At 60.3% G+C, this 922,746-nt stretch carries 807 protein-coding genes, 15 tRNA genes, 3 rRNA genes, 1 other RNA gene, 6 pseudogenes and 1 riboswitch (2 of these 833 cut by a window edge); of the genes and pseudogenes, 318 read left to right on the plus strand and 514 right to left on the minus strand.

The features are described from left to right. The 3 genes from ACSQ36_RS09580 to ACSQ36_RS09590 all read left to right on the plus strand — a co-directional run. On the plus strand, window positions 1-960 hold the 3' portion of the coding sequence (locus ACSQ36_RS09580; protein ID WP_436181740.1) for an NADP-dependent oxidoreductase. Its footprint begins 48 nt before the window's first position; only the last 960 of its 1,008 coding nucleotides appear in the window; the start codon falls outside the window, past its left edge; its stop codon occupies window positions 958-960. Between the two features lie 34 nt (window positions 961-994). Beyond that, window positions 995-1,858 carry an SDR family oxidoreductase gene (locus tag ACSQ36_RS09585; RefSeq protein WP_436181741.1) on the plus strand — a complete coding sequence of 288 codons (864 nt, stop codon included), beginning with the start codon at window positions 995-997 and terminating at the stop codon, window positions 1,856-1,858. An 87-nt stretch (window positions 1,859-1,945) separates the two neighbouring features. Beyond that, on the plus strand, window positions 1,946-2,911 hold the full coding sequence (locus ACSQ36_RS09590; protein ID WP_436181742.1) for an alpha/beta hydrolase: 966 nt from the start codon (window positions 1,946-1,948) through the stop codon (window positions 2,909-2,911). Between the two features lie 46 nt (window positions 2,912-2,957). Here the strand turns inward: ACSQ36_RS09590 and ACSQ36_RS09595 are convergent, their stop codons facing one another. Next, window positions 2,958-3,809 carry an NRDE family protein gene (locus ACSQ36_RS09595; protein ID WP_436181743.1) on the minus strand — a complete coding sequence of 284 codons (852 nt, stop codon included), beginning with the start codon at window positions 3,807-3,809 and terminating at the stop codon, window positions 2,958-2,960. 21 nt (window positions 3,810-3,830) lie between these two features. After that, window positions 3,831-4,817: a CAF17-like 4Fe-4S cluster assembly/insertion protein YgfZ gene (gene ygfZ, locus ACSQ36_RS09600; protein WP_436181744.1), complete on the minus strand. Its 987-nt coding sequence runs from the start codon at window positions 4,815-4,817 to the stop codon at window positions 3,831-3,833. Window positions 4,818-4,880: 63 nt separating this feature from the next. Here ygfZ and mltG point away from each other — a divergent pair, with 63 nt between their 5' ends. The 10 genes from mltG to ACSQ36_RS09650 all read left to right on the plus strand — a co-directional run bounded on the left by mltG (window position 4,881) and on the right by ACSQ36_RS09650 (window position 15,128). Further along, complete coding sequence (gene mltG, locus ACSQ36_RS09605) at window positions 4,881-5,897, plus strand: endolytic transglycosylase MltG (RefSeq protein ID WP_436181745.1); 1,017 nt, start codon at window positions 4,881-4,883, stop codon at window positions 5,895-5,897. Beyond that, the gene (tmk, locus tag ACSQ36_RS09610; RefSeq protein WP_436183141.1) at window positions 5,897-6,517 is read left to right on the plus strand and encodes a dTMP kinase; all 621 of its coding nucleotides are present in this window, start codon (window positions 5,897-5,899) and stop codon (window positions 6,515-6,517) included. Before mltG ends, tmk begins: the two co-directional genes overlap by 1 nt. A 213-nt stretch (window positions 6,518-6,730) precedes the next feature. Next, on the plus strand, window positions 6,731-7,756 hold the full coding sequence (locus ACSQ36_RS09615) for a DNA polymerase III subunit delta' (RefSeq protein WP_436181746.1): 1,026 nt from the start codon (window positions 6,731-6,733) through the stop codon (window positions 7,754-7,756). Between the two features lie 34 nt (window positions 7,757-7,790). Then, window positions 7,791-8,288: a GNAT family N-acetyltransferase gene (locus tag ACSQ36_RS09620; RefSeq protein WP_165090666.1), complete on the plus strand. Its 498-nt coding sequence runs from the start codon at window positions 7,791-7,793 to the stop codon at window positions 8,286-8,288. Between the two features lie 63 nt (window positions 8,289-8,351). Beyond that, complete coding sequence (locus ACSQ36_RS09625) at window positions 8,352-9,143, plus strand: TatD family hydrolase (protein ID WP_436181747.1); 792 nt, start codon at window positions 8,352-8,354, stop codon at window positions 9,141-9,143. Window positions 9,144-9,261: 118 nt separating this feature from the next. Next, complete coding sequence (locus ACSQ36_RS09630; protein WP_436181748.1) at window positions 9,262-10,038, plus strand: ankyrin repeat domain-containing protein; 777 nt, start codon at window positions 9,262-9,264, stop codon at window positions 10,036-10,038. Window positions 10,039-10,261: 223 nt separating this feature from the next. After that, window positions 10,262-10,618 carry a Rap1a/Tai family immunity protein gene (locus ACSQ36_RS09635; protein WP_213768282.1) on the plus strand — a complete coding sequence of 119 codons (357 nt, stop codon included), beginning with the start codon at window positions 10,262-10,264 and terminating at the stop codon, window positions 10,616-10,618. Window positions 10,619-10,831: 213 nt separating this feature from the next. Beyond that, window positions 10,832-12,127 carry a mechanosensitive ion channel family protein gene (locus tag ACSQ36_RS09640; RefSeq protein WP_436181749.1) on the plus strand — a complete coding sequence of 432 codons (1,296 nt, stop codon included), beginning with the start codon at window positions 10,832-10,834 and terminating at the stop codon, window positions 12,125-12,127. 255 nt (window positions 12,128-12,382) lie between these two features. Beyond that, window positions 12,383-13,801, plus strand: a complete 1,419-nt coding sequence (otsA, locus tag ACSQ36_RS09645) for an alpha,alpha-trehalose-phosphate synthase (UDP-forming) (protein ID WP_436181750.1) — start codon at window positions 12,383-12,385, stop codon at window positions 13,799-13,801. Between the two features lie 259 nt (window positions 13,802-14,060). Then, complete coding sequence (locus tag ACSQ36_RS09650) at window positions 14,061-15,128, plus strand: glycosyltransferase family 4 protein (RefSeq protein WP_436181751.1); 1,068 nt, start codon at window positions 14,061-14,063, stop codon at window positions 15,126-15,128. A gap of 162 nt (window positions 15,129-15,290) precedes the next feature. Here ACSQ36_RS09650 and ACSQ36_RS09655 read toward each other — a convergent pair whose 3' ends face one another. The 3 genes from ACSQ36_RS09655 to ACSQ36_RS09665 form a co-directional block, all read right to left on the minus strand. Next, window positions 15,291-15,881 (minus strand): BPSL1445 family SYLF domain-containing lipoprotein, encoded by a 591-nt coding sequence (locus ACSQ36_RS09655; protein WP_213768286.1) that lies wholly within the window; start codon window positions 15,879-15,881, stop codon window positions 15,291-15,293. A gap of 378 nt (window positions 15,882-16,259) precedes the next feature. Then, window positions 16,260-16,736, minus strand: coding sequence for a hypothetical protein (locus tag ACSQ36_RS09660; RefSeq protein ID WP_213768287.1), 477 nt, complete (start codon window positions 16,734-16,736; stop codon window positions 16,260-16,262). Window positions 16,737-17,049: 313 nt separating this feature from the next. After that, window positions 17,050-17,355 (minus strand): PsiF family protein, encoded by a 306-nt coding sequence (locus ACSQ36_RS09665; protein WP_436183142.1) that lies wholly within the window; start codon window positions 17,353-17,355, stop codon window positions 17,050-17,052. A 593-nt stretch (window positions 17,356-17,948) separates the two neighbouring features. Here ACSQ36_RS09665 and ACSQ36_RS09670 point away from each other — a divergent pair. The 9 genes from ACSQ36_RS09670 (at window position 17,949) to ACSQ36_RS09710 (ending at window position 32,104) form a co-directional block, all read left to right on the plus strand. Beyond that, complete coding sequence (locus ACSQ36_RS09670; RefSeq protein WP_213768288.1) at window positions 17,949-18,230, plus strand: hypothetical protein; 282 nt, start codon at window positions 17,949-17,951, stop codon at window positions 18,228-18,230. A gap of 343 nt (window positions 18,231-18,573) precedes the next feature. Then, window positions 18,574-19,566: a substrate-binding domain-containing protein gene (locus tag ACSQ36_RS09675; RefSeq protein ID WP_436181752.1), complete on the plus strand. Its 993-nt coding sequence runs from the start codon at window positions 18,574-18,576 to the stop codon at window positions 19,564-19,566. Between the two features lie 285 nt (window positions 19,567-19,851). After that, window positions 19,852-21,471, plus strand: a complete 1,620-nt coding sequence (locus ACSQ36_RS09680) for a sugar ABC transporter ATP-binding protein (RefSeq protein ID WP_436181753.1) — start codon at window positions 19,852-19,854, stop codon at window positions 21,469-21,471. A gap of 324 nt (window positions 21,472-21,795) precedes the next feature. After that, window positions 21,796-22,893 carry a LacI family DNA-binding transcriptional regulator gene (locus ACSQ36_RS09685; RefSeq protein WP_213768290.1) on the plus strand — a complete coding sequence of 366 codons (1,098 nt, stop codon included), beginning with the start codon at window positions 21,796-21,798 and terminating at the stop codon, window positions 22,891-22,893. A gap of 448 nt (window positions 22,894-23,341) precedes the next feature. Continuing rightward, window positions 23,342-25,084 (plus strand): methyl-accepting chemotaxis protein, encoded by a 1,743-nt coding sequence (locus ACSQ36_RS09690; protein ID WP_436181754.1) that lies wholly within the window; start codon window positions 23,342-23,344, stop codon window positions 25,082-25,084. Between the two features lie 449 nt (window positions 25,085-25,533). Beyond that, on the plus strand, window positions 25,534-26,295 hold the full coding sequence (locus ACSQ36_RS09695) for a 2-keto-4-pentenoate hydratase (RefSeq protein WP_213768292.1): 762 nt from the start codon (window positions 25,534-25,536) through the stop codon (window positions 26,293-26,295). Between the two features lie 723 nt (window positions 26,296-27,018). Then, complete coding sequence (locus ACSQ36_RS09700) at window positions 27,019-28,941, plus strand: PrkA family serine protein kinase (RefSeq protein WP_436181755.1); 1,923 nt, start codon at window positions 27,019-27,021, stop codon at window positions 28,939-28,941. Between the two features lie 248 nt (window positions 28,942-29,189). Next, on the plus strand, window positions 29,190-30,455 hold the full coding sequence (locus ACSQ36_RS09705) for a YeaH/YhbH family protein (protein WP_213768293.1): 1,266 nt from the start codon (window positions 29,190-29,192) through the stop codon (window positions 30,453-30,455). After that, window positions 30,452-32,104 (plus strand): SpoVR family protein, encoded by a 1,653-nt coding sequence (locus tag ACSQ36_RS09710; RefSeq protein WP_436181756.1) that lies wholly within the window; start codon window positions 30,452-30,454, stop codon window positions 32,102-32,104. The genes ACSQ36_RS09705 and ACSQ36_RS09710 overlap by 4 nt, the downstream gene beginning before the upstream one ends. A gap of 94 nt (window positions 32,105-32,198) precedes the next feature. Here the strand turns inward: ACSQ36_RS09710 and ACSQ36_RS09715 are convergent, their stop codons facing one another. Further along, window positions 32,199-33,266, minus strand: a complete 1,068-nt coding sequence (locus tag ACSQ36_RS09715; protein ID WP_213768295.1) for an AI-2E family transporter — start codon at window positions 33,264-33,266, stop codon at window positions 32,199-32,201. Between the two features lie 231 nt (window positions 33,267-33,497). Here ACSQ36_RS09715 and ACSQ36_RS09720 point away from each other — a divergent pair, with 231 nt between their 5' ends. The 3 genes from ACSQ36_RS09720 (at window position 33,498) to ACSQ36_RS09730 (ending at window position 35,763) form a co-directional block, all read left to right on the plus strand. Next, window positions 33,498-34,082 (plus strand): TetR/AcrR family transcriptional regulator, encoded by a 585-nt coding sequence (locus ACSQ36_RS09720; RefSeq protein WP_436181757.1) that lies wholly within the window; start codon window positions 33,498-33,500, stop codon window positions 34,080-34,082. A gap of 95 nt (window positions 34,083-34,177) precedes the next feature. Further along, window positions 34,178-35,107 (plus strand): SDR family oxidoreductase, encoded by a 930-nt coding sequence (locus ACSQ36_RS09725; RefSeq protein ID WP_436181758.1) that lies wholly within the window; start codon window positions 34,178-34,180, stop codon window positions 35,105-35,107. Further along, window positions 35,104-35,763, plus strand: coding sequence for an epimerase (locus ACSQ36_RS09730; protein ID WP_213768298.1), 660 nt, complete (start codon window positions 35,104-35,106; stop codon window positions 35,761-35,763). The genes ACSQ36_RS09725 and ACSQ36_RS09730 overlap by 4 nt, the downstream gene beginning before the upstream one ends. A 75-nt stretch (window positions 35,764-35,838) precedes the next feature. On the opposite strand, the gene ACSQ36_RS09735 is transcribed toward ACSQ36_RS09730, so the two are convergent. Both ACSQ36_RS09735 and ACSQ36_RS09740 read right to left on the minus strand, forming a co-directional pair. Next, window positions 35,839-36,843, minus strand: coding sequence for an aldo/keto reductase (locus ACSQ36_RS09735; protein WP_436181759.1), 1,005 nt, complete (start codon window positions 36,841-36,843; stop codon window positions 35,839-35,841). 96 nt (window positions 36,844-36,939) lie between these two features. Further along, on the minus strand, window positions 36,940-38,328 hold the full coding sequence (locus ACSQ36_RS09740; RefSeq protein ID WP_436181760.1) for a DHA2 family efflux MFS transporter permease subunit: 1,389 nt from the start codon (window positions 38,326-38,328) through the stop codon (window positions 36,940-36,942). 125 nt (window positions 38,329-38,453) lie between these two features. On the opposite strand from ACSQ36_RS09740, the gene ACSQ36_RS09745 reads away from it, so the two are divergent. Both ACSQ36_RS09745 and ACSQ36_RS09750 read left to right on the plus strand, forming a co-directional pair. Beyond that, on the plus strand, window positions 38,454-39,314 hold the full coding sequence (locus tag ACSQ36_RS09745) for a LysR family transcriptional regulator (protein ID WP_436181761.1): 861 nt from the start codon (window positions 38,454-38,456) through the stop codon (window positions 39,312-39,314). Between the two features lie 267 nt (window positions 39,315-39,581). Next, window positions 39,582-41,222: a tannase/feruloyl esterase family alpha/beta hydrolase gene (locus ACSQ36_RS09750; protein WP_436181762.1), complete on the plus strand. Its 1,641-nt coding sequence runs from the start codon at window positions 39,582-39,584 to the stop codon at window positions 41,220-41,222. A gap of 49 nt (window positions 41,223-41,271) precedes the next feature. On the opposite strand, the gene ACSQ36_RS09755 is transcribed toward ACSQ36_RS09750, so the two are convergent. Beyond that, on the minus strand, window positions 41,272-41,670 hold the full coding sequence (locus ACSQ36_RS09755; RefSeq protein WP_213768303.1) for a DUF3331 domain-containing protein: 399 nt from the start codon (window positions 41,668-41,670) through the stop codon (window positions 41,272-41,274). Between the two features lie 342 nt (window positions 41,671-42,012). Between ACSQ36_RS09755 and ACSQ36_RS09760 the strand changes: the two genes are divergently transcribed. Next, complete coding sequence (locus ACSQ36_RS09760; RefSeq protein WP_436181763.1) at window positions 42,013-42,669, plus strand: TetR/AcrR family transcriptional regulator; 657 nt, start codon at window positions 42,013-42,015, stop codon at window positions 42,667-42,669. Window positions 42,670-42,762: 93 nt separating this feature from the next. On the opposite strand, the gene deoA is transcribed toward ACSQ36_RS09760, so the two are convergent. From deoA to ACSQ36_RS09805, 9 genes are all read right to left on the minus strand, one after another. Further along, on the minus strand, window positions 42,763-44,082 hold the full coding sequence (gene deoA, locus ACSQ36_RS09765; protein ID WP_436181764.1) for a thymidine phosphorylase: 1,320 nt from the start codon (window positions 44,080-44,082) through the stop codon (window positions 42,763-42,765). Between the two features lie 595 nt (window positions 44,083-44,677). Next, complete coding sequence (locus tag ACSQ36_RS09770; protein WP_436181765.1) at window positions 44,678-44,869, minus strand: SAM-dependent methyltransferase; 192 nt, start codon at window positions 44,867-44,869, stop codon at window positions 44,678-44,680. Window positions 44,870-44,903: 34 nt separating this feature from the next. After that, on the minus strand, window positions 44,904-46,835 hold the full coding sequence (locus ACSQ36_RS09775; RefSeq protein WP_436181766.1) for a TonB-dependent receptor domain-containing protein: 1,932 nt from the start codon (window positions 46,833-46,835) through the stop codon (window positions 44,904-44,906). 395 nt (window positions 46,836-47,230) lie between these two features. Then, a riboswitch (adenosylcobalamin (AdoCbl) riboswitch) is annotated at window positions 47,231-47,383 on the minus strand. Between the two features lie 274 nt (window positions 47,384-47,657). Continuing rightward, on the minus strand, window positions 47,658-48,713 hold the full coding sequence (locus tag ACSQ36_RS09780) for an ABC transporter ATP-binding protein (RefSeq protein WP_436181767.1): 1,056 nt from the start codon (window positions 48,711-48,713) through the stop codon (window positions 47,658-47,660). Continuing rightward, window positions 48,713-49,585, minus strand: a complete 873-nt coding sequence (locus tag ACSQ36_RS09785; RefSeq protein WP_436181768.1) for an ABC transporter permease — start codon at window positions 49,583-49,585, stop codon at window positions 48,713-48,715. Before ACSQ36_RS09785 ends, ACSQ36_RS09780 begins: the two co-directional genes overlap by 1 nt. Continuing rightward, window positions 49,582-50,454 (minus strand): ABC transporter permease, encoded by an 873-nt coding sequence (locus ACSQ36_RS09790; RefSeq protein WP_213768450.1) that lies wholly within the window; start codon window positions 50,452-50,454, stop codon window positions 49,582-49,584. Before ACSQ36_RS09790 ends, ACSQ36_RS09785 begins: the two co-directional genes overlap by 4 nt. Window positions 50,455-50,473: 19 nt before the next feature. Further along, window positions 50,474-51,496, minus strand: a complete 1,023-nt coding sequence (locus ACSQ36_RS09795; RefSeq protein WP_436181769.1) for an ABC transporter substrate-binding protein — start codon at window positions 51,494-51,496, stop codon at window positions 50,474-50,476. A 242-nt stretch (window positions 51,497-51,738) separates the two neighbouring features. Next, on the minus strand, window positions 51,739-52,458 hold the full coding sequence (locus ACSQ36_RS09800) for a GntR family transcriptional regulator (RefSeq protein WP_213768448.1): 720 nt from the start codon (window positions 52,456-52,458) through the stop codon (window positions 51,739-51,741). Window positions 52,459-52,569: 111 nt separating this feature from the next. Continuing rightward, entirely contained in the window at window positions 52,570-53,586 is a 1,017-nt protein-coding gene (locus ACSQ36_RS09805; RefSeq protein ID WP_213768447.1) for a porin, read from the minus strand. Between the two features lie 404 nt (window positions 53,587-53,990). Between ACSQ36_RS09805 and ACSQ36_RS09810 the strand changes: the two genes are divergently transcribed. Then, complete coding sequence (locus tag ACSQ36_RS09810; RefSeq protein ID WP_436181770.1) at window positions 53,991-55,205, plus strand: winged helix-turn-helix domain-containing protein; 1,215 nt, start codon at window positions 53,991-53,993, stop codon at window positions 55,203-55,205. Window positions 55,206-55,267: 62 nt separating this feature from the next. Here ACSQ36_RS09810 and ACSQ36_RS09815 read toward each other — a convergent pair whose 3' ends face one another. The 13 genes from ACSQ36_RS09815 to phnG all read right to left on the minus strand — a co-directional run bounded on the left by ACSQ36_RS09815 (window position 55,268) and on the right by phnG (window position 68,156). Continuing rightward, on the minus strand, window positions 55,268-56,155 hold the full coding sequence (locus ACSQ36_RS09815; protein ID WP_436181771.1) for a LysR family transcriptional regulator: 888 nt from the start codon (window positions 56,153-56,155) through the stop codon (window positions 55,268-55,270). A gap of 172 nt (window positions 56,156-56,327) precedes the next feature. Continuing rightward, a complete protein-coding gene (locus ACSQ36_RS09820; RefSeq protein WP_436181772.1) occupies window positions 56,328-57,125 on the minus strand; it encodes an HpcH/HpaI aldolase/citrate lyase family protein in 798 nt (265 codons plus the stop codon). Then, window positions 57,122-58,498 (minus strand): MmgE/PrpD family protein, encoded by a 1,377-nt coding sequence (locus ACSQ36_RS09825; protein WP_436183143.1) that lies wholly within the window; start codon window positions 58,496-58,498, stop codon window positions 57,122-57,124. The genes ACSQ36_RS09820 and ACSQ36_RS09825 overlap by 4 nt, the downstream gene beginning before the upstream one ends. 21 nt (window positions 58,499-58,519) lie before the next feature. After that, window positions 58,520-59,698 (minus strand): CaiB/BaiF CoA transferase family protein, encoded by a 1,179-nt coding sequence (locus ACSQ36_RS09830; RefSeq protein WP_436181773.1) that lies wholly within the window; start codon window positions 59,696-59,698, stop codon window positions 58,520-58,522. 3 nt (window positions 59,699-59,701) lie between these two features. Next, window positions 59,702-60,865 carry an acyl-CoA dehydrogenase family protein gene (locus ACSQ36_RS09835; protein WP_436181774.1) on the minus strand — a complete coding sequence of 388 codons (1,164 nt, stop codon included), beginning with the start codon at window positions 60,863-60,865 and terminating at the stop codon, window positions 59,702-59,704. Window positions 60,866-60,881: 16 nt separating this feature from the next. Continuing rightward, window positions 60,882-61,733 carry an FAS1-like dehydratase domain-containing protein gene (locus tag ACSQ36_RS09840; protein ID WP_436181775.1) on the minus strand — a complete coding sequence of 284 codons (852 nt, stop codon included), beginning with the start codon at window positions 61,731-61,733 and terminating at the stop codon, window positions 60,882-60,884. A 488-nt stretch (window positions 61,734-62,221) separates the two neighbouring features. Continuing rightward, a complete protein-coding gene (locus ACSQ36_RS09845) occupies window positions 62,222-63,355 on the minus strand; it encodes an alpha-D-ribose 1-methylphosphonate 5-triphosphate diphosphatase (RefSeq protein ID WP_436181776.1) in 1,134 nt (377 codons plus the stop codon). Then, the gene (phnL, locus tag ACSQ36_RS09850; protein ID WP_436181777.1) at window positions 63,349-64,143 is read right to left on the minus strand and encodes a phosphonate C-P lyase system protein PhnL; all 795 of its coding nucleotides are present in this window, start codon (window positions 64,141-64,143) and stop codon (window positions 63,349-63,351) included. The genes ACSQ36_RS09845 and phnL overlap by 7 nt, the downstream gene beginning before the upstream one ends. A 9-nt stretch (window positions 64,144-64,152) precedes the next feature. Continuing rightward, entirely contained in the window at window positions 64,153-64,941 is a 789-nt protein-coding gene (phnK, locus tag ACSQ36_RS09855; protein WP_436181778.1) for a phosphonate C-P lyase system protein PhnK, read from the minus strand. Beyond that, entirely contained in the window at window positions 64,938-65,819 is an 882-nt protein-coding gene (locus ACSQ36_RS09860; protein ID WP_436181779.1) for an alpha-D-ribose 1-methylphosphonate 5-phosphate C-P-lyase PhnJ, read from the minus strand. The genes phnK and ACSQ36_RS09860 overlap by 4 nt, the downstream gene beginning before the upstream one ends. Further along, a complete protein-coding gene (locus ACSQ36_RS09865) occupies window positions 65,816-66,964 on the minus strand; it encodes a carbon-phosphorus lyase complex subunit PhnI (RefSeq protein WP_436181780.1) in 1,149 nt (382 codons plus the stop codon). Before ACSQ36_RS09865 ends, ACSQ36_RS09860 begins: the two co-directional genes overlap by 4 nt. Then, on the minus strand, window positions 66,964-67,647 hold the full coding sequence (gene phnH / locus ACSQ36_RS09870; protein ID WP_436181781.1) for a phosphonate C-P lyase system protein PhnH: 684 nt from the start codon (window positions 67,645-67,647) through the stop codon (window positions 66,964-66,966). Before phnH ends, ACSQ36_RS09865 begins: the two co-directional genes overlap by 1 nt. Next, the gene (phnG, locus tag ACSQ36_RS09875) at window positions 67,647-68,156 is read right to left on the minus strand and encodes a phosphonate C-P lyase system protein PhnG (RefSeq protein ID WP_436181782.1); all 510 of its coding nucleotides are present in this window, start codon (window positions 68,154-68,156) and stop codon (window positions 67,647-67,649) included. The genes phnH and phnG overlap by 1 nt, the downstream gene beginning before the upstream one ends. A gap of 221 nt (window positions 68,157-68,377) precedes the next feature. Between phnG and phnF the strand changes: the two genes are divergently transcribed. Genes phnF through phnN form a run of 3 tightly spaced genes read left to right on the plus strand, consistent with a single transcriptional unit; the run spans window position 68,378 to window position 70,445 of the window. Further along, window positions 68,378-69,136 carry a phosphonate metabolism transcriptional regulator PhnF gene (phnF, locus tag ACSQ36_RS09880; RefSeq protein ID WP_213768434.1) on the plus strand — a complete coding sequence of 253 codons (759 nt, stop codon included), beginning with the start codon at window positions 68,378-68,380 and terminating at the stop codon, window positions 69,134-69,136. Beyond that, entirely contained in the window at window positions 69,133-69,894 is a 762-nt protein-coding gene (locus ACSQ36_RS09885) for a DUF1045 domain-containing protein (protein ID WP_436181783.1), read from the plus strand. The genes phnF and ACSQ36_RS09885 overlap by 4 nt, the downstream gene beginning before the upstream one ends. Then, window positions 69,891-70,445 carry a phosphonate metabolism protein/1,5-bisphosphokinase (PRPP-forming) PhnN gene (gene phnN, locus ACSQ36_RS09890; RefSeq protein ID WP_213768432.1) on the plus strand — a complete coding sequence of 185 codons (555 nt, stop codon included), beginning with the start codon at window positions 69,891-69,893 and terminating at the stop codon, window positions 70,443-70,445. Before ACSQ36_RS09885 ends, phnN begins: the two co-directional genes overlap by 4 nt. Before the next feature lie 45 nt (window positions 70,446-70,490). Here phnN and phnE read toward each other — a convergent pair whose 3' ends face one another. The 3 genes from phnE to phnC all read right to left on the minus strand — a co-directional run bounded on the left by phnE (window position 70,491) and on the right by phnC (window position 73,255). After that, window positions 70,491-71,225, minus strand: a complete 735-nt coding sequence (phnE, locus tag ACSQ36_RS09895) for a phosphonate ABC transporter, permease protein PhnE (protein ID WP_436183144.1) — start codon at window positions 71,223-71,225, stop codon at window positions 70,491-70,493. A 95-nt stretch (window positions 71,226-71,320) separates the two neighbouring features. Next, window positions 71,321-72,292 carry a phosphonate ABC transporter substrate-binding protein gene (phnD, locus tag ACSQ36_RS09900; RefSeq protein ID WP_213768431.1) on the minus strand — a complete coding sequence of 324 codons (972 nt, stop codon included), beginning with the start codon at window positions 72,290-72,292 and terminating at the stop codon, window positions 71,321-71,323. Window positions 72,293-72,355: 63 nt separating this feature from the next. Continuing rightward, the gene (phnC, locus tag ACSQ36_RS09905) at window positions 72,356-73,255 is read right to left on the minus strand and encodes a phosphonate ABC transporter ATP-binding protein (RefSeq protein WP_436181784.1); all 900 of its coding nucleotides are present in this window, start codon (window positions 73,253-73,255) and stop codon (window positions 72,356-72,358) included. A gap of 834 nt (window positions 73,256-74,089) precedes the next feature. On the opposite strand from phnC, the gene ACSQ36_RS09910 reads away from it, so the two are divergent. Both ACSQ36_RS09910 and ACSQ36_RS09915 read left to right on the plus strand, forming a co-directional pair. Next, window positions 74,090-76,435, plus strand: coding sequence for an EAL domain-containing protein (locus tag ACSQ36_RS09910; RefSeq protein WP_436181785.1), 2,346 nt, complete (start codon window positions 74,090-74,092; stop codon window positions 76,433-76,435). Between the two features lie 25 nt (window positions 76,436-76,460). After that, window positions 76,461-76,889: a hypothetical protein gene (locus tag ACSQ36_RS09915; RefSeq protein ID WP_436181786.1), complete on the plus strand. Its 429-nt coding sequence runs from the start codon at window positions 76,461-76,463 to the stop codon at window positions 76,887-76,889. A gap of 105 nt (window positions 76,890-76,994) precedes the next feature. Here ACSQ36_RS09915 and ACSQ36_RS09920 read toward each other — a convergent pair. The 6 genes and pseudogenes from ACSQ36_RS09920 to ACSQ36_RS09945 form a co-directional block, all read right to left on the minus strand. Continuing rightward, window positions 76,995-77,126, minus strand: a pseudogene (locus tag ACSQ36_RS09920) (LrgB family protein); the annotation flags it as partial. A 51-nt stretch (window positions 77,127-77,177) separates the two neighbouring features. After that, a complete protein-coding gene (locus ACSQ36_RS09925; protein ID WP_436181787.1) occupies window positions 77,178-77,648 on the minus strand; it encodes a periplasmic heavy metal sensor in 471 nt (156 codons plus the stop codon). 162 nt (window positions 77,649-77,810) lie between these two features. Further along, window positions 77,811-78,626: a c-type cytochrome gene (locus tag ACSQ36_RS09930; RefSeq protein ID WP_436181788.1), complete on the minus strand. Its 816-nt coding sequence runs from the start codon at window positions 78,624-78,626 to the stop codon at window positions 77,811-77,813. Between the two features lie 8 nt (window positions 78,627-78,634). Then, window positions 78,635-78,778 carry a DUF2165 family protein gene (locus ACSQ36_RS09935; protein WP_436181789.1) on the minus strand — a complete coding sequence of 48 codons (144 nt, stop codon included), beginning with the start codon at window positions 78,776-78,778 and terminating at the stop codon, window positions 78,635-78,637. 9 nt (window positions 78,779-78,787) lie between these two features. Then, window positions 78,788-79,477 carry a response regulator transcription factor gene (locus tag ACSQ36_RS09940; RefSeq protein ID WP_436181790.1) on the minus strand — a complete coding sequence of 230 codons (690 nt, stop codon included), beginning with the start codon at window positions 79,475-79,477 and terminating at the stop codon, window positions 78,788-78,790. Between the two features lie 374 nt (window positions 79,478-79,851). Next, a complete protein-coding gene (locus ACSQ36_RS09945) occupies window positions 79,852-81,204 on the minus strand; it encodes a sensor histidine kinase (protein WP_436181791.1) in 1,353 nt (450 codons plus the stop codon). 150 nt (window positions 81,205-81,354) lie between these two features. On the opposite strand from ACSQ36_RS09945, the gene ACSQ36_RS09950 reads away from it, so the two are divergent. Both ACSQ36_RS09950 and ACSQ36_RS09955 read left to right on the plus strand, forming a co-directional pair. Continuing rightward, entirely contained in the window at window positions 81,355-81,522 is a 168-nt protein-coding gene (locus ACSQ36_RS09950) for a hypothetical protein (protein ID WP_213768423.1), read from the plus strand. Window positions 81,523-81,675: 153 nt separating this feature from the next. After that, on the plus strand, window positions 81,676-81,837 hold the full coding sequence (locus tag ACSQ36_RS09955) for a hypothetical protein (protein ID WP_436181792.1): 162 nt from the start codon (window positions 81,676-81,678) through the stop codon (window positions 81,835-81,837). On the opposite strand, the gene ACSQ36_RS09960 is transcribed toward ACSQ36_RS09955, so the two are convergent. Next, on the minus strand, window positions 81,820-82,569 hold the full coding sequence (locus tag ACSQ36_RS09960) for a MarC family protein (RefSeq protein WP_436181793.1): 750 nt from the start codon (window positions 82,567-82,569) through the stop codon (window positions 81,820-81,822). The genes ACSQ36_RS09955 and ACSQ36_RS09960 overlap by 18 nt on opposite strands. A 90-nt stretch (window positions 82,570-82,659) precedes the next feature. Between ACSQ36_RS09960 and ACSQ36_RS09965 the strand changes: the two genes are divergently transcribed. Beyond that, window positions 82,660-83,694 carry an alpha/beta fold hydrolase gene (locus tag ACSQ36_RS09965; RefSeq protein ID WP_436181794.1) on the plus strand — a complete coding sequence of 345 codons (1,035 nt, stop codon included), beginning with the start codon at window positions 82,660-82,662 and terminating at the stop codon, window positions 83,692-83,694. Window positions 83,695-83,714: 20 nt separating this feature from the next. Here the strand turns inward: ACSQ36_RS09965 and ACSQ36_RS09970 are convergent, their stop codons facing one another. Beyond that, window positions 83,715-84,008 carry a hypothetical protein gene (locus tag ACSQ36_RS09970; protein WP_436181795.1) on the minus strand — a complete coding sequence of 98 codons (294 nt, stop codon included), beginning with the start codon at window positions 84,006-84,008 and terminating at the stop codon, window positions 83,715-83,717. Between the two features lie 310 nt (window positions 84,009-84,318). Here ACSQ36_RS09970 and ACSQ36_RS09975 point away from each other — a divergent pair, with 310 nt between their 5' ends. Beyond that, window positions 84,319-85,059, plus strand: a complete 741-nt coding sequence (locus ACSQ36_RS09975; RefSeq protein WP_436181796.1) for a hypothetical protein — start codon at window positions 84,319-84,321, stop codon at window positions 85,057-85,059. Window positions 85,060-85,120: 61 nt separating this feature from the next. Here the strand turns inward: ACSQ36_RS09975 and ACSQ36_RS09980 are convergent, their stop codons facing one another. Together ACSQ36_RS09980 and ACSQ36_RS09985 are read right to left on the minus strand one after the other, a co-directional pair. After that, complete coding sequence (locus ACSQ36_RS09980) at window positions 85,121-86,542, minus strand: purine-cytosine permease family protein (protein ID WP_436181797.1); 1,422 nt, start codon at window positions 86,540-86,542, stop codon at window positions 85,121-85,123. Between the two features lie 357 nt (window positions 86,543-86,899). After that, the gene (locus tag ACSQ36_RS09985) at window positions 86,900-88,459 is read right to left on the minus strand and encodes a methyl-accepting chemotaxis protein (protein WP_436181798.1); all 1,560 of its coding nucleotides are present in this window, start codon (window positions 88,457-88,459) and stop codon (window positions 86,900-86,902) included. A 1,329-nt stretch (window positions 88,460-89,788) separates the two neighbouring features. Here ACSQ36_RS09985 and bluB point away from each other — a divergent pair. After that, window positions 89,789-90,463, plus strand: coding sequence for a 5,6-dimethylbenzimidazole synthase (bluB, locus tag ACSQ36_RS09990; protein ID WP_436181799.1), 675 nt, complete (start codon window positions 89,789-89,791; stop codon window positions 90,461-90,463). Window positions 90,464-90,532: 69 nt separating this feature from the next. Here bluB and ACSQ36_RS09995 read toward each other — a convergent pair whose 3' ends face one another. Next, window positions 90,533-92,083, minus strand: coding sequence for a methyl-accepting chemotaxis protein (locus ACSQ36_RS09995; RefSeq protein WP_436181800.1), 1,551 nt, complete (start codon window positions 92,081-92,083; stop codon window positions 90,533-90,535). A gap of 464 nt (window positions 92,084-92,547) precedes the next feature. Here ACSQ36_RS09995 and garL point away from each other — a divergent pair, with 464 nt between their 5' ends. Next, window positions 92,548-93,333: a 2-dehydro-3-deoxyglucarate aldolase gene (garL, locus tag ACSQ36_RS10000; protein ID WP_213768412.1), complete on the plus strand. Its 786-nt coding sequence runs from the start codon at window positions 92,548-92,550 to the stop codon at window positions 93,331-93,333. 44 nt (window positions 93,334-93,377) lie between these two features. Continuing rightward, a complete protein-coding gene (locus ACSQ36_RS10005) occupies window positions 93,378-94,274 on the plus strand; it encodes a 2-hydroxy-3-oxopropionate reductase (protein WP_436181801.1) in 897 nt (298 codons plus the stop codon). Window positions 94,275-94,344: 70 nt separating this feature from the next. Here ACSQ36_RS10005 and ACSQ36_RS10010 read toward each other — a convergent pair whose 3' ends face one another. The 5 genes from ACSQ36_RS10010 to ACSQ36_RS10030 form a co-directional block, all read right to left on the minus strand. Beyond that, entirely contained in the window at window positions 94,345-95,118 is a 774-nt protein-coding gene (locus tag ACSQ36_RS10010; protein WP_436183145.1) for a transporter substrate-binding domain-containing protein, read from the minus strand. 85 nt (window positions 95,119-95,203) lie between these two features. Continuing rightward, window positions 95,204-95,932: an amino acid ABC transporter ATP-binding protein gene (locus ACSQ36_RS10015; RefSeq protein ID WP_436181802.1), complete on the minus strand. Its 729-nt coding sequence runs from the start codon at window positions 95,930-95,932 to the stop codon at window positions 95,204-95,206. After that, window positions 95,916-96,569, minus strand: coding sequence for an amino acid ABC transporter permease (locus ACSQ36_RS10020; protein WP_158935469.1), 654 nt, complete (start codon window positions 96,567-96,569; stop codon window positions 95,916-95,918). The genes ACSQ36_RS10015 and ACSQ36_RS10020 overlap by 17 nt, the downstream gene beginning before the upstream one ends. Then, window positions 96,566-97,315 (minus strand): amino acid ABC transporter permease, encoded by a 750-nt coding sequence (locus tag ACSQ36_RS10025; protein WP_213768407.1) that lies wholly within the window; start codon window positions 97,313-97,315, stop codon window positions 96,566-96,568. Before ACSQ36_RS10025 ends, ACSQ36_RS10020 begins: the two co-directional genes overlap by 4 nt. 111 nt (window positions 97,316-97,426) lie before the next feature. Beyond that, window positions 97,427-98,248 (minus strand): NAD-dependent epimerase/dehydratase family protein, encoded by an 822-nt coding sequence (locus tag ACSQ36_RS10030; protein ID WP_436181803.1) that lies wholly within the window; start codon window positions 98,246-98,248, stop codon window positions 97,427-97,429. 172 nt (window positions 98,249-98,420) lie between these two features. Here ACSQ36_RS10030 and ACSQ36_RS10035 point away from each other — a divergent pair, with 172 nt between their 5' ends. After that, the gene (locus ACSQ36_RS10035) at window positions 98,421-99,167 is read left to right on the plus strand and encodes a FadR/GntR family transcriptional regulator (protein WP_213768405.1); all 747 of its coding nucleotides are present in this window, start codon (window positions 98,421-98,423) and stop codon (window positions 99,165-99,167) included. Window positions 99,168-99,176: 9 nt separating this feature from the next. Here the strand turns inward: ACSQ36_RS10035 and ACSQ36_RS10040 are convergent, their stop codons facing one another. The 7 genes from ACSQ36_RS10040 to ACSQ36_RS10070 all read right to left on the minus strand — a co-directional run bounded on the left by ACSQ36_RS10040 (window position 99,177) and on the right by ACSQ36_RS10070 (window position 108,408). Further along, window positions 99,177-100,199 (minus strand): LacI family DNA-binding transcriptional regulator, encoded by a 1,023-nt coding sequence (locus ACSQ36_RS10040; RefSeq protein ID WP_436181804.1) that lies wholly within the window; start codon window positions 100,197-100,199, stop codon window positions 99,177-99,179. A gap of 1,174 nt (window positions 100,200-101,373) precedes the next feature. After that, window positions 101,374-102,459, minus strand: a complete 1,086-nt coding sequence (locus ACSQ36_RS10045; protein ID WP_213761405.1) for an ABC transporter ATP-binding protein — start codon at window positions 102,457-102,459, stop codon at window positions 101,374-101,376. A 14-nt stretch (window positions 102,460-102,473) separates the two neighbouring features. Further along, complete coding sequence (locus ACSQ36_RS10050; RefSeq protein ID WP_213761406.1) at window positions 102,474-103,358, minus strand: carbohydrate ABC transporter permease; 885 nt, start codon at window positions 103,356-103,358, stop codon at window positions 102,474-102,476. Next, window positions 103,355-104,191 carry a carbohydrate ABC transporter permease gene (locus ACSQ36_RS10055; protein ID WP_436183146.1) on the minus strand — a complete coding sequence of 279 codons (837 nt, stop codon included), beginning with the start codon at window positions 104,189-104,191 and terminating at the stop codon, window positions 103,355-103,357. Before ACSQ36_RS10055 ends, ACSQ36_RS10050 begins: the two co-directional genes overlap by 4 nt. Before the next feature lie 125 nt (window positions 104,192-104,316). Continuing rightward, the gene (locus ACSQ36_RS10060) at window positions 104,317-105,552 is read right to left on the minus strand and encodes an ABC transporter substrate-binding protein (protein WP_436181805.1); all 1,236 of its coding nucleotides are present in this window, start codon (window positions 105,550-105,552) and stop codon (window positions 104,317-104,319) included. 83 nt (window positions 105,553-105,635) lie between these two features. Next, window positions 105,636-107,027 carry a GH1 family beta-glucosidase gene (locus ACSQ36_RS10065; protein WP_436181806.1) on the minus strand — a complete coding sequence of 464 codons (1,392 nt, stop codon included), beginning with the start codon at window positions 107,025-107,027 and terminating at the stop codon, window positions 105,636-105,638. Window positions 107,028-107,211: 184 nt separating this feature from the next. Continuing rightward, window positions 107,212-108,408 carry a GAF domain-containing sensor histidine kinase gene (locus ACSQ36_RS10070; RefSeq protein WP_436181807.1) on the minus strand — a complete coding sequence of 399 codons (1,197 nt, stop codon included), beginning with the start codon at window positions 108,406-108,408 and terminating at the stop codon, window positions 107,212-107,214. A gap of 273 nt (window positions 108,409-108,681) precedes the next feature. On the opposite strand from ACSQ36_RS10070, the gene kaiC reads away from it, so the two are divergent. The 5 genes from kaiC to ACSQ36_RS10095 all read left to right on the plus strand — a co-directional run bounded on the left by kaiC (window position 108,682) and on the right by ACSQ36_RS10095 (window position 113,323). Continuing rightward, window positions 108,682-110,364, plus strand: coding sequence for a circadian clock protein KaiC (gene kaiC, locus ACSQ36_RS10075; protein ID WP_436181808.1), 1,683 nt, complete (start codon window positions 108,682-108,684; stop codon window positions 110,362-110,364). Next, window positions 110,361-110,708: a circadian clock KaiB family protein gene (locus ACSQ36_RS10080; protein WP_436181809.1), complete on the plus strand. Its 348-nt coding sequence runs from the start codon at window positions 110,361-110,363 to the stop codon at window positions 110,706-110,708. The genes kaiC and ACSQ36_RS10080 overlap by 4 nt, the downstream gene beginning before the upstream one ends. After that, window positions 110,705-111,112 carry a circadian clock KaiB family protein gene (locus tag ACSQ36_RS10085; protein ID WP_436181810.1) on the plus strand — a complete coding sequence of 136 codons (408 nt, stop codon included), beginning with the start codon at window positions 110,705-110,707 and terminating at the stop codon, window positions 111,110-111,112. Before ACSQ36_RS10080 ends, ACSQ36_RS10085 begins: the two co-directional genes overlap by 4 nt. 5 nt (window positions 111,113-111,117) lie before the next feature. Beyond that, window positions 111,118-112,755 (plus strand): response regulator, encoded by a 1,638-nt coding sequence (locus ACSQ36_RS10090; RefSeq protein ID WP_436181811.1) that lies wholly within the window; start codon window positions 111,118-111,120, stop codon window positions 112,753-112,755. Between the two features lie 196 nt (window positions 112,756-112,951). Continuing rightward, the gene (locus tag ACSQ36_RS10095; protein WP_436181812.1) at window positions 112,952-113,323 is read left to right on the plus strand and encodes a VOC family protein; all 372 of its coding nucleotides are present in this window, start codon (window positions 112,952-112,954) and stop codon (window positions 113,321-113,323) included. A gap of 43 nt (window positions 113,324-113,366) precedes the next feature. On the opposite strand, the gene ACSQ36_RS10100 is transcribed toward ACSQ36_RS10095, so the two are convergent. From ACSQ36_RS10100 to ACSQ36_RS10115, 4 genes are all read right to left on the minus strand, one after another. Continuing rightward, window positions 113,367-114,221 (minus strand): hypothetical protein, encoded by an 855-nt coding sequence (locus ACSQ36_RS10100; protein WP_436181813.1) that lies wholly within the window; start codon window positions 114,219-114,221, stop codon window positions 113,367-113,369. Between the two features lie 650 nt (window positions 114,222-114,871). Continuing rightward, window positions 114,872-115,933: a helix-turn-helix domain-containing protein gene (locus tag ACSQ36_RS10105; RefSeq protein WP_436181814.1), complete on the minus strand. Its 1,062-nt coding sequence runs from the start codon at window positions 115,931-115,933 to the stop codon at window positions 114,872-114,874. 505 nt (window positions 115,934-116,438) lie between these two features. Beyond that, entirely contained in the window at window positions 116,439-120,815 is a 4,377-nt protein-coding gene (locus ACSQ36_RS10110) for a DEAD/DEAH box helicase (protein ID WP_436181815.1), read from the minus strand. Continuing rightward, window positions 120,812-121,012 carry a hypothetical protein gene (locus ACSQ36_RS10115; RefSeq protein WP_436181816.1) on the minus strand — a complete coding sequence of 67 codons (201 nt, stop codon included), beginning with the start codon at window positions 121,010-121,012 and terminating at the stop codon, window positions 120,812-120,814. Before ACSQ36_RS10115 ends, ACSQ36_RS10110 begins: the two co-directional genes overlap by 4 nt. Before the next feature lie 99 nt (window positions 121,013-121,111). Here ACSQ36_RS10115 and ACSQ36_RS10120 point away from each other — a divergent pair, with 99 nt between their 5' ends. The 4 genes from ACSQ36_RS10120 to ACSQ36_RS10135 all read left to right on the plus strand — a co-directional run bounded on the left by ACSQ36_RS10120 (window position 121,112) and on the right by ACSQ36_RS10135 (window position 125,383). Next, the gene (locus tag ACSQ36_RS10120) at window positions 121,112-122,116 is read left to right on the plus strand and encodes a 2-keto-3-deoxygluconate permease (protein WP_213761419.1); all 1,005 of its coding nucleotides are present in this window, start codon (window positions 121,112-121,114) and stop codon (window positions 122,114-122,116) included. Next, window positions 122,113-123,438, plus strand: coding sequence for a four-carbon acid sugar kinase family protein (locus ACSQ36_RS10125; protein ID WP_436181817.1), 1,326 nt, complete (start codon window positions 122,113-122,115; stop codon window positions 123,436-123,438). The genes ACSQ36_RS10120 and ACSQ36_RS10125 overlap by 4 nt, the downstream gene beginning before the upstream one ends. A gap of 83 nt (window positions 123,439-123,521) precedes the next feature. After that, window positions 123,522-124,523 (plus strand): 4-hydroxythreonine-4-phosphate dehydrogenase PdxA, encoded by a 1,002-nt coding sequence (pdxA, locus tag ACSQ36_RS10130; protein ID WP_213761421.1) that lies wholly within the window; start codon window positions 123,522-123,524, stop codon window positions 124,521-124,523. A gap of 71 nt (window positions 124,524-124,594) precedes the next feature. Then, on the plus strand, window positions 124,595-125,383 hold the full coding sequence (locus ACSQ36_RS10135; RefSeq protein ID WP_436181818.1) for a DeoR/GlpR family DNA-binding transcription regulator: 789 nt from the start codon (window positions 124,595-124,597) through the stop codon (window positions 125,381-125,383). A 64-nt stretch (window positions 125,384-125,447) separates the two neighbouring features. Here ACSQ36_RS10135 and ACSQ36_RS10140 read toward each other — a convergent pair whose 3' ends face one another. From ACSQ36_RS10140 to ACSQ36_RS10155, 4 genes are all read right to left on the minus strand, one after another. Next, complete coding sequence (locus ACSQ36_RS10140; protein WP_436181819.1) at window positions 125,448-126,728, minus strand: RNA polymerase sigma factor; 1,281 nt, start codon at window positions 126,726-126,728, stop codon at window positions 125,448-125,450. Between the two features lie 26 nt (window positions 126,729-126,754). Continuing rightward, entirely contained in the window at window positions 126,755-127,162 is a 408-nt protein-coding gene (locus ACSQ36_RS10145; protein WP_436181820.1) for a VOC family protein, read from the minus strand. A gap of 76 nt (window positions 127,163-127,238) precedes the next feature. Next, window positions 127,239-127,655 carry a YciI family protein gene (locus tag ACSQ36_RS10150; protein ID WP_436181821.1) on the minus strand — a complete coding sequence of 139 codons (417 nt, stop codon included), beginning with the start codon at window positions 127,653-127,655 and terminating at the stop codon, window positions 127,239-127,241. A gap of 143 nt (window positions 127,656-127,798) precedes the next feature. Then, window positions 127,799-128,146 carry a YciI family protein gene (locus tag ACSQ36_RS10155; RefSeq protein WP_213761428.1) on the minus strand — a complete coding sequence of 116 codons (348 nt, stop codon included), beginning with the start codon at window positions 128,144-128,146 and terminating at the stop codon, window positions 127,799-127,801. Between the two features lie 147 nt (window positions 128,147-128,293). Between ACSQ36_RS10155 and ACSQ36_RS10160 the strand changes: the two genes are divergently transcribed. From ACSQ36_RS10160 to ACSQ36_RS10195, 8 genes are all read left to right on the plus strand, one after another. Then, window positions 128,294-128,725, plus strand: coding sequence for a YqaA family protein (locus ACSQ36_RS10160; RefSeq protein ID WP_213761429.1), 432 nt, complete (start codon window positions 128,294-128,296; stop codon window positions 128,723-128,725). A 796-nt stretch (window positions 128,726-129,521) separates the two neighbouring features. Next, window positions 129,522-129,977, plus strand: coding sequence for a cellulose biosynthesis protein BcsD (bcsD, locus tag ACSQ36_RS10165; protein ID WP_158934571.1), 456 nt, complete (start codon window positions 129,522-129,524; stop codon window positions 129,975-129,977). A gap of 242 nt (window positions 129,978-130,219) precedes the next feature. Beyond that, on the plus strand, window positions 130,220-131,119 hold the full coding sequence (bcsP, locus tag ACSQ36_RS10170) for a cellulose biosynthesis protein BcsP (protein ID WP_436181822.1): 900 nt from the start codon (window positions 130,220-130,222) through the stop codon (window positions 131,117-131,119). Beyond that, the gene (gene bcsQ / locus ACSQ36_RS10175; RefSeq protein ID WP_213761431.1) at window positions 131,116-131,904 is read left to right on the plus strand and encodes a cellulose biosynthesis protein BcsQ; all 789 of its coding nucleotides are present in this window, start codon (window positions 131,116-131,118) and stop codon (window positions 131,902-131,904) included. Before bcsP ends, bcsQ begins: the two co-directional genes overlap by 4 nt. Then, the gene (bcsA, locus tag ACSQ36_RS10180) at window positions 131,901-134,117 is read left to right on the plus strand and encodes a UDP-forming cellulose synthase catalytic subunit (RefSeq protein WP_436181823.1); all 2,217 of its coding nucleotides are present in this window, start codon (window positions 131,901-131,903) and stop codon (window positions 134,115-134,117) included. The genes bcsQ and bcsA overlap by 4 nt, the downstream gene beginning before the upstream one ends. Before the next feature lies 1 nt (window position 134,118). After that, window positions 134,119-136,665 carry a cellulose biosynthesis cyclic di-GMP-binding regulatory protein BcsB gene (bcsB, locus tag ACSQ36_RS10185; RefSeq protein ID WP_436181824.1) on the plus strand — a complete coding sequence of 849 codons (2,547 nt, stop codon included), beginning with the start codon at window positions 134,119-134,121 and terminating at the stop codon, window positions 136,663-136,665. 70 nt (window positions 136,666-136,735) lie between these two features. Further along, entirely contained in the window at window positions 136,736-137,875 is a 1,140-nt protein-coding gene (bcsZ, locus tag ACSQ36_RS10190) for a cellulose synthase complex periplasmic endoglucanase BcsZ (RefSeq protein WP_436183147.1), read from the plus strand. Then, window positions 137,869-142,596, plus strand: a complete 4,728-nt coding sequence (locus tag ACSQ36_RS10195; RefSeq protein WP_436181825.1) for a cellulose synthase subunit BcsC-related outer membrane protein — start codon at window positions 137,869-137,871, stop codon at window positions 142,594-142,596. The genes bcsZ and ACSQ36_RS10195 overlap by 7 nt, the downstream gene beginning before the upstream one ends. Before the next feature lie 173 nt (window positions 142,597-142,769). Here ACSQ36_RS10195 and ACSQ36_RS10200 read toward each other — a convergent pair whose 3' ends face one another. The 7 genes from ACSQ36_RS10200 to ACSQ36_RS10230 form a co-directional block, all read right to left on the minus strand. After that, window positions 142,770-143,522, minus strand: coding sequence for an SDR family oxidoreductase (locus ACSQ36_RS10200; RefSeq protein WP_436181826.1), 753 nt, complete (start codon window positions 143,520-143,522; stop codon window positions 142,770-142,772). A 61-nt stretch (window positions 143,523-143,583) separates the two neighbouring features. Further along, complete coding sequence (locus ACSQ36_RS10205; RefSeq protein ID WP_436181827.1) at window positions 143,584-144,450, minus strand: NmrA family NAD(P)-binding protein; 867 nt, start codon at window positions 144,448-144,450, stop codon at window positions 143,584-143,586. 295 nt (window positions 144,451-144,745) lie between these two features. Then, window positions 144,746-145,330, minus strand: coding sequence for a YceI family protein (locus tag ACSQ36_RS10210; RefSeq protein WP_436181828.1), 585 nt, complete (start codon window positions 145,328-145,330; stop codon window positions 144,746-144,748). Between the two features lie 48 nt (window positions 145,331-145,378). Then, on the minus strand, window positions 145,379-145,939 hold the full coding sequence (locus ACSQ36_RS10215) for a YceI family protein (protein ID WP_436181829.1): 561 nt from the start codon (window positions 145,937-145,939) through the stop codon (window positions 145,379-145,381). 255 nt (window positions 145,940-146,194) lie between these two features. After that, window positions 146,195-147,139, minus strand: coding sequence for an ABC transporter substrate-binding protein (locus ACSQ36_RS10220; protein ID WP_213761439.1), 945 nt, complete (start codon window positions 147,137-147,139; stop codon window positions 146,195-146,197). 86 nt (window positions 147,140-147,225) lie between these two features. After that, the gene (locus tag ACSQ36_RS10225) at window positions 147,226-148,254 is read right to left on the minus strand and encodes an ABC transporter permease (protein WP_158934560.1); all 1,029 of its coding nucleotides are present in this window, start codon (window positions 148,252-148,254) and stop codon (window positions 147,226-147,228) included. Continuing rightward, window positions 148,247-149,752, minus strand: coding sequence for a sugar ABC transporter ATP-binding protein (locus ACSQ36_RS10230; RefSeq protein ID WP_436183148.1), 1,506 nt, complete (start codon window positions 149,750-149,752; stop codon window positions 148,247-148,249). Before ACSQ36_RS10230 ends, ACSQ36_RS10225 begins: the two co-directional genes overlap by 8 nt. A gap of 350 nt (window positions 149,753-150,102) precedes the next feature. On the opposite strand from ACSQ36_RS10230, the gene ACSQ36_RS10235 reads away from it, so the two are divergent. Continuing rightward, a complete protein-coding gene (locus tag ACSQ36_RS10235; protein WP_213761869.1) occupies window positions 150,103-150,783 on the plus strand; it encodes a FadR/GntR family transcriptional regulator in 681 nt (226 codons plus the stop codon). Between the two features lie 356 nt (window positions 150,784-151,139). Further along, entirely contained in the window at window positions 151,140-153,341 is a 2,202-nt protein-coding gene (locus tag ACSQ36_RS10240; protein ID WP_436181830.1) for a TonB-dependent receptor, read from the plus strand. A 400-nt stretch (window positions 153,342-153,741) separates the two neighbouring features. Here the strand turns inward: ACSQ36_RS10240 and ACSQ36_RS10245 are convergent, their stop codons facing one another. The 6 genes from ACSQ36_RS10245 to ACSQ36_RS10270 all read right to left on the minus strand — a co-directional run bounded on the left by ACSQ36_RS10245 (window position 153,742) and on the right by ACSQ36_RS10270 (window position 159,008). Beyond that, window positions 153,742-155,328, minus strand: a complete 1,587-nt coding sequence (locus tag ACSQ36_RS10245) for a PepSY-associated TM helix domain-containing protein (protein WP_436181831.1) — start codon at window positions 155,326-155,328, stop codon at window positions 153,742-153,744. A 4-nt stretch (window positions 155,329-155,332) separates the two neighbouring features. Then, window positions 155,333-155,641, minus strand: a complete 309-nt coding sequence (locus ACSQ36_RS10250) for a hypothetical protein (RefSeq protein WP_436181832.1) — start codon at window positions 155,639-155,641, stop codon at window positions 155,333-155,335. Then, window positions 155,638-155,925 (minus strand): hypothetical protein, encoded by a 288-nt coding sequence (locus tag ACSQ36_RS10255; RefSeq protein ID WP_436181833.1) that lies wholly within the window; start codon window positions 155,923-155,925, stop codon window positions 155,638-155,640. Before ACSQ36_RS10255 ends, ACSQ36_RS10250 begins: the two co-directional genes overlap by 4 nt. A gap of 552 nt (window positions 155,926-156,477) precedes the next feature. Further along, window positions 156,478-156,741, minus strand: a complete 264-nt coding sequence (locus tag ACSQ36_RS10260) for a hypothetical protein (RefSeq protein ID WP_213761444.1) — start codon at window positions 156,739-156,741, stop codon at window positions 156,478-156,480. Window positions 156,742-156,849: 108 nt separating this feature from the next. After that, window positions 156,850-157,989: a Rieske 2Fe-2S domain-containing protein gene (locus ACSQ36_RS10265; RefSeq protein WP_436181834.1), complete on the minus strand. Its 1,140-nt coding sequence runs from the start codon at window positions 157,987-157,989 to the stop codon at window positions 156,850-156,852. Between the two features lie 383 nt (window positions 157,990-158,372). Further along, window positions 158,373-159,008, minus strand: a complete 636-nt coding sequence (locus ACSQ36_RS10270) for a DUF938 domain-containing protein (protein WP_436181835.1) — start codon at window positions 159,006-159,008, stop codon at window positions 158,373-158,375. A gap of 589 nt (window positions 159,009-159,597) precedes the next feature. Here ACSQ36_RS10270 and ACSQ36_RS10275 point away from each other — a divergent pair. The 3 genes from ACSQ36_RS10275 to ACSQ36_RS10285 all read left to right on the plus strand — a co-directional run bounded on the left by ACSQ36_RS10275 (window position 159,598) and on the right by ACSQ36_RS10285 (window position 162,706). Further along, on the plus strand, window positions 159,598-160,164 hold the full coding sequence (locus ACSQ36_RS10275; RefSeq protein WP_436181836.1) for an ankyrin repeat domain-containing protein: 567 nt from the start codon (window positions 159,598-159,600) through the stop codon (window positions 160,162-160,164). A gap of 164 nt (window positions 160,165-160,328) precedes the next feature. Further along, window positions 160,329-161,408, plus strand: a complete 1,080-nt coding sequence (locus ACSQ36_RS10280) for a hypothetical protein (protein ID WP_436181837.1) — start codon at window positions 160,329-160,331, stop codon at window positions 161,406-161,408. Between the two features lie 14 nt (window positions 161,409-161,422). Beyond that, window positions 161,423-162,706 (plus strand): MFS transporter, encoded by a 1,284-nt coding sequence (locus ACSQ36_RS10285; RefSeq protein ID WP_213761449.1) that lies wholly within the window; start codon window positions 161,423-161,425, stop codon window positions 162,704-162,706. A gap of 71 nt (window positions 162,707-162,777) precedes the next feature. Here ACSQ36_RS10285 and ACSQ36_RS10290 read toward each other — a convergent pair whose 3' ends face one another. Both ACSQ36_RS10290 and ACSQ36_RS10295 read right to left on the minus strand, forming a co-directional pair. Continuing rightward, window positions 162,778-163,989 carry a CaiB/BaiF CoA transferase family protein gene (locus tag ACSQ36_RS10290; RefSeq protein ID WP_436181838.1) on the minus strand — a complete coding sequence of 404 codons (1,212 nt, stop codon included), beginning with the start codon at window positions 163,987-163,989 and terminating at the stop codon, window positions 162,778-162,780. A 202-nt stretch (window positions 163,990-164,191) separates the two neighbouring features. Beyond that, on the minus strand, window positions 164,192-165,133 hold the full coding sequence (locus ACSQ36_RS10295; RefSeq protein WP_436181839.1) for a LysR family transcriptional regulator: 942 nt from the start codon (window positions 165,131-165,133) through the stop codon (window positions 164,192-164,194). A 165-nt stretch (window positions 165,134-165,298) separates the two neighbouring features. Between ACSQ36_RS10295 and ACSQ36_RS10300 the strand changes: the two genes are divergently transcribed. Together ACSQ36_RS10300 and ACSQ36_RS10305 are read left to right on the plus strand one after the other, a co-directional pair. Next, window positions 165,299-166,612 (plus strand): MFS transporter, encoded by a 1,314-nt coding sequence (locus ACSQ36_RS10300; RefSeq protein WP_436181840.1) that lies wholly within the window; start codon window positions 165,299-165,301, stop codon window positions 166,610-166,612. Between the two features lie 64 nt (window positions 166,613-166,676). Beyond that, a complete protein-coding gene (locus ACSQ36_RS10305; protein WP_436181841.1) occupies window positions 166,677-167,420 on the plus strand; it encodes an enoyl-CoA hydratase/isomerase family protein in 744 nt (247 codons plus the stop codon). A gap of 1 nt (window position 167,421) precedes the next feature. Here the strand turns inward: ACSQ36_RS10305 and ACSQ36_RS10310 are convergent, their stop codons facing one another. Then, window positions 167,422-168,819 (minus strand): FAD-containing oxidoreductase, encoded by a 1,398-nt coding sequence (locus ACSQ36_RS10310; RefSeq protein WP_436183149.1) that lies wholly within the window; start codon window positions 168,817-168,819, stop codon window positions 167,422-167,424. A gap of 249 nt (window positions 168,820-169,068) precedes the next feature. Here ACSQ36_RS10310 and aldA point away from each other — a divergent pair, with 249 nt between their 5' ends. The 4 genes from aldA (at window position 169,069) to ACSQ36_RS10330 (ending at window position 174,787) form a co-directional block, all read left to right on the plus strand. Next, window positions 169,069-170,493 carry an aldehyde dehydrogenase gene (aldA, locus tag ACSQ36_RS10315; protein ID WP_436181842.1) on the plus strand — a complete coding sequence of 475 codons (1,425 nt, stop codon included), beginning with the start codon at window positions 169,069-169,071 and terminating at the stop codon, window positions 170,491-170,493. A 68-nt stretch (window positions 170,494-170,561) separates the two neighbouring features. After that, window positions 170,562-171,893 (plus strand): MFS transporter, encoded by a 1,332-nt coding sequence (locus tag ACSQ36_RS10320; protein WP_436181843.1) that lies wholly within the window; start codon window positions 170,562-170,564, stop codon window positions 171,891-171,893. Further along, window positions 171,890-173,107: a mandelate racemase/muconate lactonizing enzyme family protein gene (locus ACSQ36_RS10325; protein WP_213761454.1), complete on the plus strand. Its 1,218-nt coding sequence runs from the start codon at window positions 171,890-171,892 to the stop codon at window positions 173,105-173,107. Before ACSQ36_RS10320 ends, ACSQ36_RS10325 begins: the two co-directional genes overlap by 4 nt. A 15-nt stretch (window positions 173,108-173,122) precedes the next feature. Then, window positions 173,123-174,787, plus strand: a complete 1,665-nt coding sequence (locus ACSQ36_RS10330; RefSeq protein ID WP_436181844.1) for a GMC family oxidoreductase — start codon at window positions 173,123-173,125, stop codon at window positions 174,785-174,787. Here ACSQ36_RS10330 and ACSQ36_RS10335 read toward each other — a convergent pair. Continuing rightward, a complete protein-coding gene (locus ACSQ36_RS10335) occupies window positions 174,754-175,650 on the minus strand; it encodes a LysR substrate-binding domain-containing protein (protein WP_436183150.1) in 897 nt (298 codons plus the stop codon). The two genes, ACSQ36_RS10330 and ACSQ36_RS10335, sit on opposite strands and share 34 nt — an antisense overlap. 262 nt (window positions 175,651-175,912) lie before the next feature. On the opposite strand from ACSQ36_RS10335, the gene ACSQ36_RS10340 reads away from it, so the two are divergent. After that, window positions 175,913-176,461: a cytochrome b gene (locus ACSQ36_RS10340; protein WP_213761456.1), complete on the plus strand. Its 549-nt coding sequence runs from the start codon at window positions 175,913-175,915 to the stop codon at window positions 176,459-176,461. 95 nt (window positions 176,462-176,556) lie between these two features. After that, the gene (locus ACSQ36_RS10345; protein WP_213761457.1) at window positions 176,557-177,858 is read left to right on the plus strand and encodes a cation:proton antiporter; all 1,302 of its coding nucleotides are present in this window, start codon (window positions 176,557-176,559) and stop codon (window positions 177,856-177,858) included. A 103-nt stretch (window positions 177,859-177,961) separates the two neighbouring features. Here the strand turns inward: ACSQ36_RS10345 and ACSQ36_RS10350 are convergent, their stop codons facing one another. Both ACSQ36_RS10350 and ACSQ36_RS10355 read right to left on the minus strand, forming a co-directional pair. Beyond that, window positions 177,962-179,071 (minus strand): saccharopine dehydrogenase C-terminal domain-containing protein, encoded by a 1,110-nt coding sequence (locus ACSQ36_RS10350; RefSeq protein ID WP_436181845.1) that lies wholly within the window; start codon window positions 179,069-179,071, stop codon window positions 177,962-177,964. Window positions 179,072-179,244: 173 nt separating this feature from the next. After that, on the minus strand, window positions 179,245-179,706 hold the full coding sequence (locus ACSQ36_RS10355; protein ID WP_031356349.1) for an Lrp/AsnC family transcriptional regulator: 462 nt from the start codon (window positions 179,704-179,706) through the stop codon (window positions 179,245-179,247). 352 nt (window positions 179,707-180,058) lie between these two features. Between ACSQ36_RS10355 and ACSQ36_RS10360 the strand changes: the two genes are divergently transcribed. Both ACSQ36_RS10360 and ACSQ36_RS10365 read left to right on the plus strand, forming a co-directional pair. Continuing rightward, on the plus strand, window positions 180,059-180,577 hold the full coding sequence (locus ACSQ36_RS10360) for a Spy/CpxP family protein refolding chaperone (RefSeq protein ID WP_436181846.1): 519 nt from the start codon (window positions 180,059-180,061) through the stop codon (window positions 180,575-180,577). A gap of 183 nt (window positions 180,578-180,760) precedes the next feature. Continuing rightward, window positions 180,761-181,195 carry a PGDYG domain-containing protein gene (locus ACSQ36_RS10365; RefSeq protein WP_213761460.1) on the plus strand — a complete coding sequence of 145 codons (435 nt, stop codon included), beginning with the start codon at window positions 180,761-180,763 and terminating at the stop codon, window positions 181,193-181,195. Between the two features lie 44 nt (window positions 181,196-181,239). On the opposite strand, the gene ACSQ36_RS10370 is transcribed toward ACSQ36_RS10365, so the two are convergent. From ACSQ36_RS10370 to ACSQ36_RS10405, 8 genes are all read right to left on the minus strand, one after another. After that, on the minus strand, window positions 181,240-181,608 hold the full coding sequence (locus ACSQ36_RS10370; RefSeq protein ID WP_089163775.1) for a DUF3022 domain-containing protein: 369 nt from the start codon (window positions 181,606-181,608) through the stop codon (window positions 181,240-181,242). A 1-nt stretch (window position 181,609) separates the two neighbouring features. After that, on the minus strand, window positions 181,610-182,428 hold the full coding sequence (locus ACSQ36_RS10375) for a YhfC family intramembrane metalloprotease (RefSeq protein WP_436181847.1): 819 nt from the start codon (window positions 182,426-182,428) through the stop codon (window positions 181,610-181,612). A 20-nt stretch (window positions 182,429-182,448) separates the two neighbouring features. After that, the gene (locus ACSQ36_RS10380; protein WP_213761462.1) at window positions 182,449-183,507 is read right to left on the minus strand and encodes a LacI family DNA-binding transcriptional regulator; all 1,059 of its coding nucleotides are present in this window, start codon (window positions 183,505-183,507) and stop codon (window positions 182,449-182,451) included. 78 nt (window positions 183,508-183,585) lie between these two features. Then, complete coding sequence (locus tag ACSQ36_RS10385) at window positions 183,586-184,554, minus strand: NAD(P)-dependent oxidoreductase (RefSeq protein WP_436181848.1); 969 nt, start codon at window positions 184,552-184,554, stop codon at window positions 183,586-183,588. 68 nt (window positions 184,555-184,622) lie between these two features. Continuing rightward, the gene (locus ACSQ36_RS10390) at window positions 184,623-185,921 is read right to left on the minus strand and encodes an MFS transporter (RefSeq protein WP_436181849.1); all 1,299 of its coding nucleotides are present in this window, start codon (window positions 185,919-185,921) and stop codon (window positions 184,623-184,625) included. A 52-nt stretch (window positions 185,922-185,973) separates the two neighbouring features. Beyond that, window positions 185,974-186,957: a sugar kinase gene (locus tag ACSQ36_RS10395; protein ID WP_436181850.1), complete on the minus strand. Its 984-nt coding sequence runs from the start codon at window positions 186,955-186,957 to the stop codon at window positions 185,974-185,976. Window positions 186,958-186,990: 33 nt separating this feature from the next. Further along, window positions 186,991-187,818: a sugar phosphate isomerase/epimerase family protein gene (locus ACSQ36_RS10400; protein ID WP_436181851.1), complete on the minus strand. Its 828-nt coding sequence runs from the start codon at window positions 187,816-187,818 to the stop codon at window positions 186,991-186,993. 298 nt (window positions 187,819-188,116) lie between these two features. Beyond that, the gene (locus ACSQ36_RS10405) at window positions 188,117-189,007 is read right to left on the minus strand and encodes a LysR family transcriptional regulator (protein WP_436181852.1); all 891 of its coding nucleotides are present in this window, start codon (window positions 189,005-189,007) and stop codon (window positions 188,117-188,119) included. A gap of 108 nt (window positions 189,008-189,115) precedes the next feature. On the opposite strand from ACSQ36_RS10405, the gene ACSQ36_RS10410 reads away from it, so the two are divergent. From ACSQ36_RS10410 to ACSQ36_RS10420, 3 genes are all read left to right on the plus strand, one after another. After that, window positions 189,116-190,201 (plus strand): YeiH family protein, encoded by a 1,086-nt coding sequence (locus tag ACSQ36_RS10410; protein ID WP_436181853.1) that lies wholly within the window; start codon window positions 189,116-189,118, stop codon window positions 190,199-190,201. Window positions 190,202-190,362: 161 nt separating this feature from the next. Beyond that, window positions 190,363-191,097, plus strand: coding sequence for a glutathione S-transferase (locus ACSQ36_RS10415; RefSeq protein WP_213761468.1), 735 nt, complete (start codon window positions 190,363-190,365; stop codon window positions 191,095-191,097). Window positions 191,098-191,151: 54 nt separating this feature from the next. Beyond that, on the plus strand, window positions 191,152-191,955 hold the full coding sequence (locus tag ACSQ36_RS10420; protein ID WP_436181854.1) for an aldo/keto reductase: 804 nt from the start codon (window positions 191,152-191,154) through the stop codon (window positions 191,953-191,955). 82 nt (window positions 191,956-192,037) lie between these two features. On the opposite strand, the gene cadR is transcribed toward ACSQ36_RS10420, so the two are convergent. Further along, window positions 192,038-192,469 carry a Cd(II)/Pb(II)-responsive transcriptional regulator gene (cadR, locus tag ACSQ36_RS10425; protein ID WP_436181855.1) on the minus strand — a complete coding sequence of 144 codons (432 nt, stop codon included), beginning with the start codon at window positions 192,467-192,469 and terminating at the stop codon, window positions 192,038-192,040. Window positions 192,470-192,550: 81 nt separating this feature from the next. Here cadR and ACSQ36_RS10430 point away from each other — a divergent pair, with 81 nt between their 5' ends. The 4 genes from ACSQ36_RS10430 to ACSQ36_RS10445 all read left to right on the plus strand — a co-directional run bounded on the left by ACSQ36_RS10430 (window position 192,551) and on the right by ACSQ36_RS10445 (window position 197,545). Further along, window positions 192,551-194,821 carry a heavy metal translocating P-type ATPase gene (locus tag ACSQ36_RS10430; protein WP_436181856.1) on the plus strand — a complete coding sequence of 757 codons (2,271 nt, stop codon included), beginning with the start codon at window positions 192,551-192,553 and terminating at the stop codon, window positions 194,819-194,821. 121 nt (window positions 194,822-194,942) lie between these two features. Beyond that, window positions 194,943-196,679: a ClcB-like voltage-gated chloride channel protein gene (locus ACSQ36_RS10435; RefSeq protein WP_436181857.1), complete on the plus strand. Its 1,737-nt coding sequence runs from the start codon at window positions 194,943-194,945 to the stop codon at window positions 196,677-196,679. Between the two features lie 284 nt (window positions 196,680-196,963). After that, window positions 196,964-197,239, plus strand: coding sequence for a hypothetical protein (locus ACSQ36_RS10440; RefSeq protein ID WP_436181858.1), 276 nt, complete (start codon window positions 196,964-196,966; stop codon window positions 197,237-197,239). A gap of 63 nt (window positions 197,240-197,302) precedes the next feature. Further along, a complete protein-coding gene (locus tag ACSQ36_RS10445) occupies window positions 197,303-197,545 on the plus strand; it encodes a DUF2795 domain-containing protein (RefSeq protein ID WP_213761474.1) in 243 nt (80 codons plus the stop codon). 45 nt (window positions 197,546-197,590) lie between these two features. On the opposite strand, the gene ACSQ36_RS10450 is transcribed toward ACSQ36_RS10445, so the two are convergent. Further along, on the minus strand, window positions 197,591-198,211 hold the full coding sequence (locus ACSQ36_RS10450) for a TetR/AcrR family transcriptional regulator (RefSeq protein ID WP_213761475.1): 621 nt from the start codon (window positions 198,209-198,211) through the stop codon (window positions 197,591-197,593). 329 nt (window positions 198,212-198,540) lie between these two features. On the opposite strand from ACSQ36_RS10450, the gene ACSQ36_RS10455 reads away from it, so the two are divergent. From ACSQ36_RS10455 to ACSQ36_RS10470, 4 genes are all read left to right on the plus strand, one after another. Beyond that, a complete protein-coding gene (locus ACSQ36_RS10455) occupies window positions 198,541-199,683 on the plus strand; it encodes an efflux RND transporter periplasmic adaptor subunit (RefSeq protein WP_436181859.1) in 1,143 nt (380 codons plus the stop codon). Next, on the plus strand, window positions 199,680-202,892 hold the full coding sequence (locus ACSQ36_RS10460; RefSeq protein ID WP_436181860.1) for an efflux RND transporter permease subunit: 3,213 nt from the start codon (window positions 199,680-199,682) through the stop codon (window positions 202,890-202,892). Before ACSQ36_RS10455 ends, ACSQ36_RS10460 begins: the two co-directional genes overlap by 4 nt. Beyond that, the gene (locus ACSQ36_RS10465) at window positions 202,889-204,388 is read left to right on the plus strand and encodes an efflux transporter outer membrane subunit (RefSeq protein ID WP_436181861.1); all 1,500 of its coding nucleotides are present in this window, start codon (window positions 202,889-202,891) and stop codon (window positions 204,386-204,388) included. Before ACSQ36_RS10460 ends, ACSQ36_RS10465 begins: the two co-directional genes overlap by 4 nt. Before the next feature lie 1,206 nt (window positions 204,389-205,594). Next, the gene (locus ACSQ36_RS10470) at window positions 205,595-205,852 is read left to right on the plus strand and encodes a hypothetical protein (RefSeq protein WP_436181862.1); all 258 of its coding nucleotides are present in this window, start codon (window positions 205,595-205,597) and stop codon (window positions 205,850-205,852) included. Window positions 205,853-206,357: 505 nt separating this feature from the next. Here ACSQ36_RS10470 and ACSQ36_RS10475 read toward each other — a convergent pair. Genes ACSQ36_RS10475 through ACSQ36_RS10490 form a run of 4 tightly spaced genes read right to left on the minus strand, consistent with a single transcriptional unit; the run spans window position 206,358 to window position 210,530 of the window. After that, on the minus strand, window positions 206,358-207,635 hold the full coding sequence (locus tag ACSQ36_RS10475) for a type II toxin-antitoxin system HipA family toxin (RefSeq protein WP_436181863.1): 1,278 nt from the start codon (window positions 207,633-207,635) through the stop codon (window positions 206,358-206,360). Beyond that, entirely contained in the window at window positions 207,632-207,904 is a 273-nt protein-coding gene (locus ACSQ36_RS10480; protein WP_035564930.1) for a helix-turn-helix domain-containing protein, read from the minus strand. The genes ACSQ36_RS10475 and ACSQ36_RS10480 overlap by 4 nt, the downstream gene beginning before the upstream one ends. A gap of 51 nt (window positions 207,905-207,955) precedes the next feature. Beyond that, on the minus strand, window positions 207,956-208,129 hold the full coding sequence (locus ACSQ36_RS10485) for a hypothetical protein (RefSeq protein ID WP_436181864.1): 174 nt from the start codon (window positions 208,127-208,129) through the stop codon (window positions 207,956-207,958). Beyond that, window positions 208,119-210,530 carry an AsmA family protein gene (locus ACSQ36_RS10490; protein WP_436181865.1) on the minus strand — a complete coding sequence of 804 codons (2,412 nt, stop codon included), beginning with the start codon at window positions 210,528-210,530 and terminating at the stop codon, window positions 208,119-208,121. Before ACSQ36_RS10490 ends, ACSQ36_RS10485 begins: the two co-directional genes overlap by 11 nt. 217 nt (window positions 210,531-210,747) lie before the next feature. Here ACSQ36_RS10490 and ACSQ36_RS10495 point away from each other — a divergent pair, with 217 nt between their 5' ends. Further along, on the plus strand, window positions 210,748-211,428 hold the full coding sequence (locus tag ACSQ36_RS10495) for an ABC transporter ATP-binding protein (RefSeq protein ID WP_436181866.1): 681 nt from the start codon (window positions 210,748-210,750) through the stop codon (window positions 211,426-211,428). Then, entirely contained in the window at window positions 211,425-212,237 is an 813-nt protein-coding gene (locus ACSQ36_RS10500; protein WP_213761484.1) for an ABC transporter permease, read from the plus strand. Before ACSQ36_RS10495 ends, ACSQ36_RS10500 begins: the two co-directional genes overlap by 4 nt. 39 nt (window positions 212,238-212,276) lie before the next feature. On the opposite strand, the gene ACSQ36_RS10505 is transcribed toward ACSQ36_RS10500, so the two are convergent. The 9 genes from ACSQ36_RS10505 to ACSQ36_RS10545 form a co-directional block, all read right to left on the minus strand. Continuing rightward, the gene (locus ACSQ36_RS10505; RefSeq protein ID WP_436181867.1) at window positions 212,277-214,217 is read right to left on the minus strand and encodes a response regulator; all 1,941 of its coding nucleotides are present in this window, start codon (window positions 214,215-214,217) and stop codon (window positions 212,277-212,279) included. Window positions 214,218-214,353: 136 nt separating this feature from the next. Next, entirely contained in the window at window positions 214,354-214,818 is a 465-nt protein-coding gene (locus ACSQ36_RS10510) for a response regulator (protein ID WP_436181868.1), read from the minus strand. Window positions 214,819-214,900: 82 nt separating this feature from the next. Beyond that, a complete protein-coding gene (locus ACSQ36_RS10515; protein WP_436181869.1) occupies window positions 214,901-217,384 on the minus strand; it encodes an ATP-binding protein in 2,484 nt (827 codons plus the stop codon). Further along, on the minus strand, window positions 217,381-217,980 hold the full coding sequence (locus tag ACSQ36_RS10520; RefSeq protein ID WP_436181870.1) for a biliverdin-producing heme oxygenase: 600 nt from the start codon (window positions 217,978-217,980) through the stop codon (window positions 217,381-217,383). Before ACSQ36_RS10520 ends, ACSQ36_RS10515 begins: the two co-directional genes overlap by 4 nt. A 397-nt stretch (window positions 217,981-218,377) precedes the next feature. Next, window positions 218,378-218,704 (minus strand): hypothetical protein, encoded by a 327-nt coding sequence (locus ACSQ36_RS10525; protein WP_436181871.1) that lies wholly within the window; start codon window positions 218,702-218,704, stop codon window positions 218,378-218,380. Between the two features lie 47 nt (window positions 218,705-218,751). Then, complete coding sequence (gene ligD, locus ACSQ36_RS10530) at window positions 218,752-221,697, minus strand: DNA ligase D (RefSeq protein ID WP_436181872.1); 2,946 nt, start codon at window positions 221,695-221,697, stop codon at window positions 218,752-218,754. A gap of 81 nt (window positions 221,698-221,778) precedes the next feature. Continuing rightward, complete coding sequence (locus tag ACSQ36_RS10535; protein ID WP_436181873.1) at window positions 221,779-222,696, minus strand: Ku protein; 918 nt, start codon at window positions 222,694-222,696, stop codon at window positions 221,779-221,781. Window positions 222,697-222,910: 214 nt separating this feature from the next. Beyond that, a complete protein-coding gene (locus ACSQ36_RS10540) occupies window positions 222,911-223,495 on the minus strand; it encodes a DUF6013 family protein (RefSeq protein WP_436181874.1) in 585 nt (194 codons plus the stop codon). Between the two features lie 172 nt (window positions 223,496-223,667). After that, a complete protein-coding gene (locus tag ACSQ36_RS10545; RefSeq protein WP_436181875.1) occupies window positions 223,668-224,684 on the minus strand; it encodes a zinc-binding alcohol dehydrogenase family protein in 1,017 nt (338 codons plus the stop codon). Window positions 224,685-224,805: 121 nt separating this feature from the next. Here ACSQ36_RS10545 and ACSQ36_RS10550 point away from each other — a divergent pair, with 121 nt between their 5' ends. The 3 genes from ACSQ36_RS10550 to ACSQ36_RS10560 all read left to right on the plus strand — a co-directional run bounded on the left by ACSQ36_RS10550 (window position 224,806) and on the right by ACSQ36_RS10560 (window position 226,539). Further along, the gene (locus tag ACSQ36_RS10550) at window positions 224,806-225,765 is read left to right on the plus strand and encodes a LysR family transcriptional regulator (protein ID WP_436181876.1); all 960 of its coding nucleotides are present in this window, start codon (window positions 224,806-224,808) and stop codon (window positions 225,763-225,765) included. A 227-nt stretch (window positions 225,766-225,992) separates the two neighbouring features. Continuing rightward, the gene (locus ACSQ36_RS10555) at window positions 225,993-226,298 is read left to right on the plus strand and encodes a BrnT family toxin (RefSeq protein WP_436181877.1); all 306 of its coding nucleotides are present in this window, start codon (window positions 225,993-225,995) and stop codon (window positions 226,296-226,298) included. Continuing rightward, window positions 226,246-226,539 (plus strand): BrnA antitoxin family protein, encoded by a 294-nt coding sequence (locus ACSQ36_RS10560; protein ID WP_213761494.1) that lies wholly within the window; start codon window positions 226,246-226,248, stop codon window positions 226,537-226,539. The genes ACSQ36_RS10555 and ACSQ36_RS10560 overlap by 53 nt, the downstream gene beginning before the upstream one ends. A 47-nt stretch (window positions 226,540-226,586) precedes the next feature. Here the strand turns inward: ACSQ36_RS10560 and ACSQ36_RS10565 are convergent, their stop codons facing one another. Beyond that, complete coding sequence (locus ACSQ36_RS10565) at window positions 226,587-227,804, minus strand: cytochrome P450 (protein ID WP_436181878.1); 1,218 nt, start codon at window positions 227,802-227,804, stop codon at window positions 226,587-226,589. Window positions 227,805-227,932: 128 nt separating this feature from the next. On the opposite strand from ACSQ36_RS10565, the gene serB reads away from it, so the two are divergent. Beyond that, entirely contained in the window at window positions 227,933-228,775 is an 843-nt protein-coding gene (serB, locus tag ACSQ36_RS10570) for a phosphoserine phosphatase SerB (RefSeq protein ID WP_436181879.1), read from the plus strand. Window positions 228,776-228,838: 63 nt separating this feature from the next. Here serB and ACSQ36_RS10575 read toward each other — a convergent pair whose 3' ends face one another. The 5 genes from ACSQ36_RS10575 to ACSQ36_RS10595 all read right to left on the minus strand — a co-directional run bounded on the left by ACSQ36_RS10575 (window position 228,839) and on the right by ACSQ36_RS10595 (window position 234,633). Further along, on the minus strand, window positions 228,839-230,035 hold the full coding sequence (locus ACSQ36_RS10575; RefSeq protein ID WP_436181880.1) for a cystathionine beta-lyase: 1,197 nt from the start codon (window positions 230,033-230,035) through the stop codon (window positions 228,839-228,841). An 89-nt stretch (window positions 230,036-230,124) separates the two neighbouring features. Next, entirely contained in the window at window positions 230,125-230,781 is a 657-nt protein-coding gene (locus tag ACSQ36_RS10580) for a hypothetical protein (RefSeq protein ID WP_436181881.1), read from the minus strand. Between the two features lie 26 nt (window positions 230,782-230,807). Further along, entirely contained in the window at window positions 230,808-231,995 is a 1,188-nt protein-coding gene (bktB, locus tag ACSQ36_RS10585; protein WP_213761499.1) for a beta-ketothiolase BktB, read from the minus strand. A gap of 74 nt (window positions 231,996-232,069) precedes the next feature. Next, window positions 232,070-233,461, minus strand: a complete 1,392-nt coding sequence (rimO, locus tag ACSQ36_RS10590; RefSeq protein ID WP_213761500.1) for a 30S ribosomal protein S12 methylthiotransferase RimO — start codon at window positions 233,459-233,461, stop codon at window positions 232,070-232,072. Between the two features lie 119 nt (window positions 233,462-233,580). Next, window positions 233,581-234,633, minus strand: a complete 1,053-nt coding sequence (locus ACSQ36_RS10595; RefSeq protein WP_436181882.1) for a tRNA dihydrouridine synthase — start codon at window positions 234,631-234,633, stop codon at window positions 233,581-233,583. A 445-nt stretch (window positions 234,634-235,078) separates the two neighbouring features. Between ACSQ36_RS10595 and ACSQ36_RS10600 the strand changes: the two genes are divergently transcribed. Beyond that, window positions 235,079-235,393 (plus strand): transcriptional regulator, encoded by a 315-nt coding sequence (locus tag ACSQ36_RS10600; RefSeq protein ID WP_436181883.1) that lies wholly within the window; start codon window positions 235,079-235,081, stop codon window positions 235,391-235,393. After that, window positions 235,386-235,670 carry a helix-turn-helix domain-containing protein gene (locus ACSQ36_RS10605; protein WP_213761503.1) on the plus strand — a complete coding sequence of 95 codons (285 nt, stop codon included), beginning with the start codon at window positions 235,386-235,388 and terminating at the stop codon, window positions 235,668-235,670. Before ACSQ36_RS10600 ends, ACSQ36_RS10605 begins: the two co-directional genes overlap by 8 nt. Before the next feature lie 192 nt (window positions 235,671-235,862). On the opposite strand, the gene phaR is transcribed toward ACSQ36_RS10605, so the two are convergent. From phaR to ACSQ36_RS10635, 6 genes are all read right to left on the minus strand, one after another. Then, complete coding sequence (phaR, locus tag ACSQ36_RS10610) at window positions 235,863-236,489, minus strand: polyhydroxyalkanoate synthesis repressor PhaR (RefSeq protein ID WP_436181884.1); 627 nt, start codon at window positions 236,487-236,489, stop codon at window positions 235,863-235,865. 176 nt (window positions 236,490-236,665) lie between these two features. Then, window positions 236,666-237,406, minus strand: coding sequence for a 3-ketoacyl-ACP reductase (locus ACSQ36_RS10615; RefSeq protein ID WP_047897600.1), 741 nt, complete (start codon window positions 237,404-237,406; stop codon window positions 236,666-236,668). Between the two features lie 90 nt (window positions 237,407-237,496). Next, window positions 237,497-238,678 carry an acetyl-CoA C-acetyltransferase gene (locus ACSQ36_RS10620; RefSeq protein WP_213761505.1) on the minus strand — a complete coding sequence of 394 codons (1,182 nt, stop codon included), beginning with the start codon at window positions 238,676-238,678 and terminating at the stop codon, window positions 237,497-237,499. Between the two features lie 316 nt (window positions 238,679-238,994). Further along, the gene (gene phaC / locus ACSQ36_RS10625; protein ID WP_436181885.1) at window positions 238,995-240,959 is read right to left on the minus strand and encodes a class I poly(R)-hydroxyalkanoic acid synthase; all 1,965 of its coding nucleotides are present in this window, start codon (window positions 240,957-240,959) and stop codon (window positions 238,995-238,997) included. A gap of 404 nt (window positions 240,960-241,363) precedes the next feature. Next, entirely contained in the window at window positions 241,364-242,257 is an 894-nt protein-coding gene (pgeF, locus tag ACSQ36_RS10630; protein ID WP_436181886.1) for a peptidoglycan editing factor PgeF, read from the minus strand. 5 nt (window positions 242,258-242,262) lie between these two features. Beyond that, on the minus strand, window positions 242,263-243,510 hold the full coding sequence (locus tag ACSQ36_RS10635; protein WP_436181887.1) for an RluA family pseudouridine synthase: 1,248 nt from the start codon (window positions 243,508-243,510) through the stop codon (window positions 242,263-242,265). Between the two features lie 145 nt (window positions 243,511-243,655). Here ACSQ36_RS10635 and ACSQ36_RS10640 point away from each other — a divergent pair, with 145 nt between their 5' ends. Next, on the plus strand, window positions 243,656-244,441 hold the full coding sequence (locus tag ACSQ36_RS10640) for an outer membrane protein assembly factor BamD (protein ID WP_255631120.1): 786 nt from the start codon (window positions 243,656-243,658) through the stop codon (window positions 244,439-244,441). 433 nt (window positions 244,442-244,874) lie between these two features. Next, complete coding sequence (locus ACSQ36_RS10645; RefSeq protein ID WP_213761509.1) at window positions 244,875-245,327, plus strand: hypothetical protein; 453 nt, start codon at window positions 244,875-244,877, stop codon at window positions 245,325-245,327. A gap of 152 nt (window positions 245,328-245,479) precedes the next feature. Here the strand turns inward: ACSQ36_RS10645 and ACSQ36_RS10650 are convergent, their stop codons facing one another. From ACSQ36_RS10650 to ACSQ36_RS10660, 3 genes are all read right to left on the minus strand, one after another. Continuing rightward, a complete protein-coding gene (locus tag ACSQ36_RS10650) occupies window positions 245,480-247,699 on the minus strand; it encodes an ATP-dependent DNA helicase (protein WP_436183151.1) in 2,220 nt (739 codons plus the stop codon). A 184-nt stretch (window positions 247,700-247,883) separates the two neighbouring features. Next, window positions 247,884-248,111 carry a DUF465 domain-containing protein gene (locus ACSQ36_RS10655; protein ID WP_165091437.1) on the minus strand — a complete coding sequence of 76 codons (228 nt, stop codon included), beginning with the start codon at window positions 248,109-248,111 and terminating at the stop codon, window positions 247,884-247,886. A 75-nt stretch (window positions 248,112-248,186) separates the two neighbouring features. Next, window positions 248,187-249,026 carry a colicin transporter gene (locus ACSQ36_RS10660; RefSeq protein WP_436181888.1) on the minus strand — a complete coding sequence of 280 codons (840 nt, stop codon included), beginning with the start codon at window positions 249,024-249,026 and terminating at the stop codon, window positions 248,187-248,189. On the opposite strand from ACSQ36_RS10660, the gene ACSQ36_RS10665 reads away from it, so the two are divergent. Both ACSQ36_RS10665 and ACSQ36_RS10670 read left to right on the plus strand, forming a co-directional pair. After that, window positions 249,025-249,312: a hypothetical protein gene (locus ACSQ36_RS10665; RefSeq protein ID WP_436181889.1), complete on the plus strand. Its 288-nt coding sequence runs from the start codon at window positions 249,025-249,027 to the stop codon at window positions 249,310-249,312. The two genes, ACSQ36_RS10660 and ACSQ36_RS10665, sit on opposite strands and share 2 nt — an antisense overlap. A 156-nt stretch (window positions 249,313-249,468) precedes the next feature. After that, window positions 249,469-251,829, plus strand: a complete 2,361-nt coding sequence (locus ACSQ36_RS10670; protein ID WP_436181890.1) for a Tex family protein — start codon at window positions 249,469-249,471, stop codon at window positions 251,827-251,829. 124 nt (window positions 251,830-251,953) lie between these two features. Here the strand turns inward: ACSQ36_RS10670 and ACSQ36_RS10675 are convergent, their stop codons facing one another. From ACSQ36_RS10675 to ndk, 17 genes are all read right to left on the minus strand, one after another. Next, window positions 251,954-253,846, minus strand: coding sequence for a potassium transporter Kup (locus ACSQ36_RS10675; protein ID WP_213761512.1), 1,893 nt, complete (start codon window positions 253,844-253,846; stop codon window positions 251,954-251,956). 313 nt (window positions 253,847-254,159) lie between these two features. Continuing rightward, the gene (locus ACSQ36_RS10680; protein ID WP_213761513.1) at window positions 254,160-254,720 is read right to left on the minus strand and encodes a phosphoribosyltransferase; all 561 of its coding nucleotides are present in this window, start codon (window positions 254,718-254,720) and stop codon (window positions 254,160-254,162) included. A 103-nt stretch (window positions 254,721-254,823) separates the two neighbouring features. After that, complete coding sequence (locus ACSQ36_RS10685; RefSeq protein WP_213761514.1) at window positions 254,824-256,170, minus strand: adenylosuccinate synthase; 1,347 nt, start codon at window positions 256,168-256,170, stop codon at window positions 254,824-254,826. A 174-nt stretch (window positions 256,171-256,344) separates the two neighbouring features. Then, entirely contained in the window at window positions 256,345-257,496 is a 1,152-nt protein-coding gene (locus tag ACSQ36_RS10690) for an ATP phosphoribosyltransferase regulatory subunit (RefSeq protein WP_213761515.1), read from the minus strand. A 154-nt stretch (window positions 257,497-257,650) separates the two neighbouring features. Continuing rightward, window positions 257,651-257,842, minus strand: coding sequence for a DUF2065 domain-containing protein (locus ACSQ36_RS10695; RefSeq protein ID WP_031356417.1), 192 nt, complete (start codon window positions 257,840-257,842; stop codon window positions 257,651-257,653). A gap of 42 nt (window positions 257,843-257,884) precedes the next feature. Beyond that, entirely contained in the window at window positions 257,885-258,799 is a 915-nt protein-coding gene (gene hflC, locus ACSQ36_RS10700; RefSeq protein WP_213761516.1) for a protease modulator HflC, read from the minus strand. Window positions 258,800-258,810: 11 nt separating this feature from the next. Then, a complete protein-coding gene (hflK, locus tag ACSQ36_RS10705) occupies window positions 258,811-260,283 on the minus strand; it encodes an FtsH protease activity modulator HflK (protein WP_436181891.1) in 1,473 nt (490 codons plus the stop codon). A gap of 47 nt (window positions 260,284-260,330) precedes the next feature. Beyond that, window positions 260,331-261,611: a GTPase HflX gene (hflX, locus tag ACSQ36_RS10710; RefSeq protein ID WP_436181892.1), complete on the minus strand. Its 1,281-nt coding sequence runs from the start codon at window positions 261,609-261,611 to the stop codon at window positions 260,331-260,333. A gap of 29 nt (window positions 261,612-261,640) precedes the next feature. Continuing rightward, window positions 261,641-261,877, minus strand: a complete 237-nt coding sequence (hfq, locus tag ACSQ36_RS10715) for an RNA chaperone Hfq (protein WP_031356421.1) — start codon at window positions 261,875-261,877, stop codon at window positions 261,641-261,643. Between the two features lie 151 nt (window positions 261,878-262,028). Continuing rightward, complete coding sequence (gene der, locus ACSQ36_RS10720; protein ID WP_158934623.1) at window positions 262,029-263,366, minus strand: ribosome biogenesis GTPase Der; 1,338 nt, start codon at window positions 263,364-263,366, stop codon at window positions 262,029-262,031. A gap of 486 nt (window positions 263,367-263,852) precedes the next feature. Then, the gene (bamB, locus tag ACSQ36_RS10725; RefSeq protein WP_213761519.1) at window positions 263,853-264,992 is read right to left on the minus strand and encodes an outer membrane protein assembly factor BamB; all 1,140 of its coding nucleotides are present in this window, start codon (window positions 264,990-264,992) and stop codon (window positions 263,853-263,855) included. A gap of 161 nt (window positions 264,993-265,153) precedes the next feature. Continuing rightward, the gene (locus tag ACSQ36_RS10730; protein WP_213761520.1) at window positions 265,154-265,783 is read right to left on the minus strand and encodes a YfgM family protein; all 630 of its coding nucleotides are present in this window, start codon (window positions 265,781-265,783) and stop codon (window positions 265,154-265,156) included. A 102-nt stretch (window positions 265,784-265,885) separates the two neighbouring features. Further along, window positions 265,886-267,232: a histidine--tRNA ligase gene (gene hisS / locus ACSQ36_RS10735; RefSeq protein WP_436181893.1), complete on the minus strand. Its 1,347-nt coding sequence runs from the start codon at window positions 267,230-267,232 to the stop codon at window positions 265,886-265,888. 6 nt (window positions 267,233-267,238) lie between these two features. Beyond that, window positions 267,239-268,558, minus strand: coding sequence for a flavodoxin-dependent (E)-4-hydroxy-3-methylbut-2-enyl-diphosphate synthase (gene ispG / locus ACSQ36_RS10740; protein WP_213761522.1), 1,320 nt, complete (start codon window positions 268,556-268,558; stop codon window positions 267,239-267,241). Window positions 268,559-268,811: 253 nt separating this feature from the next. Beyond that, on the minus strand, window positions 268,812-270,011 hold the full coding sequence (locus ACSQ36_RS10745; RefSeq protein ID WP_436181894.1) for a RodZ domain-containing protein: 1,200 nt from the start codon (window positions 270,009-270,011) through the stop codon (window positions 268,812-268,814). A 213-nt stretch (window positions 270,012-270,224) separates the two neighbouring features. Beyond that, the gene (rlmN, locus tag ACSQ36_RS10750; protein WP_436181895.1) at window positions 270,225-271,367 is read right to left on the minus strand and encodes a 23S rRNA (adenine(2503)-C(2))-methyltransferase RlmN; all 1,143 of its coding nucleotides are present in this window, start codon (window positions 271,365-271,367) and stop codon (window positions 270,225-270,227) included. Between the two features lie 99 nt (window positions 271,368-271,466). Next, window positions 271,467-271,892 (minus strand): nucleoside-diphosphate kinase, encoded by a 426-nt coding sequence (gene ndk, locus ACSQ36_RS10755; protein ID WP_047897645.1) that lies wholly within the window; start codon window positions 271,890-271,892, stop codon window positions 271,467-271,469. A 409-nt stretch (window positions 271,893-272,301) separates the two neighbouring features. On the opposite strand from ndk, the gene ACSQ36_RS10760 reads away from it, so the two are divergent. After that, window positions 272,302-273,000: a Bax inhibitor-1/YccA family protein gene (locus ACSQ36_RS10760; RefSeq protein WP_031356430.1), complete on the plus strand. Its 699-nt coding sequence runs from the start codon at window positions 272,302-272,304 to the stop codon at window positions 272,998-273,000. A gap of 106 nt (window positions 273,001-273,106) precedes the next feature. Here the strand turns inward: ACSQ36_RS10760 and rlmD are convergent, their stop codons facing one another. From rlmD to surE (ACSQ36_RS10790), 6 genes are all read right to left on the minus strand, one after another. After that, entirely contained in the window at window positions 273,107-274,468 is a 1,362-nt protein-coding gene (gene rlmD / locus ACSQ36_RS10765; RefSeq protein WP_436183152.1) for a 23S rRNA (uracil(1939)-C(5))-methyltransferase RlmD, read from the minus strand. A 187-nt stretch (window positions 274,469-274,655) separates the two neighbouring features. Beyond that, window positions 274,656-275,432 carry a 3'-5' exonuclease gene (locus tag ACSQ36_RS10770; RefSeq protein ID WP_436181896.1) on the minus strand — a complete coding sequence of 259 codons (777 nt, stop codon included), beginning with the start codon at window positions 275,430-275,432 and terminating at the stop codon, window positions 274,656-274,658. A gap of 42 nt (window positions 275,433-275,474) precedes the next feature. After that, entirely contained in the window at window positions 275,475-276,569 is a 1,095-nt protein-coding gene (gene rpoS / locus ACSQ36_RS10775; protein ID WP_213761526.1) for an RNA polymerase sigma factor RpoS, read from the minus strand. 11 nt (window positions 276,570-276,580) lie between these two features. Continuing rightward, a complete protein-coding gene (locus tag ACSQ36_RS10780; protein WP_436181897.1) occupies window positions 276,581-277,570 on the minus strand; it encodes a peptidoglycan DD-metalloendopeptidase family protein in 990 nt (329 codons plus the stop codon). Window positions 277,571-277,575: 5 nt separating this feature from the next. After that, window positions 277,576-278,814 (minus strand): protein-L-isoaspartate(D-aspartate) O-methyltransferase, encoded by a 1,239-nt coding sequence (locus ACSQ36_RS10785; RefSeq protein ID WP_436181898.1) that lies wholly within the window; start codon window positions 278,812-278,814, stop codon window positions 277,576-277,578. After that, window positions 278,811-279,569 (minus strand): 5'/3'-nucleotidase SurE, encoded by a 759-nt coding sequence (gene surE / locus ACSQ36_RS10790; protein ID WP_436181899.1) that lies wholly within the window; start codon window positions 279,567-279,569, stop codon window positions 278,811-278,813. The genes ACSQ36_RS10785 and surE (ACSQ36_RS10790) overlap by 4 nt, the downstream gene beginning before the upstream one ends. A 196-nt stretch (window positions 279,570-279,765) precedes the next feature. Between surE (ACSQ36_RS10790) and ACSQ36_RS10795 the strand changes: the two genes are divergently transcribed. Beyond that, window positions 279,766-280,740, plus strand: coding sequence for an NADPH:quinone oxidoreductase family protein (locus tag ACSQ36_RS10795; RefSeq protein ID WP_436181900.1), 975 nt, complete (start codon window positions 279,766-279,768; stop codon window positions 280,738-280,740). A gap of 44 nt (window positions 280,741-280,784) precedes the next feature. Here the strand turns inward: ACSQ36_RS10795 and ACSQ36_RS10800 are convergent, their stop codons facing one another. From ACSQ36_RS10800 to ffs, 6 genes are all read right to left on the minus strand, one after another. After that, entirely contained in the window at window positions 280,785-281,990 is a 1,206-nt protein-coding gene (locus tag ACSQ36_RS10800) for a CaiB/BaiF CoA transferase family protein (protein WP_213761531.1), read from the minus strand. Between the two features lie 104 nt (window positions 281,991-282,094). Next, window positions 282,095-282,319, minus strand: coding sequence for a DUF1653 domain-containing protein (locus tag ACSQ36_RS10805; protein WP_031356439.1), 225 nt, complete (start codon window positions 282,317-282,319; stop codon window positions 282,095-282,097). A gap of 44 nt (window positions 282,320-282,363) precedes the next feature. Further along, window positions 282,364-282,960: a recombination mediator RecR gene (gene recR, locus ACSQ36_RS10810; RefSeq protein WP_031356440.1), complete on the minus strand. Its 597-nt coding sequence runs from the start codon at window positions 282,958-282,960 to the stop codon at window positions 282,364-282,366. 35 nt (window positions 282,961-282,995) lie between these two features. Then, complete coding sequence (locus tag ACSQ36_RS10815; RefSeq protein ID WP_158934461.1) at window positions 282,996-283,322, minus strand: YbaB/EbfC family nucleoid-associated protein; 327 nt, start codon at window positions 283,320-283,322, stop codon at window positions 282,996-282,998. 391 nt (window positions 283,323-283,713) lie between these two features. Further along, on the minus strand, window positions 283,714-286,554 hold the full coding sequence (gene dnaX / locus ACSQ36_RS10820; protein WP_436181901.1) for a DNA polymerase III subunit gamma/tau: 2,841 nt from the start codon (window positions 286,552-286,554) through the stop codon (window positions 283,714-283,716). A gap of 321 nt (window positions 286,555-286,875) precedes the next feature. Further along, window positions 286,876-286,974, minus strand: an RNA gene (ffs, locus tag ACSQ36_RS10825) — signal recognition particle sRNA small type. Between the two features lie 391 nt (window positions 286,975-287,365). On the opposite strand from ffs, the gene trxA reads away from it, so the two are divergent. From trxA to pbpC, 10 genes are all read left to right on the plus strand, one after another. Next, the gene (trxA, locus tag ACSQ36_RS10830; protein WP_031356443.1) at window positions 287,366-287,692 is read left to right on the plus strand and encodes a thioredoxin TrxA; all 327 of its coding nucleotides are present in this window, start codon (window positions 287,366-287,368) and stop codon (window positions 287,690-287,692) included. Between the two features lie 379 nt (window positions 287,693-288,071). Beyond that, on the plus strand, window positions 288,072-289,337 hold the full coding sequence (gene rho, locus ACSQ36_RS10835) for a transcription termination factor Rho (RefSeq protein WP_031356444.1): 1,266 nt from the start codon (window positions 288,072-288,074) through the stop codon (window positions 289,335-289,337). 176 nt (window positions 289,338-289,513) lie between these two features. After that, window positions 289,514-289,993 carry a MerR family transcriptional regulator gene (locus tag ACSQ36_RS10840; protein WP_436181902.1) on the plus strand — a complete coding sequence of 160 codons (480 nt, stop codon included), beginning with the start codon at window positions 289,514-289,516 and terminating at the stop codon, window positions 289,991-289,993. Further along, entirely contained in the window at window positions 289,993-291,540 is a 1,548-nt protein-coding gene (locus tag ACSQ36_RS10845) for an MFS transporter (RefSeq protein WP_436181903.1), read from the plus strand. The genes ACSQ36_RS10840 and ACSQ36_RS10845 overlap by 1 nt, the downstream gene beginning before the upstream one ends. Window positions 291,541-291,586: 46 nt before the next feature. Continuing rightward, window positions 291,587-292,435 (plus strand): M90 family metallopeptidase, encoded by an 849-nt coding sequence (locus tag ACSQ36_RS10850; protein ID WP_436181904.1) that lies wholly within the window; start codon window positions 291,587-291,589, stop codon window positions 292,433-292,435. A 173-nt stretch (window positions 292,436-292,608) separates the two neighbouring features. Then, on the plus strand, window positions 292,609-292,863 hold the full coding sequence (locus ACSQ36_RS10855) for a type B 50S ribosomal protein L31 (RefSeq protein ID WP_031356448.1): 255 nt from the start codon (window positions 292,609-292,611) through the stop codon (window positions 292,861-292,863). Between the two features lie 305 nt (window positions 292,864-293,168). Then, window positions 293,169-294,932, plus strand: a complete 1,764-nt coding sequence (locus ACSQ36_RS10860) for an ArnT family glycosyltransferase (RefSeq protein WP_436183153.1) — start codon at window positions 293,169-293,171, stop codon at window positions 294,930-294,932. A gap of 2 nt (window positions 294,933-294,934) precedes the next feature. Next, window positions 294,935-296,314 (plus strand): MATE family efflux transporter, encoded by a 1,380-nt coding sequence (locus tag ACSQ36_RS10865; protein ID WP_436181905.1) that lies wholly within the window; start codon window positions 294,935-294,937, stop codon window positions 296,312-296,314. 131 nt (window positions 296,315-296,445) lie between these two features. Further along, a complete protein-coding gene (locus ACSQ36_RS10870; protein ID WP_436181906.1) occupies window positions 296,446-302,412 on the plus strand; it encodes an MG2 domain-containing protein in 5,967 nt (1,988 codons plus the stop codon). A gap of 4 nt (window positions 302,413-302,416) precedes the next feature. Next, the gene (gene pbpC / locus ACSQ36_RS10875) at window positions 302,417-304,615 is read left to right on the plus strand and encodes a penicillin-binding protein 1C (protein WP_436181907.1); all 2,199 of its coding nucleotides are present in this window, start codon (window positions 302,417-302,419) and stop codon (window positions 304,613-304,615) included. Window positions 304,616-304,750: 135 nt separating this feature from the next. Here the strand turns inward: pbpC and ACSQ36_RS10880 are convergent, their stop codons facing one another. Beyond that, a complete protein-coding gene (locus ACSQ36_RS10880) occupies window positions 304,751-304,924 on the minus strand; it encodes a hypothetical protein (protein ID WP_213761539.1) in 174 nt (57 codons plus the stop codon). A 38-nt stretch (window positions 304,925-304,962) separates the two neighbouring features. Here ACSQ36_RS10880 and ACSQ36_RS10885 point away from each other — a divergent pair, with 38 nt between their 5' ends. Together ACSQ36_RS10885 and ACSQ36_RS10890 are read left to right on the plus strand one after the other, a co-directional pair. Then, window positions 304,963-305,577: a ComEA family DNA-binding protein gene (locus tag ACSQ36_RS10885; RefSeq protein ID WP_436181908.1), complete on the plus strand. Its 615-nt coding sequence runs from the start codon at window positions 304,963-304,965 to the stop codon at window positions 305,575-305,577. 199 nt (window positions 305,578-305,776) lie between these two features. Continuing rightward, window positions 305,777-306,229 carry a YidB family protein gene (locus ACSQ36_RS10890; RefSeq protein ID WP_213761541.1) on the plus strand — a complete coding sequence of 151 codons (453 nt, stop codon included), beginning with the start codon at window positions 305,777-305,779 and terminating at the stop codon, window positions 306,227-306,229. Window positions 306,230-306,348: 119 nt separating this feature from the next. Here ACSQ36_RS10890 and clpB read toward each other — a convergent pair whose 3' ends face one another. Together clpB and ACSQ36_RS10900 are read right to left on the minus strand one after the other, a co-directional pair. Further along, on the minus strand, window positions 306,349-308,946 hold the full coding sequence (clpB, locus tag ACSQ36_RS10895; protein ID WP_213761542.1) for an ATP-dependent chaperone ClpB: 2,598 nt from the start codon (window positions 308,944-308,946) through the stop codon (window positions 306,349-306,351). A gap of 365 nt (window positions 308,947-309,311) precedes the next feature. Then, window positions 309,312-309,803, minus strand: coding sequence for an Rrf2 family transcriptional regulator (locus ACSQ36_RS10900; protein WP_436181909.1), 492 nt, complete (start codon window positions 309,801-309,803; stop codon window positions 309,312-309,314). A gap of 660 nt (window positions 309,804-310,463) precedes the next feature. On the opposite strand from ACSQ36_RS10900, the gene ACSQ36_RS10905 reads away from it, so the two are divergent. After that, on the plus strand, window positions 310,464-311,063 hold the full coding sequence (locus ACSQ36_RS10905) for a group III truncated hemoglobin (RefSeq protein WP_436181910.1): 600 nt from the start codon (window positions 310,464-310,466) through the stop codon (window positions 311,061-311,063). Between the two features lie 90 nt (window positions 311,064-311,153). Here ACSQ36_RS10905 and moaE read toward each other — a convergent pair whose 3' ends face one another. Genes moaE through ACSQ36_RS10920 form a run of 3 tightly spaced genes read right to left on the minus strand, consistent with a single transcriptional unit; the run spans window position 311,154 to window position 313,155 of the window. Further along, the gene (moaE, locus tag ACSQ36_RS10910; protein WP_436181911.1) at window positions 311,154-311,633 is read right to left on the minus strand and encodes a molybdopterin synthase catalytic subunit MoaE; all 480 of its coding nucleotides are present in this window, start codon (window positions 311,631-311,633) and stop codon (window positions 311,154-311,156) included. Window position 311,634: 1 nt separating this feature from the next. Then, window positions 311,635-311,892, minus strand: coding sequence for a molybdopterin converting factor subunit 1 (gene moaD, locus ACSQ36_RS10915; RefSeq protein ID WP_213761546.1), 258 nt, complete (start codon window positions 311,890-311,892; stop codon window positions 311,635-311,637). Between the two features lie 18 nt (window positions 311,893-311,910). After that, entirely contained in the window at window positions 311,911-313,155 is a 1,245-nt protein-coding gene (locus tag ACSQ36_RS10920; RefSeq protein ID WP_436183154.1) for a molybdopterin molybdotransferase MoeA, read from the minus strand. A gap of 308 nt (window positions 313,156-313,463) precedes the next feature. On the opposite strand from ACSQ36_RS10920, the gene ACSQ36_RS10925 reads away from it, so the two are divergent. The 7 genes from ACSQ36_RS10925 to ACSQ36_RS10955 all read left to right on the plus strand — a co-directional run bounded on the left by ACSQ36_RS10925 (window position 313,464) and on the right by ACSQ36_RS10955 (window position 320,820). After that, window positions 313,464-314,009, plus strand: a complete 546-nt coding sequence (locus tag ACSQ36_RS10925) for an NUDIX hydrolase (protein ID WP_213761547.1) — start codon at window positions 313,464-313,466, stop codon at window positions 314,007-314,009. A gap of 14 nt (window positions 314,010-314,023) precedes the next feature. Next, window positions 314,024-314,773, plus strand: a complete 750-nt coding sequence (gene aat, locus ACSQ36_RS10930) for a leucyl/phenylalanyl-tRNA--protein transferase (RefSeq protein WP_436181912.1) — start codon at window positions 314,024-314,026, stop codon at window positions 314,771-314,773. Between the two features lie 207 nt (window positions 314,774-314,980). Beyond that, window positions 314,981-315,871 carry an arginyltransferase gene (locus tag ACSQ36_RS10935; protein WP_436181913.1) on the plus strand — a complete coding sequence of 297 codons (891 nt, stop codon included), beginning with the start codon at window positions 314,981-314,983 and terminating at the stop codon, window positions 315,869-315,871. A gap of 152 nt (window positions 315,872-316,023) precedes the next feature. Further along, window positions 316,024-317,064: a quinone-dependent dihydroorotate dehydrogenase gene (locus tag ACSQ36_RS10940; protein ID WP_213761550.1), complete on the plus strand. Its 1,041-nt coding sequence runs from the start codon at window positions 316,024-316,026 to the stop codon at window positions 317,062-317,064. Between the two features lie 132 nt (window positions 317,065-317,196). Next, window positions 317,197-317,988 (plus strand): cystine ABC transporter substrate-binding protein, encoded by a 792-nt coding sequence (locus ACSQ36_RS10945; RefSeq protein WP_213761551.1) that lies wholly within the window; start codon window positions 317,197-317,199, stop codon window positions 317,986-317,988. A gap of 128 nt (window positions 317,989-318,116) precedes the next feature. After that, a complete protein-coding gene (locus tag ACSQ36_RS10950) occupies window positions 318,117-318,776 on the plus strand; it encodes an amino acid ABC transporter permease (protein ID WP_213761552.1) in 660 nt (219 codons plus the stop codon). A gap of 913 nt (window positions 318,777-319,689) precedes the next feature. Beyond that, window positions 319,690-320,820, plus strand: a complete 1,131-nt coding sequence (locus ACSQ36_RS10955) for an IS110 family transposase (RefSeq protein WP_436180774.1) — start codon at window positions 319,690-319,692, stop codon at window positions 320,818-320,820. Between the two features lie 422 nt (window positions 320,821-321,242). On the opposite strand, the gene lepB (ACSQ36_RS10960) is transcribed toward ACSQ36_RS10955, so the two are convergent. The 6 genes from lepB (ACSQ36_RS10960) to ACSQ36_RS10985 form a co-directional block, all read right to left on the minus strand. Beyond that, a complete protein-coding gene (gene lepB, locus ACSQ36_RS10960) occupies window positions 321,243-321,950 on the minus strand; it encodes a signal peptidase I (RefSeq protein WP_436181914.1) in 708 nt (235 codons plus the stop codon). An 88-nt stretch (window positions 321,951-322,038) separates the two neighbouring features. Beyond that, the gene (locus tag ACSQ36_RS10965; RefSeq protein WP_436181915.1) at window positions 322,039-323,019 is read right to left on the minus strand and encodes a Gfo/Idh/MocA family protein; all 981 of its coding nucleotides are present in this window, start codon (window positions 323,017-323,019) and stop codon (window positions 322,039-322,041) included. Window positions 323,020-323,351: 332 nt separating this feature from the next. Beyond that, window positions 323,352-324,107 carry a FadR/GntR family transcriptional regulator gene (locus tag ACSQ36_RS10970; protein ID WP_213761554.1) on the minus strand — a complete coding sequence of 252 codons (756 nt, stop codon included), beginning with the start codon at window positions 324,105-324,107 and terminating at the stop codon, window positions 323,352-323,354. A 359-nt stretch (window positions 324,108-324,466) separates the two neighbouring features. After that, on the minus strand, window positions 324,467-326,110 hold the full coding sequence (locus ACSQ36_RS10975) for a mannose-1-phosphate guanylyltransferase/mannose-6-phosphate isomerase (RefSeq protein WP_436181916.1): 1,644 nt from the start codon (window positions 326,108-326,110) through the stop codon (window positions 324,467-324,469). 104 nt (window positions 326,111-326,214) lie between these two features. Then, a complete protein-coding gene (locus ACSQ36_RS10980) occupies window positions 326,215-327,675 on the minus strand; it encodes a flippase (protein ID WP_436181917.1) in 1,461 nt (486 codons plus the stop codon). 247 nt (window positions 327,676-327,922) lie between these two features. Continuing rightward, window positions 327,923-329,863 carry a serine aminopeptidase domain-containing protein gene (locus ACSQ36_RS10985; protein ID WP_436181918.1) on the minus strand — a complete coding sequence of 647 codons (1,941 nt, stop codon included), beginning with the start codon at window positions 329,861-329,863 and terminating at the stop codon, window positions 327,923-327,925. Between the two features lie 209 nt (window positions 329,864-330,072). Between ACSQ36_RS10985 and ACSQ36_RS10990 the strand changes: the two genes are divergently transcribed. Both ACSQ36_RS10990 and ACSQ36_RS10995 read left to right on the plus strand, forming a co-directional pair. Further along, on the plus strand, window positions 330,073-331,032 hold the full coding sequence (locus ACSQ36_RS10990) for a glycosyltransferase family 2 protein (RefSeq protein ID WP_436181919.1): 960 nt from the start codon (window positions 330,073-330,075) through the stop codon (window positions 331,030-331,032). Then, window positions 330,971-331,948: a glycosyltransferase family 2 protein gene (locus tag ACSQ36_RS10995; protein ID WP_436181920.1), complete on the plus strand. Its 978-nt coding sequence runs from the start codon at window positions 330,971-330,973 to the stop codon at window positions 331,946-331,948. The genes ACSQ36_RS10990 and ACSQ36_RS10995 overlap by 62 nt, the downstream gene beginning before the upstream one ends. Window positions 331,949-332,083: 135 nt before the next feature. Here the strand turns inward: ACSQ36_RS10995 and ACSQ36_RS11000 are convergent, their stop codons facing one another. The 5 genes from ACSQ36_RS11000 to ACSQ36_RS11020 form a co-directional block, all read right to left on the minus strand. After that, entirely contained in the window at window positions 332,084-333,190 is a 1,107-nt protein-coding gene (locus ACSQ36_RS11000; RefSeq protein ID WP_436181921.1) for a glycosyltransferase family 4 protein, read from the minus strand. Window positions 333,191-333,299: 109 nt separating this feature from the next. After that, on the minus strand, window positions 333,300-334,421 hold the full coding sequence (locus ACSQ36_RS11005; protein ID WP_436183155.1) for a glycosyltransferase family 4 protein: 1,122 nt from the start codon (window positions 334,419-334,421) through the stop codon (window positions 333,300-333,302). Window positions 334,422-334,594: 173 nt separating this feature from the next. After that, the gene (locus tag ACSQ36_RS11010) at window positions 334,595-335,788 is read right to left on the minus strand and encodes a glycosyltransferase family 4 protein (RefSeq protein WP_436181922.1); all 1,194 of its coding nucleotides are present in this window, start codon (window positions 335,786-335,788) and stop codon (window positions 334,595-334,597) included. Between the two features lie 107 nt (window positions 335,789-335,895). Beyond that, entirely contained in the window at window positions 335,896-337,578 is a 1,683-nt protein-coding gene (locus tag ACSQ36_RS11015; protein WP_436181923.1) for an O-antigen ligase family protein, read from the minus strand. Window positions 337,579-337,741: 163 nt separating this feature from the next. Further along, window positions 337,742-338,272, minus strand: a complete 531-nt coding sequence (locus ACSQ36_RS11020) for a GNAT family N-acetyltransferase (RefSeq protein ID WP_436181924.1) — start codon at window positions 338,270-338,272, stop codon at window positions 337,742-337,744. A gap of 344 nt (window positions 338,273-338,616) precedes the next feature. Between ACSQ36_RS11020 and ACSQ36_RS11025 the strand changes: the two genes are divergently transcribed. The 11 genes from ACSQ36_RS11025 to ACSQ36_RS11075 all read left to right on the plus strand — a co-directional run bounded on the left by ACSQ36_RS11025 (window position 338,617) and on the right by ACSQ36_RS11075 (window position 356,021). Then, complete coding sequence (locus tag ACSQ36_RS11025) at window positions 338,617-338,868, plus strand: acyl carrier protein (RefSeq protein WP_213761563.1); 252 nt, start codon at window positions 338,617-338,619, stop codon at window positions 338,866-338,868. Continuing rightward, a complete protein-coding gene (locus tag ACSQ36_RS11030; protein WP_436181925.1) occupies window positions 338,865-340,163 on the plus strand; it encodes an acyl-CoA dehydrogenase family protein in 1,299 nt (432 codons plus the stop codon). The genes ACSQ36_RS11025 and ACSQ36_RS11030 overlap by 4 nt, the downstream gene beginning before the upstream one ends. 3 nt (window positions 340,164-340,166) lie before the next feature. Beyond that, window positions 340,167-341,207, plus strand: a complete 1,041-nt coding sequence (locus tag ACSQ36_RS11035; protein ID WP_213761565.1) for an amino acid--[acyl-carrier-protein] ligase — start codon at window positions 340,167-340,169, stop codon at window positions 341,205-341,207. Window positions 341,208-341,281: 74 nt separating this feature from the next. Further along, window positions 341,282-342,241, plus strand: coding sequence for a DUF1839 family protein (locus ACSQ36_RS11040; RefSeq protein ID WP_255631123.1), 960 nt, complete (start codon window positions 341,282-341,284; stop codon window positions 342,239-342,241). Window positions 342,242-343,266: 1,025 nt separating this feature from the next. Then, window positions 343,267-344,397, plus strand: coding sequence for an IS110 family transposase (locus tag ACSQ36_RS11045; RefSeq protein ID WP_436181324.1), 1,131 nt, complete (start codon window positions 343,267-343,269; stop codon window positions 344,395-344,397). Window positions 344,398-344,944: 547 nt separating this feature from the next. After that, the gene (locus ACSQ36_RS11050; RefSeq protein ID WP_436181926.1) at window positions 344,945-347,488 is read left to right on the plus strand and encodes a glycosyl hydrolase 2 galactose-binding domain-containing protein; all 2,544 of its coding nucleotides are present in this window, start codon (window positions 344,945-344,947) and stop codon (window positions 347,486-347,488) included. A gap of 572 nt (window positions 347,489-348,060) precedes the next feature. Continuing rightward, entirely contained in the window at window positions 348,061-348,795 is a 735-nt protein-coding gene (locus ACSQ36_RS11055) for a Crp/Fnr family transcriptional regulator (RefSeq protein WP_213761568.1), read from the plus strand. 36 nt (window positions 348,796-348,831) lie between these two features. Further along, a complete protein-coding gene (locus ACSQ36_RS11060; protein WP_436181927.1) occupies window positions 348,832-349,188 on the plus strand; it encodes a hypothetical protein in 357 nt (118 codons plus the stop codon). Between the two features lie 648 nt (window positions 349,189-349,836). After that, window positions 349,837-351,150: a polysaccharide biosynthesis/export family protein gene (locus tag ACSQ36_RS11065; protein ID WP_436181928.1), complete on the plus strand. Its 1,314-nt coding sequence runs from the start codon at window positions 349,837-349,839 to the stop codon at window positions 351,148-351,150. Between the two features lie 33 nt (window positions 351,151-351,183). Then, the gene (locus ACSQ36_RS11070; RefSeq protein WP_436181929.1) at window positions 351,184-353,583 is read left to right on the plus strand and encodes a polysaccharide biosynthesis tyrosine autokinase; all 2,400 of its coding nucleotides are present in this window, start codon (window positions 351,184-351,186) and stop codon (window positions 353,581-353,583) included. Window positions 353,584-354,890: 1,307 nt separating this feature from the next. Then, complete coding sequence (locus ACSQ36_RS11075) at window positions 354,891-356,021, plus strand: IS110 family transposase (RefSeq protein ID WP_436180774.1); 1,131 nt, start codon at window positions 354,891-354,893, stop codon at window positions 356,019-356,021. 517 nt (window positions 356,022-356,538) lie between these two features. Here ACSQ36_RS11075 and ACSQ36_RS11080 read toward each other — a convergent pair. Continuing rightward, window positions 356,539-357,711: a glycosyltransferase family 4 protein gene (locus ACSQ36_RS11080; protein ID WP_436183156.1), complete on the minus strand. Its 1,173-nt coding sequence runs from the start codon at window positions 357,709-357,711 to the stop codon at window positions 356,539-356,541. A gap of 201 nt (window positions 357,712-357,912) precedes the next feature. Between ACSQ36_RS11080 and ACSQ36_RS11085 the strand changes: the two genes are divergently transcribed. Then, window positions 357,913-359,265: a glycosyltransferase family 4 protein gene (locus tag ACSQ36_RS11085; RefSeq protein WP_436181930.1), complete on the plus strand. Its 1,353-nt coding sequence runs from the start codon at window positions 357,913-357,915 to the stop codon at window positions 359,263-359,265. A 126-nt stretch (window positions 359,266-359,391) separates the two neighbouring features. Here ACSQ36_RS11085 and ACSQ36_RS11090 read toward each other — a convergent pair whose 3' ends face one another. The 8 genes from ACSQ36_RS11090 to rnr all read right to left on the minus strand — a co-directional run bounded on the left by ACSQ36_RS11090 (window position 359,392) and on the right by rnr (window position 367,486). Then, window positions 359,392-359,628: a hypothetical protein gene (locus ACSQ36_RS11090; protein WP_436181931.1), complete on the minus strand. Its 237-nt coding sequence runs from the start codon at window positions 359,626-359,628 to the stop codon at window positions 359,392-359,394. Between the two features lie 327 nt (window positions 359,629-359,955). After that, window positions 359,956-360,651 carry a ribose-5-phosphate isomerase RpiA gene (rpiA, locus tag ACSQ36_RS11095; RefSeq protein WP_213761573.1) on the minus strand — a complete coding sequence of 232 codons (696 nt, stop codon included), beginning with the start codon at window positions 360,649-360,651 and terminating at the stop codon, window positions 359,956-359,958. Between the two features lie 88 nt (window positions 360,652-360,739). After that, window positions 360,740-361,132 carry a SirB2 family protein gene (locus ACSQ36_RS11100; RefSeq protein WP_436181932.1) on the minus strand — a complete coding sequence of 131 codons (393 nt, stop codon included), beginning with the start codon at window positions 361,130-361,132 and terminating at the stop codon, window positions 360,740-360,742. A 15-nt stretch (window positions 361,133-361,147) separates the two neighbouring features. Then, entirely contained in the window at window positions 361,148-361,963 is an 816-nt protein-coding gene (locus ACSQ36_RS11105) for an N-acetylmuramoyl-L-alanine amidase (protein WP_436183157.1), read from the minus strand. A 60-nt stretch (window positions 361,964-362,023) separates the two neighbouring features. Next, entirely contained in the window at window positions 362,024-362,464 is a 441-nt protein-coding gene (locus ACSQ36_RS11110) for an HNH endonuclease (protein ID WP_436181933.1), read from the minus strand. 130 nt (window positions 362,465-362,594) lie between these two features. Next, window positions 362,595-363,989, minus strand: coding sequence for an AAA family ATPase (locus ACSQ36_RS11115; RefSeq protein WP_436181934.1), 1,395 nt, complete (start codon window positions 363,987-363,989; stop codon window positions 362,595-362,597). 123 nt (window positions 363,990-364,112) lie between these two features. Continuing rightward, complete coding sequence (gene rlmB / locus ACSQ36_RS11120; protein WP_158934421.1) at window positions 364,113-364,856, minus strand: 23S rRNA (guanosine(2251)-2'-O)-methyltransferase RlmB; 744 nt, start codon at window positions 364,854-364,856, stop codon at window positions 364,113-364,115. Window positions 364,857-364,969: 113 nt separating this feature from the next. After that, window positions 364,970-367,486: a ribonuclease R gene (rnr, locus tag ACSQ36_RS11125; RefSeq protein ID WP_436181935.1), complete on the minus strand. Its 2,517-nt coding sequence runs from the start codon at window positions 367,484-367,486 to the stop codon at window positions 364,970-364,972. 316 nt (window positions 367,487-367,802) lie between these two features. Between rnr and ACSQ36_RS11130 the strand changes: the two genes are divergently transcribed. The 5 genes and pseudogenes from ACSQ36_RS11130 to ACSQ36_RS11150 form a co-directional block, all read left to right on the plus strand. Next, window positions 367,803-367,887: transfer RNA gene (locus ACSQ36_RS11130), tRNA-Leu, on the plus strand. Between the two features lie 87 nt (window positions 367,888-367,974). Continuing rightward, window positions 367,975-368,628 carry an Arm DNA-binding domain-containing protein gene (locus ACSQ36_RS11135; RefSeq protein ID WP_436181936.1) on the plus strand — a complete coding sequence of 218 codons (654 nt, stop codon included), beginning with the start codon at window positions 367,975-367,977 and terminating at the stop codon, window positions 368,626-368,628. An 8-nt stretch (window positions 368,629-368,636) separates the two neighbouring features. Then, a complete protein-coding gene (locus ACSQ36_RS11140; RefSeq protein ID WP_436181937.1) occupies window positions 368,637-368,879 on the plus strand; it encodes a hypothetical protein in 243 nt (80 codons plus the stop codon). Window positions 368,880-369,257: 378 nt separating this feature from the next. Continuing rightward, on the plus strand, window positions 369,258-370,484 hold the full coding sequence (locus ACSQ36_RS11145; protein WP_436181938.1) for a LysR family transcriptional regulator: 1,227 nt from the start codon (window positions 369,258-369,260) through the stop codon (window positions 370,482-370,484). A 29-nt stretch (window positions 370,485-370,513) separates the two neighbouring features. Then, window positions 370,514-370,673: pseudogene (locus tag ACSQ36_RS11150) on the plus strand (IS630 family transposase); the annotation flags it as partial. A gap of 172 nt (window positions 370,674-370,845) precedes the next feature. Here the strand turns inward: ACSQ36_RS11150 and ACSQ36_RS11155 are convergent. The 4 genes from ACSQ36_RS11155 to ACSQ36_RS11170 all read right to left on the minus strand — a co-directional run bounded on the left by ACSQ36_RS11155 (window position 370,846) and on the right by ACSQ36_RS11170 (window position 375,732). Continuing rightward, window positions 370,846-372,231 carry an MFS transporter gene (locus ACSQ36_RS11155; RefSeq protein WP_436181939.1) on the minus strand — a complete coding sequence of 462 codons (1,386 nt, stop codon included), beginning with the start codon at window positions 372,229-372,231 and terminating at the stop codon, window positions 370,846-370,848. A gap of 47 nt (window positions 372,232-372,278) precedes the next feature. Then, complete coding sequence (locus ACSQ36_RS11160; RefSeq protein ID WP_436181940.1) at window positions 372,279-373,484, minus strand: LysR family transcriptional regulator; 1,206 nt, start codon at window positions 373,482-373,484, stop codon at window positions 372,279-372,281. Window positions 373,485-373,499: 15 nt separating this feature from the next. Beyond that, a complete protein-coding gene (locus ACSQ36_RS11165; protein ID WP_213761580.1) occupies window positions 373,500-374,270 on the minus strand; it encodes an SDR family NAD(P)-dependent oxidoreductase in 771 nt (256 codons plus the stop codon). A 145-nt stretch (window positions 374,271-374,415) separates the two neighbouring features. Beyond that, window positions 374,416-375,732 (minus strand): Rieske 2Fe-2S domain-containing protein, encoded by a 1,317-nt coding sequence (locus ACSQ36_RS11170; protein ID WP_436181941.1) that lies wholly within the window; start codon window positions 375,730-375,732, stop codon window positions 374,416-374,418. 457 nt (window positions 375,733-376,189) lie between these two features. Between ACSQ36_RS11170 and ACSQ36_RS11175 the strand changes: the two genes are divergently transcribed. Beyond that, window positions 376,190-377,419, plus strand: coding sequence for a porin (locus tag ACSQ36_RS11175; protein ID WP_436181942.1), 1,230 nt, complete (start codon window positions 376,190-376,192; stop codon window positions 377,417-377,419). 88 nt (window positions 377,420-377,507) lie between these two features. On the opposite strand, the gene ACSQ36_RS11180 is transcribed toward ACSQ36_RS11175, so the two are convergent. The 6 genes from ACSQ36_RS11180 to ACSQ36_RS11205 all read right to left on the minus strand — a co-directional run bounded on the left by ACSQ36_RS11180 (window position 377,508) and on the right by ACSQ36_RS11205 (window position 383,669). Beyond that, window positions 377,508-378,263: a FadR/GntR family transcriptional regulator gene (locus ACSQ36_RS11180; protein WP_436181943.1), complete on the minus strand. Its 756-nt coding sequence runs from the start codon at window positions 378,261-378,263 to the stop codon at window positions 377,508-377,510. Window positions 378,264-378,341: 78 nt separating this feature from the next. Continuing rightward, complete coding sequence (locus ACSQ36_RS11185) at window positions 378,342-378,800, minus strand: Zn-ribbon domain-containing OB-fold protein (protein WP_436181944.1); 459 nt, start codon at window positions 378,798-378,800, stop codon at window positions 378,342-378,344. After that, the gene (locus ACSQ36_RS11190) at window positions 378,797-379,978 is read right to left on the minus strand and encodes a thiolase C-terminal domain-containing protein (RefSeq protein WP_213761585.1); all 1,182 of its coding nucleotides are present in this window, start codon (window positions 379,976-379,978) and stop codon (window positions 378,797-378,799) included. Before ACSQ36_RS11190 ends, ACSQ36_RS11185 begins: the two co-directional genes overlap by 4 nt. Beyond that, window positions 379,975-381,285 carry a CaiB/BaiF CoA transferase family protein gene (locus tag ACSQ36_RS11195; protein WP_436181945.1) on the minus strand — a complete coding sequence of 437 codons (1,311 nt, stop codon included), beginning with the start codon at window positions 381,283-381,285 and terminating at the stop codon, window positions 379,975-379,977. Before ACSQ36_RS11195 ends, ACSQ36_RS11190 begins: the two co-directional genes overlap by 4 nt. A 64-nt stretch (window positions 381,286-381,349) precedes the next feature. After that, window positions 381,350-382,312, minus strand: coding sequence for a PDR/VanB family oxidoreductase (locus ACSQ36_RS11200; RefSeq protein ID WP_436181946.1), 963 nt, complete (start codon window positions 382,310-382,312; stop codon window positions 381,350-381,352). A gap of 34 nt (window positions 382,313-382,346) precedes the next feature. Continuing rightward, window positions 382,347-383,669 (minus strand): Rieske 2Fe-2S domain-containing protein, encoded by a 1,323-nt coding sequence (locus ACSQ36_RS11205; protein ID WP_436181947.1) that lies wholly within the window; start codon window positions 383,667-383,669, stop codon window positions 382,347-382,349. A 323-nt stretch (window positions 383,670-383,992) separates the two neighbouring features. Between ACSQ36_RS11205 and ACSQ36_RS11210 the strand changes: the two genes are divergently transcribed. Together ACSQ36_RS11210 and ACSQ36_RS11215 are read left to right on the plus strand one after the other, a co-directional pair. Further along, the gene (locus tag ACSQ36_RS11210; RefSeq protein ID WP_213761589.1) at window positions 383,993-385,333 is read left to right on the plus strand and encodes an MFS transporter; all 1,341 of its coding nucleotides are present in this window, start codon (window positions 383,993-383,995) and stop codon (window positions 385,331-385,333) included. 13 nt (window positions 385,334-385,346) lie between these two features. Next, the gene (locus ACSQ36_RS11215; protein WP_436181948.1) at window positions 385,347-386,441 is read left to right on the plus strand and encodes a CaiB/BaiF CoA transferase family protein; all 1,095 of its coding nucleotides are present in this window, start codon (window positions 385,347-385,349) and stop codon (window positions 386,439-386,441) included. Window positions 386,442-386,747: 306 nt separating this feature from the next. On the opposite strand, the gene ACSQ36_RS11220 is transcribed toward ACSQ36_RS11215, so the two are convergent. From ACSQ36_RS11220 to ACSQ36_RS11260, 9 genes are all read right to left on the minus strand, one after another. After that, complete coding sequence (locus ACSQ36_RS11220) at window positions 386,748-388,022, minus strand: MFS transporter (protein WP_436181949.1); 1,275 nt, start codon at window positions 388,020-388,022, stop codon at window positions 386,748-386,750. Window positions 388,023-388,028: 6 nt separating this feature from the next. After that, a complete protein-coding gene (locus tag ACSQ36_RS11225; protein ID WP_436181950.1) occupies window positions 388,029-388,742 on the minus strand; it encodes a hypothetical protein in 714 nt (237 codons plus the stop codon). 42 nt (window positions 388,743-388,784) lie between these two features. Further along, window positions 388,785-389,852, minus strand: a complete 1,068-nt coding sequence (arsB, locus tag ACSQ36_RS11230; protein WP_436181951.1) for an ACR3 family arsenite efflux transporter — start codon at window positions 389,850-389,852, stop codon at window positions 388,785-388,787. Then, window positions 389,839-390,360, minus strand: a complete 522-nt coding sequence (locus ACSQ36_RS11235; RefSeq protein WP_436181952.1) for an arsenate reductase ArsC — start codon at window positions 390,358-390,360, stop codon at window positions 389,839-389,841. The genes arsB and ACSQ36_RS11235 overlap by 14 nt, the downstream gene beginning before the upstream one ends. Beyond that, a complete protein-coding gene (locus tag ACSQ36_RS11240) occupies window positions 390,357-390,815 on the minus strand; it encodes an ArsI/CadI family heavy metal resistance metalloenzyme (RefSeq protein WP_213761595.1) in 459 nt (152 codons plus the stop codon). The genes ACSQ36_RS11235 and ACSQ36_RS11240 overlap by 4 nt, the downstream gene beginning before the upstream one ends. Next, window positions 390,812-391,144, minus strand: coding sequence for an ArsR/SmtB family transcription factor (locus ACSQ36_RS11245; protein ID WP_213761596.1), 333 nt, complete (start codon window positions 391,142-391,144; stop codon window positions 390,812-390,814). The genes ACSQ36_RS11240 and ACSQ36_RS11245 overlap by 4 nt, the downstream gene beginning before the upstream one ends. A gap of 807 nt (window positions 391,145-391,951) precedes the next feature. Further along, on the minus strand, window positions 391,952-392,923 hold the full coding sequence (locus ACSQ36_RS11250) for a D-2-hydroxyacid dehydrogenase family protein (RefSeq protein ID WP_436181953.1): 972 nt from the start codon (window positions 392,921-392,923) through the stop codon (window positions 391,952-391,954). Window positions 392,924-392,940: 17 nt separating this feature from the next. Then, window positions 392,941-393,951, minus strand: a complete 1,011-nt coding sequence (locus ACSQ36_RS11255; protein WP_436181954.1) for a zinc-dependent alcohol dehydrogenase family protein — start codon at window positions 393,949-393,951, stop codon at window positions 392,941-392,943. Window positions 393,952-394,408: 457 nt separating this feature from the next. Continuing rightward, window positions 394,409-395,875 carry an alkaline phosphatase family protein gene (locus ACSQ36_RS11260; RefSeq protein ID WP_436181955.1) on the minus strand — a complete coding sequence of 489 codons (1,467 nt, stop codon included), beginning with the start codon at window positions 395,873-395,875 and terminating at the stop codon, window positions 394,409-394,411. A gap of 194 nt (window positions 395,876-396,069) precedes the next feature. Between ACSQ36_RS11260 and ACSQ36_RS11265 the strand changes: the two genes are divergently transcribed. Beyond that, complete coding sequence (locus ACSQ36_RS11265) at window positions 396,070-396,288, plus strand: hypothetical protein (protein WP_436181956.1); 219 nt, start codon at window positions 396,070-396,072, stop codon at window positions 396,286-396,288. A gap of 79 nt (window positions 396,289-396,367) precedes the next feature. On the opposite strand, the gene ACSQ36_RS11270 is transcribed toward ACSQ36_RS11265, so the two are convergent. From ACSQ36_RS11270 to ACSQ36_RS11325, 12 genes are all read right to left on the minus strand, one after another. Continuing rightward, complete coding sequence (locus tag ACSQ36_RS11270) at window positions 396,368-396,676, minus strand: H-NS histone family protein (protein ID WP_436181957.1); 309 nt, start codon at window positions 396,674-396,676, stop codon at window positions 396,368-396,370. Window positions 396,677-396,950: 274 nt separating this feature from the next. Further along, window positions 396,951-398,123, minus strand: coding sequence for an NAD(P)/FAD-dependent oxidoreductase (locus tag ACSQ36_RS11275; RefSeq protein ID WP_213761600.1), 1,173 nt, complete (start codon window positions 398,121-398,123; stop codon window positions 396,951-396,953). A 139-nt stretch (window positions 398,124-398,262) separates the two neighbouring features. Continuing rightward, window positions 398,263-399,033 carry an NAD(P)-binding domain-containing protein gene (locus ACSQ36_RS11280; RefSeq protein ID WP_436181958.1) on the minus strand — a complete coding sequence of 257 codons (771 nt, stop codon included), beginning with the start codon at window positions 399,031-399,033 and terminating at the stop codon, window positions 398,263-398,265. Between the two features lie 23 nt (window positions 399,034-399,056). Continuing rightward, the gene (locus ACSQ36_RS11285) at window positions 399,057-399,425 is read right to left on the minus strand and encodes a cupin domain-containing protein (protein WP_436181959.1); all 369 of its coding nucleotides are present in this window, start codon (window positions 399,423-399,425) and stop codon (window positions 399,057-399,059) included. A 31-nt stretch (window positions 399,426-399,456) separates the two neighbouring features. Then, the gene (locus tag ACSQ36_RS11290; protein WP_436181960.1) at window positions 399,457-400,293 is read right to left on the minus strand and encodes a substrate-binding periplasmic protein; all 837 of its coding nucleotides are present in this window, start codon (window positions 400,291-400,293) and stop codon (window positions 399,457-399,459) included. A gap of 69 nt (window positions 400,294-400,362) precedes the next feature. Further along, on the minus strand, window positions 400,363-401,025 hold the full coding sequence (locus ACSQ36_RS11295; protein ID WP_436181961.1) for an amino acid ABC transporter permease: 663 nt from the start codon (window positions 401,023-401,025) through the stop codon (window positions 400,363-400,365). Continuing rightward, a complete protein-coding gene (locus ACSQ36_RS11300) occupies window positions 401,022-401,657 on the minus strand; it encodes an amino acid ABC transporter permease (protein WP_436181962.1) in 636 nt (211 codons plus the stop codon). Before ACSQ36_RS11300 ends, ACSQ36_RS11295 begins: the two co-directional genes overlap by 4 nt. Before the next feature lie 5 nt (window positions 401,658-401,662). Next, entirely contained in the window at window positions 401,663-402,478 is an 816-nt protein-coding gene (locus tag ACSQ36_RS11305; protein ID WP_436181963.1) for an amino acid ABC transporter ATP-binding protein, read from the minus strand. Window positions 402,479-402,717: 239 nt separating this feature from the next. Continuing rightward, the gene (locus ACSQ36_RS11310; protein ID WP_213761606.1) at window positions 402,718-403,236 is read right to left on the minus strand and encodes a MarR family winged helix-turn-helix transcriptional regulator; all 519 of its coding nucleotides are present in this window, start codon (window positions 403,234-403,236) and stop codon (window positions 402,718-402,720) included. A 70-nt stretch (window positions 403,237-403,306) separates the two neighbouring features. Continuing rightward, on the minus strand, window positions 403,307-404,266 hold the full coding sequence (locus tag ACSQ36_RS11315; RefSeq protein WP_436181964.1) for an ornithine cyclodeaminase family protein: 960 nt from the start codon (window positions 404,264-404,266) through the stop codon (window positions 403,307-403,309). 2 nt (window positions 404,267-404,268) lie between these two features. After that, the gene (locus ACSQ36_RS11320) at window positions 404,269-405,576 is read right to left on the minus strand and encodes a M24 family metallopeptidase (protein ID WP_436181965.1); all 1,308 of its coding nucleotides are present in this window, start codon (window positions 405,574-405,576) and stop codon (window positions 404,269-404,271) included. A gap of 314 nt (window positions 405,577-405,890) precedes the next feature. Continuing rightward, complete coding sequence (locus ACSQ36_RS11325) at window positions 405,891-407,930, minus strand: FAD-dependent oxidoreductase (protein ID WP_436181966.1); 2,040 nt, start codon at window positions 407,928-407,930, stop codon at window positions 405,891-405,893. A 261-nt stretch (window positions 407,931-408,191) separates the two neighbouring features. Between ACSQ36_RS11325 and ACSQ36_RS11330 the strand changes: the two genes are divergently transcribed. After that, on the plus strand, window positions 408,192-408,818 hold the full coding sequence (locus ACSQ36_RS11330) for a TetR/AcrR family transcriptional regulator (protein ID WP_436181967.1): 627 nt from the start codon (window positions 408,192-408,194) through the stop codon (window positions 408,816-408,818). Between the two features lie 227 nt (window positions 408,819-409,045). Then, window positions 409,046-409,130: transfer RNA gene (locus ACSQ36_RS11335), tRNA-Leu, on the plus strand. 267 nt (window positions 409,131-409,397) lie between these two features. On the opposite strand, the gene ACSQ36_RS11340 is transcribed toward ACSQ36_RS11335, so the two are convergent. From ACSQ36_RS11340 to ACSQ36_RS11355, 4 genes are all read right to left on the minus strand, one after another. Beyond that, a complete protein-coding gene (locus ACSQ36_RS11340) occupies window positions 409,398-410,567 on the minus strand; it encodes a porin (RefSeq protein ID WP_436181968.1) in 1,170 nt (389 codons plus the stop codon). A 200-nt stretch (window positions 410,568-410,767) separates the two neighbouring features. After that, window positions 410,768-411,547: an aspartate/glutamate racemase family protein gene (locus ACSQ36_RS11345; protein ID WP_436181969.1), complete on the minus strand. Its 780-nt coding sequence runs from the start codon at window positions 411,545-411,547 to the stop codon at window positions 410,768-410,770. 65 nt (window positions 411,548-411,612) lie between these two features. Then, window positions 411,613-412,860 (minus strand): amidohydrolase family protein, encoded by a 1,248-nt coding sequence (locus tag ACSQ36_RS11350; protein WP_436181970.1) that lies wholly within the window; start codon window positions 412,858-412,860, stop codon window positions 411,613-411,615. A 136-nt stretch (window positions 412,861-412,996) separates the two neighbouring features. Beyond that, entirely contained in the window at window positions 412,997-414,625 is a 1,629-nt protein-coding gene (locus ACSQ36_RS11355; RefSeq protein WP_436181971.1) for an ABC transporter substrate-binding protein, read from the minus strand. Window positions 414,626-414,921: 296 nt separating this feature from the next. Here ACSQ36_RS11355 and ACSQ36_RS11360 point away from each other — a divergent pair, with 296 nt between their 5' ends. The 5 genes from ACSQ36_RS11360 to ACSQ36_RS11380 all read left to right on the plus strand — a co-directional run bounded on the left by ACSQ36_RS11360 (window position 414,922) and on the right by ACSQ36_RS11380 (window position 420,144). After that, window positions 414,922-415,881 carry a LysR family transcriptional regulator gene (locus ACSQ36_RS11360; protein ID WP_436181972.1) on the plus strand — a complete coding sequence of 320 codons (960 nt, stop codon included), beginning with the start codon at window positions 414,922-414,924 and terminating at the stop codon, window positions 415,879-415,881. Between the two features lie 497 nt (window positions 415,882-416,378). Further along, window positions 416,379-417,197, plus strand: coding sequence for an inositol monophosphatase family protein (locus tag ACSQ36_RS11365; protein ID WP_436181973.1), 819 nt, complete (start codon window positions 416,379-416,381; stop codon window positions 417,195-417,197). Next, on the plus strand, window positions 417,194-417,856 hold the full coding sequence (locus ACSQ36_RS11370) for an O-methyltransferase (protein WP_436181974.1): 663 nt from the start codon (window positions 417,194-417,196) through the stop codon (window positions 417,854-417,856). Before ACSQ36_RS11365 ends, ACSQ36_RS11370 begins: the two co-directional genes overlap by 4 nt. An 85-nt stretch (window positions 417,857-417,941) precedes the next feature. After that, window positions 417,942-419,375 carry an amidase family protein gene (locus ACSQ36_RS11375; RefSeq protein WP_436181975.1) on the plus strand — a complete coding sequence of 478 codons (1,434 nt, stop codon included), beginning with the start codon at window positions 417,942-417,944 and terminating at the stop codon, window positions 419,373-419,375. 148 nt (window positions 419,376-419,523) lie between these two features. Then, entirely contained in the window at window positions 419,524-420,144 is a 621-nt protein-coding gene (locus ACSQ36_RS11380; protein ID WP_213761618.1) for a TetR/AcrR family transcriptional regulator, read from the plus strand. Between the two features lie 80 nt (window positions 420,145-420,224). On the opposite strand, the gene iaaH is transcribed toward ACSQ36_RS11380, so the two are convergent. After that, window positions 420,225-421,610 (minus strand): indoleacetamide hydrolase, encoded by a 1,386-nt coding sequence (iaaH, locus tag ACSQ36_RS11385; protein ID WP_436181976.1) that lies wholly within the window; start codon window positions 421,608-421,610, stop codon window positions 420,225-420,227. A 78-nt stretch (window positions 421,611-421,688) separates the two neighbouring features. After that, window positions 421,689-422,720: a porin gene (locus ACSQ36_RS11390; protein WP_436181977.1), complete on the minus strand. Its 1,032-nt coding sequence runs from the start codon at window positions 422,718-422,720 to the stop codon at window positions 421,689-421,691. A gap of 413 nt (window positions 422,721-423,133) precedes the next feature. On the opposite strand from ACSQ36_RS11390, the gene ACSQ36_RS11395 reads away from it, so the two are divergent. The 4 genes from ACSQ36_RS11395 (at window position 423,134) to ACSQ36_RS11410 (ending at window position 426,476) form a co-directional block, all read left to right on the plus strand. After that, a complete protein-coding gene (locus ACSQ36_RS11395; protein WP_436181978.1) occupies window positions 423,134-423,877 on the plus strand; it encodes a helix-turn-helix domain-containing protein in 744 nt (247 codons plus the stop codon). A 310-nt stretch (window positions 423,878-424,187) separates the two neighbouring features. After that, the gene (locus ACSQ36_RS11400; RefSeq protein WP_436181979.1) at window positions 424,188-424,805 is read left to right on the plus strand and encodes an NAD(P)-dependent oxidoreductase; all 618 of its coding nucleotides are present in this window, start codon (window positions 424,188-424,190) and stop codon (window positions 424,803-424,805) included. A 386-nt stretch (window positions 424,806-425,191) separates the two neighbouring features. After that, window positions 425,192-425,863 (plus strand): cation diffusion facilitator family transporter, encoded by a 672-nt coding sequence (locus ACSQ36_RS11405; RefSeq protein WP_436181980.1) that lies wholly within the window; start codon window positions 425,192-425,194, stop codon window positions 425,861-425,863. Window positions 425,864-426,089: 226 nt separating this feature from the next. Further along, on the plus strand, window positions 426,090-426,476 hold the full coding sequence (locus ACSQ36_RS11410; RefSeq protein WP_436181981.1) for a nuclear transport factor 2 family protein: 387 nt from the start codon (window positions 426,090-426,092) through the stop codon (window positions 426,474-426,476). 111 nt (window positions 426,477-426,587) lie between these two features. On the opposite strand, the gene ACSQ36_RS11415 is transcribed toward ACSQ36_RS11410, so the two are convergent. Next, entirely contained in the window at window positions 426,588-428,153 is a 1,566-nt protein-coding gene (locus tag ACSQ36_RS11415) for a methyl-accepting chemotaxis protein (RefSeq protein ID WP_213761625.1), read from the minus strand. A 521-nt stretch (window positions 428,154-428,674) separates the two neighbouring features. Between ACSQ36_RS11415 and ACSQ36_RS11420 the strand changes: the two genes are divergently transcribed. Beyond that, complete coding sequence (locus ACSQ36_RS11420; RefSeq protein ID WP_436181982.1) at window positions 428,675-429,772, plus strand: DNA alkylation repair protein; 1,098 nt, start codon at window positions 428,675-428,677, stop codon at window positions 429,770-429,772. 497 nt (window positions 429,773-430,269) lie between these two features. Here the strand turns inward: ACSQ36_RS11420 and ACSQ36_RS11425 are convergent, their stop codons facing one another. From ACSQ36_RS11425 to mdeB, 3 genes are all read right to left on the minus strand, one after another. After that, window positions 430,270-431,616 (minus strand): pyridoxal phosphate-dependent decarboxylase family protein, encoded by a 1,347-nt coding sequence (locus ACSQ36_RS11425; RefSeq protein WP_436181983.1) that lies wholly within the window; start codon window positions 431,614-431,616, stop codon window positions 430,270-430,272. A gap of 185 nt (window positions 431,617-431,801) precedes the next feature. Further along, window positions 431,802-432,572, minus strand: a complete 771-nt coding sequence (locus ACSQ36_RS11430) for an AraC family transcriptional regulator (protein ID WP_436181984.1) — start codon at window positions 432,570-432,572, stop codon at window positions 431,802-431,804. A 158-nt stretch (window positions 432,573-432,730) separates the two neighbouring features. Then, entirely contained in the window at window positions 432,731-435,451 is a 2,721-nt protein-coding gene (gene mdeB / locus ACSQ36_RS11435) for an alpha-ketoglutarate dehydrogenase (protein ID WP_436181985.1), read from the minus strand. A gap of 152 nt (window positions 435,452-435,603) precedes the next feature. Between mdeB and ACSQ36_RS11440 the strand changes: the two genes are divergently transcribed. Together ACSQ36_RS11440 and ACSQ36_RS11445 are read left to right on the plus strand one after the other, a co-directional pair. Continuing rightward, window positions 435,604-436,134, plus strand: coding sequence for an Lrp/AsnC family transcriptional regulator (locus ACSQ36_RS11440; RefSeq protein ID WP_213761630.1), 531 nt, complete (start codon window positions 435,604-435,606; stop codon window positions 436,132-436,134). A 126-nt stretch (window positions 436,135-436,260) separates the two neighbouring features. Beyond that, window positions 436,261-436,512, plus strand: a complete 252-nt coding sequence (locus ACSQ36_RS11445) for a hypothetical protein (RefSeq protein ID WP_436183158.1) — start codon at window positions 436,261-436,263, stop codon at window positions 436,510-436,512. A 1-nt stretch (window position 436,513) separates the two neighbouring features. Here the strand turns inward: ACSQ36_RS11445 and ACSQ36_RS11450 are convergent, their stop codons facing one another. Then, window positions 436,514-436,747: an AraC family transcriptional regulator gene (locus ACSQ36_RS11450; protein WP_436181986.1), complete on the minus strand. Its 234-nt coding sequence runs from the start codon at window positions 436,745-436,747 to the stop codon at window positions 436,514-436,516. Between the two features lie 351 nt (window positions 436,748-437,098). Between ACSQ36_RS11450 and ACSQ36_RS11455 the strand changes: the two genes are divergently transcribed. From ACSQ36_RS11455 to surE (ACSQ36_RS11495), 9 genes are all read left to right on the plus strand, one after another. After that, complete coding sequence (locus ACSQ36_RS11455) at window positions 437,099-438,325, plus strand: MFS transporter (RefSeq protein ID WP_436181987.1); 1,227 nt, start codon at window positions 437,099-437,101, stop codon at window positions 438,323-438,325. 245 nt (window positions 438,326-438,570) lie between these two features. Then, on the plus strand, window positions 438,571-439,374 hold the full coding sequence (locus tag ACSQ36_RS11460; RefSeq protein ID WP_436183159.1) for a TetR/AcrR family transcriptional regulator: 804 nt from the start codon (window positions 438,571-438,573) through the stop codon (window positions 439,372-439,374). A gap of 111 nt (window positions 439,375-439,485) precedes the next feature. Further along, a complete protein-coding gene (locus ACSQ36_RS11465) occupies window positions 439,486-441,990 on the plus strand; it encodes an acyl-CoA dehydrogenase (RefSeq protein ID WP_436181988.1) in 2,505 nt (834 codons plus the stop codon). A 37-nt stretch (window positions 441,991-442,027) separates the two neighbouring features. Then, window positions 442,028-443,458, plus strand: a complete 1,431-nt coding sequence (locus ACSQ36_RS11470; protein WP_436181989.1) for a 3-oxoacyl-ACP reductase — start codon at window positions 442,028-442,030, stop codon at window positions 443,456-443,458. A 2-nt stretch (window positions 443,459-443,460) separates the two neighbouring features. Then, a complete protein-coding gene (locus tag ACSQ36_RS11475) occupies window positions 443,461-444,366 on the plus strand; it encodes a MaoC family dehydratase (RefSeq protein WP_436181990.1) in 906 nt (301 codons plus the stop codon). Window positions 444,367-444,499: 133 nt separating this feature from the next. Further along, complete coding sequence (locus ACSQ36_RS11480) at window positions 444,500-445,813, plus strand: acetyl-CoA C-acetyltransferase (protein ID WP_436181991.1); 1,314 nt, start codon at window positions 444,500-444,502, stop codon at window positions 445,811-445,813. A 181-nt stretch (window positions 445,814-445,994) separates the two neighbouring features. Further along, window positions 445,995-446,996: a DUF1571 domain-containing protein gene (locus tag ACSQ36_RS11485; RefSeq protein ID WP_436181992.1), complete on the plus strand. Its 1,002-nt coding sequence runs from the start codon at window positions 445,995-445,997 to the stop codon at window positions 446,994-446,996. A gap of 201 nt (window positions 446,997-447,197) precedes the next feature. Then, the gene (locus ACSQ36_RS11490) at window positions 447,198-447,437 is read left to right on the plus strand and encodes a hypothetical protein (RefSeq protein WP_436181993.1); all 240 of its coding nucleotides are present in this window, start codon (window positions 447,198-447,200) and stop codon (window positions 447,435-447,437) included. A 125-nt stretch (window positions 447,438-447,562) separates the two neighbouring features. After that, window positions 447,563-448,354, plus strand: a complete 792-nt coding sequence (gene surE, locus ACSQ36_RS11495; protein ID WP_436181994.1) for a 5'/3'-nucleotidase SurE — start codon at window positions 447,563-447,565, stop codon at window positions 448,352-448,354. A 53-nt stretch (window positions 448,355-448,407) separates the two neighbouring features. Here surE (ACSQ36_RS11495) and ACSQ36_RS11500 read toward each other — a convergent pair whose 3' ends face one another. The 13 genes from ACSQ36_RS11500 to ACSQ36_RS11560 form a co-directional block, all read right to left on the minus strand. Further along, complete coding sequence (locus ACSQ36_RS11500) at window positions 448,408-449,799, minus strand: sigma 54-interacting transcriptional regulator (RefSeq protein ID WP_436181995.1); 1,392 nt, start codon at window positions 449,797-449,799, stop codon at window positions 448,408-448,410. A gap of 116 nt (window positions 449,800-449,915) precedes the next feature. Next, window positions 449,916-451,661 carry a TadG family pilus assembly protein gene (locus ACSQ36_RS11505; protein WP_436181996.1) on the minus strand — a complete coding sequence of 582 codons (1,746 nt, stop codon included), beginning with the start codon at window positions 451,659-451,661 and terminating at the stop codon, window positions 449,916-449,918. A gap of 1 nt (window position 451,662) precedes the next feature. After that, window positions 451,663-452,049, minus strand: a complete 387-nt coding sequence (locus ACSQ36_RS11510; RefSeq protein WP_436181997.1) for a DUF3613 domain-containing protein — start codon at window positions 452,047-452,049, stop codon at window positions 451,663-451,665. 11 nt (window positions 452,050-452,060) lie between these two features. Further along, complete coding sequence (locus ACSQ36_RS11515; RefSeq protein WP_436183160.1) at window positions 452,061-452,927, minus strand: pilus assembly protein; 867 nt, start codon at window positions 452,925-452,927, stop codon at window positions 452,061-452,063. A gap of 85 nt (window positions 452,928-453,012) precedes the next feature. Beyond that, window positions 453,013-454,035 (minus strand): type II secretion system F family protein, encoded by a 1,023-nt coding sequence (locus ACSQ36_RS11520; RefSeq protein ID WP_436181998.1) that lies wholly within the window; start codon window positions 454,033-454,035, stop codon window positions 453,013-453,015. A gap of 2 nt (window positions 454,036-454,037) precedes the next feature. Further along, window positions 454,038-455,054, minus strand: coding sequence for a type II secretion system F family protein (locus ACSQ36_RS11525; protein ID WP_436181999.1), 1,017 nt, complete (start codon window positions 455,052-455,054; stop codon window positions 454,038-454,040). Beyond that, on the minus strand, window positions 455,047-456,423 hold the full coding sequence (locus tag ACSQ36_RS11530) for a CpaF family protein (RefSeq protein ID WP_213761644.1): 1,377 nt from the start codon (window positions 456,421-456,423) through the stop codon (window positions 455,047-455,049). Before ACSQ36_RS11530 ends, ACSQ36_RS11525 begins: the two co-directional genes overlap by 8 nt. Window positions 456,424-456,426: 3 nt before the next feature. Further along, on the minus strand, window positions 456,427-457,830 hold the full coding sequence (locus ACSQ36_RS11535) for a fimbrial protein (protein WP_436182000.1): 1,404 nt from the start codon (window positions 457,828-457,830) through the stop codon (window positions 456,427-456,429). Window positions 457,831-457,959: 129 nt separating this feature from the next. Further along, a complete protein-coding gene (locus ACSQ36_RS11540; RefSeq protein WP_436182001.1) occupies window positions 457,960-459,483 on the minus strand; it encodes a type II and III secretion system protein family protein in 1,524 nt (507 codons plus the stop codon). A 132-nt stretch (window positions 459,484-459,615) separates the two neighbouring features. Beyond that, a complete protein-coding gene (gene cpaB, locus ACSQ36_RS11545; RefSeq protein ID WP_436182002.1) occupies window positions 459,616-460,590 on the minus strand; it encodes a Flp pilus assembly protein CpaB in 975 nt (324 codons plus the stop codon). A 33-nt stretch (window positions 460,591-460,623) separates the two neighbouring features. Then, window positions 460,624-461,043, minus strand: coding sequence for a TadE/TadG family type IV pilus assembly protein (locus tag ACSQ36_RS11550; RefSeq protein WP_436183161.1), 420 nt, complete (start codon window positions 461,041-461,043; stop codon window positions 460,624-460,626). Window positions 461,044-461,153: 110 nt separating this feature from the next. Further along, window positions 461,154-461,717: an A24 family peptidase gene (locus ACSQ36_RS11555; protein ID WP_436182003.1), complete on the minus strand. Its 564-nt coding sequence runs from the start codon at window positions 461,715-461,717 to the stop codon at window positions 461,154-461,156. Window positions 461,718-461,956: 239 nt separating this feature from the next. After that, window positions 461,957-462,118 (minus strand): Flp family type IVb pilin, encoded by a 162-nt coding sequence (locus ACSQ36_RS11560; RefSeq protein WP_213761650.1) that lies wholly within the window; start codon window positions 462,116-462,118, stop codon window positions 461,957-461,959. An 870-nt stretch (window positions 462,119-462,988) separates the two neighbouring features. On the opposite strand from ACSQ36_RS11560, the gene ACSQ36_RS11565 reads away from it, so the two are divergent. The 3 genes from ACSQ36_RS11565 (at window position 462,989) to ACSQ36_RS11575 (ending at window position 467,808) form a co-directional block, all read left to right on the plus strand. Further along, entirely contained in the window at window positions 462,989-464,941 is a 1,953-nt protein-coding gene (locus tag ACSQ36_RS11565) for a collagen-like triple helix repeat-containing protein (RefSeq protein WP_436182004.1), read from the plus strand. Window positions 464,942-465,470: 529 nt separating this feature from the next. Continuing rightward, window positions 465,471-467,174 (plus strand): ShlB/FhaC/HecB family hemolysin secretion/activation protein, encoded by a 1,704-nt coding sequence (locus ACSQ36_RS11570; RefSeq protein ID WP_436182005.1) that lies wholly within the window; start codon window positions 465,471-465,473, stop codon window positions 467,172-467,174. Window positions 467,175-467,334: 160 nt separating this feature from the next. Then, complete coding sequence (locus ACSQ36_RS11575; protein WP_436182006.1) at window positions 467,335-467,808, plus strand: DUF2147 domain-containing protein; 474 nt, start codon at window positions 467,335-467,337, stop codon at window positions 467,806-467,808. A 110-nt stretch (window positions 467,809-467,918) separates the two neighbouring features. On the opposite strand, the gene ACSQ36_RS11580 is transcribed toward ACSQ36_RS11575, so the two are convergent. The 5 genes from ACSQ36_RS11580 to ACSQ36_RS11600 form a co-directional block, all read right to left on the minus strand. After that, window positions 467,919-468,395, minus strand: a complete 477-nt coding sequence (locus tag ACSQ36_RS11580; protein ID WP_436182007.1) for a transposase — start codon at window positions 468,393-468,395, stop codon at window positions 467,919-467,921. Between the two features lie 166 nt (window positions 468,396-468,561). Continuing rightward, a complete protein-coding gene (zapE, locus tag ACSQ36_RS11585) occupies window positions 468,562-469,659 on the minus strand; it encodes a cell division protein ZapE (RefSeq protein ID WP_436182008.1) in 1,098 nt (365 codons plus the stop codon). A 118-nt stretch (window positions 469,660-469,777) separates the two neighbouring features. After that, a complete protein-coding gene (gene lpdA / locus ACSQ36_RS11590) occupies window positions 469,778-471,208 on the minus strand; it encodes a dihydrolipoyl dehydrogenase (RefSeq protein WP_436182009.1) in 1,431 nt (476 codons plus the stop codon). 129 nt (window positions 471,209-471,337) lie between these two features. Then, a complete protein-coding gene (gene odhB / locus ACSQ36_RS11595; RefSeq protein ID WP_436182010.1) occupies window positions 471,338-472,630 on the minus strand; it encodes a 2-oxoglutarate dehydrogenase complex dihydrolipoyllysine-residue succinyltransferase in 1,293 nt (430 codons plus the stop codon). A 225-nt stretch (window positions 472,631-472,855) separates the two neighbouring features. Next, window positions 472,856-475,714 (minus strand): 2-oxoglutarate dehydrogenase E1 component, encoded by a 2,859-nt coding sequence (locus tag ACSQ36_RS11600; RefSeq protein WP_436182011.1) that lies wholly within the window; start codon window positions 475,712-475,714, stop codon window positions 472,856-472,858. Window positions 475,715-476,244: 530 nt separating this feature from the next. Between ACSQ36_RS11600 and ACSQ36_RS11605 the strand changes: the two genes are divergently transcribed. After that, a complete protein-coding gene (locus tag ACSQ36_RS11605) occupies window positions 476,245-478,218 on the plus strand; it encodes a hypothetical protein (RefSeq protein ID WP_436182012.1) in 1,974 nt (657 codons plus the stop codon). Window positions 478,219-478,464: 246 nt separating this feature from the next. Here the strand turns inward: ACSQ36_RS11605 and typA are convergent, their stop codons facing one another. Beyond that, entirely contained in the window at window positions 478,465-480,291 is a 1,827-nt protein-coding gene (typA, locus tag ACSQ36_RS11610; protein WP_213761659.1) for a translational GTPase TypA, read from the minus strand. Between the two features lie 414 nt (window positions 480,292-480,705). Between typA and ACSQ36_RS11615 the strand changes: the two genes are divergently transcribed. From ACSQ36_RS11615 to ACSQ36_RS11630, 4 genes are all read left to right on the plus strand, one after another. Further along, window positions 480,706-481,227, plus strand: a complete 522-nt coding sequence (locus tag ACSQ36_RS11615) for a MarR family winged helix-turn-helix transcriptional regulator (RefSeq protein WP_213761660.1) — start codon at window positions 480,706-480,708, stop codon at window positions 481,225-481,227. Window positions 481,228-481,360: 133 nt separating this feature from the next. Beyond that, window positions 481,361-482,893, plus strand: coding sequence for an efflux transporter outer membrane subunit (locus tag ACSQ36_RS11620; RefSeq protein WP_436182013.1), 1,533 nt, complete (start codon window positions 481,361-481,363; stop codon window positions 482,891-482,893). 42 nt (window positions 482,894-482,935) lie between these two features. Continuing rightward, the gene (locus tag ACSQ36_RS11625; protein WP_436182014.1) at window positions 482,936-484,198 is read left to right on the plus strand and encodes an HlyD family secretion protein; all 1,263 of its coding nucleotides are present in this window, start codon (window positions 482,936-482,938) and stop codon (window positions 484,196-484,198) included. A 31-nt stretch (window positions 484,199-484,229) separates the two neighbouring features. Next, window positions 484,230-485,789 carry a DHA2 family efflux MFS transporter permease subunit gene (locus ACSQ36_RS11630; protein ID WP_213761663.1) on the plus strand — a complete coding sequence of 520 codons (1,560 nt, stop codon included), beginning with the start codon at window positions 484,230-484,232 and terminating at the stop codon, window positions 485,787-485,789. Window positions 485,790-485,859: 70 nt separating this feature from the next. Here the strand turns inward: ACSQ36_RS11630 and truB are convergent, their stop codons facing one another. The 9 genes from truB to ACSQ36_RS11675 form a co-directional block, all read right to left on the minus strand. Further along, on the minus strand, window positions 485,860-486,789 hold the full coding sequence (gene truB, locus ACSQ36_RS11635) for a tRNA pseudouridine(55) synthase TruB (RefSeq protein ID WP_213761664.1): 930 nt from the start codon (window positions 486,787-486,789) through the stop codon (window positions 485,860-485,862). A gap of 3 nt (window positions 486,790-486,792) precedes the next feature. Then, the gene (gene rbfA, locus ACSQ36_RS11640) at window positions 486,793-487,212 is read right to left on the minus strand and encodes a 30S ribosome-binding factor RbfA (protein WP_436182015.1); all 420 of its coding nucleotides are present in this window, start codon (window positions 487,210-487,212) and stop codon (window positions 486,793-486,795) included. 113 nt (window positions 487,213-487,325) lie between these two features. After that, window positions 487,326-490,328 (minus strand): translation initiation factor IF-2, encoded by a 3,003-nt coding sequence (gene infB / locus ACSQ36_RS11645; protein WP_436182016.1) that lies wholly within the window; start codon window positions 490,326-490,328, stop codon window positions 487,326-487,328. Between the two features lie 93 nt (window positions 490,329-490,421). Further along, window positions 490,422-491,897, minus strand: a complete 1,476-nt coding sequence (gene nusA / locus ACSQ36_RS11650; RefSeq protein ID WP_213761667.1) for a transcription termination factor NusA — start codon at window positions 491,895-491,897, stop codon at window positions 490,422-490,424. Beyond that, window positions 491,894-492,355, minus strand: coding sequence for a ribosome maturation factor RimP (gene rimP, locus ACSQ36_RS11655; RefSeq protein WP_047898052.1), 462 nt, complete (start codon window positions 492,353-492,355; stop codon window positions 491,894-491,896). The genes nusA and rimP overlap by 4 nt, the downstream gene beginning before the upstream one ends. Before the next feature lie 442 nt (window positions 492,356-492,797). Then, entirely contained in the window at window positions 492,798-494,792 is a 1,995-nt protein-coding gene (gene rluB, locus ACSQ36_RS11660) for a 23S rRNA pseudouridine(2605) synthase RluB (RefSeq protein ID WP_436182017.1), read from the minus strand. 101 nt (window positions 494,793-494,893) lie between these two features. Further along, on the minus strand, window positions 494,894-496,174 hold the full coding sequence (gene scpB / locus ACSQ36_RS11665; RefSeq protein WP_436182018.1) for an SMC-Scp complex subunit ScpB: 1,281 nt from the start codon (window positions 496,172-496,174) through the stop codon (window positions 494,894-494,896). Window positions 496,175-496,607: 433 nt separating this feature from the next. Then, window positions 496,608-497,873 carry a pyridoxal phosphate-dependent aminotransferase gene (locus tag ACSQ36_RS11670; RefSeq protein ID WP_436182019.1) on the minus strand — a complete coding sequence of 422 codons (1,266 nt, stop codon included), beginning with the start codon at window positions 497,871-497,873 and terminating at the stop codon, window positions 496,608-496,610. A 191-nt stretch (window positions 497,874-498,064) separates the two neighbouring features. Next, window positions 498,065-498,979: a LysR substrate-binding domain-containing protein gene (locus ACSQ36_RS11675; RefSeq protein ID WP_436182020.1), complete on the minus strand. Its 915-nt coding sequence runs from the start codon at window positions 498,977-498,979 to the stop codon at window positions 498,065-498,067. A gap of 413 nt (window positions 498,980-499,392) precedes the next feature. Here ACSQ36_RS11675 and ACSQ36_RS11680 point away from each other — a divergent pair, with 413 nt between their 5' ends. Continuing rightward, entirely contained in the window at window positions 499,393-499,791 is a 399-nt protein-coding gene (locus ACSQ36_RS11680; protein WP_213761671.1) for a transposase, read from the plus strand. A 412-nt stretch (window positions 499,792-500,203) separates the two neighbouring features. Further along, a complete protein-coding gene (locus ACSQ36_RS11685) occupies window positions 500,204-500,464 on the plus strand; it encodes a hypothetical protein (RefSeq protein ID WP_436182021.1) in 261 nt (86 codons plus the stop codon). 343 nt (window positions 500,465-500,807) lie between these two features. Here ACSQ36_RS11685 and ACSQ36_RS11690 read toward each other — a convergent pair whose 3' ends face one another. Beyond that, entirely contained in the window at window positions 500,808-501,122 is a 315-nt protein-coding gene (locus ACSQ36_RS11690; RefSeq protein WP_213761673.1) for a hypothetical protein, read from the minus strand. A gap of 304 nt (window positions 501,123-501,426) precedes the next feature. Here ACSQ36_RS11690 and ACSQ36_RS11695 point away from each other — a divergent pair, with 304 nt between their 5' ends. The 3 genes from ACSQ36_RS11695 (at window position 501,427) to ACSQ36_RS11705 (ending at window position 503,153) form a co-directional block, all read left to right on the plus strand. Continuing rightward, complete coding sequence (locus ACSQ36_RS11695) at window positions 501,427-502,155, plus strand: YdcF family protein (protein WP_436182022.1); 729 nt, start codon at window positions 501,427-501,429, stop codon at window positions 502,153-502,155. A gap of 301 nt (window positions 502,156-502,456) precedes the next feature. Continuing rightward, window positions 502,457-502,696 (plus strand): hypothetical protein, encoded by a 240-nt coding sequence (locus tag ACSQ36_RS11700; protein WP_213761675.1) that lies wholly within the window; start codon window positions 502,457-502,459, stop codon window positions 502,694-502,696. 193 nt (window positions 502,697-502,889) lie between these two features. Next, entirely contained in the window at window positions 502,890-503,153 is a 264-nt protein-coding gene (locus ACSQ36_RS11705) for a hypothetical protein (RefSeq protein WP_031358965.1), read from the plus strand. 110 nt (window positions 503,154-503,263) lie between these two features. Here ACSQ36_RS11705 and ACSQ36_RS11710 read toward each other — a convergent pair whose 3' ends face one another. Further along, window positions 503,264-503,551, minus strand: a complete 288-nt coding sequence (locus ACSQ36_RS11710; protein ID WP_213761676.1) for a putative quinol monooxygenase — start codon at window positions 503,549-503,551, stop codon at window positions 503,264-503,266. Window positions 503,552-504,196: 645 nt separating this feature from the next. Next, on the minus strand, window positions 504,197-505,408 hold the full coding sequence (gene bamC / locus ACSQ36_RS11715) for an outer membrane protein assembly factor BamC (protein ID WP_436182023.1): 1,212 nt from the start codon (window positions 505,406-505,408) through the stop codon (window positions 504,197-504,199). A 508-nt stretch (window positions 505,409-505,916) separates the two neighbouring features. Between bamC and ACSQ36_RS11720 the strand changes: the two genes are divergently transcribed. Next, a complete protein-coding gene (locus tag ACSQ36_RS11720) occupies window positions 505,917-506,411 on the plus strand; it encodes a DUF2844 domain-containing protein (protein WP_213761678.1) in 495 nt (164 codons plus the stop codon). A gap of 8 nt (window positions 506,412-506,419) precedes the next feature. Beyond that, a complete protein-coding gene (locus ACSQ36_RS11725) occupies window positions 506,420-507,745 on the plus strand; it encodes a DUF3443 domain-containing protein (RefSeq protein ID WP_436182024.1) in 1,326 nt (441 codons plus the stop codon). Between the two features lie 253 nt (window positions 507,746-507,998). Here the strand turns inward: ACSQ36_RS11725 and ACSQ36_RS11730 are convergent, their stop codons facing one another. The 8 genes from ACSQ36_RS11730 to ACSQ36_RS11765 all read right to left on the minus strand — a co-directional run bounded on the left by ACSQ36_RS11730 (window position 507,999) and on the right by ACSQ36_RS11765 (window position 517,523). Next, the gene (locus tag ACSQ36_RS11730; protein WP_436182025.1) at window positions 507,999-509,063 is read right to left on the minus strand and encodes an OmpA family protein; all 1,065 of its coding nucleotides are present in this window, start codon (window positions 509,061-509,063) and stop codon (window positions 507,999-508,001) included. A gap of 94 nt (window positions 509,064-509,157) precedes the next feature. Further along, entirely contained in the window at window positions 509,158-511,704 is a 2,547-nt protein-coding gene (locus ACSQ36_RS11735) for a YadA family autotransporter adhesin (protein ID WP_436182026.1), read from the minus strand. A 587-nt stretch (window positions 511,705-512,291) separates the two neighbouring features. Further along, window positions 512,292-512,678, minus strand: coding sequence for a 4-carboxymuconolactone decarboxylase (gene pcaC / locus ACSQ36_RS11740; protein WP_436182027.1), 387 nt, complete (start codon window positions 512,676-512,678; stop codon window positions 512,292-512,294). Between the two features lies 1 nt (window position 512,679). Further along, a complete protein-coding gene (gene pcaD, locus ACSQ36_RS11745; protein WP_436182028.1) occupies window positions 512,680-513,468 on the minus strand; it encodes a 3-oxoadipate enol-lactonase in 789 nt (262 codons plus the stop codon). Continuing rightward, window positions 513,468-514,853, minus strand: a complete 1,386-nt coding sequence (locus ACSQ36_RS11750) for a 3-carboxy-cis,cis-muconate cycloisomerase (protein ID WP_436182029.1) — start codon at window positions 514,851-514,853, stop codon at window positions 513,468-513,470. Before ACSQ36_RS11750 ends, pcaD begins: the two co-directional genes overlap by 1 nt. Continuing rightward, entirely contained in the window at window positions 514,853-516,055 is a 1,203-nt protein-coding gene (gene pcaF, locus ACSQ36_RS11755) for a 3-oxoadipyl-CoA thiolase (RefSeq protein WP_436182030.1), read from the minus strand. Before pcaF ends, ACSQ36_RS11750 begins: the two co-directional genes overlap by 1 nt. 24 nt (window positions 516,056-516,079) lie before the next feature. After that, the gene (locus ACSQ36_RS11760) at window positions 516,080-516,748 is read right to left on the minus strand and encodes a 3-oxoacid CoA-transferase subunit B (RefSeq protein ID WP_436182031.1); all 669 of its coding nucleotides are present in this window, start codon (window positions 516,746-516,748) and stop codon (window positions 516,080-516,082) included. A gap of 70 nt (window positions 516,749-516,818) precedes the next feature. Beyond that, the gene (locus ACSQ36_RS11765; protein WP_436182032.1) at window positions 516,819-517,523 is read right to left on the minus strand and encodes a 3-oxoacid CoA-transferase subunit A; all 705 of its coding nucleotides are present in this window, start codon (window positions 517,521-517,523) and stop codon (window positions 516,819-516,821) included. A gap of 235 nt (window positions 517,524-517,758) precedes the next feature. Between ACSQ36_RS11765 and ACSQ36_RS11770 the strand changes: the two genes are divergently transcribed. From ACSQ36_RS11770 to ACSQ36_RS11785, 4 genes are all read left to right on the plus strand, one after another. Further along, complete coding sequence (locus ACSQ36_RS11770; RefSeq protein ID WP_436182033.1) at window positions 517,759-518,559, plus strand: IclR family transcriptional regulator; 801 nt, start codon at window positions 517,759-517,761, stop codon at window positions 518,557-518,559. Between the two features lie 89 nt (window positions 518,560-518,648). Beyond that, window positions 518,649-519,617, plus strand: coding sequence for a LysR family transcriptional regulator (locus tag ACSQ36_RS11775; RefSeq protein ID WP_436182034.1), 969 nt, complete (start codon window positions 518,649-518,651; stop codon window positions 519,615-519,617). A 118-nt stretch (window positions 519,618-519,735) separates the two neighbouring features. Beyond that, window positions 519,736-520,110, plus strand: coding sequence for a hypothetical protein (locus tag ACSQ36_RS11780; RefSeq protein WP_436182035.1), 375 nt, complete (start codon window positions 519,736-519,738; stop codon window positions 520,108-520,110). 198 nt (window positions 520,111-520,308) lie between these two features. Then, window positions 520,309-520,385 (plus strand) — tRNA-Pro (locus ACSQ36_RS11785). Window positions 520,386-520,544: 159 nt separating this feature from the next. Here ACSQ36_RS11785 and ACSQ36_RS11790 read toward each other — a convergent pair. Further along, a complete protein-coding gene (locus ACSQ36_RS11790; RefSeq protein ID WP_436182036.1) occupies window positions 520,545-520,784 on the minus strand; it encodes a hypothetical protein in 240 nt (79 codons plus the stop codon). 518 nt (window positions 520,785-521,302) lie between these two features. Between ACSQ36_RS11790 and ACSQ36_RS11795 the strand changes: the two genes are divergently transcribed. Next, window positions 521,303-521,644, plus strand: a complete 342-nt coding sequence (locus ACSQ36_RS11795; RefSeq protein WP_255631102.1) for a hypothetical protein — start codon at window positions 521,303-521,305, stop codon at window positions 521,642-521,644. Window positions 521,645-521,771: 127 nt separating this feature from the next. Here ACSQ36_RS11795 and ACSQ36_RS11800 read toward each other — a convergent pair whose 3' ends face one another. From ACSQ36_RS11800 to ACSQ36_RS11820, 5 genes are all read right to left on the minus strand, one after another. After that, a complete protein-coding gene (locus tag ACSQ36_RS11800; protein ID WP_436182037.1) occupies window positions 521,772-522,098 on the minus strand; it encodes an NIPSNAP family protein in 327 nt (108 codons plus the stop codon). A gap of 131 nt (window positions 522,099-522,229) precedes the next feature. Continuing rightward, entirely contained in the window at window positions 522,230-523,729 is a 1,500-nt protein-coding gene (locus ACSQ36_RS11805; protein WP_213761691.1) for an MFS transporter, read from the minus strand. Window positions 523,730-523,861: 132 nt separating this feature from the next. Then, window positions 523,862-524,335 (minus strand): VOC family protein, encoded by a 474-nt coding sequence (locus ACSQ36_RS11810; protein ID WP_436182038.1) that lies wholly within the window; start codon window positions 524,333-524,335, stop codon window positions 523,862-523,864. Window positions 524,336-524,463: 128 nt separating this feature from the next. Then, window positions 524,464-524,931: a VOC family protein gene (locus ACSQ36_RS11815; protein WP_436182039.1), complete on the minus strand. Its 468-nt coding sequence runs from the start codon at window positions 524,929-524,931 to the stop codon at window positions 524,464-524,466. Between the two features lie 363 nt (window positions 524,932-525,294). Then, window positions 525,295-526,419, minus strand: coding sequence for a Gfo/Idh/MocA family protein (locus tag ACSQ36_RS11820; protein WP_436182040.1), 1,125 nt, complete (start codon window positions 526,417-526,419; stop codon window positions 525,295-525,297). 133 nt (window positions 526,420-526,552) lie between these two features. Between ACSQ36_RS11820 and ACSQ36_RS11825 the strand changes: the two genes are divergently transcribed. Then, window positions 526,553-526,879, plus strand: coding sequence for a hypothetical protein (locus ACSQ36_RS11825; RefSeq protein WP_436182041.1), 327 nt, complete (start codon window positions 526,553-526,555; stop codon window positions 526,877-526,879). 148 nt (window positions 526,880-527,027) lie between these two features. Here ACSQ36_RS11825 and ACSQ36_RS11830 read toward each other — a convergent pair whose 3' ends face one another. The 14 genes from ACSQ36_RS11830 to ACSQ36_RS11895 all read right to left on the minus strand — a co-directional run bounded on the left by ACSQ36_RS11830 (window position 527,028) and on the right by ACSQ36_RS11895 (window position 540,750). Next, window positions 527,028-527,417, minus strand: a complete 390-nt coding sequence (locus tag ACSQ36_RS11830) for a MerR family transcriptional regulator (RefSeq protein WP_213761696.1) — start codon at window positions 527,415-527,417, stop codon at window positions 527,028-527,030. 87 nt (window positions 527,418-527,504) lie between these two features. Next, window positions 527,505-527,915: an integration host factor subunit alpha gene (locus ACSQ36_RS11835; protein WP_031359001.1), complete on the minus strand. Its 411-nt coding sequence runs from the start codon at window positions 527,913-527,915 to the stop codon at window positions 527,505-527,507. A 47-nt stretch (window positions 527,916-527,962) separates the two neighbouring features. Further along, window positions 527,963-530,398, minus strand: a complete 2,436-nt coding sequence (gene pheT / locus ACSQ36_RS11840; RefSeq protein WP_436182042.1) for a phenylalanine--tRNA ligase subunit beta — start codon at window positions 530,396-530,398, stop codon at window positions 527,963-527,965. Window positions 530,399-530,486: 88 nt separating this feature from the next. Then, window positions 530,487-531,500 (minus strand): phenylalanine--tRNA ligase subunit alpha, encoded by a 1,014-nt coding sequence (gene pheS / locus ACSQ36_RS11845; RefSeq protein ID WP_436183162.1) that lies wholly within the window; start codon window positions 531,498-531,500, stop codon window positions 530,487-530,489. Between the two features lie 210 nt (window positions 531,501-531,710). After that, window positions 531,711-532,070, minus strand: a complete 360-nt coding sequence (gene rplT, locus ACSQ36_RS11850; RefSeq protein ID WP_007585475.1) for a 50S ribosomal protein L20 — start codon at window positions 532,068-532,070, stop codon at window positions 531,711-531,713. A 29-nt stretch (window positions 532,071-532,099) separates the two neighbouring features. Beyond that, window positions 532,100-532,297, minus strand: coding sequence for a 50S ribosomal protein L35 (gene rpmI / locus ACSQ36_RS11855; protein WP_089160899.1), 198 nt, complete (start codon window positions 532,295-532,297; stop codon window positions 532,100-532,102). 227 nt (window positions 532,298-532,524) lie between these two features. Further along, a complete protein-coding gene (gene infC / locus ACSQ36_RS11860; RefSeq protein ID WP_075583340.1) occupies window positions 532,525-533,049 on the minus strand; it encodes a translation initiation factor IF-3 in 525 nt (174 codons plus the stop codon). A gap of 50 nt (window positions 533,050-533,099) precedes the next feature. Next, window positions 533,100-535,007 (minus strand): threonine--tRNA ligase, encoded by a 1,908-nt coding sequence (gene thrS, locus ACSQ36_RS11865; protein ID WP_436182043.1) that lies wholly within the window; start codon window positions 535,005-535,007, stop codon window positions 533,100-533,102. A 280-nt stretch (window positions 535,008-535,287) separates the two neighbouring features. After that, a tRNA-Val gene (locus ACSQ36_RS11870) sits at window positions 535,288-535,364 on the minus strand. Between the two features lie 174 nt (window positions 535,365-535,538). Next, a complete protein-coding gene (locus tag ACSQ36_RS11875; protein ID WP_213761699.1) occupies window positions 535,539-537,773 on the minus strand; it encodes a RelA/SpoT family protein in 2,235 nt (744 codons plus the stop codon). Between the two features lie 33 nt (window positions 537,774-537,806). Then, window positions 537,807-538,160 carry a RidA family protein gene (locus tag ACSQ36_RS11880; RefSeq protein ID WP_436182044.1) on the minus strand — a complete coding sequence of 118 codons (354 nt, stop codon included), beginning with the start codon at window positions 538,158-538,160 and terminating at the stop codon, window positions 537,807-537,809. Between the two features lie 48 nt (window positions 538,161-538,208). Next, on the minus strand, window positions 538,209-539,126 hold the full coding sequence (locus ACSQ36_RS11885) for an alpha/beta fold hydrolase (RefSeq protein WP_436182045.1): 918 nt from the start codon (window positions 539,124-539,126) through the stop codon (window positions 538,209-538,211). A 275-nt stretch (window positions 539,127-539,401) separates the two neighbouring features. After that, complete coding sequence (locus tag ACSQ36_RS11890) at window positions 539,402-540,043, minus strand: CoA transferase subunit B (RefSeq protein ID WP_097263984.1); 642 nt, start codon at window positions 540,041-540,043, stop codon at window positions 539,402-539,404. A 2-nt stretch (window positions 540,044-540,045) separates the two neighbouring features. Beyond that, entirely contained in the window at window positions 540,046-540,750 is a 705-nt protein-coding gene (locus tag ACSQ36_RS11895) for a CoA transferase subunit A (protein WP_213761702.1), read from the minus strand. Window positions 540,751-540,955: 205 nt separating this feature from the next. Between ACSQ36_RS11895 and ACSQ36_RS11900 the strand changes: the two genes are divergently transcribed. Further along, window positions 540,956-541,501, plus strand: coding sequence for a LuxR C-terminal-related transcriptional regulator (locus ACSQ36_RS11900; RefSeq protein WP_213761703.1), 546 nt, complete (start codon window positions 540,956-540,958; stop codon window positions 541,499-541,501). Here ACSQ36_RS11900 and ACSQ36_RS11905 read toward each other — a convergent pair. Continuing rightward, on the minus strand, window positions 541,498-541,977 hold the full coding sequence (locus tag ACSQ36_RS11905) for an acyl-CoA thioesterase (RefSeq protein WP_436182046.1): 480 nt from the start codon (window positions 541,975-541,977) through the stop codon (window positions 541,498-541,500). The two genes, ACSQ36_RS11900 and ACSQ36_RS11905, sit on opposite strands and share 4 nt — an antisense overlap. Next, window positions 541,974-542,747 (minus strand): SDR family oxidoreductase, encoded by a 774-nt coding sequence (locus tag ACSQ36_RS11910; protein WP_089160973.1) that lies wholly within the window; start codon window positions 542,745-542,747, stop codon window positions 541,974-541,976. The genes ACSQ36_RS11905 and ACSQ36_RS11910 overlap by 4 nt, the downstream gene beginning before the upstream one ends. Before the next feature lie 218 nt (window positions 542,748-542,965). Between ACSQ36_RS11910 and ACSQ36_RS11915 the strand changes: the two genes are divergently transcribed. After that, complete coding sequence (locus tag ACSQ36_RS11915) at window positions 542,966-544,639, plus strand: electron transfer flavoprotein-ubiquinone oxidoreductase (protein ID WP_436182047.1); 1,674 nt, start codon at window positions 542,966-542,968, stop codon at window positions 544,637-544,639. 62 nt (window positions 544,640-544,701) lie between these two features. Here ACSQ36_RS11915 and aroC read toward each other — a convergent pair whose 3' ends face one another. The 3 genes from aroC to ACSQ36_RS11930 form a co-directional block, all read right to left on the minus strand. Next, a complete protein-coding gene (gene aroC / locus ACSQ36_RS11920; protein WP_436182048.1) occupies window positions 544,702-545,805 on the minus strand; it encodes a chorismate synthase in 1,104 nt (367 codons plus the stop codon). Between the two features lie 150 nt (window positions 545,806-545,955). Further along, window positions 545,956-547,890, minus strand: coding sequence for an MFS transporter (locus tag ACSQ36_RS11925; protein ID WP_436182049.1), 1,935 nt, complete (start codon window positions 547,888-547,890; stop codon window positions 545,956-545,958). Between the two features lie 206 nt (window positions 547,891-548,096). Beyond that, window positions 548,097-548,549: a CBS domain-containing protein gene (locus ACSQ36_RS11930; RefSeq protein WP_031359018.1), complete on the minus strand. Its 453-nt coding sequence runs from the start codon at window positions 548,547-548,549 to the stop codon at window positions 548,097-548,099. A 266-nt stretch (window positions 548,550-548,815) separates the two neighbouring features. Here ACSQ36_RS11930 and ACSQ36_RS11935 point away from each other — a divergent pair, with 266 nt between their 5' ends. The 3 genes from ACSQ36_RS11935 to ACSQ36_RS11945 all read left to right on the plus strand — a co-directional run bounded on the left by ACSQ36_RS11935 (window position 548,816) and on the right by ACSQ36_RS11945 (window position 551,466). After that, window positions 548,816-550,141 (plus strand): O-acetylhomoserine aminocarboxypropyltransferase, encoded by a 1,326-nt coding sequence (locus ACSQ36_RS11935; RefSeq protein ID WP_436182050.1) that lies wholly within the window; start codon window positions 548,816-548,818, stop codon window positions 550,139-550,141. Continuing rightward, entirely contained in the window at window positions 550,138-550,959 is an 822-nt protein-coding gene (locus ACSQ36_RS11940) for an alpha/beta fold hydrolase (protein WP_436182051.1), read from the plus strand. Before ACSQ36_RS11935 ends, ACSQ36_RS11940 begins: the two co-directional genes overlap by 4 nt. 186 nt (window positions 550,960-551,145) lie before the next feature. After that, the gene (locus ACSQ36_RS11945) at window positions 551,146-551,466 is read left to right on the plus strand and encodes an Mpo1-like protein (RefSeq protein WP_060819075.1); all 321 of its coding nucleotides are present in this window, start codon (window positions 551,146-551,148) and stop codon (window positions 551,464-551,466) included. Between the two features lie 23 nt (window positions 551,467-551,489). On the opposite strand, the gene ACSQ36_RS11950 is transcribed toward ACSQ36_RS11945, so the two are convergent. Continuing rightward, on the minus strand, window positions 551,490-552,797 hold the full coding sequence (locus ACSQ36_RS11950) for a YihY family inner membrane protein (protein ID WP_213761709.1): 1,308 nt from the start codon (window positions 552,795-552,797) through the stop codon (window positions 551,490-551,492). Between the two features lie 122 nt (window positions 552,798-552,919). Between ACSQ36_RS11950 and wrbA the strand changes: the two genes are divergently transcribed. The 4 genes from wrbA to ACSQ36_RS11970 all read left to right on the plus strand — a co-directional run bounded on the left by wrbA (window position 552,920) and on the right by ACSQ36_RS11970 (window position 556,380). Continuing rightward, the gene (gene wrbA / locus ACSQ36_RS11955) at window positions 552,920-553,522 is read left to right on the plus strand and encodes an NAD(P)H:quinone oxidoreductase (RefSeq protein WP_436182052.1); all 603 of its coding nucleotides are present in this window, start codon (window positions 552,920-552,922) and stop codon (window positions 553,520-553,522) included. Between the two features lie 3 nt (window positions 553,523-553,525). Further along, window positions 553,526-553,978 (plus strand): DUF2069 domain-containing protein, encoded by a 453-nt coding sequence (locus tag ACSQ36_RS11960; protein ID WP_436182053.1) that lies wholly within the window; start codon window positions 553,526-553,528, stop codon window positions 553,976-553,978. A gap of 111 nt (window positions 553,979-554,089) precedes the next feature. Continuing rightward, window positions 554,090-555,553 carry an FAD-binding oxidoreductase gene (locus ACSQ36_RS11965; protein WP_436182054.1) on the plus strand — a complete coding sequence of 488 codons (1,464 nt, stop codon included), beginning with the start codon at window positions 554,090-554,092 and terminating at the stop codon, window positions 555,551-555,553. Window positions 555,554-555,576: 23 nt separating this feature from the next. Continuing rightward, on the plus strand, window positions 555,577-556,380 hold the full coding sequence (locus ACSQ36_RS11970) for a metallophosphoesterase (protein ID WP_436182055.1): 804 nt from the start codon (window positions 555,577-555,579) through the stop codon (window positions 556,378-556,380). 242 nt (window positions 556,381-556,622) lie between these two features. On the opposite strand, the gene ACSQ36_RS11975 is transcribed toward ACSQ36_RS11970, so the two are convergent. Beyond that, on the minus strand, window positions 556,623-556,793 hold the full coding sequence (locus ACSQ36_RS11975) for a hypothetical protein (RefSeq protein WP_158934310.1): 171 nt from the start codon (window positions 556,791-556,793) through the stop codon (window positions 556,623-556,625). 181 nt (window positions 556,794-556,974) lie between these two features. Next, entirely contained in the window at window positions 556,975-557,913 is a 939-nt protein-coding gene (locus ACSQ36_RS11980) for a LysR family transcriptional regulator (RefSeq protein WP_213761713.1), read from the minus strand. 207 nt (window positions 557,914-558,120) lie between these two features. On the opposite strand from ACSQ36_RS11980, the gene ACSQ36_RS11985 reads away from it, so the two are divergent. Genes ACSQ36_RS11985 through ACSQ36_RS12000 form a run of 4 tightly spaced genes read left to right on the plus strand, consistent with a single transcriptional unit; the run spans window position 558,121 to window position 562,891 of the window. Next, the gene (locus tag ACSQ36_RS11985; protein ID WP_436182056.1) at window positions 558,121-559,620 is read left to right on the plus strand and encodes an efflux transporter outer membrane subunit; all 1,500 of its coding nucleotides are present in this window, start codon (window positions 558,121-558,123) and stop codon (window positions 559,618-559,620) included. Window positions 559,621-559,622: 2 nt separating this feature from the next. Continuing rightward, the gene (locus ACSQ36_RS11990; RefSeq protein WP_436182057.1) at window positions 559,623-561,794 is read left to right on the plus strand and encodes an FUSC family protein; all 2,172 of its coding nucleotides are present in this window, start codon (window positions 559,623-559,625) and stop codon (window positions 561,792-561,794) included. Then, the gene (locus tag ACSQ36_RS11995; RefSeq protein ID WP_213761716.1) at window positions 561,784-561,984 is read left to right on the plus strand and encodes a DUF1656 domain-containing protein; all 201 of its coding nucleotides are present in this window, start codon (window positions 561,784-561,786) and stop codon (window positions 561,982-561,984) included. The genes ACSQ36_RS11990 and ACSQ36_RS11995 overlap by 11 nt, the downstream gene beginning before the upstream one ends. A gap of 28 nt (window positions 561,985-562,012) precedes the next feature. After that, entirely contained in the window at window positions 562,013-562,891 is an 879-nt protein-coding gene (locus tag ACSQ36_RS12000) for an efflux RND transporter periplasmic adaptor subunit (RefSeq protein ID WP_436182058.1), read from the plus strand. Here ACSQ36_RS12000 and astE read toward each other — a convergent pair. The 9 genes from astE to ACSQ36_RS12045 form a co-directional block, all read right to left on the minus strand. Then, complete coding sequence (astE, locus tag ACSQ36_RS12005; protein WP_436182059.1) at window positions 562,886-563,923, minus strand: succinylglutamate desuccinylase; 1,038 nt, start codon at window positions 563,921-563,923, stop codon at window positions 562,886-562,888. The two genes, ACSQ36_RS12000 and astE, sit on opposite strands and share 6 nt — an antisense overlap. Then, entirely contained in the window at window positions 563,907-565,250 is a 1,344-nt protein-coding gene (astB, locus tag ACSQ36_RS12010; RefSeq protein WP_436182060.1) for an N-succinylarginine dihydrolase, read from the minus strand. The genes astE and astB overlap by 17 nt, the downstream gene beginning before the upstream one ends. A 9-nt stretch (window positions 565,251-565,259) precedes the next feature. Next, window positions 565,260-566,735: a succinylglutamate-semialdehyde dehydrogenase gene (gene astD, locus ACSQ36_RS12015; RefSeq protein WP_436182061.1), complete on the minus strand. Its 1,476-nt coding sequence runs from the start codon at window positions 566,733-566,735 to the stop codon at window positions 565,260-565,262. An 11-nt stretch (window positions 566,736-566,746) separates the two neighbouring features. Beyond that, window positions 566,747-567,784 (minus strand): arginine N-succinyltransferase, encoded by a 1,038-nt coding sequence (gene astA / locus ACSQ36_RS12020; protein ID WP_436182062.1) that lies wholly within the window; start codon window positions 567,782-567,784, stop codon window positions 566,747-566,749. After that, window positions 567,781-568,836: an arginine/ornithine succinyltransferase subunit alpha gene (gene aruF, locus ACSQ36_RS12025; protein WP_436182063.1), complete on the minus strand. Its 1,056-nt coding sequence runs from the start codon at window positions 568,834-568,836 to the stop codon at window positions 567,781-567,783. The genes astA and aruF overlap by 4 nt, the downstream gene beginning before the upstream one ends. 43 nt (window positions 568,837-568,879) lie before the next feature. After that, window positions 568,880-570,091, minus strand: a complete 1,212-nt coding sequence (locus tag ACSQ36_RS12030) for an aspartate aminotransferase family protein (protein ID WP_436182064.1) — start codon at window positions 570,089-570,091, stop codon at window positions 568,880-568,882. Window positions 570,092-570,323: 232 nt separating this feature from the next. Continuing rightward, window positions 570,324-571,139, minus strand: a complete 816-nt coding sequence (locus tag ACSQ36_RS12035; RefSeq protein WP_255631104.1) for an ABC transporter ATP-binding protein — start codon at window positions 571,137-571,139, stop codon at window positions 570,324-570,326. A 142-nt stretch (window positions 571,140-571,281) separates the two neighbouring features. After that, window positions 571,282-571,710 (minus strand): hypothetical protein, encoded by a 429-nt coding sequence (locus ACSQ36_RS12040; protein ID WP_436182065.1) that lies wholly within the window; start codon window positions 571,708-571,710, stop codon window positions 571,282-571,284. Window positions 571,711-571,743: 33 nt separating this feature from the next. Then, window positions 571,744-572,955: an EAL domain-containing protein gene (locus ACSQ36_RS12045; protein WP_436182066.1), complete on the minus strand. Its 1,212-nt coding sequence runs from the start codon at window positions 572,953-572,955 to the stop codon at window positions 571,744-571,746. Between the two features lie 463 nt (window positions 572,956-573,418). Between ACSQ36_RS12045 and ACSQ36_RS12050 the strand changes: the two genes are divergently transcribed. From ACSQ36_RS12050 to rpsU, 4 genes are all read left to right on the plus strand, one after another. After that, window positions 573,419-573,964: a GNAT family N-acetyltransferase gene (locus ACSQ36_RS12050; RefSeq protein ID WP_213761724.1), complete on the plus strand. Its 546-nt coding sequence runs from the start codon at window positions 573,419-573,421 to the stop codon at window positions 573,962-573,964. 117 nt (window positions 573,965-574,081) lie between these two features. Continuing rightward, window positions 574,082-574,684: an IMPACT family protein gene (locus tag ACSQ36_RS12055; protein WP_436182067.1), complete on the plus strand. Its 603-nt coding sequence runs from the start codon at window positions 574,082-574,084 to the stop codon at window positions 574,682-574,684. Next, window positions 574,681-575,028, plus strand: a complete 348-nt coding sequence (locus ACSQ36_RS12060) for a 2Fe-2S iron-sulfur cluster-binding protein (protein WP_436182068.1) — start codon at window positions 574,681-574,683, stop codon at window positions 575,026-575,028. Before ACSQ36_RS12055 ends, ACSQ36_RS12060 begins: the two co-directional genes overlap by 4 nt. Before the next feature lie 220 nt (window positions 575,029-575,248). After that, a complete protein-coding gene (gene rpsU, locus ACSQ36_RS12065; protein WP_006999077.1) occupies window positions 575,249-575,461 on the plus strand; it encodes a 30S ribosomal protein S21 in 213 nt (70 codons plus the stop codon). A 582-nt stretch (window positions 575,462-576,043) separates the two neighbouring features. Here rpsU and ACSQ36_RS12070 read toward each other — a convergent pair. Together ACSQ36_RS12070 and ACSQ36_RS12075 are read right to left on the minus strand one after the other, a co-directional pair. Next, window positions 576,044-576,120, minus strand: a tRNA-Met gene (locus ACSQ36_RS12070). Between the two features lie 78 nt (window positions 576,121-576,198). Continuing rightward, window positions 576,199-577,731: a peptide MFS transporter gene (locus tag ACSQ36_RS12075; RefSeq protein ID WP_436182069.1), complete on the minus strand. Its 1,533-nt coding sequence runs from the start codon at window positions 577,729-577,731 to the stop codon at window positions 576,199-576,201. Window positions 577,732-578,138: 407 nt separating this feature from the next. On the opposite strand from ACSQ36_RS12075, the gene ACSQ36_RS12080 reads away from it, so the two are divergent. Beyond that, window positions 578,139-578,870 carry an SDR family oxidoreductase gene (locus tag ACSQ36_RS12080; RefSeq protein ID WP_436182070.1) on the plus strand — a complete coding sequence of 244 codons (732 nt, stop codon included), beginning with the start codon at window positions 578,139-578,141 and terminating at the stop codon, window positions 578,868-578,870. Here the strand turns inward: ACSQ36_RS12080 and ACSQ36_RS12085 are convergent. The 16 genes from ACSQ36_RS12085 to ACSQ36_RS12160 form a co-directional block, all read right to left on the minus strand. Further along, window positions 578,810-579,568 carry a ribonuclease HI family protein gene (locus ACSQ36_RS12085; protein WP_436182071.1) on the minus strand — a complete coding sequence of 253 codons (759 nt, stop codon included), beginning with the start codon at window positions 579,566-579,568 and terminating at the stop codon, window positions 578,810-578,812. The two genes, ACSQ36_RS12080 and ACSQ36_RS12085, sit on opposite strands and share 61 nt — an antisense overlap. 96 nt (window positions 579,569-579,664) lie before the next feature. After that, window positions 579,665-580,891, minus strand: coding sequence for a c-type cytochrome biogenesis protein CcmI (gene ccmI, locus ACSQ36_RS12090; protein WP_436182072.1), 1,227 nt, complete (start codon window positions 580,889-580,891; stop codon window positions 579,665-579,667). Next, the gene (locus ACSQ36_RS12095; protein ID WP_436182073.1) at window positions 580,888-581,481 is read right to left on the minus strand and encodes a cytochrome c-type biogenesis protein; all 594 of its coding nucleotides are present in this window, start codon (window positions 581,479-581,481) and stop codon (window positions 580,888-580,890) included. The genes ccmI and ACSQ36_RS12095 overlap by 4 nt, the downstream gene beginning before the upstream one ends. After that, entirely contained in the window at window positions 581,474-582,013 is a 540-nt protein-coding gene (locus ACSQ36_RS12100; protein WP_436182074.1) for a DsbE family thiol:disulfide interchange protein, read from the minus strand. Before ACSQ36_RS12100 ends, ACSQ36_RS12095 begins: the two co-directional genes overlap by 8 nt. Continuing rightward, the gene (locus ACSQ36_RS12105; RefSeq protein ID WP_436182075.1) at window positions 582,010-584,067 is read right to left on the minus strand and encodes a heme lyase CcmF/NrfE family subunit; all 2,058 of its coding nucleotides are present in this window, start codon (window positions 584,065-584,067) and stop codon (window positions 582,010-582,012) included. The genes ACSQ36_RS12100 and ACSQ36_RS12105 overlap by 4 nt, the downstream gene beginning before the upstream one ends. Further along, complete coding sequence (ccmE, locus tag ACSQ36_RS12110; RefSeq protein WP_436182076.1) at window positions 584,064-584,534, minus strand: cytochrome c maturation protein CcmE; 471 nt, start codon at window positions 584,532-584,534, stop codon at window positions 584,064-584,066. The genes ACSQ36_RS12105 and ccmE overlap by 4 nt, the downstream gene beginning before the upstream one ends. Next, window positions 584,531-584,722: a heme exporter protein CcmD gene (locus ACSQ36_RS12115; RefSeq protein WP_255631106.1), complete on the minus strand. Its 192-nt coding sequence runs from the start codon at window positions 584,720-584,722 to the stop codon at window positions 584,531-584,533. The genes ccmE and ACSQ36_RS12115 overlap by 4 nt, the downstream gene beginning before the upstream one ends. After that, on the minus strand, window positions 584,719-585,438 hold the full coding sequence (ccmC, locus tag ACSQ36_RS12120) for a heme ABC transporter permease CcmC (protein WP_436182077.1): 720 nt from the start codon (window positions 585,436-585,438) through the stop codon (window positions 584,719-584,721). Before ccmC ends, ACSQ36_RS12115 begins: the two co-directional genes overlap by 4 nt. A 13-nt stretch (window positions 585,439-585,451) precedes the next feature. Continuing rightward, window positions 585,452-586,120: a heme exporter protein CcmB gene (gene ccmB, locus ACSQ36_RS12125; RefSeq protein WP_436182078.1), complete on the minus strand. Its 669-nt coding sequence runs from the start codon at window positions 586,118-586,120 to the stop codon at window positions 585,452-585,454. Next, on the minus strand, window positions 586,108-586,803 hold the full coding sequence (gene ccmA / locus ACSQ36_RS12130) for a cytochrome c biogenesis heme-transporting ATPase CcmA (protein WP_213761735.1): 696 nt from the start codon (window positions 586,801-586,803) through the stop codon (window positions 586,108-586,110). The genes ccmB and ccmA overlap by 13 nt, the downstream gene beginning before the upstream one ends. Before the next feature lie 10 nt (window positions 586,804-586,813). Continuing rightward, window positions 586,814-587,428, minus strand: coding sequence for a NapC/NirT family cytochrome c (locus tag ACSQ36_RS12135; RefSeq protein WP_436182079.1), 615 nt, complete (start codon window positions 587,426-587,428; stop codon window positions 586,814-586,816). Between the two features lie 9 nt (window positions 587,429-587,437). Next, complete coding sequence (locus tag ACSQ36_RS12140) at window positions 587,438-587,935, minus strand: nitrate reductase cytochrome c-type subunit (RefSeq protein ID WP_213761737.1); 498 nt, start codon at window positions 587,933-587,935, stop codon at window positions 587,438-587,440. 10 nt (window positions 587,936-587,945) lie between these two features. Next, complete coding sequence (napA, locus tag ACSQ36_RS12145) at window positions 587,946-590,450, minus strand: periplasmic nitrate reductase subunit alpha (protein WP_436182080.1); 2,505 nt, start codon at window positions 590,448-590,450, stop codon at window positions 587,946-587,948. Continuing rightward, entirely contained in the window at window positions 590,422-590,757 is a 336-nt protein-coding gene (locus tag ACSQ36_RS12150; protein WP_213761739.1) for a chaperone NapD, read from the minus strand. Before ACSQ36_RS12150 ends, napA begins: the two co-directional genes overlap by 29 nt. 53 nt (window positions 590,758-590,810) lie before the next feature. Next, on the minus strand, window positions 590,811-590,969 hold the full coding sequence (locus tag ACSQ36_RS12155; protein WP_436182081.1) for a periplasmic nitrate reductase, NapE protein: 159 nt from the start codon (window positions 590,967-590,969) through the stop codon (window positions 590,811-590,813). A 409-nt stretch (window positions 590,970-591,378) separates the two neighbouring features. Next, window positions 591,379-592,083, minus strand: coding sequence for a glutathione S-transferase N-terminal domain-containing protein (locus ACSQ36_RS12160; protein ID WP_436182082.1), 705 nt, complete (start codon window positions 592,081-592,083; stop codon window positions 591,379-591,381). Between the two features lie 250 nt (window positions 592,084-592,333). On the opposite strand from ACSQ36_RS12160, the gene ACSQ36_RS12165 reads away from it, so the two are divergent. The 7 genes from ACSQ36_RS12165 to drt3b all read left to right on the plus strand — a co-directional run bounded on the left by ACSQ36_RS12165 (window position 592,334) and on the right by drt3b (window position 601,120). Continuing rightward, window positions 592,334-594,508: a malate synthase G gene (locus tag ACSQ36_RS12165; RefSeq protein ID WP_436182083.1), complete on the plus strand. Its 2,175-nt coding sequence runs from the start codon at window positions 592,334-592,336 to the stop codon at window positions 594,506-594,508. Window positions 594,509-594,614: 106 nt separating this feature from the next. Continuing rightward, a tRNA-Ser gene (locus tag ACSQ36_RS12170) sits at window positions 594,615-594,704 on the plus strand. Window positions 594,705-595,076: 372 nt separating this feature from the next. Further along, window positions 595,077-595,274 (plus strand): hypothetical protein, encoded by a 198-nt coding sequence (locus tag ACSQ36_RS12175; protein WP_436182084.1) that lies wholly within the window; start codon window positions 595,077-595,079, stop codon window positions 595,272-595,274. 51 nt (window positions 595,275-595,325) lie between these two features. Continuing rightward, complete coding sequence (locus ACSQ36_RS12180) at window positions 595,326-596,033, plus strand: hypothetical protein (RefSeq protein ID WP_436182085.1); 708 nt, start codon at window positions 595,326-595,328, stop codon at window positions 596,031-596,033. Between the two features lie 1,152 nt (window positions 596,034-597,185). Beyond that, a complete protein-coding gene (locus ACSQ36_RS12185; protein WP_436182086.1) occupies window positions 597,186-597,533 on the plus strand; it encodes a hypothetical protein in 348 nt (115 codons plus the stop codon). A 358-nt stretch (window positions 597,534-597,891) separates the two neighbouring features. After that, a complete protein-coding gene (gene drt3a, locus ACSQ36_RS12190) occupies window positions 597,892-599,151 on the plus strand; it encodes an antiviral reverse transcriptase Drt3a (protein WP_436182087.1) in 1,260 nt (419 codons plus the stop codon). Next, complete coding sequence (drt3b, locus tag ACSQ36_RS12195; RefSeq protein ID WP_436182088.1) at window positions 599,144-601,120, plus strand: antiviral reverse transcriptase Drt3b; 1,977 nt, start codon at window positions 599,144-599,146, stop codon at window positions 601,118-601,120. The genes drt3a and drt3b overlap by 8 nt, the downstream gene beginning before the upstream one ends. 690 nt (window positions 601,121-601,810) lie before the next feature. Here drt3b and ACSQ36_RS12200 read toward each other — a convergent pair. The 3 genes from ACSQ36_RS12200 to acs all read right to left on the minus strand — a co-directional run bounded on the left by ACSQ36_RS12200 (window position 601,811) and on the right by acs (window position 606,275). Next, on the minus strand, window positions 601,811-603,829 hold the full coding sequence (locus ACSQ36_RS12200; protein WP_436182089.1) for a sodium:solute symporter family protein: 2,019 nt from the start codon (window positions 603,827-603,829) through the stop codon (window positions 601,811-601,813). Between the two features lie 7 nt (window positions 603,830-603,836). Then, complete coding sequence (locus ACSQ36_RS12205; protein WP_436182090.1) at window positions 603,837-604,166, minus strand: DUF4212 domain-containing protein; 330 nt, start codon at window positions 604,164-604,166, stop codon at window positions 603,837-603,839. Between the two features lie 126 nt (window positions 604,167-604,292). Next, window positions 604,293-606,275, minus strand: coding sequence for an acetate--CoA ligase (gene acs, locus ACSQ36_RS12210; protein WP_436182091.1), 1,983 nt, complete (start codon window positions 606,273-606,275; stop codon window positions 604,293-604,295). Window positions 606,276-606,683: 408 nt separating this feature from the next. Between acs and ACSQ36_RS12215 the strand changes: the two genes are divergently transcribed. From ACSQ36_RS12215 to ACSQ36_RS12255, 9 genes are all read left to right on the plus strand, one after another. Beyond that, on the plus strand, window positions 606,684-607,592 hold the full coding sequence (locus ACSQ36_RS12215) for a DMT family transporter (RefSeq protein WP_213761842.1): 909 nt from the start codon (window positions 606,684-606,686) through the stop codon (window positions 607,590-607,592). Window positions 607,593-607,880: 288 nt separating this feature from the next. Then, window positions 607,881-608,468: a TIGR00645 family protein gene (locus ACSQ36_RS12220; RefSeq protein ID WP_213761843.1), complete on the plus strand. Its 588-nt coding sequence runs from the start codon at window positions 607,881-607,883 to the stop codon at window positions 608,466-608,468. A gap of 91 nt (window positions 608,469-608,559) precedes the next feature. Then, on the plus strand, window positions 608,560-610,083 hold the full coding sequence (locus ACSQ36_RS12225; protein ID WP_213761844.1) for a fumarate hydratase: 1,524 nt from the start codon (window positions 608,560-608,562) through the stop codon (window positions 610,081-610,083). A gap of 217 nt (window positions 610,084-610,300) precedes the next feature. Then, on the plus strand, window positions 610,301-610,777 hold the full coding sequence (bfr, locus tag ACSQ36_RS12230; RefSeq protein WP_031359074.1) for a bacterioferritin: 477 nt from the start codon (window positions 610,301-610,303) through the stop codon (window positions 610,775-610,777). A 13-nt stretch (window positions 610,778-610,790) separates the two neighbouring features. Then, the gene (gene murI, locus ACSQ36_RS12235; protein WP_436182092.1) at window positions 610,791-611,717 is read left to right on the plus strand and encodes a glutamate racemase; all 927 of its coding nucleotides are present in this window, start codon (window positions 610,791-610,793) and stop codon (window positions 611,715-611,717) included. Window positions 611,718-611,985: 268 nt separating this feature from the next. Further along, window positions 611,986-612,225, plus strand: coding sequence for a (2Fe-2S)-binding protein (locus tag ACSQ36_RS12240; protein ID WP_436182093.1), 240 nt, complete (start codon window positions 611,986-611,988; stop codon window positions 612,223-612,225). Window positions 612,226-612,573: 348 nt separating this feature from the next. Next, window positions 612,574-613,350, plus strand: a complete 777-nt coding sequence (locus tag ACSQ36_RS12245) for an energy transducer TonB (protein ID WP_436182094.1) — start codon at window positions 612,574-612,576, stop codon at window positions 613,348-613,350. 81 nt (window positions 613,351-613,431) lie between these two features. Then, window positions 613,432-614,232, plus strand: a complete 801-nt coding sequence (locus tag ACSQ36_RS12250) for a MotA/TolQ/ExbB proton channel family protein (protein WP_436182095.1) — start codon at window positions 613,432-613,434, stop codon at window positions 614,230-614,232. 12 nt (window positions 614,233-614,244) lie between these two features. Continuing rightward, entirely contained in the window at window positions 614,245-614,670 is a 426-nt protein-coding gene (locus ACSQ36_RS12255) for an ExbD/TolR family protein (protein ID WP_213761849.1), read from the plus strand. Between the two features lie 361 nt (window positions 614,671-615,031). Here ACSQ36_RS12255 and ACSQ36_RS12260 read toward each other — a convergent pair whose 3' ends face one another. Next, window positions 615,032-615,994, minus strand: coding sequence for a LysR family transcriptional regulator (locus tag ACSQ36_RS12260; RefSeq protein ID WP_436182096.1), 963 nt, complete (start codon window positions 615,992-615,994; stop codon window positions 615,032-615,034). Window positions 615,995-616,165: 171 nt separating this feature from the next. On the opposite strand from ACSQ36_RS12260, the gene ACSQ36_RS12265 reads away from it, so the two are divergent. From ACSQ36_RS12265 to hemP, 4 genes are all read left to right on the plus strand, one after another. Then, entirely contained in the window at window positions 616,166-617,038 is an 873-nt protein-coding gene (locus ACSQ36_RS12265) for a pirin family protein (RefSeq protein WP_436182097.1), read from the plus strand. Between the two features lie 166 nt (window positions 617,039-617,204). Then, the gene (locus tag ACSQ36_RS12270) at window positions 617,205-617,615 is read left to right on the plus strand and encodes an OsmC family protein (protein ID WP_436182098.1); all 411 of its coding nucleotides are present in this window, start codon (window positions 617,205-617,207) and stop codon (window positions 617,613-617,615) included. Window positions 617,616-617,679: 64 nt separating this feature from the next. Then, window positions 617,680-618,174: an SRPBCC family protein gene (locus ACSQ36_RS12275; protein ID WP_213761853.1), complete on the plus strand. Its 495-nt coding sequence runs from the start codon at window positions 617,680-617,682 to the stop codon at window positions 618,172-618,174. A 140-nt stretch (window positions 618,175-618,314) separates the two neighbouring features. After that, complete coding sequence (gene hemP, locus ACSQ36_RS12280; protein ID WP_436182099.1) at window positions 618,315-618,590, plus strand: hemin uptake protein HemP; 276 nt, start codon at window positions 618,315-618,317, stop codon at window positions 618,588-618,590. A 303-nt stretch (window positions 618,591-618,893) separates the two neighbouring features. On the opposite strand, the gene ACSQ36_RS12285 is transcribed toward hemP, so the two are convergent. From ACSQ36_RS12285 to uvrB, 6 genes are all read right to left on the minus strand, one after another. Next, window positions 618,894-619,307: a GlcG/HbpS family heme-binding protein gene (locus ACSQ36_RS12285; protein ID WP_089158875.1), complete on the minus strand. Its 414-nt coding sequence runs from the start codon at window positions 619,305-619,307 to the stop codon at window positions 618,894-618,896. Between the two features lie 102 nt (window positions 619,308-619,409). After that, complete coding sequence (locus ACSQ36_RS12290; protein ID WP_213761855.1) at window positions 619,410-620,816, minus strand: 4Fe-4S binding protein; 1,407 nt, start codon at window positions 620,814-620,816, stop codon at window positions 619,410-619,412. Beyond that, the gene (locus tag ACSQ36_RS12295) at window positions 620,813-621,658 is read right to left on the minus strand and encodes an FTR1 family iron permease (RefSeq protein ID WP_436182100.1); all 846 of its coding nucleotides are present in this window, start codon (window positions 621,656-621,658) and stop codon (window positions 620,813-620,815) included. Before ACSQ36_RS12295 ends, ACSQ36_RS12290 begins: the two co-directional genes overlap by 4 nt. A gap of 81 nt (window positions 621,659-621,739) precedes the next feature. After that, the gene (locus tag ACSQ36_RS12300) at window positions 621,740-622,087 is read right to left on the minus strand and encodes a cupredoxin domain-containing protein (protein WP_213761907.1); all 348 of its coding nucleotides are present in this window, start codon (window positions 622,085-622,087) and stop codon (window positions 621,740-621,742) included. 86 nt (window positions 622,088-622,173) lie between these two features. Beyond that, window positions 622,174-622,722 carry an iron transporter gene (locus tag ACSQ36_RS12305; protein ID WP_436182101.1) on the minus strand — a complete coding sequence of 183 codons (549 nt, stop codon included), beginning with the start codon at window positions 622,720-622,722 and terminating at the stop codon, window positions 622,174-622,176. 318 nt (window positions 622,723-623,040) lie between these two features. After that, complete coding sequence (gene uvrB / locus ACSQ36_RS12310; RefSeq protein WP_436182102.1) at window positions 623,041-625,134, minus strand: excinuclease ABC subunit UvrB; 2,094 nt, start codon at window positions 625,132-625,134, stop codon at window positions 623,041-623,043. Between the two features lie 488 nt (window positions 625,135-625,622). On the opposite strand from uvrB, the gene ACSQ36_RS12315 reads away from it, so the two are divergent. Next, window positions 625,623-626,822: an amino acid aminotransferase gene (locus ACSQ36_RS12315; RefSeq protein WP_436182103.1), complete on the plus strand. Its 1,200-nt coding sequence runs from the start codon at window positions 625,623-625,625 to the stop codon at window positions 626,820-626,822. Window positions 626,823-626,951: 129 nt separating this feature from the next. Here ACSQ36_RS12315 and ACSQ36_RS12320 read toward each other — a convergent pair whose 3' ends face one another. After that, window positions 626,952-628,190: a DUF3734 domain-containing protein gene (locus ACSQ36_RS12320; protein ID WP_436183163.1), complete on the minus strand. Its 1,239-nt coding sequence runs from the start codon at window positions 628,188-628,190 to the stop codon at window positions 626,952-626,954. Between the two features lie 80 nt (window positions 628,191-628,270). Beyond that, window positions 628,271-629,068: a 3-hydroxybutyrate dehydrogenase gene (locus ACSQ36_RS12325; protein WP_213761861.1), complete on the minus strand. Its 798-nt coding sequence runs from the start codon at window positions 629,066-629,068 to the stop codon at window positions 628,271-628,273. Window positions 629,069-629,312: 244 nt separating this feature from the next. Here ACSQ36_RS12325 and ACSQ36_RS12330 point away from each other — a divergent pair, with 244 nt between their 5' ends. After that, window positions 629,313-630,284: a potassium channel beta subunit family protein gene (locus ACSQ36_RS12330; RefSeq protein WP_213761862.1), complete on the plus strand. Its 972-nt coding sequence runs from the start codon at window positions 629,313-629,315 to the stop codon at window positions 630,282-630,284. Between the two features lie 159 nt (window positions 630,285-630,443). Continuing rightward, window positions 630,444-631,289 (plus strand): 23S rRNA (adenine(2030)-N(6))-methyltransferase RlmJ, encoded by an 846-nt coding sequence (locus tag ACSQ36_RS12335; protein ID WP_213761863.1) that lies wholly within the window; start codon window positions 630,444-630,446, stop codon window positions 631,287-631,289. A gap of 41 nt (window positions 631,290-631,330) precedes the next feature. On the opposite strand, the gene ACSQ36_RS12340 is transcribed toward ACSQ36_RS12335, so the two are convergent. Further along, window positions 631,331-631,933, minus strand: coding sequence for a hypothetical protein (locus ACSQ36_RS12340; protein WP_436182104.1), 603 nt, complete (start codon window positions 631,931-631,933; stop codon window positions 631,331-631,333). Window positions 631,934-632,071: 138 nt separating this feature from the next. On the opposite strand from ACSQ36_RS12340, the gene copM reads away from it, so the two are divergent. Further along, window positions 632,072-632,485 (plus strand): CopM family metallochaperone, encoded by a 414-nt coding sequence (gene copM, locus ACSQ36_RS12345; protein ID WP_436182105.1) that lies wholly within the window; start codon window positions 632,072-632,074, stop codon window positions 632,483-632,485. Between the two features lie 94 nt (window positions 632,486-632,579). Here the strand turns inward: copM and ACSQ36_RS12350 are convergent, their stop codons facing one another. Next, the gene (locus ACSQ36_RS12350; RefSeq protein WP_087882081.1) at window positions 632,580-632,726 is read right to left on the minus strand and encodes a DUF3563 family protein; all 147 of its coding nucleotides are present in this window, start codon (window positions 632,724-632,726) and stop codon (window positions 632,580-632,582) included. A gap of 274 nt (window positions 632,727-633,000) precedes the next feature. After that, window positions 633,001-633,387, minus strand: coding sequence for a Cu(I)-responsive transcriptional regulator (gene cueR / locus ACSQ36_RS12355; protein WP_213761864.1), 387 nt, complete (start codon window positions 633,385-633,387; stop codon window positions 633,001-633,003). Between the two features lie 97 nt (window positions 633,388-633,484). On the opposite strand from cueR, the gene ACSQ36_RS12360 reads away from it, so the two are divergent. Next, on the plus strand, window positions 633,485-633,691 hold the full coding sequence (locus tag ACSQ36_RS12360) for a cation transporter (protein WP_213761865.1): 207 nt from the start codon (window positions 633,485-633,487) through the stop codon (window positions 633,689-633,691). Next, entirely contained in the window at window positions 633,688-634,614 is a 927-nt protein-coding gene (locus ACSQ36_RS12365) for a dTDP-4-dehydrorhamnose reductase family protein (protein ID WP_436182106.1), read from the plus strand. The genes ACSQ36_RS12360 and ACSQ36_RS12365 overlap by 4 nt, the downstream gene beginning before the upstream one ends. 320 nt (window positions 634,615-634,934) lie before the next feature. On the opposite strand, the gene rrf is transcribed toward ACSQ36_RS12365, so the two are convergent. The 5 genes from rrf to ACSQ36_RS12390 all read right to left on the minus strand — a co-directional run bounded on the left by rrf (window position 634,935) and on the right by ACSQ36_RS12390 (window position 640,224). Then, window positions 634,935-635,047: ribosomal RNA gene (rrf, locus tag ACSQ36_RS12370) — 5S ribosomal RNA — on the minus strand. Between the two features lie 175 nt (window positions 635,048-635,222). Further along, window positions 635,223-638,103: ribosomal RNA gene (locus ACSQ36_RS12375) — 23S ribosomal RNA — on the minus strand. A 327-nt stretch (window positions 638,104-638,430) separates the two neighbouring features. Beyond that, window positions 638,431-638,506: transfer RNA gene (locus ACSQ36_RS12380), tRNA-Ala, on the minus strand. 41 nt (window positions 638,507-638,547) lie between these two features. Next, window positions 638,548-638,624: transfer RNA gene (locus ACSQ36_RS12385), tRNA-Ile, on the minus strand. A 69-nt stretch (window positions 638,625-638,693) separates the two neighbouring features. Further along, a 16S ribosomal RNA gene (locus tag ACSQ36_RS12390) occupies window positions 638,694-640,224 on the minus strand. Together the 16S, 23S and 5S rRNA genes with 2 tRNA genes alongside form the textbook arrangement of a ribosomal RNA operon. A gap of 662 nt (window positions 640,225-640,886) precedes the next feature. Here ACSQ36_RS12390 and ACSQ36_RS12395 point away from each other — a divergent pair. The 4 genes from ACSQ36_RS12395 (at window position 640,887) to ACSQ36_RS12410 (ending at window position 645,356) form a co-directional block, all read left to right on the plus strand. After that, window positions 640,887-642,101: a DUF2863 family protein gene (locus ACSQ36_RS12395; protein WP_213767346.1), complete on the plus strand. Its 1,215-nt coding sequence runs from the start codon at window positions 640,887-640,889 to the stop codon at window positions 642,099-642,101. Between the two features lie 882 nt (window positions 642,102-642,983). Next, window positions 642,984-643,802, plus strand: a complete 819-nt coding sequence (locus ACSQ36_RS12400) for a response regulator transcription factor (protein WP_213767347.1) — start codon at window positions 642,984-642,986, stop codon at window positions 643,800-643,802. Window positions 643,803-643,919: 117 nt separating this feature from the next. After that, window positions 643,920-644,594, plus strand: coding sequence for a hypothetical protein (locus tag ACSQ36_RS12405; protein WP_213767348.1), 675 nt, complete (start codon window positions 643,920-643,922; stop codon window positions 644,592-644,594). A gap of 162 nt (window positions 644,595-644,756) precedes the next feature. Beyond that, the gene (locus ACSQ36_RS12410; RefSeq protein WP_213767349.1) at window positions 644,757-645,356 is read left to right on the plus strand and encodes a BspC domain-containing protein; all 600 of its coding nucleotides are present in this window, start codon (window positions 644,757-644,759) and stop codon (window positions 645,354-645,356) included. A 213-nt stretch (window positions 645,357-645,569) separates the two neighbouring features. On the opposite strand, the gene ACSQ36_RS12415 is transcribed toward ACSQ36_RS12410, so the two are convergent. Both ACSQ36_RS12415 and yaaA read right to left on the minus strand, forming a co-directional pair. Next, the gene (locus ACSQ36_RS12415) at window positions 645,570-646,730 is read right to left on the minus strand and encodes a M14 family metallopeptidase (RefSeq protein WP_436182107.1); all 1,161 of its coding nucleotides are present in this window, start codon (window positions 646,728-646,730) and stop codon (window positions 645,570-645,572) included. 74 nt (window positions 646,731-646,804) lie between these two features. Continuing rightward, window positions 646,805-647,584, minus strand: a complete 780-nt coding sequence (yaaA, locus tag ACSQ36_RS12420; protein WP_436182108.1) for a peroxide stress protein YaaA — start codon at window positions 647,582-647,584, stop codon at window positions 646,805-646,807. Between the two features lie 55 nt (window positions 647,585-647,639). Between yaaA and ACSQ36_RS12425 the strand changes: the two genes are divergently transcribed. Together ACSQ36_RS12425 and ACSQ36_RS12430 are read left to right on the plus strand one after the other, a co-directional pair. Continuing rightward, window positions 647,640-648,143 carry a putative toxin-antitoxin system toxin component, PIN family gene (locus ACSQ36_RS12425; protein WP_436182109.1) on the plus strand — a complete coding sequence of 168 codons (504 nt, stop codon included), beginning with the start codon at window positions 647,640-647,642 and terminating at the stop codon, window positions 648,141-648,143. 42 nt (window positions 648,144-648,185) lie between these two features. Further along, entirely contained in the window at window positions 648,186-649,367 is a 1,182-nt protein-coding gene (locus ACSQ36_RS12430) for a pyridoxal phosphate-dependent aminotransferase (protein ID WP_436182110.1), read from the plus strand. On the opposite strand, the gene ACSQ36_RS12435 is transcribed toward ACSQ36_RS12430, so the two are convergent. Further along, window positions 649,364-650,029: a glutathione S-transferase family protein gene (locus ACSQ36_RS12435; protein WP_436182111.1), complete on the minus strand. Its 666-nt coding sequence runs from the start codon at window positions 650,027-650,029 to the stop codon at window positions 649,364-649,366. The two genes, ACSQ36_RS12430 and ACSQ36_RS12435, sit on opposite strands and share 4 nt — an antisense overlap. Window positions 650,030-650,145: 116 nt before the next feature. Here ACSQ36_RS12435 and ACSQ36_RS12440 point away from each other — a divergent pair, with 116 nt between their 5' ends. The 6 genes from ACSQ36_RS12440 (at window position 650,146) to ACSQ36_RS12465 (ending at window position 656,440) form a co-directional block, all read left to right on the plus strand. Beyond that, window positions 650,146-651,687 (plus strand): 3-hydroxyacyl-CoA dehydrogenase, encoded by a 1,542-nt coding sequence (locus ACSQ36_RS12440; RefSeq protein WP_436182112.1) that lies wholly within the window; start codon window positions 650,146-650,148, stop codon window positions 651,685-651,687. Continuing rightward, window positions 651,684-652,472, plus strand: a complete 789-nt coding sequence (locus tag ACSQ36_RS12445; RefSeq protein WP_436182113.1) for an oxepin-CoA hydrolase, alternative type — start codon at window positions 651,684-651,686, stop codon at window positions 652,470-652,472. The genes ACSQ36_RS12440 and ACSQ36_RS12445 overlap by 4 nt, the downstream gene beginning before the upstream one ends. Then, window positions 652,469-653,197 carry a histidine phosphatase family protein gene (locus ACSQ36_RS12450; RefSeq protein ID WP_436182114.1) on the plus strand — a complete coding sequence of 243 codons (729 nt, stop codon included), beginning with the start codon at window positions 652,469-652,471 and terminating at the stop codon, window positions 653,195-653,197. The genes ACSQ36_RS12445 and ACSQ36_RS12450 overlap by 4 nt, the downstream gene beginning before the upstream one ends. Before the next feature lie 90 nt (window positions 653,198-653,287). Further along, window positions 653,288-654,397, plus strand: a complete 1,110-nt coding sequence (locus tag ACSQ36_RS12455; RefSeq protein ID WP_436182115.1) for a phosphotransferase — start codon at window positions 653,288-653,290, stop codon at window positions 654,395-654,397. A 19-nt stretch (window positions 654,398-654,416) separates the two neighbouring features. Further along, the gene (locus ACSQ36_RS12460) at window positions 654,417-655,631 is read left to right on the plus strand and encodes an acyl-CoA dehydrogenase (protein WP_436182116.1); all 1,215 of its coding nucleotides are present in this window, start codon (window positions 654,417-654,419) and stop codon (window positions 655,629-655,631) included. A 116-nt stretch (window positions 655,632-655,747) separates the two neighbouring features. Then, window positions 655,748-656,440: a glutathione binding-like protein gene (locus ACSQ36_RS12465; protein WP_436182117.1), complete on the plus strand. Its 693-nt coding sequence runs from the start codon at window positions 655,748-655,750 to the stop codon at window positions 656,438-656,440. Between the two features lie 72 nt (window positions 656,441-656,512). On the opposite strand, the gene ACSQ36_RS12470 is transcribed toward ACSQ36_RS12465, so the two are convergent. The 28 genes from ACSQ36_RS12470 to ACSQ36_RS12605 form a co-directional block, all read right to left on the minus strand. After that, window positions 656,513-656,974: a MaoC family dehydratase gene (locus ACSQ36_RS12470; RefSeq protein WP_436182118.1), complete on the minus strand. Its 462-nt coding sequence runs from the start codon at window positions 656,972-656,974 to the stop codon at window positions 656,513-656,515. Continuing rightward, window positions 656,971-657,429, minus strand: a complete 459-nt coding sequence (locus ACSQ36_RS12475) for a MaoC family dehydratase (protein WP_213767362.1) — start codon at window positions 657,427-657,429, stop codon at window positions 656,971-656,973. The genes ACSQ36_RS12470 and ACSQ36_RS12475 overlap by 4 nt, the downstream gene beginning before the upstream one ends. A 31-nt stretch (window positions 657,430-657,460) precedes the next feature. After that, window positions 657,461-658,582 carry an acyl-CoA dehydrogenase family protein gene (locus ACSQ36_RS12480; RefSeq protein WP_436182119.1) on the minus strand — a complete coding sequence of 374 codons (1,122 nt, stop codon included), beginning with the start codon at window positions 658,580-658,582 and terminating at the stop codon, window positions 657,461-657,463. Between the two features lie 10 nt (window positions 658,583-658,592). Next, entirely contained in the window at window positions 658,593-659,789 is a 1,197-nt protein-coding gene (locus ACSQ36_RS12485; protein ID WP_436182120.1) for an acyl-CoA dehydrogenase family protein, read from the minus strand. A 67-nt stretch (window positions 659,790-659,856) separates the two neighbouring features. Continuing rightward, a complete protein-coding gene (locus ACSQ36_RS12490; RefSeq protein ID WP_436182121.1) occupies window positions 659,857-660,360 on the minus strand; it encodes a DUF1178 family protein in 504 nt (167 codons plus the stop codon). Window positions 660,361-660,575: 215 nt separating this feature from the next. Next, a complete protein-coding gene (locus ACSQ36_RS12495) occupies window positions 660,576-661,178 on the minus strand; it encodes an NUDIX domain-containing protein (RefSeq protein WP_436182122.1) in 603 nt (200 codons plus the stop codon). Window positions 661,179-661,249: 71 nt separating this feature from the next. Further along, window positions 661,250-661,546, minus strand: coding sequence for a DUF2818 family protein (locus tag ACSQ36_RS12500; RefSeq protein ID WP_213767367.1), 297 nt, complete (start codon window positions 661,544-661,546; stop codon window positions 661,250-661,252). Continuing rightward, window positions 661,546-663,024, minus strand: coding sequence for an NADH-quinone oxidoreductase subunit NuoN (nuoN, locus tag ACSQ36_RS12505; RefSeq protein WP_436182123.1), 1,479 nt, complete (start codon window positions 663,022-663,024; stop codon window positions 661,546-661,548). Before nuoN ends, ACSQ36_RS12500 begins: the two co-directional genes overlap by 1 nt. A gap of 24 nt (window positions 663,025-663,048) precedes the next feature. Then, window positions 663,049-664,539, minus strand: coding sequence for an NADH-quinone oxidoreductase subunit M (locus tag ACSQ36_RS12510; protein WP_213767369.1), 1,491 nt, complete (start codon window positions 664,537-664,539; stop codon window positions 663,049-663,051). Between the two features lie 17 nt (window positions 664,540-664,556). Continuing rightward, the gene (gene nuoL, locus ACSQ36_RS12515; protein WP_436182124.1) at window positions 664,557-666,626 is read right to left on the minus strand and encodes an NADH-quinone oxidoreductase subunit L; all 2,070 of its coding nucleotides are present in this window, start codon (window positions 666,624-666,626) and stop codon (window positions 664,557-664,559) included. Window positions 666,627-666,643: 17 nt separating this feature from the next. Next, window positions 666,644-666,949, minus strand: coding sequence for an NADH-quinone oxidoreductase subunit NuoK (gene nuoK, locus ACSQ36_RS12520; RefSeq protein ID WP_158933863.1), 306 nt, complete (start codon window positions 666,947-666,949; stop codon window positions 666,644-666,646). Between the two features lie 14 nt (window positions 666,950-666,963). Next, window positions 666,964-667,665, minus strand: a complete 702-nt coding sequence (locus ACSQ36_RS12525) for an NADH-quinone oxidoreductase subunit J (RefSeq protein WP_213767371.1) — start codon at window positions 667,663-667,665, stop codon at window positions 666,964-666,966. Window positions 667,666-667,854: 189 nt separating this feature from the next. Beyond that, window positions 667,855-668,343, minus strand: a complete 489-nt coding sequence (gene nuoI / locus ACSQ36_RS12530; RefSeq protein WP_050381450.1) for an NADH-quinone oxidoreductase subunit NuoI — start codon at window positions 668,341-668,343, stop codon at window positions 667,855-667,857. 18 nt (window positions 668,344-668,361) lie between these two features. Then, window positions 668,362-669,426 (minus strand): NADH-quinone oxidoreductase subunit NuoH, encoded by a 1,065-nt coding sequence (gene nuoH / locus ACSQ36_RS12535; RefSeq protein ID WP_213767372.1) that lies wholly within the window; start codon window positions 669,424-669,426, stop codon window positions 668,362-668,364. After that, complete coding sequence (nuoG, locus tag ACSQ36_RS12540) at window positions 669,427-671,766, minus strand: NADH-quinone oxidoreductase subunit NuoG (protein ID WP_436182125.1); 2,340 nt, start codon at window positions 671,764-671,766, stop codon at window positions 669,427-669,429. A gap of 31 nt (window positions 671,767-671,797) precedes the next feature. After that, complete coding sequence (gene nuoF, locus ACSQ36_RS12545; protein ID WP_436182126.1) at window positions 671,798-673,123, minus strand: NADH-quinone oxidoreductase subunit NuoF; 1,326 nt, start codon at window positions 673,121-673,123, stop codon at window positions 671,798-671,800. Beyond that, window positions 673,120-673,605: an NADH-quinone oxidoreductase subunit NuoE gene (gene nuoE, locus ACSQ36_RS12550; protein ID WP_213767375.1), complete on the minus strand. Its 486-nt coding sequence runs from the start codon at window positions 673,603-673,605 to the stop codon at window positions 673,120-673,122. The genes nuoF and nuoE overlap by 4 nt, the downstream gene beginning before the upstream one ends. A gap of 158 nt (window positions 673,606-673,763) precedes the next feature. Continuing rightward, window positions 673,764-675,017, minus strand: coding sequence for an NADH-quinone oxidoreductase subunit D (locus ACSQ36_RS12555; protein WP_089164957.1), 1,254 nt, complete (start codon window positions 675,015-675,017; stop codon window positions 673,764-673,766). A 9-nt stretch (window positions 675,018-675,026) separates the two neighbouring features. Continuing rightward, window positions 675,027-675,629, minus strand: coding sequence for an NADH-quinone oxidoreductase subunit C (locus ACSQ36_RS12560; RefSeq protein WP_436182127.1), 603 nt, complete (start codon window positions 675,627-675,629; stop codon window positions 675,027-675,029). Window positions 675,630-675,752: 123 nt separating this feature from the next. After that, a complete protein-coding gene (locus tag ACSQ36_RS12565) occupies window positions 675,753-676,232 on the minus strand; it encodes a NuoB/complex I 20 kDa subunit family protein (protein ID WP_027819582.1) in 480 nt (159 codons plus the stop codon). Between the two features lie 75 nt (window positions 676,233-676,307). Beyond that, a complete protein-coding gene (locus ACSQ36_RS12570) occupies window positions 676,308-676,667 on the minus strand; it encodes an NADH-quinone oxidoreductase subunit A (protein ID WP_213767377.1) in 360 nt (119 codons plus the stop codon). Window positions 676,668-676,833: 166 nt separating this feature from the next. Continuing rightward, a tRNA-Leu gene (locus ACSQ36_RS12575) sits at window positions 676,834-676,918 on the minus strand. Between the two features lie 114 nt (window positions 676,919-677,032). Continuing rightward, entirely contained in the window at window positions 677,033-677,410 is a 378-nt protein-coding gene (secG, locus tag ACSQ36_RS12580) for a preprotein translocase subunit SecG (RefSeq protein ID WP_213767378.1), read from the minus strand. Window positions 677,411-677,497: 87 nt separating this feature from the next. Next, on the minus strand, window positions 677,498-678,280 hold the full coding sequence (gene tpiA, locus ACSQ36_RS12585) for a triose-phosphate isomerase (protein ID WP_436182128.1): 783 nt from the start codon (window positions 678,278-678,280) through the stop codon (window positions 677,498-677,500). Between the two features lie 172 nt (window positions 678,281-678,452). Beyond that, window positions 678,453-679,469 (minus strand): NAD(P)H-quinone oxidoreductase, encoded by a 1,017-nt coding sequence (locus ACSQ36_RS12590; protein ID WP_436182129.1) that lies wholly within the window; start codon window positions 679,467-679,469, stop codon window positions 678,453-678,455. Between the two features lie 180 nt (window positions 679,470-679,649). Continuing rightward, a complete protein-coding gene (gene pnp, locus ACSQ36_RS12595; RefSeq protein ID WP_436182130.1) occupies window positions 679,650-681,797 on the minus strand; it encodes a polyribonucleotide nucleotidyltransferase in 2,148 nt (715 codons plus the stop codon). 366 nt (window positions 681,798-682,163) lie between these two features. Next, window positions 682,164-682,442: a 30S ribosomal protein S15 gene (gene rpsO / locus ACSQ36_RS12600; RefSeq protein WP_213767382.1), complete on the minus strand. Its 279-nt coding sequence runs from the start codon at window positions 682,440-682,442 to the stop codon at window positions 682,164-682,166. 273 nt (window positions 682,443-682,715) lie between these two features. Further along, entirely contained in the window at window positions 682,716-684,113 is a 1,398-nt protein-coding gene (locus tag ACSQ36_RS12605; RefSeq protein ID WP_436182131.1) for a branched-chain amino acid ABC transporter substrate-binding protein, read from the minus strand. A 300-nt stretch (window positions 684,114-684,413) separates the two neighbouring features. On the opposite strand from ACSQ36_RS12605, the gene ACSQ36_RS12610 reads away from it, so the two are divergent. Both ACSQ36_RS12610 and ACSQ36_RS12615 read left to right on the plus strand, forming a co-directional pair. Continuing rightward, on the plus strand, window positions 684,414-684,923 hold the full coding sequence (locus ACSQ36_RS12610; RefSeq protein WP_436182132.1) for a hypothetical protein: 510 nt from the start codon (window positions 684,414-684,416) through the stop codon (window positions 684,921-684,923). Window positions 684,924-685,135: 212 nt separating this feature from the next. After that, entirely contained in the window at window positions 685,136-685,792 is a 657-nt protein-coding gene (locus ACSQ36_RS12615) for a carbonic anhydrase (RefSeq protein ID WP_436182133.1), read from the plus strand. 157 nt (window positions 685,793-685,949) lie between these two features. Here the strand turns inward: ACSQ36_RS12615 and ACSQ36_RS12620 are convergent, their stop codons facing one another. The 6 genes from ACSQ36_RS12620 to ACSQ36_RS12645 form a co-directional block, all read right to left on the minus strand. Continuing rightward, the gene (locus ACSQ36_RS12620) at window positions 685,950-687,494 is read right to left on the minus strand and encodes a 2-isopropylmalate synthase (protein ID WP_213767385.1); all 1,545 of its coding nucleotides are present in this window, start codon (window positions 687,492-687,494) and stop codon (window positions 685,950-685,952) included. A 351-nt stretch (window positions 687,495-687,845) separates the two neighbouring features. Beyond that, window positions 687,846-688,709 carry a CDP-diacylglycerol--serine O-phosphatidyltransferase gene (pssA, locus tag ACSQ36_RS12625; RefSeq protein ID WP_213767386.1) on the minus strand — a complete coding sequence of 288 codons (864 nt, stop codon included), beginning with the start codon at window positions 688,707-688,709 and terminating at the stop codon, window positions 687,846-687,848. Between the two features lie 66 nt (window positions 688,710-688,775). Next, window positions 688,776-689,420: a phosphatidylserine decarboxylase gene (locus tag ACSQ36_RS12630; RefSeq protein WP_062084542.1), complete on the minus strand. Its 645-nt coding sequence runs from the start codon at window positions 689,418-689,420 to the stop codon at window positions 688,776-688,778. Between the two features lie 136 nt (window positions 689,421-689,556). Then, window positions 689,557-690,573 (minus strand): ketol-acid reductoisomerase, encoded by a 1,017-nt coding sequence (gene ilvC, locus ACSQ36_RS12635; RefSeq protein WP_213767387.1) that lies wholly within the window; start codon window positions 690,571-690,573, stop codon window positions 689,557-689,559. A 70-nt stretch (window positions 690,574-690,643) separates the two neighbouring features. Beyond that, on the minus strand, window positions 690,644-691,135 hold the full coding sequence (gene ilvN / locus ACSQ36_RS12640) for an acetolactate synthase small subunit (RefSeq protein ID WP_047844600.1): 492 nt from the start codon (window positions 691,133-691,135) through the stop codon (window positions 690,644-690,646). Between the two features lie 116 nt (window positions 691,136-691,251). Next, on the minus strand, window positions 691,252-693,015 hold the full coding sequence (locus ACSQ36_RS12645; protein ID WP_213767388.1) for an acetolactate synthase 3 catalytic subunit: 1,764 nt from the start codon (window positions 693,013-693,015) through the stop codon (window positions 691,252-691,254). A 384-nt stretch (window positions 693,016-693,399) separates the two neighbouring features. Between ACSQ36_RS12645 and ACSQ36_RS12650 the strand changes: the two genes are divergently transcribed. Genes ACSQ36_RS12650 through ACSQ36_RS12665 form a run of 4 tightly spaced genes read left to right on the plus strand, consistent with a single transcriptional unit; the run spans window position 693,400 to window position 695,706 of the window. Further along, a complete protein-coding gene (locus ACSQ36_RS12650; protein WP_047844602.1) occupies window positions 693,400-693,963 on the plus strand; it encodes an RNA polymerase sigma factor in 564 nt (187 codons plus the stop codon). Further along, complete coding sequence (locus tag ACSQ36_RS12655) at window positions 693,960-694,406, plus strand: DUF3619 family protein (RefSeq protein ID WP_213767389.1); 447 nt, start codon at window positions 693,960-693,962, stop codon at window positions 694,404-694,406. Before ACSQ36_RS12650 ends, ACSQ36_RS12655 begins: the two co-directional genes overlap by 4 nt. Window positions 694,407-694,424: 18 nt before the next feature. Further along, window positions 694,425-695,174, plus strand: coding sequence for a DUF3106 domain-containing protein (locus tag ACSQ36_RS12660; RefSeq protein WP_436182134.1), 750 nt, complete (start codon window positions 694,425-694,427; stop codon window positions 695,172-695,174). A gap of 7 nt (window positions 695,175-695,181) precedes the next feature. Next, window positions 695,182-695,706 (plus strand): RDD family protein, encoded by a 525-nt coding sequence (locus ACSQ36_RS12665; protein ID WP_436182135.1) that lies wholly within the window; start codon window positions 695,182-695,184, stop codon window positions 695,704-695,706. A gap of 131 nt (window positions 695,707-695,837) precedes the next feature. Here the strand turns inward: ACSQ36_RS12665 and ACSQ36_RS12670 are convergent, their stop codons facing one another. Next, window positions 695,838-696,545 carry a class I SAM-dependent methyltransferase gene (locus tag ACSQ36_RS12670; protein WP_213767392.1) on the minus strand — a complete coding sequence of 236 codons (708 nt, stop codon included), beginning with the start codon at window positions 696,543-696,545 and terminating at the stop codon, window positions 695,838-695,840. A 590-nt stretch (window positions 696,546-697,135) separates the two neighbouring features. Here ACSQ36_RS12670 and ACSQ36_RS12675 point away from each other — a divergent pair. From ACSQ36_RS12675 to ACSQ36_RS12700, 6 genes and pseudogenes are all read left to right on the plus strand, one after another. After that, a pseudogene (locus tag ACSQ36_RS12675) lies at window positions 697,136-697,969 on the plus strand (UDP-2,3-diacylglucosamine diphosphatase); the annotation flags it as partial. A gap of 62 nt (window positions 697,970-698,031) precedes the next feature. Beyond that, window positions 698,032-699,063, plus strand: a complete 1,032-nt coding sequence (locus ACSQ36_RS12680) for a glycosyltransferase family 4 protein (protein WP_213767394.1) — start codon at window positions 698,032-698,034, stop codon at window positions 699,061-699,063. Window positions 699,064-699,404: 341 nt separating this feature from the next. After that, complete coding sequence (locus ACSQ36_RS12685; RefSeq protein ID WP_436183164.1) at window positions 699,405-699,902, plus strand: diacylglycerol kinase; 498 nt, start codon at window positions 699,405-699,407, stop codon at window positions 699,900-699,902. A gap of 166 nt (window positions 699,903-700,068) precedes the next feature. Further along, window positions 700,069-700,785 carry a TetR/AcrR family transcriptional regulator gene (locus ACSQ36_RS12690; protein WP_213767396.1) on the plus strand — a complete coding sequence of 239 codons (717 nt, stop codon included), beginning with the start codon at window positions 700,069-700,071 and terminating at the stop codon, window positions 700,783-700,785. Further along, window positions 700,785-701,369 (plus strand): TIGR00730 family Rossman fold protein, encoded by a 585-nt coding sequence (locus ACSQ36_RS12695; protein ID WP_436182136.1) that lies wholly within the window; start codon window positions 700,785-700,787, stop codon window positions 701,367-701,369. The genes ACSQ36_RS12690 and ACSQ36_RS12695 overlap by 1 nt, the downstream gene beginning before the upstream one ends. Before the next feature lie 22 nt (window positions 701,370-701,391). After that, entirely contained in the window at window positions 701,392-702,138 is a 747-nt protein-coding gene (locus ACSQ36_RS12700) for an SDR family oxidoreductase (RefSeq protein ID WP_436182137.1), read from the plus strand. A 12-nt stretch (window positions 702,139-702,150) separates the two neighbouring features. Here ACSQ36_RS12700 and ACSQ36_RS12705 read toward each other — a convergent pair whose 3' ends face one another. From ACSQ36_RS12705 to sugE, 6 genes are all read right to left on the minus strand, one after another. Then, window positions 702,151-702,741 (minus strand): DUF924 family protein, encoded by a 591-nt coding sequence (locus tag ACSQ36_RS12705; RefSeq protein WP_436182138.1) that lies wholly within the window; start codon window positions 702,739-702,741, stop codon window positions 702,151-702,153. After that, a complete protein-coding gene (locus tag ACSQ36_RS12710) occupies window positions 702,741-703,472 on the minus strand; it encodes an alanyl-tRNA editing protein (protein ID WP_436182139.1) in 732 nt (243 codons plus the stop codon). Before ACSQ36_RS12710 ends, ACSQ36_RS12705 begins: the two co-directional genes overlap by 1 nt. Window positions 703,473-703,540: 68 nt before the next feature. Further along, window positions 703,541-703,951, minus strand: coding sequence for a group II truncated hemoglobin (locus ACSQ36_RS12715; RefSeq protein WP_213767401.1), 411 nt, complete (start codon window positions 703,949-703,951; stop codon window positions 703,541-703,543). A 93-nt stretch (window positions 703,952-704,044) separates the two neighbouring features. Beyond that, window positions 704,045-706,549, minus strand: a complete 2,505-nt coding sequence (locus ACSQ36_RS12720) for an ABC transporter permease (protein ID WP_436183165.1) — start codon at window positions 706,547-706,549, stop codon at window positions 704,045-704,047. 122 nt (window positions 706,550-706,671) lie between these two features. Further along, a complete protein-coding gene (locus ACSQ36_RS12725) occupies window positions 706,672-707,313 on the minus strand; it encodes a DUF4126 domain-containing protein (RefSeq protein ID WP_436182140.1) in 642 nt (213 codons plus the stop codon). 453 nt (window positions 707,314-707,766) lie between these two features. After that, entirely contained in the window at window positions 707,767-708,087 is a 321-nt protein-coding gene (gene sugE / locus ACSQ36_RS12730) for a quaternary ammonium compound efflux SMR transporter SugE (RefSeq protein ID WP_213767402.1), read from the minus strand. 436 nt (window positions 708,088-708,523) lie between these two features. On the opposite strand from sugE, the gene ACSQ36_RS12735 reads away from it, so the two are divergent. Together ACSQ36_RS12735 and cydB are read left to right on the plus strand one after the other, a co-directional pair. After that, window positions 708,524-709,999 carry a cytochrome ubiquinol oxidase subunit I gene (locus tag ACSQ36_RS12735; protein ID WP_436182141.1) on the plus strand — a complete coding sequence of 492 codons (1,476 nt, stop codon included), beginning with the start codon at window positions 708,524-708,526 and terminating at the stop codon, window positions 709,997-709,999. After that, a complete protein-coding gene (gene cydB, locus ACSQ36_RS12740) occupies window positions 709,996-711,003 on the plus strand; it encodes a cytochrome d ubiquinol oxidase subunit II (RefSeq protein ID WP_213767404.1) in 1,008 nt (335 codons plus the stop codon). Before ACSQ36_RS12735 ends, cydB begins: the two co-directional genes overlap by 4 nt. Before the next feature lie 90 nt (window positions 711,004-711,093). Here cydB and ACSQ36_RS12745 read toward each other — a convergent pair whose 3' ends face one another. From ACSQ36_RS12745 to ACSQ36_RS12755, 3 genes are all read right to left on the minus strand, one after another. Then, the gene (locus tag ACSQ36_RS12745) at window positions 711,094-711,579 is read right to left on the minus strand and encodes a hypothetical protein (protein ID WP_436182142.1); all 486 of its coding nucleotides are present in this window, start codon (window positions 711,577-711,579) and stop codon (window positions 711,094-711,096) included. 28 nt (window positions 711,580-711,607) lie between these two features. Beyond that, the gene (locus tag ACSQ36_RS12750) at window positions 711,608-712,171 is read right to left on the minus strand and encodes a peroxiredoxin (protein ID WP_213767406.1); all 564 of its coding nucleotides are present in this window, start codon (window positions 712,169-712,171) and stop codon (window positions 711,608-711,610) included. A gap of 117 nt (window positions 712,172-712,288) precedes the next feature. Then, window positions 712,289-713,629, minus strand: a complete 1,341-nt coding sequence (locus ACSQ36_RS12755; RefSeq protein WP_436182143.1) for an EAL and HDOD domain-containing protein — start codon at window positions 713,627-713,629, stop codon at window positions 712,289-712,291. 637 nt (window positions 713,630-714,266) lie between these two features. Here ACSQ36_RS12755 and ACSQ36_RS12760 point away from each other — a divergent pair. Then, window positions 714,267-716,285, plus strand: a complete 2,019-nt coding sequence (locus tag ACSQ36_RS12760; protein ID WP_436182144.1) for a putative bifunctional diguanylate cyclase/phosphodiesterase — start codon at window positions 714,267-714,269, stop codon at window positions 716,283-716,285. Between the two features lie 240 nt (window positions 716,286-716,525). Continuing rightward, window positions 716,526-718,001: an HDOD domain-containing protein gene (locus ACSQ36_RS12765; protein ID WP_436182145.1), complete on the plus strand. Its 1,476-nt coding sequence runs from the start codon at window positions 716,526-716,528 to the stop codon at window positions 717,999-718,001. A 99-nt stretch (window positions 718,002-718,100) separates the two neighbouring features. Here ACSQ36_RS12765 and ACSQ36_RS12770 read toward each other — a convergent pair whose 3' ends face one another. Beyond that, window positions 718,101-718,550, minus strand: a complete 450-nt coding sequence (locus tag ACSQ36_RS12770; protein ID WP_436182146.1) for a hypothetical protein — start codon at window positions 718,548-718,550, stop codon at window positions 718,101-718,103. Window positions 718,551-718,750: 200 nt separating this feature from the next. Continuing rightward, window positions 718,751-720,406, minus strand: coding sequence for a methyl-accepting chemotaxis protein (locus ACSQ36_RS12775; RefSeq protein ID WP_213767409.1), 1,656 nt, complete (start codon window positions 720,404-720,406; stop codon window positions 718,751-718,753). Between the two features lie 331 nt (window positions 720,407-720,737). On the opposite strand from ACSQ36_RS12775, the gene ACSQ36_RS12780 reads away from it, so the two are divergent. The 3 genes from ACSQ36_RS12780 (at window position 720,738) to ACSQ36_RS12790 (ending at window position 722,931) form a co-directional block, all read left to right on the plus strand. Next, complete coding sequence (locus tag ACSQ36_RS12780) at window positions 720,738-721,982, plus strand: MFS transporter (protein WP_436182147.1); 1,245 nt, start codon at window positions 720,738-720,740, stop codon at window positions 721,980-721,982. A 140-nt stretch (window positions 721,983-722,122) separates the two neighbouring features. Then, a complete protein-coding gene (locus tag ACSQ36_RS12785) occupies window positions 722,123-722,428 on the plus strand; it encodes a hypothetical protein (RefSeq protein WP_255631641.1) in 306 nt (101 codons plus the stop codon). Continuing rightward, window positions 722,407-722,931, plus strand: a complete 525-nt coding sequence (locus ACSQ36_RS12790) for a helix-turn-helix transcriptional regulator (RefSeq protein WP_436182148.1) — start codon at window positions 722,407-722,409, stop codon at window positions 722,929-722,931. The genes ACSQ36_RS12785 and ACSQ36_RS12790 overlap by 22 nt, the downstream gene beginning before the upstream one ends. A 13-nt stretch (window positions 722,932-722,944) precedes the next feature. Here the strand turns inward: ACSQ36_RS12790 and ACSQ36_RS12795 are convergent, their stop codons facing one another. From ACSQ36_RS12795 to ACSQ36_RS12815, 5 genes are all read right to left on the minus strand, one after another. Further along, window positions 722,945-724,837: a propionate--CoA ligase gene (locus tag ACSQ36_RS12795; protein ID WP_436182149.1), complete on the minus strand. Its 1,893-nt coding sequence runs from the start codon at window positions 724,835-724,837 to the stop codon at window positions 722,945-722,947. Between the two features lie 188 nt (window positions 724,838-725,025). Further along, the gene (locus tag ACSQ36_RS12800; protein WP_436182150.1) at window positions 725,026-725,541 is read right to left on the minus strand and encodes a hypothetical protein; all 516 of its coding nucleotides are present in this window, start codon (window positions 725,539-725,541) and stop codon (window positions 725,026-725,028) included. Beyond that, window positions 725,538-725,762 carry a hypothetical protein gene (locus ACSQ36_RS12805; protein WP_213767413.1) on the minus strand — a complete coding sequence of 75 codons (225 nt, stop codon included), beginning with the start codon at window positions 725,760-725,762 and terminating at the stop codon, window positions 725,538-725,540. Before ACSQ36_RS12805 ends, ACSQ36_RS12800 begins: the two co-directional genes overlap by 4 nt. A gap of 262 nt (window positions 725,763-726,024) precedes the next feature. Then, the gene (locus tag ACSQ36_RS12810; RefSeq protein ID WP_436182151.1) at window positions 726,025-726,816 is read right to left on the minus strand and encodes a 5'-methylthioadenosine/adenosylhomocysteine nucleosidase; all 792 of its coding nucleotides are present in this window, start codon (window positions 726,814-726,816) and stop codon (window positions 726,025-726,027) included. Continuing rightward, window positions 726,813-729,173 carry a UvrD-helicase domain-containing protein gene (locus ACSQ36_RS12815; RefSeq protein WP_436182152.1) on the minus strand — a complete coding sequence of 787 codons (2,361 nt, stop codon included), beginning with the start codon at window positions 729,171-729,173 and terminating at the stop codon, window positions 726,813-726,815. The genes ACSQ36_RS12810 and ACSQ36_RS12815 overlap by 4 nt, the downstream gene beginning before the upstream one ends. 1,181 nt (window positions 729,174-730,354) lie before the next feature. Between ACSQ36_RS12815 and ACSQ36_RS12820 the strand changes: the two genes are divergently transcribed. Together ACSQ36_RS12820 and galU are read left to right on the plus strand one after the other, a co-directional pair. Beyond that, complete coding sequence (locus tag ACSQ36_RS12820; protein ID WP_436182153.1) at window positions 730,355-733,237, plus strand: valine--tRNA ligase; 2,883 nt, start codon at window positions 730,355-730,357, stop codon at window positions 733,235-733,237. A gap of 220 nt (window positions 733,238-733,457) precedes the next feature. Further along, window positions 733,458-734,339, plus strand: coding sequence for a UTP--glucose-1-phosphate uridylyltransferase GalU (gene galU, locus ACSQ36_RS12825; RefSeq protein ID WP_213767704.1), 882 nt, complete (start codon window positions 733,458-733,460; stop codon window positions 734,337-734,339). 100 nt (window positions 734,340-734,439) lie between these two features. On the opposite strand, the gene ACSQ36_RS12830 is transcribed toward galU, so the two are convergent. The 4 genes from ACSQ36_RS12830 to ACSQ36_RS12845 form a co-directional block, all read right to left on the minus strand. Beyond that, a complete protein-coding gene (locus tag ACSQ36_RS12830) occupies window positions 734,440-734,667 on the minus strand; it encodes a sulfurtransferase TusA family protein (protein WP_062084604.1) in 228 nt (75 codons plus the stop codon). A 79-nt stretch (window positions 734,668-734,746) separates the two neighbouring features. Continuing rightward, window positions 734,747-735,766, minus strand: coding sequence for a Gfo/Idh/MocA family oxidoreductase (locus tag ACSQ36_RS12835; RefSeq protein WP_436182154.1), 1,020 nt, complete (start codon window positions 735,764-735,766; stop codon window positions 734,747-734,749). Continuing rightward, window positions 735,763-736,761 (minus strand): inositol 2-dehydrogenase, encoded by a 999-nt coding sequence (iolG, locus tag ACSQ36_RS12840; RefSeq protein ID WP_213767706.1) that lies wholly within the window; start codon window positions 736,759-736,761, stop codon window positions 735,763-735,765. Before iolG ends, ACSQ36_RS12835 begins: the two co-directional genes overlap by 4 nt. Beyond that, window positions 736,751-737,647: a MurR/RpiR family transcriptional regulator gene (locus ACSQ36_RS12845; RefSeq protein ID WP_213767707.1), complete on the minus strand. Its 897-nt coding sequence runs from the start codon at window positions 737,645-737,647 to the stop codon at window positions 736,751-736,753. The genes iolG and ACSQ36_RS12845 overlap by 11 nt, the downstream gene beginning before the upstream one ends. A gap of 212 nt (window positions 737,648-737,859) precedes the next feature. On the opposite strand from ACSQ36_RS12845, the gene ACSQ36_RS12850 reads away from it, so the two are divergent. The 7 genes from ACSQ36_RS12850 to iolB all read left to right on the plus strand — a co-directional run bounded on the left by ACSQ36_RS12850 (window position 737,860) and on the right by iolB (window position 746,741). After that, a complete protein-coding gene (locus tag ACSQ36_RS12850) occupies window positions 737,860-738,912 on the plus strand; it encodes a sugar ABC transporter substrate-binding protein (protein WP_213767708.1) in 1,053 nt (350 codons plus the stop codon). Window positions 738,913-739,069: 157 nt separating this feature from the next. Next, window positions 739,070-740,272, plus strand: coding sequence for an ABC transporter permease (locus ACSQ36_RS12855; RefSeq protein WP_436182155.1), 1,203 nt, complete (start codon window positions 739,070-739,072; stop codon window positions 740,270-740,272). 29 nt (window positions 740,273-740,301) lie between these two features. After that, window positions 740,302-741,120: an ATP-binding cassette domain-containing protein gene (locus tag ACSQ36_RS12860; RefSeq protein ID WP_213767709.1), complete on the plus strand. Its 819-nt coding sequence runs from the start codon at window positions 740,302-740,304 to the stop codon at window positions 741,118-741,120. Between the two features lie 52 nt (window positions 741,121-741,172). Further along, window positions 741,173-743,167 carry a bifunctional 5-dehydro-2-deoxygluconokinase/5-dehydro-2-deoxyphosphogluconate aldolase gene (locus tag ACSQ36_RS12865; RefSeq protein WP_436182156.1) on the plus strand — a complete coding sequence of 665 codons (1,995 nt, stop codon included), beginning with the start codon at window positions 741,173-741,175 and terminating at the stop codon, window positions 743,165-743,167. Then, a complete protein-coding gene (gene iolD, locus ACSQ36_RS12870; protein WP_255631678.1) occupies window positions 743,164-745,026 on the plus strand; it encodes a 3D-(3,5/4)-trihydroxycyclohexane-1,2-dione acylhydrolase (decyclizing) in 1,863 nt (620 codons plus the stop codon). Before ACSQ36_RS12865 ends, iolD begins: the two co-directional genes overlap by 4 nt. Window positions 745,027-745,029: 3 nt before the next feature. Then, entirely contained in the window at window positions 745,030-745,935 is a 906-nt protein-coding gene (iolE, locus tag ACSQ36_RS12875; RefSeq protein WP_436182157.1) for a myo-inosose-2 dehydratase, read from the plus strand. Further along, window positions 745,932-746,741, plus strand: a complete 810-nt coding sequence (gene iolB / locus ACSQ36_RS12880; protein WP_436182158.1) for a 5-deoxy-glucuronate isomerase — start codon at window positions 745,932-745,934, stop codon at window positions 746,739-746,741. Before iolE ends, iolB begins: the two co-directional genes overlap by 4 nt. A 14-nt stretch (window positions 746,742-746,755) precedes the next feature. On the opposite strand, the gene ACSQ36_RS12885 is transcribed toward iolB, so the two are convergent. The 10 genes from ACSQ36_RS12885 to alaS form a co-directional block, all read right to left on the minus strand. Next, a complete protein-coding gene (locus tag ACSQ36_RS12885; protein WP_436182159.1) occupies window positions 746,756-747,460 on the minus strand; it encodes an ABC transporter ATP-binding protein in 705 nt (234 codons plus the stop codon). Beyond that, window positions 747,457-748,197 carry an ABC transporter ATP-binding protein gene (locus ACSQ36_RS12890; protein ID WP_436182160.1) on the minus strand — a complete coding sequence of 247 codons (741 nt, stop codon included), beginning with the start codon at window positions 748,195-748,197 and terminating at the stop codon, window positions 747,457-747,459. Before ACSQ36_RS12890 ends, ACSQ36_RS12885 begins: the two co-directional genes overlap by 4 nt. Next, entirely contained in the window at window positions 748,194-749,369 is a 1,176-nt protein-coding gene (locus ACSQ36_RS12895; RefSeq protein WP_436182161.1) for a branched-chain amino acid ABC transporter permease, read from the minus strand. Before ACSQ36_RS12895 ends, ACSQ36_RS12890 begins: the two co-directional genes overlap by 4 nt. Beyond that, on the minus strand, window positions 749,362-750,315 hold the full coding sequence (locus ACSQ36_RS12900; RefSeq protein ID WP_436182162.1) for a branched-chain amino acid ABC transporter permease: 954 nt from the start codon (window positions 750,313-750,315) through the stop codon (window positions 749,362-749,364). The genes ACSQ36_RS12895 and ACSQ36_RS12900 overlap by 8 nt, the downstream gene beginning before the upstream one ends. 11 nt (window positions 750,316-750,326) lie before the next feature. Next, complete coding sequence (locus ACSQ36_RS12905; RefSeq protein WP_436182163.1) at window positions 750,327-750,782, minus strand: acyl-CoA thioesterase; 456 nt, start codon at window positions 750,780-750,782, stop codon at window positions 750,327-750,329. 3 nt (window positions 750,783-750,785) lie between these two features. Then, window positions 750,786-751,940 (minus strand): iron-containing alcohol dehydrogenase, encoded by a 1,155-nt coding sequence (locus ACSQ36_RS12910; RefSeq protein ID WP_436182164.1) that lies wholly within the window; start codon window positions 751,938-751,940, stop codon window positions 750,786-750,788. A 100-nt stretch (window positions 751,941-752,040) separates the two neighbouring features. Then, window positions 752,041-752,571 carry an NUDIX domain-containing protein gene (locus tag ACSQ36_RS12915; protein WP_436182165.1) on the minus strand — a complete coding sequence of 177 codons (531 nt, stop codon included), beginning with the start codon at window positions 752,569-752,571 and terminating at the stop codon, window positions 752,041-752,043. 25 nt (window positions 752,572-752,596) lie between these two features. Then, entirely contained in the window at window positions 752,597-753,631 is a 1,035-nt protein-coding gene (locus ACSQ36_RS12920) for a threonine aldolase family protein (RefSeq protein WP_436182166.1), read from the minus strand. Between the two features lie 129 nt (window positions 753,632-753,760). Then, window positions 753,761-753,958: a hypothetical protein gene (locus ACSQ36_RS12925; RefSeq protein ID WP_436183166.1), complete on the minus strand. Its 198-nt coding sequence runs from the start codon at window positions 753,956-753,958 to the stop codon at window positions 753,761-753,763. A gap of 288 nt (window positions 753,959-754,246) precedes the next feature. Further along, the gene (gene alaS, locus ACSQ36_RS12930; RefSeq protein ID WP_436182167.1) at window positions 754,247-756,871 is read right to left on the minus strand and encodes an alanine--tRNA ligase; all 2,625 of its coding nucleotides are present in this window, start codon (window positions 756,869-756,871) and stop codon (window positions 754,247-754,249) included. Between the two features lie 275 nt (window positions 756,872-757,146). On the opposite strand from alaS, the gene ACSQ36_RS12935 reads away from it, so the two are divergent. Continuing rightward, entirely contained in the window at window positions 757,147-757,530 is a 384-nt protein-coding gene (locus tag ACSQ36_RS12935) for a hypothetical protein (protein ID WP_436182168.1), read from the plus strand. 353 nt (window positions 757,531-757,883) lie between these two features. Here the strand turns inward: ACSQ36_RS12935 and ACSQ36_RS12940 are convergent, their stop codons facing one another. Continuing rightward, the gene (locus ACSQ36_RS12940; RefSeq protein WP_436182169.1) at window positions 757,884-758,102 is read right to left on the minus strand and encodes an ornithine acetyltransferase; all 219 of its coding nucleotides are present in this window, start codon (window positions 758,100-758,102) and stop codon (window positions 757,884-757,886) included. A 372-nt stretch (window positions 758,103-758,474) separates the two neighbouring features. On the opposite strand from ACSQ36_RS12940, the gene ACSQ36_RS12945 reads away from it, so the two are divergent. Further along, window positions 758,475-760,184, plus strand: a complete 1,710-nt coding sequence (locus ACSQ36_RS12945; protein WP_436182170.1) for a glutamine--tRNA ligase/YqeY domain fusion protein — start codon at window positions 758,475-758,477, stop codon at window positions 760,182-760,184. A 115-nt stretch (window positions 760,185-760,299) separates the two neighbouring features. After that, window positions 760,300-761,193 carry a transporter substrate-binding domain-containing protein gene (locus tag ACSQ36_RS12950; protein ID WP_213767760.1) on the plus strand — a complete coding sequence of 298 codons (894 nt, stop codon included), beginning with the start codon at window positions 760,300-760,302 and terminating at the stop codon, window positions 761,191-761,193. 67 nt (window positions 761,194-761,260) lie between these two features. Here ACSQ36_RS12950 and ACSQ36_RS12955 read toward each other — a convergent pair whose 3' ends face one another. Both ACSQ36_RS12955 and ACSQ36_RS12960 read right to left on the minus strand, forming a co-directional pair. Further along, window positions 761,261-761,713, minus strand: coding sequence for an NUDIX domain-containing protein (locus ACSQ36_RS12955; protein WP_436182171.1), 453 nt, complete (start codon window positions 761,711-761,713; stop codon window positions 761,261-761,263). A gap of 62 nt (window positions 761,714-761,775) precedes the next feature. Then, window positions 761,776-762,183, minus strand: a complete 408-nt coding sequence (locus tag ACSQ36_RS12960; RefSeq protein WP_436182172.1) for an RT0821/Lpp0805 family surface protein — start codon at window positions 762,181-762,183, stop codon at window positions 761,776-761,778. Between the two features lie 335 nt (window positions 762,184-762,518). On the opposite strand from ACSQ36_RS12960, the gene ACSQ36_RS12965 reads away from it, so the two are divergent. Together ACSQ36_RS12965 and ACSQ36_RS12970 are read left to right on the plus strand one after the other, a co-directional pair. Continuing rightward, window positions 762,519-762,803: a hypothetical protein gene (locus tag ACSQ36_RS12965; protein WP_436182173.1), complete on the plus strand. Its 285-nt coding sequence runs from the start codon at window positions 762,519-762,521 to the stop codon at window positions 762,801-762,803. 182 nt (window positions 762,804-762,985) lie between these two features. Then, entirely contained in the window at window positions 762,986-763,972 is a 987-nt protein-coding gene (locus ACSQ36_RS12970) for a sulfonate ABC transporter substrate-binding protein (RefSeq protein ID WP_436182174.1), read from the plus strand. A gap of 106 nt (window positions 763,973-764,078) precedes the next feature. Here the strand turns inward: ACSQ36_RS12970 and ACSQ36_RS12975 are convergent. The 3 genes from ACSQ36_RS12975 to ACSQ36_RS12985 all read right to left on the minus strand — a co-directional run bounded on the left by ACSQ36_RS12975 (window position 764,079) and on the right by ACSQ36_RS12985 (window position 765,363). Next, a tRNA-Arg gene (locus tag ACSQ36_RS12975) sits at window positions 764,079-764,155 on the minus strand. Between the two features lie 100 nt (window positions 764,156-764,255). Continuing rightward, window positions 764,256-765,086, minus strand: a complete 831-nt coding sequence (locus ACSQ36_RS12980; RefSeq protein WP_213767729.1) for an undecaprenyl-diphosphate phosphatase — start codon at window positions 765,084-765,086, stop codon at window positions 764,256-764,258. Then, on the minus strand, window positions 765,037-765,363 hold the full coding sequence (locus ACSQ36_RS12985) for a hypothetical protein (RefSeq protein ID WP_436182175.1): 327 nt from the start codon (window positions 765,361-765,363) through the stop codon (window positions 765,037-765,039). The genes ACSQ36_RS12980 and ACSQ36_RS12985 overlap by 50 nt, the downstream gene beginning before the upstream one ends. Window positions 765,364-765,643: 280 nt before the next feature. Between ACSQ36_RS12985 and ACSQ36_RS12990 the strand changes: the two genes are divergently transcribed. The 3 genes from ACSQ36_RS12990 to ACSQ36_RS13000 all read left to right on the plus strand — a co-directional run bounded on the left by ACSQ36_RS12990 (window position 765,644) and on the right by ACSQ36_RS13000 (window position 767,804). Next, window positions 765,644-766,549 (plus strand): aldose epimerase, encoded by a 906-nt coding sequence (locus tag ACSQ36_RS12990; protein WP_213767731.1) that lies wholly within the window; start codon window positions 765,644-765,646, stop codon window positions 766,547-766,549. Window positions 766,550-766,713: 164 nt separating this feature from the next. Then, complete coding sequence (locus ACSQ36_RS12995) at window positions 766,714-767,415, plus strand: peptidoglycan DD-metalloendopeptidase family protein (protein ID WP_218627445.1); 702 nt, start codon at window positions 766,714-766,716, stop codon at window positions 767,413-767,415. A 56-nt stretch (window positions 767,416-767,471) separates the two neighbouring features. Beyond that, window positions 767,472-767,804, plus strand: a complete 333-nt coding sequence (locus ACSQ36_RS13000) for a hypothetical protein (RefSeq protein WP_213767732.1) — start codon at window positions 767,472-767,474, stop codon at window positions 767,802-767,804. Here ACSQ36_RS13000 and ACSQ36_RS13005 read toward each other — a convergent pair. From ACSQ36_RS13005 to ACSQ36_RS13020, 4 genes are all read right to left on the minus strand, one after another. Further along, window positions 767,767-767,991, minus strand: coding sequence for a hypothetical protein (locus tag ACSQ36_RS13005; protein ID WP_213767733.1), 225 nt, complete (start codon window positions 767,989-767,991; stop codon window positions 767,767-767,769). The genes ACSQ36_RS13000 and ACSQ36_RS13005 overlap by 38 nt on opposite strands. Before the next feature lie 443 nt (window positions 767,992-768,434). Then, window positions 768,435-768,974 carry a Fur family transcriptional regulator gene (locus ACSQ36_RS13010; RefSeq protein ID WP_436182176.1) on the minus strand — a complete coding sequence of 180 codons (540 nt, stop codon included), beginning with the start codon at window positions 768,972-768,974 and terminating at the stop codon, window positions 768,435-768,437. 57 nt (window positions 768,975-769,031) lie between these two features. Further along, window positions 769,032-769,229: a hypothetical protein gene (locus ACSQ36_RS13015; RefSeq protein WP_436182177.1), complete on the minus strand. Its 198-nt coding sequence runs from the start codon at window positions 769,227-769,229 to the stop codon at window positions 769,032-769,034. 160 nt (window positions 769,230-769,389) lie between these two features. After that, window positions 769,390-769,466: transfer RNA gene (locus ACSQ36_RS13020), tRNA-Pro, on the minus strand. Between the two features lie 131 nt (window positions 769,467-769,597). On the opposite strand from ACSQ36_RS13020, the gene sixA reads away from it, so the two are divergent. After that, window positions 769,598-770,056, plus strand: coding sequence for a phosphohistidine phosphatase SixA (sixA, locus tag ACSQ36_RS13025; protein WP_436182178.1), 459 nt, complete (start codon window positions 769,598-769,600; stop codon window positions 770,054-770,056). A gap of 167 nt (window positions 770,057-770,223) precedes the next feature. Next, entirely contained in the window at window positions 770,224-771,057 is an 834-nt protein-coding gene (locus ACSQ36_RS13030; RefSeq protein WP_436182179.1) for a GNAT family N-acetyltransferase, read from the plus strand. A 228-nt stretch (window positions 771,058-771,285) separates the two neighbouring features. On the opposite strand, the gene ppx is transcribed toward ACSQ36_RS13030, so the two are convergent. Continuing rightward, on the minus strand, window positions 771,286-772,803 hold the full coding sequence (gene ppx, locus ACSQ36_RS13035; protein ID WP_213767737.1) for an exopolyphosphatase: 1,518 nt from the start codon (window positions 772,801-772,803) through the stop codon (window positions 771,286-771,288). Window positions 772,804-773,134: 331 nt separating this feature from the next. Between ppx and ppk1 the strand changes: the two genes are divergently transcribed. Beyond that, complete coding sequence (gene ppk1, locus ACSQ36_RS13040) at window positions 773,135-775,198, plus strand: polyphosphate kinase 1 (RefSeq protein ID WP_436182180.1); 2,064 nt, start codon at window positions 773,135-773,137, stop codon at window positions 775,196-775,198. Window positions 775,199-775,289: 91 nt separating this feature from the next. On the opposite strand, the gene phoR is transcribed toward ppk1, so the two are convergent. The 11 genes from phoR to ACSQ36_RS13095 form a co-directional block, all read right to left on the minus strand. After that, window positions 775,290-776,603 carry a phosphate regulon sensor histidine kinase PhoR gene (gene phoR / locus ACSQ36_RS13045; RefSeq protein ID WP_436182181.1) on the minus strand — a complete coding sequence of 438 codons (1,314 nt, stop codon included), beginning with the start codon at window positions 776,601-776,603 and terminating at the stop codon, window positions 775,290-775,292. An 88-nt stretch (window positions 776,604-776,691) separates the two neighbouring features. Continuing rightward, entirely contained in the window at window positions 776,692-777,402 is a 711-nt protein-coding gene (gene phoB / locus ACSQ36_RS13050) for a phosphate regulon transcriptional regulator PhoB (RefSeq protein WP_089159157.1), read from the minus strand. A gap of 60 nt (window positions 777,403-777,462) precedes the next feature. Further along, window positions 777,463-778,167 carry a phosphate signaling complex protein PhoU gene (gene phoU, locus ACSQ36_RS13055; protein WP_436182182.1) on the minus strand — a complete coding sequence of 235 codons (705 nt, stop codon included), beginning with the start codon at window positions 778,165-778,167 and terminating at the stop codon, window positions 777,463-777,465. A 58-nt stretch (window positions 778,168-778,225) separates the two neighbouring features. Beyond that, window positions 778,226-778,981 carry a phosphate ABC transporter ATP-binding protein PstB gene (gene pstB / locus ACSQ36_RS13060; protein ID WP_213767762.1) on the minus strand — a complete coding sequence of 252 codons (756 nt, stop codon included), beginning with the start codon at window positions 778,979-778,981 and terminating at the stop codon, window positions 778,226-778,228. A gap of 149 nt (window positions 778,982-779,130) precedes the next feature. Then, the gene (pstA, locus tag ACSQ36_RS13065; RefSeq protein ID WP_436182183.1) at window positions 779,131-780,027 is read right to left on the minus strand and encodes a phosphate ABC transporter permease PstA; all 897 of its coding nucleotides are present in this window, start codon (window positions 780,025-780,027) and stop codon (window positions 779,131-779,133) included. Beyond that, window positions 780,024-781,007 carry a phosphate ABC transporter permease PstC gene (gene pstC, locus ACSQ36_RS13070; protein WP_213767742.1) on the minus strand — a complete coding sequence of 328 codons (984 nt, stop codon included), beginning with the start codon at window positions 781,005-781,007 and terminating at the stop codon, window positions 780,024-780,026. The genes pstA and pstC overlap by 4 nt, the downstream gene beginning before the upstream one ends. A gap of 91 nt (window positions 781,008-781,098) precedes the next feature. Then, entirely contained in the window at window positions 781,099-782,130 is a 1,032-nt protein-coding gene (pstS, locus tag ACSQ36_RS13075; protein WP_436182184.1) for a phosphate ABC transporter substrate-binding protein PstS, read from the minus strand. Between the two features lie 363 nt (window positions 782,131-782,493). Beyond that, window positions 782,494-783,852, minus strand: coding sequence for a phosphoglucosamine mutase (gene glmM / locus ACSQ36_RS13080; protein WP_436182185.1), 1,359 nt, complete (start codon window positions 783,850-783,852; stop codon window positions 782,494-782,496). 91 nt (window positions 783,853-783,943) lie between these two features. Continuing rightward, window positions 783,944-784,840: a dihydropteroate synthase gene (folP, locus tag ACSQ36_RS13085; RefSeq protein ID WP_436182186.1), complete on the minus strand. Its 897-nt coding sequence runs from the start codon at window positions 784,838-784,840 to the stop codon at window positions 783,944-783,946. 224 nt (window positions 784,841-785,064) lie between these two features. Next, on the minus strand, window positions 785,065-786,960 hold the full coding sequence (ftsH, locus tag ACSQ36_RS13090; RefSeq protein ID WP_031363393.1) for an ATP-dependent zinc metalloprotease FtsH: 1,896 nt from the start codon (window positions 786,958-786,960) through the stop codon (window positions 785,065-785,067). Between the two features lie 195 nt (window positions 786,961-787,155). Continuing rightward, complete coding sequence (locus ACSQ36_RS13095; RefSeq protein WP_089159164.1) at window positions 787,156-787,818, minus strand: RlmE family RNA methyltransferase; 663 nt, start codon at window positions 787,816-787,818, stop codon at window positions 787,156-787,158. 383 nt (window positions 787,819-788,201) lie between these two features. Here ACSQ36_RS13095 and ACSQ36_RS13100 point away from each other — a divergent pair, with 383 nt between their 5' ends. After that, complete coding sequence (locus ACSQ36_RS13100) at window positions 788,202-788,759, plus strand: YhbY family RNA-binding protein (RefSeq protein WP_436182187.1); 558 nt, start codon at window positions 788,202-788,204, stop codon at window positions 788,757-788,759. Between the two features lie 69 nt (window positions 788,760-788,828). Here ACSQ36_RS13100 and ACSQ36_RS13105 read toward each other — a convergent pair whose 3' ends face one another. From ACSQ36_RS13105 to gloB, 7 genes are all read right to left on the minus strand, one after another. Continuing rightward, window positions 788,829-789,350, minus strand: coding sequence for a DUF4149 domain-containing protein (locus ACSQ36_RS13105; protein ID WP_436182188.1), 522 nt, complete (start codon window positions 789,348-789,350; stop codon window positions 788,829-788,831). After that, window positions 789,350-789,826 carry a transcription elongation factor GreA gene (gene greA, locus ACSQ36_RS13110; protein WP_436182189.1) on the minus strand — a complete coding sequence of 159 codons (477 nt, stop codon included), beginning with the start codon at window positions 789,824-789,826 and terminating at the stop codon, window positions 789,350-789,352. The genes ACSQ36_RS13105 and greA overlap by 1 nt, the downstream gene beginning before the upstream one ends. 153 nt (window positions 789,827-789,979) lie before the next feature. Further along, on the minus strand, window positions 789,980-793,234 hold the full coding sequence (gene carB / locus ACSQ36_RS13115; protein ID WP_213767750.1) for a carbamoyl-phosphate synthase large subunit: 3,255 nt from the start codon (window positions 793,232-793,234) through the stop codon (window positions 789,980-789,982). A 108-nt stretch (window positions 793,235-793,342) separates the two neighbouring features. Then, window positions 793,343-794,491: a glutamine-hydrolyzing carbamoyl-phosphate synthase small subunit gene (gene carA / locus ACSQ36_RS13120; protein ID WP_436182190.1), complete on the minus strand. Its 1,149-nt coding sequence runs from the start codon at window positions 794,489-794,491 to the stop codon at window positions 793,343-793,345. Between the two features lie 365 nt (window positions 794,492-794,856). Next, window positions 794,857-796,092, minus strand: a complete 1,236-nt coding sequence (locus ACSQ36_RS13125) for an MFS transporter (RefSeq protein WP_436182191.1) — start codon at window positions 796,090-796,092, stop codon at window positions 794,857-794,859. 107 nt (window positions 796,093-796,199) lie between these two features. Then, on the minus strand, window positions 796,200-797,864 hold the full coding sequence (locus tag ACSQ36_RS13130) for a transglycosylase SLT domain-containing protein (protein ID WP_436182192.1): 1,665 nt from the start codon (window positions 797,862-797,864) through the stop codon (window positions 796,200-796,202). A gap of 157 nt (window positions 797,865-798,021) precedes the next feature. Then, window positions 798,022-798,825, minus strand: a complete 804-nt coding sequence (gene gloB / locus ACSQ36_RS13135; RefSeq protein ID WP_436182193.1) for a hydroxyacylglutathione hydrolase — start codon at window positions 798,823-798,825, stop codon at window positions 798,022-798,024. An 18-nt stretch (window positions 798,826-798,843) separates the two neighbouring features. On the opposite strand from gloB, the gene ACSQ36_RS13140 reads away from it, so the two are divergent. The 4 genes from ACSQ36_RS13140 to ACSQ36_RS13155 all read left to right on the plus strand — a co-directional run bounded on the left by ACSQ36_RS13140 (window position 798,844) and on the right by ACSQ36_RS13155 (window position 801,050). Beyond that, window positions 798,844-799,689, plus strand: a complete 846-nt coding sequence (locus ACSQ36_RS13140) for a class I SAM-dependent methyltransferase (RefSeq protein ID WP_213767755.1) — start codon at window positions 798,844-798,846, stop codon at window positions 799,687-799,689. Continuing rightward, entirely contained in the window at window positions 799,689-800,147 is a 459-nt protein-coding gene (rnhA, locus tag ACSQ36_RS13145) for a ribonuclease HI (RefSeq protein WP_089159174.1), read from the plus strand. Before ACSQ36_RS13140 ends, rnhA begins: the two co-directional genes overlap by 1 nt. A gap of 11 nt (window positions 800,148-800,158) precedes the next feature. Beyond that, entirely contained in the window at window positions 800,159-800,896 is a 738-nt protein-coding gene (dnaQ, locus tag ACSQ36_RS13150) for a DNA polymerase III subunit epsilon (RefSeq protein WP_436182194.1), read from the plus strand. A gap of 79 nt (window positions 800,897-800,975) precedes the next feature. Next, window positions 800,976-801,050, plus strand: a tRNA-Val gene (locus tag ACSQ36_RS13155). An 80-nt stretch (window positions 801,051-801,130) separates the two neighbouring features. Here the strand turns inward: ACSQ36_RS13155 and ACSQ36_RS13160 are convergent. The 15 genes from ACSQ36_RS13160 to ACSQ36_RS13230 form a co-directional block, all read right to left on the minus strand. Further along, window positions 801,131-801,370: a DUF4224 domain-containing protein gene (locus ACSQ36_RS13160; RefSeq protein WP_436182195.1), complete on the minus strand. Its 240-nt coding sequence runs from the start codon at window positions 801,368-801,370 to the stop codon at window positions 801,131-801,133. Between the two features lie 2 nt (window positions 801,371-801,372). Further along, on the minus strand, window positions 801,373-801,618 hold the full coding sequence (locus ACSQ36_RS13165; protein WP_436182196.1) for a hypothetical protein: 246 nt from the start codon (window positions 801,616-801,618) through the stop codon (window positions 801,373-801,375). A 328-nt stretch (window positions 801,619-801,946) separates the two neighbouring features. Next, window positions 801,947-802,315 carry a hypothetical protein gene (locus ACSQ36_RS13170; RefSeq protein ID WP_436182197.1) on the minus strand — a complete coding sequence of 123 codons (369 nt, stop codon included), beginning with the start codon at window positions 802,313-802,315 and terminating at the stop codon, window positions 801,947-801,949. 33 nt (window positions 802,316-802,348) lie between these two features. Next, on the minus strand, window positions 802,349-802,588 hold the full coding sequence (locus ACSQ36_RS13175; protein WP_436182198.1) for a helix-turn-helix domain-containing protein: 240 nt from the start codon (window positions 802,586-802,588) through the stop codon (window positions 802,349-802,351). 7 nt (window positions 802,589-802,595) lie between these two features. After that, window positions 802,596-808,502, minus strand: a complete 5,907-nt coding sequence (locus ACSQ36_RS13180; protein ID WP_436182199.1) for a hypothetical protein — start codon at window positions 808,500-808,502, stop codon at window positions 802,596-802,598. A 9-nt stretch (window positions 808,503-808,511) separates the two neighbouring features. Further along, entirely contained in the window at window positions 808,512-808,913 is a 402-nt protein-coding gene (locus tag ACSQ36_RS13185; RefSeq protein WP_436182200.1) for a hypothetical protein, read from the minus strand. Then, on the minus strand, window positions 808,910-809,329 hold the full coding sequence (locus ACSQ36_RS13190; protein ID WP_436182201.1) for a DUF5681 domain-containing protein: 420 nt from the start codon (window positions 809,327-809,329) through the stop codon (window positions 808,910-808,912). The genes ACSQ36_RS13185 and ACSQ36_RS13190 overlap by 4 nt, the downstream gene beginning before the upstream one ends. After that, window positions 809,329-809,787 (minus strand): Bbp16 family capsid cement protein, encoded by a 459-nt coding sequence (locus ACSQ36_RS13195; RefSeq protein WP_436182202.1) that lies wholly within the window; start codon window positions 809,785-809,787, stop codon window positions 809,329-809,331. Before ACSQ36_RS13195 ends, ACSQ36_RS13190 begins: the two co-directional genes overlap by 1 nt. A gap of 65 nt (window positions 809,788-809,852) precedes the next feature. Next, window positions 809,853-810,176 (minus strand): hypothetical protein, encoded by a 324-nt coding sequence (locus ACSQ36_RS13200; RefSeq protein WP_436182203.1) that lies wholly within the window; start codon window positions 810,174-810,176, stop codon window positions 809,853-809,855. A gap of 29 nt (window positions 810,177-810,205) precedes the next feature. After that, a complete protein-coding gene (locus tag ACSQ36_RS13205) occupies window positions 810,206-810,907 on the minus strand; it encodes a hypothetical protein (RefSeq protein WP_436182204.1) in 702 nt (233 codons plus the stop codon). After that, window positions 810,904-811,710 (minus strand): hypothetical protein, encoded by an 807-nt coding sequence (locus ACSQ36_RS13210; protein WP_436182205.1) that lies wholly within the window; start codon window positions 811,708-811,710, stop codon window positions 810,904-810,906. Before ACSQ36_RS13210 ends, ACSQ36_RS13205 begins: the two co-directional genes overlap by 4 nt. Before the next feature lie 96 nt (window positions 811,711-811,806). Further along, window positions 811,807-812,067 carry a hypothetical protein gene (locus ACSQ36_RS13215; RefSeq protein ID WP_436182206.1) on the minus strand — a complete coding sequence of 87 codons (261 nt, stop codon included), beginning with the start codon at window positions 812,065-812,067 and terminating at the stop codon, window positions 811,807-811,809. 236 nt (window positions 812,068-812,303) lie between these two features. After that, complete coding sequence (locus ACSQ36_RS13220) at window positions 812,304-814,427, minus strand: AAA family ATPase (RefSeq protein WP_436182207.1); 2,124 nt, start codon at window positions 814,425-814,427, stop codon at window positions 812,304-812,306. 76 nt (window positions 814,428-814,503) lie between these two features. Then, on the minus strand, window positions 814,504-814,956 hold the full coding sequence (locus ACSQ36_RS13225; RefSeq protein ID WP_436182208.1) for a hypothetical protein: 453 nt from the start codon (window positions 814,954-814,956) through the stop codon (window positions 814,504-814,506). Beyond that, window positions 814,953-815,144, minus strand: coding sequence for a helix-turn-helix transcriptional regulator (locus ACSQ36_RS13230; protein ID WP_436182209.1), 192 nt, complete (start codon window positions 815,142-815,144; stop codon window positions 814,953-814,955). The genes ACSQ36_RS13225 and ACSQ36_RS13230 overlap by 4 nt, the downstream gene beginning before the upstream one ends. Before the next feature lie 256 nt (window positions 815,145-815,400). On the opposite strand from ACSQ36_RS13230, the pseudogene ACSQ36_RS13235 reads away from it, so the two are divergent. Next, a pseudogene (locus ACSQ36_RS13235) lies at window positions 815,401-816,726 on the plus strand (IS4 family transposase); the annotation flags it as partial. Window positions 816,727-817,605: 879 nt separating this feature from the next. On the opposite strand, the gene ACSQ36_RS13240 reads toward ACSQ36_RS13235, so the two are convergent. From ACSQ36_RS13240 to ACSQ36_RS13285, 10 genes and pseudogenes are all read right to left on the minus strand, one after another. Then, entirely contained in the window at window positions 817,606-818,742 is a 1,137-nt protein-coding gene (locus ACSQ36_RS13240) for a tyrosine-type recombinase/integrase (protein WP_436182210.1), read from the minus strand. A 415-nt stretch (window positions 818,743-819,157) separates the two neighbouring features. Further along, complete coding sequence (locus ACSQ36_RS13245; protein ID WP_436182211.1) at window positions 819,158-820,291, minus strand: glycosyltransferase family 4 protein; 1,134 nt, start codon at window positions 820,289-820,291, stop codon at window positions 819,158-819,160. Window positions 820,292-820,974: 683 nt separating this feature from the next. Beyond that, window positions 820,975-821,952: a DUF1177 domain-containing protein gene (locus ACSQ36_RS13250; RefSeq protein ID WP_436182212.1), complete on the minus strand. Its 978-nt coding sequence runs from the start codon at window positions 821,950-821,952 to the stop codon at window positions 820,975-820,977. A gap of 86 nt (window positions 821,953-822,038) precedes the next feature. Next, window positions 822,039-823,184, minus strand: a complete 1,146-nt coding sequence (locus tag ACSQ36_RS13255) for a porin (RefSeq protein WP_213766714.1) — start codon at window positions 823,182-823,184, stop codon at window positions 822,039-822,041. A gap of 94 nt (window positions 823,185-823,278) precedes the next feature. Beyond that, window positions 823,279-824,034: a dipeptidase PepE gene (gene pepE / locus ACSQ36_RS13260; RefSeq protein ID WP_436182213.1), complete on the minus strand. Its 756-nt coding sequence runs from the start codon at window positions 824,032-824,034 to the stop codon at window positions 823,279-823,281. Window positions 824,035-824,069: 35 nt separating this feature from the next. Continuing rightward, window positions 824,070-825,254, minus strand: coding sequence for an aminotransferase class V-fold PLP-dependent enzyme (locus tag ACSQ36_RS13265; protein WP_436182214.1), 1,185 nt, complete (start codon window positions 825,252-825,254; stop codon window positions 824,070-824,072). A gap of 52 nt (window positions 825,255-825,306) precedes the next feature. Next, a pseudogene (locus ACSQ36_RS13270) lies at window positions 825,307-826,932 on the minus strand (OPT/YSL family transporter). A gap of 67 nt (window positions 826,933-826,999) precedes the next feature. Further along, entirely contained in the window at window positions 827,000-827,728 is a 729-nt protein-coding gene (locus ACSQ36_RS13275; RefSeq protein WP_436182215.1) for an IclR family transcriptional regulator, read from the minus strand. Window positions 827,729-828,144: 416 nt separating this feature from the next. After that, window positions 828,145-828,990, minus strand: coding sequence for a hypothetical protein (locus tag ACSQ36_RS13280; protein ID WP_436182216.1), 846 nt, complete (start codon window positions 828,988-828,990; stop codon window positions 828,145-828,147). 336 nt (window positions 828,991-829,326) lie between these two features. Then, on the minus strand, window positions 829,327-830,391 hold the full coding sequence (locus tag ACSQ36_RS13285; protein ID WP_436182217.1) for a glycosyltransferase family 4 protein: 1,065 nt from the start codon (window positions 830,389-830,391) through the stop codon (window positions 829,327-829,329). Window positions 830,392-831,310: 919 nt separating this feature from the next. On the opposite strand from ACSQ36_RS13285, the gene ACSQ36_RS13290 reads away from it, so the two are divergent. Beyond that, on the plus strand, window positions 831,311-833,149 hold the full coding sequence (locus tag ACSQ36_RS13290; RefSeq protein ID WP_436182218.1) for an ABC transporter ATP-binding protein: 1,839 nt from the start codon (window positions 831,311-831,313) through the stop codon (window positions 833,147-833,149). Window positions 833,150-833,215: 66 nt separating this feature from the next. Here ACSQ36_RS13290 and otsA (ACSQ36_RS13295) read toward each other — a convergent pair whose 3' ends face one another. Continuing rightward, window positions 833,216-834,595 carry an alpha,alpha-trehalose-phosphate synthase (UDP-forming) gene (gene otsA, locus ACSQ36_RS13295; protein ID WP_436182219.1) on the minus strand — a complete coding sequence of 460 codons (1,380 nt, stop codon included), beginning with the start codon at window positions 834,593-834,595 and terminating at the stop codon, window positions 833,216-833,218. Further along, window positions 834,592-835,362 carry a trehalose-phosphatase gene (gene otsB, locus ACSQ36_RS13300; RefSeq protein WP_436182220.1) on the minus strand — a complete coding sequence of 257 codons (771 nt, stop codon included), beginning with the start codon at window positions 835,360-835,362 and terminating at the stop codon, window positions 834,592-834,594. Before otsB ends, otsA (ACSQ36_RS13295) begins: the two co-directional genes overlap by 4 nt. 334 nt (window positions 835,363-835,696) lie before the next feature. Here otsB and ACSQ36_RS13305 point away from each other — a divergent pair, with 334 nt between their 5' ends. Both ACSQ36_RS13305 and ACSQ36_RS13310 read left to right on the plus strand, forming a co-directional pair. Next, the gene (locus tag ACSQ36_RS13305; protein WP_213766724.1) at window positions 835,697-836,338 is read left to right on the plus strand and encodes an SCO family protein; all 642 of its coding nucleotides are present in this window, start codon (window positions 835,697-835,699) and stop codon (window positions 836,336-836,338) included. 32 nt (window positions 836,339-836,370) lie between these two features. After that, complete coding sequence (locus ACSQ36_RS13310) at window positions 836,371-837,222, plus strand: cytochrome c oxidase assembly protein (protein ID WP_436182221.1); 852 nt, start codon at window positions 836,371-836,373, stop codon at window positions 837,220-837,222. Window positions 837,223-837,235: 13 nt separating this feature from the next. On the opposite strand, the gene ACSQ36_RS13315 is transcribed toward ACSQ36_RS13310, so the two are convergent. Continuing rightward, a complete protein-coding gene (locus tag ACSQ36_RS13315; protein ID WP_436182222.1) occupies window positions 837,236-837,733 on the minus strand; it encodes a GNAT family N-acetyltransferase in 498 nt (165 codons plus the stop codon). A gap of 321 nt (window positions 837,734-838,054) precedes the next feature. On the opposite strand from ACSQ36_RS13315, the gene ACSQ36_RS13320 reads away from it, so the two are divergent. Further along, window positions 838,055-839,074, plus strand: coding sequence for a hypothetical protein (locus ACSQ36_RS13320; protein WP_436182223.1), 1,020 nt, complete (start codon window positions 838,055-838,057; stop codon window positions 839,072-839,074). A 45-nt stretch (window positions 839,075-839,119) separates the two neighbouring features. Then, the gene (locus tag ACSQ36_RS13325) at window positions 839,120-840,241 is read left to right on the plus strand and encodes a hypothetical protein (RefSeq protein ID WP_436182224.1); all 1,122 of its coding nucleotides are present in this window, start codon (window positions 839,120-839,122) and stop codon (window positions 840,239-840,241) included. Window positions 840,242-840,343: 102 nt separating this feature from the next. On the opposite strand, the gene ACSQ36_RS13330 is transcribed toward ACSQ36_RS13325, so the two are convergent. Next, window positions 840,344-841,072: a FadR/GntR family transcriptional regulator gene (locus ACSQ36_RS13330; protein ID WP_436182225.1), complete on the minus strand. Its 729-nt coding sequence runs from the start codon at window positions 841,070-841,072 to the stop codon at window positions 840,344-840,346. A 127-nt stretch (window positions 841,073-841,199) separates the two neighbouring features. Between ACSQ36_RS13330 and ACSQ36_RS13335 the strand changes: the two genes are divergently transcribed. From ACSQ36_RS13335 to ACSQ36_RS13350, 4 genes are all read left to right on the plus strand, one after another. Beyond that, a complete protein-coding gene (locus ACSQ36_RS13335; protein ID WP_436182226.1) occupies window positions 841,200-842,321 on the plus strand; it encodes a branched-chain amino acid ABC transporter substrate-binding protein in 1,122 nt (373 codons plus the stop codon). A gap of 16 nt (window positions 842,322-842,337) precedes the next feature. After that, the gene (gene lhpH, locus ACSQ36_RS13340) at window positions 842,338-843,345 is read left to right on the plus strand and encodes a trans-3-hydroxy-L-proline dehydratase (protein ID WP_436182227.1); all 1,008 of its coding nucleotides are present in this window, start codon (window positions 842,338-842,340) and stop codon (window positions 843,343-843,345) included. A 2-nt stretch (window positions 843,346-843,347) separates the two neighbouring features. Continuing rightward, complete coding sequence (gene lhpI / locus ACSQ36_RS13345) at window positions 843,348-844,262, plus strand: bifunctional Delta(1)-pyrroline-2-carboxylate/Delta(1)-piperideine-2-carboxylate reductase (protein WP_436182228.1); 915 nt, start codon at window positions 843,348-843,350, stop codon at window positions 844,260-844,262. A gap of 251 nt (window positions 844,263-844,513) precedes the next feature. Further along, window positions 844,514-845,032, plus strand: a complete 519-nt coding sequence (locus tag ACSQ36_RS13350; RefSeq protein ID WP_436182229.1) for a hypothetical protein — start codon at window positions 844,514-844,516, stop codon at window positions 845,030-845,032. Between the two features lie 68 nt (window positions 845,033-845,100). Here the strand turns inward: ACSQ36_RS13350 and ltrA (ACSQ36_RS13355) are convergent, their stop codons facing one another. From ltrA (ACSQ36_RS13355) to ACSQ36_RS13365, 3 genes are all read right to left on the minus strand, one after another. Continuing rightward, window positions 845,101-846,348 carry a group II intron reverse transcriptase/maturase gene (ltrA, locus tag ACSQ36_RS13355; RefSeq protein WP_436182230.1) on the minus strand — a complete coding sequence of 416 codons (1,248 nt, stop codon included), beginning with the start codon at window positions 846,346-846,348 and terminating at the stop codon, window positions 845,101-845,103. 1,416 nt (window positions 846,349-847,764) lie between these two features. Then, window positions 847,765-849,504: an IS1634 family transposase gene (locus ACSQ36_RS13360; protein ID WP_436182231.1), complete on the minus strand. Its 1,740-nt coding sequence runs from the start codon at window positions 849,502-849,504 to the stop codon at window positions 847,765-847,767. Between the two features lie 572 nt (window positions 849,505-850,076). Continuing rightward, window positions 850,077-851,195, minus strand: a complete 1,119-nt coding sequence (locus ACSQ36_RS13365) for a sensor histidine kinase (protein ID WP_213766729.1) — start codon at window positions 851,193-851,195, stop codon at window positions 850,077-850,079. Window positions 851,196-851,326: 131 nt separating this feature from the next. Between ACSQ36_RS13365 and ACSQ36_RS13370 the strand changes: the two genes are divergently transcribed. Then, window positions 851,327-851,725: a response regulator gene (locus ACSQ36_RS13370; RefSeq protein ID WP_213766730.1), complete on the plus strand. Its 399-nt coding sequence runs from the start codon at window positions 851,327-851,329 to the stop codon at window positions 851,723-851,725. 1,117 nt (window positions 851,726-852,842) lie between these two features. Then, a complete protein-coding gene (locus tag ACSQ36_RS13375; protein ID WP_436182232.1) occupies window positions 852,843-853,979 on the plus strand; it encodes a sensor histidine kinase in 1,137 nt (378 codons plus the stop codon). 1,061 nt (window positions 853,980-855,040) lie between these two features. Here ACSQ36_RS13375 and ACSQ36_RS13380 read toward each other — a convergent pair. From ACSQ36_RS13380 to ACSQ36_RS13420, 9 genes and pseudogenes are all read right to left on the minus strand, one after another. Then, entirely contained in the window at window positions 855,041-855,949 is a 909-nt protein-coding gene (locus ACSQ36_RS13380; RefSeq protein WP_436182233.1) for a DNA adenine methylase, read from the minus strand. Beyond that, on the minus strand, window positions 855,915-856,337 hold the full coding sequence (locus tag ACSQ36_RS13385; RefSeq protein WP_436182234.1) for a hypothetical protein: 423 nt from the start codon (window positions 856,335-856,337) through the stop codon (window positions 855,915-855,917). The genes ACSQ36_RS13380 and ACSQ36_RS13385 overlap by 35 nt, the downstream gene beginning before the upstream one ends. Continuing rightward, entirely contained in the window at window positions 856,334-856,732 is a 399-nt protein-coding gene (locus ACSQ36_RS13390; RefSeq protein WP_436183167.1) for a phage holin family protein, read from the minus strand. Before ACSQ36_RS13390 ends, ACSQ36_RS13385 begins: the two co-directional genes overlap by 4 nt. Then, a complete protein-coding gene (locus tag ACSQ36_RS13395) occupies window positions 856,729-857,133 on the minus strand; it encodes a hypothetical protein (RefSeq protein ID WP_436182235.1) in 405 nt (134 codons plus the stop codon). The genes ACSQ36_RS13390 and ACSQ36_RS13395 overlap by 4 nt, the downstream gene beginning before the upstream one ends. Next, window positions 857,130-857,690 (minus strand): lysozyme, encoded by a 561-nt coding sequence (locus tag ACSQ36_RS13400; RefSeq protein WP_436182236.1) that lies wholly within the window; start codon window positions 857,688-857,690, stop codon window positions 857,130-857,132. The genes ACSQ36_RS13395 and ACSQ36_RS13400 overlap by 4 nt, the downstream gene beginning before the upstream one ends. A 359-nt stretch (window positions 857,691-858,049) precedes the next feature. Next, complete coding sequence (locus tag ACSQ36_RS13405) at window positions 858,050-859,102, minus strand: phage late control D family protein (RefSeq protein WP_436182237.1); 1,053 nt, start codon at window positions 859,100-859,102, stop codon at window positions 858,050-858,052. Between the two features lie 4 nt (window positions 859,103-859,106). Further along, entirely contained in the window at window positions 859,107-859,313 is a 207-nt protein-coding gene (locus tag ACSQ36_RS13410) for a tail protein X (protein WP_436182238.1), read from the minus strand. Beyond that, window positions 859,288-860,169 carry a phage tail protein gene (locus tag ACSQ36_RS13415; RefSeq protein ID WP_436182239.1) on the minus strand — a complete coding sequence of 294 codons (882 nt, stop codon included), beginning with the start codon at window positions 860,167-860,169 and terminating at the stop codon, window positions 859,288-859,290. The genes ACSQ36_RS13410 and ACSQ36_RS13415 overlap by 26 nt, the downstream gene beginning before the upstream one ends. Before the next feature lie 8 nt (window positions 860,170-860,177). After that, window positions 860,178-862,400: pseudogene (locus ACSQ36_RS13420) on the minus strand (phage tail tape measure protein); the annotation flags it as partial. Window positions 862,401-862,524: 124 nt separating this feature from the next. On the opposite strand from ACSQ36_RS13420, the gene ACSQ36_RS13425 reads away from it, so the two are divergent. From ACSQ36_RS13425 to ACSQ36_RS13445, 5 genes are all read left to right on the plus strand, one after another. After that, complete coding sequence (locus ACSQ36_RS13425) at window positions 862,525-863,844, plus strand: IS5 family transposase (RefSeq protein ID WP_436182240.1); 1,320 nt, start codon at window positions 862,525-862,527, stop codon at window positions 863,842-863,844. Window positions 863,845-864,163: 319 nt separating this feature from the next. Then, window positions 864,164-864,505, plus strand: coding sequence for a hypothetical protein (locus ACSQ36_RS13430; protein WP_436182241.1), 342 nt, complete (start codon window positions 864,164-864,166; stop codon window positions 864,503-864,505). Next, on the plus strand, window positions 864,502-864,639 hold the full coding sequence (locus tag ACSQ36_RS13435) for a hypothetical protein (RefSeq protein WP_436182242.1): 138 nt from the start codon (window positions 864,502-864,504) through the stop codon (window positions 864,637-864,639). The genes ACSQ36_RS13430 and ACSQ36_RS13435 overlap by 4 nt, the downstream gene beginning before the upstream one ends. After that, the gene (locus ACSQ36_RS13440; RefSeq protein WP_436182243.1) at window positions 864,636-865,025 is read left to right on the plus strand and encodes a hypothetical protein; all 390 of its coding nucleotides are present in this window, start codon (window positions 864,636-864,638) and stop codon (window positions 865,023-865,025) included. Before ACSQ36_RS13435 ends, ACSQ36_RS13440 begins: the two co-directional genes overlap by 4 nt. Continuing rightward, entirely contained in the window at window positions 865,025-865,333 is a 309-nt protein-coding gene (locus ACSQ36_RS13445) for a helix-turn-helix domain-containing protein (RefSeq protein WP_436183168.1), read from the plus strand. The genes ACSQ36_RS13440 and ACSQ36_RS13445 overlap by 1 nt, the downstream gene beginning before the upstream one ends. Before the next feature lie 11 nt (window positions 865,334-865,344). On the opposite strand, the gene ACSQ36_RS13450 is transcribed toward ACSQ36_RS13445, so the two are convergent. The 3 genes from ACSQ36_RS13450 to ACSQ36_RS13460 all read right to left on the minus strand — a co-directional run bounded on the left by ACSQ36_RS13450 (window position 865,345) and on the right by ACSQ36_RS13460 (window position 867,903). Beyond that, window positions 865,345-866,049, minus strand: coding sequence for a hypothetical protein (locus ACSQ36_RS13450; RefSeq protein ID WP_436182244.1), 705 nt, complete (start codon window positions 866,047-866,049; stop codon window positions 865,345-865,347). Window positions 866,050-866,417: 368 nt separating this feature from the next. After that, on the minus strand, window positions 866,418-867,515 hold the full coding sequence (locus ACSQ36_RS13455; RefSeq protein WP_436182245.1) for an IS5 family transposase: 1,098 nt from the start codon (window positions 867,513-867,515) through the stop codon (window positions 866,418-866,420). A 25-nt stretch (window positions 867,516-867,540) separates the two neighbouring features. Further along, entirely contained in the window at window positions 867,541-867,903 is a 363-nt protein-coding gene (locus tag ACSQ36_RS13460; protein ID WP_436183169.1) for an ASCH domain-containing protein, read from the minus strand. Between the two features lie 256 nt (window positions 867,904-868,159). On the opposite strand from ACSQ36_RS13460, the gene ACSQ36_RS13465 reads away from it, so the two are divergent. Together ACSQ36_RS13465 and ACSQ36_RS13470 are read left to right on the plus strand one after the other, a co-directional pair. Beyond that, window positions 868,160-868,621, plus strand: a complete 462-nt coding sequence (locus ACSQ36_RS13465; protein WP_436182246.1) for a helix-turn-helix domain-containing protein — start codon at window positions 868,160-868,162, stop codon at window positions 868,619-868,621. A 20-nt stretch (window positions 868,622-868,641) separates the two neighbouring features. Continuing rightward, a complete protein-coding gene (locus ACSQ36_RS13470; protein ID WP_436183170.1) occupies window positions 868,642-869,253 on the plus strand; it encodes an IS630 family transposase in 612 nt (203 codons plus the stop codon). Here the strand turns inward: ACSQ36_RS13470 and ACSQ36_RS13475 are convergent. The 5 genes from ACSQ36_RS13475 to ACSQ36_RS13495 form a co-directional block, all read right to left on the minus strand. Next, entirely contained in the window at window positions 869,238-869,780 is a 543-nt protein-coding gene (locus ACSQ36_RS13475; RefSeq protein ID WP_436182247.1) for a hypothetical protein, read from the minus strand. The two genes, ACSQ36_RS13470 and ACSQ36_RS13475, sit on opposite strands and share 16 nt — an antisense overlap. Window positions 869,781-869,862: 82 nt before the next feature. Beyond that, on the minus strand, window positions 869,863-871,110 hold the full coding sequence (ltrA, locus tag ACSQ36_RS13480; RefSeq protein ID WP_436182230.1) for a group II intron reverse transcriptase/maturase: 1,248 nt from the start codon (window positions 871,108-871,110) through the stop codon (window positions 869,863-869,865). 488 nt (window positions 871,111-871,598) lie between these two features. Beyond that, on the minus strand, window positions 871,599-872,423 hold the full coding sequence (locus tag ACSQ36_RS13485) for a reverse transcriptase domain-containing protein (protein ID WP_436182248.1): 825 nt from the start codon (window positions 872,421-872,423) through the stop codon (window positions 871,599-871,601). A 979-nt stretch (window positions 872,424-873,402) separates the two neighbouring features. Beyond that, entirely contained in the window at window positions 873,403-873,897 is a 495-nt protein-coding gene (locus ACSQ36_RS13490) for a hypothetical protein (RefSeq protein ID WP_436182249.1), read from the minus strand. A 79-nt stretch (window positions 873,898-873,976) separates the two neighbouring features. Beyond that, complete coding sequence (locus tag ACSQ36_RS13495) at window positions 873,977-874,579, minus strand: site-specific integrase (RefSeq protein ID WP_436182250.1); 603 nt, start codon at window positions 874,577-874,579, stop codon at window positions 873,977-873,979. Here ACSQ36_RS13495 and ACSQ36_RS13500 point away from each other — a divergent pair. Continuing rightward, window positions 874,574-875,314: a hypothetical protein gene (locus ACSQ36_RS13500; protein ID WP_436182251.1), complete on the plus strand. Its 741-nt coding sequence runs from the start codon at window positions 874,574-874,576 to the stop codon at window positions 875,312-875,314. The two genes, ACSQ36_RS13495 and ACSQ36_RS13500, sit on opposite strands and share 6 nt — an antisense overlap. A gap of 238 nt (window positions 875,315-875,552) precedes the next feature. On the opposite strand, the gene ACSQ36_RS13505 is transcribed toward ACSQ36_RS13500, so the two are convergent. The 5 genes from ACSQ36_RS13505 to uvrC all read right to left on the minus strand — a co-directional run bounded on the left by ACSQ36_RS13505 (window position 875,553) and on the right by uvrC (window position 878,994). Continuing rightward, window positions 875,553-875,626, minus strand: a tRNA-Cys gene (locus ACSQ36_RS13505). A 106-nt stretch (window positions 875,627-875,732) separates the two neighbouring features. Then, window positions 875,733-875,808 (minus strand) — tRNA-Gly (locus ACSQ36_RS13510). 58 nt (window positions 875,809-875,866) lie between these two features. Then, window positions 875,867-875,942: transfer RNA gene (locus ACSQ36_RS13515), tRNA-Gly, on the minus strand. Between the two features lie 159 nt (window positions 875,943-876,101). Further along, window positions 876,102-876,698 carry a CDP-diacylglycerol--glycerol-3-phosphate 3-phosphatidyltransferase gene (pgsA, locus tag ACSQ36_RS13520; protein ID WP_062089334.1) on the minus strand — a complete coding sequence of 199 codons (597 nt, stop codon included), beginning with the start codon at window positions 876,696-876,698 and terminating at the stop codon, window positions 876,102-876,104. Between the two features lie 85 nt (window positions 876,699-876,783). Then, on the minus strand, window positions 876,784-878,994 hold the full coding sequence (uvrC, locus tag ACSQ36_RS13525) for an excinuclease ABC subunit UvrC (RefSeq protein WP_436182252.1): 2,211 nt from the start codon (window positions 878,992-878,994) through the stop codon (window positions 876,784-876,786). A 238-nt stretch (window positions 878,995-879,232) separates the two neighbouring features. Between uvrC and earP the strand changes: the two genes are divergently transcribed. The 4 genes from earP (at window position 879,233) to ACSQ36_RS13545 (ending at window position 883,518) form a co-directional block, all read left to right on the plus strand. Further along, on the plus strand, window positions 879,233-880,435 hold the full coding sequence (earP, locus tag ACSQ36_RS13530) for an elongation factor P maturation arginine rhamnosyltransferase EarP (RefSeq protein ID WP_436182253.1): 1,203 nt from the start codon (window positions 879,233-879,235) through the stop codon (window positions 880,433-880,435). 224 nt (window positions 880,436-880,659) lie between these two features. Then, entirely contained in the window at window positions 880,660-881,217 is a 558-nt protein-coding gene (gene efp / locus ACSQ36_RS13535) for an elongation factor P (RefSeq protein ID WP_062089336.1), read from the plus strand. Between the two features lie 281 nt (window positions 881,218-881,498). After that, a complete protein-coding gene (locus ACSQ36_RS13540) occupies window positions 881,499-881,834 on the plus strand; it encodes a BON domain-containing protein (RefSeq protein ID WP_436182254.1) in 336 nt (111 codons plus the stop codon). A 301-nt stretch (window positions 881,835-882,135) separates the two neighbouring features. Then, complete coding sequence (locus tag ACSQ36_RS13545; protein ID WP_213766784.1) at window positions 882,136-883,518, plus strand: sigma-54-dependent transcriptional regulator; 1,383 nt, start codon at window positions 882,136-882,138, stop codon at window positions 883,516-883,518. Between the two features lie 106 nt (window positions 883,519-883,624). On the opposite strand, the gene nagZ is transcribed toward ACSQ36_RS13545, so the two are convergent. The 22 genes from nagZ to ACSQ36_RS13655 form a co-directional block, all read right to left on the minus strand. Continuing rightward, complete coding sequence (gene nagZ, locus ACSQ36_RS13550) at window positions 883,625-884,629, minus strand: beta-N-acetylhexosaminidase (protein ID WP_436182255.1); 1,005 nt, start codon at window positions 884,627-884,629, stop codon at window positions 883,625-883,627. Between the two features lie 49 nt (window positions 884,630-884,678). Beyond that, window positions 884,679-885,110, minus strand: a complete 432-nt coding sequence (acpS, locus tag ACSQ36_RS13555) for a holo-ACP synthase (protein WP_213766786.1) — start codon at window positions 885,108-885,110, stop codon at window positions 884,679-884,681. Between the two features lie 40 nt (window positions 885,111-885,150). Further along, complete coding sequence (pdxJ, locus tag ACSQ36_RS13560) at window positions 885,151-885,924, minus strand: pyridoxine 5'-phosphate synthase (RefSeq protein ID WP_213766787.1); 774 nt, start codon at window positions 885,922-885,924, stop codon at window positions 885,151-885,153. After that, window positions 885,921-886,814 carry a DNA repair protein RecO gene (gene recO, locus ACSQ36_RS13565; protein ID WP_436182256.1) on the minus strand — a complete coding sequence of 298 codons (894 nt, stop codon included), beginning with the start codon at window positions 886,812-886,814 and terminating at the stop codon, window positions 885,921-885,923. The genes pdxJ and recO overlap by 4 nt, the downstream gene beginning before the upstream one ends. A 7-nt stretch (window positions 886,815-886,821) precedes the next feature. Continuing rightward, window positions 886,822-887,721: a GTPase Era gene (gene era, locus ACSQ36_RS13570; protein WP_436182257.1), complete on the minus strand. Its 900-nt coding sequence runs from the start codon at window positions 887,719-887,721 to the stop codon at window positions 886,822-886,824. A gap of 106 nt (window positions 887,722-887,827) precedes the next feature. Continuing rightward, entirely contained in the window at window positions 887,828-889,189 is a 1,362-nt protein-coding gene (rnc, locus tag ACSQ36_RS13575; protein WP_436182258.1) for a ribonuclease III, read from the minus strand. 212 nt (window positions 889,190-889,401) lie between these two features. Next, entirely contained in the window at window positions 889,402-890,295 is an 894-nt protein-coding gene (gene lepB, locus ACSQ36_RS13580; RefSeq protein ID WP_436182259.1) for a signal peptidase I, read from the minus strand. Between the two features lie 21 nt (window positions 890,296-890,316). Next, window positions 890,317-892,107, minus strand: a complete 1,791-nt coding sequence (gene lepA / locus ACSQ36_RS13585; RefSeq protein ID WP_213766791.1) for a translation elongation factor 4 — start codon at window positions 892,105-892,107, stop codon at window positions 890,317-890,319. A gap of 131 nt (window positions 892,108-892,238) precedes the next feature. Continuing rightward, on the minus strand, window positions 892,239-892,523 hold the full coding sequence (locus ACSQ36_RS13590; protein WP_436182260.1) for a glutaredoxin family protein: 285 nt from the start codon (window positions 892,521-892,523) through the stop codon (window positions 892,239-892,241). A gap of 5 nt (window positions 892,524-892,528) precedes the next feature. Beyond that, a complete protein-coding gene (locus ACSQ36_RS13595; RefSeq protein ID WP_436182261.1) occupies window positions 892,529-894,148 on the minus strand; it encodes a DegQ family serine endoprotease in 1,620 nt (539 codons plus the stop codon). A 19-nt stretch (window positions 894,149-894,167) separates the two neighbouring features. Next, window positions 894,168-895,211 carry a MucB/RseB C-terminal domain-containing protein gene (locus ACSQ36_RS13600; protein ID WP_436182262.1) on the minus strand — a complete coding sequence of 348 codons (1,044 nt, stop codon included), beginning with the start codon at window positions 895,209-895,211 and terminating at the stop codon, window positions 894,168-894,170. Window positions 895,212-895,214: 3 nt separating this feature from the next. Then, window positions 895,215-895,844, minus strand: coding sequence for a sigma-E factor negative regulatory protein (locus ACSQ36_RS13605; protein WP_436182263.1), 630 nt, complete (start codon window positions 895,842-895,844; stop codon window positions 895,215-895,217). Window positions 895,845-895,924: 80 nt separating this feature from the next. Beyond that, window positions 895,925-896,524, minus strand: a complete 600-nt coding sequence (gene rpoE / locus ACSQ36_RS13610; RefSeq protein ID WP_031363443.1) for an RNA polymerase sigma factor RpoE — start codon at window positions 896,522-896,524, stop codon at window positions 895,925-895,927. Between the two features lie 95 nt (window positions 896,525-896,619). Beyond that, window positions 896,620-897,114, minus strand: coding sequence for a hypothetical protein (locus tag ACSQ36_RS13615; protein WP_436182264.1), 495 nt, complete (start codon window positions 897,112-897,114; stop codon window positions 896,620-896,622). A 34-nt stretch (window positions 897,115-897,148) separates the two neighbouring features. Further along, window positions 897,149-898,387: a beta-ketoacyl-ACP synthase II gene (gene fabF, locus ACSQ36_RS13620; RefSeq protein ID WP_436182265.1), complete on the minus strand. Its 1,239-nt coding sequence runs from the start codon at window positions 898,385-898,387 to the stop codon at window positions 897,149-897,151. 146 nt (window positions 898,388-898,533) lie between these two features. Then, window positions 898,534-898,773, minus strand: a complete 240-nt coding sequence (gene acpP, locus ACSQ36_RS13625; RefSeq protein WP_004197638.1) for an acyl carrier protein — start codon at window positions 898,771-898,773, stop codon at window positions 898,534-898,536. Between the two features lie 260 nt (window positions 898,774-899,033). Beyond that, window positions 899,034-899,774: a 3-oxoacyl-ACP reductase FabG gene (fabG, locus tag ACSQ36_RS13630; RefSeq protein WP_436182266.1), complete on the minus strand. Its 741-nt coding sequence runs from the start codon at window positions 899,772-899,774 to the stop codon at window positions 899,034-899,036. 68 nt (window positions 899,775-899,842) lie between these two features. Then, on the minus strand, window positions 899,843-900,775 hold the full coding sequence (gene fabD, locus ACSQ36_RS13635; protein WP_436182267.1) for an ACP S-malonyltransferase: 933 nt from the start codon (window positions 900,773-900,775) through the stop codon (window positions 899,843-899,845). Window positions 900,776-900,851: 76 nt separating this feature from the next. Further along, window positions 900,852-901,841 carry a beta-ketoacyl-ACP synthase III gene (locus ACSQ36_RS13640; protein ID WP_436182268.1) on the minus strand — a complete coding sequence of 330 codons (990 nt, stop codon included), beginning with the start codon at window positions 901,839-901,841 and terminating at the stop codon, window positions 900,852-900,854. Further along, window positions 901,841-903,013, minus strand: coding sequence for a phosphate acyltransferase PlsX (gene plsX, locus ACSQ36_RS13645; protein WP_436182269.1), 1,173 nt, complete (start codon window positions 903,011-903,013; stop codon window positions 901,841-901,843). Before plsX ends, ACSQ36_RS13640 begins: the two co-directional genes overlap by 1 nt. Window positions 903,014-903,154: 141 nt before the next feature. Beyond that, window positions 903,155-903,334, minus strand: a complete 180-nt coding sequence (rpmF, locus tag ACSQ36_RS13650) for a 50S ribosomal protein L32 (protein WP_056354381.1) — start codon at window positions 903,332-903,334, stop codon at window positions 903,155-903,157. Between the two features lie 209 nt (window positions 903,335-903,543). Further along, complete coding sequence (locus ACSQ36_RS13655) at window positions 903,544-904,197, minus strand: DUF177 domain-containing protein (RefSeq protein ID WP_436182270.1); 654 nt, start codon at window positions 904,195-904,197, stop codon at window positions 903,544-903,546. A gap of 459 nt (window positions 904,198-904,656) precedes the next feature. On the opposite strand from ACSQ36_RS13655, the gene ACSQ36_RS13660 reads away from it, so the two are divergent. Further along, entirely contained in the window at window positions 904,657-905,271 is a 615-nt protein-coding gene (locus ACSQ36_RS13660) for a Maf-like protein (RefSeq protein WP_436182271.1), read from the plus strand. Beyond that, window positions 905,268-905,987 (plus strand): SAM-dependent methyltransferase, encoded by a 720-nt coding sequence (locus ACSQ36_RS13665; protein ID WP_436182272.1) that lies wholly within the window; start codon window positions 905,268-905,270, stop codon window positions 905,985-905,987. The genes ACSQ36_RS13660 and ACSQ36_RS13665 overlap by 4 nt, the downstream gene beginning before the upstream one ends. 96 nt (window positions 905,988-906,083) lie before the next feature. Here the strand turns inward: ACSQ36_RS13665 and ACSQ36_RS13670 are convergent, their stop codons facing one another. The 4 genes from ACSQ36_RS13670 to ACSQ36_RS13685 form a co-directional block, all read right to left on the minus strand. Then, window positions 906,084-907,082 (minus strand): S49 family peptidase, encoded by a 999-nt coding sequence (locus ACSQ36_RS13670; RefSeq protein WP_436182273.1) that lies wholly within the window; start codon window positions 907,080-907,082, stop codon window positions 906,084-906,086. Window positions 907,083-907,154: 72 nt separating this feature from the next. Beyond that, on the minus strand, window positions 907,155-907,541 hold the full coding sequence (locus tag ACSQ36_RS13675; RefSeq protein ID WP_436182274.1) for a Rieske (2Fe-2S) protein: 387 nt from the start codon (window positions 907,539-907,541) through the stop codon (window positions 907,155-907,157). Further along, entirely contained in the window at window positions 907,538-908,197 is a 660-nt protein-coding gene (locus ACSQ36_RS13680; protein ID WP_031363456.1) for an HAD-IIIA family hydrolase, read from the minus strand. Before ACSQ36_RS13680 ends, ACSQ36_RS13675 begins: the two co-directional genes overlap by 4 nt. Further along, the gene (locus tag ACSQ36_RS13685) at window positions 908,198-909,202 is read right to left on the minus strand and encodes an RluA family pseudouridine synthase (RefSeq protein ID WP_213766807.1); all 1,005 of its coding nucleotides are present in this window, start codon (window positions 909,200-909,202) and stop codon (window positions 908,198-908,200) included. It abuts the gene before it with no gap. Between the two features lie 924 nt (window positions 909,203-910,126). On the opposite strand from ACSQ36_RS13685, the gene ACSQ36_RS13690 reads away from it, so the two are divergent. The 6 genes from ACSQ36_RS13690 (at window position 910,127) to ACSQ36_RS13715 (ending at window position 917,850) form a co-directional block, all read left to right on the plus strand. After that, complete coding sequence (locus tag ACSQ36_RS13690; protein ID WP_436182275.1) at window positions 910,127-913,516, plus strand: Rne/Rng family ribonuclease; 3,390 nt, start codon at window positions 910,127-910,129, stop codon at window positions 913,514-913,516. A 185-nt stretch (window positions 913,517-913,701) separates the two neighbouring features. After that, on the plus strand, window positions 913,702-914,823 hold the full coding sequence (gene moaA, locus ACSQ36_RS13695; RefSeq protein WP_436182276.1) for a GTP 3',8-cyclase MoaA: 1,122 nt from the start codon (window positions 913,702-913,704) through the stop codon (window positions 914,821-914,823). 1 nt (window position 914,824) lies between these two features. Further along, a complete protein-coding gene (mobA, locus tag ACSQ36_RS13700) occupies window positions 914,825-915,472 on the plus strand; it encodes a molybdenum cofactor guanylyltransferase MobA (RefSeq protein ID WP_436182277.1) in 648 nt (215 codons plus the stop codon). A 166-nt stretch (window positions 915,473-915,638) separates the two neighbouring features. Further along, window positions 915,639-916,955 carry a molybdopterin molybdotransferase MoeA gene (moeA, locus tag ACSQ36_RS13705; RefSeq protein ID WP_436182278.1) on the plus strand — a complete coding sequence of 439 codons (1,317 nt, stop codon included), beginning with the start codon at window positions 915,639-915,641 and terminating at the stop codon, window positions 916,953-916,955. Window positions 916,956-917,086: 131 nt separating this feature from the next. Continuing rightward, window positions 917,087-917,362, plus strand: a complete 276-nt coding sequence (locus ACSQ36_RS13710) for a hypothetical protein (RefSeq protein ID WP_031363462.1) — start codon at window positions 917,087-917,089, stop codon at window positions 917,360-917,362. Then, entirely contained in the window at window positions 917,362-917,850 is a 489-nt protein-coding gene (locus ACSQ36_RS13715; RefSeq protein WP_213766828.1) for a GNAT family N-acetyltransferase, read from the plus strand. The genes ACSQ36_RS13710 and ACSQ36_RS13715 overlap by 1 nt, the downstream gene beginning before the upstream one ends. On the opposite strand, the gene rmuC is transcribed toward ACSQ36_RS13715, so the two are convergent. The 4 genes from rmuC to pncB all read right to left on the minus strand — a co-directional run. Further along, window positions 917,847-919,346, minus strand: coding sequence for a DNA recombination protein RmuC (gene rmuC, locus ACSQ36_RS13720; protein WP_436182279.1), 1,500 nt, complete (start codon window positions 919,344-919,346; stop codon window positions 917,847-917,849). The genes ACSQ36_RS13715 and rmuC overlap by 4 nt on opposite strands. Further along, on the minus strand, window positions 919,343-920,323 hold the full coding sequence (locus tag ACSQ36_RS13725; RefSeq protein WP_436182280.1) for a 2-hydroxyacid dehydrogenase: 981 nt from the start codon (window positions 920,321-920,323) through the stop codon (window positions 919,343-919,345). The genes rmuC and ACSQ36_RS13725 overlap by 4 nt, the downstream gene beginning before the upstream one ends. Window positions 920,324-920,333: 10 nt before the next feature. Next, complete coding sequence (locus ACSQ36_RS13730) at window positions 920,334-921,725, minus strand: sodium:proton antiporter (protein WP_436183171.1); 1,392 nt, start codon at window positions 921,723-921,725, stop codon at window positions 920,334-920,336. Window positions 921,726-921,955: 230 nt separating this feature from the next. Beyond that, window positions 921,956-922,746, minus strand: partial view of a nicotinate phosphoribosyltransferase gene (gene pncB / locus ACSQ36_RS13735; protein WP_436182281.1) — the 3' portion only. It continues 400 nt past the right edge of the window; the window shows 791 of its 1,191 coding nt (coding positions 401-1,191); its start codon lies beyond the right edge, outside the window; its stop codon occupies window positions 921,956-921,958.

Raw genomic sequence — 922,746 nt, forward strand, 5'->3', positions numbered from 1 at the left:
CCTCAAGGCGCGGCAAGTATCGATAACTTCAAACTCGTCGAGACTCCGCTTGCGCCGCTAGCCGAGGGGCAATTGCGCGTGCGCAATCATTTCCTCTCGCTCGATCCGTACATGCGCGGCCGTATGGACGACTCGAAGTCGTACGCCGCATCGCAACCGCTCAACGAGGTGATGATCGGCGGGACCGTGGGCGAAGTGGTGGAATCGAAGAATCCGAAGTTTGCGATCGGCGACAAAGTGGTCGGGGCATACGGCTGGCAGGAATTCGGCACGTCGGATGGGAAGGGCCTGCGTAAAGTCGACGACACCCTTATCCCGCTTTCAACCTACCTCGGCCCGGTCGGCATGCCCGGCGTGACCGCATGGCTTGGGCTCAACAAGATCATCGCGCCGAAAGCGGGCGAAACAATCGTGGTCAGCGCGGCGAGCGGCGCGGTGGGAAGCGTCGTCGGCCAGTTGGCGACCGCGGCGGGCTGCCGTGCGGTGGGCATCGCGGGCGGGTCGGACAAATGCCGCTATGTCACCGAGACGCTCGGTTTCGACGCATGCGTCGACTACAAGGGCGGCAACCTTCATGACGACCTCAAGGCGGCGTTGCCCAACGGGGCCGACGGTTACTTCGAAAACGTCGGCGGCGAGATACTGGATGAGGTTCTGTCACGCATGAACGCGTTCGGCCGGATTGCGTTGTGCGGGATGATCGCAAGTTACGACGGTTCACCGATGCCGCTTAAAAAACCCGCTCTGCTACTCACGCAGCGCTTGAAAGTGCAGGGTTTTATCGTCAGCGAATCGCCGGAAGTGTGGCCTGAGGCGCTCACGCAACTCGGCGGGCTCGTTGCGCAGAAGAAGCTGCAATATCGCGAGACCATTGCACAGGGCCTGGAAAACGCGCCGGAGGCTTTTCTCGGATTGCTCAAAGGCAAGAACTTCGGCAAGCAGCTCGTCAAGCTGATCTGAACGTTCGAAATCCAAAAGAGAGAAAGGAGACGCAGTGGATCAGTTCGACGGCAAAGTGGCCGTGATCACGGGCGCCGGCAGCGGTTTTGGCCGCGAGTTTGCATTGAAGGGCGCGGCGCTGGGCATGAAGCTCGTACTCGCCGATGTCGATGTGAAAGGCCTCGCGGAAACGGTGGAAATGGCGCGCGGTTTGGGCGCTGAAGCGCTCGGCGTGCCCACTGATGTCTCCGATGCCGCGCAGGTCGATGCGCTTGCACGCACGACTATCGATACCTACGGCGCCGTCCATCTGCTCTTCAATAACGCGGGTGTCGGCACGGGCGGTTTCGTCTGGGAAAGCAGCGCGAACGACTGGGCGTGGGTGTTTGGCGTCAACGTAATGGGCGTGGCGAATGGCGTGCGCGCGTTCACCCCGTTGATGCTCGCGCAGCAAGAGCCGGCGCATATTGTCAACACGGCGTCGGTGGCGGGGTTGCTGTCGGCGCCGGGCATGGGCGTCTATAACGCATCGAAGCACGCGGTCGTCGCGTTGACGGAGACGCTGTATCACGACTTGAAGATCGTCGGCGGCCAGGTGGATTGTTCGTTGCTGTGTCCGGCATTCGTGCCGACAGGCATTGCGAACGCCGAGCGGGCGCGGCCCGAGGGCTTGCGTAATGACGAACCGCTGACGGCATCGCAGCGCATGGCCGGTAAGCAGCTCACGAAGGCGGTGGAGAGCGGCAAGCTGAGCGCGAAACAGGTGGCGGAACTGACCTTCGACGCGGTGCGCGACCGGCGGTTTTATGTGCTGACGCATCCGAAGATTCTGGCGTCGGTGCAACTGCGTTTCGATGACGTCGCGCAGTTGCGCAATCCGACCGATCCGTTGTCGTTGAAGCCGGAGGTGAAGGGGTAGGAGGAGGGCATTGGCGAGCTGACGCCCCGAATTCGCCGCTCTATGTCATCATCGCGAGCTTCCAACGCCCACCCATTCCCTGCTCTCATGCCGCTGAATCCTGCCATTGCACAGGTCATCGAACTCATCGCGAAGGCCAAGCGGCCGCCGTTCCACACGCTTTCGGCTTCCGCCGCGCGCGCTTCGTACGAGCGCAGCGCGCTGATTCTCGATATCGCGCCGGCCGCGATGTTCGACGTCCACGAGCTCACCATCCCCACACGTGATCAAGCGTCCATCCGCGCACGCCTTTATCACCCGGTCGAGCCCAACTGGGCAGCCCCTGCGCCTATGCTGATCTACTTTCACGGCGGTGGGTTTGTAGTCGGCAGTATCGATACCCACGACTCGCTCTGCCGACGCCTCGCCGCTGACTCCGGTTGCGCGGTGGCATCGGTCGATTACCGGCTTGCGCCCGAGCACAAGTTTCCAACCGCCGTGCACGATGCCTTCGACGCCCTCACGTGGCTTCACGCGCAAGCGGCGTCGCTGGGCCTCGACAGCGCGCGTTTCGCGGTCGGCGGCGACAGTGCGGGCGGCACGCTCGCGACGGTCAGCGCATTACTCGCCCGCGATACCGGCATCTCGCTCCGTTTGCAGTTGCTGATTTATCCCGGGGTAAGCGCGCGGCAGGATACCCAATCGCACGCGCAATTCGGCGAGGGGTTCGTGTTATCGGCGAAAACCATTCAGTGGTTTTTCGAGCAGTATCTACGCGACGATAAAGACCGCGACGACTGGCGTTTCGCCCCGCTGGACGCACGCGGGCCAGTGCCGGATTTCTCCGGCGTTGCCCCCGCATGGATCGCCGCAGCCGATCACGATCCACTCTTCGACGAAGACATAGCGTATGCGGCCAAGCTCGAAAGAGCGCATGTCCCGGTCGAACTGGTTCGCTACGAAGGCATGACGCACGAGTTCTTCAAGATGGGCGGTTTTGTGCCGGAGGTAGCGAAGGCGCACGCGGACGCGGCAGATGCTTTGCGTCGATACATGGAAGTCACAGAGCAATAGAACCCGGCGCCGGGAGCTTTACGCGCGCAATCGGAACGCAACGATCCTAAGCCGCCCGCACGATCGTAAACGCATCGCTTCGTTCGAACGCGCCGGGACGTTTGATGTTATGCGAACCATCGTCGTCGCTGAGTTCCTTGATTTGCAGCGTCAAGTCCCCGCTCTTACCGTCAACCGCGGCCACGCGCAACGCCGTCGTGCTGCGCGTGCCATAACCCTCTGACTCAATAAACGCCGCCGACAACACGCGCTCGCGCTCAAGCGAGAGCCCGGTGGACGGCAGCAGATGGTCATCGGCGAGTTGGGGATTGCGCATGGTCTCGACCAGGCGGTCCAGCGACGGCCGTTCATCGACGTGAAGCAGATCCCTCAGCGCATCGCGTTGCGCGACGAGCTTGGGCCACGGAGTATCGAGCAAACTATTCGACAACCCGTGAATGCCGGGGTCAAGCAGGGAAGGCGGGGCATCGGCACGATTGCCGTACCAGGCCATTTCGCGCCGCGTGAAGTCGCCGACAACCAGATTGAACCCGTTGTACCGATGCCCGTCGCGGGCTATCGCGTCCAGATAGGCCATCGGCGCGACCGGTGCGCCGGATAAAAAGTCACTGACCAAAGTACCGCGAGTCGGAGCGTCAGGCCGTACTTCCGCCGGCGCCCGATAGTTCGTCAACGCGGCAAAACGGCCGTCGCGCGTGACGCCGAGCCAGGTTCCGCCGCCCGTCAGATCGCGTCCGGCGAGCACCCCCGGGGCGTTTTCCCACCAGTGCAACGGCTCGGTTTCACGATGAAAAAACTCGTCGCGATTCGCCGCAAGCGTGAGCAATGGGCGCTCAGCATCAGACGACGCCGCGTCCGGTTGCCAATGCGGTTGCCAATCGAAGACAATCAGGCACATGAGCGAACCGTCCGCAATGAATCAGACTTCGCTCGGCAGCGCATAGGGCAGCGGCGAGAATTTCAACGCGGGACCGTCCGCCGCACCGACGTGTACCGAACCCTGTTCAAGCGCCGCGAGCTTGATTTCCACGAGCGCATCCACGCCGCCGCCGGGCGCGGGCGCCACATTGACCACGAGACCGCACGGCTGGCCCGGGTCGTCGGAGTGGAACAGTTCGTCGCCGGGCTTCGCGGTTTCAGCATGGGCCAGCGACGTGCGGCGCTTGATCGTGCCACGATACTGGCTGCGCGCCACCACTTCCTGCCCCGGATAACAGCCCTTCTTGAAGTTGACGCCGCCGAGCACGTCGAAATTGACCATCTGCGGGACGAATTGCTCGGAAGTCGGCTGCGTGATGCGCGGTTCGCCTGCGTGAATGTCGAGCCAGTCCCATAACTCGGCCGGGGCACGCACGAGCTGCTTTTCGATATCGGCGAGGTGCGCTTCAACGTCAGCCTTCGGGCCGACCCACAGGAAACGTGGCCGGCCGGCGGCGTCAGGCACACGGATCAGCGAGCCGAGCGGGCCGTCCACTTTCACATGCACGCCGTCTGGCATGGCATCGAAGAGATGGGACAGCGTCTTGCGGACATCGCCGGCAAAACCGACCGCGGCGAGCGACGGCGTGGCATCGGAGAGCTTCGCTTTCGCGCGCATCACGAACATCGACAAGCGTTTTTGCACCGACGCCTGTATGTCGGCGGCGAGCATCAGGCGCACGGCTTCACCGCTTCGCCACATCAAAAACGACGCCAGCAAGCGGCCTTTCGGCGAGCAATAACCGGCCAGTCGCGCGCTTGACGCGTCCAGGTGCTGGACGTCGCTCGTCAATTGCGTATGAAGAAAAGCAGCGGCGTCGTCGCCGGTTGTATCGATAATGCCGAACTGCGTCAGCGGCACGAACACGCCGGCGTGAAGGACGGCGTCGAAGGGAGATGAAAGCGATGAGACGGTCGGGGAATTCATGAACCTGACTTTGACGGGTGCGAACGAAGTTATTATATGGGTCTAACCACGAGCGTGTTTCGCATGTCCCTTTTGAAGAAATGTTTGATCGCGGCGGTCGTCGCGATCGTGGTTGCCGGTGCGCTCGCTGCGGGCATGTTCAAATGGGCGAATAGCCCGGTCGACCTGGCCTCACCCGAACTCGACATCACCATCAAATCCCACAGTACGCTGCGCAGCGTGGCCCTTCAACTGGACCGCGGCGGCGCGCACGTCCAACAGCAGTTGTTCGTGCTGATGACGCGTGCGCTCGGCCTGTCGTCGCAGCTCAAGTCCGGTAACTATGAGTTCAAGATGGGCATCACGCCCTACGAGATGCTGCAGAAAATCGCCCGCGGCGACGTCAATGAATACGTGGCGACCGTGATCGAAGGGTGGACGTTCCAGAAAATGCGCAACGAACTGGACGGCAATCCGGCGCTGCAGCACGACACAGCCGGCATGACCGACACCGACTTGCTGAAGGCAATCGGCGCGCCGGACGACGTGATTGCGCGGGTGAGCGCGGAGGGCCTGTTTTTCCCCGACACCTATCTCTTCGACAAAGGCACGAGCGACATCGCCGTCTACAAACGGGCGTACAAGCTGATGCAACAGCGCCTCGCCGAAGCCTGGGCTACCCGCGCGCAGAATTTGCCGTACAAGACGCCTTACGAGGCGCTGATCATGGCGTCGATTGTCGAAAAGGAAACGGGGCGAGCCGCCGACCGGCCGCTGGTCGCGGCCGTGTTCGCGAACCGGCTGCGCATCGGCATGCCGCTGCAAACGGACCCTTCGGTGATCTATGGCCTGGGTTCGGCCTACGGCGGCCGGCTGCATAAAAAAGACCTGCAAACCGACACTCCGTACAATACCTACACGCGCATGGGCCTTCCGCCCGGTCCGATCGCGCTGCCGGGTGTGGCAGCCCTTGCGGCGACGGTCAATCCTGCGTCCAGCACGGCACTGTATTTCGTGTCGCGCGGCGACGGCAGCAGTTTCTTTTCAGACAATCTCGGCGACCACAATCGGGCCGTCGACAAGTACATCCGGGGACAATGATGGTGCGCGGCAGATTTATCACGTTTGAAGGTATCGACGGGGCGGGCAAGACGACGCACCTCGCGTGGTTTCGTCAGCGCCTGGAGGACAAGATCGCAGCCACGGGCCGCTCGGTTGTGATGACGCGGGAACCCGGCGGTACGACGTTGGGAGAAAGCCTGCGGGACTTGCTGCTCAACCAGCCGATGGACCTCGAAACCGAAGCGTTGCTGATGTTCGCCGCGCGCCGTGAACATCTGGCGCAGATCATTGAGCCGGCGTTGGCCCGGGGTGACTGGGTGCTGTCGGATCGTTTCTCCGACGCCACCTTCGCGTATCAGGGCGGCGGTCGCGGTTTACCGCGTGACAAGCTGGAAGCGCTTGAGCGCTGGGTACAGGGCGGTTTTCAGCCGGACCTGACCGTGCTCTTCGACGTCCCGACGAACGTGGCCAGCGAACGACGCGGCGCGGTTCGTTCGCCCGACAAGTTCGAGAGCGAATCGGATTCGTTTTTCGGCCGTACGCGGGCGGAATATCTGCGCCGGGCGGCGGAATCGCCGGAGCGATTTGTGATAATCGACGCTACGCATTCGATCGACGATATCCAGAAACAACTTGAAGCAGTGATCGCAAGTATTTGATTTTGATAAAAATCCGTAGATAGAATTTACTTTAAATCTCGTCATTCGATGGTTTTAGCCGCTGATATTCGCTGGCATGACCTCTGGTCAAGCCTCGAAAAAGCTTCAATTACTGTCAACAAACACTTGAATTGATTGAACTTAGCCGAGAAGTTAAAGTAAATTCAGATTCACAAGATTGCGCCGCAAACACCTGATCCAAAAAGACTTTTCATGATCTATCCGTGGCAAACCGATGACTGGACCCATCTTGAGCAACTGCGTGCAAGCTGGCCGCACGCGTTGCTCCTGCACGGTCGCGCCGGTATCGGTAAATTGCAGTTTGCGCAGCATCTTGCTCAAAGTCTGCTCTGCGAAACCCCGACTGAAACCCGTGAACCATGCGGAAAATGCGTCGCTTGCCTGTGGTTCAGCCAGGGCAACCATCCCGACTATCGCGCGGTCCTGCCGGAAGCGCTCGCCGGTGAATTGATCAGCGACGACAAGGCTGATAAGGCAGACGCCGAGGACGGCAAGAAAACGAAGGTGCTGAGCAAGGAGATCAAGATCGATCAGGTGCTCGGGCTGATGAATTTTTTCAGCCTCGGTTCACACCGGGGTGGTTTGCGGGTCGTGTTGCTGTATCCGGCTGAATCGATCAACGTGTTCGCCGCAAACGCATTGCTCAAGACGCTGGAAGAGCCGCCCGCGGGCGTGGTGTTCATTCTGGTGACGGCGCGCATAGACCGTTTGCTGCCGACGATCATCAGCCGCTGCCGCCAATGGCCGATGACCCTCCCGGCCACCGAACCCGCCGTTGCATGGCTGACGCAGCAGGGCGTGGAGCGTCCAGCAGCCGTGCTGGCGGAAGCCGGCGGCGCGCCGCTGACCGCGCTGGCGCTCGCCTCCGATGAAAACCGCGCGCTGCGTGATTTCGCGCTGGCGCAACTGGCCGCCGGCCCCGCCTGCGACGCTTTCGCGTGCGGCGAAAGCCTGCAAAAGCTGCCGGTGCCCATGGTGCTCGGCTGGCTGCAGCGCTGGCTTTACGACCTGCTCGCGCAGAAAACGGCGGGGCGTCCGCGGTATTTCCCGGGGGCATCGAAGGCGCTCGAACGCTGCGCCGCGCAGATCGATACCGAGCGTTTCGCCCGCTTTCAAAAGACGGTGACACGGCAGCGCGCGGTGGAAAATCATCCACTGAATGCGCGGCTGGTGTTCGAAGAACTGTTCCTGGGCTACCGCGACGTGTTCACCGCCTGACTACCGACTCACTCTCTTTGCACACCAACGCACCATGAATCCCAATTTCCGCGACGCCACGCTCGACGATCTTCCCGGTATCGTGGCCATTTACAATTCCACCGTGCCCTCGCGCCTTGTTACCGCTGACCTTGAACCGGTCACAGTCGAAAGCCGGCTCGCGTGGTTTCATGCGCATGGCCCGAAGGCACGCCCGCTATGGGTAGTTGAAGAAAACGGCGCGGTCATCGCATGGCTGAGTTTCTCCGACTTTTACGGCCGCCCAGCCTATCTGCGCACGGCGGAAGTCAGTATCTATCTCGCCGAAAGCGCCCGTGGCAAGGGGCTTGGGAAGCAGTTGCTGCAAGTGGCGCTGGAACGCGCACCGGCGCTGGGTATCGACACGTTGCTGGGTTTCATCTTCGGCCACAACGAAGCGAGCCTGCGCCTGTTCCAGCGCTTCGAATTCCAGACATGGGGGGCGCTGCCGCGCGTCGCGGTGCTGGACGGTGTTGAACGAGACCTCCTGATTCTCGGCCGGCGGCTCGGCTGATCCGATCCATTCAGCTAACCGAACGCTCGCCACCCAACCCAATCCCGCTTTAACGGAATCCCCATGTTCGTCGATTCGCATTGCCACATCAATTTCGAAGGCCTGGCCGACCGCCTGCCCGAAGTGCTCGACAAAATGCGCGAGCTGAAGGTGACGCATGCGCTGTGCGTCTCGGTTGATCTGGAAACGCTGCCTTCGGTGTTGAAGATCGCCGAAGAAAACGAGCATATCTACGCATCGGTCGGCGTGCATCCGGATCACGAGGACGCGCGAGAGCCGAGCGTGGCGGATCTCGTGGAATTGGCGCGGCATCCGAAAGTAGTGGCTATTGGCGAGACAGGGCTGGATTATTACCGTCTGGAAGGCCGCAGCATCGCCGATATGGAATGGCAGCGTGAACGCTTCCGCACGCATATCCGGGCGGCGCACGCCACAGCGAAACCACTGATCATCCACACGCGGTCGTCGTGGGAAGACACGCTGCGGATCATGGCCGAGGAGCGTGCGAGCGTGCCGGGCGGCGTGATGCATTGCTTTACGGAACCGTGGCATGTCGCCGAGGCGGCGCTTGCCCAGGATTTTTACATTTCGCTGTCGGGCATTGTCACGTTCAAGAGCGCGAAAGACGTGCAGGACGTCGCGGGCCGTGTGCCGCTCGAGCGTTTGCTGATTGAAACCGACTCACCGTATCTGGCGCCGGTGCCGTATCGCGGGAAATCGAATGAACCTGCGTACGTAAGTTATGTCGGACGCTTCATCGCGCAATTGCGCGAGATGCCGGAAGAAGCGTTGGCGGCAGCCACCACGCGTAATTTTTTCACGCTGTTCAAGATCCCGCAGGCGGTTGGGCACTGAAGCCTGCTACGGTTCTTTACCGTCGCGCGGTGAGACAGGGAGAATGACCCCTTCGCCCGACAGATTCATTATTTCGTTACCAGAACGTTCAGAACGTTAAGTAATCCCCAAGGAACACATGCTTACATTTTCGACGGTTTCCTCTTCGACCCTTTCAACATGCTCAACCCGTCAATCCGCGTTGACGCGTAAAACCTGGCGAACCCTGGTGACGGGCCTGGTGCTGACAGCCGCCGCCATCGCGCAACCCGCCTTTGCGACGCCTGCCGACTCCATGATCAAGGCGGTAAAGTTCGACGACATATCTGCCGTTAAAAAGCTGTTGTCACAGGGCGTGGATCCGAATCTCGTCGATGACACCGGCACGCCGCTGCTCGTGATCGCGGCAAGGGAAAAGTCGGACAAGGTAGGCCAACTGCTCGCCGATAACCCGAACATTGACCTTGAAAAGCTCGATCCCGCCGGCGAAAACGCGATGATGCTGGCCGCGCTCAACGACGACCTCACCTTCGTGAACCTGCTGATCGCGAAGGACGCGGAAGTGAACAAGAAGGGCTGGACGCCGCTGCACTATGCCGCCACCAACGGTCACGACGACGTGGTGAAGGTACTGCTCGACCATTCGGCTTATATCGACTCGGGTTCGCCCAACGGCACGACCCCGCTGATGATGGCGGCGCGCGGCGGCCATCTGTCGACGGTCAAGCTGTTGCTCGATGAAGGCGCGGATCTGCGAGTGAAGAACCAGCTTGGCCTGACGGCGGTGGACTTCGCAAACCAGTATCACGAGAAAGATGTGGCGGAAGGGCTGGCGGCACGGCTGGCGGCGATGCAAAACCAGAGCGCTGCGGGCGCGTCCGGGGCACCGCAAAGCGGCGCAAACAGTGCAAAATGACGCTCGCACGGCGAGCACCTGACTCAGGTTTGACTGACAACAGGTCCCGACCGCGCGAGACGAGGCAAATACGAGGAACAGCGGGCATGATCGGGAAGGGTAAGCCGAAGGAAGGCTAGCCCGGGCGCGCTCGCTGAAAAGACGGGTTTTGGCCAACAAGACAGGATGTTTTCGCCTGCGCGTCCATGCCGGCCCGCAACCGCCAACATAAGAAAGGACCATCATGCAGCGGGTTTTTGTCATGGCCAGTGTGCTCGCGTTTCCGCTTAGCGCGGCCGCGTTCACAGGCAACGATCTGAACATGCTTTGTACGAAGACCGACACAGCCTCGCGCAGCGCATGCGCGGCTTATATAGAAGGTGCCGCTGACGGTATCTACAACACCATCGAAGCCATTGGCGGCACATCGGGACCGCAGATCGGCCAGTATTTTTGCCTGCCAGTCGATGTCAAACCGCAGGAACTGACGGACGCGGTACGCAAGTTCATCGCCGACAATCCCACGCGCGGCAACTTCAACGCCACGACCATGGTGTCGCTCGGGCTCGGCAAGGCTTTTCCCTGCAAAGCTGAAAATTAAGCAGCCCGATCACCATTCAAGGCGGCGAGGTTCGTCCGCGCCGCCCGCTGGTTCGGTGGCTGCTGCAATGCAATAGAATAGTTACCTCATGGCGCGGCTGGCCGGCCAAGCCGGCCGCCGGTGCCGCTGCGCTGCATGCGCAGGCGGGCCGCATGCACGCACAATCCGTCGTATCCCCCGATATCACCTTCCAAGGCTGATCCCACGACGACGATGACCTCTTTCGACTCCTTCGAGCGAATCGCTTCCGCTCCGCTCAGTACCTGGCCCGGCGCGCTTGTCGTCGCGACGCTCGCCGTGCTGTTCGCCATCGGCGCGCATCGCGTGGGTGCGCGCATCCTGATGCGCATTGCGCGGCCGTATCCGTTGATGAGCGTGGTATTGCGCTTTATCGACAAACCCGCGCTCGCGCTGCTGATCATCCTCGGCCTGGGTTTCGTGCTGGCAGAGGCACCCGATTCGCTGCCGTTCGCCGCCGCGCTGCGCGACCTGCTCACCGTGATGCTGATTGTCGCGCTGACGTGGCTTGCCGTGCGCTCGGTGGGCGCGGTGGCCGAAGCGCTGGTGCAGGCCCATCCGCTCGACAGCCAGGACAACCTGCAAGCGCGCCGGATTCACACGCAGGCTCGCGTGCTGGCGCGTTCGGTGATGGTGGTGATCGTCATCATTGGATTCGGCGGCGCGTTGATGACGTTTCCCGCCGTGCGTCAGGTCGGCGCGAGTTTGCTGGCCTCGGCGGGCGTGGCGGGGCTGGTCGCCGGTATCGCCGCACGGCCGGTGCTGGGCAACCTGATCGCCGGATTGCAGATCGCGTTGTCGCAACCCATCCGGCTCGACGATGTCGTGGTGATTCAGGGCGAATGGGGACGGGTGGAGGAGATCACCGGGACCTATGTGTCCATCCGGATCTGGGACCAGCGGCGCCTGATCGTGCCGCTGCAATGGTTTATCGAGAATCCGTTCGCCAACTGGACCCGCAACAGTTCGCAAATCATTGGCACGGTGTTTTTCTATGTGGATTACCGCATGCCGCTTGCGCCGATGCGCGAAGAGCTCGATCGGATCTTGCAGAACGCGCCGGAGTGGGACAAGCGCGTGCAGGTGCTGCAGGTCACCGACGCCACCGAAAAGTCCATGCAGCTTCGCGTGCTCGTCAGTTCCTTCGATTCCGGCTTGAACTGGGATCTTCGATGCCGGGTGCGCGAAGGTCTGTTGAACTTCATGCAGTCGTCGTATCCGCAGTTCCTGCCGCGCACGCGGGCGGATATATCGCAGGAAGGGGAGGATGCCGATTTTGTTGCGCCGCTCGGGCGCAGCATGGCGGACGGCCATGAGGGCGCGGGCGGAACGATCAGGCCGCCGGCATCCAGCCGGACAGCCAACACGGAAGCCGATCCGGTGGCGAGCCGGGGAGAGCGGCACGGCCCGGACGCATCGGCGAATTCAGCGGCAAGCACCGCCCCGAGTGCACCCGGCGGCGGCGCGGCGAAACCCGCTGAGCGGCGCTGAGCCGGTTGGTGGCATCGAGATTGCGGACAAGCTGACACAGACCACGAAGCAGGCCCGGGCATTACCGAACGCGAGAATGAAATTGAACCGAGTGAAATTGAACCGAGGCCGTTGCCCGGAGCCGAACGAAGATCATCAGCAGAAAAATAAACGGCCACGACCCTCGCACGTAATGTGGCCAGGGTGGCTATGAAAATTACGACCATGAAAAAAATACACACACCCTGAACAGAATCGCAAAAAAGGAAGCCAGTAATGACCCGCCTAGTCGTTGTATCGAACCGAGTAGCCTCTCCGACCGAAACCAAAGGCTCCGCCGGCGGCCTCGCCGTGGGTGTGTTCGGCGCGCTGAAGGACAGCGGCGGCGTCTGGTTCGGCTGGAGCGGCGACGTAGTCAGCGACAGCGTGGCGAACCAGGGACCGAAACTCGAACAGGACGGCGCGGTCACGTTCGCCACCGTGGGCTTGCCGAAGAAGGATTACGACCAGTATTACCGAGGGTTTTCGAACGCGACCTTATGGCCTGTCTTCCATTATCGCAACGACCTGGCCGTCTACGACCGCGAGGAATACGCGGGCTACAGGCGGGTCAATTCGTGGCTGGCGCATCGCGCAATCAAGCTGCTGCAACCCGACGATGTCATCTGGGTCCACGACTATCACCTGATCCCGTTTGGCGAGGCGCTGCGTTCGGAAGGCGTGACCAATCGCATGGGTTTTTTCCTGCATATCCCGTTTCCGTCACCGCAGATTCTGCTCAATATTCCGCCGCACGCGGAACTGGTCAAGTCGCTGTGCTGCTATGACGTGGTGGGTTTCCAGACGCCCGGCGACCAAGCCGCTTTCCACGATTACATCGTGCGTCACGCGCATGGAACAGCCACCGCCGATGGCGAAGTGGAAGCGTTCGGCCGCCGGCTTAAAACCGGCGTGTACCGCATCGGCATCTTCCCTGATGAAATCGCCGAGCAAGCCACCCGCGGCGAAGCGCGTCAGGATGTGATGGACCTGAAGCAGAGCCTGGAAGGCCGCAAGCTCATCATGAGCGTGGACCGGCTGGACTATTCGAAAGGCCTGGTCGAGCGCTTCAAGGCGTTCGAACATTTCCTCGAAAAATCGCCGGAATGGCGGGGTAATGTCACGCTGGTGCAGATCGCGCCGCCCACGCGCTCGGACGTGGATACCTACCAGCAGATCCGCCATAACCTGGAATACGAAGCAGGACGTATCAACGGCCGCTACTCGGGCCTCGACTACACGCCGATCCGCTACATGAACCAGCGTTACGACCGGTGGAAACTGATGTCGCTGTTTCGCGAGTCGCAGATCGGGCTGGTCACGCCGTTACGCGACGGTATGAACCTCGTCGCGAAGGAATATGTCGCGGCGCAAAATCCCGACGATCCCGGCGTGCTCGTGCTGTCCCAGTTCGCGGGCGCCGCCGATGAAATGAAGGGCGCACTAATGGTAAATCCGCATGACATAGTCGGCATGAGCGAGGCTATTGGGCGGGCGCTTTCCATGCCGCTCGCCGAACGCCGCGAGCGCTACGAAACCAACATGGTGATGCTTCGCAAATACGACCTGGGCGTCTGGCGCGACTCGTTTCTCGCCGACCTGCGAGGCGTGAACTTGAACAAACAGCCGAACAAACGCCCTGCGGGCAACAAATAACAACACATGCAGCGTCGATGTAAAAACGCTGCCCGCCAATGGGATATCGGCCTGAAAACCGCAGGAATTCAACGATATTCGAGTGTTTCGCGACTGTAACAGGGTCGTGAAAGTGAAAGTTTTGTCAACGCGTTGGCTTCCACGGCCAATAATAGGGTGTCGTTCGCACGCATCGCGCGCGCGGGCGACCGGCAGCCCTGCCGATCAATATCACAGACTAAACATCACGGCGAAGTCAGACCGAGTGGAGACGCGAACAATGAGAATTGCACAAATAGCCCCCTTGACCGAATCAGTACCGCCCAAGTTGTATGGCGGCACTGAACGGGTTGTTTCGTATATCACCGAGGCGCTGGTTGAACTTGGCCACGACGTGACCCTGTTCGCTTCAGGCGACTCGCAAACCAAGGCGAAGCTGGAAGCCGTGTGGCCGCGCGCGTTGCGCCTGGACCCGGCTATCCGCGACCGGATCGCCCCGCATATGCTGCTGATGGAAATGGTGCGGCGCCGCGCCGACGACTTCGACGTGCTGCATTTCCACATGGATTACTACTCGTTCTCGCTGTTCAAACGCCAGGACACGCCGTTCGTCACCACGCTGCATGGCCGGCTTGATTTGCCGGAGCAGCAACCGATCTTCAATACGTTCGATACCGCGCCGGTCATCTCCATTTCGGACGCGCAACGTCATCCGTTGCCGCAGGCCAAATGGCTGACCACCGTGTATCACGGGCTGCCGGAAAGGCGTTACTTGCCGCAGCCGGTCGAGCAGACGTACCTGGCGTTCCTTGGGCGTATATCGCCGGAAAAACGCGTCGATACCGCCATCCGGATTGCCGGCCGGTGCGGGATGAAAATCAGGATCGCGGCGAAAGTGGATGCAGCGGACCGTGAGTACTACGAACGCGAAATCGCGCCGCTGATGAAGTTGCCGTATGTGGAGTTCATCGGTGAAATCGACGATGACCAGAAGGCCGGTTTTCTCTCCGGCGCCCACGCGCTGCTGTTCCCGATCGACTGGCCGGAGCCGTTCGGGCTGGTCATGATCGAGGCGATGGCGTGCGGCACGCCGGTGATCGCGTTCAATCGCGGAGCCGTGCCGGAAGTGGTGGACGAGGGCGTGACGGGGTTTATCGTCGAGGACGAGATTGGCGCCGTGGCGGCGGTGAACCGGCTGCATACGGTGTCGCGCGAGGGCGTACGCAGGCGCTTCGAGGAACGCTTCACCTCGCGTCGCATGGCGCAGCAATATGTTGATGGTTATCAGGCGGTCGTGCGCGCGCAAAAGCGTTCACGCTTCAAGCTGATCGACAGCGCAGCCAGTTGAACGGCGCGTCTGAAAAGCGCTTCGCCAGCTTTAAAGCCAACCAAGAGAACCATAAAGAAAACCGCCGCGCAGCACGACCTTCTGGTCGTGCTGCGCGGCGGTTTTAACTTATGCGTGCGTGATTCAGGATTCAGGCCGGCTTTAGCCAGCCGAAGACCCTGATCAGATCTTCAGACGCGATACCTTCGTGCCTTCCAGCGAAAGGTTAGCCATCAGGCCAGCGTTCGTCAGCACGAACACTTCGACCGGCGCCGTTGCGGTGTCCGAATCGATATTGCCGTTCGCGCCCATCTTGACCAGCGCGACCGATGCATCGCCGCCGACCGACCAGCCGTCCGTATTGCGGAATTTGTCGAGCGCGTCCTGCGTCATGAACAGGAAGATGATCGCCTTCGATTGCGCGCCTGCTTGCAGGCCAATCGACGCCGACGTCGTGCTGTAGTAGCCGACCGAGCCGCCGCCAACCCGCAATGCACCCTTGCCGTACTGCGCCCCGACGATGAAACCTGCCGCCAGCACCGACGGGAACACGAGCACGCCGCGCGCCTTGCCAACCAGCTCACGCGAGCCGCGAGCGGTGACGTAGAGGCGTTGCATGGTTGCGTCGACATCCGCATCGATCGAACGGCGTGCGTCCGCGTCGCCGGCGGTCTGTTGTGCGCCTTGATTCGACGTTGTCGTGCAACCGGCTAGCGCGAAGCCACCCATTGCAAGCGCGGCGGTCGATTTGATCATGAAGTTTCGTCTTTGCATCGTTTTCTCCATCGTGGTTTTTTGGGAAACCCCATCTACGAGTGTTGCAGCATGGCGTTTTATAACACAGCACGTCCGTGAGCAACATGTCCTGAAATGTCGCGGAGCCTTACCCCGCTTGGCTTGCGCCGTGTCAGGCAGATGCAGTGAGGTAATTTTGACCTGCCCGGCCAGGATGCTGTCCGCGTCAGAGAACGCTTGTTTGCACGAAACATTCGTCCCTCGCAACAGACAAGATCCGGAGACGCAAACGGTGGGCCAGCCCTTCCGGATTGCTCGAATTTCGGTCAAAATTACCCGTCAAAATAAAACGAAAAACTTCGTGAGATAGTGCAAAAAACTGCAGAGGCGTTGTCTCCACATCGCAATGTGATGTTTTTACGGCTTGGCAATCCGAGTGGATTCATTGGCTTGCTTCGCTTTGTCGTTTTTTGTGGCGGGGCGGCGGAGGGCACGTCGAATCACGCCGATCACGGCGCCCAGCAAAAACAGCGTAATCGCCGGCACGACCCAATAGCCGACAAACGCATGCCATAGATAACCGAACAGCACGCTGCGGCGAGTCGAATACTCCTCCAGGGCATCCTGGTTCTTGGCGGCATTGGCTGCGACTACGTCCGGCGGGCAGCCGGCCGTGCGCGCTTCGTCGAGGGAACCGTGGCAGCGCGAAACGGCGGCAGAGGCACGTTGCGCGTCCGTGAACGTCCAGGTGGAGAGGGAGTGGGCAAGATCCTGGGCATCGTACGAGAGCTGTTCGCGAAGCTCGTTTGCCGCAACGATCATGATCGGGACCGCCCAAAAAATGATCACAACCAGCCACCGCCTGAACCAGCGGTTTTTATATCGCCATACCATCCTTGGGGCCTCCGTCTATTGCAATGCTGCAAGCCGGCTAGACTGTGGCGGACCGATGGCGCATTAGTTATTCTGGTGGGCCGCCTTCGCATCATCTTATGAGATAAAACGCGCGCCGCGTAGCACGACCGTAGCTGCACTGCAATAAGACGGGGCGGGGTTTTCCCGGGTTCGGGACTTTACTTACCCGCTTACTTGCCCGCTTACTTACCCGCGATTCGTGCGTGATTTATGCCCGAAAAAACCATGAAAAAAGCCGCGTGTTCAAAGGCACGCGGCTTTAACAAACAATTGAACGTCACCTCGCTCCGGTTCAGCCCTTGTTACTGAGACAGTCCTTCATGAAGGCTTTCCGATCGTCGCCTTTCTTGCCCGTCGCCGATTTATTGCACGCCGTCATTTTCTGCTGCTGAGTCATCGGAGCGGCAGCAGCAGGCCCTGACGAGAGGCAATCTTTCATGAAGGCCTTGCGGTCATCGCCTTTCTTGCCCGAAGCCTGCGTATTGCAGGTTGTCATCTTCGATTGCTGGCTGTTATCGGCAAACGCCGGTGTTGCAGCGAAGGTCGCGCTTAAAGCGACGCTCAATGCGAGCGTTGCCATGGTTGCCCGGATCTTCATGCGTTTTCTCCCTTTAAATGAATGACGTGAAACGAGGTGAGGTGCTGCAAGGTCAGGCACATATCTATCCCGCTCAATACGGCTGCGGCTTTTGCCGTGGCTTTTGCCGTCATTGCCATCGTCAGGCGGCTTGATCAGGCAAACCCAAGGTAACCCATTATGGCAAAAAGCCATACAAATGCCGTACGGTTTCGAACCTGAAAAGTCGGAAAGCACATAACGTCCGCGTCATTCAAAAGGCGCTCGCAATAATCGCTTCACGCCGATTAACACCAATTCGATCTGTTCCGTGTCCATTGATACGCGCTCTGTAAGCTTTCTTTATCGGACGACAACGGTTCTGGACAGGAGGCTTACAATTTTCATTTCGGCTGCGCGCTTGAACGGCCAATGACGCTCGATGATTTCGCGACCGGCAACGACCGGCACCTACCGGTCTCCACAGGGGCAAGCCTCCGTTGTAGCGTCGCAACATTAGCGCGAACGGTGTCAACACGCGGACAAAGCGCCTTCACAGTCTCTGCCTACACTCTTCGTGCGCAGCGTTGCAAAGCCGTGCGATCCTGTCGTTCTACTGCTTAAAGGAGTCGCGTATGTCCCGCCCCTTGTCCGATCACTACAAAGGTTTTGAAATCACCGTCCAGGCGTTGCGTCGTGGCAAAGAGCGCGACGAGCCGGACGACGGCCCGCGTCATTTCGATATCATCGTCAACATTTCGCGCAGCGCCAGCGGCGAGGGCGGGAAGTCGGAGATGTTCGGCGTACCGGAGCAGGAACCGTTCAACAGCCCGATCGACGCGACACGAGCGGGTATTGACTATGCCAGGGCGATCATCGACAAGAAGGTGCAAGGGGAGTCTGTCGATGAGCTGTAAAAGCCGGCCGGCATAGTTGCATCACGCGTTGCACCAGAATCAGGGCCAACAGCAATTGCGGTAGGCGGCGCAAGCGTCCACGCTCATCGGGCCGTACGAGGCGTGCTTTCACCTGGACGAAAAACACGCAAGTCCGCACGGGAATCCCGCGCAACGTTGAATCCCATCTATCTGACGGAGTCGTGTCCCGATGTCCGGCACGACGGCCCAATATCCCCACCAAGGGCAGCCCGAGGTAGCCGAGAAGCTGCCGGAAGCAGCAATCCAACACGCCCACACCCATCCTGTTTCAGCCAATAACTGAATATCCGATAACTCAAAACGAAACCAGGAGATATGCCGCATGAACTCACATCACAAACCTGTCGAACCCGTGCTGCGCCGCCGTTTCATGTCTGTCGCGCTGTCACTGGGCGCATGCGCCATGTTGCCGTTGTCGCTGTATTCCACGGGCGCCGCCGCGCAAGCCGCGCACAAGCCGAAGGTCGCGCTCGTGATGAAATCGCTGGCGAACGAGTTTTTCCTGACCATGGAAACCGGCGCCAAGGATTATCAGAAACACAACTCGAGTCAGTTTGACCTGATCACCAACGGCATCAAGGACGAAACCGATACCGCGAACCAGATTCGCATTGTCGAGCAGATGATCGTCTCGAAGGTCGACGCGCTCGTGATCGCCCCGGCTGATTCGAAAGCGCTCGTTCCGGTCGTCAAGAAGGCTGTGAATGCAGGGATCATCGTGGTGAATATCGACAACCGGCTGGACCCGGACGTGCTCAAGTCGAAGGACCTGAACGTGCCGTTCGTCGGCCCGGACAACGCGAAGGGCGCGAGGCTGGTCGGAGATTATCTGGCCAAGCGACTCAAGGCCGGCGATGAAGTCGGCATTATCGAAGGCGTATCGACCACGACTAACGCGCAGCAACGCACGGCCGGTTTCAAGCAAGCGATGCAAGCAGGCGGCATGAAGGTCGTCGCGCTGCAATCCGGCGACTGGGAAATCGACAAGGGCAACGCGGTGGCATCGCAGATCCTGAACGCGAACCCGAACATCAAGGCGCTGCTGTGCGGCAACGACAACATGGCGCTGGGCGCGGTGGCTGCGGTGCGGGCGGCCGGCAAGGCGGGCAAGGTGCAGGTCGTCGGTTACGACAACATCAACGCCATCAAACCGATGCTCGCCGACGGCCGGGTGCTTGCAACGGCCGATCAATACGCCGCGAAACAAGCGGTATTTGGCATCGACACGGCTTTGAAAGCGATTTCCGAGCATAAGAAACAGTCGGAATTGTCGGGCGTGGTCGAAACACCGGTGGTCCTGATTACCAAAAAATAGGTATTACACGCATAGAAAATTTGATTTGTCTGCTTAAAATCTTAAGAAACGGGCGCCGCTGCCGATAAACGAGAGAATGGGATGATCAACTCGTTTTTTCGATGAACGCCAGACGGAGCCCGGAATTTTGTATCTGCACATAGTGGACTGGATAATGGATAGCGGGCCGGTATTGGGCTAGTCGAGGCTTCAGGAACAGGCCAGACTGCAAACGATTGCGGTCGAGCCTCTCGCAGCGAGAGGGGCGCGCGTGAAGAACGCGGCGGCTTTTCGCCGGAGAAGAGGATGGACGACAGAGTGAAAACCGCGCCCGTTCTCACGGTGAGCGGGATAGGCAAGACCTACGTGGAGCCGGTTTTAGCCGGCGTCACGCTGGACTTGCACGCGGGCGAAGTGCTCGCGTTGACCGGGGAAAACGGCGCCGGGAAAAGCACGTTCTCCAAGATCATCGGCGGCCTGGTCGATCCGACCACCGGCACCATGACCTTGGGTGGAGCGCCTTACTCGCCGGCCAGCCGCAAGGAGGCAGAAGCGCTCGGCGTGCGCATGGTGATGCAGGAATTGAATCTGCTGCCTACGTTGTCGGTGGCGGAAAACCTGTTCCTGAACCGCTTGCCGCAGCGCAAGGGATTCAAATTTGGCTGGATCGACCGGGCGGCGCTGCGCGAGGACGCCCGGCACGCGATGCAGCAGGTCGGGCTTGACGCGATCGACCCGGATACGCTTGTGGGCGAACTGGGGATCGGGCATCAGCAGATGGTGGAGATCGCGCGGAATCTGATTGGCGATTGCCGCGTGCTGATTCTTGACGAACCCACCGCCATGCTGACGGCGCGCGAAGTGGACCTCCTGTTCGAGCAGGTCGAGCGCCTGAAAGCGCGGGGCGTGGCGCTGGTGTACATCTCTCATCGGCTGGAAGAACTCAGGCGGATCGCCGGGCGCGCAGCCGTACTGCGCGACGGCAAGCTGGTTCATATCGACGCCATGCAGAACCTGACCAGCGACCGTCTGGTCACGCTCATGGTGGGGCGTGACATAGGTGAGCGGATCGATCTGGGCGAACGGAGGATTCGCGGCGTCGCGCTGAAAGTTGCCGGCATGAGCCGCGGCCAGGTGGTCCGCGATGTGTCCTTCGAGGTGAGGGCCGGCGAGATTTTCGGCATCAGCGGATTGATCGGCGCGGGCCGTACGGAACTGATGCGGCTGATCTACGGCGCGGATCGGGCCGATAGCGGCGTGGTCTCGATAGCGCATGACGGTGGGGCGCTTACACCGGTGAAAATCGCGTCGCCTGCGGACGCGGTGAAGAACGGCATTGCGCTGATCACCGAGGATCGCAAGGGCGAGGGTTTGCTGCTGCCGCAGCCGATTGCCGCGAATATTTCGCTCGGCAATATCGGCGCGGTGTCGAGCAGGGGTTTTATCGATGGACGGCGTGAAGCGGCATTGGCGCAAAAGCAGATTGACGCGATGCATATCCGCGCCTCCGGTCCGTTGCAACCGGTGTCGGAGTTATCGGGCGGCAATCAGCAAAAGGTGGTGATCGGCCGCTGGCTCGCGCGCGCCTCGACCTTGCTGCTGTTCGATGAACCCACGCGCGGCATCGATGTCGGCGCGAAATTTGATATTTATGCGTTGATGGGCGCGCTGGCGCTGGAAGGGCGGGCGCTGGTGGTGGTGTCCAGCGATCTGCGCGAACTGATGCTTGTTTGCGACCGGATCGGGGTGATGTCGGCGGGACGGATGACCGGGGTCTTCGAGCGGAATACATGGTCGCAGGACACGCTGTTGGCGGCAGCTTTTGCCGGTTACGCGAAACGCGACGAAATCCTCCAGGAACCCATCGTGCCGGATGCCAAGGCGCCGCCTCAGCCGAGCAGCGGCGGATCGGCGCTGAAGCGCTGAACAGGCACAATGGAAGTCTTTAAAGCAGTTGAATCACGGTAGTGAGAGGCGGTGAAAGGCAGTTAAAGCAGGCGCAAAGCAGCAAAAAGCTGCGGTGCCCGCCAAGCAAGAAAGCATGAAAGCCGGCGCGGGGAAAACGCCGGCGGCGGTCCGGGGCGGTCCTAACGGCCGCACAAAGGGCCGCACACAGGCAGATGTAGGGCTGTAAGACCCAAGCAGGCAACCGGAAACGCAAGGCCAGAGGGCAGCGCAGTGGGATGCGCGTTGCGGGGGCCAATCAAGAAGAGCAAGAAGCAAGACCCAAGTCAGAGAGAAGGACCAAGTATGGCGACGATCAAAGATGTAGCAGCCATTGCGGGCGTATCGTTCACTACGGTGTCTCATGTCGTGAACAATTCGCGGCCCGTGTCGGCTGAGGTGCGGCTGAAGGTGGAGCGCGCGATCCTGGAACTGGATTACGTGCCCTCGGCGGTGGCGCGCTCTCTCAAGGCGCGCAACACGCTCACCATCGGCTTGCTGGTGCCGAACGCAACCAACCCGTACTTCGCGGAACTGGCGCGAGGGGTGGAAGACGGGTGCGCGAAGAACGGCTATTGCATGTTCTTCTGCAATTCGGACGATGACCCCGCCAAGCAGCGCAGCTACTTGCGTGTGCTGCAGGAAAAACGCATCGACGGGCTGGTGATTGCGTCGGCGGGAGAAGATGCGGTGCTGGCGCAAAGCCTGGCCGGATCGCGCGAACCGCTGGTGATCCTGGACCGGAATATTGAAGGCGTATCTGCGGATCTGGTGCAGATCGACCACGAGAAGGGCGGCTATCTGGCTACGCGCCACTTGCTGCAACTCGGGCACTCGCGGGTTGGCTGCATCACGGGCCCAATCGCCACGGCAGTCAGCGCGATGCGTGTCCACGGGTTTATCCGTGCGATGGCGGAGCGTGGCATCGAGATCGAGCCGAACGCCATTCAGCAGAGCGCATTTTCGGCGACCGGCGGTTACGAGGCGGCGTCGCAACTCTTCGATACCCTCAGGCCCACCGGTATTTTTGCGTGCAACGACATGATGGGCGTCGGTGCGTTGCGGGCGGCGGCGGAGCGGGGCATCAACGTGCCGCGCGACTGTTCGATCATCGGTTTCGATGATATCGAATTGAGCCGATACACCTATCCGGCGTTGTCGACGGTTGGGCAATCGGTGCGCGAACTCGGGGAACTGGCGGCGCAGACGCTGATCGACCGGATCGCGGGCAAGGTGCCGGCGACCACGCGGCGGCGCGTCGTGACGCCGCGCATGATCTTGCGTGAATCGACAGCGGTCGTGCCGGAAGTGTTGCCGCGGGTTTATCGGAAAGATGTGGCGGCCGGGCCCGCTGCTGCGGCGAATTCCGTGGCGTTGGGCCAAGGCAATACCGAGAAGGCCTGAAGCAGGCTGAGGGGGCTTGCATTCGGAGTTTTGCCGGCGTCGGCAGAACTCCGTTTGCCAGCGCCCCGGCGGCGCGTGCGAACCACGCGCAGCAAAGGACTAAAAATCTGGAGAGATGATCCAATCATCTCGGCCGGCAGCATGCTCTTCCCCCGTTCTTCCCCCCAAATCAAACCTCAACCAGTTCCACTCGCGGTCATCAGGCCGATGGTGCGATTCATCCTGAATTGTTTACAACAATCGCATTAATGCGTGCTCTTGCTTAATAACGTGCATCTAAAGTTCTTAGGGTAAATCATTAGACGAAATAACATTTCATGAATTTCCTCAAGTGCGCCGCGCACACGCCGTAAAAGATGTCCAAGCAGGCGAATCTGGTCTTGCCCTGAATCGTGATCCAGAACCGCGCCCGGCCGACATTTTTATCAGCAGCCTCCCGAGGAAAATCATGAACATGAGCTTAACGATCAAGGCGCGTCTCGGTCTGACGATGGTATTTCTGGGACTGCTTCTGATAGCGATCGGCGGATTGGGGCTTTACGGGATGACGCAGTCGAACCGGGCCTATCGCGACACGTTCGAAAACCAGATGCCGAGCGCTGACGCCGTCAGCAACGCGGAGCTTTATACGGCACGAGAACGGCTCATATTCGACCGGGCGGCGTTTCTTGCCGGTACGCCGGAAGTGGCGGCGACCATCGAACGTGGCGGCATGATGCGCGGCCGCGCCAACGATTACTGGAAAAAATACACCGAGTTGCCGGAGGACCCCAACGAAAAGCAGCTCGCCGATACCTCGAACGCCAAACGCCTCGCGTTGCAAAAGGTGATCGACAGCGGCTATGAAGCTGTCAGGGCCAATGACCAGGCGCGTATCGTGGAGACAGCCAAAGCCATGCAGGTCGCCTATGGCGAGCTTTCGACAGCCAACGACGCGCTGCGCAAATTCCAGTTCGACAGCGCCAGGCACGGTTACGATGCCGCCCAATCGGCCGCTGTGAGTTTTCGCACGTTGAGCCTGATCGCGATCGTGGTCGGACTGGCCGCCGCCGCGTTTTCGTGGTTCGCGTTGCGGCGCGCTATCGGCCGTCCGCTGGACGCCGCGCTCGAGCATTTCGAAGCCATCGCGGCGGGCGATCTGCGGGGCAAGGTCGTCGCCACTTCACGCGACGAAATGGGCCTGCTGATGCAAGGTCTTGCACGGATGCAGGCCAGCCTTGTGGGGACCGTTCGAAGCGTACGCTCGGGCAGCGAATCCATCGCGTCGGCGACCAAGCAGATCGCTGCGGGCAATATCGACTTGTCCTCGCGTACGGAAGAACAGGCGTCGGCGTTGCAGGAAACTGCGTCGAGCATGGACGAACTGACCGGCACGGTGAAGCAGAACGCCAATAACGCCCGGCAGGCAAGTTCGCTGGCGGCCAACGCGTCGGAGATCGCGAACAAGGGCAGCCGCGTGGTGGCCCAGGTGGTCGACACCATGGGCGATATCAACCAGAGCTCGGCGAAGATCGCGGACATTATTACGATCATCGAAGGGATTGCGTTCCAGACCAATATCCTGGCGCTGAACGCGGCAGTGGAAGCTGCGCGGGCCGGTGAGGAAGGGCGTGGTTTTGCCGTCGTGGCAGGCGAAGTGCGCAACCTCGCACAACGCTCGTCGGCGGCGGCGAAGGAGATCAAGGGTCTTATCGATACCTCGGTCGAGCGCGTGCAAACGGGGACTTCGCTGGTCGACGAAGCCGGCCGCACGATGAACGAGATTATCGGCGCGGTGCAACGTGTAACCGACATCATGGGCGAGATCGCGGCAGCGTCGCAAGAGCAGAGCAGCGGCATTGAACAAGTGGCGCGCGCAGTCACGCAGATGGACGAAGTGACACAGCAGAACGCGGCGCTGGTCGAGGAAGCCGCGGCGGCGGCGCAATCGCTGGAGGATCAGGCCGCGAAGCTGCGGCAGGCCGTGGCGGTATTTCAACTCGACGACGACAGCGCGGTCGAAGCGGGTTTCAGCCACGCTGCGGCGAGGCCCGGATCATCGGGGGCAGCAAAGCCGCGCGTGGTCGTTCCGGCGAGGCCGCGGCGTGCAGCGCCGGCAATCACATTGGCTAAAGCGCCTGTTGCAGCAAGGCCGGTGGCGACTGCGGCTGCAACTGGGGCTGCAGCTAACGGCGATTGGCAAACCTTCTGATCGGGTGAGCCGGTTTATTGAGTTAAACGCACTCCGCGAACCTGGCTTGCGGAGCGCGTTTTTATTGATCGCGAGCGGTTTGCTTTAACCCGACTCCCCCGAACTTTCACTCCCACCCGGCCGCCGCTGATGAAGCGTGTTTGGGTTGATGCGCCCCAACGCGCTCCAACGCGCCCCATAGTCGATCCTGGCGTCCACAGAGCGTTCCAGCAAGCGAGCATGCGAAGAGGGTCCGATCAGCCCATTGCGATCGGGCTCCGATGCAAGCTTCCGTCAACACAAGGGCCCACCGCCCGCGGCGGCGCACGCATCAAGCAATCGCCATTCCGTAACCTTGTTGTCTTGACCCGAACTCGCGATCCAGTCCGACTTCCCCGTACACTGAGCGCACTTCGTTCAACCTTCACGGGATTAGAACGCGTTTCGATCACCACCACAGGACGCCTGCCATGACCGGATCCACCCTTGCCGCGCAACTCGTTCAGGCCCGCCGCCAGCGCACGCAGATAGAAGACCTCGAGTCAGTCGATATCCCTGCTGACGCCGAAGCGGCTTACGCCATCCAGCACGAAGTTCTGACCCTTTCCGGCGCGCGAATTGGCGCATGGAAAGTCGGTGCCCGCGCGCCCGGCGCACTGGCGAACACGGCGCCCATCGACGCGGAACTGGTGCACACGTCGCCGGCGCGCATTGCGCACGCGTCGTTTTTTCGCGCGCTGATTGAACTGGAGATCGCGTTTCGTTTTTCGTACGCACTGCCGCCCCGCGACGAACCTTACAGCCGCAACGAAGTGTTCGCGGCACTGGGCAGCATGGCCGTAGCGCTGGAGGTGGTCGATAGCCGCTTCGCGCAATGGCCAAACCTGGCGACACTGGCACAACTTGCCGATTCGCAGAACAACGGGGCACTGGTCGTCGGCAAGATGGAGCCGTATGACGTAATCGCACCTAACTTCGATTTCCTTTCACCGCTGCTCGAACTGTCCATCGACGGCGTTTCGATCGTGCCTCCGAGCACGGGCAATCCGGCCGGCGACCCCCGTGAACTGCTGGTTTGGTTCGTCAACCATTGCAGCACTCACGGACACACGGTCCAGCCGTTCTGGACCATCACCACCGGCTCCTACACGGGCGCGCGGCGCGTCGAGGGTCCAAGCGTGATAAGCGGCCGGGTAGACCGGATCGGGGAGATCGAACTGACGCTGGAATAATATTTTTGCAGCATTCCGACACACCGTGACAGGGCGCGCGGAAACATTCATGCGCGCGCGTCACATCAAGAAAAGGCACTCATTCGAGTGCTTTTTTTGCGTCTAAATCCCTGTCCGCTGAACGGGTATAACCGGGATATGAGTGGGGTATAAGCGGGGTATAGGCGGTCAACGGATGTGGGTGCGCATCGTTTAGAAAGAGAGGCGCATAGCGTTTGAGAGCGTGCATTCGAATGACATTGGAGACTCGATGTAAAAAAACGCACCCGGGTGTTGCATCGTTCCGGTGCTACGACGCGTATAGGGGATAACCGGTGGATAACGTGTGGATGAGCATGTGGATGAGCGGGGGACAACTCGGCATGGATGAGACAAACATGCAGCATGGGTGCGCCATATCAGCGGCATAAGCGCTCAATGCATAAATGAAGGCAACGCTGCACCGCCGGCAGCAGCAGTCAGCGTGTTAGGCTGCCAGCATGTCGCATGGGTCCAGGGCTTGTACAGCAAGGCTATGCAGCCAATGCGGAGAACGTTTCGCGAGTCGGGATGATGATTGTAGGTGAACGAAAATATTCCACCAAGCTAGGAATACTTCGAAGCAAATCAACAACGCATTTGCATGAAAAAAAATTCGAATAGGTTTAGGATGAACTGAAGCGATGTTGTTCTGATTAGGCGCGCCGCGCACACATTGCTTTCTGACTTCGGCGAGGAGGTAGCATGGATATCTACAGCAGTTTCGCGACCCGCTTCGAAAAAACCCGCGAGGAGGAATTCCCGCTCGAAGAGTATCTCGCGCTCTGCAAAGACGATCCTGCAACGTATGCAACAGCGGGCGAACGGATGTTGTCGGCAATCGGGGAACCGGAGTCCGTCGACACACGTACCGATCCGCGCTTATCGCGTGTGTTTGCAAACAAGGTCATCAAGGTGTATCCGGCATTCCGTGAGTTCTACGGAATGGAGGAAGTGATCGAGCAAGTGGTGTCGTACTTCAGGCATGCTGCTCAGGGTCTTGAAGAGAAGAAACAGATTCTGTATTTGCTCGGGCCGGTAGGCGGCGGCAAGTCATCTATTGCCGAACGTCTGAAGCAACTCGCCGAGCGTGTGCCGTTCTATGCAATCAAGGGTTCTCCCGTCAATGAATCGCCGCTTGGGCTTTTCGATTACGACGAAGACGGCCCTATCCTCGAAGAGCAATACGGCATCCCGCGCCGTTATCTCAAGAACATCCTGAGTCCATGGGCAGTGAAGCGCCTTCACGAATTCAATGGCGACATCCGCAAGTTCCGCATCGTTCGCCGTTATCCCTCCATCCTGCGCCAGATCGGTATAGCCAAGACCGAACCGGGCGATGAAAACAATCAGGACATCTCGTCACTTGTCGGCAAGGTCGACATCCGCAAGCTCGAAACTTTTTCGCAAGACGACGCCGACGCCTACAGCTATTCCGGCGGTTTGTGTCTCGCGAACCAGGGCTTGCTTGAATTCGTTGAAATGTTCAAGGCTCCGATCAAGGTGCTGCACCCGCTGCTTACTGCTACCCAGGAAGGCAACTTCAAGGGCACGGAAGGCTTCGGTGCAATTCCGTTCGACGGCGTGGTCCTGGCTCACTCGAACGAGTCGGAATGGAAGACTTTCCGCAATAACAAGAACAACGAAGCACTGCTCGATCGTATTTTCGTGGTCAAGGTGCCGTACTGCCTGCGCTACAGCGAAGAGATGAAGATCTACGAGAAGCTGCTGCGCAATTCTTCGTTGACGAATGCAGTTTGCGCGCCGGGCACGTTGAAGATGATGGCGCAAATGGCCGTGCTCACGCGTCTGCATGAGCCGGAAAACTCCAGCCTCTTTTCGAAGATGCAGGTCTACGACGGCGACAACCTGAAGGACACGGACCCGAAGGCAAAATCGTTCCAGGAGTACCGCGATTTTGCGGGCGTCGATGAAGGCATGAACGGCGTTTCAACCCGGTTCGCGTTCAAGATTCTTTCCCGCGTGTTCAACTTCGATTCCGCTGAAGTCGCGGCCAATCCAGTGCACCTGATGTACGTGCTCGAACAGCAGATCGAACGCGAGCAATTCCCGCCGGAAACCGAACAGAAATACCTGTCGTTCATCAAGGACGTCCTGGCGTCGCGGTATGCCGAGTTCATTGGCAAGGAGATTCAGACCGCGTACCTGGAATCGTATTCGGAGTACGGGCAAAACATCTTCGACCGTTACGTCACGTACGCCGATTTCTGGATCCAGGACCAGGAATTCCGCGATCACGATACGGGAGAAAGTTTCGACCGGGCTTCGTTGAATGCGGAACTCGAGAAGATCGAGAAACCGGCTGGCATCAGCAACCCGAAGGACTTCCGCAACGAGATCGTGAACTTCGTGCTGCGGGCTCGGGCCGCGAATGGCGGCAAGAATCCGGCGTGGATCAGCTACGAGAAGTTGCGCGTGGTGATCGAGAAGAAGATGTTCTCGAACACGGAGGAACTGCTGCCGGTGATCTCGTTCAACGCCAAAGGATCGGCAGAAGAACAGCGCAAGCATGAAGACTTCGTCAACCGCATGGTCGCGAAGGGCTACACGCCGAAGCAGGTTCGGCTGCTCTGCGACTGGTATCTCCGGGTACGCAAGTCGTCCTGATGCGTCGTCTTGATGAAGATGTTTTCGTCGTGTTTTTATCGGGAGAGAAATGAGTGCTCAGCGAAACCAGGCAAAACGTGCTTGAATCAGTATTGTGTCGCTAGTTTTATAGTCATACGTTCGCGCGACGCCGACTGCAAACCGGCGGACCGCGAGCACCTTGGCGAGTGCTTTACGGCCAGTATCGCAGCGCGCGGTTCAAGGCCATGGGCGCTTCGCTTCCTCGCCAATTACGCGGGAGACTGGATGTGCTGCATCAAATCATCGACCGCAGGTTAGCCGGCAAGAACAAGAGCATTGCCAATCGCGAACGCTTTTTGCGTCGTGTCAAAAACTATATTCGCCGCGCGGTGTCGGACGCCGTTCGGGATCGAAGCATCAAGGACATCCAGAGCACGCAAAGCATCACGATTCCGAAGAAGGACATTGCCGAACCGTCGTTTCGGCATGGTCCTGGCGGAAAGCGCGAGCTCGTGCATCCGGGTAACGCCGAATACATTCGTGGCGACAAGATCGCACGTCCGAATGGCGGCGGAGGTGGCGGCGGTAAGACCGCGAGCAACGAGGGCGAAGGCCAGGACGACTTCGTGTTCGAGTTGTCGCGAGAAGAATTCATGCAGTATTTCTTCGATGACCTCGAGCTTCCGCGTCTCGTCAAAACTCAATTGGCTGCCGTGCCCACGTGGAAAAACGTGCGGGCGGGGTTTTCGGCCGAAGGAACCCCGAACAATATCGACGTTGTCCGTTCGTTGCGTAGCGCGCTGGGGCGGCGGATCGCGCTAGGGTCGCCGTTATCGCGTCAGTTGCACGAGATGGAGCGTCAGCTGGAAGTGCTTCTTGACGAGAAAGGCGACCCCGAGGAAATCGCGCGGCTGGAAGCCGATATCGTGATCCTGAAGGGGCGCATCACGCGAATTCCTTTCATCGATCCATTCGACTTGCGGTACGTCAACCGGACCAGGCAGCCCACGCCTTCGAGCAAGGCCGTGATGTTTTGTCTGATGGACGTGTCCGGTTCCATGGACGAGCAGCGCAAGGATCTGTCGAAGCGTTTCTTCATCCTTTTGTACCTGTTCCTGAACCGGAATTACGAAAAGATCGAAGTCGTTTTCATCCGGCATCACACGCGCGCCGAAGAAGTGGACGAAGAAACCTTCTTCCATTCGACTGAAAGCGGCGGAACGGTCGTGTCCAGCGCGCTTGAGTTGATGAAGAAGATCATGGATGAACGGTATTCGCCTACTGAATGGAATATCTACGGGGCGCAGGCGTCCGACGGCGACAACTGGACTGACGATTCGCCCAAGTGCCGGAAGCTCCTCGCCGAGGACATCCTTCAGAAGGTGCGATATTTTGCCTATATTCAAGTGGCGCCTGAAGAGCAGAATCTCTGGGTGGAATATGCTCATCTGGCGCAAAGCGCGCCTGAACTCGCGATGAAGAAGGTCGAATCGGCTGCAGATATTTATCCTGTCTTTCGCGAATTGTTTGAGAAACAACAGGCGGCTGCATGACGACACGGCATTTGGACAACGAAGCACGTGGGTATCACCTCAAACCTGGCGAAGAACTGAAAGCACAAGACAGCGCGCCACAAAAGGCCAGGAAGCCTCGCAAAAACGCGGCGTCGGAAGGAGACACCATGAACGTGGCGGAAAAAAGGCCCTTGCCGTGTCCATCGGACTGGACCTTCGAACTGATCGAGGAATACGACACCGAGATTGCCCGTGTCGCACAGCGTTATGGGCTCGACGTGTACCCGATCCAGCTCGAACTGATCAGCGCCGAGCAGATGATGGACGCGTACGCGTCGGTCGGCATGCCGGTGAACTATCGGCACTGGTCGTTCGGCAAGCACTTCCTGTCTACCGAGAAGAGTTATCGGCGCGGGCAAATGGGCTTGGCGTACGAGATTGTCATCAACTCGAATCCGTGCATTGCGTACCTGATGGAAGAGAACACGATGACGATGCAGGCGCTCGTCATCGCGCACGCGGCGTACGGACACAACTCGTTTTTCAAGGGCAACTACCTGTTCAAGCTGTGGACGGACGCGCACGCGATTATTGATTACCTCGTTTATGCGAAGAATTACATCGCGGAATGCGAGGAGCGGCATGGCATTGATCGGGTGGAGGAACTGCTCGACTCATGTCACGCGCTGATGAACTATGGCGTGGACCGGTATAAGCGGCCGCAGAAATTGTCGCTGGCGAAGGAAATGGCTGCCCGGCGCGAACGTGAAGCGTATTTGCAGTCGCAAGTGAATGAACTCTGGCGCACGCTGCCGAATAAAAAGGCGACGACGACCGAGGAAATTGAAAGCCGTTATCCGCCGGAACCCCAGGAAAACCTGCTGTATTTTGCGGAGAAAAATGCGCCGCTGCTTGAGCCTTGGGAACGCGAAGTTATTCGCATTGTCCGCAAGGTCGGCCAGTATTTTTATCCGCAACGGCAAACGCAGGTCATGAACGAAGGCTGGGCCACGTTCTGGCATTACACGCTGCTCAATACGCTTTATTCGGAAGGCCGTCTGGAAGACGGTTTCATGATGGAGTTCCTGCATTCGCACAGTAACGTGGTGTATCAACCGCCCGTGACCAAGCAGTACTACAGCGGCATCAATCCGTATGCGCTGGGTTTTTCCATGATGAGCGATATTCGCCGCATCTGTGAACATCCAACGGATGAGGATCGCGAATGGTTTCCGGAGCTTGCCGGCAGCGACTGGCTTGAAGCGCTGCATTACGCCATGCGCAATTTCAAGGACGAGAGTTTTATTGCGCAGTATTTATCGCCGCATCTGATCCGAGAAATGCGCCTGTTCTCCATTCTCGACGACGATATGCGCGACTCGCTGGAAGTGTCCGCTATTCACGACGAAAGCGGATACCGGTATGTTCGCCAGGCGTTGTCGCGGCAGTACGACATGCATCATCGTGAGCCGAATATCCAGGTGTATTCAGTGAATACCCGTGGCGATCGCAGCCTGACGCTGCGCCATTTCATGACCGATAACCGTCATCTGACCAATGACAGCGAAGAGGTCCTCAAGCACATGGCGCGGCTGTGGCAATTCGACGTATATCTTGAAAGCGTCGACGAGAACGGAACGGTGAGAAAACGCTTCGATTGCAAATACACCGGAGCGGAGAAACGCTGAGTCGTTTGCGTTCGTTCATTGGGGTATAAAAAAACCGGCTCACTGAGTTAATCAGCGAGCCGGTTTTCTACTTTTATTTAGCCGCACCGAGACCCTAGACTTTATCGATAGTCCTGGCTTCTTCGTTTTGCGTGAACAAATCCCAGCTTGCCATGAACAGCGCGGCGATCAGCGGTCCAATCACGAAGCCGTTGATCCCGAACAATCCCATTCCGCCCAGCGTGGAAATCAGCACCACCCAGTCAGGCATTTTCGTGTCCTTGCCAACCAGGATAGGGCGCAGCACGTTGTCCACCATGCCGATCACCACCACGCAGAACACGATCAGGATCACGCCGCGCCAGATATCGCCGGTGAGCAGGAAATAGGCGGCGGCCGGTGCCCAGACCAACGCTGCGCCAATGGCCGGCAGCAGCGACAGGAACGCCATCAGGACACCCCACAGCAGCGAGCCCTGGATCCCCAGCATCATGAAGATCATGCCGCCGAGGAATCCCTGAACCGCCGCCACCGCGATATTGCCCTTCACGGTGGCCCGGACGACGGTCGTGAACTTGGCGATCAGGTGTTGCTTGGGTTCATCGTCCAGGGGCAGGGCGCGGCGGATGCGTCGGCCGATTTCACCGCCGTCGCGCAGCAGGAAAAACACGAGATACAGCATCACGCCGAAACTGATCACGAACTGGAACGTGTTCTGACCGATGCTCAACGCCTGCGAAGCGACGAACTGGCTGATCGCGGCGGCGCCGTTGGTCAGCCGTTGCTGGATGCTCGGGATATCGGTCAGGCCAAAGCGGCCGAGCAGCGTCTGCACCGAGTCCGGCAGTGCGTGAATGGCTTGCTGGAAGTAGGTCGTGAAATTGGGCTGGCCAGCCTTGACCTGGGCGTACGCGAGGCCGATTTCCTGGACGAGCGTGGCCGCGACGAAGCTGAGCGGCAGGATCACGATCACGATCGTCAAGCCCAGCGTGGCGAACGCCGCCAGATTGCGCCGCTTGCCGAATTTAGCCGCGAGATAACGCTGCAAGGGCTGGAACAGGATCGCGAGAATCGTGCCCCAGAAGATCGCGCCAAAGAACGGTAACAAGATCCAGCAGAGCGCAACCGTGACGACAAACAGCAAGAGATGGAAGAAGTTCTGGTGAACCGAGCGGCTATTCATGAGATCCCTGAAATGAGGCGGAGGCCCAAGCGAGGAGCGCGAGCTTCAACGCCAGGTCACCCCGACAATGCAATTGCGGATGCTAGCACGTGCAAGTTTTGGTCCATTCAGCGCATTTTGTAATATTTATTTAACGCTTGAGGCCGGTCTTCCGCTGTCATGTTGCCGGTATCTTGAAAATAGGTATAATTGAGTATTCACTCATTAATCACATCGATTCGATCACGCACGATGGCTCGACCCAAAAGCGACGACAAACACAACGCGCTGCTGCTCGCCGCGGAACAGGTTTTTGCCCGGCGCGGGCTTGCAGCCGCGCCGACATCGGCTATATCGAAGCAGGCGGGCGTCGCGGAAGGGACCCTGTTCACCTACTTCCGCACGAAGGACGAACTGGTGAACGCGCTGTACCGTTCCATCAAGCTCGATCTCGCCGATGCCCTGATGACGCAGTTCCCCCGGCAAGGACCCGTACGCGATCGATTGGAATATCTGTGGGGCGCGTTCGTCGATTGGGGCGTCGCGAACCCGCAACGGCTGAATGTGCTCGATCAGTTGTCAGTGGCGGATACGGTCAGCGAAGAGTCAAAGGCTGTCGGTTATGAACCGTTTGCCGAGATCGAAGCGCTGGCGCAACACAGTATCGACACGGGCGTTTTGCACGCTTATCCGGTCGCGTTTATTGCTGCAAGCATGAAGTCGATGGCCGAAACCACAATGGCCTTCATGACCGCGTACCCGGAAGAGGCGGGTGAGTATCGGAAGATTGGATTCAAGGTGTTCTGGAACGGCATTGCCCGCAATACAGATAGTTGAATGACCGATTGATCAAGCCGGTACGTTTTATTGCCCGCTTGATCCAAGGTTTTAATGACTGATTACTCACGCAAAAACATCTGGAGGACGAACACATGAGTACATGGACCACGGCCGACATTCCCTCGCAATCGGGCAAACGCGCGTTGGTGACCGGCGCGACTGGCGGATTGGGTTATGAAACATCGCTCGAACTGGCCCGGGCAGGCGCTGAAGTGATTCTCACCGGGCGCAGCGACGCCAAAGGGCGAACCGCTCTCGAACGTATTCGCCGCGAAGTGCCCAATGCACGGATTCGTTTCGAGCCTATTGACCTCGCGAGCCTCGCATCGATCTCGAGCGCCACGCAGCGGTTGCTTGAAGAAGGCGAGGCAATCGATGTGCTCGTCAACAATGCCGGCGTAATGATGTTGCCCAAGCATGAAACAACCGCCGATGGCTTCGAGCGCCAGTTCGGCACCAACTATCTCGGTCACTTCGCGCTGACCGCGCAGTTGCTGCCGTTGCTGGAAAAAAGTGCCGCGCCGCGCGTGGTGAACCTGAGCAGCATTGCGCACAGGCGGGGCAAGATCGCCTTCGATAATCTGCAAGGCGAGCGTGCTTATAAAGCGTGGCCGGCGTACGAACAGTCGAAACTCGCCATGTTGATGTTCGCCCTCGAACTGCAACGCCGCAGCGACGCAAACGGCTGGCGTCTCATGAGTAATGCCGCGCATCCGGGGTTTGCGCGGACGGATCTCATCGCGAACGGGCCGGGTAATTCGGGCATGTTGTCGATGCTCAGCCGCGCGATGACGCCATTCCTGAGCCATAGCGCCGCTGATGGCGCGCTGCCCACGCTGTTGGCGGCCACATCGCCCGATGCGCGGCCCGGCGCTTATTACGGCCCAAAGGGTTTCCAGGAGTTGATCGGCGCCCCCGCCGAGGCACGCATCTCCCCCCAAGCGAAGGACACGACGGTTGCCGCTAAACTGTGGGACGTATCGGTGAAACTAACAGGCGTGTCCTGGCCGGGAAAATCATGAAAGTGCTTATTTTTGGCGCGACCGGAATGGTCGGGCAGGGTGTGTTGCGCGAATGCCTGCTTGATAAGGATATCGAACGAGTGGTGACGGTGGGGCGCAATGCGACGGGCCAGCAGTATCCGAAGCTGACCGAGATCGTGCATAAGGATCTCTTCGATCTCTCGCCGATCGAGTCCGAACTCACCGGTTTCGATGCCTGTTTTTTCTGCCTGGGCGTGTCGTCGTTCAGGATGAGCGAGGCCGACTACACGCACCTCACGTACGATTTGACGTTCGCGGTCGGCCGGACCTTGTCGCGTCTTAATCCGGGCATGACTTTCTCGTACGTGACGGGAGCAGGAACCGATAGCACCGAGCGCGGACGCAGCATGTGGGCACGCGTGAAAGGCCGCACCGAAAACGCGCTGCTGCATATGCCGTTCAAGGCCGCCTATATGTATCGCCCCGGCATGATCCAGCCGATGGACGGAATTCGCTCGAAGACGGCGGTGTATCAGATGGCGATTTCTCTGCTGCGGCCCTTGTTTCCCGTGATGCGGCGCGCGTTTCCGAACGCGGTTACGACGACCAGCCAGTTGGGGCGGGCGATGATCGCCGTGGCCAAGGAACGCGCCGCGTCGCGAGTGCTGGAAACGCGGGACATTACCCGGTATTAGAGAGATTGTCGTTCGAACCCGGGCACGCATGCCGAAGGCCCAAACGACAAATCACCGGTTGCGGCTTATCGTGGCTTATCGCGCAGCATCGCCCCAGCGGTACTCCACCGTGGCGTCGTCCAGCTGCGCCTTGATCTCGTCACTCAGAGCAAGATCCACTGCAGCCAGCGTATCCGTGAGCTGGTCGGGCCGGCTCGCGCCGATAATCGCGGACGTAATCGCCGGATTCGCCAGCACCCACGCCACCGATGTCTTCGTCAACGACTCACCGGTTGCGCTCGCGATCTTCTTCAATTTTTCGATGGTTTCAAACTCGCGCTCATGCCAGTAGCGTTGGTGATACATCGGTCCCGCCCGGCCGACGGTCGCCGTAAAGCGGCCCTCCGACGGCGCGGTATCGTGTTTATGTTTCCCCGTCAGCAAGCCGCCCGCGAGCGGGTTATACGGGATCACGGCCAAATGCTCGTCTGTCGCGAGCGGCAACAGTTCGCGCTCGATCTGCCTGAATAGCAGGTTGTAACGCGGCTGGACGGAAACGAAGCGCGCTACGCGCAAGAAATCAGAGCGGCCCAGCGCAGTGGCAAGCCGGTACGCCAGGAAATTCGATACCCCCACGTAACGCGCCTTGCCTTGGCGCACGATCGTATCGAGCGCTTCCAGGGTTTCGTCGAGCGGCGTGTTGAGGTCGTCGGAATGCAGTTGGTACAGGTCGACGTAATCGGTATTGAGACGTTTGAGCGATGCATCGATAGCGTCCAGCAAATGCTTGCGCGACGCCCCCTGGTCCCACGCTGCAGGCCCCATCTTGCCGACCGCCTTGGTCGCCAGGATGAACTGGCTGCGGCGTGTGGGCGTGTCCTTCAACCAGCGCCCGACGATCTCCTCCGTACGCCCGGCCACGTCTTCCGTGCTGCCGAGCGGATAGACGTCGGCGGTATCGATGAAATTGACACCCGCTTCAGCCGCACGATCCATGATGCTGCGCGACACATCCTCTTCAGTCTGCAAACCGAAGGTCATCGTGCCCAGGCACAAACGCGAGACGTTCAGGCCGGTACGGCCAAATTTACGATACTGCATGGCAAGCTCCTTGGGCGTGTTGAATGTCCAGCCAGCTTAAACGTTCAGGCGCGAGCCTGCATTCGCGCGGCTGAAGTGCTGCTCGTTATGAGTCGACTATGAGGTTGCTGCGGCCCGCGGCGAAGGGCGCGGGGGCACGGCATCGAGGAAGCGGAACACAATGGCCGATGCCAGCGTCACCAGGCCCACGCATACAAACGCGATCCGGAACGCAAGCGCCGCCGAGCCGAGACTCTCCGAGAACACCGACACCAGGCCGCCGCCAATCGAGACACCCAGGCCAATGGCCAGCATCTGCACCATCGAAAACAGGCTGTTGCCGCTGCCCGCGTCCTTGATCGACAACCCTTTAAGCGTGACGCTGTTCATCGCGGCGAACTGCATGGAATTGCACGCACCGAATACGGCGAGGATCGCGATCTCGATCACGAGCGGCGTACTCACCGAGAACGAAGCGAAGCCGACTATCGACGCCCCGACAAGAATGGTGTTCCACAGCAGGAAGTTATCGTAGCCATAACGCTTCACGAGCGGCGAGATCCAGCCCTTGGCGACGGTGCCGGCGAACGCGGCGGGTAACATCATCAAGCCCGAGTGCAGCGGCGTATAACCGAGTTGCAATTGCATCAGCAGCGGCAGGAGAAACGGCACGGCACTGGATCCGATCCGGCACAGCAGGTTGCCGATCAAGCCCACGCTGAAGTTCGGCTCGCTGAACAAGGACAGCTTGAAAAGCGGATTGCGCTGGCGTTTGGCGTAGGGAATGTAAGCGAGCGCAGCGACCGCGGACAGCACGAACAGTGCGCCCGACACCAGCAGTTTGTGCGTATGCGCGGGACTGTCGAGGCCCATTGAAAACGCGACCATGCAGAGTGACAGCAACGCGCAGCCGATAAAGTCAAAGGGGGCCGCCTGTGTAATGGCATCGTTGGGAAGAAAACGATGCACGGCGAACAAACCCACGGCGCCAATAGGTACGTTGATCAGGAAAATCCAGTGCCACGTAAACGATTCGACGAACCAGCCGCCGAGCGTCGGTCCGAGAATCGGGCCAACCTGGCCGGCAATTGAAATGACCGCCAGCGCGGAGACATACGCCTCGCCCGTCACGCTGCGCAGCACCGCCAGCCGGCCGATAGGCAACAGCATGGAGCCGCCGATCCCCTGGATCACGCGCGCCACGATCAGTTGATTCAACGACTGCGCGTTGGCGCAGCACAGCGAGCCGATGACGAACAACAGGATGGCGACGAAGTAGACGCGCCGGGTGCCGAAGCGGTCGGCAAGCCAGCCGGACGCGGGCGTGAGGAGCGCCATGGTCAGCGTGTAAGCGACGACGATAGGCTGCATCGCGAGCGGCTGCGCGTGGAGGCTGCGCGCAATGGAGGGCAGGGCCGTATTGACGATGGTCGTGTCGAGGGCTTGCATGAAAAAGCCGACGGCTACGATCCACAAAAGCGCCGTGTGTGAGTTTTTTGAAGTCATCGATTGCAGCAGGAACAATGTCGCGCAGGTTTTAACGCGATGTGTCGATTTTAAGACGTCAATTGGCAATCGGGAACCCCGCTGGCCGCATTGACTATCATCGATAAATCCGATCACAATGGATCATGCTCAATCCAGTCTGGCTGAACACGTTCGCGACGGTGGCCGCGTCGCACAGTTTCACCGACGCCGGGCGGCAGCTCCGGCTCACGCAATCCAGCGTGAGCGAGCACATCCGGCGGCTGGAGGAACATGTCGGCCGCCGGCTGCTCGTGCGCGATACCCATTCGCTCGCGCTCACCGCCGACGGCGAAGCCATGCTGGTCCACGCCCGCATGATCCTGGACGCGATGACCCACGCCGAGTTGCAGTTCCGCTCGCCGCGGCTCAGGGGCCGCGTGCGCCTGGGTTCCTCCGACGATGTCGCGCTTGGCCCCTTGCCGAGCGTGCTCGCAGCATTTCGCCGGACTCATCCGGACGTTGAACTGGAGATTACGATCGGCATGACGGGGCGGCTTTACGAGCTCCTGGATGCGGGATCGATTGATTTGCTGATCGGCAAACGGCGCATCGGCGACCCACGCGGCATTCTGCTGTTTTCCGGACAGCTTGAATGGATTGGGTTGACGGGCACCGAGGTTGACCTTGAACAGCCGCTGCCGTTGATCCTCGTCGCCGAGCCGAGTGTGACGCGTGCCGTGGTGCTCGACTCGCTGGCCGCGGTCGGTGCGCGCTGGCAGATGGTCTGCACGAGCAGTTCGTATGCAGGGTGCATTGCCGCTGCGCGCGGTGGGCTGGGGCTCACCGTGCGGTCTCATTTCCTCGCGGGCAGGGGACTTTCGCCGCCGGTGAATCGCGCTGCTCTGCCCGAGTTGCCGGAGGTCGAGTTCATCGCCCTGGGGGCGAAGCATTTGAGCCGCCCTGCGGAGACGCTGCTGGAGATTTTGCAAAATAGCGATCTGCAAGGTGAATGGGCAGGCGAATGAGCGGTTGTTAATTTCGCCCTGGCATGACGCATGCGCGAAGGCGCTGACGCGGGTGTGACGGTATTCATCGGATCAATTGCACCGCCGCAAAGAGATGCGGACCGCGTAAGCCGGTTGTGCAAACGCAACGAATTCAGGCAATCGGATTTCTGCCAATAGGATGCTTCTTATATATTGTGCGGCGAAAAACGCTGTCGGCTTTCCGCTTCAATCCTGGCACAGCAACTGATTACAGTCAGGCACCGCAGCAATTCACCCCATTAGGCAATGCCCGAAGCTACAACTCATCTCCCGCGCGCGCTGTTGTTCACTGCCCTGTTCGCGTGCAGCACTCACGCGAGCGCCGCGTCGTACGTCGTCAAGCATTGCGCCGAACTGGAGGGCCAGTCGGTGCCGGCATCGGTGATCGGCCTGCCTACTCGGGGCGCAACCATCCTGGACGCGTCAGTCGTAGCCGCCGCCGCGCCGAAAAACCGTAATGGCGAGTACTGCCGGCTTGTCGGCGTGATCAAGGCGGAACTGGACACCACGCCCGACATCCGCTTCGAGGTCAATCTTCCCGCACGCTGGAACGGCCGCGCATTGCAGATGGGCGGAGGCGGCTACAACGGCGTGATCGTCAGCGGCACCGAGCCTACGGCCTTCGCGCCCTACGCCTCGCCGCTGTCCAACGGCTATGCAACCTTCGGCTCCGATTCCGGCCACGTAGGCAATTCCGGCCGCGCCGATTTCGCGATGAACGACGAAGCGGTGATCAACTTCGGCTACGGTCATCTCAAGAAAACCCATGACGTGGCGCTGGCGCTGATCATCATGGGCTATGGGCGCAAGCCCGAGCAAACCTACTTCGCCGGCGGCTCGACCGGCGGTCGCGAAGCGTTCACGGTGATCGAACGATATCCAAACGACTACGACGGCGTGATCGCCAACGCACCGGCCATCAACTTTTCGGGCGTGCGGTTGATGGGCGTGAAAGTAGGGCAGGCGGCGTATGGGACGCCAGGGGGGTTTGTCGGGCCGGTCCAGCAAAAACGCGTGGTCGAGACTGTGCTCCAGGAATGCGACGCGCTGGATGGCGTGGTCGACGGCATTGTCTCGAATGTGCAAGCGTGCCGTGAACACGAACCGCAGATCATCGCGCAACTGCAATGTGCGAACGGGCAACGGCCTTCGTTACGAGACAGTTGTTTGTCGCAGGCGCAGCTTGCGACGCTGGAAGTTCTGCGCGATGGTTTTACGTTGCCGTATGAACTTGCCTACGGGGTCACGAAGTACTACGGCTACAACGTGTTCCAGGGCGTGGATTTTTCCAGCGGGCTGGGACTCGGAAATTCATCGGCGCTCACGCAGCCCGCGCGCTTCGATGCCAACGGTTATCTGTTCACGCAAGGCGACAGCTACATGAAGTACTTCGTCACGCATGACCTGCGCTTCAACACACTCGGCTTCGATGTCGATCATCCGGGAATCTATAAGTCCCGCCTGATCGATTTATCGGAGACAGTCGGGGCGATGAACCCTGACCTATCGGCATTCATTGCGCATGGCGGCAAGTTGATCACCATGCACGGTCTCGCCGATGAAGTCATCAGCCCGAACCAGACCATCGCTTTCTATGAATCGCTGGTTGAGAAGTACGGGCAGAGTATTGTCGATTCATTCATGCGGCTTTACATGGTGCCGGGATTCCAGCATGGCAACGGCGTGTTCATTCCAGCGTGGGATGAACTGGGTGCGCTCGACCGCTGGGTCACCGCGAACATCGCGCCGGAGACGCTGGTCGGGACGGATATAGCGAGCGCGACCAACGGCCGGACCCGGCCGCTGTGCCGGTATCCCGGTTACCCGAAGTATCTGGGCCACGGCAACGTCAACAATGCCTCAAGTTTTCGATGCGAGAACCCTTGAGCGGTGTTCGTGCGGAGTGCGTCGGCCAAGGCACTGACTCGCACCCTGACTACGACTGACTCGGCGTGGCGCACGGCACCAGCTCGGACGCGATGATCATCGCGCCTGCATTGCCGGGCGGCGGCTGGCTGGTCGCCGGCCGATAGATAAAGTCACCGCGCTTGATGGACTTGCCGCTCAGCACGCACTCGCCGCCTTGCTTGGCCAATGCTACCCGCCACGTCTGATGCCCGTAATAGCCCGAGAGGGGGTCGCACCATGAAACCGTGGCAGTGCGTGGAGTGGGGAGTTCGATCACGCTGACCATCAACGCTGCGTGATCTGTCCAGATGGTTTTTGCCGGACGCCGCCGGGAAATTCGTGTTGCTTCGTCGGCGACTTGCTGGGCGCGTGCGTTATCGAGTAACGCTACGGTTCGGGACCATGCACTGGTGTGTTTCTCGAGCATCTCACCTTTCCTTTACAAGAAATTCCGGGCAGCCGGTTTCCCCGGCGTCACGACGAGACCATCACGTCACGCGGATTGGCGGTCGCACAAGGCCATTGATGCATTCGGCCGTCACGGCAGGCTCGTTTTGCCAAAGCCTGCTGACGCAGCCCGTAAAGCATGGCGGGACTCAGTTGCGCGAAGCGTCCGCTGCGAAAGAATATTCAACGAGTGATGAATTAATGAGATATTAGGGCATTCTGGCGGTCGATGTCAAACGCCGTGCGGACCGATGCCGGGTGGGGCACTTTGCGTCGGTTAAACTTCGGGCTCGCCTTACAGCATTGGAATCCGGATCGAACCATGACAGCTTCAACCGCACGCCCGGCGCAAGCCGCCAAGGAGAAACGTTCGCGCGGCCGGCCCACCTGCAGCCAGATAGCCGGCTCCGACGCGCTGCTCAAAAGCGCGCGGCGGGCGTTCGCCAAGCGCGGGTTTGAGTCGACCAGCGTGCGGGAAATCGCGCGGGACTCGGGGGTGGATCCGGCGCTCATTTCGCATCACTTTGGTTCGAAAGAGGCATTGTGGATCGCGGTGGTCGAGCAGATCGCGCAGCACACCGCACCCATGATCGATGCAACGGGAAAGCTGCGTACCGCCGATCTGACGAATCGTCAGAGAGTAGAGCGGGCGCTGGGTATTTTTATCGACAAGGTGTTCAGCGAGCCGGATATCGGGACGTTTTTCGCGACAGTCGCAACCGAGCAGGGCGAGCGGCTGGATGTACTGATAGAACGCCTTCTGCGTCCTTACCACGACGTGTTTGTCCCGCTGCTCGCCGACGCGATCGATTCAGGCGAACTGGCGCCTAACGACCCGGAGGTATTGTTCGCGATGCTAACTAATGGGGTGGGCAAGACGGTTTCGTACAGTCATCTCCTGTCGATTTTCTCTCCGCTTCCGAACGATCCGGTGAAGTTCAAGCAGGCCGTGCTCGCCACCGCGCTCAGCATGCTTTAACGGCGTGCAGACATTTGAACTCGTTCGTGATCGCGCGGTTTATCGCGTCTTGAGTGCCGCGAACGAGGGCAGTTGACGATTGTTTTGGGCATATCAATCTACGAGGCTGTACACGCTCGGCGGCACCGGCAAGCCGCTCGCCGCGAACGCATACGCGGCTTGAATTTCACTCGCTGCGTTTTGCGCGGACTGCAGGTCGCGGGCGTGCACAACGGCGAGGGGCTGGCCGGCCTCGACACCTTGTCCAAGTTCGACGAGCTCCGTCAAACCAACCTGACAGTCGATCTTGTCCTCGGGCCGGCACCGGCCGCCGCCCAGACCGACGACCGCCAGACCGAGTGCCCGGCAATCGATGCGCGCAACGAAACCCGCATGCGGCGCGGCAACCGGCAAGACAACCGGCGCATGGCCCAGATAACGCTCCGGCGCTTCGAGCAGATCGCCGGGACCACCGAGTGCGCTGACCATCCGCGCGAAACGTTCGGCTGCGGCGCCTGAGTCGAGGACCGCATTCAGTTGTACTTGAGCTTGAGCGAGGTTAGGGGCGAGACCGCCGAGCACGAGCATCTGTGCCGCCAACGCGAGGGTGACTTCATGTAACCGCACCGGTCGGACGCGCCCCGTCAGGTAGTCGATGGCGCACTGGATCTCCAGCGCGTTGCCCGCGCAGCGCGCCAACGGCTGGTTCATGTCGGTCAGCACTGCGGTAGTCTTCAATCCTGCACCGTTACCCACATCGACGATACTTCTCGCCAGTTCAACCGACTTCTCGTAGGTCGGCATGAACGCACCCGAACCCACCTTGATGTCCATCGTCAGTCCTTCGAGGCCCGCCGCGAGTTTCTTCGAGAGGATCGACGCGGTGATCATCGCGACCGATTCCACCGTCGCGGTGATATCGCGGATGGCGTAGATTCGCTGGTCTGCAGGCGCCAGTTGCGCCGTTTGCCCGATGATCGCAACACCGATGTCACGCACGACGCGCTGGAATGTGCCGGTGTCGGGCGCGATGTTGTAGCCGGGGATTGAGGCGAGTTTGTCGAGCGTGCCGCCGGTGTGGCCGAGGCCACGGCCGGAGATCATCGGCACGAATCCGCCGCAGGCCGCGACCATCGGACCGAGCAGCAACGATGTCAGGTCGCCGACGCCACCCGTCGAATGCTTGTCGAGAACCGGACCCGGCAGATCGAACGAACCCCATTGCAACACCTGGCCCGAGTCGCGCTGCGCGAGCGTGAGCGCCACGCGTTCGTCGACACTCATGTCGTTGAAATACACGGCCATCGCGAAGGCGGCGACTTGTCCCTCGGTTACGCTGCCTTCAACGATGCCACGAACGAAACTGACGATGTCTTCCTTCGAGAGTGTTTGTCCGTCGCGTTTTTTACGGACGATTTCCTGTGGCAAGAACATGGATGGTTCCTCGGGAAGGCTCGCTGCTTGAGTCGCGGGGTGGGTGCGTCGGCTTGAATGCCTTGAGTGGATTCAGTAGCTTCAAGCGGTGGATTTTTTCGTACTATATAGACCCAAGCGATGTCTTGGCATAGAGCGAATCCGCTTCCGAGATCGCCTCTGCGAAGATATCGTCAATGGCTCGGTTTATCAGGGGCCGAGGCGGGAAGTTGTTAACCGACGGCATTGGGAAGCGGGTTCGTGGATGGTAATTTATAATTTGACATAACATAAATTATCAACAATTCATTTGTAGCAGCAATATCCTAATGTCGTGTTTGAGCAAGATAGGAATGTCGTGTTTTGGTGCTGGTGCGATGCTGGGAGCTTCCGATCCAACGATGGGAGCTCGCCATGCAGCCAACCGACCTGGTGACGTTGAACATGCGCGAACTCGACCGACTCAGCTAGATCAAGCTCGCCAATCTCTCGCATAAAGACGCAACATACTCACCAAGCTCCGGTATTGGTTTGGTTGCCACCCGTGTGAAACCGAGCGCCTCATAGTAGGCACATAGCTTCGTATCCCGTTGGTCGCAATCAAGTCTGAGATAATTCAGCGAAGCTGATAGTCATTGCCCTTGATGAAACGCCTGCAAATTTCCTTTCGCAACGCGATCAGCTTTTCCTTGACGATGCCCTTCTCCATCACGAAGAAGACATCGACTTCGTTGAGCGCGTTGACCGCCTGTATCGTCACATAGTCGGGGTTGCCGGCGCCAATGCCAATGATCAGAATTCGCTTCATAGATGTGACTCGCCAGGGTTCATGCGACAAGTAATCAGAAAGTGTAGGCTAGCTTGCCGAATGCCGTCCGACCCAACGTGTTGTAACCGTATGCGGTGACGTACTGCCGGTTAAAGAGGTTGGACAGATTAGCGGACACGGTGAGATGCGAATTGACCTTGTACGCGGCACGCAGCCCGACGGTTGTGTACGACGGCAGATACGTCGCGTTGAACTGGTCGTCGTAGGTCGATCCTCCGTAAAGCAAGGAGATGCCCGTGCTCAGCGCGTGCAGGTGAAACTCGTCCCATGTGTGATCGATGTTCAGGCTGACGGTCTGACGCGGACGGCGGTTGAGCCACGTCTGGTCGGTCACATCCTGCGGATTCAAAATGCCGATCGCGAGACTTACCGGTGTCGATTTGCCAAGCGTGCCCTTATACGACAGGTCGATGCCCTGAATATGCGCGCGGCCTACATTCACGGGCAGAAAGGTCACCGAGTCGTAAGTGATGAGGTCATGCACGCGGGTGTCATAGACAGCGGCCGTAAAGGTACCGAACGACGTGGCCGCATCAAGCGCTGCCTCGACCGTATCGCTGCGCTCAGGCTGCAGATTCGGGTTCGCGTAACCCGGGTAGTACAGGTCGTTAAAAGTCGGCAGGCGGAATGCGTTGCCGTACGAAATGCGTGCCGTATAAACCGGGGTAATTGCATAAGCGACGGCGACATTACCGGTATTGATCGACCGGCCCTGGATGATCTCGTGGCGTCCCGCCAGGAACACAGTCAACGCGCCGAGCGTGACTGATTGATGGAGCGAGACGGCTGAATCGTTGCGCGTCGGCACGCCCGTGGGGATGTCGACCGGCAGGAAGGCTTGCTCGCGGGTGAAGTCGTAGGCGAGCTTGGTTTCACCGGACAGTGGCAGACTGAAGAGCGTTTGACCACGCTCCTGATGGGTCAGCGAGGTCGACGTGCTTAAGCGCGTCGAGTCGATCTCATCGGTCGGGATGGCCGGGTTGTTCGCATAGAGGAACTGTCGATCCGTGGAGTAGCCGACAGACTGGTCAAACTGCGTGAACGGCGTGATGTCCAGATGAAACGCAACGCCGGTCGTCAGTTGATGATCAAGCTGCCGGTTATCGCCGCCGGCATTGTCGTAGGACAGATCGGACCGGTGATAGAGCGCGAATGTGGAGATCGACCAGTTGTCGTGCGCATAGCCCAAGCGCGCATCCACGTCCTGAGCATGATACGGATTGCGGCCATCCTCATGCCCGTAAGCCCCGGGCTGGGTCGCATCGATTCCCGCGGTATTGTAGTCGTGCAGTCCCAAGGAATAGGTCAGTCCGGCCAGTGCCGCGAGCGGACCCGTGGACGAAATACTGCCTGAAGTGCGGATCTGTGTATCGAACGTTTTGTTCGAACCACCGCCTGTTGAAATCGTAGTCTGGTTGGGTTGATTTGCCGCGCGGTTCGTGAAGAGTTGCACGACGCCGCCCACCGCGTCCGCACCGAATGAAGCGGCCGCCGGTCCTGAGATCACTTCGACACGGTCAAAGGCGGAGGTCGGAAGGTCGGCCCACTCGGCTTGACCCGTAGTCGCAGAACCAACGCGGATACCATCTATGAACACCGCAACCTGACTTCCCGATGATCCACGAATGCTGACGGCAGCAGAAGATCCTGGGCCGCCGTTTTGTGAAATAGTGACGCCTGGCAACGTGGCGAGGGCTTGCGTGATGCTCGGGTCACTCGGCGACAAACGGTCGAGATCCGCGCGGGTCAGGACCTGTGTCGACGCATAGCGTTGATCGAACGATTGCGGCAGGTGCTGCGTGTCGCCGGTGACGAGAATATTCGGCAGCGTGGCTGCGTCCGGAAGCTGCTCCGGTTGCGGAAACGACGAGTCGTCCGCGGCCTGTGCGACCTGCCATGCCGAAACCGTCAACGCAGAGGTGAGGATGAAATGACGGAACTTCATACGGGGAAAACCTTTTTGTTGGAAGATTGGACGACGTGCTGCGAGCGCAAACGCAGCATGTCGATTTCGGATGGCGGCAATGACGAAACGCGGGCCTCTCTGGAGGCGTCACCGCCCTGCCGTCCACGCGATAGACGAGATCAACCCGCGATGACGCGCAGCGGCCAAGGCACTTTTAAGTGGCGGTGAGTTCTCTCGCGCGGCAGATGCGCCCATGTCTCGGGTGCTGGTCCTGGCGAACCGCTGATGCCCACCTCGCCTGCGCAATCGATCACGCCCCAAGCGGGCAGCCGAATTCACTTATGCGGGTCTATGTGGGTCTAGGCGGGCCAATCGAGGGGATGCCGCTCTGGCTGTAAGCCAGGATCGCTGGCAGTATCGGTCATCGGTCATGTGGATTGTCTCCCGGGGAGTGCGCGCCCCAAAGTCAGAAAAGAGGTATACGACGCCGAGGTCTGACTTCCGGTTTGTGCTGAAACCGGTCACAGTGGCGCGACCGTGCTGGATTTACACCAGCTTCCACGAGTCGTATGCGCGCATTTTACTTCCGAATCCCCGTCCGACACTATCAAGTCGGGGTTATTGAATAACCGGCGGTGCGGGTGCCCTTGGCAGCACGAGATTCATGCCTGCTGGTTATCGCCAGCGACCTTTCGGAATATTTGCGTATTGAGTGCAATCACGTTGAAGGCGGTCGGGGGTGGGGCTCTGAGCGCGCCACCCCCGCTCCGACACCTGCCTAATCTCCCGGACTAAACCCAGGGCAAACGGAATCACTATCCCCTGCCCCGCGCCAGAGGGTATGCGGATCTTGAAAGCTCCTTAGTGGACCAGGATCGTGCTGTCGGGCGACCAGCTCAACGTCACTTGCGAGCCGACCGGGATCAGGTCCTCACCGGAGTTTTGCACATGGACCTTGAGCTGCTGCCCGCACCAGTCGAGCATATAGGTTGTATTCACACCGGCAAAGACGTGATGGGCAACCTGTGCCGTCAGCCGGTTATGCGCGCTCGGCGCGGCCGCGCCCGTTGCACGTTGGAGCGCGATTTTCTCGGGACGTACTGCACACTTTGTCTGACCAGATACAGTGGAGCGCGATCCGAAACGAATCAAACTGCCATCGTTAATGCGCATGCCCCCGGTCTCCAGTCGACCGTTGAGAATGTTGGCATCGCCGAGAAAAGTGGCGGCGAACTCGCTGGCCGGTTGATCGTAGAGTTCGCGTGCGGTCCCTTCCTGGATCAATCGCCCATCGCGCAGGATACCTACACGATCACTCAACGTAAGCGCTTCTTCCTGGTCGTGCGTGACGAATACGGTCGTGATCGCGACATCGCGCTGGATGCGGCGCAATTCGACCTGCATGTCCACTCGCAAAGATTTGTCCAGCGCGCTCAGCGGTTCGTCGAGCAGCAACACGCGAGGACGCGTCACAATGGCGCGCGCCAGTGCGACGCGCTGGCGCTGCCCGCCCGACAATTGATTGATCCCGCGTGCGTGCAGGCTGCCGAGTTGCACGAGATCCAGCACCTCCCCCACCCGGCGCTTGATCTCGCTCTTGTCCACATGCCTCACGGACAACCCGAATGCGACGTTGTCGGCCACATTCATATTTGGGAACAACGCATAGTTCTGGAACACCATGCCGATCTCCCGCCGCTCCACGGGCAAGCGTTCGACCGGCTGATCGTCGATGCGAATCTGCCCGCTGTCCGGGAACACGAAGCCGGCAATCATGCGCAGGAGCGTTGTCTTGCCGCTGCCTGACGGTCCGAGCAGCCCATAGAGCCCGCCCTCCGCGAAACGGATGGATACGTCGTCCAGCGCGCGTGATTCGCCGTACTGCTTGGATACTCCGATTACATTGACTTCGGCCATTATTGCTCTCCACCAAATCGATACAGCCGTGACACGATCAACATCGTGCCCATCGACACGACAATGATGATGGTTGAAATTGCGTTGATCTCGGGCGTAAAGCCCTTGCGGATCGCGCTGTATATTTCGACCGGCAGCGTGGTCTCGCCCGGGTCGGACAGGAAGTACGAGACGACGAACTGGTCGAACGACACGGCGAATGCAAACAAGGCCCCCGCCACCACGCCAGGTGCAATCGCGGGCAAGGTCACGCGCCACGTGATCTGCCAGCCACTCGCGCCAAGCGAACGGGCGGCCAGTTCCAGTTCAGGTGAGAACGTGCGCAAGCGCGCGCCGACCACGATGATCACGTAGGGCAACGCGAGCGCCACGTGACCGAGCAGGATGGCGTGCAAGCCCCGCCCGATACCGATCGCGAAGAAGAAAATCAGCATCGCGGTGCCCGTGATCAGCCAGGGGATCGCCATCGGCGGGAACAGCATGGCTTGCAGGAAACGCTTGCCCGCGAAGTCGTATCGAAAGAATGCCAGCGACGCCATCACGCCGAGAATGGTGGACAACAACGTGGTCCACAGCGCGATCTCGATGCTCCGGAACGCCGCCGCCTTCAGCACGCCGTCCTCGGCGAGCGCCTGATACCAGTGCGTGGTGAAATGAAACGGCAACTCATAAAGCGGCGACGCGTTAGCCGACATCAACGCCATGACCAGGATCGGCAAATATAGAAAGCCAATCATGACCACGACGTACCCGTAGCCGATCGCGCCAAGCGATGCACCCACGGTCCACGTCCTGCGACGCGGTGTATGCGGCGCGTTGGAGGCAGCCGGCGTGTCCAGCTCGATTGACCCGATGGTGTTGTCGTGCTTCATTTGTCCTTCCTCCGCGAGAGCCGCATGCCGGCGAACAGGATTGCCAGCACGAGGGCCAGCAGCGTGAACGACAATGCAGCGCCGAGCGGCCAGTTGAATACGGCAACGAACTGGTCCTCGATGACCGTGCCGATGAACGTGCCCTTGCGCCCGCCGAGCAACCGCGGTTCCATGAAGGCTCCTACTACGGGTACGAAGGTCAACACGGCGCCCGCCAGCATGCCGGGCATCGCAAGCGGCAGGATCAGCCGGCGCAGGATGGTCATGCGTCCCGCGCCCATTGAACGAGCCGCTTCGATCAGGGAGTCGTCAATAGCCTGCAGGCTCAGATAAGCGGTCAGCACCGAATACGGCAAGTAGGAATGCACCAGTCCGATCACGATTGCCGGATAAGAGAACATCAGGTCGGTGCTGACTGTCCACGGCCAGAGATGATTTAGCACCCAGTCCACCAGTCCGCCACTGCGCAGTACCATGTTCCAGGAGAATATCCGCACGAGCCCGTTGCTCCAGAACGGCAGGATGATCAGCAGGAACAGCGCTTCACGCGTGCGTCCGCGTATTACCTTCGCGAGCATGAAGGCGCACGGAAAACCGAGCACCGTGCAGATCAGCGTGACCTGGGCGCTGAGTCCAAGCGAACGCACCATCAGCTTCCGATACAGCGGTTCATCGAAGAACGTCAGGTAGTTCTGGAACGTCAGCGACCAGTTGCCGCCGCTCGTCGGCACGTCGGACATGAAGCTGTAGAACAGCATGACCGACAAAGGCAGGAACACCGCTAGCAGGAGCCATACGTAGGCGGGTCCGGCCAGCGTCATGGCGCGAACCAGCGGTCGGCCTTGCGGCGAACTGAGGGCAAATTTCATGGCACTTCCTTGAACGTCGTCAGTCGGCCTGGGCCTTGATTTCCTGCCATAACTGCAGGTAAGCCTTGCGCTTGTCGTCGGTGATCGGCTCCTGGAACTGGATCCGCGACTGCACCGCCGGATTCGCCAGCACCGCACGGTTGAACGCGTCGGCCGGCAACGCTGCAACCGCCTTGACGTTCGCCGAGACCGGTGCGCCAACACGGGAATCCCACTGCGTGTAGAAACCAGGATCGATCATGTAGTTGATGAAGGCTTTCGCGCCGGCGACGTTATGCGCGCCCTTGGGAATCGACAGGGAATCCAGCCAACCGATCGCCCCTTCCTTCGGGATCACGAAGGTGACCGGCAGGTTGAACTTGTTGCGCGCGCGTGCGGCTGATCCGCTCCAATACGTGGAGATGTAAAACACCCCCGACGCCACATACTGGTTCCAGTCGTTCTCTGAACTCCAGAACGTTTTCAGTTGCCCGGTGAGCGCCTTGAGCTTGTCCTTGACGGCATCGAGATTCTTGATGTCGTTGATATTCTGGCCCGTTGCGAGCGCCGCGAACTGGACCGCTTCGATTGCGTCGTCACGCATGCCGACATGGCCTTTGTACGCCGGGTCCCACAGCGCCTGGATGGTGTCCGGAACCGGATGGACCTTTGTGTCGTTGACAGCAAACGACGTCACGCCCCACACCCACGGAATGCCGTAGCTCTGGCCGCCAATCTCGAGCAAATGCGAATGGCGCATCTTGGGGTTCAGGTCGGCGACGTTCGACATCCCCGTTACATCGATAGGCTGAAGCAGGTTTTGTTCGCGTGCTTGCTGGTTGAACGCGCTGTTGACCATCACCACGTCGTACGCGCCCGGGTTGGTGCGCAGCTTGGTGAGCATTTCCTGCTCGGAGTTGAAGAAGTCGTTGACCACGTGATACCCGGTCTTCGCCTCGAACTCCTTGAGCGCCCACGGCTCATCCGTGCCATACCCCTTCCAGTTCAGCACGTGGACATCTTCGGCATGAGCCGCGAACGAAGCCAGGGCGGCTGTTGCCATTGCGCACGTCAACGCCCGTTTAAATATTTTATCGATCAATGCCATTTCATGGACTCCCGGCAATCAAGTTGAACTCAAGCAGCACAGGCTGCGGCAGTAACTAGTTAATACAACTGAGTGAATCATCAAGCGCGGTGATCTTTCCCAGGCGGGCGCCTCTTAGCGCATCAGCAACGGCCGCATGGAAGCGACACAATGGGCGGTCAATCCATCTGTCCTTGCTCGCCCGCCCCGAGGCACGTTCAAAACTCCAGGTGCAATCCAAAATAGGCGGGATCGAGCAGACTGACGACGTATTCGACCGGGTTGCCGTTCTTGTCACGCGTGAGACGACGGGTGCGCAGGAACGACTTGCCCGGCGGGTGCTTCAGGATGTCGGCGTCGGCTTGTTCGAGCCCGATCACCTCCGCCCATTCTTCGCCGTGATCCGCAGCCATGCCGTACTCGATCAAGGTCTGGTTCAAGGAGCCGCCGATCAACCCCTGCAACGGCAGGTCCGCCAGCCGGTCGGAGAACGGAATCCGGCTGAGTTCGAGCGAAATCGGCCGTTCCGAGTCCGCCAACACCCGCAACCGGTCCACTGCGATAAATGCAGGCTGTTGCAGCGCGAGTTGAACGGCGAGCTTTTCATCCTGGATCACCCGGATTTGCAGCAACCGGGTTTGAGCACCGCCGTCCGCCGTTTCGAGCGCCTTTGACCAGCCCAGCGCACTATCCAGCGTCTGACCGTTGTAAGTGACAAACGAACCCACGCCGACCTTGCGGGTAATCAGGCCCGTATTCATCAGTTCCTCGAGGCCCTTGCGAACCGTGTTTCGGCTGACCGAGAACCGCTGCACCAACTCACTCTCGCTTTCCAGCAGGACGCCGTACGGCAAGCGCCCGGTCAAGATCTCGTCCTGGATCGTCGCGGCGACCATTTCCGCTTTGGAGGCGCCCACATTGTTCGAACGTTTTTTCATTGCAGCGCCCCCGATCGTGGTGACCTTTCTGTCCTGAGCGCCGAAAGAAAGGAAATAAGTTTATGCGGACATGTATGAACATGTTTTCATGCGTCTTGCCAAACATGAAATCTAGAACTTATGGAACATACCAATCGAGATGCCGTGCGGATTGGCGCCGGGATTAGCCAGCGGTAAACCTGAATTCGCTGATCCAGCCAACGTATACGACGCCTGATTGTGATTGGTCAGATAAGAAATCGTGCCGTATACGCTGGTACTTTTAGATAGATCATATTGAGCCAGTGCGGCAATCTGGTTCGCATTATTGGCGGCAGCGGTTTTATCATGCAACGCGGTATAGCCTAACGAAACAAATACGGACGGCGTGAATTGATATTTACCGGAAACACCATAAACGTCGACATTCAGATTAATGTCCGTCCATCTGCTGGCCGCATAACCGGCGTAAATCGTCGCCTTCTGGATGGTGTACGAAGCGCCGGCCTCAACAGCGGTATCGGTCGAGGAGTTGGTGGCGTTCTTCACGGCTTGCCATGCCACGGTAGCCGCGATCGGGCCGCTGTTGTACTGGAGGTCGGCCTGATAGCTCGAACCCGCCGAGCGCAATCCGCCGGCATCGCCAAAACCAGCATATACACCCGCCTGCAAGCCTCCTATGACCGGCGACTGATACGACACGGTATTACTTGTGCGTACGACGTAGGTCATCAAGTTACTGAATCCGGACGCTTGGGTCGCGGCGCCAAATGCATCCAGATAACCCTGGTCGTAAAAGACGGGCGAGTTTTGGCGGCCCAGTCTCACTTCACCCCAGTTACCCGATAAACCCACCCACGCCTGCCGGTTGAACATCTGTCCCGTGGAAGCGAACGTGCCGTCATTCGGATTAAAACCGTTCTCGAGCTGGAAGTTGACCTTATTGCCGTCACCAATATCCTCGGAGCCTTTTAATCCAAAACGACTGGCCCATTCGGAACTTGATCCGACGGCGGCGGTGTAGTGATTGCCAGTATTCACATACTGAAAGAATTCATCCACGATACCGTAAAGCGTCACGCCAGAATCCGCATGAGCGTAACTACACGACAACAACGCTGCACATGCAGCGTATCGACCCAGCTTCATATACCCCCCGGTAATAAAAATAGTGGACGTGCAACGGCAGTGAACAAGCTGACCTACCTATTCGTTCCAAAAAGTACATGTATGAACAGGATCAAAATGTAGGTTGCCATTTTTTCGTAGTCAAGCGATTTGCACGTAGGGGAAAATGCTTAGATGACGGCGAGGGCACGGGTGCGTATGCGGGACCAAAGGCGCCGTGCGGCGCTGAATGACTTCCTTTCACGTTCGAACCTTCGGCGTCCTTGGCGCTCGCGCGGTCCTTTCGAGATTGAAAGGTGAGCCCGGACTTCGGGATGTTTTCTGATCCTGACAACGGCGGTTCGTCATCCCGCCCCCGCCGCACGATCAAGCAGGTCCTCTGGTAACGTATCCGGCCAAAGTGCCTCCGCTCATGAGCCCACCGCATGAAGACAATCCCCCTGTCGGCCGCCCGTACCCTGCATCTGATAGCCCAAGGCCTGCTTGCTCCGCCGCGCCGCAAGGCGACAAAAATGGACGTGCTTGGCGCAATCCGCCGCATGGCGCAGTTACAGATCGATACCATCCACGTGGTCGCTCGCAGTCCTTATCTTGTGTTATTCAGCCGCCTTGGCGACTATCAGCCGCAATGGCTCGACGAGCATCTGGCCGAGGGTTCCCTGTTCGAATACTGGTCGCACGAGGCCTGCCTTGTGCCGATAGAAGACTACGGTCTGTTGCGTCATCGAATGCTTGATCCTGTCGGGATGGGCTGGAAATACGCGGCAGACTGGCATGCAAAACATCGCGATGACATCGAGCGCCTGCTCGAGCGCATTCGGGCGACCGGCCCGATTCGCTCGGCGGACTTTGCTCGCGAAGGCGGCAATGGCAGCGGCTGGTGGGATTGGAAACCCGAGAAACGTCACCTGGAAGTGCTGTTCGCGACCGGCGAACTGATGGTCGCGGAACGGCGCAATTTTCATCGGATTTATGATGTGACCGAGCGCGTGCTGCCGGACTGGAATGACGCGCGCGACCTGCCGCCCGCCGAAGCCGTTCCGCAGGAACTGCTCAAGCGCGCTTGTCGCGCGCTGGGTCTTACTCGTGCCGACTGGGTAGCGGACTATTACCGCATGCCACGCCGTCCATACACCTCAGCGCTTCATGAACTGGCCGATGCCGGTGAGTTGATACCCGTGCGAGTCGACGACTGGAAGGCAGATGCGTTCGTGCACCGCGACCTCGCGGACAAGCTGGACGATGTGGTCACCGGCCGCCTCGCTTCCACGGTGACCACGGTACTGTCGCCGTTCGATCCCGTCGTATGGGACCGCAAGCGCGCGAGCACGTTGTTTGGGTTCGACTACGCGATCGAATGTTATACGCCAGCCGCAAAGCGCAAGTACGGTTACTTCGCACTCCCTATCTTGCATCGTGGGCGTCTGATTGGACGGGTCGACGCGAAGGCGCATCGACCGCAAGGTATTTTTGAACTCAAGTCGCTGCATATCGAACCGGGCGTGCGCGTGGGCACAGGCTTGACGGCCGACCTGCGCCGCGCGCTGCAGCGTTGTGCGGACTGGCATAAGACACCGCAGCTAGCAGCCGGCGCGGGCGTTCCCGCAACGCTCGCTGCTGCATTGACCGGCGTGTCGTGAACGTCGGATCAACGTGTTCCCGGGTATCCATTGTATGAAGGCCAGCAACGGCCCTCGCCGCCTCACACAGCGCTTGTCAGCCGGTCCACCAACACCCGTGCAAGCGGCGGCAGGTCTTTCATGCTGCGTACGCAGATCTTGAGCTTACGTTCGGCCCACGGGTCGTTGAGGCGGATCATGCGGATATTCAAGGTCTTGCCGTGGCGTTTCGCCACCGATTCGGGAACGATGCCAATGCCAACACCCAGTTCGATCATCCGGCATGCAGCTTCAAAATTGCCTACCTGAATGCGCAGTTTCAGGCGCGCGCCCAGTGCGTTCGCGGCAGTGACAATGAACGCATGGATTGCGCTGGTCGTTGGCAGTCCGACGAAATTGTCGTTCAGCGTGCGGGCGAAGTCGACCGATTCCTCAGCCGCCAGCGGATGATCCAGCGACGTCACCAGCACCAGCCGGTCATCGCGATACGGCAACATCTCCAGGTGATCGGCGCGCACATTGCCCGCCACGATACCTATGTCCGTCGCACTCTCCGCCACGCCCTTGACGATCTCGCCGCTCAGCACTTCGCGCAGGTCGATATTGATATCTGGATGATCGCGCAGGAAAGCGCTCAGTACCGAAGGCAGGAATTCGCTGATCGCGGTGGTGTTGGCCCAGATGCGTACATGCCCCTTGATGCCCTCGCCATACTCCTGCATGTCACCGGCCAGATGCTCCACGCGCTCCTGCACCAGGCGCGCGTGATGCACGAATGCCTCGCCCGCCGGCGTCAGCGTCATGCCTTGGCTGGTCCGGTACAGCAGCTTGAAACCCAGTTGCTCTTCAAGGTTCTTGATACGGTTGCTCGCCGCGGGAGGCGAGATATGGCAGCGCTCGGCGGCTCGTGCGAGGTTCCTGGTGTCGGCCAGATTGACAATGAGCGTCAGATCGACGAAATCGAAATGCATGTCGGTGGCGGCTTGGGGTGGCAGATAGCGGTGGCGGGAATGAACCGAAACCGCAATCTTAATGGACCATGAAGCGCATCTTCAACAATGCTGAATTCCACCGCGCCGCGCGCTCTGTCAGAGTTGAAGCCTTGAAACTGTCAAAGCGCCGTACGCCTTTTCCAAACGTTGTTCAGCGCGCGCCCACCATTCGCCGTGCTTTCAGGATCACCGGCATATCGACCATCTTCCCGTCCACAGCCACCGCCGCACCGCCGCTTGCTTCCACCGCCTCCAGCACACGCCCGGCCCAGGCCAGCTCCGCAGCCGTCCATGCATAGGCGCGATGCACGGCGTCGATCTGCTTCGGATGAATACAGAGCTTCGCGCCGTAACCAAAACGACGGCCACGCCGTGCTTCAGCCTCAATGGCGACAGGGTCGTCCAGCACGGTCGAGACACCATCGACCGGCATGGCCAAGCCGGCCAGCCGCGACGCGAGCACGATCTGCGAGCGGAACATATCGAGTTCCTCGCCGTCGCCCTCCACGTTCAAGTCGATCTGGAAATCCAGCGTGCCGAACACGATGCGCTGTACCCTCGGAGCCCCGCATAGCAGCGTGAGGTTTGCGAATCCCCGCGCGGTTTCCACGATTGGCAGAATGGTCAGCGACGCATGCGCATGCGCCAGCACCGTCTCTATCTGCTCGCACGTTTCAGCCTTCGGCAACACGATACCCGCCACACCCGGATGATTCGCGATCACCGCTGCATCGTTGGCAAACCACTCGGTATCCGCTGCATTGATCCGTACGAAAGCGGGACGGGCTGCGTCCATGTGCCCGAGCACTGCATCAAGAGCGGATGACTTTTCTTGCGGCTGGACCGCATCTTCCAGATCGAAGATCACGGCGTCGGCGCCGCTCGCGCGGGCCTTTTCGAAACGTTCGGAACGGTTGCCCGGGACGAACAGATAAGAACGCTCGCTCATGCCCGCACATCCGTTTCAAAGAGCGAACCGATGCGTGTCTCCGATGCAATGCCCCACGCGGCGTCGAGCAAACGCGATGCGTCTTCGTCCGACGCCGCGCCCGAAAAGGCGGCAAGTCGTCGAAACTTCATGGTGATCTCTTCGCGTGAGAGCGTGTTGCCGGGGTCTCCCTTCGGTTCATCGACCCGCCCCGTCAGTTCGCGGCCATCGCGCGTGTGGACCGTCACCTTGCCTATCCAGCGGGCGGGATAGGCAAGGTCAACTTCTTCGTCGAAGACCATTTCTACCTTGTCGCGAAAAGCGGCGACCTTTGTAGCGGCGTAGCCTTCCTCGAACTCCGTCACGCCCGCATAACCGTGATAAGCGACGAGCGCCAGCACCGTACCCATGTTGAACTTCGCCTGATGAACCGTCGTGGGCACGGTCACGGCGCCCAGCACATCGATTGCCCCCTGATGCACCCGCGCCGTCACACGCTCGATGTCTTGCGGCTTGAGACCATGCTCCGCCATTACCGCGAGCAACGCATCGGCAGCGGGATGCGTGTGGCGGCAAGCAGCGTGGTACTTGAACGAGGTTTCGGTCAGCGCCCAGCGTTCGCCCAGGCGGTCGGTGAGGCGAGACGGGTCGGCGTCCGTGGACATGCCTGCCGCCATGCCCTTCTCGCCCTCCAGGATGCGCGTGGCGCCCTTGAAGCCGTCGGCGGCAAGAGCAGCCCCCATCAGGCCGTTGGCGGCCGCCATGGCCGTGTGAAGCTGTTTGGAATCGGCGGCGTCGCGTAAGAACTCCCACAGCCCGCTGGCCTGCGTACCGGCCGAACCAAACGCGTCGAGCATCTGCACCGGCGTTAAACCTAGCGTCCGTCCCGCCGTGGCAGCCGCCGCCACGGTTCCGGCCGTCCCGGTCGTATGAAAGACCTTGTAGTGCGAGCGCCCAAGAAATTCGCCGATACGAATCCCCACCTCGTACCCGGCCACCACCGCCACGATAAAGTCCCGGCCCGACGCGTGCGCGGCCTGCGCCAACGCCAGCGCGACGGGAAATACGACCGTCGCCGGATGAAACACGGAGCCGTTATGCACGTCGTCCTGTTCCACGAAATGTGAGGCGGCCGCGTTCACCATCGCGGCGAAATACGGCGTCGCGCGCGTGCGGTCGATCAGCACTTCCGACTGGCCGTTGCCGTTCGCCGCGCCCGCCATGCTTGCGAACAATGCGATGCTTTCGACCGGCCGCGCGCCCTTGCCGCCCAGCGCCGACCCGAGCCAGTCGACATACAGGTTCACCGTGCGCTCCACGACGTGCTGCGGAATATCGTCGAACTGAAGCGATGCCGCGAAGGTCGCGAGCGTGCGGCTGGGATGATCGGTCATCATGGTGATCGCCTGAAAGGTTTAGAGGGTGCCGGCTTCGCGCAACGCCTGGATCTGCGAGGCTTCGTAGCCGAGTTCACGCAGGATGGCGTCCGTGTGTTCGCCCAGCGCCGGAACCGGGTCCATGCGCGGCATGAACCCGTTAGGCATGCCCGGCGGCAGCAACGCGGGAATCGGTCCTGCCGATGTGCCGACTTCGCGCCAGCGATCGCGCGACTTGAGTTGCGGATGCGCCCAGACATCGGCCAGCGTATTCATCTGCGCGTTGGCAATGCCCGCGGCGTCGAGCCGTTGCAGGACCTCGGCCGCGGTCAGTGTGCTGAACGCAGCGATAATCAGTTCGCGCAAGATACTGCGTGATGCCGAGCGTTTCGAATTCGCGTCAAAGCGCGGATCGGTGGCCAGCGACGGCTGTTCAAGCACGCGTTCGCAAAACACTTTCCATTCACGTTCGTTCTGCAAACCCAGCATGACCGTCTTGCCGTCGCCGGCCAGGAACGGGCCGTACGGGTAGATCGTCGCGTGCGACGCGCCGGATAACGCAGGCGGACTCTGGTCACCAATTGCGTAGTACAACGGATAACCCATCCATTCGACCATGCTTTCGAGCATCGACACGTCGATGCGGCAACCTTTGCCCGTGCGTCCGCGCAAGATCAGCGCACTCAGGATGTTCGAATACGCATACATGCCGGCGGCAATATCAGCGATCGAGCAGCCCGCTTTCGCGGGCTCGCCGGGCGATCCGGTAATCGACAGGAATCCCGATTCGCTCTGGATCAGCAGGTCATACGCCTTCTTGTCACGATACGGACCGTCGGCGCCGTAGCCCGAGATGTCGCAAACAATCAGCTTCGGGTATTTCTTTCTCAACCTGTCGTAGCCGAGACCGAGCCGGTCCGCCGCACCCGGCGCAAGGTTTTGCACCAGCACGTCAGCATTCGCTACCAACGTATCGAGAATCTTCGCGGCTTCCGGTTGCTTGACATCGAGTGACAGGCTTTCCTTCGAGCGGTTCGTCCACACGAAATGCGACGCGAGCCCATCCACGCGTTCATCATAACCGCGCGCAAAATCACCCGTTCCTGGCCGCTCGATCTTGATCACGCGTGCGCCCAGATCCGCGAGTTGACGCGTACAGAACGGCGCAGCAATTGCGTGTTCAAGCGTAATGACCTTGATGCCGTCGAGTGGTCTCATGATTCAGAATGACCGTGGCAAACCGAGGATATGTTCGGCGACATACGAAAGGATCAAGTTGGTGGAGATGGGCGCGACCTGATACAACCGCGTCTCGCGGAACTTGCGTTCAACGTCGTATTCACAGGCGAACCCGAAACCACCGTGAAATTGCAGGCACGCGTTGGCTGCTTCCCACGACGCGTCCGCCGCCAGCAACTTCGCCATGTTGGCTTGCGCGCCGCAGGGTTCGTGAGCATCGAAACGACGCGCCGCTTCAAAACGCATCAAGCTTGCCGCTTCCACGTTAACGAACGAGCGCGCGATGGGAAACTGCACGCCCTGGTTCTGCCCAATAGGCCGTCCGAATACGATGCGTTCTTTCGCATAGGCCGTCACCTTGTCGACGAACCAGTAGCCGTCGCCAATACATTCCGCCGCAATCAACGTACGCTCCGCGTTGAGGCCGTCGAGAATGTACTTGAACCCTTGCCCTTCCTCCCCGATCAGGTTTTCAGCGGGGATCTCCAGGTTGTCGAAGAAGAGTTCGTTGGTCTCGTGGTTGACCATGTTCAGGATCGGCTGCACGGTCATGCCGTGGCCGATCGCCTCACGCAGGTCCACGATGAAAATAGACATGCCTTCCGACTTGCGTTTTACATCGGCGAGCGGCGTCGTGCGGGCCAGCAGGATCATCAAGTCGGAATGCTGCACCCGCGAGATCCATACCTTCTGGCCGTTGATGACGTAACGGTCGCCGCGGCGTTCCGCGGTGGTCCTGATCTTCGTCGTGTCCGTGCCGGTGGTCGGTTCGGTGACGCCCATCGACTGGAGGCGCAAGTCGCCGCTCGCGATCTGCGGCAAGTAGCGTTCTTTCTGTTGCGCCGAGCCATGCCGCAGCAACGTGCCCATGTTGTACATCTGACCATGGCATGCGCCAGAATTGCCGCCAGCCCGATTGATCTCCTCCATGATCACCGACGCTTCCGTCAGGCCCAGTCCCGAACCGCCGTATTCCTGCGGAATCAGCGCGGCGAGCCAACCGGCTTTCGTCAATGCATCAACGAAGGTTTCCGGATAACCGCGCGCTTCATCGATCTTCCGAAAATAGTCGCCGGAAAATTGCTGGCACAGGTCGCGAACAGCTTCGCGAATGTCCTGGAACTGATCGGAGTGAGTGGTCTGCATAGGGACTTTTTTAGATTCAGGCGAGCGTCGCGGTGGCGCGCATCGTCAGGTAACCGTCGTGGTCTTTCGCCCATAACTCGACGGTTCGGCCGTCATCCGATCGTTTGCCGCACACGGTAAATGGATTGGGCGCAAAGGTCGGGCGCAGCGCGCGGAAAGCGAAGCTTGCGATATTCGCATCGGGCAACTCGCGGCGCACGAGATCCACGAGCATGGTGGCGATCAACGGGCCGTGCACGATCAACCCCGGATACCCCTCTTCCTGCGTAACGTAAGGGTGATCGTAATGAATCCGGTGACTGTTGAAAGTCAGCGCCGAGTAACGGAACAGCAGGACGGGGCCGGTCGGTATCTCGCGGCTGAAGGTCTCGTCGGCGGGTGCTTTGGCCGGTTCTTTCTTCGGCGCGTTGACGGCGTCGGGTGCGGGCTCGTCGCGATACACAATGTCGTGCTCTTCCTCGATCTTGAGCGTACCGTCCACTTCAATTTCATGCTGCACCGTCACGAACACGAGCCGCCCGGTGCGGCCCGTTTTGTCCTCGATATTCACAATGGTCGACGTGCGCGTCGCCTCTTCGCCAACCACTAGCGGCGCGTGAAATGTCAGGCGTCCGCCCGCCCACATCCGGCGCGGCAGCGGCACGGGCGGCAGGAAACCGCCGCGTTTCGGGTGGCCGTCGGGGCCGGTTTCAGATAAGGGCGCGATCGGTAAAAAGTAGAGCCAGTGCCATAGCGGCGGCACGTTTTTCGTCTCGGGTTCCCGGTTCAGCGTAGCGGCCATGGCCGCCAGCGGGAAAGCGGTAATCACGTCATGAACAACTTGCGTCTTATCCAGCCAGTCGTCGAATCTTTCAGTCGCTTCGGGCACGATGGCGTCTCTCGTTGTACGTGGCAGCGGGGTAGATAGGCGGCGTCAGCAATGACTTCGACTATGAACCCGTCTACCCGTTTCGCGAAGTCGTGATTTCTGAATCGGGGGTTTTGTTTTAGTTAACGCTCAGTTCAAGGCGCCTCCGGCGCGTGCACGGAGTGATGCCCGCTCGCGCCGGTATAGAGGCTATTTGACGTGGTGCTGTACCGCTATGCTTGGCAGAAAACGCCCGGCTGGAAGGGCTGCGAGTGTGATTCAGGCGTGCCGGGTCGACAATTGCTTTTCGATGAAGCTTGGGTTCGGCGTGTCTTGGCGCCTTGTGCTTCGAGCACGCGTCGGCGTTCAGGAACAACGACGCGAATCGGGCCGCGGCGCCAAGATCGCGCCTTCATGCTGCCCGAACGAGCCGCTTCCAGATGGTCAAAGGCACGAGCGCATAGTCAGACTCAGAGTCAGTAATTAACGCGTCTACCCTCTTCCGGTAATCACGCCACACGCCGGCCTTCGAGGTACGTCGCGCGCGGCACCGGCAAGCGACCTGCCATTGCGACCCGCACAAAATCGGCCCTGAGGCCAAGGCCAATCGAGCCACGATCCGACAAACCCGCCGCCTTGGCCGGCGCCGACGATATCGTGCGAATAGCCTGCGGCAGCGACCACCCGGCTTTATCGACGAGTTCGAAGGTGGCGGTGAGCAAACTCGACGGCACATAGTCCGACGACAAGATGTCGAGCAATCCCGCTCGCGCCATCTCGAGCGCGGATACGTTGCCCGAATGCGAGCCGCCCCGTACGACGTTCGGCGCACCCATGATCGTCGCAATGCCATGATCCCTCGCCGCCTGCGCCGCGGCCAGCGTCGTCGGAAATTCGGCGAGGACAATACCGTCATTCACAGCTTCCAGCACGTGCTCGATGGACGTGTCGTCGTGACTCGCGAGCGGCAGGCCCAACGTCTTGCACCGCGCAACGATCTCGCTACGATGAACCCACGCGTACCGATGCTGGTCATCAGTCAGTTCACTGAGCACCGTGCTTGCGTGTTCGTCGGTCCATTTGCCATGACGCTCCTGATACCGGCGCCACTGGACCGGATCGTGCCATTGGCGCTGGCCGGGCGTATGGTCCATCACGGAGACGAGCCGCAACAGCGGATGCGAAACCAGTCCCTCGAATACGTCGAGCACGTCCGCTGCCGCCACTTCGCATCGCAGATGCAGGAAGTGATCAACGCGCAGCATGCCGCTCTCCGCCAGCCGCTCGATCGAGCGCGCGCAGTTGGTCTGTATCTCCTTGCCGCGTACGCCCACGCCCCCACGCGAGCCAATCGCGAGTGAATCGAAAACTGTCGTGATGCCGGCAGTTGCCACTTGAGCATCGTGCACGAGGATGGCCGCGTCGTGATTCCACAACACGCCCGGACGCGGCGCGATATGCTTTTCGATGTTGTCGGTATGCAGCTCGACAAGTCCAGGCAACAGATAATCGCCGCCCCAGTCCTCGGCTTCAGCAACCGAGGTCATGCCGGGCGCTACCTCGATTATGCGGCCCCCGGCTACCTGTAGTACGCCTGTGAACTCTTCATCGCGAGTGACGATGCGCGCGTTTTTGATCAGCATGTCTGCAAGGTTTCCGTAGTCGTTGAAGCCGTTGCCGCCTGTGCGGCGGGCGCGTTGAGTTGGATCACGCGAGTGGCGACACGTTCACGCGTGTCCTCGTCATGAAAAATGCCGACGATTGCCGCGCCACGAACGCGCGCTTCCACGATGAGATCCGCCACCACCTGCCGGTTCTCGGCATCGAGCGACGCAGTGGGTTCGTCGAGCAGCAGCAACGGCTGTTCAGCAATCAGCCCCCGCGCGATATTGATGCGTTGTTGTTCACCGCCTGAGAACGTGGCCGGTGCAAGCGTCCACAGACGCCGCGCCACGTTGAGGCGTTCAAGCAGTGTGCCGGCACGTACCCGCGCTTCTTCTTCGTGCACGCCACGCGAGATCAAGGGTTCGCTGACAAGATCAAGCGACGACACGCGCGGGATAGCGCGCAAAAACTGGCTCACATAACCCATGGTAGTACGGCGCAGGCGAATTACATCGTGCGGCAACGCATCCGAAAGCGACAGGTATTGCGATGATCGGCTGTCGTCGCGGATGGCAACCGTGCCACGCGTGAGCAGATAGTTGCCGTACATGCAACGCAGCAACGTACTCTTGCCGGCACCCGAAGGTCCCGACAACACGACACACTCGCCTCGTTCTACATCGAGCGACACACCGCCCAGTGCAGCGATGCGCACGCCACCCTGCTGATGCAGCGTAAAGGTCTTCTCGACCCCGCGCGCGCGCAGCATCAGCGACGCGCGTTCAGCAAACGCAAGCTCATTGGAAAGATCGGCATTGGCATTCATTCTCGTACCTCAAACTGGCAGCACGGACGCAACCAACGTCTGTGTATAGGGATGTTGCGGATCATCGAGCACCTGGTCGGTCAGTCCGCTCTCCACCACTCGGCCGTCCTTCATCACCATCAGGCGATGCGCGAGCAAACGCGCCACACCAATATCATGCGTGACAATCAGGGCGGCGAGATGAAGCTTGGCGGTTAGCGTACGCAGCAGGTCCAGAAGCCGCGCCTGCACCGAAACATCCAGTCCCGCTGTGGGCTCGTCCATGAACACGAGACGTGGCTTCGTGACAAGATTGCGCGCAATTTGAAGCCGCTGCTGCATGCCGCCTGAAAATGCGGAAGGCAGCTCGTCAATACGCGCGGCATCGAGCTCGACCTGATTCATCCAGTCAGAGGCTGTTTCGCGAAGGCGTCCATAGTGGCGCGCCCCGTTCGCCATCAACGGCTCGCCGATATTCGCCCCGGCCGACACGCCATGACGCAGTCCGTCGCGCGCATTCTGATGCACAAACCCCCAGTCGGTACGCGCGAGCATCCGGCGGCGCGGCATGGGTAACGCGAACAGATCGAGCAGTTCATGCTCCACGGTTCTATAGTGCAGCGCGCCATCGTTCACGGGCGTTCGCAGCGCCAGCGCGTTCAACAATGTCGATTTCCCTGAACCGGATTCGCCGACGATGCAAAGCACTTCGCCCGGATAGATATCGATGTCCACATCGACACAGCCGCCGCGGCCGTCATAACGCTTCGTGAGGCCGCGGCCGGTGAGCAGAGGGAGTGCGGGTGTCGCGAGATTCATGCGTCCTCCTGTTTCTGTTCCTGACCTGCGCGACGTTCCTGGCAGTAGTCGCTGTCCGAACACACGAACATGCGCGCGCCCGCGTCGTCCACAATCATTTCGTCGAGGAAACTCTCGCGCGAACCGCACAAAGCGCACTCATGATCCCAATGCTGAATGGTGAACGGATGATCTTCGAAGTCGAGGCTCCGTACCTTCGTATAAGGTGGAATCGCGTAGATGCGGCGTTCGCGGCCCGCGCCGAACAGTTGCAGCGCAGCGTTCATGTGCATCTTCGGGTTATCGAACTTGGGGATGGGCGACGGTGAAGTGAGATAACGATCGTTCACAAGCACCGGGTAATCGTAGGTCGTCGCAATGCTGCCGTGCTGCACGATGTCCTCGTAGTACTTCACGTTGATCAACCCGTAGTCCGCCAGCGCATGGAGCTTGCGGGACTCGGTGACGCGAGGTTCGAGCCGGAACAGCGGCTCGGGCATCGGCACCTGGTACACAAGGATCTGCGCTTCGGTCAGCGGCGTTTCGGGAATCCGGTGGCGGGTCTGGATAATGGACGCTTCCACCGTGCGCGTGGTGGTCGCTACACCGGCCGTGCGCGCGAAGAAGCGGCGGATATTCACGGCGTTGGTGGTTTCATCGGAACCCTGGTCGATCACTTTCAGCGTGTCGCTGCGTCCGATGATCGCGGACGTAACCTGCAAGCCGCCCGTTCCCCAGCCATAAGGCAGCGGCATTTCTCGCGATGCAAACGGCACTTGATGACCCGGTACGGCCACGGCTTTCAAGAGCGCGCGACGGATCATGCGCTTCGTTTGTTCATCGAGGTAGGCGAAGTTATAGCCTTCAGCCATGGCACTTTCTTCAATACGCGCGTTCATGCGGCGTTCTCCTCGCTGGGCTCGGGTTGCGCTTGATGCTCTTCTTGAGCTTCGCGTTGCGCTTCTTTCTCGATGCCTGCACGCAAACGCCGCAGTAATTCGAGTTCAGACTGGAAGTCGACGTAATGCGGCAATTTCAGATGCTGAACGAAGCCCGATGCTTCCACGCTGTCGCTGTGATAGAGCACGAATTCCGGGTCTTGCGTCGGCGACGAAACGGTCTCACCCAGTTCTTGCGCGCGCAGTGCGCGGTCGACCAGCGCCATCGCCATGGCCTTGCGTTCCGAGTGGCCAAATGCGAGGCCGTACCCTTGCGTGAATGTTGGCGGCACATCGCCGCTGCCCGCGAACTGGTTGATCATCTGACACTCGGTGATGTCGATATCGCCGATCTCCACCGCGAATCCCAGCTCTTCAAGCTCCAGTTCGACGGCGACTTCGCCGTAACGAATCTCGCCGGCAAACGGATGCGAGTTCGCATAACCGCGCTGCGTGGCGTAGCCGACGGCGAGCAGGAAACCCTCATCGGCACGGGCGAGATTCTGCAAACGCACCGGGCGCGCAACGGGGAACATCAGGGGCTCACGCGAGAGATCGCCAGGTTCGGGCGCGTCCGCATGCATCTTCTCCTGCTCGATCAAACCTTCCTTGTCGAGCAGCTCGAGCACGCGCGGCATGGCTTCCTGCTTTGCTGCGGACGTGCTCGCGACGCTGGCATTCGCCGTGCGGGGGCCGCCTTCGGCGAGCAAGCTGAAATCGAGCAAACGCTGGGTGTAATCGTACGTTCCGCCGAGCATCTGTCCGCCCGGAATGTCCTTGAACGCAGCCGAAATACGCCGCTCCGCGAGCATGGCTTGCGTGTCGAGCGGCACGGTATAACCGAAGCGCGGCAGCGTCGTGCGATACGCCCGCAGCAGGAAAATGGCTTCCACAAGATCCCCTGCGGCCTGCTTGATCGCGAGCGCGGCCAGCTCTTCATCGTAGACCGAGCCTTCGGTCATCACCCGTGCGACGGCCAACCCAAGCTGCTCGCGAATCTGGTCAACGCTGAGTTCCTTGAATGCTTCATCGCCGCGCCGGTTGGCCGCGAGCAAGTCCCACGAACGCTCGATCGCGCGTTCTCCGCCTTTGACTGCGACGTACATCAGGCCACCCCCACGCGAGTTGTACGCGGCAGGCCGATCACCGATCCGCCGTGTACGAAATAACAGTCGATACCGCAAGGAAACTGACTCGCCAGCAGCGCACGTTCATGCCAGAACGCATCAGGGATGCCGCTGATATGGACGACCTGTGTATCGCGGATACCGGGGCCGCGCCAGGTCATCGGTGTGCCGTCCGTGAGGGAGTCCACGCGGATGAACAACATGGCGGCGTTCTCCGGTGTCTCAGGATCACCGAGCGAAAATGCGTCGATCGGCGGCATCGATCCCGCATCGTGCAGGTAGGCGAAAACCGCTTGCGCGTGATCGTGCGTCAACGGTGCGCCGGTGTGAAAACGCAGCGCGTCGCTCAGGCCGCGATGCTCATGTTGCAGCAGCACGGGCGTCGAATAGTCGGCCAGCGCCAGCAGCGCAGCGAACGCGGCCATGGGCACGTGGGTCGCGGCCGTGCTGCCGTCCTGATCCAGGCCGGGCAATACGGCGTCGATCGAGACCATCTTGCCGGGCCGGGACAGCGCGTCGAGCAATGCGCGGAACACACCCTGCGAATCGTGGACGGTATCGTTGAAACCGGGGGTCAGGGTCGCGAGGTCGATACCCACGATACCCGCGGTATCCGCAGCGTCCACACCCCGAAAGTTGCTTGAAAGCTTGTCAGGTAACATCAGTCGCCCCTCACCATCGTAAAGAATTCCACCTTGGTACCCGCGGCGCGGGCCTGTTTTTGCGCCCGGTTTTCCGCGATGCGCGCAGCGAGCGGCGCCAGCACGTGCTCATGCATCCGGGCTTCGAAAGCAGGTGTCTGCAGGAGCGCGTCAGCGAGCGCGGCGAGTGTCGCCCGCTCCTTGTCCCGCCCCATGTGCACGGCGATACCCACTGCCGCACGTCCCTCGCGAACCCGCAACCGAAGCGTCGCGCGTGTCACGGTCACTTCACCCAGATTGAACGCGTCTCCGCTGCCACCAACCCGTCCGCGCACCATCGCAAGGCCGATATCGGGTGCGCGCAACCAGTCGAACTCAGGCGGCGACACGCCATCCAGTGCCGTATCAAGCGCGTCTTTCATGCAGGCTCGCGGCGTACGCGCCAGGATGGCCAACCACTCCCGCCGCGTCGCGGGACCGGGTGGCGCGGGTGGTGCGGGATGCGCGGGCGTCTGCGCAGATGTACTCATGGTCATACCTCGTCAATAAAGGGCGCGATGGTGCCCCAAGCCGCGTCCGTGATTTCATCGTTCTGTCCAGCCTGAACGCTACTAGAATAGTCATCCGGTCGTCTAGACGTTTGTGCAACCGGATGAAAATTATTCGCTAGCGCCCTGCTTTCACATTTTCGCCATCGGCGGCGCACTACAATGCCGAAAACGATATTCAAACCGACAGGAATGACAGCGACATGACATCTAACGAAACTGGCACGCCGGGCCTGGCCGTGGAACGCGGCGCGGGCGTCGCGGTATGGCGTCAGATCGAACAGATTCTTTCGGCGGAGATCACGGCGAACAGCTTCGGCGAAGATGGCCGCCTGCCCAGCGAGGCTGAACTCGCCAGACGTTTCGACGTCAACCGGCACACGGTGCGCCGGGCGATGCTGCGGCTGGCCGCCACGGGGCTGGTGAGCGTCGAGCAGGGCCGGGGCACATTCGTGCAACCGGGTGCGATTGACTACCAGATCGGGCGTCGCACGCGCTTCACTGAAAACCTGCGGCGTAACAACCAGGCATCGGTGGGCGTGGTCCTTTCCAGCGAAAAGGTGAAGGCTGATCCGGTTACCGCGAAAGCGCTTTCCATCCGCGCAGGGACGTTCGTGTACCAGATCGAGACACGTCACGATTCCGACGACGTGCCGCTGACCTATGCGCGTAGCTGGTTCCCTGCCATGCGCTTCGCCGACCTGCCCGGCGTGCTTGCCGGCGTACAAGGGGTCAGCGCGGCGCTGGCTGAATTCGGCGTGGTGGATTACACGCGTAAATGGAGCCGTATCGGCTGCATCCTGCCTAGCTCGGACGTCGCGCGGCGTTTGCAGATCAACCGTGCGCAACCGGTGATGTGGGTTGAAAGCGTAGACGTCGACGAAGCCGGTGTGCCCATCAAATACGGTATTACCCACTTTGCCGCCGACCGGGTGCAATTGCTGGTCGAGGACGGCGTATGAGCGGCGAAGCGAACGACACCGTCTTGAATGCCTGGACACCCGACGCGCGCATCGCGCTTTACTACGCACCGCCGGCGTCTTCCACATGGTGGCGCGCGGGCTGCGAATGGCTTGGCCGCAATGCCGAAACTGGACGTTCGACCGAAACACCCGAGGAACCTGCCATTACCGCACTCGGGCAGACCGTTGCCGCGCTGACCGGCTCACCGCGACGTTATGGCTGGCACGGAACGCTTGTCGCGCCTTTTCATACCGCCGAAGGTGTTACGCCGCAGCAGGTTTTATCGGAGGCTCGCGAATGGGCCAGTCACATCAGCCGGTTCGATGCCCCGCTCTCCGCCGTCGAGATGGGCCGCTTTGTCGCGTTGCGAGCCGCGCGGCCGGATGACGACGAATCCATCCGCCGGGTGGCTGCCAGCGCGTTGTACACCCTCGCCTCGCTGCGTGCGCGTCCCTCGGAGGAAGATGCCGAACGGCGCCTGGCGTCAGGCTTAAGCGAGCGGCAGCGAACCCTGTTGCATGAATGGGGCTACCCGTACGTGCTCGATGAATTCCGCTTCCACATGACGCTCTCCGATGCACTCGATTCGGCTTCGGTGCGTGCGGCCATTGTCTCGCTGTGGCAAACCCGCGCTGAAGCGCTCGGACCGCTGCCCTTCCACGAGGCAGCGCTTTTTGTTCAACCGAACCCGGGTGCTCCGTTCACTCTATGGCAGCGCCTGCCCTTCGCGAATGCCCACTCCGAGGCCCTTGAATGAGCATGGAAACCGGTCGACTGATCTACGTAATGGGGCCATCGGGCGCCGGCAAGGACTCGTTGCTCGGCTTCGTTCGTGAACGCATTGGCGCGCAGGTGATGTTCGCGCATCGCTACATCACGCGCCCCGTTTCAGATGGTGAAAATCATGTCGCCCTGAGCCGCGAGGAATTCGCCGCGCGTCTGGCCAGCGGCGTTTTCTCGATGCATTGGGAAAGTCTCGGACTGCACTATGGCATCGGCGTCGAGATCGATGCATGGCTCACGCGCGGCTTGCCGGTCGTAGTCAACGGATCTCGCCAACATGCACCGGCTGCGCTGGAACGTTACCCGTTCACACAGTTCGTCCAGATTCATGCAAGCCCCACGATCCTGGCCGCCCGGCTTGAGCGGCGCGGCCGCGAAGATTCGCGGCAGATGGAAGCGCGGCTTGCGCGTCGCCCCGTCTTGTCGCTTCCCGAACAGGCGCGGCTCATCACCATCGACAATTCGGGTCTGCTTTCCGAAGCAGGCCAGCAGCTACTGGCCGCAATCAGTCAGCAGCAACTTTGAACTGCTGGCCGGCGGACCATTACCATTGACCGGCGGCCAGCACCTTCAGATCACACGTTCACGAAGCCACGCGGACGCCAGATCGATCAGCGTCACGATCACGATCACCATCAGTAGTACGGCCGCGGTCTGCGCATAGTTGAACGAGCGGATCGCTTCGTACAACACCACGCCAATTCCGCCTGCGCCGACCATGCCGACCACCATCGCCGAACGTACGTTCGACTCGAACCGGTACAACGCATACGAGATCCACAATGGCAGGACCTGCGGCAGCACGCCGTAAAGGACTTCATCGAGACTGCTTGCGCCGGTTGCTCGCACGCCTTCTGCCGGCCGTGCATCGATCGCTTCCACCGCTTCGGCGAACAGCTTCGCCAGCACGCCGGTGGTATGCACCCAAAGCGCAAGCACGCCCGCGAACGGCCCGAGTCCCACCGCAACGATAAACAGCATCGCGAAGACCATCTCGTTGATTGCGCGGCATGCGTCCATCGCGCGGCGCACCGGCTGCACGATCCACATCGGTGCGATGTTGGAGGCCGACAGCAGCCCGCACGGCACGGCGCATACCAGCGCGAGCGCCGTTCCCCACACCGCTACGGCCAGTGTGACGATCATCTCGTGCACATAGGTGCGCCAGTCAGAGAAATCCGGCGGAAAAAAGTCCTTGCCGAATTGCAGCATGTTGCCGGAGTCGCTGAAGAGATCGAGCGGGCGCATGTCGGCGCTATGCCAGGACAAGCCGAGCACGGCCACCACCACCAACCATCCGAACATGGACAACCAGCTTCGCTTCGGTTGCCGCAATTCGAGCTTCAGTGGCAGCGCACCACCTTGCGCGCTGTCGAGGGAATAGGCGTCGGCGTTGTGCTTCACTTCGCCGCCACGCTATCCAGTTGCGAGAGCTTCTGGTCGAGCGCCGCGATCTGCGATTTCTTGTCCGCGTCGGACATGTGCTCGTCGTTCTGGACCTGCTGCTTCTTCTGGAACAAGGCCATTTGACGTATCGGGATAAGCTGCGCATCGGTGGAATCCGCGAAGCCCGACAGGCCCGTGATCCCCGCCATGATCGCCTGCTCGCGCGGATCGCTTTGCGCGTAGTGATCGAAGAAATTGCGCAGCTTGTCCTTCGTCGCCTGCGGCAGGTCACGGCGCCATACCAGCGGGTCCGACGGAATCAGCGGCGACTTCCACAATACGCGCACCTGCTTGAGCAAATCGGGATGATTTTGCCTCAGGGTCTCGACCATGTCGGTATTGTTCGTTGCGATGTCGACACGGTTGTTCACCACAGCCAGCATGTTCGCCTCATGGCTGGAAGGAAGCACGCTCTTGAAGTCATTGCGCACCGAGATGCCGTTCTTCGCGAACAGGTAATACGACGGCACGAGCGTGCCCGAGGTCGAGTTCGGATCGCCGAAACCGAGGTTGATGTCGTGCGTGTTTTTCAGCACCTGATCGACGGTCTTCCACTTGCTGTTCACGTTCGTGATCAGCAGCGAGTAGTAGCCCGCTTCGCCGCTTTTGTACTTCACCTTCGCGAACACTTCACCATTGCCGCGGTCCACGGCTTCGATAGCGGAGGCGTTACCGAAGTAGCCGATCTGCACCTTGTTAAACCGCATCGCTTCGATAATGCCGGCATAGTCGGTCGCGAAGAACGGCTTGACGTCGAGGCCGGTCTGCTTGTTCAGGTCGTCGATCAGCGGCTGCCAGCGCTGCCTGAGCGCGGACGAGTTGTCGGTCGAGATAATGCCGAAGTTGAGCGTTTCGGCGCGCACCACCTGCGTGACAAAACAGGCAGCAAGGGCCACACCGGCCAGAAGAAGACGGGCTGATTTCATCGAATGGGTCCAGGGTTAAAGGTGTTCAAAGCGGGTGTTCAAAAGCACAATGAGGGCACGCGTTCAGGAACTGGCAGCAGACGCCGACGCGAACGCGGCGGAGCGTGCCGACGCGCCTTCGGGGCGCGACGCGGCACGGTCAACGGCACGTTCGACCTGCTTCGCCACGTCGCGCTGCGCGCTCTCCGTGTCGGTCAGCAGTTCTTCCGCTGCGGCACCATACAGGTCGCGCAGAAGGGATGGCGTGAGGCTGGCGGACGGGCCGTCGTAGACCACGCGGCCGTCGCGCAGCGCGACGGTACGCGCGCAATATTTCATCGCCACGTCGATCTGATGCAAGGACACCACCACGGTCAAGCCGTGATCCTCGTTCAGCGACTGCAGCAGTTCCATGACACGCCGCGACGACTCGGGGTCCAGCGATGCAATGGGTTCGTCGGCGAGAACAATACGGGCCCGCTGCACCAGCGCGCGCGCCAGCGCCGCGCGCTGTTGCTGACCGCCGGACAACGTGCTGGCGCGCTCGTTGATGTGGTCGCCAATACCCATTGCGCTGAGCGACGCCATCGCAAGCTCATGCTCCACCCGCGGAAACCGGCCGATAAGACGCCGCCACAACGAGACTCGCGACAACGCGCCGAGCAGCACATTGGTGCGCACGGTGAGACGCCCCACGAGATTGAACTGCTGAAAGACAAACGCGACATCCCGGCGAATTCGACGAACCTCGCGCGCGACCTTGCCGTTTTGCTGGATGGGCCGGCCGAGCAGCGTGACATGCGAGGGCGCGGGGTCGGATGCTGTAAAGCCGGCAATGTGCCGCAAAAGCGTGGACTTCCCTGAACCCGATGCACCGATCAGCGCGATCATTTCTCCTTCGCCCACTTTCAGGTCGATGGAGTCGAGTGCCTTGCGGCCGTTATTGAACGTCTTGCACAGACGTTCAATGTGAATTGCATCCATGGTGTCCTCACAATCGCGTGTCAAAGCTTTTCAGCGTCGAGACGGATTCTAGGAACGCAACATGACGTTGCGGTGACGCTTGCAAGACGTCTAGATGAATACACGAATTGGAACCATGCAAAGCGGTCGCAACGCTGCGGCGAATTGCATGATCGTGCGGATACTGACGATTCTGAACACACCCGCCGGGACCGACGAGAATTAAGGGTACGAACTTCTCTCATGATGGCGCGCATGCATATGAAGAAATGCAGGTTCGGGTTGGCTGCATCGCGCTTGGCCCGTTGGCAACTCGCTGAAATGAGTCGCAATTCCCGCTCGCGGCTGACTGGTGGGTGACTGGTCGGTGACCGGCGGTTGAATTACAACGGGTTTATTGAAGGTGCCGCAAGCTCTGCGGATAACGGCATGTGGTGCGACGCACAACTCAACAACGAATCAACGCAATCCCCGTGCACCGATTGAAGACACTAATTGAAGACACCTAAGCGGTGGTTGCGCTGCCTCTTTATACGATTTCGAATTGTCTCCAATACCGGATAGCTGCGGTAAATCGTTTGCGAGCCGTAACTGCATTGTGCGCAAATCGTCCTTTCTCCCTCCCGCACAACGCTGGCACTCAAAAGCGCCATAGCTGCGCATGGCCTTATTCCCCAAAACAATATGGTCGATTAAACATTCTCTTGAGCCCAATCGCGCCTAGTAAGACAATCCATTTCATCCGACGATAATCGGATCATGTGATTTCAGTACCTGCGGTAGTTCAAACAACTCGGCCCGACACAGCCGACAGCCATCATCAATTAATGAGGCTGCTAAAACTTACGCGAGAACATGCTCACCTCCCTGCTTCCGCCAACGATCACACCTGCGCTTCGACTCTGTTTCCACCGCCGCTCGATGGATCAGCAACGGCCGCTATCAACGGTCACCATGGCCTTTACCGTGGTGGCGCTCCTGATTTTCATCATCGCCCGGTCCCACGTAACGGGGGTCGACTTACCGCTCTGGCCGCGCCTGATCTGTGCGTTCGTCATGTTGTTGCTCGTCGCGGCAATCCCCAAGGCTCCGTCTACTTTTATATTTGGCCTGATCGGCGTGCTTTATATCGTCGTTCTCCAGATCGGGGTGGTGATCAACGTTCAAGGTGTCGAAAAACCGCTCTTCTGGATGCTGCCGGCCGGCATGGTCATCCCGATCTGCGCGGCGCCGCTGTGGCTGACGCCGCGGCATTTCATCCTGGGAACGATTGCGTTCTACCTGGCCGGGCTGCCCTTTGTGATGGCCGTGCCCTTCACGCACGACGACTACGTCTTATGCGCGATGTGGGTGGCTATCGGCATCCCGACAGCCACCACGTTTCATTTCGGCTTCTATTGGTTCCGCCTCAACCACTTCCTGCTCGAAGAGAAACTGCGGGCGCTCGCCGCAACCGATCCCTTGACCCAGCTCCTGAACCGGCGCGCCTTTCTCGAGCAGGCGGAACAGATACTGAGCGAGACGAAAGGTCACGATGAAGTCGTCAGCGCGATCTTCCTGGACATCGATCGCTTCAAGTCGCTGAACGACCAGTACGGCCACGCGCGAGGCGACGAAGCGCTGATGGACGTCACCAAGGTCCTGAACGACGCCGTGCCCGCGGACGCGGTGGTCGGACGGCTGGGAGGCGAGGAGTTCGCGGTCCTTATCAAGGCGCCCGGCCCCGACCAGGCGACCGGGCTTGCCGACACGCTGCGCACCCTCGTTGCATCGATACTTCGACCCGACGGTTTTCTCACCGCCAGCTTTGGCGTAGCGCATCGCCGGCCGAACGAGAACGTCGTCGAACTGCTCGACCGTGCCGACGAAGCGCTGTTGCGAGCGAAACACGCGGGCCATAACCGGGTGTTCGTGGAGCAGGCAAGGCGGGTCGAGCGCGTGCGCGCTACCGCGCTCAATGAAGACAATGACACACGGGTCGATGAAGAACCGGTCGTTGTCACCCGCTGGGGCGCGTTCGATCTATTCACCCACTACCAGCCGGTTTACAGTTTGTCGCATCAGAAGCAGGTCGGTTTCGAAGCCCTGCTGCGCGGCTTTGACCAGCATGGCACGCCGCTGCAGCCCGACAAGCTGTTCGCCCCGCAGTCGAATCCCGGCATCAGCGACCTGGATTCACTGACCCACCACCTCCATCTCGCGAACGCCCGCAAACGCCTGCCGCTCGACTGCTGGCTCTTCCTGAACGTCGCGCCGTCCACCTTCATCCAGCCGGGTTATGAGCAGACGCTGGCGGCAATCGTCTTCGAGGCGGGACTCGATCCTCGCGGGGTAGTGCTGGAAATTCTGGAGTCCGAAGGGGTGGACGTTGAGGAGCTTGCGCTGGCCGCGTGGCGGTATCGCGGCTGCGGTTTCCTGATTGCAGTCGATGACTTCGGTACAGGTCACTCCAATCTCGACCGCCTGTTGCGCATCCAGCCCGACTTCGTCAAGCTCGATGGTGCGTTGATCCGCGCGAAGAGCCGCGCCTCCGATCAGCCTCTGCTCCCCACCATTGTTTCGCTGCTGCATCGGGCGGATATGCTGGTGGTGGTGGAAGGGATCGAGACGACCGAGGAGCTTATCCTGGCGGTGGAATCGAACGTCGATTTCGCGCAAGGGTTCTTGCTGGGCAGACCGAGCGCCACGCTGCCCTCGGCGGCGGCGGTCACGCGGCGCATCGATCATGCATTCGATGTCATTGCCGAAGGCCGGGCCGTGCGCACCGCGCGCTTCGAAGCGCAGTTGGCGCCGTATCTCGCCATGCTCAACACCGCGGCGGCGGCGTTGACGAACGGCGCAAGTATCGACGACGCCATCGCGCCCATGGCGAAGCTGGAATTGTGCAAACGCTGCTTTGTTCTCGACGATACCGGGCGCATGTTGGGCCAGGATATTGCCGGCCGCGCGGGGTCGAGCACGGACTTCCGGCTCGGGCCGTTATTCGCCTCGCAGTTGGGGCGATGGGATCATCGGCCGTATTACTGGAAGGCGGTCGCGAACATGGGAACGGCCGTGTTCTGCCAACCGTATTTATCGCTGACTAGCGGGCGCGCGTCGGTCGGCGTGACCATGGCGTTCACGTGCGACGAGCGGGTGATGGTGGTCGGCAGTGAACTGGACTGGACGTCGCCGCATCTGGCGTGGCCCACGGTGGAGTGATGGTGAAGAACGATGGTGAACAGTGATGGCAAACAGTGACGCATGGCTATTCCAGATCAGGATCACCGTCTCCCCCGAGGCCGCCGCGATCTTGCGCGGAGATCCGCAGTGCATGCCCCCTGCGCTACGTGATGTACTGCGTCGGCATGACGCCTCGCTGACATGCCAGTTCGACGCGTTTTCTGACTACGTCAATGAAGCAGAAAGACTCGGGCCGGAAAAGTATCCGCTTTATCAATGGACCAGGGAAACGATCGAGAACCCTGAGAAAAAAGCCAGGTATCTGCGGTCTTTCACGGTTTATGTAGACGGTGACGAGGTCTATCCCAGAGAAATCGCTGATCTGCTGCAAACTGAATTGTCAGCGCTGGCGGGTGCCGCCGGAGTCGAGCGGGTAGTCAAGATTGACAGTAACCCCGCAAACAACCCGCAACCGCCTAAGCGCGAGGCATAGCGCAGTCCTGATGGTTGCCTCGGATGCGGACGCGCAGGCGATGTGGACGACGGGCAAAGACAATGCGCAGACTCGGCGAACATGCATGCTGCCATGCACTGCGCGTCACGGCGACATCCATTCCAAGAGCACGCGAAGGCCGATCGGCAGAACGAATGCACTCGGGATTTCGTTCATGGCCATACCGAGTCCTGCGAATGCTCCGGCTTCCTCGCTGATCTGAAACGCATGCGCTGTGTCAGTACGAAGATCTGGCGCAGCGCGTCTTCGCGCATGGGCCGCCATTGATCACAGGCCGGTCCTCGGTTCATAAGGTTTGCCGGGATGGTTCTGAATCTCAGCGAACTGCTGCTTGAGCAGCGAACTGACGGCCGTCTTTTGGCTGTTGTTCAATCCGTCATAGAAGGTGATCCATGCATTGGCTGACTGCTCGCGTGCCTGGGCATCTTCCTTTTCCACCTTCAAGTTCGCTGCATGAATAGCGCGCAGATCAAGAATCTGCGTTTGCTGGACCGCCTGAAGCTGCTGCTGAAGTTGATCTTCATTCATCCGTGCGCTGACATGGCTTTGACGCATGGTGTCCATTGCAACGTCATAAGCGGTCTGTTGCGTCGTACTGAGATTCAGTTGTGGCGCCAAGGTTTTCATTTCTTCAATAAATTGATTTCCGGCTGGCGCGGCGAGCGTGCCGGCCTGGGCCGATCCAAATGTCATTGCGAGCGCCGCAGCAGTTGCAATCAGAATGCGCGTTGTTTTCACCAACATGATACTTCTCCTAAATGTTTAGTCGTTGAGCTGGACCGGCACTGGTTGCTGCCAAATCCATGAGACAGATGGTGACGACCAACAATTAGAAGAGAATGAGCGGCGCCATCGGGGCGTCAGTTAGCGCATCGGACGCCTTCGCGTACGCCGTCCGCTCTACTTGCGCCTATGCGCCATGTAGGCTAGATAAGCAATGATCGCATCGAGGTCAGGATCGCTCAGGGTGGCCTTGTCGAAGCCTGGCATCTTCATGCCGGACCATTCCCGGATCGATTTTGGATCGCGGATATAGGCCCTTAGCGCCCACGGCTGGAAGTACTCGGTCGGATTACGCGGCAGATTCAGATCCGGGCCGACCGATGCGTCGCCCGCGCCGTTCATGCGATGGCAAACCATGCACTGCGTGGCGAAGAGTGTCTGTCCGCGGCGAACAGGCGAGTTCGCCGGCACGCTGGCATCGACGGCGAATTGCGGCCACTTCGCCGCGCGCGACGCCACCGCCCGAATGGCATTGATCTGGTACGGCCACTGTTCGCTCATCACACCCGATGCGCCCGGGTTGATCCACACGAGATAGAACGGGCCGATGTCCGTTCCCTTCGACGTCCGCGGCCATGGCCTGTCATGCGGTTCGATCGCGAGCCACGGCGTCGCGCCGTGGCCACTGTCGTCGTGCACGAGCGCTGCAGGCAGGTTGGTGACGAAGCCATCGGTTGCGGTGATCTGCAGTTCGCCATCGGCGGCCAATGCTCGCACTCCGGGCAGCGAGCGCAATGGCACCGCACGGTAGGTCATCGTGCGATGGTAGGTGACGTCGTCCGGGACCTGGATCGTCGCTGCACCCGGCATCGCGAGCAAGGATTCGGTCGTGAGCGTGGCGGGCTTGCCCGTATCGATCAGCAGGGCTGCAGCCATGGCGGGGAAAGAGGTGAAGAACAGCAACATTGCCTGCACTAATGCGAGTCTACTCATCGATATCGTCATTGCGAAGACTCACGAGAATCAACACTCGTGTCCATGAGGAACACATGCTGCACGAACGCGAGATTGGTGCCGTAGCCGGTGAGGTTGCCGAAGCTCACGAGCGACGCGAGCAGCAGTTTCGAAATGCGGACGATTCCCATGGGCCTCGCTCAGTCGCCGGAGGGTTTGCGCTCGGGCGGCGCGCCGAGCATGACCGTCCAGCCGAGTCCGCGCACGTTGCGGATCACGCCCTGACCGAATTTCTTGCGTACTGAATGGATCAGCACATCGACGGCATTGCTCTCCACTTCCTTGCCCCAGCCGTACAGCTTGTCCTCGATCTGCGCACGCGAGAAGATCGTTCCCGGATGTTCGAGCAGCGCGTGCATCAGCGCGAATTCACGCGCGGACAACGCGCCGGCCTTATCGCCGAACTTGAGCGTGCGCTGGTCGAGATTCAGGCTCAGGATGTCATCGCCGAGGCGGGACACGGCGTAGCCCGCCTTGCGCCGCAGCACCGCGCGCATCCGGGCCAGCAGCTCGCCGACTTCGAAGGGCTTGAGCAGATAATCGTCCGCGCCGATATCCAGGCCCTCGATGCGCGTATCGAGATCGTCACGCGCAGTCAGGATCAGCACCGGTACCGGATTGCCACCGGCACGCGCGGCGCGCAGCAGGTCGATGCCCGACATGCCCGGCAAGCCGATGTCGAGCAGGACGACGGTGTAGTCGACGGCGCTCATGGCCTCGCGTCCGGCGACGCCGTCACGCACCCAGTCCACGGCGTAGTCCGCGTCCTTCAGTGCACGCATCAGGCTTTGCCCGATCTGGAGATCGTCTTCGACCAGCAGGACTCTCATAACCCCTCTCCTTTGTCGACCAGAGTTGGCGCTTCAGCGCCTTACTCTGGTCCCATGCCGTCTCGGCGCGTCGACCAGAGTTGGCGCTTCAGCGCCTTACTCTGGTCCCATGCCGTACCGGCGCGTCGACCAGAGTTGGCGTGTCGATCGGAGTTGGCGCTTTAGCGCTTACTCCGATCCCATAGCGCCTTACTCTGGTCCCATGCCGTACCGGCGCGTCGACCGGAGTTGGCGTGTCGACCGGAGTTGGCGCTTTAGCGCTTACTCCGATCCCATAGCGCCTTACTCCGGTCCCATGCCGTCTCGGCGCATCGACCACAGCGCCACAACATCCTCCCAGCCCACGCCCCCAGCAACCGCTTTTACCAATATCCTCACACGCTCGCCAGCGGAAAACTGACCGCCGCGACAATGCCCGAGCGGCCGTCGCACCGGTTCTGAATAATCGCCTGGCCGCCATATTTTGCCGTGATCGCTTTCACGATCGACAGGCCGAGGCCAGTGCCTTCCACATCCGCGTGCATGTCTGATTTCGCGCGAAAGAACCGGTCGAAGACGCGCGGCAGCGACTCCTCCGCGATGCCCGGACCGGTATCCGTGACCTCGATCCATAGGGCGCTCGCCTCGCGGTGCATGCGCAGGTCGATCGTGCCGCCATCCGGCGTATACCGCACCGCGTTGCTCACGAGATTCTTGACGGCAATGGCGACATCCGCGGGCGAAGCGGCGACCTTGTCGGCGAGCATGGCTTCCGCCCCAATGTCGATACGCCGCGCCGCCGCGATCGGCAGCACGCCCGAGACGGCATCGACGACGATCGGTGAAACATCCGCAGGCTCGACCGCGACGTCGAGCGGCGCGTCCGCGCGCGCGAGCCGCAGCAACTGCCCGATCAGCATGCCACTGCGCGCAATCCCGCTGCGCAATTCCTGAAACCGCTCCTGGTTGCCCGCCACAATATGCGGCTGCAGGTTGTCCGCCTGCAACTGGAGCGCGGTGAGTGGCGTGCGCAGTTCGTGGGCGGCGTCGGCAATGAACTTGCGCTCGGATTCGATCAGCTGCGCAAGCCGCACGATCATTCGGTTGATCGATTCGACGAACGGCAGCACTTCGCGCGGCACGCCCGTGACCGGCAGGGGCTTCAGATGCGCGGCATCGACGGATTGCGCCGCCAGCCCGAGCGGCGTCAGCCGCCGCAGCGTGCGATGCACGATCACGACTACAGCGAAGAGCACAAGTGGCAACAGGACCAGCGTGGGCCAGAGCGTGGTGAGCGCCGTTTCGCGCACGAGCTCGTCGCGCACCGACGAACGCTGCGCTACCTGGATCACGCGCTCGTCCTGGCGCAGCGTGTAGATGCGCCAACGTTCGCCATTCACGCTCTCCGAAGAAAATCCCGCCGGCGCATTTGCGGGCAGCGCCAGTGACGGATCGGTGGAACGCAGCGGGACATCGGCGCCGGGCCTGGCGATGGTGATCACGATATCGCGCGCCGGTTGCGAGCCGCGCGCGGGCGCGCTCGGGATCGCATCGGCGAGATCTCCTCGCATTCGCATGGCGACCTGCTCCAGGCGCAGGTCGAGCAGCGCGCTCATGCCGGTGCGGCAGAGCTGATAAGTGCTGAGACCCTGCGCAATCGCAACGACGCTGACCAGAGCGGCCAGCGCAATGATGAGATTGTTGCGAAGCGAAGGTCTCATGGAATGGCGCGCGAAAACGGATGACATCGATGGGTTCATCAGTCGAATACCGGTTCTGACTCAAAGACCAGGCGCGGCGCGGAATTCTGTGCGCGCTCATTTTCTGCTCATTCTTGCCTGCGAACATGCAGTCACGCGAACCACCGGTTCGCTCCACGACCCAACGGGAGATGACTCATGTTCCAGCTCTTCAGTAACCATTCCAGCGCCAGCAACAGCGATCAGGCTGCGTTGCGCAAGGACGAGCGCGTATTGGAGGAAAGCGACGCGCCGTCCGGTGAACGCTCTGCCACGTATGAAGAAATGCTGCCCTGGCTTCTGCTCGGCGCCGTGGTCGGCTTCTGATCCACACGAGCCACCCTGTTCGCCCTGCCCGCCCTGTTCGGCTTATTCGGCCCGCTCATTCTCCCCTCATTCTGCATCATCAGAATCCTGTTCATCGACATGACGCGCATGACCCGCACGGCGCGTCTCCAGTACAAGGTAAAGGAAACCAACATGATCACCGCGCTGCAAGCCCTGTTCGACATCTCGCTCGCCGTTGCCGGCGCCGCGCTCACCGTCGCGGTCTTCACGACCCTGGTTCGGCTCGCCGCGGTGGTGCGCCAGCGCGCGGCGGTCCTGTTGCAGCGTCCGCAAGGTTCAGTGCGGATGCAGTGAGTTAAGCAGTTCTGACAGCCCAAGCCACAGGATCTGCACGCCAATGCAGAAGATCGCGAATGCGAAGAGCCGCATGGCGACCTGCGTGCCGGACGGCCCGAGCAGTTGCTGGACGTTCGCCACGAAGCGCACGCACAAGTAAATGGCGATGCACAGCAGCGCGAGCGCCACGCCCACGCCAATGAAATGAACCGACTGCAGGCCGCTGCGCGGCGTACCGGTACCCAGCGCAATAGCCACCGAGATCGCCCCGGGACCGACCGTCACCGGCAGCGTCAGCGGATAGAACACCTTCGATTTCAGCGAAACACGCCGATGAGACGCCGGGGCCGGTTGCGCTTCTTCGCCGGGGTCATCGTCGGAGGATTGGAGCAGGTTCCAGCCCGCCATGGCGATGATCAATCCGCCCGCCACGCGCAGCACCGGAATCGAGATCCCGAGAAACGACAGCAGGTAAGCACCCACCGAAAGCGACGCAAGCAGGATCACGAAGCTGTTCACCGCGATGCGCCGCGCCAAGATGGCGCGCTCGGCCGGCGACGCGTGCGGCGTGAGACCCAGGATGATGAACGCCGCCGCGGGCGGGTTGATGATCGGGAACAACGCCGCGACAATCAGCAAAACCGTCTTGGTCAATTCGTGGATCACGTGTCCATCCGTTTCTAGGTGGGCAACAACGCCGGGGCAGCCCGAGCGGGCGAACAAGCGAACGAGCGAACGAGCGTCTTGCATGCAAGATTACCGAATACTGCGGCGGTTCGACTACGCTTGTTGGCAGGATTTGCGCGCTTTGCTGGATTCACACACTATCAGGAGCGTTAAATGAGGCATTTGCAGGCAGTCGTCGTTGCGATTGCGTGCGCGTTGGCGCTGCTCTCGGCATCCGCCCTCGCCCGCGATATCCACGATATCCAGCTCCCCGCCGAAAGCCCCTGCCCCGATGTGGCGCACCGGCCGGACCGCGATCCCGCCTTGCGCCAGCAGATCGCACACACGCCGAGCGGCGACATTGCGTATTACCGCTTCGGGCATGGGAGCCCGGTTGTGCTGCAGACGGGCTATCGCGCGACAGTCGCCGAATGGGATGCAGCGTTTCTTGCCGCGCTTGGCGAAAAACACGACGTGATCGTCTTCGACAACCGCGGCGTCGGCCGCTCGCAACCGGGCGCTGTGTCATTCACCGTGGAGGACATGGCGGGAGACGCCGCCGCGCTGATCGACGCGCTGCATCTGAGCGATGTAACGGTCATCGGCTGGTCGATGGGCGGCGCCATCGTGCAGCAGCTCGCGATCGACAGGCCGGCCGGCCTGCGCCGGATCGTATTGATGAACGCGCCCGCGCCGGGGCGGCTCGGCGTGCCGGTACCGCCCAGCATAGCCGCCGTACTTTCCGGTGCGCCTGGCGCCACCTTCGCGAGCGTCATGCGCGTGCTGTTTCCGCCCGCCGCGCTCGACGCCGCGCAGCAGTGCTTCCGGGCGAACATGTTCAGTCCCGCCGATTACGGTTCGCCCGATATCACTGCCACGGTGACCCAGGGCCAGGCCGCGCTGCTGCGCGACTGGGCCGGCGACGACGCCACCGCCGTCGCACTCAAGGCCGTGCAGGCCGGCACACTGATCGTGACCGGCGCTGACGACGTGGTCCTGCCCAGGCAGAACTCGGACGCGCTCGCAGGGTTGGTCTCAGGGGCGCGGCTGTGGGTGGTGGCATCGGCGGGACACGCGATGATGTACCAATATCCCGATGCGCTCGCCGCATTGATAGACGGTTTCATCCGGCAAACGGGCCGCAGCCACGGCCATATGCCCGGCGCCGACGCCGGCTCCGCACAGATGAAAACGCGCACGACGCCCTGAGCCGTCGATCCGCGCGGGCATCAACGCGCCCAGTAGGCGTATCCGCAATTCCAGCAACCGTAGTGCCGCGCATAGCCGTATCCATATGGATGGCCGTAGTAGTAGCCGGTCACGACTGGAGGCGGGGCGTAGTAAGCGGGTGGCGGCGCGGCGTACACGGGCGCTGTTGCGTACACAGGTGCTGGGGTGATCACGGGCACCACCGGATACACCGGCGCCGCAAAACCGACGCCTACGAACACATGCGCCTGTGCGCAGCTAACCAAGCCGCAGCCGAGTGCGGCGGCGACTATCAAGTGACGAATGGTTTTCATTTTTGCTCTCCTGTCATGCGATGCAGGCGGTTCGCTCTATCGGATGAATGCAGTGTGAGCCGCAAGAATGAGCAGACAATGAGGACGGCGATGCCAGCCCGATATGGCATGATCCGACGGTTTGATTTTTTCGAACGCCACGCTCGGCATGCGTTTTTCACACGCGCTTGGTTACCCGGGTGCGTCGGGATGCAGTCCGGATCGAAGAACCTGGATTGCCTCTGCGTTACACAATCGACACCCACGTTCACGCCAATCACGTGAGCGCTGCATGAATGCTGAATCGCCCGAATCGCCGCACAGGTAGCAGATGAATTACCCTCCCCAACCGCATCGAGTGCGAGAACGCCTCACTTCCTATTTCTGGAGTGGCGACGCCATCCGCAGTCGATGCGTGAGCGGCATCGTGCTAACAGGCACGCTCGACGTACCCGTTCCCCCCGCACGTCTGCTTGCAGATTGGGAAAGGGAGATATCGTCGCGCATGGTCCTGGAGCCCGGGGATGTCGAGGCAATGCCTTTGGCGCGAGCACGAGCGCGCTGGCCGGACTACAAGCATTGCGTGCAGGCGATATCCGATTGGACGTGCGCGCTTGGACTGCCTGACGTGCTTGCCTCCAGTGACGTAGCGCTCATGGCCTGCCGTGGCGCGAGGTACCACTACGACGCCGAGCAATATGGCGGCGCGGCCTTTTGCAATCTCTTCATGAGCGAGGACAGGGGTCTCGACCTGCATTTTCCCTCTACGGATCATCGAATCCCCCTGACCCGGGGTACGGCTGTGATATTCGATACCGGCCAGCCTCATGGCGTCATTCAACGCGGCAGCAGCGGCTTTAATGTGGCCGACTTCGCGCCTGACCAGGACTACACCCAGATATTCCTGACCTGGGAGCTTCCCATCGAAAATGCCCATGTTGGGGACGCACTTGGGGTTGCCTTCGACATCGACCCTTCGACCTCGCTGCAACTGGACGAAGAGCAAGTCTGGCTGAACGGTGCACGGGTCATTGTGTGCCCGGATTCCGGCCGGTGGTGTCCGGTCGATTAATCGTCAGACCAGCGCATGCAGCGAACGCCACGGGGTCAACGCCAGCCCTGGCTGCACCCGGTTACTTCCCTGTAGACGCCGGCTGGGCAGGCAGAATCAAATGCGCGGGCGCGGCGTGTGCCTTGTGGCGAGCGGCAAAGTAATACAGCAGCGCCGGTACCGCGAGCCCGATGATCCACGAAATGTCCGCGCCGTCGAGCTTGTCCACCAGTGGGCCTGTATAGAAAGCGCTCGAAATGAAGGGCAATTGCACGAGCACCCCGATTGCATATACGCCGATGCCCGTCACGTTCCAGCGGCCGTAGCGGCCATCTGGATCGTAAAGCGCGGGGACGTCGTAACGATCCTTGGTAATGAAGTAATAGTCGACCAGGTTGATCGCGCTCCACGGCGTAAAGAACGCGAGCAGGAACAGAATGAACGACGAGAACTCCTTCAGGAATGCGTGACGGCCGGCGAGCGCGAGCCCCATCGCAAGTCCGACCATCGCGACAATGTAGACCGCGCGGTTACGTGTCGACAACCGCTGCTCACCCCGAAAGCCGCTGACCACCGTCGCAATCGACATCACGCTGCCGTATGCATTCAGCGTCGTGATCGTGATCTTGCCAAACGCGATGGCGAAGTAAAGCAGCGCGGCAATCGCCCCGCTTCCGCCCAGGCTCACGACAAACGACACCTCATGATGCGAGAACTGCTTGCCGGCGAGCGCGGCGGCGAACACGCCGAACACCATCGCCACCTGCGCGCCGATCACCGAGCCAAGTCCGATGGCCCAAAACGTCTTGCGCGGCGACGTGGAGGAAGGCAAATAGCGAGAATAGTCGGCAACGTACGGGCCAAATGCGATCTGCCACGACGCGGATAGCGACATCGAAAGCAGGAAGCTGCTCAACGTGAAGTGACGGTTCGCAAGCAGGGAGCCGATATCGTGACCCGTCAGCAGGCGCGCGAACATGTACACGAAAGCGAGCACGCCAATCACACTGGCGACGCGGCCGATCGCGTGAATCACGCGGTATCCGAACACCGTAAAGCCGACAATCACCACCGTGAACACGACAATGCCGACCGCGTCGTCCACGTGCAGCAGTTGCGCGACAGCCTGCCCCGCGAGCACCGAACCGCTCGCTGAGAAGCCGACGTACATCAGGCACACCAACGCGATGGGAATCACCGCACCGTACACCCCGAACTGCACGCGGCTCGATATCATTTGCGGCAGTCCGAGTTGCGGCCCCTGCGCTCCATGCAACGCCATCACACCGCCGCCCATCAGCTGACCGACCATCAGGCCGATCAAGGACCAGAACACGTCGCCGCCGAGCACAACCGCAAGCGCGCCAGTGACGATCGCGGTGATCTGCAGGTTGGCCGCCAGCCACAGCGTGAACTGGCTGGCAAGGCCGCCATGACGTTCGGCTTCGGGGATGTAGTCGATGGTGCGGCGTTCGGCAATGGCGCCGGTCTTTGATACGGACATGGATACCCTCGAGTCAGTGGCGTCGCGTGAACCGCGCGTCGCCCGCTTCTTTCAGTACGTCGTCGCGCAATACGCCTGCGCGACAGCTCGAATCGCACATGGCGCTGGGCGGCAACTCACGATTCAACGAGACTCTATGGGAACCAATATGTATAGACAAGCTTGGTATTATGGTTGTTTACCCCTAACTGCGCTTTACAAAAACTCGGATCAATCAGGTTAAATACTCTTTAAATCAATAGCTTATATTTCATCTGACTTGATGAATGCGTGATTCATGTCGATCGGTATTTTTCATATATGTATAGACAAGATGGACCCGATGCCCGGCGAGAGCATGGACGAAAAGCAGCGTTTTCACGCCGTGGCTTTCAATCGAAACAGCGCCACTGCGTCATTCAACTGCCGGCTCTGCTCTTCCAGTGACACCGCCGCCGCAGACGCCTCTTCCACCAGCGCTGAATTCTGCTGCGTCATCTCTTCCATTTGCGCCACCGTCAGATTGACCTGTTCGATACCCGTGGTTTGCTCGCCCGATGCCAGGCTGATCTCCGCCATGATCGCGCTGACGCGCCTGACCGCTTCCACGACCTCCACCATGGTCGCGCCCGCATGAGCCACGAGCTGGCTGCCGTCCTTCACGCTCGACGTTGACGTACCAATCAATTCCTTGATCTCCTTCGCCGCCGATGCCGAGCGTTGCGCCAAGCTTCGCACCTCGCTTGCAACGACCGCGAAACCCCGGCCCTGCTCGCCTGCCCGCGCGGCTTCCACGGCCGCATTCAGCGCGAGGATGTTGGTCTGGAACGCAATCCCTTCAATCACGCCGACAATGCCCACGATCTTGTCGGAGCTGCCTGAGATCGCGTCCATGGTGGCGACCACACGGTTCACCACGTCGCCGCCGCGCAACGCGATGTCGGATGCGCCCGCAGCGAGTTCGCTGGCGTTGCGGGCGTTATCGGCGTTCTGCCTGACGGTGGCGGTCAACTGCTCCATGCTCGATGCAGCCTCCTGAAGCGACGCAGCCTGCTGCTCCGTACGCGCCGACAGATCGAGATTGCCGCCCGAGATGGCATGGGCGTCACGTACGATTGTCTCCGCGCTCGAACGCACTTTGCGCACCGTCTGCGCAAGCCCTTCCTGCATGCCCTTCAACGCATTGAGCATGTAACCCATCTCGTTGTTGCGCTGGACCGTCACGATGCTGGTCAGGTCGCCGGCCGAGATCCGGCCGAAATAATCGACGGCCATATCGATCGGGCGCACGATTGCCCGGGTCAATATCCTTTGCGCGAAGAAGCCGATGACGAGCGCGACGACCGCGGCCGCGCCGAGCGTCCAGAGCATGGCTTCGAAACGTGCGTCGGTGGTGTCGAAGCGTGCTTTCTGGCGTTCGACCTGGAAATTTTCCAGCGCGGTCAGCGCACTTTGATAATCGGAGAAAAGCGCGGGTGGCGCTTCCCGCTGGGTGGTCAGGAAATCCACCAGATTGTCCTGATCGAGTTCGGTTAGCGCCTTCTGGAATACCTGAGCCAACAGTTGGTCCCGCCGTGTTTGCATCGCGTCGATGAGCGCCTTCTCCGCCGGCACCGGGTCGTGAAGCTTCCGAAAAGCTTCCAGTTCCTTGTTGCTCTCGTCAAGAAGCGCATGCTGGCGGGCAATTTCGCGCTGGGCGGGCTTGCCGGCGCTGATCAGCTGTTCGACTTCGCCAAACCCGGCGCGCAGCAACAGCAAGCGCTCCGAGCTGGTTTTAAGGTGCAGCACTGACGCGGTATCGTCGCGATACATCTCCCGGAGCGCCGAATTGCTGCCGTACAGACCCAGGATGCCCACCGCGATTACCGCGATGAGCAGGATGGTGTAAATGGCGATCGTCGCGACCAGGCCGCCGCGAATAGTCATGTGTTTGCGCATAAGGGCTAGTCCCCACTGCGTCGCTGTAGTACGCGGCGCAACAGGTCTGTATCCTCCGGATATCTGGGGCGAACCGTGAAGGGAACCACTGGAATCAAGCGTCGATTGATCAGATAACGGCAGCGGGTGATGTGAAGATTTGCCGGGAGGCGACGCGGATGTGGTGTATAGCGACATTATTAGGGGGCGTTCGTTCGCACCGGTGGACGGGTTTTGGGTTTTGGGGTTAGCGGGTCCGGGCCAGTGCTGGGGTGGTCGGTTTTGGGGTTGGTGGTCGGGGGTCTATGCCGGGTTGGTGCTTTCGGCGTTAGTGGTCTGCGAGAGTCGGATTTTCTCTTTATCACTGTTAGCCACTGTGCGTGGCGGCACGTCATTTCTTTGTCCAAAGCGACAAAGAAACGAAGCAAAGAAAGCGCTTTCAAACACGCTACCCTAAGTGTCCACAGCGTGCAGTTTCTATTCATAGGTGCCCCAAAAGCACGGTGCTCGCCAGAGCGGAGGATGTTTGAACCCCTCCTTCTCGCGAATCCTGACATGAACACGCTTCGCCCCGTACGTTCTCGGGCAAGCACGAATTGCCAAGGGTCCAGCACGGCCTCACGCGTTCTGCATGCTTCGCTCTTGGTAGGTTAGCGGCTTGGTCTACGCAGTTGTCTTCGTGGACCAGAGCTTGATGCCTAGCAGCTCGATGCGTGTTTAGTCCTTCAGTTTTTGGTGAGGTGATTGCGTGCTTACTCGGTTATTTTCGTCGGTTACGGCCGTACATATTTTGGGGCTTTATTACTTGGAAGGTTGGCGGTGTGGTTCGAGGTGCGTACAAATTTGGAGGTAGGTCGTCCGCGGATAGCGCGGGGTGCCCCTTGGGCAGGTTCAATCACTGGTGGCGAAGCGTGTGGGTATCGGTGTTCGGAGAAGGAGGGTTTCACACATCCTTCGCTCTGGCGAGCACCGTGCTTTTGGGGCACCTATGAATGAAAACTGCACGCTGTGGACACTTAGGGTAGCGTGGTTGGAAAGCGTTTTCTTTGCTTCGTTTCTTTGTCGCTTTGGACAAAGAAATGACGTGCCGCCACGCACAGTGGCTAATAGTGATAAAGAGAAAATCCGACTCTCGCAGACCACTACCGCCGAAAGCACCAACCCGGCATTGACCCTGACCACTAACCCCAGAACCGACCACCCCGGCATCAACCCCGACCGCTAACCCCAGAACCGACCACCCCAGCACTGACCCGGACCCACTAACCCCAAAACCAAAAACCCGTCCACCGGTGCGAACGAAAACCAATCCTGCTACAACCCCTAAGACACTTTTTAAAGCATGAATGTATGACTGATTCGACCTTCAAGCGTTTTTCTGAACCGGAAATTGCCGCAGTCTACCGCGCGATCCACGAACGCCGCGACATGCGGCATTTCACCAACGCCCCCGTCGCCACCGATCAAATGGCGCGGCTGATCGACGCCGCCCACCACGCGCCGAGCGTCGGTTTCATGCAGCCCTGGCGCTTCGTCAGGATCACGGACCAGAGCCTGCGCGTCGCGCTGCACGACATCGTGGAAACCGAGCGGCGCGCCACCGCCGAAGCGCTCAACGAGCGTAGCGACGAATTCATGCGGCTCAAGGTCCAGGGCATCCTCGACTGCGGCGAGGTCGTGGTCGTCGGCTTGATGGAGAATCGCGAGCGTCACATTTTCGGCCGCCGGACGCTGCCGGAAATGGACCTGGCATCGGTTGCATGCGCTATCCAGAACATCTGGCTGGCCGCGCGCGCTGAAGGGCTCGGGATGGGCTGGGTGTCACTGTTCGATATCGGCGCAGTTCAGCGGCTGCTGCATATGCCCACGGACGCGAAACCGGTCGCCATTCTGTGCATCGGGCATGTCGAGCATTTCTACGACGAACCGATGCTGCAGGCAGAAGGCTGGGCCAAGCGCGTACCTACATCGAATTGTGTCGAAGAGAACCGTTGGCCCGACACGCTTCCTAATTCGGATGCATGAGCCGGATGCATGAGTCGAATGTATAAGCCGAATATATAAGCCGCACGCGTGATACGGTTTCGCGTCCCGCTAAACCTCCGCCAGTTTGAAAAGCGCGACGGCCGCGTTCATCTGCGCCGCCTGCGTTTCCAGCGACGCCGCCGCTGCTGCGGCTTGCTCGACCAGCGCCGCGTTTTGCTGCGTCACCTGGTCCATCTGCGCGATGGCCACGTTGACCTGCTCAATGCCAGTGGTCTGCTCCTCGGACGCCACCGTGATCTCCCGCATGATGTCCGTGACCCTGCCCACCGCGACAATGATGTCGCTCATCGCACTGCCCGCGTTCCTGACCAGCACCGAGCCGTTTCCAACACGCTCCACCGACGTGGTGATCAGTTCGCGAATCTCCTTCGCCGCCCCCGCCGAACGTTGCGCCAACGCGCGTACTTCACTTGCCACCACGGCGAATCCGCGCCCTTGTTCGCCCGCGCGTGCCGCTTCGACCGCTGCGTTCAGCGCAAGGATATTGGTCTGGAACGCAATCCCTTCAATCACCCCGATGATCTCCGAAATTTGCTTCGAACTACTATTAATCCCGTCCATGGTCGACACCACGTCGGCTACGACCTGACCGCCGTGACCTGCTGTTGTCGATGCGGTTTGCGCAAGGTCGCTTGCTTGTCGAGCGCTATCGGCGTTCTGGCGAACCGTGCTTGTCAGTTGGCCGATACTCGCTGAAGTTTCCTGCAGCGAAGCGGCTTGTTCTTCGGTCCGCTGCGACAGGTCGATGTTCCCCGACGCTATCTCGCGTGTCCCCACGGCCATTTGTTCCGTGCCGTCGCGTACGCCGCCGACTATCGTGCTCAAGCCTTGTTGCATCGTCGATAACCCCTCTATCAAGCGGCCGATTTCATCGTGCCGACGCGCAGTAAGCCGGGTTGCCAGGTTGCCTCCGGCAATCTCCGTGCATGCATCCACGGCTGCCCGCAACGGCACGATCACAATCCGCTGCAATGCCACACGCGAGAAGAACGCGAGCACGAGCCCGGCCGCCAGCAACGTCGAGGCGATCCAGGTGACGGTGTTGGTGCGTCGCTGCGAGGCTTCAAAACGTGCCTTGCCGTGCTCGAATTCCATGGCGACGAGCGGCTGCAGCGCGGCATCGTAGGCGTTGAATGCGTCCTTGATCTGGTTCTCGTTGAACTCGCGGATATCGCTCGCGCGCTTGGATTCCAGCGCGTCCACCGCCGGCAACAATGTCTGCTGGACGAGTTGCTCGCGTGCGTTGTTCGCGCTCTGCATGAGCGTTTGCTCTTCACGGCCGCTTGCAAGTACCGCGAACGCTTTCCAAGCGGCGTTCGCACCGTCGATGGCGCCCTGGGCGTCACGCAGCAGCGCGGCCGACTCCGTGCTGCCTGCGCGTGGGTCATAGTCCTGCAACGCCGTGCGCGCGATCAGCAAGCGGATCGTGTCCTTGGCGAGCAAGTCCAGACCGCCGGTGTCCTGCATGTAGAGCGCGCGCATGGATGCGTCCGCCGTTCGTGCCGCGTAGATGCTGTAGCCGCCGATCGCGGCCAACATGATGGCGAATGCTCCCACCAGGATACTGAGCCATGCCTTGATGCTTACCGCTGTTTTCATCGAATCTCCATACGATGCGCCGCTTCGCGCGAGGACATCGGCCCGTGCCGACCTCCTCCTTACGGCGTATGGGCGGATAAGTTTAGACGCGCAAGCAGATGGAACAGATTGCGGCGGGATGGCGCAAAGCCTTGTTTTATAAGGCTCTGGCGGGAGTCAAGCAGTGCCGGACGGCAATTCGACAAATACCGGTTATATGCGTGGCCATACCTTGGAGCCTCGTAAGCCGCAAGACTTGTCATTCCGGCACGGGCGCGCAGCCCCCACTCGCGCATGGGTCTATAGAAGAAAGGCGCTTATCGCCGGAGAATACGGTAGGGGAATACGCCTTGCCGGCCTTTTCAACCCGCCAATGCACTTGCGGTTCCGAAAAGCCGCGATGTAATATGACGTCTGATAACGTATGAGATTGCCGGGATACTTCGGCATCCAACTCAAGGCGTCAAGCCAGAGGAAGCCTAGCCATGACACCATCTTCGCCTTACCAGCCCTTGCCCAACACATTTCGCCAGTCGGTCCTGAAGAACGAAACCCAGATCGGATGCTGGGCCTCGCTCGGCAGCCCGATCACGACCGAACTGCTCGGCTTGCTGGGCTTCGACTGGATCCTGCTCGACGCCGAGCACGCGCCCAACGACGTCCTTACCCTGATCCCCCAGCTCATGGCGCTCAAGGACAGCCGTAGCGCCCCCGTGGTGAGGCCGCCGGCCAATGACAGCGTGGTAATCAAGCGGCTGCTTGATAGCGGCTTCTTCAACTTCCTGATCCCCTTCGTCGACAGCGCCGCCGACGCCGCTCGTGCCGTCGCCGCGACGCGTTATCCGCCGCAGGGGATTCGCGGGGTGTCGGTAGGTCATCGCGGTAATCGCTACGGGACCGTAAGCGACTACTTAAGCACCGCGAACGACAACATCTGCGTCGTGGTGCAGATCGAAAGCCGGACGGCGGTTGATGCAATCGATGAGATCCTTGCCGTCGAAGGCGTTGACGCCGTGTTCCTCGGCCCGTCGGATCTGGCGGCATCGTATGGGCAACTTGGCAATCCGAATCACCCCGACGTGCAGCAGGCCATCGCACACGTCTTCGAGCGCGCCCGCGCTGCAGGCAAAGCGAGCGGCACACTGGCTCCCGTGCAGGCCGACGCGGAACGGTATCTGTCGATGGGCTGCCAGGTGATCGCCGTTTGCGCCGACATGGGCCTTCTCAGGAATGCGGCGCAAGCTGTGCAAAAACATTTCATGCAGAAGTAGCGGAACGGAAGCAGGAAGCACCCCGACAACTTGTGGAGATAGACATGCAAAAAGCAGGCTTCATCGGTCTTGGCATCATGGGCAAACCCATGGCCGAGAACCTCATCAAGAATGGCGTGGCACTGGCGGCGTTTACTCGCAGCGGCGTACCGGACACGCTGACCCAGGCCGGCGCGATTGCGTGCGACAGCCCGGCCGCGGTCGCGGCGCAATCAGACGTGATCTTCGTCATGGTGCCGGATACGCCGGACGTGGAGCGTGTCCTGTTCGGCGAGAACGGCGTGGTCGCCGCGCTGCGCGCAGGTCAGGTCGTAGTGGATATGAGCTCGATCTCGCCCATCGCGACCCGCGAGTTCGCAGCGAAAGTGCGCGAACGCGGCGCGGACTATCTGGACGCGCCCGTCTCGGGTGGCGAAGTCGGCGCGAAAGCCGCATCGCTCACGATCATGGTCGGCGGCTCGCAAACCACCTTCGACAGCGTGAAACCGCTCTTCGACATGATGGGAAAAAACATCTCGCTGATCGGCGAAGTCGGCGCGGGACAGGTCTGCAAGCTGGCGAACCAGGTGATCGTCGCGGCGACAATCGAAGCGGTCGGCGAAGCGTTGTTGCTAGCGTCCAAAGCCGGTGTCGATGCGGAGAAAGTGCGTACTGCGTTGATGGGCGGTTTCGCGTCATCGCGGATTCTGGAAGTGCACGGCGAACGCATGACCAAACGCACGTTCAATCCGGGCTTTCGCATTGAATTGCATCAGAAGGATTTGAACCTCGCGCTCTCGACAGCCCAGTCGCTTGGCGTGTCGCTGCCCAACACCGCGACGTGCCAGGCGCTGTTCAACGCCTGCGCAGCGCATGGCGGCAAAGCATGGGATCATTCCGGAATGGTTCGCGCGCTGGAGTATCTGGCCAACCACGAGATCGGTCAGGCGCCAGTGGCCTGATCCGCTGCCGGGCAAATAAAAAAGGGCATCGCGATCAACATCGCGATGCCCTTTTTCACGTCATACAGGTTTAGCCCTTGGTCACGCTCGCGGGTAAATCGCGGCCGTGATACTTCTTGTAGATCGTGTTGAGCGTGCCATTCTTCTGGTTCGTGCTCACCCAGTTATTGACCCACTCCTTGAGCTTCGGCTCGTCCTTGTTCATCGCAATGCCCAAATCGAAATCCTTCTGTGCGAACTTCAATTCCACATTGCGGTTAGGCGCGCGCTTGATTATCTCGGCCAGGTTCGACGGCGTGCTGGAGAAGAGGTCGACCTGCCCCGTCACCATCGATGTGATCAGCGTCGCGTCGTCTTCATAACGCTGAATCTGCGCGCCCTTTGCCATTTGCGTCGTAATGGTGTCGTTGACGGTAGCGCGCGTGAGGCCGATTGTCTTGCCGTTCAGGTCGTCGTAATTCTTGACGTTCTCATTTTTCGTCCCGCCTACGATGATCGTGATGACCGCATAGGGAATCGAGAAGTCGACCACCTTCGCGCGTTCAGGCGTGATCGAGAGATCGGCTATCACGAGATCCGCGCGCTTGGCCTGCAAGGTCGGCACGCGCGCGGCATTCGTGATCTGCACGAGTTCAAGTTTCACGCCAAGGTCCTTGGCAAGCGCCACCGCCGTGTCCACATCGGACCCCGCTGGCTGAAGGTTGGCATCGGCGTAGCTGAACAGCGGCGTGCCCATCGCGATCGCCACGCGGATCTTGCCTGCCTTCTTGATGTCGTCGAGCTGGTCGGCCATCGCGCTGTGCGCTACGCCCGCGAGCAACAAAGCGGCCACGCAGGCGCGCATGATGAAACGGTTGGTCTTCAAAGAAGTCTCCATTTTTATGATCGGTTCAAAAGATATTTTGCGGGCCTGGCCTATAGGTTAAAAGCTACAGGCCGTTATTCAGGAACGTACGCAACTCGGGCGTCTGCGGCGCGTCGAGCATGTCGCCGCTGCCGACCTCCCACACCTTCCCCTGATGCATGTAAATGATCCGGTCCGCCATGCGTTTGGCGAACGCCATCTCGTGCGTGACCAGCAGCATAGTCATGCCGTCCTTCGCCAGATCCTCCATCACGCGCAGCACTTCGCCGGTCAGTTGCGGATCGAGCGCGGACGTCACTTCGTCGAACAGCATGACCTTCGGCGACATCGCGAGCGACCGCGCTATCGCCACGCGCTGCTGCTGTCCGCCTGAAAGCTGCTCCGGGTACGCATCGGCTTTTTGCGCGAGGCCGACCTGATCAAGGACCTTCATTGCCACACGGCGGGCTTCATCGCGTCCGAGTTTTTTCACGTGGCACAGCGCCAGCATGATGTTTTCTTCCACGGTCAGGTGCGCGAACAGGTTGTAGCTTTGAAACACGATGCCGACTTCGCGGCGCAACTGGTGCAGGTCCACCTTCGGGTCATCGACACGAATGCCGCATACCTCGATCGTGCCCCGGTCGATGGTTTCCAGACGATCGATACACCGAAGCGCCGTGCTCTTTCCCGAACCGCTCGCGCCGATCACGGCGATCATTTCGCCCTTGGCCACTTCCAGTGACACGCCCTTGAGCACCTGGTTCGAGCCGAAGCTCTTATAGACGTCCCCGAGCTTAACGATTGCCGACATTGAGCTTTTTCTCCATCGATTGGCTCCAGCGCGAGAGCGGATAACACAGCACGAAATAGAAGACCCCGACCAGCCCGAACACGAGGAACGGTTGAAAAATCGAGTTGTTGATGATCTGGCCGGCGCGGGTCAATTCGACGAAACCGATCACCGAAGCGAGCGATGTCATCTTGATGACCTGCACCAGGAAACCCACCGTTGGCGGCAGCGCGAGACGCAGCGCCTGCGGAATGATCACGAGGCGCAAGGTCTGCCAGCGCGTCAATGACAGGCATTCAGCGGCTTCCCATTGGGGTTTCGGCATGGCGTCTATACACCCGCGCCAGATGTCGCCGAGATACGCGCTCGTGTAGACCATCAGCGCGAGGCCGGCCGCGACCAGCGCCGGCACCTGGAAGCCATACACGGACAAACCGAAGTAGACGATGAACAGCAGGATCAGCAGCGGAATGCCCTGAATGGCTTCTATATAGACCATCGCCGGACGGCTGAGCCAGCGGCGCGGCGAGATGCGCGCGAGCATCACGCCGAAGCCGCCGATGCTGCCCAGCACGAAGGCGAGCGCCGAGAGCACGAGCGTCCACCAAATCGAGTGCACGAGGTAAAACAGATGTGCCGTAGTGAAACCGCCGGTCATGCCGCACCTCCGGGAATCACGGTATCAATGCGCCCCTGGTCCGGCACCGGCTTGCCGGCCCGCTCCGCGGCCTGGCGCATGACCCGCCGCCGCTTGAACGCGACCTCGCCCACGGCCCACGCAATCAGCTTGATCAGCAGCGACAACGCGAGATACAGCAGCGCCACGACAATGTACGTTTCGAGCGAGCGGAAGGTGTCGGATTGCACGGTGTTCGCCGTTGCCGTGAGCTCTTCCGCCGAGATCTGCGACGCGATGGCCGAGGCCTGCATCATCAGCAGGAACTGGCTGGTCAGCGCGGGATAAACCTTTTCAATGGATGGCTGAAGCATCACATGCCAGCCGATCCGCCAGCGCGACAACCCCAGGCACTCGGCCGCCTCGATCTGCCCGCGCGGCACCGATTCAAGACCTGCACGAATGATCTCGGCCGCGTAAGCGCCGATGTTGATCACCATCGCGAGCGCGGCGGCGGCGAACGTCGGCATGCGCACGCCGAAGCTGGCAAGCCCGAAGTACAGCAGGAATATCTGCACGAGAAAAGGCGTGTTGCGCACAGCCTCGATATAGATCGAGCAGAGCCGCGATAAAAGCCGGTTCTTGCCGCGCTTCGCAAATGCGACCAGCGTACCCAGGATCACACCGAAAAACACCGCCACGGTCGTCATCTTCAACGTCAGCCAGGCGCCTTTCAGGAAGACGGGCCAGTACGGAAGCAGCGGGCTGAAATCGAGAGAGAAAGTCATCGCAGCAATGTCTAGGTTAGGTCGTGCACGGCGCAGGTCTTTCGTCGCCACACCGGGCGCGTGGCGCGGTCCGTCGCCGGGCCAGCGGGCTTATCAAACTCTGTGCAAACGCTATTCGAACGGCCCGGTCGTGGTGAACGCCCCGCCCTGCAACACGGCGACGGCACTGCCGGGTTCAGGCGCCGGCTGCGCGTCGATCTTCGCCCGGAAGGGCTCCGACGAATCACGCGGCACGAATCCCAGCTTCGATGCAAACCGGTTGTCCCACCATGTGACCGCGTTGTCTGACATCCCGTAGACCACGGTATGGCCGACATTCGGCGTAAATAGACTGCGTTGCAGGAGTTCGAGCAGGTCGTCGTAGCTGAGCCAGCTTGCCATCATCCGGCGATCCTTCGGCTCCGGAAACGCCGAGCCAATACGGATGCTCACCGTCTCGATTCCGTAGCGGTCGAAATAGAACTGCGCCACGTCTTCACCGAACGATTTGGACAGGCCGTAGTAGCCGTCGGGACGTCGCAGCGCATGCGCGTCGATCTTCTCGTCCTGCCGATAAAACCCGGTCACGTGATTGGAACTGGCGAAGATGACACGCTTGAGACCGTGCCGGCGGGCGCCTTCGTAGAGGTTGTAAACCCCCTTGATATTGGCTTCCAGCACTTCTTCGAAGGGCCGTTCCACCGATACCCCGCCGAGATGGATGACCGCATCGCAGCCGGCAACCAGCGCGTCGACCGCCTGCTTGTCCGAGAGATCGCAAGGAATGACTTCTTCATGCGGCGCCGCGTCCGGGCGCAACGCGGCCGGCAGATCCGACACCCTGATCTTGTCCGCGAAGGCGGACACGCGTGAACGAATGGCTTGGCCTACGCCGCCGGCGGCACCGGTCAGCAACAGGCGTTTAAACGGGACTGCGTGTTCTTGATTGGCCATGTAAGCCTGTCTCCAATAAGCGCGGATACCGGGAGCTTGCACGCTCCTTCCGGTCGGATCGGCCGCTTGATCCAGTTTTTATTGTACGTTGTCATATGACTATAGCGTGCATATAATCATTCGCAAATCCGTTTGTCAACTTTGGTGAAACATTATCCCAACCGAGGTAGCCGTGCAGAGACCGACTCGCGCCGTCTTCGAAACCCCGGCCCACCCGCAGGTACGGCGTAGCCTGACGACCGAACTCGTCGATGCCCTGCGCCAGCAGATCGAAACCGCGGAGCTCAAGGTGGGCGCCCGGCTCGCAACCGAAGCGGAAATGGTGCAGCGCTTCAATGTGAGCCGCACGGTCGTACGCGAGGCGTTGTCGAAGCTACAGGCAGCGGGACTCGTGGAGACACGGCATGGCATTGGGACCTTCGTCTGCGAGGCGCCGGGCCGAGGTTTTTTTCAACTTGACCCTGCGGACGTGGCTGGTTCCATCGATGCCCTCGCCGTACTCGAGCTGCGCATCAGCCTGGAGACGGAGAGCGCGGGACTGGCCGCGGCGCGATGCGACAAAACGCGGATCGCCGCCATGCGGCGCGCGCTGAGCGACTTCGAGCGCAACCTGGGCGAGGCGACCGAGACCATATCGCCCGATATCCGCTTTCATCTCGAGATTGCGCATGCCACCGGCAACCGCTATTTCGTGGAGATCATGACGCATCTCGGCATCCACATGATCCCTCGCGCCCGCCTCACCGCCACGCAGATTCCGCCCGCCCAGTACGCGGACTATCTGACGCGTGTGAATCGCGAGCATGAACAGATCTGCGATGCCATTGAGCGTGGCGACGCCGACTCGGCGCGTACCGCCATGCGGCTCCATCTGATCAACAGCCGCGAACGTCTGCGGCGGGCGCAGACAAGCGTCTGAGCGCTGGCATTAAATGCGCATTCGTTTCGGTGGTGCGGCAACCGACGCGCGGTTGGTGACGGTCACGGGAAACTCGCGATAGATCGTGTACGCAGTCCCGTAGCACGCGTTGAGCAACCATCGGACGGCGTTTTGCGTGAGATCAGCGGTCGGAATGTGGACCGATGTCAGGCCCGGCGCGGAGAACGCGGCTGAATAATCATCGTCGTAACCGATTACCGATACATCGTCCGGCACCGAGACGCCCGCTTGCTGTAGACACGACAAGGCGCCAATTGCCATGGTGTCGTTGGCGCAGAAGAGCCCGGTAAACCTTTTCTTCGACGCCAGCAGTTGCCGCGCGGAGTCATATCCGCCGTCTGGTGAAAAGTCCGATTCGATCAACTGGACCTCAGCACGGTCAATGCCGTTGCGAGCGAGTTCATCGAAGAATCCTGCGATCCGCGCGTGATTGTCGGAAGCCTGAAAAGGCCCTGAAATCACGGCTATTTTCTTGTGTTTATGCGCAAGCAGCGTCTGCGCCGCCAGCACCCCGCCCTTATGATGATCCGCGCAAAACGACGCCTCCGGCATCTGTGCGAAGTCGCGATTGAGGAACACCATTTTCGGGTGCATGCGGTGCAGCTTGACGAGATCGTCGTCATGCAGGTCATGGCTGGTCACCACGATGCCATCGCAATCGCGGGCGATCAGGAACTGCACCGCTTCAATCGCCTGGTCGCGTGGCGAGTCGTCGCCGCAGCCCGTTGCCACTACCACATGGCGATGCACCTTGCGCAATTCTGTATCGGTTTGCTTGAGGATGGTGCCGTAGTACGGGCCGAAGAACGACGGCACGAAGATGCCGATCATGCCGAGGGATTGCGTCGAGAGCGCCCGACCGAGCGATGAGGGCCGGAAGTTCAGCTCGGCGATTGCTGCCTGCACGCGTGCGAGTGCATCGGCGGAGACGGGTCCGCGGCCGGAGATGGCGCGGGATGCGGTGGACATGCCCACGCCGGCCAAGGTTGCGACGTCCTTCAGGGTTGCCACTTTTGTTTTTACTCCTTGGATGAGGGCTTTAGGTGGTGATTTTGGTGTTGGTGGGCGGGGGCAATGCCCGGGGGGGGGGTGGTTCTGGGGTTTGTGGTCGGGGGTCAATGCCCGGGGTGGTCGGTTCTGGGGTTAACGGTCGGAGTCTATGCCGGGTTGCTGCTTTCAGGGTTAGTGGTCTGCCTAAGTCGGATTTTCTCTTTATCACTATTAGCCACTGTGCGTGGCGGCACGTCATTTCTTTGTCCAAAGCGACAAAGAAACGAAGCAAAGAAAGCGCTTTCAAACCACGCTACCCTAAGTGTCCACAGCGTGCAGTTTCTATTCATAGGTGCCCCAAAAGCACGGTGCTCGCCAGAGCCACCGATGTGTGAACCCCTCCTTCTCCGAACACCGATACCCACACGCTTCGCCACCAGTGATTGAACCTGCCCAAGGAGCACCCCGCGCTATCCGCGGACGACCGCCCTCCAAATTTGTATGCACACCGAACCTCGTAGCCAACCCGCCAAGTAACAAGGCCCCAACAATGCGCAAGGCCGTAACCGACGAAAATAACCGTGTAGGCCGCGTAACCAACTCACCAAGGACCGAGGCAATAAATACGCGTCACGTCGAGCTGTTACGGATCAAGCTGTGACCTACGAAATAAGGGAACCGATCAAGCAGCCAACTCACTAAAAAACGAAGCATGCAGAACGCGTGAGGCCGTACCGGTTCCTTGGCAACTAGTGCTTGCCCGAGAGCGTACGGGGCGAAGCGTGTTCGTGTCAGGATTCGCGAGAAGGAGGGGTTCAAACATCCTCCGCTCTGGCGAGCACCGTGCTTTTGGGGCACCTATGAATCAAAACTGCACGCTGTGGACACTTAGGGTAGCGTGGTTTAAAAGCGTTTTCTTTGCTTCGTTTCTTTGTCGCTTTGGACAAAGAAATGACGTGCCGCCACGCACAGTGGCTAATAGTGATAAAGAGAAAATCCGACTCTCGCAGACCACTAACATGGAAAGCAGCAACCCAGCATTAACCCCAACCGCTAACCCCAGAACCGCCCACCCCGGCATCAACCCCGACCACTAACCCCAAAACCGACCACCCCAGCACTGACCCTGACCCACTAACCCCAAAACCCCAACCGCGTCCACCGGTGCGAACGAAAACCACTTCCCTATAACCCCTCAAACCCGATCACCACTGGTTTCATCGAAGAGCGAGATACGTTTGCTGTCGATCGAAAACCCCGTCATCTCGTCGACCGCTGCGCTCGCAGTATCCTGCGCGATCGACGCGATTTGGGCCCCATGATAATCGAGCCAAATTACCCGATGATTACCCATCGGCTCAACGAGCGACACCGTACCGCGATGTCCGAACGCCGGATCAATCGAGACATCCTCCGGACGCACGCCGAGCACGCACGGCAGCTTCTCCGGCGGTGACTGCAGAAACGGATACGCGGAAACATCAATATCAACGTGCTCATTGCGAAACCGCACTCCACCACCCTCGCGATGCAACACGCCCTTCAGCAAGTTCATACCCGGCGAGCCAAGGAACGTCGCAACAAACAAATTATTCGGATGCGCATAAACCTCCGCCGGCGTACCGATCTGCTGAATCACCCCACCGCGCATGACCGCCATGCGGGTCGCGAGCGTCATCGCTTCGACCTGATCGTGGGTCACGTAGATCATCGTTGCACCGAGACGCTTATGCAGTTGCTTCAGCTCACGCCTGAGTTCCGTGCGCAGCTTTGCGTCGAGGTTCGACAGCGGCTCATCGAAGAGGAACACGTCCGCTTCACGCACGATCGCCCGGCCGATTGCCACGCGCTGACGCTGCCCGCCCGACAACTGCGCAGGCCTGCGTTTGAGCAATGGCCCTAACTGCAACATCTCGGCCGCACGCGTGACGCGCCGTTCGATCTCGGCTTTGGGCGTACCCGCTATACGCAAACCGAACGAGAGATTACGCTCGACGTTCATGGTCGGATACAGCGCGTAGGACTGGAACACGAGCGCGATACCGCGATCTTTCGGATCGGCCCACGTCATATCCTGGCCTCCGATCTCGATGCTGCCGCCGCTTACATCGATCAGTCCTGCAATGCTGTGCAGCAAGGTGGATTTACCGCACCCCGAGGGGCCCAGCAATACAAGAAACTCACCCGGTTCGACCTCAAGATCGAGCGATTCGATGATCGTATTGGAGCCAAGCTGGATCTCCAGATCGCGGATTGAAACGTTCGACATGACTGTAGACATGAATGAGCCCTGGACTAACCCTTGACCGCACCGGATGCAATGCCACGCACGAACCAGCGACCCGAAACGAAGTAAATGGCAAGCGGCACCATGGACGTGAGGATGGTCGCCGCCATGTTGACGTTGTAGAGCCGCTCGCCCGTCGTGGTGTTGATGATATTGTTCAGTTGTACTGTCATCGGCAAGTTCTTCGTGCCCGCGAAAACGAGGCCCAGGATGAAGTCGTTCCAGATACCGGTGACCTGCATGATGATGGCGACCACGATGATCGGCGTGGACATCGGCACCATCAGTTGCAGGAAGATGCGCCAGAAACCGCCCCCGTCCACGCGCGCTGCCTGGAAGAGCTCATGCGGCAACGCTGCGTAGTAATTGCGGAACAACAGTGTCATCACGGGCATGCCGAAGATCGTATGGATCAGCACAATACCGGGCAATGAGCTAAATAAATGCACCGTCGCGAGCACCCGCACAAGCGGATAGACCATCACCTGTACCGGGATGAATGCACCCACCAACAGGATGGCGAACAGCGTGGTGGCCCCGCGTGGTTTCCAGAATGACAACGCGTAACCGTTCACCGCACCGACCAGAATGGACAGGACCGTACTCGGCACGACAATGCGCACCGAGTTCCAGAAGCCGACCTGAATGCCCTGGCAATCCAGTCCCGTACACGCCGATTGCCACGCAACACGCCATGCATCCAGCGTGAAATGCACCGGCAGCGAAAGGATATTGCCAAGACGAATTTCCGTCATCGGCTTGACCGACGTGACGAGCATCACATAGAGCGGCAGCAGGAAGAACAAGGCCGAAGTCAGCAGGAACGCGTACACGCCCAGGCGCGCGGGCGTGAAGCGCGACCTGCGTTTTAACGGGCGACGTGGCGCGTTCATCGGGAATCCCTGAGCCGCAATGCGCGGCTGCGAATATAAAAGACCGGCGCGAGGATCGCGAGCACGGTCACGAGAAGAACGATCGACGCCGCCGACGCCAGCCCGAGATTCGCGCGTCCGAACAGATAATCCATGATGAACTTCGCGGGCACTTCGCTTGCCGTGCCGGGACCGCCTTGCGTCATGGCGACCACCGCATCGTAGAGTTTGATGACCATCACGAACAGCAGGATGAAGGCCGTTGAAATGGATGCGCCGAGCATGGGGATGACAATGCTGACATAGACACGCCAGCGCGGAATGCCATCTATGCGCGCCGCCTTCCAGATCTCTTCATCAATGCCGCGCAGCCCCGCGAGCAACAATGCCATCACCAACCCCGACGCCTGCCAGACCGTAGCTATCACGAGCGTATAGATCACACGATCCTGATCGACGATCCAGTCGAAACGCGCGTGCGTGAAACCAATCCGGTGCAGCACTTCCTGAATGCCCAGCTCCGGATTCAGGATCCACTGCCACACGAGACCCGTTGCGACGAACGACATGGCGTATGGATACAGGAAGACCGTGCGCAGCGCGCCCTCCGCCATCACCTTCTGGTCGATAAACACCGCCAGCAGCAGCCCGATCGCGAGGCATATGACGATGAACAAAACCCCGTAGATCACGATGTTTTGCAGCGACAGCATCCAGCGGTCGTTATTAAAAAGCCGCACGTATTGCGACACGCCCGCAAAACTATTCGACGCGAACGTTCGCGAGTTCGTGAACGATGTGCGCAAGCTCCATAACATCGTGCCGAGATAAGCGAACACCACCGTGAGCGCCATCGGCAACAAGGCAATATAAGCGGCCAGCGCAAACCGCTTCCTCAGCGGCTTGCGCTTCACGCGACCGGCCGGCGCGCGCAAGGCCTTGCCGGCAGGCGTATGCGTCCTCAGCGCTCTCTGCGCCATCAGCTTTTCAGCCCGCTGGCGAAGGCCTTTTGTGCATCCTCCGCCGACTGGTTCTTGTTCCAGAAGTTGGTAATGACATCTTGCAACGCGCCATTGATATCAGGCGGCGTCAGCATTTCCGGATTCGGCAACTGCCGCGACTTGTCCTTCATGATCGCGATGCCTTCCTTCGCGCACATGTCAAGACTCGAATCGTCGATGTCCGAGCGAATCGGAATCGATCCCTTCTTCGCGCTGAACGCAACCTGCGCAGCCGGAGACGTCATGACCGTCGCCAGCAGCTTTTGCGCCTTGATCGCGTTGGGGTCGTCGGTCTTCGGGAAAACGAACGCGTCGCCTGCGACGAGATACGGCGAATGCGGACCGAAGCCCGGGAAGCAGCCGAAGTCCTTGCCCGCCGTTTGATTGGCGGCGGAGAACTCGCCCTTCGCCCAGTCGCCCATGATCTGCACGCCGGCCTTGCCGGAGATCACCAGCGCGGTGGCGTCGTTCCAGTTGCGGCCCGGTGAGCCCGGATCAATATAGTTATGCAGGCGCTTGAACTGCGTCAGCACCCTCTTGAACGCGTCGGACTTGACCGCGTTCACATCGCGATCACGGTATACCTTCAAATAAAGGTCCGGGCCGCCAACATCGGCGAACACGGCGTCGAAGGTGATCTTCTCCTGCCATGCCTGACCACCGAGCGCGAGCGGAATCACGCCCGCCGCTTTCAGCTTGTCGAGATCAGCGATGAACTCATCGTAGTTGGCCGGCTCTTTCGTGATACCGGCCTTCTGGAACGCCGGCTTCGAATAGAAGAACCATGCCGGCATGTGGATATCCACGGGCGCTGCGTAGTAGTGCCCGTTCGACTTGATGCTTTCAATGATCGACGGCGGGAAGATCTTGTCCCAGTTCTCCTTGGCCGCCACATCGTCCACGTTGTTCAGCAATCCCTGGTCGATGATGTCGTGAAATTGCTTGGATGTATTGAACTGCGCGGCGGTCGGCGGGTCTCCGCCCATGATGCGGTTGAGCGCCGTGGAGCGCGCCTGGTCTGCACCGGCCACGGCTTGGTCGACCCACAATCCACCCGCCTTGTTATAGGCGTCGGCGAACTGCTTGATGGCCGCTGACTCCCCGCCCGATGTCCACCAGTGGATCACGGTCGCTTTCAACGGATCGGCGTGCGCTGCGCTGCTCGCCGCAACGGCGGCGATGACACTGACGACCAGTTTCTTCATGCGGTTCATTGCGTCTCCTCCGGGCTATATTTTCTATTTGGCCCCGTAGTCCATAGGGTCCAATGGCTTCGGCATTGAAATCGAACTGCGGGTCAGGCGCGGGAATTAACGCGGGTATTGCGCTCCGCGAGGAACTTCGCAATCAGCTCGGCGCTATGTTTCATGGTGCGCTTCTGCGTCTTGTAGTCGACATGAAACACGCCGAAGCGACGTTCATACCCAAAGGCCCATTCGAAGTTATCCATCAGCGACCAGATGAAATATCCGCGTATGTCGACGCCGGCCTTGATCGCGCTATCCACCGCGGCCAGGTGGCGTTTGAGGAACGAGATGCGCTGCGGATCATCGACGCGTCCATCGACTACCTTGTCATCCGACGCCATGCCGTTTTCAGTGATGTAGATCGGCGGCAATGACGCATACGTCTTGTTGAATCCGATCAGCAAGTCGCGCAGGCCATCGGGATGAATCTCCCAGCCCATCTGCGTGCGTTCGACGTCCGGCAACGGCACTTCTGTGAAGCCATGCGCGCCGTCGCTCTTCACGTTCGTGCGGAAGTAATAGTTGATGCCGAGGAAGTCGAGCGGCGTACCGATGATCTCCATATCGCCATCGAGCACCAGCGGCTCGGTGCCCGGCCATAGTTCGAAAAGGTCCTTGGGATAGGCCTTTTTCAACAGCGGGTCCAGTATCCACGCGTTGTGCTGGACTTCGAAAAGATGTGCGGCCCGTGCATCGGCTGCGCTGTCGCTATTAGCGGTACCGCGGCCCACATTCGCGACAATACCCTTGAGCGATTCGGGATCGTTTGCCCGCAAGACCGGCACGGCGGACCCGTGCGCGAGCAGCAGGTGATGCATGGCCTGGGTCGCGTAACGGTCATTCGCCAGACCCGGCGCATGATGGCCGTTGCCGTAGCCGAGGTAAGCGGAGCACCAAGGTTCGTTGAGCGTGGCCCAGGCATCGACCTGACCGCTCAGTTCGCGGCTCATCAGGTCGGCGTAATCGGCGAAGCGATACGCTATGTCGCGATTCAGCCAGCCGCCGCGATCTTCCAGATATTGCGGCAAGTCCCAGTGATAAAGCGTGACAAAGGTCTTGAGGCCCTTCTCTTTCAGCCGCGCGATCAGGCGCTTATAAAAGTCGATCCCCTTCCGGTTCGGACGCCCCGCTTCATCCATCACGCGCGGCCATGCAATGGATAGGCGATACCCGTCTACGTTTAGCGCGGACAGCAAGTCGAGGTCCGATTCCCACCGATGATAGTGATCGCAAGCGACCTCGCCGGTGTCGCCGGCCAGCACTTTGCCGGGCGTGGCCGAGAACGTGTCCCAGATCGACGGGAGCCGGCCGTCTTCGCTGACGGCGCCTTCGATCTGATAGGAGGCGGTTGCTGCGCCGAGCAAAAAGTCTCGTCGCCAGAGGGCTGAATCGGAGGGTGGGGAAAACGGATCGCCGGAGACAACGGATGCGTCGAGTGCCACGAGGACTCCTGTTGAGCGGTGGAGTGGAAGCGCTTCCACATGTGCCAGCGAACGATAGCAGCGCCGAATTGACAGGGACAATCCGGGTTTGTATGGAGAGGGTTTGGGGGTGGAGAGACGCGATCGTCGCGAGGGAGGTGGCGACGAATCGGGAAAGGTAGGCGCTACGACCCCGGACCGGCGTTCACACCGTGTCACTCACAGCTATCCGGGCCACAAAACACGTCCCCGTCTCCGCCGATGAACTCACCGACAACGTCCCGCCGTGCGCGTTGACGATCTGCGAGCAGATATAGAGTCCCAACCCGAGCCCACCGCCCGGCTGACTGCTCGCAGGCCGCCAATACGGCTCGAAGACTTTTTCCAGGTCTTGCGACGCGATCGGCGCACCCAGATTGGAGACGGAGATCGCAAGCTCGCCGGCATCCACCGATACCACCACCCGCACCGGTTGATCCGGCGAGCCATGCGTCAGCGCATTAGCCAGCAGGTTGGACAGCAGTTGCTGGATGCGTCCCCGGTCGCAGTAGACGCAGCCGTCCACCGTGATCTGTTCCAGCACGACACGTTGCGGATTCACGTCGCGCAGTTCCGTGACCACGTGGCGCAGCGCGTCGGGGAGATCGTCAACCGGAGCAAGCGCCACGCCGATACCCGTGCCGAGCCGGCCGCGGGCGAAATCGAGCACGTCGTCGATCAGGCGGGACATGCGCCGCGTAGTCGCCCGCAACCGTGTGCCGATGCTCACCAGTTCCGGCTCGCCGCCGCGTCGTGCCAGCCATTCCGCGGTGGCGCCCACGGCGGCAAGCGGATTGCGCAGATCGTGGCCGAGCACCGCGATGAACTGCTCGCGCAACTCGGCGGTCGTGCGCTCATTGATGAGCGCGGCTTCGGTCGCCGAGCGCTCGTTCTCGCTCTCCAGCTGCAGTGCGATCAGTTCTGCGAAGAGCGTGAACATGGTGAGCGTGCATGCATCCGAGATCATCGCCGGACGCGGATCGATCGCGCACAGATTGCCGAAATAGTCGCCGTTGGGCAGGATGATCGGCACCGAGATATAACTCTCGATGTTGTAGATGCGTGGCGTATGGTGCTCGCGATAAACCGGATCGGTACTCGCATGGTCGATAACAACAGGCCGGCGCATTGCGCGAGCCTCGCTGCACAGCGTGGTGTGGACGTCGAGTTGGCCGCCCGGCAACAGCCCGAACTGAATATCGTCCTGCACGGCACAGGCGGTCCATGTTCCCTCGGTGACGCGCGCCACCGCCGCGAAACCGAGGCCGGTGTTTTTGCAGATCACGCGCAGCATGGACGGAACAGCGCCGATCCGTCCGATGGTGGCCACGTCGCGAGCAATGGCTTCGTCGCTGTCGTCCATGGCGGCCTGCAAAACTCCATCAACAGGGTTCAAAATTCTACCTCTCAGTGCTCGATATTTTTTGTTCGATGCTGCGCTCAATTGTACGGGTCCGATTGCCCGCGCCAAGCGTCTAAAAATGGCCGCCTGTCCCCGCGCGCCGGTCGACGTGATCTTCTGGATTGCATAGTGCGTACCGCGATGCCAAGATGCGCTGTCGCCATCGACCAACTGGCGCGGGTATCGAGGCCGGGCCGGACGGTACCTTCCTGTTAAACCTTACAAAGAAAAACGATGACCGGAGCAGTGCTTTCAAAATCGCCGACAGGCATTTCTGGCTTTGACGACGTCACCCTCGGCGGTTTGCCTGCCGGCCGTCCGACCCTGATGTGCGGCGCGGCAGGATGTGGCAAGACCCTGTTCGCCATGACATTCCTCGTGGAAGGCGTCCTGAAGTACGGCGAGCCCGGCGTGCTGGTGAGCTTCGAGGAATCGGCGGAGGACCTGGCCGCGAACGTGGCGTCGCTGGGCTACGACGTGATGTCGCTGATCGAGCAGAAGAAACTCGCCATCGATCACGTCAAGATCGACCCGGCGGGAATCGAAGACACCGGCGAATACGATCTCGAAGGCCTGTTCGTGCGGCTCGACTACGCCATCAAGAGTGTGAACGCGAAGCGCGTCGTACTCGATACGCTCGAAGCACTGTTCGCCAGTTTCCCCGACGCCGTCTTGCTGCGCGCCGAGTTGCGGCGCCTGTTCGACTGGCTGAAGGAACGCGGCGTCACGGCCATCGTGACCGCGGAGCGCGGAACCGGCGACCCGAGCCTGTTGACGCGGCACGGCATTGAAGAATACGTGTCCGATTGCGTCATCCTGCTCGACAACCGGGTCGAAAACCAGGTCACCACGCGGCGCCTGAGGATCGTTAAATATCGCGGCTCGGCGCATGGGACGAACGAATACCCGTTTCTTATCGATACCACCGGCATCAGCGTCCTCCCGGTTACATCGGCCGGTCTGGCGCATCTGACGTCGAGCGACGTCATCTCCACGGGTATCGCCGATCTCGACGCCATGTTGGGCGTGGGCGGTTATTTCGTCGGCTCGAGCGTACTTGTGTCGGGACTTGCGGGAACCGGCAAAACCACCTTTGCCGCTAAATTCGTCGAGGCCCGCTGCAAACTCGGCGAACGCACGCTGTGGTTCGCCTTTGAAGAGTCGCCCGAGCAGATCGTGCGCAACATGCGCTCAGTGGGCGTGGATCTTGCGCACTCTCTGGGCGGCACGCTCAGGATCGAATCGGCGCGGCCCAGTTTTTTCGGGCTGGAAATGCATTTGGCGCGGATGGCGCGCGACATCGACCTGTTCAAGCCGAGCGCCGTGGTGATCGACCCGATCTCGTCGCTGCGCGGCGTGGAGTCGGAAGTGCACGCGACGCTGCTGCGACTCGTCGATCTCCTCAAATCCCGCGGCATTACGGCAGTTTTTACAAGTCTGAGCGGTACCGACCAGGCGTCCAGCGTGAATGACCGCAGCATCTCATCGCTGATGGATACCTGGATTTCGCTATCGCATATTGAAACGAACGGCGAGCGCAACCGGCTTGTCTACGTGCTGAAATCGCGCGGCATGGATCACTCGAACCAGGTCCGTGAATATCAGATCAGCAATGGGGGAATCGCCATGGTGCCAGCTTATATAGGCGCGGGCGGCGTGCTGACAGGGTCCGCGCGGCTCGCGCAGGAAGCGCAGGAACGCGATGAATCCGCCGCGCGCGACGAACTTGTGATGCAAAAAAAGCGCGAGCTCGCCCGGCGCCGCAGACTGGTCGAACAGCAGGTCGCGGAACTGCAGTCGGCGCTCGACGCTGAAGCGTCGGAACTCGATGCGCTAATCGAGCAAAGCGACGAACACAAGCGCCTGCAGGAAGCCGACCGTAGCCGGATGGCGCAATTGCGGCGATCGAAAGAATGACCGAACAGGACGCGTCCACGCCAGCGGAACACGAATCGGACAGGACCGAAACGCCCGACGCTTGCTCGTATTTGCTGCGGTTGTATGTAGCGGGGGAAACGCCGAAATCGATGGCTGCCATCCGCAACCTGCGTGCGCTCTGCGCTACGCACCTGGCCGGCGAGTATTCGATCGAGGTCATCGATCTGCGCATCAATCCGCAACTCGCAGCCGCCGACCAGATTCTCGCGATACCGACCGTCGTCCGGCATCTGCCCGCGCCGCTCAGGAAAGTGATCGGCGATTTGTCGGACGCCGAGCGCGTGCTGGTCGGCCTCGACATCCAGCCGAGGGCCGGTTCGTGAGCGCCCTGCCCGTCGAAGCCGACGGCGGAGGTGGCGGAGACGGTGCACCGCCTCCACCGCCATCGGACACGCTCGTGCTGCGGTTGTACGTGACAGGCAATACGCTGCGCTCCACGCGTGCCGTGGACAACGCGCGGCGCTTGCTGGAAACCCATGCGGCGGGCCGCTTCGAGCTGGAAGTGATCGACATCTACCTGCATCCTGAAGCCGCGGTCGCGGCCCAGATCATTGCCGCGCCGACGCTGGTCAAGCTGCGTCCGGGGCCGTTGCGAAGGGTGATCGGTGATCTCTCGGATTCGAACAAGGTGCTGGCCGCGCTCGGCGTGATGGCGTTGAACGTAGCCGGTAATGCGACCTCAAGCGCGTCCTCAGGCGCGTCCTCGGCCGCGTCCATCAAACCCTGACGCGTATGTCCGATCAATCCCACTCCGCTTCACTGGAAACCGCGACTATCGAGGAGCTGCGCGAGCGGCTGCGGGAGGCGGAAGATACCCTCGACGCCATCCGCAGCGGCGCGGTGGACGCCGTGGTGGTCGGCAGCGACGACGACCGCCGCATCTATACGCTCGAAAGCGCGGACCGGCCGTACCGCGTGCTCGTGGAGCAGATGCAGGAAGGCGCGGTGATGCTCTCCGCCGACGGCACCATTCTCTACGCCAACGAACGCGCCGGGCAGTTGCTCGGCGCCCGGGTCGAGCACGTCGTGGGCTACGCGTTCAGCGCTTTTGTGCTCGATGGCCAGCACGCGCGCCTGCAGGAGCTGATCCGCGAAAGCGCTACCGGCACTGCCCGCGACGAACTCACGGTGCTGTCGGCCAACGGGGAAACGCCTGTGTATTGCAGCTTCAAGGCGCTCGAAGCCGAGCGCGACCAGGACCGGCTGATCTGCGGCGTGATCTCCGATCTCTCGCAGCAACGGCAGATGGAAGCGCGCCTGCACCAAGCGCAGAAAATGGAGGCGGTCGGTCAGTTGACCGGCGGCCTCGCCCACGATTTCAACAACCTGCTGCAGGCCATTCACGGCAACCTGGAACTCGTGAAACGATCGCCTTCAGAGCGCGAGCGCGTACTGCGCTGGACCGACAACGCCATGCGGGCCGTCAGCCGCGGCGCCAAGCTCACCGCGCAATTGCTGGCATTTTCGCGCTCGCAGAAACTCGAATTGAAACCGGTCGGGCTGACCCAACTCGTGCGCGGCATGGCCGATCTGTTCGACCGCACGCTGGGCTCGGGGATCGACCTGCGGCTGGAACTCGGCGACGACGCCACCCTGGTCGTGGCGGACGCGACCCAGCTTGAACTCGCGTTGCTCAACCTCGCAATCAACGCACGGGACGCGATGCCCACGGGCGGCGTGCTGCGCATCAGCACGGTAACGTGGACGATCACGGACGACGCCGATCTCGCTGATGGCGACTACGTGGAATTGAGCGTCGCCGACACAGGCACCGGCATGCCCGCCGATGTCGCGGCCCGGGCGTTCGAACCGTTTTTTACCACCAAGGAACTGGGCGCGGGAACCGGTCTCGGCCTCGCCCAGGTGTACGGAATCTGCCAGCAGGCGGGCGGCCATGCGCGGATCGAGAGCAGTCCGCGCGGCACCCGGGTGTCTTTGTTTCTGCGGCGTTCGCCCGCGGTAGCCGACGCACAGGACCCGTCGGCGGCGGCTATCGTCAATGCGAGTGACCGGAGTGCGCCGCGAATCCTGGTCGTCGACGACGATCCGGATGTTCGTACGTTCATGGTCGAAACGCTGGTCGCGCTGGGGTATCGCGTGGACTCGGCGGCGGGCGGGCGCGCGGCGCTCCACATGATGGCAAGCGATCCACCGGACTTGCTGGTACTGGACTTCGCGATGCCGCATCTTGACGGCGCTACGGTGGCGAAACTGGCGCGGTCCCAGGGTCTGCACATGCCCATTGTTTTCGCGAGCGGTTACGCGGACACCTCTGCCCTCGACGCCGCGATGGGCAACAATATCTCGCTGCTTCGAAAACCATTTTCGATTGGTAATTTGTCGGCGGTCGTTGCGGCGGCGCTGGCGTGAGGCGTGGACGGCATCGGGTTGCTGGCGCGACTTTGGTGAACGAGCACGGTGACAATTCGCGCCACTACTGACAGAAACTGGCAGTAGTCACGCTTACGATGGGTCCGACTTCAGCACCGGCAGTTAATCGCCGGTCGTTGCTGGATTCTCAGCCACACCCCCCGGCTACTTCCCATCGACCCAACGCGCAAACACCATGACCGATCCCAACTTCATCATCCTGTACGTGGACAACCCTTCCGTCAGCGCCAATTTTTATGCGGGCTTGCTCGGCAAGACACCCGTCGAATCTTCTCCGGCGTTCGCCATGTTCATCCTGGAGTCGGGTCTCAAACTGGGGTTGTGGTCCAGGCATACAGTTGAACCCGCAGCAACAGCGGCGCCGGGCGGCGGCGAACTCGCGTTCCCGGTGAAAGACAGTGACTCCGTGCACAGCCTTTTCGCCGATTGGGTCAGGCGCGGCCTGGAAATCATCCAGCGTCCGACAGAAATGGATTTTGGCTTTACCTTCGTCGCGCTGGACCCCGACGGTCATCGCCTGCGCGTTTTTACGCCTTCCGCGAAATAAGACGCGGCACGCGACTGCCGCATTTCAAGCGGATGACTAGCGGCTACCACCGTCTCGACGGCGTTATTGCCTTGGCCGCTTTGGCCGTTGTGCGCATGTGCGGATCGGTTTCATCGAAGGCGCTGCCCCCTCTGCGCCGCGCGTGGTCGAGTTCTTCCGCCAGCCGTTTCTCTTCCCAGTCCCGTTGCCACGCCTCCGCCTTATGGCGGCGCTCGATCGCGCGCCGCGCTTCGTCCTCGCGATCGATCCATGCAGCGAAGATCCAAAACGCGCGGTCTATTGCTTCATATTTTCCTGCCGGACCAGTCACCGAAAATAACAGCCGATCACCCTGTCCCGGGTGCTTCCAGTACACGCCGATTTCGCGTTCGCCAGCCGGCGCAATGGTTTTGCCGATATCGGACGCCGACGTCGCCCGCTCGCCCTTCCATCGTGCTGCCGAAGCGCCAGACACCGCGCCAAAGCTCCCGGCATTCGACTCAGGCTCAGGCTCAACCGCCTGCGCCCGGAACGGCCATTCGAAGCGGCCGGAGCGCAAGCGTTGAAACTCGCCGGGAGCATCGATCGAGACAAATCGCTTTGCCACCTTGTTGACCGTGAGCGTTCGCGACACGAGATGCAAAGTGAGATCGACGCCGCCGCCGGCTACCCTGATCCGGCCCTCGTCCTCGCGAATCTCGGCGTCGCATCGCGTTGATGCATACGACAACCGCCTGCCTTCGCGATACCCATGCAGCCAGAGCGCCGCGATGACGGCAAGCGCCAGCGCAACCTGGGCATCCGACTGCGGCGTCGAAGAGAGACCCGCATAAAGCGCGACGGCCGCCGCGCCGCACATACTCATCTTGACGATACGGCCGAGCAACGTCTCAGCCTGGAACAAAGCGAACAGCCACATGAGTTTTCCCGATGTCACGTTTTTCTTGGTTTAGGGTCGAACACGCGGCGGGCTTGATGTCCGTGACATCTCCCCTTGAGGCATGTTTCGCCTTGAAGCGTCTTGATGGCGCTTTCTCTCTCAGTCGGCAATCCCGTGCTTTTCAGCGTTCAGGCTTGGTCAGGCCCGAACTCGGCGGGACGGCCATCACGGCCCTCACTTGCCTGCGCGTGTCCGCAGTCGGCGTAGAGGCGGCTATAGGCGGCACGGGCGCGCCGTCGTAGCCGTAGTGGTCTCAGTCGCAGAGCCGCGGCGGCGGCGCTGGTCGTGAACACCCGAGGGCCAAGGAGCCCTGGTTGGCGTCCAATGCGCAAGGCCCCGAAAGGGACCCGGAACGTGCACCGGGAGCGCGTGGTTCATAGCGAAAGTGGCCAGCAATTCGCTACACCTTCCACGACCGGGAAACAACCGGCCTCCTTTTCCCGCCTCGGCGTCTGGTCAATACCGTTCACGATGCCTGCGTACACGTCAGGCAATGATGCCTTCGATGCACGCCGCCGCCCTCTCATTCCGTCCGCTCTTTCCGCCCATTTCGTTCAGCGCGGTGAGGATTGTTCACCTTCGCTTATGTCCGCTGCTTATGTCCGCTGCTTACGTCCGCTTGGGCGCGCTCAGCCGCCCAGGCCGCGGATCGTCGCAGCGGTCCTGACGCCGACGCCGCGCGCATCGCGCGAGCGGCTGCTGTCGTCCACAGGCGAAGCGGCGCCAATCAGCGCCCCGGTTGTACATCGCCTGCGGGCTTCTGTCGGCGTGCAGCCGAAACGCTCCTTGAACGCGCGGTTGAACGTCGATTCGCTCATGAAGCCGACCGCACAGGCAATTGCACCAATGAGGTCGCGCGCATGCAGCGGCGATTCGAGCCGGCGCATGGCTTCATCGAGCCGGCGAGTGCGTACATACTCAGCCACGCCGCCCATCGGTTCGAAGAGTTCATAGAGCGCCGTTCGCGACACCTTCAGGATTTCGCGCAGCCGCGCCGGGCCGAGGCTCATGTCCGCCAGATTGCCTTCGACAAAACTCAGCGCCTGCGCGCGGATCAGCGGCGTCAGGCGCGGATCGCCGGATTGCTCCCAACGCTCGGCACGCCGCAGCACGGAGGCCGCGACGAAGTCCAGCGTGGCTTCGCCCGCCACGCGAGCCTGCTCGTCGTCCATCGAGTCCGCGACGCTCATCAGGCTGCGCATATGCGAAGCGATCAGCAGGCCGATAGGGTCGGCGGCCTCCCAGGACAATCCATGCATGCGCAACGCGCCGCCCGTGCGCCGGTCAATGGCTTGACGTGGAATGGTGAGCGTCAGCATGGGTGCGTCGCGGGTGAAACCGACGTTTTCGACGGCGAGGTCGCGCATGACGACCGACCCGAGCGACACCTGCTGGATGTCGCGGCCAAAGGTCGACATCAATGTGCCGTCAAGCAGGCAATGCACCAGGTAATGGTCGACGCCGGAGGTCGCTATCCTGCGGCGGGTACGCTGAAATTCAACGTCTCCGCGCACGACATGCGACATGAGCAGCATTGAACCTAAAGGCCAACTTTCCATCTTCGCGCGAAACGGTACGGGTGGATCTTTCCGGCGCTGGATCTCAAAGATGGCGTCAAGTCCTTCGCGCCAGATTTCCTCGGCATCATTCTCGGGGAAATCGGCACTGTCGAATCTGATGGGCGTGGACATGGCGTTACTCAGCCTCCATAACAGCAGGGTTCGACATGACTTTCCAGATTGCCGGGTTCGCTTTTGGCATTACCCGGCATCGCAAAGAAATTAACGGCGCTTTAGCGGTAAAACTTTAGCATGTGTTTAAAACGATCTGAAGGGAACAAGGAGTTGTCGCTATATCCTTATTCGTTCTTTTGCTGGCAGAGCCCCAAGCGGGCGGCGGCTTTTCAAATGCCACAGTCCGCCGATACCCCCGTGGTCAGGCAGGAGAATTTAGCTAAAAGACGATGAAATCGATAATGCGGCGCGCACGGGATTGCCTGCATGGGCTATGGTTTTTTGGCGAATGTGGTGCGCCTCACGATCAGAACTTTCATTCCACTTTCGTTAATAAGGGGCGGGTTTGTTTTGCGCGCGCTTGCAATTCGCCAATTCGCCGATTCGTTTAACTTGCGGAATGTTTAGCAAGAAAACCAGCGTTTTATCGAAAAACTTTATCGCGAACCGCCGCCCGTTCTTTTCAGCGACTTGTCGTCATTACTGGGGAAACTGGCATTCGGTCAAAGCTGCGCCGGACAAGATGCCAGCGCACGTGCTCTTGCGACTCCGTATCGAGTTCCACCAGGAAACGCGTTTTCCCCGCGATCACCGCTCCTACCGGCAAACCATCGCGATAGAGCACGCGATTACCCGGCAGCGCCGGCACTTTCTCCCCGGGCAGCAAGGTGCCGGCGAGATTCAGGGGATCGACCGCGCTTATCGCGATAAAGCTGCCGTCGGCGGGCCGGTTGCGCATCGTGCGTAACAGCGGCACGGCTTCGGGCAGCGCGAACTGCTCACCTGCCAGCCCCGCGACGAACCGGCCGCCGCGAATTTCACCGCGTGCTTCCAGCCGATGAAATACCCGCAACAGGTCGCGCCACGGGGGCAGCCAGTCGGCTTCGCGTTCGAGCAAGCGCCAAAAGATCACGCCGTATCGGCGCAACAGGGTCATCGCGACATGCTCAAGGGAATCGGCGCCGGGCGCGGCACTGCTTTCAGCGCGGCGCAGCAATGCCCAGCGCCCAGCGTCGTCCATCCCGCCGATAAAGCGGCCGCCGCGCCGTGGCCGCCGGCCGAAACTGTTGCGGCGCGCGGCCGGCGCGAGCAACGCACGCAGGCCGGCGAAACTATCGGCGTTCACCAGCCCCAGCGACACCAGTTCGCCCAGCGCATTTTCAAGTTCGGTATCCAGCAGGCGAACGTCCGAACGCAGTTCATCGAAGAACATGGCGCCGTGTTGCGTGAGCGCGTCGAACACAAGCTGGGCACGCGACGACGGCTCGGGGGACTGCACCGGTTGCATCAGCGGATTCCACGCCGCCAGATTTCGACGCGGCAGCAACACGATCGGCGTGGTGCGCACCGGGCCGCCCGAACTTCGCGACCGGACACCCGGACGGCTCCAGACGACCTTGCCGGAGCGGCATAGATCGTCGAGCCAGGTCATGGAATAAGCGCTCAGGCGTGCCGGCAGGATCTCGTCTTCCCATGCGACCGCGGGCGCTTCGTAGCCTTCGAGTTGTTCGATCGCGAGCATCAGCGCGTCGTGGCCGTCGCCATGCGGATCGGCTTTCGCGTCGGCGCTGACGTGTTGCCAGTCGAACAGGAAACGCATGAAATCCTGCAACTCGACCGGCTCGATTTCGCGCCGCAAACGCCGCACGGTGTATCGATGAATACGCGCCAGCAGATGCCGTTCGCACCACTCCTCGTCTGTCGTGCCCGTTGAGTCCTTCACGCCCGGGGTGAAGCGGCCTCGCATGACATAACCTTCGGCTTCCAGGCGCGTCAAGGCGAGCGCGACCGACGAAACCGGCACGGCCAAAGCGCGCGCAATCACAGGCGCCGGCAGCGGACCAAAGCCGCTCAGACGGGCGCGCACGATCTCGACGAGCGCATCGTCTTCGGTCCAGGCTTCATCGAAACCGGGCAGCGCTTTTAGCGGCGGCTGCATCGGTGCGACCGGATGAACGGCGCGCAAGCAGGTCAGGCGTTCGACCGGCACCCATAACCCATCCGCCGATGTCACCTGCAAACGCGTCGCACGCCCTGAAGCCGCGAGCTGTTGAAGCCACGCCGGCCAGCCATCGTTCGCTTGCGACTCGGCTTCAGTGATGCATGAAAGCCCCGACAGCGCCTCGTGCATTTCATCGGCGTTGCGCACGGTTGGCCATGCTTCTTCGCGCACACCCGCGATGGCTTCGGCGTCGAGCGCGCCCAGGTCGTCGCTCGATTGCGGATCGGTCCAGCCGCGCGCGAGCACGGCCTGCGTGCGGCGTTCCTCGATGGGGGCATCGTCGAGAAAGGCGTAAGGACGCGCCGATAAAACCTCCGCCGCCAACGGCGACGGCGCGGGCAAATCGCGCGTGACGAGCCGCACGTCGCCACTCTCGATGCGTCTTAGCAATGCGAGCCACGCATCGCAATCCATGGCGTCGTGCAAGCAGTCATCGATCGTCTGATCGACCAGCGGATGACGCGGCACGTCACGCTCGCCCACCACGTTTTCAATGCACGCGACCTGATCGGGGAACACGGTCGCCAGCAGATCCTCGCTCTTCATGCGCTGCAATTGCGGTGCGACCCGACGGCCGCCCGCGTAGCGCGGCAATGCGAGCGCGTTGGTTGCGTTCCAGCGCCAGCGCACGCCGAACAGCGGCGCGTCGAGCAGCGCCTGGATCAGCATGTGCTCCGCGGTATTGGAATGCAGATAACGCCAGACTTCATCGAGCGGAAAACTATGGCTGCCCGTCAGCGACAGAACGATCGCGTCCTCGGTTGCCGCCGCCTGCAATTCGAAATTGAACGTGCGGCAAAAACGCTTGCGCAGCGCGAGGCCCCACGCGCGGTTGACCCGGTTGCCGAACGGCGCGTGAATCACGAGCTGCGTGCCGCCGGAGGCATCGAAGAAACGCTCCATGACGAGCACATCCTGCGTGGGCAGAACAGAGAGCGCGGCCCGCGAACGCGCCAGATAGTCGACGATCTGCCGCGCCGCTTCCTCGCCGATACCGGTTGTATCGGCGAGCAGGGAGATCGTTTTATTGACCGGATAGTCGCCCAGCCAAGCGTCCACCTGCGCATGCAAACGCGCTATCGCCGCCGACAGTTCATTGCTGCGTCCCGGCGCTTCCCCGAGCCAGAACGGAATGTTCGGCGGCTGGCCGTGCGCGTCTTCCACGCGTACTCGGCCGCCCTCCACACGCAGGATCTTGTACGACGTATTGCCTAGCTGGAACACGTCGCCGGCCAGGCTTTCGACCGCGAAATCCTCGTTGACCGTGCCGATCTGCAAACCTTGCGGTTCGAGCAGCACGGCGAAATCGGCGTTGTCCGGAATGGCTCCACCCGATGTCACCGCAGTCAGCCTGCCGCCGCGCCGGCCGCGCAAACTTCGTGTCACCACATCCCGATGCACATAAGCCCCGCGCACGCCGCGCCGGCTCGTATAACCCTCGGCGAGCATGCGCAGAACTGCGTCGTACTGCGTACGATCAAGCGACGCATACGGCATCGCATTACGCACGAGTTCGAAGAGCGCGTCCTCGCTCCACTCTCGGCTCGCCACTTCAGCGACGATCTGCTGGGCGAGAATATCGAGCGGCGCCTCGGGAATATGCAGCACGTCAAGCTCACCGCGCGCCACGCAATCGAGCAGCGCCGCACATTCGATGAGATCGTCGCGCGATTCAGGAAAGAGCCGCCCTTTCGGCGTGCCGCGCACCTGATGCCCCGAGCGCCCGACACGCTGCAGGAAACCACCGATCGAGCCCGGCGAACCGAGTTGACAGACCAGTTCCACATCGCCGATATCAATACCCAGTTCCAGCGAAGCCGTTGCAATCAGCACCTGCAGTTCGCCGCGCTTGAGCCGCTGCTCGGCATCCAGCCGCTGCTCTTTCGCGAGGCTGCCGTGATGCGCGGCGACGGCGGGCTTGCCCAGCCGCTCGGTGAGATGGCGCGCGACACGCTCGGCCATCCGGCGCGTGTTCACGAACACGAGCGTGGTGCGGTGCTGCGCGATGAGATCGGCGAGGCGGTCGTAGACACGCTCGCGCACATCGTTCGACATGATTGCTTCAAGCGGGATGGGCGGCAGTTCGAGCGCGAGATCGCGCTTGCGCACATGGCCGACATCGACGATCGAACACGGCCGGTTGCCCGTCAGGAATTGCGCGACCCGTTCGATTGGCTTTTGCGTCGCCGATAACCCGATCCGTACCGGCGCTTCATGCTTATGTTCAACGCACAACGCGTCCAGGCGTTCGAGGCTGAGCGCGAGATGCGCGCCGCGTTTGTTGCCGGCGACTGCATGGATTTCATCGACGATCACCGTACGCACCGTCGACAACATCGCGCGGCCGGAATCGGAACTGAGCAGCACGTAGAGCGATTCCGGCGTGGTGACAAGGATATGCGGCGGCCGCTTTTTTACGGCGTTGCGCTCCTGAGGCGTGGTGTCGCCGGTGCGCACCGCCGCGCGAATGTCGATGGGCGGCAAGCCCATCCGCTCGAGTTCGATCGAGATGCCGGCGAGCGGTTCCTCCAGGTTCACGCGGATATCGTTGGAAAGCGCCTTGAGCGGCGACACGTAGACCACGGCCGTCTCGTTGGGCAATGGGTCATTGCTCGCCAATGCTTCCCGAACCAGTTCATCGATTGCCGCAAGGAACGCCGTCAGCGTCTTGCCCGAACCGGTCGGCGCGGCCACGAGCGTCGAACTGCGGGCCTTGATCAGCGGCCAAGCGCACTTCTGCGCCTCCGTTGGCGAGGGAAAATGCCGGCTGAACCATGCCGCGACGGCCGGATGGAAGTCGTCGAGCGGATTGGAAGCCGATGATTTTGCAGCGGTCATATCGCTAGTTTATTAGCCGTCGGGAAAGCGTGTTTGATCGCGCTCGGCACGCGAGGAACCGTGTGCCGCGGACGCCCGGCGGCGGTGTGTTTTTTGCTGATCGAGCTATCGAGCGGCGACATCAACGCATGACCCACCGCCGGACGACTTTCATAAGAAATGACTGGATCGAGCATTCGAACGATCAGTTTGCGCATTTTTTGAGATGGGACTACACTTCATTTTGACTGTTTCAATCAAACACGTGATCGATTCGAGCATTGAACTCGGATTCGCTCGTCAAACAGGAGACCCGTATGGCCCAGCTTCCCATCAAGCGCTCGATCGAGCGTGTTCCCGGCGGCATGATGATCGTGCCCTTGCTTATCGGCTCGTTAGTCGCAACTTTCCTGCCCGGCATGCCGACGTTCTTCGGCTCGTTCACCAACGCGCTTTTCACGGGGGCGCTGCCAATTCTCGCGGTGTTCTACGTATGTATGGGTGCGAGCATCAACGTCAAGGCGACCCCGTATCTGCTGAAGAAAGGCGGTGTGCTATTCGCGACGAAGATCGGCTCGGCGATTGTCGTGGGTATCGTGATGGGGCATTTTCTGGGTGAGCAACCCATCTCGTCGGGCCTGTTTGCCGGTATCTCGACGCTCGCAGTCGTTGCCGCGATGAACGACACCAACGGCGGCCTCTACATGGCGCTGATGGGGCAATACGGGAAGTCCGAAGACGTGGGCGCGTACACGATCATGTCGCTGGAATCAGGACCGTTCCTGACGATGGTCACGCTCGGCGTGGCGGGACTCGCCGCGTTTCCATGGCCCACGCTGGTCGGCAGCATTCTGCCGCTCGCGGTCGGCATGCTGCTCGGCAATCTGGATCGCGAAATGCGCGACTTCCTCGCCCGCGCCGTGCCGGTCATGATCCCGTTCTTCGCGCTTGCACTGGGCGCCAGTCTCGACCTGCACAAAGTGTGGCAGGCAGGGCTGCTGGGTATCGGACTGGGACTGGCAGTGGTTATCGTCACCGGAATTCCGCTGTATTTCGCCGACCGCGTGACGGGTGGCACGGGCGTGGCCGGCGTGGCGGCGGCCAATACGGCCGGTAATGCGGCGGCGGTTCCCGCGCTGATCGCGGCGGCGAATCCGGTCTACGCGGAAGCCGCAAAAAGCGCGACACTGCTGGTCGCGGCATGCGTGGTAGTCACTGCTATTGTGTCGCCTATCCTGACGGCGGCGGTCGCCAAACGGGTGAACGCCCGGACCGAAGAGCGCCGTACTGCGCAGAAAGTTCAGAACGAGGCCGCACGATGAACACTCGCAGCATGCTGATCGTCGCTGACGACCTCTCAGGCGCGGCCGACTGCGCTATCGCGTTCGCCGGTGCGGGACGGCGTACGGTCGTGACGCTGGAGACATCGGGCGTGATTCACGCCGCTGCAGAGGCGGACAACGCGGACGTCATCGCCGCCGATACCGACTCGCGCCGCCTCTCGCCGCAAGACGCAGCGCAACGCACCGCCGATGCCTTCAACGCGCTGAAGGCACCCGGCCGGCGCTTGTACAAGAAAATCGATTCGACGTTGCGCGGCAACTGGACGGCCGAAGTAGCCGCGTTGCAACCGCTCGCCGGACTGGCGATCGTCGCGCCCTCGTTTCCCGCGACCGGCCGCACGCTGCACCAGGCGCGCGTGCTGGTGCATGGCGAGCCGCTGGAAAACACGGACACATGGAAGTTGGAAAACGCCGGCAAGCCGGCGAATGTCCTGACGATGCTTGAGGACGCGGGCCTGCGCAGCGAGTCCATCGACGTGGACACTTTGCGCGGTGACATCAACGCGCTGCTGGACAGGATCAAGACAACGGCGGCGCAAGGCGCGCAAGCGCTGATCGTCGATGCTCATACCGGCGACGACCTGAAGCGGCTCGCGCAGGCCACCGCGCGACTCGACCCGCGCGAACACCCGTTGTTCTGGGTCGGATCGGGCGGACTGGCACGCGAACTGGCGTCGCTGCCCGATCTCTTCGATACCCCGCCCCGCGAAACCCTTGCACACGAGAAGCAGGACGGCGCGATCCTGATCCTGGTCGGCAGCCTATCGGCCGTGTCCGAACGCCAATGCGCGATGTTGCGTGAGCGTGCCCGCGTAAGCGAACTGATCGTGCCGCCCGCGGTCTTGCGTGTGGGCAGCGAGCACACGGACTGGCTCGCGTGGCAGTCGAAGATTGGCGATTATCTTGAACGGCATCTCGACTTGCTGGTGCGCATCGGTCGCGACGACGCCTTCGATCCAGCCGAAGGCGCGCATCTGTCTACCGCGCTCGCCGCGCTGGTGACGCCGCATTTCAGGCACGTCGGCGGCTTGATTGCGACCGGCGGCGAAACCGCCCGCGCGATGTTGAGCGCAGCCGGTATCGGCAGTCTCGATTTGCTGGCGGAAGTTGAAGCAGGTGTCGCGGTGGCGCGGCCTTCCGGGCAGCATGCGGCACGCCTCGCCATTGTCACCAAGGCCGGTGCATTCGGCAGCGAGCATGCGCTATTCGGCGCGTGGGAGCATTTGCAGAGATTGCCTCTGCCCACGCGGCCCACATCGGCGACGCTGCGGACGCCGGACGCGGCTACTAATACACACTAATGCACATTAAAGCCACTGAGAGCGAACACAGCATGTACCTCGTCTCAGAGCGCCCCCACTTACACGGAGTTTAACTAATCATCATGAGCAACACTCTCCCCGTAATCGGCATCACCATGGGCGATGCATCCGGCGTCGGTCCCGAGATCGTCGTCAAGAGTCTCACGCATAAAGTGGTCTACGAGCAGTGCCGTCCGCTCGTGATCGGCGACGCGCGCCGTCTCGAGCAAGCCAACAAGATCGTGCACGGCAGCGCGAAAATTCGCCGCATCAAGGACGCGACGGAAGCGAAGTATGAGCCGGGCACCATCGATTGCATCGACTTGAACCTGATCCCCGATGACCTCCCCTTCGGGCAGCTCTCGGCGGTGGCCGGCGACGCCGCGTATCAGTACATCGCGCGTGCCGTCGAGCTGGCGCAAGCACAACAGATTGACGCGATCTGCACCGCGCCGCTCAACAAGGAAGCGCTGCACGCGGGCGGCCACAAGTTTCCGGGCCACACCGAAATGCTCGCGCATCTGACGGGCGTGAAGGAAGTCTCGATGATGCTGGTCGCGCCGCAACTGCGCGTGATTCACGTGACGACGCATATCGGCATCATCGATGCGATCAGGAAGATCGAGCCCGGCCTCGTGCAGCGCACGATCGAACGCGGTAACGCGACGCTGGTGAAAGCGGGGATTGCGAAGCCGCGCATTGGCGTGTGCGGCATCAATCCGCACGCGGGCGAAAACGGCTTGTTCGGTTATGGCGAAGAAGAGGAAAAGATCATCCCGGCTGTGAAGATCCTTCAGGAACGCGGACTCGATATCACCGGCCCCCTGCCCGCCGACACGCTCTTTTTCCGCGCGGGCCGTGGTGACTTCGATCTCGTGGTCGCGATGTATCACGATCAGGGACATGGTCCGGTCAAGGTGCTCGGGCTCGAAGCGGGCGTGAACGTGACGGTCGGGCTGGAAGTGATCCGCACGTCGGTGGATCATGGGACGGCGTTTGATATCGCGGGTAAAGGGATAGCAGATGAACGCAGCCTGCTCGAAGCGCTGCGCCAGGGTGCGGAACTCGCGACGCGGCGCGGGTGAGCCCGATCGGTGGATCAGCTCATGCGCTCGTGTAACATCGGCGGCCTTGTTATCCGCATGAGCATTCACCGATGAAAGCAGCCGACCGTCACCGCGCCATCCTCGATCTCGTCCTCACCCGCGACGCCAACGTAGAACAGTTGAGCGAGGCGCTGGGGGTATCGGAGGCGACGGTGCGGCGCGATCTCACCATGCTCGCGAAGGAGCGCCGCCTCGTGCGCACGTATGGCGGTGCGACTGCGCTGGTGGGCGCGCATGAACCGGAAGCGTCGCTGGAGGAACGCAAGTCGACGCAGCGTGAGCAGAAGGAAGCGATAGCGCAGGCTGCCGCGCTGCATGTGAAGGACGGAGACACCGTGCTGCTCGACGGTGGCACGACTTGCGCCGCGCTTGCGCGTCATTTGAGTGCGCATCGCGACTTGCATGTGGTGACGAATAACCTGCTGGCGGTGATGACGCTCGCCAACGTGCCGGGCATGCGGATTACGCTGATTGGCGGTGATCTGCGGGCATCGAGCATGAGCACGCTCGGGCCGCTGGCCGAGCTCGTGCTGAGCCGGCTGAGCGTGGATCTTGCGTTTCTCGGCGCGGACGGCGTGGCGGCGGATTTTGGTTTGTGCGAGGCCACCGCGGAACAGGCTTACTTGAAGGACTGCATTATTCGCCGCGCGGCGAGTGTTGTGGTGCTGGCCGATGCCGACAAGCTCGGGCGCGCACGGCAACAGCACTGGACGCCATTGGAGCGGGATTGGCGCCTGATCACTACCACTCTCGCCGATGACATTAGGCTGGCGCCGTTTCGGGCGCTGGAACGAGTGGTGGTCGAGGTTGTGGCAGTGGGGGTCGAACAGGGTTTGTAGGGCCTTTGGGCTCCCTGCGAATTTTCGTTTCGCCCCGGCTCGCTTGCAGCCGTGTAGGCCGGATTTATTCCCTCGCCACCTTCATCTCCGCCGCCCGCTCAAGCAACAACTCCTTCTCCCGCCCATTACGCGCCATCCCTGCGGCCTTCTCGAACTCCACCCGCGCCTCCTCACGACGGCCCAACTTCGCCAGCAAGTCGCCGCGCACGCTCGGCAGCCAGTGGTAATTCTTTAGCACTGCGTTCGATCCCAACTCATCGACTATCTCCAGCGCCGCCGCCGGGCCGAACGCCATCCCCACCGCCACCGCGCGGTTCAACTCCACGACGGGTGACGGCGCCACCATCGCCAGCGCGTCGTATAGCGCCACGATCTGCGCCCAGTCCGTGTCCTCCGCCCGCCGCGCACGCGCATGGCAAGCCGCCAGCGCACCCTGCAACGCATAAGGCCCGCGCGCACCGTTCAGCGCCTCCGACCGCTCCAGTGCCGCAAGGCCGCGACGGATCAGCAACGGGTCCCATCGGCTGCGGTCCTGGTCCATCAACAAGACCGGCCGCCCGTTCGCATCGGTTCGTGCATGAGTGCGGGACGCCTGTATCTCCATCAATGCAACCAGCCCGAATACCTCGCTCTCGTCAGGCGTCAAACCCGCCAAAATGCGCCCGAGACGCAACGCGTCGTCGCATAACGAAGGACGCATCCAGTCATCCCCCGCAGTCGCCGAATAACCCTCGTTGAAGATCAGGTAGATGACTTCCAGCACCGACGCCAGCCGCACCGCCCGCGCATCGGCTTTCGGCACTTCGAACGGCACGCGCGCCGCCGACAAAGTCCGCTTCGCCCGCACAATACGCTGCGCGATGGTCGGTTCGGGCTGCAGGAACGCGCGCGCAATCTCGTCCGTGGTCAGGCCGCCGAGCAGGCGCAACGTCAGCGCAACCCGGGCGTCGACGGACAGCACCGGATGACACGCGGTGAACACGAGCCGCAGCAAGTCGTCGCCAATATCGTCCTCACGCGCGGCGTCCAGCGCATCCACGAAATCCGGCGTGACATGCTCCTCGCGCGCATCCATGTCGAGCCCCAACTCCTCGTGCTTGCGGGCGTGCAACGCATCCTGCCTCAAACGATCAAGCGCACGATGCTTCGCCGTGGTCATCAGCCATGCGCCCGGGTTGTCCGGCACGCCATCCACACGCCAATGCTCAAGCGCCGCGATCAGCGCATCCTGCGCAAACTCCTCGGCGAGCGACACGTCTCGCACCAAACGCGCCACGACCGCGATCACCTTCGCCGATTCCATCCGCCACACCGCCTCTATCGCGCGATGAGTGGCCAGTTCCATGCTGCCGGACTCACCGGTAGATCCGCTCACGGCGCGCCAGCCGCGTTCGGGTCCATGTACACGAACTCCCATGCGTGACCATCGAGGTCATCGAAACCGTGGCCGTACATTCCCCCATGGTCCTGCGCCGGCCGCGGCGTCGTGCCACCCGCGCGCACGGCCTTGGCGACGATTTCATCGACCTCGGCGCGGCTCTCGCACGACAGGCACGTGAGCGCTTCGACCTGCTGTTTCGGGTCGGCAAGCGTCTTGGTGGTGAAGGTCTGGAAGAATGGCTTGACCAGCAGCATCGCGAAGATGTTCTCGCCGAGGATCAGGCACGCGCCCTGATCGTTGCTGAACATCGGGTGGAAGCTGAAGCCGAGTTCGCTGAAAAACGCGCGCGCTTTCGGCAGGTCCGCTACCGCCAGGTTCACGTAGATTTGCTTGTGCATTTTTTATCGTCCATGAAGAAGGGATCACTGGCGTCAGCCGGCTTGCGCGAGTGCCTTCGGGTTATTCAAGCTGCTTTCAAACTCGTCGCGCCGCTTCAAGCTCGCGAAACCGCTCGATCGATTCTCCCGAACCGAAGTCGTCCAGTTCAAACAACTGCCGTACTTCAATTTCGCCGCTTTCATGCTCGCCCATCGGAGAAGGAAAACGGCGTGCCCACTCGATCGCTTCTTCGCGTGAACGCACCTGGATCAGCGTGTATCCCGCAACCAGTTCGCGGGTCTCCGCGAACGGCCCTTCGACCACACTGCGCCCGCCACCCTCATAACGCACGCGCCAGCCTTTAGCGCTCGGATGAAGACCGTTCGCATCGAGCAGGACGCCCGCTTTCGCCAGTTCTTCGTGGTAGGTCGCCATCGCGCCGATCAGTGCGTCCTCGGGGAGTACACCCGCTTCGCTTTTTTCGGTCGCCTTGACCAGGATGATGAATCGCATCGATGTTCTCCTCGTGGTGTGAAAACAAGAGCTGGCCGCGCTCTCATTCCCACGACGAACCACGCCCGGAGAAATCGACAATCTTTAATTGTGCGAGGGTTAACACGGACCAAGACGATGCGTACGAACACGACGTATAACCGTCACTCCCAGCAGGGACCGATCTTGCGTACCTCGACCTCGCACCATTCGGCGGCCGGACACGCCGATGCAATCTCGATGGCCTCTTCCTTCGTCGCGCAATCAAGCATGTAGAACCCGCCGATCATCTCCTTCGCCTCCGCGAACGGGCCGTCGATCAGGCTAGCCTGGCCGTCGCGTTTCTTGACACGCACACCGCCCGTTGCCAGCGATTCACTCGCGATGAGCAAACCGCGTTCTTTCAGTCCCGCACCGAACTCGACCATGCTCTCGTAGAGGAGCTTGCCTTCGGCTTGCGAGCGCTCGGCCCGCTGTCCAACAGGTTCGGCGATGAGCAGCATATAAGACATGACATCTCCTGGATTGAGGTTTCAACCGGCCTTCAAGGTATCAACTGTGGAGAAAGCTTTCAATCCCCGGATGTACCGCCTCAAGTAGCGCATCGCCGAAAAACAGCTAAGCTGTCGCCCTCTTTCACGGTTGCCCGCATTTCTCTCATGGTCAATTTATCTGTATATGGCGGGCTTTTCGCGGTTGCGCTGGTTGCGGCGACACTGTTCCCCCTTCAGTCCGAGGCTTTGCTGGCGGGTTTGTTGATCGCCGGCAAACAACCGGTCTGGATGCTCGTCGCGGTGGCAAGCGTGGGGAACGTGGTGGGCTCGACCATCAACTGGGCAATGGGACGATCGATCGAAAAGCTGCGCGAGCGTCGCTGGTTCCCGATCAAGCCGCGCGCGCTCGAGCGCGCGGAACACTGGTACAGGCGCTTCGGACGCTGGACATTGTTGTTGAGCTGGACGCCAGTGATTGGCGATCCCTTGACCATGATCGCGGGCGTTTTGCGCGAACCCTTGTGGTCGTTCCTGCTGATCGTCGCGATTGCGAAAACAGCGCGTTATGCCGTGATTGCCGCGTTGCTGACCCTGTGATGTCTTTGGTTGCATGACATATCCAGCCGTCCGCTTTCTGCTCCAAGCTCTTTCCTCAAAAATCTTCGCCGCCCGGCTCACGCGGCGATGTCCGGCGCCGCGCAAAGGGTGAGTTGGACGCGTGTCCAGATTGATTAAGTAAGCACGAGCATTGCCGGTGCAAAAACCGGACGATCATCCTTCTGCGGCGCAAAGGGGCGTTTGAGATCAAAGGGTCAGTTGCATTGATTAAGCAGGCAAACGTGTGGCGGTGTCGAATCGAATGCTGTTGAATCGGTCGCGTGGAATACGGCAAATACGGCAAGAAACTGCGCACTGACAATCGCGCGGTGAAGATCCAATTGCTAAAAATCGCGAGGATTATCCCGTGCGTAACCCGCATTATTCGCCACGCGGAAAGCGAACTGGCGATGCCGATAACTTTCAACTCTTTGACAACAGCTTATGCGATATCAACACGTTGTTCGCCCCGCGCAACTCGACAATACAACCGCCTGAACGCAAGATTAGACTGACAAATGAATTCCGCCGATTAAACGTTTGCGCTAATTGCCCGAGTACTACATAAACTGGACACGGTGGATTTTTTGCCCTCTGTTTGCGGCTTTAACCACAAAACTATTTGCTAATGTGCGGTATGTCGGAAAAAGAAATCGCCTTGAAGTAGACTCGCGGCTTACTGGTAACCGTATCACTATTACCGTCCATCGCACGACGGAGCAGTGTAATTACTACTGGTTACGCCGGTATCGGTATTTTCGCGTTTATCTAGCTGAAAGCTTTCCTCTCCAACAACATGGCCATGACCCTCGACTACCTGCTGGACCGGCAAATTTCCTCGCAGTGGCGTGGCGTGCTGGTCGCCCTGGCAGAAGAATTCGATACCCAGATCGGCCGCGACGAGCTGCGTCAGTTGATGCAACGGGTAGGTCGCCGTTTTGCCGCCGCCCACCCGCTGCCGCCCTGCGCCACCACGCCCGAACTCGGCGCCGCGTTGAACGCGATCTGGAATGACGTCGACTGGGGTTTTGTCGAAGTGAGCGACGAGCCGGATTATCTGCGCATCGTTCATTGCTGTCCGCCGCTGCTCGCATTCGGCGCGAACGCGCTTCCGTGGAGCCCGGCGTTTCTCGAAGGCGCGTATCAGGAATGGCTAAGCGCGCTCGGCGCGCAAGGCTTGTCGGTGGTGCAAGCCGGCGAGTTCGACGAAAGTGCTGCAGTCGAATTCAGATTGGGCCGTTATAGCAACTGAGGGCAACCGAGAGCACGTCCAACCTCGCATGAATGGGCGAGCTTGACGCTGGACCGCGAGGCTGGACCGGAAACTCCCTTGGCTTTTACGAATGCGGTACGGGTCCGACACCGGATCAGGCAGTCAACCAGGTAGTCAACAGGCATTGCCCGCATCAGCGCTCACAAGCGCGGGAGACGTCACTGGCCAGTGGTCGTCGAGGCAAGGCCCAAAGTACAACCGAGAGTACGAGGACGCAGCACATGAACCCTTCGCGCGATATCAAGAAGCTGTTCGACAGATTTGGCGGCGATGCCGGCAACTACCAGGAAATCGGCCGCGAGAACGAAGCCATCCACGCCCGCACGCGCTGGCCGTTGCTCGCGACCCTTGACCTCTCGCAGCCGTCGATTCCGAACATCGCGCCTCGCCGCGATGCGCACCTGCCCCACACGCACGATCGCTCCGGCGAACATCGCAACGTGCCGAACAGCCTGACGCAGCCGACGGGCGCAGCGCCGCTCAACCGCGGCAAACCGCCGCTCTTTGCACGCGCGCACCGGAAGACGGTTCCGCCGGTCGCCAATGTCACCTTGCCGGCGACGCCGGTTGGCGCAGCGCGTTTCTCTGCGCTGGTCGACGCGGTAGAAGAAACGTCGAACGCGGTGGAAACCGAGGCCGTGCCATCAGCCGACGCGCAACCGCAGCAGCAAGCACGACTGCCGCAGCCGCTGTTTCGGCCATTCCACACGCAACAAGAGCAACTTCCGCAGCAGGCTCAACACCCACAGCCACAACCGCGCACGCTGCCGCTCGCCACACCCGCGCCTGCGAGCGCGTCGGCCCAACTGACGGGCTTCGCGGCGGCGCTGCAACGCTCGAACACTGCGGCGAGATCGCTGTCGTTGCCACGCGTGCAGGCACCTGAGGCGGCATCAACGCCTGCACCTGCATCAGCACTCGCGCTTGAACCAAAAAGCCAGTCGATCCTCGGCAAGCTGTTCCGTCCGCAAGCGCACGCTCAGCCTGCGCCCCAGGCAAGCGCACCGCCGGATTCGCTGGCGTCGATGTTCCAGCGTCTGCGCGGACCTGTCGCAGAAGCGCCGGCCGCCGTCAACTCGGGCGCGGGTTCGTGGCTCGCCAAAAACCACTCACAGTCATGAAAGTCATCACCGTTGTCTCTGCCAAGGGTGGTGTCGGTAAAACGACGCTCGCGGCGAACCTGGCCTCGGTGCTCGCCGCGCGCGGGCGGCGCGTGATCGCGCTCGACCTCGATCCACAAAACGCGCTGCGCCTGCACTTCGGCATTCCGCTCGACAGCATCGACGGACTGTCGCGCGCCACTCTCGCCGGTGACCCGTGGCAAACCGTGATGTTCGATGGTGTCGACGGGGTCACGGTCCTGCCCTACGGCGCGGTGGTGGAAGACGATCGCCGCCGCTTCGAATCGCACATCGACCGCGACCCGCAGTGGCTCGTGCAATCGCTTGAAAGGCTGGAACTCGATGCCGCGGATATCGTGATAGTCGATACCCCGCCGGGCTCGTCGGTCTATACGCGCACGGCGCTGTGCGCGTCGAATTTTGCGTTGAACGTCGTGCTGGCCGATGCCGCTTCGTACGCCGCCATCCCGCAGATGGAACGCATGATCGAAGCCTACGCCACGCCGCGGGCGAACTTTGTCGGCACGGGTTACGTGGTGAATCAAGTAGACCAGTCGCGGCAATTGACGAAAGACGTCCTCAAGGTGCTGCGCAACCTGCTCGGCGACAAGCTGTTCCCGGGCGTTATCCACCTTGACGAAGGCGTGAGCGAGTCGCTCGCGTGCGACACCACGCTGATCCATTACGACCCGCTGAGCCAGGCCGCCGCCGATCTGCGCACGTGCGGCGAATGGCTCACCCACGCGGTCGACTCCAGGCAGCTCTCGCCGAGGAACGTCGCATGAGCACGCCACGACCAAGCGCACGACCACTGACCGAGGCCGACGAAGTTGCGTCGCAGCTGGAAGGTTTTGTCGATTCAAGGATCTGGAGCAGCCGGATCTTTACCACGATCCTCACGCTGTTCGCCCTCGCGACAATGTATTTCGTCTGGACGGTGCCGCTCGCGTTCACGCAGCAACTGATTTTTGCGTGCTGCTGTTTTGCTTTTGCGCTTGCGTTCCGGCGCCTGCGCGGCCAGTACGCCACGCTGGTCATGATCATGCTGTCTGTCGCGGTCACGGGGCGCTACATGTATTGGCGGCTGACCGAGACAACGTACTGGGAACGTCCGCTCGATGCCGCCTGGGGTTTGCTGCTGGTCGCAGCCGAGGTCTACTCGGCCATTGTGCTGTTGCTCGGCTATTTCCAGACCGCCTGGCCGCTGCAGAGAAAGCCGATGCCATTGCCGGCAAACCGCGATGAATGGCCGACCGTCGACGTCTTCATCCCGACGTACAACGAGCCGCTCGGCGTGGTCAAGCCGACTATCTATGCGGCGCTTGCGATCGATTACCCGGCGGACAAGATCTCCATTCATGTCCTCGATGACGGCCGCCGTCCCGAGTTCAAGGCGTTCTGCGAAGAGGTCGGCGTCACCTGGACGATCCGCACGCACAACCGGCATGCGAAGGCCGGCAATATCAACGAAGCCTTGAAGATCACGAAGGGCGAGTTTCTCGCCATTTTCGATTGCGATCACATTCCCACACGCTCGTTCCTGCAGATCGGCCTTGGCTGGTTCCTGCGCGACAAGAAGCTGTCGATGCTGCAAACGCCGCACCACTTCTTCTCGCCCGATCCGTTCGAACGCAACCTGGGCACGTTTCGCAAAGTGCCCAACGAAGGCGAGCTGTTCTATGGCCTCGTGCAGGACGGCAACGACCTTTGGAACGCGACCTTCTTCTGCGGCTCGTGCGCGTTGCTGCGTCGAACGATGGTGGAAGAGATTGGCGGCATCGCGGTCGAGACGGTGACGGAAGACGCGCATACGGCACTCAAGCTGCATCGGCTCGGCTATACGACCGCGTATCTCGCGATCCCGCAGGCGGCAGGCCTCGCGACCGAAAGTTTGTCGGGGCACATCGGCCAGCGGATTCGCTGGGCGCGCGGCATGACGCAGATTTTCCGAATCGATAACCCGCTGACGGGCCGAGGTCTGAAGCTCGGTCAGCGGCTCTGTTACCTGAACGGGATGATGCATTTCTTCTACGGCATCCCGCGCCTCGTGTTCCTTACCGCGCCGCTGTCGTATCTGTTTTTTGGGGCGCACGTAATCCACGCGGCGGCCGGTACGATCGCCATCTTCGCGCTGCCGCACATGATGCATGCGAGCATCACGAACTCGCGCATGCAGCGCTCGTTCCGGCATTCGTTCTGGGCTGAAGTGTATGAGTCCGTGCTGGCGTCGTACATCACCGCACCCACCCTGCTTGCACTGATCAACCCGAAGCTCGGCAAGTTCAACGTGACGGCGAAGGGCGGCCAGATCTCGAAGGATTATTTCGACTACGCCATCTCGCGCCCCTATCTGATCCTGCTGGTGCTGAACCTGTTCGGGTTTATCGCGGGACTCGTGAACATCTACCTGCACTGGGAAGTCAGCAGCGAAGTGAACACGGTCTTGCTGAACCTTGCCTGGACCACGTACAACATGCTGATCCTCGGCGCGAGCGTCGCGGCTGCAAGCGAACGCAAGCAAGTGCGCACGACGCATCGGGTAGAAATGAAAATGCCCGTGATGCTCAAATTTTCGACCGGCCGCACCCTCGCCTGCGAAACCATGGACTACTCGGAAGGCGGCGTGGGCGTGAAGCTGCCGGCCGATCTGGAAGTGCCGCTGCACGAGAAAGTCACCGTCTCGCTCTTTCGTGGCGATGAGGAATATGCGTTTCCCGCGACCGTCGGTTTTACCGCCGTCGGACGCGTCGGGCTGCGCTTTTCCGCCCTCACGCGCGAGCAGGAATTCGAGTTCGTGAAGACCACCTTCGCCCGCGCCGACGCCTGGACCCAATGGTCCGAAGGACGCACCCCGGACGCGCCGCTGCGCGGCTTGCGGCATGTGCTGCTGGTGGGCATGGGCGGTATCGGCGCGTTGTTCGAGCATCTTTTCACCGACGCACGGAACTGGCTGACGACCCGTTCACCCGACGTTAAAAAACTGAAGACCAAAGACTGACATGGGTAAGGGAATTTCGACGCTGCGCCCGGGCAATGAACAAGGCGAACCGGACACAACGGTTTTCACTCCGTTCAGCTCCCGCCCCATTCCCCGCGCCCTGATGCGCAGCCTCGCCTGCTGGCTCGCGTTGCAAACGGCGCTGGCCATGCCGCTGGCATCGCTGGCAAGCGCTGCGGCGGCTAACACCCCGACCAGCGCAACCGGAACCGCTACCGGGGTGGGCGCCGTACCGCTCCCCGGCCCCGCCATGCCGTTCAACCGGGAAACCATCGAGCAACCGCAGCTCGCCGTGCCCGTACCGGCGTTCGCACAGGCGGCCTCGGGCGCGTTGGCAGCGTCAGCCGTGCCGGCCGTGCGCACGCTCGCCTCCAGGACACCGACCACGGCCGAGCCCGGCACGCTGGTACCGGGAGGGCGCCGCCAGACCCTTACGTTCTCCGACCTCGGCGCGCTCGACCCGCTGCAACTGCGTGGCACGGACGGCCAGAACGGCGTACCGTTCTCGGTCCGTAGCGACGAAGTCGTGACCAGCGCGGTACTGCACCTGATCTACAGCTATTCACCTTCGCTGCTGCCGTCGATCTCGCAACTCAAGGTGCTCGTCAACGGCGAAGTGGCCGCCACACTGCCCGTGCCACGCGAGCAGGCCGGCATTCTCGTCGCACGCGACGTGTCCGTCGACCCGCGCTTCATCACCGAATTCAATCACCTGAACGTGCAGTTGATCGGCCACTACACGCAGCAATGCGAGGACCCGTCGAACTCCACGCTGTGGGCGAGCGTCAGCAACGCGAGCTCGCTCGAACTCACGTATGCATCGCTGGAAAGCAAGCCTGACCTGGCCGCATTGCCCGCGCCTTTCTTCGATCGCCGCGACGTTCGCCGCCTCGAACTGCCGTTCGTGTTCGCGCAAAAACCGAGCGCCGCTACGCTCGAAGCAGCGGGCGCGGTAGCGTCGTGGTTCGGCTCGCTTAGCGGGTATCGCGGCGCGGTGTTTCCGGCGCAGATCGACAATGTGCCGCTGTCCGGCAATGCCGTGGTGTTCGCCACGAGCGACCAGCACCCGGCCGGCGTGAAGATCCCCGATATATCCGGCCCGACCATCGCGGTGGTGGATCGTGATACTCCTTCGCGCGGCCGCTTGCTGCTCGTGATGGGCCGCAACGACGCGGAGCTGAAGACCGCCGCGAAGGCGCTCGGCATCGGTCAGAACACGTTGTCCGGCACGACCGCGACGATCACGCAACTGAATGACTTCGCCCCGCGCAAACCCTACGACGCGCCGAACTGGCTGCCGACCGACCGGCCGGTGCGTTTCGGCGAACTGGCGGAAGCGCGCGACTTGTCGGTGACGGGTTATAACGCCGACGCCGTGCGCGTGAACATGCGCGTGCCGCCCGACCTCTTCATGTGGCAAACGAAGGGCGTGCCGATCGATTTGGGTTATCGGTACACGGTGCGTCCCGCGCCCGACCGGTCAACGCTTAACATCAATGTGAACGACGATTTCGTGCAGTCGCTGCGGATTCCGGCGGTCGCCACGTCCACTTTCGATCTCGGCCGCTATTTCAACCAGGTGATGCCCGACAAGACGGCCGCCGCGCGGCATGAGATCTACGTGCCGCCGTTGCTGCTCACGCCGCGCTCGCAGTTGCGCCTGCACTTCTACTACGACTACCCGAAGACGGGCGAATGCCAGGGCCGCGTGCTGGATAACGTGGTGGGTTCCATCGATCCGAATTCGACCATCGACCTGTCGGGTTTCCCGCACTACATGGCGCTGCCCGACCTCGCGGCCTTTGCGAACGGCGGTTTCCCGTTCACGCGCATGGCTGACCTCTCGGAAACGGCGGTCATCATGCCCAACGATCCCAACTCCGCCGACTTCAGCCTGTACCTGCTGGAGATGGGACGCATGGGGGCATCGACGGGATATCCGGTGACTGGCGTGACCGTCGCCCAGGCCGATCAGGTCGACAATCTCGCCGATAAAGACCTGCTGATCCTGGGCTCGCCCGGCCGCCAGCCGCTGCTGCAAAGCTGGGCGAAGCAGATGCCGTTCTCGGGCGACGGCGAATCGCGCAACTTCGAACTCTCCGACGTGGCGTTCAAGGTGGTCGACTGGTGGCACGGCGCGCACGGTGTGGAGCGCCTGCCGGCACGCGCCGACCTGTCGCTTGTCAGCGCCAGCGGCGACGCACTCATCACCGGCTTCGAATCGCCGCTCAAAAGCAGTCGCAGCGCCGTGGCGCTGATCAGCTCGGCCGGACAGTCCGATGCCGACCTGTCCGCGGCCTTGCTCGACAACGACGTGCTGCCGGAAATCCAGGGCGCCATGGCGGTGATTCATGGACGCGACGTGACGGTGACATCGAATGGCCAGGCGTATTACGTCGGCCGCCTGTCGCCGTTCGAATATATGCGCTGGGCGTTGTCGTCGCATCCGCTCTTGCTGGTGCTTGGCGGCTTGCTCGCGGCCATCATCTTCGCGGCACTGTTCTACCGGTCGCTGCGCGCCATTGCTGCGCGCCGTTTGAGGGATTGATATGCCGGCAGGTTTCAGACGTGGAAGACGTGGATCGAAGACGGCAATCTTGGCGCTCGCGCTGACCGGCATGGGGACCACGTTCAGCGCTTATGCTTCTTCAACGCCCGCGCAATGTACCGGCTGGACCGCTTACCGCACGTTCACCGCACGCTTCGTGCAGGCTGACGGCCGTGTGATCGATTACTCTACCCCGACGCAGCAAACGACCTCCGAAGGCCAGTCGTACGCGATGTTCTTCGCGCTGGTCGCGAACGACCGCGCGACCTTCGACCGGCTGCTCGCGTGGACCCGCACGAACCTCGCCGCGAACCAGTTCGATCCGGGCAACGTCCGCTTGCCGTCGTGGCAATGGGGCAAGAAGCCGGACGGTTCGTTCGGCGTGCTCGATCCCAATTCGGCCTCCGATTCCGACCTGTGGATCGCCTACGATCTGCTGCAAGCCGGACGTCTGTGGAACGAGAAGACTTACACGCAACTGGGCATGGCGCTGGCCGCTCAGATCATGCGTCATGAAGTGACGAATCTCGCGGGTCTTGGGCCCATGTTGCTGCCCGGTCCGCAGGGCTTTCAAACCGGCGAGGTGACGCGTCTGAATCCGAGCTATTCACCGCTGCCGGTGTTGCGCGGCCTCGCTCGCGAGATGCCGGACGGCCCCTGGAACCAGCTTGCCGAGAACGGCTACAAGCTCGTGGCAACCACCGCGCCGCACGGCTTTGCACCTGATTGGGCGGCGTACAAGTCGGGGCAGTTCGTCGTCGATCCGCAGACCGCCGACACCGGCAGCTACGACGCCATTCGCGTGTATTTGTGGGCAGGGCTTGCGTCTGGTGCCGATCCGCTTGGCAAACAGTGGCTCGCCGCGCTCGGCGGCATGCGTCAGGCCGTCGCGCAAAACGGCTATCCGCCGGAACGCGTGAATGTGGCGACCGGCGCGACCAGCGGCGAAGGCCCGCTTAGTTACTGGGCCGCGCTCGCACCGTACTTCAAGACTATCGGCGATGATCGCGGCCTGGGCCTTGCCCGGACGCATCTCGCGGTGCTCGACGCGCCCGTGGCCGCTTCATCGGCTACGGCGTCGCCAAATCCTGACCGTGAACCGGTTTATTACGACCGGGTGCTGGGCTTGTTCGGCGCCGGATTTATAGAAGGCCGATATCGTTTCGACGAAGCCGGCCGACTCGTGCCGAGCTGGAGAAGTGCATGTTGAAACGGCCCCTGTTCCCAATGAAACCGCGTACCGGCGTGCGAGCGATCGCGCTGAGTCTCGCGGCTGGCTGCGTCGCCAATGTGCCGCTCACCGTGTTCGCGCAAGCCGCCAACAGCGCAGCCACCGCAGGCCCTGTTGCCGGTGCCGGCGCCAATTCGCCGCTGACCGTGCTGATCGATCAGGGCCGTTATTGGCAGGCGCATCGCCGGGGCGATCTGGCCGAGCAGGCGTGGCAAAAAGTGCTGCGCATCGACCCGAAGCAACCCGACGCGCTCTACGGCATGGGCATCATCCTCGCGGACCGCAAGGACGGCAGCGGTGCGCAGCAGTATCTGCAGCGCTTGCGGGAAGCGGCGCCGCAGTATCCGAATATCGATGAACTCGGCCAGCGGCTGGGCGAAACCAGTCCGCGCGATCAGACCGTGAACGACGCCCGGCGGCTCGCGCAAAGCGGGCAGAATGCGTCAGCGGTGCAGGAATATCAGCGCGCGATCGAAGGCAAGCCCGCCACGCCCGAACTCACGCTGGAGTATTACCAGGCACTTGCCGCCACGCCGCAAGGCTGGGATCAGGCGCGTCAGGGCCTGACACAGCTCGCGCGCCAGAATCCCAACGACCCGCGCTACGCGCTGGCGCTCGCGCAGCACCTGACCTACCGCGACACGACGCGGCGTGACGGCATCGTCCGCCTTGCGCAGTTGAGCACCGACAGCACAGTCGGCGAGCAGGCCAAAAAAAGCTGGCGCCAGGCGCTGCTGTGGCTCGGTGCGCGCCCGTCCGACGCACCGCTTTATCAAGCGTATTTGCAAGCATCGCCGGACGATCCCGCGGTCAAGGCGCGTTTCGATTCAATGGTCCAGCAAGACAAGCAAGCTCGCGATCGCGTGCAAGCGGATGCCGCCGTCGATGCCCGGGGCCGCGCGATCGCCGATGGTTTCGCAGCGCTGGATCGTGGCGATATCGTCACGGCGCGCGCGCGTTTTTCGGCTGTGCTAACGAATAGCCCGAACGATGGCGATGCGCTCGGCGGCATGGGCATCGCCGCATTGAAGCAAGAAAAATTCGACGAAGCGCGCACGTATCTGGAGCGTGCATCGCGTGCCGGCAATCCGGCTCGGTGGAAAGATGCGCTCACCAGCGCGACTTACTGGAGTTATACGAGCGCGGGTATCGGCGCGCGCAGCAATGGCGAGATCGCGAAAGCGCGGTCGGATTTCGAGCGCGCGATTGCGCTGAATCCGTCGGACACCACCGCGCAGACCATGCTCGGCGAAACGCTGCTCAACAGCGGCGACCCGCGCGGCGCGGAACAGGCTTATAGAATGGCGCTGCGTCGTCAGGCCGACAACCCCGACGCGATTCGCGGACTGGTCGGTGCACTGGCCGCGCAAGGCCGTGGCGACGAAGCGCTCAGCTTCGCGAACCAGCTGAACGCGGAACAGCAGGCGAAGGCCGGCGGCATCAACAAGCTGCGCGGCGAAGCGCAGGCGGCGCAGGCGCGTACCGCGGAAGCGCGAGGTGACCTCGGCACCGCGCGCAGTCTCTTCGAAGACGCGCTGCTGAACAATCCCGACGATGCCTGGATGCGCCTCGACCTCGCCCGCATTTATGTGCGCCAAGGTGCGGTCGGCAATGCGCGCAGCATGATGGACGGCTTGCTCGCCGCGCACCCGGACATGACCGACGCGCTTTACGCAAGCGCGCTGCTCTCGGCCGAAACGCAGGACTGGGCGACGGGTTTATCGCAGCTGGAACGCATCCCGGTCAACCAGCGCAGCACGGCCATGACCGTGCTGCAACACCGCTTATGGGTTCACACGCAGGCGGAACTCGCGAACCGGATGTCGCGTGCCGGGCAGACGCAACAAGCCGAAGCAATTCTGCAAGCCGCTACGCCGACTGCGCAGGGCAGCCCGGAACTGATCGGCGTGCTGGCTTCGTCGTATCTGCAGGCGGGGGACACCATGCGCGCGTTGTCGCTGGTGCGCGGCGCAATGGCCGCCGCCCCCGACGATACCGGCCTGCTGCTGCAATACGCAGGTATCCTTACCGCTGTTCCTGTCGCCGCGGGCCAGACGAATCCGCAGCAGGAAGCCGAACTGGGCTCGGTCATGCGGCGGCTGGCCGCTTCGCAGCTCACGCCGCAGCAACGCATCGACTTCAACAACCTGAACATTGGCATTGTGGTGAAACAAGCCGATACCGTGCGTCAGCGCGGAGACCTGGCAAGCGCCTACGATGTGATCGCGCCCTGGCTTTCCGCCATGCCCGACAACCCCGATCTCCAGGGCGCGCTGGCCCGTTTGTACACCTCCGCAGGAGACGACCGCAGCGCCCTCGCAAGTTATCGCGCAGCGCTGGCTCGACGTCCTGACGACATCGACTTGCAGGTGGCGACGATTGGCGCGGCGTCGGGCGCGAAGGAATTTTCGTTTGCTGAGGCAACGGCGAATCAGGCGCTGCGTGCCGCGCCTGACGACCCCCGCGTGCTCGCCGCGACCGGCCGCATGTATCACGCCGAGGGCAAGCTTTCGCTGGCATCGCGTTATTTGCAGCAGGCGTTGATCGCGGCGAATACGCCCGTGGGTCAAACGGCGCGTACTACGGGTCAAGGCGCGCAACCCAATGTGCCGCGTGGCTGGGAATCCGCCATGCAGCGCATCGGGTCAATGCCGCTGCCCGGCACCAATCCATTTGAAGGCAAGACCGCCGTCGATACTTCCTCGAGCGCATCGGGGGCACCGACCGGTCCGCTCGTCGGACTGTTCTCGCGCTCGACCACGCCGATGCCCGGACTGCCCTCTGGGTCGTCCAACTATCCCCAGCCTTCTTCACCGACGCAGAACGTGCCGAATTATTTGCCTCCGCCTCAAGCCGCGCCTTATTCGACACCGTATGTTGCGCCCTATTCGACGCCGGGTAACGTAGCACGCCCGGCAGCGACAGGCGGCGGATATGGTCCCGATACCTCCGGTTCAAGCCAGTCCGGCGGTCCGGCCGCGGCGCCGTTGCAGCCTTATCCGGGGCAATATCAGCCGCAGGGGCAGGCTCAATATCAGCCACAGGCTTATCAGCAACCGAATCAGCAGCAATATCAGCAGCCTTATCAACAGCAACAACCGTATCCGGCTCAGTATCAGCAAGGTCAGCAGCCATACGACCCGGCGGTCAGTTCGCCGTGGCCTATGTCGCCCGCTGCCCGCGAAGCGCAGGCGAACGCTCAGCAGCCGCAACCCCGCACGTATTCCAGCGCGCCGGCAGCGAAGTCGAAACGTACAGCAACGCGCAAGCAAACCACGTCGCGTAACACCCGCCAGGCCGACGAAACGGACTACAGGCAGCAGCCTTACCCGCAGCAACAGCAGTATGCGCAGCAGGGGTATGGGTATCCGCAGCAACAACAGCAACCTTATGCAAACCAGGGTTACGGGCAGCCCTACATTCCACAACCGCCAGCAGGTTACGGACAAGCCTACGCACCCGCGCAAACGGCACAGGCGTACTCGGGCATGGCGGGCAACAATCCAACGAGCGTAGCAAACGCACAGACGCTGGGCGTCGCCGATGAACTCGCGCAAATCAATCGCGCCCAGTCGAGCACGGTGTCGGGCGGCATCATCTTTCGCCAACGCACGGGCGAGGACGGGCTGTCGAACCTGACCGATATCGAAGCGCCGGTTCAGGGTCGCATCGCGGCGGGGAACGGGCATATTGTCGTGACGGCGACGCCCGTGACGTTGGACGCGAGCGATGCACAAACGACTGCCGACACGCTCAAGCGCTTCGGCTCGGGACAAGCCGCGTCGACCCTTGTCAACAACTATGGCAACCAAACGGCGAGCGGTGTTGGTTTGTCCGTGGGATACGAAACGAACAGCGTCAAGCTCGATGTCGGCACCACGCCGCTCGGCTTTAGCGAAGAAAACGTGGTCGGCGGCGCACAGTACAACGGCAGCGTAACGGACAAGGTCTCGTACTCGATCGCCGTCGCGCGCCGCGCGGTCACTGACAGCTTGCTCTCCTATGCAGGGACACGCGATCAGGGCCACGGTCTGGAATGGGGTGGCGTTACGTCGAACGGCGGACGCTTGGATCTCGGCTGGGACGATGGAACGAGCGGCGTATATGTAAACGCCGCGTTCCAGTACTACGACGGCACCAATGTCGCGAGCAATACCTCCGAAAAAGGCGGCGGCGGGTTCTATACGCGCCTGTTCCAGGACGCGAACACCACGTTGACGGCAGGCGTAAACACCACGCTGATGCACTACGACAAGAACCTGTCCTACTTCACCTATGGTCAGGGCGGCTACTTCAGTCCCCAGCAGTACATGATCCTGAACATCCCGGTCGAATATATGGGCCGCAATGGACCGTTCACCTACGACCTCAAGGGGTCGATTGGCGTGCAGCATTATCGGCAGGATGCTTCGAATTATTTCCCGACCACCGGCAACATCCAGCCTGGCAGTTCAGGGGTCACCGGCAGTGTTTACCCCGGCAGCAGCAAGACAGGCATCTCTTATTCGTTCAGCGCAACGGGCGAATATCAGCTCGCACCGCAACTTGCGGTCGGGGCGACAGCGTCTCTTGGCAATGCGTATCAGTATCGCGAATATCTGGCCGCCGTGTACGTGCGGTACAGCTTCACGAAACAGGCCGGCGCACTGTCCTTCCCGCCAGCGCCGTTGAGCTCGCCGTATCTGTCGCTGACGAATTGACAAGGCAGTGAGTCAGAAATGACAAAGTGGCTTGGGCGGTGGTTCGCCCAAGCCACTTTTTTTAGTCGCGAGTAGTGTCTAAAGGCGCGGGAAGTGCGACATCGCGCCATTGGGAATCTGAAGAGGTTCGAGTCCCTCCAGTTTTAGTCTTGCGGCGCTTCACCCAGCGCACCCTAGACCAGCACCGCCCCGCCATCGACTACATGCGTCTGTCCCGTTGCAAACGCGCTTTCCATCAGGAACAGATACGCAGCCGCGACATCGCGTGCCTCGCCCACTTGTCCGACCGGCAAATGCTTGCCGGCCTGTTCGTACATCGCCTGCCGGTCCTCTTCGGACATGTTCTGCCATAGGTTCGTCGCGATCAATCCTGGCGATACAGCATTCACCCGCACCGGCGCGAGTTCCACGGCAAGCGCCCGCGTGAGCGCTTCCATTGCTCCGCACACGCTCGCGCCAAACGCCCAACCACTGCGCGGACGCAACGCCGCGACGCCCGTTGTCAGCACAATCGAACCGCCCGCCACAATATGCGGTGTAGCATATTTGACCGCGGCAAGCGCACCCCAATAGCGGATATCGAAGGCGTGTCTTGCCAGCAATAAATCCGTGGTCGCGATCTCACCAAGCCGCAGCGAATCCCCGGCGGTAAACACCAGGTGATCGAAGCTGCCGGTCGCGTTGAAAAACGCTTCAATGGCGGATTCATCCGTGAGATCGAGCGTATGGCCCTCGGCATTCGCGCCAAGCGCCGTGACCGCAGCCTCGACACGTCCCGCATGGCTCGATCCAATCACGACCCGCGCGCCTTCTGCTAGCGCATACTCCGCCACCGCATAGCCGATACCCGATGAACCGCCAAGCACGATCACTTTCTTGCCATCGAGGCGGCCTTTGAGGCTCGCATTTTCTTTCGTATGAATCATGGGTTGTACTCCTTAATAAGCGTGGATTCTCCCAAGTCGAATCCTGAGGATCGATGCCCTTCTACGACGCCCTTTCAATCAGCGATTGCAATACCGTATCGAGCAGTACATGGCCTTTGCGCACTTCGCTTTCAGCGCCTTCGAAGCAGATCCACTCTTCATTGAAGCCATCGATCATCTGCATGCGCGGCGCCGGGTTTGTCATTCCTTGCGAGCGGAACAGGTCTTCCCACGTCTCACGTGGCACGGCTTGCATGCGGACGTCGCGGCCAAGCAGGCGCGCGAAGCTCTCGGCAATCATGTCGGGTGAGATGCGCTGCGGCCCTTCCAGTTCGACGATGCGGCGCCCTGTCCACGACTCGCGCAGCAGTTCCGCTGCAACGCGGCCGATATCGGCGGTGGCGACCATCGGCACGGGTTTATGGAGAGGCTGCAGGAAGCTGGGCACAATGCCCGAATCGCGTGCCGGCGCCACATCCCACGCAGCGTTTTCGATGAACCATGCGGCGCGCAGGAAAGCCACGGGCATTGGCAGCGTACCCAGTTCCTGCTCGAGAATTTGTAATTGGTTCAGCAAATTCGACTGCGTAGCTTGTGCGCCGATGGTCGAGAGGACAACAACCTTGGACGGTTTGGCAGCCGCGAGCGCGGCCCGCAACGTGGCGATAGTCTTGCGCGCTTCGGGAAAACCCGGCGTTGGGTCGAATGTCGGCGGCAGCAGGACAAACACGCCTTCAGTGCCTTCAAACGCGTGTTGCAACGCCTGTTGGTCGTTGACGTCGGCGAGCGCGACTTCGCAGCCCTGCGCCGCCCAGATGTCGCCCTTCGCTGCGTCGCGCACAACCGCGCGAACATCCTGACCGGCAGCTAACAACAACCGTGCAACAACGCCCCCAACCTGCCCTGTGATTCCGGTCACTGCAAACATGGTCTCTCTCCATAAAATGATGCAGCAAGCGCTGCGTTGGAGAGGATTGTGTTGGACAGGACCCGGTTTGACGATAGCCCGCATGTCATTTCATTCATGACATAAGAGCATTGATGGTGAGTGCAGCGATGATACGCAGGCAACGCCGGGTTGCAGCGCCGGAGAACCACGCGAACCTAGGTGCGAATTCGAGCCGGGCTTACAAACCAAAAGGCCGTTCCCGGATAAGCTGGAACGGCCTCTGTGTCCTGAACGACCGGCATGATGATCTCCACGCCGGCATCCATCAGTGGATTTACTGCTTCACGCCTTCGGCTTGAATATGCAGCGTTGTCTTCATCTTGAAGCCATACGCCTTACCGTAGTCCACGCCGAAGTCGCCACGATCGAACGTTGCCGTCGATTCCGTGCCGCACACTTCCTTCTTCAGCATCGGGTTCGTGAAGCACTTGAACGATTCGATCTTCAGGTTCAACGGCTTCGTCACACCATGCAGGGTCAGCTCACCGATCACTTCAACCGGTACATCGCCCTTGAACTTCATCGACGTACCCTTGTAGGTCGCTGTCGGGAACTTGTCGGCGTCGAAGAACTGCGCGCTCTTCAGTTCGCCATTCAGCTTGTCATTGCCGATATCGATCGACGTCATGTCGATGGTCGCGTCCAGCGTGCCTTTCTTGGCCGCGCGATCGAGCGTCACCGTGCCGCTGCTCTTGTCGAACTTGCCGCGCCAGATCGAGATGCCGCCGAAGTGGTCGGTTTCGAAGCTCGGATACGTGTGGGTCGGGTCGAGTTGGTACGTGACTTCTTCAGCCATCGCGTTAAAGGAAACGGCCGCGAAAAGCGCGCCAGCGGCTGCAATCAGAAGGTTCTTTTTCATGAGTTTTCCAGGATGAATGTGATGATCAATGAGCGCTTTTTGTTTGGTTTATTTCTTGGCGGCGACGAGGTGGAACTTGATGACGACCTCGTCTGCCACGACCGAGGTGTCTTTCCATTCACCCGAGCCGACATCGAACTGCGTGCGTTTGATAGGCAATGAGCCATCGAAGGTTTGCGTTGCGCCCTGACTCGTGACGATAACCGGCACCGTGACGTTCTGCGACTTGCCCTTGATGGTCAACTTGCCACTGACGTTGAACTTGGTTCCACCGGCCGGTGCGATCGCCGTCGACGCAAACGTAGCGGTCGGGAAATGGGCGGTATCGAACCAGTCCTTGTTCGCGGCTTGCTTGTTGTAGCTGTCATCGCCGAGATCGTAGCTGCTCGTATCGATGCTGATATTCGCGCTGCCCGCAGCCGGCTTGGCCGGATCGAAATCCAGTTGTGCGGTGAACTTCTTGAACTTGCCTTCAACCGGCACGTTCATTTGCTTCGATGTCGCCGTCACCGTGCTCTTGGTCGTATCGACCTGGGCTTGAGCGGCGTTGGTGAATAAGGCAGCGGCAGCGGAAGCGGCCAATAACCATCGGTACAAGGGTGTTTGCATATCAGGCCAGGATCGTAATCGATACGGCATGGTATGCGAGGAGATATGCGGCGGATAGCCACGCGGCGGGAACAGATTGTCCTACGGGTGAAGGTAATGGAGAAATCGGCAACAAAGCCGCAACTAGCGTTCGGCGAAGCGGAACCACCAAAACCGATCACAAAAAAAAGCGCAGCGCAAAAGGATCAACCTGAAATCCCTTCGCACTGCGCATCACCCGCGTAGCCCTTAACCAAGGGCAGCGATCAACAACGCTCAATACAGCACGTTCTTCGCCGCCGGCTGATCAATATTCTCTTTGTCGACCATGACGACACCCGTATCGACAAACTTCGGCGGGGCCTTCTTCTCAATCACGCCAATCACCGTCTGAATGCCCTTATAGCCCATCTGATACGAGCCTTGCACGGCGATAGCCTGGATCGTTCCATCCTTCACGAAGTTCTGCAAATCCGAATTGCCGTCAAATCCAACCGCAATCACCTTGCCCGCCTTGCCCGACTGGGCCAGCGCACGTCCCATCCCCACGGCCGTCGGCTCGTTCGCCCCGAAAATTCCCTTCAGGTCGGGATTCGCGGCCAGCACGTCAGTCGTCTGATTCAGCGCGTTCGCCATTTGCGACTGCGAGTAATACGGACCAACCACCTGCAACTTCGAATGCGCCGTCAGATACTTGCGGAACCCGCCCACGCGCCCCACTTCGGACCCCGCACCGGCCACATACGACATCAACGCAATCTTGCCCGTCTGTCCCACCCGCGCGATCAACGCCTGAGCGCACATCTCGCCGGCCTTTTCGTTGTCGGTGGACAGGAAAGCCTGGTAATACGGCTTGCCCGAATCGGACAGAGCCGAATCAATGATCACCACCGGAATATGCGCTTCCCATGCCTTCTTCACGGCCGGCACCAGCGCGTCCGGGTCGGACGCCGCCAGCACGATCCCCGCGACTTTCCGGTTCACCGCGTTCTCGACCATGTTCACTTCGGCGGCTATGTCGGATTCGGCGGCCGGGCCCTGGAAGGTCATCGTGTAACCCTTCTCCGCGGCCATCGCGGCGGTCGCGCCCTTGTTGACGTTTTGCCAGTAGTTCGAATCGGCACTCTTCACGATCACGGCAATCTCGCCACCCGCCGCAAACGCGCTGCTCGCAGCGACGGCAAGCACAGCGGTAAACATCGCCTTCGTAGTCAGTTTCATGTCTCGCTCCTGTTGATTTTGTAAGACCCCGTGGGACCCTTGCTCTCGTCTAAAAACGCGAACGCTCGAGGCGCGTTCGATGAAACTCATCTCCGGTTACGGATCTGGTCAATCCAAACCGTCCCCAAGATAACCAGGCCGATGATGATCTGCTGGATAAAACTCGATACCCCGTTCATGTTCAGCCCATTGCGCAAAATGCCGATCACGAACGCGCCAATCGCCGTGCCGGAGATCGTGCCAACGCCGCCCATCAGCGACGTGCCGCCAATCACCGCGCTCGCGATGGCATCGAGTTCATACATCACGCCTTCGTTCGGCTGCGCGGTGACCAGTCGCGACATCAGCACGCAGCCGGTCAGCCCCGCAAGCGCGCCGGACAGCACATACGTAAACAGCTTCACGCGATTCACGTTCACGCCGGACAGCCGCGCCGCTTCCGCATTCGATCCGACCGCGTAAATGTGCCGCCCGAGCGAAGTGCGGCTGAGCATGATCGCGACCAGCACCGCGAGCACGACCATGATGATCACGGGATACGGAATACCCGGAAACACAATGTCGGGAAACCCGTCCGAGCCCATGCGGACCACGCGAAAGAGCGAGCCGTTGCCGAGTTCGGCGAAGGAATCGCCGAGTCCCGAGACCGGCCGCGCGCCGGTAATCTGCAACGCCACGCCGCGCGCAACGAGCATCATGCCCAGCGTCGCGATGAACGGCGGCAAGCCCATGCGCGTGACGAACAAGCCATTGAACGCACCGCAGATCGCGCCCACGACCACGCCCCCAAGCATGCCGATAGGCACGGGCACGCCGGCTTTCACGAGCATCGCGGCGGCCACGCCCGACAGCGCGAGCACTGACCCCACCGACAAGTCGATACCGCCGGTGATGATCACGCACGTCGCGCCGATCCCGAGATAAGCGATGGACGTCACCTGCAGCGCCACGGTCATGCCGTTGCCAAGCGACATGAACGCATTGCTGGTCGCCGAGAACACGACCACGAGCATCACCAGGCTTCCCAGCGCCGCGAACTTCTGGATCAGGTCCTTGCGGCGTTCACGGGCGCGGGCACGGTCGGCGTGCGCCGGGTCGGTAGTCATCTCAAGCATGGGCGATCCGTCCTGATGCGTAGTGCATGATTTCTTCCTGATTGGTTTTGCGGGTCTCGAGCACGCCCGCTATCTGGCCTTCATGAAACACGGCCACGCGATCCGTCATGCCCATGATTTCGGGTAACTCCGAGCTGATCAATACAACGCCGATACCCTGCGCCGCGAGCCGGTCCATGAGTTCATAGATCGCGTATTTCGCACCGACGTCGATGCCGCGCGTGGGTTCATCGAAGAACAGGATCTTCGATTCGCGGAACAGCCATTTGCTGATCACGACTTTTTGCTGATTGCCGCCCGAGAGATTGCGCGTGATCTGGTTCACGCTCGGCGTACGAATCCCCAATGCATCGATATATTTGCGCGCGACCTTCGCCTCCTCGTCGAAGCGGATAAAACCGCCCACGCCCGACACGGCTTCCATGTTCGCGAGCGTGATGTTCTTCGCGACCGTCATCTGCAGCGCAAGACCATTGCCCTTGCGATCTTCCGAGAGATACGCAATGCCGTTGCGGATCGCGTCGATGGGCGAATGGATCGAGAGCAGCTTGCCTTGCAACGTGACTTCGCCGGCCTCCACCGGATCGGCGCCGAACACCGCGCGCGCTACTTCAGTACGCCCCGAGCCCATCAATCCCGCGAACCCCAGAATTTCCCCGCGACGCAATTCAAAGCTCACCGGCCCGAACACATCGCGACGCTTGAGGCCGCTTACACTCAACAGTACTTCATCCGTCGGCTTTGATTTGCGTTCGGGAAAAACATCGTCCAGATCGCGGCCGACCATATGCGAGACCACTTGCTCGATGGTGGTGGCAGCGAAGTCATCGGTGGAAATGGTGCGGCCGTCACGCAGCACGGTGACGCGATCGGCGATCTCGGCCAACTCGTCCAGCCGATGCGAGATATAGACAATGCCCACACCCGCCGCACGCAACTCCTTGATGATCCGGAACAAATGCACGGTCTCGGATTCGGTCAGCGACGACGTGGGTTCATCCATGATCAAGAGGCGCGCGTTGAGCGACAGCGCCTTCGCGATCTCGATCATCTGCTGCTGCGCGACCGACAACGATCCAACCAGCGTGCGCGGTTTCAGCGACAGGCCGATGCGATCGAGAGCCGTCTGTGAATCAGCGGCGAGACGCGCCCGGTCGATGAAAAACCCGCGCTTCGGCTCACGCGCCAGAAAGATATTTTCCGCGATGGACAAATGCGGGATCAGGTTCAGTTCCTGATGAATGATCGCGACGCCCGCAGCCTGCGCTTCGAGCGTGGATGCGAAGTGGTGCTCGCGGCCGTCGATGTAGATGTCGCCCTCATCCGGCCGGTATTGGCCGCTGACGATCTTCATGAGCGTCGACTTGCCCGCGCCGTTTTCACCGCAAATGGCGTGCACTTCGCCCGCGCGCACGTCGAAACTGACGTTCTGCAGCGCGATCACGCCAGGAAAACGCTTGCCGACGCTGTTCAGCCGCAGCAAGGGCTCGTCCGGCATGGCGTGCGGGCGCTCAGTATGCGGCGCGATATCCGGCGCGCCCTGTTCGGCTGCGACGTTCATTGCTGGGCCTCGTCGACTCGTATGAGCATTTGCACCGGCATGGTCTCCTCGGCGGGGTCTCTGATTCTGGGGTGGCGCCGATCATCGCTCTGGCACCAAAGTGGTCAAGCCAATTTTTCTGCTTCATCACGTGGCCTTACCTGTTCCGAATGATAATGGCGTTAGGCCCACTCTGGAATCGCGGTATTTACCCTTATATTCATCGGCATGCCGGTCAAGCGATCCTGAAAGCAATTGGTCAAGCCACCTTACACTCCGATCCCTGCCCGACACTCATGACGATATCTGTGAAACCGATTGAAACGCGACGGCTGTATCAGACCATCGCCGACCAGATCAATACGCTGATCCGCCTCGGCAGCTTCCAGGCGGGGACGCGCCTGCCGCCGGAACGCGAGCTTGCACAGCAGTTGGGCGTGTCGCGGCCGTCGTTGCGGGAGGCACTGATCGCGTTGGAAATTCGCGGGCAAGTCGAGATCCGGATGGGCTCGGGCGTGTATGTCTGCGACGGCAACACCGAAGAACCGCCGCTGACCTCCATGGGTGAGAGTCCTACCGAGTTGATGCAAGCGCGTGCGGCGATCGAGGGGTGCGTGATCGTGCTGGCTTGCACGCGGCTGACACCGGACGGAATGGGCAGGCTGCAAAAGAGCGTGGAGTCGATGCGCGACCTGATCGCGGAAGGACGCTCCCCGCTGGAACCGGACCGGCAGTTTCATATGACGCTGGCTGAAATTGCGGGGAATTCGGTGCTGACACGACTGGTCGGCGAGTTATTCGATGGCCGTAACGACCCAATCGCCGCCAAGGTGAGTGGACTGGCGGAAAACATCACGACATGGGGCGTCGCGCTCTCCGAGCACGAACGGATATTGAGGACGCTCGAAGCGCGCGATCCGATCGCCGCGCAGGCCGCCATGCGGTCGCATTTGAAGGCATCGGAAGAACGGTGGGTCGGCGGAGTTTAAGGGGCTGGATCAACCGTATCGTTCGCACAAAACCACCCAACCGCACCCACCCCCATTACTCGGCCGTCAACGGCCCCCTCTTTCCCTCCCTTTCCCAGTAAGCCTCCCCAGTCACATCGCAACGTTATTGTTATTGAAACTACAAATGATAACGATTCGCATTCGTGTATAATCCGTCAGCCAGTTCTTAGCTCCCTGTAATTTGTCGATCGGCTACAAGACCGAAACGTCGCGCGTGGCGTCATCGCTTGCCTGATGGCGCCACGCGCGCGATTACCGACAGTCCGCTACTTATCTGCAACTCGCCTGCTCGCCCTCACTCCGCAACCGCTTCGCGTGCCAACTATCTAATCGCCATGTCTATTTTTACCGGTTCATCGTCCGTCCGACCGTTATCCAATGCCGTTCGCCTCGCGTTCCTCTACGCGGCGCTCCCCCTGACAATCGGCGTAACGTCCACCGCCCGGGCGCAGACCGCTTCGCCCGAGGCGACGGAAAACGTATTGCCCGCAGTGAAGGTTCAGGGGACCAAGGAACCGCTGCCGGGTGATTTCGCCCCCGCCTACGACGGCGGCCAGATCGCGCGCGGTGCAAAGTTCGGAGTACTCGGCAATCAGGAAATGATCAACGTGCCTTTCAGCATGACGAGTTACACGTCGAAGGCGATCGAAGATCAACAGGCGCATTCGGTCGGCGAACTCTTGTCGCACGATCCCGGCGTTCGTCCGGCTTTCGGGTTCGGCAACTTTTCAGAAGTTTTCGTCATTCGCGGCTTTCAACTGACCGGGGACGACGTCTCGTTGAATGGCCTGTACGGCATCACGCCGCGCCAGCTGGTAGCAACCGAAGTGCTGGAACGCGTTGACGTATTCAAAGGCGCCAACGCTTTTCTGAACGGCGCGTCGCCGACCGGTTCCGCAGTGGGCGGCGGCATCAATCTGGAACTGAAACGCGCAGACGACAAACCGCTGACGCGCGTGACGGTCGAAGGCAGCGGTTCAGGCCAACTGGGAACGCACGTCGATGTCGGCCGCCGCTTCGGCGACGAAGGACAGTTCGGCATTCGCGTGAATAGCGCGATCCTCGGCGGCGAAACCAGTATCGACGATGAATTCCGCCACAACACGTCAACTGCCGTCTCGCTTGACTATCGCGGCGACAAGGTGCGTTTGTATGGCGATTTTCTCTACCAGCGCAGGAATATCGATCAAGGACGCTCGACGGTTTCCGTGACCGGCGATCAGGTGCCAACGGTCCCGTCCGCTGCGAACAATTTTGCTCAGCCCTGGACGCAAAGCACGCTCGAAGACACAGTCGGTATCGCGCGGGCCGAATACGACTTCGCGCCCGCGTGGACGGCGTATGCAAGCGGCGGCATCCATCGCTCGCACGAGGACGGCACGTACTCGTCGCCGACCTTCGATTCCATTGCCGGCACGACCGCGACGCGCGGCGACATCTTGCGCACCACCGATGCGTTGTCCGCCGAAGCCGGCGTACGCGGGCACTTCTCCACCGGGCCAGTCACCCACTTGGTCAGCGCGGGTTTCGCGATCACGACGCTAGAGGATCGTGAAGCGTTCGCGTTCAGCGGCTCGTTCCCGACAAGCCTCTATGGCGGAGGCATCGTGCCCGAGCCTGCGGCAAATGGTTTTGTCGCGGGAAGTTTCGCCGATCCGGGTCTGGCCGATCAGATCCTGACGCGCAGCGTGGCCATCTCCGACACGCTCGGTTTCCTGAACGATCGCGTCCTCTTCACGATCGGCGCGCGCCATCAGCAGTTGCACCAGAACAACTTCACGGTCGGCACCGACACGATCTCGTCGTCGTTCGACCAGTCGATCACGACCCCCATCTTCGGCCTCGTCGTGAAGCCGACGAACAATATCGCGTTGTTTGCGAACCGCAGCGAATCGCTGAGCGCCGGGCAGAGTGCGCCTTTTGGCGCGGCCAACGTGGGTCAAACGCTTTCGCCGAACAGGACGAAGCAATACGAAGTGGGCGCGAAGTACGATTCGAATCACTTCGGCGCGACGCTGTCGGCGTTCCAGATCGAACAGCCGTCCGTCTACACCGACAGCGCGACCAACCTGTTCGGCGCCAACGGCACGCAGCGTCATCGCGGTATTGAGTTGTCGGTATATGGCCAGCCGCTGCAAGGCGTGCGCGTGCTCGCGGGCGCGACGCTGATCAACGCCAAGCAACTCGACACGGACGGAGGAGCCACCGACGGCTTGCGCCCGGTCGGCGTGCCGAGCTATCTGTTCAACGTCGGTGCGGAATACGATCTTCCGATGCTGCCCGGCGTCACGGTCAATGCCGCGTGGATCCACACGAGCAACCAGTATCTCGACGCGCAGAACAAGCTGCCGATCCCGGCCTGGGACCGTTTCGATCTCGGCGCGCGCTACACGACGAGCGTCCTGAAACACGTCACCACGTTCCGTGCGACCGTGGAAAACGTGACGAACAAGGCTTACTGGGCCTCGGCGACCGGCGCGTACCTGACGCAGGGGAGACCGCGTACGCTGCTGCTTTCGATGACCACGGACTTCTGAAAACGGGACGCGCAGTGGACCGGTTTTGTCGGCGTGCCGGAGCGGCCGTCGTCCGTCTCTTCTCCCCGTGGAGAGTCAGTCAAAGCGGTCCCGACGCGCCTGTTCGTTGGACGCACGGCCTGCCGGCCGTGACGTGAAAGCGCGGTCGGCGGCCATGCAATGAAGAGACGGATGTAAGACAGCGTGACGTAGCGAACAGTGTCTTGCACCCTCCTAAGCATGGTCGAGCATGGGATATTGCCTTGGCACAGCACTCGGTTCTGCTCGGGTCTGAAAGCGGTGTCGATCAAACCGCAGCGATAGAAAATCAGCCTCATGCCTCAAGCGCATCGCCTTGCCGAGCGGCGACAATCTGCATTCGCCCCCTTCCGGTACCAGACAAAGCCTCATTCAAAACCCATCATCGCGCGCGAGCGGAATATCCCCATACGCTATCCTGCCGACCTGTCGCGGCCCGCTTCGCGGTTGCCCGCAGCATCCAGGCAAAACACGCGGCGCCTATCAGCGCACATACATCGACCCCGGCCGCTGCAGGCTCAAACCACAGCCCCGTGGTGGGGAAAAGCCAGCCTGCAACTGAAGCCAGCGGCACCAGCAAAGTAGCGCCCGTTGTCAGCGCCAAAAGCTCGACCGATCCCCGCGCTCCGCCTCGAATGAACGCCCACGCAATACTCGCCAGGAACACCGTGTAATAAATCCGGGCGTGCCACGCCGATAAATCCGCCACGCGGCCATTCAGCAACTTCCCCGCTGCGAGCGTCGCGGAAATACCGGCCACGCAACCCAGCGTCACGCCAACAGTCAGCGCTGCCATGAAGTAGGTCGCAGGCCGCTGCCTGGGGGTATCGGCACCCCGTTCGAGCTTCCGGCGACTCTCGATCCAGAGCAAATTGCCCGAATAGAACAAGAACGCGCCGGCCAGGCCGAGAAAGAAATAACCCCATTGGATCGGCTCGCCACCGTAACTGCCGAAGTGCAACGCGAAAAATGCGCTGGTGGCCGCGGACCATGTATTGCCATCGGCGGCACCGGGCAGGAATTGAGCATTCAGAAAGCGCCCGGTCACCGGATCCAGCAGCGCAAATCCTCCACTGCGCGCCAGATAACGCGGATCATCGCCACTCACCAATACCGTCGCGCCCGGTGCCCCCGCTCCCCGATAACTCAATTCCGCCGGCTCGAATTCCGGCGCGTGCTGCTTCACCGCGGCCACGATCTGAAGCGGTGAAACAAGCGTCACGGAACCGCCCGGCACAACTGGCGCCTTCGCGTAATACGGGTTCTGCGCCTGCACGGTGGCGCTGAGCGTGCCGCCATAGATCACGCGATCCTGCACCGCGAAGATAGTGTCGCTCAGCCCGAACGCGACAACCGATAACGCCATCACCACATGAAACGGCAAGCTCAGAATACCCACGACGTTGTGCGCATCGAGCCACATCCGCTTAAGGTTCTTGCCCACGCGCAACGCAAACAGATCCTTGATCAGGCTCGGCAGCAGCACGATCACACCGGACACCAGCGCGAGCCCGTAAAGCAGCGACACCACGGCCATCACGCTCATGCCGACATCGAAACCGCCTGGAATGCCGGCCGTCATATGCAGGATATCGATGAAACTTGCTGCGTTTGACGCGCCGCGCGCATGCGTTTCGAGCTTGCCGGTAGCATCATCGAGCGTGGCGGTGAAACGCTGCGGCTTGCCGGGCTCGCGCCACGAAAGACTGGCCGCGCCCGCAGGTTCGATCCGCAAGGTGAACTGGCGCCGTGCCGCCGGATGCTCAGCCAGCGTCTGCTCGATAACGGCCGGCGCCTGAGCCAGCGGGAAAACCTCGGCATGCGCGGCCGGCGGCGTGACCCACTCGTTCAGCGTGTCCTTGAACATGGTCACCGCGCCGGCATAGAACGCGATAAAAAGCGCAAGACCGGCAACAATGCCCGTCCACGTGTGAACCGTCTTGTAGACGCGGATGACGTCGCTGCGCATGGGGTTATCGAATGAAAAAATGACGGGCGAGCGCGAGCATCGCGAAACCGAGGGCGTTCGCGGCGGCCAGGCCGATCCAGGCGCGCCGTCCGCTGCGGAATACAAAGCTGCCGCTCATCACGCCGATCCAGACGGGCGGCACGAGCCACATCGCGACCTGGAATTTGTTCTGCTCATCGAGGGCGCCGGGTGTAAGGCACGCCAGCAGTCCGCTCGCCGCAATCGCAAGCCCGAACCCACCGATCACCCCTGCCAGCGTTTTCGATAGCCAGTCCCGCGATAACGTCTCGCGCCGCCCGGTCTTCAATGTCACCTCGAAGCGCCACGTAGCCGTGTCCGCTCGAGTAATGCGCCAATAAACGGGCACGCGGTCAGGCACGCCATCGCCGCAGTGAACACGATGGCGAGCGAGGTGGCGGGATGCAACGCGCTCGCGCCGATAACAAACGCCGCGATGCTGAAAATCGCCCCGAGCATTCTAAAAAGCCGCGGCGGCAACGGCGCGCGCAGCCAGCGCTGGCCGGGCGCGGCGAGATAAAACGTGATTGCGCCGGCGATCGCGAACAATACGGATCCCGGCGTGGAAAAGTCTTGCATGGAGCGCGAGAGAGGGTCTGTCTCAATCCTCGAAATTGGATTGAGATATGTTATTGAGAATCATTATCATACAGAATTTTGTGACGTGCAGGGACATCGGCGTCTTTCATGGAGTTCGCCGCCTCATCGGGACGATCAACTTGCCTTCGTACGAACGGGTCTTCAGTATGAAAACGGCCCGCTTGAAAGCGGGCCGCGAATAACCAAAACATGCTGCGAAAAGCTGGGGATCTGGAAGCGCCGAGGAAAAATCAAACGGGCGGACGTTTGAACGCACCCGTTTGCAGCCCTTGCGTCGCTTCCGTCACTTCCATTACTGCCGCTTGGACGCCTCCTTCTTCACTTTCTTCGCTTCTTTCTTTTCTTTCGGCGATTTGACAGCGACCTTCTTCTCGGTTTTCTTCGCGTCCTGGCTCTTGCTCATGATGTGCTCCGTGGTTGACCTTGCATTATTGCCCGAGCCGTTGCGATTTGGGAACGTAGGGGACATAAAAATGCGTCACCGGGACTTGCTGCGCGACTCGGGGTTAAAACGAAAACAAGCGAAAACGCTTAATCGATCTTCGAGCGTAATTCTTGAGCGCTCACCCGCAGCGCCTGATAGCCGGAACGCGCATGCTCCGGCAAATCCGGGTCGCCGATAAGCGTGCCCAGCGTCTCGATCACGCTATAGAGAATGCCCTTGGCCGCGCCTGCAGCCATGACACCCGATGCGTAGGATTGATCGACGTGGCTGATGGCGGCATCGAAGTGGTCCTGTTCGGGGGGCGCGTTCGCCGCCGGCTTGACCGGGTTCTCTGTCGAGTTGGGTTCCATGATGGTCGACCTCTTCTGGTTAATACTTCATGACTGCGACGTCTTGACTAAGACGTTGTTACTGCGGCATTTCGTCGTGTGCGCGACTCAATCGAGATTAGTCGATTATCAGTCACTGATCGGCTGGATCATATGCACACGACGCTCCGTCGCGGGTTCTCGAACCGGCGCGCCGCATTCGGTCAGCAGCGAGCGCAGTTCGAGGATCACCGGGAAAACCTCATGGTTATGATCGGCGCCTTGCCGGTCATGCGCTTCCTGCTCGCGCTCCACGATCCACCGGTCCTCCTTGAAGATACGCTCGGTGAACCACACCAGCAACGGCCACGCGGCATCAAGAATGCCCGGGATTTTCGGCCGGCGGATGGACAGCAGGCCGAACGTGCGGTTGGTGCGCTGCTCGGCGTCGAGCGGCACGTACGCGATCCACAGATCCATCACCATCGTCTGGTCCTTGGTGCGGATCCTGAGCGTCTGGTATGGATATTCCGTGCGGATGGTCATCACGTCTTTGTGATTGTCGTTGGGCTTGGTGCCGCGTTTCTGACTGAACACCAGCGCCTCGCCGATCGGCTGCTTGCCCCCTTCGCGCGCGAACGTGTAGTTCACTTCCACCCAGTCGTCGCCGCGGCTGCGGCCGACTGAACGCGCCTTCATCTGGCCCATTTGCTTCCGATGCAGGAACTGATGATTCATATCCATCAGGTTCTCGTGCATGAAGGTGTAATGGCACTTCACTTCGCGGCCGAAGCGGCGGGTTTTATAGGCTTTGTCGCCGACAGAACCCAGCGCCGGAAACGGCGTGGTCTCGGCGAGCAGCGGGTCGCCGGGGAAAATGAAGATCAGGCCGGCTTCTTCCCGGCACGGATACGAGCGCACGCCGTTCGGCAAGCGTTCGCGCCCGAGATACGGGACGTCGATACAGCTGCCGGTGCAGTCGTAGGTCCAGCCGTGATAGCAACAACGAATGGCTTCGCCGTCGACCACGCCCGCGTGCAGCGGCACCTGTCGATGCGCGCAGCGGTCTTCCAGCGCGAACACTTTGTCGCTTTCCGTGCGCACGAGCACGACGGGGTCGCCGGCAAAACGAACGCCATGCGCCTTGCCGCGTTTTACTTCCCGCGACCAGGCGACCGGATACCAGTGATCGGGATGAATATCGACACGGCGCAGATCGCGCGCCGGCGGTTGAGACTGTTGGGACGGAAGTTCGCTCGAAGCGACGTCCTGTTGCAGTGCTACATGCATGTACGATGCCTCCGCTTGAGGGAATCGGCTAGAAACGGACGAAAAGGACGAAAAAAGTGCTTTGAGAAGACGTTGCAACCAAAGGCCTAACGCAGTCTACACGCCAGACGGCAATTGAGGCGCAACGAGGGGTGGCGGCAGACATCGGACGCGGGCCGGATGGGCGTGCGCAGGGGGTGCGGCAGCTTTTTTTGCGGCACTTCGCCGCTGCGCCGGACGACGTTCTTGCGACGCCTTTTGCGCCGCGCCGACGGTGGCCCTGCACTCTCCATCCAGCCGATACGAAACCATCCGGACGGGTTTCTGATCGAACCGCCCTGCGTTGGATGCGCCTGGCCTGGGTGCCTCGATCCGGCTGGCTCGCTCCCGATACATCGGATTCGTCAGATGCCGGTGCGCCTGAATATCAGGCAGAAGTTGTTCGCGGGCATGGGCACGGCTTCTTCCATCCACAGGTCTGCCGCACGCCCGAGCTGCACAACGTCTTCCAGATTCCGAACGCCCCAGGCGGGATTGGTGGCCCGAAGCTGGTCATCGAAGGCTTCGTTGCTCGCGGCGGTATGCGCCCCGTCGCGCTTGTAAGGTCCGTACAAAAAGAGCACGCCGTTGCTTGCCAGGTACTCGCCGGCTCCCTGGAAAAGCGCAACGGCGGCCGCCCACGGCGCGATATGAATCATGTTGATACAGACGATGGCCGCAAGGGAATCCGGCACGGGCCACGGCGCCGACCGGACATCCAGGGCTATCGGCGCGTTGAGATTGGCGAGCGAAGTGTGCTTGCGCCAGGCGTCGATGGAGGCGCGCGAAGCCGCGTCGGGATCGCTCGGTTGCCAGGTGACGGTGGGCAACGCCGCGGCGAAATGGACCGCATGCTGCCCCGTTCCGCTCGCGATTTCGAGGACCACGCCGGCCTTGGGCAGGACGCGGTTCAGCACATCGAGAATGGGTCCGCGATTACGTTCAGCAGCGGGCGCCACGCGGCGAAGGGTGTCGGGGTTATCGGCGTTATCAGGGCTCACGATGTGTTTCCAGATGAAGTGCTGGCGAGCGTAAGCGCGCGATAGGCACAGGTCAAGCAAAGAGCCGCCGATAACCTCGCAGGCGAGCACGAGGAAAAATTCCAATGGCCGGCGCGTGGACGACCTGCCGATGAACAGCGGAGAAAACAGGCGCAAAGAGATTGCAACGAGGAACGAGCAGCGCCGCTGTGCAAGCCGATAAACCGCCGGTCAAACGGATCAGTCACATTCAGCGACACTAAAGAATGAATGACCATGGGGACGCACCCTTTAGAATGACGCTCCGAACACGCGGTCAGCGCTGACAGGAGAAGGAGCCCGGTCGACCAGACAAGGCGCGATTCCTGCTATCCCGGTGCGGCCTGCCGCCAAACCTGTGTATCCTGACGCACTGATAGAAACCGCAGAAACCACGAACGCCCGCAGGACCATTGCCGTATGCGACTGAACGACACGGCCTGACATCGGACGCTGATCGAGGGTTCCGGCAGTGCCAACCGAACATCGCCCGACCCGGCGCGCGCCTGCTACCCCCGCATCGAACCGCGGCCGCGCCGCACCCGTCCATGCAACCCTAATGGAGCCTCCCATGCAACCCGATTCACCCGCAGGCATTCCCGGTCAGAGCCCGGAACCCTTGAGCGACGAACTCATCGATTTCGCGAGCGAGGTCTTCGACGTAGCCCGCCGCGGCGACGCCGCCATGCTCGACGCCTTGCTCCATAAAGGCTTGCCGCCGAACCTGCGCAACGACAAGGGCGACACGCTGGTGATGCTCGCGAGTTATCACGGCCATGCCGACGCAGTGCGCGTGCTGCTGGAACACAAGGCGGATCCGAACCTGCGCAACGACAACGGCCAGACGCCCATCGCAGGCGCGGCGTTCAAGGGTTACAAGCCGGTCATCGAGGTTTTGCTGGAACACGGCGCGGACGTGGAAGGGGCTTCGCCGGACGGACGCACCGCGTTGATGATCGCGGCCATGTTCAATCGCATGGAGATGGTCGAGTTCCTGATCGAGAAAGGTGCGAACCCCGACGCGAAGGACGCGAACGGTTTTACCGCACGCGACGCCGCCGCCAAGATGGGCGCCCCCGACACCGCCGCGCGGCTCGCGCAGGCGACCGAGGCGAAGTCGCGTCCGGCGGGCGTTTGAGCGAGGCCGGACAAAACGAGACGAGACAAAGCGAGACGAGCGCAGCCGCTTCGCGCGCCGTCCGGCAGGTCCGTATCGAACATTATTAACCCACGCGCCGCCGATACCCCATGCGACGGCGCACGAATTTCGCGAAGGCAGCCCTGCAACATGGAGCTCTTGTGATGAGTGGCGGTTTCCCGCTTCGAGCGTACGAATGGCACTGGCGAACAGTGGTCCGGACGCTTGCAATCCTCCTCGTCCTGGCGGTCATGTCGGGATGCACCCTGTTCCCGCATCAGGCGCCTGCGCCGATCGTCGACTTGTCGACGCCGCAACCGCCAGCCGAGCCGGAAGTCGTGGAACCGGAAGAGCCGGCGCCGGCGCCGGTCGCTACGCAACCCCCGGCCGAACCGAAAGCCCCGCACCCCGCGCCGAGACGGCGTGTGGTCGTGCCGAAAAAACCGCCACCGCCACCGCCGCCGCCCGTCGAAGAAAAAGCGCCGCCTGCGCCGCCGCCCCTGCTCACCACGCGCATCATGCAGCACGAGCAAATCCGCGGTTTGCTCGACAGCGAGATCCAGCGCCCGGACGGCAAGGTGATCGGCCGAGCGGTGGACATGTACGCCGATGCCACCGGCAAACCGAAGATCATGATCGTGAACCTGGCGGGTTTCCTGGGTGTGGGAGACCGCAAGGTGACCTTTCCGTGGACCGCGTTCCGGTTCAATCCGGCCACCAAAAAAGCGCCCATCACGTTCGCGATGCCACCGCCCGGCAGCAATGGCGCGTCGAGCGCGGCGAAAGCGAAGGCTCAGGACGCATCGGCGAAACCCGGTTCGGTCAACGACATTGCGCCGACGCTCGCTCAACTTATCGACTCCAATGTCGCGCAGAAAAACGGCGCGCGGATGGGCCGCGTTGTCGACGTGCTGGTCGATGCGCAGGCGCAACCTCAGGCACTCGTGATCGATCTCTCCGATTCCCTCGCCGCCGACAAACGGCAAGTCGCGGCGAACTGGCCCGACCTGCACGTGGTCTCGCGCAACAAGGTAATGCAATTGCAACTGGATTTCACCGACGCACAGATCAAAGCCGCGCCAACGTACTCGCCCGATCAACCGATCAAGATCGTTTCGCCCGTCGTCCCGCTACCGGAACCTGCCGCATCGCCAGAGCCTGCCCCGGCTTCGGCTGCAGCTTCCGGCCCGGAGCCGGCTGCGAAAACCGGCGCGGCGGCCGTTGCGCGCCCCTCGAAACAATGAGGACGATCTGAAATATGGGAATTGCACGAAGTCTGCGCGCGCTCGATTGGCTGAACTTCTTTGTCGCGAATGTGCAGACCGGCTTTGGGCCGTTCATCGCCTCCTATCTCGCCGCGAACAAATGGACGCAAGGCGAGATCGGGCTGATGCTGAGCGTCGGCACGATCAGCGCGATGGCGAGCCAGTTGCCGGCCGGCGCGCTCGTCGATGCGTTGCGCAACAAGAAAGGCGCTGCTGCCGCCGCGATCATCGCGATCATCGTGAGTGCATTGCTGCTCGGCGCGAGCCCGACGTTTGTCGTCGTGTTCGCGGCCGAAGTGCTGCATGGTTTTGCGAGCTGCATGCTCGTGCCCGCCATGGCTGCGATCTCGCTCGCGCTCGTCTCGCGCGCCGATCTCGGCGACCGGCTTGGGCGCAATGCGCGCTGGGCGTCGATCGGCAGCGCACTGACGGCGGCGTTGATGGGCGTGTTCGGTGAGTACCTGTCGCTGCGCTCGGTGTTCTTTTTGACCGCTGCGCTGGCGTTGCCTGCGCTCGTCGCGCTGAACATGATCCATCACGAGATGGCGCCCGTCGTTCCGCGCATGAAAAAGGCTGCGGCGAAAGCGGGGGCGAGCATCGCGCAAGCGGTGAGCGCGGCCGGGGCCGAGCGGCCTGAGAGCCTGCGCGATCTGCTGCGTGATCCGAGGCTCTTGACCTTCGCGGCGTGCGTGGTGCTGTTTCACTTGTCGAATGCGGCCATGCTGAACCTCGCCGCCGGTGAAGTCACCGCGCACATGGGCGACAACGTTCAACTCGTGATCGCGGCGTGCATTATCGTGCCGCAGTTCATCGTGGCGGGGTTGTCGCCGTGGGTCGGGCGGCAGGCGCAAAGCTGGGGGCGGCGGCCGGTGCTGATCATCGGTTTCTCGGCGCTGCCGTTACGTGCGCTGCTGTTCGCGGCCGCCAGCAGCGCGGCCAGCCCTTACCTGCTGGTACCGGTGCAGATGCTCGACGGCATCAGCGGCGCCGTGTTCGGCGTGATGCTGCCGCTAATTGCCGCCGACGTGGCCGGCGGCAAGGGCCGGTACAACTTGTGTATAGGATTCTTTGGACTGGCGGCGGGCGTGGGAGCGACGCTGAGCACGGCGATTGCCGGGTTCGTGGCGGACAAGTTCGGCGTGAACACCAGCTTCTTCGGACTTGCCGCGGCCGGTGCGCTGGCGGTGGCGCTGGTCTGGCTCGCGATGCCGGAAACCCGCGACGCCGCCGCCAACGAAGAAGCCGCCAGGGAGAAGGAAGCGACCCCAGCGGCGTGAGTAGACTCAATGAGTAGACTTAGTGAGTGGACGTAATAAGCAGACGGACCGCGCTGGGTCTGGGGCTTGATTCAGCCCAGCGCGTGCTCATGCTGCAATACGACCTGCGATGTCAGCCACGCATCGATCTGCTCGTCTGAAAAGCCGTACTCGCTCAGCACGCCGATCGTGTGCTCGCCCAACATGGGCGGTGGCATGCGAACCGAACCTTCGGTCGTCTCGCTCATCCTGATCGCGCTCGCGACCTGCTTCAACTGACCTATCGTGCCGTGCGCCACTTCTTCGACCAATCCGCAATGCACCACCTGAGGATCGGCGAACACGTCCGCGAGGTTGTTGATAGGACCAGCCGGAATGCCGAGCCGTCTCAAATCAGTGGTCCAATCGGCGCGCGTGCGCGTGCGCAGTTTTGTATCGATGACATCTTTTAGCGCCTCCCGATGCTGCATGCGCTGCTCGTTGGTGACAAAACGCGGGTCCGACATGATGTGCTCAAGCCCCAGCAGTTCGCAGAGCTTGACCCACATGTCCGGCGTGCCCGGCGCCAGGTTCAGCGCGCCGTCCTGCGCCTCGAAAACCCCATACGGCGCAATCACCGGATGATGATTGCCGGTCGGCTCGGGTATTTCTCCCGCGCTCAGATAACGCTGGCCCTGCACGCCCAGCATGGCAACCAGTCCCGACAGCAATGAGCTTTCGACGCGCTGGCCACGTCCGGTCTGTTGCCGGGAGAGCAATGCGGCGAGGACGCCCATAGCGGTCCACATGCCGGCGGTCATGTCGCCGATCGCGATGCCCACGCGCGTGGGGCCGGCCTCCGGCATGCCCGTGAGACTCATGATGCCCGCGTACCCTTGCGCGACCTGATCGAACCCTGGCCACAGCGCGGCAGGACCCGTACGGCCATAGCCCGTGATGTTGCCGTAGACGAGCCTTGGGTTAAGCGCCGATAACGTCTCGTACCCCAACCCCATGCTTTCCATCGTGCCGGTTTTAAAGTTTTCGAGGACGACGTCGGCGGAACTGGCCATGTTGCGCAGCAGGTCGAGCGCAGCGGGCTTGCGGAAATCCACCGCCATGCCGCGCTTGTTCCGGTTGCACGAGAGGTAGTAAGCGCTGATGCCGCCGGCAAAAGGTCCCCACGTCCTGACCATGTCGCCGCTCGGTGCGGGCTCCACCTTGATCACGTCCGCCCCGAGATCGCCGAGGATCATCGAACAAAAAGGACCCGCGAGCGCGCGGGTCAGATCCAGCACCTTGATTCCCTGCAACGGCAATGCCATGTCCCCTCCGGATATCTACTTGTGACGGTGCTGGCTTCATCGATGTTTTCTTTTCGATAAAACCAGCACACGATTGAAGCGCACAAGATAGACGGCCGCCGCGCAGATGAAAAATACGGATTGACGATGGATCAATCACATTGCGGTATGGAGCCAGTGAGCCGGGACAGCGGTGGAACACCAGCGTGCTCGAACGGAAGCCTCAGCCTTCGTCCAGCGCCGCCAGACTCCGAGCGCCCAGCCATGCGCCGGGCACAAGACGCCGTTGCACGTCCTGCACGATCAGCCCTTGAACGATCTCGCCCGCCGGCGTAAGCGGCAGCGATTCCGCGTGACACAGCCACAGATCCCGTTGCCATTCGTCGCCGTCAAGCGGTGTGGCCATCAGCCGGCCGGACGTGACCTGTTCGTGCACGGCGGACCAGGGCAAGACGGTTGCCCCCACGCCTCGTTCGACCCATGACACCAGCATGGACGTGGAGTTGACGACCGCGACCAGGTTGTAGTCGAGCTGCGCCGCCGCGAAGGCCCGATCCAGTTTTGTCCTGACGATATTCGGCGGGCTGATCAGCACCAGCGGCAACCGCGCCAGTTCGGCGAGGCTGCACGTCGAACCTATGCCGGCCATGTCCGGATGACGAATGAGGAACAATTGTTCGTTGAGCAGCGGCGTCCGTGTGAGTCCGCGAACCGGCTGGTCGAGGACAACGACAGCCAAATCCACCCGGCCCAGCAAAACCAGTCCGTATAGTTCCGACGACGAACTCTCGGTCAGCTCCAGGATGATGCCCGGGTAATGAGCGCGAAGCTCCTGGACTACATCGATTGCGATCAGGTGCGCGGTGCTGTGAGGCATACCGACCACGACCGTCCCGTTCGGCTGGCGCGCGTGCTGCGACAGCAGCAACTTCGTGTTGTCGGCCTGGCGCACAAGGCCCTTCGCATGCCGGTAGAGCAACTCCCCCGAGGGCGTCACCTTCACGCCCTGCACGCTGCGGCTGAAGAGGCGCACGCCCAGTTCTTCTTCCAGATTCTTGATATGCAGGCTCAACGCAGGCTGCGCAATACACAGTGTCTCGGCTGCGCGCGTAATGCTTCCCGACTCCACGATCGACAGGAAATACCTCAACTGCTTCAGGTCCATCGATCACTCCCTCGACTTCATCGTCCATAACAAAAACACTATGGATGGATCGTAATTCAATATTTCCACGATGTCGCGCCTGCCGCTTATATTGCCCCTGGGCCGATGCAAGGGGCGTCTCTGCGCCGCTGTACGGACCCGATAAAAATATCCAAGGAGACAGGAGTGAACTCATCGAGTCGCGCTATCGGCGAAGCGCTGCCACGTAAAACGACGCTCAATCGCGAGCAGATCATTGGTTTCTGGGCGGCATGGTCGGGGTGGACGCTCGATGGCATGGACTCCGTGATTTTTGCGCTCGTGCTCGTGCCGGCGTTGAAAGAGTTGCTGCCGTTGTCGGGCTTCGCCGCCACGCCGGGTGTCATCGGTCTGGCCGGGTCGCTGATGTTCGCGTTATTCCTGGTGGGCTGGGGTTTTTCGTACATATGGGGACCGCTTGCGGATCGCTTCGGCCGTGTGCGGGTGCTCGCGGCCACTACGCTGTTCTATGCGGTTTTTACGGGGCTCGCGGCTATCTCGCATAACGTCTGGGAGCTCGCGATCTTTCGTTTTCTCGCGGGTGTCGGCGTGGGTGGCGAATGGGCGCTGGCCGGTACGTACGTGGCAGAAGCATGGCCCGAAGACCGGCGGCGAGCAGGCGCGGGATATCTTCAAACCGGTTATTACGCGGGATTTTTCCTCGCCTCGGCTTTGAATTACACCATCGGTACGCACTATGGCTGGCGGGTCATGTTCCTGTGCGGCTTGCTCCCCGTCATGGTCGCGCTGTACACCCTGCTCAAGGTCCGCGAACCGCGCAAATGGAAACGCACGCATGGCGATGCGCACGCTTGCGCGCCCAGCAAGCGGCCCTTACGCGATATTTTCTCCAAGCCCTACAGACAGCGGACCATCGTGAACTCGGTGCTGGTGAGTGTCGCCATTCTGGGGCTCTGGGGCGGCTCGATCTATCTGCCGACAGCCGTCATCCAGTTGGCGGAGCGGCAGGGAATCGACGCCATCACCGCGATCAAGCTGGCCTCCGCGACCACGGCCATTTATTCGATCGGTACGATCATCGGCTGTCTGATACTGCCTTTTCTCGCCGACCGCTACGGTCGCCGCCTGACACTTGCCGCTTATTACGCCACGGCCGCGCTGTTCCTGGTTGCAGGATTTGGCTGGGCGTTCTACCTTCATGCAGGACTGGTTCCGTTCATGGCGCTGTCGTTTTTTATCGGCCTGGGCGGGGGTAACGCGGCCATGTATGCGCTATGGTTACCCGAGCAGTATCCGACGTCGATCCGCGCTACAGCGTTCGCTTTTTCGACATCGATCGGGCGGTTTTTTGCAGCGGGCGTCAGTCTGTGCCTGGGCGTTGCCGTGAGCCATTTTGGAACGCTCGGCATACCGATTGCGCTGACCGCATCCATATTCGTTGTTGGAATCATCACGCTGCGATGGGCGATTGAAACACGCGGCCAACCGTTGCCCGACTGATCTTTGAACCATGACCGTGCGCGTGCAGGCAAGCCGATAACGCTTTCGATAACTGGCAGGAAACATGACGAATACCAGCACTACCCCAGGTTTTTCCTGCTCGCGGCACGAGGGCGTGGTCACGATCCAGCTCACGCGTGTGGAGCAACATAACCGTATCGATCCCGCCGATCTGGCCGGGCTCAGGGAAACGATTGCATCGGCGGGGAAAGATGAAACAGCCATAGCGCTGGTCGTCACAGGAACCGGCGCGATCACGTTCAGTTCGGGCTATACGTTGTCGGCGCTGGCCGAGGGTAATATCGATGATTCGTTCGAAAGCTTCCTGAATGAACTGGAAGCCTGCCCACTGCCTACTGTCTGCGCGCTCAACGGCAGCGTCTATGGCGGGGCAACGGATCTCGCGCTGTGCTGCGATGTGCGCATCGGCGTAGAGGGCACGCGCATGTTCATGCCGGCTGCTCGTATCGGTTTGCATTATTACCCCGACGGCATGCGTCGATACGTTCGTGAGCTGGGACTCGCTCAAGCGAAACGGCTCTTTCTTACGGGCATGACGCTGGACGCGCCCGAGATGTTGCGCATCGGCTTCCTGACCGAGCTGGTCAAACCCGAACAACTGAGTTCGCGCACGGCGGAATACATCGATGCGCTTCGCGCTTGCGTGCCAGATACCGTGCGATCGATGAAACGGCAACTGAGCGCTATCGCCAACGGTGACTCCCCGCTTAGCGCCGACAGAACCGCTTATGAGCGGTCGCTTCAAAGTCCGGTTATCGCTCAACGCATCAAGCAACGCCGGGCGTGAATTATTTCAACGGTTCAAGCATGCCGAGCAACGTAGGAATCAACTCGCTGACCGTCGGATGAATATGCATCGCGCGTTGCAGCGTGGTGTACGGCGCATCGGCATTCATGATGTCGATGAACGTATGGATGGCTTCATCGGCCTCGATACCGAGCATGGCCGCGCCAAGGATCTTCTTCGTTTCGGCGTCGACCAGCACCTTCATGAAACCGTCAGTCTCGCCGCGTTCGCGTGCCCGGCCGACGCGCGACATCGGCATGGTGGCGATCAATGCACGCCGGCCGTCCTTGCGCACTTCCGTCTCGCTCATCCCCACACGCGCAAACGGTGGATCGACGAAAACGGCGTAACACATGATGCGCGAATCCACGCTGCGCGCTTCGCCATCCACCACATTCGACGCGATGATTTCATAATCGTTGTACGACGTATGCGTGAATGCGCCGCGACCGTTGACATCGCCGAGGGCCCATACGCCCTTCGTCCGGGTACGAAGCTCTCCGTCCACATCGATCAAACCGTGCTTGTTCAACGCGATGCCGGCCAACTCCAGCCCGAGATCATCCGTGTTCGGCGTGCGCCCCGTCGCAAACAGCAAATGCGATGCTTCGATGCTCGCCCGATCCCGCATCGGCTCCCTCAATGTAATTCGAATCCCCTTGCCTGACGGTTCGAGCTTCGACGCCTCGGTGTTGAACAAAAATTCCACGCCCTCCCGCGACATGACCTTCTGGATCTGAACAGCAAAGTCCTTGTCCTCACGCGCCAGCACGCGCTCGCCCCTGACGAGCACGGTCACGCGGCTGCCGAAACGCCGGAACATCTGCGCGAATTCCAGCGCGATATAACTTCCGCCGACAATCGCCAGATGCTCGGGCAACTCGGTCAATTCGAGGATGGTGGAATTCGTAAGATGTGAAACGCTGGCCAGCCCGTCGACTTCAGGCACGGTTGCACGCGTGCCCGTATTGATGAAGATCGCGTCCGCGTCGAGCGCTTGTTGCTGGCCGTCGGAGCCTGTCACGCTGATCGAATGGGGACCTGTGAAGCGGCCGTGGCCATTGAATACCACCACGCCCGGCGTGCTGCGCAACCACTTTTCGACGCCTTCGCGTGACTGGGCGATCACGCCGTCCTTACGCGCCTTGACCCGCGCCAGGTCGACTCGCACCTCGCCTTCCACGATCACCCCGTAGTCGCCTGCATGCCGCGCGACGTGCGCTGCACGCGCGCTTGCCACATAGGTCTTGGTCGGCGTGCAGCCCACGTTCACGCAGGTGCCGCCGAACAGATGCCGTTCGATTATGGCGGTCCGCCGGCCGCTCTCGGCCAGCTTGACGGCAAGCGGGCCGCCGCCTTGTCCGGTGCCGATCACGATGGCGTCGAAATGCTGTGACATCTGCTGTGACATGCGAGTCTCCCCAGTGAATGGTCAGGCCGGATCAGCGCGGAACAGTGAACAAACGTGGCGTTTTGGCATGGTAGCTCGCCATCGGCTATCGCGCTGCGCGAATACCGCCGCCTTTCAGTGCGTTTTCCGCATGGGCGGGTCGAGTTTTAATCGCTTGTGGCCGAGTGTCACGCCGATAAAACTACCGCCATTCACGTCGCGGACGGCCGCGGCGCTTCACCTTTCCTGGCAATCACGATGCGCACCTACCGTAATTTCATCGATGGCCGTTTTGTCGAGCCGCAATCTGACGCTTTCTCTGATGTTGACAATCCCGCCACGTCGGACGTCATCGCGCGTGTCACGCTGGCTTCGCACGATGACGCGTTAAGCGCGGTGGAAGCCGCCTCGCGTGCGCAGAAAAAGTGGCGCGCACTGACGGCGATTGAGCGCGGTGAGCATCTGCGCCGTTTCGCCGATGCCATCGTCGAGCGCGCTCCGCAAATTGGTGCGGCTCTCGCGCTGGAGTCCGGCAAGAGCGTGGCCGATTCGGAGAACGAAGCCCGCTACGCCGCCGACATCACGCGGTATCACGCGGAATGGGCGCGCCGGATTGAAGGCGAAGTCATTCCCAGCGATACCCCGAACGAAAACCTCGTGCTGCATCGTGAACCGATTGGCGTAGTGGCCTGCCTGATACCGTTCAACTACCCGGTGTATACCCTTCTGCGCAAAGTCGCGCCCGCATTGATCACGGGCAATGCGGTGGTCGTACGGCCGAGCAACAACACGCCGGCGTCCGCATTCGAGATTGCGGAAGCCGCGCTTCAAGCGGGTCTGCCCGCAGGCATCTTCAACGTGCTCGCGATGGACCACGCCACCGCCGGCACAGTCTGCACGCATCCGGCAGTAGGCATGATCACATTGACCGGCAGCGTGAACGCCGGGCGCATCGTGCTCGATTATTGCAAGACGAACATAGCGAAGCCTTCCCTGGAACTCGGTGGCAAGGCGCCTGCGATCATCGAGCCGGATGCTGATCTTGAAGCGGCGGCAAGCGCTATCGTGGCGTCGAAGACCACGCATTGCGGGCAATTGTGTACCGCGATGGAACGCGTTTATGTCCACGCCAGCGTGCATGATCGTTTCGTCGAACTGCTGCGCGCGAAGATGCATGCAGTGAGCTCCGGCGATCGCTCGCAAGATGCATCGAAGATGGGTCCGCTCGTCAGCCGCTCGGCACAGCGCAACATCCACGCGATGGTCGAGCGCGCCGTTGCCGAGGGCGCAACGATCGCCACCGGTGGTGTGTTGCCCGAAGGCCCTGGCTATTTCTATCCGGCAACGCTGCTGGTCAATTGCCGCCACGACATGGAAATTGTCCGTGAAGAAATCTTCGGACCGGTGCTGCCGGTGATCTCGTATGACACACTCGACGACGCCCTCGCGATGGCCAACGACCATCAATACGGCTTGTCTTCGGTGCTGTACACCGAGAACTATCGCACCGCGATGCGCGTGGCCAACGAAATTGAAGCCGGCGAACTGTATGTGAACCGCACGCCCGCTGATCCCTACCAAGGCTTTCACGCCGGCTGGAAACGCTCAGGCCTGGGCGGTGACGACGGCAAGCACGGCATGCTCGAATTCACGCAGACGCGTCTCGTCATCATGAAGTACTGACCACCTCATCACCTACTCGAACATTTATAAAAACGGCGTTCATTGCGAGCAGCCGAAGGAGACTTATTGTGGAAAAGACCCTGACCGGCATCACCCCGTCAATCGCAGATAAAACGCGTGCGCAGCGATACATGCAGCTTTTGCTGCTGGTGATCGCCGCGGGCGCGATCTATCCGCTGCTGTATTTGCGTCAGGTCTACCAGACGCCGATGCTCGAGTTTTTTCATATCGACAATAGCCAGCTTGGTTATCTGTATTCGATACTCGGCACCGTTTTCCTGATCAGCTATTTGCCGAGCGGCTGGCTTGCCGATCGCATCGCTCCGCGTTTCCTGATCTGCTTTTCGTTGATTGCTACCGGCGGTCTCGGACTGGTCTATTCGACGGCGCCCAGCTTCCCCGTTTTGCTCGCCGTGTTCTGCTGCTGGGGATTGACCACGGGCCTGACCTTCTGGGCTTCCATTCTGAAGCGCGTAAAGACGATTGCCGCGCACGACGAACAAGGCCGGTTCTTCGGCTTGCTCGACGGCGGACGCGGCCTGATCGAAGCGTTGCTCGCGACTGTCGCGCTGGTGATCTTTGCGACCGCCACGGAGAAGCATGGCCTGCCGACGAACGTAGGCTTCAAATACGTCGTGTACCTGTATTCGGGCGTCTGTATCGCGCTGGGATTGCTGATGGCGATGGTGAAAGAACCGCCCGCAACGGCGCTGGAAAAACAGCAAGCGGCAGACAATCTCAAGCAAAACCATTCGCTGTGGCGCGATCTCCTCACGCTGATGCGCATTCCGCAACTCTGGCTGATGGCGGCCATTGTGTTCTGCGGTTATCAGATCTTCTGGGCCACCTATAGCTTCTCGGCTTACCTGCAAGTCGGCGACCTGAAGATGACCGTGGTCATGGCCGGCACGCTCACCACGCTCAAGCTCTGGATGCGCCCGATTGGCGGTATTGGCGGCGGCTATCTCGGCGACCGTTTCTCTACGCTCGGCGTGTTGACCACTGCCCTGTTTCTCGCAGCGCTTGGTTTGGTCGCACTGGTCGTGCTGCCCACGCTCGGCCATATCGATCCGCGTGCGGGCGTTGCAATGATCGCGGTGGTGGTGCTGGTGATCGGCATCCTGACGTACGCGATTCGCGGCCTCTACTGGTCACTGCTCGACCAATGCGGCATTCCGCTGCGCATAACGGGCTTGGCCATCGGCCTTGTTTCACTGGTCGGTTATTCACCTGACGTGTTCCTGCCGCTCGTGAACGGCTGGACTACTGAGCATTTCCCCGGCCTTCTCGGCTACCAGTTCTACTTCTCTTACATCGCTGCGATCAGCGTGATTGGCGGCATAGCCGCACTCGCGCTCAAGCGCATGCGCACGACCGTTGCAAAGGACGTCCTCCAATGAAAATCGTCTCCCTCGAAACGCATTTCGTCGCCGTGCCGCCGCCGCATTTGGGCGGCATGTACTGGATCTTCGTGAAGCTGAAAACCGCTTGCGGAATTGAAGGCGTGGGCGAAATTTATTCAGCGACGTTCCATCCGAAAGCGATGGCGCACATTATCGACGACGTGTTTGGACGGTATCTGCAAGACCACGATCCGCATCACGTGGAGCGTTTTTTCCGCGAAGCGTATTCAAGCGGCTTCACGCAACGTCCCGACCTCACGATGATGGGCGTCGTCAGCGGCCTTGAAATGGCGTGCTGGGACATCATCGGCAAGGCAGCGGACAAGCCAGTGTATGAATTGCTGGGCGGTCTCGTCAACGAACGGCTGCGTTCGTATACCTACCTCTATCCAAAGAACGCCGCGGGCGAATACGACTACGACGATGTCGATCTCGCTGCTGAATGTGCGGTGCAGAACGCGGATCGTGGGTTCACTGCGGTCAAGTTCGATCCCGCCGGTCCGTACACCGCGTACTCGGGTCATCAGCTTTCGCTCGACGTTCTGGAACGCTGCGAGACCTTCTGCAAGCGCATCCGTGAAGCTGTTGGCAACCGATGCGACCTGCTGTTCGGCACGCACGGCCAGATGGTGCCGTCGTCCGCAATCCGGCTCGCGCAACGCCTTGAAAAATATGATCCGCTGTGGTTCGAAGAGCCCGTCCCGCCCGGTCAGGAAGAGGCGATGGCGCAAGTCTCCCGGCACACCAGCATCCCCATCGCGGCCGGTGAACGCCTCACGACCAAGTATGAGTTCTTCAAGCTGCTGCAAGCAGGTGCGGCGTCCATTTTGCAGCTGAATGTTGCGCGCTGCGGCGGCTTGCTCGAAGGCAAAAAGATCGCGGCCCTCGCCGAAGTTTATTACGCACAGATCGCTCCGCATTTGTACAACGGACCCATTGGCGCAGCCGCGAGCATCCAGCTCGCCGCCTGCACGCCTAACTTCCTTATCCAGGAAAGCATCGGCACGTGGGACGGTTTTCACGCGGAGATTCTCAAGACGCCGATTCAATGGGAAGACGGTTATATCGTGCCGTCCAAGGCGCCGGGACTGGGCGTGGAATTGAACATGGACGTCGTGCGTGCCCATTCTCCTTACACCGGCGAACGTCTGCATCTGCAGATGGCGTCCAAGCCTGCCGATGTCCGGGATACGTCTCCGGCCAAAGGCTGAGGCCGAGTACATAACATGACTTACGACTACATCATCGTCGGCGCGGGATCAGCTGGCTGCATTCTCGCCGAGCGGCTGTCCGCGTCGGGACAATACTCCGTGCTTGTACTCGAAGCGGGTGGCAAGGCCGATTCGTTCTGGTTCAAGATTCCAGTCGGGTTTGCCAAGACCTACTACGATCCGGCCTGCAACTGGATGTATTACACCGAGCCGGAAGCACAGTTGGCGGACCGGAAAATCTATGCACCGCGCGGCAAGGTGCAAGGCGGCTCGGGCTCCATCAACGCGATGATCTACGTGCGTGGCGCACCGCGCGATTTCGACGACTGGGCCGCTGCGGGAAACGCTGGCTGGTCGTACAAGGACGTGCTGCCGTATTTCCGCAAGCTGGAAACACACGAGGCCGGGGACACTGCCGTGCATGGCGCGAGCGGCCCAATTCATGTGACATCGATGAAACGTGGTATTCACGCCATCACGCGTCACTTCCTCGATGCCTGCGATGAACTCAAGATTCCGCGCAACGACGACTTCAACGGCGCGAAGATCGAAGGTGCCGGCGTCTACGATGTAAACACCCACAAAGGCCGGCGTGCGTCGAGCAACGTGGCGTATCTGGAACCGGCGCTGAAGCGCTCGAACGTGCATATCGAACATCACGCGCTGACTTCGCGCGTACTGTTTGACGGACTGCGCGCCAAGGGCGTCGAGGTATCGCAAAACGGCGTCAAGAAGACTTTCCACGCCGCACGCGAAGTGCTTTTGTGCGCGGGTGCGGTTGACACGCCAAAGCTGCTGCAACTCTCGGGCATCGGTCCGAAGGCACTGCTTGAGCGCCACGGGATTCCCGTCCTGCATGCGCTTCCCGCCGTCGGCCAGAACCTGCAGGATCATCTCTGCGCGAGCTACTACTATCGCGCGAATATGCCTACGCTGAATGGCGATTTCGGTTCGCTGCTCGGCAAGCTGAAGCTCGGTCTGCAATATCTGTTGACGCGCAAAGGGCCGCTTGCGATGAGCGTGAATCAGGCCGGTGGATTCTTCAGCACCGACCCGGCCAGCCCGCTCGCGAACCTGCAGCTTTACTTCAATCCGTTGTCGTACCGGATTCCGAAATCGAACCGCTCGCAGCTCACGCCTGAGCCGTATCCCGGTTTCCTGCTCGCGTTCAATCCGTGCCGGCCGACGAGCCGCGGATCGATCGAGATCGCGTCGGCGAACGCAAACGATGCCGCGTTGATTCACGCGAACTATCTGACGACGCAAAAGGACATAGATGAAGTGATCCAGGGCAGCCGGCTGATCCGCTCGATCATGCAGGCCCCGGCGTTGCGCGCGGTCACGGTGGAAGAAACGCTGCCGGGCGTGGCAGTCGTGCCCGATGGCGACGAGGCTGCCATGCTGCAGTATTTCCGCGAGAACAGCGGCTCGATCTATCACCTGTGCGGATCGTGCGCGATGGGCCCGGACCCGCGGACCGCGGTAGTCGATGACCGTCTGCGCATACATGGCATCGAGGCATTGCGGATTGTCGATGCGTCCATTTTCCCGAACGTCACGTCCGGCAATATCAATGCACCCGTGATGATGGTCGCGGAAAAAGGCGCGCAAATGATTCTCGCCGATGCCGCCACGCCCACCTTCGTTCAACGCGAAGCGCTTGCGGCCGCTTCGGCCTGAAGCCACTGCTGGAAAAGCCGCTGCGTCCCGCTTGCACGCTGCTCGGGACGCAGCACGAACCAGTACGACTGGCGCCCTTCCACCTCCACATCCAGCACCTGCCGCAATTGCCCGGACGCCAGTTCGGCCGCGATCATGTGGCGATCGGCAATGGTGATACCCATGCCGTCAACAGCGGCTTGTATCGATAAATCGAGCAGGTCGAATTCGTGACCGTTGTCCGTGTCCACGCCTTCTATACGCGCGGCGTCCAGCCAGTGTTGCCAGGTCAGATACCGCTGATCTTCGCCCGATAGAACATGCAGCAAGGTGAAGCGGTTCAGCTCCACCGGTGCATCCACGCCTTCACGATCCAGCAACGCGGGCGACGCCACCGCGATATGCCGCTCGTGCATCAGCAAGGTACTTTCAAGGTTATTCCATTCGCCATCGCCGAAACGCACCGCGCAGTCGAGCCGGTTCGAATCCGTGAGGCCATCGTCCACACGCGTGGTAATGCTCAGGTCGAGTTGCGGAAACGCCTCGCGCAGGCGCCCGAGGCGCGGCACCAGCCAGCGCGCGGCAAAGGTCGGCGGGACGTTGATGCGCAAGCGGTTGACATCATTTTTCTGGCCGATCGCGCGGACCGTCAGTTCGATCTTGTCGAAGGATTGTTGCAACGCGCGCAGCAGCACGCGACCGCTCGGCGTGAGAACGAGATGCTGATGACGGCGGGAAAACAACGTCTCGCCAAGCTGCTCCTCAAGTTGCCGGACCTGCCGGCTGACCGCGCTTTGCGTGACGTTGAGCAGCGCGGCTGCACGGGTGAAGCTGCCGGTGGTACCGGCCGCCTCGAAGGCTTTGAGCGCATTCAGCGCGGGCATTTTACGTTTCACGGCGGATCGGAAAGTTCGTTGTCTCGTTGGCGCGTTGACACATGAGCCCGGGGCGGCGAGCATCGGTTGATGCGTACGTTCGCGTGATCTTACTCAGCCATCCGCTCGAACTGTAGCGATTTGACATCCTCACGCCGGATCGATGGAAGGATCGATGGAAAGAGCGATGGAATATGCGTACGCCATTATCCGTTCATTGCATGCTCGTGCCACGGGCGGAACCGCTCAATGAAACATACCGGAGAACTGCATGCCCGCTGGATCAACCACCCCGAATACACCAGGACTGGAACGCTATTCGAAGCCCTCGATTTTCTTTCATTGGGCCATTGTCGTCCTGATCGCGCTGGCTTATTTCGCCATCGAGATCCGAGGACCCAAAGGTAGCGACAGCCGCATTTTCTGGAGTAACGTGCATTTCTGGTGCGGCACGCTGGTGTTATCGCTGGCTGTGCTCCGCCTGGCATGGCGCTTGTGGCACGGCGCACCCGCGGAGATCGCCGACGCTCGCGTGCTCACTTTCCTTGCTCGCCTGGTCCACCTCGCGCTGTATGTGTTCATTTTTGCGCAGCCTTTACTCGGAATCCTGATGATCAACCTGGGCGGGCATCCGGTGACGCTCGCCGGGCTGGGCTGGCAGATACAGCTCGTCGGTGCCGATCCGGTCGCACGGCCCGTCATCAAGGAAGCCCATGAGTTTCTAGGGAATTTGTTCTACTGGGTCATCGGCGCGCACGCGTTAGCGGCGATCGGACATCATGTAGTGCTCAAGGACGGCACATTGCGGCGCATGCTGTAACGCAGGGCCGAAGCGTTTCGGCGATGCCATAACGGCAAAGCCTGTGGCATGCCTCTTGCTCCTGTTCGGGTACGCTGCATTTACCTCAGGCTCTCATGACCGAAACGATATGGTTTCTCGTCGTTGGCGGTGTTCTCATTTTCATGGGGCTTGCCAGTTCGACGTTCAAACAACTGCCGATCAGCAGCGCCATGGTGTATCTCGCCATCGGTTTCGGGCTGGGTCCGTTTGGCATCGGCCTGCTGAAGATCGATCTGCTGGGCGAAGCCACCCTGCTGCGCCGGATCACCGAAGTCGCCATGCTCGTGTCGCTGTTCGCGATCGGGTTGCGTCTGCGGGTGCCGCCCACCGACCGCATCTGGCTCTTGCCCCTGCGCCTCGGTTTGGTCGCGATGGTGGCAACGGTCGCCATCATGACGCTGGCAGGCGTCTATCTGCTGCATATGAACTGGGGACCTGCATTACTCATCGCCGCGATGCTTGCCCCCACCGATCCCGTGCTCGCCCATGACGTGCAAGTGCAGGTTCCCGGCGATGTCGACTTGCTGCGCTTCTCGCTCACCGGCGAAGGCGGTTTGAACGACGGCATTGCGCTGCCGTTTGCGTTGCTGGGAATCGCGGTATGCAACTATGAGGTATCGCCACAGCAGGCGCTGAGCTGGCATTTCGCCGGCGATGCCCTCTGGGGTGTCGCCGGTGCGTTGGCCGTGGGCTGGCTGCTGGGAGACCTCGCGGTACGGCTGATTGCGTGGCTGCGCACTCGCCATGGCCTGGCTCTCGGACCCGAAGGTTTTTATGCGCTGGGCTTGATCGCGCTCGCGTATGGCGTCGCCGAATTGATCCACACATATGCGTTCCTGGCCGTGTTCGCGGCGGGCCTCGCGATGCGGCGTGTCGAGCAAAAGGCCAGCGGTGACAAGTCGGCGCATGAAGCGGTGGGTGTGATCGATACCGAGGACGTTGGCGCCACCGCCTCCGATCCTGATCGAGCGCATGCGTTTGTCGCGGAACGGGTCCTCGGCTTCACGATAGAACTCGAGCGAATCGCGGAAGTCGCGGTGATGCTGATGGTAGGCAGCGTGCTCGCCAATGTTTGGGACCGGCTGTTTACGTGGCATGGCGCCGCGGTAATCGGGCTGTTGTTTTTCGTGGCCCGGCCAGTGTCTGTGCAGGCTTCGTTGCTGGGTTCATCGGCGACGCGCTCGCAGCGCTTGCTCACCAGCTGGTTCGGGATTCGCGGCGTTGGGTCGTTTTATTACCTGACGTACGCGTTAGAGCATGCGCCTCGCAGCGTTGCCGAAATGCTTGCACCGCTGGTGCTGGGAGTGATCGCGGCGTCGGTGATCCTGCATGGCATTACGTCGACGCCGCTGATGAATCAATACAGGAGAAGTTGATCTGCCGGTCTACCGGGTTTGGTCAGGCAAAGAGATGGATGACCGCTCGCTTCGCCCCACGCTCAAAACCGGCAGACCGCGGGGCGTCACCGCGAGCGAAGCCTCAAGCAGCCTCTAGTTGCCGGACAACGCCCAGCGAGCTCGCGCCCTCGTACAACTGTCCGAACCGGTTCGCCAAAAACGCTTCCAGGGGCACCTGCTCCTGCCGGATAAAGCCGCTCTGCGGCAACATGCCTTCCCGGAACAGATCGAGTTCCGCGCAGATCGCACCGGCGGTCGTGATCTGGATCGCGCTCATTGGCACGCCGCATACGTTCTTCGCGAATATCTTGCGCGTGAATACATCTTGCACAAGGCGCCCGTCGCGCATGCCCGTTGCCGTGACGAACACCAGCACCACGTCCTGCGCCGTAGCCGGTATGGCACGCCGCAACATCGCCTTCAGGCCGTCGCGATCACTCGACATGCGCAAGTCGTCGAGCAGGAACTTCATCAGCTCGCGATGCCCGGGATACCGCACCGACTTGTAATCCAGCGTCTCCACCTTGCCGGCCAGCGTTTCGCATAGCGTACCCAGCCCGCCCGATGTATTGAACGCCTCGTACTCGGTGCCATCGAGTGAAAAATGCTCCAGCCCTTCCAGCGGCTGCACCCATTGCGTACTGCCGTCGCGGATAGCCTCGCACGGCTGGCAATACTCGTTGATCAACCCATCGATGCTCCAGGTCAGGTTGTATTTCAACGCGTTGGTCGGAAACTCAGGCAACGCGCCAACCCGCATCTTGACCTCACGCACCTCGGCGAAGCGCTTCGCCAGATCGTGCGCCACGATGCCAATGAACCCCGGCGCCAGGCCGCATTGCGGCATGAAGGCGTGGCTGGAATTGTCGGCGATCGCGCGGATCGCGTGGGTTGCCCGCACGTCTTCAGTCAGGTCGAAGTAATGCACGCCGGCCGCTTTCGCCGCCGTTGCGACGGTCACGGCGAGGTAGTACGGCATCGCGTTGAGGAGTGCGTCGAAGCCTTGCAGTGCGAGACGCAGTGCGTTCGCATCGGCGGAATCGACGCGACGGGTGGGAATGCCCTGCGCTTCAAGCAGGTCGAGCGCGTGGGCATCGCGGTCGAAAACGACCACTTCATAGTCGCCGGTTTCACGCAGCAAATGAGCAATGCTCTGGCCAATCAGGCCGGCGCCGATGAGGGCAATTTTCATGTTTATCTCCTTGATGGGCGGTCGAGAGGCAATCTCCGGCCATCAGTTTAGGAGCGCATGAATATTGATAAAAGACACAAAATGATGCGAATTGACTATCAATTTCGACGTTTTGACGAATCAACGCGACAAATTGCATGAAATCGCCCGATTAACTCTGCCGAACGGATCTTTTAACCCAGGCCGCCCCGATCAACCTTGCGGGCGAGAATGATCGAAGTCGTCGTGCGTTCAACGCCTTCCAGTCCACCGATTTCATCGAGCAGATCGTTCAGCCGGTCGGGGGAATCCGCCCGCAGCCACGCAACATAATCGAACTCGCCGCTCACCGCGCAGAGCAGTTGCATCTCGGGCATCCTGGCGAAGCGCTTCTGCACGTCGCGGCCATACTTCGGCGCCAGTTTGATGCCCACGTAGGCCTGGATACTGGCATCGAGCACATCTTGTCCCAGCCGGACGCCATACCCCGCAATCACGCCGGTTTTCTCAAGCCGCGCAAGCCGGGCGATCACCGTCGTGCGCGCAATGCCGAGTTGACGCGCAAGCTCGGACACGCTTTCACGGGCATTCACTTGCAAAGACGCGACAAGGTTCCGGTCGATGTCGTCGAGCTGATCGAGGCGCGGCGGTCGCATGGAGGGTGATCCTTTTGTTTGATTTTGTTTAAACCAGCGAAACTGAGGCATGAAATCATGAACGACTTCATGCGCGTAACAAAGCATGACAAAGCCATGAAAAAGCAAAGACATTAAAACACGAGCGCATCAAACTGCGCCTGCCCTCGCTTGTTGGTTAAACTCCTACCACTACGGACCCGGATTGCTCCTTCATCGCATTTTTTTCGCGGACGTATCGGTTGTAAGCAGTTGTGGCAACCCGAGCAACACCGTGCGCTAACGTGATATTAATAGCGGCGTCGGCCAAACATCACACGTTATCTTTTCCGTGTATTGCTTGCCCCTTCTCAATGGACCCAAGGTGTCACCCATGAAAAAAACATTCGTTGCATTGGCTGCCTCGCTGGCCCTTTCCACGGCTTTCGCCCAATCGTCCGCTCCGGCAGCGCCCGCGGGCGCATCGGCACCAGATACGGCACGCAGCCAGGCGCGTGAGGCGCGCGTCGAGCAACGCATTTCGGAACTGCATGCCAAGCTGAAGATCACCCCTGCCCAGGACGAGCAATGGAACAAGTTCGCCGACGTCATGCGCGACAACGGCCACACAATGGGTGATCTGTACCGTCAACGCATTGCGCTGGGCGACAACACAAGCGCGCTCGACGACATGAAGCAGTACGAGCAGATCACGCAAGCACACGCGGACGGTACGAAGCGTCTGGTCGAGGCTTTCGAGCCGCTGTACGCAAGCCTTTCGCCGGAGCAAAAGAAACTCGCCGACGCAAGCTTCCACCAGTCGAGCAAGCCGGGCGCGCATAAAGGCCGCGCGCCGCATCGCAAGGCGCCGGCAGCCGCAGCGGCAGACGGTGCTTCGACCACCAAGCCGTAAGCTTGCGGTAACTGCTTGATCTGAATGCCGGACTTCACGCGGGTCATGCCGGTGTTGAGCTCGTGAAAAAGCGCCCGCTTCGAGATTTCGATGCGGGCGCTTTCACATGGCGGTATGCATAACGGGGAGCTTGGCGTTACGATCGCGGATTATTATCGTTTCAGCGTTTTCCACGACATCCGCATGACGCCAATCACCCTTACCCACCTCGACCTCACCGCTGACCCCGCCGCGCATCGCGTGGTGAAAGACGAAACCGTCGCGGTCGAGTTTGCTGAAGAACCCGGCTCGCTGATGAGCCTGGAAGGCCCGAACCGCTATGCTCCCGGCGATGCGTTGATCACGGGCGCTACCGGCGAGCGCTGGGTGGTATCGCGGGATCGGTTCGATGCCAAGTACGTCGCGCACGACGGCGTCACGCATGGCCACGCCGGTGCGTACCGGAACGTGCCAGTCGCGGTCCTGGCGAAACAAATGCACGAAGCGTTTTCAATCGCGCGTTCTGAAGCCGGCGATGTGCTTCACGGCGAAGGGGGCGACTGGGTCATGCAATACGCGCCGGGCGACTACGGGGTAGTCAAGGCGGCCCGTTTCGCGAAGGTTTATAAGCGCGCTTGATAAGCGCGTAGGTAGCGCAGGGCTTGGCCCGGCTGCATCCAGGCTCACGCGAAATCTTCACCTATATCGATCTCCACCGTGCGCGGCACAGTTTCTCCGCCCGCGTACATCTCCTCGAGCGAGCCGAGCGTGGCTTCCACATAGGCACGTAGCACCGCATAGCTACGCGCGTGCAGCCGCGGCGGCATCGCCCTGTAACGCGCGAGCGCGGCGGGATCGAAACGGATATCGATGGCAATGCGGCGCGCCGTTGCACCGAAGCGCATTGCCACGTAATGAATCACGAGGGATAGCTGGCCGTCGTCGCCCGGGCGCTCGGAAAATTGCGTCTGCTCCGGGAACAGGTCGCTGACCACGCGCGCCAGCAATTCGATATCGGCGCTCGGACAGTCGTATTGATATTCGTCGTCCATCTCAGTTCCCCGCCTTCGCGCGCGCGGCTCGATTCGCGGCTGCCGCCACGCCCAGGAAATAGCGCCGAAGTGCGCGCATCACGATCAACCCGAACACGAGATACACGGCGTCGGCGGCGAGCAGCGGAATCAAGCGCGCCTGATACAGCGCAACCGGCAATGCGATCAGCGCGTGCGCAACAATCATGAACGGCAGCGTGAAGCGGAAACGCTCGCGCAGCATATGCCACATTCCCACCGACAACCCCACCTGGAACACGAACGCCGCCGCCCGCTCGACCAGGAACAACGCGGCGGATTCCGGCGCGAGACTGCCGAGCACGGCGTGCAGCCGCAGCAGCGACTCGGCCGGGACGCTCGTGAAATATTGATCGAGCATGCCGCGATCGGCGAGCAGCGCGTAGAGGATCCACTGCAGTTGCACCAGCACGCCGACGAGCCACGCTTCCGCGCCGCCGTGGCCGATTCCATAGCCGAGCGCCGTGCCCGGGCGTTGCAACGAAGCGGGATCGCGTCTGATCAGCCATTTCATACCGATGAAGCGCCCGATTTCTTCGCACAGACCCGTGGCAAGCGCGCCGTAGACCACGAAAATGGCCGGATTCATCAGCAAGCCGACCGTGGTCGCGTGGCTCAGGACGAGCCCGTGCAGGCCACGTTCGATCACCATCGAAAACAGTGCGAAGACCGCGATCCCGACGATCACATCGCGCCGCTCGAAACCAAACCGGGGTTTTGTCTTGCGATACAACCAGATAGGCAACGCGGCAATCAGCAGCGTCGCGAGGGTGATACAGACCAGCGTCAAGGCACTTACCATTAATTAAATTCCCTCAAGAACTATGTGCCGCCATTATTTGTTGGTGCCGATGTCGATGTCCGCACGATCAGTTCGCCCGGCAGAAGGCATTCTCGCGCCGCCATGACCGCACCTTCAATGCGCTCATGCAGGAACTCGACGGCGCGCTCGCCTATGGTATAGGTCGGCTGGCGCACGGTCGTCATGCCGGCGAGTTCGGCCCACTCGGAGTCATCGATACTCATCAGCGCCACCCGCCGCTGCCAGTCGGCGCCATGAAGCGCCTTCAGATGCAGCGCGACCCGCAATGCTACCGGCGCGTTCGCCGCAAACAGCGCTACGCGGCGATTCCGCCGTTGCGCGGCGTCAATACGCGCGTCAATTTCAGCAAGGGTTTCGTCATTATCCAGATCGAGCACGATCGTGGCGCCTGACACGCCAGAAACGCCGAGCGCGCCGATAGTGTCACGAAATGCCGCTTCGCGCACGCGTCGCGAGCTGACCTGCGCGTACGGCTGGACGACAAACAGCAGTTCATCGAAACCCTGGCTCACGAGATGACGGATCGCCATCCGTACCGCTTCAGTGTTGTCCAGCCCGACCATATCGGTCACGAGCCCGTCGACCGAGCGGTCCACCAGCACGACCGGCACACCGCCGCGAGCAAGCGTTTCCAGCGTCTCCTCCTTCACGCCGAGCGCATTCACAATCACGCCTTCCACACGATACGTGCTCAGTAATTGCAGGTATCGCCGCTCCAGATCGACCTCGTTCGCCGCATGGCAGATCAGCGGCATATAACCGTACGCGTGACAAGCTGCTTCCACGCCCTGCAGTACCTCGACCGAGTACGGATTCGTCAGGTCCGCGACGAGCATCCCGACCAGCCGGTTGCGCCCGCGTTTAAGCCCGCGCGCCATCTGGTTCGGGCGGTAATCGAGCTTTGCGATTGCCTCTTCTATGCGCTCGCGCAATTGCGTCGACAACACGCCCGTCTCGCCGTTCAGATAACGCGAAATGCTGGTCTTGCCGGTGCCGGCTTCGCGCGCGACGTCGGTGATGGTCGCGCGCCGGTCATTCGAAAAATTGTCTCTTGCCATGTTCTCGTTCGACATCCGATAAGAACAAAGCGCGCCAAGGCGCGCTTTGTTCAATGCAGCGAGCTTGCCTCAAGCCGCTCAGCGCTTCAATGCTTCCGGATTCACCATATTGTTCGTCAGCGTGCCATTCAACGCGCCGACCAGGTTCTCCGCGGCATTCTTGTTCATCGCGTGGCGGGTTTCATGCGTGGCCGAGCCAATATGCGGCAGCGCCACCACGTTCTTCAGCTTGAGCAATGGCGAGTCGGCAGGCAGCGGTTCTTCCACGAACACATCGAGACCCGCACCGAGGATCGTGCCGTCCTGCAATGCCTGAATCAGCGCGTCTTCATCTACTGTCGGTCCGCGCGATGCGTTGATCAGGATCGCGCTGCGCTTCATCTTCTTCAGTTGCTCGGCGCCAATCAGGTTGCGCGTTTCAGCGGTTAGCGGCACTTGCAGCAGCACGAAATCGGAGGTGGCGAGCAACGCGTCCAGATCGACTTTCTTCGCGCCGTAGTCACGTTCAGCCTGCGCATTCGGGCTGCGGTTCGTGTACAGCACGTTCATCCTGAAGCCGAGCGACGCGCGCCGCGCGACCGCGCCGCCAATCCGTCCCAACCCGATGATACCGAGCGTCTTGCCCTGCACATCGACACCAAAACAGTCTTCGCCAATGCTTTTCGTCCACTTGCCCGCCTTCACCCATTCCGCGAGTTCCACCACGCGGCGCGCGCTTGCGAGGATCAGCGCAAAGACCGTATCCGCCGTCGATTCCGTCAGCACGTCCGGCGTATTCGTGAGCAGGATGCCGCGGCGGTTCAGGTCGGCGATATCGAAGGCATCGAAACCTACCGACACCGTCGCCAGCGCCTTCAGCTTCGTCGCCCCTTCGAGCATGGCTGACGTAATCGGCACGCCCGCGCCGATCGCGCCATCGGCCTCTTTCAACGCCGCCACGAAGACGTCGTGCTGCTTCGGGTCGACGGTCGTGACCTCCGCGTGTGCATGCAGATACGCGAGCACGTCCGCGGGCAACGGCTTATACGCGACGATTTTCTTTTTCATCGAAACAAGTCCTGTGGAATCAAGAAGGTTGGGGATCTCTCAAACGTCTCAAGCGTGTCTAAAGCATTTCAAGCACGTGTAGCCAGTTTAGCGGCGGGCGCGACCGGCTGCGGTTTTACGACCAGCGTCAGTATGACGGCCGCGACCAGCGCGGCGCTCATGAACACATACGACGCCGCCGGCGACCCCGTCGCGCCGTTCAAATACCCGACTACATACGATCCGACGAAAGAGCCAAGCGCGCCCATGCTGTTGATCAGCGCCATTGCGCCGCCCGCCACGTTCTTCGGCAACAACTCGGGCACGATCGCGAAGAACGGGCCGTAAGGCGCATACATGGCCGCGCCCGCGATCACGAGCAAAGTATAGGAGCCCCAAAAGCTCGTCGAACCAAGCAGGTACGATCCTGCGAAAGCGAACGCGCCAATCAGCAGGAACGGCCATACGAACAACTTACGGCGCTCGAGTTTGTCCGACGCCCAGGAAGCCGCGATCATCGCAATGGTAGCCGCGAGATACGGCACGGCCGAGAGCCAGCCCGTCTCGACCATGCCGAACGTGGAAGCATTCTTGAGAATCGACGGCAGCCACAGCACGAAACCGTACACGCCGATGCTCCAGCAGAAATATTGCGCGGACAGCTTGATCACCGCGGGCGATTTGAATGCATCGCCATAGTTCTTGACCGGTTTGATCGCCGCTTGTTCCGCGCGCAGCGTGTTGTCCAGATCGCGTTTTTCCTGGTCGGAAAGCCATTGAACTTGCGCCGGCTTGTCCTGCACGATGAACCACCAGATCACCGCCCAGATGACGGCCGGCGCGCCCTCCACCACGAACATGTGGCGCCAGCCGAATGAATTGATCAGATAACCCGATACCACCGACATCCACAGCACCGTCACCGGATTGCCGAGGATCAGGAAGGTGTTGGCGCGCGAGCGCTCGGATTTCGTGAACCAGTTGGAGATGAAAATCAGCATCGCGGGCATCACGGCCGCTTCCACGACACCAAGCATGAAACGCAGCACCATCAGCGAAGGGATGTTGGTGACTACGCCCGTCAGCGCCGCGCAGCCGCCCCACAGGATCAGGCTGACGAACACGAGCTTCTTCACGCTGCGACGCTCGGCGTAGATCGCGCCGGGAATCTGGAAGAAGAAATAGCCGAGGAAGAACAACGCGCCGATCAGCGACGCCAGCCCGTGGCTGATGCCGAGATCGTGATTGATCCCGGCCGCCGAAGCGAAGCCGAAGTTCGCCCGGTCGAGATACGCGAGGCTGTACGTGATGAACACGATCGGCATGATCGTCCACCAGCGGCGCACCGCGAGCGCGGGCTTGTTGGTGTTGGCACTGGCTGGCTGCATGATTGTCTCCGTCCCTGGCTCGTTTGTTCTGTGAAGGGGCTTTGACGGCCCTCTACAACGCGACTTTGGCTTGCGTCCTGTTGCCGCCCGCTTGTTCCAGCGCATCGAGTTCGCTGCGGGTCGGCAAACCTTCGCTGTCGCCGATTACCTGGATCGCCAGTGCGCCGATACGGTTGCCGCGTGTCAATGCGTGGCGCACGTCATACCCTTCCAGCAGCGCGCTCACCACGCCGACGGCGAAACCATCGCCCGCGCCAACGGTATCGACGACATTTTTGACGGGGATCGCCGGCACCGTGCCTTCATCGTTATCCGCGGTGCGGAAGTACGCGCCATGCGCCCCTAGCTTGACCACCACGCCCTTCGCGCCCTGGTCCAGATAGAAACGAGCGATATCCTCGGGCTTCGTGAAACCCGTCAGGATCTTGCCTTCGCTGACGCCCGGCATCACCCAGTCGGCCAGCGCGGCCAGCGCGTTCAGCGACTCAGCCATGGCTTCGCGCGATGGCCAAAGCGTGGGACGCAGGTTCGGATCGAAGGAAATGGTCTTGCCCGCCTTGCGCATTTCTCGGGCCATATGAAACCCGAGTTCACGCGAGGTCGCCGAAATGGCCGGTGCGACGCCCGTCAGGTGCAAGTGGCGCGCACCCAGCACGTAGTCGGCGACATAGTCGTCGAGCGATAAATGGCTCGCCGCCGAACCTTTGCGAAAGTATTCGATCGCCGGATCGCTGCCGTCGTCATTCTTCGATTTCAGCTGGAAAGCCGTCGGATAACGCTCGTCGATTGTCACGCAACTCGCGTCGATTCCTTCCTGCGCGAGCACGTCGAGTACGTATCGGCCGAACGAATCGTGGCCAACACGGCTCATCCAGCCGACCCGGAAGCCGAGCCGCGACAAACCGATCGCAACGTTCAGATCCGCGCCGGCCACGCGCTTGGTGAACTGGCCGACCTTCGCGAGATCGCCGGTCTCGGCGGCGACGAACATCGTCATGGCTTCGCCGTAGGTCACGACATCGAGAGGGGTTGTCATAAGCGGTCCTTCGTCATTCATTGATGGGGGTGTTCAAGCCGATGCGAGTTGCTTGACGTAGCGTGCAGCATCGGCGGCGAGATTGTCTTGATCGAATGGAAATTCGATGCCGCGAGGAACGTCGGCCGGCAAGTAAGCCAGCAACGCGGCGAAGTGCGCGTCGTTGGTCGCGGGGGCCGCCGCGAAACGTCGCGCGCCTTCGCCCTGCACCGCCTTGCAGTGCACGTAACCCACGTATTTGGCCAGGCGCCGCGCGGCTTCGAGCGGATCTTGCTGCGCCCATTGCCAGTTGCCGGTGTCGAAGGTCATGGAGAGCGTATGCGAGCGGTTTTCCAGCGTGTCGAACAGCGCAGAAAAAGCATCGATTGTGCCGCCCGCTTTCAGTTGACCATTCTCGACGACGACCCGCGCCTTGGAATGTCGGATACCGGCGATCAAGCGATCGAGCGTCGCGGAATCCGTCGCCGTGCCGGTGCTCTCCGACCCGCCGAGCTGGAATTTGACGATACGCGCATCGAGCGCAGCGGCTTCGTTCAGGGTCTGCTCCATCGCGTTTTCATCGAGGGCGCCGGTATCGTCGAAAAGGGTCGCGGGGGTGGAATAGACCGGCCAGATGCCGGCCGCCCGGATTCGCTGACCGAGTTCGTACAGGGAAGCGAGCTGCGATTGGGTCTCATCGGAGAACAATTCGCGGCGCACTTCGAAACCCGCCGCGCCTGCTTTTGCCGCCACTTCCGCCCAGATTGCGTGGCCGTCGCGGCGGATCATTTCAGGGCCGAATGCGCTCGCCACGATAACCACCGGGACGGTCGCATGAGCCGGATCATTTTTGATCAGATTCTCAGAATTGCCGTGTTTCACAGCGGAATTTGCCTTTAACCGGCCAATGGAACCGGTTCCAAGAACGAATTTCAAAAAAGACGCGTGCTGCGTCTGAGTGACTTCGAATAATGCGCCCGGGGCTAAAGGGGCGCTATTCTGGAATTCCCTAAGAGTGGCTGATCTGCTTGTGCTGTTCGACGGTTGGCGTGCTGGCACCTTCGAATCCGGGTTGATGCCGGGCCGCTGCCGTCGGGCAAGATCCAGGTATCCGTGGTTGGTGACAGATCGGATTTCACCGAAATTCACGCGCCCACGCCGAGCTAATCAGCGGCAATCGTCACTTCTCAGACCCATCCTCCACGCACAGCGCATAAAACCTCGCCGCCGCCCGCGACGCTGCTGCTCCGTGCGGCATCAGGATCGAAAATCGCCGTGTCAGCGGCTCCGGGGCGATTCGCAAACGCAGCAGCGCGCCGTCCTCATGGCGCATGGACATCGCCGACACGAAACCAATCCCCATCCCCGCCCGCACGGCTTCCTTCACGCCCTCCACGCCCGCGATTTCCAGCGCGACCCGCATCTGCGCGCCGGCCCGGGCGCACGCGCGCTCGACCAGTTGGCGCACGCCCGACCCGCCCTCGCGTAAAACCAGTGAATGAGCACATACCGCTTCCAGCGTCACCCTGCCGGAGACGGACGCCAGCGGATGCCCGCTCGGCGCAATCGCCACGATCTCGTCCTCGCGCCACTCTGTGACTTCAGTTCCCGGCGGCAGATCAGCGCCCACGGGCCCTTCGATCATCGCGATGTCCAGCGAACCCAGCGCCGCAACGATCTCAGCCGTATTCCCATCGATCGTGTGAACCGTCACGTCCGGATGCTGCCGATGAAACTCCGCGATCAGATAAGGCAACAGGTAACTCGCCGGCGTCGTGCTCGCGCCAATCCTCAACGTGCCGCGCTCAAGGCCGCGCAGCGCGTTCCGGTACGCGTGCGCCTGCCCGACGGTCTCCCGGATCCGCGTGGCATAAACCGCGAGCTGTTCGCCAGCGGCGGTCAGCCGGATTCCACGGCCAGCGCGCTGATACAAAGGCTCGCCGAATTCGTCCTGCAACTGGCGCAATTGCCCCGACACAGCCGGCTGCGACAGATGCAGCGCAACAGCCGCCCGGCTGATGTTGGCATGCTCGGCGACGGTGGCGAAGGTTATAAGTTGGTCTGGGGTCATTGGCGCTCAACTATCGGCCAAATGGATATTTTACATTCTAAATGACGATTTTTCATATCTATATATCAATAATAGGATTGGCGTATCGAATCCAAAACGGAAAAAACCGTGAATTCCCTCGCCACTCCTGCCGCATCTCGTTCCGCTCCAACCGCCCCAGCCGGTCAAACGCGCGGTCAGCTAAACGGGATCTTGTTCGTCGCGCTGTTCGCCGCCGCCGTCACGCAATTGGCCGCGCTGCCGTTCATCTCGAACCTGGGACTCAGTCCGCTGATCGTCGGCATTGTTGCCGGCGCGATCTACGGCAATGCGCTGCGTGACGGCATGCCGGAAAGCTGGGCGTCAGGCGTGAACTTCTCCGCTCGCAAGTTGCTGCGTATCGCCGTCGGCTTCTTCGGGCTGCGCGTAAGCCTCCAGGAAATCGCGCAGGTCGGGCTGCCGGGCTTGACGGTATCGGTACTGGTGGTAGTGAGCACGCTCGCCATCGGCACATGGGCGGGCATGAAGCTGATGAAGCTCGACCGCGATACGGCATTGCTGACCGCAGCCGGCAGCGCGATCTGTGGCGCCGCGGCGGTGCTCGCATTCGAATCGACCTTGCAATCCGAGCCGCATAAAAGCGCGATGGCGGTGGGCAGCGTCGTGCTGTTCGGCACGCTCTCCATGTTCCTGTATCCGCTCGCGTTGCACCTCGGCTGGCTGCACCTGGACACACTGGGCGTCGGCTTGTTTTTCGGCGGCACGATCCATGAAGTGGCACAGGTGGTGGGCGCGGCCAGCAACGTGAGTCCGGAAGCGACGCATATCGCGACCATCGTGAAAATGACGCGCGTGATGCTGCTCGTGCCGGTGCTGCTCGTGATCGGCATGTGGGTGAACCGCTCGCGTAACAATGCTCAAAGCGACGGCAGCGGCACGAAGCGCAAGCTGGCGATTCCCTGGTTCGCGCTCGGTTTCCTCGCCCTCGTGATCGTGAATTCATTGCATGTTTTGCCTGATACCGCGACCCACACGCTGAACACGCTCGACACCTTCGCGTTGACCATGGCGATGACCGCCTTGGGCATCGAAACGCGGATCGCGCAGATTCGTCGGGCGGGACCACGCGCGCTGGTAACCGGGGCCATTGTGTATGCCTGGCTGATCGGGGGAGGACTCGCGATAACCATAGGCGTCGAGCGCCTGCTCGGGTAACGTTCGTAGAGGTGCCGCCTGCAGGAACACAAAAGCCCCGCCGCCCCTGCGGGGCTTTTGCTTTTCAGCGAGATTACAAGTGCAATGCAAGCGCAACGGCACGCGTGTTGCTACCCTCTTGTCTTTGGGTTTCCAGCAATCACACCGCGAGGATATTGCCGATGGCCTATGAACTGTATTACTGGGATGGCCTTCAGGGCCGAGGCGAATTCGTCCGGCTCGCGCTGGAAGACGCCGGCGCCGACTACGTCGACGTTGCACGCGGCGCGAAGAAGGACGGGCAAGGCACGGGCGCCATGATGAAGATCATCAACAGCAAGACCGAGCCGCACATTCCTTTCGCCCCGCCATTCCTGAAGGATGGCGAACTGATCGTGCCGCACGTGGCGAACATACTGCAATATCTGGGGCCGAAGCTCGGTCTCGCGCCGAAGGACGAGGGCCTCCGCTATGTCGCGCACGGCTTGCAGTTGACGATCGCGGACATGGTGACCGAAGTCCACGATACCCATCATCCGCTGGCAAGCGGCCTTTACTATGAAGACCAGAAGGACGCAGCCAAGAAGCGCTCGAAGGATTTCATCGACAACCGGGTTCCGAAGTTCATCGGCTATTTCGAGCGGGTGCTCGCGCAGAATCCTCACGGCGATACACAGATGATCGGCAACATGACCACGTACGTGGACCTGTCGATATTTCAACTCGTCGACGGCCTGCACTACGCCTTTCCGCGCGCAATGAAAAAGTTCGGCAGCCTGTATCCGCGCGTGGCGGCGTTGCATGATGCGGTGCTGGAACGACCGAACATCGCGGCTTATGTGGACTCGGAGCGCCGGATTCCATTCAACGAATCCGGCATCTTTCGTCATTACCCGGAACTGGATCAGGACGCCTAGGATTCCTGAGCCGGCCGGCCTGTATCGGATAAACGTAATCAAAAGGAGCATCAGATGGTCGAAACAATTCCCTCCTTCGGACTCGGCACCTTTCGCGTGGATGCGGAGAAAACCGCCAAGTCTGTCACAAGCGCACTGCAGCTCGGGTATCGCCATATCGATACCGCGCAGCTCTACAAGAACGAAGAAGCCGTCGGTAAAGGCGTGCGCGACTCGCTCGTGCCGCGCGACGATATCTGGGTGACCACCAAGGTCTGGCACGACCGGCTGCGTCGTGACGACGTGGTGAAAAGCCTGGTGGAAAGCCACAGTAAGCTGAACATCGGCACAATCGATCTTGCGTTGATTCACTGGCCGTCGCCGGACAGCGTGGTGCCGGTCGCCGAATCAATCGCGGGTTTTCAGGACGCGCAGAAGCAGCAGTTGATCCGGCATTTCGGCGTGTCGAACTTCACCGCGCCGTTGCTCGAAGAAGCGTTGAACGCGCCCGGCGGCGAGAGCATTGTGACGAATCAGTTCGAAATCAGCCCGTTCCTCGCGAACCGCAAGCTGGTTGAGGCAACGCAAAAGCTTGGTGTGAAGGTGACTGCGTATATGCCGCTGGGCGAAGGCCGCGCGCATAAAGATCCCACGTTGGTGGCAATCGCGAAGAAGCATGGCGTGACGCCCGCTCAAGTGACGTTTGCATGGCTGCTGTCGCGCGATATCGTGGTGCTGTCGGCATCGACGAATCCGGAACATCAACAACTTAACTGGGACTCGCAAAAGGTGAGACTGGACGCCGACGATATTGCGAAGATCGATGCGCTCGACGAAGGCCAGCGAAATGCAAAGCCACCGTTCGCGCCGAAATGGTGATTGAGTAGTTTGACGTAGAACACAACCCGGCTTTGATACGAAGAGGCCGGGTTGTCAGACCCTGGTCGCCCCGCTCCGCTACTCAGCCCAAATGTGTCCGCTTCTCGCGTGCGGGGGCGACATTGTTCGTTGAAAGCGCCTGGACGATGCCACAGTCCGTCGCTGATTCTTCCGTCGTGCATTGGCTCCTCAACGCAACCAGTTGCAACTTGAGTTGCGTCAATTCGTCGATCCGCCTGTCTACATGAAGAATATGTTCATCGACGAGCGAATTGATCGAACCGCACGGTGCGCCAGGCGCATCGGTCGCGCTGAGCAGATGGCGGATCTCGTCATGCGTCATATCCAGCGTGCGGCAATTACGGATAAACCGCAGACGTTCCGCGTGCGCCTCCGTGTAATTCCGGTAATTCGAATCTGTCCGGCTGGCTTCCGGCATCAAGCCTTCTTTCTCGTAAAAGCGGATGGTTTCAGTCGTGCACTGAGCCATTTTCGCCAATTCACCGATTTTCATTGCTTGGGCTCCCGGTCAACGCTTGACCTTGAAGTGACTTCAGGGCGTCTACTAAACCATAGATCCCCTCAGGAAGCCACGATGTCCCCACTCAGCGAAACGAATCACACGGTTGATGAAGAGCAGGCCAGGTCTCCGTGCGGCCACGGTCATGACCATTCGTCGGACCATGCGCCCTCGCATGCACATTCGCACGCCGAGGCAAAGGTCGCTGCTCCCGCTCCGCAAAAGCCTTTGAATGGCGGCGAACGCACGGTGTTTCTCATCGCGCAGATGGATTGCCCGACGGAAGAAGCGTTGATACGCAAGAAGCTTTCGGCCATGCCTTCCGTGCACAACGTGCAATTCAACCTGATGCAGCGCTTGCTCACCGTGGACCATTCGCCGCTTGAGCGTGAGGCGATTGCGCAGGCCATTCGATCGCTGGGGTTCACCGCTGAATTGCCCGAATCAGCGCCGCAAGGTGGGACTGCCGCCAGCGCGAGGAAATCCGCGCACTGGCCGCTCGCGCTGGCCTGCGCCGCGGCGGTTGCATCGGAGATAGTCAGCTTTGCCGCGTTCCCCGGCTGGATCGCGGCGTCGCTTGCCGTGCTTGCTGTCATCGCCGGTGGCCTCGGAACCTACAAAAAAGGCTGGGTCGCGATTCGCAACGGCAATCTCAACATCAACGCACTCATGAGCATTGCCGTCACGGGTGCGCTGGTGCTTGGCCAATGGCCCGAGGCAGCCATGGTCATGGTCCTCTTCAGCCTTGCCGAACTGATTGAAGCGAAGTCGCTCGACCGCGCGCGCAACGCAGTCCAGAAGCTGATGCAACTTGCGCCCGAGCGCGCGACCGTCCAGCAACCCGACGGCACGTGGCAAGACGTGGACGCCAAATCGGTATCGATAAACGCCGTCGTGCGCCTCAAACCCGGTGAACGGATCGGACTCGATGGCGTGGTGAGCGCCGGACGCTCCACGGTGAACCAGGCGCCCATCACGGGCGAAAGCCTGCCGGTCGATAAAGCACCCGGCGACACCGTGTTCGCTGGCACGATCAACGAATCCGGGTCGATCGAATATCGTGTGACGGCACTCGCCAGCGATACAACGCTCGCCCGCATCATTCACGCGGTGTCGGAGGCGCAAGGTTCGAAAGCGCCGACGCAACGCTTCGTCGACCAGTTCGCGCGTATCTATACGCCGGTGGTATTCGCGCTCGCGGTTCTTGTCGCGGTCCTGCCGCCGCTTTTGCTTGGTGGCGTCTGGCACGACTGGATCTACAAAGCGCTGGTGCTGCTGGTGATTGCCTGCCCGTGCGCGCTGGTGATCTCAACGCCCGTGACCATCGTCAGCGGTCTCACGGCGGCGGCGCGAAAGGGCATTCTGATCAAAGGCGGTTCCTATCTCGAACAGGGTCGCAAGCTGACGTGGCTCGCGCTCGACAAGACCGGCACGATCACGCACGGAACGCCGGCTCAAACCGATGTGGAAGCCCTCGCCGATACAGACATCAACCGATGCCGGCAGCTTGCAGTCAGCCTCGCCGGACGATCGGATCACCCCGTGTCGCAGGCGCTCGCGCGTGCCGCCAACGCGGACAACATCTCTCACTTACCCGTCGATGAATTCGAAGCGTTGCCCGGACGCGGCGTGCAGGGGACGATCGACGGCCGACCTTACGCGCTAGGCAATCATCGTCTGGTCGAAGGGCTCGGGCGTTGTTCCGCCAGCCTGGAAGCCCGGCTCGACACGCTGGAACGCAATGGAAAAACCGTCGTCCTGCTGATCGGCGAAGAAGGCGTACTCGCTTTGTTCGCCGTCGCGGACACGGTCAAAGAATCCAGCCGTGCCGCCATCGGCGACCTGCATGCACTCGGCGTTCGCACCGTGATGCTGAGCGGTGACAATTCGCATACGGTGGCGGCCATAGCGAAAGCCGTGGGTATCGATGAAGCCCGCGGCGACCAGTTGCCCGCCGACAAACTCACTGCAATGGCGGAGGCAGTGGCAAAACGTGCGGCAGACGGCGCGGCGGCAGGCATGGTGGGCGATGGCATCAACGACGCCCCCGCCCTCGCCCGCGCTGATATCGGCTTTGCGATGGGCGCATTGGGCGCGGATACGGCCATTGAAACCGCCGACGTCGCGTTGATGGACGACGACTTGCGCAAGATCCCGGCTTTCATCCGGCTCTCGAAGGCGACGCATGCAGTGTTGATACAAAACATCGTGTTGGCGCTGGGGATCAAGGCCGTATTTTTCGTGCTTGCGCTGACGGGTGCGGGAACCCTGTGGATGGCCGTTCTCGCCGACGTAGGGGCAAGCTTGCTGGTCGTTGCCAACGGACTTCGCTTATTACGTCGATAACCAGCCGGTGCCAAGCAACTCAGTATGCACATGGATGCCGGAGCACTGCCCCGAGGCCCCTTGCGGGTGATATCCTTGCCCCGCACCATTGGCCTCGACCCGCTCCGACATTCAAGCTCACGTGCTTTCATTCCTGCTTAAACTTCGCACCCGGGCACAGATCCGGTTCCGGTTCTCCGAATCCCACTCCATGCTCGTGTGGGCCGTGATTGTCGGCGTGGCCGGCGCATTCGCGACTTCGGCGTTCCGCTATGGCATCGACGAAATGCAGCGGCTTTTTGGGGGCGACCACGGTAACTTCGTCGAGATGGCCACGCGCCTGCCCTGGCCCGTGCGGGTCGCGTTGCCCACAGCGGGCGGGCTGATCGCGGGCCTGTGCCTGCTGATCGCCCGGCGTCGCAGCTCGGGTCAGGCGAATGCCGACTACATGGAAGCAGTGACCATTGGCGACGGCGTCGTGCCGGTCTCACAAAGCCTGTGGCGCAGCATCTCGTCGCTGTTCACCATCGCAAGCGGCGGGTCCATCGGACGAGAAGGCTCGATGGTGCAGCTCGCGGCGCTGTGCGCGTCGCTGATCGGCCGCTGGGTCCACTTCGATCCGCCGCGCCTGCGCCTGCTCGTCGCCTGCGGCGCGGCGGCCGGGATCACCTCTGCATACAACGCGCCTATCGCCGGCGCGTTCTTCGTGACCGAGCTCGTGCTCGGCTCCATGGCCATGGAAAGTTTCGGGCCGATCGTGGTGTCCTCGGTGGTCGCGAACATCACCATGCGCGAGTTCGCCGGCTACCGGCCGCCTTACGAAATGCCGGTGTTTCCAACAGTCACCGGCGTCGAAGTGCTGCTGTTCGTCATGCTCGGATTGCTCTGCGGCGTGCTCGCACCGTATTTCCTGCGCCTGCTGGCGGCATCGAAACAACGCTTCGCCAAGCTGCCCCTGCCGTTGCCAATCCGGCTCGGATTCGGCGGCCTGATTGTCGGCGTGATCTCGATCTGGTTCCCGGAGGTCTGGGGCAACGGGTACGAAGTCGTCAACTCGATCCTGCATCATTCGTGGACTTGGGAAGCGCTGGCAGCGGTGCTGTTCTTCAAGATTCTCGCGACCGCGGCAACCGCGGGTTCCGGCGCGGTGGGCGGGATTTTCACGCCGACGCTCTTCGTAGGCGCGGTAGTCGGCTGCCTGTTCGGGCTCGCGGCGCATGCGATCTGGCCGCACTCCACGTCCGCGCCGTTTGCCTACGCGATGGTCGGCATGGGCGCGTTCCTCGCGGCCGCCACGCACGCGCCGTTGATGGCAATCCTGATGATCTTCGAGATGACGCTGAGCTATCAGGTCATGCTGCCGCTGATGCTTTCGTGCGTGGTGGCATTTTTCATTGCGCGGGCATCGGCGCAGACGTCGATGTACGAGGTCACGCTGCGGCGCAACCGTGACGAAAAAGAGCGCTCGCGGCTCGCCGCCACGCAAATGCGCGAGCTGGTGAAACCAGCCGACACGGTCGTCCCGCTCGATGCCGACGTGAAAGCCATGACGCGGGTGTTCCTCGAATATCCGGTGAAGTACCTTTACGTCGTGGATGCGGACGGGCAGTTTCGCGGCGTGGTGGCATTGAAGGACATCACGTCCGACCTGCTCGATGAGCGCGACACTGCCGTCAAAACCGCCGAAGATTATCTGCAACCTCATTTCGATGTCCTTACACCAGACATGTCCCTGGGTGAAGCGCTGCAGCATTTCCTGGCGTTCCAGGGCGAGCGCTTGCCGGTCATCGACTGCCCTACACGGCCGGTGTTACTCGGCGTTGTCTACAAAACATCGCTCCTCGATGCTTACTTCCGATTAAACCCGGCATCGCGCTGAAATTGCTCGATGTGTGCAAAATTGCGGCAGTACCGGTCTGCCCCGTGAAGCACGCGCTAAAAAGCGGATTCTAGAATTCGCTCGAACAACGGCCGCCGGCGCCGCTTGAAACAAGGCTCGGCCGGCACGCACCATTCATCAAGTGATGCGTTGGAAAACCGCACTGATCGATTGGCATAACGTTTGCTCGAATCCTCGCTACTATTCTCCGTACGGCCTCGTGTTTGTGCTGCCTGGATACCGCTTGCGTGAGCTTGTGTACTAAGTGTCTGGAGGGTTGAGCGATGAAAACCTCAACGGCTTTATTGATGGTTCTGGTATCCGTGTCGTGCTATGCCGCGCCGATCCATACGGACGATGCGGCAATCTACTCTGCTCGCCAGGCCGAAGCCATGCGCGCGGCACTTGCCATTCGCGCCAATGCCCCGCCGGTCTCACCGCCGGCGCCGGAAGTGCGCGCACAGGAACTCGATCACGCGCACTGGTTTCATGTGGAATTGCCGAAGTCGCGTTCGCCCAGCCACGGCGTGACGAGCCAGGTAATAGAAGTGCAGACGTGAAGCTCGGCCGCGCGCATGGCGACTCGGATTGACCACCAAAAACCAGGACAACCAAGGGCACCAATGACCGATACACATCTGAACGCCGGCTTGAACGATGAACCTATCGATGACGAAATCGCGGAGGTCTTGCGTGATCTGAAGTTTCCAGCCAACAAGGATGACATTGTCGATGCGGCGCGCGCTGCAGGCGTGAGCAACGATGTGATTGCCGTGTTCGATGGATTGCCTGAGCAGGACTACGCCAGCGCCGATGCGGTGGAGCAGTTGCTAGGCAGTAACGGCGGATCGGGGATCTCTATCTGAGCGAGCGAATGAGAAACTGAGCGGACGTTTATTCGCACGCCCCTCTCAGACCACGTCGGACCCAAACACCACTCGGCTAAAAAACTTCGCCAGCACGGCTTCGGACATTTCACTGCCGCAAGCCTGCGGATCCGACGTATAAAAAAACTGCATTCCGTCGATCAACGCCGTCAGTCCAAGCGCGAGCTGCTCCGCGGGCATGGGCAACGGCGTCCCCGCCCGTTCCGAAAACGCGACAATGTAAGCGGTCGTCGTCTGCAACAATTCCCGGATGAATGCGTTGAACTGCGCGCGAAATTTCGCATCGCGGCTTGATTGCAATTTCGCCTCCACCCACAACAAAAAACACTTGTTGTCGCGGTAGCACTCACTGTAATACTGCAACAGGCGGGCTTCCATGTCGGCCCGGCTCGCTTCGCCATCGAAGATGGAATGCAGCCGGCCCATGATCCCGTCGTGATCGCGCTTGAGCAGTTCCAGAAACAAAGCGGACTTGCTGCCGAAGTTCGAATAGAACGCACCGCGCGTATAACCCGCCGCCGCCGCAATGTCCTCGACACTGGCGGCAACAAACCCCTTCTTCATGAAAACAGTTTGTGCGGCGTCCAGCAAACGCTCACGCGTTTGATCACGGCTTTGCTCCCGGGTGAGGCGAATTCGTTTCATCGGTCGAGTTTACCATCTCAAAATTGAATTATGATACGGCTTTGATTCCAGATTCATGGTTGTATTAGAATTCATCGCGTATCTGGCGGTGAGGTGCTGGAAAGCTTGGTGGCCATAGCATGCCGCCTGTTCGAGTATCGCGCCCCGAATAACGCCATATCTTGAAAATGCGCAGCGACAGACCGTGTCGACGCTGCGCGCCGGCCGTGCCTGCAAGTCCCTTGCGCGCACGGCAAGCCTTTGCGTCGAGGTCATTCGTGATTCTGCAAGTCTGTCGCCGCACGCGGCCGTTGTCATTGCCATTATTGTCATCGCTCCGATCGCGGTTAATGTCGTTCACGTTGCCCGGGCCGGGATCTTTTCCTGCTCGCCGCACCCTTGCCTGGTCGTTGGGCGTGGTCGCTGTCGTCGCGCTCAGCGCATGCGGCAAGAAGGAAGCGCCCCCCGTGGCGTTGCGTCCCGTGGTCGCCATGGCGGCCGTCGCCGACACGCACACTGTGCAGTCGTCGCTGCCCGCGACTATCGAAGCGCGTTACTCGACCCCGCTGTCGTTTCGTGTGGCCGGGAAGATCATCGAGCGCAGCGTGCGTCTGGGCGACAGCGTGAAAGCCGGCGAGATCGTGGCCAAACTCGATCCCGCCGACAACGCCAAAAACGCCGCGAGCGCAGCCGCGCAACTGTCCGCCGCCCAGCATCAGCTCACGTATGCCGAGCAGCAACTCACGCGCGACCGCGCCCAGGCGCAGGAAAACCTGATCGCACGCGCACAGCTCGAACAAACCGAGAACGCCTACGCCGCAGCGCTCGCGCAGCGCAACCAGGCGCAGGCGCAAGCCGCGTTGTCGGCCGACCAGTTGAAATACACCACGCTTGTTGCTGACCGCGCCGGTGTCATCACGGCTGAACAGGCTGACACGGGACAGAACGTATCGGCGGGACAGGCCGTCTATAACCTCGCGTGGAGCGGCGAGATCGACGTGGTCTCGGACGTGCCGGAAACTACGCTCGGGTCGCTCGCGGTCGGCCAGAAAGCCACCGTGAAGCTTGCCGCGCTGGGAGGCAAACAGTTCGCGGCCCGGGTGCGTGAGGTGTCGCCCGCCGCCGATCCTCAAAGCCGTACCTATCGCGTGAGGATGACGCTTGAAGCCCCCACGCCGGAAGTCCGCCTTGGCATGACAGCCGACGTGGCATTCGCGCAGACAGCCGCATCCGGGGCATCCGCGCAAGCGTTCACGCTGCCCTCCACCGCGCTTTTTCACGCGGGCAAACTGCCTGCCGTCTGGATTGTGAAGGCTGACGGGTCGCTTGAATTGCGGCGCGTGGATGTGTCTCGATACGGCGAGCGCACCGTGACAGTTTCCAATGGCATCTCGCCCGGGGATCGTGTGGTATGGCAAGGTGTCCATACCGTTTCCGCCGGCGAAAAGGTTCGCGTGGTCACGCCCTTGCATCCGGAAGACTTCGCGTCATGAGCGACCAAGAGCGGGATTCATCGAAAGATGCTGCCAACGCTGCGTCCGCGGCGTCGGGCGATTATCGTCACGAAGAAGGCAGTTTCAATCTCTCGGCCTGGGCATTGCGTCATCAGGCGCTCGTCGTCTTCCTGATCGCCATGGCGACCATTTTCGGCGTGCTTGCGTACACCCGGCTCGCGCAATCGGAGGACCCGCCGTTCACGTTCCGCGTGATGGTCATCCAGACCTTCTGGCCTGGAGCCACCGCACAGCAGATGCAGGAACAGGTCACCGACAAGATCGCGAAAAAACTGCAGGAAACGCCCGCCACCGACTTCCTGCGCAGCTACTCCCGCCCTGGCGAATCCCTGCTGTTCTTCACGATGAAAGACGGCGCGCCCGCGAAAGATGTGCCTGAAGAGTGGTATCAGGTGCGCAAGAAAGTCGGGGACATTGCCTACACGCTGCCAAGAGGGGTGCAAGGTCCCTACTTCAACGACGAATTCGGCGATGTCTTCACGAACATCTACACGCTGGAGGGCGACGGTTTTTCGCCGGTGCAACTCCACGATTACGCTGACTCGCTGCGCACCGTCTTGTTGCGCGTGCCCGGTGTGGCGAAGGTCAATTATTTCGGCGACCAGGACGAGCGCGTTTACATCGAAATAGCCAATACGCAACTCACGCGGCTCGGTATCTCGCCGCAGCAGATTGCTCAGGCTATTGACGGTCAAAATGCGGTTGCGCCGTCCGGCACGCTGAATACGCCCGACGACCGCGTGTTCGTGCGGCCGACTGGCCAGATCACCGACATGGCCACGCTCGCCAATACGCTGATCCGTGTCAACGGCCGGTCGTTCCGCCTTGGTGACATAGCCACCATCAAGCGAGGATATCTCGACCCCCCGGCCACGCAAATGCGCGCGGGCGAGAAACCGGTGCTGGGCATTGGTATCACGATGCAGCCCGGTCAGGACGTCGTGCAGTTGGGCAAGGCGCTGGACGCCAAGGTGGCTGAGCTGCGCGCGCAACTCCCCGCCGGCCTCGTGCTCAACGAAGTGTCGAGCATGCCGCATGCGGTATCGAAGTCAGTCGATGACTTTCTTGAAGCCGTTGCCGAAGCCGTCATCATCGTGTTGATCGTGAGCCTGGTGTCGCTCGGCGTGCGCACCGGCATGGTGGTCGTGATCTCCATACCGGTCGTGCTCGCGGTCACCGCCCTCTTCATGTATCTCTTCGATATCGGCCTGCACAAGGTCTCTCTCGGGACGCTGATCCTCGCGCTGGGCCTGCTGGTCGACGACGCGATTATCGCTGTCGAAATGATGGCAGTGAAACTCGAACAAGGCTGGAACCGCTCGCGGGCGGCGGCCTACGCCTATACCAGCACTGCGTTCCCCATGCTCACGGGCACGCTCGTGACGGTCGCCGGTTTCCTGCCGATCGCGCTGGCCAAATCCAGCACCGGCGAATACACGCGCTCGATCTTCGAAGTGTCGGCCATTGCGTTGATCGCGTCGTGGTTCGCGGCGGTCGTGCTGATTCCGCTGCTCGGCTACAAGCTGTTGCCCGAGCGCAAGCGCGAGGCGCATCACGCCCACGATCATGAACACGATATCTACGACACAAAGTTCTACACGCGTCTGCGCGGCTGGCTGACATGGTGTATTGAGCGGCGCTTCGTCGTGCTCGGCATTACGCTCGTGCTGTTCGTGATAGCGCTGGCAGGCTTTACGCTGGTTCCCCAACAATTCTTCCCGAGTTCGGACCGCTCGGAACTGCTCGTCGATGTCCGTCTGCAAGAAGGCGCCTCGTTCGAAGCCACGCTGCGCGAGACCAAACGTCTTGAGAAGGTACTGGAGGGGCGGCCCGAGATCGATCATGTGGTGAACTTCGTCGGCTCGGGTGCGCCGCGCTTCTATCTGCCGCTCGACCAGCAGTTGCAAGTGGCGAACTTCGCGCAGTTCGTGATCACCGCGAAGTCCGTGGAGGATCGCGAGAAACTCGCACGCTGGCTTGAACCTGTGTTGCGCGAGAAGTTCTCGGCAGTACGCACGCGTTTGTCGCGACTCGAAAACGGTCCGCCGGTCGGCTATCCGGTGCAGTTCCGCGTAAGCGGCGACGACCTGCCGACGGTGCGCGGTATCGCTGAAAAGGTCTTTGCCGAAATGCGTGCCGACAGTGGCACGACCAATGTCCAGTACGACTGGGACGAACCGTCGGAGCGCTCGGTGCGCTTCGATATCGACCAGAAGAAGGCGCGTGAACTTGGTATCACATCGCAGGACGTATCGAATTTCCTCGCGATGCAACTGACCGGTTATACCGTCACGCAGTATCGTGAACGCGACAAGCTGGTCAGCGTCGACTTGCGGGCCCCGAAAAGCGAACGGGTTGATCCGGCGAAGCTCGCCACGCTGGCCATGCCGACGCCGAACGGCCCCGTGCCGCTCGGAACGATCGGGCATGTGGTGAACGATCTGGAATACGGCGTGATCTGGGAACGCGACCGTCAGCCGACCATCACCGTGCAGTCGGACGTGAAGGCCGGCGCGCAAGGTATTGACGTCACCCGTGCGATCGAGAAGAAGCTCGCTACGTTGCGTGCGGGCTTGCCGGTGGGATATCGGATAGAAGTGGGCGGACCGGTTGAGGAAAGCGAGAAAGGCCAGTCGTCCATCAATGCGCAGATGCCGATCATGGTGATTGTCGTGTTGACGCTCTTGATGATCCAGTTGCAGAGCTTCGCACGGGTGATGATGGTGGTGCTGACCGCGCCGCTCGGGTTGATTGGCGTGGTGATCGCGCTGCTGTTGTTCAACAAGCCGTTCGGGTTTGTCGCCATGCTGGGCGTGATCGCCATGTTCGGGATCATCATGCGCAACTCGGTGATTCTCGTCGATCAGATCGAACAGGACATTGCCGCGGGGCATCCTCGCTTTGACGCGATCGTTGGCGCGACCGTGCGGCGTTTCCGGCCAATCACGCTGACCGCCGCCGCTGCGGTGCTCGCGCTGATCCCGCTGTTGCGCAGCAACTTCTTTGGCCCGATGGCAACCGCGCTGATGGGCGGGATCACGAGCGCGACCGTCCTCACGCTGTTTTATCTGCCGGCGCTGTATGCGGCTTCGTTCAAGGTGCGGCGTAACGAGCGCGCGGGGTTTGAAGATCCAGACACGCCCCCCGCGCCCTCCGCGCCGGATACTCGCCAAGGAGGCCAGTCATGAAACGCGCTTACCTGACTGCTCTAGGCTTCGCAGCCACCCTTTCCGCGTGCTCGTTCGGCCCGGATGGAAAACCGCCCGTCATGCCAACGGTCGCCCATTACGGCGCTGACGCGCAACCGGCACGCACCGTGACGGCCGAAGGGGTATCGCAGAGTTTCGATGCCAACGCGAAACCGGTGCCCGAGTGGTGGAAGCTTTATCGTTCGGAACCGCTGAACGCGCTCGTCGATGAGGGTTTGCGCAACAGTCCGAGCCTCGCCGCGACGGACAAAACCCTCGCCGCGGCGCGCGAACAACTGCGGGCGCAAGTCGGATCGTCAATGTTGCCGAGCATCGACCTTGGCGGCCAGACGGACCGGGAGCGCGCAATTGGCGTGCCGAACTTCGGGCCGCCCACGGTGCTCTACAACCTCTTCGTTGGCCAGATCCGGGCGCAATACACGTTCGACCTGTTCGGCGCGGCGCGGCTCGCGGACCGGGCGCTGGCTGCACAAGTGGACAGCCAGTCCTGGCAATTCGATGCCGCCCGCCGCGCACTCGCGGCCAACATCGTCACGGGCGCTATCGGTGCCGCCTCGTTGCGTGCGCAAATCGATACGACCGAACGGCTGATCGTCCTCGCCAATGAAGACGCGCGAGAAACCCAGCGCCGCTACGAACTCGGTTCGGCGTCGCGCGCGGACGCTCTCAACGCGCAATCGAACGCCGCCGCGCTGGCCGCTTCGTTGCCCGGGCTACGGGCCCAGTGGCTTGCAACCCGTCACGCGCTTGCCGTGATGCTTGGCCGGACACCGGATCAGGCGCCGCCGGATCTCGATCTCACGTCGCTCACCGTGCCGGGCAATGTGCCCGTGGTCGTACCGTCGGAACTGCTCGCCAGCCGCCCGGACATTCAGGCCGCCGATGCGCTGCTCAAAGCGGCCGCAGCGCAAGTCGGCGTCGCGACAGCGCAAATGTTCCCGAGCCTGACGCTGTCAGCATCGATGGGGCAAGCGGGTTTCAGCTGGCCGACCGCCTTGTCCGGCGCGGGTGCGATCTGGGGGATAGGCGCGTCGCTGTCGCAGCCGTTGTTTCATGGCGGCGCATTGCTCGCCCAAAGGCGCGCGGCGCAAGCGAGCTACGAGGCCGCCGTGGCGCAATACAAGCAGACGGTGCTGACCGCGTTCCGCAACGTGGCGGATTCACTCGTGGCGCTCGAGCAGGATAACCAGGCACTCAGTTTCGCCGATACCGCCAGCCGCACTTCAATGAGCGCCTTCACGGATTCGGCGGCACGAGAGCGGCTCGGAGCGATTCCGCCCTCGGCAACGCGTGCGAGCGAGCGCCAGTATCGAAATGCGCGGCTGGATGCTATTCGCTATGAAAGCGCACGGCTCAGCGATACCGCGTTGCTGTTCCAGGCAATGGGTTCTCCGACCGGCAGCACGGCGAATCTTGCGGCTGCGGCGAAAGCGGCCGAGACAGCGACGGGGACAGCGACGGGTATAGCAAAATAACCGTCGCTGCCGGGTCGCATTCCATTCGGGCGAGTTCTCTCTCACCTGACGGGTAAAACTGAAACGAGCGCTGTACGTAAAGAGCCGTTCCGGCGTGAGTCGGAACGGCTCTTTGCACTTCATCAGGATGACCGAAGCCTGGGATTAAAGACATCGAATGTCACAATTCAGGATCGCCGAAACATCGCACTGCCATCCAAATGCGCCCATAACCTTCCTTCAACTCAATTTCTTCTCTGAAACCTTTCACTATTCAGATAAATCGCGTTATTTCGGACCGCGCTTTCCCATAGGCTTGCGAGCTTTCGTGTATTCAGGGGAAATGCCATGTCTCGCTCACCGCTCCGTGACCTGTTCCGGCTCGTTCATTCAGGACTGGAAAAAGTTGCGCTGGCGTGCGCTGCCTTTGGTTTGATGCACGCAACGGCCCGCGCGGGAGAGTCCGCCCCAGCCAGCGTGCCCGCAGGCGAGCAATGGCGCAGCCACGCCGCGCCCCAACTCGCAGCCGATGACCCATGGAGCAACCCCGCAGCACCCAGTCTCGCAGTTGACGATGCCTGGAGCGCACCGGCCGCCGATCGGTTCACATCGCCGGGACAAATCCGCGCTGATTCACCAGCGTCTGCGTCAGAGCAAGAGCCCCGACCGGCCGCAACGACGCATGCGCCCGGCTCCGTAGCAACAACCGTCCAGGAAACATCTCCCGCCCTCGCAATGGATCGCTCCGGCTGGAATGAAACACCGCGTGGACGTTCGCCCGGTCTGATCGCATCCCACGACGCGTGGCTCAACCGCACCACGCGGGTCGCTGAACCGAGCGAACCGGCGAAAGCGCCGGTACATAGTGCGCCCCCTCCGCCAGCCGATCCGTGGAGCGCACCCTTGCCCGGCCTCGTTGCATCGGACGATGTTGTGACGCCTGCCCCGGCGGCTTCTTCTACCGCCATCGACGCCAACTCGCACCCGGGTTTCATGGTCACGCCCGATGCCAGGCTGCCGAGCGTCAACCAAGCTCAGGGCGCTTTATCTGCTGAGGCATCGCCAACGGTTTTGGCAGCCTGTCGGCCGATGCATCGACGGACCCGTCCGATTGTTCACAGTACTTCAAACGCGCCCCGATCCTCGGGGACGAAACGCGCAAGGGCGCGTAGAGCGCCAACGCCCGCATGGTGCCGTTCAGTTTCGGCAAGCGCGCGGCATCGCTGAATGGCGCTGCGGGCACGGAGAACGGAACCGTTCCCGTGCATCGACACCATGCTGGCCGCTCTGCTGCTCCGGCCTGCGCCTATCTGGAGCGACAACCGACGCGATCCCAAACAATCGCGCCAGCGACGCGCATACGAACAACGTCCGGCGCACGTTCACCATGCCGGGCATCGCGCGCTGACGCCGGTGCGGCAACGAGTGAATCGGGCGCAACTGGGCGACCTGCCGGAGGATCGCGTTGGACAAGCCCAGCGATGATCAAAAAGGTGCGGCGTAATTTAAGACGGAAAACGAAACGCTTTGCGGATGAATACAGGCTTTTGTCCGCCAGCTATTAGTCGAATGGAGTCACCGGTCAAAGTTGTGCACAGAAATTGGGGACCACCCTGTTGACAACCTTCTGACAAACGCCGGAACGCATTGAACGGAAAGGGTTTTCAGGTGCCGCTTCAAAGTGCGCCGGGCACGCGGATTCGATCGTTTCAGCCCGCGAAGTTGTGCACACAATCTGTTGAAGGACCTGTGGACAAGCGTGAGGGAATCTTCTTAAGTCTTTGATAAATAAACGCAGTTTCGAATCGATTCGATTTTGATCCACGCGTTGCGTGTAATGTTGGCGCGTTCCCAAGCCCGCAACGACCGGCAAGTTATCCCCAGTAATTGTGGGCAGGCTTGTTGATAAGCATGGGGCTCAACGCTTAAGTCGCTGATGTAGCACGGTTTAATAGCCGTGACTCGAAAGCATCTTGTTCGCGCTGATAGCTCAGGGAAGACGGAACGCCGGACGCTTCGCCCGCGCGACGGGAATTGCGCCAGTGCGACGGATCACCTCTCGAATCCGCGTGAGCAGATCGTCTGCTTTATACCGATCGTCCTGGCTGAGCCGCTCGGCGACCGTGTCGAACGCCTGGTCGATGCGCAGCAGGATCGCTTCCGCCTCGGCGCGTTTCAGGCCCAGTCGCTCGCCGTATGCAATCAGCTGCCCGGGCACGGGGAAAACCTTCGACTTATTCAGGTTCAGCGCCATCCGGCCGTCGAGCATCGGATAGATGCCCGTGCAGACGACATCGTAGATGGGCGAGAGCCGACGCGGCCCGGTGGGATCGGCATAGACAATGCCGATGTTCTTCATATGCGCATCACCATCGCGAAGAAAACACGACAGCGCGACGCGCTCAAACAGCCGCAGCGATTGCGCGCGGAAATCAGCGCCGGTATAGACCTCCACTGCCCGCCCGATCATCTCGTAACTGCCGCGGTATTTGTCGTTGCCGGTCAGCACGCTCATGTCCTCGAAGCCGAGCGGCGTGCCGTCCGGCGCACGATCGAAACGCGCCATGACGAACAGCAGGCCGTCGTTGGAGAGCCAGAAATCGGGCACGTCGAAACCCGCCTCGCGCGCCACCGACATGCACAGGAATTCGTTGCGGGCGATCCCCGCATAGTCGTCGCCTTCAGCCTTCACGATCACCGTGGTCAACGGCAAGGTCGCGTGTGCGTCGAGGGTGGACGTGCTGGTGGGAACCTCGGCAGCAAGTGGCACCACGGTCTTCGGCTGCACGCCTGAAATGCCCGAGCCGAGCGCATATTTGCTCACCAGCCGTTCGAACAATTGTCCCGATGGCGACGACAGCAGCTCGTCAAGCCGCTCACCCTCGCCCTCAGGCACTGTCTGGCCGTGCAGCGCGTAGGTGAGCCTGCCAATCTGGTTTCGCCCGGCGAGGAACAGCAGGAACATGTCGCTGGGGGTACCGAAGCGCGCCAGCCGTTCTTCGATGATGTATCGCAAATAACCTTCCGGGCGATTCATCGCGAACACGTTCATCAGCGCGCCACTGCTGTAGCTCTTGCGGCGCACGGGCATGGTCAGCGACACGGCCGCGTCCGGCTCGACTTCTCCGTAGTTGAAGACGAAGGTGCTCTCCTTCGCCAGCAGACCGGCCAAGCCCTGGGGCGTGTGAACGTCGAGCCGGCGGATTTTGTCGAAGAGCTGTTCCAGGTCGAACGGCGGCGCAGGCTTAAGGGACAACGGCGTGCTCATTCGTCCTCCCTGAAGAAGAAGTCCAGATCTTCGAAGACCACAGTGTCTTTCGGACGCAGTGTGAGGTCGTAGCCGAGCGCGTTGGCGATCCGGCAAAACTCATGCAGGCCGACGTTCTGTGCGCCTTCCGCATTGGTAATTGTGCGCCGGGCCACCCCCGCGCGATCAGCCAGCGTCTGCTGACTCATGCGTCGCTCGCGCCGGAGCGAGCGGAGTTCCGCTGCCACACGCTCGAAATTGCTGATGGGGTCGGTGTACTTGCGCGTCATGATGCGCAATTGTAGACTTATTTTGTATTTTGCGCAGTATGATGCGCATTTTTATTGATTGATTTCCTGTAGATCGGTTGCAATGAATTGCGCACTATCATGCGCAATTTCGCCAATAAATAAGAAAATGCGCGTTAAAACGCGCAAATTTCCATTCAGAATCGGGCAACGCCGATAATCCATCGCATGAAGCAGGCAATCCCATTGCCGGCTATCAGCTTCCACGATAAAGCGCCGCACTGCCCGGCGTGGACACCGCCGGCCGGGCTTGGCCACCGTTTGTACCCTTGGCACCCTTCGCACTATTGGACGACGAAGACGGAGACGATGCAGCCGCCGGATTCGCCGCGCCCGAATCCATATACCCGGGTGCACCCTTCGCTTTTTGCTTCTGCCCCGGCGGCGGCGCGGACGGCGCGGTACGCATGTCGGCAAGCATTTGCGTGCACGGCAGCGGTTTGTTGTTACTCGGCGCGATCAACGGGATCAGCGCGGCAAACGGATTGATCAGGCCGAGCCCGACCGCCGCCGCGCCGCGCACTGCCAGCGCACCGGCATTCACGCCCACATGCGGGTCCTTGAATGTCCCCTTCACGTACAGCGGCGAGCGCAGCGAAAACACCCGGAAACCCTTCGTGTGCGGATGAATGTTCAGGTCCATCTCCTCGGTCTTCAGATTGACGGTGCCGTCCATGTTGATCACGGCGTCGTCGGTATCGAGGGCAAACACGCGCGATTCCAGTACACCATTGGTCGCGACAAAATCCGCCGCCGCGCAGTTGATCTTCACATCGTGGTTACCGAAGAGCTTTTCGTAGACCGCGTTCGCCACGTTCAGCCCCGCCGCTTCCATATACAACCGGCTGACCGTGCCGTCGGTGATCAGCGTCTTGAGCTCGCCGTTCATGGTTCCGGCGAGTGCGGCCGGCGAATTGCCCGTCGCCGATAACGCCGCGTCGCCGTTCACTTCACCCAGCGCTGACTGCATCGTCTTGACGGTCGGCAGCAGTTGCTTGAGCTTCAGGTGCCGAGCCGAGGTCGAGAAGCGGCCCTGGAGCGGCTCCTTGCTGCCATCGAGGTGAATATTCGACGACAGCGTCCCGCCCGCCACGCCGAACGACAGCGGTTCGAACGACAGCACGCCGTCCGTCATCACCACGTGCGTATAGAGATTGGTGATCGGCAGCGCCGGGTCCTTGATGATCTTGCGGCCGGTGAACTTGACGTCGGCATCGATCGCCTTCCATCGATCCGTCTTGAACTCCTCGGTCGGCAGCGCCTTTGACGACGGCTGCTTCTCCGTGTCGCCACGTTTCGCTTTGCTGGCGTTCGAATCGGCGCCGATGATCGGGGCGAGATCGGAGAACTGCAGCAGGTTCGACACGAGTTCGCCCGAGAGCAAGGGCCGCGGCTTGCGTCCCACGAACGTCAGTGAGCCGTTCAGGTCGCTGCCGCCCACGCGCCCGGTGAAGTTCTCGTACCTGAAGACATTGCCGTCAGCCTTGAACTGGCCGACTAGCCGCCCTTCCGTTGCATACGGCGGCGTCGCCGGCAGCGTCACGCCAACGATCGGATACAAATGCTCAAGGCTCACGCCCTGCAGCCAAAGCCGCAAGTCGAGCGCAGCGAGATGAGCCGGATCAGTCACGGTGCCGACAAAAGCAATATGCGTGTCTCCGATACGAACATCCGCCTGCACGGGGAACGGACGCATGGCGTCCTGCAGCGCAAGCACCCCGCCGACCTTGCCGTTGCCGGACACCGCCACGCTGTTGTATTTGCCCGTAACAGACCAGCCGATGCCATACGGGGGCACGGGCGGCTTCGGCCCTTCCTTCGTGGTGATGCTGGTGTTCGCGGAGACGCTCGCCGGGTTCGGCGCGCTAGCAGCCGCAGCGGCAGCGGCCGACGCCGCGGAAGCAGCAGCGGCTTCGGATGCCGCCGCTTTGTCGACTTGCTGGTTCAGCTTGGTCGCGCCGCTCTTGCCGACCATCTGCGCCGATGATTTCTGCGATGCCGCCTCCTGCTGCTTCATCACTTCGCCGATGGGAATCATCTGGCCAAGCGTATTCACGACGGCCTGCATGTCCGCTTTCGTGATCTCGTCCGCGTACGCGATATTGCCTTTGTCCAGCGCGATGTCATGCAGTTGAAGGTTCCATGCCGACGGTTCGGTTGACTGCTTGAACTTGAACGTCCAGTTATTGCGGTTGTCTTTGAGGCGTTCCAGATCGACTGAGGGATTCACCAGATTGATCGATGGAATCACGATGTTGTGCGCGAGCAGCGGCAGCATCTCGACCTGGAAATCGATCTCATCCAGGGTCGCGAAAAACTTCTGTTTGGTCCAGTCGGGATTCGCAACCGTGATTTTTTCCGCCGAGAAACGAGGCCACGGGACCCAGCGGCGCCAGCCGGTTTCACCGGGTGGCCGTTGCCAGCCGATCTTCAGGTCGCCTGTAATCTGGAACTGCCGGCCGATGGCCTGCGAGACTTTATCGTCGACCCAGGGGCGAGCCCGGTTCCAGTCGAAGGTCAGGAAAACGATCACCAGCACAGCGATCAGGACGATCAGAACCGAAATGATCCACGCGACTGTTTTCCCGATTTTCCGGCCAAGCGCCATAGTGGCTCCCTCTATGTTTTTCTTGAAACACCGCGCAGCACATCGCGTGCCCGGCGATTTTCCCCATGCCGAGCAGGACCGGCATCCTCGCCGCGCTCGACGCGTGAACAGCCCGATCAAGACTCATGCGCAACGGACGGCACAACTAACCTAAGCATCGCCTAAGCAGCATTGATTTATGATTGCGCTCCGAGATCATTCCCGAGCTGTCTTCGCCATGTCCCTGCAAGCCGACACGCCCCTGATTCACGCGACACAGCTCACCCGCTACGACCCGGTGCGCCACGCTGCCTTGCTGCATCCCACCACGTTCAGCTTGTCCGGAGGCGAGCGCGCGGTTATCACCGGGCCGTCGGGCTCAGGCAAGAGTGTGTTCCTGCGTGCGCTTGCGCTGCTCGATCCTGTCGATGACGGTGTGATCCAGTGGCGCGGAAAGACCATCGCGCGCGCGGGAATTCCGGCGTACCGGCGACGCGTGGCTTACATTGCACAACGCCCGGCCATGCTCGATGGCAGCGTGGAAGACAACCTGCGTTATCCGTTTTCGCTGAAGGTGTATCGCGACGTGCGCTTTGATCGTGAGCGTGTGATCAAGCTGACCCGCCGAGCAGGCCGTGAAGCCAATTTCCTCGATAAACGCGCGAGCGAGCTATCGGGCGGTGAAGCGCAGGTTGCCGCGCTGATACGCGTGTTGCAAGTTGACCCCGACGTGTTACTGCTCGACGAACCGACGGCGTCACTCGATCCTGCTTCCGCGCTGGAAATAGAAGCGCTAGTCGGTGCCTGGTTCGATGATCGCCCGGGCGAACGCGCCAGCATCTGGGTGTCGCACGATCCGGCCCAGGCGCAACGTGTAGGCGAGCGCCAGCTCGTGATGACCGCGGGGACCTTGTCATGAGCGGCTATCAGAACCTGAGCCTGCTCGACATTGGGATCGCGGCGGCGTTGATCGTGGTGAACGGGGCGTTATCGGTTGCGCTGAAGCTCGACCTGGAACGCAAGCTGGCATGGGCGGCCGTGCGCACTGTCGTGCAACTGCTTGCGATCGGGTACGTGCTCGGTTGGGTCTTCCAGTTTTCACGCTGGTACGTCGTATTGCCGCTGATGGCATTGATGACGCTGATAGCGGGACTGTCGGCATCGAATCGCGGACGGCGCACCTACCTTGGCCAGCGCACGGATAGCGTCGTGTCGATCTGGGTGAGTTCGTGGCTCGTGGCCGCGGTGGGATTGTTCGTCGTGATCCGGATTCATCCGTGGTACGAACCGCAATATGCCATACCGATCCTCGGCATGATCCTGGGTAACACGTTGACGGGCGTGTCGCTCGGCATCGAGCGGATGACAGAGGAACTGACGGCGGGACGAGGGACGGTAGAGATGTCGCTTGCGCTCGGCGCAACGCGATGGGAGGCGGCGCAAGGGCCAGCGCGCCAGGCCGTGCGGGCAGGCATGATCCCGACGTTGAACCAGATGTCGGTGGTAGGACTGGTGAGTCTGCCGGGCATGATGACGGGCCAGGTTTTGGCGGGCCAATCGCCATTGCAGGCGGTCCGTTATCAGATCGTCATCATGTTTTTTATCGCGGCCTCGTCGGCTCTCGGAACGGTGGGCGCAGTGTTATTGACCTACCGGCGGCTGTTCTCGCCGGAACACCGGTTCATGGCGTCAAAGCTCGTGGAAAGGGAAAAACCGAAGCGCGGATAAAGACGCGGGCAAAATCACGTCCCTCCGCAAGCCGTTGCGTTACGCGCCGCCCGGCCGCCTGGCCAAAGCGTGAATCAGCGACTCCAGCCGGGAGAAGTCGACCGGCTTTGTCAGGTGATCCATAAACCCGGCATCGCGGCATCGGCGGATATCTTCGTCCATGCCATAACCGGTGATGGCAACCGATGGTTTACCGGGTTGCAAGTCGGTCCACGCGCGCGCGACCTCGAGCCCGCTGCCGTCGGGCAGGCCGATATCGCTGACCAGCAGATCGAACACTTCGCCCCGGGCTAAAGCCAGCGCCTCGGCGACGGTAGTAGCAACGCCGACCTGATGCCCGAGCACCTCCAGCACCTGCGCCATGGCGGACGACGTGTATTCGTTGTCCTCGACAAGCAGCACCTTCAACGACCGCACGATCTCATTCGGATCCTGCGCCGCGAGCGGCGAAGTTTCATCTTCCGCCCCGGCCTTCACGAGCGGCAACGTCAGCGTGAACCGGGCGCCCTTGTCGCGACCGTCGCTCTGGGCCGTCAGCGTTCCGCCATGCTTCAACGCCAGTGTGCTGGCGATAGCCAAACCCAGCCCCAACCCGCCGAACGCCCGGGTGATGGAATCATCGGCTTGTTCGAAGGCCGAAAAGATCCGCGGCAACGCTTCGGCGCTAATCCCGATACCGCTATCGGTCACCGAAATCGCGATGGTCGATGCATCCGGATTCCACATCCGCACCGCAATCCGCCCGCCCGCAGGCGTGAACTTCACCGCGTTTTTCATCAGGTTCCACACGATCTGCTGCAAGCGCGCGGCATCGCCGAAAACCAGCGTGGAGGTAGCGCCCAATGTTGTTTCCAGCGTCAGGCCCTTGCCGCGCAGATCGGACTCCGACATATCGAGCGCGCTCGACATCAGCGTCTCCAGCTCCACATTCGCGAAGTTCAGCGAAAGCTTGCCGCGCGCGATACTGGTCAGGTCGAGCAGATCGTCGATCAAGCGCGCCTCCAGCTCCACATTGCGCCGGATCAGTTCGAGCGTCGCCTGGGCATCGGCCGGCAGCGCGTGACGTATCTCCAGCAAACGCACGGCGGCGACGATCGGCGTCAGCGGCGTACGCAATTCGTGCGACAACACCGCCAGGAAATGATCCTTCGCCCGATTCGCGGTCTCGGCCTGTTCCTTCGCCACGCGCAAGGCATCGGCGGCCATGTGCTCTTCGGTGACGTCGCGGATGATCTTCGAATAGCCGATCAGCTCGCCGCTATCGGCACGGATCGCTGTCGTCACGCCCGATGCGAAGAACGAGCGGCCGTCCTTGCGCCAGAGCCAGCGGTCGTCGCTCGCACTGCCATCGGCTTGCGCCGTCTCCAGTTCCTGCGCAAATACATGGGCATCGCGATCTTCCTGGCCGTAGAACACGTCGGCGGACCGGCCGACCACATCCTGCGCCGCGAACCCGAGAATTCGCTCCGACGCCGCGTTCCACGTCCGGATCCTGCCCTCCTGATCGAGCGTGATGACGGCGTAATCCTTGAGCGCATCCACCAGCAAGCGAAAGTGCGTTTCCGTCTCCCGCAGCGCGCGTTCGACCGCAATACGCTGCTGGCGCTCGGTGCTTTCCGTCAAGGCGCGCCGCACGACGGCAGGCAGCCGTTGCAGGCGCTGCTTCAGGACATAGTCGGTGGCGCCGCGCTTGAGCATGTCGACGGCATGCTCCTCGCCGAGCACGCCGGAGACGAAGATGAACGGCGTATGCGGCACGCGCTCGCGGGCGATCGCCAACGCTTCGACGCCGGAGAACACCGGCATCACGAAGTCCGCGAGGATCACATCGAAGCTGGATGCCTCTAGCGCCGCGATGAAACCCTGCTCCGTGTAGACGATTTGCACGTCGACCTTATAGTCGGCGCGTTCCAACTGAGTCAGGGTCAGTTCCGCGTCGAGCGCGTTGTCTTCTACGAGAAGCAGATGCAAAGGCTGCATGGTCAGGGCACTCAGGCGAACCGGCGTACGCGATACTGCCGGGCAGGTCGCATCGGGCAAAACAACGAAAGGACCAGCGGGCCCAGGCCGCTACGCCGGGCACCGTGCAGGAGGAATACGCCAGTGTGCACCAGATTCATTGCGGCGCGGACTGACGGCGAACCCGCATTGACCCGGGCGGCGGCTCGTTAAGCACGGCCCAGAACACGCCGAGATCGGCAATCGCCTGCACAAATTCGTTGAACTCGACCGGCTTCACCACATAAGCATTCACACCGAGCGCGTAGCTGCGCACGAGATCCTGTTCCTCCCGCGACGACGTCAGCATGACCACCGGAATCGCCTTCAACGTTTCATTGGAACGGATGGTTTCCAGCACTTCCAGGCCGTCGATTTTCGGCAGCTTCAAGTCGAGCAGGATCACTGCGGGGTTGCCTGGGTTGCGTGCGCTCCACTCGCCTTCGCAACGCAGGTAATCGATTGCTTCCTGGCCGTCGCGCGCCACGATCACCTCATTGGCAAGCTGGCTTTTGTCGAGCGCCATGAGTGTCAGTTCGAGATCGCCGGGATCGTCTTCGACAAGCAAAATGGGTTTCAGCATGGTCCGATATGACGGGTTGGAATAAAAGGTGACGGGATCAGTCGCTCGGTAATTGCTCAATAAGCAGTCAAACACCGCACATTCACTTCTGCGGTGACGGCGGTGACGGCTTCCGCAGCTTGCCGGAGCCGTCGGTGGCGGCGGTTTCGGCCCTGAACACCTTCGGCAGCGAAAAATGGAACGCGGCGCCCTCGCCTTCGCGGCCTTCGGCCCAAGTCCGGCCATCGTGCCGCTCGATGATCCTCCGCACGTTCGCCAAGCCAATGCCGGTGCCGTCGAACTCTTCAGCACGATGCAGCCGCTGGAACACGCCGAACAATTTGTTCACGTACTTCATATTGAAACCGACGCCATTGTCCCGCACGCTGACGATGTATTCATCGACCGTCGAATACACCGACAACTCAATTTTCGCCGATTCCCGTGTACGCGTATATTTCACCGCGTTCGAGAACAGATTACGCAACGCGATCTGCAGGAACGCCGGGTCACCTGTCACTGTCGGTAGCTCCGGAATAATCCATTCCACCTTTCGGTTCGCTGTCTCTTCGCCAAATTCCTGCGCAACCGATCGTACCAACGGGTTCAGGTCGACGCTCACCGGACGCAATGCGGCACGGCCCATTTGCGAAAACGTGAGCAGATCGTCAACCAGCACGCCAGCGAAACGCGCCGACTCAAGCATGTTGTTGAGGAACCGTTTGCTGCGCTCGGACAGTGCGTCGCCTTCGCTTTCCCGCAGCAAATCCCCATAGCCAGCGATATGCCGCAGCGGTGCGCGCAAGTCGTGGGAAACGGAATACGAAAATGCTTCGAGCTCCTTGTTCGCGCGACGCAATTCGTTCGCGAGTTCCGCCAGTTCTTCCGCGCGGCGCAGCACGATGTTAAGCATACCCAAGCGGAATTCGCCCGCAATTTCCAGCTCCACCGGGTGCCAGCGAATCGAGCGGTTGCGTACGGTCTCCAGCCACGGCGCAAAGTCCTTGCGCGGCGCCACGCTGCCGTCCTGGCTCGACACGCGTTTGACCGGCTCGCCCGCCCATGTGATCGTGCGCGTGGTTTCGGGACGGAACCAGAGCACGTAGTTGCGAAAAATCTGTGAGATTGGCACGGCCAGGATGCCGCTCGCGGTGTCTGCATGACGCGACGCACGCGGCCAGGCTTCCGACAACGCATCGGTCGCGTAGACGCCCGACGTGCTCGACGACAGCCACTGCGAGAGCGCGAGCACGGTTTCCTGGTCCGGCGTGGAACCCACCAGCGTTGCTTTCCCGTCGACTACGATCGCGGCGCCCGTCGATCCGGCGAAACACAGCAAATCGTCAGGCGCCGATTCGAGAGCGGAAAGATAGTCGTCTTGCTCGGCGAGCGAGCCCATCAGGCGTGACATCGTGCGTCGTAACCTCAGCAGATACGCCGTCTCGGCCCGCTCCTCCTTCGCCTCGATCTGCAATGACACGATCTGCCCAAGATGCTCGATAGCGACGCGCACCTCGAACGGTACGAGACGCGCGTCGCGGTCGTGGCAGGAAATCAGGCCCCAGAGCTGTCCGCGCACGATCAGCGACACCGATATCGACGCATGCGTGCCCATGTTGCGCATGTACTCGAGATGGATTGGCGAGAAGCTGCGCAGCGCGGCATAAGTGAGGTCGGTGGGGCGGCCGGTCGCGGGGTTCATCGCGGGGATGAGCCGCGCGGCTTTCGCGTCGGCGTTTGCGACAACCCTCACGCGCTGTTTCACATATAACGCGCGCGCCTGGCGCGGGATATCGGAGGCGGGGAACAACTGGTTCAGGAACGACGCGTACCCGTCATCGACATGCTCTGCCAGCACTTGGCTTCGGCCCTCGTCGTCGAATTTGTAGAGCAGCACACGGCCGAAACCCGTCATCGTGCGCACCTCGCGCACGGCGAGGTTCCCGAGTTCGGTCAAGGTTCCGACGTCCTGCAGACTGCGCGTGAAAGTGCGCACCAGCGGATAGAGCGACGCAAACACGTCTGCAGACTGATGCCGCGCTGCTTCGAGTTCGACGATCAGGTTGCCGTCGTGCCGATGTATCGTGATGTCGAGTTCAGGAGCGTCTACGGCCGTGGCCAAATAGTCCTGCGCGGGGTCCTGCACGGCATCAGGCAGGCTGAAGAGCGGCTTCTCCATCACGCCAACATAGAGCGGCGCTTCGTCCAGCATGGCCGTGGCCGCGGCCTGTGCGACCCGCGCCGCAGCGGCAGCGCCGATCACCACGTCCACCGGTTTGCCCAGCAATTGCTCTACCGGACTGCCCACGAGCGCCGCGACATTTTCGCTGGCCTGGACGATGGTAAGCGTGCTGGAGAGGCACAGCAGATAACCGTGCGGCTGGATGCCGCCCGGAATGTGGATTGGCTCGGCGTCGCACTGTGCATTCGCCGCGCCCGCCCCAGCCGCCGTCAGTGTCCGGTGGGCCGGCTCTGCGCCGGGTACCGCAGGGGTGGTCCCGTTCAAATCCGGACCCGACACGTCGCGATCATCGTGCCCGCGCATGGCCGCCGTATCGGGCAACACTGGCTCTGGCCCACTGCTCATGCCATTGTCCCCCATCCTGCGCGGACCCGGCCGAGCCAGCCGTGCAACCCGTCGAACGTGGCGATCGCGGCATCTACCGCCTCGTCGTACCGCTCGGGCGGCACGTTCGCGCTCGCGGTCTCGCGAAACGCGTTCCACATACTGCCCGTACGCAATCCATAACCTTCGAAATAAGCGTTGCCGGAGCCGTTTTGCAGACCGAACAATGTCGCGACGTGCGGCGCGATGAAGCGCCCTCCGAGCGTGGAGCCTTCCATGACGTACATGGAACCGAAAACGCGGCCGATGCTGTCCATTGCAGGAAGTTGTTCAACTTTCGTCACTCTGTTCGCGCGATGGGTATCGCCGGTCAGGAGCGCCAGGTCCGACGCAAGCAGCGACGCCTTGCGACGCCCTTCGAAAAAATCGCGCAGCCGCGCGGGCACAAAGGCCGCCGCCGCATCCTCCCACGGTGCGACGTATCCGTAAAAGCCCTCAAGCAAGGCCACATACTCCTCCCGCGGCCACTCAGGACGCATCAGATCGAGTGCGTTTTCCAGCCGCGTATGACACTCGGCGGTTTCGTTTTTCAGACGGGACAGGAGGTCGTATTGCATGATCCATTTAATAGATTTGCCGCGGATTTGCCGCGCGGATGCCGCAATGTTGACCCGAATGCCAGATACCGGATGCCGGGTAACCATGCTGGACCAGGCGTACGGCGTTGCTACTGTTCGTGGTGGGTGCGGCGTGGGCCGGCACAGCATTGCGGCCGGCGGCGCATTGAGCGGTCCTGGCTCGCTACTCCGAACTCCCCGTCGGCATCGATTACCGATGCACAGGGCGACGCGTACGCAAAAATGGTAGAAACAACTGCGGCTGGTAGGAGCGAACGCCTTTCTCACCTTGGCTCGCACGAGGCCGTGCAGGTTCTCCGCAAGTTCTCCAACACCGCGCGCCCATTCTACGCAAGAGGTGCTTTGTTGACCACGTGCAACCATCGGCGCCGTCACGTCACCGCTGCGCTTGGCTACCCTGGTCCGTGCGGCCGCCGGTTTGCGTGCGCTCCTGATACTCCGCGCCGCCGCGGCGGTCCGTGTCCTGCAAGCCACGCTCCAGATCTTCGTGCGCCTGCTCGCCGACCTCGCGCGGCTCATCTTCCTGCTGCGAAGCGGGACTTTGATCGGTCTCATGCGGCAGCGGCGCGACCGCCCCGTCATCGCGTTTTTGCTGCGCCGGATGCTTGCTTTCCAGTTCACGTCCGTCCTGCGCAGGACCCTGGCGAGTGGCGTTGGCGGCGTCGTGTGACGTATCTTGTGACGTATTGCCCTGGTGTGTCATTGCAACCTCCGTTGCCGTGATCGTTATGCGGTGATCTTCGCTTCCGTTCACTTCATATCAAGCCGCTTTTTCATGGAAGCGGTGATGCGTTGCCGTGTTTTCGCGTACTGGCTCCACGGATCGGTTTTGAGTGCGTCCAGGCGCTCATGCAGATTGCCGATATTCCATTGATCGCCGCTCGTGGTGGCATCGAGTTCGTCCCAGCCGATAGGAACCGACACCCCCATGCCCGGCCGCGCGCGCAACGAGAACGCGGCGACCGTGCTCGAACCCCGGTTGTTGCGCAAGTAGTCGACGAAGATCTTGTCACGGCGATTCTGCTTGCCCATCTTCGCGGAGAAATACTTGGGCAGCGTGCTGGCCATATGCTGCGCGAGCGCCTGTGAGAACCCCTTCACTTCGTCCCAGCCGGCCTGCGGCGTAAGCGGAACGACCACATGCAGGCCCTTGCCGCCGCTGGTCTTACAGAACGATTCAAGACCGAGTTCCGTCAGCAACTCACGCGTCAGGCGTCCGGCCTCCTGCATCCGGTCCCAGCCGAGGCCTTCGCCTGGATCGAGATCGAAGACCATCCGGTCGGGCTTCTCGAGTTTGGCCGCGAGCGCATTCCACGTGTGCATCTCGATCGTGCCCATTTGCGCCGCGCCCACCAGCGCGCCGACGTTTTCTATCGTGATAAGCGCCGGATGACCAGGATCGATGCCCGGATGCTGCTTGACGTTGGGAATGGTCAGCTTCTCGCTGTGCTTCTGAAAAAACAGCTCGCCGCCGATATCCTCCGGCGCACGCACCAGCGACACGGGACGGTCTTTGAGATGCGGCAGCATCCACGGCGCGACGGACTCGTAGTAGAGCGCGAGATCGAGTTTGCGAGTACCCGTCGAAGGATCGATCACACGATCGGGATGACTGATCTTCACGCCCGCTACAAGCTCGGTACTGGCGGGACTGCGAGTGGTTTTTTTTGCGGCTGTTTTAGCGGCTGTTTTAGCGGCTGTTTTAGCGGCTGTTTTAGCGGCTGTTTTAGCGGCTGTTTCCTCGGAAACCAGCTTGGATTTGCTCTTCGGTTCCACCGTATCGGCGGTCTTCGCCGACGTCTTTTTCGTCGCCGCTTTCACCGCGCGAGTCGCCTTCGCCGCGCTTTTGGCCACTGTTTTCTTCGCTGGTTTTTTGTCTTCATTGTTGTCATCGTCCAACGCAACCTCCTTCGTCGATTTCGGCACTTCCTTGACGATCTCACGCGCCGGCTTGTCGTCCCTCAGGCTCACAAACGACGCTTGCCGCACGATCCGCTCCGATGTCCATTCAGCGAAATTGCATTCGGCGACAAGGTCCGGCTTCACCCAATGCACCGGTGTGCGGCTACGCTCTTTCGGCGCACTGGCGAACGGCATTGTCTTGACCTCGCGTGCATCGAGTTGCTTTTTGACAGCGCGTAGAGTCGATGCATCGAAGCCGCTGCCCACCCGCCCTGCGTATTGCAGCTTGCCGTTCGCGTCATAAACGCCGAGCAATAACGCGCCGAACTGCCCCCGGCTGCCCGTCGGTTCCGAATACCCGCCGATCACAAATTCCTGTCGGCGCCGGCATTTCAGCTTGATCCACGCGCTGCTGCGGCCCGGCGTATAAGTGCTGTCGCGCCGCTTGCCGATAATCCCCTCCAGCGCCATATCGCAAGCACTCTTCAGCAGATCATCGACGCCAAATTCGAAATCCGCGGAGAAACGCAGCGTGTGGTCATCGACCGGTTCCAGCAGCGCCTTCAGGATCGCTCGCCGCTGTACCAGCGGCACGCCGCGCAGGTCGTAACCGTTCAGGTAGGGGATATCGAAGAAATAGACGGCGATATCTTGCGGACGATTGGCGTCGAAGGCGTTCTGCAGTTTCTGGAAGCTGGGCAGGTCGTTGTCGTCGAGCACGACCGCCTCGCCGTCGAGCCACGCGCTATCCACATCGAGCTGGCTCAGCGCCTTGACCTGACGGCTGAACTTGCTGGTCCAGTCATGGCCGTTGCGCGTGAAGACTTGCGTTGACTTTGCCTCGCGATCGATGCGCACGAGAATCCGATACCCATCGAATTTTATTTCGTATGACCAATCATTGCTCGGTGGCGCGGTCTCCACGAGGGTCGCGAGTTGTGGCTTCATGGTTGCAGGAAGCTTTGCACGTATCGCGTCCTGGATCGCCGGGTTATCCGCCAGCGTGCGCAGTGATTCCGCGCTCCGGTTCGCCACGATATCCGGACGCGGCCGTTCAGGGCGTTTGCCTTGATCCTTGACGGCAGGCCGCTTCGGCGGTGGTACGGCCTTCGTCGTTCTACTCGTCTTGGCAGCGGTCTTTCGCTCGGTCCTTTCGCGTACTTCACCGCTCTTCGTGCGTGCGCCGAGCGAATCGCTCATCACGCTGCCGGGCTGCTTGAGCAGCACATCGTAGTCGGCCTCGTTGCGAGCTTCGTCATCGCGTTCCTTGATCAGCAGCCATTGCTCCTTGTCGCCATTGCCACGCATGTTGCTACGCACGAGCGTCCAGCCGCCGTGCAGCTTGTCGCCGTGCAGGACGAACTTGAGCTTGCCCTTCGCGTACGTTTCGCGGGCCTCGTCGATGCTGCCGCCCTGCGGCTCCCACGTCCCGCGATCCCAAACGATCACGCTGCCCGCGCCATAATTTCCCTCGGGGATATTGCCTTCGAACGAGCCGTAATCGATCGGATGATCTTCCACGTGCACGGCCAGCCGTTTCACCGATGGATCGAGACTCGGCCCTTTCGGTACAGCCCATGACTTCAGCGTGCCGTCGAGTTCGAGACGAAAATCGTAGTGAAGACGTCGGGCATCGTGTTCCTGGATGACGAACGAAAGCGCGCTCGCTTGAGCCTTTTTCGACGCGCGCCTGGCCTTGGCCTTATCAGCCGCCTGGCCGGATGGCTCGGGCGTCTGGTTGAAGCGCCTCATGCGCTGATAGGTGTCGAGTTTTGTGTCGGGTTTTCCGGCCATTGGCGGATCGCTTTTCTTGGTGCGTGTAGATGGAAGAACCAACGCGCGACGCAACGCATGATTCAACGCTCAACGACAGGCTCAAGCGCGTTTGCGGCGCGTTGTTGTCTTGCGTGCGGGTTTGGCCGCTGGTTCCGCGGCGTCGGCTTCAGCCGTATCGTCCTCGGCGCTGCCGGCACTCTTGGCGCCGCGCCTCGTCGGCTTCCCCTTCTTTAAACTGCGTTTCAGCAGGTCGGACAGGTCGAGAATCTCCGCCGATGCCTTGCGCGGCGCGCCTTCTTCAACCTCCGACACCTCCTCCGTCTTCCCTTCCTTAACCTTCTTGTTAACGAGCGCCATGATGTCTTCGCGAAACGTGTCGTGATAATCGTGCGGGTTCCACGTATCGCTCATGTCATCAATCAATCGTTGCGCCATCTCCAGTTCTTTTGGCGATACCCCTGCCTTCTTCGAGTTTTCGTCCGGGAACTTGAAGTCATCGAATTCGCGCACTTCATCCGCCCAGCGCAACGTGTTGAGCGCCAGCGCAGGACCCACCGGAATCAGTGCGGCCAGATGCTGTTTGTTGTGCAGCACCACGTTCGCGATCCCGACTTTCCCCGACGCCTTCAACGCGTCGCGCAGCAACGCATACACCTTCTCGCCCTTGCGATCGGGCGCGAGGTAATAAGGGGTATCGAGGGAGAGAAACGAGATTTCGGGGGCTTCGACGAACGCGAGGATGTCCACGGTCTGCGTCGATTCCGGATTGGCCGAGCGAATCTCGGCGTCGCTCATCACGACGTATTTGCCCTTCTCGTACTCGAAGCCACGCACGATGTTGTCGCGCGTGACGTCCTTGCCCGTGTTCTTGTTGAATTGCTTATAGCCGATGGGGTCCATCGAACGCTTGTCGAGCAGGTTGAAGCCGACCTTCTCCGACTGCGTCGCCGGATAGAGCTGCACGGGGACGTGGACCAGCCCGAAGCTGATCGCGCCTTTCCAGATCATGTGTGGCATCGCGAATGACCTTTCCGACAAGCCGCTCTGACGGCGTGACGGGATGAACGGCTAACAACGATTTACACGCGCCGATAGACGCATGGCCGTTATCGCGTTGCAGAAAACATGCCAGATGGGATAAGCGCGCGCCGGCCTGGACGCGCGTTATCCAACACCAGCGGCGCGGCCTCCGAACTCCAACGCGAAAATGCAAACCTCGCCGGGCTAGACGCTACTTGCGGCTCGCGCTGATCGTGAGTTTCGTACCGTCGCTGAGTGTGATGTTTTTGTCGGCGCCGCCGGTGGGCATCGTGAAATGAACCAGCTGGCTGAAGAAGTTATCGGTGGGACATTGAAGCTTCTTGCCGCCCACGGTAACAGCGCTCGCCGGGCGCGGCGCATGGCCCTGGAAACTCAACTGGACGTCGGCGTCCCCGCTATTCGCCACCACCGCAGCAAAACGGATCTTCACCTGACGCACCGTCGTGCCGCTTGCGTTGCGGATGGAATCCACATCCGGACACGCATCCGGGACGTTCTGCGAACCGCCGGCAGGCTTGCTTTGCCATGTGAAGTCATCCGTCTGGCCCGAGCGGATCGTGCGCGTTTCCTGAGCGCTGCCCCAGTTCTTCGACGCCATCTTCACCGTATATTTGATCGGTCCGTCGTTGGCCACTTCCGACAGCACCTTGATACCAGGCGTCGCATGAGCTGCGGGTGCAACCACGCAAGCCAACAGGGCCATCACGGCGCCTGCCGCGATCACGCGACCTCGTGAAGACCCGCCAGCCTGAATAAAACCCGAACGATCAATCATGTGAAAAACCCCTCCGTTTGCAGCCGTCACGCCGGGCATACAGCAACGGCGCCGGGGTGGCCGCGCCGCGCGTGTGGCGCGATCAGTCTAGCGCGACGCGCGCCACGGGTTTCTCATGAGAAACCCGTGGCGCGCAGCTTGCAATGGATTGGCCGATTGAACCGCCCGGCGATCAGAAGCCCGTCAGCACCAGTTTGCCGATCGCACGCCCTTCTTCCAAAAGGCGATGCGCCTCACGCAGGTTTGTTGCGTTGATCCTGCCGAGGTCGCGGCCGAGCGTCGTCTTGATCGTGCCTGCGTCGATCAGTCGCGCCACTTCAGTGAGCAGCTTGTGTTGTTCGATCATGTCCGGCGTGCCGAACATCGAGCGCGTGAACATGAACTCCCAATGGAACGCGGCGCTTTTCGCCTTCAGCAATTCGACGGGGACCGGCTTGTCGTTTTCGACGATCGAGCAGATGCTCCCTTGCGGTGCAATGACGACAGCGGCGGCGGGAAAGTGTTTGTCCGTGTCATTGAAAATCAGCACGTAGTCGACTTGCTCGAAACCGGCTTCCTTCAGTTGCTTGGGCATGTCACCGAAATGATCGACGATGTGATCCGCGCCCAGTTCGGTCGCCCACTTCGCCGATTCCGGCCGCGACGCGGTCGCGATTACCTTCAGCTTCGCGACTTTTTTCGCAAGCTGGATGCCGATCGAACCTACGCCACCCGCGCCGCCCACGATCAACACGGACTTGCCGGCGTCATCTCCTTGCGCCGATACCCCGAGCCGCGCGAACAGTGCTTCCCACGCAGTGATCGTGGTGAGCGGCAAGGCCGCGGCGTGCGAGAAATCGAGCGATTCGGGCTTGATGCCAACGATGCGCTCATCGACCAGATGGAACTGACTGTTCGTACCCGGCCGCGTGATGCTGCCGGCATAAAAGACGGGGTCTCCCACCTTGAACAGCGTCACGTCCGGACCGACTGCTTCGACCACGCCCGATGCATCCCAGCCAAGGACACGCGGCGTTTCTTCGACTTTGTCCTTCGGCGCACGCACTTTCGTATCAACGGGGTTCACGCCGATCGCTTCAATCTTCACCAGCAGGTCACGGCCGGCCGGCGCGGGTTTGTCAATCTCCACGTCCATCAACGATTCCGGATTTGAGATGGGCAAGTAACGGGTCAGGGCGATGGCTTTCATGAAAGAGCTCCTTAGGGGGTTTCAAGCGTTGCTTATGCAATGCATGGACCCGATGTTAAGGGCTTTCAGCTTCGTGCGAAACCGTCATAATCGCTGAAACATTTTATTGAAAATCACGAAGATGACAAAAACAGACGTTCTGAGCGAATTACCCTACAAGGCACAGCTCGATTTGCTGGACGTCGCGCTGTTCGTGCGGTCGGCGGCTTTATCGAATCTGTCTGCGGCGGGACGGGAATTCGGATTGTCTGCCGCTGTCGCGAGCGCCCGGCTCGCCCAACTCGAACGGCAGCTTGGCGCGCGGCTTTTGCACCGGACAACGCGGCGCATCAGCGTCACGCAGGAAGGCGAGATTTTCGCCAGGCACGCCCGCGCGTTGCTCGACGCCGCCGACGCTGCCCGCGCTTCGGTCGGACGGGCGTTCGAGCAACCGCAAGGGCGTTTGCGCGTGACCATGCCGTCTTCGCTTGGGCGTCAGCATGTATCGCCGGTTATTCCTGAATTCCTGCGTCGCTATCCGGGCGTGAGCCTCGACTTGCGCCTGACCGACCAGATAGTCGATCTCGTCGATAAAGGCATTGATCTGGCGGTGCGTCTTGGCGCGTTAAAGGATTCGACGCTCGTCGCGAAAAAACTCGCCAGCAACCGGCGCGTGCTGTGCGCGTCGCCGGCGTATCTCGCTGAGCACGGCACGCCGCATCACCCCGCCGATCTCGCGCAGCACGAATGCGCGATCTTGTCCGGCCAACGAGACTGGGCGTTCGTCACGCCGACCGGGACCATCGACGTGCGCGTGTCCGGCCGCCTCGAGACGGATAACGGCGAGGTCATTCGCGATGCGTTGCTTGCCGGGTCTGGCATCGGGTTGAAATCGACGTGGAGCGTGGCGCCGTTCCTGCACAGCGGCGAATTGGTGACCATCCTCGATAGCTATCCGCTCGGGGAAACGGTGGCGATCTGGGCGGTGTACCCGAGCCGCGCATTCGTGCCGCCGAAAACAACGGCATTCATCGATTTCCTGATTGAGCATTTTGGCGATCCGCCTTACTGGGACGTCGATCCGCAGAGAGTGATGCGGTAGTCGTCATCCCATAAATGCAAATAGGAATTTACGTATTCTTAAAATTTTGGGGGAGCGGGATTATTGCAGTGCAATGACGAATTGGAGCCGGCGCGCCCAGTCGTGTGCATCCTTCGGCAATTCATCCTGCTGTCCTCGTGTTTGTTGTTTTTTCAGCCAACAGCACTTATAAATTTTGGGTGTACAAATAAACCTTGTACTCACCGTTTTTTGGGGGTACATTATTCATGGGCATTTCGTATAACGTCCCAAAGAGTGAAGCAAATATCCAGGAACGAGGCCTGTCGTTCGAAGCGGTCCGCGACTTTGTCATGTCGAGTGCCTTGATCGTCGAGGATTGCCGTAATACGTATGACGAGCGCAGGTTTCAGGCCCTCGGTTTAATAGCCGACCGCCTGCACATGGTGGTTTTCACACCGCGCGGCAACAAAATTCACGTTATTAGTTTACGGAAAGCGAACCTTCGCGAGGTAAAGCGGTATGAGCAAGCAGAACAAGGAAGAAGTGCTGGACGAGAACCCCGAATGGGGTGAGGCGGAATTCGCCCGTGCACGACCGGCGTCGGAAGTTTTGCCGGAGCTTTACGGGCATGAGCGAGCGATGGAAATTCTGCGCCCGCGCGGGCGACCGAAGCTGGAAAACCCGAAGTTACCCATCAAATTGCGCATCGATCCGGACGTGGTAGACGCTTATAAAGCGCAAGGCGAAGGCTGGCAAACGCGAATGAATGCCGCGTTGCGCGACTACGCGAAATCGCACGGATTGATGCGTTGAAAGATGACTGAGATGAGTGGTAGAGGCGCGCCCGATTCAGGGCGCCCTCAACCCACCGTCACCGGCGCCTTCACGAACCCCCGAAACCGCGCCCGGGACGCGCGCACCGGCTCCCCCGCCAGCCCATAATCTGGAAACCGCGCAATAAACCGCCCGATCGCAATACGCGCCTCCAGCCGCGCCAGCGACAACCCCGCGCACTGATGAATCCCGAATCCAAACGCAAGATGCCGATTCGGCTCGCGAGCAATATCGAACTGATCCGCCACCTCAAACTGCTCCGGGTCACGATTCGCCGCCCCAATGCACAACGTCACCGGCGTCCCACGCGCCACGGGCATCCCGGCAATATGTGTATCCGCCGTTGCGATCCGGTTGCCAAGCTGATTCGAGCTTTCGTAGCGCAAGCACTCCTCGATCGCGCTCTCGATCAACGCGGGATCGGCCAATAACCGCGCCCGCTGTTCCGGCCATTGCGCCAGTAGCACGGCGCCGTTGCCGATCAGATTCGTAGTCGTCTCGTGCCCCGCGTTCAGGATGAAAATGCAGTTGTGCAGCAGTTCAGCTTCGTCCAGGCGCTCTCCGTCGGCCTCGCTTTGAATCAGCCTCGTAAGCACGTCATGTTGCGGGTCGCCGGGATGCGCCCGGCGGCGCGCCACCAGCGTCATCAGATAATCGATGAAATCCGCGACCGCCCGATTACCCCGCACTTCCTGTTCCGGCTTGAGCGCAGGTTCCAGTGCGCCGAGAATTGCTAGCGACCAGTCACGCAATGGCGCACGTTCATCGTGCGGTACGTCGAGCAAATTGCCGATCACTTCAACCGGAATCGCCGAAGCGAAGTCATCGATCAAATCGATCTCACCGCGTACCGCAGATTGATTGAGGAGACCGTCGACCAGACACACAAGACCCGGCTCCATCGCCGCGATCGCACGGGCCGTCAGCGCCCCTGCGATCAGTTTGCGCACACGCGTGTGACGCGGTGGGTCGTTGAATACGAGGCTGGTCGTGTGATGCGCGAAAAGCGGCGTATGGACGCCATACTTCGGGCCAAATTCAACGGTCTTGTCCGAACTGAAGGTTTTCGGATCGCGATACACGGCCTGAACGTCCCGATAGCGCGTGAGAAACAGTGAGCCATCGGGCATTGTCTTGATCGGCTCCCTGGTGCGCAACGCGTCGTAGACCGGATACGGGTCGGCGTAAAACGCGGCGTCGAGCTTGCGCAGATCAAAGTCGAGCGCGCGTTCGGTCGGGGTCATGCGGGTCTCCGTCGTTGATCGAGAGTCATCATAGCGGCGCGGCGCGCACGTCCGCCATCCGTCGGGACCATTACAATGACGAGTCTTGTACTGCTTTCTTCCGCTATTTTTCTCGCTCGCCGCCCGTCATGAACCTTGTCATCCAAAGCCTCGACCCAATCGCCGATACCCATCTGAAACCGCTCGTCGCCCTCGCCCGCTCGCAGCAGACCGAACGCGCGGACGCCGGCCGGGTGTTGCGGCTGGGCGGCGCGGATCCGCTGCAGCGACCGGATATCGATTCGTATTGCGGCGCGCATCGGCTGGATTACGCGTTCATTGATCCCGCGTGGCGCCTGAGCGATTTCGGCCTCGTTGCGATGGACATGGATTCGACGTTGATCACGATCGAGTGTATTGACGAGATCGCCGATTTTTGCGGGTTGAAGGCGGAAGTCGCGGCGATCACCGAAGCGTCGATGCGCGGCGAGATCAAGGATTTCAACGAGAGCCTGACGCGGCGTGTCGCGCTGCTGAAGGGGCTCGAAGCGAGCGCGCTGGAACGGGTTTATGAGGAACGGCTGCGGTTGTCGCCGGGCGCGGAAATCATGCTCGCGGGGGCGAAGGCGGCGGGACTGAAAACCCTGCTGGTATCTGGCGGTTTCACATTCTTCACCGAGAAGCTGAAGGCACGGCTCGGGCTAGATTTCACGCGCGCGAATACGCTTGAAATAGTGGACGGCAAGTTGACCGGCAAGGTCACCGGCGAGATCGTCAATGCTGATGTCAAAGCGCGCACGTTGCGTGAAACTTGCGCGCAACTGGGTATTGATCCGCAGCGGTCTATTGCCATGGGCGACGGTTCGAACGACTTGAAGATGATGGCGGAAGCAGGGTTGTCCGTTGCGTTCCGGGCGAAGCCGGTGGTGCGCGAAGCGGCCGGATTGGCGTTGAATTTCGTCGGACTGGACGGCTTGCTGCGACTGTTCTGAACGGGCTCGTATCGCGAGAAAAGGGCTAAGTCTGAGACTCGGCCCTGTTCCGATCAACCGGCTTTACCCCTCCAAGCCCGACAGCGCCCGCTCCAGATCCGCCCGCAAATCCGCCTCATCTTCCAGCCCGATATAAAGCCGCACCAGCACGCCCTCATGCGGCCAGTTCCCGGCGGTGCGCATCGACTTGATGTCGTACGGCATGGCAAGACTATTCGCCCCGCCCCAGCTCCAGCCGATCGCGAAGTTTTCCAGCGCCTCGACGAAGGTATCGATTTGCGCCGGGCTGTAGCGTTTGTCGAAGACCACGGAGAACAGTCCACCGGCTCCCGTGAAATCGCGTTTGAAAAATTCATGGCCCGGGCAATCCGCCAACGCCGGATGCAGCACCACCGCAATTTCCGGCCGCGTCTTGAGCCAGTGAGCCAAGGAAAGCGCCGTGCGGTCGTGAGCGTCGAAGCGGATTTGCATGCTCGGCAAACTGCGCAGCACGAGCGAACAGTCGTCCGAAGACACGCCGACGCCCATGCGCATCCGCGCGCGCTTCAATTGCATGTGGATGGCTTTGTCGGCGGTAATCGTCGCGCCCATCAGGATGTCGCTCGCGCCGGACTGATACTTCGTCAGCGCCTGCACCGAGATATCGACGCCATGATCAAACGGCTTGAATGCAAGACCGGCCGAATACGTATTGTCGATAGCCGTCAGGATCTTGCGCGCCCGCGCGACCTTCGTGATCGCTGGCACGTCCTGCACTTCCATGGTCACCGAACCCGGTGCTTCGAGCCAGATCAGCTTGGTGTTCGGCCGGATCAGCGCGTCAATGCCCGCGCCGACGAGTGGATCGTAATACGTCACTTCCAGGCCGAAATCCGCCACAAGCCAGTCGGCATGCTCGCGATTCGGCGAGTACGCGTTGTCGGGAATCATCACGTGATCGCCGGCCTTCACCAAACCAAAGTACACGTTCGATATGGCCGATAACCCCGAAGGCTGCAGCAACGCATGCTTGCCGCCCTCGATCACCGCCAGCCGCTGCGCCAGCGCAAGCGACGTGGGCGTGGCGTGAAGGCCGTATCGCCACTGACTGTCGTCGCTCCAGACGAGCGCGCGCATGGCGGCGAGATTCGGGAAGACCACCGTCGACGCCCGTGCAACCGGCACCGAGAACGAGTCGAAACCGGGGCTGAGCTGATCGTCCGGATGGACGATGCGGGTCTGCAAGCTGCGCGCACTGGACGAGTTGCTGGAATCGGTCATGAGTGTCCTGCTTGTTCAAGGCTATAAGAAAAAAGCGTCATCGCTCGAAGCCGATGACGCCGTGTTACATCGAACGGCGAGTTCGTGTTTCACTCGCCGATGATCACGTTACTGGTCCCGCCCAGCGCGTGCCCTGCGGCCGGGGGAGCAGGCGGAGGCGCCGGCTCCAGCGAAGGTGCGGCCGATTGCGGCACTTTCGGTGCAACCGCACCGGCGGCAGCGGCAGGCACAACACCGGACCCGACCGGCTTGAGGTCGAAGGGCAGCGGATTGGAATCGTCGGCGTCCATGCGTTCGCCCGACACACTGCCATCGGCTGCAAACTTGCCGACCCAGTTGCCGGTGATATGCGTGCCGTCATTCGACTCTTCGATCTCGAGCGTATCGCCGTCACGGTCACCCGCGACCAAAATCACCGTCGACGCTCCCGCAAACCGGTATTCGCCGTGTACGCCCGTGCGCTCATCGGTTTTTGCACCGAGCTTCATTTCAATCTGCTTGTCGCCGAGCGTACCGACATAGGTCGGGAAACGCGCAAACGCCGGATTCGGCGTCAGCGGTTTGGCGGGCGGGAGTGCCAGCGTTTCAATTGCTTCGGCCGTACCCGGCCCCTGCAGGCCCAGATCGCCTGGCGTAGCCGCCGCGCGTGCCGCCGACACGGCTCGTGAGCCGTCGGGCGGCATGGCCGAATTACAGCCGGCGAGCAATAGCGCTGCCGCCACCGCCGCCACTTTCAGTTGCGTCATCGAATAATTTCCTGTCCTTGCCGTGCTCATGCGCGTTCAAAAATTGCCGCGATGCCCTGCCCGCCGCCAATGCACATAGTCACCAGCGCATAACGTCCGCCCACGCGCTGCAGTTCGTACAGCGCCTTCACGGTGATCAGCGCGCCGGTTGCCCCGATCGGGTGGCCGAGCGAAATGCCTGAGCCGTTCGGGTTGACCTTCGCAGGATCCAGATCCAGCTCCTTAGATACCGCGCAAGCCTGCGCCGCAAACGCTTCGTTCGCTTCGATTACATCGAGATCGCCAACGCTCAGGCCCGCGCGCTCCAACGCCTTCCGTGTAGCCGGAATCGGGCCAATGCCCATGTATTTCGGATCGACGCCCGCGTGCGCATACGAGACCAGCCGCGCGAGCGGCTTCAGGCCACGCGCTTCAGCCGCGCCGCGTTCCATCAGCACGACGGCCGCGGCCGCGTCGTTGATGCCCGACGCGTTGCCCGCGGTCACCGTTCCGTTTTCCTTGGCAAACACGGGCTTGAGCTTCGAAAAGTCCTGGAGCGTCGCGTTCAGACGGACGTGCTCGTCGGTATCGAAGACGATGTCGCCCTTCTTCGATGCCTGCGTGACGGCAAGAATCTGTTCCTTGAAGTAACCCGCTTCGATAGCCCGCGCTGCGCGCCGATGCGATTCGAGCGCAAGTTCGTCCTGCATCTCGCGCGAAATGCCGTATTTGGCAGCGACGTTTTCCGCCGTGACGCCCATATGGATCGTATCGAAGGGATCGTGCAGCGCGCCGAGCATCATGTCGATGAGGCGCGCATCGCCCATGCGCTGTCCGAAGCGCGCCGACTGCGCGAGATACGGCGCGCGGCTCATGCTTTCCGCGCCCCCGCCGATGGCGATATCGGTGTCGCCAAGCAGAATGGATTGAGCGGCCGAGATGATTGCCTGCAGGCCCGACCCGCACAAGCGATTGACCGTCAGCGCGGGCGCGTGATGCGCCACGCCGCCGTTCACCGCGGCGACGCGCGCCAGGTACATGTCCTTGGGTTCGGTCTGGATCACGTTGCCGAACACCACATGGCCAACATCCTCGCCCGACACGTTCGCTCGGGACAAAACCTCCCGTACCACGCGCGCACCGAGATCCGTCGGGCTGAAGTCCTTCAGCGCACCACCGAAATCGCCAATTGCAGTCCGCACGCCGCTGACCACCATCACTTCACGCTGCGCCATGAAAGCTCCTTCGTCTCAGTTGTTTTGCGTTTTGCGTACGCCGCTGGGGCTAGCGTGAAATCACAACCACACGCTCAAACTTCGCCCCACAGGTCGTGGCCATCGGCGCCGGTGATTTTCACCGACACGAAATCGCCCGCCTTGTAACGCTTCGACGCCTTCTTTGCCGGCTCGATATACACCACGCCGTCGATCTCCGGTGCATCCGCCGCGGTCCGGCCGACGCCGCCTTCGTTGCTCAGTTCATCGACGAGCACTTTCAGCGTCTTGCCGACCTTGCGTTTCATGCGTTCCGCCGACAGTTCTTCGGCCAGCTCCATGAAGCGCGCGCGACGGTCCTCGCGCACTTCGTCGGGCAGCGCACCGTCGAGTTCGTTCGCCGTTGCGCCTTCGACTGGCGAATAAGCGAAACATCCGACCCGATCCAGATCGGCAATACGAATGAAGTCCAGCAGTGTCTGGAATTGTTCTTCCGTTTCACCCGGGAATCCCGCAATAAACGTGCTCCGGATCGTCAGGTCCGGGCACATCGCGCGCCATTTCTGCACGCGTTCCAGCACCTTCTCGGCGTTCGCCGGGCGCTTCATGCGCTTGAGCACTTCGGGATGCGCGTGCTGGAACGGCACATCCAGATATGGCAGCACGTGGCCCTTCAACGGACCTTCGGCCATCATCGGGATGACTTCGTCCACGCTCGGGTACGGATAAACATAATGCAGGCGGACCCACGCGCCGTATTGCACAGCGAGCTCGCCCAATGCGCCGACGAGATCCGTCATGCGCGTCTTGACCGGCTTGCCGTTCCAGAAACCAGTGCGGTATTTGACATCGACGCCATACGCGCTCGTGTCCTGCGAGATCACGAGGAGTTCCTTGACGCCGGATTTGAACAGGTTCTCGGCTTCGAGCATCACGTCGGCCAGCGGGCGCGACACCAGATCGCCGCGCATGGACGGGATGATGCAGAACGTGCACCGGTGGTTACATCCTTCCGATATCTTCAGATACGCGTAATGCCGCGGCGTCAGCTTGATGCCGGCAGGCGGCACGAGATCGATGAACGGATCGTGCGGCTTGGGCAAATGCAGATGCACGTGGCTCATGACCTCGGCGGTCGCGTGCGGCCCGGTCACGGCCAGCACTTTCGGATGCACTTCCTGGATCAGGCCAGTCCCGCTCGCGCTCTTCTTCGCACCGAGACAACCGGTCACGATCACCTTGCCGTTCTCGTGGAGCGCCTCGCCAATGGCGTCGAGGCTTTCCTGCACGGCTTCATCGATAAACCCGCAGGTGTTGACCACGACGAGATCGGCACCGTCGTAGGAGCCGGAAATCTCGTAACCTTCCGCGCGCAGTTGGGTGATGATCTGCTCGGAGTCCACCAAAGCTTTCGGACATCCGAGGCTGACAAATCCTACCTTCGGAGTCGAAGGGGTCGGCACGGCGGGGGAAATGGTCTGCGACATAGGTGTGGGTCCGGCGTATAGCGGTGACGATGGCGACAAATGGGGACGGTGCGGCAAGGCTAAGGGGTCCGATGTCCATGAGGACCACAGCCCAGACAGCGTCCCGCGCACGTAACCGCTTATTGTACCGCGCTGGCGGGAGCAGAGCCGGGCAAGCGGCAAGGCGTTGCCGCATCAAGCAGGCCGAGCGCCGCGCGTTGATGTGCCGGTATCGAGTCGTGGAAAGCCGAAGCGCGCTCGATCACCTCAAGAATTTCGCGCGAATCATGCAGGCGCCGGATGGCTGTGTGCAGCTCAGCCGCCTGAGGCCAGGTCCGCTTGAGATAACTGAGCCACATTTTGACGCGTCCGTGCTCATGACGGACCGCGACACGGACTTGCAGTTTTCTCAGGTAATCCGCGAGTTGACCCAGCACGGCCGGCCATTCCTCGCTGGAAGGCGTCCTGTCTATCAATCCGCGGATGCGCAAGGCCAGGAACGGATCCGAAACGGCGCCACGCCCGATCATCACGTCCGCGCAGCCGCTGACCGCCCGGCACCGCTCCCAGTCCGCCACTGTCCAGACTTCGCCGTTGGCGACGACCGGCACGTCCACGGCGGCGTCGATACGCGCGATCCACTCCCAGTGGGCCGGCGGCCGATAGCCATGGTCACGCGTTCTGGCATGCACGACAAGGGAAGCGGCACCGCCTTCGGCCAGCGCCGTGGCGCAGTCGATTGCGAGCGAAGTATCGGACACGCCAAGCCGCATTTTTGCAGTCACGGCGATGCCGGCAGGCACCGCTGCGCGAACGGACGCAACGATCCGGTTCAACTGTTCAGGGTGCGCCAGGAGCATCGCGCCGCCACCGTGCCGGTTGACGACTTTGGCAGGGCAACCGAAGTTCAGATCGATTCCATGCGGCGACAGACTGGCGGCTTGGGCCGCGTTCAGCGCCATCCATTCAGGATCGCTGCCGAGCAACTGGATCACCATCGGCGTGCCGCCGGGTGTACGGGCTCCGTGGAGGACTTCGGGCGTATCTCTCTCGTAGACACTTCGGGGAAGCACCGAGCCCGTCACCCTGACGAATTCGGACACGCAGCCGTCGAATCCGCCTGTGCTGGTCAGCACGTCGCGCAGCACGTAGTCCGCAAGCCCTTCCATGGGCGCAAGAAACAGCCGGCTCATGCGAGAACGGCGCCTGGGCTGCTTTTGCCGATCTTACGGCTATCCGAGCGTAACAAAGCCGACTTTCGGAGTGGCGGGTGTGGTGATGTGGGACATGTTGTGTTCTGCGATGTGAGTGCCGGGCGGCGTTTGGGCACCGGACAGGCACGAAGCTAACGAGCGCAGCGACGCGCGTGCTGCCGTTATCGTTCGTCGCCGCTCGAAAGCGTGACAAAAGACGCTGGAAAAGACGAGAACCGGCGCGGCATCCGCCACAGGGCGAGGTATTCGCCTTGGGCGCTGTGCTGCAAATCGAGATTGTACCGTGAGCGGACGCGAAGGAATGCCGTGCACCAGAGCCTCAACCGAATAGCGTCCAGACCTTCTGAACCAGGCTGTCCTCCAGTCCCAAATGTAGCGCACGCGTTCTTGCGAATTATACGGCAATGCCGTATAATTCGATCCAATGTATACGATCGTCGAGACTGAAATTTTTCAGCGTTATGCTGCGGACATCTGGCGCGAAGCAGAGCGAGAGACTTTCATCGCTTGGCTTGCCAATAATCCTCTATCCGGAGATGTCGTTCCGGGTACTGGCGGCTTACGCAAAGTACGGTGGTCAAGGCCAGGAATGGGAAAACGTGGCGGCGCACGTGTGATCTATTACAACCTGCTCGATGACGGCTGCATCTGGTTGCTGATCGCGTATACGAAGGCGAAGTTCGACAATCTGCCAGCGTCGTTTCTAAACCAGTTACGTGAAGAGGTGAAGAATGGATAAGGAAATGGAGCAATTCCAAGCGGACTTGTTGAAGTCTGTCCGCGATATGAAAGCAGGACGTGCTGGACGCACTACTACAGTTGCACCCACAACGGCGTCCTTAGCCCGCGCCAAGGTCGGACTTTCGCAGAGCGCATTTGCCGCTCTGCTCGGTGTATCGACGCGAACACTGCAAGATTGGGAGCAAGGTCGACGCGAACCTACCGGGGCCGCACAGACGCTGCTGCGGGTCGCAGCTCTCCATCCAGATGCGTTGCGAGACCTACAAACGGTGTGATGCGGAAATACGGAGCCAAGCCGGTATAAAAGCCAAGCCGCCGATTTATCAACGTTCCTTCAGATATCCGAAGGAAACAAAGCTGACTTTCCGCGCGCGGATGCCACATGATACCGCGCGCCCAGCCTTGACCCGCGCGGCTTTGGCCCTTCGCCAAGTCTGCTTCAAATCAAACACTGCGCCGCTCGCCGCTTACTTCTTCTCCTGCGTGCCGGCCGGCGGAGTAGCCGTGGAAGTAGCCGGCGCTGCAGTCGTAGCCGCCCCAGCCGTCCCCGGCGTCGGAAACGGGAACGTATTGAACATCGATTTCGCCTGGGTCTGCATCTGCTCCTGCATCTGCACGAACATGTTCTTCGATTGCTCGATATAGCTCGTCATCATCCCCTGCATCATGGGCGCCTGCATGTTCATGAACTGCGACCAGACTTCAGGATTAAGCGGCACGGCATTACCATCGATCAGCCCCTTCGACTGGTCGGTGAGCTTGTGCTGGATGTCGATGAACGCCTGGATATTCTTCTCCAGGTACGTACCCATCATGCCCTGCATCGCGTTGCCGTAGAAGCGGATGATCTGCGAGAGCATGACCGATGAAAACATCGGCAAGCCGCCGCTTTCTTCTTCCAGAATGATCTGCAGCAGGATGCTGCGCGTCAGGTCCTCGGCGGACTTGGCGTCCATCACCTTGAACTCTTCCTGGTCGAGCACGAGCTGTTTGACGTCGGAAAGCGTGATGTAGGTACTGGTTTCGGTATCGTAGAGCCGGCGATTCGGATATTTTTTTATGAGTCGTTCGGCGGATTTCTTTGTAGTGGTCATGTAACGCCTTTAAACGCAAAACTCAAACTGTGCCGGCGGACTCCGCGTGATTGAAAGCGACGCAAGCCGCCGGTTCGTAGTTGGTGCCGGTGATCTCCGGCATCCAGTCCCAACGCCCCGACCCTACCCGAGACGCGCGGCGCGCACAGCTTTATGGCGCGCCGCTTGAAGCACCCTCACCCCATGTGCAAGCCGCCGTTCAGCGAGAAATCGGCGCCGGTCGAAAAACCCGATTCCTCCGATGCCAGCCACGCCACGATCGAACCAATTTCCTCCGGCCGCCCAAGCCGGCGAACCGGAATGGTCGCGACAATCTTCTCCAGCACGTCCGGGCGGATCGACTTCACCATGTCCGTGCCAATGTAGCCCGGCGAAATGGTGTTGACCGTCACGCCCTTGGTCGCCACTTCCTGCGCGAGCGCCATCGTGAAGCCGTGAATGCCGGCCTTCGCCGTGGAATAGTTGGTCTGGCCGAACTGCCCTTTCTGACCATTCACCGACGAAATATTGATCACGCGTCCGAAACCACGCTCAACCATGCCATCGATCACCTGCTTCGTGACGTTGAAGAGGCTCGTCAGGTTGGTATCGATGACCGCGGTCCAGTCTTCGTGTGTCATCTTCCGGAACACGACGTCGCGCGTGATGCCCGCGTTGTTCACCAGGATGTCGACTTCGCCGACTTCAGCCTTGACCTTGTCGAAGGCATTCTTGGTCGACTCCCAGTCGCCCACATTGCCTTCTGACGCAATGAAGTCATAGCCCAGCGCCTTTTGCTCTTCAAGCCATTTGACCCGGCGCGGCGAATTCGGTCCACAGCCCGCGACGACCGTGTAGCCATCCTTATGGAGCCGCTGGCAGATACTCGTACCAATGCCGCCCATGCCGCCCGTCACATACGCTACTCGTTTCGTCATTGCTCGCTCCGTTTATCGTTATGCGCGCCTGCAGCCGGGCTTGCCTGCCGACCGTACCGCGGCGCGCGGTGCTTGGCGCACCCTGTCTCCCTACAGCCGCTCTACCGCGAGCGCCACGCCCATACCGCCGCCGATACACAGCGACGCCAGTCCTTTCTTCGCATCGCGTTTCTGCATTTCATGCAGCAGCGTGACGAGAATCCGGCAACCGGACGCACCGATCGGATGCCCGATCGCGATCGCCCCGCCGTTCACGTTGACCTTCGACGTGTCCCAGCCCATCTGCTGATGCACAGCCAGCGCCTGCGCTGCAAATGCTTCGTTGATTTCCATCAGGTCGAGGTCCGACGCGGACCAGCCCGCGCGTTCCAGGCAGCGCTTCGATGCCGGCACTGGACCCATGCCCATCACTTTCGGATCAACGCCTGCGTTCGCGTACGCCTTGATGCGCGCGATCGGCGTGAGGCCCAGCGCATCGGCCTTTTTCGCCGACATCACGATCACGCCCGCCGCGCCGTCGTTAAGACCGGAGGCGTTTGCCGCGGTCACAGTGCCTTCCTTCGAGAACGCGGGCTTCAGGCCGGACAGCGACTCGGCTGTTACGCCATGACGCACGAATTCGTCGGTGGCAAAACGCAGCGGCTCGCCTTTGCGCTGAGGAATTTCAACGGGCACGATTTCATCGTTGAAACGGCCGGACTTCTGTGCCGCTTCCGCCTTGTTCTGCGACAGGGCCGCGAACTCATCCTGCGCTGCACGCGTAATGCCGTATTCCTTCGCGACGTTTTCCGCCGTGACGCCCATGTGGATCGAGTTGAACGCGTCCCACAGGCCGTCCACGATCATCGAATCGATCAGCTTCGCGTCGCCCATGCGGAAACCGTCGCGTGAGCCCGGCAACACGTGCGGCGCCGCGCTCATGTTTTCCTGGCCGCCCGCGATCACGATGTCGGCATCGCCCGCGATAATCGCGTTTGCCGCCAGCATCACGGCTTTCAGGCCCGAGCCGCACACCTTGTTGATGGTCATGCCCGGCACCGAACTGGGCAAGCCTGCCTTGATCAGCGATTGACGCGCCGGATTCTGGCCGGAGCCCGCCGTTAGAACCTGGCCGAGGATCACTTCACTGATCTGCTCGGGCTTGAGGTTCGCGCGTTCGAGTAACGCGCGAATCACGATCGCGCCCAGATCGGGTGCGGCGATTTTCGCCAGCGACCCGCCGAATTTGCCGACGGCCGTCCGTGCAGCCGATACGATCACTACGTCTGTCATTTCAGTTTCCTTTGAGAATCGAAAGTGGTAGCCCGGGTTTAGCCGGCTGACTGCGTGGCCGGCTGGATGCGTGTTCGCGCTTGCCCCTTGTTTGCCTGCGCCGTTTTCACCCGGTGCAGGCGACGCTCTCAACAGCGCTGGCGTTACAGTTTCTTCAGGTTTCTTCGGGTTTCAGCAACTGCAATAAAGCGATACGTCGGATACTGTTGACCGGTCGCGCCCGAAATGCAATCGGGTCCGATCCGCATGACCCGCCTGGCCGTCGCTCAAACTTGCGCTCAAAAAGTCATTCAGCCGTGCAGGTCATGCAAAAATTTCACTGGTCCCGCTGCAGGACATAACGTCCCGGCGCCGGCTCGATCACCGGGAAATCACCGGACCCCAGGTTTGCTTTCGGCTTTACTTTCTTGCCGGCGTAACCATCGAGCCATTGCGTCCACGTCGGCCACCAGCTACCCGGATGTTCGGTCGCGCCTTCGAACCATGCATCGGCGTCTTCGGGCAGGGTTTTATCGGCGTTATCGAGAAGCCAGAAACTGCGCTTGTTCTTCGACGGCGGATTGATCACGCCCGCAATATGTCCCGATGCCCCAAGCACGAACGTCTGCGGCCCGGTCAGCAAAGGTGCGGACGCATACGCCGCCGTCCACGGCACGATGTGATCCTCGCGCGACCCATACAAAAACGTCGGCACATCGATCTTCGACAAATCCACCGGCTCACCGCACGCGATCAGTTCGCCCGGATTACGCAGGCGATTTTCCAGATACGTGTTACGCAAATACCAGACGAACATCGGACCTGGCAGATTGGTTGAATCGCTGTTCCAGTAAAGCAGGTCGAACGCCTGCGGCGTGCGGCCCTTCAGGTAATTGTCCACCACGTAGTTCCACACCAGGTCGTTCGGGCGCAGATACGAGAACGTGTTGGCAAACTCGACACCGCGCATCAGCGCAGGCGGTTTGCCGTTCTTGCCGCCAATGGTCTGCTCGCGCATCTGCACATGCTGCTCATCGATAAACACATCGAGCACGCCCGTGTCCGAAAAGTCGAGCATGGCGGTGAGCAGCGTCATGGACGCAACGGGATGTTCCCCGCGCGCGGCCAGCACGGCCAGCGCGGTGGCGAGCATCGTGCCGCCGACGCAAAAACCGAGCGTGTTGATCTGCTCGCGTCCGCTGATCTGCTTGACTACATCAATAGGCGTAAGCACGCCTTCGTCGATGTAATTATCCCAGGTCTTGTGCGCGATCGATGCATCCGCATTACGCCACGAGATCATGAAAACCTGATGGCCGGCGTCAAGCGCATGGCCGACGAGCGAACCTTCCGGCTGCAGGTCGAGAATGTAGAACTTGTTGATGCACGGTGGCACGATCAACAGCGGCCGCTCTCTCACGGTCGCCGTGCGCGGCGTGTACTGGATCAGTTGCAGCAGGTCGTTCTCGAACACGACCGAGCCTTGCGTGGTCGCAATGTTCTTGCCGACCACAAAACCGGATTCATCGCTTTGCTGGATCTTGCCGCGCTGCATGTCGGCGAGCAAATTCAGCATGCCCTTTTGCAGACTCTCGCCACGGCTCTCGATCAGCGCCTTCTGTGCATCCGGATTCAACGCAATGTAATTGCTCGGCGACGCCGCTGCTGCCCACTGCTGTACGGCAAACCTGATTCGTTCGCGGGTCTTGTGATCGGCTTCGACAGCTTCTGCAAGCTCCTGCAAATAACGCGCATTCAACACATACCATGCAGCGGCGAATGCGAAACCAGGCGCGGATTGCCACGCGGTCGTGCTGAAGCGACGGTCTTTCAGCGTCGCCAGGTCGATGCTTTGCTCGCTGGCCTGCTTGATCAGTTCCGCAGCGTCACGCGAGAAACTGGACTGCAGCTCCTGTAGGCGCTGCGGTGCGATAGCGGCAGTCGGAATCTTCGGCATCGCCAACGGCAATTGACCACTACCACCGTTATTGCTGTTGCCGCTACTGATGCCTGGAAAACCGGAAAACCCCGGGAAACTACCCAGCGCCGCAAACGGATTAGCCGATGCTGATCCTGCCGATTCCGCATGTCCCGAATTCGCCTGGGCGGCAAGCTTTTGCCACTGGGCCGGGTCGGCTACTGCACGCCATGTGTTAAGCCATTGCTCGAACATCTTTTGCACTGCCGCTGGATCTGCGGCAGGCACTCCAAAAGGCGCACCCGACGTACTAGGCGAAGCCTTGGCAGCGGATGGACTTGATGAACCCGGTGATGATGAAGATGAAGATCTGGAAGCAGCCATATCCGCGTTTGACCTAAGCGTCCCGAGAGACTGAGTTGCTGATGCAGGCGTGACGTGGAGCCGCGTCGTTGTAATCGTCGTGCCGGGCTGCTAAACGCCCGACCGCGATGATGTGACCTTGCTACGCCGTGCGCTTTTGTGAAACATTCTTGCTCCACGGTGCAAGGCGTGTCAATGCGTCGCCTTGATTTTGACGCAGTGCGATATTTTTTTCATCATCGTTTTCCCGATGTGACGCGATGATGAATGTCAAGAATTGTTGCGCAACATAAGACGCGTCCATCGCGGCCAATCACGTTTTAGTTGCGCAGCAAAAAGCGTGCGCTTGGCGGCATAGGCGAACATCAGGTCATAGCCGGTTTGAGCCGGGTTTGAGCCGGATCTGCGCGAGTCGGATCCGGGGTCTAGTCTGCCAGCCAGATCATTGCGGCCATGCGTCCCGTTGTCCGGTCCCGTCGATACGAATAGAACCGGTCCGCATCAGTCATCGTGCAAAACGTCCCGCCGTGGACATTGCCGGACGGCACGCCGCTCCGTTCGAGGCGCAAACGGGCGAGCGCATAGAGATTGGCCAGATATTTGTCTTTCTCTTCACGCTTGACGAAAGCGGCAATGGTCGCATCGCGACATGCAGGGTCGGCCGCAGCGACGAACGCATCGAGCACATCCTCACCTACTTCGAACGCTGCCGGGCCAATTGCCGGACCGAGCCATGCGTGCAACGTGCTGGTCTGGGCGCCGGCGAGATGCGCGACCCGCTCCGCCGTCTTTTCCACGATTCCAGCCGCCAGTCCACGCCAGCCTGCATGCGCTGCGCCGACGGCACGGCCGGCTGCATCGCAGAAAAGTACCGGCAGGCAGTCCGCGATCATCACAACGCACACGACGCCCGCGCGATCGGTCACCGCTGCGTCCGCCTCGACCACTGACGCGGGGGAACCGGCGCAGCGGTCGATCACCGCGCCCGCATCCTCGATCTGTACGCCATGCACTTGCGCAAGCCATGCAATCGGGGCGCCAGTGAATTCCCCCACGCGCCGGCGGTTTTCCATCACGGCGTCGGGTGCATCGCCTGTGTGCAGGCCGAGGTTGAGGCCGCCACGGCTGTTCGCACCGCCATACGGCGCGGCGCTGACACCTCCATTGCGCGTGGTTGCGAGCGCCTTCACTCGCGGCGAAACCACATTGGGACCGCTGGACCAGCCAGGCCAGAGGCAATCGTCGTGGCGAAGCTGCGGGTAAGCCGCGAATTTAGCGGCAAGTTCAGCCGCGGAGCCTGCCCCGGATGGCGTCACCATTGGCGTCATTCCTCGTCATCATCGTCATATTCGATCGGCTGCGACTCGTCCCAGCCGCCGCGCGCCTGAACGCCGCCATCGTCTTCATCGATGAAATCCGCGTCCTCCGGATCGAGATCCGTCGCTTCATCGCGACCCAGGCCCAATTCCGCCGCCAATGCTTCAATATCCTCCGGCACGTCGGCGCGCCAGCTGATCTCGCGACCCGTGACCGGATGGATCAGTCCAAGCCGCCAGGCATGCAGCGCCTGGCGATTGAACCCCTCCGGCAGCGGCTGCACCGAACGCTTGCCACGCGCGTGACCATAGATGGGATCCCCCAGCAACGGATGCCGGATATGCGCGCAATGCACGCGGATCTGGTGTGTACGGCCGGTGTCGAGATCGCAGTGAACCGCGGACACGGGCTGGTTGTTCCACATCGCCCGGTCGATGGTGCGGTAGTGCGTACGGGCGTATTTCCCCGATGCGCTCTCCACCACCGCCATGCGCGTGCGGTCGCGCGGATCGCGGCCAATCGGTGCATCGATAGTGCCTTCATCCGGCATCGTCCCCCACACCAGTGCGACGTAGCGGCGCTTCACCGTGCGTGCCTGCAACTGACGGGTCAGGACCGTCTGCGCTTCGAGCGTGCGTGCAACCACCATCAGCCCCGACGTCTCCTTGTCCAGCCGATGCACGATACCCGCACGCGGCAAGCCGGCGGCGGCATCACCGTACCGGTACAGCAAGCCGTTGAGCAGCGTGCCGCTCCAGTTGCCCGCCGCAGGATGCACGACCATACCCGCAGGCTTGTTGATGACCACGAGCGCATCGTCTTCATAGACGATCTCGAGCGGCACCGGCTCCGGCGTGAACGCGAGCTGTTCGGGCAGTAAATCGGGAATCAGCGTGATAGTGGCGCCGAGCGGCACCGGTTGCCGGATCTTCGCGGGCGCGCCGTCGACCTGCACACGCTGCGCATCAATCCAGGTCTGCAGGCGGCTGCGCGAAAACTCGGGGAACAGGCGTGCCATGACCTTGTCGAGACGCTCGCCGGCGTACTCGTCGGGGACGAGGATCGTGCGCGGCGTTTCGGCGTCGGCGCGGCGCTCGTGCAGGTTGGTGGGCACGGGTTTGCCGTGAATTTCGCTTGCGGCGTCCGGCGCAGCGGCCGGTTCGGTCAAATCGTCCGGACGTGCGTCGTCGGCCGATGCGCTTGGGCTATAATCTTTGCTGCGATCTTTGGTACGACTTGTACTTGAGCGGGTCATTTAGACTGAAAAGCTGGGAATTAGCCAGAAAGGCATGAGCTAGAAAATGCAAGCACTGATGCGAGCCGTGAATCAAGCTTTGAGAACCGTTTTGAACCCTGTCCGTCAACTGGTCCGGCTATCGTCGAACTCGTCTGTCAAGGTCATGGCGCTGGCTGCGGGTGCCGTCATTGTTGCGGGCTGCCATGGTTTGCCCGAGAAAACCGACGAAACGGCAACGTGGAATAACGGCAAATTATACTCGGAGGCGCAGGATGCGCTGACCGGCGGTGACTTCGGCAAATGTGCGAAGTATTTCGAGAGCCTGGAAGGTCGCGATCCGTTCGGTCATTTTGCGCAACAAGCGCAGATCAATGTCGCTTACTGCAACTGGAAGGACGGCGAAACCGCTTCCGCAGATTCGGCTATCGACCGCTTCATCAAGCTGCATCCGGATCACCCGGACATTCCCTACGCGTATTACCTGAAAGGCATGATTCACTTCAACGACGACCTCGGTCTGTTCGGCCGTTTCTCCGGCCAGGACATGAGCGAACGTGATCCGGTGTCGCTGCGCGAATCGTACGACGCGTTCAAGGTCGTCGTCGACAGGTACCCGCAAAGCAAGTATGCGCCCGATGCCGCTCAACGCATGCGCTACATTGTGAACGCGCTGGCTTCGCACGAAGTGCACGCTGCGGATTATTACTATCGGCGTGGCGCTTATGTCGCGGCAATCAACCGTGCGCAGCTCGCGATCCGTGAATACCGGAATGCGCCTGCAACGGAAGATGCGTTGCACATCATGATGCTGTCGTACGGCAAGCTCGACCAACCGCAGTTGGAAGGCGACACGAAGCGCGTGTTGGCCGCTACGTTCCCCGACAGCCCGTATGTCACCGGCAAATCGCGCCCGGGTAAGGAAAATAAATCGTGGTGGCAGATCTGGTAAGCGGTTCTTCACGCTAACCACGGCAACGAAAAAGCCGGCGAAAGCGGTGATGCAGTTCAGTTAAGCCTTATAAAAAAGCCGCGCTCATTTCGGAGCGCGGCTTTTTTTCGGACACTATTCTCACAGGCTGAAGCGGGTTCCAGATGGCCAATTCCCGGCCAGTCCCGCTCTCTCAAAAGAGATGCCTGGATCCGGCCTCCTGACGTGAAAAGCGTGCCTGGGGACGATTACCCAACGGGCAGCGGGGACATTACACCTCTGTTATCGGGTGGAATCGAAGCCCGTGTCATCTCCCGTTACACAAAGGAGGAAAAATCTCCGCGGAATTCATACACTTGTGAGTAACCGGTCCTGATTCGGGGTAGCCTGCCCTGTGCAAGATCCGGCTTGGCAAAACAAATCTGAAATAGTGCGGACAGTAGAGGTGATCATCATGAATGCGCGTAGAGCGTGCCAGCTATTGCTGGTGGTGTTGGCGGCCGTGGGTGCAAGCGGCGCAGCCATGGCCGGCGGCTACTATCACGGCGGCGGCGGTGGCTGGGGGGGTGGCTATCATGGCGGTGGCTATTACCACGGCGGCGGCTACTACCACGGCGGTTGTTGCGGTGGGTCGGTCGGGGTGTATTTTGGCCCGGGTTTTGTCGGTGGCTATCCGTACCCGTACTACCCCGGTTACTACCCGAATTACTACGCTTACGGCCCTGTGCCAGTCGTCGATCCCACGCCGACTCAGTATGTCGAACAGGGGCAAACGGACACGACAGGTGGCGGCGCACCGCAAGCGTCCTACTGGTATTACTGCGGGAAGCCTCAAGGTTATTACCCGTACGTCAGGGCCTGCCCCGGAGGTTGGCAGACAGTGCCGGCCCAACCGCCCGGCGGCTGATCGAGCAGCGCGCCGCGTTTGGATCAACGCCGCCTGATCCGGCGTCATGCCCGAGCGGGCGTGCATAGGGAAAGAAACGCGCCGAGGACTGCGCGGCGACACATGCTGCCGGCGCAGAGGTCCACAGGCTCGCGGCGTTCAACACGCCGCGTTCATTCGTCTTCTTGAGCCACCGCCGTTTCCGGATCGGAGAAGAAAGCGCGCACCACTTCCAGTTCACGCGTGCGCTTGAACGGTGGCAGGCTTTGCCAGATGCGCCGGCCGTAGGGTTTATCGACGAGACGGGTGTCGCAGATCATCAGCACGCCACGATCCGTTTCCGCGCGTATCAACCGGCCCGCGCCCTGCTTGAGCGTAATCACCGCCTGCGGCAACTGATGCACGGCAAACGGGCTCAGGCCTTTCTTGGTCAATGCATCCAGCCTCGCCGACAACACCGGGTCATCGGGCGGCGCAAACGGCAGCTTGTCGATAACCACCAGCGACAGCGCGTCGCCACGCACATCCACCCCTTCCCAGAAGCTCTGGCTGCCCACCAGGATGGCGTTGCCGTAGGAGCGGAAGCGGTCGAGCAACTCGGTTCGGCTGGCATCGCCCTGTACCAGCAGCGGGTAGTCCCAGCCGCGCTGCTCGATCGTGTCACGCAAACGCATCGCAATCCGATCGACCGCGCGCAACGTCGTGCAAAGGAAAAACACGCCGCCCTTCGATGCCTCGATCACCGGCAGCGCGCCATCGAACACGGCGTCGGTGAAATTCGGCGACGACGGTTGCGGCAAGTTACGCGGCACGTACAACAAGCCTTGCGTTGGGTAATCGAAGGGACTGGGCAGCGTCATGGAACGACGCGCATTCAGGCCCATTTGCGCGGCGTAATGCGTGAAATCCCCCCGCACCGACAATGTTGCCGACGTGAAGATCCACGCCCGCGGCACACCGGCGCGCTGCTTCGAGAAAATTGGCGCGACGGAAAGCGGCGTCTCGTGTAACTGCACCGTATGCGAGAACACTTCGATCCAGCGCACCATCTCGTTTGGATCGGCTTTCGCCGCCGCTTCAGCCTCCTCGGCTACCGCCTTTTCGACAGAAGTCGGCGGCGCGGTCCAGCCGCCCAGCAAGCCCTGCAATTCGCGCGCACGGCGCAACAGCACCCCTAGCGGCTCGGCCCGTTCGGCGTGCTCGCCAAGGGCCTTGGTGAGTGCATCAAGATGCTCTTCAAGCGTATCGAGCGCGTCGAATAGCGGATGGTCGTCGGCAAGCTGGCCAAGCGACATCCGCACCGAATCTTCTTTGAACGCCAGCCGCACGTCGCGCGCCGCACGTTCCAGCGCAGCGCCGAGTTTGGTCCAGTCGGAGAAATCGCGGGCGTGGCTCAAGCCTTCTGCTACCGCGTCGCGGGCCAGTTCGAGAAACTGCGTGGTGGATACCGTTTCGCCGAAAAACAGCGTCGCGGTTTCGGGCAACTGATGCGCTTCGTCGAAAATGATGGTATTCGCCGTCGGCAACAACTCGGCCATGCCGGTGTCGCGCAACATGACATCGGCGAAAAACAGATGGTGGTTCACCACCACGATATCCGCCTGCTGTGCCTCGCGCCGCGCCTGCATCACGAAACACTCTTTGTACTGCGGGCATTCCTGACCGAGGCAGTTGTCACGGGTAGACGTGACCATCGGCCAGACGGGCGAATTCTCGGGCACGCTCGCAAGTTCGGCTTTGTCGCCGGTGCGCGTGATCTTGGCGAAGCGGATGATTTCCTGCAGATGCGACGTGTCCTGGCGCGTGGGCAACCGGCCGTTGTCGGCCGTGCGCTGCAGGTAGTAGTGACACAGGTAATTCGCGCGCCCCTTGAGCATGGCGACCGACACCGGTACGGCGAGCGCGTCACGCACGGTAGGAATGTCGCGCTGGAACAGCTGGTCCTGCAAGTGCTTCGTGCCGGTCGAGACGATCACCTTGCCGCCCCACAGCATGGCCGGCACGAGATACGCAAACGTCTTGCCCGTACCCGTACCCGCTTCCACGATCAGCGTGTTCTCGCCGCCGTCGATTCCCGTCGATGCCGTCGCCACACCCAACTCGTCCGCACCGTCGTCATGAACGACAGGCGCATCCGACGGCCCGAGCTTGCGCGCGGGACGGCGTTGCGCGTCGAACATCGCGGGTTCGGGCATGGCGCGCCCGGAAGCCTCCATGGCGGCGGCGACCGCGCGCGCCATGTCGACCTGCGAAGCACGCGAGCGATAGCCATCGATTTGCCGCGCCAACAGACCCTCGGCGGCAAAAATCGCATCGAGTTCAGTGCGGCGTTTTGGCGCCAGCGAGAGCGACAGCGTGGTGTCGACGACACCCGCCTTCGCGGCCGGCTTCAGCACGGCTTCCGCGTTCTCTGTGAGGGCATTGTCGGGCGAATTCAAAGGGACGTTCCTGCTTGTGTTCCGGCTCGTGACTCGTGTCAGCAAGCCAGGTCTGCCCCCTTGCCGACGAGGCGCCAAGGGTAGCTGGCGTAAAAATTCTTCCGGCCCGCGCATGCATCACGTGTGCTTCACGTGTACGTCATGGATTCAAGTGCGCGTCCGGTTCCAACTGCAATTGCAGCAGGATGATGGTGTCCTTGACTTTGAGCTTGCGCTTCTTCAGGCGCCTGATCTCGAAGTCGTTGATGCCGGGAACCTCAGCCATCTTGCCGATAAGACTATTCAGGCCGTGATGCTCCGCTTCCAGCTGTCCGATGCGTTCACGGATCGTGCCTGTGTCGACTGCTGCTGCAGGATATGCATGCATATTCGTCTCCCCTGGCCGCGTAGGCCGCTTCAGGTCACTGACCGGCGTCGCCCGAGGTTGCTGTCCGGTCCCGGCTTACTTCGGTTGCTGTTGTTGCTGCTGCTGTTGCTGCTTGAGTTGTTCCTGGTGCGCCTGATCTGCCGCGTCCTGCTGCGCATGCTGTTGCTGCTTGGCGGCCGCTTCCTTCTGCCGGGACTGAACTTCCGCCTGATGCTCGGCAGCATCACGTTGCTTGGCCGCAAAGCGTTCCGCCTTGTCTTCGCGGTCCTTTGCGTCCTGCACGCCGCGCGCAGCGGCATCGGCCAGTTTCTTCTGGTAATCCGCCTGCTTGCGGTCGTAATCGGCCTGGTTCGCCGCGCGCTGCGGCGCTTCCGCATTTCGCTGCGCCTCCGACAATGCGTTCTGGCGCTGCTTCTCTGCAAACGAGTCCGCGCTCGCTTTCTCGTTCGCCGCACGCTGCGGCGCCTCGGACACGTACTGCGCGCGTTTGATCGCCGTTTGCTGGTCCCGCTGCTGCGCGTGCTGCAGACGTTGTTCGTCGTCGAGCGCCAGTTGTTCCTTGCGAATTTGCTGGGCTACTTCACGCTTGGCGTCCCGCGCTTTGTCCAGGCAGTGATTGACGAAAAAATTGCTGTAGCAATCGTGCTGCTTGACCCCATAGACATAGTTGTTCTCCGCGCTGCGAACGTCCAACGCCTTCTGGCGCGCGGCGAAAGCGTTGGTATCGGCGGTGGCTTGCGCTGCATCAGCATCGATTACGCCACTTGCTCCGATCTGCCCCACCGCCCGGCTTGCCGGCACGCCCGATGCCGCTTGGCCTGCATCGCCATTGCCATTGTCTTGCGCGCCGGTTTCGTCGAGCGGCGTTTGCGTGACCGACGTACCCGGGTTGATGGGCTTCGGCGTCTGCGCCATGACGGCCGTGCCGATACCCGCGCAGATTAGCGCGACCAATATTGCCGCAACGGGCCGGGCGAATGACAAGACCTGCCGCGACAAGCCGGCCAACAGTCCGACTGATCGCACGATGGCAACATCGCCACCCGATGCGGCCGGACCGGTCGAGGCGAACGAATCGACTGAAGCAGTCGGCAAAGCGGGCGAAAGGCGGGAAGTCGGCAACGTGATAGCCAGCGTGATAGGCAAGAAAACGAACAAGGAGACGGACAATGGCGTGAAAAAGCAGCTTCTACGATCCTGAAATTCTATCACCGCGCGCCGGAGCCCTCCGGCATTTATGGCAAAATGCCTCGCTTCACCAACCCGGCAAACGTGTTCGCGCGGCTTACAGTGAAATGCGAGTGAAATGCGCGGTACGAAAAGCCCTTGATGAGCCAGCAGGCTGACGCAGACCCCCATGACGGAAACCGTAGCACTCAAGATTGTCCAGCGCATCGCCACCGAGTTGAATGTGCAACCACGGCAGGTCGCCGCCACCGTGCAACTACTCGATGAAGGCGCAACCGTTCCGTTCATCGCCCGTTATAGAAAGGAAGTAACGGACAATCTCGACGACACGCAATTGCGCAATCTCGAGGAACGGCTCATCTATCTTCGCGAGCTGGAAGACCGCCGCGCGGCGATTGTCCAGAGCATCGACGAACAGGGCAAGCTCACGCCCGAGCTGCGCGCAGCCGTTGAAGGTGCCGAGAGCAAGCAGGTGCTCGAAGACCTGTATCTCCCCTACAAACCGAAGCGCCGCACGCGTGCGCAGATCGCCCGTGAGGCCGGCTTGCAGCCGCTCGCGGATGCCCTCCTTGCCGACCCGACGCTCGATCCTCAAACAGAAGCCGCGCGTTATGTAGACGCTGAAAAAGGCGTCGCCGATATCAAAGCCGCGCTCGATGGCGCCCGTGACATCCTCTCGGAACAGTTCGGCGAAACGGCAGAAATTCTCGGTAAGGTTCGCGACTACCTGTTCAAGCAAGGCAGCGTGATTTCGACGGTCGTGGAAGGGAAAGAAACCGAGGAAGGCGAGAAATTCCGCGACTATTACGACTACTCGGAAACCATCCGCACTGTCCCGTCGCACCGGGCGCTCGCGCTTTTTCGCGGGCGCAATGCAGGCGTCCTGATGGTCAAGCTGGGACTGGGCGAAGAGCTCGACGCGCAAGTGCCGCACCCCGGCGAAGCGCTGATCGCACGCCATGTGGGCATCGCGAATCAGGGCCGGCCAGCCGATAAATGGCTCTCGGACGTGTGCCGCTGGTGCTGGCGCGTGAAGGTTCAGCCGAATATCGAAAACGATTTACTGACGAATTTGCGCGAAGAAGCCGAAGCCGAGGCCATTCGCGTATTTGCACGCAACCTGAAGGATCTTTTGCTTGCCGCACCGGCAGGTCCGAAAGCCGTGATCGGACTCGATCCCGGCATGCGTACCGGTGTGAAAGTGGCCGTGGTCGATCGTACCGGCAAGCTGCTTGCCACCGACGTGATTTATCCGCACGAACCGCGTCGCGACTGGGATGGCTCGCTCGCCAAGCTTGCGCGGATCGCCGCGCAGACGCAGGCTGAGCTGATCAGTATCGGCAATGGCACGGCGTCACGCGAGACCGACAAGCTCGCGAGCGAATTGATCGCGAAACATCCTGAACTGAAGCTGCAGAAGATCGTGGTGTCCGAAGCGGGAGCGTCGATTTATTCGGCATCCGAACTGGCATCGAAGGAGTTTCCTGACCTCGACGTCACGCTGCGCGGCGCGGTATCTATTGCGCGGCGGCTGCAGGATCCGCTCGCGGAACTCGTCAAGATCGATCCGAAAGCGATCGGCGTCGGCCAGTATCAGCACGACGTCAATCAACGCGACCTCGCCCGTTCGCTTGACGCGGTGGTCGAGGATTGCGTGAACGCGGTCGGCGTGGACGCCAATACGGCATCGGTTGCATTGCTTGCGCGCGTGTCGGGATTGAACGCGACATTGGCGCGTAATATCGTCGATTTCCGCGATGCCAACGGCCCGTTTGCATCGCGTGATCAATTGAAGAAAGTGCCGCGTCTCGGCGATAAAACCTTCGAGCAAGCCGCCGGATTCCTGCGCATCAACAACGGTGTGAATCCGCTGGACCGCTCGTCGGTGCATCCGGAAGCCTATCCGGTGGTCGAACGAATCCTGGCGAAAATCAAGAAGCACGCCGCCGATGTCATGGGCAAGCGCGAAGCCTTGGCGGGCTTGTCGCCGGCTGAATTTGTCGATGACCGGTTCGGTCTGCCGACGGTGCGAGACATCCTTGCTGAACTGGAAAAGCCGGGCCGCGATCCACGTCCGGAATTCAAGACGGCCACGTTCCGCGACGGCGTCGAGAAACTCTCCGATCTCACGCCAGGAATGATCCTGGAAGGCGTGGTCACGAACGTCGCGGCGTTTGGCGCGTTCGTGGATATCGGCGTGCATCAGGATGGATTGGTGCACGTATCGGCGATGTCGACGAAGTTCATCAAGGACCCGCACGAGGTCGTGAAAGCGGGTCAGGTGGTGAAGGTGAAAGTGCTGGAGACGGACGTGAAGCGCCAGCGGATCGCGCTGACCATGCGTCTGGACGATGACTTCGCCGCCGATGGAGCACCGCCGCAGCAACAGCAACGCGGCGCGCAAGACCGCCGTGGTGGTGGTGGCGCGGGTGGTGGCAGTGCCCGCGATGTCCGGGGCAATAGCGGCGGCAAGCGCGAACCGGAAGCAGCCAGCGCGATGGCAGCAGCGTTTGCCAAGTTGAAAAAGTAAAACGAGCGACACGCCTCGATGAAATAGAAAACGGCCCAGTGGGCCGTTTTCTATTTAACAATCTTGACGGATCAAGCCGGGCCACGCGTGCATGATGGTCTCAAACGCCCCCGCACGCTTCCCGTCAAATCTCGATCTTCGTCCCCAACTCAACCACCCGGTTCGCGGGAATACTGAAGAAGTCAGTCGGCTTGGCGGCATTCTGATGCATCCACGCGAACACCCGTTCACGCCACACCGACATACCCGGCAACTGCGTCGGCACAACCGTTTCCCGAGCCATGAAGAAGGACGTATCCATGAGTTCAAACGTCATGTCATGGGTACGGCCAATCTCGTTCAGCACCGCCTTCACGTCGGGCGTTTCGTTAAAACCATACTGCGCTTTCACGAGAAAGAGCCCGCCGCCCGCGTCCTTCACTTCCACTCGCTTGTCGTCATCGACATAGGGCACATCGCGGGTAACGAAATTCAGGAAGATGGTCCGTTCATGCAGAACCTTGTTGTGCTTCAGGTTGTGCAACAGGCTGACGGGCACGAGCGTGTCGTTGCCGGTCAGATAGATTGCAGTACCCGACACCCGATGCGGCGGATGCGCAAGCAATCCCTGCAGGAACGGCATCAGCGGAATACCGTCGGCGGCGGTCCGGTCCTTCACGATCATGCGGCCCTTGAACCACGTCATCAGCAGGAAAAACAGCACGCCGCCAATACCCAGCGGCAGCCACCCGCCCTGCTCGATCTTGAGCAGGCTGGCGCCGAAAAACCCGACATCGACGATAAAAAACACGCTGATGATCCCGCCCACCAGGAACTTGTTCCAGCCCCACAGCTTGGTCATCACGACCGACGCGAGAATGGTCGTGACCAGCATGGTCGCGGTGACGGCAAGCCCGTATGCGGCCGCGAGATTCTCGGAGCTTTTGAAGCCGATCACGATACACAGGATGACGAACAACAGCATCCAGTTCACGACCGGAATATAGATCTGCCCGATCGCCAGATCCGATGTATGCAGGATCTTCATGCGCGGCACGTAGCCAAGCTGGATTGCCTGGCTCGTCAGCGAATACGCGCCTGAAATGACGGCCTGTGATGCAATCACTGTGGCTACAGTCGACAGGATCACCAGGGGCAAGAGAGCCCATTGCGGCGCCAGGAGAAAGAACGGACTTTCGGCGGCTTCCGGCGAGTGCATCAGCAACGCCCCCTGGCCGAAATAATTAAGCACCAGCGACGGCATGACGAGGCCATACCACGCGTAGCGAATGGGCTTGGCGCCAAAGTGCCCCATATCGGCATATAGCGCTTCCGCGCCGGTCAGCACCAGCACGACCGACCCGAGCACGATATACGCCTGCAGCACGTGGGCAGCCATGAACGAGAACGCGTAATACGGATTCAACGCGATCAGCACGCGCGGCACTTGCGCGATGTGATACACGCCAAGCACGGCCAGCGTCAGGAACCACAGCACCATGATCGGGCCGAAAAGCTTGCCGACCACCGACGTACCGCGGCGCTGGATCCAGAAAAGCATCACGAGAATGACGATGGTGATGGGGATCACCCATTCAGAAAGCGCCGGTGAGACGATTTCCAGCCCTTCCACCGCCGATATCACCGACATGGCCGGTGTAATGACTGCGTCGCCGTAAAACATGCACGCGCCGAAAATGCCGAGCATCATCAGCACGCCGGTTGCACGTCCCGATCCCTTCAAGGTGCGTAACGCAAGTGTCATGAGTGCGAGTACGCCACCTTCGCCATTGTTGTCGGCGCGCATCACGAAGAGCACGTATTTGATGGAGACCACGATCATGATCGCCCAGAACAACAACGAGATAACCCCGAGGATGGAGGCGTCGCTCAGTTCAATACCGTGGGACTTACTGAAGGCCTCTTTCAACGCGTACAGCGGGCTGGTGCCGATATCGCCGAACACTACGCCGATTGCGGCGAGTGCCAAGGCGGGCAGCGGCTGTTTGCGCTCGTGCGCGTGGGTGATTTTGTTCATAAACGCGGGAAGCCGTCCGAAGCGGAAAAAACGAACGCCATTCTAACGTTGCGTGCGGCGCCCGACCGGCCTGTTGCGATACCGCGACGACCGGAGCGAAGCGGCAGTTTAGCATTGCGGCAAAGGCGCGAAGGTGCATGCGCGGCGGTTTCCGGCTTTAACCGGCTATCAGCAAAAAAATGCCGTTCGATCGCACCGGACAGGCGAATCGAACGGCGTTTCGTTTCAGTTTCGTTCCGCTGCTCAACAACTAACCACTAACAACTCACGTGAACGGCTGACGCGCACGACTTGAACACGCTCAGGACTTGAATCAGCCGCGCTCGTCCTGGACGCCGCGCTTGATCCACGCACCGAGGTTGTGCGGGCGGACAGTGTCCCACTCTTCGAACGGCTGATGAATCCAGGGATTCGTTTCGAGAAACTGCACATGATAGTCGGGCTTCACTTTGGAGCAGCCCTTGTACCAAAGCACGGCGGAACGCACTGCCGTGACCGCCGGATAACGGTCTTTCAGATGCTGCTGCACACGCGAAAGCGTGACGCCGGAGTCGACCAGGTCATCGACAAGCAGCACGTTGCCAGACAGCTCGCCACGCGTCATGGTGATGTATTGCCCGATGTCGAGTGTGCCCTGTTCCGTGCCGGCCGCCTCGCGATACGAACTCGTCGCCAGGATGGCGAGCGGCAGGTCATAGATGCGCGAAAGCTGGTCGCCAACTCGCAGGCCGCCACGTGCGAGGCACAGGATATTGTCGAACTTCCAGCCCGAGTCATGCACGCTGAGCGCGAGCAGTTCGATCAGCCGGTGATATTCGTCCCAGCCTACCCACAGATTCCGGTCGTCATTGCGCGGATCTTTCATCGCGATCATGGTGAAACTCTTTTCAATATGTACAGCACTGTACGTCTGTTGAATATGCAAAAGTGGCCGCTGATTCGCGGCCACTTTGGTCGATGCTGCACGTCCGGCCTGCTTAAACCTTGAACGGATGACGCAGCAGGATGGTTTCGTCGCGATCCGGACCCGTCGACACCATGTCGATAGGCACGGCCGCCACTTCCTGGATACGCGACAGGTACTTGCGCGCATTGGCCGGCAAGCTGTCCCATTGCGTAATGCCGATGGTGCTTTCCTTCCAGCCGCCAAACGTCTCGTACACCGGCTCGCAACGCGCCACTTCCGACGCACCGCGCGGCAGGATGTCGACATCTTTGCCGTCGAGCTTGTAGCCCACGCACAGCTTCACTTCGTCCAGGCCGTCGAGCACATCCAGCTTTGTCATGCACAAGCCAGAGATACCGTTGATCTGGATCGAGCGGCGCAGCGCGGCAGCGTCAAGCCAGCCGGTACGGCGCGGACGGCCGGTTACCGAGCCGAATTCCTTGCCGACGGTCGCAAGCGTCAGGCCAACCTGCTCCTGGCGACTGGCGTTGTCGGCGTCATACAACTCGCTCGGGAACGGGCCTGCGCCCACGCGCGTGCAATACGCTTTCGTGATGCCGAGGATGTAGTTGAGCTTTTGCGGACCCACGCCCGCACCGGCAGTCGCCGCACCCGCCACGCAATTGCTCGATGTGACGTACGGATACGTGCCGTGATCGATATCAAGCAGCGTGCCTTGCGCACCTTCGAACAACAGGTTCCGGCCAGCGTGGTTTTCGTCATAGAGACGGCGCGAGACGTCGGTCACCATGGGCGCGAGGCGCTCGGCGTAGCCGAACATGGTGTCCAGCGTTTCCTGATAATCCACCGCTGCGGCGCCCAGGTAGCCGGTCAGCACGAAGTTGTGGAAATCGAGGGTTTCGCGCAGGCGTTCCGCGAACACTTCGCGGTCGTACAGATCCTGCACCCGCAAGCCGCGGCGGCCAACCTTGTCTTCATACGCCGGGCCGATGCCGCGTCCGGTGGTACCGATCTTCGCCGCGCCGCGCCGCGCTTCGCGGGCCTGGTCGATAGCGATGTGATACGGAAGAATCAGGTTGGCGGCTTCGGAGATGAAAAGACGCTTCTGGACGTCCACACCCACCGATTCCAGCTCGCCGATTTCCTTGAAGAGCGCTTCCGGCGACAACACGACGCCATTGCCGATGTAGCAGGCGGTGCCGGCGCGCATGATGCCCGACGGAATCAGTCGAAGGATGGTTTTCTTGCCGCCGATAATCAGCGTGTGGCCGGCATTATGGCCGCCCTGGAAGCGCACGACGCCCTGGGCGTGGTCCGTCAACCAGTCGACGATCTTGCCCTTGCCCTCATCACCCCACTGGGTGCCGACCACGACGACGTTGCGCCCCGGGTTCACATTCACTGCGCTGGCAGACATGTCAATTTGATAGCTGGTTAAAAAAGCATTTTACCTATGTTCGCAGAAGGTTCCGAGTTTTTCCCGGTATTTGCGAACGCGTATCGATTTTGCATCGATCGGATCTGGCAGAAATTTTGTCCGCGGCTTGCGGCTGCGCACTGATAAAAAACGCGCCGGCAAACCGCAAAACCGCTAGGAACGGGCCTCTACGACCCACTTTCCGTCCCGCTCGACCAATACGCGATCGAACGCGAACTCGTCGAGATCATGGTCGTGACCGGGCAACGCCTGAATCACCACTTCGCCCGCATCGCGCAATTGCGCGACTGCCGAGAGCAGCGGTTCGTCATGCTTCCACGGGGCGAGGACCGCGCTGCCGCGGGCATCGACGGGGGAAATGCGGGCGACTTCGCGCAGGTCGAGCGAGAAGCCGGTTGCCGGGCGCGCACGGCCGTAGGCCTGGCCGACATGGTCGTAACGGCCACCCCGCGCCACCGCATTCGGCACGCCATCGACGTACGCCGAGAACATCACGCCGCTGTGGTACGCGTAACCGCGCAGATCGGCGAGATCGATCATCAGCTCGGCTCCGTTCGCCTGGGCCGCGAGGAACGCGAGGTCGTCCAGCGCCCGGCCGATCACCGGAAGATTCGGCAGCCGAGCCCGCGCTTCGTCGAGCACGGAAGCGTCGCCATACAGCGAAGGCAAAGCGCGCAATGCGTCCCGGGTGACATCGCCAAGCTTGGCCGTGAGTTCGTTCAGGCGCGGCACATCCTTCGCGCCGAGCGCGTCGAACAGCGCTTCACCGAGCACCGCAGCAGCCGGCTCCAAGTCCAGCAAGGCCGACAAAACGCCCGCGTGGCACAGGTCGAGGCGCACTTTATCGAGGCCGCTCAGACGCAGTGAGTCCAGCATCAGTTGCTGGATCTCGAGATCCGCTTCCAGTCCCGCATGGCCGTAGATTTCCGCGCCGATCTGGATCTGCTCGCGCGTAGCGTGCAGACCGCGCGGGCGCGTATGCAGCACATTGCCCGCGTAACAAAGCCGCGTCACGCCCTGGCGATTCAGCAAATGCGCGTCGATACGGGAAACCTGCGGCGTAATGTCGGCGCGCAGGCCGAGCGTTCGGCCGGATAATTGATCAACGAGCTTGAACGTGCGCAGGTTCAAGTCGCTGCCGCCGCTGGTAAGTAACGACTCGAGATACTCGAGCATGGGCGGCATGACAAGTTCGTAGCCGTACGAACGAAAACGGTCGAGCAGCCGACGGCGCAATTCTTCGATCTTGCGAGCCTCGGACGGCAAGACGTCGGCGATATTCTCGGGGAGTAACCAGGTGGACATCGATGCGTTTCCTACGGAGCGCTTGAGCGCGGCGGTGATGATTGCCGCGAGTGAGCGCAAGCTTTGAGTCTATGGGCGACCGGAGACTACAAGTCGACCCGCTTTGAAGTTTTCACGTCGCGACGATCATGGTGCAATGATCACGTTGCAATGGTCACGTCGCGATAATCAGCAGGATAACGCCAAGCACCATGGCGATCAGCCCACCGATACGAATCTGGTGCGGCGGCCGTTGCGCGATCCGGCGGAACGTGTCGCGCCAGGAGTTAGGGAAGACGAACGGAAACATCCCCTCAATAATCAGCATCAACGCAATCGCGAGCAGTAACGATGCAGCCATATCCATTCGATTGAAGGCGTCGCGACTCTCGCCGCGACGCTTGGACGCTCAGCGCTTGCGCGCGAGCGCCGGGGTGGTGGCATCGGCGCCGCTCGGCGCAGCACCATTCGGGCTGCGCATGAAGCGGAAGAAATCGCTGCTCGGATCGACGACCATCACGTCACCGGCATTGAAAGTCTTTTTATACGCTTCGAGGCTTTGATAGAACTGGTAGAACTGCGGATCGACGCCGTATGCATCGGCGGCAATGGACGCAGCTCGGCCATCACCCTCACCCTTGATGGTCTGCGCTTCCTTGTAGGCATCGGCAAGAATGGCTTCCTGCTGGCGCTCCGCGCTCGCTTTCAGCGCATCGGCGTCGGCCGTCCCCTTCGCGCGCTCCTCGGCCGCCGCTTGCTGGCGCGCCGCGATCATGCGTTTGTAGACCGAATCGGCCACCGCCGGCGGAAAGTCGATGCGCGTCAGTTGCAGGTCGACGAGCTCCACGCCGAACGCCGCTGCAGGCTGCTCGATTGCCTTCTGAGCTTCGGTCGCAATAGCCTGCTGCTCACCGAGCACGTCCGTCAGCGAACGCTTCGTGAACGACGACGTCAACGCCGTGCGCGTGAGCGCGGCCAGCCGGTCCTGCGCCGTCTGCGTGTTCTTCTCGTTGCTTTCGAACAGCTTGAGCGGATCGGCCACGCGATACTTGATGACCGTATTCACGATCACCTCGTTCTTGTCCGACGTATTGAAGCGGTCCGAGCCTGCTTCGTCGAGCGTGAGCGTACGGGTGTCGATCAGCGTCAGCGTCTGGAACGGCGGCGGCAGCTTGAAATGGAGGCCGGGCGTGACAAGCGTGGGCGTGTCGCCGCCATGTGCGGTGACCACGCCGGCATGGCGTTCGTCGACCACGAACATCATGGACGAGCCAATGAACAACACAACCACCACGGCAGCGACGAGCGCAATAATTCGATTCATGATCGCGCTCCTCATTGCGTGTCGTCTTCGCGCGAACGCGAACGGAACGCATCGCGCGAACGCAATGGGTCACCCGACGACTGCGCGGCGGCACCCGAGGCGGCAGCAGAAGCCGCAGCGCTGGCGGGAGCGGCGGACTGGGCAGTGACGGCCGAAGCCGCCGATGCGCTTTCGGCGCGCGCGTCCTGCGTAATAGCCCCTCCGATCACACCGGTAGGCGCGGCGCCGACGGGTTGATTCGCACCCGAAGGCGCCGTCCCCGCAGCAACACCTGACGCGCCCGACGCCACGGCGGCTGCGGCGGCGTTCTGGCGGTTTGCATCGACTAGCTTGTCGAGCGGCAGGTACACCACATTGTTCGAACTCTTGCTGTCGACGAACACCTTCGTCGCACGCGAATAGATCTGCTGCATTGTGTCCAGATACATGCGTTGACGAATCACTGCCGGCGCCTTCGAATATTCTGCGTAGACCTGCTTGAAGCGCTCGGCATTGCCTTGCGCCTGCGAAACGACCCGGTTGCTATAGCCCTTCGCATCGTCGATCATGCGCGCCGCGTCGGTCTTCGCGCGCGGCAACAGTTGATCTGCGTAGGCTTTCGCGGTGTCGACCGCGCGCTCGTTGTCCTGGCGCACCTTCGCGGCATCTTCAAAGGCCGGCTGAACCTGCGCCGGCACCTGCACGCTCTCGATGGTCACGCCGGTCACCTGCAAGCCCGTCTTGTACGAATCAAGCGATGCCTGGATGGTGTCGACAAGCTTCGCGCGCAATGCTTCGCGATCCTTGAAAAGCAGGTCGTCGGTACTGTGCGTGCCCGCGATTTCGCGAATCGCGGCCTGCGCCGATTCCGTCACGTTCTGCTCAGGATCGGCATTGCGGAACAGATAGTCGGTCGCCGACCTGATCTGATACTGCACGGCAAACCGCACCTCGACGATATCCGCGTCGTGCGTCAGCAGCGATGCGTCACGAACGTTGGCCTGGGTCACGGTGTTGTTGCGCCCGACTTCGATCGAACGAATCTGCGACGTATTGACGATCTCGTGCGATTCGAACGGATACGGAAGACGCCAATGGATGCCCGGGTCGTCCGACTCTTCATACTTTCCGAAGCGCGACACGACACCCACATTGCCGTCCTGTACGACGAATACGCCGCTGCCCAGATAGATCGCGATCAATACGCCGACAACAATGCCCATGCCGATCTTGGCGCCGCGGCCGTTGTCGGTACGCGGACCGCCGCCAGGCGTTTTCTTGCCGAACAGGCCGGCGAGCTTCTTGTTGAAGTCGCGCCACATTTCGTCGAGATCCGGCGGGCCCTCACCATCCTTGTCCTTCGATGGGCGCTTTTGTTCCTGCGGACGCTTCTGGTCCTGGCTTTTGCCGTCGCCATTGCCGTCGCCCCGCCCCCAGCGCGGGTCGTTGATCGAAAAGACGGCATGCGAAAGCTGCCGGTTACTCCGCTCGTTGTAGTCGTTCACTCGGTGATTCACCATTAGACAGCCGGGTCAATGCAAATCGGAACAGATCAGTGCCCGTGCTCGGGGACCTTGCGGTCATCACTTTCGTCGGCTGACCGGTGGTCTTCCGGTAGCGTGGTTCCGTCGTCGGGTGTGCTATCCATGGACTCCGGCACGATTGTGCCGTCCGGAAGTTCCGTGTACTCGTTGTTATCTTTGGGTTCGGAAGCCGCAAATTCGGCGATGGCCGCGCGCAGCGCGTCGAGTCCCTGACCCGTTCGCGCGCTCAAAAAGACGCGCAAAATATTACCATACTCATCCCTTTCAACTGAGTCGCCACGGGCCGCCAGCTCAGGCACCGCATCGATCTTGTTGAAAACGAGGATCTGCGGAATGCCGTCGGCGCCAATGCTGCTCAGCACCTTGTTCACCTCGTCGATCTGATCGAGCCGCACCATGCTCGATGCATCCACCACGTGCAGCAGCAAATCAGCCTGAACAGTTTCCTCAAGCGTCGCACGAAAAGCCGCGACCAGTTGGTGAGGCAGGTCGCGAATGAAGCCGACCGTATCCGACACCACGGCCTGCCCTGCTTCCTCGCTGAGATAAACCCGGCGTGAGGTGGTATCGAGCGTGGCGAACAACTGGTCCGCCGTGTACGCCTGCGCTTTCGTCAATGCATTGAACAACGTCGACTTGCCCGCGTTCGTATAGCCAACCAGCGACACTGAGGTAGTCCGGTTGCGCCCGCGCTGGCGGCGCTGCGTGCCATGCTGACGTTGCAGCTTCTTCAGCTTCGCCTTCAGCGCCTTGATCCGCTCGCCAATCAAACGGCGGTCAGTTTCAAGCTGCGTCTCACCCGGGCCGCGCAAACCGATACCGCCCTTCTGCCGTTCAAGGTGAGTCCACGCACGAATCAGTCGCGTGGACAAGTAGGTGAGCTGCGCGAGTTCGACCTGCAGCTTGCCTTCATGACTGCGGGCACGCTGGGCGAAAATGTCGAGGATAAGACTGGTGCGGTCAATCACGCGCCGTTCCAGCGCGCCTTCCAGATTGCGTTGCTGCGCGGGCGCGAGAGCGTGATTAAAAATGACAAGTTCCACGTCGTTGGCTTCGCACGCGAGGCGCAGCTCTTCGACTTTGCCGCTGCCGACAAACATCTTGGCATCGGGACTGGAACGGCGACCGGTCAGGGTGACGGCGGGATGGGCACCCGCACTTTGTGCGAGCAGACTGAGTTCTTCGAGACTGGCATCGAAATCGATTTTTCCGAAGTCGACACCGACAAGCGCTGCGTTGATCAAATCAATGTTTTCATTTTGAAGCGACCGGTGAATTAGCACGTTCATTCATGCCGTGACACCGGGCGCAACGAGGTTTAGGGCGTCTCTGCATCCGGGTGGAAATTCACCGGACGCGCCGGCACGACCGTCGAAATGGCGTGCTTATAGACCATCTGGGTAACCGTATTCCGGAGCAACACGACGTACTGGTCGAACGATTCAATATTGCCTTGCAGCTTGATGCCGTTGACCAGGTAGATCGATACAGGCACATGCTCTTTTCGCAGTGCGTTCAAAAACGGGTCTTGTAACAATTGCCCTTTGTTGCTCATAGCAAACTCCGTATTATTTTTGCAGGTTGATGTGATTGCGACGAAGAAAAAGAGATCCGTCGTCAATCGCTACACTATAGCCGATTTTCATTTTCGCACCAGCGCGCCACGGCCGTCGAAAATCCGGCGAAACGCTTGGTGCACGCGGGGTTCAGCCTTTGTCCGCGTAAGGGTTCGCGCTCGAACGGAACTCTATGCGCAATGGAGTCCCCACGAGCCCGAAAGTTTCCCTGAAGCGGCCTTCGAGGTAACGTTTATAGGTGTCGGTGATCGCGTCGAGGGCATTTCCGTGCACGACGATGATCGGCGGATTCTGTCCACCCTGGTGCGCATAACGCAGCTTCGGACGAATCGGTCCGCGGCGGCGCGGCTGTTGAAATTCAACCGCGTCGATCAACGCGCGCGTGAGCTTCGGCGTGGGCAACTTGGCCATGGCGGCGGCGTAGGCATCATCCACCGATTTCATCAGTTGGCTGATGCCCGTCTTTTCCAGCGCCGACACGTAATGAAATTTAGCAAAGTCCAAAAACTTGAGCTTGCGCGTAAGGTCGGCCTTGGTGCGCTCGCGCACATGGGAGTCCAATCCGTCCCACTTATTGACCCCTACTACCAGCGCACGTCCCTGCTCGACCACAAATCCCGCAATATGTGCATCTTGGTCCGAGATGTCCTGCTGCGCATCCAACAGCAGAATCACTACGTTAGCGTCGGAAATAGACTGCAACGTCTTCACCACCGAGAACTTTTCGACGGCCTCGAACACCTTGCCGCGACGGCGCAACCCAGCTGTATCGATCAGGGTGTATTTGCGGCCGCTTCGCTCGAAATCAACATAGATGGAATCGCGCGTAGTGCCGGGCATGTCGAACGCGATCACGCGCTCCTCACCGACCAACGCATTGATCAGCGTCGACTTGCCGACGTTCGGGCGTCCCACGATGGCGATTTTCACGCCGCGCGCCGCTTTTTCTTCGGGGTCTTCTTCCGGCTGTCCGGCATACGCAATCTCGAGCGCGTCATCGATCATTTCCGAGACGCCGTCGCCGTGCGCGGCAGAGATGGCACGCGGGTCGCCGAGGCCCAGTTCATAGAAGTCGGCGGCGACCGCGCTGTATTTCATGCCCTCGGCCTTGTTGACCACGAGGAACAGCGGCCGGCCACTCTTGCGCAGGTAGTCCGCAATCGCCTTGTCCTGCGGTGCGAGCCCGTTGCGGCCGTCGGTGATGAAGACGACCACATCGGCCTCCTCCACCGCCTGGCGGGTCTGGCGAGCCATTTCGTGCAGGATGCCGTCTTTCGCGACCGGTTCGAAACCACCGGTGTCGACCACCAGATAAGGCCGGTCGCCTACCCGGCCTTCGCCATAGTGACGGTCACGGGTAAGGCCGGGCAAGTCGGCGACGAGTGCGTCGCGCGAACGGGTCAGGCGGTTGAAAAGCGTCGATTTCCCCACATTGGGGCGCCCCACGAGGGCAATTACGGGTTTCATCAGATGGTGTTCACAGTTGAACGCAAGGCGGATGATTCCGGCCCGGCGCGCGCCGGATAAAAGTCCGGAAACGGCGAGCCGCGAGTGTGCGTGGCCCGGCGATGTGTCAAAAATTAGCACGGTTTCGGCGGAGACCGCGGCGTGCAGCGATGTTCCACGTTCATGGCGTTTGAAGCGCATGTGGAACGCGCTGAGCGCTCCGCCAAACGACATGATCGATCGGGCAACGTCACCCGAAGGTGTGGACCGGTTTGCACAAACCTGCTGCCGGAATCCCGATGCCTGTTGTTACTTGTGATGTTGCCTGACCTGCTTATATGCTGCTTGTGCGCTTATTTGCCGCACGATGATCCTTCACGCGCAGCCTTGATGAATCGATTCTATTCGCACGACGCGGACTCAAAAAACAAAAAAGTCCGAAAAAACACGAACGGCCGGCAAAACCGGCACGTCCGTCAGAACGTCAGATCAACTCAAACCATTACATCAGCGCGGACGGAAACCGTACAGGCCACCGTCGTGCGTCTGGATAACCAGGGTATCGCCCGCCAGCACCGGCGCAGCCGTGATCGCGCTGCCATCGGTCTTGGCCCGGCCGACGAATTCGCCATTTGCCGTGGAAAGGAAATGCACAAAGCCCTGATAGTCGCCGAGTACGACCGCGCGGCCCAGGATAAACGGCACGCTGACCATGCGATTCTTCAGCTTGTCGTTCTTCCAGAGCGGCGCGCCGTCGATCCCGCTAAACCCGTTGACGATCGACCAGTCGTCGCCGGCTGCGACCATTTCATTGTCCTGCGCCAGGCCGCTATCGCTCGAGAACGACTTTTCCCATTGCGGACGGCCCGAATTCGCGTCGAAACAGCCAATGCGTCCCTGGAACGTCACCGCGCATGTCTCCGATCCCACGAGTGTTGGTGCGCCGGTGACGTCGTTGATGCGCTCTACCTCAGTCACGCCCTTCGGGAACGACACCGGCGTCTGCCAGTAGGCGTCGCCGGTCTGCAGATTGATTGCGGCGAAGGTACCGCCCGGGAAGCCCGCCAGGACCGCCTGGGAAGCGGCGAACGTCATTCCGGCAGCCACGCGCAGGTTGAGCGGCACGGCGCGCGCCTGGAATATCCATTTCTGTTCGCCGGTTTGCGCGTTGAACGCAATGACCTTGCCGTCGATCGTCCGGACGACGACCACGTCATTGCCGACCAGCGGCGGCGAGATGATTTCGCCCGGCGCGATTGCCGTCCAGAGTTGCTTGCCGTCCGGTCCCAGCACGTACACGTTGCCTTTCAGGCCACCGACCGCGGTCAGGTTGCCGTCGCTGCCCACGCCTGCCGACAGATCGTCTTTAAGCTTGATGCGCCATACGTCCTGCCCGGTCTTGGCATCGATCTTCGCAACCGTGCCGTTGGCGCCAGCCGCGTAGACGAAGTCACCAATCGCCACCGGCGAGAACAGGTAACGCCCGGCCTTGCCGACGCTCGCCTTCCAGGCCTGCTCCACGGTGAGAACCGGCTTGATGTCTACAAGCGGAGTCGGCACGCGGCGCTCGTCCTTGGTGGCGCAGGCGGTGAGCATAACCGTCATCGCACAAGCGAGCGGGAGAGCGTAGCGTTTCAGAAAGGTCATCGGTAGACGCAACATGAATAAGTGAAATCGGTTGATCGGTGTGCTGCGCGGTGGTCGCCAGGGTTAGATTCACCGCCGCAAACCGGTGACTTTAACCTAGCGAGCAACACGCCTGCATAAGGACGAGGTCGGCTGACCGGCCTTAGGGCCGGCCGTCGGCGCTAGCCGCCGAGTGCGTCCAGCTTGAACTGGACCAATTGACGGGCCGACGTATCGGACTTCGGCAGCGTGTCGAGCGCGACCTTGTAAGCCGTGCGCGCGTCATCGCGCTTGCCTTCGGCCACCAGCAGGTCGCCGCGACGGTCCGACACCACGCCCTTGAACGCGTCAAGCGGCGCGTCGGCGAGCACCTTCAGGCCGGCGTCATAGGATTTTTCATCGAGCAGCAACAAAGACAGCCGCAATTTCGCAATCTGTTTGTATTCAGCGTCTTTCGCGTGGTCGGCGGCCCATTGCAGCTGCGTTTTAGCCCCTGCAGTGTCGCCCGCGGTGTACAGCGATTTGGCGGCGGCCAGCGCCGTCATCTGCGCGTACGCAGTGCCGCCGAACTTGTCTTCCATGTCCGTTGCCGCTCGCGTGACCATTGCCTTGTCACTCGATGCCACCGCTTGCTGCACCTGGTCGTAGAGCACGGCGGCTTCCGCAGCCTGCCTGCGCTGCCAGAAATTCCAGCCGTTCCAGCCCGCCGCGACGACGAGCACCGCGAGGACAATCCAGGTCGTGGAGTTGCCCCATTTCGCCCACCAGGCTTTCAGATTTTCAAGCGACTCTTGTTCTTCGTGATAGCTCATGCCCTGCGTATTCCTTGACTGCTTTTGTGTTCACGCGCAACGCTGCGCGCCATTGTTTCAGGCCGCCACGCGGGCTTTGCCCGCGTGGCGCCGCCCGACAAATCAGTCCGCGCTGTCGTCGGCGGTTGCCACCATCGCATTGATTAGAAATTCGGTCAAGTCTTCCACCGGCACCGTGGCTTGCTCGTTCTTTTGACCCGTCGATTCAACCGACGCACTACGCAGCGGCTTCACGCCAACCATGCCTTGCGCCAGCTCGTTCTCGCCCAGCACCACGGCAAAAGCCGCGCCGCTGGCATCGGCCTTTTTCATCTGCGACTTGAAGCTTGCCGGCGTGCCGTCGGGGCTGCAATGCAGGATGACGTTCAGGCCGGTATCGCGCAGCCGCTCAGCGATGATAAACGCCTGCTCCGCCGCCGCTTCACCCTGGTGAACCACGTAGATATCGGTTCCTTCCGGCGCCGGCACCAGATCTTCTTCTTTCAGCAATTCAAGAATGCGCTCGACACCCATCGCCCAGCCGCACGCCGCCGTTGCCTTACCGCCCAGTTGCTCGATCAGCGGGTCGTAGCGGCCGCCGCCCGCCACTGTTCCCTGCGCGCCGAGCTTGTCGGTCACCCATTCGAACACGGTGAGATTGTAGTAATCGAGGCCGCGAACGAGACGCGGATTGATCTTGAACGGAATGTTGTTCGCCTTCAGCAAACGCTGAACACCCTCGAAGTGCGCGAGCGATTCGGAGCCGAGGAAATCGACGAGCTTCGGCGCGTTCTGCGCAATCTCCTGCATGGCGGGATTCTTGGTATCCAGCACACGCAACGGATTGGTGTAGAGACGGCGCTTCGATTCTTCGTCGAGTGCGTCAGCATGTTGCTCGAGATACGCGATCAATTCCTTCCGGTGCGCTGCGCGCTCTTCCGGCTGGCCTAGCGAGTTCAGTTCGAGCCGGATGCCGGAGAGTCCGAGGTCGTCCCACAAGCGCTGGCACATCATGATGATTTCAGCGTCGGTGTCCGGTCCGGCAAAGCCGAGCGCTTCCACGCCGACCTGATGGAACTGCCTGTAACGCCCGCGCTGCGGACGCTCGTGGCGGAACATCGGGCCGATGTACCACAGCCGCTTCGGGCCGTCGTAGAGCAGGTTGTGTTCGATCGACGCACGCACTACCGCAGCCGTATTCTCCGGGCGCAGGGTGAGCTGCTCGCCGTTGAGCGCGTCGGTGAAACTGTACATTTCCTTCTCGACAATATCCGTCACCTCGCCAATGCCGCGCGTAAACAGCTGCGTATGCTCGAGAATAGGCGTGCGGATCTGCTGATAGCCGTAGGCCCGCAACATCGATTTGACGGTACTTTCGAAGAATTCGTATAACGCGGCATCCTGCGGGAGGATGTCGTTCATGCCCTTCACGCCGCTCAGTTTCTCGAGCTTTTTCTTGACTTCAGTCATCTGTCTTTAAAGTGTTTCTGCCTGCGCGGTTTCGCGCTTGCCGTAGGTCCGCGTCACATACTCACTGACGATTTGCTGGAAATCCTGGGCGATATGCTCGCCACGCAGCGTCTTGACCTTCACGCCGTCGATAAACACCGGTGCCGCTGGATTTTCGCCCGATCCCGGCAAGCTGATGCCGATATTCGCCTGCTTCGACTCGCCCGGCCCATTCACAATGCAACCCATCACCGCGACGTGCATTTTCTCGACGCCGGGGAATTGATCACGCCACTCGGGCATTGCGTTGCGCAGATACGTCTGGATCTGCGACGCCAGTTCCTGGAACAACGTGCTGGTGGTGCGTCCGCAGCCGGGGCACGCAATCACCATGGGCGTGAACGAGCGCAGGCCCATGGTCTGCAGGATTTCCTGGCCGACGATCACTTCGCCGGTCCGCGCGCCGCCGGGTTCCGGGGTAAGCGAGATACGGATCGTGTCGCCGATTCCTTCCTGCAGCAGCACCGACAACGCCGCTGTCGACGCCACGATACCCTTCGATCCCATCCCCGCCTCGGTCAGGCCAAGGTGCAACGCGAAGCTGCAGCGTTTGGCCAGTTCGCGATACACGGCAATCAGGTCCTGCACGCCGCTTACCTTGCACGACAGGATGATCTTGTCGCGCCCGAGGCCGAGTTCGACCGCGCGTTCCGCCGACCCGATCGCCGATTGAATCAGCGCTTCGTACATCACGCTTTGCGCTTCCCACGGGGTGGGACGGGCCGCGTTCTCGTCCATCATCCGCGCGAGCAGATCCTGGTCGAGGCTGCCCCAGTTCACGCCGATCCGGACCGGCTTGTCATAGCGCGCAGCCGCTTCGATCATCTGGGCGAACTGCGTGTCACGTTTTGCGCCGGCGCCTACGTTGCCCGGATTGATCCGGTATTTCGACAACGCTTCGGCGCAAGCCGGATAGTCGCGCAACAGCGTATGACCGTTGTAATGAAAGTCCCCAACGAGCGGCACGGTCACGCCCATCCGGTCAAGTTGCTCGCGTACCGCGGGCACCGCTGCTGCGGCTTCGGGCGTATTCACCGTGATCCGCACCAGTTCCGATCCGGCTTGCGCCAGTTCCTTGACCTGGATCGCCGTGCCGATGGCGTCGGCGGTATCGGTATTCGTCATCGACTGGATGCGCACGGGCGCATCGCCGCCGATTGTCACGAGCTGGCCACCCCAGCGGACGTCGACGGCGTGCGATGCGCGCCGTTTCCACGATCCGCCGAAGACTGGCTCCGACGAACAAATCTTGCTTTCAATAAGGGGTTGTTGAGCTTCGGATTGCATCGAAAGACCCTTTGCGCCGCCGGCTATCACACGGTGACGCGTATCTGGACATGAATGAGACTCGAGGACATAAAAACGGCGCCGCCACCTTTGCGACGCCTTGATGAAATCTTCGCACAACTCCGTGTCAAGGCTGAGAACCGACCTCAAAGCCCCTCACGCCGTGTGGCGTAATTCTTTCAAGCCCGCGTCCTGTAACGGCGCGGGCCTGATCATGCACGAATGCACGCTTGGACGACCCGGGGCCGCGAGATCAGGGCAGCGAAAAACGGGCGACGTTGCCCTTCGCAGGACCAAATTTGGCTGGTTCGACGGGTTGTCCATCGAACGTCAGCGAATCGAGGCCTGCCCGATTTCCAACCGTGATCTTGAACGGCGCGTCGCCTGCCACTCGTTGCACACTGCCAGCCTTGACCAGGCCTGAAAACACTTCCTTGCCGTCCTTCTGGCGCACGCTGAACCAGCTATCGCTCGCCACCTTCAATTCGAGTTCGTTGGCGCCGGTACCAACTGAAGCAGTCGCTGACGCGGTAACGACCGCATCCGCCGATAGCGCCGGTTTCGCTGCATTCGCCAACGGCGCCGTCACCGGAGCGCTCGCGCTTTGTGCATGTGCGGCGGCGCCCTGAACGGCCGTAATAGTGGACGATGACGCGGGCAGCGCATTCGTACCTAGCGGGCTCGGCATCGGCTGGGCACCTGCCTGCGTTCCAGCCTGAGCTTGAGCCTCAGTTGCATTAGCCGGCGGCTCAGTAGCGGCGTCACCCGACGCAACCGAACCCGTATTGGCCGTTGCTTCGTCGGTAGCCGCCACCGACGAACTCGCACTGGTTTCGCTGTTCGTTGCCTGAGTTGCATTGTTGGCGCTGGCCTTCAGCCGGGCAAACCACGCGGCGGAATCCCCACCCGTGTGCCACATGGCGAGCGCAATCACGGCAACGATCACCGCAGCAACGCCCCATAACCAGGACCGGCGTCGCGGCGAACTGCCAAGCGGGACCGACACGCGGCCGCGCGGCAAACCCGCACCTGACGATGCCGGCAACGACAAATTCTGCTCGACCGGACCGTTCGCGTGACGCAGCGCGGCGGTGAACGGAGCCGGATCGGCGCCCATGATTTTCGCGTAGCTGCGCACAATGCCCGTCGCGAAATTCCGGTCGGGGAAAAGGCTGAGATCGCCGCTCTCAAGCGCACGCAGCTTCTGCGGCGATACCTTCAGCCGTGCGGATACGTCGTCCAGAGACCAATTCTTCGCTTCGCGAAGCTGCGTAAGTCGCGCACCGACTGCTGCGACCGAATCAAGACTCGCTGCCTGCTGAATGCCGCCCGGCGTGGTACTGGCGGCGCTCGCGACGTTCTCGGGCTGGCTTCCGGGCAAAGCTCCGGCCTGACTGCCTGATTGGCCACCTTTATGAGCGCCGAAAGGCGTCGGGTGCTGCGGCTCACTCATCCCAAATTCCTCGCATTGATTCTTTTTTGTCGCTGTTCAGCTTCGTTGCTGACCTTAGCGTCACCGCGGACACAGCCGAGTCGGCGTTGCAGACGGCTTTATAACAAAATGCACGGCATTGTGCGCCGTCTTCTATCATTTATTGCCGAATTTTCCGGTTTTTCCGCTGAATGAGTCGCCGCAGGTCGGCAGCACGACCCTCCCGCCGGAAGCTCAGACAGCGCGAACCTCGATGACCTTCGCGGACTTGCCCATGCGCTGGGCCAGCCGCGTACGATCCTGAACCTCGCCGGCCAACTGGCCGCATGCCGCGTCGATGTCGTCGCCGCGCGTCTTGCGCACAGTTGTCACAACGCCAGCGTCCATCAGCACCTGCGCGAACCGCTTGATCTGTTCGTTGCTCGAGCGCGTCAAACCGGACTCGGGGAACGGATTGAACGGAATCAGGTTGAATTTGCACGGCACATCACGCGTAAGCGCAACCAGCTCGCGCGCGTGCGCTTCGCTGTCGTTCACGCCGTCGAGCATGCAATATTCGAATGTGACGAAATCGCGCGGCGCAACCAACAGGTAACGCTGGCACGCGGCCATCAATTCACGCAGCGGATATTTCTTGTTCAACGGCACCAGCATGTCGCGAAGCGAATCAGTGGGCGCATGCAGCGACACGGCAAGCGCCACCGGCAGATCCGCGCCGAGACGGTCCATCATGGGCACGACACCCGATGTGGACAACGTCACGCGGCGACGCGACAGTCCGTACGCGTTGTCGTCGAGCATCAGCCGCATCGCGGGCACGACTGCGTCGTAGTTGAGCAGGGGTTCGCCCATGCCCATCATCACGACGTTGGTCACGACGCGATCGGCCTTGCCGTTATTCGGTGCGCCGTAACTGCCACTTTTCGAGGCCCGCAGCGCAAACTCGGCCATGCGCAACTGGCCGATGATCTCGCCCGTGCTCAGATTGCGCGAAAAACCCTGCTTGCCGGTGGAACAAAACCGGCAATTCACGGCGCAGCCCGCTTGCGACGAAACGCAAAGCGTGCCGCGATTTTCTTCCGGGATGTACACGGTTTCGACCGCATTGCTGTTGCCCACGTCGATCAGCCACTTGCGTGTGCCGTCGGTGGACACGTGATCGCGGACGATGGCGGGCATATCCAGGCTTGCCCGCCCTTTCAATTTTTCACGCAGCGATTTCGCCAGGTCCGTCATGCCGTCGAAGTCGTCGACACCGAACTGATGAATCCAGCGTTGCAATTGCTTGGCGCGAAACGGCTTTTCGCCCAGGCTGTCGCAATAAGCGACGAGCCCGGCGGCATCGAGGTCCAGAAGGTTGACTGTTGCAGCTGTCATTTCGATTCTGCCATTTCCTTGCTGAGCGAAAAATGGAACGCGTTCTGAGCCGCACTCCAGCTATTTCGCGCCAATTCCTGCAATAAATCTACTCCCGAATCAACGCGAATAGACGTTCACTTCGGGGAAGAAGAAAGCGATTTCCTGACGTGCGGTTTCAGCCGCGTCCGAACCGTGGACCGCGTTAGCGTCGATGCTGTCGGCGAAATCCGCGCGGATCGTGCCCTTGTCAGCCTTTTTCGGGTCGGTTGCGCCCATCAGGTCGCGATTCGTCAGGATGGCGTTCTCGCCTTCCAGCGCCTGGATCATCACGGGGCCGGAGATCATGAATTCGACCAGGTCCTTGAAGAACGGGCGGGCAGCGTGAACTGCGTAGAACTTTTCCGCGTCAGCGCGCGACAGGTGGACCATGCGAGCTGCGATGATCTTGAGGCCAGCTTGCTCAAAACGGCTGTAGATCTGGCCGATCACATTCTTTGCCACTGCATCCGGTTTAATAATCGACAGGGTGCGCTCGATCGCCATGAAAAACTCCAAAAAATGAACGGGTTACGAATATAAATGAATCGACAATTGTAGCACGAAGCATTGTATGATTGCGATGGAAACCTTACGGCTTCGTAAGCGTCAAAGCAAGGAATGAATTGCAGTGCGGATTGCAGCGTGGGTATGAAACGCGCGGTAATTTTCGCGGTCTTCGTACTGCACAGCAACATCGTTGATTTCGGCGCAAGATAGCGCCATATTAGGTGTGGGAAGGGCCGTCGTGTCCGAAGCGTACAATGCAGCTAAAGGTCTTCGCGGCCAATCGTCCAACCAGGCCGCCTGACTGACAAAAGCCGGGTTTTCGCACGGTAGCGTCGGCGTTTTACGGCAAATCAAGCCGGTGTTTTTGAACCAGATGGCTTTACACAAGTTTAGGCAAGGAGAAACCATGAACGAATCCCCTTACGGTTTTGGCCGCAGCGGTAGCGTCACGTCGTCCGAAACCCGCAACCGCGTACTCCGGAACACCTACTGGCTGCTCGCGTTGTCCATGGTCCCAACCGTATTGGGCGCGTGGGTCGGCGTAGCAACGGGCTTCTCCCTGTTCGCGGCTACCAGCCCCGCCATGAGCTTCATCGCATTCATGGCAATTGCGTTCGGCTTCATGTTCGCCATCGAGCGCACCAAGAACAGCAGCATCGGCGTGTTCGTGCTGCTCGGCTTTACGTTCTTCATGGGCCTGATGCTGTCGCGTTTGCTGAGCTTCATTCTCGGCTACACGAACGGGCCGCAGCTCATCATGATGGCGTTTGGTGGCACTGGTGTGATCTTCGCTGCCATGGCGACTATCGCGACGGTCAGCAAGCGCGACTTTTCCGGTCTTGGCAAGTGGCTCTTCATGGGCGTACTGGTATTGCTGCTGGCCGCGTTCGCGAACGTGTTCCTGCACCTGCCGGCCTTGATGCTGACGGTATCGGTGCTGGCTATCGTGATCTTCTCGGCGTACATGCTGTTCGACGTCCAGCGCGTGGTGAATGGCGGCGAAACGAATTACATCAGCGCCGCGCTCGCGATCTATCTGGATTTGTACAACGTGTTCACGAACCTGTTGATGTTGCTCGGTATCTTTGGTGGCAACCGGAACTGATTGCGCGTTGATCGTGCTTCGCTCGTAAAAACCGGCCTTTTCGAAGGCCGGTTTTTTTGTGCTCGTTTTTTGTGCTCAGAAAGCTTGGGGATTCAAAGCCTGGGATTCAGTCGCGCTCGAACAGCGCAATCGATTCGACGTGCGATGTATGCGGAAACATGTTCACTACTCCCGCGCCCTTCATGCGATAACCGGCATCGCGCACGAGCACGCCCGCGTCTCGGGCGAGTGTTGCCGGATTGCAGGAGACGTACACAATCCGCTTGGGCAACACGCCCTCGCCGCTCTGAGCAATTTCCCCCAACGCCTTCGATACCGCCAGCGCGCCCTCACGCGGCGGATCAATGAGAATCTTGTCGAAGGGACCTAGCGCGCGAAAATCGTCTGCTGTGATCTCGAAGAGGTTTCGGCATGCGAACGACGTATGCTCATGGACGCCATTTGTCCTGGCATTTTCCAGCGCACGTTCGGTCAGGCCCGCGCTTCCCTCGATACCCACCACTTCACGCGCCATCCGCGCGAGCGGCAATGTGAAATTGCCGATACCGCAAAACAGATCCAGTACCCGATCCGTGCGCTGCGCGGCCAGCAGTCGCAACGCGCGGCTGACGAGCACCCGGTTGATCTGATGATTGACCTGAGTGAAATCGGTTGGTTTGAACGGCATGCGGATGCCGAATTCCGGCAGCGTGTAAGCCAGTTCCTGCCCTAGAGGATAAAACGGGTAAGCCGTCTCCGGCCCCTTTGGCTGCAGCCAGAACTGGACGCCATGGGCATCGGCGAAAATACGCAGCAGCGCTTCGTCCGCCTGCGTCAGTGGTTCGAGAATACGCAGCACCAGCGCGGTTATCTCGGCCCCAACGGCCACTTCGATCTGCGGCAGCCGGTCGCGAATGGATAAATCGCGGACGAGCGCGCGCAGCGGCATCAACAGCGCCGACACGTTCGGATGCAGGACGTCGCAGGTTTCCATATCGGCGACAAAACTGCTCTTTTTCTCGTGGAATCCCACCAGCGCGCCACCCTTTCCCGCGATCAGCCGCACAGCCAGCCGCGCCCGATACCGGTATCCCCACGACGGCCCGTGAATGGGCCGGTAGATCGTTTCCGCGTGGAGCTTGCCGATGTGCTGGAGGTCGTCCTCGAGGACGCGTTGCTTGACGGCGATCTGCGCGCGCACGTCGAGGTGCTGCATGGAGCAGCCGCCGCATTTACTGAAATAAGGGCATTTCGGCCGCGTGCGCATGACGCTTTCACGCAGGATTTTGATTAGCAGCGCCTGCTCGAATGCGGCCTTCCTGCGAAAGCTCGCGTACAACACGCGTTCACCCGGCAGCGCGCCTTCCACGAAAATAACCTTGCCGTCCGAGCCGTCCTCGGCCGTCGCGCGGCCGACACCTTGGGCATCCATATCGAGCGATTTGATTTCGATCTCGAGCGGCGCGGCCGAAGGGTCCAGAGGAACAATCCGAGTCGGCGGATTCCAGCGATTACGCGATTTTTTTCGAGCGTGAGACACCTGCGGACTTCCTGGCTAATGTGAAAAGATGAACAATCGGGAAGTGGAAAACGAAACGAAAAGCGGGGCCAAGACCCCGGAAAAGAGCATTGAAAGCGAGATTGTAGACGATGCCGGGAGAGCCCCGGCGCGGTGCTCAGTCGTCGAACGCGGCCAGATATTCCGCCCAGTGGGACGCCGGCTCAAGCGCGAGCGCATTCTTTACGAAGCTGATCTCGTCGGCATACTCTTCTGCGGAAAACCCACCGCGCATCAGTTGAAAACGGCAATACATCAGGTACGTGTTGACCACGTCCGTCTCGCAATAATTGCGGATTTCTTCTATGCGCCCTTCCGAGTACGCCTGCCAGACCATGCCGCCGTCCATGCCCAGCTTGCCTGGAAAACCGCACAGCTTGGCGAGCGCATCGAGCGGCGCGTTCGCGCGCGCCTGGTACATCGCGAGCACGTCCATCAGGTCAGTGTGGCGCGCGTGATAACGGCTGATGTAGTTGTTGTAGCGGAACTCGCGGTCGTCGTTGCCCTGGTCCCAGTAGCGGGACGCGGCCACGCCATGCACCATCGCGCGATAGTGCAGCACGGGCAGATCGAAACCGCCGCCATTCCATGAAACGAGTTGCGGCGTATATTTTTCGATCACGCGAAAGAACGACTGGATCAGCGACGCCTCTGAATCCGTCGTCGTGCCGAGCGAACGGACGCGAAAACCCGTGTTATCGCGAAACACGCACGAAATGGCGGCAATGCGCTGCAGATGATGCGGCAGGAAGTCGTTGCCGACCTTTTCGCGGCGCGCGGCGAACGCATGCTCCGCCACCTCGATGTCGGTCAGCGTGGAGGGAAGAGAGTCGAGACGGCGAATACCGTCGACATCGGGAATCGTCTCGATGTCGAATACGAGAATGGGTGTCATTATTTTTTTAAGGACAGCGTTGCAAGGACCGCGCCTCGCCTACTAGAGCACGGCGTCTTTTCGCACACCGTTCGATGCGAAGAAACGCTTGAGCCGCACCAGCGCTTCTTGCTGGATCTGGCGTACGCGTTCGCGCGTCAGCCCCATTTCGTCGGCGAGTTCTTCGAGTGTGGCCGGCTCAATATGGTTCAGACCGAAGCGGCGCTCGATCACGTGCCGGTGTTTGTCGGAGAGACGGGAAAGCCACAGCTTCGTGAGCGTTTCCAGTTCGCGATGCTGAACTTCCGAATCCGGAGACTGGCTTGCGTCGTCGGACAGCAGATCGAGCAGGCTGCTCGCCGGATCCAGATCCAACGGCGCATCGAGCGAGGCCGTGTGTTCGTTGAGCGCGAGGATGTCCGTGACTTCCTCGGGCGTTTTGCCGGTGAGATGCGCGATGTCATCAATACTCGCGTCGCGCCGGTCCGGCGCAATGGCCGCCGTCGAATTCGCCGAGCTTTTTTCGAGATGACGTTTCGCGCGCAGCACCTGATTGAGTTCGCGGATCACATGAACCGGCAAGCGCACCGTGCGCGCCTGATTCATGATCGCGCGCTCGATGCTCTGCCGGATCCACCACGTGGCATACGTCGAAAACCGGAAACCACGCGTGGGATCGAATTTTTCGATAGCGTGCATCAAACCAAGATTGCCCTCCTCGATCAGATCGAGCAGCGGCACGCCACGATTCAAATACCCCTTCGCGATACTGACCACCAGCCGCAGATTGCGCTCGATCATGACCTGACGCGCTTCGAATTCGCCGGCTTTCGCCAGCCGCGAATAGCGTTGCTCTTCCTCGACTGTCAGCAGCGGCTTCACGCTGATTCGATTCAGGTAATGCTGGATTGTGTCGGCCGTGAGTTCGGCCTGCAAAATAGACTTGAAGTCGTCGACGTCGGGTACGGATTCAGCCGCAGCCTCGACGGCATCCTTGCCGTTCGCGCCATTGTCTTCGTCTGAATCGAGCTCGGCGTCGGCCGTTTCGCCTTCAGATTCGTCTGCCTGGCTCGAAGCGCCGTCTTCCACCGTTGTCTGCGTGGGTCGGCTGATTGTCTCAGTCTCGGCTTGCGGCGGTTGGCGCTTCGATTTAGGCATGATGGCTTCGCTTATTGCGGCGGCAAATACTTCAGAGGGTCGACAGGTTTGCCCTGCCGGCGGACTTCGAAATGCAACATCACGCGGTCCGAATCGCTGTTGCCCATCTCGGCGATTTTCTGCCCTTTTGTCACCGCGTCTCCCTCTTTTACCATCAAAGCACTGTTATGTGCGTACGCGGTAAGAAAAGTTGCGTCGTGCTTGATGATGACGAGATTGCCATATCCGCGCAGACCGTTGCCGGAGTAGACGACCCGTCCGTCGGCGGCCGCATTGACCGGATCTCCGGTTGCGCCGCCAATGTTCAAGCCTTTGTTCTTCGCGTCATCGAACGTCCCGAGAATCGGTCCGCGCGCCGGCCAGATGAACGCCGGCTGCGCAGCCGGAACCGCGGCCGCGCCGTTGTCAACACCGGTTCCCGGCGGCTGCGTCATGGCAAGTCCTGGCGCCGCTGTGCCCGGCATTGCTCCCATGCCGGACGACGTGCCGTAATTCGGCGCCGCCGGCGTGCCGCCATTTGCGTAGCCATTGGTGCCGGGAGCCCCAGACGGATTCGCTCCGTACGTATTGTTGAGCGGCTGGGCCTGCACCCCGCCGCCAACAATCGGAGCGGTAGAAACTCCCGGCGTTGCAGCCGCGAGATTGGCGCCCGGAGGCGCCACGCGCAACAACTGGTCGACTTCGATCTGGTTCGGGTTCGTCATGTTGTTCCATGACGCGATATCCCGATAATTCTGGCCGTTTTCCAGTGCGATCCGGTATAGGGTGTCACCCGGCTTCACTCGGTAGTAACCCGGTGGCGGCGGCCCCGGTGGCAACACGGCTCCATCCTGGGCAGCCTGCGTGCCGATAGCGGATCCAGTCCGGTCGACGACGGGCGCCTGATCCATCCGGGTCGCGCAGGCGGCCAGTGCGGACAGCGCCACGACGCATACACCGCGCTGAACCACCGACAGACCGGGGTTCGCGCTCACTTCTCGTTTAGCACGCAACATACTCATCGGTGTCAAATCACTCCGGATTTTAAGGGTACAAAGAAAACCCGATCGAGCTGCGACTCGCGCCATTGAGTGGGCGAAACGCGCTCGACGAGCGTCAGTATCTGCGCTTGCGCCGTCTGGGATCCGACGGGCGCAACAAGTCTGCCGCCTACAGCGAGTTGATCGAGCAACGCCTGCGGAACATCGAGTCCGGCACACGCAATCACGATGGCGTCAAACGGCGCGACCGCCGGCAGTCCGAGGCGGCCATCGCCGTAATGCAGACGGATGTTCGGCACGCGCAACGGCCGCAGGTTCAGCTTTGCGCGCTCTGATAACGGCCGGATCCGTTCAATGGAATACACGTCGGTTGCGACCTGCGACAACACAGCCGCCTGATACCCGCAGCCGGTGCCGATTTCCAGCACATTCCTGAGCGTCCGTCCGGCCGCGACCAGCTCGATCATCCGCGCGACCACCGACGGCTTCGAAATAGTCTGATGATGACCGATCGGCAGCGCCGCATCCTCATAAGCCTGCGTGGCAAGGCCGGGATCGACAAACATATGGCGCGGCACTGCGGCCATGGCGGCGAGCACGCGTGCGTCCGTTATGCCGTTGGCACGCAACCGCTCGACCATGCGCTCACGCACTCGCTCCGATGTCAACGCGTGGGTGCTTTGCTGGCCGGCCTGGGATGCAGCTTTTCGGACGGTGTTCGGTTTGACCTCGGGCTGCAGCGCCGGTTGCAGCTTCGCTGGTTGTAAATTCGCCGGTTGTGAATTCGATTTTGCATCCGGCTTCAAGTGCGTCCTGGGCCTTGGCTGAACATCGCGCGTTTCGTTCGGACGCGCACCCGAACGCAGCGCGCCGGGCTGATGATGCGCGACGACTGTGGAAGGTTTCGATGCAGTATGCAATCTTGGGGCCGGACGATGCCCCTCTCCCGTCGATGCAGCCGGGCTGCCCGACACGCCTCGCGCCGCCGTATTGCCCGCGAGCGCCTTCAATTCAGGTTTCGCCACTGCACTCACCTTCATGCCGGGCTGCATGCCAGCAGACGGTTTTACTGCCCTTCCGCCCGCCAGTTTCGGTGCAACTGCAGAGGCCTTGTGCGCAGCCGCCGCGGATTTCTGAACGCCGCCGCCCGAGATCGCCTTCAATGCCGGCTTGCTGCGCGCATCGGGACGCGCAGCCGTCTTGCGTGGCTCGCGCACCAGGTCGGCGAGCGCCAGCGGAAAGCGTTTCGCGCGTTCGTCCGTCATGAACGGCGGCTCCGTGCCTCGGCCCACTCGCGCGTAGCGGGCAGCAGCTTGGTATGCGTCAGATCGAGTTGCAGCGGCGTGATCGAGATATGGCCGTTCGCCACCGCGTGGAAGTCCGTGCCTTCGCTTGCATCGAGCGCGTCGCCGGAGGGCCCAATCCACCAGATCGGGTTACCGCGCGGATCGATTTGCCGAACGACCGGCTGCGATGGATGGCGCTTGCCCAGCCGCGTAATGCGCCACTCGCCCATCTCGTCATACGGCAGACTCGGAATGTTCACGTTGAGCAGCGGATGGCCGGGCATGGGGTACGCCAGAAAGTGCGCGACGATGTCTGCCGCCACGCGCGCCGCGTCCTCCAGATGCAGCCAGTCGCGCCCGACCAGCGAAAACGCGATGGCCGGCACGCCGAACATGAACCCTTCCGTGGCAGCGGCGACCGTACCGGAATACAGCGTGTCCTCGCCCATGTTCTGGCCATTGTTGATGCCCGATACCACCAGATCCGGCTGCTCGGCCAGCATGCCCGTGAGCGCGATGTGCACCGAGTCCGTTGGGGTGCCGTTCACGTAGTTGAAACCATTCGCCGCAGTGTGAATGGTGAGCGGCCGCGACAGCGTCAGTGAGTTCGAAGCGCCGCTGCAGTTTTGCTCGGGCGCCATCACGGTGACTTCGCCAAGCGGCTGCATGGCCGTGTGCAGCACGTTGAGGCCGCGGGCCAGATAACCGTCGTCGTTGCTGAGTAGAATTCGCATCCGACGATTGTAACCGAGGACGGAAGGCCCGCGGATCGACGGCGGGACAGTCGGCCAAACGGTCTGCTACAGCGCTTTACTGCGGGCAAGTCGCACGCGTTTTATAGACCTTTCGGCCAACGAGACAGGGACAGGCGCACGCTCATGCAGCCCTGATCTACACTGCCAGATCACGGTAATTTCACCCGGAGACACCATGCGCGCCATTCGATGCAACCAGTACGGCCCACCGGACTCCCTCGTTCTGGAAACACTCCCCGATCTCCAGCCCGGGCCGGGCCAGGTAGTGATCGACGTACGCGCCGCCAGCGTGAACTTCCCTGACGTCCTCGTGATCCAGAACAAGTACCAGATGAAGCCCGAACTGCCGTTCACGCCCGGTTCCGAGTTCGCGGGTGTGGTGCGGGCTGTAGGCCCTGACGTCAAGCGGTTGAAGGCCGGCATGCGGGTCGCCGCCTACACGGCGCAAGGTGCGTTCGCCGAGCAGGCGCTGGCAAGCGAGGCGGCATGTATGCCATTGCCCGACGACATCGACTTCGCCAGCGCCGCGGCCATTACGCTCGCGTACGGCACCTCGCACCACGCCGTGGTCGACCGGGGCGCACTGAAGGCCGGCGAAACCATGCTCGTGCTGGGCGCTGCGGGCGGCGTCGGGCTGGCTGCGGTGGAAATTGGCAAGGCGCTTGGTGCGCGCGTGATTGCGGCGGCGTCGAGTCCGGAAAAGCTCGCGTTGTGCGTGGAACATGGCGCGGACGCCACCATCGACTACACGAGTGAAAACCTGCGTGAACGGATCAAGGTGCTGACGGACGGGAACGGGCCCGACGTCATCTACGACCCGGTCGGTGGCGAGTATGCGGAACCGGCTTTTCGCAGCATCGGGTGGCGCGGCCGGTATCTCGTGGTCGGGTTTGCGAACGGCGAGATTCCGAAGCTGCCGCTCAACCTCGCGCTGCTCAAGGGCGCGAGTATTGTCGGCGTGTTTTGGGGCCAGCATATCCAGCGCGAGCCCGACTTGGCGAGTGCCGCGTTGCAGCAGATTTTCGGCTGGATCAAGGACGGCCGGGTACGGCCGCACGTCACGAAGCGCTATGCCCTTGAACAGACCGCCGAGGCATTGAACGACATGGCCAGCCGGCGCGTGTCGGGAAAGATCGTGATCGAACCTTGACGAATCGCGAGGCGGTGGCTGGCATAAACCAAGACCGTGGAAACTTAAATCGCCTTGTTCGCCCGAAGCCGCGCAATCTCGTCAGGCTCATACCCGAGCGATTGCAGGACGTCGTCCGTGTGTTCGCCGAGTTGCGGGCCAAGCCAGCGTGTCTCGCCCGGCGTCTCCGACAACTTCGGCGTGACGTTCGGCAGCGCGATCTCCCGGCCATCCTGCCAGGGAAAATGCTGGATCATCTGGCGCGCGATGTATTGCGGATCGGTGAACATATCGGCCACGCTATAGATCCGGCCGGCAGGAACATCCGCGGCGTTCAGCACGGCAAGTGCCTCATCTATGGAGCGGGTGCAAAGCCATACGCGGATAGCGTCGTCAATTTCCCGTGTGCGCGGCACGCGCCCGTCATTCGATGCCAGCGTGGGATCGTTGCCCAGGTCTTCGCGGCCGATCGCGAGCATCAGCCGTTTGAAGATTGGATCGCTGTTGCCGCCAATCACAATACTGCCGTCGCGGCACGGATACGTGTTCGACGGCACGATGCCCGGCAGCGACGCACCCGTGCGCTCGCGGATCATGCCGTACACGCCGTATTCGGGTACGACGCTTTCCATCATGTTGAAGACGGCTTCGTACAGCGCGACGTCGACCACTTGTCCCTTGCCGCCATTCGCCTGCCGGTGATGCAGCGCCATCAACGCGCCGATCACGCCATGCAGCGCGGCAATGGAGTCACCAATGGAAATGCCGATGCGCGGCGGTGGCAAGTCCGGGTAACCCGTGATATGGCGCAATCCGCCCATCGATTCGGCGATGGCGCCAAAGCCCGGCCGGTCGCGATACGGCCCGGTCTGCCCGTACCCCGACAGCCGCACCATCACGAGGCCGGGGTTCTCGGCAGACAACACCTCATAGCCCAGCCCGAGTTTCTCGAGCAAGCCCGGCCGGAAATTCTCGACGACGATATCGGCTTCCTTCGCCAGCCGCCGGACGATTTCCTTGCCTTCTGGAGACTTGAGATTGACCGTCACCGACTTTTTATTGCGTGCCTGAACGGCCCACCATAGCGATGTTCCGCCCACTTCCGGATACAGCTTGCGCCATTTGCGCAGTGGATCGCCGCCGTTCGGATCTTCGATCTTGATCACGTCGGCGCCAAACTCGCCCATGAAGCGCGAGGCGAACGGCCCGGCGATCAGCGTACCGAGTTCGAGCACCTTGACGCCGGCAAGCGGTCCCGTAGAAACGCTCATGGTGTCCCCTTCGTTGTCGTTTTCACAGCGGTTTTCAAAGCGGCTTTCACAGCGGCGTGAAGTGGCTTAAGTGGCCCGGAGGCGCCTTCAGCGACACACAGCGTTTACAGCGGAATGTCGAGCGCCTTGAACCGCGGCGAACCGTCGGCAAGCGTGCCATTGAACAGTTCCGCCGGACGCACCCACAGGCCATGATCGTGCGGCCAGAGATGCTCATAGACGATCATCGGCTCTTCCGTCTCTGAATGCCGCGCCACGCCGATCACGCGATATAAACCACCCTTGTAATGCCGGTGCGTGGCGAGCGCCAATGCTTCTGCTTCGGTCATATCATTGCCTTGTTGCGGTGTAACTGACGTCTACAAACTGCTGTCTAAACTGAGCGCCGGTCCAGCATTGCACGCGCGATCGTGCCCGCGTCAACGTATTCGAGCTCGCCGCCTACCGGCACGCCGCGCGCAAGGCGCGTCACCTTCAGGCCCTTCGACTTGAGGGTCTGTGCGAGGTAATGCGCGGTCGCCTCACCTTCGTTCGTGAAGTTCGTGGCGAGCACGATTTCCTTCACAAGGCCGTCGGTGGCGCGCTGGATCAGGCGATCGAAATGGATCTCTTTCGGCCCGATGCCGTCGAGCGGACTCAGCCGTCCCATCAGCACGAAATACAGTCCGCGATACGTCAGCGTCTGTTCGAGCATGATCTGGTCCGCGGGTGTTTCGACCACGCAGAGCAGTTCGGGATCGCGTTCGGGGTCGATGCAGACTTCGCAAATCGCCGCCTCGGTGAACGTATTGCATTTTTCGCAGTGTTGCAGATGCTCGGTGGCGAACATCAGCGACCGGCCGAGCTTTTCAGCGCCCGGCCGGTCGTGCTGCATCAGGTGATAGGCCATGCGCTGCGCCGACTTGGGACCCACGCCCGGCAGCGCGCGCAGCGCTTCGACGAGCGCCGACAAGGCGGAAGGTTGTTTCATGCGCTTGGAACCCTATGCTCTGAGGGTTGAGGTACTTAGAACGGCAGCTTGAAACCCGGCGGCATCGGCATGCCGGCCGTCATGCCGCTCATCTTTTCCTGCGTGGTGGCTTCGGCTTTACGCACGGCATCATTGAATGCAGCGGCAACGAGGTCTTCCAGCATGTCCTTGTCATCGGCGAGCAGGCTCGGGTCGATCGTTACGCGGCGGACGTCGTTCTTGCACGTCATGGTCACCTTCACAAGACCTGCGCCGGACTGCCCTTCCACTTCGACCAGGGCGAGTTCGTCCTGCATCTTCTTCATGTTGTCCTGCATCTGCTGAGCTTGCTTCATCAAGCCGGCGAGTTGGTTCTTCATCATGGTCGGGCTCCTTGCTGGAAACGGGGTAAAGAGAATGAGTCCATGCCGCGCGGTTCGGGATCGGCCCGGGTTCGCGCCGGCTGTGAATGGGTGAGGTTGTTGCCTTTGTGCTTTATATGCTTTGCAGCGAGTGTTTCGATGTTCGTTCGAGCCGTCCGGCGTGAAGGGGGGGTTCTCACCTCCGTGCTTGCGCAACTCTCTCGGTATGACGCTCTGACTCGTTCGCTGCGCGGGGGTTCTGGCTTTATCGCTTTCCAGGATTCTCACGGGCTGCGTAGCTTAACGGTTTTCGGAGCCTGAGCACTGCGTGCTTGCCTGCAGTGCAGCGTCCGCGATGTTCCGCCGCCTGCCGCGCTACCGAGCCAGCCTTTCCTCGCCAACAGAAAAAACGTCAGTTCGCCGATGCCGCGTTCTGGCCGCCATCCTGTGCGCTACCCGATGCCAGCGGCTTGATCGAACCTTGCACGATACTCGCGCCAAAATCGCGGATCAGCGACTGCACGAACGGGTTCTGCGTTATCTCCTGCTCCGCCTCCTGCTGGCGCTGCGCGCGAGTGGCGGCATCGACCGCGGCGGCCGTGCGACGCGCCGGGCCGACATTCACGTTCACGTCGATCGGCCGGCCGAGCTTATCGGTTAATGCAGCCTTCAGCTTCGCGACCTGTGCGCTTTCGGCGTATTGCGGGACCGGCACGGCAAGCGTGATGGACGCGTCGTCGCACGCAGTCAGTTCGCTATTGAAAGCGAGTTGGTAAGCGATGCCCTTCAGCGGCAAATCCACGGCAAGCGTTGGCCAGTCACCGCTCACGCCAATGGCATCGAGCGGGACAGCCGGCGGCAGCGGGCGTGCATCGGCTCTGGGCGCTGGCTTGGCAGCAGGTGCATCGTTAAACCGCAGGTCGTCGGGACCGCTGTCAAACGCCGGCATGAAACCGTCGTCGGGCGGCATGAAATAGCCCTCTTCCGACGATACCGGTTGATAGTCGTCCAACGGCATTTCTTCCCACGGAGGAGTTGCGCCGCCGGTGTTCTTGCTTGCGATGGCGCCAGTGCCGCCAGTGCCGTTAGCGCCGCGCGGCGCTCCGGTATTTGCATCATTGCCGTTCACGTTCGGCTGCGCACCGTTAAACCTTGAGTCGGCCGCGGGTGCTGCGCTTCGATCGGCCGAAGCAGCAGGCCGGCGTGGCACAGGAACCTGCACGGTCGGCGTCGCCTTCGCTGCGGGTTTGCGCACGGGTTCTGGAGGACGCGCCCCGCGATCCGACGATACCCGCATGCCCGCGCTACGTAACACATCGAGCGCGGCGCTAGCACCACCCGCCGCACGTGGCGATGGAATTTTTTCAGCCGGCGGTAAAGCCCGGTTTTCGACCCGGTTCTCGACCCGATCGGCAGCGGCACGATCGACGAGTTCCTGGGCGGCTGCGGCCAGCGTCGCGGAGCTGGAATCGGCTTCCGACTCAGGAATAGCCAAGACGTCATCCGGCGAGGCATCGGAACTGGCAGATGACGAAGGTGCGTCGGCCCAAGGCTGCGGATCTGAAGATAGTGCCGCTACTTCAGGGGACCCCGCTCCGGCAGGAGTGGTCGTCGGAGCGCTTTGCGCATCCGCTGCGTCGATCTTTGCATCATCGTCATGCCGATCGTCGACAGATTTGTCCGTCAGCGCTTCAGTCTTCTCTTGCGCTGCATCTTCCGGATCGATGACACGAGCCTGGGCAACGGCGGGGATATCGATAACCTCAGCCGGTTGATCAGGCTCCGCGATCACCCTCGCCGTCGCAGCCGGCGTCGGCTCAACCGCGAGGCTTTGCGCTACATCGACACCAGTTGCTGCAAGACTTTCGCGCGAGACGGATCCTGAGCCCGCCTCTGGCGTCGGAGCCGCATCGCGGCCATCCGCAGCCAGGCTGCGCTCGGACACCGCATCCGGCGCCGGCGGCGTTTTCGCGCGATCCGAACCCGTCGTGGCCGCTCCGGTAGAGATGCTATTGACTGCGCGCTTCACTGCCGGCGTCGCAACACCCGCGGCCGACAAACCCGTCCCACCGGCTACGACACCACTCGGCGCCGCCTCACGTGTCCCGCCGGCACTGGGCGCACCCACAACCGCCTGCCTCACTCGCGCGCCGCCCCCATCAGGACCACCCGCGGGTTCGAACGCAAGCATGCGCAACAGGGTCATGGTGAAACCGGCGTATTCATCGGGTGCCAGACCCAGCTCGCCGCGGCCGACCGTTGCAATCTGATAGAACAGTTGCACGTGCTCGGCGCTGAGCAAGTCGGCGAAACGGCGGATATCGGCGGCCTCCGGCCATTCGTCCAGTACCGAAGCCGGCGCGTACTGCGCCCACGCGATTCGATGCAACAACCCGGCCAAGTCCTGCAGCGCCGTGGAAAACGACAAACTGCGCAATGCCATCTCGTCCGCGATGCCAAGCACGCCCTGCCCGTCGCCGGCCGCGAGGGTGTCGAGCAAGCGGATCAGATAACTCTGGTCGAGCGCGCCGAGCATGCCGCGCACGGCCTCCTCGGTGACCTGATTGGCCGAATATGCAATGGCCTGGTCAGTGAGCGAAAGCGCGTCGCGCATGCTGCCGTCCGCGGCACGCGATAACAGCCGCAACGCTTGCAGCTCGAACGGGATCTGCTCTTCACCAAGCACATGTTCCAGATGCCCCACGATCTGCCCTGCCGGCATCTGCTTCAGATTGAACTGCAGGCAGCGCGACAGCACGGTGACCGGGATCTTCTGGGGATCAGTGGTGGCCAGGATGAACTTGACGTGTGCGGGCGGCTCTTCCAGCGTCTTCAACATGGCGTTGAACGCGTGGTTCGTGAGCATGTGCACTTCGTCGATCATGTAGACCTTGAAACGCGCATCGACCGGGGCGTACACCGCGCGCTCGAGCAACGCGGCCATTTCGTCCACGCCGCGATTACTGGCCGCGTCCATCTCCACATAATCGACAAACCGTCCCTCATCGATCTCCTTGCACGCCCGGCATACGCCGCACGGCGTGGATGTCACGCCGGTCTCGCAATTGAGCGCCTTGGCGAAGATCCGCGACAGCGTCGTCTTGCCGACACCACGGGTGCCGGTGAACAGATAGGCGTGGTGCAGCCGTCCGCCGTCGAGCGCGTGCGTGAGCGCGCGTACCACGTGCTCCTGGCCAACGAGCGAAGCGAAAGATTTGGGCCGCCACTTGCGTGCGAGAACTTGATAGGTCATGCCGAAATTGTATCAGCAACGTCAAGAGGCAAAAGCGTTTCGCCAAGAGACTCACTCCCGTGGAAGCAGCGCGCAGAAACCTAGCCCGCATACCGGCAGAGTGGCTTTTTCAAGGGCGAAAAACGTGAAAAGTAAGCGTACGAAAAACGCAAACAAACGCAAACCTTAACAAGACGCGAGAAACCCGGCCGAAAGGAAGTTTGAAACGAGGGACAAAACAATAGGACGATGGGGAAACTACGGGGTGCGACGAAAAATAGCGAATACAGCGAGGGACGGAGAACGACTGGACGATGACGAAAAACAAACACGAAAAGCGAAGGTGACGAGCCCGACCCTCGGCACTGGTAGAAAACGGCTGTGGCTGCTTCGTTCCCGACCTGACCAGGTTGACCGCGCCACCATGCGAGGAGGCCCGTCACGGAGAATCATATCAGAGAAGGATCGCCGCGCCCACCACCAAGGAGGGTGCTATTGCAATTCAGGCGCGCAATCGCAATATGCATGACCTGGGAGCAGCAGCGTTGCGGCATGCACTGGCTGTATAAATACGCCGCAATATCGGGTGCTGGAGATTCATCCAGACGGGGCCTATCGGTACCCGGCAACAGATAGCAAAGTAAGCTAAGATGACAATTTGAAGCACCGGTTAATCACCGTGTGACGGGCAGAACGCGGCTTTTCCGGCAACGGTATGCGCCCACCCAAGCGAGCGGCTCTACACCCCGCAGCGCGGCGAACTATTTCCTGTTTTGGTGTATCGTGGCGAGCATTCAAACGCGGGCCTCGAATTCATAGAGGTATTCACATAATGAGCGAATCGATCAAACATATCAGCGACGCATCCTTTGACCAGGACGTCACGAAATCGGATAAACCTGTCCTGCTCGACTTCTGGGCGGAATGGTGTGGTCCCTGCAAGATGATTGCTCCGATCCTCGACGAAGTGGCCAAGGACTACGGCGACCGCCTGCAGATCGCGAAGATCAATGTGGACGAGCACCAGTCGACACCGGTCAAGTTCGGAGTGCGCGGTATCCCCACGCTGATCCTGTTCAAGAATGGCGCAGTCGCCGCGCAGAAGGTCGGCGCATTGTCCAAGTCGCAACTGACCGCGTTTCTGGACAGCAACCTGTGATTGGAAGCTGCGACTCGCAGTTGTGACTCGAAGCCGGAAAGCCCGCAACGGCATTTCCGGCTCTCGCGGAACAACTGCCTCCCAGCGGCACGACCCGGCCCTGAGCCGCGTCTCATCCGGGCAGCATCGGCAAATACAAGTAAAGACAGCAAAAGCAGTTAGCTGCACGTGAGATTCCAGCAGATTGTTGTGAGGCCACAACATGAACAAATCACACTGTCACCATGGCCACCCGAGGCCCTGCCGGCATGTGCTATGCTAGAATCCTAAGACTGCAAGACGTTTCTTAAGACGGCAAGACGTTTAGGTCCTTGAGCGTTCAGCTCACTTCTCCTCCCAAATTCTCTGTTGTACCTCTTCTCCCTGGCGGGAAATCCGTATGCATTTATCCGAGCTCAAGTCTCAGCACGTCTCCGCATTGATCGAAATGGCCAATGGCCTGGAGATCGAAAACGCCAATCGACTGCGCAAGCAGGAATTGATGTTCGCGATTCTTAAAAAGCGCGCCAAGACCGGCGACACGATCTTCGGCGACGGCACGCTCGAAGTATTACCTGACGGCTTCGGCTTCCTCCGCTCGCCCGAGACTTCGTATCTCGCCAGCACAGACGACATCTACATCAGCCCGTCGCAGATCCGGCGCTTCAATCTGCACACAGGCGACACCATCGAAGGTGAAGTGCGTACGCCGAAAGACGGCGAGCGCTACTTTGCACTGGTCAAGGTGGACAAGGTCAACGGCCAGGCGCCGGAAGCCTCGAAGCACAAGATCATGTTCGAAAACCTGACGCCGCTGCATCCGAACAAACCGATGCCGCTCGAGCGCGAAATGCGCGGTGAAGAGAACGTGACGGGCCGGATCATCGACATGATCTCGCCTATCGGCAAGGGTCAGCGCGGGTTGCTGGTGGCATCGCCGAAATCGGGCAAGACCGTGATGCTGCAGCACATTGCGCATGCGATCAAATCGAACCACCCGGACATCGTGCTGTTCGTGCTGCTGATCGACGAACGGCCTGAAGAAGTGACGGAAATGCAGCGCTCGGTGGTCGGCGAAGTGATCGCTTCCACCTTCGACGAACCCGCCGCGCGCCACGTGCAAGTCGCGGAAATGGTGATCGAAAAGGCCAAGCGCCTGGTCGAAATGAAGCACGACGTCGTGATTCTGCTCGACTCCATCACCCGTCTTGCACGCGCCTACAACACGGTTGTGCCGGCGTCGGGCAAGGTGCTCACCGGCGGTGTGGACGCAAACGCACTGCAACGTCCGAAGCGCTTCTTCGGCGCGGCACGTAATATTGAGGAAGGCGGATCGCTGACTATCATCGGCACGGCGCTGATTGAAACCGGCAGCCGGATGGACGACGTGATCTACGAAGAGTTCAAGGGCACCGGCAACATGGAAGTGCATCTGGAACGCCGTCTCGCAGAAAAACGCGTGTATCCGTCGATCAACCTGAACAAGTCGGGCACGCGTCGCGAAGAACTGCTGATCAAGCCGGACCTGCTGCAAAAAGTCTGGGTGCTGCGCAAGTTCATTCACGACATGGACGAAGTCGAGTCCATGGAATTCCTGCTCGACAAGATCCGTCAGACCAAGAACAACGCTGAATTCTTCGATCTGATGCGCCGCGGCGGTAGTTAATTCAACATAGTTGATCCAACGCGCTGGTTCGAAACATGAAAGCCGCCCGCATTCGCGGGCGGCTTTTTTTCGTCTGCCGAAATGAGTGACACGATTGTAGACGTGAACGTTCACGTTCATGTTGGTCTATAATTTCGCGACATCATCATCCGCCGATAAACCCGTCGGCCAGCACCATGTCCAGCGAACTGCTCACCGTACGCGACGCCGCCGAACGCCTCGGCGTCACCCCGCGCACGCTGAAATACTACGAAGAACGCGGTCTGCTTACACCCAGCCGTAGCCAGGGACGTTATCGGCTATATGACGAAAACGACCTCGAGCGCTTCGGGCGGATCCTGCGGCTGCGATCGCTGGGATTTTCGCTGCACGGCATTGTGGAAATGCTCAAGCGGCCGCTCGAAAAAACGGAAGCCGGTCAGAACCGCTATTCGCCGGATTCGCTGGCGGACATCCGCCAGGGTCTACAGCAGCAACTCGATGCGATCGATAGCCGTATCGAATCCGTACGCCGCGAGCTAAAAGAAGCGCAATCGGTGCGCGCCGAACTGCGTCTCGACCTGGATTACGTGGAAGCGCGGCTCGCCGGCCAGCCTGCCGATGCGCTGCTCGAACGAAGATCGAAGGCGGGCGCGAAAGCCGGGAGCAAGAAGTAATGAGCGCGCGGGCGCCGGTGTTTACCGTCGAGCGGTTGCGCGGCGATTTTTTCCCGTGGGTCCTCGCGCTCGTGACCGGGCTGGATTACTTCGATAACGCCATCTTCTCGTTTTTCGCCAGCTACATTGCGGGCGGAATCAATGCGTCACCGGATGAACTCGTGTGGTCATCGAGTGCTTACGCAGTCGCCGCCGTGCTCGGAATTTTGCAGCAGCAGTGGTGGGTGGACCGCCTCGGGCACCGCCGATATGTGGCCGGCTGCATGTTGCTGTACGCGTGCGGCGCGATGATGTCGGCGCTCACCGAAACCTCGCTGCAACTGATGTTCACGCGCGGTTTGCAAGGCTATTTCATCGGTCCGATGATGGGCGCCTGCCGCATCCTGATCCAGGTGAGCTTTACGCCGCAAAAACGCTCCAGCGCAACGCGGGCATTCCTGATCCTGATTGTGGGCAGCAGCGCGGTTGCGCCCTTGCTTGGCGGCTGGCTGGTGTCGCATTTCGACTGGCGCGCGTTGTTCGCCTGCACCGCGCCCGCAGGGCTCGCGTTTGCCGTGCTGGCGATGCTCGCGCTGCCTGACTCCGGCAATGTGGTGCGAGAGGAACGTGGCGCGACAAGTTTCTGGCCGTATCTATTATTTGCATTCGCGCAGGGCGCGCTGCAGATCGTGATGCAACAAGTGCGCTTCGTGCACTTCAGCACCTCGCCCGCGCTCGTGCTGCTGACGGTCGCGGGTATCGGCGCCCTCGCCTGGTTTGCATGGCATCAATGGCATCATCCCGCACCGCTCGTGCGCCTCCACGCGCTGCGCCAACGCTCGTTTCAGGTCGGCCTCGTGCTGTACATGTTCTATTACTTCGAGTCGACGGGGTTCAGCTACCTGATCTCCCGATTCCTCGAACAGGGACTGGGTTATCCGGTCGAAAACACCGGCCGGCTGGTCGGCATTACCTCGCTGATATCGGGTTCCGCGCTGTTTCTGTATTTCAGGTATACGAAGTACGTGAAGCGCAAGAAATGGATCATCGTGCCGGGTTTTGCGATTGCGGCGCTGGTCGGCTGGCTGATGACGCGAATGTCGCCGGACGTGGCTCAAAGCGATCTCGTCCTGCCCATGCTGCTGCGTGGATTGTTGCTGCTTTTCATCGTATTGCCCGTCGCGAATCTGACGTTCAGGATTTTCGAGATCGAGGAGTTTACGCATGGCTACCGCCTGAAGAATATCGTGCGGCAGTTGACGCTCTCGTTTGCGACGGCGGCGGTGATTATCGTTGAACAGCATCGGGAAGCGCTGCATCAGTCGCGCCTCGCCGAAGCCGTGAATCCGTACAATCCGGAGTTTCAGAACGCCGCGAATACGCTGGCGAATGGCTTTGCCGCGGCAGGCCATTCAGCCGTCGATGCCCACGCGCTGGCTATAGCAACCATTGCCCGTACGGTCGCGCAACAGGCGAGTTTCCTGGCTTCGCTCGATGGCTTTTATTTCCTGATGGGCGTGGCGGTTTGCGGCGGCGTATTCGCGCTCTGGCAGAAACAGATCGATTGAGCGTGCGAGCAATTCGAGAGAACATCGAGAGAGCAATACAAACCTCATGGCCAATTTCCTGACCCGGCTGATTAGCGGGAATCGTCGTGAAAGAGCGCTGCGCAAACACGCCATCGACAACACGCTCTGGCAAAACACGCTCGACCGCCTGCCGTTTTTCAGCCATCTCGACGACGCAGAACGCGCCCGGTTGCGCGAATGTACAACGTTGTTTATCGCGGAAAAGGAGTTTTCGACCGCCCACGATCTGACGCTCACCGACGCGATGATCGTCGCCATCGCGGTGCAGGCCTGCCTGCCCGTACTGAATCTGAGCCTGGAACTTTACCGCGGCTGGGTCGGCGTGATTGTGTATCCGGGCGAGTTCGTGATTCGCAAGACGGTCGAGGACGAGGCGGGCGTGGTGCACGAGATTGAACACGATGCAAGCGGCGAGGCGTGGGAAGGCGGCCCGGTCGTGCTGTCGTGGGAAGACGCGCAGATGACCGATGGCGAGGACGCCTACAACGTGGTGATCCACGAGTTTGCGCACAAGATCGACATGCTCAATGGCGAGGCGGACGGCCATCCGCCGCTCTTTCGACGCTGGCACGCGCCGCTCGATTCCAATGCCTGGAACGACGTCTTCGATCACGCCTACGACCATTTCTGCGCTCAGGTCGATGCCGTTCCCGCGCGCCGCTGGGGCCGGTTTGAGCGTGAATCGTTGATCGATCCCTACGCCGCCGACCATCCGTCGGAGTTTTTTGCGGTCTGCAGCGAGGCGCTGTTTGTGCAACCCGTGGCGTTCGAGCGTGAATATCCGGAGTTGTATCGCCCGCTTGCGCGATATTACCGGCAGGACCCGGCGGGCGTGGGCGCGCTGGCAGCCCTGGCCGCGCCGGGGCAGGAATGAACCCGATGCCTCAGTCCGGGTGCCCCGAAAACATGTCAAACGGCTGATTTTCTGGCATAATTGCCGCTTTTCGACCTCAGGCAAGTGGCTCGCGCTCGCAGGATCGGCTTGAAAAAATGCGCAAAACCCGCAAACCGGGTGGGCTGGCTACCAACAGATATCAAGGAAAGACCATGAAAGAAGGCATTCACCCGAATTACCGCGAAGTGCTGTTCGTCGACATGTCGAATGACTTCAAGTTCATCACACGTTCGACCATCAACACGCGCGAAACCGGCGAGTTCGAAGGCAAGACGTACCCGCTGGCAAAGATCGAAGTGTCGTCGGAATCGCATCCGTTCTACACCGGTAACCAAAAGATCATGGACACGGCCGGCCGCGTCGAGAAGTTCAACAAGAAGTTCGCAGCATTTTCGGCAAAGAAGTAACTAGTCGAGAAAGCAGCCAAGGCTGGATTCGAAAAAAGGCAGCGAAAGCTGCCTTTTTTTCGTCTGTGCGACCGTCTCTGCCCAGGCATCGGGGCAATCTGGAGGCAATCGGGCGAACTCGCCCCGTCAAACCCCCACGCAAATAAGCACCGCAATGACGCGCGCGACGCCGCCCGTCTACAATGCCGGATTCGGTAAAAATCGCACGACCCGCCAAGGCACGAGATTCGCGTGCCATGCACGACCCAAGCGCCGCCGCATTGCTTCATCCGCGCTCCATCAGTTTCGTTCCATCGCCCAAACGCATGCGAAATGTCGTCCGTCTGACCGCCTCCGCCACCAACGCCCTGCCGCGCTGGCTGCTGCTCGCCATTTGTATCATCTACGCGTCGTTTGGACTGTTCGGCCGCGATCCATGGAAAAACGAGGACGCAGCGGGCTTCGGCGTGATGTGGACAATGGCCAACGGCAGCGTGAAAGACTGGCTGCTGCCGAATCTGGTCGGCAAGGCGCTCACCGGAGACGGCCCGTTCATGTACTGGTTCGGCGCGGGTTTTATCCGCCTGCTGAGCCCGTGGGTCGATGCAAGCAATGCATCGCGCGTGGTAACGGGATTACTGTTTTGTATCGCCTGCGCGTTTGTCTGGTACACGGCGTATCTACTTGGCCGGCGCGACGAGGCACAACCGTTCAAATACGCCTTTGGCGGTGAGCCCGAGCCGCGCGACTACGGCCGCACACTCGCCGACGGCGCGCTGCTGATCCTGCTCGCCTGCTTCGGCCTGGCGGAGCGCGGCCACGAAACCACGCCCCAGTTGGCTCAGTTCGCCGGCACCGCCATGCTGCTCTACGGCCTCGTGCGCAGTTGCGACAAGCCGATCCAGGGCGCGCTCATCTGGGGCGCGGCTATTGGCTTCGTGGGTTTGTCGAGCAGCCCGGTGCTGGTGCTCGCACTGCTGATCTGCACGCTGGCCATGACTGTCATCGTGCGCGAGGTGCGGCCGTTCTATCTGGTTGTGCTCGGCGTGCCCGTCGCGGTCATCCTGATCGGCGCTTGGGTGTGGCCGGTGCTGCACTTCTACCCGGACGACGGCGAATGGTGGCTGCGACAATGGTGGCGTAACAGCTTCGACTCGTTTTCCGGTTCGCCAATCCAGGCGCTCTCCTACGCCCTCAAGAACCTGCCGCTCTTCACGTGGCCCGCGTGGCCGCTCGCTATCTGGACCTTTGTGAGCTGGAGCGGACTGCGCCGCTCGCCACACGTGGCTGTGCCGCTATCGGTGATCGGGCCGCTGCTGGTGCTGGTGATCCTGCAAAGTCATCAGTCGAACCGCCTGTTCATGCTGTTGCTGCCGCCGTTGTCCGTGCTGGCCACGTTCGCGCTGCCAACGCTCAAGCGCGGGGCGATCAACGCCATCGACTGGTTCGCGATGTTGAGTTTCACCCTGCTCGCCACGTTCGTCTGGCTTGTCTGGACCGCGGGCCTGTTTAGTTTCCCCGCGCCGCTCGCGCGCAATCTCGCGCGTCTCGCACCGGGTTTCCAGCCCGAATTCAAGATCCTGTCGTTCGTGTGCGCGGTCGCCGTGACGATATGCTGGTTTTCGCTCGCGCGCTGGCGTCTCGCACGTCATCCGAAGGTGCTGTGGCGCAGCGTCGTGCTGTCGAGCGCGGGAACCACGCTGATGTGGGTGCTGCTGATGACGCTGTGGTTGCCGGTGGTGAACTACAGCCGGACGTATCGCGACGTGGCCGAACAGATTGCCGATCATCTGCCGCCTGACTACACCTGCATTTCCCCGGTGCGTCTGGGCGATGCGCAGATTTCGACCTTCGCGTATTTCGGCGGCATGCATTTCGCCTTCGATGAAGACTGCGACGTCATCCTGCGCCAGGACACGCAAGATTACGGCGAACCGTCGTCGATCTCGCCGTTCGAGTGGAAGCTCGTGTGGGAAGGCCGGCGCGTGGCCGACCGGGACGAACGGTTCCGGCTGTATGTGCGCATCGAGCGGCCGGTGGCGCCGGTCAAGCGGCTGCGACCGAAGTCGCTGCATCGCGGAAGCGACTGACCATGTGGCCGGATGTCCGCAAGATCGTGGCCCTGGCGTGGCCGGTGCTGATCGGGCAGTTGGCGATCATCGCGTTTGCGGTGATCGATACCGCCATGGTCGGACGCTATTCCGCGACAGATCTTGCAGCACTCGGCCTGGGTTCGTCGATCTACATTTCCGTCTATATAGGCTTGACCGGCATTCTGACGGCGTTGCAGCCCATCGCCGGACAATTGTTCGGTGCGCGGCACGAAGCCGAGATCGGCGAGGAAGTCCGGCAGGCGTTATGGCTGGCGGCGGTGTTATCGGTAATCGGCTTTGTCTGCCTGTATTTCCCGCAGCCTCTTCTGAGAATCGCCGATACCCCTCCCGCCCTGCACGATCGCACCCTCGCCTATTTGCGCATCCTTTCTTTTGGACTGCCCGCGGGTCTCGCGTTTCGTGTCTATAGCTCGCTCACGAACGCCGTCGGCAAACCACGCTTGGTCATGTTTCTGCAAATCGGCGCGCTGATGCTGAAGGTCCCGCTCAACCTGTGGTTCATCTTCGGCGGTTTCGGCGTGCCAGCGCTGGGTGGTCCGGGCTGTGCCATTGCCAGCACGATCATCAACTGGGTCATAGCCATTGTCGGCATAACGGTGCTTCTGCGTGTCGAGTTCTTCCGGCCGTTCGGCGTGTTTTCGCGCTTTTGCTGGCCCGTCTGGCAGCGTCAAAAGGCGTTGCTCAAACTCGGCATTCCGATGGGGTTGTCGTATCTGATCGAAGTGACGTCATACACCTTCATGGCGTTGTTCATCTCGCACTTTGGCACGACCACGCTGGCTGGACATCAGATCACCGGCAACATTGGCGCGGTGCTTTATATGACGCCGCTGTCCATTGGCGTGGCGTCCGCGACCCTTGTCTCGCAAGCACTCGGCGCTCAACGTTTCGATGCCGCCCGTTCGCTCGCCCGCCACGGCATTGCGTTGTCGTGCGGCATTGCGTGCGTGTACGGCGCGGCGCTGTTTGCACTGCGACCCTACTTGCTTGAGGCCTACACGCCTGACAGCCAGGTGATCGCGGCAGCCATGCCGTTGCTGGCCATTGTGGTGTTCTATCATTTCTTCGATGCCCTCCAGATCACCACGGCTTTCGTGCTGCGCGCCTACAAGGTGGCGGTCGTGCCCACGGTGATCTACGCGGTTGCGCTGTGGGGCATCGGGCTGGGCGGCGGGTACGTGCTCGGGTTCGACGTGGGCGGTTTTACGCCGGCATGGCTGCAAGGCGCACGCGGGTTCTGGGTAGCGAACTCGCTAAGTCTGGGCGTGGCCGGCGTAGGACTGTTTCTCTACTGGCGTCGGATCAGCACGCGGCACATTCCAAACGATCGCGTCCGCGCAGGGGCCGAGCCGGTTTAGCTTCAACCGCCACAACCGCGCACTCGATGCAATCAGTTCACATCGTCTTGTCATAAAATGAAAACAATTGGCAAGGATGACGTAACATTCCGGTAAAATCGCCAGCGTTTTGGTCACCTGGAACGAGTGCGATGATCCGCGTCATAAAAAAACAACGCTGGCCGCTGGCCGCGCTTACCGCTCTCTCCTTGCTGGCAGCGGGCTTCCTGGGCGCCACGCATCGCGCGGACGCTGCCCGCACGGTGAGCGTATCGCCACAGGGCAAGGTGACGCAGGTGCGCCAGGTGGTCGTCAAGTTCGACGAAGCCATGATCGCGTTCGGAGACCCCGCAGCCAAAGCCCCGGCTCAGGTCCATTGCAGCGGGGGAGCATCGGCGGGTTCCGCTCATTGGATCGACGATAAAACCTGGGCCTTCGACTTCGGACAAGACCTCACGCCCGGCATGCGCTGCTCAGTCGCGCTGGAAGACGGGCTCAAATCCACTGCGGGCAACGCGCTCACCGGTCCACGCCAGTTCCGCTTCGAAACCGGCGGCCCGTTTGTCACGCAAGTCATGCCCGGCGGCGGCGAGATAGAAGAAAACCCGATCTTCGTGTTGCGCCTGAATGGCCCCGCTACGGAAGCGTCCGCGTTGCAGGACATCTGGTGCGAATCGAATGGATTGGGTAACCGGATTCCCGTCAAAACCGTCGACGCCAACGTACGCGCCAACCTCCTCAAACATTTCCGCCTCGAAAAAGACAGCGCACGTGTGCTCACGCTCGCCTGCCAGCAAACCCTGCCGTCCGCCACGAAGATGCAACTCGTGTACGGCGCGGGTGTAGCCGGCCCGAGCGGCCTCGCGAACGATGTGGAGAAGCGCTTCGACTTCGATGTCCGCGAACCCTTCACCGCTAGTTTTTCCTGCGAACGCGAAAACGCGAAAGCACCCTGCACGCCCTTGCGCCCGCTGCGCATCCGCTTCAGCTCGCCCGTGCCGCGTGTGGATGCCCAACAAATCACTCTGCACGGCCCGGGCGGCAAGACCTCGCCCCAGTTCGATCCCGATGAAAAGGACAACGACATCACCAGCGTCCAGTTCGCGGCGCCGTTGCCCGAACACGCGGATTTATCGATAGAACTGCCTGCCGGACTCAAGGATTCCAGTGGCCGCGTGCTGTCGAACGCGGACCTCTTCCCGCTGAAGACATCAACGGCGCCCATGCCGCCGCTTGCCAAGTTTTCATCGTCGACATTCGGAATCATCGAGCGCTTCGCCGAGCCGAACATGCCCGCCATGTTGCCCGTCACGCTGCGCCACGTGGAGGCCGACCTGAAAGTGAACGGGCTTAACGCAGGTTCATCGAGCGTGACGAAACTGCGTGTGGATGCCGACACCGAGATCCGTCGATGGATGAAAACCGTCGATCGTTTCGACGGCTTTTCAATGTCCGTCTCGCAGATCAAAGAGGAGATGCCGCAGGCGCTGAGCAACGGCATCAAGCCCGTCTACGCGCAGAACAGCACGGCGAAAGATCCGCTAATCGATATCCGCTCGCTGTCGTTGCTGGCGAAACAACCGGGCGTTGAAACCCTGAGCGTGCCGCAGGCTGATCCGAAGTCGCTGCGGCCTTTTGAAGTGGTCGGCATTCCGCTCCCGAAACCCGGGTTCTATGTGGTCGAACTGGCGTCGCCGGCACTGGGTGCGTCATTGCTCGGCAAACCGCAAGCCATGTATGTGCGTACCTCCGTGCTTGTGACCAACCTTGGCGTTCACTTTAAACAAGGCCGCGAAAACAGCATCGTCTGGGTGACCGCGCTCGATAGCGGCAAACCCGTGCCGAACGCGCAAGTGCGCGTCACGGATTGCAATGGCGATCAGATCGCCGTCGCCAAGACCGATCTTCATGGCATTGCGACGATCGACAAGCCCTTGGCATCGGCGCGCTCTTGCGATGAAAACAGCCTCGACTATTCGGGCTTTTTCGTCTCGGCGCGTGTCGATGATCCGAAGACCGGCCCGGACATGGCGTTCGTGCGGTCGGACTGGAATCGCGGGATCGAGTCGTGGCGTTTCAACGTCCCCACCGATATGAGCCGCGATCAAACCACGCGCGCCACGACCGTGTTCGACCGGACATTGTTGCGCGCCGGCGAAACGGTATCGATGAAACATTTGATGCGCGAAGAAACGCTGAGCGGTTTTGCGTTTCCCTCGCATTTACCTTCGCGTGTGACGATCCGTCATGAGGGCAGCGGCCAGACATACCATCTTCCGCTCAAATGGACGGCCGACCGGAGCGCCGATTCCACCTTCCCGATTCCGGCCGCCGCGAAGCTCGGCGAATACAGCGTGACGCTGGATGACGGCTCGGCCAACTCGGATGCCGACAGCGACGACGCCGGGTCAGGGCACATGAGCATCGAAACCGGCAATTTCCGCGTGGAGGAATTCCGCCTTCCGGTGTTCAAGGGATCGATCGGCATTCGCGATCAGAAGACCGGCGCGCTGGTGGCCGCGACCACGGCGCCGCTGGCGGTACAGATTGAATATGTGTCGGGCGGACCGGCATCGAATCTGCCGGTTCAAGTGTCGGCGTTGATGAAAGACACGTCACCGGCTTTTGCTTCGCAGTTCGAATCGTTTAGCTTCGCGCCGTACAAGAAGCCCACCGATGACGGCGCCAGCGCACCCGCAACCGAAGGTGACGACGACAACAGCAACGCGCAGGAAGATACGTCCACGGCCAAGCTTATCGCCGATAAAACCGCGCTGACGCTCGACCGCAATGGCACGGGGACCCTCACGCTGAAGTCGCTGCCCGTGGTGGAAGCGCCGAAGCAGCTTACGCTGGAAGCGACCTTCGCGGACCCGAACGGCGAGATCCAGACGCTGCGCGGCAGCGCCACGCTCTGGCCCGCTGCGGTTGCCGCCGGCATCAAGGCGGGTGACTGGGTGTCAGTCGGCAACGCGGTGCCGGTGCAAGCGCTCGCGGTCGACTTGCAAGGCAAACCGCGAGCGGGCGTTGCCCTGGAAATCCGCGGTGTTGCGCGGACCATGACCAGCTCGCGCAAGCGCATGGTCGGCGGTTTTTATGCCTACGATAACCACACGGAAACCAAGGACCTCGGCACGCTATGCAGCGGCAAAAGCGATGACCACGGCCTGCTTTCCTGCGAAGCAAAACTGAAGGAAGCAGGCAATGTCGACCTGATTGCCATTGCCAAGGATGGTGACGGACGTGTGGCGAACGCGACCACGTCGGTCTGGGTCACGCGTGAAGATCAACTCTGGTTCGGCGGCGAAAACACGGACCGGATCGACGTGCTGCCTGAAAAAACAAGCTACGAACCCGGCGAAACAGCCCGCTTCCAGGTGCGCATGCCGTTCCGCTTCGCCACTGCGCTGGTGGCGGTGGAGCGCGAAGGAATCGTGGAAACGAAGGTCGTGGAACTCGATGGCAAGAACCCGACCGTCGAGTTGAAAGTACAGGAGTCGTGGGGGCCGAACGTGTATGTCTCCGTGCTCGCGATCCGCGGGCGGATTCACGAAGTGCCGTGGTATTCGTTCTTCACGTGGGGCTGGAAATCGCCGCTCGATTGGGTGCACGCGTTCTGGTACGAAGGGAGGCAATATGAAGCGCCTACCCCGCTGGTCGATTTGTCGAAGCCTGCGTTCCGTTACGGGCTCGGCGAGATCAAGGTGGGAACGGCGTCGCACAAGCTCGGCGTGACGGTCACGCCGGATGCCAAGTCGTATGCCGTGCGTTCGAAAGCGCATGTGAAAGTACGCGTGACGCTGCCGGGTGGCAAGCCTGCCCCGGCCGGCACACAGATCGCGCTCGCCGCCGTCGACGAAGCTCTGCTCGAACTGATGCCGAATCAAAGCTGGAACGTGCTCGACGCCATGCTGCAACGGCGCGCGTATGGCGTGGAGACATCGACGGCGCAGATGGAGATCATCGGACGCCGTCACTTCGGGCGTAAAGCCGTGCCCGCCGGCGGTGGCGGCGGACATAGCGCGACACGCGAACTGTTCGACACGCTCTTGCTCTGGAACCCGCGCGTGACACTCGATGCGAACGGCGAAGCAACGGTGGATGTCCCGCTCAATGACGCGTTGACGAGCTTTCGCATTGTCGCGATCGGGGCGGTGGGCGCGGGTCAATTCGGCACCGGCAGTGCATCGATACGCAGCACGCAGGATCTGCAATTAATCTCGGGCCTGCCGCCGCTCGTGCGCGTAGGCGACCAGTTCCGCGCGTTGTTCACGCTGCGCAATACGACCGCACGGACGATGCAGGTTGTCGTGACGCCGCGTGTTCCCACGGTCGATCTCCCTGCGCAAAACGTGACGTTGGCGCCGGATTCGTCGCAGGAGATCTCGTGGGACGTGAAGACGCCGGATGCCATCGGCATGGCGGCAACGGGCGCGTTGAACTGGGAGGTCAGCGCAGCGGAACAAGGCGGTCCGAAAGCCGCCGATGCCGTCAAACTCACGCAGCGCGTGGTGCCTGCGATTCCCGTGACCGTGCAGCAAGCAACGATCACTCAGGTCGACGGCACGTTTGCGTTGCCTGTGGCGCCGCCGGAGACCGCGGTGGCATCGGCGGATGGACAGATTCGCGGCGGCATTGCCGTGACGTTGCAGCCGAAACTCGCCGATGGCCTGCCGGGTGTGCGACGCTGGTTCGAACGTTATCCGTATAGCTGCCTTGAGCAGCAAACGTCGCGGGCGCTGGGTCTCGACGACCTCACGCAATGGCAGACGGTGATCGCGCGGATGCCTTCATATCTTGATAGCGATGGGCTCGCCAACTACTTCCCGCCCTCGGACGATTCGCGGCCTTATGGCAGTCCGGCGTTGTCGGCCTACCTGCTCGCGGTCAGCGATGAAGCATCGAAAGCGGATCCCCGCTTCGCGCTGCCCGACGATCTGCGCGACAAACTCGCAGGCGCGCTGACCAACTTCGTGGAAGGCAAGATCGAGCGGAAATTCTGGTCGCCGCGTCAGGATCTGGACTTCGTGAAACTCTCGGCCATCGAGGCTTTATCGCGTTACGGGCTGGCCGCACCGCGCATGCTCGGTTCGATCACCATCGCACCGAATCAATGGCCGACATCCGCGCTGTTGGATTACTACTCGATCCTTTCGCGTGTCGATGGCATCGCGCAACGCGACGACCAACGCGCTCAGGTCGAGCAGATTTTACGGGCGCGCCTGACGTATTCGGGCACGCGCCTCACCTTCTCCACCGCCGCCGACGACGACCTCTACTGGCTCATGACCGGCCCCGAATCGAACGCGGCGCGCACTGCATTGATCTTCGCCGATAACCCCGCGTGGAAGGATGAAATGCCGCGCCTGATCGGCGGTTTGCTCGCGTTGCAGACGAACGGCGCGTGGCAAACCACGACGTCGAACCTGTGGGGCAAGCTCGCCGTGCAGCGCTTTTCCAAGGTATTCGAAAGCACGCCGGTCAGCGGTCAAACGCGTATTGCGCTGGGTACGACAGAAAAGGCTGTAACGTGGAACGCGCCGGCCTCCCCTGCGAATCCTCGCAACGTGACGTTGCCGTGGGTATCCGGCACGCTGAACCTGACGCAAGAAGGCAGCGGCAAACCATGGGCGACTATCGAGAGCCTCGCGGCCGTCGCGTTGAAAGCGCCGTTCGCGGCGGGTTATCGAATCACGAAAACCATCACGCCGATCGAACCTGCAGTCAAAGGCACGCTCTCGCGTGGTGACATCGTGCGGGTGCATCTCGACATCGATGCTCAAAGCGATATGACATGGGTCGTCGTCAATGATCCTATTCCAGCGGGTGCGACAATCCTCGGCTCGGGCCTCGGCCGCGATTCGGAAGCGGCGACCGAAGGCGAAAAGAGCCAGCAAGGCGCCTGGCCGGCGTTTGTCGAGCGTGGTTTCGATGGGTATCGCGCGTATTACGACTATCTGCCGAAGGGGAAATTGCAGGTGGAATACACCGTCCGGCTGAATAACGCGGGCACGTTCGGGTTGCCGCCTACGCGCGTGGAGGCGCTCTATGCGCCCTCCGTATTCGGCGCGATTCCCAACGCAACGATGATCGTCGCTCCACTGGCCGCGGCCAAATAACGCGATGAAACGCGCCGCCCTCGCCCTTGTCTGTTGCGTGCTTGCCAGCCCGGCAAATGCGCTGCCGACCTTTGACGAAGTGCGCTCGGGCTGGCGCAGTTCCGACTGGGTGCTGCTCGCCCGCGACGGCGAGCCGCTGCAGCGCACACGCATCGATACAACCGAGCGGCGCGGCGACTGGGTCGAGTTGCAGGATGTATCGCCGGCGTTGCGCGAGGCAATTGTCGTGTCGGAGGACAAGCGGTTCTACGAGCACAGCGGCGTCGACTGGCGAGGAGCCGCAGCAGCGGCCTGGGCGAATCTGTGGAACACGCGCACGCGCGGAGCGTCGACGGTGACCATGCAACTGACCGGTTTGATCGATGAAGATCGCCGGCCGGGGCGCCGTTCAATCGGCGAGAAAGCGACGCAGACGGTCGGCGCGTTATGGCTCGATCACGCCTGGCGCAAAGACCAGATTCTCGAGGCGTATCTCAATCTCGTGCCGTTTCGCGGTGAGATCGTGGGCTTGTCCGCGTTGTCGCAGACGTTGTTCGGCAAACTTCCGTCCGGGCTGAACGAGCGTGAAGCCGCGCTCACGGCCGCGCTGGTGCGTGCGCCAAATGCGAATTACGCGAAAGTATCAGCGCGGGCATGCGGCATTTTGAGGGACATGAACCGGGCGCGGCCATCGGCCACGGACCCTTGCGCGAACCTCGACAGCTACGTGCAATTGACGCTCACGCGCACCGCGTCTGCGTCGCCGCGATCCTCGGATTACGACGCGCTCGCACCGCACTTCGCGCGCCGTGTGGCAAGCGAAGTGCATCCCGCAGCGGGCGCGCGCGTCCAGTCCACGCTCGACGCCTCCCTGCAGCGCTTCGCCCGTGACTCGCTCGCGCGAACCTTGCTCGAACTCAACTCGCGCGCGCATCAGCGCAATGTGCACGATGGCGCCGCGATCGTCATCGATAACCGCAGCGGCGAGATTCTCGCGTGGGTCGGCTCGGCGGGAGGGTTATCAAACGCGCCGGAAGTCGATGCAGTCGTCGCCTTGCGCCAGGCTGGCTCGACGCTCAAGCCGTTCCTGTACGCTCAGGCCATCGACGAAAAGCGTCTCACCCCGGCCTCTTTGCTCGATGACGCCCCGCTCGATCTCGCCACCGGCGGCGGCCTGTATATCCCGCAAAACTACGATCACGATTTCAAGGGCTGGGTGAGCATGCGCACGGCGCTGGGGTCGTCGCTGAATGTACCGGCCGTGCGCACGCTGGTGATGGTTACGCCGCACCGGTTCGCGAAAACGCTGGTGTCGCTCGGTCTACCGCTCACGCAAGCAGGCGATTACTACGGCTTCAGTCTTGCGCTCGGCAGCGCTGACGTGACGCTCGCGACACTCACGAACGCGTACCGGACGCTTGCGAACGGCGGTGTCACGGGGCCAATGTCCGACTTGCCGGCACATGCACCCGCTGCACCCGGCACGCGCGTTTTCAGCCCGCAAGCCAGTTTTATCGTGACGAATATCCTCGCCGATAACAACGCGCGCACGCGCACCTTCGGCTTCGACAGCGTCCTCGCCACGCGCTTTTTCAGCGCCGTAAAAACCGGCACGAGCAAGGACATGCGCGATAACTGGGCGGTCGGCTACACGTCGCGCTATACGGTTGGCGTGTGGGTGGGCAACGCAGACGGTGCGCCGATGTGGGACGTCTCCGGGGTCACGGGCGCCGCGCCCGTGTGGGCCACGCTGGTGAATTACCTGCATCGGCGCACACCAAGCCGGCCGCCCATCGCGCCGTCGGGCGTGGTGCGCACGCAGATTGTTTATCAAAACAATATCGAGCCGGCGCGCGAGGACTGGTTCCTGAGCGGCACGCAAATGTCGCGGATCGCGTTGTCGGCGAATGCCGAAGGCTCGGCCGTACGAAACGGCACGGCCCGGATCACCTCTCCCACCGACGGCACTATTTTCGCGCTCGATCCCGATATTCCCGCCGCGCGCCAGCGGGTCTGGTTCGAGAGCGCGCAAAGTGCGTCGGCGGGCAGCGTGTGGCGGCTGGACGGCAAATTGGCCGGCCCTTCAACTAGCATGTCACGCATGGCATGGCTGCCGTGGCCGGGGCATCACACACTGGAACTGGTCGACCGCCAGGGCGTGGTGGTCGATTCCGTGAAATTCGAAGTACGCGGCGCGTTTGCGAAAATCAAGACAAAAGGTTAATGAGGATCAAACCCGATGAATTTTCAGACCCGAAGAATCAAATCCGGGATAGCGTCGGTTTCGACAAGCATATATCCGCGAAACGTTAAATCTGAACCGACCTGCCCCCATCCGCCATGAGTCTGGTGATAATCGCTAGATAGAATCGAAACCGGAGAGTGGATTGGGCACAACCGGCAAAATAATAGCCGGCAATGTTGTAAAAAATAATCCCGCCCGCACCGGATGGACCTCGCTGCCATTATGCTGACCCGCATTTTGTCCTATGCTAGTTGGGCTTTCTGGCCAGGCTTCCAGTAAGGCCGACATCGATTCCTCCTCTTGTTTTTCAACCTGGAGCACTTGTCATGCTTAAGAAGCTGTTGATGCTGTGTCTGGCCCTTGCGTTGTCGATAGGCGCCGCGTTCGCGGCCGTCGACGTGAATACGGCGGATCAAACCTCGCTTGAAGCGGTAAAGGGGCTTGGGCCGGTGAAGTCGAAGGCGATCATCGACGAACGGACGAAGAACGGCCCGTTCAAAGATGCCGACGATCTCGCCAACCGCGTGAAAGGACTCGGCACGAAGTCCGTGACGAACCTGGAGCAGGCCGGACTGACGGTTGGCGGTTCATCCGCACCGCCGACCGGGACAAAGGCCAGCAAGACGCCGGCCGCCACCAACGCAGGCACTGCCGCGCCCGCCAAATCGACGGTGAAGTCGTCCACGGCTGCAACGGCCGCCACGTCACCCGCCGCGACCACGGCCACGACGCCCGCAGTGACGCCGGCAACGACGGCTACAACGGCAGACGCGGCTTCTGCCACCAAGGGCAAGAAGGGTAAAAAAGCCAAGGCCAGCGCGGCGGCTAGTTCGAGTACGGCGACAACAGCAACGGCCGACGCCGCCTCGAGCGCGAGCGGCGCCAAGGCGTCGAAGAAGTCCAAGAAAAAGAAAGCCGCGAGCGACGCAGCAGCAACCTGAGGACGGCGACGCACTTCGGCGGTGAATTCCGGGCGTGGAATGGTCATCGCGCGCAGTTCGAATTCAAGCCGCCCAGGTCGCCTTGCAGCAGAAACACTTCGGCCATCCTTCACGGGACGGCATGTTTTCCGGCCGGCACAGGCAAACCAGCATGACGCCGGACGGTATCTAACCAGCATCGTTTTCAAGTGAGACAGCCATGAGCCTACTCGATACCCTCGCCTCTTCTTTCGGCAATTCGTCTCAAGGTGGCGGCGCGCAGTCCGGCCTAGTCGCCATTGCGATGGAGTTCGTCAACAACCAGCCCGGTGGCCTGACCGGCTTGATTCAGCGTTTCCATGAAAATGGCGCGGGCGACATCGTCTCGTCGTGGGTCGGCAACGGCGAAAACAAGCCCATCAGCTCGGACACCGTGACCAACGTGCTCGGTTCGGATGCGGTCAGCCAAATGGCGCAGAAAGCTGGCCTGTCCGGCGACCAGGTGTCCGGCATTTTGGCTTCGGTGTTGCCGCATCTCGTGAACCACGCAACGCCGGACGGCCAAGTGCCGGCGAACGGCCAGCTCGACGTGAGCAGCTTGCTGGGATCGCTCGGCGGGATTGGCGGTCTGGCAGGCTTGCTCGGCGGCAAGAGCGAGGAACCGAAGGCGTAAACGTTGTTGGCCTGATTTTTGGGCACTAGTAAAAAAGGGGCAACGGATCACTCCGTTGCCCCTTTTTGTTGGAACGAATGACGCCCGGCCGACTTCGCCCGGCGCCTTCAACCCGCGTCTTAATGCACGACGCGATCGAACACCAGCTCGCCATCCCGCATATCGACGGGGATCACGTCCTTCGGTCCAAACTTGCCGGCGAGGATCAGCTTCGCGACCGGGTTCTCGATCTGCTGCTGGATCGCGCGCTTCAACGGCCGTGCGCCAAACACCGGGTCGTAACCCACCTTGCCGATGTGTTCCAGCGCGGCGTCAGACACGTCGAGTTGCATCTCCAGCTTCGCGAGCCGCTCATGCAGCCGCTGCAACTGGATCTTCGCGATCATCTGGATGTTCTCGCGGTCGAGCGAATGGAACACCACGACGTCGTCGATCCGGTTCAGGAATTCCGGCCGGAAGTGCAGCTTGACCTCCTCCCAGACCGCTTCCTTCACCGCTTCGTGCGGCTCGCCGACCATCGCCTGGATCACGTGCGAACCAAGATTCGACGTCATGACGATGACCGTGTTCTTGAAGTCCACGGTGCGCCCTTGCCCGTCGGTCATGCGGCCGTCGTCGAGCACTTGCAGCAGCACGTTGAACACGTCCGGATGCGCCTTCTCGATTTCATCGAGCAGGATCACGCTGTAGGGCTTGCGCCGCACCAGCTCGGTCAGGTAACCGCCTTCCTCATAACCGACATAACCCGGCGGCGCGCCAATCAAGCGCGCGACACTGTGCTTCTCCATGAACTCGCTCATGTCGATACGGATCATGTGATCTTCAGAATCGAACAGGAACGAGGCGAGCGCCTTGCACAACTCGGTCTTGCCCACGCCCGTCGGCCCAAGGAACAGGAACGAACCATACGGACGATTCGGATCCGACAACCCCGCGCGTGACCGCCGGATAGCATCGGCCACCGCGCCGATCGCTTCATCCTGACCCACCACGCGGTCATGCAGCTTGCCTTCGATCTGCAGCAGTTTCTCGCGCTCGCCTTGCATCATCCGAGACACGGGGATGCCGGTGGAACGCGACACCACTTCCGCGATTTCCTCGGCGCCCACTTGCGTGCGCAACAGGCGCGGCCGTGTGGGATTGCTTTGCTCAGCGGTCTCGGACTGCGTGACCTGCTTCAGTTGCGTTTCGAGTCCAGGCAGCTTGCCGTACTGCAGTTCGGCAACCTTCTCAAGTTTGCCTTCACGCTGCAAACGCACGATGTCCGCGCGCACTTTCTCGATCTCTTCCTTCAGCGTCGCGCTGCCCTGCACGGCGGCTTTCTCCGCCATCCAGATTTCCTCGAGGTCGGAATACTCGCGACCCAGCCGCTCGATTTCTTCCTCGATCAACTGCAAGCGTTTCTGCGATGCCTCGTCCTTTTCCTTCTTGACGGCTTCGCGCTCGATCTTCAACTGGATCAACCGACGATCGAGCCGGTCCATCTCTTCGGGCTTCGAATCAATTTCCATCTTGACCCTGGACGCAGCTTCGTCGATCAGGTCGATGGCCTTATCGGGGAGAAAACGGTCCGTGATATAGCGGTGCGACAATTCCGCCGCCGCGACAATAGCCGGATCGGTGATTTCCACGCCGTGATGCAGTTCATACCGTTCCTTCAAGCCGCGCAGGATCGCGATGGTCGCTTCCACCGACGGTTCGTCGACCAGCACCTTCTGGAACCGGCGCTCGAGCGCTGCGTCCTTTTCGATGTACTTGCGATACTCGTCAAGCGTCGTCGCGCCGATGCAATGCAGCTCGCCGCGCGAAAGCGCCGGCTTCAGCATGTTGCCCGCATCCATGGCGCCTTCGGCCTTGCCGGCGCCGACCATGGTATGGATTTCGTCGATGAAAACGATGGTCTGGCCTTCGTCCTTGGCAATATCGCTGAGCACGGATTTGAGCCGCTCTTCGAATTCCCCGCGATACTTGGCGCCGGCCAACAGCGCGGCCATATCGAGCGACAACACGCGCTTGCTCTTGAGCGATTCCGGCACCTCGCCGTTCACGATCCGCTGCGCGAGACCTTCCACAATGGCGGTCTTGCCCACGCCCGGCTCACCAATCAGCACCGGGTTGTTCTTCGTCCGGCGTTGCAGGATCTGGATTGAACGACGAATTTCATCGTCCCGGCCGATCACCGGATCGAGCTTGCCCGCGCGAGCGCGTTCGGTCAGATCAACCGTGTATTTCTTCAGCGCGCCGCGCTGGCTTTCGGCGTCCTGGCTATTCACCTGGCCGCCGCCGCGAACCGAATTGATCGCCGCTTCGAGCGCCTTGCGCGTGAGGCCGTGCTGCTTGGCGATACGGCCGGCTTCGCCCTTGTCATCGGCGATGGCGAGCAGGTACATCTCGCTTGCGATAAACGTGTCGTTGAGCTTTTGCGCCTCTTTGTCGGCGCTGTTCAGCAAGCCGGCGAGATCGCGGCTGACCTGGACGTTGCCGTCCGTGCCCTGGACTTGCGGCAGACGCGTCATGGCGTCCTTGAGCGCGGTTTGCAGCGCCTGGACCTGCACGCCCGCCTGCGACAGCAGTGAGCGCGCCGAACCGTCCTGCTGCGCAATCAGCGCGGCAAGCAAGTGAACCGGTTCGATATATTGATTGTCATTGCCGACGGCGAGACTCTGCGCATCGGCCAGTGCTTCCTGGAACTTCGTGGTTAGCTTGTCGATTCTCATATTGAGACCTCCAAATCGGGATGTGTTCAAAATGAGGCGTGATCCGGCACTTTCAAGCGCTCCACTGCCCAAAAATCGCACTTTTCTGCAAAATGCCGATTGACGCGATTGATGGTGCCGAGCGGTTGGTAGCGGGTGGTAGCGCTCGTAATGCGCAAAAACGTCGAGTCGGGGGAACAACGTACGTTGGCGTCCGTCGAGCTTGGGCGTCTGGGACCATTGTGATCGGATCCCGATGGCGGTGGACTGATCCAGATCGAAGAACCAGCACGGGCTGCGCCTGGAATACGCGTGCGTCAGGAAGGTCAGTCAGGCACATCAGTCACTTCAATTACCAGTCGCTTCAATTACGTAAGCCAACTCAGTCAGCTATCGCCGGCGATACGACCGATGCCCGCCGCTGCCGGCATTAAACGCACGATGCCGAGCACCCCCGCAAGCTCATCAGCCGGCGACGCCAGATCGCCGACCGTATGCTGATCGAGTTCCGCGAGGAACGCATCGCGCGCCGCGGCGAACACCCCGCGCAAACGGCAATGTGACTGGATCACGCAATGCCGGTGGGCCTCGCTTTCATCGGCGAAACAGCCGACTATCGAAAAATCGTTCTCCGTCTTGCGCACGACCTCGCCGATGCTCAGCAACGGTGTGCGAGGATCGAGCCTCAGGCCGCCGTTACGGCCGCGCACGGTTTCCACCCAGCCCAGTTCCCCGAGCCGCTGCACCACCTTCATGAGATGGTTCTTGGAGATCCCGTAGGCGTCGGAGATCTCCTGGATGGTCGACAGCCCCTCGGACCGGACGGCCAGATAGAGCATGACGCGCAACGAATAGTCGGTGTAATCGGTCAGTCGCATGGGTGTTCGCGTAGTTCGCGTAATCAGTCGCATGAGCCGATCGCTTGGGTCACGTCGGTCCGCAGCGGAGTAAAAGCTTCAATCGCTCGGATACAGGGTGTGGCGGCAGGCGGCATGGATAGTCAGGCGTACGCTCAATCTGCAGACCGTGCGCGCACGATCCAATCCGCTCATCCTCGCCGCGCAATGCCGGCAATATGGCCACGGCCGCTGCGGCCAGCCGCCGCTTGCGCCACCCACTGCAGCACGATTAAACGTCGATTATCATGGACGCAGTCAGCCGGATGTCAATCAAACGTCATTTTGCTCATTTGCCGCGCGTACCGGTCGAACTGATTGGCCTCACTTATCGGCCAAAATTTCTTATCGGCCAGGACTTTCTGGCCCCATTTACGGATGGCTCATATAACCGTGTTGAGTTCATGAGCCTGCTTTATAGCGCCACTTGCCGCTTGTAAGCTCACTTGTAAGCGCATTCATATGCCCATTCATATGCCCATTCGGCGATAGATTCGTACTTTATCCCGCCCGAGTCAAATTTCCACGGCGCGTGGCATCTTACTAATATCCGGTGGGTCGGAATTACATGCGCGGATTCGAGAGCCACTATCAGCTTCGCCAGCCAGACTAAATCCCTACTAAATCCTGACATCGAATCTTATGAGCAAGCCCCTGATCGAGCCCTCCAGCAAGGCAGACACACCACCGGCGCCATTCGTGCGCATCGCGGAACCCGACGAAACCAATATCCGCGAACTGGTCGACGCGTTCTACCGGCGTGTGGACGATGACCTGCTGCTTGGCCCGATCTTCGCCCGCGAACTCGCTGGGCGCTGGGACGCGCATCTGGCGAAGATGACGACGTTCTGGTCGAGCCTCGTGCTGGGAACGAAGGGATATAGGGGCAACGTTCAAGATGCGCACCGGCCTCTTGGCGATATTGAACCCCAGCACTTCGCCCGCTGGCTCACGCTTTTCCTCGATACCGTCGACACCCGCTACGAGCCCGCCGCAGCCATGCAGTTCATGGAACCGGCGCTGCGCATTGCGCAAAGCCTGCAACTGAGCAAATTCGGCTGGGACTATGCCATTCCGGACGCGCAGCTTGCATTGATGGCGTCACTCAAGCGCCTGCGAACAGGCCGCAGCGAGAACGAGTCGTCGACGGAATTGCCCGAGCGCAGCCACGGCGAACCCTTTCCAGTCAGGCTGTCGGGTGTTGAAAACATCGAATTACGCGACCGGTCAAGCGACGCATAAGCGCGAACTCCCGATCCACCTGCCACACAACAGGCAAACAGCCGAACGGAGCGCGGTCGTGGTCACTTACTGCCACTTGCTGCCAGTTGTTTACGCCCCCGCCCCTTTTGGCTGCTCCAGATTCCATCGTGTCAGCGCGGCGTCGTCGGATTCACGGGCATCGACCCATTTCTCACCGTGTTCCGTCTTTTCCTTCTTCCAGAACGGCGCCTGCGTTTTCAGATAATCCATCACGAACGCACACGATTCGAACGCTTGCGCCCGGTGCATGGCGGTTGTCACAACCAGCACGATCTGGTCGAGCGGCAAGAGTTTTCCCACGCGATGCACGATCAGCACATCCGAACCCGGCCAGCGTTTCCGAGCCTGCGCAGCGATTGCCTCCAGTGCCTTTTCGGTCATGCCTGGATAGTGTTCCAGCTCCATTGCCTGAACGGTTTGGCCCTCGTTCAAATCCCGCACCGTGCCTACAAAACACGCCACCGCGCCCACCTTGGGATTGTCCGCGCGCAGCGCGGCAACTTCCGTGCTCAGATCGAAATCGGCTTCCTGCACGCGTACCCGGGTCATCTCAGCCTCCCGTGACTGGCGGGAAAAACGCGACTTCGCAGCCTTCCGTGATACGTCGCGACGGGTCCGTCATTTCGTGGTTGCACGCCATGCGCAACGAGCGGCCCTCGGCGAGCGTTTCCGCCCATTCACCGCCGCGCATGCGCAGCCAGGCGCGCACGTCGCCGACGCTGGACACGCTGTCCGGCACATCCACGCTCTCGTTCGCCACGCCGAGCGCTTCGCGCACGCTGGCAAAAAACCTTAATTCGACTTTCATGATTGCCTTCGACGCAAATCAACGCATCAGTTCTGAAAACGGGATAAACCGCACGGTCTCGCCGGCCTGGATCGCATGATTCGGTGGGTTATCGATCAGACCGTCACCCCAGACCGTGGATGTCATCACGGCCGAACTTTGATTCCCGAAGATCTCCAGCCCGCCCGCTTCGTTCACCCGGGCACGCAGGAATTCGTTGCGCCGGTCGCCCTTTTTCTGCGAGAAATCGGCGCGCAGGGCATACACGCGCGGTTCAACCGCCTCGACGCCCGCCAGCCGCAGGATAAATGGGCGTACGAACAGCAGGAACGTGCAGAAACTGGAGACCGGATTCCCCGGCAAGCCGATAAAAAACGCCTCGCCGCTGTTTTGATCGGCCGGTTGATCCACCGGCCCGCGCCGCACTGCGCCGAACGCGAGCGGCTTGCCGGGTTTCATCGCGATCTGCCACATGGAAATGCGCCCTTCGGCTTCCACAGCCGGTTTCACATGATCTTCCTCACCGACCGACACGCCTCCGCACGTGAGGATCAGGTCATGATCGCGTGCCGCCCGCCGCAGGGTTTCGCGGGTTGCGTCCAGACGGTCAGGCACGATACCGAGATCGGTCACGTCGCAACCCAGTTCGCCAAGCAACGCGCGCAGCGTGAAACGATTCGAGTTGTAGATCGCGCCGGGGCGTAATGGCTCGCCGGGCATGGTGAGTTCGTCGCCGGTAAAAAACACCGCCACGCGCACTTTGCGCACCACGTCGAGCGCAGCGCTACCCACCGATGCCGCGAGCCCCAGCGCCTGCGGCGTAAGCCGCGTGCCGGCGGGGAGAATCACGGAGCCGCGACGGATATCGGCACCTTGCTGGGTGATCCATTCGCCCTCCGGCGGCACCTGCGAGAACGTTGCGCCAGCGTTGTCGGCGCGAACCATTTCCTGCATCACGATGGCGTCCGCACCCGGCGGCACGGTGGCGCCGGTGAAGATGCGCGCGACCGTGCCGGCCGCCAGCGGCTCGGCCGCCTGGCCAGCCGGCACACGCTGCGACACGGGCAGCGTCACAGCGCTCGCATCAGACGCGCCGGCGAGATCCGCGGCCCGCACCGCGTAGCCGTCCATGGAACTGGTGCGCATGGGCGGGACGTCGAGCGGCGACACGACCGCTGTGGCCAGCACGCGCCCGAGCGCTTCGAAGGTATCGACGGTTTGCGCGCCGTCCACCCGGCGCGCGGCCGCCAGCAAGGTAGCGAGTGCGTCGGCGGTGGACAGCATTGGCGGGCGTGGAGCGGCGGGCGTGGTGGACATCGTCGGAAGATTTGTATTGGCCGTGAAATGGCGGAATGGTGAAATGGGCAGCGCTAAAAAGCGCGGCATCCGAAGCACTTATTGTAGCGAGAAGCCAGCACCAAGCGTCCGCCCGGTTGCGCCCGATGCGGGCTCATCGGCCATCCGGACAAGTGCAGGACAATGGCGCACACCGTCGCCCCCCGGCTACGCGGCGCTTTTTTGCCCGGCGCCCGCGCCGCCGCGGGCACCAAGCTCGGTGATACACTCGCACGACACTTTCAGACTTCTCCCCTATGAAATTCTGTTCCGTCTGCGGCCACGAGGTCGGCCTGAGCATTCCGCCTGGCGACAATCGCCAGCGCTACGTCTGCGGCAATTGCGGCACGGTGCATTATCAGAATCCGCGCAACGTGGTCGGGACCGTGCCGGTCTGGGACGACAAGGTGCTGCTGTGCCGGCGCGCGATCGAACCGCGCTACGGCTACTGGACCTTGCCGGCGGGTTTCATGGAGATGGACGAAACCACCAGCGAAGGCGCCGCGCGCGAAACGCTCGAAGAAGCCGGCGCGCGCGTCGAAATCCAGAGCCTCTTCACGCTGCTGAACGTGCCGCACGTACATCAGGTGCATCTCTTCTATCTGGCACGGCTGCTGGATCTGGACATTGACGCAGGCGAGGAAAGTCTCGAAGTGAAGCTCTTCGACGAGAGCGAAATCCCTTGGGACGAAATCGCCTTCCCGACGGTCGGGCAGACGCTGCGCTTCTTTTTTGCCGACCGCGCCGCCGGCAACTACGCGCTGCATACCGGCGACATCTTCCGCTCGCTGCGCGAAGGCTGAGCGCCCCGAGAATCATGGTTCCCTGGCTCGCCTCCGACGATCCGTTCCCCCCCGTCGAGCGCGCGCTCGGCGAGGCGAGCGGCGCGCCCGGATTGCTCGCGGCCAGCGCTGAATTGCAGAGCAGCCGTCTCGTGGATGCGTATCAGCGCGGTATTTTTCCGTGGTATTCCGATGGCCAGCCGGTGCTCTGGTGGAGTCCCGATCCTCGCATGGTGCTGATTCCCGACGAATTCAAAGTCTCCGATTCGCTGCGTAAAACGCTGCGGCGCGTGTTGCGCGAGGCATCGTGGGAAATTCGCGTGGACGAAGATTTTGCCGGTGTGATGCGTGCCTGCGCCCAGACGCCGCGCGAAGGCCAGCGCGGCACCTGGATCACGGGGGATATCGTGGAAGCGTATTCCTCGCTGCATCGCGAAGGACGGGCGCACAGCATTGAAACGTGGTTCGAGGGCAAGCGCGTGGGCGGTCTTTATGGCGTGTCGTTCGGGCGCATGTTTTTCGGCGAATCGATGTTCGCGCATCGCACCGATGCCTCGAAAATCGCGCTCGCGGCGCTCATAGGACACTTGCGTCACCATAAAATAGAGATGATAGACTGCCAGCAGAATACGTCGCATCTGGCGTCGCTGGGCGGGCGGGAGATCTCCCGCAAGGCATTTGTGAGACATCTGCGAGGGGTGGTCAGCGAGCCGCCGGTCCCCTGGCAGTTCGACAAATACGCTCTGCTCGAAACGCTTCGGCCACCCGTGTCGCCGGCGGAATGAACGAGGCAGGTTTTGAACGAGGCGTGAGATCCGGGACGCCAGCCAGCCGATGCATGCTTTGATATTCGCGAACGAATCCAGAACCATCGAATGTGATGGTCAGCAGGCAAGATAGCGACACAACCGAGGTTTTCCGCCCTGCATCGAACCGCTGCGGCACGGTTGGGACGGCAAGCAAGATAGACGCTTAGAACGAGAGCTGCCAACGTGACTCACCCCAATGAGCTGCCGCTTTCTCCGCTTTCGGCGTTGCAATTCTATGCAACGGCGCCGTACCCCTGCAGCTATCTGGATGGACGCATTGCGCGCTCCCAGGTGGCGACGCCCAGTCACCTGATCAACTCCGACGTCTACACCGAACTCGTCAAGGCGGGTTTCCGGCGCTCGGGGGTCTTCACGTATCGTCCGTATTGCGACGGCTGCCGCGCTTGCGTGCCGGTGCGCGTGGCCATCGACCACTTCCAGCCGAACCGCACCCAGCGGCGCGTCTGGAAGCAGCATGGCGGCCTGGTAGCGAGCGTCGCACCGCTTCACTACGACGAAGAGCATTACGCGCTCTATATGCGCTATCAGTCGGCGCGGCACGCGGGCGGCGGCATGGATCGCGACAGCCGCGACCAGTACGAGCAATTTTTGCTGCAAAGCCGGATCAACTCGCGCCTGGTGGAATTCCGCGAGCCCCTTCCCGCCGGCAATCCCGCAAACCCCGCAGATCCCGGTAATTCCGACGCAAGCCTGCCCGTCAGTCTCGTCGACGATCCGCCCGAGCGCGGCACGCTGCGCATGATCAGCATGATCGATATTCTCGGCGACGGACTTTCGTCGGTTTACACATTCTTCGAACCCGGCCTGCCCCACACCAGCTTCGGCACTTACAACATCCTGTGGCAGATCGAGCAGGCGCGCAGCCTGGATTTGCCTCACGTCTATCTTGGTTACTGGATCCGTGAGAGCGACAAAATGGCGTACAAGGCGAATTTCCGGCCGCTGGAGGGCTTGATCGATGGCCACTGGGGGTTACTCGATCCCGTTACCATGCACTCCGCCGGAACGCCGCCCATGCCCGGCAAGATGCCCACGGACAAACCGCGGCGCTGACCCGTACGGCAGGCTCCTGCAATAGCCTTTTTGGTGGTCCTGCCTGAGGCCCTTTTCATCCGCTTTTCATCCGTGTGTCATCGCTTTTCGGCGTGCCTCCTCAAAGCCGTTAAAATGGCGCGTCTCAATTTACGCCGCTCCGGCCTTTCCTCGTGTTCAGCTCCCTCTACCCGCTCGCCCGCGCGCAACTTTTTCGCATGGATGCGGAAGACGCCCATCATCTGACGCTGCGTATGCTGGGCGCCGCCGGCCGCACCGGCCTGGCCGGCATGTTTGCCGAGCGCGCCGCCGATTCGCCGCGTACCGTCATGGGCCTGAGCTTTCGCAATCCGGTCGGGCTCGCGGCAGGGCTGGACAAAGACGGTGCATGCATCGATGGACTGGCCTCGCTCGGGTTTGGATTTATCGAAGTGGGAACGGTCACGCCGCGCGCGCAGCCCGGTAACCCGCGCCCGCGCATGTTTCGCCTGCCCGACGCGCAGGCGCTGATCAACCGGCTTGGTTTCAACAACCGCGGCGTCGATCAGTTCGTCGAGAACGTCCAGGCCGCGCGGTATCGCGGCGTGCTGGGGCTGAATATTGGCAAAAATGCCGATACCCCCATAGAACGCGCCGCCGAAGATTATTTGTATTGCCTCGAGCGTGTCTACCCGTTCGCGAGCTACGTGACAATCAACATCTCGTCGCCGAATACGAAAAACCTGCGCCAGTTGCAAGGCGCGGGCGAACTCGACGCGCTGCTCGGCGCGCTGAAGGATAAACAGCAACGTCTGTCCGACATGCACGGCAAACTTGTGCCCCTCGCACTGAAGATCGCCCCCGATCTCGACGACGAGCAGATCAAGGAGATTGCCGCGACCTTGCTGCGCCACAAGATTGATGGCGTGATCGCGACCAACACCACGTTGTCGCGCACTGCTGTGACCGGCATGAAACACGGCGATGAAGCCGGTGGTTTGTCGGGCAAGCCGGTTTTCGAAGCATCGAATGCGGTGATCCGCAAGCTGCGCGCGGAACTGGGCAGCGAGGTGCCGATCATCGGCGTGGGCGGCATCATGTCGGGCGACGACGCGCGCGAGAAACTCGCAGCGGGTGCATCGCTCGTGCAGATCTATACCGGGCTGATCTATCGCGGCCCGGCGCTTGTGACGGAATGCGTCGAAGCACTGGCCCGCACGAGTGCCGCTGCATGATCGGGTCTTCCCTTTTCGCTACGCTTGGGCTCACCCCACATGAGCAAACAATCTGAGGACGGCATTGCGTTTTAGCTATCATCGCCGCACTTCAGATTACTCACAAAAACCCGGACAAAGGTAACGCAACTCATGAAACTGTCTCTCTTCAAGAAAGTGCTCGTAGCAGGTTTGATCGGCGCATCGCTCTCGGCGGTCGCGCACGCGGAAGACCTGCTGGATTCGGTCAAGCAACGCGGTACGTTGCGCATTGGCCTGGAAGGTACTTTCCCGCCGTTCAACTCGAAGACGCCGCAAGGTGAACTGGTTGGCTTCGATGTGGATATCGCGAAGGCGGTTGCCGCGAAGCTCGGCGTGAAGCCGGTATTCGTGACGACCGAATGGAGCGGGATCATTGCGGGCTTGCAGGCTGACAAGTTCGATGTAATCGTGAATCAGGTCGGCATTACCGATGCCCGCAAGCAGACGCTTGATTTCTCGCCTGCGTACACGTATTCGAATGCGCAGTTGATTCAGCGCAAGGACGACACGCGGGACTTCAAGACGCTTGAGGACCTGAAGGGCAAGAAGCTTGGCGTGGGTCTGGGCACGAACTACATGGACATGGCGAAGGCTGTGCCGGGTATCGATGTGAAGACGTATCCGGGCGCGCCTGAGTACCTGCGCGATCTCGCTTCGAACCGTCTGGATGCTGCGTTGAACGACCGCCTGATGCTTGCGTACCTGATGAAGAATTCGCAGTTGCCGCTGCGCACGGGTGCGAATGTGGGCCCGGGCAATCCGTCGGGTATTCCGTTCAAGAAGGGCAATCCGAAGTTCGAGAAAGCCATTGATGACGCGATGACCCAGCTTGAAGCCGATGGTACGTTCACGAAGATCTCGGACAAGTGGTTCGGTATCGACGTGACGAAGCCGGCGAAGTAAGCCGGCACAGTCAATCCCGGACCCTCAAGCGTTCGGCATCGGGGCGGCTTCCAGGGAGATGCCGCCCTTTGCATTTCGCCCTTTGCATTTGATGCCCGCCTCCGACGTTACGCCTACTCTACTCATTCATGTCCACGACATCCCTGCTCGTTCAATCCATGCCGGCCCTCGCACAAGGCGCCGTTCTGACGATCAAGTTCGCGGTCTATTCGATGTTCTTTGGCCTGATCGCGGGCACGATACTCGCGATGATGGGCATCAGCCGAAGCCGAACGCTGGTCGGCCTGGGGCGCGCTTATGTGAGTGTGATGCGCGGTACGCCGTTGCTGGTGCAGATCTTCGTGATCTATTACGGGTTGCCGAGTCTGGGTATTTCGCTCGATCCTACGCCGGCAGGGGTGATCGCGTTGTCGGCGAATGTGGCGGCTTATCTTTCCGAAAGCATGCGCGGCGCTATTCTCGGGATTCAGAGTGGGCAGTGGCTGGCGGCTTATAGCTTGGGTTTGTCGAGGATGCAGACGCTGCGGTATGTGATTGGTCCGCAGGCGCTGCGGATTGCTGTGCCCAGTCTTTCGAATAGTCTCATTAGCCTGATCAAGGATACGTCGCTGGTGTCCGTGATTACGGTTACTGAATTGCTACGCAGTGCACAGGAAGTTATTGCCGCGACTTATCAGCCTTTGCCGTTGTATCTTGCTGCCGCTGTGGTGTATTGGGTGCTTTGTAGCGTGTTGGAGTTCGTGCAGCGGATGTTTGAGCGCAGGTTGGCGTTGCCGGGGAGGCATTAGGGGTTGGTCGGTCGGGTTCATTGCCGGGTTGGTGCTTTCGGCGTTAGCGGTCTGCGAGAGTCGGATTTTCTCTTTATCACTATTAGCCACTGTGCGTGGCGGCACGTCATTTCTTTGTCCAAAGCGACAAAGAAACGAAGCAAAGAAAACGCTTTCAACCACGCTACCCTAAGTGTCCACAGCGTGCAGTTTTCATTCATAGGTGCCCCAAAAGCACGGTGCTCGCCAGAGCCACGGATGTTTGAACCCCTCCTTCTCGCGAATCCTGACATGAACACGCTTCGCCCCGTACGCTCTCGGGCAAGCACCATTGCTAAGGAATCCAAATGGCCTCACACGTATTTACGGCTTCGCTTTTTTGCTGGGTTGGCTCCCCAGTCTGCGCGGCCATATTCGTGCGTCACAGCCCGATGCGGATTTACTACTTCAGTTTTTGGTGAGTTTGCTGCACAGCCTAGACAGTTATTTTCGTTGGATACCGCCTTACGTATTTTGGGGCTTCGTTTCCAGACGGGTTGGCTACGTGGTTCGAGGCGCGTACACATTTGGAGGGGGGCGTCCGCGGATAGCGCGGGGTGCCCCTTGGGCAGGTTCAATCACTGGTGGCGAAGCGTGTGGGTATCCGTGTTCGGAGAAGGAGGGGTTCAAACATCCGTGGCTCTGGCGAGCACCGTGCTTTTGGGGCACCTATGAATGAAAACTGCACGCTGTGGACACTTAGGGTAGCGTGGTTGAAAGCGTTTTCTTTGCTTCGTTTCTTTGTCGCTTTGGACAAAGTTAGTATGACTTCCGTGAGCAGTAAGGGCTGGCCCCCGTGGCAGAGCTAAAACACGCGGGTTAGCATAGTGCCAGAGCCGTAACAGTGAGGGCGAACCCGTCACTCATAGGTTTTGTTTCCAACCCGGAGGCCAGCATGCAAAACGATATCACGTTATTTGTCGGACTGGATGTTCACAAAGACTCGATTACAGTTGCCTACGCGCTGGGCAGCGGCGAAGTCGAAGTGCTCGGCAAGATCGGCACGCGCTCTCGCGATATTGATCAGTTATGCAAAAAGCTTCAATCCAAGGCTCGCCACGTAAAAATCGTTTATGAAGCCGGTCCTCTGGGCTATGACCTGCAGCGCCGCCTCGCTGCCAAAGGCTTCGAGTGCATGGTGTGCGCCCCCTCGCTGATCCCGCGCAAAGCCGGCGATCGCGTGAAGACCGACCGCCGCGACGCGCTCAAGCTCGTGCGCTCACTGCGCGCGGGCGACCTCAGCGCCGTGCATGTGCCCACCGTCGAAGACGAAGCATTTCGCGATCTTGCGCGTGTCTGGGCCAGTACGCGCGATGCCCTCAAACGCGCCCGCCAAGCGTTAAAATCGTTCCTGCTCGCCCACGCCGTGCGATACGCGGGCACGGCGAACTGGGGACCGGCGCATCGACGCTGGATCAGCAAGTTCTCGTTCGGCAACGCATGGCAGGACCTCGCCTTCACCGAGTTGCGCCGCGCGATCGAAGACCGGTTTGCGCAGTGCGAGCGGCTTGAGTCGGCCTTGCGCGAAGCGGTGCCGCAGTGGCGCTTTTATCCCGCCGTGCTCGCCCTGCAAACCATGCGCGGCATCAAGTTCACCACCGCCGTTGGCTTGCTCTCGGAGATCGTCGATGTGACGCGCTTTGCCCATCCTCGGCAGTTGATGGCGTGGCTGGGCATAACGCCTTCAGAATACTCGTCGGGGGGCAGCCGGCGCCAGGGCAGCATCACCAAGACGGGCAATTCGCTTGCGCGAAAGTTGCTGATCGAGGCCGCCTGGAGTTATCGGCATACGGCCCGGGTGAGTCCCGAGATTCAGCAGCGTCATGAGGGCGTGCCCAAGGTGATTATCGATCGCGCCTGGGACGCGCAGTTGCGTCTGTGTGGGCGCTTTAGAAGAATGGTGGCGAAGGGCAAACTCAAAAACGTGGCGGTCGTCGCGATCGCTCGCGAACTCGCCGGGTTTATCTGGGACATCGCCCGTCTGGGCATGGAGCAGGCGATCAACAACTCCAGAGCGGCTGTCTAAACCAGCAAAAAACAGTTTTGCAATCATCGAAAAGGCAGTTTCCTGAAGGCGGCGTAGCCCGGCATCAGAGTTACCCGCGGCATTTCTTTGCAACGGCTTATCAACGGTTCACGCCGACTTGCGCACAAAGTTAGCGGCAGGCTCACGAGACGGATCACTGTAATGCGGTAACCAACCCGCGAATATCAGATTGATTCACCGTCGAGTGTTACTGCTACGCCGCCCTCAGGAAATTGTAGGAAGAGAAAAGATGACCACAGCTAAAAACACCTGTTGACACGGAAAGTCATATCAGAAATGACGTGCCGCCACGCACAGTGGCTAACAGTGATAAAGAGAAAATCCGACTCTCGCAGACCACTAAGGCCGAAAGCACCAACCCGGCAATGAACCCGACCGCCCACTCCCCCCAAAACCGCCCCTCAAGACCTGTCCACCGCCGCGAGCGTCGCATCCTCGTCCAGCCTGGCCCCAAACCTGTCCATTCGCGGCAAATGATGCCGATCCGGATCAAGCGAATACGCCACCCGCCGAGCCCGTCCCATCAATTCGCTGCGTGGAAAAAAACCAAAATACCGCGAGTCCGCGCTGTCGTCGCGGTTATCGCCGAGCATCAAATACTCACCCTTAGGCACCGTCACAGGCCCAAACGAACGCCGCGGACTCGGCGCCAGCACCGACAACCTCACTACATGCGTAACATGCCCCAGCTTCTCGTCGAGATACTCGCCAGGCGAAGACGCATCGCCCTCCACCCCCGTGATATCGACCGGCTGATAACCCGCCCGCTTACCGTCGATATAAAGCACGTTGTCGCGCATGGCAACCACATCGCCAGGCGCCCCGATCAGCCGCTTGACGATCAACTCATGCGCCGCCGATGAATCCACCGTCACAATGTCCCCGCGCTGCGGATCATGCAGGCGCGCAATCACAATGTGCGTGAACGGAATACGCAGGTCGTACGCCATCTTGTCGACGACAATCCGGTCACCCTCGCGAATCGTGGGAAGCATGGAACCGCTCGGCACTACATTCCAATCGGCAATGGCGCTGCGAAACAGCGTCATCAACACCAGAAACGCAATCAAGTTCCGATTTTCACGCCAGAGTCGGGGAAACAGTCGCATGGTGGGAAATACCGGCGGTTAAGGACGACGCAGCTTAACGTTCAAACCTGAAATGACGCTTAAATTAAATCGACTGGTCAGCCCACGCTTATTCAGTCTCGAAAGGAAACCGCACGCCAAGGTCGCGACGAGCAGCATCGGTGATGGAAATCATCTGCATGGATATGGCATGCCGCATGATCGGGCTCTCTGTCTCGCCGCCGCGCAGCAACTCGCAAAAGTGCGCAGTCTCGTAGTTCAAGCCACCACCCTCAAAGGGCACATCAAGCTCAACGGTGCGGCCGTCCACATAGCGAACCGTCGCGCGCGCAGGGTTCCACCAGTTCTCGTGGATGCTCACCGTACCGCCGGTCGCAGCAAGCAGCGCATCGCCCTTGCCTTGCAGATCCAACCCGCAGAACAACTGCGCAACACCCCGTTCATGCCGCACATTCAAGCTCGCGAAAGTGTCCACGCCGGTCTGCCCGATGCGCCCGAAAGTCTGCACCTCGAGCGGTTCACCCAGCCAGTCCACCGCGAGAAACGCTTCGTAGATACCAATATCGAGCAACGCGCCGCCACCCATTTCCATCGAGTACGAAGGGTGCGAAAGCGGCACGTTCGCGATCGAACAACCGGCCCGAACCAGACCGATTTCACCAATAGGATCAGCCGCGAGATGGTCACGCAATTGCCGGTAGAGCGGATAGAACGGCGGTTTCATCGCTTCCATGAACAGCAGCTTCGATGACCGCGCCACGTCGATCATCTCCTGCAACGCCCGCGCGTTGACAGCCGCCGGTTTCTCGCAAAGCACAGCGCGTCCCGCCTGGAAAGCACGCAGCGCGTACTGAGGATGGCTGTCCTGCATGGTCGCAATGTACAACGCATCGATGTTGTCGAGCAGCGCATCGAAACTCTCATACGCCCTGGTATGAAACTGCCCGGCAAACGCAGTTGCCGACTCGGGCCTTCGCGACCAGACGCCACCAAGCGTTGTGCCCGGCACAAAGGCCAGCCCCCCAGCGAACCTGTGCGCAATGTTTCCCGCGCCAACGATGCCCCAACGGATCGTGCTCTGTGCGTTCATCTGTCCCACTCCCTGCATGCGTGGTGAATAGTCGGCCAAGGCCGGCGATGCGCACATTGTCCCCTACGCAAGCGGTCTGCGTGAAGCCTGGACGATGCATGCGCAACGCATGACGTTCCGATCACAAAGCTCAAGGGAATACGTCGGGAGATTGTCGTTCGACGCACAGGCCATCACGCGTCGATGTCAGGCAGGGAGGTGAAGTGAAACGTTTGCGTAGGTAAAAACCCGAATAGGCGCTGCTCGCGCCCGGCCACGATGAACGTGACCAGAAACCTCGGGCCAGCTTCGCCACGCCGGAACCGTCCCGGACGCGAAGCTTAAGGCAGGTGTCAGGCGCCGGCCGATTCGGATTCACCGACCGGTGGGGACGAACTGTCCTCGCGGCGTTCAAGCGAAAAAGCCCGCCCGACTTCCTCCGCGGTGACATCGATCAGCGTGCTCATCGCGCGCTCGGCCACACCGGCATCGTGTGCCTCGATCGCCTCCACCACGCGGCGCTGCGCTTCGAGCGTCGCGTCGCGCATGGTCGCAATGCCCGCCACGATCGGATAGACCGTCACCAGCGCACCCCGCACGATAGCCGTCATCTGCTGGAAGAACTGGTTACCGCTCGCAGCCACAATGCGCGTATGCAACGCGACATCGGCGGCCTGGTACTCGGGCTCGCTGCCGTTGAGCGACGCAAGCGCGTCGAATGCATCGCGAATCCCGCTTACTTCGTCCGGCGTTGCACGGGCCGCCGCCAATGCTGCCGCACGCGGCTCGATCAACATTCGAAACTCGATCACGTCACGCAGGAACGCCTGATCCGGCGTCGCCCGGAAGCGCCAGCTCACCACGTCCTCATCGATCAGCCGCCAGTCGCTCATCGGCCGGATCCGCGTACCCGTCTTGGGGCGCACATCCAGCATGTGACGCGCGAGCAACATGCTCAAAGCCTCGCGCATCACGGTCCGACTCACGTCGAACTCCTTCGACAAGACGTCCTGCGGAGGCAGGATCGCGCCGTACTTCTGTTCAACGATGCCCGATACGAGCCCGTCCATCACCTTAGCCACCAGTGATCGCTCTTTGTTTTCGTCCATCACCCCTCTCCCCTTGCGCCCTACATTGTGTCCCTGCGCATCCGGCGTGCTTCCCCAAGCTCGCCGAAAGGCCCGGTGAGTGCCGCCTATTCATCCGATCAATCAGATCGATCAGATGAATCAGCGGCCCCGCGCCGTGCACGATAAATTGCGTGTTCAATACCGCTAGCGCCAGTCGGAATGTCCCTCTCAAGGGTTATCCCTTTGCCTTTGCGTCTTTACGTTTCGCGATACTGCTTCGGCAATCGCTGTATTAAGTACTTCTTGATATCTTTGGTTCAAGTGCTTCGTTTAAGTTCTCTCCAACGCCCGGTCTTCATGCTCATTGCCCGACAAATCGCCCTGCCTTCGAAAGGTGTTCAGCCCCCTGTTTTCTTCTCGGTCACGCGTCCGTACTGATCGTCGAAACGCACGATATCGTCCTCGCCCAGATACGTCCCCGATTGCACCTCGATCATTTCGAGCGGCGTTTTACCGGGGTTCTCAAGCCTGTGTGTCGTACCGAGGGGAATGAACGTGGACTGGTTTTCGCTCACCAGGAAAGTCTCTTCTCCGCGGGTGACGAGCGCCGTGCCGCGCACGACAATCCAGTGTTCCGCGCGATGGTGGTGCATCTGCAGCGAGAGCCGTTCGCCCGGCTTCACTACAATACGCTTTACCTGAAAGCGCTCGCCATGATCGATGGAATCATAGAATCCCCAAGGCCGCTGAACCTTGCGATGATCCTGCGCCTCAGCGCCTTTGGCGGCTTTCAGACGCCCGACCATCGCTTTCACTTCCTGCACACGATCCTTCGATGCCACCAGGATTGCGTCCGCGGTTTCCACGACCACTACACCCGTCACTCCGACGCACGCCACCAGCCGGCCGTCGGAATGCGCGAAACTGTCTGCTGACCCTTCGAAGATCACGCGGCCTCGGGCAACGTTGCCGTCGTCGTCCTTGTTCGACATGTCCCATACGGCATCCCACGCGCCGACATCGGACCACCCGGCTACGAGGGGCACCACAACGCCCGGAAACGCCGGCTCGTAAGCAATCCGTTCCATGACGGCGAAATCGATTGAATCAGACGGGCATGCTTCGAACGCGTCGACATCGAGTTGCGTGAAGCCGTCCTGATGCAGGCCACGTTCAAACGCGATCACGCACGCGGCGTGAATAGCGGGCTGGAAGTGCTCGATGGCGGCAAGCCAGACCGAGGCCCGGCACACAAAAATGCCGCTGTTCCACCAATATTCGCCGGACGCCAGATACTGTTCGGCAATTTCCCGCCGCGGCTTTTCGACGAACCGTTCGAGCACTCGCGCTTGAGGGGCGCCATCATCTGCAGTTCCCAGGGCCGCGCCGGCCTTGATATAACCGTAGCCCGTTTCGATCTTGTCCGGCACGATGCCAAGCGTAACGAGCGCGCCGCTTGCGGCGTGTCCGATCGCCTTGGCGATCGTGCGACGGAACGCATCAAGATCGGCCACGGCGTGATCAGCGGGCATGGCCACCAGCACCGGGTCGTCGCCGGATCCGGCAGCCACTGCCGCCAGCGCAGCGAGCGTCAGTGCCGGTGCAGTATTACGGGCGCAGGGCTCAAGCACAATGCGCGCTCGACGGCCATTACGCTCGATCTGCTGGGCGGTCAGCAACTTGTGTTCCGTGCCGCAGACCACAATCAACTCATCGGCGCTCGCGAAGCGCACTGCGTCGTGACCATGCGTTGCCACATCAAGTCCGTCGAGACCGTCAAGACGGCGCAGCGTGGCTTCGAGCAGCGATTGCGCACCCATGAGCTCGATGAGCTGCTTGGGGAACTGCTGCCGCGATAACGGCCACAGACGCGTGCCGGACCCGCCGGCGAGAATGACCGGCTGCACGCGAACACTCGTGGCGCCCGTCTTGGCGGGGCCTGTAAGCGGATGGCGGGACACGTCCACGGTGACTCCTGAAGCGTTGAAGCTGATTGAGGGCCGAACGCGTCTTACAGGTGCGGACGCGTGAAAAACACGCATCGATTGATGCGCTATTTAAGCAGGCAAATCTATTTTGTTGTGTGCGCGTGCGAACGCCCGCACGCTATTCGGTCGACCTGCCGTTCAAGGCACCTTATTCATCCTCAGCCGGCGTTGGGCAGCAATCTTTGCCGGAGACGCGAGACGACCTCGCGCAGTTCGCTCGATTCGCAGAACGACCATGCGATGTTGCCGGCAATCAGCGCGAAGGCAATCGCGGCCATCCCGCTGAGCGAGTCCATAGAGTCGGCGCACACGGTCGCAACCACCAGGAAAACCAGATGTCCGGCCATGTTTCGCACGATCGGCCGTGGCTTGAGCTTCGAGAAATAAAGGAACGCCGCATAGTCGAAGAACGCCTTCGCAACCACCGCCACGCCTGCGCCCAGCAGGCCATACCAGCGGATGCTCAGCCACAGCACGAGCGCGAAAACCGGCAAGCCGATCCAGCCGACCCGCGCGACCTGCGCCGGATTGGCCTTGGCCTGAATCAGCACTCCGATAATGCTCGACTGCCCCGCCAGCCATACGCCAATGACAAGGATGCGTCCGACAGGTGCGGACTGAACGGCCATCTCATGGCCGAGCCAGATGTTCAGGAACGGTGCCAGCGCGAACAACGCAACCACCACGCATGGCGTGAATGCACAGTTCAGGAATGCAAGCGCCTGGTGCGAGAGTTCATCGGCGTGGTCGCTTGCGGAGGCCGAAAAGCGCGGGAATAGCGTGCGCAGCATGGCGCTCGGCAGCAGGTTCATGCGCGTGACGAGGTTTTGCGGCGTGGCGTAATACGCCACGTACCTGGCACCCAGCATGGAACCGATCACCACCCGGTCGAGTGTCGTTGCGATCATGTTTGCGCCAGAGAACAACAGCAGCCAGCGGCCATAATTAAAGAGTTCGCGAATCAGCGGCCATTCCGGCTTCGAGATGCGCTTGATGCCTATTGCACGGAACGTGCCGTAGCCAAGCAGCAGGGCCGCCAGAAACCGCGCAATGACGGCTGCCGGCACAACCACCGCCAGCGACGGCGAGATCAGGTACAGCGCGGCCAGCGGCAGCAACTGGAACAGGAACGTGCCGATGGTCTGGTTGGTATTGAACAGCGCGAACTTTTCCATGCCGCCGATCGCGCCGCTGAACACCCACGAAATGTTGGCGATGGGCACAGCCACCGCAATCCACGGCAGCGCATGCAGCACTTCGCGCTGAAACACCGGTTCGATGGTCGCTATATGAACGACATACACGTACGCGCCGAACCAGATCAGCACGGCGCCGACAAAACCTGTGGCCAGGTTGAGAAAAAATGCGCTCCAGAAGATGCGCTCGATGGTGCCGTCGTTGGACTGGCGCGCCTTGGCGATATGGTTTTCGGTCGCCATCGAAATACCGAGATCGAGCACGCTGAAATAACCGATCAACGCCCACACCAGGTTGATGACGCCGTAGCGTTCAATCCCCATGCCGTGGATGTAGGCGGGTACCGTCGCGAGTGAGACGAACACGGGCAGGATGAGCCCGGCGAAATTGATCGCTATGTTCCTGAGAAGACTTTTTTCCATTGAGCAACGGGCCGATTACAACAAACTCACACAGGATAAATCAAGGCACCGCGTCACAGCTTTGCGGTGAATGCAGGCACGTTGCAGCGCACAGGTGATGCACATTCAAGTGCACGCAGCGGGTGCCCGCCCGAAGGTCAGACGAATTAGATGCCAGAGTAAGGGGGTGCCGCATGAGGGTCTGTACGCAGACGAACGCATTGCGCAGCGGCTTTCGATCTCTTGCAATTCTTTGCATTCTCTCGATTCATCGCGATTCGAGCGCCTTGGCATGCATGTCGGTGGGCATCTCGTCGGGCCGGTTAGTATGGGCTATGGCATGGGCTGTAGCACGGGCCGTGAAGCGCGGCAGCAATGCACCCAGGCGCGCCCAGCCAATGCCGCCACGCGCCGCTTGCGGCGGCTCCCCCTGCACGAATTGAACGAACGACGCCATCATTTCCTCGCGTGCCGAATACGAAAAGCACGCATGATCGAGGGTGTCGTGATGAACGGTTTCGACATTGCGCCACTTGCGCATCCGTCGTCCGCCCGCACCAAAAAACACGGCGAACTCGTCCATGCCAGGATCTCCTGCGCCGTAGACGAAGCGAACCTTCACGTCGCGCTCACCCAACTGGCGAACCATCGCGCGCACCCGGGAACCGGACGAATCCACGCCGATCGTGCACTCGGCGAAATACGCCGCGCTGGCCTTCAGGCGCGCGCCCAGGCGCCGCGTCAGCTCCTTCACGATTGGCGTCAGGCGCCGTTGGCCGCGCAACACGCGCTTCCATTTGCTCGCCGTCTTGAAGGAGCGCATGAAGGTGCTGGTTGCCGTCTTCGGCCGGTTGTCGTTCGCGGCGAACGACATGGGATCTTCCGGGAAACCGAACTTGGGCGCGTTCACAAGCACGAGCGAACGAATATGGGGACTCACCGGCGCCGCGTGCAGGCAAACGTAAGCGCCCGAGCAGACCGCGAAACACGAGACATCGTCGAAACCGCGCTCGGCCAGGAACGCGGCAGCGCTCACTACGTCGTCGCAGCCCGAGCGGGAAAAGAGCAGCGAGAGCGGACGCTTGTCGACAACGGCGGCGCTGTCGCCGAGCGTGCCGATATCGAATCGCAACGACGCAAAGCCTTGCCGCGCAAGCCGGCGAGCGAGCGTGACCGAGATGCGCGCGTCGCCTATCCGATGGGTCGCGCCCGGGTTGACGAACACGACCGAGCGGCGCGACTGCGCGCGCTCTTCCGGCTCACACAGAATGCCGAACAGACGGCCATTGTCGAAGATCACGGGCGTTTCGCGGACCCCGTCGGCAACGAGGACAGGGGATTCGGACGGCTTGGCGATCGATGCGGCCACCGTCGATTCAGCCTGCTCAGTGACGCCCAACCATTCGACAATGCGTGCAATCGCCTGTCGCGGCGTCTCGGTCACGCCGGATTCCTGCATGAACGCGGCGCATTCGTCGAATGGCTCGAACTGCGCATCCGCGCCGGCAGCATGGCAAGCTTCGACGAGTTTCTTCGAGCGTGAGGGATCGTAAGAATCGAGTACAAGCAAGCGCCGCGGCGCTCGTTCAGCCAATCGTGCGTCCCGCAGCAAGTCGAACTTGCTCAGCATCGCGACGCTCGATGCGATCAAGCGATGCCCTACCGCCTCCGCATAGTCGGCATCGGCCGGCGGGGGCGCGACGTGAATACCACCTGTTTCAAGCCAGTTCTGCTGCAGCAAACGCAGCTCACGCAAGTATTGCCTGCCCGACAACACGGGGGCGAGCAACACCAGTTGATCGACTTCTTCGTCGGCCGCCACCAGCGCGGCGAGCGTCGCGCCCAGACGCAAGCCGCACAGGACCACTTGAGTGACCCCCGTCGATTCTTTCAAGTAAGCGATCGCCGAACGAATGCTTCGCAACCACCGCTCGATCTGCTCGCCGTCTTCCGACTCGCCGGCCGAGTCGCCTGTGCCGGCGTAGTCGAAGCGAAGCGCCGGCGTGCCTGAGTCCGCGAGGGCTTCGGCGAACACGCGCCAGCCCTTGTGGACCCACATGGCCTCGCGGCCGAACGGCTGGCAGAGCACTACGCCGCGCGTCGCGGCAGGCCCACCCTCGTGCAACCAGCCAAAGCAATGGTCAAAAATTATTGGCGTCATCTCGAAGTTGCGTCCCGAAAGAGCGTCGTTATTAAGTTGTCTGCGCATTACACTTTCACTACGCCAATGATTCAGTGCGTCCGCACACACTGCACAAGCGCAGGCTGATATTTCCGCCACCGCGAGCACTTTTCCGCCACCGTTATTCCCCTGATGTTCGATGTCCAACAGACGGCTTTTTCATGGCCGAGTCAAATAGGGCATCACGCCGTGTCCTGCATGCGCGGCACAGAACACGAAAATGCCGGGGAAAACACATGGTCACCGCTGTTCAACAACCCAGTCCGTCCGATGCGCCGCGCTTCTCGGTATGTATCTGCACGCGTAATCGTCCCGGGGACCTTGCCCGGGCGTTGCGTTCGGTCGAAGCCTCCACGTATCCGGCGCACCAGATCGTGGTGTCGGACGACAGCACCGATACGCTCACGCGTGAAATGATTGCTGCTGACTTTGCGCACGTCGTCTTCCTGGAAGGACCCCGTCGCGGCCTTGGTGCGAACCGCAACTGCGCGCTTGACGCGGTGACCGGCACGCACGTGGCGTTCATCGACGATGACGCCACGCTCAGCACAGATTTCCTGAGTCAAATGGCCGAGTCGCTGCAGCATGGCGGGCAACATCCGGAAAAGTTGATTGTTACGGGATACGAACTAAACTACGGTGAGCGCGTTTATGCAAACGCAACCACGTTTCTCGGTTTCCAGTCACGGCCGTACCGCCCCGGCGATCACCACGACACCGTTGTCATCAACAGTACCGTCTTCCCTGCGTGGCTCTTCAAGCTGATTCGCTTCGACGAGCATCTGGTCTACGGTTATGACGAAGTGGATATCGTCATGCGCGCCACGCTGCAGGGAAAATGCGCGGTCCGGCTTCTGCCGGATGTGTTCAATTCGCATTTTCCGTCGACGGTGAATCGCGACTACTACGCGGCGTTCGTTGAAGCCTCGCGCATCTACGTGACGCATAAGCGCTATCGGTGGTTCGAGCGCAACCGCCCGAAAGCCGCGCTGTTCCTGACGCTTGCCGTGGCTCACAACCTGGTGCACAACCTGCGCGCACACGGACCCAAAGGTCTTGCACGCAGCGCGCGCACGGTTTCACGCGCAATCGCCTACATTCGCCGATACACCCCGGAAGGACTCGCCATACAACATGAAGATCACCGTACTCGTACCCACCTATCGTCGAACCTCGGATCTCGCTCGCTGCCTTGATGCGCTCTCGCGGCAACGGCGCGCACCGGACGAAGTGCTGGTGGTGTGCCGCGGCGCCGACGAAGAAACGCAAGCATGGCTCGTGATCGAGAAGTCGCGCGCGCGCCTGCCGCTCGTCAAGGTTGAAGTCGCCCAGGGCGGCCAGGTTGCCGCCTTGAACGCGGGTCTCGACGCTGTCACCGGCGACATCGTGGCGATCACCGACGACGACGCGGCGCCCCGCCCGACGTGGCTCGAACGTATCGAATGCCATTTCGCGAACTCGCCTGACGTGGGCGGCGTCGGCGGGCGCGACTGGGTGCATGAACATGGCACGACACTCGATGCTGCCGAACCGGACGTAGGCCGCTGGCAGTTCCCAGGCCGCGCGATCGGCAATCATCATCTGGGCGTGGGGGCCGCGCGCGACGTGGACTTCCTCAAGGGCGCGAACATGAGCTATCGCGTGAGCGCGATCAGCGGCAATGCCATTCGCTTCGATACGCGTCTGCGCGGCACCGGCGCACAGGTCAACAACGACATGGCGTTCGCGTCAGCGGTGCGGCGTGCGGGTTGGCGCCTTGTCTACGATCCAGCGGTGGAAGTGGATCACTATCCGGCGCAACGCTTCGACGAAGATACGCGCGCCATGCGTGGCAGCCGGAGTTGGGCCGCGATCGAAAACGAGTCGTATAACCTGCGTTTGATCGTGCGTGACGAGTATCGCGGTACACGCCGAGGCATGGCCTTGCTGTGGCTCACCGTCGTCGGACACGGCGCATGTCTGGGCTGGGTCAATCTCGCGCGTGCTCGCTTCATCCATCGCGAGGCGAGCGCGTTGCAGCGCTGGCGCGCAGCGCGCAGCGGCGCGGCGCTAGCCAAGCGCGATCATGCGCAGCGGCGGCTGGAAAGCGTGGAACGCGAATTCGCGGGGTGATTGAAACGCGCGGTTGTGAATGGCGTTCATTTAAAAAGGCGATCAGAATAACCTGATCGCCTTTTTATCTACCGCAACACAAACGGCTAATGCGCAACCAAGCGGCCCAGAACCTGCGGCCGCCGGGTAACTTCGTCACGCCGCTGGCGCACGTCGTGTCGACGGACGGTTCTGCCGGTGCTCGCACTGGGAAACCGCTTGCTCATAGACCGTGAGATGTTCCGTGCACACGCGCTGCACCGAAAAACGCTCCAGATCTCGCTTCGCACGCGCGGCATATTGCGCGCGTACCGGCGAATCCATCAGCAGCCATCCCATCTTGGCTGACAGTTGCATCGGCTCCTGCGGTGCAACGAGGACCCCTGCACTGCCGTTTTCCAGCATCTCCGGAACGCCGCCCACCTTGGTCGCGACGATCGCACAACCCGCCTCCCGCGCTTCGCTGATCACCAGCGGCCCGGGTGCCTGATGCGCGGCGAACACGAAGACATCGGCTTCGGCCAGATACGCGCGGGGATCCGCGACGAATCCTGTGAATCGAACATGATTCGCAATGCCAAGTTGTTCGGCAAGGCTTTCCATCATCCCGCGATCAGGTCCGTCGCCCACCAGATAGAGCTGTGCATCTTGCGTCTGCCGCACATGCGCAAACGCGTGCAGGAGGTCGGCAATGCCGTTGCGCTCGAACATCGCGGCCACGCACACCACGTTCGGATGCTGCAAGTGCAATTCCCGCGGCATCTGCCGTGCGGAAAAACGCGGTGAACCCATCGTGCCGCTCGTCACTACGCTCAGGGTGTCCGCCGGCACGCCTCGTTCGAGCATTGCGTCGCCCACCGCGTGGCTCACCACGATCACACGGTCACCAAAACGCATCAGCGAAGCACTTTTCTGAATATCGTGATGGACGGTGGTCACCAGCGCGAAGCGGCGGCGCATGCTGCCGAAGCGCGAGATCAACGCGCCGGTCATCATGTGCGCGTGCACGACATCGGGGTTAAACCGTTCGATCAACCGGCCGAACCCCGCGATCATGGCCGGCACGCGCCAGGGCTGGCGCGACTGTTGCAGCAGCGAATGCGTGACGCCATGGCGCCGCAGCAACGACTCGTAGGTGCCGCCCGATGACGCGACCGCGACGTCGTGTCCGGCGCGTGCCTGCATGCACGCCAGATCGACCATCGCGTTGACGGTGCCGTTGCCGTTGCATTGCGCATGCGTGGCCAGGTGAACGATTTTCATGACTAGATCTGGTTCGAGGTTGAGCGGCGCCTGGGGCGCCGGGGCCCTTCTTTCTTCTTGCTGGCGACTGCTAGAGACTGCTAGCGACTGCTGACTACTTCTCTCTCATTCAATACGAGTCGATAGCTTCGCGATACACCGCGGCGGTCTGCGCCGCGATCACTGGCAGATCGAAGTACGAACGCGCATACGCACGGCACTCGGCTTCGCTGGGAAGCACCCGCTTGCCAAGCAACGCACCGGCGAGCCCTGCTCCCAGCGCCTGGAAGCCGCCCGATTCCAGCACCAGCTCCTGACTCAGCGGCGCGACCGCTTCGGGCAAACCGCCCACGGGCGTCACGATCACCGGCGTGCCGCTTGCGAGGGATTCAATGGTAGTCAGGCCGAAGCCTTCCAGCGCCGTTGTCGGCACGACCGACACGTCAGCCGAGCGATACCAGAGCGGCAGCGCTTCGTCGGCGACAAACCCCGCGAGACGCACATGCTGCGACAAACCCCGATAGTCGATACGCGCCTGCAACTCCTCCATCAACGGCCCCTTGCCGGCGATAGTCAGCAACACGTCGGGCACTTGCTGACGCACGACGAACATGGCGTCGATCAGGTCTTCCAGGCCCATGCGCGAGACGAGGCGGCGCACGCAGAAAAGCATGGGCCGGTCTTGCGGGAGTCCGAGCGCTGTACGTGCCGCACGCCGGTCAACATCGGAGCTGAAATGATCGACATCGACACAACCCGGCACGATGCGGATGGTGCGCGCGTTCACGCCGTACTGCTTCTGCAATACATCGCCGAAAGCCTGAGACAACACGATGTGCAGATTGCCGCGCTGATACACGTGCCGTTCAACTACACGCCGCAGCATCACATTCGCATGGCCGCGCGCGCCGTGCGCCGATTCATCGCCCCAGGGTCCGTGGAAATGGATCACCTTCGGTACGCGCGAAAACTTGCCGAGCACGGGCGCTGCGTACAACGCGAAATGCGCGGCGACCACGTCGGGCATACGCGCGTTACGCAGTTCGACAGCGGCGCGCCGCAAGCCGATTACGCGCTTGACCAAAGGCGCATCGGGCGCGGCGAACGGCGTCACCACGCCTCGTGTCGATGTCCGCACGTTTTCGCTTCCTGCTACGAGGCCTCGCACGGTCACGCCCTGAGCGGGCAGCGACTGGATCAGCGCGCTGACCACGCGATCGAGGCCACCGGGACGCTCATCGAACCAGTTCATGCCGATCTGCAGCGAGTCGATGATCCGTGGTTTTAACGGCGGCTTCGACGCGTCCTTCGAAGGGTTGCCCGGCGACTGCTTCAAAGGTTTCTTCGCACCGTTGGCCTTGGGCGCGTGGTCCGCGATGGGAGTGGTCGTACTTGCATGCGTCGTCATTGATTTGATGGCGGTATTCATGTCTTCACCGATACGATCCCTCGGCCAGCTCGCGCGTTGCGGCGAGCAGCCTTGCGGGTTTTCGCAATGTCTTCGAACAGCGCGAGATAGCGGGCTGCCATGGTCTGCCAGGACAACGTCGCGGCTAGCGCTTGAGCCGCCTGTCCCATTTCGCGGGCGCGCAGCGGGTCGGATGCAATCAGCGAAATGGCTTCGGCAAGCGGAGTTTCATTGTCGGGATCGTCCAGCACGATGCCGCACTCCTGCGTGACCACTTCCGCGCCGCCGGTCGTGTGCACGGTAATCACCGGCAACGCGGAAGCCAGCGCTTCGAGCAGCACGAGGCTCATGGCTTCATAACGCGACGGGAACACGAACGCATCGGCGCAACGCATCAGCGTGGGCATATCGCGGATCATGCCGACGAAATGCACGCGATCCGCCACACCGAGCGAGGCCGCCATGGCCGGATACGGACTGTTCTCCACGCCCCCGGCCACCGCGAGATGTACGTTGGGCGGACACTTCACGAGCGCGCGCAGTACGGTATCAAGGTTCTTGCGCGCGGTACGCAGGTCACCGGCGAACAACAGCATGAATGGGTCTTCGGGCAACTTGAAACGCTCGCGCTGCGATGTCTGCGACAAGTCCGGCGAGAACTCGACGTTATCCACGCCGTTATGGATCACGCGGATTTTGTCGTGCGACATACCAAGCGATACCAGCTCCGAACTCACTTTCTCCGACACCGGCACCAGCACGCGTGCATGCCTGAACGCCCAGCGTTCGCACCATGCGTTGAGCCGCGTGAACAACAGTTGATATGCGGCATAGACACCGCCGGTCAGGCGAAACGGGTAATAGCCGCTTTTATACCAACCAGTGTGGACGAAGTGGATGGCGTTCACATCGGAATCTGTCCAAGCGATAAAACCATTGACCTGCACCACGTCGAATTCATGACGGTGTGCGCGAATCCACGCAGCAACACGCAACGCGAACATCTGGTACTGCAGCAAGCGTGTCGGCACCCGGCTCACAGGCACGCGAACTACAGTGATGCGCGGATGCCGGCTCAACGTTTCGTCGACCTTGGTGCTGAGCAGCGTGACCGAATGGCCCGCGGCAAGCGCTGCCTGAACGACCTCGTAGTTGACGCGCCCTTGCCCGTCGTTGCGGCCGACGGTATGGGTGACGATAAGCAGATTCATACGGTCCTCGTTGGATACTGAGTGTGCTGTCGTGCTGTCTGGTACCTGGCTGGGTCCCGCAGACTGACTGGACTGACTGGACTGAACGGACTGATCGGCAACGGCGCTCATGTGCGCAAAGTCAGCGTGGACGGCTGCGCGATGTTCCGCTGCGCCACGGTCCCCGTGGCTGCTCGCCCCGGCGAGACCACAGCGTCTAAACGAACGGCGGCGGCGCGCGCCGACTGTTGAATCTCGCGGGCATAACGCCAGCCGGTAACCGGCAACATCACGCCGATGAAAAAGAACATGCCGCCCGAGCCAATCAGCGTATTGACGAACACCATCATGGCCAGCACGCCGAACGCCGCGGCCGTGCCGGCCACGGCAAAGCGATCGCTTTTCCTGGCGAAGCTGGCAACAAACGCGCGCAGTATCAGCATCAGCAATCCTGCCGCGTAGAGCAGCGTGCCGGGCCATCCAAGCACGTACGGCACTTCCATCAGGCCGCTGTCGAAGTCGACATTATTCGACGACCCATCGCCCGAGAGCTTCGAGCCGAGACCGGTCATGCCAAGACCCTGCCCCGCGATATTGGTGGTCATCTCGGAGAGGAAGTGGTTGTAGATCTCGGTGCGGACCTGATAGCTGTAGTCATTATCGAGTTGGGTCACCGTGGAGAAGCGCGCCATCGCCTTGTCCGAGATTTCATCGATCATGGCGACCGGCGAGCACAGCAGCACGATCACCGCGACACCACCGACCAGCCGCAAGCGGCTGCGACCGTCGAGCATGACGAACAGGTACACCAGCCCGATTGCGAGGCCGCCGACCACGCTGCGCGACATCGTGCCGATCAGCGCCGGCACGGCCAGGCCGCCCGCGAGAAAAGCCGTCTTGTTGCGCGCGGCGAGCGTCATCAGCAGGCAAGCCATCATCGCTATGGCAAAGGGGCCTGAGGAATTCATCGTGCTAGAGACCCGCATGCCGAACGGCAGCGGCACGCCCTCGGAGATCATGCCCGACTGCAGCAGCCAGAACGCGTCCCAGGGCGGTGGGCTGACGTACTGGAACACGCCGTATGCCGCAATCACAAAGCCACCGAACACGAAGGTCTTGAGCATCGTGCGGTGATACTCGGGGTACTGCCGCCATGTAACAAGAATGTGGAAAGCGATCAGGACCGGGAACAACCACGAGATCAGCGTATAGGACGCGGCTGCAATTCCGGCGCCCACCATGCCGATCACATAACCATAGAAGATGCCGAGCACGATCAGCGTGAGCGGGATCGCACGCCGCTGCATCAGCACGCGAAAATGGGTCAGCAGGTTCATGCCGCACAGCGCGGCCGCTATCACCGGCGCGAGCATGATGAGGCTGCGGTCACTGAACGTGCCGGTGAAGTAGTCGGACAGGCGCCGCACTTCCGGTGTGAGGAAGAACAGCCACACGACGAACGAGAGATAGTGCGCGGGCGAGCGTTTGTAGAGAATCGCGGCGACCGCGACGGCACCCGCCGGATAAAAGAATTCCAGCACACGGCTCTGATGCAGCACGAGCAATAACGCCGTGAGCGCGGCAAACGCCAAAGGCGCGATCATCATCCGGCGCCGCCGGCTCAGCTCCGCGCGCTGCTTCAGCTCCACGTCTTCGGCCGCGAGCTTCGCCGCGCGAGCTGCCTTTGCGGCCGGCGACGGCGCAGGCGCAGACGCCATCTTCTCGCGCTGCGCCATCCATGGCGTCTTCCACGACCCGACAGCCCCGTCCGGCGACTCGTCTCGCCCATTCGTGATCGAAACACTCGACATCGTTAAATCCTGTGAAGGAGAGGTCGGCGTCGTGTTCGTGCAATGCACGTCACTCGCGTCCTCTGTGTCATTTGGAAACGTCCAATGCCGACGTCAGGCACTTGCAGATACGTATTTCAGGGACTTCACTCGCACTTCACGAGCTGCCGCGTTCTCGAAATCTTCAAACCTCTTGGACCGTCTCGACGAAATCCGCCTCGCCGGCATGCTGGTTCGTGCGGCCGTTATAACGGCTCTTGCGTATCAGTCCAATCAAGCGAACTCCACGCTCGACGAACGGCCCCTCATCCTTGCGAAATCCGAATGCTTCGTAAAAGCCGCGCAAGCCCACCGGCGCCAGCAAGCGCACACCCCGCCCGGGCCACCGTTCGCCCGCTGCCGCGATAACACGCGCAATCAGCGCCGCAGCCGTGCCGTCGCCTCGACGCAGCGGGCTGGTAAGGATCTTGTCCACCACGACCACCCCTGCCTCAGCCGGCCCCATGCTGCCCTCGTGCAAGCGCGCATAGGCCATGACGGGCATCGGCCGCGAGATGTCATCGACTGCAAACACATGGAGAGACGTTTCATCGCGCCCGTCCGGGTCCAGATGCACATGGGACTGTTCGACAACGAACACAGCGCTTCGCGCCCGCAGGATCAAATACAGCTCCCGTGCGGTGATTTGCTCGAAGTCGAGTGCTTTCCAGTTCATGTGCCGGCCCTGCTCCAGATAAAGCCGGCAGCACCGGCCTGTTCGATGTTCATACCTTAAGTCTCCGACCGCATAACTTCCGTGCGGCATCGCACCGACGCAACCCCTTGCCAATCCGTTAAATACGGTCAACCGAACCGCAATCGGCGAATGACGAACTGCCGCGAGAAAAAGTCTGGAGTCCGCCAACACGGGATGAGCCTCCAGGCTTCAAAACAAACGTGCGCCAGGTTGCCGATTGCAAGACCAGTCCGGTTCCGGTCACGCGACCAAGCCGATATCAAGCGGCTGCGGCCGGTCTTAGGTGAAACACCTTTAGTGACATTTCTTTGGGGGGCTATTACATGAAATCCGCACTGCGCCGCATCCTTACCGAATCCGCCCGGCTCGACGTTCCCGCAGACTCGCTCGCCGACGACGCCGACCTCTACGCCGCCGGCTTGTCATCGCTCGCGACGGTTCATCTGATGCTCGCCGTCGAAGACGAGTTCGGTATCGAGATCCCCGACCGCATGCTGACGCGCCGCCTGTTTTCGTCGATCGACTCGCTCGCTGCCGCGGTGACCGAGCTGCAACTGGCGCAGGCCGCAGCATGAACGCCTCGACGGATATCGCCGTCCTTGCAACAGTGAAGGCCGAAGAAGCCGCGGTCGTGGCAGCGCAGATCGTGGCAGACGTGCGGCACGCGTCGGCCGAGCCCGCGTGGCTCGCCGCCACTCGCCGCGTGGCGCAAGTCGCAGCACTTCATTCCGCCGCAGTCGATCGCGATGCGCGTTTCCCGGTGGAAGCCTTCGAGGCAATGCGCCGCGAACGCCTGTTGTCCGCGATGATCCCTGCCGCGCTTGGGGGCGCCGGCCTGACGCTTGCCGAAGTGGCGCGCATTTGCGAAACACTGGCGCGTGCGTGTTCATCGACTGCAATGGTCTATGCGATGCATCAAAGCCAGGTCGCGTGCATCGTCGATCAGGGCCATGCAATCCCGTGGCAACGCGAGATGATCGCGCGCCTGGTGGACGAGCAATGGCTGCTCGCCTCGGCGACGTCCGAAGAAACCATCGGCGGCAACATGCGCACCAGCGCCTGTGCGGTCGAACTGGTCGATGGCGCGTTCAGGATCGAGAAGCTCGCACCGACCATCTCGTACGGCGAGCATGCCGACTGCATCCTGGTCACCGCGCGCCGCAGTCCAGAGGCCAGTGCGTCGGACCAGGTGCTGATCGTGGCGCCGCGCGACTCGCTCGTGCTGGAAAAGCGCGGCGGCTGGGACTCGCTCGGCATGCGTGGCACCTGCAGCGAAAGCTTCCGGCTGATCGCCGAGGGCCGCGCCGAGCAGATCCTGCCCGTGCCGTTCGCGCAGATTGCCGACCAGAGCATGTTGCCGGTTTCGCACACGCTCTGGGCGTCGGTATGGATCGGCATTACCGCTGACGCCGTGAACCGCGCGCACCAGTTCTTCCGTGCCCAGGCGCGCGGCAAGCCGGGTGCATTGCCCCCTTCGGCGGGACGGCTCGCGGACGCAGTCGCTCAGTTGCGCATGATGCAGGCGCGCCTCAAGGTTGCACTCGATGCCGCAAGCGACGCCTCGTCGGAACGCATTGCGCGCGACGCACAGGAAGCCTGCGATTTCGATACGCCGCTGGGCGCCTCACTGAGTCTCGCCTCCGACATGAACACGCTGAAGCTCAGCATCTCGTCGACTGCGCTGCAGGTCGTGCAGGAGACGCTGATGATCTGCGGCATGGCGGGCTACAAGAACAACACTGATTACAGCCTTGGGCGTCATCTGCGAGATCTTTTCTCAGCACCGCTGATGATCAGCAACGACCGCATCCAATTGAACACGGCGAACCTGCTGCTTGCGCAGCGCACGCCGGCTACGGGGAGAATCTAGGACATGAACACGGTAACGGAACACGCGGCCATCGCAGCCGCCGATGCCCAACACGCATCCACCTACAACGCTTCGGACATCACGTTGCGGGATCGTTTGATTGAAGCGGGAATCCTGATCGATACCGGCGAAGACGGCTTGTATGGCCGCAGCCAGGTATTCGAGGACGTGATCGACCGTCTGAACAACGCGATCACCTTGTTGGGCGCCGACCAGGAAGCTGAAGTGCTGCGCTTTCCTCCCGCCATGCGCCGCCACGACTTCGAGGACAGCGAATACCTGAAGAGCTTCCCCGATCTCGCCGGCACGATCCACTCGTTCCAGGGCAATGACCGCGGTCACCATCGGCTTCTGGAAGCCCTCGAAAAGACCGTATCCGTAGGCGAGGAAGAACGCACCGACGAATGGATGGACCAGCAAAAGCCGACCCGCCTGGTCCTGACGCCAGCGGCCTGCTATCCGATCTACCCGACCATTGCGAAACGCGGCGCACTGGCCGAAGACGGTGCAACTGTCGACGTGTTTGCGTATTGCTTCCGCCATGAACCCTCCATTGATCCGGGCCGCATGCAGATGTTCCGGATGCGCGAATACGTGCGTCTCGGCAGTCCGCAGCAGGTCATGGATTTCCGGGAAAAATGGATCGAGCGGGGTTCGCTGCTCGTGAAAATGCTCGGCCTGCCGTTCGAGATCGATCTCGCCAACGACCCGTTTTTCGGCCGTGGCGGCAAGATCGTGGCCGACAGCCAGCGCGCTCAGCAACTGAAATTCGAACTGCTGATTCCGGTTGCCACGCCTGACCGGCCGACGGCATGCCTGTCGTTCAACTATCACATGGAACACTTCGGCGAGATCTGGAAGATCGCCCAGGCGGACGGTGAACTGGCGCATACCGCGTGCGTCGGTTTCGGCATGGAACGCACGACGCTTGCCCTTTTCCGGCATCACGGCCTCGATGTCAAAGCGTGGCCGGCCGATGTGCGTGAGTTCCTTTGGGGCGACACGCAGTCGCGTATCAGCGCCGGACTCGAGGCGCTGTCATGACTGCCGTCCACAGCAGCGGCATAACGGATTCCAGCCGCGAGCGCGCCCGGGTCGTGCAATTGCGCCCACCCCACATGCGCGTGCGCAAGCACCAGTCGCACTCGCTGCATCAGGGCGAACGGGTCTGGGCGGAAACAAATTGCTACGTGGATTTGTGGATCGAGTTGTTGCACGGCTATGGACTCGATCCGCGCGCGGCGCTGGCGTTTACGGTCACTCAAGACTTCGAGGGCGACCAGTTCACGTTCTTCAAGTTTCCGCTGGAGGACCTCGATAAGCTCTATGGTTTGCAGGTCCAGGAACTGGCCATCTACGATTCACTGGAAGACCGCGTGCGTACGCAGACCCAGCGCGGCCATACCGTGCTGGCTGAAGTCGATGCGTTTTACCTGCCCGATACGCGCGCCACGTCATACCGGCACGATCACACGAAGACGACCATCGGCGTGGATTACATCGATCCGCGCTCGCGCCGGCTTGGTTATTTCCACAACACCGGTTACTTCGTGCTGGAGGGCGAGGACTATGAAGGTGTGTTTCGCCGGCTGCCGGAACTCGATGGCCGTCCCGAGTTGCTGTTTCCGTACGTGGAGTTCTGCAAGCGTGCACGGCCTGCGCTGAGCGGCACGGCGCTGGCGGAAGCCTCTGCGGATCTGCTGGTTGCGCATTTGCAGCGGCGTCCGGCGCGCAATCCGATCACGCAATGGCGGGCGGCTTTTCCCGAGCATCTCGAGATGCTGTTCGAGCGTGGCCCGGAGCATTTCCACCTATACACTTTCAACGTCATGCGGCAACTCGGCTCGAACTTCGAGTTCATGTCGAGATACCTTGTCTGGGTGCGCGAGCGTGGTTTCGCGATTCCCGAGGCGATGCCGATTGCAGCGCAACGTATTGCGACCGAGTCGATGGTGATGCAGTTCCGGCTGGTGCGAGCGATTGCTCGTGGTCGGCGGGACCCCTGTCATGAGTGTTTCGATGTGCTGGAAGAGTCCTACGAGAAAATTGTGGAACCGCTTGCGGCGTTGATACGTTAAGGGCTGGGTTTCGTTCGCACTCGGGGTTGGGGGCCGGCGGACGGGTGGTTGTTTGGTTGGTTGGTGCTTTCGGCGTTAGTGGTCAGGGGTCTATGCCGGGTTGGTCGGTTTGGGGTTAGTGGCCGGGGTCAATGCCGGGTTGCTGCTTTCAGCCTTAGTGGTCTGCCTGAGTCGGATATTCTCTTTATCACTATTAGCCACTGTGCGTGGCGGCACGTCATTTCTTTGTCCAAAGCGACAAAGAAACGAAGCAAAGAAAACGCTTTCAACCACGCTACCCTAAGTGTCCACAGCGTGCAGTTTTCATTCATAGGTGCCCCAAAAGCACGGTGCTCGCCAGAGCGGAGGATGTTTGAACCCCTCCTTCTCGCGAATCCTGACACGAACACGCTTCGCCCCGTACGCTCTCGGGCAAGCACCATTGCTAAGGAATCCAAATTTCCTCACACGTATTTACGGTCGCGGCTTTTTTGGTGGGTTAACTCCCCGGTCTACGCGGCCATATTCGTGCGTCACAGCCTGATGCGGATTTACTACTTCAGTTTTGGTGAGTTTGCTGCACGGCCTAGACAGTTATTTTCGTTGGATACCGCCTTACGTATTTTGGGGCTTCGTTTCCAGGCGGGTTGGCTACGTGGTTCGAGGCGCGTGCACATTTGGTGGTTGGTCGTCCGCGGATAGCGCGGGGTGCTCCTTGGGCAGGTTCAATCACTGGTGGCGAAGCGTGTGGGTATCGGTGTTCGGAGAAGGAGGGTTTCACACATCCGTGGCTCTGGCGAGCACCGTGCTTTTGGGGCACCTATGAATGAAAACTGCACGCTGTGGACACTTAGGGTAGCGTGGTTGAAAGCGTTTTCTTTGCTTCGTTTCTTTGTCGCTTTGGACAAAGTTAGTATGACTTCCGTGAGCAGTAAGGGCTGGCCCCCGTGACAGAGCTAAAACACGCGGGTTAGCATAGCGCCAGAGCCGTAACAGTGAGGGCGAACCCGTCACTCATAGGTTTTGTTTCCAACACGGAGGCCAGCATGCAAAACGATATCACGTTATTTGTCGGACTGGATGTTCACAAAGACTCGATTACAGTTGCCTACGCGCTGGGCAGCGGCGAAGTCGAAGTGCTCGGCAAGATCGGCACGCGCTCTCGCGATATTGATCAGTTATGCAAAAAGCTTCAATCCAAGGCTCGCCACGTAAAAATCGTTTATGAAGCCGGTCCTCTGGGCTATGACCTGCAGCGCCGCCTCGCTGCCAAAGGCTTCGAGTGCATGGTGTGCGCCCCCTCGCTGATCCCGCGCAAAGCCGGCGATCGCGTGAAGACCGACCGCCGCGACGCGCTCAAGCTCGTGCGCTCACTGCGCGCGGGCGACCTCAGCGCAGTGCATGTGCCCACCGTCGAAGACGAAGCGTTTCGCGATCTTGCGCGTGTCTGGGCCAGTACGCGCGATGCCCTCAAACGCGCCCGCCAAGCGTTAAAATCGTTCCTGCTCGCCCACGCCGTGCGATACGCGGGCACGGCGAACTGGGGGCCGGCGCATCGACGCTGGATCAGCAAGTTCTCGTTCGGCAACGCATGGCAGGACCTCGCCTTCACCGAGTTGCGCCGCGCGATCGAAGACCGGTTTACGCAGTGCGAGCGGCTTGAGTCGGCCTTGCGCGAAGCGGTGCCGCAGTGGCGCTTTTATCCCGCCGTGCTCGCCCTGCAAACCATGCGCGGCATCAAGTTCACCACCGCCGTTGGCTTGCTCTCGGAGATCGTCGATGTGACGCGCTTTGCCCATCCTCGGCAGTTGATGGCGTGGCTGGGCATAACGCCTTCAGAATACTCGTCGGGGGGCAGCCGGCGCCAGGGCAGCATCACCAAGACGGGCAATTCGCTTGCGCGAAAGTTGCTGATCGAGGCCGCCTGGAGTTATCGGCATACGGCCCGCGTGAGTCCCGAAATTCAGCAGCGTCATGAGGGCGTGCCCAAGGTGATTATCGATCGCGCCTGGGACGCGCAGTTGCGTCTGTGTGGGCGCTTTAGAAGAATGGTGGCGAAGGGCAAACTCAAAAACGTGGCGGTCGTCGCGATCGCTCGCGAACTCGCCGGGTTTATCTGGGACATCGCCCGTCTGGGCATGGAGCAGGCGATCAACAAGTCCAGAGCGGCTGTCTAAACCAGCAAAAAACAGTTTTGCAATCATCGAAAAGGCAGTTTCCTGAAGGCGGCGTAGCCCGGCATCAGAGTTACCCGCGGCATTTCTTTGCAACGGCTTATCAACGGTTCACGCCGACTTGCGCACAAAGTTAGCGGCAGGCTCACGAGACGGATCACTGTAATGCGGTAACCAACCCGCGAATATCAGATTGATTCACCGTCGAGTGTTACTGCTACGCCGCCCTCAGGAAATTGTAGGAAGAGAAAAGATGACCACAGCTAAAAACACCTGTTGACACGGAAAGTCATATCAGAAATGACGTGCCGCCACGCACAGTGGCTAATAGTGATAAAGAGAAAATCCAACTCTCGCAGACCACTAACCCTGAAAGCAGCAACCCGGCATAGACCCCGACCGCTAACCCCAGAATCGACCACCCCGGCATAGACCCCTGACCACTAACGCCGAAAGCACCAACCAACCACCCGACTAACAACCACCCGGCCCCTCGCCCCCCCAACCCCGAGTGCGAACGAAACCCACTACACCATTCGAGGAAACCGCCATGAGCGTCCCGTCGCCCGGTGCCAGTGCTTCGCCGTCCGCTTTTTTTCCACGCCTGTTGTCCGAGGGCTGGGAGTGCCTCACCACGCGCGCGGGCGCTTATGCCACGCCCGCTGCATTGAGCGCTGACGAACGGCTCGCCGGATGGCTCGCCGCACCCGTGCCCGGCACGGTCGCATCGGCATGGCGAGACGCCGGCAAGCTCGATCTCGAGTCCCCCCCGACATTCGCTTTTGATGACCACTGGTATCGACTGGTCCTATGCGAAAAAGGGCAGCGCCGCCTGCGCATGCACGGACTTGCAACACTTTCGGAAGTCTGGCTCGACAATACAAAACTGCTCGATTCCGATTCGATGTTCGTCGCGCACGATCTCGACCTGCATCTGGATGGCAATGCCACGCTCTATCTCTGCTTTCGTTCGCTGAGTGCCGCGCTCGCAGCCAAACGCACCCGCGCACGCTGGCGGCCAAGGCTCGCTCAACCGGCCACACTGCGCAACGTACGCACGACCCTGCTCGGCCACATGCCCGGCTGGTGCCCGCCAATACAAGCGGTGGGTCCATGGCGGCCGGTGGAATTACTTGGTGAGTCAGCCACGTCGATCGATCGTGTGGACCTGCATTCAAGCCTCGACGGCAACGACGGCCTGATTCACCTGACGCTCCGGTTTGTCCATCCGCAACCTGAACAGACCGCACGACTTGTTTGCAACGATGCATCAATAACGCTGCAATGGCGCGATACGCAAACGCTTGCGGGAACCTTGCGCGTTCCCGATGTGCCGCGCTGGTGGCCACATACGCATGGCGAACCCGCCTTGCATCGCGTGGCGCTCGAGTTTGCTGACAGTGAAGTGATCGAGCTTGGGCGCATCGGCTTCAGGGAACTGCGCGTAGACCGCGGCCCGTTGGGCGATGGCTTTCAGCTAGTGGTGAACGGCGTGCCTGTTTTTGCGCGCGGCGCATGCTGGACGCACGCGGATCTCGTGTCGCTCAGCGGTTCGCGTGAACAGGCGCAAACGTTTTTCCAGCTCGCCCGCGACGCCGGCATGAACCTCTTGCGCGTGGGCGGCACGATGCTCTATGAGTCCGATGCCTTCTATGGATTGGCGGATGAATACGGACTTTTGATCTGGCAAGATTTTGCATTTGCGAATTTCGACTATCCGACGGATGCCGCCTTCACGGCCAGTGTCCAGCACGAAGCCGAACAATTCCTGTCGCGCACAAGGCGCTTCGTTTCGCTTGCCGTGCTCTGCGGCGGCAGTGAAGCCGATCAGCAAGGCGCCATGCTTGGCCTGCCGCCCGAACTGCGCACGCAAACGTTGTTCACGCAGCAGTTACCGTCGATCGTGGCGGCGCTGCGGCCCGATGTGCCTTACGTGATGAACTCGCCGAGCATACCCACTGGAAACGCTGGAGACACTGGAGACGCCGGGGTCACCGCGTGGCCCTTCGCCGCGCGCGCCGGCGTCACGCATTACTACGGCGTGGGCGCTTACCAGCGGCCGCTCGAAGACGCCCGCCGCGCGAACGTCCGGTTCGCCAGCGAATGCCTAGCGTTCGCCAACGTCCCCGACGATGTCGCGCTCAACACCGTGCCGCTCGCATCGAAGCCGCATGAGCCCCGCTGGAAAGCCGCCGTGCCGCGAGACCCCGGCGCAGGCTGGGACTTCGACGACGTGCGCGAGTACTACCTGCGCACGCTCTACCAGGTCGATCCCGCCCGCCTCCGATACGAAGACCCCGAGCGATATCTCGACCTGTCGCGCGCGGTTGTGGCCGAGGTCATGACCGAAGTCTTCTCGGAATGGCGCCGCCATGGCTCGTCGTGCGCCGGCGGGATCGTCTGGCAGTTGCAGGACCTGAGGCCGGGCGCGGGCTGGGGTGTAATCGACGCCCTGGGAGCGCCCAAAAGCGCCTGGCACGGCCTCGCGCAGGTTTTGCACCCCGTAGCAGCCCTCATCACCGACGAGGGCCTTGATGGCCTCGATGTGCATTTGGTCAATGAAACCGCTGTGGCTATCGACGCCCACCTCGAACTCGCGTGTCTTCGTGACGGCGCAACGAAAGTGGCCAGCGCGTCGAGGGACGTGACACTCGCGGCGCGCAGTACAGCGCGCGTTCAGGCCTCTGACCTGCTCGGCCAGTTCTTCGATTTCACCTACGCGTACAGATTCGGTCCTCGTGCCCACGATGCCACCGTGATTACCTTGCGAGACAAGGTTAGCGGCACCGTGCTCTCAGAAGCATTCCACTTCCCCGAGCGCGCCTGCACGCAGCGCCACGAACTCGGACTCGAGGTTCGCGTGGAACAAACCAGCAATGAGAACTGGGAGCTGGTAGTGAGCGCCAAACGTTTGGCACGCTGGGTTCATATCGTCGATCCGCACTATCGCGCGACGCTCGACTGGTTCCATCTGGCACCCGGCCGCGAACGCCGGATCGCGCTGGTTGGTCGCCAGCGCAACACTTCTCATCCGCCAGAAGGTGAGGTTCGTGCACTCAACGCAACGTTTTCAATTCAGTACCAGCGAAATTAGAAGGCCATGCTGAGCAAGGCAGCATGCGTTCCATCACGCCGTGCAAGCGTGTCAAGCGGCGCTGCGAAGCAAATGCGTTCGCTAGCGCACCAAGTCGATGGAACAGTTCTGAATCAATTTCAAAACAACCGACGAATGGTGCCTCGCCCCCTCAACGCACAAGCCCCCGGGGTCGCGTTGCACGTCCGGAAAAAAACTCTAACGGGCCACCAGCAAGGCATTGCGCAGACAAAAGCGTGCGCTGCATCAATCGCATCAATAGCGCCTGTCTACTGACGCCATGTTCAAGAGTGAAACAAAAATATCCATCTGCGGATTCGCGCTCACCCCGCTTGAAGCACGACGCCATGATGGCATTGAGATAGCGCATTGCTGGCACGGTCCTCGCTAAATGAGTCTCGCAGCACCGGCACCGTCGAAAAACGAATTCAACTAAATGACGATGCCGGGTTGCTTACGGGGCTGGTCGCGACACGTTTCGATGGATGCCGTCAGATGCATCCACGAAACGAATCGCTGACCGGTAAATAACAAGTAAGGCGCAATGCGCAAAGTTACGAGAGAAGAACATCATGCTGACCCTTCAGTCCGACCTGCACGGCAATCATTTGTTGGGTGCGCTTCCCGCACACGAATGGCAAGCCCTCACGCCGCATCTTGAACTGGTTCAACTTCGCACCGACCAATTGCTGTGCGATTCGGGACAACGTATTCATCACGTGTATTTCCCCACCACCGCCATCATCTCCCTTCTGCATACGATGGAAGACGGCGGTTCGGTAGAGATCGCAGCAGTCGGCCGTGAAGGCATGACCGGCGTGCCGGTACTGACTGGCGGCGAAACCATGCCGACGCGTGTCCAGGTGCAATGCCCGGGCTTCGCTTATCGCATGAGCGCATCCGCACTGCGTGAACAGTTTGGCCGCTCTGACTTCCTGCGCCGCCTGATGCTGCTGTACATGCAAGCCCTCCTCACGCAAGTTGCGCAGACGGCGGCATGCAATCGCCACCACTCGCTCAGCAAGCAACTGTGCCGCTGGCTTCTCATCGAAATCGATCGCACCACGTCGAATCAATTGCAAGTCACGCAACAGTTGATTGCCGACATGCTGGGCGTGCGTCGTGAAGGCGTGACAGAAGCTGCAGGCAAGCTTCATGACGCCGGCCTGATCCATCACAGCCGTGGTTGCATCAAGGTCCTGGATCGCGAAGGCCTCGAGTCGCGTGCATGCGAATGCTACGGCATCGTCAAGCGTGAATTCGACCGGCTGCTGCCGCGTCTGCATCAGGCTGAAGCGGTTCACTGAACACGGGACATGGTGCAGGAGTGAAGGAGCCAGGCCATGGCCTCAAGTGTTCGGCGCTTGTGTCTCGATGCGACCCTTGGGCGCTATTGGCGAATCGGCCTCGTTGTTCGGCGTGTCTGGATCGTTCGGATGGACCGCAGGTTCGGTGGAATTTCCCGTATTGCAGAAGCACGCGAAACGGACTTCCCCCGCAGCAGTTCATCGTCGTTCCGGCCGACCCCGTGCTCTCCCCTTCCTGCAATCGTGATCGTGCGCCTGATGTTGGCGGTGGCGCCGATGACGTTCTCCAGACAACCCGGCCTGCTGCGTTCGACTTTGCATCGACCCGCACTGGCACGCTCGCATTCGTTGAAGGCGCTTTCATCATTTCGTCTCTCGAGTCGCGCATGCTGAATTGCCGATTATCTGAACAGCATTTGAATCGAAGAGCTGCGCGCATGATTGATCTCGCGACGCGCCACGATAAAGTTTCTGCTTCACGAGTTTCTGCTTCACGTAGTAAGCGAGATGTTCAGGAGTCCCGCGTCAAGTACATCCAGCACGCGGTCTCACGCAGAAAGTATTTGTGTGAAGTAAGACCCGGACGTGCGCAAGCGCACTTACCGACCCTGCCGATAACGCCACGATGTCATATCGAACGGCCAGATGCGCGCCTCCGCCTTGACCTTCATGGCCGGCAAGTGCGAGCAGCCCGGACGATATAAGCGGTGAGAAGAAATGAAGCGAGGCTGTAGAGCAACATAGTCAATACAGATTTTTTTCGAAGGTACGTGGATCTCCTGCCGCGCGCCTTTCAACCTGTGGTTCTTCCTGTGTGAATACCCGTCCGATAGTCAGACGGGGAGCGTTAGCTGTTGTCACGAGTGGTTGCCGCGATGGGTGGACCGGGGAAGAAACCCAGTCGCGAGTAACGCCGGGACCAGAGCTGCGAAGGCGCTCATGTCATGCACGGGAAGCACCCCCTACGCGCACTGCGCGGTGACAGGCAGGAGACTTTGCGCTGAGGAGATTCAGCGTATCCGTAACGCGAGGACTACTAATATGAACATCAAACTACTCGTATCACTGCTGGCTGGCGCGACCTTCACAGCATCGCTTACCGGTTGCGCGATTGCGCCCGGACCGTATCTCGACACCGACCGGCTGGACCAGACGCCGTCACCGGAAAGCGTCGCCCAGGCGAACGTGAAGTATCACGTCCAGCCTATTGACGTCACCTACTTCGAGACCCATCCGCGCATGGGCGATGCAACGCTTGCGAGCGTATGTCCGCTGACCTGTCTCACCAGGGACACGCGCAAGCTGTACGCGTATCACGTTGGCGTGAACGACCAGATCAGCGTCACGGTATGGGATCACCCTGAATTCAGCTCAGCCGGCATCTCGGCGAGCACGGGGGCGGCGGGCTTACCGCCGCTGCCCTCGGCGTCACCCGGCGGCACGGCAGCGAGCGGCGGCGCGCCTATTGGCGCGGCCGGCGGCACTGGCGGCACGAGCGCCCCCGAAGCCGGCGGCGTGACCGTGCGCGTGGCCAATGACGGCACCATTTTCTTTCCGCGCGTAGGCCGTGTACAAGCAGTTGGCAAGACCGCTGAGGAACTGCAAGAGGCCCTGACCAAAGGTCTTTCGAAGACCATTCGCAATCCGCAGCTCGACGTTCGCATAACCGGCTTCTATAGCAAGCAGGTCCAGGTCACCGGCGACCTGAAGCAACCTTCGTCGCAGCCGATCACCGACGTGCCGCTGTCCGTCATCGATGCCATCAACCGCTCGGGTGGAGCGAATCCCGATGCCGACCTGCAGAATGTCGGCATCACGCGCGACGGTCATCGTTATGCAGTCGATGTAGCCGCCCTGCTCGATCGCGGCGATATCCAGCAGAATGTGTTGCTGCAGGATGACGACATCATCGACGTACCGGATCGCACCAAGAGCCGGGTGTTCGTGCTTGGTGAACTGGCGAAGCCGCAGACCATACCGATGAACCGCGGTCATTTGACGCTCGCCGACGCCCTCGCCAATGCCAACAGCATCGACCCGCACTCTGCCGATCCGCGCATGATCTATGTGATCCGTGGTTCGGACCAGCAGTTCGCGAAAGGCGGCATGCTCAAGACGTCGGCCATTACCTCCGCCGATGGAAGCATGGCGCCGGCTGCGCGGCCGCTCGATCTTAGTGTGTACAAACTGGACATGACGCAAGTGGACGCGCTGATGCTGATGACGCAATTCGACTTGCATCCGCGCGACGTGGTCTATGTGCAGGTTGCCAGCGCTGCTCGTTTCAACCGCGTGCTCGAGCAGATCTCGCCGACCATCCAGACCCTGTTCTACACCATACAAACCACCCGCTGACACGAGTGTCACTTGTTACGCCTGGAGTGCGACATGAGTACTTATGAAATGCTGGAACATTCGCCCACGCCGGCCAAGGACGAAGAGTTCGTCCTGCGTGATCTGGTGCGGATGATTGTGGACCAGATCTGGTGGGTGCTGGGCATTGCGTTCAGCATCCTGCTGGCCGCCGTCCTGTACGCGAAGATGTCAACGCCCGTCTATTCGGCAGATGCGCTGGTGCAGGTGGAAACACCCAGCCCCAACTCACCCAACAGCGCCCAGGCATCGCTTGCCGCGGCGCTGATGCCGAGTGCGGGTTCGCTGCATGCCGACGCCGAGATCGAGATCATCAAGAGCCGCGCCGTGATCGACCCGGTGGTCGAACAGTTCAAGCTGAACTTCGGCACGTCCTCGAACGTCATGCCGGTGATTGGCCGGGTGACGTCGTTGTTCGCGCATAACGGTCGTCCCCTTCCCGCCCTGTTCGGCTTCGATTCATACGCCTGGGGCGGTGAAGAGTTCAAGGTGGACTCGGTGGACGTGCCGAGCATCTTGCAGGACCAGCGCCTTACGTTGCGTGCGCTTGGAGAAGGCCGCTTCGAGCTGCTCGATGCAGAGAATCACGAACTGCTCAAAGGCGAAGCCGGTACCCTCGCGACAGGCAACGGCGTCACGCTGATGGTGAGTCAACTGGTTGCGCGTCCCGGCACCGAGTTCTTCGTCACGCGTGCCTCGCAGCTTGAAGCCGTGCAGGCCTTTGGTGCCGGCATGCAGGTCGGAGAGAAAGGCAAGGACACGGGCATTGTGCAGATTTCGTATAGCGGCGCGCAGCCGATCTTCATTACGGAAGTGGCGAATGCAGTGGCTGCTTCCTATCTGAAGCAGCGTACGGAGCGTGCGCAGGAAGAAGCGAACCGCATGCTGACCTTCCTGAACAACGAACTGCCGCGAGTACGTGATGAATTGCGCGCCAGCGAAACCGCGTTGGCGCAATATCAGACCGCCGCCGGATCATTCCAGCCCACCCAGGAAGCGCAGACGTATCTCTCCGGTGGACTTGACTATGAACGCCAGATCGCCGCGTTGCGGATGCAGCGTGTGCAGCTACTGCAGCGCTTTACCGATGGGGCTGACGAAGTCCATGCAATTGATGCGCAACTCGCCGCGCTCAATGTAGAGAAGTCGCGCTTCGAGAACCAGTTCAAGACGTTGCCGGGGTCGGAGCGTCAGGCTGTTTCGCTGCAACGTGAAGCGAAGGTCAACTCCGAAATCTATGTTGCCCTGCTGAACAAGACCCAGGAGTTGTCGATCAGCCGTGCGGGGACGGTGGGCAATGTACATATCATCGATATGGCGCTTGTACCCTCGCAGCCCGTCAAGCCCAAGGCCGCGTTGATCATTGCCGCGGGTGGTTTGCTCGGGGTGATCGCGGGGGTTGTGTTTGCCTTTGTACGACGTGCATTTTTTGCGGGTGTGGACGATCCGGATCTGGTTGAACGCCGCTTTAACTTGCCGATCTTCGGCGCCATTCCGTTCAGTGCCGAGCAAGCCCGGCTTGATCGTGCGCGGCTTGATCGTCCGGTTGCGCTGCCTTCGACGAAAGGGACGGCGAGTGGCATCAAGCGATTGGGTACGCAGTCGGTGGGCGATGGACTTGGTTCGACGCTTGGTCTTTCTGCGAAAACGCCCGTGGCAATGGCGCTTCAGAACGCGACCGTTTTGCCGGCTTCACGCAGTGCCACGCAGCCTTTGCTTTCCACGACCCATCCGTTCGATACATCGATTGAAGGGCTTCGCGGGCTTAGGGCGACGCTGCAATTTGCGCTTGTCGATGCGCCTAACCGGGTGATTGCCATTACGAGTCCGGCGCCGTCCGATGGCAAGAGTTTCCTGTCTGCCAATCTTGCTGCGCTGCTCGCGGAGTCCGGCAAGCGGGTGCTGCTTATCGATGCGGATCTGCGTCGGGGGCGACTAGCTCAGTATCTCGGGCGGTCTTCACATGGTGGGCTTACTGAGTTGCTCACCGGGCAGACGGACTTCGAGATGGCTGCTCGCGAGACAGGCGTGCAGGGGTTGCACTTCATTGGTTCGGGTGCTCATCCGCCTAACCCGTCGGAGATTCTGACGTCAGCACGGTTTGCTTCGCTGTTGCAGGCTTTTGAGAAGCAGTTTGACCTGGTCATTGTTGATACGCCGCCGTTGCTTGCGGTGCCGGATGCGGCTGTTATTGCCAGTTTGGCTGGGTCTACCGTACTGGTTATGCGTTCGGGTGCTCACTCGGAAAAGAATATCGCCGATTCGTTGAAGAAGCTTAAGCGAGCGCACGCCAGGGTTGTGGGTGGGGTGTTGAATGCCATGCCGGCCAAGAGTGGTGGTCGCAAGGGCACTTATGATTATGCTTACGCTTATACGTATACCAGCGATCCGCTCGCTGCCGACGTCAAGCATTGAAGGTTGTTCGGGGGAGATGTTTTGGTTCTGTGAGATGAGATAGCCAGTAAGGCTGCCAGTGTTTTTGACGCCCGCGCAAGCGGGCGTTATTTTTTATTCGCACTGGGTTATTCGCTCGCGCCGGTGGACGGGGTAGGTGTTGGGGAGTTTGTGGATAGTGGTCGGGGTTGATGTCGGGGTGCTAGGTTCCAGGGTTAGCGGTCGGGGTCTATGCCGGGTTGGTGCTTTCGGCCGTGGTGGTCTGCGAGAGTCGGATTTTCTCTTTATCACTATTAGCCACTGTGCGTGGCGGCACGTCATTTCTTTGTCCAAAGCGACAAAGAAACGAAGCAAAGAAAACGCTTTTAAACCACGCTACCCTAAGTGTCCACAGCGTGCAGTTTTGATTCATAGGTGCCCCAAAAGCACGGTGCTCGCCAGAGCCACGGATGTGTGAACCCCTCCTTCTCGCGAATCCTGACATGAACACGCTTCGCCACCAGTGCTCTCGGGCAAGCACGAGCGCCCATGGATCAGTTCCGCCTGACGCGCATCTGTTGCTTCATTTCTTAATGCGTCAACCATGGCTCGATCCGCACCTAAGGTGCGCGTGCGTCCTCTCAGATATTTATTAGCCTTCCTATCTTTTTAAAAAAATAAAAACTATGAGATCAATCTTGATCTGCTAGGAATTTTGGGTATTCAGGGGGATTTATGAGATGCGGGGACGTGAAATGCATGGAGGTGGTGACTATGCGATTCGAATTATTTTGTTCGGGCGTGGTACGCGCGCAGCGCGGGGTGCCCCTTGGGCAGGTTCAATCACTGGTGGCGAAGCGTGTGGGTATCGGTGTTCGGGGAAAGAGGGGTTCACACATCCTCCGCTCTGGCGAGCACCGTGCTTTTGGGGCACCTATGTCTAGAGCGGGTTGGCTACGAGCTTCGTCGCGTGCACATATTCGGCAGGAGGTTGTCCGCGGATAGCGCGGGGTGAACCTCGGGCAGGTTCAATCACTGGTGGCGAAGCGTGTGGGTATCCGTGTTCGGAGAAGGAGGGTTTCAAACATCCTCCGCTCTGGCGAGCACCGTGCTTTTGGGGCACCTATGAATGAAAACTGCACGCTGTGGACACTTAGGGTAGCGTGGTTGAAAGCGTTTTCTTTGCTTCGTTTCTTTGTCGCTTTGGACAAAGTTAGTATGACTTCCGTGAGCAGTAAGGGCTGGCCCCCGTGGCAGAGCTAAAACACGCGGGTTAGCATAGTGCCAGAGCCGTAACAGTGAGGGCGAACCCGTCACTCATAGGTTTTGTTTCCAACCCGGAGGCCAGCATGCAAAACGATATCACGTTATTTGTCGGACTGGATGTTCACAAAGACTCGATTACAGTTGCCTACGCGCTGGGCAGCGGCGAAGTCGAAGTGCTCGGCAAGATCGGCACGCGCTCTCGCGATATTGATCAGTTATGCAAAAAGCTTCAATCCAAGGCTCGCCACGTAAAAATCGTTTATGAAGCCGGTCCTCTGGGCTATGACCTGCAGCGCCGCCTCGCTGCCAAAGGCTTCGAGTGCATGGTGTGCGCCCCCTCGCTGATCCCGCGCAAAGCCGGCGATCGCGTGAAGACCGACCGCCGCGACGCGCTCAAGCTCGTGCGCTCACTGCGCGCGGGCGACCTCAGCGCCGTGCATGTGCCCACCGTCGAAGACGAAGCATTTCGCGATCTTGCGCGTGTCTGGGCCAGTACGCGCGATGCCCTCAAACGCGCCCGCCAAGCGTTAAAATCGTTCCTGCTCGCCCACGCCGTGCGATACGCGGGCACGGCGAACTGGGGACCGGCGCATCGACGCTGGATCAGCAAGTTCTCGTTCGGCAACGCATGGCAGGACCTCGCCTTCACCGAGTTGCGCCGCGCGATCGAAGACCGGTTTGCGCAGTGCGAGCGGCTTGAGTCGGCCTTGCGCGAAGCGGTGCCGCAGTGGCGCTTTTATCCCGCCGTGCTCGCCCTGCAAACCATGCGCGGCATCAAGTTCACCACCGCCGTTGGCTTGCTCTCGGAGATCGTCGATGTGACGCGCTTTGCCCATCCTCGGCAGTTGATGGCGTGGCTGGGCATAACGCCTTCAGAATACTCGTCGGGGGGCAGCCGGCGCCAGGGCAGCATCACCAAGACGGGCAATTCGCTTGCGCGAAAGTTGCTGATCGAGGCCGCCTGGAGTTATCGGCATACGGCCCGGGTGAGTCCCGAGATTCAGCAGCGTCATGAGGGCGTGCCCAAGGTGATTATCGATCGCGCCTGGGACGCGCAGTTGCGTCTGTGTGGGCGCTTTAGAAGAATGGTGGCGAAGGGCAAACTCAAAAACGTGGCGGTCGTCGCGATCGCTCGCGAACTCGCCGGGTTTATCTGGGACATCGCCCGTCTGGGCATGGAGCAGGCGATCAACAACTCCAGAGCGGCTGTCTAAACCAGCAAAAAACAGTTTTGCAATCATCGAAAAGGCAGTTTCCTGAAGGCGGCGTAGCCCGGCATCAGAGTTACCCGCGGCATTTCTTTGCAACGGCTTATCAACGGTTCACGCCGACTTGCGCACAAAGTTAGCGGCAGGCTCACGAGACGGATCACTGTAATGCGGTAACCAACCCGCGAATATCAGATTGATTCACCGTCGAGTGTTACTGCTACGCCGCCCTCAGGAAATTGTAGGAAGAGAAAAGATGACCACAGCTAAAAACACCTGTTGACACGGAAAGTCATATCAGAAATGACGTGCCGCCACGCACAGTGGCTAACAGTGATAAAGAGAAAATCCGACTCTCGCAGACCACTAACACCGAAAGCAGCAACCCGGCATTGCCCCCGACCACTAACACCAGAACCGACCACCCCAGCATCAACCCCGACCACTACACCCGAAACCACCAACACCCAAACCCGTCCACCGGCGCGAGCGAAAAACTTAGCGCGAGCGAAGAATCACCGCCCTAAGCGGCCTTAACATACGCCGGCGGCATGACGCTCGTCAGCTCGCTTTCCCGGCTAGGACCGGCCTTGGCCATCGCGTTCAACACCTCAACAATAAACCGTCGACGGAAATCAGCAGCACCAAACCGCTCAGCATTCCTGCGGCACGCAGCAACCGTAAAGGCATGCGAACAATCCTCGAACCGCTCCACCGCATCACACAACGCCGCCGATGTCTGGGTCATGAAATGCAACCCCGTCGCCCCTGGCGATCCAAGCGGCACCACCGACTCCAGCGCCCCACCCTTGCCATAAGCAATCACCGGCGTGCCACATGCCTGAGCCTCCACTATGGCAATGCCGAAATCCTCTTCCGCGGCATACACAAACGCCTTGGCGCGTTGCATATGATCCTTCAAGACCTCGAACGACTGATACCCCAAAATACTCACATTAGGCGTTGCCTTCGACCTCACCAGATCCATCTGCGGGCCATCGCCAATCACCACCAGCTTGCGATCAGGCATGGAAGCAAACGCTTCCACAATCATATCGATACGCTTGTAAGGCACCATCCGCGAAGCGGTCAAATAGAAGTCGCCCTTCTTGTCACCCACCTCGAATGCCTGGACATCAACCGGCGGTGCAATGACCGCCGCTTCACGCCTATAGCTCTTCATGATCCGGCGAGCCACGAACTGCGAATTCGCAATCATGCGGTCCACACCGTTAGCCGAGCGCGCGTCCCAGTTGCGCAGGTAATGCAGCAACATGCGCGCAGCCCATGACCGCGGTCCATGCTCAAGACGCGCCTCACGCAAATACTGATGTTGCAAGTCCCACGCGTATCGAATGGGTGAATGCACATAACTCACATGGGTCTGGTCAGGCCCGACCAGCACGCCCTTCGCTACCGCATGCGAACTAGAGAGCACAAGGTCATAGCCGGACAAGTCGAACTGTTCGATAGCAAGCGGCATCAGCGGCAAATACCCCCGATACTTTTTCTTCGCGTAGGGAAGCCCCTGAATGAAGGACGTCTTCACTGGCTTGTTGTGAACAATGGAGCGGTCTTCGAGGAAGTCCACCAGACTGAAGATATCTGCCTGCGGAAAGCACGCAATCATCTGCTCCAGCACCTTCTCCGCGCCGCCAGACACCACCAGCCAGTCGTGAACAATAGCCACTTTCATGATGAAACCCGTCTGCTGCAGCCTTTGCTGCGATGAAGCGAGTTTAAAGATAGTCACTGCACGCTTTCGTGCGCATGCCCACACACTTCGCCCATCGCATTGCGAATAATGAGCGCTGTGTCCGCTTGCCCACGGTCGGTACCTTCATCCGCTCAGGGTTTGCCCATCGTTCATTCGACTATTCGCAACGCCCTGTCACCGATGCCAACAAAATCCGCAGCCAGCTTATCAATTCCATCCACCACGCTGCTGCGTGATAAAGGCCCGGCAACGGCCACCAACACACGCGAATCCGCCCCGCAACGCGCGGATACCACCACTGCGTCGTTATCGAAGAAAGAGCCTCGTATCCTCTTCATCGACCAGAGCGGGCAGCTCGGCGGCGCCGAGATCTGCCTGCTGCCGCTAGCCATTCAATGCACCCGACGCAGCGAAGTCCTGTTGCTATCGGACGGACCGTTTCGCGAACGGCTCCAGGCTGAAGGCGTGCGGGTATCGGTAGACACGGACGCGCGTATCTCAAACATCAAGAAGGACCGCATGCGGTTCGCCGCACTGGCCACATTGCCGGGTATCGTGCGCCAGGTGCGCTCCATTGCGGCCCGCGCGAAGTCCTTCGATATCGTGTTCCTCAACACGCAAAAGGCCTTGATTCTGGGTGCATTTGGCCGCGTACTGCATCGCAAGCCTACGGTCTGGCATGTGCACGATATCGTCTCGCGCGACCACTTCGGCCGCCTGCATCTGCTGCTGATCAAGTGGGCCGTGAAGATCGGCGTCGATCATCTGATCGCTAATTCGCGTGCCTCCGCCGATGCGCTCATCGAACTCACCGGCCTGCCGCCCAGCGCGGTACCTGTCGTGCACAACGGCGTGGACATGGCGCGTTTTCGTGGCAACACAGCGCAAGCGGCGGCGCCAATGGACCAGCGCCGCGCGTCACTCGGCCTTCCCGTCGACGCCTTTCTCGTCGGCTTGTTCGGTCGCTTCACTGCATGGAAGGGTCAGCACGTAGCACTTGATGCGATTGCACGCGTGCCACACGCTCATCTAGTTCTTGTCGGCAATGCACTCTTCGGCGAGACCGACTATGCACAGGGTCTAAGGGCGCAAGCGAAAGCGCTTGGCATTGAAGAGCGTGTGCACTTCGCGGGTTTTCAACACGATGTAGCGTCATGGATGAACGTGATGAACGTGGTCGTGCATGCGTCCACGCAACCGGAACCGTTCGGCCTTGTAATCATTGAAGCAATGGCCGCAGGCAAACCCGTGATCGCCTCTAACGGAGGCGCAGTGCCCGAAATACTGAGGGATCGCGAGAACGGGTTGATCGTCGAACCGGCCAATGCACCCGAGCTCGCGGATGCAATCAGCACGTTGCAGCGTGAACCCGAGCTGGCGGTGCGTCTTGCTGCCCAAGGTCGTGCCGATGCAGGCGAGCACTTCTCTATCGAACGATATCTACGCCAGATGACACGTGCGCTTTTCGACATTGCAGCACCGGCGGCTAAGGCCGAAGCCGAAGCCGATGTGAACCTGGCGAAGCATCGCTAACTGAAATGCCAATGCTAAGGCAAAGACCGAAACACACGCAAAGGAAAATTGAACCAAACGGTTAAAGATTGAAAAATCCCGGTACATGAAATGCCCGGCTTTTCGATAACTGCTTGCCTGACTGCTTCAACGCTTGCTTAGATTGCGCGGCATGACGAGTTGGATCTCGTACAGGGCGGCAAGCATCGCCAGGTAAGCGCGTTCACTTTCAGCTTCCTGGACCGACATCCCCTTGCAGGTCTGTCCACCCATGATCATGCCAAGGCACAACGCGTAGTTGCCTGCGAATGCCGTGGGTGATGGCTCTACGTGCTTGAGCCGCGAGTAAGACGCGTCGAGCGTCTTGCGAAGATTGATTTGCATCACCGAACTCCCTTAATTGTTAAGACCTTTGACGTCGCGCCCACGCATCAGCGGCTATACAAGCTATTACGCTTTCTAACGCAGACAAAATGTTCGCGGTCGCGCAATCGGGTGGGCTTAGAGCGCGTTGCTCTAGGGACTGGCTTATTTTGACCGACTGCCTGTTCTTCTCGATCGGAGATATCTTACTAAACGCATACAATATAGAAATGATCTGTTCAGGGGATCTGCGCCTGAAGCCGCAATCAGGCGGGCTTCCTCGACGCATCAAAAAAAACGCGGCAGGCCTGACGGCCCTCCGCGTTTTTTTAGAACTTACCGTAGGCCTTAGCGCTGCGTGTAATCGATCCGCTCCACACCACCGGGGGTTCCGAGCAAACATACATTCGCCCCGCGCGCCGCGAACAAGCCCACCGTCACCACGCCCGGCCATGCATTGAGTTGTGCCTCAAGCGCGAGCGGATCGGTGATCTTCAGCGTCTTCACGTCGATGATCTCGTTGCCGTTGTCGGTAATAAACGGCGAGCCGTCCTGCGTCACCCGCAGCACCGGAACACCGCCCAATGCCGTGATGCGCCGGCCGATCGCCGTGCGCGCCATCGGCACGACTTCAATGGGCAACGGGAACGTCCCAAGCACCTCGACGCGCTTGCTTGCGTCCGCGATACAGACAAACACGTCCGCCACCGACGCCACGATCTTCTCGCGGGTAAGCGCCCCGCCGCCGCCCTTGATCATCGCACCGTGCGGGTCGATTTCGTCGGCGCCGTCCACATACACAGGCAACGATTCGATCTCGTTCAACTCCAGCACCTTGAAACCATGCGCTTCGAGCCGCGCGGTCGTGGCAAGCGAGCTCGATACCGCCCCGCGATACCGCGACTTCGTACTGGCAATGGCATCGATAAAACAATTAGCCGTCGAGCCCGTGCCGACGCCGATCACCGCGCCTTCGGGTACGTTGGCGTGGACATAGGCGGCCGCTTCGGCGGCGACCAGTTGCTTCAGTTCGTCTTGGGTCATGGCGAGGGTGACAGCGTAAAAGGGGAAACCTCAATTCTAGCTGAGCGGAGCCATGCAGCGTTTTCGCTGCAGCGGCGGCGCCGTCCGCTCAGACGTGCATGAAAAACCCGAGCGGATTATGCGTGCGCGCTACCGATGCAATAAACGCGAACACGATGATTGCCAACAGACCGAACACCGCTCGCGTGCCCTTCGTACGACCGCGTTTGAGCGCGAGCGTACCCAGCACGATATACACGATCAACCCGACAATCTTCGCCGACAGCCACGCCGCGTTCGGTCCAAAGCCGATGATTCCCACCAGCCCGATTGCGCTCACCAACAGCAACGTATCCACGATATGCGGCACGATCTTCACCGCGCGTTTTTGCAGCAGCGGCGATTCACGCAGCATCCAGATGGTGCGAATGACAAAGCCCAGGATGCTGAGCGCCGCGCAGGTCATATGCACGGAGCGCAGCGGCAGATAAAGATCGGACATGGGCGCGAAGTGCCTTTAAGGGAAGTATTTATCGAGCAACGCGGCCGCGATTGAATCGGTCTCCGCATCGGGGTTGCCCGCGTAATCAGCGGGGCGAAAGTGCATCTGGAATGCGGCAATCACGCGGCGGGTCTTGTCGTCGAGCACGCCGTCGGTGGCGACGTCATAGCCGTATCGCTGAAGTTTTTGCTGCAGGGAGGCCACGTCGACCAGCGACTTGGGATCGCGTCCGGCGAGATGTTGTGCCACCGTCGCGTCATCGGGCCACGCGCCAATACCGTTGTCGTAAAGCGTGCGCCAGGGGAATGCGGGGCCCGGATCTGTCTTGCGTTGCGGCGCAATGTCACTATGGCCCACCACGCGCGTGGGCGGAATCTTGTAGCGCGTGACAATGTCCTTCGCGAGCTTCACGAGCGCATCGACCTGCGCTGGCGGATACGGTTGCCAGGTGCGTCCTTGCGGCGTATCAACAGGACCCACGTTGACGTTTTCAATGCCTATCGACGCGGCGTTCAGTTCCGTCGTTCCCTGCCATTCACTTTGGCCTGCATGCCAAGCCCGCTCTGATTCCGGTACGAGCTGATAGACCACCGGTTCACCGTTCTTGACCGGTGGATCATCGGGCACGACGTAGTGCACGCTGACGTCGTCACCCGTCAGGACTGCGAGCGATCGCGCTTCGTCGCCTCGCGTGTAATGCATGACGAGAAAGCGCACACGCGAGTCGACGCCGGACGCATGATAACGCGTGTCGGCAATGTAGGCGCCGCGATTGATCTCAGTGTTGGAGCACGCTGCAAGCAGCGCACAAATAGCCGAGATCAAAATTATCTTCTGACGGCTTTGTAGTCCGACAAGACTACCCAGGACAATTCTCACGTCGCGCACCGCTTACTCCAGAAAGAATCGATAATGAAAGTCGTCAATGTCAGGGGCTTCGTGGCGGCGGAAATTCTCCCACTCGCGCTTTCGAGCAGTCTTCCTGAATGGCGAATTTAGACCGTATATCCGAATAGTCTCGACGACCCTTTCGCTATCAATCTGTTCGGCCTCGGGTGCAGGCTCAAGCTCGCCGTTTCGGTAGTTGCAGATAAAGTACCTTGAGAAGGTGTAAAGCTCGTCATCCGGCTTCAGCAGTCGTTCGTCAAAATGCTCCCGCTTGTTCGCCTGACACTTGTCGCAGCACGGAAATAGGTTTTGCCATGCGTATGCAAGCTCGGGAAACTTGCTTTTGGGACGAAAATGCTCGACCGTAGCGCGACTTTCCAGATCAACAGGACCATCGCAAAACGCGCAATGATTCCGTGTCATCGCAAAGAGCTCGCCACGCATTGATGCGTAACATTTCTTTCCACGCCATGTAAAGCGCGTCGTGGGAGTGTCTCGACGCTGAGTCAGGAAAGTCTCAGTCCACCGTGCAGCGTTGATCGACAAACAATGCGGCGCGTCCGGCCGTGAAAGCTTACGCAAGGCGTACCTCGATTCCCGTGCGCCTTGACGCTTGGCGGAGTTCCGTCTCAACAATTACGCGAACCTCCTCACTTTTCTCTACTAACGACTGCGCACTTATGAGAAGTCGTGCGGCGTTTTTGCTGGTTAGAAAGGCGTCTCGCTCAACGTAAAATTGGTCGAACAAAGCCTCGGTATCAACGTCAAACTCCTGGTCAATACCGAACACTTCTTCAAGAATCAAACGATAGCTTTTCCCCGCGCCAGATGGGATCGGCTCAATCAATCGACCTTCTTGTTTACCCTTTTCCGGCAAGCGGTAAACCCACGCGTCGTCTACAGAAGCAACGACGAACGGCGAATGTGTCGAAACAAAAATTTGCGCGTTGGGCAACATCTTCTGGATGGCGGGGAGAATCCTTCTTTGCCACGCCGGATGTAGATGAACATCGATTTCATCTAAAAACAGAATAATGTTCTGCTCGAACATGTCGCGATCTTCCGTCCATGGGACCGATTCAATCCGGATGGTCAGATCCGCGACCCATGAAATGATCGATTTCAATCCGTCGGGCAAGGTATCGAATGGAATGACCGATCCATTGATGGAAGCCACGACGGCAATCGGCGAGCGACGCAGTCGGAACTCTATATCTAGATCACATACGTCCTTGAGTAATTGGCTTATTTTGCCCAATGTTCGGTCGTATGTAGCGGCAACCTCCTCTTCGCCATCCGAGCGAGCTAAAGCCGCTTGAGCTCGGTTGTTCGCGATCCATTGGACCAGAACGCCTGGACGAACCGTCGCGTCGAATGAAAGTGCGTTTTCGAATGGAGAGTTTGCGATTTGTTGAATCGCACCGACTTGCACATCCGTCAAGGTCCGTTGACCTGAGTAGGCGAACGCGGCAAATGGAATTCGTATTGCCCCGAGCGACGCAGTTGGCTGGAACGACTCTTGAAAGTCTTTGACTGACGCCAACGGCACAGATGCACCCCCACTCCCAAATGCCTTTGGCAAAGCGGACGTCGATAATGCGAAATACCAACTGCGGTTCGCATTGTTTATCCAAGCTTGCGCTGTCCCGAATTCTGTCTCGATGGACGGTCCCGCCGCTCGGAACAGGGCACCATATTGCCCCCACCAACCATCCGCAGAAAATGCAACTGAACTGTCAGCCGACCGGAACCGCTTTCTTATCAAGCCGGCGCCGAAGAGGGGTTTGTCAAATATCTCAGCCAACGCATATAACAGCGTGCTCTTCCCGCACCCATTTGGTCCGGTGAACAAATGGATTTCCGCCTTCGTACGTGGCTCGGTTGTAACGCTCGCAGGAAAGTCGATCCGAACATCATCGAAGACGCCGACTTCTTTCAGTGCCACCGACGTTAATCGGAATTCTTCCATTTCGCTCTCACATTTTCGCGGCCAACTGCGCGTACCTCGTTGGCGCCTGCGCATATACCCGCGTCATGACTTTCTAAAATCAAGCCTCGACGTCCCACCATCACGCCCTATCATCGCAAAGACTTACTTCTTCAACGACCGTTGCCGCACCGCTTCGAACAAACAAATCCCGCTCGCCACCGACACATTCAGACTCTCTACGCTGCCTGCCATCGGGATCTTCATGATCTCGTCGCAGGTCTCGCCGGTGAGGCGTCGCATGCCCTCGCCTTCCGCGCCGACAACAATCGCCACCGGACCATCGAGCTTCGTCTCATAGACGCTCGCCGTGGCATCACCCGATGTGCCGATCACCCACACGCCCGCATCCTTCAACTCGCGTAACGCACGCGCCAGATTCGTGACCGTGATGTACGGCACGGTTTCAGCGGCGCCGCTCGCGACCTTCGCGGCAGTTGCGTTCAGCCCGGCCGAACGATCGCGCGGGGCGATCACCGCATGCGCGCCGGCGGCATCGGCCACACGCAAACACGCGCCGAGGTTATGCGGATCAGTCACGCCATCCAGCACCAGCAGCAACGGCGTACCGCTGACGCCATCGAGCAGTTCCGCCAGGTTCTGCGCGAGCGGCATGTCGGTCGCGCGCGCCACCACGCCTTGATGGCCGACGTTGCCCGACAGGCCCCACAGGCGCGCTTCGTCGGCGGCGATCAGGCGGATGCCCGCTTCCTTGGCTGTGCGCAGGAAATCCGTCATGCGCCGGTCCTTGCGGGTCGGATCGTAGAGAATTTCTTCGATCGTCGATGCGTCGGCGCGAACCCGTGCGGTCACCGCGTGAAAACCATACAAAACTTTGAGACGTGACATGACTGGACCAGACCGTATTCAAACAAAACAAAATGGAAACGCGGCCCGGTGCATGATGCATCGGGCCGCGCATTTCAAACTGAGGCGCGTCGCCTTCGTCGCTACCGCGCGCCTCAGCGCTTCTTGCGTGGCGGGTGACTCTTGGCCGCCGCCTTCGGGACCGCGCCGCGTTTCTTCGCCACCGCGACGTCCTTGGCGATAGTCGGCGGCAGTGCAGCCGCCGCGGCTGCCTTGCCGGCAGCCTGGGACGCCGCCTTCTTGCCGCCGCGATCGCGCCGCCGGCTATTCACGCTGCTGCCTTCGTCCGACGGGAACGGCCGCACACGCGGTCCAGCGCCCGCACTCGCACCATTTAAGGCCGAGTGCTCGACGGCAGGCGCGGTGGTCCGTCCTGGCGGCTTGACGGGTGTATCGCGGACCAGCCGGAAGTCGATCTTGCGTGAATCCAGATCGACACGGCTGACCTGCACGCGCACCCGGTCCGACATCCGGTAACGAATGCCTGTGCGTTCACCGCGCAGTTCGTTCTTGATCTCGTCGTACTGGAAGTAGTCGGCGCCAAGTTCGGTGATATGCACCAGCCCTTCGATAAACAGCGAATCCAGTTGCACGAAAATGCCGAACGTTGTCACGCCGTTCACCATGCCGCCGTATTCCTCGCCGAGCTTGTCGCGCATGAAATAGCACTTGAGCCAGGCTTCCACGTCGCGCGACGCTTCGTCGGCGCGGCGTTCATTCGACGAACAATGCAGTCCGAGCTCTTCCCAGATCGCGACGTTGTTGCGCTGACGGCTGCGCGATTCGTCGTCGGATTTCTGCATGGCCCGCGCGGCCTTCGTCAGGCCCGTACTGAGCGTGACGTCGTGACCGACCTCGGGCTGATACTTCTTGCCCTGCAAGATGGCGTAGATGGCGCGATGCGTGAGCAAGTCGGGGTATCGGCGAATCGGGCTGGTGAAGTGCGCGTACGCCTCATACGCGAGCCCAAAGTGACCGATGTTGTCCGGACTATAGACAGCCTGCTGCATGGAGCGCAGCACCATGCTCTGCAGCATCTGCGCGTCCGGCCGGTCGCGAACCATTGCCATGAGCGCGGCGTAATCGCTGGCGTGCGGCTTCTCGCCGCCACCCAGCGACAAACCCACGCCACGCAAGAACGCCCGCAGGTTTTCGAGCTTTTCGGGCGTCGGCCCGGCGTGCACGCGATACAGCCCCGGATGTTTGTGGCGCTTGAGGAAGTCGGCGGCGCACACGTTCGCGGCCAGCATGCATTCCTCGATCAACCGATGCGCGTCATTGCGATGCCGCGGCACGATCTGCTCGATCTTGCCCTGCGCATTGCAGACAATGTACGTCTCGGTCGTATCGAAATCGATCGCGCCGCGCTTCTGACGTGCCGCGTGCAGCGACTTATAGACGCCGTACAGGTTCTGCAATTGCGGCAACAGGTCGGCGCGCTTCGCGGCTTCCGGTCCCTTCGTGTTGGTCAGGACCGACGCGACTTCCGTATATGTCAGCCGGGCGGCCGAATGCATCACCGCCGGATAGAACTGGTACGCCTTGATCTCGCCGCGCGCGGTGATCACCATGTCGCAGACGAGCACGCAACGATCCACTTGCGGATTCAGCGAACACAACCCGTTCGATAACTTCTCGGGCAACATTGGAATCACGCGGCGCGGGAAATACACCGACGTGCTGCGATCGAGCGCATCGACATCCAGCGCCTCGTTCGGGCGCACGTAATGCGAGACGTCGGCAATCGCGACCAATAAACGAAAGCCCGTGCCGCGGCCGACCGTCATGGGCTCGCAATACACGGCGTCGTCGAAGTCGCGGGCATCTTCGCCGTCGATAGTGACCAGCGGCACATCGCGCAAATCCACGCGATGCCGGATATCGACGGGACGCACTTCGTCCGGCAGCTTCGAGGCCTGCTCGAGCGCGCGGTCGCTGAACTCGTGCGGCACGCCGTATTTGCGCACCGCGATCTCGATCTCCATGCCCGGATCGTCAATGTCGCCGATCACTTCCGCCACGCGTCCGAGTGGCTGCGAATGGCGGCTCGGGAAGTCGGTGAGATCCACCGACACCACCTGCCCCACTTTCGCTTTCTTCGGATTCTGCGTGATCAGGATGTCGTGGCCGATGCGCTTGTCTTCGGGCACGAGGATCAGCGCGCCGTTCTCGCTGATCAGCCGGCCGATGATCCGTTTGTTCGCACGGTCCGTGACTTCCACGATATGGCCTTCAGGCCGCCCGCGACGGTCATAACCAACGATCCGCGCGAGCACGCGGTCGTTGTGCATGACCTTTTGCATTTCGCCGTTGGGCAGGAACAGGTCGTCCTGGCCGTCGTCGCGAATCAGGAAGCCGAAGCCGTCGCGATGGCCTTGAACGCGGCCGGCGACGAAGTTCGAGGGATGCGTGAGTTGGTAATAGCCGCGTTTGTCGAGACGGACCTGGCCGTCACGCTCCATGGCTCCCAATCGCTTGAAAAATCCCTCGCGCTCCTGGCGCTTGATCGACAGAGCTTCGGCGATGTCGTTCGCGGCGAGCGGAGCCTCGCTCGTGCGCAACACGCCGAGAATTTCTTCGCGGCTCGGAATCGGATACGGATATTTGTTCAAGGGCTTATCGATGATCTCTTCTCGTCTAACTGAATGTCGCGGTTAATGGGGGATTACCCGTCGGCAATCCCATCCCAGCTTTACTTTCCAGCCCCGCCCGGGACTGGATCGGCGCGTTGCCGGGACGTTGCACTTAACGTTGTTCCGGTTCGTTCACGAATAGTTTGCGAACCATTCTAACACCCGCCAACCGGGCCACATCGGCGCAAAAGCCATATGGGCAATGGCTCGGAGCCGCGTTTCAGTTTCGGTCTCAAAATGCTTGACAGCGCGATACGCCCGGCTATAATTGCGTTCTTTGCTGCACACGCACCCTGCCCAGGTGGCGGAATTGGTAGACGCACATGGTTCAGGTCCATGCGCCGCAAGGCGTGGAGGTTCGAGTCCTCTCTTGGGCACCAAGATTCAAGTTCGGAGCAATCCGAAGAAGTCCGGAAAACCCCGTAAATCCTTGTGATTACGGGGTTTTTTGTCTTTTGTGGTCCGAGATGTTCCTGTTATATCCAGCGTTTTTGCGTATACCCGTTTCGTGGGCAAAGTCATGCCCGGATACGTCGAACCGAGGTCGGAATTGGCGTTTCGCAACGCCAAAACGGGGCCGAAGCCTTACCTTCCTGCCGGATGGCCCGGGCCTTTCCCTGCGCATACGTCCGAACGGCGCAAAGACCTGGTTACTCCGATATCGCCGTCCTGGCACTGGGAAAGAAAACTTCCTGAGCCTTGGCCCCTACCCCGACATTAGTTTGATCGAAGCATGGCGTCGCGCCGCCACTGCTCGCGATCTCGTGCGCGAGGGCACCGATCCGGTCGACCAACGACGTGCCGATGTTTCCGCGCGAAAGCGCGCCGCCGACGGGGCCTTCCATCTCGTCGCCAAGGCATGGCTTGAATTCAAGCGCAAAGAGTGGGCAGATGAAACCTACCGCAAGGCCGAATTTGTCCTGCGCGAGTATCTGACGCCGACGCTACGTAACAAGTCGATCTCGACGTTGTCCACCGCGCAGGTCAAACCCATTCTCGAGACGATCGCGGCGAAAGCGCCCGACCTTGCATCGAAGGCGCGTCAGTACGTTGGCGGTATCGTCAGTTACGCCATCCACAATGACCTGCGCGAAGATGGATTACCACTGGCGCTGCGCTGAAGCTCGCGATGCTGACCGGGTTGCGACCCGGCGTCATCGCATCGGCGCCTCAGAGCGAAATTGATCTTGACGCGGCCGAATGGCATATTCCCGGTGAACGCATGAAGATGCGGCATGACCATATCGTTCCACTTCCCCGGCAAGCGCTACTTGAACGGGCGGCATGCCGACGGTTGATCAACCTAACCAGAGTACGCTCGCACAAGCCACTCGCTGATACGCTCACCCGCTGCTTTGAGTATTGTGTCTGAATGACAAGCCGCCAGCCGAGATCGATTTGCTCATACTTGGCGTCGGGTGCTTTCGTGTAGTCAAACGACGTACCGATCAGCAGCACGGGCGTGATGGAATAGTGGCCATCGACCGTACCGGGCGTATGCTCAGGGTTCTGGCGATCTGGCGATGCCGCTTTGCATACGGTATCGTACAAATCTTCGATTTCCCGCACCGACCCTGTCTTGTATTGCCCCCGTTTTGGGCGACCAGTGTGTGACCATCGCTTTTCTCCCAGATCCTGCGCCGCAATACGCTACGCGAATAATTTTAGGCCGCTTCCCGCCGCAACGGCCATCAGCAACGCTTTCGCGCGCAGAGCAATCGCGCGAAAGCGTTGCTGCCTATAATCGCGAATGCTTAACGATCCCTTCAATCTGAATCTACGGCACCTCCAGGCGATGCTGGCGGTTCGCGAGCATGGCAGCGTCAGCGCAGCAGCACACCGGGTCGGGCTGTCGCAACCGGCGCTTACGCAAGCCGTGATGAAACTTGAGCAGCAGTTCGGCTACCCGCTCTTCGAGCGGCGTGCTGACGGCATGCTCGCCACGCCGGTCGGCGAGCAGGTTGCGGAGCGTGTGAATGGCGCGCTCGCTCACTTGGCCGCCGGCGCGCAGGGACTTACGCGCGGCAACGTGCGGCCCGAACGCCGCATGACGATGACCCAGTTGCGGGCGTTTCTTGCGCTCGCCGACGTGGGCAGCTTCGTTGCCGCCGCTACTGCGGCTGGCATGTCGCGCACGGCCGCGCATCGCGCCATCGGTGATCTCGAAGAAGCCGTAGGTGAAGCGCTAGTCGAGCGACGTGGGCGCGGCGTGAGCCTCAATCCCGCCGGTCGGCGTCTTGCCCGCGGCACGCGCCTCGCCGCCGCCGAACTCGCCGCGCTGCTGGTTGAACTCGGCCTGCGTCCGGAAGGTACGCTGATCGGCGTCGGCGTCACGCCAGTCGCGCGCGCCTTCGTCGCTCCCGAAGCAATGGCACGCATGATCGGCGAAGCGGCGCCCGCCACATTCCGCGTCTTCGAGGGCAGTTGGGCCGAGCTCGTCGAGCCGCTGCGCGACGGCGTGGTCGATCTGATCATCGGCGAAGTCCGCAGCTACGAAATCTCCGATCTTGCGCAACGGCCGCTCTACGAAGACCGGCTGATCGTCGTAGGCGGCAGTCATCACCCGCTAGCAGGCCGCGCCGCCATTACGCTCGATATGCTCGCGGCCTATTCGTGGATCGTTGGCCTGCCGAGCTCACCGTTGCGCGGCGCGTGGGAAGAACTCTTCGACGGCCGCACGCCGCCAGCGTGCCCGATCGAGTGCGGCTCAGTAATGATCATCGGCCGGCTGCTCACGAATGGCAATTTCCTCACGTTGCTGAGCCCTGATCAGGCTGCATTGCAGATTCGCAGCGGCCTGCTCGCGCAGATCGGCGCGCCGCTGCCGCATGCCACGTCGACGATCGGTATTACCGCGCGGCGCAGTTGGCGGCCGACCGGCGTCCAGCAGCGCTTCATGGACCTGCTGCAGGACGTGTCGCATCACGCAGATGGGAACCCATCCCACAGAGGTCGGCTCGTCGCCGACTGGGTCTGATTGGCTGCCTCACCCGCTGTCAGCAAGCGCTGCATTTGATCTGCGATAACTAAGCCACAGGCAAACACTCGAAGCGTCAGGGAGTGGCTCGCGAAACATGCCCGGTGCACCGTCCATTTCATGCTGACCTCCGCATCATGGCTGAACATGGTGGAGCGCTTCTCTCCCGACACTACTGTCCAACGTCGGCGCCGTGGCGTGTTCAGTTAGTTCCCCAACTCGTCACCGCGCTCAAGCAGGACGTCGCCGTGTATAAATAAGAAGGATTCCAAACCAATTCGTGCGGGCTGCCAAGGCCAATGACATCTTGCACAAGGTAATTCGCGCCAACGATCACATTGACTCCAGGAAAAACGAAGCACTACCCTACGCCCGAGGTTCTGTGCTGAGTTTTCCGACTGGCCGGCGATGTACCTTCCACGTTCGAAGGCAGACGCTGTCGATAGTAGGCTTGCATAATGGCAATGCCGCCGCCCCCGAAAAGTAGCGGCATAGCCATAAAGTAGAAGATATACGGTGGCTGCCAGCCATTCTGCATTAACAGCCCCGGCAATATGGGTCCAAGAATCGCTCCGCTGCGCCCAATTCCCAGTACCCACCCAAGTCCCGTCGATCGCAAGGCGGGCGGATAGAATGCGATTGTCAATGCAGATACACCCTTCTGGAGCCCGCTCACGCAATAGCCCAAGCAGAAGGCGGCCGGCGCAATCACCACGACGGTCGGTGACAGCAGAGCACCGACGAGAAGAACGAACGCTGCCCCGGCTACAAAGTAGATCGTGACAACGCGCGCGTTTCCGAAACGGTCCATCAGGATTCCGGTAGCAATCGCGGCGATCCCGCCCAGATTCCCGAGCGTGGAGGCAAGAATGGCATCCTGCTGTGAAGCACCTACTTTCACCAATATAAGCGGCATCCAACTTAATACGAAGAAATAGACGATGGCGTTGAAGCTTAATGCCGCCCAGAGTATTAACGTTCCCAAAAGACGCCGGTCGAGGAAAATATCCATGACGCCGCCTGCCTTGACCGCGTCATGATCCCCTGTGATCACGACCTCTTTCAACGCGGTGTGCGGATATAACCGCGACAGAATGTGTTGAACGCGCGCGGGCCCATTGCCGCCACGTCCAAGAAGGAAAATAGGCGCTTCTGGCCACACCAGCAATATCCCTAAAGCGACGATGACCGGCACGATGCCTCCAATGATCATGCCGCCACGCCAACCGTAACTGGATAAGATAGTCCACGCGGTCGCACCCGCTACCATAAAGCCGCTAGTCGTCCCGAGATACATCATCGCAATCAGAGTCGAACGACGACGAGCCGGAAAGAATTCGGAAACCAGCGCCAACGCCGGCGGGACCACGCCTCCAAGAGTGAGGCCGACGGCGATTCGAAAGATCAACAGAGTCGTCGCGTCTTTAGCCAGAATCGTTGCAAGATTCAGTGCACCCATTGCCAGCAAACACACGACCACCAGGCGCTTGGCTCCTATTTTCGACGCCACGGGTGCGAGTGCAAGAAAGCCGATCAACATGCCGCTATATCCCGCGGACAATATAGCGCCTTGCCGCGCGGGATCGATGTGCCACTCCTTCACGATCTGCGGCATCAGGTACGAGATGATTTGTAGATCAAAACCTTCGCAAAGAAGGGCTAACGCGCCCATTGCGGCGATCACGATCTGGAAGGTACCGATTGGGCGCTCATCGATAAGACTGGCAACATGCTTCGTCTGTGACATGGTGTCTCCTTGATTGATTTTTTTAACTTTTATCCGGTCAATGCCGCCTATGCCGATGCAATCGGTGAAGCACCGGGGCACTCCGCGGCTTCAGCAAGCATGCGCATGAATCGACGTTCCATCGGTATCGGCCGCCAGGTTTTGCGAGTAGTGATGCCAATTGAGCGCGTAGAGTCCCTTATAAATCCACCTATCTGTGCAAGCCGCTTTGTTTGCAGAGGTAGTTCGACCTGCCTCGGCGAAGCGAGCGTGAGGAAATCGCTCTGTGCAAGCAGATTGATCATGACCATGATTGATCCGCATTCCACGGGAGAGTCCGGGCGCGCTCTATGAGCGAACAGATTCTCCCAATGGAGGCGCAGCGGTGACAGCGGTGGCGCCACAATCCAGGGATAAGCAGCCAGAACATCGAGCGACGGCGCAGGATCCATCGCAAGCGGATGATGGCTTCCACACAGAATGACGACTTGATCATCGGACAATGCCTCCTGCTTCAGGTCGTCCAGATCGTCATTCCGGATTTCACCGATGATCAGATCGATCAGGCCATCCTGAAGCTGATCGACAAGATCCTGCCAATCGCCTTCGGCGACGACGAAGCGTGCCCGTGAATTTTCTCCAATCATCCGCGTGATAGCTCTCGGTACGATGGTTGGGCGCGCGACCGGGAGGGCCCCGAAAGAAATTGTCGCGAGATGTTCGTCATCGCGCATTTCCCCCACCATCGCACGCAGTTCACCTGCTGCGAGGCGGAAACCCCGAACCAGCCGGTTGCCGGAAAAACTCAATAGCGTCCCCCGGCCACGACGATCAAGGAGATGCTTGTCCAACTTTCTTTCAAGGTCACCGACCGAGCGGTGCACCGAACTCGGGGAGAGTTTGGCCGCCTCAGCCGCCGTAGCGAAAGTTCCTGTTTCCGCCAGCGCCATTAGCGCACGAATATGCGTCATCGTGACCGCCCGCGCGGGATGCTCGATGCTACGTTGTGATTTGCTGACCGCGTCATCGAGATGTCGTAACGCAGCGCCTATGCGCTGCAGCGCCAATTTACCCTCTGGCGTGACATCTACCCCATCACTTTGGCGTTCGAATAACACGCATTCGAGCTGACGCTCGATCTTGGCGATACCCTGTGTAAGGGCCGACTGCGATAGGCACGCAATACGCGCTGCCGCACTGATGCTGCCGCACTCCTGCACGGTGACGAGCGCGCGCAGATGACGCAAGTTAAGGTCGAACGGATTGGCAATCACGGGCGCTGATTTTGCTCAGCGCATATGGAGACCGCCGTTGACATCGATAGTGGCCCCCACAATGAACCCGCCTCGCTCAGAAGCGAGTAGCGAAACTGCCGCCGCGATCTCTGATGGCTCCGCGAATCGCCCGACCGGAACCTGCTTGCTGATCTCGTCGATCAGATGAGCCAGGCGCTCCTTTGCACTGGCGACGGGCCCCGGCGATACGGCATTGACGGTTACGCCCGTCCCGGCGAGTTGACGCGCAAAGTACCGTGTCAATGTTGTCGCTCCGCCTTTGGCGGCTGCATAGTGCGGCGACGCGACCGTCCCGCCATTGTGCGAGGCGAGCGACGTTATGTTCACGATTCGCCCGTAATTCCGGGATTTCATATACTTCGAGAAGATCTGGCAACTGAGAAACACGCTACGCATATTGATGGCTACGATCTCATCGAACTCCTCAGGCGTTATCTCCTCGACGGGTGTCCGTTTAGCATAGCCAGCATTGTTCACTACAATATCCAGCTTGCTCCAACGCTCGATCACCAAAGCGAGCGCATGCTCGAAGTCCTGCTTTTCACGGACATCCAGCTTGAACGCCATGGCCGTTTCACCGCTTGGATCAAGCTCTTTCGCCACAGCTTGGGCATTGCCGGGATCCAGATCGGTTACGGCAATCATCGCGCCCCCATCGTGGAGTTCGCGCGCGATCGCTGCTCCAATTCCGCGCCCGGCGCCTGTTACCAGTGCAACCCGGCCGTTAAAAGAAATACCGGATCTGTCGTGTTCAAGCTTGATCATGCTATTTGCCTCCGCAATTTTTTTGCCCCGAAAGCACCCGAAACTTCACGCCTGAGCCTGGTGCTTGAGATCAGATGGAAGCGCAAGGTGGAATCGCTCCGACATCGCGCTTCGTTCTCAATGAAAAGACGTGATGCCTGGCAAATCAGTCAGTCAGTTCCACATTACTGGAAGGCCAGCGATGTGCTTTTTCGAGTTCGGCTTTGTAAGCGTCCGCAAACCCGGTAGCAGCATCCGCCCAGAAGGCCCCCGAACGAGCGCCGAAGTACACGTCCGGTGTTGAGACGCCGGGTGCCGCGGCCTGATTTTCACGGAAATTGTGTAGTGCCTTTGTCAGACTTCGGCGGACAAAGGCGATCATCTGATCCGTTGGAGCCAAATGCTCAAAAGAGTGGTCGGTAATAGGACCCATGCTTTCGGTAATCGCCTGGTCCTGCATTGACGGATTGTCGATGCCCGTAAAATGGATCATATTGCGCTGAGCTTCGCGATCAATACCCCAATCGTTGTGATATCCATCGACAGGTAGCCAGCGGTCGTACCAGCCGGTCCCATTCGGCTTGCGCCTGATCTTCTCGTACATCGCTTCTCCATTCTTCAGTTTGGTCGTGAAGAATGGATTGCCCTCGTCAACACCGCCGGTTATGTCGAAAAGCATGACATGCGTGTCGTCCATCGGCACCCATGCCCGTGCGATCGCGCGGGTTGAAAACAGGACGTTCGGCGTCATCGTCCAGAAAGGGAACATGAAATGGGCTGCGCGCCATGACATGCGGCCGTCCTCAGCCGGACGATAAGCGCCGTACATCGCGCCCCACTCCGCGGTTTGCACGCGATATTCCGGCGCTCTGTTGAGAACGGTGGGGCGCAAAGGCGAGTCCTCTGGAAGATCTTCGGGTTGCAACGCGCCAACATGCAGGAATCCTACATGACTGGTATCGATGTCTCCTTCGAGTGCCTGCAACCAGTTGCATTGCCGTTGCAGGCACCAGATCTTGCTGTCGGGAATCAGGTTCGCCTCGATCTCCGGGAGACGCGGCGGGTTCTTCTGATCTTCACCCATATAAACCCAAACCAGTCCATTTCGCTCAGTGGCTTTGTAGGCACGAGCATGAACCTTCTCCTTGAAATCGAGCCGATCCGGCACGCTTGGCATATCGACACAATTGCCGTCTACGTCGAACTTCCATCCGTGATAGACACAGCGAATCCCATTTTCTTCGTTACGACCGACGAATAACGACGCACAACGGTGAGGACACCGATGATCCAATACACCGACCCGTCCTGAACTATCCCGGAAGGCGATCAGCTTCTCGCCGAGGATCATCAGCCTGACCGGATCGCCATCTGCCTTGACCTCGGTCGATAGCGCCGCCGGGAGCCAGTATTGACGCATGAATGTCCCCATGGGGGTTCCAGGTCCTACACGTAAGAGATCGCCAATGTCTGTCTTGTTCATGAATAGATGTTCCTTGGTCCAGTAATACGGGACAAGAACTGGAGAAGATTCCCGCCCCCCTTGTGAATGCACCGATTCTAGGAGCAGGTTCGTTGGTTGACCTATTAGAACGGTGATGTGGGTATTAGCGCAGCGGAACGAACGGTTCGGTTCGCGTCAGGCAAGCCGTTGAAAAGATTGACGTTGCTTATTCGTAAGTCATACGCGGACGCCATGTCATTTGACGGCTATGACGCGAGTTCGACATCGCGCACATTGATGCGCTACAGCACATCGTTGAAAAACGCATCCGGTTTGTCGTAGGGGTTGTCCTCAGGATTGACAGCATGAATCGTGCATCGCTACGATTGGTCCCACCAATTATGGTGGTCCAATTTGATGGAACCAATTTCAATTTCGTGCCATCGATTGGGTACCACGCCTAAATACAAATTCGGTTCGGAGATATGGAGACACAATGAAGAAACCTATGCTGGTGGCGATGGCGATCGCCGGCACAGCCGCTTCGGCGGCGCACGCGCAGAGTTCTGTCACGCTGTATGGCCTGATCGACCAAGGGTTCAACTACGTCAGCAACGTTCAGACGGGCCGCACCGGCGGTCAGCTTGCAGGCAAGCAGCAATATGCGATGTCGGACGGGGCGACCGGGATTGGCGGCAGCCGCTGGGGACTGCGCGGGAGCGAAGATCTGGGCAGCGGACTGCGGGCGATCTTCACGTTGGAAAATGGCTTCAACATCGACACCGGGGGGCTTGCTCAAGGCGGACTCGAGTTCGGCAGGCAGGCATTTGTTGGCCTCGCGAATCCCGTTGGACAAGTGACCGTCGGCCGGCAATACAGCATTGTCAGCGACATGCTCGCACCGGTCTCCGAAGCGGGCGAAATACCCGGCCACATGGGCGCAAACCCCGACGATTTCGACGATCTCGGTCACTCGATACGCATCAACAACGCGATCAAATTCAAGAGTACGCCGTATGCCGGCGTGACGCTCGGCGGCATGTATGCGGTGGGTGGTGTAGCGGGTGCGACGGGCCGCAACCAGGTTTGGGCACTCGCCGCTTCGTACGCGCAGGGACCATTCGCCGCGGCCGCGGGCTACCTGAATGCGCGCGACCCGAACCTGTCGTACTTCGGCACGAACGGCAATTCGGGCAACAACACCACCGACAACCTCGGCTCCTCCGGTTCAGCCACCGCCGCCCAGTCGAACCCGATCTACGCAGGCTTTGCATCGGCCGCCACCCTGCAACTGCTGGTCGCGGGCGCGAAGTATCACTTCGGCGCCGCGAGTATCGGTGCAACCTACTCTCATGCGGGTTTCGACGGCCTCGGCGACACCAGCGCAGGACCCAACTCGCTGCACTATGCAGGCAGCGCCGTCCTCAACAACGGTGAAATCAACGCGACCTATGCGTTCACGCCGGCTTTCAGCGTGAACGCCGCGTATAGCTATACGCGCAAGGCGAGCGTCGGCGCATATGGTGGTGCGACCTACCACCAGGGCACGTTGTCGAGTGCGTACTTCCTGTCAAAGCGTACGGAGTTGTACGCGCTCGCGATCTATCAGAAGGCGAGCGGGACGGATTCGCTTGGTCAGAGCGCCGTCGCGTCGATCACGCAACTGACTCCCTCTTCAAACGACCATCAGTTGCTCGTGCGTCTCGGTATCGTGCATACGTTCTGATTCGCAGACCTGGCAAGCACGAAAAAAAGGTCGGCTCGTTTCAAGCCGACCTTTTCTTCTGTTATGCGAGCGGTATTGCGTGCATGTCTTACTTCGTTTTGCGTGCCCGTTTGACTTCGACGGGCTGCTCGTCACCGAGAATCTCGTTCCACGATTCGACAGCACGCGTGAAATGCGTTTCCATCAGCACGGTGGCTTTTTTCACGTCGCGCTTCTTCACCGCTTCGTAAATCTTCACATGCTGCATCGCCGAGATCGCACCTCGCTCCGGATCGGCAAACAGCGCAAAGCGGCGACTTTCCGAAATACGGTAGAACGAACTGAGCAAGTGCACCAGCACTTCGTTGTGCGTACAACGTGCAAGCGCCATGTGGAAGGCCGTGTCCTGCACCGAAATGTTGCCCTTGTTCGACAGTACTGCCTGCGTCGCGTTTATCACGGACGCGAGGATGTCCAGATCCGGCGGAGTGCGGCGCTCGCACGCCAGTTGCACTGCGCGCATCTCGAGCGCCCAGCGTACTTCAAGCGTCTCCTTGACCTCTTTCATCGACGGCTCGGAGCCCATCTCGGTCAGCAGCACAATGGTTTCGAAGCTGCTGTCGGTGGACATGCGGCGCAAGTAGATGCCGGAATTCGGGCGTGATTCGACGACCCGCAGGGCGCTTAGCGTCGAAAGCGCTTCGCGCAACGCGTTGCGACCCACGCCGAAGCGCTCCGCAAGCGCGCGCTCGGACGGCAGACGCTCGCCGCTCTCGTAGCCACGCTCCTTGAAAAACGCCAGCATCTTGCCGACGAGCTCCGAACGTGAGGTCGATTCGCGTGCAACGGGAGGCGTTAGTTCCATGTCACCAAAAAGGATAAAGTCGCAATGACGGTAGCGAAAGATTATACAGACAGCCTCCTTCCGTCAGCCCCGAAGTTTTCATGCCGAAAGCCGCCATTGCAGCAGGCTGTAAGGCGTCGTCGCATCGGCATGATGTTCGAACACCCCGGTCACCGCCGCGCCAATTTCGACGCGCTGATGCGGGTCACCAAGCAGATTGCCGAGCATCCGCACGTTACCGGCATGTTCCAGCTCAACCAGTATCACCAGGTAGGGCACCGCCTGCGCGAGCGCCGGATGCGATGGATGCCAGACGCGCTCCCAACTAAATATGCGCCCGTACGGCGCTACGTCATGCCACGCGGGATCAAAGGCGTGACATGCATGGCACAGCCACTCCGGGCCGAATTGCCACGTATCGCAGCGCGTACAACGCTGTACGCGCAGCTTCTCTTCGCGCAGCCCTTCCCAATAAGGCGCAGACAGGCCGTCCGATTCAGGCTCCGGCGCAGGCAGTCCGGCGGGCAGATACCCCGGCGATGGCGATAACGAGTTCATAACACGGCCTCCGATCCGAACAGAAGACTGCTTGCCGGCGCCACCATCGGGCCACCGATCACCAGCGCCACGTCGTGTCGCGCAGCCTGGCTGGTCGACTCGCCGCGCACCTGGCGCGCCGCCTCGATCACCAGCTCGAAGCCGTGCACATAACATTCGCCGAGATTGCCGCCACTCGTGTTGAGCGGCAGCTTGCCCGACGGCGCGACGAGATTCTCCGGCGTCAGGAAATCGTTGGCTTCATCGGGACGGAAGAAACCGTGCTCGCTTAGCGCCATCGCCACGCCTCCGGTGAAATTCTCATAACTCTGCACCACGCCGACGTCTGCCGGGCTCACCCGCGCCATCCGGTACAGGTCGCTCGCGACGCCGCTGTAGTTGGCGCTTGCATAGTGGGGCGCATTGTGCGGCGAGGCCGCTGCCCGCCAGTCGGCGCCGCTCGCTGCGCCGAGCAGATACACTGGCCGATGTGGGAAATCTTTCGCACGTTCGGCGGCCACCAGTAGCACAGCGCCCGCGCCGTCATTCTCCATACAGCAATCGAACAAACGAAACGGCTCGACGATCCAGCGCGATGCATCGTATGCGTCCGCGGAGAGCGGCTTGCCGGCCATCACCGCGCGCGGGTTGGCCTGTGCATGCTGGTAAGACGCGAGCGCGATCGCACGCAACGCCTCCCGGCCCACGCCATGCTCGTGCATGAAGCGCTGCACTTTCATTGCGAATTTCTGCGGCGGCGCGAGTACGCCGTACGGCATCTGATACGCCATATCGCCGGAGATCGTCGTGCGAGGCGCAGCTTGGCCGAAGCGGCCGAACTGCCCCTGTGCGAGCCCGCGATAGACGAGCACACACTGCGCCATGCCGCTCGCGATAGCGGCCGCACCGTTGGCGACTGCGGCGGCGCATCCACCGCCTCCGCCGCCCCATTGCATCGTTGCCGAGCGCAAGCGCTTCACCCCGAGCGCGGTGGCCACGCGCACCGCGTCGTTACGATCGTCGGCGAACGACGCGAAGCCGTCGATGTCTGCCGGATCAATGCCGGCATCCCTGCACGCCGCCAGGATCGCCTTGAGCAGCAGCTTGAACTCCGGGTCCGGCGCGCGGCCGACGCGGTAGTACTCGCTCTCGCCGACGCCGACCACCGCGACCGTGCCGCGCAGCGTCCGTTCGCTCATAACGAGGACGCCTCTGTGTGCCCCTCGGCAGCAGCCAGCGGCTGCTGGCTGCTGTAGACGGCGCCGCTTTGCAGCAACGCATTCACACGATCGTCAGGATACCCAAGCACACCGGTAAGAATCGCACGGCTGTGCTCACCGACGCGCGGCGCAGGCGACGGATCGGCGATCGGCGTCTCGCTGAAGCGGAACGGCAAGTTGATGTTCGGCAGCCAACCGAGATCCGGATGCTCGAGACGGCTCACGAGCTTGCGTTCACGCGCTTCTGGCGAGCGCAGCGCCTCGCCGACCGTGCGCACTTCGCCGCACGGAATTGACGCAGCGCGCATGCGCTGCTGCCAGTATGCCCACGGATGGAGAATGAACGCCTCGTCGAGGATGCGAAACAGTTCGTCGCGCCGCGCGATGCGGCCGTTGCGATCCGCGAGCACCGGATCGGCAGCCAGTTCCGGCATCTCCAGCACCTGGACGGCGAGACGATGGAAGATCTTGTTGTTGCCGCAATTGATGTAGAACGCTGTGTCCGACGCCTTGAACACGCCCGACGGACATGTGTCGGGACTGGTGTTGCCGTGGCGGCGGGGCTCCTCGCCGGTGAACAGATGCTGCACCGTCGCGTAGCCGGTCATCAGCACCGCGTTATCAAACAGCGAGACCTCGACCGCCTGGCCCTTGCCCGTGCGTTCACGTGCGACCAGCGCACCAAGGATTGCGTTGCTTGCCATCATCGCCGTGCTGATATCCATCACGGGCGACAGCGCGCGCACGCCGAGCCGGTCCGGATAACCGTTCATCGAGACGAAGCCGCTCTCGGCCTGCGCGATCGGGTCGAAACCGAGCCGGTCCGCGAACGCGCCTTCGCGGCCATACGCAGACACCGAGCAGTAAATGAGTTGCGGATTCAGTTCGCGGCAAGCTTCGTAGCCTAGGCCGAGGCTCTCCATGACACCGGTCGAAAAATTCTCCGCGACGATGTCCGCCGTCGCGACCAGTTCGAGCGCAATGCGCCGCCCTTCTTCGGACTTCAGATCAAGCGCAATGCTGCGTTTGTTGCGGTTCGCCCAGAGATACGGGCCGCCGATGCTGGCGTCCTGCGGATGCGCCGGCGGGTAATAGCGGAATTCGTCACCGCGGCCGGGCGCTTCGACCTTGATGACTTCGGCACCCATGTCGGCGAGCATCATCGTCGCAAACGGTCCGGCGATGAAGTGCGTGAAGTCGACCACGCGGATGCCGGCGAGCGCCTGGGGTGCATTGGCCGGACGCGGTTCGTGCTCGGGAAAATCGTTGATCAGTTTCGACAGCATGGCGTTTCCTTGGTCGATGCGCACGAGGCGCACGTAAATCAGTGGTTTGCGTTCGATCGAAAGATCAGAGATCGAGCACCAGCGTCGGCGACAGCGATCCCGAGCAGCACACCATTACCGCGCGGTTCGCGGCCTTCTCCTCGTCTGTCAGGAAGTCGTCGCGATGGTCCGGCACGCCGTCAATCACACCAGTGCGGCAGGTGCCGCACACTCCTGCCGAGCATGCGTACTGCACGTCGACTCCGTGATCGAGCAGCGTGTCAAGAATCGTCTTGCCGGGCGCCACCTGAATGCGCCTGCCGTCGCTCTTGAGCACCACATCGAAGCCCCCGCCCGTCGCCGATTCACTGGCCGCCGCAAAGCGTTCGAAGTGCACTTTCTCGTGCGGCCGCGACGCGCACGCTGCGATGAATTCATCGACCATGCCGCGCGGCCCGCAGCAATACAGATGCGCATCGGCGGCCGCGCGTTCGACCACGCGGCGCACGTCGAGCCGCCCGCCTTCGGCTTGCAGATGCATCGTGATGCGCGAGTCCGCGGCGCCGATCTGCGCGAGATCGCGGGCATAGGCTGCACGCGAACGCTCGCGAGCGGCATAGTGCAGTTGCCACGACCCGCCGGTACGTTCGAGGCGCCGGATCATCGATACGACTGGCGTGATGCCGATACCGCCGCAGATGAACACCGATTCGCGCGCGTCTTCGGACAGCGGAAAATCATTCATCGGCATGCTGATGGTGAAACGGTCGCCAACCCGGGGCGAGCGATGCATCCACGTGGACCCGCCGCGACCCGCGACCTCGTGCTGCACAGCGATCACATAACGATGCCGCTCATGCGGATCGTTGACGAGCGAATAGCTGCGCACCCGGCTCTCGGGCAGATACAGGTCGATGTGTGCGCCGGCTTCGAACGGCGGCAGGACCGGTGTGTCGATGGGCTGGAATTCATAGGACGCTACGTCGTCCGCTTCAAGACGGATCTGCGTGAGACGGACGTCGATGCGCTCAGCGTTGTGTTGGGACATGAAGGTTTTATATTTCGCTAGCTGTCGGTGTGGGTCAGGGCGTATAGCCGAAGTCGGCGCCCAGGCGTGCGCGCATGTGTTCGGCACCGTCGGTCTGCCACTGCGCGCCCGCGGGCAGCGTCAGCGACACCGCGCGCACCATCCACAGGTCGGGATCGTCGAGACGCAGCGGCGACACGCCTTCCGACGCGAGCTTGCGTACGTTTTCGAGCAACAGGCGCCGCGTCATCGCCACGCCGGTATCGCTGATGCCGAGATTTTCGCGGCGGCGGTCGTAGATTGGCGCAACGCCCGACTGGCAAGCAGCGTCCTGCACCCACAATCCTGGCAGGCCCGAGAACCACGTCTTGGTTTGTGCGTCGTAATTGAACATGAACGCCGATTCGAGGTTGTACTTGGTCCAGTACTTCGCATATGGCTGCGTGACAGGCCGGGGCGCGAACGCATGCGCGCTCGCGTGGCCTGTTTCGCGTCCCGCATGGCCGTCTTCGAATAGTTGTCGCGTCTTCTCGTAGAGCGGCGCGGCCGGCGTGTACGAGAACATCAGGCACAGCGTGTTCTCGTCGTCTATTGGCACCCATGCATGGCCGCTCAGTTCCGGATACTTCGATTGCGGCGGCACCAGCGTATAGAACGGAAACAGGAACTGGTTGACGCGCCAGTAGTGATGGGTGTCGTCGAGCACGCGGCGCGACGCGATGCTGATGCCGAAATCGCGCCGTTGGCATTCGAACACCGGACGCAGATCGCGCTTGGCAGTCCAGTCGTTGATCGAGCCTTGCGAATCGATGCGGCCATGCAGGATCGGCGCATGCGCGGAGTCGATCTCGCCTTCCACCGCCTGCAGCCAATTGCATTCCTGCACGCGAAAGCTGAAGTGCACGTTTTCTGGCGGCACCAGGTTCCATTCCAGATTCGGCAGCGGCGGCAAAACGTCCGCACCGGCCTCGCCCATGTATGTCCAGACGATGCCGTTGCGCTCGCGGCACGGATAACTCTTGATGCGCACCTTCTCCTTGAGCCGGCTCTCGGCGGGTTCGGCCGGCGTATCGATCACGTGGCCGTCCACGCCGAATTGCCAGCCGTGATAGACGCAGCGCAACCCGCAGTTCTCGTTACGGCCGAAAATCAGCGGCGCACCGCGATGTGGGCACACATGATCGACGAGGCCGACGCGGCCTTCGCTGTCGCGGAATGCGATCAAGTCTTCGCCTAGAAGACGTACGCGCTGCGGCTGGCCGTCGAGCGCCAGATCCGACGAGGGCAGGAACGGCAGCCAGTTGAGGCGCATGTACTGGCCAGCCGGTGTTCCGGCGCCGACGCGCACCAAGGTCTCATTGTCTTCATGTGAAAGCATGGCCGTCTCCATTGATTGCAAAATTGGTGGGACCAATTATATAAAGAATCCTGGAGCGGTCAACTGGTTATTTCACGTTACCGGCAGATAACCAAACGGATACGCGGCGGACGAAAAAATTTTTACCGAGCCATGTATCAAGCCTTAATTGATTGTTTTTATGTACTTTTCTTTGATCTAATCTCAGCGACCGCGACCGAATCTCCCTCCGGCCGAACCCTCTTTAAGGGATTTCCCGGGCTTTGACATTGTGCCAGACGGTTCTATATTGAGCCCACCAAATTGGTCCCTCCAAATTTGGCAAATAACAAAAGGAGATCAGTATGAGCGTGTCGTCCCAGTCCCCCGCCGTGGCCTCCGCGCCGAGGCCAGCTGCCGTGGCGGACGCCGAAGTCGACGGCACCCAGGTGGTGTCGCGCGTCGGGCGACGGTTGATGTGGTATCTGATTGCGCTTTATGTTGTATCGGTACTGGACCGCGGCAACCTCAGCTTCGCGTCGTTCTCGATGAACAAGGAACTGGGACTTACGCCGCAGATGTACGGCATCGGTGTGGGCATTCTGTTTCTCGGCTACTCGATATTCGAAGTACCCAGCAATCTCGCGCTCGCCAGGTACGGCGCGCGCATCACGCTTACGCGGATCGCGATGCTGTTCGGCATCGTGACGATGTCGATGGCGTTCGTCACTGGCCCCGGCAGCTTTTATACGGTGCGCGCGCTGCTCGGCATCGCCGAAGCGGGATTGACTCCTGGTGTGTTCCTCTTCCTGAGCTACTGGATTCCGCAGCAGCACCGCGCGCGCTACAACGCAATGTTCTCCTACTCGATTCCGGCCGCGTACGTGGTCTCGTCGCTCGTGTCCGGCGCGATCATGCAGCTCGATGGCGTATGGGGCGTGCCGGGCTGGAAGTGGCTGTTTGTGCTCGAAGGTCTACCCGCCGTGGCGCTCGGGATTTTCGGCGCTTTCTACCTGACCGACCGGCCGCATCAGGCAAAGTGGCTCTCGAACGATGAAAAGAAGTGGCTCGCCGAACAGCTCGAAAGTGGCGACGCGTCGTCTGCCCACGGCATGCCGTCGGGCGTCATGACGCTGCTGCGCCGCCCCGAGATGTGGGTGCTGACGCTCGGGTATGTCGGCATCTTTTCGGGTAACGCGACAGTCGGCGCGTGGCTGCCTCAGATCCTGCACCACACTGGCGTGCCGCTCGGCGTCATCGGCTTCGTTACCGCGTTGCCTCCGCTCGCGGGCATCGTCGGCATGACGTTCCTGTCGCGGCGCTCGGATCGCCGCAAGGAACGGGTGCTGCACACGGTCGCCTGCATGCTGATCGCAGCGGCCGGCTATACGATCGTCGCATTATCGACAACGCTTGCCGTCGCGCTCGTGGGCTTCATGCTTGCCAACATCGGCGTATATGCGTCGCTGGCGATCTTCTGGTCGATTCCCCAAACCTATCTTCCTGCGAAGGCCAAACCCGCGGTGATCGCGATCATCAGTTCTTGCGGCGCGATCTTTGGCGGCTGGCTCGTGCCGATGATGGTAGGCCGTGTGCAGCAGCAGGCGCACAGCCTTGCCGCGGGCATGATCGTGGTAGCGGCCTTCTTTGTCATATCGTCTGTTTGCGTATTCTTCGCGGGCCGGCGTATGGCCGCTCATGCGTGAGACAGGAGTCGCGATGAAACAAGGTCCACTATCAGGCGTGCGTGTCATCGAGTTCAGCGCGCTTGGCCCCGTGCCGTTCTGCACCATGCTGCTAGCCGACATGGGTGCCGACGTCGTGCAAGTCGCACGTGCGCGCGCCCACGTCGATCCCGGCAATTTCATGCAACGCGGGCGCCGGGTCGTACCGCTCGACCTCAAAGATCCGGGCGATCGCGACACCGCGCTAGAACTCGTGGCACACGCGGACATGGTGCTGGAAGGCAGTCGTCCCGGCGTCATGGAAAAGATCGGGCTCGGCCCGGACGTCTGCCTCGCGCACAATCCGCGCCTGGTGTACGGCCGCATGACCGGCTGGGGCCAGACGGGGCCGCTCTCGGGCACAGCAGGGCACGACATCAACTACATCGCACTCACCGGCGCGCTCGATGCGATCGGCCCCACGAACGGCGCACCGGTGCCGCCGCTGAACCTCATCGGCGATTACGGCGGGGGCGCGATGTTCCTCGCGTTTGGCGCGCTCTGCGCGCTGTGGGAAGCGCGCGACAGCGGCCAGGGCCAGATCATCGACTCGGCGATGGTCGACGGTACCGCCATGCTGATGTCCCTCTTCTGCCGCCTGCACGCGCAAGGCGAATGGAATGACGCGCGCGGCACCAATTCACTCGACGGCGGCGCCCCGTGGTACAGCACGTACCGGACGATGGATGATCGTTACGTCGCAGTCGGCGCGCTCGAAGAGCCGTTCTGGCAAGCGTTACTCGTGGGGCTCGATGTCGCACCCGACAGTCTGCCGCCACGCGCCGACAAAGCGGGCTGGCCCGCGATTCGCACTGCGCTCGCAGAGCGCTTCGCGAGCCGCACTCGCGACGTGTGGGCCGCGCATTTCCGGGATTCCGATGCGTGCGTGAGTCCGGTGCTCGGCTTGCACGAAGCCGCAATGCACGAGCACATGGTCGCGCGTCGAACCTATACCGTCCACGGCGATAGGCTGCAACCGGCGCCGGCGCCACGTTTGAGTCGGACGCCGGCGTTTACGGCGGGAACGTCCAAGGTCAGTAGCGCCGATGCCGTGCTCGGCGGATGGCGAGACGATCCATCGAGGCATTGAAAGCTCAGGCACAACTTTCATTCGCCGAATCACACGCTCTTACCGGTCTTGTGCATCGTACTGGCTTGACCATTGAGACATATTTCGAGGTAAGCCAGTCACTCGTGGCGGCGCTGCACTATTACCTTCGGTGATTGTCGACAATCCAGTCCTGAATATCGGACACCAAAGAAAGTGAAATCTGCGCCAGCCAAGTGCAAAAATACTGACGCAGTTCGTGACAAACCCGGGTGGCAGACATCCATCGGACACATGCTCTCGTGACGGTCGCGGAAGGTCATCGTCGCTGGTCATTCTTCTGAAACGTCACTTCCGCATTACGCCGGCCGTGGCACGGTGGTCGAGGGCGCACTGACGGGGGGCGAATCGCATCGCGACTAGAAACGCGGTGGTCGATACAAGCGAAACCCCTAGAATTACCCACTCGACTAACGCATAGTCTCGCTGAATGGTCCAAAGCGCGGCAGCGGAAATGGGCGCAATGCCCTTGGCGATGTTCGACGGAGCGGAGAGCAAACCGCTGATGGCCCCATAGCCCTCGGTCCACATCACATCCTGCACAATCGTTCCGCGCAGGATTGTCATCATTCCGTTCGCCCCTCCGTATACGAGACCGAACAGCATCAACAAGTAAGGTGAGGTTCCGGCGTACAACAGCACGAGAACCGAAACCGGAAACGCTGCTGTGACGATCAGGCCGATCAGCGCTGGCCGCACGTTGCGACCGGCAGAAAACCAAAGCGCACGCGCGGCCACCTGAGCGGGACCGATGATTGCCATGGTGGTCAACAGCCAACCCGCTGGGACCTTGCGCGCGACCATGAGCGGCACCAGGTGGAACGTCAGCGCCGCGAACGTGGCGTAGTACGCAGTGAAGCACACGGCCAACGCCCAAAACGTCGGCGTGCGCAGCGCGCGTTGCGTCGAAGTCATGTTCGCAGTCTTCAACCGTGCTCTGTGGCCGGCCGTTACACCGGTCGCGTCGTTCCGTTTGATCGCGGTCGCGTGAATGGGCAGACTGATCGCGATGTTCACCGCAGCGAGGAAAATCAGTGCGGCTCGCCATCCGAACCAGTCTACGAAGCCTTGCGTCAGTGGGATAAACACCGTGCTGGCGAACCCGGCGACCAGCGTGATGAGCGTTATTTTTGTACGGAAGCTACCGGGGTAATCGCGCGTCACTACGGCGAACACCGGATCGTACAGCGTGGCCGCCATCGACACACCCAGGCCGACCCAAACAACAAACAGCGTAGGCAGCGCATGAGCTTGCGACCACAACAGCAGCATGGCTGTCGACAGGATGGAACCCGCCATCATGATTTTCCTGCCGTGGCCGTGGTCGATCCATATGCCGATCGGATAAGCCGCGAATCCGGAGACAAGGAGGCCGAGCGATAAGGCCGCATTGGTGTCCGTGCGGCTCCATCCCATCGCCCGCTCCATTGGGACCACGAAGAGGGAAAACGCGTAATAGACCGATCCCCATGACACGAGCTGCGCGATGGCGAGCGCCCAAGTCGCGCGGTGACCGCCGGGGTCTGCGTTTTCGCTTCGGTGGTCAGCGGGTAGGCTCGACATGCGACCTCAAAGGGATAGAGCGCGATGAATACCCGTCGCGGAGTCTGCTTGGCCGATGCGGAAAGCTCCGCAGCAGAAGTGACGTGCGGACATTAACGCCGACGCTATTGACGAGGCCAAGCCATCTTGAGTCTTGCCAACCGTTCGAGCGGCCGGCGTCTCGTCATTGGTTAGAAGCCCGATGCCGTTCATGTCACAAAACCGGGTGAACTGTTTTCCCTGATAGAGATGGCGCACGCGACGCAATGCACCTGAAAAACTGCGTTCACTGCTGTCGTTCATCAACACTGCATAGAGCTTGATGCCGTCGTCAGCGAAGCGATTGCGGGTTCGTAGGAGCGGTGTTTCCCAGTCGCAACGCGGAATCCGAAATAGCACTGGCACGTCCAGCAGCAACACTGCGGCGGCCGTCGTGCCGCCAAGGACGAAGCGCATCATGCTCTGATGTTCCCTCCGAGTAGCAGTCAAAACCATAGATTCCGCTTGCTGCCCGGACTCTCGGCCAAGCGCTCGAGAGAGCGCATCAGCCAACGTCGAGGCGGAGGCACTGGACGCTGGCAAACGACTCGGCGCATTTGGTCCACTGACGTCCAGATTTCTCATGTCGTCGGAGACCCGGGGGGCGCCCAACCGCAGCGCAATGAAGGCTCGCATCGAGTTGCGGTGCAGACCGCCCGAACCAGACAACAGCGAACAGGTATTGCTCTTGGCATTTGCCATGATCTACCTCCCAGTCATGCCTCTTGCTCGCGGAGCGCTTGATCAGACTGTCTTGCCTTCATACCAGCGTTGCGAGCGATTGACGACGCCGACCACCAGCAACATGACCGGCACCTCGATGAGCACGCCGACCACGGTAGCCAGCGCCGCGCCCGAGTGGAAGCCGAAGAGGCTGATCGCGGTGGCCACGGCCAGCTCGAAGAAATTGCTTGCGCCGATCAGGCTTGACGGTCCGGCTACGCAGTGAGCGACACCCAGCCTGCGATTGAGCAGGTACGCCAAGCTCGAATTAAAGAAGACCTGGATCAGGATAGGCACGGCCAGCATGGCGATGACCAGTGGCTCGTGAACAATGGCCTCTCCCTGAAAAGCGAACAGGAGCACCAGCGTGGCGAGCAGTGCGGATATTGAATAGGGACCGAGCTTTACCACGACACGCCCGAAATGAGCCGAGCCCTTCGCGAGCAACGAACGTCGGATCATCTGCGCGAGAATGACCGGCACGATGATATAGAGGCCGACTGAGGCAATGAGCGTATCCCACGGCACTGTAATGGCCGATAGCCCCAGCAGAAGCGCGACGAGAGGTGCAAAAGCCACGATCATGATGGAGTCGTTCAGGGCCACTTGTGACAGCGTGAAATACGGGTCGCCCTTGCACAGTTGCGACCAGACAAACACCATCGCGGTACAAGGCGCGGCTGCCAGCAGGATCAGGCCAGCGATATAACTGTCGAGCTGGTTCGCCGGCAGCCACGGCGCGAACACGTGGCGGATGAAGATCCAACCGAGAAGGGCCATCGAAAACGGTTTGACGAACCAGTTGACGAATAACGTCACCCCGATGCCACGCCATTGGCTTTTCACCTGAGTCATGGCCGCAAAGTCGATTTTCACGAGCATGGGGATAATCATGATCCAGATCAGCACCGCCACCGGCAGGTTAACGTGGGCAACCTCCATGCGGCCGATGGCTTGAAACGCGCCCGGCAATAGTTGGCCGAGCACAATGCCGCTGACGATGCACAACGCCACCCACACCGTCAGGTAGCGCTCGAAAAATCCGATAGCGGGTCTCAATGCAGCACCGGTATGTTCAGTGCTGCTCATTGGGTCCCTCGGCGGCCCGTTCACCGATCGCGCGCAACTCGCGCTGAATGGCGTTGCTGTCCAATACGTGCAGGGGCAAGTTCACGAACTGGCTCACCCGGCCAGCTATTTGCCGGTAGACCTTGCTGAACACCTGGCGCTTTTCTTCATCTGTGCCCTCGAACGCAGCCGGGTCCTCAAAACCCCAATGCGCGGTCATCGGTCTGCCTGGCCAGATTGGGCAGACTTCGCCGGCGGCCTGATCGCACACGGTAATGACGAAATCCATATACGGCGCGTCAGGCGTGGCAAATTCGTCCCAGCTCTTGCTGCGAAGTTGTGCCACGTCGTAGCCGAGCGACTCGCAGCGCTCTATGGCAAAAGGGTTAACCGTTCCACTGGAATGGCTCCCTGCGCTATACGCCCGGAAACGCCCCTTGCCGAGTGTGTTGAAAAGAGCTTCAGCCATAATGCTGCGCGAGCTGTTACCTGTGCACAGGACGAGAATTGAGTACTGTCTGTCGGTCATCCGCGATTCCGGAATTCGATGGTGGACGCAGTCGGGGTGCAACAGGCATCCGACGAATGATGGGGTTCATTTCTTGACTCGCCGTAGGTGGGCGCGGCTGCGAGTGTCCTGAAGGTTTCCCATGCCACCCCTTGTGGGTCGACGGTCCAAGCCTTGTTCGACTTCGCGTAGCAGCAGGTCGCGCCCGTCTGCTCTTGCACGGGCAGGTCCGCGGCGGCGAAGCGAGCGTTCATCTCTGCCAGTTCCTCATCGGTCTCGACCTGGATTCCGACATGGTCGACACCGGGTTTTGCGCCACGCTGCGAAATGGCGAAGTTGACCGCTGGGTCCTTCAGCTCCCATTTGCAATAGTCGTCTTTGAGTACGCTCGGCTCAACGTTGCCAAACATCGCGCTATAGAAGCGGATGCTCTCACTAAGGCTTTGAACAGACACGTGGATGTGCATCCGTTTCATGATTCATCTCCGCAGCAAGCGGGAGGACTGCTCGCTGCGCACGCCGCGCCGGCACAGCAGTTCTCGGTGAGAAACCCCACGAGGCCGTTCATTGCGTCGAAATTGGCCGAATAGTAGATAAAGCGCCCTTCCTGCCGAGCTTTCACGAGGTCTGCGTGTGACAGATCCTTGAGATGAAAGGACAGACTTGAAGGCGCGAGGCTGAGTTGTTGCGCAATCTCGCCTGCCGGTATCCCGTCGGGGCCGGCGACTACGAGCGTTCGGAAAATCGCGAGTCGCGATTCATGTGCAAGAGCGCTCAAGGCGCGTACGACGAGGTTCGAGTCCATGGCCGTAGCATAGATCGATCTATTCCATATTTCAAGTATTATCGAAATATGGATCCGACTGAACCGTGCCGCCTACGTCAACGAGGCCTGGTGGGCGAAGCGATTGCGCTGCTCGCGCTGGCGGTTGGTGCTCTTTCACACTTTCCTTCCTTTGCATCGCCATCATTGCGTCGGCTGGGCACGCCTTATTTCCCGAGGGTAGTGTGGGCAGGCCCTGGCAAGTCAGGATGAAGGCCTCACGGTCGACACATTCGAGCTCACCCGTACCTGCGGCGAGCGCGCTCAAGCCCAAGCAAGGTACTTCAACGAGGCGAACCAGGAAATCTACGCGGGAACCAAAGCCTCGACGTTTGTACCCCCTCGTTCATGGAGGGCGTTACCGTGCGAACTGCCATTCAACAGTTAATGACGTATTTCGAGTCCTCTCTTGGGAACCAGGATTCAAGTTCGGAGCAATCCGAAGAAGTCCGGAAAACCCCGTAAATCCTTGTGATTACGGGGTTTTTTGTCTTTTGTGTTCCGAGATGTTCCTGTTATATCCAGCGTCTTTGCGTATACCCGTTTCATGGGCAAAGTCATGCCGGATACGTCGAACCGAAGTCGGAATTGGCGTTCGCAACGCCAAAACAGGGCCGAAGCCTTACCTTCCTGCCGGATGGCCCGGGTCTTTCCCTGCGCATACTGTCGCAGCAGAAAAAACATCCTTCAAGACGGCGATCATGCATCGGGGGCAACCACCGAAAACCATCATGCTCGATGGCTATGCAGCCCTGCACGCGGCTCGGTGCGAGGCCGCATCCATAAGATTCAGAGCGGCAACTCGCGGACCGGCGCACCGTCAAGCCACGCCCGGATCGATTCGACAATCTGCGGATAGGCGGTGCGGTAAGTGTTTTCCGTGACGTACCCAATATGCGGCGTCGCCAGCACGTTGGGCAGAAACCGGTACGGATGTCCAGGCGCCAGCGGTTCTTCGTCGAACACGTCGAGCGCCGCGCCGGCAATGCGCCGTGCCTGCAATGCTTCAATCAGCGCCGCTTCGGAGACGATCGGCCCACGCGAAGTGTTGACCAGATAGGCGCTCGCCTTCATCAACGCCAGTTCGCGCTCGCCGACCAACCCGCAGGTGCGCTCGCCGAGTTTCAGGTGAACGGAGAGCACATCCGCGTCGCGAAATAACTGATCTTTATCGACACGTTCAACGCCATGTTCGGCGGCCCGCTCGGCCGTCAGGTTCTGGCTCCAGGCAATCGTGCGCATCCCGAATGCCTGACCCAGGCGCGCCACCGCCTGCCCGATACGGCCAAGTCCCAGCAAACCGAGCGTCTTGCCGTTCACGTCCACGCCGAGGCCAACCTGCCAACCGCCAGCGCGCACCGAGGTGGCTTCTGCATGCACGTTGCGCGTGATGGCAAGAATCAACGCCCAGGTAAGCGCCGGGGTGGCCGCAGCGTCGCCGCCGGTAGTACCCGATACGACAATCTGCTGCCTGCGCGCGGCGTGCAGGTCGATCGCCGCGTTCCACATGCCGACGGTGACGATCAGCTTGAGCTGCGGCAGACGCGCGAGCAGTGCGGCGTCCAGGCGGGTGCGCTCGCGCATTAGCACGACTGCGTCGAATGGCGCGAGGCGCGCGGCGAGCAAATCCGGATCGGCGACATGGTCATGAAAGAAAACGGGCTGCGCCCGAGGCGTGAGACTGGCCCAGTCAGCGAGAGGGCGGGCCGTCTGCTGATAGTCGTCGAGCACCGCAATGCTCGCTACAGCGGAATGTGACATGTATTTGGTTCCTGTCGTCAGTGAGAGATGACGACCTTGCCGAAGAAGGCACGGTCATCGAAGTGGCGCCACGCATCAAGGGCACGCTCGAACGGGAACACGCTGTCGATGACCGGCTTCAGGCCGGACAACGTAACGGCACGCACCAGGTCCAGCAGGCCCGAGCGGTCGCCGACCGAGATCCGGTAGAAAACGCCGCCACTGCGAAACAGGTCGTTGAAATCGACGCCGGAATGGCCAGAGGCGAGAAAACCGATCAGCGCGACTTCGCCGCGGCTGGCCACGGCCTTGATCGACTGCTGGAGCGTGCCCTCGCCACCCACCTCAAGCACCCGATCGACGCCACGTCCATCGGTGAGCTCGCGGGCCCGATCGCCCCATGCGGGCGTCTCGATGTAATTGATGACTTCATCGGCGCCGAGCGCTTTGAGCCGCACCGCCTTGTCGGCGGAAGAAGTCGTCGCAATCACGCGCGCGCCGAGCAGTTTGGCAAGCTGGACTGCGAATACGGAAACGCCGCCGCTGCCCTGGGTCAAGACCGTTTGTCCGGGGCGCAGCGGCCGCAATCCGGATAGCGACGTCCATGCGGTCAGCGCAGCGCAAGGCAGCGTTGCCGCTTCTTCGAACGACAGGCCCGGCGGAGCCGCCACGACCGCTTCCTGGCTGACGACCTTGTATTCGGTCAGCCAGCCATCGCGATGCGAGCCGTAGCTCTCCGTGCCGAGTGTAGGCGGCGGATTGCCGCCGTACCAGCGCGGATGAAACGTATTGATGACCCGGTCGCCGACCTTGAAGTCGATCACGTTCGTACCCACGGCGACGATCTCGCCGGCGGCGTCGCTGAGCGGAATCAGGCCGGCCTGCTGCGCGCGCAGGTAGCTGCCGTGGACCATTGCGATGTCGCGATAGTTGAGCGACGACGCGCGCACCCGGATCAGCACTTCGCCACGCTGAGGCTCGGGCGTGGGTTCCTCATGAAGCGTCAGATGGTCGAGACTGCCGGCTTGATCGAAGCGATACACTTTCATCGAATGACTCCCATGCGAAATCGCGCGACGCGGGCCCCTCGAAGGAGAACGGCGGCGTCCGGTCGTCGCGCGAGTGGTCAGTCTAATGGGATCTTTGCGAGGCTGCTTGGCACTGCCTGACTATCCGCATGCCGGTTCTCGCGCTATTACTAGAACCCTACAGATAAAGAAGCCGCGGTGTGCAGCCATCCAGTCGATAACCACGCTGCGGGGCATGGTGCCGGTGCCTATGCGGCTTTGTCGTCGGAAGCACACCGGCCCTCAGTCAGGGTCGGGCAGGCAAGCTGGTTCTGTCGTAGTAAGGATGTTTGGTTTAGCAGCGGCAATATAATATGCAATGCTTACTTATACACAAAAATTCTAGCCGAAAGCGCGACGGTCTTGTCGCGGGAAGGATCGCGGCATTAACCATGAGCGATATAATTAGTTTTGCTTATGTTTAAATTACCCCTTCCGTTCAGTGCTTGCCGCCGCGCCGGCTGCGCTGGCGCTGGATATGCTGACTCCACGCGGCCGAGCGGTCGCGAATGAAGTTCGTGAGCTCTGCGGTCGAAGATGGCAGCGGGTCCGGCTCCACCTCGTAATGGCCTTTCTCGTTGCGGACCGGCAGTGCGGCGACGCGGGCCGCCTGCAGTCGGTCGAGCCGCGAAGGTGTCGAAGCGTCCTGGTGATGCAGGCTCGACACAGGCACGGCGACGTTCGCGAGCGGATCGTCATCGCGTGGCTTGTCGAGCGTGAGCACGTCGCCAAGCGACGGCGCGGCCGCGTCGCGTTTCGTCAACGGTTTCGTGCCCCAACGCTCGTGAAGCGTCTTCAGTACCGACGTGTGATCGATCGTTTTTCCCTTCGGCGCGCGGAACACAGTGCCCGCCTCAATCAGCGGCGAGACGAGCACGGCTGGCACGCGCAGGCCGAAGCGCGTGAAGTCGAAGCTGTATTCGCCGACCGTGCCGTCGCCGGGCGGCGTCGCGTTCGACGGCGGTGCGACATGATCATAGTTGCCGCCGTGCTCGTCGTAGGTGATGACGAGCAGCGTCGAGCGCCAGGCGCGGCCGTTGCGCAGGGCGTAATAGGTGTCGTGGATAAGCTGTTCGCCTGCCGCAACGTCGTAGTTCGGATGCTGGCTGTTGCCGGTCGCGTCCCAGCTTGGCTCGAGAAACGTGAACGCGGGCAGCTTTCCACTCGCGGCGAGCGCCTGGAAATCGCGGAAGTGGCCGAAGTGCGACTCGTCGGCGTGCTGCACATCGGGGAAGTCATGACGCGTGAGCGGATCGCGGTTGTAGCCGAAGATCGCCCAGTCGACCTTCGCGTCGTCGAGGTCCGACAGACGGCCGAAGATGCTCGGGCACGTGAAGATCTTGACGTGGTCGTCGAGATGGCCTTGCGACGTGCCCGCGAGCGCGAACGCGCGGTTCGGCATGGTCATCGTGGGCACCGACGCGAACCATGCATCGCACACGGCGTAACCGCGCGCGAGCCCCGAGAGCACCGGCAGCAGTTCAGGCGTGTACATGCCCATGATCTGTGATGGCTCGGTACCGGACAGCGAGTCCTTGTAGTGCTTCGCGAGATCCGAGGCGATCGCCGACTTGAAGTTCAGCACAAAACCGCGGTTGTCCGGGACGGCGCCCGGGGCGGGATCGTCGGTTGAGAACAACTGGTAGTTCGTGTTGTAGAAACCTTCGCCGGGATCGGCGCCCGGCATGAGGTACGGATGCGGATCGCTCGCCTGGATGCTGTAGACCTCGATCTCGTGGCCCGTGTCGTCGGGATTCGATTCCTTGCCGGTGAGGCCGTCGAACGCGTGGCCGAGCGGAGAACGGTTTCCGGTATCGCGGTAGAGGAAACCGAGCATCTGGTCGAAGGACCGGTTTTCCAGCATCAAATACACAATATGGTCGATTTTTTCAAGCTTGTTCGCCATGGCCGTCTCCTTTACGAACTTTGCAAAGTACGGCGCTTGCGTGATTGTTGTGTGACCATCTACAACGCGTATCCCCGCAACGCACAAACACGCTCGATAAAATATAATGCTGCTTTGCAACATTTACCGTCTATGCTGATTCGAGCAGGAGCATGGCCTTCGTGCCAGTCCGGTTCCCTATACGGGAGGCATACATGACGAGTCCGCGCTGTTTACCCAATTTGACGCTTCACGTCTTCGAACAGGATGGTGGCTGGCACTGGGGGCTTACGATCGACCGAGCGCATGGCACGGGCAAGAAAGTGGTCGCGTATAGTGAGGAAGTGTTCCGTTCAGCAGCGGACGCTCGTGCCGATGGAGAGCGGGCTTATCAGCGCCAGCATGACGGAGCCTCGCCAACTAATATGGTTTGATCGGAGCGCCTACAGAAAACGCCCTGGGCACGCCGAAGGCCGGCGTCCTCCCGGGCGCCCTGCCTTTCCCTGAAAAGCGTCACTGATTGCGAAATAAAGACGGCTGAATCAGGAAATCGTCGCGATTCTTGTCTGCAATCCACTGAGGCGCCCGCCCCCGCCCGCTCCACGTCGCCCCGGTGGCGGGGTCGCGGTACTTTGCGTTCGGGACCGGCGGGACCATTCGGGCATGAGCCCGGGTGCCTATCAGCTCCTGCAGGGAGATTTTATATTCCCTCATTTTCGCGACAATCTCGCGCAGCGCGCGATCTGCTTCCTGCTGACGTGCCTGCTCCAATTCCTGTTGAAGCGCTTCGCGCCGCGCCAGTAGTTCCTTCAAACCAGGCATTACCGTTTCCATATTTTCCGAAATTGATTGGGTCGAGTAGATGCAGCCAAGGGCCGCCTGCCTGTCGAATATTAACCTCTATGTCCGGAGTTGATAACGGCTATCAAGGAGACGAGCCTCGCGAGCGTATCGGGCGATCGTCTCCCGAGTCGCTCATCGGCGAACATCGTGTCGTACAGCGCGTGTGTCCTCAATGAAGCGTGAGCCATGGCTCGGTCCGTCGATCGATGCAATCCCTTGATATCAAAAGCCCGCATCACAAGCCCGCATTGCGCTAGACAACGTTCTTTTCCACAATCGGACGGCGCTCGAGCACCCGCTCCCAGCTCAGTGACGACAGGTCGAGTGAGGTGTACTTCCCGGAGAGAATCAACTCGCTCACGCCGCGTCCGGTAGCCGGCCCTTGCTGCAGCCCATGACCGCTGAAGCCATTTGCGAACACGCAATTCTCGACGTCCGGGTGATAGCCGATAATTGCATTCTGGTCGAGCACGTTGTACTCGTAGTAGCCGGACCAGCAGTTTTCAACGCGCAGGGCCTCGAATTCCGGAACACGGTGAGCAAGCGTCGGCCAGATGACTTCGTCGAAGATGGCGTGGTCGACTTCATCCAGCGGCAGGTCATCCGGGTCATTGTCCGCGCTCGGCGACGTACCGCAAATATACGTCTTCCCCTCAGGGCGAAAATAGACCCCGGTCGGATCGATCAGCAAAGGGCAGTGTTGCAATATCGCCGGAGATGAGACGTTGAAGATGCTCCGGCGCCGCGCGAAAACAGGGATGTCGATACCCATCATTTCCGCTGTCTTGCGCGCCCAGGCGCCCGAGGCATTGACCACGGTGTCGCATGCATAGCGCTCGCCATTGCTCGCGACGACATGCGTGACGCGTCGACCGTCCCGCACCAGTCCCGTCACATCCGCCGCAATGTAGCGCGCACCCAGCGACTGGGCCTTCTTGCGAAGCGCCTGCACGAGACCGTAGCCGTCGAACCACCCTTCTCCGCTCTCGCCGAACGCGCCGGATACGAGGTCCTCGACATTCAACCACGGGAACTTCGTGCGCAGCGCGTCCTGCGCCATGAGCGTGATGTCCGCTCCAAGCGTCCGTTGCAGCGCGTGGTTTTCACGAAGCGTTGCGTCCCCTGCCTGAGTGGCGAGGAAAAGATAACCGCCTTCGTGAAGATCGATGGCCGGCTTGAACCCTTCTACTTCAAGAATGTCCCCAATACCGCGAAGAAACTCGATACCGTACAACGACATTTGAATGGAAAGCGGTGTAGAGAACTGCTGCCGGATCGATGCGGCCGAAAGTGCCGACGATGACTTCGCGTAGCTCGGGTCGCGCTCAATAACGGTCACATCGACCGTCGGATCCGACGCACGCAGAAAATAGGCGATGGAACTACCGATAACCCCGCCGCCAACTATAACGACCTTAGAACTCACGACTCACTCCAAATGGTTGTAACCCGACATGTAACCCGACGACTCGCGTTCGCGAGCACGTTTCCTTTGCATATTCTCTCTAAGCCGCCTTCGCATCCCAACACGCCTGCTGCAGATTGATACCGTAGCACCAGAGTCGTCATGCGGATAGCTTTAGCATGTCCGCAAGCCGTGCAATGGCTTCTCTCCATGGGGCATCGAAGTGACGCGCCTTCAAATGATCGAGCCCGGCCTTGGTAAAGGTCCGCTCGGTTGCAATGCCTGCAGAGATATCAAGGAGGCTCGTCGCCGGCACGCTCAAGGCGAAGCTGGCTGGACCCGAAATATTGCCAAGCGTCAGCGCACGGGCAGCGTCCGGTTCAAGACCATGCCGCTCAAGCTCGGCCGCAAGCGCATGGGCAAGGTCGTATATCCACGTCGACGCGCAGAGGGAGACCATCGCCACGTTAAACGCAGCCTCGTTCGGCAATGCTACGACATCCCCGGCGCAAGAGAGCAACGGCATGAGCCCCGGCGCGGGCGGATAAAGCGGTATGGGCCCCGGCGCGATTTCGATGTAGCTCCCCGGCATGATGAGATGGATGCCCCCTACTTCAGGCAGCAACGCGCGAAGGTCGTCGAGGCGAATACCTGCCATCGCGGAAAGGACAGTGTGGCGACGCTCCCAACGGAGATTCGCCAACGCGACTTCGGCATTCTCCGGCCTCACGCTCAGGAGGACTACGTCGGCGCCAGCCAACACCTCTTCAGCAGACGCAGTCACCACGCAGTCGTGATTTCGCGCCAGCGTGCGGGCGGTGTCGGCGTTGCGTGGCGAGAGCAAGACCTTGCCGTCATAGCCTCCCCGACGGAGCGCCGCAATAAAATATGAAGCGAACTGTCCCGTTCCGATTACGCCGAGAGTGGTCATGGATGCATTCGATATCTGCATGACTAAGGCAACGCCGCCGTTGTATTCCGGTAGATCAGCATAACTACGCATCCCTGTTCCGACGCCGCTGTATGAGGCGTTCCCGGCGAACGCACGCAGTACTGCCCACGCAGGTAAGTGCGCTCTTCATCCGAGAATTCGCCATCGAGAACATAGATCTCCTCGAATAAGTCATGACTGTGCGAACCCGTCCTTGCACCGGGCTCGACTCTCATCAAGGCGGTGGACTCGCCGGTAGAAGGATTCTCGAACAACGTCACAAGATCGAATCCCGGGGTGTCGGTTGGCTGCCACGGAAGCGCCGTCGCATCGAGAAAATGCGAGCCCTTCACATCAGGACCCAACGCGACTCCCGTGGCTGAGCTGATCATTATCTTCTCCTCGATGCGAAACCGACATGGGTTACTGAATCAGCCGCGGTTGGCCAACGTCGGCGGCTGAAGGCTCCAGACCGTGCGCCTTCAGGATCCGCGCGATATCGCCGGACTTGTGCAGATCCGCAATGTCAGCACTCAGGGCATCGCCGAGGGCCTGATTCGACTTCGTGTACGGAAATGCGGTCTGGCCCGGCTGAACCGATGCCGGAACCCTCGCGTCCGGCTTCACTGCCATGATCTTGATCGACGAATAACCGCCCTTTTTCTGGTCGTATTGCGCGACGGCGTAGCTGTCTGTTCCCACGTCAATCCGGCCAGCCGCCAGATCCTGAGCCATGGCCACCGGATTGGGATAGAGCGTCAGCGAACTGCCGAGTACCTTCTGGAGGTCGCCCGTCCAGAGATAACCCTGAACCGATCCGACGCGTTTTCCCTGTAAGCCAGCGATCGTGTCGATACCCTCCTTGGAGATGACGCCCATCTGGTCGAGGTACATCGGGCCGCTAAGCCCCAGGACCTTCGCGCGGTCAGCGGTCCTGTACCAGTCACCCATTCCGATGTCCGCTTTCCCCGACACCACCGACTGGATGACTGCCGCCGGATCCACCGTGCTGATGGAGAGCTTCAGGCATTCCTTCGCCGCGATGAGCTTGACGATATCTCCATCAACGCCGCCAATATCGGTGCCGCTCGCCGGTATCGAATACGGAGGAAATACCCATGCTGCAACCGATAAAGTGCCGGACGTAATGGTCGGAAACGTGTGAGCGGGCTTGCACTGATCCGCGAAGGCAGAATAGGTGACGCAGGATAAAAGGAGGCCGGCGCACAGCCTCCTCAAAAATGTCGCGGACGTTTTCATGTCGTTTTCCTATCGTGGCTTCAGTGGAGGGACATTCACAGGCAGCTAAGCGGTAAAGAGGGAGCGGATCTATCGAACGGCATGGCGTCCCAATCGTCGTTCCAGGACGGAGACAAACAGCGTTGCGGGAATGCAGACGACAGCGAACATCAAGCCGGCAAGGATCAGTACCGGCATATATTCAAAGGTCGTGGACCCAATATTCGATGCCCGGCTGACCAGCTCAGGAAGCGCGATCGTGAAGCAGAGAGACGTTGCCTGAAGCATCATTATCGAAAATCCGAGAAGCGCGGGCAGCGCAACCCTCAGGCCTTGAGGAACGATCACAAAGCGCAGTGCATCAAGGCCGTTGAGTCCGATCACTAACGCCGCTTCCTTTTGTCCATACGGGACGGCCTCGAATCCGGCCCGGATGATCTCGCTCGTATAGGCGCCGGTGCAGCACGCCAGCGCAACCACCGCCGACGCAAACGATGTCAACGTAAGACCGGCCGTCGGCAAGCCGAAATAAACAAACTGGAGCAGGATAAGAACCGGCGCCCCTCGTCCGATTTCAACGAACGCCAACGCGGTGAACCTGATCGCCTTCGACTTGGCCGGCACCGCAAGCGCAAGCACAAGCCCGAGCGGAATGCCTATCGCGAGGCTCAGCGCCGTGACCTCGAGCGAGAGGCCATAGCCGTCGATAAGATCCGGAAGCCAGCCCTTCCAGAGATTCAGAAGCTCCATCATCTCGATACCCTCGAACGCAATTGAACGTCGGTCCAGCGCGACAGCCACGCGATCGGCAAACTCAGGAGTATGTAGAGAAGCGCCGCAGCCGCGTAGACGCTCAGCCCGCGAAACGTCTGTTGAGAAACGTGATACGACTGATAGGCCAGATCCGTCACGCCGATCGTCGACGCAACGGCGGAGTCCTTAAGCAAGCCAATAAGATACGTAGCGCCCGACGGCAATGCGATCCTCGTCAACTGCGGGAGCACGACGTCACGGAACTGCTGACTCCTCGTCAAGTTCAACACCTTCGCCGCTTCGAACTGACCCGGGTGAATAGCGGTCAGCGCCCCTCGATAGATTTCGGACATATTGGCGGCGGTCACCAGGCCGAGGCCCACTACGGCCGCAGTAAAAGGGCTCATGGCTATGAGGCCGTTACCAATGCCAAAAAACACGAAGAAAAGCCAGACGATCGGTGGAATCGACCGGCAGGACACGACAATCGCCGTCGACGTAAATCGCAACGCACCGATGGTCGAAAGGCGCATCGCGCAAAGCGGCAACCCAAGCGCCGCGCCCAGAATGAACGACGCCAAGGTGAGCGCGATTGTCCAGGGAACGCCTTTCAAGATTGCCGTGAGATCCATGATCATTAGCGGTCCCTCACGGCGCTCAGGAACTTGGCTGCGCGTTCGGTCTTCGGTGCGCGCATGATCTCGGCGCTGGGTCCTTCCTCGAGTATGTGACCTTCCGCCATCAGGATCACGCGGTCCGAAACGTTCTCTGCAAAATGCATCTCATGGGTGACGACGATCATCGTCATGCCCGATAACGCAAGTTCCTTCATGACCGCCAGCACTTCCAAACCCAACTCCGGATCCAGCGCGGAAGTCGGCTCATCGAACAACATGATCTCTGGTTCGAGAGCCAATGCACGGGCGATCGCGATCCGTTGCTGCTGACCGCCAGAACACCGCCCGGGATACTGGCTCGCTTTGTCCGCCAGGCCAACGCGCGCCAGAAGATCCATCGATCTTACGTCCGCCTCCCTTCTGGAGCGCCCCATGGTGCGCTCCTGCGCAAGACTGACGTTGCGCAACACCGAGAGGTGGGGAAACAGGTTGAAGGACTGGAACACCATCCCAATCTTCCGGCGCAACGCGACGAGGTCCCACCGGGAGGGCGGGCGTCCGGCGTCGATCGTTACGCCTCCGATTGTCACCTTGCCTTCGTTCGGCGGCTCGAGTTGATTGACACACCGAAGCAACGTGCTTTTTCCGGAACCGCTGGGACCAATGATCGCGATCACCTCCCCGGCACGCATCTGAAAAGTAATGTTCTCGAGTACCCTGTGCGTGCCGTATGTCTTGCTCACCGATTCAACGCAAAGTATTGGCTCGTCCGTTGCCCCCGTGCGCTGTGAAGTAACCGGCTCGGACTTTAGAAAAGGAGAAGCGATACTATTCATGGAACTCACTCCGTGAACTTCGTGCAAAGCCGGTCTCGGTCGATTGGGCGACCACCACTGCATGCCATGGTCGCCTCATAGCACCACAAGCACCACTCGCCTGGTTGATTGGACTAAGCCAAAAAGCAGACCTCAAGTGATGCTTTCGCACCATGTAGTGCAAAAGTTGAATCAACTATTCGTGACTTGCATTCGTGGGCCCTTCGCAGCGCCCTTTGCAGCCCCTTCGATCGGCGTCTTCACCATTCATGGCGAAACTGCATTAACTTGTTCAATACCTGATCGAGCAAGGCGCGCTCCGATGAACTCAACCCACTCAGCATGGTCGATTGCCGCTCGATAGCAACGGGCACCACACGTTCATAGAGCTTGCGCCCGCTTTCGTTCAAGATGAGCGAGCTCTCACGCCGATCAAGCGGGTTGATCTTGCGCCGAATCATCTTCCTTTCGCTTAGTCGCGTTACCGCACGGCTGATGCTGTTTTTCGGACGGCCAGTCACATCGCAAATTGTCTTGGCAGCCATCGGACCATAGGAACTCAGGCAGCTCAGCACGTTAAACTCGTCACGGCCAACGTCGAAGTCACGACTCATCGCTGAAAAGCACGGCTCGGTGTAGTAGTTCGACCAGAGCGTGAAGCGCCATGCGTCGCTGATCGGTCCGTTCGTGACGACCGCAGCGAAGACGTCTTGTGCACTAACGGTACTATCGGACGCCTTCAGTTCCGCTTCCTGAATATCCTCTACTGTACTAACCATATCTGTTTATCCTTAAATTCAGCGACCAGGCAAAGTCATAAACAGACCGCAGACCGCACTCTCCCTTGCCTCAACGAAAGGACTCGGACAACCATTCCGCCATCATCAGATCCAGATGCCCGCCACCACCGTTCTTGAACAGGGTAATTTCCTGCGGGTCGCGTCGCCCGGGAACCTCCTTTCTGCATAGGTCAAAGAGGTCTCCCCGGATGTCCGATAGAGTGAAGGTTCCGTTCTTCAGCGGTTGGACGATGTCGCCGCAATGCTCAGCCGTGAGTCCCAGATGGTCTACGAAAACACTCGATCGAAGAATGGCGGCGTCGTTTGCCTCGCGCATGTCCGGAGTGAAGCCGCCGACAAGATCGACATGACACCCAAGCTTCAGCCACTTCCCGTCGAGCACCGGCGTGGGCGACGACGTCAGGCACACCACGATGTCAGCGCCCGCGACACTCGCCTCCAGATCATTCGATACCTGAAAATTGACGGGCAGAAAACGCTCTTCTATCAACTGCTCCGCGCGACTTCGATTCCGGTTCCACACGTCAATCCGTTCGATGGTCGGGCAAACGGCATGCAGGTAGGTCAGATGAGTCCTGGCCTGAGCACCGGCGCCGAGCACGACCAGTTTCGTCGGGTTGACCGGGGCGAGATAGCGCGCCGCTAGCGCGGAATCGGCCGCCGTCTTGCATCGGGTAAAGCTTTCTCCCACTATAAAAGACCTGAAGCGCCCATCCACCCGGTCGACCAATGCAAACGCGGAATGAACCGTAGGCGAAGGTTTGCTCAATTCGCCGTTGTCGGGAGAGATCGAAACAATTTTTGCGCCCATTGATCCGTCGGCCCGCGCGCCTGCCCAGATGAGCAACTCGGCGCTGGGCCGGTCGTCCCTCGAGATCAGCGTATGAAGCCGGCCAATCGTTTCGTATTCCTCCAGATGTTTATTTTCCATTGCATCGATCAGTGCAATGGGGGAAACCCGAGCCAGCACCGAGTCCGAATCAATCACGCGAGGAAGGGCTTCGGTCATGATCAGTATCGGCGGCCTATAAGCGGACTTTTCGAAAGGACGATCGAACCGTTCGCGGTAATCAGCACCTGCTCTTCAAGCTTGACACCCTCTTTACCGCCGCGCTCGCCGATGTAGCTCTCCACCGACACAACCATGTTTTCCTGGAAGGTTCCGTCGTACCCCCAGGCGTCGAAGTCGACGGCATAGGCAACGCTCGGATATTCATCCACCAGTCCGACACCGTGAAGCATCATCATGTACCGGTTATGGACGTAACGCTCTGGCACCGGCCAGCATTGTTCGGCGAATTCGCGAAACGAAAGTCCCGCGCGAAGCAGACCTACGTTGTGCATGATCTGGTCTTGCGCATAGCCGAGGAGATTTCCCTGGCTTGCTGACATGCCTCGGCCCGGACAAACAAAACTTCGGGAGATATCGGACAGGTAGCCGCCCGGCCCGACCATATCCGTGTCGAAGCAAACCATGTCTCCCGCCTCGATCACCCGGTTCGTCGCGTCCTGGAACCACGGGTTGGTCCGCGGACCTGAATTCAGCAATCGGCTTTCGGCCCATTCCCCTCCATGCGCGATGTTTGTCTCGTGCAGGATGCTCCATAACTGGTTCTCGGTCACGCCGGGACGAAGCGACTCAACCATGCGCGAGATGCCCAGATCGCACACCGCCATGGACACCTCGTGCTGCGCAATTTCCTCCGGCGACTTGATCAGCCGCGCCTGTTCCGTGAGTGGCTGCGCGTCGAACAATTCGATGCCATGCGCCTTCAAACGCTCTGCGCCCCACGGGTCGCAGCGATCAACCGCAAGCCTGCGGTTACCCGCGCCGTAGGTGGAAACCAGGTCGGCAACTTCGCTGGCCCACAACGTGGCTTTTTCTTCGACTCTCGGGCCGGCGAGAAAATACAGCCACGGAATGGCCGGACGTATTTCGTCGATGGTCTCAATGCCTTCGCTGTTGTGTCGACTGCTGACAAAGTCAAACAGGACGACCGGCCCGTCTGTAGCGATATAGACATAACGACTCGGCGAATGCATGACCCAGAGCCCGAGATTATTCGTGTCAGTGGCGTAGCGAATATTCAGCGGATCCGCCAGCAGGATCCCGCCGTAATCATGCGAACGCAGTTGCGCGCGAATTCTCTCGAGACGATAGGCGCGCAAGCAGCGCCGGTCGATGCTCTCGTATTGGCGAATCAACGCCCCGTCGACAGGCGCGATCTGGTGCCTCTTGACCGCCAGATCCTCTCGATACTCGCGGCCGTCACGAGAACGTTTCAGGGTCAAGCCGGAAACGCGCACGTCACGATCCATGATTACGTCCGTCCATTTTCGAAGGTCCGCGGCTTGTATGAATTCGTCGAACGGTTCGAGACCCGCAAAGAGACCACCACCTCTTGCGACCTGCTGTCTGGCTACCGTCGATTTCAGATTAGTCCCACGTGGAACCATCTGTCAAGATATCAAAAACGTCAATTTCGCGCGAAGTTGATGGCCGCGTTTTGAAGCGTTCGCCTAATAAATGAACGTTCCCGGAAATATGCGGACGGCGCTACGATAACCATAATTATTAGTTATCCAAATCGCTATAAAAGCCGATATTGGCTTTGATGAAACTGTGGCCGTCCCTACAGATCCTTGACCAGACGAAGCGCATCGTAGATTGCCGCATGCGTGTTGCGCGCGGACACGGCATCGCCTATGCGGAAAAGCTGGAACGCGCCTTCCGGGTTGGACTTGCGTGACTGTTTCGTCCCATCGATAAGATCGTTGTAGTCAAGCGCGCCAAGGTTGCTCGACAATGGCTTCAGTTCGAAATACAGATCGTCCATCGGAATGGTTCCGTGATTCACTACGACCTGATCGTGACGCTGCTCGTTGCGGATGCCGCCGTAGTCGCTGCCCACCACCGCAACAAGCCCGTTTTCATCACGATGCACCGAAGCGAGCCTATAGGTCACTGTGAACTTCACGTCCAGTTTCTGCAGCGAACGCATATAGGGCACGAGGTTCATGCTCATCACTTCAGGCGAGAACGAGCGGTCCGGCGTCATGATCTCGACCTTCCCTCCGGCTTGCGCAATGACCTCAGCTGCCTGCAATGCGGCATGGTCGCCCGCGTCGTCGAAGATCAGAACGTTCGAACCCGGTTTCACGTCGCCAGAGATGATGTCCCAGGTCGATACAACCAGCTCGTTTCCTTCGCGCAAAACGTCGGTGTGGGGCATTCCGCCTGTCGCCACGATCACCACGTCCGGGTTTTCGGCTTGCACTGTCGCCGACTCGGCCCAGGTATTGAACTTGAACGTCACACCAAGCCGCTCGCATTGGGACATGCGCCAGTCGATGATGCCGATCATCTCCTTGCGCCGCACGTTCTGCGCGGTCAGGCGGATCTGGCCGCCGGGATGGTTCGTGGCTTCGAGGACCACGACCTCATGTCCCCGCTCACCGGCAACGCGAGCTGCCTCCAGTCCCGCCGGGCCTGCCCCGACGATCACCACTTTGCGCCGGGTTTGCGCACGCGCAATCTCGTGCGGCATGGTGGTTTCGCGCCCGGTGGCGGCGTTGTGAATACAGTACGCGGCACCGCCCTGATAGATGCGATCGAGGCAATAGTTCGCGCCAACGCAGGGTCGGATATCGTCTTCCCGGCGCTCGATGATCTTGCGAACAATATGCGGGTCCGTCATGTGCGCGCGCGTCATGCCGACCATGTCGATCTTGCCTGACTCGATTGCGTGCCGAGCAGTCGGCACATCCTGGATTCGCGCTGCGTGAAAGGTGGGGAACCCGGTCGCCTCGCGGATATCTCCGGCGAAGTCCAGATGCGGAGCGCTTTTCATGCCCTGGATCGGGATGATGTCGGTCAATCCGGCATCGGTTTCCAAGTGACCACGGATCACGTTGAGAAAATCGACGAGTCCGCTTTCTTTCAGCTTCATCGATATATACAGCCCGTCCTCTTTCGTAAGGCCGCCTTCAATAATCTCGTCGGCGGTGTATCTGATACCGAGCAGGAAGTCCGGACCGACGCGTTTGCGCATGGCCGTCAGGACGTCGAACGTGAACTTCATCCGGTTGTCCAGCGAGCCGCCGTAGGGCGCATCCAGTGTGTTCGTGAGTGGCGACCAGAACTGGTCCATCAAGTGTCCGTAGGCTTCGAGCTCGAGCCCATCAAGACCGGCCGCCTTCATTCGCTCTGCGGCGTCCGCATAGTCCTTGATGATGCGCTCGATATCCCAGTCCTCGAGCTTCTTCGGAAAGGAGCGATGCGCAGGCTCCCGATTGTGCGAGGGGGACACCGCCGGAAGCCAGTCGCCCTTGTCCCAGCGCGTGCGCCGTCCAAGGTGCGTCAACTGGATCATGACCGCTGCGCCGTGCTCGTGGCATTCGTCCGCCAGATCCTTCATCCAGTGCACGACCTCATCCTTGTAAGCGAGAACGTTGTTGAACACCGGCGGACTGTCCTTCGATACCGCCGCCGACCCCGCCGTCATCGTGAGCGCAATGCCCGCCTTCGCGCGCTCGACGTGATAGGCACGGTACTGCTCCTTGGGCATGCCGTCCTCCGCATACGCCGGCTCGTGCGACGTGGTCATGATGCGGTTGCGGAACGTCAGATGTTTGATGGTGTAAGGCTGAAGGAGCGGGTCGCTTGACGACATGGCGTGGCCTTTGACGATTTTTGTTGGGGGACGCAATGAAGATTATTCATTGTGTACACCTGTGTCAAGTATCTCGACTACAATGAACATTAAGATGCCGAGTTGATCGTCAGAGCGGGGTTAGGTTGCGGGGTAAAGGACGGAATACAGGGCGAAAGCGCTTTGACCGATGCCGGTCCAGACGCCAGAATATCGTCGCTTTCGTGATGAACCGTCGCTCTGCGGACTGGCGATCGCCGCTGCTTTAAGGAATTTTTACCTATGGATCAACCGACTGCGGACGCGGGACGAGGGTCGCCCGAAGCGTGGCTTGAGGTAGCTTACGAAAGCCTGCGCGATGCCGGCGTCGATTCCGTGCGCATCCTTCCATTGGCGAAGAAGCTGAATCTGTCGAGAACCAGTTTCTACTGGTTTTTCAAGGACCGCGAGGAACTGTTGGCCGCGTTGCTGGAGCGCTGGCGCGCCAAAAACACGGGCAACTGGATCAAGCAGACCGAAGCCTACGCCGAAACGATCTGCGAGGCGGTTCTGAACGTATTTGATTGCTGGCTCGATGACCAGATCTTCGACTCGCGGTTTGAAGCCGCTATCCGGAGCTGGGCACTGCAGTCGCCTGAGATTGCTGCCGAGATCCAGGTCGCGGATCAACTTCGGATTGCCGCGCTCACTCAATTGTTCGAGCGCTACCAATACGAACCCATTTCCGCCGATGTGCGCGCGAGAGCCATCTACCTGACGCAGATGGGCTACATTTCGATGAAAAGCGAAGAGGCGCTATCTATCCGCATGATGCGTATTGCGGAGTACGTGGAGGTCTTTACGGGGCATCGGCCGGAGGACCGTGAACTCGACCGGTTTTTCATGCGGCATCACTATCACGCGGCTTGATCGTCGCTGAGTGGACCGGGCTCGCTGAATTTTTAATCGAGCGCTCAGTGAAGGGGGCGATACTCGCTACCCACGCCCGGATCGGGTCGAAGAACATTACGATCGACTGCCGGCCCGCAACCGCTTCTCCCCTCCGCTGTTTTGCCTCTCCTTTCGATCCATTTCTTACGCGACCATTGACAGCGTCGAATCGTTCGCTAAAATAGCATCCTTCGCTGTATCGGTTGGCCCAGGTGGCGGAATTGGTAGACGCACATGGTTCAGGTCCATGCGCCGCAAGGTGTGGAGGTTCGAGTCCTCTCTTGGGCACCAACAAGTAGTTAGCAAGGCAGTCAGCGTAGTAAAAGAAAACCCCGTAACGCCTTGTGCCTGCGGGGTTTTTTGTTTTAGTCGATCCGAGGCGTTCCCATAACATCCGGCGTTCTTGCGTATACCCGTTTCGGGAACCCCCCGGCCCGGATATGCCAAACCGAATCAAGAAACATTGCGGCGGCTTCGATCCTCGATACGCCCCGACGTCCATCATGACCTTTGACGAAGAGAGCTCTCAGCCAAGAGCATCTTTCCGTCGCGACACCATTAGAACTTGTGACGGATTGCGATCCGGGCAATAACCTGCCGGTCATTCGATGAGGGGGCTGCGGCATCCGGGTTCGCGGCGAACTCCAGTCCGGTGCCCTGAATACCGGAATCGCTCACTACCTTCACGTATACGGCCTGTGCATACAGGTCGGTACGCTTCGAGATGTTGTAGTCGGCCATCAGACCAAGCTGGTGATATTTGGCCTTCGCGCTTCCACCGGACGTGCCGTCGTACGTGGCCTGGGTGTAGGTGTACATGCCGCCAACATAGAGCGCCGGGGTGAACTGGTAGAGGGCATTCACCTCGAAGTTGTTGAACTTGATCGACGACGCCGCGCCGAGAGAGGGGCTGGCCGCGAAATTGGCGTACTCCGTCCCCGTCGGCTGCGAGAGGTTCGCGTTCGTGTACACAAAGCCAAGGGTGGCCGCCCCGATCGCGTAATTGATACCCGCGCCAAAAACCCGCTGCCGGGCGGCCGTCCAGCTCCCGTCCGTACCACTGGAACCCAGGTTCGCGACCGCGCCTGCACTGCCATTGTTGGGCTCATCAACGTTCAGGAAGGCAGCGCCGACGGTCAATGGGCCGTTGACGTATTGCGCCCCAAGGCTTTCTGCGCGATTGGTAGCGAAGCCCGTCGAGTTGCTGAACGCGTACGCGCCGCCGAACGTGAGACCCGAGTAGTTGACACTGGCGAACTTGACGGAGTTGTTCAGCCGGAACGTATCGTCCGTGTTGTCGTTGTCATACGGGTGCGTAAACATCCCGCCGCCCCAGTTGCCGTTGGCCGTCAGCGGGCCAAGGTAATCGACGAGCGAGTCATATTGGCGACCGAGCGTCAGCGTCCCGAACTTCGTGCTGGACACACCGACCCACGCTTGCCGGCCGAACTCCTGCCCATCCTGCGCGAGCTTGCCACTGTTGATGTTAAATCCATTCTCCAGCTTGAAGACCGCACTCAGCCCCCCGCCCAGATCCTCCGAACCCTTCAAACCCCAGCGACTCCCCTGCACGTCACCGCTTGACATCGACCAGAGCGACTTGCCGCCAACGTTCGACGTGTAGTTCAAACCTTCGTCGATGAGACCAAACAGCGTGACACTGCTTTGGGCATGCGCCACGCTACAGCAAGCACCCAACACACTGACAACCAGAATAGATTTGTTCATTTTTACCCCCAGTTTTCACTGAAAAAAACAACTGAATTAACATCACCTGTGATCCATGACCGACAACATTTCACGCTCTGGAGACGCCCGTTCCTGCTCCTCAACTTGGCTATTTCCAGCGCGGCCATTTATGAATATGATTTGTATTCCTAAATTAATTGCCATTAACCCGACTTGCCGTTTCAACATACGTTACGGTTTTACGTCACTGTGACGCGCGAGACCCGCGGCAACGCGATATCGGCAACGGTCGACTGGCAAGCCAGTTGCGCAAGCCGGGTTGCAACCAGGTCAGTCACATCGACTAGCGCTTTACCTGTTCCCGCCAGGGTCTGCGGGTCGAGCTGAATCAGAGGGAGTTCCGTGCAGGCAAGCAGCACTGTCTCGGCTTCCAGTTCATCGAGGACCGCGCGGAATCCCTCGCGAATTGAGGGTGCATCCGGCCCGATAGCCTTGATGTCGTATATAAGCTGATGAAGTCGAAGCGCGGCGTCTGGATTGGGTAGTTCAATATCAACATGCCCGACCAGTTGCCGGTAATGTGACCAGGGCCCAAGGTCGGTCACCGGGCGCGCACCGAGCAAGGCGATTCGCTCGACCCGATGCGCGCGCAGGTAAGCCAGTACGGTGTCCGAGAAGGAGATGAGCTGTGCCGGCAGATTCAGCGCGTCCAGGTGTCCCTGATAGTAGTTCAGTGTATTGCACGCAATAGCGTAATAGTCCACGTGCCCGGCAATGTACTGGGCTGAGCGTCGAAGGTTATCCCAAACAACAAAATCGTTTTTTTCGAGCTCCATCGAGAGTCCAAGTGCGGGCTCGGAGAAGATAGTCACGTTCGGCGCATCCAGGTCTCCACCGTACGGTACGTCCTCGATCGCACGGCGCGCATCGAGTATTTTTTTCCAGAGGTCCATACCGGCCTCAGGACCGGAGCCCGTGATGATGCCAATCTTAGGTCGCGTGACGTTTGCGTTTTTCATGTTCAAGGTGTTCAGTCGTTCGCTTCATTTCTGCCGGCCCATAGTCAAGAGGCTATGCCTCCCGGTCAGGCCGTCAGTTCGTCAAAACATATTTTCCCGCCCTTCATGACGAGAGGAATGCTTTCACCCTGTCCGGTCAGGCAGTTGATGTCGCGCAAAGGGTTGCCGTCCACGACCAGCAGATCGGCAAACGCGTTCGGAACAAGTTCTCCGAGCTTTCCCTGCATGTTCAGGATTTCCGCGCCAATCGTGGTGGCGCTTCGAATGACCTCGGAGGGTGGCAAGACTTCACATCGAATCCTGAACTCTTCGCTTTGCAGCCTCTGGGAGGCTCCCAGCAGATCCGTGCCGAATCCCATCTTCACGCCGGCCTGCCGGAAGAGTTCCAGCGAGCGCATCGACGCGTCCTTGACTTCCGCTATCTTCCCCATGCTTTCGGGAGGCAGGCCGTGCGACTGCCCTTCCGATGCGAGCGCGCGATACGTGATAAGCGTGGGAACAGCGTAGGCGCCGGCCGTACTCATCAGCTCCGCTGTCGCGAGGTCTATCAGGTTGCCATGCTCAATGCTTCGAACGCCACATCTCACTGCCCGGCCGATGGCTTCCGCCGTGTATGCGTGCGCCATCACATAGGTGTGGCGACTGTGCGCCTCGGCGACAATCGCGCGGGTCTCTTCCTCGGAATAACCCAGCGCCCCGATAGGATCGGTCGGCGAGGACACACCGCCGGAGGCCATGATCTTTATCTGGTCCGCGCCCATCTGGAATTCCTCACGTACGGCCTTCCGAACGCCATCCAGCCCGTCGGCGACCCGGTTAAGCCCACCCACGCGCACACAGCCACACTCAGGAAAGTCCGGCAGCAGGAAGTCTGAGCGACTGCGTTTGTCACCATGGCCGCCGGTCTGGCTAATCGAGCGGCCGGACACGAACATCCGTGGCCCGGCTATCACGCCGGACTCGATAGCCTCCCGGATGGCGAAATTGGCTCCTCCTGCGTCGCGCACCGTCGTGAATCCTCGGCGCAACATGGCGGCGATGCCTGGCACGGCTCGGAGCGTGACAAGGACGTTGGGCGTGCGTGCCAGCGTATCGATGTTCAGACCCAGTCCAAAGACATGAACGTGCAGGTCAATCAGACCGGGCATCAGCGTTTTTCCGCGCACGTCGATTTCACGCGCGGACGAAGCTTTGATAGGCCGGTCGGATACCTCCTTGATGAGGCCGTCCTCGACAAGCACATCACGCTCGCCGACAAGCTCTGTTTCACCCGGCACCAGCAGGCATCCGTTTCGAAACAGCACGCTATTCATGGTCTGGATCTTGACTGAAATTGATGCTTGAATTCATTCGATATCCTTATCGTTGTGACACGATAGACGGCAGCCATTCATTTAGCCCGATTCGCGGCGTAAGCAATACAGCGAATCAGGCAATTTCAGGGAGCGACTACTGTTTCACACTGACGCCGGTGAAATCTGGTGGTCCGAACGGGTTGATCTTGAAGTCCACGACCGATTTGCTCATAGGCTGAAAAATGGTCGAGCTACCGAGAGGACTGAACGGCAGTTGATCGGCGAAGATTCGCTGTGCGGCTGTGTAGATGTCCACGCGCTTCTGATGGTCGGCGGTCGTTCGCCCTTCTTCAATCAACTTGTTGAAGGGCGCGTAGCACCATTTCGAAAAATTGCCCCCGTTGACCGAATCGCAACCGAGTAATGTGCCAAGCCAGTTATCCGGATCGCCGTTATCGCCATTGCTGCCGATGAGCAAGCTGTCGTCTTCGCCGGCATGCGCGCGCTTAAGATACTCACCCCATTCGTACGTAACAATCTTCGCCTTGACGCCGATTTTGGCCCAGTCGGCCTGAATCATTTCTGCCATCAGCCGCGAATTGGGGTTGTACGGGCGTTGTACCGGCATCGACCATAGCGAGATTTCAAAGCCGTTGGGAACGCCTGCCTTCTTCAGAAGCGCGCGAGCCTGGTCCGGATCGTAGGCTGCGCCCTTGAGCGATTTATCAAACGGCCATTGCGTAGGCGGCATCGCATTGTCTGCCAGTTGCCCTGCCCCCTGATACACCGACTTGATGATGGCCGGCTTGTTGATGGCCATGTCCAGCGCCCGACGCACGTCGGCGTTGTCCAGCGGCTTGTGGGTCACGTTGTAGGAGAGGTATCCCACGTTGAAGCCAGCCGCCTCCTGCACAACCAGCTTCGGGTCTGCCTTAAGCGACGGCACCTCGCTCGGTCGTGGATAACTCGTAATCTGGCACTCGCCGGCCTTGAGTTTCTGCGAGCGCACCGCCGGGTCCGTCACAATGGAAAAGACGAGCTTTGAGAGCTTGACGACGCCTGGATTCCAGTAATCGAGGTTGGCCTTGTACCGGATCGTCGCATCCTTCGTATAACTCTGAAGCGCGAATGGTCCTGTTCCGACCGGCAACTGATTGATTTGGGCCGCCTTCCCCTCCTTGAGGAGTTGTTCAGCGTATTGCGCCGAGAGGATAGACGCGAACGGCATGGCGATATTCTGGACGAACGGCGCAGACGCGGTGTGCAGCGTAAATCGCACGGTGTAAGGGTCAAGCGCTTCGACTCGGTCGATGGTCTTGTCCAGCGCCATGTCAGTGAAGTACGGGAACTCGACCGGATAGGCTCGGCCGAATGCGAGGTTCGAATCTCGCATCCGGTTGAACGTGAAAAGCACGTCGTCGGCGTTGAAGTCCCGGGAGGGCTTGAACCAGTCGGTCGTCTGGAACTTGACTCCATGCCTGAGATGGAACGTGTACTGCAAGCCATCAGGGGACACGTCCCAGCTCGTTGCCAGCGCCGGTGTCACCTGCGTGGTGCCGCGAACGAACTCAACAAGGCGGTTGTAAATGGGATAAGCGCCCGCAGCGTTATCGACGGTTGACGTGTATTGCCCCGGGTCGAAACCAGCCGGACTAGCTTCCGAGCAGTAGATAAGTAGTCCTGCTGGAGACTGCGCTGCCTGACTGAGCGGCGCATTCAGGGCCGCCAATGAAACGAGTGCAAACGAAGCAAAGAACAACGGCTTGAACTTCCAGGTATTCATCGGAAAACTCCATGTAGCTGATTTTTGCTGTCTCGATTCGAGTTCTGGCTGGCCACCTTCCGTGGCATCTGGCCAAATCCTGCACCTATTCTTAACCTGCATTAATCGGTAGATTGCCGAGCCGGATGGTCATCCCACCCTGTCAAAAGGCTTAACTGGATACGGACTCGCCCGCGGGTCTCCTTCCAGGGCAACCTGTACCCCGAACGCATGGCGAGATTTTTGTACGCCTATTTTCGTGACACAATCCATCATTTCTACATCGACTAATTAGCCTGGCTAATGGGTAGTGGGCAATGGGTAATCGAAAGTTGGATACCGCGCTCGTGCCCGGCCTGTGGTTCTTCAAGGTCGCGGCCGAATCGGGCACCTTCGCGAGGGCGGCAGAGGAACTGTGCGTCACGCAAAGCGCCGTGAGCCAGCGCGTACGTGCGCTCGAGGACCGGCTTGATACGAAGCTGTTTGAGCGGGCGGGACGGGAAGTGAAGCTCACAGCGAGTGGACTGATGCTGCTCGGCGCGGTACGGGAAGGGTTTGCCGGTCTGCAAACCGGGCTTGACCGGCTGCCGCGCGACCAGACGACGACCGTACTGAAGGTGCGGTGCGCGCCATCGCTCGCGCTCGAGTGGCTGACGCCGCGGCTTCACGACTTCATGCGTCAACACCCCGACGTCTCCGTTTCGATCTTTGCAGACTGGACGTACACGGACCGGGTGCAGTTCGAACGAGATGCAATCGATGTAGCAGTCGGATACGGAGACCCCGGGATTCAAGGCCGGCAACTGCTGGTCTCGCTGCCGGAACTCGTGAGGCCCGTCTGCTCGCCGGATATCTACGGCGACCTGAACGGGACGCTGCCCTCTTCGGCGGCTGTAGTTCTTCTGCATGATGTGGCGCCGGGTGTCGACGCGGCCCCTAACGTCGAATGGATGCATTGGACCGACGCGCGGGGCGCCGTCAGTTCCCGGCGGACGACCGACCTGCACTTCAATCTCGCGTGGCTTGCCTACCAGGCAGCGATCGAAAGCCGCGGTGTTGCAATCGGCCGCTCCTTACTGGTCGACAGGTTACTGCGAGAGCGGCGACTGGTGTTCGCGAATGACCAGCCTGCACTGGAAGCTTCGTCTTACTTTGTCCTCGCCGCGATCGTGCCACCGCCCGGTTCGCCGATTCACCGATTCGTCGAGTGGCTCACTGCGGAATTGTCGGCTTCGCTGGACAAGGCGCGCTCCCTGTTCCTTGAGTACTCGCACTAACCGAGCACTTCCGTAGCGCTGGGGACGTCGTATTACCAACCGAATGCCACGAATCGCCCTCCGTTGATCTGATTCCCTAGTTGTATATCGATCTGTACAACGCATCGATATCTCAAGACGCCGATACGGTGCGGCAATTCTTCTATAAGCAACTCCCGTTGCTCAATAGCAGCTTACCAATAACGATCAACGCGGGGCTCCGGTTGCAAGGCTTCGGGGCCGGGGCGCCTCGCAGCCCGCTGCTCCCATTGTCCGAGGACGGCATGGTCGAACTGAAAGCGCTGAAGCAGCCAGCCGGCAGCCAATCGTAAGACGATATAGGCGCTGCAAAGTGAGCTTTTGCCCACAACCGCATCGCGCCCGGATACTCCCGCGGCCCTGCTTCTCCCGTCCACCAAGGCGCAATGCGATGCCGCTCACAAGAACGAAAGCGAGTTGTCCGGGGAAGGTGCGGCTCTTACCATTACGTCAGCTATCTCGCAACGCATGGAGCGTAAATGACATCATCGAATGAAGACACGATCGCCAGCAACGACGCGCTGATGCGCGCGACGATTAACGCGGTCCAGGCTGCCGGCAACCACATGAAGGAGATTTTTTCTCCTGATGCCCGGCCTGCGGACCTGCAAGAGTTGGTCAAGGCAATCCACGCAAACGACGCCGAATCTCTGGGCGTCATGCAAGAAGCACTGCTTACTGCTCGTCCGCAAGCCAGCTGGTCTGAAGACGAGCTCGAAAGCGGCGAGTTGCCGCCGGGGGAATGGTGGGTCACCGACCCCGTGGAAGGCAACATCAATCATATCCACGGGATGACCGACTGGTGCGTGACCGCAACCCTGGTGAAGGATAACCAGCCCGAACTGACCGTCGTGTATCTCCCTCTCACCGGCAACACCTATACCGCAACGCGGGGCGGCGGCGCTTACCTCGACGGCGTTCGGATCGAACCGTCGCGCAAAAAGGAACTCAACGCCGCGCTGGTCGGGACAGGTCAGGCGAAACCCGGCGAGGACGCCGCCACCTTCCGTCGAATTGGTGAATCCGTCACGGCGATGCTGAGCTCGGCGCTGGTTGCACGCGTCTCGGTTCCGGCCACCCTGCAGTTGATCCATGTTGCCGCGGGACGCATGGATGTTTTCTGGCAGTTCAGCCAGGTACGTTCCGGCCTGGTTGCCGGGGCGTTGCTGGTTAGCGAGGCCGGCGGCACCGTGACCGACACGCACGGCCGTCCGTGGCATCTTGCAAGCGACGATTTTCTCGCCGCTGCGCCGGCGCTGCACGAGGCATCGGTTAACGTGCTGTCGAAGATCCTGTGAACACACTCACTCATCCGGCAGTAGCTACGTTACTCGACCAATTGTTCGTGGCATCGGACACCACCAAGGCCGAATTCTCTCGCCAGTTTTCGAACCTGAATGCCGTCGAAAGAAACAGGCTGGTCGCCGACAGCAGCCACCGCGAACTGTATGCGTATGCAAAGAACGCACATCTCGCGGTTTCGCGCAGCACCGGCAAACTGCTGTATGTACTGGCCCGGCTGATGAACGCCCGCACGATCGTGGAGTTCGGGACATCGTTCGGCGTATCGACAATTCACCTTGCCGCCGCCGTGAAAGACAACGGCGGCGGCAAGGTGACCAGCACCGAAGCGGAGTCGTCCAAGGTAATCCGCGCACGCGAGAACCTCGCGAACGCGGGTTTGGCTCAATGGGCGGACATCCTCGAAGGGGATGCGCTGGAGACGCTGTCGTCGCATGCGCCGCCTGCAATCGATGCGCTCTTTCTCGACGGGGCCAAGCCGCTCTATCCACAAGTCTTCGCACTCCTTGAACCGCAACTGCGTGTTGGAGGGCTGGTCATTGCCGATAACGCCGAAGGCAGTCCTGACTACCTTGCCGAAATCCGCAACGACCCGCGCTATTGCTCCGTGCGCATTCGTGAGGACGTCGAGTTGTCGATCAAGCTGGAAGAATAAAACCCGCGTTGGTACGCATGCGCATTCCCGGCACGCTTGAAGTCCGGTCCAGATATGCGGGACTCTTATGTGAGGAGACTAAAAAGTGAAAACCGTCGACGAGCGATCCGCTGCTCTGGTGAATTTGAGCGCGACAGACGCCATAGCCGCGATGAAACGAGGCGACGTTACCGCGGAAGCCTATGCCGCCGCCCTACTGGACCGTGCAGGCGAACAGAGCGCGCTCAACGCCTTCGTGACCCTGTCTCCCGCTCAAGTGATGCAGGCCGCACGTGCGGCGGATCTCAAGCGCGCGAACGGCCAGGCGCTCGGCTTGCTCCACGGACTGCCGATACCCGTCAAGGACAGCGTCAATACGCAGACCTTAAGGACGACGAATGGAACCCGTGCGCTACGCGACTTTCAGCCTGAGGCGGACGCCGAACTGGTACGACGGCTGGTGGACGAGGGCGCGATTGTGATGGGCAAGACCAACCTGACGGAGCTCTCGTTTGGCTGGACCAGTAATAACGAAACGTTCGGCGCCGTGCGCAACCCGTACGATCTTCGACGTGTTCCCGGTGGCAGTAGCGGCGGTTCCGCCGCGGCCGTGGCGGCCAGAATAGCGCCGCTGGCGGTTGCGGCGGACACATTGGGATCCATACGGGTCCCCGCAAGCTTTTGTGGGCTGGCGGGACTACGACCGACGTTCGGACGCTATCCGAATGAAGGTGCATTCGCGCTAACCAATCAGAAGCTGGACCAGGTCGGCGCACTCGCCCGCTGCGTCGACGACCTTGCGTTGTTCGATTCCGCCTTGACCGGAGACCACACGCCGATCAACACCACGACGCTTGCGGGCGCGCGTATCGGCGTATGTTCGTTCTACGAAAGCGGCCTTGATCCAGACGTGGAGCGTGTCTACTACGACGCGCTGGCGCGCTTGAGCGATGCTGGCGCCATCATCGTCCGGTCAGACATTCCTCCGATGATGACCCGCGCGTTCGAGATCGCAGCGACCATCATGCTTTACGAAACCGCGCATGGCATCGAACGTCTCCTGACCGCGAACGAAATTTCGCTAACGTTCGATGAATTGTTCGAGCAGGTCGGCGAAGGGATTAAAAGCCTCATCAGGCAAGTCGCCCTGCCGCCAAACCGGCCGACGAACGACGCCTACGTTGACATGCTGCGCCAACGCGAAGGCATCAAGGCGAGTATCCGCAGCCATTTCGAGCAACATGGCATCGTCGCTATGGCATTTCCAGCGACCGCGGCATTGCCGCCGTTCATCGGGCAAGAAAGCGAAGTCGAAATCGACGGCAAGACGGTTTCGTTCTTCGACGCTTTCGGCCGCAACACGGCGTTGAGCGCGGCGGGTGGGATTCCTGGACTGGTGCTGCCTGCAGGCAGTTCGTCTGCGCAAACGCTTCCGGTCGGCATCGAGCTTGTTGCCCTCCCCGGACAGGACCGGGCACTCCTGTCGCTGGGCCGTTCTGTCGAGACGGTGCTGCCGCCGACGACGCTTCCCAACGGATGAGCGCAACGCCGAATGGCGGCGATGCATCGGTGTGACGCGCGGTGTGACGCGCGGCTTGCCGCCCCATGGCAGCCGGCAGCCGCTTGCAAACCCCCCCACTACAGGTGCGATAAAATCAATTGCGCATCGTGAGCCAACGAGGATCCCCATGTCAAACGACCAGCCATCCGACCCCCTGAGCCCAAGAAAGTTGCCCGCACAGGGCCGGGCTGCAAAGACAGTCGACACGATCCTCGACGCGGCGGCCGACGTCCTCGACCGCTTGGGCCTTGAAGGCTACAACACCAACTATATTGCGGATCGGGCCGGGGTCAGCATCGGCTCGCTATATCAGTATTTCCCGAGCAAGGATGCCGTCACGGCGGCGTTGATCGAGCGCGGACATCAGCGGATTCTTTCCGCAATCAGTGAGTACGACCACGGCGACGATTGGCGACGTGCACTGGAACACGTGATAAGCGTGGCCGCGGAGCATCAGTTGTCGCGGCCGCAACTCGCCCGCCTGCTCGACTACGAGGAAAGCCGCCTGTCTATTTCCGGGCGCGACGGGCATATCGCCCGGGAGGTCCACGGCGTGATTACGCAAATCGTCTCGGGCGCCGCCGAGAGGAATGGTCAGGATCCTGCCGCCGCTGCATCGGATGTGATGGCGCTCACCCGAACGCTGAGCGATGCGGCGAGTGAACGAGGGGATACGGATATGGAAAGCCTTCGACGCAGAATTTCGCGAGCTGCATTCGGATACCTGGAAGGCGACGGGATCAAGTGAAGGTATCAGCCGGAGGTGAAGGTGGTCGTCACACGCGCTAACGTTTCTATGTGGAATTTCGGCAGCGCATGCGAACCGTGTCACGGTGCGAGGCGAACCGGAGGCATCACCCGTTCGATTGCCGCGGCTATGGCTAGCAGCCGGCGGTCGCTGCCCTCCGGTCCATCCAGCTCAAGACCCACGGGTAGTCCCGCTTCAACAAGGCCCGCTGGCAGGCTGATGCCGGGAAGCCCTGCATTGCTGGCGTAGTCGGTATGACGGATGAAGGTCGCGAACGTGGGCACCTGCTCCCCTTCCAGTTCCACGGTTTCGTCAGCGCCGATCGGCCGTGCCGTCATTGGGGAAGTGGGGAAAATAATCGCATCGAGGCGGTGAGCGCGGAAGCATTGGCGGTATGCCTCTTTCAGCTTGAGGCGGGCGGTCAGGGCGTCTGCATAGGCCGTTTCCGGAACGGGATTGTCCATGGCAAGCCGCATGATCTGTGCAACGTCCGGACTCCTGATTTCATCGATGACGGACTGAATCGTCAAAGCGCTTCCGCGTGAACGTAAATAGGCCGGAAGATCCCTGATCAGCTCGTACAGCACAACCGGAAAACCGATCGCCGCATTCAAGGGCTCCAGATTTTCGACTGTCACTTCCACCAGAATGACACCTGCCTTGCGAAGCACGTCGAGCGCTTCCTCGCAGACCTTTTGAACGTCACGTTCCAGCCTTTCCCACGTAGCGTGACGCAGTAGTCCCAAGCGTAAGCCCGACAATTCGACTGCCTCGTGGGCGTGATCGCCCGTGACCACCGCATCGAGAAGCGCGACGTCTTCGACGCATCGCGCCATGGGTCCGGCAGTATCGCGGGTATGCGAAATCGGCACGATTCCGGCCTGCGGATAACGGCCCGCCGTTGGTCTCAAACCCACCACGCCGCACAACGCCGCCGGCAGTCGAATGGACCCTCCGGTGTCGGTACCGATCGCGCCCGGCACCAGTCCCGCAGCCAATGCTGCGCCGTTCCCGCCACTGCTGCCTCCCGGCGATAACCCGAGATCCAACGGATGGCGGCAAGGCCCTAGCCAACCGTTGTTGCTGGTAATTCCCAAGGCAAGTTCGTGCATGCTCAGCTTGCCGAAGAATAGCGCTCCGGCGTCGAACAATTTCGAGGCGACCGGAGCATGTTTCGCCGCGAAGTTGGCGCGCAATTTCCTTGTGCCTGCGGTCGTTGCGACACCGCGGACGTCGATGTTGTCCTTGAAGGCGATTGGAATACCCGCGAGCGGTCCCGCTTTCGGTTGGTCGTCGAAAAGCCGGGCTTCTCGCAGCAGGCGTGCGGTATCCAGATTCACGAAACAGTTCAATGCTGAACGGCGGCCGGCTTCCTCGAGCAATGCGCTTACATACTCGGCGCTCGAGAACTGCTTCGTTTGCAGACCATGACGGACATCCACGATGGAAAGATTGATCAAGTTCATATCGGCCTGAAGTTAAAAGCGCGGCCCTATTGCCGCAATGGGAATGGATGCCTGTTCCGAAGCAACGATCGCTATCCCCTAGAAGCGATGCATGATGCCAATAGTCGCGCCCATCTGGCTCTGTCCCAACGCCGTTGTCGTGTATGGGTTCAGGCCAAAATTTCCGGCGCCCTTGTTGTTCACAAAGCCGGCGAGGAGATATAACGTTGTGCGCTTCGAGAGGCTGTAACTGGCTGTTCCGACGTATCCCGTGACGGATGAACTGGAGCCTTTGAAGTCGTAGCGATAAATCTCCGCATTCAGATTCAAGTCCGGTGCGACCTGGTAACCGAGGCCCCCGAAATAGGTGCATCCAGCGGGCGAGAGCTGAAGAGACCCCGAGATGTTTTCATAGCCGGCGGACACGGTGATCGATTTGAAGGTGTATTTCGCCGCCACAGCTATTCGAATGTCCTTCTCGGACGACATGCCGGCGTTGCCATTGGTCCCTGAATAGGTAGCGCTGCCGGCGAAGCCTCCTGATGCGTATTTGATCGATGCCTCGACAACACGCCCTGCCTTGTTGTCACCCGCCACCCCGCCAAACCGGTAGAGCAACTCGGTGCTTAAGCCTGCGATTTCCGGCGACTTGTACTTGATCGAGTTATCCACCCAGAAATTCTGGGCCGGGATGAAATTGTCCGAAAAAACAGAATACTTCGCAAAATACGACGCATCGTAGATGATCGTGTTGTCGAAAAGCACGCTGTAGTGACGGCCTGCCGTCAACGTGCCGAAGGTTTCGTTGGTAAGACCCACGTACGCCTCGTTAGAGAATTCAACGCCAGGATTGAACTGGCTTCCGTCGTTGGAGTTGAATACCTGAGAGAGGTTGACCACCGCACTTGTCCTGGCTCCAAGGTCCTCCGTCGCCCTGATGCCGAAGAACGTGGGCTGCCGGCTTCCGGTTGTCATCGAAAGCTGCGAATTGCCGGCTGCATCCGCGTGAGTTAAATACTGAATACCCGTGTCGATCTCACCGTAGAGCGTCACGGATGGCTGCGCATTCGCCTGATGCGCTGAAACAAGCGCTCCAAACGCGGCAGCCAAAACAAAAGAACTCAACTTCATCAGCGTATCTCCTTAGCCATTGCCCTTCTAATTTCCATTGCCGACTGATCGTTCCAATGGACGCATGATTGAGTGGCCGAAAATTCGATGGAATCCCCAGGAATGACGATGGCTGGGAGAAATACGCGGGAAGAGATGCGATACGTCGGACGCCGTAGCAAACGTGGGACGGGGGTCCTTTTTGCCGCTGGATTCTTTGAGCGCTCTTGGGGTCAACGCGAAGGGCAAACGGATTTTCGTTGTGCGAAGATCAGATGCATCTGACGACCGGCTGAGAAAGCAATCGCTGAAAAGTCGACGACGGATTGCATTAGCAATTACCAACAAACGGTCCACAGCGCCGGCTATGTCCCCCGAGTCCGGAGGCACCAGTGGCGAACTATTACGAACCCATGCGACGAAGGAGTTCGGCCATGTTTCTTACGACTCAGCAGACAATTCTGTTACCGCAAATCATCAAGGTTCTCGCCGAACCACAACCGGATTGCGCGTTGCGCCTACGTCTGGGCAACCTCCTGACGCGCCTTCTGCACGCGGATCAGTTCGTCTCCTACGTATGGAATCCGGCCGGAAAACGCTTTGACGATCGCGTGGCGATCGACATGTCGGATGCGAACCTTCGCAATTACGAGGCTTACTTCCAGTACAACGATCCAATCACCCACCGGCTGCGTGCACGCAGCAAGCCCACGCTCGTGACGGAAATCGTGCCCCAGGCCGAACTGGTGCGTACGGAGTTCTTCAATGACTTCCTCGCACGCGATTTTTTATACTGGGGCATGAATGTGCATGTTCCAATCGACGGCGAAAGCACGGGCGATATTCGAATCTGGCGGAGCCAGCAAAAGGGAAACTTCGACGCAACGGATCTGGCGTTGCTGGCAATCATCGCGCCCGCCTTTGGCGCGGCGCTGAGGCGCTGCAAAGACACCCCCACGGGGGCACCGGGTGACGCTCAGGGTGCCGACGAAGCACTCGCACTGGGGCTCACGCGCAAAGAACACGAAATCTCGCGGATGGTCGCAATGGGTCTCACAGACAAGCAGATCGCGAGCCGTCTGGATATTTCGTTTTCGACCGTACGTACCCACCTCAAGCACGTGTTCTACAAGCTCAGCGTGAATAACCGCGCCCAACTGATCCGGCGGCTCCGCTAAGCCGGACGTCGCTGGCGAAATGACGACTTAGCAGACCGGTAAGTAGATCGCCTGGCATCTGAAATGTGAGCCCGCGTGCGAAGAGAAGCGCGGAAACAGCCCGTTTTTGTTCTTCGAATACCGTCAGAAGGCGATTCTGTTGCCACTCGTATGCCATTGGATTGCGAGTACCCAATATGACGGGTAGGTCCTATCATGCATTGCATGCCTCGACGAACCTTCATGGCATTACGTCGCTCTCCATTTTGAAAATGAATCACCCCGACCTGCAAACGTCGTCTGCGTTTGCTCGCTATTTCGAAGGATACCTATGAAGCTGGGAATTTTTGGCGCCAGTGGCGCTACGGGCCGCCATCTGATCGAACAGGCTTTGGCAGCCGGACACGATGTCACCGCCGTAGTGAGAACAGCAGGAACGCTGACGAGCGAAACACCTCGCCTTAAAATTTTTGTCTCCGGTCTCGATCGACCAGCGGAACTGGAGCGCGTCGTAAAGGAACAAGACGCGATCATCAGTGTGCTCGGCGCTCGTAAAGGCGGCCCGTCCACCGTGTGCGCGGATGGAGCCAGGAACATCCTGAAGGCCATGAAGGCTACCGGTGTGCGTCGCTTCATCGCATTGAGCGCCTATGGCGCATCGGAAACGAAAGACGCCTCCATGTTCATCAAGTTTGTGCGCACCGTCATTGCGGACAAGATGCGCGATAAGGACACGATGGAATCGCTAATCCGCAGGAGCGGCCTCGACTGGACGCTCGTGCGACCGCCGGCGCTGACCAATGGCAAGCGTACCGGCGACTATCGGTTTGGAGCTGATCTGAAAATAGGACCATTGGGGCGGATATCCCGGGCGGACGTGGCTGACTTCATTCTGCGGGAAGCTATTGCGACCGCTTCCATCGGGAAGACCTTTGCCGTATCGATATAGATTGGACTGCTCCGATACAACTCGCGCGCCTTGCTCAGAAGGATTTATTAGGAGGGCGGTCGCAGGAAGGGCGGCTTCGGTTGCGTAGCGCAAGCGCTCGGCGCCATTAAGCGAGACCGGCCCTTCGGCTCGCCGCGGAATGGGTCGCTGCTTCCAGAACCGCCATCACTGCGGCTCCCTGCACAGAGGACATAGCCATCCTGAAGACGATCCGGGCGGGTGTTTGCGGCCCGGCAGAGCGTTCCTCGCCTTCCCGCCGGCATTCCGGTCTACTCCGCCGCGCAACCGCTCCAACCCGCCATCTTCCCGCAACCTCGATCCGTGTCATATGTTCGCCACGTGGGGCGGTTACGGTGCTGTACCTACACTAATAATTCCTCTCCACGATGTCGTCGACGTCCGAGCACGGCCGCGAAAAGCACGACGCCGCCTTCAAGGCAGCCCAGGCAAGCGTTCTGCTGAACGCGGCCCTGATGACCATGCAGATTGTCATCGGCTGGCTGGCTTACTCGGACGGTTTGCTCGCTGACGGCGTCCATACGCTGGCTGACCTGGCAGCGGACGGAATGGTGCTGGCGGTCTTGCGCCTGAGCGCCACGGCCGCGCACCGGAGCGCCAACGATCAATATGATCGATACGAAACCATAGGATCACTACTTATTTCCTTCCTCTTGATCGCAACAGGAATGGAAACCCTATGGAGCAGTCTTGGACACGTGGCCAATGCAGCGAATGCTGCCAGCGTTCATGCAAGCGCGATGGTCGTGGCGGTGTTCGTGATCGTCGCCAAGGAAACACTGTTTCGATACATCATGTCCGTGGCCAAACGCACCCGCTCCACCATTCTCGTTGCGAGCGCCTGGCATGCGCGCTCTGACGCGATCTCAGCGCTGATAGCCGCAATTGGGATTCTGGGTAGCATGGCCGGGTGGGCGATGTCGGATCGTCTGGCCGCTGCGGTTATCGGCATCATGATTGCGCGAATGGGCTTTAATCTCGGCTGGAAAGCCTTCAAAGACTCTTTCGATCGACCCGCCAGCGAGACCGCCGGACAATAAGGCGGCGGCTTATTCCCTTCGCCTGTTAAGGAAGGCTCTACACGCGCCTTCCATTAGCGCGTGCAGGCAATGGCATGAATCCTCTTCATGCTCGCTGCAGGTGCGTACCACCAGCTATAGACCGCTGCAAGACTTCGCTGCAATACTTCCCGCTAAAACCCGGCGTGCGCGCTCATGATGACGCTCGCAGCCGGGATCGTTTACTACTCACAGGGAAAATAACAAAATGAATGAAAGCGGATTGAGTGACGTCGAATTCCCGGTACAAAAACAACTTGAGGCTTATAACGCCCGGGATATAGAAGGGTTTATGCAATGGTGGGCACACGACTGTGAGTACTACGAGTTCCCTTCACGTTTGCTGGCTAGCGGCGCAAACGAGATCCGCGAACGGCACATCGCCCGGTTCAGCGAAGCCAATCTTTTCGGCAAGCTCATCACGCGTATATCGGTTGGCAACCTCGTGGTCGACCAGGAGCTTGTCACTCGCACCTTCCCGGACGGTCCCGGCGAGATTGACGTGATCGCCATCTACGAAGTCGAGAACGGGAAAATAGCGAAAGCATGGTTCAAGATGGGCACACCGCGATTGCACAGCGCTGAGACACGATGACCGCTGAGGCTGTCATCGTGTTCTGCCCGGCTCGCAAACTCTGGGCCAATCGAAACCTGCCGCCGATTTGAACGCAACAAGGGCCAAACGCCCTTGTGCCTGCTTCGGTCTTCAAAACCGCGTTACCCTTCCCTCGTCCGGGATCTTGAACACGGATACTGCGGCCTTCAGGTGACGCGTTTGCTCATGCAGCGATGCAGCCGCCGATGCAGCCTGCTCCACCAGCGCCGCGTTCTGTTGCGTCATCGCGTCCATCTGCACGACAGCCTGATTGACCTGCTCGATGCCCGTGCTTTGCTCGAGCGATGAGGCGCTGATCTCCGCCATCATTTGCGTAAGGCGCGAGATTGACGTCGATACTTCGCGCATTGCTTCACCCGCCCGTCCCGCGAGCGCGGAACCATCGTTCACTTGCGAGACGGATTCGCCGATCAGTTCCTTGATCTCCTTGGCCGATTGCGCGCTGCGTTGCGCAAGCCCACGCACCTCGCTTGCCACGACCGCGAATCCGCGGCCCTGCTCGCCTGCCCGCGCCGCCTCGACAGCCGCATTCAACGCCAGGATGTTGGTCTGGAAAGCGATGCCGTCGATCACCGAGATGATCTCCGAGATCTTGTCCGAACTCTTCGCGATGCTGGTCATCTTCTCGACCACCTGATCGACCACGCCCGTGCCTCGCGATGTCGCGGTGAGCGCGTCGCCGGCAAGACTGTTCGCATCGCGGGCATGCTCGGCATTCTGGCGCACCGTCGCGGTCAGCTCCTCCATGCTCGATGCAGTCTCTTCCAGCGAAGCCGCCTGGTTCTCGGTGCGCGCTGACAGATCCGCGTTACCGGTGGCGATTTCATCGGCGCCAAGATTGATCGAGTCCGACGACTCGCGCACCGTCTTTACCGTGTGGGCGACGCTGGCCTGCATCGACGCAAGACCGGCGAACAAGCGGCCAATTTCGTTGGTGCCGCGATCGGCAATGTGCTCGTCGAGCTTGCCCTCGGCAATCCGTTCGAAGTGACGGCCCGCTTCCTCGAGCGGCGCGACCACACCGCGACGCAACGCGACATGCACAAACGCGACGCCCGCGACCAGCGCCACGAAAATCGCTAATCCGACTCCCCGGAACCAATCAAGCCGGGCATCGATGGAATCAAGATACGACCGGCTCGCGGCGTCGCCGAAGCGCGCGAAGTTTTGTTGCTCGGCGAGGTAGCGGTCCTGGAAGCCTTGGGTGGGCTGGTCAAGGAACGCTTGCAGGTTATTGGCATCGAGGTACTGGGTCAGTTCACTCAGCGCGCCGTGATATGCCTGAAATTTTTCCTGCAATGCGGCCGTACGCGCCCTGTTTTCATCGCCGGTTTTCGGCGCATTGACGAAAGCGGTAAACGATTGATCCGCAAGCGCCAACTGCTCGCGCGCGTGCTGGACGATGTCGACCGGTTCCGTGCCGCCGCGTGCCATGCGCGTCCCGGCCCGCGACAGGTTGATCCGTGCATCCATCAGGCGTTGAGTGGATTCGTTGACCGCGTTGACTTGCTTGAGCGCGATGTCCGACAGGTTGCCTACATCCTTATGAGTAGCGGTCAACGACCAGAAACCAAGCCCTTCCGTGACGATCTGGAAGAGACAAAACACGACCAGAACGACCAGAAGGCTGGTGGAAACACTCGCTTTTTTAAGCATATTGACGACTCTTCGTAACGTTGAACTCGATATGGCCCTTCAACGTGTCTTAGCGTGTCAAACAATCAATGTCTTCCGCAGCACCCATCGGCCGCGCCCGTTCGCGAGAGCGCGAAAGGAGCGGGAGTGTCATTGGGTGCGGGTCGAAAACGCTATTGCCGGATGGTCGTCGAGTGATCTAAGACAGCGTTGAAACCTGACAGGCTGGCCCCTTGTTAACGGCGGCATCAACGGATACTTAAGCTTACAAAAAAGGCCCGAAAGTCTTTCAATTTCTACTGAATCGACCCTAAAAATGCGGCTCCTGACAAGATCTGACAGGACCGACAGATATGCTTCCTTTCCGGCGGCGTGAGCGACGCTCTTATGACGAAATCTGGCACAGATCGTCAACAAGTTCTTACCTGCTCGGCGATATGATTGAGCGCACTGAACCGCGCCTTGGACGGCTATAGACCAGCCGAAACACCCATTGCAGCCGACAGCAACTCCAGCGCAATTCCAACAAGAAAACGATAACGATGCCGGACACCGAAAACACCGCACTAAAAGAGATCTTCAACGACCGCCGGTTCCGCGACATGGCGCTCGACGTCAAAGCGGTTTATCCCCCATTCGACGCGCGGCGTTTCCTCAAGATTTCCTTAGCCGGGCTTGACGACCTGACCCTGATGCAACGCCTGCGCCGCATGACTCAGGCGCTGCATGCAACCCTTCCCGCAGACTACGGTCAAGCACTCGAGATTCTTCGTGCGCTGGCGCTGCGGATCGGGAACGGATTTGCGACGCTGGTCCTTCCCGACTACGTCGGACAATACGGCCAGGACGACTTCGATGTATCGATGGACGCACTCAAGTTTTTCACGGCCTTCGGCACCTCCGAGTTCGCTGTGCGCGAATTCCTGCGCAAGGATCTGAAGCGAGCGCTGGCCATCATGACAGTATGGTCACGCGATGACAGCGACGCCGTGCGTCGACTCGCGAGCGAAGGAAGCCGTCCACGCTTGCCGTGGTCGTTCCGGCTCGACGCAATTCTGGCTGATCCTTCGCTGGCGGCGCCCATCCTGGAGAACCTGCGTTCGGACGTGAGCCTGTATGTCCGCAAGTCAGTCGCCAATCATCTGAACGATGTCACCAAATCGCATCCTGAGTGGGTGCTGGACCGGCTGGCGACGTGGCCGATTGAAAACCCCCACACGGCCTGGATTGCGAAGCGCGCCCTGCGCTCCCTGATCAAGGCCGGCAACGGCCGCGCGCTGGCGCTGATCGGCGCGGGCGGCGCGCCCGATGTGAAGCTCAGCAAGTTCGCCGTGACGCCACGCCAGGTTGCATTAGGCGAGCGTGTGACCTTGTCATTCGATCTTGCATCGAAGTGCCCCGAAAGCCAGCGGCTCGTGATCGACTACAGGATGCATTATGTGAAAAAATCGGGCGTGACGGCCGCGAAAGTATTCAAGCTGAAGGAGCTGACACTGGACGGCGGGCAAACGGTAGCGATAGAACGCACGCAGAACATCCGGGACTTCACCACGCGCGTGCATTACGCCGGGCGGCATGACGTCGAGATCCTGGTGAACGGCGTATGCCTCGCCGAGGGATATTTCGATCTGAGTTGTTGAGCATTGAACCCTCACGGTCCCTATCTTCAAGCGCTCGATCCAAAAAAATAAGATCTCGCCCAGGCCCTCGGACTATTATTTACGGTATCGACCACGGCGTTGGCGATCGGGCCTGCACGGGAAAATGAATTCGCTTTCGGTCACATCGCAAGCACGCAGTTTGCTGTCGTCCCGGTCTTGCCAGGTATGTGGATCGGTCAACGCATACGCGGCCGTATCAACTATCAGCCCTACGACCTTCCGCTGATGGTTCTTTACCTGCACGCTGACGCTCGATCTTCGACTGCTGTTACGACATTTCATCTAAGCGTCGAGCCGGTAGCATGCCACCGGCTTCGACCCTCTGGGAGATCTGACGCGATGCTCTCGGCATTACTCGAAACACTGGGCGCGCTGGCGGTATTGGCCAGCCTCGCGATTAATCTTCGCGCGCTTTTCGATCGGCATCGGTAGCTTGGCCAAACCGCGCCCGATATCGATATCGAATGCCGCATTGCTCAGCGTGGTTTGGCAAGCCCGGTCAACAATTGCACGAGTGCGTCCGCTTCGTGTTCCGTCGTCCGCCAGGATGACACGCTGATCCGGAAGGCCGGCCGCCCTTGCCAGACGGTTGCGCCAAACCAGGCCTCGCCCGATGCCTGGACCGCTTCACGGGCAGCAACCGTGAGTTCATCGGTATGCGCGCGAACCAGAATCTGGTTCAGCGTGACACGGTTTAGTATCTCGAACCCCGCCTGCGCCAGACCCTGTGCAATGCGCCGCGCGAGCGCGCAGTGCTGGTCCACTAATGAAGCCACGCCTTCACGCCCTAACGTCCGCAACGCGGCCCACACCGGTATGCCGCGAGCCCTTCGCGAAAACTCGAGGGTCAGGTTTTTCTGCGCGTCCCTCGCCCCGCTCAAATAGACCGCATCGCTGTTCATTGCGGCCGCGAGCGCTTCACTATCGCGGCAGATCGCCATCGCGCAGTCATAGGGTGTGTTCAGCCATTTGTGGGCGTCGGTTGTCCAGCTATCGGCCCCTTCTATCCCTTTCGTCAGTTCCGCATGCGAGGACGCGCGTGCCCACAAGCCGAACGCCGCATCCACATGAACCCAGGCGCCGGCAGCCTTGGCCTGAGGAATAAGCATGTCGAATGGATCGAATTCACCCGTGTTGACCTCGCCCGCCTGCAAACAAAGGATGGTCATGTCATCGAGTGGCGGCAAGCGTTCCGGGTCCACCTGACCATGATGGTTTACCGGTGCGAACAGTATCTTGTTCATGCCGAAACCAAGCAGGCGAAGCGCCTTTTTCACGGTGATATGCACAAGCTCGGACACCACGACCTTGACCTCGGGAGCACCTGTCAGTCCGTCGTTGTCGAAGTCCCAGCCCTTGCGTAAGAGCAGCATGCGGCGCGCGGCAACAAGGCAGCTCAGCGTGCAAGCCGTGGCGCTGGTACCGAACCCCACCGCGCTTTCGCGAGGCAGGTCCAGCGCCTCGAGCACCCAGCCCGCCGCGACCCGTTCGAGCGTGGCCGCGACCGGGGAATTGTCGAATGACGACGCGCATTGGTCCCATGCCAGCATCAGGCGTTCTGCTGCCGCAGCCGCCGGCAGTGCTGCGCCAATCACAAAGCCGAAGTACCGAGCCCCGTTCGACGCTACCGTGCCGGGCGAACCGATATCGTCCAACATCCGTAGCACGTCTTCTGGCGCATACCCGCGTGCCGGTAGCGGCTCGTTGAACGCAACGAGCGCCTGCAGCGCCGCTTGATCGGGAAACACGCGTCGTTCCGGGATGGACTCGGTATAGCGTCGGGCGCGATCGTCGGCTTCGGTCAGCAGGGTTATCTCGTTCATCTATATTTCCGCCAAAGTAATAAGTGGTGCGAACAGGATCATGGTTCTTTCGATGTACGTATCGCAATGTCAACCGCCAGAATACCAGCGCAAGCAGGCTTGTGCCGGCGCCGGGCAAGCAGCCTTTCGGACATTGAAGCCGACGCTTGATCAATACGTTCGATCGTTCGCGGAGCATCCGTCCGCTAGACAAAATATTGGGTTGGCGTCACGCCGAAGGTCCGGCGAAACATGGCAATAAACGCGCTGACGTTTTCATAGCCGAGATCGAGTGCAATAGTCGTGACGGCCGTGCCCGACGCAAGCATCTCCAGTGCCCGCATCAGGCGCGCTCGTTGGCGCCATTCGGAGAAGCTGAACCCCGTCTCGTCGATAAACCGTCGGGTCAACGTCCGTGACGCAACGCCACCCCAGTCAGCCCACTCTTCCAGGCGGCGGTTATCGGCGAGATTGTCAGCAAGTGCGCGCGCGATCCGCAGCACGCGTACATCACGCGGCATAGGTAAGCCGAAAGCCTCACGCGGCAACGAGCGAATTTCATCGAGTATGACACCCGCCAGGCGCATCTGCGCCTCATCCAGTGTCTTGCTGTCCCAGCTTGCTGCTCGGTTCACGGCCTCGCGTAACAGGCCGGAAGTGCGGATTGTGCAAGGCTCATGCGGAAGATCCGTACAGGCGCTCTCGCTGACGTAGACGCTCCAGCCCGCAAACGCACCGTGTGAACGAAGAGAATGCGCGCGGTTGGGCGGAAGCCAGACTGCATGGATTGCCGGCACGACCCATTGGCTGTCGTCGGTTCCAACGGACAGCAACCCGCGAACCGCGCCGAAGATCTGGCCACGGGCGTGGCGATGAGTCCCGGTGACACGCGCGACATCGCCGGACAGCTCGACAGCGAACAGGATCGGGCCATCGGCCGAATGAATTTTTGCGGAATCGAGAAGCGGAGCGGACATGACCGGGAAACCCTCTGGAACGGCTTTTATACCGCAGCGCAGAGTGTCCGCACAACATAAAAATCCCAGCATCGTGCGGCGGGTTGAACGCGCAAGTCATCCGATCCGAATGGGCCTGCGATCCGCCCGGTTTTGCCGCAATGGCCAGCCCTCGGCTTCTACCTCTGCCAGGGAGCGCCCGACGCGGACGCTGCCTTGCCATACTGCTGTGACGCTTTTCGCACTATGGCGATATCGATCTCGCCGTCGTCGGCCAACGCTTTCAAGGCTGCGATCACAATGGATGCGCGATCCACCTCAAAAAACTCGCGCAGCGCCTGACGGGTGTCGCTACGGCCGAAACCGTCGGTGCCAAGCGTCACGTAGCGACGCGGCACGTAAGCGCGGATCAGTTCGGGCACGGCGCGAACATAGTCCGTTGCCGCGATCACCGGGCCGCGCGACGCGCCAAGCATCGTGCCCACATACGGCGCAGGGGCTGTCTCGCCGAGCCGTGAAAGTCTTTCGGATACCATACCGTCTCGCTGCAACTCCGTGAAGCTCGTCACGCTCCATACCGCCGCTTCAATGCCCCACTCGTCGCGCAACATCCGCTGCGCCGCGATCACCTCACCGAGAATCGCGCCGGCACCGAGCAACTGCACCTGCGCCGTAGCGTCCGGTTCCGCCGCAAGCGGATACATGCCCTTGAGAATGCCCTCGCGCAGCGTCTCGAGATCGCCGCCGGGCACCGATGGTTGCGCATAATTCTCGTTCATCACGGTGACGTAATAGAACACGTCGCGCTGGCGCTCGACCATCTCGCGCATTCCTTCATCGACGATAGCCGCGACTTCATAGGCAAACGCGGGATCGTATGCACGGCAGTTCGGTATCGTCGATGCCACGAGATGGCTGCTGCCATCCTGATGCTGCAGACCCTCACCGCCAAGCGTCGTTTTGCCCGCGGTCGCGCCGATCAGGAAACCGCGGGCGCGCTGGTCAGCCGCCGCCCAGATGATGTCGCCGATACGCTGGAAGCCGAACATCGAGTAATAGATGTAGAACGGCAGCATGGGCAGATCGTGCACGCTGTAGGACGTCGCCGCGGCGATCCATGACGACATTGCGCCCGCTTCTGAAATGCCCTCTTCGAGAATCTGTCCCTTGGTGTCCTCGCGGTAATAGAGCATGGAACCGAGATCTTCCGGCTCATACAACTGCCCGAGCGGTGAATAGATGCCAACCTGCCGGAACATGTTCGCCATGCCGAAGGTGCGCGCCTCATCGGCAACCACCGGCACCACGCGGGGCCCAAGCGTTGCGTCCTTCATCAGCGTGCCGAACATGCGCACGATCGCCATGGTGGTCGACATTTCCTTGCCTGCCGCATCGATTGCGAACTGGCCCCAGGTAGTAATCGAAGGGACGATCAGCCCCTTCGACGCCGCTCTCCGCCTTCTGGGCAGATAGCCTCCAAGGCCTGCGCGTCGTGCGTGCAGGTACTGCATCTCCGGACTGTTTTCCGCAGGTTTATAGAACTTGACCGCCTCGACATCGGCGTCCGACAGCGGCAGGCGAAAGCGATCGCGAAACGCCTTGAGGTCGTCGAAGCCAAGCTTCTTTTGCTGGTGCGTCGTCATTCTTCCCTGCCCCGATGTACCCATGCCGAAGCCCTTCATCGTCTTGGCGAGGATCACGGTCGGCTGGCCTTGATGACCGAGCGCCTTCGCGTAAGCCGCGTGGAGTTTGCGTACGTCGTGACCGCCGCGACGCAGGCCGTCGATATCCTCGTCGCTCAGATGCGAAGCCAATGCGGCAAGCTCGGGATTCTGGCCAAAGAAACGCTCGCGGTTATACCCGCCGTCGTTCGCCGAGAAAGTCTGGAACTGACCATCGACCGTATGCGCGAATGCACGCAGCAACGCGTTGGTCTGGTCGCGTGCAAAGAGCGCATCCCAGTCGGAGCCCCACAAGACCTTGATCACGTTCCAGCCCGCGCCGATGAACTGCGCTTCGAGCTCATCGATAATGCGCCCGTTGCTGCGCACCGGACCGTCGAGCCGCTGCAGGTTGCAATTGATGACGAACACCAGGTTGTCGAGTTGCTCGCGCGCGGCCAGCGACAGCGCGCCGATCGATTCCGGCTCATCCATCTCGCCGTCACCAAAGAAGCCCCACACCTTGCGGTCCTGCGTCTTGGCAAGGCCGCGGTTTTGCAGATAGCGCATGAAGCGCGCCTGATAGATCGAGTTGATCGGACCGATGCCCATCGAGCCCGTGGGGAACTGCCAGAAATCCGGCATGAGCCACGGATGCGGATACGAACACAGCCCGGGTCCGACTATCTCCTGCCGATAGTGCTGCAAATGCTCTTCGCCAAGAAAGCCTTCAAGGAACGCGCGAGCATAAACACCCGGCGATGAATGCGGCTGGAAATACACGAGATCTGCGCCCGTGCCTTCGCCCGCATCCGGCGCAGCGGCTCGGAAGAAATGGTTGAAACCCACTTCGAAGAGATCGGCCGCGGAGGCATAGCTCGCAATATGGCCGCCGAGTTCGCCGTAAGCCTTGTTCGCACGCACGACCATCGCGAGCGCATTCCAGCGCAACGCAGCCGCGAGCTTTTCCTCGATCTCCAGATTGCCCGGATAACGCGGCTGCTCTGCAACAGGAATGGTGTTGATATATGGCGTGACACGCGCCCGCGACGACTCGATACCCAGCGACAGCGCATGCTCGGCGAGCCGGTCATAAAGGTATTGCGCGCGGTCACGGCCAACGTGTTCGGTGACTGCGTCCAGCGCCTCCAGCCATTCGGCGGTTTCCTCGGGATCGGTGTCTTCGCGACCTCGGGCTATCGACAGAATCTGTTCGCTTCCGCTGGATAAATCGGTCATGGCACGGCTCCGCATTGAATGGGGGAATAGCGTTGGCATTGCAATACAGCTTAACTATTGCGCCGCAGAATGTGCCTCTCATTTGCTTTTAATCAGGCTCCGGGATAGTGTATTTATTCCGCGTACGCCCCCTTCTCCAGAATATTCGAGCTATGACGACATCGCCTAAACGCCTGGACCGTATCGACATCGGCATCCTGAACCAGTTGCAGCAGAATGCGCGCATCACTAATTCGGAACTGGCGCAGGCGGTAAACCTGTCGCAGACGCCTTGTTTTAACCGCGTGCGGGCGCTCGAAAAATTGGGACTGTTCAAACAGCAGGTCACGTTGCTGAACCCCGAACCGCTTGGGCTTCGGATCAACGTGTTCATCCAGGTCAGCCTGACGAAACAGGATGAAGACGCGCTGCGGCGTTTCGAAGAAGCGATCGGCGAGCGCCCTGAGGTCATGGAGTGTTACCTGATGACCGGCGACGCCGACTACCTGCTGCGCGTCGTGATGCCGGACATCCAGTCTCTGCAACGCTTCATCATTGAACGGCTGACAAAGATCCCGGGCATCTCGAACATCCGATCAAGCTTCGCGCTCAAGCAGGTGCGGTATAAGACGGCGTTGCCGCTGCCGCTGTCGGGGTTGACGTTGCACGACCCAGACGAGAACGCGGATATGGAGTGGAGTTAATGGGGTTTATGGCTCGTTGAACAAGTCCCGTTGGCGTGGAAAGCGTATCGAATGGCATGTACACCGCAGCGCGTGCGCTTGCCGCTCGCTAAAGTGGAGAGGTCAATCACACACCAGGAGTACATGATGCGCGCCGCAGATATTCTTCCCGATCACCTCGACGACGGCACGTTCAACGGCGTCTCCGTTCGCAAAGGCACCGTCGGTGCGTTCCTCGCTAACGCGCGAGTCTGGGCCAATCCCTTGACGTCCGCGAACGAGCGTACAACGGCGGAAAACGATATTGTCGATGCCCTGCCCGCATTACGCGCGCTTGGCTTGTTCGACGTATTGGCGATCCGAGACGCGGGGTTGCAAGCGCTAGTCGACTCGCACTAGCTCATCGAACCCGCAGGAAGTCCCGAGGCGACATTCCGAACGCCGCGCGAAAACGCCGGCTGAAATGCGCGGGATGGTCGAAGCCATTTCGATAAGCTATCCTCTCTATCGACAACGATGCCTGGATCGGACTAGCCAGGTCATCGCGGCAGCCGAGATGAAAACATAAGGCCAACGAGCGCGAGGAGTGGCGGACATGGGGACTCTGCTGATCTAGTTTCGATGCGGCCGGCATCAATTTTGGCCAGCCAACGCGCTTGTCCGTAAGTGAACCGATCTCCTGCCCTCAGGTGAAGTGCCCACGACCCTCCCCTCGAACCATTTAATACAAAATTAATTCAATTAACTTTCATTTACTTTAATTTATCAGCTTAATCGAAAGCTATCCGATGATGCGGTGCACCGCAAACACCAAATCATACCGGGGTTAATACCAATTTGGCCGATCGTTGCGAGCATCGAATTAAACAGCGGCGTACACTCCAACCTGCCGACACCAGCCGAGCGCCTTATTCGGCGCGGCGCAGAGAAGAGCTCGGTCACGTCGTCATGGTTAATCAATTACGCGAATGGGGAGATTACGGTAATGAGCTGGACGCGAGAACAAAGAAACGTGACGATTGCGGCCTATTTAGGCTGGACACTCGATGCCTTCGATTTCTTTCTAATGGTTTTCATATTGAAAGACATCGCCACGGAATTCAATACGAAGATTCCGGCGGTCGCTTTTGGCATTACCCTGACGCTCGCAATGCGCCCTCTCGGAGCGCTGATCTTCGGCCGTCTCGCCGACAAATACGGTCGGCGTCCAACGCTAATGGTCAATATCGCGATCTATTCGCTGCTGGAACTGCTGTCGGGTTTCTCGCCGAATCTCTTTACGCTGCTCGTGTTGCGCTCGCTGTTCGGTATTGCGATGGGCGGTGAATGGGGTGTGGGTTCAGCCCTTACGATGGAAACCGTGCCGACCAAAGCGCGTGGCTTTGTATCGGGTCTTTTGCAAGCAGGTTATCCGAGCGGGTATCTACTGGCTTCAATTGTGTTCGGCGTCGCGTATCAGTATGTCGGCTGGCGCGGGATGTTTTTTATCGGCGTGGCGCCCGCGCTGCTGGTTTTATATGTGCGTGCGCACGTGCCTGAGTCGCCGGCATGGAAGGCCATGGAGAAGCGGCCACGCCCCGGCTTGCTGAAGACGCTCAGGCAGAACTGGCAATTGTCCATCTATGCAATTGTCTTGATGACCGCGTTTAACTTCTTCTCGCACGGCACCCAGGATCTTTATCCGACTTTCTTGCGCGAACAGCATCACTTCGATCCACACACGGTTGCGCTCATTACCATTGTTCTGAATATCGGGGCGATCTGTGGCGGGCTGTTCTTCGGATCCATGTCGGAGAAAATCGGGCGCCGCTGGGCAATCTTTATTGCCTCTTTAATCGCGTTGCCGGTATTGCCGCTCTGGGCGTTCTCAAGTGGCCCGGTAGCGCTCGCCGCCGGAGCGTTCCTGATGCAGATCTCGGTTCAAGGGGCCTGGGGAGTGATCCCGGTACATCTGAACGAGATTTCGCCCGATGAGATTCGCGCCACGTTTCCCGGCCTCATTTATCAGTTGGGCAATCTGCTGGCTTCGGTCAATGCCACCATGCAGGCGTCTATCGCTATCAAGAACGGCAATAACTATGGACTCGCCATGGCGCTGGTCGGCGGCACGGTCGCCGTGGTGATTGCGGCGCTTATTTTCTTTAGCCGCGAGCGACGAGGCATCGACATGACCGAGTCGGCCCAGCATGTCGGGGCGACGAGTTCGATTTAAGGGTTTTTATCCAATGGGGACGCATTTGCGTCCCCATTTTCCTCACTCGATTCACATCTCTTCCGCACCTTCTCTCGCACAACCGTTCTCTTTCTAGAGAGCGCGCTCCACAAAATGGCTTGTCGATCTCACCAAAGCTTTTTATCTTGATTAGAACGCCCGTTTTAATCAAAAGCTTTTAATCGATAATTGCCACCATGCGGACCGCCACAACGGTCCCGGAGACGCCTGTGCCTACCCGTTCCATGCTTAACGTTTCCAGTCGCGCGCCATCACGCGCGTCCGGCGATACAAAGACTCGCTTGCTCGACGCCGCCGAAGCGCTCTTCATTGACGCTGGTTACGAAGCCATGTCGATGCGGCTCATCACCGCTCGCGCCTATGCCAACCTGGCCGCCGTGAACTATCACTTCGGCGGCAAGGACGCGCTGATCCACGCAATGCTCACTCGTCGCCTCGACGGTCTTAACCAGAACCGCCTGGCCTTGCTTGAACGCTTCCAGTCCTCGCTGGGTTCGCAACTCACCTGCGAGCACATCCTCGGCGCGATGTTTATCCCGGCGCTCCAGCAATCCCGCTGCGTCGAGAAAAGCGGCCCTGCTTTGCTGCGCCTTCTAGGCCGCGCCTACACCGACCCGTCGCCGTTCATTCGCAATTTCCTGCGCGGAATCTATGCGGATGTCGCCGAGCGTTTCTTCTGCGCGTTTCAAACTGTCCTGCCGCATTTGCCTCGCGAAGAACTTGGCTGGCGGCTGCACTTTTGCATCGGCTCGCTCAGCGGCATTCTCGCCGGGGCCGATACGACCAGCCTTATCGCCGATTTCACGCAGGGCCAGCGCCTGGAGGACTCGCAATTGATCGGCCGTCTCGCGCTGGTCATGGTGGCCGCGCTCAAAGCGCCGCTGTCTCCTCCCAACGGCGCCTGTCCGTTCGCCTCCATGTTCGCCGAGCGCGAACCGGTCTCCGATAGCGCCACAGCCTTGACGCCGGACCCTTTAAGCGCGGGTCCGTTCGCGCACGATGACGCGTCGCAACATGCCACCGCCTGAGTTGAGGACGCACGCGCCGGGTATGTAATGTGCTGAACAATAAGCTGCCGATGCACACCGCCTCCATGCCGTTCTCGCGCACACTATCGAACAACATCGGGAGAGGTCGTCATGACAGCCAGCTTCGTGGTCGCACTGTTTATCGTGAGCGGGGCTTTGCTGTATATGCAAGCGCCCGCCGTTGGCTGGCTCGCATGGGCAGTGATCTGGGTGGCGGCCGGCTGGTTCGCAGGGGTGACCGGGCCGGTCCTCACAGCGCTCCTTGCGATCGTCTTCGTGCTGCCCGCGCTCGTGCTTGCCGTCAAGCCGCTGCGCCGTGCGCTGCTGACCAAACCTGTCTTCAACCTGTTCCGCAAGATCCTGCCCGAGATGTCGCCGACCGAACGCGATGCGATCGAAGCCGGCACGGTCTGGTGGGATGCAGCGTTGTTCTCGGGACGCCCGAAGTGGGACACGCTACTTGCACTCGGCGCACCGGTGCTCACGGCCGAAGAGCGCGCTTTCATCGACACGGAATGCACGCAGCTCTGCGATCTCGCGAACGACTGGGAAACGACGGCGATCTGGCAAGACCTGTCGCCGCAAACGTGGCAATTCATCAAGTCGAAGGGCTTCCTCGGCATGATCATTCCGAAGCAGTACGGCGGCAAACAATTCTCCGCCTACGCGCATTCGCAGGTCATCATGAAACTCGCCACGCGCTGCTCTGCCGCAGCGGTTTCGGTGATGGTGCCCAACTCGCTTGGCCCCGCCGAATTGCTGATGCACTACGGCACCGAAGCACAGAAGAACCACTATCTGCCGCGTCTCGCTCGTGGCGATGAAATCCCCTGCTTCGCGCTGACCAGTCCCTACGCCGGGTCAGATGCAGCGGCGATCCCCGACGTGGGCATCGTGTGCAAAGGAGTGCATGAGGGCCGCGAAACGCTCGGCTTTCGCGTGACATGGGACAAGCGCTACATCACGCTTGGGCCGATAGCGACGGTGCTGGGCCTCGCGTTTCGCGCGCTCGATCCCGACCATCTGCTGGGTACTGCAGATGAAGCCGGCATCACCTGCGCGCTCATCCCGACCAATCATCCGGGCGTGAATATCGGCCGCCGTCACTGGCCTTTGAATGCAGTGTTCCAGAACGGCCCGAACTGGGGCAACGATGTCTTCATTCCACTCGACTGGGTGATCGGCGGGCGCGAACAAGTCGGCAACGGCTGGCGCATGCTGATGGAATGCCTCGCAGCGGGACGCGCCATTTCGTTGCCATCGTCGAACGTGGGCATGGCGAAGCTGGCCGTGCGCGGCACCGGTGCTTACTCCGCCGTGCGGCGGCAGTTCCGTACCGCTATCGGCAAGTTCGAAGGCGTGCAGGAAGCGCTCGGGCGCATGGGCGGCAACCTGTATGTGATGGACGCGGCACGCCGCTTGTCGGCACAAGGCGTCGATCTTGGCGAGAAGCCGTCGGTGATTTCCGCAATCGCGAAATATCACATCACCGAACGCGCGCGCAAAGTGATCAACGACGGTATGGACGTAGTCGCGGGCAAGGGCATCTGCATGGGACCGTCGAATTTCCTCGCCCGCGCTTATCAACAAGTGCCTATCTCCATCACAGTGGAAGGCGCGAACATCCTTACGCGAAGCCTGATCATTTTCGGTCAGGGCGCGATCCGCTGTCATCCGTACGTGCTGAAAGAGATGACCGCGACACGCGATCCCGACCGCGCCAAGGGTCTGCGTGATTTCGACAACGCCTTCTTCGGTCACGCGAATTTCACGGCATCGAATGCAGTGCGCAGCTTCGTGTTCGCGTTCGGCGGCAGCGTGCTGATTCCCAAACCCACCCGCGCCGACACGCGTCTTGTGCCCTACTATCGCGCGGCTACTCGCTTCGCCACGGCATTCGCGCTGCTCGCGGACGTATCGATGTTCGCGATCGGTGGCGAATTGAAGCGGCGCGAACGCCTCTCGGCAAGACTCGGCGATATCCTCTCGCAGCTCTACCTGATCTCGGCCACGCTCAAGCGCTTCGAAGACGATGGCCGTCCAGAAGCCGATCTTCCGCTCGTGCGCTGGGGTGTCGAAGATTCGCTGCATCAAGCGCAAACGGCCTTCGAAGGCGTACTTTCCAACTATCCGAAACCGCTCGCAGCAGGCTTCGTGCGCGCACTTGCGTTTCCTTTCGGCATGCCGCGCCGCGTACCGGGGGATCGGCTGGGGAGCGCTATTGCCGAGTTGATGACAACCCCCGGCGACGCCCGCGAACGTCTGATTGCGGACTCGTACGCGCCGCCCGTGCATATCGATCCGCTCGGTTACGGGGAGTTGATGTTCGCGCTCAGTCCGCGTTATGCCGAGATCGAGCACAAGCTGCGCGATGCCGTTAAGGCCAGGCAGCTCCCGCCGATGCCGCAAAGCCTGCCCGATCTCGACGCGTGGGCCTCTGCCTGCGAAACGCGCGGTTTGATCGATGCGACCGAACGTCAGGTACTCTCCGACTACGCGCGTTACGGCGTGGAAGTCGTCAAGGTCGATGACTTCGGCGCGGATTTCGGTATGCTCGATGCGTTGAAGAAACGTCAGGAAGCACTGGCGAACGAGCCCGAGGAAATCCATGCGTGATCCAATACACAAGCGCTAAACCGTTTTTCAGGCAGGCATGAAAGATCGCTATCTCGACTTCGTCAATTCTCCCTTCGGCGCGAGCGTCGCGCGTTCCATCGGCTTGCCACAGCCGATAGTATTGCGGCGGCATGCGCAGGGACGCCCGGAATTCGGCGGTATGGCAGCGATCGGAGCGGGTCCGTCGCCCACGCTGTTCGAGCCGTTGATTACGCTGCTGACTTCCATCGGCATGACGAGCGTCGCTCACGAAAGCGCGCTCGGCTGGTTGCCCGTCGCGGCAAGACATGGCGCCATGAGCGGACGCTTCGAACCGCGCTCGCCCGGCGCGGCGCCGAACGATCGCGTACAGGCGCTGATCTTCGACGCAACAGGTATCACCGACAGCACGCAACTGCATGCGCTTTACAGCTTCTTCCACGATGCAATCCGGTCGGTGGCGAAGAGCGGCCGTATCGTCGTCCTCGGACGGCAGCCACAATCCTGCCCATCACCGCGAGCATGGACCGCGCAACGGGCGCTGGAAGGCATGACACGTTCACTCGGCAAGGAAGCGCGCGGCGGCATCTCTTCGAATCTGGTTCAGGTAGAACCGGGCGCCGATATTGAAGGCGCGCTGCGTTTTCTGCTTTCGCCACGCTCGGCGTATGTATCGGGTCAGGTCGTGCATATCGACACCACGCCGGTCACGCAGCCCGCCGACTGGAACCAGCCGCTCGCGGGCAAACGTGCGCTCGTGACGGGCGCGGCACGCGGGATTGGTGCGGCGATTGCGCAGGTGCTCGCCGATCGTGGCGCGCACGTGATCGGGCTGGATGTCCCTCAGGCTCAGGACGCGCTCGACCAGACCATGCTCGCGCTGGAAGATGCATGGCCGTCGCAAGGGGCGCACACGGCGCTCGCTGTGGATATCGCCGCGCCTGAAGCGCCCGAGACCATCTCGGCCGCGCTGCTGGCCGTGGGCGGTATCGATATCGTCGTGCACAACGCCGGCATCACGCGCGACAAGACCATCGCGAAGATGACGGAGGCCGCGTGGGACAGCGTGATCGATGTGAACCTCTCGGCGCAGGAGCGCATAGACGATTTGTTGCTCGATCATAACGTGCTGCACGCGGGCGGCCGGATCATAGGGGTATCGTCGATCAGCGGCATTGCCGGCAATCTCGGCCAGACCAATTACGCGACCTCGAAGGCCGGCGTGATCGGCCGCGTGCAAAGCATGGTGGAACCACTGCGCGCACGGGGCATCACGATCAATGCGGTGGCGCCGGGGTTTATCGAAACGCAGATGACCGCCCGGATTCCGCTGGGACTTCGCGAAGCCGGACGACGCATGAATTCGATGAGCCAGGGCGGCCAGCCTGTGGACGTCGCCGAGACGATCGCGTGGCTCGCCAGTCCGGCTTCCGCCGGTATCACCGGCAACGTGGTGCGCGTGTGCGGACAAAGCCTGATCGGAGCATGACCATGGGCATGCCGGTTCCGTCAAACTCGCCGCGCATGCGCACGGTGATCATCGAGTCGCTGCCTCCACCCGCGAAACTCTATGGCCGTGCGCTGCAGGGCATTTTCAAGCGCGCGGATGGGGTTGCCGAACTACCGCCGCTGCGCCTCGTGCGCCCGAGCGTGGCGCTCGACCCCGAACAGATCGGCCGCTATGCGCGCGTATGCGGTTTTATCCCCGAGCAAGGGGTGCCTGTCACCTTCCCTCACGTGATGGCGTTCCCGCTGCACCTGATGCTGCTCACCGATCCCGCGTTCCCATGGCCCGCGATGGGTCTCGTGCATGTATCGAACAGCGTGCGCTTGCGGCGTACGCTGTACTCGGGACAGGCATTACGCATCGAAGTAGAAAGCGGCGCGCTGGTGGCTCACGACAAGGGGCAGGCGTTCACGCTGCATACGCGCATCTATCGCGGTGGTGAAGCGGTCTGGGATGCGGACAGTGTGTATCTGAAGCGGGGTGTTCCGGGTCACCGTCATGCCTCCGCTCCTCAGGCCGACTCTACTGCGCCCGCACTGATCCGTGAAGCGCGCTGGCAGCTTCCCGCACAACTCGGCCGCGACTATGCAAAAGCGTCCGGTGACTTCAACCCTATTCATCTGCACGCCCTTGCCGCGAAAGCGTTCGGCTTTCCGCGCGCCATCGCGCATGGCATGTGGACGCTTGGGCGTACGCTCTCGGCGTTGCAACCGTCGAAGCAGCTCGGTGCCGCTGATGTGCAAGGCGCCTTCAAGTCACCCATTTTTCTACCCGCTGAAACCACGTTGTGGAGCGCGGCTTTATCGGCGACAGGACGTGACTTCGAAGTACGCGATCTGGCAGGTGAACGGCTCCATTTGCGCGGACGCTTCGAATGGGAATTGCCATGATTCCGGCGCTCGTCGTGGGCGAACGCTGCGATGCAGTCCGCGCTTTGTACAAAATCATACGGTATCCTCAACTACCCGGGCCGACTGAAGCCGATCTTGAAGCACCCGCCGTATCCTTCGACGAGACCTCATCATGACTGTGAGCGCCCCTCCCGCCGTACGTCGCGTGGCGATCCTCGGCAGCAACCGGATCCCGTTCGCCCGCTCCGGCACGGCATACTCGACAGCATCGAATCAGGACATGCTGACGTTCGCGCTGCAAGGCCTGATCGACAGATACGACCTGCACGGCCTGCGGCTTGGCGAAGTCGCGGCGGGTGCAGTGGTCAAGCATTCACGCGACTTCAATCTCACGCGCGAGGCGTTGCTGTCCACCACCCTCGCCCGGGAAACGCCCGCCTACGACGTGAGCCAGGCGTGCGGAACGGGCCTTGAAACCGCGATCCTGGTCGCGAACAAGATCGCGCTCGGACAGATCGACGCAGGCATTGCGGGCGGCGTGGATACGACTTCCGACGCGCCTATTGGCGTGAACGAACGGATGCGCAAGATCCTGCTCGAAGCGAACCGCGGCAAGTCCACGGCACAGCGCATGAGCGCGCTGGCGAAGCTGCGTCCCGGCATGTTGATCAAACCCGCGCTGCCGCGTAACAGCGAACCCCGTACCGGCCTTTCAATGGGCGAACATTGCGAGTTGATGGCCAAGCGCTGGAAGATATCGCGCGAGGCGCAGGACGAACTTGCGATCGACAGTCATCGAAAGCTGGCGGCCGCGTACGAGCGCGGTTTTTTCAACGACCTGATGACACCGTACAAAGGTCTTTCACGCGATAACATCCTGCGGCCGGATCTCACGCCCGAGCAACTCGCTGCGCTGAAACCCGTCTTCGACCGCGACGCCGGGACGCTCACGGCCGGCAATTCCACGCCACTCACCGATGGCGCGTCAGCGGTGCTGCTGGCGGCCGAAGAATGGGCGGCCGCGCGCAACCTGCCCGTGCTTGCTTATCTCACGTTCTCAGCAACCGCGGCCGTTGATTTCTTCGACAAGAAAGAAGGTCTCCTGATGGCACCCGCTTATGCTGTCCCGCGTTTGCTCGAACGCGCGGGACTGGCGCTGCCCGACTTCGATTTCTACGAGATCCATGAAGCATTCGCGGCGCAGGTGCTGTGCACGCTCGCGGCGTGGGAAGACGAGGAATACTGCCGCACGCAACTTGGGCTCAACGGCCCGTTCGGGTCGATCGAGCACAGCCGCATGAACATCAATGGCGGGTCGCTGGCAACGGGTCATCCGTTCGCGGCGACCGGTGGACGGATCGTGGGGACCCTTGCCAAAATGCTGGCGATACCGGCACGGGAGCCAGGCGACACGCGCACGCGCCGTGGGCTCATCTCCATCTGCGCGGCGGGCGGACAGGGGGTGGCCGCCATTCTCGAACGTTGATGCCGGCTGGCGGGCCGGCCAGGTTTGTCGATGGCATCCATCTGAAGAATCTGAAGATAAAAACGCAACGCGCCGGAATTTCCAGTCTCCCCGATGCGTTCTAAGACATGGAAAGGTTTTCGCCGTGAACTGCGCAACGGCAAAGCGGCCAAAGCAGAACGAACGGACCACGGAGAACTTCATGCATCGAGCACGACGGCGCCGCCAAAACCGCAAGCTGATCCGCCCAAGCGCCTGGGTCTCGAGTCTGCTCGCTGCCCTCGCCCTGTCAGCCATAGCCGTGCCCGCCAGCGCGCAGGAGGCGGTGAGCAGGGCCGCGGCCACGATCGCACTGCCGACGTCCACCGCTACCTCTGCAGCCGGTCCGGCGCTCTCCGCCGGCGCAACGAGTACGCCGCCGAAGACGCCCGCGGCGCTGGTCGGAAAACTCCCGCTCGATAGCCAGGTGCGCTGGCTGAGTCGCGCCGCACGGAGCGGCATGCTGGCCAACATGAGCGACGCGGCGCTTGTTTCGCTGTTCAAATCGCTTGATCCCCTGGCGCTGCCGCGCTATCTGAAGGACGGCCCGAATGGTTATCCGTCGTATGAGTTCACCATGCTTCGTCGTGAGCGTATCCATGGCCAATGGCCGGATCAGGCCGACCACATGCTGGTGCGCGTGACACGCGACCCGCTGCGGGTCTACGCAAAATGGCTGCCGGACGGCGCACACGCGGGTCAGGAGATTCTCTACGACGAAACCGCCCGCCCCGATGAAATGTACGGTCATCTAGGCGGTTTGCTAAAGGTGATTGCGCTCTGGACGTCACTTAACGGCGCGCTCGCGCGCTCGCAATCGCGCCATTCGGTCCGTGATCTCGGTACCGAATACATCACGCAGCAGTTCCTCGCCGAAGGCAAGAAATTCGCCGACGCCGGAGTCATGCGCGCCGAGGACATCGAAGTGAAAACGATTGATGGTGCCCGCGTGGTTGCCTTCACTTACGAAACCCCTTCTGGACAGCCCGAGTTCTACGCCAAGAAAGAAGTCCTGGGACTGGACCTGAGGCGGCCATATTTCCGGACGGCGGAATCCTTCGACAACGACGGCAATATCTTCGAAAGCATCGTGTTCCAGACCATCGTACCGAAGACATTCGACGACACCACGTTCAGCCCCGTTAACCCGGCTTACAATTTTTAGCCCGCACTCGATTGCGTTCATGGCGCGTGTTCAGACCGGGGGCATACGTGGCTTTTGGTCTGTTTTAAGTTTCGCCTAAGACTTGACCGATACCCTGCCCCAACTTCATCGAAACTTCACGCGCCGCTGCGTGGTGCGACATGGTGCGATCGACGCGCTGCACGATACACAAAGACAAAGCATTAACGAAAGGAGTTCGTCATGAACCTCCGCGACGCATCGGCTCCAGTACGGGCCATCAAACGATTACTCAGCCACCACGAGATCGCCACGCTGCTATTGCTGCTGCATGCGCCGATCGACGCAATGGCCGCGCCTCCCGACGTTGCCTCGCTGAGCGAATACGGCTACGTGGAGATGGTATCGCCCATGCCGGGCGAGTCCAAGTTCCGCCTGACCGACGACGGCAACGCAGTGCTGCGCGGACTCGGCATCAAGTAGATCCGGCCAGGACGCTATTCACAAACGCACTCGTTCACGCTGGCCGCTCACGCTTTCACCCCGCATCGCGATCTCTGGAATAATCGATTGAGTGACGCTTTCCCTCAATCGAAAGGAGATTTGCAATGCCTGCTGCAATGCCCGCTTCCCGGCCCAGATTTGCACGCGTTCTGCTGACCAACGACGATGGTATCGACGCACCCGGCCTCGCCGTGCTCGAAGCGGTAGCCGCCGAACTCGCGGACGAAGTGTGGGTCGTCGCCCCGGAGCATGACCAAAGCGGCACGTCGCATTCCATCAGCCTTCATTCGCCGCTGCGCGTGAGCGAGCATGGCAAGCGTCGCTTCGGCGTGCTCGGCACCCCGGGTGACTGCGTGGTGATGGCGGTGCGGCATCTGATGCGGGACGCGCCCCCCACGCTATTGCTGTCGGGTATCAACCGCGGCGCGAACCTGGGTGTAGAAACCATGTTTTCCGGCACGGTCGGCGCGGCCATGACAGGCTTGCTGCTCGGCTTGCCATCCATTGCATTGAGCCAGACTTTCAGTGACCGCGACAACGTGCGCTGGGATACCGCGCGCGAACTCGCGCCCGGCGTGATCCGCTCGCTGCTCGCCATCGAACACAATGCGCCGACCTGCTTCAACGTGAATTTTCCGGATATAGACGCCGCGCTGGCCGGCCCGCTAACCCCGACTCGCCAGGGCGTGGGATTGGTGGAAGGTATCGACGTCCTGCCGCAAATCGATCCGCGTGGCCTGCAATATCACTGGCTGCGTTTCCAGCGCAGTCCGCGCGAAAATGCAGCCGACAGCGAGACGGCGGTGGTCGCATCGGGACGCGTATCGGTGACGCCGCTGCAATTCGAACGCACCGACGAACGTACGTTCGCTACGTTGACGGCGGCGCTGGCGTAGACGTCAAACTAAGCGGCGAGACCGTTGGATTCGATACCTCCGCCTGCAACGTCTCAACTCACAATGCGCGTTTCAGGTTCTTCGTCGAAGATCTGGAACTTGCGCATTTTTTCCCACAGCACCTTGCGGCTGATGCCCAGGTAACCCGCCGTGTCCTGACGCCGCCAGCCGTTCACCTCCAGCGCGGCCAGCACGCGGTTGCGCTCGTTCATGTCCCACTTGCTACGGTCAACAATCACTTCGGCGCTCAGCTCGGGCGGCACCGGCTGCGAGGTGCGGGCAAGCGCGAGCAGGCGCTGCAGCCGCGCGGTGTCCCATGAGCCCACTTGCCGCACGGTCACGCCTATGCGCTCCGCCAGATTGCGCAATTCGCGCACGTTGCCGGGGAAATAACTATCAGCGACAGCATCAGCCAGCCAGTACGGCAACTCGGGCAAGGTCGCGAGCTTTTCCTGCCCCACCACCTGCGCGATGAACGACTTGAACAACGCAATCTTGTCGAGCGCCCCGCGTTCCTCCAGCGACGGAATCTTCAACTCGATCACCGCCAGCCGATAGTAAAGATCCGCGCGAAAGTCACCCTCCTTCACCCGTTGCGGCAAGTTCTTGTTGGTCGCCGCGACCAGCCGGAAATCCACCTTGACCGGCATGGTCGACCCAATCCGCGTGACCGCACTGTCTTCCAGCACGCGCAATAACTTGACCTGCTGATACAGCGGCATATCGCCGATCTCATCGAGAAACAGCGTGCCGCCATCGGCCTGCTCGAAGTAGCCTTTGTGCGCGATCACAGCGCCGGTGAACGAACCTTTCGCGTGACCGAAGAATAGCGATTCGAACAAGCCATCGGGAATCGCGCCGCAATTGACCGGCACGAACGGTCCCTCGGAATACCGCTTGTGCTGTTCGTGCAGCATCTGCGCAATGCGTTCCTTGCCCACACCGGTTTCACCATGCACGAGCACACTGGTGTCGCAATCAGCGAAGGTCTGCACTTCGCGCAGCAATGCCTGCATGCATTCCGCATTCGCGATCAGCGCACTCGATTCCTGCACTTGCTCCCCATGCGCGCGCAATTGCTGGGCAAGCTTCGCCACCATCCGGCGCAACTCGGCGCCGGTGAAATCGAGCGGCAGGATATGCGAGTAGTCGGTCGGGAAAACGCTGGTGTCGCGCTCACGCGGCGCCGCCCCCACCCAGATCACCGGCATGCCGCGATGCGCTTCCCAATCGCGCAATGCGAATGCGCCCGTGTCGATCACGCTGACGCTCACCACCGCGATTGCCTGGCGCTGGGCGTCCTGGCCCGCGGCTATCGACATGCCGTCGGCGCGGATCACATCGACTTCGAAACCCGACATGCAGCGCACCACCTGCTCGACGATATCCGCCTTGCCTTCCCACACGTAAATATCGAGGTCATCGATTGTTGTCGCTGGTCTCATTCTCTCGATTCTCATGGCTTGCATCTTGTGGCTTCGCCGCCCGTTGCGGGTGTTCATCGCGTGGACGTTGGTTACTTTGTTAACGGCACCGGCGGGTCGCGGGTTCAATCATGCGTTCAATACTGAAGCTGCGACTGGCCGCACGTCAGCGACAGGTCATGCACGGTGCTCACGCCGATCTGTGCGCCGAGGAGTTGCAGCACGGGCATAAGAACCGTGTCCAAGGCATTGAATACGGGCGTCAGCAGCGGCACGACAAAACCTATCAGTATCTGGCCAACGGCTGAACCAAGCGGCAGCTTGATCCCGAGTACCGTCACGGTCAGTCCGTTCTGGGCGGACAACTGCGTGGCGAAACCCGTTGTCGCGTTGTACAGCACACCCCCCACCTGGTTCGAGTTCGTCGTCTGGTAATCGTCAGCATTGCCAACAATGCCATCGAATGTCATCGATGCAGCATTGGGTACGACAGCCGGAAGCGATGTGGCCATCTGAACGGTGATAAGACCGAGCACGTTGACAAGCGTCGCGGGCGCGCAACTGTAGGGCGCGGACGCGGAGAGGTTGGTGGGCGCATCGCCTATGCACACGTTCGCAAGACCGGTCTGAACACCGACCACCGAGTTGCTTGATGCCTTGGTCGACAGGCACTGCGTGGAACTCAGCCATGCCGTTCCCGGCGATACGTACACGTTGACCGGCAGCGTCACTATCGGGGCGCCAAGCCCCAACGGCAGTCCGGGCAACGCGCCAAGCGTCACCTTCAGAAACGCCCGCACCTGCGCCGTCGTGGCGATCGTGCGCCATGCGCCTGCCGGCGTCTTCCCGGCCTCGCCAACGGCCAGGACCGGCGGCTGGATCACTTGCACCTGCAATGTCGCCGTCGCCACCCCTAGGTTCAGAACCGTCGACACATTCACGGCGGACTTTCCAGCCTGTGCGATATCGGCCGCGACAAACAATGCGTCCAGCGGGCTGATGGTTGCACTGAGCGCGGACTGCGTGTCAGCAAGGCCAACTTGCAGGAGACCCGTTCCTCCATTCACCGCACCGATAGCGAAGGTCTGCGAGCCAGGAATATTCGCGTTCGCGACGGCCTGCAACGCGCCAAGCGCCACCGATAAATTCGCGTTCGCAACCTGTGTGGTCTGCAACGCGGTGAGCATGAGATTGACGAATTGCCCGGCGGTAACGTTCGTCGCGAGCAACTGGTTCACGGTACCCACGCCCGCTGCCGTGACAAGATCGCCTACCTGAATACGCGCTTGGGCAAGACCCGCGTAACCCGCCGCCGATATCTGCAACGCGTTGATATTCGTCCCGAGCATGGCGTTCAGCAGTCCGGTAATGACGGTAGGATCGACGCTTGCCGTAGTCGTGCCGATAGTGAATGCCCCCACGTTGACCGCTTGCGCAAGTCCGGTCGCGCTAACTACGCGCCCTGCTCCCAGAAAGAAATAAGGCACTTGCTTCGACACCGTCACCTGCACCGCGTTACTCGGTGTAGCGTTCGCCGCGTAGTAGCTCGGCCCGGCATAGAGCGTCGGGTCCCAGCGCCCGCAGGTCGTGGTGATCGAGTTGCCTGACGCCGACGCGTTAAAGCCGTTCGCGCCAGCACTGCCGAGCGCGGTGGCCGGGGCGCGCGAGCAGGCATTGTCGACGACCTGAGCGCCCGCATTCGCCGCCATGTCCGCCACGCTCTGCATGACGCGTCGCTGATAAAACACATTACCCACATCGATAGCAGCCAGCGCCGCGACCGCTACCAGCAGCCAGAACGCCGCCAACACGCTTGCCACGCCACGCTGGCGCTTGCGGCCACGCGGTGTCGGTCTGCCCGGCGATGTCGGCAGGTGATCCATGTCAGTTCGATGCTCCACCTACCGCGCCCACCGATGAATCCAGATGTTCCGGGATCGGGTGATCGAAGGACTTCAGATAACGCGCGTACGCGGCACTCGCTTCCACACCCAGCATTGGCTGCGCCGGCGCCGCCAACTGGCCGCTTCGCTGCAACGCGAGCAGGGAGTGGGCGGCGTCACCGATCTGCGTGACAGGCGCGTCCGTGTGCGACTGCGCTACCTGAACCGCCGGCGCTTCCGATGCTTGCTCCCGGGGCTGCTCTGTCAAACGCGTTTGCGTCTGCGCCACCGAGCCGGTGGCTATCGACATCAAGCCCAACGCGACCATCAATCCCGCAGCCTGACTCGCCGCTCTGGCCCACCCTCGCCCCGTCCGATACTCATTCATGGTTCGTTCCTTCACCGTACGACCAGTTGCGGTTGATTGGCCGACATCGCGGCGGGTTGATCGTATGTCTGGGTCAGCGGCAATTGCGCGTTGAGCAGCGAATCGACCGTCCGCGGCGCGCGGACCATAGGAACACGCGCTTGCTCGGTTGTCGCCACCGCAACCTCGGCCGCCCGTGCATGCGTGGCCTGTGTCGACGCCGCCGCAATGCGCTGCGCATCCGTGCGGATCGCCTGCTGCACTTCCGGCGAAAATTTCTGCTGCGTGATGAGCCCTTGCGCCGCGGCAGGTTGCCCCTCGGCTAGCAGGAACAGTGCGACATTGCTCAGGATCTTCGGGTTGTCCTGCGCCAGCTCCGCGGCTTTCATCAGCGGTACGCGAGCGCCCGCCACATCGCCGAGACGCAAGCGCGCGTAACCCAGGTCCGATAGTGTGAGCGCGTCGGTTGGTTGCAGGCGCGTGGCGGCGTCAAACTCTTCGGATGCCTTACCAAATTCTCCTGCGGCTCCCGCCAGCAAACCGAGCCCGCGATATCCCCGCGCTGCCAGCGGCGTGTTCAGCAACTTCGTGTATGCGTCGGCGCTACCCTGGGCCTGACCAGTCTGGCGCAGGGCGTCGGCACGCAGCAGAGTCGTGTCGGGCGTCGAGCCATACTGCTTCTCGTACGCGTCAATGTGTGCAAGCGACGCATAGAACAAACCCTGCGACTGCATCCGGTCGATCAGCGCGAGATACATGCCGGGTGTATCGGGCGCATCCTGTTTCTGTTGCGACTGCTGAAGCGCGGCCTCGCGCTCCGCCTGTATGCCGACCCCATAACCGCTGTCCATCTTCGACGCGCAGCCGCCCAGCCCCGCGAAAACGGTACAGGCAAGCATCAGGACAACCGCGAGCAGGCGGTTCTTGGTTGCGTCAATGGCGATCGATTTCATGGTGTCACTCTCTTCAACGTCTCTTCAACGTTTATTTATGTATCGTGGAAAGCGAATGGAACACGGCGATAAATCCCGGACCGGCTGTCATGATCAACAGGGCGGGCAGCAAGGTCACCACCATCACGCCGGTCATCTTCACGGTCAATGCGCCGATCCGTTCACGCAGCGTCGCGCGGCGCGACTCGCGCAACCGGTCGCCGAACTGGCGCAGCGGTTCCTGTACCGCGCCACCGTGCTTGTCGACCTGGACCACCAGCCGCATCACGGCATTCAGGTCGTCGTTCTCATAGCTCGTCGCGAGCCGACTTAGCGACTGCTCACGCGTACGTCCAGTGGTGAACTGCCGGTGGGCCAGCGCGAGTTCCTGCGAGAGCACCGGCAGGACTGTTGCGAAGTCATTGATCATTACCTGCAGGCTCTGATCGAGCGACAGGCCGACGCCTTGCAGCAAACGCAGCAAGTCGACGAACATCGGCAACTCGCTTGCTACCGAGCGTTGACGCGCTTTCGCGCGGCGCCGCACGAACCACTTCGGCAACATGAACCCGAGACCGAGTGCGCTGATCATCCACATGGCGAGGCGAGGTTCGCCGTTGAACCAGACCAGCACAAGCATCGGCAGCAGCGCGGCGCTGCCAATCCGCGCTGCGAAGAAACGCGCGCGCGTGTTGGCACTGAGGAAACCGCATCGATCCAGCAATCGCCGGTCTTCAGACGCCACCACAATGGCACCGAACGGCGTGTCCAGCCAGCTCATCGCCATAAGGCTGAGCGTATGGCTGAACGCATCGGCCAGACGCGACAGGCGGCTGCCCTTGGGCCGCCCGCGCCCCGCCTCGCTCGTGTCCTTCGCGTCTGTCGTCTGCGGCGCCAGCTTGCCCGCTGCAATCGCACGTGCCGCCGAGCTGGCCGCGCGTTGATCGAGCGCGTGGTCGAGCGTACGCGCGCCGCGCTGCATGCGCGCGAGGCCCGTGAATGCGAGCACGCCCAGCAAAGCGCATCCGAGCGCGGCGACGAGCAAGGCAAGAGCGAACACAGTGTGAGCGGTCATGTTCAATCCTTCAGGCGCGCCATCCGGTACAGCAGGAAAGCGCCGAGCACTTGCAGCACCACCGCCACGTACACAAGACGCTGGCCAAATGAATCGGACCACATCGCCTGGAAGTACGACGGGTTGGAGATCATCACGAAGCCGCCCAGCAGCGCCGGCAATAACCCGAGCACCCAGGCGGACAACCGCGTCTCGGTGGACAGCGCGATCAGTTCGCGCTCGGCCTGTTCGAGATCGCGCATCAGCGCCGCCATGCGCTCGAGCATCACGTCGGAGCGCCCGCCGTATTTCACCGAGATACGCAGCACCGAGCCGACCAGTTCCAACTCCCGCACGCGATACACCGAGGCCACGTGCTTCAGCGCCACGTCTATTTCTACACCCGAGCGCAGCATCCGCGAGACCCGGTCGAGGCAGTCGCGCAACGGCGCATCGGTGGTGGTCAATGCGGCCTGGAAGGCGGCCGGCACGCTGTTGCCAATGGTGATGAGCCGCACGATGCCATCGAGGAATACAGGCAACTGGCGCGAGATCCGCTGATAACGTTTTTGTGCGCGCCATGAGAGGAATGCAAACGCGCAGAGCGCGCCGAAGACGACGAAACCCAGCGCAACCAGCCAATGCGTACGCAAACCAACCCAGCACGCGCCGGGCAGGATCACCGCGCCGGTGCTCAACAAAAAAGTGCGCGGACTGGCGATGCCCGCACGGCTCATCAGATTGCCGAAGCCATAAGCCATGCGCGCCTGCAGATGGCGCGCATGCTCGCGAACACCGTGCTGCATGGCGTTCGGCGGCAAAGCGGAAGGACCTGCAGAACGCATGCGCTGGCTGTTCCGGGCAGGCGTTGCGCGTGTCGTTGCGCCCGGCATTGCGCCCTGTACCGACGCTACGCGCCGGTCAACAAAACGGTCTGTCAGCGCGCGTTCGCGGTTGTCCTGCGCGCGCTGCCACAGCAGCAGCCCGCCGGCCGCGCACAGCAGCGCCACGACCAGCACGAGGCCGATACCGCTAGACATTGAAGCCTCCTCCGGAGCGGCCGAAACCGCCCCCACCGCCACCTCGCCCGAAGCCGTCGTTGAAGCTGTCCACGCCCCTGTCATTGCCGAGTGACTGGCGATACTTGGCAAGCTTGGGTGAGCTGGGATGAATGCCGAGCGAGACCCAGTTGTCCTGCTCCTCGCCGCCTTCCATGATCGGCTCGTAGCGGTACAACTCCTGCGTCGCGACAATGTTGTCCGAGAGCCCCGTCACTTCCGTCACCGACAAAATCCGCCGCCGCCCATTGGACAAACGCCCGATCTGCACGATGAAGTCGATGGCATTCGCAATCTGCCGGCGCAAGCTCGACTCCGTGCCCTGGAAGCCCGCAAAACCCGCCAGCATCTCAAGCCGGTAAAGACACTCTCGCGCCGAACTCGCGTGGACGGTGCCCATCGAACCGTCGTGGCCGGTATTCATGGCCTGCAGCATTTCCAGCACTTCGCCGCCGCGTACCTCGCCCACGATGATCCTGTCCGGCCGCATCCGCAGCGTGTTGCGCAAGAGGTCGCGAATCGACACCACGCCCGCGCCGTCGAAGCCGCCCGGACGGCTTTCGAGCCGCACCACGTGCGGGTGATTGAGCGAAAGTTCAGCGGTGTCTTCTATCGTCACCACGCGCTCGTGCTTCGGAATAAAAAACGCGAGCGCGTTGAGCAGCGAGGTCTTGCCCGAACTCGTCCCGCCCGACACCAGCACGTTGCAGCGCGCAGCGACCGCCGCGTCGAGCAACCCGCAGATCTCCTGATCGAAGGTGCCGTTCGCGAGCAGGTCGTCGGGGCGCAGCGGGTCGCGCCGGAACTTTCGTATCGATACCACCGGCCCGTCGAGCGACAGCGGTTCGATCACCACGTTCACCCGGCCCCCGTCGGGCAGGCGCGCATCGACCATGGGATTGGATTCGTCCAGCCGCCGCCCGATCGGAGCGAGGATCCGCCGCACGATCCGCAGCAAATGCGCGTTGTCCGCGAAGCGCACCGGGATCTTCACAAGCATGCCGTGACGCGAGACGTAGACGTCATCGAAGCCGTTGATGAGGATGTCCTCCACCGCAGGATCCGCGAGCAGATCCTCGATCGGCCCGAAGCCCGCCAGCTCTTTCGTCAGGGCCTCCGCGATCAGCCGCACTTCGCTCTCGTTCAGCGGAATGCGCCGCATCCGGACGAAGCCGTCGATCTCCAGGTCAACGAACTGCTGGATCGCCTGGCGCGACCACCGTCCAAACTCGGCGCCCAGCTCCTCAATCCGCGTAAGCAGATGCTCATGCGCCGCGTTCTTGATGTCCTGGAACTGCTGCGTGTGCGCGAACGAAGTGGCGTCGTCGGCGAACTCGATGTCTTTTGCCATCGTCTATGACCGCTTGGTGAAAGTGGGAAAGAGCCGCTTGAGGAACTGTTTTGAGCCGCTCGGCGCGCCGGCGGAATCCGCCGTCTTCTGCTTCAGTGCATCGGCATCCATGCCGTCTGGCAACGGCACGAATGTGGGCGTGATGCTGTCGGCCGCGGCCATCTTGTGACCGCCAAGCCGCGCGACCAGCGGGTCCAACGCGCGTACATAAGCATCGCGCTCAGCGATATCCGCCAGCAGGCGCCCCTGGTTCACCGCGCGTCCAAGCGCCTGCGCGCGTGCGGGCAGTGTCGCGAGCAACGGTAGCCCAAGCCGCTCCGCGATCTGCTCAGCGCCAAATTGCAGCGCCGGGTCGAACTTGTTCACGACCAGATGCAGCTTCTGCGGCGAATCGGCGGCCTCGCGTTCCTTGGGCAAGCGTGCGTCGGCATCGTGAACACGCATGCCTTCCAGCAACTCCATGGCGGACACCACGGACGCCACGTTCGGATCGCAGACCAGCCACACATTGTCCGCGGCGCGCGCCATTTGCGCGACGAACTCGAGGTTCGTAAAGCCACCAAGATCGACGATCTGGTGATCGAAGAAAGTCCGCAGCCGGTTCACCAGATTTACCGCCGACGCATACGACACCTCGCGCATCGCCGCTAGATCCGGCGGCAATGTGGTCACCGCGAGGCCGCTGGCGTGGCGTCCGAAGGCCGTATGAACGAAGGTCTGGTCGAAGCGGCGCAGGTTGCGCACGGCATCGACGAAATTGAATTCGCTTTGTGTGTCGAGCAGCACCGAACTGTCTGCGGCGGGGATGCCCAGGTCGAGCAGCGCGGAGGTCTTCGATGCCGCCGCGCCACGTTTTTGCAACCTCACCGCCAGGTTCGCCGCCAGCGTGCTCACGCCCATGCCGACCCGCGCACCAAGCAGCACCGTAACCTGGCCGTGCCGGTTTGAAATGTGTTCCGTCTTCGCGGACTGGCTGGCTTGCTCGATCAGTTGTTTCGCAATCCGAAGTGCTTCGTCGGGTTCGCCTTCGACATCGATAAAATCACGCACGCCGGCGCGCAATGCAGCAATCGCGCTGGCCGACTGCTGCAGGGAACCGAGCGCAACAATGGCCAAGCCCGGGAATGCATCATGCACCGCGGTTGCCATCGCCGTCGCGCTTGCGATGCTGGCTTCGGGCGCTTCAAGCGGGGCACGGGCGAAGTCGATGAACACCATCGTGGCGCCCAGCGTCGATATCTTCGGCATCAGCGCAATAGCGTCGAAAGGCACGTGCTCGAGCGCGCCCAACGTGCCCAGCGCGCGCGCGAGCCAGGCCCGGCGTCCCGCATCCGAGCAGACGCACAGGAACCGGACGCCCTGAGAGCCCGCTTCTACGTCAGTCAAAGATAGAACTCTTGCGTTCATCGCCGCTTTCTCCTGCCACATCGGCGCGGGCAACGCTGCCAGCACACCTCGCCGCCCTCATCGTTGCGGACGGACTTGCACGCGCCTTCACTACTTGCCTGCCGCCCTCTCCACCAGCGCTTGCGTCCGTCATTTCGAGAACCCCGGCACCGCGTCGCCCGATGCAATCCCACCCACGAACGAGCGCCACACGGGGCCGTCGCGCTGCTCGGATTGCTCGCCGGGCGTCGCCGGAAGCACAGCGCCCTTGGCTATCGGCGAGACTAGATGCGGTGTCACGATGATCACCAGTTCGCGATCATTCTGCGTGTACTGCAAGGTCTTGAAGAACGCGCCGATGATCGGCAAATCTCCGAGCACCGGCACCTTGTCGACGTTCGATGCCGTCTCGCGATCGATCAGGCCGCCGATCACGAAGCTCTCGCCGTCGCCCAGTTCTACTGTGGTGTCCGCGCGCCGCGTGGTGATGGCCGGCACCGAGATACCGTTGATGGTCAGCGCGTGCGTGAAGTCGAGCTGGCTCGCTTCCGGCGCGACTTTCAGCGCGATCCGCCGCGGCCCGAGCACGGTCGGCGTGACCGTCAGTCCGATGCCGTAGGGCTTATAGACAATGCTGATTGTTCCAAGCGACTGCGGCACCGGTATCGGGATCTCGCCGCCGGCGAGAAAGCTCGCGCTCTGTCCCGACAACGCGACAAGCGTCGGCTCAGCCAGCACGCGTGCGAGATTGTTCGATTCGAGTAGACTGAGATTCGCGAAAATTCCTCGAGTACCGAGGTTCACCATCAGGTTGAACGCGCTGCTGATTGGCGACGTGGATGTGACCTGCAAATTCGGGGTCGCGCCGCCAGTGTATGACGTCAGCGACGAAGGCGAGAAGGTGCCGAATGCAAACGCGGTGTTCTGTTTGAAGAGATTGAAACCCGCTTCCTTCAGCACGGCCTTGCTGAACTCGACCACCTTCACGTCGACCTGCACGACAGGACTTGTCGCTACGGTGGAGACATCGAGGACATCGCCGTCCTTCGTACTGGCGCTCCGGCCGTCCCCGGTTGCAGAGGAGTCCGGTGAATTCCCGCTTTGCCCTCCCGGACCCTTGCCGGATGCGCCCGATGACGATTCGGATGAACCTGCGGTTCTCGCAACCGACTCCCTCGCTACAGTCAATGCGCGCTGATGCGATTCCATGCTCGCGGCAGACCCCGTGACCACCGCGGTGCTGCCAAGCACGTTCACCGCGGGTGTATCGCTGCCGAGCAACTCATGGGCGGCCAGTGTAGTGACGTTGATCGTGTAGGTCTGCGGCGCGCTCTGGCCGCGCTCCCAGATCATCATCTCGGTGCGTCCCGCGCTTTTTCCAACCAGCAATAAACCGCCGTTTGCGCCACCGCTGCTCTTGAGCCAAAGCACGTCCGCGACCGCAGGGTCCCCCACGGCTACGCGCTGCAACGTGCGTCCCATCGCGATCTGCTTCTGCGCGCCGACCACGATGTCGATAACCCGCGACGACGCGAAGTCGGTCGCGCCTGCTGCGGGCCCGGCAGTTTTCGCGCCAGCGAGCGGCGCCGCCGCACACGTGCATACCAGCGCGGCGAGCAATAACCGACGTGCGCCAGAGACGCTGCGTCCTCGATAGAAACCCTTGGCTTTCATGATTTTTTATATATCGACTGCGTACTGCGTTGTCGCCATACGGCGGCATGGCCCCGAACTTCCTTTTGATGCTGGCTGCTACTTGTCCTTCTGCACTCCCTTCTATATTTGTTTACGGCACGGCGATCATTTTCAGTACGCCACTTTTTCCCTATGCGCGCCGCGAATCAATTCAAGATCATTCGACACCGCCTGGACACGCGGCGCACGCGCAGCAGGCATCGAGGGCATGGCAGGTAACGGAGCGATGACTGGCATGCGCGCCGACCGCTCGCCATGCGTACCCGCCAGCGCCTGAAGCGACAGACCAGCGGCTGCACGCGACGCATCATCATTCGGTATCCTTATCGATGCAAGAAGTGGCGCCATGGCAATCGGTTCGGCTGTGTCTGTATCGGCGGGATTGCGCAGCGCCAGTACCAGGCGCCCCGCGCCCTCGGCGAGCGTGAGTGCGTCGATATCCGCAGTGCGCACGGCCAGCACCGCCGTACGCGCCCCCGCACCGCGCGGAGCGTTGGCCGCGTTAGCCGCGTTAGCCGCGGTGTCGGCTGCGTCCGACGTGCCGGGAAGGGTCGCATCGCCGAAACTGAGCACACGGACCCTCGACAACAACAGCCGTGCTTGCGTTGCGTCCACTTCCGCATCCGTGCCCGGGCCAGCGGACATATCGCGCTTGAGCATGAAAAACACATCGACGAAATTGCCGGGCCGCACCCGGTTGCCCACCGCATTGCCCTCGTCGACCCGCACCGCGATGGCCCGTTCGCCCGGCGCGATGGCATCAGCGAGTCCGGTGGTGAGGTTGGCCTCGGAGAGCGGCGTATTGGCCGCAATCGCGACGAGCGGCACCCGCCCGACAAGGCCGGTGGCATCGGCGAACTCGCCGGCTCCGCGCGACGGCGCCATCCGCAGGGTCAAGGCATCGGCATCGATCGGCTTGCCGGCGGAGAGGTCGCGCGTGGCGACGACCACCGGGAAACTGGCCTGACCCTGCACGATTTGCGGTACCGGCGCCGGAGGACGACGGGAGAGCGACCACGCGAAAATGCCAAGCAACGCGGCGAGCACGATCAGGGAAACAGCAAGGATGCGGGTAATGTTAGCCATGATCGTCTTGGTCGTTTCAAACGTGAACAACGCTTAAAACAGGTTCTCCGGGTTCAGTTGCACCATCGCACTTGCAGTGAGACTTGCTGGCACCGGCAGCCCGATCAAAGGCAGTGGAGGCACCAGCGGCCGGCTTGCGTAGTTGTAGTTGAGGGCGACGTTCACGCATTGCATCGTGGCGTCGAAGCTGCATCCCGCATACGTCGCGGTGCAGGGAGCGCTGCCCGCGAGCCAGTTCACCAGACCCGTCGCCGTGGCGCAAGCCGCGCTCGCGCGCAGCGCGAGCGCGCTGGCTGCGCTGGTCGCACCGGGCTGGTAACGCAGCGCCGCCCGTGCCCCCTCCGACGCAGCCAGCGTGAGCGATTGCTGCGCGACGAAGACCATGCTGTAGGTGACGATCGCGTAGAACACGAGGAAGAAAAGCGGAAACACGATGGCGAATTCCACCGCCATGGTTCCACGCTGCGCATGGCGTCGAGCGTCGAGCGGCTTGGCATGTGCGAGGGAATGTGCGTGATCACGCCGGCAGGCGGGCGAGACGGGCCGCGTGGAGTTGAATAGGGTCATCGGGCGGCCTCGAAGACTTGCAGCGTCAGGCTTCCTATTGCGGACACGGCGAGCAACGCGGCGTACGGTGTTGCGCGGCGGCCTCCGACAATGAAGGTGTATGGGGATGATCGTTCAGCACCGGTGACATCGCGAGGGCTGCCCGCGTAACCATCAGTATTTGGTGAGGACTCCAACGAAATTTCAGCGCTCTGGCGCCTCCCCTCGATCACCGCCGACGCAAGCAAATACAGCGCGTGAACACCAGCGGCAATACTGGCCACGATCCACAGCGCAGGTAACGCGTGAAAACCGCACCATGCGCCGAGCGTGGCGAACACCTTGACGTCGGCGGCGCCCATCAGGCCAATCAGGTAGAACGGCAAGAGCGCAAGGAGCCCGGCCAGGAGACCTAGCGCAGCATCGGACAGGTCGATGTGAAAGGGGGAATGGCCGCTTGCGGCAAGCACACAAGCTACAGCCAGTCCCGCAATAACGAGCCAGTTGGGTATGCGGCGCAACCGGCAATCGAATAAAACGACCGCGAGCGACCAGCTAATGAATAACGCGGCGTTAATCATGATGTTGACTCGCTTCGACCAGGCAAACTAATCCCGCCAGCCGCTATTTAAAGCAGCCGATTGGAAAAGCCCGACGTCACGCCTGCGCGCAGCAGATCCCCTGCGTGTGTGCGCATTAATGCAACTAATGCAACAACACGCAGTGATCCAGCTATACCGGCGAATAAGCCGGCATAGACAGTTAATTGCTAGCGAGAAGAATGTGACGCCTGATGCCCGGCGGCGCGAAGCCCGTTCCGCTAAAGCGCGGTCACGATATTCGTGAACACGGTCTGCAGTTTCGTGACAACGTCACCTATCGACACCGCGAGTGCAGCCGCAATAAGCCCTGCAATAAGCGCGTATTCAATAGCGGTGACGCCGCGTTCGTCTTTGACGAAGTGCTTGATCAAATTAGACATGATGCTTTCCTCGGATATTTTTAATGGCCATGTGACAAATGATCCGGCATTTTTCTGGGTCGCCGCCCGCGGGTTCTCTCTTCCCCGCGGGCGTAGCTCCGCTTGCCTTGGATGCGCGTCGTTGCGCGCGATTTATTTGCCGCTTCTCTCAGGTTCCAGATGTGTAGTCGATGGTGCCTCCATCAGTCAGGATGTTAAATGATGCATCCTTGAAACGATTTATAGCCGAACGTTATCTCGAAATCAACGGGTGCCAAGCAATAATTTCATCGGTTGTTACCCTTGATCGGTAAGGTTTGTGCCGCAACAACACTTTGTAGTCAAACACTTACCGCCTCTTGTCATTTTTTGTGTAATTAGCCAAACGATCCGACAGCTAACCCTCTAGTTAACGGAAGACCTCTCATTAACTTTATGATTTTTTTATCCAGCGTGTACTCTCTAGTTCAAACGCATTATTCGGTTGACTAAATGACGGCTCGGTGACGGCTCAGTGACGGCTCCATATTGGCAATCGTTCGCACTACCGCTAAATGACTGCCTGCCATTGCACGCGGGAGACAAGCAGTGTGATCGTGCATGACCACGTGCGCATTAAACGTCGAGTGTGTTGCAGAACGCGTAACGCGCGTTACGGCTTGAGACGTAACGACCTTCACCGCACGTTACGTTACGTGATGCCTCAGCGCGGCATCGCTTCATTTTCCCCAGAACTCCCGACTACCGGCAAAGCCATGCCAGGCCTTATACCGTCTGGTTAACCCGTTGTGCGCGCCAACCCTTCGTCCTCCTTGATACAAATGGCACGGGTCCTGCAATAAGACGATGGCAGTTCAAAAAGCAAAAAACTAAATACCATCCGAGGGCGTTATGAAGACCATCCACATCCAAAGCGGCGCATTGCGCGTCACCCTCCTCACCGCAGCAGTCGCGACCATGCTGACCCTTGGTGCCTGCGGCGGTTCAGGTTCAACCAGCAAGCAATTAGGCAGCGCTGGAACCGGCGGCATACCGACAACCGGCGGCGGCGGTACGACCGGAGGTGGCGGAACGGGCACCGGCACCGGCTCAGGTGGAACAGGAACTGGAGACGGAACGGTCGCTGGCGGGGGCACCAATGGCGGCGGGTCGGGCGCTGGTGGCGGAGGCGCCGGCACGGGCGGCGGCGGTACCGGATCGGGCGGTGGAACGGTCATCGGCGGCGGTGGAACGGGTGGAGGAACAGCCGGCGGTACGGGTGGAGGAACCGGTGGAGGAACCGGTGGAGGAACCGGTGGAGGAACAGGCGGCGGAACAGGCGGCAGCACGCCGGTCACGACCCCGGTTGCAGCCTTAGCTGGCTCAGCGGGCAACGTTGTATCTGCAGCGGGCAATGCAGTGACGGGCGTAGGCACGGTCATCGGCAACGCCAACATTCCCGGCGTCAGCCCCGCCACGACACAGGCGGCAGGCGGTGTCGTCTCGCATCTCGGCGATGCCGTCGATGCCCTGGGCAACGGCGTCTCGCAAGGCCTCGGCCAGATCGGTTCGAGTGCCAACCCGATGGGCACGACGCTCGCCAGCACCGGTAACGTCGTTCAGCAGGCGGGTGCTGCTGTCAGCAGCGCTGGCGATCTCGTAACAAGCGTCGGCAGCGGCGCGCTCTCCCCGCTCGCACCCGTGACAACGCCGTTGGGCAACGTGGTAAGCACGCTCGGCGATGCAGTTACACAAACCGGCGGCGCGCTCGGCACGACACTTTCGACTGGCGCAGTCAGCCAGATCACGCAGCAGGTCAGCACGGCAATCACACCGATCACGGCGTTGGCCGGCTCGCTGACACAGACCGTCGGCTCGGCCACCGGTCTTGGCGCGCCGATCAATAACCTGCTCGCGACGCTCGGCGGCGTACTGGACTCGGCGGGGCACACGGTGGCATCGACGGGTAACAACCCCATCTCGACCGGTCTGGGCGGCGTAGTGTCCGCGACAGGAACCACGCTTGCATCGGCCGGCGGCCTTGTGAACGGCACTCCGGGCACGAATCCGTTATCGCCGATCAGCGGCATTCTCTCCGGCCTGACAGGCGGTTTAGGCGGCGCGAGTGGAACAGGCGGCCCCCTCGCCCCGATCACGGGTCTCGTCAGCGGCTTGACGGGAGGATTGACGGGCATCGGCGGCGCGGGCGGCGCAGGCGGCCCCTTGGCTCCGGTCACGGGTCTGGTCGGCGGCTTGACCAGCACGGTCGCCAGCCTTGGCGCGGCGCCGGGCTCAGCCGGTCCGCTGGCGCCTGTTGCAGGCCTGGTCAGCAGCTTGACCGGCACGATTGGCGGCGCGGGCTCGACACCCGGCGCAGGCCCGCTCGCTCCGGTCGCAGGCTTGCTCGGCGGCTTGACGAACACGGTGGGCACGGTAGCCACCGGCGTAGTGACGCCCGTGGCTGGCGTGGTGGGCGGCCTCACGGGTGCGCTGACCAACGCGGCATCAGGTGGCTCGGCGGGATCGGCGGCCAATCCGCTGGCATCGGTCACCGGCCTTGTCGGCGGCTTGACGGGTGCCTTGACCGGCGCGGCATCGGGCACGGGCGCGGGTACGGGCGCAGCGAACCCGGTTGGCGGGCTGCTCGCGTCGATCACCGGAGCGGGCATAGGTGCAGGCGTAGGCGCGGGGACCACGACGACGAAATCGCCGTCGACCGGTGCAACGACGACCACTACCGGCGTAGGCGTTGGGGTAGGCCTCTCGAGCACCACAGGCAGTGGCGCTGGCAGCAGCTCGCCGGGCAACCCGCTGGGCAGCGTGACCTCGCTGCTGGGCGGCCTGCTCGGTGCGCATAACAAGTGATACAGACGCTGCCGCAACGCATGAGCCTCGAGGCTTTTCGCCTGGAGCGATAACTCGAGGCGACCGGGTCCGTGACCCGGACCGCCCCAGGTTCGGGTTCACGGTTTGAAACATCCTTTCGTTACGTCCTCGCGACGAGGAGGGTCGGGTACCGAACCCCTCAATGATCCCTTTCAGTGTCTGGTAAACCACGTGTTCCCCGGCGCCGCCCTCGGCGCCGGTTTCGCATCCGGCCGGATGTTTCTGCGCCTATACAACGACCCGAGACAAAATCCGGACAAGAAAATATCACAAGGACAACCGATGAAAATACCTACGACACATAGGCATGAACAAGAATAGATTGAGACAGGAATGAACAAGGCCAAAGGTTACGACCGCAAAGAGCCGTAATACAAAGATATGCAGTAGAAGCAACACCCAGCATCAAACCCCAGCATCAAACGATGACGAACGCAGCAGGACCTCGGGTCGTGTCGATCCGGCCTCCTCCGCAGTTCGCACGAAAAAAGCCAACGAGGGCCGTACCGTGAATATCAAGGAATGGAAATGGACGCTGCTGCTTGCGGCGGTGGCGGCGCATGCCGCCCAGGCGCAGACCAGCGGACAGGTTGCGCGGCCGGCGCTGGCGGGCAATCCACTGGACGCGTTGCCGCAAGTGAACGCGCCGCAAAAACCACCGGCCGTTACCGTCGATGTCCAGCCGCAAACCCCGCAGATCCAGGAACTGCTTGCGCGTCACCTGACGCCGAAAAAGATCGAGGTGGAAGGCGTAAAAGCCATTCCCTTCGATGAAGTCGCGCAACGCTTCAATCCACTGGTGGGCAAGGACGTCACCATCGGCGAACTGATGGAGACGGCGAACGGCGTGACCGCGCTTTACAAGGAACGGGGTTACGCGCTCTCCTTCGCCTTCGTGCCCGCGCAGACCTTCGAAAACGGCGTGGTGCGCATCACGGTGGTGGAAGGTTACGTAGCCGATATCAAGATCAAGGGCGACCCCGGCACCGCTGAAAAACGCATTCGCGCGATCGCTGACCGGATTCGCGCCGACCGGCCGTTGCGGCAAGCAACCTTCGAACGTTACGTCAATGTGCTTGGCCTCACGCCCGGCGTGAAGATCGCGGCAACTGTCGCGCCGCCGCAGACCACCGACGGCGCGACCACGCTCGATCTCGACGTCGAGCGCAAGCCGTTCACTATCGCGACCGGCATCGATATGAATCATCCTGGCGTGCAGGGCATTGTCACCGCGACGGAGAATGGCCTCCTTGGCCAAGGCGAGACGCTGGGCGTCTCCGCACTCCTTCCGAAGGGCCGCGACGATCAAACCTATTTCGACGTCAATGGCTCATTGCCCATAGGTACCGACGGCTTCACCCTCAAGGCCGATGCATCGCACTACTACGGACATCCCGTCGATAACCCCGGCCTGCCCTCCTACGTCGAGCGCACCGTCGTCAACGACAAAGCAGGCTTGTCAGCGTCGTATCCGTTCGTGCTGAGCAACACGCGCAGCCTGATCGGCACGGCGGGCGCATACGCATCGCACGACGAGGACCGCTACAAGAACACCATCACGGGCGCACAACTTGGCCAGCGTTCGCAAGTGCGTGTGACTACATTGCAACTCGACTACACCGGCGTGGATACGGGAACCGTCAGGCGCGCAAGCCTCAACGTGGCGAAAGCATTCGATGTGCTTGGGGCGTCGAAGTCGGCGGACACCAACATTCCCGGGGTTGTCACAACCAACCCGGCGTCACTCACGTTCGTGCGCACGGGTGCTACGGTTTCACAGACCAATGAATGGCCTTTCAAGATTGGCACCTCGATTGCAGCAACCGGGCAGTACAGCGCGGACTCCCTGCCGACCTCCGAGCAGATCGCGTTTGGCGGGCAGCGCTTCGCGCTTGGCTATGAGCCGGGAGAAGTATCGGGCGATTCGGGCTGGGCCGCATCGGCGGAAATCAACCGGCCGTTTGCGATCGGACTGGCGTTCATGAAGACCTTCACACCCTACGTTTCCGTCGATACCGCCCACACGTATCTTCACGCCGTCGGTTCGAAACCGAGCCGCCTGGCATCGATAGGCATAGGCTTCCGGATCTCCGATGCCAAGTACTACAGCCTGGATTTATCGCTGGCGAAACCGGTGGGCGATGCCCCGGTGGAAGGCAACGGATCGCGGAGCCCGCGCGTAAACGCGACCTTTTCCTACCAATTCAATTGACAGGGGACAGACCGCAGCGAAGCAGCTGCCCGACTAGAGGGTTTGTACAAAACGCTCCCCATGCTTTGTCGTATTCTGTCCGGCACGCGGCGCCTGCACAGCCGGCAATAATGACAACATGGTCAACAGATCAAGAGACGTTTTACCTCAAGGAGGAAGCATGACGAGACTTACCCAACGCGTGCATCGGCATGCCGGACGCATCCTGCTTGCCGGTGCACTACTCGCCTCGGCCGCAACAAGCATGGCGCAAACTGCGTCGCCTACGGGACTCTGGCAAACCATCGACGACAACACCGGTCAACCCAAGGCGCTGGTGCAAATTATCCAGGACGGCGACGGTACATTCACCGGCAAGATCCTCACCGGGCTCGGCAGCAGCAACGATCCGACCCGCCGTTGCACGGCCTGCACCGATTCACGCAAGGACCAGTTGATGAAAGGCATGACTATCATCAATGGCATGAAACCCGATGGCGACACGTGGGACGGCGGCCAGATCCTCGATCCCGAGAACGGCAAGCTGTACAAATGCAAGATGCACCTGGACGATGGCGGACAGAAACTCGTGGTCCGCGGATATATTGGCGTGTCGCTGCTCGGACGTTCGCAAACCTGGATCCGACAGCAATAAAACCGCAGCATCCGAATGCGTTGCGTACAAAAAAACCCGTCTGGAGGCTCTAAGTCTCCAGACGGGTTTTTTATGCACGAGCGATCTTCACACGCGTATCAAGCCGTACATCAAGCCGCGTGACGCACACCGCCTCGTGGGTATTCAACCGCTTCGGCCGGGGTAAGCGGCACGAGCGGCATAAGCACTGGCCGTGCGTCGCCATGCATCTCGGCAGGCCGGGTGGTATCCGCCGCAACCGCATGGCCGCCCAACCCCTCTGGCAACTCGGTTGGCACTCGCATGCGCGAGGTCATCAACGAATACAAACCTTCACTCGCCACGCCGAACAACTGCTGCATCACCCGCCCGAGCACACCGGAGTCGTGCCACGCCTTGAAGCGGCGGTGACACGTCTGATACGACGGGTATTTACGCGGCAACGTTGACCATGAAGCACCGCTGTACATCACCCAGAGCACGCCGTTGAGCACGGCACGGGTGTTGGCGAGCGGTCGTCCGCGCAACTCGGAACGGGGTCGCAACTCTGGCAACAAAGGCGCGACCATTTGCCATTCTTCGTCGGACATATCGCGGTAAGGCTTCATGGTTCTCTCCAATCACAAGTAAGTGATTAGAAGATACCGATCTGCCGGAGACCCCGGAATAAGACATGTCCGAATCTTGAAATACCGTTCAGAGCCTTACAGCAGTAAGCTCTCGGCGAAATTATGAGTCTCGCATTGTCAATTCGCCCGTTTGGCCAACGCTGCGTCAGGTCAGCGACGTGTCCACCAGCCGACGCTCCGACTCCAGATATTCCTTCGACTGCATCTCGGTGATCCGCGACACCGTGCGCGTGAATTCGTTGGCCATCGGACCTTCCACGTACAGTTCTTCCGCAGGCACCGCCGCCGACATCAGCAATTTCACCTTGTGGTCATAGAACACGTCGATCAGCCACGTAAAACGCCGCGCCTCCGACGCATTGCGCGGTGACATCTTCGGTACGTCGGAGAGAATCATCGCATGGAAACGGCTCGCCAGTTCGAGGTAATCGTTCTGTGAACGCGGGCCGCCGCAGAGCGTGGCGAAGTCGAACCAGACCACGCCATCGGCTTTGCGCAGCGCCTTGAGTTCGCGTTTCTCGATCCGCAGGATCGGGCTTTCGTCCGGCACCGCGGCAAGCTTCGCGAAGTCGGCGCGCAGCGCTTTGTCGGCGGCGGCGCCTAGCGGCGTGTGATAAGCAGTCACTTGCGACAAAGTACGCTTACGATAATCCGTGCCGGCGTCGACATTGATCACGTCCAGCTTCGACTTGATCAGCTCAATAGCAGGCAGCAACCGGTCACGATGCAAACCATCGGGATACAACAAGTCAGGGTCGTAATTCGACGTCATCACGAACTGCACGCCGGCGCCGAACAAGCGATCGAGCAGCCGGTAAAGAATCATGGCGTCGGCAATATCCGAGATATGAAACTCGTCGAAGCAAATCAGCCGGTAACGCTTCGCCACGCGTCGCGCGAGTTCATCGAGCGGATCGGACGTGCCCTTCAACTCTTCCAGCTCCCGATGCACCTCGCGCATGAATTCGTGGAAATGCAGGCGTGTCTTGCGTTGCACCGGCACGACCGCGAAGAAGCTGTCCATCAGGAAGCTCTTGCCGCGCCCCACGCCGCCCCACATGTAGACGCCACGCGGCAACTCCGGATGCGAGATCAGCTTCTTGAACGCGTTCGAGCGGCGCGCCTTGTACGCGACCCACTCGTCGTAGCAACGTTGCAAGCGTTCGACCGCCGCCAGTTGCGCCGCGTCCGACTGATAACCCCGCGTCTTCAGTTCGTGTTCGTAGTATTCGTTGACGTTCATGGTGCGAGGGAGTGGGTGCCTTGAATATGACCTGACAAGCCTGAAGGCCGTGGACAAAACAAAGGCGAGCGGGAAAACTCCCGCCCGCCTTCGTCCTGCTGCTCAAACAATGCCGCAATTACATATTGAGCGCGCGTTTGTCGACGGCGAGCGCGGCTTCGCGCATCACTTCGGACAACGACGGGTGCGGATGGCAGATCCGGCCGATATCTTCCGATGCCGCCTTGAACTCCATCGCCACCACGGCTTCAGCAATCAGGTCCGACGCGTTCGCTGCAATGATGTGGCAACCAAGCAGTTCGTCGGTCTTCGCATCGGCGATCATCTTCACGAACCCGTCAGCCTTGCCGATACCCAGCGCACGGCCGTTCGCCATCATCGGGAACTGGCCGGTCTTGATCTCGCGGCCTTCGGCCTTGAGTTGCTGTTCCGTCTTGCCGACCCACGCAATTTCCGGTTCGGTGTAGATCACCCACGGAATGCAGTTGTAGTCGATATGCGGCTTCTGACCGTCGATAATCTCGGCCACCAGCACGCCTTCGTCTTCTGCCTTGTGCGCGAGCATCGGGCCACGCACCACGTCGCCGATCGCGTACACGTTCGGCACGCTGGTCGCGCAGTGGTCATCGACGGGAATAAAACCGCGTTCGTCCGTCTTCAGGCCGATAGCTTCCAGACCGAGGTTGTCCGTGTTCGGCACGCGGCCGATCGACACGATCAGGCGGTCAGCGTCCAGCGTCTGCGCGTTGCCGTCCTTGTCCGTGTAGGCCACCGAAACGCTCGAATCCGTCGTCTTCACTTCGCCGATCTTCACGCCGAGGTGGATGTCCAGACCTTGCTTCTTGAATTGCTTCGCGGCTTCCTTCGCCAACGAGTCATCGCACGCGCCGAGGAACGCGGGCAACGCTTCGAGCACGGTCACGTCCGCGCCCAAACGACGCCACACCGAACCCAGTTCCAGACCGATCACGCCAGCGCCGATCACAGCGAGCTTCTTCGGCACGGCATCAAACGACAACGCGCCTTCGTTGTCCGCGACAATCTTGTTGTCGACCGTAATGCCCGGCAGATGACGCGCTTTCGATCCCGTCGCGATGATCACGTTCTTCGCCGTCACGGTTTCGGTTTCTGCTTCGCCGCTCACTTCGATCTGCACGCCGGCGTCCGTCTTGCCGGTGAACTTGCCATGACCCTTCAGCCACGTGATCTTGTTCTTGCGGAACAGGAACTCGATCCCCTTGGTCATCTTCTCGACAATACCTTCCTTGCGGGCAAGCATCTTCGAGAGGTCGAGCTTCACGTCGCCCACATTGATACCGTGGTCGCCGAGGTGATGCAAAACGTTTTCAAATTCTTCCGACGAAGCCAGCAACGCCTTCGACGGAATGCAGCCCACGTTAAGACACGTGCCGCCGAGCTTCAGATTGCCGGCCGGGTTCTTCCAGCCTTCAATACACGCAACCGACTTGCCGAGTTGCGCCGCACGAATCGCCGCGATGTAACCGCCAGGGCCTGCACCAATCACGACGACGTCAAATTCTTTGGACATGACTATCCTTCTCTTGTTGGATACACGACGCGTCCGGGTCTACCGAACGCGCCATGAGTCCCAAATAAGGTTTTACTGCCTGATTTAAAGGGCTAACGTAAGGGCTTACGCAGGGGCTAACGCAAGGACTTACAGGTCCAGCAGCAAGCGAGCCGGATCTTCCAGCGCATCCTTCATCGCGACCAGCGACAACACGGCTTCACGGCCGTCGATGATCCGGTGGTCGTATGACAGCGCCAGGTAGTTCATCGGACGAATCACGATCTGGCCGTTCTCGACCACCGCGCGTTCCTTCGTTGCGTGCACGCCCAGGATGGCCGACTGCGGCGGGTTGATAATCGGCGTGGACAACATGGAACCGAACACACCGCCGTTCGAGATCGAGAACGTACCACCGGTCATTTCTTCGATCGACAGCTTGCCGTCGCGCGCTTTCACGCCGTATTCAGCAATCTTCTTCTCGATATCAGCCAGGCTCAATTGATCCGCATTGCGAACGATCGGCACCACGAGACCACGCGGCGAACCCACTGCAATACCGATGTCGAAGTAACCGTGATAAACGATGTCGTTACCGTCGATCGATGCATTCACCAGCGGGTACTTCTTCAGTGCGTGGACAGCAGCCTTCACGAAGAACGACATGAAGCCGAGCTTCACGCCATGTTCCTTTTCGAACTTGTCCTTGTACTTGTTGCGCAGATCCATCACCGGCGCCATGTTCACTTCGTTGAACGTGGTCAGGATGGCGTTGGTCTGCTGCGACTCGAGCAGACGCTCGGCAATACGTGCGCGCAGACGGGACATCGGCACGCGTTGTTCCGGACGATCCTTCAGCCATTGATCCGCACCCGGTGCCTTTACATCCGGCAGGGACGGACGTGCAGCCTTGGCCGGCGCTGCCTTTGCAGCAGGCGCGGAAACCGAAGCGGACACCACCGGCGCGCCTTGCGTGGCAGCCAGCGCGTCACCCTTGGTAATACGGCCATCGCGGCCTGAACCCGAAACCTGGTCACTCGAGACATTCTTCTCAGCCAGGATCTTGGCGGCCGAGGGAGATGCGGAGGTGTTCGAAGCAGCAACCGTTGCCGGTGCGGCTTCCTGTTGCGGCTGAGCGGCCGGGGCCGGCTGCACTTCAGCAGCGCCTGCGGCGGCGGCAACTGGCGCGGCGCCCGCTTTCGCTTCCGTATCGATCGTCGCGATCAATTCTTCGGCCGTCACTATGTCGCCGTCATGCTTGATCACTTGCCCCAGCACGCCTGCAGCCGGTGCCGGCACTTCCAGCACGACCTTATCCGTTTCGACTTCGACGAGAATTTCGTCGATAGCAACTGCTTCGCCCGGCTTTTTCTTCCACGTCAGCAAAGTGCCTTCCGACACGGACTCAGAGAGCTGGGGAACCTTGACTTCTACGATAGACATTATGTTTTTTCCTGAATGTATCTGGGTACAACGTCAATTCTTGGAGAGTTCGACGCCGTCAATTCCTGGGTGACCAGAGCGTGTCAATGCAGCGCGCGTCTAACGGGTATGACCGGTCGCGAGCGCTGCGTCTGCATTCCACGTTCAAAATCGAAACTCGAATCACAGGACAGCGCATGAAAAACCGGGGAGCCGCCAAAAGCCGCGCTCCCCGGTCACAGCCGTTTATTTCGAGATCGTCTGCGCGCCCTTCAGCCGGCCAAACGCGCCTTCGATCAGCGCCTTCAGCTGCTCGTAGTGCTTCGCGTAGTAACCGACTGCCGGTGATGCCGATGCCGGACGGCCGCTGTAAGCCAGCTTCTGTCCATCACGCATGCCTTCACGCAGATGATGCTCGACGTAGAACCAGGCGCCCTGGTTCTGCGGTTCGTCCTGTGCCCAGACCACTTCGGTCGCGTGTTCGTATTTCTTGATTTCCGCGTCGAACTGCTTGTGGGCGAACGGATACAACTGCTCGATACGGATGATCGCGACGTCGTTCGCCTTCGCTTCGCGACGATGCGCCACCAGGTCGTAATACACGCGACCTGAGCACACGATCACGCGCTTGACCTTCTTCGGCTCGATCGCGTCATCCACTTCGCCGATGATCGGCTGGAACGAGCCCTTCGCCAGTTCCGACAGATCCGACACCGCTTCCTTGTGGCGCAGCAGCGATTTCGGCGTAGCGACGATCAGCGGCTTCCTGAACAAGCGGATCATCTGACGGCGCAACAGATGGAAAATCTGCGCCGGCGTGGTCGGCTGGACCACTTGCATGTTGTGGTCCGCGCAAAGCTGCAGAAACCGTTCGATACGTGCCGACGAGTGCTCCGGACCCTGTCCTTCATAACCGTGCGGCAGCAGCATGGTGAGACCCGAAACGCGGCCCCACTTCACTTCGCCCGACGAGATGAACTGGTCGATCACGACTTGCGCGCCGTTCACGAAGTCGCCGAATTGCGCTTCCCATGCGACCAGCGTGTTCGGTTCCGCGGTCGAATAACCGTACTCGAAACCGAGCACCGCTTCTTCGGACAACACCGAGTCGATCACGGTGAACTTCGCCTGACCTTCGGCAATGTTCTGCAGCGGAATGTACGTACCGTCGTTCCAGCGTTCGCGGTTCTGATCGTGCAGCACAGCGTGACGGTGCGTGAACGTGCCACGGCCTGAGTCCTGGCCCGTCAGACGCACGGCGTAGCCCGATGCCACCAGCGACGCGTAAGCGAGATGCTCGCCCATGCCCCAGTCGAGCTTTGCATCGCCACGGCCCATCGCGCGACGGTCGTTGATCACGCGCTCGACCAGCGGATGCACCTTGAAGTTATCGGGCACCGTGGTGATACGGTCCGCGAGGCGCTTCAATTCTGCGAGCGGCACGGCCGTATCAGCCGCGTCAGTCCACTTGCGGTTCAGGAACGGCACCCAGTCCACCGCGTACTTGCTCTTGTAGTTCGAGAGCACCGGATCAACCGTGTGGTGGCCGTCGTCCATGGCCTGGCGATACGCCTTCACGTAACCATCGGCGTCTTCAGCCGTGATCACGCCCTGCTGCACGAGCTTTTCAGCGTAGAGCGCGCGTGTACCCGGATGCTTCGCAATCGTCTTGTACATCAGCGGTTGCGTGACCGCCGGCGTGTCCTGCTCGTTGTGACCCAACTTGCGGAAACAGATGATGTCGACAACCACGTCCTTGTGGAACTGCATGCGGTAGTCGATAGCCAGCTGCGTGCACAGCACGACCGCTTCCGGATCGTCGCCGTTCACGTGCAGCACCGGCGCTTCGATCATCTTCGCCACGTCCGAGCAATACAGCGTCGAACGCGCGTCGCGCGGGTCGGACGTCGTAAAGCCGATCTGGTTGTTGATGACGATATGCAGCGTGCCGTGCGTGCCGTAACCGCGCGTTTGCGCGAGGTTCAGCGTTTCCATGACCACGCCCTGACCCGCGAATGCCGCGTCGCCGTGAATCTGGACGGGCAGCACTTGCAGGCCGTCGATGTCGCCGCGACGATCCATCCGTGCCTTCGCCGACCCTTCGACCACCGGGTTCACGATCTCAAGGTGCGACGGGTTGAACGCGAGCGACAAGTGCACCGGGCCGCCATCGGTTGAAACGTCCGACGAGAAACCCTTGTGATACTTCACGTCACCGGCCGGCAGGTCATCGACGTGCTTGCCTTCGAATTCAGCGAACAGGTCAGCAGGCATCTTGCCCAGCGTGTTCACCAGAACGTTCAAACGTCCGCGGTGAGCCATGCCGATGATGATTTCCTGCACGCCGGCCGCGCCCGCGTGGCGCACGACTTCGTCCATCGACGCGATGAAGCTTTCGCCGCCTTCCAGCGAAAAGCGCTTCTGGCCGACGTACTTCGTATGCAGAAAACGCTCAAGCCCTTCGGACGCCGTCAGGCGCTGAAGAATGTGCTTTTTCTTGTCGGGGGAGAAATTCGGGGTGGAGCGGATCGATTCAAGCTTCTCTTTCCACCAGCGCTTCTGTTCCGGATCGCTGATGTACATGAACTCGGCGCCGATCGTGCCGCAGTACGTGTCACGCAATGCCTTCACGATCTCGCGCAGCGACGCCTGTTCAAAACCGAAATACAGGTTCTGCGCATGGAACATCTGATCCATGTCGGCTTCGGTGAAGTCGTAGAACGCGGGTTCGAGCTCAGGAATGGCCGGACGCTCGCGGCGCTTCAGCGGATCGAGGTTGGCCCATTGCGAGCCGAGGAAACGGTAGGCGCCAATCAGCGACTGGACGTAGACCTGCTTGCGCGCGGTCGCCAGATCACCACTGCTCTCGCGCGGCACGAAGCCGTTCGATCTCGCGCGTTGCGCGAACGATTCGACGATAGGGCCGTGGGCCACGTCGTTGTGATTCGTCCCATCCGATGCAGGCACGTTCTGCAACGCATCGAAATAGGTACGCCAGGTCTCGGGCACTGACGCGGGATTATCGAGATATGCCTCGTACTGTTCTTCGACGTACGGGGCATTACCGCCGAACAAATAGGAGTTCAGCTGGGAATTCTTCATCATTTTTACGCTCACCTTTCTTCGAGTTTCTCGAGAAATAGCGGGTTACTCAACCTTCCGCAACACGGCCTGACCGTTTAGCGGATTGCGCGAATCAAGTCTGCTTGGAAGGACCTAAAACTGGCAATACTTTCTCTAGCATAGCACATAACAGATAGTCCAGATAGCAGGCATAGTGCCACGGAAGCCCGCTGCATGAGGCTTTCGGACATATTCTCACGACGCGCGGCACCGCTCTCCCAGTTTCGATCTAGGTTGTTGCTGCGCCAGGGCGCGGCATCTGAGAAGAGTTCCCAGAAGCAATCGACGCAGGACGGGTGTGCTGAGTGCACGCTCGCTCTCGCGTCCTGATCGACCGTGCGCACCGCCAATGCATATCTATTCAACACCTCGCTCGCAAGATTTTCCACACACTGAAGGCACGCAATACGGTTCCGGCGTTGGCGCCCAGCAGCGCAGATCGCCGATGCCGCTGTGTACCGGCGCGCGTGTCCGATCTCACGCCTTTTAAAACTCCCACAATGGAGCTGCAAATGGAAGTCACGACCCAATACTCGAGTGCATCCGCGCGGAACACGGCGTCAGACACACTTGCCGACCAAGCGCCGGCCGCGAGCCCGCCGCCCGCTCAGCCAAAGATTTTTCCGGAGGCCCGTGTCTCTGGGCAATTCGCGGCGAAGCCGAATGACGGGTTGTCTAAACGGGATCTCGACCCGATCGGTCGCACCCCGTCTTATGTTCGCGCAAACTTGTCACACCCCAACGACACCCTCCCTAGGGAAGAGCACGGTGGCGCGCTGGGCGCATGCGAGAAATCGGCCTTTCTTGAATGTCGCGGCGGCGAAGCGCTCGAAGCGAACTCGTCCTCGTACGTGCAATTCGATCAATTCGACCACAAAGAGACAGCAGGCAATGACGGACGTGGAACTTGCGAAGGCGTTATCCGCGAAGCACTGCGTCGCGTTGACCGCAATTACGGAGGCAAAGCATCAGATTTGCGATCGGTTGTCACCGACATGAGGAGCGAGATGAGCAGCGGCCGCTCAGACCAAACCAACATTTACGGCCGAATTCAGGCATTCCAGAGCAATCCGGGCTCCCTGGCACTAAGCAAGTACCGCGAGTCCTCGAACGCGGATCTGAATCCGCACGGCAGAACGTCGCACGCCGATGCCATAGACGGCCTAACGGACAGCCTGTCCTTTATGTCCAGGGGCGGCCTCGCGTACATTGACGTAGGCATTCGACGCGGTGATGTAACGGGTCCGGCGACTAGCGGCCACGCGCTGCTGCTACAGCACCTTCCTGCGGATGGAAGGGCCGGCTCGCCGGATCGGTACACGATCTTCGACCCGAATAATGGTGCATTCACCTATGACAGCCTGGAAAAGATGCAAAGCTCCTTGCGAGACTACATGAAGTCCGCCTATACAGAGGACGGAGACATTGCGACGCCGCACACGATCCAGTTCTTTACGCCACCCAGTTCACGGACTTGGGGGTCACTGCCCCCAACAAAAAGCGTGCCTGGCCATGTCGACGCCAATACTCTCGAGCCTCCGGAATTGAAGAATCACCGGTATGGCGGATCTGATCGCTCCCAGGCTAAGACCGACAACCAGGACCAAAACGCTGACGAGACATCCCTTCGGGACAAGCGCGGCGGCGTGTTGGGCTCGTGCGCAACATCGCAATTTCGGGAATGCCGGGGCGGTGAAGCCCTCGTAGACGGTGCGGCGTCATACATGGCGTTCGATCAAAACAACCGCAGAGAAACCAGAGGTGACGATGGAACAGGAACGTGCGAAGGCATCGTTCGCGAAGCAATGCGTCGCATTGACCGCAGTTATAGTGCCAGATCCGCGATAAATTTGACGCAGGCAGTCACCGGCATGCAGAACGATATGCGCACCAGTGTCACGGCGAGAGACTCCGGCATTTACAACAATATTAACGCATACCAGCACAACCGAAATCTCCTCTCACTGCGGATTTACGAGCAATCTAGAGATCTGAATTTCAGTGCACGCAGCCGAATGTCGCCAGAGGATCGCCTAAATAGCCTCGTGGACGGCCTGAACGCGATGCCTCCGGGGGGGGTTGCATTCGTAGGCGTAGACATTTCAACTCCCGGCGCGGCGAGCGGCCATGCGATTCTGATCCAGCGGAATCACGACGTGACGGCCCCCGACGGAACCCCACCCGCGCATCGTTATATTATCTTCGACCCGAACAACGGTGCGTTCCAGTACGAGACGCAAGGCGCCATGAACGCGGCATTGCGACACTATATGGACGCAGCATATACAGAAATTCGGGCTACAGTTACGCCGGACCGCGCCATATTCTATAACCCGCTCAGATTGTCGCGTGAGAGACCTGTACTGCCCGAACCAACCCTAGTCCCTCCGTCCCTCCAATTGCCCGAGCCTCCAATATTGATGCAGCCAATTCCACAGGGCAATCCTGGAGCAGGGGCTTCCGGAGATTCGCATTCTGATCTGTGACGAAGCCTGCCACCGACAAATTCGCGGCGCTGACCCGGCGACGGAATCGAGCATGCGGTTAATCGGCACGCTGCTACGCTTCGCTTGCTGCGGTCAACAAGCAAGAGAGCGCGTGCACATCCAAGATCGCGCCATGCCTTGCGCACGACGAAAAAGCCGTTCCGCGCATGCCTGGAACGGCTTTTTTTGTCATGCCTGATGCGTTGATGTCAGCAGCCGTGCTCCCTCAACGGGGCCGGCATTCAATTAGTCCACTGCGCCCTTGCGGCTGGCGCTGCGACGTTCGTGTTCCTTCAGGTAACGCTTACGCAGACGAATGGATTGCGGCGTCACTTCGACCAGTTCGTCGTCGTCGATAAACTCAACCGCATATTCCAGCGACATCTGGATCGGCGGCACGAGGCGCACCGCTTCATCCGTTCCCGACGAACGCACGTTGGTCAACTGCTTGCCCTTGATCGGGTTCACGACCAGATCGTTGTCACGGCTATGAATGCCGATGATCATGCCTTCGTACAGTGCATCGCCCGGCGACACGAACATGCGGCCGCGATCCTGCAGCTTCCACAATGCGTACGCGACAGCCGCGCCATCATCCTGCGAAATCAGCACGCCGTTACGACGTTCGCCCACTCCGCCTTCCCTCACCGGCTGATACGAATCAAACGTGTGGCTCATCAGGCCCGTGCCGCGCGTGAGCGTCAGGAATTCCGACTGGAAGCCGATCAGGCCACGTGCCGAAATACGATACTCAAGACGCGTACGGCCGCGGCCGTCCGACGCCATGTCGAGCATTTCGCCCTTGCGGCGGCCCAGCTCTTCCATCACGCCGCCCTGGTTTGCATCTTCCATGTCGACAGTCAGGTTTTCGTACGGCTCGTGCTTCACGCCGTCGACTTCCGTCATCACCACGCGCGGACGCGACACGGCGAGTTCGTAGCCTTCACGACGCATGTTTTCTACAAGAATGGTCAGGTGCAGTTCGCCGCGCCCCATGACTTCGAACGTGGTTTCGTCGCCGGTTTCATTCACGCGCAACGCCACGTTGTGGTTCAGTTCCTTGAACAGGCGATCGCGGATCTGACGACTCGTGACGAACTTGCCTTCACGGCCGGCCAGCGGCGACGAATTCACCAGGAAGTTCATGGTCAGCGTGGGTTCGTCCACGGTGATCATGGGCAGCGCTTCCGGAGTGTCAACCGCGCAAATGGTCACGCCGATACCAATTTCCTCGATACCGTTAATCAGCACGATGTCGCCGGCTTCCGCCTCTTCGACCTGCACGCGCTCCAGGCCCTTGAACGACAGAACCTGATTGATCTTGCGGTTCAGGATTGCGCCGTCAGGACCCGAACGCACGGCGACGGCCATGCCCGGCTTGATGCGGCCGCGCGTGATCCGGCCAATGCCGATACGGCCGACGTACGACGAAAAGTCGAGCGACGTGATCTGGAGCTGCAACGGCGCTTCCGGATCAGCCGGGCGAACCGGAACGTGTTCCAGCACGGCGTCGAACAGCGGACGCATGTCGCCTTCGCGCACGTCCGGGTTCAGTCCGGCATAACCATTCAGGCCCGATGCGTACACGATCGGGAAATCGAGTTGTTCTTCGGTCGCACCCAGTTTGTCGAACAGGTCGAACGTCTGGTTGATCACCCAGTCGATCCGCGCACCCGGCCGGTCAACCTTGTTGATCACCACGATAGGCTTGAGTCCGAGCGCCAGCGCCTTCTTCGTCACGAAGCGCGTTTGCGGCATGGGGCCTTCAACGGCGTCCACCAGCAGCAACACGGAGTCGACCATGGACAGCACACGCTCCACTTCACCGCCGAAGTCGGCGTGTCCCGGGGTGTCGACGATGTTGATGTGCGTGCCTTCATACTCGACCGCGCAGTTCTTCGAAAGGATCGTGATGCCACGTTCCTTTTCGATGTCGTTCGAGTCCATCACGCGTTCGACGACTTGCTGGTTCTCTCGGAACGTGGCCGTCTGGCGGAGCAATTGGTCGACGAGCGTAGTCTTGCCGTGGTCGACGTGGGCGATGATGGCGATATTGCGGAGGGCGCGAGTCATAGGAGGCTGAGGAGCTTGTACATACAGTTGAGCGCCGTGGGTGGGTGCAAGCAGCAGGCCGCGGGGCCAACTCAAAAAGTCGACTTAAAAAGTCAACTCAGAAAGAAACCTCCACGCCCCCCGCACTCGGCGCGATGGGAACCCGAGAGTGTAACACGCCGGCGTGTCCTCTTCCTCCCCATCGTGCAATAGGACATAACCCGGAACCGGATTCCTATTTCAAGACAACCGAAAACCGGCGTCAACGCCTACCGTCAGGCCTCAGCGGGCGTCGCGCGAATCTCAAAATAACAACACCCGTGGCAAGGGCATCAAATTAAGAAGATTCTTAACATGCATGCCGAGGTACTTGCCGGGTCAACTATCTGATTCTATAATCTTGCATAGTCAATTATTGCAAGCGCACGAGAATCCATGAGCGACACCCCCCAGCCGGTTCCCGAAATTGCGAATTACGAACTCAGCGAAAGCGTGGGTTATCTGCTTAGCCGCGTTCGCTCGACTTTGTGGAATAACGTCACGCAACACACCATGGCCGATCTCGGCATCACCAGCACGCAAGCCAGCATCATGTTCATGCTGGCAAGCGGCCGGAGCCTCGCGGCCGCCGATCTGGCGCGCGAATACGGGATCGACGCGAGCGCCGTGACCCGCCTGATCGACCGTCTGGAGAAGCGCGGACTCATTACACGCTTGCGCAGCGAGGAAGACCGGCGGGTCGTCCGGCTGGCGCTGACCGAAGAAGGGCGCGCGCTTGCCGGACAGATTCCGGCAATTTTTACGAACGTTCTCGACAAGCTGCTCTGCGGATTTACGCCAGAGGAAGTAGGCTTCCTGAAAAGCATGCTGCGTCGAATCCTGTTGAATTCGGGTGACCCCGTGTCTGCGGCGCTGCTCGGCATGCAAGAAAAATCCGCTACTAAATCCTCCTATTGATGATCCGTCGCGCGCCGCTGAATGATGCCCGCACAATGACGGCACTTTCCCGTCGCCCGGCCGGTATCGTAATAAAAATGAAAGAAATTAGTTGCAGCGTCCATCTTTACACTCCCTATCAAAGAGCCGAGCGATGAAACTCTTTTATTCGTCCGCGTCCGCGCCCGTCGCTGCGCGCAGCGCACTGGCTGCCGCCGTGGCAGCGTTCGCCCTTGCAGGTTGTGCGAACTACGCCGGCATTAAAAGCGACAAACAAATCGCCCAGCCGCAAAGCGACGCGCTGCAAGCCGCGCAAAGCCTGCCGTCGCAAGGCGGCCAGTGGCCGTCGCTCGACTGGGCGAAGCAGTTCGGCGATCCGCAATTGCCTCAATTGATCGATGAAGCGTTGGCCGGCAATCCGTCGATTGCGCAGGCACAAGCGCGCATTGCGAAGGCGTCGTCCTATATTGAGTCCTCGCGCTCCAGCCTTTATCCGAAGGTGAACGGCTCGTACTCCTGGTCGCGCGAACTGTACTCCGGCAACGCGCTCTACCCGCCTCCGTACGGCGGCTCGTGGTATAGCGAAAACAACGCGCTCGTGAGCGCGTCGTGGGACCTTGACCTGTGGGGCAAGAATCGCGCACGGCTGGATCAGGCGGTTTCGCAGCAGAAGGCCGCCGAGGCCGACATGCAGCAGGCGCGCGTGACGCTGGCCGCCTCCGTTGCGCAGACCTATAACCAGCTCGCCCTGCTCTACGCGCTGCGCGAGGTTGCGCAGCGCGAGATCGCGAACCGGACGGACATCGGACGGATCACGAACGGCCGCGTGCTGGCGGGCCTCGACACAAACGTGGAAAGCCGCACCGCCGAAGGCAATATCGCGACGAGCCAGACGAACCTGTCCGAACTCGACGGCCAGATCACGACCACGCGCTATCAGTTGGGCGCGTTGCTCGGCCAGGGTCCGGATCGTGGCTTGAAGATCGCCACGCCGGTGCTCAATACGAAGATCGAGGTCACGCTGCCGGACAACGTGCCCGCCGATCTGATTTCGCGCCGCCCGGATATTGTCGCGGCTCGCTGGCAGGTGGAAGCGGCAACGTCGGACATCAAGGAAGCGAAGGCCGAGTTTTTCCCTGACATCAATCTGTCAGCGGCGGCGGGTTTTGATGCGTTCGGGTGGGGCCGCTTTCTCAACTTCACCAGCCGCCAGTTCAACGCGGGGCCAGCCGTACACCTGCCGATCTTCGATGCCGGCGCATTGCGCTCGCAGTTGAAAGGCCGTTACGCGGACTTTGACCTGGACGTAGCCAACTACAACCAGACCCTGATCAACGCGCTGAATGACGTCGCCACGCAGATCGCGTCGATCCGTTCGGTGGATCAGCAAGCAAGCGATGCCGCGCGCGCCCTCGATGCCTCGACGCACGCGTATCAGCTCGCCGTGATTCGCTACAAAGCGGGTTTATCGCAGCAATTGCAAGTGCTCACCGCCGATCAAAACCGGCTGGCAAACGAGCAGACCGTGACGAATCTGCGCATGAAGCGCCGTGACCTGCAACTCGGCCTCATCAAGGCGCTGGGCGGAGGTTTTGACGCCGCGGATACAAACCTGGCCATCGACGGGCAAACGTCGAAAAGCGCGCCGTCGCAGACCGCGTCGGCAGCGACCAAGACAGCCAACTGAATCGACTAGCAGCAACCCAAGACAGAGAATACGGAGCCATTCATGAGCGACCCTCAACAAAACGCCGCAGCAGCGCCGGCGCCCAAAACCAACAACACCAAGCGCCGGGTACTGATGAGCCTGATCGTGCTGGTCGTGATCATCGCGGCTATTGCTTACGGGCTGTACTACTTCCTGATCGCGCGTTTCCACGAAAGCACGGATGACGCCTACGTGAACGGCAATATCGTGCAGATCACGCCGCAAGTGGTCGGCACGGTGATCTCGGTGAACGCCGACGACACGCAAACCGTGAAGATGGGCGACCCGCTCGTCGTGCTTGACCCCGCCGACTCCAAGGTCGCGCTCGATTCCGCCGAAGCGAATCTCGCGCAGACGGTGCGTCAGGTGCGCACGCTGTTCGTCAACGACAACCAGTACGCGGCGCAAGTCGCGCTGCGTCAGTCGGATCTCTCGCGTGCACAGGACGACTTGCGCCGCCGCATGATGATTGCGCAGACGGGCGCCGTCTCGGGCGAAGAAATTTCGCACGCCAAAGATGCCGTGCGGGGCGCGCAAGCCTCGCTCAACGCCGCGCAGCAAGAGCTTCAGTCGAATCGTTCGCTCACCTCGAACACGACTATCGCGAGCCATCCGAACGTGCTCGCCGCTGCCGCGAAGGTCCGCGATTCGTACATCAACTATGCACGCAACACCATGCCGGCGCCGGTGACGGGTTACGTCGCGAAACGTTCGGTGCAGGTCGGCCAGCGCGTCTCGCCGGGCAATCCGCTGATGGCGATCGTGCCGCTGAACGGCGTATGGGTCGATGCCAACTTCAAGGAAGTGCAGCTCACGCATATGCGCATTGGCCAGCCGGTTGAACTCACCGCCGACGTGTACGGCTCCGGCGTCGTGTTCCACGGCAAGGTGATCGGCTTCTCGGCAGGCACGGGCTCGGCGTTCTCGCTGCTGCCGGCGCAAAACGCGACCGGCAACTGGATCAAGGTCGTGCAGCGTCTGCCGGTGCGGATCGGACTCGACCCGCAGGAACTTGAGAAGCATCCGTTGCGCATCGGTTTGTCGATGAACGTGGACGTGACGATCAAGGACGAGAACGGCGGCCAGCTCGGCACCGCGCCGAACACTGTGTATCAGACCGACGTGTTCGCCAAGTACGGCGACCAGGCCGACGCCGAGATCGCTCGCATTATCGAAGCGAACGAAGGCGGTTCGGTCCCGGGGACCGGTGCAGGCAGCGCGCAAAAGACGTCGAAGGACAACGTGCAGCCGGCGACGAAGCAAGATCTCGCCAAGCTGATGTAAGCGCCAGCACAAGTTTTCCCGGAACCGTCCTATGTCTCAACCAAACGCCGTTCATCCGCCGCTAGAGGGCGCGAAACTCGTGATCGGCACGATCGCGGTGTCGCTCGCGGTGTTCATGAACGTGCTCGATACGTCGATTGCCAACGTGTCCATTCCGTCGATCTCCGGTGACCTCGGGGTATCGTCGGATCAGGGCACGTGGGTGATCACGTCGTTCGCGGTCGCCAATGCGATCTCGGTGCCGCTGACCGGCTGGCTCACGCAACGCTTTGGACAGGTACGCCTGTTCATGACGTCGATCATCTTGTTCGTGCTCGCTTCGTGGCTGTGCGGGCTCGCGCCGACCCTGCCGTTCCTGCTCGCCGCGCGCGTGTTGCAAGGCGCGGTCGCCGGCCCGATGATCCCGCTCTCGCAAACCTTGCTGCTCGCGAGTTATCCCAGGGCGAAAGCGCCGATGGCGCTCTCCATGTGGTCGATGACCACGCTGATCGCGCCAGTCGCCGGGCCAATCCTCGGCGGCTGGATCTCGGACAACATCTCCTGGCCGTGGATTTTCTACGTCAACATTCCGGTGGGGTTCGTCGCGGCCATTGCTACGTTCGTGATCTTCCGCGATCGTGATTCGGTGATTCGCAAGGCGCCTATCGATACCGTGGGTCTCAGTCTGCTCGTGTTATGGGTCGGCTCGCTGCAGATCATGCTCGACAAGGGCAAGGATCTCGACTGGTTCAACTCGACCACTATCGTGGTGTTGACGCTGATCGCCGTGATCGCGCTGGCGTTTTTTATCGTGTGGGAGCTGACGGCGGAACATCCGGTCGTCGACCTGTCACTCTTCAAGCTGCGCAATTTCACCGGCGGGACGATCGCGCTCGCGATTGGTTATGGCCTGTACTTCGGCAATCTCGTGCTGCTGCCGCTGTGGTTGCAGACCGACATTGGCTACACAGCAACCGATGCCGGCCTCGTGCTTGCGCCAGTCGGCCTGTTTGCCGTCGTGCTCTCGCCGGTGGTGGGCAAATTCCTGCCACGCATCGATCCTCGCAAGATCGCAACCGCCGCGTTCCTCGTGTTCGCGCTCGTGTTCTGGATGCGCTCGCGCTATACCACCGGCGTCGATACCTTCTCGCTGATGATGCCGACCTTGATCCAGGGTATCGGCATGGCTGGATTTTTCATCCCGCTCGTGTCGATCACGCTGTCCGGGCTGCCGGGAAGCCGGATTCCAGCGGCATCGGGGTTGTCGAACTTCGTGCGGATCATGTGCGGCGGTATTGGCACATCGATTTTTTCGACTGCTTGGGACCATCGGTCGAATATTCATCACGCGCAACTCGTGGAGCAGGCCAATTTGTATAACCCGAACTTCACTGCTTCCATGCAGCAGTTCGGTGCGGCCGGCTTCAGCCAGTCGCAGGGTTATGGGCTCTTCAACAGCATGGCCACGCAGCAGGCCGCGCAGTTGGGTGTGAACGACTTGTTCTATATATCGGCGGGAATTTTCGTCGCGCTGATCGCGTTGATCTGGATCACGAAACCGGAGAGATCCGGCGGCGGAGATTCGGCGGCTGCGGCTTCGGCGGCGCATTGAAGCTTGTTTGATCTGTAATAAAAAACGCCACGAAATTTCGTGGCGTTTTTTTTGTTCCTTCGGCCAATCTTCAAGCCGCCGATACCACCAGCCGCTCCGGCGCCAACACACCTTCACCCGCTCGCGCGACACCGAGCAGACGCTTGTCGTCGAGCGCGTAGACACGCACGCGGTCCGCCTCAGCGGGTGCATCCGCAATATCCGATAACTTCAGCCGCTGCCCCTGCACGAAACGACGCGTGGCATCGGCGTCGAGATGAACGGCCGGGAACGTCGACAACAACGCATCCACCGGTTGCAGCCAGCTATCGCGCTCGGCGGGCGCCGCTTCTGCAAGCGTGTCGAGCGTGACCGCGTGTTCGAGCGTCAACGCACCCACTCCGGTTCGTCGCAGAGCAACCAGATGTGCGCCACATCCCAGCGTCTCACCCATATCCTCGGCAAGCGTCCGCACGTAAGTGCCTTTGCTGCATGTCACGCGAAACGTCACATCCGGCAACGCGCACGCGATCAGATCAAGCGCATGGATGGTCACGTTGCGCGCTTCGCGCTCGACCGTCTGCCCGGCGCGTGCGTACTCGTATAACGGCTTACCGTCGCGCTTGAGCGCCGAATACATCGGCGGAATTTGCGCAATTTCACCGCGAAAGTGCGCCATGGCAGCATGGATCGCGGCTTCGTCGCAGGTTACATCGCGTGTTTGCAGCGCTTCACCTTCGGCGTCGCCCGTGGTTGTGCGCACGCCGAGACGCATGGTCGCTTCATAGGTTTTATCGGCTTCGAGCAAATCCTGCGAAAACTTGGTCGCTTCGCCGAAACACAAGGGCAGCAAACCCGTCGCAAGCGGATCGAGCGTGCCGGTATGCCCGGCCTTCTTCGCGAGATAGATTTTCTTGGCGCGAATCAGCGCGTCATTGCTCGACAGTCCGAGCGGCTTGTCGAGCAGCAACACGCCATCCAGCAGACGACGCGGGATCTTCGGGCGGGTAGAACCGTTCATCGATCAGGCGCCCTTCTCGTCGTCGGCTTTGTTTTCTTCTTCGACGGCGTTGTCTACTTCGTCGTCCTTCGCGCGCGTGGAATTCGCTTCATCGATCAGTTTCGACATTTCCACCGCCCGCACGACCGTCTGGTCGTAGTGGAAATGCAGCGTCGGCACGGTATGGATATGCAGACGCTTGAACAGCAGATTGTGCAAATGCCCCGCCGCGTGATTCAACCCGGCTTCCGTTTCCTTCGGATCGCCGGTCAGCGTCGTGAAATACACCTTCGCGTGCGCGTAATCAGGCGTCAGTTCGACGCTCTGAAACGTCACCATGCCAATGCGCGGATCTTTGACATCGCGCACCAGTTCGGAGAGATCGCGCTGGATCTGATCCGCGATCTGCACATTGCGGTTGGGTGAAGTACGTTTCTTGGCCATGATGTTTCCATAAATTTGTATGCGCCGGACTCATGCGCGAGGTCGCTCAGGCAAATAAAAAGGGCGGAGCGGGCGTGAAGCCCCCTCCGCCCTCGAGTCCAGCGGTGAATCTTTTACAGCGTACGCGCGACTTCGGTGACTTCGAAGATCTCGAACTGATCGCCTTCCAGCATGTCGTTGTAATTCTTCAGCGACATACCGCACTCGAAGCCCTGACGCACTTCCTTCGCGTCGTCCTTGAAGCGCTTGAGCGAATCGATCTCGCCGGTGTGAATGACCACGTTGTTGCGCAGTACACGCACCATCGAGTTCCGCTTGACCACACCGTCGGTGACCATACAACCCGCGATCGCACCGATCTTCGGCACACGGATGATCTGGCGCACTTCCACCATACCCGTGATCACTTCGCGCTTCTCCGGCGCCAGCATGCCCGACATGGCCGCCTTAACTTCATCTACAGCGTCATAGATGATGTTGTAGTAACGGATGTCGATACCGTTCGACTCCGCCACCTTGCGCGCCTGAGCATCGGCCCGCGTGTTGAAGCCGATGATGACCGCCTTCGATGCCGTTGCCAGGTTGACGTCCGACTCGCTGATCGCGCCGACCGCGCTGTGCACGATCTGCACGCGCACTTCGTTGGTCGACAGCTTTTGCAGCGACTGCACCAGCGCTTCCTGCGAACCTTGCACGTCGGCCTTGACGATCAACGGCAGGTTCTGCACGTTGCCTTCCGTCATGGACTCGAGCATGTTTTCAAGCTTCGCTGCCTGCTGCTTCGCGAGCTTGACGTCGCGGAACTTGCCTTGACGGAACAACGCGATTTCGCGCGCCTTGCGTTCGTCCGGCAGGACCATGACTTCTTCACCCGCGCCCGGCACTTCCGATAAACCTTGAATCTCGACCGGAATCGACGGACCTGCCGACTTGATCGGCTTGCCGGTTTCGTCGAGCATGGCCCGGACGCGGCCAAAGGCCGAACCCGCCAGCACGATGTCGCCGCGATTCAACGTGCCCGACGTCACCAGGATGGTCGCAACCGGACCCTTGCCCTTGTCGAGCTTCGCTTCGATCACGAGACCCTTGGCAGGTGCATCGATAGGCGCCTTCAGCTCCATCACTTCAGCTTGCAGCAAAAGGTTTTCCAGCAAGCTTTCGATGCCAACACCCGTCTTCGCCGACACTTCGATGAACGGCGAATCACCACCGTATTCTTCCGGCACGACGCCTTCGGCAACCAGTTCCTGCTTCACGCGCTCAGGAGCAGCACCCGGTTTGTCGATCTTGTTGATCGCCACGACGATAGGCACGCCACCCGCCTTCGCGTGAGCGATGGCTTCCTTCGTTTGCGGCATCACGCCGTCGTCCGCTGCGACCACCAGGATCACGATGTCCGTTGCCTTTGCACCGCGGGCACGCATGGCCGTGAAGGCCTCGTGACCCGGCGTGTCCAGGAACGTAATCACGCCGCGAGGCGTTTCCACGTGATAGGCGCCAATGTGCTGCGTAATCCCGCCCGCTTCGCCCGACGCGACCTTCGCGCGGCGAATGTAATCGAGCAGCGAGGTCTTGCCGTGGTCGACGTGACCCATGACCGTGACGACCGGAGGACGCGGCAGGCGTTCGCCCACTTCTTCCTGCGTTTCGCCTTCGGAGAGCAGCGCTTCCGGATCGTCCAGCTTGGCCGCAACCGCGCTGTGACCCAGTTCTTCGACGACAATCATCGCCGTTTCCTGGTCCAGCACCTGGTTGATCGTGACCATCTGGCCGAGCTTCATCATCACCTTGATGACTTCCGACGCCTTCACCGACATCTTGTGCGCCAGATCCGCCACCGACACGGTTTCCGGCACGTGCACTTCCCGCACCACCGGTTCCGTCGGCGCCTGGAAGTTGGTCTGATCCTGATGCTTGCCACGACCCTTCGGGCCGCCGCGCCAGCCGCGATCCACACCGCCGCTGGTGTCGCCACGCGTCTTGATACCGCGGCGCTTGGCTGCATCGTCCTGCCAGCTGCTCTTGCCACCGGCCTTCTTCTTGTCCGGTCCCAACGACGGCGTGGTGGCCGCCGGTGCACCTGCAGCCGGCTTCTTCGCGACTGCGGGACGTGCCGGCGCCGAACCTTCCGGCCGTGCCGGCTTGTGCAGCGTACCCTTGGCTTCCGCAGCCTTCGCGCCTTCCGCCACCTTGGCGGCGGCCGCAGCTGCTGCCGCGGCGGCAGCCACGACGGCGGGCGACGGCTCAGGCGGTTTCGCCTGTTGAGCCTTACGCGGCGTATTCATCATTTCGCGGATAGCACGCGCTTCGGCTTCTGCCGCTGCACGGCGTTTCGCGATCTGGTCGTGCTCGGCACGCGCCTTTTCGGTCGCGGCGCGCGCGGCGTCTTCCGCCTTCTTCGCGGCTTCGCGTTGAGCGGCACGCTCGGCGGCAGCCTTCTCGTCGACCTGAGGCGCCACGACTTCAGCCTTCACCGGTTCGTCAGCGACCTGTTCCGTCTTCGACTCCGTGCGGGATTCCTTACGCGCTGTAGAAGCAGCACGCGAGATTTCCGCGGCTTCCGCCTGAGCGGCAGCACGCTTCGCCTCTTCTTCCTCGGCACGGCGGCGCTCGGCTTCAGCAGCCGCTTCACGCGCGACCCGCTCAGCCTCTTCGCGCTCAAAGCGTTCCTGGCGTTCCTTCAACTCCAGCGCTTCTTTCTCGAGCAATTCGGCCGCGTGACGCGCCTCTTCGTCGCGACGCTGCAATTCGGCTTCGTCCACTTCGTCTTCTTCGACGTGGTTCGCACCTTCAACGACCTGTTCAACACCGCTCTGATCGCGCTGCACGAACACGCGCTTCTTGCGGACCTCGACCTGAATGGTGCGAGCTTTACCCGTAGAGTCGGACTGTTTGATTTCCGACGTATGCCGGCGGGTCAAAGTGATCTTGCGTTTGTCGGCATCGGCGGAACCGTGGGACTTCCGCAAGTGTTCGAGCAGGCGCGATTTGTCCGTCTCGGACAAATCGTCATCCTCGCTCGCTTTCGTGACGCCAGCCGCCTGCAACTGCTCGAGCAGGACGCCCGCAGGCATTTTGAGTTCCGCGGCAAATTGGGCTACGTTGTTACTCGCCATTCATTCCTCTTGATGCAAGGACAAATTCCCTGCTGTTTGATCGGGGTCATGCGGCCTAACGGCCGCGATATGTCAGTGCGCCATGGTCATTTCTCACTGGAACCAGTGTTCACGTGCTTTCATGATCAACGCCTTAGCGGCATCCTCTTCAATACTGGTCATCTCGACCAGTTCATCCACAGCCAGCTCCGCGAGGTCGTCGCGTGTCCGGATTTGATGTTCTTCGAGCTTCGCGTACAACTCGTCGGTCATACCTTCGAGGCTCTTCAGGTCGAGCGCCACACCCTCGACCTTCTCTTCATTCGCGATCGCCAACGTCAGAAGCGCATCACGGGAGCGGTTACGCAACTCGTGAACAGTGTCTTCGTCGAAGGCTTCGATTTCGAGCATTTCGTTGAGCGGCACATACGCGATCTCTTCAAGGCTGGTAAAGCCTTCGTCGATGAGAATGTCGGCCACTTCTTCATCAACGTCGAGTCGCGCCATGAACAGGCCGCGCAATGTGCCACGCTCTTCGTTCTGCTTCAGCGCGGACTCGTCCGGCGTCATGATGTTGATCTGCCAGCCGGTCAATTCGCTGGCAAGACGCACGTTCTGGCCGCTGCGGCCAATGGCAACCGCAAGTTCGTTCTCGTCAACGACGACGTCCATGGAGTGTTTCTCTTCATCCACGACGATCGACTGTACGGCAGCCGGCGCGAGCGCGCCGATCACGAACTGAGCGGGGTCCTCTGACCATAGCACGATGTCGACGTTCTCGCCACCGAGCTCATTTCTCACCGCCTGGACCCGCGAACCGCGAATCCCGACGCAGGTACCAATAGGGTCGATGCGCTTGTCGTAAGCAATCACCCCGATTTTCGCACGCACGCCAGGATCGCGCGCGGCCGCCTTGATTTCGAGCAGGCCCTGCTCGATTTCCGGCACTTCCATTTCAAACAGCTTCATCAGGAACTCGGGCGCCGTGCGCGAGAGTTCGATCTGCGGACCCCGTGCCGTACGGTCGACCTTCGCGATGTAGGCGCGAACCCGGTCGCCGACCCGCAGGTTTTCCTTCGGAATCAACTGGTCGCGGCGCAACAACGCTTCCACACGACCCGATTCGACGATGAAATTACCCTTGTCCAGGCGCTTCACCGCGCCGGTCATGATCTTTTCGCCGCGTTCGAGGAAGTCGTTCAGGATCTGTTCGCGCTCAGCGTCGCGAACCTTCTGAAGAATGACTTGCTTGGCAGCCTGCGCACCAATCCGGCCGAACTCGATGGACGGAATGGGTTGCTCGATGTATTCATCGATTTGCGCGTCTGGCTTCTCTTCCTTCGCTTCGAACAGCAGGATTTCCTGGTCAGGTTCCTGCAGGCCGGCTTCGTCCGGCACCACTTTCCAGCGACGGAAGGTTTCGTGCTCGCCGCTTTCACGGTCGATTGCCACGCGGATGTCCACGTCTTCCTCGAACAGCTTCTTCGTTGCCGAAGCAAGCGCTGCTTCGAGCGCTGCGTACACCACGTCCTTGTTGACGTTCTTCTCGCGCGCCAGCGCATCCGCCAGCATCAAAACTTCGCGACTCATTGTTTGCGGCTCCTAAAGTCAACTTTGGGGACGAGACGTGCTTTATCGAGGTCTGCGAGCGTGAAATCGAGCATCGCAGCGCCGCCGTCCTTCCCTTCGAATTCCAAACCGATCGACTCGCCGTCCGGGGCATGCAGGATGCCACGGTACGACTTGCGCCCGTCCAGCGGCTTCTTCAATGTGATAGTGACTTCGCTGCCTGCGAAGCGTTCGAAATCCGCCAATTTCTTGAGCGGACGATCGAGACCCGGCGACCCGACTTCGAGCCGTGAGTAATCGATATTCTCCACTTCGAACAGATACTGAAGCTGACGTGTGACTTTCTCACAGTCTTCAATCGCGATGCCGGCGGGCTGGTCGATGGAGATACGCAGCAAACCGCCCCCCGCGCGCTCGATATCGACAAGTTCGTAGCCCAGGCCCGAGACCGTGGTTTCGATGATTTCCGTCAGTTGCACAGTGAAAGACTCCAAGATGTTCGCGCGCTCCACGCCGAACACCTGCGGACCGCGCCTTGAGCTGGCGCACTTTCGTTGCCCCAAGATGCTGAACCGAACGGCCAAAAAAAAATGGGCGCAACGCCCATCCTTCTGTACCGAGATCACATCCGGGCGGCGAAACAAACACCATGCCCAGCGACTTCGTGATTTTAGCCATTTTTCGGGATAAACGCAACCAATGCGCCCTGTATATAGCCATATGACGGCCATTTACAAGGCAAATCGAAAGCATTCGTCACGCTTTGCCGGTCTTTCCCCGAGGCTAAAGTCATCGTGCTGAATTTAATGGACGAGTGGGCCAAGCGAGCGATCCGATTGTCCGCAGGCCCCACCCCGTCCGTACGGCTCACGTACCGCGTTTTCGAACACACACTAGTGCTCGAAAACGCGGCACCTGAACTTAACGTCCGCGCGTCCGGTTGCGCGGTGCCGGGCGAGCGCCGCCACGGGCGGCTCCTCCCGCGTTACCGCCATTACCTTGTGCGCCGCCGGCACCGGCCGGGCCTTGGCGGCCTCCCGGGCCGGGGCGCTTGCCGCCGCCGTTTGCCGAACGTGCGCCTGCACCATTGCCACTACCCATGGCAGGCGAACCGGGCGGACGGCTGCCGCGCGGACCGCCAGCGGAGCCGCCTGGACGCGGGATCGCGCGGTTGCCATTCGCTTCGCCGCCCGCACGATTGCCGTTTGCTTCCCGGCCGCCATTGCTGCCGCGCGCGCCATAACCACCGCCGCTGCCGCCGTTGCCTGCGTAACCACCGCCCGAACCGGAACCGCCACCAAAACCGCCGGGTGCGCCACGCCGGCCGCCCGCGCCACCAGGGCCGCCGCGTGTAGGCGTCGTCTGGGCGAAACGGCCGTGCGAACTGAGCACCGGCTCACGCGTGATAATGCCCATCGACGTTTGCAGCGGATCGGGCTGAATGCGCGGTGCGGCGCTACGCGCGCCCCGCTCTTCCACCGGCGCCTTGAGTCCGACCGACGCCAGGAGGCCACGCACTTCGTTGTCTTCGAGTTCTTCCCAACGGCCACGCTTGAGCCCCTTGGGCAACGCGATCGGGCCGTGCCGGGTACGAATCAGCCGGCTCACCATGAGGCCGGCCGCTTCGAACATGCGGCGCACTTCGCGGTTGCGGCCTTCAGCCAGCGCCACGTGATACCAATGATTCGTGCCTTCACCGCCGCCATCGCGGATACGCAGGAAGTTCGCCGGACCGTCTTCCAGCTCCACGCCGTGCAGCAACTTCTGACGCATGCCTTCCGACAATTCACCTACCACGCGCACCGCATATTCACGCTCGACGCTATAACGCGGATGCATGAACCGGTTGGCCAGGTCACCCGACGTAGTCAGCAGCAACAACCCTTCGGTGTTGAAGTCGAGCCGTCCGACCGCAAGCCATTTGGCCGTTTTCATCGGCGGGAGGTTGTCGAAGACAGAAGGACGGCCTTCCGGATCGGCGTGACTGACAATTTCGCCTGTCGGTTTGTGATACAGCAGGATGCGCGGCGGCTTGCTCGCGAGCTTGCGCTTGACCGGCTTGCCGTTGATACGGACCTGGTCCGTCGGCATGATGCGCTGGCCGATATGCGCCGGCTCACCATTCACCGACACCCGGCCGGCCACGATCAACTCTTCCATGTCGCGACGCGAGCCCATGCCTGCCTCGGCGAGCACCTTGTGCAGCTTCGGCGTATCGTCGTCCGCTTCGAGCACGCGTTTTTGCGGGGCGGGCCGGCCACGACGCAACATGGGAGCGCGCAGGTCGCCCGAGGTGTTGTCGGCGTCGAACGCCGGCGATGTCACGTATGCGAAAACGTCGTCCTCGGTACCGGCCGCGGCGGTTGCTGCAGCCGGCATTGCCGGTGTTGCTTGGTCGTCGCGGCGACCGCGCTTTTGAGCTTGTCCGGGTTGTTGAGCCTGCCGCGCCGGGCGACGGCCGCCTTCACGTGGCTCGCGTGGCTCGCGTGCCTCACGCGGCGCCTGGCCCTCGCGAGCACCTTCAGCCGAACCTTCACGCGGAACGCGGGGCTTGGCCGCCGACCCGGCCCGTGCGCCGTCCCCACTACCCGCGCCGTTGCGCGGCCCACGTGAGCCTGCATCCTTGCGCGGCATGCGCACTTGCGCCGCGACCACGCCATCCGGGGGTGTCTCAGCGATCACGCCAGCCGGCGCAGCGGACGACGACGCACCGTCGGCGCCCTTCGTCTTGGCGACGGCGCGACGGCGGGCGATCAGGCTGCGAGGCCCGCGCCGCAAGCCGCGACGCGGACGGTCTTCGCCCTCGGCGGGTTCGTCGTTGCGTGTGCGTTCGCCTGCATCGGCCTGGCCATGTGCTTCATCGGCACGAACGGGGCGCTCGGATTCGGGCGAATCGCTGTCGTGGGAATGTGTCAAAACAACCTCAATTATGTCGGGTCGCGCGCCCGTCGCAGGCGCGTCAAAAAATCCGGCCGATGGTGGATTAGCAGCCGAATGAAGGTTCGGGCAAACAGGCCTCAGGCGCGGCGCGCAGTCTGGTCGTCCGGTGCGTTGAATTCGTCGGTTTCGTTTGATTCGTCCGGCGCAGTCGATGCGTCGAATAGCTTCGATGAATCCGGTGTATTCGCGTTGTCAGCGCTATCGGATTCATCTGCGGCGCGCGGTAAGGCGTGTCGCGCAGCGTCGCTTGTCAATGCGCCGGCATCCGGCGCCGCCTCGCGACGGTTGACCGCGTCGCCGGGCGTTGCTTGTAATGGGTCCCGGCTAATATCTGCAACCGCTTCGAGCGGTTCCGAGCTGGTCAGGGACACCGCTTGTGGCGGTTCGAATTGCCCCGGTGCGTTCGTTCGCGCATCGGCGTTCTTCTCGTTCACAGGCTCGTCAGCGCCGGCTTGTGAATGCAAAAATGGTTCATCTTCCGGATGGACTGCTTCGGCCGCCACGGGTTCCTGCGAATACAGCGACTGAGTCTCCTCATGCGTGGTCGCGCCCGGGAATGCGTCCGACGTGTTCGACGCGTCCGACGTATCAGGCCCGGAAACGTGAGTAACCGTTCCTTGCTCGCCATCCGGCTTTTCTTTGGCGATAACCGTCGTGGTTGTGGCCTCGTCAACGTCGGACAAAAGCGCCGATGACGGCGATGCGTCCGCGCTCGAAGCGTCCGGCAGCAAAGCGGGTCCACCCTTCGATTCCAGCCCTTGCACCAACGCGGCACCGATTGCGGCGGCATCGTCGCCGGGGAAATCGATTGCATGCTGCGCGAGCAACGAAGCTTCCAGTTGCGCCGACGGGTTGTCGAGTGCGGGCAGTTCATCCAGCGCGCTCAAGCCCAGGTCATCCAGGAACTGCTTGGTCGTTGCGTAGAGCGCTGGCCGGCCCGGCACGTCGCGATGACCGATCACCTCGATCCAGCCGCGGTCTTCCAGTTGCTTCACGACCTGCGTGTTCACCGTGACACCGCGAATTTCTTCGATGTCGCCACGCGTCACAGGCTGCCGGTAGCCAATGATCGCGAGCGTTTCGAGTACGGCCCGCGAATATTTGGGCGGCTTTTCCGGGTGTAGCCGATCGAGATAGGCCCGCATTGCAGGTTTGCTCTGAAACCGCCATCCGGACGCAAGCGACACAAGTTCCACGCCACGTCCCGACCAATCCTGCTTCAGGGCGTCGAGCAAGGTGCGAACCGTGTCGGCCGAGATATCGTCGGCGAAAAGCTTGCGCAACTCGGCGAGTTTCAGCGGCTCCTGCGCGCAGATCAAGGCAGTCTCGAGGACGATCTTCGCCTCTTGGGTATTCATGCAGCTAGATAGGACCCTGTATGGTCTATGAACCGGTCAAGTCAGACCGAATCGAATGACGCCGACTACTCGAACCATTCGCAACGCTCAGACTGGAAAACCGTGGACGAGGATACTGACGACGCGCTCGCCCGATTTCTGATCGGTCATATTGATTGGGAGCACGCACCGGGGGGAGGCCAAACACGGGATCAGATACTGATCGCCGAGCTTTTCCCAGCCGGACGAAGCAGCGCTTTCCAAGGCGGAAGCGCGTGACTGGACGCATATTACGCAAAAACAAACGGTGCGTAAAGGTGAAACATTGGGTCGCCCCCAGACTCACGTCTGGTGGCCTTCCGAAACCGAAACCCTGCCCCCCGTCCTTGTCCTGTCCCTGTATTACCCCGCCCCTTGCTCTCCGCCAACCTGCAGCCCCTAGCCGCGTACCCGCTCACCCGGCCGGGTGCGCTTCCATGAACGCTCGCAGACGTGCAACCCCGGCGTCCAGGCGGGCAGTGTCGCAAGCGTAGCACCAGCGCACAAACCCCTCTCCTTCTGGACCGAATGCGCTGCCAGGCGCAAGTCCGAGCGCGCTCTCGCGCACGAGCGCCTTGCACAGCTCCAGGCTGCGGTTCGCACCCGGCAGCCTGAAAAACAAGTACATGGAACCGGCTGGCGCCCGCACATCGATACCCGGAATCCGCTGCAATGCCGTCACAAGGTAATCGCGGCTGGCGCGCAAGTCGGCGACCAGCGCTTGTGTAAATTGCTCGCCGTCCCGCACCGCAGCGATCCCGGCCATCTGGACGAACGAAGGCGCACAAGAGGTGTTGTACTCGACCAGCTTGCCGAGATCCTCCATCAGGCGCTCGGGCGCGACGATCCAGCCGAGCCGCCAGCCCGTCATCAGCCAGGCCTTCGAGAACGAATTCACTGCTATTACCCGTTCGTCACGGCTTGCCAGATCGAGGAACGAAGGAGCGACCGCGGCGTCATCGCCGTAATAGAGGCGCTCGTAGACTTCGTCGGCGACCAGCCAGATGCCAAGCTGCCGGCACCGGTCAAGCACTGCCTGCTGCTGCTCGCGTGTCATGACCCAGCCGGTGGGATTATTCGGCGAGTTGATCATCAACATGCGCGTGCCGGGCGTGAGAGCAGCCAGCAGCCGGTCGAGATCGAGCGTCCAGCCGTTGGCGCCATAGGTCAACGCGACCGTTTCCACTGTAGCGCCGAGAATCTTGGGAATTTCCACGAGATTCGGCCACAGCGGGGTGACCGCCACCACACGGTCGCCTGCGCCTGCGACCAGCTGCGTCGCCAGCATCAGTGCGTTGACGCCAGCGCTTGTCACGGCAATTTCAGCTGGCCGGGTGGCGCCATGCAGCTTGCCGACGTAGCCGGCAAGCGCTTCGCGCAGCGGCGCGATGCCCAGATTGTGCGTATAGAAGGTTGCACCGTCGGCAAGCGCACGGCTGGCGGCGTCGCGGATGAACAGCGGCGTGACCTGATCGGATTCGCCGAACCAGAAAGGCAGCACGTCCGGGACACCGAAACCCGCATTGGCGACCTCACGAATCTGCGACGGGCGCAACGCACGGACGGCGTCACGTGCATTCGGCACACGTTCGCCTTCGGCCTGTGCGCTTACATGTGCGCTTGTATGTGCATTTGCCAGCGCACCCAGTTCCGAGATAACCGCCCCTTCAGACTCGCTCATTGCCGCCTCCACCGATATAAAGCGAAAGTCTAACGCGACGCCCTCCGAAAAGCGCTGTACGGCGCGTGCGTTAGCCATCAGGCCAGTTCTTGCGCCCTTTCGCGGGCTTGCCTGGGCGTGCAATAGCGCAAACCGCTGATATCGCTCCGGAATGGCCCACGCACTAGCGACCAACCCGATCGAGCGATGGGCTAAGCCAGTTCTTCAACGCGTTTCGGCAATCCGGCGACCAGGCCCCACACCGACTCGGCGGCAGGCGACAACGACCGGTCGCGCCGCCGCACCAGCTCGACGGTTCGCTCGACCCGCGGCACCAACGGTAACGCGACCAGTGACGAGTTCGCCGGCAACGGCAGGGCCAGCCACGGCAGCACGCTAATGCCGACACCCGCCTCCACCAGCCCGAACACCGTAGCGGAATGACCCAGCTCCTGCACCACGTCGGCAATGACATGATGCTCACGCAGCACGGCATCGATAATCGGACGGCTTCCGGAAGCATGGTCCAGCATGACCAGACGTTCGCCGGACAATGCGGCCCACGGTACCTCCTGCGCCGCGGCAAGAGGATGATCCCGTCTCGCAACCGCGCAAAACGAGTCGGTCATCACGACTTCCCCATACAGGTCGTCATTGGCGTAGGGGCCGATCGCCACACCGAAATCGACCTCGCCCGATTTGACCTTGCGAATCACGTCGCTCTGGAGGTCGTCACGCAAACCCAGTGAAATCAACGGAAATTCCCGGACACAGGCCGAAATGACGAGCGGCATCAGACGGCACGCCACGGTCGGACTGGCCGCGACAATGACCCGTCCGCGCCGTTGCTGACCGAGATCGCGGATTTCGCGGAGTGCTTCATCAAGGTCCGAGAGCAGCCGCGACACGCTGCCCACGAGATTCGTGCCAACGTCGGTGAGTTGCACCTCGCGGGTGGTCCGGTCGACCAGCTTCAGCCCGATTTCCCCCTCGAGCTCACGCACGCACCGGCTCACCGCCGACTGCGTCAGGCCGATTTCATCGCCGGCGCGGCTAAAGCTTTGCAGCCTGGCGACTTCAATAAACACGCGTAGCTGGCGCAACGTCACATTGAGCGCTCGGCTCATACCCTTCCCTCATCAATCCATCTCATAGATGCAAATTGTAGATCAAGGTCGGTCAAGAAAACGGTTTCATCAAGGGGCGCGCTGCGGTGCAGCAGAAATGCATTCGCGCACGCAGGATGGGCTTATTGCACTTGATTGGTGATTGTCCCGATTTCATTAACTGCACTTATAGCGTCTCATACGGCCCATGCTGGCACCGCGCCAGCCTACTGCCGCGAGGCTTTCCGGCCGATCGATACACGCATGGCACGGTTCTCGCATTTACTTGCGCAGAGGTCGGCGCCATTGCAGTTTTAAACGCAAATCGTCCGTCGCAATGTCTGCTCCGACCTTACCTGGGTTCGATCTTCGAATTCCGACCAGAGTGCGCGGCGCGGGGCAGCGCACCGGGGTTAGCTTCGCTGAGGTGAAACATGATGTTCGACGATCTAAGAGATAACGAGTGGGCGCTGGTAGAGGCCTTGTTTTGCGCAGAACCGGCACGCAGCGAACGGCGCGGCCGTCCGCGTGTGGAAGCACGCGCTGTTGTCAATGCCGTGTTGTGGGTTCTGTCCACGGGCGAAGGCTGGTCGAAGTTGCCGGGCCGCTACCCGTCGCCGCCGACTTGCCGTCGACGGTTCGACGAATGGCAAGCAGATGGTACGCTCGCCGAAATCGTGAAACGGCTGGGCAGCAATGGTCGTGAGGTGTCGTTGCGGGGCCGGATCGGTTCCACCGCCGCGAAACCGCCTGCACCGCCGAGCCGCGACCGTCTGCGTGGCGCATTCTGGACGAATCCGGAATCGTGGCGCGCGCCGGTCAAGATGGCCTGACAGCCGGCCCAATGCGGTAAGCGGCATGGTCGGTCGCTGTACGGCCAGGCTGTGCGGCTAAATTTACGCGAAGCACCCGCGCGCAGGTTTCCTGCGTTTTATCCCGGCTCCCACCGATGTCTCTCCTCGAGTGATGAGCCACCGGTCTGCACTCGCAGACCGTTTAGTCAGTCAAAAATCTGCCGGCAGGCGCTCGCCTTTCGTTCATCGAAAGGGAGCGCATGGCGTGCATTACCTCCACGCACATTGACATTGCGGCCGCTCAAACATGCGCCCCGCGACGATTTGTTGCGCCCAGTCAGGAAACCCGGGAAACAACTCTTTACCAATATTTACAACATGCTTTCGTGCGCTGGCATAGCTTGTGAAGTTGGCTAGCGGACCAATACCGGTCCGAAGGGGAGTTTTCATCATGAAACCAATGTCACTGGTGGTATGCGGCATTGTGCTTTCATCGCTGGGGGCGGCAATTACGGTGCACGCGGAACCGGCAGCGGGCAACTTCGCGCTGCGCGCGGATACGCAAGCCAGTCCGCAAGCCTGGAGGAAGGAGCCAGTGCGTGGCAGCGATATGACCGAAACCGCGCCGCGTGGGGATTTACGAGGCGATATCGCGAGTAATGCGCGAGCACGGCCGGAACCGGATCGCGGAGGTCGCCCGCGTAAGCACTGAGGAGCGGTCGAAACGCACAAGTCACCGGACAAGCGTGCAAAGCCACCGGCATACTGCGCAATGAAATCATATTCGGTCGATGGAGTGCCCTTCCGGGAACCCTTCCTCATCGCGCCAGTCCGACCTTATGCCATGAGCACAGCGTGGCAGCAGTAGATCCGGTACGCCCGTATCCTCGTGATACGGGCTTTTTTTTGTCGGAATTTTGCCGCTGTCATGAGCGTGCCGCTTTCACAGCCTGACCCATTCGACGCAGAAGTGGCGCTACCGCTGCCGCAACCGTTTGCCCGGCACTGGAGCGCTCGACGCGCGAGACTGCTTCAGCGCGAAGGTTGGAAGCGCTTTAAGCGCGTGCTTCGGCCAGGGGTTCCTGAATGACGGCCGGAGAATAAGGCGCTGCGCGATGCAGGTCCCAGTCCATCGAACGCTCGTCTCGCGCGAGCCGGGAAAATTCGAATTTGCCCCGCTCGGTTACTACCGCAATGTCCACGGGCGCGTGAAAACCGGGAGCGGGTGCAACGGTGCGTTGCCGGACCAGTTCCAGCAGGCCCAGGTCGCGTAGATGGCTGAAAACGTTAGGGCGTCTTGCCCACGGAACTTGACGATACTGAGCTCGCCGGAGCGCTTCGAGTACGGCTTCGTTTGAATACGTGGTCATCTCGTTATATCTTCCAGTGCAGCCGTGACGGCGCCACATGGCAGTAACTGACTGCCAGCGGCACCGACTAAACGCGGCACGCCCCGAAACCAGTCAAAATGCCGACTTCGCGGCCCCTGACCGGAACTCGCAGCCGCCGCTTGCGCTAGGTGCTGCTTATTTCTGCTTACCGCTACTTATAATTCCGAGCGCCCGTTAAACGCGCACTACACCACGCGTTCCGCAGTTCCGGCGATGCATTCTCACGAATGCGATGACCACGAAGCGGATTATCTCGAAAACCTATACGTTACCTCAAACCAAATTGGTTCTTATAACTTTATTGCTGCTTTTCTTTGCACTGTTCGCAGTTTGGCGACAACGCCGGCGCGCGGTCGCGCTTGTTTGCGTCGTGCTGTTCTGGGCGCTGGGCGCGAGTTGGCTCGCGGCGCCGCTGCTTCACCTTGCGCAGCGCGGGTTCGAACAGAAGTCGAGACCGCAGGACGTGCATTTCGCATCGCGAACGACTTTTATCCTGCTGGGCGGCGGCACGCGTTACGACGACGACAAACGCCTGGTTCCAAAACGTGATGCGTTCACGCGTATTGTTGTCACAGCCGAGCTGTATCGTGAGTGCCGGCGCGCAGGCGGCGCTTGCCGTGTCATCGTAAGCGGCGGTAATCCGCAGCATCATGAACAAGCTGAAGCCGATAATTATGCGCCCTTCCTGCTCGCTCGCGGCGTGAGCGCCAGCGATCTCGTGCTCGAAAACGAAAGCCTCAATACGTACCAGAACGCTCGCAATGTCGCGAGCATCGTGCAGCCGGAACGCGACGAAACCCTGGTGCTGATTACGTCCGCTTATCACATGCAACGGTCATTGCTTGCCTTCAGCGCTTTTGGCCTCGACACGCAAGCGTTCACCAGCAATGTGCGGCAATCCGAAGCGACATTCTTTCCCCGCCGGCGCGGTTTCATCGATACTGAAACTGCCCTGCATGAACTGGTCGGCGTCGCACGCTTTCGGGTGTACCGGAGATTGGGGCTATATTGAATCGAAGCTTGAATCGAAGCAAAGCGACCTGGTGTTATCAGTGATGTGTCAAGGTCGTTACCCATCTCGAAATTCAGTACTAGAAAGCAATGCGCTTCGCCGGTATTATCGCCGGTTCAGTCAATCGACTGGCCGGGCTGATGCTCTGTTAGAGTCGAACCGCAGTGTCATTGCTGAAATGTAACGGCACTGTAACTACATGTAACGATTCGCGGGCAGGATCGGTATTTGCTACGCAGCGTGTAATGTCTCGCCAATCGGGACAGGCCAACCCGGGTTCAACGAGTCTATGGAGGTAACAATGAAGAAAATGTCCCTGGCAGTCTTGTTTTCCCTGAGCGCAATGACCAGCGCGGCGTTTGCGCAATCCGATCAGGGCGTCATGATGAGTACGGATCCGGCCAAAATCTCGGATATCGAGCAGCGCGCGCAGGACCTGCAGGCACGCCAGTCGAACATGCAGACCGAAATGCCGATGCACAAGGGCGCCACGCATCACAAGAAGTCGGGCATGAAGCATTCGAAAGGCACGGCCGAATAAGCAATCGCGTTTATGCGTCGCAACGGCGCGCAAACGTTAGCCGTTGGACGAAAAAAGCCGGATACGACGCACGACGCGTTGTATCCGGCTTTTGTTTGTTATCGACGACTTCAGGCGACTATGCGTTCACCGCCACGGCGTATGCTACATTCCGCGTCGATAAATTGAATCGCACCCGTGTGCGGAGGATCGTATGAGCAACATCCAGCTGGATATTGAATGGACCGAAGCAGCATCACGCAAGATTGAAAAGCTGATGCCGCGTAACGCAAAGGACAAGGACGCATATCTCGCGCTGCCGCCCGTGGAGTGCCTGCCCATGGAAGGCGACGTGCTGTTTCTTGGCCCGGACGGCAAACAACAGCCGTTTATCGTGGCCGAACGTCAGTACCATCATGACGGCGACGCCGACTGGACCATCATCCTGATTCTCGACGTGCCGCACGAGACTCATTAAGGGCTGGCGAGGTAAAGGCTGTGGTGTTGTCAGGGCCGCGGGTTAGGGCCACCAAGCACGGAGACATTGCCGCGCGGACGCACCGGTGACCGCGTGCCCGATTCAGCGGCTCAGAGCTTTGCCACTACGTTAATTTCACCGTGCTCGATCAGGTCCGGCAGTGTTTTGCCGAGCGCCTGGATGTGCGGCGTTTGATTGTGTTCGGCCAGAGCCGCCTCGCTTAGCCAGCGCTCGAAGAATACGAACCGACGTGGTTCCTTGATGTCGCGATGCAGGTCATATTGCACCGCGCCTGGTTCCTTGAGCGTCGGCGCCACGATGCCCTGTAGCGCTTCCTTCAGTTTGTCTTCGTTGCCCGGTTTGGCGACGAATGTTGCGACCACGGCGATTTCCGTCATGACTTGACTCCAGATTAAAGGATCAAGCATAGCGTCGACGTCACACGCTCGCTGAAACGGCTTTTGAATGGACCAGAAAAAAGCCCGCGTTCCCTTTGGGGAGCGCGGGCAAAAGCCGTCGCCCTACGAGGATAGGCGACGGGGCCATCGAGATCCGCTTGGCCAGCGGACCGCAATTCGTGAAAAGAAAATTGGTGACATATGGCGACGTGAAGCACGTACGCCGCTTCGCGCAGGCACCATGCAGATTACATGCCACAGATGCAATGTAATCCCTATGCGATTGATTCCTATAAGCTTTCCCGCACATAAAAAAGTAGAAACAGCGCCCGACCGAACAATGTAACTACTGCTGTAACGTGACACCGGCATCATGAAAGATCCGCTTCCTTCCCTCAAAGGTCCTTCGCCCGAAGCGTAACGCGGAGACCATGTTCACTCGCGCGCGTTACCGCGCATTTGAACGCAAAAGGCATTTTCATCAAGTGCTTCAACTAATTTCGGACGCAAAAAAACCCGCCTGAACTTCAGGCGGGTTAGTCGCGGGTCAAGCATTACGCGCGGTCTTTCGGTGACATTCAGCTTACTGATTCAACCTGCTGACTCAGCCTCCTGAACCAGTCCGCAGAAACTCTGCGGTGCGCTTCAATGCAACTGGTCGTCGAGCAAGCCCATGATCTGGCGCGCTTGCGGCGAGGAATCGACGTTACCCTTGCTGTCGATGATCGACACACGCGTCTGTGTCTCTGTCAGCGCGCGCACGTTGATCTCGTAGTTCTTGGGTAGCTTCTCTTTCTTACCGTGGAACACCTGGTTCCAGAAGCCCTGCTCCGCCGACGTCATGTCCTTCGGGTCGACATACCGGACGAAATAAATGCCGCGGCCACGATCACGGTCGTCGACGGTGAAGTTCGTACGGTCGAGCGCCAGACCCACACGCAGCCAGGCACGATCGTAGGGCTCCGGCACGTTGATCTCAACCGAGTTGGCTTCGGGCACCACGTCTTCCTGGATCGGCGTCTGTGCGGCAAGGGCGACGTTCTGTGCCGCCCTCTGCGCTGCAGTAGTGGACGCGGGTGAGCTCGCTGCCGCGGCCGCAGCCATGGCAGCGTCGGTCGCGCCGGTCTGGCCGCTGGCCTGACGCGCGTCGGCCAGTGCAAGGTTAGCCATCAAGCGCTTGAGGTATTCGCCTTCCAGGGCGGGATCGTTAGGCTTGGCCTGCCACTGGCTTTGATCGTTATTGGTTCCCGTCAGCGCTTCGCGCATGCCCTTCTGACTGATGAACACATACGTTCCGCCGTTCGGCGCTGCCTCGAGCCGGGTGCGGTATTTGTTGCGTTCGGCGGCAACGTATGAGTTGCCTGTTGCCATTGAAAGCGTATTGCGAATCAGCCCGTCCGAGATCTGCGGATGGGTTTCGTTCCAGTCGGTTTCCATGACGCCCTTGTCACGCGCGTCCACGACAAGCAGAAAACCCTGTTCCTGCCAGAAACGACGAATCTGAGGCCAGACCTGATCTGGCGCCCTGGTGTCGATGACCAGCCAGCGCTCCGTGCCGTCACGCTGAATATGCATGCCTGACACGGGCGGGATGACCGTAGGCGCGTTCGGCGCGACCTTCTGCACTTGCTGGAGGTCCGATAACGACGCCTGCCCGCCCTGCGGCGGCAAAGAGCGCTGATCCCCCGTTTCGTCGAGCAGATTGGGCGGAACAGCGAGGGAAGCCTGTTTTGCCCGGGCATCGCTCTTGTAATTGATTGCATCGGGAGACGACGTACCGCATCCGGCAACAAGGCCTCCCACCATCAAGAGGGCTGCGACCTTCAAAGCGGGCTTGTTCACACGAAAATCTGTCATGTTTGGGAAATCCTTCCGCTACGCCACGGCGTTTTCCGTGGATCAACCAAGCATTTTACCGGTCCGACGCGCCGTCGTGCAAAAACAGTGTCCCTGACGTTGTACGGCCCGGATGACACGGCACCCGCGAGGTCGCCCGGGCATGAATTCCATGCCGGGAAATTTGAACGGGCATCGCGCATCCGGACAGGCGAATCAGGCCACTCCTGCACGCTTCCGAACATGCGTTCCGACGTGCTGCCCGGCTTCCTTTTTTCGTCCGCCGAAGTCCACCTTCAATCTCATAAATCGCTCTCGCGATGACCATCAAGACAATTTGTGACAATTGCTCTTGCTTTGTCCTAGCCTAATTTTCGCAACCAACGCATTGTTTAATAAGCACTTTTAACTAATTTTTGAGACGTTTTTAAAGACCACACAAGACAATTCCTATCCATGTTTTTTGAGGCACTCATATCCTAAAATTAATTCTAGATAACAAGAACGGCCACGAGAACGGAGTAACACCATGCCTCACATCAAGTCCCTCACCCCTCTTCGGGCAACTGCTGCCGCGCTGGTGATTGCGGCAAGCGGACCGGCACACGCACAACTTGGCGCCACCGTCGCGATCGTTGCAACGGGCACATCGAGTTCGTCAAACACAGCGGATGCCGCTCCTCCGGTATTGCATCAAGCCGCGAACAGCGCGGCGCGCTGGCAGGAATCGACCGATGCCAATCAGATTCGTGTACGCCAGTACGTGTCTTCCTCGGGACAGGTCTATGCCGTCAGTTGGGACGGCCCGGCCATGCCCGATATCGCGGTACTGCTCGGCACCTGGTTCGGCCGGTATACGCAAGAAGCGAGCGCGGCGCTACCCAATGCGAGCGGGCTGCACTCATCAAGGGTGAGCAGCAGTGATCTCATGGTGGAAACGGCAGTGCGCTTGCGCGACTTCAGCGGCCGTGCCTGGCTCCCCAGCGCGTTGCCGGCCGGCGTCACGGCAGCAGACATTGACTAGAGGTAACCATGCGAAACCTGACCTGCGTACTTATCACGGCGATCGTTGCCGTTAGCGTCACGATGTCCGGCTGCGGTGGCGGCGGCGGTGGCAGTAATGATTCAACCAGCGCCGCGGCAGCCGGGGCAAGTTCCCCGACCGCCGCAAGTGCTCCGCCGGCATCGAGCGGAGCATCCGCTGCCAGCACGCCTACTGCCGCGACACCCGCCCAACCTGCTACACCTGCGAGCGCACCAGCCAACACGGTCGCTCAGTCGACCACGCCTAACGTGCTGCCTATTACCGTTGCACAGATCGCGACCGGTACTCGCAACATGTTGCAAACCAGCGTGACGATCTGCGTTCCGGGAACAAGCACGTGCCAGACGATCGACAATATCCAGGTGGATACGGGATCGCAGGGATTACGCATCCTTGCTTCGGCGCTTGCGCCAACTGTGATGCTGCCCTCCGTTGCGGCCAGCTCGGGTTCGACCGCGGCAAGCTGTACCGTATTCGGCTCGGGATACACATGGGGTTCGGTGCGGACTGCCGACGTGCATCTGGCCGGCGAGGTGGCAGCGGCGACATCGATCCAGGTCATCGCGGACCCGGCTATTCCGGCCGTGCCCACGGACTGCAGTAACTCGGGCCTGCCGATGCTGACCGCTACGGCGCTGCGAAGCAACGGTATTCTCGGCGTAGGGCCGTTCACCGCCGACTGCGGCAGCGGCTGCGCCACGACCGCCTTGCCACGCTGGTACTACGGCTGCTCGTCGGGCGCGTGCGTAGCAGCTACGTTGCCAGTTGCACAGCAGGTGACCAATCCAATAAGCCGATTCGCCACCGACAACAATGGCCTTGTCATCGACCTTCCCGCGGTCGCCGCCACCGGCGCAGCGAGTGTCACCGGCACCATGACGTTCGGAATCGGCTCACAGTCGAACAATCTGCTTGGCAGCGCTCAGGTCCTCCCGAGTAACTCGATAACAGGGTTTGTTTCGACCGCCTTTCAGGGGCAAACCTACAGCACGAGTTACATCGACAGCGGATCGAATGGCCTGTTCTTCGCGCTGAGCTCCGTGCCGGCGTGCGGCTTCTGGTTCTGTCCAACCGCCGTGCAAAGCCTGACTGCGACCGTTGCCGGCATCAATGGGGCAACGAGCAACGTGACGTTCACAATGGGCAACGCAACGTCGCTATTCGCAACCGGCAACAGCGCGCTCAGCAATCTGGCGGGACCCGCAAGCAACTACTTCGACTGGGGCCTGCCCTTCTTCTTCGGGAGACGCGTCTTTACCGCGATCGAAGCGAGTGCGACACCAGCGGGCAATGGTCCTTACTATGCGTTCTAGGCCCTGAGCATGTGCTGCGGCGGCTCCTGATAGCCGAGCCGCCGCTGCATACGTCGAAGGCTTCGCCGCGATTAGCATGCGCTCGCGTTCTCACGATTCCGCGTGCTCGCGAGCATGCATATGTGCGACCACCAATAGCGCCGCTTGCCCGTCCTGCACAGCAACGTCCACGTCCTCCAAAAATACGTTTCAAACTAACCGTCCCGGAGACACGCGCGTGGATGAGTGAATCCGTGCGCCTTCACGCCCCCCTTCACGTCCCCTGATCTTCCTTGTGTAAAAAGCGCAACTCGACACGCCGGTCGTTTGCCAGACAAGTCACCAGCGCACGTCGGTCGCGCATCCGGCAATCCGTTCCCGGCGATGCCCGGCCGTAACCTCGTGCCTGCACCACAGTCGTCACGCCGCCCGATACCAGATAACGCCGGACAGTCTCGGCACGCTGATGCGAGAGCCGCCGGTTGTAGGCCCCGCTGCCTAAGCGGTCAGTGAAACCCGACACGGTAATCGACGACACGGCGCCGTCTCCTTTCACGTCCGCGATCAAACCATCGAGCCTCTCCCGGCCTTCCGATGTGATGGATTCAACGCTGCTGCCGTTGAACGCGAACAACGCGTCGACAGGTAACGCAACAAGCTTGGGCAATGGGTCGGACGAACCCACGTCCTCTCGCGGAATCACGCAGCTGTCAAGACTCTGCCGCGCTTCACCCAGTGTGGACTCGACCTTGTCGACCTTGATTTTTGCCTTGTCGAACCGGCGGGTCCACGCATCATGGCCCGCATGCATCAACTTGACTTCGGCGCATGCTGTCTGCTTTTGCGCCTGCGGGCAATAGATAAACCGCGGGTCGGCAATGATCGCCTGCAGACTCGTCGTCAGGTCCGGACGCAGCACTGCGACCGTCCGCAGCGATGGGTTTTCGGGCGACAACGGCTGTGTACCTTCAAGTCCGGCGGTCAGGTGCGCAGCCTCGCCGATAGACTCTTCTACAAAGCCCCAACGATCTCCCGCATCGATCTCGCTTTTTGCCACGTCGATCCAGCACTGGTCTTTGTAGCCGAAATAATTGGCCTTGCGTTGATCCAGTTGGTCGAGCCGTGCTTGTAGTTGTACAAGCACCTCACGAGGTTTCTCAATTTGCCCGTAGACGCTCGCCCAAGGCTCAACAGCCGCACCCGCTTGCGTGCTTTGCTGCGTGCCGAACCCCGTTTGCAGAACGGTTGGGTCCTGGATGCCCAGGCTGTCACGCAATTCCGTGTTGGCGCAGCCCGCCAGCGCATAGATGCAGGCTGCGGCGAGGATAATGTTTTTCATGGTTCGACCCGGTGACATCCACGGCGCATTAAGCTCCGTGGACTTGCTGTGCGTACCGCCCGTGACGGCGGCAATGTTCAATTCGCTACGCTGGTCAGCTGCCGAACACGTAACCCACGCCCGCACGCACAATGGTGCTGTTGCCACCCGACGACGACACTCCGCCATTGAAGTTGATGTTGCCCTTGTCATTCCAGCGCGAAACGCCAATACCCATTGCCGCCTGCCCGCGATAAGCGGCGACACCCGCATTCAGCGTCGTTCGTCCCGGCAGGTACGGCGTCACGACGTTGAGCGCCGACGCGGACGCAATCCCCTTGCGCGTGTTGCGGTCGAGGTCGCGAATTTGCTGGTCGGTATTATTGAAGCGCTGATCGGTATAGCTGTTGGCCTGATTGAGCGTGGAACTGGCTGACTGGTTTAATTGGCTCAGGTTGACGGCGTCCGTTGCTGACGTACCGGCCGCTACGTTGGTGATCTGCCGCTCGCTGCCCACCGCTCCCACCGATACCGACGACGCGCGATCCGCCAGCGAGCCCGCCCCCAGCGCCACCGAATTAGCGGCGCTGGCCGTGGCGTTCGCGCCCATCGCGACGGCATGCGTGCCGCTCGCCGTCGCCGCTTCGGTTGATGTATCGCCGGCCGCACTGTAAAGCGCGCTGCTTGATGTCACGAAGTTGCTGACATGGCTAACGATATCGTTCAACTGACCCAGGTTCACGGCGTCTGTGGCAAGCGTGCCGGCAGCTACGTTATGGATTGCCGTGCCGCCGGCAATGCCCTGTCCGAGCGTGACGTTGCCGAAATCCGTCGCACCGCTTGCGTTCTTGTCATAAGCCAACGCGGTGACTGCCTTGCCAGTCTGATCGACCAGACCTGCACTCTTCAGTTGCCCAACGTTGACCGCATCTGTGTCGGCAGTGCCTGCCTGGACATTGGTGATCTGCCGCTCATTGCCCGCCGCGCCCACCGACACACTATTCAAGCGGTCCGCCACCGAGTTCGCGCCGAGGGCAACCGTGTTGCCGGCAATAGCTTGCGCATTACCGCCAATCGCAGTGGCGTTGAGGCCACTTGCGGATGCGGCGGCAAGCGTTGTGTTCGATACAAAGTATTTGAGCGCGGCGCCGTTCTGCAAGCCGTCGACAAGTTGCGCCGTCTGGAACAACTGGTCGCCGTTGACCGCGTCCGTGCTGCCCGCTTTTACGGCTCCGGCCGCGACGTTGTGCAATGCGACGGGCGCCACGGCGTCCGAACCACCCAGCGTCACGCTGCTTCGATTGACCGAGCCATCCGCTTTTGAGTCGTAGGTAATGGCAGCAACCGTATTACCCGTTGGGTCGATCAGACCTGCGCTTTTCAGTTGCGCCACGTTCACGGCGTCCTGATCCGCGACGCCCGCCTTCACGTTCGACAAGATCGTGCCGCCGGTTCCGCCCAGCACGACGTTCGATTTGCTGTCGTCCGTGTACGACAGTTTCAACGGTTCCGCACGCGTCAGCGTGGCGAGCGAGGCAGCAACGTCTTGTACGTTCGTATTGGTCGCGTTCAGTTGGGCGCCGTTGACGGCGTCGCTGCTTTGTACGCTCAACGCGCCCGCCTTCAGGTTGGTGAGCGCTACCGCAGGTGCGCCCGGTTGGCCCCCGAGCGTCACCATGCTCTTGTCCGCAGTGTCATACGCGACAAATCCATTGGCCCTCTCGCCCAGCGCGTTGAACTGGCTCATGTTGACTGCGTCCGTTGCACTGATCCCAGGCGCCACATGCACGATTCGCCGCTCCGACCCGACGTCACCCACGGATACCACGTTGTCCAGCGAACCGTCGCTGTTCGCGCCAAGCACGATGCTGTTCTGTCCTCTCGCGGTTACGTTGCTGCCCAGGACGAACGAATCCGCGCCTGATGCTACGTTACTGTTTCCAATCACGTAGGTCCCCGCGCCATTCACGGAGTTATCCTTGCCAATCGCTCCGGCAGCCGCCGAATAAACCTGCGCACCCGAGCCAATTGCCAGTGAATCCGTGGCGTCTGCATTGACGGACGTGCGCCAGCCCATGGCAAGTCCATGGTCCGAATAAACACTGGTGCGAACGCCGAGTGCAGTGGATTCGCTGCCCGATGCCGACACCCCTGCTCCGAGCGCCACCGAGCCTGTCGCCGCGCTCGCATATGAGCCGGCAGCAACGGAATAGTCCCCGTTCGCGTGCGCGTTCACGCCGATTGCAACCGCGTTCGTACCGGTCACTGCGGTAGGCGTTGAGCCGTCGATTGGCCCGGATACGATCAGCTGATCCGGTGTAAGGCTGGACGCGGATAAGGCAACCGCCGCAACCCGGCCGGCACCTTCACTGTCCCACCCGGAGGCACGTGGCGCAACAGCGCTCAATGCCTCGCGCACTTGTGATGAATAGACCTGAGCGCGTTCGCTTGAACCCTTCGCCAGGTTGTCGACAAGCACAGCGCTCGATACTTGCGGCACCGCCATCAAGGAGAATGGAGCGAGCGCCAGGAATATCGCGGTGCCCTTTTTCGTTCGCCGACTGGAGCACGCAATCTTCGAAAGACCGTGCGAGCCAGCCTTACGCAGGCCAGTGGACACCTCATTTTGCTTCTTCAATACCACGCGCTGCGTCTTGTTCATTTCTTTTGCTCTCTCAGGCTTGGACGCGCGGACGCGCCCTCGGAATCATTTGGCATCGGGTCCCGGGTGGTCGATCGATCAGGACCAGCGACTTGAGCGTGCGCAGGAACGCACATGGCCGCCGATTTGCCTCGGCAGCCAGCAGACACGGATCAATGTGGTTCCCGTCAGGCAGAAAGCCGGCAGCACGCTCGTGTGCCACTGTGACAGGTCAAGATAAATTTCCCCTATCAGTAAACTCTTAAAACGACGGGAGATAGGCCATTCGATAGAGGATTCGAGCGTTTTATGCGGACTATTCGTGTTTATTTGGCACCAGTGCCCAGGATGAGATATCCCGGGACGCGCCTTGCGAGTATCCTGAATGAGCTAAAACGTCGAGCGCGTGTTCAGACACGCAAGGTCAGAAAAACCAAAACCCGCTACCCCAAATGCAAAGACGGCGGCGTGGTTCACCACGTCGCCGTCCTGATCAAACAACATGCAAACAACATCCAACCAACCGTCACGCATCCAGCACGGCACCTTGTCAGGCCATGCTCATCTCCACCTTGCTTCTGAATCTCGTTTGACTGCCAGGACGACTGCTACGCCGCGCGATCGTCCTCATCGAAGATCTTTTGTGCCAGATGAAACGCCGAGTTTGCTGCCGGCACCCCACAGTAAATGGCGGTCTGCAGCAGCACTTCCTTGATTTCTTCACGCGTGACGCCGTTGTTTTTCGCTGCCCGCAAATGCAGCGCCAGTTCTTCGCTGCGGTTGAGCGCGACCATCATCGAAATGGTCAGGAGGCTGCGGGTATGGCGCGGCAAGCCGGGGCGCGTCCAGATGTCGCCCCATGCGTAGCGCGTGATCAGGTTCTGGAATTCGGTCGTGAGATCCGTGCGGTTCTCAAGCGAACGCGTGACGTGCGCATCGCCAAGGACCGAGCGCCGCACGCTCAATCCCGCTTCGTAACGTTCGTCTTCGGTCATGTCAGGCTCCCAGGAAATCCAGCAACGTTTTCGTGTAGACGTCCGCCTGCTCGATATTCGACAAGTGCGCGGCATCGAGTTCGACATAACGCGCGCCCGCAATGTACCCGGCCAGTTCGCGCCCTTGCGCAGCGGTCGTGGACTGGTCATGCGTGCCCGAAATAACCAACACCGGCGCCTTGATGGTCTTCGCTTCTTCACGTGCATCGGCGTCGCGGATCGCCTCGCAATTCGATGCATAACCTTCGCCGGAAGTGTGGCGGAACACGTCGCGAATACCCGACAGCAAAAGCGGGTGCGCCGCCATGAAGCCAGCCGTGAACCAGCGCGGCAGGACGGCATCGGCCAATGCAGGCATGCCGCCCTCCTCGCGGGCCTTCGCCGCCCGGGGCGTCCATACCGCGTCCGAGCCAATCAGCGCCGCCGTATTCGACAGCACCACGCGCGCGAAGCGCTCCGGGTGGCGTGCGGCGAGCGCGATGCCGGTCAGCCCGCCCATCGAAAGGCCGCAATAGTGCGCGCGCTCGATGCCGAGCGTGTCGAGCAAACCGATCACATCCCCCACAAGTTGGGCGAGTGTGTACGGACCCTTGGGCGCGTCCGAACGGCCGTGACCGCGCGTGTCGTAACGCAACACGCGATATTTCGCGGCGAGCGCTTCGACTTGCGGTGCCCACATCGAGACGTCGGAGCCAAGCGAATTCGACAGCACGAGCCAGGGTGCGTCGCTCCCGGCGGTGGCGTCGATGCGATAGAAGAGTTGAATACCGTTGACGGCGGCAAAAGGCATTACGGAAGACTCCTGGATAAAGGGAGCCGATGCACGCGCAGCGCGGCATCGACAAAAGCATGCGCCTGACCCACGTAGTTCGCCGGATCGAGCAGGGCTTGCAGTTGGACAAGAGAGAGATGTTGCGCGACACGCGCGTCGTTCGCGAGCACGTCGTAAAGGGTCGCGCCGGTTGCCACGGCTTGCTTCGACGCCCGTTCCACGAGCGTGTGCGCATCGAGCCGGCCCATTCGATCGCCGAGCGCGAGCATCACCGCTTCGCCGAGAATCAATCCATGCGTGAGATCCAGATTGGCTGCGAGCCGCTCGGCGTTCACTTCGATATCCAAAACAATCGCCGTGATCTGCGCGAGTGCGCCGCCCGTGAGGCGGGCAAGATCGGGCAGTGCTTCCCATTCGGCCTGCCAGCCGCCGAGCGCCCGTTCATGCTCCTGAATCATGCCGCTGAACACGGTCGCAACCAGATTCGGCGCGCGCATGGCAGCCGTTAAAACAGCAGCGCAGCCCACGGGGTTGCGCTTGTGCGGCATCGTCGATGAACCGCCCTTGCCCGCTGCGGCCGGCTCGGCCAGTTCGCCGACTTCCGTCTGCATTTGCAGCGAGATATCGCGGGCGATTTTCCCGAGCGTACCGGTCAGCATGCCGAAACAGGCCGCCGCTTCCGCTATGCGATCGCGTTGGGTATGCCATGGCAACGAAGGACGTTGCAGGCCGAGGTCATCGGCGAGTGATTGGGCGACCAACGGCGCCTTGTCCCGCAGGCTCGCCAACGTGCCCGCCGCGCCGCCGAATTGCAGCGCGAGCACGCGCGAACGGCACTGCGCAAGACGCTCGCGATGCCGCGTCAACGCATCGAGCCATTGAGCGAATTTAAGACCGAGCGTGATCGGTAACGCCTGCTGAAGCCAGGTCCTGCCGATTGCCGGCGTTGTCCGATATGTCTGCGCCTGACTGGCGAGCGCGTCGCAAGCCTCGTTCAAACCCGCTTCCAATAAGTCGAACGTGGCACGCAGTTGCAAGACAGTACCGGTATCGATGATGTCCTGGCTCGTCGCGCCCCAATGCACGTACTTGGCGGCGTCGGCATCTTTAAGCTTGACCGCCGCGGTCAGCAACTTCACCAGCGGAATCGCGAGATTGCCGCCGGACGCAGCGCCAGCCATTAACGCGTCAGGATCAATCAGATCAGCGTTGCAAGCGGCCACGATCGCCACCACTGCACTAGAAGGAATCACGCCATGCTCAGCCGACGCCCGCGCGAGCGCCGCCTCCACATCCAGCATCGACTGGACGGTCTGGCGCGCGGACCACACAGCGTTCATCTCGCGCGTGCCGCAGATCAGGTCCGTCAGCCGTCCCGCCGCCGAAAATGTCGGCTCAGACATCACACGCGCTCGATGGCGATCGCAATGCCTTGACCCACGCCAATACACATCGTGCACAGCGCAAAGCGTCCGCCGGTCCGATGCAACTGATACATCGCGGTCGTCACCAGGCGTGCGCCGCTCATGCCGAGCGGATGGCCGAGCGCGATTGCGCCGCCGTTCGGATTGACGCGGGGATCGTCGTCGGCAATGCCGAGCAGGCGCAGCACAGCCAGACCTTGCGATGCAAACGCCTCGTTCAGCTCGATCACATCGAATTGATCGATGGTCATGCCCAGGCGCTTCATCAGCTTCTGCGACGCCGGCGCCGGACCAATGCCCATCACGCGCGGCGGCACGCCGGCGGTTGCAATGCCCAACACGCGCGCACGCGGCACGAGGCCGAAACGCTTGGCGCTGTCTTCATCGGCGATAAGCAACGCCGCCGCGCCATCGTTCACGCCCGACGCGTTGCCCGCCGTCACCGTGCCATCCGGACGCACGACGCCCTTCAATTTCGCGAGCGCTTCCATGCTCGTTTCACGCGGATGTTCGTCCTGCGAGACCAGCACCGGATCGCCCTTTTTCTGTGCGATGGAAACTGGCACGATCTCTTGCGCGAGCGAGCCATCCTTCTGAGCGCGCGACGCTTTCTGCTGGCTGCGCACAGCAAACGCGTCCTGATCTTCGCGGCTCACCTTATAGTCGGTCGCGACGTTTTCGGCGGTTTCCGGCATCGAATCCACGCCGTACATCTTCTTCATCAGCGGATTGATGAAACGCCAGCCGATGGTCGTATCGAAGATCTCTGCCTGGCGCGAAAATGCCGTGGTCGCCTTGCCCTGCACGAACGGCGCACGGCTCATGCTTTCCACGCCGCCCGCAATCATCAGCGCCGCTTCGCCCGACTTGATTGCCCGCGCGGCCACGCCGATTGCGTCCATGCCCGATCCGCACAAGCGGTTGATCGTCGAGCCGGACACGCCGTCGGGCAAACCGGCCAACAGCGCAGACATGCGCGCGACGTTGCGGTTATCCTCGCCCGCCTGGTTCGCGCAACCGAAGATCAGATCGTCGACGGCGTTCCAGTCCACGTCCTTATTGCGTTCCATCAACGCGCGCAACGGCACGGCGCCGAGGTCGTCGGCACGAACTGAGGACAACGCGCCGCCGTAACGGCCGACCGGCGTGCGAATCGCGTCGCAAATAAAAGCTTCTTTCATGCTATCTCCCTGATTAAGCGTTGATTACGCTTCGAGCGTGGTAGCCGCTTCGAGCGGTTCAAACGTCAGCGGCACCTGCGCCAGTTTCTGCAATTCGTCGAACGACAGCCCTTCGATAATTTCCCGCACCACGAAGCCATTCGGCGTCACGTCGAATACACCGTGATCCGTATACACGCGGTTCACACAATTCACGCCCGTCACCGGATAGGAACATTCGGGCACCAGCTTGCTTTCGCCCTGCTTGGTGAGCAGTTCCATCATCACGTAGACCTTCTTCGCGCCGATCGCCAGATCCATCGCGCCGCCGACAGCCGGAATGGCGTCGGGCGCGCCGGTATGCCAGTTCGCGAGATCGCCTTTGGCCGACACCTGGAACGCGCCGAGCACGCAGATATCGAGGTGGCCGCCGCGCATCATCGCGAACGAATCGGCGTGGTGGAAATATGCGCCGCCGGTGAGCAGCGTCACGTGCTGTTTGCCGGCGTTGATCAGTTCGTCATCTTCCGCGCCCTTCTCCGGCGCCGGGCCCATGCCGAGCAGACCATTTTCGCTATGCAGGAAGATTTCGCGATCCGCCGCGAGATGGTTGGCGACGAGCGTCGGCACGCCAATGCCGAGATTCACATACGCGCCTTCCTGAATGTCACGGGCGACGCGTTGCGCCATTTCGTCACGAGTCAGTTTTTTCATGTCGATGTCCTTGCTTGATGCATTCGTTGTTGCGGCTGGGCTAAAAGGCTTGCAGCTAAGCGGCACTCGCTCAAGCCGCTTTCGCCGCTGCCGTCTCTGCCGCGTGCACCGCTTGCGGCACTTCAATCACGCGCTGCACGAAGATGCCCGGCGTCACGATATCTTCCGGGTCCAACCCGCCGAGCGGCACCACTTGCGATACCTGCACGACGGCCGTTTTTGCTGCCATCGCCATGATTGGGCCGAAGTTGCGTGCCGTTTTCCGATACACCAGATTGCCCCACCGATCGCCCTTGAATGCCTTGATCAGCGCGAAATCGGCGTGCAGCGGCGCTTCGAGCACGTAATGCCGGCCATCGATAAAACGCGTCTCCTTGCCTTCCGCCAGCTTCGTGCCGTAGGCCGTCGGCGTAAAAAATCCACCAATGCCCGCGCCCGCCGCGCGAATGCGCTCAGCGAGGTTGCCTTGCGGCACGAGTTCGAGTTCAAGTTCGCCCGCGCGATACAAGCCGTCGAACACTTGCGAATCGCTCTGTCGCGGAAACGAGCAGATGATCTTGCGCACGCGTTTCGCTTTTAACAGCGCCGCGAGGCCCGTCTCGCCATTGCCTGCATTGTTGTTCACGATGGTCAGTTCGCGTGCGCCCTGTTCGATCAGCGCATCGATCAGTTCCGACGGCATGCCCGCCGTGCCGAACCCGCCGATCATCACGGTCGCGCCGTCCTGAACGTCCTTCACCGCTGAACTCAGCGAGTCGAAAATCTTGTTGATCATGCCGTCTCTTCCTTTGACGAATGCCGAATGCATCGAAGCCGCATTTCAACTGAATCAAAGCGCGCCGGGTGACTTGATCTTGCCCGGCGTCGCTTGCATTTTTAAGTTCGCTGTGCGAACATCGATTCGTTTAGCGAACAAACGTCATGGTATTCCCGCATTCGTTGCGCTGTCAATGATCCTCGGGTTTGTACCGATGCACTCGCAATGTGCTCGATTCATAGGACCAATAGCGATGACCACGTCCCCTGCCGAAGCCGATTCTCCCTCGCGGCCCGGCGATGCTTACGTGCAGTCGTTTGCGCGCGGTTTATCGGTCATCCGCTCCTTCGATGCCACGCGTCCGGCGCAGACCTTGTCGGAGGTCGCCGCCGCGTCGGGGCTGACCCGCGCGGGCGCGCGCCGCATTCTGCTTACCCTTCAGGCGCTCGGTTACGTCGACGCCGACGGGCGTTATTTCACGCTGACCGCGAAAATCCTCGACCTTGGTTTTGCCTACCTGACATCGATGCCGTTCTGGAACCTGGCCGAACCGGTGATGGAAGAGCTGGTCGGCCAGGTGCACGAGAGTTGTTCGGCCGCCGTGTTGAACGGCACGGAGATCGTGTACGTGCTACGCGTGCCCACGCATAAGATCATTACGATCAACCTGTCTATCGGCAGCCGTTTGCCCGCGTTCTGCACATCGCTTGGACGCGTCCTGCTGGCCTCGCTCGACGAAAACCAACTCGACGCCGTGCTCGATGCCAGTCCGCTGGAAGCCCGCACGCCCCGCACGCTGACCGATAAAACCGCGCTGAAAGCCGCGCTGACCGTGGTGCGCAAGCAAGGCTGGGCGATCGTCGACCAGGAACTGGAAGAAGGCCTGATTTCGATGTCCGCGCCCATCCGCGACCGCCAGGGACGCGTAATCGCGGCGTTGAATATCAGCGGCAATGCGCAGCGCAAAAACGCGAAGCAGATGGTGAAGGCATTTCTCGACCCGCTGCTGGATGCGGCCCAGCGTGTTTCCGAGATGGTGGCAAGACGAGGCTAGGCGGAGGCCGATGAAACTCGGCGTGAAGACAAACGCCGCTAAACTGAGCACTTTGTTTCCTGTCAGGAAAGTGTCATGGATGCCGAGTCATGGATGCATTAACCAGTCTGCGAGTATTCCGCGACGTTGTCGAAGCCGGCAGCTTTGTCAAAGCCGCCGAGCGGCTGGATATTTCCACCGCGATGACCAGCAAGCACGTCGCCAATCTCGAACGGCAACTGGGTGTTCGCTTGCTGAACAGGACCACGCGTCATCTGAGCCTGACGGAAGCCGGCAGTGTTTATTACGAGCAGTGCCGGGAAGCGCTGGATATTTTGCAGGCCGCCGAAGCCGCGGTCGGGTCGCAAACCGATCAACCGCGAGGCGTGCTGAAGATCACGGCGCCGGGCTGGTTCGCGACCGCGAAGTTCGCCGATATCCTGGTCGCCTATCGGGCGCGTTATCCGGACGTACTGATCGATCTGCGGCTGGAAAACCGCTTCGTCGATCTGGTGGAAGAAGGTTATGACATGGCATTGCGGGCAACGTCAGAACCTTCTCCCACGATGATCGTGCGACCGCTTTGCAAAGTGCCGTTCGTGCTCGTGGGCTCGCCGGACTATCTGAAGCGGCGGGGTTATCCGCGGCATCCCAGCGAACTCAGCGAACGTTATGAAATCGTTCTGCCGACGTACACCAGCGTGGATACCGTTGAGTTCTCCGGTCCCGACGGCGTTTTCGCGGTGAAAAACAGCGCCGTGCTCAAGACCAACGACAGCTCCATGATGCTGCAACTCGTGCGCGCTGGAATTGGCCTCGCCTACTTTCCCGAATGGATCGTGGCGCAGGAACTGGCGTCAGGCGTTCTGACGCGCCTTTTCCCCGACTACACCACGTTCGCACCGCGCGTATACGCCGTCTACACGAGCCGCAAATACATGACGACCAAGGTGCGTACTTTCATCGATTTCATCTCGGCAGCACTCGCCGCCGATGATTCCGTCGACCGTTCCATGCCGCATCAGGTTGCCCCCGCCCGGTCGCGTGGATCTTCGCCGACGCCTCGAAAACTAGGATAAATCGTATTCAAATCACGCTACCGCTCATGTGAAGATCGCGCCACTTCGCTCGTTGGGCTCTCCGGAGCCGGCGATCGATGGCTCTTTCCTTCTAACAAGACCACCGAGCGGGCGTGTGATGAATTTCCCCTGGTTTCCGTTGATCCTCAATTTCGCGTTGTTGGGGGCGTTTGTGTTTGTCTGCAACACGTTGAACGCCGGCCGCCGCGCGCCGGTGTTCAACGGCGCGCTCATTTTCATTGGCTTCTGCGGTCTGGCAATGCTGCTGGATTTCACGCTGACTTTCGTTTTTGCTTCAGCTACCACGACCGATCGTGAGCGATACATCGATCTATCGTCGTTGTCCGCTTGTGGCGAACGCGCAGTGGCTTACGCAATTCCTTGCGTCGTTGCCGCTGTGATGGCTTTGAGGTTTCGCGCGAGGAGAAGCCCCGTCGAGCCATCAGTGACCATCCATACGTCCGAGTACACACAGTCCGAGTTGCGGTATTGAGTTTGCTTGAGTTTGCAAGCCATAAGGCTATAGGCCCTGGCGCCGCCGCCCCGAACCGCGGAGTCGAGTTCCGGCATCCGGCGCGGTGGCGGAATGAACGCCATTTGCTCGCTGGAAGAGTGAAACTGACGGGCTTTGCTTCGAAGATGAGTCTGCAGGTTCTAAAATCCAAGAGTCTCTGATATACTTTTGATCTTTCGGGGCGTAGCGCAGCCTGGTAGCGTACCTGCATGGGGTGCAGGGGGTCGCAAGTTCAAATCTTGTCGCCCCGACCAAGATAGTTGTAGGGAAATCAAGGACTTAGCCTTAACGGGCTAAGTCCTTTTTTCTTTGCTCACGCACTCCTCCACTCCGAGTGCATTCGCGTGAACCGTTTGAGTCAGAGCCGAAGTCAGAGCCGATCAGGTCAGTTCGTAGACAGCAGCGGTCCCGGCTCAGGTCGCAATCAAAGCATCAACTCGTAAATCCTGGGAGAGCTCAACGGTTGGCGCTACGCTGCTGATCAAGTTGAGCAGAGCGGCTAGCCGTACTTTGTCTTGAGCCCGGAGTCCCGGGCGCGCCAGAAGGCACTCTATGTGCGTAGACCAGTAGATGCCACGAATCAAACGTGGCCGCCGAACGAGTTCATGCAGCGTCTTTTCCACCATGTCGATTTCTGCGCTTACCGACTTCATTGCGGTCTCCGGTGTAATAGGTAGCGCTCTGTATGACGACAAGAATTGGGAAAACTTTAGCCACAGTGCGGCGAAGCTGGCGCCAGTTCCGCCCCGCGTGTAACAAAGGCGCTTTGCCCCGCGATCTGCGGTGCCCCCTTCCCCCGACGATCGCGGCAGCCCCCTCTGGGACACAATAGCCGTGCTGCCGGGGACGCACCGCATCGACCGGCACCGATTGCAGAGCAGACGTTTTAAAGGTGTAAGAAGCACCTCGCGGGCTTACTGTCAGATCAGACCCGCACCCGAACATGATTGACGACCCCCTCGATAGCATCCAGACACCAGCCCGCCTGTTCCGCCAGCGGTCTCATCGGTCAGAGCATACGTGCTTAAAAGCGACCGCATCGCGCTCACCGACCCAGCCCGGGACTTGGCGCAGGACAGCCGGGGCCACGCCGCCTATCCTGACGGGAGCGCAGCGGCTATAGAGTGATCCATGAACGGGTCGGAAGTCCACGATTCAAGGAGGACAAGCCATGGGAAACAGATATGAACGCTCGCGCATGTCGCGTTCGTTCACATACAAAGGTATCCAATACCATCCAGGAGTACTGGTGGTTCTTGCCGTGCAGTTGCTCTGTCTGAGCGTGTTCGCGTTTTCACCGGACAGTTTTAATCACAACAAGTGGTTATCCGCGGCAATCGCATTCAGCCTGCTCTTCGGGCTGATTCTGTCGCTCGGTTTTATCGGAACGTGGAATCAGTTCAGAGACGATATCGGCCCGTGGACGTTCTTCAACACGAACCCGGTCGAATCTGCCGTTGCGATAGCCACGGCCGGTGAGGCCCTTGCGATTTTGTTGAAACCGCTAGGCTAAGAGATGGAAACCGGGGTTTAAGCCGCACCGGGCACGCCCTTCGTTCACGAAGCGCACGTTCGCGAGCCAGTTACAAAAAAACCCGGGTATCGAATCCGATAACCGGGCAGATCTCTACATCATGGCATCAACGCAAAGCGGAATAAGCCGTCGGCGACAGAAAGTGATTTTCAATCCGCTCGACGATAGGCGCCTTCGCCTCGGTCTCGGCACGCTTGGCGATCCACTCGGCGTCGGCCTGGAACGCGTTCCACTTGGTTTCGCGCTCGGCCAGGCTTTCCCATTTCAGCAAGTACGTCAGCGCGTGGTTGCTTGGACCGGCCAGCGTGGTCCAGAACCCGATCGGTTCGATTCCGTATTTCTTGAAAAAGCCGAGCGTAATGTTCCCGAACCGGTCGTTCAATGCGGGCAGACGACCCGGCGCGCAGTGATAAATACGCATTTCAACGATCATTTTGTTCCTCATGGACATGGAGTAATGCAGCGATCAAACCCGCTGCGGTTGGAATTCGCCATGAGGGATCGTACCGGCGTTTGGCGCAGTCCGCACGCGACGAAGCAAACATCGCCTGCCCCGCGCGGCCATCAAGCGTGTTTAACGGTGACGGACGCCGTATCGAAATCCTCGGCATCGACGTCATAACCCGACGGTTCCCATCGAATTGCCAGCAGCGCGATCAAACCGGCAAGCGGCGCGATCGCGATAATCCAGAAGACCTTGGTGCCGAGCGCCGCCGAAAGCACGGGGAACAGGAACAGCGAAACGGTTGAGCTCGCGCGCATCAGCGTCTGATTGAAACCCACGCCCACACCACGCAACGACGTCGGATAACTAAGCGATGCAAACGTCATGCTGTGCGAACCGGGACCGAAGCCTTGCCCAAGCAGGAAAACCGCGAGAAACCCGATTGCAAGCGCGACCTGCGCGACGCCCGCAGGACGGCCGACCACCGCCAGCCCGATCAACGCCGCCAGTTGGAACGCGTAACCCAGCACGGTCAGCTTCCACGCGCCGACCTTCGGCACCGTCCGCACGGCAATCAATCCCCCCACGAAAGCAAAACACAGATTCAACGCGAGCGCGGCGAGAATGGTAGTGAGCATCGACTGCGCGAGGAAGCTGGAAATGATGACCGGCAATCCGAACGCGACCGCGTTGTACGCAAACGACGAAGCCACCGCGATGACAGTTGCAAGCACCGTACGTCGCAGGTACACGCCGCGCAGCAACGCGCCGTAATTGCTCCATGTCGCTTTATGCACGGTTTTTTTGGCGCTTTGCAGCGCGGCCGGATCGACCTCGACATCAAGGCCGTACGAGCGCTTCAAGATCTGCGCCGCGCCACGCAAGTCGCCCTGATTCGCGGCCCAGACCGGGGACTCGCTGATATATCGGCTACGAATCGCAATGATCACGAGCGCCGGCAGCGCGCCGAAACCCAGCGTCAGCCGCCACAGCCAGCCGGAATGGCTGGCAGGCAATACGGCGTATAACGCGAGCACGAGCAAATAGGACACGCTGATGGCGGCGTACCAGGTCGGGCACCACATCGCGATGCGCGCCGCCTTGTTGCCGCGCCCGTTCAGCCGCGAAAACTCCGCGAGGAAAGCCATCGCGACCGGTAAATCGATGCCCACGCCCAATCCCATGACAAAACGTGCCCCACCGAGCACCCAGGCATTGGGCGCGAGTCCACACGCAATCGCGGCGACCACGAAGAAGAACATGTCGGCCATGAAAACGCGATACCGGCCGATCTTGTCGGTCAGATACCCGCCCAGGAACGCGCCGATGATCGCGCCGAACGTAATCGCTGAAGCGACAAAACCGGTCGCGGCCGGCGTGAGCGAAAACTCGCGGGCAATGTCCTTCACCCCGAACGCGAGCGCGCCGAGATCATAGGCGTCGAGGAACACGCCACCGAGCGCAATGGCAATAACGATGCGCGCGTCGCTGCCGACCGCGGCGCCACGATTGACGAGCTGCGAGACATCGGCTGCGCTGCGGATAACGGGACGCGCGGCGGCTGACGCGGATCCGGATGCGGACGCGACGGCGGGCTCGGGTGCAAAGGAAATCGACATGGGACGGGATGCAATTGCAGAGGCTGCGGAACGCGCGATCGTACCGGCGTACGCGCATCATCCCAAATTCATTTTTGTTATTTGTCGAATGACGGCCGACAGAACGCTCATGACGCCCCGCTTGGTCCCGGGTCACTCGCCCCGATAAACCCGCTCGAGCCCCGCGATATCAAGCTTGACCATGCCCATCATTGCCCGCATGACGCGCGACGATTTCTCCGCGTCCGGGTCCTGAAGCATTTTCCCGAGCGCCACAGGCACGATCTGCCACGACACACCGAACTTGTCTTTAATCCAGCCGCACTGCTGCGGTTCGCCGCCATCGCCGAGCCGGGCCCACAAATTATCGACTTCCTCCTGAGTCTCGCAGTCGACGAAAAGCGAGATAGCAGGCGTAAAGGTGAACACCGGGCCGCCGTTCAGCGCTTTGAACTCCCGGCCTTCCAGTTCGAATGCAATGCCCATGATCGCGCCCTTCGGTCCAGGGCCTGCGTCGCCGAAGCGCATCACCGACAGGATTCGCGAGTGATTGAAGATGCTCGTGTAGAACTGAGCGGCCTCCTCCGCGTTGTTGTTGAACCATAGAAAAGGAGAGATCTTCTGCATGGAAACTCCTGAGGTTTGTGGGTTAAGCGAACACGCTTAACCCACAAAAGTGCTGGCCGGTATGACGCCGCGGACTGACGCTTCAGACGCGGCGTCATGCTGCCTATTGCAGTTGAACTCGCCCGAAATTACGTCGGCATGCCCTTAGGCATGCCTTCGCGGATCTCATCGGCGGTGAGATCGCGGGTATGAGTTGCGAGCGACCAGTGATGACCGAACGGATCTTCGATCTGGCCATAGCGGTCTCCCCAGAACATATCGGCGACGGGCATGGTGACTTTTGCACCGGCGGCGACGGCTTGCGCGAAGGCGGCGTCGACGTCTTTCACATACAAATGCAGCGTGACCGGCGAGCCTTTCAGCGTCAGCGGTCCGCTACGACAATTCGGGAATTCCTCGGCCAGCATCAGTGTTGAATCGCCGATGCTCAGCATGGCGTGCATCACCGTGCCGTCGGGAGTCGGCAGACGCATTTGCTCGACCGCGTTGAATGCTTTCTTGTAGAACTCGATGGCGTCCGATGCGCCCTTGCAAACCAGGTGAGGCGTGATCGTATGCATCCCTTCCGGGATCGGTTTGACAGCTGAAGTCGACATTGCTTTGCTCCTGGATGTAACGGGTTGACCAACTAACTGGAGAGACGGCGCCGAACAGCGCCCTCTTTCGATACGACGTGCGATCAGCCCGCAAATCGACACGTCGGGCAGACTTTTTTGTTTAAACCGATGTTGGGTTGCCAAGGCAGGCGGGATTGTTGGCGCGCGACGTCGGGACGCCGATGCAACGGGCCAACGAGTGTCTCTAACGAACCGGTTCGTGCGCCCATTGTCGTACAACGAACCGGTCATTTCTTTGATATCGCGGTGTGGGCAAGCCGCTTAAAACAACTTCGTCAGCAGGTTAATTCGAGCTTCCCTGCCATGCTGATAAACCTGCGCGTATTTCCTGCAAACACGCCGTTACTCAATCCGCACCCAGCCATTCGCCTTCGACGACGCCAGCACAGCATCCACAATGCACGCCGAGCGCCAGCCGTCCTCGAATGTCGGCAAACCTTCGCGCGTTTCGCCGCGAATCACCGCGTAGGTGTCCGCCACGAACGCTTCGAAACATTGTGCATAACCCTGCGCGTGACCTGCCGGCAAGGTGGCGAGGCGGCGCTGTTCAGCGCTTCCCCGCGACGGATCGCGCACCAGCAGTCGCGTGGAATCGCGCTCGCCGACCCACAGCCGCTCCGGATTTTCCTGATCGAACACCAGGCTCGCTTTCGCGCCATCGATCTCGAACCACAGCCGGTTCTTGCGCCCCGCCGACACTTGGCTCACCGTCAGCGTCGTGAGCACGCCGTTCCTGGTGCGCAGCAAAACACCGGCGACATCTTCCGTCCCCACCGTCTGGGTCGGACCGCCTTTCGCTGCCGCGGTAAACGATTGCACCGAGCCGGCCGGACGTTCGGCGATCGTTGTCTGCAAGCTCGCCACGACGGCATCGAAGCGCTCGCCGCTGATCCATTCCACCAGATCGCACCAGTGCGAGCCAATGTCCGCAAACGCCCGCGACGGACCGCCCAACGCCGCATCCACGCGCCAGTTGGTGTCGTCGACGCCCAGCAGCCAGTCCTGGAGATAACTGCCGTGGATCAGTTGCAGCGCGCCCACGCTGCCGTCCTGCACGAGCGCACGCGCTTCGCGGACCATCGGGTGATAGCGATAAACAAACGGAACCGTCGCAATACGACCCGACTTGCGCGCGGCGAGCGCCAGCGCTTCGGCGTCGCTCGCGCGGGTTGCCAGCGGCTTCTCGCAAATGACGTGCTTGCCGGCGTCGAGCGCGGCCATCGCGAGGGAAAAATGGCTGGCGTTCGGTGTGCACACGTGAATGACCGATACCGACGGATCCGCAATTGCCTCCTCCGCCGAGGCGTAACCCCGTTCGATCCCCAACCGGGCAGCCGCCTGCGCCGCGCGGCTTGCACTCGATGACGCAATACCGCGCACCGTTGCGCCGGCGAGCCGTGCCGCTCGCGTGTGAACCTCGCCCATCATGCCCGCGCCGATAATTGCAACGCCCAATGTCTCCGCCATGCTGCGCTCCCTACTCGTTTTCTTGAAGCACGATACCTGTCGATCGCGGATTGGAGCAATCAGGGGATTCGTGCTGTTACGGGTTATGTCCCTGTTTTGTGCTCTTCCGCCCCTGTTTTGCTTGTGTACACTCATGTTCCGGCGACTTCCGGCGCGCAAATATTTTCGCCAGATTCACCCTAAAGTTTTTCCACCCGTTGCCGAAAGCCCATCTATGGACCACGAAATCAACCCACCTGCCGACTCGAACGATCCCACCTTCCAGAGGGCGCGGGCGTTGAGTCTGAGCGTCGGCGCAATCCGGAAGGCGCAGGGGAAAAAATGCCCTGGCGATTTTCCGGTTGGCACGATTGAATGGCACGCGGTGGTTGAGGAATTTGCGAATGACGTACTGAAGGCGATGTTGTCAGAACCGGATTTGCCGATCCTGGAATTCAAACGCGACAACGCGCGAAAATAACGGCTTTGGACGAAGCTTAAAGCCCGTAAAACCGAGCGTATGCTCTCGCTCCGATCAAAATCAAAAAAGGCGTCGCTGATTAATCGCGACGCCTTTTTGCTTGAGTTTCTGTTTCTGCTTGATGCCAGCGGGTGATTCCCGCAAGTCGTCATCCGCCCAGTAAATCGATCACTTGCAGAATGTCCTTACGCAATTGATCGACATCGACCCCGGCATTCACTTGGGGAATCGCACCGCTTTCCTGCGTGTCCTCGATATCGCCAGCCGAACCGTTCGGACGACCATGTGAATCGAGCCGATTACGCGCGCCATTGATCGTGAAACCCTGCTCATAAAGCAATTCACGAATGCGGCGGATCAGCAGTACTTCGTGATGCTGATAATAGCGGCGATTGCCACGCCGCTTTACCGGCCGCAGCTGCGTGAATTCCTGTTCCCAGTAGCGCAGCACGTGCGGCTTGACGCCGCATAGCTCGCTGACCTCACCGATGGTGAAGTAGCGCTTGGCCGGGATTGGAGGCAGGACGACTTTTTCCATCGTCAATCAACCATCGTGGTGAATGTCGCGAATGGGGCGAATGTCGCTAATAAGCGCTCGGGCAGCAAATGGCAAATGCCCGTCACTTCAGCGGCCGAAACTGTTTTCAGCACCGGCTTCGACCAGCGCTTTCAACTTCTGACTCGCATGAAACGTGACAACACGACGCGCCGCGATGGGAATGGCTTCCCCCGTTTTCGGATTACGTCCGGGACGCTGCGGTTTGTCGCGTAGCTGAAAGTTGCCAAAGCCGGATAGCTTGACACTGTCGCCGCTTTCAAGCGCGTCGCGAATGACCTCGAAAAATGCTTCCACCATGTCTTTGGCTTCGCGCTTATTCAACCCGACATGGTCAAATAGCATTTCGGCCAATTCGGCTTTTGTCAGCGTAGGCGTTTCTGCCGTTGCCGCACCGTTCGAAGTGGGAACATCTCGGATCATGGCGCTGCGTTGCGCCGAAAGAAGGGCTTCGAAATCACTCGAGTTCATTTGGTTCATATCGAAAAAATGGCGTGCCGATGAAGACGGAGGGGGCCAACTGCAGGCTATCCGCGCAATCGCGCGCCATGTACTCGAGCCAAGCGTTCCACCAATGTTTTGATGGCCGTTTCGACCGTTTCGTCCTGAAGCGTCCCGCCAGTATCTTGCAACGTTACACGGAAGGCAAGGCTTTTCTCATGTGCATCCAACCCACCGGAAGTGCTTGATTTTGGACGAAATTCGTCGAATAAAGCAACCCTGGTGACATGCTTGCAGGCGGGCTCGGAACGGGCACTTTCCAGCTCGTCGATGAGCGCCTGCACTTCAACCTTCTGGTCCACGACAATCGCAATATCGCGGCGAACCGGCGGGAATTTCGACACGTCGGACGGCACCGGCAATGCGCGTTGAATCAAAGCATCAGCTTCGATTTCGAACAAAACCGGCGCGTGCGGCAAATCGTATTTCTGCATCCAGCGCGGGTGCAGGTCACCGATCCAGCCCACGGCCCGGCCGTCGATTTCAATCCGTGCGCTGCGCCCCGGATGCAGCGCCGGGTGTTCCGCTTTCACGAAACGCGGCACGACCGGCGCGAACAGCGCTTCCACGTCGCCTTTTACGTCGAAGAAATCGACGCTGCGGGACGGTTTCGCGCCCCACTGCTCTTCGAACGCCGGACCATAAGCCAAACCGCCGATCATTTTCGGCTGGTCAAAACCTTCAATAGCCAGTTCGCCTGCTTTGATTGCCGGATCGTGCAGGAACACGCGGCCCGCTTCGAACACGCGAATCCGGTCCGCGCGCCGGTTCAGATTGTGACGCAGCACGCTGATCAGGCTGCCAAACAACGTGGTGCGCATGACCGAAAGCTGGCTCGCGATCGGATTCAGCAGCTTCACAGGATTCGTGTTGCCGGCAAAATCCGCTTCCCATTCGGCATCGACGAAACTGAAGTTCACCGTCTCCGCGTAGTCCCGTGCGGCCACGGCGTGGCGCAACACGTGAATCGAACGCTTCGTTTCGTTGGTCGGACGCATTTCGCTGGTCGCAACCGGCGGACGCGCCGGAATCTTCTCGAAGCCATAAATGCGCGCAACTTCCTCGATCAGATCTTCTTCAATCTCGATATCGAAGCGATACGGCGGCGGCGTGACCGCGAACGTGTCGCCATCGTGCGTGAACGTCAGGCCAAGTCGCGTGAAAATCTGCGCAATTTCCTCGGCGCCAATTGCCACGCCGATAATCCGGTTCGCCCGCGATACGCGCATGCTCACCGGCTCGCGCGTCGGCACGTTGAGCGTCTGGTCGTCTACAGGACCGGCGTTACCGCCGCAAATATCGAGGATTAGTTTCGAAATGCGCTCGATATGTTCGACGGTCGTCGAATAATCCACGCCGCGCTCGAAGCGATGGGCGGCATCGGTGGAAAAGTTGTACTTGCGTGCGCGACCACGGATGCTGTCCGGCCACCAGAACGCGGCTTCCAGGTAAATGTTGGTCGTGTCGAGCGACACGGCGGTGCTGTCACCGCCCATGATCCCGGCGAGGCTTTCGACGTGGCGATCATCGGCGATCACACCGACGGTTTCATCGAGTTCCACCGTATTGCCGTTCAGCAGCTTGAGCGTTTCGCCCTTTTTCCCCCAGCGCACTTCAATACCGCCGTGGATCTTGTCGAGATCGAACACGTGCGTCGGCCGGCCGAGTTCAAGCATCACGTAATTCGAGATATCGACGAGCGCGGAGATGCTGCGCTGTCCCGAACGCTCAAGACGCTCGACCATCCAGTGCGGCGTCTTCGCGTGCGCATTCACACCGCGAATCACGCGGCCCGAAAAGCGTCCGCACAAATCCGGCGCCAATACTTTGACCGGCAATATTTCATCGATAGTGACGGCAACCGGCGGCATCTCGAGCGCATGCAACGGCGCGCCCGTGATAGCAGCGGTTTCCCGCGCGACGCCGAATACCGACAAACAATCGGCTTTGTTAGGCGTGAGCTTGATCTCGAAAACGGTGTCGTCGAGGTTGAGCGTCTGGCGAATGTCCTGGCCAATCGGGGTATCGGCGGGCAGGATCAGCAAGCCGCTGTGATCTTCCGACAGCTTCAGTTCGCGTGCCGAGCACAACATCCCCTGACTTTCAACGCCACGCAGCTTGGACAATTTGATCGCGAACGGCGCACCACCGGCTTCGGCCGGCGGCAATTCAGCGCCGACCAGTGCAACCGGCACCTTGATTCCCGGCGACACGTTCGGCGCACCGCACACAATGTTCAGCGTCTCGCCGGTGCCGGCGTCGACCTGACAAACGTTCAGCTTGTCGGCATTCGGATGCTTCGCCACTTCAAGCACCTGCCCGACGACGATCTTCGTGGTCGGCGGCGCGACGGGCGCGAGGCTTTCCACTTCGAGACCCGCCATGGTCAGCGCGTGCGAGAGTTCATCGGTCGAGAGCTTGGGATCGACGAAAGTTCTAAGCCAGGATTCCGGGAATTGCATGTGTGTCTAGGTTCGAAATGAGGTTCGACATAAGTCGTGTCTGCGTCTGGACGTAACCGTCCAGACAACGGCTCGCAGCAACGTGCATTCAGGCAAATTGCTCGAGGAAACGCAGATCGTTTTCGAAGAACAGGCGCAGGTCCTGCACGCCATAGCGCAGCATTGTCAGGCGTTCGAGGCCGCTGCCGAATGCAAAGCCGATATACCGTTCCGGGTCGAGTCCCATGTTGCGGATCACGTTCGGATGAACTTGCCCCGAACCCGAGATTTCGAGCCATTTACCGGCGTTCTTGCCGTGCTCGAACATCATGTCGATTTCGGCGGACGGCTCGGTAAACGGAAAATACGACGGCCGGAAGCGCACGAGAATGTCGTCGCGCTCGAAGAATTTCTTCAGGAAATCAGAGTACACGCCCTTCAGGTCGGCAAAGCTGATGTTCTCGTCGATCCACAAACCTTCGACTTGATTGAACATTGGCGAATGCGTAGCGTCGCTATCCACCCGATAGGTCCGGCCCGGCACGATCACCTTGATCGGCGGCTTGTTCATGCGCGCGTAGCGCACCTGCATCGGGCTGGTATGCGTGCGCAGCAGCAGTTGCCGCCCGTCCGCATCTTTCCCGTCGATATAAAACGTGTCCTGCATCGAACGCGCCGGATGATTTTCCGGGCTGTTCAGCGCAGTGAAGTTGTACCAGTCGGTTTCGATTTCGGGGCCGTCGGCCACATCGAAACCAATCGTGCTGAAAATCTGTTCCACGCGTTCCCACGTGCGCATCACCGGATGCAGGCTGCCGGCGCCGAGACCGCGGCCAGGCAACGTGACATCGATTGATTCCGACGCAAGCCGCTGATTCAGCAACACGTCCGCCAGCGCCTGACGGCGCGCGTTCAGTGCCGCTTCCACCTGCTGCTTGACCGCGTTGATGCGTGCACCTTCGGTCTTGCGGGCGTCAGGATCGAGTTTGCCCAAGCCTTTCAGCAGATCCGTGAGCACCCCGGACTTACCAAGAAAGCGGGCCTTTTCATTTTCGAGCGTAGCCGCATCGGCGGCGTTTTCGAAGGCATTTCGCGCGTCGGCGACAATCTGGTCCAGATCCATTGATCCCATCATTTCCGCGTCAAAGTTCTTCTGATCGTTCCCGGGCCGATGTTTGCGCGACTTGGGTATCTTCGCGCTCCAACCCATCTTCACCGGCTTCACCAACAAAAACGGGGCTCGACAAGAGCCCCGTTTTTTTGTCGTAGCGCTGTCCGTTTAGAGACAGCGCTACAACGAACTACGCAGTACCAATCTTGCTAACAAGCTCGATCAGGCTGCAACGGCGGCTTTTACCTGCTTGACGATCGCAGCAAAAGCAGCCTTGTCGAACACAGCCATGTCGGCCAGCACCTTGCGGTCGAGTTCGATCGAAGCCTTCTTCAGGCCGTTGATGAACACGCTGTACGTCATGTCGTGCTGACGCACCGCCGCGTTGATACGCGTGATCCACAAAGCACGGAACACACGCTTCTTGTTGCGGCGATCGCGATAGGCATATTGCCCGGCGCGCATGACCGCTTGCTTGGCGATGCGATAGACGTTATTGCGACGGCCGCGGTAACCCTTGGCCAGCTTGATGATCTTCTTGTGACGGGCCCGTGCGGTAACCCCACGTTTGACTCTAGGCATAGTGCGCTCCTGTGAGTGTCAGTTAAGGGTTAAGCGAACGGCAACATTGCGCGCACGGAATTCATATCTGCATGATGAACTTCCGTGGAACCGCGCAAATGGCGTTTTACCTTGGTGGTCTTCTTGGTAAGAATGTGACGCTTGAAGGCTTGACCACGCTTGATGGTACCGCCCGGACGCACCACGAAGCGCTTTGCAGCACTCTTCTTGGTCTTCATCTTCGGCATGAAACTACTCCAGTTTATTAGATGGATATGGGTGTGCGGTCGATCCATTCGATCCTGACCCGCCCTTCGAAACCCACATGCCACTTATGAGCGGCAGACTTTTGACAGCCACCGCTTTTTCATGAACGCCGCCTATTATCCGGCAGCGCCCCGAAACCTGCACAAACGATGCCGCGCAGACCTTCGAATATTTCCCGGCCGCGCGATCCATCGATCGATTTTTTCGACTACTTCTTTTTCTTCGGGGCCATGACCATGATCATCTGGCGCCCTTCCATCTTCGGCATTTGCTCGACCTGACCGTGCTCTTCGAGATCGGTCTTCAACCGCTCGAGCACGCGCATGCCGATTTCCTGGTGAGCCATTTCCCGACCGCGAAAACGCAACGTGATTTTCGTCTTGTCGCCATCTTCGAGGAAGCGCGTGAGGTTGCGCAGTTTCACGTTGTAATCACCGTCATCGGTGCCAGGCCGGAATTTGACTTCCTTGACCTGAACGATCTTCTGCTTGAGTTTCGCCTCGTGCTGCTTCTTGGCTTCCGAGTACTTGAACTTGCCGTAATCCATCAACCGGGCGACGGGCGGGACAGCCTGAGGCGCGATTTCGACGAGATCCACGTCTTGCTGTTCCGACATGCGGAAAGCATCGGCAAGCTTCACGATTCCCAGCGGCTCGTTGTCCACTCCGACCAGGCGCAATTCAGGTGCCGTGATTTCCCCGTTGATGCGATGTGCAGACTTATCAGTAGCGATGTTACGTTTCCTCTAAAAATCTAAAAAAACTAGCCGGGCTGCGGGTGGGCTTACTTGTACGCCTGCACGTCCTGCTGCAGACGCTCAAGGAATGCATCGACGGGCATCACGCCAGCGTCAATACCGCCACGAGCACGCACGGCTACGGTTTGTGCCTCACGCTCCTTGTCCCCGACAACCAGCAAATAGGGAACCTTCTGCAACGTGTGCTCTCGTATTTTATAGCTAATCTTCTCGTTGCGCAAATCGCTCTCTACTCTAAGCCCTTGTTTTTGCAACGATTGGGTCAGTTGCAGTGCATATTCAGCCTGACTTTCAGCGATATTCAACACCACAGCCTGCACCGGCGCGAGCCAGGAGGGCATTGCACCAGCATGGTGCTCGATCAGAATACCGAGAAAACGCTCCATGGAACCGACGATTGCACGGTGCAACATCACCGGGCGCTTGCGGCTGTTATCTTCCGCCACGTATTCGGCGCCCAGGCGCTCCGGCAGCACCATGTCGAGCTGCAACGTGCCGCATTGCCATGACCGGCCGAGCGCGTCCTTGATGTGGTACTCGATCTTCGGACCGTAAAACGCACCCTCGCCCGGCAGTTCTTCCCACGTGAGACCGCACGCGGTCAGCGCGTCGCGCAGGCCCTGTTCCGAGCGATCCCAGGTTTCGTCGGTACCGGCACGGGAATCGGGACGCAGCGACAGCTTGATGTCGATGTGATCGAAGCCGAAATCCTTGTAGATGCTCATCGCGAGCGTATTGAACGCAATGGACTCTTCGATGAACTGGTCTTCCGTGCAGAAAATGTGGGCGTCGTCCTGGACAAAACCCCGCACGCGCATCAGGCCATGCAACGCACCCGACGCTTCATTGCGATGACACGAGCCAAATTCCGCATAACGCAGCGGCAGATCGCGATATGAACGCAAGCCATGGTTGAACACCTGCACGTGGCCAGGACAGTTCATCGGCTTGATGGCGTAATCGCGCTTCTCCGACTCCGTCGTGAACATGTTTTCACGATAATTCTGCCAGTGACCCGACGCCTCCCACAGCGAGCGATCCATGATCATCGGCGTCTTGATTTCGAGATAGCCGACTTCGTTCAGGCGGTGGCGGATATATTGCTCGACCTGTTGCCAGATCGCCCAGCCCTTCGGGTGCCAGAACACCATGCCCGGCGCCTCTTCCTGCAGATGGAACAGGTCGAGTTGCTTGGCGAGCTTGCGGTGATCGCGCTTCTCGGCTTCCTCGAGCATGTGCAGATACGCTTCCTGGTCTTCCTTCTTCGTCCAGGCCGTACCGTAGATACGCTGCAACTGTTCATTCTTCGAGTCGCCGCGCCAGTAAGCGCCCGCGACCTTCATCAGCTTGAAGACCTTCAGCTTGCCGGTAGACGGCACGTGCGGGCCGCGGCAAAGATCCGTGAAACTGCCGTGCGAATACAGCTTGATGTCGTCGGTGGACGGGATCGATTCGATGATCTCCGCCTTGTACTTTTCGCCGATGCTCTTGAAGTAATCGACCGCTTCGCCGCGCGTTACCACCCGGCGCGACACCGGCTCGTCCTTCTTCGCGATTTCGGCCATGCGCTTTTCGATCTTCTCGAGATCTTCCGGCGTGAAGGGGCGGCTGTACGCGAAGTCGTAGTAGAAACCGTTCTCGATCACAGGGCCAATGGTCACTTGCGCGTCCGGATACAAATCCTTGACTGCGTAGGCAAGCAAATGCGCGGTGGAGTGCCGAATGATATCGAGACCGTCAGCGTCCTTTTCCGTGACGATGGCGAGCGACGCGTCGTGATCGATCAGCGTGGACGTATCGACGAGCTCGCCGTCGAGCTTGCCGCCCAACGCGGCTTTCGCGAGACCTGCACCAATCGACGCGGCGACTTCCGCAACCGTCACAGGGTGGTCGTACTGTCTAACTGACCCGTCGGGCAAACGTATCGAAACCATTTCGTTCTCCAAGACGCCGGCAGCCGACGCCCAAGTTCATTCAACAATGCCTTGCAAACGCCAAGGCGAACGCGCGAAGGCAAAAAAAAATGCGGCCCCACATTTTGAGGGGCCGCATTCACTTTTCCTACAACTGCAAAGGCGAAAGTGGTCCTCGACTAGCGTCGCTCCGAAGTTGTTTCGGTCAACGTTCGCGGTGCCATCTTGTTCATTTGCCTTTCGCGCCAAGACGCTTGCTGCAGTTTTGAAAATCCAGCCTGAACCGGATTTCCACTTTCGTTGGTAGGCTCGATTGGACTCGAACCAACGACCCCCACCATGTCAAGGTGGTGCTCTAACCAGCTGAGCTACGAGCCTGAAGAAGCGAAATTATATGGAGCGTTTTGAATCTTGGCAAGTGCTTTCATGCGATGACATTGCAGATATTCGTCGATACGTTTAAGAAGCACTAACAATGCGCTTCAAATTCAACGCGTTATCAACCTATTAAGTGCAGGAGCGGGCATGTATTTTTCTTTCGTGCGCGCGGCTTCAGGCCCGTCGCGACGCGCGCACCACGCCCTGCACTTCGCCCAACAACAAGCACGCGCGCTGAATTTGCGCGGCGCTCGACACCTCGACCGTAAATTGCATGTACGCGACGTTGCGCCGGCTCTGCGTCTTCACGCCGGTCACGTTCATTTTCTCGCGCGCAAAGACTTCGGAGATATCGCGCAGCAAGCCTTGCCGATCGTTCGATTCCACGGCGAGATCGACTGGGTACACCGACGATCCGCGTCCGCTCATTACGTCGGCAGACCACGCGGTCTCAAGCACACGTTCGGGTGAACGCTCGGCCATGCGCCGGAAGGTCGCGCAGTCGCTGCGGTGGATCGACATGCCCTTGCCACGCGTGACGAAGCCCGCGATGCGGTCCGGCGGAGCCGGACGGCAACACCGTGCCAGTTGAGTCAACAACGCGTCCACGCCGACGACCAGCACGCCGGTAGACGCACCTTGCGCCACGCTTTGCCCACTGCTGCGCTTCTCGAATTGCGCCGGCGCTTCGGGCGCGGGTTCCGGCGGCGGCGTGTCGTGCAGCGCCTGCTCGATGTTGCGCAGGCTGAACTCTTCCTTGGCGACGACCGCGTACAGATCTTCAGGCGTCTTGAAACCGAGCTTCGATGCCAGCTGATCGAGGTTGACGGACGTCTTGCCCTCACGCTGCAGCGTCTTTTCAACAAGCGTGCGCCCGTTCGCTATGTTCTCCTCGGAATCGACCGCGTTGAACCACGCGCGCACCTTTTGCCGAGCCCGCGGGCTGTGCAAATAACCGAGCAACGGATTGAGCCAGTCGCGCGACGGCCCGCCCTCCTTCACCGCCACGATCTCGACCGTCTGGCCGTTCTGCAGCGGCGTGTTGAGCGGCACCATGGCACCGTCGACACGAGCGCCACGGCAACGATGCCCAAGCTCGCTATGCAGGTGATACGCGAAGTCCACGGCGGTCGAGCCTTGCGGCATGGCGATCACGCGTGCCTGCGGCGTGAGCACGTAGATGTGGTCGTCGTCGAGTGTGGCTTCGCGCAAATGCTGCCAGGGCTGCGCGCCCGGCTGATCGCCCTCGGAGACGTCTTCTTTCCACGCCAGCAGTTGGCGCAACCACGCGATCTTTTCGTCGTATTTGTCGCTGGCCGTCACCTGGCCGCCGTACGCGCGCGTGCCCGCTTCCTTGTAGCGCCAGTGGGCAGCTACGCCGTATTCGGCGAAACCGTGCATTTCCTGTGTGCGGATCTGGACTTCAAACGCTCGCCCGTCGTCGCCCACCACGACGGTATGCAGTGACCGGTACCCGTTCGCTTTCGGCCGTGAAATGTAGTCGTCGAATTCCCGTGGCACCGGCTGCCACAAGTTATGGACGATACCGAGCACGGTGTAGCAATCCTTGATGTCGTCGACGATCACACGAAACGCGCGCACGTCATTCAGCTCGGAAAAATCCAGTTCCTTGCCGCGCATCTTTTTCCAGATGCTGTAGATGTGCTTCGGCCGGCCGCTCACTTCCGCGCGGATATTCGCGGCGGCCAGTTCTTTCTGCAAGCGTGCGATAGCGTCGGTCACATACGCTTCGCGCTCGACACGTTTTTCGTCGAGCAACTTGGCGATGCGCTTGTAGGTGGGCGGCTCCTCGAAGCGAAACGCGAGGTCCTCCAGTTCCCACTTCAATTGCCAGATGCCCAGCCGGTTCGCGAGCGGCGCGTAGATCTCGAGTGTTTCACGCGGCACGTCGGGCGAAGGCTCGAGCTTGTTCGCCGCGTAATAGCGCAATGACTGCAGCCGCGACGCCAGCCGGATCAACACCACGCGGATATCCTGCGCGAACGCGAGCAGCATCTTGCGCAACGCTTCGACCTGGGCACGGCGCGCCGCCTGCGCTTCACGACCCGTTTCCGGCAACGTTGCCTGGGTCGCCCGCGAACTGACTGAACCCAGCCGCCACAGCTTGCGGACGTCCGCGACGAGGCCTTGCACTTCCGCGCCGAAACGCTCACTGATCACACGCTCGGGGTCGTCGATATGCGGCGCAATGGCGAACAACGCCGCCGCCACGATGGCCGCAGGATCGACGTTCAACGTTTGCATGATCCGCGCCGTGCCGGCAGCGTGCTCGACCAGCGATTCCCCGCTGGTCAACCGCGCATCTCCCGCGTGTTCGCGCACGAACGCGAGCGCGTCGTCGAAGGACGGCTCGGGTACCAGTGCAGGAGAAACGGCGGTATCAGGCATACGGATTAATCTAGTGCTCGAAATGTTCCCGGCTTAGCTACGCACAGCAGCCACGACCACCACTTCCACGAGGCATGCCGGATTGGCAAGCTTCGATTCCACGGTCGCGCGCGGCGGCGCATTGCCTTCCGAAACCCACATGTCCCACGCTGCGTTCATGGCGGCGAAATGGGCCATGTCGGAGAGATAGATCTGGACCGACAAAAGCTGTGTCTTGTCGCTGCCGGCTTCCTCAAGCAAACGGTCGATATGGCCGAGCACTTCGCGTGTCTGGCCCGTGATGTCCTGGTCGGTGTCTTCGGCAATCTGACCGGCAAGATAAATGGTGCCGTTGTGGATCGCGATTTCGGAAAGACGCGCGCCAACATGGTGACGAATGACTGCCATGAGTGTTCCTGAGAGTGAATAGTCAAAAAAACCGCACGAAGCCCAATATTATGCCTCGGACGTGTCGGTATCGAAGAAGAACTGGTACGCAATCGCGATCTGATCAGGTGCCAGAAACGCCGGAGCATGACCCACGCCCGCGATCTCCCTGGCCGTCACGGCCTGCCCGTTCGCGACCATTTTTTCGACGGTCTCGCGCGATAGCAAGTCCGAATGCTCACCCCGAACGACCAGCACCGGATGCTGGTTTGCCGCCAGCGAATGCCACAGGATCGCCTCGCCAAGCGAGGCTGCATTTGCGTCCGCCGCGGCAAATGGAACCGCGATCTTCGGGTCGTACCGATATCCCCAGCGGCCTTCGTGCTCACGCATCAACGGCGTGTTGATCGCGCGCCATTCATCGGCGGTCAGCGGCCCGAACGACGCAGCGAGCTGCGCCGCGTTGTCGATGCCTTCTTGCAGCGTGGCGAAGGTCTCGCCGCGGCCAAGATAAGTACCGATACGCTCGAGCGCCACCGGTTCAATATGCGGCCCGACGTCGTTGAGCAGCATTTTCCGGATGGGCGAATTCGGCAGTCCGGCGAGCCCCAGGCCGATCAACCCGCCCATGGACGTCCCGAACCAATCCACCGTTTCCACGTTCAGCCGAGCAATGAGCGCGACCATGTCACCTACGTACTGCGGCACCGCGTAATGCCTGGGATCGACCAGCCAGTCCGATAAACCTCTCCCGACCACGTCCGGACACACCACCCGATACTCGCTGGCAAACGCCTTCGCCACCTCGTCGAAATCCCGGCCGGAGCGCGTCAGCCCATGCACGCACACGAGCACGCGCGGGTTCGCCGGGTCCCCCCATTCGGTATAAGCCATGCGATGCAGGCCCGACGGGCTGATGCACTGCACGTGGCGTTGGCGTGGCGTGGGAACAAACGAAGGCGCAGCTTCGACGATAGACGCGGACATAAGATTTTCCTCGGTGCGATGACGCTGCGGCATACAAGCGACTCAACTGAAATCGATTGTAAACGCTTTACTGGCTGCGCTTTGGCGCGATGCCGTAGCGTTAGCCGAACGGTCTGAACAAAGGCACGATATGCGGCCCCAAAATACCAACCGCAAGATCCTTTACAGCCCACCCGGCCTGCGCAAACACCATAAACCAAAAAAAACCGTTCCGACTCACGTCGGAACGGTCCGTTTCGGCCGGAAAAACAAACCGGCGCCACTGCAGAAAAACCTTACTTGACGCTGCTCACATCCAGCGGTGCGCCGGTTTTCTGCTGGATCTCTTCCACACTGACGCCCGGCGCCAGTTCGACGAGTTTCAGGCCGGCATCGGTTACATCGATCACGCCGAGATCCGTAATGATCCGGTCAACCACGCCCACACCCGTCAGCGGCAGCGTGCAAGCATCGAGAATCTTGTGCTGGTCGCCCTTCGCCACGTGCTCCATCAACACGATCACGCGCTTTACGCCCGCGACCAGGTCCATCGCGCCGCCCATGCCCTTGATCATCTTCCCGGGGATCATCCAGTTGGCCAGGTCACCCGTCTTGCTGATCTGCATGGCGCCCAGGATGGCCAGGTTCACGTGGCCGCCACGAATCATCGCAAATGAATCCGCCGACGAAAAGATCGACGATCCCGGCAGCGTGGTCACCGTTTGCTTGCCGGCGTTGATCAGGTCAGCATCGACTTCTTCTTCCGTCGGCGACGGCCCGATGCCAAGCAAGCCATTCTCCGATTGCAGCCACACCTCCATGCCCTCCGGCACAAAGTTCGCGACCAGCGTGGGCAAGCCAATGCCCAGATTCACGTAAAAGCCGTCCTGCAATTCCTTGCCCGCCCGCGCGGCCATCTGGTTCCGGTCCCATGCCATGATCAGTCTCCTTTTGCGCGCACGACGCGTTGTTCAATGCGTTTTTCCGGATGTGCGTTCAGCACGATGCGCTGCACGAAGATGCCCGGCGTGTGAATGGCGTCGGGGTCGAGTGCGCCCGTTTCCACGATCTCCTCCACTTCGACCACCGTGATCTTGCCGGCCATGGCGCACATCGGGTTGAAGTTACGAGCCGTGCGGCGATAAATCAAATTGCCTGATTTGTCGGCTTTCCACGCCTTCACGAGCGCCACGTCAGCGGTGAGCGAATGTTCGAGCACGTAGTGGTCGTCGCCGAATTGACGCGTTTCCTTGCCGTCCGCGATCACCGTGCCGTAACCCGTGTTGGTGAAGAACGCCGGAATGCCCGCGCCGCCCGCGCGCAGCTTTTCGGCCAGCGTGCCTTGCGGCGTGAATTCAAGCTCGAGTTCGCCGGCCAGATACTGGCGTTCGAATTCCTTGTTTTCGCCGACATACGACGAGATCATTTTCTTGACCTGACGGGTTTCGAGCAGCAGGCCAAGCCCGAAGCCGTCAACGCCCGCATTGTTGCTGATGCACGTGATGCCCTGGACGCCCGTGTCGCGTAATGCCGCGATCAGCGCCTCGGGAATGCCGCACAGGCCGAAACCGCCGACGGCAAACGTCTGCCCGTCCTTCACGATGCCATCGAGCGCCTCTTTCGCGCTGGGATAGACCTTGTTCATCTGTTTGTCCCTTCCTGATCTGGATGAAATCCGTTTATTTGAGTCGTCTCGCGCGCGAAACGACTGCGCTAGACAATTTCTGACGTGGCAAAAGAGTACGACGCCGGATCGATCCGGCACAATACGCAAAAATACATAAGTAATTGCCGTAGTGCACGGCGATGAAATAGTTAAACGCGGGTTAAACCCGACACGTGCGAGCCAAATGCGTCAACTGGATTACCAAACAGCGTTTCATCTTGCGCCAGTCGGACTGGTGTTGTCACGGGAACGGATCATCGAAGACTGCAATGCGCAGCTCTGCGCGATTTTCGGGGTCGCGCCGGAGGCCTTGCTGGGCCAGTCGTTTCAAGTGCTGTATCCCTCGCCGGTGGAGTTCGAGCGGATCGGCCAGCGCATCGCCGCGTTGATGCAGCGCCAGGGCAGTTACGCCGACGACCGCATCATGAAACGCGCAAATGGGGAATTGTTCTGGTGCCACGTGACCGGGCGCTCGCTCGATCTGAGCGCGCCGCACGCCGCCGGTGTCTGGACTTTCGAGGATCTGAGCGCGACGCGGCGGGTTGCCATCGAATTGACGCCGCGTGAACGTGAAATCGCGGCGCAGCTCGTCACCGGCAAGACCAGCAAGCAGATCGGCCGCGCGCTGGATATCAGCTCGCGGACCGTGGATATCTACCGTTCAAAACTCATGCGCAAATACGACACGGGCAACGCGACCGAGCTGCTGCAACGGCTGCTGGGAGATTAGGCGCCTGTTTTGATACCCACTGCAGCCGTTTCAATGGCATGGCGCAGCAGGTCAGGAATCTGCACCGATTTCGCCGCCGCGTAGTCGATCCACACGCATTTCGCCGTGCCGCGGGCGTAGAGCGTGGTGGGATCGTCGGCACGAAACAGCTCGAAGCGCGTGTCGAAACTGCTGCGGCCCGGCGGCCCCACGAACATGCTGCCGATGACATCGCCGGGATAGTGGAGCTGCCTCAGGAATTCCATCGATGCATTCACGATCACCGGCCCCTGCCCTTCAACGTTGGCGCCGGCCAAGGCCAATTGCCGGAACCACGAGATCCGCGTTTCCTCCATGAACCGGAAATACACCGTGTTGTTCACGTGGCCGAATGCGTCCATGTCGCCCCATCGCAGCGGCATGGACAGATCGATTACGCGATGAAAACCGTTCGGCGCCGGCGTTGTTACGCTCGCTTGGTCGAGAACCTGGCTCATAGGCCAAACCCGTCGTCGGCCGCGATCACCGAGCCGTTGATGAATTGCGACTCGTCGGCGGCAAGCAGCAGCAGCAAGCCATCGAGATCTTCAGGCGTGCCCACCCGGCGACGCGGCAGCATGGCCAGCAGTTTCTGGCCTGCCTCGCTTTTCCAGTGATGGTGATTGAGTTCGGTATCGATATAACCTGGGCAGATCGCGTTCACATTGATGCCGTGACGGCCCCATTCCTGCGCCATCGCCTTCGTCATATGAATGACGGCGGCCTTGCTCATGGAGTAAATGCCGATCTGCGGCAAGGTCTTGAGCCCCGCCATGGACGCGATGTTGATGATCCGGTACCCCGGCTTGACCGTGCCGTTGCCGCGCATGATCATCCGTTTCGCCACTTCCTGCGCGACAAAAAACGCGCCGCGCGTGTTGGTATCGAACACGAAATCGAAGTCCGACGGCGTCACGTCCGTGAGCTTTTGCTGGGTGGACACACCCGAATTGTTCACGAGGATATCGATCGTGCCGGCCTCCGTCTCCGCGTGCGCGACGGCCGCCTTGATGCTTTGATAATCAGTGACGTCCAACGACACAACGTGCGCCGCGCCGCCGGATGCCTCGATCTCGGCGCGCAGTTCCTTCAGGCGCTCGGTGCGCCGGCTTGCCAGCACGACCCGCGCGCCCGCCTGCGACAGCACTTGCGCAAAACGCTTGCCAAGTCCGCTGGAGGCGCCAGTGATCAGCGCGCATTTGCCTTCCAGGTTGATCGAACGGCCCATTGTTTTTCCTTGGTTGAAAGCGATTGAGATGCCCGGGATCGAACCGAGTTGATGCCGTTCGCTCCGAATCAGCGTCGAATCCGGACAGCCGATATGCTATCGTTAAATAATACGGTCGTGCTAATTTCAGGAACGAACGTCGGTTGCACCCTGCGAAGGGTTCCCTGACAATACGCGATCCCCAAAAAAAGCATTCTAACGTTAGACAGGAGCATTGGATGACCCCGGCGAGTCTCATCGAGCAGTACGGTCCCCGTGAATCCATGGAGTACGACGTCGTGATCGTGGGCGGCGGTCCTGCGGGGCTATCGGCGGCTATCCGGCTGAAGCAGCTTGCGCAGGAAAAAGGCGTCGAACTCGGCGTCTGCGTGCTGGAGAAAGGCTCCGAGATCGGTGCGCACATCCTCTCGGGCGCCGTGATGGACCCACGCGGGTTGAGCGAATTGCTCCCCGACTGGAAGACCCAGGGCGCGCCGCTCGATGTGGAAGTCACCGAGGACCGGTTCCTGTTTTTATCGAAGGACAGCGCAAAGCAGGTGCCGAACTGGCTGCTTCCCGATAACTTCAAGAACCACGGCAACTATGTCGTGAGTCTCGCGAACGTCACGCGCTGGCTGGGGCAACAGGCCGAAGCGCTGGGCGTTGAAATATTCCCGGGCTTTCCTGCGGCCGAAGTGCTCTACACCGAAGACGGCGCCGTGCGCGGCGTGGCGACCGGCAACATGGGTGTGGGCAAGGACGGCGAGCCGACCGGCAACTTCCAGCTCGGCATGGAACTGCACGCCAAATACACGCTGTTCTGCGAAGGCGCACGCGGCAACCTGGGCCGTCAGCTCACCGATAAATTCAAGCTCGGCCGCGACGCCGACCCGCAAGTCTACGGCCTCGGTATCAAGGAACTGTGGCAGATCGATCCGTCGAAACACAAGCCGGGTCTGGTGATTCACACGGCTGGCTGGCCGCTGGAAAACGACACCTACGGCGGCTCGTTCCTCTATCACATGGACGATAACCAGGTGATGGTGGGCTTTGTCGTCGGGCTGGGGTATTCGAATCCGTACCTGTCGCCGTTTGAGGAATTCCAGCGCTACAAGACGCATCCGGCGATCCGCACGTTCCTCGAAGGCGGCAAGCGCGTGTCGTACGGCGCGCGGGCGATCACGGCCGGCGGTTTGATGTCCTTGCCGAAGCTGGTGTTCCCGGGCGGAGCGCTGGCCGGCGACGACGCCGGATTCCTGAACGCATCGCGGATCAAGGGCAGTCACGCCGCGATCAAGTCCGGCAAAATGGCCGCCGAAGCCGCGTTCGACGCCGTGCAAGCCGGTCGTCAAGCCGACGAACTGAGCGCCTACCCCGAAGCATTTGATAACTCGTGGCTCAAGACCGAGCTATACCGAGCGCGCAATTTCAAGCAGTGGATGAGCAAGGGCTTGTACCTTGGCACGTTGATGGTCGGGTTTGAACAGAAGGTCTTGGGCGGCAATGTGCCGTGGACACTGCATCACCAGCACGCGGATAACGAAACGCTTAAACCCGCGTCGCAATGCAAGCCGATCGTGTATCCGAAGCCGGATGGGAAGCTGACGTTCGACCGCTTGGCGTCGGTGTTTATATCGAATACGAATCACGAGGAAAACCAGCCGGCGCATTTGACGCTCAAGGATGCATCGGTGCCGGTGGATGTGAATTTAAGGACCTATGCGGGGCCGGAAGGACGGTATTGCCCGGCACAGGTATACGAGTTTGTGAAGAACGATGACGGCAGCGAGCGCTTGCAGATCAACGCGCAGAACTGCGTGCACTGCAAGACGTGCGATATCAAAGACCCGACGCAGAATATTGTGTGGGTACCGCCAGAAGGTGGCGGCGGGCCGAATTATCCGAATATGTGAGCGTTCGGATTTGAGGCTTTAAAAAATAACGCCGGTTCTTTATGTTCAGAACCGGCGTTATTTTATTTCGCGATATGCGCGGCGATATGAGGCGTTGTCGTCACTACGTCGCCATTCTGCGCACGATGCCGCAACGCATGATCGATCAGCACGAGCGCGAGCAGCGCTTCAGCGATCGGCGTCGCCCGGATGCCAACGCACGGATCGTGGCGGCCGAAGGTTTCGACCGTCGCGGAATGACCGGCTTTATCGATGGACTCGCGCGGCGTGCGAATGCTCGACGTCGGTTTGATCGCGATCGATACCGTGATGTCCTGGCCGCTCGAAATGCCGCCGAGCACCCCGCCGGCGTTGTTCGCCGCGAACCCTTCAGGCGTCATTTCGTCGCCGTGAACCGAGCCGCGTTGCGCGATGCTCGCGAAACCCGCGCCAATCTCAACGCCTTTCACCGCATTGATGCCCATCATCGCTTTCGCGATATCGGCGTCCAGGCGGTCATAAAGCGGCTCGCCCAACCCGGCCGGCACGCCCGTCGCCATCACGCCGATACGTGCGCCGATCGAATCACCCTCCTTGCGAAGCGCGTCCATGTACTCCTCGAGGCGCGGCACGATGTCCGCATTCGGCGCAAAAAACGGATTTTCACGCACGTGTTCCCACGCAACGAACGGAATCGGGATCTCGCCCAGCGCGCTCATGAACCCGCGTGTTTCGATGCCCATGCGCTCACGCAGCCATTTCTTCGCTACAGCGCCGGCGGCGACGGTCGGCGCCGTCAGCCGCGCTGATGACCGTCCGCCGCCGCGATAGTCGCGGATGCCGTACTTCTGCCAGTAGGTGTAATCGGCGTGCCCGGGACGAAACGTCTCGACGATATTGCCGTAATCCTTGCTGCGCTGATCCGTATTCCGGATCAACAACGCGATAGGCGTGCCGGTCGTTTTACCTTCGAACACGCCCGACAGAATCTCGACCTGATCGGCTTCCTGACGCTGCGTCACATGCCGCGACGTACCCGGTTTGCGTCGATCCAGTTCGATCTGGATGTCCGCCTCGGAGAGTTCCATGCCCGGCGGGCAGCCGTCGATCACGCAGCCGATCGCGGGACCGTGCGACTCGCCAAAGTTCGTGACGGTGAAAAGCGTGCCGAGTGTGTTGCCGGACATGAGCGTCGTCCTGAAAATAGCGAAAGAGCCAATATTATGCCAGCCGAGCGCGCTTTAAGCCCCCGCTCGAAACCTGTTGCGCGGAGGGCTTTCGTTAGCAAAAGCACCGCTTGAGGAAGCCTCTTGGCCGCGCGAGGCCCCTCTCGCGCCTTATTTGCGCGCGCCTCGCAACGTCGCGACTACCTCTTGCAAGTGTTCCGGCGTGGCATCGGCGGGATCAATTGGCTCACCGACCGCCAACGTCAGGCGGCTCATTACGCCTCGTTGAATCGGACGCGGCCACCGGTTGTCGTCGTGACGCGAAAAAACGCTGCCCCACAAGCCCCGTAAAGCGATGGGCACAACAGGGGCGGAATGGCGCTTGAGAATTTCGCTGATGCCATGGCGGAACGGGTTGATATCGCCGGTTCGGGTGAGCTTGCCTTCAGGGAAGATGCACACCAGATCGCCGTCTGCGAGCGCGCGGCCGCAGGCGTCGTAGGCTTTTTCCAGCAGTTTTGCGTCCTCGTGAGCGGGCGCGATCGGAATGGCCTTGACGTGCCGGAACAGCCAGCCGACCAGCGGTGAGCGGAAAATCCGGTGATCCATCACGAAGCGGATCGGCCGCGGACTTTCCGACATGATCACGATGGCATCGACGAAACTCACGTGATTGCACACCAGCACGGCGGCCCCGTGCTCGGGAATGCGCTCGGCGTTCACGAGTCTGATCCGGTAGAACGTATGCACGAGAACCCAGGCGAGAAAGCGCAACAGAAACTCGGGCACGAGCGAATAGATATAAGCAGCCACCACGATATTCAGCAACGCCGTGGTGAGAAACAGCCCGGGAATGCCGACGCCCGCCGACGTCAGGCCGACCGCCATCAACGCCGACACGATCATGAAAAACGAGTTGAGGATATTGTTCGCGGCGATGATGCGCGCGCGGTGCGTGGGTTGGCTGCGCGACTGGATCAGCGCGTAAAGCGGCACGCTGTAGAAACCGCCGAACATCGCGAGCAGGAACAGGTCGGCCAGGATGCGCCAGTGCACGCCCATCTGAAGAAATTCGCTGACGCCCATCAGATGCCCGGCGGGCGCGATGCCGTGGCTGGCAAAAAACAGATCGATGGCGAAAACGCTGATACCGATCGATCCGAGCGGAACCAGTCCGATCTCGACACGGCGTTTTGAAAGCTTTTCACACATCAGCGAACCGATGCCGATGCCGATCGAAAATGTGCCGAGCAGCACGGTCACGACGTCGGGGTTAGCCGACAGGACGTCCTTCCCGAAGTTAAAAAACGACGTGAGAAAAGTCGCGCCGACGAACCAAAGCCACGAGATCCCGAGCAGACTCAGGAACACAGTGCGGTCCCGGCGCGCGAGCGCGAGATTGCGCCACGTCTCGCTGAACGGATTCCAGTTGATCTTCAGATCGGGCTGCAGAGCCGCGGTTTTCGGTACGAAACCCGACGCCACGCGCCCGATCAACGCAACCGTCACGCAACACGCGGCAAGCAACATGGTGCCGTGCTCGGTCAGCCCGGCCGTCGCGCCGCCAATGATTGTCCCGATCAAAATGGCCACGAACGTCCCCATTTCAACGAGCCCGTTGCCGCCAACCAGTTCCGATGGCTGGAGATGCTGTGGCAGATAGGCATATTTCACCGGCCCGAACACGGTCGAATGCACACCCATGAGGAACGTGCAGACGTAAAGCAGCGGCGCGCTGTGCAACATGAAACCCGCGCCGCCGATCAGCATCACCACGATTTCGAACGTCTTCACGAAGCGTGTAAGCGTGGCTTTGTCGTATTTATCGGCGACCTGGCCTGATGTCGCGGAAAAAAGCACGAAAGGGATGATGAAGACTGCAGAGATCAGGAAAGCGGCGGTTTTTGGATCGACACCTGAAAAACGAGCAGCCTGAAACGTGACCAGCGACGTAAAGCCGACCTTGAAGACATTGTCGTTGAGTGCGCCGAGGAACTGCGTCCAGAAAAACGGCGCGAAACGACGTTCACGCAACAGGCGGAACTGACCGTCGCCATGTTGGGCGCCGGCCTTTTTCTCGCGGGGCGATGCGGATGTTTCGCTCATGGATTATTGGAGTTGGTAGCTGAGAGAGTGTTGATCCGTTGAGCCTGGCGGTTGCAGACGAAACCGTGATGACCGAACCTTGACGGAGCGGAAAGGACCCGAAGGGGCAAAAAAATGCGCGCCGCTCGGGCGCGCATTTTGTGCGTGACGTTGTGATGCGCTTCGACCGGGTTTGCGCGAATCGCGCTAATCGCGCGACGCCCCGATCAACGCGCTTCTTCTTGCTGCTCCGGCCAGTCGCGGATATAGGCCTTGAGCATCTTGTTCTCGAAACCTTGCTCTTCCACCACGGCCTTGGCCACGTCGTAAAAAGAAATCACGCCCATCAGCACGTTCTTTTCCATGACCGGCAGGTAACGAACGTGATGCTCGAGCATCATCCGGCGCACCTCGTTCACGTCCGTTTCCGGCGTACACGTGATGGGATGGTCGTCCATGACCTTGCGGATAGTGGAGGTGCCCACGCTGCCGCCGTTTTCGCTCAGCGTGAGAATGATCTCCCGGAACGTCAGCATGCCGGCGAGATCGCCGTATTCGATCACCACGAGTGAACCAATGTCGTGTGACGCCATGGTGTTGATCGCTTCGTGCAGCGGCGTGTCCGGTGTTACCGTGAAGAGCGCGTTGCCCTTGACGTTCAAAATGTCGCTGACTCGCATGATTGTCTCCTCGCGAAAAGCCTGAATATCTATCGATCCTAGCGGAAAGACCGTTAAAAAGAAAGCGCGCAAGAACCCCGTGTTTTGTCTGCAAAAGCCAAGCGGGGCGGGCTTTTGCACCGGGTCGGCGCACGCCGGGCCAAGGCTGCCCTTGCGTGGCATGGCGCCACATGGTGCAAACGCCAACGCTGGCGTCTACCCCAAGTTTATCGGGCCACACCCGATGTTACGATAAATGACTCTTTTCCTCTGGTAGCCCGCCCACGATGCCCGCCAACCGCTTCGACACGCTCGTGCTGCACGCCGGCGCAGCGCCCGACCCTACCACCGGCGCTCGCGCCACGCCGATCTACCAGACTACATCGTTCTCGTTTCGAGACACCGACCACGCTGCTTCGCTCTTCAATATGGAGCGCTCAGGACACGTCTATTCGCGCATTTCGAACCCGACCGTCGCCGTATTCGAGGAGCGCGTAGCCGCGCTGGAGGGCGGCGTGGGCGCGATCGGCACCGCCAGCGGACAGGCCGCGCTGCATCTTGCGATCGCTACGCTGATGGGCGCAGGCTCGCACGTGGTTGCGTCGAGCGCGCTGTACGGCGGCTCGCACAACCTGCTGCATTACACGATGCGGCGCTTCGGCATAGACACCACGTTCGTCCCGCCGTACGATGCCGACGCATGGCGCGCGGCCATCCGGCCCAACACGCGCCTGCTGTTCGGCGAAACGCTGGGGAACCCGGGTCTCGATGTGCTCGACATCGAGACAATCGCGGACATCGCACATTCGAACCACGTACCGCTACTGGTGGATTCGACCTTCACCACGCCCTATTTGCTGCGTCCCTTTGATCATGGCGCCGACTTCGTCTACCACTCGGCGACCAAATTCCTGGGCGGCCACGGCACGACGATTGGCGGCGTGCTGGTGGACGGCGGCACGTTCGACTTCACAGCTACCGATCTCTTCCCCGAATTCACCGAACCCTACGACGGTTTTCACGGCATGGTCTTCGCCGAAGAAAGCACCGTTGCACCGTTCCTGCTGCGCGCTCGTCGCGAGGGCTTGCGCGACTTCGGAGCGTGCCTGCATCCGCAAGCTGCGTGGCAACTCTTGCAGGGCATCGAAACCTTGCCGTTGCGGATGGACCGGCACGTCGCCAACACCCGCAAGGTCGTCGAATTCCTGCTCGCTCATCCCGCGGTGGAAGGCGTGGCCTATCCCGAGCTCGACACTCACCGCGACTACGCGCTTGCCAAACGCCTGCTGCCGCGCGGCGCGGGCGCCGTGTTCAGCTTCGACCTGCGTGGCGACGTAGCGGCGGCGCGGCGCTTCATTGAAGCGTTGACGCTGTTCTCGCATCTTGCGAACGTTGGCGATGCACGCTCGCTCGTCATCCACCCCGCTTCGACCACGCATTTCCGCATGGACGCCGCGGCCCTCGCCGCAGCGGGCATTGCACCGGGACGTATCCGGTTGTCGATTGGCCTGGAAGACCCCGACGATCTCATCGATGATCTCAAACGCGGCCTCAAGGCATCGCAGAAGGCTTCGTCCAGCGCTGCTCCGAGCAGCGACGGGAGCCGCACATGATGCTCGAAGTCGACGGCGCTTCGGCCTACGCCTACACCGGCGGCCACGCGTTCGAGCAGGATCGCCCCGTGGCCGTGTTCGTGCACGGCGCACAGCACGATCACAGCGTCTGGGCACTGCAGACACGCTACTTCGCCCATCACGGCCTGAACGTGCTCGCCGTCGATCTTCCCGGTCACGGCCGTAGCGCGGGCCCGGCACGGCGAAGCATCGGAGCGCTCGCGGACTGGCTTGTCGCGTTACTGGACGCGGCCAAGGTCAAAGAGGCAATGCTGATTGGCCACAGCATGGGCTCGCTGATTGCGCTCGATTGCGCAGCGCGCTATCCGTCGCGCGTCACCCGCCTTGCCCTGCTCGCCACCGCGTATCCGATGACCGTGTCCGACGCGCTTCTCGATGCCGCACGCGATCGCGAACCGGACGCCATCGACATGGTCAACCAGTGGTCGCACTCGTCGATCGCCGCAAAACCGTCGTGCCCCGCGCCAGGCTTCTGGCTGCATGGCGCCAACCAGCGCCTGATGGAACGAGTGGCCGCACTGGGTGAGCTCCATCTCTTTCATACCGATTTCAGCGCCTGCAACGCCTATGCGGACGGACTTGAACGAGCAACGGCGCTACGTTGCCCGGTACAGATCATTGCCGGCCGTCTCGATGCCATGACGCCACCCCGCGCCAGCCGGGCGCTGACGGACGCGATGAAACAAGCGGATGTCGCTGTCGAAACTGTCATGCTGGACGCCGGACACGCACTGATGAGTGAACGGCCCGATGCGACCCTCGCCGCATTGTTCAGTTTTGCGACGCGACCGGTTTAGGTGACGGATCATTCCACGGCTCATGAACCCAGCTTAACCGCACGCGCTCCACTGCGCCATCAGCCGAATGGGAGGGGGTCTCCAACTGTTTCCAGATCGGCAGGAATCGTGGTTGCGCAGTGGGCTTAATCGCTGGAGAATGAATCTTGCTGAGCCAATGCTGCAACCTGCTCGAAGGAGACTGTCATGGCCCAAACCGCGCATTCCGATCACTTCGCGAGCTTCGCCGAGTTCTATCCGTACTATCTCGAAGAGCACCGTAACGTAGTGTCGCGCCGGCTGCACTTCATCGGTTCGCTGGGCGTGATTGGCTGCCTTGCAATGGCTATTGCCACCGGCGACTGGCTCTGGCTCCCCGCTGCCGTGATTTGCGGCTACGGCTTTGCCTGGGTCGGCCATTTCTTCTTTGAGAAAAACCGTCCGGCCACGTTTCGCCATCCGCTCTACAGCCTGATGGGCGACTGGGTCATGTTCAAGGACATCTGCATCGGCAGGATTTCGCTTTAGCGCACTTCAGAACACAAGGCGCTTCAGGCCGTTTGATGCGGCATGGACGTTACCCCCTGTGCCTCGCGATCGCCTTCTTGACGAGACGCGGCGCGCGCCGCCAGCAGCGTGGCCAATGTAACCTCAAGTTTCTCGTTGCTGAGCGCGTTCATCAATGCGGCACGGTCAATGTGCGAGGAATCGAGGCGCAACTGATAGTCCAGTTCTTCGCGCTCGATCACGAACAAATCGAACAAGCTCGCCACCGTGATCTGCTGCGGATTGGCGATCAGCACATAGCGCGGCACTCGAAGGTTCTCCAGCCTCGCAATCCATTCCAGAGAGTCAAGCTTGCGAACCAGGCGCATGGAGGTATCCATGTCACAGCGAAGCATTCGTGCAAGCTCGAGGCCGGTGTAACCCGGCAGGCCGGCTTCCCGTGCCTCCGCCAGGCGAGCGAGTAATTCGAGGGCATCGAGCAGGTCGCTCCCTGGAAAATCATTTCGATGAAACTGGCCGATCCGGATTGCCGGCAAGGCCGACGTGAGCATCGCGCCGATCAGCGTGATCATCCAGCACAAATAGACCCATAACAGGAATACAGGCAACGCCGCGAACGCGCCATACACGGCGGTGTAGGTCGGAATACGGCGCACGTAATAGCCGAAACCGCGCTTCGCCAATTCAAACGCGATAGCCGCGACAAGTCCGCCAACCAGCGCGTCGCGCCACTCCACTTTGCAATTCGGCAGGAACACGTAGAGCATGGAGAACGCCAGCATCGTGAACGGCAGCGTCGCGCTGGCGAGCGCCCACTCGACCACCGGTGGCAGGAGGTTATGCGAGCCGGCAAATGCGATGGATTGCGCGAACAGGTAGGACGACATGGAAAGACTCACGCCGAACAGAATAGGACCGAGCGTTATGATGGCCCAGTACACCAGGACGCGTTGAGCGAACGGCCGAGATTTGCGCACGCGCCAGATCACGTTGAACGCAGACTCGACGGTCATCATGGTCATCACCGAGGTGACGAACAAGATGATCATGCCGACCGTGGTAAGCCCCTTGGCCTTCGATGCAAACTGGTTCAGGTACTTGAAGATCTGACTGTTAATTTGCGACGGCATCAGGTGCACCGCCAGAAAATCCTGCAGCGACATCTGAAACGAAGCAAAGATGGGAAACGCGGTGAATAACGCAAACGCGACCGTCGCAAGCGGCACGAGCGACAACACGGTGGTAAATGTCAGGCTACCGGCCACCTGCGGCACGCGATCCTCACCCGTACGACGGGCAACGAATGCGGCAAGCCGCTTCGTTGTATCGAGATCGATGGGAAACTTCAGCAAGAATCTCTCTCCTTGAAACACTACAACAGATCCGCGACGCGGCTTGAATGGCGAGCGGCACCACGCCAAAACGCCCCGCCCACGCACCCGATCCTTATAATACCCGTTCACCGAAAAGGCTCATGAACGACATTCTCGTGCTCTATTACAGCCGCAACGGCGCCACCCGCGCGCTCGCCCAGGCGATCGCTCAAGGCGTCGACAGCGTGCCCGGCATGCAGGCGCGCGTGCGTACCGTGCCCCCTGTCTCCACCGTTTGCGAAGCCACGCAGCCGGATATTCCCGCCGACGGCCCGCCCTACGCCGAAGTGCGCGACCTGGAAGAATGCGCCGGAGTCGCGCTCGGGTCGCCCACGCGGTTCGGCAACATGGCGGCTCCGCTGAAATATTTCCTTGATGGCACTTCGCCTCAATGGCTGTCCGGCGCGCTGGCCGGCAAACCCGCCAGCGTCTTCACCTCCACGGGCAGCTTGCATGGCGGGCAGGAAACCACCCTGCTTTCCATGATGCTGCCCTTGCTTCACCACGGCATGTTGATCGTGGGCATTCCGTACACCGAGCCGAAGCTAACCACCACGCAAACCGGGGGCACGCCTTATGGCGCGTCCCATTTCGCCCGCGCTGAAACGGCCGACAGCGGCATCTCCGCAGACGAGAAAGCATTGGCCATGGCGCTCGGCGCACGCCTCGCCACTACGGCGCTCACGCTTCAACGCGGCGTCTGATTGATGACCACTACGCCCGTCATGGACGCTGCCAGCACCCGACCCGGCTTTGCACGCGGCGCGCTGTTCAGCCTGATTGCGCTGATTGCGTTGTCGATCGCGTGGGAGCTTTGGCTCGCGCCGCTGCGCCCGGGTGGCTCCGCTCTGGCGCTCAAGGCAATCCCGCTGCTGTTCGCGCTGCGCGGCACGTTCCGGCGCAACGTGTACACGCTGCAATGGGCTTCGATGCTCGTGCTGCTCTACTTCGCTGAAGGCATCGTGCGCGGCATGACCGACGGCGGATTATCAGCGCACCTTGGCTGGTTCGAAGCGCTTCTTGCTCTTGCGTTCTTCGTCTGCGCGCTTGGCTTTGTCGCGCCGTTCAAACGCGCTGCACGCGCCGCGAAGCGAGCAAAGGCCGCCACAGCCGTAACAACCTCAACATCAGATTCAACGCCCGACGGCAATCATTTGTAGCACGGAATAGTTTGCGTAGACGAGACCTATGCCATCAGGCCAGGGTTCGCCCGGCCCGACGTTACGCGATACTGTGTCACCCGTCGTCCACGCCACCGCTTTTCTAAACTCATGACCGCATCCGACCGTTCACGTTACTTTGTTGAAGCCTGCATCGAAGCAATTGGCGCAGCCCACGTGCTGACCGGCACACACGATACCGCGCCATTTCTCACTGACTGGCGCAAGCGTTATCACGGTCAGACGTGCGCCGTGGTGCTTCCCGGCACCACCGAACAGGTCGCTAAAGTTGTACAGCTCGCGCGGGAATACCGTGTCCCTATCGTGCCGCAAGGCGGCAACACCGGACACTCCGGCGGGGCAACGCCAGACGCCAGCGGCAAACAGGTGGTTATCAGCTTGCGCAGGCTGAACCAGATTCGCGACGTCGATCCTCTCAACAACACCATCACGGTGGAAGCCGGCGTGATCCTTGCCGATATCCAGGCGCGCGCCGGGCAGGAACAGCGACTCTTTGCCCTGAGCCTCGCCGCCGAAGGCAGTTGCACGATCGGTGGCAATCTTTCAACGAATGCCGGGGGCACCGCCGTTCTGCGCTATGGCAACACCCGCGAGTTGTGTCTCGGGTTGGAAGTGGTGACGCCGCAGGGTGAAATTTGGGACGGTTTGCGCGGGCTACGCAAGGACAACACCGGCTACGATCTGCGCGACCTGTACATTGGCGCGGAAGGGACACTCGGCATCATTACTGCCGCCGTCATGAAACTGCATCCGGCACCTGTCGCTCGCGTAACCGCGCTCGCGGCGCTGGCCTCACCACAGGCCGCGCTCAATTTCCTCGCTACCGCACAGCGTTATGCAGGGCCATTGCTGACCGGCTTCGAACTGATGTCGGATTTTTCGCTTCATCTCGTAACCACGCATTTCCCGCAGATGCGTTATCCGTTCAGCCAGAAACACGGCCAGACCGTGTTACTCGAATTGTCCGATAGCGAGAGCGAGGAGCACGGCCGCGCGCTGTTCGAACGGCTGATGGAACATGCGATGGAGCAAGGCCTGGTCGAGGACGCAGTCGTTGCGGAGAATTTGTCGCAGTCGCGGGCGTTCTGGAACTTGCGCGAACATATCCCGCTCGCGCAGGCGGCGGAAGGACTCAACATCAAGCACGATATCGCGGTGCCTATTTCCCGCATCGGGCATTTCATCGAGGCAACCGACGCGCTCATCGCCCAGGCCATTCCGGGCGTGCGCATGGTGACGTTCGGCCATCTTGGCGACGGTAATCTGCACTACAACGTGCAGGCGCCGGAAGGGGTTGATCCCGAGAGCTTTCTCGCCGAATTCCAGGCACCGGTCAATGCGCTCGTGTATGAAAGCGTGCACGCGCATCGCGGCAGCATCAGCGCAGAGCACGGATTGGGACAATTGAAGGTAGCCGAAGCAATGCACTACAAATCCCCGGTGGAAGTGCGGCTCATGCGCGCGCTCAAGACAGCGCTCGACCCCGAGAACCTGATGAATCCGGCCAAGGTGTTGCCGGACGTGCGGGCGCCGGGTGTTGCGGGCTCGGCATAACAAGTATTGAGGAGATAAGCGCCGTGAAGATTCGCGTTCTGTCCGACCTGCATCTCGAGCACGACGAGCCGCTCGCCATCCCATACGCCGAGGCCGATCTCGTCGTGCTGGCCGGTGACATCCACAATCACGCGGAAGGTCTGCGCTGGGCGGCGGAAAATTTCGGTTCGGACGTACCGGTTGTTTATGTGCCGGGCAACCATGAGTATTACGACGGTGAATTCGGTGCACTTGAAACCGCGATGCAGGACGCCGCGCGCAGCTTGCCCAACGTCCATTTCCTGAACAACACCGCCCTCACCGACCGATACGGCAAATGGCGCGTGCTCGGCACCACGTTGTGGACGGATTTCGCGTTGTTCGGCGCGAGCGACGAGGCGTTGCGCGAGTCCATCGCTGCGGCAGAGCGGGTGATGGTCGACTTCCGGGGCGTGATCCAGGTTGCGTGGCCCGAGCCTGAAGATGAGCCACGCTCGTTTAGTCCCGGCGACTCGCTGGCGCTCCACGGGCAAGCACGGGCATGGTTGGAAGATGAGCTGGCAAAACCTTTCGACGGCAAGACGATTGTCGTCACGCATCACGCGCCGCTGAAACAAAGCCTGGCCGAAAAGTTCGCGACGGACCGGGCATCGGCGGGTTTTGTGAGCGATCTACCCTCGCTCGTGCGCGCGCCGGTTGCGCTGTGGATTCACGGGCACACGCATACCGCGTTCGATTATTTCGCAGAAGGAACGCGCGTGATCTGTAATCCGCGCGGCTATCGCGACCGGCGCACGGGTGCGCCTGAAAATCCGTTGTTCAAATGGGACAGGGTGGTCGAGATCTGAGCGACCACCGGCAATGAATTGCCAAGAATCGCGTTTTCGGTGCAGATACGCTGCAGGTGCGTGGGGCCGGTAAAAATCTAACCGATCATGACGCGGCCGCCCGGCCCTTCAGCGTTATAGGTAAAAATACCCGTTCCAGGGCGAGAACTCTCCGGCACCAGATACGGTTTATCCGGCGCAGGCTTAAATGTCACTGCACCGGCTGCAAAAAACAAAAAGACCGATAGATCGGTCTTTTTTTCTCAACGATCCGACGAATCGCGCGATTGACGGTTCTTACGTTCGTCGATACGGATCGGGATCAGGCGCGCGCGTTTCGCATTTTCGCGAGCCGTACGCAGCAATTCGCGGGTAGCGGGCACGGCGATCAGAGCCAGCAGTGCGTAGATGGCGATCATCAGCGGCGTATTCATAACTTCCTCGGATGTTGTCGAATCGATAAATCGGTAAAAGTGAATCGGTGAAGCTAAAACACAAACCACAAGCTATCAACATGCGGCCGAAATAGACGTAAGCAAGTGTTGCGGCGCGGCAAATGAAAAACACCGATGAAAGCATGTCGGCCAGCTTACCCCCATTCTCCTGCTCATAAGCTTACGACGCCACAAATTCCTGCAGCGATTTTTCATCGATGGCGAGTGCGGCAGGCAACTCAGCGCGCAAATACTCCACCCAGGTCCGGATTTTCGCATCCAGGTACTGACGCGACGGATACAGCGCAAACAGGTTGAGCATCTGCATGGTGTATTGCGGTAAAACACGCACCAAGGTCCCTGCACGCAATGCAGGCAACGCTGACGACGTCGGCAATATCCCCACGCCCATGCCCTCGCTGATTGCCACGGCCATGGCTTCAGCCACGTTGACCGTGAAGGTCGCGGGTCCGAGCGTGATGGTTTCCTGCCCGTTCGGGCCGTCAAAAGTCCATTTGTTCGGCGGGAACGCGGGCGTAATGAGTTGCAAGCACGTATGCCGCACCAGATCAGACAAAACGTGGGGCACGCCGTGTTCCTGAATATAGCCCGGCGACGCGCAGGCAATGCTGAACGCACTTCCCAGTCGTTGGGAAACCAGTCCTGAATCAGGCAGTTCAGTGCCGAGGACGATCGACACGTCAAAACCCTCGTCCAGCAGGTCCGGCACGCGCTGCGCGAGCGTCAGGTCGATCTGCACCGACGGATGCAACTTCTGGTAGCGCGAAATCATTGGCACGATGTAATGCTGGCCGATCCCGGCCATGGTGTGCATCTTGAGCTTGCCGGCCGGGCGCGCGTGCGCATCGCCGGCTTCAGCTTCGGCCTGATCTACATAAGCCAGGATTTGCTCGCACCGCTGCAAATAACGCTCGCCTGCTTCGGTCAGCGCGATCCGGCGCGTAGTCCGGTTGAGCAAGCGCGTGCGCAAATGCGCTTCGAGATCGGAGACAGCGCGCGATGCATAGGCCGTCGTCGTGTTCAGCTGGTGAGCCGCGGCGGTAAAGCTGCCGGCTTCAACAACCCGCGAAAACACGCGCATGTTTTGAAGCGTATCCATGAGCCTTGAGTCTCGTCCAAGTGGTGCCGCATTGTTACCGCATTGTTACGTTATGGGCAACGGCGATTACCTCATAACCCGTAACAATGCTTTGCATTTTTACCAGTTACTCGCCAATCGGGGCAAAAATATAATTCTGGCCTGTGTCTCAATCCGTTTTGAGAAATAATTTTGCTAGTCAGCACGATCAGAAAGACCATCGTTCCGATGGTTCTTACATTTATTTTAACAATAGCAGGCTGCGCGAGCACTAAAAACGTCGGTCCCGAAGACACGCTCAAGGACACGTCTACGCTCGATGCCGGCGCGACGCTGCGCGCGGCTAACGCCGACGCGGCGTGGCCCGCGTCGACATGGTGGCGCGCTTATAACGACCCGCAGCTCGATGCGTGGATTGCGCGTGCGCAGGCTGGAAATCCGACTCTGGCGCTGGCTGCCGCGCGCGTACGCGAAGCCCGTTCGATGGCGGGCGTGGCGCAAGCCGCCCTCGCGCCTCAAGTCGATGGATCCCTGGCGATCAATCGCCAGCAGTGGCCGGAAAACGGCTATTACGGCCCCGGCACTTACAACAACGTCAACACGTGGGACAACACGGCGGCGCTGCAACTCTCGTACAACCTCGACCTCTGGGGTCGCGACGGTAACGCAGCGGAACGCGCGCTGGATGCCACCCACGCTCGCGCCGCCGACGCCCGCGCCGCGCAACTCGAACTCGAAGCGAACGTGGTACGCGCATACATTGGCTTATCGCAGGGATTTGCGTTGCGCGACATCGCTCAGTCCACGCTCGACCAGCAGCAGAAAATCGCGGCGCGTGCGCGTCGGCGGCTGCAGGGCGGGATTGGCACGCAGCTTGAAGTCGCGCAGGCGGAAGCGTCGTTGCCGGACTACGAGCGTCAGGTAGAGACCTACGACGAAGCCATCGCGCTCGCCCGTAACCAGCTTGCAGCGCTCGCCGGCGCGGGACCGGGTGCCGGCGATTCGATCACGCGTCCCGTGCTGTCGCTGGCAACGCCGCTCGGCTTGCCGTCGGCTTTGCCCGCCGAGCTGATCGGACGTCGCCCAGATGTGGTGGCGGCGCGCTGGACGGTTGCCGCTCAGGCGCGCGGTATCGATGTCGCGAAGGCGCAGTTCTATCCGAACATCAACCTGATGGCGTCCCTGACGCAAATGTCCGCAGGCGGCGCGCTGCTGACGTTCCTCACTGGCAACGGCGGCGGTTGGACTGCAGGACCCGCCGTGACGCTGCCTATTTTCGAAGGCGGCCGGCTGCGCTCGCAACTTGGGGCGGCATCGGCGCAATACGACCAGGCCGTCGATCACTACAACGCCACGCTGGTTGCGGCGTTGCGCGATGTCGCCGATCAGGTCGTGCGGATCAAGTCGCTCGATCGCCAGCTCGACGCGTCAGGCCGCTCGGTTGCGGCTGCGCAGAAGAGTTATCGGCTGGCTGACGAGGGGTATAGGCGCGGCTTGACCGATTACCTGAATGTGCTCGTCGCGCAGACGCAATTGCTGCGCGCACAGGACGGCGAGGCGCGAGTGCGCGCTGAACGGCTCGCGGTGTATGCGACGTTCTCGGCGGCGCTGGGTGGCGGCATCGATAGTTCCGCCGATAGCCCCGCCGACACGCAGATGAAACCCGCGAAGCATATCGGGCCGTTCGCCGAGCACAAGGACGCGTCGGCCGGCGAGCGGAGTGAATGAGCATGTCGACTCCCTTCTCCACGCCGAACCGTCCCCATCCGCTGCTCGTGGACTGGGCGCTCACCGACGGCCTCGCGTGGATTCACATCTTCAAGGCGGCATTGGCGGCGTTCCTGGCGCTGTGGATCGCCATGCGTCTCGATCTGCCGCAACCTCGTACCGCGATGACGACTGTATTTGTCGTGATGCAGCCGCAAAGCGGCATGGTGCTGGCGAAGAGCTTTTACCGTTTCTGCGGAACGCTCGTCGGCCTCGTGGTGATGCTCGCGCTGATCAGCCTGTTCTCGCAGCAACCGGTTTTGTTTCTGTCGGCGACGGCGCTCTGGGTCGGCATCTGCACAGCGGGCGCAGCGCGTAACCGCAACTTCCGTTCGTACGGGTTTGTGTTATCGGGCTATACGGCCGCGCTCATTGGCATACCGGCCGCGCAACATGCTGATGCCGCCTTCCTGACAGCAATGACGCGTGTAGCCGAGGTATCGTTAGGTATCCTGTGTTCGGGTGCAGTCAGCGCGCTCGTCTTTCCGCGGCATGCAGGCGAGCAAGTCCGGGCGACCGTTCGGCGGCGTTTCACCGCGTTCGTGGATTACGTGTCGAAGGCGTTGGGCGGGGGTATCGAACGCTCGCAGATCGAGCGCATCAACGCGGCGTTCGTCGCAGATATAGTCGGGCTCGAGGCTGCGCGCAGCGTGGCCGTGTTCGAAGATCCCGACACCCGCATGCGCAGCGGCCGGGTCGCCCGGCTGAACGGCGAATTCATGAGCGTATCCACACGCTTTCACGCACTGCATCAGTTGATGAACCGGCTGCGGGTCAACGGCGCAGCGGCGACGGTCGACGCTTTGGAACCCTATTTCCGCGAAGTCGCGCCCTTGCTGAGCGCGGCGGGCGCGCCGGTGGAGAAAGCCGCCGATGCGGCCCACGCAGCCGCGCAACTCGACACGTTCAAAGCCGCGCTGCCCAGGCGCATCCGGGCGACGCGGCGCTCGCTCGATCCGGCAACCGACCTGCTCGAATTCGATACCGCCGCCGAGCTGCTGTATCGGTTCGTCGATGATCTGCATGCCTACACGCTGACCTACGCGTCGCTCGCGGTGCCCACGCACGAACGCGAGCACCGGATCACGCGTTATGTGCCGAAGACCAGCCTGCTCGCGGCGGGCGTTTCCGGGCTGCGCGCGTTCATCGTGGTCCTGGTCCTGAGCGGCTTCTGGATCATGTCGGCGTGGCCGAGCGGCGGCACGGCCGTGCTCGACGCGGCAGCGGTGATCGCACTCGCCTCGTCGTCACCGCGGCCCACGCAAATGGCCTTCCAGATGGCAGGCGGCACCGCACTTGCGGCCGTGGCAGGAATGATCGTGGTGTTTGCGCTGTATCCGCGAGCCGACGGCTTTCTGCTGCTGTCGGCCGTGCTCCTGCCGTTCCTGATGCTCGGCGCTTTCATCAGCACGCGGCCCGGCATGATGGGCGTTGGCGTTGGTTATTGCATCTTCTTCTGCTTTCTCGCCGGTCCCGACAACGTCATTCAGTACGATCCGTCAGGCTTCATCAACGACGCCATCGCGCTGGTCGCTTCCATGCTCGTTTGCTCCATGTCCTTTGCCGTGCTGCTGCCCACCGACGCGCCGTGGCTGCGCCGACTGCTGATGCGTGAACTGCGGCGGCAAGTGGTGACGGCGAGCAAGGGCGGCCTGATCCGGCTCGCGATGCGTTTTGAGAGCGGCGCGCGCGATCTGCTTTCGCAGATCGATGCGCTCGCGGCAGGTCGTGAGGATCTGCAGCGCGAGGCATTGCGCTGGCTGTTCGCGGTGCTTGAAGTGGGGCATGCGGTGATTGATCTGCGTACCGAGCTGAGCCGCTCGGATACTGGCACAGGTACGCCGGCGCGCGCCGCCAGGGCGTCGATCACGCAGGCGCTACACCGGGTGGCGCATCTCTTCGATCATCCTACCCCTCGACGTTTCGATGCCGCGTTGTCAGCGACCACGCTGGCCATCGACGATCTGCGCGCGTTGCTCGACACCGTGCACGAGCCTCGGGAGGAGCGCCATCGGCTGCAACGGATGTCGAGTCATCTGCATTTCATTCGTACGGCCCTGCTGGATCGGCAATCGCCGTTAGGCCATCTCAGCCAGCGCGAACTCCCGCACGAAGGAGCGTCACATGCCGCGTGATATCGCCATTCTCGATGCCTACGTACCGACAATCCTGCTGCTGTTTATCGCGGGCGGCTTGCTGACCTGGTTCATCGACCGGCTGCTCGCGCTCACCGGCTTGTATCGCATGGTGTGGCATCCGTCGCTCTTTCGCGCGTGTCTGCTCGTATGTACATGCGGCCTGCTTGGGCTCGCGGTGTATCGCTGAAATATTGTTGAAGGACTAAAACCGCATCATGATCATCAGGAAAATTTTCGGCATCTTCATGACCGCGCTCATTTTCTGCGCAGCCATCTTGATCGGGCGCGTGCTGTGGGTGCATTACATGGACGAGCCGTGGACCCGCGACGGCCGCGTGCGCGCCGACGTCATCAACGTCGCGCCCGACGTCTCCGGCGCGGTCGTGACCATGCCGGTCGCCGATAACCAGTTCGTGCACAAGGGCGATCTGCTGATGGAGATCGACCCGTCGCATTACAAGATCGCGGTAGAGCAGGCGCAGGCTACCGTTGCCGCCCGTCAGGCGGATTTACGCATGCGTCGCGACGACGCCGCGCGGCGGGCGGATCTGGACAACGAAGTGGTGTCGAAGGAATCGCGCGATAACGCAAGCCAGGCCGCCTCCGGCGCCGCTGCGAACTTGCAGCAGGCGCAGGCAGCGCTCGACGCCGCCGAACTCAATCTCGCGCGGACCAAGGTGTTTGCGCCTGTGGACGGCTACGTGACGAACCTGAACGTGCATCGCGGTGACTACGCGACGACGGGCGCAGCCAAGCTCGCTATCGTTGATAGCCATTCGTTCTGGGTCTATGGATATTTCGAGGAAACGAAGCTACCGCGTGTGCGGATAGGCGATAAGGCGGAGATGCGGCTGATGAGCGGCGGCGTGTTGAAGGGCCACGTGCAGAGTATTTCGCGCGGCATCTATGACCGCGATAACCCGCAAAGCCGCGAACTGCTCGCCGATGTGAACCCCACGTTCAACTGGGTGCGGCTCGCGCAGCGCGTGCCGGTGCGGATTCATATCGACGAGGTTCCAGAAGATGTCGTGCTGGCTGCGGGGACGACATGTACCGTGGTGGTCGATCCTACCGGCAAGCCGGGAAATTCATAGCGAATCGAATGTTTCCTGAGTCGTATCGATGACCATGAGCCCCGCTCTCAATCCCGGCTTCACCGTCGGATTCGGAAACACGATGCGCTCCTCGTCGCGCAGCACTTCATACGTGTAATCGCCATCCTCGGCGAGCACCGTGCCGCGCGCGAACGGCGTGAAATTCGCGACATCGCCGGCTACATGGAGCTTGAACGCCTCGCTCTGTTTATCGATTTGTCCGACGACGGTGAATACCTTCAACGTTGGGTTGGATGGCGCTATTGGCGCAAGCCCCGCGATCAGCCGCCGCAATGAGGCGTCCGATGCGGCGAAGCGCGACAGATCGTTATGCCCGAATGCCCGCACTTTGCCAAGCTCCAGCGTGCACGCGAGCGCGCCCGCTTGCTCCGCCGTGAAATGCGTGAACGTGTTCGACTTCTCCTTGTGCAGCAATACGGCCGACAACCCCGCGTCCTGCAACCAGTCGAACATCACGCGCGACAGCGGCGTGCCCGTGTATGGCAGCAACGCAAACTGCTCGAACACCGAGGGGCGGATCGCCGTGTGCATGTCAATGTGCCATTTAGCGTGCGTTGAAGCGGCATCGGCATCGGCTTCGGCAAAAAACGCACGCGTCACGTTCTCCAGTTCCGCCGCACGCGGCGCTTCATGACTTGCTGCAAGCTCAAGATAGCGGCCGTTGAACAGCCGGTTAAGGTCGTCGTCGCGATAACGGCAGGACGCACGCATCGCGTCAATGTTGCCGAATATAACCAGCACGCGGCTCTTCAACGCCGCCTTGCCGCTGGCAATATCCGCAACCAGCATCGACAGGATTTCGATTGGCGCGGTTTCATCGCCATGAATCCCCGCCGATGCCACCACGCTTTGCAGCACCGCGGCCTCGGGTTCGAAGCGAACGATGCCATCGCCGAGCCACGTCCACTTCACGCCACTCGGCAACCGGCCTTCCGTCAGCGCGGGCTTTTTTCCATCGAGCACAAAGTCGAGAAAGTTCGCGAACATGGCCGGCTCAACGCTGGAAGTCATAGATAGCACCCAGCTTGAGAATCCCGGTCAGCGCATCAAGCGCCGCGCGCGATTCATCGAGGAGTTTCAGATCGGCGAGATCGGCGGGCGCAATGCGGTCGCGATAATGCGTGTCGATCCAGGCATCGAGTTGCGCGAACAACGTGTCATTCATCCAAACGCCTGGATTCACGGCGACCCGCTCTGCATCGTCGAGCACCACGCGCAGCCGCAGGCAAGCAGGACCACCGCCGTTCTTCATGCTTTCACGGAGATCGAAGACGAGGACATCGTCGATGGACGTTGACCGCGCGGGCAACGAATCGAGGTACTTGGCAACCCGCGCGTTTTCCCGGCACTCCTGCGGCACGACCAGCACCTGCCGGCCATCCGGCCGTGTCAGCAACTGGCTGTTGAACAGATACGACGAGACGGCATCGGCCACGCTGACTTCGTCTTCCGGCACTTCGATAGCGGTAAACGCGCCGCCATGTGTTTCAAGTTTCGCGCGAAGCTGGTCGTACACGCTGCCCTGATCCAGGAACGCACGTTGATGGCAAAACAGCGTGTTGCGATTGCCCACGGCGATCACGTCGTTATGAAACACGCCCGCATCGATCACGTCAGGAAGCTGTTGCGCGAACACGGTAGCGTCGTCCGACAGTCCGTGAAGGCGCGCGACCGCGCGGCTTGCCTCAAGCGTTTGGCGCGCGGGAAAACGCTTCGGTTCTGCCGAACCTTGAGCATATTCGCTGCGTCCGTACACGAAAAACTCCACGCCCTTCTCGCCGTACTCGTTGCAAAAACGCGTGTGGTTGGCCGCGCCTTCATCGCCTAAAGCGGGCGTGCCGGGCAACGCGTGATGAATCCTGAAATGCTTTTCATCGGAGAAAATGGCCGAGAGCGAACGGCGTGTTTCTTCATGCTCGATCGCACGATGCAACTTCGTGCTCAGGTTAGCCGGCGTGAAATGCACGCGGCCATCGTTCGTATCCGCCGATGGGCTCACGGTCGCCGCGTTCGCGGTCCACATCGCCGAAGCGGAGCTGGCGGCGGCCAGCAATTCCGGCGCTTCGCGCGCCGCGCGCTCAATTACCGTAGCGTCGTCACCGGTGAAACCAAGGCTACGCAGCAACTTGAGCGACGGCCGTTCGAGCGGCGGCAACACACCCTGGTGAAATCCAAGGTCGGCCAACTGCTTCATCTTGCGCAGACCCTGCTTCGCCGCGGCCTTCGGATTGGCGGCCGATTTTTCGTTGTTGCGCGACGCGACATTGCCGAACGACAGCCCCGCGTAGTTGTGCGTCGGGCCGACCAGCCCGTCGAAGTTCGCTTCGAATGCTTGCATCGTGGTTCCTCAGAACTGAAGGCCGGGCGAGACGCTCGCGGGCATTTGCAACTGCGTGCTTTCGACGGACGCCATAGGGTACGAGCAGTAGTCCGCTGCGTAAAATGCGCTCGGGCGCTGATTGCCGGAGCGCCCGATACCGCCGAACGGCGCCGCCGACGACGCGCCGTTAGTCGGCCGGTTCCAGTTCACAATGCCAGCGCGAATGGTGCGCTGGAAATGGGTCCACGCGGTTTCGTCGTCGGCTAACAGGCCCGCGGATAAACCGAACGCGGTGTCGTTGGCGCGCTCTATTGCCTGATCGAAGCTGCTGTAGCGCGTGAGCTGCAGCATCGGGCCGAAGTGTTCTTCGTCGGGGACGTTACGCGCATTCGTCACGTCGATGATTGCGGGCGTGACAAAACCGAGCTGCGCAGAACGTTGCGTCATTTCGAGCAAGGGCTTGCCACCCGCTTCGATCAATTGCGTCTGCGCCTGCACGAGTTTCGCGGCTGCGCGCGCCGAGATCACCGCGCCCATGAACGGTTGCGGGTCGGCGTCGAAGGCGCCCGTTTTAATCTTCGATGTCACGTCGATCAAGCGCTGGGTGAACCGCTCGCCGAATGCGTTATCCGGAACGAACAACCGACGCGCGCACGTGCAGCGCTGGCCCGCCGATAAATACGCCGACTGGATCGTGTGATGCACAGCAGCATCGATATCTTCGACCTCAGCCACGACCAGCGGATTGTTGCCGCCCATTTCCAGCGCGAGCACGACCTCCGGACGGCCACCGAATTGCCGATGCAATAATGTTCCGGTATCCGAACTACCTGTAAAGAACAAGCCATCGATCTGCCGATGATTCGCCAGCGCGATGCCGGTGTCCTTCTCGCCTTGCACAAGATTCAGCACGCCGGCAGGCAAGCCGGCTTGCGCCCACAAATCCACCGTCAGCGCAGCCACTCCGGGCGCGAATTCCGATGGTTTGAACACAACAGTATTCCCCGCAATCAGCGCCGGGACAATATGCCCGTTCGGCAAATGTCCGGGGAAGTTGTAAGGCCCAAACACGGCCACGACGCCATGCGGACGATGCCGCAAAACCGCGATGCCATCGGCCATTTCCTGGCGCTTTTCGCCGGTACGCTCGTGGTATGACTTAACGGAGATATCGACTTTAGCCGCCATTGTCGCGACTTCGGTCCGCGCTTCCCACAAGGGCTTGCCAGTTTCGCGGCCGATGGTATGAGCCAGCGCTTCCTTGTGCTCGGTCAAGAGCGCCGCGAACCGCCGTGTGATCGCAATGCGTTCGTCCAGCGTCAACGCGGACCACGAAGCGAACGCGCGCCGTGCTGAAAGCACGGCGCGTTCAACGTCCTGAGCCGCCGCGCTCGCGCCTTCCCAAACCACGTCGCCATTGCCCGGATTACGCGATGCGAACGGTGCACCCGTGCCCTCGCTCCACGTCCCGTCGATAAACAATTGAGTCGAAATCTTCGTCATGATCCTTATCCTTAGCTTACGTTCTTCGGGCGCGGTTGCGATGCCAGTACACGCACCGTATCGCCGGCTTGCACGCGCAGCGCGGCGGCTTCTTCCGGCGTCAGCAAAAAGGTGCCGTCTTCGGGCACACCGAACGTCGCGCCGCAGCGGAAGTCGTCCAGCGACGTATTCGATACCAGGCTGCGGGCCTCGCCGTTCTCTGCACGCTCACCAATGCGCACCGTCACCAGCACGCTCTCGCGCACCGTGCGCAAATCGGCTACGTGGCATTCGAGGACCGGGCCGGCATCGAAGATATCGACGTGATTTTCATAGCGCAGCCCTTCCGTTTCGAGCATCTTGCGCGCGGGCATGGTGTCGCGGTGCGTCAACCCGACCGCCGCTTGCGCGTCTTCCGGCAGCATCGCGAGATAGACCGGATACCGGGGCATCAACTCGGCGAGGAACGACTTCTTGCCGTGCGAGCTGAGATAGTCGGCGGCGTTGAAATCGATCTGGTAGAAATGCGATCCAACCGCCTGCCAGAACGGCGACGCGCCGCTTTCATCGAAGTGACCGCGCAGTTCAGCGCACAGACGCTCCGGGAAGCGCTCGCGGAATTGCGCAATAAACATGAAGCGCGAACGCGATAGCAGACCACCCACGCCTGCCGTGCGATATCGCGGACTCAGGAACAACGAGCAGACTTCGGCGTAACCGGTGAGATCGTGCGAGATGTTGAGCAGCGACATCTTGGTCCACACACCCAGATCGCGGCTGGCATGCACGACCGTCGACACACGATAGTTATAAAACGGCTGCTCCAGCCCGACCTCCGTCTCAATACCGCAGACGCCCGCAATATCGCCGGTAGCGGTGTCTTCCATTGCGAACAGGTAACCTGCTTCGAAGGCTTCAGCTTCATCGGCGAGCGTCCGTCGTGCACGTTCAACGCGCGCGGTCAGCGCGTCGCGATCCGGCTTGAACGTGGTGAGTCCCGGTCCGGTCTCGTGCGCGAGCGCGACGAGCGCGTCGACATCTCCAGGCTGCACGCAGCGGACAACGATCATTGCAATTCTCCCGAAGCCTGATGAAGCGGCACACAGCGCACCGTATCGGAATCTTTCACGCTTAAAACCTTGCACAGTTCCGCAGACAGCGGCGCACCGGTCGCGCGCGAGGACGGCAGATTGACTAAAGCGCAACGAAACGCGTGCGCGCCGCCGGCTGCAATCAGGTACGGCGTGCCCGACGTGTCCGCATCATCTTGTGCAGTCCGCACGGCGCGAACTTCGTTCGCCAGCACGGACGCGCTGCGTTCCACCGCTACGGTCAAAACCGGGCCGGCATCGAAGATATCGACGAAACGGTCCGGCTCGAATCCTTCTTCAAGGTGGATGTCATACGCGAGCAATGCGCCGTCGTCCGGCTCCCCCAACACTCTTTGCGCTTCGGGCGGCAACAGCGGCACGTAGAGTGGATAACTCGGCATCACTTCCGCGATAAACGTACGGCTGCGGCCGCCCGATTCCAGTTCGACCTGCTCAAAATCGCGGCCAAAGAACTTGCGCCCGACCGCCTCCCAGAACGGCGATACACCGGCTTCATCTGTCACGCCGAGCATCAGCGAGAAAACGTCGTCGGAGAAACGCTTGCGGTTCGCGGCCACGTACATCATCCGTGCGCGCGAGAGCAGATGCGCGGCGGCATCGTGCGTGGCTTCGCGCACTGATGGGTCAACATAGAAACCCGTCAGGCGGCTCTTGCCCGTGAGTTCATGCGACATGGTGAGCGCGTGGATCTTGCGGTTCACCTTGAGCTCGCGCGACGCGTGGATCAGCGCGTCATTGCGGAACGCATAGAACGGTTCCGAATATCCCGCCGATGCCACGATGCTCGACGTACCGAGCAACGCGCCGGTCGTGGTCTCTTCGAGCACGAAGAGATAAAACTCCTCGCCCGGAAACTCGACTTCCGCGCGAAACGAATCTTCGGAAAGCGCGACGCGCGTTTCCAGTACACGACGATCGCGCGGCAACGAATGCAGCACCGGATGTGCGGCGTGCGCCATCCGTTCGAGCGCGTCGAGATCGGCGAGTCTTGCGGGGCGGACGATTAACATCGGCGGTTCCGTTGGTTGAGAGAATAGACCGAAGCCCGCACGTTCAATGCGCCACGTCGGCGATGGCCTTTTCGATGCGCGCGAACCCTTCGTCGAGATCGGCCATAGGCATGATCAGCGACGGCGCGAAACGCAGCACGTTCGGCCCGGCGATCAGCATGATCACGCCGTGTTTCGCAGCAGCGTTGAGCACGTCCTTCGCGCGGTCCTTGTAGGCATCGGCGAGTTCGGCGCCGATCAAGAGACCCTTGCCGCGAATTTCCTTGAACACGGAGAAACGCTCATCGATGCGCTTCAGATGCGCCTTGATCGCAACGCTGCGTTGCTGCACGCCTTCGAGCACGGCAGGGTCGCTGATCAATTCGACCACCTTGTCCGCGATAGCCGCGCCCAGCGGATTGCCGCCGTACGTCGTACCGTGCACGCCGACCTTGAAATGCGCGGCGATCTTGTCCGTGGTCAGCATTGCGCCGATCGGGAAACCGTTGCCGAGCGCCTTCGCGGTCGTCAGTATGTCCGGCGTCACGCCATAGCCCATGTACGCGTAGAACGAGCCGGTACGGCCCACGCCCGTTTGTACCTCATCAAAAATCAGCAGTGCACCGTGCTGGTCGCAGGCTTCGCGAAGACCCTGGAGGAACGCGGGATCGGCGGGCAGCACGCCGCCTTCGCCCTGCACCGGCTCGACGATCACCGCGCAGGTTTGCGGACCGATGGCTGCACGTGCAGCAGCCAGGTCGTTATAGGGAAGATGCGTGATGCCCTGCGGCGTCGGGCCGAAGCCTTCAGCGTATTTCGGCTGGCCGCCCACGCTGACGGTGAACAGCGTCCGGCCGTGGAACGACTGCGTGAACGAGATGATTTCAACTTTCTGCGGACCGGTGTTGTCGATAGCGTAACGGCGCGCGAGTTTCAGCGCGGCTTCGTTCGCTTCCGCGCCGGAGTTGGCGAAGAATGCACGGTCGGCGAAGGTGAGATTGGTCAGGCGAGTCGCAAGACGCAGAACCGGCTCGTTCGTGTAGCCGTTGCCGATATGCCAGAGCTTCTGGCCTTGATCGTGGAGCACTTTCAGCAGTTCGGGATGCGCGTGACCCAGCGCCGTCACCGCAATACCTCCAGCGAAATCGATATAGTCCCGGCCTTCCGTGTCCCATATACGCGAACCAAGTCCGCGATCCGGCACGAAATTCGCCGGAGAGAAAAGAGGCACCATCACTTCGTCGAACGTACCGCGCGTTACATTGAGATCCGTCATGAACCGCTCCTTTGCTTGTTCGGTATTCAGCTTACACATCGTTTCCAGATGGTAGGCGCGCGCGGGCGTCGCGTCTTGCGGGAACGCGACAAGGTTTCATGGTATTCGAGGGGATTGACGCTTGTAAGTCAGCCGAAAGACATAGTCGCGCGGCCGGCCGCACCGCATTGAACGCGGAGCGATCGTGCCGATCGCCCCGCCAAATCCCGCCGCCGCGCCAACGCGTTCAGCGCTACTTGAGACTGCCCGACAGGAATTGCTTCAGCCGTTCGCTCCTCGGCGTGCTCAGCACTTCAGCCGGCGCACCCTCTTCTTCCGTGCGGCCCTGATGCAGAAACATCACATGATTCGATACATTGCGCGCAAAGCCCATCTCATGCGTCACGACGATCATCGTGCGGCCTTCTTCAGCCAGTTTCTGCATCACTTTCAGCACTTCGCCCACCAGTTCGGGATCGAGCGCCGATGTGGGTTCATCGAAGAGCATCACGTCGGGATGCATGGCAAGCGCCCGGGCAATAGCCACCCGCTGCTGCTGCCCGCCCGACAAATGCGACGGATATTGCTTCTCGACCTTGGGCGCCAGCCCGACCTTTTCCAGGCACTCGCGCGCCCGTTCGCTCGCTTCCTTCTTCGATAACCCCAGCACGTGCATGGGCGCTTCCATGACGTTTTCAATCGACGTCATATGCGCCCACAAGTTGAAATGCTGGAACACCATCGCGAGCTTCGTGCGCACGCGCTGCAACTGCTTGTGGTCCGCGACTTCGAGATTGCCCATACGGTCGGGTTTCGTGCGCACCGGCTCGCCGTCGACGATGATCTCGCCCGCGTTCGGCCGTTCGAGGAAGTTGATGCAGCGCAGAAAAGTACTTTTGCCCGAGCCGCTCGAACCGATGATGCTGATTACATCGCCCGCGTTGGCTGCGAGCGACACGCCCTTGAGCACCTCGTTTTCGCCGAAACGCTTGTGGATATCGCGGGCGACGAGTTTGACCGCGGTGTTTTGCGCGACGGCCGATGCAGCATTTTGTGCGAATGAGTCCAACGCATTCTCCCCGGAAGATGGGTCTGACGGGTCTCATGGTCTGATACCCCGCCCTATGTCGATCATGGCTGCGGATTCTACCGAAAGCCGCCGGCGGACAGGCATAGGGACAAACGCCCTCGCCTGAGCCGGTGGTCATGGGTCAGTCCTTCGCGGCGGGCGCTGGCGTCACGGCGCGTACTTGCTGCGCCACGCGGCCATTGGCCATCGCGATCTCGGGGCTGGTTTGCAGCATCGGCAGGTATTGGGCATCGAAAGCGGCGTTGCGGTCCTTCGCGCCGAACATGGCGGTGACCGCGTGCGCCATGTCGATACGGCCATCGGGCAGGGCGTCTGTGTCGTCCAGTACGTCGTCAAGCGCAGCAATCAGCGTGGACAGCGGGCCAAGCCATTTGTAAGCGCTGCCGTTGATCACGATCTGCAGGAATTCGCCGGGCGACACCGCGCCGAATTCGGCTTCGTGGCGGGTGCGCAATTCGTCGAGGATGCTACGGTGCAGCGCCAGCAGCGGATGGCGCACGTCCTTGAGAAACGTGGTCGCGGCCGCGTCGGTCATCCTGATGATGGTCATGGTCATTGCCCCGAAGTGGAAAATGAGGCAAGCCTACACCGTCGCCAGACCACGCCCTACATAGCGAATAAAATCCGGCGCGGTCAGCGGCGCGGAAAAAAGCCAGCCTTGGCCAAATTGGGCGCCGCGCGTGCGCAGATAAGACGCCTGCTCCTCGCGCTCGATCCCCTCGGCGACCACCTGGACATGCAGCGTCAGCGCCATGTCGATAATGTGCGACGCCACGCTGCTGGACGCCGCGTCCTGACCGACGGTATCGACGAAAGACTTGTCGATCTTCAGCGCGTCCACCTGAAAATTCTGCAGATGCGAGAGGCTGGAATAACCCGTCCCGAAGTCGTCGATATACACCGGATGCCCGGCATCGCGGAACGCCTGGATCACTTCCTTGGCGGCGTCGGCGTCGAGAAAACAGCGCTCGGTCGCCTCGATCCTGATCTGCCGCGGCGCGATGTTCGCGGCCGCAAGCGCGGGCGTCAGGCGCTCCAGGAACCGCCGCGAAGTCAGGTCCGGCGCGCTCAGGTTGATCGACACGTAGAGCTCTTTGTAGCGCTGCAGGAACTCGCCGAGTTCGAGCAGGACCGTATCGAATACCTGGTCCGTGATGGCCTGGATCAGGCCGCGATGTTCCGCGAGCGGAATGAAGTGATCGGGGCGCACGATGCGATTCTGGTGCTTCCAGCGCACCAGCGCTTCAGCGCCAATACACCGCCGCGTCGCGAGATCGACGATCGGCTGGTACGCCACGATGAACTGATGCCGGCGCACGGCGTCACTCAGCTGCCCGAGCGGCGAGAGACGGCGCACCATGAAGAGGCCGAGCCACGCGGAGAGCGTCAGGCCGCCCGCGACGCCTGCGAGCAGCCAGGTCCAGGGCAGCGCGCGCAGGCGTTCAGTGAAAGTCGCGTCCGATGTGTTCGCCGCGTTTGCGGGGCTTGCTACCTCGTAACCGCGGCGGAACGCATTGGGATTCGGCGGCATCGCCGTTGCAGCGAATACCGGCACCGGGAACGGGGCAAACACCCGGGAAGATGTCACCACCGACGGCTTGGCGATCAGGCGGATCGCGCCAGTGTCGACCAGGCGCACAACGTAATTCTCGAGCGCAGCGGCTTCCCGGGCGGCAGCGACGCGTTCATCCACGCCGGGCGCAAACAGGACGCACAACACTCCCGGCAGCAACGCCGCTATCAGCACGATGCCAGCCAGGAACGCTACGCGCCCGCTGTGTTTGAACGTGTTCATCGTGCGCTTTTCATGTAGCGACGCCTTTGCGCTGAATACGCGCTGCATAATGGTTTCTGATGGGGCACCTGATGACATGTGTGTCATGCGCGTTTTCGTCAAGGCTGGGTGGCTCGCGCCGTCATCACCGTTATCGCTGTTAGTCGTGGTCCGGGGTGTTCATGCCGCAAGTCGTGTCCGCTTGGCTTGCGGCCGTATTCCTGTTTCCTTGCATCGTCCCGGCAAACGGCCCAGTTTAGCGGCGTGGTACACCGGGCTTCAATGCTTCGCGGCCCACGAAATGCCTGCTTTGGTGGGCTGGCGCACGCCGGCTCGATGCTTTTGCGGCACGAGTGCGCAGACGTCTGGCAGTTGGCGGATAAGTCCTACAGTCGTGAGAAAATAAGATCTCCGGATGATGACCTCGCTCACCGGCCGATCAACACGATTACCACGATCAACACCCAGACCACGGAGGCACTCGATGGCATTGCACGAAGCCAGCGCTCTCACGATCCGCGACGCGAACGCCGCCGATTTCGACACAATCGCCCGCATTTACGCCCACTACGTGCTGCATGCCCTGGCGACCTTCGAGGAAACGCCACCGGCTGCCGATGAAATGCGCGCCCGGCACGCATCAATCATTGGTGCGGGCCTGCCTTATCTCGTGGCTGAAATGGACGGCGCGGTGGTGGGTTACACGTATGCGACGGCGTATCGGCCCAGATCGGCATATAGGCACACGATTGAGGATTCGGTTTATATCGCCGATGGCTTCGGTGGGCGTGGCCTCGGTCTCGCCCTGCTGACGGCGCTGATCGAACGTTGCGACGCGGGGCCGTGGCGCCAACTCATCGCGGTGATCGGCAACAGCGGCAACGCCGGGTCGATCGCGTTGCATGCGCGCCTTGGATTCGAGCACGTCGGCGTGTTGCGCAAGGTGGGCTACAAACACGGCCAATGGGTCGATACGGTGCTTATGCAGCGGCCCCTCGGCGAAGACAAGGCTTTGATTCCGCAGACATAAATAAGCCACGCCGGTCGGTGCACCCGGTTCATCGCCGGATAGTTCGCCGCGGTGCCGCTTTCACCCTACCATTGCATGGCGACCTTCCGGCCGCCTCTCTTACACCCTGAGCTTTAGTTGCCCACTTACACTCTCGCCGCCGCCGTTAGTGCCGAAATCGACATTCGCAAAAGCCGCTTTATCGCGCTGGCGATTCCTGTCGCCGATCGCGCCGCCGCGATGCTCGAACTCGATGCGCTGCGCGTCCAGCATCCCGGCGCCACGCATGTCTGCTGGGCGCTGCTGGCGGGCGGTGAATCCGGCATGTCGGACGATGGCGAGCCTTCCGGCACAGCCGGCCGGCCAATACTGGAAGTGCTGCGCCACCATGAAGTGGATGGCGTGCTGGCCGCCGTCGTGCGCTACTACGGCGGTATCAAGCTCGGCGCGGGCGGCCTGGTCCGCGCGTACACGGACGCCATTGCAACCGCGATGCAACTGGCCGAACGCATAGAACGCGTGGCGCTCGGCCTGCTGCAAGTGGAAGTGGATTACGCCGATGAAGCGCGCGTGCGGCGCTGGGTCGAACAGGAGGGCCATGCGCTCGATGAACCCGGCTACGGCATGACCGTATGCCTGTCGATCCAGATGCCGCTTGCCGTGCGCGACCAGGCCGCCGATGTTGTCCGCGACCTGACCCACGGTCGCGCGGTCATTACCAAAGTGCCCCCAGCATCATGAGCACCGCCGGCCATCCACGCTCTTTCACGATCACGCTGCGGCCGTCGGGTCGAAGCTTTGCGTCGACCGGGGACACCACGATCCTGGAGGCCGCCGCGCTCGCCGGGCTACGCCTGTCGAGTTCGTGCCGCAACGGCACGTGCCGCGCGTGCCTGTGCCATGTGGTCAATGGCAGCGTGCGTTATCGGATCGACTGGCCGGGTCTGAGTGCGGACGAAAAAGCCAGTGGCTGGATTCTGCCGTGCGTGGCGCTGCCCACGTCCGATCTGATTATCGATCAAGTGGATTTTCTGGACACTCCAAATCTCGCCGATACAAAACCACGTCGCGGCCGGGGCTTCTGAGCGCTTGAATCGGGTTCGGCGCGCGTGTGCGCAAACCCCCGACGGCCCAAAGCTGGAACCCGGGTAATCCGGGATTGTTGTCTTTTATCAAAGACATACGATGACATTCCCGAGCGGCGAAGCGCGTCCCATTGTTCAGCCGCCCGTAATCGATGCGCCGAAAAGTGTACAATTGCGTTTCGCCCGATTTTCTGGCAGGGCCAGACCAACTGAGATATCAATGACTAAAGTATTGTTGAAAGAGAACGAGCCTTTCGACGTCGCCATGCGCCGCTTCCGCCGCACCGTCGAACGTACCGGCCTGATTCAGGAACTGAAGTCGCGTATGGCTTATGAAAAGCCGACCACCGAGCGCAAGCGCAAGAAAGCTGCTGCTGTTGCTCGCCTGCGCAAGCAGATCCGTCGCGCACAGCTGCCCAAGAAATTCTATTGATGTTGTTGCACGTCTGAACGGCGGCTTGCAGGTCGATCAAATTCGATCGAAGCGCCGAGTAACCGGGGACTTGTTCGATAGGTCCCGGGGTATATGCCGGATCAATGCCGGACTTCGACACGGCCCAAGCGCCCAGGCCCGGCGGCCAATGTGTGGCTCGATCCGCGCGAATCAACCTCGTGAAGCACTTCGCCCATAGAGGCGAACCGAGCGAGGCTAAGGCTGCAGCCGCATCAAGCACCGTTGAAAGCGGACTCGCTGAATCGACCATGACGGCTTGCCCGCATGAATAGATCGCGCGGAAATATAAAACGCGCTCCGTGCTTCCCTGCGCTACTTCCGCTGAACGGTGAATCAGTCTCAAGGGGTCGATCACTGGGTCGATCACTGGGTCGATCACTGCGTCGATCACTGCGTCGACCTTGCCCACGCATCCAGAATTCAAAAGCCTGCACAGTTCCTATTGTGTGGGCTTTTTTGCTTGACGATCACTTCATTACTCGTCATCGAAGCGCTTTCCAACCTGCAGCAGGCCGTAAACGCATAAAGCCCGGATAGACCGGGCTTTATGCGTTGAATCTCTGGTTGCGGGGGTAGGATTTGAACCTACGACCTTCGGGTTATGAGCCCGACGAGCTGCCAGACTGCTCCACCCCGCGAAAAAGATTATAGCGCTAAGGGTATGTCAGGTCAAACCGAATCGAAGAATATTGCTATCGAATACCAATGCGTTGAAGTTATTGCAGCGATGCCGGCTTCGGCCGAGGGTACGGATCAGTTCCACGGCGTACCGCTTCCACACAACGACGGTGTTCTCGCGACAAGCGATTCAACAGCGGCAGCAGAATGATTGCCACCGCCGCCCCACCCGCCGCGAGCCAGCCGAGTCCGAAAAAAAGCTTCGTATAAAGCGGCAGCGATTGCAGCGAACTCAGGTCATTGGAAGGCATGCGCGCGAAGTTGGCGACCACGCTGCCCAGATACTGCGACACCCCGGTTGCGACGTAATACGCTCCCATCATGAAGCCGCTCATGCGTGCGGGCACATAGTGGGCGATCATCGCGAGGCCCAGCCCGGACACCAGCAGTTCGCCAAGCGAATAGAGCCCGTAGCCGCCAACCATGAACCACGACGACACACGGCCATCGACGGCATAACGGCCGCTGAACGCGAACACGAAAAAGCCCAGCGCGACCACCATGAAACCGAGCGCGTACTTTGCGGCGATAGGGATGTCGTGACCGCTGTTCGCGAGCCGCGTATAGGCGATCGCGAGGAACGGACTCAGCAGCATGATCCAGAGCGGATTCAACGCCTGGAATTGCGCTGCGCTCCATGAGAACAAGGTCACGTTGAAGAGCGTGAACGACGCGTCCACGTTGCGCAGCGCGAACAAGGTCAGCGAGGTGGACATCTGCTGATAAAAGATAAAGAACAGGATGACCTGCAGCGTGAGGATCAACGCAGCGAGCAGACCAGCGCGTTCGCTTCGATCGCATTTCAAAAGCATCCAGCCGAAGATCACGAGCACGGCAACACCTGCCGCATATACGCAGATCGCCGCCACGTGTTCGTTCTGCAGCACGAATACCGTCGCGAGGCCCAAGGCCACGCTACCCACCGCGACCGCTGCAAAGCGGCCCCACATCATGGGTTCATCGTCTGGAGCAGAGCCGATGTGCCCGACCGTACGCCGCATCACCATGAAGTTGATCAAGCCGAGCACCATGCCCGCGAAACACACGGCGAAGGCGGTGTGCCAACCCCAGTGATCCTTGATCCACGGCGTTGCGAGCATCGAAATGGTCGAGCCGATATTGACGGCCATGTAGTAAATGGTAAACGCGCTGTCGAGGCGCGCGTCATCGCCTTCGTAAATGCGCCGCACGAGATTCGCCGCGTTCGCCTTGAAGAGGCCGTTGCCGACCACGATCACACCCAGCGCCGCGTACAGGTACCCCAATGACTCGACCGGAATGGAAAGCATCAGATAACCCGATGCCAAAACGCACGCGCCGAAGATCATCGTGCGCCGCGCACCCAGCACCTTGTCGCCAATCCAGCCGCCAATTGCCGGCGCCGAGAACACGAGCGCGGTGAACGCGCCCCATGTGAGGTTGGCGTGGGAATCGGCGAAACCGAGCTTGTCGATCATGAACAGCACGAGTAATGCAGCCATGCCGTAATAACCGAAACGTTCCCACATCTCGATGAGGAAAACAGTCGTGAACGAGCGCGTCTGAGACGCGCCGGACGGATGTGGAGTCATGGGTAAATCTCAATAGAGTTGGACGGCGCCCCCCGCCTCTGAACCGTTCGCGACACACACGCCTGACAGGCGATATGAAAAAACGCGGTTGATTCATTAATACAGGAGTCCGATACATGGGAAGTCGCGATTATCCCAACACTTTATAGAAATGTGTGGCAAAGGCTTGCATATACAGCGTTCAGTTTTTTGAGACTAAGACGATGGATGAAATCTCGATGAAGCGTTGGAGGCGTTTTCGATTTTATTGGTTGATTACCGTTAATTCCTCTTCATATTGAATGTGTTTTTGTATACCTTCAATCATTTCGTATAACGATCTATGGGGTCGATAAATGACCGGCCCGTTGCCTTTTTAGAACTCGTGGTAACTTTGTGTCTTCAATCCACCCTCAGGTTGCATCGACATGAACACTATCAAGGCGATTCTCACCGGTCACACACGCGGTCTCGGTGCAGCGCTGGCCGGCCTCATGCTGTCACGCGGCATCGCGGTGCTCGGGGTATCGCGCACGCGCAGCAACACGCCCGCTTCACCCCTCTTGCAGGAGGTCGAACTCGATCTCGCGAATCCCGCCGCGCTCGGCGAATGGCTGGGGACTGAAACGCTCGCCCGGTTTGTCGATGGCGCGCATACCGTCCTGCTGATCAACAATGCCGGCATGTTGCAGCCGGTGGGGGCAATTGAGGCGCAAGACGTGAACGCGATCGGGCGATCGGTGAGCCTGAATGTTGCCGCGCCATTGATGTTGTCAGCGGCAGTGGCTGCAGCAAGCCCGGCGGCTGTTGATCGACGTATCGTGCATATATCGAGCGGCGCGGCCCGCAATGCGTATCCCGGCTGGAGCATCTATTGCGCGACGAAGGCAGCGCTCGATCATCACGCGCGCGCCGTCGCGCTGGATAACAACCGGGCGTTGAGAATGTGCAGCGTGGCACCGGGTGTGGTCGATACCGACATGCAAGCCGAGATCCGAGGCACCGGTCTGGAGCACTTTCCGCTGCGAGAAAAATTCGAGGAACTCAAACGCAGCGGCCAGCTTTCGACCCCGGCCGACGCTGCGCGAAAAGTCCTCGACTACGCGTTGAGCGATACGTTCGGCGACACGCCCGTGGTGGACGTACGCGATCTGTCGTGAGTATCTGCACGGGTGTCCGCATGAATATCGCTGCGAACTGCGTGCTGCGAAAGCGCGTCGGCGGCGGCGTTGCGGGCGCGGGGAATCCACTGAAGGCGGACATCGGCGAGTTGCGCGATCAGACCGCGCGCCTGCGCTGCGTAGGTACTTAGTGCGGGCGCGCTGCTGGCTTCGTCGCGAAGCACGTCTTCAATGACGACCTGGCTGTCGCCATGAATCATAAGCCTGGCCGGCGTTGGCTTTCGTGATACCGCGGCTTCGAGCACCGCGATCAGTGCAAGATATTCCGCCTCGCAACTGTCGCCGTGACCGGCCCGCGCGCTGATTTTCACAACGTCGCCGTCTGGCCCCTCCAGCACACCGCCAATGCCGATCTTGCCAGGATTCGGATGCGCCGAACCGTCGAACCAGGCGTGCCAGGCGAGGGCATCACGGACAGCGGGTCGCACTTTTTTGGCCGCGCGCGCGGCTGCGCGTTCCTGCTCACGATCGTGTCGCGCCTGCTCTGTCGCGGCCCTTTCCCGATGCCGTGCGCTCACGAGCTCCGCAAGCGTCTGCGTGCCGGCGGATTTCTCCAGCGTCTGCGCCAAGGCGGCGTGAGCGGAGAGCGAAGTGAGCTTCGACAAGCGCCGGCTCGTCGCGCGCTCCTTCTTGTAGGCAATTAGCAATAGCTCTTCGAACTCGAACATGCCGGGCATTAAGGTAATCGGAGGTGACCGAATGCCGAGCTTAACAAGTTTTTGCAGCGGGTCGAAAATCGGAGTGCTGGCAAAGTGGCGGTTGATATGAAGCGCCTATGGCGATGGCATCGCGATCACCACGCTGGCGTGTCGATTCTCCAATCCCTTGGCGTCGCCTCGTCCGATCAAGTAGTTCTCTCCCGATGCAGAAACAATCCGCGCTTCCACCACAACCTGCTGATGCGCCGACAAGGTGTCGGTTGCGTTGATGGCAAGCGAGTCATCGAGAACGATCGTGATGGGAAGTTCACCCGCAGCCAGCCGACGCTCGCCGAGCAATGTGTTCGTCGGCACCGCCGCGCTCGCCGTGTTCGTCGGCGCCGAAGCCGGCGCGTCGCTCGAGCGAGCCGTCACGATGACCGCTGCATCGGGCGCGACGTGCGCGCCATCGGCCAGTCGAATATCCACGGTAACCGCGCTCAAGCCCACCGCCTCATCAATATTCTTACGCACCCGGACAGCCTCGGGCGAATCCGGCTTTAACGTCGCGATCAGCCTTCGCCAATACCCGATCGCGCGGGCATAACTCCGCGCGTCGAACGCCGCCGATGCCGCCAACGCAAGCGCTTTCGGATCAGCGGAATCGATGGCGAGCGCCGCCGCAATCTCCTCCGATGCTCGCCCGGCGAGCCGGCCATCGTCCGCGCTGGCGATGGCATCGGCGAAATCGGCCCGCAGCGGTGCGTCGCCCGGTTCGAGCGCCACTGCCTTCGCGTAGGCTGCGACCGCGTCCGTCGGCCGCTCAAGCGCGGTGTACGAGCGCGCGAGCGTGGCCCAGGCAGCGGCATCGCGAGGATCTGGCGCATGATCGCGCAGACGAAACGCGAGCCGCGAAACCATCATCTCCACCGACATCGACGACATGTCGTGCGAGAGGCCCAGCGAGTCATCCAGCGACGTGTCCAGCTTGAGCGCGGCTGGTTCGCCGAGCTTCAGATACAGCAGGCAAGCGGCGCTCGGGAACAGCGCAATCAGCACGGCACAGGTTGCGGCGCGTGTAGCCGTACCCGACGTGGAACTGCGTGCGAGCGAAGGCGAACCGGCGGTATCGGCGAGTACGCGCTGTTCTATATCGTTGCGCACGCTTGCATGCTGGTCTGGCGATAACGCGCCCGAGCGCAGATCCGCGTCGGCATCAGCCAATTCCAGCCGATACAGCGACACGCTCAGCTCGCGAGCCCTCGGTGCATTGGTTGCATTTTCCCGCTGCATCAACGGCACGACCGCGCACAGGATAGCCGCTATCAACATCACGGCCGCGATGATCCAGAAGGTAATCATGGCCGGTCACCCAGCAGATGTCTGGCGCGTTGCTGCTGCAGGTCGGTGAGCGGCGGCGGGGTCATCTTCCGGCGTTGCAAAACGATGCCTGCGAACACCCCGAGACCAAGCGCGAGGAGGACGAACGGGCCGATCCAGAGAACCCACGTCAGCGTTTTGAACGGCGGATCGTAGAGAACAAAATCTCCGTAACGCGTCACCATGTAGTCGCGAATCTGCGCATCGGTTGCGCCCTGCTGGACTTGCTCGTGAATGATCATGCGCAGGTCGGCGGCGAGATCGGCGGTGGAATCCGCGATGGTTTCGTTCTGGCATACGAGACAGCGAAAGCTCGATTCAAGGTCGCGGACGCGGGCGGCAAGTTCCGGGGCGGCGCTCGCAGTCAAGGTGATTCCTGCGCTCGTCCCGGCATCGGCTTGCGTTCGAACGTTACTGTTGCTTTGAACCTGTGCGCCAACGTCAGCGGGGAAGTGAGCGGCGCCCTGAGTGCTGACATCGGCGTCGGCAATCATCACAACGCCGGAGTTGGCGGCTGCACTCGCCACGCCAATACCCAACACGCAACACAACCCGACCACGATGCTATTCATCGCTGCCCTCGCCTTGAAGGCTTCGCACGAGCGGCAGGATTTGCGTGTCGAGTGCGGCTTGCGTCAGCGGTCCCGAGCGTTTGAAGCGGATCACACCACGCCGGTCGACCACAAACGTTTCAGGCACGCCATACACGCCATAGTCAATTCCTGTCTGTCCCGAGCGGTCCATCATCGATGCAATATACGGGTTGCCCGCCTGCCTGAGCCACTGTCGCGCGGCGTCCGGATCATCCTTGTAATCGAGCCCGTAGATCGGCACGATATTCTTGCCGGCGAGCGCCACGAGTGCCGCATGTTCATCGCGGCACGACTCGCACCATGAGGCCCACACGTTCATCACCCATACCTGGCCGCGCAACGCTTCGGGAGACAGTTGCCGGTCGGCGGAATCGAGACGCGGCAGGTCGAACGTGGGCGCTTCCTTGCCGATGAATGTTGACGGCAAGCGTCTCGGATCGTTCGATAGCGACGCCGCCAACACCGCGCTCAGGCACGCGAAGAGAATCAGCGGGAGCAGGAAGCGTTTCACGATTTCGTCTCCTTTACGTTCGCGATGTTCGCTACATTCGTTACTTTAGCCGCCGCGATAGCCGCCTGAGTTCGAATCCGCACATGCGGCGCACCCGCCACAGCCTGCCGCCGCTCACGCACGGCCAGCCGATACCGCCGATCGCTTGCCGCCAGCACACCGCCGAACGCCATCAACAAACACCCCGCCCAGATCCAGTCGACGAACGGTTTGATCTGCACGCGCACGGTCCACGCTGTGTTGCTGTTATCGGCTGCATCGCCGAGTGCGACGTAGAGATCGCGGAACACGCCGCGGTCGACGGCGGCTTCAGTCATCGTTGTTTTCTGCACGACGAAGAAGCGTTTCTCGGGATGCATCACCGCGATCACGCGCCCTTCGCGGCTCACCACCACGTTCGCCCGCAATGCGCGATAGTTCGGGCCATCGACCGGCTTCGTGCCATCGAAGCGAAAGGTGTAGCCACCGGCCTCGATCGATTGCCCGATATCGAGCCGCGCATCGTCGGCCGTTTCATAGCCTTTGACCAGCGTCACCCCAGCGATAAAAATCCCGATGCCGAAGTGCGCAACCAGCATGCCGTAGAACCCGCGCGGCACATGAAAGAATCGCAGGATCCAGATTCCTCGTTGTTCCCCGATGCGCCCGGCCAACGCAGTGAGCACGGACGTTGCGCACCACACGGCCAGCAGCATGCCCAGCGCGACCATCGGTTTCCATCCGCCCGCGAGCCATGGCAACGCAATCGCCGACGCCACGCTGACCAACGCCGCCCAGCACAAACGCACGAGGATATCGGGCAGGCGCGCGGACTTCCACCTCGCAATTGGTCCGATGCCCATGAGGAATATGGCGGGCGTCATCAACGGCACGAATACCGTGTCGAAATACGGCGCACCGACGGAAATCTTTCCGAGCCCGAGCACATCGAGCACGAGCGGATACAACGTGCCGAGGAACACTGAAGCGGCCGCGACCATCAGCAAGACGTTGTTCGACAACAGCAACGATTCACGCGATATCGCGGCAAATCCTGGGCCCAGTCCGATCTTTGGCGCTCGCCATGCGAACAATATCAACGCGCCGCCGGTCACTATCGACAGGAACATGAGGATGAAAATGCCGCGCGTGGGATCGGAGGCGAATGCGTGCACCGACGTAATGACGCCCGAACGCACAAGGAACGTGCCGAGCAAGCTCAGCGAAAACGCGCAGATGGCGAGCAACACGGTCCACGCGCGAAAACTGCCGCGTTTGTCAGTGACGGCAAGCGAGTGCATCAGCGCCGTACCGACGAGCCACGGCATGAACGACGCGTTCTCCACGGGGTCCCAGAACCACCATCCGCCCCATCCGAGTTCGTAGTACGCCCAGCCGCTGCCGAGCATGATGCCCAGCGTGAGGAAGGTCCACGCGGCCGTGGTCCACGGTCGCGACCAGCGCGCCCAGGCGGCATCGAGTTCGCCCGACAACAGCGCCGAGACGGCAAACGAGAACGCTACCGCGAAGCCGACATACCCCATGTAAAGAATGGGTGGATGCGAGACCATGCCCGGGTCTTGCAGCAACGGGTTGAGATCGCGGCCATCCATTGCTGGTGGCAAAAGACGCGTGAACGGATTCGAAGTCCACAGCATGAACAGCAGGAAACCCACGTTGATCCAGCTCATCACGCCGAGCACACGCGCGACCATGGGTAGGGGAAGCTGCTTGCTGAATACGGATACCGCCGCCATCCACCACGTGAGCAGCAAGGTCCAGAGCAACAGCGAACCTTCATGGCCGCCCCAGACCGCCGCGAAGCGGTAGATGACCGGCAGCATCGAATTGGAATTCGACGCGACATACGCCACCGAGAAATCATTGCCTATAAATGAAACCGCCAGGCAACCGAACGCCATCGTGACAAATCCGCATTGGCCACGTGCAAGCGTCCACGCGCTTCGCGTCCAGCCGGGGACCCCACGGGCCGCGCCGACAAGCGGCAACACGCCGGCTGTGATCGCGAGCACCAACGCGACGATCAGTGCGAACTGGCCAAGTTCCGGGATCATTGTGGTGCCCCAGCGGGAACAAGCGCCGTGTCCGATACCCGCATGGAACGCGCGCGCTTGATGGCTTCAGCGGCGTCCGGCGGCATGTATTTCTCGTCGTGTTTGGCCAGCACCTGATCCGCCAGGAACACACCGTCCGGCAACAATCTGCCCTGCGCCACCACGCCCTTGCCTTCGCGAAACAGGTCGGGCAGAGGCCCGCTGTAAAGCACGGGAATCTCCCGGGCCGTATCGGTGATCATGAAACGAACGGTCAGCCCGCTGGCATCGCGTTCGACCGATCCACGCTCCACGAGGCCACCCACGCGCAGTCGTGCTGCGTGTTTCACGCTGCCCGAAACGAGTTGCGAGGGCGTGACGAAGAACATCACGTTGGCGTTGAACGCATTCAACACGAGCGCCGCCGCGCCGCCGAGCGCCACAAGCCCGGCGGCGACACCGCACGCGCGCCGCGTGCGCCCTTTCACGGTTTCTCCGTCAACGTGTTGCCGCGTGTGTGCGGATGGGCAACATGCCCACGCCTGCGCTGCCGCCTGTTCGAACCGACCGTTATCGCAATCTCGATGGCGAGCACGAGGAAGGTGATGTCGAACGCGACCCACAGGTACCAGAGATCGCCATCGCCACCGGTCAAGCTGTTCACGATGTTCATCATGCTGCCTCTCGTTCATCGATAATCCGCCGCACCCGCACGAGCACCATGGCAATCGCGTAACACCAGAACGCCAGCGTCATTACAACGAGGCCGGCGAGCATTGAGCTGTCCATCGATACCCCGCTGCCGAATGAAAGCGATGCCCCCTGATGCAGCGTGTACCACCACTGCACCGAAAAATAGATGACGGGCACATTGACCACGCCGGCGAGCGCGAGCACGGCGCAGGCACGATCGGCGCGACGGGTGTCGTCGATGGCGCCATGCAGCGACATGAAGCCCAGGTACAAGAACAGCAGAATCAGTTCGGACGTGAGCCGGGCGTCCCAGACCCACCACGCCCCCCACGTCGGACGGCCCCACAGTGCGCCAGTCACCAGCGCGAGGGCGGTGAAAATCGCGCCGGTCGGGGCGATTGCGCGGGCCATCATCGCGGAAAGGCGTGCGTTGAGTATCAGGCCGAGCGCCGCGTAAGCGGCCATCACGACATAGAGCAGCATCGACATCCACGCCGCCGGCACATGCACGAACATGATGCGATAAACATCGCCCTGCACGGCATCCGTGGGCGCGATGAACAACGCGATCTGGATGCCCGGCATGGCGAGTAATAGCGCGGCAATAGCGAAGCCGGGAATCATCTTCCCCGCCAGCCGATGAAACGGTCTCGGCGATGCGTAACGCAACCAGCCGGTCAGCGCGATAGATGAGTTCATGGTCGATACGCCCTCATTCCGCCGTGATTCTCAGCGCCGCGACGGTTGCGACCGGGCACAGCGCGAGTGCCGCCAGCAGGCTTGCGCCGAGCAGCGAAAAATTGGCCGTCGACCATGCGCCGGCGCGTGATGGATCGGCCGCGTTGGCACCGAAGATCAGCACCGGCGTTTCGAGTGGAAGCACCAATACCGCGAGCAACATGCCGCCGCCCCGCACGCCGAGCGTCAGCGCTGCGCCCATCGAACCGATGAGGCTCAGAACAGGCGTTCCGAGCAACAACGCTGCCGTGAGGCGGCAGACGCTATCGAAGGACAAACCGTATTGAAGCGCCAGAACGGGCGCAAGCAACACGAGCGCGAAGCCGCTCGTGAGCCAGTGCGCACCGATCTTCGCCACGACAATCGTCATTAGCGAACGCGGCGAAAGCAGCATCTGGTCGAGCGCGCCATCGGCGAAATCAGGGCCGAATAAACGCCCTAGCGAAAGCATTGCGGCGAATAGCGCGGTCACCCACAACACGCCGGGTGCAATAGCTTGCAACAGCGCTGGATCAGCCCCGACCGCGAGCGGAAACAGGCTCGCCGCGATGACGAAAAACAGCAGGCAACCGAGCGCGGCGGTGCGTCGCCGCCACGTCAGGGCCAGTTCGCGCTGCACGATGCGCGCCGTCAGTCGGAACATCGGCCGCATGGTTCGAAGTAGAGATTGCGGGTGGCCGAAGGTGCGGTGGTGATGAGCTTATGCGTGGTCATCAATACGATGCCGCCTCGCTCCAGATGTCCCGCGATGCAGCGTTCGAGCACACCGGACGATTCTTCGTCCAGCGCTGCCGCCGGTTCGTCGAGCAACCACAGCGGCTTGTGTTCCAGCAACAGCCGCGAGATAGCGAGCCGGCGCTTTTGTCCCGCGGACAAGCCGCGCACAATCGCGTGCCGATAGCGGTCGAGCCCGACGCTCTCGAGCGCCTTCTCCTGGACCTCTACCCGCTCTTCGGCAACTTCGCCCAGCACCGAGCTGAAGGTCAGGTTCTCGGCAGCGGTCAGATCGTCGCTGATGCCGTTCAGATGCCCGAGATACGCAAGCGATTGCCGCCACACTTCCGGACGCGCCTGCGCATCCTTGCCGCGCCATCGCACCGTGCCCTCGCTCGGTTGCAACAGACCCGCGAGCACGCGCAGCAGCGTGGTCTTGCCGCTGCCATTCGGGCCGTGGATCTGCAGCACCTGGCCGGCGTCAACGTCGAATCCAACGTCGCTAAAGAGCCTTTGCCCACCGCGGTCGAAGGCCAGTTTGTCGACAGACAAAAGTGCATCGCCCGATCTTGCCGAAGAGAATTCCGACGGGATAAACGTGTTCTGCTTCATCGTAGACCTCTCAATGTGAACGCGCTTCGCGCAGCTGTTGATCTCGCATTGCCTGGGTCATGTCCGGCAATTCGTGTGCAATACCCTTGTGACAATCGATACACGTCTTCTCGCCCGTGCCGAGAAAGCGCTGATGCGCGCTCTGTGCCCGCGGGCTCTGGCGCGTGAAATCCATGGACTCGAACGAGTGGCAATTGCGGCACTCCAGCGAGTCGTTCGCTTTCATGCGGCGCCACTCGTGTTCGGCGAGTTCAAGCCGCCTCTCCTGGAACTTCTCGCGCGTGTTGACCGTGCCAAATACCTTGGCCCACACTTCCTTCGACGCCTGCATCTTTCTCGCGATCTTGTCCGTCCAGTCGTGCGGCACATGGCAGTTAGAACAGATCGCCCGCACGCCGCTACGGTTGCTGTAATGAATCGTGCTCTTCAGTTCAGCGAAGGTATTGTCGTGCATCTCATGGCAACTGGTGCAGAACGCTTCAGTGCTCGTCACTTCCAGCGCCGTGTTGAACGCACCCCAGAACACCACGCCCGCGATAAACCCGCCCAGCGTCAGGAAGCCGAGGCTGTAGTAGGTGCTCGGGTGGTTGATCGTCTGCCAGTAGCGCTTTATCAAGCCGAACATCGCACGCTCCTACTTCTTCCCGGCCGCGTTCGGCCCAGCAGGCCCGGGCGCGACGCGCACATCTTCCGCATCCGTGAACGTGTTGCCGACAAGCGGCTTCGTATCGGCTTGCGGGACATGACACTGCGTGCAGAAATAGCGCCGCGGCGAGAGGCTTCCGAGCGTGACGTTGTCTCGGGTGAGGTAATGCGATACGCCGATAGGCACGGCTCCGCTCTCGGCCGCGCGGCTCCTCGCATGGCACGCGAGGCAACGGTTGGCGTTCTTGTCGAGTTGATAACCGTCGATCTTGTGCGGGATCGTCGGCGGCTGCTGTGCATAGGCGCGGCCACGGATGACATCCTTATTTTCGATAGGTGCAATCAACGGCGGTTTCGCCTCTTCATCGATCGGCGTTGTGCCGCGCATGGCGTCGTGAAACGGTTCGGCAGGAATCACCGGCTGGGTCGACGCCGCCTGGGAAAAAACACAAAGACTTGCTGCAACCACCACGGTCCACGCTCGCATGGCAGCCTCCTCAGACTCGGACAATCTTGACGGCGCACTTCTTGTAGTCGGTCTGTAGCGAGATCGGGTCGGTGGCGTCGAGCGTCACTTTGTTGATCAACTGGCTCGCGTCGAACCACGGTACGAACACCAGACCGCGCGGTGGTTTATCACGACCGCGTGTCTCGATCCGCGTACGGATAAAACCGCGTCGCGACATCACCTTGACTTCATCTCCGCGTCGAAATCCGAGCGCTTTTGCATCGTCGGGATGCATGAAACATACGGCGTTGGGGAATGCCCGATACAACTCCGGCACGCGGCGCGTCATCGATCCTGAATGCCAGTGTTCGAGTACGCGTCCCGTTGCGAGCCAGAACGGAAAATCCTTGTCCGGCGCTTCGGCCGGCGGTTCGTACGGCAGCGCATAGATCACTGCCCGGCCGTCCTTGTTGCCGTAGAACTGATACCCCGTGCCGGCTTTCACGTAAGGGTCCGATCCCTCCCTGTAACGCCAGCGCGTCTCCTTGCCATCGACTACCGGCCAACGCAAACCGCGCGCTTCGTGATAAGCGTCGAAGGGGGCAAGATCGTGACCATGCCCACGGCCGAAGGTCGCGTATTCTTCGAAGAGCCCCTTCTGCACATAAAAACCAAAGGCCTTCGCTTCATCGTTCTTATAGTTCGGATTGCTATCTTTACTCGAAAATTTATCGACCTGGCCGTTGCGGTAGAGCACGTCGTAGAGCGTCTTGCCTTTCAGTTCCGGCTTCTTCGCGATCAACTCCGGCGGCCAGACCTCCTCGACCTTGAAGTGCTTCGAGAACTCCAGCAGCTGCCATAAATCGGAGCGGGCACCATCAGGCGCTTCCACCAGTTGATGCCAGAATTGCGTCCGGCGTTCGGCATTGCCGTACGCGCCTTCTTTCTCCACCCACATTGCCGCGGGCAGGATCAGGTCGGCGGATACGGCCGTCGCGGTCGGATACACGTCCGACACCACAATAAAATTCTCAGGGTTCCTATATCCGGGCAACGTCTCTTCGTTCAGGTTCGCGCCTGCCTGGACGTTGTTGTTGCACATGACCCAGTACGCGTTCAGCCTGCCGTCCTTCAGCATGCGGTTTTGCAGCACCGCGTGATAGCCGGGCTTCTCTGGAATCGTGCCCGCGGGCAGCCGCCAGATCTGCTCCGCGTGCGCCCTGTGTTCCGGGTTCGTCACCACCATGTCCGCCGGCAGCCGATGTGAGAACGTCCCCACTTCCCGTGCCGTGCCGCATGCCGACGGTTGCCCGGTCAGCGAGAACGGGCTATTGCCCGGCGTTGCGATCTTGCCCGTCAGCAAGTGAAGGTTGTAGATCATGTTGTTCGCCCACGTGCCGCGCGTGTGCTGGTTGAAACCCATGGTCCAGAACGACACCACCTTGATATTCGGATTGGCGTAAAGCTCGGCGAGCTGATCGAGCTTGGCCTTGGGCACGCCCGACAACTTCGTCACGTAATCCGCGTCGTACTTCGAGACGAAGCGCGCGAACGCGTCGAAGTCCATGGGCTTCGAACCATTCGGATCGCCCGCGTTTTTAGCGGCTTTCTGCAATGGATGATCGGGACGCAGGCCATAGCCAATATCCGTATTGCCTTCCTTGAACGTCACGTGCTTCGAGACAAAATCCTTGTTCACGCGATTCGTCTTGATGATCACGTTCGCGATGTAATTCATGATCGCGAGGTCGGACTGGGGCGTAAAAATCACCCTATAGTCCGCGAGATCAAAGCTGCGATGCTCGAACGTCGACAGCACGGCGACCGTTGTCTTCGGGACGCTCAGCTTGCGGTCCGTCACACGGGTCCAGAGGATCGGATGCATCTCCGACATGTTCGATCCCCAGAGCACGAACGCGTCGGCTTGCTCGATGTCGTCATAGCAGCCCATAGGCTCGTCCATGCCAAAGGTGCGCATGAAACCAGTCACCGCCGACGCCATGCAATGCCGCGCGTTCGGATCGAGATTGTTGCTGCGAAACCCCGCCTTCATGAGTTTCACCGCGGCATAGCCTTCGAACACCGTCCACTGGCCCGACCCGAACATGCCGACTGCTGTCGGCCCCTTCGCTTTCAGCACGCGCTTGAATTGCTCGGCCATCGTGCTGAATGCCTGGTCCCACGAGACCGGCGTGAACTCACCGTCCTTCGCATACTTGCCGTCCTTCATGCGCAGCAGCGGCGTGGTCAGGCGGTCCTCGCCGTACATGATCTTCGAGAGGAAATAACCTTTTACGCAGTTCAGGCCGCGATTCACTTCGGCCAGCGGATCGCCCTGGGTCGCGACTACCCTGCCGGCTTTTACGCCTACGCTCACACCGCAGCCTGTCCCGCAAAAGCGGCATGGCGCCTTCGACCAGGTCACGTCGGCATCGGCGACAGCAGCGACGCTCTTGTTCACGCCAGCGGAAAGCACTGGCAGCGCGACGCCGGCCGCCGATGCGGCGGTCGCCGCCGCCGTCTGCTTAATAAAGCTTCGACGCGTCAGGCTCATCGCGAATCTCCTGGTCGAGCGCTTCAATATCCTCGTGATGTTGATAAACAAGCGACGCCGAATAAACACCCGGGAGCGCATGGATGGCATTCAGTTGATCGACGATGTCAACAGAGCGGCGCGCCTCCAGCGTCACGATTATTTTTCCTTCTGGACTGGTTACGTGAATCTCGGACCCGGGGATAAGTGAAATAGCCTGCTTGATCTTTTCAAGATTCGATTGACTTGCATGCACGACAATTCCCGCAATATGCGCCTCGGGAATTGAAACGAGTTCAGCGAATGCATTTTTCAGGCGTGCAGACATGAATCGACTCCTGTCGCTTTCAATTACATGAAACGAATTAATCCGCGCTTTAGTCAGTGAGGCGGACCGCCGATCAGCATTTGATAGAACCACACGCTGAAGCCATAAATGGCAACAAACATGATGGTCAATACAGGAACCATGATAATGGTCAGAAAGAGGAAGCTACGGAGCTCTTCCGTCTTTCGAAGGCGAGTTTCGGTTTCCATCATGATTATGAAATACGAGAGGCCGTGCGATTAAAATCCGGTTTTTCGAGATGCTGTGGAGATGATTGTTGGCGTACGCGGGGAAAGCGTCAAGGGATTTATTGTTTTACGGACATACGAGAAACGATCGATTGTTTCATTTAAAAAAAATTATTAAAAACGGACAGCTTTATATCGCTGATTACTAAACCAACTTAAACTCTATTTAGTTAAAACCCGGGTTTTTGAAATTTGAATCAAATCCATGATTTTTTTGATAATTTGATTAAAGATCGACGCTCGCGACGGGTGAACAAACATTCGGCCGGAAGAGAAACGCGGCCTGATATGGTGCTGGTCAATGTCCAGATAAACGAAGCCGGCGCGTGGCCGCCTTCGTCGAGAATACATTTCAGCCGGTTCGCAAGCCTCTTCACCCCCGCTTCGGAATATTCAGCCCTCTTGCCACCGCCGGCCTGGCGACGAACGCATCGAGCGCGCGCCGGACATTCGGGAAGTTTTCGATACCGACCAGCTCGCCTGCCTCGTAAAAGCCGATCAGGTTGCGTATCCACGGAAAGCTTGCTATATCGGCGATCGTGTACGTATCGCCCATGATCCATTCACGCCCGCCCAGGCGTTGCTCAAGTACGCCAAGCAGACGCTTCGACTCGGCCACGTAGCGCTCACGCGGGCGCTTGTCTTCGTAGTCCTTGCCGGCGAATTTGTTGAAGAAACCGAGCTGGCCGAACATCGGGCCAATGCCGCCCATCTGGAACATGACCCACTGGATCGTCTCATAGCGGCCGGCCGCGTCCTGCGGGATGAACTGGCCGGTCTTGTCGGCGAGATAGATCAGGATCGCGCCCGACTCGAACAACGGCAGCGGCTTGCCATCCGGGCCATTGGGATCAAGGATTGCGGGGATCTTGTTGTTCGGATTCAGCGATAAAAACGCGGGCGACATCTGGTCGTTGGTCTCGAAGCTCACCAGATGCGGCTCGTACGGCAGCCCGGTCTCCTCCAGCATGATCGAGACCTTGACGCCGTTCGGTGTCGGCAGCGAATAAAGCTGAATCCGGTCGGGATGCTGCGCAGGCCATTTTGCTGTGATGGGGAAAGCGGACAAATCGGTCATGGATATCCTTTAGACAAAAGCGTGGAGAGTGCGGCATAACGCCTGGCCGGAGCGGTTTACTGGTCTGTTTCGGCGCACAGGACGACAAATATAGTCACTCGTGCGGATCTTGTCTTTACGCGCTGCGGCTGTGTGTCGAGGTGATCGCCTACGCCGGAACCGATCGAAACAATCAAGAAGCGTTAACATGGCAATACATTGCTGCAAAGCGGCGAACGCGGACTGAATACAAACCGAGCTGGAGTTACCCATGAGTCAAATGATCAAGCGAAACGGATTGCAGGTTGCAGCCGAGCTTAGCCAGTATGTCGATGACGAAGCGCTGTCGGGAATCGGTATAGAGAGCGAAGCGTTCTGGAAAGGACTCGATGCCCTCGTTCACGACCTCGCCCCGAAGAACCGTGCACTGCTCGCCGAGCGCGACCGGTTGCAGACGGAACTGGATCAGTGGCACAAGGCGAATCCGGGACCGGTGCGCGATTTGAAAGCGTATCGTGCGTTTCTGGAAGGCATCGGCTACATCGTGCCGGCGAGCGCGGCTGTGCAGGCCACGACCGAAAACGTCGATACGGAAATCGCCGAACAAGCCGGGCCGCAACTCGTCGTGCCGCTGTCGAACCAGCGCTATGCGCTCAACGCCGCGAATGCCCGCTGGGGCAGTTTGTACGACGCGCTTTACGGCACCGACGCAATCCCGGACACCGACGGCGCCGAACGCACAGCACAATTCAACCCGGCTCGCGGTGCAGCGGTAATTGCCCGCGCTCGCGCGTTCCTCGATGAAGCCGCGCCGCTCGCCAACGGTTCTCACGTCGATGCCACCTCGTATCGCGTAGAGGGCGGCAAGCTTGTCATTGCGCTGAAAAGCGGTTCATCGGCGTTGAAATCACCCGATCAGTTCATCGGTTTCCAGGGCGACGCGGGCTCGCCTTCCGCCGTGCTGCTCAAGCATCACGGCCTGCACTTCGAGATCCAGATCGACGCGACGGACTCTATCGGCAAGACCGATGCCGCGCATGTGAAGGACGTGCTGATGGAGGCCGCGGTCTCGACGATTATCGATTGCGAGGATTCGGTGGCCGCCGTCGATGCCGCCGACAAGGTCCAGCTCTACCGCAACTGGACCGGCCTGATGAAAGGCGATCTGGCGGAGGAAGTCACCAAGAACGGCAAGACCTTCACGCGCCGCCTGAACGCCGATCGCGAATACACCGCGCCCGATGGCTCGACGGTGAAACTGCATGGCCGCTCGCTGTTGTTCATTCGTAACGTCGGGCATCTGATGACGAATCCGGCTATTGTCGATCGCGACGGGCACGAGATTCCCGAGGGCATTCTCGACGCCGTGATGACGTCGCTCGGTGCAATGCACGACCTGCAAAACAAGCTCAATTCGCGCACGGGATCGATTTATATCGTCAAGCCGAAGATGCACGGCCCGGCGGAAGTTGCTTTCTCCGATGAGCTGTTCGGCCGCGTGGAAGACTTGCTCGGCCTGCCGCGCTACACCATCAAGATGGGCATCATGGACGAGGAACGGCGCACGAGCGTCAACCTGCAGGCGTGCATTGCCGTGGCATCGGCGCGGGTGGCGTTCATCAACACGGGCTTCCTCGACCGCACCGGCGACGAGATGCACAGCGCGATGGAAGCCGGTCCGATGATGCGCAAGGGCAACATGAAATCGTCGGCGTGGATCGCGGCTTATGAGCGCAATAACGTGCTCGCGGGACTCAGCTCGGGATTGCGTGGGCGCGCGCAAATCGGTAAAGGCATGTGGGCCATGCCCGACCTGATGCATGCGATGCTTGAGCAGAAGATCGCTCATCCGAAAGCTGGCGCGAACACGGCATGGGTGCCCTCGCCGACCGCCGCGACGCTGCATGCGCTGCATTACCATCAGGTCGATGTGCAAGCCGTGCAGAAGGAGCTGGAGAAGACCCGTTACAGCGGCGCCCGCGATGAATTGCTCGATGGGCTGCTGACGATTCCTGTCGTCGAAAAGGCGCAATGGTCGGATGAGGAAATTCGCCAGGAGATCGAGAACAACGCGCAGGGGATTCTGGGTTACGTGGTGCGGTGGATCGACCAGGGCGTGGGATGTTCGAAGGTGCCGGATATCCACGATATCGGGCTGATGGAAGACCGCGCGACGCTGCGGATTTCGAGCCAGCATATTGCCAACTGGCTGCATCACGGCGTGGTGTCGGAGGCGCTGGTTAACGAGACGTTCGAGCGGATGGCGAAGGTAGTTGATCAGCAGAATGCCGGCGACCCGCACTATCAGCCGATGGCCGGTCACTTTGATACGTCACTGGCTTTCAAGGCGGCCAAGGCGTTGGTTTTTGAGGGGCGTGCGCAACCTAGCGGGTATACGGAGCCTTTGCTGCATAAGTTCCGGCTGGAGGTTAAGCAGCGGGGGTGAGTGACCGGTGGCGAGTCGCGTCGCCGTCGGATTTCAACCTCGATAACCTCTTCTCCACAAGGGGGCTGGCACAGACGCGCGAGTTTGCTATAATCCGCGACTTGCTGGAGAGATGGATGAGCGGTTTAAGTCGCACGCCTGGAAAGCGTGTTTAGGGTCAAACCTAACCGGGGTTCGAATCCCCGTCTCTCCGCCATCACCACACACCACCGGTAAGAGCTTGATTTTAAAGGCTTTTACGCGAATCAGAGAAGTAACTTACCACATGCATTTACCACACATAGGCCCCACACGGGGCTGTTTGTGTTTCTGCTTTAGCTTTCCCGTGGCGCACGGCTCTCCTTCCAGATGCTGAACCGACCGAGCTTGCCTGTTCGCCTCAACTCCCCTCAAGCGCACCCAAAACTGCAATCTTTACACTGTTGCTATCGTTGCATATTTGTAATTAATTTCAGCTATTGACTCTACTTCCCAACCATAACTTTCAATTTGTATACGGAATCACTCCTCGGTAATCTTCGCCCTGTTCTGCGACGCAGGATAACCACCCAAACCGAGGAAGACCTAAATGCATCTGCTTATCAACTGTGGCCGCGCTCTCCACATCGAAACCGAAGTCTTCCTTTCATCCTTGTTCCTGCGCGTTGGCTCCTTCGAGATGTTCATCGAAGCGCGTCCCTTGCTCAAACCCCGCCTCTCTTTTGAGAAGAGCAGCACCGGCTCAGTGATGAACGCTGGCTGGCTCGAAGTCACTTACGGTCACTGAGAGGGCATATGACGGACGTAACAGAAACCGCGTCGGAGGGTGCTTGCCCCCTTGATAGCGACGAAGCTTTGCGAGACGCTGATCGAGTATCTCCAAATCAAGCGAACGCACGGCAAGCTTCGCAAGGCTTGGGAAGGCATCGGTGGATTTGTAGCAGCGAAGCGCAATAGCGTGGGTGACGCTGAGTTCTTCCAATGGTGCGAGAAGCATTTCCCCGGGCTCTCCCAAGAGCATATCGATGCGCTCCTCAATTTGCACGTACGCCGCCAAGACCTCCCGCAGTTCGTCCGCACCACCGAGAGCATCCACCTACCTGACCCAATAGTGTTCTGGAGGGACTTCGAAAAATGGTCCTGGTGGCGGCACCTCCCGCAAGACCTTCGGTCGCTTGAGGTTGCTCATACGGTACGGCTTGATGAGCGCACAGCAAAGCGGCTCGCACATCTTTTTGCCAGGGTGAAGAAGGCTCTCCCCGGCGACGATATCCCGCGTATGGCCCTCAAGGCGTTCGCCGTCAAACATGACACAACTGTGGGTGAACTTGAAAAAGCGGTGGCACCCAAGGACCCCCATAGAGCGCCGGACCTACGCCGCATCAGTGTTGAAACCCGCATCGCCATTGTGGACATTGTGGACGACACGGTACGCCGCATGGCATCCGAAGGGCAAAATCACTATGCCATAAAGCGGCGGCTGGATAGTGCGATCGATTATCTCGAAGGGGTCACTCAGGCGTCCGCCGGATCACTAACCCCATAGAAACTCGAAGGAGTGGCCGTCTAATTTAGCCGGCAAATTTAATAAGTGCACCAGAATTTGAAGAGCCCGCATCATCGTCAGGTACGAGCATGTTGCCTGACGCTCCGTTTTCAACTCGAAAATATGCTGGCTGAACCATTTCTATGCTGAAGCTCGACCAAGTGTAATAAACGTCAACTTTTAGGCGGCCATCCACCCGCACCCGACTTTCCACGAAACACCCTCGCGACGCTACTCCGCCAGACGGGAATTTCGCGATTCGTCTCAGCGTTTTGCCGTTGCCTCTCAGGCTTTCAATGTCCACACGTGATCCTTCAATCGAGCAAGCGAAATGCATGTTGTATAAAGGAAAGTTTCCTCTGTTGGTCACAACAAACTGCGTTTGGAATTCTTGACTGGGATCGAGGTTGTCCCCGGGCGTGATTGCGATGCTCGGTGCAAAGTACGTCCAGATCGATATCACGGTAGAAAACAGCCCAACAATGCCCAAAGACGGACCCCAATACCGACCCCACCACCGGCGCATGCTTGTCCATTTCGACTTCGATGCGGCCGAGGGCCCTGGTGGCGCTGGCTGTGATTTTATGACCCGTTTGTTTGTGGCCCTGCGCTTTGCATTGCCCATTATTAGTCCGTGGATTCTAGTAATTTTGACTCGTGATTGTAGCGGCTACCGACCTCAGAGAACGAGGCGGACGTATGCAGCCAGTCAGCCGAGCGCGTCTGTCCCCGGCAAGCGTACTCGGCCTCTGAACGTCTGAGCGACGTGACGTGGATTGGACGCTTCTTGGCCGAACTGTTACGAAGGGACACCGAAGCTTTTCACAGCGCGCGTTTGCGGCGCTCCAAATGCAAGATTACTAATTGAACGGCATTGGCTCCTTTGGGCCTTTTGTTTTGTCGGAAAAATGCCTCAGCCCCCTCAAGCAATTGGTCCCTGCGGGTCCCCCCGTGCCCCCTCGGGAATTCCCACGCGCGCTCCTTGACGCGCCCATCCGATAACGCGTACTCACCCGCGCCCAACAACCCTCCAGGTGCCCCCCGGAGCGGCCCTCGTAGTCGTCTTGCCGTTCATTTCGAGACCTTGCAGTATGGCTATCGCTGATTTGGACATGTACGATTGGTGCACCGCCACAACACAGCCGAGGAAAAATGGGACCGAACTTATGGGGATACGCTGCGATGGGCACCTTGGTAGTCGGAGCCGCCATCGCGGGAATAATCTGGGCCAATAGCGAGAAGGAAGAACGTGACCGGGCCGATACAGACACGATCAAGTGCATGACTCAGAACATCTCCACGCACGAAAAGCGCCACCTTGCCAAGTTGAGCAACTCCTCGGACTACGAGCCGCTTTGGAATGCATATAGCGAGGTTTTTCCGCGCTGTGTTGGAAGAGCCGACCAATGGGAGCGGAAAGACCGTCTCATGACTTACGCGTGGCAATTGATGCTCGCGACAAGCGATGGGTTCGCGGCACTGAGGAAAGCCGAACGCTAGGGCATGTACCAAATCGATCGTTTCAGTACATGCTGTTCCGATAGCGAACAGAAGCGCGGGATCGGGCTTCGAAGGTCCCAATATTCGGACATCTATCTCGGATGCCCCAGAAATAACGCCACGTGCCGCACATTCGCAAACGCCGGCGTTAGCACCGCCGATCAAACCACCGACAACCAAAATTTTGATTTGAGGCAGTTGGATTCGCTGTCGAAAAGGCAGTGGGGCGTAACCGAAAGCATCTCGGGCAGCTCGTCCGGCCAATGCGACGCGGGACTCCAACGGACAAGGCATAATCGCTTCGCTATCGTCTAGAACGAACTCGCGCAGCAGCCACGCACAGAGAGGAATTAACGCGGTGTACGATCAATCCTTCAGTCCGGCTACTCTCGCTCGGCTAGTACGAAAGTCCGACTTTCGTGATTTCCCGACAATCTACGATGACAGCGTCAAACAAGCGCGGGTTCAAGCCGCGTCCGACATAGCGCATAGCGATTTCGATGGGCACAATCCGCTGATGTCCTTCACAAAGGGCGGAAAAAAAATCTATCACACCTTGAACCTGCCCGACGAACTGGTCCTGCGCAAAGTGACGTTGAACCTTCGGCGCGTTACTAAAGTGCGGCAGCCTGATCGGCAATCGATTATCTCCAACTTGAAACACCTTCTGGCCGAAGGCACGCCTTTCCGAGTCTACCGACTAGACATAAGTGCTTTCTACGAATCTTTCATCACGGCCGATGTCATAAAAAAAATTAACGACTTCAAAACATTAAGCCCTCAAACGAAAAGACTGATAGAGAAGGTCCTGGCGCTCTTCGCGGCAGCGGGGGGAACGGGAATCCCACGTGGCTTGGCGTTGAGCGCCGTGTTAGCTGAGCTTATGATGGATGATTTCGACGAAAGCACAATCAATGCTCTCGGTGTCTTTTTTTATGCACGATATGTGGATGACATTGTTGTCGTAACAAACGCGGTTGAGAATGAACGGAGCTTCTTAAAGGCAGTGATTAAGAACCTACCCCATGGCCTCGTCCTCAATGAAGGAAAGCAGCACGTTAAATGTGCCAGCGAACGCGTAACTCCAATTTTAATCGATAAAATTCTATTCTCATTTAGCTATCTCGGTTATGAGTTTTCCGTGAAAGAACCATTCAAAGACAAAAAGGTGCGTCCTCAACGGCAGTTTCGCGTTGTAAAAGTAGACATCTCAAGTAATAAAAAAACTCGCTATAAAACTAGGATTTGCCGCGCTTTCCTGGATTTCGCAAAAACCGCTGACTTTAATTTGCTCTATGATCGACTGAAATTTTTGACAACGAATTTTAGTATTAGAGATATCAATACAGGAAGACGAAAGCTTGCCGGGATATTCTACAACTACCCCCATCTCTCAACCGATGCCGGTGGTAGCCTCCAACAACTCGACAAATTTCTGCACGACGCCGTGCGGGGAAGCAATGGACGCCTATTTTCGCGCAGCTCGGGACTTTTAACTGCCAAGCAAAAACGTGAGCTTTTGACCTTGAGCTTTAAACGGGGGCATGAAAAACGTACATTCGCATACTTTCATCCAACGCACATTCACACAATACAGGGATGCTGGGGACATGAGTAAAGGGAGCAAGCCTAAAAGAATAAACAAAAGAGATTACTGCCGCGTGCTCGCGACTGAAACTCTACCCTATGAAACGCCAATTATCTTTTCGAACGAGGGACTGTATAACAACGTCCTGCGCTCTCAGCGTGCCACAGGAATCACACGGGTTCTAATAGACGGAATCATAACCGGGGAGTCTGCACCCAAATTTTCACCCACCAATCCCCATTCGTACAAAATACGAAAGAACGCCCTTGAATTTAGACGACTCGCGTTAGTGCACCCGATATCTCAGTGGAGAATTAAGGCATTTTACGAAAAATATGAAAATCTTATTCTGCATTTCTGCTCTCTAAGTCCTGCATCGATTCGCGCGCCAAACAAAGTCGCTGCGACCTTTTATACAAAAAGTTCGTGGGAGAACATTAACCAGTACAAAAATGGAAGCGTTGCTCAGACTGAAACTGATCGATTCACAAAGTACAGCCCCTCCTTCTTTGCATATCGCGGGCACGATCGCCTGTATAAGTTTTTCGACTCACGCGACTTTCTTGAACTAGAGAAGGCTTACGGATTTCTTTGGACATTAGATGTCTCGAAGTGCTTTGATAGTATCTACACGCATTGTATGTCCTGGGCTGTAAAGGACAAAGAGTTCACGAAAACGCATGTTGACATAGATTCAACATTCGGTCAGGCGTTCGATTCGGTCATGAGAAATGCGAACCACAATGAAACGAACGGCATAGTTATCGGCCCAGAAGTAAGTCGAATCTTTGCAGAAATAATATTTCAAGCCGTCGACAGGCGAGCGTTTTTACGATTAAGTCAATCGTACAAGCTTATTTTCGGAACTCATTATCAAGTTCGCAGATATGTGGATGATGTATTTATATTTGCGCGGAACGAAGCGGACGCGAGAACCATCTATGAGTGTTATAGCGATACGCTCACGATGTTCAATCTACATACAAATACCGCCAAGTCCCTGCGGTTGGCGCGCCCATTTTTCACCAAGAAATCGCGCATCACTCGTGATGTGAGCAACAGAGCCAACGAGTTCTTTGATAAATTCCTTGAAGATGTTGATGACGCATCGAGATTAATTCCGAAAAAGATTTATTATCAATGGCGGCTAACACGAAGCTTCCTTGATATTGTTAAGTCTGTGTGCTCTTATAACGATGTTTCCTATGATGATGTATCGTCATACCTGATATCTACTTTTACTGAGCGCGTAAAAAAGCTCGCGAATACTAACCTCGCCACGTCAGACGAGGAGACTGTTTTAAACTACAGAGACAGTAGTCTGGTTTTGCTCGATGTCCTATTTTTTTTGTATTCAGTTGCACCTTCAGTAAGCTCTTCCTACAAGCTGGCCACGTCGATCATCGTGCTGATACGATTCGCTGAAAAGAACCTGGGTGTTCATAAGGAAACGGTAAAGCAGCGGATATTTGACCTTGCGAATTCTTTCCTTTCGCGAGAAAACGAAGGCGGCCGGGCCGCAATTGAGGGTTTCACTTGGCTCGAAGCCAGCAATGTGCTGCTTGCGGTCCGCGAACTGGGTCCTAACTATCTCCTGCCTGAGGAGACAGTAAAAAGTCTATTCGAGAATACCGGAAAATTTTCGTATTTTGATATTGTTTGCGGTTTGTTTTACGTTCGTAAAGATCCAGCTTATAGAACATTGCGCAGAGGTTTAGTTAAAGCTGCTGATGCAAGACTTAGGAATTTGACAGATATATTTGTCAATTCTGAAAAGGCACATTTGTTTCTCGATATGATAACCTGCCCCTACATCTACCACACTCAAAGGCGTCGCTGGATCGAGGGATTTTATGCTCAAATGAAACTCGACGCGCCAACGCCAGCCGAATTAGCGGATTTTATTGCACAGGCCGCGACACGGTATTGGTTTGTTAACTGGACGGAAGTGGATTTACTTAACTCACTTGAAAAGAAAGAATTGAAACGTGCTTATTAGCGCTGTAGACTCACCGCCGAAGGGCGGCCGGCTCCTCCACAGAAGCTGCTAGTTCAGGGTGACTGTACTTCTATGCCGGGTACATATAGCCGCTCCGATACGGAAGCGCTAAGCAGACCGGTATATGAGCGGTGAAAGCCGCACACACTCAGCGGGCTTGGCCACCCTTCACCCTCCCCTCAGCGCACCCACTGCGCAACCGCGAAGTTTCCTGAGCGGCAATGCTACCCAATAGGCGCCGAAGACTCGTGATCGATTTCTCGGGAAAGCGCAGCTTGTCGCCATGTCTCCGGACTTTTCAGGTTCCAACGCTACGACTGGGATCAGCCGCCCGCAGTCCGCAATGACTGCCAGCGAGACAGTCATGCGTCCGGGTATTTCGGCGGGTGCTTCTTTCGTATTCGATCGGAGAGCCCTAGCAGCCCGGGCTTATAGCGAACGCTCTGGCGGACAAACTGCATTCGCACCTGCTGCCGTCTTATCTGACGAAATGCCTTCAGTTTGCGGGTACTTTTTCGGGTACTTTTTCGATTGATTGACTTGAAATCCTTATCCATAAAGGACGATCGACGGACCGTCTCTCCGCCAGAATACGTATCACATTGTCAAGCATCCCCAAAACCCGCATCGAGCCTTGTGCCGACGCGGGTTTTTTGTATTTCACCGCCGCCAAACCCGCAAACATTCCCCTCACGGATGCCGAATATAATCCACCAACGCCCTCGTATACGCGTCCGGTTTCCGATCGAAAAGACTCACCACCACAGCCACCACAAACCCCGCCGGCACCCCAAACACGCCCGAACTGATCGACTCGATCCCAAACCACCGCGCGCCCGACCACCCCGTCATCTGCGTGAAATACGGGTACGTCGACACGATGTAATAGACGCACACGCTCAAGCCCGCCAGCATCCCCGCGACCGCCCCGAGCTTCGTCGTCCGCTTCCAGAACACGCCCAGCACCAACACCGGAAACAAACTCGACGCCGCCAACGAAAACGCCGCTCCCACCAAAAACAGGATATTCCCCGTATTAAGCGAGGCCACATACGAAGCAAACAACGCCACCCCCAGCAACAATATCTTCGATATCGTCACCCTTCGCTGACTGCTCGCAGTCTTGTCGACCATGCAGTAATAGACATCGTGCGAAAGCGCATTCGCGATCGTCAATAGCAAGCCATCGGCGGTAGAAAGCGCCGCGGCCAACGCCCCCGCCGCAATCAATCCCGACATCACATACGGCAGCCCGGCAATCTCCGGCGCGGCGAGCACCACCATATCCGGCTGCATCTGAATCCCGGACCAGCGCACGATGCCATCACCGTTCACATCGCCGATACGAATCAGATACGGCTCGACCTTGCGCCATTGCATGACCCAGGTAGGAAGATCAGCGAACTTGTGCCCGACGATTCCCGTCAGCATCTCGTACTTGATCAGCACCGCGAGCACGGGCACGGTCACATAAAACAGCGCGACAAAAAACAGCGTCCAGCCGACCGAGCGCCGCGCGGAAGCCACAGATGTAGTCGTGTTATAGCGCGTCAAAATATGCGGCAAGCTCGCCGTTCCCAGCGACAAACACAGCAGCAACGACAAGAAATTCCGCCTGTGCAGCCGCGCGTTTTCATCGTCGGATGGGGGGAACGCTTCAGCCATTGGCACCGGCGGCGCAGCGCGTTCGAGCATCGCATCGCGGGCGCGGGTCCATTGAACGTGCGCCTCCGCGGGTGTCTTCGGGAACGACGCCAGTTCACGTTCCCGCTCGTTAATATCGCGCAACGGCCCGTTATGCCGACGCAGACCCGCGATCTCCTCCATCAGCCGAGCCTGGCCGGTATGAAACGACGTGGGCAATTCATCGATCTGCGTCTGGATCTGCTGCGCCTGACGCTGGTAATCGTCGCGAACCCTGGCTTCTTCGGGCGAGCGTTCCACCTCCCGTTCAAGCACTTCCACACGCTCCAGCAACCGTCCATACGAAAGCTGCGGCAACCAGCCGAGCCCTTCGCGATGGGCGATCATCGAGACGGGAATCAGCATGGCGCTGATCAGGATGATGTACTGCGCGACCTGCGTCCACGTGACCGCGCGCATGCCGCCAAGAAACGAGCACACGAGAATACCCGCAAGCCCGCAGAAGATCCCGATAGCAAAGTCGATACCGATAAACCGCGATGCAATCAGCCCGATGCCCTGGATCTGCGCGACGAGATAAACGAACGAGCACAGGATGGCCGCGAACGCCGCGATCCCACGCACGAGGTTGCTCGAAAAGCGCGTGCCGAGAAAGTCGGGGATAGTGTAGCGGGCAAGCTTGCGGACGTAGGGCGCGAGCAGGAACGCAACGAGACAATAGCCGCCGGTCCAGCCCATCATGTACGCAAGACCGTCGTAACCGGTTGCATAGATGGACCCCGCCAGCCCGATAAACGACGCCGCCGATAACCAGTCCGCCGCCGTGGCCATGCCGTTGAACGCGGACGGCACGCGCCGCCCGGCCACGTAATACTCGACCAGATCCGACGTCCGCGACAACAAGCCGATCACCGCATAGACGGCTATCGGCACGAACAAAAACACATAGCCGATCCACATGCCCGGCCCGGTCACGCGCTCGATCCGCGCCATCACATAGATGAACAGGAGGAAGCCGAGCGTGTAAAGCGCGTAGGCCCGAATGAGTCGATGGGTAAGCTTCATCGGCGCTTCATGGCTTGGGCTTAGCTACGGCAAGGGTCCGTTGCAAACGGGCATCGGCGAATTGCATCAGCACGATATACACCACGATCAACGCGACATACACCAGGATCGCGCCCTGGGCGCCAAAGTAGAACGGCAGCGGAAAACCCGCGAAACGCACATCAGCGAGCCGCGTCGCCATGAGCGGAATGCCGAACGAGACCACGAATCCGATCAGCATCAGCACCGATATCACCGCAAGATTCGTTCGCCAGTAGAACCGATGCGCTTGCGCCATCGCCTCCGTGACGGGCGGTGGTTCGGCGGGACTCGAAGCAGGCGGTGGAATCGAGGACATGTGCTTATCTACCAAATGCGTCAGGAAGCGGCAATCGGGATCGACACCGTGCGCCGGCCGGGGATATAAAAACGGCTCCCTGAAACAGGGAGCCGTTCTTTCAAGCTGGATGATACTAAAGCAAATTCAACGCGCTTCGCCAAGTTGATCGAGGATCGCGGGATTCTCGAGCGTCGAGATGTCCTGCGTGATCTCCTCGCCCTTCGCCAGCGAACGCAACAACCGCCTCATGATCTTGCCTGAACGGGTCTTGGGAAGATTCTCGCCGAAACGAATGTCCTTCGGTTTCGCGATCGGACCGATCTCTTTTGCGACCCACGCCCGCAGTTCATTGGCGATCTGCTTGGCTTCATCGCCCTCAGGCCGCGAACGCTTCAGCACGACGAACGCGCACACCGCTTCGCCGGTCGTATCGTCGGGACGGCCGACCACGGCCGCTTCCGCCACGATCGGATTCGACACCAGCGCCGACTCGATCTCCATGGTCCCCAACCGATGCCCCGACACGTTCAGCACGTCATCGATCCGGCCCATGATCGTGAAGTAACCCGTGTCCTTGTCGCGCACGGCGCCATCGCCCGCGAGGTACAGCTTGCCGCCGAGTTCCTCAGGGAAGTAGCTCTTCTTGTAGCGGTCCGGATCACCCCACACGTTGCGCAACGCCGACGGCCACGGCCGCTTGATGACGAGGATCCCGCCCTGCCCGTTCGGCACGTCCTGGCCGGTTTCATCGACGACAGCAGCCATGATGCCGGGCAACGGCAGCGTGCAGGAACCCGGCACAAGCGGCGTCGCGCCCGGCAGCGGCGTGATCATGTGGCCGCCAGTTTCTGTCTGCCACCATGTATCGACGATAGGACACACGCCGCCGCCCACGTTCTCGTGATACCACATCCACGCTTCCGGATTGATCGGCTCGCCGACCGTACCGAGAATGCGCAGCGACGACAGATCGAAGCTCTTCGGATGCACTTTTGCATCGGCTTCGGCCATCTTGATGAGTGAACGGATAGCGGTCGGCGCGGTATAGAAAATCGTGACCTTGTGCTTCGCGATCATGTCCCAGAAGCGCCCGGCATGCGGGTACGTGGGCACGCCCTCGAACACGACCTGGGTCGCGCCAATAGCAGTCGGACCATACGCGATGTAGCTATGCCCCGTGATCCAGCCGATGTCGGCGGTACACCAGAACACGTCGTCGGGCCTGGCGTCGAAGGTCCACTTCATGGTCTGCGCGGCCCACAGCAAAAAGCCGCCGGTGCTGTGCTGAACGCCCTTCGGCTTGCCCGTGGAACCGGACGTGTACAAGATGAACAGCGGATGTTCGGCGCTGACCCATTCCGGCTCGCACTGATCGGATTCATGCTCGACCAACTCGTGCATCCAGAGATCACGGCCTTCATGCCATTGCGTCTTGCCACCCGTGCGCTTGTACACAATCACGCTCTTGACCGCCTCGCATCCGCCGGCTGCGATAGCTTCATCGGCGATGCTCTTCAGCGGCAGGGCCTTGCCGCCGCGCATTTGTTCATCCGACGTAATGAGTGCGACCGCGCCCACGTCCACCAGCCGTTCGTTGAGCGACTTCGATGAGAACCCGCCGAACACGACCGAGTGCGTCGCACCGATCCGCGCGCAGGCTTGCATGGCGACCACGCCTTCAATCGACATCGGCATGTAGATCACCACGCGATCGCCCTTCTTCACGCCGCGCTTTTTTAGCGCATTGGCGAAGCGGCAGACGCGCTGCAGAAGATCCTGATACGTGACGTTCACGACGGTGCCGTCGTCGGCTTCGAAGATGATCGCGTTCTTCGCGCCGTTGCCGGCTTCCACATGACGGTCGATGCAGTTATACGACGCGTTGATTTCGCCGTCTTCGAACCACTTGTAGAACGGCGGATTCGATTCGTCGAGGACAGTTGTGAACGGCTTGTGCCAGCTAAGCGTTTCGCGCGCGAGCCGCGCCCAGAAACCTTCGTAATCGCGTTCGGCTTCAGACGTCAAAGCCTTGTACGCGTCCATGCCGGAAATCGTTGCGCCGGCCGACGCTTTGGCCGAGGGCGGGAAAATACGGCGTTCCTGGAGTACGGATTCAATCGCAGACATCGACAACCCCTTCTTTGATGGTGAATCTGATAACCGCGACACCGGAGCCCAAGCTCCGAAGCCGCCATGTCTTTAGGCGTGGACGGTATGCGCATTCATAGTGTCATGCGACATGCCGCGTCTCCTGCCTCTGTGCGTTGCCTGTTCGATGCAGCGCAGCATAGGCGCGCCAGGCTTTATGTGACGATGGGACGAAGATAAGCCGCGCGCCTTACCCGCTACTTACGCGATCGCCCCGAAAGCCACGGGGTATACACGTACGCACCCGCACTTATACTATGCGACCGTTTCAACGCATCAATACAATGATGCGCTTTGCGCTCACGTGCTGCTTACTTCCATCCCGCGTTGCGCGCGATCCATGACGCGCCACGCCATGTTAACTGAACTCGCCGTCCGGATTCCAGCTTGAATCGTTACGCGCTCTATCTCATTGCAGCCATGCTGCTGGCCGGCAGCAATGTCGGCGTCGGCAAGTCGGTGGTCGCTTTCATTCCGGTCCCGCTGTTCGCGCTGCTGCGTTTTGTCATTGCGATGGCGGTGCTCTGGCCGTTGTTGCGTCCCGCGAAGATCCGGCTGGTCAAGCGCGACGAGTGGGCCAACCTGATCCAGCAGGCGTTCTTCGGCACCTTCATGTTCACGCTGCTGATGCTCAACGGCGTGCAGCGCACGAGCGTCGTCGCGGCCGGCGTGATCACCAGTACGATTCCAGCGGTGGTCGCCTTGTTCTCGTGGTTCTTCCTGAAAGAACGCCCGAACGGGCGTGCGTTGATTTCCATTGCGCTTGCCATTGTCGGCGTGGTCGTGATCAACGTCGCGCAAGGAACGGGCGGCCACGGATCGGGCAGCGGACCGCAGGATAGCTCGGTACTTGGCAACCTGATGGTGCTCGGCGCGGTGTGTTGCGAGTCGTTCTACGTGATCCTGTCGCGACGCCTGACGCAGACGCTTCCCGCCATCGATATCTGCGCTTACACGCATTTCTTCGGCTTCCTGCTGATGCTGCCGTTCGGGTTTTCCGCGCTCGTCAGCTTCAATTACAGCAGCGTCAGCCTGAGTGTCTGGAGCCTCGTGCTTTGGTACGGGTTATCGGCGAGCATCTTCTCGTTCTGGCTGTGGATGAAAGGCATCCGGCACGTCGATGGCAGTCTCGCCGGCGTATTTTCCGGCCTCTTGCCGATTGCGGCGGCGCTCTACGGCATCGTGTTTCTCGGCGAGCGTCCGACTATCGCGCACGGAATCGCACTGGCATGCGTGGTCACCGGGATCGTCCTGGCCAGCACGAAGGCGAAAACGGCGCCGCCGATGATTTCTTGACCGGGGACGGCTTCCAAACGGGCTTTGCACGGGCTTTGCACGAATTTCGCACGCGCGGTGGAACCGCCGGTGAGCAGGTTTAGGGGCCGGTTGCGCGTGCGGACTTCCTCAGGGTTGACCCGCAACCCGGCGCCGCCGTCGCGCTACAATGACGAGCTTTCTCAAAAAAATGCGCGCGAAATCCGGTTTCGCCCTATTTCCGGTTTCGCCGGTTTCGCCTTATTTCGCGCTCGCCACGACCCAAGCAGTTACTCGATTCAATCAACCTTCCACGACCCGGCACCGCTCATGTCCGCATCCTCGAACATCCCCGGCACCCGTCCTCCCCGCCGTCCCATGAAACCCCTTCCAGCCGTCATCTTCATGAGCCGCTGGCTCCAGGTGCCGCTGTATCTCGGCCTGATCGTGGCGCAGGGCGTCTACGTCGTCCTGTTCCTGAAGGAGGTCTGGCATCTCGTCACTCACATGACGACGCTCGATGAAACCAACATCATGCTGGTCGTCCTCGGCCTGATCGACGTGGTGATGATCTCCAACCTGCTGATCATGGTGATCGTGGGCGGCTACGAGACTTTCGTCTCACGACTCGGCGTGGAAGGCCATCCCGATCAGCCGGAATGGCTCGATCACGTGAATGCCGGCGTGCTGAAGGTGAAGCTGTCCATGGCGCTGATCAGCATTTCGTCCATCCATCTGCTGAAAACCTTCATCAACCCGGACCAGTACTCCGAACACGCGGTGATGTGGCAGGTGATCATTCATGTGGCGTTCCTCGCGTCGGCGCTGATCATGGCGTGGGTCGACCGGCTGACCACGCACACGCATCCGGAGCATTTTCACGAACCTTCCGGCACGCCCGCGAAGGCGCACGAGTAAGCTTAGACCAGCAGCAGAAATACACCCATGAGCGCTTCTTAAAGCGCCGCAAACAGTCCCGATAACGTCCCGTTCCCCACACGTTCAAGCCATGACCATCATCAAGCAGGAAGACCTGATCCAGAGCATTGCGGATTCGTTGCAGCACATCAGCTATTACCATCCGCTCGACTACATCCAGGCGCTCGGCCGCGCGTACGAACTCGAAGAGAGTCCGGCCGCGAAAGACGCCATCGCGCAGATCCTGACGAACAGCCGCATGTGCGCGGAAGGTCATCGGCCGATCTGCCAGGACACCGGCATCGTCACGGTGTTCGTGAAAGTGGGCATGGACGTGCGGTGGGACGGTGCAACCATGGGTGTCACCGACATGATCAACGAAGGCGTGCGCCGCGGTTATCTGAACCCGGACAACGTGCTGCGCGCATCCATCGTGAGCCCGCCTGAAGGCGCGCGCAAGAACACGAAGGACAACACGCCGGCTGTGATCCATTACGAGATCGTCCCCGGCGATAAAGTCGATGTCCAGATCGCGGCCAAAGGCGGCGGCTCGGAGAACAAGACGAAGTTCGCGATGCTGAACCCATCGGATTCCATCGTTGACTGGGTGTTGAAAACCGTGCCACTGATGGGCGCCGGCTGGTGCCCGCCGGGCATGCTGGGAATCGGCATCGGCGGGACGGCGGAGAAAGCGATGGTCATGGCGAAGGAATCGCTGATGGACGCCATCGATATCCAGGACGTCATCGCACGCGGACCGCGGGACTGGATCGAAGAATTGCGCGTGGAGTTGCACGAGAAGGTCAACGCGCTCGGCATTGGCGCGCAGGGTCTGGGCGGCCTCGCCACCGTGCTTGACGTAAAGATCATGGCGGCGCCCACGCACGCGGCATCGAAGCCGATCGCGATCATCCCGAACTGCGCAGCCACGCGCCACGCGCATTTCACGCTCGACGGTTCGGGCGTGGCGAAACTCGACGTGCCTTCGCTCGACGCATGGCCGAAGGTCGAATGGGTCGCGAACACGGAGACGAGCCAGCGCGTGGACCTCAACACGTTGACGAAGGAACAGGTCGCGGCATGGAAGCCCGGCCAGACGCTGCTGCTGTCGGGCAAGATGCTGACGGGACGGGACGCGGCGCACAAGCGTATTGCCGACATGCTCGCCAAGGGCGAAAAGCTCCCCGTCGATTTCACGAATCGCGTGATTTATTACGTTGGCCCGGTTGATCCGGTCCGCGAGGAAGTCGTTGGTCCGGCAGGTCCCACCACGGCCACGCGCATGGACAAGTTCACCGACATGATGTTGTCGCAGACCGGCCTGATCTCGATGATCGGCAAGGCAGAGCGCGGCCCGGGTGCCATCGAGGCGATCAAGAAGCACAAGGCCGCCTACATGATGGCGGTGGGCGGCGCGGCGTATCTGGTATCGAAGGCGATTCGCGGCGCGGAAGTCATCGCGTTCGAAGACCTGGGCATGGAAGCCATCTACGAATTCGACGTTCAGGATATGCCGGTCACCGTTGCCGTTGATTCGACCGGGACCTCCGTCCATCAGACGGGACCGAAGGAATGGCAAGCAAAGATCGGCAAGATTCCGGTCGCAACGGTTTAAACTACCGTCTTAGCAATACGAGCTAAAAAGAGCCGGGCCATGCGCCCGGCTCTTTCATTTTCGGGCTGTTGCGCAGAGAACTGTTTTCATTCTCATTCCACTGCGCAGAAATACGAAATCTCCGCCAAATAGCGGGGAAAACACCCTTTTTCATCTTGGCTTTTTAAACATGAGCGGTTATGTTTGAAAAGCTGAAACGCCCACACAAGGAACTAACATGCAAGGCGATATCAAAGCCCTCGAATACCTCAACCAGCAGCTTAAAAACGAGCTGACTGCGATCAACCAGTATTTCCTGCATGCACGCATGTACAAGCACTGGGGGCTGGAGAAGCTTGGCAAGCACGAGTACGACGAGTCGATCGGCGAGATGAAGCACGCCGACTGGCTGATCCAGCGCATTTTCATGCTCGACGGCCTGCCGAACCTGCAGGACCTGCACAAGCTGCTGATCGGTGAAGAAACCGAAGAAATCCTGAAGTGTGACTTGAAGCTCGAACAGATTTCGCAGAGCACCTGCAAGGAAGCTATCGCGTATTGCGAATCGGTTCGCGATTTCATCTCGCGTGAAATCTTTGTGAAGATTCTCGACGATACGGAAGAACACATCGACTGGCTGGAAACGCAGATCGATCTCGTCGCGAAGGTCGGCATCCAGAACTATCAGCAAACCATGATGGGCGAGAGCGAGTAAGCTACTGGCCACAATGCCCTTCGACGCCTTTCGTTCAGCGCTTAGCTCCGCTGTCAGTTCCTCTCCCGAGTCGCCCGGTTCGAGCGCGCCCGTCGCTATTTTCGATTCGGGCCTCGGCGGTTTGTCCGTGTTGCGCGCTGTGCGCGCCGCCTTGCCGGACGAACGCCTGATCTATGTGGCGGATTCGCTGTACGCGCCATACGGTGAACGCGATGACGACTTTATCGCCGACCGGACGCTCGCGATCGGGGAATGGCTCGTATCGCAGGGCGCGAAGACGCTGGTGGTCGCGTGCAACACGGCGACCGCGCAGTCGATTGCTCAAACCCGCGAACGCCTGGCCGTTCCCGTGATTGGCGTGGAGCCGGGTATCAAGCCCGCGGCGCTCACGTCGCAAACGCGCGTGGTGGGCGTACTGGCAACGGCCGTCACGCTGCGCAGCGCGCGCTTTCAAGCGCTGGCTGAACGCCATACCAGTGATTGCCAGTTCATCCTGCAGCCGGGGCACGGCCTCGTGCAGGCGGTGGAACGTTGCGACACGAACTCACCTGAACTCGTTGCGCTGCTGCGCAGCTATGTGCAACCCATGCTCGACGCCAACGCCGACACGCTGGTGCTCGGCTGCACGCATTACCCCTTTCTCGATGAAGCCATCCGCTCCATTGCCGGTAACCGGCTGACGCTGATCGATACGAGTATCGCAATAGCACGGCAACTCGAACGGCAACTGGATTCGTTTGGTCTGCGCGCAGCGCCAGCCCAGGCTCAGGCTCATGTTCAAACACAAGCTCAGGCCATCGAATTGCCGCGTTTTTACTCGACCAATGACGGCCAGGCGCTGCGACAACTCGCGGCGTCGCTGCTCGGACTGGATGTGACCGTCGAACACGTCACGATCCCTTCGCGGCGGACGCTGGCACTGGAATCCGATCCGGTCTGAGACCGCGCGTCCGAGCCGTTCCAAAACGGTCCTAAGCCGCACCTATCCCCCTTCCAAGTCTCAAAAACCCGCTTTAGCGGCTAAAAAGCCCCTTTCGAGCACGCGGTTTCAGTTTTTTACATAAGCATGGCGCCTTGTGCGACAAGCCTTTGCGCCCCGTCCCTTTTTCCCGCCCGCCGCACATCGAAAAAAACCGTTCACCCCTATTGCCAACCTTCGCATAAGGAATGATAATAATTCGCATTAACGTTAGCTATCGCGGTTAATCATGATCGTCTGTGTGTGCAAGTCAGTGTCGGACAGAAAGATTCGCGCCTCCATTGCAGATGGCGTCGCTACCTTCGACGAACTGCAATTTGAACTGGGTGTTGCCATGTGCTGCGGCAAATGCGAAGAAACCGTGCGCGACGTGATGTCGCAAAGCGGTTGCGCGTCGCATTGCGGCACGCACCACGGCGATCAGCATCAGGCGGTACCGCTGACGTTCTACGAACGTAAAGCCGCGTAAGCACGCTCCAGGTTAACGGGGATTTGCCCGGCGCATCACCACGAATGCCGGCGTGTTACCGCAACGACTACGCAACAACTTCGGCGCGTGGTTTTCAAGCCGATCGTCACGCGTCATTAGCCTTGCCAGGTGTAAAAACGCAGTCCCCGCTTCTCCGCCCGCAAGCCAGGTCACATTGAGCCAGCCCGCCAACCCCCGTCCAAGGAGGGAATGATGGAATTGCTGATCGGTTTCGTGACCACGGTGTTTATTTCTCTGCTCATCTTTCGAAAATGAAGTCCTCCAGTCTCACATGCTGCATGGGCTTTCGCTGTTCGTACGGCGTCGCCGCCGTACAACCACGCTGATATGCCGTCGCCCCTGATCTCGCCCGGCAATTCGGCTGCGGCGCTTAACGTTCACTCCTCCCGTTCGATCGAATCCTCAGGCCTCAATCCGCGCGTGATTGCCGCGAGTGTCGCTGTGGTGGCGATTCACGTGGGCCTGTTGGCCGTTGTGCTTACCCTGCGTAACGAGCCGCCGCCGCGTCCGATGGAATCGAAGACAATCACTGCCGAACTGATTAGTCCCGCGCCGCCGCAACCGGTTGCAGCGCCTGTGGCAATTCAGTCGACGCCCGTTCCTCCGCCACCGAAACCGGTTCCACCGAAGCCGCTACCGAAGCCCAAGCCCGTCGTTCAGCCGCGCGTGAAGGCCGCACCAACGCCGTTGCCGGAAACCACGGCGCCCTCGCCTGTGGCGGCAGCCGCGCCTGAGCCGGCTCCCGCTCCGCCTTCGCCGCCGGTTGCGGCAGCGCCGGCCGCCGCGGCGCCGGCTATCGGGCGTCCGACCATGGCGCTCAACGCGCCGAAAGACGTCGCGCATCTCGAATGCAATATCGCGATGCCGGACTATCCGGCGTTGTCGCGGCGTCGCGGGGAATCGGGGACGGCGCTGGTGAAGTTCGTCGTCGGGCTGACGGGGAAGATCGAGAACATCGAACTGAAGAAGAGCAGCGGTTCGTCGCGGCTGGACGACGCCGCGCTCAGTGCCATGCGCTCAAGTGCATGCAAGCCCTATAAGGAAAACGGCGTGGCGATCCGCGCTGCCTATTCCCAGCCGTTCGTGTTTGGGTTGAACGACTAGCGCCACGGTCGGATCGCTCCAACGAACGCTGAATAACACTAAAAAATTCGACCTAATTTCTAGATATCTACAGGAACTGCAATGCAAAACTACGGCTTGGCGCATGTCTGGGCGCAAGGGGATTTCGTCACGCGGGGTATCGCGCTCGCGCTGGCGATCATGTCGATCCTGTCGTGGACAGTGATTCTGGTGAAGGGCCTGAACGTGGTGCGCCTGAAGCGCCTCACGAAGAACGCCGAGCAGGCGTTCTGGCATTCGGACGATTTCGCCGACGGCATCAACAAGCTGAGCAGCCATTCCTCGAACGCGCAGGACAATCCGTTCCTCGCGCTCGCCCTCTCCGGTCAGGACGCGGCTGATCACCATCATCAGACGCAACCGCATCTGCACGACCGCATGGACGTGTCGGACTGGGTCACACGCTGCCTGAAGGACACCATGGATGAAGGCGTCGGACGGATGCAGGCGGGGCTCGCCGTGCTTGCATCGATCGGCAGCACGGCGCCGTTCGTCGGATTGTTCGGCACGGTGTGGGGCATTTATCACGCGCTGCTGACCATTGGCGCGACCGGCCAGACGTCCATCGATCAAGTCGCGGGACCGGTCGGCGAGTCGCTGATCATGACGGCGTTCGGCCTGTTCGTCGCCATTCCGGCGGTGCTCGGCTACAACGCGTTGACCCGCTGGAACAAGGCTATTGTCACGAAGCTGAACCGCTTCGCGCACGGCCTGCACGCGTTCTTCGTGACGGGCACCAAGCTCGCGTCCAGCAAGCGTGGAGACGGCCTGCGCCTGGCCACGCAGCACGCTGCGAGCGCCACGACGACGGGCGCTGCCGGATCCACTGCGGGATCCAGGCAGCCTGCGTCGCGTGTGAGCTAAGGGGACGTCGCCATGGCCATGAGCCCTTTCTCCAGTGACGAGGACGACGGCATGATGAGCGAGATCAACATGACGCCGCTCGTCGACGTCATGTTGGTTCTCCTTATCATCTTTCTCGTCACGATTCCCGCGATCAACCATGCGGTGAAAATCGACTTGCCGAAGGCGAGCAGCCAGCCGCAGGACACGAAGCCGGCACACGTGGACGTTGCCGTCGAAGCGGACGGAACGGTGCTCTGGAACGACCAGAAGGTCGACGATGCCGCGCTGCAGTCGCGCATAGCCGACGCATCTAAACAGACGCCGCAGCCGGAATTGCGCCTGCGTGCGGACCGCAAGGTGCCGTATGAGCGTGTCGCCGATGTGATGTCGGCCGCGCAAGGCGGCGGGTTATCGAAGATCGGGTTTGTCACCGAGCCGAAGGCGGGTGGGAAGTAGCGCGGCATGATTTGCGCGCTTAGGTCGTTTTGAAGCCCCGCAAGGTAAAAGGCCTTCATCGCAATGATGAAGGCCTTTTTTTGTGTGCGCGCCGGCACATTCGGGCTAGCGGTTACTTTGGCGTCGAGACATTCGAATCCGCAGTATCGCCACATGCGACAGCCGTGCTCGACACGGACAGCGCTATTAGCCCTATCAGGCCTACTATAAAAGTGGCCGTGAGTTTTCGCATAAGCAGCTCCTTAGCGAAGAGATTTCAATATAGCGCCCGAGCACAGCACCTACAAGCCGACGGCGATTGAATCTGACCATCGCAAGCGCACGCTTCAATGTCAGAAACTTAAGCGTACGGCGCGATTAGTCACACTGTTTCGCGAGCGGGCTCCGGCTGGAGAGGACATTCTCCCGGGAAGCGATTGCTGTCATTGATCGACTCGACGAGAAAATCGACGAATGCGCGAATTGCCGGCACCATGCCCTGCCGCGATAAAAACACCGCATAGAGCTGCGGCGCCGGAAAAGTCCAGCCGGGCATTACCGGGGACATCTGGCCGGTACGCAGCGCCGCGCCGTACATCATCTCCGGCAACGCCGCGATACCCACGCCACGCAGCACCGCTTCGCGGATCATGCCGAGGTCCGCTGTCACAAGGCGCGGTTCATGCTCGAATTCGTGACGCGTACCGTCGGGCGCAATCAGGCGAAAGACGTGGCGGCCATCGGTGGCCGGGACATCGATGGTATCGAACTGGGCCAGTTCCGACGGCGTGAGCGGCGGCGCGTTCGGCTTGAGCAGCGAGGGTGCTGCCACCAGCATTTGTTCCGTGCGCCAGAGCGGGCGCGCAACGATTGTCGAATTGATGGGCGGTTCCGAGCGCACGCGCAATGCGACGTCGATAGCGTCTTCGAACAAATCGATCACGCGATTCGTCACGCTCAGGACGACGCGAACCTCGGGGTATCGATGCAGGAACTCAGGCATCACCTCCGACAAGAACGTCTGCGCGATCGTCACCGGCACGCTGACCCGCACGCTGCCGCGCGGCGAATCGCGCAAGCTATGCACGATATCGACAGCGGCCTGGGCTTCGGCCAGCATCGCCTTGCAATGCTGGTAGAAGAGTTGGCCGGCCTCGGTCAGTGCGAGTTTTCGCGTGGACCGCTGCATCAAACGCACACCCAGCGACGTCTCAAGTTCGGACACACGCCGTGACAAACGCGACTTGGAGATACCCAGCACCCGCTCCGCCGCCGAGAAACCGCCGTGCTCGACAACGTACGAAAAATACATCAGATCATTGAGGTCATGCGAATCAGGTTTCATGCGGTCAGGTTTTTCGTTGGGGTTTTCGTTGTTCCACAGGCGGGACAATCCATTGCGGTTTGATGGCTTTTTCCGCGAAATACCGTCCATATAATAGCGCTATGTTTTAAATTTGGCGCTAATGCCCCACCCGTTGCAATGGCCACGCTGGCCTGCCCAAGCGAGGACAAAATGGAAAACACACGCAGTATCGAACGCACGATTGCCGCGCTCCGCACGGTGGAAGGCGGCGGTTTTATCGTACATCGCCCGTTCCCGACGCGGCTCTTGATGGACTTCGATCCTTTCCTGCTCCTCGATGAAATGGGGCCGGTCGACTATGCGCCCGGCGAGGCAAAAGGCGCGCCCGATCATCCGCATCGCGGCTTCGAAACCGTCACGTACGTGCTTGAGGGCCAGTTCGGCCACAAGGATTCGGCGGGACATTCCGGCACGCTGCGTCAGGGCGACGTGCAATGGATGACGGCGGGCGCTGGCGTGGTTCACAGCGAAATGCCCGATCCCGAATTCACCCGCACCGGTGGCCGCGTGCATGGCTTGCAGCTTTGGGTGAACCTGCCCAGGCGTGACAAGATGATTGCGCCGCATTATCAGGAAATCTCATCCGAACGGATCCCGGTCGCGACCAGCGATGACGGCCGTGTGCGCGTGAAGGTCATCGCAGGTGAAGCGCTTGGCGTCAAGGCAGCGATCGAAACGCGTACGCCCATTCTTTACCAGCATTTTTCGCTGCAACCGGGCGCGTCGGTCGTGCATCCGGTGCCACGGGACTTTCGTGTGTTCGGTTATGCGTTGTCGGGTAACGGTCTGTACGGCGAGGCGAAGCAAGCCGTGCGGGCGCAGCAGATGATCGTGTTCGCAAACGATGGCGATACGGTCACGTTCGCCGCCGGCGACGAGCCGCTCGAATTGCTGCTGATCGGTGGCGTGCCGTTAAAGGAGCCCGTGGTCCGTTACGGTCCGTTCGTGATGAACACGGAGGACGAGATCCGCCAGGCCGTGGTCGATTACCAGGAGGGACGCATGGGGTCGATCAACCACTAGATGGGTTCGCCGCCGTTGGGCGGTCATCGACATCAGACCGTGCTTGTTTCACCGGCGCGGCACGAATGACACTATTTGCGTCACAATAGTCGTTCGTGCCGCGCCGTTTTATCGTCTGCTTTTATTCCCCGCGCTGTCTGTCCATCCGCTAATTCTGGAGTACCGCATGTCCGAAAAATTTGTGACGCCGTCCGTCAGCGCCCACATCGGTGCAACGGATTTTCAGGTTTCGCTGAGCGATGGCCAGCATGACTGGATCGCCGACGAACCATCAACACACGGTGGCGCAGATACCGGCCCGACTCCCCACAGCTTGTTACTGTCGAGCCTGGGCGCGTGTACGTCGATCACGCTGAAGATGTACGCGAAGCACAAGGCATGGCCGCTTGAAGCGGTACACGTGACGCTGACCATGGATATCACGCCCGAGGGCACGGTGATCAACCGCCAGATCCTCCTGACCGGCGAACTCGATAACACCCAGCGGGAACGGCTCTTGCAAATTGCAAATGCGTGTCCCGTGCACAAGATTCTCAGCGGCGCGATCATGATTCATTCGGGCCTTACGCCGGCATAAGACGCATAAGCGTCGCGTTTTGCGGACCAACTGAACAACTGAACAACCCAAGGAAACTGTCGTTTTGAATTTCGAACACCTCATCCAGATCAACGACCCGCTCAATCCATTCGTGGAATCGATGACCCGCGAACAGGTCTGGCAAGGACTCGTGCTGCGCGCGGAACAGCCGCAATTATTCGTGATCGGCCTGGATCGCTGCGTGATCCTGTCGCGCATTGGCGACGTACTCGAACGCGAACTGCATTACGGTCAGGCCGTCGTGCGTGACCGCGTGACGCTGATCCCCCAAACCAGTGTTCGCTACGACATCCTGCCGACCGCCGAATACGTGGGCGGCTCGCTGACCATGGCAATCGAGCAACCGGACGAACTCCAGTTGTTCCTGCGTTTCACCTACGCCACCACCCTGCCCGTAGCCGATGATCCACAGGCAAGCGCCGACGCGCTTCAAACGCAGGAGATCGTGAAGTCGGCGTATCGGGAAGCGGATATCGATACCGTCCGGCTGATCCGGCAATTCGCTCACGGCAGCAATCTCGAAGGCCCACTGCACTAAGCCACTAAGGCACCGCAACGTTCCGATAGCCAGACAGTCAATGACTATCGAAACGTGTGATCGATGAATACTTCGTTGTTGTAAATAGGAATGGTTATCATTAAGATTACTCCATCGACTCAACGAACGGACTTTTCGACATGACCGACCTCCTGCGCTCCAATACGCTTCGGCTACGTCACCCCGTCGAACGCTCCGCGGCAGCAGCTATTTCGCGTCCCCGGACGGCCGCTGTAACGACGGCGCGTCCTACACAGTCGAGTGTGTCGGAGAGCGGTGAACGTTCCGAGCGTTCCGAGCGTTCTCTACGCAGCGACACGTTGCTGCAAGGTCATAGCCACATCAGCATCATGCATAACGGTGAAACGTATCAGTTGCGCGCAACGCGCCTGGGCAAGCTGATTCTCACCAAATAGCACGCAGGACAGAATTGCAGTACCGGGTATTGTGGGGACCACCTCTTCGAGAGGTGTTTGGCACTAGCCAGCAATGACGGCTTGCACGCGAGACTTTAGACCCCTTCGTGCAAACACCAGCCAGTCGTCGATAGCCAGCGAAGCCGCTTTTTTTGGTTCCCAATCGTGTGCTTTGAACAGCACCATCAGCTAAGCAAAAAGCACGTTTTCTCGCGAAAACGTGCTTTTTTTAACTTTGAAGTTTAGGCCGACTTGTTTCGATCGGCATGACGCAAGCCCGCTTTGGGCAGATCTTCGGGAAGCTTAAACGCTCTCGATTCCCAACGCCGCGATGCCCGCTCGCGCCACCGCCGCGTCCTGGTCCGACTTCACGCCGGACACGCCCACCGCGCCGACAATATCCGCACCGACTACGATCGGCACGCCGCCTTCCAGCATGGCAGTCATCGGTGCGCTCAAGAACGCCGTGCGACCTTGCTTGATCATGTCCTCGTACACTTTCGTTTCGCGCCGGCCGAGCGCAGCGGTGCGCGCCTTGCCCGCCGACATCTCGGCCGTGCTTGCGCCTGCGCCCTCCAGCCTGTGCAGGTGAAGCAGATGACCGCCGTCATCGACGACAGCAATCGCTACGCACCACTTGTTGGCCAAAGCATGCGCTTCAGCTGCGGCCGCGATGGTTTTTACGTCCGCGTCGGTCAATACCGGTTTTGTTCTCATTTCGTCACCTGTTGTTGGAGGATAGTCGTTGTGTTGATAAAGGGATTGGCCCCGCGAGCGGCTCGCGATTGGCGGCTCGCGATTGGGTCGATACCCGCAACGTTACCGCGAAAAGCCCCAGAACATCAGGTACCACGCGCTATCGGCGACGGCGAGCGCGGCGATGAACCATAGCATCGCGACACTTTGCGTGACAAAACGCCCGAGCGCATACCGGCCGATGACGCGCCAGGCAAGCCACGCGCTCCACAGGTTCGCGACACCGAGCAGGCCCAGGCGCACATCGGCTACCCACCAAAGCGGCAAGTGTTCAGCGCGCAGCAATGACACCGTAGTCGCCGATAAACCCAGGAACACGCCGCATCCCGCCACCGGAATCAGCGCCTGCGTCAGGTGATGCAGGCGCGTGAAACTGAACCGCCCGAGCATGCGCGTGCCGGCGGCCAGCAAGGCCAGAAGCGCCGTGCCATACACGAGCCCCGTGACCACGATATAACCCACGACCATCCCGCCGTCGAGCCACGAGAAGACATCGTTTTGTTCGGGATAATGCGTGAAGAGGAACCAGGGCGCGTTTGTATCGAGCGGCCAGAGAATGTTGCGATCGATCAGCCACGACGCAAAGATCTGCTTCAGGTCGACGAACCACGTGCTCACGGTCCAGTGGAACGCACCAATAGCAATGCCCAGCAAGCCGTACAGGATCAGCGCGGTATCCCACGGATTAGCTTGTTTATCGCCGAGTTGCACGACTTCGGCCGAGGGCGAACGCCACTCCAGCGAAATAGCGTCCCGATGGCCGCTGCAACGCCCACACATATGGCAATCCGACGCGCCCTTCATGGCGCGTAGCGGCACGAGCGGCGCGCAGTTGACGGGGATCACGCGATGCCCGTGCTCGCCCTCTTTATACGAGCGGCGCCACGCGTCCTCGTTGACCTTGTAGTGAAACGGTGCAAGCCGCGCCAGAAGCGAAAATACTCCGTTCACGGGGCAGAGATACTTGCACCACACGCGTTTCTCGCGCCCATACAGCACGCCAACAATCATTGCGCCGACCGTCGAGCCGCCGAGCACCAGCAGCACGGCTTTCGGATACTGATAAACGCTGACCATCTGGCCATAGATGGTGGTGATGCCGAATGCCACGAACGGCCAGCCGCCCCAGCGCAACCAGCGCGGGATTGCCCAGCCGCGGCCGAACTTGCTCGCAAACTCGGTCAGTGCGCCTTCGGGACACAGCACGCCGCACCACACGCGGCCGAGCATCACCATGGAAAGCAGGACGAACGGCCACCAGATACCCCAGAACACAAACTGCGCGGCCAGCGTCAGGTTGCTCCAGAGATGCGCGGTACCGTCCGGCAACGGCAAGACGGCTGGAACGAGAATCAGGAACGCATACACGGCAACCACGACCCATTGAATGCCGCGGATCATGCTGCCGTGTTGTTGCATCCATTGGCCGGCTTGCTGCAGCCGGCCGGGCCGATTCATCACGTCGCTCATGCCACCCTTCTCGCCGATTTTTGCGCCATCCGGTTTTTTGATCGGCGCAGCAGCAGGAAGATCACGGCCCAGTACACCGCGTACGCAATCAGGTTCATGCCGGCCGGATGCGCGCGATAACCCGTGAGCGTGGCGACCAGCGAACCAAAGGTGCTGGAGTCATCGAGCAGCCAGGACGTGTCCCACACCTGATTCATGACGACGGGCAGGATTTCCTTGTCGATGAGTTTATCGACACCCGTTTCAAACAAGCCCGCCGCGAGGAACAGCAGCATGATTTCCGTCACGCGGAAAAAGAGCCGCCACGAGAAAATCTTGCCGCCAAGCTGGAGCAGATAAAACGTCAGGAAAGCCAGCGCCAAACCCATTGCGACCGCCAGATACTGCATGGGATCGACGTGCCCCGATTGGCCGAAGCCGAGGCCGTAAAGGAAAATCACCGTCTCGCTGCCTTCACGCGCAATGGCAAGCGCGACCAGCAAGGTGACGCCCCACCAGTTCGCGTCCTGCTTGCTCTTTTCCAGCGACGCTTCCATGTCGCGCTTCATTGACCGGCCGTGGTGCTTCATCCACAGCACCATCTGCACGATCAGCACGCACGCGACCAGAACCATGCCGGTCTGGAAATAGTCCTGCGCATCGCCGGACAACTCTTCCGTGAACCCGACCAGCGCTGCGCCCAGCGCTATGGCGGCCAGCAACCCGGCGGCCACGCCGGCCCACAAATACGGAATGCCGCGACGCGCGTCGGCGTCGCCATTTTTCAGCCATGCGTACAGGATGCCGACGACCAGCAGCGCCTCGACACTCTCCCGCCACACGATGAAAAGAACCTGACCCATCACTTATCCCCCGCTCTTGCAGGCCAACGTGGTTTGCGCGCGACGCCGAACGAACAGCGCGCGAACCGGCCCGGCGTGACCTTACTTCGCGACGATGACACCCTGCGCCGACTGATGAAAATCGTCGAAGAACTTGTATTCGCCCTTATCCAGCGGCGCGATCACAACGAACGAATCGGCTCCTGGCGCGAGCACTTTTTCCTTGCGCAACTGGATGCTTTCGAATTCCGCCGCACCCTTGCCAATGTTGTGCACTTCGATCTTGATGCGCTGCCCCGCCGGCACTTCAATGCGCGCGGGATTCAGCTTGCCGTCGTTCATTTCCAGCTTGAAGGTCGGCAGGTCGGCGGCTTGCGCTGCGGCGGCACTGGCGAACCATCCGGCCGCCAAGGCTAGCGAGGCGGCGACCAACTTGTATTTGCGTTGCATGCATGCTTCCTGGCTGCGACGCCCGGTTTGACGTTTCATGCTACTTCACGTCATGCCGGACGACTGGCTCGACTACTCTCGACTACTCAATACCCGCCCTTCTTGCCGATGCCGGCGAACGGGAAATCGTATTCGATCGTGTAGGGCTTGAACCACGGACCCACGCCGGTTTCCTTGTCGACGTGGCGGCCGAACGCCATATGGCCGGTTTGCATCGGCGCTGCGATGTTGAGTTTCAGGTGGTATTTGCCCGGGCCGAAGAGCTTCACGTTGTCGCCGTAATGCGGACCGTCGTTGGCGACCATGGCCATCATGTCGCCCTTGATGGTTTGCGTCGTGCCGACCTTGGTCAGCTCGTACGTCACTTGCAGGTAAGGCATCCAGTCGCCTTCCGCAAAGCCGTTCGGATTGTTCTTTACGGCGTGGATGTCGGCTTCGAGGTGCACATCCGAATCCGAGGCCTTGCGCATCATGCCTTCCGGCTCCATGGTGATCGGCTGCAAGTAGACCGCGCCAACTTCCATGCCATTCTCGATATGTTGCTTGCCGATCGGATATTCGGCAGCCGATGCCGACACCATTGCCACAAGCACGACAGCGGCCACCGAGCCGCGTACAAAAGTTGAAACCTGCATCCTTCACTCCTTCTTGTTATTGATCGAACCGATGCCGCGCATACGCTCGACCCGACCCGGTCAGCTCACTGATCAATTCGGCGCCGATGATAGGAAATCGCAATGAGAACGTAACCGACAACCGTTAATACGAACCATTCTCAATGGGTGAAGAGTTTAGCACTGATCGGAGGACGGAACAATTTGATGAAAATCAACAAGCCTTGCGCTTGCTGGGTTTTTGAGATGGCGGAGACATTTTTGTAGTGAAATTTCGGGCAAAAAAAACGCGGCGAACCCGCTCGGGTTGCCGCGTTCCCTGCCCTGAAACCCTTACGTTTAGCTGATACCCGTAATGTGATCACCCACATTGGCGCCAAACACGCGCTGCCTCAGAAGTGACAGTTGGTCGCGGGTCTGCGCGGCTTTTTCGAATTCAAGGTTTTTCGCGTGATCCATCATCTGCTTTTCGAGCCGCTTGATTTCCTTCGATATCTGCTTCTCCGACATGTCCTCGAACTTCGCGCGGGTCTGGGCTTCCTTCAGTTCGGCGCGGGCATCGTCGGCGTTATAGACGCCGTCGATGATGTCCTTGATCCGCTTGGTCACGCCACGCGGCGTGATGCCCATCGCGAGATTGTGCGCAATCTGCTTCGTGCGGCGCCGTTCGGTCTCGCCGATCGCACGTTTCATCGAATCCGTGACTTTATCGCCGTAGAGAATCGCCTTGCCGTTCACGTTGCGGGCAGCCCGGCCGATCGTCTGGATCAGCGAACGTTCCGCGCGCAGAAACCCTTCCTTGTCGGCGTCAAGGATCGCGACCAGCGACACTTCCGGAATATCCAGCCCTTCTCGCAGCAAATTGATCCCGACCAGCACGTCGAACGTGCCGAGACGCAGATCGCGGATGATTTCCACGCGCTCGACCGTGTCAATGTCGCTATGCAGGTAGCGCACTTTCACGCCGTGATCCGCAAGAAACTCGGTCAGCTGTTCGGCCATGCGCTTGGTCAGCACCGTCACCAGCACACGCTCATGCACCTTGACGCGCGCGTTGATCTCGCCGAGCACGTCGTCCACTTGCGAGCGCGCCGGACGCACTTCAATATCGGGATCGACCAGGCCGGTCGGCCGCACAAGCTGCTCGGCCACCTGCCCCGCCGTGCGGTTTTCGTAATCGGCCGGCGTGGCCGAAACGAAGATCGCCTGGCGCATCTTGCGTTCGAATTCGTTGAACTTGAGCGGCCGGTTGTCCAGCGCCGACGGCATCCGGAAACCGTAATCGACGAGATTCTCCTTGCGCGCCCGGTCGCCGTTATACATGCCGTTCAACTGACCGATCAGCACATGCGACTCGTCGAGCAGCATGAGCGCGTCGGGCGGTAAATAATCGACGAGCGTTGGCGGCGGCTCACCCGGCGCCGCGCCGGAAAAGTGCCGCGAATAATTCTCGATGCCTTTGCAAAAACCCAGTTCCTGCAGCATTTCCAGATCGAAGCGCGTGCGCTGTTCGAGCCGTTGCGCCTCTACCAGCTTGCCGTCCTTATGGAAGAACTCGAGCCGTTCGCGCAACTCCAGCTTGATCGTCTCGATGGCGCGCATGACCGTGTCGCGCGGCGTCACATAGTGGGACGACGGATAAACGGTGAAACGCGGAATCTTGTTGCGCACGCGGCCGGTGAGCGGATCGAAGAGTTGCATCGACTCAATTTCGTCGTCGAACAGCTCTACGCGCACCGCCATTTCGGCGTGCTCCGCCGGGAAAATGTCGATGGTGTCGCCCCGCACGCGAAACGTCCCGCGCGAAAAATCGGCTTCGTTGCGGCTGTACTGCATCGCGATCAGGCGCGCGATGATGTCCCGCTGCCCCATTTTGTCGCCGGTGCGCAGCGTCAGAATCATCTTGTGATATTCCGACGGGTTGCCGATACCGTAGATTGCCGAAACTGTCGCCACGATCACCACATCGCGACGCTCGAGCAGGCTTTTGGTCGCCGAGAGCCGCATTTGCTCGATGTGCTCGTTGATCGAGGAATCCTTCTCGATAAACAGATCGCGTTGCGGAACGTAGGCTTCCGGCTGGTAATAATCGTAGTAAGAAACGAAGTATTCAACGGCATTGCGAGGGAAAAACTCGCGAAACTCCGCGTAAAGCTGCGCGGCGAGCGTCTTGTTCGGTGCGAACACAATGGCCGGCCGGCCCATGCGCGCAATCACGTTCGCCATGGTGAACGTCTTGCCGGAGCCCGTTACACCGAGGAGTGTCTGGAACGACAGGCCGTCCTCAATCCCTTCCACGAGCGTTGCGATCGCCGTCGGCTGGTCGCCCGCCGGCGGATACGGTTGGTACAGCTGGAACGGAGAGCCTTCGAACCTGATGAATTTGGATTCGTCGAGGGTTTCGGCGGTTTCGAGTAGCGGGGTATCGGACATGAGGATGAGGTGCCTTGGCCGAGAGCAAACACCCATTCTAGCGGTTCGCGCTGGAGCGGGTCTGGACGGCGGATCAGGATTGTCGGAACAGGTTTCAGGCGATTTGCGCCAACTTTCGCACAATGCCCGATGTTTCCAAGATGGGGCGGTACCACGAAATCGCAAGTGATTGTTTTGGTTAGTGAAAGCTTGAGGGCAATATTCCGGCACGCGGTGATCCGTCGTTCTGGTTTTTGTAGAAAATCCGAAAATTGCCGGAAAAAAATGGCTAAAACCCGCGTTTCTTCCATTTCGCCAGGCCGAAAAGCGGCGGCCGATTCGTTACAATGCCGAACTGGGGTTTTCATCGATGGGACGGAGTTTTGTTGGCTCTTATTGGCTCCTTGAGGTCCCGTTTGCGCCGCTTTTTAGCTGCTGTGTTGCCGATTAGCAGCCGATTCCCCATCCCGATCGCCCGTGCCCGCCTTATCCACTACCGCCGATAAATCATGTCTCTTTTCTCAGCCGTCGAACTTGCCCCCCGTGACCCTATTCTGGGCCTGAACGAAGCCTTCAACGCCGATCCGCGCACGACCAAGGTCAATCTCGGCGTGGGCGTGTATTTCAACGAAGAAGGCAAGATTCCGCTCCTGCGCGCCGTTCGCGAAGCCGAAAAAGCGCGTACGGAACTCGCCGCGCCGCGTGGTTATCTGCCTATTGAAGGCATTGCCGCTTATGACGCAGCCGTGCAAAAGCTGCTGCTCGGCAATGATTCTCCGCTGATCGCCGACGGCCGCGTGATCACGGCTCAGGCGCTGGGTGGAACGGGCGCGCTCAAGATTGGCGCCGATTTCCTGAAGCGGCTGAATCCCACGGGCAAAGTAGCGATCAGTGACCCGAGCTGGGAAAACCACCGCGCGTTGTTCGAATACGCGGGTTTTGACGTGCTGAACTACCCGTACTACGACGCAGCCACGCACGGCGTAAAGTTCGACGCCATGCTGGAAGCGTTCAACAGCTACCCGGCCGGAACGGTCGTCGTGCTGCACGCGTGCTGCCATAACCCAACCGGCGTCGACCTGACCCCGGCGCAGTGGCAACAGGTCGTGGAAACGGTCAAGGCACGCTCGCTGGTTCCGTTCCTGGATATCGCTTATCAGGGCTTCGGCGAGAACATCGACGCTGACGCTGCAGCTGTACGCCTTTTCGCCAAGGCAGATATCAACGTATTTGTGTCGTCGTCGTTCTCCAAATCGTTCTCGCTGTATGGCGAGCGCGTGGGTGCACTGTCGATCATCACGAGCTCCAAGGAAGAAGCCACGCGCGTGCTGTCGCAACTCAAGCGCGTGATCCGCACAAACTATTCGAATCCGCCGACGCACGGCGGTTCAATTGTCGCCGCGGTGCTCGCTTCGCCCGAATTGCGCGCCACGTGGGAACAGGAACTCGGCGAAATGCGTGACCGCATTCGCGCCATGCGCAACGGTCTGGTCGAGCACATCAAGGCAGCAGGCGTGCAGCGCGACTTCGGCTTCGTGAACCAGCAGCGCGGCATGTTTTCGTATTCGGGCCTGACCTCGCCGCAAGTCGATCGCCTGCGCGAGGAGTTCGGGATCTACGCCGTCAGCACGGGCCGCATCTGCGTGGCCGCGCTGAATACGCGCAATCTTGAAGTAGTAGCCAACGCTATCGCGACCGTGCTGAAATAAGTCTGGTTTTCGTGGTCTCGAAAACGGCGCTCCGTGTGAGCGCCGTTTTTTTGAGCTCCTGGCTGTGCTGCGCACGCGGAACCGTCTACGGTTCACCGCTTGCTCCCTATCGATAAAATTGACACCCGATCAACGCTCGTCGCGATGAACATCGTGCGTGATGAAACCCGCATCGTTGTTCGGCATATCAAGCCAGTCCCGATGCGAGAGCGTGCCGCGGATATCGGACAAGCCGCTTTCCCAATGCTCGCGCATGGTCGACAGTCCGAATTGATAGTCCTTGTAGTGCCCCTCGTATTCCTTGTGCCGGTAGATGAGGTGAATCACGTTAAAGCGCTTCGAACACGCGAGTTCCTCCGCCGTCTTGCACCACGGGTCGCTGTTGCGGATGTCCACCGGCACTTTGTCCAGCACTTCCCTCAACACGTTCCGAAACCGCTGCGAGCGCTGCAAGGTGTCGGTAACCAGGCGCGTCCGGCTGGAGTACTGAATATCCTTCACGCGTCCCATCACGTCGACAATGCTGTCCGGCACCGGCCCCCGTGCGCTCCACAAATCGACCTGGAACGCGAGCGTGTCACGACGCGGCGTAGCCTGCACGATCTCGTACAGCGGCGTATTGGACATCAGGCCACCGTCCCAGAAATACTCACCATCAATCTCGACGGCCGCAAAACCCGGCGGCAACGCCCCCGACGCCATGAAATGCTCCGCCCGCAACTTCATGCGAGTGTTGTCGAAATACGCGAAATTGCCGGTAGCTACATTCACCGCGCCCACCGACACCCGCGTCTCACGCGAGTTGATCCGGTCGAAATCGCAGAACCGTTCGAGGGTCCCCTTGAGCGGCCGTGTGTCGTAGAAGCTTGCCGTGCCCGGCTCTCCCGCAGCCAACGGTGACGGCGGAGGAAACCGCGGTACGAAGAATCCCTTCTGCCCTTCGACCAAAGCGCTCCCAGCCTGCATCGCGGTGAAAGCCTTGCGGATTTCATCGGTGGAATTGAAGAACGCGTGTTCTACGAAAGCGGGCAACGGCGGCATGAAGGCAGGCTGGCAGATCGTCTCCCAAAACTCGAGCAGACGAGGCACGCGATCCTCAGGCGCGTTCCCCGCGATAATCGCCGTGTTCAATGCGCCAATGGAGATCCCCGCAATCCAGTTCGGGTGAATGCCGGCGTCGTTCAACCCCTGATACACGCCCGCTTGATAAGCACCGAGCGCCCCGCCGCCCTGCAACATCAACGCGATGGTTTCATACGGCGGCAACTTGATGCGCTTGGCCACTTCAGGACCGCCCGAGGCAAATGCCTCGGGCGGTTCGCCAAGGTCAAGGGACGTCACGTGGCGAGGCTCCTTCGTCGCCTTCATTCGTTTCTTCGTTCCTGTTAATTCATTGAGTCCCCGCGCACTGCCCGTTCGTTCTGCCATCGAAACTCCTGTTTGAAGCCTTACTGCATGAACCAGCCGTGGCTCACCACGACCGATTGGCCCGTGAGCGCGGCCGTGGGGAAAGCTGCCAGGAACAGAACCGTTTGGGCCACGTCTTCCACCGTTGTGAAGACGCCGTCGACAGTGCCGCCCAGCATCACGTTCCTGACCACGTCCTCTTCGCTGATACCAAGCTCCTTGGCCTGCTCAGGGATCTGCTTGTCGACCAGCGGCGTGCGCACGAAACCCGGGCACACCACATGCGAGCGCACGTGATGCTTCGCGCCCTCCTTCGCCAGTACACGGGCCAGTCCGAGCAACGCGTGCTTGGCCGTGACATACGCGGACTTGAGCGCCGACGCCTCGTGCGAATGCACCGATCCCATATAGATCACGACACCGCCACGATCGTCCTTGTACATGTGCTGGAGCGCAGCTTTCGTGGTCAGAAACGCCCCGTCGACGTGAATGGCCTGCATTTTCTTCCAGTCGGAATACGCGTAGTTTTCGATCGGATTGACGATCTGCACGCCGGCGTTCGACACCAGGATATCGACCGAGCCGAATTCCGCCGCCACCCGATCGATACCGGTATTCACCGCCTGTTCGTCGGTCACGTCCATCACCACGCCTAATGCGCGGCCACCCTGCGACCTGATCTGCTCGGCCACGGCGTCGGCGGCGTCCTGGTTCAGATCTGCTATGGCGACCGCTGCGCCTGCCTCGGCCAGAGTCAGGGCAATCTGCTTACCGATCCCGCTCGCCGCGCCCGTGACCACCGCCACCTTGCCCGCCAGACTCGTATTCAGTGATGTCATTTGCCACCCCTCCTCTGTTCAGGTTTGAACAATGAAACCACGCAATGCCGCGCCGATCAACCTCGATAAATGTCATAGGCCTTTCGGTCAGCTATCCGACGTCACTCGGCCGGGTTATCGTTCGATCACAAATGCAATGAACGCAAAGATTGCCAAGCCGGGCATCGCCGCGCGAATCCTGAAATCGGATTAAGCTTTGAAACCCGCCTGATGCAGCTCAAACCCAAAACTGGAGATCACGAACATGAATTATCGTCGGCTAGGACGTTCCGGCCTGCAGGTCAGCGAATTGTCGATCGGCTCGTGGGTGACCTACGGCACGCAAGTCGACCATCGCGCGGCGCGCGAGTCGCTCGCTGCCGCCCGCGATCACGGCGTAAATTTCTTCGATAACGCGGAGGTCTATTCCAAAGGCAAGTCCGAGGAAATCATGGGGCGCGCGTTGAAAGAGCTCGCGTGGCCGCGGGTAAGCTACGTGGTGTCGACCAAGTTTTTCTTTGGCATCAACGAAGGACCGAACCAGCAGCAAACGCTCAGCCGCAAGTACCTGCATAACGCCATTGACGGCTCGCTTGCGCGTCTGCAACTCGATTACGTCGACCTCGTGTTTTGCCATCGGCCCGATCCGCATACGCCGATCGAAGAAACCGTATGGGCAATGAGCGACATCATCGCGCGGGGCAAGGCGCTGTATTGGGGCACGTCGGAATGGAGCGCTGACGAAATTCGCACGGCGTACGACATTGCCGAGCGGCATCATCTGCACAAACCGGTGATGGAGCAGCCCGAGTACAACCTGCTGCATCGCAAGCGGGTCGAGAACGAATACAAGCGGCTCTATGAAGACATTGGACTGGGTCTGACAACCTGGAGCCCGCTCGCCTCGGGGCTGCTCACCGGCAAGTATCGCGACGGCGTTCCGTCGGATAGCCGCGCGCAGCTTCAAGGTTACGAATGGTTGGCCAAGAAGCTGACGGACAAGGGCGCGAATAACATTGTCGGGCGCCTCGCGGAAGTGTCCGACCAGCTTGGCTGCTCCCTGGCACAGCTTTCACTTGCCTGGATTTTGCTGAATCCGAATGTCAGCACCGTGATTACGGGTGCGTCGCGGGTCGAGCAGATTCACGAGAACATGAAGGCCATCGACGTCGTGCAAAAGATCACGCCGGAGGTGAAGCAGCGCATCGAGGAAATCGTGGGTGACGCGTTCGTCTGACGCTTGAGTCTTGGACATGCAGGGGCGTCGGCTACAATAACGACCCTGCCTCGTGCGCCTTGTGGCGCCGTGGAGCGCCTTTGCATCTTGGCGCTTAGGTACTTTCTTCGTCCGTCCGGCTCAGGCCGCGCTCATTCTCGTCTCGCTTACTCATTTGCCATGCTTAGTTACCGACACGCTTTTCACGCAGGCAACCACGCAGACGTGCTGAAACACGCGGTTGTCGTGCAGTTGCTGCAACACCTTGCCCAGAAGGACAAGGCGTTCTGGTATATCGACACCCACGCGGGCGCCGGCGTGTATTCGCTGACTGACGGCTTCGCGACCAAGACGGGCGAGTTCGAGACAGGCATTGCCAAGATTTGGACCAAGCGTGATTTGCCGGGTTTGCTCAAGGATTACGTCAAAGAGGTCAAGGCGCTGAACGCGGACGGCACGCTACAGTTCTATCCTGGCTCGCCCTATCTCGCATGGCGGGTAATGCGCGAGCAGGACCGCATGCGGTTGTTCGAGCTGCATTCCACCGAAATCGACGTGCTGCGCCACAATTTCCGCGACGCAGGCCGGCGCGCAGTGCTTTTCGAAGGCGATGGTTTCGACGGCATCATCAAGCTGTTACCACCACCGCCGCGCCGCGCGCTTGTCCTGATCGATCCATCGTATGAAGACAAGCGCGATTACGCGCGCACGCTGAACTGCCTTGAGGAAAGCCTGAAGCGCTTTGCGACCGGCACTTATGCTATCTGGTATCCGCAAGTGACCCGGCTGGAGTCCCAGCGTTTCGCCGATCAATTGAAGCGCGTGCAGCCCAAGAATTGGCTGCATGCGTCATTGACCGTCAGCAAACCTCCCGTCGACGGCTTTGGCCTGTTCGGGAGTGGCATGTTTATCGTGAACCCGCCGTATACGCTCGCAGCTGCGCTGAAAGAGACGCTGCCGTATCTTGTCGACGCACTCGGTCAGGACAGCAAGGCGGCGTTCAAACTCGAACATCGTGGCGACTGAAAACGACTGAAAACGACCGAAGCCGCCTGCACCGTTCGCCATTAATCAAGCGACGTGGTAACCGCACCGGTTGCGGTATGTGGGTCCGACGATCGGGTTGGCACGGTCGGCACAGGGCTCGGGGTCGCGACGGATCGCGGCGTTGCGATGGCTATCGGCGTAATGATGGGAGGCTGGCCCGGAGACTGCCTTGCTTGCGGCACTGCGGGCTGCGTTGAAGCAGGGGCCTGGGTTTGAGTTCCGGTCGGCACGCCGTAAGAGGCCCCGGAATGCGGCGACGTAGTACGTGGTCGATGCTGGTAATTGGATGACGACGGCTGTGAGCCCGTTGACGATCCATATCCCTGCCCGGCGTGATGCCCACCCTGCTGAAGTCCGATATAAGGCGAAATAATGATCGTCTGCTGATCCTGCTGCGGCAATTCGGGCAACGTGGCCATCGGGCGCGCTGGCACCATGCCAGAACCATTCAGCGGCCCCGTCTGTAGAACCGTGCCGCCAGCGCCGCTATGAATCCCTGTCTGCGTATCCAGAATGAGCGGCTGACCGCCCGCTTGTCCGAATGCGTCCAACGTCGTCAAACCAGAGACAAGCCATAGCGCCGCGGTCGCCACATATTTGACCGGTCGAAGTTCTGGACTCACACCGCCCCCTTGGCATATGAATGACAACCGGCACGCATATCGGGCCGATTCATTTCAGATCATATAAAAGCGCTTTACCTTACCGCGATGGCAAGCTTTAAGCTAGCGTTCCCGAAAGTCGATATTCAAGGAGATTCGATGACGTTTCCGAAAACCTTCCTCGCTGGCGCCGCCGCGTTCGCAGTCTCAATCGTTCTCTCGATGTCCGCTGCGTCTGCACAGACGCCGGCATCCTCTGCATCGATGGCAGGCATGGACATGTCAGCCGCAAGCGGAAACCAGGGCGATTCCGCGTCGACGAAGGAATTTCAGGCAGCCGATCATTCGATGATGTCCGGCATGTCCGGTGTCGAGTACACAGGTGACGCCGATCATGATTTTGTCTCGCACATGATTCCGCACCACGAGGGCGCGGTCGCGATGGCAAAGGTCGAGTTGAAGTACGGCAAGGACGCCAAGTTGCGGGCCTTGGCCAAGGAGATCATCGCTTCGCAGGATAAGGAGATTGCGTTCATGAAGCGATGGCTCGCGACGCATCCCCAGAAAAAGTGAGCGGCCTGGCCTGATTGGCGAGAGTGGCCCAAAAATGACAAAGCCCCGCATGCGGGGCTTGTTCAATTTTTCGACCGGATGTTTTCGGCTGAAATTACAGCGAGTAGCCTTCGGTTTCCAACGAGCGGATACGCTTTTCGAGTTGGACGATATCCGACGATTGCGCCAGATATTCTTCGCGACGATTACGTTCGGCGGTTTCAAACCAGATGCTGACTTTTTCGAGCAGGAATGCAAACATGATTTTTTCTCCAAGGATTTCAAATGAATCCCCGGCGGTTCGGGTCAGGGATATCCCTCAAAAGGGTTAACCCGGATTATAGACGAACCCCGCTGCCGGCGTTAGTGAAATGCCTGCATTGGGTGCATTCTTTTTTGGAATGGTGCACGCACCGTCTTGGAACAAGTGTTTGATTTCTCTACTCTTCCTGGAAATTTTCAAGCAAGCACACTAATTTGGCACATCTATAGTGCACAAATCAGGCGAATGGGCTTGCCAAAACGCACCAACATGATCACTCGGCCAGTCTTTCCAGAATGGGGCAATCCGGTCGTCCGTCACCGTGGCAGTTGACCGCCAAATGAGCGAGCGTGTCCCGCATATCCGTGAGTTCCGCGATCCGCCTGTCCAGCTCCGCAACGTGTTCCAGCGCGATCGCCTTGACTTCTGCGCTGGCACGCTGCCGGTCCTGCCACAGGGCCAGGAGTTTGCGAATGTCGTCGACGAGAAAGCCGAGCCGACGTGCTTGCCGAACAAAACGTAGCGCATGAACCTCCTGGGTCCCGTACATCCTGTACCCCGATGTAGTCCGGTCAACCGGTGGCAAAAGACCAACACTCTCGTAGTACCGAATCATCTTGGCCGTCACACCGGACGCGCGAGCGGCTTCGCCAATGTTCATCGCAGATACTCCTAAATTTTTCCATAGACTCTACACCTTCCAACGATAGGAAGGTATAGCATGGTTCGCTCTTACAAAACCCAGGCAAGGAATTGATATGGCTGAATTTAAGGTAGAAGGCATGAGCTGCCAGCATTGCGTCGCCGCCGTTACGCGCTCTATCCACGAAATCGACGCCGCCGCGCAAGTTCAAGTGGATCTCGAGCACGGGCGTGTTGTGGTGGCATCGACGGAAACCATCGATGCGCTCAAGGAAGCGATCGATGAGGCGGGCTACACGGTCGTATCGGCGAAGGCCGCATGACTCGAGGGCCGCAATTCAAGGTTGCGTTGATTGGCGCGTCCGGGTTGCTTGGACGCGCCGTTGCAAATGAACTAGCCGCGATAACCCGATGGCAGGTGGTACGAACAGCGTTTCGTCATGGCGACACGAGCACTATCACGCTCGATATCCGTGATGAGCGCGCCGTTCGGGAGTTCATCGCTGACCAGGCGCCTGACGCAATCGTTGTGGCTGCGGCCGAACGGCGTCCAGACGTTTGTGAGAATGATCCGGTGCTCGCGCGAGCGTTGAATGTTGAGGCATTGGGCTTTATCGCGAGCGCCGTACAGGAGACCGGTTCGTGGGTCCTCTCCATCTCGACCGACTATGTCTTCGATGGCACACGACCGCCCTATCAGCCGGACGATGCACCGAATCCCCTTAACGCCTATGGTCGCAGCAAGCTTGACGGAGAACAAACGCTGCTGCGATCCAGCGCCCAGTCCTGCGTGCTGCGTTTGCCGTTGCTATATGGTCCGGTAATCGACTGGGGTGAGTCGGCGGTGACAAGCTTGATGCCGGCAATCGTGGAATCTTCTCGTGGACCAGCGCCAGCGGTGATGGACGCTTGGGCGACGCGCTACCCCACCTTCACGCCTGACGTGGCAGTTGTGATCAGACAGTTGCTGGAGCGCCATGAAATCGGTGAATCAGTTACCGGCGTGATGCACTGGTCCGGCGATGAGCCAATGACAAAGTTCGACATTGCGCAGCGGATCGCGCAAGTGCTGAAAATTGATGCCTGCATCACAGCACAACGAACGCCGATCGATACTACACCGCGCCCGCGGAACTGCCATCTAGCATCGGACACGTTGGAGGTTTTGAAGGTAGGACAACGAACACCTTTCGACGCCGCGATCCGCACGGTACTGCAAAACTGGCCACATCCAACGAGCCTGTGAGAGGCCGTTAAATTCAGGCGTAGCCGACCAAGCGGCGTCCGAATTCAACACCGCCGTTTTGGCATTTCACTACTTTGCGCATACTAGGAGAAGACCAGGGTTATCAGTCTTGAGGCCTGCCTGAGACTATCGACTTCCTCGCTCGGCTGAGTAAGCTTGCACGGCAGGCTGAAGACCTCATGGTCATATCGAAGGAGTGATTCGCGTGCGAAGAACTTCTCGAATGAGCTATCTGAACCGTGGAGTCGAAACGCAAAAACCCCACCTTTGTGGGGTGGGGTTTTTGTTTAGCTGCACAGGTTACGAGCGGCGGATGAGGAGCCTGACGATTACCTACTTTCACACGGGAATCCGCACTATCATTGGCGTGGAGTCGTTTCACGGTCCTGTTCGGGATGGGAAGGGGTGGTACCGACTCGCTATGGTCATCAGGCATAAAGGGGTGTTGTATCGCGGGTTAGGCGCTACAACCAATCTGGGGAAGAAGTAGTCGAGTTCACTCTTGCAGAGCGCCTCGTTGTTACTGGATTGTGTTTGTTACTAGGCACAACACTGATCTCAACCTTTGCGTTCGTCTGGCACTGGGCCATAGGAGACACACTTGTTATAGGATCAAGCCTTACGGGCAATTAGTATCAGTTAGCTTAATGCATTACTGCACTTCCACACCTGACCTATCAACGTCCTGGTCTAGAACGACCCTTCAAGGAGCTTAAAGCTCCAGGGATATCTCATCTCAAGGCGAGTTTCCCGCTTAGATGCTTTCAGCGGTTATCTCTTCCGAACATAGCTACCCGGCGATGCCACTGGCGTGACAACCGGTACACCAGAGGTTCGTCCACTCCGGTCCTCTCGTACTAGGAGCAGCCCCCTTCAAATATCCAACGCCCACGGCAGATAGGGACCAAACTGTCTCACGACGTTTTAAACCCAGCTCACGTACCTCTTTAAATGGCGAACAGCCATACCCTTGGGACCGGCTACAGCCCCAGGATGAGATGAGCCGACATCGAGGTGCCAAACACCGCCGTCGATATGAACTCTTGGGCGGTATCAGCCTGTTATCCCCAGAGTACCTTTTATCCGTTGAGCGATGGCCCTTCCATACAGAACCACCGGATCACTATGACCTGCTTTCGCACCTGCTCGACTTGTCGGTCTCGCAGTTAAGCACGCTTATGCCATTGCACTATCAGCACGATTTCCGACCGTACCTAGCGTACCTTCGTACTCCTCCGTTACACTTTGGGAGGAGACCGCCCCAGTCAAACTGCCTACCATGCACTGTCCCCGATCCGGATCACGGACCAAGGTTAGAACCTCAAACAAACCAGGGTGGTATTTCAAGGACGGCTCCACCGAAACTAGCGTTCCGGTTTCATAGCCTCCCACCTATCCTACACAGATCGGTTCAAAGTCCAATGCAAAGCTACAGTAAAGGTTCATGGGGTCTTTCCGTCTAGCCGCGGGGAGATTGCATCATCACAAACACTTCAACTTCGCTGAGTCTCGGGAGGAGACAGTGTGGCCATCGTTACGCCATTCGTGCAGGTCGGAACTTACCCGACAAGGAATTTCGCTACCTTAGGACCGTTATAGTTACGGCCGCCGTTTACCGGGACTTCAATCAAGAGCTTGCACCCCATCATTTAATCTTCCGGCACCGGGCAGGCGTCACACCCTATACGTCCACTTTCGTGTTTGCAGAGTGCTGTGTTTTTATTAAACAGTCGCAGCCACCAGTTTATTGCAACCCCTTCACCCTCCTGGCGCAGGCCAGTCAAGCTACAGGGGCGTACCTTATCCCGAAGTTACGGTACCAATTTGCCGAGTTCCTTCTCCCGAGTTCTCTCAAGCGCCTTAGAATACTCATCTCGCCCACCTGTGTCGGTTTGCGGTACGGTCTTGTTAAACTGAAGCTTAGAGGCTTTTCTTGGAACCACTTCCGATTGCTTCGCCACCTAAGCGGCTCGCCTCACACCCTTGAATTCCGCGCCCGGATTTGCCTAAGCGCCTTCTCCAATGCAAGGACCGGGACTTCCAACACCCGGACAACCTTCCGCGATCCGTCCCCCCATCGCATTTAACAATGGTGCAGGAATATTAACCTGCTTCCCATCAGCTACGCATTTCTGCCTCGCCTTAGGGGCCGACTCACCCTACGCCGATGAACGTTGCGTAGGAAACCTTGGGCTTACGGCGAGGGGGCTTTTCACCCCCTTTATCGCTACTCATGTCAGCATTCGCACTTCCGATACCTCCAGCACACTTTTCAATGCACCTTCACAGGCTTACGGAACGCTCTCCTACCATGCGGGATAAATCCCGCATCCGCAGCTTCGGTATATTGCTTAGCCCCGTTACATCTTCCGCGCAGGACGACTCGATCAGTGAGCTATTACGCTTTCTTTAAAAGATGGCTGCTTCTAAGCCAACTTCCTGACTGTTTTAGCCTTCCCACTTCGTTTCCCACTTAGCAATATTTGGGGACCTTAGCTGGCGGTCTGGGTTGTTTCCCTCTTGACACCGGACGTTAGCACCCGATGTCTGTCTCCCGTGATTGCACTCTTCGGTATTCGGAGTTTGCTATGGCGTAGTAATCCGCAATGGACCCCACAACCATGACAGTGCTCTACCCCCGAAGGTGATACACGAGGCACTACCTAAATAGTTTTCGGAGAGAACCAGCTATTTCCAAGTTTGTTTAGCCTTTCACCCCTATCCACAGCTCATCCCCTAATTTTTCAACATTAGTGGGTTCGGTCCTCCAGTACGTGTTACCGCACCTTCAACCTGGCCATGGATAGATCACTTGGTTTCGGGTCTACGCCCAGCAACTGAACGCCCTATTCGGACTCGCTTTCGCTACGGCTGCCTTAATCAGTTAACCTTGCTACTGAACGTAAGTCGCTGACCCATTATACAAAAGGTACGCCGTCACCCCTTGCGAGGCTCCGACTGTTTGTATGCATGCGGTTTCAGGATCTATTTCACTCCCCTCCCGGGGTTCTTTTCGCCTTTCCCTCACGGTACTGGTTCACTATCGGTCGATCACGAGTATTTAGCCTTGGAGGATGGTCCCCCCATCTTCAGACAGGATTTCACGTGTCCCGCCCTACTTGTCGTACACCTAGTTCCACACATCCGCTTTCGCCTACAGGACTATCACCTGCTATGGTCACACTTTCCAGAGTGTTCGGCTAACGGTCGTGCTAAAGAGTACAGGCTGATCCCATTTCGCTCGCCACTACTTTGGGAATCTCGGTTGATTTCTTTTCCTGCGGTTACTTAGATGTTTCAGTTCACCGCGTTCGCTTCACTAGACCTATGTATTCAGTCTAGGATGACCCAGAAGGGCCGGGTTTCCCCATTCGGACATCTACGGATCAAAGCTCGTTTGCCAGCTCCCCGTAGCTTTTCGCAGGCTACCGCGTCCTTCATCGCCTGTGATCGCCAAGGCATCCACCACATGCACTTGTTCGCTTGACCCTATAACGAGTGTGTCTCTCCAAACACTACCCAGGTTGCCCCGGACCGTGTTTTTCTTCACCCCGCTATAGGTTGAGTATTCGTGTTGCGCCGTATTCCAAAGCAATCTTTCGATCACCTTTTCATACATTGATACAATCACAACCCTGATTCACCTACTCACACACCCATCTCTAAGTGTACTTTCGTGAATCTCTTTACTACTTCTTCCAGATTGTTAAAGAACGACAGCACAACTTAAAGCGCTATGCTTTAAGTTGCTTACTGACTGGCTCAATCGCCAATGCGTAATCACTCTCTTTATAAAGAATGCTATGCGTTGGTGATTGGTGGAGGATGACGGGATCGAACCGACGACCCCCTGCTTGCAAAGCAGGTGCTCTCCCAGCTGAGCTAATCCCCCAAGTACCTTGATGCTTGAGGGTCTGCATTTACAAACGTAAATGGTGGGTCTGGTTGGATTCGAACCAACGACCCCCGCCTTATCAAGACGGTGCTCTAACCAACTGAGCTACAGACCCTTAGCCTGTCTTCTTACAGCCGATAAGCGTGAGCGCTTTAGCACTTCACTTTGAAACGTTGAGCTCGAGAAAGGAGGTGATCCAGCCGCACCTTCCGATACGGCTACCTTGTTACGACTTCACCCCAGTCATGAATCCTACCGTGGTGACCGTCCTCCTTGCGGTTAGACTAGCCACTTCTGGTAAAACCCACTCCCATGGTGTGACGGGCGGTGTGTACAAGACCCGGGAACGTATTCACCGCGGCATGCTGATCCGCGATTACTAGCGATTCCAGCTTCACGTAGTCGAGTTGCAGACTACGATCCGGACTACGATCGGTTTTCTGGGATTAGCTCCCCCTCACGGGTTGGCAGCCCTCTGTTCCGACCATTGTATGACGTGTGAAGCCCTACCCATAAGGGCCATGAGGACTTGACGTCATCCCCACCTTCCTCCGGTTTGTCACCGGCAGTCTCCTTAGAGTGCTCTTGCGTAGCAACTAAGGACAAGGGTTGCGCTCGTTGCGGGACTTAACCCAACATCTCACGACACGAGCTGACGACAGCCATGCAGCACCTGTGTATCGGTTCTCTTTCGAGCACCCCCACCTTTCAGCAGGGTTCCGACCATGTCAAGGGTAGGTAAGGTTTTTCGCGTTGCATCGAATTAATCCACATCATCCACCGCTTGTGCGGGTCCCCGTCAATTCCTTTGAGTTTTAATCTTGCGACCGTACTCCCCAGGCGGTCAACTTCACGCGTTAGCTACGTTACTAAGTCAATGAAGACCCAACAACTAGTTGACATCGTTTAGGGCGTGGACTACCAGGGTATCTAATCCTGTTTGCTCCCCACGCTTTCGTGCATGAGCGTCAGTATTGGCCCAGGGGGCTGCCTTCGCCATCGGTATTCCTCCACATCTCTACGCATTTCACTGCTACACGTGGAATTCTACCCCCCTCTGCCATACTCTAGCTCGCCAGTCACAAATGCAGTTCCCAGGTTAAGCCCGGGGATTTCACATCTGTCTTAACGAACCGCCTGCGCACGCTTTACGCCCAGTAATTCCGATTAACGCTCGCACCCTACGTATTACCGCGGCTGCTGGCACGTAGTTAGCCGGTGCTTATTCTTCCGGTACCGTCATCCTCCCGCCGTATTAGGGCAGAAGTTTTCTTTCCGGACAAAAGTGCTTTACAACCCGAAGGCCTTCTTCACACACGCGGCATTGCTGGATCAGGGTTTCCCCCATTGTCCAAAATTCCCCACTGCTGCCTCCCGTAGGAGTCTGGGCCGTGTCTCAGTCCCAGTGTGGCTGGTCGTCCTCTCAGACCAGCTACAGATCGTCGCCTTGGTAGGCCTTTACCCCACCAACTAGCTAATCTGCCATCGGCCGCCCCTATAGCGCGAGGTCTTTCGATCCCCCGCTTTCTTCCGTAGATCGTATGCGGTATTAATCCGGCTTTCGCCGGGCTATCCCCCACTACAGGACACGTTCCGATGTATTACTCACCCGTTCGCCACTCGCCACCAGGGTTACCCCCGTGCTGCCGTTCGACTTGCATGTGTAAGGCATGCCGCCAGCGTTCAATCTGAGCCAGGATCAAACTCTTCAGTTCAATGCCTGTTACTGTTTTCTATTCTTGCGAATAGGTCGCTCACTCAACGTACTGACAAGTTCCTCCCATCTTCCCTTTCGGAAAGACGCTCAAAACCTACCTTAATACTAGTGTGAGACTTGATACTTTCGCTTCACGGCAGCGTCTCCCGAGAAACCCCGGAAAACACCACCACGCTTCTCAGCAAAACACCAAGCGCCCACACTTATCGGCTGTTAGTTTTTAAAGAACATTCGCTCAAACCGCAAAGCCCCAACCCTCAGAACCCCACCGCTTTCGCGTCGCTGCTCGTGCAGCACAGAAACGAGATTATGTCCTGCGTTTCGCTTTCCGTCAACAGGTTTTTTACTCAACCCCGACTTTCTGATTCGCTGCGAAGCCCGTCCTGCTTGGCTCTGCGGCATCCTCAATAGCGACACGCCACTTGCACTTCCTCACTTCCCTTCGCCTCTTCGTGAAGCGAAGGAACGGAATTCTAGTGCCCGTTTCTCACTCGCGCAAGAGGTTCGTGAAAAGATTTTCAGCGGTGCTTTTCTTCACCGTAATAAAGGGCGCAAAAGGAAGGCGCGAACCCGGTATCGCGGAGAGGTGGTGCGCTAATGGTCCAACCGGACGCATAGCGACTACAATCTAAGGTTCTCTGCACCTGATAACTGCCTCCTATGCGCTCGCGAATCGCCAAACGACTTCCCCCGGATGCCGACAAGCTCGTCGGTCTTTCGCTCTCGCTCTTCGCATCGGGCAGCCGTATAGAAGACCGGTTCTGGGAAGCGCGTCTCGACGCCCTTCTCGGGAAAATTGTGCGCAACGGCAATCAGACTGCGCTCGATGCCGCCCTCGACCATCTTCAACTCAAGTTCCCGGACGCCTACGGCGCGCTCGCCGATATGGCGGAAACACAAAGCGAGTCGTTCGCGATCGAGATCGACGGCGTGCCGCACGAAGCATTGCTGATCGCGGCACCCGTGCTGGCATGGACTCGCTACTCAATTCCATCCGGACCGCTCAAGGCCGACGTGGTCGACGCCTTGCGTGCTCAGTTGCAAGCCCACGTGCTCGCGGAAGGCGCCAAGGTGTCGGTTGCGCCGTATCTCTATAGCATCGACCAGTTGCCGCGCCACCATGTGGAGACTGCGCGCGTGGCGCAGCAACTCATACAAACCGTACTCGGCAACGCGCCAGCCCGCCTCAATCTCGCTGACCTGCCTGAAACCTCACCGATCCTCGCCGATCCGCGCTTTTTGCTTGCGATGGCCATCGTGCCCGCAGGCGAAGCGCTGTTTCGGTGGCAAGAAGAAACGGCCGGCACCCGGATCGAACGCGGTCAGTGCCTTGAACACTGGGCGGCCCAGGGCGGCGCCACTTTTGCCGCCATCCTGCCAGGCTGCGAATTCGAATGCCTGTTGCCCGACGCCTACTACTCGGCATGTCGTGACGCCGACGAACAAGTTCGGCCGCACTCGGTCCGCACCGCCGTTCGCTACCTGTTCGACACGCTCGGCACGACGCCTGACGAATTACGCGCCGTGATTGCAGGGTTCGGCGAGCAACGCGTGGACGAATATCGGATCGGCTTTACCCGCCGCGGCAGCAACGACGTGATCTACGGCGTCGTCTGGCCGCTTTACGGACGGGAAAACGGCGAAATTGGCGCGGCGGAAGAAGCGGCCGAACTGGAAGGCGCGGACGGTCCGGTGGAAGAGATCGTTGCGTTGTTGAAGCGCTCGGGCGTAACCGATGTGCGTCGTCACACCGGCCGTTTCGAGCCGGAATATTGCGATGATTGCGGCGTGCCACTGTATGCGGATCCGCTCGGGGAGATCGTCCATGCGGAAATGCCGGAAGACGCTGAGCCAGCCCAGCCGCATTTTCACTGAGTTAAGCGGTTGAAGGCGTTGCGACTCGTGCGCCGAACGTTGCCGCCCTGCGCTGGTTCGTATCACCGCAAGCGATCGGGAGATTAGCGTATCCGGACTTGCGGAATAAGATGCAGCGCAAATCCTGATGGGTCTAATCTTAACTTCCTGATCCGATACAAAAAACCGTTCCAAGCGACCATTGGGACGGTTTTTTTTGCACGTCGCACTCCCGGCTACCAATTACATGGGACGTCTGCGGAACCCGCGTCGCGCGAACAAACAGGTACGCTCCAACTCCCTCGAAATAAAACCCATTTCCCGAAGCAGTCCCAAGCGTCGAGCTCGCTATCACCAGGAAGGGGCTAGGACAGCTGATCCGCCCTATCGTCTATGCGATGCAACCCCGGGTAGCAGCGTCTTTCTCGTGTTTTCATCCCCCGAGCCCCATCTACCACTCCGGCCGCGCTACCGACTTAGCGGACGAAATCGATACGCGGAGCAGTGAAAAGCTCAAGCCACTTGCCGCGTTGTCAGATCAAAACAACGCCGCTAGTGGATTCAAGCAAGAACAACCCAAATTACCCCCGTGCAGGTGCGATGCCGCAGCACGGAAGCGCGCTTCAGATAAGTCTCATTACGTCTCGTATTCACACTTTCACTTGAGAATCATCCCAACTTCAACCGAGGGCATTCGAGACTTCTCCTAGCAAAACTGCCCTGAAGTGAAATTAATTCGCCAAATCAACCGCCAGGCGAAACACAGCCCGGGATTTTGTGCGTAATGCCTATGCCATTCGGTCAGGGCGCAATTTCGGCCGCGATTGGTCATTATCGGTTCAGCCGCATATCGCCCGCCCGGAAGCGGGCATCGCGCCGAACCCATATAACAACGAGGCACGCATGAAATTCACCATAGTCAACTCCGAAGCCGAGCGTCGCGAAGGTTTGAAGGCGCTTTTAAGGCATATCGACCGGCGCGCGCGTTTCAACGAGGCGAAAGACTGGCGGCAAGCGGCAAGCGCGGTCCTGCGGCTCGACCCTGACATGATCGTGATCGACTGGCACGACGCCATGCGCATGGCAGATCTGCGCACGCTGCTGAACGCCTTCCCCAGGATCCCCGCGGCAATCATCGTGGACGAAGCATCAACCGCGAAGGTCCGCATGCTTCTTAGCGCCGGCGTGCTCGGCGTCGTGCCACGCGATCTCGACCCCACATTGATTGTTCGTGCGCTTGAAATGGTTCTGCTGGGCGGCCATTACGTTCCTGCGTGCGCGCTTGATCCGACGCTCGAGCCCGTTTTCCTGCCGCGTCGTGATACCACGCCGAAAGAGTTACGAAAGGGCGCAAAACGGTTCAACACATTGTCGCTGCGCCAGCAGCAAATCATGCGGTGCGTGCATATGGGCAGCACTAACAAGATCATTGCGAAGACACTTGGAATCAGCGAGGGCACGGTAAAAATCCACTTGGGCAGCATTTTCCAACAACTCGGTGCACCGAATCGCGCCGCCGCCGTTGCTATTTATAACGGCTGGCAGAATGGCTATCTTGAAGTCCTGAAGCGCGAGGCTGACGCGTCGCCACGGCCCGCGCTCGGCGACGCCGGACCGGTACCACTGCGCGCAGCCGCTTTGCTGACGTATGCGCCGCGGCCGGAAATAGACGAACACCTGCTGCCAATGGCCGCCCAACCGCGACCCCGATTCGGCGATTGAACACGGTCATTTCATAGTCGGGACGCAACGCGTGAATTGACGCGTTGCGTGTTGGAAAATCCCCGCTGGCACAGTCAATGCGCACGTTTTCGGGCGCAAACGAGTAATATAAGATTTATGGGTTTCTTCTACACACCTCTTCCGCTTTGGCTCGCAATAGGTGGCTGGATTGTCACTGTGGGTGTGCTCGCGCTTGCGATCTGGAAGAACCCGTTTCGACGGTTGCAAGATGGGACGCTTCAGCACGTCTGGTTCGGCATTGTCGTCGCGGTGACGGTGCTGTGGGCGTGCAATACATGGTTCGAAGACGGTCCCGCCATTCATCTGCTTGGCGCCACGCTGATGGTCACGCTGTTCGACTGGCAACTCGCACTGGTCGGGATGGCCGTGACAAGCGGTCTGGCGGCCGTTGTGCTGGATGCCTCATGGCCCGGCGTTCCTGTGACCTTCATATTGTTCGGGGCATTGCCTGTTGCCGTATCGTCGCTGCTACAGAAGGCCATCCAGGCGTGGATCCCGCGCAGCCTCTTCGTCTTCATTGTCGGCCACGGTTTCCTGACATCGGCATGTGCCGTCGCCGTAGCATGCTCGGCTGGCCTGCTTCTGGAAATCGTGCTTGCCAACGGCGAGCTTATTATCCCGGCTGGATTTACGCTCGCTGCCTCCCTGCTCGTAGCCGGCGAGGCCTTGTTCACTGGCGTGTTCACCATCCTGATTACCGTCTATCGGCCTACCTGGATCACTACGTTCGACGTCCGGCGTTATCGGCTGGATCGTGGGCCGCGCGTCTGAACGCCGCACCAATTCCAAACCTTATCCCGCATCAAAGTCCACGACAGAACTGTGTCGAGGCCGGACATCGTTGGCGGTTCGTGAAAGAATTTAATATAAGATGGAACTCCCGCTCACTGTCGGGCATCTTACGTGCCTGTTGTCTCTTTAGTGCAGAACCTGATGGATAGTATTCAAGTACCGCGTCGACTGCTGCGGCTGGTCGGCCGGCTGGTGGCAATTGCATCAATGGCGACACTCGCGTCGGCCGCATGCAGCGCCACCGCGTTCGCCGATACGCTCGACGAACGCAACGAGCTCGTCAACCACTTCGTCACCGACTTCAACGCCAATCCCTTGGTGGCTGACTGCGCCGCACACGGAAGTTTCGTGGCGAGTACGTCGACGGCGTTCGATCACGTGGAGTTTCCGGCCAGTTCCTTCGACTCGGCGCATGGCAGCATCACCCCTTGGAACGACGCATTCGATGACCACAAGCAACGCATCAAGGTGGACAACGTCGTGACGGTCGAGGGCCTTGGCGTCACCAAGGACGGCGACTCCAGCCCTTCCACGCTGAAGTTCCGCTGCGGCTACGTAGGCAGCCAGATGCTGGCTTTCGGCTGGAATGATCCCGTTCCGTCAGCCAGGCCGCGCGCCGAACCCCGCTCGAGCCACGGTGCAAGAGGCCACCATGGCGCGGTCAAGGGCAAAGGCAAGACGAGCTCGAAATCGGCAGGCGGCAAGCCGACGAAAAAATCGGCGAGCAAAAAGAAGCACTGAGCTGCAGTACTCCGAGTCAACGCCTACTGCGGCGTAGACCTCTGAATCATAGGCCTCTGCGTCACCGTCTACTGAGTCACTATCTCAAGCTCAAACGCCAAGGCAAAAGGGCGTGATCGCCGTCCAGCGATCACACCCTTTTGATGCAGCTCCTTCGGAACGCACACCTATCGCGTGCATTCACCGGCGCTCACTTCACTCCGTTAGCTAGCCTCAGAACGCCTGCAGATGCCGCAGGATAGCCTGAAGCATCGACGCCCCCAGCGCAGCGCTACGCTCGCCGTTCCAGCCCACCCGCTCGTCCGGCAGATTCGCGTTGTCCTTGAACGGCATCTCAAGCGTCAGCGACAAACATCCGAACTCATTGCCCACATATTTAGACGCCAGCTTCAACGCATCCGTCTGGTACTTGCTCGCTTCATAGCCGTACACGTCCTGAAAATCCGGGCTCGCCTGCTTGAAGCATTCAATGAAAGCCTTCTGTTCCTTCGCTTGTTTTTCGGTAAAGCCGGGCAGCATTTCCGAGCCGGCCACGAACACGTAAGGCAGCGCTTCGTCACCGTGGATATCGAAGAAAAGATCGCAGCCCAGCGCGTGAATGGCGTTACGAACGGCCAGCACTTCAGGGCTGCGCGCAGCGTCGGGTTCCATCCATTCGCGATTCAGGTTGGCGCCCGCGGCATTGGTGCGCAGATTACCGAGCGCGCTGCCATCGGGATTCATGTTCGGCACGATATGGAACACAGCGTGATCAAAGATCAATCGCGCGACCGGATCGCCCGCCCAGTCGCCCCAGCCCGCCAGCCGTTTGATCAGCCCTTCCACGAACCACTCGGCCATGGTCTCGCCGGGATGCTGACGCGCGATGATCCACACGTTCTTCTTCGGCTTCACCGGGCGCTCGGTCACTTCGGTCAACCCCAGCGACACCAGCGACATCGGCCGGCCCTGCACCGTCTGGCCAATTTCCGTCAGCGTCGCGTGCGGCATCTGCTGAACGGCGCCGAGGAAGCCCGCGTGGCGCTCTTCGCTATACGGCTCGAAATAGGCGTAATAGACGGCGTCGAAATCGGGTGTGTGCTCGATGGTCAATACACGGCCGTCATAGCGTGTGGGTACGCGGAACCAGTTGATCCGGTCGTAGCTCGCCACCGCCCGATAGTCGCGCCAGCCATCGGCGAACGCGCAATCAGCGGCGTTCTCGAAGGTCATCGTGAGCGGCTCGTCGCGCACGCCCGAAACGCGGAAGCAGAACCACTGCGCGAAGTCCGCGTGGCTGTCCGGACGCACACGCAGGCGAATGGCTGCGGGGTCCTCGACCGACACAACGTCGATCGCGCCTGCATCGAATTGACTCGTGATTGAAATGCTCATGACGCTTCCTTAATAGTGCGGAATCAGGCGGAATCAGGCGGAATCAGGCGGAATCCAGTGCGCAATCGCTGCGCTCAAAGACCCAGCCGCCGGCGATACACATAACTCGTTTCGGTCGATGCCTTTTTATCGAAGGCATACCCTTCGCTCTCGAAAGCCTTCAGTCCTTCCGGCTCGTCAATTCGATGCTGCACCGCAAATCGCGCCATCAGGCCGCGTGCGCGTTTAGCGTGAAAACTGATGATCTTGTACTGGCCATTCTTCCAGTCCTGGAAGACCGGCGATATCACCGGTGCGTCGAGTCGCTTCGGCTGCACCGACCTGAAATACTCGTTGGACGCGCAGTTCACCAGCACGCGTGCGCCCTTCTGCTTTTTTATCTGTGCGTTCAGGGCCGCCGTGATGCGGTCGCCCCAAAACGCATACAAATCCTTGCCGCGAGCGTTGGCGAACCTGGTGCCCATTTCCAGCCGATACGGTTGCAACAGATCCAGCGGCCGCAGCAGCCCGTACAACCCGGACAGCACGCGCACATGAGTTTGAGCGTAGTCGAGATCCGCTGCGTGCAGCGACTTTGCGTCAAAACCCTCGTAGACGTCACCGTTGAACGCCAGCATGGCCTGCTTCGAATTATGCGTGCCGAAGGTCGCTGACCAGTCCGCGTAGCGCTGGAAATTGAGTCGCGCGAGCGGATCGGATATATGCATGAGGCTACCGATTTCCTGTGGCGAAAGCTTGCGCAAGGCGTCGATCAGTTCAGCGGAATCGGCGGCGAATTCAGGCAACGTGTGCTTGGTAACGTGAGGCGGGGTCTCGTAGTCGAGTGATTTGGCCGGCGATAGAACGATTATCATAGGGGCTCGCCGGCATGCTGCCAACGATGAAGACGGAAACCTTTGATTGTATCGAATGAAAAAATCCCCCGTGCTGCGCGCCGTGCTGGATTCGAATGTCTGGATCGACATCCTGGTGTTCGATGACCCCATCACGCGTCCAATCCGCGCCGCGCTTGAAGCCGGTACGCTGGAAGCGTTGATCGATTCGCGCTGCCTCAAAGAACTGACGTATGTACTGGACTATCCGCAATTCGTGCGCTTCGCCGTGAATAAGGACGAAGCGCTCGCAACGGTCGCGCGGCTTTCGGAACTCGTTGCCCCCGAACCACCGCCCGCCGACGCGCCGCCGCTGCCGAAATGCCGTGATCGTGACGACCAGAAGTTTCTTGAACTGGCGCATGCGAGCAAGGCGGACTGGCTGGTATCGAAGGATCGCGCGTTGCTTAAACTCGCGAAACGCACGGTACGTGACTTCGGGTTTCGAATCGCCCAGCCGGCGCCGTTCGTGGCCAGCTTTGAAGTACACATTCAGGCGCAGATTGAAGCTTGTGAAGAAACAAACGCGATCGATGTTTAAAATAGGACACATTTTCCTTTAGCGCCGCCGATCGCCCACACCATGAACGCCTCGCACGAACTGCCGTATTCGCCCGCTGTTCCCGCCATTACTTCGCGCCTGCCGAACGTCGGCACGACCATCTTCACGGTCATGAGCGCGCTCGCAACGCAGAAAGGCGCAGTCAATCTAGGTCAGGGCTTTCCCGATTTCGCATGCGATCCGCGCATTGTGGACGCCGTGTCGAACGCCATGCGCGCCGGCCATAACCAGTATCCGCCGATGGCCGGCGCCGCGCCGCTGCGCCACGCGATCGGCGAGAAGATCGAGCGCTTGTATGGCCATCACTATGACATCGAGCGCGAGATCACGGTCACGGCCGGCGCGACCCAGGCCATCCTGACCGCGATTTTGTGCTGCGTGCATCCGGGCGACGAAGTCGTCGTGATCGAGCCGATGTACGACTGCTATGTACCGGCTATCGAGCTGGCGGGCGGCAAACCGGTGTTTGTATCGTTGGAAGCACCCGATTACGCGGTGCCCTTCGACAAGCTTGCCGCCGCGATCACGCCGAAAACGCGCCTGCTGATCATCAACTCGCCGCACAACCCGACGGGTCGCGTCTGGCGCGCAGAGGACTTACAGAAGCTTGACGAGATCCTGCGCGGCACCGACGTGCTGATTCTCTCCGACGAAGTCTACGAACACATGGTCTTCGACGGCGCCCCGCACGAAAGCGTGTCGCGCTATCCGGACCTGGCTGCGCGCAGTTTCGTGGTATCGAGTTTCGGCAAGACCTTCCACGTAACGGGCTGGAAGGTGGGTTACGTCGCCGCGCCCGCCGCGCTGACGGCGGAATTCCGCAAGGTCCACCAGTTCAACGTCTTCACCGTGAATACGCCGATGCAAGTCGGCATTGCGGAATACCTGAAAGACCCCGCGCCGTATCTGGAATTGCCCGCTTTTTATCAGCAAAAACGCGACTTTTTCCGCGATGGCCTCGCCAACTCGCGCTTCAAGCTGCTGCCTTGCGACGGCACGTACTTCCAGTGCGTGGACTATTCGGCCATCAGCGACCTGCCGGAAGCCGAGTTCTCGCAATGGCTCACGAGCGAGATTGGCGTCGCGGCCATTCCGGTATCGGCGTTTTATCACGAGAGCCACGAATCGGGCGTCGTGCGTTTTTGCTTCGCGAAAAAGGAAGAGACGCTGCGCACCGCGCTTGAGCGTCTCGCCAATCTTTAAGACTCAATCTTTGGCAGCGTCTTTTTCTGCGCGTCCATGAAGGCGAGCCGGTCTGCGGTGACTTTCTGCGCAGCCGGCCGCTCGCCCACCCGCTTGTTGTGCGCCTTCCAGTCGATCCCCGCTTCCAGCAGGAAATCCGCTCCGTAGATGGCTTTCGTCGTCAGCCCGATCAGCGGCAAATTCACGAATGCGCTCACATCGGCGATACTGAAGGTCGTGCCGAGCGCGTACGGTTCGAACCTCGCAATTCGCTTGAATCCGGCAATACCATGCCTGAGCCGTTTTTCCGCGCGCACCTTGGTGTAATCGGTCACGGTGCCACCGAAAAATGCCTGCTTGTAGAGCTCTCGGGCAACCAGTTCCAGGTGTGTTTCGATGAACACGATCATCTCGCGCTCCTTGGCGGCCGTGAACGGGTCGGCGGAAAAAATGGGTTTCTCCGGATAAGCGCTCGCCAGATATTCGACAATCACCTGCGACTCGCACAACGCCCCGTCCTCGGTCTCCACATACGGAACCTTGCCGAGCGGCGAGAGCGCAAGCGTTGCTTCGTCCTGGCCGAAATTCGCACGCACCTCCTCGAACGGAATGCCGTGTTCGAGCAGCACGAACTTCACCTTGTTCACGTAGTTGGACAGCGGAAAACCATACAGCTTGAGCATCTTGAGTCTCCTGGACATCTTTCGTTTTTAAGCAATACGGGCAATCGGCGGCCTTCGGGGCCACCTTATAACAAGTACGACCGTGCTAATCTAGCAAATAAGGAGTGAGACACGCCATGAGTTTTCGCGACACAGAGATTCGGACCGTGGGTATTGTCGGCAGCGGCGCGATGGGACGCGGCATCGCGCAGATCGCAGCGCTGGGCGGCCTGAACGTGCGTCTGTACGACACCAACCAGCAAGCCGTCACGGCTGCACGCGAGTATCTCGCCGATACCCTGAACAAACTCGCCGCAAAAGGCAAGCTGAACGAAGCCGATGCGCATGCCGCGTTGGCGCGCATTCACGCGGCCAATGCGATCGGCGAGCTGGCCGATTGCGATGTGGTGGTTGAAGCAATCGTGGAAAAACTGGACGTCAAGCGGGAACTGTTCCGCGAGCTTGAGGGCGTGGTCGGCGAAAATTGCATTCTGGCGTCGAATACATCGTCGCTGTCTATCACGGCCATTGCCGCGGGCTGTGCCAAGCCGGAGCGCGTGGTCGGCCTGCACTTCTTCAACCCCGTTCCGCTGATGAAAGTGGTCGAAGTGATCGACGGCTTGCGTGGCGACCCCGCTGCCGGCGACGCGCTGATGGCGCTCGGCCGCCAGATGGGCCACACGGCCGTGCGCGCGAAGGACATGCCTGGGTTTATCGTGAATCACGCCGGGCGCGGCATGAATACCGAGGGGCTAAGGATTGCGAGCGAAGGCGTCGCGAGTTTCGCCGATATCGACCGGATCATGCGCGAACAAGCCGGCTTCCGGCTCGGGCCGTTCGAGTTGCTGGACCTGACGGCGCTCGACGTGTCGCATCCGGTGATGGAGTCGATCTATCACCAGTTCTATGAGGAACCGCGCTTCACGCCGTCGCCCATTACCGGGACGCGGCTTGCCGGCGGGTTGATCGGACGCAAGGTGGGCGAAGGTTTCTATAAGTATGTAGACGGCAAGCAGCAAATTCCCGAGGAAGCGCCCGCGCCGACGACGCTGCCGCGTCGCGTGTGGGTGAGCCGGGCATCTGCCCATGCGCGTGAAGAGGTGTTCCGGCTGATCGCGAAGATGGAAACGGCGGTCACTATTGATACCGGCGGCACTCCGGCACCCGATTCGCTGATCATTGTCACGCCGCTCGGCCACGATGCCACCACTGCTTCTGTCGCGGAGAAACTGGACGCGTCGCGCACGGTCGCTATCGACACTTTGTTCCCGCTCGCCGATGCCGCCCGCCGCACCATCATGACCACGCCTGCCACGACCGCCGAGTTTCGCGACGCCGCGCACGCGCTCTTCGCTTTCGATGGCGTGCCCGTCACGGTGATCCGCGATTCGACCGGGTTTGTCGCGCAGCGCGTGGTGGCGACCATCGTCAACATTGGTTGCGATATTGCGCAGCAACGCATTGCATCGCCTGCGGATATCGATCTGGCCGTCACGCTTGGCTTAGGTTATCCGCGCGGTCCGCTTGCGCTTGGCGATGCGCTCGGCGCGAGCACGATTCTCACGATCCTGCGCAACATGCAGGCTGTGCTCGGCGATCCGCGTTATCGCCCGTCGCCGTGGCTCACGCGACGTGCGCAGCTCGGCTTGTCGCTCACCTTCGATGAGGCCGCAGCATGAGCGCCGAACTGCTCTCCGTCCGCCCCGCCGAAAGCGACACCACGCTCGTTCTCAAGCTGTCCAATCCGGGCGCACGCAATGCGCTGCACCCGGACATGTACACGGCCGGCATCGAAGCGATGAATACGGCTGAACGGGATACGTCCGTGCGCGTAATCGTGCTGACCGGCGCCGATAACTTCTTTTGCGCCGGCGGCAACCTGAACCGCTTGCTGGAAAACCGTGCGAAAGATCCCTCGGTGCAAGCCGCGAGTATCGACATGCTCGGCGAGTGGATCGTCGCATTGCGGTCATCGACGAAACCGGTAATCGCGGCCGTCGAAGGCGCGGCAGCGGGGGCGGGTTTCTCGCTGGCGCTCGCGTGCGATCTGCTGGTCGCGGCTGACGACGCCAAGTTCGTGATGTCATATTCCCGCGTGGGCCTCACGCCTGACGGTGGCGGTTCATGGTTCCTCACGCGCGCTTTGCCGCGTGCGCTCGCCACCGAAATCCTGCTTGAAGCAAAACCGATTCGCGCCACGCGGTTGCATGATGTTGGTGTTGTGAACCGCGTGACGAAACCGGGCGCAGCGCTCGATACCGCCATCGCGTGGGCGGATGAACTGGGCCGCATGGCGCCGAAAGCGCTCGCGCGAATCAAGACGCTGATCGCAGCGGCCGAAACGCAGTCGTTGGCGCAACATCTGGATGACGAACGCGATGGTTTCGTCGATGCCCTGCATAACGGCAACGCGCTCGAAGGCATCAACGCGTTCCTTGAAAAACGGCCACCGCACTACAAATGACGACCTCGTACGAACTGCCCAAGCGCCGCCGCATTTTCCTGATGCGCCACGGCGACGTGACTTACTTCGATGCCAGCGGCCGCGCCATCGACCCGGAAGGCGTACCGCTGAATGAACGTGGCCGCGAGGAAGCAAGCGCGGCTGGACGCGAGTTCAAGGCGCAGCAAATTCGCTTCGATAAAGTCATCGCCAGCGGCTTGCCACGCACGATCGAGACGGCGCAGCGCGTGCTGGCCGAAACCGGTCAGCAGATCGACATCGACATCTGGCCGGAGTGGCAGGAAATTCGCGGCGGCCGGCTGGGAGACCTTCCTCCCAAAGATTTTGAGCGCGCTTTTCTCAGCGTTTTCGATGGCATCGTGCCGGAAGCCACGTCGTTTTTGGGCGGTGAGACTATCGGCGAGTTGCTGGATCGCGTGTTGCCGCCGCTGCAAAACCTGCGCGACGATGCTTCGTGGGACACGGTACTGCTCGTGCTGCACGGCGGCGTCAATCGCGCGTTGTTGTCGCACGCGATCACAAGCGGTGGCCGCACGTTTTTCGGCCATCTCTCGCAGACCACGGGCTGCATCAATGCGCTCGATGTCGGCGATAAACCCGGCGACTGGGTGATCCGCGCGCTGAACCATTCACCGCCCTCGCCGCTTCACGTCGGGGTGCGGAACACGACCATGGAACTGCTGTACGCGCAGTTCGTTCGTTTTAAATCGCTGATGAAGTCATAGCGGGCACGCGGCCTGCACGCGAAAAACAGCGCTGTGAACGGCACGACGCCGCGTGATGCCTCAACAAACGCGAGACCGGAGGAGACAACGATGGCTGCAAACGATACCCCCGCGCCGCAGGATTTTTCCGCGTTCGAGGGAACACGCCCGGTCAACGAGCGGCAACAATTCGATGTTCCGGCATTATCCGCGTGGCTGGAAACGCATGTTGAAGGCTTTGCCGGACCACTCACCGTCGAGCAGTTTGCCGGCGGCCAATCGAATCCCACGTTCAAGCTCATCACGCCCGCGCGCAGTTATGTGATGCGATCGAAGCCCGGGCCGGCGGCGAAGTTATTGCCATCGGCGCATGCGATCGAACGTGAATATCGCGTAATGGACGCCCTCGCCGGCACCGACGTTCCCGTCGCCAAAATGTTCGCGCTATGCGAGGACGAAAGCGTGATCGGGCGGGCGTTCTATGTGATGGAGTTCATCGAAGGCCGGGTGTTGTGGGATCAGGCGCTGCCGGGCATGACGCCGTCCGAACGCCGCGCAATCTACAACGAGATGAATCGCGTGATCGCGGCGCTCCATTCGGTGGACATCACGCAAGTCGGCCTCGATACCTACGGCAAACCCGGCAACTATTTCGAGCGTCAAATCGGCCGCTGGAGCAAGCAATACGTTGCGTCGGAGACCGAGCGTATTGACGCAATGACCAAGTTGATCGAATGGTTGCCGAAGCATATTCCACGCAGCGCAGAAGGCGCGCCGGCGGAACGTGTATCGATCGTTCATGGCGACTTCCGGCTCGACAACCTGATCTTCCATCCGACGGAACCGCGCGTGCTTGCCGTGCTCGACTGGGAACTGTCCACGCTCGGCGATCCGCTCGCCGATTTCGCTTACCACTGCATGGCGTGGCACGTCGATCCGACGCAATTTCGCGGCATCGGTGGCCTTGATTGGGCAGCGCTCGGCATTCCCGATGAGGGCGAATACGTCGCGACATACCTTGCACGCACGGGCTTGGCGATTCAGGGCGACTGGAATTTCTATCTTGCCTACAACATGTTCCGCATTGCCGCGATCCTGCAGGGAATCATGAAGCGGGTAAGCGAAGGCACGGCGGCGAGCGCGCAAGCTGTTGATGCCGGAAAGCGCGCGAAACCCATGGCCGAACTCGCGTGGTTGTATGCGCAGAAAGTCGGTGAATAGAGATTAATGAGGATAGCATATGAATTTCGATTACACGCCGAAAGTGCAGGAACTGCGCCAAAAGCTAAGCCATTTCTTCGATGAACACATCTACCCGAACGAACGCGCGTTCAACGCTGAAGTCGCCGCCAATCGTGCCAACGGCAACGCATGGGTTCCAACTGAGCTGATCGAAAAGCTGAAGGAACAAGCCCGCGATGCCGGCCTCTGGAACCTGTTCCTGCCCGCGTCCGAACGTGGCGCCGGATTGAGCAATCTGGAATACGCGCCGCTCTGCGAGATCATGGGCCGCGTGCCATGGGCGCCCGAAGTCTTCAATTGCGGCGCGCCGGACACGGGCAACATGGAGACCATCGAACGATATGGCAGCGAGCAACAAAAGCTGCAATGGCTCGAACCGTTGCTGCAGGGCGAGATCCGTTCCGCGTTCCTGATGACTGAGCCGGACGTGGCTTCGTCGGATGCGACGAATATTCAGTGCAGCATCCTGCGCGACGGCGACAGCTACGTGATCAACGGCCGCAAGTGGTGGTCGTCGGGTGCGGGCGATCCGCGCTGCAAGGTGTATATCGTGATGGGCAAGACCGATCCCGATGCGCCGAAACATCAGCAACAATCGATGATCCTCGTTCCCGCCGATGCGACCGGCATCACAGTGCATCGGCCGCTCTCGGTGTTCGGCTACGACGACGCGCCGCACGGCCACATGGATATCACGCTCGAGGATGTACGCGTGCCGGTATCGAATATGCTGCTTGGCGAAGGACGCGGCTTTGAAATCGCGCAGGGACGCCTGGGACCGGGCCGCATTCATCACTGCATGCGCCTGATCGGGCTGGCTGAACGCGCGCTCGAACTGATGTCGAAACGCACGCTGCAACGGGTGGCTTTCGGCAAGCCGATCGCCGCGCACGGCGTGACGCAGGAGCGTATTGCCGAGGCGCGCATCATGATCGAACAGGCGCGTCTGCTCACTCTGAAAGCGGCTTACATGATGGACACGGTAGGCAACAAGGGCGCACGCGGCGAGATCGCGATGATCAAGGTGGTTGCGCCGAACATCGCGTGCCAGATCATCGATTGGGCCATTCAGGCGCACGGCGCCGCCGGTGTGTCCGACGATTTCCCGCTGGCTTACGCCTATGCGCATGCACGGACATTGCGACTTGCAGATGGGCCGGATGAAGTACATCGGAACGCGATCGCCAAACTGGAGCTTTCACGGTACGCGTGAAGCAGTGTTCAGCGTCTTTCCGCGAACTATGGTCTAATTTTCGGCAGCGTTTTTGGGCGACGATTCCTGATTGGGCGGAGTCGCCGCTTTCCCCGTGTTGAGCACCAGGAACGAAAATGATCGACGTCTATAGTTGGGCCACGCCGAACGGCCACAAGATTCATATCATGCTCGAAGAACTCGGACTCGAGTACAAAGCCATTCCCATCGATATCGGCGCGGGCGATCAATTCACGCCTGATTTCCTGGCGATCAGCCCGAACAACAAGATCCCCGCGATTGTCGATAGCGATGGCCCCGAAGGCAAGCCGCTCGCGCTTTTTGAATCCGGTGCGATCCTGTTTTATCTCGCTGAGAAAACGGGGAAGTTCTTGCCTCTGGATCCAGTGGGCCGATACACGACCATGCAGTGGTTGATGTTCCAGATGGGCGGCATTGGACCCATGCTGGGTCAAGCGCATCATTTCCGGATCTACTCGCCCGAGAAGATCGAGTACGCGGTCAATCGATATTCGAACGAAGCAAAGCGCTTATATGGCGTGATGGACAAGCAATTGGGCGTAACGCGGTATCTCGCCGGAAATGATTATTCGATCGCTGATATCGCGACGTTTCCGTGGACGCGATCGTGGAAAAACCAGGGTATTGAGCTGGACGAATTTCCGAACGTGAAGCGTTGGTTTGACGAGATTGCTGCGCGGCCTGCAGTTATCCGCGGCGTCGAGGTGCTGGCTTCCGCTCGCAAGGATTTGACCGGCGATAAACAACGCGAAGTGCTGTTTGGCGCGCAGCAGTACGCGAGGCGTTAAGCGGCCGGCTTAGCAGGTTCCTTTTTATAGGAACCTGCCTGAGTACGGCATAACGCCCCCAAGCACCAACGTTCAGAAGTAATGCCGGGTGATGAACTCAGCGGCGCATACCGGCTTCTCACCGCCTTCTTTCTGCACGGTCACGCGCCAGATCACCTGCACCCCACCCTCTTCCACGTCAGTCACCGTTTCCGCTACGAACCTCGCCCGGAGCTTCGTCCCGACCCGCACCGGCGACATGAACCGCACCTTGTTCATGCCGTAGTTCACGCCCATTTTCTGCTGCAGCGGCACGCACTGATCCAGCCACATCGGGACCAATGCCAAGGTTAAAAATCCATGCGCAATCGGTCCGCCAAATGGCGATTCTTTTTTCGCTCTCTCTACGTCAACGTGGATCCACTGATGATCGTCGGTGGCATCGGCGAATCGGTTCACGCGTGATTGATCAATTTCCAGCCACTCGCTCACATACTCTTCGCCACCCTCCGCGGCTTTAACCTCGGCTGCGCTGGCTAACGTGGCTAGCGTCATTGCGAGTTTCCCGGATGACGAAGCCCGAAGATGGCCGCTGAATCCACGGTCAATACCAACTCGTCATGCTGGTTATAAGCCTCCCAACGCGTGCCGACAATTCCACGATCCGGCTTGCTGGCCGATACGCGCTTGCTCAACACTCGCACGGTCAACCTCACGGTGTCATTCACGCGAACCGGCTTGAGCCAGCGGATGTTATCGAGTCCGGGCGAACCCATCGATGTGGAATCGGCGAGCATGTCACGCACCAGAATGCCCATCATTGCCGAACATGTATTCCAGCCGCTCGCGACCAATCCGCCAAACGGCGATGCTTCGCCACCCGCCTCGCTCAAATGAAAAGGCTGCGGATCATAGCGCCCGGCAAATTCGATAATCTCTTCTTTCAGAAACGTATGGCCGCTCAATTGAGCCACCGCTCCAACCTCGAAATCCTCATAGCTGAACGTCATGCCCGCTCTCCTTTTTCAATGCATCGATTATTTAAACGTCAGTGTCGGCGAATCCAGGCAACGACGCAAACCGTGCCAGATGATGATCGACATCGCCTAACGTTGTCTCGATGATCGACAAGCGCTTGAACCAATGCGCCGCCGCCACTTCGTTCGTCACACCCATCCCGCCATGCAGTTGCACCGCCTGCTGACCGACAAAGCGCGCTGCCTGACCGACCCGCGCCTTGGCTGCGGAAATTGCGCGGCGGCGTTCATTGGCGTCATCGCTGGTATATCGCGCGGCAGCAAGATACGTGATCGAACGCGCCTGCTCCGCGTGAATCAGCATCTCGACCATGCGATGCTGCAACGCCTGGAAACGCGCGATGGGCGTGCCAAATTGCTTACGCTCCTTCGTGTACTCGACCGTCGCGTGATTCAGCGCATCGAGCACGCCGACGGCTTCGGCGCACAACAGGAACGTCGCGTAATCGGCGATGCGCTCAAGCGTGGCTGCGCCCGTGCTGCTGTTGCCAAGGCGCTCGGCGGGCGCCGCCTTGAAAGTGAGCGTAGCAGCGCGCTGACCATCGATCGTCCGATACTCGATGACTTCCGCATTCGCCGCGTCACGCGCAACTGCAAACAATGCGATTTCGCCAGCCAGCCGCGCCGGCACGATCCAGTAGTCCGCCTGTGCGCCGTGAAGGACCAACGACTTCTGGCCACTCAGCACGAAACCATCGCCTTTCTCCTGCGCGGTGGTATCGATCGAAAACAGGTCGTAGCGGGCGTGCGGTTCGTGAAACGCCACCGCGAGCTTGATCTCGCCGCTGGCCGCGCGTTCCAGCAACGCGTTCGCGTGGTCATCGCCCACCAGCCGCAGCGCTTCGATACCCACCGCCGTCGCCCAGTACGGCTCCACGACAAGCGCACGTCCGAGTTCCTGCATCACGACCAGCATGTCGGCCGGACCGCCATCGAAACCGCCTTGCGCTTCAGGCGCCGGCAAGGCCGTCAAGCCTAGTTCGGTGAATGCCGTCCAATGTTTTGCATCGACACCTTCCTTGGACGCCACGATCTTCTGGCGTGCATCGAACGTGTACTCGTTGTCGAGATACCGGCGCAATGCGTCCCTGAACTGTTGCTGCTCATCGGTGAAATTGAAGTCCATGTGCAGCTCCTCACAAGCCCAGAATCATCTGCGCAATGATGTTTTTTTGAATTTCGTTCGAGCCGCCGTAGATCGACGTCTTGCGGAAGTTGAAGTAATACGCGGCAAGCGGCGCGGCGTCGTCGTCGCCGGCCAGGCTGTGTTCACGTTCGCCTTCCAGATACGCGGGATCGAACGCGGCAGCCTGCGGGCCGATGGCTTCAACCATGAGCTCGGTCAGCGCCTGCTGGACTTCAGTGCCCTTGATCTTGAGCATCGATGCCTCCGGTCCTGGCCCGCGCCCGTTCGCTTCGCTCGCCACGACGCGTTGCACGGTGACCTCGAGCGCCATCATCTCGATCTCCAGCGCGGCAATTTTTGATGAAAACACCGGGTCGCTGAGTAATGAAAGGTCGCCCTTCTTTTGATTGGCGGCGAGCCGTTTCAGGAACACCAGTTCTCGCTTCGATTGCCCCACGCGCGCAATGCCCGTGCGTTCATGCCCGAGCAAATACTTCGCATAGGTCCAGCCGCGATTTTCCTCGCCGACCAGATTCTCAAGCGGCACCTTAACGTCTTCGAGGAACACTTCGTTGACCTCGTGATCTTCATCGAGCGTGATGATCGGGCGCACGGTAATGCCGGGCGTCTTCATATCGATGAGAAGGAACGAGATGCCTTCCTGTTTCTTCGCGCCGGTGTCGGTGCGCACGAGGCAGAACATCATGTCGGCGAACTGACCGAGCGTAGTCCAGGTTTTCTGACCGTTGACCACGTAGTGATCGCCCTGGCGTTCAGCACGGGTTCGCAGCGACGCCAGATCCGAACCCGATCCGGGTTCTGAATAACCCTGGCACCACCAGTCAGTGCCATCGAGAATGCGCGGCAAGTAGTGGGCTTTTTGCGCGTCGCTGCCGTATTTCATCAGGACGGGCGCGACCATCGATACCCCGAACGGCAACACGCCGGGCGCACCAATGCGAGCGCATTCTTCGTCCCAGATGTGGCGCTGCGTCGCGTCCCAACCCGGGCCGCCGTACTCCTTCGGCCACGCGACAACCGACCAGCCACGCGTGCCGAGCAGTTTGTGCCAGCTCGCGAAGTCGTCGCGATTCAGACGTTTGTGATCGAGTACCTTGGTCCGCAGAGCTTGCGGCAGGTTGGCGTCGAGCCAGGCGCGGATGTCGGCGCGAAATGCGTCGTCGGCGGGGGAATAATTCAGGTCCATGCGCTGTGTCTCCTGTCATGACCCGGGTCGGCCATGAGGAGACGCGCCTTAGCTGAACCTGTTCAGCTTATTGCAGCGGCTCTTTCAGTGCGGCCGGCACGGGCAACGGCATCACGTCGATGCCTTCTTCCATCAATGCGTGCGCATCTTCCGGCGTTGCGACGCCGCGAATATTGCGCGCCGGCGCTTCGTCGTAATGCATGCGCCGCGCCTCTTCAGCAAAACGGTCGCCCACGTTCTCCGTCTTCGCGAGAATTTCCCGCATGAACTGCAGCGCACGCGCCTGAAGCGCCTGGTCGGCGTCTTGCGGCGGCCTGGCCGCTTGCATGACGTTCGATCCGTTCGACCCGTTCGATCCGGCGGCTTCTTTTTCGCCCTGATCGGAACTGCTCGAAGAGCGGCTCGCCGACAAATTCAGGCGCGGCGCCGACGGCATGCGGCTCACCTCCGTTGTCGAGCACACCGGGCAAGCCACGAGCTTGCGCGACAACTGGGATTCGAACTCATCGGTCGAAGCAAACCAGCCTTCGAAACGATGGTCGTGCGAGCACTTCAAGTCGAGAACCTTCATGCTGATCGGGGCTTGTCAGAAAGTTTAATCGCAAAAACGCGTTTTGTGAACGACCGTTCGCAAAAAATCACATCGCGACCATTTGATAGATGGGTGGAACACACGTTCGATTTTAGCCCGGCGCCGGAACGCGTGCCGAACGACGCGCAGTCCTGATTGAGCAGACAAATAAAAAGCGGCCTTCACGGCCGCTTTTTTGGGGTGCGTCGGGCATTTCAGTCGCTGACCGGATCGCCTAACGCCCACTCACCCGACATCACCTTTTCCAGCCAGAAGCTGCCGATGATCGTCTTGACGTCGCTGATATGGCCACTTTTGATCCACTCAAAAATCTGCGACCGGTCCGCGATAAACGTCTCCAGGAATTCACCCTCGTCGAGTTTGCTTTCGCCTGCGGTCAAGCCGCGGGCCAAATAAAGGTCGATGAATTCAGTGGAGTAGGAAATGACCGGATGAATCCGCGTCAGCAGAAACCACTCGCGTGCTGTATATCCGGTTTCTTCAAGAAGCTCGCGTTTTGCACACGCCAGTTCGCTTTCGTTCGGGTCGATCTTGCCGGCGGGATATTCGAGCAGGACCTTGGCGATCGGATATCGATACTGTCGTTCAAGCAGCACGCGGCCGTCATCGAACAGCGGCAGGATCATCACGGCGCCCGGATGTTCGACGAACTCGCGCGTGGCGTGCTTGCCGTCGGGCAGTTCGACCGTATCGATCTTGAGCGTGAGGAACTTGCCCTTATGCAGCAACTTGCTCTCGACCGTCTTCTCGAGCAAGCCATCGTCGGAGTCGGGGAAATCGAGAGATTGGTCAGCCATCGTGCACCTTGAAAGAGACGCGCTCAACTTTAGAGTTAAACACGAGGATCAAGCCACGACGGCCGTCGCCGTCAGCGGCGCTTGACGAGATACTGGAACGTGAAGCCGGGGAACGCGAGCACCAGGAACAGGCTGAAGGTCACGGCGTAAAACTGCCAGCCCTGCTCGAAGCGGTTGCCCGCACGCGCCTCAAGCATAAAGCCGAGCGCGCCCACGACAAAATAAAGCACGATCAATTCCGCGATGCGAATCCAGCCGTTTTTCTTCGTCGTCTTGAGCGAGACGACGGAGAAAAGACGCTGATTCGCGAACGGGAGGTTAGCGCCGACCAGCGCCAACAACACGATAAACCAGCCCGCTGCCGACATTACAACTGGAACGGCAAGGTATGCGTGATCGCGGCCAGGCAGGCGTTCATCAGCGGTCCGGGGACAATGCCAAGCACCAGCACAGCCAGGCCGTTGAAGGCGAGCAGCGCACGCTTGAGGTTGTCCGCGATGATCGGCGAAGTATCGGTCGGTGCATCGAAGTACATCAACTTGACGATACGCAGGTAATAGAACGCACCCACCAGCGACGACATCACAGCCAGCACCGCGAGCCACGTCAGGCCGGCGTTCATGGTGGCCTCGAGCACGGCAAGCTTCGCGTAGAAGCCGACCATCGGCGGAATGCCGGCGAGCGAGAACATCATGATCATCATCACGAATGCGAACACCGGGCTACGCTGGTTCAGGCCCTTGAAGTCATCGAGCGTTTCGGCTTCGAAATCCTTGCGTGCCAGCAACATGACGACGCCGAAGGTGCCAAGCGTGGTCAGCAAATAGATGATGCTGTAGAACATCGCCGAGCTGTATGCGTTCGCAGCGCCGTCAGCCTTGCCGTCGACCACCCCTGCCAGCATGCCGAGCAGCACGAAGCCCATGTTCGAGATAGCCGAGTACGCCAGCATCCGCTTGATGTTCTTCTGCACGATACCCGTCACGTTACCCACGATCAGCGACAACGCGGCCAGGATCACCAGCATCTCTTGCCAGTCCACCGCCAGCGGCAGCAGCGCCATCACCAGGAAACGCAGCCCCCACGCAAACGCCGCGGCCTTCGGGCCACCGCCGGTGAGCAGCGTCATCGCGGTCGGTGCGCCTTGGTACACGTCAGGCACCCACATGTGGAACGGCACCGCGCCCATCTTGAACGCCACGCCTGCCACCACGAAGATCACGCCGAACAACAGGACTGCGTCGTTGATGCGGCCCGTTGCGATCGCTTTCGCGACTTCGTTCAGTTCCAGCGAGCCGGTCGCGCCGTAAAGCATCGAGATGCCGTAGAGCAGGAAACCCGAAGCGAGCGCGCCAAGTACGTAGTACTTCATCGCAGATTCGTTGGCTTGCGGCGAGTCCTTGCGCAACGCGATCACTGCGTACAACGACAGCGACATCAATTCCAGGCCGAGATACAGCGTCAGGAAGTTGTTGCCGGAAATCATCACGCACTGGCCGAGCAGCGAGAACAGGCCAAGCAGGAAGAAGTCACCGCGGAACAGGTCGCGATCTTCAAGATACTTGCGTGAATAGATGATCGATACCGCGAAGCCGAGCGTCACGACCGCTTTCATCGCGCTCGCAAACGGATCGACCACGTACATGCGCGTGAAGTAGTAATGCGGCGTGGGATCGAGCGCCTGGAAGGCGAACCACACACCGACCACAATGGCCGACACAACTGAAATCAGGTAGGTCGTGTGACGGCTCTTCACGCCGAAGATGGTGTCGTTCAACCAGGCCACGACGACCATCAACATCAACAGTCCATCGGGTAACAGGGCACTCATGGGGGCGTTTTGCATGATCTATTATTTCCTCCGCACGCGTTACTGGGCCAGCGGCAGTTTGGACTGCGCGACGTGGGAGAGGAGATTTTCTACGGATGCGTGCATCACGTCGGTGAACGGCTTCGGATACAGGCCCATGTACAGCGTGAATACGGCAAGCACGGCGAGCATGAAGAATTCGCGCTTGTTGATGTCCTTCAGCTTCGCCACGTGCTCGTTCGCTATTGCGCCGAACTGCACACGCTTGTACATCCACAGCGTGTAAGCCGCGCCGAGAATCAGCGTGAAGGCAGCCAGGAAACCGATCCAGAAGTTGAACTTCACGGCAGCCAGAATCACCATGAATTCACCAACGAAACCTGAGGTACCCGGCAAGCCGCAGTTGGCCATCGCGAACAGCATGGCGAACGCGGCGAACTTCGGCATGACGTTGACCACACCGCCGTAGTCCGCAATCTGGCGCGAATGCATACGGTCGTACAGCACGCCGATACACAGGAACATCGCGCCTGAGACAAAGCCGTGCGAGATCATCTGGATGATCGCGCCTTCCATGCCGAGCGTGCTGAAGATGAAGAAACCCAGCGTGACGAAGCCCATGTGCGCAATCGATGAATACGCCACCAGCTTCTTCATGTCTTCCTGCACCAGCGCCACGAAGCCGATGTAGATCACTGCGATCAAGGACAACGTGATCACCACCGGCGCCAGGAAATGACTGGCATCGGGCGCAATAGGCAGCGAGAAGCGGATGAAACCGTAGGCCCCGAGCTTCAGCATGATCGCGGCCAGCACGACCGAGCCACCCGTCGGCGCTTCCACGTGGGCGTCAGGCAACCACGTGTGGACCGGCCACATCGGCACCTTCACGGCGAAGGCCAGGAAGAACGCGATGAACAGCAATATCTGCGGCGTGAAACCGATCTTCAGCGCGTGCCACGCAGCGATGTCGAACGTGTGCGTCTGCGTGTACAGGTACAGCAACGCGATCAGCATCAGCAGCGAGCCCATCAGCGTGTACAGGAAGAACTTGAACGCGGCATACACGCGGTTCGGCCCACCCCACACGCCGATGATGATGTACATCGGGATCAGCGTCGCTTCGAAGAAGACGTAGAACAACATGCCGTCGGCGGTCGAGAACACGCCGATCATGAGGCCCGACAAGATCAGGAACGCGGCCAGGTATTGCGCCACGCGAACCGTGATGACTTCCCACGCGCTGATGATCGTGACCACCGTGATCAACGCGGTCAAGACGACGAACCACATGGAAAGACCGTCGACACCCAGGTGATACGAGATGTTGAAGCGATCGATCCAGACAGCCTTCTCTTCGAACTGCAGCGCGGCCGACGAGTTGTCGAAGCCGGTAATCAGGGGAATGGTGACGACCAGCCCAAGAATCGAGCCGATCAGCGCAAGCCAGCGCGAAGGTCCCGGATTGCTGTCATTGCCTATTGCCAGTACCAGGATGCCGACAATGATCGGCGTCCAGATCGCGAGACTAAGAATGGGTAAAGAGTGCATAGATAGGTGTCCCCGCCTTATTTGCCGCCGAGCGTTACAAACAGGGTCAAGAGCCCCAACATGCCAATGATCATGGCGAACGCGTAGTGATAGATGTAACCGGATTGAAGGAAGCGAATCACACCGGCAAACCAGCCGACGAACTTCGCGAGACCGTTGACGATGCCGTCGATAACCGCGACATCGCCCTCTTTCCAGAGTCCGCGGCCAATGGCGACCGCGCCCTTTGCAAATACGACTTCATTGATCTTGTCGAGGTAGTACTTGTTGTCGAGCAAGGTCCAGATCGGCAGGAAGCGTTGCTTGATCACGCCCGGCAAATCCGTGCGCTTCCAGTACAGGAACCACGACACCACCACGCCAGCGAGCGCCAGCCACACCGGCAAGCCCTCGACTGAACTCAGGCCCATCGCAAACCAGCCGTGGAATTCCTCGGCCATTTCATGCAGCGCCGGATGGTTTTCGCCGATGAAGATCACCTTGTCGAACACCACGCCATGCGCGAAGAAGTCGCCGAACAACATGGGACCGATCGCGATTGCACCGATGATCACCGACGGAATCGCCAGCAGGATCAGCGGAAGCGTGATGACCCACGGTGTTTCGTGCGGAACATGCGCGTGGTCATGACCGTGTGAATCGTGACTATCGTGACCATGCGAGTCGTGCGCGTGCGCCGCCGCCTCGATCGCCATCGGGCTTTCCGGATGCTTCGGACCGCGGAAGCGCTCCTTGCCGTGGAACACCAGGAAGTACATACGGAACGAATACAGCGCCGTGACGAACACGCTTGCCACCACCGCGAAATACGCGAAACCCGAGCCGGCGATGTGCGAGGCCTTCACGGCATCGATGATCGAATCCTTCGAATAGAAGCCTGAGAAGAACGGCGTACCGATCAGCGCCAGCGAACCAATCAGCGACGTGATCCACGTGATCGGCATGTATTTACGCAGGCCGCCCATGTTGCGCATGTCCTGGTCGTGGTGCATGCCGATGATCACCGAACCCGCGCCAAGGAACAGCAGCGCTTTGAAGAACGCATGCGTCGCCAGGTGAAACACCGCCACCGGGTAAGCGGAGACGCCGAGCGCCACCGTCATGTAACCGAGTTGCGAGAGCGTGGAGTAAGCCACCACGCGCTTGATGTCGTTCTGCACCACACCAAGAAAGCCCATGAACAGCGCCGTGATCGCGCCGATCACCGTCACGAACGACAACGCCGAATCCGACAACTCGAACAGCGGCGACATGCGTGTGACCATGAAAATACCGGCCGTCACCATGGTTGCCGCGTGGATCAGCGCCGAGATCGGCGTCGGGCCTTCCATGGAGTCCGGCAGCCACACGTGCAGCGGGAACTGCGCCGACTTACCCATCGCGCCGATAAACAGGCAGATACAGGCAACGGTCAGCAAACCCCAGTCGGTGCCCGGGAACGTCATGCCGGCCAGCGCGGTACGGTGAGCGAACACATCGCCGTAATTCAGCGAACCCGCAAACGCCAGCAACAAACCGATGCCGAGCAAAAATCCGAAGTCGCCCACGCGGTTCACGATGAACGCCTTCATGTTCGCGTAGATGGCCGTCGGACGCGTGAAGTAGAAGCCGATCAGCAGGTACGACACGAGACCCACCGCTTCCCAGCCGAAGAACAACTGCAGGAAGTTGTTGCTCATCACGAGCATCAGCATGGAGAACGTGAAGAGCGAGATGTATGAGAAGAAGCGCTCGTAGCCCACTTTCTCGTCGGCCATGTAGCCGATCGTGTAGATGTGCACCATCAGCGAGACGAAGGTGACGATCACCATCATCATCGCGGTGAGCGAGTCGACCAGGAAGCCGATCTCCATCTTCAGCGGACCGACCGTCATCCATTCGTAGATGGTCGCGTTGAAGCTCGCGCCCTGCATCACGTCGACCAGGACGAAGCAGGAGAGCACGAACGAGATCATCACGCCGAGGATCGTGATGCGGTGCGAAGCCTTGCGCCCGATCTTCCAGCCGAACAGGCCGGCGATCAGCGAACCGGCAAGTGGCGCCAGCGCAATCGTGAGCAGAAGGTTTTCATTGAGTGTCGTGGACATATCTGTCTTGCCTGAAATTAACCTTTGAGCTGATCGAGGTCTTCGACGTTGATCGTGTCGAGACTGCGGAACAATGTGACCAGGATAGCGAGGCCGATTGCGGCTTCAGCCGCCGCGACCGTCAGCACGAAGAACACGAAGATCTGTCCGTGGATGTCGCCGAGATAATGCGAGAAGGCGACGAAGTTCGTGTTGACCGCCAGCAGCATCAATTCGATCGCCATCAAGATGATGATGATGTTACGTCGATTCAGAAAAATGCCGACGATGCTGATCGCGAACAGGATCGCGCCAAGCACAAGGTAATGGGCAAGACTCAACATGGTTATTTTTCTCCTCAGCCTTTGTTGTCGACCGTGCCGGCGCCGGCATTGCCGGTCACGGGCGGATTGGTCGTGGCGTCCGGCGCTTCTTTCTCGGACTTCATCTTGACGATCCGCACGCGATCTTTCGCGCGCACCTTGACCTGGTCGCTGATGCGCTGGCGCTTGCTGTCCTTCTTCTCCCGAACCGTCAGCGAGACAGCCGCGATAATGGCCACCAGCAGGATCAGGCCGGCGATTTCAAACGCGAAGATATAGTCGGTGTAGATGACCTTGCCGATCAGCTGCGTGTTCGACATCACCGCGTTCGGGCCCACGCCGGAACCGACCCCGTTGACCAGCATCGCGTCGCGCACCGGCGTAACCGTCGCGCCGTAACCGTGCCAAAGAATCAGCGCGGTTTCTATGATGATGATCGCGCCCACGATGCTCGCTATAGGCACGAACTTCTTGAAGTCGCCGTGCAGCACGTCGAGGTTGATGTCCAGCATCATCACCACGAACAGGAACAGCACCATCACCGCGCCGACGTAGACGAGAACCAGCAGAATGGCGAGGAATTCGGCTTCAAGCAGCATCCAGATCGCGGCCGCGTTGAAGAACGCGAGCACGAGGAACAAGGCGGACGCCACCGGATTGCGCGAAGTGATCACCTTCAACGCCGAGACAACCAGCAGCAGCGCGAAGATGTAAAACAGTACGGTCGTGAATTCCATGATTACCGGTTCATCGTTAGGCTTTGTGTTTTGACACAAGCACGCCGTGTCGCGTTTTTTAAGAACGCAACCTACAAGCTTGGCGCGCGGGCCGGAACAGCAGGTCAATTCAAATGCAGGAACAGCAAGGGGCGCGGCGGTGTTCAGCTTGCTCTGCCCCGCTCCGCTTTATTGCGTTTTTACCGCGTCTTACCGATAAGGCGCATCAGCCGCTTTCGCAGCAGCAATCTCCGTTTCATAACGGTCGCCTACTGCGAGCAACATGTCTTTCGTGAAATACAGGTCGCCGCGCTTCTCGCCGTGATACTCGAGGATGTGCGTTTCGACGATCGAATCAACCGGGCAGCTTTCTTCGCAGAAACCGCAGAAGATGCACTTGGTCAGGTCGATGTCATAACGCGTGGTACGGCGTGTGTTGTCAGCGCGTGTTTCCGATTCAATCGTGATGGCAAGCGCCGGGCACACAGCCTCGCACAACTTGCACGCGATGCAACGCTCTTCGCCATTTTCGTATCGGCGCAATGCATGCAGGCCACGGAAACGCGGGGAGATCGGGGTCTTCTCTTCCGGGAACTGAACAGTGACCTTGCGCTGGAACAGGTAACCGCCTGTCAGCGCCAGACCCTTCAGCAACTCGGTCAGGAAAAACGTTTTGAAGAAATTCTGTAGTGCGTTCATGGTTATTTCATCCGCCCATTATTTCCAGATGTTCAGCGGCGACATGATCCAGAACCCGACCACGACCACCCACACCACCGACACCGGCAGAAAGATTTTCCAGCCGAGACGCATGATCTGGTCGTAGCGATAACGCGGGAACGTCGCACGGGCCCAGATGAACACCGACAGCAGGAAGAAGATCTTCAGCACGAACCAGAAAATGCCCGGGATGAAGGACAGAAAACCAAACGGTGCGCTCCAGCCGCCGAGGAACAGCGTGGTTGCAATTGCCGAGATCACGATCATGTTGATGTATTCGGCGAGGAAGAACAGCGCGAACGCCATGCCCGAATAATCGATCATGTGGCCCGCGACAATCTCCGACTCGCCTTCCACCACGTCGAACGGGTGACGGTTCGTTTCAGCAATGCCCGACACGAAGTACACAACGAACATGGGCAGCAGCGGCAACCAGTTCCACGAGAGGAAGTTGATACCCCAGTTCGCGAAGATGCCCTGTTCCTGCGACACCACGATGGCCGACATATTCAGGCTGCCCGTGACCATCAGCACGACGACGAGCGCGAAGCCCATCGAGATTTCGTACGAGACCATTTGCGCTGCCGCGCGCATTGCGCCAAGGAAAGCGTACTTCGAGTTCGACGCCCAGCCGGCGAGGATCACGCCGTACACGCCGACGGACGAAATCGCCATCACGTAGAGCAAGCCCGCGTTGATGTCGCCGAGCACCGCTTTCGCCTGGAACGGAATCACCGCCCACACCGCAAACGCCGGCACCACGGTCATGATTGGCGCGATCAGGTAGATCCAGCGACTGGCTTGCGTCGGCTGAATCACTTCCTTCAGCAGCAGCTTCAGCACGTCGGCGATCGGCTGCAACAGACCGAGCGGACCCACGCGATTCGGGCCGAGACGAACGTGCATCCAGCCGATGAGCTTGCGTTCCCACAGAATCAGGTACGCCACGCACAGCAGGATCACCACCGAGACCACGAGAATGCGGACTAGCGCCCACACCGTCGGCCAGGCGACGCCGAGAATCTGCGTCCCGCCTGCGTTGATCGTATCGAACAAGCCCATTTACGCCTTCTCCACTACCAGTTCACCGAACAGAGCCCCGAGCGCTGCACCGGCCGACGTTCCTGCCGATACACGCACCACGCTTTCCGCCAGGTTCGCATCGCGAACTGCCGGCAGGACCACCGCGAGATCACCTTGGGCGACGCGTACTGCGTCGCCGTTTTTCAGACCGAGTTTCTCGAACAGCGACGTCGGCAGCGCAACTACATTCGCGTCGCGCGCGGCAGTCGTCAGATGCAACGATTCAGCACGACGCGACAATGCGTCGGCGTGATAAATCGGCGTGTCGGCGAGACGTTCGTAGCTGCCTTCCTTAGGCTGAGCCGCTTTCGCAACCGCTTTGATCGCCACGTTCGTCTTGTTCGACAGACGCGCCGTCAGATCGCCCGTGCCCAATGCCGCGTCGCGGACTTCTTCGGCGGTATCGAATTCGAAACCCTTCAGCCCGAGGATGCTGCCCAGCACGCGCAGGACTTTCCAGCCCGGACGCGTTTCGCCCAGCGGACGCACCACGCCGTTGAACGTCTGCGCGGTGCCTTCAGCGTTGACGAACGTGCCCGATGTTTCCGTGAACGGTGCGATCGGCAGCAGCACGTCGGCGTAGTCGGCGCCATGCTTGAAGGCCGACAGCGCGACGACCATTTCCGCCTGCTTCAATGCGGCCAGCGCAAGAGCTGGGTTAGCGGTATCGAATGCGGGTTCGACGTTGAACAGCACATAACCCTTGCGCGGCTGCTCGAATACTTCACGTGCGTTCAGACCGCCTTCGCCCGGCAGTGCATCGACGAGATGCGCGCCAACTGTATTGGCCGCTTCCGTCAGATAACCCAGCGTGGCGCCGGTGCTGTCCGCGATCCACTGGCATACCGCCTGGATCTGCGCGAACTGCGGATGCTGAACCGCGCTGTTGCCGAGCAACACCACGCGCTTGTCACCCGCCGACAACGACGCGGCAATGTCCTTCGCCGCCGCCGACGCTTCGTGTGAAGCGAACGCTTCCGGCACTGCGACGCCTCGTGCTTCGGCTACCGCAGCAGCCAGACTGCCGAGGCGATCGAGCCATTCCGACGGCGCCGCAACCACGCGATGCGCAGCCGGAATCAGCGAGTCATCATTGGTCGCGTTCAGGAACGTGAGCTTCGCGCCGCCCTTGGCCGCCTGACGCAGACGTGCCGCGAACAACGGATGATCGCGACGCAGGAACGAACCGACTACAAACGCCGTGTCGATATTCGTCAGGTCTGCGATCTTCACACCAAGCCACGGCGCGCTGTCCGACACCGGCGCCGAGAAGTCGCTCTGACGCAAGCGGAAGTCGACGTTCGGTGTACCCACGCCTTCAGCAAATTGCTTCAGCAGATACAGTTCTTCGACGGTGCTATGGGGCGTAGCCAGGGCAGCGATCTGGTTCGCGCCGTGATCGGCCGTAATGCCCTTGATACCCTTCGCCACGTATTCCAGCGCCGTTTGCCAGTCGGTCTCGATCCACTTGCCGCCCTGCTTCAGCATGGGCTGCGTGAGACGTTCGTCGCTGTTCAGCGATTCGTACGAGAAACGATCCTTGTCCGAGATCCAGCATTCGTTGATGGCTTCGTTTTCCATCGGCAGAACGCGCATCACGCGGTTGTTCTTCACTTGCACGACCAGGTTCGCGCCGACGGAATCGTGCGGGCTGATCGACTTGCGGCGCGACAACTCCCACGTACGGGCGCTGTAGCGGAACGGCTTGCTCGTCAACGCGCCGACCGGGCACAGGTCGATCATGTTGCCCGACAGTTCCGAGTCCACCGTCTTGCCGACGAACGACGTAATTTCCGAGTGCTCGCCACGACCCAGCATGCCGAGTTCCATCACGCCGGCCACTTCCTGACCGAAACGGACGCAACGCGTGCAATGGATGCAGCGCGTCATTTCTTCCATCGAGATCAGCGGTCCGACGTTCTTGTGGAACACCACGCGCTTTTCTTCGTTGTAGCGCGATTGCGACTTGCCGTAACCCACGGCCAGATCCTGCAACTGGCATTCGCCGCCCTGGTCGCAGATCGGGCAATCGAGTGGGTGATTGATCAGCAGGAATTCCATCACGGACTGCTGCGCCTTCACGGCCTTGTCCGATTTCGTGCGCACGATCATGCCCGCCGATACCGGCGTGGCACAGGCGGGAACCGCCTTCGGCATTTTCTCGACTTCGACCAGGCACATCCGGCAGTTCGCCGCGATCGACAGCTTCTTGTGATAGCAAAAGTGCGGAATGTAGGTATCGACCTTATGCGCAGCCTGGATCACCATGCTGCCTTCAGGCACTTCTACACTTTTGCCGTCGATTTCTAGTTCAACCATGATGGGGAATGGTCCTTGGCCTGATCACTGATCACGCGGTAAGCGCTTCGGACGTGTGCGCATGATGCGCGTGTCCGTCGACGAGACAATGTTTATGCTCGACGTGATATTCAAATTCGTCCCAGAAGTGCTTCAGCATGCCGCGCACCGGCATGGCCGCCGCGTCGCCGAGAGCACAGATGGTGCGACCCATGATGTTTTCGGCGACCGAGTTCAGCAGATCCAGGTCTTCCTTGCGCCCGAGTCCATGTTCGATCCGATGCACCACGCGATACAGCCAGCCCGTACCTTCACGGCAAGGCGTGCATTGACCACATGATTCTTCGTAATAGAAATACGAAAGACGCAGCAGCGAACGCACCATGCAGCGCGTTTCGTTCATCACGATCACGGCGCCCGAACCGAGCATTGACCCGGCTTTCGCGATGGCGTCGTAGTCCATGTCGGTGTTCAACATGATCTCGCCCGGAATCACCGGTGCCGACGATCCGCCCGGGATCACCGCTTTCACCGACTTGCCGCGCACACCGCCAGCCAGATCGAGCAAGGTGGCGAACGATGTACCGAGCGGCACTTCGAAGTTGCCCGGACGATTGACGTCGCCGGCAACCGAGAAGATCTTCGTGCCGCCGTTGTTCGGCTTGCCGATCTCGAGATACTTCTGCGGGCCAATAGCCAACAGGAACGGCACGGCCGCGAACGTTTCGGTGTTGTTGATCGTGGTCGGCTTGCCGTACACGCCGAAGCTCGCCGGGAACGGCGGCTTGAAGCGCGGCTGGCCTTTCTTGCCTTCCAGCGACTCGAGCAATGCAGTTTCTTCGCCGCAAATATACGCGCCGTAACCATGATGCGCATGCAGTTCGAACGAGAAGCCCGAACCCAGAATATTCGCACCGAGATAACCCGCCACACGCGCTTCTTCAAGCGCCTGTTCGAAGATCTTGTAGACCTCGAAAATCTCGCCGTGAATATAGTTGTAGCCGACCGTGATGCCCATTGCATAGGCGCCAATCGCCATGCCTTCGATCAGCGAATGCGGATTCCAGCGCAGGATGTCACGGTCTTTGAACGTGCCCGGTTCGCCTTCGTCCGAGTTGCAGACGAGGTACTTCTGCCCCGGGAACTGACGCGGCATGAAGCTCCACTTGAGGCCGGTCGGGAAACCCGCACCGCCGCGGCCACGCAAGCCGGACGCCTTGACGTCGGCAATGACCTGCTCTTGCGGAATTTTTTCTTCAAGAATGCGGCGCAGCTGGGCGTAACCGCCGCGCGCCACATAATCTTCGAGGTGCCAGTTGTCGCCGTTGAGGCCGGCGAGAATCAGGGGCTGGATGTGGCGGTCGTGAAGAGACGTCATTTCGATAGTTCCTCGAGGAGCGTGTCGATCCGCTCGCGACTCATGAAACTGCACATACGGTGATTGTTCACGAGCAACACGGGGGCATCGCCGCACGCGCCGAAACATTCGCCTTCTTTCAAGGTGAATTTGCCGTCGGCGGTGGTTTCGCCAAAGTCGATGCCGAGCTTTTGCTTCAGGTATTCAGCAGCGCTTTCGGAGCCGCCGTCCGGACCGAGTTGGCACGGCAAGTTCGTACAGAGCGTGATCTTGTATTTGCCGACCGGCGAGGTGTTGTACATGGTGTAGAACGTCGCCACCTCCTGCACGGCCACGGCGGGCATGCTGAGGTAGTCGGCCACGAACTGCATCAGTTCCGGCGATAGCCAGCCGTGCTCTTCCTGAGCGACGGTCAACGCCGACATCACCGCGGACTGTTTCTGGTCCACGGGATATTTCGCGATCGCGCGATCGATTTCTTTCAGGCCTTCAGCTGAGATCATTTCAGACACGACTCTTTCAGTTCCTACCGAACGAAAACCCGCCGCGCCCTTCTTTTGCGGCAGACCTGGCGTCCTGCTGTTGTTGGTTCGCCGGCGTGCTCAGCGCTATTGCGCGTGCATGCCGGCGTGGTGCGGCGCAGAATCCTGGCGACTGCATGTCAGCGATCGATCTCACCGAACACGATGTCCTGCGTGCCGATGATCGTCACCGCGTCCGCAATCATGTGACCGCGAGCCATTTCGTCGAGTGAAGCAAGATGCGCATAACCCGGAGCACGAATCTTCAGCCGATACGGCTTGTTCGCGCCATCCGAAATCAGATAGATACCGAACTCGCCCTTCGGATGCTCGATTGCCGCGTAGGTCTCGCCTTCGGGAACGTGAAAACCTTCCGTGAAGAGCTTGAAATGGTGAATCAGCTCTTCCATGTTGGTCTTCATGCCCACGCGCGACGGCGGCGCAATCTTGTGATTGTCGACCATCACCGGGCCTGGATTCTTACGAAGCCAGTCAATACATTGTTTCGCGATGCGAGTGGACTGACGCATTTCTTCCACGCGCACGAGATAACGGTCGTAGCAGTCGCCGTTCACGCCGACCGGAATGTCAAAGTCGAGCTGATCATAGACTTCGTACGGCTGCTTCTTGCGCAAATCCCACTCAATGCCCGAGCCGCGCAGCATCGCGCCGGTCATGCCGAGCTGCAACGCGCGCTCAGGACTGACCACGCCGATACCCACCAGCCGCTGCTTCCAGATACGGTTGTCGGTCAGCAGCGTCTCGTACTCGTCGACGCACTTCGGAAACCGGCCGAAAAACTCTTCGATAAAATCGAGCAACGAACCCTGACGGGTTTCGTTCATCCGTGACAACGCCTTCGCATTGCGGATTTTCGACGCTTTGTATTGCGGCATTGCGTCAGGCAGGTCGCGATATACGCCGCCCGGACGGTAATACGCTGCGTGCATCCGTGCGCCGGAGACCGCTTCGTACACGTCCATCAGGTCTTCACGTTCGCGGAACGCATACAGAAAAACCGCCATGGCGCCGACGTCGAGCGCGTGCGAGCCGATCCACATCAGGTGGTTCAGCACGCGCGTAATTTCGTCGAACAGCACGCGGATATATTTCGCGCGAATGGGGATGTCGATGCCGAGCAGCTTCTCGATCGCCAACACGTAGCCGTGCTCGTTGGCCATCATCGACACATAGTCGAGACGGTCCATGTACGGTACGGACTGAATGAAGGTCTTCGATTCCGCGAGCTTTTCAGTCGCGCGATGCAGCAGGCCGATATGCGGATCGGCGCGCTGAATCACTTCGCCGTCCAGTTCCAGCACGAGGCGCAGCACACCGTGCGCGGCCGGGTGTTGCGGACCGAAATTGAGCGTGTAGTTCTTGATCTCTGCCATGGAGTTCTCTTAGTGTTTCAGACCGCCATAGCGGTCCTCGCGGATCACGCGCGGCGTGATTTCGCGCGGCTCGATCGTCACTGGCTGGTACACGACGCGCTTCTCTTCGGGGTCGTAACGCATTTCGACATAACCCGACACCGGGAAGTCCTTGCGGAACGGATGGCCGATAAAACCGTAGTCGGTGAGAATGCGGCGCAGGTCGGGGTGGCCTTCGAAGACGATACCGAACAGGTCGAATGCTTCCCGCTCGTACCAGTTCGCCGATGACCAGACATCGACTGCCGACGGAACGATAGGCACTTCGTCGTCCGGTGCAAACACGCGCACGCGCAGACGCCAGTTGTTCGCGATCGAAAGAAGATGGAGGACGGCCGCGAAACGCGGGCCTTCGTAGGCGCCTTCGCCGTACGTGGAGTAGTCGACGCCGCACAGGTCGACGAGTTGTTCGAAGCCGAGCGAACGGTCGTCGCGCAGCTTGAGTATCACGTCGGCGTAGTTCGCCGCTTTGACGACGATGGTCAGTTGCCCGAGCGACTCGGTGATGCTTTGCAGGCGGTCGCCGAACGCCGCCTCGAGGTTCGCTTTCAGGGTCTCGAGTTTGCTTGCCATATTGGGGAGGCTCTGGCCTTGGTGACGCTTAATGGGACTTCAGGGACTTCAACAACGCTGACTGGCGCGCCTAATCTGTGCCATGAGTGCGCCACGACCTGTCGGCGCACATACTAACGACAATTACTGGCGAGCGATCGTGCTGGTGCGACGAATCTTCGCCTGCAACTGAATCACGCCATACACCAGCGCTTCAGCCGTCGGCGGACACCCGGGCACGTAGACATCGACCGGTACGATCCGGTCACATCCGCGCACGACCGAATACGAATAGTGGTAGTAACCACCGCCGTTGGCGCACGAACCCATGGAGATGACCCAGCGCGGCTCGGCCATCTGGTCGTAGACCTTGCGCAGTGCCGGCGCCATCTTGTTGCATAGCGTGCCGGCGACGATCATCACGTCCGACTGCCGCGGACTCGGACGAAACACGACGCCAAAACGGTCCAGATCGTAGCGGGCAGCGCCCGCGTGCATCATCTCGACCGCACAACACGCCAAGCCGAACGTCATGGGCCACAGCGAACCCGTGCGCGTCCAGTTGATCAGTTTGTCAGCCGTGGTGGTGACAAACCCTTCCTTCAAGACCCCTTCGATACTCATTTGCTTTCACTCCAGATGAGCAGCCAGCCATAGCCGCCCAGCAATCCGGTGATCTTCAACCCGCCCGTTATACCGTTACTCCCAGTCCAGCCCACCCTTTCTCCAGATGTAGGCAAAACCAAGCAGAAACTCGAGCAGAAAAACCATCATTGACAAGAAACCGGGCCAGCCAATGTCGCGCAGGGCAACGCCCCACGGAAACAGGAACGCGGTCTCGAGATCGAAAATAATGAACAGAATAGCGACGAGATAGTAACGCACATCGAACTTCATACGCGCGTCTTCGAATGCCTCGAAGCCGCACTCGTAAGGCGCGTTCTTTTCAGTGTCAGGCTTATTGGGACCGAGGATCTTACCGATGCTGACCAGCGCAATACCTAGACCGGTACCTACGACAAGGAACAGAAAGACGGGATAATAGGCTGAGAGATTCACGACTATCCTCAAATCGGTTTGATCTGGTGTGCCGGCCGGGACGACTGCCCGACCGATTTTCAACTAAAGCCGAGAAACTTGCACAAGAGACCTTGAGCAGATTTTCACTCGCCAGAAGTGACAATGCCAGCCGAAGCAATGCATGCGGCTGGCATTGGATAACTTTTGGTGCCGACGGCGAGACTCGAACTCGCACAGCTTTCGCCACTACCCCCTCAAGATAGCGTGTCTACCAATTTCACCACGTCGGCACTGTCTTGAAATCCGGAAAAACAACTTCTTATTGCCGGGAATCGCTTCAAGAACAAAATTATAACCGGGTTAACCAGTTTGTTCAACGCACAAAAAGCGATCCAGGCGAAAAATTATTTCGGAACGTCAGAGCCAGGACCCGACGATGCGACAGGTGCCGAAGCCGCTGCCGACCCCGATGCGCCAACTGCCGGATGGGTTGCGGGCGCGGTCACTGCCGCCCCGCCCAGCAAGCCTGCGGAGGCCGCCGGCTTGTAGCTGCCAAGGTACGTCAACGTCAGTGTCGAGATGAAAAACACGGCTGCAAGCACAGCTGTTGTACGCGACAGGAAGTTGGCCGAACCGGTTGCCCCGAACAGGCTTCCCGACGCCCCACTACCGAAGGCCGCGCCCATGTCGGCACCCTTACCGTGCTGCAGCAATACCAGCCCGATAACACCAAACGCCGACAACAACTGGACGACGATAATCAAAGTCTTTAAATACAGCATTCCGTTCACCCGACTCTTTTAATGTTCACATGACACTGTTGCGTCATGCTTTTAATGCTTACATTTTCGAAAGCTTAAACTCGGCGATTAAACCGAAACGTTTTGTGCCGCCTGACAAATCGCAAGGAAATCGTTCGACTTCAGCGATGCACCGCCAATCAATCCGCCGTCGATGTCCTGTTGAGCGAATAACTCTTCCGCGTTCTCCGGCTTGACGCTGCCACCGTACAAGACCGGGACGTCCGCCACTGCCGCGCTCTTGCCCACCAGTTGCGCCCGCAGGAATGCGTGAACCTGTTGCGCCTGCGCTGTCGTCGCGCTTTTTCCCGAGCCGATCGCCCAGACCGGCTCATACGCCACGACGATCTTCGCCGCCTGGGCTTCGCTCAGCACCCGCAACACCGCTTCCAGTTGCGTACCGACCACTTGTTCTGTCAAACCCTTGTCACGTTGTTCCAGCGTTTCGCCCACACACACGATAGGCGTCAGCCCCGCTTCCAAGGCTCGCTGCGCCTTCACCGCGACCAGGTCCGAATGCTCGCCATGATAGGCGCGCCGCTCCGAGTGACCCACGATCGCAAATGTTGCATCAAAATCCGCCGCCATGCCTGCGGCGACTTCGCCGGTATAAGCGCCCTGCGTGTGGGCTGACACGTCCTGGACACCCCACGCGACCACCGATCCGCCCAGCAGCGCCTGCGCCTGCGCCAGATACGGCGTGGGTACGCAAACCGCTGTGCGCACGCCCTTCTGCAAGGTCGCGGCGCCGGCGGCCACGGCTTGCATCAAGACCGCGTTCTCAGCCAGACGGCCATGCATCTTCCAGTTACCGACCACCAGCTTGGCGCGTTTGGCTTGTTCTTTCGGCATTTGTCTCGTCGTAGCAGCGAGGCTGCCGATCATTGAAATAGAAAAATTGGAACTTTCGGAGGCAACGCGCCAGCACAACATGCAATTTTACTGTGCGCGGCGGAAAACGGTCAAACACGCGCTCAAACAACGTGATCTGAGCTGCCTCCCATTTCAACTCCAGGGTCCGGAATCAGGCGACCTGACTCCAGTCCAGCATGATCTTGCCAATGTGCGTACTACCTTCCATCAACGCGTGTGCGGCGGCGGCCTGATCGGCGGGGAAAACCTGGTGAATGACAGGCTTGATCCGTCCCGCTTCGATTTCCGGCCACACCTGCGTCTTCAGTTGCACCGCGACCCTGCCCTTGAACGTGACCGAGCGTGGCCGCAATGTGGACCCGGTGATTACCAGACGGCGGCGCAGCACTTCGTTGAGGTTGATCTCGGCCTTCGAACCACCCAGGGTTGCGATGACCACCACCCGGCCGCCGTCGGCCAGCGCCTTCAGCTCGCGCGGAAGATAGTCGCCGGCGACCATGTCGAGGATCACATCGACACCGCGGTCGTTCGTCAGCGACTTCACCACGTCAACGAAATCTTCCGTGTTGTAGTTGATCGCGCGTTCCGCACCCAGCTTTTCGCACGCCTGACACTTTTCGTCGTTTCCGGCCGTCACGAACACGCGATGCCCCAACGCCTTTGCTATCTGGATAGCCGTCACGCCAATGCCACTCGACCCGCCCTGGATCAGCAACGTTTCTTCCGCGCCGTTCTCGCCCTTGCCCAGATGCGCGCGTTCGAACACGTTACTCCAGACCGTGAAGAACGTTTCCGGCAGCGACGCCGCCTCGATATCCGTCAACCCCTTCGGCACCGGCAGGCATTGCTCGAGCGGCGCGCACGCGTATTCGGCGTAACCGCCGCCCGCGAGCAGCGCACACACGCGGTCCCCTGCTTTCAAACCGAACGAATTGTGCTTCGGATCGAAGTCACCGCGCACGATCTCACCCGCGACCTCCAGCCCCGGCAGATCCGACGCACCCGGCGGCGGCGCATAACCCCCCTTGCGCTGGAACACGTCCGGACGATTCACGCCCGATGCCGCGACCTTGATCAGCACTTCGCCGGCCTTCGGCTCCGGCATCGGACGCTCGCCCAGCTTCAGTACGTCGGGTGCGCCAAACTCGGTGATTTCGATGGCTTTCATCTGCTTGTTCCCTTCAAGTCACACGCGCGTAACACCGATGCATAACCCCATGGCATTGCGGGCTCACTCAGCCGAACCCCGCAATAACATCGAATCACATCCGAACCATCACATTGCACCATCACATTCAAAAATGGCCGGCGCGCGACCTTCACGCGCCGGCCACTCGAACTTACCGCATTACTGCTGCGTCGGCTGGATCGGTTCGATAGGCGCGCCGCCTTCATTCAGCAAAGCCTTCGCCGACAAACGAACACGACCCTTTTCGTCTGTCTGGATGACCTTGACCTTCACGATCTGGCCTTCCTTCAGGTAGTCGTTGATGTCCTTGATGCGCTCGTTGACGATTTCCGAGATGTGCAGCAGACCATCCTTACCCGGAAGAATATTCACGATTGCACCGAAGTCCAGCAATTTGAGTACCGGGCCTTCGTAGACCTGACCCACTTCCACTTCAGCCGTGATGTTCTCAATGCGCTTCTTCGCTTCCGCCATGCCTTCGCTGCTCGTGCTGGCGATAGTCACCACGCCGTCATCGGAAATATCGATGGTCGTGTTGGTTTCTTCGGTCAACGCACGGATCACCGAACCGCCCTTGCCGATCACGTCGCGGATCTTCTCCGGATTGATCTTCATGGTGATCATGCGCGGCGCGTAGTCCGACAGGTTCGTGTTCGTACCCGGAACAGCGGTCGTCATCTTGCCCAGGATATGCATGCGGCCTTCCTTCGCCTGCGCGAGCGCCACCTGCATGATTTCCTTCGTGATGCCCTGGATCTTGATGTCCATCTGCAGTGCCGTCACGCCTTGCGCCGTGCCCGCCACCTTGAAGTCCATGTCGCCGAGGTGATCTTCGTCGCCCAGGATGTCCGTCAGCACCGCGAACTTGTTGCCTTCGAGGATCAGGCCCATCGCGATACCCGCGACGTGCGCCTTCATGGGCACACCAGCGTCCATGAGTGCGAGACAGCCGCCGCAGACCGAAGCCATCGACGAAGAGCCGTTCGATTCCGTGATTTCCGATACCACGCGAATGGAGTAGCCGAATTCCTCGGCGCTCGGCAGCACTGCCACCAATGCGCGCTTCGCCAGACGGCCGTGACCGATTTCACGGCGCTTCGGCGAACCGACGCGACCCGTTTCGCCGGTCGCGAACGGAGGCATGTTGTAGTGAAGCATGAAGCGTTCGCGATACTCGCCTTCGAGCGCGTCGATGTTCTGTTCGTCGCCCTTCGTGCCCAGCGTCGCGATCACGAGCGCTTGCGTTTCGCCGCGCGTGAACAACGCCGAACCGTGCGTACGCGGCAGCACGCCGGTACGGATTTCGATCGGACGGACGGTGCGGGTGTCGCGGCCGTCAATACGCGGTTCGCCGTTCAGGATCTGCGTACGGACGATCTTCGCTTCGATGTCGAACAGCACGTTGCCGATGGTCGCCTTGTCAGCGGGCGTTTCGCCCTTGGCAACGGCTTCTTCGGTCAGCTTTGCGGTCGTCGATGCGTAGACTTCCTTCAGCTTTGCGGTGCGAGCCGATTTGTCGCGGATCTGGTACACGGCATTCAGATCGGCTTGAGCGAGTTCAGCTACACGAGCGATCAGCGGCTCGTTCTTCGGTGCCGGCGCCCAATCCCATTCCGGCTTGCCACCTTCGGCAACCAGTTCATGGATCGCGTCGATAGCGATTTGCATCTGATCGTGACCGAACACAACAGCGGCCAGCATGACTTCTTCGGTCAGTTGCTGCGCTTCCGATTCCACCATCAGCACCGCGCGTTCCGTACCGGCGACGATCAAATCGAGCGCCGATTCCCTCATTTGCGGACGCGTCGGGTTCAGGACGAATTCGTTGTTGATATACGCGACGCGGGCAGCACCCACCGGGCCGTTGAACGGCAGGCCGGAGATAGCCAGCGCGGCCGACGCGCCGATCAGCGCGGGGATGTCGGCGGGCACATCGGGATTCAGTGACAGCACGTGAATCACGACCTGGACTTCGTTGTAATAGCCTTCCGGGAACAACGGGCGCAACGGACGATCGATCAGGCGCGAGATCAGCGTTTCGCCTTCCGACGGACGGCCTTCGCGACGGAAGAAACCACCCGGGATCTTGCCGGCTGCGTAGGTCTTTTCCAGATAATCGACGGTCAACGGGAAGAAATCCTGGCCCGGCTTTGCCGTCTTCGCGCCGACAACCGTCGCGAGCACCACGGTATCTTCAATATCAACGATCACGGCGCCGCTTGCCTGGCGCGCGATTTCACCTGTTTCCAGGCGTACGTTGTGTTGTCCCCACTTGAATTCCTTGACGATCTTTTTAAACATTCTCACTCCTTCTTCGTTATGCCTCGCGCTTGTTCGAGCGTGTTGTCGTGGACTCCAGAGCATCCGGAGCCCGTGCACGCGCTGAAAAAACGGCGAAGCCAAGCGATGACCGGAACCGCGCGAAAAGAGGGGTGTATGTCATTCCAACGCAACACGACACGCGATGCGCATGACGCGCTGGAATGACACAAAGCTCTGCCGCGAGGCCCGGTCCTGTAGTCGAATCGGCTTCCGATCCGGGGTTGGCTTTAATGCAAGCCTTCGATATTTCCCGCTACTTTCACTTCTGCGCCCATGAAGAGCGCGCCGTTCAAAAACAAAATGCCTGTATCAGCAAACTGACACAGGCATTTCGTTGTGAACGCTGGCCGCTTACTTACGCAGGCCCAGCTTCTCGATCAGCGTGCGATAACGATCAGCGTCTTTGCCCTTGAGGTAATCGAGCAGCTTACGACGGCGGCTCACCATGCGCAGCAGGCCGCGGCGGCTGTGGTGATCCTTCGTGTGAGCCTTGAAGTGAACGGTCAGTTCATTGATACGGGTGGTCAGCAGTGCAACCTGCACTTCTGGCGATCCGGTGTCATTAGCGGCGCGCGCGTATTCTGCGACGACGTCGGACTTCTTTGCATGAGCAGCAACTACGGTAGACATTTGATTTTCCTTTGAAACGGACAGGCGGTCACGGAAGAAGGGCCGTGCCGTGGGTTTTCTACATCTGTCCTCAGCCGCCGAAACTTGATCTCGACCTTGGACTTCCTTGCCGGACGGGCCTGAGGAACGCTTTAAGCGGGCTTTGCATCCCACAATTCCACTCAACCCGGAGTACGGCAAGTCGCGAATTATAGCACAGCAACTTTTGCCGTCGACCGGGTTCGAGACGACGGGTGAAATGATGCAATAGGCCGGCGCCCAAGCTTATTGTTTTTACGACGCCGGGCGTTTCATCTGGCAGGTGGTCGGCATCGCGGTCTGGGCGGCCGGGATCTTGAGCAGCGTCCGAAAGCCAAAGCCGGAACCTTCGTTGTCGAAACGCACACCACGCACGCCGGCCGAACCCGCCTTATCCATTTCGATCACGTAAAGGGGCTGGATCAGTTGATGGTCGGCGGCGCGCATTTCTATCGTCTGGAAACCCTTGTCCAGCTTCATGCCTTCCAGCGCGTGCGCGACCGCGGCCGGGTCGGTGCTGTGCGCTTTCTCCATGGCCTGCACGAGCATCTCGATCATGAGCGGCATGCGCAGGAAGAGGTAATCGTCGGCGGGCGCGGGGAAACGGGCGCGGAACGCTTCGTAATAAGCATCCGACGCCGTGCCGCCTGCGTTCGGATGCCAGTCGGCCACTGCCACGACGTGCTTTACGCCGGCGTCGCCCAGAGCGGCGGGCGCGCCCAAGCTGTTGCCGTAGAACGTATAGAAATGCGTGTCGAGTCCTTGTTCGCGAGCGGCCTTGACGAGCAGCGTCAGGTCGTTGCCCCAGTTGCCCGTGATCACCGCGTCGGCGCCGCTTGCGCGGATCTTGGCAATGTACGGCGCGAAGTCCTTCACGCGGCCGGCGGGGATGAATTCATCGGCGACGATCGAGATGTCCGGACGGCGCTCCTTCAACGCTCGCTGGGCTTCATGGCTGACATCGTGGCCGAAGCTGTAGTCCTGGTTGAACAAATAAACTTTCTTCACCGATTGATCGCGCTGGATGACATCGGCGAGCGCATTCATGCGCATGCCGGCGTGGGCATCGAAGCGGAAATGCCAGAAGCTGCAATCCGCATTGGTGAGCGCGGGGTCGTCGGCGGAATAATTGAGGAACACCACGCGATGCCCGGGATCGCGGGCATTTTGTTTATTGATCGCGTCGATGAGCGCCGCTGCAACCGCCGAACTATTGCCCTGCATGACAAAGCCAACATTCTGGTCGATGGCCGCACGCAACTGGACAAGGCTGGCTTCGCTGCTGCCCTTGCCGTCGAGGACCACGAGTTGCAGCGGGTGTTTGCCATCGGGCAAGGTGACGCCACCGTTCGCGTTCACGCGCTCCACACCGAAGCGCAGATTGCGCTCGACGGCCGCGCCCGCGTTGGCGAACGGTCCGGACATGCCTTCGATCATCGCGATTCGAATGGGGGGCAAACCGGGAGCTGCATCCGCCGCGCACGCGGGGGCAACCAACACGCTGCCAACACATGAAGCCACCAGCAACGAGCCACCGAGGCGCTTACCGGCGCGCAATGCGCGGCCGAGCAACCCGAACCACCCCGCCGGCAGGAACCGATTACCTGCCCTGAAAGAAACCACGCACCGCAAACCGAGACCCATACAGTCCATTACAGTTCATCCACGAATAAATGACGCCGAACATGACAGCAAAGCGAATCGCGGATCATAGGGCGTTCGGCACGCTGCGTGCAACCGCCCAGGAAAAATGCGAACGGAAATGGAATAGCTACCCGGGCCCGCGCGTTCCAGCTATAACCGCAAGCACGCTCTGACCGAAGGACGAACCGGCGACCGCAATCAAAACCGCCCGCTTACCGCGTGTCAAAATAAGCGACACAGCGCAGATCACCAGAAAAACCCACAACCAATCGTGGATACAGCGTGGAAACGAATACGAAGGAGGTTTCGATGTTGAGCAAGGCAATACGAAAACCCGCGGCAGCAATGGCGCTCGCCCTTCTGCTTACGGCGTGCGCGCAGCCGTGGCAGAACTACCAGGCGGGCGCCGACTCATCGACCATCACGGCAAAGCTGGGGCCGCCGAAAGAGGTCTATGACCTGCCGAATGGCGGCAAGCGCCTGATGTGGCCGACCCAACCGCTGGGCGAGGTGACGACGGCGGCGGATATCGACGCATCGGGAAAGATCATGAGCGTGCGGCAGGTTCTGGATGAAAACGAGTTCTACAAAGCGCAGATCGGCACCTGGACGCGCAAGGACGTGCTGATCAACTTCGGCCGTCCGGAGGAGACGTCCTACTTCCCATTGATGAAACGCGAGGTATGGACGTACCGGTACATGGAGGCAAACGTCTGGTACATGATGTACAGCTTTTACTTCGATGACCAGGGCACGCTCCGCCTGACGCAAAAAACGCCCGACCCGCTTCACGATCCCGACGCCCGGAATTTCTTCTGATTTCTCTGGAAAGTACCGAAGAAGTCTGTTGTCGACGAAAAAATGCCGCCCGAAAAAGCGGCATTTTTTTACGCCTGGACTGCCGGAACCTTTTAATAAAAAGTGATTCGCAAGGTTAATCGCGGCGCAGCAATGACGCCGGAAGCCCGTTTCCAGCGATAATTTGACCGTTGCAGTGCTGTACCTCTCATTACGCTTTGGAGCTGATACCCATGCATCGACCTAAACGCATGCTGGCTGAGAACGCCGACTGGGCGGCTGAAATTGCCGCCAGCGACCCGGATTTCTTCGAAACACTGGCACAGGGTCAAAGTCCGACCGTGCTGTGGCTGGGATGCTCCGACAGCCGTGTGCCGGCCGAAACCATCACGCACTCGAAGCCCGGTGATTTATTCGTCCATCGCAACATCGCGAACCTCTTTTCTCCGGACGATGACAACACCATGAGCGTCCTCGAATACGCGGTGAGGGTGCTGAAAGTGGACCACGTGATTGTGTGCGGACACTACGGCTGCGGGGGCGTGCGTGCGTCGTTGCTGCCGTTGTCCGACGCCTTGCCCCACGTCAACCGCCGCATTGCCCCGTTGTGCGCGCTGGCGCGTGAGCATAGCGGCGAACTCGACGCCATGAGCACGATGGATTCGCGCATCGACCGGCTGGCGGAACTGAGCGTGCTTGAACAAGTGGGCGCGCTGCGTGACACGCCCATCGTGCGCGACGCCGAGCGTCCGCCGCGCGTTCACGGCTGGATCTTCGGTCTGCGCGACGGCCGCATCAAGGTGCTTTCGTCCGGAGACCCCGCCGATTCCGACACCGACACCGCGGGCGAGCCCACCGGCTCTTCAAATGCAGCCGCGAAAGCAGCATGACCCGCACCGGCGCATGGCGCGTGATCGAAACCACCCGCTTGCTGTCGGGCATAAAGCTGCAATGAAAAACGGCCCTCGCTTTTGGCGAGAGCCGTTTTTTAACCGATGAAGCGCCGGATACGCGCCTCAATCGAATCAATCACTCAATCGAATCAATTTAGGAAAGCTGCGGATTCAGCTTCTCGACCTTCGAATGCAGCTTGTTCAGTGCCGCGAGATACGCCTTCGCCGACGCCGCCACGATATCTGGGTCCGTGCCCACGCCGTTCACGATCCGGCCGCTCTTCGACAAACGCACGGTCACTTCGCCCTGAGCCTGCGTACCCGTGGTAATGGCGTTCACCGAATACAGCACCAGCTCGGCGCCGCTCGTCACCTTCGATTCGATCGCGTGCAGCGTGGCATCGACCGGGCCGTTACCTCGCGATTCACCCTGCACTTCGATACCATCGACCGCAAACACCACACGCGCGTGCGGCTGCTCACCCGTTTCCGAATGCTGAGCCAGCGACACGAAGCGGAACGTTTCCTTCGCCTGCATTTCCGCTGATTCTTCGGAGACGATCGCCATGATGTCTTCATCGAATATCTCGGATTTACGATCGGCGAGTTCCTTGAAGCGCACGAACGCGGCGTTCACGTCCGTTTCCGATTCCAGCGTCACACCGAGATCTTCCAGGCGCTGCTTGAACGCGTTACGACCCGACAACTTGCCGAGCACGATCTTGTTGGTCGCCCAGCCCACGTCTTCGGCACGCATGATTTCGTAGGTATCGCGCGCTTTGAGCACGCCATCCTGGTGAATGCCGGAAGCATGCGCAAACGCGTTCGCGCCGACCACAGCCTTGTTCGGCTGCACAACAAAACCGGTGATCTGCGAGACGAGCTTCGAAGTCGGCACGATATGCGTTGTATCGATACCGAGTTCCAGCCCGTAGTAATCCTTGCGCGTTTTCATCGCCATCACGACTTCTTCCAGCGCCGTGTTGCCCGCGCGCTCGCCGAGGCCGTTGATGGTGCACTCAATCTGACGCGCGCCGCCGATGTGGACACCGGCCAGCGAATTCGCGACCGCCATGCCGAGGTCATCATGGCAATGCACGGACCACACCGCCTTGTCCGAATTCGGCACGCGTTCGCGGATGGTCTTGATCAGGTTGCCGTAGCCTTCCGGCACGGCGTAGCCGACCGTATCGGGAATATTGATGATGGTCGCCCCTTCATCAATCACCGCTTCCAGCACGCGGCACAGGAAATCGAGATCCGAGCGGCTGCCGTCTTCCGGCGAGAATTCGACGTCGTCGGTGAACTTGCGCGCGAAACGCGTGGCGAGACGCGCCTGCTCGTAGACCTGATCCGCGCTCATGCGCAGCTTCTTTTCCATATGCAGCGCCGACGTGGCAATGAACGTATGGATACGGAAGTGATCGGCGGGCTTCAGGGCGTCAGCAGCGCGCTGGATGTCTTTATCGTTGGCGCGGGCCAGCGAGCAGATCGTGCTGTCCTTGATCAAGCCGGCAATGGTATGAATCGCGTCGAAATCGCCGTTGGAACTGGCCGCAAAGCCTGCTTCGATCACATCGACCTTCATCCGTTCGAGCGCCTTCGCGATCCGGATCTTCTCGTCCTTCGTCATCGACGCGCCGGGGGATTGCTCGCCATCGCGCAAGGTCGTGTCGAAAATGATCAGTTTGTCTGCCATGTCGGGCTCCAGTGGGGAGTTTTAGAGTGTTGAAAACGGTGGGGAAAAACAATACGGAATCCGGGTGTTCGCGCCACCGCTGGCGTCGAAAACCACGAACGAGCAGACGGGAGGCGGGAAGCTTAGCGCGGCAGGCGCGCTAGTAGCGGTAGCGCGCGTAGCGGCGCACCAGCTAGGAAAAACGAGAGGGGATGGGCGAAAAAAATCATTTGCAGACTATAACGAGATTTTTGAGAGCGTGCAATTGGGCTTTCCGATCGATCCGATTGACTTTACCCGCATGGTTTTGGACCACGCGGCGCCCAAAAGCAAAAAGCGCGCACCGGGTTCAAGCCGATGCGCGCGGTTCTTTCAGTGCGCTTTTTCAGACGATCTGGCCGGATTCGGCCGGCCGCGTATGGCCATGTACCCCCACCATGCGTAACCGGAAAAACCGTACAACACGAACAAGCCGAACAACATCAAGGGCGGATCCGACGACACCAGCACAAACGCCACCACCACCAGCAGCACGCCGGCGAACGGGACACGGAAGCGCACATCGAGCGCCTTGCCGCTGTAGAACGGCGCGTTCGATACCATCGTGACACCGGCATAGATGGTCAACGCAAACGCCACCCACGGCAGCCAGACCAGCTTCAGCGGCACACGGTTGTCGGTAGCGAGCCACACGAAACCCGCGATCAACGCCGCCGCCGCCGGGCTCGGCAGGCCCTGGAAGTAGCGTTTATCGACCACGCCTACGTTCGTATTGAAGCGCGCGAGGCGCAACGCCGCACCCGAGCAATAGACGAACGCCGCGAGCCAGCCCCATCGGCCCAGGTCCTTCAGGATCCATTCGTACATCACCAGCGCGGGCGCCACGCCAAACGAGACCATGTCCGAGAGGCTGTCGAACTGCTCGCCGAACGCGCTCTGTGTATGCGTCATGCGTGCAACCCGGCCGTCCATGCCATCCAGCACCATGGCTACGAAGATCGCGATGGCCGCGATCTCGAAGCGCACGTTCATAGCCTGAACGACCGCGAAAAAGCCGCAGAACAACGCGGCCGTGGTGAACGCGTTGGGCAGCAGGTAAATGCCGCGCTTCCTCAAAAACTGTTGCCGCTTCGCACGCCGCGTTTCCAGCACGCCGATGTCCTGCGCCGACTTGTTACGGCGAAACGCCCGTGGGGGTGTTGCCGTGCTTCGCGTTCGGCGCGGTTTGAGTGCCATCGAGTCCTCCGTTGTGCAGCCTGGTTTTACCGCTTTATTTGTACTGATTCTCTGCCGGTTCACTGACTACTCTGCGAACTCAGCAAGGATGGTAGACGAGGCCGACACCTTCTCGCCAATCGCCACCCGCGGACGGCTGCCCACCGGCAGATACACATCGACTCGCGATCCAAAGCGGATAAAGCCATAACGCTGGCCACGGTTAAGCGGCTCGCCAACGTGGACGTAGCACAAAATACGCCGCGCGATCAGTCCGGCGATCTGCACCGAAGTCACCGTATGCCCTGCCGCCGTCTGGATCACGATCGCATTGCGTTCGTTCTCGGTCGAGGCTTTATCGACGGCTGCATTGAGATACGAACCGGGAAAGTACTCCACCTTGCTGATAGCGCCATCGACGGGGGAGCGCTGCGAGTGGACATTGAACACGTTCATGAACACGCTGATCTTCAGCGCTTCGCGGCCCGCGTAAGGGTCGTGCGCGGTTTCCACTGCGACGATACGCCCGTCTGCCGGACACAGCACGGCGTTCGCCTGAACGGGAATCGGCCGGGCGGGGTCACGGAAAAACTGGACGACGAAGATCGTCAATAGCCAGAACGGCCAGGCAAAACCAAAGCCGCCGATGGCCTGGATCAACACGGCAATGACAGCCGCAATGGCAATAAACGGCCAGCCTTCACGCGCGATGATCGGATGTGGATAGTTCATGAACGAGTTCTATGTTTTTAGTAAAACCGTAGGATAGCAAAAGCCGTCCGGCGCCAAGCGACACCGGACGGCTTGCGGTCTTCACCAGGACCGGCATACGAGGCCGGTCGTGCAGCTTTTTTAGTTCTGAAGCTGCTTAGTTCTTCGACTGATCAACCAGCTTGTTTGCAGCGATCCACGGCATCATGGCGCGCAGCTTGGCGCCGACCGTTTCGATCTGGTGCTCAGCCGTCAGGCGGCGGCGCGATTGCAGCGTCGGCGCGCCAGCCTTGTTTTCGATGATGAAGCTCTTTGCGTACTCGCCGGTCTGGATGTCGGTCAGCACTTGCTTCATTGCCTTCTTCGTTTCCGACGTCACGATCTTCGGACCCGTCACATATTCGCCGTATTCGGCGTTGTTCGAGATCGAGTAGTTCATGTTGGCGATGCCGCCTTCATAGATCAGGTCGACGATCAGCTTCAGTTCGTGCAGGCATTCGAAGTACGCCATTTCCGGCGCGTAACCCGCTTCCACCAGCGTTTCGAAGCCAGCCTTGATCAGATCGACCGTACCGCCGCAAAGCACAGCTTGCTCGCCGAACAAGTCAGTTTCCGTTTCTTCGCGGAAGTTCGTTTCGATAATACCGGCACGGCCGCCGCCGTTCGCTGCTGCATACGACAATGCCACGTCGCGTGCCGCGCCCGACTTGTCTTGTGCCACGGCGATCAGGTGAGGAACGCCGCCGCCCTGGGCGTACGTGCTGCGAACCGTGTGGCCTGGCGCCTTCGGGGCGATCATGATCACGTCGAGGTCGGCACGCGGGATAACCTGGCCGTAATGCACGTTGAAGCCGTGCGCGAATGCCAATGCAGCGCCTTCCTTGGCGTTGTCATGCACTTCGTTCTTGTAGACTTCAGCGATCTGCTCGTCCGGCAGCAGCATCATGACCACGTCCGCGCCCTTCACGGCTTCAGCGACTTCCTTGACCTTCAGGCCGGCCTTCTCAGCCTTGCTCCACGATGCGCCGTTCTTGCGCAGACCGACCGTCACGTTCACACCGCTTTCCTTCAGGTTCAGCGCGTGCGCATGGCCTTGCGAGCCATAACCGATGATCGTGACTTGCTTGCCCTTGATGAGGGAGAGGTCGGCGTCTTTGTCGTAGAAAACTTTCATGGTGGTTCCTTTGCTTGAATTTAGTTTGTGAAATTGGGTGCCAAATAACGCACGCGTTGTTCAGGCGCTCTCAGACCTTCAGGATTCGCTCGCCCCGGCCAATGCCGGAACTGCCTGTGCGCACGGTCTCGAGAATTGCCGTTGCGTCCAGCCCCTGAATAAATGCGTCGAGCTTGTCGCTCGCGCCCGTCAGTTCCATCGTGTAGCTTTTTTCGGTAACGTCGATGATGCGGCCGCGGAAGATATCCGCCATCCGCTTCATCTCTTCCCGTTCCTTACCGACCGCTCTCACCTTGATCAGCATCAGCTCGCGCTCGATGTGGGCGCCCTCTGTCAGGTCGACCACTTTCACCACCTCGATCAGGCGGTTCAGGTGCTTTGTGATCTGTTCGATCACGTCATCCGAGCCAATGGAAACGATGGTCAGCCGCGACAGCGAACTGTCTTCGGTCGGCGCCACCGTCAAGGTTTCAATGTTGTAGCCACGCGCGGAAAAGAGCCCGACGACACGCGATAACGCGCCCGGTTCGTTTTCCAGCAGCACGGAAATAATGTGTCTCATGATAGGTGCGTTCCTGATTTATCCAGTTAGATAGCTTGTTTTCGCGAGACTCGTGCGCGGCCGGACGTCTTTCGTGAAGACGGGCGCGCGCGAGCCGCGCTAAGGGAAAACAGCCGTTATAGATCTTCCGATCCGAGCAGCATTTCCGTGATGCCCTTGCCTGCCTGGACCATCGGAAACACGTTTTCGGTGGGATCTGTCTGGAAGTCGAGGAACACCGTGCGATCCTTCAGGCGCAGTGCTTCTTTCAGCGCCGGTTCGACGTCGCGCGTGTGCTCGATGCGCATGCCCACGTGACCATAAGCCTCAGCCAGCTTCACGAAGTCAGGCAGCGCGTCCATGTAAGAACTGGAGTAGCGCTTCTTGTATTCGATCTGCTGCCACTGGCGAACCATGCCGAGATAGCGGTTGTTCAGCGAGATGATCTTGATCGGCGTGTTGTACTGCTTGCACGTCGACAATTCCTGGATGCACATCTGGACCGAGCCTTCGCCCGTGATGCACAGCACCTCGTCGTCCGGGTGCGCCATCTTCACGCCCATGGCCGCCGGCAAGCCGAAGCCCATGGTGCCGAGACCACCTGAATTGATCCATCGACGCGGCTTGTTGAAGCGATAGAACTGCGCCGCCCACATTTGATGCTGGCCGACGTCCGAACAAACGAATGCTTCGCCGTCGGTCAGTTCCCACGCCTTTTCGACCACGTACTGCGGCTTGATGATCTCGCTTGCGCGGTCGAACTTGAGGCAGTCCTTCGAACGCCATGCCTCGATGTCCTTCCACCAGTCGGCCAGCGCCGCCGTGTCCGGACCGTGTTCGGCCGTCTGCAACTGTTCGATCAACTCTTTCAGCACTTCCTTCACGTCGCCAACAATCGGAATATCGACCTTCACGCGCTTGGAAATGGACGACGGATCAATGTCGATGTGAATGATCTTCTTCGCATGCGACGCGAAATGCTCCGGATCGCCGATCACGCGGTCATCGAAACGTGCGCCGATCGCAATCAGCACGTCGCAATGCTGCATGGCCATGTTGGCTTCGTACGTGCCGTGCATGCCGAGCATGCCGAGGAATTTCTTGTTGTCCGCGCGATAACCGCCCAGGCCCATCAGCGTATTCGTCACCGGATAACCGAGCAGGTCGGCGAACTGGTTCAACTCACGCGCCGCATTCGCCAGGATGATGCCACCGCCCGTGTAGATGTACGGACGCTTCGCCGAGAGCAACAACTGCACGGCCTTGCGGATCTGGCCCGAATGACCTTTGGTCACCGGATTGTACGAACGCAGCGAGACGGATTTGATTGGTTCGTACTTGCACGGCGTCTTCGACACATCTTTCGGAATGTCGATCAGCACCGGGCCGGGACGTCCCGTCCGGGCGATGTAAAACGCCTTCTTGATGGTCAAAGCAAGCTCACGCACGTCCTTCACAAGGAAGTTGTGCTTGACGCATGGACGCGTAATGCCGACCGTATCGCATTCCTGGAACGCATCCTGGCCGATTGCCGCGGTAGGAACCTGGCCGCTGATGATCACGAGCGGGATGGAATCCATGTAGGCAGTGGCAATACCGGTCACCGCATTGGTGACGCCGGGGCCGGAGGTCACGAGGCACACGCCGACATTACCCGTGGAGCGCGCGTAGGCGTCAGCGGCATGAACCGCGGCCTGTTCGTGGCGCACGAGGATGTGCTGGATCTGGTCCTGCTTGTACAACTCGTCGTAGATATAGAGTACCGAGCCGCCGGGATAGCCCCAAATGAACTCGACTTTTTCGTCAGCGAGCGCGCGCATGAGCACGGTGCCGCCGATGGATTCAGCTTCGAGGGGGGGAGTCGTATCCGACGTGGAGAATTCCGCGCTGGGCATATTCATACATTCACCTTTCGAATTTTCGGCAAAAAATTGATTGGGTGCTCTCTGCCGGGCTTATGGCTCGGGTTCAAGCGGCGCGTCTAAATGGGAAGCGGGCTTCTTGGGCTCGCCTCAAAGAGACAGTTCACTTTATGATGCGAGTCGGAAACGATAGCCCGAGGCAATAAAGGTCGTCAAGGAAAAATTGCACAATCCCGCCTGAAGCGAGCAGGAATCGCGGCTTAAAGGCTCGGATTTATCCGAAATACTGAAGAAAACTCTGTGTTTCAGCCTGTAACGGCGGCGCATTTCCTCGCTGTTCACTCAAAAGTTTGCTAGCATCCGCAGGTTTTAAACCTCTCACCAACTCTTATCGACGCACGCTCGTTGCGCCGGGCCTCACGGATGGCATCAGACAAGGAACTCGCCGATTTTCTGGCGGGCGTCGAAAGACGCGCGTTTAAGCAGACGGTGTACACCGTACGCGACGACGATGCGGCGCTCGACATCGTTCAGGATGCGATGATCAAGCTCGCCGAAAAATACGGCGACCGGCCACCGCCCGAATTGCCCCTTTTGTTTCAGCGTATCCTGCAGAATGCAACGCACGACTATTTCCGGCGCCAAAAGGTCCGTAATACGTGGGTAAGCCTGTTCTCCTCGTTCGGCAACGCCGACGACGACGAATTCGACCCCCTGGAGACCTTCGAATCGCAGGACGGGACGGTCGGTGCGGAAAGCAGCGAGAGCCGGCTCGAGCGTGAACAGGTGCTCAACCTGATCGACGCGGAGATCCAAAAACTACCAGCACGTCAACGGGAAGCGTTTCTCATGCGTTACTGGGAGGATATGGATGTCGCCGAAACCGCCGCTGCAATGGGCTGCTCTGAAGGCAGCGTAAAAACACATTGCTCGCGGGCCACGCACGCGCTGGCACACGCGCTGAAGGCGAAAGGAATCACGCTATGAGCAACGCTCTCGATCACAAGGAAACCGAGTTCGCGCTGAAGGTACGCCGCGCGCTCGACGAAAACATCAATTCGCTACCCGCCGCATCGCTCGACAAGCTCGCAGCGGCGCGCCGGACGGCGATCGCACGCAAGAAGCCGGAAAAAGTCGCGGTCGCCGCGCCGGTTTTCGCGCCTTCGCTCGCCGGGGCGGGCATGGCAGGTCCGGGTTCGCTCGGCCCGGCCGGCTCTGGCCACGCGGGTAAACGCGGCCGCTTCTCGCGCCTCGCGCTGGCGTGGCCGCTGCTCGCGCTCGTGATCGGGTTGGCTGGCATCGCTTATTTCGAGGACCAGCAGCGCACCGCGGAACTCGCCGATATCGACGCGGCCATGCTCAGCGACAATCTCCCGCTCGACGCCTATCTCGACCACGGTTTCAACGCGTACCTGACGCGCAATCATTAAGACTGCAGGAGTCATCGGGTGAGTTACAAGCGCGGCCTCGCGATTGTCTTTGGATGCGCAATTGCGGGACTTGTCGCGTTTGCCGCCACCTATCCGCGTTTCTACTCGTCCGCTTCGGCGTTGCCCGTTGCCGCCGCGCCGGCCGGGGCGAGCGCGGGAGAAGTCCTGTCGCCACTTTCTTCGCTCTCCTCCCCCGCCAGTCCTATGGCATGGGCCCGGCTCACCGACGCGCAACGGGTCGCGCTCGCGCCGTTCGCTTCGCAATGGGATCAGTTCAGCGAAGAACGTAAGCGCAATTGGATCAAGATAGCGTCGCGATACAAGAAGATGTCGCCCGATGCGCAAAAACGCCTGCATGAACGAATGACCGAATGGGTCCACATGACCCCGGAACAACGCAAGGTCGCGCGCGAAAATTATCAGGTTTCGAAGTCCGTCCCTGTTGAGAAGCGGGAACGCGCCTGGGATGCTTATCAAAAGCTCCCGGAAGATCAGAAGAAAAAGCTCGCCGCCACCGAACACCCGCGCCGGCCAACCGTTGTCAGCGCGCCGCCTTCCGGTAAAACCGAAGTCAAGGATATCGACCGGCTGATGACCGCCCGGGAACATTCGCGTGCTTCCGAGGCTGCTGCAATGGGGACGTCTGCTTCTCCGGCGGCGCCCGCCGCTCCCGTTGTTCCCGCCATTCCCAGCGCCGCCAGTTTTGTGCCGGCCACGCCGATTCCGGTTTCGCCGCAACAGGCGCCGTCCATATTCAACGGGTCTTAGGCACAAATTGAGCGCTTCCTCTCTGGAATCTGTCGAGTCTCCCGAATTGAGCGCGCCCAGACTGCGTCGCCGACTGGCTACGATGCTCTATGAAGGCGTGATCCTGTTCGGGATCGTTTTTATCGCCGGGTATTTGTTCAGCACGCTCACCCAGCAACGCAACGGACTCACCCACCACAATCTGCTGATGGCGTGGATCGGGTTTGTGCTCGCAGTTTATTTCGTCTACTTCTGGACACATGGCGGGCAGACACTGCCCATGAAAACCTGGCGGCTGAAAGTGGTCGATGCGCGTGGAGCGCCGGTTTCAACCGCACGCGCCATCGCGCGCTATGTGTTTGCGTGGTTGTGGTTCCTGCCGCCGCTGGCGTTGCATCCGTTGCTCAAGCTTTCCGTTCCGGCCACGCTTGTAGTGGCCGCCGTGTGGATCGTGCTGTGGGCCACAGCAGTGTGGCTCGATCCGGCACGACAGTTTTTGCATGACCGGCTGGCCGGAACACGGATCGTGGGCGTGGTCCCACCGGCGGCTTAGCCCAACATCCGCAATGTTGAACCGCTGTGGATCACGGCAACGAAAAAACCTCAAGCGATATCTCTCAGGCCTCCGAAGCGTCAGTTGCGCGCTGAAATCCGGCCTTCTCCCCTATCTTGCTTTTGTCGGTCTCAGCTCAGCCAGTCTGGAGCTTCCTTCAGCGCCATATGCAGGTTGTCGTTGAAGTGATGGATCCGATAACCCAATCCCCCGAACATTGTCTGCAATGACCGTCGCGTATAAAGCGTGATATGACCATTGCGAGGCGCGATGTACCAGTTGTCCATCCCCCGCGGCGACACGTGATCTATCGTCAACGTGGAGAACAGCAATACACCACGCCCGTTTAGCAGCCCGAGCGCTTCCTGGACAGAGACCAGCGGTTCGGGCGTGTGCTCCAGAACCTCGAACGCGCTGATGAAATCGAATGAGCCTGACGGCGGCACCCCTTCTTCATCCATCGGGTCCCAGCTATGTCCGTCTACTCCGCCATTGCGCAATAACGACGTCAGCGTGCCATTGCCGCCACCATAGTCGAGACACCTTAACCCGTGACCTTTCTTGATGAAATCAAGAATGAAAGCGGCATTGCCCGCAGGCCGTGAATCAATGTAGTCAGGGTCGACCAGCACGTAATCATCGTTATAAATGTGCCGCAGGTAGTCGGCCTTGCTCCAATGATCGAACGCAGTGGTGAAGATGAGACCGCAAGCATTGCATCGGTTGTAATAGACCGGCACGCCGGTGAGCGGCAGATAGCGCCCGCGCCGCTCTTCGCAACTCTTGTTGAAGTCGGTGACGCCGTAGAGAGGCGCCGGTTCGTTGCATACTTTGCACATCGACATTCGAACGGCCTGCCCCACTGTTCCGCTATCCAGTTGCATAGGATTCCATCGTAAATCCGAGAGTATAGGCGAAGCCAACACGATGAGGACGCTCAGCTCCCCGCGTACTTGCGGCGATGTATCGCATCCGGTTATCGGCGAGTCATGCCAGTTTTCGCGTGGTCGTGGCGCTGCAGCAACGATAGTCCGTCAGGGCAACGTCCATCTGCGCGAACCCGACCGCGAAACGAAATCGCGCATAAACATCGCGCGTTGTAATGCGGGGTAAGCGCCCGCAAAGCCAACCAGACCGGCTTGCGATCTGTCCCGCCGGACACCTCGAAGACCCGTAAATAGCGACGTTTTTCCTTCTTCAACGCACACTCGGCGCTTCCGCCACAACCTTTAGTAATAAGAAGTTTTCGTGACTGTCATGGCTCCGTCACGCGAGCATGGCGCAATGGCCGCACTGCAACCCGTTGCGCGTGCCCATGGCCACTAAATCGTCTGCGAGTCACCTCCTAGGCATTACCCTCCGCGATGCCGAAGCCATCGCGTTCCGCACCGACGTGGCGCCTCCCCCTTCCCCTGAAACCACCGGCGCCAGCCTCGCTCCCCCGACCGCTTCTGGAACCACCTCTCGCCCCGACGACGAACCTGCCGACCATCGCTACCGTACCATCTGGCTATCCGATATCCATCTCGGCTCCGGTGGCTGCCAGGCGCACTATCTGCTCGATTTTCTCCGCCATAACGATTCCGAGTACTTGTACCTCGTTGGCGACATCATCGACGGATGGCAACTGCGCAAAGGCTGGTTCTGGCCGCAAGCGCACAACGACGTGATCCAGAAGGTGCTGCGCAAAGCCCGCAAGGGCACGCAGGTGGTCTACATTCCGGGCAATCACGACGAAGCCGCGCGACAGTTCTGCGACCTGGCTTTCGGTGACATCCATGTACGCAACGAGGCGTTCCACACCACGCTCGCGGGCAAGCGCCTGTGGATCGTGCACGGCGATCTCTTCGATGGCGTCATACAGCACGCCAAGTGGCTCGCTTATCTCGGCGACACGCTCTACACGCTGATCCTGCTGCTCAACCGCTGGTTCAACCGGGTACGCAGCCGCTTGGGCCTGAACTACTGGTCGCTCTCGCAATACCTCAAGCATCAGGTCAAGAACGCGGTGAACTTCATCTCGAAGTTCGAGCACGTGATGACCGATGAAGCGCGCCGCCGCGGCTGCGACGGCGTTGTCTGCGGTCATATTCACAAAGCTGAAATTCGCGATATCGACGGTGTCCTGTACTGCAATGACGGCGACTGGGTGGAAAGCCTGTCGGCGCTTGTCGAGACGTTCGAAGGCGAGCTGAAGATCATCTACTGGACCGTCTTGCGCTCTCCTGAACACCATTCGCAAAAGGCCGCGGCAACTGCCTGATCAACTGCTTGATCGACTGCCTGAGCAACCGCCTGAGCGCTTTCACTTATCGAGGCCATCGAATGAAAATCATGATTGTTACCGACGCATGGGAACCGCAAGTCAACGGCGTCGTGCGTACCTTGAAAAGCACCAGCCGCGAACTGACTGCGCTGGGACATCGCGTGGAATTGCTGACGCCGCTCGAATTCAGGACCATCGCGTGCCCGACTTATCCCGAGATTCGCCTGTCGCTGCTGCCGCGCCGCCGCGTCGCGCAACGCATAGAGGAATTTGCGCCGGATGCGCTACATATCGCGACGGAAGGCCCGCTCGGCATGGCAGCGCGCTCGTTCGCTCTGCGCAACAAACTCCCCTTCACGACCGCGTATCACACGCGCTTTCCTGAGTACGTGCAGGCGCGGTTCCACATTCCGCTCGCTGCAACCTACAAGTTTTTGCACTGGTTCCACAAGCCTTCGCAAGCGGTGATGGCGCCCACGCCCGTTGTGAAAACCGACCTGGAAAAGTTCGGTTTCACGAACGTGGTCTTGTGGACACGCGGCGTGGATCTGGATATTTTTCGACCGATGGATTCGAAGGTCCTGAACACGACACGGCCCATTTTTTTGTATGTCGGGCGCGTCGCGGTCGAGAAGAACGTCGAGGCTTTCCTGAAGCTCGATCTGCCCGGGTCGAAGTGGGTCGCGGGCGAAGGACCGGCGCTGGCCGAACTGAAATCGCGCTATCCGAACGCGAACTATCTTGGCGTGCTGTCGCAGGCGGAACTGGCGAAGGTCTACGCGGCCGCTGATGTATTCGTGTTCCCCAGCCGCACCGATACCTTCGGCCTCGTGCTGCTCGAAGCAATGGCATGCGGTACGCCGGTCGCGGCGTACCCGGTGACGGGTCCGATCGATGTGCTCGGCACCGATGGCCCGGGTGCGCTTGACGAAGACCTGCGCGAAGCGTGTTTGCGGGCGCTGAAAATTGAACGCGCCGATGCCCGTGCGTGGGCGGAGAAGTTCTCGTGGCGGGCGGCATCGGAACAATTCGCGGCGAATCTGAAGCCGCTTGCGACTCGCGGCGCGACGCAAAGCCAAGCAACGGCGTAATCTGGCTTTCGCGAGGGCAACGGTATGATTGAATCCGCGTTGCCCTCAGCGCAACGTGGCGGATGTCAAAACGCGTTGTGCGGTTCGTGACCTACCGGCCAAAGAAGGCAACAATGCGACGTGGCCGCTCGCAGCTACAACAAGCTGCCGGCGGACTCGCCTTTGGTGACTTCCGCACAGCGGTCGTTCGAGAAGTCGGCCGCGAGTCATCCCCGCCCCGCGAAGCGGCTTCGAGCGTGGCTCGAAGAAGTGCGTCGGAGCGTGCGTCAGTACAACCACAGCAAGTTTCAAAGAAGCGCAATGTGAAAGCCAAACCTTCAGTGCAAGCGAAATCCCTGCTCTTGATACACCGGGAACCCTTCAGCAACGAAGACGACGACATCGAGGGCGCGCCGCATCCGGGCGAGCCCTTGAGCGCCGACGATCCGCTCGCTCCGTTGCCGTTCAATCCCTACAAGGGCAACCGCGGCCTGACCCGCGCCTGGCACGCGATGAAAAACTCGCTGAACGGCTTTCGCGTGGCGATCCGCGAGGAAAGCGCGTTCCGCCAGGAGCTGACGCTCGCCGCCATCCTGGTGCCGTGCGGCATCTTCGTGCCGGTCTCGCCGGTCGAACGGGCGGCGCTGCTGGCGTCCGTGCTGCTGGTGCTGATGGTGGAATTACTGAACTCAAGCGTGGAAGCGGCGATAGACCGGATTTCGCTGGAACGGCACGAACTGTCCAAACGGGCGAAGGATTTCGGCAGCGCGGCGGTCATGGTCGCCCTGCTGGTGTGCGTGCTCACATGGGGCCTGATAGTCGGCCCATTGCTCTGGCGATGGGCCTTGATGCTGTTTTGAACACCCCGCGGCACGCAACTGGCCACCCGCGCAGACCCCGTCCCCACTCAGCCGTTTATAATCGTCCGATATTCAAGATAGCCACCGATTTCCGGGTTCGTGACGCCGTCACGCAGGCCGCCTCAGGCCGCCCCCACCCGGAACCGGTCAACCAGGTCCGGACGACATGGAAGCCAAACCTCCCCGCCGCACCCGTGAACGGATTCTCGAACTGTCGCTGAAGCTGTTCAACGATATCGGGGAACCGAACGTCACGACGACTACCATCGCCGAAGAGATGGAAATCAGTCCAGGTAACCTGTACTACCATTTCCGCAACAAAGACGACATCATCAACAGCATCTTCGCGCAGTTCGAACAGCAGATCGAAAAGCGGCTGCGCTTTCCCGAAGACCATCGTCCGACAATTGACGAGATGTGGTCGTACCTGCAGTACATGGCGGATTTCCTGTGGCAGTACCGGTTTTTGTATCGCGACCTGAATGATCTGCTCGCACGAAACCGCACGCTGGAAACGCATTTCAAACAGATCATCACCCACAAGGTCAACTTCGCGCAGCAACTGTGCGACGCACTCGTAGCCGATCACGAAATGGTCGCAACGCCCGCGGAAATCAAGGTGATCGCGACCAACATGGGGGTGATCGCGACGTACTGGCTGTCGTACCAGTTCGTCATGAACCCGCGCAAATATAACGAGCAGGAAACCATCCGCTCGGAATTGCATCAGGCGAGCCTGCATATCATCTCGATGATGGCGCCGTATCTCCGTGGCCGGTCACGGCAGATTTTCGATGACCTCGTGTCGGGGAAAATGCCGGAACGCGTCTTTGCCGATTACCGCGCGCCCAAGGAAGACGGCGCGCCTAAGGAACCTATTTAATGAAAGCAGTCTGCGTATATTGCGGCTCCGCCAATGGAGCCAGACCGGTCTATGCCGAAGCGGCAAAAGCGTTTGGCCGGGCGTTGGTCGAAGCGGATCTCGCGCTGGTCTACGGCGGCGGGAGCGTGGGGTTGATGGGCACCATCGCTGACGAAGTCCTGGCGCTCGGTGGCCGCGCCATCGGTGTGATCCCCGAATTGCTGATGAACAAGGAAGTCGGCCATAAAGGTCTGACGGAGCTGTACGTCGTGCCCGACATGCATCAACGCAAGAAGAAAATGGCCGATCTCGCGGATGCGTTTGTATCGATGCCCGGCGGTGTCGGTACGTTCGAAGAGCTGTTCGAGGTCTACACGTGGGCGCAGCTTCGTTATCACGAGAAGCCGGTCGCGCTGCTGAACGTGGACGGGTATTACGATCCGCTGCTCGCCATGCTGCGCCATACGGTGGAAGAAGGTTTCATGCGCGCGCCGTTCCTCGACATGCTGCAAGTGAACGCCGATCCCGTGAAGCTCATCGAAGCGCTCAACGCGTATGAACCGCCGCTGGTAGACCGCTGGCCCGAGAAACGCGACGCTGTTTGATATCCCAACGGAGAATTTGACGATGTCGAGGGTAGTGTTGATCACGGGCGGCAGCCGCGGCATTGGCCGTGCCGCCGTTTTGCTGTGCGCGGCGCGTGGCTGGTCGATCGGCGTGAATTACGCGACCAACCGCAGCGCCGCCGATGAAACCGTCGCCCGCGCGCAAGCCGCCGGTGGCCAGGCGATCGCAATCCAGGGCGATGTCTGCGAAGAAGCCGATGTGATTGCCCTGTTCGATGCAACCGTGCGCGCGTTCGGTCCTATCGACGGCTTCGTGAACAACGCGGGCATTGTCGCGCCCGGTTCCGCGCTGGCCGACATGGACATCGCGCGCATGAAACGCGTCTTCGATACCAACGTGCTCGGCGCGTATCTCTGCGCGCGTGAAGCGGCTCGGCGCATGTCGACCAAACGCGGCGGACGGGGCGGGTCGATCGTCAATGTGTCGTCGGCGGCAGCGCGGCTTGGGTCGCCGAACGAGTACGTGGACTACGCCGGATCGAAAGGCGCCATCGATACCTTGACGATCGGCCTCGCAAAAGAACTCGGTCCGGAAGGCGTGCGCGTGAATGCGGTGCGGCCTGGTTTGATCGATACCGAGATTCACGCAAGCGGCGGCAAGCCCGATCGTGCGGCACAGCTGGGCTCGCTCGCGCCGCTGGGGCGGCCCGGCACGGCGGATGAAGTGGCGGAATCGATTGTGTGGCTGTTGTCGGATGCGTCGGCGTATGTGACCGGCGCATTGCTCGACGTGGCGGGCGGGCGTTAAAACGTTTGGACGCTAAAAACCGCCCTTCTGCTTGAGCCATGCGCGTTCTTCGGCTGTTGATTCGCGGCCGAGGATAACGTTGCGATGCGGAAAGCGGCCAAATCGCTCGATCACTTCGGCATGGCGCAGCGCGTATTTCAGCCCGTCTTCGATGTCCTTGTCGCCGGTTTCATCGAAGAGTGCTTGGTGCAGACGCACAGCTTCGCGCTGGCTTGCCAGCGTCTCGTCGTGCTCGAACGGCATGGTCACGAACACGCGATGATGAATCGTCGGCAACGTGAGCTCGCCGCGCGTATCGACCAGCATGCGAGCCAGCTTTAACGCTTCGGCGTCACCGGCGAATGCACGCGGCGTGTTGCGAAAACAATTGCGCGTGAACTGGTCGAGCAACACGATCAATGCCAGCGCGCCGAGCGGTGTAGCGCACCACGATGCAAGCCGACCTTCCAATGCCTCCTCGATCAAAGCGCCGAAGCGCTCGTGAAGCATGGCATCGAAGGTCGCATTCTTCTTGAACCAGGCACGGCGCGCGTGACCGTACTCCGCCGAATCCGGCGCACCGAACCACGCGTCGAGCACCGCTTGAGCGCGTGCGTCGAGCATCACGCAAACTCGATTACAAGACGCCGCGTGCGTGCACTTTTCTTCTCCACCTTCGCGATCCGCAGCTCACCGATCTCGCTCGTGTTACGCACATGCGTACCGCCGCACGGCTGCAAATCAATACCTTCGATGCGCAACAAACGCACACGCCCCATGCCGGCCGGCGGCTTCACGCTCATGGTGCGGACGAGCTCGTGACGCTCTTCCATTTCCTGATCGGTGATCCACTCGGTCGCCACCAGATGGGCGCCGCCAATCAGCTCACGCAAGCGCGTTTCCAGCGCCTCGCGTTCGATCGGTTCGACCGTCGCGAAGTCCATGCGCGCGTAGCCGCTGGTGATGCTGCAGCCATCGACGGGATAAGGTAATGCCGCGCACAGCAGATGCGTCGCCGTATGCAGGCGCATGTGCCGGTAGCGGCGCTCCCAATCGATCTCGGCCGTCACCCGATCGCCCACGTTCAGCTTCGCGAGCAGCGCGTCCTGATCCGGCGCGGGCACGTGGACGGCGTCATCCGGCGTCGCGCCTTCGAACTTGGCCTTGCGGGTGTCCGTTATTTCGATGCGCGTGCCGTCAGCAAGCGTCAGCGATCCGGCATCACCGGCCTGACCGCCGCCCAGCGGATAAAACACGGTTTGATCGAGATGGATGCCAAGCTCGTCGATAGCCGTGATCGTCGCCTCGCAGCGCGTCAAATAGGCGTCCTCGCGAAACAACGCGCGTGTACTCATGGGGAAGTCTCCTGGTCTGTCACCGGCTGAAATGAACCCGTATTATGCGGGCGGCCCGCCAAGGTGCCTTAACCCGGGCGGTTGCGCATCCAGTCGGCGGTATCGAAGAAAGAGGTGAGGAGGCGTTCACGCAAGGGCGCGTCGAGGCCGGTATCTTCCATTGCCCACGCCATGCAGCGCAGCCATTGATCCCGTTGCGGCGATGCAATCGCGAAGTTCATATGCCGAGCGCGCAAACGCGGATGGCCAAAGCGGCTGATGTAATGGTCCGGGCCGCCCATCCAGCCGCACAGGAACCAGAAGAATTTATCGCGGGAATTCTCGAGCGTGGGAGGATGCAATGCGCGCAAAGCCGCGAAGTCCGGTTCGAGATCCATCAGATCGTAGAACCGGTCGACGAGCGCACGCACGCGCTCCTCGCCGCCAACGAGTTCAAATGCCGTGGGTTGCGGCGCTTGTTCAATATTTGCTTCGGTCATGCGTTTTCTTTGGGGTTATCGGGGGAAGGAGCGCTGCGGGGTTCGTCTGGTGTTTGGCGGGTGACGCACGGCCACGCGTTATCCGGGCCTCGGTCAGGCATCCCGCAACGATTGCAGCGCCGGCCGCGACAATACGCGGCGCAGGCTCATCCAGCCGCCCACACCCGAACACACGACACCCGCCACGATGCCCGCCGGCACGAGCCACGGGTTGAAATCGATGTGAAACTCGAACACGTACGTCGCCAGCACCCAGCCGATTCCCTGTGCGCCAAGCGCCGCCATCAGCCCGCTCAATGCGCCCACTGCCACGAACTCCGCGGTCTGCACCGAGCGCACCTGCTTGTGCGACGCCCCGAGCGCGCGCAGCAACGCGGACTCGTGCACACGCTCGTCGCGCGTACCGGCCAGCGCCGCGTACAACACGAGCACGCCCGCCGCGAGCGTGAAGACAAACAGGAACTGCACAGCGCCAATCACCTGCTCCAGCACGCGCTGGATCTGCGCGAGAATCGGCGCGATATCAATGGCGGTCACGCTCGGATACTTGTTGATCAAGCCATCGATCAAACCCTGCTGCCCCGGCGGCAAATGGAAACTGGTGATGAACGTCGCGGGCAGATCGCTGATGGACGGCGGCGGCATCAGCACAAAGAAATTCACCTTGAACGAATTCCAGTCAACCTTGCGCAGGCTCGTGACTGGCCCTTCGACCTGCATGCCGGCGACGTCGAAACGCAGCGTATCGCCGAGTTTCACGTGGATGATCTTCGCGAGCCCCTGTTCTATCGATACCTGCGCCTTTGCGTCCGTGCCGTACCAGTCGCCGCCGACCACGCGGTTATCGCTGGGTAGTTCGGTGGTGTACGAGAGGTTGAACTCGCGGTCCACCAGACGCTTTGCGTCGGCCTTTTCGTAGTTGTCGGGACTGACCGGCTTGCCGTTCACGGCGATCAGGCGACCGCGCACCATCGGCGACAACACCGCGTCGGCCTGGCCATGTTGCGAGAGGTAATCGGCGACGCCGGCGCGCTGGTCAGGCTGGACATCGATGAGAAATTCGTTCGGCGCGTCCGGCGGCGTCGATTGCCGCCAGCCCGCGATCAGGTCGCTGCGCGTCATCGCGATAAGCAGCAGGCACATGAGGCCGATGCCGAGCGCCGTGATCTGCAGCGCGCTCGCGCCGCTGCGCCGCTCCAGCGACGCCAGCGCGTACCGCCAGCCCACGCCCGCGCCAACGCGTTCGCTTCGAACAAACCGGGCGGCGGCCCAAAGCGCCACGCGCGCAATGCCGCCAAACACCACCAGACCGCCCGCGAATCCGCCCGCCACGATCCCGCCCAGTTTCCATTCGCCCGCCGCGAGCACGAGCAGGCCGGCGAACAGCAGCACGCCCACGCCGTAGGCGATCCACGCTACCCGGCCGGCATCGCCGAGTTCCCGGCGAATGACGTGGATCGGCGGCACGCGCGTCAGCGGCAATAACGGCGGCACAGCAAAACCAAGCAACAGCACCAGTCCGGTCGCAATCCCCTGCAACGCGGGCCAGACGCTGGGCGGCGGCAATTCGACATCGACGAGTGTTCCCAGCCAGTCCAGCAGTACCAGATGGCCGCCGAAGCCAAGCACCACACCTACCGCGCTGCCCAGCAACCCGACCAGCAGGAATTCACCAATAAACAAAGACCGCAACGTCCCCTGGCTCACGCCGAGACAGCGCATGGCCGCGCAGCCGTCCAGATGCCGGCGCGCGAAACGGTGCGAGGCCATCGCGATGGCAACCGCCGCGAGCAGCGCGGTGAGCAGCGAGACGAGCGTGAGGAAATGACTGGCGCGGTCGATGGTCTGACGCACTTGGGGCTGGCCGTCCTGCAACGATTCGAGCGCGACGCCGCGCAGCTTGCCATCGTCCACTTTTGCGCGGGCGAACGTGGCGAACTGCTTGACCTGCGCATCCGGTCCCGCCACCAGCAACCGATAGGTCACGCGGCTGCCGAACGTGACGAGGCCGGTGGACACGAGTTCATCGGAGCGCATCATCAGGCGCGGCGAAAAGCTGACGAACGAGAACCCGCGATCGAGTTCGCGCGTGATGACCGCCGCCACCTTGAACGCGCGCGTACCCACGCGGACGGTGCCGCCGACAGGCACTTTCAACGCATCGAGCAACGCGGGGTCGACCCAGACAGTGCCGGGCGCGGGAATGGAGGTGGTGGGCGTGCCGGGCTGATCGGCAGCAGTCGCAATGCTCACCGCGCCGCGCAACGGATACCCAGGCGAAACGGCCTTCAACGCCGCCAGACGGGCAACAGGCGTGGCGGACGCATTTCCCGAAACACCCGCGCTGATCATGCTGGGAAAAATCGCGGTGGTCGCGGTCTCGAGCTTGAGTTGAGCCGCTTCTGCGGCGAACGCGGGATCGACCGGATGATCGGCGCGAACGACAAAATCCGCGGCAATCATCTGCCGCGCATCCCGCTCCAGCCCCTGGCGCATCCGGTCGCCGAGAAACCCGACACTCGCGAGCGCGGCGACCGCCAGCACCAGCGCCAGGATGAGCATGGTCAACTCGCCCGCACGCCAGTCGCGCGCGGTCATTCGCAACGACTGGCGCGCAATCTGCGTGAAGCTCAGTCCTTGCTGCTTTGAATCCTGCTTCGGATCCTGCTTGGAATCCTGCTTCGGATCCCGCTTCAACTCGCCGTCCAGGCTACTCGTACTCAATCGTGCTTGCTCCTGAACCGGCCGACGCCCGGATTCACCCGTGCGCTGACGCTGGGCACCATGTGCTTGGCCATCCGCCCGAAGCCGCCGCGCACGCCTCTTACGATCCGTGGCAACGCCCAGCCGGCACACAACAGGAACGCGATGATCAGGACCAGGCACAGCAACGGCACGAACAACGCGAGCGTGATGCCCAGCAACGCGCCGAAATCCTCGGTCGCCGATGCCACCCAGTTCGACACCGGTTCCGGCGATAAATTGATCAGCGCCCGCGTGCCGGCTTTCGCCAGATGCGCGGCACCCGCAAGCGTACCGCCGGCGAGCGCGGCAACAGTCAGCAGCGCCGGATCGGCGTGACCGAACGCGCCAACGGCCAGCACGGCGCCGGCCGGAATGCGAATGAAGGTGTGGATGGCATCCCAGAGGGAGTCGAAGGCGGGGATTTTATCGGCGAAAAACTCGACCACGGCAAGCGCTGCCGCCACGCCGATCACCCACGGAGAACCCAGCACCGCGAGGGTGTCGGGTAAGTGGACCAGTCCCATGCGCTCGAACAGCCCCGCGACGAAAACCGTCAGGTACAGTCGCAGCCCGCTGGCCCACGAAAGACCCGCTGCCAGCGAAAGTGCTTCAAGCATGACCGTCTCCTTGCGCGCTGCTCGCCCCGTGCCCGAGCGCCGGAGATTCCGGCACATCTGGCTACGAATGCCTGACCCGCCGCTCAAGCTGCCCGGCGACGGGCTGGGGATAAATGGATGCAGCCCGATAGGCCCGGTATTGACCCGGCCCACCTTATTCTGGCGCTGTTCCGGGTTCACCTGACGAAAAGACTACCGAACCCGGTGAATTTTTCAAGACAACTGAAAGTCATTATAGCCACGCGCAGCGCGTTGATGCATTGCGCCATATGTCGACGTGTACAGCATCCAACGTTCCTGATTCAGCCCTTAATCACGAAATCGCAGCACACGCGGCCTTGAACTCCGCCTTGTACTCTTTAACGGTCATTTTTGCGATCCCTTTAATGATCCAGGAATAGGTCGGGAATGGGCCGTGACAAAAGGCCGCTGCAATGCGCTAAATCATCGGATTTAATGTCCTGACGATACTTTCAATCCAATCAACCCGACCACGATCAGTGCAGCGCTCGCGACTCGCGCAACCGTCAGCGCTTCGCCCAGCATGACAATTCCAAACACGAACGCGCCAATCGCGCCGATACCCGTCCACACGGCATAAGCCGTACCCAACGGCAACTGGCGCATCGCCAGCGCCAGCAGCACGAAGCTGCCGGTGGCTGTGACCAGCGTGAACACCGACGGCCAGAGCCGTGTGAAACCTTCGGAGGTTTTGAGACCCGCGGCCCACGCCACTTCAAGCAGGCCCGCGATCAGCAATAGAAACCAGGACACAAGAAACTCCCGTCGAAAAACGGGGCCGTCCCCGATGTAACTGAGGCGCGCAGGGTCGTCCCTGCGGCATGTAATAGAAGCGTAATTATAACGATAGACCGAATGAGCCGCTTGCGGTCGACCACAATCTACTGGCATTCGAGCCGGTTTCAGCGCCTTTTACGCCGCTTTTCGCGTCAACATATAAGAAATACGAAAAGCTGAAATAACCCGCAGCGGCCTTGCTGCGAATGCCTTTATGCGCTCCGTCAATCCGTTCGAGCAGTGAATGCATCCTCAAAGGACAACGCGAAATAAAAACGTCCTTTCACGAAAACCTGCTTTAATCTAAACCAGTACGCAGCAGTTGATACGTGAAACACCGCCACAACGAGCACGGCACAACGCTGACGTGCCACTGAATCAACCCATTTGAAACTTCTCGCGCGGAGTGTTCATGGAGTTCGATGCCGTTTTGCTATCCCGTTTCCAGTTTGCCTGGGTGATTGCGTTTCACATCCTGTTGCCGGCCTTTACGGTCGGCTTATCGTGTTTTATCGCAACGCTTGAATTGCTCTGGTGGATAAGCAAACGGGACGTGTACAGGCGCCTTTCTGCGTTCTGGCTGAAGATATTCGCGGTTTCATTCGGCATGGGCGTGGTGTCGGGGATCGTGATGCCGTTCCAGTTCGGCACCAACTGGAGCCGGTTCACCGATGCCACCGCCAGCGTGATCGGCCCGCTAATGGGTTACGAGGTGCTGACCGCGTTCTTTCTCGAAGCTGCGTTCCTCGGCGTCCTGTTGTTTGGGCGCAAGCTCGTGCCGCAATGGGCGCACGTGCTCGCAGCGGTTTTTGTCGCATCGGGGACGGTGATTTCGTCGTTCTGGATTCTCGCGGTGAATAGCTGGATGCAGACTCCGGCGGGCTACAAGATCCTTCCCGACGGCCGCTTCGAAGTGACGAGTTTCTTCGACGCCATTTTCACGCCCTCCTTTCCTTACCGTCTCGGCCATACGGTCAGCGCCTTCCTGGTGACGGCCGCGTTCGTGATTCTCGGCGTCGGCGCGCTTTATTTGCGGCAAGGTCGCGCGCTTGAGGAAAGCCGCGTGATGACCAAGATGGCGCTGATCTTTCTCGTGATCATGGTGCCGGTTCAGATGGTTATCGGCGATGCACACGGTCTCAACACGCTCGAACATCAGCCGGCCAAGATCGCGGCGATGGAAGGTCTGTGGAACACCGGTTCGCGCGTGCCCGCCGCACTCTTCGCTATTCCCGACCAGGCCAACGAGCGCAACGATTTCGAAATTTCGATACCCGTGCTCGGCAGCATCTACCTCACGCACGATCCGAACGGCACGGTACGCGGCCTGAAGGACTTCCCGCGTGAAGACAGGCCGAACGTGGCGGTGGTGTTCTTCGCGTTCCGGATCATGGTCGGTATCGCGTTGCTGATGTTCGCGCTGGTGCTCTCCGGCATTGTGCTGTTTGCACGCGGCAAACTCGAGACAAGTACGCGCTGGCTGCGTTGCGCCACGTATGGCATGCCGCTCGGGTTTATCGCCGTGCTGGCGGGATGGACGACGACCGAAGCCGGCCGCCAGCCGTGGACCGTGTATGGACTGATGCGGACCAGCGACTCGGTCACGCCGTCGCTGACAGCCGGCGATGTCGGGCTCTCGTGGCTGCTTTACGTGCTGGCGTATATCGTCATCTTCGGCTCGGGCTTCATCCTGCTGCGACGGCTTGTGCGGATCGGCCCCGCCGACGAACACGCCGATACCGACAGCGACCTCCTGCAACCGGAAACGCGCGCGGCGCGGCCGTTATCGGCGGCATCGGCCAATGCATCGGCTAATGCATCGGGCGGCGTGAGTGCAGCCAAATCCGTCGGCCCGGACGACGTCGTTCCCCCTTCCAGGAGATCATGATGCTCGACCTCGTACCGATGTGGGCCGCCATCCTCGCGCTCGCGGTATTCATGTACGTGCTGCTCGACGGCTTCGATCTCGGCGTGGGCATGGTGTTCCTGCTGCGCCGCGACCCCGTTGAACGCCAGTTGATGATCAACTCCGTCGCCCCCGTCTGGGACTTCAACGAAACCTGGCTGATCCTTGGCGGCGGTGGCCTGCTCGCGGTCTTTCCGCTTGCGTTCGCGATCATCGTGCCGGCGGTCTATTTCCCGATCCTGCTGATGCTGCTGGGCTTGATCTTTCGCGGCGTGGCGTTTGAATTCCGCGAAGTGGTCGGCGCGCGCAAGTGGATCTGGGATGGCGCGTTCGGCTACGGCTCGCTGATCGCGACGTTCTCGCAGGGCGTTGTGCTCGGCATGTTCATGCAGGGCTTTCCCATTCACGGGCGCGTGTTTGCCGGCACAAGCTGGGACTGGTTTGCGCCGTTTCCGCTGCTGACGGGTGCCGGGCTGATTTTCGGCTACGCGCTGCAGGGCACGACCTGGCTCGTGCTTAAAACGGAAGGCGAGTTGCAGGAATGGGCCCGAGGCATGGCGAAGAAAGTGCTGTTCGGTGTCATCGCGTTTATCTTGCTGATCAGTATCTGGACGCCACTGAAGGACGCGCGTATATCGGCACGCTGGTTCAGTTTCCCGAATAGCTTCGTGTTCGCGCCGGTGCCGGTGCTGACGGTGTTGCTGGTCTGGACGTTGTGGTCGGCGCTGGAGAAACGCAAGGAAGTCGTCCCGTTCATGTGCTCGATCGGGTTGTTCTTCCTGGCCTTCACGGGTCTTGTGATCAGCCTTTGGCCTTTCATCGCGCCACCGTCGGTGACGTTGTGGGATGCATCCACGACGCCCCTTTCGCAGCAGTTCCTGCTGATCGGGACGATGTTCCTGCTACCCGTTATCGTGCTTTATGTGGTGTGGTCGTATTGGGTGTTTCGCGGCAAAGTGCGCGGTGACATGGGATATCACATGTAGCGCACCCTCCGCTTTCGGCAGTGAGTCAGTCCGGATTCGGCCAGGGACCGTATCTGGACTGACTAAACGCTGACGCGAACGAGCAGCCCGTTACAAAGTCTGAGCGGCGGCCTTGTCCAAAATCCGGCACCACTTGTGCGCCTCGCGCCGATCCTGCATCGGCAGATTCCAGCGCGGCTGCGTCGTATCCTTCACATTCAGCGCGACTTGCCAGGCGCCCGTTGTTGCCGACGCGCCTGACGCGCCCGGTTCCATCCGCGCTCCATGCAGGTCCGCAAAGATATACATGCCGACCTGCCCGCCTACCCGCACTTCGCACAACCGCTTCGCCGCCGCGAGCCGCACGCCGCCCCAATCCCGCTTGAGTTCATGCGTCCAGTCGCCGTCGTGAACATTCGGCGCGACTTCCTTCCACCGCAGCCAGAAATACACAGCATTGCTCACCACTATCAGCCCCGCGATCACCGCCACGCCAATCGCAACACTCACACCAAACGCCGCCGATAACGCGTGAAACGACCAGAACGCACCGTAGATCACGGCAACCAGAACAACGAGCGCAACAATAATCGGCATCGATCAAAACCTTACAGGACTGGTTACGTTATTGGGTCTTGTGCTTCTCGTTCCAGTCTTTCAGCGCCTGCAACGTGTTCGCCACATGCTTGTCCGGCGACAGGCTCGTATATTCATAGATCACGGTACCGTCCGGCGCAATCACGTATGACACACGATTGGCCATGGTACTGACCAGCGGCATGGTCGCATCGTATTGCTTGATGATCTTCGCATCGCCGTCGGCCGCGACCGGGAATTTACTCCGGCACTCGCTCACCGAAAACTTCTTCAACGTGTCGATGTTGTCGTGCGACACGCCAATCACCGTGGCGCCCAGGGCCTTGTATTCATCGACGGCATCAGCAAACTCGTGCGCCTCGATCGTGCAGCCCTTCGTGAACGCAGCCGGATAGAAGTAAAGGACCACGGGCCCCTTCTTCAGTTCGTCCGCGAGCGAGTACTTGTAGACGTTGCCGCCAAGCGACGCCTGCGCTGTGAACACCGGCGCATGATCGCCGGGCTTCAGGGTTGCATAAGCCACCAGCGCGTACACCGCCAACGCTGCGCCCAGGGACACACCCAGCATTCTCCCAGCAAATTTTCGCTTCATGAGACTCCTCTATTTTCGTGACGCGCGCACGACAGGACGAACAACGGAACAACCCGGAACAGCCCCGGGGACGACCCACTGACGCAGCAAACGCAGCAACCGCAATACCTACAATACCTACTCCACCCGATGCGCGCCGAACCACGTAGCCGCCTCGAACTGGAGATCGGCGAGCACAGCCGGGGTCAACACCTCGAAATCCACGCCTGAACCAATGTTTGAATCGAGCTCGGGCGCATCGCCTCTTTCCGCCGCCTGCGAGAGTCGCAACAGCGCACCGAGCGGACCGCGGCCATCGACGATCGCAGCACTCATTTCTTTCGATAACTTCAGCAGATCCATGATCTCGACCGGCGGCAAATCGACCACCACATGCACGAGCGAAAAGATGCCCGTCATGAAGGCGGCATCGGCGAATTCCTCACTCGATGGCCGCATGACACGCGCCGCCAGTTCCATGAAACGCGCGCGTGTCCCGACCAGTTGTACCAGCGGATCCGAGCGCCACGGCAAGTGACGGCCATCAGCATAGAGCAACAACTGGGTCCAGCGCGAAATCTGCCGGATGCCGGTCGCAGCAATGGCCTCGCGCAGCGACGACACCGGCCGGCTCAATTTGAACGCGCTCGAATTGGCCAGCCGCAGCAACTGCACGACCACGTTCGGATTGAGCTTCAGCTCGGCCTCGAGTTCGCTGATATCAGGTTCGCCCGACAGCACGCCCAGAAGACGCAGCAATGCCGTGCGCGACGGATTCGAGCGACGCGTGACAAGCACTTGCGGACGAGCGAAGAAGTAACCCTGAAAGAGATCAAAGCCGAGCTTGCGGGCTTCTTCGAAATCCTGATGCGTTTCGATCTTTTCTGCGATCAGCGTCTTGCCATGTTGCTTGAGCGTTGCCGCGAGTTCGGGCAGATCGGCACGCCGGGCGGCAAGGAAGTCGACCTTCACGTAATCCACGTAAGGCAACGCCTCGTGCAGGGGTTGGGTGAGCGACACGACGTCGTCGAGTGCGAACTGGAAGCCTGCCGCGCGCAACTGGGCGCAGCGCTTGAAAAGCTTGGCGTCGAAGGTGACGGTTTCCAGAATTTCGAGCACGAAACGCTCGGGCGGCATGATATGAACGATGTCGTCGAACAGCAGGTCGCGGTTCATGTTCACGTAGCCGCGGTAATCGCCCAGCACCGCCGACAAACCGATCTCGCCAACCGTTCGCGTGACAACATGGGCAGTGGCCTGCACGTCGTCGAAAATGCGCGCGCGATTATCCGGACTGTCGCGAAAAAGCAGTTCGTACGCATGCAGCGCACCGTCGCGATCGATGATCGGCTGGCGGCCGAGATAGACACTTTCCGGCTCGCGAAGACCGGGCGCTGCAAGCTTGGCCTTGGTCTTCGCCACAGGACTGCCCACGGCGTTGCGCGCGGCGCGCCGGACCGGGTTCCGATCAACCGGCATGAATGGACCTGCTGTGTTCATGCAAGACCGCAGGCTCAATGCGGTGGCCGGCTGTCGCCGAGACCTCGCACGACACAATGCGTGCGTTCAGCGCGTTCAATACGCCTGGCTTCAGGGCCGGCTTCGGCAATCGGCTTGGGGACGCGATCATGGAGTGCAGCAATGGAACGGTGTTGACTGAATGGGGCGGCCAGACAGCGGTTAGCTCAAACAACCAGCTTGAGAGATTGGCTCAAAGATCAAACTTACAAACACAATTACAAACACCCAAGAGCGCAATAAGCGGTCGGACAACAGCCAGACGATAGCCCGACACCACGCTCGACGGACCAACTGACCGGTTCAGAATTTGCAACTATCAACGCGCACTCTACCCCAAATCGCGATACCGACAAATTGCGTCAAACCCGCCGGGGCCGTGGCTCGCGGACGCTCCGCTATTGCCCTAAAGAATTTCGGGGCATAACCGTTAACTTGCAAAGAACGCGTCCGAGTCGCGGTTACCGGATCTTCCGGTGGCTCACGCCCGCATTGCCGGACCATCGTCAGCACATTCCCGATGCAGCGCGCTTGGCCGGACAGCGTGCGCCGCGCCCCTACCGGCCCGGCGCGCAATCAGACAGGCTATAACCGAAACATGCCAGTAAAACGGATCACCGCCCAGCGCCTGAGTGCATGGATCGCCCTAGCCGGCCAAACCAGCGTCGCCGTGCGCGCGACTGTCAGGACGTTGATCGCGACCACGTTGCCAGGCTGCATCGTCAGGTTCGCTACAGTGGAAGCCACGCCTGCTCCCGTGCTGGCCACGGGTAGCCGAGGTGACCCTCTGCCTCTGCCGCTCCCCCTCCCCGGGACGATGCCGCACCGTGCACGGGAGACTAAAACAGGATGGGCCGTCCCGGCTTCGGCTTCGCCCGCGCCGCTTCACCTGCTGCATCCGGCGGCGGTGAATGAAGCTGAGCCCGCCCTAGGCGTCGCCACGGAAGCCACGCTTGCCGCCGTCGATTTCCTGGCGCAAGTGGATGCGTCGCTGCGGTTTTGCTATGTATCGGCGGGGAGCATCGAGTTCCTGGGTTATCACCGCGACTACCTGAGCTCGCTCACGTTGCACGAGCTGGTGCCCTCGCATGAAACCGATGAACTCGATGCGCTCGTCGCGCGCGCGCAGCAAAGCGGCAAGCTGGAGACCGCGACGCTGCATCTGCTGAAATCCTTGACCACGCCGATCCTCGTCGAACTGCGGGTCCTCGCAACGCACACGCCGGATCTGCCCGGCTTCGCGCTCGCCGCGTTTGAGATTTCGCACTGGCACGACCGCGAAACCGCCCTGCGACACGCGCTGCATCACGATTCGCTGACGGGCCTCGAGAACCTGACAGCGCTGAAAAGCGCGCTCGATGCCGCCCAGGCCGAGGCCGTTCACACGCGCACGCATGCGGCGTTGCTGCTGGTGGATATCGACGATTTCCAGCGCATTAATCGCGCACTCGGCTACGACGCCGGCGACGACATGCTGCGCGAGACCGCCCGCCGGATACAGCATGCAGCACGCGCCGGCGAACGCGTGGCGCGCGTGGCCAGCGACGAATTCGCCGTGCTGTTCTCGGCAGGCACCTCAGCCGAAGCGGCCGCGGCGGCCGAAGATGTGTCGCGACGAGTGTTGAGCGCGATTGCGCAACCCTACCGGTACCGCGGACAACATACGCATTTGTCGGCGAGCATTGGAGCCGCCATCTTCCCCGATGAAGTCGAGCAAGCCAGCAGCAGCCTGCTGCGCATGGCCGACCACGCACTGGCGCAGGCGAAGACCTCGGGCGGCAATATTGTCGTGTTCCACGTTCCCGACAACGACCCCCGCAACGCCGCGCGCCTGAACCTGGAAGGCGATCTTTACGAAGGCGTGCGCAACGGCGAGTTTTCGCTGCACTTCCAGCCGATCACCGAAAGCCGCGGCGGCGGCGTGGTCGGCGTCGAAGCGCTGATCCGCTGGCAGCATCCGGTGCACGGCCTCGTTCCCCCGGCAGCTTTCATTCCGCTCGCGGAATCGATCGGCCTGATCAACTATCTTGGCAACTGGGTGCTCAAGGCCGCGTGCATGCAACTGATGCAATGGGACAGCGAAGGTTTCGTGCTGGACTATGTCTCGGTGAACGTCTCGCCGCAGCAATTCCGCGACAAACGTTTTACGCAGAACGTGAAAGATGCGCTGCAACTGACCGGCCTCGATCCGCGCCGGCTGGTATTCGAAATCACGGAAAGCCTGCTGATGCATGATCCGGAAGAAGCTACCCGCCTGCTCGAAACGCTGGCGGCGCTGGGCATTGCGTTCGCCGTCGACGACTTCGGCACCGGCTATTCCAGCCTGTCCTATCTGCAGCGCTTCCCGCTGTCGAAGCTGAAGATCGATCGCAGCTTCATCGAAAACCTGCTGACCTCGCGTAACAACCGGGCCATTGTGGCCGCGGTCGTGGGCCTGGCAAAATCGCTGGGGCTCGAACTCGTGGCGGAAGGCGTGGAAACGGAGGCGCAGCGCGAACTGTTGATCGAGATGGGCTGTGATCAGATCCAGGGATGGCTGATCAGCAAAGCCCTGCCCGCCGGCGACCTGATGCGTTGCTTTCAGGATAAATCGCTCTTTCTCCAGGCACCTTTATAAGATACCGTCACGTTTTTGCGCCGGCAGGGGCTAATGACCGGCACTATTGCAGCATTTCATAATCGTCTGCTGTAAAGCTTCCGTGTGAACGCGCCGTTATAAGGTTTATGCGAGGTTTATGCGAGGTTTATGCGAGGTTTATGCAGGCTTTTTTCCGCGCATTACACTTCGACCCAGGTCGACGATTCAAGCCGTTCCGGGCATCCGGTCCGGAACGTGTAAGGCATTGACACCAATCGCATGGCAAGCAATTCCAAAGCCGAATTACTGGACAAGCTGTGGGGCCAAATGAGCGAGCGCGGAGACTTTCCGATGCTCTCGCAGGCTCTGCGCACCACTGTGTCCGCAATGAGCGACGACGACCTGGACTTTACCGCCCTGGTCCAGGTCGTTCTATCCGACTTCGGCCTCACGCAGAAGGTGTTGCGCCTCGCCAATTCCGCGATGTACATCTCGTTCGGCGGCAACATCACCACCGTGACGCGCGCGTTGATGGTGCTGGGCATGGACGCGGTCGGCCATCTGGTGGTCGGGCTGAAACTGGTCGATCACTTTCATCAAAGCGCGCCGCGACGCATTGACGCCAAGCTCGAACTGAATCGCACGCTGCTGTCCGGCACCGTTGCGCGGCAAGTGACCGAGCACAGCGAGTTCCGGGCCTCGGAAGAAGCGGTGGTCTGCACGCTGATGCGTCAGATCGGCAAGCTGCTGGTGGCGTTCTATCTCGAGACCGAGTGGGATCAGTTGCGCCGCAAGGCCACGGCCGAACGTATCAGCGACAGCCTCGCATGCAGCACGCTGCTCGGCGTCACCTTCGAGGAAATCGGCATGGAAGCCGCCGACCGCTGGCGCCTGCCGGAGACCATCCGCACCGGCATGCTGACCCGCGACCCGCTCGCCCCTATCGATGAAAAAACGCCGCGCCATGTCCGCTGGCTGCAAGCCGTCACCAACTATTCCACCGAAGTCGCCGATGCGCTCACCGCGCAGCATGTCGACGGGACACATCGCGAGTCGTCGCTGGTGGATATCGCGAACCGTTACAGCCGCGCGTTGCTGACCGACGCCTCTACGCTCGCCGCGATGAGTCTCGCGCTCGCGAACGAGGACTCGAACGACGGCGTGATGCGGGAGATCGTGGAACTGCGCGCGGACGCCGATGCCATCGCGCGCGCGGGGTTATCGGCGGAAGCGCGGATTGCCGCGGGGCTTGAGGATTTGCGCTCGCTGCCGTCGAAGAACGCGCTGGGCGCCGTGCTTGCGCTGGCGTCGGAAGCTGTGCTGGCCGGGCTAACGTTTTCGCGCACCGTGGTATTCGTGCGCCAGTCCAACAATGAGTTCCACGCACGTCTTGGACTTGGCACGGGCGTGGACAGGCTGCTGCCGTCGCTGACATTTCCCGCGGCGTTCGAGCCTGACGTGTTCCATCTGGCGATCTCGAACCCGGTCGGGATTTTTATCGAGAATGCTCGCGATCCGCGGATTGAGGCCCGCTTGCCGCGCTGGTTCAAACCTTCATTCGGCGATGCCCACGCGTTCGTGCTGCTGCCCGTGAAGGCGAACGGCTCGACCGTCGCCATGCTTTATGGCGACTGGACACAAGCGCAGCACGTCCGCAAGATCACGCAGCCGGAAATGTCCGCGCTGAATGAACTCATGCGAGAACTGAGCCGTTTTTTTTCTAACGCGGACTGGAAGGAAGTGGAGTTGCTTTAGCGTTTTTTGCGCTTTAGCCGGTGCGCTGCGGGTTCATGATCACGAACCGGCAGCGCGATGGCGAGTTGTTCGTCCTCGCGCTTGTCCTCGCGTCCGTCCTCACTCGCGCCAGAGTATCGCCACCGCCTGATCGCCGTACTCCACGATGTACCCGCCATGCGCACTCTGCCATTCACGCGCGGCGCCGGCGCCGGCAAACCACACCTTCTCGTAATCGCCGAAAGCGCCGGCATCGAAGCGGTATCGATCGATGACGGCAGGCTCTCGCGTATCAAGCGCCGGCTTGCAAGCATCCCAGCCGGCATGACCCAACTCGACGGCCAGCATGTTCAATACGTGCTTGAGCTGAACCTCAGTGCGCGTTTTATGAAGCTGCGCGAGCGTCTCGGCACGGGTTACGCCCGCTGCGAGCAAGCGGCGCACGACGGGCATCGCCATGCTTGTATTGTCCGCATGAGCGCGACGAAGCAGCCGGCGCGCGTGGCGTCGAAGAAATTCGGTGTTGGTGAGTTCAGAATTGGCAAAGCGAGGACAGGATGTTGACCACATGACGTTTCTCCTTGTTGCGCCGTTCTCGCTGCGGCTAAAGGTTCAACGTTGCGGTTTATCCAGATGAAGCGATAACGCGTGACAGGTGTTTTCACTTTCGCGAGACCGGGCGCCCTGCCGCGCCCGTCGCGAATTCTAGAACAAAGGCTTGCGGTTCAGCAAGCCCGCGTTCGTTCAATCAGCGTGTACACCGCGTTACATCACGCCAACTGAAACTTCCCAACCAGTTGTTTCAACGCATGTGCCTGGTCATCCAGCGACTGCGCCGCAGCGGCGGCCTGTTCGACCAGCGCCGCGTTCTGTTGCGTGCCCGCGTCCATTTGCGTCACCGCGAGATTGATTTCCTCGATACCGCTGCTCTGCTCCGCCGACGCCGCCGAAATCTCGCCCATGATGTCCGTCACGCGCTTGACCGCCCTCACGACCTCTTCCATGGTAGCGCCCGCTTCGTGAGCGAAGGTCGAGCCATCGGAAACACGCGCCACCGACGTGTGGATCAAGCCCTTGATCTCCTTCGCCGCCGCCGACGAACGTTGCGCGAGGTTCCGCACTTCGCCCGCGACGACCGCGAACCCACGCCCCTCTTCACCTGCGCGCGCCGCTTCCACGGCAGCATTGAGCGCAAGAATATTGGTCTGGAACGCGATGCCTTCGATCACCCCGATGATGTCGCCAATACTCTTCGCGCTTGCGTTGATCTGCTCCATCGTCGCCACCACGCGTGCGACCACCACGCCGCCCTTCTCAGCAATCTCGGACGCGTTGTAAGCCAGCGAACTCGCCTGCTTAGCGTTCTCGGCGTTCTGGCGTACGGTGGACGTCAACTCCTCCATGCTCGACGCCGTCTTTTCCAGCGCGACGGCCTGTTGCTCCGTGCGCTGCGACAGGTCCACGTTGCCCTGCGAGATTTCGCCTGACGCCGACGCGATCGCTTCCGCGCTGGCCGCGATTTCACCGACCGTCGTCGATAAATCCTTCTGCATGCCGGAGAGCGCGTGGAGCATGCTGGTGTTGTCGCGCTTCGCGATCGAGATGCGGTTCGACAGGTCGCCCGCCGCGATCCGGCTCGCAATTTCCATTGCGTAGACCGGTTCGCCGCCGAGCTGTTTCGCGAGCCGCCGCACGACCCATTCGCTCACCGCGAACGCCAGCACGATCAGCACGAGCGTCAGAAGGGCCACCATCACAAACGATTCGTGATAAATGGAAGCCGCCGATTCGATAGTCGCCTTGGCCGCCGCGCCACGCTGTTCGATAAGCGCGTTCACGAGCTTTTCCAGCTTGCCCGTCGCCACCAGCAGCGAAACGTCCCCAATACCCACTTGCCAGTTCATCTGCGTCAGATCGAGCGGTTGTTCTTTCACCAGCTTGACAAAGCTGCGCAGGTCGGTGCTCCACGCACCAACGGCGGTCGCCAGGCGCTTCTGGTCACCCGTGGGGTCCGCGTAGCTTTGCAGGTCATGTTGCCCGCGGCCTATATCGGCGAGCGCATGTTCGATATCCGCGCCGAGTTCGTCGCGCTCCTTCGCGGTGGTCGCGGTGAGCAGCATCTTTTGCGAGCGGCTCGCGCGCAGCACGGCGCTGCGCAGTTCCTCAACGTCGCGGCTGGCGACATATCCCTCGCGATAAATGGATTCGGTCGAACCGTTGAGACGGCTGATCTGCGTCAGCGCAATCACGCCGATAACCAGCGTGCCGACCAGCAGCAACGCGAACGCGAGGCGCAGCGACGCCTTGACGGACAACGACCGTCCGCTCGTGCCGGCGATCTTGGCCATCGCCCGGGCGGCGGCCTTGGCGCCGCCGTCGGGAATAAATCCGGCGCCGGGATTGCCCAGCTGCGAAAACGGTTTCATCTATTGAATTCCCCAGTTTTGATTGGCATCGCGCGGCCTGCTTCTTGGGCGGGGCGCACGGCTACATCAATGGTCTACGGCGGGAAACGGGGCTTCTTTAGATGTGTTTCTGCTACATGTTACAAATTCATGTCGATCTCACCAAAAGCGGGTGCACCGGCTCCACGCAGGGGCGAACTGCTGTCCGTTTCGCGACAAATTTTGGCCGGACAATGCGTAGCGGACACATTAAAATTATCAGGAGACGGCGCATTCGGGGGCTTCTGACCCGCTTCCGACCCGCTTCTACCCGATAACGAAATACGACGAGAGACAACCTCCAGCCATCATCATGCAGACAAGTATCGATAAAAGCGCGCTCGGCGCCGCACCCGCCCTGAGCCCTGCCGTTGCGCGCACGGCCTTCTCCGTGCTCGGCGCGATCAGTTTTGCGCATTTGCTCAACGACATGATCCAGTCGCTGATCCTCGCCATCTACCCGATGTTCAAAAGCGAGTTTTCGTTGTCGTTCGGGCAAATCGGCTTGATTACGCTGACCTACCAGATCACGGCGTCGCTGCTGCAACCGCTGGTCGGCTTATATACCGACAAACATCCGAAACCGTATTCGCTGCCGATCGGCATGGGTTTTACGCTGTGCGGCTTGTTGCTGATGTCGATGGCCGGAAGCTTCCCGGTATTGCTGGTAGCGGCGGCGCTGGTCGGATGCGGATCGTCGATATTTCATCCTGAATCTTCGCGGGTGGCGCGCATGGCGTCGGGCGGACGCCACGGGCTTGCGCAGTCGGTGTTCCAGGTCGGTGGCAATGCGGGCAGTTCCCTCGGGCCTTTGCTGGCCGCACTGGTCGTGATGCCGCATGGGCAACGCAGCATTGCGTGGTTCTCGGCTGCGGCGCTGCTCGCGATTTTCGTGTTGACCAACATTGGCCGCTGGTACCAACGCCACCCGGCAGTGAAGAAAGCCCGTGCTTCGGTCGCGGTGTCGGCATTGCCGCGCAATAAAGTGGTGCTCGCCATGACGGTCCTGATGCTGCTCGTATTCTCGAAGTACTTTTATCTGGCGAGCATCAGCAGTTACTTCACGTTTTATCTGATCAGCAAGTTTCATTTGCCGGTGGAAACCGCACAGGTGCATTTGTTCTGGTTCCTTGCGGCCGTGGCGGTAGGCACGATCGTGGGCGGTCCAGTGGGCGACAGGATCGGCCGCAAGGTCGTGATCTGGGTGTCCATCCTGGGCGTCGCGCCGTTCACGCTCATGCTGCCGTTTGCGAACCTGTTCTGGACCGGCGTGTTGTCAGTGGTGATCGGGCTGATTTTGGCGTCCGCGTTCTCCGCCATCCTGGTTTATGCCACCGAGCTGATTCCCGGCAAGGTCGGCATGGTGGCGGGGCTGTTCTTTGGCTTCGCGTTCGGCATGGGCGGCATAGGCGCAGCGGTCCTTGGCCATCTGGCTGACGCGACGAGCATCGACTATGTCTATAAGGTTTGTTCGTTCCTGCCGCTGATCGGAGTCCTGACGATCCTGCTGCCGAATACCCGGGATGCGAAGGAAAAAATGGTAACGGCAAAAGCGTAATGATCACGGTCATGTGAGCAGGACACACAGTCGACCGACGAACGCACAACTCCAAAACGGGTTTTCGTTTCGACGTTCCAGGCGCCGCCCAAGGTTGTCACTTGACAACCTTGGGCGGCGCCTCTATCATGGGGCTAACGATGACTCGATCACAGCATCAGAAGAAGGAAATTGAAGAAGCATTGCGGCACGCGGAAACGCATGGCTGGCGCGTCGAACAAGGAGGAAGCCATGCGTGGGGGCGAATTTATTGCCCCTACAACGCGGCCGAGTGCCGCTGCGGCGAGTTTTGTATCACCAGTGTGTGGAGCACGCCGAAGAATGCGGTGAATCATGCGCGAGCCATCAAGCGCGTGGTCGACAACTGCACATTTCAGTCAGACAAGGTTTCCGGACAATCAACGGTCTCAATTAAGGCAACACCATGGAATACACGTTCACATTGAAGTACCGGTTATCGGAAAGCGACTGCGATCACGAAGCGTTGATCGGACGTCTCGGTGCCGCAGGATGCGACGACGCATTGATCGGTGTTGGTCAGCCGGGGCGAATTGCGCTGGCGTTCACGCGGGAAGCAGAGAGCGCACAAGCGGCGCTCATGAGCGCCTTGAAGGATGTCAAGTCGGCCATTCCGTCCGCCACTCTGGTGGAAGCTTCACCGGATTTTGTCGGCCTGACCGACGTCGCCGACGCAATCGGCGTCACGCGGCAGAACATGCGCAAGTTGATGCTCACGAACGCGAACACCTTTCCATCGCCGGTGCACGAGGGCGGCACCGCAATATGGCATCTGGCGGAAGTCATGGACTGGCTCAAGGCAAAAGGCACGTACCAGCTTGAGCAAGCGGTTCACGAAATTGCGGAGACAACCATGCAGGTCAATCTCACGAAAGAAGCGCAGCGGCTCACGCCCCGGGCGGAGCGTGAGTTGAGGGCTTTGGTGAAATAAAAAGGACGCGCCGCTACCGCGACAAAGCCTCCTTCACCTGCACCAGCGCCCCGGCATCCTCGATCATCGGCAGATCGCCGGGGTCGCGCCCTTCGGCCAACGCAGCAATCGCCCGCCGCAGCAACTTGCCCGACCGGGTCTTCGGCAGCATCGCCAGGAAATGGACTCTGGCGGGACGAGCGATCGCACCCAAATGCGCATCCACGCTTCGACAAAGTTCGGCCTCAAGCGCTTCACGCGCGCCCTCTGCCTCCAAGGCCTGGGCATCGCGTAAAACGACGAAGGCCAGTGCGACTTGCCCTTTCACCGAATCGGCCACGCCCACCACCGCCACTTCAGCCACGGCCCGGTGACTGCTTAACGCCTCTTCTATCTCGCGCGTGCCCAGCCGATGCCCCGCCACGTTGATCACGTCGTCGGTGCGGCCGAGGATGGATACGTAGCCGTCTTCATCGGTCACGCCCCAGTCGAAGGTCGAATAAAGTTGCTGCCCCGGCACGCTTTCCCAGTACGTCTTGATGAAGCGCGAATCGTCTCCCCACACCGTCTGCATGCAACCCGGCGGCAACGGATAATCAAGCGTGATCACGCCCTTCTCGCCCGGCGCACAGATATCGCCAGTCGCCTCGTTTCGCACGGTCAATGCAAAGCCCATCGACGGTACGCCCGGCGATCCGAGCTTCGGCGGCAACGCTTCAATCCCTCGTGGAATCGCGATCATCGGCCAGCCGGTTTCGGTCTGCCAGTAATTATCGACGACGGGCTTTTTGAGCGCGCCCTGAATCCACTGCGCCGTGGGTTCATCCAGCGGTTCGCCGGCCAGAAACAGCGTGCGCAGGCTGGATAAATCCGCCTGTTCCATCAGCTTCGGGTCCTGCTTCTTGAGCACGCGCAACGCGGTCGGCGCGGTGAACATCAGGTTGATCTTGTGCTGCTCGATGATCCGCCACCAGATGCCGCCATCGGGGCGGATCGGTGTGCCTTCGTACATGACGGTCGTCAGGCCGGCAATCAGCGGTGCATAAATAATGTAGCTGTGCCCGACCACCCAGCCCACGTCCGACGCGGTCCACATGGTGTCGCCAGGCTTGCCCTGGAAGATATGTTCCATCGATGCCGCCAGCGCCACCGCGTATCCGCCCACGTCGCGTTGCACACCCTTCGGCTTGCCGGTCGTCCCCGACGTGTAGAGCACGTACGAAGGCTCGTTCGATTCGAGCCATAAGCATGGAACAAGCGCGTCGAAGAACTGTTCACGCAACGGCTCGTAGGAAACCAGATACGGCGCCTGCAACCGTTCCGGCGCGAGCTGGCGGTCGATCAACAACACCTTCGGCACCTTATGCGTGGCGCGTGCCAGCGCTTCGTCCACAAGTGGCGTGTAATCGATCACCTTGCCTGCCCGCGCACCGGCGTCGGCGGTAACGATCAGCACAGGCGTGGCGTCATCAATACGCGCCGCCAGGCTCGGGGCCGCGAAGCCGCCGAACACGACCGAATGGATTGCGCCGAGCCGCGCGCAGGCGAGCATCGCGAACAGGGCTTCGGGAATCATTGGCAAATAGATCAGGACACGCTCGCCCTGTTTCACGCCGAGCGAGCGCATGACAGCAGCCATGCGGTTCACTTCCGCGTGCAGCTCGGCGTAGGTGTAGCGCCGCTCGATGCCCGTTTCCGTCGATACATACACCAGCGCGTTTTGCTGCGCGCGGGCGGCGAGATGCCGATCAACGGCGTTATAGCAGAGATTGGTCTTGCCGCCGACAAACCAGCGCGCGAACGGCGGATTGCTGCGATCAAGCACCTGCTCGAACGGCGTTTCCCAATGGATGCGCCTTGCCTGTTCGCCCCAGAACGATTCCGGATCTTCGATCGAACGGCGGTGAGCTTCACGATAAGTCGGCATTCGAACCCCTGTCTGAACCTATGTCTGGTAGCGGAACGCCGCGCCTAATCATTCTCAGGCGCCAAGCGAATTGCTCCTGAGCATAGTTCAGGCCGTGGGACGCTGCTAGAGAGGGACGGCCCTGAGTCGACCGCGCGATGAGCGGCTCCGCCACGTCGCCAGCCTTCGTTTCAACACAGGCTGCGACGCTACGGCATCTGCAAGCGCGGCTTATCGGTTGATCGGGATTTCTCCAGATCGCCTGTCGAATGTTTGAGCAGCACGGGCGTGAGTTCGCCGGCCACTCGCATGCTGGACACCACGACCATTCGCACGCCACTGCCCTCGGTCGCGGCGCGCACGGCTTCCCGCGTCGACGCCCGCGCTTCTATCCTCGGCTCGATCACTATGAATCCGCGGCAAAAAAGGGCGAGTGTTTCCCGATGGGAACGTAGCCAGGCGCTGCGCAGGCGCGTGTCATCGGCGGTTTCATCGGCGTCATGTTCCGACACGATCACGAACGGCGTCGTCAACAATAACAACCGCTGCATCTCGGCGCCCCAGCCGAACGCATAGCCCGGCTGCACTGCGCGCCGGCGCAAGCGCACGAGCGGAAAGCGGCTGGCGTCGTGCATGCGCTGATCGGGAATATCGAACGCGTCGGATGCGTCAATAACGGCGGCGGGGCTGACGGACTTGGCCAAGGGAGATGGGGTAGCAATCACAGCGGTCTCGTACTCCAGAAATTCATGGCTAATGCAAGGTTTGCGACTATCGGACGACGTGAAAACCGGGGCGGCCGGGGCTGCTTCGCGATGTCGCTGATATCGCTGATGGGTTGCGCCGCTGCGGCGAGCCATGCTCGGCGCGTGGTCTCGATCACCCGTGCGGCGTTCGCGGACATTGCGCGCTGTGCCCGGCTGGAATCGGGCGTCGTTTCGGTCATGTGGACCTCCTGTCGTCCCGAGCATTGTAATTGCGAATCATTCTCACTTACAAGAGAGAATTTTGGGGAGCGAGTCGGAGGAGAACCGAAGGAGATGGGGGATATGCCGCGGCGCTGAAGGCGGCATCGCGAAGATGGCACGGCCGGGTCGTCCTGCTGCGGCGATAGGACGCGTATAAGGACGCAGCGCTTTAGCCGCGTATTTCCGCGCGGTACAGAAGGGGCGTTGGGGTGAACAGCTAGGCGATGACGAAAGCAACGTTCAGGAAGGGAGGCGCACGTCGTCGCCGCGAGCCCAAGCCGCCAGAAACCGTCGCAGAATTCCCGACGAATAGGCACCGCCCAACGCATGCAGGAAATCGAGGAAAGATTCGGGCGCATCGGCGTCGGCGGTATCGGAAACGGTGCGCACGACAGCGCACCGGACACCGTGCTCGAAACACACTTGGGCGAGCGCCGCGCCTTCCATCTCGACCGCCAGCGCGTCGGGCAACGCTGCTCGCAGCGCATCCACCTCGTCGTGACTGGAAACAAACCGGTCGCCGCTCACGATCAACCCGCGATGCAATCGCGGCGGATGAACACCAAAACGCGCCTCCAACGCAGCATGTTCATCGGCGAGAAATGCCCTGCATGCTTCTGCCAGCGCGGCATTCAGCGTCGCATCGCCGGGAAAGTGCGCCATGCCCAGCAACGGCACTTCAAAGCGCGGAAATAACGGCGATGCGTCGAGATCGTGCTGCATCAGCGTTTCACCAATCACGATATCGCCTACACGCACGTCGACGCGCACGCCGCCAGCCACGCCGGTGAACACAATGGCGTTCACGCCGAACACGTGAATCAGCGCGCTCGCCGTCGCCGCCGCAGCCACCTTTCCGACGCGCGCGAGCGTGACCACGCACGGCACCCCATGCGCGATGCCGACGTGATACTCGCGCCGGCCGATGGTTTCGGTACGCACCTCACCGCCCACTTGCATCGATTCGATCAGGTCGCCCAGTTCCTGCGGCAACGCGGCCATGATGCCGAGATAGTTCATGCCCGCAGTCATTCCACCGCCTGCAACTTCGCAACTGCCAACGCAAGCCACTTCTCGCCGTGGCGCTTGAAGCGGACTTGAGCACGGGCATCGGCGCCGGCCCCTTCTAGCCCGATCACCGTGCCTTCGCCAAACTTGTTGTGAAACACCGGCTGACCGACCTTGAAACCGGTGTCGGTGGCGCGCTGATTGTTGGCGAACGCGGGCAATGGCTTGCCGGCATCGGGATCGGCGTACGCGGCGCGCTCCTTGTCGGGCCGTGCGAACCAGTCGCGGCCCCAGCCGGCGTTGTCCGGCCGGCCGCCCCAGCGCGCGCCCGCCTCCACTTTCGGTGTCAGCCACTTGAGCGAGCCTTCGGGGAGTTCATCGAAGAAACGGGAACGGATGTTGTAGCGCGTCTGGCCATGCAACATCCGGCTCTGTGCAAACGACAGATACAGCCGCTCCTTCGCCCGCGTGATCGCCACGTACGCAAGCCGGCGTTCCTCTTCGAGCCCGTCGCTTTCCTGCGCGCTGTTCTCGTGCGGGAACAGGCCTTCCTCCAGGCCCGTGATGAACACCGCCATGAATTCAAGGCCCTTGGCTGCGTGCACCGTCATCAGTTGCACCGCGTCCTGGCCGGCCTGGGCCTGGTTATCGCCGGCTTCAAGCGATGCGTGCGACAGGAACCCGGCCAGTGGCGTCATGGTGTCGGGGTTTTGCGCGGGATCGGCGGGGCTTGCCGCTTCGAGCACATCGACGGACGGATCATCGGTCGTCAAGCCGATTTCCGGCGCGTTCGTCGCGCCCGGACGAAGCGGAATGGAGCGCGCGGGGGTATCGAGCCCGTAGCCCTCCTCTTGCACGAATGCCGCTGCGGCATTCACCACTTCCTGCAAGTTCTCCAGCCGGTCCTGACCTTCGCGCTCGTTCTCGTAATGCGTGGCGAGACCGCTTGCGCGAACCACGTATTCCACGGTTTCAGGAAGACTCATCTGCTGCGTTTCGGCGCGCATCCTGGCGATCAGTTGCGCAAACGCGCCGATGCTCGAACCCGCCTTGCCCATCACGTAGGGAACGGCGGCGGCCATCGAACAGTTGTAGAGGCGCGCGGCATCGGCGAGTTGCTCGATCGACCTTGCACCGATCCCGCGCGTCGGAAAATTCACGACGCGGGCGAACGCGGTGTCGTCGTTGGGGTTGTCGATCAGGCGCAGATACGCCAGCGCGTGCTTCACTTCCTGACGTTCGAAGAACCGCAAGCCGCCATACACGCGATACGCAATACCCGCGTTCACCAGCGTGTGCTCAATGGTCCGCGACTGCGCGTTGCTTCTATACAGGATGGCGATTTCGCTGCGCGCTGCGCCGGCATGGATCATCGACTTGATCTCCTCGACAATCCACGCCGCCTCCTGCGTGTCGGTCGCGGCCTCGTACACGCGCACGGGTTCACCATGACCGGCATCGGTACGAAGATTCTTGCCGAGCCGCCGCGAATTCTTCGCGATCAGGAAGTTGGCGGTATCGAGAATATGACCGTGCGAGCGATAGTTCTGCTCGAGCTTGATCATGTTGCGCACGTGGTACTCGCGCTCGAAGTCGTGCATGTTGCCGACGTTCGCGCCGCGGAACGCGTAGATGGACTGATCGTCGTCGCCGACCGCGAAGATCGCGTTGTGCTCGCCGGCCAGCATTTTCAGCCACGCGTATTGCAGCTTGTTCGTGTCCTGGAACTCATCGACCAGGATGTTGCGAAAGCGCGCCTGATAGTGCGCGCGCAGCGGCGGATTGTGCGCGAGCAGTTCGTAGCAGCGCAGCAGCAGCTCGGGGAAATCGACGACGCCCTCGCGCTGGCATTGCTGCTCGTAGGCCGCGTACAACTCGACGAACTTCATGTTGAAGGAATCGGTTGCGTCGACGTCTTTCGGGCGCAGGCCTTGTTCCTTGGCGTTGTTGATGAAGTACTGGAGATTTTTAGCCGGATATTTCTCGTCGTCGATATTCAGGCCCTTCATCAGCCGTTTGATCGCCGACAACTGGTCGGCGGTATCGAGGATCTGGAAGGTCTGCGGCAGGCCGGCGTCGCGAAAATGGGCGCGCAGCATGCGGTTGCAGAGGCCGTGAAAGGTGCCGATCCACATGCCGCGGGTGTCGATAGGCATCATCGCGGTCAGGCGCGCCATCATTTCCTTGGCGGCCTTGTTCGTGAAGGTGACGGCGAGAATTGTTGTGGGCGACGCGAATCCCTGCTGGATCAGCCAGGCGATACGGGTGATGAGTACGCGCGTCTTGCCGCTGCCCGCGCCCGCGAGGATAAGCGCCGGCTCGTTCGGCAGCGTGACGGCGGCGAGTTGTTCGGGGTTCAGATTGGCGAGCAGATCGGGCATGGGGGAGTTTTCCGGTGGGACGGGTATTATAAATCGTTAGCAGGCGGGGGTCGTTGGCACTCGGGGGTGGGGGCGGTCGGGGTTGATGTCGGGGTGGTCGGTTCTGGGGTTAGCGGTCGGGGTCTATGCCGGGTTGCTGCTTTCGGCCGTGGTGGTCTGCGAGAGTCGGATTTTCTCTTTATCACTGTTAGCCACTGTGCGTGGCGGCACGTCATTTCTTTGTCCAAAGCGACAAAGAAACGAAGCAAAGAAAACGCTTTAACCGCTCTACCCTAAGTGTCCACAGCGTGCAGTTTTCATTCATAGGTGCCCCAAAAGCACGGTGCTCGCCAGAGCGGAGGATGTGTGAAACCCTCCTTCTCCGAACACGGATACCCACACGCTTCGCCACCAGTGATTGAACCTGCCCAAGGGGCACCCCGCGCTATCCGCGGACGACCAACCACCAATTTGTACGCACGACGGACCACGCCGCCAACCCGCCAAGTAATAAAGCCCCAAAAATCTGTAAAGCCGCAACCGACGAAAATAACCGCGTAAGCACGCGGTCAGCTCACCAAAAACTGAAGCACTAAACACGCATCGAGCTGCGAGGCACCAAGTTGTGAGCCACGAATATGGCCGCACGAACCAGGCCGCGAACCCATCAAAAAAACATGGCCGGCAGAACGCGTGAGGCCGTGCTGGTCCCTTGGCAACTTGTGCTTGCCCGAGAGCGTACGGGGCGAAGCGTGTTCGTGTCAGGATTCGCGAGAAGGAGGGGTTCACACATCCTTCGCTCTGGCGAGCACCGTGCTTTTGGGGCACCTATGAATCAAAACTGCACGCTGTGGACACTTAGGGTAGCGTGGTTGAAAGCGTTTTCTTTGCTTCGTTTCTTTGTCGCTTTGGACAAAGAAATGACGTGCCGCCACGCACAGTGGCTAATAGTGATAAAGAGAAAATCCGAGTCACGCAGACCACCACGGCCGAAAGCACCAACCCGGCATTGACCCCGACCGCTAACCCCAGAACCGACCACCCCGACCGCCCCCCCAAAACCTGGCAACCGGGCACTCGATCCCCCCGCCCACCCCCACCCCTGACCTCCTCCCAAACCCAAGTGCCAACGCCACCCCTCCGACGCCTTATAATTCCCCGACCCCCGCTTCTTTTACGCATTTTTCGGCAGATTCCACCCCATGAGTGACAACACGAGTGACAACACGCTTGCGAAGAGTTTCGAGCCCCAGAACATCGAGTCCCATTGGGGCCCGGAATGGGAAAAGCGCGGCTACGCTGCGCCGACCCTGATCGAAGGTAAAAAAGATTTTTCGATCCAACTCCCGCCGCCGAACGTCACCGGCACGCTGCACATGGGTCACGCGTTCAACCAGACCATCATGGACAGCCTCACCCGCTACCACCGCATGCTCGGCGAAAACACGCTGTGGCTGCCCGGAACGGATCACGCGGGAATCGCCACGCAAATCGTCGTTGAACGGCAACTCGATGCACAAGGCGTATCGCGTCATGATCTCGGCCGCGAAGAATTCCTGAAACGCGTCTGGGAATGGAAGCAGAAATCCGGCTCGACCATCACGGGCCAGGTGCGCCGCCTGGGCGCATCCATCGACTGGTCGCGCGAATATTTCACAATGGACGACAAAATGTCGCCCGTTGTCATCGATGTGTTCGTCACGCTGTTCAAACAAGGCCTCATTTATCGCGGCAAACGGCTCGTGAACTGGGACCCGGTGCTGGGTACCGCCGTCTCGGACCTGGAAGTCGCCAGCGAAGAAGAAGCCGGCAGCCTCTGGCATATCCAGTATCCGCTGCCCGATGGCTCCGGCCACGTGACGGTCGCCACCACGCGCCCGGAAACCATGCTCGGCGACACCGCCGTGATGGTCCACCCGGAAGACGAGCGTTACGCGCACCTGATCGGCAAGACGGTCATGCTGCCGTTATCGAATCGGGAAATTCCGGTGATCGCGGACGATTACGTGGATCGCGAGTTCGGCACCGGCGTGGTCAAGGTCACGCCCGCGCACGACTTCAACGACTATCAAGTCGGCCTGCGCCACAAGTTGCCAATGATCGAGATCCTCACGCTCGATGCAAAAATCAACGACAACGCGCCGGAAAAGTATCGCGGCATGGACCGCTTCGTTGCACGCAAACAGGTCGTGGCCGACCTGGAAGCGCTGGGCCTGCTGGAATCCGTCAAACCTCACGCGCTGATGGTGCCGCGCGGCGACCGTACGGGCGTCGTGATCGAGCCCATGCTCACGGACCAATGGTTCGTCGCCATGAGCAAGCCGGCGCCGGAAGGCACGTTCCATCCGGGCAAATCGATCGCTGAAACGGCGCTCGACGTCGTGCGAAACGGTGAAATCAAGTTCGTCCCGGAAAACTGGTCGACAACCTATTACCAGTGGCTCGAAAACATCCAGGACTGGTGTATCTCGCGCCAGCTCTGGTGGGGCCACCAAATCCCGGCCTGGTACGGCGACAACGGCGAAATCTTCGTGGCAAAGACCGAAGAAGAAGCCCGCGCGGAAGCCACGGAAAAAGGCTACACCGGCGCGCTCAAACGCGACGACGATGTGCTCGACACCTGGTTTTCATCGGCGCTCGTACCGTTTTCTTCGCTTGGCTGGCCGAACGAAACGCCTGAACTCAAGCACTTCCTGCCTTCCTCCGTGCTCGTAACGGGTTTCGACATCATTTTCTTCTGGGTTGCCCGGATGGTGATGATGACCACGCATTTCACCGGCAAAGTCCCTTTCGACACGGTCTATGTCCACGGTCTCGTGCGCGACGCGGAAGGCCAGAAGATGTCGAAGAGCAAGGGCAATACGCTCGACCCGATTGATATCGTCGATGGCATCGACCTGGAAACGCTCGTCGCCAAGCGAATTACCGGCCTGATGAACCCGAAACAAGCCGAGAAAATCGAGAAAAAGACCCGCAAGGAATTCCCGGACGGGATCCAGCCGTTCGGCACGGACGCGCTGCGTTTCACCATGGCGTCCATGGCGACGCTCGGTCGCAATGTGAATTTTGATCTGGCAAGGTGCGAGGGATATCGCAATTTTTGCAATAAATTGTGGAATGCGACTCGCTTTGTGCTGATGAATACCGAAGGCCACGACTGTGGTTTCGGCAAGCCCGAGGAATGCGAGGCAGGCGATTGCGGACCGGGTGGATACCTCCACTTCTCCCAGGCGGACTTCTGGATCGTGTCGCTTTTGCAGCGCGTGGAAGCCGAGGTGGAAAAGGGTTTCGCCGATTACCGTTTCGACAACGTGGCGAGCGCAATCTACAAATTCGTCTGGGACGAGTATTGCGACTGGTATCTGGAACTGGCCAAGGTACAGATCCAGACCGGTGCGCCCGAACAGCAACGCGCCACCCGCCGCACCCTCCTTCGCGTGCTGGAAACGGTGCTGCGCCTGGCACATCCGGTGATCCCGTTCATCACGGAAGCCTTGTGGCAGAAGGTTGCACCGCTGACGGACCTGTATCCACAAGCCGCACAAGGCGGGGAAACCGCGTCTATCATGGTTCAGCCTTACCCGGTCGCGCAGCCGTCTAAAATTGATGAGTCTTCTGAACAGTGGGCAGCCGAACTGAAGGCCATTATCGATTCATGTCGTAATCTGCGCGGCGAGATGAACCTGTCGCCGGCGGTCAAGGTGCCACTGCTGGCAACAGGTGACGAAGCGCGGCTCAAGTCGTTTGCCCCGTATGTCCAGGCGCTGGCGCGTTTGTCGGAGGTAAAGATCATTGCCGACGAATCCGCGCTCGACGCAGAGGCAAGTGGCGCGCCAGTTGCTATCGTAGGAACGAACAAGCTGGTGTTGAAGGTCGAAATCGACGTTGCGGCGGAACGCGAACGGCTCACGAAGGAAGTGGATCGGCTGACGCAGGAAATCGCGAAGGCCCGTGTGAAGCTGGAAAACGAAAGTTTCGTGGCGCGCGCGCCGGCCGCAGTGGTCGAGCAGGAGCGCAAGCGGCTGGCGGAATTCGAATCGACTTCTGACAAGTTGAAAGCGCAATTGTCACGGCTTCCGGCGTAGGTAGGGGCCTCGGCGGCCTTAGCCGGTCAAGCGCGGCCGGCTAAGCGCTGAAAACAACCGATTGCTTGTTCCGCCTTATAGCAAAGTGCGTATTCATGCTTGAAGAATTAATCTCGCCGCACTTTTTTATCAACGCATCAACCTGCATCATGGCATCTGCTTCCATGCCCAACGTTTCAGGCTTGACGTTTAAACACGATACGAGGATCAGGGTCATCAAATGCTAAAAGTTACGAAAGCGGTTTTCCCGGTTGCGGGTCTCGGTACCCGATTCCTCCCCGCGACCAAGGCCAGCCCGAAGGAAATGCTGCCCGTTGTCGACAAACCGCTGATCCAGTACGCGGTCGAAGAGGCCATGGCGGCCGGCATCACGGAAATGATCTTTGTGACGGGCCGCAGCAAGCGCGCGATCGAGGATCACTTCGACAAGTCGTATGAGATCGAAGCCGAACTGGAAGCACGCGGCAAGCAGAAGCTGCTCGATCTCGTGCGCAGCATCAAACCGAGCCACGTGGATTGTTTCTATGTGCGTCAGGCCGAAGCGCTCGGTCTGGGCCACGCTGTGCTGTGCGCGGAAAAGCTGGTGGGCGACAACCCGTTTGCCGTGATTCTCGCGGACGACTTGTTGTACGGCACGCCGCCGGTAATGACGCAGATGATCGAAGTGTTCGATCACTATCACAGCTCGGTGATCGGCGTGGAGGAGATCCCGGCTCAGGATTCCAAGTCGTATGGTGTGATCGACGGGAAGGAATGGGAAGACAATATCTTCAAGCTGTCGGGCATTGTGGAAAAGCCGGAACCTGAAGTGGCGCCTTCGAATCTGGGCGTGGTCGGGCGATATGTGCTGAAACCGCGCATCTTCGATCACATCCGTGCATTGAAGCCGGGCGCCGGCGGCGAGCTGCAACTGACGGACGCAATCCAGTCATTGCTCGCTGACGAACAAGTGCTCGCGTACAAGTATCACGGCACGCGTTTCGATTGCGGCAGCAAGCTGGGTTATTTGAAAGCAACGGTGGAATTCGCGCTGCGCCATCCGGAAGTGGCCAAGGACTTTCAGGAATACCTGAACACGCGTTCGCCGCATTTGGTCGGCTAAGCGCTAACGCCTAAGCCGTAAGTCGCCAGCACACGGTTTGCGGCCGTAAAAAAATGCCCATGACTAAAATCATGGGCATTTTTTATTGGCCTTCAGTCAATCAGCGGCGTCGCATGAGGAAGGTGAACACCTTGTCGTGCGACGTCGATTCCACCAGTTCATTGCCGGTCTGCTTCGAAAACGCGGCAAAGTCGCGTTGCGAACCCGGATCGGTTGCCAGCACTTTCAATATCTGACCGCTCTGCATATCGGCCAGCGCCTTCTTCGCCCGCAGGATGGGCAACGGGCACGTAAGCCCGCGCGCATCGACTTCCTTGTGCACTTCCATCGAATTGAGCCTTGTTCGAACCCGCTTAGTGATCCCGCTTATTGATCCCGCTAATGAGGGTTCGATTTTACCCCACTGCCTAAAAATTCACCGCCTGGCCTTTAGCCAGAGACTCCCGCATCGCAATCCCGATACGCGTGGCCTCCCGCGCGTCGTCGAGCGTCAGGCCCGTCGCAGGGCCTCCGTTCAACGACGCCACGAACACCTCCGCTTCGGTCAGGAACGCTTGCTCGAAGCGCTCGAAGAAGGTCGGCGTGCATTCGTTGCGAATACCGCCGGCATCGTAGATTTCCACGCGATTCGCCCGCGGATTGTGTCCCACCGACAGCGCCCCACCCGTCCCGATCACTTCCGTCTGGGTATCGTGACCGTGGGCGCTGGTCCGCGATGCCTGGAACACCGCCAGCCGGCCGCCCTCGAATTCGCAGATGGAGACACCGTTGTCGATATCGCCGCATTCGGCCAGCCCTTCGTGGATCGCGATCGTGCCGCTCGCGAACACGCGTGTAACGCGCGGGTTACCCAGCATCCAGCGCGCGAGATCGATGTCATGGACACTGCAATCGAGGAACAAACCGCCCGATGTCGGCGCGAAACGGACGAAAAAACCATCGGGATCGTTCTTGTCGACGGTCTGCGAACGGACCATGAACGGCCGCCCGATCGCGCCTTGGCTGATCTTGTTGAAAGCGTCGCGATAACTGGCATCGAAACGGCGCACGAAACCGATCATCACCTGAAGATGCGGAACGCGCGCGCTTTCTTCAATCACGCGATCGCACTGCGCCAGGTCCAGCGACAACGGTTTTTCGCAGAACACATGCTTGCCCGCGCGCAACGCCGCGATGATCTGGTCAGCGTGCAGCGAAGTCGGCGTGACCAGCCAGACGGCGTCAAGCGATGCGTCTTTCAGCATCGATCCGTAGTCGTCGTAGAGCGCGAGTTCAGGCAGGTTGGCCGCCGCCCATTCGCGTTCCGCCGCGACCGGACTGCACGCCGCCGCGAGCGTTGCGCCGGGCACGTGCCACGCAAGGTTACGTGCGTGGCGCTGGCCTAGCCGCCCTAAGCCGACAATCCCTATCCGCACCGGCGTTTTCATGCCGCCCCCAGCTTGATGATCGTGCCTTCACGCCAGGACCGCGTGGCGGCTTCTGCAAGTTCCAACGCTTTCAGACCGTCCGCGACCGTCGTGCGAACCGGCTTGCCTTCCTGCACGGCATCGAAGAAATGGGCGATTTCCAGTGCGTACGCCGCGCGATAACGCTCCAGGAAAAACGCTTCCGGCACATCGCTCGAAACCGCCGTCTTTGAATATGCCGTGACTTCAGTCGGGCGCACATTGCCGGCTTGCAACATGCCTTGGCTGCCGAGCAGTTCGAAACGCTGGTCGTAGCCGTACGCCGCGCGCCGCGTCGTGTTGATCTGGCACAAGCGGCCGCGTTTGGTGCGGATCGTGACAGCAGTCGAATCGATATCACCCGCCTCCGCAATCGCCGAATCCGTCAGACAGCTTCCGGTTGCGTGCAGCGTGTCGGCTTCGTCGTCGAGCATCCAGCGGAAGATATCGAAGTCATGGATCAGCATGTCTTTGAAAATGCCGCCCGAATGCTTGATGTATTCCACCGGCGGCGCGCCTGGATCGCGGCTCGTGATCACCAGCATTTCCGGATCCCCGATTTCACCCGCCTCCACGCGCGCCTTCAATGCCGAAAAAGTCGGATCGAAGCGGCGCTGGAAACCGACCATGCACACCACGCCGGCTTTCGCGACGGCATCGGCACAAGCGCGTGCGCGTTCGAGCGTCAAGTCCACCGGCTTTTCGCAGAACACATGCTTCTTCTGCGCCGCCGATTTCAGGATCAGGTCGGCGTGCGTGTCCGTACTTGAACATACGACGGTCGCGCCTATCGATGCGTCCCCAAGCGCGCCCTCCACATCGGCCACTTGCGCGCCGTGAAGCGCGGCCAATGCGGCAGCGGCTTCCTTATTTACGTCCACCACGTACTTCAGGCGCACACCCGGCTGCTTCGCCAGGTTCGCCGCGTGGATCTTGCCGATCCGCCCTGCTCCGAACACCGCCACATCAATCGTCATAGCCGCCTGTCTCCCTTGATTCTTCTACGTTCAGTTCAAGCCGGTACGCAAGCGCGATAAACAGCGCCTGGCACAGGCAGATCGTGCTCGTGAGCGAACGGAACGCGAACGCGCTGCCTTCCTTCACGAACAAATGCGCGCTCGCGTGACGCGCGAGCGGCGAAAGCTGGCCATCGGTAATCACGAGCGTCTTGGCGCCGTGATGCTGCGCCGCGCGCACGCAGTACTGCGTCTCCTTGCCGTAAGGCGCAAAGCTGATCGCGACCACCACGTCGCCCTTCTTCACGCTGCGAATCTGCTCGCGATACATGCCGCCGAAACCGGATACCAAGTGCACGCGTTTGGCCGTGTGCTGCAGCGCGTAGACGATATAACTCGCCACCGGAAACGAGCGCCGCACGCCGACCACGTAGATGTTCTCGGCCTGCTCCAGCATCTTTACCGCGGCTTCGAACTGGACGTCGTCAAGACCCGCTTCGAGTTCCTCCAGCCCGCTCCGGCTCGCCGCGATAAATTCGCGCGCCACCGATCCGCCCGACAACTTGCCAGGCTTTTCATCGATGAGTTTCCTGATGCGCTGCTGATAGCTCTGCGCGGAACCGTTCTGGCCCGTGTAGGCCTGCTTGAAGATGGCCTGGAGGTCGGAGAAGCCCGAGAAGCCGAAGCGCTGCGCGAAGCGCACGACAGCCGATGGATGCACTCCGCACGCGCTGGCGATGTCGCCGGTGCGGTCCATCATCACGTTGCTGCGATGCTGTTCAATATACGTTGCCACGCTTTTTAGCTGGCGCGGCAACGCGTCGTACGCCTCGGTGATCCGCAGCATCAGTTCGTCGACTGTGAGCGTCTCGGTCGTCTCTTGGGGATCTTGCGTGTCTTCCTGCATGCCGCGCTCATGGTGTGTTCTGTATTCGATGCAACCGATTATAGATACCTGATCGAACAAATGGAATTTATTTTCCAAACGACGCATAGTTAAACTTCCTATTGCAGAGCGACGAAACTTGTCCTAACCTTGGTCGTGAGCACAGGGCGATAAGCGCCGTATCCCAGACGCCGGGTGCTCGTTCAGAACAACAACCGAGATAGGTGGAGACAATGAGACTTTGCAATGGCCGAGCCGCGCTGCGCGTGCTCGCGGCTGCCGCTGCGTTGTGCGGCGCAGCAGCACTGAGCAGTCAGGCAGCGCACGCCGCTCCCGACGCCCATTTCGTTTTGATCAGCCACGCGCCGGATTCGGATTCGTGGTGGAACACGATCAAGAACGCCATCAAACAGGCGGACGAGGACTTCAATGTCCAGACGGATTACCGCAACCCGCCGAACGGCGATATTGCCGACATGGCGCGGCTGATCGAGCAAGCTGCGGCACGCAACTATGACGGGGTGATCGTCAGCATTGCCGACTTCGACGTGCTGAAGGGTTCGATCGCCAAGGTCACGGCAAAGCACATCCCGCTCATCACGATCAACTCCGGCACCGAGGAGCAAAGCGCTCAGCTCGGCGCGATCATGCACGTCGGTCAGCCTGAATACGTAGCGGGTAAAGCAGCGGGCGAGAAGGCGAAGGCGGCGGGCATCAAGTCGTTCCTGTGCGTGAACCACTACGCGACCAATCCGGCTTCGTTCGAACGCTGCCGGGGTTTCGCCGATGCAATTGGCGTCGACTTCAAGTCCTCCACGCTGGACGCAGGCCAGGACCCGACCACGGTGCAATCCAAGGTGAGTGCGTATTTGCGTAATCACCCGGATACCCAGGCCGTGCTCGCACTCGGCCCGTTGTCGGCGGACCCGACCATCAAGGCGCTCAAGCAGATGGGGGTTGCGGGCAAGCTCTGGTTCGCAACCTTCGACTTCGATAGCGATATTGCGAAGGCCATCCAGGATGGCACGATCCAGTTCGCTATCGACCAGCAACCCTACTTGCAGGGTTATATCCCGGTCGCGGTACTGGCTATCGTGAAGAAGGAACATACGACCGACCCGGTCAAGATTCGCCAGATCCTTGAAGCGAATCCGAAGTTCCAGGCGCGGCTTAGCACCTACGGGCTCGCTCCGTCCTATGGGCCACGCAATATCGGCTCAGGGCCGGGCTTTATCAGCAAGGAAAATGTCGACAAGGTGCTGAAGTACGCAGGTCAGTACAGATGAACCCGATGGCGGCGCGGTTAGTTTGACCTCAAGCGTGTTGCAAACCGCGCCGCCATCTTCGAAAACACTTTCAAGCATTCATCACGTCATCCGCATTATTGAACCGTATCGCTCGCGCATCAGCATGTTCGCCCCGTGAACCAACGCCGCATCGCGAATGAAAGACGAAGGAGACATCATGGGCGTAGCCGGAAAACCTATTCTCTCGGGACATCGCAAGCCGTCTGACGGCGTTGCGACATCGAGCTCATCCACCGTCACCGCAGCGGCCTCGGCCGACGAGCGTATCCGCCGCGAATCCCGTTTCGGGCACATCCTGAATCGTCCGGAATTCGCCGCGATCTCCGGCGCCGTACTGGTCTTTGTCGTGTTCGGGATCGCTGCCGGCGGCTCGGGCATGTTCAATCTTGACGGCATCATGAACTGGTCGCAGGTGTCCGCTTATCTGGGCATCCTCGCCGTCGGCGCCTGCCTGCTGATGATTGCCGGCGAGTTCGACCTCTCGATCGGCTCCATGATCGGCTTTGCCGGGATGATGGTCGCCATTCCCACCGTATATTTCCACTGGCCGATCTGGCTCGCGATCATTTTCGCCTTCGCGGGCTGCATGCTGCTCGGCGCGCTGAACGGCTATATCGTCATGCGCACGCGGCTGCCGTCGTTCATCGTCACACTGGCCTTTCTGTTCATCCTGCGTGGCCTGACGCTCGCCCTGTCGATCATGTTCGCCGACCGCACAATCGTTTCCGGCGTAGGCGACATTGCCGCCAAAGACTGGCTTGCCAATACCCTTTTCCATGGCGTCGCCCTCCGCGATTTATTCGTGTGGCTCGGGCACGTAGGAATCCTGAAGATGCTTGACAACGGCCAGCCGCTCGTACCGGGTATTCCGAAAGTGATCATCTGGTGGGTCGTGCTCGCCGCCATTGGCGCGTTCGTCCTCGCGAAGACCCGTTTCGGCAACTGGATTTTTGCGGCCGGCGGTGACGCCGTGGCGGCCAAGAATGTCGGTGTGCCGGTGCGGCGCGTGAAGATCTCGCTGTTTGTCCTGACTGCGTTCTGTGCGTGCCTGTTTGCTGTACTGCAAGTGTGCGACATCGGTTCGGCTGCGGCAGACCGGGGCCTCGAAAAGGAATTCGAGGCGATCATCGCCGCGGTGATTGGCGGGACCTTGCTCACGGGCGGCTATGGCTCGGTAATCGGCGCGTGTTTCGGCGCGCTCATCTTCGGCGTGGTCCAGATCGGCATTGGCTACACCAGCGTGCCCTCTGACTGGTTCCGCGTGTTCCTCGGCATGATGCTGCTGATCGCCGTGCTGTTCAATCACTACGTGCGCCGCCGCGTCTCACAAGCTCAATAGACAGGCTCAATAAGCAAGGAGGAAAAGTCATGTCCGATCCCATCCAGAGTGCACCGCCCGCGCCCGAAGACACCATCCTCGCGCTGGAAAACGTCAGCAAGTTTTTCGGCAAGGTGATCGCGCTGAACGGCGTCACGCTACGTCTCAAACGCGGCGAAGTGCATTGCCTGCTCGGCGACAACGGTGCCGGCAAATCGACCCTGATCAAGACGCTGGCGGGCGTCCATACGCCCTCTTCCGGCGAGTATCTCGTCGATGGCAAACCGGTCCGCTTCGGCTCGCCGAAAGAAGCGCTCGATCTGGGCATTGCGACGGTCTATCAGGATCTCGCGCTGGTACCGTTGCTGTCGGTAGCGCGTAACTTCTTCATGGGACGCGAGCCGCAGAAAAAGCGCTTCGGCTTTATCAACGTGATGGACCTGGATCTCGCCGCGGAAACATCGCGTGCGCGGCTCTCCGAAATGGGCATCAACGTGCGGGACGCGCATCAACCCATTGGCACGATGTCCGGCGGCGAAAAACAATGTCTCGCTATCGCACGGGCGATCCACTTCGGCGCGCGCGTCCTGATCCTCGATGAACCCACTGCAGCGCTCGGCGTGAAGCAAAGCTTTAACGTGCTGAAGCTGATTCACACGGCGCGCGCGAAAGGCATCTCCGTGATCTTCATCACGCACAACGTACACCACGCGTATCCCATCGGTGATTCGTTCACGCTACTCAATCGCGGCAAGTCGATGGGTACGTTTACGAAAGACACGATCACCAAGAACGAAGTACTCGACATGATGGCGGGCGGCGCCGAAATGCAGGAAATGATGAACGAACTCGAGGGCGCGCCGGCTTGAGCCGGCACGCGCCGCCGCGGCGGTTTTCGTCATCTACAGAACAGGATCGAACATGGCATTGCAATCATCAACCGGATCGCGCTTCGCAACCGGGCGAACTCGCGACATCGTGTGCCTCGGGCGGCTCGCGGTCGATCTCTACGCGCAGCAAGTCGGTGCACGGCTCGAAGACGTGTCGAGCTTCGCGAAATATCTCGGCGGATCGTCGGCGAATATTGCGTTCGGATGCGCGAGGCTCGGCCTCAAATCGGCGATGCTCTCGCGCGTTGGCAACGACCACATGGGCCGTTTTCTCACCGAGACACTGGAGCGCGAGGGCTGCGATACCAGCCACGTGCGCATCGATCATGACCGGCTGACCGGCTTGGTGCTGCTCGGCATAGAAGACCGCGATACGTTCCCGCTCGTGTTTTACCGCGATGACTGCGCGGACATGGCCGTCGATGAAAACGACTTCGACGAGGCGTTCATCGCTTCATCGAAAGCGCTGCTGATTACGGGAACGCATTTCTCCACCGATCAGGTCAACCGCACGAGCCGCCGCGCGCTCGAGTACGCGCGCCGCAACCAGGTTCGCACGGTGCTCGATATCGATTATCGGCCGGTACTCTGGGGACTCACCGGCAAGGCAGATGGCGAGACGCGGTTCATCGCGAACGAGGGCGTGACCGCGCATCTGCAAAGCATCCTGCCGTTGATCGATCTTGTGATCGGCACCGAAGAAGAGTTTCGGATTGCAGGCGGCAAGGACAATTTGATCGACGCACTCGCAGCCGTTAGCGCCGTGACGGACGCCATGCTCGTGGTCAAGCGCGGGCCGATGGGCTGCTCGATCATCGATGGCGACGTGCCGGTTTCCATCGATGATGCGCCGGTTTATCGCGGCGTTGAAGTGGAGGTGCTGAACGTGCTCGGCGCGGGCGATGCGTTCGCGTCCGGCTTCCTCGCCGGATGGTTAAGAGACGAATCGCTCGAAGTCTGCGCGCGCACGGCGAATGCATGCGGTGGGCTTGTCGTATCGCGTCATGGCTGCGCGCCCGCCATGCCGACGCCCGCCGAACTCACCTACTTCCTCGATGCCGCGCACGCCGACCCTATCCGCATGCGCAGGCCCGATCGCGACGCAACGCTCGCGCGCCTGCATCGTGTCACGCCAGCTCGAAAAACATGGGATGAAGTGCTCGGTTTTGCCTTCGATCATCGCAACCAGTTCTTCGATCTCGCGCAGCAAACCGGCGCAGATGAATCGCGCATTGCTGCGCTCAAAGCCTTGTTCGTGGAGGCCGTGGCGCAAACGGAAAAAGAACGCGGCCTGGAAGGACGCATCGGTGTACTGATCGATGACCGCTATGGCCAGGATGCGTTGAACGCGGCGACGGGTCGTGGATGGTGGATCGGACGGCCCGTGGAATTGCCCGGCTCCATGCCACTTGTCTTCGATCATGGCCGATCAATAGGCACGACGCTGATCGAGTGGCCACGCGAGCATGTGGCGAAGTGCCTGGTTCACTATCATCCCGATCATCCGCACGATCTCCGCCTAGAACAGGAAGCGCAGATTCGCGCGCTATACGACGCGGTTCAGGCCAGCGGGCACGAGTTATTGCTCGAAATCATCGTACCGAAGAACGGTCCGCCGATCGATGAAGATACAGCGTTGCGATCGTTGAAACGGCTTTATAACCTTGGCATCTATCCCGAGTGGTGGAAGCTCGAACCCATGAGCGCGGCGCAGTGGCAAGCTGTCGATGCACTGATTGCCGAGCGCGATCCGGCGTGCCGCGGAGTCGTGCTGCTGGGCTTGTCCGCCGCTGTCGATCAACTGTGCGAGGGCTTCAAGCCGGCGGCTTTATCGAAGACGTGCCGTGGATTCACCGTCGGCAGGACGATCTTTCACGAGCCGAGCCACGCGTGGCTGGCGGGTTCCATCGACGACGCTGAACTCATCGCGCGGGTTCGACGGACATTTGAAACGCTGATCGATGCATGGCGCGCGGCACGGACAAAGAACGCCACGCAAGCGCTTACGCAGGAGCAGGCAGCATGAACAGCACGCTTCGTTTAACCACCGCGCAAGCGCTGGTCCGCTATCTCGCCGCGCAGCAAACGCCGGACGGCGAGCCGCTGTTCGGCGGCGTCTTCGCGATCTTCGGGCATGGCAACGTGGCGGGTATTGGCGAGGCGTTGTACGCGCATCGCGAGACGTTGCCGACCTACCGCGCGCATAACGAGCAGGCGATGGCGCACGCGGCTATCGCCTATGCAAAGGCACATTTTCGACGCCGCATGATGGCGGTGACCACGTCCATTGGTCCGGGCGCGACCAACCTGGTGACGGCCGCGGCGCTTGCGCACGTGAACCGGTTGCCAGTGTTGTTGCTACCCGGCGATGTGTTCGTATCGCGCGCCCCCGATCCGGTCTTGCAGCAAGTAGAAGATTTCGCCGATGGCGGTATTTCCGCGAACGATGCATTGAAACCCGTCTCGCGTTACTTCGACCGCATCGTGCATCCGGCGCAATTGCTGACTGCGTTGCCGCGCGCCATGCGGGTGCTCACAGACGCCGCATTGTGCGGACCGGTGACCCTCGCGCTGCCGCAGGACGTGCAGGCGATGGCCTATGACTACCCCGCGTCGTTCTTCGAACCGCGTGTGGTTCCGTTCCACGCGCCCTCCCCGGTCGATGAAGAAATCGCGCAGGCCGCCGCTGCATTGCGCGCGGCTAAAAAGCCCTTGCTCGTGTCGGGCGGTGGCGTGCTTTACGGCCTCGCAACCGATGCATTGCGTTCTTTCTCCGAGCGCCACGGCATCCCCGTTGCCGAAACGCAAGCCGGAAAAAGTGCGCTCGCATGGGACCATCCGCTGAATCTTGGCGGTATCGGCGTGACGGGATCGGACGCGGCCAACGCACTCGCGCACGAAGCGGATTGCGTGCTCGCGGTGGGCACCCGGCTACAGGATTTCACGACCGGATCGAACACGCTATTCACACAGGCCAAGCTGGTTGGCATTAACGCAAATGCATTCGATGCCCTGAAACAAGGCGCTTTATCGGTCGAAGCCGATGCGCGTCTCGCCCTCGGTGCGTTAAGCGCAGCGCTCGGCGACTGGCGCGCGTCGCCGCCGTGGACCGCACGTGCGCATGAACTTGCCGATAGCTGGCGTGCCACCGTCGACCAGGTAACGAACGCGCATCAAGACGACAACACGTTGCCGCGCGAAGCCGACGTGATCGGTGCAGTGCAGCGCTCTAGCGCGCAATCGGCGGCGCATGACGTGGTGGTTTGCGCGGCAGGAACGTTACCCGCCGATCTGCAAAAACTATGGCGCACGAGCACACCGGGCGGTTATCACGTCGAATACGGCTACTCGTGCATGGGCTACGAAATCGCCGGCGGTCTCGGCGCGAAACTCGCGCGGCCGGCAAGTGAAGTGATCGTGATTGTCGGCGACGGCAGCTATCTGATGATGAACAGCGAGTTGGCTACGTCGGTGATGCTTGGGGCCAAACTGATCGTGGTACTGCTCGACAATCGCGGATACGGTTGCATCAACCGCTTGCAGCAAGCGTGCGGCGGCGCTCCGTTTAACAACTTGATCGACGATTGCCGCCAGGGCCCCGAAGGCGCTCCCGTTATCGACTTCGCGATGCACGCACGCTCGCTCGGCGCGAGCGCTGAACATGTTGCGAATATCGATGAGCTCGAAGCCGCGATGCAACGCGCACGTGCCTCCACCCGCTCGTACTTGATCAGCATCGACACCGATCCGGCGCGTCCCACAGAAGAAGGCGGCTGGTGGTGGGAAGTGGCGGTGCCGGAAGTGTCATCGCGTGAAGCGGTGCGCTCGGCGCGCGCAAACTATGAACATGAAATCACGGCGCGTTCGAAGCGCACGAAGGAATAAGCGATGAGCACGTTCGATGTACGGATCGGCATCAATCCGCTGTCATGGATGAACGACGACCTGCCCTCGCTCGGAGGTGAAACACCACTAAGCGCGGCCCTGACCGAAGGCAAGCAGATCGGCTACGAAGGGTTTGAACTCGGCAACAAATTCCCCCGCGAACCGGAAGCGTTAAAAACGCTGTTCGCCGGATATGACCTCGCGCTCGTCTCCGGCTGGTATTCCGGACGGCTCGCCGAGCACAGCGCGGAAGACGAGATCGCGGCCGTGGGCCCGCATCTCGACCTGCTTGCGAAAAACGGCGCGACAGTCATGGTCTACGGTGAAGTCTCAGACTCTATCCAGGGCGCGCCGCGGCCGCTGTATCAGCGACCGCGTTTTTTCTCCGATGATCGCTGGAACGAGTACGCCACACGCCTGAACACCTTCGCTGAATACACGCTCTCTCGCGGCGTCCGGGTGGCCTATCACCATCACATGGGCGCGTATGTGGAAACGCCTGCGGACGTCGATCGCCTGATGAGCCTCACCAACGAAGCCGTGGGCCTGCTTTTCGATGCCGGTCACATTACGTTCGCCGGCGGCGATCCGCTGACGGTTCTCAACAAACACATCGCGCGTGTTTGCCATGTGCATTGCAAGGATGTCCGGCCAGAAATCATCAAGCTTGCCCGGAACCGGAACTGGAGCTTCCTGGAAGCGGTGATCAACGGCGCGTTCACCGTTCCCGGCGACGGCACGGTGGACTTTCCATCGATCATCGCCCGATTGAAACAGCAGGGTTATCGCGGCTGGCTGGTGGTCGAAGCGGAGCAGGATCCCGTCATTGCCACCAGTTATGCGTATGCCGAAAAAGGCTACAAGACGCTGCGCGCGCTCGTCGATCAAACACTTCAGGAGGCAGCATGAGCCTGCTCGTCAAGGCATCGCGCGAAGGCCAGACCATCGCGCGTGTCACACCCGAAACTGCCTTATGGAAACACGTGGGCTTCGCGGCCTATCGGCTGGAAACTGGTGACATCGTGCATGTGCATGAAGCGCAGCGCGAAGTGTGCATTGTCGTGTTGTCGGGGACGGTGAGCATAGAAGCCGGTGAGCATAAATGGGAGAAACTCGGCTCGCGCGACAGCGTGTTCGAGGATACCGCGCCCTACGCGGTTTATCTGCCGCCCAAGCTCGCCGCGACTATACGGGCGGATCGCGATGCGGAGATCGGTGTGGCGAGCGCGCCCGCTACGGGCAAGTATCCGGCACGGTTGATCGAGCCATCACAGATGACACGCTCAACCCGCGGCAAAGGTGCGAATACGCGCTACGTCTGCGATATTCTTCCGCAAACCGAACCCGCAGAAGGTTTGCTTGTAGTCGAGGTAAGGACGCCCGGTGGTCACGCTTCAAGCTACCCTCCGCACAAGCACGACACGGACAATGTGCCGGTCGAGAGTTCGCTTGAGGAGACTTATTATCATCGGTTGAATCCGCCGCAAGGGTTTGCCTTCCAGCGGGTTTATACCGACGAACGCGATCTCGATGAAACCATGGCCGTTGAAGATCACGACGTCGTCATGGTGCCGCGCGGTTATCACCCTGTCGTGGTGCCGTATGGTTACGACAATTACTACCTGAACGTGATGGCCGGCGACAAACGGACCTGGCACTTTAAAAACGATCCGAAGCACGAATGGATCGTGGAGAGGGATAGCAAGGCGTCGTGACTTAACTTCGTCAGTTAACCGCTGACGGAGAGCCATTCGTTGATCACGCGCTCGTTCGCGGCAAGCGCGTCGGGCGTGTCGTCGAAGACAATCGCACCGTGACCCATGACGGCGACGCGCGTAGCCAGCTCACGCGCAATGCTCATGCGTTGTTCGATCAACAGAATCGCCACACCTCGCTCCCCCAGCTGTTTCAAGCAGGAAGAGACTTGCGCCACGACTTGTGGCGCAAGTCCTTCCGTCGGTTCATCGACGATCACGAACGATGGATCACCCATTAACGTCCGGGCAAGCGCCAGCATTTGCTGTTCGCCTCCCGACAACATCCCCGCCTTCACGGCCGCGCGTTCTTGCAACGCAGGGAAAAGTTGCTCCGCGTCGCCGATGGTGAAACGTGATCCACCCCGCTTCATGCCGAGCTGAAGGTTTTCTCTCACGCTCAACGTCGGGAAGACATCGCGCTGTTCGGGCACGTAGCCCATACCCATGCGGGCGATTGCATAAGGACGTTTCCCCAGCACCGATACCCCGCGAAAGTTCGCCACTCCTTGCGCGTGCACCAGTCCCATCAGTGCTTTCGCGAGTGTCGAACGTCCCGAACCGTTGCGTCCTGCCAAGACCACGATCTCGCCTTCGCCGATACGCAAACTCACGCCGTGCAGCACGTGACTTGTGCCATACCATGCATTCAGGCCGTCGATTTCAAGCAGTGTTGTCATGGCGTTTCGCCGAGATACGCGGCGCGAACCATCGGGTCCGCAGCGATGTCAGCGGGCATTCCCGTTGCGATAATCTGGCCTTGCACAAGCACTGAAATGCGGTCGGCGAGTGCAAACACCGCGTCCATATCGTGCTCCACGATCAGCAATGTTTTGCCCTGCGTTGTCTCGCGAATCAATGCGAGTGCACGAGCAGCTTCCGCGCGATTCATGCCTGCGGTGGGTTCATCGAGCAACAGCACGGATGCGCCTGTTGCAAGCGCAAGGCCCAGATCGAGCGCGCGCAACTCCGCATAGCTGAGGCGGGTGGCAAGTGCATCGCTACGATCAAGCAAGCCGATAGCAGCTATCACCCGATGTGTCTCCTCGTCGATCACGCGCGAACGGAACCATCGGTCCTTCCACGTCGCCGTACGGGAACCGAGGACCGCGCAACGAACATTGTCGCGAACGGTTAGACCCGTGAACACGCTTGTTGTCTGGAAGCTGCGCGCGAGATCTTTGCGTCCCAGTCGATGAGCCGGCATCCCCGTCACGTCAACGCCGTTCAACGCAATGTGGCCGCTCGTCGGTTGCGTGCGCCCCGAGATCAGGTCGAACAACGTGGACTTGCCGGCGCCATTGGGACCGATCAACGCATGACGCTCGCCTTGGCGAATGCTCAGATCGACGCAGCGAAGAATCTGCGTTGCATCGAACCGCTTGGTGATGCGCTTTAGTTCAAGCGCGGTGGTCATCGTGTGCTCCGGGCTTGCCGTGTGAATACAACGGCAAGTACAGCGCTGAAGAACGCACAGCCCCAGGGAATGGCATGCCGGCCATCGAGAAGAAAACCGGCGATGTGCGCCAAGCCGTCGCCATGACTATCGAATTGCAGCGCGTAGGCGAGTTCTACGGCAATGACGATCGCCAACAGCCACGCGGCAAAAGCGCACAACGCGAACGCGATAGCCACGTAACCCTCGCGTGATCGTGCAGCGATAAACCCCATCAGGCCCTTAGGCGCCACCACCACGACCCACACAAAAAACAGCCCAAGATAGGCCCCCCATGCGGGCGATACATTAGCCACTGCCACGCTGAAAAACGTGAGCACCACGGCTCCCAACACCGGTCCGAAAAACGTAGCCACCCCACCGATCACCGTTGCAATCAGCACGCTTCCCGAACGCGCCAGCCCCACCCCTTCCGCCGATGCCAGTTCGATATTGATGAGCCCCAGCCCGCCCGCCACGCCCGCGAAAAACGCCGCAACAATTACCATTGCGAAGCGCACGCGCTGCGGATCGAAACCGATGGCCGCAGCACGCACGGGGTTATCGCGGACTGCGTTCGCCACCCGCACGAACGGCGTGCGCGAGAACACGAACATCGCGATACACGCCAGCACGCACCATCCGGCGATCAACGCATAAGCCTGGATCGAGGGCGCGAAGTTCAAGCCCAAAATGGCCGGACCGCTCGCCCGATCGATGGAAATGCCACCTTCTCCGCCGAACCAACCGGGCACGAGCGATACACCTGCTGCAACCAGCTCGCCAATACCGAGCGTGATCATTGCGAAGGTCGTGCCGGCGCGACGTGTTGAAAAGAAGCCGAACACAACACCCACAAGCGCCGCCGACACGCCACCGACCAACGGCAACAAAGGCAGCGGCACGGCGAATCGATTGAAGATCTGCGCAGCGGCGAACGCACCAAGACCCGCGTACACAGCATGACCAAAAGACAGCAACCCTGTCTCGCCAAGCAGCAGATTGAACGAGAGCGCAAACACGATCATGGTCGCGGTTTGCGCGAGATAGGCGAGCAGCCAGCTCTGCGATGTAAAGACCGGCGGCAACGCAAGACCGGCCACGAGCAAGAGCCACGGAAGCGCCTGACGTGAAGAAACACGCACGTTAAGCATCGTCGTCGCCACGCTGGCCAAACAGCCCGCGAGGACGCAGCGCGAGCATCGCGACAAGCAGCGCATACGGCAGCACGGGCGCGATCTGCGCGACGCTCAACGACGCCCACGCAGGCGGCAACACAGCGCCAGCCAACTGGGCAATGCCACCAAGCGACAACGTCGTGCCGACGGCAAACGTCTGCGCGCAGCCAATCAAAAGCGATGCTGCGAGCGCGCCGCCCACCGACCCCAGCCCCCCGACTACCACGACAACAAACACGATAGGTCCGATGTTCTCGGCCATCGAAGGTTCGATGACAAACAACGGCGCACCGATCACACCGGCCAACGCGGCGAGCGCCGTGCCAGTCGCAAAGACAAGCGTAAACACACGCGGCACATTGTGCCCAAGCGTCTCGACAGTCGCCGCATGCGTGAGCGCAGCTCTCACCACCAGCCCTATTCGCGAGACCCGCAGCACAGCGTACAGAGCCAGCAACATGGCCAGCGATACCCCCATCATGAACGCGCGATAACGCGGGAAAGCGGCGCCGTAAAACGTGAACAACGGGCCATCGAGAGCAGAAGGAATAACAGCGTTGATGGGCGCAAGACCCCAGACCAGCTTCACGGCTTCAGCGATCAGATACGCCGCACCGAACGTCAGCAAAAGCTCGGCAAGCGCACCGCGTGTTTCAATCCGGCGCAATAAAAACCGCTCGAATAACCCGCCTAGCGCGCCAACAAGCAGCGGTGAAACAACCAGCGCAAACCAGAAGCCCCCATGCGCCGCGAGCGCGTAACCCACATATGCGCCGAGCATATAAAAGCTCGCGTGAGCGAAGTTGAGCACGCCCATCATGCTGAAGATCAGCGTCAATCCCGCCGACAGCATGAACAGCAGCAACCCGACGCTCACTCCATTCAGAAGGTTGATCGCGAACCACTGAACGAACGAGGTCACGTTACGCGAACCTACCCGGTAACAACGGTGACAACGCTAATGAGCGGCTTGAGCGCCGCGACGAGCGTCTCGGGCAAGACAACCGGACGGCGCGTATCGCGATCGACATAAACGTGCACAAAATACCCTTGCGCCGCGGGTCGCTCGGAACCCGCGCTGAAGATACCCACTTCGTAGCGCACGCTCGTGGCCCCGATCTGGGCCACGCGCAGACCGGCATCGATACGTTCTGGAAACGCCAGCGAAGCGAAGTAGCTGCAATGCGTTTCCACCACGAGCCCGATCGTCTTGCCCACCTCCAGATCGAGCGCGCCGTGCCGGATCAGATACTCGTTCACCACGGTATCAAAGTAGCTGTAATACACCACGTTGTTCACGTGGCCGTAGAGATCGTTATCGGACCAGCGCGTATTGATCGACAGGAAATGCGGATAATCCGCGCGCGTCGTCGGGACAGGGCGGCTCATGAATCAGAACGACTCCTGCAGCATCCGCCGATAATCGTCCGCACTCGCCTCGCGCGGATTGGTCTTGTGACAATGATCGGCAAGCGCACCCTTGATCACCTTGTCGAACATGTCCTGCTCGACACCCATTTGCGACAGGCGCGTCGGCAGGCCGAGACGCTCGGTCATGTCGTGGACGGCTTGGGCGATGTCAGCATCGGCGGCGAGATTCATCACGCGGCGCATCCGTGCAAAACGCTTGTCGGCCACCACGCTCGGCGCGCTTTCGTTGAAGCGCAGCACGGCCGGCAGAACGACCGCATTCAGCGTGCCGTGATGCAGCCCGGTGCGCCCGTTCACGACCAAACCTCCCAGTGGATGCGAGAGCGAATGCACGCAGCCCAGACCCTTCTGGAACGCCATGGCGCCCTGCATCGACGCACTCATCATGTTCAGGCGCGCATCGCGGTCCTGGCCATCGTGCGTCGCCCGCTCGATAGACGCCCACGCGCGCTCAAGCCCATCCAGTGCGATACCGTCAGCGGGCGGATTGAACGCCGGGGCGAGAAACGTTTCGATGCAATGCGCGATCGCGTCCATGCCCGTTGCAGCGGTGAGCATGGGCGGCAAGCCCAGCGTCAGCGACGGATCGCAAACGGCCGATTTCGGCAACAAATGCCATGAGTGAAAGCCGAGCTTGCGGCCATCGGCGAGAATGATGATTGCCCCGCGCGCCACTTCGCTGCCGGTGCCCGAGGTGGTCGGCACGGCGATCAGCGGGGCGGCCTCAGCGGTGATCTTGTTGCTGCCGCCTTCTATGGTCGCGTACTCCGTCAGCGTTCCCGGATGGGTCGCCATGATCGCGACGCCCTTCGCCAGATCGATGGACGAACCGCCGCCCACGGCGATCAGGCCATCGCAGCCTTCGCTTTTGTAAAGCGCGGCGGCTTTCATCACCATCGCTTCGGTCGGGTTCGACGGGGTTTCGTCGAAGATGGGAACAGCGCCCGCATCCAGGTTCAGCGCCTGCACGGTTTGCGACACCAGCCCCGCGGCCAGGACGCCTTTGTCCGTGATGATCAGCGGCCGCTTGATGCCGACGCGCGTACATTCGCTGTCGAGCATAGCGAGTGCGTCGTAACCGAGGTGGATGTGGGTAACGTAGAAAATGAAGGCCATGACGAGTGTCCGCGGTTGAGTGAGGCGTCAGGCATGTTAGGAGTCCGGCGGGAGTCCGTCAATCCGCGCGGACGCATGGTTCGTGCGGGCTTGACGGATGCTACTGCCCCGGCCGGTCCACATATTCCACGGCCAGGCCGCGCCGGCGCATCCATTCGGCCACGGCATGGCCGGTTCCCGCGCGCCACGGCCTGAGCTTCGCCGGCTCGACCAGACGATATTCAAGCAATTCCGGCGACAGGCTGATGGTCCCGTTCGCCTTCACGTGATACGCAATGATCAGCTCGTTCTTGCGGATGAATTCGTACACGCCGACCAGTTCCACCGACTGCGCGACCAGCGACGTTTCTTCAAGCACTTCCCGCGCGATGCCTTCCTCGGGCGTCTCGCCGTTCTCGAGAAAACCCGTGATCAGCGCGAACATGCCCTCGACCCACGCTGCATTGCGCGCGAGCAGGATCTTGCCCTCGTACTCCACGATCGCCGCGACCACGGGCAGCGGATTATTCCAGTGCACGAAGCCGCATTCCGGGTCCGGACACGCGAGTCGCACGCGCCCGCCTTCGTGGCTTTCGTCGGTGCGTTCGACCAGCTGATTGGCATCGCGTGGACAGAATTGGTATTCGATCATGGTGTGATTCCGGAGACTCGAAAAGTCAGTGGACCGAGCAAAGCGCGCGGATCTCGGCGGAGAACTGCTCCACCGTTTCCGGCAGCGTGTCCCACGCACACATCAGCCGGCAGCCGCCCGAGCCGATGAACTGATAAAACTTCCAGCCCTTGTTGCGCAGCGCTTGCGCAACAGCCGGCGGCAGCTCGGCGAACACCGCGTTCCCTTGCGGCTTGAACATCACCTTCACGCCTTCTATGCCTTCCAGCCGCGCGGCCATCAATTGCGCCATGGCGTTTGCATGGCGTGCGTTGCGCAGCCAGACATCGTTATTGAGCAAGCCGAGCCACGGCGCCGAGATAAACCGCATCTTCGACGCCAGTTGCCCCGCCTGTTTCAGCCGATACGCAAAGTCGACGGCCAGCGCCTTATCGAAGAAAATCACTGCCTCGCCGACCGGCAGGCCGTTCTTCGTGCCGCCGAAACACAGCACGTCGACACCCGCGCGCCACGTGATTTCCGACGGATGCACATTCAGCGACGCAACCGCGTTCGCAAACCGTGCGCCGTCCATGTGCACCTTCAAATGACGGCGTTTCGCGATCGCTGCGATCGCGCGGACTTCTTCCACGCTGTAGACGGTGCCCACTTCGGTGGACTGCGTCAGCGTGACGACCTTGGGCTTCGGATAGTGAATGTCAGCGCGACGCGTGACAATGGCTTCAATAGCATCCGGCGTAAGCTTTCCGTCGATACCCGGCGCCGTCAGCAATTTCGAACCGCCCGAGAAGAATTCGGGGCCGCCGCATTCATCGGTTTCGATGTGCGCGAGCTCGTGGCAAATCACTGAGTGATACGACTGGCAGAGCGATGCGAGCGCCAGTGAATTGGCCGCCGTGCCGTTGAAGACGAAGAAGACTTCGCAGTCGGTCTGAAACAGGTCGCGGATGCGGTCGCACACGCCTTGAGTCCAGGAATCGTCGCCGTAGGCCGGCTCGTGGCCGCTGTTATTGGCTTCGATCAGCGCGGCGAGCGCTTCGGGGCAGATGCCGGCGTAGTTGTCGGAGGCGAAATGTTGCATGCGGTCAGGGTGGCCAAGACGAAGGTGAGTGTGGCCGTCATTTTAACGTTTCGAGCGTGAACACGCGGAGACGTCAATAACCGCCAAGCCCGTGTCTGTTTGTCCCCTGTTCGCTGACCGCTTTGCGATTTATTTTCCGGCGGGTTGATCAGATCCCGCAGCCTGCTGCGCCTTCTTGTCCTTCTTGTTTGCTTCGTGATGACCGATCGCGCAACCGCCGGCTGCGCCCACCGCGCCGTGCTTGCCCGCAACGTGGCCCGCCACGCCGCCTACTGCCGCACCTTCCAGACATCCTTTGGCGTAGACGGCACCCGTGGCGAAAAACATCGAAGAAGCAGCGACGAGTGTGACGAGTTTTCGATTCATGAGACAGGTTCCTTTCGTAGTCGATGCACAAGGCTTCGTGCCTGCGCTGACCAAAGCATGGCAAGTCGCGTACCTGTCGTTTTGCTTGCGGTTTTCGCGGATGCTTGCTGCGGCATTCGCCTTTCAAGGCCGCGTAGCGACCCCTTTTTCGTGGACGAAAAAAAGCCCGTTCTCTATCGCAGCAGAACGGGCTTTTTCAAAACATTGAAGCGCGTAGCAAGTTAAACGCGGCTAGACGCAGCTAGACGCTTAGAGCTTTCCCTTCACCCAGTCATTCACGCCGGCCAGTGCCGCTTCCAGGTTCTCCGGCTCGGTGCCGCCCGCTTGCGCCATATCCGGCCGTCCGCCGCCCTTGCCGCCAACTTGCTGCGCGACGAAGTTCACCAGATCCCCCGCTTTAACCTTCTTCGATGCCTCCGCTGTCACGCCTGCAATCAGGCTGACCTTGTTGCCATCGACGGCTGCCAGAACGATGGCTGCGTTCTTCAGCTTGTCCTTCAATTTATCGACGGTTTCGCGCAGCGTCTTGCTATCCGCGCCCGGCAACTGCGCCGCCAGCACATGGATGCCACCGATCTCAACCGCCTGCGACACGAGTTCGTCGCCCTGGCTGGATGCAAGCTTCGACTTCAGCGCGCCGAGTTCCTTTTCCAGCGCCTTCACGTGCTCCTGAACCTGCGTGATGCGCTGCGTGAGTTCGGACGGCTGCGCCTTCAGCAGCGCCGATGCCGCGTTGATCCGCGCATCGAGTTCCTGCACGAAGCGCACGGCGTTGTCGCCGGTGATCGCTTCCACACGTCGAATCCCTGCCGCGACGCCACCTTCCATCACGATCTTGAACAAGCCGATGTCGCCCGTGCGATGCACGTGCGTGCCGCCGCAAAGTTCACGCGAAAAACCGAGGTCGAGCACGCGCACTTCGTCGCCGTATTTTTCGCCGAACAGCGCCATCGCGCCGCCCTTCACGGCCTCGTCATACGGCATCACGCGCACGATACCCGGCGCGTTCGCCAGCACTTCGGCGTTGACGATTTCTTCCACGCGACGAATCTGCTCGTCGGTCATGGGCGCGTTGTGCGCGAAGTCGAAGCGGGTCTTGTCCGGATCGACGAGCGAACCCTTTTGCTGCACGTGAGCGCCGAGCACTTCGCGCAGCGCCTTGTGCATCAAGTGCGTGGCCGAGTGATTGCGAGCGGTGCGCAGACGGCGAACCGTATCGATTTCCGCCTTCACTACGTCGCCTACTTTCAGCGTGCCCTGCTCGACCGTGCCGTGATGGCCAACGACGTCGGACTGGACCTTGAGGGTATCGACGACCGCGAAGCGCACCACCGCGTTCGCGAGCACGCCCTGATCGCCCGCCTGACCGCCCGATTCGGCGTAGAACGGCGTGTGATCGAGCACGACGACGGCCTGTTGGCCGGCCTGCGCTTCCTTCACCGAACCACCGTCCACGTAGAGCGCGACCACTTTGGCGTCGTCGAAGATTTCGTTTTCGTAGCCGTGGAACGTGGTTTTCGTGCCCGCGTAGTCCAGGCCTTGCGCCGACTTGAACTTGCCGGCCGAACGAGCCTGCTCGCGTTGACGTGCCATGGCTTCGTCGAACGCAGCTTCGTCGACCGTGATGCCGCGCTCGCGGCAAACGTCCGCGGTCAGATCCAGCGGGAAGCCGAATGTGTCGTGGAGTTTGAACGCGAGTTCGCCGTCCAGTTGCTTGGAGCCCTTGGCGTCGAGCGTGGCGAGTTCTGTTTCGAGCATCGACATGCCGTGTTCGATTGTCTCGAAGAAACGTTCTTCTTCCTGCCGCAGAACGTCCGTCACGCGCGTTTGCGCGTCCTTGAGTTCAGGGTAGGCCGCGCCCATTTCCTCGACCAGATCGGCCACGAGCTTATGGAAAAACGCGCCCTTGCGGCCGAGTTTGTAGCCGTGGCGGATGGCGCGGCGCACGATCCGGCGCAGCACATAACCGCGGCCTTCGTTGCCGGGAATCACGCCGTCGACGATCAGGAACGAGCATGCACGAATATGGTCCGCGATCACCTTCAGCGAGTTGTTGGTGAGATCCGGCGTGTCGGTTTCGCGGGCGGCGGCCTTGATCAGCGTCTGGAACAGATCGATCTCGTAGTTGCTGTGCACATGCTGGAGCACCGCGGCGAGGCGTTCGAGGCCCATGCCGGTATCGACGCTCTGCTTGGGCAGCTTCGTCATGTTGCCCTGGACGTCGCGGTTGAACTGCATGAACACGAGATTCCAGATCTCGATGAAGCGGTCGCCGTCCTCTTCCGGGGATCCCGGCGGGCCGCCCCAGATTTCCGGGCCGTGGTCGTAGAACACTTCCGAGCACGGGCCGCACGGGCCGGTGTCGCCCATGGTCCAGAAATTATCCGATGCGTAGCGCGCGCCCTTGTTGTCGCCGATCCGGATGATCCGTTCCTTCGGTACGCCGATTTCGTTTTCCCAGATGGCGAACGCTTCGTCGTCTTCCTGGTAGACCGTGACCGTGAGCTTTTCCGGCGGCAGGCCGTAGACCTTGGTCAGCAGTTCCCAGCAATAGTGGATGGCGTCGCGCTTGAAATAGTCGCCGAACGAGAAGTTGCCCAGCATTTCGAAGAACGTGTGATGGCGGGCCGTGTAGCCGACGTTTTCGAGGTCGTTGTGCTTGCCGCCGGCGCGCACGCTGCGCTGCGAGGTCGTGGCGCGCGAATACGGCCGGCTCTCCGTGCCGAGGAAGACGTCCTTGAACTGGACCATGCCGGAGTTGACGAACAGGAGCGTCGGATCGTTGCCGGGCACGAGGCTCGACGAGCGGACGATCGTGTGGCCCTTCGATTCAAAGAACTTGAGGAATTTCTCGCGGATGTCGGCGGCTTTCATGGCGTGCGGGTCTGCTGTTTTGTACGGCAGCGGCGCGAATCGATACACTACGCGCGGCGCCGGGAGCCAGAGATTAAGGATCAACGATTATACGGGAACGTATAGCGTCCGGCGCCCGGCAACGAAGAAGGCCGGCGATGCTAGAAATCCATCTTAGTAAAATCCTCTTTTCAAAATAAAAAACCACGCAACCGAGTCATAATTTGTCGGGGGTTCTGGATCCGTTTCTCACGATAGTTGGAGCTCTCACGATAGTTGGAGCTAAAGAAATTACATTGAAAGTTGAGAATCTCGAGAAAATTGTTTCGCTCGGAGGAAACGTTGCGCAAATCATCCTTGCAGCAGCGACGATAGGCGCGTTCTTTTTCACCGTGATACCGCTTTACCAAAAGGCGGCCGTGGACGAGCAGGTGGCGAAACAACAGGTAAAGCTCGAAAAGCTTGAGCGACAAATCCGCGTGGGCTATGAACGGATCAGAGCAGACGCTGTACGTCAATATTTCTTTGCCACGGGCAGCAAATGTACGGCATTGCTCGATCCACCCGCGCTAACCCAAGGCGCAAAGCCGCAGGTCGATTTAACGAACACGCACTATCGCTGGATGTACCAGCTTGTATGCGTGCGGAATTGGGCTTGTCAAATACAACGAATGACCTAACGCCAGCAGACTTTGTAGCATTCTCAACGGCGGTGGATACAACATCTCGCGCAATCTCGATCGCTCAACTAGCAGCCCGAGCGCGAGTTGCGGCTATGGATCCAGCGCGCGCCGCAGATGGTCCACTCAAACTGCCCAGTTATGCCGTGCTGTCGTTGAGCATGTACCAAAAGGCTGGAGCGACCGACCGGCAGCTACGTGAGGCAATTCAACTTATCGTGGCTAATACGAGGAAATCAGAGGTTGTGGCGGAATACGAGGCATACTTTCGTGAGCAACTGCAAAAGCTAGCAACGATTTCCTGGCCTTCGTCTTCCCGCTCCGATTGACAAGGTCTGCGCATATTGAGCGGCCTATCGCGTTCCAGCCCCGATCAACCCGCCCGCCGCCGCGCCCGCGACCGTCCCAATCGGACCACCCGTCAGCACATAACCCAATGCCCCGCCGGCAGCCGCCCCAATACCCGCGTGCGCCTGCGTACGGCTCACCGCACAGGCCGAAAGCGAAGCGATAAACACCCCAATTGCCGCGACCCGTGCAACCTGAAAAGAAACCCGCGTGATCTTGTCCATGATGAAATTGTCCTTTTTATCGTCGATACCATCTGCATCCAAAACCTTTCAATTTCATTATTTCGGAACGCGAGGCTATCTTAAAATCCTCCCCTCAACGCCGACAATTCGATTTACGTCCCGTTACGCTGGATACAACCAGCGTTGAAAACGCCGTGGCCTGGTTACAACCGCACCGCAACCAAACAACAACCAAACATCTACCCGCGAGGCTCCGGGATGTCGCAGCCACGCCGCACATCGCGGCAAAATCCCGGCCTGCGCTGTCCTGACCCTCTCGCTAAGGTAGAATCGAAAGACCAGATAAGTCTTACCGAACGCAAGCCGCAGGTCTTCAACGCTAGCGCCCTCGTCCGCTCTCCTTTTTCTCGCATGAACACCGATCGCAACGACGCCCCGGCGGTAAACAATTTCATCCGCAATATCATTGACGAAGACAATCGCAACGGCAAATGGTCGCAGCGGGTCGAAACACGTTTTCCGCCCGAGCCAAATGGCTATCTGCACATTGGCCATGCGAAGAGCATTTGCGTCAATTTCGGCATCGCGCGTGATTACGGCGGCGTCTGCCACCTCCGTTTCGACGACACGAACCCGGAAAAGGAAAGCGTCGAATACGTCGATTCCATCATCGACGCCGTCAAATGGCTCGGCTTCGACTGGAACAAAGACGGCACCGAACACCTGTACTTCGCCAGCGACTACTACGACAAACTCTACGAATTCGCCGAGCTGCTGATCGAACGCGGCCAGGCTTATGTAGACAGCCAGTCGGCCGAAGAGATGCGCCTCACACGCGGCTCGGCCCAGGAGCCCGGCAAGAATTCACCGTTCCGCGACCGCACGCCGGAAGAGAACCTCGACCTGTTCCGCCGCATGAAAGCAGGCGAGTTCAAGGAAGGCGAGCACGTGCTGCGCGCGAAAATCGACATGGCATCGCCGAATTTCAACATGCGCGATCCCGTGATCTACCGGATTCGTTTTGCGCATCATTACCGGACCGGTGACACATGGTGCATCTACCCCATGTACGACTACACGCATTGTGTATCGGACGCGCTCGAAAACATCACCCATTCACTCTGCACGCTCGAGTTTGAAGATCACCGTCCGCTGTACGACTGGTTCCTGAATCAACTCGCCGACGACGGCAAGTTCACGCGTCCGCTGCCGCAGCAAATCGAATTCTCCCGCCTGAACCTCACGTACGCGATCACCAGCAAACGCAAGCTGCTGCAACTGGTGACGGAAAATCACGTCGACGGCTGGGACGACCCGCGCATGCCAACTATCGTTGGAGTACGGCGTCGGGGTTTCACGCCGGAAAGCATCCGGCTCATGTGCGACCGCGTGGCGGTGACGAAGGTGGATTCGTGGATCGACATGAGCGTGCTGGAAGGCGCGTTGCGCGACGATCTCGACGAAAAGGCGCCCCGTGCAATCGCGGTGCTGGACCCGCTGAAACTGATCATCGACAACTATCCGGAAGGCACGAGCGAAACATGCAGCGCGCCGGTTCACCCGCATCATCCTGAGCGCGGCACCCGCGAATTTCCGTTTTCAAGGGAATTGTGGATCGAGCGCGAGGACTTCCAGGAAGCACCGAAGAAAGGCTATTTCCGTTTGTTCCCGGGCAACAAGGTGCGGCTGAAGTACGGCTTCGTCGTGGAATGCACCGGAGCGGATAAGGACGAGCACGGCAACATCACGGCCGTGCATTGCACGTATTTCCCCGATAGCAAGTCCGGCACGGAAGGCGCAAACGGCTATAAGGTCAAGGGCACCATTCACTGGGTCAGCGCAGAAGGCGCGTACGAAGCCGAAGTGCGGATCTATGACCGCCTCTTCAAAGAACCGCAACCCGGCGCAGGCGGCGCGGAGTTTCTTGATGCGCTGAACCCGGACTCGAAGCGCATCGTGCGTGCTTATCTCGAACCGGGCGCACGCCAGGCAAACGCCGAAGATCGCTACCAGTTCGAACGCCACGGCTATTTCGTCGCCGACCGTATCGATTCGAAACCCGGCATGCCGGTGTTCAATCGCATCGTCAGCCTGCGCGATAGCTGGACCAAGCCGGCCTAAAGCCATCGGCGCATTCCGCCGAACGTACGCACGCTCATTGTTGTTGGGGGATCCTTTGCAACGCACCTTGCCAAGGCCGTTCGTCCGCGCGTGGCACGTGTCACGCACGTCTCGCATGTCGTGCGCGTTCGCGCTGCTGGTCGCGGCGCAAACGGCTTTCGCGGGCACAGTCGACCTGTCCTCGCCTACGTTACGCAAGATCGCCGAGAACAACAGCATTGTTCTCGGCGTGCGCGAGTCGTCGGTGCCCTTCTCCTATCTCGACGCGAACGGACAGCCTATCGGCTATTCACAGGCCATTGCGCTCAAGATAGTCGACGAAGTCAGGCGCCGCTTGCAAACACCGCGGCTTGCCGTGAGCACGGTCGTCATCACGTCGGCGAACCGATTGTCGTATGTGGTAAATCACCAGATCGACCTGGAGTGCGGATCGACCGCCCACATTCGTGACCGGGAGCAATTGGTCGCGTTCTCGAACAGTTTCTTCAGCTACGGCATCCGGATGGCGGTAAAGCAAAAATCCGGCATTTCCAACTACGCCGATCTTGCCGGCAAGACTGTATCGACCACAGCAGGCACATCCGACGAACAGCTACTGCGGGAACTGTCGCTGAACCGGAAACTCGATCTGCGAATCTTCAGCGCGAAAGACCACGCAGAAGGTTTCGATGCATTGAAAACCGGCCGCGCCGTGGCGTTCGTGATGGATGATCCGTTGCTGTACGGAAAAATAGCCCAGGAAGGTCCGGCCCAAAACGAGTACATGGTCACGGGCGACTCGCTCGCGCACGAATCCTACGCATGCATGATGCGCAAGGGCGACCCGGTCTTCAAGAAACTGGCCGATGACGTGATTGCCGACATGGAGCGCTCAGGCGAAGCCGAAAAACTCTACGACCAGTGGTTCATGCAAGCCATTCCCCCCGATAACATCAACTTGCGGTTCCCTCTGTCGCCAGAAATGAGAGCGTTGTTCGCCAATCCGAACGACCACGCCTCCGAAAACTAGCATTGGCCAAGCAGCCAGCGCCGATCAATGGCGACCCGCGACACGACGCACGCCCAAGCCTTCCGGCTCATGCGAGCGTCTGGTGCAGCTCAGTCAGCGACAGCGTGGTCTGGAACAGGCGCGCGAGGCTGCGGCTTGCGTACTGATCGACATCAGCCGGCGTGACCCATCTGTACGCATCCATTTCGGGGATCATCGCGCCGTCCCGGCGACGCGGAAAATACGATTCGCAGACGCACTCTTCAAGCTTCACTTCGTCGTCGGTCACTCGCACCGCAAACAGATGCAGGTCCTTGTCGCGGCGATAAACAAACCGCCCCAGATCCTTCAACCGATCCGCATTCAGCACGATCCCCGTCTCTTCCACGAGTTCCCGCAACGCCGCTTCCACGGGTCGTTCGTCCGCCTCACCCTGGCCTTTCGGAATATCCCAGTGCGACGTCTCGGTCGCGTGGCACAGCAACACGTCCCCTTGCGTGTTAAGAATCACGACGCCGCACGAAACCGTCCGGTCCGCCATTTAAGCGGCCTTCCGGATTCGCGATACCGCGTGACAGGAAACTTCGGGCTGGTTAAAACAGGTCACTGTTTCAACAATGCCCATTTACCGCCGTCCGGCTTGCAGACGGTGGGAGCCCAGGTCTGCGTCTGGCCCTTGGCGTGAGCCACCATGGTGAGCTTGCGGCACGTACGGTCGCCGTCTTTCTTCGTATCCGACGGCGTGATCGTGCCGTTGACCGCAACCGGATTACCCGCGCCTTCGTTGTTCCAGTCGAGCGACTCTCCGTCCTGCTTGGTGTCGAGCGCCGAGTGCGCCGCGTTGTTGAGCACCTGCAAGTCGCGCTGCTTCATGTAGGTAATCGGCGTGTTGTTGAGAAACCCGAGGTTGGCCGCGTGCGCCGCGCCACTGGCAAGCACGACACTGCTTGCGACCAGTTTCACGGCGAATTGCACGGAGACGCGTTTGAGCGCGCGAGATGGGTATGACATGAAACACTCTCCCTCGTTGGTATTGATATTGAATTTCGGCAAGATCAGCGACATCACCAAGATCGCCGCAGGATCGATATGACTGCATTGGCGACGATTGCCATAACCACGTTTCAAAAAAGTCAGAAACGCTCAGGATCGACTGATAAATCACGATCATCTGGCGTCGAGGATAGCATGAGGGCACAAGGACTTTGCAAGCGGCGAACGCCCGCCGAATGGCCATGTGCTCTGTTTTTCAGAGCGACCAGGAACTATCTCAGAAGCGTCTGATAGTCGCACTGGAGACGGAAAACTAGGATCGAAAGCTTGTCGACTACGCTTCAAATCCGATCATGCCGACCCTTCTCGCTACCGCCCAGACACCCACGCTCTACGAGTGGCTGTGCATCGCCATTATCGCGTGTGCGATCACGATGCCCAAAGGGCTCATAGCGATGGACCGGATGCTGGCCAGACGGCCCGAACGGTCCGAGTGGTCAGGGTGCTCCTATGTTCCCGATCCGCGCGGCGCTACGCAGCCGCCAATCTGGCCGCGCGTGATGACCGCAATAGGCGGCGTGTTCTGGATCGGGGCATTGCTCACGCTGGTGTTTTTGTGCCGGCAACTCACGCCATAGATTTCTCGCAACCCGACATGAATCAAGGGCAGCTTCGGCTGCCTTTTTTGTTGTCGACCGCTGTCGCATTTCCGTTTTTCGAATTCCGTCATTAGCTTCGAAGCATCGCTTATTCGACGCGCAAACCCATCGCCGCTATGGTCGACGATATCGTCGCTATCTCTTCTCCCACGGAAATTTCCATGAAAAGGCTGGGTTCGTCGTTGTCTTTATCAGCGTTATGGGTCGCTGCTGCGTTCACGTTGTTGCCGCTGTCCGCGTCGGCACAAAACGCGGCGAGTGCGCCCGCGAAGCAATTGCGGATCGGATTTCAGAAGGCCGGCCTGCTTGCCGTGCTCAAGGCCCAGGGTTCGCTTGAACAAAAACTCAAGCCGCTCGGCTATACCGTCAGTTGGTATGAGTTTCCCGCCGGGCCGCAATTGCTCGAGGCGCTCAATACAAGCAACATCGATTTCGGCTACACCGGCGCGCCGCCGCCCATTTTTGCGCAGGCTGCGGGCGTGAATTTCGTTTATGTCGGCGCAGAGCCGGGCGGAGAAACCAACGAAGCGCTGTTCGTCAAACCCAATTCACCGATCCATTCGCTGGCCGAGCTGAAAGGCCGGCGCATCGCGTTGCAAAAGGGATCAAGCTCGAACTTCCTGCTGCTTGCCATACTGCAGAAAGCGGGCTTGAAACTCGACGATATCCAGCCGGTTTATCTCGCGCCCGCAGACGCCCGCGCGGCCTTCGAAAACGGCGATGTCGATGCATGGATCGTCTGGGACCCGTATTACGCCGCCGCGCAAAAGGCGTTGACCGTGCACACGCTCGCGGACTACACCGGGTTGCCGAAACCGTTCAATTTCTACGAGGCCACGCGCAGCTTCGCCACCCAAAATCCACAGGCGGTGCGTGCCGTGATCGATCAGTTGCGCACGACCGGCGCATGGGTCACACAGCATCCGGCGGACACGGCGGCGTTGCTCGCGCCGAAAATCGGGCTTGATGCGGGACTGGTGGAGACGTGGATACGCCGGGTACCGTATGCCGCTACGCCGATCGATGAGAAAATTGTCGCGACCCAGCAGGGCGTGGCAGATACGTTCTATCGCGCGAAGCTGATTCCGAAAGCGGTGACGGTGAAGGACAACGTGTGGCGGGACCAGAGCGCGCTGACCGCGCAGTAGGCGGAACGCCTTTTGAAGCGTGGAGGGGCGCGTGAGCGCGCCCTGCTAAACATCACGCGATGCTGCGGTTTCGCCCGCCCGAGGCGTTGAGACGAACCCGAGGTTCTGGTACGGCAGGAGGGACTCGAACCCCCGCCCCTCGGCTTAGAAGGCCGATGCTCTATCCAGCTGAGCTACTGCCGCGTTGCAGGTGATCCGGGATTTTACCTCATCGAAAGGATGCGAGGCCTCATTCCGAAACCTCGCCCGCTTCAATGCGGTTTAAGCCTGCTGTAAACCTGCTTTAAACCGGTTGCGGATGCAGCATGAACCAGCCAAGACAGAACGCGCCCGCGACGACGCAATACAAGCCGAAAGCCGCCAGCCGGCCGCGGCCTTCGAAGTAACGCATCAGGAAACGCACGCTCAAGTACGCCGCGATTCCCGTCAGCACGCCACCGAGGACGGCATCGAAGAGTTGATCTGGTGCGTGGAACAGCTTCGGCAATTCGAGTACGCCGGCGGCGAAGATGATCGGCGTGCCAAGCAGGAACGAGAACTCCGCCGCTTTCTCGGAACTCATTCCGGCGCCGACGCCCGCGATAATCGTCAGTCCGCTGCGCGAAAACCCCGGAATCAGCGCACCGATCTGCGCAAGACCAACCAGGAACGCCTGCTTGAACGTGAGGTCTTCAGGCGAACGCTCGGCGCGCGCACGCGTCAGCCGGTCGCCGACCCACAACAGCACGCCGTTCACCATCAACGCCGCCGCGACAATCCGCAGATCGTGGAACAGTGCCTCGAGCCGCTTTTCAAGCACCAGCCCGACGATACCCGTCGGAATCGTGCCAATGATCAGCGCCCACATCATGTGGCCGTCAGCGTTTTTGCGGCCACGCAGCGATCCGATAAACCCCTTGATCAGCGCAATCCAGCGCTTGCGGAAATACCACAGCAGCGCGAGCGCCGTACCGAGGTGCAACGCGACCAGGAACGGCAACAACTGCGGCGCGTGTTTATCGATGTGCATCCCGATCAGGCCGGGCACCAGAAGCGTATGTCCAAGACTGCTGACCGGGAACAATTCAGTCACACCCTGGAGTACGCTCAGAAAAATCAGAAACCACAAAGTCACGCGTCGATCCTCTTTCGTTATTGACGACAGGCGCATAGCCGCGGCGGCGCAGCAAATGGCCAAGCAAACCGGGCCGATTATGCCGGTCACCAAAAGCAGCGCCAAGCCTTTGCGTAGGCCTTTCGCCATCGAAAGCAAATCGTTTGGTTAAACGAATATTTTTGTAAAAAATAAAAAAGCCCGTTGTAAGAACGGGCTTTTTGTTTGACTGCGTCACATCTGCGTCACGGTCGCAGCTTGTATAAGAACAGCAGTGTGCCGGCGCCGAACGTTCCAAAAATGAACACTCCAAACATCATCGCCAGATCCATATCGTCCTCGTCGTTCGGCAGGACCCATCGATCTGCGTGAGATCGTCAAGGTCGAAAAATGTTTCATGCGCGTTACATCGTGCTTGCATTATCGGGGCAATGAAAGCGGCTGTGTCAGTCGCAATTTCCCCAAAAGGGTTTCCCCGTAGAATTGAGCCGCCCATTGCGCCACACCGTCTGTTCGTTGCACGTTCGAACACTTGTTTGATCACGCTGTTTGACCACTTCCTCAAGGAGACCACCGACATGTCATCCCAGCCTGAAGACATCCTGGAAATCACGTTCGATGACGCCGTTCTCGAACTCGCGCCGCGCGCGGGCGGACGGCTGATGACGTGGCGCGTCGGCGGCGAGCCGGTTATTTTCTGGCCGGCCGCGCCGGACTGGTCCAACTTCGTCAAGATTCGCGGCGGCAACCCGTTATTGTTTCCGTTTCTCGGCCGCCATTTCGTCGATGGCGAAATCGGCAAATGGCGCGATCAGGAAGGCGTCGTGCACGAACTCCCCATGCACGGTTTTGCGCGCAATCTGCCGTTCGAGCACCGGAAAGACCCGGACGGCCATGGCGTGCGAATGACGCTCGTGGACAACGATTTCACGCGCCAAGGGTATCCGTTCGCGTTTCGTTTCGAGGCGGCATACAGGCTGGTCGACGCCGTAACGCTCGATGTCGAACTCACCACGTCGAATCCGGGAGAAGTGCCGCTGCCCTACTACGCGGGCCATCATTTCTATTTCGCCCTGCCGCACGACCAGCGCGGCATGAGCAGCCTGGAATTGCCGCGCACTGAAACCCGTCGGCAACTCGACGATGGCGCTATCACTGACCCGCAACCGGGCGCCGCGCGCTACGCGCTGGACGACGCCAACATCCTGGATCGCTTCCATTGTTTTACCGGCCCCTCCGATCACCCGGTCCGCCTTGTCACGCCGGGTTTGAAACGTGCGGTGAATTTCGACCTGCAACGCCCCGACTCGGTGCCCTGGTACGCGGTGACGACCTGGACCCTGGAGCCCACATCGGATTTCTACTGCGTCGAGCCGTGGGTCGGACTCCCCGATGCTATTCACAATGGCCGCGGACTGCGCTGGCTCGCGCCGGGAAAAACCGAAACGGCAGCACTGCGGCTGACCATTTCGCCGGCCGCCTGAAAGAGAGAGGAAGGGGGCATAACGAGCGGCAACTAGCCGGCCATCTGGGCCGCTTCTGAGGGCAGCGACGCCGGGACGGTAAAATCGGACATTTCGCCGATGCGCGTACTGGTTTGTTTGCCGCAGCGTTTTCGGTTTGTGCGGCGCTTTGCGAGGTTTTGGGTTTGGTAAAAATAATTCGACGGCTGACCTGCGTGTCGTTGGTCGCAGTGCTCGCCGCGTGCGGCTCCGCGCCGGTCGGACCAGGGTTTTATCGAGTTGAACGGGGCGACACGGTGTCGAAGGTCGCGCGGGCGAACCGGACGTCGGTCCAGAACATCGCGCGCTGGAACAACCTCACCGACCCGAATGCTATCGAGGTCGGCCAGGTGCTGCGTGTGGCGCCGCCCGCAGGCAGCGTGACTTCGGCCGGGTCATCAGCACCGCCGGCCCGCACGAGCAGCAGCGCGGGCACATCGGACTCGGCGCCATCGTCATCCGCATTGGTCACGCCGGCCACCAGCATTTCGCTTATCTGGCCGACGCAAGGCAGCGTGATTCGCGGTTTCGACGGCAAGAGTTCGAAGGGTATCGACATTGCCGGCGCGTCCGGGACGCAGATCGTGGCGGCGGCCGCGGGGACGGTGGTCTATGCCGGGAATGGGCTGCGCGGTTACGGCAACCTGCTGATCGTGAAGCACAACGCCGACTACCTGACCGCCTACGCGCATAACCGCGCGCTGCTCGTGAAGGAGGGCCAGAGCATCACGCAGGGTCAACCCATCGCGGAAATGGGCGACACCGACACGAATCGCGTGATGCTGCATTTCGAATTGCGCTACAAGGGTAGTTCGATCGATCCATCGCGTTATCTGCCGGCACGGTAACGCGCAAGGCACGCTCATGCAGGCGCGCGTGCCTAATCAAACACAGGGAAGAATCGATGAAATTACAAGTTTGCGCCACGACGCTTGGAAAGGTGGCCGCGACGGCTGCGGTAATGGTGGCTGCGCTGACGCTCGCGGGCTGCGCCGACTCGGCGAAGATGACCTATCTGCCGTCCGGTGACACCGGTTTTGCGATCAACTGCAGCGGTGGCGACGCAAGTACAAGCTGGGCGGAATGCTACAAGAAGGCGGGCGAGATGTGCGGGTCGTACGGCTACGACGTCGTGTCTAAGGACGTCGACAACGGGGCGACGTCCGGCGGAACGGTGGCCGGGATTTTCGGCGCGAACGTCAAGAACCGGTCGATGGTGATTCGCTGCAAGCAATAGCGCTCGCCTGTTTCTTGATCGAGCGGCCGAGGCGCGCAACGTTTTCGCCCAACGCCAGGTTTGCTCGCGGACCCAGCAGTTGCGCGCCGCGCCACCGACCGGACAACGGGTCGATATGCGAGGCGAACACGAGCAGCGAACCCAGCGCGATCGGACAAATGGCGAGGAAAATCCACAACGAGGTCATGGTCGGGAGTCGATTTCAGGAAATGCGATCATACCTTTGCGGCAAGAAATTCGCATAATCCGCCGTCGAAGCTGCGTGTCGATTGTAGTAATTACGTGTCGCGGCCTTCGTTGACCAAGCAGGCTTAAACCTTCGGAAAGCCCATGCACATTGGGTTACGCGTTGATACAAGTGATCACAATCAACCCGATTGATGCACTTTAGAATACGGTCAGCCCGCGATTCTCTGCGCGAACAGTCCTCGCGGGTCAGAAGCCCCGGTGTGCCCGCATCGGGGTTTCGCTTCATTCAGGCCGTCAGTTTGGGCGTCAGCGCGCGGCTCTAAGGTTCGGCGCTCACACAGCGGCGTTCGAAGCCATCCATGGAATACAAAAGGCCGTTGCCGACTGACGTCGGAAACGGCCTTTTTGCGTGGACTGCAGTTTATGCGTTGCGCGTGGAGATCAATGCGACGCGTGATCGTGATCGTGATCGTGCTGATGCGCGCTGGGGTCTTCAGCGGCCTGACATGCCGGACAAATGCCCTTTAACTCGATGTCGTCGCCGGCCAGCCGATACCCGCTCGCCTCGACCTGCGACATCAGGGTCTGGCGCAACTGTTTTTGCTGCTGCAACTCGGTCACGCGGCCACATTGCTGACAAACGATCAGCACGCCGTGCTGGCAATGCGTGAGATCGTGGCAGACGGTGAACGCATTGATGGACTCGATCCGATGAATCAGCCCCGCCGACAGCAGGAAATCCAGCGCCCGATACACCGTGGGAGGTGACGCGTTCGGATGCATCGCCCGCATTTCGTCGAGCAACGTATAAGCTTTGGTCGCCCGGCCTGAAGCCAGCAGCAACTCGAGCACGGTGCGGCGAATGGGCGTGAGTTTCTGGCCACGCTCGCGACAATAATCGTCGGCCATCGTGACCGCCGCCTGGAGCGCGTCGGCGGACGAGTGGGCGTGAGAGTGGGCGTCGTTGGCGGGCGTGTTCATAGGCGGATTATACGCTGCGACATAAGGGCCAAGCTTCGGGCGCGCGGCTGCACGGCTTTATTGCGGCTGCTCGGGTTTGGCCGGCGCGATGATCATGACCGGCGGCGTGGTGTCGGTGGGCACGCCCTTGTAGTCGGGCGGATCTTGCGGCGGCGTGTGGTGAGGCACGGTGGCGTCGCCACAGGCCGACAGGAGCAGGGAGCAGATAAACAAAGCAGCGAAACGCGGCATGGACGGCCCGGAAATGAAGTTCAAAATGAAGTTCAGAAATTTTGGATACGAATACGAAGGGTGAACGCAGAAGATTAAACGATATCGGAGATTGGCGAGAGAACGGAAACGTGGGCGCTGTGGCCACAGCGCCAGAAATGGCGAAGGGGTCACGAGTAAACTCGTGACCCCTTCATTTAAAACGTGGTCGGAGCGAAAGGATTCGAACCTTCGACCCTCTGATCCCAAATCAGATGCGCTACCAGGCTGCGCTACGCTCCGACAAGAACGAGATGATAGCGTTTTACCGACACCCGCGCAATCGAAACTATTGGACGCCGCGTTGAGTCCGAAGCCATAGCACTTGCGCGGCCTTCGCCGGTCCAAATTGAAAAACCCACAGGAGACATCCGATGAACCTCATTCTCTGGCGCCACGCCGAAGCAGAAGACCAGGCTGCGAGCGATCTCGTGCGCCAGCTGACGCCGCGTGGCGTAAAACAGGCTCAGGGCGCGGCGAAGTGGCTGAAGAGCCGGTTAGACGACGATGCGGTGTTTCTCGTCAGTCCGGCCACGCGCACGATCCAGACAATGGAAGCGTTTGGCGACCAGTATCGCGTCGTAAAGGAACTCGCGCCGGGGGCCAGCGCCCAGGCCGTGCTGGATGCCGGGCAATGGCCGCGCGGCGTCGCGGAGACTGTCGTCGTAGTCGGACATCAACCAACGCTCGGGCGCGTCGCGGCTTCGCTGATGACCGGCCACGAAGCCGAATGGACGCTGAAGAAAGGCGGTATCTGGTGGTTCCAGCAACGCTCCCGCGCAGGCGACGACCAAGTCGTGCTGCGGGCGGTGACCAGTCCTGACCTACTGTAGCGAAGACTGTAGCAATAGCCCAAACAGCCCCCCCAAGGCGGCAAAACCGTGGCTTCGCGGTGACGCTTCATTGAATCGTCATAGTCACGCCATGCGAGCGTCATTCGGAATACTTACATTGGCGGCTAAACGGTAATACGTCAGCCAAATCCACTTGGGGGTTGCCAATGCAGAAATCGACGACGCTCGCTTTATTGTGCACATCGAATGGACTGAGCGGGTCTGGTGGCTCGAACGTTGCTGAACTCCGCCGGCGTTTGCCGAGTGCGGCGGAGACCGTGGCGGGGCAACATCGGCTGCGGGTGTCGTGGGCGCATTCCGAAGCTGAATTGCGCGAAGCGCAGCGCCTGCGGTATCGCGTGTTCGCCGATGAGATGGGGGCACAACTGAAGGGCCCGGCCGGCCTGGACGTAGACGCGTTCGATGCCTTTTGCGACCACTTGCTGGTCCGCGACCTGAACACGTTGAAGGTGGTGGGAACGTATCGCGTGCTGCCCCCGCATCAGGCGGCGCGCGCCGGACGTCTCTATGCCGAGAGCGAATTCGATGTGTCCCGTCTCGCGCATCTACGCCCGAAGCTGGTGGAACTCGGCCGCTCGTGCGTGCATGCGGACTACCGCAGCGGTGGAGTAATCATGTCGTTGTGGGGCGGCCTGGCCGCGTACATGAAGCAGAACGGCTACGAGACCATGCTGGGTTGCGCGAGCGTCGCAATGGCGGACGGTGGCCACTACGCCGCCGACCTGTACGACGGGCTGGAGAAGGAAGCGCTGACGTCGCCGGAATACCGGGCGTTTGCGCATACACCGTTGCCGGTGCAGGAACTGCGGACGGGCGCCAAGGTAGCGCCACCGCCTTTGCTGAAGGGCTATTTGCGTCTGGGCGCGAAAATCTGCGGCGCGCCGGCGTGGGACCCCGATTTCAATACGGCGGACTTTTTGACCTTGCTACGTATATCGGAGATAGGGGACCGCTACGCGCGTCACTTCATGGCCGACTGACAACGCCAACGAGCGACAAGAAAAGCGGAAGAGACGAAGCGCGCCAGCGATAACGATCAGACCAACACCGTTGGCGGTATGTACTACGATGCCGCAATAACTGCGCGTGACGGGTATTCCATTCAAGCGCAAAAAATAGGTTCGAAGTCCATACTATTTTTTCATCGCGAGATAGTCGAGGAATCAACGTGGCCCAGGAGAAGCCGTCGCCCTCCTCCGCCGGACCCCTCAAACGCCCGTATAAACCACCCGATACGGCTTGCCGATCTTCTCCCACTCAGCCGCTTCCTGAACGAGGCTGTAGTCGGTAAGCGGATTGAGCGAGACCCAGTCGTTGGGCAAACGCACATCGAAGCCGCCGTTGGCCAGCGAAACCTGAATGGCCGGAAACCCGACATCCGCCCGCCGCCGGCAAAGCAGCGCCGCAAGCCGCAGACAAAACAGCAAGGTCCAGTCGACATCCCGAGCTTGCGACAGCTTGCCCAACTTGCCCACATGCCCAAGCACCAGGCCGGCTAACCGGGCCTGATCAGTCCGCGAGAACCCCGGCATATCCGCATGACTCGCGATATACGCAGAATGCTTGTGATAAGCACTATGCGAGATAGAAAGCCCGATCTCGTGCAATGCCGCCGCCCATCCCAGGAACATCTGATTTTCGATCCGCCGGTCGGCATCGATATCGATGGCTTCGATCTGCTCGTAGAAACCGATTGCCAGTTCGGCAATACGGTCCGATTGCTCGCCATCCACCGCATAGCGCCGCTTGAAGCCTTCCACCGTCACCGTACGCATGTCCTGGTGCTGCGTGCGCCCCAGCAGGTCATAGAGCACGCCGAGACGCAGCGCGCCATCGGTGGTATCGACGTATTCAATCCCTAGTTCCTCGAACACGCCGAGCATGATCGACAAGCCGCCCGCCAGCACGGGAATCCGGTCAGATTTCAACGCGATCAACTTCAGCCGGTTCACATTCTCGGCCTTGATCAGCGCCTTCTTCAGCCGCTCCAGCCCGCCGCGTGAAATGCCGTGGGTAATGCCGGGATCGTTGAAACCGTTTGCTTCGATCAACTCGGCCAGCGCCCGCGCCGTACCCGACGACCCAATGGCCTGATCCCAGCCCGTCTGTTTGTATTCGCTCGAGATAATCTCGATTTCTCGCTTGGCGGCGAGTTCGGCTTGCCGCATTGAATATTCATCGACATTGCCGGCTGCGAAAAACTGCCGGCTGTGACTCACGCAGCCTATATACAGGCTCTCCATATGAATGGGCGTATAGTGCGAGCCGATAATAAATTCCGTCGATCCCCCGCCGATATCCACCACCAGCCGCTTGCCCGCGCTCGCCGGCACCGAATGCGCAGCACCCGCATAAATAAGACGCGCTTCTTCCCGTCCGGCAATCACTTCAATGGGAAAGCCAAGTGCGTTCTGTGCTTCGGCCAGGAATTCGTCAGCGTTTTTAGCCACGCGCAGCGTGTTGGTCGCGACCGCGCGCACGTGGTCGGGATGAAAGTCCCGCAGCCGTTCGCCGAACCGCTTCAGCGCGTCCCAGCCGCGCAGTTGCGAGGCCCGGTCGAGGAACTTGTCCCGCGACAATCCCGCCGCGAGCCGAACGGGTTCACGCAGCGCATCTACCTGATAGATCGGGCTGCCGGAAGGCGTCTCCTCGACGCGGCCAACAATCAGCCTGAAGCTGTTCGATCCGAGATCTACGGCTGCCAAAAGATGAGGGGGGTTGACCATCGATTTTCCAGGTTCCGTAGGGTTGTGCCCGCGAGCTCGTTGCAACCAGACGCGGTCCGGGCAGCATTTGAACACGCCGAGCCGCAGCAGCGCGCCAATTTTAAGTCCAAGCGGACGACTGTGCTGGCCTGGCAAATAATCCAATGCAGCAAACTGCGCCAATGAATCGATTTCAATTGTTAGCCGAAATTGGGCGAATGTCGCCAGGATCAACCATATCCGAGACGTGCGTTAGATTTATGACATCATGTTTTCACAAAAACGTCATCATACTGTGGCCCATTCCGAGCGATCCTTGCACATTCTGATTTTTTGACTGCCAATACTATCGATGTCCTTACGCTATCCCCTTCTTAATCGCGAACTGGGCATTCTGGGTTTTAACGAACGAGTATTGTCGCAGGCCGCCGACACCGGCGTCCCGCTGCTCGAACGGCTCCGCTTCATCTGTATTACCAGCAGCAACCTCGACGAGTTTTTCGAAGTCCGCATGGCCGGCATGCAGGAACAGATGCGCGACAACCCGGGCTCGCTCTCGCCCGACGGCATGTCGCTGCAGCATGTGTACGACCTTGTGGTCGAACGCGCGCATCGCCTGGTCCATCAGCAATACGTCATGCTCCAGGACACCGTGTTTCCCGCGCTGGAAAGCGAAGGGATCTACTTTCACGGCGTGGAATCGTGGACCGAAGCGCAGACCGGCTGGGCGCGCGATTATTTCCAGAACGAGTTGCTGCCGGTGCTGACGCCAATCGGACTGGACCCCGCGCATCCGTTTCCGCGCGTGCTGAACAAGAGCCTGAACTTCGTGGTCGAGCTGGAGGGCCGCGACGCGTTCGGCCGCCAGGCGATGATGGGCATCGTGCAGGCGCCGCGCGCGCTGCCGCGGCTCGTGCGCATGCCCGAGGCGCTGTCGGGGTATCCGCACGGCTTTGTGCTGCTGAGCTCGCTGCTGCAGCGTTTTGTCGACGCGCTGTTTCCGCATCTGGTCGTGCGCAGTTGCAACCAGTTTCGCATCACGCGCAACAGCGAATTGTTCGTCGATGAAGACGAAATCACCAACCTGCGCGTGGCGCTGCAGGGCGAACTGCCCGCACGGCATCTGGGCAATGCGGTACGTCTGGAAGTGTCGGCGGAGACGCCGCCGCACATGATCCGGCGCCTGCTTGACGAGAGCGAACTGAACGACCGCGATTGTTATCGCGTGAACGGGCCGGTCAATCTCGTGCGCCTGATGCAGTTGCCCGAAATGGTCGACCGGCCGGACCTGAAGTTCGTGCCGCATATTCCGGCCGTGCCGAAAGCTATTGCGGCCGCATCGAACATGTTCGATGCCATCGATCAGGCCGATATCCTCCTGCACCATCCGTACGAGAGTTTTCAGCCCGTGCTCGAGTTGTTGTTGCAGGCGGCGAAGGATCCGCAGGTGGTGGCGATCAAGCAGACCATCTACCGGACCGGCACCGACTCGCCACTGATGGACGCGCTGATGCAAGCCGCGCGCAACGGCAAGGAAGTCACTGTGGTGGTGGAACTGCTCGCGCGCTTCGACGAAGAGACGAATATCAACTGGGCGTCGCAACTCGAAGCCGTGGGCGCGCACGTGGTGTATGGCGTGGTCGGTCACAAATGCCACGCGAAAATGATGCTGATCGTGCGTCGCGTGTCGCACAACGGCAAGATGATGCTCAGGCGTTATGTGCATCTCGGCACGGGGAACTATCACCCGCGTACTGCGCGTCTTTATACCGATTTCGGCGTGATGACTTCGGATCAGGAAGTCTGCGAAGACGTACATCACGTGTTTCAGCAACTCACCGGCATCGGCGGCGAATTGCGCCTGCATCAGCTCTGGCAAGCGCCTTTTACGTTGCATCCGAATCTGATGGAAGCCATTCGTGCTGAAGCCGACAACGCGCGGGCAGGAAAGAAAGCGCGGATTGTCGCGAAGATGAATGCGCTGCTCGAACCGACCGTGATCATCGCGTTGTATGAAGCGTCTCAGGCAGGCGTGAAAATCGACCTGATCGTGCGTGGTGTCTGCGCGTTGAAACCGGGCGTAGAAGACCTGTCCGAGAACATCACGGTGCGCTCCATCGTCGGACGTTTTCTCGAGCATCACCGCATCTTTTATTTTTATGCGGGTGGAGAGGAGAAGGTGTATTTGTCGAGCGCGGACTGGATGGACCGCAACTTCTTCCGGCGCGTGGAAGTGGCATTTCCCGTGAATGACCGGCGCCTGAAACGGCGCGTGATTGCCGAAGGACTCTCAGTCTTTCTCGGCGATAACCAGTCGGCATGGCTCATGCAAAGTGACGGCCATTACAAGCGCCGCCGCCCGGGCAAGTCGATGCGCAATGCGCAACTCGGCCTGCTCGCGAAGTTCTGCCCTTGATGTTTTGACGTCTTGATGTTGCCGCGGCTTGGGTGTGCGCTGCCTTCCAGGCACGTCAAGCCGTGGCAAATGCAAACCCCTGCAAGCTCATTCAAGCCGCGATCGACTTTCTCATCGCCGTGCGGGCGGCCGAAAACTTGACCGAGAAGGTGCTTCCCCGCCCTTCCTCGCTCTTGACTTCGAGGTCGGCCAGATGGCGTTGCAATACATGCTTCACGATCGCGAGCCCAAGGCCCGTGCCGCCGGTATCGCGCGAGCGGCTTCTATCGACACGATAAAACCTCTCGGTCAGACGCGGAATATGTTCGGCCGGAATACCGAGTCCGCTATCGCGCACTGAAAACACCGCCCGATCGCGAACGCGCTGCCACGAGACATCAATGGTTCCGCCATCCGGCGTATAGCGAATCGCATTCGTCACGAGATTCGCGAGCGCACTGACAATCTCCGTTTCCGAACCGGACACCGTCAACGCTTCATCAACATTGAATGTAATTCGATGTCGGCCATTCGAAAGATTATCGGCGTCTTCTTCAAGATGGCGCAAAACCGCGCGCATATCGAGAACGTCGTCGCTGGGTGGTTTGACATCACCTTCCAGATTCGCGAGCACAAGCAGATCGCGCACGATGTTCTGCATGCGTGACGACTGCTGCTCCATCATCTCCAGATAACGCGCCCGGTCGGATTCATCCAGGGGCAACTCGCGCATGGTTTCAAGAAAGCCGGACAGCACGGTCAGCGGCGTCTTCAACTCGTGCGAAACGTTCGCGACAAAATCGCGGCGCATGGAATCCGTTCGTTCCAGTTCCGTTATGTCCTGAGTCAGAATCAGCTTCCGGTTTTCACCATAGGGAAATATTTGCACCGACAACACATGCTGCCGGTTCAGCCCCATCCCGCGCATCACCAGCACCGACTCATAATGCTGCGAAGCAAGATAACGAACGAAGTCGGGTTGACGCACGAGATGCGTGATGTGCTGGCGCAGATCGCGTTTGGCGTCGAGCCCGAAATGCGTTTCCGCGATGGCGTTGCACCACTCTATCTGGTCGCTGTCATCGAGCATGGCCACGCCATTCGGCGACGCCTGAATGCCCTGGATAAACCGTGAATGCTGCTGCTCGACCTGGCGCACCTGCGCGTGCCAGCGCTTCGCAAGCTTATGCAGCCGATAATAAATCTCGCCCCACACGCCAGGCGCGCTCGGCACTTCGCCGTACACGGGCGCGTCGAGCAAACGCCACAATCGCTGCGTATGAAAGGTGGTGAAGAGGGTTTGCAGAACCAGCATGACGAGCGCAAAACAGAGCGCGGCGCGCACTCCGAACAGCACGCCAACAATCCCGCTCAATACCGCGAGCAACGCGAGGGACACGAGGGAACGTGTCCAGATGATATTCATGAATTAGCGGATCGAGATTATTGCCACGCGACCACAATTGGCCGCGGGCTTCATTCACTCTTCTCAAGCACTCTTCTCATTTACTCCATCAAGCACTCTTGGCCAGCCTGTAACCACTGCCGCGAACCGTTTCAATCATAGCATCGCAACCAGCCGGCTTTAAGGCTGCCCGCAGACGCTTGATATGCACGTCCACTGTCCGCTCTTCCACGAATACATGGTCGCCCCATACCTGATCCAGCAATTGCGTGCGGCTATGCACGCGCTCAGGATGCGTCATGAAGAAGTGCAGCAAGCGGAACTCGGTCGGCCCGAGATCGAGCTTGATATCGTCGCTACCCTGACCGTTCGAATGCGCCGCTACCCTATGGGTCGCCGGATCGAGGCGCAAGCCGTTGATCGCGACCACATCTTCCGTCAATTGCGGCGCGCGCCTGCGCAATACCGCCTTGATCCGCGCCATCAATTCTTTCGGCGAAAACGGCTTCGTCACATAATCGTCGGCACCAATTTCAAGTCCGAGCACCTTGTCCTGCTCATCGCCACGGGCAGTGAGCATGATGATCGGAATATGTTTCGTGCGTTCGTTGCCGCGTAATTCCCGCGCAAAGGCGATGCCGGATTTACCCGGCAGCATCCAGTCGAGAAGTACTAAGTCCGGCAAGACGTCGCTGATCAGGTTTTGCGCCTGTTCCGCGTTATAAGCACGAATGGGGCAATGGCCCGCGTGTTGCAGATTCACCGAAATCAATTCGGAAATCGCGGGTTCGTCTTCTATAACGAGAATGCTGCTGGGCATCGGCACCTCTGTAACCTTCTTCGCGTAAGTTGAACAACTGACATCTGAATCACAAAAGAATCAGCTCAGTGCTTCGCGTTCGAGTTGATCGCGCGACACATGGCGGACATCCGTTCCCTTCACAATGTAAATAATGAACTCCGCAATGTTCTTTGCATGATCGCCAATTCGTTCGACTGCTTTAGCAATGAACAGATAGTCGAGACCCGCCGAAATCATGCGCGGATCTTCCATCATGTACGTCACCAGCTTGCGCACGAACGCACGGAATTCTTCGTCGATGGCTTTGTCGTCGCGAACGATTTGAGCGGCGGCGACCGTATCCAGGCGCGCGAAGGCATCTAGCGCACGGCGCAGGATGGAAACCGCCATTTCGCCGGACAACTTGATTTCCGCGATGTTGACGTTACGCCCCATGCCATCTTCATTGATGCGTCTCACGCGCTTGGCGATCTTTTCGGCTTCGTCGCCCGCACGCTCGAGATTCGTAATCGTTTTCGAAATTGCCATCAACAAACGCAAGTCACGCGCAGCCGGCTGACGGCGCGCGATGATGTTGCTGCATTCCTCGTCGATCTCGACTTCCATGGTGTTCAGGCGCGTCTCGGCGAGCACTACCTCTTCGACAATATCCATGTCGAACGTATTGAGCGCCTGCATGGCCTTGATGATCTGGGACTCGACCAGACCACCCATTTCCAGCACCTTCGATGACACCGCATTCAGATCGGCGTCGAACTGGCTCGACAAATGTTTATCGGACATATTTGCTCCTGAAGTCCTTTTTTAGCCCGTATGACCTGGCGGCAAGCTCCGCCGCGATTCAACCAAACCGGCCGGTGATGTAGTCTTCCGTTTCCTTTCGGGACGGTTTGATGAAGATCTTTTCCGTATCGCCGAATTCAATCAATTCGCCCAGATACATATAAGCAGTGTAGTCCGAACAACGCGCCGCCTGCTGCATGTTGTGCGTGACGATCACCACCGTGTAATCATCCTTCAGTTCGGCAATCAATTCTTCAATGCGGCCCGTCGAAATCGGGTCAAGCGCGGAGCACGGTTCGTCGAGTAACAGCACTTCCGGGCGAATGGCAATGCCGCGTGCAATGCACAGGCGCTGCTGTTGTCCGCCCGACAGGCCATAGCCGCTTTGCGGCAGCTTGTCCTTCACTTCGTTCCAGAGCGCCGCTTTCGTCAGCGCCCATTCCACGCGGTCGTCCATCTCCGAGCGCGACAACTGCTCGAACATCTTTACGCCGAACGCAATGTTGTCGTAGATCGACATCGGAAACGGCGTCGGCTTCTGGAACACCATGCCCACGCGTGCGCGCAGCAGCGAGATATCGCGGCTAGTATCGAGCAGGTTGTTGCCGTCCATCAGGATCTCGCCTTCCGCGCGCTGCTCCGGATACAGCGCGTACATCTTGTTGAACGTGCGCAGCAACGTGGACTTGCCGCACCCCGACGGGCCGATAAACGCCGTCACCTTATGTTCAGGAATCCGCAGGTTAATGTTCTTCAGCGCATGAAACTTGTTGTAGAAGAAGTTGAGGTTGTTCACCTCGATCTTCGGTTTCATCGATCCGACCGGCGGCGCCTGATGGGCCGGCTTGAAGCCGCCGGGCGCGGCACCGCGCTCAACCGTGCTGGAATGGTCACCGCTGGCGGCGGGATTAGCGCTCCGGGCGCTCACATCGCTTGCGACTGTGTTCATGGAATGATTCCGCCTTATTTTTTCGAGAAGATCGTGCGTGCCAGGATGTTCAGACCGAGCACGCCGAGCGTGATCAGGAACACGCCGGCCCACGCGAGCGCTTGCCATTGGGGGAACGGGCTCATCGCGAACTTGTAGATCGTGACGGGCAGGTTGGCCACCGGTTGATTCATGTCCCACGAGAAGAACTGGTTGGACAGCGCCGTGAACAGCAGCGGCGCGGTTTCGCCGGTGATGCGTGCAACAGCCAGCAGGACGCCCGTCACGATGCCGCTGACCGACGCCTTCAGCGTGATCGAGACAATCATCTTCCACTTCGGCGTGCCGAGTGCGAAGGCGGCTTCACGCAGCGCGTTCGGCACCAGCCTCAGCATGTTCTCGGTCGTACGGATCACGATCGGGATCTGCAGCAACGCCAGCGCGATCACACCGGCCCAGCCACTGAAGCGGCCCATTCGCGCGACCACCAGCGCATAGACGAACAAGCCGATCACAATCGACGGCGCCGACAAGAGGATGTCGTTGATGAACCGCGTCAGGCTAGCCAGCCAGCGCTTGTCGCCATATTCGGCGAGATAAACGCCCGCGAGAATGCCGAGCGGCGTGCCGACGCAAGTCGCGAGAACCACCAGCATCAAGCTGCCGACAATGGCGTTCAGCAACCCACCGCCATCCGTATTCGGCGGCGGTGTGTTCTGCGTGAACAACTCAATCGACAAACCGCCGATACCCAGCTTCAGCGTCGTATAGAGAATCCAGATGAGCCAGAAGAGGCCGAACGCCATGGCCGCGAGCGACAACACCAGCGCGACGACATTCTTGCCGCGGCGGCGGCGCTGCAGCTTGTTGCGCGTCGCTTCTTCCCGTTCCGGATTGCCGGAGCCGGGGAATTGAATGGTGGACTGGCTCACTTGGCGCCCTCCCCTTTTTCAAGCCGAAGCAGCATGAGTTTGGACAGCGACAACACAATGAACGTGATCAAAAAGAGGATCAACCCGAGCTCCATCAACGCTGATGTATGCAAGCCGGGACTCGCTTCGGCAAACTCGTTGGCGAGTGCCGAGGTAATGCTGTTGCCTGGTGAAAACAACGAGACGTTATCGAGCAGATTCGTGTTGCCGATCACGAATGTCACCGCCATCGTCTCGCCGAGCGCGCGGCCGAGGCCGAGCATCACGCCGCCGATCACACCGGTCCGCGTGAAAGGCAGCACGATTTTCCACATCACTTCCCACGTCGTGCAGCCGATGCCATACGCCGATTCCTTCAGCAGGACCGGCGTGACTTCGAACACATCGCGCATCACGGCCGCGATGTACGGAATGATCATGATCGCGAGAATAACGCCGGCACACAGGATGCCGATACCAATGGGTGGCCCCTGAAAGAAGCGGCCGATAAGCCAGACATCGCCGAGCAGTTTGCCCAGCGGTTTTTCGAAATACGTCGCAAAAATGGGGGCGAAAACGAGCAGGCCCCACATGCCATAGACTATCGACGGGATCGCCGCGAGCAGTTCAATTGCCACGCCGAGCGGGCGGCGCAGCCATGCGGGCGCGAGCTCGGTCAGAAACAGCGCAATGCCGAAGCTCACAGGCACGGCGATGATCAACGCGATGATTGAGGTGGCGATGGTGCCGTAGATAGGCACGAGCGCGCCAAAACTATCGGTCTGCGGATCCCACTCGGCGCGCCAGAGGAAACTGAGACCAAATTTTTCAAGCGTAGGCAGCGAGGCTACGACCAGCGAGACGATAATGCCGCCCAGCAGCAGCAGCGTGACGACGGCGGAAAGCCGCGTCAGCCCACCGAAAACGATATCACCGAGTCGGCTCGGAGCGCGTTGAGCGCGGCTGGCCGGCGGAGTCGATGCGAGGTTGATGTCCGACATGGGAACCTTCGGAAGGGCCGCGCGGCGGATGCCGCGCGGCAATACGGACCAAGAAGCCGGATGCTTGTTGCTTACCGCTCAAAAAAGCGGCTTACTGCGCGACTGCCTTGCCCGACGCGTCCTTGACCTTCGATTTCCACTGCGTTTCGATTTCGGCGATCACCGAATCAGGCAACGAGATGTAGTCGAGATCGTTTGCTGCTTGCGTGCCGTTCTTGAACGCCCAGCCGAAGAACTTCAGCGTTTCGGCGCCTTGCGCTTCCTTGTCCTGCGTCGTGTGCAACAGCACGAAGGTTGCGCCCACGATCGGCCATGCGTCCTTGCCCGGCTCGTCCGTCAGGATCTGGTAGAACGACTTCGACCAGTCCGCACCCGCTGCCGCTGCCTTGAACGTTTCCGTTTTCGGCTCGACCACTGCGCCCGACGAATTCTTCAGGCCGACGTACGTCATCTTGTTTTGCTTAGCGTACGCCCATTCCACGTAACCGATAGCACCCGGCAGACGCTGAACGAACGCGGCGACGCCGTCGTTGCCCTTGCCGCCCGTGCCCGTCGGCCAGTTGACCGTCGAACCTTCACCCACCTTGGCTTTCCACTCGGCGTTCACCTTGGACAGATAGTTCGTCCAGATGAAGCTCGTGCCCGAACCGTCGGCGCGGCGCACGACAGCGATGTCGTCATCCGGCAGCTTCAGCTTCGGATTCAGCGCGACGATAGCCGGATCGTTCCATTTCTTGATCTTGCCGAGGTAGATGTCGCCGAGAACTTCACCCGACAGCGTCATCTCGCCTGCTTTGATGCCCGGCACGTTGATGGTCGGTACTACGCCGCCCACTACCGTCGGAAACTGGAAAAGCCCCTGCTTTGCCAGTTCGTCATCTTTCAGCGGCGCGTCCGAGCCAGCGAAATCCACCGTCTTTGCGATGATTTGCTTGATACCGCCCGAGGAACCGATGCCTTGGTAGTTGACCTTGCCGCCGCCCGACTTCTGGTACGTATCAGCCCATTTCGTGTAAATCGGTGCAGCGAAGGTACTGCCCGCGCCGGTGATGTCGGCTGCTTGTGCCGACATCGCGAACATTGCGCCGACGATGCCTGCGAGCGCGGTGTGCATCAATTTCATGTGATCTCCAGGGTTGTGAGCAAGTGGCTCGACACCGCGAAGGATAGGGTTTCAATGTGACAGTCCGATGACGATTGATGAAGGAAACGTGACAAAGTGCTTACGGTAACGAAAGTTTATACTGCGATGGTTTGCCGGCCGAGGCTTGACACGACCGCAGTTGGCCGAACTCCAAGAGTTTTCTTTCATTTATTTTCTCGGCCGGACTACGCGGTGTAACATCGCGACCCAGGTGATTGAATTTTTAGGGGGTGATCGTTCTTTTAAATGTTCGATACCTGGAATTGACGGCGGCAGTGGCTCTCATGCAAAAACGCCACGGCGCAAACCGTGGCGTTTTTTGTACCGAAGCTTTCGCTACGTTCAGGTCGTCACTTCCTTCACGACCTTCGCAATACTTTCGGCGTGCGCGACTGCGTCCGCCTCCGATGCCGCCTCCACCATCACGCGCAGCACCGGCTCCGTTCCCGACGCGCGAATCAGCACCCGGCCATGCGACTCCAGCGCACGCTCAGCCTGCGCAATCGATTGCCTGATAGCGTCGCTGCTCTTCCAGTCGGCGTCCGGGCTCATTCGCACATTGATCAGCTTCTGCGGAAACAGCGTGACGCCCTCGAGCAGGTCGGCAAGCGCCTTGCCGCTGCGCTTTATCGCCGCCAGCACGAGCAGCGCGGAGACAATGCCATCGCCCGTCGAATGGCGGTCGAGCGACAGAATATGGCCGGAGCCTTCCGCGCCTAGCATCCAGTTGTTCTCGCGAAGCTTCTCGAGGACATATCGGTCACCGACAGCCGCGCGCACGAACTGCACGCCCGCCTGCTTCAACGCCACTTCCACCGCCATGTTCGTCATCAATGTGCCGACCGCGCCATCGATCTTTCCATCTGTCGCAATCCGGTCCTTCACAAGCACGTAAAGCAGCTCGTCACCGTTGTAGAGCCGGCCGGAGGCATCGACGACCTGGAGACGATCAGCATCGCCGTCGAGCGCAATCCCGATGTGCGCCTGATGCTCTTTCACCGCCTTGACCAGCGCGTCGGGAGCCGTGGCGCCCACGCCGTCATTGATATTGAAGCCATTCGGCGATACCCCGATGCTCACCACTTCCGCGCCCAGCTCGTGGAACACCTGGGGCGCCACGTCGTACGCGGCGCCATGCGCGCAGTCCACCACTAGCTTCAGGCCGTGCAGATCGAAACTGGCCGGGAACGTGCTCTTGCAAAATTCGATGTAGCGGCCGCGCGCATCGTCCAGCCGGCGGGCCTTGCCCAGCAATTCTGACGGCGCGCAGGACATCGGTTCGTCCAGTTGCGCCTCGATTTGCAACTCGACCTCATCGGGAAGCTTGTTGCCATCGGCGGAGAAAAACTTGATGCCGTTGTCGTAGTACGGGTTATGCGACGCGCTGATCACCACACCCGCAGCCAGGCGCAGCGCACGCGTCAGGTAGGCGACGCCCGGTGTAGGTATTGGCCCGGCCAGCATGACGTCAACGCCCGCCGCCGAAAAACCCGACTCCAGCGCCGCTTCCAGCATGTATCCCGATACCCGGGTGTCCTTGCCGATCAGTACCGTCGGGCGGCCGCCGCGCTGCGCCCAGCGGTCCGCTCCTGCCAGTACTTTCCCTGCTGCATAACCCAGCCGCAACACGAAATCGGGCGTGATTGGAACCTCACCAACCTTGCCGCGAATACCATCTGTTCCAAAATATCGACGTGCCATTGTTGCTTGTATCCCTGCGCGCAGTATTAAAGCGCCCTATATGTGTTCAATAACCGTAATGCGTTTGCAAAGTCTAAACCCTCAGACACGCTCATTGTGTGCAGTTGCCAGCATTACGCACCGCTTGCCATACCTTCAATGCGTCGGAAGTCGCCGCGACGTCATGCACGCGCACTATCGATGCACCGCGCTCCACCGCGCACACTGACGCCGCTACGCTCGCCGGCACCCGGTCGGCCGGTCGCGTCCGGCCGGTCACCGCGCCGAGCATCGACTTGCGGGACATTCCAGCCAGCAAGGGCACGCGCAGCGTCGAAGGACGTGTGTCGGCTAAACGCGCCAACAAGTCGTAATTATGACCCGTCACGGATTTACCGAAGCCAAATCCGGGATCGAGGCAGATACGTTCTACCGCCAGCCCGGCGTCAGTCAGCGTTCCCACGCGCTCCCCGAAGAATTCGCGCACCGCCTCCACCACGTCGAGATACACGGGCTCATGCAGTTGCATGGTTTGGGGCTCGCCGAGCATGTGCATCACGCAGAGGCCGCACGCGCTGTCCCTGACCGCGTCGAGCGCGCCTTCGCGGCGAAAACCCCAGATGTCGTTGACCATATCCGCACCGGCGTTCAGCGCAGCGCGCATGACCGCGGGTTTGTAACTATCGATGGAAAGCGGCACGCCCGCCGCCCTCAATGCTTCGATTACCGGGATCACGCGCTCAAGCTCTTCGTCGAGCGGCACGGGCGGCGCGCCCGGGCGGGTCGACTCGCCGCCAATATCGATAATGTCTGCACCGTCGCGAATCATTGCTTCAGCCTGCGCGAGCGCCGCTTCACGCGCGACGAAACGACCGCCATCGGAAAAAGAATCCGGGGTGACATTGAGGATGCCCATGATCAGCGGGCGCTCGAAGGTCAGGGTGAACCGGCCGCATTGAAGCGGTTGAGCAACTGTGTGAAGCCCGTTCGGGGGAGATGAAGACAGCATAGTGGTCCAGCCAGACGATGATGAATGATGCTGCGTTTGTCGATTTGAAGAACCCGTCGGTTCGCCACTCGAAGGAAGTGCATATCGCGGAGCTTAAGCGGCGGAACTCAAGCGATCGCCAGCCGAACCGGTGATCTGTCCGTGCGGTCTCAAAAAACGAGCCCCAACGGAAAAGGGCTGGTGTGAAAACACACCAGCCCCTTCTGTATTGCCTCAGGATCGCGTCAGGCTGAAGCAGGAGCCGTGGCGTTACCCGGTTTGACTTCCGCGCCAGCGTTTCCACCACCCGACGACGGATCACTCGACGGCGGCGGCAGATTCTTCGGCGGACGCGGCGGACGACCGCCCATGATGTCGCTGATCTGCTCTGCGTCGATGGTTTCCCACTCCAGCAACGCCTTCGTCATGGCTTCGACCTTGTCGCGGTTGTCTTCCAGCAGCTTGCGGGCGAGGCCATATTGATCGTCGAGAATCCGGCGAATTTCAGCATCGACCTTTTGCTGCGTGGCTTCGGATACCGTTTTTGACGCCATCTTGCCAAACATGCCGTCCTGCTCGGTATCGACATACACCATCGTGCCGAGCACATCCGACATACCGTAACGCGTCACCATGTCACGTGCCATCTTTGTCGCACGCTCGAAGTCGTTCGAAGCACCCGTTGACATGGAGTTCAGGAACACTTCCTCCGCTGCACGGCCGCCGAACAGGATAGCGATTTCCTCGAGCATTTTGTCGCGATACAGATTCACGCGATCATGCTCCGGCAACTGCCACGTGATGCCCAGCGCCCAGCCACGCGGCATGATGGAGACCTTGTGAACCGGATCTGCATGAGGCAGCAACTTGGCCACTACCGCGTGACCTGACTCGTGATAAGCCGTATTGCGACGCTCTTCTTCACGCATCACGGCCGACTTGCGTTCCGGACCCATGAAGATCTTGTCTTTCGCATCTTCGAAGTCCGCCATTTCGACGATCCGCTTGCCGCGACGGGCCGCGAACAGCGCCGCCTCGTTCACAAGGTTCGCCAAATCAGCACCGGAAAAACCCGGCGTACCACGTGCAATCACCGAAGCGTCGACGTCGTTCGAAATGGGCACCTTGCGCAGGTGGACCTTCATGATGTGTTCGCGACCGCGGATATCCGGCAGGCCAACGTACACCTGACGGTCAAAACGGCCCGGACGCAGCAGCGCTTTGTCCAGTACGTCGGAGCGGTTGGTCGCGGCGATCACGATTACGCCGGAATTCGCCTCGAAGCCGTCCATTTCCACGAGCATCTGATTCAGCGTCTGTTCGCGTTCGTCGTTACCGCCGCCCATGCCGGCGCCGCGATGACGGCCCACAGCATCGATTTCGTCGATAAACACAATACACGGCGCGTGCTTCTTAGCCTGCTCGAACATGTCGCGCACCCGAGCCGCACCCACACCCACGAACATTTCAACGAAGTCCGAACCCGAGATGCTGAAGAACGGTACTTTCGCTTCGCCGGCAATGGCGCGCGCCAGCAGCGTCTTACCCGTACCCGGAGGCCCGACCAGCAGCACGCCGCGAGGAATACGTCCACCCAGCTTCTGGAATTTCTGCGGATCTCGCAGAAAGTCGACTAGCTCTGAGACCTCCTCCTTCGCTTCGTCACAGCCTGCGACATCGGTAAAATTGATCGCGTTGTTGTTCTCGTCGATCAGCCGCGCTCGCGACTTGCCGAACGAAAACGCTCCGCCTTTCCCGCCGCCCTGCATCTGCCGCATCATGAAGAACCAGAAACCGATGATCAGGATCGTCGGTCCGAGGTAATACAGCGCGGAAACGAGCGCGTTCGGTTCGTCGTCGGCCTTGCCGCTGACCTGAACGCCGTACTTCATCAAGTCGCCGACCATCCAGATATCGCCAGGCGACACGATTTGATATTTCTGACCGTCTGCGGGAGTAACGGTGAGATTACGGCCCTGAACGGTAACAGTCTTGACCTTACCGGTCTTCGCGTCGTCCATGAATTGCGAATACGAAACGCCTTCCTGGACGCGGGGCTTGTCGAACTGCTTGAACACCGTGAACAGCACCAGTGCGATAACCAGCCACACCGCTGCCTTAGAGAACATATTGTTGTTCAAAGCACCACTCCTTCACTCATAGACGGGCGCCTACATTCGCCTTGCGGCACCACCAAAGCATTCTAATCCAGACCGCAAACCCCTGCTATAGCCTTTAACTAGCGCAAAGATAGCGGCCGGGACCCGATGTTTGGACATATCCGGCAAAACGCCTACGGGACACCCGGTCCCCGGCGGCGTTTCCACCTGCAACTCTCAATCCCGACGCTTGAGTTGCCTGCCCAAAATAAACGTTTCGGACGATTTATCGCGCGACGCCTTCGGCTTGCGCGGCGCGACGATTTTGAATTGATGCTTGAACTTCTCCACTATTTGACTATAGCCGCTGCCATGAAAACATTTGACCAATAAAGCGCCTTCCGGCTTCAGATGGTTCTGCGAGAAGTCCAGCGCCAGATCGCACAAATGTTCCATTCGCGCTGCATCCGCGCTGGCAACCCCTGAGAGGTTGGGGGCCATGTCGGAAATTACAAGATCAACCTGATGGTCTCCGACGATTTCCTTCAATTGGTCCAGTACCGAGTCTTCGCGGAAATCACCTTGAATGAAAATCACGTCGGCAATCGGCTCCATGGGCAGCAGGTCGAGCGCGATGATCTTGCCATCAATCCCGCCTTCGCGCGTTTCACCGCGCTTGGAGCCTTTAGCCAACTGGTTGCGCGCGTACTGGCTCCAGCTCCCCGGGGTCGAGCCGAGGTCGACAATGATCTGGCCCGGTTTGATCAACTTATCCTGCTCGTCGATCTCCTTCAGCTTGTATGCCGCGCGCGCCCGATAGCCCTCGCGCTGCGCGAGTTTCACGTACGGGTCGTTGATGTGGTCGTGCAGCCACGAGTAATTGAAGCGGTTTTTTGCCATTAAGAATGAACTCTTGCTGCGTGAAGCTGTGCTTTTAGCGGATAATACGCGTCTAATTCGGGCTGCTGCTCATTTATGAGGCAGCCTTCGTCGATGTGGACAGCCGATTCCGGCGCCGTTGCGCCCTGTGTTTGCCAGCGACGTTTGCCGGAGGCCCGCGGCTGATAATGTGCTTCGGGCTTATCTGGCAAGGAGCGGCGTCCGAGCTCCGGCGATTAAAGTTTCGTTAAAATCAAGTCCGTTGCTCGCCGTACCGCCTCGCGCCGTCCGTCATTTTCTTGAGCAAGGCGTCCCGCCCTGCCCGTCTTTGTTTTGCAAATTGCGACCGTTTAGCCGCTTTTACGCTACGGCGCCTCTCATTTTAGTCGAGTCCGTTACTTCTCATGCCAGCTCTTAAACTTTCTCCCGCCCAACGCGCCGACCTGCGCTCCCTGGCTCACGCGCTCAAGCCCGTTGTACTCGTTGGCGGCGAAGGGCTGACCGAGGCCGTGCTGGCCGAGATCGAGGTGCACCTTGCTGCACACCAGCTCATCAAGATCCGCGTGTTCGGTGACGACCGCGATGCCCGCGTCGCAGCCTACGCTGAAATCTGCGACAGGCTGAACGCCGCGCCAATCCAGCAAATCGGCAAGTTGCTCGTGGTATGGCGGCCGGAAAGCGACGAAGCTGCCGCCAAGCCTTCGCGCGCTGCCGGTGTCCGCGGCGCCAATCGCATAGCGCCTCCGAGCGCCGGCGAAGCCGCTGCCGAGACCTCCTCGAAGGGACGTGCACCGCGCGTGGTCAAGGTCGTCAAGATCACGCGTGACGCACCTGTCGTCCGCAAACCGAAGAAGCAAAAGCTGTTGGTTCGCGGCAACGAACGTGTGACGGCTGGCGGCAACGTCAAACGCGCAAAGAAGCGTCTGCCCAGCGCCAAGCGTCACCATCAATCGTCGAAATAAGCCTTTCCGCGCTGATCGGGAAAGCAGAAAGCCGGCCACACCCGATACCCTCGGGCATGGCCGGCTTTTTTAACCGCGTGCCCGACGTGCCGCGACGCTGGCGGTCTTTCCCTTCGGAACGACTGTTTGCGCCGGAAACTTTCCGGGCGGCAGACGCCAGAACAGCACCAGTCCCAGCACGCTCTCCAAAAGGTAGAACGCGCTCGACACCCCGTGCAGCATGCCAAAGCGGCTTGCATACGGCGATTGCGCGAGTTCCATCCCGCCTTCCTGAGCCGCCACCCGCAGCGCATTCATGAACGGCTGCAGCGCGAAATAGCCGATCAGCACACACAACAGCATGCCCGCGATGACCCAGCGGGTCCGCTTGTATTCGGCGAAACCTGTTCGAACGAGGCGGTTAGCCAATACCAGCAGCAGCAGCGCGCAGATCACGCCGAGGAATCCCTCGATGCGAAACAGTTGCGCCGCAACCGATCCCGCCGATGTCCGGTCAAGCATGCTGAACAGCACCGGTGCCGCCACGAATCCGAGCGTCAGCGCGCTGCCGACCCAGATCATGGCGATGATCCGAAAGAATCGATGAGCCATCAGACGTACTTGACCGCGATAATTTCGTACTCGCGCGCGCCGCTCGGCGCTTGCACCGACGCCACGTCGCCTTCCGTCTTGCCGATCAGCGCACGCGCGATGGGCGAGCTGATGGAGACCAGCCCATGGTCGATATCCGCTTCGTCGTCGCCAACGATCTGGTAGGTCACCGTATGTCCCGTGGCCGTCTCTTCCAGCTCGACCGTCGCACCGAAGATCACGCGGCCGTCGGCTTCCACGGTAGTCGGGTCAATGACTTGCGCCCCGGCCAGCTTGGACTCGATCTCCGCGATACGGCCTTCGATAAAGCCCTGCTTCTCCTTGGCCGCGTCGTATTCGGAATTTTCCGACAGATCGCCCTGCGCGCGGGCTTCGGCGATCGAATTCACGACAGCCGGACGCTCCACGGATTTGAGGCGTTGCAATTCGTCGCGCAGCAACGCTGCGCCGCGTTTAGTCAAAGGAACTGTGCTCATAAACAACTCATTACGCAAAAATGCAGACGTAAAAAAATTACCGCGGTTAAGTGCATCTCCCGGTAAAAAAGGGAGACGCCGCTTAACCGCGGCCCTTGAAACTTAGACTTCACTTGGAGACTGCTGATACTGCTGAGACTCGAATCAGAAGCCTTAGTTTAGGCGAGCATGGAGTCCTTGTAAATCATAGACTTCCAGGTCCTTCAGATATCGCAGCCCTTCGACCGCCGCGCGGGCGCCCGACATGGTCGTGTAATACGTGACCTTGTTGGCTTGCGCGCTCATCCGGATCGAGCGGGAATCGGCAATAGCGGCACGGGTTTCGTCGACGGTGGTGAAGACCAGCGCAATTTCGCCGTTCTTGATCATGTCCACGATGTGCGGCCGGCCGTCCTTCACCTTGTTGACCACCTTCACCGGCACGCCCGCAGCCTGGATGGCCGATGCCGTGCCCTTGGTCGCCACGATCGGGTAGCCAAGCTCATGCAGCATGGTCGCGACCTCCACGGCCTTCTGCTTGTCCGCGTCCATCACGGTCAGGAGAACTGTGCCGCTTTCCGGCAAGCGCGAGCCGGCCGCAAGTTGCGACTTGAACAGCGCTTCGCCGAACGTGCGGCCTACGCCCATGACTTCGCCCGTCGAGCGCATTTCCGGTCCGAGCACGGGATCGACAGCCGGGAATTTCACGAACGGAAACACCGCTTCCTTGACGCTGAAATACGGCGGAATCACTTCCTTCGTGACGCCCTGATCGACGAGCTTCTGACCGACCATCGCCCGGGCAGCAATCTTCGCCAAAGGCAAACCGGTCGCCTTCGATACATACGGCACCGTCCGCGAAGCACGCGGATTCACTTCGAGTACATAGATCACGTCCTGCTTCGAGCCGTCTTCCTGCACCGCTTGCTGGATCGCGAACTGCACGTTCATCAGGCCGATCACGTTCAGCGCGCGCGCCATCGCGCCGGTCTGGCGCTTGAGTTCGTCGATGGTTTCCTGCGACAGCGAGTACGGCGGCAACGAACATGCGGAGTCGCCCGAATGGACGCCCGCCTGTTCGATGTGCTCCATCACGCCGCCGATAAACACCGCCTCGCCATCTGAAATACAGTCCACGTCGCATTCAATTGCGTCGTTCAGGAAGCGGTCGAGCAGCACCGGCGAATCGTGCGAAACCTTGACCGCTTCGCGCATGTAGCGTTCGAGGTCGCGCGGTTCGTGGACAATTTCCATTGCGCGGCCACCGAGCACGTACGACGGACGCACGACCAGCGGATAACCGATTTCTTCGGCCAGGCGCAGCGCTTCGTCTTCGGCGCGTGCCGTGCGGTTCGGCGGTTGACGCAGGTTCAGGTCTTGCAGCAGCTTCTGGAAACGCTCGCGGTCTTCAGCGGCATCGATCATGTCCGGCGACGTTCCGATGATCGGCACGCCGTTCGCTTCGAGATCCAGCGCAAGCTTCAACGGCGTCTGGCCACCGTACTGCACGATCACGCCAACCGGCTTTTCCAGATCGACAATTTCAAGCACGTCTTCCAGCGTCAGCGATTCGAAGTACAGACGGTCGGACGTGTCGTAGTCGGTGGAAACGGTTTCGGGATTGCAGTTGACCATGATCGTTTCATAGCCGTCTTCGCGCATCGCGAGCGCTGCGTGCACGCAGCAATAGTCGAACTCGATGCCCTGCCCGATCCGGTTCGGGCCGCCACCGAGCACCATGATCTTCTTTTTATCGGTCGGATTCGCTTCGCACTCTTCCTCGTAGGTCGAGTACATGTAGGCGGTCTTCGTTGCGAACTCAGCCGCGCATGTGTCCACGCGTTTATAGACCGGACGCACCTTCAATGCGTGCCGATGTTTGCGCACAGCCGTTTGATCGGAGCCGAGCAACTTCGCGAGGCGCCGATCCGAGAAACCGCTCTGCTTCAAGTACAGCATTTCGTCTTTGGTCAGGCTCTCGATCGTGCGGCCGCTCAGCGCCTTTTCCTTCGAGACGATCTGTTCGATCTGCGCGAGGAACCACGGGTCGATAGCCGTTTCTTCAAAGATTTCTTCGGCGCTCAGGCCAAGACGGAACGCGTCGCCCAGGAACCAGATTCGGTCCGGACCCGGCTCGCCAATTTCGCGAATCACTTCGTCGCGGCTGGTGGTCTTTTCATCGAGTCCATCGACGCCCACTTCCAGTCCGCGCAGCGCCTTCTGGAACGATTCCTGGAACGTGCGGCCAATGGCCATCACTTCGCCGACCGACTTCATCTGCGTCGTCAGGCGCGCATCGGCTTCGCGGAATTTCTCGAACGCAAAACGCGGAATCTTCGTGACGACATAGTCGATGGTCGGCTCGAACGATGCCGGCGTCTGACCACCAGTGATCTCGTTCTTCAGCTCATCGAGCGTATAGCCCACGGCCAGCTTCGCCGCAACCTTGGCGATCGGGAAACCCGTCGCCTTCGATGCCAGCGCCGACGAACGCGACACACGCGGATTCATCTCGATGACGACCATACGACCGTCTTTCGGGTTGATCGCGAACTGCACGTTCGAGCCGCCCGTATCCACGCCAATCTCGCGCAGCACGGCGAGCGATGCGTTACGCAGGATCTGGTATTCCTTGTCGGTGAGCGTCTGGGCCGGCGCGACCGTGATGGAGTCGCCGGTATGCACGCCCATCGGGTCCAGGTTTTCGATCGAGCACACGATAATGCAGTTGTCCTTGGTATCCCGAACCACTTCCATCTCGAACTCTTTCCAGCCCAGCAGCGACTCTTCGATCAGCAACTCACGCGTCGGCGACAAATCCAGTCCGCGACGGCAAATTTCTTCAAATTCTTCCTTGTTGTACGCAATCCCGCCGCCCGATCCGCCCAGCGTGAACGACGGACGAATCACCGTCGGATAACCGCCGCTGCCGGTCAGCGCGGCGATTTCCGCCTGCACCTGAAGCGCTTCTTCCATGGAATGCGCGATGCCCGACTTGGCCGAACCGAGGCCGATTTTCGTCATCGCTTCCTTGAACTTCTGGCGGTCCTCGGCTTTATCGATAGCTTCCGGCGACGCGCCGATCAACTCGACCTTGTACTTTTCCAGCACGCCATGATGGAACAAATCCAGCGCGCAGTTCAGCGCGGTTTGTCCGCCCATGGTCGGGAGAATGGCGTCGGGGCGTTCTTTATCGATGATTCGCTCAACGACTTCCCACGTGATCGGCTCGATGTACGTGACGTCGGCCGTGTTCGGGTCGGTCATGATCGTCGCGGGATTGCTGTTGACGAGAATGACCTTGTAGCCTTCCTCGCGCAGCGCCTTGCAAGCCTGCGCGCCCGAATAATCGAACTCGCACGCCTGACCGATGATGATCGGTCCCGCGCCGATGATGAGGATGCTCTTGATGTCTGTCCGCTTCGGCATAACTGCTCTCAATGATTGTGGTGCTGTGTTCTTTGGCGCTAGCCGATAAGTCAGTCGTTACTTATTTTTTAGCGCGTAGATATCTACTTCTCTACTTCATATCCCTTTTTACGCCGCGACTTTTTGCGCTGCCATCAGCCCGACAAAGCGATCGAACAAGTACGCAATATCGTTCGGTCCCGGCGACGCTTCCGGATGGCCCTGGAAGCAGAACGCGGGTTTATCGGTGAGCGAAAAACCTTGCAGCGTGCCATCGAACAACGACGTATGCGTGACCTTTGCGTTGGCCGGCAGCGTGGCGGCATCGACGGCGAAACCGTGATTCTGCGACGTGATCACCACGCGGCCGTTCTCAAGATCCTTCACCGGATGATTCGCGCCGTGATGGCCCGTTTTCATCTTCATGGTCTTGGCTCCTACGGCCAGGCCCATGATCTGGTGACCGAGGCAAATACCAAACGTAGGAATGCCGCGTTCGATGAATTCGCGCGTCGCGCGGATTGCGTAGTCGCACGGTTCCGGGTCGCCGGGGCCGTTCGAGAGGAAGATACCGTCGGGGTTCAGCGCGAGGGCGTCGGCGGCGGTGGACTCAGCCGGCAGCACGGTGACGTGGCAACCGCGCTCGGCCAGCATGCGCAGGATGTTGTACTTCACGCCGTAGTCGAATGCGACCACGCGGTACTGCGGCGCCTTCTGCTCGCCGTAGCCGCTTTCCAGACGCCATTCGGACTGCGTCCATTCGTACTTTTCTTTGGTGGAAACGACCTTCGCGAGATCCATCCCCGACAAACCCGGGAACGAACGCGCGAGTTGCAGAGCTTTCGCCTCAGCGTCGGCCCCCCCGCCAGCGAGAATGCAGCCGTTCTGCGCACCCTTGTCACGCAGGATACGCGTGAGTTTGCGAGTATCGATGTTCGAAATAGCGACGACGTTTTCCGCTTTCAGATAGTCGGCAAGGGATTGTTCAGAGCGGAAATTCGAGGCGAGCACCGGCAGATCTCGAATGATCAGGCCGGCGGCATGGACTTTGGTGGATTCGACGTCTTCAGCGTTCACACCGACATTGCCGATGTGCGGATACGTCAGGGTGACGATTTGCTGGGCGTAGCTCGGGTCCGTCAGGATTTCCTGATAACCGGTGATCGCGGTGTTGAACACCACTTCGCCGATCGTGTGACCGGACGCGCCGATCGAATGACCACGAAAAACCGTGCCGTCGGCGAGTGCGAGGATTGCGGGAGAGAATGACGGCAACACGGGAAGCTCCTTTGGAACACCCTGTTTGCCGACCTGTCATCCGACCGTGGGGTCGCGCGCGGCCGTGAAGTGGCGCGCGCAGACCCGCATCGCGTTCGATTGCGTCGGGCGCAAGACCCGCCGGTTTCCCTGATCGGGCTCCAATGACGGGAGGCGCGAATCAGGCGTTTGGCGGGATGCGCGCGTGTTGCAAGGCGCGGCGGATGAACGGTGAGTGGGAGGTAGGCGCTAGGGGTGTAGGTTGATTTGCTCAAACCTTCGAATTATAGCCGGAAAACGCCCTTCCCGCCAAATTTGAGACGCATCCCACGCAAGACGCGTTCCAGGTTATACGCTGCGGGCCTTGTCCAGCGGGCATGCGGCGATCATGACGCCACGCCGCTACGCTTTTCGAGAACACTGCTCGGCAGGACATACCAGATGGCGCTGGCGATCTGCAGAGCAATCAGCACGCCCCACACGCTCAAATGTGCCGCGGCTGGGTAATGGCCGCTTTGAACCGGCCAGCGCGACAGCATTGCGCCTATGCCCACCTGCAAGCCGAAGATCAGGATGAACAGCACGAGCGTGAGCGTGCTGTGCGCGCGGCCGATCATGTGTGTCGGGAAATACTCGGCCATCACCGCGTAACTCAGGATGCCGGTTCCGCCGAACACGCCATAACATGCAATCAGCAACGCCGGCGCAATGGGTGCGCGCACGAGCATCAACACCTGGACGAGCACGAACAGCGCCATGCCAAAGCCGCAGAAGGCGTACACGGTGACCCCGCGCTTTTGCAAACTGCGCGCCGCCACGCCGAAACCCACGCAGCCGATCATCATCGCAATACCAAGTACTGATACCAGCACCGCGGCGTATTGAGCGCTCAGGCCCATGACATCGAGGAGATAAGGTCTTATCCATAGCGACTGCATGGCGTAGAAAACACCTTGCGTGACGACTGAAAACGACGCGATCTTCCAGAACGCGCCGCTGCCCAGAATGTGCCACGTGCCCTTGAACTGCGTGAGCATGTCGGCTTTTCGATGCACGCCGTCGCGATGCTCCGGCGCGAACAGAAAGATTGCCGCCGCGACCGCGAGGGTCATGACCACAAGACCGTAGCAGACGTTGCGCCAGTCGGTCACGCCGAGCAGGAGGGCGAGCGGCGAACCGACCACCACGCCGCCGAGGCCACCCACCGCCATCACGAGGCCGTTGACCATCGGAAGTTGTGCCACGGGCAGGATTTGCGCGAGCGCCTTGAACGCTGCGCTCATGCAGACGGACACGCCCACGCCGATCAGCAACCGCCCCAGCATCATGGCGCCGATGCCATGCGCCATACCGAACACGCCGATGCCAAGTGCCGCGAACAACAGCATGCCCGCGGTGACGCGGCGCGGGCCGAAGCGATCGAGCAACATGCCCACGGGAATTTGCGCCGCTGCAAAACCAAGAAAATACAGCGACGTGAGCAACCCAAGATCTGCCCCCGACAAACCCAGGTCGTGCGTAATGTAGGGCGCAAAGCCGAGATTCACCCCGCGGAACACGTACGAGACGAAATATCCGGCGGAAAACAGAAAAAAGACGCGAAGCCCAGCGGAAGACGTCATGTGCACAGAGCAGGGATTTTTATATGAAGCGGCAGTTTAACGCGCACGCGCAATTGAAAACGCCGTCACCTTGGTGACGGCGTGGATTCTTGACCATGCAGACAGGTTTATTGTTTCTTCTTTTTATCTGTCGACTTGGTTGATTTCGTGGTTTTGGATACTGCCGCAGGCCTTACCGCCGCCGATTTGACCGCTTTGGACGGTGCGCTGAATTGTTCAGTCACGCGCGTCGCCCTGACGGGAGCGCCGGTTTTGCCGCCACGCGCCGTGCTCTTCGATTCCGGCACGTGCGTGCCGATCCGTGTCACACCGCCCCTGTTCCGGCTCGACGCAGCCACCGTTTCCACGCGCACCGGACCGGGTTCAGCCGGGACAGCACGTCCAACCGGCACGTGCAGCACGATCAACTGACCGGGCATGACCGAGTCGCGGCGAGTACGGTTCCAGCTTTTAACCTGCGAGATCGACACGTTGTAGCGATCGGCGAAAGTCGACATGGATTGTGCACGGCGAACGCGGATCAACATCTTGCGGGTATCGGGAACGTCAGGTTCAACGGCCAGCATGGCGCTTTCGGCGACGTCGGCGCTGATGTCTTCGTCGTCGTCATCGCTGCGCGGCACCACGATGGTCGAGCCCGCTTTCAACCGCATGCCCGCCGGAATGCGGTTCACCGACATCAGCGTGTCCGCGTCCACGCCAATTTTCTGCGCGATGACTGCGGGCGTTGCCCGTTCACTCACCGTATAAGTCGTCCACGACGACAACTGGCCCGAATACGACTTCAGGTTCTTCTGGAAGGCGCTGGCGTTATCGAAGGGCAGCAAAATCTGGGGACTCGTTGCGCCAAGAATCACCGGTTTCGCAAACGATGGATTCAGCGAGCGGAACTCCTCCACCGTCATGCCGGCTAGCTTGGCGGCCATCGTCACGTCCATGTCGCGCGACGTGGTGACCGTCACGAAATAGGGGTGATTTGGAATGTCCGGAAGCGTCAGCCCATACATTTGCGGATTAGTGACGATGTTCTTCACCGCCTGCAGCTTCGGCACGTAATTGCGCGTCTCGTTCGGCATCCGCAGGCTTTGATAGTCCGTCGGCAAGCCCATCGCCTCGTTTTTAGCGATGGCCTTCTGCACATTGCCCTCGCCCCAGTTGTACGCGGCGAGCGCCAGATCCCAGTCGCCGAACATGTCGTGGAGGCGAGAAAGATAGTCGAGCGCCGCGCTGGTCGACGCCAGCACGTCGCGCCGCTCATCCTGAAACATGTTCTGCTTCAGGTTGTAATCGCGGCCTGTGCCGGGCACGAACTGCCACATGCCCGCGGCCTTCGCGACCGATAACGCCTGCGGGTTATAAGCCGATTCGATAAACGGCAGCAACGCGAGCTCGGTCGGCATGTGCCGCTGCTCGAGTTCCTCGACGATGTGATACAGGTATTTTTGCGAGCGGCCCGTCATGCGTTCGACGTAATCCGGGCGTTGCGCGTACCAGTTGACCTGCATGTCGACCAGGTCGCTTTGCAAATCGGGAATCTGGAAACCACGGCGGATACGGCCCCACAAATCGCCGTCGGGTCCGCTAAGTGAATCGAGCGACGTCTTGTCGACGTCGATCGTTTCCTTGGCGGCGGCGTTCTTGCGGATGGCGTCTGCTACGGCTTGCTGATTCTGAGCGGAAGAGAGTGAAGAAAGGGAGTTGGTCGCTGTCGGTCCCTGGCTGGCACAAGCAGCCAATGTCAGGACGAGTAGCGCGCTTAAAATCAATCGCATGAACGTCTCGGATTCCAAAAAATGTGCTTGGAAAATTGGACCCGATAGTACGGAACCGCACTCATCACGTCAATATAAATGCAAAAAACACTGCAAAATCCGGGGCCTGCAATGGTTTTCAACGTTTCAGATGAAGATAACCGCAGGCCGGTACGGGTTAGCGAAATTTGTCTTTCCAGCCGCGCATCAGTGTGAAGGCGTCGAGCCGGTCCCGCACCGGGCGCTCGAACTGGGCGGCAAGCGTCGCTTGTATGCTTTTTTCTCCGGCACGCAGGAACGGATTCACGTTTCGTTCGTGCAGGAGCGTGGTCGGAATGGTCGGCTGGTTGCGCTCGCGCAGGCTCTGCGCGTCCTTCTGCCATTGCGCGAGCGCCGCGTTGTCCGGCTCGGCCGCGCGGGCGAAACGGATATTCGAGAGCGTATATTCGTGGGCGCAGTGAACCAGCGTGGCGTCGGGGAGTGCGGCGAGCGCGTCGAGTGAATTCAGCATTTGTTGCGGCGTGCCTTCGAACAGACGGCCGCAACCGCTCGCAAACAAGGTGTCGCCGCAAAAGAGATGCGGCGTGCCTTGCGGGTCGCCCGGCTGGAAGTACGCGATGTGTCCGGCAGTATGTCCGGGTACGTCGATAACCGAGCATTCCACCGCCGGACTCGCGATACTGACGTGATCGCCCTGCTTCACGCGCCGCGTCAGATGCTCGATAGCCTCGCCAGCCGGGCCGATCACCGGGATTTCTCCATCGGCCGATCGGCTAACGAGCAGTTTTGCGACGCCGCCGACGTGGTCGTGATGGTGGTGCGTGAGTAAAATAGCGGTTAGCCGCCAACCGCGTTTCGTCAAATAGGCTTCGACGGGCGCGGCGTCGCCAGGATCGACCACGACGGCATTGTGACCATCCGACACCAGCCAGATGTAGTTGTCTTCGAACGCCGGAACCGGCACGTACTCAAGCGTTTTCATAAGGCGACTCACCCGAACATGTCAGAGCGAACAATTATAGACTGGCCCGCCTGGACACTATCCGCGCCCGGCCGCTATGTGCTTGAGTGGGAGCAGGCACAGCTCGACCGCGTGGTGTCGGATATTTTCGGCTATCACGCGCTGCAACTCGGGCTGCCCGGGCTCGACGCGTTGCGCGAGAATCGCATGCCGTATCGAGGCCTCGTACTCGATACCGCCAGCGCCGCCAGCGCGCCTTTCACGTTGCCCCCGCCGGTTTCGGCCGAGGCGCGGCCGGGCGTGACGTCGCTGCCGTCGGCGAGCCGCGGCCTGCACGCGCCGGAAGGACGCAGCGCCGTGTGGTGCGACCTGCTCGATTTGCCATTCGAGGCGCAGAGCGTCGATCTGCTGGTCATGCCGCATACGCTGGAATTCACGAGCGACCCGCATCGGTTGCTCAGAGAAGCCGAGCGTGTGCTGATGCCTGAAGGGCAGTTGATCATCCTGGGCTTTAATTCCCTGAGCCTGTGGGGTGCGCGGCAATCGCTCGGCAAGGTTGCCGGCAAGCCGTTTGTCCCGTCCGCACACGAAATGATCGCGTTCACGCGGATCAAGGACTGGATCAAGCTGCTCGGATTCGACCTTGAACGCGGACGCTTCGGCTGCTATCGTCCGCCTCTCCTGACCGAGCAGTGGCTGGCGCGCTACCAGTTCATGGAAGCCGCCGGCGACCGCTGGTGGCCCATTTTCGGCGCCGCCTACATGATCACGGCCATCAAGCGCGTGCGCGGCATGCGCCTGATCGGGCCGCGCAAGTTGAAAAAACCTGCCCTCGCACCGGGCCTCGCGCCGGTCGCCACGCCGCATACACGCAACGAGCATTGATGACCTTAGACACCACAGACAAAGTAATTGACATTTATACCGACGGCGCCTGCAAGGGCAATCCCGGCCCTGGTGGCTGGGGTGCGCTGCTGCGTTTCGGCGATCAGGAAAAGGAACTGTTCGGCGGTGAAACGCCGACGACCAACAACCGCATGGAACTGATGGGCGTCATTTCGGCGCTCGAGGCGCTCAAGCGGCCGTGTCGCGTTGTCATTCATACCGACTCGCAATATGTCCAGAAGGGCATCAGCGAATGGATCCACGGCTGGAAAAAGAAGAACTGGATGACGGCGGCGAAAACGCCCGTCAAGAATGCGGATCTCTGGAAGCGGCTGGATGCGCTGGTGGTTCAACACCAGATTGAATGGCGCTGGGTGAAAGGCCATTCAGGTCATCCGGAAAACGAACGCGCCGACGCGCTCGCGAATCGCGGCGTCACTTCACTCGCCGAAGGTTAATTCTTATCTCTATGCGCCAACTCGTACTCGATACCGAAACTACCGGCCTCAACGCCCGCACGGGCGACCGCATTATTGAAATCGGCTGCGTCGAGCTTGTGAATCGACGGCTCACCGGCAATAACCTGCACTTCTACGTGAATCCAGGACGCGACAGCGATCCGGGCGCGCTCGCGGTGCACGGCCTGACGACGGAATTTCTCAGCGATAAACCCAAGTTTGCCGATATCGCCGCCGAGTTGCGCGACTTCGTGGCGGGTGCTGAGCTGATCATTCACAACGCGCCGTTCGACGTCGGTTTCATGGACGTGGAGTTCGGCCTGGTCGGCATGCCTGGCGTGAAGGAAGTGTGCGGCGGCGTGATCGATACGCTCGTGCAGGCGAAGCAGATGTTCCCCGGCAAGCGCAATTCACTTGATGCGTTGTGCGACCGGTTTGGCATCAGCAACGCGCATCGGACGTTGCATGGCGCCCTGCTCGACTCCGAGTTGCTCGCGGAGGTTTATCTCGCGATGACGCGCGGCCAGGAAAGCCTGGTGATCGATATGCTCGGCGAGATGCCGGCGACGGGCGAAGGCCACGCGCCACGTATTGCGCTCGATGATCTGCAGTTGCCGGTGCTGGCGGCATCGGAGGAAGAACTGAGCGCGCATCTCGCTGTTCTCGATGATCTCGATAAGGCGGTCAAGGGAACCAGCGTATGGCGGATCGAGACGGTGATTGCGGTTGAGGTAGCGGCGGGTTCCTGATCCCGACAACGCGATTATTGAAGTGCTCAAAGATTCGCTTTACGAAATCGGGAAGCTCTGACATAATCCAAAGCTCTTCGGGTGGTTAGCTCAGCGGTAGAGCACTGCCTTCACACGGCAGGGGTCACAGGTTCAATCCCTGTACCACCCACCAAACATAGTGTGTAAAATCAAGGGCTTAGACAAAATCGTCTAAGCCCTTTTTCGTTGCGTACGGAATCCATACGGAATCTATCAATCGAAACACAGGTCGACTTTCCCTTCGTCCGCTAATCCGCCAACTGGCGCCACGCCCATGCGCTTCGCCTGCAATGCCTCGAAGGTGGCCCACGTGATTACCGGGCGCCCCTTGTCCGAGCGCGCGGGCTCAACGCCGAATGTCCGCTTGAACCACGCTAACTGCGCGGTGTATCGCTTCTTGTCGGTGACGGCGATGAGATCGGCGGCGGACATCAGGCGGGGATCTACGGCCACGCTCAAAGTACGCCCGTCATCCGCTCAAGCACGCCGCACAGTTCGTGATGCCCGGCGACGATCCGCTCGTCGATCATCTTTCTTGTTGCGCAATCATCAGTCGGCACAGCGGTCAAAGCGGCATAGAAAGCTTGAAGATTATCAAGAGCGTGGAAAGCCGCAGCGAGTTCGTGTGCGCTTACCGGTACGGTTTCCGGAATGTGTCCGATTGGGAAGTTGTCGACTGCGGCGAGAAGTGTTTCGGTCATGGTGATCTCCACATGCGATTAGCGCGGCCCGCTGTCAAACGGGTGGGCGGCGCATGCCAAGGTTGACAGACCGGGGCATATGGAACCCGGCGGGCCGAAGCCCCCTCACCACCGCCGCCCATTGAAGGCGCGAAAGTTACAGACGAAAAAATACCGCCATCGGCGGATATCCGCCACATGCATTCAGGCTGTCAAACCCGGTCGCCGTTGTTTCGTCGACATGTTTAGAATAGACGCGATCTTACGGCGCGTCAAGAAATTTTCTCTTTGTTTTCAAGTACTTGTCCGGTGTTACCGGACAAGTCATACGGTACCGAACAACACGCGGCTAACTCCACATCGCCATCGGCGACGCATACTTCGATAGGCGCTTGAGATCTTCGAGCGCTGTCGGCACTTCACGCAGAATCTCGACCAGTGCCGGCGTTGCCTCACGCAGCGACATCTCGCGCGCCATCTTCGGCAAGCACCGGTCAATGCGCGCAAGCCAGCCATTCAACCGCATTTGCAGATCGCCGAGCAGCGCGACGCCGGTCGGGTCATTTGCCAATACGAAGCCGTCGATACCCTTGATCGCAAGAGTCAGCGTGAAGCGAGGGCAGCTTAGGGCGTCTTCGATATCGCCGTCGAGCAGCTTAGATTCAATCTCCGCGGCCATTTTTGCGACGCGCGCCTGAATCGGTTTCGTGTCTTCCATTTTCCTTCCCCTTAAACCCTGGCGCTTTCGCGCTTAAACCCTGGCGCTTTCGCGCTTAAACCGACTCGGTGCCTGGTTGCGCTTTTCGAAGGCGCAGATACCAAACGCGGTCGACCTGCTCACTTCGAACATCGTCGCCAGCGCGGCATACGTGCTGCCCTCTTCTCGCATCTGCCGCATCAGCTCGACGTCGTGATCCGTCAATTTCGCCCCTTGATGGTCTTGGCCCACCCGCAAGCCCCGCTCATTCACGCCAATCATTCGTGGTGTCATGGCGCGCTCAGTGAGGTGCTGCGTTGCCAGATACGACACCGTGGAACCACCCGGCGAGGTCCTTCGGGTTCTGCGCCCCGGTGCTCGTATCCCACAAGAACCGGCCCGTGGTGGTCGCCTGGCCCACCGGCAAGCCAAAGGCATAACCCGCTGCTTGCACCGCGTGGGCGACAGGGTGCGTGACCTTGCCGCCGGTCGCAGCGTGGGCGCCGTCTTTCACTACGTTAGAGATAGCCGTCGCCGCCTGAGCGAGCGGTGTCGCAGAGAACTGTTGGTCGTGGAGCAGCGTCGGCGCGATGTCGCGAATCAGGGGGATGCCGGCAACGCCAAGCCCGGCCAGTTCCTTGAGATAGTGCCCGGCAAAGCTCTCATGCTCAGGCGTACCCTTGATCAAGGTATCCCACGCGGCGACAGCAGCGAAGTACCAGAACGACTTCGCGAGCACGCGAGAAAAGTCGCCGCCGGCCGCTTTGAAATCGCCTTGTGCCAAATTGCCAACGCCGCTTGCGACGGTCCGGCCGATGTCCCGCTGCCGGTTGTAAAAGTGGTTGAAGAAGGAATAGAACATCGTGATCGCCTTCTGAAACTCGTTGCCGCGCTGGATCGCCGCTTGGTCCTTAATCCCGCCGCCGCCGTGGGCGTTACGCACCGACTTGTCGGCGAAGTAGATCGCGTCCTGCTCGGTCATGTTCTCGTGCAACCCTTTGTTATAGGCGCCCATCCACGTCGGCATTGCCGAAGCCATGTCGATCATGGAAATGCCGTAATAGCCAAAGCGCCGGGAGTTATCGAGCAACTTGGTCGCGGCGCTGACTGGCCCCGACTGGCTTTCAATCTGGACGTTGCGGATCAGATCCCGCACATCGCGGTCGACCTGTTCCATGCGGTGACGCATCTCGCCGGAACGCTCGTAGACAAAATCGCGCGTGCCGGCCATGTCCTGGCGGAACGCGTTGACGCCGGACGCCATCCACTTCGGCCCGATCTCACCGACCGAGTTCAGCGCGGCAGCGCCGCCGTGCTTCAGGATGGTCGTGAGCCGGTAGCCGAGCCCGACCATCGTCGCGTTTGTGCGCGCGGTTTTGATCATGTTTTCCCAAAATGCAACTTCGCGGTTATCGACATTGCGGTCGTTCGCGATTGCCTTGAGCCACGGCGTGAACTGCTGGTAATACTCGCGGCCGAGTGTATTCTCGACGCCTTCGCGCACCTTGGAATCGGACAAGAACCGGTGCGCGTCCATGATGGCTTCGCGGTACGCGATGTCGTGAATCACCTGGCCGACGTGCCGGGGCAACACTTCCATGCTCAGGTAGAGCGGCGCCTTGTATTCATCGATCCGCTCGTTCGTATAGCCGTGACGGGTGGTCGCCTTCGTATAGTTTGACGCGAACATGTCGGTTTCGCGCCCCTTGTTCCGGTCGGCGCCGAAGCTGCGCAACGGGTCATAGACAACCGGGTAATAGCCGCCTTCATATGTGCCGTGTGGGGTGCGCACCGAGCGCGGCTCGACCTTGGGCGGGGCGACGCCCGACACGCGTTCCTCAAGCCCCTTGACCTCGGGCCAAAGTGTGTCGATCGTCGTCCAGATCCGTTGCACGAGATCCCAATCGCCCTTTTTCATATAGCGATTGAGCACACGCTGCACGCCCTGGTCGTTCCACCCTTTACCTTCGAGCAGCTTCGAATAGTTCGATTCGTTGCCGGTGTTCAGCGCCATGGCGATAATTTCGCTCTTGAGCATCGACGTCGGCTCGCCCGTCTTTTCGTCAAGCAGTTCGGGGATGGTGTATCGGTTCGAAAAGTCTTTGGTTACCTCGTCGGGCACGGCGTCGAATGCTTCCTTGAATTTCGCCGTCATCGTCTTGCGCAGGTCGTTTTCGCGCGCTTCCGCGTCGGCAATGCGCTTGAAAACAATGCGGTTGAACACGCCTTGCGGATCGTGGTTGTCAAGCCAGTCCATGACCTGTTCCATTTTCAGCAGGGACGCATCGCTGCTTTTCACGGCGCTCTTAAAGCGCACGTTCATGGCGCGGATTGCGTCGACGCCTTTGCCCCCTTCGCCGGGGTTCAGCGCATCGTCAGCCGGGCGCTGTTTCAGCTTCAACATCTGTGCGACAGCCTCGTCGCGGATAGCGGAAAACTCGCGGGCGTCCTGATTGTCGAGCAAGGTTTGCTTAAGCCGGCCAAGGTGATCGATTGATCGGATCGAATCGGCGAGCCCGCGGAACGCTTCGAGCGTCATGTCTTTATAGTGGCCGCGCGACGCGTCGTTCATCAGCGATGTCGGTATGGCGGGTTCGAAGCCCTGTGCCTCCTGCCCCTGGACCCAATCAAGCAATGACTGACGGCGCGCCCGTTCCTTCGCGGTGATGCCAGTGCGCAGGTCGTAACGGTCGAGCAGCGAATCGATCTGCTCCATATAGTCGGCGCCGATCGCTGCGCGCGTCGTCTTGGTTCCGAAGCGCTTCAGGTATTCGAGCGTTCGCTGCACTTCGTCAGCCGCCTCGGTCGCCGCTTTCGCGAGCTGGTTGTTCAGCAACTGGTCGCGCTTCGCCTTCGCTGCTGCGGGAATGTCGCCCTTCATTCGAGCCGTTTCAGCGGCCTTCGCAGCGCGTGTTTCGGCCGCGGTGTACTGCGCCGGGCGCAGGTTCTTCACACGCGACGCGGCGATCGTGCGCTCGGCAGCGTCTTTCGCAGCGCGGGTGATCTCCCGGATCGGTCCGGTCGCTTTGTTCAGTGCACGGAACTCGGTCGCAATGAAGCGCGTGCGGGCTTCGTTATGGATCGCGGCATCGGCGGCACGGCTCATTGCCTGCGGTGACGTGATGTCGCCGTGCTTTTCGAGCATGCGCTGGTCTGTCACCGCTTCGACAACCTTGCCGAACGGCTCGGCAGACAGCAGCTTGCGCACGAGTTCGTCGCCTGAGCCGAATCCGAACATCTCGGCCAGCATGTCTGGGTGGATGCCTTCTGTTGCGGCGAGCCCGTGCTTGCCAGTCGGCAGGTAACGCCATATTGCCGCCTCGCCTTCGCCGTACATCTCTTTCAGGTCCCGCAACGACAACTTCGTCGAGCCCATGCTGGCGTCTTCGAACCCCCGGCGTTGCGCGTTGGTGCGATCGGCTTCGACCAAAGTACCGTGTCGGATGAACTGATCTGCCTGATAAACCGGCTCTTTCTCGACTTCGGCTTTCGACTCGACTTCGGCCGCGTCACGCTTCGCCGCGACGTCGCTTGTAACGTCGCGCAGCGCATCGGCTTTCTTGTTCTCCAACCATTTCAGGTCACGCAAGGTGCGCGAGCCAAGCTTCTGCACGGCGTCGAGCGTGGCTTCGTTGCCGAGCGCCCGGTATTTCGCGTAGTCGTCCGGCGTCATGCCCGCTTCGTCCGGTGACTTGAACAACGGCATGTATGCGCGCGCTGCCTCGGCCGACGTGATGTCGTCATTCGTGGCGAGCAACCGATCGAACACACCCCGCACTTCCGGCGAGAGTTGCGCCTTCAGGTCGCCGATCGACTTATAGACGTTCACCAGCCAGGCGCGGAACCGTTGAAACACGCCCTGCATTTCGAGCGACGGCGACTTACCCTCGCGGAGATACGATTCAAACCCGCGCGCGAACTGCTCGTGCATTGGGCGTTTCTGCTCCAAAGTCATCGAGCGCCACGTTTCCGGCGTGGTGCCGAGCCAATCGGTCACGTGCTGCATGTCGGCTTTCAGCAGGTCCGGGCCGTTCTGCGACACGTGATCGAGCACGTTCAGAAAGTGATGCCCGCTTTCGTGCAAGAAGGTCGAGAGATCGGCGCCCTTAAGCAGCGTGATCGTGCTCGGGCCACTCGACACATCGTCGGGAAACGAGAGCTTGCCGCGCGGCGTGTCGCCCTGGTCAAGCGAGTTCGCACTTGGCACACCTTCGGCAGCGATCCGCAGCGGGTATTTCGCGAACATCTCTGCGGGCGACATGCCAATGCGCCCGGCGGTCGTACTGTAGAACGACTGAACCAGCTTCGAATAGGCGTCATTCGTCTCGGTGGGGAAACGGTTAGCCGTGTCCAGTTGATTGCGCACGTTGTCGCCGACCGTCTGCGCGCTCAACTGGTGGTCGGTCTGCATTTCGTCTTCATTGAAAACGTCTTGCGCCTGCGCCTTGAACTGGTCCGCGTGCGACTGGTAAAACTCTTGCGCTTCGGTCTGCGTCATGCCTTCCGGATCAGTGCGCAAGTGCGGGATCAGCGCTTCGGCCAACTTCGGATCAGCGAAGTGCGTCGCGAAATCCTCGACGGGGATGCTCACCTGACCGTTGGTTTGCATCGCGGTTTGCAATTGCTCGGCGACGTCCGGCAGCTTTTGCGCGAGTTCGTCGCCCGAAATGCCCGACTGATTCAGCGCATTCGCGAGCACCGCGCCGTCGACGTACACGTTTTGGATCGGACCGCCATCGCTCGCCTGCTTCACAAAATCGCTGAACGCTTCAGGGTCGCGCGTGCGCAACTTCGAAGTGGCAGCAGTGCCGACAAGGTTCGTCAGGTTCGCGGCGTCGGTCGTGGCGATGTCTGCCTTAGCGGCGTCCGCCATCCACCCTCCACCCGCGCGGCCTTGGCCCTGCAATGAAAACATCGTGTTCAGTGCGTAGTCGAAAGCCTTCTGTGCTGTCGGCCGGCTGTCGAACGGGTTCGTCCCGTTGAGCGCGTCCATCGCCGCATTGACACCAAGCACGCGGGCAGTCGTTTGCAATAGGGTGTTGTCAGGAAGCACGCGGCCGGCGACGCCGAATACGCCGCCCATTGCTGCGCCGCTTGCGCCTGCCCGTCCGATAGATGAAAACGCATCGGCAGCATTGGTTTGGTTCAGGGAATCACCGGTTGCGGTAAGCGCGCTCGCGGTACCGAGCGTTGCCGCCTGGCCGGCCACGTCTTTCACTGCGGCCTTCGCGAATGATTCACCCGCGGCGTGCTCAAGCAAAGAGCCACCGAGCTTTTCGACACCCATCTCGGCAAGCTTGAGCGGCGCGCCGAGCATGAACCCCGTCAGGTTGCCGGCGCCCGCGGCGATGTCGCCTGCCGTGTTGCCGGTCGGCGTCGCGTCGGGCGTCGCACCGGCCAGGTACGAATGAAAGAAGCCGCGCGCATACGCAACCGGCGCCGGGTTCATTCCGCCGACAGCTTGCCGTTGATCATCGAGCGGCGTACCAGTCTCGTTCGCGAAGACCTGCGCCGATGCTTGCGCTGCGCCTGCGCCTTGTGCGTTACCAGTCTGATCGAGTCCGAGCAAACTGCTCGCGTCAGGTCCAATCAGGTTACGCGCCCAATCCGCCATGCGCGCACGCAATGGCAATACCGAGTTGTCGGGTTCGAAATAACCTGTGGTGCCCGGCGCTAATGGAACGGTGTTACCTGCCGGTCCGAGCGCGGCCGCGGCCTGCTCGACGTTCGCAAGGTTGTGCACGTCGTCGTGCGCGATGCTGGCATTCGCCTGCGACTGGTAAAACGCTGCGGTCGACGGGAATTGCTTCGCGAGCGCTTGCCAGTCGGTGCTTTGAACTTGCGCTTGCTGGCGCACTTGGTCCGGAAACGCTTTCACGCTTTGCAGCGGCACGCCGGTCTGCTTCGCGAGCTGCTGCATTTCAGCTTCGTAGTCGGGATCCGCACCGATCGCAAGCGCGACGTTGCCTTGCGCGGCGCCTGCACTGCTGGCGAGATAGGCTGCGGCCGGGCTGACGGTAGGCTGCGTCTGCTGGACGGTTCCGGTGGCTACCGTTCCGGCCGGCGGTTTAATGCCCGTCGCGACTTCTGACGACGGAATGCCGTCTGACATAGGGCCGTCGAAATAGTGCGTAAATGGACCTGGCGAGTTCGGATCGAAATCCGGGTGCCCTTGGCCGAAGCCAATTTGAAGTGATCCGTTAGACATGCGTATTCCTTAAAGTAAATCGTGGCCAGTTGCGGGTTCGAACCAGAAGCGCACCAGCGGCACGTCATCGCCGTGTTGGTAGTAAAAATCAACTTGCCCGCCTTCGAGCGGACGAACGCTGTTGGCCCATTCCAAAGCGCAAGTCACTATCTCGGCGCCAGTTGCGTGCAAAAGTGGTTCGAGCGCGTCGTAACGCAGCAGGTACATGCCGTCGTGCTTTTCGGTCGTGTACGGCCAGTAACCGCGCGAGTCGGCAGGTACTATCGGACTATCGTATGACCGGTCGTAATCGAGTCCGCTCCAAAACATGAAATGGACGGCTTCAGCGCGTTCTGTCGCCGTCATTTCCTCGACAGGCGTACGCGCGTCACGACACGCTTCGAGCGCTTCAAGGCGTTGGACGATGTTCATAGGAGGTCGGCTCCGTCGACCGTTGGTTTCTTCGGCCCTTCGAGCGCGTCAAGGCGCCGGATCAGGTCATCGAGTTCGGTCGTGCGGACTGCTCCCGACAGCGACGTAAGAAGCGTTGCGCCGTCTTCGGGCGAAAGATCGCCGCGAGCAACCGCGTCGAGCAGCGCGTTCGCCTTATCCGTGAACGTCTCGGCGTGATACAGCGTCGGGATCTGTACGGCATCGCGGCCGGGCTTCGGTGCCGGGCACAGGCGTTCGATCACCAGCTTGAGCGCCGTCGGCTCACCGGCAAGCGCAAGCTCTTTCAGCTTGGCGGCGTAGAGGTCGATGTCGAGTTCAAGCACCTCGCGCAAGCGCTTGGCTGACAGCGGCTTGCCGCCGGGGTTGCCGCTCTGACCGGGTAGAAAGCGCGCCATCAGAGAGCCGAGAAATTACTGGCGTAGTCCGTCGTGCCGTTGACCGTCTGCAAATCTTCAAGCAAAAAGCCCGACACGGTGCCCGCAGTGAACGGCCCACCGGCAACGGTGAAGCGAAGGCCGATGTACCGCCTGAAATAACCGAACGGCAGGCGAGTGGCGATCAGTCGCGCCCCTGCTACGAGACTCGCGACGGGGATCGCTGCGGTGGTGTAATGCACTGTGTTGTTGCCGGTGAGATCGGCGTTGTCGCCCGACTCTAACGTGATAACCAGCGATGCGCCTGCGCCGGTGAATGCCGATGCAGCGCGCACGAACAAGGTGGCGTCTTGCCCGGCGCCTTGTTGCGCCTTCGAGTTCGGCGTGATGATCGGGAACATGTCGAGCACATTCTGCGAAACCGCGGTAACGGTCACGGCCTGGTTGTCGCAAAACATGGATTGCTGGTCTAAGATCATTTTCTTTCCTTCGGTAGCTTTAGAGTCCGCGGCGGTGTTTGATGTTTGTTCGGCTGCGCGTTCGGCTAACTTCCGAGCAAAGTATTGCTGCCGAGCAAGCCGCCGCCCAGGTTTAGCTTGGAGTTCGGTACACCGCCCGCGCCAGTCAGCAACGTGGACGCAGGACCGCTGTTGACACCAGCCGCAGCGGGCGTGCCGCCAGGGTTCAGCGCCGAAGTGTCGGCGGGCGTCGCGGCTTGCGCGGTGCCCGCTTTCTGTGCGGCGTCAGCAGTTGCGCCGCGTTGCGCCGCAGCTTGCTGATTCGCCTGGACGTGAGACGCGATGGCCGAACCGGCTGCGACGGCCGCGCCGGCGTACGCTGCAAGAGTGGCTGCTGTGATTCCGCTCATGATGTTTCCCCTGTGATCATGTCGTGGGCCTAGAATTCGCCGCGCGTCTTCGCGCTGCGTGCAAGTTGAACGATCTTGAGCACGGTCTGCGGATCGTTGCCGAGGCGGGTCGCATCGAGCATGCGAGCGATACGCGGATCTCTCGCGATCATTTCCTGTGCGGTCGCCAGCGCTGCTTCGGCGTCCGTGCCGTAGTGCTCATTCAAAATCTGGATGGCCGAATTCGTGTTCGCAATATCGCGGTCTGCCGTCATCGGCTCGGCGCCGAATCGGCTGGCAGCGTCGACCAGTTCGCGCGCGTCCTGGGGGCTGGCGCCGAAATCTGCGAAATTTTCCCGGTACTCGGCTGCTACTGCGGTTTTGACAGCCGAATCGAGCGCCACGTCTTTCATCGCTGCTTCGAGCTGCACGCTGGCGAACGAGCCTTGTGCGCTGAACAGGCGGCGCTCGGGCGTATCGCGCAGCTTTGCGACTTCGGGCGGCAGGTTCGGATACTTGTCCGCGAGCGCCTTATCCGTGTCGCTGGTTGCTTGCTGCGCACGTGCTGCCCGTTCCAAGTCTTCGGCTTGCCGGCGCAATGCGCGCGGGTCTGCGGGTTTCGCTTCGACCGGTTCAGATGCGGGTTCGGACTTCACTTCGACCGGTGCGGGGGTAGCGGTGGCTGGCGTGCCGTACAGGCGGTCGGCGATCGCGTTCAGGTCGGGGCTGCTGCTTTGGATTTCGTCGCTCATTGCTGCGCGGCCCACGTGGTCTCGGAGACGTCATAGGTATGGATCGAGCCATCGGGGGCTTCAACTTCCATTGGCGGCGGGATCGGCGGTGCGAATTCGACGATGGGATCAGGCGCGGTGATGCCAACCCACTTGTGCAGCTCGTCGAGCGCGTATGTGATCGTGTTCGTTGAAGCCTTCACGGCTGCGGCGAGCGTCTCGCGCTTGGCAAGTGCCAGGGAGCCAACGTATTCGAGCATGCCGTGCAAGTTCAGCCCGGTTTTTCCGATGCCGGCATCGTTCAGGGCGACGACGAATGCGCCGCGCAGTGGCGACGTAACGGCGCCAGTAATAACCCCGACGCGCTGCCCGAATACCATTTCGTCGTGAGCGCCGCCACGCTTCGGTGCGGCGCCTTGCGTCGCTTCGTAGATCGCGAGCAGCACGGCGTCATTGTCTTTTTCAAGATCGGTCAGAGCGACGGCCAATGCGCCGACCGCGGCTTCCACCGCCTTCGCGGATTTCGTGCGCGCGGCCGACAACGCGACGGCGCGGTCACGAGCTGCGAGCCACCCCGCGCGCATGCTGGCGAGTTCGTCTTCGTGGTCTTGCCGCTCCGCACTGTCCAACGCATCCGTGAGCGCTTCGAGATGGGCTTGTAGCCCCTTGGGTGCCTCAAGGGCGGCGGTAAGTTTGGCATGCGCCTCGTCGTTCGTCGGGTTGAGACTGACGGCTTGCAGGGCTTCGGTCCGCGCGTTGCGGGCCTTTTGAAGATCGGCTTCGATCTCGTGGATCTTGGATCGTAAAACTGTTGCTCGGCGCATTGCGCACTCCCGATGGTTGATGCTTCGAGTGTGCCAATGCGAATTGCGCGTGTCGCGCCAGTCACATTTCGAACGAGCGCAACAAAAATGAAAGGCTCATCGACATCGATGCGCCGGCGTGTAAGTCGCGATGCCGCCCTCGAAGTGCACGTGGTTGCGCAGCGCCGCCGCGTGTTTCGGGCTGTACTGACCCAGGGCATCCGCCGCGCGGTGCACCCTCATGATCGCCGCCGTCCGCGAGACGCCCAAGATTCGCGACACGGGCACTGGACACCCAGGCTTATCGAAAAGCAGCCACAGGATTAGAAAGCCCGTGTCGGGCGGAACTCCAATTCCGTCGAATCGAATGTCGAGCATGGTGTCGTTTCCTCGCACATGTGTCACGTGCGCATGAGGCAAGCGTGTTAGTGATGGCAATTAAGCCGTTCCTGTAATCAGGAATCAAAGTTGCGCAAAAACAACCGCGTTCGCTAGGACTCCTATTTAGATCCTCGGCCTGCAATTTTCTGCAAGTTCATTCCTGAATCGCTTAATCCGCTTTCCCCATTTCCCCATGCCTTAAGGCATGTGGGGAAATTGGGGAAGATCAGCGGCTATTCCCCATTTCCCCAACTGTCACCTGGGGAAGATTGGGGAATCTGGTGACGTACTTTTCCATCGAATATGTCAAAATTTTCAAGTTTCTTGTCGCCATTGATCCAGCGGCGGATGTGGTATCTCGCATTTTTCGACGCGTTCGGGTGTAACTCAAGCACCCGATCGATCACTTGCTCGATGTCGACCCAGCCGCCTTCTGTAAAGTCGGCCATCTCGATCACGGCGTCGAGCGCGTGCGCCGCGTCTTTGGATCGTGGCGTTTTTACAACAATCGGCTTCTCTTCCGAAGGCACGGCGACCGCCGAAAACACCGGTTCACCGTCTGTGTCTTCGCCGACTTCAACCTGCTCCAATACGAAGCCGAACTCGGTGCCGTCGATATCGTCTTTCGACTTTGTGAGCTTTAAACAACGCCACTGCGTTTCAAGGTGCCGCGAAACCGCAATCTCGAAATCAGCGGCCGCGCGCAGCGCTGACGATCCCCGCACGCCTTGGTCGTCGTTCTTACCCGCGTGCGCGATCACCACGACCATGCACCCCGTCGCCCGCCCTAACATCTGGCAGTTCTGGATGACCATCGACATATCTTTCGCACTGTTCTCGTCGACACCTGGTATCGAGCGGGAAAGCGTATCGATGAAAATCACGCCACGTGTTTCCCCCGTCAGTGCGATAACGTCCGTCGCAGCTTTCACCCATCCGTTCTTTTCGAACAGGTTGACGCCACGCTCGCGCGTGTAGAACGGCACGGCAGCGCCGACGCCGTGGTACTCGGAATAGGCTTGTGTCCGTCGACGAACGCCGCCAGCACCTTCGGCGGCAACGTAGAACACATTGCGTTGTTTCACACGCCGGCCGCGCCACGGCTCGCCACGCGCCATGTGATAGCCGAGATCGATCGCCGCGAACGACTTGCCGCTGCCCGACTTGCCGTAAATGATCCCGAACTCGGCGTCAGGGATAACGCCCTTAATCAGATCCGGCGCCACCGGCTCGCGCGCACGCAATGAGGCGAGCTGGAATGAATTGAGAGCCACGCCTTCGGTGTCCGGCTCGTGCTCTATCTGAAAATCGTCGTGGCCGTCGCGAGGCATCCCGATCGCATCGCGAAACTCAATGTCTGCGCGCCCGGCGCAATGGTCGTGCTTGCAGTCGAAATGCCCCTGCACGAAGTGGTTCGTGTGGGCCGGAAAATAAACTGTCGACGAATCGCTGCCGGCGCTGGTGTGCTTGGCTTCGAATGGGCAAGTGATGTACAAGCCGCCTTTTTGCGTCTCGCCGTTCTTCAGCAGGCCTGCGTCCTGTAGCGCCTGCACAGTCGGATCGCTAGCGAGCGCGCGCTCGGCGACTTCGACTGTCATTGGCTTTTCGGCGACTGGCACGTCGGCGATGTCCATCGATACCGACGCGCCGGACTTTCGCACGAAGCCGTGACGCACGGGCACGGGGTCGGCGACGCCTGCTTCGAATACGGGATCGGCGGTGTAGTGGATCTGGATCTCATCGAACAGCGACTTGTCGACCGTGAACCGCGAAGCCGCGAACCAGGCTTTCAGCGCGGCGGACGTGACCGGCACATTAAGCCAAAACCAAACGTGGGCTTTTAGCACGCCGCGGTTCTTCACATGGCCGGCGCTGCTCGATAATTGCCAGTAGTAGCTTGCGCCGGCGAACGCCGCCGGCAAACTGGTCTGAATGTATTCCTCGATTGCTTCTACCGGCTCGGTAACGGGGTCCGCTTCGAACGGTTCGTACTTGTCGACGTCGACCATGATCGCGTGCAGCGGTTGATCGGCGAAGCAAGTCTTACGGCGCAGCGCCTTGCCGGGCTTGAAGTCTTCCGGGTTGCGCTCAAGCGCCACGGCGTCGCCGAGGTATTGCCCGCGGATGACGCACGACTTCGAGTCGGTCGCCTGCTTAGTCAGCAGCGCGGCAAGCTTTTCAATGCCGTCGACGCGCACCGTGTGCCGCGTGAACTGCATCGGATTGTCGTAAGCCTGCATGCTGCCGTCCGCGAGCCACTTCTTTGCAAGCAGGTTCGTCGAGTGCGTGAGCACCGTCAACTCGTCGAAGCCGTCAACAACCGGCGGCTTGATTAAATCTATTTCTTCACGTACCATAAGGATGCCTAATTAGATGATTCAATTGGGTTTTCTTTTGCCTGGTCTTCTTTAGCGCGCCTTCGGGTGCGCTTTTTTATTTCCGAGCGAGCTTTCGTGCAGCCTTAAACTCGTCGGCGGTTTGCATGCGGCCGTTCTCGCATCGCATGCCGCGCACGATTGCGCCTGCAACCGAGATCGCATCGAAGTCGTCGATGTCACCCGAGATCCCGACGACGTGCACGTAAGCTTCGATTGCGCCGTGCTGGTCTTCGCGCGTCTCGATCAAATATGCGATGACGGGTTCCACGCTATCCGGTTCGTCGTCGGCTTCGCCCAAGAACAAGGCGATGGTGTCGGGCGCTGCGGCGATCGTCTTCACGCCGATTCGTTTCCAGATTGGCTTCTCGCCAGGCGCGTACCAAGAAACCGGGTTGGGCGCGTTGGCCTTCTGGATGCGCTCAACCGATGCCGTGTCTTCATTCAAACCATCGATCGCAGCGGCCAGTTTGCCCAGGCCCGTCCGGTCTTTCTTGTCGTGATTTGTCATGCTGCTGCGCGCCGTTCAGGTTGCAGGTTCGCGATCCATGCCTGCACTTCTGACATGCGCCAGCCCGACGCCTTCGGGCCGATTTTGACCGGCGCGGGAAAGCGCCCATCAGCCGCCCACGAGTAGATCGAAGCGCGGCATGCGCCGGTGACGTCGGTAACTTCTTTGATTTTTAAGATGCGGTCCATTTGGCGGACTCCCCTTTGTGAAGATGCCCCGGCAATCTCGGAGTGAGATCAATCTACGATCTGTTGTCGTCGGTAAGCGAACACCCCCGACCAGCACAATCTAAAGGAGGCTGCGCCCGGTATGTGAACGCCCCGGCCGTACAAGAAAAAGCCCGCGCTAGGCGTAATGCCGTTCAGTTAAGAGCTGAGCGGCATTTTGTTTTTGAAGCAGGAAGAGGTTGTAAACAACGCGTCGAGATGTTAACTTTTCAGCGCGATGCTCTCAGCCCACCTTACCTATCTGATCGAAGCGCAAGAGCCGGTAGCCGACCTGAGCCGGCTGGCTGAGCATCTGCCTTATGAATGGATCGAACGGGCGGTCCAGGCAACGGGCACGGCGAGCATCCGGCGCCGCCGCCTGCCCGCGGAACAAGTGGTGTGGCTGGTAATCGCGCTGGCGATGTACCGGCACTGGTCAGTCAGCGAGGTGCTGGACAGCCTTGATCTAGCGTTGCCCAACGAGGCCGCGCCGTTTGTCAGCAAGAGCGCGGCGGCGCAGGCGCGTCAGCGCGTCGGCGAAGCACCGTTGGCTTGGCTGTTTGAGCAGACAGCACGTGCCTGGACGACGCAAGACGCGGCTCACCATGCATTCAAGGGGTTGAGTCTGTGGGCGATGGACGGTACTACGCTGCGCACGCCCGACAGCCCCGCTAACCGTGAGCACTTCGGCGCACAGGGTTACGCCAGTGGCAAGGTGGCCAGTTATCCGCAAGTGCGCGCAGTGACGCTCACCGCGATTCCGACGCATCTGGTCGCCGATATCAATTTCGGTCGCTACGACACCAACGAAATGGTGTACGCCAAAAGCCTGCTGCCGCAGATACCGGAAGACTCGCTGACCGTGTTCGACAAAGGCTTTCTGGCCGCTGAGATTCTGTGTGGCCTGACGATGGGCGCACGCAATCGCCACTTCCTGATTCCAGCCAAATCCAATACCTGCTGGGAAGTGATCGCGGGTACCGCTGACGATGCAACGGTGCGCATGCGCGTCTCGCAGCAGGCGCGCAAGAAGTGCCCGGCTTTGCCCGAATTCTGGAATGCGCGGGCGATCCGCACCATCGACGCACGCGGGCGTGAACGCGTGCTGCTGACTTCGCTGGGCGATCGCCGGCGCTTCAAACCCGCTGATATCGTGGCCTGCTACGAGCGCCGCTGGCAGATCGAAACCAGTTTCCGGGAGATCAAGCAATCGATGCTGGGTTCGGAGTTGACCTTGCGCAGCCGCACGGTCGAAGGGGTGTATCAGGAAATATGGGGCGCGTTGATCGCCTACAACCTGATTCGCCGTGAGATCGCCAGCGCTGCATCGGAAGCCAAACTCGAGCCGACTGATATCAGCTTCGTGCGAGCCTTTCATACGATCCAGCACGAAATGATGTGGGCCGCTGTTACTCCGGCCTATGCAAAATTGCCAGCGTGCCTTCAGCGTTTGCGTGAACGCCTCAAGTCGCTACCCAATGAAAAACGACCCGGTCGCGCATGCGAGCGAGTCGTCAAATCCCGACCTAAACGTTACACCGTTCGATACCTTAAGAAGGACCTAGAGGGTAGCCCCGCGCCCTCCCGGACGCAGGGCCCCCGAAGAACGGAGCGTGCGACTTTCGCCGCACTCCGCTCGCGCACAGTATTAAGCGTCGTACTGACGCCGGTCCCGCCGCAATGCGCGAGCCCTTCGCAGGCACTCATATTGTTGATTCGCCTCATCGCTGAGGCGAGGAGCGCTGAACCGTCTGCAACGGTCACTCACAAGCTTCCCCTCGATGAATCTCAAACATGAACCTGCGACAACTGCACCACACGGAAGTCTGCACCCTTTCGGGTCAGGGCAAATCTTGAACCCCTATGCGACCCATTACAGGCCGCCATTCGCTTTTTCCGCGTTCTCATACCCACTTGCCCAACAGCTTCCCTTGCGGGTCACCTGCCATAGCCGAACTGCTGGCGTGGGCAGACAAATGGGCTTACCGTGTTCCGCGTAGAAGACACGAGCAGTTTAGGTTCTGCCTATTCGCCGGCAGTCGCATTGTCCGTGTGCCCCGACAGTTAAACGGAGCATCCGACTGCATGCCTTTTGGCCCAAGCCTGCCAGCGCCTTTGGCTTGTTTGCCGTAACGGCGTTTATCAGCAATTCGCATGTGCTAACCATGTTGCCCAACCTAGCACCCCATCCGCCTCGACGCTGGCAGAAAGCACCACGCTCTCGCGAGCGAAGTGCCGTTCAGAGAACGGGTTACGTTGTTCCGGTGGCTTCACACCAAGTCGTTACCAACTCAGCATGCACCGGTAGGTTACGATTGACGGAACAACCGGTTCCTCTTCTGGCCGAAACCAGATGGAACAATCCTCTACGCGACTTTCACGTCGCACTAACTGAACGGCATTACCGCGCTAGGCGGGCTTCTTGTACTGGTTTTGGAAATGGCTAGACCATCTGTACGGCGTCGAGTCGGGCACGGGTCGCGTCGTGCTTCAAATGTAGGTAGTGCAAGTCAATCATATGGGTACTTGTGCCGGCCAGCTTAGCGACGATGGACGAGTCCATGCCACTTGCGATCATTTCGCTTATTGCTGTGTGCCTCAGGCTGTACATCACAATGTCATCGGGCAATTCGGCATCCGTGACGGCTTGGCGAAACAGTTTTTTCCAGTTGTCCTTTTGCCACACTGCGCCGTAGTTGGTGGCAAAAATCGGCGCCGCCGGTAGCTTGCCCTTTGCTTGCTCGGTGAAGAACACGGCGGCGGCGGTCGACAGCGTGACGACGCGGAACCCGGTCTTGCCCGCCAGCGCGAGCGTGCTCTGCGCTTTGTCAAAGTGCGCCACCGTCGCCTTGGCGAGTTCGCCCGGACGGGCGCCAGTGAGCAACAGCGCCTTCACGAGCAGCGCGAGGTCCGCAGGACACTTGCCGAGCAGCGCGGCCCGCTGGTCGAGCGGAATAAATCCTTGGCGACGACGGCCAACGCCCTTGAACGGCTTGACAGTCTTCCACCCTGCATCGTGCGCGACGAGCCGGTCGTTCAGCGCAAGGTTCAACGCGGCTTTTAATGACGCAAGGTTTCGGTTTGCCGAATCCTTCGCCCGGCGCAGATCGTCTTCATCGTCTTCTTCCTCGTCGATGTCGAGCTGCGCGCCGATCCACGATTTGAGATCTGACGTGCGCAGCTTGGCGAGATCGATTTTCCCGATCTTCGCGTCGTCGACCAGCCGGCGAAAGCGCCCTTCCGCGTCGGTGGCGCTCGCGGCGCCCTTATGAACTCGAAGGTGTTTGGCGTAGTGCTCGCAGCATTCCTTGACCGTCATGCCCTTCGATGACACACCGGCATCGAGAGCAGTCAACCACGCCCGTGCTGCCCTTACGGCTTCGTCATACGTGGCGAACGTGCCGAGCGCCCGGTATTCCTGCTTGCCTTCATCATTGCGACGTCGGGCTATCCAAGTGCCGGCACCAGAATCGAGCTTTCGGAAGCCGACAAAGATCCCGGTTTCAAGCCGCTGCCAATACGGCTCGCGCCTAGCAGCAAGGGCATTTCGAACTGATGTTTTTTCAAGGGCAAGTGACATAGAATTCCGTACGGAAACGATACGGAAAGATTATGCTGGATTTAGCTAGATGTGACCACCCCTTAAATTCAATGAATTCAATGCCTTAAAGACGTGGCTGGATATGCTTAGATTCATCACCCCGCCTTCACACGGCAGGGGTCACAGGTTCAATCCCTGTACCACCCACCAGGATTTCGCGGTTGAGTTTGCGTCGCGTTGAAAAAGGCCCTCAGGCAAATGCTTGAGGGCCTTTTTCTTTGTGTGACCTACTTCGCAGGGATGCCATCCAATTCCTGCCAAACTTTGACGCGCATTCGCTACCCGGATCGATCGGCCCGCGACACAGGCACAAGACCATTAGAAAACACAGCGCGTTGAGCCTGGACGGAAAAGGATTGCGGCGGACGCTCCTCGGAATCAGCCGTTTGCGACGTTACGCAAGTCGCGGACGATGCTGGCCAGAGAAGCCGCGCAGCAGCGTTTCCCATTCGGTCGCTCGCCCTTCCCATGAGTACTGTGCGCTCACGGACATCGCCTGCTTGAACTTCGCTTCGGCCCATTGATCAACATCCGCGCGCTTTCTTGCAGTCTGCACGGCCAGCGCTTCGCGGAACAGCTGAATTGCCAAAGGCAAATCCTTGTCCATCACTTCCGCCGGAACATAAGTTGCAAAGTCACCGCAAACTTCAGGAAGCGCGCCCCGATCCGTCACGATCAAATCCAGTCCGCAAGCAAGGCCTTCAATAGCCGCAATGCAAAAGGTCTCGGCGAAAGAGTTTGGATAGATAAAAAGAGAAGAGTTTTTCATTTCCTGCGCAAGACGTGGCTGGGAAACCGGACCAACAAGGTCGACGTTATCAAGTTGTGCGCCGCGCGCGAACAACGGCGCGTACGGCGCATCGCTTGCCTGATAGACCGACATTCCGGCGAAAGACCTCAGGAGGACACCCGGAGGCGCATTCGACATGATTTCAAATAGGATATCGAGTCCTCTGAATGGCGTACTGGTGTAAACGGCTATATCATTGTCGCGTTTCGCAGCGAGTAACGACGCGGGCGACTCGAACAGGTTTGAGAATGCCGGCGTCAAGCCATTGTGAATTACCGTCGACTCACGACCGACCATGCCGAAGGTTTGCTGGGCGCGTTGGCGTTGATAGTTTGAGACGAAGACCGTCGCGTTCAGCTGCTGTCGTACAGCAGCGTCGGCTAGAGCGGACACAATCGCCTGATCCGAGTCATGATGGCACCACAACAACATCGCGGTCTCGGGCGGCAGGATACTCGTGCGAAGGATCGGGACGTGCTCGAGTAAGTTGACCAGGATGACCGCATCGAACTGTTGCGCCGCGAAAAATGCGCTGCTTAGATGATCCAATATATTCAAGCAAACACACCCTGCACGCACACCTGGATTCTTGTTGTGGCTAAGCAGATGGACAGAGTGTCCACGCATTGCAAGCGCCTGCGCCAAGTAGCAAACGCATGATTCGGTTCCCCCTAAAGGTTGAACCAATGGTGTCGCCACGTCAAATTCGATGGACGCGACAGCAAAGCAAATCTTCATTTTATTTCTTGTCACGGAGCGAACCTTATCGAGGCGGCAAGTTTAGCGCATGTGTATGAAGTATCGCGCATCGTAATGCTTGGATTAGCTTCGTAGTGCGTGGCACGGATCATCTATCCCTTCTGCAACTCGCTCGAACGAAAGATGCAACCACAAACGGTGGACAGCTATGAGCCGCAGGTGTGGCGGCCGCTGGATTATGCTAAGAAAATCCGAAGTGCTCCCGCACGAACGTATTTGCGGCTACTCGCACATGAAGCTTGGCACTGCTACTCGTCAAACGGCGCGAAAAACAACTGACCGCGATGATCGACGCACGGAGCGGCAGATATGTGCTTGTGCACGCGGTGATCACACGCGTAGCCAACGCCGCACAGAACGCTTTTGCTCCGGCGCATCGTTATCGACCTGCTGAAACGCCATACAACATACAAAGTATGGCTGAATAATCGATGTCTGAAAGTATGCTCCGACGATCGCTATCTCGCGCAACTCTCGGGCGGTCATGGCGCACAACAATTTAACCTTTTAGTGCAATCCCCCTCAGGGAGCGCCCACTCATTTCAGGACAAACCATCTTGTTGAAAATGCCCTTAAGCAATTGCTTGAGGGCATTTTCTTTCGTGGACGGCGGAAAACTTTGCCGCGCCTCGAATGTGTCGAGGCACGTCGAGACCCTTTCATCAGCGCGCGATCGGGTTCCCCGATGTCTGAAACACCGACAAATCCGGGTACATCCCACGAATCGTTGACCACTCCGCCACGTTGTAGAACTCGCACGGGTTATCCGTCGATGCAACCGTGAACCGCTTGGCCACTTCAACACAAAAGCGCACGACCTCCGCTATATCGGTTTCATGATTGGCGCTTGAGTCGCTACCGCCCACCACCGACTGCGCGGTCACCGCAACCCCGACAACCGGCGCTTCAGTCGCAATATGCGGTTGCATGATGCTGTTGAAGTGATAAAGCCCGTTGTCGTAAGGCGTGATGTCCTGCTGGCTGATCGGCAGCGTGACAGCCGCCCTACCCGTCGTGGATTCCATGACCTTGACCAGATCCGGCGACATCCGCAGGATGTAGCCTTGCATGGCCGTCGGCGTGAGGGCGAAGCCGCGCTGCTTGATGATGCTGTTTCCCTTGGACGCATCGATTGAAAGGATCGCGTCCATCGCGCTCGACACCTCGTAGACATTCATTGTCTCCGACGACACCGGCATGCCCATGAAGGCGACGCCATCGTTGAAGCTCATCGATACATCGGTTGCAATATGCGTGGTGATAATCACGTCGCCGGGAAGGTCGTCGCCCGCGCGTTTCATTTGCGCGAGCTTGAGCGCTGTCGCGATCGCACCGATCGGACCATCCGCGTCCGACACCATGCCGATCCGCACCGGCCTGGCGCCAATAGCGCCGTTACGGCCGATCACGCCCAACGTCCTGGAAGTCCCGCCGATGGATTTGCCATCCGTCCCCGGAATCAGGATCGACACGAAATCCACGGTTTTAGTGATGTCTTCCGGCGGTTCATCATTGACGGTCATCACCTCCACGGTGACATTAAACTCGGAAAATGGCGCAAACATCTTGACGATGCTCGGCCCATTGACGGTTGCGCTATCGAGCGCTTCATACGCAACAAGCGTGGTCTGCAATGACATGCTGGAATGCTCCCTGATGCAAAAAACAACAACAATAAAGTTTCGCTCTGCAGTGCCAAGCGAACATGAAAAGAGAAAATTAAAAATCAAAACGCGTGCCGCAGTCCCAACATTGCCGTGGTCTGGTTGTTGCGGCCGTTCAGCGGCTTGTCGCTCCCCCCCGTGTAACTGGTCGTGCTATTGCCAAAGAGACCTGACCAGTCGCCATGTACCCAGTCGTACGCGAGGGCGACGTACACATCGGTGCGTTTGCTGAAGGCGTAATCGGCTACGCCATAGGTGGTCGCGCGGGTGCCGTTGAACCCGTCCGCACGCGTGCGGTCGAGCATCGCGCTGGCGGTGAGCGTAAATGCGGGCGTCGCGAGGTAACTGGCGCCGACGGTAAAGAAATCGTCGCGGCGAGTCGAGGAGAAAACCGAGCCGATCGCAGCGGAATTCAGCGGCGTGGCAGCCGTCGTCATGCTGGTGATCGAGGCGGTATCGGTGCCCCCCTTCGAGGAATCGAAACCGGCATCGCGACGACTGTAGATGTAGTTCGCGAACAGCTTGGCCGGACCCACGGACGCCTTCACGCCCGCGATATAAATACGCGCCGCGCGGACGGCGCTGTCGTGAGTGGTTTGCGCATCGCCGATCAACGTGATCGCGCCGCTCGAATATTTCAGGCCAAGCGAGGTGGAGGACATCGACTGAGTGCTGCCGGGCGTACCGCCAAGCGCGTATTGTGCAATCGCCATGACGGGTCCGAAGCTGCCGGTGTAACTGACCGACTTGTCGTATCGCTGGCCGGTGAGAAACACCATCCACGAGTTCGACGGCGCGGCGCCAACGCCGAGCGGATCGACGTAATACAACATCGTGTTCGCCGTCGTATATTGACGCCCCAACGCCAGGTCCCCGTACTGGTTGCCTATCGTCACAAACGCCTGGCGGCCGAACAACTGGCCTTGCTGGTCGAGACGGCCGCTGTTGGCCAGAAAGCCGTTTTCAAGCGTGAAGCCCGCTTTGGCCCCACCGCCCAGATCCTCGCTGCCTCGCAGGCCGAACCGGCTGCCGGAGATGAAACCCTCATTGCCTTGTTGAAGACCGACAACACTGTTCCCTGCGGAATTCGCGTGCGTCTGATAGGTCAGCGCGGCATCGATAATGCCGTACAGCGTGACGCTGGATTGCGCCCACGCGACGCATGGGAGAGTAAGTGCCAATGCTGGCAGCCAGCGATAAGACGTCATGATTCAGCGGGTCTCAGGAAACGTGGGACGAGCGCCGCCTCCGCCGGCGCACGAGCGCGCAGGCGTGATGAGGTGGCGGACGGAACTTAGCGGATTAGCGGATGAATTCGGGCCAATTGTTTATATCGGCGGGACCGGTGATGCGGGACAACGCGAAGGTCTCGTTTTCGCGCAAGGTTTCAACCCGGCCATCGCCGAGAAAATGCAATGCGTGACGCTCGCCAAGCACGGTGCCATGGGTACCGTCCGAATACAAAGCGGAGCCTTCGGGCAACGCGAAGACCTGTTCCGGGGCATTGATCGCGAGAAACTCCGCAAGCCGCTCTTCCCGGCTTTCGCCGTTATGGCCGGCGGGTTTACCGCTGATAAAGTGCGGATTGACCTGGAACGGAACGAGTCCGAGTGCGCGCAGCGTCGGTGGCTGGACGACGGGCATGTCGTTAGTGGTACGGATCGTCGGGCACGCTACATTGCTGCCCGCGCTCCATCCCACATAGGGCGTACCGGCCAAAACTTTCGCACGAATTGCTTCAACAATGCCGGCGTCGTACATTCGCTTGAGCAGCGCGAACGTATTGCCGCCGCCAATGGCTATGACGTCCGCCTGCTCGATGGCCGCGATCGGGTTGTCGCTTCGATGAATCGATTCGAGCGGATACCCAAGGCGATCGAACACCGGTTTGACCAGATCTTCGTAGCTATCGAAACTGAACGTGACGGCAGCGAATGGCACGAACAACACCTTGCGTGGTTCGTGTTTCAACAACGCGTGAATCTGTTCGCCTGCGTGTTCCAGATAACCGAGCTGATCCTTGCGCGAACTGCTCATCAAAAGAATGCGTTGTGTCATGGCATAACCCTCTTTGTGGTCGAATAAGGCCGGAGTCAGACCACCGTCGTGCGAATGATGCGCGCGACGCGATCGATCTCTTCGTGAGTATTGAAATAATGCAGGGACACGCGCGCCATCGTGCTCACGCCGTATCGGGCGAGAATGGCGTCCGCCATGAAACTGCCCGCCTCGATAATGCACTGTTGCGCCTCAAGCACCGAGACGAGCATGGCAGGATCGACGCCGCGCAGATTGAACGGCACGATACCGATGCGCTGCGTGATGTCTCGTGGCCCATACAACTCGAACTCGGGCAGCGAAGAAAATTGCTCGACCGCGTACCGGGTAAGCTCGCTTACCCGGTCGGCAATCGCATCGATTCCGATCTCTTCTGCATAACTAATCGCTGCGCCGAGCACAAGAATGGCCGGAACAATAGGGCAACCTGCCTCGAAGCGGCGCGCGCCAGGAACGAACGACAGCGCACCGGTAGCGCGATCGAACACCCCGTTCCACCAACCGGCAAGCGCGGGTTCGAGTGAATCGATATGCGTTTCGCGCACATACAGGAAGCCCGACCCTTCGGTTGCCCGCAGCGCCTTGCGGCCACATCCAGCCAGAAAATCGCAGTCGAGTTCCGCCACGTCCACCCGCAACATGCCGACACTCTGCGCCGCATTAACCAGGGACAGGACCCCACGCTCGCGCACCACCTTGCAGATCTGCGCGGCGGGCTGAACTGCGCCGGTTGAATTAGGCACATGCGAAAACGTCGCGAGTCGCGTACGCGCGGTGATGGCGGCGGCGAATGCGTCGGGAGAAAGAACACCGGCTGCGTCCGCCGCGATCATTTTCACGACGACCTTATGGGTCTGCTCAAGCCTGCGCCACGGCAGCAAATTGCTGAGCATTTCCGTATCGGCGACGAGGATTTCATCGCCGGCCTTCCAGTCGATACCGCGCGCAACCAGCGAGATCGCTTCCGTGCCGTTCTTCGTAAACGCAACCTCGTGCGTGTGGGCGCCGAGGAAGGCGGCGAGCTGTGCACGCACGCCTTCAACACGCGCGTACGTCTCCTTGCGGAACGACGGCAAATAGATGCCGATATGGCCGGTATCGAGAAGATAGCGCCGCGCTTCCTCCAATACGACATCAGGCGAAATCGACGCGGCGGCCGTGTCCATATAGACAGTTGTCGCGGTCAGCGGGGTGGCTGCGCGGATGGCTTGCATATCCATGGTTACGTCTCTAATCGGGTAAGCGGGTAATTGGGTAGGCGGCAAAAGTCAGTCACTTATGCAGACGCGTGATCGAGTGGGTGAAGCTGAACAGCGCGTCCCCGGCGATCACGCCGCCCGCGAAGGCGCTCATTTCGGCGGTGTGGCGATCGCCTCGCAACTTTGTCACGCCGAAGCGGATAGCCAGTCCCGCAAGCACGGCCCACCCAGCGAGTGGCGACGCGATCAGCATGCCGGTTGAAAGCAGGATGCCGAGCTGGCGTTTCGACCCGCCGAACCATTGAAGCAGCGCGCCGGGAATGGCCCAGATCGCCAGGTTGCGGGTAATTTCCATCGATGACCCCGCCTTGATCGATGCGGCATAAACGCGGTCCACTGGCGGCAACATGCCGCGCGAGAAGAAGTGATCGTGGAAAATAATGACGACGATCGCCGCGACCACGAAACCGGCCATCCCCGCGAACAGTTGCTGTCGACGGCCGGCCAGTTCGGCCTCCATGTCGCGGCCCTCGCCTCGCAGCAGATAGCCGGTCTTCAGGTCGTAACCCATGTCCGCGAACGCGGGCCCGATGGCGGCTGAGAAACCCGCGAGCACCGCCAGCGCGGACGGCGGGAACCCGATCACGATACCGATCGTCAAGGTGATGAGCGCAACAGCAAACGCCGGGAACCAGCCTGAGTGCATGGCCGCGATACCGACGATCAACTCGTGGGCGTAGGCCGCGAACGCGGCATAGAGGACAAAACCGATCAGCATGGCCGGCGACAGTTCGGTGATATGGCCGGCCAGCACCGAGATCAGCAGCGCGACGAGCATGTAGGCGACGAAGCCGCCCGATAACACCCGCCTGGCCCGAGCGCTTGTCATCTCGAGATTGCGGGGATCGATGGCGACGCTGGCCCGCGAGCGATGGATTTCGCGAGCAACCTGGACCAACGCGACGATTCCGGCGCCGATCATCAACCCATGCGGGATATAGGCGGCGGCAATATCGACGTGCAATACCGGAATTGAATAACCGCGGACCAGCAAGCCGATACCAAACATGGTCAACGCCGCCAGGTTGCCGAGAAAGGCCGCGCCGAATGCCGACATGGGCACGCCCATCAATGCGCCGGCAATGCCCGCCGCCACGCCCAACCCGAGAAATGCCGCTTTACGGCCCCCGCGATCGCCTGCTCAAATGGCTTCCGCCGTGGCGACACCCGCCGGCCACGAGCCGGTAGCGGGAAATATCCGGCTGCCGAAAAGGTTGTAGAGCATCGCGCCGTCGACCAGCATCGCGGCGATGGCGCCTATCAACATCGGCGTGGCGAGCTCGGGCATGCCCATCGCGAAGGGCACGCCGAGCGGGATCATGAGCGAGTTGGCCGCACCGAATGTTGCCGATGAAATCGCCGTCTGCATGAGATTCTGGCGTTCGAGAACGCGAAAACGCCGCGTCACGGCCAACGGAATCCGCGAGAACACGATCGCCATCAGCGCACCGATGATCGACGTATTGGCGGAGATGCCGAGCGTCACGATCAATTGCATGCCAATGATCGCGCCGAGCACCGACAGGCAAATGGATACCAGCAGGAGTACGGGCTCGAAAAAGGAGACACGTGGACGAGGGGTGGCTTCCTGAGCCAGAAGTACTGCCTGGGCGTCAGGCGCATCGATCGATACTTTCATGAGGTCGGGTCTTTGCCGGCTTTGCGAGGCGCGGCTAGTTTTTGTGAGTGGACGGCGGTCGTGGCGTTCAGCGAAGGAGGCCGACGACGGGTTCGATCGTTTCGCGAGTTTTCTTCAATGCGTCGATGAGCCGTGGCACCGCTTCACCATCCAATCGCTGGACCGGCCCTGCAATCGATAACGATCCGATCACGCGACGACGATCACGCGACCACAGCGGAACGGCCAGACCGGCGACCGTGGCGGCCGCTTCCTCGCGGGTGTGGCTCCAGCCGCCAGCGCGGATTTGATCGAGGCGGGCATCGATCGCCGAACCGTCGGCGAGATGGGCCTCCTCGTAGACCCCCGCGCGGAATTCATCTGGCTGGAATGCCAGGATGGCCTTTGCGTGGGCACCGGCGATGAGCCGGAAGCGCTGCCCCACTTCGATCGAAAAGCGCAATTGCTGCTGGCTCTGGGCTATGTCGGTACACACGCCTTGCATGCCGTCGAGCAACGACAAAAAGACGGTTTCGCCGCTGTCATGCGCAAGGGCGTCCAGCGCGGGTTGCACGATCTCCGATGGCGCGAACGTCCGGTGCGCGATCTGCCCAAGCTCAAAAAGCCGCAGGCCAAGCGAATAACGCCCGGCGCTGTCCTGAATGAGAAAGCCATTAGCCGCGAACGTCGCCAGCACGCGATGAACGATCGAGTGGTGAACGTTGGTTTCTTTCGCCAGTTCGCGCACGCCCCATGTCGGTTCTTCGAGCGTGAATCGAGTCAGCAGCGCCAACGCGCTATCCAGTGTCTTTAGCATGTCGTGTCTGTTGTTTGTGTCTCTCTATAAGAGACAGTGTCTCTGTCTGAAAACCAGAATAAACGGAGGCTGCCGGCCATGTCAATGAAGGGTAAATACCCATTAGCCGTGCGGGGTCGAATATAATCAGGAATACAAATTAAATAGGATGGGGACACGAACGGAAAATACTGGCGGCAGAACGCGCCGAACGTGGGATCGAAACGCATAAAAAAGCCCTCAGGCAAATACCTGAAGGCCTTTATTGCGCGTACCTACGTGTGCGGCCTGCTCCGCCCACTCCGCGAGCGACGCCCTGCTATTGCGGCGATCGCAGTTATACAAGGAAAGTTCGACGATCCCGTCCGGTTGTCGCCCGAAACGGCTGTGACTGCTTGACCCAACTCGAACCCGACGCCCTTAATGCCAGTCGGGGTTCAAGTGCCGACATTTAAACTCTGACGCAACGACGCGTCGAGCGCGCGCGCGGTCTTACGGTCGCCCTCGCTTGCCAGCGCGGCGCGGAAGACAGTTTTGCGATTATGTCCGGCGGCGGCGGGTGAATCCCACAGCAGTTCCATTTTGGCGCGCGCATCCCGGCCGAACAAACCGCGCTTCTTCGGCACGACGGCGGTTACGGCGACAGCGCTTTCCAAGCCAGCGGACCCATCACCGGAAGCCGTGGCGTCACCCATCCCCTCAGGCCATTTCACCGATAACTCCCGCGCATCGTACTGACCGAGTTTGCGGCTTTCGGCCCAGACGACGGCCGTGCGTGTGGTGGTATCGATGGAAATGGCATAACGGCCGATAGCAAACCGGCGCGCGGCAATATTCGTGCGCCACAGCGCGCGCGGCCGGCAAATCCACAGCACCACGCCATAAAGCGCAGGCGCAACGAGCAGCCAACCATTGGTTTCGCCCAGTGCGTGCACGGCGTTTTTCCAACCGGCGGTCCACGTAAAGAACCCGACCGACCACACCGCAAACAGGAAACTCAGCAGCGCAAGCAGCCGCAAGGCTTGCCGCAACCACTGCGGCAACGGATGCAACGGCCGTTCCGCACGGGCCCGGGCGCCGGGAAGAAAAAGCAGCAGGAACAAGAGCACAAGCGTGACGCAGGCCCACGGCGACGAAGTCATCGCGCGCGTTGAAGAGAGGTAGCCCATCTGCGACATCGAGAGCAACCAGCGCGCGGCCAGCACGAGTCCGATCGCCCGCAGCGCGAACACGGTGCCAGCACCGGGTGCCGGGCTCGCGCTACTCTGCTTCGTTCTCGCCAAAACTTCGCTCCTGTTCACGACTGTCCTTATTAGCCCGGTAAGCGCGGTAAGTTCCTCCCATCGCGCGATGCGATTTTCAAGAGACTTCCACACACCCATCCACACGTTCGCGCCGATGCTGCACTGCATTTCACGAAGCCCGCACATTATAGGGAGAATGTCGAAAACGGCATCGGCCCGGCATGCTCAACCCGACGATAACCCGTGAAGCTTGCCCCCGCAGTGTGTCAAAACAACAACGCCTCGCGCGCCTGACGGCGCACGAGGCGTTGTTTTCGCTCACTCGGCCAACCAGCGATCAGACGGCGTCCGCAAGATCACTATCGACCGTAAAAATCAGCCCGCGTTGACTTCGCGCAGAATGGTACGGCGCTTGGTACGCAGCAGTTCTTCATACGTATGAACATAGCGCGCAGCCATGACTTTCGACGAAAAGCGCGTTTCGAACGCCTGACGCACCTTGGCGCGCGGCAGCGTGTCGAGGCGCTTCACTGCGGCGATCGCGCTCAGTTCGTCTTCCACGACAAAACCCGACACGCCGTTTTCGATCACTTCCGGCACCGAACCGCGATTAAACGCGATCACCGGCGTACCGCAAGCCATGGCTTCGATCATCACCAGGCCAAACGGCTCCGGCCAGTCGATCGGGAACAGCAGCGCGTGCGCGTTGCCAAGGAATTCGGTCTTCTGCGACTCACTGATTTCACCGATGTATTCAACATGCGGCAGCGCGAACAGCGGCTTGATCTGCTCTTCGTAATACGCGCGATCGGCGTTATCGATTTTTGCCGCGATCTTGATCTTCATGCCCGCTGCGCCGGCAATACGGATTGCCCGGTCGACACGCTTTTCCGGCGAAATACGGCCGAGGAACGCGAGGTAGCCCGGTTCGACGTTCGGAATCGGCGTAAGCAGGTTTTCCGGCAGGCCGTGATAAACGGTCGCGAGCCAGTTGGCTTGCGGCAACGGCTGACGCTGGTTGTCGGAGATAGACACGACCGGCGCTTCGTCGAACGTGGCGAAGATCGGCTGCAGTTCCGGCAGGTCGAGACGTCCGTGCATGGTCGTCAGGAACGGCACCGGCTGGCGCGAGAACAGCGAGAATGGGTAGTAGTCGATGTGAAAATGCAGCACGTCGAATTCGTCAGCGCGGCGGCGGACTTCTTCCAGCAACAGCATGTGGGGCGCCATCGTGTCGCGGATGGTCGGGTCGAGGCGCAAGGCCTGCGGCCAGAAGGCTTCGAGCTTCGCCGACGTTTGCGAATCACCGCTCGCGAACAAAGTGACGTCATGACCGGCCTCAACCAGCGCTTCGGTCAGATAGGACACCACGCGCTCTGTGCCGCCGTAGAACTTGGGGGGGACGGCTTCGTGAAGAGGCGCGATTTGAGCGATTCGCATGTCGGAAACTCCTAATAATGTCAGGCAAAATTGATGCGCTTGGCATCGGTCGTTAAATCAAGCGAATCGCCCTACCCGGATTCGGCACGGTGCTGGTGTCTCCAGCGTAATGGCCGATAGCACGAGAAAAAATCGCGATGCTTCGCTGTTTGCTTAGGTGTTGCTGCTGCTATGGGTATCGGGCGTCTGCTTCGGAGCGTGATCAGAAAGAGCAAGATCGATTCCATCTCGAAATGCAACGCACCCAGCCATAAACGCACAACCTGCGGAGCCGTTGACCGGAACCTACAATAACCTGTCAAAACGCCTAAGGGGAAACCCGGAGTGAAGTATCGCGGTTTTTACAAGGTTTCCAATCTTACATTTCAACTTATTTATGTTGTTACACCGTCGATACACTTTGCAAGCCCTTGTTTATCAAGGTTGTTCTACGCTGTTCGACATGGACCGAACCGGTCGCAGCCAAGCTCCAGAAGCCCCACGCGCTGCGGCATCCTTCAAATCTGGCCACGGCATGATGTATCGGCCGTGCCGGATTTGCCCATTAGCGCCGCCAAGCAGGTAGCGGGACCGCGACGTGCTTTCACCCTGCCAAGGGCAGGGCGACCAGTTGAAGCCAGTTCACGTCGAGGCACCGCGAACCCAGCACCGGGCGGGCCGTCGGAGGTGCGAGACACGTCCCCAGCGGGCATTGATTGCCCGGTTCAGACGACGCACTTTTGCTGAAAATCAGCTCTGGCTGATGAATATGCACCACGGAAAGCATTATGCGAGACGATTTGGCTCGCTACACTCGCTACAATTCAGCAATCGGTGCTGCACGCCATTGGCACGCCATTGCCTCGCTGGCCAGACACGCCGCGTTTGCGGCAACGGCGAAGCATCGCGCTCAACCGCTCTACTCGACCGAAAACGACCATTGGACCAACTCACCGTCTCTCAGCGTAACGTGCACAACGCGAAGCTAGCGAGCTATGCAAATCGCCCGCTGGCGTTCCTGTTCCGTTACATCCGCCGGCATCCTGTCGCGCACGCCATCGTGCTTTCCAGCGTGCTGGCCGCGGTCGGCTGCGCGCTCGCCTCGCAGTATGCGATCAAGCATCTGATCGACGTGCTTGGTCAGGGCCGCGGCCATCCCGGTCCGCTCTGGTCCGCCTTCATGATCCTGGTCGGCCTGATCGCCGCCGACAACATGCTGTGGCGAGTCGGCGGCTGGGTGGGCGCGCATGCGTTCGTCGTGGTGACGGGCGACCTGCGGCGCGACCTGTTCTCCTACCTCAGCGGCCATTCGCCCACATACTTTTCCGAGAAACAGCCTGGCATGCTCGCGAGCCGGATCACGGCGACATCGAATGCGATCTATACCGCCGAGAACACCATGGCGTGGAACGTGTTGCCGCCGTGCATCGCGGTGATCGGCGCAATCGTGATGATCGTCGCGGTCAATCCGCTGATGGCCGGCTGCCTGATGCTCGCGTCGGCCATTCTTGCGCTGGTGCTGTACCGGCTCGCCGGGCGTGGTTCCGCGCGGCATCACACGTTTGCCACGAAAGCCGCATCGGTTGATGGCGAGCTGGTCGACGTGATCGGCAACATGGCGCTCGTGCGTGCATTCGGTATGACATTTCGCGAGCAAAAGCGCTTCGGCTCGACGGTCAAGGCCGAAATGGTCGCGCGCCAGCAAAGCTTGCTGTATCTCGAGAAGCTGCGGCTGTTCCATGCGGTCGTGACCGCGATTCTCTCGGCTGGACTGCTCGGCTGGGCGTTGTGGCTGTGGTCGAAGGGGCGTGCAACGTCCGGCGATATCGTGTTGGTCAGCTCACTCGGCTTCACGATTCTCCATGGCACACGCGATCTGGCTGTTGCCCTCGTGGATGTGACGCAGCACGTGGCGCGTCTGGCGGAAGCCGTGCAGACGCTGCTGGAACCGCACGGCATGCCCGATCGGTCCGACGCAACGGAGCTCGTACCGCAAGGCGGGCGGGTGGACTTCGAGGAAGTCACGTTCGCTTATCCGCGCCGCCGGCCGATTCTCGATAAATTCAACCTGCACATCGAGCCGGGTCAGCGCGTCGGGCTGATCGGCAAGTCGGGCGCCGGGAAATCCACGGTGCTCGCGCTGTTGCAACGCTTCTACGAACCGCAGGGCGGCGCCATCAAGGTCGACGGGCAGGATATCTCGCTGATCACGCAGGACAGCCTGCGGATGTCGATTGCGCTCGTTCCCCAGGACATTTCGCTGTTCCACCGGACCGTGTACGAGAACATTGCGTATGGCCGTCCGGACGCATCGCGCGAAGAAGTGCTCGCCGCCGCCCGCGAGGCGCGCTGCTCGGACTTCATCGATGCAATGCCGGAAGGGTTCGACACAATCGTCGGCGACCGCGGCGTTAAGTTGTCGGGCGGACAGCGTCAGCGCATTGCCATCGCGCGCGCGATCCTCAAAAACGCGCCAATCCTGCTACTCGACGAAGCCACGTCGGCGCTCGATAGTTCGTCGGAAGAAGCGATCCAGCAGGCGCTCGACCGGCTGATGGTCGGCCGTACCGTGATTGCGATTGCGCACCGGTTGTCGACGCTGCAAGGCTTCGACCGGATTATCGTGATGAGCGCCGGCAAGGTGATCGACGACGGTTCGCCGGATCAGTTGCGCAACCGGCCGGGGTTGTATCGGGAACTGCTGTCCAAGCAGCATGGCAAGTTGCCACCGGCGACCATGCCCTCGCAACAACTTGCGGCAAAGGCTGAATCGACCTGATTTTTCTTCCGCCAAGACCAGCAATAAAAAAAGCCGCTTCGGATTCATCAGACCGAAGCGGCTTTTTTACGCCTGCAGATCCCGCATGAAGTTGTCTCGCCAGACGGAGACGTTGTTCTCGCGAAGCTGGGCGAACATGTCCGTGTACCGGGCCTGCCGCTCTTTCAATGGCATCGCGAGAGCCGTGGCCAGTGCGTCCGCCATGCCGGCGATATCGAGCGGATTCACGATCAGCGCGCCGTTCAATTCCTGCGCCGCGCCCGCGAATTGCGACAGGACGAGCACGCCGGGATCATCGGGATCCTGCGCCGCCACGTATTCCTTCGCGACGAGGTTCATGCCGTCGCGCAACGGCGTGACGAACCCCACATGCGACGCGCGAAACAACGCGGCAAGCACAGACCGCTCATATTGCCGATGGATATAGCGGATCGGCGTCCAGTCGAGTTCCGCGTAGCGCCCGTTGATGCGTCCCGACTCCGCTTCAAGCTGCAACCGGATGTCCTTGTACGTGTCCATATCGGCGCGTGTAGGCGGTGCGATCTGCACGAACGACACGTTGTTACGCTGCCCCGGCTGATGTTCCAGCAGCTTTTCGAACGCACGAAAACGCTCGACCAGGCCCTTCGAATAATCGAGCCGGTCGACGCTCATGATCAGCTTGCGGTCACGCAGCGTCGTCTTGACGGTCTGCACTTCGCGGCCGCTTTCGCCGTCTTTGGCAAGCGAGGCAATTTCATCGGGATAAACGCCGATCGGATACGCCGCCGCCCGCAGGGTCTTGCCGAAGGCCCTCACGGCGTTCGGCTCGCCAGCGATGCGCACAACCGAGCCGTTCGCCTCCGTCTCGATGTAATCGCAAAACGCGCGCAAATCCGGCGCTGTCTGGAAACCGAGCAGATCATAGGAACACAGCGCCTCGACCAGCACGCGATGGCGCGGCACGCTCAGCAGAACCTGCGTCGCCGGAAACGGAATGTGCAGGAAAAAACCGATGCGGTTCGTCACGCCCTCATCGCGCAACGCCTGCGCGAACGGGATCAGGTGATAGTCGTGGACCCAGATGACGTCGTCGGCTTTCAGCAGCGGCGCGAGTTGCTTCGCGAGCCAGCGGTTGACGCGGCAATAACCGTCGAATTCATCGCGATCAAACTGGATCAGATCCGGCCGATAGTGAAACGCCGGCCACAACGTAGCGTTCGAAAAGCCGCGGTAATACTGGTCATAGTCGCGTTGCGCCAGGCCGATGGTCGCGAATGTCACCCGCCCGCGCTCCTCCAGCGTGATGCCCTCCGGTGGCTCCGCGACCACGTCGCCGCTCCAGCCGAACCACATGCCACCGGTTTCCTTGAGCGCGTCGTACACACCGACCGCCAGACCACCCGCCGCCGGGCCACCTTCGGAGATCGGCGCGACCCGGTTCGAAACAATGATCAGCCTGCTCACGAACGCGTCCCTTTAGAACCTTCAATACCTTCAATTCCGGCAATGCGCTGCAGCCAGTCGAGCAGCGCGCCGACCGATTCCACGCGCGAATGCGCGAGCGTGTCGCCCGCGCCGACCTTGATCGACAGCCCATTGCGCTCATTCACTACCGCGAAGCCTTTTTCGTCCGTCAGGTCGTCGCCGATAAACACCGGCCGGCGCCCCGCGAACGGCGGCTCATTCAGGAAAGCCACCACCGCGCGGCCTTTATCGACGTCCTTCGGCTTGATTTCATAAACCATCTTGCCGGGCTGCAGCACGTACGCATCGGCGTACTGAGCGACCAGCTTCTCGGTCGCCTCGCGCGCCGCCACGCCGCGCTCGGGCGCATTGCGGTAATGCAGCGCGAGCGCGGCGCCCTTGATCTCCAGCAGCATGCCGGGGTTGGCCGTCACCACGCCTTCAAGCACGTGTTCCATGCGCAGCAGGCGCTCGTCGTTGAAACCGACACGGTGGACATCCGCATTCGAATCGCGCCGCTCGGCGCCGTGCAAGCCTGCGACGGGCAGATCGGGCATTGAAAGAAACGAGTCGATGCTGTCAATCCCTCGTCCCGATACGATCGCCACCGCGCCGTTGGTCGCGCGACGCAATGCACTGAGGATGGCGGGTACGACCGGCTGCACGCTCACGCCGTCCGGCGTGGGCGCGAGTTCAACGAGCGTGCCGTCGAAATCGAAGAAAAAAGCGGTCGTGGCAAGCGGAAATTGGTCTGGGAGGTTTTGCATCTATATCTGCCTTTCAGCCGGAGAAGGACCGGAAAAGTGTGCGCATGTTACCGCGCTTTGTAACCCCGTCTGGGAAAGCGGCGTTGGACGCTCATGCGGCAAGCCAACACCCTATGCCACATATCAAGCCGCTTTCAACCCTGCTTCGATTAACTTTCATCCTTATCTGGCGGCCCTGCGGCATAACGCCTCGGCCACGCGCCGACGCGGCTGCACGTCCGGCGTAAGCTTCTATTCTGAGATAGAGTCGGCACCCGGATGGCTGCACGAACGGTTTTTTGATCATCCGTCCGCGTTGCTGCCTTGATGCACCCTACCCTCATCCGAGTTGCAAATGTCTTCCTGGTTCAGTTTTCAACCCAAGGGCTGGTTCGCCGCCGTACTCGCCCCGCTATTCGCCGCCCTGATCCTGAGCGCCGGCCTCGCTGCGTGCTCGCGTCCTGATACAACACCCTGGAAGCTGACCGATGTCAGCGGCCATCTGCCCGACCTGGACTTCAAGCTCACCGACGATACCGGCAAACCCGTCACCGGTCAGTCGTTCCTAGGCCAGACAACGCTGGTGTACTTCGGCTACACCCACTGCCCGGACGTGTGTCCGGAGACCATGGCACGGCTGATGCAAGTCATGCAGCAACTTGGCCCCGATGCCAAGAACACGCGCATTGTGTTTATCACCGTCGATCCCGCTCGCGATACCGCGGCTGCGCTGCATGACTACGTGCGCGCGTTCGACGCCCAGCACGCGGTTGGACTGACCGGCACGGACGGGGCGATCGAAAGCATTGCCAAGCGGTATCGGGTGGCTTACCAGATGGAGAAACGCGATCCATCCGGCGCGTACGACGTCACGCATAGTTCGGCCGTCTATATCTTCGATACTCACGGCCACGCGCGCCTGCTCGCCACCGAGAGCGATTCCATCGACACGATCACGCACGATTTGCGCCGCGTGATCGACTCGACCGCTTCCTGAATTCACTACCAAGCTTGGGGGCTACGGTCAACATGTCCTCGATTCTTTACTGGCTCGATCCGTGGGAGCCTTCGCCCACCGTCGTGATCGCCGTGCTGATCGCGGCCGTGTTGTTCGCTCGCGGCGCGAAAAAAGCACGCGTGTCGCTCGCGCGGCACGTGTCGTTCTGGTTCGGCCTGACTGCGCTCTATGTCGCGCTGCATACCCGGCTCGACTACTTCTTCGAGCATGAGTTCTTCATGCATCGGCTGCAACATCTGGTGCTGCATCATCTCGGGCCATTTTTCATCGCGCTCTCGTATCCTGGCGCGGCGCTGCGGGCCGGCATTCCGTTCACCTGGCGGCAGCGCTGGCTCAGGCCTGCGCTCAATACGGCCCCGGCGCGCATTCTGTTCAAGGTGATTTTTAATCCGGTCGTTGCGGTGGTGCTGTTTGTCGGGCTGATCTACTTCTGGCTGCTTTCGCCGATCCACTTCAAGGCGATGCTCGATTGGCGTCTATACCGCGTCATGAACTGGAGCATGGTGATCGACGGCCTGCTGTTCTGGTGGCTCGTGCTCGATTCGCGCCCGGCTCCCCCCGCGCGGCTCGCGCCCGGGCGCCGCATCCTGATCGTGATCGCCGCCATTCCGCCGCAGATCATGCTCGGCGCATACATTTTCTTCACGCCGCACGAGCTTTATCCTATCTACTCCATCTGCGGGCGCGCATTCACGTGGATCAGCCCGATGCGCGATCAGCAGATCGGCGGTTTGCTGCTGTGGATTCCCGGTTCGATGATGAGCGTGATCGGCGCGTTGATCGCGATGCGCCACTGGCTCAGGTTGTCGACTCGGCAACGGCTGGTCCAGCAGCGTGCGCAAGCGGAACTGGTGACGGTTTAGCCACACGGTCCTTCTATAAGCGGCGCATCCAGATGTGCGGAATGTCGTCTTCCACGTGGATATCGGAGATTGGCTCGAAGCCAAAGCCCGCATAAAAGCGCTGTAATCGCGCTTGTGCGTGAAGGCGTATCGGCTGGCCGGGCCATTGTTCGCGGATAAAAACCAGCGTGCGTTCGAGCATCGCCTGACCTAATCCGATGCCGCGAAAGCCCGCTGTGGTCAGCACGCGGCCGATGCGGATATCGGTGTCTTCTGTTTCTTTCGTGCCGTCGGCCAGGTTAGGCAGCAGGACTCGCAAATAACCGGCGAGCGCAGGCCGACCATCCGCCGAACGCCGATACACGAGCAGATGCCAGGCATCGGCATCCTGTCCATCGACGTCCCCGTACACACACTGCTGCTCCACCACGAACACTTCGCTGCGCGCGGCGAGCATGGTGTAGACGTCAAGTGCGCTAAGGTCGTCGAATGGTTTCCAGCGCCAGTCGAATTCGGAAAATGGCTCGGTCATGGGATCTTTTTCGGTGAGATGCTTCTACGCTGCACGTCGTGGGAATCGTGCGAAATGACAACGCTGCAGGTCTGAACCTGCAATTATGCCGCGCGAGGCGAGCAGCGCGTGCACTCACTGGCTGCGGCTACTGGAAGATCGGTGGTATCCGCTCGCCGAATTATCGGAATCTTATTAAGTTAAACGAATCTTAATGATCTGGTAACAAGGTGTAACTGTTGTGGGGCTGACTGTAACGCGGAGGGAGTAACGTTTAATTAGACTAGTCGTCACCCAGTCGGGCGCTTCATTTCCCGTCGCATTTCTGGAGTGATGCGCTCTATGATTTCGGTAGATCAGGTAAGGCCATCGCAATCCGTTGCAAGCGAGATGTCGATAGTGCACGAATATGCTTGGCCCAAGCCGGCGCAACGCCTGTCCAGCACGTTTTTCAAGCTTGTTTATCGTTGGTCCCACTCCAGTGCGTTTCGGCATAACGAGCGCTTGTGGCACGGCGTGTCCATTGAGCGGGATTCGCGCGGGTTTCTGAAACGGATGTCGATTGAAGGCCATGAATTGCTGGTCGAGAATCCGGACGATCTGCTTGCATCCCAGACGGGTGATTGCCATCTGATTGCCACGGGCCCCTCGGTCAATGACATTGATTACGGTGCGCTTGATCTCCATAACGTCATGGGAGTAAACGGCGCAATCGCTTTACAAGACAAACATCCGGTTCGGTTTGAATATTATTGCATCGTGGATGCCGGGTTTGTACGAAAGCGCCCTGATCTGGTCGCACGGGTGGTTCAGCAAAAGCTGACATTATTCGCGACCCCATTAGTTTTATGGTACATCGCGCAATACTTCCCGTTATCGCAGTTCCGTTGCCGGGTATTTCTGATTGAAGATATCCAATATCCCGCTTGCCAGCGCGCATTGCTCAAACACGAACTCCTTTCTACGCATGCAAGCACGGATCTAGCGCTGTTTGACGAAGAACCCGCCTTGGGTTTCAGCTTCAATATCAGGCGCGGCATATTCGATGGCCGTACCGTGGCCTACACGGGTTTGCAAGTGCTCACCTCCCTCGGGTTCAAAACAATCTTCATGCATGGACTCGATTTGCTGAACGCGACGCAAACACCGCGCTTCTACGAAACCAAAGAGAATATGCAGCCAAGCGCGCTGGACGGAGATTTTAATTCCTTCATAGAACCGTCGTTTCGCCATGCTGCCCCGCTGTTAACCCGTCGCGGCATACGCGTGGTAAATCTCTCGGCGCAAAGCGCGCTTGGGAGCGACATTATCGAAAAGGGCGACTGGCACTCACTGGCTCATGCATCCCTTGAACAGGAATAGCCCGCGGCTGAAGCGGTATGCGCGTACCTGGCGCGGTATCGCGCAATGAAGGTCGTTCATATTTCCAATACGCCGGTGGCGGGTAGTCCCGGCAACATTGTTTCGGCACTCAATCGGCTAACTGATGTCCAGGCGCGGCATATCGTCTTCAATAGCAGTGCGTATCGCAGCCGGACCTTCGCTGTCGATATCGACTGGAAGACTCAGCAGCAGCAGGCGCTCGACGTCATAGCGGACGCCGACGTCATTCACGTCCATCAGTTCTTCTCGCTCGATGAGACTTTCGGTCCGAATTTCCATCAGCGATTCGGCGATAAAAAAATCATCAGGCAATACCATTCGGCCCCGGATCTCTGGGCCAAGGGCGACGCCGCAGTGGTCCAGCGGATTGTGTACGAGGACGTGCCGCAACTCGTTATTGCGCAGGGTCCCGAGCGCTATTACCCGTTTGCCAGGGTGGTTCCCAATGTGATCCCGCTGAACGATCCTCGCTACTTGCCCGGTCCGGAGAGCAATACCGATGCGCACGGCATACCGCTCGTCACGTTTTCGCCGAGCGGCCGGTCATCTGCGTGGAAAACGCGGTGGGAAACCAAGGGCGTTCCGCAAACCCTCAAGCTGCTGCGCAAACTCGAGCGCAAGGGCTTATGCACGCTTCAATTGATTGTCGATACGCCGCATGACGCGTGTTTGCGGGCCAAGCAACAGGCGGCGATTGCCATCGACGAATGTGTGACCGGGAATTATCACTTGAGCGGGCTGGAGGCGTTGTCGCAAGGGAAACCCACTTTGGGTCATCTCGACAATCGCGTTCAGTCACAGTTGAGGGCCATAACGGGCGCCCTTGAACTGCCCTGGATCGATGTACGGCTGGAGGAGGCCGAAGGTCCGCTTCGTGAACTGCTATGGGATCGGGCGCTACGCACGGAACTGGGTGCGGCCTCGCGGCAGTGGATGGAGACCTACTATCAGGAAGCGGCGATGGTCGAGCATTATCGACGCGCGTATCTTGATCTCTTTGAGGCTCCGTATCGATTCCATGTTCGGCGCTTCGTCGGGCATAGTGAGCCCTGGCTTGCCGTGGCATTGCCGAATCACCGCTGGGCCGCGCGCAAGCGAGCCAACAGCCCGTGGAGAACACTCGTTGAGACGGTACGCGGACGCTGAGCCGCTGTCCCGGAGAGTCGCGGTGGGCAACAATTCAGCTCGACCCAGCATCAGAGTTGATCGATCTTTCGGCCCTCAGGTCTTTGCGCCCAGATCCACCGTCTACTTTGGCGCGATATCGCGTTCCACACGCTTGATATGCTGTTCAACGTAGAAAGCCGCGGCATCCGCATCGCCCTGAACCACCGCCTCGTAGATCAACCGATGCTCGGCCACGTAAAGACGAATCCGGCCCGCGTCGTAGATACCCTCGTCTTTCAGACGCTTCCATAACGGCTGGTCCATCGAACTGGCTACTTCATCAGCGATCTTGACCATCAGCGCATCGCCCGTCATCACCGCCAGTTGCCGATGAAACAAGCGGTCGCTGCTATTCCATAACGCGCGCTGTGCAGGGTCGTCGATGTCGTAGATGTTTTCCATCTGACTAAGATACTGCTCGGCCAGCCGGTCGCGTTGCGCGCGCGCAGCCGCGCGCCGGGCTACGGCCGGTTCAAGAACCATTCGTACGTCGAGCGTCGAACTGGGACTGAAGTCGGCCGTTCCGGTATCCGCGGTCCTATGCGACAAGCGATCGATGGCGTCGCCGCAGACGAACGTCCCCGAGTTGCGCTTCGTGACGACAAGCCCTTCATTCTGCAGCGCGCCGATCGCCTCGCGAACGGCCGGACGTCCGACACCAAACAATGCCGCGAGATCCCGCTCCGATGGCAACCGTGAGTCCGGCAAGAACCGGCCCGCAGCAATCTCATCGCGGATTCGCTCAGACACTTGTTCGTAGATTTGCCGCGGGCGGAATGAGCCGTCGAGCTCTGCGTGAATTGCTGCCATTGATGAATCTCACCAAACGTGGTCACTAGAAAGACCAAAAATCGGCCAGACATTTTGAAATGGTTGCTATCTGCACCAATTTTGGTCTACATTCAGGACCAGTATAGTCCACCCCGGAGATTACCCAATGAAAAAGGCTGTCGTAGGTTTCCTGGTCGCCACGGCGGCTTTTGCCAATGCCGGTGTCCACGCGCAAGAAGTCGTGACGATTGGCCATTCGGCGCCACTGACCGGCCCACAGGCGGTGAACGGGAAGGACAACGAGAACGGCGCGCGGCTGGCAGTGGAGGATTTGAACAAGAAAGGCGTCGTAGTCGCAGGGAAAAAGGTGACGTTCAAACTGGACTCGGAAGATGACCAGGCCGATCCGAAGATTGGTGTTCAGATCGCCCAAAAGCTCGCCGATAGCGGCGTAGTTGCGGTTCTGGGACCGTACAACTCGGGCGTTGCCATTCCGGCGTCGCAAATCTACCATTCCGCCGGCATCCCGATGCTCCCGGTCGCATCGAATCCCGCCCTGACTACACAGGGCTTTAACAACATCTTTCGGATTGGCGCGAGCGACGAACAGCTCGGCGGCACCATGGCCGAGTTCGCTGCAAAGACGCTGAAGGCGAAGACCGCGGCGATCATCGATGACCGCACGGCTTACGGTCAAGGCGTCGCGGAACAGTTTGCAAGTGTAGCGAAGGTGCACGGCATCAAGATTGTCGACAACCAGTACACCAACTCCAGCGCGACCGATTTCCTTGGCATCCTGACCACCATCAAGGCCAAGAATCCCGACGTGATCTTCTTCGGCGGTTACGCTGCGCAGGGCGCGCCGATGGCCAAGCAGATGCGCCAGCGTGGACTTCGGGCGAAGCTGCTCGGCGGCGACGGCATCTGCTCCGCCGACATGGGCAAGGTGGCGGGCGACGATGCATCGATCGTGTATTGCGCGCAAGGCGGCACGTCGCTCGAGAAGACGGCTGCTGGCCGCGACTTCCTCAAGCGCTACAAGGACACGTATCACACGGATACGCAGGTCTACGCTGTCAGCTACTACGACGGCATGATGCTGCTCGCCGACGCAATGGCGAAGGCCGGCACGACCACGGACAAAGCAAAGCTGATCGCGCAACTGGCGAAGACGGACTACAAGGGCATCGCAGGAACGTATTCCTTCGACGCGAAGGGCGATCTGAAGGGCGCGCCCACGACCGTGTATGTCATCAAGAACGGCTTGCCGGCTGCATACGGCCAGTGATCCACCTGGAATCGACATGAGAATTACGAAATCAATCAGCACGGTCGAGGTTCATACCGGAGGCGAGGCGTTTCGCATCGTCACGAGCGGTCTGCCGAAGATGCCGGGCAAGACCATCGTCGCGCGTCGTACGTGGCTGAAGGAGCATGCTGACCACATTCGCCGCTCGCTCATGTTCGAGCCGCGCGGTCACGCCGACATGTACGGCGGTTACCTCACGGAGCCCGTCAGCGAAGGCGCCGATTTTGGCGTGATCTTCGTGCACAACGAGGGCTACAGCGATCATTGCGGTCATGGCGTGATCGGCCTCGCGACAGCGGCGGTGGAACTGGGCTGGATCGAACGGACTTCGCCGGAAACACGCGTGGGGATAGACGCCCCTTGTGGTTTCATCGAAGCGTTCGTGCAATGGGATGGGAATCACGCGGGCAATGTGCGCTTCGTGAACGTGCCCTCGTTCATCTGGCAACGTGACGTTACGGTGGAGACACCGTCGTTCGGGAGCGTTACCGGCGACATCGCGTTTGGCGGAGCGTTTTATTTCTACACCGACGGCGCTCCATTCGACCTGCCCATTCGCGAATCGGCCATCGACAAACTGATTCAGTTCGGCGCCGAGGTCAAGGTCGCTGCCAACGCAGCGGTCAAGGTGGAGCATCCCGAGATCCCCGAGTTGAATCACATCTATGGCACGATCATCGCCAATCAAGCGCGGCACGCGGGTTCCACGCAGGCGAATTGCTGCGTCTTCGCCGACCGTGAAGTCGATCGCTCGCCGACCGGCTCCGGCACGGCCGGCAGGGTCGCGCAACTGTACTTGCGTGGCCTGCTGGGCAAAGATGAAACGCTGATCAACGAGTCGGTGATTGGCACGATATTCAAGGGGCGCGTGCTGAGCGAAACGAAGCTCGGACCGTTCGATGCAGTCATCCCGGAAGTCGAGGGCAATGCGTACATTTGCGGTTTCGCTAACTGGATAATCGACGACCGCGATCCACTTACCTACGGTTTCCTGGTGCGATGAAGATGACCCAGTCCTACGATGAACAACAAACTGCGGCACTGCTGCCCTATGCGGAACTAGTTGATACCTTGAGCGCGACGGTTGTCGAATATGCAGCGGGCAGGATAGAAAGTCCGGAGCGGCTGGTTGTGCCGCTGCAGGCGAGCGGCGTCATGCTGTCGATGCCGGCGAGTGCAGAGGACATCGCGATCCACAAGCTCGTGAACGTGTGTCCCGGCAATCGGGCGCAAGGCATGCCGACGATTCACGGCCAGGTCACGGCATACGACTCGACCAACGGACAACTGCTCTTCTCGCTCGACGGCCCGACGGTCACGGGCAGGCGCACCGCCGCGATATCGGCGCTGGGCATCCGCAGCCTTGCCCGAAGCGCGAAATCGATTCTGCTGATTGGCACGGGTAAGCAAGCGAGCAATCATGCCGAAGCGTTTGCTGCGCTCTTCCCTGACGCGGTCCTGTATGTCAAAGGATCGAAGCCTCAAGCGGCGGCCCGGTTTGTGGTGGCCCATGCAGAACTAAGCTCACGGGTGATACCGCTCGAGGACGACATGATCCCCGAAGACGTCGATGTTGTTGTCACACTGACCACGAGCAAAACTCCGGTCTACCAAGGTCCGGCGCGCCCAGGGCGGCTGATCGTAGGAGTCGGCGCGTTCACGCCGGACGCGGCCGAAATCGCCGCATCGATCGTGCACCAAAGCGCGATCCTGGTGGACGATCCAGTGGGCGCGAGACACGAAGCCGGCGATCTCATTCAGGCGAACGTCGATTGGGACACCGTCGGCGCGTTGGCCGCTGTCATCGAGCGCTCGTGGGTTGGTTCGTCGGATCAACCCATACTCTTCAAAAGCGTTGGGTGCGCAGCGTGGGATCTGGCTGCCGCACGGTTGGCGCGACATCGTTTATCTGGCGCGTAGATCGACCCGCTAGTTGTCTGCGCGGTCGCAGAACACGGACTCTACCCGGCCTGGAAACTACATCGTCACTGCGTGAGGAGAGCAAACCAGCGGCTCCGCTCAAGATATAATTCAGGATGGCGAAACGCGGCAGGGGCTACCCTTCAGACAATGCAAACTCGGTGCACACTTGGACATCCCTGCTTGGGAAGTTTGCTCCGAGTGGGCCACCGAGGCGGGTACTTGGGTTCCCGCCAGCTTTGACAGAACCGTTGTTCCTCTGGACCAACGACAAAGAACTTAAGGCGCACCAGTCATATCAACTGGCAAAGGCTGGCGATGCCCACGCCGCAATCGACCTCGTCAGTGATTTGGCACAACCGCTCCTCCAGCAACTTATATTGCTGATGGACGGTGGGAAACTCCCGACGAACCCCATCTATGTAGCACCGCATGCGCGCGAGGCTAAGGGTGACAACGCAATCCCGCAGGTTTTGGCCGTCATGCTTTCGATCGCCGGCGGAGAACTAGACGAAGAAATCGTACAAACGACAAAGGTCTATCACACCGGCGCCGACGCGATGGAACGCCTTATTTCTCGCGCGTCGTTTCATGGCGCGGTGTACCGAGGAAGGGACTACATCCTCGTGGATGACGTCACGACGCTCGGCGGAACGTTGTGCGATTTAACAGACCATATTGAAACGTGGTTGCTACAGCCGTTCTGGTCAACGCTAGCCGGTCCAAAAGACCGTAAAACGCTTAGAGAAGGAGTATGGCCAGGTGAGTAGCCCGAGGGAATCGCACCCTCAGGCTCTCGCAGAACGGAGCATGAGCCTCTCGACTCACTCCGCTCCCATTATCCAACCGTCGGCTGCACGAGCTTCCAGTGAGCGAACAGCCCAGGCCGGGTTTGCGCTACGCGCGCCAACCAGTGCCTGGCTCGCCGAAGGTGGCCCCGCAACTTTTTGTATTTCTTCGCCGCCCACCGGGCCAACACCAGGTCCAGGTGGCGCAACGTGGGATAGAGCGCCGACTTGTAGAATCTGCCGTAGTAGTTAATCCACCCCTGAGCTACCGGGTTGAACATCCCTGCCAGATCCTCGATCGACTTATCGCTCCTGTTATGCAGGCCCCAGCTTCGCATCGTGCGTCGCATCGCCTTCGCAGCCTTGTTACTGACCGCCGGAGTAAAGCTGATGAAGAACTTGCCCCACCTGTTCTTTGAGCGCCGTGGCCTAAACGTAAAGCCCAGAAAGTCAAAGCTGTGGTCAGGATAAGTCCCCCGACGATCATCGTCCTTGCAGTACACCACCCGGGTTTTCTGCGCATGCAGTTCCAGATGACATTCCGCAAAGCGCTGCTCCAACGCGGCGCGCAACTGCTGCGCCTGGACCAACGTCTTACAGTGGCAAACGGCATCGTCCGCATAGCGCTCGAACGGGATATCGGGGAAGTGCTTCCGCATCCATCGATCGAACACATAGTGCAGAAAGAGATTACTTAACAACGGGCTGACAACACCCCCTTGTGGGGTCCCTTTGTCACGCATCACCGTGCTTCCGTCCTCCAGTTGCACGGAAGCCTTGAGCCACCGCTCGACATACAACAGCACCCACTCGCAATCAGTGTGGTGGCGTACCGCTCGCAGAAGCAGGCCGTGATCAAGATTGTCGAAGAATGATCGGATGTCAAGCTCCAGAACCCAGTCATGACGCCAACATCTCGTACGCGCCATGCCTATCGCATCCCTCGCCGACCTACCCGGACGATAACCGTAGGAATCCTCATCGAAGATTTCCTCCAGAATCGGTTCCAAATAGTTTTTCCCGACCGTCTGGGCGATTCTGTCAGACACAGTGGGTATGCCCAATGGCCTCACGCCCGCACCATTATCCTTCGGTATCTCAACCCTTAACACGGGCGGCGGAAAGTAACTGCCTGAGCACATCCGATTCCAGATCTTATAGAGGTTACCACTCAAGTCCTCTTCAAAATCTGCGATGGTCTGCCCATCCACTCCCGCTGCACCATGATTCTCCTTCACGCGTTTATACGCCTCCCACACCGCGCGTTTCGGAATACAAAACGGTTTCGCCTCATCCATCGCGCTCATCCTCTTTCAAGTTGGCCCAATGTCCAAGGCCGGATAATGCAACCCCTTTGCTCCAGTTCTATTACAGAACCTTCGTCGCTCATACGGGTTGCTCCGCCCCTGTGCCTCGCATCGGTACTCAGACTCTTGCGGGTTCTCCGCTTGAGTCGCTCCCTTCACATCGAGGCGACAGGTTCCCAAGTTCCACATCTGAGCCTAGATCAAGCTCACGCCACCTTCATGCCGGACGCCAAGTGGGCAGTAGACAGGTCGCCTCCCACTCTGATCCCGGGTTAACGACTCCCCCCCGGTTTTGACGTCGTCCCTACGCTTTCGACACTTCATCAGTGGTTCACTTGCGTTCGTCTTCATGATCCATACCTGACAGGGTCACGCCCTGCCTTTTCCTTAACGCTCACCACACGGACTCTTAACCCATGCAGCTTAAGGTGGTTTGGAGCCTGTCCCTGCAGACCGGCTCCGAGGGGCCCACCCTCATCTCAAATGCAGCATCGCGATTTCCAATGTTCCGGGTCCCGCGTTCTTGGCACACTGTCATCCGCGAAACTTTCGGAATCGAGCCGGCTGCGCTCACGGCCGACGAAGCCCAGTACCTCCTCGGGTTCCGTACTGCTGAGGAAATCAGAGGTCGCAGCGCTAAAGCGCGGGAAACGACAAATCTCCGTCTCCGCACAAAAGGCGTTCTCGTCCATCAAGCAGAAAGTGGACGCCAGCAAAGGCACCCGATGAAACAGCACAGAGTTCCTTTCCCTGGAGCCAGCGCGCTAACTAGCACCCATCGCTGGATCAGCAAGCGCAAAAGATAGACCGCCATTGGGCGGTCTTTTTTTACCGTAAGCGAGCGGCCAGGCGCGACGCTCGACCAAGTCTTCGCGAAAAATGCCGGGATTCGCCTTACGTAGGCGTCGCCTTCTCACATCATCGGCGGTTTAGGGGAAGCGGACAACGCTATCAAGAATGTGCGCGATGCGATTGAATATATTCTTGGCACATCGGTTATACAGCCGCGTCAGCGCCAACTGCCAGCACCTAGTTTGGAAGGCCTTGCTAAGCAGCCGGTCAAGGTAGTTGCGTAATAACGACCAATCCAAACCATATGCAAAATCAACTTCAAGTTTTAGATGGTAAAAGTCGAATTTATTCGTCTACAACGTAGCATGGGTCGATTTCGGGACAAGCAAAACTCTAGGAAAGTGGCGTCGGCAGCAAGCCATTGCGGAGGATGGGGTATTCCCACATCGCTGAAGGACTCGATTTTTTTGTCGACACGCCTCGCAGCAAAACTCGCATCAACGGCCAGGTAGCCGATCTACGCGTGGTTTTGCACGTTTTTCTAGTCCGAACTTTGACTCGATCGCAAACATAAGCTATTGATTTCGTGATGTTATGCGTGCGAGCGCAGGACGGCTACTGGGTACAAGCAGCGTTGACATTCAGAAGGCGGAAGGCCTTTTCTTGAATGGGCGTGGACCGAGTGGTCATGATGATCTTGGCGTCTGGATTGAGCGGCGTGTGGCAGACGTTGTAGGTAAGCGTAGCCAAGTCGTCGAGTAAGGTGCGAAAGCTGTGGACCGGCAAGCCATCCTCGGTGAGCTTGGAGGCGTCCTTGGCTTTCGCCTGTTCCGAACGTTGCGCCTTGGCCACGGGCGAAGGCCGGACCGCGCGCGCTTGCTCGACGTATTCATCGTCAAACAGCATTGGCTTTAACTTCTCGCGCATGTGCCACTCGACGTAGTAAGCGAGCATGCACAGAAAGACATGCGCGCGCACGCGCTCGGCATTCCAATGGAATATCGGACGGACCTGCAAATCAACCGTCTTCAGCGAACGGAAGGCCCGCTCCACGACCGCCAGGCCCTTGTAGGCCGTCACAGCCGCCTCGGCTGACAGAGCCGCTGCCGGCAAACTCGTACGCACAACATACAGACCATCAAGCGCGGCCTCTTGCTGGATCTGCTCGGTCTTGCGCTGCCAGCTCAAGCCCGAGTCGGTGATGTTCAATTCGAAGTGCTTGGCCATTTTGAAGTGATCGATGATACGGCCCACGCGCAAGGCAATTGCCTCGATGCCCTTGAGCCGGTTGCGTACGCGCGTGGTCGCTTCGGCGATCTGGGTCAGTTCCTGTTCGGTGGCCTGTAACAGCGCCTCGCGTTTGCGGGTGCGTTCCTCGGCCAACAACGGATTGCGGCACACTACCAGCCGCTCGCCGGGGAACGCTTCACTCGTCACTTCGAGCAGGTTGCGCTCATCGAACAGCGTGGGCTGGAACGGTCCCTTCTCGCGGGCGAGCGCGGCCATCTGCGGGGCGCGCAGGCTGCTCACCCAGTCCAGGCCGGCCGGGCGCAAGAGCGTATCGATACGGGCTTGCGTGAGCATGCCCCGGTCGCCCACCCAGGCGAGCTTGTCGATCCCGTAGCGCTCTTTGAGCTTTGCGACCTGAGGCGCCACGGTGGCCGGATCGGCAGTGTTGCCGGCGAAGACTTCGACCGCCACCGGACATCCTTCAGACGTGCAGATCAAACCGAACACGATCTGTGGGTCGTCACGCTTGCCATCGCGGCTGTAGCCGTGCGCGGCGAGCTCGCAACGGCGTCCGGTCACCCACGTGGAAGTGAGGTCGTAGAGCACCAGCGTACTGCCGCCCAGATGCTGCCTGGCAAGCCGCTTCTCGATGCCCTCTTGAGCCTCGCCCAACCAGTCAAGTGCGGCATAGACCTGCTCGCGTTCGACGTCCACGAGTCCCAGCAGGCGCGATAGCGAGTGGGTTGCGCTCTCCTCGCGCAACATGCGATGGGTGGCGAGCTTGGAGGCGGGCGACACGACGCGCGCCACCAGCAGCGCCATGATCACATTGCGCAGCGGCGCGGGCGCCCCCGCGAACCACTGCTCGGCTCCACAGGAGCGCGCCGCGCCAAGCACGGCAGCCACATGCCCGTGCGGCAAACTGCGTTCGATCACGAAGGCCTCATCGACCGACGACACCGCGACGCCACCGCGAAGCAGGACCTTCAAGCCTTCGATCACTTCAGTGGGCAGCGACGACAGGTTCGCGAGGGTGCGCTTCTTGACCTTGTTGCCGTCGCGATAGGACTCGCGCAGCAAGATCGCGGGCGGTGAGTTGCGGTTGGGGACATGTTCGATATACATGAACACCAAGTAAAGCATATTTAACGAAAAAAACAAGGATAAAACATGAATTTACATGGCTACATTTACCTTTCAAAAATAGCCGCAACCCAATACTGATGTGGGTTTCGGCTAATCGATTAGTAAAAGTTCGGTCTAGTGGATAGAGGGGACCGCTTCCGAGGACCCGTTTCCATAGATGGAAGATCAACAGACAAAGAAAAAGCCCTGACAAGTCAGGGCTTTTTCTTTGAATCCTGGAGGCGCGAGCCGGAGTCGAACCGGCCTAAACGGCTTTGCAGGCCGTCACCATTCCTCTTAATTCAATTACTTACCGAGATTAACCACTCATATTAACCACTCCACATACGTGGCCAACGCCGCTCGTTGCCTTCGAAAGACCGTAGACCCGAAGCAGCCAGATGCGTTTAGCGAAAGCGAACATCCCGGAACTTGTCTAGCCACGCGATTGCTGTCAGTGAAGCAAAAGGCGGGGATCCGCAAAGACTTCGCTGCGTAGTCCCGAACCCTAGTTCCGTCTGTGCGCGTATTCAAAGCACGCCGACCGGCGATCGATGCGTATCTCGCGAACGCTATTGACGATGGGGTAGACGTACAACGAACACGGTTTCCGTCTCGTCGGAGCGCGCTTCGATGCCGCCCCCATGGGCCTTGGCAATCTCTCGCGCGATATACAGCCCCAGCCCCAGACTGCTGTCGTTATTTCTGTCCTGATAGTTCGGGCCACGTTGCAGCGGATCAAAGATCCGGTCGAGGGTTGAACGTTCAATGGCGGTTCCGCTGTTTTTCACCTCCAGAAGGACTTCCGCTCCCTCCCCCGTCAGTGTCACACGCACCGGCGCGTCGGGCGATCCGTATTTGATCGCATTCAGAACGAGATTACCAAGTAACTGCTGCAGGCGCCGGCCGTCCCAAACGCCTTGGCAGTCGCCAACGATGTCAAGCTCAAGCTTCCGGTCCGGGTGTACTGCCCGCAACAGGTCCAATTCATCGGCAAATTGTTTTGCCAGGTCTCCCTCGGTTGGCGCGATATTGACGCCCAAACCCAGCCTGGTTCGGTTGAAATCAAGCATGTCGTCCAGCAGCGCCTGCATACGCCCGCCACTTCTGATTAGTCGGGAAGCAGCTACCGACACTTTCTCACCGGCATTCAACGCTGCGAGGTACGAAGCTGTCGTCTGGATAGTCTGGAGCGGACTGCGCATGTCGTGGCCCAGCATTCCAAGCAACAGGTTACGAGCCTGGTCTACCTGCGCACTGAAAAGGGCAATCGATTCGGCGATTGCCTGGTCGATGGCCTCATTGAAGCGGATGATGTCCTCTGGATGGGCGGCGTCGGGCCGATACTCATCCATCCATAGGCGGAGCACGCTGGCGCGCAGAGCTCGGTACTCGGCAGCCAGTTGGTTAATGTCAAACCCACCTCGCGCGCGCAGAAGGGCATGCGATTGCGCGGCGGTTTCCTGTGCCCCGGCCGGCTTGAGCGCCTGCCCGATCGATTTTTCGAACTGGGCCTCGCTTGTCTGGGAGGTCGACAAGTCTTTTGCCACGGCCTCCAGAATCTGTTGCGCATGGTCGCGCAAGGCCAGTGACTGCATATTGGCTGCTGCCGGCAATAACGTACTGGCGAACGCCTCCCACTGCACCAGAATGGTTTCCATGTCGCGCAGGATGAAGTCAGCCAGTCGCATACGTGCCCCGAAGTCCGAAACGAGTCAATCCAATTCATTTTTGCGGAATCCGTCGCCACACGCAAACTAATTGCGCCGTCCCAATCGGGCCTGGCAATTGCTGTTCGAAGAGTTCGCGATTGGAGGATCCGATGCCTGCTGAAAACGCAATGCGCATGCTTATCGCGGACGACGACCCGAACCTGCTAGACGCATATGCATTATTCTTCAATGCGCAAGGCTACGACATTCAAACGGCCGGAGACGGCGTCGAAGCGCTCGACGCATATCGCGCGTGGCAGCCCGGTGTCGTTGTTCTTGACATCCAGATGCCTCGCATGGATGGACGCGCGGTGGCACGGGAGATCCGGCGCTTGCAATTCACACCTTTCCCGCTACTGGTAGCTGCCACCGCGCTGGCATCTTCCTTTGAGCGGGCTGAATCAATCAGGTCGGGGTTCGATCACCACCTCGTAAAACCTATCAAACTGCCCCTCCTTTTGAGCACTATAGCGACGGGCCTTCAGTCCGGTACAGACTCATCCCCCTAGGCTGGTGGCGTGCAGCCAATGCCCATTGCGTCTGGTCGTTACGGCACAGCGCAAAATCTGCACGGCGATAACGGCGGTCCCCACATATTTCGGATGGCATTGCGGTGGCTATGGTTGCAAATTGTTGACGATTGAACTGCCGTCGTCGACCGGCGGCTCATGGCCGCTATGCGCCGGCCCGGTAAGAACCAGCCTCCAGCGCATCGCTGCACCTTTGCCAGATGTGCCCAACCAGTGGGCTTTGATAGTTCAGCGTCAACTCGTTCGTGAACAGCGTAAGCGCATCCGATTGACGTACTGTGTGGGAAGCGGTCAGGTACTCGCGGGACAACTTTAGCGCCATTTGCCCTAGCATCAATCGGTCAAGCCAACTCGCCCACATCATGTTTCTAGCCAGCCAGATGCGTGCCGATTCAACCACGTACTCGACACGCCATGTTTTCGTCAAAGCGTGCGATGCGAGCGCACTCGCCACTAAATAGCAAAGTAGGTGGATTCGTGCTGCTGGGCTAATCAACTGTTTTGAGTGTGGCATGTTTGTTGGTCCAGACTCCAGCGAAGGTGACCCGATACGGCAGATACATGTTGATCGGTACTCCCGCGCGCGATCCACGAGGACATACGCAAGAATGACGACCAATCACTGAATTTACCAGCGCTTCCCGACATTTTCCGTTCCTGGGCTTTCTCACAAAAATGCTGAGACTGCAGTCGCTCCAGAGATGAAGGGTACAGACAAGACTATAAGCGACTGCTCGTGCGCCACCTCCTGCCATTGGCCGACGCACGCTATCGCGCACAGACCAAAGCGACTTTGCGGGCTGCTCACTTTCTTTTAAATTCATGAATTAAAAGCATTAGCCGCCCAGATTAACCGCTCATCAAGCCAGTGCCGTGCGCCACCTGCTAACTTCCAAGGACCGCTCCGCGGCTCTGCAGATCTTCGATTTTCCCTACTGCAGACGTCCAGACTGCCGCACGACCGCGGCAAACTTCGAGGCTTCTCAGGAAGGGTATACAGTAAACTATGAGCTAAGTTCACATCGCTCAAACGAACCGCTCATCGGGACCCGCAGGCGGTCTGCCCATTGCAGTCGACCAAAGGAGGTAATGCGCCATGATGCATGAATTCCTTTCAAATAATCGTGATGATCTTATCGAGCGGTGTCGAATAAAAGTTGCGCACAGGCCCGCCAGAGGGGCAACCGCGCAGCAACTGCAGAACGGCGTGCCGCTTTTTCTTGATCAACTTATTCTAACGCTTCGTGTTGAACAGACGGCGGAGCCCATGGATAGTCGTAAAATCTCGGGGCCGGCAGGCGGCGAGTCCTCATTTTCGGCGATTGGAAACTCCGCTTCTCAACACGGACGACAACTCCTGGAACTCGGATTTTCGGTTGACCAGGTTGTCCACGATTATGGAGACCTTTGTCAGGCAATTACCGATCTTGCGTATGAACGTGACGCGCCCTTCCAAATAGACGAGTTTCGAACACTCAACCGCTGCCTGGACAATGCAATAGCGGACGCAGTGACGGAGTTCAGTTATCAGCGCGATTCAGTTGCGGCGGACAAGTACGCCACGCAGATGAATGAACGATTAGGATTTTTCGCTCACGAATTACGCAACTTTCTCCAAACCGCAACGCTCGCTTTTGGTGCGGCGAAGGCTGGGAATCTAAACTTGTCCGGCGCGACGGGATCAGTGTTGGAGCGCAGTATGGATGGCATGCGTGATCTGATAGACGATTCACTAACAGACGTGCGGTTGACAGCCGGGAGCGCAACACCGCCGGAGACGTTCTCGCTGGCTGACTTCATCCAAGAGATCAAACAGGCTGCGGGCCTCGGGGCTCAGGCTCGCGGGTGTGCGTTCGCGGTTTCAGACGTCGACGCACGATTGGCCGTATGTGCGAATCGGGATCTGCTGTTCTCGGCGCTTGGAAACCTGCTGCAAAACGCGTTCAAGTTCACTCATCCCGACACCGAAGTAACCCTTGACGCGTACGCAGTTGCCGACCGCATCCTGATCGACGTGAAAGACCATTGCGGCGGTTTGTCCACCGGCGATGTAGAAAGCATGTTCGAGCCGTTCAGGCAAAACGGCGTTGATAGAACCGGCCTCGGATTGGGGCTTTCGATCGCCCGCCGAAGCGTTGAAGCAAGCGACGGCGTTCTCAGCGTTCGCGATATCCCCGACACGGGGTGCGTTTTTACTATCAGCCTTCCGCGACACACGATGGTCGAACACTGACACGACCACTGCCGCCCCTCCGCTCGCGGCCGATCAGTGACGATCGCGATTGGCTGCGCTTGGCCACTTCTCAAAGGCAACAGGATGCCGACAGGTGCACGTAACCCACGAGCGACATCACTCTGTAGCCAAACCTTTCCAGCTAAACTTGTTGTGCGACCTTCTCAAAGTACAACCGTGCTGCGAAATGCTGTGTTTCAGTCGCAGGGCTATGCCGCGAATTCAACAATGGATAGTATGCATTGTCCTTTGCAGCGGCTCACCTCTCGCCCAATGCAGCTCCCGCCTCGCGGGAGTTTTTTCGCGGGAATAGCGGTCGCTGATCCCGAGTACTCGGTCAAGCTCCCCTCAGAATAAGGATCGCTCGTATCTTCACAAGTGCTAGCTCGGGATGCCCCATTGAAAGAAGTATCTGCGCGATCGCCAACGAACTAAGCACCTCGCTATCGTTTTCGCATACTTGCCTAAGGTCTGCGAGCATCGCCCCTACGTCCGTGCACAAGCTTGCGAAGTCTTCGGGAACAAAGTCTTTCGCGCGCTCCTGTAACGGCCGCAGCCTCACGAAAAAATTCTGAATCGCAAGTTTATTGGCGCTGGACGTCACACTTCCTCCGTCGTTCCGGATGGCGCCAGCAATCCTAATGCCCAAAAACCTCTAGCGCTCCTCGCAGCACGAGAAGGCTCTTCACCTCTTGTAATGCAGTAGCTCGACGACCCATGCGCAAAAGAGACCTTGCAAGATCAAGTGTGCTAGTTGAGAAGAAATCCTCGCCGTATAGCTGCGCTGCAAGCCATATGACTGTATCTATCTCCGCACTTAATTTAATAGGATCATTAAAAGAATCGTGCTTGGCTTGATTGAGCAACGTCTCAACGAGCACGTAAAGATCACGACTTTCAATAGGGGGCCGACCGTCTCTCATGTTTCCTCCCATGGGCACCGCAATTCTACCCAAACCGACGCCGACACCTCCCGTCGCGCTTCCGCGACGGTCTCCGTGAAATGCACCCGTGTAACGCACAAAGCGAGCCCGCGAAAGCAGGCTCTCCATTCTGATCGACTAGAAAAGCCCGGCCGGTTCCGCTGCGTCATTCCAACTAAAAATAATCAACTCATTCCGAGCCGCCTCCCGGCCACCGCCGCCGACGGTGTACTTGATATCGACCGTTTCGATATGGAAACCCTCGAACGCGCGCCGAATGTCCGGATGATAGTTGAGGCTGACGATCGCTCTGCCCTTCAGTGTCCGGAGGCGTGCTGCCATCGCGACGTATTCAGCATACTCAAACGGCACGCCGTAGCCTTCTGTTTCCCAATACGGCGGATCCAGATAGAACAGCATGTGTGGACGATCGCAGCGGTCAATGCACGCCTTCCAGTCGAGTCGTTCGATGAACGTGGCAGCGAGCCGCAGGTGCGCCGCTGACAACGTTTCCTCGAGCCGCAACAGATTCAAGCCAGGTGGTGTCGTCGTCGCCGTACCGAACGACTGCCCCTCCAGCTTCGCGCCAAAGCAATTTTGCTGCAGGTAATAGAAGCGAGCTGCGCGCTGAATGTCGGTGAGCGTCTCCGGCCGCATGTCCTGCAACCACTTGAACACCTGCCGGCTGCTGAGTGCCCACTTGAACTGGCGCACAAACTCCTCGAGGTGATGCTGCACGACGCGGTCAAGATTGATCAGCTCGTCAAAATGTTTTGCACAACATTTCGATGATTGCTTCCGCAGCAAGTGGTCCCGCCAGATCCGGTCGACGGTCGAGCCGTTCGGCCCGACCAGCAGATCCGCGTCGGACAGAAATAGCGGCGACGCCGGCACCGCATCGATGCACGGCACCGGCACGGCTACATACGTCTCGACGACCTGCGTGTGCGTGACAGCCGAGATCGGCCGCTCGACCGGTGCAGTCCCACAGCCGGGAATAAGCAGAAGGACGTTACAAAGTGCTGCGCAAACGATCGAGTACCGCATCGCAAGTCTCCGGTTGATTGCTCGGATGATCGATACGCTCGGTGAGCACATCGATTTGTTTCTGATAGCCGGCCGACTGCTGCACAGCCCTCGCTTTCGCCTCTCTCGCGGCCGCCTGCGCAGCACTGACCTGGGACGCGAAGAGGACGACCGACGCAGACGATTTGCCAGCCGCGTCGGTCATCACGGCCAGGTCCGCTTGCGAGGTGGCCAGCTGCGACTTGAGCACGCCGTTGCTCTCCGTTTTGGTGGCGAGCTGCCGCTCGGTATCGGTGTGCTCCGTTCGCAGCGCACGCAATTCGACGTAGGACCACACACTAAGCGCGGCAAATGCGATCGCGGCAATGCCGGCCGCGATCGCCGCGAGGCGACCCGTTATTTCCGTCATGCGCTCTCTCCTTGGATTTTTCGCACCCACGCGTCGAGGGCCTGGTCGAGCACGCGCTTGCCGCCCCAGCTCGACAACGTAATCACGAGCGCGGTGAGCGGCGCTGGCCACTCGCGCCACATGCAAAAGAAAAACGCAGCCAGCCCCGCCACAACCGAAGCCGTGATGACGCTACCGACCTCGACCGCGATCGGGCGCACCAGAGGGTCGCTGGATGCGAGACGCTGAAACGTGCTCGCGGTCCCTCCGATCAAGGCCAGCATCACCGCGAGTCCCAACGAGGCCACCGGAATACTCTCCAGCTCGACCACGACCGCGTCGCTTGCCGACCGGCTCATCGCATACGCGGCGGCCGCCCAGAGCAGCGCCGTTACTCCCCACACCCAGACGATCATTCGGCGCACGTACCCCCCCGTTTTGCTCGCGCCTCTCGATAGCCCAGAACAAGCCCGAAAGACGCCATGCCGATGTAAAAAATGAGCTGTGCAGCATTGACGAAATACGCACTCGCCGCGAAGAGCGGCGTGATGTATGCGCCGGCCGTGATCGCATACAGCCGGTGCCGTTGAGCTTTCGCCCAATGGAAGCCATACTTCTGCGGCAACCAATCGTTGATCGCGACGTCGACCGCAAAGACAGCCGCGAGCGCACCCATACCACACGTCACGGCGTATCCCCAGAAGCCATCGCGCACGAGCATCAGCGACGTTGCCGAGCACGGCGCAGCGAAGGACGACACCGCGATATAGACGGCCACGTACGCGTAGATCAGCCGGACAAGAGCATCGTTTTTCATGCGGCCCTCCGCAGATGATTCGCGCCGAGCAGGAACAACACGCGCTCGGCTTCACGGCGCTTCACCAGCCCCGCCAGCACGACACCGCCGGCCTTGTTCCACCGCGCGAATTCGGCGATCGCGCCTTCCGTGTCACCGGCGTTGATCTTGCGCAATAGCGTCGACGTGTCGAAGTTGCCGCTGCCGATGTTGAACACCAGGTCGACGAGTGCGTCGTACTCTTCCTGAGTGAGCTCGACACGCACCAGACGCTTGACCGTTGCCTCCGCACTCGCCACGTCCTGACGTAGCCACGTCACGGCTTGCTCGCGCGAGAAGCTCATTCCGTAGTGCATCTCGGGGCCTGTATGCCCCCACCCACCCGTCCACGGCGCACCGGTCAACGTGAGCAAGCCGGACGCGATTGGCTGCCCGCGTAGGGTCGCCTGCCATAAGCCACGACGCTGCAATTCCCTCGCTAACGGCGAGGCGGGATCCGGGTAGGAAAAGAGGTAGAGCGTCTCAGCGTCCTGAGTGAGCGCCATCCCTTGCTCGGAATACTTGAGGTTTTCGTTCAAAAGCAGCCTCCATAAAAAATGGCCGCGCCGATGAACGATCGGAGCGGCCATAAAAAAACCACCTCTTAGGGCGGCCAGTGATCTAGGGAATACCCCCACTACGTGAGGACACTGTTCTTGCTTATGTCATTTAAGGAAGCCGACAAACGCTTCCTTTGATCAGTCTGGGATGCGAAATGATTATTAAAGTGATCTTCATAATTGCTGTGATCGTCGGAATTTCCTTCTTGCTTGCGTTATATCGGCCAAGGAATAGCGGTAATACCGAGGAAGATGATTGGGACGACGCGGAGTTTGTGCGGACATGGCGAAACTTGAACCATCGGCATGAACACGACTGACCGTCCGGCACAACGGCTTTAATTACCGGCCGATGGAACAATTAGATTAATTTTCTTGGCCGGCTTTTTGCCATGACCGACCTTCGCCTTGCCCTTGTTGCCCGCGTTGAGCTCGACCTCTGTTTCCCAACTGCGGCCCGAATAGGTGTGCGTGACCGAATCGATCAGGAAATCGCCATCTGCCTCCTTTTTGAAGCCCTGAAGAGCGACCGTTTCCTCCGCCGCGAAGTCAGCACGCCCCTGCATCACCATCGTGCTCTTCGCGGTATGTTGATTGAGCTTCTGCAGGCGGGCATTACCCGCCGCTTTGGCAGCTTCGGGGCTGGCGAATGCGTGCCGCTCGGTGTGCACTGCCGAGGCTCCGGCCGGCGCGTCCGGGTTCGGAATAACCAAGTCAATCTTCTTGCCGGTCTTGACGTCGTGCACCTTCGTCCGAACCGCAACGAAGTTCGCGCGATCCGGGAAGGTGATCGTGTAGTCGAGCAACTGGCTTGGCGTGAGCGTGATCGTTGCAAGCGGCAGGCCGCTCGCGCTCTTGCCTGCGCCACGCGCGGCGACGATCAACTTTCCCGCCTTGATCGTGGCCGTCGCCCCGTACTGCCGAGAAAGGCGCGTAATGAAATGCAGGTCACTCTCGCCAAACTGGTCGGCACGTGGCACCACTACGTCGATGCCACACGCCGGTGTCCACTTATTGCGCCGGGCTACGTCTCCGACGATATCCGCCAGCTTGGCGTTCTCCCAACTGCCGTAGCGATGGGTTTTGGACGTCGCGCGCAGGTTGGCGGGTCTACCTCGGATGATCACCGATGCGGGCGGTCCCTTGAGCGCGATTTCGTCAATGGCATATTCACCGAGGAAGGCCAAGCCCTCACCCTGCCAACCAAGCGATATCCGCAGCATTGCTCCCTTCGGAGGAAACTGGATCTTCCCGTCCCGGTCATCGAGTTCAATCTCGCAGGAGTCGGATTCAAGGCCCGGTTTGTCAACCGTGCGAATCCGCAAGATACGGTCTTGAATCGTCTTGGTGATGTCGTCGCCATTGGCGATCACTTGAAAAATTGCTTGCATCGACCTAACTCCAAAGCTGCACGGATTCGTCGCGCGGTGCGTCGACGTCGGGCAGCGTAATAGCGATGCCCGAAGCAAACGGCTGATCGTGCGCGGCGAGGCCCGGATTCGCCGAATAAACCGCCTCGACCATGCCGGGCAACGTCCCGTAATAGGCGTAACAGATCTCGTCCAGAATATCGCCGTCAGAGGTTCTTATAGTCTTCGCCATAGCGGCCGAACTCCAGGCTGAAGGTTTGTTTGCGTGGTGCGCCATCCGACATCAGCGCCTCCTGTTCTTCATCGACGCCCTGCAGATACCAGCGGCCGAGCACCTCGCCGTATCCGGTCGTGAGCTGCAGCGGCACCATCTTGCCGCCGATTGATCGCAGCGCGTCGAGCTGTTTAGCGCCCGGCCCAAGGGCCGCAAAGACAACGCCCGACAGCGTGATGGTTTCGCCGCCCTGACTCACCGCCTGCAGCGCTTCCTGACGATTCAACCGCTCTTGCGAGGCGACCTTGTATTTCGTCGTGCGCCGCAATTTGTCGAATGCAGCGGTCGAGAGGTTGAAGTGAAACGTATCGCCACTGTCCGAGCTCAGCGTCATCAGGTGCGGCGTCGCGGAGGACGCGCCGCTAACCAATCCAGAGAACATCTGGCCCGAGCTCGTCGACTTCGCCAGCGCGGCCGGAGCCGGCGTATCTTTGATACCGGCCAGCGCATTGAACTTGGATTTAACATCTCCGAGTGCCGTGTTCACCGAATCAGCCATCGACTTGACCAACGGATGGGTCGATGAGTTTGCCATCGACAAGACGCTGTTCATCGACGACTGCACGGCATTGAAGCTGCGGGTGGCCGCACCGATTTTCGGACTCAGATCACCCGCGACCAACAACGCACTACTCGCACCCGAGAGCAACTCGCCGGCGTTTTGCAGGTTCCCTGTCGCAAGTTTCTGCAGGACATCGACAGTGTTTTTACTTGCAGGTCGATTGCGCTCCTCGACCCGCACCATCTGCCGCACACGCTCCGTTCCGATACTCGACTGCGTGGCCGCCTGGGTGAGTTGTGTCATGAAATCCACGCTTCCCCCTAGTTGTGCGCCGAGTCAAACATCGACGAGCGGTTATTTTTCGCGGCCTGATCGGCCATCATCCGTTGAAGCCGTGGCGAGACCTGATCAAGGAATCGGTCGGCAGCTTCGCGGCTTGGCTCGCCGTTCACCTGGACGTGGGACACCGGCGCGAAAGTGTTTGTCTGATCGATCTTCATGACCGGCTTGTCGGCACCAAGCGGCTTGACCGGTGCCGCCGATTTCGCCAGCGCACTAACCAACGCTGCCTGCGAAACCTCACTGGTCTGCGTTACTGACGCGGCCGGATCTTTCAGCGCAGGCTTTTCTGCAAACACCCATTTCGACACGGCACCAAGCGCTTTCTCACCCGCGTACGCTCCCACAACGCCACCGGCGAGGCCACCGATCGCCACACCGATCGGGCCACCCAACGCACCGATTGCGGCTCCCACCTTGGCACCCAACACGCCACCAGCCAGACTGCCAGCTATCCCGCCAAAGCCTTTCGCCTTCTCCGCACGACCCTCATCGCTGGTAGCGACGCCATATGCGTTCGTCGCCGCCATACCGAGCTTAAGCACAGTGCCCGCCATCGCCAGCTTGCCGGCGTACGGCATAACCCGGCCGACCAGTCCGCGAGCGGTCGTGCTTAGCCGCGCAAACCGTCCACCCTGCGTCGCTACGTTCGCTGCACCATTTGCCGCGCTGTCGACAGCGCCGGCACCGGCTGCGCCCACTGCGGTCCGGGCCGCTAACCGTGCATTATTTGCTGCCCGCCCCGCAGCGGCCGCCCCGCCAGCCGAACCGTTCGCTGCGCGTCCCGCTCCTGTCGTACTACCTTGTGCAGCCCCACCCACCTCGGGCCTCGCCGGTACCCGCGCATCGTTCGCGGCACGCCGCGCTGCGGCTAAACCGCCACCGGCAGCAGTTGCACCCGCGGTACCCGCCGCATTAGCTGCTGACCTTGCCGCCGTCCCTGCGCCCCTCGCTGCACGCCCTGCTGCCCTTGCGCCGCTGTCACGAGCGCCACGATCAGCAGGGGTCGCGCCTACAGTGCTGCCCAAGCCCCCGCTGCCGAAGTTCACAACGAACACCCGCTGAACGCCGCCGGCAACGGCACCACCCATCGCTTGTGCTACTCGGCTGACCACACCGCCGCCACCCGCGCCTGCAGTACCGCGACGACCGACAAGGGCAACACCCCGCGCAACGTCGATCGCACCTCGGCCGATCTGGAAAAGTGACTTTGCACCGCGATAAGCGATAAAGGATGCGGCGACGCCTGCAACAGCGAGTGTCGCTTTCGGTGCTGAATCGGTGATCTTGGCAAGACCCTCGCCCGTCGCTTTTGCGGCCTGCCCCGCAAGATCGGTTACAGGGCGCAACGCGTCGCCGATGCTACGCATGGCGTCATTCCACTGCTGCGTCACTTCGCTCCAGACCTGCTTCGACGCATCGCGACGATCCGCCAAGTCCTTCGCGATCTCGCCACTGGCCTGCGCCGAGTCCTTCTTAAGCTGCTGATACATATCCGCGTTCTGCAGATAAGCAGTCAAGGCCGCTTTAACCTGCATATCGTTGAAGAGATCACCCGTTTTCATGGTGTCCTCGAACGCCGCGATTTGCGCTTTACGCTTCGCCGGATCCGCCTCGCCGTTTATGCTCTGCGCCGCGTTGGCGAGCTGCTTTGCTTTCGCTGGATCGGTGCGCTCAATATACGCACGGGCCAGAACAAAGGAAGCCTCGAGGGTCGACCAACCCTTGTTGATGGCTTCCTGCATTTTTGCGTCATAGTCGACGCCGGCTTTCTTATAGTTCGCGGCTGTTTCATTGGATCCGATCTTTGAAAACCAGTTTTTGAGGTTGTTCGCCGCTTCGTCCGCGTTGCCGGCCGTCTTCATTTGAACCTGCAGCATCGCGCCGAGCTGCGTGACCGAGTCCTCACCGGTGATCCCGAGCTTCTGCATTTCCGCAAGCAGTACCGGAAACCATCGCGCCATGTCCGCCGACTCGATAGAACCCGCCTTGCCGAGGAACGCAATCGCTTCGAGCGCCTTGCTCATCGTGGCCAGATCCTCAATCTTCGCGTTCTGCTGCAACGACTGAATCATCTTCGCCGTCTCGACGCTGGTCGCGCCCTGACCCACTGAGAACTTCGCCACGAGTGGCGCGAAGTCGAGCGCTCGATCCACGTCCATGCCACCCGCGACCATTTGATTGACGGCCTCGGCAAGCTCATTAGTCGGCCTTGAACAATCGCCAAAGCCTTTACTGACGGGCGTTTAAGGGCGAAACCGGATTGCTGGAATTGCAGGAGACGGGCATATTAATGCACGAAACCCTGCAAATTCTGGCGAGGTCCGAATGGGTCCGAAAGCACGTGTGACAGAGCGAGATTTCTTCCGCCAACCGCTGCTTGAGCAGATCAATTTGAAGCATCCCTTGGTGCGCTTGGCCGGCTTGATCGATTGGGAGCGACTAGGCACAGCGATGAGTGAGAGCTTCGTGTCCAGTGCCGGACGACCCGCGACATCACCGCGCTTGATCGCGGGCCTGCTCTATCTGCAACACGCATTTGACCTGTCTGATGAGGACGTCGTGTGGCAATGGGTCGAGAACCCCTATTGGCAAGTCTTCACTGGCGAGACGTTCCTGCAAACCGAGCCGCCGATCGATCCTTCGAGCCTGACACGCTGGCGCAAGCGCCTTGGTGAAGCAGGTGTTGAAGAACTGTTGGCGGCGACGATCGAAGCGGCCAAACGTGCAGGCGTGATCAAAGCGTCGAGCGTGAAGCGCGTGATCGTCGACACGACGGTGATGCCCAAGGCAATTGCCCATCCAACCGATTCACGCTTGCTCGAGCGGTGCCGTGAACATCTGGTCAAAGCCGCCGCGCGCCACGGACTCAAGCTCAGACAGAACTACAACCGCGAGGCGCCACGCCTGGCACTGCAAATTGGCCGCTACGCGCACGCCAAGCAGTACAAGCGCATGAGAAAGACGTTGCGTACGCTGCGCTCGCGTGTGGGCCGGGTGATGCGCGATGTCGAACGGCAAGTCGACCGAGCGTCGGACTCGGGTCGCACTGCGCTGCTGGAACTGATTGCCCGTACGAAGCGGATTCTGTCGCAGAAGCCCAAGGACAAGAACAAGCTGTACGCGCTGCACGCACCGGAAGTCGAGTGCCTGGCCAAAGGAAAGGTTCGCATACCATATGAATTTGGCGTGAAGGTATCGATCACAACGACTCACAAGGAAGGGCTGGTAGTCGGCGCGCGCTCAATGCCCGGCAATCCGTACGATGGGCACACGCTGGCTGAGGCTTTGGAGCAGGCGGCAATCCTTAGCGATGTCAGTCCGGAAGTGGCGATTGTGGATCGGGGTTACAAGGGCGTCGCGCTCGACGGCGTAAAGATTTACCACCCTGGTTTGAGGCGTGGCATCACGCGTGGGCTACGGGCGATGATCCGGCGGCGTAGCGCGATCGAGCCGGCCATCGGTCACATGAAAGCGGATGGCAAACTCGATCGTAATTGGCTCAAAGGCGCGTTGGGCGATGCGATGCACGCGGTACTGTGCGGTGCCGGCCACAACCTGCGCATGATCCTCAGGACGCTGCGGTTTTTTTACGCCCTTATGCTGGCCTTGTTGTTGAACACACTCGCTTGCAAGTCCCTATCGTGACTCAACTCGCAGCGAGCAAAATCAATTGTTCAGGGCCGACTCATTACGCTAAACACATCCGCCCCGGTGCTTTTGAACAATGGATGGCGCGGGCCAGAAGTCAGACACTCCGCGAATTCACAGGTAAAGAGCGCTCGGCAATGTTTGAGTTGTATTCAAGCTGTTACACGGTCGCTGAAGCACTGCAAGAGCTTCCTTTCTACCTCGACTAGTCCTGCCGCTTCGAGATATCCGCTTTACTGGTGGCCGGTGACGCCGGCCACTGATCCCTTAACCGTACTCGACAGCGCTCTGCGGCCAGCGTCGATTTGAGGACCTCATGTCATACGCCAACCTAGACCTGTTGATCATTCATGCGCAAGCTTGTACCGCAGTATTGAAAGCGGACAAGACGTTAACCCCTGATGTAGATGCGTTCTGGCCGATCTACCTTCGCGCGGTGTTGGAAGCGCCGCATCCGGTCGCGAGCGTCGCGACCCAGGACGAGGATGACACCGATCGAATCGACTGGCTAGAACGCAACGCTACGAGCTCGTCGTACTTCGATTTAGTTACGCTGACCTTCACATCCAAAGAGAGCTTCGAGGGCTGGAAAAGCCTGCGCGAAATGATCGATATCGCTCGGCATCCTGACCAAGTGGAAGAAGGAGACGGCGCATGATCCTCGCGTTGAAGATGTTCCTCTGCTTATGGATTATTGCGGCTCCGATTGCCCTGCTGCTCGGACACTTTATTCAGATCAACCGACCAACAGATATGCACGACGAATGGGTCCGATCAGGAGATTCAGCATGAGATGGAAAATTGATAACCCAGCTCGCGCGACAACTCTTCTCGATGCACGCGGGCATATACAAATCGTGCGCGACAAAGCAACTTTGCGGGACGAAATCACGGCGACGTTGGAACTCAGTCATCAGCCCAAGACCATGCTGGTGCGGGCGCTGCAAACGAGCATGAAACTTGTCGACATCACGCTTGCGGAACTTGAACGCCAAGGCCGGGTTGAGAAATTCCGGATGATGAGTGAGCGGAAAAGGCTCGATATTTTTTGGTGCATTTCTGGCGTGGCACCGAGGCCAGTCGCAACGGCCGGTGGATTCAGGGCAGCAGAGACGCTGGCCGCGTTTCAGGCAATCGCTACACAACGAGCAGGCAAACAACGAAAACTTACGACCTGATTGAATGCGCGGACCTGCTCAAGGTCGATCGCAATACCGTACTGAAGATCGCCGGAACGGGCGAATTAGCGGGCGCGAAGATCGGCCGCGCCTGGGTGTTTTTGGAAGACGACGTGTTGTCGTTCCTGCGAAAAAAAGTACAGGAGCAGTCAATCGCGCGGCTACAAGGCGCGCATGAGCCGGAAGCAGACGATAAGCTCGCCAAAGCCGTGGCGCGGCAGTTTGACATACCTGACCAACGGCGGCCTGGTCGGCGTGCCCGGACGTTGCCCGACTTGGCTAATATCTCTATCGGAAAGGCGTTGTGACTTTACAAAGCTCAATCCGTCGGATCGACAGGCACGCTAGTAGGCGTCGCCAGCTCAAGCGTGCCTTTATCCGAGGTTGCCAGTGCAAACAAATAGGCGACGATTCGTAAATAGTCTTCATAGGAGCCGATCATTGCGAATGATGCGCGCATTTCGCGCTCCTCTTGTATTGACAGCCGAGGCAGACAGATGGCTAATACGTGTTCAAATCGCATTACAGAGTTGGCCACGATCTTGCGGCGTACTGACGCAGAAAATATGAGCAACAACATGACTCCACTTAAGCCGAAGTTTCCAACCGCTAGCAATCGCCCAAGTCTCGCTCGTTCTTCTCGAACTTGTTTTCCTTCAATTGCAAGTTCCTCGGGGGTCATCACATTGACCCGTTGCTCATACGAACCGTCGAGCATGTCTACGTTTTGGTACATGGAAACAGAATATCCAAACCAAGCAGCGGCGACGAAGGTAAGAAGAACATATATGGTCGCGCCTGCCGGCTCGATCTTTCGCTGCCCCACATCACGAAACAAACGATCTCGGCTCGTACGGAACCCCGAGGTAACCAGCCATAGGGCGCTTCTGCCGAGCCATGATGCTGCAGGCTTGGATATGCGATCTCGGATAGATGCAGTGACCAAAGGGTAGATGAATATGCTGGCAGCCAGTAAGAACCAACCGCCGCCCCCTTTCGGTAGCAAGCCCCAAAATTCGTTCATCTATTGACCCTCTAGATTGTGTTTTAGTCGGCGCGGGGCTCAACGAGCACATAGCGTGTACAGCATATGGCACAACAAATTATGCGGCTGAGCGAAAGCAACTTCCGCTTATACCGCGAGGCAGACTGAGCCCCTGCTGCGCCGACCCTATTGCACCAATGCAACGGCAGGTAGATACCGAAACGATTGCGGTGCAATTCCGTTGGGGACAATGCTGTCTAGCAGGCTGCGGAAATACAGGCCGACTTTACTGAGCCATGAGCGTGATCAGAATTTTCAGCGGGGGATTTCTCATAGTTTGGAATATGGACCGGTTAATTTCGGTTTTCGGACTTGTTTATGACGTTCTCTTGCGCATTTTTGGTTCACTACGGCTGCAACGCACGGAGTTGTCCCAAGGTGCGCATGCGCACGAGGTTGTACGCGGCCATCGTCAGCACGAACATCTGATCGACCTTCTTCAAGCCGCGCACCATCACCTGGCGCATACCGCCGATGCTCTTGGCCCAGCCGAAACCCTGTTCGATGAGCTTGCGCTTTTGCTGTGACACCGCATAGCCCGCACTCCCGGCGATTGACTCGGGCACTGCCGACTGGCGGCCTGACTTGTTTTGTGCCACGTGAGGCGTGATGTTCATTTCCTGGCAAGCCTTGATGAACTCTGCGGCGTCATAGCCTTTGTCTGCCCCCAGCGTGATCTCGCGCGTTGGATCGCCAAGCGCCTGGCGGGCATCGTTGATCAGTACTTTGGCCGCTTCGCGCTCGGCATAGCCATCGGCCAGCGTCACCACGGCACTGGCGATCAGCCCATGGCGGTTGTCGCTCAACGTGTGGCCCATGTAGCGTAGCTCGCTTGCCGTTTTGCCCTTGCGATACAGCCGCGAATCCGGGTCGCTCTTCGATTCATGCGTCTCGTTGCTACGCGTCTCGCCCTTGAAGTTCCCACCGTCTTCGCTATCCTGATCATCGTCTTTACGCACAAAGCTTTTATGGCCGGCCCATGCTTGAATTAACGTGCCATCGACGCTGAAGTGCTCACCGGAAAGCCAGCACTTCTTCTCGGCAATGCCCACAACCTCGTTGAAGAACTCAATGACCGCGTCATGCTTGATCAGGCGCTCGCGGTTCTTGGTGAAGACGGTGGGCACCCACACGGCATCGTCCATCGACAGCCCGATAAACCAACGAAACAGCAGGTTATATTGAACCTGCTCCATCAACTGGCGCTCCGAGCGAATGCTATAGAGCACTTGCAACAGCATCGCGCGCAGCAGCTTCTCCGGGGCAATGCTGGGCCGCCCACCTTTGATATCAGCCTCGTACATCCCGGCAAACAAGCGGTCCATCTTGGCCAACGCTGCGTTGGCCATCTTGCGAATCGAGCGCAGCGGATGATCTGCTGGAACAAAGTCCTCCAGCTTACGCAAGGTGAATAGATTCTCGGTAAAGGTATCGGCGCCGCGCATCGCTTCTCTCAGTTGGGGGGCTTTACTAACAACGTTTGAACTGACCTTTTGGGTGACTTCGGAGTGAGGTATTTCCGCAGCCTGCTAGGTCCAATGGCCTGCGGTATCTTTTGACTGTTTTTACTCGAATGGCGTAACCCGTATCTCTGCCGTGAAAGTATTGCTCAAAGAACACTTTAGTTATGCCAGCGTATGCCTTAGTCGCCTCCCACAACTGGCTAGGGCGCTCCGAAAGCACTTCTTCGATTTCAAACTCCCCTACCACTTTACCCACCGGCATTGTGGCGTATATAACCACTGTTTTCACCAGATCGTTTTTAAAAATTGATTTACGGAATTCAAATTTTTTCTCTCCGCTAAGTATCCTATCAGCATACTCCGGCTTAATCGATAAAGACTTTCATTCACCCCTCCATCGGTCGAGATTTGCTTGACTTGATCGTTGGTTAATTTCAAAAATCCGAAATATGCATTTCTATTCAGTCCGATTTTCTCAATCAGATCGTGCCATGTAATTCGTTTGCGCAAAGCAATATTATATGTAAATTTGATGATGAAAGGATACTTTCTTGCTTTGTAAGTGTTGCTGGTAAACGCGTTTGAATTTTGTTAACTTTCGGCGTCGTCATTACGCCGGGGTACCGATGAAGTGTGTCGTAGAGCTGACCGAAGCCGAGGATCAAACGTTGCAACAGCTGTGCGTGAATCACAAACATCGCGACGCTCGCACCCGGGCCGCAGGCGTGCTGTTGCTCGGACGCAGGGTCAAGCTGACCGAGATAGCCTCCAAGCTTGGCGTGAGCGGCCAATCCGTTTACAACTGGGCGCATGCGTGGCGTGAGCAAGGGGTTTGCGGCTTGCTCACGGGCCACAAAGGTGGTCGTCCCCGCGCGTTGTCCGAAGCAATGCTGGCCACTGCGACGCAGGTTGCACGCACGGAGTCCATGACGCTCGGACAAATAGCCAAGCGCATCGAAGCCTTGCATGGAGAGCCGATGCCGTGCGCGCTGGAAACCTTGTCGGTCGCCCTTCGGCGGGAAGGCTTCTCCTTTAAGCGCAACCGTTTCTCGCTCAAAAAAAGCGCAACCAGGAAGACTTTGAGCTGAAATCAGCCACCCTGGAAAAACTGCAATGTGCCGCTCGCGCCAACGCAGTACGCCTGGTCTATTTCGATGAAGCGGGCTTTGCCGCCTCGCCTCCGGTGCAAAGAGCGTGGTCACCGCGCGGGCTGCCTCATCGTGTCGAACCACGCTTGCATTGCAGGCGCTCGGTGCTCGGCGCCCTCGACTTCGGAGCCAACGCGTTGACTCACCATGTCACGAGCTCATCTATCAAAGGCGGCGCTGTCATTGAGTTCCTCGAGCTCATCGCCCAGCCGGGCGATGAGCGTCCGACCGTGGTGGTACTGGACAACGCTTCGATCCATCATGCCATTGAACCTGAAGTGCATGAGCGCTGGCTACGTGAGCATCGCATGCAACTGTTCTATCTGCCGCCATACACTCCCGAACTCAATCTCATCGAGATCGTCTGGAAGCAGGCCAAATACCATTGGCGTAACTTCGTCACCTGGACGAAGGAAACCATCGACGACGAAGTTCGCAGCCTGCTCGGTGCGTACGGCACCAAATTTCCGAGTAGACAGGGACGTTACCGTCCCCATCCCTCACAGACCCCAGCGAGCCCAATTAAGGCACTAGGTTCTTCATCGTACAGATTCGCTCATCGTCCGGTATAGCAGTGCACAATTCTAGCTCGTGGCAAGGGAAACCTTTTGAGTATCTCTCTGAAGGCAGACCATGGAATGCGGCTCTTGGACGACCTACGCGATAACCACTTGCGCCAGCAGACGGCGGCATGAAACCGGAGCCCGCCAATGCGCTTCGAGTTACCACTGATGCCAAAGTAGGCGAAATGGCCCTTCAGCATCCTGCAGAGCTTTTGATGCTGGTCCCGGACCGACCAGTGCCGCATTACCCGGCACTGCTGATTGATCGCCTTCTTGGCGCGAGCCATGCGATCCTTCGCTGTCAGTTGTCCAGGTATCGGCCGGCCTTTCCTCGACTTCACCCATACATGCGTGAACCCGAGAAAGCTGAAGCTGGTCGGCAGCACCTTGCCGTCCTCATCCGTCGCGGACTTCGGCTTGTAGCGGAAATCGACCATGACGGTCTTATCCGGGTGAAGCTCCAGCCCGTATTTGCCAAGCCGCTTGCCGAGCACCTCCAGCACCCGCTGCGCGTCGTCCTTGTATGCAAACAGCATGACAAGGTGAGTAGCCCGAGGGAATCGCACCCTCAGGCTCTCGCAGAACGGAGCATGAGCCTCTCGACTCACTCCGCTCCCATTATCCAACCGTCGGCTGCACGAGCTTCCAGTGAGCGAACAGCCCAGGCCGGGTTTGCGCTACGCGCGCCAACCAGTGCCTGGCTCGCCGAAGGTGGCCCCGCAACTTTTTGTATTTCTTCGCCGCCCACCGGGCCAACACCAGGTCCAGGTGGCGCAACGTGGGATAGAGCGCCGACTTGTAGAATCTGCCGTAGTAGTTAATCCACCCCTGAGCTACCGGGTTGAACATCCCTGCCAGATCCTCGATCGACTTATCGCTCCTGTTATGCAGGCCCCAGCTTCGCATCGTGCGTCGCATCGCCTTCGCAGCCTTGTTACTGACCGCCGGAGTAAAGCTGATGAAGAACTTGCCCCACCTGTTCTTTGAGCGCCGTGGCCTAAACGTAAAGCCCAGAAAGTCAAAGCTGTGGTCAGGATAAGTCCCCCGACGATCATCGTCCTTGCAGTACACCACCCGGGTTTTCTGCGCATGCAGTTCCAGATGACATTCCGCAAAGCGCTGCTCCAACGCGGCGCGCAACTGCTGCGCCTGGACCAACGTCTTACAGTGGCAAACGGCATCGTCCGCATAGCGCTCGAACGGGATATCGGGGAAGTGCTTCCGCATCCATCGATCGAACACATAGTGCAGAAAGAGATTACTTAACAACGGGCTGACAACACCCCCTTGTGGGGTCCCTTTGTCACGCATCACCGTGCTTCCGTCCTCCAGTTGCACGGAAGCCTTGAGCCACCGCTCGACATACAACAGCACCCACTCGCAATCAGTGTGGTGGCGTACCGCTCGCAGAAGCAGGCCGTGATCAAGATTGTCGAAGAATGATCGGATGTCAAGCTCCAGAACCCAGTCATGACGCCAACATCTCGTACGCGCCATGCCTATCGCATCCCTCGCCGACCTACCCGGACGATAACCGTAGGAATCCTCATCGAAGATTTCCTCCAGAATCGGTTCCAAATAGTTTTTCCCGACCGTCTGGGCGATTCTGTCAGACACAGTGGGTATGCCCAATGGCCTCACGCCCGCACCATTATCCTTCGGTATCTCAACCCTTAACACGGGCGGCGGAAAGTAACTGCCTGAGCACATCCGATTCCAGATCTTATAGAGGTTACCACTCAAGTCCTCTTCAAAATCTGCGATGGTCTGCCCATCCACTCCCGCTGCACCATGATTCTCCTTCACGCGTTTATACGCCTCCCACACCGCGCGTTTCGGAATACAAAACGGTTTCGCCTCATCCATCGCGCTCATCCTCTTTCAAGTTGGCCCAATGTCCAAGGCCGGATAATGCAACCCCTTTGCTCCAGTTCTATTACAGAACCTTCGTCGCTCATACGGGTTGCTCCGCCCCTGTGCCTCGCATCGGTACTCAGACTCTTGCGGGTTCTCCGCTTGAGTCGCTCCCTTCACATCGAGGCGACAGGTTCCCAAGTTCCACATCTGAGCCTAGATCAAGCTCACGCCACCTTCATGCCGGACGCCAAGTGGGCAGTAGACAGGTCGCCTCCCACTCTGATCCCGGGTTAACGACTCCCCCCCGGTTTTGACGTCGTCCCTACGCTTTCGACACTTCATCAGTGGTTCACTTGCGTTCGTCTTCATGATCCATACCTGACAGGGTCACGCCCTGCCTTTTCCTTAACGCTCACCACACGGACTCTTAACCCATGCAGCTTAAGGTGGTTTGGAGCCTGTCCCTGCAGACCGGCTCCGAGGGGCCCACCCTCATCTCAAATGCAGCATCGCGATTTCCAATGTTCCGGGTCCCGCGTTCTTGGCACACAGTCATCCGCGAAACGGACAAGTGTGCCCGGTCCCCTCAGCCGTGGTTGCACCTCATCGCTAAACCATTCATCGAGCACATAGTGCAGGAAGACGTTGGATAACAATGGGGAAGCGACACCGCCTTGTGGCGCGCCTGTTTCGGAGAAAGACAACTGTCCATCTTCCATGACACCCGCCTTCAACCACTTATCGATTAGTTTTCTGACTACACCATCCGTGACTCGTCTGGCTAGAAACTCTCTCAGTCTGGCGTGCGAGATGCTGTCGAAAAATTTCCGGACATCCACATCCAGCACCCATCGCCCACCGTTCTTCGTTATCCCATTTCTGATCGCTTGCAGCGCATCGTGCGCGCTACGTCCACGGCGGTAACCGTACGAGCTGTCGCTGAAGTCAACCTCGCAGATCGGCTCCAGCAGCAGGACAATGGCACGCTGCGCCACCTTGTCTTCAAAGGAGGGAATTCCAAGACCGCGTTGACCACTACCATCCGCCTTGTCGATGTAATGACGGCGGACCGGCGGCGCCCGATAGCTGCCCGATTTGAGCCGGTCGATCAGGCTGGTCAGATTCTGCTCCAGATCGGCCGCGTAATCCTCACCGGTCTGACCGTCGACCCCCACCGCGCCATCCTTGCGCGTACAGTCATACGCATACTTGACCCACTCATAATCAATGTGGTAGGCCAAGGTGTGCAATGCCATCACTGGGTTGTTTCTCGCCAGCTCGGCTATTCGTTCTTGTTTCGTTAACACGCTGTCAGGCTTCAATGTTCCTCCGTGTTTCCCATGAACGATTCTGTACAACGACGCCTCCCTTTCCTCGACCGGGTCCGCCCGAACGGCGTTCCCCGGCTTCACCGGTACTACGAAGGCGCTAAGACTTCCTGTGCCGAATACGCAGTCGCTTATGGATTCGCTTCTCCGCTCCAGTCCTTGTCTCCTAGTTCGCTCCCGTGCGGCAGAGACTTCCGCCCGGGCCCGGCCCGTTTATCGCCTGTTACCGACGGCATCTTGGACTGGTCGAACACAGGACCTCCCAGGTTCCTGGGGAGTCCTTCCCGCACCTTTGCCCTGCTCTCAGACCCCGGCCGGTCTGGCTGGCCTCACCTTGACGGCCCGCTCAGTTCTATCCCAACTTATTTGAAGAATAGGGACACCAGCAACAGAATTGTTTCGAGGCTCTATCACACGGCTTCAGTGCACCCTGCCTACGCTTCAAGTAATGCGTTACCGCATTCGCATGCAAGACTCGGTTCCGGCTGCTGGTTAGGCTTTACCGGGAGGGATTCGAACCCTCTGAACTCCAACAAGTGGTTTCCGCCAACTTCGGCCTCCCCCACTACCAGATTTATCCTGGCGCTATCAAATCAATTTCGCCTGAACACTTAGAATTGCTTTAATTCGGCTTCTGAAAAAACGCTGTGTGGTCTACAATATTCAAGGAATTCGACTTCGTTAGCGAAACCATTTATATTTTTTGTTTCCTCGAGGACACAAATAGACGTCGCCACCGACCGATACTCTGCGGGTCCTTTGCCATCAGAGGTACGATAAATTACTAACGTATCGCCGGCAGACAATGCCTGCATTCCTTCCATCGCCGCGAGATAGATTTTGGTTATGCTATTGGTGTGCGAAATGTCTTGCACGATGCTCGCGTCTTCATTCTTTAATATTGAATCCGGAAGTAGGCGCGTATTAAAAATTGGGAGAAGAGAAAGCAGGTAGCTCGATCTGTCTAGCTTGATTAATGGATAGTTCGCTTGACAAGCAACTGCGTTATCCCAAACCATGCGCCGAACAAATACGTCCTCGACTCCGTTATTGGCTTTCTTGATCCAACCTTCGAGAAACCATATTTTTTAAGCAGCAGTATCAGACCTTCATGCTTTGGAAATGCTGTGACATAGAGCTCCTCAGCGTTTTCTTCGATGGCGTGGTCGAATAATTTTTTAATGAATCGTTCGCCTAGCTTAGTGCCATGCGCGTTGATCTTGAACGTCCAAACCTTGATGCGGTTTGCAGCGGGAAGTGGAGGATCAACATCATCAACAGCGCCATTTTCCACTTTAAGATACAAAAATCCATCGAGCGCCTGCGATTCGTCGTTTTCAAAGACGTAGGCCCAATTTTCCGCTTTTCGCTCGAACCAGTTAGCGAACTCAGCATAGTCGGCCTTCAGCGAATCGAAAAATGGATCGGCAAGGTCAATGTTTTTGAACTGCTTAAAGTCAAACGCCACAGCTACCCCCGTCGCTATTGTGATGCCGCATTATATGAGTGAAAAAGACAAGCGGCGCGCCGTGTGATACATGAATTTGTTACCACATCCGGGCCGCCAAGTTGCTGCCTCGCAGGTTCGCGTATCGCATCAGAAGCTTCGTACTGGAATGTCCAGTAATCTTGGCAATCTCCACATCCGACAGGGAGGTCTTTTCATAGAGGCGTGACGTCGCCTCGTGGCGCAGATCGTGGAACGTCACCTCGCCACATCCCGCCCCTTCGAATATCCTGCCAAACTGGGCCGACAACCGAACGGTGACCGTGGCCAGCGCTTTAGTACCTCGGTCGCCGTCCCACCACGGGAACAGGCGATCACCATCAAATGCGAAGCCTTCCATCTCGGCATCACCAGCCTCGACCAGCTCGACATATTTTTTATACGCAGCTATCGCCACTGTCGTGAGCGGCACCTGGCGCTTACTGCCGTTTTTCGTCTTGTCTAGAAAGACCGTCCGCTGCTCGATGTCCACTTGAGCCGGCGAGAGCGTGTACATCTCTCGCAACCGCATTGCTGACTCAATCGCGAGCTCGAAGAGGAACACAAGCGCAGGACGGTACTGAAGCTCAAACGGGCGCTGTCGGTTCTCCGGTTTGATCTTATCGAGGATTGCACGAACAGCCTTTTCGGGGTCGCCATGCAACCGCTGATCGCGCTCAATGTCTTCCTTGGGATCTTTGCCTTGGGTTCGAACCGCGGCCGAGTCCTCATCGGTGTAGGTGGCATAGCGCTTGGTGTGAACGGCGGTCGAAATCCGCCACTAAACGGCGGCGTGTGTTTTCCGGGAACGATTTTTGAGCAACGCTTGAGCAAAATGTCTCGTAGCGGGGTCAAGGGCAAGCGCAGCTTGGCGCAGCGAATCCTTGACGCCGCGAAGGGACAGAAAACTGGTATTGGGTGCGACCGAGGTCGCACCCATAAAAGCGCATTCTCGCCGCCGTTTAATGGCGGTTTTGCACCGCTGCTAACACTTGGGAAGAAGCCGCAACGGATTGATCGGCAACGAAGGATTACCGCTCTTGACCGTCCAATCAAAGCAACGCGCGAGGGCACCGACATAGTGGCGAATGGTCGACGGAGCCATCACGTCGCGACGCTTCATCGCGGTTACCCACAGCTCGGTCCATTCATAGTTCACAGACGTCAGCGCCTGCCCTTTCCATCGGTCGAGCAACGTGTTGAGCAGGGAGACATCAGAGGCCGGCATCGAAACCTTTCCGAGATAGGCACGAATAGCGTCATCGACAGTGATCACGCTACCGCGCCGAGCGACGAGATCCTCGGGAAGAATGCCAGCATCAAGGAGCTGCTCGATACGACGCACGTAAGCGTCGCCTTCATTCTCACTATCGAACGTGAGCGAAAGTGGCTTTGGTAGGAGGCCCTTGCGCCGAATGGTGTATTCCCACGTCCCTGAAGGACGCAATCTCTTTGTCGACATAGCCCCGGTTCAAAACTCGCATAAACGGCCAATGAGCCGATCTACGCGTGGTTTTGCATGTTTTTCGAGTGGTTAGAGAGGGCTTTTTACAACTTTAGAAGGCGCATTTCCATATATGGAAATGCTACAAACAAAGAAAAAGCCCTGAATAATCAGGGCTTTTTCTTTGAATCTCTGGAGGCGCGAGCCGGAGTCGAACCGGCCTAAACGGCTTTGCAGGCCGCTGCATAACCGCTTTGCTATCGCGCCCGAAGCGGGGACTACATGAAGCATTCCGTATCTGGCAAAACCAACCCAACGTCACCGTATTGAACTGGTCCACCAAACAAAAAGGGAAGCTTGGCTTCCCCTTTTTTGGAGCGGGAGACGAGGCTCGAACTCGCGACCTCAACCTTGGCAAGGTTGCGCTCTACCAGCTGAGCTACTCCCGCATGGTCCTGCACTTTACTACCAGCCACCGGCTTACCATTGCCAATGACCTTCTTAATTTGGAGCGGGAGACGAGGCTCGAACTCGCGACCTCAACCTTGGCAAGGTTGCGCTCTACCAACTGAGCTACTCCCGCATCTTGCTGACTTCTTCTGCCAATTTACTGCTTTCGACCTTCATCAGGCTTCGCGGTTTTTTGCGTTCACCCGACAGAAACGAGATTATGGAGAAGGCCAACTTTAGTGTCAAGCGCTTTGTATGTACCCCATCACTTTTAAACGCTCTCCAACTTGAATCACAACATGCCACCGCGCTCGCGAATCTGCGGCCATGCGAGTTTCATGTAATAGAGCATGGACCACACCGTGAGGAACGCAGCAACGTAGATCAGCCAGAGCCCCCACACGCGGGTATCGATAACGAGCGGCGTACCGGCAATCCTCAACGGCCCGTAGAACAGCAGCATGGGGATAGCAACCATCTGGCAGACGGTCTTGAATTTGCCGAGCGAATTCACCGCCACGCTCTTCGATGCCCCGATCTGCGCCATCCATTCCCGCAATGCCGAAATCGTGATCTCACGTCCCACGATAACCAGCGCAATCACTGCGTTCAGCCGCATCAGTTGCACGAGCACGAGCAGCGCCGCAGTGACCATGAGTTTGTCTGCAACGGGATCGAGAAACGCGCCGAATGCCGATGTCTGATTGAGCTTGCGTGCGAGGTAGCCGTCGAACCAGTCGGTCAGCGCAGCCAGCACGAAGATGACCATTGCAAGCAGGTTGCGATGGTCCGGGCTCATCATCACGTCCGGCAAATAGAAGACGCCCACGACGAGCGGAATCAGCACAATTCGAAGCCACGTCAGGAAAATCGGAAAATTAAACGGCATGGGCGTGACTCTTATAGAGAGGTGCCATTGTGCCGCGTCGCCCTATATGTCACAAGACGACGGGCTGAACGGCCGGACGTTGCACTCAATGCAACTGCCGGTAGATCTGCTCGGCGAGCGCCTGCGAAATGCCTTCGACGCTCGCCAGATCCTCCACGCTCGCCGCCTGCACCCCGCGCAAACCACCAAAGCGCGACAGCAACCGCTGGCGCCGTTTCGCACCGATACCCTCCAGTTCCTCTAGCCGCGATGTCTGCCGCGTCTTCGCCCGTTTCGCGCGCATGCCGGTAATTGCAAAGCGGTGCGCCTCGTCGCGAATTTGCGCGACCAGCATCAGCGCCGCGCTCTCTTTTCCGAGTTCGAGCGCTGCGCGGCCATCGGCGAAAATCAGGGTTTCGAGACCCACCTTGCGCCCTTCCCCCTTCGCCACGCCGACCAGCATGCTGCGATCGAGGCCAAGTTCGGCGAACACTTGCCGCGCGATCTCGACCTGCCCCTTGCCGCCATCGATCAACACGATATTCGGCAAGCGCCCGCCCGACGGCACGGGTTCAGCGACATCGGCTTCGGCTGGGCTGGTTGGCTCCAGTTGTGCTTCGGCCTTCAACGCCCCCCCTTCCGCCTGCTCCACTGCCTCCTGCGGCGGTTCGTCAGCGGCTCGCGCGGCGGCCTGTGCCAGCATCTTCTCGTAGCGGCGCGTGAGGACCTGGCGCATGGCGGCGTAATCGTCACCCGGCGTGATGCCGGTGATGTTGTAGCGCCGATACTCAGCCGACTGCATCTTGTGATGGTGATACACCACGCACGACGCCTGGGTCGCCTCGCCCATCGTATGGCTGATGTCGAAACATTCGATCCGCAACTGCGCGAGATCGTCCATTTCAAAGCTCAGCGTGTCGGCAAGAGAACGCGTGCGAGCCTGCTGCGAACCCTGTTCGGACAACAGCCGCGTGAGCGCAAGCTTCGCATTCGATTCAGCCATCGACAGCCACGCGCGCTTTTGTCCCTGCGGCTGACGCAGCACCACGACCTTGTGCCCCGCCTGCTCGATCAGCAGATCGACCAGTTCGCGGTTCGTCGGCGCGTGGCTCACCACCAGCACCGGCGGCACGCGATTGCCAATGTAATGCTGGGCGATAAACGCCTCCAGCACCTCGGCCTCGAGCGCGCCCTGACGTTCCGATTCCGTTGCGTCATCCAGCAGCGCGTCGCCGGTTTCGGCAATCTCCTCCTGCATTTCACCCGTCGTGGCGTGCGCCTCGAACGCCTGTTCGCGCGCCGCGAGCGTGCCGGCCGGCAGCGCGATGTCGTCGATAAGCGCATCGACATCCGCATCGACCTGTTCGATGACGATATTCGCCACGCCGTCCACGAAGTCGTCGCCGGCGAGCTCTTCCGGCATCGCGTCTTCTATCGCCAACGCAGCCTCTACGTGCGTCGGGAAATAGGCTTTATCGCCGAGATGCCGACCGCCGCGCACCATCGCGAGATTCACGCACACCTTGCCGCCCAGCGCGACCACCGCGAGGATATCGACGTCGTTATCGCCGCCTACCTCAATGGCCTGCTGATGCAGCACGGTGGACAGCGAGCTCATCTGGTTACGCACGGCCGCAGCCTGTTCGAACTTGAGCTCGGCGGCGAATGCGTGCATCTTCTGCTCGAGTTCCTTCATCACTTCGCCCTGGCGTCCGAGCAGGAAACGCGATGCGTTCGACACATCGCGTGCGTAATCCTCCTCGTTGATCAGGCCGACGCACGGGCCGGTACAGCGTCCGATCTGATGCAACAGGCAAGGCCGCGTGCGGTTGGAGAAGACGGAGTCCTCGCAGGTGCGCAATTGGAAAACGCGTTGCAAGATCTGGATGCTTTCGCGCACGGCCCAGGCGCTCGGGAACGGGCCGAAATACTGGTTCTTCTTGTCAACGCCGCCACGGTAATATGCCATGCGCGGAAATTTATGGCCGGTGAGCTTCAGATAGGGGTACGACTTGTCATCGCGAAACAGGATGTTGTAGCGCGGCGCAAGCGCCTTGATCAGATTATTTTCGAGCAGCAGCGCTTCGGCTTCGGACCGGGTGACCGTGGTTTCAATTTTGCGGATGCGCGTGACCATCATCGCGATGCGCGGAGAAAGCAGCGTCTTCGTAAAATAGCTCGACACGCGTTTTCTCAGGTCGCGCGCCTTACCGACGTACAGCACGTTGCCTTGCTCGTCGTAATAGCGGTACACGCCCGGCAAATGCGGTAACTGAGCCAGGCTTTTTTTGGGGTCGAAAACGTCGGAGTCTGTCATGCAGGGATGATGGCGGGGAACGCGCAGCTTGAGGTCAGCAAAATGATTTTATTGGTTTCGAGCAGAGCATGGGCGAAGTACGAAGGACGCTCGCCCAACCAAACCCCTAACTCGATCGTAACGCAACCGTAACGCAGCGCGCCGCGCGAATCGTTATCCTTAAAAGCGCCAGTTTAGTTCAAACCGCTGTCCACCATTCTTCACCATTCATTAGCGGTTCATCGCCGCTCTATTGCCCATGCCGTCTTTATCCGAACAATTGCCGGTTGCTACCGGCCACGTCGGCGTCGACACCAGCGCGCAAGCCAGCAGCATCGCGTGCGATATCTTCTGCGCGGTCATCGACAATTTCGGCGATGTCGGCGTCTGCTGGCGGCTCGCGCGCCAACTGGCCAGCGAACACGGCTGGCAAGTGCGGCTGTTCGTCGATGACCTCAAGGCCTTTCATGCGCTCTGCCCCGCCGTCGATCCCGCGCTCGACCGCCAAAGTGCGTCAGGCGTGATGATCGAGCACTGGCATGCGCCGTCGCATGCCGGCGACACCCTGCAGATCGCCGATGTCGTGATCGAGGCGTTCGGCTGCGAATTGCCGGCGGTGTACGTGAGCGCAATGGCACGCAGGGAAAAGAAGCCCGTGTGGATGAATCTCGAATATCTGAGCGCGGAGGACTGGGTCGCGGATTTTCATCTGCGGCCGTCGCCGCATCCGCGCTACGCGCTCGACAAGACGTTCTTTTTCCCCGGCCTGGGCCCGGGAACCGGTGGCGTGCTGAAAGAGCGTGCGCTGGATGCCGAGCGCGAGGCGTTTGATCGCGATGCCTGGTGGCACGCGCGCGTTGGCATCGCGCCGCCGCCGTCCGGCACGACCGTCATTTCACTGTTCGTGTACGAGAATCCAGCCATCGATACGCTGCTCGAACAATGGCGCGATTCCGCCACGCCGATCGCGTTGCTCGTGCCGGAAGGACGCATTTCCGGCGCGGTTGCCCGGTTTTTTGGCCTGCCGGCCTTTCCGGCGGGGGCGAAAGCGGCAAGCGGATCGCTTTCGGCCTACGCACTGGGTTTTGTCGAACAGCCGCTTTTCGACGCGCTGCTCTGGGCCTCCGATCTGAATTTCGTGCGCGGCGAGGATTCGTTCGTGCGGGCGCAATGGGCGCAGAAGCCGTTTGTCTGGCACATCTACCCGCAAGGCGACGACGCCCATCTGCCGAAACTCGACGCGGCGCTCGCCCACTACGCGAACGGCTTGCCGGTCGGGGCGCGGGCCTCGCTCGAACGCTTCTGGCACGCGTGGAACGGAGCGGGCACCCCGGACTGGGACGATTTCTGGCAAAACCGCGCGCTGCTGGAACGGCGCGCCGCCGATTGGGCGATGGAACTGGCGAGCGTCGGCGATCTGGCTGGAAATCTGGCGGAATTCGCGAAAACTCAGTTAAAATAAGCGGTTATCCAACGGCTTACAGTTCGGAACACTATCTGTTCCGAACGAATTCCACAGGGGAGGAATAAGCACGGTGGGGGAATAGTCAAAGTAATAGTCAGTGAGGCGGCTACAGCGCCCGGGTTTGCGACTTAATTTCGATTAAAGCAAGCGACCCTGCCACGAGCCGGCCGTCGACATTGCAGCGATCAGGCTCACATTTTCGTACAGGACAGTTTTTTAATATGAAGACCGCACAAGAACTCCGCGTCGGCAACGTCGTGATGATCGGCAGCGATGCCATGGTCGTGCTGAAGGCCGAGTACAACAAATCCGGCCGCAATTCCGCGGTCGTGAAGATGAAGTTCCGTAACCTGCTGTCCACCGGCAACATGGAATCGGTGTACAAGGCGGACGACAAGTTCGACGTCGTCCAGCTCGATCGCAAGGAAGTGACGTACTCGTACTTCGCCGACCCTATGTATGTGTTCATGGACGCCGACTACAACCAGTTTGAAGTCGAAGCCGACATGATGGGCGACGCCCTGCACTACCTCGCAGACGGCATGCCGTGCGAAGTGGTGTTCTACAACGAGAAAGCCATCTCGGTGGAACTGCCGACCACGCTGGTTCGCGAGATCATCTACACGGAACCGGCGGTGAAGGGTGACACGTCGTCGGGCAAGGTCCTGAAGACCGCCAAGCTCGCGACGGGTTTCGAACTGCAAGTGCCGCTGTTCTGCGGTATTGGCGACAAGATCGAAATCGATACACGTACCAACGAGTACCGCAGCCGCGCTTAAGGCTTCGGCCGGCTGCCAAAGCCGGCTTGCGTGCTCCAGGTAAAAAGAGAATTAAAAAAAGCGCCCTTCGGGGCGCTTTTTCTTTTTGCTGAACATTATTTCCAATTCAGGCAAACTTTACCGGACTGTTTCTCGAAATTTCCGGGTATTCCCGGCCATAGGATGCGATGTTAAGTGCTAAAAACCTTGATTTTTGTTAAAGGTGAGGATGGCATGAAACCTGCTGTGCTAGTTGTGACTGCGCTGTGACGGCGTCGAATTTCCAACAACAACACATGACCATGCCAATTACAAAAACCGCTCTCGCCCGTCTTGTTCTTGCTGTTTCATGTGCCGTACCGGTAATCGCGATCACGGCCGGATGTTCGTCGACGCCATCGCATGAATCGGCTGGCGAATACACCGTCGACTCCGCACTCACCGCGAAGGTGAAAGCAGCTCTACTCGCCGATCCGGGCCTGAAGTCGCTGGCGGTGAGTGTGACGACGTATCGGAGCGAAGTGCTGTTGTCGGGCTTTGTGAATTCGCCGGACCAGATTCAAAAAGCGGTAGCGGTCGCGCGTGGCGTGGAAGGCGTGCAGTCGGTCAAGAACGAACTGAACGTGAAGCCGCAATAGCAGGCCACTAGCATGCCGACGGGCTGAGCGATTGCGTCGGGAGCAAGTCGTGCTTGGACATCGTGTTCAGACACCGGCGTTTCAGGAACACGCTTCAGGAACACATCAGGAAGCGCAGGACAAAGACCCCGCCGCGTCGGGAGAGGGCTGGAACCTTGGGCGGAAACTTGACACCGTGACGTCATCGCGCCAACAGCTCACACCGACGTAGCCCGGCATCGAGGCGTCCGCCGCTGGATCTCGCCATTGGAGGCGACCGGCGCGGAACGAATTTCAGACCATTTAATACGTTGTGTCCGCCATGCCACACGCTTTGATTGTCGAAGACGATCCCAATAGCCTTTCCGGCCTGTCCGCCATCCTTGCGGCCGACGGTTTTTCCGTCGATACCGCGACCACGCTCGCCGAAGCGCGCTCGGCGCTGACGCGCTTCATCCCAGACGTCGTGCTGGTCGACCTGAACCTGCCCGATGGCAGCGGTCTCGACCTGCTCCACAACCTGCCGGCGCAACCGCCCGGCGGTGCGTTGCCTGTGATTGTGATGACGGGTAATGCGACGGTGGAAAGCGCGATCGAAGGCTTGCGGCAAGGGATCTGGGATTACCTGCTGAAGCCGGTCAACATTCCGCGCCTGCGCAGCCTGCTCGCCCGTATTCCGCGCCCTTACGAGCTGACGGAAGAAGTTCGGGCGTTACGCTCCACGCTGCGCGAACTCGGCTATTTCGGGGGATTGCTCGGGCGCAGCGGTGCGATCCAGCATGTCTACGATCTGATTGAACACACCGCGCCTACGGAAGCCGCCGTGCTGATCTGCGGCGAAAGCGGTACGGGCAAGAAAGTCGCCGCTCGCACGCTGCACGAGATGAGCCGGCGCCGCAAAGGTCCGTTCGTTTCGTTCAATTGCGCCGCGGCCAACGAGACCAGCAATCGTTCGATGGAAAGCCTGATGTTCGGCCACGAACGCGGTGCGTTTGCTGGCGCGGAGAACCGCGAACCCGGCTTGCTTGAGCAAGCGGGTGGCGGAACGCTGTTCCTCGACCAGATCGATGCATTGCCGATCCCGCAGCAGGAAGCCCTGCTACGCGCGCTCGATTCGCAGACCTTCATGCGCGTGGGCGGCAGCAACAAGATCGTGACCGACTTCCGCCTGCTCGCCGCGACGCGTACGCCGGTAAAAGACGCCGTCGCCGATGGCAAATTGCGCGAGGATCTGTTCCTGCGCCTGAATGCGTCGTCGATTGCGTTGCCGCCCTTGCGCGACCGGGGCGACGACATCGCCTTGCTGGCCGAGCATTTCGTCGATGAACTGAATCGCGAGAACCATGTGAGCGGCATTACGAGCGGCGCGCCCAAACGCGTGAGCCCGGATTTCATTCGCGAGTGCCTGACAACCGAATGGCCCGGCAACGTGCGCGAACTACGCGAGCGGGTGCGCCGCGCGTATCACGCATCCGGCGATGTTATCGAAACCTTGCGCGCCGATGAGCAAGGCGGTGCGGGCGGCCGTGGGCTGAACGGCAGCAGCGTGCAGGTAACGGTGGGCACGGCGCTCGCCGATGTCGAGGACATGCTGATTCGTGCGACGCTTGAGGCGGTGGGCGGCACGCGGCATCGCGCGGCGACGCTGCTTGGGATCAGCCCGAAGACGCTTTACAACAAGCTCCAGCGCATGAAGCTGGAGTGACTGGGTCGTTGATTGAAAAAGCCGCTCGTTCTTTCGAACCAGCGGCTTTTTTGTGCGGTTGTGCTCGTCCGCACTCGTCTACGTTCGACCTACGTTAGAAAGCGCTTCAGCCTAACGCGCTCGCCACCAGCGCTCGCGCCTGCTGATATTCCACCTGCTCCATCAGCTTGCCCCAGCTCCACGCGCGGCCTCGTGGCCGCATCCGCCGCAAGCGGGTCTGCGATGCCTTCGTCGGCACGAACGTGAGCCGCTCCAGCACCTTCTCCGCTTCGTCCTGCTGATTGCAGATCAGCACCATGTCGCAGCCTGCGGTCAACGCCGCCGTGGCCGCTTCGGTCAGCGTTCCACCGGCGCGGGCGGCTTCCATCGACAGGTCGTCGCTGAAAATCGCGCCGTTGAAACCGAGTTTGCCGCGCAGGATGTCTTGCAGCCAGACCCGCGAAAAGCCCGCGGGTTTCTCATCGACCTGGGGGTAAATCACGTGCGCCGGGATCACCGATGCCAAGGACATGCCCAACCAGTCGTACGGTTTGATATCGGCGGCGAGGATGTCGTCGAGCGAACGGTCGTCCACAGGCATGGCCACATGCGAATCCGCCGATGCAAACCCATGCCCCGGAAAATGCTTGCCGCAATTGGCCATGCCGGCGAGCGCGAGACCGTGGTTCAGGCTCTTGGCGAGCAAGGTCACCACGCGGGGGTCGCTGTGCAACGCGCGATCACCGATCACTTTCGATTGCCCGTAATCCAGATCGAGCACGGGCGTAAAACTCATGTCGATGCCACACGCCCGCAATTCCGCCGCGAGCACATAACCGAAGGCGGTCGCGGTTTTTGTTGCCAGCAACACGTCACGGTCCCACAGCTCGCCGAGCTTGCCCGGCGCGGGCAGGACGGTGAAGCCATCGGTACGGAAACGCTGCACGCGGCCGCCTTCGTGATCGACGGCAATCAGGATGTCATCACGAACCGTGCGAATCGCGTCAGTCAGCGCGACGAGTTGCGCGCGATCCTGGAAATGCCGCGCGAACAGGATGACGCCGCCGGTCATCGGATGGTCGATACGGCGAATGTCGGCGTCGGAGAGGGTTGTACCGGCCACGTCGAGCATGACTGGCCCGGGAGTGCGTTTTAAAGAGTTCAAATTGGGAGCGAGAAAGTCAGGGGGTTTTTGTTGCTGTGTGTGCTTCTGGGCTCGCGCCGGTTTCCGCGATCACGAACGACACCGCGTAATCGCGTTCATCGGTGATCGTGACCTGGGCGGTAATGCCGCGCACCGCCATCCAGTCGGCGAGTTCTCCCGACGCGACAATCTTCGGCTTGCCGCTCGGCTCGTTGAGCGTTTGCAGCGCGCGCCATGTCATCGGCCAGTGCATGCCAAGCCCGATTGCTTTCGAAAACGCTTCTTTCGCGGAGAAACGCGTCGCGAGGAAGGCAAGACCTCGGAGTTCGGAGCGCGCGTTACGCGCGTGGTAAATGCGAAGTTCGTCGGCCCCGAGCACCTTCTCGGCGAAACGCCCTTTCGTGCGCTCCATCACGCCCGCTACACGGCTTACCTGAACGAGATCCGTGCCTATTCCGTAGATCGCCATCGTTGGGCCTGAGTTTGGGTTATCAGTGTTTATCTCGCGTTTATCGCGATGCAGTCGCAGCGAGGCGTGACGCCACCATGATCGCCTTCATCTCGCGCACCGCATTGTCCCAGCCGGCGAAGATGGCGTGCGCAACGATCGCATGGCCGATATTCAATTCCACGATGCCTTCCAACGCCGCTATCGGCTGGACATTCGTGTAATGCAGACCGTGCCCGGCGTTCACTTTTAGCCCCAAGGAATTGCCGAAATCGACGCTGCGCGCGACGCGCTCGAACTCCTTCTGGCGGGTGGCTTCGTCGTGGGCTTCGGCGTAACAACCGGTATGCAATTCGATCACCGGTGCGCCAGCTTCGTGCGCGGCGCGGATCTGCGTTTCATCGGCGTCGATAAACAGCGACACCCGCGCGCCGGCCTGACGCAACTGCTCGCACGCGGCCTTCACGGCGTTGAACTGGCCCGCGACATCGAGCCCGCCTTCGGTCGTCAGTTCCTGGCGCTTTTCCGGCACGAGACACACGTCGTGCGGACGAACGCCACACGCGATGTCCAGCATTTCCTGCGTTACCGCGCACTCAAGGTTCATACGCGTTTTAAGCAACGGACGCAACGCGTGAACGTCGGCATCGACAATATGGCGGCGATCTTCCCGCAAGTGCAACGTGATGGCGTCGGCGCCCGCTTCTTCGGCTTGCAGCGCGGCGCGGATGGGGTCGGGGTACTGCGTGCCGCGCGCGTTGCGCAGCGTGGCGACGTGATCAATGTTGACGCCCAGATCGATCACGTTCGCGGGCGACGAGAGAAAGAAGCTCATAGATTTTGCAGGTCGATCAGGATTTGACGGGTGGCGAGCGGCGTGCCGCCAAGATACACGTTCAGCAGAAAGCGCATCAATGTCTTGCTTTGCGCGGCCGTCTGCGGGCGGCTGTAGTCGTCCTTCTCCATGTCGAGAAGGGTTTGCCCGGCGATCACCGGCCATTGCGACGGTACATCATCCGATGCGTCGCGCACACCGCGTTCGGGATCGAAGACGTATTTCTGATCAGCGAGAACCGGTTGGCGGGTGATGGTTTTATTCAACGCCATCGCGTAACCGGTTTCGCGCAGCAGCACGCGCTCGAAAGAGCGCAGCGCGTGCAACGCGGGCTCACCGTGCGCGAGACGCGACAACGTCAGCACATAGTGATTGAACAACACCGGATGCGCGTCTTCACGGGCGCAAAACTTGACGAGCAATTCGTTGACGTAGAAGCCACATAACAACGCGTCGCCGGCGAGAGGCAACATGCCGCCGACCCATTCGGCTTGCGTCAAGGTGCGGACTTCGCCCTTCCCCGTCCACGATAACCCCAGCGGCTGGAAAGTTTGCAACACGCCGCGCAATGCGGAATGCGGGCGCTTGGCGCCCTTGGCGACCAGCGCGACGCGGCCGTGATCGCGGGAAAATACGTCGAGCACGAGACTGGTCTCGCGATACGGATAGCTGTGCAGCACGAACGACGGTTGCTCCGCGATACGAAAGTCCGAGCGCGGCGCAGCGCGCGGCGGTCGCGGGGCTTTGGGTTCTTTGGGTTCTTTCGGTGCAGCGGCTTTTGCAGGCGCGGACGCCGTCCGGCGCCTTTTCGGCGCGGGCGTTGAAGGCTCGTCGGTGCTGAAGTTATCGTCGGCGAGCGGATCGGATTCTGCGTCGGAGGACTGGGTCATCCACGCGTCATTCGTACCCATAGGCGCGTAGTCCCGCTTCGTTGTCCGCCCAGCCGCTCTTCACCTTGATGAAGGTTTCAAGGTACACGGGGCCATCGAACAGCCGTTCCATGTCTTGGCGCGCTTCGGTGCTGATCTGCTTCAGCTTTGCACCCTTCTGGCCGATGATCATCGCCTTATGCGTATCGCGTTCCACCAGAATGGTCGCGAAAATGCGGCGCAAACGGCCTTCGGTTTCCCATTTATCGATCATCACCGTGCTCGTGTACGGCAATTCGTCGCCGGTCCAGCGGAACACTTTCTCGCGCAGGATCTCGGCGGCGAGAAAACGCTCGCTGCGATCGGTGAGATCGTCTTCACCGTAAATGGGCGAGCCTTCCGGCAGATACGGCTTCACGACCGTCATCAAGCGCGTGATGTCATCAGCATGCTTCGCGGTCATCGGCACGATTTCCTTGAAGTCGTGCAGCGCGCTCATCTTCTGCATGAACGGAAATAACGTCGCTTTGTCGTTGACGTGATCCAGCTTGTTCGCGATCAACAGGCACGGCGTGCCGTTCGGAATCAGGTCGAGCACCTTCTGGTCGTCGGGACCGAAACGGCCCGCTTCGATCACGAACAGAATGGCATCGACGGACGTCAGCGTTGATGTCACCGCGCGGTTAAGCGAACGGTTCAGCGCGCCGCTATGCTTGGTCTGAAAACCGGGGGTATCGACGAAAATGTACTGCGCGTCGTCCAGCGTATGAATGCCGGTGATACGGTGGCGCGTGGTCTGCGCCTTGCGCGACGTGATGCTGACTTTCTGCCCGACGAGCGCGTTCATCAAGGTCGATTTGCCAACGTTCGGCCGACCGACGATCGCGACCATGCCGCAGCGGAAACCAGAGGGAGTGGGTGCGTTCATAATGTGTGCGGCTGCGGATTCGGTGAATTCGTGGGGACGCGTGGCGTCCGGATTATGCTTGTGATCGATAGCGTGCGAGCTTTAGCGGCAGGCTTCAAGGCTTATGTCAATGGCCGGAATCGGCGGCGCGTACGACGGTTTCATCGACGCTTTCTTCAAGGTGCGCTTCGACCTTTGCTTCAACGTTCTCTGCGCCCTTCGAGGTCGTAGCAGAATGCGCAGCTGGCACGTCTTCACGCTGCCGCGCGGAGGCTGCGGGTTTCTCTACCGGGGATGCGTCGGCGCTTTTTGCAGCAGGCTTGTCAGCTTGCTTGTCGACTTGCTTCGCGACCGCCTTTTCACCTGCACTATCTGCCTTCGCGGCGCTTTTTTCCACCGGGTTATGCACAGCTTTATCCACTGCTGGTTCGACGTGCGCAACCGATGGCTTGTCCGTCCCCTCGCTTCCGACCGCCGGCACCTCGGCCGCTGCTTTCTCGGCCTTCTCCGACTTCTCCGCCCGATGAATCGTCGCCCGCTCGGTTTTCTCGGCGCCGGCAAATGCACCCGCCGACGGTTCCACATGCGATGCGCGAATCACCGCGAATGGGGCGGTGGCCGGACGCTCGGGATCATTATGCGTATTGCTGCCATGGCTAGCGCCAGTGCTATTACTAGCGGCGCGCGCGCGTTCACGACGGTCCGGTGCACGCAGGTCGAGCGCCGCCTGCACCCCCGTCACGCCCGGCACGATTTCCAGTTCCGCCAGCTTGGCTGCGCGCGAACCCTTGCGCTTCGGCTTCGCCGTCATGGCCGGCGCGGCGGAAGCCAACTCATCGAGCGCCTTCTTGGCCGCTGCCTGTTCGGCCGCGCGCCGGCTCGCACCGGAACCCGACACCTTCACATCGAGCTTCGGCACCGTGCATTCCACTTCGAATTGCTGGTTATGCGCCGCGCCGTGCGTGGCCACGACCGTATAGGTCGGCAATGCAATCTTGTGGCCCTGCAGATATTCCTGCAGCAGCGTCTTCGCGTCTTTACCGATCGTGCGTGGATCGATGTGATCGAGAATTGGCGTATAGAGCCGCTTGATGACCTGAAGCGCGGCGTCAAACCCCCCATCCAGGAAGACCGCCCCGAAGATAGCTTCGAGCGTGTCAGCCAATATGGACGGGCGCCGGAAGCCGCCGCTGCGCAACTCGCCCTCGCCCAGCCGCAACGCCTCTGAGACATCGAGTGCCTGTGCAATCTCATAAAGCGACTGCTGCTTGACGAGATTTGCCCGGACGCGAGACAGGTCGCCTTCGTCGAGTTTTGCGAATCGTTGGAACAAAAGCGCAGCCACCACGCAATTTAGAACGGAATCTCCGAGAAATTCGAGTCGTTCATTGTGCGTGGCACTGTGACTGCGGTGGGTCATCGCCTGGCGCAGCAATTCCGCATTGCGAAATTCGTACTGGAGCCGGCTTTCCAACGGGGTTGAGGGCATGGGCAGAGTATAACGCGGGCGCCGGGAGGGGCGAATCCGGCTGAAAGGCCGGAAAACCGCATGGAAAATGACACGACAAGCACACGTTAGCCGCGATTCTTCGTGCTGTTTCTAGGCGGCTCAACGATGACTTGCAATAACAACTACGCCGCGATGACGCGGCGTAGTTGTCGAACGAAATTACTGCTGGTGATGCTGATCAAAACCGCGCTTCAATGGAACACCCCAATGCGCTTCAAACTGCTGAAGTTCATCCAGATAAAGAATGCGCGCCCGACAATATTCGCATCAGGCACGAAGCCCCAATAACGGCTGTCTGCGCTGTTATCGCGATTGTCGCCCATCATGAAATAGTTGCCCGCCGGCACTTTGCAAATGACGCCTTGAGCGTTGTAGTTGCAGTTGTCGCGGAACGGGAAGTCGTCGGCGCCAATCACGAACGGCGGCACTTGCGCGTTATTCAGAATCGCATTCTTGCGGCCATCGAGATCTTCTTCGAATTGCTTCGCGTAACCAATGCGTTCGTCGTCGAAGAAATCAGGCAATGACGTTTCCGGAACCGGCTTGCCATTGATGGTCAGCTTCTTGTCCTGGTACGCAACGGTGTCGCCGGGAAGGCCGATCACGCGTTTGATGTAATCCACCGACTCGTCTTTCGGATAACGGAACACGACTACGTCACCGCGCTTGAGCGGCGTGCCGCTGGTCAGCTTGGTATTGCTGATCGGCAAACGCAGGCCATATTCGAATTTATTGACGAGGATGAAATCGCCCACCAGCAACGTAGGCACCATGGATCCCGACGGAATCTTGAATGGTTCGACTACGAACGAGCGCACCACGAACACCACCAGGATCACCGGAAAGAAACTCGCGGAATATTCGAGGTACCACGGCTGGCGGAGCTTTTCATCGCGCAGGCGAGCGCGCGTTTGCGGCGCGTTTTCGTCGGCGAAACGGGGTTCAAGGCGTGCCTGCTGCTGATCGAATTCCACTACCGCTGCGTCTGCTGCGCGACGCCGTTTCGGCTCGAACACCAGTTTGTCGAACACCCACGCAATCCCCGTCACGATGACGAGCACCAAAAGAATCAACGCAAAATTCATCAATCGTTTCCGGTTGTTTTATTAATCTTCGACGCGAAGAATCGCAAGGAAAGCTTCTTGCGGAATCTCGACCGAACCGACTTGCTTCATGCGCTTCTTGCCGGCCTTCTGCTTTTCCAGAAGCTTTTTCTTTCGCGAGATATCGCCGCCGTAGCACTTTGCCAGAACGTTCTTACGCAATGCTTTAATGTTTTCGCGCGCGATAATGTTCGCGCCAATAGTTGCCTGGATTGCCACGTCGTACATTTGCCGCGGAATCAGTTCGCGCATCTTCGACGCCACTTCACGCCCACGATGCTGGCTTTGCGACCGGTGCACGATCACCGACAACGCGTCGACTTTATCGCCGTTGATCAGCATGTCGACCTTCACCACATCCGACGCGCGATATTCCTTGAACTCATAGTCCATGGATGCATAACCGCGCGACGTGGACTTCAGCCGGTCGAAGAAATCCAGCACGATTTCCGCCATCGGGATTTCGTAGGTGAGTTGAACCTGACGCCCGTGATACAGCATGTTGATCTGCGAACCGCGCTTGTTCGTGCAAAGCGTGATCACCGCGCCCACATATTCCTGCGGCATGTACAGGTTCACGGTCACGATCGGCTCGCGCACTTCTTCAATGTACGACGGCTCCGGCATCTTGGCCGGGTTCTCGACCTGAATCAGCGTGCCATCGCGCTTCACGACTTCGTACACCACGGTCGGCGCCGTGGTGATGAGGTCCATGTCGAACTCGCGTTCCAGCCGTTCCTGCACGATCTCCATGTGCAGGAGACCGAGAAAGCCGCATCGGAAACCGAAACCAAGTGCTTGCGACACTTCCGGCTCGTATTGCAGCGAGGAGTCGTTCAGCTTCAGCTTTTCCAGCGATTCACGCAGTGCGTCGTACTGATTTGCTTCGATCGGATACAAACCCGCGAACACTTGCGGCTTCACTTCCTTGAAACCTGGCAGCGGCGTTTCGGCCGGGCGCGCGACGGTGGTCACCGTATCGCCGACTTTCGCGGCCTGCAATTCCTTGATGCCCGCGATGATGAAGCCCACCTGCCCCGCCGAGAGCGACGCGAGATTCGTGGCTTTCGGCGCGAACACGCCAAGACTTTCGACCGGATAAACCGCGCCGGACGCCATCATCTTGATCTTTTCCTTCGGGCGCAGCGTGCCGTTCTTGATGCGCACGAGCATGACCACGCCGACGTAATTATCGAACCATGAATCGATGATCAGCGCCTGCAACGGTGCGTCCGGATCGCCCTTCGGCGGCGGCACTTTGGCAATCAGCGCCTCGAGCACGTCGGTCACGCCGAGGCCGGTCTTCGCGCTGCAACGCGCGGCATCGGTTGCATCAATGCCGATCACATCTTCGATTTCTGAAATTGCGTTCTCGGGGTCTGCCGCGGGCAGGTCGATCTTGTTCAGGACCGGCACGACTTCCACGCCCAGTTCAATCGCCATGTAGCAATTGGCGACCGTTTGCGCTTCCACGCCCTGGCTGGCGTCGACCACGAGCAACGCGCCTTCGCAGGCGGACAGCGAGCGGCTGACCTCGTACGAGAAGTCGACGTGGCCCGGGGTGTCGATGAGATTCAGGTTGTAGACCTGACCGTCGAGCGCTTTGTAGCTCAGTGCCGCAGTTTGCGCCTTGATGGTGATGCCGCGCTCACGCTCGAGATCCATGGAGTCGAGCACCTGCGCGTCCATCTCGCGGTCGGACAAGCCGCCGCACAACTGGATGATGCGATCGGCCAGCGTCGACTTGCCGTGGTCGATGTGCGCAATGATCGAGAAGTTACGAATATGATTCATTCAGTGCCGATCAAGCAAAAAGGCGCGCCCAGACAAACGCGGAGCACGCCTTGAAAATGGGGGTGAAAAACTTGTCTATTTTAGCCGAAAAGGCGGGCCGACGGCGGATTTTACGGGAAAGGTCCGATTGCTCAGGGACTTGGGCGCGTGCCAGGCGCGGTTGAAAGCGTGCTTGGACGCGTGCTTTGAAGGGCATCCCGCACTCGGGTTTCGTCCAGCCGGTAATGGCATAACTCCACGCCATCCAGCGCCAGAACGGGAACGAGTTCGTCGTATAACGCTTCGAGCTCAGGATCGGCGTCGATATCGATCCACTCGATCGCGACGCCGAACTCAGCCGCAATCGGCTCAAGCCCGGCGCGCAAGTCTTCGCACAGGTGGCACCACGCGCGCCCATAAAGCTTAAGCGCGCTCATCGTGCTTATTTCTGCGCCTGCGCACGCGGGCGCAATGGCACGAACTGCGTGTTGTCCCCACGACGCACCAGCACCGCGACCATCTTGCTCGGGTCGACGTTTTGCGCGACCGCGTCGAATTGCTTCGCGCTCGTGATATCCGTATCGCCGATCCGCAGGATGATGTCGCCCTTCTGGAAGCCGGCACGCGCCGCCGGACCCTCCACCGCGTCCACCATTACGCCGTTCGTGAGTTTCAGCGCCTTCTTCTGGTCAGCCGGAATGTCGTTCACCGCAATGCCGAGCGTGTTGCTCGCGCTCGCCTTCGGCGGCGGCGTCTTCTTAGTCTCGGCCTTCGCGACCTTGTCCGGCTGCATTTCCGCGATGGTGATCGGCAGATCGCGCGACTCGCCCTTGCGCCATACGGTGATCGTCGCCTTCGTGCCCGGCTTCGTGTCACCGACCATGCGCGGCAGATCCGTCGCCGTGGCCACGTCGTGGTCGTTGTACTTCAAGATGATGTCGCCTGGCTGGATACCCGCCTTGTCGGCCGGGCCGCCCGCTTCCACGCTGCTCACCAGCGCGCCCTGCGCCTTCGGAAGCCCAAGCGAATCCGCCACTTCCTTCGTGACCTCGCCGATCGCCACGGCAATGCGGCCGCGCGTGACCTTGCCCGTCGTCTTCAGTTGATCGGCGACGCGCATGGCTTCATCGATAGGAATCGCGAACGAAATTCCCATGAAGCCGCCCGTACGGCTGTAGATCTGCGAGTTGATGCCGATCACCTCGCCCGCCATGTTGATCAGCGGACCACCCGAATTGCCCGGATTCACCGCGACATCGGTCTGGATAAACGGCAGATAGTCACCCGTGTCACGCCCCTTCGCGCTGACGATACCCGCCGTCACCGTGTTGTCGAGCCCGAACGGCGAACCGATTGCCAGCACCCATTCGCCGACACGTACCTTGTTCGAATCGCCGATGGTAATGGCCGGCAGGCTCGTCGCCTGGATCTTGACGACCGCCACGTCCGTGCGCTCATCGACACCGATCAGCTTCGCCTTGAATTCGCGCTTGTCCGTGAGCGTGACGTAGATGGTGTCCGCGTCGTCGACCACGTGGGCATTGGTCATCACGTAACCATCGGCCGACATGATGAAACCCGAGCCCACGCCGCTGCTCTGCTCCGAATTGTCCTGATTGTCAGGGCTGTCCTGCGGTGCGCTGCGATTACCCTGGCTGCCGCCGCTGTCGCCACCCTGGTCGCCGCCTCCGCTTCCGCCGCTACCACCGCCGTTGCCGCCACCGCTTCCACCGCCGCCGCGTGGCGTGCCGGGCATCGGAATACCGAAGAAACGGCGGAAGAACTCCGACATGTCGCCGTCGTCCATGCCTGGCGGCAAGCCATGCAGATCACTGCTACTGCTGCTGACGCGGGTTGTCGTACGAATATTGACGACCGATGGACCCACTTTATCGACGAGTGTGGTGAAGTCGGGCAAATTCACTCCCGGCACCGCGACCGGTGTGGCGGCCGGCGCCGGCGTCGACGCGGGCGCCGCTGCTGTGGCCGCGAAGGTCGCGAGCGGCAGGCATGCGGCAAGCGCCGCGGCCGCGAAATAGGTGCGCAGCGAGAGATTGCTCATATCGTGGTGGGCCGAGGAATTACTTGGAAGGCTTGTATTCTATGGCAGAAGCAAATTGCTGCAACGTGGCCTGGGGCACTTCGCCGAGCAAGGTAATCCAGAAATCCCCGCGGCGCTTGACCAACACGTGTGTAGCACCGCTGTCTCCAGCTCCTTCCTTGCGCGAATTTTTTTCCACGGGCTCGACAAAAATCGAGATTGCCGCGAGTCCGTCAGAGAAAACAGCCTGATCGACGGGAATGGGCGGCTGGCCCTGTTCACGCGACGCCATAGGCCGGCGCAACTCGCGAATCTCGCGGAAACCCGCCACGGCGGGCGGGATTTTCCAGCCCTGCGCTTCCATATCGACAGGCTCAACCGGCGGACGCACGACCGTCCACCCAGCTATGTTCTTGATCCCGTTCGCAATGGCAGCGCGGTCGACGGACCCGCCAATCTGCACTTGCGAGAATGAAAGCTGTTCAAGCACCTGACCGTCAGGGCCAAGCGTCTGCGCGCGCAGCAGAAGACCGGTTTTCGAATCAGCCCAGAGCTTGTAGGCAAAGCGCAAGGCGTCTTTCGGATCGAGCTCGATCACCTGGCTGTCGATCCCGGCTACACGGTCCGGACCCAGCATTTTGGGCTCATACACCGTCAGGACCTGCTCGCTGCTGGTCGTCAGCAACGACGGGAACGCGTCCTTGTTCAGACGCTTTTCGACGATCACCAAATGCCGTTCGGGTACGAACGTGTACATGTCGTCGTCGTGGCGAAGCATCTTGCGAGGCGCTCCGTCCAGGCTTTCCAGCGACTCGAACTCACCGTCGCTGCGCGCCGCCGAATGGGTAATCCGCGACGATTGCACCGTTGTCCCACGCTGGTAGACGAAGGTGCCCTCGTAGTTCTGCTGCTGTGCGGCGTCGTGAATCCGGTTGAGCAGTTCCGCAGCGGACTTGCGCGCGGCGGCGGAATCGTCGCCTTGCGCAAAAGCACTCGATGCCGCGGATAACAACGCGGCTGCGCAGAACATCAACGCCGGCAACCGCCCCCAATGAGTCGTTTTCTTCAACCGCACACGTTGCATCAGTTATTGGCCTTGGCTGGTAGCCGCAGTGCGAATCAAAGGCATCGAGCCCGGCATGACGGGCTGTTGGGAGAATTGCTGATGCGCTTCGAGATACTGGTCCAGGCTCGCGTCGCGAATGATATTCGCTTCGACAACCGGTGAACGCGTGCTGGCGGCAGGCATGGAAGCCATGGCCACGCGCTGCACATGATCCGACGACAAGGACGCCATCTGCGCGCCGTTGTGGCCGTCCACGCCCTGCAATTGCGGCACGACGATCCAAGTCAGCGTGGCTGCGGCAGCCGCGACGGCGAAAGCCGGTACTACGCGGCGGCGGAACAGCCGCGAACGCAGGCGCTCCGTAGAGACCGCCGGAATGGCCGCGGGCGCGAATACATGCGCTTCCGCCTCGAAGCGCGCCGAGAACGCGTTCATGAACGCGCTGCTGGCTGCAGGACTCGCCGCGAGATCGTCGGAACGCAGGGCGTCGCCGATCAAGTGGAAATCCGACCACGCCGCGCGATCCTTCTGCGTAAACCCGGAAAGAAACTGACTGATGTCGCCCGAACCGTCGAACGATTCACCGTCGACAAAAGCGGACAGACGCTCGCCTCGCGAGCTAGCTTGCGATTGCACCGAAACCGACCCCATGATGCTCCCCATCTTGACTGCACCCCGTAGTGACACTACCTGACTCAGATACCGCGTCCCTGCCCCGCGCAACCTCGCTGTTACCAGCGCTTGCCTTCGGGAGTGTCCAGCAACGGACGCAATTTTGCCGCAATGGCTTCGCGAGCACGAAAAATTCTTGATCTGACGGTCCCAATTGGACAATTCATCATCTCGGCAATTTCCTCGTAGCTCAGACCTTCAATCTCACGAAGAGTAATGGCGGTGCGCAACTCTTCCGGTAAAACCGCCATTGCAGCATTGACCGTCTGTGCGATCTGCTTGCTCATCAACATCGACTCAGGCGTGTTGATATCCCTTAGTTGGTCTGCATCGGAGAAAGTTTCCGCTTCTTCTGCATCAGCTTCGGTAGAAGTTGGAGCACGACGGCTCTGAGTGGCAAGGTAGTTCTTCGCGGTGTTGACCGCAATCCGGTAAAGCCAAGTATAAAACGCCGATTCTCCGCGAAATTGCGGCAACGCGCGATAAGCCTTGATAAAGGCGTCCTGCGCGACGTCCTCAACCTCGGCGGGATCCCGCACGAGACGGGAGATAAGCCGGATGATTTTGCGCTGATATTTGGCGACCAGTAGCTCGAACGCTGCTTTATCGCCCTTTTGCACGCGTTCGACCAGTACCTGATCGATTTCTTTTTCGCTCACCTGGGAAATCCGTTAACTTTGGGGGTGCTACGCGGAGGGCTATTGTAGCGTTACGCCGCCGGAACACGCCGGATGCTGACCGGCGGTTACACGCGTTACAGATGTTCCTGGGCGCAACGCCGGGCGCGCACGGTCAGTTCGCGGAACGCGGAAGCATTGGCGAGCGCGTCGGCGGCCACCAGAAACGATGCTGGGCGGCCTTTCGCCGGGACCAGGATGAGGACAAGCAAGCGGTCGCTCCACTGGGCGCAACCTGTAATACGCCGGTATTGCGCGTTCCCCGCGCGATCCCACATGGTCAAACCATCTTGTCCGATCTCGAACGCGACGGGGCGCCGCCGCTCGCCGCCCAAGGCCGTAGTGGCCAGCGCGGCAATCACGGTCAAAGCCGCTACGCACGCGCTGAACAGCCCGGCGTAAGCCGCCAGGCAGTGGAATACCGATGCTGCCGCGACCGCCACGAATGCTGCGGTGGCGCCCCACAGGAACAGCGAGGGACGGAGTGTATGCCGGCGCGGGGAATCGGCGAGCAAGTCCGCGGCGAACGAGTCAGAGGATGTCTCCGGCAACAGAATCTGCGCGCTTGTCATTCGCCCGTTTCCCCGACGACCAGGCGCGCGCCGCTCAATGCCGCTTGAAAACGAGCGTGCCGTTCGTACCGCCGAAACCGAACGAGTTCTTCAGCGCCACGTCAATCTTCATGTTCCGCGCTTCGTTCGCGCAGTAGTCCAGGTCGCATTGCGGGTCCTGGTTGAAGATATTCATGGTGGGCGGCGATATCTGGTGGTGCAGCGCCAGCACGGTGAAGACCGATTCCAGTCCGCCGGCGCCGCCAAGCAGGTGGCCGGTCATCGATTTGGTGGAATTCACCACGATCTTCTTCGCGTGATCGCCGAAGGCATTCTTGATCCCGATGGTCTCGGCCAGATCACCGAGCTGCGTGGATGTGCCATGAGCGTTCAGGTAGTGCACCTCGTCCGCATTGACCTGGGCGTTTTTCAACGCATTGCGCATGCTGCGGCGGGCGCCGTCGCCGTCTTCCGGCGGTGCGGTCATGTGATACGCGTCGCCGCTCATGCCGTAGCCGCTGACTTCCGCGTAAATCTTCGCGCCGCGCGCCTTCGCGTGCTCATATTCTTCAAGCACCATCACGCCGGCGCCTTCGCCCAGTACAAAACCGTCCCGATCCTTGTCCCACGGACGGCTGGCGGTAGCCGGGTCGTCGTTGCGCTGCGACAACGCGCGCGCAGCCGCGAAGCCGCCGACACCCAATGGCGATACGGTCGCTTCCGAACCGCCGCAGATCATCACGTCGGCGTCGCCGTATTCGATCAGCCGCGAGCCTTCGCCGATGCAATGCAGCCCCGTCGTACAGGCAGTCACGATGGCAAGATTCGGTCCTTTCAAACCGAAGCGAATGGAGAGATGGCCGGAGATCATGTTGATGATCGACGCCGGTACAAAAAACGGCGAAATCCGGCGCGGGCCGCGATTCAGCAATTCCGTTTGCGTGATTTCGATCATCGGCAAGCCGCCGATGCCCGAGCCGACCACGACACCCACGCGCTCCGAGTTTTCCTCGGTAATTTCCAGTCCGCTGTCCTGCATGGCTTGCACACCGGCAGCAATGCCGTAATGGATAAAGGTATCCATGTGGCGCGCTTCCTTGGCCGGCATATAGTCTTCGACATTGAAGCCTTTGACTTCGCCGGCAAAGCGCGTGGAGAAGTTCGTGGCATCGAACTTCGTGATCTCGGCAATGCCCGACTTGCCAGCGACCAGATTGGCCCAGCCGTCGGCAACGGTATTGCCGACAGGCGAAATCAGCCCAAGGCCTGTAACAACAACACGACGACGGCTCACAGTAACCCCTTATCCATAAATGACAAAAAGCAAAAGCCACAAGATCCACAGGAAATTGCCCTGTGAGCCCTGTGGCTGTTAAATCGGTTCGAATCGCGACAGAGCGTCAACCCCGAATAGTGTAGAAGCAGCTTGCGCGTCGGGCTTTAGGCCTTGACGTTGGCGCGAGCGTAGTCGATCGCTTGCTGAACCGTCGTGATCTTCTCGGCTTCTTCGTCAGGGATTTCCATGCCGAATTCGTCTTCGAGAGCCATCACGAGTTCGACGGTGTCGAGCGAGTCAGCGCCCAGATCGTTGACGAACGAAGCTTCGTTCTTGATTTCAGCTTCGGCGACGCCCAGTTGTTCGGCGACGATCTTCTTCACGCGCTGTTCGATATTGTCCATGCAGCCCTCCGAGGGAAATGTAGTTCAAAAACACAAGTGCGCGCATTTTATCAGGTTTGTACCCGTAAATACCCACGCACGAAATCAGCTTTGTTTGGCGCGTGACATGCCTTTGATGCCTGTCACGTCCTTTTCTGCGCCCTTTCCTGCGCCCTTTCCTGCTTAACACTTCTGACAGCAAATTTCGCATCCCGCGCACCGTGCTTTAAATCAGCACTTTGCGCACCCGCCACAAGGCGCGGATATTAACGAAATGCCTGTCACATGTACATGCCGCCGTTCACGTGGAGCGTCGTACCCGTGATGTACCCCGCGTACGGCGAAGCAAGGAAAGCCACAGCATGAGCGATATCTTCCGGACTGCCCAGTCGGCCGAGTGGTATCTGTGCTGTGAGCGCCGCACGCTGCGCTTCCGGCAGGACCTTGGTCATGTCGGTGTCGATAAAACCCGGCGCAATGCAGTTCACCGTGATCCCGCGGCTGCCGATTTCACGGGCCAGCGCCCGCGTCATGCCTGCCACGCCGGCCTTCGCGGCCGCGTAGTTGGCCTGCCCCGGGTTGCCCGACGACGCCACCACTGACGTGATGTTGATGATCCGGCCGCCGCGCGCTTTCATCATCGGCCGCAGCACGGCGCGCGAGAGGCGGAAAACGGCACGCAGGTTGGTGTCGATGACAGCGTCGAATTCGTCGTCCTTCATGCGCATCGCGAGTTGATCTTTCGTGATCCCGGCATTGTTCACCAGCACGTTGAGGCCGCCGAATTCCTTGACCACGCCGTCGATAAACGCCTCGCTCGCGGCTGCGTCCGTGACGTTCAGCAGAGCGCCACGGCTTTGCCCGCCAAACTCTTTCAATGCTTCGGTAATGCCTTCGGCGCCGCTTTCGCTGGTCGCCGTGCCAATCACGGTCGCGCCCTGGCGCGCGAGTTCGACCGCGATCGACCGGCCGATACCTCGCGACGCGCCCGTCACGACCACTATGTGCTTGTCCAGAATCATCTTTCGTCCGTTCCTTGGTTTTGCCTGACCGCTTTGCGTCACTACCTTGACCTATCTGGCCGACGAATTCAGCCGGCGAGCAGTTTGCGGGTTTCTTCGAGCGAAACCGGATCGAAGATCGATGCGCCGATCAGCGTACCGTCGATCCGCTTCGTCAACCCGTTCAGCACCTTGCCCGGACCGCATTCGATCACGTGCGTGACCCCTTCGTGCGCCATCTTCCGCACGGTTTCGACCCAGCGGACGGGACCCGCGGCCTGACGCACGAGCGCGTCCTTGATGGCAGCCGGTTCGGCGACGCTCGCGACATCGATGTTATTGATCAGCGGAATCAGCGGCACGGTGATACTGACGCTCGCCAGATACTCGCGCAACTGGTCCGACGCCGGCTTGAGCAGCGACGAATGGAACGGGGCAGACACCGGCAGCGGCAAAGCGCGTTTCGCACCCTTGGCCTTGGCGATTTCGCAGGCTTTTTCAACGCCTGCTTTCGCACCAGCAATCACCACTTGGGACGGCGCGTTGAAGTTCACCGCCTCCACAATCCCTGCCGCCGAAGCTTCGGCGCAGACGGCGCGCACAGCGTCGTCGTCGAGACCAAGAATTGCGGCCATGCCGCCTTCGCCTACCGGCACCGCGCTCTGCATGGCTTGCGCGCGAAAACGCACGAGCGGCACGGCGGCAGAAAACGGCAGCGCACCAGCAACAACCAGCGCCGTATATTCGCCCAGGCTATGACCCGCGACGATCGCCGGCTTGAGCCCGGTTTCCTTTTCCCACACGCGATAAATCGCGTACGCGGCCGTCAGCATGACGGGTTGCGTGTTCGTGGTGAGACCCAGTTCTTCCGCCGGGCCTTCGGCAATCAGCTTGGCCAGATCCTGGCCGAGTGCATCGGATGCCTGTTGCACGGTTTCGCGCACCACGGCGTGGTCGGCAAACGCATTGAGCATGCCGACCGACTGGGAACCTTGTCCCGGAAAAACGAACGCGAATTTCATGAGGTCCTTGCTCGATTGGATTGTCGAATGACTGAGGTGGCTTGAAGACGGGGAGTCGTGTCGGCTTAATACCCGCTTAATAGCGGATAACCGACGCGCCCCACGTGAAGCCGCCGCCCACCCCTTCGATCAGCACATGCTGGCCGCGCTTGATACGGCCGTCGCGCACGGCGACGTCGAATGCGAGAGGAATGGATGCCGCCGACGTATTGCCATGCTCCCCAACGGTCACGACCATGCGCTCCAGCGGCACATGCAACTTGCGCGCGGTGCTTTCCATGATGCGGATATTGGCCTGATGCGGAATGAGCCAGTCGATATCGCTCGCGGTCAGTTGCGCCTTCTCGAGCGCCTCGACGGCCACTTTTTCCAGCACCTTCACCGCCAGCTTGAACACGGCCTGGCCATCCATGTGCAGGAACGCGCTGCCTTCGATCACGCCCTTGTTCACATTGCCCGGCGTGCACAGGATGTTCGCGTGGCTGCCGTCGGCGTGAAGCGCGCTGGACAGTACGCCGGGTTCATCGGAGGCTTGCAGGATCACCGCGCCCGCGCCATCGCCGAACAACACACAGGTTGTGCGGTCGTTGAAATCGAGAATACGCGAGAAGGTTTCAGCGCCGACGACCAGCGCCGTGTGATTGGCGCCGCCGCGGATAAGGCTGTCTGCCATTGCAACGGCATAAGCGAAGCCCGAGCAGACAGCCTGGATATCAAACGCAGCGCCGCCGTTCTTGATGCCGAGCTTATTCTGCAACAGGCAAGCGGTGCTGGGGAAAACGAAGTCAGGCGTGGACGTGGCGACAATGATCAGATCGATCGATTGCGGATCAATACCCGCAGCCTCTATCGCATGATGCGACGCCTGCAAGGCGAGTTCGCTGGTCGTCTGATCGGGTGCGGCGAAATGACGCGCATGAATACCGGTGCGGGCGACGATCCACTCATCGCTCGTTTCGACACCCTGTTTTGCCAGACGCTCGGCCAGTTCCTGATTCGAGACACGGTCCGCCGGCAGGTAACTGCCCGTTCCGATCACACGGGAATAGAGATTCGATTGAGCCATTATGCCTTCGAGGATAGCGCGGCACCCGGTTCGCCCGGCTGCACGAGCGGGCGGGCAGCGACCGTATTGTCGCCTGGGGCGACGGGGTCGGCCGCGGGGTCGGTCTGATTCGGGACCACGGTGCCAGCAGTGTCAGCAGAAGCGCCGAGCGCCGCTTGTTGCACGGGAGCAGTGTTTTCTTCCATGGCGCGCACGAGGCGTTCAAGCACGCCATTTTTGACGGCATCATACCCGCGTTTGATAGCCCACTCAAACCCGTAGGCTTGTGCCGATCCGTGACTTTTGATGACCAGCCCGCGCAGGCCAAGCAGCGCGGCGCCGTTGTACTGGGCCGGGTCGACCCGCCGTTTGAAGCGCTTGAGAACGGGCAATGCGACGAGCGCCATCAGCTTGGTCAAGAGCGATCGGCTGAATTCCTCGCGGATCATGTCGGTCAGCATCTGCGCCAGACCTTCCGAGGTCTTCAGCGCCACGTTGCCGACAAAACCGTCGCACACGACCACGTCGGTCGTGCCTTTATAGATGTCGTTGCCTTCCACGTTGCCGTAGAAATTGAGCGTGCTTGCGCGCAGCAATTCGCCGGCGCGTTTGATGATGTCGTTGCCCTTGATGACTTCTTCGCCGATGTTGAGCAGACCAATGGTCGGCCGCTCCTTGTCCCCGATAGCGGCGACAAGCGCGTGGCCCATTTCGGCGAATTGCAGCAGGTGTTGCGGCTCGCAGTCCACGTTCGCGCCCAGGTCGAGCACGGTGGTGAAGCCTTTCTGGCTTGGCATCGCGAATGCGATAGCCGGGCGCTCAATGCCGGGCAGCGTCTTGAGCACGTAGCGGGACACGGCCATCAATGCGCCGGTGTTGCCCGCCGAGATGCACGTCTGCGCCTGGCCGTCCTTGACGAGATTGAGCGCCACCCGCATGGACGAATCTTTCTTCCGGCGCAGCGCTACCTCGACCGAATCGTCCATCTCGACCACTTCGGTCGCAGGGACGACCGTCAGCCGGGTTTCGCCGGTGGCTTTGCACTTCTTCAGCTGCGCGCGGATGGCCGACTCGATGCCGACAAGCAGCAACTGCGCGTCAGGATGTGAGCGCACGAAACTGACCGCGGCGGGAACGGTCACGGACGGGCCGTGGTCGCCTCCCATGCAGTCGATAGTGATCTTTACGGTCATGGAGTGCGACGAATTTCAGGCACAAAAAAGCGGCAGTGAAATGCCGCCTTCTTGTTGTACCGGGAACATGTCAAGCGCAAACAACCGCGACTCAGACCACGAGTCAAGACGGTGACGCCAGACGCAACAAGCGTCGTACGCTTAGTCGTTCTTCGTCTTGATGACTTTCTTGCCACGATAGTAGCCGTTCGGGCTCACGTGGTGACGCAGATGGACTTCACCCGTGCCCGGCTCAACAGCCAGCGCCGGCGCGGTCAGGAAGTCGTGCGAACGATGCATGCCGCGCTTGGACGGCGATTTCTTGTTTTGCTGAACTGCCATGATGACTCCAGAAAAATTTTGCGAATTCTAACACAGCTCGACACGCCCGAGACCCTGACCTAAGGCCAGCGAGTCTTTCCGGACGCATCGCGCCGCCTGATGATTCGACATCCGGCCTGATGCCGGACATCAATACTCTTTTATTGCGAGCGCTTAAAACACGTGCTTAATTGCCCGCGCTTCAATCCACACTGCGCTTCAATCCACACTTAATGCTTATTGTCGTCGGAACCGCCCTGCTTGAGCTTACCGAGCGCGGCGAACGGATTGGGTCTGCCTGAGCCGCCATCCTGCTGCGCGCCTGCATCGCCATTCAGACCACCACTGTCCAGCTCGCCCTCGGCGCCCGCGAGGCCCGTTACCAGGCTCTCGTGCACTTCAGGACACACTTCGTGCTTCGGCACGAGCGGCAAGGACAACAACAATTCCTCTTCGATCAAGTCGATGAGATCGAACTGGCGTGAGCCAACGATCACTTCCACTTCATCGTTGTCTAGCGGAAACTCGTCTGCTTCGTCTTCCGTCGCGACAATGCGATACGTTGCATCGACATTCAGATGTTGCGAATACGGCGAAAGACAACGCTGGCATTCGATCCAGACCGATCCGTGCACCGCAAGCCGCAAATAAGGCTGCGGCGCTTCGGTACCGTCGTCCTGCAACTCGGGCTGCATGGAGCCTTCGGCCTGCCATGAAAACACCGTGTCGCGGTCCGGGGCATCTGCCGGCACTTCGTTCAACATACGCGGCAATTGCGAGACCCGTACACCGCCTGCTGCCTGCCGACGGCTTTGGGCGAATTCGAACAGGTCGAGCGCGCGCAAGTCGGCGGGACATGCAGGTTTGCCAGGATTTTGTGTCATGTGCGCTCCTGCAGTGGTCGTTGCCGCGACGGCTGGATAGCAAGTCCGCGGAGGACGACCGGGGGTGAAACTGCAGTATGCACCGCACCGGACCCGTCCGGCTGGTGTGGTTTATCCCGATTTTCCGGTTTTAGCAGCGAGCTGTGTGCTTGCTGCGTATCTGATAGCACCACACCCTGTGACTGCACCACATCTGGCCTTCTAAAACGGCTCTGCCACACTCCGGGCTGCCTCTGGACCGCGCAACACCTCGGTACACTTCCGGCCACCGCTGCCATCCACTGTCGCCATCTCGGTATGCGTAAAAAGGCCTTCGCATACCGATGAAAAGCCCAAAATCATAGCGGCTTTGTCTTTTCGAGTCAAACACTTATGCTTCGGCGTGCGGCACCGCCATTTTAGTTCGGTCCCAGCCCGATTTCAGTCCTTAACCCCATTTGTTCATAGCCAATCCTTTTCATGCCCGACGTCTCAACTAAGCCGCGCCTCATCCTTGCATCGAGTTCGCGTTACCGGCGGGAACTGCTCGAACGCCTGCGCATTCCCTTCGATGTCATCACGCCCGATATCGACGAAACACCGCTCGACGACGAAACGCCGGAAGCCACGGCTGTCCGGCTGTCGATCGCCAAGGCACGTGCGGCCGCGGCCCGCGTGACCGATGTTTCCGGCGCACTCGTGATCGGCTCCGATCAGGTCGCGACCTGCGACGGCCGTCAGATCGGCAAGCCCGGCACGCACGAGAATGCGCGCGCCCAGCTTCAGTCGATGCGCGGTAGAAGTGTCGAATTCCACAGCGCGCTTTGTCTTTTCGACAGCCGCTCGGACCATATCCAATCCGCCGATATCGTCACCCGCGTGCAATTCCGCGCGTTGTCGGATGCGGAAATCGAAGCGTATTTGCTTGCCGAAACGCCTTATGACGTGGCGGGCAGCGCGAAATCGGAGGGTTTGGGCATCACGCTGGTCGACGCAATTCATGCCGACGATCCCACCGCGCTGGTCGGTTTGCCGCTGATCGCGTTGTCGCGGATGTTGCGCGCGGCCGGGTTTCCGTTAATGGGGGCAGTATGAGCGGCGTTTTGTACCTGATTCCGAACACGCTCGGCGATGGCGACAGCGCAGCGCTAGCCGACGTTCTTCCCGAACCCGTGCGCGCTCGCGCCGCGGCGCTGCAGTACTACATTGGCGAGAACGCGAAAACCACGCGCGCCTTCCTGAAAAAGGTCGGAACCGAGCGGCCGATCCAGGAAATCGAGATCCGCGAACTCAACGTCAACACGCCGCCGGGTGAAGTCGACAAGCTGCTCAAGCCGATTCTGGCCGGTACTGACGCCGGCCTTGTCTCGGAAGCGGGCTGCCCGGCGGTCGCCGATCCAGGCGCCCTGCTCGTGCGCCGCGCCCACGAGCGCGGCCTCAAGGTGGTGCCGTTCGTCGGACCCAGTTCGATTTTGCTGGCGCTGATGGCGTCGGGAATGAACGGCCAGAGTTTTGCGTTCAATGGCTATCTTCCCGTCGATGCCGCCGAACGGGGCAAACGCCTGCGCGAACTGGAAGCGCTGTCTCGCAAGGCGAACCAGACGCAGATATTTATCGAGACGCCGTACAGAAATCGTGCGCTGCTGGACACGCTGCTCGCGACGTGCGCGCCGTCCACGCTGGTGTGCGTCGCGGTCGACCTGACGTTACCGGCCGAGACGATCGTCACGCGAACCGTGTCGGAATGGAAAAAGAAAGCGGCGCCGGAGCTGCATAAACGGCCGGCGATTTTCTTGTTGTTGGGGGCGTGAGGCTCATCCCTTAGCCGAGATCGCGCACCACTCAATAAAAACCGCTCGCCTGAGAACTCAAGGCGAGCGGCTTTTATCTGAAGAACGCTGCAAAACTCACTTCAACTGCATCTTCCCGCCCATCATCAGCGCGTGCATCGACGCGTTGCCGACCGCCGCGCCAAACTTGCGCGCCACACGCTCGCCAATGCTCTCCTTCTGCGTGTAATCGACAATATCCGGCTGCTTGACGATCTCGCGTGCGACGTAATCGGCGTCGCCGAAACCGTCGGCGAGACCCAGTTCCACGCTCTTCTGACCCGTCCAGAACATGCCCGAGAACACATCGGGCGAGTCTTTCAGGCGACTGCCACGGCCTTGTTTGACGGCATCGATGAATTGCTGGTGAATCTGGTCGAGCATCTCCTGCGCGTGGGCATTCATGGCCGGCGTTTCGGGCGAAAACGGATCGAACGCGCCTTTATTTGCCCCCGACGTGTGCAGCCGGCGTTCCACGCCAAGCTTGTCCATCAGGCCCGTAAAGCCAAAACCGTCCATCAGCACACCAATCGATCCGACGATGCTCGCCTTGTCGACGTAGATTTTATTGGCGGCGGCCGCGGCGTAATAACCGCCCGACGCGCACATGTCTCCCACCACCACATACAGCGGCTTCGACGGATATTTCGCCCGCAAGCGCGTGATCTCGCGATTGATGATGCCCGCCTGCACCGGACTGCCGCCCGGGCTGTTGCAGCGAAGGATCACCGCTGCGGTGCCGTCGTCTTCAAAAGCGCTGTCCAGCGCTGCGTTTACGTTGTCCGCGCTGGCATCGCTATTAGCAGAAATTTCTCCTTCCAGTTCGACCAGCGCCGTATGGCGTTCGGTTTTCGCGACTTTGTCGCTGGTGAAATCGAACGCGCTCCAGACCGCGATCGCCAGGATCGCGAGGAACACGAAACGGAAAAATATCCGCCAGCGGCGCGCGGCACGCTGTTCATTGATTGCCGCGAGCGCGATACGTTCGAGCGCCGCGCGCTCCCAGTTGCTGCCGGTGTCGCCGATGGATTTGGGACGCGCCTTATCCGCGGAATCGGTGGGAATTTGATCGGACATGCGTCGCCTGGTTGACTGATTAGAAATGAAAAGCGACTTTGCTTCGAATCGCGAGAACACCCGCGAAAACGCTCAAGCCGGACGGAGATCGTCGTCGGGAAGCCAGAAGACGGCGCGGCCTTCGGGTGTGTCGCGTTCTTCCGCTGCCACCCGCCGCAAACGCGCGCCACGGCAAGGGCCGCCGACGCATTTCCCCGTGTCCGGCTCATAAATCGCGCCGTGAGTCGCGCACATCAAGTATAAGCCGGAGGTCTCGAAGAACTTGCCTTCGGACCAGTCCATCTCCATGGGCACGTGGGCGCAGCGGTTGAGGTAGCCGAAGGGTTTGCCGTCGTATCGGATAAAAAACACCGTGGCTTCGCCGCCTTTGTCGACCGCTTTGTGTCGAACGCCGTCGCCGCCGTCGACCAAATCCTCCGACGCGCAGATTCGCACCGGCTGAAGCGGCGTTCCTGTCATGCATTCTCCCGCAGCCAGTCCCCCAGCGACGTGACGTTTTCAGCCACGAACAGCGGCTCAAGTGCGTGCAGCGACTTCGCCGGGTGGGCGCCGTACGTCACGCCGACTGCCGCCGCACCGGCGTTCTTCGCCATCTGCAGGTCGTGCGTGGTGTCCCCGATCATCACCGTGCGGCTGACGTCCTGCCCTAGTTCGCGCGTGAGTTCGTGCAGCATGGCGGGATGCGGCTTGGAGAAGGTTTCATCGGCGCAGCGCGTGCCGTCGAAGAGACTCGTCAGGCGCGACTGATCAAGCGCGCGGTTCAGGCCCACACGGCTTTTGCCCGTTGCGACCGCGAGCAGATAACCCTCGTCGCGCAGACTCTGCAGCATGCCGCGCACGCCGTCGAAGAGCTCGGTTTGCTCGCCCTTGATCAAATAGTGAAAGCGATACCGCTCGGCAAGCTTCGGGTAATCGACGGGATCGAGCGTGGGCGCGGCAATCTGCAACGCGTCGCGCAGCCCCAGCCCGATCACGTAACTTGCCGCTTCGTCGGCGGGAACGGGCAGGCCCAGGTCGCGGCACGCCGCCTGAATGCTGCGCGTAATGTGGGCCGTGGAATCCATCAAGGTGCCGTCCCAGTCGAAGACAATCAGATCGAATTGCTGACGGGCCATTTATTGGGTCTCTCTAGAATTTTGTTTGAGTTGTTCGATGAAGCGCCGGCATTCGGCTGGCAGCGGCGCTTCGACCTGAAGCGTCTCGCCAGTGGCCGGATGCACGAGTTTCAGCCGGAAAGCGTGCAGAAACATGCGTTTGAGTGACGGATCGGCGTTGGGACGTACCAGGTTCTTGTTTAGCGCGAAGTCGCCGTATTTGGTGTCTCCGGCGATCGGCAGACCGATATGCGCCATATGCACACGAATCTGATGCGTCCGCCCGGTCTTCAGTTCCGCCTCGACCCACGCGTACTCGCTGAAACGCTCGATCAGGTTGAACACCGTATGCGACGCGAGGCCGTCGTCCTGAACCCGCACGCGACGCTCGCCCTCGGGCGTCAGGTATTTGTGCAGCGGCTCTTTCACGATCCGCCGGCGCCCCCACCCCGCCAGCCAGTCGCCGTGACCGACGGCCTGATAGCGTTTATCGATACGGTTTTCGCGCATTTGCTCATGCACGTTGATCAGCGCCGAGCGTTTTTTCGCGAGCATCAGCACGCCGGAGGTCTCGCGATCCAGCCGATGCACCAATTCGAGGAATTTCGCCTGCGGGCGCGCGTTGCGCAATTGTTCGATAACACCGAACGCGACGCCACTGCCGCCATGAACGGCGACCCCGGCGGGTTTATCGATAACGATTAAGTGATCGTCTTCAAATAGTATGGGGAATTCAGCCGCAGGCGCATTCGATGAAACCGGTGTTTCGTCCAGTTGCGCGGTGCGAATAGGCGGAACGCGGACGAGATCGCCCATTTCAAGCCTGTAAGCGGCGTCGATACGGCCCTTGTTTACGCGCACTTCTCCACTGCGCAAAATCCGGTAAATGTGACTTTTTGGCACGCCTTTACAGACGCGAAGTAAAAAATTGTCGATGCGCTGACCCGCCGCATTTTCGTCGATCTCGATCATTGAGACCTGTTCGCTTGCGACCTTTTTATGGGATGTTTTGCCTAACTCATTCATTCTGAATATAATTTGCGGACAGTCTGGAAAAAGCCACTAAGCTGGCCGGATGTTGTCAGACTGTACAGGTGCAAGCAGTAAACCGTTATTTTACTTGCGCCCAGGGTCAGTTGCTCACCCGGAAAACGGAGTAACAAGTTGCACGCACGACGATATCGCACGGCAGGGACGGTGCCCACAGGCGCGTTCGGTCGAGTCGATCGTCGACACGGTAACGGATTTTTGGCGATCAAGAATTTTATCGGCGAGAGACGATGAGGTCCGGACTTAAACCCGGCTTCTTCCGGATGTGACCCGGGTATCAGGCAGATATCTAAAAGATATCGGGCGGGTATCAGGTTAGGGTGAACGGAACATCGTCGCTTGGCGGTTGCGAAGAAAACGGCTTCTGCTGCAAGCTGCGCTGAAACGGGCGAAGCGTGGCAGAGGTCGCAACAAGACGAGACACCCAACGCGGTTATCGGGCGCTTTGAGCACCCGGCAAACCGCAACGGCAACCTGCTGCAGGTTTGGAAAACGTCGGTCGGTTTGCTTGTCGCTCTGGTTTTGCGCGAAAACCCTCCACCCGTTTGACACTGTGTCAGGCCGCATCCGGCTGCTGCTGGCTGCGCTGCCGGCTCTTCACGTAGTTTGAAGGACGTCGAGCCGCAGTGCTGTGCCGCTTAAGCCGCCAGCCGTTGCTTTACGGCGTGTCGAAGTCTGTTCGCATGTGCCCCAAGGCTGGCTGCCCGCCGCGACGCGTTTCGTCGCTGGCCGGTGGCTTGACCCGTCCCAGGCAATTCTCTCCGCCCGAACTCCCGCTCCAGCGTGCTTTGTGACAACACACACAAAAAAGCGCGGCGCGCCCGCCCTCCTGCTTCACGCGACTGACAACCGCGCGAATTCGCTCGATGGGGGCCGGTAGAGCCGCTCTGGAGCCGTCCAATGAAACGCATGCTGTTTAACGCGACGCAGCAAGAAGAATTGCGCGTCGCCATCGTCGATGGGCAAAAACTCATCGATATCGACATCGAAACCGCCGGGCGCGAACAGCGCAAAGGCAATATCTACAAGGGAGTTATTACCCGCATCGAGCCCTCGCTCGAAGCCTGTTTCGTGAACTATGGCGAAGACCGCCACGGTTTTCTGCCGTTCAAGGAAGTCGCCCGCCAGTATTTCAAGGACGGCGTCGACATGCGCTCCGCGCGCATCCAGGACGCACTGCGCGAAGGCCAGGAACTGATCATTCAGGTCGAAAAGGAAGAACGCGGCAACAAGGGCGCGGCCCTCACCACGTTTATCTCGCTCGCCGGACGCTACCTCGTCCTGATGCCGAACAACCCGCGTGGCGGGGGTGTATCGCGCCGGATTGAAGGCGACGAGCGCCAGGAACTGCGCGAAACAATGGGCCAGCTCGATTTGCCGGAAGGCATGAGCATCATCGCGCGAACGGCGGGGATCGGCCGCTCGGCTGAAGAACTGCAGTGGGACCTGAACTACCTGATGCAACTGTGGCGCGCGGTGGAAGCGGCGTCGCAAAGCGGTGTCGCTGGAAAACCGATGCTGATTTATCTCGAATCCAGCCTCGTGATCCGGGCGATTCGTGATTACTTCCAGCCGGATATCGGTGAAATTCTGATCGATACCACCGAGATCCATGACCAGGCCAGCGCCTTCATGGATATCGTGATGCCGGATAACCTGAGCAAGGTTAAGCGCTATCACGACGACGTTCCCCTCTTCTCCCGTTTCCAGATCGAACACCAGATCGAAACCGCGTATTCGCGCACGGTGCCGTTGCCTTCGGGCGGCGCGATCGTGATCGACCACACGGAAGCACTGGTGGCTATCGACGTGAACTCGGCGCGCTCGACGAAGGGCGCGGACATTGAGGAAACGGCGACGCGCACGAACCTCGAAGCCGCCGACGAAGTCGCGCGCCAGTTGCGCCTGCGCGATCTGGGCGGCTTGATCGTGATCGATTTTATCGACATGGAATCGGCCAAGAGCCAGCGCGAAGTCGAGCAGCGCCTGAAAGACGCGTTGAAGCACGATCGTGCGCGCGTACAAATGGGCAAGATTTCGCGCTTCGGTTTGATGGAGCTGTCGCGTCAGCGCCTGCGTCCGGCGCTCTCCGAAGGCAGCCATGTGACGTGCCCGCGTTGTAACGGCACGGGTCACATTCGCGATACCGAATCGTCCGCGCTGCAAGTGCTGCGGATCATTCAGGAAGAAGCGATGAAGGAAAACACCGCGGCAATTCATTGCCAGGTGCCGGTGGAAGTGACCGCCTTCCTGCTGAACGAAAAGCGTTCGGAAATCAACAAGATCGAGTCGCGCTTCAAGGTCAACGTCGTGTTGATCCCGAACAAGCATCTCGAAACGCCGCATTACAAGCTGGAACGCCTGCGTCACGACGATACCCGTCTCGACGAACCGCGTGCCTCCTGGAAGATGGCCGAAGAAGCGGCGCACGAACTGGAATCCGAAACGGGTTACAGCAAGCGCACCGAAGAAATCAAGCCGAAGCAGGAAGCAATGGTCAAGGGCATCACGCCGGCATCGCCTGCGCCGAGCGCACCGGTGAAGGTCGCTGTGGCTCCGGTCGCGGCACCTGCTCCGGTGGTGGCTGCTTCAACAGGCGGGTTTATCGGCTGGCTGAAGAACCTGTTCGGCGTCCAGCCCGAAGTAAAACCGGCTCCTGCGCCAGTCGCAGCGCCCGCGCCGGCACGTCCGGCTCGTGGCGAACGGCCAGAGCGTTCGGGCCAAGGTGGTGACCGGAACCGCAATCGTCGTGGTGGTGCTGGTTCGCGCGATAGCGCTGCAGCCACTAGTGGCGCTACGCCGAGCGCGCCGGGCACGGCGGGCGGGCGTCAAAACCCGCGCCGCGAGGAACGGGAACCGAAGGAACCGCGTGAAGCACGTGAAACCCGCGAGCCGCGCGAACCGCGTGGTGGACGTGAAGGCCGTGAGCCGCGTGAAGCGCGGGAAGGCCGCGAACCGCGTGAGGCGCGTGAAGGACGTGAACCGCGCGAAGTACGCGAGCCCCGGGAACCGCGTGAACCACGCGAGAACCGTGGTGAACGCGCACCGGAAAGTGCTGAAGCCGCCGATCGCGGTCAACGCCGTGAACGTGGGGAACGTCCAGAACGGGGCGAACGCCGCAAGCCACAACCGGAAGCAGCCGTCGAAGCATTGACGCAAGGCGAAACGGTGGTGTCGGAATTGACGGACAACACCCTTTCGGGCCAGGAATCGCAGCAGAACGGTAACGCTGACGCATTGCAGGCCGATCAGGCCAGTGCAGCGCGTGAAGGCGAAGAGCGTCGTCGTCGCCGTCGTGGTCGTCGTGGTGGACGCCGTGATCGTGAAGAAGAAGGCGTGACGGGCAATCAGGCCGGTGACGCTGCTGAAAACGAAGGCAATGCTGACAGCGAACGCGCTCAAGCCGGTGTGTTCGACACGGATTCGTCGAATGACGTTGATGACAGCCGCGATTTCGCACCCGTTGTGGCTAAGCCCGTTGAGACGGCATCGGCTGTGTTGGCACCGGTAGAAGCACCCGCACATGCGGTCACGGTCGAGCCGGTTTCGGCCGCCGCGATCAGCGTGACGGAGTTGCCGGAACCGGTTCGCGTCGCACAAGTTGCGCCGGTTGAAACAGCGCCCGTGGAAGCGAAACGCGCTGAAGCCGAGGGTTTTGTCGTGTCGCATGGCGCGCAAGAAGTGCAAGGAGCGCATGCCGCCCAGGAAACCAGCGCAACGGTTGCCGAAGCCCCTGCGACGGATATCTTCGAAAAGCCGGTGTCACGGCCAATCGAAAACCCGTTCGGACCGACGCCGAAGGTAGCGGAAGAAAAGATCGAAAGTCCTTTCGCCGATACCCCGAAGGCAGCGGAACCCGAGCCCGTCATTGCTCACGCAGTGCCGGAAGCTCAAGTCGCTGAACCGGTTGAAACGGCGCCTGTTGCCGCGACGCCAGTATCGGAGACGGTTGCACCGGTCGCATCGCCCGCGCCAGTTGTGGCAGAAGCGTTCGCGCCGGTCGAATCCGAGCCGGTAAAGACGTTTGAACCGGTGGAAACTGTGGCTCCCGTAGCGGCCGCTCCGGTTGCGCCAGTCGCGGCTGTCACCCTTAAAGAAGAAGTGCTCAAGCCGATGCTGGATACGGCGGGCCTCGTCTGGGTGAATACCGACGCCGACAAGCTCCGCGCAGCGCGCGAAGCCACAGCCCAGGCGGAAGCGCCAAAGCGTGTCGTGCGCGAACGCAAGCGCCTGCCGCCGCTGGACGCTGCGCCGATGCAGCAAGTGGAAACCGGTAAAGACGCACAGTAAACGCGTCTGACGTTTCGAAAAGCGCCACCTGACTTCGGTCGGTGGCGCTTTTTTTATTGGACGGGGGGCAAATGCCCGTGAAAAGGCAAGGGCGAGCCGCCTTCAGACCGCCCTTCCGCTAAAATGAATTATTCGAAGTTCGAAGTGGGCCGCCCCGCTGCCACTGCACGAGAAATAAAACGATCATGTCCCGACGCATCATTCCCGTCACCGATGTCAGCGCGATCCCGGATTTTTCCGCGGGTTCGTCGGCTATGGCCGTGACGCCGCGCGGACTGCTCACCGACCGACTGTCGCGTGAGTTGCGCGATCTGCGCATATCGGTGACTGATCGTTGCAATTTTCGCTGCGTGTACTGCATGCCGCGTGAAGTCTTCGATAAAAACCACGAATTTCTGCCACATAGTGCCCTGCTGTCGTTCGAGGAAATCGAGCGGCTGGCTCGATTGTTCGTCGCGCACGGCGTGGAAAAAATCCGGCTGACCGGCGGCGAACCGCTGCTGCGCAAGAACATCGAATTCCTGATCGAGCGGCTGGCGTTGCTACGTACACCGGAAGGCCGTCCGCTCGACATCACGCTCACCACCAACGGGTCGATCCTCGCCCGCAAGGCGCGCTCGCTGAAGGACGCGGGGTTGTCGCGGGTAACGGTGAGCCTGGATGCGCTCGACGATGCGTTGTTTCGCCGCATGAACGACGCCGATTTCGCCGTCGCCGACGTGCTCGAAGGCATTGAGGCCGCGCACGCCGTCGGCCTGGCGCCGCTGAAGGTCAACATGGTGGTCAAGCGCGGCACGAACGACGCCGAAATCGTGCCGATGGCGCGCCACTTCAAAGGTAGCGGCACGGTGCTGCGCTTTATCGAATATATGGACGTGGGGGCATCGAACGGCTGGAACATGAGCGAAGTGTTGCCCTCGGCGGACGTGGTCGCGCGCATTGCCGAGCATTTTCCGCTGCGACCGCTCGAAGCCCACAACCACGCCGAGACCGCGCAACGCTGGGGTTACCAGGACGGCAGCGGTGAGATCGGTGTCATTTCGAGCGTGACGCGCGCGTTCTGCGGGTCCTGCACGCGCGCCCGCCTCTCTACCGAAGGCAAGCTCTACCTGTGCCTGTTCGCGACGTCCGGCCACGACTTGCGCGCGCTGATCCGCAGCGGCGCCAGCGAGGCTACGATCGCGACAGCCATCGCCCGGATCTGGGAAGGACGTGCTGACCGCTACTCGGAACTTCGCGGCAGCAACGCGTTGCCCGCTGCCGACCCGGACGCACCGCGCGTCGAAATGTCCTACATCGGCGGCTGAGATGGCCGATGTCAACGTGGCGCGCCCGACTGGCGGTCCTGTGCACAAGCGCGAGATCACCGGCGTGGTGCTGGCGGGCGGACGCGGATCGCGCATGGGCGGTGTCGATAAAGGCCTGCAGCCGCTCGACCTTGAACCACTTGCGCTCCATGCGCTGCGGCGGCTGAGGCCGCAATGCGGCGCGCTGCTGATCAGCGCAAATCGCAGCCTCGAGATCTACGCGCAGCTTGGCATGCCGTTCGATGCAAAGGTGATTGTCGATGCGTTTCCCGATTTTCCGGGCCCGCTTGCCGGGATATCGGCGGCGTTGCATGCAGCGCAAACCGAATTCGTGCTGTTCGTGCCCTGCGACGCGCCTTTCGTCGATCCTTACCTGGCCGAACGGCTATTCGAAGGCCTAAGCGCAGGACAAGCGGATATCGCGATGGCAGCAGTCGTCGATGCTGCGGGCGAACGCCAGGTGCACCCGGTTTTCGCGTTGCTGCGGGCGTCGCTGGCGGACGATCTCGACGCGTTCATCCGTGCCGGCGAGCGCAAGGTCCGCGCGTGGTACGCGCGCCACAAGGCGGTAGAAGTGACCTTCGCCAACGAGCGTGCGTTTTACAATGTCAACGATTTGCAGCAGCTAGCCGATCTCAACCGCAACTAAGCACCGGTTCGTTTCGTTCCATGCTCAGGTTTGCGGCCAGGCCCCGGCTTGGTCAGCGTCGCTTTGCAGTGACTAAGGCAGCGGCCGCGCCAGCATCCTCGACATGCCAGCCCTTTTCACCGGTCCGTCCGCGGGCTTTGCATCGCGACTTCCGCTCCACTCATCGATGAACACACCCAGGCACTTTTCGAGCTGCGTCGCCGAGTACGATCCGAACGCGCTGCCCGTCAGCGCGGCGCAGGAGATCGTGCGCCAGTGGGCGTTGCCGCGCGGTCGCACCGAGGCGGAACGCGTGCGTCTCTTCGAGGCGCTTGATCGCGTGCTGGCAGAAGATGTCATTTCGCCGATCAACGTCCCCTCCCACGACAACTCGGCCATGGACGGTTATGCGTTCAATGGCGCGGCGTTGCTGAATGGCTCGGATGGCTCGGACGATGAACTGCTTCGCCTGACGGTCGCGGGTACCGCGCTCGCCGGGCAACCGTTCGAAGGGCATCCGCTTGCCGCGCAATGCGTGCGCATCATGACCGGTGCGCTCATTCCGCCGGGCTGCGACACCGTGGTGCCGCAAGAACTCGTGCAGCGCGCGGGCGATACCGTCACCTTCGCCTCAACGCATATCGTGAACGGCGCGAATCGGCGGCTCGCGGGGGAAGACCTCGCGCAGGGCCAGCCGGCGTTGCGCAAGGGCCGGATTGTGCGCGCGTCGGATTTAGGTTTGCTTGCGTCGCTGGGTATTGGCGACGTGGCGGTACAACGACGCTTGCGTGTCGCGTTTTTTTCAACCGGCGACGAATTGCGTTCAGTCGGCGAAGCGCTGGCGCCGGGTTGCGTCTACGACAGCAACCGCTATACCCTCTTCGCAATGCTGCGCCGGATGAACGTGGAACCGGTGGATCTGGGGATTGTGCGTGACGATCGCGCATCGCTTGAACGGGCGTTGCGACAGGCTACGCAGGACGCCGACGTGGTGATCAGTTCGGGTGGCGTGTCTGTAGGCGACGCCGACTTCACGCGCGACCTGATGAACGCGCTCGGCGACGTGGCATTCTGGAAGATCGCGATGCGTCCCGGCCGGCCGCTCGCGTTCGGCCGCCTGTGGTCGGGCAAGCGTCCGGGTGAAGGCGAATCTGCCTTGTTCTTTGGCTTGCCGGGCAATCCGGTTGCGGTGATGGCAACGTTTTATTTCATCGTGCGCGAGGCGCTGCTCGCCATGTCGGGCGCGACGCCGCATGCGCTGCCGTTGATATCGGCGACGAGTTCGCAACCAATCAACAAGCGCGCCGGGCGTACGGAGTTTCAACGCGGTATTGCACACCGGGACACCGCCGGGCACTGGCATGTGGTGACAACCGGGCCGCAAGGCTCGGGCGTGCTGAGTTCAATGAGCGAAGCCAATTGCTTCATTGTCCTGAAGCACGACGCAGGAAATATCGATGCAGGAGACAGCGTGGATATCCTGCCATTCAACGGCCTGATCTAGTTTCAAAGGCTCTTCGAGAACCTGCTTCAAGAACCTGCTTCAAGAACCTGGACCGCCGCGCCGTCATGACTTGAGCGGCTAAAACGGATGGTTCGAATGCATTGCACTATGACTGACGGGGCTTTTCCTTCATGAAAAAACAGATTTCGTTCATCGCGCCGGGACAAACGGCCAAAGCGCTGATTCTCGTGTACCTGACCTTCAGCGTACCGATCGTGTTGCTCGGCGTACTGGTTGCGTTCTTCCGATACGGCTCGGTCGAGCTGAGCACCGTGACAAGCGCGCTGCTGCTCAATGCAATCCTCGGCTTCATCTTGCTGTGGATTGCGTGCCACGCATACAACTGGGTGGCGTCACGGTTCGGCGGCATTGAGATCGTCTTGTCCGACGCACCGGAAGAGGCATGATGAGCGCTCAGATCCGACCCGCCGCACCCGCCGACGTCAGCGCGATCTTTGGCTTGATGATCGAGCTGGCTGAGTTTGAAAAACTCATGCATATGTTCATTGCGACCGAGGGCGGCGTACACGACGCGCTATTCGGGGCGCGGCCGTCCGCCGAGGCGCTGGTAGCCGAAGAGAACGGGCACATCGTGAGCTATGCGCTGTTCTTCCACAATTACTCGACCTTTCTCGGCAAGCGCGGCTTGTTTCTCGAAGACCTGTACGTGAAGCCGGCCACACGTAGCAGTGGTCTCGGCACAAAGATGCTGCGTGCTTTGGCGGCCCTTGCGGTGGAACGTCAATGCGGCCGCTTCGAGTGGACCGTGCTCGACTGGAATCAGAACGCCATCGGCTTCTACGAGAAAATGGGCGCAACCGTGCTGCCCGACTGGCGCATCGTGCGCATCACCGGCGACGCACTGGCTACGCTGGCTTCGCCTGCCGCGGTCTAAGGCAGACTCGCACCGGGCTCGTCGCGTTCTGCGGGTTCTTCACGTTCCTCACGTTCATCCCCGAGCAGGTTGGCCGCCTGCTCGCCCGGCAATGCTTCCACGTCACGCAGTTTCTTGCTCATCTGGCGCGTACGCGTTTCCGCCGATTCAATGGACCGCGTCACCGCTTCAAGCTGCGACCGCGTCTTCGACAGCACTTCTCCAAACTTCCTGAACTCCGTTTTCACCGCGCCGAGCACTTGCCAGACTTCACTGGAACGCTGCTCGATTGCCAGCGTCCTGAAGCCCATCTGCAAGCTGTTCAGCAGCGCGGTCAACGTGGTCGGACCTGTCACGCTCACCCGGTATTCCCGCTGCAGAAAATCGGTCAGCCCCGGACGGCGCAGGATTTCCGCATACAGGCCCTCAGTCGGCAGGAACAACAACGCGAAGTCAGTGGTGTGCGGAGGCGCGACGTACTTCTGTGCGATGGCCTTCGCTTCCGCGCGAATGCGGCCTTCCAGCGCACGTGACGCTTCCTCGACCGCGACTACGTCAGCGCGATCTTGCGCATCGATCAACCGCTCGTAGTCCTCGCGCGGAAACTTGGCGTCGATAGGCAGCCATACCGGCGTAGCCACCGCATTCGCGCCACTCTGGCCGGGCGCGTCGTGACGGCCGGGCAGCTTGATCGCGAACTCCACGCGGTCGTTGCTCTTCGGGATGGTTGCAACATTCTTCGCGTACTGGTCCGGCGTCAACAACTGCTCGAGCAACGATTCGAGCTGCACTTCGCCCCAGGTCCCACGCGTCTTGACGTTGGTCAGCACCTTCTTCAAGTCGCCGACACCCGCCGCCAGCGTCTGCATTTCCCCCAATCCGCGATGCACCTGCTCCAGCCGGTCCGACACCAGCTTGAACGATTCGCCAAGCCGTTGCTCCAGCGTGGCGTGCAGCTTTTCGTCGACGGTACGGCGCATTTCTTCGAGCTTCGCCGCATTGTTCGCTTCGATATCCTTCAGCCGCGCTTCGAGCGTCGCGCGCACTTCGCTCAGACGACGGTCATTCGACTCCGACATCTGCGCGAGCTGCAGCGTGAGTGCATCGCCGAAACGCTTCAGCGCCTGGCTTTGTTCGTCACGTGCGTGTTGGCTTTGCAGAGCGTTGCTTTCCGTCAGCGTGACAAGTTGCCGGGAGAACGCTTCAAGCTGCGTGTTCTGGACGTTCGCCATGCTCGCAAGTTGCGTCGCGAGCGTCTGCTGGAATTGAGCGAACGCCGTGCCCGCCTCGGTACGCGACGCGCGGGATGTCTCGGTGACTTCGCCCCTCACGTTGCGTTCGAGCCGTTCCTGGGCGCGCGCATGCGCTTCGCCCATATCGATAATCCGATCAGCCAGCGCCTCGAACTGCTCCTCGACACCTGTTTCGCGCTTCGGCCGCAACAACAGGATCAACGTGATCACCAGAGCGATCGCGAGGACCGCGACACCCACGCTCAACAGCAACAACAGGGTCATTTCTTCAGGACGTCCGGATTGATCGGGTTCGGCGGATTGCCTGCGCGCGGACCTTCACCCAGCGCGGCGATCAGGTTGTCCGCAGCGAGATTGGCCATGGCCCGGCGCGTGGATTCGGTCGCGCTTGCAATATGCGGCGTCAGCACGACGTTCGACACCGTCAGGAAATCACGATTGAAATTCGGCTCGCCTTCGAATACGTCGAGCCCCGCCGCCGCGATGGTCTTGTTACGCAGCGCCTGGATCAGCGCAGCGTCGTCCACAATCCCGCCGCGCGCGATGTTCGTCAGGGTAGCGGTAGGTTTCATGCTTGCCAGTTCAGCCGCGCCAATAGTGTGGTGATTCTCGGCGGTGTACGGCAACACCAGCACGACGTGGTCGGCGCGCTTCAGCAAGTCAGCCTTCGATACGTACTCCGCGTTCAGTTCCGCCTCGATCTCCGGCGCGACGCGCGAACGGTTGTGATAGATCACGCGCATGTTGAACCCGCGGGCGCGCCGGGCGAGCGCCTGGCCGATGCGCCCCATGCCGAGCACGCCGAGCGTGGAGCCGAATACGTCCGTACCGAGGAACGCGTCGTAGGACCATGTGCCCCACTTGCCCGCGCGCAAGAAGTGCTCCGATTCCGCGATGCGCCGTGCGGCGGCCATCATCAATGCCCAGCCGAAGTCCGCTGTGCTTTCGTTCAATACGTCAGGCGTGTTGGTGCCGAGCACGCCGTGCGCGTTCAACGCCTGCATGTCGAAGTTGTTGTAACCCACGGCCATGTTCGACACGACCTTCAGATTCGGCGCGCCTTCAAGGACCTTCGCCGTGACGGGATCGCCTGCAAGCAAAGCGCCATCGCGGTCGGCCATGCGGCGCGCGAATTCGTCGGGGCTAAGCGGTGCGCCCGGATTGGCATCGACTTCAAAATACTGCCGGAGACGTTCGATCACGTCCGGGAAAATGGGGCGGGCAACCAGCACTTTCTTCATCGACTTTCTCCTAAAAGAACAACCATCCAGTAAGCAGGAACAAGGGCAGCAAAATGACTGCCGACCAGCCGAGATACGCGAAGAATCCCGGCATGACAATGCCGCGCGATTCGGCAATCGCCTTGACCATGAAGTTGGGCGCGTTGCCGATGTAACTGTTCGCGCCCATGAACACAGCACCGGCCGAGATGGCGGCGAGCGTGGTGGCGCCGGTCGTCATCAACGTTGGGGCATCGCCGCCGGCGAGGTTGAAGAACACGAGATAAGTCGGCGCGTTGTCGAGAAACGACGACAGCAGGCCCGTCGCCCAGAAGTACGCAATGTCGACTGGCTTGCCGCTTGCATCGGTCACCATGTGCACGATACCGGCGAACGCACCGTCCGCACCCGAGCGCAGGATCATGATCACGGGCGCGATGGTGATGAAGATGGCGGCGAACAACTTCGCGACTTCTTCAATGGGCGCCCAGTTGAACGCGTTGCCCGCGCGCGCGCTTTTCGGCGTGAGCATGAGCGACAAGAGCGTCACCACGACAAGCAGCGCATCGCGCACGACGTTCTGCAACGCGACGTGCGTACCGAATACATCGAACTCGATGCTGGGTTTCCACAAGCCGCTCATCAGCACGAGCACGACCACCGCCGCGAGCAACACAAAATTGATCTTGCCGTCCACGCTCAATGGTGTTTTCACCTCACTCCGATGCACCACGTCTTCCTTCGCGAAGTAATAGCGGTCGAGCGCGTAGAAAAGTGCCAGCAGAACCACGCAGATGAAGAGCGTTGGCGCGGCGAGGTGCACCGTGGTCCAGAAAAAACTCACGCCATTCAGGAAGCCGAGGAATAGCGGCGGATCTCCGAGCGGCGAAAGCGAACCGCCGGCATTGGCCACGAGAAAAATGAAGAACACCACGCGATGCACAACGTGCCTGCAACGTTCATTGGCGCGCAACAGCGGGCGAATCAGCAGCATGGCCGCGCCCGTCGTTCCCATGATGCTGGCGAGCACCGTGCCAAGCGCGAGCAACCCGGTATTCAGGCGCGGGGACCCGTGCAGGTCACCATGCAGGCAGATGCCGCCCGCGACGGTAAAGAGCGCCGTAAGCAGGATGATGAACGGCACATACTCTTCCAGCATGGCATGCACGAAGGTCGTGAACGCAACCTGCGTACCAAAGCCAAGCGCAAAAGGCACCAGGAACACGAGCGCCCAGCCCGCCGATATCTTGCCGAAATGACGATGCCAGGCGTGCGGCGCGATCAGCGGCACGATAGCGATGGACAACAGGATGCCGGCAAACGGAAGTGCCCACAGCGCAGACAGCGTGGCGCCATCAAGCGATGCCGCGTGGGCAGTCAACGGCAACAAGAGGAGCACCAGGCCTTGCCATAAGCGTCGCATGGTCACGGACGTGCTCATGCGGGAGCACCGGTGTTTGCGACTGCGGTCCGGGCACGCAGCCGTAAGCCCTGGTCTCTTGAGTTCCAATGTGCGGCCGATGTATTCATGATGCTGCCCTCGTTGGCCTGTGTGTCGATCAAGGACTTGATTATAACGAGCGCTCCCGCTCGAATAACCTCGACCGAATGGCTAACGCTGAGCAGCACCGGCCCTCAGGAACGCCGCGCGGGTTACAGCTCTTCCACGGGTTTGGCGATGTCGAACACCTGGCGCAGGTAGGCAAGGTAGGCCTGGTCGTCGCACATGTTCTTGCCGGGGGAATCGGAGAGTTTGGCGACGGGCTGGCCATTGCAGCGAACCATCTTGATCACGATCTGCAACGGCTGATAACCCAGGTCGTTGGTCAGGTTCGTGCCCACGCCGAAAGCGAGCTGACAGCGGCCCCGGAAACGTTCGTAAAGGCGCAGGACCTTCGGGATATCGAGTGCGTCGGAGAATACGAGCACCTTGGTGCGCGGGTCACAGCGGTTCTCTTCGTAATGACGGATCAGGCGCTCGCCCCAGTCGAACGGGTCGCCGGAGTCGTGGCGGGCGCCATCGAAGAGCTTGCAGAAGTACATGTCGAAGTCGTTCAGGAACGCCTTCATGCCATAGACGTCGGAGAGCGCAATGCCCAGGTCGCCGCGGTACTCCTTCGCCCACATTTCGAAGCCGAAGATCTGCGAATCGCGCAGCCGCGGACCGAGCGCCTGGCAAGCCTGAAGGTACTCGTGCGCCATGGTGCCGAGCGGACGCAAACCGTGCTTCTTGGCGTAGTAGACGTTGCTCGTGCCCGTGAACTGTTCGCCCAGGCCTTCCTTCAGCTTGAGGATGACCTCCTCATGCCACTGCTTGGAAAAACGCCGGCGGGTGCCATAGTCGGCGATCTTGCAGTCGGAAACTTCAGGGCGGCCGCCGAGCAGCTGGATCTTGTCGCGCAGGCGTTCGCGGCCGGTATCGAAGGTCGGGTCGCGTTGCGTGT

This window comes from Caballeronia sp. LjRoot34 (assembly GCF_964253815.1).
Lineage (GTDB): Bacteria > Pseudomonadota > Gammaproteobacteria > Burkholderiales > Burkholderiaceae > Caballeronia.

Excerpts from the sequence above, each read along its gene's own strand:
- ACSQ36_RS09590 (WP_436181742.1), top strand. The coding sequence starts at position 1,946 with ATGCCGCTGAATCCTGCCATTGCACAGGTCATCGAACTCATCGCGAAG.
- ACSQ36_RS09595 (WP_436181743.1), bottom strand. The coding sequence starts at position 3,809 with ATGTGCCTGATTGTCTTCGATTGGCAACCGCATTGGCAACCGGACGCG.
- ygfZ (WP_436181744.1), bottom strand. The coding sequence starts at position 4,817 with ATGAATTCCCCGACCGTCTCATCGCTTTCATCTCCCTTCGACGCCGTC.
- mltG (WP_436181745.1), top strand. The coding sequence starts at position 4,881 with ATGTCCCTTTTGAAGAAATGTTTGATCGCGGCGGTCGTCGCGATCGTG.
- tmk (WP_436183141.1), top strand. The coding sequence starts at position 5,897 with ATGGTGCGCGGCAGATTTATCACGTTTGAAGGTATCGACGGGGCGGGC.
- ACSQ36_RS09615 (WP_436181746.1), top strand. The coding sequence starts at position 6,731 with ATGATCTATCCGTGGCAAACCGATGACTGGACCCATCTTGAGCAACTG.
- ACSQ36_RS09620 (WP_165090666.1), top strand. The coding sequence starts at position 7,791 with ATGAATCCCAATTTCCGCGACGCCACGCTCGACGATCTTCCCGGTATC.
- ACSQ36_RS09625 (WP_436181747.1), top strand. The coding sequence starts at position 8,352 with ATGTTCGTCGATTCGCATTGCCACATCAATTTCGAAGGCCTGGCCGAC.
- ACSQ36_RS09630 (WP_436181748.1), top strand. The coding sequence starts at position 9,262 with ATGCTTACATTTTCGACGGTTTCCTCTTCGACCCTTTCAACATGCTCA.
- ACSQ36_RS09635 (WP_213768282.1), top strand. The coding sequence starts at position 10,262 with ATGCAGCGGGTTTTTGTCATGGCCAGTGTGCTCGCGTTTCCGCTTAGC.
- ACSQ36_RS09640 (WP_436181749.1), top strand. The coding sequence starts at position 10,832 with ATGACCTCTTTCGACTCCTTCGAGCGAATCGCTTCCGCTCCGCTCAGT.
- otsA (WP_436181750.1), top strand. The coding sequence starts at position 12,383 with ATGACCCGCCTAGTCGTTGTATCGAACCGAGTAGCCTCTCCGACCGAA.
- ACSQ36_RS09650 (WP_436181751.1), top strand. The coding sequence starts at position 14,061 with ATGAGAATTGCACAAATAGCCCCCTTGACCGAATCAGTACCGCCCAAG.
- ACSQ36_RS09655 (WP_213768286.1), bottom strand. The coding sequence starts at position 15,881 with ATGCAAAGACGAAACTTCATGATCAAATCGACCGCCGCGCTTGCAATG.
- ACSQ36_RS09660 (WP_213768287.1), bottom strand. The coding sequence starts at position 16,736 with ATGGTATGGCGATATAAAAACCGCTGGTTCAGGCGGTGGCTGGTTGTG.
- ACSQ36_RS09665 (WP_436183142.1), bottom strand. The coding sequence starts at position 17,355 with ATGAAGATCCGGGCAACCATGGCAACGCTCGCATTGAGCGTCGCTTTA.
- ACSQ36_RS09670 (WP_213768288.1), top strand. The coding sequence starts at position 17,949 with ATGTCCCGCCCCTTGTCCGATCACTACAAAGGTTTTGAAATCACCGTC.
- ACSQ36_RS09675 (WP_436181752.1), top strand. The coding sequence starts at position 18,574 with ATGAACTCACATCACAAACCTGTCGAACCCGTGCTGCGCCGCCGTTTC.
- ACSQ36_RS09680 (WP_436181753.1), top strand. The coding sequence starts at position 19,852 with ATGGACGACAGAGTGAAAACCGCGCCCGTTCTCACGGTGAGCGGGATA.
- ACSQ36_RS09685 (WP_213768290.1), top strand. The coding sequence starts at position 21,796 with ATGGCGACGATCAAAGATGTAGCAGCCATTGCGGGCGTATCGTTCACT.
- ACSQ36_RS09690 (WP_436181754.1), top strand. The coding sequence starts at position 23,342 with ATGAACATGAGCTTAACGATCAAGGCGCGTCTCGGTCTGACGATGGTA.
- ACSQ36_RS09695 (WP_213768292.1), top strand. The coding sequence starts at position 25,534 with ATGACCGGATCCACCCTTGCCGCGCAACTCGTTCAGGCCCGCCGCCAG.
- ACSQ36_RS09700 (WP_436181755.1), top strand. The coding sequence starts at position 27,019 with ATGGATATCTACAGCAGTTTCGCGACCCGCTTCGAAAAAACCCGCGAG.
- ACSQ36_RS09710 (WP_436181756.1), top strand. The coding sequence starts at position 30,452 with ATGACGACACGGCATTTGGACAACGAAGCACGTGGGTATCACCTCAAA.
- ACSQ36_RS09715 (WP_213768295.1), bottom strand. The coding sequence starts at position 33,266 with ATGAATAGCCGCTCGGTTCACCAGAACTTCTTCCATCTCTTGCTGTTT.
- ACSQ36_RS09720 (WP_436181757.1), top strand. The coding sequence starts at position 33,498 with ATGGCTCGACCCAAAAGCGACGACAAACACAACGCGCTGCTGCTCGCC.
- ACSQ36_RS09725 (WP_436181758.1), top strand. The coding sequence starts at position 34,178 with ATGAGTACATGGACCACGGCCGACATTCCCTCGCAATCGGGCAAACGC.
- ACSQ36_RS09730 (WP_213768298.1), top strand. The coding sequence starts at position 35,104 with ATGAAAGTGCTTATTTTTGGCGCGACCGGAATGGTCGGGCAGGGTGTG.
- ACSQ36_RS09735 (WP_436181759.1), bottom strand. The coding sequence starts at position 36,843 with ATGCAGTATCGTAAATTTGGCCGTACCGGCCTGAACGTCTCGCGTTTG.
- ACSQ36_RS09740 (WP_436181760.1), bottom strand. The coding sequence starts at position 38,328 with ATGACTTCAAAAAACTCACACACGGCGCTTTTGTGGATCGTAGCCGTC.
- ACSQ36_RS09745 (WP_436181761.1), top strand. The coding sequence starts at position 38,454 with ATGCTCAATCCAGTCTGGCTGAACACGTTCGCGACGGTGGCCGCGTCG.
- ACSQ36_RS09750 (WP_436181762.1), top strand. The coding sequence starts at position 39,582 with ATGCCCGAAGCTACAACTCATCTCCCGCGCGCGCTGTTGTTCACTGCC.
- ACSQ36_RS09755 (WP_213768303.1), bottom strand. The coding sequence starts at position 41,670 with ATGCTCGAGAAACACACCAGTGCATGGTCCCGAACCGTAGCGTTACTC.
- ACSQ36_RS09760 (WP_436181763.1), top strand. The coding sequence starts at position 42,013 with ATGACAGCTTCAACCGCACGCCCGGCGCAAGCCGCCAAGGAGAAACGT.
- deoA (WP_436181764.1), bottom strand. The coding sequence starts at position 44,082 with ATGTTCTTGCCACAGGAAATCGTCCGTAAAAAACGCGACGGACAAACA.
- ACSQ36_RS09770 (WP_436181765.1), bottom strand. The coding sequence starts at position 44,869 with ATGAAGCGAATTCTGATCATTGGCATTGGCGCCGGCAACCCCGACTAT.
- ACSQ36_RS09775 (WP_436181766.1), bottom strand. The coding sequence starts at position 46,835 with ATGAAGTTCCGTCATTTCATCCTCACCTCTGCGTTGACGGTTTCGGCA.
- ACSQ36_RS09780 (WP_436181767.1), bottom strand. The coding sequence starts at position 48,713 with ATGGCCGAAGTCAATGTAATCGGAGTATCCAAGCAGTACGGCGAATCA.
- ACSQ36_RS09785 (WP_436181768.1), bottom strand. The coding sequence starts at position 49,585 with ATGAAGCACGACAACACCATCGGGTCAATCGAGCTGGACACGCCGGCT.
- ACSQ36_RS09790 (WP_213768450.1), bottom strand. The coding sequence starts at position 50,454 with ATGAAATTTGCCCTCAGTTCGCCGCAAGGCCGACCGCTGGTTCGCGCC.
- ACSQ36_RS09795 (WP_436181769.1), bottom strand. The coding sequence starts at position 51,496 with ATGGCAACAGCCGCCCTGGCTTCGTTCGCGGCTCATGCCGAAGATGTC.
- ACSQ36_RS09800 (WP_213768448.1), bottom strand. The coding sequence starts at position 52,458 with ATGAAAAAACGTTCGAACAATGTGGGCGCCTCCAAAGCGGAAATGGTC.
- ACSQ36_RS09805 (WP_213768447.1), bottom strand. The coding sequence starts at position 53,586 with ATGAAGCTGGGTCGATACGCTGCATGTGCAGCGTTGTTGTCGTGTAGT.
- ACSQ36_RS09810 (WP_436181770.1), top strand. The coding sequence starts at position 53,991 with ATGAAGACAATCCCCCTGTCGGCCGCCCGTACCCTGCATCTGATAGCC.
- ACSQ36_RS09815 (WP_436181771.1), bottom strand. The coding sequence starts at position 56,155 with ATGCATTTCGATTTCGTCGATCTGACGCTCATTGTCAATCTGGCCGAC.
- ACSQ36_RS09820 (WP_436181772.1), bottom strand. The coding sequence starts at position 57,125 with ATGAGCGAGCGTTCTTATCTGTTCGTCCCGGGCAACCGTTCCGAACGT.
- ACSQ36_RS09825 (WP_436183143.1), bottom strand. The coding sequence starts at position 58,498 with ATGACCGATCATCCCAGCCGCACGCTCGCGACCTTCGCGGCATCGCTT.
- ACSQ36_RS09830 (WP_436181773.1), bottom strand. The coding sequence starts at position 59,698 with ATGAGACCACTCGACGGCATCAAGGTCATTACGCTTGAACACGCAATT.
- ACSQ36_RS09835 (WP_436181774.1), bottom strand. The coding sequence starts at position 60,865 with ATGCAGACCACTCACTCCGATCAGTTCCAGGACATTCGCGAAGCTGTT.
- ACSQ36_RS09845 (WP_436181776.1), bottom strand. The coding sequence starts at position 63,355 with ATGCTGATCAAAAACGCGCGCATCGTCACTCGCGATGAAGAGTTCACA.
- phnL (WP_436181777.1), bottom strand. The coding sequence starts at position 64,143 with ATGAATGCCAATGCCGATCTTTCCAATGAGCTTGCGTTTGCTGAACGC.
- phnK (WP_436181778.1), bottom strand. The coding sequence starts at position 64,941 with ATGAATCTCGCGACACCCGCACTCCCTCTGCTCACCGGCCGCGGCCTC.
- ACSQ36_RS09860 (WP_436181779.1), bottom strand. The coding sequence starts at position 65,819 with ATGAACGCGCGTATTGAAGAAAGTGCCATGGCTGAAGGCTATAACTTC.
- ACSQ36_RS09865 (WP_436181780.1), bottom strand. The coding sequence starts at position 66,964 with ATGTACGTCGCAGTCAAAGGCGGAGAACGCGCGATCGAGCGTTCGTGG.
- phnH (WP_436181781.1), bottom strand. The coding sequence starts at position 67,647 with ATGTTACCTGACAAGCTTTCAAGCAACTTTCGGGGTGTGGACGCTGCG.
- phnG (WP_436181782.1), bottom strand. The coding sequence starts at position 68,156 with ATGAGTACATCTGCGCAGACGCCCGCGCATCCCGCACCACCCGCGCCA.
- phnF (WP_213768434.1), top strand. The coding sequence starts at position 68,378 with ATGACATCTAACGAAACTGGCACGCCGGGCCTGGCCGTGGAACGCGGC.
- ACSQ36_RS09885 (WP_436181783.1), top strand. The coding sequence starts at position 69,133 with ATGAGCGGCGAAGCGAACGACACCGTCTTGAATGCCTGGACACCCGAC.
- phnN (WP_213768432.1), top strand. The coding sequence starts at position 69,891 with ATGAGCATGGAAACCGGTCGACTGATCTACGTAATGGGGCCATCGGGC.
- phnE (WP_436183144.1), bottom strand. The coding sequence starts at position 71,225 with ATGTTCGGATGGTTGGTGGTGGTGGCCGTGCTCGGCTTGTCCTGGCAT.
- phnD (WP_213768431.1), bottom strand. The coding sequence starts at position 72,292 with ATGAAATCAGCCCGTCTTCTTCTGGCCGGTGTGGCCCTTGCTGCCTGT.
- phnC (WP_436181784.1), bottom strand. The coding sequence starts at position 73,255 with ATGGATGCAATTCACATTGAACGTCTGTGCAAGACGTTCAATAACGGC.
- ACSQ36_RS09910 (WP_436181785.1), top strand. The coding sequence starts at position 74,090 with ATGCTCACCTCCCTGCTTCCGCCAACGATCACACCTGCGCTTCGACTC.
- ACSQ36_RS09915 (WP_436181786.1), top strand. The coding sequence starts at position 76,461 with ATGGCAAACAGTGACGCATGGCTATTCCAGATCAGGATCACCGTCTCC.
- ACSQ36_RS09930 (WP_436181788.1), bottom strand. The coding sequence starts at position 78,626 with ATGAGTAGACTCGCATTAGTGCAGGCAATGTTGCTGTTCTTCACCTCT.
- ACSQ36_RS09935 (WP_436181789.1), bottom strand. The coding sequence starts at position 78,778 with ATGGGAATCGTCCGCATTTCGAAACTGCTGCTCGCGTCGCTCGTGAGC.
- ACSQ36_RS09940 (WP_436181790.1), bottom strand. The coding sequence starts at position 79,477 with ATGAGAGTCCTGCTGGTCGAAGACGATCTCCAGATCGGGCAAAGCCTG.
- ACSQ36_RS09945 (WP_436181791.1), bottom strand. The coding sequence starts at position 81,204 with ATGTCATCCGTTTTCGCGCGCCATTCCATGAGACCTTCGCTTCGCAAC.
- ACSQ36_RS09950 (WP_213768423.1), top strand. The coding sequence starts at position 81,355 with ATGTTCCAGCTCTTCAGTAACCATTCCAGCGCCAGCAACAGCGATCAG.
- ACSQ36_RS09955 (WP_436181792.1), top strand. The coding sequence starts at position 81,676 with ATGATCACCGCGCTGCAAGCCCTGTTCGACATCTCGCTCGCCGTTGCC.
- ACSQ36_RS09960 (WP_436181793.1), bottom strand. The coding sequence starts at position 82,569 with ATGCAAGACGCTCGTTCGCTCGTTCGCTTGTTCGCCCGCTCGGGCTGC.
- ACSQ36_RS09965 (WP_436181794.1), top strand. The coding sequence starts at position 82,660 with ATGAGGCATTTGCAGGCAGTCGTCGTTGCGATTGCGTGCGCGTTGGCG.
- ACSQ36_RS09970 (WP_436181795.1), bottom strand. The coding sequence starts at position 84,008 with ATGAAAACCATTCGTCACTTGATAGTCGCCGCCGCACTCGGCTGCGGC.
- ACSQ36_RS09975 (WP_436181796.1), top strand. The coding sequence starts at position 84,319 with ATGAATTACCCTCCCCAACCGCATCGAGTGCGAGAACGCCTCACTTCC.
- ACSQ36_RS09980 (WP_436181797.1), bottom strand. The coding sequence starts at position 86,542 with ATGTCCGTATCAAAGACCGGCGCCATTGCCGAACGCCGCACCATCGAC.
- ACSQ36_RS09985 (WP_436181798.1), bottom strand. The coding sequence starts at position 88,459 with ATGCGCAAACACATGACTATTCGCGGCGGCCTGGTCGCGACGATCGCC.
- bluB (WP_436181799.1), top strand. The coding sequence starts at position 89,789 with ATGACTGATTCGACCTTCAAGCGTTTTTCTGAACCGGAAATTGCCGCA.
- ACSQ36_RS09995 (WP_436181800.1), bottom strand. The coding sequence starts at position 92,083 with ATGAAAACAGCGGTAAGCATCAAGGCATGGCTCAGTATCCTGGTGGGA.
- garL (WP_213768412.1), top strand. The coding sequence starts at position 92,548 with ATGACACCATCTTCGCCTTACCAGCCCTTGCCCAACACATTTCGCCAG.
- ACSQ36_RS10005 (WP_436181801.1), top strand. The coding sequence starts at position 93,378 with ATGCAAAAAGCAGGCTTCATCGGTCTTGGCATCATGGGCAAACCCATG.
- ACSQ36_RS10010 (WP_436183145.1), bottom strand. The coding sequence starts at position 95,118 with ATGCGCGCCTGCGTGGCCGCTTTGTTGCTCGCGGGCGTAGCGCACAGC.
- ACSQ36_RS10015 (WP_436181802.1), bottom strand. The coding sequence starts at position 95,932 with ATGTCGGCAATCGTTAAGCTCGGGGACGTCTATAAGAGCTTCGGCTCG.
- ACSQ36_RS10020 (WP_158935469.1), bottom strand. The coding sequence starts at position 96,569 with ATGACCGGCGGTTTCACTACGGCACATCTGTTTTACCTCGTGCACTCG.
- ACSQ36_RS10025 (WP_213768407.1), bottom strand. The coding sequence starts at position 97,315 with ATGACTTTCTCTCTCGATTTCAGCCCGCTGCTTCCGTACTGGCCCGTC.
- ACSQ36_RS10030 (WP_436181803.1), bottom strand. The coding sequence starts at position 98,248 with ATGGCCAATCAAGAACACGCAGTCCCGTTTAAACGCCTGTTGCTGACC.
- ACSQ36_RS10045 (WP_213761405.1), bottom strand. The coding sequence starts at position 102,459 with ATGTCTACAGTCATGTCGAACGTTTCAATCCGCGATCTGGAGATCCAG.
- ACSQ36_RS10050 (WP_213761406.1), bottom strand. The coding sequence starts at position 103,358 with ATGAACGCGCCACGTCGCCCGTTAAAACGCAGGTCGCGCTTCACGCCC.
- ACSQ36_RS10055 (WP_436183146.1), bottom strand. The coding sequence starts at position 104,191 with ATGGCGCTCACGGTGGTGTTCGCTTATCTCGGCACGATGTTATGGAGC.
- ACSQ36_RS10060 (WP_436181805.1), bottom strand. The coding sequence starts at position 105,552 with ATGAACCGCATGAAGAAACTGGTCGTCAGTGTCATCGCCGCCGTTGCG.
- ACSQ36_RS10070 (WP_436181807.1), bottom strand. The coding sequence starts at position 108,408 with ATGGACGACAGCGACGAAGCCATTGCTCGCGACGTGGCCACCATCGGA.
- kaiC (WP_436181808.1), top strand. The coding sequence starts at position 108,682 with ATGACCGGAGCAGTGCTTTCAAAATCGCCGACAGGCATTTCTGGCTTT.
- ACSQ36_RS10080 (WP_436181809.1), top strand. The coding sequence starts at position 110,361 with ATGACCGAACAGGACGCGTCCACGCCAGCGGAACACGAATCGGACAGG.
- ACSQ36_RS10090 (WP_436181811.1), top strand. The coding sequence starts at position 111,118 with ATGTCCGATCAATCCCACTCCGCTTCACTGGAAACCGCGACTATCGAG.
- ACSQ36_RS10095 (WP_436181812.1), top strand. The coding sequence starts at position 112,952 with ATGACCGATCCCAACTTCATCATCCTGTACGTGGACAACCCTTCCGTC.
- ACSQ36_RS10100 (WP_436181813.1), bottom strand. The coding sequence starts at position 114,221 with ATGTGGCTGTTCGCTTTGTTCCAGGCTGAGACGTTGCTCGGCCGTATC.
- ACSQ36_RS10105 (WP_436181814.1), bottom strand. The coding sequence starts at position 115,933 with ATGTCCACGCCCATCAGATTCGACAGTGCCGATTTCCCCGAGAATGAT.
- ACSQ36_RS10110 (WP_436181815.1), bottom strand. The coding sequence starts at position 120,815 with ATGACCGCTGCAAAATCATCGGCTTCCAATCCGCTCGACGACTTCCAT.
- ACSQ36_RS10115 (WP_436181816.1), bottom strand. The coding sequence starts at position 121,012 with ATGCGCAAACTGATCGTTCGAATGCTCGATCCAGTCATTTCTTATGAA.
- ACSQ36_RS10120 (WP_213761419.1), top strand. The coding sequence starts at position 121,112 with ATGGCCCAGCTTCCCATCAAGCGCTCGATCGAGCGTGTTCCCGGCGGC.
- ACSQ36_RS10125 (WP_436181817.1), top strand. The coding sequence starts at position 122,113 with ATGAACACTCGCAGCATGCTGATCGTCGCTGACGACCTCTCAGGCGCG.
- pdxA (WP_213761421.1), top strand. The coding sequence starts at position 123,522 with ATGAGCAACACTCTCCCCGTAATCGGCATCACCATGGGCGATGCATCC.
- ACSQ36_RS10135 (WP_436181818.1), top strand. The coding sequence starts at position 124,595 with ATGAAAGCAGCCGACCGTCACCGCGCCATCCTCGATCTCGTCCTCACC.
- ACSQ36_RS10140 (WP_436181819.1), bottom strand. The coding sequence starts at position 126,728 with ATGGAACTGGCCACTCATCGCGCGATAGAGGCGGTGTGGCGGATGGAA.
- ACSQ36_RS10145 (WP_436181820.1), bottom strand. The coding sequence starts at position 127,162 with ATGCACAAGCAAATCTACGTGAACCTGGCGGTAGCGGACCTGCCGAAA.
- ACSQ36_RS10150 (WP_436181821.1), bottom strand. The coding sequence starts at position 127,655 with ATGCGATTCATCATCCTGGTCAAGGCGACCGAAAAAAGCGAAGCGGGT.
- ACSQ36_RS10155 (WP_213761428.1), bottom strand. The coding sequence starts at position 128,146 with ATGTCTTATATGCTGCTCATCGCCGAACCTGTTGGACAGCGGGCCGAG.
- ACSQ36_RS10160 (WP_213761429.1), top strand. The coding sequence starts at position 128,294 with ATGGTCAATTTATCTGTATATGGCGGGCTTTTCGCGGTTGCGCTGGTT.
- bcsD (WP_158934571.1), top strand. The coding sequence starts at position 129,522 with ATGGCCATGACCCTCGACTACCTGCTGGACCGGCAAATTTCCTCGCAG.
- bcsP (WP_436181822.1), top strand. The coding sequence starts at position 130,220 with ATGAACCCTTCGCGCGATATCAAGAAGCTGTTCGACAGATTTGGCGGC.
- bcsQ (WP_213761431.1), top strand. The coding sequence starts at position 131,116 with ATGAAAGTCATCACCGTTGTCTCTGCCAAGGGTGGTGTCGGTAAAACG.
- bcsA (WP_436181823.1), top strand. The coding sequence starts at position 131,901 with ATGAGCACGCCACGACCAAGCGCACGACCACTGACCGAGGCCGACGAA.
- bcsB (WP_436181824.1), top strand. The coding sequence starts at position 134,119 with ATGGGTAAGGGAATTTCGACGCTGCGCCCGGGCAATGAACAAGGCGAA.
- bcsZ (WP_436183147.1), top strand. The coding sequence starts at position 136,736 with ATGGGGACCACGTTCAGCGCTTATGCTTCTTCAACGCCCGCGCAATGT.
- ACSQ36_RS10195 (WP_436181825.1), top strand. The coding sequence starts at position 137,869 with ATGTTGAAACGGCCCCTGTTCCCAATGAAACCGCGTACCGGCGTGCGA.
- ACSQ36_RS10200 (WP_436181826.1), bottom strand. The coding sequence starts at position 143,522 with ATGATTCATACGAAAGAAAATGCGAGCCTCAAAGGCCGCCTCGATGGC.
- ACSQ36_RS10205 (WP_436181827.1), bottom strand. The coding sequence starts at position 144,450 with ATGTTTGCAGTGACCGGAATCACAGGGCAGGTTGGGGGCGTTGTTGCA.
- ACSQ36_RS10210 (WP_436181828.1), bottom strand. The coding sequence starts at position 145,330 with ATGAAAAAGAACCTTCTGATTGCAGCCGCTGGCGCGCTTTTCGCGGCC.
- ACSQ36_RS10215 (WP_436181829.1), bottom strand. The coding sequence starts at position 145,939 with ATGCAAACACCCTTGTACCGATGGTTATTGGCCGCTTCCGCTGCCGCT.
- ACSQ36_RS10220 (WP_213761439.1), bottom strand. The coding sequence starts at position 147,139 with ATGAAACTGACTACGAAGGCGATGTTTACCGCTGTGCTTGCCGTCGCT.
- ACSQ36_RS10225 (WP_158934560.1), bottom strand. The coding sequence starts at position 148,254 with ATGCTTGAGATGACTACCGACCCGGCGCACGCCGACCGTGCCCGCGCC.
- ACSQ36_RS10230 (WP_436183148.1), bottom strand. The coding sequence starts at position 149,752 with ATGCCGGACGAGCCCTTGCTGCGGCTGAACAGCGTCGGCAAGCGTTTT.
- ACSQ36_RS10240 (WP_436181830.1), top strand. The coding sequence starts at position 151,140 with ATGTCTATTTTTACCGGTTCATCGTCCGTCCGACCGTTATCCAATGCC.
- ACSQ36_RS10245 (WP_436181831.1), bottom strand. The coding sequence starts at position 155,328 with ATGCGCAGCGACGTCATCCGCGTCTACAAGACGGTTCACACGTGGACG.
- ACSQ36_RS10255 (WP_436181833.1), bottom strand. The coding sequence starts at position 155,925 with ATGCAAGACTTTTCCACGCCGGGATCCGTATTGTTCGCGATCGCCGGC.
- ACSQ36_RS10260 (WP_213761444.1), bottom strand. The coding sequence starts at position 156,741 with ATGGAACCCAACTCGACAGAGAACCCGGTCAAGCCGGCGGCGAACGCG.
- ACSQ36_RS10265 (WP_436181834.1), bottom strand. The coding sequence starts at position 157,989 with ATGCATGTAGCACTGCAACAGGACGTCGCTTCGAGCGAACTTCCGTCC.
- ACSQ36_RS10275 (WP_436181836.1), top strand. The coding sequence starts at position 159,598 with ATGCAACCCGATTCACCCGCAGGCATTCCCGGTCAGAGCCCGGAACCC.
- ACSQ36_RS10280 (WP_436181837.1), top strand. The coding sequence starts at position 160,329 with ATGAGTGGCGGTTTCCCGCTTCGAGCGTACGAATGGCACTGGCGAACA.
- ACSQ36_RS10285 (WP_213761449.1), top strand. The coding sequence starts at position 161,423 with ATGGGAATTGCACGAAGTCTGCGCGCGCTCGATTGGCTGAACTTCTTT.
- ACSQ36_RS10290 (WP_436181838.1), bottom strand. The coding sequence starts at position 163,989 with ATGGCATTGCCGTTGCAGGGAATCAAGGTGCTGGATCTGACCCGCGCG.
- ACSQ36_RS10295 (WP_436181839.1), bottom strand. The coding sequence starts at position 165,133 with ATGGACCTGAAGCAGTTGAGGTATTTCCTGTCGATCGTGGAGTCGGGA.
- ACSQ36_RS10305 (WP_436181841.1), top strand. The coding sequence starts at position 166,677 with ATGACGAATACCAGCACTACCCCAGGTTTTTCCTGCTCGCGGCACGAG.
- ACSQ36_RS10310 (WP_436183149.1), bottom strand. The coding sequence starts at position 168,819 with ATGTCACAGCATTTCGACGCCATCGTGATCGGCACCGGACAAGGCGGC.
- aldA (WP_436181842.1), top strand. The coding sequence starts at position 169,069 with ATGCGCACCTACCGTAATTTCATCGATGGCCGTTTTGTCGAGCCGCAA.
- ACSQ36_RS10325 (WP_213761454.1), top strand. The coding sequence starts at position 171,890 with ATGAAAATCGTCTCCCTCGAAACGCATTTCGTCGCCGTGCCGCCGCCG.
- ACSQ36_RS10330 (WP_436181844.1), top strand. The coding sequence starts at position 173,123 with ATGACTTACGACTACATCATCGTCGGCGCGGGATCAGCTGGCTGCATT.
- ACSQ36_RS10335 (WP_436183150.1), bottom strand. The coding sequence starts at position 175,650 with ATGCCCGCGCTGAATGCGCTCAAAGCCTTCGAGGCGGCCGGTACCACC.
- ACSQ36_RS10340 (WP_213761456.1), top strand. The coding sequence starts at position 175,913 with ATGCCCGCTGGATCAACCACCCCGAATACACCAGGACTGGAACGCTAT.
- ACSQ36_RS10345 (WP_213761457.1), top strand. The coding sequence starts at position 176,557 with ATGACCGAAACGATATGGTTTCTCGTCGTTGGCGGTGTTCTCATTTTC.
- ACSQ36_RS10350 (WP_436181845.1), bottom strand. The coding sequence starts at position 179,071 with ATGAAAATTGCCCTCATCGGCGCCGGCCTGATTGGCCAGAGCATTGCT.
- ACSQ36_RS10355 (WP_031356349.1), bottom strand. The coding sequence starts at position 179,706 with ATGCGACCGCCGCGCCTCGATCAGCTCGACGACATCGACCGGAACCTT.
- ACSQ36_RS10360 (WP_436181846.1), top strand. The coding sequence starts at position 180,059 with ATGAAAAAAACATTCGTTGCATTGGCTGCCTCGCTGGCCCTTTCCACG.
- ACSQ36_RS10365 (WP_213761460.1), top strand. The coding sequence starts at position 180,761 with ATGACGCCAATCACCCTTACCCACCTCGACCTCACCGCTGACCCCGCC.
- ACSQ36_RS10370 (WP_089163775.1), bottom strand. The coding sequence starts at position 181,608 with ATGGACGACGAATATCAATACGACTGTCCGAGCGCCGATATCGAATTG.
- ACSQ36_RS10375 (WP_436181847.1), bottom strand. The coding sequence starts at position 182,428 with ATGGTAAGTGCCTTGACGCTGGTCTGTATCACCCTCGCGACGCTGCTG.
- ACSQ36_RS10380 (WP_213761462.1), bottom strand. The coding sequence starts at position 183,507 with ATGGCAAGAGACAATTTTTCGAATGACCGGCGCGCGACCATCACCGAC.
- ACSQ36_RS10385 (WP_436181848.1), bottom strand. The coding sequence starts at position 184,554 with ATGAAAAAGAAAATCGTCGCGTATAAGCCGTTGCCCGCGGACGTGCTC.
- ACSQ36_RS10390 (WP_436181849.1), bottom strand. The coding sequence starts at position 185,921 with ATGCAGCCAGCCAGTGCCAACACCAACAAGCCCGCGCTCGCGGTGCGC.
- ACSQ36_RS10395 (WP_436181850.1), bottom strand. The coding sequence starts at position 186,957 with ATGACAACCCCTCTCGATGTCGTGACCTACGGCGAAGCCATGACGATG.
- ACSQ36_RS10405 (WP_436181852.1), bottom strand. The coding sequence starts at position 189,007 with ATGACCCCAGACCAACTTATAACCTTCGCCACCGTCGCCGAGCATGCC.
- ACSQ36_RS10415 (WP_213761468.1), top strand. The coding sequence starts at position 190,363 with ATGGCCTATGAACTGTATTACTGGGATGGCCTTCAGGGCCGAGGCGAA.
- ACSQ36_RS10420 (WP_436181854.1), top strand. The coding sequence starts at position 191,152 with ATGGTCGAAACAATTCCCTCCTTCGGACTCGGCACCTTTCGCGTGGAT.
- cadR (WP_436181855.1), bottom strand. The coding sequence starts at position 192,469 with ATGAAAATCGGTGAATTGGCGAAAATGGCTCAGTGCACGACTGAAACC.
- ACSQ36_RS10430 (WP_436181856.1), top strand. The coding sequence starts at position 192,551 with ATGTCCCCACTCAGCGAAACGAATCACACGGTTGATGAAGAGCAGGCC.
- ACSQ36_RS10440 (WP_436181858.1), top strand. The coding sequence starts at position 196,964 with ATGAAAACCTCAACGGCTTTATTGATGGTTCTGGTATCCGTGTCGTGC.
- ACSQ36_RS10445 (WP_213761474.1), top strand. The coding sequence starts at position 197,303 with ATGACCGATACACATCTGAACGCCGGCTTGAACGATGAACCTATCGAT.
- ACSQ36_RS10450 (WP_213761475.1), bottom strand. The coding sequence starts at position 198,211 with ATGAAACGAATTCGCCTCACCCGGGAGCAAAGCCGTGATCAAACGCGT.
- ACSQ36_RS10455 (WP_436181859.1), top strand. The coding sequence starts at position 198,541 with ATGTCGTTCACGTTGCCCGGGCCGGGATCTTTTCCTGCTCGCCGCACC.
- ACSQ36_RS10460 (WP_436181860.1), top strand. The coding sequence starts at position 199,680 with ATGAGCGACCAAGAGCGGGATTCATCGAAAGATGCTGCCAACGCTGCG.
- ACSQ36_RS10465 (WP_436181861.1), top strand. The coding sequence starts at position 202,889 with ATGAAACGCGCTTACCTGACTGCTCTAGGCTTCGCAGCCACCCTTTCC.
- ACSQ36_RS10470 (WP_436181862.1), top strand. The coding sequence starts at position 205,595 with ATGGCGCTGCGGGCACGGAGAACGGAACCGTTCCCGTGCATCGACACC.
- ACSQ36_RS10475 (WP_436181863.1), bottom strand. The coding sequence starts at position 207,635 with ATGAGCACGCCGTTGTCCCTTAAGCCTGCGCCGCCGTTCGACCTGGAA.
- ACSQ36_RS10480 (WP_035564930.1), bottom strand. The coding sequence starts at position 207,904 with ATGACGCGCAAGTACACCGACCCCATCAGCAATTTCGAGCGTGTGGCA.
- ACSQ36_RS10490 (WP_436181865.1), bottom strand. The coding sequence starts at position 210,530 with ATGGCGCTTGGCCGGAAAATCGGGAAAACAGTCGCGTGGATCATTTCG.
- ACSQ36_RS10495 (WP_436181866.1), top strand. The coding sequence starts at position 210,748 with ATGTCCCTGCAAGCCGACACGCCCCTGATTCACGCGACACAGCTCACC.
- ACSQ36_RS10500 (WP_213761484.1), top strand. The coding sequence starts at position 211,425 with ATGAGCGGCTATCAGAACCTGAGCCTGCTCGACATTGGGATCGCGGCG.
- ACSQ36_RS10505 (WP_436181867.1), bottom strand. The coding sequence starts at position 214,217 with ATGCAGCCTTTGCATCTGCTTCTCGTAGAAGACAACGCGCTCGACGCG.
- ACSQ36_RS10510 (WP_436181868.1), bottom strand. The coding sequence starts at position 214,818 with ATGCTGAAACCCATTTTGCTTGTCGAAGACGATCCCGGCGATCTCGAA.
- ACSQ36_RS10515 (WP_436181869.1), bottom strand. The coding sequence starts at position 217,384 with ATGAGCAGTGGGCCAGAGCCAGTGTTGCCCGATACGGCGGCCATGCGC.
- ACSQ36_RS10520 (WP_436181870.1), bottom strand. The coding sequence starts at position 217,980 with ATGCAATACGACCTCCTGTCCCGTCTGAAAAACGAAACCGCCGAGTGT.
- ACSQ36_RS10525 (WP_436181871.1), bottom strand. The coding sequence starts at position 218,704 with ATGACACACCAGGGCAATACGTCACAAGATACGTCACACGACGCCGCC.
- ligD (WP_436181872.1), bottom strand. The coding sequence starts at position 221,697 with ATGGCCGGAAAACCCGACACAAAACTCGACACCTATCAGCGCATGAGG.
- ACSQ36_RS10535 (WP_436181873.1), bottom strand. The coding sequence starts at position 222,696 with ATGCCACACATGATCTGGAAAGGCGCGATCAGCTTCGGGCTGGTCCAC.
- ACSQ36_RS10540 (WP_436181874.1), bottom strand. The coding sequence starts at position 223,495 with ATGATTGATCGTTCGGGTTTTATTCAGGCTGGCGGGTCTTCACGAGGT.
- ACSQ36_RS10545 (WP_436181875.1), bottom strand. The coding sequence starts at position 224,684 with ATGAAAGCCATCGCCCTGACCCGTTACTTGCCCATCTCAAATCCGGAA.
- ACSQ36_RS10550 (WP_436181876.1), top strand. The coding sequence starts at position 224,806 with ATGACAAAAACAGACGTTCTGAGCGAATTACCCTACAAGGCACAGCTC.
- ACSQ36_RS10555 (WP_436181877.1), top strand. The coding sequence starts at position 225,993 with ATGGGCATTTCGTATAACGTCCCAAAGAGTGAAGCAAATATCCAGGAA.
- ACSQ36_RS10560 (WP_213761494.1), top strand. The coding sequence starts at position 226,246 with ATGAGCAAGCAGAACAAGGAAGAAGTGCTGGACGAGAACCCCGAATGG.
- ACSQ36_RS10565 (WP_436181878.1), bottom strand. The coding sequence starts at position 227,804 with ATGACCCCGACCGAACGCGCGCTCGACTTTGATCTGCGCAAGCTCGAC.
- serB (WP_436181879.1), top strand. The coding sequence starts at position 227,933 with ATGAACCTTGTCATCCAAAGCCTCGACCCAATCGCCGATACCCATCTG.
- ACSQ36_RS10575 (WP_436181880.1), bottom strand. The coding sequence starts at position 230,035 with ATGACCGATTCCAGCAACTCGTCCAGTGCGCGCAGCTTGCAGACCCGC.
- ACSQ36_RS10580 (WP_436181881.1), bottom strand. The coding sequence starts at position 230,781 with ATGACGCAACTGAAAGTGGCGGCGGTGGCGGCAGCGCTATTGCTCGCC.
- bktB (WP_213761499.1), bottom strand. The coding sequence starts at position 231,995 with ATGGCGCAGCGTGAAGTGATGGTGGTCAGCGGCGTGCGGACTGCAATT.
- rimO (WP_213761500.1), bottom strand. The coding sequence starts at position 233,461 with ATGTCGCAGACCATTTCCCCCGCCGTGCCGACCCCTTCGACTCCGAAG.
- ACSQ36_RS10595 (WP_436181882.1), bottom strand. The coding sequence starts at position 234,633 with ATGAGCCGGCTGTTTCTTGCGCCCATGGAAGGGCTTGCGGACTACGTG.
- ACSQ36_RS10600 (WP_436181883.1), top strand. The coding sequence starts at position 235,079 with ATGTATACGATCGTCGAGACTGAAATTTTTCAGCGTTATGCTGCGGAC.
- ACSQ36_RS10605 (WP_213761503.1), top strand. The coding sequence starts at position 235,386 with ATGGATAAGGAAATGGAGCAATTCCAAGCGGACTTGTTGAAGTCTGTC.
- phaR (WP_436181884.1), bottom strand. The coding sequence starts at position 236,489 with ATGACCACTACAAAGAAATCCGCCGAACGACTCATAAAAAAATATCCG.
- ACSQ36_RS10615 (WP_047897600.1), bottom strand. The coding sequence starts at position 237,406 with ATGACGAAACGAGTAGCGTATGTGACGGGCGGCATGGGCGGCATTGGT.
- ACSQ36_RS10620 (WP_213761505.1), bottom strand. The coding sequence starts at position 238,678 with ATGACAGACGTAGTGATCGTATCGGCTGCACGGACGGCCGTCGGCAAA.
- phaC (WP_436181885.1), bottom strand. The coding sequence starts at position 240,959 with ATGGCTGCTTCCAGATCTTCATCTTCATCATCACCGGGTTCATCAAGT.
- pgeF (WP_436181886.1), bottom strand. The coding sequence starts at position 242,257 with ATGGTGACGCCATCCGGGGCAGGCTCCGCGGCTGAACTTGCCGCTAAA.
- ACSQ36_RS10635 (WP_436181887.1), bottom strand. The coding sequence starts at position 243,510 with ATGACCCGCTCAAGTACAAGTCGTACCAAAGATCGCAGCAAAGATTAT.
- ACSQ36_RS10640 (WP_255631120.1), top strand. The coding sequence starts at position 243,656 with ATGGCGCTGGCTGCGGGTGCCGTCATTGTTGCGGGCTGCCATGGTTTG.
- ACSQ36_RS10645 (WP_213761509.1), top strand. The coding sequence starts at position 244,875 with ATGAATGCGCGTAGAGCGTGCCAGCTATTGCTGGTGGTGTTGGCGGCC.
- ACSQ36_RS10655 (WP_165091437.1), bottom strand. The coding sequence starts at position 248,111 with ATGCATGCATATCCTGCAGCAGCAGTCGACACAGGCACGATCCGTGAA.
- ACSQ36_RS10665 (WP_436181889.1), top strand. The coding sequence starts at position 249,025 with ATGACGGCCGTGCCGATACCCGCGCAGATTAGCGCGACCAATATTGCC.
- ACSQ36_RS10660 (WP_436181888.1), bottom strand. The coding sequence starts at position 249,026 with ATGGCGCAGACGCCGAAGCCCATCAACCCGGGTACGTCGGTCACGCAA.
- ACSQ36_RS10670 (WP_436181890.1), top strand. The coding sequence starts at position 249,469 with ATGACGGAAACCGTAGCACTCAAGATTGTCCAGCGCATCGCCACCGAG.
- ACSQ36_RS10675 (WP_213761512.1), bottom strand. The coding sequence starts at position 253,846 with ATGAACAAAATCACCCACGCGCACGAGCGCAAACAGCCGCTGCCCGCC.
- ACSQ36_RS10680 (WP_213761513.1), bottom strand. The coding sequence starts at position 254,720 with ATGATCGCGATGAAAGATCCGCGCAATGACGACCGGAATCTGTGGGTA.
- ACSQ36_RS10685 (WP_213761514.1), bottom strand. The coding sequence starts at position 256,170 with ATGTCTGCCAGCGCAGTGAATGTGAACCCGGGGCGCAACGTCGTCGTG.
- ACSQ36_RS10690 (WP_213761515.1), bottom strand. The coding sequence starts at position 257,496 with ATGTCCACCTGGTTACTCCCCGAGAATATCGCCGACGTCTTGCCGTCC.
- ACSQ36_RS10695 (WP_031356417.1), bottom strand. The coding sequence starts at position 257,842 with ATGGATATGGCTGCATCGTTACTGCTCGCGATTGCGTTGATGCTGATT.
- hflC (WP_213761516.1), bottom strand. The coding sequence starts at position 258,799 with ATGAATCGAATTATTGCGCTCGTCGCTGCCGTGGTGGTTGTGTTGTTC.
- hflX (WP_436181892.1), bottom strand. The coding sequence starts at position 261,611 with ATGAACGTGCTAATTCACCGGTCGCTTCAAAATGAAAACATTGATTTG.
- hfq (WP_031356421.1), bottom strand. The coding sequence starts at position 261,877 with ATGAGCAACAAAGGGCAATTGTTACAAGACCCGTTTTTGAACGCACTG.
- der (WP_158934623.1), bottom strand. The coding sequence starts at position 263,366 with ATGAAACCCGTAATTGCCCTCGTGGGGCGCCCCAATGTGGGGAAATCG.
- bamB (WP_213761519.1), bottom strand. The coding sequence starts at position 264,992 with ATGACCTTTCTGAAACGCTACGCTCTCCCGCTCGCTTGTGCGATGACG.
- ACSQ36_RS10730 (WP_213761520.1), bottom strand. The coding sequence starts at position 265,783 with ATGAGCTATCACGAAGAACAAGAGTCGCTTGAAAATCTGAAAGCCTGG.
- hisS (WP_436181893.1), bottom strand. The coding sequence starts at position 267,232 with ATGACTGAAGTCAAGAAAAAGCTCGAGAAACTGAGCGGCGTGAAGGGC.
- ispG (WP_213761522.1), bottom strand. The coding sequence starts at position 268,558 with ATGCAATCCGAAGCTCAACAACCCCTTATTGAAAGCAAGATTTGTTCG.
- ACSQ36_RS10745 (WP_436181894.1), bottom strand. The coding sequence starts at position 270,011 with ATGAGTGAGCCGCAGCACCCGACGCCTTTCGGCGCTCATAAAGGTGGC.
- rlmN (WP_436181895.1), bottom strand. The coding sequence starts at position 271,367 with ATGACAGCTGCAACAGTCAACCTTCTGGACCTCGATGCCGCCGGGCTC.
- ndk (WP_047897645.1), bottom strand. The coding sequence starts at position 271,892 with ATGGCGATCGAGCGCACCCTGTCGATTATTAAACCGGATGCAGTGGCA.
- ACSQ36_RS10760 (WP_031356430.1), top strand. The coding sequence starts at position 272,302 with ATGAACGAATCCCCTTACGGTTTTGGCCGCAGCGGTAGCGTCACGTCG.
- ACSQ36_RS10770 (WP_436181896.1), bottom strand. The coding sequence starts at position 275,432 with ATGACACCCATTCTCGTATTCGACATCGAGACGATTCCCGATGTCGAC.
- rpoS (WP_213761526.1), bottom strand. The coding sequence starts at position 276,569 with ATGCCTAAATCGAAGCGCCAACCGCCGCAAGCCGAGACTGAGACAATC.
- ACSQ36_RS10780 (WP_436181897.1), bottom strand. The coding sequence starts at position 277,570 with ATGAGTATGTTGCGTGCTAAACGAGAAGTGAGCGCGAACCCCGGTCTG.
- ACSQ36_RS10785 (WP_436181898.1), bottom strand. The coding sequence starts at position 278,814 with ATGACGGACGAACGCGCGAAACGCTTTCCGCTGGCGCTCGCCGACCTG.
- surE (WP_436181899.1), bottom strand. The coding sequence starts at position 279,569 with ATGCGAATTCTACTCAGCAACGACGACGGTTATCTGGCCCGCGGCCTC.
- ACSQ36_RS10795 (WP_436181900.1), top strand. The coding sequence starts at position 279,766 with ATGCGCGCCATTCGATGCAACCAGTACGGCCCACCGGACTCCCTCGTT.
- ACSQ36_RS10800 (WP_213761531.1), bottom strand. The coding sequence starts at position 281,990 with ATGAGCGTTTCTACGGGACCGCTTGCCGGCGTCAAGGTGCTCGAACTC.
- ACSQ36_RS10805 (WP_031356439.1), bottom strand. The coding sequence starts at position 282,319 with ATGACCGAAGCAGAAGCATTGGCGCTCGCCACGCACCGGCATTACAAG.
- recR (WP_031356440.1), bottom strand. The coding sequence starts at position 282,960 with ATGAAACAACCTTCCGCCTTGTCGGCGCTCGTCGAAGCGCTGCGCGCG.
- ACSQ36_RS10815 (WP_158934461.1), bottom strand. The coding sequence starts at position 283,322 with ATGATGAAGAACCAACTCGCCGGCTTGATGAAGCAAGCTCAGCAGATG.
- dnaX (WP_436181901.1), bottom strand. The coding sequence starts at position 286,554 with ATGACCTATCAAGTTCTCGCACGCAAGTGGCGGCCCAAATCTTTCGCT.
- trxA (WP_031356443.1), top strand. The coding sequence starts at position 287,366 with ATGAGCGAATCGATCAAACATATCAGCGACGCATCCTTTGACCAGGAC.
- rho (WP_031356444.1), top strand. The coding sequence starts at position 288,072 with ATGCATTTATCCGAGCTCAAGTCTCAGCACGTCTCCGCATTGATCGAA.
- ACSQ36_RS10840 (WP_436181902.1), top strand. The coding sequence starts at position 289,514 with ATGTCCAGCGAACTGCTCACCGTACGCGACGCCGCCGAACGCCTCGGC.
- ACSQ36_RS10845 (WP_436181903.1), top strand. The coding sequence starts at position 289,993 with ATGAGCGCGCGGGCGCCGGTGTTTACCGTCGAGCGGTTGCGCGGCGAT.
- ACSQ36_RS10850 (WP_436181904.1), top strand. The coding sequence starts at position 291,587 with ATGGCCAATTTCCTGACCCGGCTGATTAGCGGGAATCGTCGTGAAAGA.
- ACSQ36_RS10855 (WP_031356448.1), top strand. The coding sequence starts at position 292,609 with ATGAAAGAAGGCATTCACCCGAATTACCGCGAAGTGCTGTTCGTCGAC.
- ACSQ36_RS10860 (WP_436183153.1), top strand. The coding sequence starts at position 293,169 with ATGCGAAATGTCGTCCGTCTGACCGCCTCCGCCACCAACGCCCTGCCG.
- ACSQ36_RS10865 (WP_436181905.1), top strand. The coding sequence starts at position 294,935 with ATGTGGCCGGATGTCCGCAAGATCGTGGCCCTGGCGTGGCCGGTGCTG.
- ACSQ36_RS10870 (WP_436181906.1), top strand. The coding sequence starts at position 296,446 with ATGATCCGCGTCATAAAAAAACAACGCTGGCCGCTGGCCGCGCTTACC.
- pbpC (WP_436181907.1), top strand. The coding sequence starts at position 302,417 with ATGAAACGCGCCGCCCTCGCCCTTGTCTGTTGCGTGCTTGCCAGCCCG.
- ACSQ36_RS10880 (WP_213761539.1), bottom strand. The coding sequence starts at position 304,924 with ATGTCGGCCTTACTGGAAGCCTGGCCAGAAAGCCCAACTAGCATAGGA.
- ACSQ36_RS10885 (WP_436181908.1), top strand. The coding sequence starts at position 304,963 with ATGCTTAAGAAGCTGTTGATGCTGTGTCTGGCCCTTGCGTTGTCGATA.
- ACSQ36_RS10890 (WP_213761541.1), top strand. The coding sequence starts at position 305,777 with ATGAGCCTACTCGATACCCTCGCCTCTTCTTTCGGCAATTCGTCTCAA.
- clpB (WP_213761542.1), bottom strand. The coding sequence starts at position 308,946 with ATGAGAATCGACAAGCTAACCACGAAGTTCCAGGAAGCACTGGCCGAT.
- ACSQ36_RS10900 (WP_436181909.1), bottom strand. The coding sequence starts at position 309,803 with ATGCGACTGACCGATTACACCGACTATTCGTTGCGCGTCATGCTCTAT.
- ACSQ36_RS10905 (WP_436181910.1), top strand. The coding sequence starts at position 310,464 with ATGAGCAAGCCCCTGATCGAGCCCTCCAGCAAGGCAGACACACCACCG.
- moaE (WP_436181911.1), bottom strand. The coding sequence starts at position 311,633 with ATGACCCGGGTACGCGTGCAGGAAGCCGATTTCGATCTGAGCACGGAA.
- moaD (WP_213761546.1), bottom strand. The coding sequence starts at position 311,892 with ATGAAAGTCGAATTAAGGTTTTTTGCCAGCGTGCGCGAAGCGCTCGGC.
- ACSQ36_RS10920 (WP_436183154.1), bottom strand. The coding sequence starts at position 313,155 with ATGCTGTCCACCGCCGACGCACTCGCTACCTTGCTGGCGGCCGCGCGC.
- ACSQ36_RS10925 (WP_213761547.1), top strand. The coding sequence starts at position 313,464 with ATGAAATTCTGTTCCGTCTGCGGCCACGAGGTCGGCCTGAGCATTCCG.
- aat (WP_436181912.1), top strand. The coding sequence starts at position 314,024 with ATGGTTCCCTGGCTCGCCTCCGACGATCCGTTCCCCCCCGTCGAGCGC.
- ACSQ36_RS10945 (WP_213761551.1), top strand. The coding sequence starts at position 317,197 with ATGAAACTGTCTCTCTTCAAGAAAGTGCTCGTAGCAGGTTTGATCGGC.
- ACSQ36_RS10950 (WP_213761552.1), top strand. The coding sequence starts at position 318,117 with ATGTCCACGACATCCCTGCTCGTTCAATCCATGCCGGCCCTCGCACAA.
- ACSQ36_RS10955 (WP_436180774.1), top strand. The coding sequence starts at position 319,690 with ATGCAAAACGATATCACGTTATTTGTCGGACTGGATGTTCACAAAGAC.
- lepB (WP_436181914.1), bottom strand. The coding sequence starts at position 321,950 with ATGCGACTGTTTCCCCGACTCTGGCGTGAAAATCGGAACTTGATTGCG.
- ACSQ36_RS10965 (WP_436181915.1), bottom strand. The coding sequence starts at position 323,019 with ATGAACGCACAGAGCACGATCCGTTGGGGCATCGTTGGCGCGGGAAAC.
- ACSQ36_RS10970 (WP_213761554.1), bottom strand. The coding sequence starts at position 324,107 with ATGGACGAAAACAAAGAGCGATCACTGGTGGCTAAGGTGATGGACGGG.
- ACSQ36_RS10975 (WP_436181916.1), bottom strand. The coding sequence starts at position 326,110 with ATGCGTGTTTTTCACGCGTCCGCACCTGTAAGACGCGTTCGGCCCTCA.
- ACSQ36_RS10980 (WP_436181917.1), bottom strand. The coding sequence starts at position 327,675 with ATGGAAAAAAGTCTTCTCAGGAACATAGCGATCAATTTCGCCGGGCTC.
- ACSQ36_RS10985 (WP_436181918.1), bottom strand. The coding sequence starts at position 329,863 with ATGCGCAGACAACTTAATAACGACGCTCTTTCGGGACGCAACTTCGAG.
- ACSQ36_RS10990 (WP_436181919.1), top strand. The coding sequence starts at position 330,073 with ATGGTCACCGCTGTTCAACAACCCAGTCCGTCCGATGCGCCGCGCTTC.
- ACSQ36_RS10995 (WP_436181920.1), top strand. The coding sequence starts at position 330,971 with ATGAAGATCACCGTACTCGTACCCACCTATCGTCGAACCTCGGATCTC.
- ACSQ36_RS11000 (WP_436181921.1), bottom strand. The coding sequence starts at position 333,190 with ATGAAAATCGTTCACCTGGCCACGCATGCGCAATGCAACGGCAACGGC.
- ACSQ36_RS11005 (WP_436183155.1), bottom strand. The coding sequence starts at position 334,421 with ATGAACTGGTTCGATGAGCGTCCCGGTGGCCTCGATCGCGTGGTCAGC.
- ACSQ36_RS11010 (WP_436181922.1), bottom strand. The coding sequence starts at position 335,788 with ATGAATCTGCTTATCGTCACCCATACCGTCGGCCGCAACGACGGGCAA.
- ACSQ36_RS11015 (WP_436181923.1), bottom strand. The coding sequence starts at position 337,578 with ATGTCGAGTGTTTCGATCACGAATGGGCGAGACGAGTCGCCGGACGGG.
- ACSQ36_RS11020 (WP_436181924.1), bottom strand. The coding sequence starts at position 338,272 with ATGAACTGGAAAGCACTCGACTTCGAGCAAATCACCGCACGGGAGCTG.
- ACSQ36_RS11025 (WP_213761563.1), top strand. The coding sequence starts at position 338,617 with ATGAAATCCGCACTGCGCCGCATCCTTACCGAATCCGCCCGGCTCGAC.
- ACSQ36_RS11030 (WP_436181925.1), top strand. The coding sequence starts at position 338,865 with ATGAACGCCTCGACGGATATCGCCGTCCTTGCAACAGTGAAGGCCGAA.
- ACSQ36_RS11035 (WP_213761565.1), top strand. The coding sequence starts at position 340,167 with ATGAACACGGTAACGGAACACGCGGCCATCGCAGCCGCCGATGCCCAA.
- ACSQ36_RS11040 (WP_255631123.1), top strand. The coding sequence starts at position 341,282 with ATGCGCGTGCGCAAGCACCAGTCGCACTCGCTGCATCAGGGCGAACGG.
- ACSQ36_RS11045 (WP_436181324.1), top strand. The coding sequence starts at position 343,267 with ATGCAAAACGATATCACGTTATTTGTCGGACTGGATGTTCACAAAGAC.
- ACSQ36_RS11050 (WP_436181926.1), top strand. The coding sequence starts at position 344,945 with ATGAGCGTCCCGTCGCCCGGTGCCAGTGCTTCGCCGTCCGCTTTTTTT.
- ACSQ36_RS11055 (WP_213761568.1), top strand. The coding sequence starts at position 348,061 with ATGCTGACCCTTCAGTCCGACCTGCACGGCAATCATTTGTTGGGTGCG.
- ACSQ36_RS11060 (WP_436181927.1), top strand. The coding sequence starts at position 348,832 with ATGGCCTCAAGTGTTCGGCGCTTGTGTCTCGATGCGACCCTTGGGCGC.
- ACSQ36_RS11065 (WP_436181928.1), top strand. The coding sequence starts at position 349,837 with ATGAACATCAAACTACTCGTATCACTGCTGGCTGGCGCGACCTTCACA.
- ACSQ36_RS11070 (WP_436181929.1), top strand. The coding sequence starts at position 351,184 with ATGAGTACTTATGAAATGCTGGAACATTCGCCCACGCCGGCCAAGGAC.
- ACSQ36_RS11075 (WP_436180774.1), top strand. The coding sequence starts at position 354,891 with ATGCAAAACGATATCACGTTATTTGTCGGACTGGATGTTCACAAAGAC.
- ACSQ36_RS11080 (WP_436183156.1), bottom strand. The coding sequence starts at position 357,711 with ATGAAAGTGGCTATTGTTCACGACTGGCTGGTGGTGTCTGGCGGCGCG.
- ACSQ36_RS11085 (WP_436181930.1), top strand. The coding sequence starts at position 357,913 with ATGCCAACAAAATCCGCAGCCAGCTTATCAATTCCATCCACCACGCTG.
- ACSQ36_RS11090 (WP_436181931.1), bottom strand. The coding sequence starts at position 359,628 with ATGCAAATCAATCTTCGCAAGACGCTCGACGCGTCTTACTCGCGGCTC.
- rpiA (WP_213761573.1), bottom strand. The coding sequence starts at position 360,651 with ATGACCCAAGACGAACTGAAGCAACTGGTCGCCGCCGAAGCGGCCGCC.
- ACSQ36_RS11100 (WP_436181932.1), bottom strand. The coding sequence starts at position 361,132 with ATGTCCGATCTTTATCTGCCGCTGCGCTCCGTGCATATGACCTGCGCG.
- ACSQ36_RS11110 (WP_436181933.1), bottom strand. The coding sequence starts at position 362,464 with ATGCGTGGCGAGCTCTTTGCGATGACACGGAATCATTGCGCGTTTTGC.
- ACSQ36_RS11115 (WP_436181934.1), bottom strand. The coding sequence starts at position 363,989 with ATGGAAGAATTCCGATTAACGTCGGTGGCACTGAAAGAAGTCGGCGTC.
- rlmB (WP_158934421.1), bottom strand. The coding sequence starts at position 364,856 with ATGTCACGTCTCAAAGTTTTGTATGGTTTTCACGCGGTGACCGCACGG.
- ACSQ36_RS11135 (WP_436181936.1), top strand. The coding sequence starts at position 367,975 with ATGTTCCTGTTATATCCAGCGTTTTTGCGTATACCCGTTTCGTGGGCA.
- ACSQ36_RS11140 (WP_436181937.1), top strand. The coding sequence starts at position 368,637 with ATGCTGACCGGGTTGCGACCCGGCGTCATCGCATCGGCGCCTCAGAGC.
- ACSQ36_RS11145 (WP_436181938.1), top strand. The coding sequence starts at position 369,258 with ATGCTTAACGATCCCTTCAATCTGAATCTACGGCACCTCCAGGCGATG.
- ACSQ36_RS11155 (WP_436181939.1), bottom strand. The coding sequence starts at position 372,231 with ATGTCACAGACGAAGCATGTTGCCAGTCTTATCGATGAGCGCCCAATC.
- ACSQ36_RS11165 (WP_213761580.1), bottom strand. The coding sequence starts at position 374,270 with ATGATCAAGCTTGAACACGACAGATCCGGTATTTCTTTTAACGGCCGG.
- ACSQ36_RS11170 (WP_436181941.1), bottom strand. The coding sequence starts at position 375,732 with ATGAACAAGACAGACATTGGCGATCTCTTACGTGTAGGACCTGGAACC.
- ACSQ36_RS11175 (WP_436181942.1), top strand. The coding sequence starts at position 376,190 with ATGAAGAAACCTATGCTGGTGGCGATGGCGATCGCCGGCACAGCCGCT.
- ACSQ36_RS11180 (WP_436181943.1), bottom strand. The coding sequence starts at position 378,263 with ATGGAACTAACGCCTCCCGTTGCACGCGAATCGACCTCACGTTCGGAG.
- ACSQ36_RS11185 (WP_436181944.1), bottom strand. The coding sequence starts at position 378,800 with ATGAACTCGTTATCGCCATCGCCGGGGTATCTGCCCGCCGGACTGCCT.
- ACSQ36_RS11190 (WP_213761585.1), bottom strand. The coding sequence starts at position 379,978 with ATGAGCGAACGGACGCTGCGCGGCACGGTCGCGGTGGTCGGCGTCGGC.
- ACSQ36_RS11195 (WP_436181945.1), bottom strand. The coding sequence starts at position 381,285 with ATGCTGTCGAAACTGATCAACGATTTTCCCGAGCACGAACCGCGTCCG.
- ACSQ36_RS11200 (WP_436181946.1), bottom strand. The coding sequence starts at position 382,312 with ATGTCCCAACACAACGCTGAGCGCATCGACGTCCGTCTCACGCAGATC.
- ACSQ36_RS11205 (WP_436181947.1), bottom strand. The coding sequence starts at position 383,669 with ATGCTTTCACATGAAGACAATGAGACCTTGGTGCGCGTCGGCGCCGGA.
- ACSQ36_RS11210 (WP_213761589.1), top strand. The coding sequence starts at position 383,993 with ATGAGCGTGTCGTCCCAGTCCCCCGCCGTGGCCTCCGCGCCGAGGCCA.
- ACSQ36_RS11215 (WP_436181948.1), top strand. The coding sequence starts at position 385,347 with ATGAAACAAGGTCCACTATCAGGCGTGCGTGTCATCGAGTTCAGCGCG.
- ACSQ36_RS11220 (WP_436181949.1), bottom strand. The coding sequence starts at position 388,022 with ATGTCGAGCCTACCCGCTGACCACCGAAGCGAAAACGCAGACCCCGGC.
- ACSQ36_RS11225 (WP_436181950.1), bottom strand. The coding sequence starts at position 388,742 with ATGGCAAATGCCAAGAGCAATACCTGTTCGCTGTTGTCTGGTTCGGGC.
- arsB (WP_436181951.1), bottom strand. The coding sequence starts at position 389,852 with ATGAGCAGCACTGAACATACCGGTGCTGCATTGAGACCCGCTATCGGA.
- ACSQ36_RS11235 (WP_436181952.1), bottom strand. The coding sequence starts at position 390,360 with ATGACCGACAGACAGTACTCAATTCTCGTCCTGTGCACAGGTAACAGC.
- ACSQ36_RS11240 (WP_213761595.1), bottom strand. The coding sequence starts at position 390,815 with ATGAAACGGATGCACATCCACGTGTCTGTTCAAAGCCTTAGTGAGAGC.
- ACSQ36_RS11245 (WP_213761596.1), bottom strand. The coding sequence starts at position 391,144 with ATGGACTCGAACCTCGTCGTACGCGCCTTGAGCGCTCTTGCACATGAA.
- ACSQ36_RS11250 (WP_436181953.1), bottom strand. The coding sequence starts at position 392,923 with ATGTCACATTCCGCTGTAGCGAGCATTGCGGTGCTCGACGACTATCAG.
- ACSQ36_RS11255 (WP_436181954.1), bottom strand. The coding sequence starts at position 393,951 with ATGAAAGTGTATCGCTTCGATCAAGCCGGCAGTCTCGACCATCTGACG.
- ACSQ36_RS11260 (WP_436181955.1), bottom strand. The coding sequence starts at position 395,875 with ATGGCGAACAAGCTTGAAAAAATCGACCATATTGTGTATTTGATGCTG.
- ACSQ36_RS11265 (WP_436181956.1), top strand. The coding sequence starts at position 396,070 with ATGACGAGTCCGCGCTGTTTACCCAATTTGACGCTTCACGTCTTCGAA.
- ACSQ36_RS11270 (WP_436181957.1), bottom strand. The coding sequence starts at position 396,676 with ATGCCTGGTTTGAAGGAACTACTGGCGCGGCGCGAAGCGCTTCAACAG.
- ACSQ36_RS11280 (WP_436181958.1), bottom strand. The coding sequence starts at position 399,033 with ATGACCACTCTCGGCGTAATCGGAACGGGACAGTTCGCTTCATATTTT.
- ACSQ36_RS11285 (WP_436181959.1), bottom strand. The coding sequence starts at position 399,425 with ATGATCAGCTCAGCCACGGGAGTCGCGTTGGGTCCTGATGTGAAGGGC.
- ACSQ36_RS11290 (WP_436181960.1), bottom strand. The coding sequence starts at position 400,293 with ATGAAAACGTCCGCGACATTTTTGAGGAGGCTGTGCGCCGGCCTCCTT.
- ACSQ36_RS11295 (WP_436181961.1), bottom strand. The coding sequence starts at position 401,025 with ATGATGGAGCTTCTGAATCTCTGGAAGGGCTGGCTTCCGGATCTTATC.
- ACSQ36_RS11300 (WP_436181962.1), bottom strand. The coding sequence starts at position 401,657 with ATGGATCTCACGGCAATCTTGAAAGGCGTTCCCTGGACAATCGCGCTC.
- ACSQ36_RS11305 (WP_436181963.1), bottom strand. The coding sequence starts at position 402,478 with ATGAATAGTATCGCTTCTCCTTTTCTAAAGTCCGAGCCGGTTACTTCA.
- ACSQ36_RS11310 (WP_213761606.1), bottom strand. The coding sequence starts at position 403,236 with ATGGTTAGTACAGTAGAGGATATTCAGGAAGCGGAACTGAAGGCGTCC.
- ACSQ36_RS11315 (WP_436181964.1), bottom strand. The coding sequence starts at position 404,266 with ATGACCGAAGCCCTTCCTCGCGTGATTGATTCGGACTCGGTGCTGGCT.
- ACSQ36_RS11320 (WP_436181965.1), bottom strand. The coding sequence starts at position 405,576 with ATGGATCGTGACGTGCGCGTTTCCGGCTTGACCCTGAAACGTTCTCGT.
- ACSQ36_RS11325 (WP_436181966.1), bottom strand. The coding sequence starts at position 407,930 with ATGTCGTCAAGCGACCCGCTCCTTCAGCCTTACACCATCAAACATCTG.
- ACSQ36_RS11330 (WP_436181967.1), top strand. The coding sequence starts at position 408,192 with ATGGATCAACCGACTGCGGACGCGGGACGAGGGTCGCCCGAAGCGTGG.
- ACSQ36_RS11340 (WP_436181968.1), bottom strand. The coding sequence starts at position 410,567 with ATGAACAAATCTATTCTGGTTGTCAGTGTGTTGGGTGCTTGCTGTAGC.
- ACSQ36_RS11345 (WP_436181969.1), bottom strand. The coding sequence starts at position 411,547 with ATGAAAAACGCAAACGTCACGCGACCTAAGATTGGCATCATCACGGGC.
- ACSQ36_RS11350 (WP_436181970.1), bottom strand. The coding sequence starts at position 412,860 with ATGAATAGCGTGCTGTTTCGAAACGGATGCCTGCTGGTGCCGGGTGAA.
- ACSQ36_RS11355 (WP_436181971.1), bottom strand. The coding sequence starts at position 414,625 with ATGAATACCTGGAAGTTCAAGCCGTTGTTCTTTGCTTCGTTTGCACTC.
- ACSQ36_RS11360 (WP_436181972.1), top strand. The coding sequence starts at position 414,922 with ATGGGTAATCGAAAGTTGGATACCGCGCTCGTGCCCGGCCTGTGGTTC.
- ACSQ36_RS11365 (WP_436181973.1), top strand. The coding sequence starts at position 416,379 with ATGACATCATCGAATGAAGACACGATCGCCAGCAACGACGCGCTGATG.
- ACSQ36_RS11380 (WP_213761618.1), top strand. The coding sequence starts at position 419,524 with ATGTCAAACGACCAGCCATCCGACCCCCTGAGCCCAAGAAAGTTGCCC.
- iaaH (WP_436181976.1), bottom strand. The coding sequence starts at position 421,610 with ATGAACTTGATCAATCTTTCCATCGTGGATGTCCGTCATGGTCTGCAA.
- ACSQ36_RS11390 (WP_436181977.1), bottom strand. The coding sequence starts at position 422,720 with ATGAAGTTGAGTTCTTTTGTTTTGGCTGCCGCGTTTGGAGCGCTTGTT.
- ACSQ36_RS11395 (WP_436181978.1), top strand. The coding sequence starts at position 423,134 with ATGTTTCTTACGACTCAGCAGACAATTCTGTTACCGCAAATCATCAAG.
- ACSQ36_RS11400 (WP_436181979.1), top strand. The coding sequence starts at position 424,188 with ATGAAGCTGGGAATTTTTGGCGCCAGTGGCGCTACGGGCCGCCATCTG.
- ACSQ36_RS11405 (WP_436181980.1), top strand. The coding sequence starts at position 425,192 with ATGTCGTCGACGTCCGAGCACGGCCGCGAAAAGCACGACGCCGCCTTC.
- ACSQ36_RS11410 (WP_436181981.1), top strand. The coding sequence starts at position 426,090 with ATGAATGAAAGCGGATTGAGTGACGTCGAATTCCCGGTACAAAAACAA.
- ACSQ36_RS11415 (WP_213761625.1), bottom strand. The coding sequence starts at position 428,153 with ATGCTTAAAAAAGCGAGTGTTTCCACCAGCCTTCTGGTCGTTCTGGTC.
- ACSQ36_RS11420 (WP_436181982.1), top strand. The coding sequence starts at position 428,675 with ATGCCGGACACCGAAAACACCGCACTAAAAGAGATCTTCAACGACCGC.
- ACSQ36_RS11425 (WP_436181983.1), bottom strand. The coding sequence starts at position 431,616 with ATGAACGAGATAACCCTGCTGACCGAAGCCGACGATCGCGCCCGACGC.
- ACSQ36_RS11430 (WP_436181984.1), bottom strand. The coding sequence starts at position 432,572 with ATGTCCGCTCCGCTTCTCGATTCCGCAAAAATTCATTCGGCCGATGGC.
- mdeB (WP_436181985.1), bottom strand. The coding sequence starts at position 435,451 with ATGACCGATTTATCCAGCGGAAGCGAACAGATTCTGTCGATAGCCCGA.
- ACSQ36_RS11440 (WP_213761630.1), top strand. The coding sequence starts at position 435,604 with ATGACGACATCGCCTAAACGCCTGGACCGTATCGACATCGGCATCCTG.
- ACSQ36_RS11445 (WP_436183158.1), top strand. The coding sequence starts at position 436,261 with ATGCGCGCCGCAGATATTCTTCCCGATCACCTCGACGACGGCACGTTC.
- ACSQ36_RS11450 (WP_436181986.1), bottom strand. The coding sequence starts at position 436,747 with ATGCCGGCCGCATCGAAACTAGATCAGCAGAGTCCCCATGTCCGCCAC.
- ACSQ36_RS11455 (WP_436181987.1), top strand. The coding sequence starts at position 437,099 with ATGAGCTGGACGCGAGAACAAAGAAACGTGACGATTGCGGCCTATTTA.
- ACSQ36_RS11460 (WP_436183159.1), top strand. The coding sequence starts at position 438,571 with ATGCTTAACGTTTCCAGTCGCGCGCCATCACGCGCGTCCGGCGATACA.
- ACSQ36_RS11465 (WP_436181988.1), top strand. The coding sequence starts at position 439,486 with ATGACAGCCAGCTTCGTGGTCGCACTGTTTATCGTGAGCGGGGCTTTG.
- ACSQ36_RS11470 (WP_436181989.1), top strand. The coding sequence starts at position 442,028 with ATGAAAGATCGCTATCTCGACTTCGTCAATTCTCCCTTCGGCGCGAGC.
- ACSQ36_RS11475 (WP_436181990.1), top strand. The coding sequence starts at position 443,461 with ATGGGCATGCCGGTTCCGTCAAACTCGCCGCGCATGCGCACGGTGATC.
- ACSQ36_RS11480 (WP_436181991.1), top strand. The coding sequence starts at position 444,500 with ATGACTGTGAGCGCCCCTCCCGCCGTACGTCGCGTGGCGATCCTCGGC.
- ACSQ36_RS11485 (WP_436181992.1), top strand. The coding sequence starts at position 445,995 with ATGCATCGAGCACGACGGCGCCGCCAAAACCGCAAGCTGATCCGCCCA.
- ACSQ36_RS11490 (WP_436181993.1), top strand. The coding sequence starts at position 447,198 with ATGAACCTCCGCGACGCATCGGCTCCAGTACGGGCCATCAAACGATTA.
- surE (WP_436181994.1), top strand. The coding sequence starts at position 447,563 with ATGCCTGCTGCAATGCCCGCTTCCCGGCCCAGATTTGCACGCGTTCTG.
- ACSQ36_RS11500 (WP_436181995.1), bottom strand. The coding sequence starts at position 449,799 with ATGAGACCAGCGACAACAATCGATGACCTCGATATTTACGTGTGGGAA.
- ACSQ36_RS11505 (WP_436181996.1), bottom strand. The coding sequence starts at position 451,661 with ATGGATCACCTGCCGACATCGCCGGGCAGACCGACACCGCGTGGCCGC.
- ACSQ36_RS11510 (WP_436181997.1), bottom strand. The coding sequence starts at position 452,049 with ATGAATGAGTATCGGACGGGGCGAGGGTGGGCCAGAGCGGCGAGTCAG.
- ACSQ36_RS11515 (WP_436183160.1), bottom strand. The coding sequence starts at position 452,927 with ATGCTTGCCTGTACCGTTTTCGCGGGGCTGGGCGGCTGCGCGTCGAAG.
- ACSQ36_RS11520 (WP_436181998.1), bottom strand. The coding sequence starts at position 454,035 with ATGACCGCTCACACTGTGTTCGCTCTTGCCTTGCTCGTCGCCGCGCTC.
- ACSQ36_RS11525 (WP_436181999.1), bottom strand. The coding sequence starts at position 455,054 with ATGTCTAGCGGTATCGGCCTCGTGCTGGTCGTGGCGCTGCTGTGCGCG.
- ACSQ36_RS11530 (WP_213761644.1), bottom strand. The coding sequence starts at position 456,423 with ATGGCAAAAGACATCGAGTTCGCCGACGACGCCACTTCGTTCGCGCAC.
- ACSQ36_RS11535 (WP_436182000.1), bottom strand. The coding sequence starts at position 457,830 with ATGAACGCAAGAGTTCTATCTTTGACTGACGTAGAAGCGGGCTCTCAG.
- ACSQ36_RS11540 (WP_436182001.1), bottom strand. The coding sequence starts at position 459,483 with ATGAAAGCCAAGGGTTTCTATCGAGGACGCAGCGTCTCTGGCGCACGT.
- cpaB (WP_436182002.1), bottom strand. The coding sequence starts at position 460,590 with ATGGCTAACATTACCCGCATCCTTGCTGTTTCCCTGATCGTGCTCGCC.
- ACSQ36_RS11550 (WP_436183161.1), bottom strand. The coding sequence starts at position 461,043 with ATGGCGGTGGAATTCGCCATCGTGTTTCCGCTTTTCTTCCTCGTGTTC.
- ACSQ36_RS11555 (WP_436182003.1), bottom strand. The coding sequence starts at position 461,717 with ATGATTAACGCCGCGTTATTCATTAGCTGGTCGCTCGCGGTCGTTTTA.
- ACSQ36_RS11560 (WP_213761650.1), bottom strand. The coding sequence starts at position 462,118 with ATGTCTAATTTGATCAAGCACTTCGTCAAAGACGAACGCGGCGTCACC.
- ACSQ36_RS11565 (WP_436182004.1), top strand. The coding sequence starts at position 462,989 with ATGAAGACCATCCACATCCAAAGCGGCGCATTGCGCGTCACCCTCCTC.
- ACSQ36_RS11575 (WP_436182006.1), top strand. The coding sequence starts at position 467,335 with ATGACGAGACTTACCCAACGCGTGCATCGGCATGCCGGACGCATCCTG.
- ACSQ36_RS11580 (WP_436182007.1), bottom strand. The coding sequence starts at position 468,395 with ATGAAGCCTTACCGCGATATGTCCGACGAAGAATGGCAAATGGTCGCG.
- zapE (WP_436182008.1), bottom strand. The coding sequence starts at position 469,659 with ATGAACGTCAACGAATACTACGAACACGAACTGAAGACGCGGGGTTAT.
- lpdA (WP_436182009.1), bottom strand. The coding sequence starts at position 471,208 with ATGTCCAAAGAATTTGACGTCGTCGTGATTGGTGCAGGCCCTGGCGGT.
- odhB (WP_436182010.1), bottom strand. The coding sequence starts at position 472,630 with ATGTCTATCGTAGAAGTCAAGGTTCCCCAGCTCTCTGAGTCCGTGTCG.
- ACSQ36_RS11600 (WP_436182011.1), bottom strand. The coding sequence starts at position 475,714 with ATGATGAAGAATTCCCAGCTGAACTCCTATTTGTTCGGCGGTAATGCC.
- ACSQ36_RS11605 (WP_436182012.1), top strand. The coding sequence starts at position 476,245 with ATGGAAGTCACGACCCAATACTCGAGTGCATCCGCGCGGAACACGGCG.
- typA (WP_213761659.1), bottom strand. The coding sequence starts at position 480,291 with ATGACTCGCGCCCTCCGCAATATCGCCATCATCGCCCACGTCGACCAC.
- ACSQ36_RS11615 (WP_213761660.1), top strand. The coding sequence starts at position 480,706 with ATGAGCGACACCCCCCAGCCGGTTCCCGAAATTGCGAATTACGAACTC.
- ACSQ36_RS11620 (WP_436182013.1), top strand. The coding sequence starts at position 481,361 with ATGAAACTCTTTTATTCGTCCGCGTCCGCGCCCGTCGCTGCGCGCAGC.
- ACSQ36_RS11625 (WP_436182014.1), top strand. The coding sequence starts at position 482,936 with ATGAGCGACCCTCAACAAAACGCCGCAGCAGCGCCGGCGCCCAAAACC.
- ACSQ36_RS11630 (WP_213761663.1), top strand. The coding sequence starts at position 484,230 with ATGTCTCAACCAAACGCCGTTCATCCGCCGCTAGAGGGCGCGAAACTC.
- truB (WP_213761664.1), bottom strand. The coding sequence starts at position 486,789 with ATGAACGGTTCTACCCGCCCGAAGATCCCGCGTCGTCTGCTGGATGGC.
- rbfA (WP_436182015.1), bottom strand. The coding sequence starts at position 487,212 with ATGGCCAAGAAACGTACTTCACCCAACCGCAATGTGCAGATCGCGGAT.
- infB (WP_436182016.1), bottom strand. The coding sequence starts at position 490,328 with ATGGCGAGTAACAACGTAGCCCAATTTGCCGCGGAACTCAAAATGCCT.
- nusA (WP_213761667.1), bottom strand. The coding sequence starts at position 491,897 with ATGAGTCGCGAAGTTTTGATGCTGGCGGATGCGCTGGCGCGCGAGAAG.
- scpB (WP_436182018.1), bottom strand. The coding sequence starts at position 496,174 with ATGAATACCCAAGAGGCGAAGATCGTCCTCGAGACTGCCTTGATCTGC.
- ACSQ36_RS11670 (WP_436182019.1), bottom strand. The coding sequence starts at position 497,873 with ATGAGCGAGTCTGAAGGGGCGGTTATCTCGGAACTGGGTGCGCTGGCA.
- ACSQ36_RS11675 (WP_436182020.1), bottom strand. The coding sequence starts at position 498,979 with ATGAGCCGAGCGCTCAATGTGACGTTGCGCCAGCTACGCGTGTTTATT.
- ACSQ36_RS11680 (WP_213761671.1), top strand. The coding sequence starts at position 499,393 with ATGATGTTCGACGATCTAAGAGATAACGAGTGGGCGCTGGTAGAGGCC.
- ACSQ36_RS11685 (WP_436182021.1), top strand. The coding sequence starts at position 500,204 with ATGAAACCAATGTCACTGGTGGTATGCGGCATTGTGCTTTCATCGCTG.
- ACSQ36_RS11690 (WP_213761673.1), bottom strand. The coding sequence starts at position 501,122 with ATGACCACGTATTCAAACGAAGCCGTACTCGAAGCGCTCCGGCGAGCT.
- ACSQ36_RS11700 (WP_213761675.1), top strand. The coding sequence starts at position 502,457 with ATGAAGAAAATGTCCCTGGCAGTCTTGTTTTCCCTGAGCGCAATGACC.
- ACSQ36_RS11705 (WP_031358965.1), top strand. The coding sequence starts at position 502,890 with ATGAGCAACATCCAGCTGGATATTGAATGGACCGAAGCAGCATCACGC.
- ACSQ36_RS11710 (WP_213761676.1), bottom strand. The coding sequence starts at position 503,551 with ATGACGGAAATCGCCGTGGTCGCAACATTCGTCGCCAAACCGGGCAAC.
- bamC (WP_436182023.1), bottom strand. The coding sequence starts at position 505,408 with ATGACAGATTTTCGTGTGAACAAGCCCGCTTTGAAGGTCGCAGCCCTC.
- ACSQ36_RS11720 (WP_213761678.1), top strand. The coding sequence starts at position 505,917 with ATGCCTCACATCAAGTCCCTCACCCCTCTTCGGGCAACTGCTGCCGCG.
- ACSQ36_RS11725 (WP_436182024.1), top strand. The coding sequence starts at position 506,420 with ATGCGAAACCTGACCTGCGTACTTATCACGGCGATCGTTGCCGTTAGC.
- ACSQ36_RS11730 (WP_436182025.1), bottom strand. The coding sequence starts at position 509,063 with ATGAAAAACATTATCCTCGCCGCAGCCTGCATCTATGCGCTGGCGGGC.
- ACSQ36_RS11735 (WP_436182026.1), bottom strand. The coding sequence starts at position 511,704 with ATGAACAAGACGCAGCGCGTGGTATTGAAGAAGCAAAATGAGGTGTCC.
- pcaC (WP_436182027.1), bottom strand. The coding sequence starts at position 512,678 with ATGACCGAAGACGAACGTTACGAAGCGGGATTGAGCGTGCGGCGCTCG.
- pcaD (WP_436182028.1), bottom strand. The coding sequence starts at position 513,468 with ATGCCTTTTGCCGCCGTCAACGGTATTCAACTCTTCTATCGCATCGAC.
- ACSQ36_RS11750 (WP_436182029.1), bottom strand. The coding sequence starts at position 514,853 with ATGTCTGAGCCGACATTTTCGGCGGCGGGACGGCTGACGGACCTGATC.
- pcaF (WP_436182030.1), bottom strand. The coding sequence starts at position 516,055 with ATGAAAGAAGCTTTTATTTGCGACGCGATTCGCACGCCGGTCGGCCGT.
- ACSQ36_RS11760 (WP_436182031.1), bottom strand. The coding sequence starts at position 516,748 with ATGAAAAAACTGACTCGTGACGAAATGGCGCAACGCGTCGCCCGTGAC.
- ACSQ36_RS11765 (WP_436182032.1), bottom strand. The coding sequence starts at position 517,523 with ATGATCAACAAGATTTTCGACTCGCTGAGTTCAGCGGTGAAGGACGTT.
- ACSQ36_RS11770 (WP_436182033.1), top strand. The coding sequence starts at position 517,759 with ATGACCACGTCCCCTGCCGAAGCCGATTCTCCCTCGCGGCCCGGCGAT.
- ACSQ36_RS11775 (WP_436182034.1), top strand. The coding sequence starts at position 518,649 with ATGGATGCATTAACCAGTCTGCGAGTATTCCGCGACGTTGTCGAAGCC.
- ACSQ36_RS11780 (WP_436182035.1), top strand. The coding sequence starts at position 519,736 with ATGAATTTCCCCTGGTTTCCGTTGATCCTCAATTTCGCGTTGTTGGGG.
- ACSQ36_RS11790 (WP_436182036.1), bottom strand. The coding sequence starts at position 520,784 with ATGAAGTCGGTAAGCGCAGAAATCGACATGGTGGAAAAGACGCTGCAT.
- ACSQ36_RS11795 (WP_255631102.1), top strand. The coding sequence starts at position 521,303 with ATGGGAAACAGATATGAACGCTCGCGCATGTCGCGTTCGTTCACATAC.
- ACSQ36_RS11800 (WP_436182037.1), bottom strand. The coding sequence starts at position 522,098 with ATGATCGTTGAAATGCGTATTTATCACTGCGCGCCGGGTCGTCTGCCC.
- ACSQ36_RS11805 (WP_213761691.1), bottom strand. The coding sequence starts at position 523,729 with ATGTCGATTTCCTTTGCACCCGAGCCCGCCGTCGCGTCCGCATCCGGA.
- ACSQ36_RS11810 (WP_436182038.1), bottom strand. The coding sequence starts at position 524,335 with ATGCAGAAGATCTCTCCTTTTCTATGGTTCAACAACAACGCGGAGGAG.
- ACSQ36_RS11815 (WP_436182039.1), bottom strand. The coding sequence starts at position 524,931 with ATGTCGACTTCAGCTGTCAAACCGATCCCGGAAGGGATGCATACGATC.
- ACSQ36_RS11820 (WP_436182040.1), bottom strand. The coding sequence starts at position 526,419 with ATGGCGGAGACATTGGGCGTTGCAATTATCGGCGCGGGCATGATGGGC.
- ACSQ36_RS11825 (WP_436182041.1), top strand. The coding sequence starts at position 526,553 with ATGTTCCGGCGACTTCCGGCGCGCAAATATTTTCGCCAGATTCACCCT.
- ACSQ36_RS11830 (WP_213761696.1), bottom strand. The coding sequence starts at position 527,417 with ATGGAAAAAGTCGTCCTGCCTCCAATCCCGGCCAAGCGCTACTTCACC.
- ACSQ36_RS11835 (WP_031359001.1), bottom strand. The coding sequence starts at position 527,915 with ATGAACCAAATGAACTCGAGTGATTTCGAAGCCCTTCTTTCGGCGCAA.
- pheT (WP_436182042.1), bottom strand. The coding sequence starts at position 530,398 with ATGCAATTCCCGGAATCCTGGCTTAGAACTTTCGTCGATCCCAAGCTC.
- pheS (WP_436183162.1), bottom strand. The coding sequence starts at position 531,500 with ATGGATCTGGACCAGATTGTCGCCGACGCGCGAAATGCCTTCGAAAAC.
- rplT (WP_007585475.1), bottom strand. The coding sequence starts at position 532,070 with ATGCCTAGAGTCAAACGTGGGGTTACCGCACGGGCCCGTCACAAGAAG.
- rpmI (WP_089160899.1), bottom strand. The coding sequence starts at position 532,297 with ATGCCGAAGATGAAGACCAAGAAGAGTGCTGCAAAGCGCTTCGTGGTG.
- thrS (WP_436182043.1), bottom strand. The coding sequence starts at position 535,007 with ATGGTTTCGATACGTTTGCCCGACGGGTCAGTTAGACAGTACGACCAC.
- ACSQ36_RS11875 (WP_213761699.1), bottom strand. The coding sequence starts at position 537,773 with ATGCCTGATACCGCCGTTTCTCCTGCACTGGTACCCGAGCCGTCCTTC.
- ACSQ36_RS11880 (WP_436182044.1), bottom strand. The coding sequence starts at position 538,160 with ATGGCAGTCATTCGTCACCATGTTGGCGCGCGTCTTTCCGAAATCGCG.
- ACSQ36_RS11885 (WP_436182045.1), bottom strand. The coding sequence starts at position 539,126 with ATGTCCGCGTCTATCGTCGAAGCTGCGCCTTCGTTTGTTCCCACGCCA.
- ACSQ36_RS11890 (WP_097263984.1), bottom strand. The coding sequence starts at position 540,043 with ATGGCATGGGACCGGAACCAGATGGCCGCGCGGGCGGGCAAGGAATTG.
- ACSQ36_RS11895 (WP_213761702.1), bottom strand. The coding sequence starts at position 540,750 with ATGAACAAGGTCTATCCCAGCGCGAAAGAGGCGCTCGATGGCATCGTG.
- ACSQ36_RS11900 (WP_213761703.1), top strand. The coding sequence starts at position 540,956 with ATGCGTCAACTGGATTACCAAACAGCGTTTCATCTTGCGCCAGTCGGA.
- ACSQ36_RS11905 (WP_436182046.1), bottom strand. The coding sequence starts at position 541,977 with ATGAGCCAGGTTCTCGACCAAGCGAGCGTAACAACGCCGGCGCCGAAC.
- ACSQ36_RS11910 (WP_089160973.1), bottom strand. The coding sequence starts at position 542,747 with ATGGGCCGTTCGATCAACCTGGAAGGCAAATGCGCGCTGATCACTGGC.
- ACSQ36_RS11915 (WP_436182047.1), top strand. The coding sequence starts at position 542,966 with ATGACCCCGGCGAGTCTCATCGAGCAGTACGGTCCCCGTGAATCCATG.
- aroC (WP_436182048.1), bottom strand. The coding sequence starts at position 545,805 with ATGTCCGGCAACACACTCGGCACGCTTTTCACCGTCACGAACTTTGGC.
- ACSQ36_RS11925 (WP_436182049.1), bottom strand. The coding sequence starts at position 547,890 with ATGAGCGAAACATCCGCATCGCCCCGCGAGAAAAAGGCCGGCGCCCAA.
- ACSQ36_RS11930 (WP_031359018.1), bottom strand. The coding sequence starts at position 548,549 with ATGCGAGTCAGCGACATTTTGAACGTCAAGGGCAACGCGCTCTTCACG.
- ACSQ36_RS11935 (WP_436182050.1), top strand. The coding sequence starts at position 548,816 with ATGCCCGCCAACCGCTTCGACACGCTCGTGCTGCACGCCGGCGCAGCG.
- ACSQ36_RS11940 (WP_436182051.1), top strand. The coding sequence starts at position 550,138 with ATGATGCTCGAAGTCGACGGCGCTTCGGCCTACGCCTACACCGGCGGC.
- ACSQ36_RS11945 (WP_060819075.1), top strand. The coding sequence starts at position 551,146 with ATGGCCCAAACCGCGCATTCCGATCACTTCGCGAGCTTCGCCGAGTTC.
- wrbA (WP_436182052.1), top strand. The coding sequence starts at position 552,920 with ATGAACGACATTCTCGTGCTCTATTACAGCCGCAACGGCGCCACCCGC.
- ACSQ36_RS11960 (WP_436182053.1), top strand. The coding sequence starts at position 553,526 with ATGACCACTACGCCCGTCATGGACGCTGCCAGCACCCGACCCGGCTTT.
- ACSQ36_RS11965 (WP_436182054.1), top strand. The coding sequence starts at position 554,090 with ATGACCGCATCCGACCGTTCACGTTACTTTGTTGAAGCCTGCATCGAA.
- ACSQ36_RS11975 (WP_158934310.1), bottom strand. The coding sequence starts at position 556,793 with ATGAATACGCCGCTGATGATCGCCATCTACGCACTGCTGGCTCTGATC.
- ACSQ36_RS11980 (WP_213761713.1), bottom strand. The coding sequence starts at position 557,913 with ATGGATACGCTTCAAAACATGCGCGTGTTTTCGCGGGTTGTTGAAGCC.
- ACSQ36_RS11985 (WP_436182056.1), top strand. The coding sequence starts at position 558,121 with ATGGTTCTTACATTTATTTTAACAATAGCAGGCTGCGCGAGCACTAAA.
- ACSQ36_RS11990 (WP_436182057.1), top strand. The coding sequence starts at position 559,623 with ATGTCGACTCCCTTCTCCACGCCGAACCGTCCCCATCCGCTGCTCGTG.
- ACSQ36_RS11995 (WP_213761716.1), top strand. The coding sequence starts at position 561,784 with ATGCCGCGTGATATCGCCATTCTCGATGCCTACGTACCGACAATCCTG.
- ACSQ36_RS12000 (WP_436182058.1), top strand. The coding sequence starts at position 562,013 with ATGATCATCAGGAAAATTTTCGGCATCTTCATGACCGCGCTCATTTTC.
- astE (WP_436182059.1), bottom strand. The coding sequence starts at position 563,923 with ATGACTTCCAGCGTTGAGCCGGCCATGTTCGCGAACTTTCTCGACTTT.
- astB (WP_436182060.1), bottom strand. The coding sequence starts at position 565,250 with ATGCAAGCATTCGAAGCGAACTTCGACGGGCTGGTCGGCCCGACGCAC.
- astD (WP_436182061.1), bottom strand. The coding sequence starts at position 566,735 with ATGACGAAGATTTCGACTCAATTGTTTATCGACGGGACGTGGAGCGAG.
- astA (WP_436182062.1), bottom strand. The coding sequence starts at position 567,784 with ATGATCGTTGTCCGCTGCGTGCAGCCTGGAGATGTCGACGCGCTCGTC.
- aruF (WP_436182063.1), bottom strand. The coding sequence starts at position 568,836 with ATGTTAATCGTCCGCCCCGCAAGACTCGCCGATCTCGACGCGCTCGAA.
- ACSQ36_RS12030 (WP_436182064.1), bottom strand. The coding sequence starts at position 570,091 with ATGACGGATCTCAATGTAACGCGCGGTACGTTCGACGAAGTGATGGTG.
- ACSQ36_RS12040 (WP_436182065.1), bottom strand. The coding sequence starts at position 571,710 with ATGACCATCATCAGGATGACCGACGCGGCCGCGACCACGTTTCTCAAG.
- ACSQ36_RS12045 (WP_436182066.1), bottom strand. The coding sequence starts at position 572,955 with ATGAACACGTTCAAACACAGCGGGCGCGTAGCGTTCCTGGCTGGCATC.
- ACSQ36_RS12050 (WP_213761724.1), top strand. The coding sequence starts at position 573,419 with ATGGCATTGCACGAAGCCAGCGCTCTCACGATCCGCGACGCGAACGCC.
- ACSQ36_RS12060 (WP_436182068.1), top strand. The coding sequence starts at position 574,681 with ATGAGCACCGCCGGCCATCCACGCTCTTTCACGATCACGCTGCGGCCG.
- rpsU (WP_006999077.1), top strand. The coding sequence starts at position 575,249 with ATGACTAAAGTATTGTTGAAAGAGAACGAGCCTTTCGACGTCGCCATG.
- ACSQ36_RS12075 (WP_436182069.1), bottom strand. The coding sequence starts at position 577,731 with ATGACTCCACATCCGTCCGGCGCGTCTCAGACGCGCTCGTTCACGACT.
- ACSQ36_RS12080 (WP_436182070.1), top strand. The coding sequence starts at position 578,139 with ATGAACACTATCAAGGCGATTCTCACCGGTCACACACGCGGTCTCGGT.
- ACSQ36_RS12085 (WP_436182071.1), bottom strand. The coding sequence starts at position 579,568 with ATGCCCGGCATGTTCGAGTTCGAAGAGCTATTGCTAATTGCCTACAAG.
- ccmI (WP_436182072.1), bottom strand. The coding sequence starts at position 580,891 with ATGATTACCTTCTGGATCATCGCGGCCGTGATGTTGATAGCGGCTATC.
- ACSQ36_RS12095 (WP_436182073.1), bottom strand. The coding sequence starts at position 581,481 with ATGAATAGCATCGTGGTCGGGTTGTGTTGCGTGTTGGGTATTGGCGTG.
- ACSQ36_RS12105 (WP_436182075.1), bottom strand. The coding sequence starts at position 584,067 with ATGATCCCGGAACTTGGCCAGTTCGCACTGATCGTCGCGTTGGTGCTC.
- ACSQ36_RS12115 (WP_255631106.1), bottom strand. The coding sequence starts at position 584,722 with ATGATGAACATCGTGAACAGCTTGACCGGTGGCGATGGCGATCTCTGG.
- ccmC (WP_436182077.1), bottom strand. The coding sequence starts at position 585,438 with ATGAACTCATCTATCGCGCTGACCGGCTGGTTGCGTTACGCATCGCCG.
- ccmB (WP_436182078.1), bottom strand. The coding sequence starts at position 586,120 with ATGTTCCGACTGACGGCGCGCATCGTGCAGCGCGAACTGGCCCTGACG.
- ccmA (WP_213761735.1), bottom strand. The coding sequence starts at position 586,803 with ATGAAGCAGAACACGTTTATCCCGTCGGAATTCTCTTCGGCAAGATCG.
- ACSQ36_RS12135 (WP_436182079.1), bottom strand. The coding sequence starts at position 587,428 with ATGTTCGGCTTGATAAAGCGCTACTGGCAGACGATCAACCACCCGAGC.
- ACSQ36_RS12140 (WP_213761737.1), bottom strand. The coding sequence starts at position 587,935 with ATGCGAGCGTGGACCGTGGTGGTTGCAGCAAGTCTTTGTGTTTTTTCC.
- napA (WP_436182080.1), bottom strand. The coding sequence starts at position 590,450 with ATGAGCCTGACGCGTCGAAGCTTTATTAAGCAGACGGCGGCGGCGACC.
- ACSQ36_RS12150 (WP_213761739.1), bottom strand. The coding sequence starts at position 590,757 with ATGTCTGCACGCCTGAAAAATGCATTCGCTGAACTCGTTTCAATTCCC.
- ACSQ36_RS12155 (WP_436182081.1), bottom strand. The coding sequence starts at position 590,969 with ATGATGGAAACCGAAACTCGCCTTCGAAAGACGGAAGAGCTCCGTAGC.
- ACSQ36_RS12160 (WP_436182082.1), bottom strand. The coding sequence starts at position 592,083 with ATGACCGATTTGTCCGCTTTCCCCATCACAGCAAAATGGCCTGCGCAG.
- ACSQ36_RS12165 (WP_436182083.1), top strand. The coding sequence starts at position 592,334 with ATGAGTCAAATGATCAAGCGAAACGGATTGCAGGTTGCAGCCGAGCTT.
- ACSQ36_RS12175 (WP_436182084.1), top strand. The coding sequence starts at position 595,077 with ATGCATCTGCTTATCAACTGTGGCCGCGCTCTCCACATCGAAACCGAA.
- ACSQ36_RS12185 (WP_436182086.1), top strand. The coding sequence starts at position 597,186 with ATGGGACCGAACTTATGGGGATACGCTGCGATGGGCACCTTGGTAGTC.
- drt3b (WP_436182088.1), top strand. The coding sequence starts at position 599,144 with ATGAGTAAAGGGAGCAAGCCTAAAAGAATAAACAAAAGAGATTACTGC.
- ACSQ36_RS12200 (WP_436182089.1), bottom strand. The coding sequence starts at position 603,829 with ATGAAGCTTACCCATCGACTCATTCGGGCCTACGCGCTTTACACGCTC.
- ACSQ36_RS12205 (WP_436182090.1), bottom strand. The coding sequence starts at position 604,166 with ATGTCCTCGATTCCACCGCCTGCTTCGAGTCCCGCCGAACCACCGCCC.
- acs (WP_436182091.1), bottom strand. The coding sequence starts at position 606,275 with ATGTCTGCGATTGAATCCGTACTCCAGGAACGCCGTATTTTCCCGCCC.
- ACSQ36_RS12220 (WP_213761843.1), top strand. The coding sequence starts at position 607,881 with ATGTCCGCATCCTCGAACATCCCCGGCACCCGTCCTCCCCGCCGTCCC.
- ACSQ36_RS12225 (WP_213761844.1), top strand. The coding sequence starts at position 608,560 with ATGACCATCATCAAGCAGGAAGACCTGATCCAGAGCATTGCGGATTCG.
- bfr (WP_031359074.1), top strand. The coding sequence starts at position 610,301 with ATGCAAGGCGATATCAAAGCCCTCGAATACCTCAACCAGCAGCTTAAA.
- murI (WP_436182092.1), top strand. The coding sequence starts at position 610,791 with ATGCCCTTCGACGCCTTTCGTTCAGCGCTTAGCTCCGCTGTCAGTTCC.
- ACSQ36_RS12240 (WP_436182093.1), top strand. The coding sequence starts at position 611,986 with ATGATCGTCTGTGTGTGCAAGTCAGTGTCGGACAGAAAGATTCGCGCC.
- ACSQ36_RS12245 (WP_436182094.1), top strand. The coding sequence starts at position 612,574 with ATGCCGTCGCCCCTGATCTCGCCCGGCAATTCGGCTGCGGCGCTTAAC.
- ACSQ36_RS12250 (WP_436182095.1), top strand. The coding sequence starts at position 613,432 with ATGCAAAACTACGGCTTGGCGCATGTCTGGGCGCAAGGGGATTTCGTC.
- ACSQ36_RS12255 (WP_213761849.1), top strand. The coding sequence starts at position 614,245 with ATGGCCATGAGCCCTTTCTCCAGTGACGAGGACGACGGCATGATGAGC.
- ACSQ36_RS12260 (WP_436182096.1), bottom strand. The coding sequence starts at position 615,994 with ATGAAACCTGATTCGCATGACCTCAATGATCTGATGTATTTTTCGTAC.
- ACSQ36_RS12265 (WP_436182097.1), top strand. The coding sequence starts at position 616,166 with ATGGAAAACACACGCAGTATCGAACGCACGATTGCCGCGCTCCGCACG.
- ACSQ36_RS12270 (WP_436182098.1), top strand. The coding sequence starts at position 617,205 with ATGTCCGAAAAATTTGTGACGCCGTCCGTCAGCGCCCACATCGGTGCA.
- hemP (WP_436182099.1), top strand. The coding sequence starts at position 618,315 with ATGACCGACCTCCTGCGCTCCAATACGCTTCGGCTACGTCACCCCGTC.
- ACSQ36_RS12285 (WP_089158875.1), bottom strand. The coding sequence starts at position 619,307 with ATGAGAACAAAACCGGTATTGACCGACGCGGACGTAAAAACCATCGCG.
- ACSQ36_RS12290 (WP_213761855.1), bottom strand. The coding sequence starts at position 620,816 with ATGAGCGACGTGATGAATCGGCCCGGCCGGCTGCAGCAAGCCGGCCAA.
- ACSQ36_RS12295 (WP_436182100.1), bottom strand. The coding sequence starts at position 621,658 with ATGGGTCAGGTTCTTTTCATCGTGTGGCGGGAGAGTGTCGAGGCGCTG.
- ACSQ36_RS12300 (WP_213761907.1), bottom strand. The coding sequence starts at position 622,087 with ATGCAACGCAAATACAAGTTGGTCGCCGCCTCGCTAGCCTTGGCGGCC.
- ACSQ36_RS12305 (WP_436182101.1), bottom strand. The coding sequence starts at position 622,722 with ATGCAGGTTTCAACTTTTGTACGCGGCTCGGTGGCCGCTGTCGTGCTT.
- uvrB (WP_436182102.1), bottom strand. The coding sequence starts at position 625,134 with ATGTCCGATACCCCGCTACTCGAAACCGCCGAAACCCTCGACGAATCC.
- ACSQ36_RS12315 (WP_436182103.1), top strand. The coding sequence starts at position 625,623 with ATGTCTCTTTTCTCAGCCGTCGAACTTGCCCCCCGTGACCCTATTCTG.
- ACSQ36_RS12320 (WP_436183163.1), bottom strand. The coding sequence starts at position 628,190 with ATGAAGGCGACGAAGGAGCCTCGCCACGTGACGTCCCTTGACCTTGGC.
- ACSQ36_RS12325 (WP_213761861.1), bottom strand. The coding sequence starts at position 629,068 with ATGACATCACTGAATACGAGTCTGGCGGGCAAGGTGGCGGTGGTCACG.
- ACSQ36_RS12330 (WP_213761862.1), top strand. The coding sequence starts at position 629,313 with ATGAATTATCGTCGGCTAGGACGTTCCGGCCTGCAGGTCAGCGAATTG.
- ACSQ36_RS12335 (WP_213761863.1), top strand. The coding sequence starts at position 630,444 with ATGCTTAGTTACCGACACGCTTTTCACGCAGGCAACCACGCAGACGTG.
- copM (WP_436182105.1), top strand. The coding sequence starts at position 632,072 with ATGACGTTTCCGAAAACCTTCCTCGCTGGCGCCGCCGCGTTCGCAGTC.
- ACSQ36_RS12350 (WP_087882081.1), bottom strand. The coding sequence starts at position 632,726 with ATGTTTGCATTCCTGCTCGAAAAAGTCAGCATCTGGTTTGAAACCGCC.
- cueR (WP_213761864.1), bottom strand. The coding sequence starts at position 633,387 with ATGAACATTGGCGAAGCCGCTCGCGCGTCCGGTGTGACGGCCAAGATG.
- ACSQ36_RS12360 (WP_213761865.1), top strand. The coding sequence starts at position 633,485 with ATGGCTGAATTTAAGGTAGAAGGCATGAGCTGCCAGCATTGCGTCGCC.
- ACSQ36_RS12365 (WP_436182106.1), top strand. The coding sequence starts at position 633,688 with ATGACTCGAGGGCCGCAATTCAAGGTTGCGTTGATTGGCGCGTCCGGG.
- ACSQ36_RS12395 (WP_213767346.1), top strand. The coding sequence starts at position 640,887 with ATGCGCTCGCGAATCGCCAAACGACTTCCCCCGGATGCCGACAAGCTC.
- ACSQ36_RS12400 (WP_213767347.1), top strand. The coding sequence starts at position 642,984 with ATGAAATTCACCATAGTCAACTCCGAAGCCGAGCGTCGCGAAGGTTTG.
- ACSQ36_RS12405 (WP_213767348.1), top strand. The coding sequence starts at position 643,920 with ATGGGTTTCTTCTACACACCTCTTCCGCTTTGGCTCGCAATAGGTGGC.
- ACSQ36_RS12410 (WP_213767349.1), top strand. The coding sequence starts at position 644,757 with ATGGATAGTATTCAAGTACCGCGTCGACTGCTGCGGCTGGTCGGCCGG.
- ACSQ36_RS12415 (WP_436182107.1), bottom strand. The coding sequence starts at position 646,730 with ATGAGCATTTCAATCACGAGTCAATTCGATGCAGGCGCGATCGACGTT.
- yaaA (WP_436182108.1), bottom strand. The coding sequence starts at position 647,584 with ATGATAATCGTTCTATCGCCGGCCAAATCACTCGACTACGAGACCCCG.
- ACSQ36_RS12425 (WP_436182109.1), top strand. The coding sequence starts at position 647,640 with ATGAAAAAATCCCCCGTGCTGCGCGCCGTGCTGGATTCGAATGTCTGG.
- ACSQ36_RS12430 (WP_436182110.1), top strand. The coding sequence starts at position 648,186 with ATGAACGCCTCGCACGAACTGCCGTATTCGCCCGCTGTTCCCGCCATT.
- ACSQ36_RS12435 (WP_436182111.1), bottom strand. The coding sequence starts at position 650,029 with ATGCTCAAGCTGTATGGTTTTCCGCTGTCCAACTACGTGAACAAGGTG.
- ACSQ36_RS12440 (WP_436182112.1), top strand. The coding sequence starts at position 650,146 with ATGAGTTTTCGCGACACAGAGATTCGGACCGTGGGTATTGTCGGCAGC.
- ACSQ36_RS12445 (WP_436182113.1), top strand. The coding sequence starts at position 651,684 with ATGAGCGCCGAACTGCTCTCCGTCCGCCCCGCCGAAAGCGACACCACG.
- ACSQ36_RS12450 (WP_436182114.1), top strand. The coding sequence starts at position 652,469 with ATGACGACCTCGTACGAACTGCCCAAGCGCCGCCGCATTTTCCTGATG.
- ACSQ36_RS12455 (WP_436182115.1), top strand. The coding sequence starts at position 653,288 with ATGGCTGCAAACGATACCCCCGCGCCGCAGGATTTTTCCGCGTTCGAG.
- ACSQ36_RS12460 (WP_436182116.1), top strand. The coding sequence starts at position 654,417 with ATGAATTTCGATTACACGCCGAAAGTGCAGGAACTGCGCCAAAAGCTA.
- ACSQ36_RS12465 (WP_436182117.1), top strand. The coding sequence starts at position 655,748 with ATGATCGACGTCTATAGTTGGGCCACGCCGAACGGCCACAAGATTCAT.
- ACSQ36_RS12470 (WP_436182118.1), bottom strand. The coding sequence starts at position 656,974 with ATGACGCTAGCCACGTTAGCCAGCGCAGCCGAGGTTAAAGCCGCGGAG.
- ACSQ36_RS12475 (WP_213767362.1), bottom strand. The coding sequence starts at position 657,429 with ATGACGTTCAGCTATGAGGATTTCGAGGTTGGAGCGGTGGCTCAATTG.
- ACSQ36_RS12480 (WP_436182119.1), bottom strand. The coding sequence starts at position 658,582 with ATGGACTTCAATTTCACCGATGAGCAGCAACAGTTCAGGGACGCATTG.
- ACSQ36_RS12485 (WP_436182120.1), bottom strand. The coding sequence starts at position 659,789 with ATGGACCTGAATTATTCCCCCGCCGACGACGCATTTCGCGCCGACATC.
- ACSQ36_RS12490 (WP_436182121.1), bottom strand. The coding sequence starts at position 660,360 with ATGAAGGTTCTCGACTTGAAGTGCTCGCACGACCATCGTTTCGAAGGC.
- ACSQ36_RS12495 (WP_436182122.1), bottom strand. The coding sequence starts at position 661,178 with ATGGCTGACCAATCTCTCGATTTCCCCGACTCCGACGATGGCTTGCTC.
- ACSQ36_RS12500 (WP_213767367.1), bottom strand. The coding sequence starts at position 661,546 with ATGTCGGCAGCGGGCTGGTTTATCGTGTTGTTGGCGCTGGTCGGCGCT.
- nuoN (WP_436182123.1), bottom strand. The coding sequence starts at position 663,024 with ATGCAAAACGCCCCCATGAGTGCCCTGTTACCCGATGGACTGTTGATG.
- ACSQ36_RS12510 (WP_213767369.1), bottom strand. The coding sequence starts at position 664,539 with ATGCACTCTTTACCCATTCTTAGTCTCGCGATCTGGACGCCGATCATT.
- nuoL (WP_436182124.1), bottom strand. The coding sequence starts at position 666,626 with ATGTCCACGACACTCAATGAAAACCTTCTGCTCACGATTGCGCTGGCG.
- nuoK (WP_158933863.1), bottom strand. The coding sequence starts at position 666,949 with ATGTTGAGTCTTGCCCATTACCTTGTGCTTGGCGCGATCCTGTTCGCG.
- ACSQ36_RS12525 (WP_213767371.1), bottom strand. The coding sequence starts at position 667,665 with ATGGAATTCACGACCGTACTGTTTTACATCTTCGCGCTGCTGCTGGTT.
- nuoI (WP_050381450.1), bottom strand. The coding sequence starts at position 668,343 with ATGAACGCACTACAGAATTTCTTCAAAACGTTTTTCCTGACCGAGTTG.
- nuoH (WP_213767372.1), bottom strand. The coding sequence starts at position 669,426 with ATGGGCTTGTTCGATACGATCAACGCAGGCGGGACGCAGATTCTCGGC.
- nuoG (WP_436182125.1), bottom strand. The coding sequence starts at position 671,766 with ATGGTTGAACTAGAAATCGACGGCAAAAGTGTAGAAGTGCCTGAAGGC.
- nuoF (WP_436182126.1), bottom strand. The coding sequence starts at position 673,123 with ATGACGTCTCTTCACGACCGCCACATCCAGCCCCTGATTCTCGCCGGC.
- nuoE (WP_213767375.1), bottom strand. The coding sequence starts at position 673,605 with ATGATCTCAGCTGAAGGCCTGAAAGAAATCGATCGCGCGATCGCGAAA.
- ACSQ36_RS12555 (WP_089164957.1), bottom strand. The coding sequence starts at position 675,017 with ATGGCAGAGATCAAGAACTACACGCTCAATTTCGGTCCGCAACACCCG.
- ACSQ36_RS12560 (WP_436182127.1), bottom strand. The coding sequence starts at position 675,629 with ATGGCAAGCAAACTCGAGACCCTGAAAGCGAACCTCGAGGCGGCGTTC.
- ACSQ36_RS12565 (WP_027819582.1), bottom strand. The coding sequence starts at position 676,232 with ATGAGTATCGAAGGGGTCTTGAAGGAAGGGTTTGTCACCACCACGGCT.
- secG (WP_213767378.1), bottom strand. The coding sequence starts at position 677,410 with ATGCTGTATTTAAAGACTTTGATTATCGTCGTCCAGTTGTTGTCGGCG.
- tpiA (WP_436182128.1), bottom strand. The coding sequence starts at position 678,280 with ATGCCGAAAGAACAAGCCAAACGCGCCAAGCTGGTGGTCGGTAACTGG.
- ACSQ36_RS12590 (WP_436182129.1), bottom strand. The coding sequence starts at position 679,469 with ATGAAAGCCATCGAAATCACCGAGTTTGGCGCACCCGACGTACTGAAG.
- rpsO (WP_213767382.1), bottom strand. The coding sequence starts at position 682,442 with ATGTCTACCGTAGTTGCTGCTCATGCAAAGAAGTCCGACGTCGTCGCA.
- ACSQ36_RS12605 (WP_436182131.1), bottom strand. The coding sequence starts at position 684,113 with ATGGACTGTATGGGTCTCGGTTTGCGGTGCGTGGTTTCTTTCAGGGCA.
- ACSQ36_RS12610 (WP_436182132.1), top strand. The coding sequence starts at position 684,414 with ATGTTGAGCAAGGCAATACGAAAACCCGCGGCAGCAATGGCGCTCGCC.
- ACSQ36_RS12615 (WP_436182133.1), top strand. The coding sequence starts at position 685,136 with ATGCATCGACCTAAACGCATGCTGGCTGAGAACGCCGACTGGGCGGCT.
- ACSQ36_RS12620 (WP_213767385.1), bottom strand. The coding sequence starts at position 687,494 with ATGGCAGACAAACTGATCATTTTCGACACGACCTTGCGCGATGGCGAG.
- pssA (WP_213767386.1), bottom strand. The coding sequence starts at position 688,709 with ATGGCACTCAAACCGCGCCGAACGCGAAGCACGGCAACACCCCCACGG.
- ACSQ36_RS12630 (WP_062084542.1), bottom strand. The coding sequence starts at position 689,420 with ATGAACTATCCACATCCGATCATCGCGCGTGAAGGCTGGCCGTTTATT.
- ilvC (WP_213767387.1), bottom strand. The coding sequence starts at position 690,573 with ATGAAAGTTTTCTACGACAAAGACGCCGACCTCTCCCTCATCAAGGGC.
- ilvN (WP_047844600.1), bottom strand. The coding sequence starts at position 691,135 with ATGAGACACATTATTTCCGTGCTGCTGGAAAACGAACCGGGCGCGTTA.
- ACSQ36_RS12645 (WP_213767388.1), bottom strand. The coding sequence starts at position 693,015 with ATGAATATGCCCAGCGCGGAATTCTCCACGTCGGATACGACTCCCCCC.
- ACSQ36_RS12650 (WP_047844602.1), top strand. The coding sequence starts at position 693,400 with ATGGCATCAGACAAGGAACTCGCCGATTTTCTGGCGGGCGTCGAAAGA.
- ACSQ36_RS12655 (WP_213767389.1), top strand. The coding sequence starts at position 693,960 with ATGAGCAACGCTCTCGATCACAAGGAAACCGAGTTCGCGCTGAAGGTA.
- ACSQ36_RS12670 (WP_213767392.1), bottom strand. The coding sequence starts at position 696,545 with ATGTGCAAAGTATGCAACGAACCGGCGCCTCTCTACGGCGTCACCGAC.
- ACSQ36_RS12680 (WP_213767394.1), top strand. The coding sequence starts at position 698,032 with ATGAAAATCATGATTGTTACCGACGCATGGGAACCGCAAGTCAACGGC.
- ACSQ36_RS12690 (WP_213767396.1), top strand. The coding sequence starts at position 700,069 with ATGGAAGCCAAACCTCCCCGCCGCACCCGTGAACGGATTCTCGAACTG.
- ACSQ36_RS12695 (WP_436182136.1), top strand. The coding sequence starts at position 700,785 with ATGAAAGCAGTCTGCGTATATTGCGGCTCCGCCAATGGAGCCAGACCG.
- ACSQ36_RS12700 (WP_436182137.1), top strand. The coding sequence starts at position 701,392 with ATGTCGAGGGTAGTGTTGATCACGGGCGGCAGCCGCGGCATTGGCCGT.
- ACSQ36_RS12705 (WP_436182138.1), bottom strand. The coding sequence starts at position 702,741 with ATGCTCGACGCACGCGCTCAAGCGGTGCTCGACGCGTGGTTCGGTGCG.
- ACSQ36_RS12710 (WP_436182139.1), bottom strand. The coding sequence starts at position 703,472 with ATGAGTACACGCGCGTTGTTTCGCGAGGACGCCTATTTGACGCGCTGC.
- ACSQ36_RS12715 (WP_213767401.1), bottom strand. The coding sequence starts at position 703,951 with ATGACCGAAGCAAATATTGAACAAGCGCCGCAACCCACGGCATTTGAA.
- ACSQ36_RS12720 (WP_436183165.1), bottom strand. The coding sequence starts at position 706,549 with ATGACCGCGCGCGACTGGCGTGCGGGCGAGTTGACCATGCTCATCCTG.
- ACSQ36_RS12725 (WP_436182140.1), bottom strand. The coding sequence starts at position 707,313 with ATGCTTGAAGCACTTTCGCTGGCAGCGGGTCTTTCGTGGGCCAGCGGG.
- ACSQ36_RS12735 (WP_436182141.1), top strand. The coding sequence starts at position 708,524 with ATGGAGTTCGATGCCGTTTTGCTATCCCGTTTCCAGTTTGCCTGGGTG.
- cydB (WP_213767404.1), top strand. The coding sequence starts at position 709,996 with ATGATGCTCGACCTCGTACCGATGTGGGCCGCCATCCTCGCGCTCGCG.
- ACSQ36_RS12745 (WP_436182142.1), bottom strand. The coding sequence starts at position 711,579 with ATGCCGATTATTGTTGCGCTCGTTGTTCTGGTTGCCGTGATCTACGGT.
- ACSQ36_RS12750 (WP_213767406.1), bottom strand. The coding sequence starts at position 712,171 with ATGAAGCGAAAATTTGCTGGGAGAATGCTGGGTGTGTCCCTGGGCGCA.
- ACSQ36_RS12755 (WP_436182143.1), bottom strand. The coding sequence starts at position 713,629 with ATGCCGGTTGATCGGAACCCGGTCCGGCGCGCCGCGCGCAACGCCGTG.
- ACSQ36_RS12760 (WP_436182144.1), top strand. The coding sequence starts at position 714,267 with ATGCCAGTAAAACGGATCACCGCCCAGCGCCTGAGTGCATGGATCGCC.
- ACSQ36_RS12765 (WP_436182145.1), top strand. The coding sequence starts at position 716,526 with ATGGCAAGCAATTCCAAAGCCGAATTACTGGACAAGCTGTGGGGCCAA.
- ACSQ36_RS12770 (WP_436182146.1), bottom strand. The coding sequence starts at position 718,550 with ATGTGGTCAACATCCTGTCCTCGCTTTGCCAATTCTGAACTCACCAAC.
- ACSQ36_RS12775 (WP_213767409.1), bottom strand. The coding sequence starts at position 720,406 with ATGAAACCGTTTTCGCAGCTGGGCAATCCCGGCGCCGGATTTATTCCC.
- ACSQ36_RS12780 (WP_436182147.1), top strand. The coding sequence starts at position 720,738 with ATGCAGACAAGTATCGATAAAAGCGCGCTCGGCGCCGCACCCGCCCTG.
- ACSQ36_RS12785 (WP_255631641.1), top strand. The coding sequence starts at position 722,123 with ATGACTCGATCACAGCATCAGAAGAAGGAAATTGAAGAAGCATTGCGG.
- ACSQ36_RS12790 (WP_436182148.1), top strand. The coding sequence starts at position 722,407 with ATGGAATACACGTTCACATTGAAGTACCGGTTATCGGAAAGCGACTGC.
- ACSQ36_RS12795 (WP_436182149.1), bottom strand. The coding sequence starts at position 724,837 with ATGCCGACTTATCGTGAAGCTCACCGCCGTTCGATCGAAGATCCGGAA.
- ACSQ36_RS12805 (WP_213767413.1), bottom strand. The coding sequence starts at position 725,762 with ATGACCGAAACGACGCCCGATTCCAGCCGGGCACAGCGCGCAATGTCC.
- ACSQ36_RS12810 (WP_436182151.1), bottom strand. The coding sequence starts at position 726,816 with ATGACTGCGGGCATGAACTATCTCGGCATCATGGCCGCGTTGCCGCAG.
- ACSQ36_RS12815 (WP_436182152.1), bottom strand. The coding sequence starts at position 729,173 with ATGCCCGATCTGCTCGCCAATCTGAACCCCGAACAACTCGCCGCCGTC.
- ACSQ36_RS12820 (WP_436182153.1), top strand. The coding sequence starts at position 730,355 with ATGAGTGACAACACGAGTGACAACACGCTTGCGAAGAGTTTCGAGCCC.
- galU (WP_213767704.1), top strand. The coding sequence starts at position 733,458 with ATGCTAAAAGTTACGAAAGCGGTTTTCCCGGTTGCGGGTCTCGGTACC.
- ACSQ36_RS12830 (WP_062084604.1), bottom strand. The coding sequence starts at position 734,667 with ATGGAAGTGCACAAGGAAGTCGATGCGCGCGGGCTTACGTGCCCGTTG.
- ACSQ36_RS12835 (WP_436182154.1), bottom strand. The coding sequence starts at position 735,766 with ATGAAAACGCCGGTGCGGATAGGGATTGTCGGCTTAGGGCGGCTAGGC.
- iolG (WP_213767706.1), bottom strand. The coding sequence starts at position 736,761 with ATGACGATTGATGTGGCGGTGTTCGGAGCAGGGCGGATCGGCAAGATC.
- ACSQ36_RS12845 (WP_213767707.1), bottom strand. The coding sequence starts at position 737,647 with ATGCAGGAAGACACGCAAGATCCCCAAGAGACGACCGAGACGCTCACA.
- ACSQ36_RS12850 (WP_213767708.1), top strand. The coding sequence starts at position 737,860 with ATGAGACTTTGCAATGGCCGAGCCGCGCTGCGCGTGCTCGCGGCTGCC.
- ACSQ36_RS12855 (WP_436182155.1), top strand. The coding sequence starts at position 739,070 with ATGAAAGACGAAGGAGACATCATGGGCGTAGCCGGAAAACCTATTCTC.
- ACSQ36_RS12860 (WP_213767709.1), top strand. The coding sequence starts at position 740,302 with ATGTCCGATCCCATCCAGAGTGCACCGCCCGCGCCCGAAGACACCATC.
- ACSQ36_RS12865 (WP_436182156.1), top strand. The coding sequence starts at position 741,173 with ATGGCATTGCAATCATCAACCGGATCGCGCTTCGCAACCGGGCGAACT.
- iolD (WP_255631678.1), top strand. The coding sequence starts at position 743,164 with ATGAACAGCACGCTTCGTTTAACCACCGCGCAAGCGCTGGTCCGCTAT.
- iolE (WP_436182157.1), top strand. The coding sequence starts at position 745,030 with ATGAGCACGTTCGATGTACGGATCGGCATCAATCCGCTGTCATGGATG.
- iolB (WP_436182158.1), top strand. The coding sequence starts at position 745,932 with ATGAGCCTGCTCGTCAAGGCATCGCGCGAAGGCCAGACCATCGCGCGT.
- ACSQ36_RS12885 (WP_436182159.1), bottom strand. The coding sequence starts at position 747,460 with ATGACAACACTGCTTGAAATCGACGGCCTGAATGCATGGTATGGCACA.
- ACSQ36_RS12890 (WP_436182160.1), bottom strand. The coding sequence starts at position 748,197 with ATGACCACCGCGCTTGAACTAAAGCGCATCACCAAGCGGTTCGATGCA.
- ACSQ36_RS12895 (WP_436182161.1), bottom strand. The coding sequence starts at position 749,369 with ATGCTTAACGTGCGTGTTTCTTCACGTCAGGCGCTTCCGTGGCTCTTG.
- ACSQ36_RS12905 (WP_436182163.1), bottom strand. The coding sequence starts at position 750,782 with ATGAGCCGCCCTGTCCCGACGACGCGCGCGGATTATCCGCATTTCCTG.
- ACSQ36_RS12910 (WP_436182164.1), bottom strand. The coding sequence starts at position 751,940 with ATGGCCTTCATTTTCTACGTTACCCACATCCACCTCGGTTACGACGCA.
- ACSQ36_RS12915 (WP_436182165.1), bottom strand. The coding sequence starts at position 752,571 with ATGATCGAATACCAATTCTGTCCACGCGATGCCAATCAGCTGGTCGAA.
- ACSQ36_RS12920 (WP_436182166.1), bottom strand. The coding sequence starts at position 753,631 with ATGCAACATTTCGCCTCCGACAACTACGCCGGCATCTGCCCCGAAGCG.
- ACSQ36_RS12925 (WP_436183166.1), bottom strand. The coding sequence starts at position 753,958 with ATGTTTTTCGCCACGGGTGCCGTCTACGCCAAAGGATGTCTGGAAGGT.
- alaS (WP_436182167.1), bottom strand. The coding sequence starts at position 756,871 with ATGAAAGCCGCCGACATCCGCGAGAAATTCCTCAAGTTCTTTGAATCG.
- ACSQ36_RS12940 (WP_436182169.1), bottom strand. The coding sequence starts at position 758,102 with ATGGACAAGATCACGCGGGTTTCTTTTCAGGTTGCACGGGTCGCGGCA.
- ACSQ36_RS12945 (WP_436182170.1), top strand. The coding sequence starts at position 758,475 with ATGAACACCGATCGCAACGACGCCCCGGCGGTAAACAATTTCATCCGC.
- ACSQ36_RS12950 (WP_213767760.1), top strand. The coding sequence starts at position 760,300 with ATGTCGTGCGCGTTCGCGCTGCTGGTCGCGGCGCAAACGGCTTTCGCG.
- ACSQ36_RS12955 (WP_436182171.1), bottom strand. The coding sequence starts at position 761,713 with ATGGCGGACCGGACGGTTTCGTGCGGCGTCGTGATTCTTAACACGCAA.
- ACSQ36_RS12960 (WP_436182172.1), bottom strand. The coding sequence starts at position 762,183 with ATGTCATACCCATCTCGCGCGCTCAAACGCGTCTCCGTGCAATTCGCC.
- ACSQ36_RS12965 (WP_436182173.1), top strand. The coding sequence starts at position 762,519 with ATGCCGACCCTTCTCGCTACCGCCCAGACACCCACGCTCTACGAGTGG.
- ACSQ36_RS12970 (WP_436182174.1), top strand. The coding sequence starts at position 762,986 with ATGAAAAGGCTGGGTTCGTCGTTGTCTTTATCAGCGTTATGGGTCGCT.
- ACSQ36_RS12990 (WP_213767731.1), top strand. The coding sequence starts at position 765,644 with ATGTCATCCCAGCCTGAAGACATCCTGGAAATCACGTTCGATGACGCC.
- ACSQ36_RS13000 (WP_213767732.1), top strand. The coding sequence starts at position 767,472 with ATGAAATTACAAGTTTGCGCCACGACGCTTGGAAAGGTGGCCGCGACG.
- ACSQ36_RS13005 (WP_213767733.1), bottom strand. The coding sequence starts at position 767,991 with ATGACCTCGTTGTGGATTTTCCTCGCCATTTGTCCGATCGCGCTGGGT.
- ACSQ36_RS13010 (WP_436182176.1), bottom strand. The coding sequence starts at position 768,974 with ATGAACACGCCCGCCAACGACGCCCACTCTCACGCCCACTCGTCCGCC.
- sixA (WP_436182178.1), top strand. The coding sequence starts at position 769,598 with ATGAACCTCATTCTCTGGCGCCACGCCGAAGCAGAAGACCAGGCTGCG.
- ACSQ36_RS13030 (WP_436182179.1), top strand. The coding sequence starts at position 770,224 with ATGCAGAAATCGACGACGCTCGCTTTATTGTGCACATCGAATGGACTG.
- ppx (WP_213767737.1), bottom strand. The coding sequence starts at position 772,803 with ATGGTCAACCCCCCTCATCTTTTGGCAGCCGTAGATCTCGGATCGAAC.
- ppk1 (WP_436182180.1), top strand. The coding sequence starts at position 773,135 with ATGTCCTTACGCTATCCCCTTCTTAATCGCGAACTGGGCATTCTGGGT.
- phoR (WP_436182181.1), bottom strand. The coding sequence starts at position 776,603 with ATGAATATCATCTGGACACGTTCCCTCGTGTCCCTCGCGTTGCTCGCG.
- phoB (WP_089159157.1), bottom strand. The coding sequence starts at position 777,402 with ATGCCCAGCAGCATTCTCGTTATAGAAGACGAACCCGCGATTTCCGAA.
- phoU (WP_436182182.1), bottom strand. The coding sequence starts at position 778,167 with ATGTCCGATAAACATTTGTCGAGCCAGTTCGACGCCGATCTGAATGCG.
- pstB (WP_213767762.1), bottom strand. The coding sequence starts at position 778,981 with ATGAAACCGAAGATCGAGGTGAACAACCTCAACTTCTTCTACAACAAG.
- pstC (WP_213767742.1), bottom strand. The coding sequence starts at position 781,007 with ATGTCGGACATCAACCTCGCATCGACTCCGCCGGCCAGCCGCGCTCAA.
- pstS (WP_436182184.1), bottom strand. The coding sequence starts at position 782,130 with ATGAAATTGATGCACACCGCGCTCGCAGGCATCGTCGGCGCAATGTTC.
- glmM (WP_436182185.1), bottom strand. The coding sequence starts at position 783,852 with ATGGCACGTCGATATTTTGGAACAGATGGTATTCGCGGCAAGGTTGGT.
- folP (WP_436182186.1), bottom strand. The coding sequence starts at position 784,840 with ATGCTGTCTTCATCTCCCCCGAACGGGCTTCACACAGTTGCTCAACCG.
- ACSQ36_RS13095 (WP_089159164.1), bottom strand. The coding sequence starts at position 787,818 with ATGGCAAAAAACCGCTTCAATTACTCGTGGCTGCACGACCACATCAAC.
- ACSQ36_RS13100 (WP_436182187.1), top strand. The coding sequence starts at position 788,202 with ATGCCAGCTCTTAAACTTTCTCCCGCCCAACGCGCCGACCTGCGCTCC.
- ACSQ36_RS13105 (WP_436182188.1), bottom strand. The coding sequence starts at position 789,350 with ATGGCTCATCGATTCTTTCGGATCATCGCCATGATCTGGGTCGGCAGC.
- greA (WP_436182189.1), bottom strand. The coding sequence starts at position 789,826 with ATGAGCACAGTTCCTTTGACTAAACGCGGCGCAGCGTTGCTGCGCGAC.
- carB (WP_213767750.1), bottom strand. The coding sequence starts at position 793,234 with ATGCCGAAGCGGACAGACATCAAGAGCATCCTCATCATCGGCGCGGGA.
- ACSQ36_RS13125 (WP_436182191.1), bottom strand. The coding sequence starts at position 796,092 with ATGACGTCTTCCGCTGGGCTTCGCGTCTTTTTTCTGTTTTCCGCCGGA.
- ACSQ36_RS13130 (WP_436182192.1), bottom strand. The coding sequence starts at position 797,864 with ATGCGATTGATTTTAAGCGCGCTACTCGTCCTGACATTGGCTGCTTGT.
- gloB (WP_436182193.1), bottom strand. The coding sequence starts at position 798,825 with ATGAAAACGCTTGAGTACGTGCCGGTTCCGGCGTTCGAAGACAACTAC.
- ACSQ36_RS13140 (WP_213767755.1), top strand. The coding sequence starts at position 798,844 with ATGTCAGAGCGAACAATTATAGACTGGCCCGCCTGGACACTATCCGCG.
- rnhA (WP_089159174.1), top strand. The coding sequence starts at position 799,689 with ATGACCTTAGACACCACAGACAAAGTAATTGACATTTATACCGACGGC.
- dnaQ (WP_436182194.1), top strand. The coding sequence starts at position 800,159 with ATGCGCCAACTCGTACTCGATACCGAAACTACCGGCCTCAACGCCCGC.
- ACSQ36_RS13165 (WP_436182196.1), bottom strand. The coding sequence starts at position 801,618 with ATGACCGAAACACTTCTCGCCGCAGTCGACAACTTCCCAATCGGACAC.
- ACSQ36_RS13170 (WP_436182197.1), bottom strand. The coding sequence starts at position 802,315 with ATGGAAGACACGAAACCGATTCAGGCGCGCGTCGCAAAAATGGCCGCG.
- ACSQ36_RS13175 (WP_436182198.1), bottom strand. The coding sequence starts at position 802,588 with ATGACACCACGAATGATTGGCGTGAATGAGCGGGGCTTGCGGGTGGGC.
- ACSQ36_RS13180 (WP_436182199.1), bottom strand. The coding sequence starts at position 808,502 with ATGTCTAACGGATCACTTCAAATTGGCTTCGGCCAAGGGCACCCGGAT.
- ACSQ36_RS13185 (WP_436182200.1), bottom strand. The coding sequence starts at position 808,913 with ATGAACATCGTCCAACGCCTTGAAGCGCTCGAAGCGTGTCGTGACGCG.
- ACSQ36_RS13190 (WP_436182201.1), bottom strand. The coding sequence starts at position 809,329 with ATGGCGCGCTTTCTACCCGGTCAGAGCGGCAACCCCGGCGGCAAGCCG.
- ACSQ36_RS13195 (WP_436182202.1), bottom strand. The coding sequence starts at position 809,787 with ATGATCTTAGACCAGCAATCCATGTTTTGCGACAACCAGGCCGTGACC.
- ACSQ36_RS13200 (WP_436182203.1), bottom strand. The coding sequence starts at position 810,176 with ATGAGCGGAATCACAGCAGCCACTCTTGCAGCGTACGCCGGCGCGGCC.
- ACSQ36_RS13205 (WP_436182204.1), bottom strand. The coding sequence starts at position 810,907 with ATGAGCGACGAAATCCAAAGCAGCAGCCCCGACCTGAACGCGATCGCC.
- ACSQ36_RS13210 (WP_436182205.1), bottom strand. The coding sequence starts at position 811,710 with ATGCGCCGAGCAACAGTTTTACGATCCAAGATCCACGAGATCGAAGCC.
- ACSQ36_RS13215 (WP_436182206.1), bottom strand. The coding sequence starts at position 812,067 with ATGCTCGACATTCGATTCGACGGAATTGGAGTTCCGCCCGACACGGGC.
- ACSQ36_RS13220 (WP_436182207.1), bottom strand. The coding sequence starts at position 814,427 with ATGGTACGTGAAGAAATAGATTTAATCAAGCCGCCGGTTGTTGACGGC.
- ACSQ36_RS13225 (WP_436182208.1), bottom strand. The coding sequence starts at position 814,956 with ATGACAAATCACGACAAGAAAGACCGGACGGGCCTGGGCAAACTGGCC.
- ACSQ36_RS13230 (WP_436182209.1), bottom strand. The coding sequence starts at position 815,144 with ATGGACCGCATCTTAAAAATCAAAGAAGTTACCGACGTCACCGGCGCA.
- ACSQ36_RS13240 (WP_436182210.1), bottom strand. The coding sequence starts at position 818,742 with ATGTCACTTGCCCTTGAAAAAACATCAGTTCGAAATGCCCTTGCTGCT.
- ACSQ36_RS13245 (WP_436182211.1), bottom strand. The coding sequence starts at position 820,291 with ATGAAGATTTGCTTTGCTGTCGCGTCCATCGAATTTGACGTGGCGACA.
- ACSQ36_RS13250 (WP_436182212.1), bottom strand. The coding sequence starts at position 821,952 with ATGTCATTGCAGACCACGCTTGTTGCGTATGAAGCGCTCGATAGCGCA.
- ACSQ36_RS13255 (WP_213766714.1), bottom strand. The coding sequence starts at position 823,184 with ATGACGTCTTATCGCTGGCTGCCAGCATTGGCACTTACTCTCCCATGC.
- pepE (WP_436182213.1), bottom strand. The coding sequence starts at position 824,034 with ATGACACAACGCATTCTTTTGATGAGCAGTTCGCGCAAGGATCAGCTC.
- ACSQ36_RS13265 (WP_436182214.1), bottom strand. The coding sequence starts at position 825,254 with ATGGATATGCAAGCCATCCGCGCAGCCACCCCGCTGACCGCGACAACT.
- ACSQ36_RS13275 (WP_436182215.1), bottom strand. The coding sequence starts at position 827,728 with ATGCTAAAGACACTGGATAGCGCGTTGGCGCTGCTGACTCGATTCACG.
- ACSQ36_RS13285 (WP_436182217.1), bottom strand. The coding sequence starts at position 830,391 with ATGCGAATCGCTCAAATCGCGCCTCTTCACGAAGCCGTCCCCCCCAAG.
- otsB (WP_436182220.1), bottom strand. The coding sequence starts at position 835,362 with ATGCAAAACCTCCCAGACCAATTTCCGCTTGCCACGACCGCTTTTTTC.
- ACSQ36_RS13305 (WP_213766724.1), top strand. The coding sequence starts at position 835,697 with ATGTCTTCCTGGTTCAGTTTTCAACCCAAGGGCTGGTTCGCCGCCGTA.
- ACSQ36_RS13310 (WP_436182221.1), top strand. The coding sequence starts at position 836,371 with ATGTCCTCGATTCTTTACTGGCTCGATCCGTGGGAGCCTTCGCCCACC.
- ACSQ36_RS13315 (WP_436182222.1), bottom strand. The coding sequence starts at position 837,733 with ATGACCGAGCCATTTTCCGAATTCGACTGGCGCTGGAAACCATTCGAC.
- ACSQ36_RS13320 (WP_436182223.1), top strand. The coding sequence starts at position 838,055 with ATGATTTCGGTAGATCAGGTAAGGCCATCGCAATCCGTTGCAAGCGAG.
- ACSQ36_RS13325 (WP_436182224.1), top strand. The coding sequence starts at position 839,120 with ATGAAGGTCGTTCATATTTCCAATACGCCGGTGGCGGGTAGTCCCGGC.
- ACSQ36_RS13330 (WP_436182225.1), bottom strand. The coding sequence starts at position 841,072 with ATGGCAGCAATTCACGCAGAGCTCGACGGCTCATTCCGCCCGCGGCAA.
- ACSQ36_RS13335 (WP_436182226.1), top strand. The coding sequence starts at position 841,200 with ATGAAAAAGGCTGTCGTAGGTTTCCTGGTCGCCACGGCGGCTTTTGCC.
- lhpH (WP_436182227.1), top strand. The coding sequence starts at position 842,338 with ATGAGAATTACGAAATCAATCAGCACGGTCGAGGTTCATACCGGAGGC.
- lhpI (WP_436182228.1), top strand. The coding sequence starts at position 843,348 with ATGACCCAGTCCTACGATGAACAACAAACTGCGGCACTGCTGCCCTAT.
- ltrA (WP_436182230.1), bottom strand. The coding sequence starts at position 846,348 with ATGGATGAGGCGAAACCGTTTTGTATTCCGAAACGCGCGGTGTGGGAG.
- ACSQ36_RS13360 (WP_436182231.1), bottom strand. The coding sequence starts at position 849,504 with ATGTATATCGAACATGTCCCCAACCGCAACTCACCGCCCGCGATCTTG.
- ACSQ36_RS13365 (WP_213766729.1), bottom strand. The coding sequence starts at position 851,195 with ATGCGACTGGCTGACTTCATCCTGCGCGACATGGAAACCATTCTGGTG.
- ACSQ36_RS13370 (WP_213766730.1), top strand. The coding sequence starts at position 851,327 with ATGCCTGCTGAAAACGCAATGCGCATGCTTATCGCGGACGACGACCCG.
- ACSQ36_RS13375 (WP_436182232.1), top strand. The coding sequence starts at position 852,843 with ATGATGCATGAATTCCTTTCAAATAATCGTGATGATCTTATCGAGCGG.
- ACSQ36_RS13380 (WP_436182233.1), bottom strand. The coding sequence starts at position 855,949 with ATGCGGTACTCGATCGTTTGCGCAGCACTTTGTAACGTCCTTCTGCTT.
- ACSQ36_RS13385 (WP_436182234.1), bottom strand. The coding sequence starts at position 856,337 with ATGACGGAAATAACGGGTCGCCTCGCGGCGATCGCGGCCGGCATTGCC.
- ACSQ36_RS13390 (WP_436183167.1), bottom strand. The coding sequence starts at position 856,732 with ATGATCGTCTGGGTGTGGGGAGTAACGGCGCTGCTCTGGGCGGCCGCC.
- ACSQ36_RS13395 (WP_436182235.1), bottom strand. The coding sequence starts at position 857,133 with ATGAAAAACGATGCTCTTGTCCGGCTGATCTACGCGTACGTGGCCGTC.
- ACSQ36_RS13405 (WP_436182237.1), bottom strand. The coding sequence starts at position 859,102 with ATGCAAGCAATTTTTCAAGTGATCGCCAATGGCGACGACATCACCAAG.
- ACSQ36_RS13410 (WP_436182238.1), bottom strand. The coding sequence starts at position 859,313 with ATGGCGAAGACTATAAGAACCTCTGACGGCGATATTCTGGACGAGATC.
- ACSQ36_RS13425 (WP_436182240.1), top strand. The coding sequence starts at position 862,525 with ATGGGTCCGAAAGCACGTGTGACAGAGCGAGATTTCTTCCGCCAACCG.
- ACSQ36_RS13430 (WP_436182241.1), top strand. The coding sequence starts at position 864,164 with ATGTCATACGCCAACCTAGACCTGTTGATCATTCATGCGCAAGCTTGT.
- ACSQ36_RS13435 (WP_436182242.1), top strand. The coding sequence starts at position 864,502 with ATGATCCTCGCGTTGAAGATGTTCCTCTGCTTATGGATTATTGCGGCT.
- ACSQ36_RS13440 (WP_436182243.1), top strand. The coding sequence starts at position 864,636 with ATGAGATGGAAAATTGATAACCCAGCTCGCGCGACAACTCTTCTCGAT.
- ACSQ36_RS13450 (WP_436182244.1), bottom strand. The coding sequence starts at position 866,049 with ATGAACGAATTTTGGGGCTTGCTACCGAAAGGGGGCGGCGGTTGGTTC.
- ACSQ36_RS13455 (WP_436182245.1), bottom strand. The coding sequence starts at position 867,515 with ATGCGCGGCGCCGATACCTTTACCGAGAATCTATTCACCTTGCGTAAG.
- ACSQ36_RS13465 (WP_436182246.1), top strand. The coding sequence starts at position 868,160 with ATGAAGTGTGTCGTAGAGCTGACCGAAGCCGAGGATCAAACGTTGCAA.
- ACSQ36_RS13475 (WP_436182247.1), bottom strand. The coding sequence starts at position 869,780 with ATGCTGTTTGCATACAAGGACGACGCGCAGCGGGTGCTGGAGGTGCTC.
- ltrA (WP_436182230.1), bottom strand. The coding sequence starts at position 871,110 with ATGGATGAGGCGAAACCGTTTTGTATTCCGAAACGCGCGGTGTGGGAG.
- ACSQ36_RS13500 (WP_436182251.1), top strand. The coding sequence starts at position 874,574 with ATGCAACCGCTGATCGCGCTCAATGTCTTCCTTGGGATCTTTGCCTTG.
- pgsA (WP_062089334.1), bottom strand. The coding sequence starts at position 876,698 with ATGCCGTTTAATTTTCCGATTTTCCTGACGTGGCTTCGAATTGTGCTG.
- uvrC (WP_436182252.1), bottom strand. The coding sequence starts at position 878,994 with ATGACAGACTCCGACGTTTTCGACCCCAAAAAAAGCCTGGCTCAGTTA.
- earP (WP_436182253.1), top strand. The coding sequence starts at position 879,233 with ATGCCGTCTTTATCCGAACAATTGCCGGTTGCTACCGGCCACGTCGGC.
- efp (WP_062089336.1), top strand. The coding sequence starts at position 880,660 with ATGAAGACCGCACAAGAACTCCGCGTCGGCAACGTCGTGATGATCGGC.
- ACSQ36_RS13540 (WP_436182254.1), top strand. The coding sequence starts at position 881,499 with ATGCCAATTACAAAAACCGCTCTCGCCCGTCTTGTTCTTGCTGTTTCA.
- ACSQ36_RS13545 (WP_213766784.1), top strand. The coding sequence starts at position 882,136 with ATGCCACACGCTTTGATTGTCGAAGACGATCCCAATAGCCTTTCCGGC.
- nagZ (WP_436182255.1), bottom strand. The coding sequence starts at position 884,629 with ATGCTCGACGTGGCCGGTACAACCCTCTCCGACGCCGACATTCGCCGT.
- acpS (WP_213766786.1), bottom strand. The coding sequence starts at position 885,110 with ATGGCGATCTACGGAATAGGCACGGATCTCGTTCAGGTAAGCCGTGTA.
- pdxJ (WP_213766787.1), bottom strand. The coding sequence starts at position 885,924 with ATGAGCTTCTTTCTCTCGTCGCCCGCGAACGTGATCGATCTGGGCGTC.
- recO (WP_436182256.1), bottom strand. The coding sequence starts at position 886,814 with ATGACCCAGTCCTCCGACGCAGAATCCGATCCGCTCGCCGACGATAAC.
- era (WP_436182257.1), bottom strand. The coding sequence starts at position 887,721 with ATGAACGCACCCACTCCCTCTGGTTTCCGCTGCGGCATGGTCGCGATC.
- rnc (WP_436182258.1), bottom strand. The coding sequence starts at position 889,189 with ATGCCCTCAACCCCGTTGGAAAGCCGGCTCCAGTACGAATTTCGCAAT.
- lepB (WP_436182259.1), bottom strand. The coding sequence starts at position 890,295 with ATGAATTTTGCGTTGATTCTTTTGGTGCTCGTCATCGTGACGGGGATT.
- lepA (WP_213766791.1), bottom strand. The coding sequence starts at position 892,107 with ATGAATCATATTCGTAACTTCTCGATCATTGCGCACATCGACCACGGC.
- ACSQ36_RS13590 (WP_436182260.1), bottom strand. The coding sequence starts at position 892,523 with ATGAGCGCGCTTAAGCTTTATGGGCGCGCGTGGTGCCACCTGTGCGAA.
- ACSQ36_RS13595 (WP_436182261.1), bottom strand. The coding sequence starts at position 894,148 with ATGAGCAATCTCTCGCTGCGCACCTATTTCGCGGCCGCGGCGCTTGCC.
- ACSQ36_RS13600 (WP_436182262.1), bottom strand. The coding sequence starts at position 895,211 with ATGCAACGTGTGCGGTTGAAGAAAACGACTCATTGGGGGCGGTTGCCG.
- ACSQ36_RS13605 (WP_436182263.1), bottom strand. The coding sequence starts at position 895,844 with ATGGGGTCGGTTTCGGTGCAATCGCAAGCTAGCTCGCGAGGCGAGCGT.
- ACSQ36_RS13615 (WP_436182264.1), bottom strand. The coding sequence starts at position 897,114 with ATGACAAGCGCGCAGATTCTGTTGCCGGAGACATCCTCTGACTCGTTC.
- acpP (WP_004197638.1), bottom strand. The coding sequence starts at position 898,773 with ATGGACAATATCGAACAGCGCGTGAAGAAGATCGTCGCCGAACAACTG.
- fabG (WP_436182266.1), bottom strand. The coding sequence starts at position 899,774 with ATGATTCTGGACAAGCACATAGTGGTCGTGACGGGCGCGTCGCGAGGT.
- fabD (WP_436182267.1), bottom strand. The coding sequence starts at position 900,775 with ATGAAATTCGCGTTCGTTTTTCCGGGACAAGGTTCCCAGTCGGTCGGC.
- ACSQ36_RS13640 (WP_436182268.1), bottom strand. The coding sequence starts at position 901,841 with ATGGCTCAATCGAATCTCTATTCCCGTGTGATCGGAACGGGCAGTTAC.
- plsX (WP_436182269.1), bottom strand. The coding sequence starts at position 903,013 with ATGACCGTAAAGATCACTATCGACTGCATGGGAGGCGACCACGGCCCG.
- rpmF (WP_056354381.1), bottom strand. The coding sequence starts at position 903,334 with ATGGCAGTTCAGCAAAACAAGAAATCGCCGTCCAAGCGCGGCATGCAT.
- ACSQ36_RS13655 (WP_436182270.1), bottom strand. The coding sequence starts at position 904,197 with ATGACACAAAATCCTGGCAAACCTGCATGTCCCGCCGACTTGCGCGCG.
- ACSQ36_RS13660 (WP_436182271.1), top strand. The coding sequence starts at position 904,657 with ATGCCCGACGTCTCAACTAAGCCGCGCCTCATCCTTGCATCGAGTTCG.
- ACSQ36_RS13665 (WP_436182272.1), top strand. The coding sequence starts at position 905,268 with ATGAGCGGCGTTTTGTACCTGATTCCGAACACGCTCGGCGATGGCGAC.
- ACSQ36_RS13670 (WP_436182273.1), bottom strand. The coding sequence starts at position 907,082 with ATGTCCGATCAAATTCCCACCGATTCCGCGGATAAGGCGCGTCCCAAA.
- ACSQ36_RS13675 (WP_436182274.1), bottom strand. The coding sequence starts at position 907,541 with ATGACAGGAACGCCGCTTCAGCCGGTGCGAATCTGCGCGTCGGAGGAT.
- ACSQ36_RS13680 (WP_031363456.1), bottom strand. The coding sequence starts at position 908,197 with ATGGCCCGTCAGCAATTCGATCTGATTGTCTTCGACTGGGACGGCACC.
- ACSQ36_RS13685 (WP_213766807.1), bottom strand. The coding sequence starts at position 909,202 with ATGAATGAGTTAGGCAAAACATCCCATAAAAAGGTCGCAAGCGAACAG.
- ACSQ36_RS13690 (WP_436182275.1), top strand. The coding sequence starts at position 910,127 with ATGAAACGCATGCTGTTTAACGCGACGCAGCAAGAAGAATTGCGCGTC.
- moaA (WP_436182276.1), top strand. The coding sequence starts at position 913,702 with ATGTCCCGACGCATCATTCCCGTCACCGATGTCAGCGCGATCCCGGAT.
- mobA (WP_436182277.1), top strand. The coding sequence starts at position 914,825 with ATGGCCGATGTCAACGTGGCGCGCCCGACTGGCGGTCCTGTGCACAAG.
- moeA (WP_436182278.1), top strand. The coding sequence starts at position 915,639 with ATGAACACACCCAGGCACTTTTCGAGCTGCGTCGCCGAGTACGATCCG.
- ACSQ36_RS13710 (WP_031363462.1), top strand. The coding sequence starts at position 917,087 with ATGAAAAAACAGATTTCGTTCATCGCGCCGGGACAAACGGCCAAAGCG.
- ACSQ36_RS13715 (WP_213766828.1), top strand. The coding sequence starts at position 917,362 with ATGAGCGCTCAGATCCGACCCGCCGCACCCGCCGACGTCAGCGCGATC.
- rmuC (WP_436182279.1), bottom strand. The coding sequence starts at position 919,346 with ATGACCCTGTTGTTGCTGTTGAGCGTGGGTGTCGCGGTCCTCGCGATC.
- ACSQ36_RS13725 (WP_436182280.1), bottom strand. The coding sequence starts at position 920,323 with ATGAAGAAAGTGCTGGTTGCCCGCCCCATTTTCCCGGACGTGATCGAA.
- ACSQ36_RS13730 (WP_436183171.1), bottom strand. The coding sequence starts at position 921,725 with ATGCGACGCTTATGGCAAGGCCTGGTGCTCCTCTTGTTGCCGTTGACT.